General features: G+C 51.0%; 802 protein-coding genes, 21 tRNA genes, 12 rRNA genes, 1 other RNA gene, 15 pseudogenes, 2 riboswitches and 1 other annotated feature (2 of these 854 cut by a window edge). Of the genes and pseudogenes, 433 read left to right on the top strand and 418 right to left on the bottom strand.

The features are described 5' to 3' along the window. Together mgtA and mgtL are read right to left on the bottom strand one after the other, a co-directional pair. Positions 1–2,566 carry the 5' portion of a magnesium-translocating P-type ATPase gene (mgtA, locus tag LG381_RS06995; protein WP_105279311.1) on the bottom strand. Its footprint begins 131 nt before the window's first position, so 2,566 of the gene's 2,697 nt are visible here — the first part of the coding sequence; it begins with the start codon at positions 2,564–2,566; its stop codon lies off the left edge, out of view. Between the two features lie 140 nt (positions 2,567–2,706). Then, positions 2,707–2,760, bottom strand: a complete 54-nt coding sequence (gene mgtL, locus LG381_RS06990) for a mgtA regulatory leader peptide MgtL (protein WP_001387276.1) — start codon at positions 2,758–2,760, stop codon at positions 2,707–2,709. Positions 2,761–2,931: 171 nt separating this feature from the next. Here mgtL and treR point away from each other — a divergent pair. The 5 genes and pseudogenes from treR to nrdG form a co-directional block, all read left to right on the top strand. After that, positions 2,932–3,882, top strand: a pseudogene (gene treR / locus LG381_RS06985) (trehalose operon repressor TreR); the annotation flags it as partial. Positions 3,883–4,000: 118 nt separating this feature from the next. After that, on the top strand, positions 4,001–5,422 hold the full coding sequence (treB, locus tag LG381_RS06980) for a PTS trehalose transporter subunit IIBC (RefSeq protein ID WP_077699190.1): 1,422 nt from the start codon (positions 4,001–4,003) through the stop codon (positions 5,420–5,422). A 49-nt stretch (positions 5,423–5,471) separates the two neighbouring features. After that, complete coding sequence (gene treC / locus LG381_RS06975; RefSeq protein WP_225762188.1) at positions 5,472–7,127, top strand: alpha,alpha-phosphotrehalase; 1,656 nt, start codon at positions 5,472–5,474, stop codon at positions 7,125–7,127. A gap of 393 nt (positions 7,128–7,520) precedes the next feature. After that, positions 7,521–9,659 (top strand): anaerobic ribonucleoside-triphosphate reductase, encoded by a 2,139-nt coding sequence (gene nrdD / locus LG381_RS06970; RefSeq protein WP_000187801.1) that lies wholly within the window; start codon positions 7,521–7,523, stop codon positions 9,657–9,659. A 186-nt stretch (positions 9,660–9,845) separates the two neighbouring features. Next, a complete protein-coding gene (nrdG, locus tag LG381_RS06965) occupies positions 9,846–10,310 on the top strand; it encodes an anaerobic ribonucleoside-triphosphate reductase-activating protein (RefSeq protein WP_001106233.1) in 465 nt (154 codons plus the stop codon). Here nrdG and LG381_RS06960 read toward each other — a convergent pair. The 4 genes and pseudogenes from LG381_RS06960 to pmbA all read right to left on the bottom strand — a co-directional run bounded on the left by LG381_RS06960 (position 10,311) and on the right by pmbA (position 12,943). Continuing rightward, positions 10,311–10,599 (bottom strand): annotated as a pseudogene (locus tag LG381_RS06960) (type II toxin-antitoxin system RelE/ParE family toxin). Beyond that, positions 10,589–10,831, bottom strand: coding sequence for a type II toxin-antitoxin system RelB/DinJ family antitoxin (locus LG381_RS06955; protein ID WP_000212715.1), 243 nt, complete (start codon positions 10,829–10,831; stop codon positions 10,589–10,591). Before LG381_RS06955 ends, LG381_RS06960 begins: the two are co-directional and overlap by 11 nt. 191 nt (positions 10,832–11,022) lie before the next feature. Further along, positions 11,023–11,409 (bottom strand): cytochrome b562, encoded by a 387-nt coding sequence (cybC, locus tag LG381_RS06950; RefSeq protein ID WP_225762187.1) that lies wholly within the window; start codon positions 11,407–11,409, stop codon positions 11,023–11,025. Positions 11,410–11,590: 181 nt separating this feature from the next. Beyond that, a complete protein-coding gene (pmbA, locus tag LG381_RS06945; protein ID WP_222680916.1) occupies positions 11,591–12,943 on the bottom strand; it encodes a metalloprotease PmbA in 1,353 nt (450 codons plus the stop codon). A 93-nt stretch (positions 12,944–13,036) separates the two neighbouring features. Here pmbA and yjgA point away from each other — a divergent pair, with 93 nt between their 5' ends. Further along, positions 13,037–13,588, top strand: coding sequence for a ribosome biogenesis factor YjgA (gene yjgA / locus LG381_RS06940; RefSeq protein ID WP_021551486.1), 552 nt, complete (start codon positions 13,037–13,039; stop codon positions 13,586–13,588). Positions 13,589–13,673: 85 nt separating this feature from the next. On the opposite strand, the gene mpl is transcribed toward yjgA, so the two are convergent. Further along, the gene (mpl, locus tag LG381_RS06935) at positions 13,674–15,047 is read right to left on the bottom strand and encodes a UDP-N-acetylmuramate:L-alanyl-gamma-D-glutamyl-meso-diaminopimelate ligase (protein WP_225762186.1); all 1,374 of its coding nucleotides are present in this window, start codon (positions 15,045–15,047) and stop codon (positions 13,674–13,676) included. Between the two features lie 175 nt (positions 15,048–15,222). Here mpl and fbp point away from each other — a divergent pair, with 175 nt between their 5' ends. Then, on the top strand, positions 15,223–16,221 hold the full coding sequence (gene fbp, locus LG381_RS06930; RefSeq protein ID WP_000853753.1) for a class 1 fructose-bisphosphatase: 999 nt from the start codon (positions 15,223–15,225) through the stop codon (positions 16,219–16,221). Positions 16,222–16,253: 32 nt separating this feature from the next. Here the strand turns inward: fbp and yjfF are convergent, their stop codons facing one another. The 4 genes from yjfF to ytfQ all read right to left on the bottom strand — a co-directional run bounded on the left by yjfF (position 16,254) and on the right by ytfQ (position 20,943). Further along, the gene (gene yjfF / locus LG381_RS06925; RefSeq protein ID WP_225762185.1) at positions 16,254–17,249 is read right to left on the bottom strand and encodes a galactofuranose ABC transporter, permease protein YjfF; all 996 of its coding nucleotides are present in this window, start codon (positions 17,247–17,249) and stop codon (positions 16,254–16,256) included. Then, positions 17,236–18,258 carry a galactofuranose ABC transporter, ATP-binding protein YtfT gene (ytfT, locus tag LG381_RS06920; RefSeq protein WP_032226398.1) on the bottom strand — a complete coding sequence of 341 codons (1,023 nt, stop codon included), beginning with the start codon at positions 18,256–18,258 and terminating at the stop codon, positions 17,236–17,238. The genes yjfF and ytfT overlap by 14 nt, the downstream gene beginning before the upstream one ends. Before the next feature lie 13 nt (positions 18,259–18,271). Beyond that, complete coding sequence (gene ytfR, locus LG381_RS06915) at positions 18,272–19,774, bottom strand: galactofuranose ABC transporter, ATP-binding protein YtfR (protein WP_000205844.1); 1,503 nt, start codon at positions 19,772–19,774, stop codon at positions 18,272–18,274. A 212-nt stretch (positions 19,775–19,986) separates the two neighbouring features. Further along, entirely contained in the window at positions 19,987–20,943 is a 957-nt protein-coding gene (gene ytfQ, locus LG381_RS06910) for a galactofuranose ABC transporter substrate-binding protein YtfQ (protein ID WP_000265933.1), read from the bottom strand. Positions 20,944–21,251: 308 nt separating this feature from the next. On the opposite strand from ytfQ, the gene ppa reads away from it, so the two are divergent. Further along, positions 21,252–21,782 (top strand): inorganic diphosphatase, encoded by a 531-nt coding sequence (gene ppa, locus LG381_RS06905; protein ID WP_000055074.1) that lies wholly within the window; start codon positions 21,252–21,254, stop codon positions 21,780–21,782. 78 nt (positions 21,783–21,860) lie between these two features. On the opposite strand, the gene chpB is transcribed toward ppa, so the two are convergent. From chpB to tamA, 5 genes are all read right to left on the bottom strand, one after another. Further along, positions 21,861–22,211: an endoribonuclease toxin ChpB gene (chpB, locus tag LG381_RS06900; RefSeq protein ID WP_225762184.1), complete on the bottom strand. Its 351-nt coding sequence runs from the start codon at positions 22,209–22,211 to the stop codon at positions 21,861–21,863. Beyond that, a complete protein-coding gene (gene chpS / locus LG381_RS06895; protein ID WP_001223205.1) occupies positions 22,205–22,456 on the bottom strand; it encodes a type II toxin-antitoxin system antitoxin ChpS in 252 nt (83 codons plus the stop codon). The genes chpB and chpS overlap by 7 nt, the downstream gene beginning before the upstream one ends. A 207-nt stretch (positions 22,457–22,663) precedes the next feature. Further along, positions 22,664–23,008 carry a gamma-glutamylcyclotransferase gene (locus tag LG381_RS06890; protein ID WP_001219162.1) on the bottom strand — a complete coding sequence of 115 codons (345 nt, stop codon included), beginning with the start codon at positions 23,006–23,008 and terminating at the stop codon, positions 22,664–22,666. Positions 23,009–23,010: 2 nt separating this feature from the next. Continuing rightward, the gene (gene tamB / locus LG381_RS06885) at positions 23,011–26,790 is read right to left on the bottom strand and encodes an autotransporter assembly complex protein TamB (protein ID WP_225762183.1); all 3,780 of its coding nucleotides are present in this window, start codon (positions 26,788–26,790) and stop codon (positions 23,011–23,013) included. After that, on the bottom strand, positions 26,787–28,520 hold the full coding sequence (gene tamA, locus LG381_RS06880; protein ID WP_032226403.1) for an autotransporter assembly complex protein TamA: 1,734 nt from the start codon (positions 28,518–28,520) through the stop codon (positions 26,787–26,789). Before tamA ends, tamB begins: the two co-directional genes overlap by 4 nt. Positions 28,521–28,724: 204 nt before the next feature. Here tamA and msrA point away from each other — a divergent pair, with 204 nt between their 5' ends. After that, complete coding sequence (gene msrA, locus LG381_RS06875) at positions 28,725–29,363, top strand: peptide-methionine (S)-S-oxide reductase MsrA (RefSeq protein ID WP_000051459.1); 639 nt, start codon at positions 28,725–28,727, stop codon at positions 29,361–29,363. Positions 29,364–29,550: 187 nt separating this feature from the next. Then, a complete protein-coding gene (locus LG381_RS06870; protein ID WP_000935031.1) occupies positions 29,551–30,894 on the top strand; it encodes a hemolysin family protein in 1,344 nt (447 codons plus the stop codon). A 59-nt stretch (positions 30,895–30,953) separates the two neighbouring features. Here the strand turns inward: LG381_RS06870 and LG381_RS06865 are convergent, their stop codons facing one another. Further along, positions 30,954–31,160, bottom strand: a complete 207-nt coding sequence (locus LG381_RS06865; RefSeq protein ID WP_000689228.1) for a DUF1107 domain-containing protein — start codon at positions 31,158–31,160, stop codon at positions 30,954–30,956. Between the two features lie 324 nt (positions 31,161–31,484). On the opposite strand from LG381_RS06865, the gene LG381_RS06860 reads away from it, so the two are divergent. After that, the gene (locus LG381_RS06860) at positions 31,485–32,042 is read left to right on the top strand and encodes a YtfJ family protein (RefSeq protein WP_225762182.1); all 558 of its coding nucleotides are present in this window, start codon (positions 31,485–31,487) and stop codon (positions 32,040–32,042) included. Here the strand turns inward: LG381_RS06860 and cysQ are convergent. Then, complete coding sequence (gene cysQ / locus LG381_RS06855) at positions 32,032–32,772, bottom strand: 3'(2'),5'-bisphosphate nucleotidase CysQ (RefSeq protein ID WP_000893402.1); 741 nt, start codon at positions 32,770–32,772, stop codon at positions 32,032–32,034. The two genes, LG381_RS06860 and cysQ, sit on opposite strands and share 11 nt — an antisense overlap. Positions 32,773–32,942: 170 nt before the next feature. Between cysQ and cpdB the strand changes: the two genes are divergently transcribed. Beyond that, positions 32,943–34,886 carry a 2',3'-cyclic-nucleotide 2'-phosphodiesterase gene (gene cpdB, locus LG381_RS06850; RefSeq protein WP_225762181.1) on the top strand — a complete coding sequence of 648 codons (1,944 nt, stop codon included), beginning with the start codon at positions 32,943–32,945 and terminating at the stop codon, positions 34,884–34,886. Positions 34,887–35,014: 128 nt separating this feature from the next. Here the strand turns inward: cpdB and LG381_RS06845 are convergent, their stop codons facing one another. Beyond that, the gene (locus LG381_RS06845; RefSeq protein ID WP_225762180.1) at positions 35,015–35,395 is read right to left on the bottom strand and encodes a helix-turn-helix domain-containing protein; all 381 of its coding nucleotides are present in this window, start codon (positions 35,393–35,395) and stop codon (positions 35,015–35,017) included. An 88-nt stretch (positions 35,396–35,483) separates the two neighbouring features. Between LG381_RS06845 and qorB the strand changes: the two genes are divergently transcribed. From qorB to ytfE, 3 genes are all read left to right on the top strand, one after another. After that, positions 35,484–36,344 (top strand): NAD(P)H:quinone oxidoreductase, encoded by an 861-nt coding sequence (gene qorB / locus LG381_RS06840; protein WP_225762179.1) that lies wholly within the window; start codon positions 35,484–35,486, stop codon positions 36,342–36,344. A 107-nt stretch (positions 36,345–36,451) separates the two neighbouring features. Then, positions 36,452–37,417 (top strand): DMT family transporter, encoded by a 966-nt coding sequence (locus LG381_RS06835; protein ID WP_065228104.1) that lies wholly within the window; start codon positions 36,452–36,454, stop codon positions 37,415–37,417. A gap of 107 nt (positions 37,418–37,524) precedes the next feature. Continuing rightward, positions 37,525–38,187 carry an iron-sulfur cluster repair protein YtfE gene (ytfE, locus tag LG381_RS06830; protein WP_000331451.1) on the top strand — a complete coding sequence of 221 codons (663 nt, stop codon included), beginning with the start codon at positions 37,525–37,527 and terminating at the stop codon, positions 38,185–38,187. A 44-nt stretch (positions 38,188–38,231) separates the two neighbouring features. Here ytfE and cycA read toward each other — a convergent pair whose 3' ends face one another. Together cycA and fklB are read right to left on the bottom strand one after the other, a co-directional pair. Beyond that, on the bottom strand, positions 38,232–39,644 hold the full coding sequence (cycA, locus tag LG381_RS06825) for a D-serine/D-alanine/glycine transporter (protein ID WP_000228346.1): 1,413 nt from the start codon (positions 39,642–39,644) through the stop codon (positions 38,232–38,234). 308 nt (positions 39,645–39,952) lie between these two features. Further along, positions 39,953–40,573 (bottom strand): FKBP-type peptidyl-prolyl cis-trans isomerase, encoded by a 621-nt coding sequence (gene fklB, locus LG381_RS06820; RefSeq protein WP_000211237.1) that lies wholly within the window; start codon positions 40,571–40,573, stop codon positions 39,953–39,955. A gap of 217 nt (positions 40,574–40,790) precedes the next feature. Here fklB and ytfB point away from each other — a divergent pair, with 217 nt between their 5' ends. Continuing rightward, the gene (gene ytfB / locus LG381_RS06815) at positions 40,791–41,429 is read left to right on the top strand and encodes a cell division protein YtfB (RefSeq protein WP_032226412.1); all 639 of its coding nucleotides are present in this window, start codon (positions 40,791–40,793) and stop codon (positions 41,427–41,429) included. Here the strand turns inward: ytfB and LG381_RS06810 are convergent. Next, complete coding sequence (locus tag LG381_RS06810) at positions 41,413–42,060, bottom strand: TetR/AcrR family transcriptional regulator (RefSeq protein ID WP_225762178.1); 648 nt, start codon at positions 42,058–42,060, stop codon at positions 41,413–41,415. The genes ytfB and LG381_RS06810 overlap by 17 nt on opposite strands. A gap of 211 nt (positions 42,061–42,271) precedes the next feature. Between LG381_RS06810 and LG381_RS06805 the strand changes: the two genes are divergently transcribed. The 6 genes from LG381_RS06805 (at position 42,272) to LG381_RS06780 (ending at position 49,691) form a co-directional block, all read left to right on the top strand. Continuing rightward, a complete protein-coding gene (locus tag LG381_RS06805; RefSeq protein WP_032226415.1) occupies positions 42,272–43,063 on the top strand; it encodes a 3-ketoacyl-ACP reductase in 792 nt (263 codons plus the stop codon). Positions 43,064–43,072: 9 nt separating this feature from the next. Further along, complete coding sequence (locus LG381_RS06800) at positions 43,073–43,915, top strand: sugar phosphate isomerase/epimerase (RefSeq protein ID WP_225762177.1); 843 nt, start codon at positions 43,073–43,075, stop codon at positions 43,913–43,915. Between the two features lie 9 nt (positions 43,916–43,924). Beyond that, entirely contained in the window at positions 43,925–44,701 is a 777-nt protein-coding gene (locus tag LG381_RS06795) for an enoyl-CoA hydratase/isomerase family protein (RefSeq protein WP_225762176.1), read from the top strand. Positions 44,702–44,710: 9 nt separating this feature from the next. Next, positions 44,711–46,252, top strand: coding sequence for a CoA-transferase (locus LG381_RS06790; RefSeq protein WP_225762175.1), 1,542 nt, complete (start codon positions 44,711–44,713; stop codon positions 46,250–46,252). Then, entirely contained in the window at positions 46,249–48,321 is a 2,073-nt protein-coding gene (locus LG381_RS06785) for an FAD-binding protein (RefSeq protein ID WP_225762174.1), read from the top strand. Before LG381_RS06790 ends, LG381_RS06785 begins: the two co-directional genes overlap by 4 nt. Positions 48,322–48,413: 92 nt before the next feature. Next, the gene (locus LG381_RS06780) at positions 48,414–49,691 is read left to right on the top strand and encodes an MFS transporter (RefSeq protein WP_225762173.1); all 1,278 of its coding nucleotides are present in this window, start codon (positions 48,414–48,416) and stop codon (positions 49,689–49,691) included. 101 nt (positions 49,692–49,792) lie between these two features. On the opposite strand, the gene rplI is transcribed toward LG381_RS06780, so the two are convergent. Genes rplI through rpsF form a run of 4 tightly spaced genes read right to left on the bottom strand, consistent with a single transcriptional unit; the run spans position 49,793 to position 51,232 of the window. Continuing rightward, positions 49,793–50,242, bottom strand: coding sequence for a 50S ribosomal protein L9 (rplI, locus tag LG381_RS06775; protein ID WP_001196062.1), 450 nt, complete (start codon positions 50,240–50,242; stop codon positions 49,793–49,795). Positions 50,243–50,283: 41 nt separating this feature from the next. Further along, positions 50,284–50,511, bottom strand: coding sequence for a 30S ribosomal protein S18 (gene rpsR, locus LG381_RS06770; RefSeq protein WP_000135199.1), 228 nt, complete (start codon positions 50,509–50,511; stop codon positions 50,284–50,286). A gap of 4 nt (positions 50,512–50,515) precedes the next feature. Beyond that, positions 50,516–50,830 carry a primosomal replication protein N gene (gene priB / locus LG381_RS06765; protein WP_001296681.1) on the bottom strand — a complete coding sequence of 105 codons (315 nt, stop codon included), beginning with the start codon at positions 50,828–50,830 and terminating at the stop codon, positions 50,516–50,518. A gap of 6 nt (positions 50,831–50,836) precedes the next feature. Continuing rightward, the gene (gene rpsF, locus LG381_RS06760) at positions 50,837–51,232 is read right to left on the bottom strand and encodes a 30S ribosomal protein S6 (RefSeq protein ID WP_001216676.1); all 396 of its coding nucleotides are present in this window, start codon (positions 51,230–51,232) and stop codon (positions 50,837–50,839) included. 326 nt (positions 51,233–51,558) lie between these two features. Between rpsF and yjfY the strand changes: the two genes are divergently transcribed. Further along, positions 51,559–51,834, top strand: a complete 276-nt coding sequence (gene yjfY / locus LG381_RS06755; protein WP_000492914.1) for a DUF1471 family protein YjfY — start codon at positions 51,559–51,561, stop codon at positions 51,832–51,834. Positions 51,835–51,908: 74 nt separating this feature from the next. Here the strand turns inward: yjfY and LG381_RS06750 are convergent, their stop codons facing one another. The 7 genes from LG381_RS06750 to ulaA form a co-directional block, all read right to left on the bottom strand. Then, on the bottom strand, positions 51,909–52,460 hold the full coding sequence (locus tag LG381_RS06750) for a DUF1440 domain-containing protein (RefSeq protein ID WP_000155760.1): 552 nt from the start codon (positions 52,458–52,460) through the stop codon (positions 51,909–51,911). Between the two features lie 96 nt (positions 52,461–52,556). Then, positions 52,557–53,243 carry an L-ribulose-5-phosphate 4-epimerase UlaF gene (gene ulaF, locus LG381_RS06745; RefSeq protein WP_225762172.1) on the bottom strand — a complete coding sequence of 229 codons (687 nt, stop codon included), beginning with the start codon at positions 53,241–53,243 and terminating at the stop codon, positions 52,557–52,559. Beyond that, positions 53,243–54,097 carry an L-ribulose-5-phosphate 3-epimerase UlaE gene (ulaE, locus tag LG381_RS06740; RefSeq protein ID WP_225762171.1) on the bottom strand — a complete coding sequence of 285 codons (855 nt, stop codon included), beginning with the start codon at positions 54,095–54,097 and terminating at the stop codon, positions 53,243–53,245. The genes ulaF and ulaE overlap by 1 nt, the downstream gene beginning before the upstream one ends. Before the next feature lie 9 nt (positions 54,098–54,106). Continuing rightward, positions 54,107–54,757 (bottom strand): 3-keto-L-gulonate-6-phosphate decarboxylase UlaD, encoded by a 651-nt coding sequence (gene ulaD, locus LG381_RS06735; RefSeq protein WP_225762170.1) that lies wholly within the window; start codon positions 54,755–54,757, stop codon positions 54,107–54,109. A 13-nt stretch (positions 54,758–54,770) separates the two neighbouring features. Continuing rightward, positions 54,771–55,235 carry a PTS ascorbate transporter subunit IIA gene (ulaC, locus tag LG381_RS06730; RefSeq protein WP_000776514.1) on the bottom strand — a complete coding sequence of 155 codons (465 nt, stop codon included), beginning with the start codon at positions 55,233–55,235 and terminating at the stop codon, positions 54,771–54,773. 9 nt (positions 55,236–55,244) lie between these two features. After that, the gene (gene ulaB / locus LG381_RS06725; RefSeq protein WP_000218362.1) at positions 55,245–55,550 is read right to left on the bottom strand and encodes a PTS ascorbate transporter subunit IIB; all 306 of its coding nucleotides are present in this window, start codon (positions 55,548–55,550) and stop codon (positions 55,245–55,247) included. 15 nt (positions 55,551–55,565) lie between these two features. Beyond that, a complete protein-coding gene (gene ulaA, locus LG381_RS06720) occupies positions 55,566–56,963 on the bottom strand; it encodes a PTS ascorbate transporter subunit IIC (protein ID WP_001355100.1) in 1,398 nt (465 codons plus the stop codon). A 354-nt stretch (positions 56,964–57,317) separates the two neighbouring features. On the opposite strand from ulaA, the gene ulaG reads away from it, so the two are divergent. Beyond that, entirely contained in the window at positions 57,318–58,382 is a 1,065-nt protein-coding gene (gene ulaG, locus LG381_RS06715; protein WP_001295191.1) for an L-ascorbate 6-phosphate lactonase, read from the top strand. 107 nt (positions 58,383–58,489) lie between these two features. Next, positions 58,490–59,245, top strand: a complete 756-nt coding sequence (gene ulaR, locus LG381_RS06710; protein WP_000133636.1) for an HTH-type transcriptional regulator UlaR — start codon at positions 58,490–58,492, stop codon at positions 59,243–59,245. On the opposite strand, the gene yjfP is transcribed toward ulaR, so the two are convergent. After that, positions 59,242–59,991 carry an esterase gene (yjfP, locus tag LG381_RS06705; RefSeq protein ID WP_032226424.1) on the bottom strand — a complete coding sequence of 250 codons (750 nt, stop codon included), beginning with the start codon at positions 59,989–59,991 and terminating at the stop codon, positions 59,242–59,244. The two genes, ulaR and yjfP, sit on opposite strands and share 4 nt — an antisense overlap. 181 nt (positions 59,992–60,172) lie before the next feature. Here yjfP and bsmA point away from each other — a divergent pair, with 181 nt between their 5' ends. Together bsmA and yjfN are read left to right on the top strand one after the other, a co-directional pair. Continuing rightward, positions 60,173–60,502, top strand: a complete 330-nt coding sequence (bsmA, locus tag LG381_RS06700; RefSeq protein WP_000254628.1) for a biofilm peroxide resistance protein BsmA — start codon at positions 60,173–60,175, stop codon at positions 60,500–60,502. A 341-nt stretch (positions 60,503–60,843) separates the two neighbouring features. After that, a complete protein-coding gene (gene yjfN, locus LG381_RS06695) occupies positions 60,844–61,119 on the top strand; it encodes a DUF1471 family protease activator YjfN (RefSeq protein ID WP_010348195.1) in 276 nt (91 codons plus the stop codon). 104 nt (positions 61,120–61,223) lie between these two features. On the opposite strand, the gene LG381_RS06690 is transcribed toward yjfN, so the two are convergent. The 21 genes from LG381_RS06690 to nnr all read right to left on the bottom strand — a co-directional run bounded on the left by LG381_RS06690 (position 61,224) and on the right by nnr (position 83,175). Beyond that, positions 61,224–62,849, bottom strand: a complete 1,626-nt coding sequence (locus LG381_RS06690) for an isovaleryl-CoA dehydrogenase (protein ID WP_024212398.1) — start codon at positions 62,847–62,849, stop codon at positions 61,224–61,226. Positions 62,850–62,932: 83 nt separating this feature from the next. Continuing rightward, positions 62,933–64,096 (bottom strand): glutathionylspermidine synthase family protein, encoded by a 1,164-nt coding sequence (locus tag LG381_RS06685; protein ID WP_225762169.1) that lies wholly within the window; start codon positions 64,094–64,096, stop codon positions 62,933–62,935. Positions 64,097–64,098: 2 nt separating this feature from the next. Then, positions 64,099–64,737, bottom strand: coding sequence for a DUF1190 domain-containing protein (locus LG381_RS06680; protein WP_105280873.1), 639 nt, complete (start codon positions 64,735–64,737; stop codon positions 64,099–64,101). A gap of 9 nt (positions 64,738–64,746) precedes the next feature. Further along, entirely contained in the window at positions 64,747–65,145 is a 399-nt protein-coding gene (locus tag LG381_RS06675) for a DUF350 domain-containing protein (protein WP_000547757.1), read from the bottom strand. A gap of 17 nt (positions 65,146–65,162) precedes the next feature. Beyond that, the gene (locus LG381_RS06670) at positions 65,163–65,822 is read right to left on the bottom strand and encodes a YjfK family protein (protein ID WP_225762168.1); all 660 of its coding nucleotides are present in this window, start codon (positions 65,820–65,822) and stop codon (positions 65,163–65,165) included. 50 nt (positions 65,823–65,872) lie between these two features. Next, positions 65,873–66,571, bottom strand: coding sequence for a PspA/IM30 family protein (locus LG381_RS06665; protein WP_000511939.1), 699 nt, complete (start codon positions 66,569–66,571; stop codon positions 65,873–65,875). A gap of 18 nt (positions 66,572–66,589) precedes the next feature. Further along, positions 66,590–66,991: a YjfI family protein gene (locus tag LG381_RS06660; protein ID WP_225762167.1), complete on the bottom strand. Its 402-nt coding sequence runs from the start codon at positions 66,989–66,991 to the stop codon at positions 66,590–66,592. Positions 66,992–67,117: 126 nt separating this feature from the next. Continuing rightward, positions 67,118–67,849, bottom strand: coding sequence for a 23S rRNA (guanosine(2251)-2'-O)-methyltransferase RlmB (gene rlmB, locus LG381_RS06655; protein WP_001293282.1), 732 nt, complete (start codon positions 67,847–67,849; stop codon positions 67,118–67,120). Positions 67,850–68,144: 295 nt separating this feature from the next. After that, positions 68,145–70,586: a ribonuclease R gene (gene rnr / locus LG381_RS06650; protein ID WP_000076288.1), complete on the bottom strand. Its 2,442-nt coding sequence runs from the start codon at positions 70,584–70,586 to the stop codon at positions 68,145–68,147. Positions 70,587–70,624: 38 nt separating this feature from the next. Then, positions 70,625–71,050 carry a nitric oxide-sensing transcriptional repressor NsrR gene (nsrR, locus tag LG381_RS06645; protein WP_001177639.1) on the bottom strand — a complete coding sequence of 142 codons (426 nt, stop codon included), beginning with the start codon at positions 71,048–71,050 and terminating at the stop codon, positions 70,625–70,627. A 204-nt stretch (positions 71,051–71,254) separates the two neighbouring features. Beyond that, entirely contained in the window at positions 71,255–72,553 is a 1,299-nt protein-coding gene (gene purA, locus LG381_RS06640; RefSeq protein WP_000527963.1) for an adenylosuccinate synthase, read from the bottom strand. A 103-nt stretch (positions 72,554–72,656) separates the two neighbouring features. Continuing rightward, positions 72,657–72,854, bottom strand: coding sequence for a DUF2065 domain-containing protein (locus LG381_RS06635; RefSeq protein ID WP_001089300.1), 198 nt, complete (start codon positions 72,852–72,854; stop codon positions 72,657–72,659). A gap of 81 nt (positions 72,855–72,935) precedes the next feature. Next, the gene (gene hflC, locus LG381_RS06630; RefSeq protein ID WP_001232412.1) at positions 72,936–73,940 is read right to left on the bottom strand and encodes a protease modulator HflC; all 1,005 of its coding nucleotides are present in this window, start codon (positions 73,938–73,940) and stop codon (positions 72,936–72,938) included. Positions 73,941–73,942: 2 nt separating this feature from the next. Continuing rightward, positions 73,943–75,202, bottom strand: coding sequence for an FtsH protease activity modulator HflK (hflK, locus tag LG381_RS06625; protein ID WP_000312488.1), 1,260 nt, complete (start codon positions 75,200–75,202; stop codon positions 73,943–73,945). Between the two features lie 86 nt (positions 75,203–75,288). Beyond that, entirely contained in the window at positions 75,289–76,569 is a 1,281-nt protein-coding gene (hflX, locus tag LG381_RS06620) for a ribosome rescue GTPase HflX (RefSeq protein WP_000460360.1), read from the bottom strand. Positions 76,570–76,645: 76 nt separating this feature from the next. Then, the gene (gene hfq / locus LG381_RS06615; protein WP_001051883.1) at positions 76,646–76,954 is read right to left on the bottom strand and encodes an RNA chaperone Hfq; all 309 of its coding nucleotides are present in this window, start codon (positions 76,952–76,954) and stop codon (positions 76,646–76,648) included. An 85-nt stretch (positions 76,955–77,039) separates the two neighbouring features. Next, entirely contained in the window at positions 77,040–77,990 is a 951-nt protein-coding gene (gene miaA / locus LG381_RS06610) for a tRNA (adenosine(37)-N6)-dimethylallyltransferase MiaA (RefSeq protein WP_001280351.1), read from the bottom strand. Then, complete coding sequence (gene mutL, locus LG381_RS06605; RefSeq protein ID WP_225762166.1) at positions 77,983–79,830, bottom strand: DNA mismatch repair endonuclease MutL; 1,848 nt, start codon at positions 79,828–79,830, stop codon at positions 77,983–77,985. The genes miaA and mutL overlap by 8 nt, the downstream gene beginning before the upstream one ends. Before the next feature lie 9 nt (positions 79,831–79,839). Next, positions 79,840–81,177: an N-acetylmuramoyl-L-alanine amidase AmiB gene (amiB, locus tag LG381_RS06600; RefSeq protein WP_225762165.1), complete on the bottom strand. Its 1,338-nt coding sequence runs from the start codon at positions 81,175–81,177 to the stop codon at positions 79,840–79,842. A gap of 17 nt (positions 81,178–81,194) precedes the next feature. Continuing rightward, the gene (gene tsaE, locus LG381_RS06595) at positions 81,195–81,656 is read right to left on the bottom strand and encodes a tRNA (adenosine(37)-N6)-threonylcarbamoyltransferase complex ATPase subunit type 1 TsaE (protein ID WP_000981977.1); all 462 of its coding nucleotides are present in this window, start codon (positions 81,654–81,656) and stop codon (positions 81,195–81,197) included. Beyond that, positions 81,628–83,175, bottom strand: a complete 1,548-nt coding sequence (nnr, locus tag LG381_RS06590) for a bifunctional ADP-dependent NAD(P)H-hydrate dehydratase/NAD(P)H-hydrate epimerase (protein ID WP_077629730.1) — start codon at positions 83,173–83,175, stop codon at positions 81,628–81,630. Before nnr ends, tsaE begins: the two co-directional genes overlap by 29 nt. Between nnr and queG the strand changes: the two genes are divergently transcribed. Beyond that, positions 83,174–84,313, top strand: coding sequence for a tRNA epoxyqueuosine(34) reductase QueG (gene queG / locus LG381_RS06585; protein ID WP_225762164.1), 1,140 nt, complete (start codon positions 83,174–83,176; stop codon positions 84,311–84,313). The two genes, nnr and queG, sit on opposite strands and share 2 nt — an antisense overlap. On the opposite strand, the gene LG381_RS06580 is transcribed toward queG, so the two are convergent. The 5 genes from LG381_RS06580 to orn all read right to left on the bottom strand — a co-directional run bounded on the left by LG381_RS06580 (position 84,296) and on the right by orn (position 85,636). Beyond that, the gene (locus tag LG381_RS06580) at positions 84,296–84,349 is read right to left on the bottom strand and encodes a hypothetical protein (protein ID WP_105285681.1); all 54 of its coding nucleotides are present in this window, start codon (positions 84,347–84,349) and stop codon (positions 84,296–84,298) included. The genes queG and LG381_RS06580 overlap by 18 nt on opposite strands. A 233-nt stretch (positions 84,350–84,582) precedes the next feature. Next, positions 84,583–84,658: transfer RNA gene (locus tag LG381_RS06575), tRNA-Gly, on the bottom strand. A 35-nt stretch (positions 84,659–84,693) separates the two neighbouring features. Next, a tRNA-Gly gene (locus LG381_RS06570) sits at positions 84,694–84,769 on the bottom strand. 35 nt (positions 84,770–84,804) lie between these two features. Then, positions 84,805–84,880, bottom strand: a tRNA-Gly gene (locus LG381_RS06565). 210 nt (positions 84,881–85,090) lie between these two features. After that, positions 85,091–85,636: an oligoribonuclease gene (orn, locus tag LG381_RS06560; RefSeq protein WP_001275617.1), complete on the bottom strand. Its 546-nt coding sequence runs from the start codon at positions 85,634–85,636 to the stop codon at positions 85,091–85,093. A gap of 95 nt (positions 85,637–85,731) precedes the next feature. Between orn and rsgA the strand changes: the two genes are divergently transcribed. The 3 genes from rsgA (at position 85,732) to mscM (ending at position 91,194) form a co-directional block, all read left to right on the top strand. After that, positions 85,732–86,784, top strand: a complete 1,053-nt coding sequence (gene rsgA, locus LG381_RS06555) for a small ribosomal subunit biogenesis GTPase RsgA (protein WP_000041984.1) — start codon at positions 85,732–85,734, stop codon at positions 86,782–86,784. Between the two features lie 96 nt (positions 86,785–86,880). Further along, positions 86,881–87,849 carry an archaetidylserine decarboxylase gene (asd, locus tag LG381_RS06550; RefSeq protein ID WP_225762163.1) on the top strand — a complete coding sequence of 323 codons (969 nt, stop codon included), beginning with the start codon at positions 86,881–86,883 and terminating at the stop codon, positions 87,847–87,849. Between the two features lie 21 nt (positions 87,850–87,870). Continuing rightward, positions 87,871–91,194, top strand: coding sequence for a miniconductance mechanosensitive channel MscM (gene mscM / locus LG381_RS06545; protein WP_001236786.1), 3,324 nt, complete (start codon positions 87,871–87,873; stop codon positions 91,192–91,194). Between the two features lie 149 nt (positions 91,195–91,343). Here mscM and yjeM read toward each other — a convergent pair whose 3' ends face one another. Both yjeM and epmA read right to left on the bottom strand, forming a co-directional pair. Then, a complete protein-coding gene (gene yjeM / locus LG381_RS06540; RefSeq protein WP_225762162.1) occupies positions 91,344–92,846 on the bottom strand; it encodes a glutamate/gamma-aminobutyrate family transporter YjeM in 1,503 nt (500 codons plus the stop codon). Between the two features lie 217 nt (positions 92,847–93,063). Beyond that, a complete protein-coding gene (gene epmA, locus LG381_RS06535; RefSeq protein ID WP_000004775.1) occupies positions 93,064–94,041 on the bottom strand; it encodes an elongation factor P--(R)-beta-lysine ligase in 978 nt (325 codons plus the stop codon). A 324-nt stretch (positions 94,042–94,365) separates the two neighbouring features. On the opposite strand from epmA, the gene frdA reads away from it, so the two are divergent. The 6 genes from frdA to blc all read left to right on the top strand — a co-directional run bounded on the left by frdA (position 94,366) and on the right by blc (position 99,495). Then, positions 94,366–96,174: a fumarate reductase (quinol) flavoprotein subunit gene (frdA, locus tag LG381_RS06530; protein ID WP_001192969.1), complete on the top strand. Its 1,809-nt coding sequence runs from the start codon at positions 94,366–94,368 to the stop codon at positions 96,172–96,174. Beyond that, positions 96,167–96,901, top strand: a complete 735-nt coding sequence (gene frdB, locus LG381_RS06525; protein WP_000829498.1) for a fumarate reductase iron-sulfur protein — start codon at positions 96,167–96,169, stop codon at positions 96,899–96,901. Before frdA ends, frdB begins: the two co-directional genes overlap by 8 nt. Before the next feature lie 10 nt (positions 96,902–96,911). Then, the gene (gene frdC / locus LG381_RS06520) at positions 96,912–97,307 is read left to right on the top strand and encodes a fumarate reductase subunit FrdC (RefSeq protein WP_000208757.1); all 396 of its coding nucleotides are present in this window, start codon (positions 96,912–96,914) and stop codon (positions 97,305–97,307) included. A gap of 10 nt (positions 97,308–97,317) precedes the next feature. Beyond that, positions 97,318–97,677, top strand: a complete 360-nt coding sequence (gene frdD / locus LG381_RS06515) for a fumarate reductase subunit FrdD (protein ID WP_010344911.1) — start codon at positions 97,318–97,320, stop codon at positions 97,675–97,677. Between the two features lie 62 nt (positions 97,678–97,739). After that, positions 97,740–98,873, top strand: coding sequence for a BlaEC family class C beta-lactamase (locus tag LG381_RS06510; protein ID WP_225762161.1), 1,134 nt, complete (start codon positions 97,740–97,742; stop codon positions 98,871–98,873). A gap of 88 nt (positions 98,874–98,961) precedes the next feature. Then, on the top strand, positions 98,962–99,495 hold the full coding sequence (blc, locus tag LG381_RS06505) for a lipocalin Blc (RefSeq protein ID WP_225762160.1): 534 nt from the start codon (positions 98,962–98,964) through the stop codon (positions 99,493–99,495). Here blc and sugE read toward each other — a convergent pair. The 4 genes from sugE to efp form a co-directional block, all read right to left on the bottom strand. Then, on the bottom strand, positions 99,492–99,809 hold the full coding sequence (gene sugE, locus LG381_RS06500) for a quaternary ammonium compound efflux SMR transporter SugE (protein ID WP_000118487.1): 318 nt from the start codon (positions 99,807–99,809) through the stop codon (positions 99,492–99,494). The two genes, blc and sugE, sit on opposite strands and share 4 nt — an antisense overlap. Before the next feature lie 176 nt (positions 99,810–99,985). Beyond that, positions 99,986–100,132, bottom strand: a complete 147-nt coding sequence (gene ecnB / locus LG381_RS06495; RefSeq protein ID WP_000239596.1) for a lipoprotein toxin entericidin B — start codon at positions 100,130–100,132, stop codon at positions 99,986–99,988. Between the two features lie 111 nt (positions 100,133–100,243). Beyond that, complete coding sequence (gene ecnA, locus LG381_RS06490; protein WP_000977757.1) at positions 100,244–100,369, bottom strand: lipoprotein antitoxin entericidin A; 126 nt, start codon at positions 100,367–100,369, stop codon at positions 100,244–100,246. A gap of 51 nt (positions 100,370–100,420) precedes the next feature. Continuing rightward, complete coding sequence (efp, locus tag LG381_RS06485) at positions 100,421–100,987, bottom strand: elongation factor P (RefSeq protein ID WP_000257278.1); 567 nt, start codon at positions 100,985–100,987, stop codon at positions 100,421–100,423. A 41-nt stretch (positions 100,988–101,028) separates the two neighbouring features. Between efp and epmB the strand changes: the two genes are divergently transcribed. Beyond that, complete coding sequence (gene epmB, locus LG381_RS06480; protein WP_000940512.1) at positions 101,029–102,057, top strand: EF-P beta-lysylation protein EpmB; 1,029 nt, start codon at positions 101,029–101,031, stop codon at positions 102,055–102,057. Between the two features lie 381 nt (positions 102,058–102,438). Then, positions 102,439–103,308, top strand: coding sequence for a YjeJ family protein (locus LG381_RS06475; protein ID WP_001008064.1), 870 nt, complete (start codon positions 102,439–102,441; stop codon positions 103,306–103,308). A 202-nt stretch (positions 103,309–103,510) separates the two neighbouring features. On the opposite strand, the gene LG381_RS06470 is transcribed toward LG381_RS06475, so the two are convergent. From LG381_RS06470 to LG381_RS06460, 3 genes are all read right to left on the bottom strand, one after another. Further along, a complete protein-coding gene (locus LG381_RS06470) occupies positions 103,511–103,864 on the bottom strand; it encodes a DUF4156 domain-containing protein (protein WP_000558209.1) in 354 nt (117 codons plus the stop codon). A 137-nt stretch (positions 103,865–104,001) separates the two neighbouring features. Further along, the gene (groL, locus tag LG381_RS06465; RefSeq protein WP_000729121.1) at positions 104,002–105,648 is read right to left on the bottom strand and encodes a chaperonin GroEL; all 1,647 of its coding nucleotides are present in this window, start codon (positions 105,646–105,648) and stop codon (positions 104,002–104,004) included. 43 nt (positions 105,649–105,691) lie between these two features. After that, on the bottom strand, positions 105,692–105,985 hold the full coding sequence (locus LG381_RS06460) for a co-chaperone GroES (protein ID WP_001026276.1): 294 nt from the start codon (positions 105,983–105,985) through the stop codon (positions 105,692–105,694). A 275-nt stretch (positions 105,986–106,260) separates the two neighbouring features. Here LG381_RS06460 and yjeH point away from each other — a divergent pair, with 275 nt between their 5' ends. Then, positions 106,261–107,517, top strand: coding sequence for an L-methionine/branched-chain amino acid transporter (gene yjeH / locus LG381_RS06455; protein ID WP_225762159.1), 1,257 nt, complete (start codon positions 106,261–106,263; stop codon positions 107,515–107,517). Between the two features lie 15 nt (positions 107,518–107,532). Here yjeH and LG381_RS06450 read toward each other — a convergent pair whose 3' ends face one another. Further along, the gene (locus tag LG381_RS06450) at positions 107,533–108,009 is read right to left on the bottom strand and encodes an FxsA family protein (protein ID WP_001267446.1); all 477 of its coding nucleotides are present in this window, start codon (positions 108,007–108,009) and stop codon (positions 107,533–107,535) included. 336 nt (positions 108,010–108,345) lie between these two features. On the opposite strand from LG381_RS06450, the gene aspA reads away from it, so the two are divergent. The 9 genes from aspA to LG381_RS06405 all read left to right on the top strand — a co-directional run bounded on the left by aspA (position 108,346) and on the right by LG381_RS06405 (position 116,640). After that, on the top strand, positions 108,346–109,782 hold the full coding sequence (aspA, locus tag LG381_RS06445; protein ID WP_010344893.1) for an aspartate ammonia-lyase: 1,437 nt from the start codon (positions 108,346–108,348) through the stop codon (positions 109,780–109,782). Positions 109,783–109,899: 117 nt separating this feature from the next. After that, the gene (gene dcuA / locus LG381_RS06440; RefSeq protein WP_000961959.1) at positions 109,900–111,201 is read left to right on the top strand and encodes an anaerobic C4-dicarboxylate transporter DcuA; all 1,302 of its coding nucleotides are present in this window, start codon (positions 109,900–109,902) and stop codon (positions 111,199–111,201) included. A gap of 115 nt (positions 111,202–111,316) precedes the next feature. Continuing rightward, a complete protein-coding gene (cutA, locus tag LG381_RS06435; RefSeq protein ID WP_085461256.1) occupies positions 111,317–111,655 on the top strand; it encodes a divalent cation tolerance protein CutA in 339 nt (112 codons plus the stop codon). Further along, a complete protein-coding gene (gene dsbD, locus LG381_RS06430; RefSeq protein ID WP_000068989.1) occupies positions 111,631–113,328 on the top strand; it encodes a protein-disulfide reductase DsbD in 1,698 nt (565 codons plus the stop codon). Before cutA ends, dsbD begins: the two co-directional genes overlap by 25 nt. A gap of 36 nt (positions 113,329–113,364) precedes the next feature. After that, on the top strand, positions 113,365–113,940 hold the full coding sequence (locus LG381_RS06425) for a transcriptional regulator (protein ID WP_105280886.1): 576 nt from the start codon (positions 113,365–113,367) through the stop codon (positions 113,938–113,940). Between the two features lie 106 nt (positions 113,941–114,046). Continuing rightward, positions 114,047–114,122: transfer RNA gene (locus tag LG381_RS06420), tRNA-Phe, on the top strand. Between the two features lie 139 nt (positions 114,123–114,261). After that, on the top strand, positions 114,262–114,435 hold the full coding sequence (locus LG381_RS06415; protein ID WP_157944800.1) for a hypothetical protein: 174 nt from the start codon (positions 114,262–114,264) through the stop codon (positions 114,433–114,435). Positions 114,436–114,836: 401 nt separating this feature from the next. Beyond that, the gene (locus LG381_RS06410; protein WP_085461259.1) at positions 114,837–115,475 is read left to right on the top strand and encodes an Eco29kI family restriction endonuclease; all 639 of its coding nucleotides are present in this window, start codon (positions 114,837–114,839) and stop codon (positions 115,473–115,475) included. Positions 115,476–115,479: 4 nt separating this feature from the next. Next, positions 115,480–116,640 carry a DNA cytosine methyltransferase gene (locus LG381_RS06405; protein WP_021551513.1) on the top strand — a complete coding sequence of 387 codons (1,161 nt, stop codon included), beginning with the start codon at positions 115,480–115,482 and terminating at the stop codon, positions 116,638–116,640. 220 nt (positions 116,641–116,860) lie between these two features. Here LG381_RS06405 and LG381_RS06400 read toward each other — a convergent pair. From LG381_RS06400 to LG381_RS06380, 5 genes and pseudogenes are all read right to left on the bottom strand, one after another. Then, positions 116,861–117,125 (bottom strand): annotated as a pseudogene (locus tag LG381_RS06400) (GNAT family N-acetyltransferase). A gap of 11 nt (positions 117,126–117,136) precedes the next feature. After that, positions 117,137–117,283: pseudogene (gene yjdI / locus LG381_RS06395) on the bottom strand (4Fe-4S mono-cluster protein YjdI); the annotation flags it as partial. 111 nt (positions 117,284–117,394) lie between these two features. Beyond that, a complete protein-coding gene (locus tag LG381_RS06390) occupies positions 117,395–121,324 on the bottom strand; it encodes an autotransporter outer membrane beta-barrel domain-containing protein (protein ID WP_225762158.1) in 3,930 nt (1,309 codons plus the stop codon). 1,156 nt (positions 121,325–122,480) lie between these two features. Next, positions 122,481–123,311 (bottom strand): AraC family transcriptional regulator, encoded by an 831-nt coding sequence (locus tag LG381_RS06385; protein ID WP_225762157.1) that lies wholly within the window; start codon positions 123,309–123,311, stop codon positions 122,481–122,483. Positions 123,312–124,227: 916 nt separating this feature from the next. Further along, complete coding sequence (locus LG381_RS06380; protein WP_225762156.1) at positions 124,228–128,070, bottom strand: S6 family peptidase; 3,843 nt, start codon at positions 128,068–128,070, stop codon at positions 124,228–124,230. A 479-nt stretch (positions 128,071–128,549) separates the two neighbouring features. On the opposite strand from LG381_RS06380, the gene LG381_RS06375 reads away from it, so the two are divergent. From LG381_RS06375 to LG381_RS06365, 3 genes are read left to right on the top strand one after another with little or no spacing between them, the layout of a single operon-like run. After that, a complete protein-coding gene (locus tag LG381_RS06375; RefSeq protein WP_225762155.1) occupies positions 128,550–129,119 on the top strand; it encodes a type 1 fimbrial protein in 570 nt (189 codons plus the stop codon). 50 nt (positions 129,120–129,169) lie between these two features. Then, a complete protein-coding gene (locus LG381_RS06370) occupies positions 129,170–129,871 on the top strand; it encodes a molecular chaperone (RefSeq protein ID WP_085461265.1) in 702 nt (233 codons plus the stop codon). A gap of 32 nt (positions 129,872–129,903) precedes the next feature. Further along, positions 129,904–132,441: a fimbria/pilus outer membrane usher protein gene (locus LG381_RS06365; RefSeq protein WP_225762154.1), complete on the top strand. Its 2,538-nt coding sequence runs from the start codon at positions 129,904–129,906 to the stop codon at positions 132,439–132,441. Positions 132,442–132,550: 109 nt separating this feature from the next. Here the strand turns inward: LG381_RS06365 and LG381_RS06360 are convergent, their stop codons facing one another. Beyond that, complete coding sequence (locus LG381_RS06360; RefSeq protein WP_000405640.1) at positions 132,551–132,823, bottom strand: GNAT family N-acetyltransferase; 273 nt, start codon at positions 132,821–132,823, stop codon at positions 132,551–132,553. A 12-nt stretch (positions 132,824–132,835) separates the two neighbouring features. Next, a complete protein-coding gene (yjdI, locus tag LG381_RS06355) occupies positions 132,836–133,066 on the bottom strand; it encodes a 4Fe-4S mono-cluster protein YjdI (protein ID WP_000371864.1) in 231 nt (76 codons plus the stop codon). A 178-nt stretch (positions 133,067–133,244) separates the two neighbouring features. Here yjdI (LG381_RS06355) and LG381_RS06350 point away from each other — a divergent pair, with 178 nt between their 5' ends. From LG381_RS06350 to LG381_RS06330, 5 genes are all read left to right on the top strand, one after another. Then, a complete protein-coding gene (locus LG381_RS06350; protein WP_225762153.1) occupies positions 133,245–134,876 on the top strand; it encodes a sensor histidine kinase in 1,632 nt (543 codons plus the stop codon). After that, entirely contained in the window at positions 134,873–135,592 is a 720-nt protein-coding gene (gene dcuR / locus LG381_RS06345) for a two-component system response regulator DcuR (protein WP_000611279.1), read from the top strand. Before LG381_RS06350 ends, dcuR begins: the two co-directional genes overlap by 4 nt. 571 nt (positions 135,593–136,163) lie before the next feature. Continuing rightward, positions 136,164–137,504 carry an anaerobic C4-dicarboxylate transporter DcuB gene (gene dcuB, locus LG381_RS06340; RefSeq protein ID WP_000899528.1) on the top strand — a complete coding sequence of 447 codons (1,341 nt, stop codon included), beginning with the start codon at positions 136,164–136,166 and terminating at the stop codon, positions 137,502–137,504. 77 nt (positions 137,505–137,581) lie between these two features. Further along, positions 137,582–139,228: a class I fumarate hydratase gene (gene fumB / locus LG381_RS06335; protein WP_000066143.1), complete on the top strand. Its 1,647-nt coding sequence runs from the start codon at positions 137,582–137,584 to the stop codon at positions 139,226–139,228. Between the two features lie 122 nt (positions 139,229–139,350). After that, positions 139,351–140,001, top strand: a complete 651-nt coding sequence (locus LG381_RS06330) for a DUF2238 domain-containing protein (RefSeq protein WP_085461270.1) — start codon at positions 139,351–139,353, stop codon at positions 139,999–140,001. On the opposite strand, the gene melA is transcribed toward LG381_RS06330, so the two are convergent. After that, positions 139,998–141,353, bottom strand: coding sequence for an alpha-galactosidase (melA, locus tag LG381_RS06325; protein ID WP_085461271.1), 1,356 nt, complete (start codon positions 141,351–141,353; stop codon positions 139,998–140,000). The genes LG381_RS06330 and melA overlap by 4 nt on opposite strands. Positions 141,354–141,613: 260 nt before the next feature. Between melA and melR the strand changes: the two genes are divergently transcribed. The 7 genes from melR (at position 141,614) to pmrB (ending at position 151,071) form a co-directional block, all read left to right on the top strand. Next, a complete protein-coding gene (gene melR, locus LG381_RS06320; RefSeq protein ID WP_001090775.1) occupies positions 141,614–142,522 on the top strand; it encodes a transcriptional regulator MelR in 909 nt (302 codons plus the stop codon). A gap of 197 nt (positions 142,523–142,719) precedes the next feature. Continuing rightward, positions 142,720–144,987, top strand: coding sequence for an arginine decarboxylase (gene adiA, locus LG381_RS06315; RefSeq protein ID WP_077629710.1), 2,268 nt, complete (start codon positions 142,720–142,722; stop codon positions 144,985–144,987). 335 nt (positions 144,988–145,322) lie between these two features. Continuing rightward, complete coding sequence (locus tag LG381_RS06310; protein WP_001217089.1) at positions 145,323–146,084, top strand: AraC family transcriptional regulator; 762 nt, start codon at positions 145,323–145,325, stop codon at positions 146,082–146,084. 136 nt (positions 146,085–146,220) lie between these two features. Beyond that, positions 146,221–147,558 carry an arginine/agmatine antiporter gene (gene adiC, locus LG381_RS06305; protein ID WP_000093133.1) on the top strand — a complete coding sequence of 446 codons (1,338 nt, stop codon included), beginning with the start codon at positions 146,221–146,223 and terminating at the stop codon, positions 147,556–147,558. A gap of 103 nt (positions 147,559–147,661) precedes the next feature. Then, a complete protein-coding gene (gene eptA, locus LG381_RS06300; RefSeq protein ID WP_085461273.1) occupies positions 147,662–149,305 on the top strand; it encodes a phosphoethanolamine transferase EptA in 1,644 nt (547 codons plus the stop codon). Further along, complete coding sequence (gene basR, locus LG381_RS06295) at positions 149,302–149,970, top strand: two-component system response regulator BasR (RefSeq protein ID WP_032197202.1); 669 nt, start codon at positions 149,302–149,304, stop codon at positions 149,968–149,970. The genes eptA and basR overlap by 4 nt, the downstream gene beginning before the upstream one ends. After that, complete coding sequence (gene pmrB / locus LG381_RS06290) at positions 149,971–151,071, top strand: two-component system sensor histidine kinase PmrB (RefSeq protein WP_225762152.1); 1,101 nt, start codon at positions 149,971–149,973, stop codon at positions 151,069–151,071. Here the strand turns inward: pmrB and pmrR are convergent. From pmrR to crfC, 4 genes are all read right to left on the bottom strand, one after another. Next, positions 151,047–151,136 carry an LpxT activity modulator PmrR gene (gene pmrR / locus LG381_RS06285; RefSeq protein WP_000797657.1) on the bottom strand — a complete coding sequence of 30 codons (90 nt, stop codon included), beginning with the start codon at positions 151,134–151,136 and terminating at the stop codon, positions 151,047–151,049. The two genes, pmrB and pmrR, sit on opposite strands and share 25 nt — an antisense overlap. A gap of 114 nt (positions 151,137–151,250) precedes the next feature. Beyond that, on the bottom strand, positions 151,251–152,753 hold the full coding sequence (gene proP / locus LG381_RS06280) for a glycine betaine/L-proline transporter ProP (protein WP_010353876.1): 1,503 nt from the start codon (positions 152,751–152,753) through the stop codon (positions 151,251–151,253). Positions 152,754–153,022: 269 nt separating this feature from the next. Next, positions 153,023–153,895 carry a YjcZ-like family protein gene (locus LG381_RS06275; protein WP_225762151.1) on the bottom strand — a complete coding sequence of 291 codons (873 nt, stop codon included), beginning with the start codon at positions 153,893–153,895 and terminating at the stop codon, positions 153,023–153,025. Further along, positions 153,892–156,120 carry a clamp-binding protein CrfC gene (gene crfC, locus LG381_RS06270; RefSeq protein WP_225762150.1) on the bottom strand — a complete coding sequence of 743 codons (2,229 nt, stop codon included), beginning with the start codon at positions 156,118–156,120 and terminating at the stop codon, positions 153,892–153,894. Before crfC ends, LG381_RS06275 begins: the two co-directional genes overlap by 4 nt. A gap of 399 nt (positions 156,121–156,519) precedes the next feature. Between crfC and LG381_RS06265 the strand changes: the two genes are divergently transcribed. Together LG381_RS06265 and yjdN are read left to right on the top strand one after the other, a co-directional pair. Then, entirely contained in the window at positions 156,520–156,855 is a 336-nt protein-coding gene (locus LG381_RS06265; protein WP_001300891.1) for a zinc ribbon domain-containing protein YjdM, read from the top strand. Between the two features lie 239 nt (positions 156,856–157,094). Next, on the top strand, positions 157,095–157,538 hold the full coding sequence (yjdN, locus tag LG381_RS06260) for a VOC family metalloprotein YjdN (protein ID WP_001131294.1): 444 nt from the start codon (positions 157,095–157,097) through the stop codon (positions 157,536–157,538). Between the two features lie 63 nt (positions 157,539–157,601). On the opposite strand, the gene yjdP is transcribed toward yjdN, so the two are convergent. From yjdP to LG381_RS06245, 3 genes are all read right to left on the bottom strand, one after another. After that, positions 157,602–157,931 carry a DDRRRQL repeat protein YjdP gene (gene yjdP, locus LG381_RS06255; protein ID WP_000806200.1) on the bottom strand — a complete coding sequence of 110 codons (330 nt, stop codon included), beginning with the start codon at positions 157,929–157,931 and terminating at the stop codon, positions 157,602–157,604. Positions 157,932–157,999: 68 nt separating this feature from the next. After that, entirely contained in the window at positions 158,000–158,632 is a 633-nt protein-coding gene (locus LG381_RS06250) for an N-acetyltransferase (protein ID WP_000636711.1), read from the bottom strand. Positions 158,633–158,744: 112 nt separating this feature from the next. Further along, entirely contained in the window at positions 158,745–161,009 is a 2,265-nt protein-coding gene (locus tag LG381_RS06245) for a hybrid sensor histidine kinase/response regulator (protein WP_225762149.1), read from the bottom strand. A gap of 113 nt (positions 161,010–161,122) precedes the next feature. Here LG381_RS06245 and LG381_RS06240 point away from each other — a divergent pair, with 113 nt between their 5' ends. Genes LG381_RS06240 through LG381_RS06225 form a run of 4 tightly spaced genes read left to right on the top strand, consistent with a single transcriptional unit; the run spans position 161,123 to position 165,648 of the window. Beyond that, entirely contained in the window at positions 161,123–162,643 is a 1,521-nt protein-coding gene (locus LG381_RS06240) for a sugar ABC transporter ATP-binding protein (RefSeq protein ID WP_137325693.1), read from the top strand. Then, positions 162,640–163,614 carry a hypothetical protein gene (locus LG381_RS06235; protein ID WP_021551530.1) on the top strand — a complete coding sequence of 325 codons (975 nt, stop codon included), beginning with the start codon at positions 162,640–162,642 and terminating at the stop codon, positions 163,612–163,614. Before LG381_RS06240 ends, LG381_RS06235 begins: the two co-directional genes overlap by 4 nt. A 30-nt stretch (positions 163,615–163,644) precedes the next feature. Next, on the top strand, positions 163,645–164,586 hold the full coding sequence (locus LG381_RS06230) for an ABC transporter substrate-binding protein (protein ID WP_032226457.1): 942 nt from the start codon (positions 163,645–163,647) through the stop codon (positions 164,584–164,586). A gap of 60 nt (positions 164,587–164,646) precedes the next feature. Further along, on the top strand, positions 164,647–165,648 hold the full coding sequence (locus LG381_RS06225; protein WP_225762148.1) for a carbohydrate kinase family protein: 1,002 nt from the start codon (positions 164,647–164,649) through the stop codon (positions 165,646–165,648). Here LG381_RS06225 and LG381_RS06220 read toward each other — a convergent pair. Further along, positions 165,645–166,352 (bottom strand): response regulator transcription factor, encoded by a 708-nt coding sequence (locus LG381_RS06220; RefSeq protein ID WP_000805926.1) that lies wholly within the window; start codon positions 166,350–166,352, stop codon positions 165,645–165,647. The two genes, LG381_RS06225 and LG381_RS06220, sit on opposite strands and share 4 nt — an antisense overlap. Before the next feature lie 290 nt (positions 166,353–166,642). On the opposite strand from LG381_RS06220, the gene yjcS reads away from it, so the two are divergent. The 7 genes from yjcS to yjcO all read left to right on the top strand — a co-directional run bounded on the left by yjcS (position 166,643) and on the right by yjcO (position 176,804). Next, entirely contained in the window at positions 166,643–168,628 is a 1,986-nt protein-coding gene (gene yjcS / locus LG381_RS06215) for an alkyl sulfatase YjcS (protein ID WP_225762147.1), read from the top strand. Positions 168,629–168,836: 208 nt separating this feature from the next. Next, complete coding sequence (locus LG381_RS06210) at positions 168,837–169,112, top strand: YtcA family lipoprotein (protein ID WP_137325697.1); 276 nt, start codon at positions 168,837–168,839, stop codon at positions 169,110–169,112. Positions 169,113–169,130: 18 nt separating this feature from the next. Beyond that, positions 169,131–170,162 (top strand): multidrug efflux transporter periplasmic adaptor subunit MdtN, encoded by a 1,032-nt coding sequence (mdtN, locus tag LG381_RS06205; protein ID WP_000446395.1) that lies wholly within the window; start codon positions 169,131–169,133, stop codon positions 170,160–170,162. Continuing rightward, positions 170,162–172,213 carry a multidrug efflux transporter permease subunit MdtO gene (mdtO, locus tag LG381_RS06200; RefSeq protein WP_225762146.1) on the top strand — a complete coding sequence of 684 codons (2,052 nt, stop codon included), beginning with the start codon at positions 170,162–170,164 and terminating at the stop codon, positions 172,211–172,213. Before mdtN ends, mdtO begins: the two co-directional genes overlap by 1 nt. Then, the gene (gene mdtP / locus LG381_RS06195) at positions 172,210–173,676 is read left to right on the top strand and encodes a multidrug efflux transporter outer membrane subunit MdtP (RefSeq protein WP_225762145.1); all 1,467 of its coding nucleotides are present in this window, start codon (positions 172,210–172,212) and stop codon (positions 173,674–173,676) included. The genes mdtO and mdtP overlap by 4 nt, the downstream gene beginning before the upstream one ends. A 197-nt stretch (positions 173,677–173,873) precedes the next feature. Next, complete coding sequence (gene fdhF, locus LG381_RS06190) at positions 173,874–176,021, top strand: formate dehydrogenase subunit alpha (RefSeq protein ID WP_077629246.1); 2,148 nt, start codon at positions 173,874–173,876, stop codon at positions 176,019–176,021. A 93-nt stretch (positions 176,022–176,114) separates the two neighbouring features. After that, positions 176,115–176,804, top strand: a complete 690-nt coding sequence (yjcO, locus tag LG381_RS06185; protein WP_105280899.1) for a Sel1 family TPR-like repeat protein YjcO — start codon at positions 176,115–176,117, stop codon at positions 176,802–176,804. Positions 176,805–176,884: 80 nt separating this feature from the next. Here the strand turns inward: yjcO and gltP are convergent, their stop codons facing one another. The 8 genes from gltP to nrfA all read right to left on the bottom strand — a co-directional run bounded on the left by gltP (position 176,885) and on the right by nrfA (position 184,916). Continuing rightward, positions 176,885–178,198 carry a glutamate/aspartate:proton symporter GltP gene (gltP, locus tag LG381_RS06180; RefSeq protein ID WP_000789605.1) on the bottom strand — a complete coding sequence of 438 codons (1,314 nt, stop codon included), beginning with the start codon at positions 178,196–178,198 and terminating at the stop codon, positions 176,885–176,887. A 341-nt stretch (positions 178,199–178,539) separates the two neighbouring features. After that, positions 178,540–179,136: a heme lyase NrfEFG subunit NrfG gene (gene nrfG, locus LG381_RS06175; RefSeq protein WP_222680969.1), complete on the bottom strand. Its 597-nt coding sequence runs from the start codon at positions 179,134–179,136 to the stop codon at positions 178,540–178,542. After that, the gene (gene nrfF, locus LG381_RS06170) at positions 179,133–179,516 is read right to left on the bottom strand and encodes a heme lyase NrfEFG subunit NrfF (RefSeq protein ID WP_001032546.1); all 384 of its coding nucleotides are present in this window, start codon (positions 179,514–179,516) and stop codon (positions 179,133–179,135) included. The genes nrfG and nrfF overlap by 4 nt, the downstream gene beginning before the upstream one ends. Continuing rightward, entirely contained in the window at positions 179,509–181,227 is a 1,719-nt protein-coding gene (locus LG381_RS06165) for a heme lyase CcmF/NrfE family subunit (protein WP_225762973.1), read from the bottom strand. Before LG381_RS06165 ends, nrfF begins: the two co-directional genes overlap by 8 nt. A 19-nt stretch (positions 181,228–181,246) precedes the next feature. Next, the gene (gene nrfD, locus LG381_RS06160) at positions 181,247–182,203 is read right to left on the bottom strand and encodes a cytochrome c nitrite reductase subunit NrfD (RefSeq protein WP_225762144.1); all 957 of its coding nucleotides are present in this window, start codon (positions 182,201–182,203) and stop codon (positions 181,247–181,249) included. After that, the gene (gene nrfC / locus LG381_RS06155) at positions 182,200–182,871 is read right to left on the bottom strand and encodes a cytochrome c nitrite reductase Fe-S protein (protein WP_000220269.1); all 672 of its coding nucleotides are present in this window, start codon (positions 182,869–182,871) and stop codon (positions 182,200–182,202) included. Before nrfC ends, nrfD begins: the two co-directional genes overlap by 4 nt. Next, positions 182,868–183,434, bottom strand: coding sequence for a cytochrome c nitrite reductase pentaheme subunit (gene nrfB / locus LG381_RS06150; protein ID WP_010354304.1), 567 nt, complete (start codon positions 183,432–183,434; stop codon positions 182,868–182,870). The genes nrfC and nrfB overlap by 4 nt, the downstream gene beginning before the upstream one ends. A gap of 45 nt (positions 183,435–183,479) precedes the next feature. Beyond that, positions 183,480–184,916, bottom strand: coding sequence for an ammonia-forming nitrite reductase cytochrome c552 subunit (nrfA, locus tag LG381_RS06145; RefSeq protein ID WP_225762143.1), 1,437 nt, complete (start codon positions 184,914–184,916; stop codon positions 183,480–183,482). Positions 184,917–185,309: 393 nt separating this feature from the next. On the opposite strand from nrfA, the gene acs reads away from it, so the two are divergent. The 3 genes from acs to actP all read left to right on the top strand — a co-directional run bounded on the left by acs (position 185,310) and on the right by actP (position 189,495). Continuing rightward, a complete protein-coding gene (acs, locus tag LG381_RS06140) occupies positions 185,310–187,268 on the top strand; it encodes an acetate--CoA ligase (RefSeq protein WP_000078202.1) in 1,959 nt (652 codons plus the stop codon). 266 nt (positions 187,269–187,534) lie between these two features. Then, positions 187,535–187,849 carry a DUF485 domain-containing protein gene (locus tag LG381_RS06135; protein ID WP_001296646.1) on the top strand — a complete coding sequence of 105 codons (315 nt, stop codon included), beginning with the start codon at positions 187,535–187,537 and terminating at the stop codon, positions 187,847–187,849. Beyond that, positions 187,846–189,495, top strand: a complete 1,650-nt coding sequence (actP, locus tag LG381_RS06130) for a cation/acetate symporter ActP (RefSeq protein WP_000832546.1) — start codon at positions 187,846–187,848, stop codon at positions 189,493–189,495. The genes LG381_RS06135 and actP overlap by 4 nt, the downstream gene beginning before the upstream one ends. Positions 189,496–189,533: 38 nt before the next feature. Here actP and LG381_RS06125 read toward each other — a convergent pair whose 3' ends face one another. Both LG381_RS06125 and LG381_RS06120 read right to left on the bottom strand, forming a co-directional pair. After that, the gene (locus LG381_RS06125) at positions 189,534–190,223 is read right to left on the bottom strand and encodes an LrgB family protein (RefSeq protein WP_175119324.1); all 690 of its coding nucleotides are present in this window, start codon (positions 190,221–190,223) and stop codon (positions 189,534–189,536) included. Then, a complete protein-coding gene (locus tag LG381_RS06120; protein ID WP_000109436.1) occupies positions 190,216–190,626 on the bottom strand; it encodes a CidA/LrgA family protein in 411 nt (136 codons plus the stop codon). The genes LG381_RS06125 and LG381_RS06120 overlap by 8 nt, the downstream gene beginning before the upstream one ends. 103 nt (positions 190,627–190,729) lie before the next feature. Between LG381_RS06120 and LG381_RS06115 the strand changes: the two genes are divergently transcribed. Next, positions 190,730–191,614 (top strand): LysR family transcriptional regulator, encoded by an 885-nt coding sequence (locus LG381_RS06115; RefSeq protein WP_000354952.1) that lies wholly within the window; start codon positions 190,730–190,732, stop codon positions 191,612–191,614. A gap of 35 nt (positions 191,615–191,649) precedes the next feature. Here the strand turns inward: LG381_RS06115 and LG381_RS06110 are convergent, their stop codons facing one another. From LG381_RS06110 to soxR, 3 genes are all read right to left on the bottom strand, one after another. After that, positions 191,650–193,299 carry a Na+/H+ antiporter gene (locus tag LG381_RS06110; protein WP_000402198.1) on the bottom strand — a complete coding sequence of 550 codons (1,650 nt, stop codon included), beginning with the start codon at positions 193,297–193,299 and terminating at the stop codon, positions 191,650–191,652. 150 nt (positions 193,300–193,449) lie between these two features. Next, entirely contained in the window at positions 193,450–194,799 is a 1,350-nt protein-coding gene (ghxP, locus tag LG381_RS06105; RefSeq protein ID WP_000106865.1) for a guanine/hypoxanthine transporter GhxP, read from the bottom strand. Between the two features lie 547 nt (positions 194,800–195,346). Beyond that, a complete protein-coding gene (gene soxR, locus LG381_RS06100) occupies positions 195,347–195,811 on the bottom strand; it encodes a redox-sensitive transcriptional activator SoxR (protein ID WP_000412428.1) in 465 nt (154 codons plus the stop codon). Between the two features lie 85 nt (positions 195,812–195,896). Between soxR and soxS the strand changes: the two genes are divergently transcribed. After that, a complete protein-coding gene (soxS, locus tag LG381_RS06095; protein ID WP_000019357.1) occupies positions 195,897–196,220 on the top strand; it encodes a superoxide response transcriptional regulator SoxS in 324 nt (107 codons plus the stop codon). A gap of 2 nt (positions 196,221–196,222) precedes the next feature. On the opposite strand, the gene LG381_RS06090 is transcribed toward soxS, so the two are convergent. Continuing rightward, entirely contained in the window at positions 196,223–197,809 is a 1,587-nt protein-coding gene (locus LG381_RS06090; protein ID WP_225762142.1) for an EAL domain-containing protein, read from the bottom strand. Between the two features lie 447 nt (positions 197,810–198,256). Between LG381_RS06090 and LG381_RS06085 the strand changes: the two genes are divergently transcribed. Then, the gene (locus LG381_RS06085; protein ID WP_000224317.1) at positions 198,257–198,538 is read left to right on the top strand and encodes a YjcB family protein; all 282 of its coding nucleotides are present in this window, start codon (positions 198,257–198,259) and stop codon (positions 198,536–198,538) included. A gap of 98 nt (positions 198,539–198,636) precedes the next feature. Here the strand turns inward: LG381_RS06085 and ssb1 are convergent, their stop codons facing one another. Next, a complete protein-coding gene (gene ssb1 / locus LG381_RS06080) occupies positions 198,637–199,173 on the bottom strand; it encodes a single-stranded DNA-binding protein SSB1 (RefSeq protein WP_000168309.1) in 537 nt (178 codons plus the stop codon). Between the two features lie 250 nt (positions 199,174–199,423). Here ssb1 and uvrA point away from each other — a divergent pair, with 250 nt between their 5' ends. Further along, a complete protein-coding gene (gene uvrA / locus LG381_RS06075; protein WP_000357756.1) occupies positions 199,424–202,246 on the top strand; it encodes an excinuclease ABC subunit UvrA in 2,823 nt (940 codons plus the stop codon). Positions 202,247–202,411: 165 nt separating this feature from the next. Here the strand turns inward: uvrA and LG381_RS06070 are convergent, their stop codons facing one another. The 6 genes from LG381_RS06070 to dnaB all read right to left on the bottom strand — a co-directional run bounded on the left by LG381_RS06070 (position 202,412) and on the right by dnaB (position 208,330). Then, positions 202,412–202,768 carry an MmcQ/YjbR family DNA-binding protein gene (locus LG381_RS06070; protein WP_000155671.1) on the bottom strand — a complete coding sequence of 119 codons (357 nt, stop codon included), beginning with the start codon at positions 202,766–202,768 and terminating at the stop codon, positions 202,412–202,414. Positions 202,769–202,771: 3 nt separating this feature from the next. Next, positions 202,772–203,188, bottom strand: coding sequence for a secondary thiamine-phosphate synthase enzyme YjbQ (locus tag LG381_RS06065; RefSeq protein WP_000270381.1), 417 nt, complete (start codon positions 203,186–203,188; stop codon positions 202,772–202,774). Between the two features lie 110 nt (positions 203,189–203,298). Next, positions 203,299–204,012 (bottom strand): acid phosphatase AphA, encoded by a 714-nt coding sequence (gene aphA / locus LG381_RS06060; protein ID WP_105290457.1) that lies wholly within the window; start codon positions 204,010–204,012, stop codon positions 203,299–203,301. A gap of 334 nt (positions 204,013–204,346) precedes the next feature. Further along, on the bottom strand, positions 204,347–205,540 hold the full coding sequence (tyrB, locus tag LG381_RS06055) for an aromatic amino acid transaminase (protein ID WP_000486927.1): 1,194 nt from the start codon (positions 205,538–205,540) through the stop codon (positions 204,347–204,349). Between the two features lie 242 nt (positions 205,541–205,782). Further along, entirely contained in the window at positions 205,783–206,862 is a 1,080-nt protein-coding gene (alr, locus tag LG381_RS06050) for an alanine racemase (RefSeq protein WP_001147290.1), read from the bottom strand. A gap of 52 nt (positions 206,863–206,914) precedes the next feature. Further along, positions 206,915–208,330 (bottom strand): replicative DNA helicase, encoded by a 1,416-nt coding sequence (gene dnaB, locus LG381_RS06045; RefSeq protein ID WP_225762141.1) that lies wholly within the window; start codon positions 208,328–208,330, stop codon positions 206,915–206,917. Positions 208,331–208,412: 82 nt separating this feature from the next. On the opposite strand from dnaB, the gene LG381_RS06040 reads away from it, so the two are divergent. Continuing rightward, positions 208,413–209,396 (top strand): quinone oxidoreductase, encoded by a 984-nt coding sequence (locus LG381_RS06040; protein ID WP_000235546.1) that lies wholly within the window; start codon positions 208,413–208,415, stop codon positions 209,394–209,396. A gap of 163 nt (positions 209,397–209,559) precedes the next feature. Here LG381_RS06040 and pspG read toward each other — a convergent pair whose 3' ends face one another. Both pspG and dusA read right to left on the bottom strand, forming a co-directional pair. Further along, positions 209,560–209,802, bottom strand: a complete 243-nt coding sequence (gene pspG / locus LG381_RS06035; RefSeq protein WP_000891404.1) for an envelope stress response protein PspG — start codon at positions 209,800–209,802, stop codon at positions 209,560–209,562. Positions 209,803–209,936: 134 nt separating this feature from the next. Continuing rightward, positions 209,937–210,932 carry a tRNA dihydrouridine(20/20a) synthase DusA gene (gene dusA, locus LG381_RS06030; protein WP_085461286.1) on the bottom strand — a complete coding sequence of 332 codons (996 nt, stop codon included), beginning with the start codon at positions 210,930–210,932 and terminating at the stop codon, positions 209,937–209,939. Positions 210,933–211,086: 154 nt separating this feature from the next. Between dusA and zur the strand changes: the two genes are divergently transcribed. Continuing rightward, a complete protein-coding gene (zur, locus tag LG381_RS06025) occupies positions 211,087–211,602 on the top strand; it encodes a zinc uptake transcriptional repressor Zur (protein WP_000416266.1) in 516 nt (171 codons plus the stop codon). 41 nt (positions 211,603–211,643) lie between these two features. Here the strand turns inward: zur and LG381_RS06020 are convergent, their stop codons facing one another. From LG381_RS06020 to dgkA, 4 genes are all read right to left on the bottom strand, one after another. Continuing rightward, positions 211,644–211,853 carry a CsbD family protein gene (locus LG381_RS06020; RefSeq protein ID WP_001030603.1) on the bottom strand — a complete coding sequence of 70 codons (210 nt, stop codon included), beginning with the start codon at positions 211,851–211,853 and terminating at the stop codon, positions 211,644–211,646. Between the two features lie 115 nt (positions 211,854–211,968). Continuing rightward, a complete protein-coding gene (gene dinF / locus LG381_RS06015) occupies positions 211,969–213,294 on the bottom strand; it encodes an MATE family efflux transporter DinF (RefSeq protein WP_032226476.1) in 1,326 nt (441 codons plus the stop codon). Positions 213,295–213,366: 72 nt separating this feature from the next. Next, positions 213,367–213,975 carry a transcriptional repressor LexA gene (lexA, locus tag LG381_RS06010; RefSeq protein WP_000646078.1) on the bottom strand — a complete coding sequence of 203 codons (609 nt, stop codon included), beginning with the start codon at positions 213,973–213,975 and terminating at the stop codon, positions 213,367–213,369. A 109-nt stretch (positions 213,976–214,084) separates the two neighbouring features. Continuing rightward, the gene (gene dgkA / locus LG381_RS06005) at positions 214,085–214,453 is read right to left on the bottom strand and encodes a diacylglycerol kinase (RefSeq protein WP_000002906.1); all 369 of its coding nucleotides are present in this window, start codon (positions 214,451–214,453) and stop codon (positions 214,085–214,087) included. A gap of 169 nt (positions 214,454–214,622) precedes the next feature. Here dgkA and plsB point away from each other — a divergent pair, with 169 nt between their 5' ends. Continuing rightward, positions 214,623–217,046 carry a glycerol-3-phosphate 1-O-acyltransferase PlsB gene (plsB, locus tag LG381_RS06000; RefSeq protein ID WP_016159874.1) on the top strand — a complete coding sequence of 808 codons (2,424 nt, stop codon included), beginning with the start codon at positions 214,623–214,625 and terminating at the stop codon, positions 217,044–217,046. 166 nt (positions 217,047–217,212) lie between these two features. On the opposite strand, the gene ubiA is transcribed toward plsB, so the two are convergent. From ubiA to malK, 5 genes are all read right to left on the bottom strand, one after another. Then, entirely contained in the window at positions 217,213–218,085 is an 873-nt protein-coding gene (ubiA, locus tag LG381_RS05995) for a 4-hydroxybenzoate octaprenyltransferase (protein ID WP_000455237.1), read from the bottom strand. A 12-nt stretch (positions 218,086–218,097) separates the two neighbouring features. Continuing rightward, a complete protein-coding gene (gene ubiC / locus LG381_RS05990; protein WP_000019215.1) occupies positions 218,098–218,595 on the bottom strand; it encodes a chorismate lyase in 498 nt (165 codons plus the stop codon). Positions 218,596–218,774: 179 nt separating this feature from the next. Then, complete coding sequence (malM, locus tag LG381_RS05985) at positions 218,775–219,713, bottom strand: maltose operon protein MalM (RefSeq protein ID WP_010344810.1); 939 nt, start codon at positions 219,711–219,713, stop codon at positions 218,775–218,777. Positions 219,714–219,954: 241 nt separating this feature from the next. Beyond that, complete coding sequence (lamB, locus tag LG381_RS05980; RefSeq protein ID WP_000973648.1) at positions 219,955–221,295, bottom strand: maltoporin LamB; 1,341 nt, start codon at positions 221,293–221,295, stop codon at positions 219,955–219,957. A gap of 72 nt (positions 221,296–221,367) precedes the next feature. Further along, positions 221,368–222,483: a maltose/maltodextrin ABC transporter ATP-binding protein MalK gene (gene malK / locus LG381_RS05975; RefSeq protein WP_000179160.1), complete on the bottom strand. Its 1,116-nt coding sequence runs from the start codon at positions 222,481–222,483 to the stop codon at positions 221,368–221,370. A 364-nt stretch (positions 222,484–222,847) separates the two neighbouring features. Here malK and malE point away from each other — a divergent pair, with 364 nt between their 5' ends. The 3 genes from malE (at position 222,848) to malG (ending at position 226,732) form a co-directional block, all read left to right on the top strand. After that, positions 222,848–224,038 (top strand): maltose/maltodextrin ABC transporter substrate-binding protein MalE, encoded by a 1,191-nt coding sequence (gene malE / locus LG381_RS05970; RefSeq protein WP_222680064.1) that lies wholly within the window; start codon positions 222,848–222,850, stop codon positions 224,036–224,038. Positions 224,039–224,282: 244 nt separating this feature from the next. After that, positions 224,283–225,827, top strand: coding sequence for a maltose ABC transporter permease MalF (gene malF / locus LG381_RS05965; RefSeq protein ID WP_225762140.1), 1,545 nt, complete (start codon positions 224,283–224,285; stop codon positions 225,825–225,827). 14 nt (positions 225,828–225,841) lie between these two features. Continuing rightward, positions 225,842–226,732, top strand: coding sequence for a maltose ABC transporter permease MalG (malG, locus tag LG381_RS05960; protein WP_001252058.1), 891 nt, complete (start codon positions 225,842–225,844; stop codon positions 226,730–226,732). A 93-nt stretch (positions 226,733–226,825) separates the two neighbouring features. Here the strand turns inward: malG and psiE are convergent, their stop codons facing one another. Then, positions 226,826–227,236, bottom strand: a complete 411-nt coding sequence (gene psiE / locus LG381_RS05955; RefSeq protein WP_000202902.1) for a phosphate-starvation-inducible protein PsiE — start codon at positions 227,234–227,236, stop codon at positions 226,826–226,828. Between the two features lie 275 nt (positions 227,237–227,511). Between psiE and LG381_RS05950 the strand changes: the two genes are divergently transcribed. Continuing rightward, positions 227,512–227,790 carry a hypothetical protein gene (locus LG381_RS05950; RefSeq protein WP_010344805.1) on the top strand — a complete coding sequence of 93 codons (279 nt, stop codon included), beginning with the start codon at positions 227,512–227,514 and terminating at the stop codon, positions 227,788–227,790. A gap of 46 nt (positions 227,791–227,836) precedes the next feature. On the opposite strand, the gene LG381_RS05945 is transcribed toward LG381_RS05950, so the two are convergent. From LG381_RS05945 to pgi, 5 genes are all read right to left on the bottom strand, one after another. Continuing rightward, on the bottom strand, positions 227,837–229,933 hold the full coding sequence (locus LG381_RS05945; RefSeq protein WP_225762139.1) for a YjbH domain-containing protein: 2,097 nt from the start codon (positions 229,931–229,933) through the stop codon (positions 227,837–227,839). After that, the gene (locus tag LG381_RS05940) at positions 229,933–230,670 is read right to left on the bottom strand and encodes a capsule biosynthesis GfcC family protein (protein ID WP_225762138.1); all 738 of its coding nucleotides are present in this window, start codon (positions 230,668–230,670) and stop codon (positions 229,933–229,935) included. Before LG381_RS05940 ends, LG381_RS05945 begins: the two co-directional genes overlap by 1 nt. Then, positions 230,667–231,305: a YjbF family lipoprotein gene (locus LG381_RS05935; RefSeq protein WP_012602636.1), complete on the bottom strand. Its 639-nt coding sequence runs from the start codon at positions 231,303–231,305 to the stop codon at positions 230,667–230,669. Before LG381_RS05935 ends, LG381_RS05940 begins: the two co-directional genes overlap by 4 nt. 186 nt (positions 231,306–231,491) lie before the next feature. Beyond that, a complete protein-coding gene (gene yjbE / locus LG381_RS05930) occupies positions 231,492–231,734 on the bottom strand; it encodes an exopolysaccharide production protein YjbE (protein ID WP_225762137.1) in 243 nt (80 codons plus the stop codon). Between the two features lie 511 nt (positions 231,735–232,245). Then, positions 232,246–233,895 (bottom strand): glucose-6-phosphate isomerase, encoded by a 1,650-nt coding sequence (pgi, locus tag LG381_RS05925; RefSeq protein ID WP_000789996.1) that lies wholly within the window; start codon positions 233,893–233,895, stop codon positions 232,246–232,248. A gap of 293 nt (positions 233,896–234,188) precedes the next feature. On the opposite strand from pgi, the gene lysC reads away from it, so the two are divergent. After that, entirely contained in the window at positions 234,189–235,538 is a 1,350-nt protein-coding gene (gene lysC / locus LG381_RS05920; RefSeq protein ID WP_001112913.1) for a lysine-sensitive aspartokinase 3, read from the top strand. Positions 235,539–235,592: 54 nt separating this feature from the next. On the opposite strand, the gene LG381_RS05915 is transcribed toward lysC, so the two are convergent. Beyond that, positions 235,593–235,940, bottom strand: a complete 348-nt coding sequence (locus LG381_RS05915) for a Mor transcription activator family protein (RefSeq protein ID WP_000619864.1) — start codon at positions 235,938–235,940, stop codon at positions 235,593–235,595. A 537-nt stretch (positions 235,941–236,477) separates the two neighbouring features. On the opposite strand from LG381_RS05915, the gene LG381_RS05910 reads away from it, so the two are divergent. The 22 genes from LG381_RS05910 to LG381_RS05805 all read left to right on the top strand — a co-directional run bounded on the left by LG381_RS05910 (position 236,478) and on the right by LG381_RS05805 (position 253,370). Then, positions 236,478–236,765, top strand: a complete 288-nt coding sequence (locus tag LG381_RS05910; RefSeq protein WP_032226484.1) for a putative holin — start codon at positions 236,478–236,480, stop codon at positions 236,763–236,765. Positions 236,766–236,767: 2 nt separating this feature from the next. Then, positions 236,768–237,373, top strand: a complete 606-nt coding sequence (locus tag LG381_RS05905) for a transglycosylase SLT domain-containing protein (RefSeq protein ID WP_105280732.1) — start codon at positions 236,768–236,770, stop codon at positions 237,371–237,373. A 12-nt stretch (positions 237,374–237,385) separates the two neighbouring features. Continuing rightward, positions 237,386–237,700 (top strand): hypothetical protein, encoded by a 315-nt coding sequence (locus tag LG381_RS05900; protein ID WP_000777271.1) that lies wholly within the window; start codon positions 237,386–237,388, stop codon positions 237,698–237,700. 117 nt (positions 237,701–237,817) lie between these two features. Beyond that, positions 237,818–238,273 (top strand): Gp37 family protein, encoded by a 456-nt coding sequence (locus LG381_RS05895; protein WP_225762136.1) that lies wholly within the window; start codon positions 237,818–237,820, stop codon positions 238,271–238,273. Next, positions 238,270–238,467: a hypothetical protein gene (locus LG381_RS05890; RefSeq protein WP_225762135.1), complete on the top strand. Its 198-nt coding sequence runs from the start codon at positions 238,270–238,272 to the stop codon at positions 238,465–238,467. Before LG381_RS05895 ends, LG381_RS05890 begins: the two co-directional genes overlap by 4 nt. Beyond that, a complete protein-coding gene (locus tag LG381_RS05885) occupies positions 238,457–239,881 on the top strand; it encodes a phage tail sheath family protein (protein WP_225762134.1) in 1,425 nt (474 codons plus the stop codon). Before LG381_RS05890 ends, LG381_RS05885 begins: the two co-directional genes overlap by 11 nt. Beyond that, positions 239,881–240,405, top strand: a complete 525-nt coding sequence (locus tag LG381_RS05880) for a phage major tail tube protein (protein WP_000907501.1) — start codon at positions 239,881–239,883, stop codon at positions 240,403–240,405. Before LG381_RS05885 ends, LG381_RS05880 begins: the two co-directional genes overlap by 1 nt. Before the next feature lie 50 nt (positions 240,406–240,455). After that, on the top strand, positions 240,456–240,773 hold the full coding sequence (locus LG381_RS05875; RefSeq protein ID WP_032226490.1) for a phage tail assembly protein: 318 nt from the start codon (positions 240,456–240,458) through the stop codon (positions 240,771–240,773). Continuing rightward, a complete protein-coding gene (locus LG381_RS22430) occupies positions 240,733–240,861 on the top strand; it encodes a GpE family phage tail protein (RefSeq protein ID WP_071995201.1) in 129 nt (42 codons plus the stop codon). Before LG381_RS05875 ends, LG381_RS22430 begins: the two co-directional genes overlap by 41 nt. A 101-nt stretch (positions 240,862–240,962) precedes the next feature. Beyond that, on the top strand, positions 240,963–243,323 hold the full coding sequence (locus tag LG381_RS05865; RefSeq protein WP_225762133.1) for a phage tail tape measure protein: 2,361 nt from the start codon (positions 240,963–240,965) through the stop codon (positions 243,321–243,323). After that, positions 243,323–244,276: a phage tail protein gene (locus LG381_RS05860; protein WP_225762132.1), complete on the top strand. Its 954-nt coding sequence runs from the start codon at positions 243,323–243,325 to the stop codon at positions 244,274–244,276. Before LG381_RS05865 ends, LG381_RS05860 begins: the two co-directional genes overlap by 1 nt. Next, positions 244,276–244,485 (top strand): tail protein X, encoded by a 210-nt coding sequence (locus LG381_RS05855; protein WP_001269712.1) that lies wholly within the window; start codon positions 244,276–244,278, stop codon positions 244,483–244,485. The genes LG381_RS05860 and LG381_RS05855 overlap by 1 nt, the downstream gene beginning before the upstream one ends. Further along, the gene (locus tag LG381_RS05850; protein ID WP_225762131.1) at positions 244,473–245,513 is read left to right on the top strand and encodes a phage late control D family protein; all 1,041 of its coding nucleotides are present in this window, start codon (positions 244,473–244,475) and stop codon (positions 245,511–245,513) included. The genes LG381_RS05855 and LG381_RS05850 overlap by 13 nt, the downstream gene beginning before the upstream one ends. A 9-nt stretch (positions 245,514–245,522) precedes the next feature. Next, positions 245,523–246,224, top strand: a complete 702-nt coding sequence (locus LG381_RS05845) for a phage baseplate assembly protein V (RefSeq protein WP_105280725.1) — start codon at positions 245,523–245,525, stop codon at positions 246,222–246,224. A gap of 98 nt (positions 246,225–246,322) precedes the next feature. After that, positions 246,323–246,682 carry a GPW/gp25 family protein gene (locus LG381_RS05840; RefSeq protein ID WP_225762130.1) on the top strand — a complete coding sequence of 120 codons (360 nt, stop codon included), beginning with the start codon at positions 246,323–246,325 and terminating at the stop codon, positions 246,680–246,682. Beyond that, positions 246,673–247,788 carry a baseplate J/gp47 family protein gene (locus tag LG381_RS05835; RefSeq protein ID WP_225762129.1) on the top strand — a complete coding sequence of 372 codons (1,116 nt, stop codon included), beginning with the start codon at positions 246,673–246,675 and terminating at the stop codon, positions 247,786–247,788. Before LG381_RS05840 ends, LG381_RS05835 begins: the two co-directional genes overlap by 10 nt. Further along, positions 247,781–248,413 (top strand): phage tail protein I, encoded by a 633-nt coding sequence (locus tag LG381_RS05830; protein WP_105280722.1) that lies wholly within the window; start codon positions 247,781–247,783, stop codon positions 248,411–248,413. The genes LG381_RS05835 and LG381_RS05830 overlap by 8 nt, the downstream gene beginning before the upstream one ends. A 2-nt stretch (positions 248,414–248,415) precedes the next feature. After that, positions 248,416–250,041, top strand: coding sequence for a phage tail protein (locus LG381_RS05825; RefSeq protein WP_225762128.1), 1,626 nt, complete (start codon positions 248,416–248,418; stop codon positions 250,039–250,041). Next, positions 250,038–250,745 carry a DUF4376 domain-containing protein gene (locus LG381_RS05820; protein WP_225762127.1) on the top strand — a complete coding sequence of 236 codons (708 nt, stop codon included), beginning with the start codon at positions 250,038–250,040 and terminating at the stop codon, positions 250,743–250,745. The genes LG381_RS05825 and LG381_RS05820 overlap by 4 nt, the downstream gene beginning before the upstream one ends. Then, positions 250,742–251,197 carry a hypothetical protein gene (locus LG381_RS05815; RefSeq protein ID WP_225762126.1) on the top strand — a complete coding sequence of 152 codons (456 nt, stop codon included), beginning with the start codon at positions 250,742–250,744 and terminating at the stop codon, positions 251,195–251,197. Before LG381_RS05820 ends, LG381_RS05815 begins: the two co-directional genes overlap by 4 nt. A gap of 507 nt (positions 251,198–251,704) precedes the next feature. Further along, a complete protein-coding gene (locus LG381_RS05810; protein WP_225762125.1) occupies positions 251,705–252,856 on the top strand; it encodes a lipopolysaccharide N-acetylglucosaminyltransferase in 1,152 nt (383 codons plus the stop codon). Between the two features lie 241 nt (positions 252,857–253,097). Further along, positions 253,098–253,370: a DUF3811 domain-containing protein gene (locus LG381_RS05805; protein ID WP_001207630.1), complete on the top strand. Its 273-nt coding sequence runs from the start codon at positions 253,098–253,100 to the stop codon at positions 253,368–253,370. Here the strand turns inward: LG381_RS05805 and rluF are convergent, their stop codons facing one another. After that, the gene (gene rluF, locus LG381_RS05800) at positions 253,371–254,243 is read right to left on the bottom strand and encodes a 23S rRNA pseudouridine(2604) synthase RluF (protein ID WP_225762124.1); all 873 of its coding nucleotides are present in this window, start codon (positions 254,241–254,243) and stop codon (positions 253,371–253,373) included. Between the two features lie 348 nt (positions 254,244–254,591). Here rluF and LG381_RS05795 point away from each other — a divergent pair, with 348 nt between their 5' ends. From LG381_RS05795 to pepE, 9 genes are all read left to right on the top strand, one after another. Further along, positions 254,592–255,539 carry a sugar-binding transcriptional regulator gene (locus LG381_RS05795; protein ID WP_000431660.1) on the top strand — a complete coding sequence of 316 codons (948 nt, stop codon included), beginning with the start codon at positions 254,592–254,594 and terminating at the stop codon, positions 255,537–255,539. A gap of 69 nt (positions 255,540–255,608) precedes the next feature. Continuing rightward, positions 255,609–256,415, top strand: a complete 807-nt coding sequence (locus LG381_RS05790; RefSeq protein WP_065228044.1) for an SDR family oxidoreductase — start codon at positions 255,609–255,611, stop codon at positions 256,413–256,415. A 9-nt stretch (positions 256,416–256,424) separates the two neighbouring features. Continuing rightward, a complete protein-coding gene (locus LG381_RS05785; RefSeq protein ID WP_105290447.1) occupies positions 256,425–256,832 on the top strand; it encodes a mannose/fructose/sorbose PTS transporter subunit IIA in 408 nt (135 codons plus the stop codon). Beyond that, positions 256,832–257,326: a mannose/fructose/sorbose PTS transporter subunit IIB gene (locus LG381_RS05780; RefSeq protein ID WP_001027842.1), complete on the top strand. Its 495-nt coding sequence runs from the start codon at positions 256,832–256,834 to the stop codon at positions 257,324–257,326. Before LG381_RS05785 ends, LG381_RS05780 begins: the two co-directional genes overlap by 1 nt. A 65-nt stretch (positions 257,327–257,391) precedes the next feature. Continuing rightward, the gene (locus tag LG381_RS05775; protein ID WP_000406331.1) at positions 257,392–258,189 is read left to right on the top strand and encodes a PTS mannose/fructose/sorbose transporter subunit IIC; all 798 of its coding nucleotides are present in this window, start codon (positions 257,392–257,394) and stop codon (positions 258,187–258,189) included. Between the two features lie 10 nt (positions 258,190–258,199). After that, complete coding sequence (locus LG381_RS05770; protein ID WP_225762123.1) at positions 258,200–259,024, top strand: PTS system mannose/fructose/sorbose family transporter subunit IID; 825 nt, start codon at positions 258,200–258,202, stop codon at positions 259,022–259,024. A 51-nt stretch (positions 259,025–259,075) separates the two neighbouring features. Next, on the top strand, positions 259,076–260,305 hold the full coding sequence (gene sorE / locus LG381_RS05765; RefSeq protein WP_105290444.1) for an L-sorbose 1-phosphate reductase: 1,230 nt from the start codon (positions 259,076–259,078) through the stop codon (positions 260,303–260,305). Then, positions 260,298–261,110, top strand: coding sequence for a shikimate 5-dehydrogenase (locus tag LG381_RS05760; protein ID WP_222680071.1), 813 nt, complete (start codon positions 260,298–260,300; stop codon positions 261,108–261,110). Before sorE ends, LG381_RS05760 begins: the two co-directional genes overlap by 8 nt. Before the next feature lie 304 nt (positions 261,111–261,414). Continuing rightward, complete coding sequence (pepE, locus tag LG381_RS05755) at positions 261,415–262,104, top strand: dipeptidase PepE (RefSeq protein WP_032226505.1); 690 nt, start codon at positions 261,415–261,417, stop codon at positions 262,102–262,104. A gap of 89 nt (positions 262,105–262,193) precedes the next feature. Here the strand turns inward: pepE and LG381_RS05750 are convergent, their stop codons facing one another. Continuing rightward, positions 262,194–263,825: a Na/Pi cotransporter family protein gene (locus tag LG381_RS05750; protein ID WP_000956836.1), complete on the bottom strand. Its 1,632-nt coding sequence runs from the start codon at positions 263,823–263,825 to the stop codon at positions 262,194–262,196. 169 nt (positions 263,826–263,994) lie between these two features. After that, complete coding sequence (gene metH, locus LG381_RS05745) at positions 263,995–267,678, bottom strand: methionine synthase (protein ID WP_225762122.1); 3,684 nt, start codon at positions 267,676–267,678, stop codon at positions 263,995–263,997. 199 nt (positions 267,679–267,877) lie between these two features. Between metH and iclR the strand changes: the two genes are divergently transcribed. Beyond that, positions 267,878–268,702: a glyoxylate bypass operon transcriptional repressor IclR gene (gene iclR / locus LG381_RS05740; protein ID WP_000226416.1), complete on the top strand. Its 825-nt coding sequence runs from the start codon at positions 267,878–267,880 to the stop codon at positions 268,700–268,702. Positions 268,703–268,717: 15 nt separating this feature from the next. Here the strand turns inward: iclR and aceK are convergent, their stop codons facing one another. The 4 genes from aceK to metA all read right to left on the bottom strand — a co-directional run bounded on the left by aceK (position 268,718) and on the right by metA (position 274,799). Next, positions 268,718–270,442 (bottom strand): bifunctional isocitrate dehydrogenase kinase/phosphatase, encoded by a 1,725-nt coding sequence (gene aceK / locus LG381_RS05735; protein WP_001137207.1) that lies wholly within the window; start codon positions 270,440–270,442, stop codon positions 268,718–268,720. A gap of 223 nt (positions 270,443–270,665) precedes the next feature. Further along, complete coding sequence (gene aceA, locus LG381_RS05730) at positions 270,666–271,970, bottom strand: isocitrate lyase (RefSeq protein ID WP_000857853.1); 1,305 nt, start codon at positions 271,968–271,970, stop codon at positions 270,666–270,668. A gap of 29 nt (positions 271,971–271,999) precedes the next feature. Further along, positions 272,000–273,601 carry a malate synthase A gene (gene aceB, locus LG381_RS05725; RefSeq protein WP_225762121.1) on the bottom strand — a complete coding sequence of 534 codons (1,602 nt, stop codon included), beginning with the start codon at positions 273,599–273,601 and terminating at the stop codon, positions 272,000–272,002. Positions 273,602–273,869: 268 nt separating this feature from the next. Then, complete coding sequence (gene metA, locus LG381_RS05720; RefSeq protein WP_001122790.1) at positions 273,870–274,799, bottom strand: homoserine O-succinyltransferase; 930 nt, start codon at positions 274,797–274,799, stop codon at positions 273,870–273,872. A 156-nt stretch (positions 274,800–274,955) separates the two neighbouring features. Between metA and LG381_RS05715 the strand changes: the two genes are divergently transcribed. Further along, positions 274,956–275,399, top strand: a complete 444-nt coding sequence (locus LG381_RS05715) for an acetyltransferase (protein ID WP_222680074.1) — start codon at positions 274,956–274,958, stop codon at positions 275,397–275,399. 290 nt (positions 275,400–275,689) lie between these two features. Here LG381_RS05715 and rrf (LG381_RS05710) read toward each other — a convergent pair. The 4 genes from rrf (LG381_RS05710) to LG381_RS05695 form a co-directional block, all read right to left on the bottom strand. Further along, positions 275,690–275,805, bottom strand: a 5S ribosomal RNA gene (gene rrf / locus LG381_RS05710). Between the two features lie 98 nt (positions 275,806–275,903). Then, a 23S ribosomal RNA gene (locus LG381_RS05705) occupies positions 275,904–278,806 on the bottom strand. Between the two features lie 191 nt (positions 278,807–278,997). Further along, positions 278,998–279,073 (bottom strand) — tRNA-Glu (locus LG381_RS05700). A gap of 85 nt (positions 279,074–279,158) precedes the next feature. Beyond that, positions 279,159–280,700, bottom strand: a 16S ribosomal RNA gene (locus LG381_RS05695). Positions 280,701–281,316: 616 nt separating this feature from the next. On the opposite strand from LG381_RS05695, the gene purH reads away from it, so the two are divergent. Both purH and purD read left to right on the top strand, forming a co-directional pair. Further along, complete coding sequence (gene purH, locus LG381_RS05690; RefSeq protein ID WP_225762120.1) at positions 281,317–282,906, top strand: bifunctional phosphoribosylaminoimidazolecarboxamide formyltransferase/IMP cyclohydrolase; 1,590 nt, start codon at positions 281,317–281,319, stop codon at positions 282,904–282,906. Between the two features lie 11 nt (positions 282,907–282,917). Continuing rightward, on the top strand, positions 282,918–284,207 hold the full coding sequence (gene purD / locus LG381_RS05685) for a phosphoribosylamine--glycine ligase (RefSeq protein WP_225762119.1): 1,290 nt from the start codon (positions 282,918–282,920) through the stop codon (positions 284,205–284,207). Here purD and zraR read toward each other — a convergent pair. Together zraR and zraS are read right to left on the bottom strand one after the other, a co-directional pair. Beyond that, entirely contained in the window at positions 284,204–285,529 is a 1,326-nt protein-coding gene (gene zraR / locus LG381_RS05680) for a sigma-54-dependent response regulator transcription factor ZraR (RefSeq protein WP_225762118.1), read from the bottom strand. The genes purD and zraR overlap by 4 nt on opposite strands. Further along, positions 285,526–286,902, bottom strand: coding sequence for a two-component system sensor histidine kinase ZraS (gene zraS, locus LG381_RS05675; protein WP_225762117.1), 1,377 nt, complete (start codon positions 286,900–286,902; stop codon positions 285,526–285,528). Before zraS ends, zraR begins: the two co-directional genes overlap by 4 nt. 109 nt (positions 286,903–287,011) lie before the next feature. Here zraS and LG381_RS22315 point away from each other — a divergent pair, with 109 nt between their 5' ends. Continuing rightward, positions 287,012–287,140 (top strand): hypothetical protein, encoded by a 129-nt coding sequence (locus LG381_RS22315; protein WP_071987976.1) that lies wholly within the window; start codon positions 287,012–287,014, stop codon positions 287,138–287,140. Between the two features lie 2 nt (positions 287,141–287,142). Further along, on the top strand, positions 287,143–287,568 hold the full coding sequence (zraP, locus tag LG381_RS05670) for a zinc resistance sensor/chaperone ZraP (RefSeq protein ID WP_032226623.1): 426 nt from the start codon (positions 287,143–287,145) through the stop codon (positions 287,566–287,568). 1 nt (position 287,569) lies between these two features. Here the strand turns inward: zraP and LG381_RS05665 are convergent, their stop codons facing one another. From LG381_RS05665 to nudC, 6 genes are all read right to left on the bottom strand, one after another. Next, positions 287,570–288,265 carry a DUF1481 domain-containing protein gene (locus tag LG381_RS05665; RefSeq protein ID WP_038809070.1) on the bottom strand — a complete coding sequence of 232 codons (696 nt, stop codon included), beginning with the start codon at positions 288,263–288,265 and terminating at the stop codon, positions 287,570–287,572. A gap of 12 nt (positions 288,266–288,277) precedes the next feature. After that, positions 288,278–288,550 carry a nucleoid-associated protein HU-alpha gene (gene hupA, locus LG381_RS05660; RefSeq protein WP_001044513.1) on the bottom strand — a complete coding sequence of 91 codons (273 nt, stop codon included), beginning with the start codon at positions 288,548–288,550 and terminating at the stop codon, positions 288,278–288,280. A 186-nt stretch (positions 288,551–288,736) separates the two neighbouring features. Further along, positions 288,737–289,327 (bottom strand): YjaG family protein, encoded by a 591-nt coding sequence (locus LG381_RS05655; protein ID WP_000940106.1) that lies wholly within the window; start codon positions 289,325–289,327, stop codon positions 288,737–288,739. A gap of 42 nt (positions 289,328–289,369) precedes the next feature. Beyond that, positions 289,370–290,041: a deoxyribonuclease V gene (gene nfi / locus LG381_RS05650; protein ID WP_225762116.1), complete on the bottom strand. Its 672-nt coding sequence runs from the start codon at positions 290,039–290,041 to the stop codon at positions 289,370–289,372. Positions 290,042–290,050: 9 nt separating this feature from the next. After that, the gene (hemE, locus tag LG381_RS05645) at positions 290,051–291,115 is read right to left on the bottom strand and encodes a uroporphyrinogen decarboxylase (protein WP_000137657.1); all 1,065 of its coding nucleotides are present in this window, start codon (positions 291,113–291,115) and stop codon (positions 290,051–290,053) included. Positions 291,116–291,154: 39 nt separating this feature from the next. Continuing rightward, positions 291,155–291,928 carry an NAD(+) diphosphatase gene (gene nudC, locus LG381_RS05640; protein WP_000373950.1) on the bottom strand — a complete coding sequence of 258 codons (774 nt, stop codon included), beginning with the start codon at positions 291,926–291,928 and terminating at the stop codon, positions 291,155–291,157. A 94-nt stretch (positions 291,929–292,022) separates the two neighbouring features. Here nudC and LG381_RS05635 point away from each other — a divergent pair, with 94 nt between their 5' ends. From LG381_RS05635 to thiH, 7 genes are all read left to right on the top strand, one after another. Next, entirely contained in the window at positions 292,023–292,499 is a 477-nt protein-coding gene (locus tag LG381_RS05635; RefSeq protein ID WP_000934290.1) for an Rsd/AlgQ family anti-sigma factor, read from the top strand. A 51-nt stretch (positions 292,500–292,550) separates the two neighbouring features. Continuing rightward, positions 292,551–292,651: riboswitch (TPP riboswitch) on the top strand. A 79-nt stretch (positions 292,652–292,730) separates the two neighbouring features. Continuing rightward, complete coding sequence (gene thiC / locus LG381_RS05630; RefSeq protein ID WP_225762115.1) at positions 292,731–294,626, top strand: phosphomethylpyrimidine synthase ThiC; 1,896 nt, start codon at positions 292,731–292,733, stop codon at positions 294,624–294,626. After that, the gene (thiE, locus tag LG381_RS05625) at positions 294,626–295,261 is read left to right on the top strand and encodes a thiamine phosphate synthase (protein WP_225762972.1); all 636 of its coding nucleotides are present in this window, start codon (positions 294,626–294,628) and stop codon (positions 295,259–295,261) included. The genes thiC and thiE overlap by 1 nt, the downstream gene beginning before the upstream one ends. Continuing rightward, entirely contained in the window at positions 295,254–296,009 is a 756-nt protein-coding gene (gene thiF, locus LG381_RS05620) for a thiazole biosynthesis adenylyltransferase ThiF (protein ID WP_222680204.1), read from the top strand. Before thiE ends, thiF begins: the two co-directional genes overlap by 8 nt. After that, on the top strand, positions 295,993–296,193 hold the full coding sequence (thiS, locus tag LG381_RS05615) for a sulfur carrier protein ThiS (RefSeq protein WP_001166240.1): 201 nt from the start codon (positions 295,993–295,995) through the stop codon (positions 296,191–296,193). Before thiF ends, thiS begins: the two co-directional genes overlap by 17 nt. A 1-nt stretch (position 296,194) precedes the next feature. Further along, a complete protein-coding gene (gene thiG / locus LG381_RS05610) occupies positions 296,195–296,965 on the top strand; it encodes a thiazole synthase (protein ID WP_000944046.1) in 771 nt (256 codons plus the stop codon). Then, positions 296,962–298,095: a 2-iminoacetate synthase ThiH gene (thiH, locus tag LG381_RS05605; protein ID WP_222680205.1), complete on the top strand. Its 1,134-nt coding sequence runs from the start codon at positions 296,962–296,964 to the stop codon at positions 298,093–298,095. The genes thiG and thiH overlap by 4 nt, the downstream gene beginning before the upstream one ends. Positions 298,096–298,504: 409 nt before the next feature. Here the strand turns inward: thiH and LG381_RS05600 are convergent, their stop codons facing one another. The 14 genes from LG381_RS05600 to LG381_RS05535 form a co-directional block, all read right to left on the bottom strand. Further along, positions 298,505–299,044, bottom strand: coding sequence for a stationary phase growth adaptation protein (locus LG381_RS05600; RefSeq protein ID WP_222680206.1), 540 nt, complete (start codon positions 299,042–299,044; stop codon positions 298,505–298,507). Between the two features lie 212 nt (positions 299,045–299,256). Then, a complete protein-coding gene (rpoC, locus tag LG381_RS05595; RefSeq protein WP_000653937.1) occupies positions 299,257–303,480 on the bottom strand; it encodes a DNA-directed RNA polymerase subunit beta' in 4,224 nt (1,407 codons plus the stop codon). Between the two features lie 76 nt (positions 303,481–303,556). Further along, positions 303,557–307,585 (bottom strand): DNA-directed RNA polymerase subunit beta, encoded by a 4,029-nt coding sequence (gene rpoB, locus LG381_RS05590; protein ID WP_000263098.1) that lies wholly within the window; start codon positions 307,583–307,585, stop codon positions 303,557–303,559. A gap of 318 nt (positions 307,586–307,903) precedes the next feature. Further along, the gene (rplL, locus tag LG381_RS05585) at positions 307,904–308,269 is read right to left on the bottom strand and encodes a 50S ribosomal protein L7/L12 (protein WP_000028878.1); all 366 of its coding nucleotides are present in this window, start codon (positions 308,267–308,269) and stop codon (positions 307,904–307,906) included. A 66-nt stretch (positions 308,270–308,335) separates the two neighbouring features. Next, positions 308,336–308,833: a 50S ribosomal protein L10 gene (gene rplJ, locus LG381_RS05580; RefSeq protein WP_001207201.1), complete on the bottom strand. Its 498-nt coding sequence runs from the start codon at positions 308,831–308,833 to the stop codon at positions 308,336–308,338. Positions 308,834–309,245: 412 nt separating this feature from the next. After that, positions 309,246–309,950, bottom strand: coding sequence for a 50S ribosomal protein L1 (rplA, locus tag LG381_RS05575; RefSeq protein WP_001096683.1), 705 nt, complete (start codon positions 309,948–309,950; stop codon positions 309,246–309,248). Positions 309,951–309,953: 3 nt separating this feature from the next. Further along, positions 309,954–310,382 carry a 50S ribosomal protein L11 gene (gene rplK, locus LG381_RS05570; RefSeq protein WP_001085926.1) on the bottom strand — a complete coding sequence of 143 codons (429 nt, stop codon included), beginning with the start codon at positions 310,380–310,382 and terminating at the stop codon, positions 309,954–309,956. A 158-nt stretch (positions 310,383–310,540) separates the two neighbouring features. Further along, positions 310,541–311,086, bottom strand: coding sequence for a transcription termination/antitermination protein NusG (nusG, locus tag LG381_RS05565; protein ID WP_001287521.1), 546 nt, complete (start codon positions 311,084–311,086; stop codon positions 310,541–310,543). Position 311,087: 1 nt separating this feature from the next. Then, on the bottom strand, positions 311,088–311,471 hold the full coding sequence (secE, locus tag LG381_RS05560) for a preprotein translocase subunit SecE (RefSeq protein ID WP_001275702.1): 384 nt from the start codon (positions 311,469–311,471) through the stop codon (positions 311,088–311,090). A 229-nt stretch (positions 311,472–311,700) separates the two neighbouring features. Further along, positions 311,701–312,885: an elongation factor Tu gene (tuf, locus tag LG381_RS05555; RefSeq protein ID WP_000031784.1), complete on the bottom strand. Its 1,185-nt coding sequence runs from the start codon at positions 312,883–312,885 to the stop codon at positions 311,701–311,703. A gap of 114 nt (positions 312,886–312,999) precedes the next feature. Further along, a tRNA-Thr gene (locus LG381_RS05550) sits at positions 313,000–313,075 on the bottom strand. Positions 313,076–313,081: 6 nt separating this feature from the next. After that, a tRNA-Gly gene (locus tag LG381_RS05545) sits at positions 313,082–313,156 on the bottom strand. 116 nt (positions 313,157–313,272) lie between these two features. Continuing rightward, positions 313,273–313,357 (bottom strand) — tRNA-Tyr (locus LG381_RS05540). Between the two features lie 8 nt (positions 313,358–313,365). Beyond that, positions 313,366–313,441: transfer RNA gene (locus LG381_RS05535), tRNA-Thr, on the bottom strand. Positions 313,442–313,802: 361 nt separating this feature from the next. Here LG381_RS05535 and coaA point away from each other — a divergent pair. Then, a complete protein-coding gene (coaA, locus tag LG381_RS05530) occupies positions 313,803–314,753 on the top strand; it encodes a type I pantothenate kinase (protein WP_000023078.1) in 951 nt (316 codons plus the stop codon). 31 nt (positions 314,754–314,784) lie between these two features. On the opposite strand, the gene birA is transcribed toward coaA, so the two are convergent. The 8 genes from birA to btuB all read right to left on the bottom strand — a co-directional run bounded on the left by birA (position 314,785) and on the right by btuB (position 324,935). Next, positions 314,785–315,747: a bifunctional biotin--[acetyl-CoA-carboxylase] ligase/biotin operon repressor BirA gene (gene birA, locus LG381_RS05525; RefSeq protein WP_032227097.1), complete on the bottom strand. Its 963-nt coding sequence runs from the start codon at positions 315,745–315,747 to the stop codon at positions 314,785–314,787. Further along, complete coding sequence (murB, locus tag LG381_RS05520) at positions 315,744–316,772, bottom strand: UDP-N-acetylmuramate dehydrogenase (protein WP_001016676.1); 1,029 nt, start codon at positions 316,770–316,772, stop codon at positions 315,744–315,746. The genes birA and murB overlap by 4 nt, the downstream gene beginning before the upstream one ends. Positions 316,773–316,906: 134 nt before the next feature. Further along, positions 316,907–317,022, bottom strand: a 5S ribosomal RNA gene (gene rrf / locus LG381_RS05515). A 98-nt stretch (positions 317,023–317,120) separates the two neighbouring features. After that, positions 317,121–320,023 (bottom strand): 23S ribosomal RNA (locus tag LG381_RS05510). Between the two features lie 191 nt (positions 320,024–320,214). Further along, a tRNA-Glu gene (locus LG381_RS05505) sits at positions 320,215–320,290 on the bottom strand. A gap of 85 nt (positions 320,291–320,375) precedes the next feature. Beyond that, positions 320,376–321,917, bottom strand: a 16S ribosomal RNA gene (locus tag LG381_RS05500). 371 nt (positions 321,918–322,288) lie between these two features. After that, positions 322,289–323,146 carry a glutamate racemase gene (gene murI, locus LG381_RS05495; protein ID WP_000201834.1) on the bottom strand — a complete coding sequence of 286 codons (858 nt, stop codon included), beginning with the start codon at positions 323,144–323,146 and terminating at the stop codon, positions 322,289–322,291. Beyond that, the gene (gene btuB, locus LG381_RS05490; RefSeq protein ID WP_175119290.1) at positions 323,091–324,935 is read right to left on the bottom strand and encodes a TonB-dependent vitamin B12 receptor BtuB; all 1,845 of its coding nucleotides are present in this window, start codon (positions 324,933–324,935) and stop codon (positions 323,091–323,093) included. Before btuB ends, murI begins: the two co-directional genes overlap by 56 nt. 64 nt (positions 324,936–324,999) lie before the next feature. Next, a riboswitch (cobalamin riboswitch) is annotated at positions 325,000–325,191 on the bottom strand. 113 nt (positions 325,192–325,304) lie between these two features. Here btuB and trmA point away from each other — a divergent pair. Further along, positions 325,305–326,405, top strand: a complete 1,101-nt coding sequence (trmA, locus tag LG381_RS05485) for a tRNA (uridine(54)-C5)-methyltransferase TrmA (RefSeq protein ID WP_000186992.1) — start codon at positions 325,305–325,307, stop codon at positions 326,403–326,405. Between the two features lie 39 nt (positions 326,406–326,444). Here trmA and LG381_RS05480 read toward each other — a convergent pair whose 3' ends face one another. The 4 genes from LG381_RS05480 to LG381_RS05465 form a co-directional block, all read right to left on the bottom strand. After that, a complete protein-coding gene (locus LG381_RS05480; protein WP_000806411.1) occupies positions 326,445–326,804 on the bottom strand; it encodes a YijD family membrane protein in 360 nt (119 codons plus the stop codon). Further along, positions 326,804–327,454 carry an HTH-type transcriptional repressor FabR gene (gene fabR / locus LG381_RS05475; protein WP_123007655.1) on the bottom strand — a complete coding sequence of 217 codons (651 nt, stop codon included), beginning with the start codon at positions 327,452–327,454 and terminating at the stop codon, positions 326,804–326,806. The genes LG381_RS05480 and fabR overlap by 1 nt, the downstream gene beginning before the upstream one ends. A 103-nt stretch (positions 327,455–327,557) precedes the next feature. Next, positions 327,558–328,874 (bottom strand): citrate-proton symporter, encoded by a 1,317-nt coding sequence (locus tag LG381_RS05470; protein WP_225762114.1) that lies wholly within the window; start codon positions 328,872–328,874, stop codon positions 327,558–327,560. A 42-nt stretch (positions 328,875–328,916) separates the two neighbouring features. Continuing rightward, on the bottom strand, positions 328,917–330,083 hold the full coding sequence (locus LG381_RS05465; protein WP_225762113.1) for a M20 aminoacylase family protein: 1,167 nt from the start codon (positions 330,081–330,083) through the stop codon (positions 328,917–328,919). Between the two features lie 329 nt (positions 330,084–330,412). Between LG381_RS05465 and sthA the strand changes: the two genes are divergently transcribed. Next, the gene (gene sthA, locus LG381_RS05460; RefSeq protein ID WP_001120821.1) at positions 330,413–331,813 is read left to right on the top strand and encodes a Si-specific NAD(P)(+) transhydrogenase; all 1,401 of its coding nucleotides are present in this window, start codon (positions 330,413–330,415) and stop codon (positions 331,811–331,813) included. Here sthA and oxyR read toward each other — a convergent pair. The 6 genes from oxyR to argC all read right to left on the bottom strand — a co-directional run bounded on the left by oxyR (position 331,796) and on the right by argC (position 339,244). After that, positions 331,796–332,713 carry a DNA-binding transcriptional regulator OxyR gene (oxyR, locus tag LG381_RS05455; protein ID WP_001025936.1) on the bottom strand — a complete coding sequence of 306 codons (918 nt, stop codon included), beginning with the start codon at positions 332,711–332,713 and terminating at the stop codon, positions 331,796–331,798. The two genes, sthA and oxyR, sit on opposite strands and share 18 nt — an antisense overlap. 251 nt (positions 332,714–332,964) lie before the next feature. After that, positions 332,965–334,248, bottom strand: coding sequence for an MFS transporter (locus tag LG381_RS05450; protein WP_225762112.1), 1,284 nt, complete (start codon positions 334,246–334,248; stop codon positions 332,965–332,967). 66 nt (positions 334,249–334,314) lie between these two features. Then, positions 334,315–335,529: a D-mannonate dehydratase ManD gene (gene manD, locus LG381_RS05445; protein WP_225762111.1), complete on the bottom strand. Its 1,215-nt coding sequence runs from the start codon at positions 335,527–335,529 to the stop codon at positions 334,315–334,317. 492 nt (positions 335,530–336,021) lie between these two features. Then, a complete protein-coding gene (argH, locus tag LG381_RS05440; protein ID WP_001230092.1) occupies positions 336,022–337,395 on the bottom strand; it encodes an argininosuccinate lyase in 1,374 nt (457 codons plus the stop codon). A 60-nt stretch (positions 337,396–337,455) separates the two neighbouring features. Further along, the gene (gene argB, locus LG381_RS05435; RefSeq protein ID WP_001362445.1) at positions 337,456–338,232 is read right to left on the bottom strand and encodes an acetylglutamate kinase; all 777 of its coding nucleotides are present in this window, start codon (positions 338,230–338,232) and stop codon (positions 337,456–337,458) included. 7 nt (positions 338,233–338,239) lie between these two features. Beyond that, positions 338,240–339,244 carry an N-acetyl-gamma-glutamyl-phosphate reductase gene (gene argC / locus LG381_RS05430; RefSeq protein WP_225762110.1) on the bottom strand — a complete coding sequence of 335 codons (1,005 nt, stop codon included), beginning with the start codon at positions 339,242–339,244 and terminating at the stop codon, positions 338,240–338,242. 153 nt (positions 339,245–339,397) lie between these two features. Here argC and argE point away from each other — a divergent pair, with 153 nt between their 5' ends. From argE to LG381_RS05410, 4 genes are all read left to right on the top strand, one after another. Then, positions 339,398–340,549 (top strand): acetylornithine deacetylase, encoded by a 1,152-nt coding sequence (argE, locus tag LG381_RS05425; protein WP_010346357.1) that lies wholly within the window; start codon positions 339,398–339,400, stop codon positions 340,547–340,549. 473 nt (positions 340,550–341,022) lie between these two features. After that, entirely contained in the window at positions 341,023–343,674 is a 2,652-nt protein-coding gene (gene ppc / locus LG381_RS05420) for a phosphoenolpyruvate carboxylase (protein WP_001005563.1), read from the top strand. A 180-nt stretch (positions 343,675–343,854) separates the two neighbouring features. Further along, on the top strand, positions 343,855–345,588 hold the full coding sequence (locus tag LG381_RS05415) for a phosphoethanolamine transferase CptA (RefSeq protein WP_225762109.1): 1,734 nt from the start codon (positions 343,855–343,857) through the stop codon (positions 345,586–345,588). 148 nt (positions 345,589–345,736) lie between these two features. Beyond that, a complete protein-coding gene (locus LG381_RS05410; RefSeq protein ID WP_222680637.1) occupies positions 345,737–346,588 on the top strand; it encodes an AraC family transcriptional regulator in 852 nt (283 codons plus the stop codon). Here the strand turns inward: LG381_RS05410 and LG381_RS05405 are convergent. From LG381_RS05405 to LG381_RS05385, 5 genes are read right to left on the bottom strand one after another with little or no spacing between them, the layout of a single operon-like run. Then, the gene (locus tag LG381_RS05405) at positions 346,575–346,916 is read right to left on the bottom strand and encodes a PTS fructose-like transporter subunit IIB (RefSeq protein ID WP_000323849.1); all 342 of its coding nucleotides are present in this window, start codon (positions 346,914–346,916) and stop codon (positions 346,575–346,577) included. The genes LG381_RS05410 and LG381_RS05405 overlap by 14 nt on opposite strands. A gap of 1 nt (position 346,917) precedes the next feature. Next, the gene (locus tag LG381_RS05400; protein WP_225762108.1) at positions 346,918–347,796 is read right to left on the bottom strand and encodes a [formate-C-acetyltransferase]-activating enzyme; all 879 of its coding nucleotides are present in this window, start codon (positions 347,794–347,796) and stop codon (positions 346,918–346,920) included. Continuing rightward, positions 347,762–350,059: a formate C-acetyltransferase gene (locus LG381_RS05395; protein ID WP_225762107.1), complete on the bottom strand. Its 2,298-nt coding sequence runs from the start codon at positions 350,057–350,059 to the stop codon at positions 347,762–347,764. Before LG381_RS05395 ends, LG381_RS05400 begins: the two co-directional genes overlap by 35 nt. A 50-nt stretch (positions 350,060–350,109) precedes the next feature. Beyond that, a complete protein-coding gene (locus LG381_RS05390; RefSeq protein ID WP_000161265.1) occupies positions 350,110–350,430 on the bottom strand; it encodes a PTS fructose-like transporter subunit IIB in 321 nt (106 codons plus the stop codon). A 14-nt stretch (positions 350,431–350,444) separates the two neighbouring features. Then, positions 350,445–351,524, bottom strand: coding sequence for a PTS fructose transporter subunit EIIC (locus tag LG381_RS05385; RefSeq protein ID WP_001004465.1), 1,080 nt, complete (start codon positions 351,522–351,524; stop codon positions 350,445–350,447). 308 nt (positions 351,525–351,832) lie between these two features. Between LG381_RS05385 and ptsP the strand changes: the two genes are divergently transcribed. From ptsP to LG381_RS05365, 4 genes are all read left to right on the top strand, one after another. Further along, entirely contained in the window at positions 351,833–354,334 is a 2,502-nt protein-coding gene (gene ptsP / locus LG381_RS05380; protein ID WP_105279441.1) for a phosphoenolpyruvate--protein phosphotransferase, read from the top strand. An 11-nt stretch (positions 354,335–354,345) separates the two neighbouring features. Continuing rightward, the gene (gene fsa / locus LG381_RS05375; protein WP_000424833.1) at positions 354,346–355,008 is read left to right on the top strand and encodes a fructose-6-phosphate aldolase; all 663 of its coding nucleotides are present in this window, start codon (positions 354,346–354,348) and stop codon (positions 355,006–355,008) included. A 10-nt stretch (positions 355,009–355,018) separates the two neighbouring features. Next, positions 355,019–356,122 carry a bifunctional L-1,2-propanediol dehydrogenase/glycerol dehydrogenase gene (gene gldA, locus LG381_RS05370; RefSeq protein ID WP_000373988.1) on the top strand — a complete coding sequence of 368 codons (1,104 nt, stop codon included), beginning with the start codon at positions 355,019–355,021 and terminating at the stop codon, positions 356,120–356,122. A gap of 421 nt (positions 356,123–356,543) precedes the next feature. Beyond that, the gene (locus tag LG381_RS05365; protein WP_137325846.1) at positions 356,544–357,161 is read left to right on the top strand and encodes a DUF1287 domain-containing protein; all 618 of its coding nucleotides are present in this window, start codon (positions 356,544–356,546) and stop codon (positions 357,159–357,161) included. A gap of 25 nt (positions 357,162–357,186) precedes the next feature. Here LG381_RS05365 and yijE read toward each other — a convergent pair whose 3' ends face one another. The 5 genes from yijE to metB all read right to left on the bottom strand — a co-directional run bounded on the left by yijE (position 357,187) and on the right by metB (position 365,500). Next, positions 357,187–358,092 carry a cystine transporter YijE gene (gene yijE / locus LG381_RS05360; protein ID WP_225762106.1) on the bottom strand — a complete coding sequence of 302 codons (906 nt, stop codon included), beginning with the start codon at positions 358,090–358,092 and terminating at the stop codon, positions 357,187–357,189. A 96-nt stretch (positions 358,093–358,188) separates the two neighbouring features. Continuing rightward, positions 358,189–360,369 (bottom strand): catalase/peroxidase HPI, encoded by a 2,181-nt coding sequence (gene katG / locus LG381_RS05355; RefSeq protein WP_024212599.1) that lies wholly within the window; start codon positions 360,367–360,369, stop codon positions 358,189–358,191. Between the two features lie 328 nt (positions 360,370–360,697). Then, complete coding sequence (gene metF / locus LG381_RS05350) at positions 360,698–361,588, bottom strand: methylenetetrahydrofolate reductase (protein ID WP_000007526.1); 891 nt, start codon at positions 361,586–361,588, stop codon at positions 360,698–360,700. 316 nt (positions 361,589–361,904) lie between these two features. After that, entirely contained in the window at positions 361,905–364,337 is a 2,433-nt protein-coding gene (gene metL / locus LG381_RS05345; protein ID WP_000110772.1) for a bifunctional aspartate kinase/homoserine dehydrogenase II, read from the bottom strand. Positions 364,338–364,339: 2 nt separating this feature from the next. Then, complete coding sequence (gene metB, locus LG381_RS05340) at positions 364,340–365,500, bottom strand: cystathionine gamma-synthase (protein ID WP_010350181.1); 1,161 nt, start codon at positions 365,498–365,500, stop codon at positions 364,340–364,342. 276 nt (positions 365,501–365,776) lie between these two features. On the opposite strand from metB, the gene metJ reads away from it, so the two are divergent. Beyond that, entirely contained in the window at positions 365,777–366,094 is a 318-nt protein-coding gene (metJ, locus tag LG381_RS05335) for a met regulon transcriptional regulator MetJ (protein WP_000852812.1), read from the top strand. A 202-nt stretch (positions 366,095–366,296) separates the two neighbouring features. Beyond that, positions 366,297–366,905, top strand: coding sequence for a YiiX family permuted papain-like enzyme (locus LG381_RS05330; protein WP_225762105.1), 609 nt, complete (start codon positions 366,297–366,299; stop codon positions 366,903–366,905). Between the two features lie 34 nt (positions 366,906–366,939). Here the strand turns inward: LG381_RS05330 and LG381_RS05325 are convergent, their stop codons facing one another. Continuing rightward, entirely contained in the window at positions 366,940–368,325 is a 1,386-nt protein-coding gene (locus LG381_RS05325; protein ID WP_024212600.1) for an MFS transporter, read from the bottom strand. A gap of 783 nt (positions 368,326–369,108) precedes the next feature. Between LG381_RS05325 and LG381_RS05320 the strand changes: the two genes are divergently transcribed. The 3 genes from LG381_RS05320 to LG381_RS05310 are packed head-to-tail and all read left to right on the top strand — an operon-like array spanning position 369,109 to position 373,588. Beyond that, complete coding sequence (locus LG381_RS05320) at positions 369,109–370,341, top strand: ABC transporter substrate-binding protein (protein ID WP_000619303.1); 1,233 nt, start codon at positions 369,109–369,111, stop codon at positions 370,339–370,341. After that, positions 370,338–372,305: an ATP-binding protein gene (locus LG381_RS05315; RefSeq protein WP_105281120.1), complete on the top strand. Its 1,968-nt coding sequence runs from the start codon at positions 370,338–370,340 to the stop codon at positions 372,303–372,305. The genes LG381_RS05320 and LG381_RS05315 overlap by 4 nt, the downstream gene beginning before the upstream one ends. A 2-nt stretch (positions 372,306–372,307) precedes the next feature. Beyond that, positions 372,308–373,588, top strand: coding sequence for a sigma-54 dependent transcriptional regulator (locus tag LG381_RS05310; protein WP_000132856.1), 1,281 nt, complete (start codon positions 372,308–372,310; stop codon positions 373,586–373,588). 70 nt (positions 373,589–373,658) lie between these two features. Here LG381_RS05310 and rpmE read toward each other — a convergent pair whose 3' ends face one another. Next, the gene (gene rpmE / locus LG381_RS05305) at positions 373,659–373,871 is read right to left on the bottom strand and encodes a 50S ribosomal protein L31 (RefSeq protein WP_000710770.1); all 213 of its coding nucleotides are present in this window, start codon (positions 373,869–373,871) and stop codon (positions 373,659–373,661) included. A gap of 203 nt (positions 373,872–374,074) precedes the next feature. Between rpmE and priA the strand changes: the two genes are divergently transcribed. The 7 genes from priA (at position 374,075) to rraA (ending at position 382,040) form a co-directional block, all read left to right on the top strand. After that, on the top strand, positions 374,075–376,273 hold the full coding sequence (gene priA, locus LG381_RS05300) for a primosomal protein N' (protein ID WP_024212601.1): 2,199 nt from the start codon (positions 374,075–374,077) through the stop codon (positions 376,271–376,273). Between the two features lie 155 nt (positions 376,274–376,428). Further along, positions 376,429–377,454, top strand: coding sequence for a DNA-binding transcriptional regulator CytR (cytR, locus tag LG381_RS05295; protein ID WP_000644884.1), 1,026 nt, complete (start codon positions 376,429–376,431; stop codon positions 377,452–377,454). A gap of 91 nt (positions 377,455–377,545) precedes the next feature. Further along, positions 377,546–378,505, top strand: coding sequence for a cell division protein FtsN (gene ftsN / locus LG381_RS05290; protein ID WP_000068842.1), 960 nt, complete (start codon positions 377,546–377,548; stop codon positions 378,503–378,505). A 92-nt stretch (positions 378,506–378,597) separates the two neighbouring features. Further along, positions 378,598–379,128 carry an ATP-dependent protease subunit HslV gene (gene hslV, locus LG381_RS05285; RefSeq protein WP_000208242.1) on the top strand — a complete coding sequence of 177 codons (531 nt, stop codon included), beginning with the start codon at positions 378,598–378,600 and terminating at the stop codon, positions 379,126–379,128. A 9-nt stretch (positions 379,129–379,137) separates the two neighbouring features. After that, positions 379,138–380,469 (top strand): HslU--HslV peptidase ATPase subunit, encoded by a 1,332-nt coding sequence (gene hslU / locus LG381_RS05280; protein WP_001293344.1) that lies wholly within the window; start codon positions 379,138–379,140, stop codon positions 380,467–380,469. 66 nt (positions 380,470–380,535) lie between these two features. Beyond that, positions 380,536–381,462 carry a 1,4-dihydroxy-2-naphthoate polyprenyltransferase gene (gene menA / locus LG381_RS05275; protein WP_024212602.1) on the top strand — a complete coding sequence of 309 codons (927 nt, stop codon included), beginning with the start codon at positions 380,536–380,538 and terminating at the stop codon, positions 381,460–381,462. Between the two features lie 92 nt (positions 381,463–381,554). Next, the gene (gene rraA, locus LG381_RS05270; RefSeq protein ID WP_000872912.1) at positions 381,555–382,040 is read left to right on the top strand and encodes a ribonuclease E activity regulator RraA; all 486 of its coding nucleotides are present in this window, start codon (positions 381,555–381,557) and stop codon (positions 382,038–382,040) included. 83 nt (positions 382,041–382,123) lie between these two features. Here the strand turns inward: rraA and zapB are convergent, their stop codons facing one another. Further along, positions 382,124–382,369, bottom strand: coding sequence for a septal ring assembly protein ZapB (zapB, locus tag LG381_RS05265; RefSeq protein WP_001296623.1), 246 nt, complete (start codon positions 382,367–382,369; stop codon positions 382,124–382,126). A 424-nt stretch (positions 382,370–382,793) separates the two neighbouring features. Between zapB and glpF the strand changes: the two genes are divergently transcribed. The 4 genes from glpF (at position 382,794) to fpr (ending at position 387,252) form a co-directional block, all read left to right on the top strand. Next, positions 382,794–383,639 carry a glycerol uptake facilitator protein GlpF gene (gene glpF, locus LG381_RS05260; protein WP_225762104.1) on the top strand — a complete coding sequence of 282 codons (846 nt, stop codon included), beginning with the start codon at positions 382,794–382,796 and terminating at the stop codon, positions 383,637–383,639. Between the two features lie 22 nt (positions 383,640–383,661). Beyond that, complete coding sequence (gene glpK, locus LG381_RS05255; protein ID WP_000136801.1) at positions 383,662–385,170, top strand: glycerol kinase GlpK; 1,509 nt, start codon at positions 383,662–383,664, stop codon at positions 385,168–385,170. A gap of 228 nt (positions 385,171–385,398) precedes the next feature. Further along, positions 385,399–386,409 carry a class II fructose-bisphosphatase gene (gene glpX, locus LG381_RS05250; RefSeq protein ID WP_001250655.1) on the top strand — a complete coding sequence of 337 codons (1,011 nt, stop codon included), beginning with the start codon at positions 385,399–385,401 and terminating at the stop codon, positions 386,407–386,409. 96 nt (positions 386,410–386,505) lie between these two features. Then, a complete protein-coding gene (gene fpr, locus LG381_RS05245; protein WP_032226782.1) occupies positions 386,506–387,252 on the top strand; it encodes a ferredoxin--NADP(+) reductase in 747 nt (248 codons plus the stop codon). A 4-nt stretch (positions 387,253–387,256) separates the two neighbouring features. Here fpr and uspD read toward each other — a convergent pair whose 3' ends face one another. The 3 genes from uspD to LG381_RS05230 form a co-directional block, all read right to left on the bottom strand. Next, positions 387,257–387,685, bottom strand: a complete 429-nt coding sequence (uspD, locus tag LG381_RS05240) for a universal stress protein UspD (RefSeq protein WP_000323549.1) — start codon at positions 387,683–387,685, stop codon at positions 387,257–387,259. An 11-nt stretch (positions 387,686–387,696) separates the two neighbouring features. After that, positions 387,697–387,996, bottom strand: a complete 300-nt coding sequence (locus tag LG381_RS05235) for a DUF406 domain-containing protein (RefSeq protein ID WP_000655995.1) — start codon at positions 387,994–387,996, stop codon at positions 387,697–387,699. Positions 387,997–388,207: 211 nt separating this feature from the next. Next, positions 388,208–388,648, bottom strand: coding sequence for a DUF805 domain-containing protein (locus LG381_RS05230; RefSeq protein ID WP_000155269.1), 441 nt, complete (start codon positions 388,646–388,648; stop codon positions 388,208–388,210). Between the two features lie 100 nt (positions 388,649–388,748). Between LG381_RS05230 and LG381_RS05225 the strand changes: the two genes are divergently transcribed. Continuing rightward, positions 388,749–389,348, top strand: a complete 600-nt coding sequence (locus LG381_RS05225; RefSeq protein ID WP_000834910.1) for a YiiQ family protein — start codon at positions 388,749–388,751, stop codon at positions 389,346–389,348. Between the two features lie 107 nt (positions 389,349–389,455). Continuing rightward, positions 389,456–390,223, top strand: coding sequence for a triose-phosphate isomerase (gene tpiA, locus LG381_RS05220; protein WP_001216325.1), 768 nt, complete (start codon positions 389,456–389,458; stop codon positions 390,221–390,223). Positions 390,224–390,278: 55 nt separating this feature from the next. On the opposite strand, the gene cdh is transcribed toward tpiA, so the two are convergent. The 5 genes from cdh to cpxP all read right to left on the bottom strand — a co-directional run bounded on the left by cdh (position 390,279) and on the right by cpxP (position 395,130). Then, a complete protein-coding gene (cdh, locus tag LG381_RS05215; RefSeq protein ID WP_222680629.1) occupies positions 390,279–391,028 on the bottom strand; it encodes a CDP-diacylglycerol diphosphatase in 750 nt (249 codons plus the stop codon). Between the two features lie 104 nt (positions 391,029–391,132). Continuing rightward, complete coding sequence (sbp, locus tag LG381_RS05210) at positions 391,133–392,122, bottom strand: sulfate/thiosulfate ABC transporter substrate-binding protein Sbp (RefSeq protein WP_001045694.1); 990 nt, start codon at positions 392,120–392,122, stop codon at positions 391,133–391,135. A gap of 313 nt (positions 392,123–392,435) precedes the next feature. After that, positions 392,436–393,398: a 6-phosphofructokinase gene (gene pfkA, locus LG381_RS05205; protein WP_001355350.1), complete on the bottom strand. Its 963-nt coding sequence runs from the start codon at positions 393,396–393,398 to the stop codon at positions 392,436–392,438. Between the two features lie 180 nt (positions 393,399–393,578). Beyond that, positions 393,579–394,481, bottom strand: a complete 903-nt coding sequence (gene fieF / locus LG381_RS05200; RefSeq protein WP_001076752.1) for a CDF family cation-efflux transporter FieF — start codon at positions 394,479–394,481, stop codon at positions 393,579–393,581. Positions 394,482–394,629: 148 nt separating this feature from the next. Further along, positions 394,630–395,130 carry a cell-envelope stress modulator CpxP gene (gene cpxP / locus LG381_RS05195; protein WP_016158830.1) on the bottom strand — a complete coding sequence of 167 codons (501 nt, stop codon included), beginning with the start codon at positions 395,128–395,130 and terminating at the stop codon, positions 394,630–394,632. A gap of 149 nt (positions 395,131–395,279) precedes the next feature. Between cpxP and cpxR the strand changes: the two genes are divergently transcribed. Beyond that, entirely contained in the window at positions 395,280–395,978 is a 699-nt protein-coding gene (gene cpxR / locus LG381_RS05190) for an envelope stress response regulator transcription factor CpxR (protein WP_001033722.1), read from the top strand. Next, on the top strand, positions 395,975–397,348 hold the full coding sequence (gene cpxA, locus LG381_RS05185; RefSeq protein WP_000580416.1) for an envelope stress sensor histidine kinase CpxA: 1,374 nt from the start codon (positions 395,975–395,977) through the stop codon (positions 397,346–397,348). Before cpxR ends, cpxA begins: the two co-directional genes overlap by 4 nt. A 100-nt stretch (positions 397,349–397,448) precedes the next feature. On the opposite strand, the gene yiiM is transcribed toward cpxA, so the two are convergent. After that, positions 397,449–398,123 (bottom strand): 6-hydroxyaminopurine reductase, encoded by a 675-nt coding sequence (yiiM, locus tag LG381_RS05180; RefSeq protein WP_225762103.1) that lies wholly within the window; start codon positions 398,121–398,123, stop codon positions 397,449–397,451. Positions 398,124–398,275: 152 nt separating this feature from the next. Between yiiM and LG381_RS05175 the strand changes: the two genes are divergently transcribed. Continuing rightward, entirely contained in the window at positions 398,276–399,166 is an 891-nt protein-coding gene (locus LG381_RS05175) for a dihydrodipicolinate synthase family protein (RefSeq protein ID WP_225762102.1), read from the top strand. A gap of 56 nt (positions 399,167–399,222) precedes the next feature. Here the strand turns inward: LG381_RS05175 and kdgT are convergent, their stop codons facing one another. Both kdgT and sodA read right to left on the bottom strand, forming a co-directional pair. Beyond that, positions 399,223–400,206 (bottom strand): 2-keto-3-deoxygluconate transporter, encoded by a 984-nt coding sequence (gene kdgT / locus LG381_RS05170; RefSeq protein WP_024191187.1) that lies wholly within the window; start codon positions 400,204–400,206, stop codon positions 399,223–399,225. 259 nt (positions 400,207–400,465) lie between these two features. Beyond that, positions 400,466–401,086, bottom strand: coding sequence for a superoxide dismutase [Mn] (gene sodA, locus LG381_RS05165; protein WP_010345169.1), 621 nt, complete (start codon positions 401,084–401,086; stop codon positions 400,466–400,468). Positions 401,087–401,370: 284 nt separating this feature from the next. On the opposite strand from sodA, the gene rhaT reads away from it, so the two are divergent. After that, positions 401,371–402,405 carry an L-rhamnose/proton symporter RhaT gene (rhaT, locus tag LG381_RS05160; protein WP_000063528.1) on the top strand — a complete coding sequence of 345 codons (1,035 nt, stop codon included), beginning with the start codon at positions 401,371–401,373 and terminating at the stop codon, positions 402,403–402,405. Here the strand turns inward: rhaT and rhaR are convergent. Then, a complete protein-coding gene (gene rhaR / locus LG381_RS05155; RefSeq protein WP_105290591.1) occupies positions 402,402–403,250 on the bottom strand; it encodes an HTH-type transcriptional activator RhaR in 849 nt (282 codons plus the stop codon). The two genes, rhaT and rhaR, sit on opposite strands and share 4 nt — an antisense overlap. Positions 403,251–403,322: 72 nt before the next feature. Further along, positions 403,323–404,159 carry an HTH-type transcriptional activator RhaS gene (gene rhaS, locus LG381_RS05150; protein ID WP_000382766.1) on the bottom strand — a complete coding sequence of 279 codons (837 nt, stop codon included), beginning with the start codon at positions 404,157–404,159 and terminating at the stop codon, positions 403,323–403,325. Positions 404,160–404,446: 287 nt separating this feature from the next. On the opposite strand from rhaS, the gene rhaB reads away from it, so the two are divergent. From rhaB to rhaM, 5 genes are all read left to right on the top strand, one after another. After that, complete coding sequence (gene rhaB, locus LG381_RS05145) at positions 404,447–405,916, top strand: rhamnulokinase (RefSeq protein WP_225762101.1); 1,470 nt, start codon at positions 404,447–404,449, stop codon at positions 405,914–405,916. Beyond that, the gene (rhaA, locus tag LG381_RS05140; protein WP_225762100.1) at positions 405,913–407,172 is read left to right on the top strand and encodes an L-rhamnose isomerase; all 1,260 of its coding nucleotides are present in this window, start codon (positions 405,913–405,915) and stop codon (positions 407,170–407,172) included. Before rhaB ends, rhaA begins: the two co-directional genes overlap by 4 nt. An 801-nt stretch (positions 407,173–407,973) precedes the next feature. Further along, positions 407,974–408,798: a rhamnulose-1-phosphate aldolase gene (rhaD, locus tag LG381_RS05135; RefSeq protein WP_001179736.1), complete on the top strand. Its 825-nt coding sequence runs from the start codon at positions 407,974–407,976 to the stop codon at positions 408,796–408,798. 71 nt (positions 408,799–408,869) lie between these two features. Then, the gene (gene fucO / locus LG381_RS05130) at positions 408,870–410,018 is read left to right on the top strand and encodes a lactaldehyde reductase (RefSeq protein ID WP_225762099.1); all 1,149 of its coding nucleotides are present in this window, start codon (positions 408,870–408,872) and stop codon (positions 410,016–410,018) included. Continuing rightward, positions 410,015–410,329 carry an L-rhamnose mutarotase gene (gene rhaM / locus LG381_RS05125; protein WP_225762098.1) on the top strand — a complete coding sequence of 105 codons (315 nt, stop codon included), beginning with the start codon at positions 410,015–410,017 and terminating at the stop codon, positions 410,327–410,329. The genes fucO and rhaM overlap by 4 nt, the downstream gene beginning before the upstream one ends. Positions 410,330–410,369: 40 nt before the next feature. Here rhaM and LG381_RS05120 read toward each other — a convergent pair whose 3' ends face one another. The 8 genes from LG381_RS05120 to LG381_RS05085 all read right to left on the bottom strand — a co-directional run bounded on the left by LG381_RS05120 (position 410,370) and on the right by LG381_RS05085 (position 421,086). Then, a complete protein-coding gene (locus LG381_RS05120; RefSeq protein WP_000749948.1) occupies positions 410,370–411,764 on the bottom strand; it encodes a carbohydrate porin in 1,395 nt (464 codons plus the stop codon). Between the two features lie 768 nt (positions 411,765–412,532). Then, positions 412,533–414,071: an aldehyde dehydrogenase AldB gene (gene aldB, locus LG381_RS05115; protein ID WP_000183978.1), complete on the bottom strand. Its 1,539-nt coding sequence runs from the start codon at positions 414,069–414,071 to the stop codon at positions 412,533–412,535. 164 nt (positions 414,072–414,235) lie between these two features. Then, the gene (gene yiaY, locus LG381_RS05110) at positions 414,236–415,387 is read right to left on the bottom strand and encodes an L-threonine dehydrogenase (protein WP_105290596.1); all 1,152 of its coding nucleotides are present in this window, start codon (positions 415,385–415,387) and stop codon (positions 414,236–414,238) included. A gap of 188 nt (positions 415,388–415,575) precedes the next feature. Beyond that, on the bottom strand, positions 415,576–417,420 hold the full coding sequence (gene selB, locus LG381_RS05105; protein ID WP_225762097.1) for a selenocysteine-specific translation elongation factor: 1,845 nt from the start codon (positions 417,418–417,420) through the stop codon (positions 415,576–415,578). After that, entirely contained in the window at positions 417,417–418,808 is a 1,392-nt protein-coding gene (gene selA, locus LG381_RS05100) for an L-seryl-tRNA(Sec) selenium transferase (RefSeq protein ID WP_000206247.1), read from the bottom strand. The genes selB and selA overlap by 4 nt, the downstream gene beginning before the upstream one ends. A 97-nt stretch (positions 418,809–418,905) precedes the next feature. Continuing rightward, positions 418,906–419,514, bottom strand: coding sequence for a glutathione S-transferase (locus LG381_RS05095; RefSeq protein WP_000766696.1), 609 nt, complete (start codon positions 419,512–419,514; stop codon positions 418,906–418,908). Between the two features lie 70 nt (positions 419,515–419,584). Beyond that, entirely contained in the window at positions 419,585–420,721 is a 1,137-nt protein-coding gene (locus tag LG381_RS05090) for an HlyD family secretion protein (protein ID WP_000364946.1), read from the bottom strand. A 2-nt stretch (positions 420,722–420,723) separates the two neighbouring features. Further along, on the bottom strand, positions 420,724–421,086 hold the full coding sequence (locus LG381_RS05085) for a DUF3302 domain-containing protein (protein ID WP_000479623.1): 363 nt from the start codon (positions 421,084–421,086) through the stop codon (positions 420,724–420,726). 536 nt (positions 421,087–421,622) lie between these two features. Between LG381_RS05085 and mtlA the strand changes: the two genes are divergently transcribed. The 3 genes from mtlA to mtlR all read left to right on the top strand — a co-directional run bounded on the left by mtlA (position 421,623) and on the right by mtlR (position 425,501). Further along, complete coding sequence (gene mtlA / locus LG381_RS05080; protein WP_000093249.1) at positions 421,623–423,536, top strand: PTS mannitol transporter subunit IICBA; 1,914 nt, start codon at positions 421,623–421,625, stop codon at positions 423,534–423,536. A 229-nt stretch (positions 423,537–423,765) separates the two neighbouring features. After that, positions 423,766–424,914, top strand: a complete 1,149-nt coding sequence (gene mtlD / locus LG381_RS05075; RefSeq protein ID WP_032226805.1) for a mannitol-1-phosphate 5-dehydrogenase — start codon at positions 423,766–423,768, stop codon at positions 424,912–424,914. Continuing rightward, entirely contained in the window at positions 424,914–425,501 is a 588-nt protein-coding gene (gene mtlR / locus LG381_RS05070) for a mannitol operon repressor MtlR (protein ID WP_000981834.1), read from the top strand. The genes mtlD and mtlR overlap by 1 nt, the downstream gene beginning before the upstream one ends. Before the next feature lie 10 nt (positions 425,502–425,511). On the opposite strand, the gene yibT is transcribed toward mtlR, so the two are convergent. Then, a complete protein-coding gene (gene yibT, locus LG381_RS05065; protein WP_000517102.1) occupies positions 425,512–425,721 on the bottom strand; it encodes a protein YibT in 210 nt (69 codons plus the stop codon). Positions 425,722–425,990: 269 nt separating this feature from the next. Here yibT and LG381_RS05060 point away from each other — a divergent pair, with 269 nt between their 5' ends. The 7 genes from LG381_RS05060 (at position 425,991) to trmL (ending at position 438,368) form a co-directional block, all read left to right on the top strand. Further along, positions 425,991–426,353 carry a YibL family ribosome-associated protein gene (locus LG381_RS05060; protein WP_000665680.1) on the top strand — a complete coding sequence of 121 codons (363 nt, stop codon included), beginning with the start codon at positions 425,991–425,993 and terminating at the stop codon, positions 426,351–426,353. Positions 426,354–426,833: 480 nt separating this feature from the next. Continuing rightward, positions 426,834–427,517 carry a DUF3251 domain-containing protein gene (locus tag LG381_RS05055; protein WP_225762096.1) on the top strand — a complete coding sequence of 228 codons (684 nt, stop codon included), beginning with the start codon at positions 426,834–426,836 and terminating at the stop codon, positions 427,515–427,517. Between the two features lie 43 nt (positions 427,518–427,560). Beyond that, the gene (locus tag LG381_RS05050; protein ID WP_225762095.1) at positions 427,561–432,633 is read left to right on the top strand and encodes a YadA-like family protein; all 5,073 of its coding nucleotides are present in this window, start codon (positions 427,561–427,563) and stop codon (positions 432,631–432,633) included. 1,352 nt (positions 432,634–433,985) lie between these two features. Further along, positions 433,986–435,641 carry an L-lactate permease gene (gene lldP, locus LG381_RS05045; protein ID WP_032226809.1) on the top strand — a complete coding sequence of 552 codons (1,656 nt, stop codon included), beginning with the start codon at positions 433,986–433,988 and terminating at the stop codon, positions 435,639–435,641. Next, on the top strand, positions 435,641–436,417 hold the full coding sequence (gene lldR, locus LG381_RS05040) for a transcriptional regulator LldR (protein ID WP_213851779.1): 777 nt from the start codon (positions 435,641–435,643) through the stop codon (positions 436,415–436,417). Before lldP ends, lldR begins: the two co-directional genes overlap by 1 nt. Then, positions 436,414–437,604 (top strand): quinone-dependent L-lactate dehydrogenase, encoded by a 1,191-nt coding sequence (lldD, locus tag LG381_RS05035; protein WP_225762094.1) that lies wholly within the window; start codon positions 436,414–436,416, stop codon positions 437,602–437,604. The genes lldR and lldD overlap by 4 nt, the downstream gene beginning before the upstream one ends. Before the next feature lie 290 nt (positions 437,605–437,894). Beyond that, positions 437,895–438,368: a tRNA (uridine(34)/cytosine(34)/5-carboxymethylaminomethyluridine(34)-2'-O)-methyltransferase TrmL gene (gene trmL / locus LG381_RS05030; protein ID WP_000932359.1), complete on the top strand. Its 474-nt coding sequence runs from the start codon at positions 437,895–437,897 to the stop codon at positions 438,366–438,368. A gap of 56 nt (positions 438,369–438,424) precedes the next feature. On the opposite strand, the gene cysE is transcribed toward trmL, so the two are convergent. From cysE to LG381_RS05005, 5 genes are all read right to left on the bottom strand, one after another. Further along, on the bottom strand, positions 438,425–439,246 hold the full coding sequence (gene cysE, locus LG381_RS05025) for a serine O-acetyltransferase (RefSeq protein ID WP_001277564.1): 822 nt from the start codon (positions 439,244–439,246) through the stop codon (positions 438,425–438,427). 79 nt (positions 439,247–439,325) lie between these two features. Continuing rightward, positions 439,326–440,345 (bottom strand): NAD(P)H-dependent glycerol-3-phosphate dehydrogenase, encoded by a 1,020-nt coding sequence (gene gpsA, locus LG381_RS05020; RefSeq protein ID WP_001076199.1) that lies wholly within the window; start codon positions 440,343–440,345, stop codon positions 439,326–439,328. Then, positions 440,345–440,812, bottom strand: coding sequence for a protein-export chaperone SecB (gene secB / locus LG381_RS05015; protein ID WP_000003377.1), 468 nt, complete (start codon positions 440,810–440,812; stop codon positions 440,345–440,347). The genes gpsA and secB overlap by 1 nt, the downstream gene beginning before the upstream one ends. Before the next feature lie 62 nt (positions 440,813–440,874). Continuing rightward, entirely contained in the window at positions 440,875–441,126 is a 252-nt protein-coding gene (grxC, locus tag LG381_RS05010) for a glutaredoxin 3 (protein ID WP_000024392.1), read from the bottom strand. Positions 441,127–441,267: 141 nt separating this feature from the next. Continuing rightward, positions 441,268–441,699 carry a rhodanese-like domain-containing protein gene (locus LG381_RS05005; RefSeq protein WP_001156181.1) on the bottom strand — a complete coding sequence of 144 codons (432 nt, stop codon included), beginning with the start codon at positions 441,697–441,699 and terminating at the stop codon, positions 441,268–441,270. Between the two features lie 241 nt (positions 441,700–441,940). Between LG381_RS05005 and gpmM the strand changes: the two genes are divergently transcribed. The 3 genes from gpmM to LG381_RS04990 are packed head-to-tail and all read left to right on the top strand — an operon-like array spanning position 441,941 to position 445,741. Further along, positions 441,941–443,485 carry a 2,3-bisphosphoglycerate-independent phosphoglycerate mutase gene (gene gpmM / locus LG381_RS05000; protein WP_010344487.1) on the top strand — a complete coding sequence of 515 codons (1,545 nt, stop codon included), beginning with the start codon at positions 441,941–441,943 and terminating at the stop codon, positions 443,483–443,485. Between the two features lie 33 nt (positions 443,486–443,518). Beyond that, positions 443,519–444,778, top strand: coding sequence for a murein hydrolase activator EnvC (gene envC, locus LG381_RS04995; RefSeq protein WP_016159958.1), 1,260 nt, complete (start codon positions 443,519–443,521; stop codon positions 444,776–444,778). Between the two features lie 3 nt (positions 444,779–444,781). Next, positions 444,782–445,741: a divergent polysaccharide deacetylase family protein gene (locus LG381_RS04990; RefSeq protein WP_000483819.1), complete on the top strand. Its 960-nt coding sequence runs from the start codon at positions 444,782–444,784 to the stop codon at positions 445,739–445,741. Here LG381_RS04990 and waaH read toward each other — a convergent pair. The 3 genes from waaH to kbl all read right to left on the bottom strand — a co-directional run bounded on the left by waaH (position 445,728) and on the right by kbl (position 449,236). Then, on the bottom strand, positions 445,728–446,762 hold the full coding sequence (gene waaH / locus LG381_RS04985) for a UDP-glucuronate:LPS(HepIII) glycosyltransferase (protein WP_000982070.1): 1,035 nt from the start codon (positions 446,760–446,762) through the stop codon (positions 445,728–445,730). The two genes, LG381_RS04990 and waaH, sit on opposite strands and share 14 nt — an antisense overlap. A gap of 238 nt (positions 446,763–447,000) precedes the next feature. Next, positions 447,001–448,026 (bottom strand): L-threonine 3-dehydrogenase, encoded by a 1,026-nt coding sequence (gene tdh / locus LG381_RS04980; RefSeq protein WP_000646026.1) that lies wholly within the window; start codon positions 448,024–448,026, stop codon positions 447,001–447,003. A 13-nt stretch (positions 448,027–448,039) separates the two neighbouring features. Beyond that, entirely contained in the window at positions 448,040–449,236 is a 1,197-nt protein-coding gene (gene kbl, locus LG381_RS04975) for a glycine C-acetyltransferase (protein ID WP_001213853.1), read from the bottom strand. Between the two features lie 213 nt (positions 449,237–449,449). Between kbl and rfaD the strand changes: the two genes are divergently transcribed. The 4 genes from rfaD to rfaL are packed head-to-tail and all read left to right on the top strand — an operon-like array spanning position 449,450 to position 453,647. Next, positions 449,450–450,382 (top strand): ADP-glyceromanno-heptose 6-epimerase, encoded by a 933-nt coding sequence (gene rfaD, locus LG381_RS04970; protein ID WP_000587764.1) that lies wholly within the window; start codon positions 449,450–449,452, stop codon positions 450,380–450,382. A gap of 2 nt (positions 450,383–450,384) precedes the next feature. Further along, positions 450,385–451,431 (top strand): ADP-heptose--LPS heptosyltransferase RfaF, encoded by a 1,047-nt coding sequence (rfaF, locus tag LG381_RS04965; RefSeq protein ID WP_225762093.1) that lies wholly within the window; start codon positions 450,385–450,387, stop codon positions 451,429–451,431. Between the two features lie 3 nt (positions 451,432–451,434). Next, positions 451,435–452,391, top strand: a complete 957-nt coding sequence (gene rfaC / locus LG381_RS04960) for a lipopolysaccharide heptosyltransferase RfaC (protein WP_225762092.1) — start codon at positions 451,435–451,437, stop codon at positions 452,389–452,391. A 38-nt stretch (positions 452,392–452,429) separates the two neighbouring features. Beyond that, on the top strand, positions 452,430–453,647 hold the full coding sequence (gene rfaL, locus LG381_RS04955) for an O-antigen ligase RfaL (RefSeq protein ID WP_032226818.1): 1,218 nt from the start codon (positions 452,430–452,432) through the stop codon (positions 453,645–453,647). A 53-nt stretch (positions 453,648–453,700) separates the two neighbouring features. Here rfaL and LG381_RS04950 read toward each other — a convergent pair whose 3' ends face one another. The 10 genes from LG381_RS04950 to rfaQ all read right to left on the bottom strand — a co-directional run bounded on the left by LG381_RS04950 (position 453,701) and on the right by rfaQ (position 463,659). Continuing rightward, positions 453,701–454,843 carry a lipopolysaccharide N-acetylglucosaminyltransferase gene (locus LG381_RS04950; RefSeq protein WP_032226819.1) on the bottom strand — a complete coding sequence of 381 codons (1,143 nt, stop codon included), beginning with the start codon at positions 454,841–454,843 and terminating at the stop codon, positions 453,701–453,703. A gap of 56 nt (positions 454,844–454,899) precedes the next feature. Beyond that, positions 454,900–455,703: a 3-deoxy-D-manno-oct-2-ulosonate III transferase WaaZ gene (waaZ, locus tag LG381_RS04945; protein WP_225762091.1), complete on the bottom strand. Its 804-nt coding sequence runs from the start codon at positions 455,701–455,703 to the stop codon at positions 454,900–454,902. 73 nt (positions 455,704–455,776) lie between these two features. Continuing rightward, on the bottom strand, positions 455,777–456,475 hold the full coding sequence (gene rfaY, locus LG381_RS04940; RefSeq protein ID WP_000615184.1) for a lipopolysaccharide core heptose(II) kinase RfaY: 699 nt from the start codon (positions 456,473–456,475) through the stop codon (positions 455,777–455,779). Positions 456,476–456,492: 17 nt separating this feature from the next. Then, positions 456,493–457,509 (bottom strand): glycosyltransferase, encoded by a 1,017-nt coding sequence (gene rfaJ, locus LG381_RS04935; RefSeq protein WP_225762090.1) that lies wholly within the window; start codon positions 457,507–457,509, stop codon positions 456,493–456,495. Between the two features lie 38 nt (positions 457,510–457,547). Further along, a complete protein-coding gene (gene waaO, locus LG381_RS04930) occupies positions 457,548–458,567 on the bottom strand; it encodes a lipopolysaccharide 3-alpha-galactosyltransferase (protein ID WP_225762971.1) in 1,020 nt (339 codons plus the stop codon). Further along, positions 458,567–459,646, bottom strand: coding sequence for a lipopolysaccharide 1,6-galactosyltransferase (gene waaB / locus LG381_RS04925; RefSeq protein ID WP_105281453.1), 1,080 nt, complete (start codon positions 459,644–459,646; stop codon positions 458,567–458,569). Before waaB ends, waaO begins: the two co-directional genes overlap by 1 nt. Positions 459,647–459,665: 19 nt before the next feature. Further along, positions 459,666–460,646 carry a glycosyltransferase family 8 protein gene (locus LG381_RS04920; protein ID WP_032226825.1) on the bottom strand — a complete coding sequence of 327 codons (981 nt, stop codon included), beginning with the start codon at positions 460,644–460,646 and terminating at the stop codon, positions 459,666–459,668. Positions 460,647–460,677: 31 nt separating this feature from the next. Further along, positions 460,678–461,475 (bottom strand): lipopolysaccharide core heptose(I) kinase RfaP, encoded by a 798-nt coding sequence (gene rfaP, locus LG381_RS04915; RefSeq protein WP_032226826.1) that lies wholly within the window; start codon positions 461,473–461,475, stop codon positions 460,678–460,680. After that, positions 461,468–462,592: a lipopolysaccharide glucosyltransferase I gene (gene rfaG / locus LG381_RS04910; protein WP_225762088.1), complete on the bottom strand. Its 1,125-nt coding sequence runs from the start codon at positions 462,590–462,592 to the stop codon at positions 461,468–461,470. Before rfaG ends, rfaP begins: the two co-directional genes overlap by 8 nt. Positions 462,593–462,594: 2 nt before the next feature. After that, positions 462,595–463,659 carry a lipopolysaccharide core heptosyltransferase RfaQ gene (gene rfaQ / locus LG381_RS04905; protein ID WP_225762087.1) on the bottom strand — a complete coding sequence of 355 codons (1,065 nt, stop codon included), beginning with the start codon at positions 463,657–463,659 and terminating at the stop codon, positions 462,595–462,597. Between the two features lie 411 nt (positions 463,660–464,070). Here rfaQ and waaA point away from each other — a divergent pair, with 411 nt between their 5' ends. Together waaA and coaD are read left to right on the top strand one after the other, a co-directional pair. Beyond that, entirely contained in the window at positions 464,071–465,348 is a 1,278-nt protein-coding gene (waaA, locus tag LG381_RS04900) for a lipid IV(A) 3-deoxy-D-manno-octulosonic acid transferase (RefSeq protein WP_000891554.1), read from the top strand. A 7-nt stretch (positions 465,349–465,355) separates the two neighbouring features. Then, positions 465,356–465,835 carry a pantetheine-phosphate adenylyltransferase gene (gene coaD / locus LG381_RS04895; RefSeq protein WP_001171876.1) on the top strand — a complete coding sequence of 160 codons (480 nt, stop codon included), beginning with the start codon at positions 465,356–465,358 and terminating at the stop codon, positions 465,833–465,835. Positions 465,836–465,873: 38 nt separating this feature from the next. Here the strand turns inward: coaD and mutM are convergent, their stop codons facing one another. The 4 genes from mutM to radC form a co-directional block, all read right to left on the bottom strand. Beyond that, positions 465,874–466,683 (bottom strand): bifunctional DNA-formamidopyrimidine glycosylase/DNA-(apurinic or apyrimidinic site) lyase, encoded by an 810-nt coding sequence (gene mutM, locus LG381_RS04890; protein WP_001114530.1) that lies wholly within the window; start codon positions 466,681–466,683, stop codon positions 465,874–465,876. 97 nt (positions 466,684–466,780) lie between these two features. Next, positions 466,781–466,948 carry a 50S ribosomal protein L33 gene (rpmG, locus tag LG381_RS04885; RefSeq protein WP_001051798.1) on the bottom strand — a complete coding sequence of 56 codons (168 nt, stop codon included), beginning with the start codon at positions 466,946–466,948 and terminating at the stop codon, positions 466,781–466,783. Between the two features lie 20 nt (positions 466,949–466,968). Next, a complete protein-coding gene (rpmB, locus tag LG381_RS04880) occupies positions 466,969–467,205 on the bottom strand; it encodes a 50S ribosomal protein L28 (protein WP_000091955.1) in 237 nt (78 codons plus the stop codon). A gap of 216 nt (positions 467,206–467,421) precedes the next feature. Beyond that, positions 467,422–468,090: a DNA repair protein RadC gene (radC, locus tag LG381_RS04875; protein WP_010344500.1), complete on the bottom strand. Its 669-nt coding sequence runs from the start codon at positions 468,088–468,090 to the stop codon at positions 467,422–467,424. Positions 468,091–468,261: 171 nt separating this feature from the next. Between radC and coaBC the strand changes: the two genes are divergently transcribed. From coaBC to slmA, 3 genes are all read left to right on the top strand, one after another. After that, positions 468,262–469,482 carry a bifunctional phosphopantothenoylcysteine decarboxylase/phosphopantothenate--cysteine ligase CoaBC gene (gene coaBC, locus LG381_RS04870; protein ID WP_000050165.1) on the top strand — a complete coding sequence of 407 codons (1,221 nt, stop codon included), beginning with the start codon at positions 468,262–468,264 and terminating at the stop codon, positions 469,480–469,482. Then, positions 469,460–469,918: a dUTP diphosphatase gene (gene dut / locus LG381_RS04865; protein WP_000976070.1), complete on the top strand. Its 459-nt coding sequence runs from the start codon at positions 469,460–469,462 to the stop codon at positions 469,916–469,918. Before coaBC ends, dut begins: the two co-directional genes overlap by 23 nt. Positions 469,919–470,024: 106 nt before the next feature. After that, positions 470,025–470,621 carry a nucleoid occlusion factor SlmA gene (gene slmA, locus LG381_RS04860; protein WP_000818603.1) on the top strand — a complete coding sequence of 199 codons (597 nt, stop codon included), beginning with the start codon at positions 470,025–470,027 and terminating at the stop codon, positions 470,619–470,621. Between the two features lie 36 nt (positions 470,622–470,657). Here slmA and pyrE read toward each other — a convergent pair whose 3' ends face one another. After that, complete coding sequence (gene pyrE, locus LG381_RS04855) at positions 470,658–471,299, bottom strand: orotate phosphoribosyltransferase (RefSeq protein ID WP_225762086.1); 642 nt, start codon at positions 471,297–471,299, stop codon at positions 470,658–470,660. A 65-nt stretch (positions 471,300–471,364) separates the two neighbouring features. Further along, the gene (gene rph, locus LG381_RS04850; protein WP_001247086.1) at positions 471,365–472,081 is read right to left on the bottom strand and encodes a ribonuclease PH; all 717 of its coding nucleotides are present in this window, start codon (positions 472,079–472,081) and stop codon (positions 471,365–471,367) included. 126 nt (positions 472,082–472,207) lie between these two features. Between rph and LG381_RS04845 the strand changes: the two genes are divergently transcribed. Continuing rightward, on the top strand, positions 472,208–473,071 hold the full coding sequence (locus LG381_RS04845; RefSeq protein ID WP_000621334.1) for a YicC/YloC family endoribonuclease: 864 nt from the start codon (positions 472,208–472,210) through the stop codon (positions 473,069–473,071). Positions 473,072–473,320: 249 nt separating this feature from the next. Beyond that, positions 473,321–473,938 carry a trimeric intracellular cation channel family protein gene (locus LG381_RS04840; protein ID WP_225762085.1) on the top strand — a complete coding sequence of 206 codons (618 nt, stop codon included), beginning with the start codon at positions 473,321–473,323 and terminating at the stop codon, positions 473,936–473,938. Here the strand turns inward: LG381_RS04840 and ligB are convergent. Further along, a complete protein-coding gene (gene ligB / locus LG381_RS04835) occupies positions 473,935–475,620 on the bottom strand; it encodes an NAD-dependent DNA ligase LigB (protein ID WP_225762970.1) in 1,686 nt (561 codons plus the stop codon). The genes LG381_RS04840 and ligB overlap by 4 nt on opposite strands. Positions 475,621–475,877: 257 nt before the next feature. Between ligB and gmk the strand changes: the two genes are divergently transcribed. The 5 genes from gmk to recG are packed head-to-tail and all read left to right on the top strand — an operon-like array spanning position 475,878 to position 481,741. After that, positions 475,878–476,501: a guanylate kinase gene (gene gmk, locus LG381_RS04830; protein ID WP_010344504.1), complete on the top strand. Its 624-nt coding sequence runs from the start codon at positions 475,878–475,880 to the stop codon at positions 476,499–476,501. Positions 476,502–476,555: 54 nt separating this feature from the next. Next, the gene (rpoZ, locus tag LG381_RS04825) at positions 476,556–476,831 is read left to right on the top strand and encodes a DNA-directed RNA polymerase subunit omega (protein ID WP_000135057.1); all 276 of its coding nucleotides are present in this window, start codon (positions 476,556–476,558) and stop codon (positions 476,829–476,831) included. Between the two features lie 18 nt (positions 476,832–476,849). Beyond that, positions 476,850–478,958: a bifunctional GTP diphosphokinase/guanosine-3',5'-bis pyrophosphate 3'-pyrophosphohydrolase gene (gene spoT, locus LG381_RS04820; protein ID WP_000280472.1), complete on the top strand. Its 2,109-nt coding sequence runs from the start codon at positions 476,850–476,852 to the stop codon at positions 478,956–478,958. A gap of 6 nt (positions 478,959–478,964) precedes the next feature. Further along, positions 478,965–479,654 (top strand): tRNA (guanosine(18)-2'-O)-methyltransferase TrmH, encoded by a 690-nt coding sequence (trmH, locus tag LG381_RS04815; RefSeq protein WP_001070182.1) that lies wholly within the window; start codon positions 478,965–478,967, stop codon positions 479,652–479,654. Positions 479,655–479,659: 5 nt separating this feature from the next. Next, positions 479,660–481,741 (top strand): ATP-dependent DNA helicase RecG, encoded by a 2,082-nt coding sequence (recG, locus tag LG381_RS04810; protein WP_032226836.1) that lies wholly within the window; start codon positions 479,660–479,662, stop codon positions 481,739–481,741. Positions 481,742–481,930: 189 nt separating this feature from the next. On the opposite strand, the gene gltS is transcribed toward recG, so the two are convergent. Next, positions 481,931–483,136: a sodium/glutamate symporter gene (gene gltS, locus LG381_RS04805; protein ID WP_000468835.1), complete on the bottom strand. Its 1,206-nt coding sequence runs from the start codon at positions 483,134–483,136 to the stop codon at positions 481,931–481,933. 279 nt (positions 483,137–483,415) lie between these two features. Between gltS and xanP the strand changes: the two genes are divergently transcribed. Together xanP and LG381_RS04795 are read left to right on the top strand one after the other, a co-directional pair. Next, the gene (gene xanP / locus LG381_RS04800; RefSeq protein ID WP_010352595.1) at positions 483,416–484,807 is read left to right on the top strand and encodes a xanthine/proton symporter XanP; all 1,392 of its coding nucleotides are present in this window, start codon (positions 483,416–483,418) and stop codon (positions 484,805–484,807) included. 120 nt (positions 484,808–484,927) lie between these two features. After that, complete coding sequence (locus LG381_RS04795; protein ID WP_105279430.1) at positions 484,928–486,637, top strand: AsmA family protein; 1,710 nt, start codon at positions 484,928–484,930, stop codon at positions 486,635–486,637. Between the two features lie 52 nt (positions 486,638–486,689). On the opposite strand, the gene yicI is transcribed toward LG381_RS04795, so the two are convergent. Beyond that, positions 486,690–489,008, bottom strand: coding sequence for an alpha-xylosidase (gene yicI, locus LG381_RS04790; protein WP_225762084.1), 2,319 nt, complete (start codon positions 489,006–489,008; stop codon positions 486,690–486,692). A 305-nt stretch (positions 489,009–489,313) separates the two neighbouring features. Here yicI and LG381_RS04785 point away from each other — a divergent pair. Then, positions 489,314–489,408: transfer RNA gene (locus tag LG381_RS04785), tRNA-Sec, on the top strand. A gap of 200 nt (positions 489,409–489,608) precedes the next feature. Next, positions 489,609–489,830 (top strand): annotated as a pseudogene (locus tag LG381_RS04780) (DUF4942 domain-containing protein); the annotation flags it as partial. 113 nt (positions 489,831–489,943) lie between these two features. Here the strand turns inward: LG381_RS04780 and fliB are convergent. Then, positions 489,944–491,161, bottom strand: a complete 1,218-nt coding sequence (gene fliB / locus LG381_RS04775; RefSeq protein WP_225762083.1) for a flagellin lysine-N-methylase — start codon at positions 491,159–491,161, stop codon at positions 489,944–489,946. Positions 491,162–491,645: 484 nt separating this feature from the next. Here fliB and LG381_RS04770 point away from each other — a divergent pair, with 484 nt between their 5' ends. Further along, positions 491,646–492,548 (top strand): carboxylate/amino acid/amine transporter, encoded by a 903-nt coding sequence (locus LG381_RS04770; RefSeq protein ID WP_225762082.1) that lies wholly within the window; start codon positions 491,646–491,648, stop codon positions 492,546–492,548. A gap of 25 nt (positions 492,549–492,573) precedes the next feature. Here LG381_RS04770 and nlpA read toward each other — a convergent pair whose 3' ends face one another. Next, on the bottom strand, positions 492,574–493,392 hold the full coding sequence (nlpA, locus tag LG381_RS04765) for a lipoprotein NlpA (protein ID WP_000779439.1): 819 nt from the start codon (positions 493,390–493,392) through the stop codon (positions 492,574–492,576). A gap of 219 nt (positions 493,393–493,611) precedes the next feature. On the opposite strand from nlpA, the gene yicS reads away from it, so the two are divergent. Beyond that, positions 493,612–493,905, top strand: coding sequence for a protein YicS (yicS, locus tag LG381_RS04760; RefSeq protein ID WP_225762081.1), 294 nt, complete (start codon positions 493,612–493,614; stop codon positions 493,903–493,905). Between the two features lie 41 nt (positions 493,906–493,946). Here the strand turns inward: yicS and nepI are convergent, their stop codons facing one another. Then, positions 493,947–495,137 (bottom strand): purine ribonucleoside efflux pump NepI, encoded by a 1,191-nt coding sequence (nepI, locus tag LG381_RS04755; RefSeq protein ID WP_105290429.1) that lies wholly within the window; start codon positions 495,135–495,137, stop codon positions 493,947–493,949. 233 nt (positions 495,138–495,370) lie between these two features. Here nepI and LG381_RS04750 point away from each other — a divergent pair, with 233 nt between their 5' ends. Both LG381_RS04750 and LG381_RS04745 read left to right on the top strand, forming a co-directional pair. Next, positions 495,371–495,724 (top strand): type II toxin-antitoxin system RelE/ParE family toxin, encoded by a 354-nt coding sequence (locus LG381_RS04750; protein ID WP_123056760.1) that lies wholly within the window; start codon positions 495,371–495,373, stop codon positions 495,722–495,724. Further along, positions 495,708–496,031: a DNA-binding transcriptional regulator gene (locus LG381_RS04745; protein WP_105280965.1), complete on the top strand. Its 324-nt coding sequence runs from the start codon at positions 495,708–495,710 to the stop codon at positions 496,029–496,031. Before LG381_RS04750 ends, LG381_RS04745 begins: the two co-directional genes overlap by 17 nt. Before the next feature lie 136 nt (positions 496,032–496,167). Here the strand turns inward: LG381_RS04745 and LG381_RS04740 are convergent, their stop codons facing one another. Together LG381_RS04740 and adeQ are read right to left on the bottom strand one after the other, a co-directional pair. Further along, entirely contained in the window at positions 496,168–496,620 is a 453-nt protein-coding gene (locus LG381_RS04740) for a DUF1198 domain-containing protein (protein ID WP_010344415.1), read from the bottom strand. Between the two features lie 52 nt (positions 496,621–496,672). Beyond that, complete coding sequence (gene adeQ, locus LG381_RS04735; protein ID WP_016159934.1) at positions 496,673–498,007, bottom strand: adenine permease AdeQ; 1,335 nt, start codon at positions 498,005–498,007, stop codon at positions 496,673–496,675. A 174-nt stretch (positions 498,008–498,181) separates the two neighbouring features. On the opposite strand from adeQ, the gene adeD reads away from it, so the two are divergent. After that, complete coding sequence (gene adeD, locus LG381_RS04730) at positions 498,182–499,948, top strand: adenine deaminase (RefSeq protein ID WP_001065765.1); 1,767 nt, start codon at positions 498,182–498,184, stop codon at positions 499,946–499,948. A gap of 43 nt (positions 499,949–499,991) precedes the next feature. Here adeD and uhpT read toward each other — a convergent pair whose 3' ends face one another. From uhpT to ivbL, 7 genes are all read right to left on the bottom strand, one after another. Next, positions 499,992–501,383: a hexose-6-phosphate:phosphate antiporter gene (uhpT, locus tag LG381_RS04725; RefSeq protein WP_000879190.1), complete on the bottom strand. Its 1,392-nt coding sequence runs from the start codon at positions 501,381–501,383 to the stop codon at positions 499,992–499,994. A 202-nt stretch (positions 501,384–501,585) separates the two neighbouring features. After that, on the bottom strand, positions 501,586–502,905 hold the full coding sequence (uhpC, locus tag LG381_RS04720; protein WP_010350496.1) for an MFS transporter family glucose-6-phosphate receptor UhpC: 1,320 nt from the start codon (positions 502,903–502,905) through the stop codon (positions 501,586–501,588). Between the two features lie 9 nt (positions 502,906–502,914). Then, the gene (uhpB, locus tag LG381_RS04715) at positions 502,915–504,423 is read right to left on the bottom strand and encodes a signal transduction histidine-protein kinase/phosphatase UhpB (protein ID WP_010350494.1); all 1,509 of its coding nucleotides are present in this window, start codon (positions 504,421–504,423) and stop codon (positions 502,915–502,917) included. Then, entirely contained in the window at positions 504,423–505,013 is a 591-nt protein-coding gene (gene uhpA / locus LG381_RS04710) for a transcriptional regulator UhpA (RefSeq protein ID WP_000633666.1), read from the bottom strand. Before uhpA ends, uhpB begins: the two co-directional genes overlap by 1 nt. Positions 505,014–505,086: 73 nt before the next feature. Continuing rightward, positions 505,087–505,377 carry an acetolactate synthase small subunit gene (gene ilvN / locus LG381_RS04705; protein ID WP_001181709.1) on the bottom strand — a complete coding sequence of 97 codons (291 nt, stop codon included), beginning with the start codon at positions 505,375–505,377 and terminating at the stop codon, positions 505,087–505,089. Positions 505,378–505,380: 3 nt separating this feature from the next. After that, positions 505,381–507,069, bottom strand: coding sequence for an acetolactate synthase large subunit (ilvB, locus tag LG381_RS04700; protein WP_225762080.1), 1,689 nt, complete (start codon positions 507,067–507,069; stop codon positions 505,381–505,383). A 104-nt stretch (positions 507,070–507,173) separates the two neighbouring features. After that, complete coding sequence (gene ivbL, locus LG381_RS04695; protein WP_016159932.1) at positions 507,174–507,272, bottom strand: ilvB operon leader peptide IvbL; 99 nt, start codon at positions 507,270–507,272, stop codon at positions 507,174–507,176. Between the two features lie 562 nt (positions 507,273–507,834). On the opposite strand from ivbL, the gene tisB reads away from it, so the two are divergent. Together tisB and emrD are read left to right on the top strand one after the other, a co-directional pair. Next, positions 507,835–507,924, top strand: coding sequence for a type I toxin-antitoxin system toxin TisB (gene tisB / locus LG381_RS04690; RefSeq protein ID WP_000060506.1), 90 nt, complete (start codon positions 507,835–507,837; stop codon positions 507,922–507,924). A gap of 282 nt (positions 507,925–508,206) precedes the next feature. Continuing rightward, positions 508,207–509,391 carry a multidrug efflux MFS transporter EmrD gene (emrD, locus tag LG381_RS04685; RefSeq protein WP_024212485.1) on the top strand — a complete coding sequence of 395 codons (1,185 nt, stop codon included), beginning with the start codon at positions 508,207–508,209 and terminating at the stop codon, positions 509,389–509,391. Between the two features lie 6 nt (positions 509,392–509,397). Here emrD and LG381_RS04680 read toward each other — a convergent pair whose 3' ends face one another. The 3 genes from LG381_RS04680 to LG381_RS04670 are packed head-to-tail and all read right to left on the bottom strand — an operon-like array spanning position 509,398 to position 510,591. Beyond that, the gene (locus tag LG381_RS04680; RefSeq protein WP_222680606.1) at positions 509,398–509,895 is read right to left on the bottom strand and encodes a radical SAM protein; all 498 of its coding nucleotides are present in this window, start codon (positions 509,893–509,895) and stop codon (positions 509,398–509,400) included. Then, complete coding sequence (locus LG381_RS04675) at positions 509,892–510,254, bottom strand: DUF202 domain-containing protein (protein ID WP_001113440.1); 363 nt, start codon at positions 510,252–510,254, stop codon at positions 509,892–509,894. Before LG381_RS04675 ends, LG381_RS04680 begins: the two co-directional genes overlap by 4 nt. Next, positions 510,244–510,591: a YidH family protein gene (locus tag LG381_RS04670; RefSeq protein WP_225762079.1), complete on the bottom strand. Its 348-nt coding sequence runs from the start codon at positions 510,589–510,591 to the stop codon at positions 510,244–510,246. The genes LG381_RS04675 and LG381_RS04670 overlap by 11 nt, the downstream gene beginning before the upstream one ends. 107 nt (positions 510,592–510,698) lie before the next feature. Between LG381_RS04670 and yidI the strand changes: the two genes are divergently transcribed. Further along, complete coding sequence (yidI, locus tag LG381_RS04665) at positions 510,699–511,148, top strand: protein YidI (RefSeq protein WP_000511298.1); 450 nt, start codon at positions 510,699–510,701, stop codon at positions 511,146–511,148. A 46-nt stretch (positions 511,149–511,194) separates the two neighbouring features. On the opposite strand, the gene LG381_RS04660 is transcribed toward yidI, so the two are convergent. Continuing rightward, a complete protein-coding gene (locus LG381_RS04660; RefSeq protein WP_222680605.1) occupies positions 511,195–512,688 on the bottom strand; it encodes a sulfatase-like hydrolase/transferase in 1,494 nt (497 codons plus the stop codon). Next, positions 512,685–514,400: a solute:sodium symporter family transporter gene (locus tag LG381_RS04655; protein ID WP_225762078.1), complete on the bottom strand. Its 1,716-nt coding sequence runs from the start codon at positions 514,398–514,400 to the stop codon at positions 512,685–512,687. Before LG381_RS04655 ends, LG381_RS04660 begins: the two co-directional genes overlap by 4 nt. Positions 514,401–514,566: 166 nt before the next feature. Here LG381_RS04655 and LG381_RS04650 point away from each other — a divergent pair, with 166 nt between their 5' ends. Beyond that, on the top strand, positions 514,567–515,448 hold the full coding sequence (locus LG381_RS04650) for an AraC family transcriptional regulator (RefSeq protein WP_222680604.1): 882 nt from the start codon (positions 514,567–514,569) through the stop codon (positions 515,446–515,448). Between the two features lie 73 nt (positions 515,449–515,521). Here the strand turns inward: LG381_RS04650 and LG381_RS04645 are convergent, their stop codons facing one another. Further along, on the bottom strand, positions 515,522–517,183 hold the full coding sequence (locus LG381_RS04645) for a putative transporter (RefSeq protein ID WP_024165177.1): 1,662 nt from the start codon (positions 517,181–517,183) through the stop codon (positions 515,522–515,524). Positions 517,184–517,224: 41 nt separating this feature from the next. Here LG381_RS04645 and LG381_RS04640 point away from each other — a divergent pair, with 41 nt between their 5' ends. Further along, complete coding sequence (locus LG381_RS04640) at positions 517,225–517,374, top strand: hypothetical protein (protein WP_024165178.1); 150 nt, start codon at positions 517,225–517,227, stop codon at positions 517,372–517,374. Positions 517,375–517,378: 4 nt separating this feature from the next. On the opposite strand, the gene ibpB is transcribed toward LG381_RS04640, so the two are convergent. Both ibpB and ibpA read right to left on the bottom strand, forming a co-directional pair. Continuing rightward, positions 517,379–517,807 carry a small heat shock chaperone IbpB gene (ibpB, locus tag LG381_RS04635; RefSeq protein WP_001243431.1) on the bottom strand — a complete coding sequence of 143 codons (429 nt, stop codon included), beginning with the start codon at positions 517,805–517,807 and terminating at the stop codon, positions 517,379–517,381. A 111-nt stretch (positions 517,808–517,918) separates the two neighbouring features. Then, positions 517,919–518,332 (bottom strand): small heat shock chaperone IbpA, encoded by a 414-nt coding sequence (gene ibpA / locus LG381_RS04630; RefSeq protein WP_001243437.1) that lies wholly within the window; start codon positions 518,330–518,332, stop codon positions 517,919–517,921. After that, positions 518,326–518,398: a sequence feature (ROSE (Repression Of Heat Shock gene Expression) occurs in the 5'-region of heat shock genes and acts as an RNA thermometer to modulate expression.), on the bottom strand. It overlaps the preceding gene by 7 nt. Positions 518,399–518,636: 238 nt before the next feature. Between ibpA and LG381_RS04625 the strand changes: the two genes are divergently transcribed. Then, a complete protein-coding gene (locus LG381_RS04625) occupies positions 518,637–518,969 on the top strand; it encodes a YceK/YidQ family lipoprotein (protein ID WP_064732606.1) in 333 nt (110 codons plus the stop codon). Here LG381_RS04625 and LG381_RS04620 read toward each other — a convergent pair whose 3' ends face one another. Next, positions 518,970–520,184, bottom strand: coding sequence for a DUF3748 domain-containing protein (locus tag LG381_RS04620; protein WP_225762077.1), 1,215 nt, complete (start codon positions 520,182–520,184; stop codon positions 518,970–518,972). Between the two features lie 100 nt (positions 520,185–520,284). Between LG381_RS04620 and cbrA the strand changes: the two genes are divergently transcribed. Both cbrA and LG381_RS04610 read left to right on the top strand, forming a co-directional pair. Beyond that, entirely contained in the window at positions 520,285–521,388 is a 1,104-nt protein-coding gene (cbrA, locus tag LG381_RS04615; protein ID WP_225762076.1) for a colicin M resistance lipid reductase CbrA, read from the top strand. A 53-nt stretch (positions 521,389–521,441) separates the two neighbouring features. Beyond that, positions 521,442–522,098: a hypothetical protein gene (locus LG381_RS04610; RefSeq protein WP_222680600.1), complete on the top strand. Its 657-nt coding sequence runs from the start codon at positions 521,442–521,444 to the stop codon at positions 522,096–522,098. A gap of 43 nt (positions 522,099–522,141) precedes the next feature. Here LG381_RS04610 and yidA read toward each other — a convergent pair whose 3' ends face one another. The 6 genes from yidA to dnaA all read right to left on the bottom strand — a co-directional run bounded on the left by yidA (position 522,142) and on the right by dnaA (position 529,726). Further along, a complete protein-coding gene (gene yidA / locus LG381_RS04605) occupies positions 522,142–522,954 on the bottom strand; it encodes a sugar-phosphatase (RefSeq protein WP_000985555.1) in 813 nt (270 codons plus the stop codon). Positions 522,955–523,068: 114 nt separating this feature from the next. Then, the gene (locus LG381_RS04600; protein ID WP_000522198.1) at positions 523,069–523,467 is read right to left on the bottom strand and encodes a YidB family protein; all 399 of its coding nucleotides are present in this window, start codon (positions 523,465–523,467) and stop codon (positions 523,069–523,071) included. A gap of 237 nt (positions 523,468–523,704) precedes the next feature. Continuing rightward, positions 523,705–526,119 carry a DNA topoisomerase (ATP-hydrolyzing) subunit B gene (gene gyrB, locus LG381_RS04595; RefSeq protein ID WP_225762075.1) on the bottom strand — a complete coding sequence of 805 codons (2,415 nt, stop codon included), beginning with the start codon at positions 526,117–526,119 and terminating at the stop codon, positions 523,705–523,707. Positions 526,120–526,147: 28 nt separating this feature from the next. After that, positions 526,148–527,221 carry a DNA replication/repair protein RecF gene (recF, locus tag LG381_RS04590; protein ID WP_000060090.1) on the bottom strand — a complete coding sequence of 358 codons (1,074 nt, stop codon included), beginning with the start codon at positions 527,219–527,221 and terminating at the stop codon, positions 526,148–526,150. Beyond that, on the bottom strand, positions 527,221–528,321 hold the full coding sequence (gene dnaN, locus LG381_RS04585; RefSeq protein ID WP_000673456.1) for a DNA polymerase III subunit beta: 1,101 nt from the start codon (positions 528,319–528,321) through the stop codon (positions 527,221–527,223). Before dnaN ends, recF begins: the two co-directional genes overlap by 1 nt. A gap of 4 nt (positions 528,322–528,325) precedes the next feature. Continuing rightward, positions 528,326–529,726 carry a chromosomal replication initiator protein DnaA gene (gene dnaA, locus LG381_RS04580; RefSeq protein ID WP_000059098.1) on the bottom strand — a complete coding sequence of 467 codons (1,401 nt, stop codon included), beginning with the start codon at positions 529,724–529,726 and terminating at the stop codon, positions 528,326–528,328. Between the two features lie 606 nt (positions 529,727–530,332). Here dnaA and rpmH point away from each other — a divergent pair. From rpmH to yieF, 12 genes are all read left to right on the top strand, one after another. Further along, positions 530,333–530,473 carry a 50S ribosomal protein L34 gene (gene rpmH, locus LG381_RS04575; protein WP_000831330.1) on the top strand — a complete coding sequence of 47 codons (141 nt, stop codon included), beginning with the start codon at positions 530,333–530,335 and terminating at the stop codon, positions 530,471–530,473. Positions 530,474–530,489: 16 nt separating this feature from the next. Next, positions 530,490–530,849 carry a ribonuclease P protein component gene (rnpA, locus tag LG381_RS04570; protein ID WP_000239730.1) on the top strand — a complete coding sequence of 120 codons (360 nt, stop codon included), beginning with the start codon at positions 530,490–530,492 and terminating at the stop codon, positions 530,847–530,849. After that, complete coding sequence (yidD, locus tag LG381_RS04565) at positions 530,813–531,070, top strand: membrane protein insertion efficiency factor YidD (RefSeq protein WP_001307474.1); 258 nt, start codon at positions 530,813–530,815, stop codon at positions 531,068–531,070. Before rnpA ends, yidD begins: the two co-directional genes overlap by 37 nt. A gap of 2 nt (positions 531,071–531,072) precedes the next feature. Next, entirely contained in the window at positions 531,073–532,719 is a 1,647-nt protein-coding gene (yidC, locus tag LG381_RS04560) for a membrane protein insertase YidC (RefSeq protein WP_000378289.1), read from the top strand. A 105-nt stretch (positions 532,720–532,824) separates the two neighbouring features. Next, complete coding sequence (gene mnmE / locus LG381_RS04555; RefSeq protein ID WP_001282346.1) at positions 532,825–534,189, top strand: tRNA uridine-5-carboxymethylaminomethyl(34) synthesis GTPase MnmE; 1,365 nt, start codon at positions 532,825–532,827, stop codon at positions 534,187–534,189. Between the two features lie 241 nt (positions 534,190–534,430). Further along, the gene (gene tnaC, locus LG381_RS04550) at positions 534,431–534,505 is read left to right on the top strand and encodes a tryptophanase leader peptide (protein ID WP_032147965.1); all 75 of its coding nucleotides are present in this window, start codon (positions 534,431–534,433) and stop codon (positions 534,503–534,505) included. A gap of 221 nt (positions 534,506–534,726) precedes the next feature. Continuing rightward, positions 534,727–536,142, top strand: coding sequence for a tryptophanase (tnaA, locus tag LG381_RS04545; protein ID WP_010347274.1), 1,416 nt, complete (start codon positions 534,727–534,729; stop codon positions 536,140–536,142). A gap of 90 nt (positions 536,143–536,232) precedes the next feature. Continuing rightward, positions 536,233–537,480, top strand: a complete 1,248-nt coding sequence (gene tnaB, locus LG381_RS04540) for a low affinity tryptophan permease TnaB (protein ID WP_225762074.1) — start codon at positions 536,233–536,235, stop codon at positions 537,478–537,480. A 132-nt stretch (positions 537,481–537,612) separates the two neighbouring features. Next, entirely contained in the window at positions 537,613–538,788 is a 1,176-nt protein-coding gene (gene mdtL / locus LG381_RS04535; RefSeq protein WP_225762073.1) for a multidrug efflux MFS transporter MdtL, read from the top strand. After that, positions 538,763–539,722, top strand: coding sequence for an HTH-type transcriptional regulator YidZ (gene yidZ, locus LG381_RS04530; protein ID WP_225762072.1), 960 nt, complete (start codon positions 538,763–538,765; stop codon positions 539,720–539,722). Before mdtL ends, yidZ begins: the two co-directional genes overlap by 26 nt. 156 nt (positions 539,723–539,878) lie before the next feature. Then, positions 539,879–540,628, top strand: coding sequence for a 4'-phosphopantetheinyl transferase superfamily protein (locus tag LG381_RS04525; protein WP_010347267.1), 750 nt, complete (start codon positions 539,879–539,881; stop codon positions 540,626–540,628). A 21-nt stretch (positions 540,629–540,649) separates the two neighbouring features. Then, positions 540,650–541,216: a class I chromate reductase YieF gene (yieF, locus tag LG381_RS04520; protein WP_001291116.1), complete on the top strand. Its 567-nt coding sequence runs from the start codon at positions 540,650–540,652 to the stop codon at positions 541,214–541,216. 54 nt (positions 541,217–541,270) lie between these two features. Here yieF and adeP read toward each other — a convergent pair whose 3' ends face one another. Further along, the gene (gene adeP, locus LG381_RS04515) at positions 541,271–542,608 is read right to left on the bottom strand and encodes an adenine permease AdeP (RefSeq protein WP_010347264.1); all 1,338 of its coding nucleotides are present in this window, start codon (positions 542,606–542,608) and stop codon (positions 541,271–541,273) included. Between the two features lie 166 nt (positions 542,609–542,774). Here adeP and yieH point away from each other — a divergent pair, with 166 nt between their 5' ends. Then, on the top strand, positions 542,775–543,440 hold the full coding sequence (gene yieH / locus LG381_RS04510; protein WP_222680593.1) for a 6-phosphogluconate phosphatase: 666 nt from the start codon (positions 542,775–542,777) through the stop codon (positions 543,438–543,440). A gap of 69 nt (positions 543,441–543,509) precedes the next feature. On the opposite strand, the gene phoU is transcribed toward yieH, so the two are convergent. The 11 genes from phoU to glmU all read right to left on the bottom strand — a co-directional run bounded on the left by phoU (position 543,510) and on the right by glmU (position 557,180). Further along, positions 543,510–544,241, bottom strand: coding sequence for a phosphate signaling complex protein PhoU (gene phoU / locus LG381_RS04505; RefSeq protein WP_000377802.1), 732 nt, complete (start codon positions 544,239–544,241; stop codon positions 543,510–543,512). A gap of 14 nt (positions 544,242–544,255) precedes the next feature. Then, on the bottom strand, positions 544,256–545,029 hold the full coding sequence (gene pstB / locus LG381_RS04500; RefSeq protein WP_000063120.1) for a phosphate ABC transporter ATP-binding protein PstB: 774 nt from the start codon (positions 545,027–545,029) through the stop codon (positions 544,256–544,258). 182 nt (positions 545,030–545,211) lie between these two features. Next, entirely contained in the window at positions 545,212–546,102 is an 891-nt protein-coding gene (pstA, locus tag LG381_RS04495) for a phosphate ABC transporter permease PstA (protein ID WP_001251991.1), read from the bottom strand. Continuing rightward, positions 546,102–547,061, bottom strand: coding sequence for a phosphate ABC transporter permease PstC (pstC, locus tag LG381_RS04490; protein WP_000741617.1), 960 nt, complete (start codon positions 547,059–547,061; stop codon positions 546,102–546,104). The genes pstA and pstC overlap by 1 nt, the downstream gene beginning before the upstream one ends. An 85-nt stretch (positions 547,062–547,146) precedes the next feature. After that, on the bottom strand, positions 547,147–548,187 hold the full coding sequence (gene pstS, locus LG381_RS04485; RefSeq protein ID WP_222680591.1) for a phosphate ABC transporter substrate-binding protein PstS: 1,041 nt from the start codon (positions 548,185–548,187) through the stop codon (positions 547,147–547,149). A gap of 226 nt (positions 548,188–548,413) precedes the next feature. Next, complete coding sequence (locus LG381_RS04480) at positions 548,414–549,484, bottom strand: fimbrial protein (RefSeq protein WP_225762071.1); 1,071 nt, start codon at positions 549,482–549,484, stop codon at positions 548,414–548,416. 11 nt (positions 549,485–549,495) lie between these two features. Continuing rightward, on the bottom strand, positions 549,496–551,973 hold the full coding sequence (locus LG381_RS04475; protein ID WP_225762969.1) for a fimbria/pilus outer membrane usher protein: 2,478 nt from the start codon (positions 551,971–551,973) through the stop codon (positions 549,496–549,498). A gap of 48 nt (positions 551,974–552,021) precedes the next feature. Next, positions 552,022–552,732, bottom strand: coding sequence for a fimbrial chaperone (locus LG381_RS04470; protein WP_225762968.1), 711 nt, complete (start codon positions 552,730–552,732; stop codon positions 552,022–552,024). A gap of 52 nt (positions 552,733–552,784) precedes the next feature. Beyond that, the gene (locus LG381_RS04465) at positions 552,785–553,360 is read right to left on the bottom strand and encodes a chaperone-usher fimbrial major subunit (RefSeq protein WP_225762070.1); all 576 of its coding nucleotides are present in this window, start codon (positions 553,358–553,360) and stop codon (positions 552,785–552,787) included. Between the two features lie 457 nt (positions 553,361–553,817). Then, the gene (glmS, locus tag LG381_RS04460; protein ID WP_000334114.1) at positions 553,818–555,647 is read right to left on the bottom strand and encodes a glutamine--fructose-6-phosphate transaminase (isomerizing); all 1,830 of its coding nucleotides are present in this window, start codon (positions 555,645–555,647) and stop codon (positions 553,818–553,820) included. A gap of 162 nt (positions 555,648–555,809) precedes the next feature. Then, entirely contained in the window at positions 555,810–557,180 is a 1,371-nt protein-coding gene (gene glmU / locus LG381_RS04455) for a bifunctional UDP-N-acetylglucosamine diphosphorylase/glucosamine-1-phosphate N-acetyltransferase GlmU (protein ID WP_222680586.1), read from the bottom strand. A gap of 292 nt (positions 557,181–557,472) precedes the next feature. On the opposite strand from glmU, the gene LG381_RS04450 reads away from it, so the two are divergent. Next, positions 557,473–557,613 (top strand): hypothetical protein, encoded by a 141-nt coding sequence (locus LG381_RS04450; RefSeq protein ID WP_187439873.1) that lies wholly within the window; start codon positions 557,473–557,475, stop codon positions 557,611–557,613. On the opposite strand, the gene LG381_RS04445 is transcribed toward LG381_RS04450, so the two are convergent. The 13 genes from LG381_RS04445 to asnC all read right to left on the bottom strand — a co-directional run bounded on the left by LG381_RS04445 (position 557,585) and on the right by asnC (position 569,035). Beyond that, on the bottom strand, positions 557,585–558,004 hold the full coding sequence (locus tag LG381_RS04445) for a F0F1 ATP synthase subunit epsilon (RefSeq protein ID WP_001251965.1): 420 nt from the start codon (positions 558,002–558,004) through the stop codon (positions 557,585–557,587). The genes LG381_RS04450 and LG381_RS04445 overlap by 29 nt on opposite strands. 20 nt (positions 558,005–558,024) lie before the next feature. Next, complete coding sequence (gene atpD, locus LG381_RS04440) at positions 558,025–559,407, bottom strand: F0F1 ATP synthase subunit beta (protein ID WP_000190506.1); 1,383 nt, start codon at positions 559,405–559,407, stop codon at positions 558,025–558,027. A gap of 26 nt (positions 559,408–559,433) precedes the next feature. Further along, entirely contained in the window at positions 559,434–560,297 is an 864-nt protein-coding gene (gene atpG / locus LG381_RS04435; RefSeq protein WP_000896498.1) for a F0F1 ATP synthase subunit gamma, read from the bottom strand. 50 nt (positions 560,298–560,347) lie between these two features. Continuing rightward, entirely contained in the window at positions 560,348–561,889 is a 1,542-nt protein-coding gene (atpA, locus tag LG381_RS04430) for a F0F1 ATP synthase subunit alpha (RefSeq protein ID WP_001176745.1), read from the bottom strand. Positions 561,890–561,901: 12 nt separating this feature from the next. Continuing rightward, positions 561,902–562,435 (bottom strand): F0F1 ATP synthase subunit delta, encoded by a 534-nt coding sequence (gene atpH, locus LG381_RS04425; RefSeq protein ID WP_001288587.1) that lies wholly within the window; start codon positions 562,433–562,435, stop codon positions 561,902–561,904. Positions 562,436–562,449: 14 nt separating this feature from the next. Continuing rightward, positions 562,450–562,920, bottom strand: coding sequence for a F0F1 ATP synthase subunit B (atpF, locus tag LG381_RS04420; RefSeq protein ID WP_001052219.1), 471 nt, complete (start codon positions 562,918–562,920; stop codon positions 562,450–562,452). 61 nt (positions 562,921–562,981) lie between these two features. Next, a complete protein-coding gene (gene atpE, locus LG381_RS04415) occupies positions 562,982–563,221 on the bottom strand; it encodes a F0F1 ATP synthase subunit C (RefSeq protein ID WP_000429386.1) in 240 nt (79 codons plus the stop codon). A 46-nt stretch (positions 563,222–563,267) separates the two neighbouring features. After that, positions 563,268–564,083 (bottom strand): F0F1 ATP synthase subunit A, encoded by an 816-nt coding sequence (atpB, locus tag LG381_RS04410; RefSeq protein WP_000135622.1) that lies wholly within the window; start codon positions 564,081–564,083, stop codon positions 563,268–563,270. Between the two features lie 8 nt (positions 564,084–564,091). Beyond that, positions 564,092–564,472 (bottom strand): F0F1 ATP synthase subunit I, encoded by a 381-nt coding sequence (gene atpI, locus LG381_RS04405; RefSeq protein WP_000116699.1) that lies wholly within the window; start codon positions 564,470–564,472, stop codon positions 564,092–564,094. 616 nt (positions 564,473–565,088) lie between these two features. Next, on the bottom strand, positions 565,089–565,712 hold the full coding sequence (gene rsmG, locus LG381_RS04400; RefSeq protein WP_000932852.1) for a 16S rRNA (guanine(527)-N(7))-methyltransferase RsmG: 624 nt from the start codon (positions 565,710–565,712) through the stop codon (positions 565,089–565,091). A gap of 63 nt (positions 565,713–565,775) precedes the next feature. Beyond that, positions 565,776–567,665, bottom strand: coding sequence for a tRNA uridine-5-carboxymethylaminomethyl(34) synthesis enzyme MnmG (mnmG, locus tag LG381_RS04395; protein WP_085461489.1), 1,890 nt, complete (start codon positions 567,663–567,665; stop codon positions 565,776–565,778). Between the two features lie 378 nt (positions 567,666–568,043). Beyond that, complete coding sequence (mioC, locus tag LG381_RS04390) at positions 568,044–568,487, bottom strand: FMN-binding protein MioC (RefSeq protein WP_000763736.1); 444 nt, start codon at positions 568,485–568,487, stop codon at positions 568,044–568,046. 89 nt (positions 568,488–568,576) lie between these two features. Beyond that, the gene (gene asnC, locus LG381_RS04385; RefSeq protein ID WP_000432970.1) at positions 568,577–569,035 is read right to left on the bottom strand and encodes a transcriptional regulator AsnC; all 459 of its coding nucleotides are present in this window, start codon (positions 569,033–569,035) and stop codon (positions 568,577–568,579) included. A 151-nt stretch (positions 569,036–569,186) separates the two neighbouring features. Here asnC and asnA point away from each other — a divergent pair, with 151 nt between their 5' ends. After that, positions 569,187–570,179, top strand: coding sequence for an aspartate--ammonia ligase (gene asnA, locus LG381_RS04380; protein WP_000845136.1), 993 nt, complete (start codon positions 569,187–569,189; stop codon positions 570,177–570,179). A gap of 4 nt (positions 570,180–570,183) precedes the next feature. On the opposite strand, the gene viaA is transcribed toward asnA, so the two are convergent. Both viaA and ravA read right to left on the bottom strand, forming a co-directional pair. Then, entirely contained in the window at positions 570,184–571,635 is a 1,452-nt protein-coding gene (gene viaA, locus LG381_RS04375) for an ATPase RavA stimulator ViaA (RefSeq protein ID WP_225762069.1), read from the bottom strand. After that, positions 571,629–573,125, bottom strand: coding sequence for an ATPase RavA (gene ravA, locus LG381_RS04370; RefSeq protein ID WP_225762068.1), 1,497 nt, complete (start codon positions 573,123–573,125; stop codon positions 571,629–571,631). Before ravA ends, viaA begins: the two co-directional genes overlap by 7 nt. 222 nt (positions 573,126–573,347) lie before the next feature. On the opposite strand from ravA, the gene kup reads away from it, so the two are divergent. The 7 genes from kup to rbsR all read left to right on the top strand — a co-directional run bounded on the left by kup (position 573,348) and on the right by rbsR (position 581,249). Continuing rightward, positions 573,348–575,216 carry a low affinity potassium transporter Kup gene (gene kup, locus LG381_RS04365; protein ID WP_225762067.1) on the top strand — a complete coding sequence of 623 codons (1,869 nt, stop codon included), beginning with the start codon at positions 573,348–573,350 and terminating at the stop codon, positions 575,214–575,216. 164 nt (positions 575,217–575,380) lie between these two features. Continuing rightward, on the top strand, positions 575,381–575,800 hold the full coding sequence (gene rbsD / locus LG381_RS04360; RefSeq protein ID WP_032226881.1) for a D-ribose pyranase: 420 nt from the start codon (positions 575,381–575,383) through the stop codon (positions 575,798–575,800). A 7-nt stretch (positions 575,801–575,807) separates the two neighbouring features. After that, complete coding sequence (rbsA, locus tag LG381_RS04355) at positions 575,808–577,313, top strand: ribose ABC transporter ATP-binding protein RbsA (RefSeq protein ID WP_000387776.1); 1,506 nt, start codon at positions 575,808–575,810, stop codon at positions 577,311–577,313. Between the two features lie 4 nt (positions 577,314–577,317). Further along, positions 577,318–578,283: a ribose ABC transporter permease gene (gene rbsC / locus LG381_RS04350; protein ID WP_000211858.1), complete on the top strand. Its 966-nt coding sequence runs from the start codon at positions 577,318–577,320 to the stop codon at positions 578,281–578,283. 24 nt (positions 578,284–578,307) lie between these two features. Further along, complete coding sequence (gene rbsB / locus LG381_RS04345; RefSeq protein WP_001056273.1) at positions 578,308–579,198, top strand: ribose ABC transporter substrate-binding protein RbsB; 891 nt, start codon at positions 578,308–578,310, stop codon at positions 579,196–579,198. Positions 579,199–579,323: 125 nt separating this feature from the next. Further along, a complete protein-coding gene (rbsK, locus tag LG381_RS04340; protein WP_225762967.1) occupies positions 579,324–580,253 on the top strand; it encodes a ribokinase in 930 nt (309 codons plus the stop codon). A 3-nt stretch (positions 580,254–580,256) separates the two neighbouring features. Next, complete coding sequence (rbsR, locus tag LG381_RS04335) at positions 580,257–581,249, top strand: ribose operon transcriptional repressor RbsR (RefSeq protein ID WP_000224480.1); 993 nt, start codon at positions 580,257–580,259, stop codon at positions 581,247–581,249. A gap of 81 nt (positions 581,250–581,330) precedes the next feature. On the opposite strand, the pseudogene LG381_RS04330 reads toward rbsR, so the two are convergent. Together LG381_RS04330 and LG381_RS04325 are read right to left on the bottom strand one after the other, a co-directional pair. Further along, positions 581,331–581,462: pseudogene (locus tag LG381_RS04330) on the bottom strand (hypothetical protein); the annotation flags it as partial. A gap of 19 nt (positions 581,463–581,481) precedes the next feature. Next, positions 581,482–582,174 (bottom strand): FadR/GntR family transcriptional regulator, encoded by a 693-nt coding sequence (locus LG381_RS04325; protein ID WP_001131152.1) that lies wholly within the window; start codon positions 582,172–582,174, stop codon positions 581,482–581,484. Between the two features lie 477 nt (positions 582,175–582,651). On the opposite strand from LG381_RS04325, the gene LG381_RS04320 reads away from it, so the two are divergent. From LG381_RS04320 to LG381_RS04295, 6 genes are all read left to right on the top strand, one after another. Next, positions 582,652–584,193: ribosomal RNA gene (locus LG381_RS04320) — 16S ribosomal RNA — on the top strand. A gap of 85 nt (positions 584,194–584,278) precedes the next feature. Further along, positions 584,279–584,354 (top strand) — tRNA-Glu (locus LG381_RS04315). Between the two features lie 191 nt (positions 584,355–584,545). Beyond that, positions 584,546–587,448, top strand: a 23S ribosomal RNA gene (locus LG381_RS04310). Positions 587,449–587,546: 98 nt separating this feature from the next. Then, positions 587,547–587,662: ribosomal RNA gene (gene rrf / locus LG381_RS04305) — 5S ribosomal RNA — on the top strand. 54 nt (positions 587,663–587,716) lie between these two features. After that, a tRNA-Asp gene (locus LG381_RS04300) sits at positions 587,717–587,793 on the top strand. 8 nt (positions 587,794–587,801) lie between these two features. Next, positions 587,802–587,877, top strand: a tRNA-Trp gene (locus tag LG381_RS04295). A 94-nt stretch (positions 587,878–587,971) separates the two neighbouring features. Here LG381_RS04295 and hdfR read toward each other — a convergent pair. Further along, complete coding sequence (hdfR, locus tag LG381_RS04290) at positions 587,972–588,811, bottom strand: HTH-type transcriptional regulator HdfR (protein ID WP_000379262.1); 840 nt, start codon at positions 588,809–588,811, stop codon at positions 587,972–587,974. Between the two features lie 118 nt (positions 588,812–588,929). Here hdfR and maoP point away from each other — a divergent pair, with 118 nt between their 5' ends. Then, complete coding sequence (gene maoP, locus LG381_RS04285; RefSeq protein ID WP_000841001.1) at positions 588,930–589,268, top strand: macrodomain Ori organization protein MaoP; 339 nt, start codon at positions 588,930–588,932, stop codon at positions 589,266–589,268. 24 nt (positions 589,269–589,292) lie between these two features. Here maoP and LG381_RS04280 read toward each other — a convergent pair whose 3' ends face one another. After that, the gene (locus LG381_RS04280; RefSeq protein ID WP_225762066.1) at positions 589,293–590,813 is read right to left on the bottom strand and encodes a YifB family Mg chelatase-like AAA ATPase; all 1,521 of its coding nucleotides are present in this window, start codon (positions 590,811–590,813) and stop codon (positions 589,293–589,295) included. 350 nt (positions 590,814–591,163) lie between these two features. Between LG381_RS04280 and ilvL the strand changes: the two genes are divergently transcribed. The 7 genes from ilvL (at position 591,164) to ilvA (ending at position 597,719) form a co-directional block, all read left to right on the top strand. Beyond that, the gene (ilvL, locus tag LG381_RS04275) at positions 591,164–591,262 is read left to right on the top strand and encodes an ilv operon leader peptide (RefSeq protein WP_001311244.1); all 99 of its coding nucleotides are present in this window, start codon (positions 591,164–591,166) and stop codon (positions 591,260–591,262) included. Between the two features lie 86 nt (positions 591,263–591,348). Continuing rightward, a complete protein-coding gene (gene ilvX / locus LG381_RS04270; protein WP_101687388.1) occupies positions 591,349–591,399 on the top strand; it encodes a peptide IlvX in 51 nt (16 codons plus the stop codon). Positions 591,400–591,401: 2 nt separating this feature from the next. After that, positions 591,402–593,048 (top strand): acetolactate synthase 2 catalytic subunit, encoded by a 1,647-nt coding sequence (gene ilvG / locus LG381_RS04265; protein ID WP_001012640.1) that lies wholly within the window; start codon positions 591,402–591,404, stop codon positions 593,046–593,048. Further along, positions 593,045–593,308 (top strand): acetolactate synthase 2 small subunit, encoded by a 264-nt coding sequence (gene ilvM / locus LG381_RS04260; protein WP_000983255.1) that lies wholly within the window; start codon positions 593,045–593,047, stop codon positions 593,306–593,308. Before ilvG ends, ilvM begins: the two co-directional genes overlap by 4 nt. 19 nt (positions 593,309–593,327) lie before the next feature. Then, the gene (gene ilvE / locus LG381_RS04255) at positions 593,328–594,257 is read left to right on the top strand and encodes a branched-chain-amino-acid transaminase (protein ID WP_000208524.1); all 930 of its coding nucleotides are present in this window, start codon (positions 593,328–593,330) and stop codon (positions 594,255–594,257) included. A 64-nt stretch (positions 594,258–594,321) separates the two neighbouring features. Further along, on the top strand, positions 594,322–596,172 hold the full coding sequence (ilvD, locus tag LG381_RS04250; RefSeq protein WP_032226901.1) for a dihydroxy-acid dehydratase: 1,851 nt from the start codon (positions 594,322–594,324) through the stop codon (positions 596,170–596,172). A 2-nt stretch (positions 596,173–596,174) separates the two neighbouring features. Continuing rightward, positions 596,175–597,719: a threonine ammonia-lyase, biosynthetic gene (ilvA, locus tag LG381_RS04245; RefSeq protein ID WP_000785602.1), complete on the top strand. Its 1,545-nt coding sequence runs from the start codon at positions 596,175–596,177 to the stop codon at positions 597,717–597,719. Positions 597,720–597,770: 51 nt separating this feature from the next. Here ilvA and ilvY read toward each other — a convergent pair whose 3' ends face one another. Next, positions 597,771–598,664 carry an HTH-type transcriptional activator IlvY gene (ilvY, locus tag LG381_RS04240; protein WP_225762065.1) on the bottom strand — a complete coding sequence of 298 codons (894 nt, stop codon included), beginning with the start codon at positions 598,662–598,664 and terminating at the stop codon, positions 597,771–597,773. A gap of 151 nt (positions 598,665–598,815) precedes the next feature. Between ilvY and ilvC the strand changes: the two genes are divergently transcribed. Continuing rightward, a complete protein-coding gene (ilvC, locus tag LG381_RS04235) occupies positions 598,816–600,291 on the top strand; it encodes a ketol-acid reductoisomerase (protein ID WP_000024944.1) in 1,476 nt (491 codons plus the stop codon). A 74-nt stretch (positions 600,292–600,365) separates the two neighbouring features. Here ilvC and ppiC read toward each other — a convergent pair whose 3' ends face one another. After that, a complete protein-coding gene (ppiC, locus tag LG381_RS04230) occupies positions 600,366–600,647 on the bottom strand; it encodes a peptidylprolyl isomerase PpiC (protein WP_001140260.1) in 282 nt (93 codons plus the stop codon). Positions 600,648–600,733: 86 nt separating this feature from the next. Here ppiC and rep point away from each other — a divergent pair, with 86 nt between their 5' ends. Beyond that, a complete protein-coding gene (gene rep / locus LG381_RS04225; RefSeq protein ID WP_225762064.1) occupies positions 600,734–602,755 on the top strand; it encodes a DNA helicase Rep in 2,022 nt (673 codons plus the stop codon). 104 nt (positions 602,756–602,859) lie between these two features. Here rep and gppA read toward each other — a convergent pair whose 3' ends face one another. Both gppA and rhlB read right to left on the bottom strand, forming a co-directional pair. Then, complete coding sequence (gene gppA, locus LG381_RS04220) at positions 602,860–604,344, bottom strand: guanosine-5'-triphosphate,3'-diphosphate diphosphatase (RefSeq protein ID WP_000535978.1); 1,485 nt, start codon at positions 604,342–604,344, stop codon at positions 602,860–602,862. A 135-nt stretch (positions 604,345–604,479) separates the two neighbouring features. Then, a complete protein-coding gene (rhlB, locus tag LG381_RS04215) occupies positions 604,480–605,745 on the bottom strand; it encodes an ATP-dependent RNA helicase RhlB (protein WP_000047511.1) in 1,266 nt (421 codons plus the stop codon). 130 nt (positions 605,746–605,875) lie between these two features. Between rhlB and trxA the strand changes: the two genes are divergently transcribed. The 19 genes from trxA (at position 605,876) to LG381_RS04120 (ending at position 622,399) form a co-directional block, all read left to right on the top strand. Next, on the top strand, positions 605,876–606,205 hold the full coding sequence (gene trxA / locus LG381_RS04210; protein WP_001280776.1) for a thioredoxin TrxA: 330 nt from the start codon (positions 605,876–605,878) through the stop codon (positions 606,203–606,205). Between the two features lie 139 nt (positions 606,206–606,344). Continuing rightward, positions 606,345–606,446 carry a rho operon leader peptide RhoL gene (gene rhoL / locus LG381_RS04205; protein WP_010345119.1) on the top strand — a complete coding sequence of 34 codons (102 nt, stop codon included), beginning with the start codon at positions 606,345–606,347 and terminating at the stop codon, positions 606,444–606,446. Between the two features lie 84 nt (positions 606,447–606,530). Next, entirely contained in the window at positions 606,531–607,790 is a 1,260-nt protein-coding gene (rho, locus tag LG381_RS04200) for a transcription termination factor Rho (protein WP_001054527.1), read from the top strand. A gap of 239 nt (positions 607,791–608,029) precedes the next feature. Next, on the top strand, positions 608,030–609,133 hold the full coding sequence (gene wecA / locus LG381_RS04195; RefSeq protein ID WP_001050953.1) for a UDP-N-acetylglucosamine--undecaprenyl-phosphate N-acetylglucosaminephosphotransferase: 1,104 nt from the start codon (positions 608,030–608,032) through the stop codon (positions 609,131–609,133). Positions 609,134–609,144: 11 nt separating this feature from the next. After that, entirely contained in the window at positions 609,145–610,191 is a 1,047-nt protein-coding gene (wzzE, locus tag LG381_RS04190) for an ECA polysaccharide chain length modulation protein (RefSeq protein ID WP_032226904.1), read from the top strand. A 55-nt stretch (positions 610,192–610,246) separates the two neighbouring features. Next, positions 610,247–611,377: a non-hydrolyzing UDP-N-acetylglucosamine 2-epimerase gene (wecB, locus tag LG381_RS04185; RefSeq protein WP_085461496.1), complete on the top strand. Its 1,131-nt coding sequence runs from the start codon at positions 610,247–610,249 to the stop codon at positions 611,375–611,377. After that, positions 611,374–612,636 (top strand): UDP-N-acetyl-D-mannosamine dehydrogenase, encoded by a 1,263-nt coding sequence (gene wecC, locus LG381_RS04180; protein ID WP_225762063.1) that lies wholly within the window; start codon positions 611,374–611,376, stop codon positions 612,634–612,636. The genes wecB and wecC overlap by 4 nt, the downstream gene beginning before the upstream one ends. A gap of 34 nt (positions 612,637–612,670) precedes the next feature. Next, positions 612,671–613,345, top strand: coding sequence for a dTDP-4-amino-4,6-dideoxy-D-galactose acyltransferase (gene rffC / locus LG381_RS04175; protein ID WP_225762062.1), 675 nt, complete (start codon positions 612,671–612,673; stop codon positions 613,343–613,345). Between the two features lie 4 nt (positions 613,346–613,349). Then, a complete protein-coding gene (gene rffA / locus LG381_RS04170) occupies positions 613,350–614,480 on the top strand; it encodes a dTDP-4-amino-4,6-dideoxygalactose transaminase (RefSeq protein WP_225762061.1) in 1,131 nt (376 codons plus the stop codon). Between the two features lies 1 nt (position 614,481). Beyond that, positions 614,482–615,732 (top strand): lipid III flippase WzxE, encoded by a 1,251-nt coding sequence (wzxE, locus tag LG381_RS04165; RefSeq protein ID WP_000050237.1) that lies wholly within the window; start codon positions 614,482–614,484, stop codon positions 615,730–615,732. Continuing rightward, complete coding sequence (rffT, locus tag LG381_RS04160; RefSeq protein WP_222679890.1) at positions 615,729–616,808, top strand: TDP-N-acetylfucosamine:lipid II N-acetylfucosaminyltransferase; 1,080 nt, start codon at positions 615,729–615,731, stop codon at positions 616,806–616,808. The genes wzxE and rffT overlap by 4 nt, the downstream gene beginning before the upstream one ends. Further along, positions 616,805–618,157 carry an ECA oligosaccharide polymerase gene (gene wzyE, locus LG381_RS04155; RefSeq protein ID WP_085461500.1) on the top strand — a complete coding sequence of 451 codons (1,353 nt, stop codon included), beginning with the start codon at positions 616,805–616,807 and terminating at the stop codon, positions 618,155–618,157. Before rffT ends, wzyE begins: the two co-directional genes overlap by 4 nt. Positions 618,158–618,159: 2 nt before the next feature. Further along, positions 618,160–618,900: a lipopolysaccharide N-acetylmannosaminouronosyltransferase gene (gene wecG / locus LG381_RS04150; protein WP_222679889.1), complete on the top strand. Its 741-nt coding sequence runs from the start codon at positions 618,160–618,162 to the stop codon at positions 618,898–618,900. 191 nt (positions 618,901–619,091) lie between these two features. After that, positions 619,092–620,477, top strand: a complete 1,386-nt coding sequence (locus tag LG381_RS04145) for an amino acid permease (protein ID WP_000774732.1) — start codon at positions 619,092–619,094, stop codon at positions 620,475–620,477. 102 nt (positions 620,478–620,579) lie between these two features. Continuing rightward, a tRNA-Arg gene (locus LG381_RS04140) sits at positions 620,580–620,656 on the top strand. 58 nt (positions 620,657–620,714) lie between these two features. Beyond that, positions 620,715–620,790 (top strand) — tRNA-His (locus tag LG381_RS04135). Positions 620,791–620,810: 20 nt separating this feature from the next. Next, positions 620,811–620,897: transfer RNA gene (locus LG381_RS04130), tRNA-Leu, on the top strand. A 42-nt stretch (positions 620,898–620,939) separates the two neighbouring features. After that, a tRNA-Pro gene (locus tag LG381_RS04125) sits at positions 620,940–621,016 on the top strand. A 147-nt stretch (positions 621,017–621,163) separates the two neighbouring features. Then, complete coding sequence (locus LG381_RS04120) at positions 621,164–622,399, top strand: anaerobic sulfatase maturase (protein WP_105290667.1); 1,236 nt, start codon at positions 621,164–621,166, stop codon at positions 622,397–622,399. Between the two features lie 173 nt (positions 622,400–622,572). Here LG381_RS04120 and aslA read toward each other — a convergent pair whose 3' ends face one another. The 5 genes from aslA to hemC all read right to left on the bottom strand — a co-directional run bounded on the left by aslA (position 622,573) and on the right by hemC (position 628,980). Then, a complete protein-coding gene (aslA, locus tag LG381_RS04115; protein ID WP_225762060.1) occupies positions 622,573–624,228 on the bottom strand; it encodes an arylsulfatase AslA in 1,656 nt (551 codons plus the stop codon). A gap of 677 nt (positions 624,229–624,905) precedes the next feature. Further along, entirely contained in the window at positions 624,906–626,102 is a 1,197-nt protein-coding gene (hemY, locus tag LG381_RS04110; RefSeq protein ID WP_000921807.1) for a protoheme IX biogenesis protein HemY, read from the bottom strand. Positions 626,103–626,104: 2 nt separating this feature from the next. Next, complete coding sequence (gene hemX, locus LG381_RS04105; RefSeq protein ID WP_000139132.1) at positions 626,105–627,280, bottom strand: uroporphyrinogen-III C-methyltransferase; 1,176 nt, start codon at positions 627,278–627,280, stop codon at positions 626,105–626,107. A 21-nt stretch (positions 627,281–627,301) separates the two neighbouring features. After that, the gene (gene hemD, locus LG381_RS04100) at positions 627,302–628,042 is read right to left on the bottom strand and encodes a uroporphyrinogen-III synthase (RefSeq protein ID WP_000026036.1); all 741 of its coding nucleotides are present in this window, start codon (positions 628,040–628,042) and stop codon (positions 627,302–627,304) included. Continuing rightward, a complete protein-coding gene (gene hemC, locus LG381_RS04095) occupies positions 628,039–628,980 on the bottom strand; it encodes a hydroxymethylbilane synthase (RefSeq protein WP_094185021.1) in 942 nt (313 codons plus the stop codon). The genes hemD and hemC overlap by 4 nt, the downstream gene beginning before the upstream one ends. 385 nt (positions 628,981–629,365) lie before the next feature. Here hemC and cyaA point away from each other — a divergent pair, with 385 nt between their 5' ends. Then, positions 629,366–631,912, top strand: a complete 2,547-nt coding sequence (gene cyaA, locus LG381_RS04090; RefSeq protein WP_225762059.1) for a class I adenylate cyclase — start codon at positions 629,366–629,368, stop codon at positions 631,910–631,912. Between the two features lie 39 nt (positions 631,913–631,951). Here the strand turns inward: cyaA and cyaY are convergent, their stop codons facing one another. After that, positions 631,952–632,272, bottom strand: a complete 321-nt coding sequence (cyaY, locus tag LG381_RS04085) for an iron donor protein CyaY (RefSeq protein ID WP_000999935.1) — start codon at positions 632,270–632,272, stop codon at positions 631,952–631,954. Between the two features lie 47 nt (positions 632,273–632,319). Next, positions 632,320–632,496 (bottom strand): annotated as a pseudogene (locus LG381_RS04080) (DKNYY family protein); the annotation flags it as partial. Between the two features lie 197 nt (positions 632,497–632,693). Between LG381_RS04080 and LG381_RS04075 the strand changes: the two are divergent. The 6 genes from LG381_RS04075 (at position 632,694) to uvrD (ending at position 638,317) form a co-directional block, all read left to right on the top strand. Further along, on the top strand, positions 632,694–632,897 hold the full coding sequence (locus tag LG381_RS04075) for a lipoprotein (protein ID WP_000799886.1): 204 nt from the start codon (positions 632,694–632,696) through the stop codon (positions 632,895–632,897). Positions 632,898–632,933: 36 nt separating this feature from the next. Continuing rightward, a complete protein-coding gene (gene dapF, locus LG381_RS04070; RefSeq protein ID WP_001160645.1) occupies positions 632,934–633,758 on the top strand; it encodes a diaminopimelate epimerase in 825 nt (274 codons plus the stop codon). Further along, on the top strand, positions 633,755–634,462 hold the full coding sequence (locus LG381_RS04065; protein WP_000812782.1) for a DUF484 domain-containing protein: 708 nt from the start codon (positions 633,755–633,757) through the stop codon (positions 634,460–634,462). Before dapF ends, LG381_RS04065 begins: the two co-directional genes overlap by 4 nt. Then, positions 634,459–635,355 carry a tyrosine recombinase XerC gene (gene xerC / locus LG381_RS04060; RefSeq protein WP_032226917.1) on the top strand — a complete coding sequence of 299 codons (897 nt, stop codon included), beginning with the start codon at positions 634,459–634,461 and terminating at the stop codon, positions 635,353–635,355. Before LG381_RS04065 ends, xerC begins: the two co-directional genes overlap by 4 nt. After that, positions 635,355–636,071: a 5-amino-6-(5-phospho-D-ribitylamino)uracil phosphatase YigB gene (gene yigB / locus LG381_RS04055; RefSeq protein WP_001213580.1), complete on the top strand. Its 717-nt coding sequence runs from the start codon at positions 635,355–635,357 to the stop codon at positions 636,069–636,071. Before xerC ends, yigB begins: the two co-directional genes overlap by 1 nt. A gap of 83 nt (positions 636,072–636,154) precedes the next feature. Beyond that, positions 636,155–638,317, top strand: a complete 2,163-nt coding sequence (gene uvrD, locus LG381_RS04050) for a DNA helicase II (protein WP_000383446.1) — start codon at positions 636,155–636,157, stop codon at positions 638,315–638,317. A 136-nt stretch (positions 638,318–638,453) separates the two neighbouring features. On the opposite strand, the gene LG381_RS04045 is transcribed toward uvrD, so the two are convergent. Continuing rightward, entirely contained in the window at positions 638,454–639,218 is a 765-nt protein-coding gene (locus tag LG381_RS04045; RefSeq protein WP_225762058.1) for a phosphodiester glycosidase family protein, read from the bottom strand. A gap of 161 nt (positions 639,219–639,379) precedes the next feature. Here LG381_RS04045 and ysgD point away from each other — a divergent pair, with 161 nt between their 5' ends. Then, on the top strand, positions 639,380–639,436 hold the full coding sequence (ysgD, locus tag LG381_RS04040) for a protein YsgD (RefSeq protein WP_211180520.1): 57 nt from the start codon (positions 639,380–639,382) through the stop codon (positions 639,434–639,436). A gap of 151 nt (positions 639,437–639,587) precedes the next feature. Beyond that, positions 639,588–640,538: a magnesium/cobalt transporter CorA gene (gene corA, locus LG381_RS04035; protein ID WP_000947159.1), complete on the top strand. Its 951-nt coding sequence runs from the start codon at positions 639,588–639,590 to the stop codon at positions 640,536–640,538. 40 nt (positions 640,539–640,578) lie between these two features. Here the strand turns inward: corA and LG381_RS04030 are convergent, their stop codons facing one another. From LG381_RS04030 to yigI, 4 genes are all read right to left on the bottom strand, one after another. Further along, the gene (locus LG381_RS04030) at positions 640,579–640,959 is read right to left on the bottom strand and encodes a DUF2628 domain-containing protein (RefSeq protein ID WP_000032587.1); all 381 of its coding nucleotides are present in this window, start codon (positions 640,957–640,959) and stop codon (positions 640,579–640,581) included. Positions 640,960–640,972: 13 nt separating this feature from the next. Next, positions 640,973–641,353, bottom strand: coding sequence for a protein YigG (gene yigG, locus LG381_RS04025; protein WP_021521448.1), 381 nt, complete (start codon positions 641,351–641,353; stop codon positions 640,973–640,975). A gap of 95 nt (positions 641,354–641,448) precedes the next feature. After that, positions 641,449–642,339, bottom strand: coding sequence for an EamA family transporter RarD (gene rarD, locus LG381_RS04020; protein ID WP_000379998.1), 891 nt, complete (start codon positions 642,337–642,339; stop codon positions 641,449–641,451). Between the two features lie 198 nt (positions 642,340–642,537). Next, positions 642,538–643,005: an acyl-CoA thioesterase YigI gene (yigI, locus tag LG381_RS04015; RefSeq protein ID WP_001277144.1), complete on the bottom strand. Its 468-nt coding sequence runs from the start codon at positions 643,003–643,005 to the stop codon at positions 642,538–642,540. Between the two features lie 162 nt (positions 643,006–643,167). On the opposite strand from yigI, the gene pldA reads away from it, so the two are divergent. The 3 genes from pldA (at position 643,168) to rhtC (ending at position 646,683) form a co-directional block, all read left to right on the top strand. Then, positions 643,168–644,037 (top strand): phospholipase A, encoded by an 870-nt coding sequence (gene pldA, locus LG381_RS04010; protein ID WP_001259600.1) that lies wholly within the window; start codon positions 643,168–643,170, stop codon positions 644,035–644,037. Between the two features lie 132 nt (positions 644,038–644,169). Next, positions 644,170–645,999, top strand: coding sequence for an ATP-dependent DNA helicase RecQ (recQ, locus tag LG381_RS04005; RefSeq protein WP_024165090.1), 1,830 nt, complete (start codon positions 644,170–644,172; stop codon positions 645,997–645,999). 63 nt (positions 646,000–646,062) lie between these two features. Then, positions 646,063–646,683 (top strand): threonine export protein RhtC, encoded by a 621-nt coding sequence (rhtC, locus tag LG381_RS04000; RefSeq protein WP_000928829.1) that lies wholly within the window; start codon positions 646,063–646,065, stop codon positions 646,681–646,683. 60 nt (positions 646,684–646,743) lie between these two features. On the opposite strand, the gene rhtB is transcribed toward rhtC, so the two are convergent. After that, positions 646,744–647,364 (bottom strand): homoserine/homoserine lactone efflux protein, encoded by a 621-nt coding sequence (gene rhtB / locus LG381_RS03995; protein WP_000142514.1) that lies wholly within the window; start codon positions 647,362–647,364, stop codon positions 646,744–646,746. Positions 647,365–647,474: 110 nt separating this feature from the next. Here rhtB and pldB point away from each other — a divergent pair, with 110 nt between their 5' ends. From pldB to bioP, 3 genes are all read left to right on the top strand, one after another. Continuing rightward, a complete protein-coding gene (pldB, locus tag LG381_RS03990) occupies positions 647,475–648,497 on the top strand; it encodes a lysophospholipase L2 (protein WP_000487635.1) in 1,023 nt (340 codons plus the stop codon). Between the two features lie 7 nt (positions 648,498–648,504). Further along, positions 648,505–649,305 (top strand): sugar/pyridoxal phosphate phosphatase YigL, encoded by an 801-nt coding sequence (gene yigL, locus LG381_RS03985; RefSeq protein WP_000285344.1) that lies wholly within the window; start codon positions 648,505–648,507, stop codon positions 649,303–649,305. A gap of 75 nt (positions 649,306–649,380) precedes the next feature. Then, on the top strand, positions 649,381–650,280 hold the full coding sequence (gene bioP, locus LG381_RS03980; RefSeq protein WP_225762057.1) for a biotin transporter: 900 nt from the start codon (positions 649,381–649,383) through the stop codon (positions 650,278–650,280). Here bioP and metR read toward each other — a convergent pair. After that, positions 650,168–651,121: an HTH-type transcriptional regulator MetR gene (gene metR, locus LG381_RS03975; RefSeq protein ID WP_000573620.1), complete on the bottom strand. Its 954-nt coding sequence runs from the start codon at positions 651,119–651,121 to the stop codon at positions 650,168–650,170. The genes bioP and metR overlap by 113 nt on opposite strands. Positions 651,122–651,356: 235 nt before the next feature. On the opposite strand from metR, the gene metE reads away from it, so the two are divergent. Next, on the top strand, positions 651,357–653,618 hold the full coding sequence (gene metE / locus LG381_RS03970) for a 5-methyltetrahydropteroyltriglutamate--homocysteine S-methyltransferase (RefSeq protein WP_222679880.1): 2,262 nt from the start codon (positions 651,357–651,359) through the stop codon (positions 653,616–653,618). A gap of 93 nt (positions 653,619–653,711) precedes the next feature. Here metE and LG381_RS03965 read toward each other — a convergent pair whose 3' ends face one another. The 9 genes from LG381_RS03965 to LG381_RS03925 all read right to left on the bottom strand — a co-directional run bounded on the left by LG381_RS03965 (position 653,712) and on the right by LG381_RS03925 (position 662,966). Further along, positions 653,712–654,608 carry a LysR substrate-binding domain-containing protein gene (locus tag LG381_RS03965; protein WP_225762056.1) on the bottom strand — a complete coding sequence of 299 codons (897 nt, stop codon included), beginning with the start codon at positions 654,606–654,608 and terminating at the stop codon, positions 653,712–653,714. A 77-nt stretch (positions 654,609–654,685) separates the two neighbouring features. After that, the gene (locus LG381_RS03960; RefSeq protein WP_135523410.1) at positions 654,686–655,909 is read right to left on the bottom strand and encodes a cytosine permease; all 1,224 of its coding nucleotides are present in this window, start codon (positions 655,907–655,909) and stop codon (positions 654,686–654,688) included. 25 nt (positions 655,910–655,934) lie between these two features. Continuing rightward, positions 655,935–656,324, bottom strand: coding sequence for a glutamyl-tRNA amidotransferase (locus tag LG381_RS03955; RefSeq protein WP_225762055.1), 390 nt, complete (start codon positions 656,322–656,324; stop codon positions 655,935–655,937). A gap of 16 nt (positions 656,325–656,340) precedes the next feature. Continuing rightward, positions 656,341–657,297, bottom strand: a complete 957-nt coding sequence (arcC, locus tag LG381_RS03950; RefSeq protein ID WP_225762054.1) for a carbamate kinase — start codon at positions 657,295–657,297, stop codon at positions 656,341–656,343. After that, entirely contained in the window at positions 657,290–658,714 is a 1,425-nt protein-coding gene (locus LG381_RS03945) for a DUF1116 domain-containing protein (RefSeq protein WP_225762053.1), read from the bottom strand. Before LG381_RS03945 ends, arcC begins: the two co-directional genes overlap by 8 nt. Continuing rightward, entirely contained in the window at positions 658,711–660,270 is a 1,560-nt protein-coding gene (gene fdrA / locus LG381_RS03940; protein ID WP_225762052.1) for an acyl-CoA synthetase FdrA, read from the bottom strand. The genes LG381_RS03945 and fdrA overlap by 4 nt, the downstream gene beginning before the upstream one ends. A gap of 94 nt (positions 660,271–660,364) precedes the next feature. Beyond that, positions 660,365–661,225, bottom strand: coding sequence for a DUF2877 domain-containing protein (locus LG381_RS03935; RefSeq protein ID WP_225762051.1), 861 nt, complete (start codon positions 661,223–661,225; stop codon positions 660,365–660,367). A gap of 5 nt (positions 661,226–661,230) precedes the next feature. Next, positions 661,231–661,899 carry a cysteine hydrolase gene (locus LG381_RS03930; protein ID WP_225762050.1) on the bottom strand — a complete coding sequence of 223 codons (669 nt, stop codon included), beginning with the start codon at positions 661,897–661,899 and terminating at the stop codon, positions 661,231–661,233. 257 nt (positions 661,900–662,156) lie between these two features. After that, positions 662,157–662,966, bottom strand: a complete 810-nt coding sequence (locus tag LG381_RS03925) for a dienelactone hydrolase family protein (RefSeq protein WP_135523415.1) — start codon at positions 662,964–662,966, stop codon at positions 662,157–662,159. A 261-nt stretch (positions 662,967–663,227) separates the two neighbouring features. On the opposite strand from LG381_RS03925, the gene udp reads away from it, so the two are divergent. From udp to tatD, 9 genes are all read left to right on the top strand, one after another. Next, positions 663,228–663,989, top strand: a complete 762-nt coding sequence (gene udp / locus LG381_RS03920) for a uridine phosphorylase (protein WP_000045177.1) — start codon at positions 663,228–663,230, stop codon at positions 663,987–663,989. Between the two features lie 140 nt (positions 663,990–664,129). Further along, complete coding sequence (gene rmuC, locus LG381_RS03915; protein ID WP_225762049.1) at positions 664,130–665,557, top strand: DNA recombination protein RmuC; 1,428 nt, start codon at positions 664,130–664,132, stop codon at positions 665,555–665,557. Between the two features lie 94 nt (positions 665,558–665,651). Continuing rightward, the gene (gene ubiE, locus LG381_RS03910; RefSeq protein ID WP_000227958.1) at positions 665,652–666,407 is read left to right on the top strand and encodes a bifunctional demethylmenaquinone methyltransferase/2-methoxy-6-polyprenyl-1,4-benzoquinol methylase UbiE; all 756 of its coding nucleotides are present in this window, start codon (positions 665,652–665,654) and stop codon (positions 666,405–666,407) included. A gap of 13 nt (positions 666,408–666,420) precedes the next feature. Then, a complete protein-coding gene (gene ubiJ, locus LG381_RS03905) occupies positions 666,421–667,026 on the top strand; it encodes a ubiquinone biosynthesis protein UbiJ (protein ID WP_001116106.1) in 606 nt (201 codons plus the stop codon). Then, on the top strand, positions 667,026–668,666 hold the full coding sequence (ubiB, locus tag LG381_RS03900) for a ubiquinone biosynthesis regulatory protein kinase UbiB (protein ID WP_000187537.1): 1,641 nt from the start codon (positions 667,026–667,028) through the stop codon (positions 668,664–668,666). Before ubiJ ends, ubiB begins: the two co-directional genes overlap by 1 nt. Before the next feature lie 78 nt (positions 668,667–668,744). After that, positions 668,745–669,014, top strand: a complete 270-nt coding sequence (gene tatA, locus LG381_RS03895; protein ID WP_001295260.1) for a Sec-independent protein translocase subunit TatA — start codon at positions 668,745–668,747, stop codon at positions 669,012–669,014. Between the two features lie 3 nt (positions 669,015–669,017). Then, complete coding sequence (gene tatB / locus LG381_RS03890) at positions 669,018–669,533, top strand: Sec-independent protein translocase protein TatB (RefSeq protein ID WP_000459598.1); 516 nt, start codon at positions 669,018–669,020, stop codon at positions 669,531–669,533. Between the two features lie 2 nt (positions 669,534–669,535). After that, the gene (gene tatC, locus LG381_RS03885; RefSeq protein WP_000109945.1) at positions 669,536–670,306 is read left to right on the top strand and encodes a Sec-independent protein translocase subunit TatC; all 771 of its coding nucleotides are present in this window, start codon (positions 669,536–669,538) and stop codon (positions 670,304–670,306) included. A 41-nt stretch (positions 670,307–670,347) separates the two neighbouring features. Further along, complete coding sequence (tatD, locus tag LG381_RS03880) at positions 670,348–671,130, top strand: 3'-5' ssDNA/RNA exonuclease TatD (RefSeq protein ID WP_225762048.1); 783 nt, start codon at positions 670,348–670,350, stop codon at positions 671,128–671,130. Here tatD and rfaH read toward each other — a convergent pair. Then, positions 671,127–671,615: a transcription/translation regulatory transformer protein RfaH gene (gene rfaH, locus LG381_RS03875; protein WP_001192393.1), complete on the bottom strand. Its 489-nt coding sequence runs from the start codon at positions 671,613–671,615 to the stop codon at positions 671,127–671,129. The two genes, tatD and rfaH, sit on opposite strands and share 4 nt — an antisense overlap. Before the next feature lie 166 nt (positions 671,616–671,781). Here rfaH and ubiD point away from each other — a divergent pair, with 166 nt between their 5' ends. Continuing rightward, positions 671,782–673,275: a 4-hydroxy-3-polyprenylbenzoate decarboxylase gene (gene ubiD / locus LG381_RS03870; RefSeq protein WP_000339815.1), complete on the top strand. Its 1,494-nt coding sequence runs from the start codon at positions 671,782–671,784 to the stop codon at positions 673,273–673,275. A gap of 45 nt (positions 673,276–673,320) precedes the next feature. Beyond that, entirely contained in the window at positions 673,321–674,022 is a 702-nt protein-coding gene (fre, locus tag LG381_RS03865) for an NAD(P)H-flavin reductase (protein ID WP_001306785.1), read from the top strand. 190 nt (positions 674,023–674,212) lie between these two features. Here fre and fadA read toward each other — a convergent pair whose 3' ends face one another. Together fadA and fadB are read right to left on the bottom strand one after the other, a co-directional pair. Further along, positions 674,213–675,376, bottom strand: coding sequence for an acetyl-CoA C-acyltransferase FadA (fadA, locus tag LG381_RS03860; protein WP_000438750.1), 1,164 nt, complete (start codon positions 675,374–675,376; stop codon positions 674,213–674,215). A 9-nt stretch (positions 675,377–675,385) separates the two neighbouring features. Further along, positions 675,386–677,575: a fatty acid oxidation complex subunit alpha FadB gene (gene fadB / locus LG381_RS03855; RefSeq protein WP_000965921.1), complete on the bottom strand. Its 2,190-nt coding sequence runs from the start codon at positions 677,573–677,575 to the stop codon at positions 675,386–675,388. A gap of 189 nt (positions 677,576–677,764) precedes the next feature. Between fadB and pepQ the strand changes: the two genes are divergently transcribed. From pepQ to rrf (LG381_RS03810), 9 genes are all read left to right on the top strand, one after another. Continuing rightward, positions 677,765–679,096 carry a Xaa-Pro dipeptidase gene (gene pepQ, locus LG381_RS03850; protein ID WP_000444561.1) on the top strand — a complete coding sequence of 444 codons (1,332 nt, stop codon included), beginning with the start codon at positions 677,765–677,767 and terminating at the stop codon, positions 679,094–679,096. Next, positions 679,096–679,710: an IMPACT family protein gene (locus tag LG381_RS03845; protein ID WP_001353706.1), complete on the top strand. Its 615-nt coding sequence runs from the start codon at positions 679,096–679,098 to the stop codon at positions 679,708–679,710. Before pepQ ends, LG381_RS03845 begins: the two co-directional genes overlap by 1 nt. Before the next feature lie 38 nt (positions 679,711–679,748). Continuing rightward, positions 679,749–681,200, top strand: coding sequence for a Trk system potassium transporter TrkH (gene trkH, locus LG381_RS03840; RefSeq protein WP_000545680.1), 1,452 nt, complete (start codon positions 679,749–679,751; stop codon positions 681,198–681,200). Between the two features lie 11 nt (positions 681,201–681,211). Then, complete coding sequence (hemG, locus tag LG381_RS03835) at positions 681,212–681,757, top strand: menaquinone-dependent protoporphyrinogen IX dehydrogenase (RefSeq protein WP_000853955.1); 546 nt, start codon at positions 681,212–681,214, stop codon at positions 681,755–681,757. A 376-nt stretch (positions 681,758–682,133) separates the two neighbouring features. Then, positions 682,134–683,675 (top strand): 16S ribosomal RNA (locus LG381_RS03830). 68 nt (positions 683,676–683,743) lie between these two features. Next, positions 683,744–683,820 (top strand) — tRNA-Ile (locus tag LG381_RS03825). Between the two features lie 42 nt (positions 683,821–683,862). Then, positions 683,863–683,938, top strand: a tRNA-Ala gene (locus tag LG381_RS03820). A 181-nt stretch (positions 683,939–684,119) separates the two neighbouring features. Then, positions 684,120–687,022: ribosomal RNA gene (locus LG381_RS03815) — 23S ribosomal RNA — on the top strand. Positions 687,023–687,121: 99 nt separating this feature from the next. Next, positions 687,122–687,237 (top strand): 5S ribosomal RNA (gene rrf / locus LG381_RS03810). A gap of 96 nt (positions 687,238–687,333) precedes the next feature. On the opposite strand, the gene mobB is transcribed toward rrf (LG381_RS03810), so the two are convergent. Both mobB and mobA read right to left on the bottom strand, forming a co-directional pair. Beyond that, positions 687,334–687,861, bottom strand: coding sequence for a molybdopterin-guanine dinucleotide biosynthesis protein MobB (gene mobB / locus LG381_RS03805; RefSeq protein ID WP_105280361.1), 528 nt, complete (start codon positions 687,859–687,861; stop codon positions 687,334–687,336). Then, positions 687,843–688,427, bottom strand: a complete 585-nt coding sequence (mobA, locus tag LG381_RS03800; protein WP_105280360.1) for a molybdenum cofactor guanylyltransferase MobA — start codon at positions 688,425–688,427, stop codon at positions 687,843–687,845. Before mobA ends, mobB begins: the two co-directional genes overlap by 19 nt. A gap of 69 nt (positions 688,428–688,496) precedes the next feature. Between mobA and LG381_RS03795 the strand changes: the two genes are divergently transcribed. The 4 genes from LG381_RS03795 to LG381_RS03780 all read left to right on the top strand — a co-directional run bounded on the left by LG381_RS03795 (position 688,497) and on the right by LG381_RS03780 (position 692,057). Then, positions 688,497–688,766: a YihD family protein gene (locus LG381_RS03795; protein ID WP_001295263.1), complete on the top strand. Its 270-nt coding sequence runs from the start codon at positions 688,497–688,499 to the stop codon at positions 688,764–688,766. Between the two features lie 76 nt (positions 688,767–688,842). Beyond that, entirely contained in the window at positions 688,843–689,829 is a 987-nt protein-coding gene (gene srkA, locus LG381_RS03790) for a stress response kinase SrkA (protein WP_001062021.1), read from the top strand. A 16-nt stretch (positions 689,830–689,845) separates the two neighbouring features. Then, positions 689,846–690,472, top strand: a complete 627-nt coding sequence (dsbA, locus tag LG381_RS03785) for a thiol:disulfide interchange protein DsbA (RefSeq protein WP_000725346.1) — start codon at positions 689,846–689,848, stop codon at positions 690,470–690,472. 154 nt (positions 690,473–690,626) lie between these two features. Continuing rightward, a complete protein-coding gene (locus LG381_RS03780) occupies positions 690,627–692,057 on the top strand; it encodes a DUF945 family protein (RefSeq protein WP_225762966.1) in 1,431 nt (476 codons plus the stop codon). Between the two features lie 39 nt (positions 692,058–692,096). Here the strand turns inward: LG381_RS03780 and LG381_RS03775 are convergent. Next, positions 692,097–693,029, bottom strand: a pseudogene (locus LG381_RS03775) (acyltransferase). A 363-nt stretch (positions 693,030–693,392) separates the two neighbouring features. Here LG381_RS03775 and polA point away from each other — a divergent pair. After that, a complete protein-coding gene (gene polA, locus LG381_RS03770; protein WP_085461421.1) occupies positions 693,393–696,179 on the top strand; it encodes a DNA polymerase I in 2,787 nt (928 codons plus the stop codon). A 385-nt stretch (positions 696,180–696,564) separates the two neighbouring features. Here polA and yihA read toward each other — a convergent pair whose 3' ends face one another. Continuing rightward, on the bottom strand, positions 696,565–697,197 hold the full coding sequence (yihA, locus tag LG381_RS03765) for a ribosome biogenesis GTP-binding protein YihA/YsxC (protein ID WP_000183347.1): 633 nt from the start codon (positions 697,195–697,197) through the stop codon (positions 696,565–696,567). Positions 697,198–697,466: 269 nt separating this feature from the next. Here yihA and LG381_RS03760 point away from each other — a divergent pair. The 3 genes and pseudogenes from LG381_RS03760 to hemN all read left to right on the top strand — a co-directional run. Then, positions 697,467–697,659 (top strand): annotated as a pseudogene (locus tag LG381_RS03760) (hypothetical protein); the annotation flags it as partial. 118 nt (positions 697,660–697,777) lie between these two features. Then, positions 697,778–698,287 (top strand): Der GTPase-activating protein YihI, encoded by a 510-nt coding sequence (yihI, locus tag LG381_RS03755; RefSeq protein ID WP_225762047.1) that lies wholly within the window; start codon positions 697,778–697,780, stop codon positions 698,285–698,287. 188 nt (positions 698,288–698,475) lie between these two features. After that, positions 698,476–699,849 (top strand): oxygen-independent coproporphyrinogen III oxidase, encoded by a 1,374-nt coding sequence (gene hemN, locus LG381_RS03750; protein ID WP_225762046.1) that lies wholly within the window; start codon positions 698,476–698,478, stop codon positions 699,847–699,849. Positions 699,850–700,073: 224 nt separating this feature from the next. Here hemN and LG381_RS03745 read toward each other — a convergent pair whose 3' ends face one another. The 4 genes from LG381_RS03745 to glnA all read right to left on the bottom strand — a co-directional run bounded on the left by LG381_RS03745 (position 700,074) and on the right by glnA (position 704,494). Beyond that, positions 700,074–700,184 (bottom strand): YshB family small membrane protein, encoded by a 111-nt coding sequence (locus LG381_RS03745; RefSeq protein ID WP_000893993.1) that lies wholly within the window; start codon positions 700,182–700,184, stop codon positions 700,074–700,076. Positions 700,185–700,295: 111 nt separating this feature from the next. Beyond that, positions 700,296–701,705 carry a nitrogen regulation protein NR(I) gene (glnG, locus tag LG381_RS03740; protein WP_024165243.1) on the bottom strand — a complete coding sequence of 470 codons (1,410 nt, stop codon included), beginning with the start codon at positions 701,703–701,705 and terminating at the stop codon, positions 700,296–700,298. 11 nt (positions 701,706–701,716) lie between these two features. Further along, positions 701,717–702,766, bottom strand: coding sequence for a nitrogen regulation protein NR(II) (gene glnL, locus LG381_RS03735; protein ID WP_000190577.1), 1,050 nt, complete (start codon positions 702,764–702,766; stop codon positions 701,717–701,719). A 318-nt stretch (positions 702,767–703,084) separates the two neighbouring features. Then, the gene (gene glnA / locus LG381_RS03730; protein WP_001271705.1) at positions 703,085–704,494 is read right to left on the bottom strand and encodes a glutamate--ammonia ligase; all 1,410 of its coding nucleotides are present in this window, start codon (positions 704,492–704,494) and stop codon (positions 703,085–703,087) included. A gap of 372 nt (positions 704,495–704,866) precedes the next feature. Between glnA and typA the strand changes: the two genes are divergently transcribed. The 4 genes from typA to LG381_RS03710 all read left to right on the top strand — a co-directional run bounded on the left by typA (position 704,867) and on the right by LG381_RS03710 (position 709,972). Beyond that, positions 704,867–706,690, top strand: coding sequence for a ribosome-dependent GTPase TypA (gene typA / locus LG381_RS03725; RefSeq protein ID WP_000570674.1), 1,824 nt, complete (start codon positions 704,867–704,869; stop codon positions 706,688–706,690). Positions 706,691–706,906: 216 nt separating this feature from the next. Then, positions 706,907–707,617, top strand: coding sequence for a GntR family transcriptional regulator (locus LG381_RS03720; protein WP_000829798.1), 711 nt, complete (start codon positions 706,907–706,909; stop codon positions 707,615–707,617). A gap of 7 nt (positions 707,618–707,624) precedes the next feature. Continuing rightward, positions 707,625–708,605: a TIM barrel protein gene (locus tag LG381_RS03715; protein WP_000256413.1), complete on the top strand. Its 981-nt coding sequence runs from the start codon at positions 707,625–707,627 to the stop codon at positions 708,603–708,605. Between the two features lie 101 nt (positions 708,606–708,706). Beyond that, the gene (locus LG381_RS03710; RefSeq protein ID WP_000956336.1) at positions 708,707–709,972 is read left to right on the top strand and encodes an MFS transporter; all 1,266 of its coding nucleotides are present in this window, start codon (positions 708,707–708,709) and stop codon (positions 709,970–709,972) included. Positions 709,973–710,031: 59 nt separating this feature from the next. Here LG381_RS03710 and LG381_RS03705 read toward each other — a convergent pair whose 3' ends face one another. Continuing rightward, positions 710,032–710,820, bottom strand: a complete 789-nt coding sequence (locus tag LG381_RS03705) for a DeoR/GlpR family DNA-binding transcription regulator (RefSeq protein ID WP_000022286.1) — start codon at positions 710,818–710,820, stop codon at positions 710,032–710,034. Between the two features lie 39 nt (positions 710,821–710,859). Next, positions 710,860–711,756: a sugar kinase gene (locus LG381_RS03700; protein WP_010348279.1), complete on the bottom strand. Its 897-nt coding sequence runs from the start codon at positions 711,754–711,756 to the stop codon at positions 710,860–710,862. A gap of 172 nt (positions 711,757–711,928) precedes the next feature. Between LG381_RS03700 and yihU the strand changes: the two genes are divergently transcribed. The 10 genes from yihU (at position 711,929) to fabY (ending at position 721,616) form a co-directional block, all read left to right on the top strand. Beyond that, positions 711,929–712,807: a sulfolactaldehyde 3-reductase gene (yihU, locus tag LG381_RS03695; protein ID WP_225762045.1), complete on the top strand. Its 879-nt coding sequence runs from the start codon at positions 711,929–711,931 to the stop codon at positions 712,805–712,807. A gap of 24 nt (positions 712,808–712,831) precedes the next feature. After that, complete coding sequence (locus tag LG381_RS03690) at positions 712,832–713,719, top strand: aldolase (RefSeq protein WP_225762044.1); 888 nt, start codon at positions 712,832–712,834, stop codon at positions 713,717–713,719. Positions 713,720–713,751: 32 nt separating this feature from the next. Further along, on the top strand, positions 713,752–714,762 hold the full coding sequence (locus tag LG381_RS03685) for an alcohol dehydrogenase catalytic domain-containing protein (RefSeq protein ID WP_000357967.1): 1,011 nt from the start codon (positions 713,752–713,754) through the stop codon (positions 714,760–714,762). A gap of 69 nt (positions 714,763–714,831) precedes the next feature. Continuing rightward, on the top strand, positions 714,832–716,265 hold the full coding sequence (locus LG381_RS03680; protein ID WP_000078434.1) for an MFS transporter: 1,434 nt from the start codon (positions 714,832–714,834) through the stop codon (positions 716,263–716,265). Between the two features lie 98 nt (positions 716,266–716,363). Then, positions 716,364–717,713: an MFS transporter gene (locus tag LG381_RS03675; protein ID WP_001291199.1), complete on the top strand. Its 1,350-nt coding sequence runs from the start codon at positions 716,364–716,366 to the stop codon at positions 717,711–717,713. After that, positions 717,703–718,590 (top strand): aldose 1-epimerase, encoded by an 888-nt coding sequence (locus LG381_RS03670; RefSeq protein ID WP_010348285.1) that lies wholly within the window; start codon positions 717,703–717,705, stop codon positions 718,588–718,590. Before LG381_RS03675 ends, LG381_RS03670 begins: the two co-directional genes overlap by 11 nt. 140 nt (positions 718,591–718,730) lie before the next feature. Beyond that, on the top strand, positions 718,731–719,330 hold the full coding sequence (yihX, locus tag LG381_RS03665) for a glucose-1-phosphatase (RefSeq protein ID WP_225762043.1): 600 nt from the start codon (positions 718,731–718,733) through the stop codon (positions 719,328–719,330). Then, a complete protein-coding gene (locus LG381_RS03660; RefSeq protein WP_000920722.1) occupies positions 719,324–720,196 on the top strand; it encodes a virulence factor BrkB family protein in 873 nt (290 codons plus the stop codon). Before yihX ends, LG381_RS03660 begins: the two co-directional genes overlap by 7 nt. After that, entirely contained in the window at positions 720,193–720,630 is a 438-nt protein-coding gene (gene dtd, locus LG381_RS03655) for a D-aminoacyl-tRNA deacylase (RefSeq protein ID WP_000560983.1), read from the top strand. Before LG381_RS03660 ends, dtd begins: the two co-directional genes overlap by 4 nt. A 44-nt stretch (positions 720,631–720,674) precedes the next feature. Then, a complete protein-coding gene (gene fabY / locus LG381_RS03650) occupies positions 720,675–721,616 on the top strand; it encodes a fatty acid biosynthesis protein FabY (RefSeq protein ID WP_001297068.1) in 942 nt (313 codons plus the stop codon). A 62-nt stretch (positions 721,617–721,678) separates the two neighbouring features. Here fabY and LG381_RS03645 read toward each other — a convergent pair. Then, positions 721,679–722,038 (bottom strand): annotated as a pseudogene (locus LG381_RS03645) (alpha/beta hydrolase fold domain-containing protein); the annotation flags it as partial. 35 nt (positions 722,039–722,073) lie between these two features. Here LG381_RS03645 and LG381_RS03640 point away from each other — a divergent pair. From LG381_RS03640 to LG381_RS03630, 3 genes are all read left to right on the top strand, one after another. Next, on the top strand, positions 722,074–722,328 hold the full coding sequence (locus LG381_RS03640; protein ID WP_000192902.1) for a helix-turn-helix domain-containing protein: 255 nt from the start codon (positions 722,074–722,076) through the stop codon (positions 722,326–722,328). A 358-nt stretch (positions 722,329–722,686) separates the two neighbouring features. Continuing rightward, on the top strand, positions 722,687–722,965 hold the full coding sequence (locus LG381_RS03635; protein WP_225762042.1) for a hypothetical protein: 279 nt from the start codon (positions 722,687–722,689) through the stop codon (positions 722,963–722,965). Between the two features lie 419 nt (positions 722,966–723,384). Next, a complete protein-coding gene (locus LG381_RS03630; RefSeq protein WP_001251288.1) occupies positions 723,385–723,603 on the top strand; it encodes a CopG family transcriptional regulator in 219 nt (72 codons plus the stop codon). A gap of 215 nt (positions 723,604–723,818) precedes the next feature. On the opposite strand, the gene fdhE is transcribed toward LG381_RS03630, so the two are convergent. Genes fdhE through fdnG form a run of 4 tightly spaced genes read right to left on the bottom strand, consistent with a single transcriptional unit; the run spans position 723,819 to position 729,342 of the window. After that, positions 723,819–724,748 carry a formate dehydrogenase accessory protein FdhE gene (gene fdhE / locus LG381_RS03625; RefSeq protein WP_000027708.1) on the bottom strand — a complete coding sequence of 310 codons (930 nt, stop codon included), beginning with the start codon at positions 724,746–724,748 and terminating at the stop codon, positions 723,819–723,821. Next, positions 724,745–725,380, bottom strand: coding sequence for a formate dehydrogenase cytochrome b556 subunit (gene fdoI / locus LG381_RS03620; RefSeq protein ID WP_000829031.1), 636 nt, complete (start codon positions 725,378–725,380; stop codon positions 724,745–724,747). The genes fdhE and fdoI overlap by 4 nt, the downstream gene beginning before the upstream one ends. Continuing rightward, a complete protein-coding gene (fdoH, locus tag LG381_RS03615; protein ID WP_000331377.1) occupies positions 725,377–726,279 on the bottom strand; it encodes a formate dehydrogenase O subunit beta in 903 nt (300 codons plus the stop codon). Before fdoH ends, fdoI begins: the two co-directional genes overlap by 4 nt. Positions 726,280–726,291: 12 nt before the next feature. Then, positions 726,292–729,342 (bottom strand): formate dehydrogenase-N subunit alpha, encoded by a 3,051-nt coding sequence (gene fdnG, locus LG381_RS03610; RefSeq protein ID WP_225762041.1) that lies wholly within the window; start codon positions 729,340–729,342, stop codon positions 726,292–726,294. A 193-nt stretch (positions 729,343–729,535) separates the two neighbouring features. On the opposite strand from fdnG, the gene fdhD reads away from it, so the two are divergent. From fdhD to LG381_RS03590, 4 genes and pseudogenes are all read left to right on the top strand, one after another. Beyond that, complete coding sequence (gene fdhD, locus LG381_RS03605; RefSeq protein WP_000753605.1) at positions 729,536–730,372, top strand: formate dehydrogenase accessory sulfurtransferase FdhD; 837 nt, start codon at positions 729,536–729,538, stop codon at positions 730,370–730,372. A gap of 311 nt (positions 730,373–730,683) precedes the next feature. Then, positions 730,684–732,518: pseudogene (locus LG381_RS03600) on the top strand (ATP-binding protein). A gap of 1 nt (position 732,519) precedes the next feature. After that, entirely contained in the window at positions 732,520–734,826 is a 2,307-nt protein-coding gene (locus LG381_RS03595) for a hypothetical protein (protein WP_225762040.1), read from the top strand. 210 nt (positions 734,827–735,036) lie between these two features. Then, the gene (locus tag LG381_RS03590) at positions 735,037–736,077 is read left to right on the top strand and encodes a YiiG family protein (protein WP_225762039.1); all 1,041 of its coding nucleotides are present in this window, start codon (positions 735,037–735,039) and stop codon (positions 736,075–736,077) included. Between the two features lie 134 nt (positions 736,078–736,211). On the opposite strand, the gene LG381_RS03585 is transcribed toward LG381_RS03590, so the two are convergent. Next, the gene (locus tag LG381_RS03585; protein WP_225762038.1) at positions 736,212–738,182 is read right to left on the bottom strand and encodes a glycoside hydrolase family 127 protein; all 1,971 of its coding nucleotides are present in this window, start codon (positions 738,180–738,182) and stop codon (positions 736,212–736,214) included. A 10-nt stretch (positions 738,183–738,192) separates the two neighbouring features. Then, positions 738,193–739,593 (bottom strand): MFS transporter, encoded by a 1,401-nt coding sequence (locus LG381_RS03580; protein WP_225762037.1) that lies wholly within the window; start codon positions 739,591–739,593, stop codon positions 738,193–738,195. Between the two features lie 225 nt (positions 739,594–739,818). Between LG381_RS03580 and LG381_RS03575 the strand changes: the two genes are divergently transcribed. Further along, positions 739,819–740,634 carry an AraC family transcriptional regulator gene (locus tag LG381_RS03575; protein ID WP_225762036.1) on the top strand — a complete coding sequence of 272 codons (816 nt, stop codon included), beginning with the start codon at positions 739,819–739,821 and terminating at the stop codon, positions 740,632–740,634. A gap of 31 nt (positions 740,635–740,665) precedes the next feature. On the opposite strand, the gene araD is transcribed toward LG381_RS03575, so the two are convergent. From araD to yiaK, 10 genes are all read right to left on the bottom strand, one after another. Then, the gene (gene araD / locus LG381_RS03570; RefSeq protein WP_225762035.1) at positions 740,666–741,361 is read right to left on the bottom strand and encodes an L-ribulose-5-phosphate 4-epimerase; all 696 of its coding nucleotides are present in this window, start codon (positions 741,359–741,361) and stop codon (positions 740,666–740,668) included. Continuing rightward, positions 741,355–742,215 (bottom strand): L-ribulose-5-phosphate 3-epimerase, encoded by an 861-nt coding sequence (locus tag LG381_RS03565; RefSeq protein ID WP_225762034.1) that lies wholly within the window; start codon positions 742,213–742,215, stop codon positions 741,355–741,357. The genes araD and LG381_RS03565 overlap by 7 nt, the downstream gene beginning before the upstream one ends. Beyond that, on the bottom strand, positions 742,208–742,870 hold the full coding sequence (gene ulaD, locus LG381_RS03560) for a 3-keto-L-gulonate-6-phosphate decarboxylase UlaD (protein WP_225762033.1): 663 nt from the start codon (positions 742,868–742,870) through the stop codon (positions 742,208–742,210). Before ulaD (LG381_RS03560) ends, LG381_RS03565 begins: the two co-directional genes overlap by 8 nt. After that, on the bottom strand, positions 742,867–744,363 hold the full coding sequence (lyxK, locus tag LG381_RS03555) for an L-xylulokinase (protein WP_225762032.1): 1,497 nt from the start codon (positions 744,361–744,363) through the stop codon (positions 742,867–742,869). The genes ulaD (LG381_RS03560) and lyxK overlap by 4 nt, the downstream gene beginning before the upstream one ends. A gap of 3 nt (positions 744,364–744,366) precedes the next feature. Then, on the bottom strand, positions 744,367–745,353 hold the full coding sequence (yiaO, locus tag LG381_RS03550) for a 2,3-diketo-L-gulonate TRAP transporter substrate-binding protein YiaO (protein WP_130061435.1): 987 nt from the start codon (positions 745,351–745,353) through the stop codon (positions 744,367–744,369). A 12-nt stretch (positions 745,354–745,365) separates the two neighbouring features. Next, on the bottom strand, positions 745,366–746,643 hold the full coding sequence (yiaN, locus tag LG381_RS03545) for a 2,3-diketo-L-gulonate TRAP transporter large permease YiaN (RefSeq protein ID WP_000153842.1): 1,278 nt from the start codon (positions 746,641–746,643) through the stop codon (positions 745,366–745,368). Positions 746,644–746,645: 2 nt separating this feature from the next. Continuing rightward, positions 746,646–747,113, bottom strand: a complete 468-nt coding sequence (yiaM, locus tag LG381_RS03540) for a 2,3-diketo-L-gulonate TRAP transporter small permease YiaM (RefSeq protein ID WP_225762031.1) — start codon at positions 747,111–747,113, stop codon at positions 746,646–746,648. A gap of 109 nt (positions 747,114–747,222) precedes the next feature. Beyond that, the gene (locus LG381_RS03535) at positions 747,223–748,143 is read right to left on the bottom strand and encodes a DUF4862 family protein (RefSeq protein ID WP_225762030.1); all 921 of its coding nucleotides are present in this window, start codon (positions 748,141–748,143) and stop codon (positions 747,223–747,225) included. A gap of 22 nt (positions 748,144–748,165) precedes the next feature. Continuing rightward, positions 748,166–748,630, bottom strand: a complete 465-nt coding sequence (locus LG381_RS03530) for a YhcH/YjgK/YiaL family protein (protein ID WP_000576114.1) — start codon at positions 748,628–748,630, stop codon at positions 748,166–748,168. 11 nt (positions 748,631–748,641) lie between these two features. Next, entirely contained in the window at positions 748,642–749,640 is a 999-nt protein-coding gene (gene yiaK, locus LG381_RS03525; protein ID WP_000869060.1) for a 3-dehydro-L-gulonate 2-dehydrogenase, read from the bottom strand. A gap of 216 nt (positions 749,641–749,856) precedes the next feature. Between yiaK and yiaJ the strand changes: the two genes are divergently transcribed. Next, positions 749,857–750,690: an IclR family transcriptional regulator YiaJ gene (yiaJ, locus tag LG381_RS03520; RefSeq protein ID WP_000516597.1), complete on the top strand. Its 834-nt coding sequence runs from the start codon at positions 749,857–749,859 to the stop codon at positions 750,688–750,690. Positions 750,691–750,791: 101 nt separating this feature from the next. Next, entirely contained in the window at positions 750,792–751,265 is a 474-nt protein-coding gene (locus LG381_RS03515; protein WP_225762029.1) for a 4Fe-4S binding protein, read from the top strand. Between the two features lie 150 nt (positions 751,266–751,415). Here the strand turns inward: LG381_RS03515 and avtA are convergent, their stop codons facing one another. Beyond that, the gene (gene avtA, locus LG381_RS03510; protein ID WP_225762028.1) at positions 751,416–752,669 is read right to left on the bottom strand and encodes a valine--pyruvate transaminase; all 1,254 of its coding nucleotides are present in this window, start codon (positions 752,667–752,669) and stop codon (positions 751,416–751,418) included. A gap of 176 nt (positions 752,670–752,845) precedes the next feature. Continuing rightward, the gene (gene malS / locus LG381_RS03505; RefSeq protein ID WP_225762027.1) at positions 752,846–754,876 is read right to left on the bottom strand and encodes an alpha-amylase; all 2,031 of its coding nucleotides are present in this window, start codon (positions 754,874–754,876) and stop codon (positions 752,846–752,848) included. A 410-nt stretch (positions 754,877–755,286) separates the two neighbouring features. On the opposite strand from malS, the gene LG381_RS03500 reads away from it, so the two are divergent. Beyond that, on the top strand, positions 755,287–756,111 hold the full coding sequence (locus LG381_RS03500) for a protein bax (RefSeq protein WP_016160045.1): 825 nt from the start codon (positions 755,287–755,289) through the stop codon (positions 756,109–756,111). Between the two features lie 185 nt (positions 756,112–756,296). On the opposite strand, the gene xylR is transcribed toward LG381_RS03500, so the two are convergent. From xylR to xylF, 4 genes are all read right to left on the bottom strand, one after another. Further along, on the bottom strand, positions 756,297–757,475 hold the full coding sequence (gene xylR, locus LG381_RS03495; protein ID WP_000494491.1) for a D-xylose utilization transcriptional activator XylR: 1,179 nt from the start codon (positions 757,473–757,475) through the stop codon (positions 756,297–756,299). Positions 757,476–757,552: 77 nt separating this feature from the next. Beyond that, the gene (gene xylH / locus LG381_RS03490) at positions 757,553–758,734 is read right to left on the bottom strand and encodes a xylose ABC transporter permease XylH (RefSeq protein ID WP_000047001.1); all 1,182 of its coding nucleotides are present in this window, start codon (positions 758,732–758,734) and stop codon (positions 757,553–757,555) included. Continuing rightward, positions 758,712–760,253: a D-xylose ABC transporter ATP-binding protein gene (xylG, locus tag LG381_RS03485; protein WP_105280362.1), complete on the bottom strand. Its 1,542-nt coding sequence runs from the start codon at positions 760,251–760,253 to the stop codon at positions 758,712–758,714. Before xylG ends, xylH begins: the two co-directional genes overlap by 23 nt. Positions 760,254–760,329: 76 nt before the next feature. After that, positions 760,330–761,322: a D-xylose ABC transporter substrate-binding protein gene (xylF, locus tag LG381_RS03480; RefSeq protein ID WP_000694881.1), complete on the bottom strand. Its 993-nt coding sequence runs from the start codon at positions 761,320–761,322 to the stop codon at positions 760,330–760,332. A 367-nt stretch (positions 761,323–761,689) separates the two neighbouring features. Here xylF and xylA point away from each other — a divergent pair, with 367 nt between their 5' ends. From xylA to LG381_RS03460, 4 genes and pseudogenes are all read left to right on the top strand, one after another. Next, positions 761,690–763,012, top strand: coding sequence for a xylose isomerase (xylA, locus tag LG381_RS03475; RefSeq protein ID WP_001149550.1), 1,323 nt, complete (start codon positions 761,690–761,692; stop codon positions 763,010–763,012). Positions 763,013–763,083: 71 nt separating this feature from the next. Next, positions 763,084–764,538 carry a xylulokinase gene (xylB, locus tag LG381_RS03470; RefSeq protein WP_225762026.1) on the top strand — a complete coding sequence of 485 codons (1,455 nt, stop codon included), beginning with the start codon at positions 763,084–763,086 and terminating at the stop codon, positions 764,536–764,538. Between the two features lie 167 nt (positions 764,539–764,705). Continuing rightward, positions 764,706–765,047 carry an inner membrane protein YiaB gene (yiaB, locus tag LG381_RS03465; RefSeq protein WP_010344952.1) on the top strand — a complete coding sequence of 114 codons (342 nt, stop codon included), beginning with the start codon at positions 764,706–764,708 and terminating at the stop codon, positions 765,045–765,047. A gap of 35 nt (positions 765,048–765,082) precedes the next feature. Continuing rightward, a pseudogene (locus tag LG381_RS03460) lies at positions 765,083–765,283 on the top strand (YiaA/YiaB family inner membrane protein); the annotation flags it as partial. 12 nt (positions 765,284–765,295) lie between these two features. Here the strand turns inward: LG381_RS03460 and LG381_RS03455 are convergent. Then, positions 765,296–766,524 (bottom strand): IS3 family transposase gene (locus tag LG381_RS03455; RefSeq protein WP_085959875.1). Its coding sequence is split into 2 segments (ribosomal slippage): positions 765,296–766,209 and positions 766,209–766,524, totalling 1,230 coding nucleotides; the frame shifts between segments, so codons are not numbered across the junction. Between the two features lie 89 nt (positions 766,525–766,613). Between LG381_RS03455 and LG381_RS03450 the strand changes: the two are divergent. Then, positions 766,614–766,856: pseudogene (locus tag LG381_RS03450) on the top strand (YiaA/YiaB family inner membrane protein); the annotation flags it as partial. A 41-nt stretch (positions 766,857–766,897) separates the two neighbouring features. On the opposite strand, the gene LG381_RS03445 reads toward LG381_RS03450, so the two are convergent. Next, positions 766,898–767,893, bottom strand: a complete 996-nt coding sequence (locus LG381_RS03445; RefSeq protein ID WP_225762025.1) for an acyltransferase — start codon at positions 767,891–767,893, stop codon at positions 766,898–766,900. Positions 767,894–768,067: 174 nt separating this feature from the next. On the opposite strand from LG381_RS03445, the gene LG381_RS03440 reads away from it, so the two are divergent. The 4 genes from LG381_RS03440 to hokA all read left to right on the top strand — a co-directional run bounded on the left by LG381_RS03440 (position 768,068) and on the right by hokA (position 771,925). Then, the gene (locus LG381_RS03440; RefSeq protein ID WP_000980163.1) at positions 768,068–768,367 is read left to right on the top strand and encodes a YsaB family lipoprotein; all 300 of its coding nucleotides are present in this window, start codon (positions 768,068–768,070) and stop codon (positions 768,365–768,367) included. Between the two features lie 94 nt (positions 768,368–768,461). Beyond that, entirely contained in the window at positions 768,462–769,373 is a 912-nt protein-coding gene (gene glyQ / locus LG381_RS03435; RefSeq protein WP_001168544.1) for a glycine--tRNA ligase subunit alpha, read from the top strand. 9 nt (positions 769,374–769,382) lie between these two features. Beyond that, positions 769,383–771,452 carry a glycine--tRNA ligase subunit beta gene (gene glyS / locus LG381_RS03430; protein ID WP_021550005.1) on the top strand — a complete coding sequence of 690 codons (2,070 nt, stop codon included), beginning with the start codon at positions 769,383–769,385 and terminating at the stop codon, positions 771,450–771,452. 320 nt (positions 771,453–771,772) lie between these two features. Then, positions 771,773–771,925, top strand: coding sequence for a type I toxin-antitoxin system toxin HokA (gene hokA, locus LG381_RS03425; protein ID WP_001135738.1), 153 nt, complete (start codon positions 771,773–771,775; stop codon positions 771,923–771,925). Here the strand turns inward: hokA and LG381_RS03420 are convergent. The 3 genes from LG381_RS03420 to LG381_RS03410 all read right to left on the bottom strand — a co-directional run bounded on the left by LG381_RS03420 (position 771,902) and on the right by LG381_RS03410 (position 772,897). After that, on the bottom strand, positions 771,902–771,973 hold the full coding sequence (locus LG381_RS03420) for a hypothetical protein (RefSeq protein WP_212735822.1): 72 nt from the start codon (positions 771,971–771,973) through the stop codon (positions 771,902–771,904). The two genes, hokA and LG381_RS03420, sit on opposite strands and share 24 nt — an antisense overlap. A 140-nt stretch (positions 771,974–772,113) precedes the next feature. After that, positions 772,114–772,326: an RNA chaperone/antiterminator CspA gene (gene cspA, locus LG381_RS03415; RefSeq protein WP_000014594.1), complete on the bottom strand. Its 213-nt coding sequence runs from the start codon at positions 772,324–772,326 to the stop codon at positions 772,114–772,116. 280 nt (positions 772,327–772,606) lie between these two features. Then, a complete protein-coding gene (locus LG381_RS03410; protein WP_010344962.1) occupies positions 772,607–772,897 on the bottom strand; it encodes an HTH-type transcriptional regulator in 291 nt (96 codons plus the stop codon). A gap of 432 nt (positions 772,898–773,329) precedes the next feature. On the opposite strand from LG381_RS03410, the gene LG381_RS03405 reads away from it, so the two are divergent. Beyond that, complete coding sequence (locus LG381_RS03405; protein ID WP_000190517.1) at positions 773,330–774,040, top strand: DUF3053 domain-containing protein; 711 nt, start codon at positions 773,330–773,332, stop codon at positions 774,038–774,040. 49 nt (positions 774,041–774,089) lie between these two features. On the opposite strand, the gene ghrB is transcribed toward LG381_RS03405, so the two are convergent. Next, positions 774,090–775,064 carry a glyoxylate/hydroxypyruvate reductase GhrB gene (gene ghrB / locus LG381_RS03400; RefSeq protein WP_000805001.1) on the bottom strand — a complete coding sequence of 325 codons (975 nt, stop codon included), beginning with the start codon at positions 775,062–775,064 and terminating at the stop codon, positions 774,090–774,092. Between the two features lie 103 nt (positions 775,065–775,167). Beyond that, a complete protein-coding gene (locus tag LG381_RS03395) occupies positions 775,168–775,827 on the bottom strand; it encodes an OmpA family lipoprotein (RefSeq protein WP_000747625.1) in 660 nt (219 codons plus the stop codon). Between the two features lie 152 nt (positions 775,828–775,979). On the opposite strand from LG381_RS03395, the gene bisC reads away from it, so the two are divergent. Continuing rightward, positions 775,980–778,313 (top strand): biotin sulfoxide reductase, encoded by a 2,334-nt coding sequence (gene bisC, locus LG381_RS03390; RefSeq protein WP_225762024.1) that lies wholly within the window; start codon positions 775,980–775,982, stop codon positions 778,311–778,313. Here bisC and LG381_RS03385 read toward each other — a convergent pair. Together LG381_RS03385 and tag are read right to left on the bottom strand one after the other, a co-directional pair. Next, positions 778,282–778,722 (bottom strand): N-acetyltransferase, encoded by a 441-nt coding sequence (locus tag LG381_RS03385; protein WP_000617459.1) that lies wholly within the window; start codon positions 778,720–778,722, stop codon positions 778,282–778,284. The two genes, bisC and LG381_RS03385, sit on opposite strands and share 32 nt — an antisense overlap. Further along, positions 778,719–779,282: a DNA-3-methyladenine glycosylase I gene (gene tag, locus LG381_RS03380; RefSeq protein ID WP_000438938.1), complete on the bottom strand. Its 564-nt coding sequence runs from the start codon at positions 779,280–779,282 to the stop codon at positions 778,719–778,721. The genes LG381_RS03385 and tag overlap by 4 nt, the downstream gene beginning before the upstream one ends. Before the next feature lie 157 nt (positions 779,283–779,439). Between tag and LG381_RS03375 the strand changes: the two genes are divergently transcribed. The 15 genes from LG381_RS03375 (at position 779,440) to dppF (ending at position 796,247) form a co-directional block, all read left to right on the top strand. Beyond that, entirely contained in the window at positions 779,440–780,138 is a 699-nt protein-coding gene (locus LG381_RS03375; RefSeq protein WP_000584407.1) for an autotransporter outer membrane beta-barrel domain-containing protein, read from the top strand. Positions 780,139–780,366: 228 nt separating this feature from the next. Next, entirely contained in the window at positions 780,367–781,569 is a 1,203-nt protein-coding gene (locus LG381_RS03370; protein ID WP_225762023.1) for an MFS transporter, read from the top strand. A gap of 317 nt (positions 781,570–781,886) precedes the next feature. Next, positions 781,887–782,411, top strand: a complete 525-nt coding sequence (lpfA, locus tag LG381_RS03365) for a long polar fimbrial major subunit LpfA (RefSeq protein WP_000758160.1) — start codon at positions 781,887–781,889, stop codon at positions 782,409–782,411. A gap of 67 nt (positions 782,412–782,478) precedes the next feature. Next, complete coding sequence (gene lpfB, locus LG381_RS03360) at positions 782,479–783,165, top strand: long polar fimbrial biogenesis chaperone LpfB (protein ID WP_000726213.1); 687 nt, start codon at positions 782,479–782,481, stop codon at positions 783,163–783,165. 23 nt (positions 783,166–783,188) lie between these two features. Beyond that, positions 783,189–785,765: an outer membrane usher protein LpfC gene (gene lpfC / locus LG381_RS03355; protein ID WP_032226950.1), complete on the top strand. Its 2,577-nt coding sequence runs from the start codon at positions 783,189–783,191 to the stop codon at positions 785,763–785,765. Positions 785,766–785,780: 15 nt separating this feature from the next. Continuing rightward, a complete protein-coding gene (locus LG381_RS03350; protein ID WP_225762022.1) occupies positions 785,781–786,836 on the top strand; it encodes a fimbrial protein in 1,056 nt (351 codons plus the stop codon). A gap of 5 nt (positions 786,837–786,841) precedes the next feature. Beyond that, complete coding sequence (gene lpfE / locus LG381_RS03345) at positions 786,842–787,372, top strand: long polar fimbrial protein LpfE (RefSeq protein ID WP_225762021.1); 531 nt, start codon at positions 786,842–786,844, stop codon at positions 787,370–787,372. Between the two features lie 263 nt (positions 787,373–787,635). Further along, positions 787,636–789,327, top strand: coding sequence for a kdo(2)-lipid A phosphoethanolamine 7''-transferase (gene eptB, locus LG381_RS03340; RefSeq protein ID WP_105290799.1), 1,692 nt, complete (start codon positions 787,636–787,638; stop codon positions 789,325–789,327). A gap of 91 nt (positions 789,328–789,418) precedes the next feature. After that, positions 789,419–789,495, top strand: a tRNA-Pro gene (locus LG381_RS03335). A gap of 34 nt (positions 789,496–789,529) precedes the next feature. Next, a non-coding RNA gene (locus LG381_RS03330) (RtT sRNA) lies at positions 789,530–789,663 on the top strand. Between the two features lie 742 nt (positions 789,664–790,405). Beyond that, on the top strand, positions 790,406–792,013 hold the full coding sequence (dppA, locus tag LG381_RS03325; RefSeq protein WP_001222867.1) for a dipeptide ABC transporter substrate-binding protein DppA: 1,608 nt from the start codon (positions 790,406–790,408) through the stop codon (positions 792,011–792,013). 307 nt (positions 792,014–792,320) lie between these two features. Then, complete coding sequence (dppB, locus tag LG381_RS03320; protein ID WP_000938858.1) at positions 792,321–793,340, top strand: dipeptide ABC transporter permease DppB; 1,020 nt, start codon at positions 792,321–792,323, stop codon at positions 793,338–793,340. Positions 793,341–793,349: 9 nt separating this feature from the next. Then, positions 793,350–794,252 (top strand): dipeptide ABC transporter permease DppC, encoded by a 903-nt coding sequence (gene dppC / locus LG381_RS03315; RefSeq protein ID WP_000084683.1) that lies wholly within the window; start codon positions 793,350–793,352, stop codon positions 794,250–794,252. Between the two features lie 10 nt (positions 794,253–794,262). Next, positions 794,263–795,246, top strand: a complete 984-nt coding sequence (gene dppD, locus LG381_RS03310; protein WP_135385354.1) for a dipeptide ABC transporter ATP-binding protein — start codon at positions 794,263–794,265, stop codon at positions 795,244–795,246. Then, complete coding sequence (gene dppF, locus LG381_RS03305; protein ID WP_000107036.1) at positions 795,243–796,247, top strand: dipeptide ABC transporter ATP-binding subunit DppF; 1,005 nt, start codon at positions 795,243–795,245, stop codon at positions 796,245–796,247. Before dppD ends, dppF begins: the two co-directional genes overlap by 4 nt. A 29-nt stretch (positions 796,248–796,276) precedes the next feature. Here dppF and LG381_RS03300 read toward each other — a convergent pair whose 3' ends face one another. Further along, the gene (locus LG381_RS03300; RefSeq protein ID WP_001153787.1) at positions 796,277–797,548 is read right to left on the bottom strand and encodes an amino acid permease; all 1,272 of its coding nucleotides are present in this window, start codon (positions 797,546–797,548) and stop codon (positions 796,277–796,279) included. A 481-nt stretch (positions 797,549–798,029) separates the two neighbouring features. On the opposite strand from LG381_RS03300, the gene LG381_RS03295 reads away from it, so the two are divergent. Beyond that, positions 798,030–798,137 carry a type I toxin-antitoxin system toxin Ldr family protein gene (locus tag LG381_RS03295; RefSeq protein WP_000141666.1) on the top strand — a complete coding sequence of 36 codons (108 nt, stop codon included), beginning with the start codon at positions 798,030–798,032 and terminating at the stop codon, positions 798,135–798,137. Positions 798,138–798,222: 85 nt separating this feature from the next. Here the strand turns inward: LG381_RS03295 and bcsG are convergent, their stop codons facing one another. The 3 genes from bcsG to bcsE are packed head-to-tail and all read right to left on the bottom strand — an operon-like array spanning position 798,223 to position 801,658. Continuing rightward, positions 798,223–799,902, bottom strand: coding sequence for a cellulose biosynthesis protein BcsG (gene bcsG, locus LG381_RS03290; protein WP_000191562.1), 1,680 nt, complete (start codon positions 799,900–799,902; stop codon positions 798,223–798,225). Beyond that, positions 799,899–800,090 carry a cellulose biosynthesis protein BcsF gene (gene bcsF / locus LG381_RS03285; RefSeq protein ID WP_000988318.1) on the bottom strand — a complete coding sequence of 64 codons (192 nt, stop codon included), beginning with the start codon at positions 800,088–800,090 and terminating at the stop codon, positions 799,899–799,901. The genes bcsG and bcsF overlap by 4 nt, the downstream gene beginning before the upstream one ends. Continuing rightward, complete coding sequence (gene bcsE / locus LG381_RS03280; RefSeq protein WP_001205753.1) at positions 800,087–801,658, bottom strand: cellulose biosynthesis c-di-GMP-binding protein BcsE; 1,572 nt, start codon at positions 801,656–801,658, stop codon at positions 800,087–800,089. The genes bcsF and bcsE overlap by 4 nt, the downstream gene beginning before the upstream one ends. Positions 801,659–801,916: 258 nt before the next feature. On the opposite strand from bcsE, the gene bcsR reads away from it, so the two are divergent. From bcsR to LG381_RS03235, 9 genes are all read left to right on the top strand, one after another. After that, positions 801,917–802,105: a cellulose biosynthesis protein BcsR gene (bcsR, locus tag LG381_RS03275; protein ID WP_001063311.1), complete on the top strand. Its 189-nt coding sequence runs from the start codon at positions 801,917–801,919 to the stop codon at positions 802,103–802,105. A gap of 11 nt (positions 802,106–802,116) precedes the next feature. After that, positions 802,117–802,869 (top strand): cellulose biosynthesis protein BcsQ, encoded by a 753-nt coding sequence (bcsQ, locus tag LG381_RS03270; RefSeq protein ID WP_000279496.1) that lies wholly within the window; start codon positions 802,117–802,119, stop codon positions 802,867–802,869. Next, the gene (gene bcsA, locus LG381_RS03265; RefSeq protein ID WP_000025928.1) at positions 802,866–805,484 is read left to right on the top strand and encodes a UDP-forming cellulose synthase catalytic subunit; all 2,619 of its coding nucleotides are present in this window, start codon (positions 802,866–802,868) and stop codon (positions 805,482–805,484) included. Before bcsQ ends, bcsA begins: the two co-directional genes overlap by 4 nt. A gap of 10 nt (positions 805,485–805,494) precedes the next feature. Beyond that, positions 805,495–807,834: a cellulose biosynthesis cyclic di-GMP-binding regulatory protein BcsB gene (gene bcsB, locus LG381_RS03260; protein ID WP_225762020.1), complete on the top strand. Its 2,340-nt coding sequence runs from the start codon at positions 805,495–805,497 to the stop codon at positions 807,832–807,834. A 6-nt stretch (positions 807,835–807,840) separates the two neighbouring features. Beyond that, positions 807,841–808,947: a cellulose synthase complex periplasmic endoglucanase BcsZ gene (gene bcsZ, locus LG381_RS03255; protein WP_024165122.1), complete on the top strand. Its 1,107-nt coding sequence runs from the start codon at positions 807,841–807,843 to the stop codon at positions 808,945–808,947. Next, positions 808,929–812,402, top strand: a complete 3,474-nt coding sequence (gene bcsC / locus LG381_RS03250) for a cellulose synthase complex outer membrane protein BcsC (RefSeq protein WP_225762019.1) — start codon at positions 808,929–808,931, stop codon at positions 812,400–812,402. Before bcsZ ends, bcsC begins: the two co-directional genes overlap by 19 nt. An 81-nt stretch (positions 812,403–812,483) precedes the next feature. Continuing rightward, on the top strand, positions 812,484–814,472 hold the full coding sequence (hmsP, locus tag LG381_RS03245) for a biofilm formation regulator HmsP (RefSeq protein WP_001266343.1): 1,989 nt from the start codon (positions 812,484–812,486) through the stop codon (positions 814,470–814,472). Positions 814,473–814,654: 182 nt separating this feature from the next. After that, positions 814,655–815,941: a C4-dicarboxylate transporter DctC gene (gene dctA, locus LG381_RS03240; protein ID WP_000858214.1), complete on the top strand. Its 1,287-nt coding sequence runs from the start codon at positions 814,655–814,657 to the stop codon at positions 815,939–815,941. Positions 815,942–816,160: 219 nt separating this feature from the next. Further along, positions 816,161–817,657, top strand: coding sequence for an insulinase family protein (locus LG381_RS03235; protein ID WP_001163165.1), 1,497 nt, complete (start codon positions 816,161–816,163; stop codon positions 817,655–817,657). Positions 817,658–817,752: 95 nt separating this feature from the next. Here the strand turns inward: LG381_RS03235 and kdgK are convergent, their stop codons facing one another. Continuing rightward, positions 817,753–818,682, bottom strand: a complete 930-nt coding sequence (gene kdgK, locus LG381_RS03230; RefSeq protein WP_225762018.1) for a 2-dehydro-3-deoxygluconokinase — start codon at positions 818,680–818,682, stop codon at positions 817,753–817,755. A gap of 231 nt (positions 818,683–818,913) precedes the next feature. On the opposite strand from kdgK, the gene pdeH reads away from it, so the two are divergent. Together pdeH and LG381_RS03220 are read left to right on the top strand one after the other, a co-directional pair. Continuing rightward, positions 818,914–819,681, top strand: coding sequence for a cyclic-guanylate-specific phosphodiesterase (gene pdeH / locus LG381_RS03225; RefSeq protein WP_105280317.1), 768 nt, complete (start codon positions 818,914–818,916; stop codon positions 819,679–819,681). 69 nt (positions 819,682–819,750) lie between these two features. Next, positions 819,751–821,811 carry an AsmA family protein gene (locus tag LG381_RS03220; RefSeq protein ID WP_225762017.1) on the top strand — a complete coding sequence of 687 codons (2,061 nt, stop codon included), beginning with the start codon at positions 819,751–819,753 and terminating at the stop codon, positions 821,809–821,811. Between the two features lie 295 nt (positions 821,812–822,106). On the opposite strand, the gene LG381_RS03215 is transcribed toward LG381_RS03220, so the two are convergent. The 3 genes from LG381_RS03215 to LG381_RS03205 all read right to left on the bottom strand — a co-directional run bounded on the left by LG381_RS03215 (position 822,107) and on the right by LG381_RS03205 (position 825,784). Then, positions 822,107–823,429, bottom strand: coding sequence for an MFS transporter (locus tag LG381_RS03215; protein WP_001149026.1), 1,323 nt, complete (start codon positions 823,427–823,429; stop codon positions 822,107–822,109). Between the two features lie 393 nt (positions 823,430–823,822). Then, positions 823,823–824,836 (bottom strand): inner membrane protein YhjD, encoded by a 1,014-nt coding sequence (yhjD, locus tag LG381_RS03210; RefSeq protein WP_000191243.1) that lies wholly within the window; start codon positions 824,834–824,836, stop codon positions 823,823–823,825. Between the two features lie 48 nt (positions 824,837–824,884). Continuing rightward, positions 824,885–825,784, bottom strand: a complete 900-nt coding sequence (locus tag LG381_RS03205) for a LysR family transcriptional regulator (protein WP_032226745.1) — start codon at positions 825,782–825,784, stop codon at positions 824,885–824,887. Positions 825,785–826,301: 517 nt separating this feature from the next. Between LG381_RS03205 and LG381_RS03200 the strand changes: the two genes are divergently transcribed. Continuing rightward, positions 826,302–826,904 (top strand): LuxR C-terminal-related transcriptional regulator, encoded by a 603-nt coding sequence (locus LG381_RS03200; protein WP_001165764.1) that lies wholly within the window; start codon positions 826,302–826,304, stop codon positions 826,902–826,904. A gap of 51 nt (positions 826,905–826,955) precedes the next feature. Here LG381_RS03200 and LG381_RS03195 read toward each other — a convergent pair whose 3' ends face one another. Further along, a complete protein-coding gene (locus LG381_RS03195; protein ID WP_000934236.1) occupies positions 826,956–828,605 on the bottom strand; it encodes an alpha,alpha-trehalase in 1,650 nt (549 codons plus the stop codon). 404 nt (positions 828,606–829,009) lie between these two features. Between LG381_RS03195 and ccp the strand changes: the two genes are divergently transcribed. Beyond that, the gene (ccp, locus tag LG381_RS03190) at positions 829,010–830,407 is read left to right on the top strand and encodes a cytochrome c peroxidase (protein WP_225762016.1); all 1,398 of its coding nucleotides are present in this window, start codon (positions 829,010–829,012) and stop codon (positions 830,405–830,407) included. Between the two features lie 310 nt (positions 830,408–830,717). Here the strand turns inward: ccp and LG381_RS03185 are convergent. After that, a protein-coding gene (locus LG381_RS03185; RefSeq protein WP_095033700.1) for an IS1-like element IS1B family transposase occupies positions 830,718–831,415 on the bottom strand; the annotation gives its coding sequence in 2 pieces (ribosomal slippage) (positions 830,718–831,166 and positions 831,166–831,415; 699 coding nt in all). A gap of 47 nt (positions 831,416–831,462) precedes the next feature. On the opposite strand from LG381_RS03185, the pseudogene LG381_RS03180 reads away from it, so the two are divergent. From LG381_RS03180 to gadW, 3 genes and pseudogenes are all read left to right on the top strand, one after another. Then, positions 831,463–832,794: pseudogene (locus tag LG381_RS03180) on the top strand (glutamate decarboxylase); the annotation flags it as partial. A gap of 368 nt (positions 832,795–833,162) precedes the next feature. Next, positions 833,163–833,963: a DNA-binding transcriptional regulator GadX gene (gadX, locus tag LG381_RS03175; RefSeq protein WP_225762015.1), complete on the top strand. Its 801-nt coding sequence runs from the start codon at positions 833,163–833,165 to the stop codon at positions 833,961–833,963. Positions 833,964–834,345: 382 nt separating this feature from the next. Then, on the top strand, positions 834,346–835,074 hold the full coding sequence (gene gadW, locus LG381_RS03170; RefSeq protein ID WP_000951545.1) for an acid resistance transcriptional activator GadW: 729 nt from the start codon (positions 834,346–834,348) through the stop codon (positions 835,072–835,074). A 364-nt stretch (positions 835,075–835,438) separates the two neighbouring features. Here the strand turns inward: gadW and mdtF are convergent, their stop codons facing one another. Both mdtF and mdtE read right to left on the bottom strand, forming a co-directional pair. Next, positions 835,439–838,552 (bottom strand): multidrug efflux pump RND permease MdtF, encoded by a 3,114-nt coding sequence (gene mdtF / locus LG381_RS03165; RefSeq protein ID WP_000024839.1) that lies wholly within the window; start codon positions 838,550–838,552, stop codon positions 835,439–835,441. 24 nt (positions 838,553–838,576) lie between these two features. Further along, positions 838,577–839,686 carry a multidrug transporter subunit MdtE gene (gene mdtE, locus LG381_RS03160; RefSeq protein WP_367273293.1) on the bottom strand — a complete coding sequence of 370 codons (1,110 nt, stop codon included), beginning with the start codon at positions 839,684–839,686 and terminating at the stop codon, positions 838,577–838,579. Positions 839,687–839,793: 107 nt separating this feature from the next. On the opposite strand from mdtE, the pseudogene LG381_RS22425 reads away from it, so the two are divergent. Continuing rightward, a pseudogene (locus LG381_RS22425) lies at positions 839,794–840,060 on the top strand (hypothetical protein). A 37-nt stretch (positions 840,061–840,097) separates the two neighbouring features. Here the strand turns inward: LG381_RS22425 and gadE are convergent. Together gadE and hdeD are read right to left on the bottom strand one after the other, a co-directional pair. Then, on the bottom strand, positions 840,098–840,625 hold the full coding sequence (gene gadE, locus LG381_RS03155; RefSeq protein WP_000576683.1) for an acid resistance transcriptional activator GadE: 528 nt from the start codon (positions 840,623–840,625) through the stop codon (positions 840,098–840,100). Between the two features lie 732 nt (positions 840,626–841,357). Further along, a complete protein-coding gene (hdeD, locus tag LG381_RS03150; protein WP_000965661.1) occupies positions 841,358–841,927 on the bottom strand; it encodes an acid-resistance protein HdeD in 570 nt (189 codons plus the stop codon). A gap of 254 nt (positions 841,928–842,181) precedes the next feature. Here hdeD and hdeA point away from each other — a divergent pair, with 254 nt between their 5' ends. The 3 genes from hdeA (at position 842,182) to LG381_RS03135 (ending at position 843,668) form a co-directional block, all read left to right on the top strand. Continuing rightward, positions 842,182–842,514, top strand: coding sequence for an acid-activated periplasmic chaperone HdeA (gene hdeA / locus LG381_RS03145; protein ID WP_000756548.1), 333 nt, complete (start codon positions 842,182–842,184; stop codon positions 842,512–842,514). Between the two features lie 116 nt (positions 842,515–842,630). Continuing rightward, positions 842,631–842,957, top strand: a complete 327-nt coding sequence (gene hdeB, locus LG381_RS03140; RefSeq protein WP_105281226.1) for an acid-activated periplasmic chaperone HdeB — start codon at positions 842,631–842,633, stop codon at positions 842,955–842,957. 63 nt (positions 842,958–843,020) lie between these two features. After that, positions 843,021–843,668, top strand: coding sequence for an MgtC/SapB family protein (locus LG381_RS03135; protein WP_024165148.1), 648 nt, complete (start codon positions 843,021–843,023; stop codon positions 843,666–843,668). A 52-nt stretch (positions 843,669–843,720) separates the two neighbouring features. On the opposite strand, the gene LG381_RS03130 is transcribed toward LG381_RS03135, so the two are convergent. The 6 genes from LG381_RS03130 to shuT are packed head-to-tail and all read right to left on the bottom strand — an operon-like array spanning position 843,721 to position 848,942. Continuing rightward, entirely contained in the window at positions 843,721–844,491 is a 771-nt protein-coding gene (locus LG381_RS03130) for a heme ABC transporter ATP-binding protein (RefSeq protein ID WP_000622313.1), read from the bottom strand. Further along, positions 844,488–845,480, bottom strand: coding sequence for a heme ABC transporter permease ShuU/ChuU (gene shuU, locus LG381_RS03125; RefSeq protein ID WP_225762013.1), 993 nt, complete (start codon positions 845,478–845,480; stop codon positions 844,488–844,490). Before shuU ends, LG381_RS03130 begins: the two co-directional genes overlap by 4 nt. 51 nt (positions 845,481–845,531) lie before the next feature. Beyond that, positions 845,532–846,155 carry an anaerobilin reductase gene (gene chuY / locus LG381_RS03120; RefSeq protein ID WP_225762012.1) on the bottom strand — a complete coding sequence of 208 codons (624 nt, stop codon included), beginning with the start codon at positions 846,153–846,155 and terminating at the stop codon, positions 845,532–845,534. Beyond that, a complete protein-coding gene (gene hutX, locus LG381_RS03115; protein ID WP_000020032.1) occupies positions 846,155–846,649 on the bottom strand; it encodes a heme utilization cystosolic carrier protein HutX in 495 nt (164 codons plus the stop codon). The genes chuY and hutX overlap by 1 nt, the downstream gene beginning before the upstream one ends. 12 nt (positions 846,650–846,661) lie before the next feature. After that, complete coding sequence (hutW, locus tag LG381_RS03110) at positions 846,662–847,999, bottom strand: heme anaerobic degradation radical SAM methyltransferase ChuW/HutW (RefSeq protein WP_032226720.1); 1,338 nt, start codon at positions 847,997–847,999, stop codon at positions 846,662–846,664. 19 nt (positions 848,000–848,018) lie between these two features. Further along, positions 848,019–848,942, bottom strand: coding sequence for a heme ABC transporter substrate-binding protein ShuT (shuT, locus tag LG381_RS03105; RefSeq protein ID WP_225762965.1), 924 nt, complete (start codon positions 848,940–848,942; stop codon positions 848,019–848,021). 775 nt (positions 848,943–849,717) lie between these two features. Between shuT and chuA the strand changes: the two genes are divergently transcribed. Together chuA and chuS are read left to right on the top strand one after the other, a co-directional pair. Further along, the gene (gene chuA, locus LG381_RS03100) at positions 849,718–851,607 is read left to right on the top strand and encodes a TonB-dependent heme/hemoglobin receptor ChuA/ShuA (RefSeq protein ID WP_307723224.1); all 1,890 of its coding nucleotides are present in this window, start codon (positions 849,718–849,720) and stop codon (positions 851,605–851,607) included. Between the two features lie 48 nt (positions 851,608–851,655). Then, positions 851,656–852,684: a hematinate-forming heme oxygenase ChuS gene (gene chuS, locus LG381_RS03095; protein ID WP_085461366.1), complete on the top strand. Its 1,029-nt coding sequence runs from the start codon at positions 851,656–851,658 to the stop codon at positions 852,682–852,684. Positions 852,685–852,745: 61 nt separating this feature from the next. Here the strand turns inward: chuS and LG381_RS03090 are convergent, their stop codons facing one another. From LG381_RS03090 to LG381_RS03065, 6 genes are all read right to left on the bottom strand, one after another. Further along, the gene (locus LG381_RS03090) at positions 852,746–853,276 is read right to left on the bottom strand and encodes a helix-turn-helix domain-containing protein (protein ID WP_225762011.1); all 531 of its coding nucleotides are present in this window, start codon (positions 853,274–853,276) and stop codon (positions 852,746–852,748) included. A gap of 142 nt (positions 853,277–853,418) precedes the next feature. Further along, positions 853,419–853,985, bottom strand: a complete 567-nt coding sequence (gene slp, locus LG381_RS03085) for an outer membrane lipoprotein Slp (RefSeq protein WP_001044201.1) — start codon at positions 853,983–853,985, stop codon at positions 853,419–853,421. A gap of 391 nt (positions 853,986–854,376) precedes the next feature. Next, positions 854,377–854,802, bottom strand: coding sequence for a glutaredoxin-dependent arsenate reductase (arsC, locus tag LG381_RS03080; RefSeq protein WP_085461365.1), 426 nt, complete (start codon positions 854,800–854,802; stop codon positions 854,377–854,379). Positions 854,803–854,814: 12 nt separating this feature from the next. Next, complete coding sequence (arsB, locus tag LG381_RS03075) at positions 854,815–856,104, bottom strand: arsenite/antimonite:H(+) antiporter ArsB (protein ID WP_225762010.1); 1,290 nt, start codon at positions 856,102–856,104, stop codon at positions 854,815–854,817. Positions 856,105–856,158: 54 nt separating this feature from the next. Next, entirely contained in the window at positions 856,159–856,512 is a 354-nt protein-coding gene (gene arsR / locus LG381_RS03070; RefSeq protein WP_222680874.1) for an As(III)-sensing metalloregulatory transcriptional repressor ArsR, read from the bottom strand. A 538-nt stretch (positions 856,513–857,050) separates the two neighbouring features. Further along, on the bottom strand, positions 857,051–857,224 hold the full coding sequence (locus tag LG381_RS03065) for a hypothetical protein (RefSeq protein WP_038809072.1): 174 nt from the start codon (positions 857,222–857,224) through the stop codon (positions 857,051–857,053). 27 nt (positions 857,225–857,251) lie between these two features. Between LG381_RS03065 and dinQ the strand changes: the two genes are divergently transcribed. Then, positions 857,252–857,335 carry a damage-inducible type I toxin DinQ gene (gene dinQ, locus LG381_RS03060; protein WP_001295215.1) on the top strand — a complete coding sequence of 28 codons (84 nt, stop codon included), beginning with the start codon at positions 857,252–857,254 and terminating at the stop codon, positions 857,333–857,335. Positions 857,336–857,388: 53 nt separating this feature from the next. On the opposite strand, the gene gorA is transcribed toward dinQ, so the two are convergent. Together gorA and rlmJ are read right to left on the bottom strand one after the other, a co-directional pair. Further along, positions 857,389–858,741: a glutathione-disulfide reductase gene (gorA, locus tag LG381_RS03055; protein WP_225762009.1), complete on the bottom strand. Its 1,353-nt coding sequence runs from the start codon at positions 858,739–858,741 to the stop codon at positions 857,389–857,391. Positions 858,742–858,812: 71 nt separating this feature from the next. After that, complete coding sequence (rlmJ, locus tag LG381_RS03050) at positions 858,813–859,655, bottom strand: 23S rRNA (adenine(2030)-N(6))-methyltransferase (protein WP_032226712.1); 843 nt, start codon at positions 859,653–859,655, stop codon at positions 858,813–858,815. A gap of 262 nt (positions 859,656–859,917) precedes the next feature. Here rlmJ and prlC point away from each other — a divergent pair, with 262 nt between their 5' ends. Together prlC and rsmJ are read left to right on the top strand one after the other, a co-directional pair. Then, on the top strand, positions 859,918–861,960 hold the full coding sequence (gene prlC, locus LG381_RS03045; RefSeq protein ID WP_225762008.1) for an oligopeptidase A: 2,043 nt from the start codon (positions 859,918–859,920) through the stop codon (positions 861,958–861,960). 7 nt (positions 861,961–861,967) lie between these two features. Then, positions 861,968–862,720 (top strand): 16S rRNA (guanine(1516)-N(2))-methyltransferase RsmJ, encoded by a 753-nt coding sequence (gene rsmJ / locus LG381_RS03040; protein WP_032226709.1) that lies wholly within the window; start codon positions 861,968–861,970, stop codon positions 862,718–862,720. 48 nt (positions 862,721–862,768) lie between these two features. On the opposite strand, the gene dtpB is transcribed toward rsmJ, so the two are convergent. After that, positions 862,769–864,238, bottom strand: coding sequence for a dipeptide/tripeptide permease DtpB (dtpB, locus tag LG381_RS03035; RefSeq protein ID WP_105290297.1), 1,470 nt, complete (start codon positions 864,236–864,238; stop codon positions 862,769–862,771). A gap of 312 nt (positions 864,239–864,550) precedes the next feature. Continuing rightward, positions 864,551–864,985: a universal stress protein UspA gene (gene uspA / locus LG381_RS03030; protein ID WP_000323571.1), complete on the bottom strand. Its 435-nt coding sequence runs from the start codon at positions 864,983–864,985 to the stop codon at positions 864,551–864,553. Positions 864,986–865,375: 390 nt separating this feature from the next. Between uspA and uspB the strand changes: the two genes are divergently transcribed. After that, positions 865,376–865,711: a universal stress protein UspB gene (gene uspB / locus LG381_RS03025; protein WP_000626187.1), complete on the top strand. Its 336-nt coding sequence runs from the start codon at positions 865,376–865,378 to the stop codon at positions 865,709–865,711. Between the two features lie 67 nt (positions 865,712–865,778). On the opposite strand, the gene pitA is transcribed toward uspB, so the two are convergent. Continuing rightward, positions 865,779–867,278: an inorganic phosphate transporter PitA gene (pitA, locus tag LG381_RS03020; RefSeq protein ID WP_000902771.1), complete on the bottom strand. Its 1,500-nt coding sequence runs from the start codon at positions 867,276–867,278 to the stop codon at positions 865,779–865,781. 230 nt (positions 867,279–867,508) lie between these two features. Here pitA and LG381_RS03015 point away from each other — a divergent pair, with 230 nt between their 5' ends. Beyond that, on the top strand, positions 867,509–868,708 hold the full coding sequence (locus LG381_RS03015; RefSeq protein WP_225762007.1) for an NAD(P)/FAD-dependent oxidoreductase: 1,200 nt from the start codon (positions 867,509–867,511) through the stop codon (positions 868,706–868,708). 67 nt (positions 868,709–868,775) lie between these two features. On the opposite strand, the gene LG381_RS03010 is transcribed toward LG381_RS03015, so the two are convergent. After that, on the bottom strand, positions 868,776–869,663 hold the full coding sequence (locus LG381_RS03010; RefSeq protein ID WP_000566329.1) for a LysR substrate-binding domain-containing protein: 888 nt from the start codon (positions 869,661–869,663) through the stop codon (positions 868,776–868,778). A gap of 133 nt (positions 869,664–869,796) precedes the next feature. On the opposite strand from LG381_RS03010, the gene LG381_RS03005 reads away from it, so the two are divergent. The 6 genes from LG381_RS03005 (at position 869,797) to LG381_RS22310 (ending at position 873,852) form a co-directional block, all read left to right on the top strand. Continuing rightward, positions 869,797–870,807, top strand: coding sequence for an aldo/keto reductase (locus tag LG381_RS03005; protein ID WP_000023622.1), 1,011 nt, complete (start codon positions 869,797–869,799; stop codon positions 870,805–870,807). 19 nt (positions 870,808–870,826) lie between these two features. Next, entirely contained in the window at positions 870,827–871,624 is a 798-nt protein-coding gene (locus tag LG381_RS03000; RefSeq protein ID WP_000762716.1) for an SDR family NAD(P)-dependent oxidoreductase, read from the top strand. 25 nt (positions 871,625–871,649) lie between these two features. After that, positions 871,650–872,066 (top strand): SRPBCC family protein, encoded by a 417-nt coding sequence (locus LG381_RS02995; RefSeq protein WP_225762006.1) that lies wholly within the window; start codon positions 871,650–871,652, stop codon positions 872,064–872,066. A 157-nt stretch (positions 872,067–872,223) separates the two neighbouring features. Then, on the top strand, positions 872,224–872,436 hold the full coding sequence (locus tag LG381_RS02990; protein ID WP_000848789.1) for a DUF1471 domain-containing protein: 213 nt from the start codon (positions 872,224–872,226) through the stop codon (positions 872,434–872,436). 18 nt (positions 872,437–872,454) lie between these two features. Beyond that, positions 872,455–873,552, top strand: coding sequence for an alkene reductase (locus LG381_RS02985; protein WP_222680870.1), 1,098 nt, complete (start codon positions 872,455–872,457; stop codon positions 873,550–873,552). A gap of 168 nt (positions 873,553–873,720) precedes the next feature. Further along, entirely contained in the window at positions 873,721–873,852 is a 132-nt protein-coding gene (locus LG381_RS22310; protein WP_274541215.1) for a hypothetical protein, read from the top strand. Between the two features lie 466 nt (positions 873,853–874,318). On the opposite strand, the gene LG381_RS02980 is transcribed toward LG381_RS22310, so the two are convergent. Next, entirely contained in the window at positions 874,319–880,177 is a 5,859-nt protein-coding gene (locus tag LG381_RS02980) for a DUF3320 domain-containing protein (RefSeq protein ID WP_225762005.1), read from the bottom strand. Between the two features lie 575 nt (positions 880,178–880,752). Then, complete coding sequence (locus tag LG381_RS02975; protein ID WP_222680868.1) at positions 880,753–881,751, bottom strand: permease; 999 nt, start codon at positions 881,749–881,751, stop codon at positions 880,753–880,755. A 105-nt stretch (positions 881,752–881,856) separates the two neighbouring features. On the opposite strand from LG381_RS02975, the gene LG381_RS02970 reads away from it, so the two are divergent. Continuing rightward, on the top strand, positions 881,857–882,153 hold the full coding sequence (locus LG381_RS02970; RefSeq protein ID WP_000418114.1) for a helix-turn-helix transcriptional regulator: 297 nt from the start codon (positions 881,857–881,859) through the stop codon (positions 882,151–882,153). A gap of 42 nt (positions 882,154–882,195) precedes the next feature. Here LG381_RS02970 and LG381_RS02965 read toward each other — a convergent pair whose 3' ends face one another. Further along, positions 882,196–883,248 (bottom strand): DUF2776 family protein, encoded by a 1,053-nt coding sequence (locus LG381_RS02965; RefSeq protein ID WP_105281230.1) that lies wholly within the window; start codon positions 883,246–883,248, stop codon positions 882,196–882,198. A gap of 495 nt (positions 883,249–883,743) precedes the next feature. Between LG381_RS02965 and LG381_RS02960 the strand changes: the two genes are divergently transcribed. The 6 genes from LG381_RS02960 (at position 883,744) to LG381_RS02935 (ending at position 889,546) form a co-directional block, all read left to right on the top strand. After that, positions 883,744–883,857: a hypothetical protein gene (locus tag LG381_RS02960; protein WP_225762004.1), complete on the top strand. Its 114-nt coding sequence runs from the start codon at positions 883,744–883,746 to the stop codon at positions 883,855–883,857. Positions 883,858–883,918: 61 nt separating this feature from the next. After that, entirely contained in the window at positions 883,919–884,986 is a 1,068-nt protein-coding gene (locus LG381_RS02955) for an HlyD family secretion protein (protein ID WP_000357899.1), read from the top strand. Further along, complete coding sequence (gene rbbA / locus LG381_RS02950; RefSeq protein WP_225762003.1) at positions 884,983–887,718, top strand: ribosome-associated ATPase/putative transporter RbbA; 2,736 nt, start codon at positions 884,983–884,985, stop codon at positions 887,716–887,718. Before LG381_RS02955 ends, rbbA begins: the two co-directional genes overlap by 4 nt. Then, positions 887,718–888,842, top strand: a complete 1,125-nt coding sequence (locus LG381_RS02945; RefSeq protein WP_225762964.1) for an ABC transporter permease — start codon at positions 887,718–887,720, stop codon at positions 888,840–888,842. The genes rbbA and LG381_RS02945 overlap by 1 nt, the downstream gene beginning before the upstream one ends. Before the next feature lie 72 nt (positions 888,843–888,914). After that, positions 888,915–889,190 carry a type II toxin-antitoxin system HicA family toxin gene (locus LG381_RS02940; protein ID WP_001260301.1) on the top strand — a complete coding sequence of 92 codons (276 nt, stop codon included), beginning with the start codon at positions 888,915–888,917 and terminating at the stop codon, positions 889,188–889,190. Next, a complete protein-coding gene (locus LG381_RS02935) occupies positions 889,187–889,546 on the top strand; it encodes a type II toxin-antitoxin system HicB family antitoxin (protein WP_000593555.1) in 360 nt (119 codons plus the stop codon). Before LG381_RS02940 ends, LG381_RS02935 begins: the two co-directional genes overlap by 4 nt. A gap of 119 nt (positions 889,547–889,665) precedes the next feature. On the opposite strand, the gene nikR is transcribed toward LG381_RS02935, so the two are convergent. The 8 genes from nikR to LG381_RS02895 all read right to left on the bottom strand — a co-directional run bounded on the left by nikR (position 889,666) and on the right by LG381_RS02895 (position 897,469). Beyond that, positions 889,666–890,067, bottom strand: coding sequence for a nickel-responsive transcriptional regulator NikR (gene nikR / locus LG381_RS02930; RefSeq protein ID WP_001190062.1), 402 nt, complete (start codon positions 890,065–890,067; stop codon positions 889,666–889,668). A gap of 5 nt (positions 890,068–890,072) precedes the next feature. Beyond that, entirely contained in the window at positions 890,073–890,879 is an 807-nt protein-coding gene (gene nikE / locus LG381_RS02925; RefSeq protein WP_225762002.1) for a nickel import ATP-binding protein NikE, read from the bottom strand. Beyond that, on the bottom strand, positions 890,876–891,640 hold the full coding sequence (gene nikD / locus LG381_RS02920) for a nickel import ATP-binding protein NikD (RefSeq protein WP_225762001.1): 765 nt from the start codon (positions 891,638–891,640) through the stop codon (positions 890,876–890,878). Before nikD ends, nikE begins: the two co-directional genes overlap by 4 nt. Beyond that, positions 891,640–892,473 (bottom strand): nickel ABC transporter permease subunit NikC, encoded by an 834-nt coding sequence (gene nikC, locus LG381_RS02915; RefSeq protein WP_023308430.1) that lies wholly within the window; start codon positions 892,471–892,473, stop codon positions 891,640–891,642. Before nikC ends, nikD begins: the two co-directional genes overlap by 1 nt. Next, positions 892,470–893,414: a nickel ABC transporter permease subunit NikB gene (gene nikB / locus LG381_RS02910; RefSeq protein WP_000947068.1), complete on the bottom strand. Its 945-nt coding sequence runs from the start codon at positions 893,412–893,414 to the stop codon at positions 892,470–892,472. Before nikB ends, nikC begins: the two co-directional genes overlap by 4 nt. Then, the gene (gene nikA, locus LG381_RS02905) at positions 893,414–894,988 is read right to left on the bottom strand and encodes a nickel ABC transporter substrate-binding protein (RefSeq protein WP_225762000.1); all 1,575 of its coding nucleotides are present in this window, start codon (positions 894,986–894,988) and stop codon (positions 893,414–893,416) included. The genes nikB and nikA overlap by 1 nt, the downstream gene beginning before the upstream one ends. Before the next feature lie 789 nt (positions 894,989–895,777). After that, positions 895,778–896,365, bottom strand: coding sequence for a 4'-phosphopantetheinyl transferase AcpT (gene acpT, locus LG381_RS02900; protein ID WP_222680865.1), 588 nt, complete (start codon positions 896,363–896,365; stop codon positions 895,778–895,780). Between the two features lie 54 nt (positions 896,366–896,419). Then, complete coding sequence (locus LG381_RS02895; RefSeq protein WP_105290292.1) at positions 896,420–897,469, bottom strand: AI-2E family transporter; 1,050 nt, start codon at positions 897,467–897,469, stop codon at positions 896,420–896,422. A 98-nt stretch (positions 897,470–897,567) separates the two neighbouring features. Between LG381_RS02895 and LG381_RS02890 the strand changes: the two genes are divergently transcribed. After that, positions 897,568–898,818, top strand: a complete 1,251-nt coding sequence (locus LG381_RS02890) for an MFS transporter (RefSeq protein WP_123058185.1) — start codon at positions 897,568–897,570, stop codon at positions 898,816–898,818. Between the two features lie 3 nt (positions 898,819–898,821). On the opposite strand, the gene dcrB is transcribed toward LG381_RS02890, so the two are convergent. Together dcrB and LG381_RS02880 are read right to left on the bottom strand one after the other, a co-directional pair. Beyond that, entirely contained in the window at positions 898,822–899,379 is a 558-nt protein-coding gene (gene dcrB, locus LG381_RS02885) for a phage sensitivity protein DcrB (protein ID WP_001245286.1), read from the bottom strand. A gap of 73 nt (positions 899,380–899,452) precedes the next feature. After that, the gene (locus LG381_RS02880) at positions 899,453–900,118 is read right to left on the bottom strand and encodes a 7-cyano-7-deazaguanine/7-aminomethyl-7-deazaguanine transporter (protein ID WP_000991083.1); all 666 of its coding nucleotides are present in this window, start codon (positions 900,116–900,118) and stop codon (positions 899,453–899,455) included. Between the two features lie 221 nt (positions 900,119–900,339). On the opposite strand from LG381_RS02880, the gene tusA reads away from it, so the two are divergent. Further along, positions 900,340–900,585, top strand: a complete 246-nt coding sequence (gene tusA / locus LG381_RS02875; RefSeq protein WP_000130621.1) for a sulfurtransferase TusA — start codon at positions 900,340–900,342, stop codon at positions 900,583–900,585. Positions 900,586–900,691: 106 nt separating this feature from the next. On the opposite strand, the gene zntA is transcribed toward tusA, so the two are convergent. Both zntA and LG381_RS02865 read right to left on the bottom strand, forming a co-directional pair. Further along, positions 900,692–902,890: a Zn(II)/Cd(II)/Pb(II) translocating P-type ATPase ZntA gene (zntA, locus tag LG381_RS02870; RefSeq protein ID WP_222680863.1), complete on the bottom strand. Its 2,199-nt coding sequence runs from the start codon at positions 902,888–902,890 to the stop codon at positions 900,692–900,694. Positions 902,891–902,963: 73 nt separating this feature from the next. Next, a complete protein-coding gene (locus LG381_RS02865) occupies positions 902,964–903,590 on the bottom strand; it encodes a lysoplasmalogenase (protein WP_000964714.1) in 627 nt (208 codons plus the stop codon). 141 nt (positions 903,591–903,731) lie between these two features. Here LG381_RS02865 and LG381_RS02860 point away from each other — a divergent pair, with 141 nt between their 5' ends. Further along, complete coding sequence (locus LG381_RS02860) at positions 903,732–904,091, top strand: DUF2500 domain-containing protein (protein ID WP_000042879.1); 360 nt, start codon at positions 903,732–903,734, stop codon at positions 904,089–904,091. A gap of 2 nt (positions 904,092–904,093) precedes the next feature. Here the strand turns inward: LG381_RS02860 and LG381_RS02855 are convergent, their stop codons facing one another. Both LG381_RS02855 and rsmD read right to left on the bottom strand, forming a co-directional pair. Further along, a complete protein-coding gene (locus LG381_RS02855) occupies positions 904,094–904,363 on the bottom strand; it encodes a DUF1145 family protein (protein WP_001517271.1) in 270 nt (89 codons plus the stop codon). Then, positions 904,353–904,949, bottom strand: coding sequence for a 16S rRNA (guanine(966)-N(2))-methyltransferase (rsmD, locus tag LG381_RS02850; RefSeq protein ID WP_000743185.1), 597 nt, complete (start codon positions 904,947–904,949; stop codon positions 904,353–904,355). Before rsmD ends, LG381_RS02855 begins: the two co-directional genes overlap by 11 nt. Positions 904,950–905,098: 149 nt before the next feature. On the opposite strand from rsmD, the gene ftsY reads away from it, so the two are divergent. The 7 genes from ftsY (at position 905,099) to ataT (ending at position 911,784) form a co-directional block, all read left to right on the top strand. After that, positions 905,099–906,637 (top strand): signal recognition particle-docking protein FtsY, encoded by a 1,539-nt coding sequence (gene ftsY, locus LG381_RS02845; RefSeq protein WP_001040606.1) that lies wholly within the window; start codon positions 905,099–905,101, stop codon positions 906,635–906,637. A gap of 2 nt (positions 906,638–906,639) precedes the next feature. Beyond that, positions 906,640–907,308: a cell division ATP-binding protein FtsE gene (gene ftsE / locus LG381_RS02840; RefSeq protein WP_000617723.1), complete on the top strand. Its 669-nt coding sequence runs from the start codon at positions 906,640–906,642 to the stop codon at positions 907,306–907,308. Further along, complete coding sequence (gene ftsX, locus LG381_RS02835; RefSeq protein ID WP_001042014.1) at positions 907,301–908,359, top strand: permease-like cell division protein FtsX; 1,059 nt, start codon at positions 907,301–907,303, stop codon at positions 908,357–908,359. Before ftsE ends, ftsX begins: the two co-directional genes overlap by 8 nt. A gap of 244 nt (positions 908,360–908,603) precedes the next feature. Further along, entirely contained in the window at positions 908,604–909,458 is an 855-nt protein-coding gene (rpoH, locus tag LG381_RS02830; protein WP_000130220.1) for an RNA polymerase sigma factor RpoH, read from the top strand. A gap of 271 nt (positions 909,459–909,729) precedes the next feature. Continuing rightward, the gene (livJ, locus tag LG381_RS02825; protein WP_225761999.1) at positions 909,730–910,833 is read left to right on the top strand and encodes a branched chain amino acid ABC transporter substrate-binding protein LivJ; all 1,104 of its coding nucleotides are present in this window, start codon (positions 909,730–909,732) and stop codon (positions 910,831–910,833) included. Positions 910,834–910,983: 150 nt separating this feature from the next. Beyond that, complete coding sequence (gene ataR / locus LG381_RS02820; protein ID WP_225761998.1) at positions 910,984–911,250, top strand: type II toxin-antitoxin system antitoxin AtaR; 267 nt, start codon at positions 910,984–910,986, stop codon at positions 911,248–911,250. Between the two features lie 6 nt (positions 911,251–911,256). Next, the gene (gene ataT, locus LG381_RS02815) at positions 911,257–911,784 is read left to right on the top strand and encodes a type II toxin-antitoxin system toxin acetyltransferase AtaT (protein ID WP_032226690.1); all 528 of its coding nucleotides are present in this window, start codon (positions 911,257–911,259) and stop codon (positions 911,782–911,784) included. Here ataT and panM read toward each other — a convergent pair. Continuing rightward, a complete protein-coding gene (gene panM, locus LG381_RS02810; protein ID WP_000778811.1) occupies positions 911,781–912,164 on the bottom strand; it encodes an aspartate 1-decarboxylase autocleavage activator PanM in 384 nt (127 codons plus the stop codon). The two genes, ataT and panM, sit on opposite strands and share 4 nt — an antisense overlap. Positions 912,165–912,586: 422 nt before the next feature. Between panM and livK the strand changes: the two genes are divergently transcribed. The 10 genes from livK to ugpQ form a co-directional block, all read left to right on the top strand. Beyond that, on the top strand, positions 912,587–913,696 hold the full coding sequence (gene livK / locus LG381_RS02805) for a high-affinity branched-chain amino acid ABC transporter substrate-binding protein LivK (protein WP_225761997.1): 1,110 nt from the start codon (positions 912,587–912,589) through the stop codon (positions 913,694–913,696). A 47-nt stretch (positions 913,697–913,743) separates the two neighbouring features. Then, entirely contained in the window at positions 913,744–914,670 is a 927-nt protein-coding gene (livH, locus tag LG381_RS02800) for a high-affinity branched-chain amino acid ABC transporter permease LivH (protein WP_225761996.1), read from the top strand. Then, positions 914,667–915,944 (top strand): branched chain amino acid ABC transporter permease LivM, encoded by a 1,278-nt coding sequence (gene livM / locus LG381_RS02795; RefSeq protein WP_225761995.1) that lies wholly within the window; start codon positions 914,667–914,669, stop codon positions 915,942–915,944. Before livH ends, livM begins: the two co-directional genes overlap by 4 nt. Next, a complete protein-coding gene (gene livG / locus LG381_RS02790; protein WP_001075509.1) occupies positions 915,941–916,708 on the top strand; it encodes a high-affinity branched-chain amino acid ABC transporter ATP-binding protein LivG in 768 nt (255 codons plus the stop codon). The genes livM and livG overlap by 4 nt, the downstream gene beginning before the upstream one ends. 1 nt (position 916,709) lies before the next feature. Further along, complete coding sequence (gene livF, locus LG381_RS02785) at positions 916,710–917,423, top strand: high-affinity branched-chain amino acid ABC transporter ATP-binding protein LivF (protein ID WP_225761994.1); 714 nt, start codon at positions 916,710–916,712, stop codon at positions 917,421–917,423. Positions 917,424–917,821: 398 nt separating this feature from the next. Then, positions 917,822–919,138, top strand: coding sequence for a sn-glycerol-3-phosphate ABC transporter substrate-binding protein UgpB (ugpB, locus tag LG381_RS02780; protein WP_000803181.1), 1,317 nt, complete (start codon positions 917,822–917,824; stop codon positions 919,136–919,138). A 221-nt stretch (positions 919,139–919,359) separates the two neighbouring features. Further along, positions 919,360–920,247 carry a sn-glycerol-3-phosphate ABC transporter permease UgpA gene (gene ugpA, locus LG381_RS02775; RefSeq protein ID WP_000099289.1) on the top strand — a complete coding sequence of 296 codons (888 nt, stop codon included), beginning with the start codon at positions 919,360–919,362 and terminating at the stop codon, positions 920,245–920,247. Beyond that, positions 920,244–921,089, top strand: coding sequence for a sn-glycerol-3-phosphate ABC transporter permease UgpE (gene ugpE / locus LG381_RS02770; protein WP_000572164.1), 846 nt, complete (start codon positions 920,244–920,246; stop codon positions 921,087–921,089). Before ugpA ends, ugpE begins: the two co-directional genes overlap by 4 nt. A 1-nt stretch (position 921,090) precedes the next feature. Beyond that, on the top strand, positions 921,091–922,161 hold the full coding sequence (ugpC, locus tag LG381_RS02765) for a sn-glycerol 3-phosphate ABC transporter ATP binding protein UgpC (RefSeq protein WP_225761993.1): 1,071 nt from the start codon (positions 921,091–921,093) through the stop codon (positions 922,159–922,161). Continuing rightward, on the top strand, positions 922,158–922,746 hold the 5' portion of the coding sequence (gene ugpQ / locus LG381_RS02760; protein WP_085461346.1) for a glycerophosphodiester phosphodiesterase. It continues 155 nt past the right edge of the window; 589 of the gene's 744 nt are visible here — the first part of the coding sequence; it begins with the start codon at positions 922,158–922,160; its stop codon lies beyond the right edge, outside the window. Before ugpC ends, ugpQ begins: the two co-directional genes overlap by 4 nt.

The following is a 922,746-nucleotide window of genomic DNA, read 5'->3' as shown; positions in this document are numbered from 1 at the left end:
GCGGCGAAAACGGCAACGCGATCCCGACAATCATCACGATTACGGTCATGATCATTAACGGCCACGATGCACGACTCTGAATAAACGGTACACGACGGGTACGGATCATATGCACAATCAGCGTTTGCGACAGTAATCCCACCACGAACCAGCCCGACTGGAACAGTGTTTGCGTTTCCGGCGTGTTGGCATGGAATACCCACCACATCAGGCAAAACGTCAGAATATCGAAGATCGAACTGATCGGTCCGAAGAAGATCATAAAACGCCCCAGATCCGCCGGATTCCAACGCTGCGGCTTTTGAATTTGCTCGTCATCAACGTTATCAAACGGGATCGCCACCTGTGACACATCGTACAGCAGGTTCTGGATCAGTAAGTGTAACGGCAGCATCGGCAGGAAGGGCAAGAAAGCACTCGCCACCAGCACGCTGAACACATTACCGAAGTTAGAACTCGCCGTCATTTTGATGTATTTCAGCATGTTAGAGAAAGTCCGGCGCCCTTCAATAACCCCCTCTTCCAGCACCATCAGGCTTTTTTCCAGCAGGATGATATCAGCCGCTTCACGGGCAATATCTACCGCGCCGTCCACAGAAATGCCGATATCCGCAGCGCGTAAGGCGGGCGCATCATTAATACCATCGCCCATAAAGCCAACCACATGCCCTTCGCGCTTTAGCAACGTTACGATGCGTTCCTTATGCATCGGCGTCAGGCGAGCAAACAGCGTGGTGCGCTGTGCGAGATTTGCCAGTTCGTCATCAGATAGCGTTTCAATATCACTACCAATTACCACCGCTCCCGCGTCCAGCCCCACTTCATGGCACACTTTCGCCGCCACTAATTCACTGTCACCAGTGAGGATTTTCACGGTAATTCCACTCGCTTTTAATGCCTTCAGTGCCGGAGCCGTTGTCTCTTTTGGTGGATCAAGAAAAGCGATATATCCTTCGAGGATCAGGTCGGATTCATCCGCCCGCTGGTAATCTCCTTCACGCGCGGGCAGATATTTCGTCGCCACCGCAACCACGCGCAGCCCCTGACGATTCAGCGTATCAGTAACCCGCTTAATCTTACGCAGCATAGTGTCATCGAGCGGCACAATCTCGTCATTGTGGCGCACCTGTGAACACACATTAAGGATCTCCTGCAATGCGCCTTTGCACACCAGTTGATGATGTTCGGTATTTTCTGCCACTACCACCGACATCCGGCGACGCTCAAAATCAAACGGAATCTCATCAATTTTCTGCCAACGGCTGGCCAGCGAACGCGCCGACTCTTCATCCGTACCTTCGAGCACCGCTGTATCAAGCAGGTTTTTAAGCCCGGTCTGGTAATGACTGTTCAACCACGCGCTATGCAGCACGCGTTCGCTGGTTTTACCGGAGATATCGGTATGATTCTCCAGCACAATTTTATCCTGCGTCAGGGTGCCGGTTTTATCAGTGCACAGAATATCCATTGCGCCAAAGTTCTGAATGGCATCCAGATGTTTGACGATCACTTTCTGTTTCGACAGCTTTACTGCGCCGCGCGCCAGCGTCGAGGTAACAATCATCGGCAACATTTCCGGCGTTAAGCCTACCGCGACCGAAAGCGCAAACAGTGCCGCTTCCCACCAGTCGCCTTTGGTGTAACCGTTGATAAGCAACACCACCGGAGCCATCACCAACATAAAGCGAATCAGCAGCATACTGACGCGGCTGATCCCTTGCTGAAAGGCATTCGGCTCGCTTTCCTGCTCACTAACACGCCCCGCCAGTTGACCAAACCAGGTGTTGGCACCTGTGGCAATCACCATCGCTTGTGCCGTGCCGCTCACCACGGTGGTGCCCATAAAACACAGGGTGTCACACTCCAGCGGATTGCTGTGCTCCGGCTGGCGAGTGGTTGCAGCTTTTTCTACGGGCAGAGACTCACCGGTTAACGACGCCTGAGCGACGAACAGATCCCGCGCCTGCAAGATACGCAAATCTGCCGGGATCATATCCCCCGCCGCCAGTTTAATAATATCGCCGGGCACCAGCTGGTCGATCGGGATCTCCAGCCAGCCATTTTCGCCTTTGCTGTTAATAACGCGCAGCACCGTCGCGGTATTGCTGACCATCGCTTTCAGGGCATCTGCCGCTTTGGTGGAACGCGCTTCCTGAATAAAGTTCAGCAGCGTGGAAATAGCCACCATTAACGCGATAACGCCTGCGGCAAATAAATCTTCCGTGGCGTAAGAAATGCCGCCAAGGATCGTGAGCAAAATATTAAAGGGGTTGCGATAGCAGACCCACAAATGTACCCACCACGGCGATGGTTGTTGCGCAGGTAATTTATTTTCGCCATGTTTTTCACGGGCAACTTCCACTTCCGCCTGATTCAACCCTTCCGGGTGGGTGTCGAACGTGTTCCATAATTCTTCTTCGGGCATCACCGCCATTTTCAGGCAATGCGCGCTTAAGGAAGGCGGGATTGGTGCATTCGCTGTCTGCTGCGCACCCGGTAGCGGATCGCGACGGATCAGACGGGAAGGTAAATGGCGAATGAGCCGGGTAAAAATTTCTTTAAACATAGGGTGTCCCTCCGCACTGTCTGGAACAGTGCAGAAATATCTTCAGGCGTGGCGAAGCCTTACCTGAAGGTAATAAATATGAGCAGGGACGTTAAAACGTCACGGCCTTACGCATCCGGTAACGCCGTGAAAAGACGGGCTTACCGGAAAAGTTTTAATCTCCGTCGAGGGAGAGGCGTGGGATCAGGTTCCATATAACCTCCGGTAAGTGAATAAATAGCGCCGCGAATCCAATAATATTCGTAGCATTTATGCCGATATAATACCTGTCGGCAACTAAACCAACGATAAACCAGACTTTGCCCATTGCTGAATGCGCGGGTAAAGTTAGTCTCTAATAATTAAACAACACGTTACGGGATAACAGGATGCAAAATCGGCTGACCATCAAAGACATCGCGCGCTTGAGCGGCGTGGGAAAATCCACTGTTTCCCGGGTGCTGAATAACGAGAGCGGCGTAAGCCAGCGCACACGTGAACGTGTCGAAGCTGTGATGAATCAGCATGGATTTTCCCCTTCCCGCTCTGCGCGCGCCATGCGTGGGCAAAGCGATAAAGTGGTCGCCATCATCGTGACACGTCTGGATTCGCTGTCAGAAAATCTCGCGGTTCAGACCATGCTGCCGGCGTTCTATGAACAGGGTTACGACCCCATCATGATGGAAAGCCAGTTTTCACCACAATTAGTTGCCGAACATCTGGGCGTTTTGAAACGTCGTAATATCGACGGCGTAGTGCTGTTTGGTTTTACCGGTATAACCGAAGAGATGTTAGCCCACTGGCAGTCATCGCTGGTGCTGCTGGCACGCGACGCAAAGGGCTTTGCTTCAGTCTGTTATGACGACGAAGGGGCGATCAAAATCCTGATGCAACGGCTGTATGACCAGGGGCATCGCAATATCAGTTATCTCGGCGTGCCGCACAGTGACGTGACGACCGGTAAGCGACGTCATGAAGCCTACCTGGCGTTCTGCAAAGCGCATAAACTGCATCCCGTCGCCGCTCTGCCTGGCCTCGCCATGAAGCAAGGTTATGAGAACGTGGCAAAAGTCATTACCCCTGAAACCACCGCGTTGCTGTGCGCAACTGACACGCTGGCACTTGGCGCAAGTAAATACCTGCAAGAGCAACGCATCGATACCTTACAGCTGGCGAGCGTTGGTAATACACCGTTGATGAAGTTCCTCCATCCGGAGATCGTCACCGTTGACCCAGGCTACGCAGAAGCCGGACGCCAGGCGGCCTGCCAGTTAATCAAACAGATAACCGGGCGCAGCGAACCGCAACAAATCATCATCCCCGCCACCCTGTTCTGATCGTTTCCTGAACTATAAATTGTGATCTTCGCCGTGTTTCGGGAACGTTCCCGTTTTTAATTTTTCCTTCCCACTATATTCTGCCGTCAACCTAATATGTCATCTGCCACGGGGCCTTATGATGAGCAAAGTGAACCAAACGGATATCGATCGGTTGATTGAACTGGTCGGTGGGCGCGGCAATATTGCGACGGTGAGCCACTGTATTACTCGCCTGCGCTTTGTCCTCAACCAACCGGCCAATGCCAGACCGAAAGAAATTGAGCAACTCCCCATGGTGAAAGGCTGTTTCACCAATGCCGGACAATTTCAGGTGGTGATTGGCACCAACGTTGGCGATTACTATCAAGCACTGATAGCGACCACCGGACAGGCGCAGGTCGATAAAGAGCAGGTGAAAAAAGCCGCCAGGCAGAATATGAAATGGCATGAGCAGTTGATCTCCCATTTCGCAGAGATCTTCTTCCCGTTACTGCCCGCGCTGATTAGCGGCGGTTTGATCCTCGGTTTTCGTAATGTGATCGGCGATCTGCCCATGAGCAACGGCCAGACGCTGGCGCAAATGTACCCTTCCCTGCAAACGATCTACGATTTTCTGTGGTTGATCGGTGAGGCGATCTTCTTCTATCTGCCGGTCGGGATTTGCTGGTCGGCGGTGAAAAAGATGGGCGGCACGCCGATCCTCGGTATCGTGCTTGGCGTAACGCTGGTTTCTCCACAACTGATGAACGCCTATCTACTCGGGCAGCAGGTGCCGGAAGTGTGGGACTTTGGCATGTTCAGTATTGCGAAAGTAGGCTATCAGGCGCAGGTGATCCCGGCGCTGTTAGCCGGGCTGGCGCTGGGCTTTATTGAAACTCGCCTTAAGCGCATCGTGCCGGATTATCTCTATCTGGTGGTTGTACCGGTCTGCTCGCTGATCCTCGCGGTGTTCCTCGCCCATGCGCTGATTGGTCCGTTTGGTCGCATGATTGGCGATGGCGTTGCCTTTGCGGTACGTCACCTGATGACTGGCAGCTTTGCCCCTATTGGCGCGGCATTGTTTGGCTTCCTCTATGCGCCGCTGGTCATTACCGGCGTACACCAGACCACGCTTGCCATTGATATGCAGATGATTCAAAGCATGGGCGGTACGCCAGTCTGGCCGCTGATTGCCCTTTCGAATATTGCTCAGGCGTCGGCAGTGGTAGGAATTATTATCGCCAGCCGTAAACAGAACGAGCGGGAAATTTCGGTTCCAGCGGCGATCTCCGCTTATCTTGGGGTTACTGAGCCGGCAATGTACGGCATCAACCTGAAATATCGCTTCCCGATGCTGTGCGCGATGATTGGTTCCGGTCTGGCGGGATTGCTCTGCGGCCTGAACGGCGTTATGGCGAATGGCATCGGCGTCGGTGGTCTGCCTGGTATTCTCTCCATTCAGCCGAGCTACTGGCAGGTATTTGCGCTGGCAATGGCTATCGCCATCATCATCCCGATTGTGCTCACCTCGTTTATCTACCAGCGAAAACACCGCCTGGGTACGCTGAACATTGTTTAATTTTCTTCGGGGCGCACTTGCGCCCCCTCGCATTTGCAGGAATGACGTAATGACTAATCTTCCCCACTGGTGGCAAAACGGCGTTATCTACCAGATTTATCCAAAGAGTTTTCAGGACACCACGGGCAGCGGCACCGGCGATCTGCGAGGAGTCACCCTACGCCTCGACTATCTACAAAAACTGGGCGTTAATGCTATCTGGTTGACACCTTTTTATGTCTCCCCACAGATCGATAACGGATACGACGTAGCGAACTATACGGCGATTGATCCCACCTACGGTACGCTGGACGACTTTGATGAACTGGTGGCGCAGGCGAAATCGCGCGGTATTCGCATTATCCTTGATATGGTGTTTAACCATACTTCTACCCAACACGCCTGGTTTCGCGAGGCGCAGAACAAAGAAAGTCCTTATCGTCAGTTTTATATCTGGCGTGACGGCGAACCAGGAATACCACCAAATAACTGGCGTTCTAAATTCGGTGGCAATGCCTGGCACTGGCACGCAGAAAGCGAACAGTATTACTTGCATCTGTTTGCACCAGAACAGGCCGATCTCAACTGGGAAAACCCAGCAGTACGCACAGAACTGAAAAAAGTCTGTGAGTTCTGGGCCGATCGCGGGGTAGACGGGCTGCGCCTGGATGTGGTGAATCTGATTTCCAAAGACCAGAACTTCCCCAACGATCTGGATGGCGACGGGCGTCGCTTCTACACCGACGGACCACGAGCACACGAGTTTTTGCACGAAATGAACCGTGATGTCTTTACGCCACGCGGATTAATGACTGTGGGTGAAATGTCCTCCACCAGCCTTGAACATTGTCAGCGATACGCGGCACTGACAGGCAGTGAATTGTCGATGACCTTTAATTTTCATCACCTGAAGGTCGATTATCCCGGCGGTGAAAAATGGACGCTGGCTAAACCTGACTTTGTGGCGTTAAAAACATTGTTCCGCCACTGGCAACAGGGAATGCACAACGTTGCGTGGAATGCTTTGTTCTGGTGTAACCACGATCAGCCGCGCATTGTTTCTCGCTTTGGTGATGAAGGTGAATACCGCGTGCCTGCGGCAAAAATGCTGGCGATGGTGCTGCATGGTATGCAGGGAACGCCGTATATCTACCAGGGCGAAGAGATTGGTATGACCAACCCACATTTCACGCGCATTACTGACTATCGCGACGTGGAGAGCCTCAATATGTTTGCCGAGCTGCGCAACGATGGGCGTGACGCCGAAGAGCTATTGGCAATCCTCGCCAGTAAATCCCGTGACAACAGCCGCACGCCAATGCAATGGAGCAACGGCGATAACGCAGGGTTTACTACCGGCAAGCCGTGGATTGGTCTGTGTGATAACTATCGCGAAATCAACGTAGAATCTGCGCTGGCCGATGAATCTTCAGTGTTTTACACCTACCAGAAGTTAATCACGTTGCGTAAACAAGAACCCATTCTGACATGGGGCAATTACCAGGATCTCCTGCCAAACAGTCCTGTATTGTGGTGCTATCGCCGCGAATGGCTGGGGCAAACTTTATTGGTGATTGCCAACCTTAGCCGTGACGTACAGCCCTGGCAACCAACGCAAATCAGCGGCGACTGGCAACTGTTAATGCATAACTATGAAGAAGCCTCCTCTCAACCGGGAGCCATGACATTGCGGCCATTTGAGGCTGTCTGGTGGTTGCAGAGATAATTCTTCTCTAGGCCCCGGTAAAGCGAGTATTTCCGGGGCCTTATCTGTCAGCGCATTGTTTTTGTTGGTTTTTTGAACAGAAAATTATTAAAAAATTTACACATCGCTGTAGCGCCCGTCATCCGTACACTCTGCTTTTTACTTTGAGCTAAATCAAAAAAACCTTAAACATCCTTAATGCAAAGCACTATATATAGACTTTAAAATGCCTCTCAACCCAATATGTTGTATCCGTCGACTATACTTGCACCAAGACACACGCCAACAAAGCCGACAAAATTGTGGATAAAGCGGATTGGGATTGCAGTAACTCCCCGTAAAAAGAGCTAAATAAAGCGGGGCGCACTTCCCAACTTTCTGTGTATAACCTGTTCTTAAAAATATGGAGCGATCATGACACCGCATGTGATGAAACGAGACGGCTGCAAAGTGCCGTTTAAATCAGAGCGCATCAAAGAAGCCATTCTGCGTGCAGCTAAAGCAGCGGAAGTCGATGATGCAGATTATTGTGCCACTGTTGCCGCTGTCGTCAGCGAGCAAATGCAGGGCCGCAACCAGGTGGATATCAACGAAATCCAGACCGCAGTTGAAAACCAGCTGATGTCAGGCCCGTACAAACAACTGGCTCGTGCTTACATCGAGTACCGTCACGATCGCGACATCGAACGTGAAAAACGCGGTCGCCTGAACCAGGAGATCCGTGGCCTGGTCGAGCAGACCAACTCTTCGTTACTCAATGAAAACGCCAACAAAGACAGCAAGGTAATTCCAACCCAGCGCGACCTGCTGGCCGGTATTGTTGCTAAACACTATGCACGCCAGCACCTGCTGCCGCGTGACGTGGTGCAGGCGCATGAGCGTGGCGATATTCACTACCACGACCTCGATTACTCGCCGTTCTTCCCGATGTTCAACTGCATGTTGATCGACCTGAAAGGTATGCTAACTCAGGGCTTTAAGATGGGGAACGCCGAGATCGAACCACCGAAGTCGATCTCCACTGCCACCGCAGTAACTGCGCAGATTATCGCCCAGGTTGCCAGCCATATTTATGGCGGCACCACCATTAACCGTATCGACGAAGTTCTGGCTCCGTTTGTCACCGCCAGCTACAACAAGCACCGTAAAACGGCGGAGGAGTGGAGCATTCCGGATGCTGAAGGCTACGCCAACTCTCGTACCATCAAAGAGTGCTACGACGCCTTCCAGTCGCTGGAGTACGAAGTAAATACCCTGCACACCGCCAACGGTCAAACACCGTTTGTAACCTTTGGCTTTGGTCTGGGCACCAGCTGGGAGTCGCGCCTGATTCAGGAATCCATCCTGCGTAACCGCATCGCAGGCCTGGGTAAAAACCGCAAAACCGCCGTGTTCCCGAAACTGGTGTTTGCGATTCGCGATGGCCTGAACCATAAAAAAGGCGATCCGAACTACGACATCAAACAGCTGGCGCTGGAGTGCGCAAGCAAGCGCATGTATCCGGATATCCTGAACTACGATCAGGTAGTGAAAGTCACCGGTTCGTTTAAAACCCCGATGGGTTGCCGCAGCTTCCTCGGCGTATGGGAAAACGAAAACGGCGAGCAGATCCACGATGGTCGCAACAACCTCGGCGTGATCAGCCTGAACCTGCCACGTATTGCGCTGGAAGCGAAAGGCGATGAAGCCACCTTCTGGAAGTTGCTGGATGAACGTCTGCTGCTGGCACGTAAGGCGCTGATGACCCGTATCGCTCGTCTCGAAGGCGTGAAAGCGCGCGTGGCTCCTATCCTCTATATGGAAGGTGCTTGTGGCGTGCGTCTGAATGCCGACGATGATGTTTCTGAAATCTTCAAAAACGGTCGTGCGTCTATTTCGCTGGGTTACATCGGTATCCACGAAACCATTAACGCGCTGTTCGGCGGCGAGCATGTTTATGACAACGAGCAGCTTCGCGCGAAAGGTATTGCGATTGTTGAACGTCTGCGTCAGGCGGTGGATCAGTGGAAAGAAGAGACTGGCTACGGTTTCAGCCTTTACAGCACGCCAAGTGAAAATCTGTGCGACCGCTTCTGCCGTCTCGATACCGCTGAGTTTGGCGTGGTGCCGGGCGTGACCGATAAAGGTTACTACACCAACAGTTTCCACCTTGATGTGGAGAAAAAGGTGAACCCGTACGACAAGATCGACTTTGAAGCACCTTACCCGCCGCTGGCTAACGGTGGTTTCATTTGCTACGGCGAGTATCCAAACATTCAGCACAACCTGAAGGCGCTGGAAGATGTCTGGGATTACAGCTATCAGCATGTACCGTATTACGGCACCAATACACCAATTGATGAGTGCTACGAGTGTGGCTTTACCGGTGAGTTTGAGTGCACCAGCAAAGGCTTCACCTGCCCGAAATGTGGTAACCATGACACCTCCCGTGTGTCGGTGACTCGCCGCGTGTGCGGATATTTAGGTAGCCCGGATGCGCGTCCGTTTAACGCCGGTAAGCAGGAAGAAGTTAAGCGCCGCGTTAAACATTTGGGAAATGGGCAGATAGGTTAAGCCTTCCCCCCTCACCCTACCCCTCTCCCTCAGGGAGAGGGGACCGTTCCGTGCCCCTTCTTGACTCCCGACATAATGAGTTGCCTCTAGCCAGTTGGTGTCGTCGCAAGGTGGCAAATGCGTAAGCCTCAGAGGACTTCGCCCCGTACGCACCAGAGCAGTCATGGCGTCAATTGAGAAGCGAAAATGAATTATCATCAGTACTATCCTGTCGACATCGTCAACGGCCCCGGCACTCGCTGCACTCTGTTTGTCTCCGGGTGTGTTCATGAATGCCCCGGTTGCTACAACAAAAGCACCTGGCGGGTAAATTCCGGTCAGCCATTTACCAAAGCAATGGAAGACCAGATCATTAACGATCTGAATGACACTCGCATCAAACGCCAGGGTATTTCCCTCTCCGGCGGCGATCCGCTGCATCCGCAAAACGTGCCGGATATTCTGAAACTGGTACAACGCATCCGCGCCGAGTGTCCGGGTAAAGACATCTGGGTGTGGACAGGCTATAAACTCGACGAACTCAACGCTGCGCAAATGCAGGTTGTTGATTTGATCAACGTGCTGGTCGACGGCAAATTTGTGCAGGATTTAAAAGACCCTTCCCTGATCTGGCGCGGCAGCAGCAATCAGGTGGTGCATCATTTGCGTTAATCACTCATCCAGCCGTTTAGTCGCGTCTTCATAAACGGCTGAGTTCTCTCTTACCAACAGCTATCACCAACACGAGCAACTCTTTATCATTGACCTGATAGACCAGGCGATATCCCAGTGTGTGCAGCTTAATTTTGTAGCAGTCCGGTAAATCCCGCAGTTTAGCCAATGGATTGCGCGGCCTTTTCAGCACATCCTCAAGCTTTTTTTTAAATTGTTCCCGGACTGTCACGCCCAGTTTTTGCCACTCTTTCAGCGCCCGCAGATCAAAAGCCAGCTCATAGTTCATCCAGTCGGACCTTAATGGCCTCTTGTGGGTTGGCCAGTCGTTCCCTGACAGTGCGTAACAAGGCTTCTTCACTATCACTGACAGTGAGCGTTTTTACCGGCATTCGTCCATTTTCCGCAACGTACTGAAACAGCAGCCGCACTGCTTCAGTAGGCGTGATATTTAATTTTTCCAGCACCGCATAAGCCTCATTTTTCAGTTTGTCATCCAGGCGGACGTTAAGTGTGGCCATTATGCCTCCGGTAATTATGAAAAGTGTAATGCATTATAGCATTACATATGCATTACATTCATTTCTGGAAAACGCCTCGCAAAAATGAGGACGACACGCAGGAATATGCCGTGGTGAAGATAGATATTGCGGTGATTTTACGAAGGGAGAAGAAAGCGTTGGGCGGTAACGTTTCACCGCCCAATAAGGAATTAACGATACTTCTGGTGATAGGCGTTGCGGGTCGTTTTCAGTTGCTCTGCGGCGGCCTGTGCTTCTTTGACTTTACCTTCATTAGCCAGCTTCAGCGCGTCGTCAATCTGACCGACCAGAATGTCGAAACCGTGGTGGAAGTCTTTCATCTCCGGGCTGTCCGGTGATTTGCCTTCCAGCTTCGGTGGCGTCGCTTTTTGCGCATCCAGCGCCGCAGCACGCATTTTGGTTAACGCGTCTTTGACTTGCGCCGCGTTATCGGCTTTTTCGACCACTTTTAAATTGTCGTTGAGGGTTTCCATATTGTCTTCCAGCTCAGCGGCAAACGACGCCGAACTGAATACCAACGAGGAGACTGCAAGAATAGCTAACAGGCTTTTACGCATTGCTCACTTCCTTTTTTATTTACACTTCATCCTTCACACTACCTCATCGACGGCTACGCTCATTCGCCCGAGTCACGTACTACGAGTACGCTCCCCGGCTCTCATTCACTTTCCGTCTCGATGCAGTGCGAATGATTTTGTGTAATTTTTTAGTTTAAGCGCGGCAGGTCGCGCCAGTTTTTTACTGTCCGGCGATTTTCATCTCCGGTAACAGAACAGAACCACACTGTATATTACTGCGTGTTTCAATATCGTTACCAACAGTGACGATATTGCGCCACATATCTTTCAAATTACCTGCGATGGTGATTTCGCTAACCGGATATTGAATTTCGCCATTCTCTACCCAGAAGCCCGCTGCACCACGGGAATAATCACCGGTAATTGCACTCACGCCCTGGCCCATCAGTTCCGTCACCACCAGGCCGGTGCCCATTTCTTTGAGCATCTGCTCAAAGCTGAGTCCTTGCCCGGCAATACGCCAGTTGTGGATGCCGCCCGCATGACCGGTACTTTTCAGCCCCAGTTTGCGCGCGGAATAGCTGGTCAGCAACCACTGAGTCAGGATGCCATCTTTAATAATATCGCGACGCTCGGTACGCACCCCTTCGCTGTCGAATGGAGTAGATGCCAGCCCTTTCAGCAGATGCGGATGTTCTTCAATGGTCAGCCAGTCCGGCAGAATTTGTTTACCCAGCGAGTCGAGCAGGAAGGTGGATTTACGGTAGACAGCACCACCGGCAATTGCGCCAACCAAATGACCAAACAATCCGGTTGCGACTTCATTGGCAAAAATCACCGGCGCTTTCATGGTGGAAAGTTTACGCGGCGACAGTCGCGATAAAGTGCGGCGAGCGCAGTCTGCCCCAACCCACTCCGGCGTTTGTAGATCGCTCATCGCACGGCCAATGGTGTAGGCGTAATCACGTTCCATATCGCCATTTTCTTCGGCAATCACACAGCTGGAGAGTGAATGACGCGTTGAGCAGTATCCCTGCAACATGCCGTGGCTGTTGCCAAATACTTTGACGCCGTAGTGGCTGTTAAAGCTACCGCCTTCGGTATTGGTGATGCGTTTGTCCGCCTGCAATGCCGCCTGTTCAGCACGAGCCGCCAGTTCAATGGCTTCATCCGGGGAAACGTCCGCAGGGTGGAACAAGTCGAGATCCGGCGCGTCAAAGGCCAGCAGCTCTTTATCTGCCACGCCTGCGTAAGGATCTGGCGAGGTATAACGGGCAATATCCAGCGCCGCCTGTACGGTGCGGGCAATAGCCTGCGGGCTTAAATCGGTGGATGATGCGCTACCTTTGCGGTTCTGGTGATAAATGGTGATCCCCAGCGCGCCATCGCTATTGAATTCGACATTCTCCACTTCACCATAGCGCGTGCTTACGCTAATGCCGGTGGTCTTGCTGACGGCAACTTCCGCACCGTCCGATTTGCCTGAGGCCAACTCCAGCGCAGTCGAAACTGCTTCTTCCAGAATCTTGCGCTGCGCTTCAACTTGAGAGATTACTTTCATTGCAAGTGCCATAATGTAGAGAGTTTCTCTGAAGTCTAACAGAGAACCGTTTTTCAGTGCGCATCTTAACTGGTAACATTAGCCTCTTTTTTTAAGGAGCCTGACATGACTAAGCAGCCCGAAGACTGGCTCGACGACGTTCCCGGTGATGATATCGAAGACGAAGACGATGAAATTATCTGGGTCAGTAAAAGTGAAATTAAACGTGATGCCGAGGAGCTAAAACGCCTGGGCGCGGAAATTGTTGATCTGGGGAAAAACGCGCTGGATAAGATCCCGTTAGATGCGGATCTGCGTGCGGCTATCGAGTTAGCCCAGCGTATTAAAATGGAAGGTCGCCGCCGCCAGTTGCAGCTCATCGGTAAAATGCTACGCCAGCGCGACGTAGAGCCTATTCGTCAGGCGCTGGATAAGCTAAAAAACCGCCACAACCAGCAGGTGGTGCTGTTCCATAAACTGGAAAACCTGCGCGATCGTCTGATCGATCAAGGTGATGATGCCATCGCTGATGTATTGAATCTGTGGCCTGATGCCGATCGCCAGCAACTGCGTACTCTGATCCGCAACGCGAAGAAAGAGAAAGAAGGGAATAAGCCGCCGAAATCCGCGCGACAGATTTTCCAGTATCTGCGCGAGCTGGCAGAGAACGAAGGGTAAGTTTTGTTGTTGATATGAGTATGGTTTGCCGGATGCGGCGTAAACGCTTTATCCGGCAATGCTACCCCAGGCTGAAGCTTCAGAATTACTGCGCAGCTTCCGCCTTCTTCGCCAGACCATCCAGCAGTTTCTGATGAATCCCACCAAAACCGCCGTTGCTCATCACCAGAATATGGTCGCCAGGCTGGGCGGTTTTCACCACCATATCTGCCAACGCATCGACATCACCACTCCAGTGCGCAGGCTGAATACAGGCTTCTGCCACTTCAGCTACCTGCCACGGAATATGCGCCGGTTGCAGCAGGAAGACTTCATCGGCACGACCTAATGACGGTGCCAAATCGTCTTTGCAGACGCCCATCTTCATGGTGTTTGAGCGCGGTTCCAGCACGGCAATAATACGCGCCGTACCACCGACTTTACCGCGCAGCGCCGCCAGCGTTGCCAGAATCGCCGTCGGATGATGGGCAAAATCGTCATACACCGTCACGCCATTCGCTTCACCGCGTAACTCCAGACGACGACGAGCGTTGATAAACGACCCCAGCGCATTAGCAGCATCTGCCGGCGCAACACCAACATGGCGAGCCGCAGCAATCGCCATCAGGCCGTTGTGCATGTTATGTTCGCCAACCAGTGACCATTTCACCTCACCCACTTTTTCGCCGTCCAGCAATACTTCCCATTCGGAAGTATCGGTGGTCAGCTTTTTCGCCTGCCAGCGCCCCTGCTCGCCCACCTGTTCCTGATCGCTCCAGCAGCCCATCGCCATGGTCTGTTTCAGGTTGATGTCGTTTTCCGGCCAGATAATACGCCCCTGCCCAGGAACAATACGCACCAGATGATGGAATTGTTTCTGGATCGCTTTCAGGTCGTCAAAGATATCGGCATGATCGAACTCAAGGTTGTTGAGGATCAGCGTGCGCGGGCAGTAATGGACAAATTTGGAGCGTTTGTCGAAGAAGGCGCAGTCATACTCGTCCGCTTCGATAACAAAGAAGTCGCTTTCGCCCAGACGCGCCGAAACCTCAAAGTTTCCAGGCACACCGCCAATAACAAAACCCGGTTTATAGCCGCACTGTTCCAGAATCCAGGTCGCCATTCCCGCCGTGGTGGTTTTGCCGTGTGTACCGGCAACGGCCAGCACCCAGCGGTCGCGCAGCACGAAATCGTGCAACCACTGCGGCCCCGACATATACGGAATGTTTTTTTCCAGTACCGCTTCCACACACGGATTTCCACGGGTCATGGCATTACCAATAATCACCAGATCCGGCTGCGGATCGAGTTGGCTGGCATCGTAACCCTGAATCAGCTCAATGCCTTGCTTCTCAAGTAAGGTGCTCATCGGCGGATACACATTGGCGTCCGAACCCGTTACTTCATGGCCTAACTGGCGTGCCAGAATCGCCAGACCACCCATAAACGTGCCACAAATTCCTAAAATATGAATGCGCATACGTCATTATCCTTTTTTAATCTACCGCTCATTTTACGCATATGTCGGGCAAGTGAGAAACGCATTTCAGGATAATCCGTAATTTGCTGGCGCGATTCACCTGAGCGCAACATTCAGATTATTTGTTAAGATTGTTGCGGTCGCTTTACTCCATAAACATTGCAGGGAAAGTTTTATGAAAACGTTAGGTGAATTTATTGTCGAAAAGCAGCACGAGTTTTCTCATGCTACCGGTGAACTCACTGCTTTGCTGTCGGCAATAAAACTGGGCGCCAAGATTATCCATCGCGATATCAACAAAGCAGGACTGGTTGATATCCTGGGTGCCAGCGGTGCTGAGAACGTGCAGGGCGAGGTTCAGCAGAAACTCGATCTGTTCGCTAATGAAAAACTGAAAGCCGCATTGAAAGCGCGCGATATCGTTGCGGGCATTGCATCTGAAGAAGAAGATGAGATTGTCGTCTTTGAAGGCTGTGAACACGCAAAATACGTTGTGCTGATGGATCCACTGGATGGCTCGTCCAACATCGATGTTAACGTCTCTGTCGGTACGATTTTCTCCATCTACCGCCGCGTTACACCTGTCGGTACGCCGGTAACGGAAGAAGATTTCCTCCAGCCTGGTAACAAACAGGTTGCCGCAGGTTACGTGGTATACGGCTCCTCTACCATGCTGGTTTACACCACAGGATGCGGTGTTCACGCCTTTACCTATGATCCTTCACTCGGCGTTTTCTGCCTGTGCCAGGAACGGATGCGCTTCCCGGAGAAAGGCAAAACCTACTCCATCAACGAAGGAAACTACATTAAGTTCCCTAACGGGGTGAAGAAGTACATTAAATTCTGCCAGGAAGAAGATAAATCCACCAACCGCCCGTATACCTCGCGTTATATCGGTTCACTGGTTGCGGATTTTCACCGTAACCTGCTGAAAGGTGGAATTTATCTCTACCCAAGCACCGCCAGCCACCCGGACGGCAAACTGCGTTTGCTGTATGAGTGCAACCCGATGGCATTCCTGGCGGAACAAGCGGGCGGTAAAGCGAGCGATGGCAAAGAGCGTATTCTGGATATCATCCCGGAAACCCTGCACCAGCGCCGTTCGTTCTTCGTCGGCAATGACCATATGGTTGAAGATGTCGAACGCTTTATCCGTGAGTTCCCGGACGCGTAATCTCCTGCGCCTCTCCACACGGAGAGGCGTTTTTATCGCTGCGCAATGTTGACTCTTGTCACTGGTGAACTCTGACGATTCTCCCACAGCACCGTTAGCCCACGCTGTAAGGCAATAAAAATAAACAACAAAATGCCGATGGCGATTTTCGTCCACCATGAACTCAGCGTACCGTCAAAGTTTATGTAAGTCTGAATGAGTCCCTGAATCGCCACGCCAAACAGCGTCCCCAATACCGTCCCTACCCCACCACTTAACAACGTGCCGCCAATCACCACCGACGCGATAGCGTCCAGTTCCACACCTACGCCTGCCAGCGCGTATCCGGCCTGGGTGTAAATCGAGAAGACAATCCCCGCCAGCGTTGCCAGTCCGGTGGAAAGCATATAAATGCGAATCGTGGTGCTGCGGGTAGAAATCCCCATCAGGTTTGCCGACGTCGCGTTGCCGCCAATGGCATACACCTGATTACCAAAGCGGGTGCGATGCGCGAGGAAAATACCGATAACCACGACCGCCAGCATCAGTAATCCCATCGCGCTTAAACGCCCACCGCCGGGAATTTTCCACGCAAGGCTTGAGAGTGTGTCGTAAATCGGATGGTTAATCGGGATCGACTCTTCCGAAACGAGATAGCTGACGCCACGCAAAAAGAACATTCCCGCAAGGGTAATAATGAATGCCGGGATCTTCAGCGCGTCGATCAGAAGCCCCATAAATGCGCCGAATACACACCCCATCAGCAGCACCAGCGGGAAGGCCAATAGTGGTGAAATCCCAAAGTCGCCAATCACTTTTGCCAGAAACACGCCGGTAAAAGCGATCACCGAACCGACGGAAAGATCGATCCCGCCGGAGAGGATCACAAAGGTCATACCGACAGCAATAATCCCCAAAAAGGCGTTATCGGTCAGGATATTGCATATCACTCGCGTGGAAGCAAAACCGGGAAACTGCGTCAAGCAGTAGAGATAGCCCAGCACAAAAACGCCGATGGTGATCATCAGTGGCAAGTTACGTTTTATCACGGCTACGCACTCCTTTAATCAGACTGATAAAGCGTTGCGACTGAACAATCAGCACGCAAAGCACCACCACCGCTTTCACCACCTGGTTCATCTCTGGCGGAAAGCCCGAAAGTAAAATCCCGGTGTTCATTCCCTGAATGATCAGCGCCCCCACTACCGAAAGCAGCAGGTTAAAACGCCCGCCCATCAGCGATCCACCGCCGATCACCACCGCGAGTATAGCGTCCAGTTCCAGCCATAATCCGGCGTTGTTGGCATCGGCACCGCGAATATCCGCCGCCACGATAATGCCCGCGATTGCCGCACACAGCCCGCTCAACACGTAGGTAAGCATGACGATGATCCGCGTGTTTACTCCGGCATTTTTTGCCGCCCGAATGTTGATACCAACGGCTTCGATAAACATCCCCAGCGCCGTTTTGCGGGCCAACAGCCAGAACAGGAGAAGCGTCAGCACGGCGATAATGACTGGCGTTGGCAGGAACAGCAGCGATCCACTGCCGAACCACGAGAGATCCGGCGAGTTAAACGTGACGATCTGCCCGGAGGTGATCAGTTGCGCCACGCCGCGCCCGGCAACCATCAGGATCAGAGTGGCGACAAACGGCTGGATTTTGAGGATCGCCACCAGAATGCCGTTCCACAATCCCGCCAGGATGCCGGTGCCCAGGGCGCTTAACAAAACAATCGGCAGGCTGAATCCCGCCACCGTCATCGCGGCAGTTGTGGCTCCTGCGATAGCCATCACCGCGCCTACTGAAAGATCGATACCGCCAGTGGCGATCACCAGCGTCATGCCAATCGCCAACAGCGCAACGGGTGCTGCACGGTTAAGAATGTCGATGGGGCTACCGAACAAACGCCCATCCTGAAGTACCACCTGCCAGAAATGTGGGGCGACCAGACTATCGACCAGCAACACCAGCAACAGCGCCGCCAGTTGCGGCATTCCCGTCGGCCAGCGAAAACGCCTTTTCGACGACGCGGTGTCAGGGAGAGATTGAGGCATCACACTGTTCTCCTTACGCCGCAATGGCATTCATGATCGCCGGAACGGAAAGCTCTGCCAGCGGGATCTCCGCCACCTGTTTGCGATCGCGCATGATGATCACCCGATCGGCATAGCCCACCAGCTCTTCCAGTTCTGAGGAGATCACCAGCAGCGCCAGGCCATCGGCACACAGCGTTTCAATCAGGCGGATGATCTCAGCATGGGCGCCAACGTCAATGCCGCGCGTTGGCTCGTCGAGGATCAGAAATTGCGGACGAGTCAGCAGCCAGCGTGAGAGCAACACTTTTTGCTGATTGCCACCAGAGAGAAACTCTATCGGTTGTTCAGTTGAAGGTGTGCGAATGCCAAGCTGGCGGATAAAACGTTCGGCAATCTCTTGCTGTTCTTTGCGAGAGATCGGCCGTAGCCAGCCGCGCTGGGCTTGTAAGGCAAGGATGATATTTTCCCGCACCGAGGCGGCGGCAATGATGCCATCGGTTTTTCTGTCTTCCGGACAAAAACCAATGCCCAGTACCGAAGCCTGATGTGGCGATCGCAGGGTTTGTGGTTGGCCTTTGATCAGCGCAGTACCGCTGTCAGCGGGTTTGATACCGAAGATAACTTCAGCGGTTTCGGTACGCCCTGATCCCAGCAATCCTGCCAGACCGACGATCTCGCCGGGGCGTACTTCGAGATCAAACGGTGCGATCGTGCCTTTTTTACCGTAATTTTTGAACGCGGCAACGGGTTTGTCGCTAAGTAATGTCCGCCCGGCACGTTGTAGCGCGTGGGTGTCGAGTTCGCGCCCAAGCATCATTTTGACCAGTTCAATCTGCGGTAGCTCGCGGGTTTCCCGACAGCCAACGAAGTTGCCGTTGCGTAAGACGGTGATCCGATCGCTGACTTGATAAACCTGATCGAGAAAGTGCGTAACAAAGATCAGGCTGACGCCGCGATCGCGCAACTGGCGCATCAGGCCAAACAGCAACTCTACTTCCTGAGTGTCGAGGCTGGCGGTAGGTTCATCAAGGATCAGCACTTTGGCGGAGAGATCGATAGCCCGACAAATGGCGACGATTTGCTGCATCGCCACCGAAAAACGGTTGAGCGGTTCACGCACGTCGAGGGAGAAGCCATACGATGCCATCAGTTCTGTAGCGCGCTTTTCCATCTCTTTACGGCGTAGCAGGCCAAAACGCCTGGGTTCGCGGCCTATGAATAGATTGTCGGCTACCGACATGTTGGGTAACAGGTTGACTTCCTGATAGACGGTGCCGATGCCAAGTTGTTGTGCGTGGGCGGTGTTTTTTGGTGAAATAGTCTGACCATCCAACCAGATAGTACCGCGATCGGCGTGGTAGACACCGGTAAGTGCTTTGATCAGCGTCGATTTACCGGCTCCGTTTTCACCGAGCAGCGCCATAATTTCACCGCGCCGTAGGCTGAAGTCGACGCTGTCTAACGCTTTGACGCCGGGGAAAAATTTACTTAATCCTTCGGTACGGAGGATTTCCTGGTGTTGGTCGGTCGTCATGGTTTCCCCCTTAGCCACGCTCTAAAAGTCTGGGAATAGATCGTGCCTGATGTTAAGAGCTGCGCCGTTTGTCCCCCTCACCCTAACCCTCTCCCCGAAGGGGCGAGGGGACAGATTGTGCATGGTGTTAAGTCCGGTACTGCACAACTGCCGGATGCGGCGTGAACGCCTTATCCGGCGGCGTACAAGTCGGCATCAGGTATTGATGTCCCTCAATACCCCATATTTTTCTTCTTCTCTAACTCTTCTTTTGCAGTATCAGGCAGGTAAAGGGTGGATTTGGTCAGGGTCAACTTTTCAGGCATAGTGCCGTCTTTTTTGTATTTCTCCAGCGCATCAAAAGCGGGGCCTGCCATATTCGGCGTCAGTTCAACGCTGGCGTTCGCTTCGCCATCAATCATCGCTTTGTAGATATCTGGTACGCCGTCAATGGAACCCGTGAGGATATCTTTACCCGGCTTCAGACCCGCTTCTTTAATTGCCTGAATTGCACCAATCACCATGTCGTCGTTATGGGCGTAAACCATGCAGATATTTTTGCCGTTGTTTTCCGCTTTGATAAAGCTCTCCATAACTTCTTTGCCTTTACTGCGGGTGAAGTCACCGGACTGTGAGCGGATGATTTTGATGTTTGGCGCATTCTTAATAGCTTCGGCAAAGCCTTTTTTACGGTCGATGGCAACACTTGCCCCAACAGTACCCTGCAACTCAACCACGTTACATGGTTTACCGTTGACCTCTTTCACCAGCCAGTCACCAATCAACTTGCCTTCCAGAATGTTGTCGGCAGTAACGGTGGTCATATAGAGAGATTTGTCTTTCACGTCGATGGAACGGTCGAGCAAAAAGACCGGAATTTCGGCATCTTTCGCCTCTTTTAATACCGGTTCCCAACCCGTCGCCACCACTGGAGCAATAAAGATTGCATCTACCCCTTGTGCAACAAAGGAACGTACCGCTTTAATCTGGTTTTCCTGCTTTTGCTGACCATCGGCAATTTTCAGCGTGATACCGCGTTTTTCGGCCTCACTTTTCGCCACGTTGGTTTCTGCGGCGCGCCAGCCGGATTCTGATCCGACCTGCGAAAATCCTACGGTTAATGGAGCGGCCAACGCCATAGACGACATGGCTGCCGAGACTGCAGAGACTACAAGTAAGCGTTTCCACATAGGGTTGTCCTCGTCGGGATAGTTATTATTGGTGAAAAGATGTTCGCGAAAAAACTATAGACAATTCGTTATGTAACGGATTGCGTTACATCACACTTCAAAAAAGTAAATAAAACGTTAATCACAAGTTTGTAATCGCTTTCATATCACTATGAAAAATGCGGCTACGGTTATGGATTTTCCTGCTCCACAAGCCGTCTTAAAACTGGCGAAAAAGGAATATGAGGACGAAAACAAGCGAAGACATTCGGCGCGAGTTGGCTATAATACTCGGCACTTGTTTGCCACATATTTTAAAGGAAACAGACATGAGCTTACTCAACGTCCCTGCGGGTAAAGATCTGCCGGAAGACATCTACGTTGTTATCGAAATCCCGGCTAACGCAGATCCGATCAAATACGAAATCGACAAAGAGAGCGGCGCACTGTTCGTTGACCGCTTCATGTCCACCGCGATGTTCTATCCGTGCAACTACGGTTACATCAACCACACCCTGTCTCTGGACGGTGACCCGGTTGACGTACTGGTTCCGACTCCGTACCCGCTGCAGCCGGGTTCTGTGATCCGTTGCCGTCCGGTTGGCGTTCTGAAAATGACCGACGAAGCCGGTGAAGATGCGAAATTGGTTGCTGTTCCGCACAGCAAGCTGAGCAAAGAATACGATCACATCAAAGACGTTAACGATCTGCCGGAACTGCTGAAGGCTCAGATCGCTCACTTCTTCGAGCACTACAAAGACCTCGAAAAAGGCAAATGGGTTAAAGTTGACGGCTGGGATAACGCCGAAGCCGCTAAAGCTGAAATCGTTGCTTCCTTCGAGCGCGCAAAGAATAAATAAGTTCTTCTAGCGCAATAACCCTGAACGCCGGGCTTCGGTTAGTAAGGGTTTTTTATGTCCGCGATAAATAAACACATCTTATTCCACCACCGCCTGCAAACGTAATAACACGTCTTCCACCACCTCGTCCGCAGCCAGACCAATACGTTTTGCCTGACGGGCGCGTAAATCCATCATTCGTACCTGATTCACCAATACCACGCCATACACATCGCCTTCTTCGCAATGTAACGGAACGCTAAATCCGGCATAACGGGCAAAATTTCCGCCCTGACTAATGGGAGCAACCAACGTCATTCCCAGTTGATTAAAGGCTTGAACGGAGAGCACAAGCGCAGGCCGACCAGCACCTTGCTGTTCATGGCCGCTTGCTGGATCAAAGCCGACCAGCACAATGTCTCCCCGTTCAAATTCACTTTTCTTTACCATATTTCGTCACCCGCAGGGGTGGATTTACCCCAGACATCCTGCTCACTAAGTTCCGGTGCATTCATGTCGCACTGCATCAGCAGTTCATCAAGCGAGTAGCGCCTGGAGATAGGGGTCAGAATCAGTTGATTGTTGCTCACCTGTGCCTCAACGCTCTGCCCCGGCTGCAAGTTAAGCTCTTTCATCACAATATTGGGAATGACCATACCTGCACTGTTCCCCCATTTTTTTATGGTTATACGCATCCGCACCTCCTTAGGTTATATAAAGTATAACTCACGGTGCGACAGGAAACGTTTTACCCCTGCGCATTTGTGAACACCAGCAGAGTTTTTTATGCGTTAACAGATATGGAAAGCGGCTCGGAAGGAAAAGAAACAGGCGGGGAAGTTACAAAAAAGAATGCGAGATACCTCGAAAAAACAACGCCACCCGAAGGTGGCGTGTTTATATTATGACTTATCCCTGTCTAACCAGTCGCCGCTTTCAATCAGCGTTAATCCATCGACGGGTCGTTGATAAACGTACATCCATGCACTCCCGTACGGCGTCTGAATCAACTGGCGCGCGTATTCACCGCCCCTGGTGCGCAAGGCATCAAGTTCGGCCAGCGTGGCGTTGTCAATACGATAAACTTCACCGTGTACCGTTCCGTTGCCCGGAACTGCGCCTGGATAGTGGCCCAGGCTGTACAGTTGATAGTTATCGATACTGAAATCGCCCAGCAACTGGGCATTGGTCATCCAGTGGCTGTTGCCTTGTTTGTGACGTAAACTGCCGTAGACAAATATTCGCATCGCTAAAACTCGAACTGATAGAGCAAATCCAGTGCCTGATCTACACCAGACACGGCTTCCAGATATAGCTTTGGCATCAGGCGATAACGTAACGTGAGTGTTGCTATAGAGTCAAATATCCCCACGCCGTATTTCACTTGTAGACCTGGTAATACATAGCCGCTGACCACCACCTGGGAGGAGTCGCCTACTCCCTCGGTGTCGAGAGCTAAATTACTTACGCCAAATGTCTCGCCGATTTTACCCACAATCTGACCACTTTGTGCAACCCCCAGACCAATCAGCATCGAGGTCATCGCCGCGCTGTCGCTCTGATCGCTTTCCAGCCCTTGTCCACGCAACAAGTAAGACAACGCAGCCTGTTGCGACATCGCCGGGTCAGAGAAGATCTCCGCTTTCGGTTCATCCGCCAGTCCGGTGACGCGAACACCGGCGATTACGTCGTCTTCTGTAGCATCCGGGTTACGAATTGCTTCGATATTAAGATACGGTTGATCCGGTGGACCAGAGAACAGCAACTCGCCTTTGCGAACGATCAGATCCTGACCATAGGCATGGAAGCGACCTTCCGGAATGTTGATCTGTCCGTTCAGCCCCAGTCCCTGTTTGTCCTGTACGACATTGAGATCGCCCGTCAGCCGCGCTTTCAGGCCAAAGGCATCAATGCGCACATTGTTGCCGACGTGGACAATCAGGTTGCTGTTAATCGGAATCGACGCAGTTTTCGCCTCCTCCGGTTGTAGGTTATCGTTGAGCATCACGACATCGCTGGAGACGCCCACCGCACTTTCTGGCAGATCGTGCACCACAATGCGCGCCCACGGTACGTCAACGCGACCATCAAGGGTAAACAGGCTTGGTGTGGCTTCGAATACGACATCTGGCGACACATCCATACGCACCATCGGCGGTACGGTGATCCGCACCTTACTGCCTTTTGCCGTCACCCGCGCGCGCCAGTTTTCAATCTGACTCCAGTCTGCATCCCCGTTCAGGTAAATGTCACCCTGCTGGGTTCGCACGGTGCCCGCAAGCGTCGAGCGCATACCGTTAAAGTTGACCGCAAGCTGGCTCGGCTGCATATCAAACGGCATAAAGTTGCCATCGATATCCACACCCGTAACCTGGAGCTGACCAAAGAGCTGCGGGCTTTGTACATCACCGCCCAGACGTAAATTAGCACTCACCATCCCCGCCGCTTTTTCCCCACGTGTAAAGATGGGGTTTACCATCGCGAGGTTAAAGTTGCGGATGTTGACGTTGCCACCGAGATTGCGGCGGCCTTGTGGATCGGTCACCTGCACCTGACCATCGAACTGACCATTATTAGCCAGGCGGATGGTCCAGCCCAGTTCAGCGCGGTTGTTGCGCAGTTCCGCCGTCAGATTCAGTGTCTGAAACGCCACCGGCAGCGCCGCGTCGTTGACGGTTTGCGTCACCTGCACGTTACGCCCGGAAAGGGTGATGCTACCCTGCGGCAGCCCTTCTTTGGTGGTGTCCCAGGCAACGTCTGCTTTACCTGTAAAGATGCCGCTTGCCTGAGTGGTTTCCGGCATAAACGGTTTCAGCATTGCCAGGTCGAAACGATTGAGATTCACCACCGCACGCCCTTCTGCACCGGCATCAATGGTTTGCGGCACGCACAGTTCCGCATTCGGGTTTACCCAGCAGTGCGGCCCGATGCTGATTTTTTGCTCCTGATTGCGGTAATCCAGCGCAATATCGCGGGTCAGCGACCACGGGCCGACTGGCGTCTGGAAGCGGGTATTACTCAGCGTTCCCTTCCAGCGTTCTTCTTTGCGATCAAAACTGCCCGCCAGATTGAGCTGTCCGGAAACCGGCTCGCCCTGAATCCGCAGTTGTAGCTCGTGCTGCTTTTCGCTGCCTTTCGCATTCAGGGTGACGAGGTTGATATTCACATCCGGCTGCGAAATTTGCTCAACGCGCACATCGAGTTTACCCGCAATCTGATCGGTGGATTTTATATCGCCTTCCACGCGAACCTGCGCCACGGAGAGTTCCTGCCAGCGCAGGCTGCGCGCGGTGATATCCGCCAGCAACTGCGGCGCGTCCACCGTACCGCGAACCTTCACCAACCCTTTCGCTGTACCGCCCAGCCCTGGCAGCGCGTTATCCAGACCCGGCGCGTTGATCGTGGCATCAAGATTGAGATCTTTTACTCCCAGTTCACCTTTCACTTCGGCACTGTTAGATCCCAGTTCCAGATGCAGACCAGGGATCATCCACTGCATATAACTGTTGCCTTTCAGCGTACCGTCAACGTTCACTTTGTTCTGTTTAACGTTACCAGTCAGCTTCAACTCCGGCACGTCCATCTGCCAGGTGCCGCCGTACAGGCTGCCGCGCGTTTTGATCAAACCATTGAGTTTCGACGGCCAGTCCGGAAACTCTTTCGCGGTGTTAATGCCGTTAAGCGTTAACTCACCACGCCAGCTAATCGCCTGCTGCCAGTCGAGCAACGCTTTCAACTCAGTTTTCCCTTCCAGCGCCGCGACGGTGAGTTTGTCGAGATTCACCTGCTGTTCATTACCTTTCGCATCGAGGGTAATGGTGGCTGGCGGGATCTCCTGTCCCTTCACTGCCGTGCGCATAGAGAGCGTGTAATCGGTCATTTTGCCGGTGAGTTTCAGTTTCAGATCGTCCGCCTGATACTGCTTCTCGCCGGTAAACGGCCAGTAAAGCTGTTTGCTGTTCACTTCGACGTTAAGCGGCAGTCCAGCCTCCGCCAGCCGCGTCTGAGCACGCAGATCCATATCCACCTGACCAGAAAGGTTAACGCCAATCTCCAGTTGTTCGCGCAGCGCACCGCCCACTTTCAGCTTCACTTTTTCACCCTTCAACGGCTCCACGTTCAGTGTGCTGTTGAGGGTGATATCTACCGGCCAGTTACCGGACAGCTGCGCCGTACCGCTGGCGTTAACGCTCCCCTGATTAGAGTCGATGTCCAGCGCGTCCAGTTTGGTATTGCCGTCGATGCTGCTCACTTTCAGCAACATGGTGCGCACGGTGATGTCCGTGTCGCCCGTCACGCGCAGCTGCTCGCCCTTAAACTCTTCAATATTCAGGTTGAGCGGCAAATGCACGTCGGTCATTTCCGGCAATACCGGGCGAGAAAAGAGATCTTTCAGCGTTTCGCCGAGCGGTTTTTCATCCGGCTGCGGATTTTCAATTTTCGGTTCGACGACTTCTTCCTGCGCCACTTCCGCCACTTTCGGCAGGGCAATCAGCAGGCCTTTCAGCGATGTCGGTTTCAGGGTCAGGGTTTTCTCCTGCCAGTTCAGACCGGAGGTGAAGTCCATCACCGACACCGTGGTGTCATCAATTTTGATATTGACGTTATCCAGCGCCACCCGCGTCAGGGTGATGGGATACGGCGTGGAGAGATCCAGCGGGCCGCTGTCTTCCTCTTCTTCAACCTGCTCTGAAGGGGGCATTTTTTTGCTGTCTATATTGACCTGAATGTCTTTCAGCGCCAGGTCATTAATACAAACGCTGCTGTCCCACAGGCACTCCAGCCCAACCGCCAGATGCAGATTACCCGCTTTAACCGCCACACCTGGCTGCTCATAACGAACGTCAGACAGAGTAAGGTCGCGCCAGCCGCCGGTCACCTTACCGATATCCAGCCCTGGCACCCAGCGATCTGCCGCTTTAAATACCAGATGCAAACCACTGGTGGTGCCCACCAGAAATGCCACCGATCCCAGCAACAGTAAGAGGACGACAACCGCGCCGAGGCTGATTTTTTTCCATAAACTCATAATTCTGGCCCCAGACCGATGTAAAACTGTAAACCATGCTCGTCTTTGTCAGCGACCGGAACCGCGAAATCGAGCTTGATCGGCCCGACTGGCGATTCCCAGCGCACGCCAACCCCGGTGCCAGTTTTAAAGTCACTGCGGCGAATATCGCTTACCGCTTCGCCGCTATCGACAAACACCGCGCCCCACCATTTTCCGGTCACGTTGTACTGATACTCCAGCGATCCGGTTATCAGTTTTGATGCCCCTTTCAGGTCACCATTGGCGTATTTCGGCGCAATAGATTTGTATTTATAGCCGCGAATGCTACGGTCACCCCCGGCAAAGAAACGCAGATCAGGCGGCACTTTGTCGAAGTCACCCGTTTCAATCCAGCCCAACGTGCCGCGCGTGACAAAACGATGGCGATCGTAGAGTGTGCGTATCCAGACGTTTTGCGCCTGAAACACAGAGAAATCGACGTCCGAGCCCCAGGCCGTGTTTGAATAGTCGATTGAGTAGCGTTGCGAGTCGCCCCAGGTCGGCATCAGGCCGCCGCGTGAACGCGTGCGGCTAATCATCACGCCTGGATAAAACAGCATCGTGGTGTTGGTAATTTCACCCTGGGTAAAGTGGTCAAGACTCCAGCGTAAGTTAATGGCGCGCTGCCAGCCGCTGGAGAGATCCCAATAACGGGAGGCCACCAGAGTTGTAGAGTCGGATTCCGTATCGTTCAGATCGGTGCGCTTAAAACCGCCCTGTACCAGATAATATTGTTCCAGCGGGTTCTTAAGCAGCGGCATTTTATAGCTAAAGTCGAGAGTCTGTTCCGGTGCAGAGATACTTGTGCTGGTGGTCAGGCTGTGACCGTAAGAGTTCATCCACGGCTTTTTCCACGTTGCTTTAACACGTGGACCTACGTCCGTTGAGTACCCTACCCCGGTTTCAATCGTGTTTTCCGTGCGCGGCGAAACGACGCCGGTAAGCGGCAATACTTTTGTTTCTCGCGCTTTATCAAACTGCGGTGCGACCACCACCGAGTTAAACCAACCAGTGGCGGAGAGACGGCGGTTCAACTCTGCCAGGTCTTTTGACTCGTATTCATCACCTTCTTTAAACGGAACAAGGTTTTGCAGATACTCATCGCGGATCTGTGAGCCTTCGAAGGTCACATGCCCAAAGCGGTAGCGTTCGCCACTGTTGTAATCAATATCCCAGTAGGCTTTATGCAAGCCAAGTGCAATACCCAACTGGGCTTTGGTAAATTCACTATCGAAATAGCCTTTGCGCAACGCGATGCTGGTTAAGGACTTTTTGAAATTTTCGTAGTCACCCTGATTCAGCACCGTGCCTATAGCCGGGCGAGTATCGAGCAACTTCAAATAGTCTTTATCGGTCCGTGCACCACCGCGCAGCACAACATCGGTGCCGCCAATCAAAATGGGTACGCCGGGCGTGACTTTGGCGATCAAAACCTGTCGCCCTTTCTTTGGCGGTGGTCGGAGATCAAATTCAATGGTCGGCTGGTAATAGCCCAGCGCCTTCAGGCCTTCGCGGATGGCATCATCGACACGCGCGCGAAATCGCCGGTCTGGCGTCACTTCATCACTTTCAATCGTAGAAAGCTGTGCACGAACATTTTTTTCCAGCTGTCCTGATAACCCTTCGACCTGTAGACGGACGTTCGCGGCGATAGCAGAACCACCAAAGCAGAGTAAGCTTACACAACATAACTGTCGGATATAGCGCACATTTTCTCCTGAATATCCTTTGTTCCTGCCCCTGGAACCCCGTTAAACGGCTTAACAAAAAACCAGCAATATGGATTTAAAAGCAGACTAAATCCAAAATATTTCTTATGTTTTACTTTATACACATTCACGAGAGTTATTGTGTGCAAATACGTCTCTTGTTACAACCTAAACCCCAAAGACCGATTTCGGGAGAGCGATACCATGAGTTTATTTGATAAAAAGCATCTGGTTTCCCCCGCCGATGCCCTTCCTGGACGTAATACCCCGATGCCCGTAGCCACGTTGAATGCAGTCAACGGTCACTCAATGACAAATGTGCCTGACGGAATGGAAATCGCCATTTTTGCTATGGGCTGTTTCTGGGGCGTGGAACGCCTTTTCTGGCAACTTCCCGGTGTTTACAGCACCGCCGCAGGTTATACCGGCGGCTACACGCCAAACCCGACTTATCGGGAAGTGTGTTCTGGTGATACCGGCCACGCCGAAGCGGTACGCGTGGTTTACGATCCGTCAGTGATCAGCTACGAACAACTGTTACAAGTATTCTGGGAGAATCACGATCCCGCACAAGGGATGCGTCAGGGCAATGACCATGGCACGCAGTATCGTTCCGCGATTTATCCGCTAACACCAGAACAGGATGCTGCCGCCCGCGCCAGTCTGGAACGTTTCCAGGCCGCGATGCTTGCCGCCGATGACGATCGTCACATCACCACGGAAATCGCTAACGCGACACCGTTTTATTATGCCGAAGATGACCACCAGCAATATCTGCATAAAAACCCGTATGGTTATTGCGGAATTGGTGGGATCGGCGTTTGCCTGCCGCCTGAAGCGTAGCAATAAAAGGCCGAACTAAAGCGAAATGAAGCAAAAATTTAACCCTCTGGCGACTTTACAGTACCTTACGCTATACTAGCCACTGAAAATGTCGGTTCACTCTCTTCGAACCGGCTTTCAATGTGTATTTCACACAAATTAATCAACTTCCCCTTCCGAGGATCTGACCTGAACGGTCGGATAAGATATGTTAAACAGTATTTTAGTCATACTCTGCTTGATCGCTGTGAGTGCGTTCTTCTCGATATCCGAGATCTCGCTTGCCGCCTCACGCAAAATCAAACTTAAACTGCTGGCTGATGAAGGCAATATAAACGCCCAGCGCGTTCTGGATATGCAGGAAAATCCCGGCATGTTCTTTACCGTGGTGCAAATTGGTCTGAACGCGGTGGCAATACTCGGCGGTATCGTCGGTGATGCGGCGTTCTCTCCGGCTTTTAATAGCCTGTTCTCCCGCTATATATCGGCGGAACTCTCTGAGCAACTGAGCTTTATTCTCTCTTTCTCGTTAGTGACTGGCATGTTTATTCTGTTTGCGGATTTAACCCCGAAACGCATCGGTATGATTGCGCCAGAAGCTGTGGCTTTGCGTATCATCAACCCGATGCGCTTCTGCCTGTTCGTCTGCACCCCTCTGGTGTGGTTTTTCAACGGACTGGCGAACATGATCTTCCGTATCTTTAAATTGCCAATGGTACGTAAAGATGACATCACATCTGATGACATCTACGCAGTCGTGGAGGCCGGTGCGCTGGCTGGGGTATTGCGTAAACAGGAACACGAACTGATCGAAAACGTGTTTGAACTGGAATCCCGTACCGTGCCGTCTTCCATGACGCCGCGTGAAAACGTGATTTGGTTCGATCTCCATGAAGATGAGCAAAGCCTGAAGAATAAAGTGGCGGAGCATCCGCACTCGAAATTCCTCGTCTGTAATGAAGATATCGATCACATTATCGGTTATGTCGATTCAAAAGATCTGCTGAACCGCGTGCTGGCCAATCAAAGCCTGGCACTGAACAGCGGCGTGCAAATTCGCAATACGCTGATCGTGCCTGATACGCTGACCCTCTCTGAGGCGCTGGAAAGTTTTAAAGCTGCGGGTGAAGACTTTGCGGTAATCATGAACGAGTACGCACTGGTGGTGGGGATCATCACCCTCAACGACGTGATGACCACGTTGATGGGCGATCTGGTCGGTCAGGGGCTGGAAGAACAGATTGTGGCGCGTGATGAGAATTCATGGCTAATCGATGGCGGTACGCCGATTGACGACGTGATGCGCGTGCTGGATATCGACGAGTTCCCGCAGTCGGGCAACTACGAAACCATCGGCGGCTTTATGATGTTTATGTTGCGTAAGATCCCGAAACGCACTGATTCGGTGAAGTTCTCCGGTTACAAATTTGAAGTGGTGGACATTGATAACTACCGCATCGACCAGCTACTGGTTACGCGAATCGACAGTAAAGCCACCGCCCTTTCGCCAAAACTGCCTGACGCCAAAGATAAAGAAGAAAGCGTCGCATAACCCCAGAAACATCAACGGCTCCTGAATCAGGAGCCGTCTTATTACTGCATAGCACTTGGTTAAGCCATCTCTGTTTGCAGACGCATAACCTGACGGTTAACTTCGGACATCACTGACAAATGCAGTTTATCCTTCACTTTTGGGATAAGAATCTTACCCTTATCAAATTCAAAAGCGCCAACGTCCTTGATGTATAACCGTCCACGGAACAGGATCTTCACGTACTTCGCCACCTGAAGTGGGTTGTACCGTTGGAAAATTTTCATTGTTGTCTCCTGCTGAGTATTACGCCTTTGCGGTGCCACAATCGGCCCAACTATTATGAGGCGCAAATTTTAATGCCTAATGACTATAGACTATCGGGGTAATGTTTCCAGCGTGTATAAATTTTTTTACCCTACTGTTACAATTATTCAGAATTATCTCTTCACCTAACCACAATCTTCAGTATAAACATTCATTTTTCATATGATTTGTGCGCTTGTCCGCAAACTGGCACCGCACTTGCGGGAAATTCGATAAATAGCACATATGATTAAAAGCCAGACCCAAGTGGTCGGATCACCTGCATACGATAAGAAGGAAACACTATGACCCTACGCAAGATCCTCGCGCTGACTTGCTTGCTACTGCCGATGATGGCCTCCGCGCATAAATTCGAAACTGGTCAGCGCGTACCGCCGATTGGTATTACCGATCGTGGCGAGTTGGTGTTTGATAAAGATCAGTTTAGCTACAAAACCTGGAACAGTGCGCAGTTAGCGGGAAAAGTGCGAGTACTGCAACATATTGCCGGTCGCACCTCCGCAAAAGAGAAAAATGCGACGCTGATTGAAGCAATTAAATCGGCGAAATTGCCGCACGACCGCTACCAGACCACCACCATTGTCAACACCGACGACGCTATTCCCGGCTCAAGTATGTTTGTGCGCAGCAGCCTGGAGAGCAATAAAAAGCTCTATCCGTGGTCGCAGTTTATTGTCGACAGTAATGGCATCGCACGCGGAGCCTGGCAACTGGATGAAGAGAGTTCTTCCATTGCAGTGCTGGATAAAGACGGTCGCGTGCAATGGGCGAAGGACGGGGCGTTAACCCAGCAAGAAGTGCAGCAAGTCATGGACTTGCTGCAAAAATTGCTTAATAAATAGAAACCCGGAATCCAGGATTCAGGAAGGATTCGCGCGGAGTATAATCCAGCGGTTTACCCTGCCAGTCGTGAACGTGTGCTCCGGCGGCGGCGGCCACGGCATGACCGGCAGCGGTATCCCAAATATTCGTCGGCCCGAAACGCGGGTAGAGCTGCGCCTGCCCTTCCGCCACCAGGCAGAATTTCAGTGAAGAGCCGATAGATGTCGTCTGGTGTTCACCAAGCTGTTGCAGATACTCTTTCAGCTCGGCATCCGCATGGGAACGGCTAATGACCACCAGCGGCGGACGGGCGTCGCGTACCTGAATCTGCTTGCGCACGCCGCACTCTTCTTTCCAGGCTTTGCCTTCCGCCGCGCTGTACATGACGTTCATTACCGGCGCATACACCACACCTAATACCGGTTTGCCTTTGTCAATCAGCGCAATGTTAACGGTAAATTCACCATTTCGTTTAATAAACTCTTTGGTGCCGTCCAGCGGATCTACCAGCCAGTAACGTTGCCAGTGCTGGCGGACTTCCCAACCGGGAGGATCTTCTTCGGAAAGAACCGGAATATCCGGCGTTAGTGTACGTAAACCGTCCATGATTACGGTGTGCGCGGCAATGTCCGCCGCCGTCACCGGTGAGTTATCCGCTTTGCTGACGACGTCCATCGGTTTTGTCCCGTCGTAGACCTGCATAATGGCATCGCCCGCATTCCGTGCGAGTTGACATACTTGTTCTAACATTCTCCACCTCTTTTGTTTCAGTGGTGTTAACTTGTTGTTTTACTTATACCCTATCGTTAAAGAATCCGCCAACTGTGATGGCGTCATCGTTTCCTGATTTATTATTTATGGCATCCTTCACGCTCCGTATGAAAGACGTCTCATCTTCTCGTTCATAAAAGGATGCCCAGATGGTTAAGTTTAGTGCAACGCTTCTTGCTACGCTGATTGCCGCCAGTGTGAATGCGGCAACAGTCGATCTCCGCATAATGGAAACCTCTGATTTGCATAGCAACATGATGGATTTCGATTATTACAAAGATACATCCACAGAAAAATTTGGACTGGTACGCACTGCGAGCCTGATTAATGACGCGCGCAATGAAGTGAAAAATAGCGTACTGGTCGATAACGGTGACCTGATCCAGGGTAGCCCGCTGGCGGATTACATGTCGGCGAAAGGATTAAAAGCGGGTGATGTTCATCCGGTCTATAAGGCGCTGAATACGCTGGATTATACCGTCGGCACGCTTGGCAACCACGAGTTTAACTACGGTCTGGATTACCTGAAAAATGCGCTGGCGGGAGCGAATTTCCCCTATGTGAATGCCAACGTCATCGACACTAAAACCAAACAGCCGATGTTCACACCGTATTTAATTAAAGACACCGAAGTAGTCGATAAAGACGGTAACAAACAGATGCTGAAGATTGGCTATATTGGCGTCGTGCCGCCGCAAATCATGGGCTGGGATAAAGCCAATTTATCCGGCAAAGTTACCGTTAACGATATCACTGAAACAGTGCGCAAGTATGTTCCGGAAATGCGCGAGAAAGGTGCCGATGTTGTTGTCGTTCTGGCGCACTCTGGTTTGTCTGCCGACCCGTATAAAGTGATGGCGGAAAACTCAGTTTATTATCTCAGTGAAATTCCTGGCGTTGACGCCATTATGTTTGGCCATGCTCACGCCGTTTTCCCGAGTAAAGATTTTGCTGATATCAAAGGGGCTGATATCGCCAAAGGTACGCTGAACGGTGTTCCGGCAGTGATGCCTGGCATGTGGGGTGATCATCTCGGTGTGGTCGATCTGCAACTCAGTAATGACAGCGGAAAATGGCAGGTGACGCAGGCAAAAGCGGAAGCACGACCGATTTACGACATCGCTAACAAAAAATCACTGGCTGCGGAAGACAGCAAGCTGGTCGAAACGCTGAAAGCCGATCACGATGCCACACGCCAGTTTGTCAGCAAGCCAATCGGTAAATCTGCCGACAATATGTATAGCTATCTGGCGCTGGTGCAGGACGATCCGACCGTGCAAGTAGTGAACAACGCGCAAAAAGCGTATGTCGAACATTACATTCAGGGCGATCCGGATCTGGCAAAACTGCCGGTGCTTTCAGCTGCCGCACCGTTTAAAGTTGGTGGTCGCAAAAATGACCCGGCAAGCTATGTGGAGGTGGAAAAAGGCCAGTTGACCTTCCGTAATGCCGCCGATCTTTATCTCTACCCCAATACGCTGATTGTGGTGAAAGCCAGCGGTAAAGAGGTGAAAGAGTGGCTGGAGTGCTCCGCCGGACAGTTTAACCAGATTGATCCTAACAGCACGAAACCACAGTCACTCATCAACTGGGATGGTTTCCGCACTTATAACTTTGATGTTATTGATGGTGTGAATTATCAGATTGATGTTACCCAACCCGCCCGTTATGACGGTGAATGTCAGGTGGTTAATGCCAATGCAGAGCGGATTAAGAACCTGACCTTTAACGGTAAACCCATTGATCCGAACGCCATGTTCCTCGTTGCCACCAATAACTATCGCGCTTACGGCGGCAAATTTGCTGGTACGGGCGACAGCCATATCGCTTTTGCTTCACCGGATGAGAACCGCTCGGTGCTGGCAGCGTGGATTGCTGATGAGTCGAAACGTGCGGGGGAAATTCACCCGGCAGCAGATAACAACTGGCGTTTGGCACCGATCCCCGGCGATAAGAAACTGGATATCCGTTTTGAAACATCCCCGTCAGATAAAGCCGCAGCGTTTATTAAAGAGAAGGGGCAGTATCCGATGAATAAAATCGCGACCGATGATATCGGGTTTGCGATTTATCAGGTGGATTTGAGTCAGTAATAGACATCTTTTTCGGCCTACAAATCATCAACCGCATCCGGCACTTATTGTCGGATGCGATGCTACCGTATCTTATCCTCCCTACAAGCCATAAACCGTAGGCCGGATAAGCGCAGCGCATCCGGCAGTTATGCCACACGTTCATCCCGCACCGCCAGCACCTCTGGCAGATGAATCTCAATCCAGTCCGCCAGCGCAGCAACCTTTTCACTCACCTGCTCGCCCAGCGGCGTGAGGCTATATTCCACATGCGGCGGCACCACCGGATACGAGATACGGTTAACAAAACCATCCCGCTCCAGCGCCTGTAACGACTGCGCTAGCATCTTTTCACTCACCCCACCGATTTTGCGCCGCAGGTCGCTAAAGCGATGAGTACCTTCGCGTAGCGCCACCAGAATCAACACCCCCCAACGGCTGGTGACGTGTTTCAACACCTCGCGCGACGGGCACTGTTCCGCAAAGAGATTGCCCTCTTTCAGTTGTTGCGACAGGCTAACCTGACTCATTTCATACTTACCTTTTTGTACGTACTTACTAAAAGTAAGTTTAGGTGTTAGCGTATTTAAACACAAGACAAAACGATGGAGACTTCCCATGATCGCTATTACTGGTGCCACTGGCCAACTTGGTCACTATGTTATTGAATCCTTGATGAAAACTGTTCCTGCCAGCCAAATAGTGGCTATCGTTCGTAATCCGGCAAAAGCCCAGGCCCTGGCAGCACAAGGCATTACCGTGCGTCAGGCTGACTACGGCGATGAAGCCGCACTGACATCTGCACTTCAGGGAGTGGAAAAACTACTGCTGATCTCTTCCAGCGAAGTGGGTCAACGTGCCCCGCAGCATCGTAATGTTATTAATGCCGCAAAGACGGCTGGCGTGAAATTTATCGCTTATACCAGCCTGCTACATGCAGATACCTCCCCGCTCGGCCTCGCCGATGAGCACATCGAGACGGAGAAAATGCTGGCTGATTCTGGCATCGTTTACACCCTTCTGCGCAACGGCTGGTACACCGAAAACTACCTCGCCAGCGCCCCGGCAGCACTGGAACACGGCGTATTTATCGGTGCGGCGGGCAATGGCAACATTGCCTCAGCAACGCGGGCAGATTATGCGGCAGCTGCGGCACGCGTGATTAGCGAAGCCGGTCACGAAGGCAAGGTTTACGAACTGGCGGGCGATAGTGCCTGGACGTTGACACAGTTAGCGGCAGAGCTAAGCAAACAGAGCGGCAAACAGGTTACCTATCAAAATCTGAGCGAAGCCGATTTCGCCGCTGCGCTGAAAGGCGTTGGTCTTCCTGCCGGACTGGCGGACATGCTGGCGGATTCTGACGTTGGCGCGTCAAAAGGCGGTCTGTTTGATGACAGCAAAACGCTGAGTAAACTGATTGGTCGCCCGACGACAACGTTAGCCGAAAGCGTAAGCAATCTTTTTAATGTTAATAACTAGTTAATTAAAGTGGCATCCTCCCGCATCCTCTCTGATAATGACGGGATGCCGGGAGCAATCATGTCTGCTTCCTGAACTTTCTTCTGACAGATCAATGGATGCCAGTAATGATTAGCGGCGTGCTGTACGCCCTGTTAGCAGGGTTGATGTGGGGGCTTATTTTTGTCGGGCCGTTGATTGTGCCGGAATACCCGGCGATGTTGCAGTCGATGGGGCGTTATCTGGCGTTAGGGTTAATTGCGCTACCCATTGCCTGGCTGGGACGCGTGCGTTTGCGTCAGTTGGCGCGTCGGGACTGGCTTACCGCCTTGATGCTCACTATGATGGGCAACCTCATTTATTACTTCTGCCTTGCCAGTGCCATTCAACGTACTGGCGCGCCTGTTTCCACGATGATTATCGGCACCCTGCCGGTGGTGATTCCTGTCTTTGCCAATCTGCTTTATAGCCAGCGCGACGGCAAACTCGCGTGGGGAAGACTCGCCCCGGCACTGATTTGTATTGGCATCGGCCTAGCGTGTGTGAATATTGCTGAGTTAAACCACGGACTCCCCGATTTTGACTGGGCACGTTATACCTCTGGCATCGTGCTGGCGTTAGTTTCCGTGGTCTGCTGGGCATGGTATGCCCTGCGCAACGCCCGCTGGCTGCGGGAAAATCCCGACAAACATCCGATGATGTGGGCAACGGCGCAGGCGCTGGTCACGCTGCCGGTTTCACTTATCGGCTATCTCGTCGCTTGTTACTGGCTGAATACGCAAACGCCGGACTTCTCCCTACCTTTTGGCCCCCGTCCGCTGGTGTTTATTAGTCTGATGATTGCGATAGCCGTGCTTTGCTCATGGGTCGGCGCACTTTGCTGGAACGTCGCCAGCCAGCGATTACCGACAGTGATTCTCGGGCCGCTGATTGTTTTCGAAACACTGGCAGGTTTGCTGTACACCTTTTTACTCCGCCAGCAAATGCCGCCGCTGATGACGCTGAGCGGTATCGCGCTGTTAGTGGTTGGCGTGGTCATTGCAGTCAGAGCAAAACCGGAAAAACCTTTAACTGAATCTGTCTCAGAAAGTTGACATGCTGGCTGTGAGTTAAATAAGCCTCTGCTACGTAAGGGTTATAGCATTTGCCTTAAAGATGCATTTAAAATACATCTTATATTATTAAGAATGAGGTATCAGCTATGGCTTATCGCGACCAACCTTTAGGTGAACTGGCGCTCTCTATTCCTCGCGCTTCAGCTCTGTTTCGTAAATATGATATGGATTACTGCTGCGGCGGTAAGCAGACGCTGGCGCGCGCGGCGGCACGTAAAGAGCTGGATGTTGACGTCATTGAAGCCGAACTGGCAAAGCTTGCTGAACAACCGATTGAGAAAGACTGGCGTAGCGCCCCGCTGGCGGAAATCATCGACCATATCATCGTGCGCTACCACGATCGTCACCGCGAACAACTGCCGGAACTGATTCTGCAAGCCACCAAAGTCGAGCGCGTTCACGCCGACAAACCAAGTGTGCCAAAAGGGCTGACAAAATACCTGACTATGCTGCATGAAGAGCTTTCCAGCCATATGATGAAAGAAGAGCAAATTCTCTTCCCGATGATTAAACAAGGCATGGGTAGCCAGGCAATGGGGCCTATCAGTGTGATGGAAAGCGAGCACGATGAAGCGGGCGAACTGCTGGAAGTGATTAAACACACGACCAATAACGTCACACCGCCGCCGGAAGCCTGCACCACCTGGAAAGCGATGTATAACGGCATTAATGAACTGATTGATGACCTGATGGAGCACATCAGCCTGGAAAACAATGTGCTGTTCCCGCGCGCGCTGGCGGGTGAGTGATCTAAAAGCTGGATGGCATTGCGCCATCCAGCATGATAATGCAGTTATTTCCGCAGTTCAGCAGCCCGCTTCTTACCAATAAACAACCAGCCCAGCCCCAGCGCGATAAACCACAACGGCGTAACCAGCAGCGCCTGTCGAGTGTCATCTTCCAGTGTCAGCAACACGACCACGAACACAAAGAACGCCATACATACCCAGCACATCAGCTTGCCGAGCGGCATCTTGTAGATTGATTTCTCATGCAGATGAGGACGCTGTTTGCGATACACAAGGTATGAGCAAAGGATAATCGTCCAGACGAACATAAACAGAATCGCGGAAACGGTTGTGATCATCGTGAACGCACCAATCACGCTTGGATTCACGTACAACATCACCACGCCACCGAGCAGACAGATGCAAGAGAAGGTCAGCCCTTTCGCGGGTACTGCGCGTTTAGAGAGTTTAGCGAATGCTTTCGGCGCGACGCCTTCCTGCGCCAGACCAAACAGCATACGACTGGTAGAGAAGACGCCGCTGTTAGCGGAAGAAGCGGCAGAGGTCAGCACCACAAAGTTGATCACGCTGGCGGCAGCAGGCAGACCCACCAACACGAACAGTTCAACAAACGGGCTTTTCTCCGGGACTACCGAACTCCACGGCGTCACGGACATAATCACAATCAGCGCGAAGACGTAGAACATAATGATACGGATCGGAATTGAGTTAATCGCGCGTGGCAGTGATTTCTCTGGATCTTTGGTTTCCGCAGCTGTTGTACCTACCAGCTCAATCCCCACGAAAGCGAAAACCGCTATCTGGAATCCGGCAAAGAAGCCACTTAAACCTTTCGGGAACCAGCCGCCGTCATTCCACAAATGCGCGAATGACGCTTCCACACCGGTCGGTGACTGAAAGTGCATCGCCACCATGACCAGGCCGACGACAATCAGCGACACAATGGCGACGATTTTGATCATCGCAAACCAGAACTCCATCTCACCGAACATTTTCACGGTGGCGAGGTTGAGCGTCAGCAGCAGCACTATCACCGCCAGCGAGGCGACCCAGTCGGAGAGATCGGGGAACCAGAACTGAGCATAAGCCGTGATCGCCACCACGTCTGCCATACCGGTTACAACCCAGCAGAACCAGTAAGTCCAGCCGGTGAAATATCCCGCCCACGGCCCCAGTAAATCGGAAGCGAAGTCACTAAAAGATTTGTATTCCAGATTCGAAAGCAGCAATTCCCCCATTGCCCGCATCACGAAAAAGAGCATAAAACCGATGATCATATAAACGAAAATGATCGACGGCCCGGCAAGGCTAATTGTTTTGCCGGACCCCATAAACAACCCCGTACCAATGGCACCGCCAATGGCAATAAGCTGAATATGTCGGTTTGTGAGATTGCGCCGTAGCGACTGTTCAGCCGGAGCCTGATCATCGGCAACGACTTTTACCTGATCTACCATGTTTTTTTCTTCCTGTACCTGTCTGTGTTGTTCAGGCTCTGCGGCCTTTAGTCAGTCTATGATACGACGAATCTGTATCGGGACTCATCGATATTAGGTAACAATACGCGGGATGAATACTAAGATTTAGATCTAATGTTAATTTTATGTTTAAAGTGGGTGTCATATCACGGTGATAACGCGAAACAGCTCACAAAAATACACGCTTACGGGGTCTTTTCAACACAAAATAGCGTCGTTTGGCAAACTGAAGGGTTTATTGCTGAATGCCTGCTCCCCTCTGGCTCGAGGGGAACAGAATGCGCTACTTAGAGGATTTCCAGCAGTTCGACTTCAAACACCAGGGTGCTGAACGGAGGGATGGACGCGCCTGCGCCACGCTCGCCATATGCCAGTTCCTGCGGGATAGTCAGTTCCCATTTAGAACCTACCGGCATCAGAGTCAGTGCTTCAATCCAGCCAGGGATCACGCCGTTAACCGGGAATTCGGCGGGCTCGCCACGGGCAACAGAGCTGTCAAATACAGTACCGTCAATCAATTTACCGGTGTAATGAACGCGAACGCGGTCGGTACGTGCCGGAATTGCGCCTTCACCCTGGTTGATCACGCGGAATTGCAGGCCAGATTCGGTGCTATTCACACCCTCTTTTTTGGCGTTTTCTTCCAGGTATTTCACACCTTCAGCAGCCATCGCCTGGAAACGCTGACGACGAACGGCATCGGCACGTTCGTGAATTTCACGCAGCGCGCGGTGCACCACATCAACCGGAACAGCCGGATGTTTACCTTCCAATGCATCGGCAATGCCTGCAACCAGTGCTTCTGGCAGCAGCCCTTGCAGGCCAGATTCACTAAGTTGTTGCCCTACCTGCAAACCTATACCGTAGCTTGCTTGCGCTTCGATGGTATCAAAAGTTGGAGTGGTCATCGTATTTCCTTTCTTCGGGTATAAAGTAGCGGGCAGCATATCAGCCACACTTCTTTGGGTAAAACTTTGTCGCGGGAATGATGACAAATCCCGGGGAAAAAGAAACAATAGCAATATCCCGTATGAATATAATAAAGGCGGGTTTACCACGGACATCATAGCGTTAGCTTATTCATAGGCTATGATTGAGGAACAAGACGCGGAGCAGGAGGAAACCATGCCCGGGCGCTTTGAACTAAAACCAACCCTGGAGAAAGTCTGGCACGCGCCGGATAATTTTCGCTTCATGGACCCGCTGCCGCCGATGCATCGTCGGGGGATCATTATTGCTGCCATTGTATTGGTGGTCGGTTTTCTGCTTCCGTCTGATGATACGCCCAACGCACCGGTAGTGACGCGTGAAGCGCAGCTGGATATTCAGTCACAATCACAACCGCCGACAGAAGAACAGCTGCGGGCGCAATTAGTTACCCCACAAAATGATCCTGATCAGGTAGCTCCAGTCGCCCCTGAACCGATACAGGAAGGCCAACCGGAAGATCAGCCACAAACCTCGCAAACGCAACCATTCCAGCCAGATAGTGGAATAGATAATCAGTGGCGCTCTTATCGTGTCGAACCAGGTAAAACGATGGCGCAGCTGTTCCGCGACCACGGACTGCCCGCTACCGATGTCTATGCCATGGCGCAGGTAGAAGGCGCGGATAAGCCACTGAGTAATTTGCAAAACGGGCAGATGGTGAAAATCCGCCAGAACGCCAGCGGCGTAGTGACGGGCTTAACCATTGATACGGGGAATAATCAACAGGTTCTGTTTACCCGCCAGCCGGATGGCAGTTTTATTCGTGCGCGGTAGATGAAGGGTCAACGAGAAGCCAGCTAAGGATCGTTTCTTTGATGACCTTACGTCTGGCTTCCAGCGCCTGCGGTGAAACCATACTGATGTGATAAACCAGACCAAGCGTATGCTGGTTGATCAAATAATATCCTCCAAGCGCAGCAATATTGATATTCACCTGCAACGGGTCGATATCTGGCTTAAATATATTGAGTTTTTTCCCTTCATCCAATAAAGATTCCATTAACTGCAAGTGCGCATGGTTAATTTCTAAGAGACGTTGTGATTTTGCATAATGCACACCTTTACTTTGGTTTTCACTATGCACAATTTTTAAAAACCAGGGGTTAGCAATGTAATAATCCCAGGTAAAATCGATAATTTTCTCAATGGCTTTTTGTGGCGGAAGATCTGAGAAATCAAGGGTCTTTTCTTTTTGTCGAATATCGTTCCAGGTATATTCAAGCACTTCGATAAATAAATTTTCTTTATTACCAAAGTGGTGATAAACCGTCTGTTTACTGCACCCTGCGGCCTTAACAATATTATCGACTCTGGCTCCTTCGTAACCATATTCGGCAAATTCATTAACCGCACATAGCAGCAGCTTTTCCTTCAGGCTCTGTACGTTGCTGGTATCAAGATACATAACGCTTCCCCACGACCTCTTCAAGATGACTATCTTAACCCGATTAATTAGAAGCTCCAGTAAAAAGGCTAAAAACCTGTACTTTCATCAGGTTATCAAATGTCCTGTGATCATTATCGCAAATCAACCAACCAGATGGTTGATCTTTCTTTCCGCACGCCGCAAGCTAATCGTCACTTAGGGAAACAATATTTAAAAAGAGAGCTATTGTATGAAATCCACTCGTCCTGTTGCCGTTATCACTGGAGCCGCACGTGGCATTGGTAAGGGGTGTGCGCTGGAGCTTGCCCGTGGCGGATTTAATCTGTTGATTAACGATCGCCCCGATGCCGACAGCGTAGAAAAATTACATGCCACGCAACAGGAATGTCTGGCAGAAGGCGTGGAAGTGATTTGCTTCCCTGCCGATGTTGGCGATCTCTCCCTGCATGAAGAGATGCTCGACGCGGCGCAAAATCAGTGGGGGCGTCTGGACTGCCTGCTCAATAACGCGGGCATTTCAGTGAAAAAGCGCGGTGACCTTCTCGACCTCGAACCGGACAGCTTCGACCAAAACATTGCCATTAATACCCGCGCGCCGTTCTTCCTCGCACAGGCATTCAGTAAACGTCTGCTCGCACAGCCAAAACCAGAAACAGAATTCCCGCACCGCTCAATTATTTTTGTCAGTTCCATCAACGCCATCATGCTGGCGATGAATCGCGGCGAATACACAATTGCCAAAACCGCCGTTTCTGCCGCTGCTCGTCTGTTTGCTGCTCGCCTTTGCAACGAACAAATTGGCGTCTATGAAGTGCGCCCTGGTCTCATCAAAACCGATATGACTATTCCGGCAACGGCTTATTACGACGAATTGATTGCCAAAGGACTGGTGCCGTGGGGACGTTGGGGTTATCCGGCGGATATCGCCTCCACTGTCCGCGCGATGGCGGAAGGCAAACTGATTTACACCTGTGGTCAGGCAGTCGCCATCGACGGTGGCTTAAGTATGCCGCGCTTCTGAGGCTAAACCATGAGAGATCTGTTACAACGCCCGGATTTATTCAGTATCAATACCGCGACGCTGGGCTATAAAGTGCCGCTGCCCGCCATTATTGATGCCTGTGCCGCACGCGGTATCGGTGCGATCGCCCCCTGGCGCAGAGAGTTGCAGGGTGAAGATCTTCAGCAGATCGCCCGCCAGCTTGCCGTCAATAACATGCGCGTTTCCGGTTTATGCCGTAGCACCTACTACACCGCGCCGACGCTGGCGGAACGCAAACTGGCAATTGATGATAACCGCCGGGCGCTGGACGACGCAGCGGTGCTGAACGCCGCCTGTTATATGCAGGTGGTTGGAGGGTTACCGCAGGGCACAAAAGATCTGTATGAAGCACGGGAACAGGTGAAACAAGGGATACGCCAGCTACTGCCACATTCGAAAGACGTTGGCGTGCCGATTGCGCTGGAGCCACTGCACCCAATGACCGCCGCCGATCGCTCTTGCCTGTGCACGTTACGCCAGGCGCTGGACTGGTGTGATGAACTCGATCCCGATGGCGAATTTGGCCTCGGCGTGGCTGTGGATGTTTACCATGTCTGGTGGGATCCGGATCTGGCCAGCCAGATCCTGCGCGCCGGAAAACGTATTCTCGCGTTTCATGTTTCCGACTGGTTAGTGCCGACCACCGATCTGGTCAATGACCGGGGAATGCCGGGAGATGGCGTGATAAATATTCCGTCAATTCGTCGACTGGTTGAAAACGCCGGATTTAATGGCGCTATTGAACTGGAAATATTCTCACCGTACTGGTGGCAGAAAGATATTAACAGCACGCTGGATATTAGCGTCGATCGCATCGCGAATTATTGCTAAGGAATAATCATGAGTGACCAACCCGTTCTGTTCAGCAGAGCGGCGGCTTCCTGCCGCCTGACGTTGAACCGTGAAGAGAAATGTCATGCTATTAACGAAGAGATGATTGAATCTCTCGACCATTATTTAAATGAAATTGAAAACGACACCACATTACGATTAGTCGAATTAACGGCAATCGGCGATAAATTCTTTTGTGCGGGCGGTGATATTAAATCGTGGTCGGCCTATTCGCCATTAGATATGGGCAGGAAATGGATTAAACGCGGTAATGACGTTTTTAATCGCCTGCGCAATTTACCGCAATTAACGGTTGCGAATCTCAACGGTCATACCATCGGCGGCGGTATTGAACTTGCCTTGTGCTGCGATATTCGAATCGCTCGCCCCAGCGCGAAATTTTCTAACCCGGAAGTCATGCTCGGCATGGTGCCTGGCTGGATGGGCATTGAACGCGTGCTTAATCAGGTCGGCCCGGTGGTCGGTCGCCAGATGCTGATGCTAGGTAAACGTCTGACGGCGCATGAAGCCCAGGCGGCGAATTTAATTGATGAAGTAGTAGAAAAAGAACAGGTGGAAAGCTGGATGGCGAACCAGTTAGCGCAGCTGGAAAAATGTGGTCCGGTGGCACTGGCGCATATTAAGCAGCTGATTCTGGCACTGGAAAATAAACACGCTGAATACCCACACCAGTTACTGGCTGGATTAATGTCCGCCACTCAGGATTGCCAGCAGGCGACGCAGGCATTTGCCGAAAAAAGTAGCGTGAGCTTCCATAATCACTAAGGAAATTGTATGCGTAAGATAACAACCGCCGAGGCACTGGCGGCGCAAATTCAGGATGGCGCAACCATTGCCATTAGCGGTAACGGCGGCGGCATGGTGGAAGCCGACCATATTCTGGCTGCTATTGAAGCGCGCTTCCTGCAAACCGGACACCCGCGCGATCTGACATTAATCCACTCGCTGGGCATTGGCGATCGCGACTGCAAAGGCACGAACCGCTTCGCTCATGCTGAAATGCTCAAACGCATTATTGCCGGACACTTTACCTGGTCACCCAAAATGCAGGCGCTGGTAAAAAATAACGCGATTGAAGCCTATTGTTTTCCTGGTGGCGTTATTCAGGCGTTGCTACGGGAGATCGGTGCTGGACGTCCGGGGCTTTTTACCCACGTTGGGCTGGGATCGTTTGTTGATCCACGCAATGGCGGCGGAAAGTCGAACGCTTGCACCACCGAGGATCTGGTAGAACTGATTGAAATCGATGGTGAAACCAAACTTCGTTATCGCCCTTTCAAAGTGGATTACGCGATTTTGCGTGGCACTTATGCCGATCCTCGAGGCAACGTCAGCCTTGAAGAAGAAGCGATTGATATGGATAGCTATTCGATGGCGCTGGCAGCACACAACAGCGGCGGCAAAGTGTTCGTACAGGTGCGCGATGTACTGGAAGCCGGTGCCATTGAACCACGCCGGGTCAAATTACCGGGGATTCTGGTTGATGGCATCGTTGAATACCGCGAACAACCGCAAACCTATCTTGGCGGTTACGACCTGACGATCAGCGGTCAACATCGCCGTCTGAGTTCTAACGACGCTATTGAACTGGTTAGTCATCCGGTACGTCGCTTAATTGCCCGTCGGGCAGCGCGCGAGCTGGTGGCAGGCGCTTCAACCAACTTTGGCTTTGGTATCCCCGGCGGTATTCCTGGGGTTGCGCTGCGTGAAGGCGTTCCTTACCAAAGTTTATGGCTAAGCGTCGAGCAAGGCGTGCATAACGGTATGATGCTGGATGACGCGTTTTTCGGCTGCGCCCGTAACGCCGACGCCATTATCCCTTCGCTGGATCAATTCGAGTTCTACAGCGGCGGCGGCATCGACATTACTTTCCTCGGCATGGGCGAGATGGATCAACATGGTAACGTCAACGTCTCACACCTGAACGGCAATTTAATCGGCTCCGGCGGATTTCTCGAAATTGCGCAAAACGCCCGTAAGGTGGTGTTCTGCGGCACGTTCGACGCCAAAGGCAGCAAGATTGATGTAACGCCAGATGGCTTGCATATCGCTCAGTCAGGTCAAATCCCTAAACTGGTTACTCAGGTGGAAAAAATCACTTTTAGCGCCGCCTACGCACAGCACAGCAGTCAGGAAGTGTTGTATATCACTGAACGCGCGGTGTTTCAGTTAACGGCAGAAGGCGTTGAATTAATTGAAATTGCGCCGGGCGTGGAGATTGACCGCGACATTCTGCCGTTCATGGCTTTCCGTCCAATTATCAACCAGCCGCGCCTGATGGAAAGTAGCCTGTTTACGCCAATGGAGGACGCATGAGCCAGACTGATGACGCCATCCTCGATGCGCTGACGCACGTCACTTTCCCGAAGGGTTTTGTGTCAGCAGAGCCAACGTCAATTGTCACGGTGGACGGTGTTGATTACCCGCTCTGGCAAACAGATGCTCTGGTCGTTGGTAGCGGCGCGGCAGGATTACGTGCGGCGGTTGAACTGAAACGTCGCCAGCAAAATGTGCTAATCGCCACCGCCGGATTATACATGGGAACATCGGCCTGCTCCGGTTCCGATAAACAGACGCTGTTTACCGCCGCAACGGCGGGCAGCGGCGATAACTTCGCAAAACTTGCTGAAGCACTGGCGAGCGGCGGTGCGATGGATCACGACACGGCGTATGTCGAAGCGGTCGGTTCCCTACATACCCTTGGCGGGCTGCAATATCTCGGTCTGGAATTACCGGAAGATCGCTATGGTGCAATTCTCCGTTATCAGACCGACCATGACGAAGCCGGACGCGCAACCTCCTGTGGGCCGCGCACTTCTCGTCTGATGGTGAAAGTATTGCTCGAAGAAGTGCAGCGCCTCGCCATCCCACTGTTGACCAGTGCAACGGTGATTAAACTGCTGCATCAACGCGGTGAAAACGGCGAAGATCGTGTGGCCGGGGCTATCCTCGCAACCGGTTCCCGCGCCCATAACCCGTGGGGGCTGGCAATTGTCACTGCGCCCAATGTGGTACTGGCAACAGGTGGGCCGGGCGAGCTTTATCGCGACAGTGTGTACCCACACAAATGTTTCGGCTCGCTGGGGCTGGCGCTGGAGGAAGGTCTGACGCTAACCAATCTGACCGAAAGCCAGTTTGGTATAGGCACGCCGCGCAGCACGTTCCCGTGGAATTTGTCTGGCACCTATGTGCAGGTGATCCCGTATATCTATTCCGTGGATGCCGAGGGCAACGAGTATAACTTCCTCGCAGATTACTATCGCACCACCCAGGAACTGGCTTCAAACATCTTCCGTAAAGGCTATCAGTGGCCGTTCCACGCTACGCGAGTGATGGATTTCAGCTCAAGCCTGTTGGACATGGCGGTAGCGCAAGAGCAGCAATCAGGCCGCCTGGTTTTTATGGATTTCAATCGAAATCCTGAAGCGGTGCCTGGTGATTTGCCATTCTCATTAGATCGACTGGACGACGACGTTCGCGCATATCTGGAAAATAACGACGCTCTGGCGCCATCGCCTATCGAACGCCTGCAAAGAATGAATCCGCTGTCCATCTCACTGTATAAGATGCACGGTTACGATCTCACCACGCAGCCGTTGCAGTTTGCCATGAACAATCAGCATATGAATGGCGGCATTGAGATTGATATCTGGGGGCAAACTTCTCTGCCCGGTTGTTTTGCGGTGGGAGAAGTCGCCGGAACTCACGGTGTTACCCGACCTGGCGGCGCGGCGCTGAATGCCGGACAAGTTTTTGCCGTGCGTCTGGCGCGTTTTATTGGCTGCACACAAAAGCGATCTGTTGAAGATGATGTCGCACAACTGGCATCTCCGGCACTAAATTCAATCAGAGAGATCATCACTCAGGCGCACGATAATGGAAACGGGATGCCGTTGTCTGCGGTGAGGGAAAAAATCCAGGCACGAATGTCTGACTACGCTGGGTTTATTTGCCATGGCGATAAAGTCCGGCGCGCCACTCGCGATGCCCTGCTATTGAATGAATTTGTACAACGGCATGGTTTGGCTATCAAACACGTGGGCGAAGTTGCCGAATTGTTTATGTGGCGGCATATGGCGCTGACGTCTGCCGCCGTATTGACACAGTTGACGCATTATATTGATGCAGGCGGCGGCAGTCGTGGGGCGAGGATGATTATTGATCCACAAGGCGAATGTCTACCACAAACTCGTCGCGGCGTAAAAGAAGAATGGCGCTTTCGCTCTGAACTCGCTGAAGACAAAAATCACAAATTAACGATTCAATATTCGCAAGGTTCTTTTATTACCGAAGTGAAGTCGTTACGTGTGCTACCGCGTATTAATGGTATTTACTTTGAAAAAAACTGGCCAGATTTCCTAAAGGGAGAGATTTACACACAATAATTTTCACTATGTTCTCTGTACCTGATTTTTATTAACTATTACACGGAATTACCAACAACCAGGGTTTATTAATATAATTAAAAGGTTTAAACATGAATAAAATAAAGAATTATCGGTGGCATATGATTGCCCTCGTATGCTTTATCACTGTAATCAATTATCTGGACAGAACGGCGTTAGGTATTGCAGCTCCAACTATTATGGAGACAACTGGAATAACCAAAGAGCAATATTCATGGATTGTCAGTGCATTCCAGTTGGCCTATACATTAGGGCAACCGGTAATGGGCTTCTTTATTGATACCGTGGGTTTGAAGTTAAGTTTTGCGATATGTGCCGCAGTCTGGGGGCTGGCAACAATGGGTCATGCGTTGACCGGAACATGGTCAGGTCTGGCATTTATGCGCGCCCTGATGGGTTTCAGCGAAGCGTCGGCAATTCCGGCGGGTGTAAAAACCGCATCAACATGGTTCCCGGCAAAAGAGCGTGGCGTGGCGACAGGTGTTTTCAATATGGGCACCTCACTCGGCGCGATGCTTGCTCCACCGTTGATTGCCTGGTGCATTATGTTTCATAGCTGGCAATTTGCGTTTATTGTTTCAGGTAGCCTTGCTTTGCTCGCGGCTTTATTTTGGTTCTTTTGTTATAAAGATCCGAAAGATGCCAAACGCCTTTCTGATGAAGAGCGCCACTATATTGAATCAGGACAAGAACAGCATCTTAAAACAGATAAGAAAGAAAAAACGTCAATCAAGCATATCCTCAGCCAACGTAATTTCTGGGGGATTGGCATCGCGCGTTTTCTCGCAGACCCGGCATGGGGAACCATTAACTTCTGGGTGCCGATTTTCTTCGTCGAAACGCTGCATTTTAGCCTGAAAGAAATTGCCATGTTCGTCTGGCTGCCTTTCCTGCTGGGCGATCTCGGCTGTTTAGCCAGTGGTTTTGTCGCGAAATTCTTCCACGATCGTGGCGTGAGTTTAATTAACTCGCGAAGAATTACTTTCACTATTGCAGCCATCATTATGATGACGATAGGTCTGGTGAGTATTGTCGAAAATCCCTACGTTGCCGTATTACTGATTAGTATTGGCGCGTTCTCGCATCAATGTCTTTCTACTGTGGCAGCAACTCTGGGTGGCGATCTGTTCAAAAAAGACGAAGTCGCTACCGCAGTGGGTATGGCAGGAGCCTGTGCGTGGAGCGGTCAGTTGATTTTCAACCTGTTCATCGGGGCATTCGTTCACATTATCGGCTTCGCGCCGTTCTTTATTGCCCTGGCTTTCTTTGACATTATTGGCGCTATTGCGTTATGGACGCTTATCAAAGTTAAAGATGAAGAATCGCAAGTACAGTTAGCGACAAGCTAATTAATAGATATCAGAGCGTTATATTGTCAGTTGTAACGCTTTCGCTATAAAGCAAAACGCCGACCAATGGTCGGCGTTTTTACGTCTCGTTGAATAACGAATTATTCAGCTACTACGTTTACGATCACTTTCGCGAATACTTCGCTGTGAACCTGGAAGCTCACTTCGTGTTCGCCAGTGGTACGCAGAACGCCGTTCGGCAGACGAACTTCGCTCTTAGCCACTTCAACGCCAGCTGCAGTTACAGCGTCAGCGATGTCGCGAGTACCGATGGAACCGAACAGCTTACCTTCGTCGCCAGCTTTAGACGCGATGGTAACAGTTTCCAGTGCATTGATTTTCTCAGCGCGAGCATTAGCTGCTGCCAGAACTTCAGCCAGTTTAGCTTCCAGTTCAGCGCGACGTGCTTCGAAGAATTCAATGTTTTTCTTGGTAGCTGGAACAGCTTTACCCTGCGGTACCAGGAAGTTACGAGCATAGCCCGCTTTAACGTTTACCTGATCACCCAGGCTACCCAGGTTTGCTACTTTATCAAGCAGAATAACTTGCATTACCTTATCCTCTCAAAGTCGTATTAATGGACCGTGACCGATTACTGATGGCGATCAGTGTACGGCAGCAGGGACAGGTAGCGAGCGCGTTTGATAGCGCGAGCCAGCTGACGCTGGTATTTTGCACGGGTCCCGGTGATACGGCTTGGGACAATCTTACCGCTTTCGGTGATGTAGTTTTTCAGCGTAGCGATATCTTTATAGTCGATCTCTTGAACGCCTTCCGCGGTGAAACGGCAGAACTTGCGACGACGGAAATAACGTGCCATATGGCTAGTCTCCAGAATCTATCAATTCAATCTGCTCGGCATGCAAAACCATTTTGCTCAGTCCGTTCTTTGCCTTGTGGCATGAAATGAACCCCTGAACGGTTATGCGACTGCCGACCGTTATACTGTGAGTAATGGCCTGGTTTTCGTGTCCGCTAACAATAACGGGCATTTGGCACCACGCCTGCCGGTGAAAACCGGCTTCCTCCTGCACAGAACGATGCTCAAGCACGAACTGGCAGTGAGGAATTCCTGATGGACTGACCTTTCGAAGGGGAGTCCTGCACACGGTGCCGGACAACACCAGACGGTTGGTCATCAGAAATTACTCTTCAGAATCCCCAGCTTCAGCATCATCAGCGGTTTCGTTTGCGAAATCATCGCGACGCTCACGGCGCTCGTCTTTCGCTTTAACCATCGGAGATGCTTCGGTAACAGCGTGCTTGGTACGCATAACCATGCTGCGGATAACGGCATCGTTGAAGCGGAAGGTAGTTTCCAGCTCATCGATCACTTCCTGCGGAGCTTCAACGTTCATCAGAACGTAGTGTGCTTTGTGCAGTTTGTTGATCGGGTAAGCCAGCTGACGGCGGCCCCAGTCTTCCAGACGGTGGATCTTGCCTTCTGCACCAGTGATGGCAGCAGTGTAGCGCTCGATCATGCCCGGAACCTGTTCGCTCTGGTCAGGATGGACCATAAAAACGATTTCGTAATGACGCATCGAATTGCTCCTTACGGATTATTCAGCCTCCTGTCTGGGTCAGCCGAATCCCGGGGAGGCAAGGAACGTGTTAAAGGTCGGCTGAAAAATGACGCGTTATAGTACTGGTATGCTCCGTTAAACTCAAGGCCAGCCGACAAATAAATCTCATCTTTCACCAAATCGTACTAACCCGCTGATTTGAAGTTCATCACATTCCATTACGGTATTTTTTTGAACAACTGCATCAGAAATGGTCACCATCAACTTCTTTATCATTGATTAAAATTAAATCAGAAGATCATCACAGAGGAGCGCGTACAAAGACAGCCGTCGAGGAGGTATCTATGTTCAGTCGTGTTTTAGCCCTTCTGGCTGTGCTTTTGCTAAGTGCAAATACATGGGCAGCTATTGAAATTAATAACCACCAGGCCAGAAATATGGACGATGTGCAAAGCTTAGGCGTGATTTATATCAATCATAATTTCGCCACTGAGAGTGAAGCACGTCAGGCATTAAATGAAGAGACCGATGCGCAGGGCGCAACGTACTACCACGTGATTCTAATGCGGGAACCGGGGAGTAACGGCAACATGCACGCCAGCGCGGATATTTATCGCTAGCACCAGGTATAACCAACGAAATATTGCCATAGTTTGCTTTGCCCCCTTCTCAGGGGGCTTTTTTACGCGGACATTCAACGAATAACGACTTCCGGGTCCGGCTCATGGGTAATGCGATTACGTAAGTCGCGGCGCATTATTTCTATTACCCAGAACCAGAAAATATGCCCAAGAATTTCAGAGGCATATTCGTCGAAAGGCAGTTGACTGAGTGGTGGCGTTAAATTCAGCGCCGGGCAAAAAATACCGTGAACTGCTACTGTCACAATAAGCCCTGCTAATACCCCCTGCCATAATTTCACTTTCGGGAAAATTTCCGCGACCACACAATAGCCTATCGCAAAAACCAGTGAGAAGATGATATGCGTTACCATTACCGGGTTAATGATATGTTCCGAGAATGTATACACCGTTTGTGTTGGATCGATGCCTAAATAATCCCGTAAAAAGATATACGGCGGATTAAATTCATCACGACCACCGGAAAATGTGCGTGGCGGCAACGGAACTTCTGCTCCCCATTTAACAAATGCCGAAATAATTCCTGAAAGAACCCCCACCAGTAACGCCACGCCATACCGGCGACGTTGCGGATCAGTTCTGACAAACAATCCACTGATAGTCATAAAAACACCTGTTGTTTATACGATTTTTTAACTGAAGAGGCCCCGGAATCAGACCAATTACATCCCTCAGGAGGTAATAATTCCGGGGCGCACTGATTACTTCTGCCCGTAATAGGCGTTGGGCCCGTGCTTACGCATGAAGTGTTTGTTCATGAGATAACTGTCGATGTGATTCAGTTGTGGGTTAATGCCGCGCGCAATCCACGCCATTTTTGCCACTTCTTCCATCACCACCGCGTTATGCACCGCATCGTGAGCATCTTTCCCCCAGGCAAATGGCCCGTGCTGATACACCACAATTCCCGGCGTATGCAGCGGCTCGGCATTGCCCAGCGTTTCGATAATCACTTTGCCGGTGTTCAGTTCATACTCGCCCTGCACTTCTTCTTCGCTTAATCCACGCGTACACGGGATGTCGCCAAAGAAGTAATCGGCGTGCGTGGTGCCTAACGCAGGGATAGCCAGCCCCGCCTGCGCCCATGCGGTGGCATGAGTGGAGTGGGTATGCACGATGCCGCCAAGCGACGGGTAACGGCGGTAGAGTTCGAGATGCGTCGCGGTGTCTGAAGAGGGACGATACCGCCCGTCTACCACTTCACCGCTCATATCAACCACCACCATATCGTCTGCTTTCATGGTTTCGTAGGCGACGCCGCTGGGCTTGATCACCACCAGCCCGCGTTCGCGGTCAATGGCGCTGACGTTGCCCCAGGTAAAGGTCACCAGCCCGTAACGCGGCAGATCCATGTTGGCTTCAAACACCTGCTGTTTCAGCTTTTGCATTATGCCGCCTCCACCATGCCTGCTTTGGCCATGCGCGCTTTCACCCAATCACGCGCTTTTGCCACTTCCGCCGCCGGGTCCTCCGCCGTTTCGCTCCACATCTCAATCAGGTACGGCCCGCAATAGCCACTCTGTTTGAGCGTTTCGAAGCAACGTTCGAAATCCACAACGCCTTCGCCAAACGGTACGTTTTTGAAGACGCCCGGTTTGGTGTCTTTCACATGCACCGCGACGATATGCCCTATTCCTGCCTGCAATTCCATCTGCACGTCGTTGTCCCACGCCGACAGGTTGCCGATATCCGGGTAGAGCTGGAACCACGGGTTGTTGAGATAGTGTGCGTAACCCAGCGCCTTACTGATGGAATTCATCAGGGGATAATCCATGATCTCCATCGCCAGCGTCACCTGCGCGCGACTCGCCATCTCAACGCTCTCTTTCAGGCCGTCACGGAAACGACGACGCGTTTCGTTATTGGCTTCCTGGTAGTAAACGTCATAGCCCGCCAGTTGGATCACGCGAATGCCGACGTCCTGCGCGAACTGGATAGCTTTGCGCATAATTTCCAGCCCCTGCGCCCGCACCGCGTCATCTTCACTGCCCAACGGGAAACGACGGTGGGCAGAAAGGCACATAGACGGCAAGCGCACACCGGTTTCAACAATTGCATTCACCAGCGCCAGACGCTGTTCGCGGCTCCAGTCGAGGCGCGACAGGCGATCGTCCGTTTCATCCACCGACATTTCGACAAAATCGAAGCCTAACGTTTTTGCCAGTTGCAGCCGTTCCAGCCAGCACTCCCCGGCGGGAAGTGCTTTTTCATAGATGCCAAGCGGGATTTGTTTGGACAACATATCCGCTCCTTAGCCCCACAGTTCGGCGATGGAACGTTTGAACTGACGCGCGGCTTCAACCGGAGACGCAGCGTCACGGATGCTACGACCTGCGATAAACACATGAATCGGAATACCTTTGAACAGCGGCAGATCTTCCAGCGCCAGGCCACCGGTGACGGTCACTTTGAAGCCCATATCGGAAAGACGTTTGATCGCGGTAATGTCCGCTTCGCCCCACGCCACGCCTGCGGCCTGCGCGTCACGGCTGCGGTGATATACTACTTGCTGAATGCCTGCATCGCGCCACTGCTGCGCCTGTTCCCAGGTCCAGTAACCGGTCAGTTCGATCTGTACGTCACCGTTAAACTCTTTTGCCACGTCCAGCGCGCCTTTGGCGGTATTGATATCCGCACAGCAAATCACGGTCACCCAGTCAGCGTTGGCTTCAAAACACATACGAGAAAGAATTTTGCCCGCATCGGCAATTTTGGCGTCTGCCAGCACAATTTTATCCGGGTAGAGTGCTTTCAGATCGCGAACCGCACGCACGCCTTCGCCTACGCAAAGAATGGTGCCCACTTCGATAATGTCGACTTCTTCAGCAATCAGGCGAGTGGTTTCGTAGGCGCTATCCATAGTCTGGTTGTCCAGCGCGACTTGCAACATGGGTAATGACATCTTCAATTCCTTCTTAAGCAGCCGCGTTGGTGCGGTCAATTAAATCCAGTACTTCCTGCTCGGTACGGCAGGCACGTAAACGGTCGAAATTCTCTTCATCTTCAAACAGGTTGACGATTTGCATGATGCCCACTTCCTGGTGAGTGTTGGCATCGACCGCCGCCATCGTGATGAGGATATCTACCGGGTCGTTATCTTCGTGGTTGAACTCCAGTGGCTTTTTCAGCGTCACCAGTGCAAAGCCGGTTTTTTTGACGCCCTCTTCCGGGCGTCCGTGCGGCATTGCCAGGCCTGGCGCGAGCACAAAGTACGGGCCGTGCTGTTCAACCGCATCCAGAATCGCCTGGTAGTAACGCGGCTCGACAATGTCCGCCGCCACCAGCAGATCAACACCAATTTTTACCGCTTCCTGCCAGGTTTCAGCCTCAGCCTGTAGACGGATGGATTTATTTTCCGCCAGCGAATCACGTAATTTCATGGCGCGTCCTTACTTCACGTCCTGCGGGAAATGCTCTTTGATCACTTCCAGCAGTTTCGGGCCAAAGTCGGCAGGAGAGAGCATGTTGCGCACACCGACGACATATTTGTTGCCAGTCACGGTGATTTCACCCGCGATATGTGTGGATGCGATGATGATATCCGCACCGCTCAACTCGCTTTTGTATTCGCCAACCGCGCAGCTATTTACCGTGTGGTCGATGTTCGACTGGGTTAAAAACTGATCCACTTTCATCTTCATGATCATGGAACTGCCTTGTCCGTTGCCACACACAGCCAGAATACGTACGGTCATAATCAAAACTCCTTATTAAGCAGACTGTTCTGCCAGTTGTTTTTCTGCATCTTCTTCTGCGCGCAGTGCGCGGCCAGCGAAGAACATATAAGCCAGTGCAATGACGATGATGACGGCCATAAAGGCGATACCGATGGAGAAGAACCCCTGCATCATCGGCGGTGCCAGAATCGACCAGTCCGCCATCCCCATCCAGGCGCTCATCCCGGTGAGTTTCACCGCCCAGACACAGCCGAAGATTTCAATCATCCCCATCACCAGACAAATCTTCAGCGCCGCGCGCCAGCCACCGAAGTGGTTAGCGAACACGCCGATGGTGGCGTTGGAGAAGAACATTGGGATAAAGCCAGGAATAATCAGGATCGAAGAGCCACAGGCGACCAGGATGCCAACCGCAATCAACTGACCGATGGTGCCCCACATAAAGCCCCAGACCACGGCGTTCGGCGCGAAGCTATAGATAGCCGCACAGTCAATCGCCAGAACCGCACCTGGGATCAGGCGCTGGGAGATACCGTTAAACGCTTCAGAGAGTTCCGCCACAAACATGCGCACGCCCTGAGTGATGATGAAAATCGCTACCGCAAAGGAGAAACCGGTTTGCAGGATATAGACCGTCCAGTGCACTTTGCCTGCCATCGCCTGTACGGTGTCGATACCGAAGGAGAGCAGAATGGCGCCAAAGAAGATGGTCATCACAATCGCCGTGGAGACAATGTTATCGTGGAAAATGTTCAACCAGCCCGGCAATTTGAGGTCTTCAACGCTCTCCTCTTTTTTGCCCAGGAACGGCGCGACTTTATAAGCAATCCATGATGCAAACTGCTGCTGGTGACCAATGGAGAAACCGCAGCCGTCCGTCACTTCCTGAGTCGGCTTGTACATCATGTTGGAGGTGATGCCCCAATAGAGCGAAACCAGAATCGCAGTGCAGATAATGGTCGTCCACATGGAGTAGCCGAAAATAAACAACGTAACGGCAATCAGCCCGGCCTGCTGGAACATAATGTGGCCGGTCAGCATGATGGTGCGAATGCCGGTAATACGACGCAGCAGCACATAACAGATGTTCAACGCCAGAGCCAACAGCACCGCGTACCCCACCCAGCTATAGGCATCGCCCATACGCTCGATAGTGGCCATCATTGAGGCATAGGTATCTGAAATCGCACCGTTAATGCCATAAACTTCCGACATTTTCGCCACCACCGGTTTGAAGGTGCTGGTCAGGATGCCGGACCCTGCCTGCAACAACATGAAACCAATAATGGTTTTAATCGTACCTTTGATAATCACGCTGACACTTTTGCGCAGCAGGATATAGCCCAGACAGGTCACAATACCCAGCAGTAACGGGGCATTGGTCATGACCTGGTTAAAAAACACGGTAAAGATGTTGTAGAGGATCTCCATAACGATCTCCTGAAGAAGAGGTAACCGGGTATTCCACACACCCGGAATGTTGTGCACTCACTCTAATTTTCAAAAGTAATCACAACAAGATTATTTATGATTAAATGTGACGCGGCACGCAAATAATTCCACAACGAAAGTATGTGATTCACATAAAGAAACAATTAATCATTTAAATTCATTCAGTTAATTTGATTACACATTCCATTAAATCTTTCCACAGCCAAAATTCACAACAACTCACCAGGCCGAAAGTCAAAAAATGGTCATTGCCTTCCTGAAAAAATAGTGTCAGGATTAATCAAAACCAATCAATTATTGATTCAAATTGAACCATCATGAAGGTAAATGGCGATGAGTAAAGTGAAAAGTATCACCCGTGAATCCTGGATCCTGAGTACTTTCCCGGAGTGGGGTAGCTGGCTGAATGAAGAAATTGAACAGGAGCAGGTCGCACCAGGCACATTCGCGATGTGGTGGCTCGGCTGTACCGGGATCTGGTTGAAATCAGAAGGTGGCACCAACGTTTGCGTCGATTTCTGGTGCGGTACTGGCAAACAAAGTCACGGCAACCCGCTGATGAAACAGGGTCACCAGATGCAGCGCATGGCGGGCGTGAAAAAACTGCAACCAAACCTGCGTACCACGCCGTTTGTTCTTGATCCGTTTGCGATTCGCCAGATCGACGCGGTGCTGGCGACTCACGATCACAACGATCATATCGACGTGAACGTGGCAGCCGCCGTGATGCAGAACTGCGCTGATGACGTACCGTTTATCGGGCCGAAAACCTGCGTGGATTTATGGATTGGCTGGGGCGTGCCGAAAGAACGTTGCATCGTGGTCAAACCGGGCGATGTAGTAAAAGTGAAAGACATTGAAATTCATGCGCTTGACGCTTTCGACCGTACTGCACTGATCACTCTGCCTGCGGATCAAAAAGCGGCTGGCGTACTGCCGGACGGCATGGACGATCGCGCGGTGAACTACCTGTTCAAAACGCCTGGCGGCTCCCTGTATCACAGTGGCGATTCCCACTACTCTAACTACTATGCGAAACATGGTAACGAGCATCAGATCGATGTGGCGTTAGGCTCGTACGGTGAGAACCCGCGCGGTATTACCGACAAAATGACCAGTGCCGATATGCTGCGTATGGGTGAAGCCCTTAATGCGAAAGTGGTTATCCCGTTCCACCACGATATCTGGTCAAACTTCCAGGCCGATCCGCAAGAGATCCGCGTGCTGTGGGAGATGAAAAAAGATCGTCTGAAGTATGGCTTCAAGCCGTTTATCTGGCAGGTTGGCGGCAAGTTCACATGGCCGCTGGATAAAGACAACTTCGAGTACCATTATCCGCGCGGTTTTGACGATTGCTTCACCATTGAACCGGATCTGCCGTTCAAATCGTTCCTGTAATCTGTCGCTTATACCGGATAGCGTAAAGATGTTCGCGCTATCCGGCGTAGTATTTTCTGGCTATTTCAAATATCATCTAAAAAAATCAAATTTTATCGGAATAGCTCATGACTGAAGCACAAAGACATCAAATTCTCCTGGAAATGCTCGCACAACTGGGCTTTGTGACTGTTGAGAAAGTCGTTGAGCGTCTGGGAATTTCCCCTGCTACCGCGCGACGCGATATCAATAAACTCGACGAAAGCGGCAAACTGAAAAAAGTGCGCAATGGCGCAGAAGCGATTACCCAGCAGCGACCGCGCTGGACGCCGATGAATCTGCATCAGGCGCAAAATCACGATGAAAAGGTACGTATCGCCAAAGCGGCCTCACAACTGGTCAACCCAGGCGAAAGCGTGGTCATTAACTGCGGTTCCACCGCGTTCCTGCTCGGACGGGAAATGTGTGGCAAGCCGGTGCAAATCATCACTAATTACCTACCTCTGGCGAATTACCTGATCGATCAGGAACATGAAAGCGTGATCATCATGGGCGGGCAATATAACAAAAGTCAGTCCATCACCTTAAGTCCACAGGGCAGCGAAAATAGTCTCTATGCCGGGCACTGGATGTTTACCAGTGGCAAAGGGCTGACCGCAGAAGGGTTATATAAAACCGATATGCTGACAGCAATGGCAGAGCAGAAGATGCTGAGCGTGGTAGGGAAACTGGTGGTGCTGGTCGATAGCAGTAAGATTGGCGAACGTGCGGGGATGCTCTTTAGCCGTGCCGATCAAATCGATATGCTGATCACCGGCAAAAATGCTAACCCGGAAATCCTGCAACAACTGGAAGCGCAAGGGGTCAGCATTCTGCGTGTTTAAAGATGCTGCCGGAAAAATGTCACGGCGGTATCTAACGCCTCAGGTGTAATACGGTGGCGCACGCCTGGCTGCCATGAACAGGTTAACTGTTTATCCCGTCCCGTTTCTCTTAATGCCTGCTGCAAACGTAGTGATTCGTCGGCAGGCACGACGTCGTCGTCAAGGCCATGCCACAGCAGGAGCGGCCTGTCCCCGAGTTGTTCCAGGTGGTTTGTTGCTTCCCACTCCAACAGTGGCGCGATAATGTTATTAAATTCATTCTGCTGTGCTGCGGTTTCGGGTATTAGCGGCGGAAACAGAGAACGGGCAAGCGATGAGAAATAGCCCGATCCCATCATGCTGGCGGTACATTTCACCGTGGGGTGGCGAGCGGCAATCCCCAGCGCCGTCATCGCGCCCATCGATGCGCCACCAACCGCCAGGCGTTCATCAAGCAGCCATTTTTCTTCGGCTATTGCCGCACGTAAGGTAGTGAATTCCTGCATACTTTGTAGCAAGATTTGCCAGAATTGATTTAACCGTCGCGGTGCGTCGCCACTAAAACGGCTACCGTGATCGGGCGCATCCGGCATAATCACCCGCAAACCAGCCTGTGCCAACGCGACGGCAAAATAGCTATACACCAGGCTGGATGAAGTAAAACCGTGATAAAAAATCACGCATGGTAACGGTGTTTCTTTTTGCCCTGTGGGATAAGCGTGAAGAACGGGAATATCTGCCAGCACGCGCGATTCTAATTCAATCATCTATTTCTCCTTTGGGTCTGGTATGACATGAACAAATCCTTAGCACAAGTTTCTGCTGGCAGTATTAGTTCATAATGTTGAGATGTGGATTACGCTTTCGCTAAGTTTTCATTCGAAAATCGCGTACCAGGTAACAATTCGGGAACATTCCCCCAAAGTTAAATTAATAAGGCACTACACTATGGTTAGCAGGAAACGTAATAGCGTTATTTCCCGGTTTGCCAGTTTATTATTGGTGTTGATGTTAAGCGCCTGTAGCGCACTGCAAGGTACGCCACAGCCAGCGCCGCCAGTAACGGATCATCCGCAAGAGATTCGCCGCGACCAAACCCAGGGGTTGCAGCGAATAGGTAGCGTAAGCACGATGGTTCGGGGCTCTCCGGATGACGCATTAGCAGAAATCAGAGCGAAAGCTGTCGCTGCAAAAGCTGATTATTACGTTGTCGTCATGGTGGATGAAACCATCGTGACAGGACAGTGGTATTCACAAGCCATTTTATACTCTAAATAATTCGAGTTGCAGGACAAAATGGCAGGGGCGTTTTGAACAACGCTTGCGTTGGCCCTGAAAGGGCGAGGCCTCAGGCCGAGTAACGCGACAAGTGAGTGAATCCCCAGGAGCTTACATAAGTAAGTGACTGGGGTGAGTGAACGCAGGCGCAGCACATGCAACTTGAAGTATGACGAGTATATACCGTAAATAAATCAGACAACTTACATAGCCAGCTTTACATTGCTTTGCGTCCCTATGCGTTTACCTGTGCACAATAAATTACCGGCTGGAAGCTCGGGCGTTTATTACCGCGATGGAATGCCCTGCATCATGTGGGGAAACGAAAAATGGAGCTGACGATGAAACAATTACTTGCCTCACCCTCGCTACAATTAGTGACTTATCCTGCGAGCGCCACGGCACAGTCTGCAGAATTCGCCAGTGCTGACTGCGTGACGGGCCTGAATGAAATAGGTCAGATCTCGGTTAACAATATTTCAGGGGATCCGCAGGACGTGGAACGTATCGTGGCGTTAAAGGCCGATGAACAGGGGGCATCATGGTATCGCATTATTACCATGTACGAAGACCAGCAGCCCGATAACTGGCGCGTACAGGCGATACTGTATGCATGAATGTCATCAACATCGAATAAACAATGCCGGATGCGGCGCCTGCGCCTTATCCGGCCTACAGATCCTAAGATAAGACGCGCCAGCGTCGTATCAGGCGTACTCGCTTACAAAAACACGCCTCCCGTCGCCCGCAGTAATAAATCATTCTGGATCTGCTCTGACACCCGCACGCCACCGCGCGTATCTAACATTATCTGACACCACGCCTGTGCCATTGGCGGTGAAGCATATTTCAACATTTGTGCGCCACAACCCAGCAGGAATAGCTGATGAGTGATTTCTCGCCCAAGCTCTTCAGTAGGTTTGCGCAGTTGCTGCTGTAATCGACGAACCGCACGATCAAAATAACGATCTTGCCCTTTCACTTCCATAAACGCTTCCGACAGTAAGTCGTATACGCCCGCCTGCTTATTGAGAACGCGCAGCACATCCAGACACATGATGTTGCCAGAACCTTCCCAAATACTGTTTACCGGCATCTCCCGATAAAGACGCGGCAGCTCGCTCTCCTCGCAATAGCCAATTCCGCCCAGCACTTCCATCGCTTCAGCCACAAACGGAATACCACTTTTGCAAATCACAAACTTCGCCGTTGGGGTGAATAAGCGCGCCCACAGGGCTTCTTTGGCATCGGCGCGTCGATCCCACGCCCGCGCCAGACGAAACAGCAATGCCGTTTGCCCTTCAAGCTGAAGCGCCATACGACTTAAGACATGACGCATCAGAGGCTGTTGGATCAATGGATTACCAAAAACATGGCGTTGATGTGCATGATAAATCGCCAGCGAGAATGCACGGCGCATCATAGCATGGCTACCCAGGGCGCAATCAAAACGCGTCATCCCGCCCATTTTCAGGATCAGGCGAATACCTTCTCCTTCCTGCCCCAACAACCAGCCAATGGCGTCCTGAAACTCCACTTCGCAACTGGCGTTAGAGCGATTACCCAGCTTATCTTTCAGCCGCTCGAGGCGAATCGCATTGCGTTGCCCGTCAGGCAAAAATCGCGGCACAAAAAAGCAGGACAGACCGCCCGTGGTCTGCGCCAGCACCAGATGCGCATCGCTTTGCGGCACCGAGAAAAACCATTTATGCCCCACCAGCCGATAAGAGCCATCTTCCAGACGCTCTGCCCGTGTGGTATTACTCATAACATCAGAGCCGCCCTGCTTTTCCGTCATTCCCATGCCAATCAACAGGCCGCGTTTTTGCCCGCCTGGCAATAAGTGGGAATCGTAGCGATCGCTCAACAGTGGCGTGGTCCAGTCCTGAAACGGCGCGGGTAGCATCTGTAACAACAATGGCGTGGCGGCAAAGGTCATCGTTATCGGGCATAACGACCCAGCCTCAACCTGCGCATGTAACATGAAACGCGCCGCCCGCGCCACAAATGCGCCGGAGCGAGCGTCTTCTTCCCAGGCCAGATTGTGTACCCGATTAGTACATAGCGCCTGCATCAGCAGGTGCCATGCAGGATGAAAACGCACATCGTCCAGACGGCGCCCCTGCGCGTCATAGCGCAACAATTCAGGCGGATTCACATTTGCCAGCCGCCCCAGTTCAAGGGATTCAGCCGTTCCTAACTGCTGACCAATACTGGCAAGAAAATCGCTATCCCAGCCAGCACCTTCACGCGTTACCGCTTCACAGAGCGCGCCATCAGACAGGTATAAGTTGCTGTTATTTAATGGTATAGGTTGATTGAAAACGGTGTGAGTTTGCCAGTGCACTGTGTCTCCCTCCATCAATGGCAGTCACCATTAGTATGGTCACTGCCACGGATTCCTGACAGAAAGAGATTGCTAAAACATTCTTAACCCGCAATGTAATGCGGAACAAAACGCGAAGTGTCTTTAGTGATCAGCGTGTTATCTTCGCGAATACCCATTCCGCACGCTTCATCATCGACAATCCAGCTACCAATCAGTGTGTAGCTATCGCCAAAACGCGGCAGCGGTTGAAATGCCTGGTAGATCATCGGTTCATCGGCGTAATCACCATCAGCATGGTCAACGACATCATTCTGACCGTTGAAAATGGTGACGTTGCCGCCTTCGCGCGAGTAGATCGGTTTACGCACATAACTTTCGCCAGCGGCAATCTGCGGTTTTTCGCCCTCAAACCAGGAGGCCAGAAGGTTAGGATGACCAGGGAAGAAGCGCCAAAGCAACGGCATTAACCCTTTATTGCTCAATATGCTTTTCCATAGCGGCTCCACCCATTGCTCACGGCGCTTGCGCAGCAGAGGACCGTTATCGTCACGCATCATCCACTCCAGCGGATACAGCTTAAATGCACGCTGGATGACGTTATCATCAAGATCGGTCAGCACGCCGCCGACGCCCAGGCCAAGATCTTCAATGTAGATAAACCGCGACTCCTGCCCTGCCTGCTGGGCGCAGTCCTGCAAGTACAGCACGGTACTCCTGTCTTCATCGGTGTCCTGACAGCAGCAAAAATAAAACGGCTCCCGACTGTAAAGTTCACTAAAGCGCGAGATGAGGCGTTCCTGAATGGCATTGTACTGATCGGCGTCACGTGGAATAACGCCGCTGCGCCGCGCATCCTCCAGCCATAGCCACTGGAAATATGCCGACTCATACAACGAAGTCGGCGTATCGGCGTTGTACTCAAGCAGCTTCACCGGCGCATTACCACACCAGGCAAAATCCATCCGACCATACAGCGAAGGATCGCGCGCCCGCCAGCTTTCAGCGATCACATCCCAGTGCAACGGCGGGATCGCCAGTTGCGTCAGGATCTGTTCATCTTTAACCGCACGCTCCACCACCTCAAGGCACATCTGATGTAACTCTGCGGTTGGTTTTTCGATCTGCTCTTCAATCTGGCGCAGAGTAAAGCGATAGGCTCGACTCTCATCCCAATAGATCTCATTATCGATGATATGAAAGTCGAAACCGTTGTCGGCGGCGATCTGGTCAAGATCCTGCCGCACAGGGACGTTATGTCTCAGCATGATTAGCCTCCCCAATGCCCACGGGCGCTGGAGGAGCGACCATAGCCGCCGCGCGAAACCGTTGAGGCTTTTCTGGTGGTAAAGCTGCCCGAGGAGTAAGACTCTTTTTTGCCAGAACCGGAGCGCCAGGAGTAATCACCGGAAGTGCTGCGCCAGACGGGGCGCGAAGCATAAGAGGAACCGCCGCTGTTATAAACAAACTGCTCATCGCGATCTTTACGAATAACCCGGCTTAATAAAAATCCAGATATTACCGGGATCCAACTCTGTTCAACGTTGTCGTAGTAACAATTTTCATACTTAGACTGACAATTCTGCTGAGTCATATTCTTCGGAACATCGGCATAAAACGCCGCTTTGGCGTTGTTCCAGCCATGCGCACAGATGTCTGAATTATTACCGTCATCAATACAATCCTGCACTGTCGAATAAAACGTTCCGTCGCCGTCGTTATCGACATCGCCGCTATCGGCACAACCTTTCAATACGAAAAAAGCGGCACCGCCCATTAGCGCCAACGTTAAGTATTTTTGTGCGTAGCGATTGCGACGCGGTTCAAAAGGATTATTCGGTCTACCAATGCGACTGATCGCTCCGTGACCAATTTTACTGTTATTTCTTGATTTGCGTTTTCTGGCCATGATCGTCCATTACCATGTCATACAAGCTGCGTTAAAAATACCGCCAGCCAGCGCGGCGGTTCCCATAAACATTCCTGCCGCAGTGTTGTGATTAATAATTTTATCGCTTAATGCCGGCATATAAAGTCTGACGCCAGCAAAAACGAGTAACTGAATTACCAGTGCGATTCCGCCCCAGGCAAAATAATCTGGAATACTCACCGCATTGATTGCCGCACTGGATAATGGAATAACGTAACCCAACAACGTGCCGCTGAACGCCAGCGACGCCGCAGTGTTATTATTCTTGATCAACTGCCATTCATTATGCGGAGTAATTTTGGAATAGATAAAAAGAAAGATAATCACCATAGCTACGCCGATAAAAAAATAGGCGCTAAAAGCGAGGAGTGAATCCAGTATATGCATTGTAAACGTCCCTGTAATTAACCAATAATATGAAGTGATGTCAGTGGGATATCGACACCCAGCGCGCGAGAAAATAACCACTCCGGTTCACCGAGGTCGTTAAAAGATTCCTCACCATTTAACAGCAAATATTCACAGGTATCTTCGGTCACCTGCCGCTGGTAACCCATAGTAAAATTATGCACTTCCCATTTGGCATGGTTTTGATTTTCTACTTTTTCCAGCATGTAAACGGGTTCAATATTTCCCGGTTCTTCACTGTTAAAAAATCGCTGCCAGCGTTTTTCCTGCCAGTTTAAGGTTATCGCCCCCATCGCTTTGGCGTTGATCGCCTCGCGCCAGTGGCTTTCTTTGCTGATACCGTAGCTCTCTTCATAGACAAAGAGCTTGATATCATCAATGTCATCAATATTTTCGCCGCCGGTGGTGTTGATTTGCAGAAATTCATCGCCGGAAGTGTAATAGCGAAAAATCTGACTACCGCCGCCCAGATCGATGCGGCTGACGGCGGCCACGGTATATTCTTCACCCGGTAACTCGATCAGTAATGCCTCTTCCAGCAAACGAAACGCTAACGTGTCGAGCGTAAAGCCACTATTGAGGTGGAGTCCCAGCGGACCACGATTAATAGCAGGCTTATCATCCTTGCCAAACAGGCGCTGGAAAAAACCAGACATATTTTATCCTTAAAATAGTTGCCAGCCTTGCAGTGAGGCTGGCAAAAAAATTACTCACCCTGTTGGCGTTGCAGTCTTGCCAGCACATCCTGGGCACTGCTTTTATTGGTGCCGCCAATTCCGGCTTCCGCCAGCTTTTCATCGAGGTCGCGACCGTCTGCGACTTTCTCCAGCTGTGCGGCAGCATCCAGACGAGCCTGACGTTCGGCCTGACGCGTTTGCAGGCGTTTTAAGGATTCTGCCGCTGTCGAAACGCTGGAAGACGCGCCAACTGTAGATGTCGTCACAGCCTGCTGCGCACGTTGCATAGCTTCAGTGGCCTTAACAACTTCCATTTGCTGCTCAAACTGAGCGATACGCTGTGCCGTCGCCGCAACCGCTTTTTCCACGCCATCGCGGGAAACTTCCAGATTCGACAATACTTGTTCTTCAGCGGTAATAAGATTCTCAAGACGCGCGATTTCTTCAGCAACTTCATTAATCAACGATGGATTAACGTTCTTACTTAACGCTTCCAGCGCACGGGCTTCCAGACCCGCTTTACGTGCACGTAAGTCTTTCAGTTTGTCGTTGCTTAATTTCACTCGTGCCAGCAGATCGACGCGAGATTTCCCGGCTTTATCCAGTTCAGCTTTAGCGTCGCGAATATGTTGTTCCAGCATCCGCACACCCTGGGTTTCTTCAATGGACTCTTCCGCCTGCGCGATAAATGATTTCCCCAGCGTAAATAAACTTTTTAAAATCCCCATAAATACGAATCCTTGTAATTAGTGTGAATATTCTTCAGTAATTTCAGCCAGATCCAATGCGTTATCCACCAGCGTGGTTATCTCCAGCAGGATGTCGTCAAGGGAAGATTTAAGCGATAACGCCCCGAAAACGATGTAATACTCTTCCTGTTGCACACTGGAGATCCCTACCGATGACAGCGGCATCATCTTCTGATTTCTTAATAAGAAGGTATTAAATTCATCTGGATTGCTGATACTACTTACCGGACAAATAAAGGTTTCGATAATCATCTGGCGAGAAGTAAAAAGAATATTGATTTGCAAATCGCCATAATCATTCATTTTAATAATTAATGCGTTCTCGCCATTTGTTACATCAATATTTTGTTCAGGTACAGTTTGCAGCGCCGTCGCCAGCGCCAACGGATTCCATGTCATATATTATTCCATATAAATTAAATTTAATTATTAATAAAATGAATATTTATAGAGCGTAATTATCTTACCAGCTATAGATAAAAAAAAACCATCCAAATATGGATGGTTTTTTATAATTCAGAGAAATTAGCTACGCTGGCGAACTGCTTCAAATAAGCAAATTCCGGTCGCAACCGAAACGTTCAGGGAAGAAACGCTACCTGCCATCGGAATACTAATCAGTTCATCGCAATGTTCACGGGTCAGGCGACGCATACCTTCACCTTCCGCGCCCATCACCAGCGCCAGGCGCCCGGTCATTTTGCTCTGATAAAGCGTATGATCCGCTTCACCTGCCGTACCGACGATCCAGATATTCTCTTCCTGCAACATACGCATAGTGCGCGCCAGGTTAGTCACCCGAATCAGCGGAACGCTTTCTGCCGCACCACAGGCCACTTTTTTCGCCGTGGCGTTGAGTTGAGCGGAGCGATCTTTCGGCACAATCACTGCATGAACGCCAGCGGCATCCGCGCTACGCAGGCACGCACCAAGGTTATGCGGATCGGTTACGCCGTCGAGGATCAGCAGGAACGGCTGATCGAGCGAAGCAATCAGATCTGGCAGATCGTTTTCCTGATACTGCCGTCCTGGCTTCACACGGGCGATAATGCCCTGATGCACGGCACCGTCGCTTTTCTCGTCGAGATATTGGCGGTTTGCCAGCTGGATAACCACGCCCTGGGACTCAAGGGCGTGAATCAGCGGCAACAGACGTTTATCTTCACGGCCTTTTAAAATAAAGACTTCCTGAAAACGTTCAGGGGCGCGCTCCAGCAGGGCCTGCACTGCGTGGATGCCGTAAATCATTTCGCTCATTAATGTACTCGTTGTTTACGTTTTGCCTGATGCGCTACGCTTATCTGGCCTACGGATAATTCACCCTCTTCTTTTTGAAGAGAGCGAGATTGCTGACAAACAAGTTCACTCGTTAACGTGGGCACGGTTTTCTCCCCCTGGAAGGCGAATGGGCCCAGGTGAGGGCAATTATACGCGCCAGTGCTGGCCTGTTCCCCTCACCCTAACCCTCTCCCCAAAGGGGCGAGGGGACTGTCCGAGTGAATTTTTGCGTTGGTCATAATACTAACCCTCTTCTGTTTGAAGAGGGTAATGATCACTCTGCCACTTTTTTCTTCGCCGCACGCTTCGCTTTGGTTGCAGCGGCTATTTTCTGCGTTTTAGCCGATGGCTTCTTCGCTTTTTTCGCGTCTTTCTTCGCCGCTTTCGGCTTCGCTTTTTTCTCACCACGGAAGGCGCTGTCTGGCTCAAAGTTTACCTTTTTGCCGACCTGACGACGCTTACCGCCTTTTTTGCCTGCATCGCCTTTTTTGGCTTTCTCGCGCGCCGTTTTACCGACGTTGCGCGGTGCACGTTCGCTGGAGATCAGGCTAAAGTCGATTTTGCGCTCGTCCATATTAACCGCTTCGACGCGAACTTCCACGCGGTCGCCCAGGCGATAAGTCTGGCCGCTGGATTCGCCCATCAGGCGTTGTCCGACTTGATCAAAGCGATAGTAGTCGTTGTCCAGCGAAGAGACGTGAACCAGACCATCGATGAATAAGTCATCCAGACGAACAAAGAAACCGAAGCCTGTGACGCTGGAAATTACACCTTTAAAGACGTTACCAACCTGATCGAGCATGAAGTCACACTTCAGCCAGTCAGCCACATCGCGCGTTGCTTCGTCGGCACGACGTTCCGCCATCGAACAGTGCTGACCCAGTTGCAGCATCTCTTCCATCGAATAATGGTAGCCGCCAGTTTCAGTGGTGTTGCCCTGATGCCCCTGCTCTTTCGCCAGCAGATACTTAATGGCGCGGTGCAGCGTCAGGTCAGGATAACGACGAATCGGCGAAGTAAAGTGCGCATAGGACTGCAATGCCAGGCCGAAGTGACCACGATTTTCCGGATCATAAATCGCCTGTTTCATTGAACGCAGCAGCATGGTTTGCAGCATTTCTGCGTCAGGACGATCGGCAACCGACTCCAGCAGTTCCGCGTAGTCGCGCGGTTCTGGCTTGTTACCGCCCGGCAGTTCCAGCCCCAGCTCCGCCAGCACTGAACGGAAAGAGGTAATCGCTTCGGTGCTCGGCTTGTCGTGTATACGGAACAGTGCGGGTTCTTTGGCTTTCTCAACGAAACGTGCCGCCGAGATATTCGCCAGGATCATACACTCTTCAATTAATTTGTGCGCGTCGTTACGCTGAGTCTGTTCGATACGTTCAATACGGCGTTCAGCGTTGAAAATGAACTTCGCTTCTTCGCTCTCAAACGAGATCCCGCCGCGTTCTTCACGGGCTTTATCCAGCACTTTATAGAGGTTATGCAACTCTTCGAGATGCTTAACCAGCGGTGCGTACTGCTCGCGCAGATCCTGATCGCCCTGCAGAATATGCCAGACTTTGGTGTAGGTCAGGCGCGCGTGAGAGCTCATCACCGCTTCGTAGAATTTGTAGCCAGTCAGGCGACCTTTCGACGAAATGGTCATCTCGCACACCATACACAGGCGGTCTACCTGTGGGTTGAGCGAACACAGGCCGTTAGAGAGCACTTCCGGCAGCATCGGGATAACCTGCGACGGGAAGTACACCGACGTACCACGGTTACGCGCTTCTCTGTCCAGCGGCGTTGGCGGACGCACATAGTAGCTGACATCGGCAATTGCGACCCATAAACGCCAGCCGCCGCCGCGTTTTTTCTCGCAGTAAACTGCATCGTCAAAGTCGCGGGCGTCTTCGCCATCAATGGTGACCAGCGGTAAATCGCGCAGATCGACACGGCCTGCTTTTGCTTCTTCCGGCACTTCTTCTTTCAGTCCGGCAACCTGTTGCTCAACAGCCTGTGGCCAGATGTACGGGATTTCATGGGTGCGCAGAGCGATATCAACCGCCATGCCGGTGCCCATATTATCGCCAAGCACCTCGACGATTTTACCCACCGCTTTGGTACGACGAGTCGGGCGTTGGGTCAGTTCGACCACCACCACAAAGCCCATCCGCGCGCCCATGATCTGATCTGGCGGGATTAAGATATCGAAGCTCAAACGGCTGTCGTCAGGAACCACAAAGCCGACGCCCGCTTCGGTAAAGTAGCGACCAACAATCTGGCTGGTTTTTGGCACCAGTACACGGACAATACGCGCTTCACGGCGGCCTTTACGGTCAGCGCCCAGCGGCTGCGCCAGCACCTGATCGCCATGAATGCAGGTTTTCATCTGCTCGCTGGAGAGATACAAATCATCTTTACGTCCTTCAACCCGCAGAAAGCCGTAGCCATCACGGTGACCAATAACTGTACCTTTCACCAGATCGAGGCGTTCCGGCAGCGCATAGCACTGACGGCGAGTGAAGACCAGTTGACCGTCGCGCTCCATCGCGCGCAGGCGGCGACGCAGGCCTTCAAGCTGCTCTTCGCCTTCAATGTGCAGTTCTACAGCCAGCTCATCACGGCTGGCCGGTTTTTCACGTTTGGTTAAATGTTCGAGGATAAATTCCCGGCTAGGGATGGGATTCGCGTATTTTTCAGCTTCGCGTTCCTGGAAAGGATCTTGTGACATCTCGGTTCCTCCGTTGTCATCTCTGATGAAGATTTTCGTCACTCCACCAGCAATAATTTATAAAGCGGTTGATTCTCTTCAACCAAATCGGCAAGCGTGTAGTTATCCAGTTCCGTAAGAAAACTTTGCACGGCCTTAGAAAGTGCCTGTTTCAACCGACAGGCAGGTGTAATGTGGCAAAACTCACTGCTGCAATTCACCAGCGATAAGGGTTCCAGCTCGCGCACCACATCACCAATACGTATCGCACTCGCCGGTTTACCCAGGCGAATGCCGCCATTTTTTCCACGAACAGCAGTCACGTAGCCGGCACGACTAAGTTGATTGATTATTTTGACCATATGATTACGGGAGACGCCGTAGACGTCAGTCACTTCAGAAATACTGGTCATCCGCCCTTCTGGCAATGACGCCATGTAGATCAGCGCACGTAATCCGTAATCAGTGAAACTCGTTAACTGCACATCAACCTCAAAAGGGAAATCGGGAAAAAATACATTTACATTGATGATAAACCAGCCACAAGCTGTGTCGCTAATTTATTTCAGTTTGGGGAAGGAAAAAAGCGAGGATTTAACACTGTGTCGGATAGCATAATGGCTTACCCGACACAGCAATGTATCACACTGTTAGCCCGGCAGGCAAAATATCTGCCAGGCGTACCAGGATTACGCGTCGAACGGGTCGCGCAGAATCATGGTTTCAGTACGATCCGGACCGGTAGAGATGATATCGATCGGCACACCGGTCAGCTCTTCAATGCGCTTGATGTAGTTCAGCGCCGCCTGCGGCAGGCCGCTACGATCTTTCACGCCAAAGGTGGATTCAGACCAGCCCGGCATGGTTTCGTAAATCGGCTCTACACCTTTCCAGTCGTCAGCTGCCAGCGGAGTGGTAGTCACTTCACGACCATCCGGCATACGGTAAGCCACGCAGAGTTTCACCTCTTTCAGGCCATCCAGAACGTCCAGTTTAGTCAGGCAGAAGCCAGACAGGGAGTTCAGTTGTACCGCACGACGAACGGCAACGGTGTCCAGCCAGCCGGTACGACGACGACGACCCGTAGTTGCGCCGAATTCGTTACCCTGCTTGCAGAGGAACTCGCCAGTTTCATCAAACAGTTCGGTCGGGAACGGACCTGCACCTACACGAGTGGAGTAAGCTTTGAGGATACCCAGAACGTAATCAACATAACGCGGGCCCAGGCCGGAACCGGTCGCCACGCCACCAGCAGTGGTGTTGGAAGAAGTTACGTACGGATAAGTACCGTGGTCGATATCCAGCAGCGTACCCTGCGCACCTTCGAACATGACGAAATCGCCACGCTGACGCGCCTGGTCGAGCAGGTCAGAAACGTCAACCACCATAGAAGTCAGGATGTCGGCAACAGCCATCGTATCATCCAGAACTTTCTGGTAATCAACCGCTTCAACTTTGTAGTAGTTAACCAACTGGAAGTTGTGATATTCCATCACTTCTTTCAGTTTTTCAGCGAAGGTTTCTTTGTCGAAAAGGTCGCCAACACGCAGACCGCGACGTGCTACTTTATCTTCATAAGCAGGCCCGATACCACGACCGGTGGTGCCGATCGCTTTCGCGCCACGCGCTTTCTCACGCGCGTTATCCAGCGCAACGTGATAATCAAGGATCAGCGGACATGCTTCAGACAGCAGCAGACGCTCACGAACGGGGATGCCACGGTCTTCCAGTTCTTTCATCTCTTTCATCAGCGCGGCCGGAGACAGCACAACACCGTTACCGATGATGCTGGTTACATTCTCGCGGAGAATACCTGATGGAATAAGATGGAGAACGGTTTTTTCACCGTTGATTACGAGAGTATGGCCTGCGTTGTGACCGCCCTGGTAGCGTACAACATATTTAGCCCGTTCAGTCAGAAGATCGACGATCTTACCTTTACCTTCGTCACCCCATTGGGTGCCCAGTACGACGACGTTGTTACCCATTTTTCAAAATCACCGTTTGCTTAAAAATGGATTCTACCATCGCTTTTTCAGAGTTACAGCACTTTTTGCATCCAAAAATGACCTTAATCAGTCTATTTTTTGTTCAGCCAATCGTTTTCCTCAACATGTAGTAGACCACAACGCCCGCAACCACAAGTCCACCACCAAAACGACGTAAAATATTATCGGGTAAATTGGTCATCGCAGAGATCATCTTCTTCCACGCCTGCGGGTAAAGCATCGGTCCTAAACCTTCCAGCACCAAAACCAGAGCAAGCGCCAGCCAGATTGTCGAATTCATTCATTGTCCTTATAGAAAAAGAAAACCACCGACATCCCTGAGGATGCGGTGGCTTTATTGACCTGTACCGCAGTCGTTATCTTAACGCGTTGCGGAAGTCGGCGTCTTCATGTAGCGGAAGAAATCGCTGTCCGGGCTCATGACCATCACGTCCTGATTGCCAGAGAAGCTGTTCTCATAAGCACGCAGGCTACGGATGAATGCGTAGAAGTCCGGATCTTTGCTGAATGCATCAGCAAACAATTTGGCAGCTTCTGCGTCACCTTCACCGCGCATGATGCGACCCTGACGCTCTGCTTCTGCCAGCGTTCTTGTCACTTCATAGTCGGCAGTTGCGCGCAATTTTTCCGCTTCTTCCTGACCTTGTGAACGATGGCGACGCGCTACCGCTTCACGCTCGGCGCGCATACGGTTGTAGATCGCCTCAGACACTTCGGTCGGCAGGTTGATCTGCTTAATACGCACATCGACAACTTCAATACCCAGCGCCGCCATACTGTTCGGGTTGATGACCGGAACTTTGCCCTTCGTCTCAGCCGTTACACGCTCTGCCGCTTCGGCAATGGCGTTATCCGCTGCTGGGGTAGTGACTTCATCTTCAGTACCCGCAGAACCGGAGTTCAGCGCGTCACGCACTTCCAGAGTCAGACGACCACGGGAGTCGGTGACAATGTCTTTCACGTCCAGGCGACCAATTTCAGAACGCAGACGGTCAGAGAACTTACGTTTCAATAGCACTTCCGCTTGCGAAATGTCGCCACCACCCGTTGCCAGGTAGTAACGGCTGAAATCGCTGATGCGCCATTTGATGTAAGAGTCGACGATCAGGTCTTTCTTCTCTTTGGTCACAAAGCGGTCGGCCTGGTTGTCCATGGTCTGAATACGCGCATCGAGCATTTTCACCGTTTCAATGAACGGTATCTTGAAATGCAGACCCGGCTCATAAACCAGAGGTTTGTTGTCATCGTCACGCAGTACCTTACCAAAACGCAGCGTAATACCGCGCTCACCTTCTTTGACGACAAAGACAGACATGTAAAGCACTACCAGCACGATGATGATAATCGCGATAACTGACTTACGCATCGTTATTCCCCCTGACGCTGGTAGTCGTTACGCTGCGCGTTGGCGCGGCGTTGGTCCATAATATCGCCCTGACTAGTGGACGACGTGTTGCTTGCCCCACTGGTCGTGGAGGAAGAGGCTGGCGGCAGACGCAGCAGATTGCTGGCGCCGTTGTCGCTCTTCGCCGCTGGCGCGTTACCCCCTTTCAGCATCTGGTCTAACGGCAGAACCATCAGGTTGCCACCTTTATCGTTAACCAGCACTTTGCGGGTGTTGCCCAACACTTTTTCCATCGTCTCGATATACAGACGCTCGCGAGTAATTTCCGGCGCAGCTTTATATTCCGGCAGAAGTTTAGCAAAGCGCGCGACTTCACCCTGGGCTTCCAGGATAGTCTGAGCCTTGTACGCACGCGCCTCTTCGAGGATACGTTGCGCCTGACCGTTCGCACGCGGCTGAACTTCGTTGGTATACGCTTCTGCTTCACGAATGTATTGCTGTTCGTTTTCACGTGCGGCAATCGCATCGTCAAACGCTGCTTTTACTTCTTCCGGCGGACGAGCAGCCTGGAAGTTGACGTCCAGCAGAGTGATACCCATGTCATACGGACGAATCGTCTCTTCCAGTTCGCGCTGAGTATCGCTACGAATCACGGTACGACCTTCCGTCAGAATGCGGTCCATGGTGTATTTACCGATAACCCCACGCAGGGCGCTGTCGGTAGCCTGGCGCAGACTGTCATCCGGGCTGGTTACGCTATACAGGTATTTTTCCGGATTGGTGACGCGGTACTGCACGTTCATCTCAACGCGTACCACGTTTTCGTCCGACGTCAGCATCACACCGGAAGCAGCCAGTTCACGCACGGCTTCCACGTTCACCGGTTTAACTTCGTCGATAAACGTCGGTTTCCAGTTCAGACCAGGTTCAACCAGATGGCTGAATTTACCAAAGCGTGTTACCACGCCGCGTTCGGCTTCTTTAATGGTGTAGAAACCACTGGCCGCCCAGATAATGACAATCGCTGCCGCTGCGATGGTAACGACACGACCGCCAAGCTGCGGGCGCGGGCCTTGCGATGAACTGCCACCGCCAGATCCAGTGCCTTTACCGCCGCCCAGACCACCGAGCTTTTTGCTCAGTTTGCGGAAGATATCATCTAAATCAGGTGGCCCTTGATCGCGACCGCCTTTGTTTCCATTTCCCTCAGAGTTGCCGCCAGGTTTGCTGCTTCCCCACGGGTCGCGGTCTTGTCCGTTATTACCGGGCTGATTCCACGCCATGTTTGTGCTCCATATTTGTTATGCGGTGATCCCTGTTGTCTTTCGACGCCAGAGGATATGACTCCACGCTTCAGACGCTTTGCCGGTTAGATCAGGTAATCGATCAACGCCGGTTCTTGTTTACAGAGGCGACGCCAGTCAACGATCGGCATACGAACTTGCAGACTTACACTGCCGTCCTCCTCCATCCACTCTTTTTCTATTGCCTGAAGCTGATAAAAACGACTTCTCAGACGCCCTTCCTGCGGCGGCAGACGCAATGTATGCTGCGCCACCTCACCGGAAAGCCGCTCCGTCAAAGCCTGAAAAAGCTGTGGTATCCCCGCTCCGGTCTGCGCAGAAAGCCAGACACGGATCGGTTTGTTCTCTTCGTCCCGATCAATACGCGGTTCGAAATCTTCCAGCATATCGATCTTGTTCATCACCAGCAGGGTTGGGATCTCGTGAGCATCAATCTCTTCAAGAACCGTATTCACCGCTTCGATGTTTTCTTGTACACGCACATCTGCCGCATCAATGACGTGCAGCAGCAATGTGGCTTGCCGCGTCTCTTGTAACGTGGCTTTAAACGCCGCCACCAGATCGTGCGGCAAGTGGCGAATAAACCCTACGGTATCTGCCAGCACGGTTTCACCGACATCCGCGACGTCAATACGCCGCAACGTCGGATCGAGGGTGGCAAACAACTGGTCTGCCGCGTAGACCCGCGCTTCGGTGATGCGATTGAAAAGGGTAGATTTACCGGCGTTGGTATATCCCACCAGCGAAACAGTAGGAACGTCGGCTTTGATACGCGATTGCCGCCCCTGCTCACGCTGCTTTTCAACTCTTTCCAGGCGCGACTGTATCTGCACGATGCGATTACGCAACAAACGACGGTCGGTTTCGAGCTGGGTTTCACCCGGACCACGCAAACCAATCCCGCCTTTCTGTCTTTCAAGGTGGGTCCAGCCACGCACCAGGCGCGTAGCCAGATGGCGCAGCTGCGCCAGCTCAACCTGCAACTTACCCTCATGGGTACGCGCACGTTGGGCGAAAATATCTAAAATAAGGCCGGTGCGATCGATGACACGACACTCGCACAAACGCTCCAGGTTACGCTCTTGCGCTGGGCTCAGGGCATGGTCAAAAAGAACGACCGAAGCACCCGTCGCTTTGACAGCTTCCGCAATTTCAACTGCTTTACCTTCACCTACAAAATACTTTGGGTGCGGCGCTTTACGGCTACCGGTAATCACCTGCAATGCTTCGACACCGGCGGAAGAAACCAGAGATTCAAACTCCTGGAGGTCTTCCATATCTTTGTCTTGCGTAAAATAGATGTGTACCAGCACCGCCTGCTCACCAGCATCATAACGGTCAAACAAGCGTAAAACCCTCTAAATAGATCAGCGGGGAACGCAGGATCGCTGGCTCCCCGTGTAAAAAAAACAGCCCGAAACCTTATTCGGTTTCTTCGCTGTCCTGTTGCGCGGAAGTATTCTGCGCGCTGCTACCATGATGATAGTTACTGCTAGTACCGCCACCGGCGTTGTTACTGTGATGAGAAACCGGGCGAGACGGGACAACAGTAGAAATCGCGTGCTTATAAACCATCTGGCTGACCGTGTTTTTCAACAGGATCACGAACTGATCAAAAGACTCGATTTGTCCTTGCAGCTTAATACCATTCACCAAATAAATAGAAACTGGAACACGTTCCCGACGCAGTGCGTTCAGGAACGGATCTTGTAAAGATTGCCCCTTAGCCATTCTCTCTTTTCCTTATATGCTTATTTGTACTTTGAACCTTTCGATTCTGAAAAAATTGCGCACGATACGTCTCAATTGTACACATTCAGCCTGCGATAGCACCAACAACCTGTAATACTTCGTCACGCGCCTGTTCTGGTTTTTCACTGTCAAGCCAGTGAACCCCTTCCCAACCACGCAGCCAGGTTATCTGCCGCTTCGCCAACTGTCTCGTGGCGCAAACACCTCGATAAACCATTTCATCGTATGAGATTTCGCCTTCAAGGTAAGACCACATCTGGCGATAACCCACGCAACGAATGGAAGGCAAATCCGTATGCAAATCTCCTCGGGCAAAAAGCGCCCGGACTTCTGCTTCAAAACCTGAAGCCAACATCTGATGAAAACGCTGCTCAATTCGTTGATGGAGCAGTTCACGGCTCGCCGGGGCGATGGCGAACTGATGCACCTGATACGGTAGAGCGTCTCCTGACGTTTGCGTCAGTTCCGTTAAAGTTTTACCCGAAATGAAAAAAACTTCCAGTGCCCGGGAAAGCCTTTGTGGATCATTTGGATGAATCCTTGCTGCCGCAACAGGATCGATCTCCTGAAGTTGACGATGCAATGACTCCCAACCTTGCTCTGCCGCTTGTTGCTCAATTCTGGCTCGTACTTCGGGGTTCGCCGACGGTAGCGGCGACAATCCCTCCAGTAACGCCTTGAAATACAACATAGTACCGCCCACTAACAGCGGGATTCGCCCCGCCGCCGTGATATCGGCCATTTCCGCCAGCGCATCGCGACGAAAATCAGCAGCCGAATAAGCCTGCGACGGATCGCGAATATCCAGCAATCGGTGCGGCGCGGCGAGTAACTCTTCAGCGTTCGGCTTCGCCGTCCCGATATCCATCCCTTTGTAAATAAGGGCAGAATCAACGCTTATCAACTCTACTGGTAAAATTTTACGCAGCTCAATGGCTAACGCCGTTTTACCGGAGGCCGTCGGCCCCATCAAAAAAATTGCCTTAGGCAGGCTCGCCTTACTGATATCACTCATCTTTCAGGGCTTTTATCGCCGGATGTAAATCAACAGATTGTAACAGACCACCCGGCGGCGTTTTCACAAGCTGCGGACATAACCGTTCTACATCCGCCAGCAGGGTAATGGCCTGAGCCATTGACCACTGTGCATGTTCGCTCATCAGATTTCGTGCAATCCACTGCGCAATATTGCCAGGTTCGAATACGGACTGCTTCGCCAAGTAGCCTATCAGTTCAGGAATCAAGATTTGTAAATTTTGTTGGCGTAAGGGTAAAGGCACGGCTCTGATGGTCACATGCTGCGCATCAGACTGAAATTCAATGCCTAACTCCGCCAGAGCGGACTGCGCTTTTTCTAATGCCGATTTTTCTTCGCCAGAGACTTTTAGCCGCAACGGAATAAGCAACGGCTGGGCACAAACCGGCACCTCACCCGGCGTCAGTTGCATCTGACGCAACCAACGTTCCGCTACCGCCAGGGCTAAAAGTGAAATGTTGCCGTCACGCTCCAGCAGCGCACAGTCGGAATTGACGATAGTCAACACCCGACCAAAGCTTTGACCATTCGATGCCAGCGTAAGTTCCTGCGGTTCTGGCGCTTTTGGTTTGAGCATCGGCGCAGGCGTTTGCAAAAGCTGGCGATACACTTCGCCTTGCTGTTTCTGGTAGCCCGGTTGCGCGTTCGGCCAGGGAGCAGACTGGCGACTGCCTGATGCTGGCGCAGGAGTGTAGCGTGGAGCTACCGGTTCACGAACTGCCGGTTCTGCAAAATGATTACGCCCTGCGGCTACGCGGTTTTCCGGGATGGCGCGCGATGCAGGTTGTGGTTCATCATCCAGCGGCAGCGGCGTTTCCAGTTGCTGTTGTAGCACGCTCAGCACGCCCTGATAGATAAAGTCATGCACCAGACGCGACTGATGGAAACGCACTTCGTGTTTGGCGGGGTGCACGTTGACGTCCACCTGATGCGGGTCGATCTCCAGATACAGCACAAACGCCGGTTGCTGATCGGCGCCCAGTTTGTCTTCGCAGGCCTGGCGGATCGCATGATTGATCAGGCGATCGCGCATCATGCGCCCATTCACGTAGCAATACTGAATTTCCGCCAGTGCAGGCGTGGTGTGATTCGGATCAGCCACCCAGCCGCGCAGCGTGAGATCGCCGTGCTGCCATTCAATCGCCAGCGCATGTTCGAGAAAAGCGGTGCCACAAATCGCCCCTAAACGGCGTTCTTTTTGCCCGCCTTCCGGCACTGCGCGGTACTGGCGCACAATTTTGCCGTTATGCGACAAGTTGATAGTGACGTCGAAACGCGCCAGCGCAATGCGGCGGATGATTTCATCGATATGGTTAAATTCGGTTTTCTCGGTGCGCAGGAATTTGCGCCGCGCCGGAGTGTTGTAGAACAGATCCAGCACCTCCAGCGTTGTTCCCACCGGATGCGCCGCTGGTTTAACCGTCACGTCCATATCACGCCCTTCGGCATAAGCCTGCCAGGCTTCCTGCTGTTCCGCAGTGCGCGAAGTGAGCGTCAGGCGGGAAACCGAACTGATACTCGCCAGCGCCTCACCGCGAAAACCCAGGCTGATAATAGCTTCGAGATCGTCCAGAGAGGCAATTTTACTGGTAGCATGACGAGCCAGCGCCAGCGCCAGCTCATCTTTTTTGATACCGCAGCCGTTATCACGAATGCGGATAAGTTTCGCCCCACCGCGTTCGATATCAATATCGATGCGCGTCGCACCCGCATCGAGGCTGTTTTCTACCAGTTCTTTGACTACCGACGCAGGTCGCTCGACCACCTCACCTGCGGCAATCTGGTTCGCCAGTTGTGGCGGTAAGACCTGAATTGGCATCAATTATCCTTAGTTTGGCAGCGTGCGATCTGGTGTCGTCACCGTACTGGCAGTTTGTGCCGTTGCGCCCTGCGGCGCAGATTGCATCGGATGCGCAAGGAAGTAATTGCGCAGGCCTTTGTAAATGGCTTCTGCCAGCTGTTGTTGGTAATCGTCACTCGCCAGCAAACGTTCTTCGCTGTTGTTGCTGATAAAACCGGTTTCGACCAGTACTGACGGGATATCCGGCGAACGCAGAACGCCAAGGCTGGCGTGTTCTGGTCGACGTTTATGAATTTCGCCAATGCGTTGCAACTGACCGATCATACTGGTCGCCACATCATACCCTACCCGCTGGGAATGACCGAACTGTAAATCCAGCACCGCCTGGCTTAAATACGGGTCAGACTGACTGTTCGCCAGCACATCGCCTGCCCCGCCCAGCAGCTCCGACTGTTTCTCGTGCTGTTCCAGCCAGCTTGCCATTTCACTGTTTGCGCGACGGTTAGAGAGCACCCACACGGAAGCGCCGGTAGCACTGCGGTTCGGTGCGGCATCAGCGTGAATCGACACAAGGAAATTGGCGTTTTGCTTACGTGCCACATCGCTGCGCCCCATCACCGAGATAAAGTAATCCCCGTCACGGGTTAAAACGCCCTTAAACATCGGATCGTCATTGAGCAAGGTACGTAATTTACGCGCGATGGCGATGGTGACATTTTTCTCCCGCGTACCACCGGGGCCGATAGCGCCAGGATCCTGACCACCGTGTCCGGCATCAATGGCGATGACAATTTTTTCGCCAGTGTTAGCCGTCGCGCGCGCTGCCGGACGCGTCACCGTATTGCTACTGATGACACCCGTAGCCCGGTTGCTCTCGGTTTTAAACGGATTACGCGCCGGTTCGCTGACGCGCGGTGCGACAACCGCAGGCGTTTCAACACGTTTAGCAACCACAGGCGGCGGCGGAGGCGGTGGTGGCGCATCGGCATTAATCGTAAAGACGACGGTGTAATTGCTGCCATTCTGCCGCTTCACCGCTTCGGTTTTACCGTTTTCGGTGAGATCGACCACCAGCCGCAGCGTTTGTGCATCTTTAGGCGTTCCAGAGCGAATCGCCTTCACCAGATTATTACCGCTGAACAACAACGGCAGCCCCTGAATCACGCCCGTTTGTTTGATATCGAGCGCCACGGTGCGTTTGCTTTGATGGCTAAAAGCATAGTCAGGATCGCCAATAAAACTTAACGTAATCCGCGCCTGTTGATTGCCATTAGAAACCTGAATATCAGAGAGCGTAGCGGCGCCAGCCTGCGCGCACAGCAGCACCAACGTCGCTACCAACCAATTTCTGATGCGATACATCATCCCGCCACCTTCAAAGGTTAACCGGCTAAACGCGCCAGCAACAATTCACCCGCAGAGGAGACCGCACTCACGCGCGCCTCACGGCCTTGTGCCTGATAATCAATGTGTATTTCGACATCCGGGTCAGGAAGAACACCTGTACCTTGTTGTGGCCACTCCACCAGGCAGATGGCATCGTTGGCAAAATAATCGCGGATCCCCATAAACTCCAGCTCCTCGGGATCAGCAAGGCGGTACAAATCAAAGTGATAAACCATTAAGTTGTCGAGCGTATAGGGTTCGACCAGGGTATAAGTGGGGCTTTTGACATTACCCTGATGACCCAGAGCCTGTAAAAAGCCCCGGCTAAAGGTGGTTTTACCTGCGCCTAAATCGCCATACAGATAGATTACGGTTGCGCCATCGCAAGCTTTCGCTACCCGCTCGCCCAGGTCTAATGTTGCCTGCTCATCAGGGAGCGGAATTACTCGATTCATCATGGTTTTTATCAGTCACTTCCGGGTTAACAATACGCTGTAGCGTGGAAAAGAGATCGGTTGCCAGCATCCCGCGCGTACCAAAACGCGCCGCCAGCACGTCAGCCGCCGCACCGTGTGCGATACAGCCAGCACAGGCTGCATCATACGGCGACAGTTTTTGCCCAAGCAATGCGCCAATAATACCAGAGAGCACATCACCCATGCCGCCGCTGGCCATCCCTGCATTTCCGGCATCAATAATGCCTAAAGCGTCAGGATGGGCGGCGACCACGGTTCCGGCACCTTTCAGCACCGCTACGCCGCCATAACGTTGTACCAGACGTTGGGCGCAATGTAAGCGGTCACTTTCAATTTCTGCAACGGAACAGCCCAACAACCGTGCGGCCTCGCCAGGATGCGGCGTGATCACGCGATTGTGACGCTTATCGGGATTGATTGCCAGCAGGTTCAATGCATCAGCATCCCACAACATCGGTTTGCGAAAACTCTCAACTTTTTGCAGGGCTTTTTTCCCCCACTCTTGCTGGCCCAGACCAGGGCCAATCACCACCACATCGGCCCATTCCAGGCTTTCAGTTAAAGATTTCTCCGTCAACTCGTACACCATCAATTCCGGTCGTGCGGTCAGCAGCGGCGCAATGTTTTCACTGCGGGTCAGTACTCGGACTAGACCAGCGCCAGCACGCAGCGCCGCTTCCCCCGTCATACGAATAGCCCCCGCCGTGCCGTGATCGCCACCGATAATCACCAGCCGCCCGTGATCGCCTTTATGCGAAGTCGGGCGACGCGGTTTCAGCCAGTGAGAAAGTTGTTCTGCCGAAAACCGCTGAATTTTCGTCTCCTGACCTGCCAGCCAACTGTCCAGTCCCAGCGAGTCAAAATGCAGTTGCCCGGTAACATCCCGTGCTTTGCCGGTTAACAAACCAGGTTTAAGGGCAATAAAGGTGATGGTGTGAGCGGCGTTGATCACCGCGCCTGGCGTGGCGCCGGTTTCTGCCAGCAGGCCGGAAGGGATATCAACCGCCACAATCGGCGCCGGATGGGAATTAGCATGGTCGATTAATTGGCTAACAGATTCGCGGGGTGCTTGCTGCAATCCGGTGCCGAGCAGCGCATCAACGATCAAATCCACCGGCGCAGGCCAGACAATATTCGAGGCATGGATCTCGCCTCCCGCGTTTAACCATGCTTCGCGTGCCAGCGCAGCCTCTTCCGGTAACGGTTTGTCGCTCTCCTGGGCCAGTAACGTAACCTCAATACCGACCGCTTTTGCCAGCCGCGCGACCACGTAGCCATCGCCGCCATTATTGCCATGACCGCACAGCACCAGCCAGTGGCGGGCGTCAGGATAAGCGGTACGACACACCTGAAACGCGGCTTCACCCGCACGAAGCATCAGTTCATAAAGCGTTAGCCCCAGCGCATCTGCCGCTTCGCGTTCGCCACGTCGGATATCGTCGGCGTGCCAGACGGTGTGTGGTATACTTACGGGGTTTTTCTTCATTGTATGGTCCGTCATGTCAGAGCCCCTCGATCTCAATCAGTTAGCGCAAAAAATTAAACAGTGGGGGCTGGAACTGGGCTTTCAGCAGGTGGGTATTACCGATACCGATCTCAGCGAGTCCGAGCCAAAACTGCAAGCATGGCTGGACAAACAATACCACGGCGAAATGGACTGGATGGCGCGTCACGGTATGCTGCGCGCCCGCCCCCACGAGTTATTGCCCGGTACGCTGCGCGTGATCAGCGTGCGGATGAACTACCTGCCTGCCAACGCCGCATTTGCCAGCACGCTGAAAAATCCCAAACTCGGCTATGTTAGCCGTTATGCGCTGGGTCGTGACTACCACAAACTTCTGCGCAACCGACTCAAAAAGCTGGGCGAGATGATTCAGCAACATTGTGTTTCGCTGAATTTTAGACCGTTTGTCGATTCTGCGCCTGTTCTTGAGCGCCCGCTGGCTGAAAAAGCGGGACTTGGCTGGACAGGTAAGCACTCACTTATCCTAAATCGCGAAGCCGGCTCGTTCTTCTTTTTAGGCGAACTGCTGGTTGATATTCCGTTACCGGTAGATCAACCAGTCGAGGAAGGATGCGGTAAATGCGCGGCCTGTATGACGATTTGCCCGACCGGCGCCATTGTCGAGCCATATACCGTTGATGCTCGCCGCTGTATCTCTTATCTCACCATCGAACTGGAAGGGGCAATCCCGGAAGAGTTACGCCCATTAATGGGAAACCGTATTTACGGCTGCGATGACTGTCAGCTTATCTGCCCGTGGAATCGCTATTCGCAACTGACAACTGAAGATGATTTCAACCCGCGCAAGCCACTACACGCACCGGAACTCATTGAGTTATTCGCCTGGAACGAAGAGAAGTTTTTAAAAATAACGGAAGGTTCGGCGATTCGCCGTATAGGCCACCTGCGCTGGCTGCGTAATATCGCCGTGGCATTAGGCAATGCGCCCTGGGATGAAGCGATTCTGACGGCGTTGGAAAGTCGTAAAGGTGAGCACCCACTTCTTGATGAGCATATAGCGTGGGCGATTGCGCAGCAAATCGAGAGACGAAATGCCTGCGTGGTTGAGGTTCAACTACCGAAAAAACAGCGTCTTGTTCGGGTGATTGAAAAGGGCTTACCACGCGACGCCTGATTCATCCACAGCTTGTGAATAAAAATAAAAACGCATTGCAATTCAAGCCGGAAAAAATCGTCAAGCGATCAATACGACAAATCGAAACCTTAATTTTCAATTTAAATATCAACACGTTAATAATTTACTATTCACCGTGCGAAGTTTTTCTGAAATTAAGATTACAGCCTGAACCTGTGGATAACTCTGTTTACAAGAGTTTGTCAGAGACAACAAAAACCAGCAATAACGCATTGCGTCGCTGTGGATAGTTTATTGAGAGGAGAATTTGGAGCGGGAAACGAGACTCGAACTCGCGACCCCGACCTTGGCAAGGTCGTGCTCTACCAACTGAGCTATTCCCGCTTGGGTGGTCTGTGCTTTACAGCACTTTCAAATTTTGGAGCGGGAAACGAGACTCGAACTCGCGACCCCGACCTTGGCAAGGTCGTGCTCTACCAACTGAGCTATTCCCGCTTGGGTGGCCTGTGCTTTACAACACTTTCAAATTTTGGAGCGGGAAACGAGACTCGAACTCGCGACCCCGACCTTGGCAAGGTCGTGCTCTACCAACTGAGCTATTCCCGCGTACTACTTAATTTTGCTTTCGTAATTTTCGCATTTCTGCGTCGTTACGGGAGGCGCATTATACGAGAAATCTTTCCCTCTGCAACCCCCCTAAAAAATTTTTTTTGAGTTTTTAACTCAAGTGCTGAAATTATCAGCAAGACGTTCAATTTAGCGCCAAACCCACGCCGCCGCAAGTGGATTCCGGCGGTTACGTGACCAGGCAAAGTTTTACAGCTTGATAAAATGCTCGCGGTAGTAAGCCAGCTCCGCCACCGATTCACGGATATCATCCATCGCCTGATGCGTCCCCTGCTTGGTAAAACCATCAAGAATTTCCGGCTTCCAGCGGCGCGCCAGCTCTTTCAGGGTGCTGACATCGAGATAACGGTAGTGGAAGTAGGCTTCCAGTTCCGGCATATATTTAAACAGGAAGCGACGATCCTGACCGATGCTGTTACCACAAATTGGCGATTTCCCCGCAGGCACCCACTCTTTTAAGAACTCGAGCGTCGCCAGTTCTGCTTCGCGATCGCCCATTGTGCTCGCCTTCACGCGCTCCACCAGCCCACTGGCGGTATGGGTACGGACATTCCAGTCATCCATCAACGCCAGTTGTTCATCAGACTGGTGTACTGCAATGGTCGGCCCTTCCGCCAGAATATTCAGGTTGGCATCGGTCACCAGCGTGGCAATCTCAATAATGCGATCGCGCTCGGGATCCAGACCGGTCATCTCAAGATCGATCCAAATCAGGTTGTTTTCATTGGCACTCATGCTATTTTTCCACCCATTCACAGTGACTATATTGTTCCACAATTGCGTGTATCATAGATGTTTTGCCCATCAGGGGCGACCAGGAGTCAGTACGATTGAGTAAAAATAAACTCTCCAAAGGCCAACAGCGCCGTGTGAACGCCAATCACCAGCGTCGTCTTAAAACGTCTAAGGAGAAGCCCGACTACGACGACAATCTGTTTGGCGAGCCTGATGAAGGTATCGTCATCAGCCGTTTTGGTATGCACGCTGATGTGGAATCCGCAGACGGCGAAGTTCACCGCTGCAATATTCGCCGTACTATCCGTTCGCTGGTGACCGGCGATCGCGTGGTCTGGCGTCCGGGTAAACCGGCGGCGGAAGGCGTAAATGTCAAAGGGATCGTGGAAGCAGTACATGAGCGCACCTCAGTGTTGACGCGCCCGGATTTTTACGACGGCGTGAAACCTATTGCCGCCAACATCGACCAGATTGTTATTGTCTCCGCCATTTTGCCGGAGCTGTCGCTCAATATTATCGACCGTTACCTGGTGGCCTGCGAAACCTTGCAGATTGAGCCGATTATTGTGCTCAACAAGATAGATCTGCTGGACGACGAAGGCATGGCATTCGTCAACGAACAGATGGATATCTACCGCAATATCGGTTATCGCGTATTGATGGTTTCCAGTCATACTCAGGATGGGCTGAAACCGCTGGAAGAGGCGTTGACCGGGCGCATCAGCATTTTTGCCGGACAGTCCGGCGTCGGCAAATCGAGTCTGCTTAACGCGCTGCTGGGTCTGCAAAAAGAGATCCTGACCAACGATGTCTCAGATAACTCCGGTCTCGGCCAGCACACCACCACTGCTGCCCGGCTGTATCACTTCCCGCACGGAGGCGATGTGATTGATTCCCCTGGCGTGCGTGAATTCGGCCTCTGGCACCTGGCGCCGGAACAAATCACTCAAGGCTTTGTCGAATTTCATGATTACTTAGGCCTGTGTAAATATCGCGATTGCAAACACGATACCGATCCGGGCTGCGCAATCCGTGAAGCGGTTGATGAGGGGAAAATCGCGGAAACTCGTTTCGAAAACTATCACCGTATTCTGGAAAGCATGGCGCAGGTAAAAACGCGTAAAAACTTTTCTGATACGGATGACTGACAATTAAGCTAACCGTCGTTAGAATCGTCCCCTTTTTTTCAGGATCCGGCATGAACGCCGGATCAGGAACGACAAAACAATGGCCTGGAGGCTACCTTGTTAAATTCATTTAAACTTTCGCTACAGTACATTCTGCCAAAACTATGGCTTACTCGCCTGGCGGGTTGGGGCGCAAGCAAGCGGGCAGGATGGCTGACAAAACTGGTTATCGATCTGTTCGTTAAATACTACAAGGTCGACATGAAAGAGGCGCAGAAACCGGACACCGCCAGTTACCGCACCTTTAACGAATTTTTTGTCCGTCCGTTGCGTGACGATGTGCGCCCAATCGATACCGATCCCAATGTCCTGGTCATGCCTGCCGATGGCGTTATTAGCCAGTTAGGTAAAATCGAAGAAGATCAAATCTTGCAAGCGAAAGGCCACAACTACAGCCTCGAAGCCCTGCTGGCGGGTAACTACCTGATGGCGGATCTCTTCCGTAATGGTACGTTTGTGACCACTTACCTCTCCCCGCGTGACTATCACCGCGTACATATGCCATGCAACGGTATCCTGCGTGAGATGATCTACGTGCCGGGCGATCTCTTCTCCGTTAACCATCTCACTGCCCAGAACGTGCCAAATCTGTTTGCCCGTAACGAACGCGTAATCTGCCTGTTCGATACCGAATTTGGCCCGATGGCGCAGATTCTGGTCGGGGCGACGATTGTTGGCAGCATTGAAACTGTCTGGGCTGGCACCATTACGCCGCCGCGCGAAGGCATCATCAAACGCTGGACCTGGCCTGCCGGGGAAAACGACGGTTCTGTGGCGTTGCTGAAAGGCCAGGAAATGGGTCGCTTTAAACTCGGCTCTACCGTTATCAACTTGTTTGCGCCAGGTAAAGTGAATCTGGTTGAGCAACTGGCAAGCCTGTCTGTCACGAAAATTGGTCAGCCACTGGCAGTATCTACCGAAACCTTTGTTACGCCAGAAGCTGAACCAGCCCCGCTTCCTGCTGAAGAGATCGAGGCAGAACACGACGCCAGCCCATTGGTTGACGACAAAAAAGACCAGGTCTAATCCATCAAAGGAAACGCTGACGTGCGCCTGATTATCACTTTTCTGATGGCCTGGTGCCTCAGTTGGGGGGCGTACGCCGCGACGGCCCCCGATAGTAAACAAATCTCACAAGAACTGGAGCAGGCAAAAGCGGCGAAGCCCGCGCAGCCAGAAGTCGTAGAGGCGCTCCAGTCCGCCTTAAATGCGCTTGAGGAGCAAAAAAGCTCCCTTGAGCGCATCAAGCAATATCAGCAAGTTATCGATAATTACCCGAAACTCTCCGCTACTCTGCGCGCACAGTTGAACAACATGCGTGATGAGCCGCGCAGCGTGTCGCCGGGGATGTCTACCGACGCGCTGAATCAGGAAATTCTCCAGGTCAGTAGTCAATTGCTGGATAAAAGCCGTCAGGCTCAGCAAGAACAGGAGCGCGCCCGCGAGATTGCGGATTCACTAAATCAACTACCGCAACAGCAAACCGACGCCCGCCGCCAGTTGAATGAAATCGAGCGTCGTCTCGGGACACTTACGGGAAATAGTCCGCTTAATCAGGCGCAAAATTTCGCGTTGCAGGCCGACTCCGCGCGTTTGAAGTCATTGGTCGATGAACTCGAACTGGCGCAACTTTCTGCCAATAATCGTCAGGAACTGGCGCGTCTGCGTTCGGCACTGGCAGAAAAAGAGAGTCAACAACTGGATGCGTATTTGCAGGCATTGCGTAACCAGTTGAATAGCCAACGCCAACTGGAAGCGGAACGGGCGCTGGAAAGCACCGAATTACTGGCAGAAAGCAGTGCCGATTTGCCGAAAGATATCGTCGCTCAATTCAAAATTAACCGCGAGCTGTCGGCGGCGTTGAATCAGCAGGCGCAGCGGATGGATCTCGTCGCTTCACAGCAACGTCAGGCTACCAGCCAGACGTTGCAGGTTCGGCAGGCGCTGAATACGCTACGCGAACAATCACAATGGCTGGGTTCGTCAAACCTGCTCGGCGAAGCACTGCGGGCACAAGTGGCACGACTGCCGGAAATGCCCAAACCGCAGCAACTGGATACTGAAATGGCGCAGTTGCGCGTGCAACGGTTACGTTATGAGGATCTCCTCAATAAACAGCCGCTGCTACGGCAAATCCATCAGGCCGACGGTCAGCCGCTGACCGCCGAGCAAAACCGTATTCTGGAAGCACAGCTACGCACTCAGCGTGAGTTACTGAACTCCTTACTCCAGGGTGGCGACACGCTACTGCTTGAACTGACCAAGCTGAAAGTCTCCAACGGACAACTGGAAGATGCACTGAAAGAGGTCAATGAAGCGACGCACCGCTATCTGTTCTGGACTTCTGACGTGCGCCCGATGACCATCGCCTGGCCGCTGGAAATCGCCCAGGATCTACGCCGTCTGATCTCGCTGGACACCTTCAGTCAGTTGGGTAAAGCCACCATGATGATGCTGACCAGCAAAGAGACGATTTTGCCACTGTTTGGCGCTTTGATTCTGGTCGGTTGCAGTATTTACTCGCGCCGCTATTTCACCCGTTTTCTTGAACGTTCGGCGGCGAAAGTCGGCAAAGTGACTCAGGATCACTTCTGGCTGACGTTACGCACTCTTTTCTGGTCGATTCTCGTCGCGTCACCGCTGCCAGTGCTGTGGATGACGCTCGGCTACGGGCTGCGCGAGGCGTGGCCTTATCCGCTGGCGGTGGCGATTGGCGATGGCGTTACGGCCACCGTGCCATTGCTGTGGGTAGTGATGATTTGCGCCACCTTTGCCCGCCCGAACGGCTTGTTTATCGCTCATTTTGGCTGGCCGCGCGAACGGGTTTCCCGTGGGATGCGCTACTATCTGATGAGCATCGGGCTTATTGTGCCGCTGATTATGGCGCTGATGATGTTCGATAATCTCGACGACCGCGAGTTTTCCGGTTCGCTGGGCCGTCTTTGCTTTATCCTCATTTGCGGTGCATTGGCGGTAGTCACACTCAGCCTGAAAAAAGCCGGTATCCCGCTGTATCTCAACAAAGAAGGTAGCGGTGACAATATTGCCAACCATATGTTGTGGAACATGATGATTGGCGCGCCGCTGGTCGCAATTCTCGCCGCTGCGGTGGGTTATCTGGCAACGGCGCAAGCTCTGCTGGCAAGGCTGGAAACGTCGGTCGCCATCTGGTTCCTGTTGCTGGTGGTTTATCACGTTATCCGCCGCTGGATGCTGATCCAGCGCCGCAGGCTGGCGTTTGACCGGGCGAAGCATCGACGGGCAGAGATGTTAGCGCAACGTGCGCGTGGCGAAGAAGAAGCGCATCATCACAGTAGCCCGGAAGGGGCAATTGAAGTCGATGAAAGCGAAGTCGATCTCGATGCTATCAGCGCGCAATCCTTGCGGTTGGTGCGTTCAATCCTGATGCTGATCGCCCTGCTTTCGGTCATCGTGCTGTGGTCAGAAATCCATTCTGCTTTTGGCTTCCTCGAAAATATTTCGCTATGGGATGTCACATCAACAGTGCAGGGCGTGGAAAGTCTGGAACCGATTACCCTCGGTGCGGTGCTGATTGCCATTCTGGTATTTATTATCACCACGCAGCTTGTGCGCAACCTACCCGCGCTGCTGGAGCTGGCAATTTTGCAGCACCTCGATTTAACGCCGGGTACGGGCTACGCCATCACCACCATCACCAAATATCTGCTGATGCTGATTGGCGGGCTGGTCGGCTTCTCAATGATTGGTATTGAGTGGTCGAAATTGCAGTGGCTGGTCGCCGCGCTCGGTGTTGGTCTCGGTTTTGGTTTGCAGGAAATTTTCGCCAACTTTATCTCTGGCCTGATCATCCTGTTCGAAAAACCGATTCGCATTGGCGATACGGTGACGATTCGCGATCTCACTGGTAGCGTGACGAAAATTAACACCCGCGCCACCACCATCAGCGACTGGGATCGTAAAGAGATTATCGTGCCGAACAAGGCATTTATTACCGAGCAGTTTATCAACTGGTCGCTCTCTGACTCAGTCACACGCGTGGTGTTGACGATTCCGGCTCCTGCCGATGCCAACAGTGAAGAAGTGACGGAGATCCTGCTCACCGCAGCACGTCGCTGCTCGCTGGTGATCGACAATCCGGCACCGGAAGTCTTCCTGGTGGATCTGCAACAGGGGATTCAGATTTTCGAGCTGCGTATTTACGCCGCTGAGATGGGTCACCGTATGCCGCTACGCCATGAGATCCACCAGCTGATTCTGGCAGGCTTCCACGCCCACGGTATCGATATGCCATTCCCGCCTTTCCAGATGCGTCTGGAAAGTCTGAACGGTAAACAAACGGGAAGGACATTAACTTCTGCGGGTAGACGTCGCCAGGCGGGAAGTTTGTAATGTGTGAAGCTGCCAAATGACGCCAACGTGGCTAATTTAGCAGCTTAACTTCATCTTCAGTTATCTCCGGCTCCGGAGAGTATCATCCATAACGCATTTCTTCGTGACAACTCATCGCCGGACTGGCGATGAGTTGTTATTGCAGATAATCAATCTAAAGTTAACTGAGGCTGATTCGCCATGCGGCTGCAATAGTTCTGGTAAATCGCCATCGCTAACAGCGAGAAGAAGACAGGCCCGCCAATCATCCACAATGTGCTGTCCCAGTCTCCGGCTTCAACCACAGGCTGAATGATGGTGAAGACGTTCGCAAATGTCACCACCAGTACAACAACCACAGTCGCGATCATTGCCGACATATGCGTTTTGAAAATCACAAACGGTCTGTCGAGATCCTGACGCGCTTTAAAGAACGGGAAAGCCAGCGCGAGGAACAGATATGGAATGGTCATGGAAACGTTCGCCATCAGCGTCAGCTTGTTAAAGAACGCCGATGCGGTGCCACCGCCAAAGGAAACCAGCAGGATGAAGACAGTAACCAACCCACACTGCATCCACATAGCAATGGATGGCATCCCCATGGCGTTCAGGCGCGTCATCGGCTCCGGCCACAAGGCTTTCGGCGTCCCTTGAATAATCGCTTTCAGTGGTGAGTAGCAAAGCGTAAAGAACGCACCGGTGTAGGCGAGGAACATGGAAAGTCCGGTAATACGCGCAAACCATACGCCCAGCGACAATGACGCTTCAGGTGATAAATGCAGTGCATTACCCAGAGACATCCCCTGGCTCTTCATCAGCACATAAGTAATATTACCAAGGTTAACAGAACCATTACTTAATACCTGCTGCCAGTTAGTGCTGACGCCCCATAAGAATATTGCTAACGAATAACCGATTGAAATAACAATAGCGGCAAAAACAATACCTTTAGCAAAGTTCTTTTCTGGGTTTTCCGTTTTATCTACCAGCCCACCTACAGCCTCAATTCCGCCATAAGCAAAAATGGCAAATACGACAAAAGATAACATCGCCAGACCGGACTGATATCCCGGATTCGGTGATGCCAGGAAATTAATATCCTGCGCGAAATGCCCACCATTTAATAACAAAATAGTAATGCTTACTAACAACAATACTAAATTAAGACACATTACTGCAATACCGCCCACCGCAGTAATACGGGCAATTTTATTAATCCCTTTCGAGGCAACGACGGTAACCAGAATCATCCATGCTACAGCCAGCAGCCCAACCACCTGCGTAGGCTCAAGCCCAGCAATGCGCCAGTGCTGGGTCATATCGCTACCATAGAGGAAAGTAGAAAACGGCACCCAGACTTTAGCGGAGGTACTCACCATCCAAATGATATAAGAGGAAAACCACATAAATGTGCCGATGAAAGCAAAACGTGGCCCAACGCTATTATTCATCCAGGAATAGATACCGCCTTCTTCTTTGCGATAGGCAGCCCCCATTTCAGCCATCATTAAGGCGAATGGAATAAAGAATAATAATGCAGAAAATATATACCACGGAATCGCGCTATATCCCATTAAATAATAAGCCGAAGGGCTATTTGCAAAACCGAATACTGAAGTAAAGATCATCAGTATGAGTCCAATTAGACTCATCTTTTTTATCGTGTGAGGCATGAAATCATCCTTCATTTCAGCGCGCATATTAAACGCGCCAACTAACTGCACTACCCACCGATTGGTGGGCAACAATAAAACTAAAACAGAATTGATACCTGGATGATAGCAAACATCCAGTCTTAAATTGTGCGCTTTAACGGAAAAATGAAAACATATGCTACAGAATGGCGCCAGCTACGCCATTCTGTGTTGGATTTTAGCCAATTTTTCAGAATTATGCCCGGTCAACACTAAAGGCGATCACTTCTGCCAGTGTCTCCGCGCCCAGTGCTAACATCACCAGGCGGTCAACACCTAACGCCACGCCGGAACAGTCGGGCATACCAACTTCAAGAGCTTCGATCAGGTTATGGTCGATAGGATGCTGCGGTAAACCACGTGCCGCACGTTTACGGTTATCCTGTTCAAAGCGTTGTTGCTGTTCACGGGCATCCGTCAATTCATGGAAACCATTCGCCAGCTCAATACCTTTGTAGTAGACCTCGAAGCGTTCTGCGACCCGATGATCCTCGGTACTGATTTGTGCCAGTGATGCCTGAGTGGCTGGAAAATGGTACACAAAAGTTGGTTTCTCTTTACCAATGTTCGGTTCCACGCCAAAGGTAAACAACAGTTGCAGCAGCGTGTCGCGGTCTTCTTCGGTATCTGCAACGTTGCTGAGATCCAGCTTTGCCGCCACTTCCCGCAACTGCGTTTTATCAGCAGAGAGCGGATCAATTTCCAGATAACGCAAGAAGGCTTGCTGATAAGAGAGGCTTTCTGCTGCCGGGCAGTCCAGCACCTGTTGCAGAAGATCGTCCACCTCGTTCATCAACCGGTACATATCATAGTGCGGTCGATACCACTCCAGCATAGTAAACTCAGGGTTGTGATAACGCCCCATCTCTTCATTACGGAAGCTGCGGCACAGCTGGAATACCGGACCACAACCGGCCACCAACAGGCGTTTCATGTGGTATTCCGGACTGGTCATTAACCAGAGATTCATCCCCTGCGAATGTCCGGGGCCAACGAAACGTGTCTCAAACGGGACCAGATGAATATCGGTTACCGTTGCCTGGCTCATACAAGGCGTCTCCACCTCCAGCACTCCACGATCGGCAAAGAAACGACGGATCTCCGCCATAATCGCCGCACGTTTTAATAAGTTAGGAATAGACGCGCTCGGCTGCCAGGATGCCGTTTCGCTCATAGTAAAATCTCCAGTTTTTAACAAGGGCACGAAGTCTACTCGCAACGCGGCGGCGAGACAAATTTTACGCAGGAATCAATCAACGGTGGACGGCGACTAAAAAAACCGCAATATGATGGTTTAGTAATTAAATTAATCATCTTCAGTGATAATTTAGCCCCCTGGCACGCTAAAAAAATCGATCTCGTCAAATTTCAGACTTATCCATCAGACTATACTGTTGTACCTATAAAGGAGCAGTGGAATAGCGTTCGCAGGCCGTAACTTTCAGATACTTACCCTGAAGTACGGTGCTGCGGGATAAAAACAATCTGGAGGAATGTCGTGCAAACCTTTCAAGCCGATCTTGCCATTGTAGGTGCCGGTGGCGCGGGATTACGTGCTGCAATTGCTGCCGCGCAGGCAAATCCAAATGCAAAAATCGCACTAATCTCAAAAGTATACCCGATGCGCAGCCATACTGTTGCCGCTGAAGGGGGCTCCGCCGCTGTCGCGCAGGATCATGACAGCTTCGAATATCACTTTCACGATACAGTAGCGGGTGGCGACTGGTTGTGTGAGCAGGATGTCGTGGATTATTTCGTCCACCACTGCCCAACCGAAATGACCCAACTGGAACTGTGGGGATGCCCATGGAGCCGTCGCCCGGATGGTAGCGTCAACGTACGTCGCTTCGGCGGCATGAAAATCGAGCGTACCTGGTTCGCCGCCGATAAGACCGGCTTCCATATGCTGCACACACTGTTCCAGACCTCTCTGCAATTCCCGCAGATCCAGCGTTTTGACGAACACTTCGTGCTGGATATTCTGGTCGATGATGGTCATGTTCGCGGCCTGGTAGCCATGAACATGATGGAAGGTACGTTGGTACAGATCCGCGCTAATGCGGTAGTCATGGCAACCGGCGGTGCGGGTCGTGTATATCGCTACAACACCAATGGCGGTATCGTAACTGGTGACGGTATGGGTATGGCGCTGAGCCATGGCGTTCCGCTGCGTGATATGGAATTCGTTCAATATCACCCGACCGGCCTGCCAGGTTCCGGTATCCTGATGACCGAAGGTTGCCGTGGTGAAGGCGGTATTCTGGTCAATAAAAACGGCTACCGTTATCTGCAAGACTACGGTATGGGCCCGGAAACGCCGCTGGGCGAGCCGAAAAACAAATATATGGAACTGGGTCCGCGCGACAAAGTTTCTCAGGCCTTCTGGCACGAATGGCGTAAAGGTAACACCATTTCCACGCCACGTGGCGATGTGGTTTATCTCGACCTGCGTCATCTGGGCGAGAAAAAACTGCACGAACGTCTGCCGTTCATCTGTGAACTGGCGAAAGCGTACGTTGGCGTCGATCCGGTTAAAGAACCGATTCCGGTACGTCCGACCGCGCACTACACCATGGGCGGTATCGAAACCGATCAGAACTGCGAAACCCGTATTAAAGGTCTGTTTGCCGTTGGCGAATGTTCTTCTGTTGGTCTGCACGGTGCAAACCGTCTGGGCTCCAACTCGCTGGCAGAACTGGTGGTCTTCGGTCGTCTGGCGGGTGAGCAAGCTATGGAACGCGCATCTACCGCCGGTAATGGCAACGATGCGGCAATCAATGCCCAGGTTGCTGGCGTTGAGCAGCGTCTGAAAGATCTGGTTAACCAGGATGGCGGCGAAAACTGGGCGAAGATCCGCGACGAAATGGGTCAGTCCATGGAAGAAGGTTGCGGTATCTACCGTACACCGGAACTGATGCAGAAAACCATCGACAAACTGGCGGAGCTGCAGGAACGCTTCAAGCGCGTGCGCATCACCGATACCTCCAGCGTGTTCAACACCGACCTGCTCTACACCATTGAACTGGGTCACGGTCTGAACGTTGCTGAATGTATGGCGCACTCCGCAATGGCACGTAAAGAATCTCGCGGCGCACACCAGCGTCTGGACGAAGGTTGCACCGAGCGTGACGACGTCAACTTCCTCAAACACACCCTCGCCTTCCGCGATGCTGATGGCACTACCCGCCTGGAGTACAGCGACGTGAAGATTACTACGCTGCCGCCAGCTAAACGCGTTTACGGTGGCGAAGCGGATGCAGCCGATAAGGCGGAAGCAGCCAATAAGAAGGAGAAGGCGAATGGCTGAGATGAAGAACCTGAAAATCGAGGTGGTGCGCTATAACCCGGAAGTCGATACCGCACCGCATAGCGCATTCTACGAAGTGCCTTATGACGCAACCACCTCATTACTGGATGCGCTGGGCTATATCAAAGACAACCTGGCACCAGACCTGAGCTACCGCTGGTCCTGCCGTATGGCGATTTGTGGTTCCTGCGGCATGATGGTTAACAACGTACCGAAACTGGCATGTAAAACCTTCCTGCGTGACTACACCGACGGTATGAAGGTTGAAGCGTTAGCTAACTTCCCGATCGAACGCGATCTGGTCGTCGATATGACCCACTTCATCGAAAGTCTGGAAGCGATCAAACCGTACATCATCGGCAACTCCCGCACTGCGGATCAGGGTACTAACATCCAGACCCCGGCGCAGATGGCGAAATATCACCAGTTCTCCGGTTGCATCAACTGTGGTCTGTGCTACGCCGCGTGCCCGCAGTTTGGCCTGAACCCAGAGTTCATTGGTCCGGCAGCCATTACGCTGGCGCATCGTTATAACGAAGATAGCCGCGACCACGGTAAGAAGGAGCGTATGGCGCAGTTAAACAGCCAGAACGGCGTATGGAGCTGTACTTTCGTGGGCTACTGCTCCGAAGTCTGCCCGAAACACGTCGATCCGGCTGCGGCCATTCAGCAGGGCAAAGTAGAAAGTTCGAAAGACTTTCTTATCGCGACCCTGAAACCACGCTAAGGAGTGCAACATGACGACTAAACGTAAACCGTATGTACGGCCAATGACGTCCACCTGGTGGAAGAAGTTGCCGTTTTATCGCTTTTACATGCTGCGCGAAGGCACGGCGGTTCCGGCTGTGTGGTTCAGCATTGAACTGATTTTCGGGCTGTTTGCCCTGAAAAATGGCCCGGAAGCCTGGGCGGGATTCGTCGACTTTTTACAAAACCCGGTTATCGTGATCATCAACCTGATTACTCTGGCGGCAGCCCTGCTGCACACCAAAACCTGGTTTGAGCTGGCACCGAAAGCGGCCAATATCATTGTAAAAGACGAAAAAATGGGACCAGAGCCAATTATCAAAAGTCTCTGGGCGGTAACTGTGGTTGCCACCATCGTAATCCTGTTTGTTGCCCTGTACTGGTAAGGAGCCTGAGATGATTAATCCAAATCCAAAGCGTTCTGACGAACCGGTATTCTGGGGCCTCTTCGGGGCCGGTGGTATGTGGAGCGCCATCATTGCGCCGGTGATGATCCTGCTGGTTGGCATTCTGCTACCACTGGGCCTGTTTCCGGGCGATGCACTGAGCTATGAGCGCATTCTGGCGTTTGCACAGAGCTTCATTGGTCGCGTATTCCTGTTCCTGATGATCGTCCTGCCGCTGTGGTGTGGTTTACACCGTATGCATCACGCGATGCACGATCTGAAAATCCACGTGCCTGCGGGCAAATGGGTTTTCTACGGTCTGGCTGCTATCCTGACAGTTGTCACGCTGATTGGTATCGTTACAATCTAACGCATCACCAATGTAAATCCGGCCCGCCTATGGCGGGTCGTTTTGTATGGAAACCAGACCCTATGTTCAAAACGACGCTCTGCGCCTTATTAATTACCGCCTCTTGCTCCGCTCTCTCCGCCCCCCAACAGCTCAACGATATTGTGCATCGCACAATGACTCCGCTTATAGAGCAACACAAAATCCCTGGCATGGCGGTGGCGGTGATTTATCAGGGTAAACCTTATTACTTTACCTGGGGCTATGCGGACGTAGCAAAAAAGCAGCCCGTCACACAGCAAACGTTGTTTGAGTTAGGTTCGGTCAGCAAAACATTTACGGGTGTGCTCGGTGGCGACGCTATTGCACGAGGGGAAATCAACCTAAGCGATCCCGCGACAAAATACTGGCCTGAACTTACTGCTAAACAGTGGAACGGAATCACGCTATTACATCTTGCAACCTACACCGCTGGCGGGCTGCCGTTACAGGTGCCCGATGAAGTGAAGTCCTCAGGCGACTTGCTACGTTTCTATCAAAACTGGCAGCCCACCTGGGCACCAGGAACACAGCGTCTGTATGCCAACTCCAGTATCGGTTTGTTCGGTGCGCTGGCAGTGAAACCATCCGGTTTGGGCTTTGAACAGGCGATGCAAACTCGTGTTTTCCAGCCACTCAAACTCACCCATACGTGGATTAATGTGCCGCCCGCAGAAGAAAAGAATTACGCCTGGGGATATCGTGAAGGCAAGGCCGTGCATGTTTCGCCAGGGGCGTTAGATGCTGAAGCTTACGGTGTGAAATCAACCATTGAGGATATGGCTCGCTGGGCGCAGAGCAATATGAATCCCCGTGATATCAACGACAAAACACTTCAGCAAGGTATCCAGCTGGCGCAGTCACGCTACTGGCAAACTGGCGACATGTATCAAGGTCTGGGCTGGGAAATACTCGACTGGCCGGTAGATCCAGACAGCATCATTAATGGCAGCGACAGTAAAATTGCGCTGGCAGCACGACCAGTAAAAGCGATTACGCCCCCCGCCCCTGCGGTACGAGCATCATGGGTACATAAAACAGGCGCGACCGGCGGATTTGGTAGCTACATCGCATTTATTCCAGAGAAAGAGCTGGGGATTGTGATGCTGGCTAACAAAAACTATCCCAATCCAGCGAGAGTCGCTGCCGCCTGGCAGATTCTCAACGCTTTGCAATAACAACGCAGATGGTCCGAATTTTCGGACCTTTTATCCGCATTTCCTTTCTGTCATCTACACTTAGAAAAAAACCAGTAAGGAAACATTTATGCGCCTGCTCCCTCTCGTTGCCGCAGCGACAGCGGCATTTCTGGTCGTTGCCTGTAGTTCTCCCACACCGCCTCGTGGCGTTACTGTGGTAAATAATTTCGATACCAAACGCTATTTGGGTTCGTGGTATGAGATTGCCCGTTTTGATCACCGTTTTGAACGCGGGCTGGAGAAAGTGACTGCGACGTATAGCCTGCGGGATGACGGCGGCCTGAATGTCATCAACAAGGGTTATAATCCGGACAGAGAGATGTGGCAGCAAAGCGAAGGAAAAGCGTACTTTACGGGAGACCCGCATCGCGCCGCGCTGAAAGTGTCGTTCTTTGGCCCTTTCTATGGCGGCTATAACGTCATTGCGCTAGATCGGGAGTACCGCCATGCGCTGGTTTGCGGCCCGGATCGCGATTACCTGTGGATACTCTCCCGCACGCCAACCATTTCTGACGAAGTGAAACAGGAGATGCTGGCAGTCGCGACCCGGGAAGGGTTTGATGTCAGTAAATTTATTTGGGTACAGCAGCCCGGTAGTTAGTGAGTGCTGAGTTTCAGACCAATAATCCCCAATACGATTAACGCCAGACTCGCCAGGCGCATCGGGTTAGCGGACTCACCGAGCAGTACAATGCCGGTGATGGCCGCGCCGACTGCGCCAATACCCGTCCACACGGCATAAGCCGTCCCTACTGGTAACGATTTCATCGCCCAGGCAAGTAGCGCCATACTAACAACCATCGCCGTCACGGTAATAACGCTTGGTGTCAGGCGACTAAAGCCGTGCGTATATTTCAGGCCAACCGCCCATACCACTTCCAGCAGACCAGCAATAACTAAGATTATCCAGGACATATCAGGCTCCGAAGATTTGGGGCCGTCCCCGGTGAAAAGAAGCGTTTGCAGGTCGTCCTGCAAAGCTGATGGTGAAGGAGGTATTTTGCCGATTTAAGAGGAAATTTCAACGGTTACGACAGTGATTACCGCCGAGAAAAACAAACGGCACGACAAATCTGCCGTACCGTTATTGCTTATTGCTGCGCTTTCGTCGCTGCGCCAGAAATCGCGTTACCGCCATCAGAAATGTCTTCACCAACGCCGCGCGTGGTATTGCAGGCGGTTAATACAGTTGAAAGCACCAGAACAGAAAAGATCGCTGCAATTGTCTTCTTAACCATAACGTCTTCCTTTTAGGTAATGTTATTTGTGTTTGCCTATAGCAAATTAATAATAGACAACATCACCAAAAATGACGGAAATCTGATGATTTTTCGGAAGTGAAGAATAAATTAGCTGGCAGCGCGGGAGATGGAATTACCAAGATGTTTGATGTCTTCGCCGAACCCCCGAGCGGTGTTACAGCCCGTAAGCAGCGTGCTGGCAAGCAAAACCAGAACGATAAGGCGTTTCATCATCTCTGACCTGAATAAGTGATGGTGCAGCCAGCAGGCCGCACCACAACCGCATTACTTCACGCGAGAGACGTATTCACCAGAGCGGGTATCCACTTTGATGACTTCGCCGATCTGTACGAACAGCGGAACTTTAACCACAGCGCCAGTAGACAGGGTAGCCGGTTTGCCGCCAGTACCTGCGGTATCGCCTTTCAGACCCGGATCGGTATCAACGATTTCCAGTTCAACGAAGTTCGGCGGAGTAACGGAGATCGGCTGACCATTCCACAGAGTTACAATGCACTCAGCCTGATCCAGCAGCCATTTAGCGTTGTCGCCAATTGCTTTTGCATCAGCAGACAGCTGCTCGAAGGTTTCGTTGTTCATGAAGTGCCAGAACTCACCGTCGTTGTACAGGTAAGTCAGGTTCATATCGACAACATCAGCGCCTTCAGCGGAATCAGTAGATTTGAAAGTTTTTTCTACGCGAGTACCAGTCAGCAGACGACGCAGTTTAACGCGAGCAAATGCCTGGCCTTTACCCGGTTTTACGAATTCACTCGCTTCAACCGCGTAAGGTTCGCCGTCTAACATGATTTTAAGACCAGCACGAAAATCGTTGCTATAGTACGTTGCCATAAGGCCCTCTGAAATTTGTTAATTGGTAGCTAAGCCACAAAATGGCGCATATTGTAACCCTAAATACCCCATCCAGAGAAGATTGGTTAACGCAACTTGCCGATGTTGTGACCGATCCTGATGAACTTCTGCGTCTTTTGAATATAGACGCGGACGAAAAACTGTTGGCCGGACGCAGCGCCAAAAAGCTGTTTGCACTGCGCGTGCCCCGCTCATTTATCGATCGCATGGAGAAAGGCAATCCTGACGATCCACTTTTGCGTCAGGTACTTACCTCGCAAGATGAGTTTGTCGTCGCGCCCGGATTCTCCACCGATCCGCTGGAAGAACAGCACAGCGTAGTGCCTGGTTTGTTGCATAAATATCACAACCGGGCGCTACTGTTGGTTAAAGGCGGCTGCGCGGTAAATTGTCGCTACTGTTTCCGTCGCCACTTCCCGTATGCCGAAAATCAGGGCAACAAGCGTAACTGGCAGGCGGCGCTTGAGTATGTTGCGGCGCATCCGGAACTGGACGAGATTATTTTCTCCGGCGGCGATCCGCTGATGGCGAAAGATCACGAGCTGGACTGGCTGCTGACGCAACTGGAGGCGATCCCGCATATCAAACGTCTGCGGATTCACAGCCGTCTGCCGATTGTGATCCCGGCGCGCATCACAGAGTCGCTGGCTGAACGCTTTGCCCGTTCTACGTTGCAAATCTTGCTGGTGAATCACATCAACCATGCCAATGAGGTAGATGAAACATTCCGTCAGGCAATGGCTAAGTTGCGCCGCGTGGGCGTTACTTTGCTGAACCAGAGCGTTTTGTTACGTGGCGTGAATGATAACGCGCAAACGCTGGCAAACCTGAGTAATGCGTTGTTCGATGCGGGCGTGATGCCCTATTACCTGCATGTGCTCGATAAAGTGCAGGGCGCGGCGCATTTTATGGTGAGTGATGATGAAGCACGGCAGATTATGCGTGAGTTACTGACACTGGTGTCGGGATATCTGGTGCCGAAACTGGCGCGCGAGATTGGCGGTGAACCCAGCAAAACGCCTCTGGATCTCCAGCTACGCCAGCAGTAACTGATTAACAGGGAAGTTAAACAGAAAATTGCCTGATGCGCTTCGCTTGTCAGGCCTACATCGTGCATTGAAACTCAATGAGCTGTAGGCGGGATAAGGCATTTACGCCGCATCCGCCAAGAGCAACGAACACGAGAACAGAGACAGGTCACTAAACAGAGAAGTTTAATCTTTGCCCGTTGCATAACCTTTAATTATTCATTTACGTTGCTATTTTTACTTTTTATATAGCCAACACCAATAATTAACCTTTCTTTTCTGTTTATATAGAGTGAGCACGGCTATTTATGTTATTTTAACAACTATTACTACCAAGCTCATTTATCTGGCTTATTAATTAAAATTAATTATTTTATTGAGAAATGGTTAGGGAGAACCTACATGGCCATAAGCATCAAGGGTGTTAATACCGGTGTTATTCGCAAAAGTAATAATTTCATTGCACTGGCACTGAAAATTAAAGAGCCTCGCAATAAAGAGTCGTTATTCTTTATGTCTGTCATGGAACTGCGAGACCTGCTGATTGCGCTGGAAAGTCGTCTGCATCAAAAGCATAAACTGGATGCTGATACACGTATTCAGTATGAGCAGGCTCGCGATAAAGTCATGAAGAAAATGGCAGAGAATATCCCAGAAATTCTGGTTGATGAGCTTAAAAATGCCGATATTAATCGCCGGGTCAACACTCTGGAACTTACCGATAACCAGGGCGAAAATCTCACATTCACATTAACTCTGCATGATGGCAGCAAATGTGAATTAATTGTCAATGAGTTGCAGATTGAAATGCTGGCGCGAGCAATCATTCATGCAATTAATAATGCTGAAATGCGTGAACTGGCATTGCGTATTACATCGCTATTAGATTTCCTGCCGTTATATGACGTCGACTGCCAGGACAATGGCAATCTGGAATATGACACCTATTCTCAGCCGGAATGGAAACATAATCTGTTTAGCCATTATCTGGCGGTGCTTTATCGCTTTAAAGATGAAAGTGGTAAAGAACAATTTAGCGGCGCGGTGGTGAAAACGCGTGAAGCGACAGCGGGTAAAGAAATTGAGGCTATCACACGCCGGATGCTTGATTTCAGCCCACGGCTGAAAAAACTCGCGGGTGTGCCATCTCAGGTCTACGTTCGTACAGTAGCAGCAAATAACGCCCAACCACTGACTCAGGATCAATGCTTACGCGCAATACATCACTTACGAGTTCAGTCCATCAGCAAGGCCGCGCCACAGGCGAAATAATCTCATCTTTTTGAATGCGAGGCTGGAGCCATCCAGCCTGAAATTACTGATAACGTGATCGTTGATCATGCCGGATGCGGCGTAAACGCCTTATCTGGCCTACAAATTCTCGAGCATTCAATCAGTTGCAATGCCCGATGTAGGCCTGATAAGCGAAGCGCATCAGGCAATTACACGTTTGTCATCCAGCCTCTGGATCACATCAGTTCGGGCACTTATAAACCTGACCGATAATCTGGCTATCCGTCGGGACAAAACTGGACAACATTCCCTGCGACGGGCTGCTGATGCCATAAATCACGTTACCGCCCATTGCAGCCGCCTGGTTGCGCAGATCGTTTGCTGCGCCGCGCATAGAACCGCCTTCTTCACCATGTTGCCCGGAAAGCCAGTTACTTTGCTTACCTGTCGCAGTACCAATCAGTTGGCACTCTGCACCTGGTTGCTCGTCAACAATGCGCACACTCTGACCGGCAGCACTCAATTCGTTACTGGAGCTACAACCCGCCATCAGTAGCGCGGCACCGACAATCCCTGCTAAGTATTTTACGTGCATGTTATTCCCCATAATCAATGAGCTGGACGCAACTCGTGTCGTCCGTGTCTGAATCTTATACTAGAAAGATGACCAAAAGAAAAACCCCCAGACATTTCTGCCTGAGGGTTTCTTTATTTCTGCAAGGTGCAGGGCAATTACATCATGCCGCCCATGCCACCCATACCGCCCATACCGCCAGCAGCGCCTAAGTCAGCTGCATCGTTTTTCGGCAGGTCGGTAACCATGCACTCGGTGGTGATCATCAGGCCAGCCACAGAAGCTGCGTACTGCAGAGCAGAACGGGTAACTTTGGTTGGATCCAGGATACCCATGTCGATCATGTTGCCGTATTCTTCGGTTGCTGCGTTGTAACCGTAGTTGCCGTCGCCACCTTTAACGGTGTTAGCAACAACAGACGGTTCTTCGCCGCAGTTCAGGACGATCTGACGCAGCGGAGCTTCCATTGCACGCAGTGCAACTTTGATACCCACGTTCTGGTCTTCGTTCTGACCACGCAGGTCAGCCAGTTTAGACGCTACGCGGATCAGCGCAACGCCGCCACCAGCAACCACGCCTTCTTCTACCGCAGCACGGGTCGCGTGCAGGGCGTCTTCAACGCGTGCTTTTTTCTCTTTCATTTCAACTTCGGTAGCAGCACCTACTTTGATAACTGCAACGCCGCCTGCCAGTTTCGCTACGCGCTCCTGCAGTTTTTCACGGTCGTAATCAGAAGTTGCTTCTTCAATCTGCTGACGGATCTGAGCAACACGGCCCTGGATTGCAGCTTCTTCACCCACGCCATCAATGATGGTGGTGGTGTCTTTGTTAATAACAACACGTTTAGCCTGACCCAGGTCTTCCAGGGTCGCTTTTTCCAGCTCCATACCGATCTCTTCAGAGATTACAGTACCGCCGGTCAGGGTTGCGATATCCTGCAGCATTGCTTTACGACGATCGCCGAAGCCCGGTGCTTTAACCGCAGCGACTTTCACGATGCCGCGCATGGTGTTAACAACCAGAGTTGCCAGTGCTTCACCTTCAACATCTTCAGCGATGATCAGCAGCGGTTTGCCTGCTTTTGCAACAGCTTCCAGAACTGGCAGCATTTCGCGGATGTTGGAGATTTTCTTGTCAGCCAGCAGGATGAACGGGCTTTCCAGTTCTACTGCGCCAGTTTCCGGCTTGTTGATGAAGTAAGGAGACAGGTAGCCACGGTCGAACTGCATACCTTCAACCACGTCCAGTTCGTCCTGCAGACCAGTACCATCTTCAACGGTGATAACGCCTTCTTTACCGACTTTGTCCATCGCTTCAGCGATCAATTTACCTACAGTTTCGTCGGAGTTAGCGGAGATAGTACCAACCTGAGCAATAGCTTTAGAGTCAGAGCACGGTACGGACAGCGTTTTCAGTTCTTCAACTGCAGCGGTAACGGCTTTGTCGATACCACGTTTCAGATCCATCGGGTTCATGCCCGCAGCAACAGCTTTCAGACCTTCAGTGATGATAGCCTGAGCCAGTACGGTTGCGGTGGTGGTGCCGTCGCCTGCAGCGTCGTTAGCTTTGGAGGCAACTTCTTTCACCATCTGCGCACCCATGTTTTCGAACTTGTCTTCCAGTTCGATTTCACGAGCAACGGAAACACCATCTTTGGTGATGGTCGGTGCACCGAAAGATTTATCCAGAACTACGTTACGGCCTTTCGGACCGAGGGTAACTTTCACTGCATCTGCCAGTACGTTTACGCCGCGCAGCATTTTCACACGAGCGTCGTTACCGAATTTTACGTCTTTAGCTGCCATTATCTTTATTCCTTAAATTCGTATGTTCAGTGTCGTGCGCGGATTACGCTTCAACAATTGCCAGAATGTCGCTTTCGGACATGATCAACACTTCTTCATTGTCGATCTTCTCAGATTTCACACCGTAGCCATCGTTGAAAATAACGATGTCGCCAACTTTCACGTCCAGCGGCTTCACTTCGCCATTTTCAAGGATACGGCCATTGCCGACAGCCAGCACTTCGCCACGGGTAGATTTAGCCGCTGCAGAGCCGGTCAGAACGATGCCGCCAGCAGATTTAGTTTCAACTTCTTTACGCTTGACGATCACGCGATCATGCAATGGACGAATATTCATTGATAACTCTCCTTTGAGAAAGTCCGTATCTGTTATGGGTGACGCCGGAGCTTACGTGGTTTCCCGGCTGGTGACCAGAGAAATGGGGATGAGGCTTCGCCCCTTCAAGGGGGAAAAAGAAAAAAAATTCTGATCAGCACAAAATCGGGTAAAAATCCTGATTCACCTCACGTTTCATCGCAATTTCGACATCGCCGTCATAAGCGAATCTGATTGTGCTACCATCGAAATCCTGCGCAGTTGCCCAATATTTGGGCGCAATCGGACATCAACCCATGAGTGGACTCAAACAAGAATTGGGGCTGGCCCAGGGTATCGGCCTGCTATCGACGTCATTATTAGGCACTGGCGTGTTTGCCGTTCCTGCGTTAGCTGCACTGGTAGCGGGCAATAACAGCCTCTGGGCGTGGCCTGTTTTGATTATCTTAGTGTTCCCGATTGCAATTGTGTTTGCGATTCTGGGTCGCCACTATCCCAGCGCGGGCGGTGTTGCGCACTTCGTCGGTATGGCGTTCGGCTCGCGGCTTGAGAGAGTCACCGGCTGGCTGTTTTTATCAGTCATTCCCGTAGGTTTGCCCGCCGCGCTACAAATTGCCGCCGGATTCGGCCAGGCGATGTTTGGCTGGCATAGCTGGCAACTGTTGTTGGCAGAACTCGGTACGCTGGCGCTAGTGTGGTATATCGGTACTCGCGGTGTCAGTTCCAGTGCTAATCTACAAACGGTCATTGCCGGGCTTATCGTCGCACTGATTGTCGCCATCTGGTGGGCGGGCGATATCAAACCTGCGAACATCCCCTTCCCCGCGCCAGGTGATATCGAACTTTCCGGGTTATTTGCTGCGTTATCGGTGATGTTCTGGTGCTTTGTCGGTCTGGAGGCATTTGCCCATCTTGCCTCGGAATTTAAAAATCCAGAGCGTGATTTTCCTCGTGCTTTGATGATTGGTCTGCTGCTGGCAGGATTAGTCTACTGGGGCTGTACGGTAGTCGTCTTACACTTCGACGCCTATGGTGAACAAATGGCGGCGGCAGCATCGCTTCCCAAAATTGTAGTGCAGTTGTTCGGTGTAGGAGCGTTATGGATTGCCTGCGTAATTGGCTATCTGGCCTGCTTTGCCAGTCTCAACATTTATATACAGAGCTTCGCCCGCCTGGTCTGGTCGCAGGCGCAACATAATCCTGACCACTACCTGGCACGCCTCTCTTCTCGCCATATACCGCACAATGCCCTTAATGCCGTGCTCGGCTGTTGCGTGGTGAGTACGTTGGTGATTCATGCTTTAGAGATCAATCTGGACGCACTCATTATTTATGCCAACGGCATCTTTATTATGATTTACCTATTGTGCATGTTGGCAGGCTGTAAATTATTACAAGGACGTTATCGCGTACTGGCGGTGGTTGGCGGGCTGTTATGCGTTCTGTTACTGGCAATGGTCGGCTGGAAAAGTCTCTATGCGCTAATCATGCTGGCGGGGTTATGGCTGTTTCTGCCAAAACGAAAAACGCCGGAAAATGGCATAACCACATAATCCGGCGTTTTGACATTAATCCTGGCGATCGTTTTTATGATCAAGGCGGTCGCGGTCATCATCTTTTCGCTGATACTCACCATCAAAAGTATTACCGCCACCGGTTCCGGCGCTAAAACCGCCGCCCGGCATCCGGGAGAAACGCAAATGCGGCATCAGCTTCACTGTCAGATGCTTTTGCACCGGCGGTAATAAAAGAAGAAGACCGAGGAAATCGGTGAAAAAGCCCGGTAATAAAAGCAGCAAACCGGCAATGATCAGCGAAACACTTTTAATCATCTCCGCCGCAGGGTTTTCACCCGCCGCCATTTTTTGTTGCATCAGCACAAAATTCTTAAAGCCCTGATTACGTACCAGTGACATACCGATAACCGACGTGAATATAACCAGTACGAGGGTCAGCAATACCCCCAGGACATGGGCAACCTGAATAAAAATTGAAATCTCAATATAGACATAAAGGAAAATGGCAATAAAAGGTAACCAGCGCAAAGGTTTCTCCTGTAATAGCAACCGGTTAAATCCGGGCGCCTTAATGGGTTGCGAATCGCGTTCAGCTTATATTGTGGTCATTAGCAAAATTTCAAGATGTTTGCGCAACTATTTTTGGTAGTAATCCCAAAGCGGTGATCTATTTCACAAATTAATAATTAAGGGGTAAAAACCGACACTTAAAGTGATCCAGATTACGGTAGAAATCCTCAAGCAGCATATGATCCTGGGTATTCGTCCGATGCAGGGGATAATCGTCGGTCGAAAAACATTCGAAACCACATATATTCTGTGTGTTTAAAGCAAATCATTGGCAGCTTGAAAAAGAAGGTTCACATGTCAAACAACATTCGTATCGAAGAAGATCTGTTGGGTACCAGGGAAGTTCCAGCTGATGCCTACTATGGTGTTCACACTCTGAGAGCGATTGAAAACTTCTATATCAGCAACAGCAAAATCAGCGATATTCCTGAATTTGTTCGCGGTATGGTAATGGTTAAAAAAGCCGCAGCTATGGCAAACAAAGAGCTGCAAACCATTCCTAAAAGTGTAGCGAATGCAATCATTGCCGCATGTGATGAAGTCCTGAATAACGGAAAATGCATGGATCAGTTCCCGGTAGACGTCTACCAGGGCGGCGCAGGTACTTCCGTAAACATGAACACCAACGAAGTGCTGGCCAATATCGGTCTGGAACTGATGGGTCACCAGAAAGGTGAATATCAGTACCTGAACCCGAACGACCATGTTAACAAATGTCAGTCCACTAACGACGCCTACCCGACCGGTTTCCGTATCGCGGTTTACTCTTCCCTGATTAAACTGGTAGATGCGATTAACCAACTGCGCGAAGGCTTTGAACGTAAAGCTGTCGAATTCCAGGACATCCTGAAAATGGGTCGTACCCAGCTGCAGGACGCAGTACCGATGACCCTTGGTCAGGAATTCCGCGCTTTCAGCATTCTGCTGAAAGAAGAAGTGAAAAACATCCAACGTACCGCTGAACTACTGCTGGAAGTTAACCTCGGCGCAACGGCAATCGGTACAGGCCTGAACACGCCGAAAGAGTACTCTCCGCTGGCAGTGAAAAAACTGGCTGAAGTCACTGGCTTCCCATGCGTTCCGGCTGAAGACCTGATCGAAGCGACCTCTGACTGCGGCGCTTACGTTATGGTTCACGGTGCGCTGAAACGCCTGGCTGTGAAGATGTCCAAAATCTGTAACGACCTGCGCTTGCTCTCTTCTGGCCCACGTGCCGGCCTGAACGAGATCAACCTGCCGGAACTGCAGGCGGGCTCTTCCATCATGCCAGCTAAAGTAAACCCGGTTGTTCCGGAAGTGGTTAACCAGGTATGCTTCAAAGTCATCGGTAACGACACCACTGTTACCATGGCAGCAGAAGCAGGTCAGCTGCAGCTGAACGTTATGGAGCCGGTCATTGGCCAGGCTATGTTTGAATCAGTTCATATTCTGACCAACGCTTGCTACAACCTGCTGGAAAAATGCGTTAACGGCATCACTGCTAACAAAGAAGTGTGCGAAGGTTACGTTTACAACTCTATCGGTATCGTCACTTACCTGAACCCGTTCATCGGCCACCACAACGGTGACATCGTGGGTAAAATCTGTGCCGAAACCGGTAAGAGTGTACGTGAAGTCGTTCTGGAACGCGGTCTGTTGACTGAAGCGGAACTAGACGATATTTTCTCCGTACAGAATCTGATGCACCCGGCTTACAAAGCAAAACGCTATACTGATGAAAGCGAACAGTAATCGTACAGGGTAGTACAAATAAAAAAGGCACGTCAGACGACGTGCCTTTTTTCTTGTGAGTAGTAACTTAAAAATAACAATCTAATATCAACTTGTTAAAAAACAAGGAAGGCTAATATGCTAGTTGTAGAACTCATCATAGTTTTGCTGGCGATCTTCTTGGGCGCCAGACTGGGGGGAATAGGTATTGGTTTTGCAGGCGGATTGGGGGTGCTGGTTCTTGCCGCTATTGGCGTCAAACCTGGTAACATCCCGTTCGATGTCATTTCCATTATCATGGCGGTTATCGCCGCTATTTCTGCCATGCAGGTTGCTGGCGGTCTGGACTATCTGGTTCATCAGACAGAAAAGCTGCTGCGCCGTAACCCGAAATACATCACGATCCTCGCACCTATCGTGACCTATTTCCTGACAATTTTTGCGGGTACTGGCAACATCTCTCTGGCAACGCTGCCAGTTATCGCTGAAGTTGCGAAGGAACAAGGCGTTAAACCTTGCCGTCCGCTGTCTACTGCAGTGGTATCCGCGCAGATTGCGATCACCGCATCGCCAATCTCAGCGGCAGTCGTTTACATGTCTTCCGTAATGGAAGGTCATGGCATCAGCTACCTTCATCTGCTCTCTGTGGTCATCCCGTCCACCCTGCTGGCGGTTCTGGTGATGTCCTTCCTGGTCACTATGCTGTTCAACTCCAAACTGTCTGACGATCCGATTTATCGCAAGCGTCTGGAAGAAGGTCTGGTTGAACTGCGCGGTGAAAAGCAGATTGAAATCAAATCTGGTGCAAAAACTTCCGTCTGGCTGTTCCTGCTGGGCGTAGTTGGCGTGGTTATCTATGCAATCATCAACAGCCCGAGCATGGGCCTGGTTGAGAAACCGCTGATGAACACCACTAACGCAATCCTGATCATCATGCTCAGCGTTGCAACTCTGACTACCGTTATCTGTAAAGTTGATACCGACAACATCCTCAACTCCAGCACCTTCAAAGCAGGTATGAGCGCCTGTATTTGTATCCTGGGCGTTGCATGGCTGGGCGATACTTTCGTTTCCAACAACATCGACTGGATCAAAGATACCGCTGGTGAAGTGATTCAGGGTCATCCGTGGCTGCTGGCTGTCATCTTCTTCTTTGCTTCTGCTCTGCTGTACTCTCAGGCTGCAACCGCAAAAGCACTGATGCCGATGGCTCTGGCGCTGAACGTTTCTCCGCTGACCGCTGTTGCTTCTTTTGCTGCGGTGTCTGGTCTGTTCATTCTGCCGACCTACCCGACGCTGGTTGCTGCGGTACAGATGGATGACACGGGTACAACTCGTATCGGTAAATTCGTCTTCAACCATCCGTTCTTCATCCCAGGTACTCTGGGTGTTGCCCTGGCCGTTTGCTTCGGCTTCGTGCTTGGTAGCTTCATGCTGTAATGACCAATCGCGGGGCGTTCACGCCCCGCTTTCTTTCCCGCCGACTAACATCATTCCCTCTTCCGTTGTATAGTGACCTCTCTCTTGCGGTTCCATCTGTTCTTGCGAGGTGTTTATGCTTGATGATAAAAGTTCGAATACCGCGTCTGTCGTGGTGCTGTGTACCGCACCGGATGAAGCGACAGCCCAGGATTTAGCCGCCAAAGTGCTGGCAGAAAAACTGGCGGCCTGTGCAACCCTGATCCCTGGCGCAACCTCACTCTATTACTGGGAAGGTAAGCTGGAACAGGAATATGAAGTACAGATGATCTTAAAAACCGACAACGCTCACCAGCAAGCTCTGCTGGAATGCCTGAAGTCTCATCATCCGTATCAAACCCCGGAGCTTCTGGTTTTACCTGTTATACACGGAGACACAGATTACCTCTCATGGCTCAACGCATCTTTACGCTGATCCTGCTACTTTGCAGCACTTCCGTTTTTGCCGGATTATTCGACACGCCAGGACGCTCACAATTTGTCCCGGCTGATCAGGCTTTTGCTTTTGATTTTCAGCAAAACCAACATGATCTTAATCTGACCTGGCAGATCAAAGACGGTTATTACCTTTACCGTAAACAGATCCGCATCACGCCTGAACACGCGAAAATTGCCGACGTGCAGTTACCGCCTGGCGTCTGGCATGACGATGAGTTTTACGGCAAAAGCGAGATTTATCGCAAGCGACTGACGCTTCCTGTAACCATCAACCAGGCTACGGCTGGCGCGACATTAACTGTCACTTACCAGGGCTGCGCTGACGCTGGTTTCTGCTATCCACCAGAAACCAAAACCGTACCGTTAAGCGAAGTGGTTGCCAACAACGCAGCGCCACAGCCGATGTCTGTCCCGCAGCAAGAGCAGCCCGCCGCGCAATTGCCCTTTTCTGCGCTCTGGGCATTGTTGATCGGCATCGGCATCGCCTTCACCCCCTGCGTACTGCCGATGTACCCACTGATTTCCGGCATCGTGCTAGGCGGTAAACAGCGGCTCTCCACCACCAGAGCATTGTTGCTGACCTTTATTTATGTGCAAGGGATGGCGCTGACCTACACGGCGCTGGGTCTGGTGGTTGCCGCCGCAGGGTTACAGTTCCAGGCGGCGCTACAGCATCCTTACGTGCTTATTGGCCTCGCCATCGTCTTTACCTTGCTGGCGATGTCGATGTTTGGCTTGTTTACCCTGCAACTCCCCTCTTCACTGCAAACGCGCCTCACGCTGATGAGCAATCGCCAACAGGGTGGCTCGCCCGGCGGTGTGTTTGTTATGGGGGCGATTGCCGGTTTGATCTGCTCACCATGCACCACCGCGCCGCTTAGCGCGATTCTGCTATATATCGCCCAAAGCGGAAACATGTGGCTGGGCGGCGGCACACTTTATCTCTATGCGCTGGGCATGGGTCTACCGCTGATGTTAATTACCGTCTTTGGCAACCGTCTGCTGCCGAAAAGCGGTCCGTGGATGGAACAGGTCAAAACCGCGTTTGGTTTTGTGATCCTCGCACTGCCGGTCTTCCTGCTTGAGCGAGTGATTGGCGATATATGGGGATTACGCTTGTGGTCGGCGCTTGGCGTCGCATTCTTTAGCTGGGCCTTTGTCACCAGCTTACAGGCCAAACGCGGTTGGATGCGCATTGTGCAAATAATCCTACTGGCAGCGGCGTTGGTTAGCGTGCGCCCACTCCAGGACTGGGCATTTGGTGCGACTCATACCGCACAAACTCAGGCGCATCTCAACTTTACACCAATCAAAACGGTGGATGAGTTAAATCAGGCGCTCGTTGAAGCCAAAGGTAAACCTGTAATGTTAGATCTCTATGCCGACTGGTGCGTTGCCTGTAAAGAGTTCGAGAAATACACCTTTAGCGACCCACAGGTGCAAAAAGCGTTGGCTGACACAGTCTTACTTCAGGCCAACGTCACCGCTAATGACGCACAAGATGTGGCGCTGTTAAAACATCTAAATGTCCTTGGACTGCCGACAATTCTCTTTTTTGACGGACAAGGCCAGGAGCATCCACAAGCACGCGTCACGGGCTTTATGGATGCTGAAACCTTCAGCGCACATTTGCGCGATCGCCAACCGTGAACGACACTTGCAGTGGGAAAGACGGAGGAAAATAGCGTGCAACGTGAAGATGTACTGGGAGAAGCCCTGAAATTATTAGAATTACAAGGGATTGCCAACACCACGCTGGAGATGGTTGCTGAACGTGTGGATTATCCGCTGGATGAGCTAAGGCGATTCTGGCCGGACAAAGAGGCGATCCTCTACGACGCGCTGCGCTATCTTAGCCAACAGATAGATGTCTGGCGTCGTCAGTTGATGCTGGACGAAACGCTAACCGCCGAACAAAAGCTGCTGGCGCGTTATCAGGCGTTATCAGAGTGCGTTAAAAACAACCGCTATCCGGGCTGTCTGTTTATCGCTGCCTGTACGTTTTATCCCGATCCTGGCCACCCTATTCATCAACTGGCCGATCAGCAAAAAAGCGCGGCCTACGATTTCACCCACGAACTGTTAACCACGCTGGAAGTTGACGATCCGGCGATGGTAGCAAAGCAGATGGAACTGGTGCTGGAAGGCTGTTTAAGCCGAATGCTGGTGAATCGTAGCCAGGCGGATGTCGACACCGCACTCCGACTGGCGGAAGATATCCTGCGCTTCGCCCGCTGCCGCCAGGGTGGTGCACTGACCTGACAGAAACACAGAAAAGAAACGATTTGCCGCAATCTTAAGCAGTTGAATCGCTTTTACTGAAATTAGGTTGACGAGATGTGCAGATTACGGTTTAATGCGCCCCGTTGCCCGGATAGCTCAGTCGGTAGAGCAGGGGATTGAAAATCCCCGTGTCCTTGGTTCGATTCCGAGTCCGGGCACCAAAATTTATAACCCTCGCTCCGGCGGGGGTTTTGTTTTTTGAGCCAACACGTTTTGGTTTATAAGCAGTTACCCTTTTTAAATTTCCTCCTCCCCGGTGGTACAAAATAGGCATTATTATAAAGCCTATCAAATACCGGAATGGCATCTGACACATCCGAAAAAGTTCCTCAGGATCGACTTCTTCCTATCGACAAAGGCGCACTAAAACATTCCCTTGCGATGAAAGCCACTGAACAAACTAAACACAAACGCCCTTCCGCGCAGGCTGAAATCAATGCGATCAGCCAGAACGCCAGGGTAAAAGGCCCGTAACGCAGGAAGACACCACTTCGATATGAGTAGCCCTCATCAACATATTCCAGCCTGAACCAGGGGGGGAAAAGATATGTTTTATTTGGTTGTTCACTAAGTCATCTGTGCTGGGTTGAGAATATTATCTTTAATCAAGAGCACAAATTTACTGCGCCGCTACGCTACACGGCGGATAAAAAATTCACGCTCAAAATGCTAGGGGTTAGCAGCAGTGAGGATTCTTGCAAAACGATGTACAAGCATGGGGCAGCAGCCTCCTACCAACTTGCCCCTACCAAAAAGACTATGGCATACTCGCATCACTTTTGGCCTTGTTCTAACTCGTTACCCATCACAAATAAATATAATAAATTTCAGTTGGTTATTATGTAGCACAAGGAGTGTTGACGGACTCCATTACGATGATTAGTAAACAGTTTGATAGATCTGAGCATGTATATAGAAACGATGCATTTTTAGAACTTCTAAAAGATGCCGTACGTTTTTTTAATGGGACACCTGTACATTCATTACCACCGCCTCAAGGATTTCAGGGAGCCGGTGTTTACGCGCTATACTACACAGGTCATAACCCTTTATACGATGAATTTTCACGAATAAACCGACTTGCATACAACCTTCCTATTTATGTAGGTAAGGCTGTACCAGCAGGATGGCGTCAGTCCAGAATCAGTGATAGCGCCACTCGGGCTGGCTCAGAACTATCTAATAGGATCAGAGAGCATAGTAGAAATATAGCGAAAGCAGAGAACTTGAAGTTAGAAGATTTTTCATGTCGCTTTATCATTTTTGAAGCTACTGGCTCTGACATGATCAGCACAGTCGAAGCAGCACTGATTAAAATTCACAAACCCTTATGGAACACCGTAGTGGATGGTTTTGGGAATCATACTCCTGGTGCTGGTAGATTCGCCCAAGCCAAATCTGATTGGGATGTGATTCACCCAGGCAGGGAATGGGCAGAAAAATGTACTGGCAGGCATTCAGAACCAGCCTCTGTAGAAAATCGAATTAAGCAATACTTTTTGGAATTAAAGTAACAAAATGAAATCCTTAGAAATATTCTCAGGTACTGGCGGTTTAGCGAAAGGTTTAGAACTGGCAGGATTCGAGCATCAAGGGTTTGTTGAGCTCAACAAACATGCTTGCAACTCACTTCGTCTAAATTTTGACAAAGAGAAAGTATTTCAAGGAGATATTAAAAATTACGATTTCACATCTCTTAAGAATATCGATGTCGTGGCTGGCGGACCGCCTTGCCAACCTTTTTCCTTAGGGGGCAAGCATAAAGCCCATGATGACACTCGAGATATGTTCCCCTACGCGATTAAGGCGATCGAAGCTTTACATCCTAAGGCTTTCATCTTCGAAAACGTGAAGGGCTTACTTCGAAAATCATTTGCTGATTACTTCGAATACATCATCCTTCGTTTAACATACCCAACGTTATCTTTGTGTGATGCCCAGGACTGGCAATTACATCTTAACGAGTTACGTAAAGCTAGCAAAGGTACGCATCAAGGCACCACTTATGATGTGTCCTTTAAGTTAGTGAATGCGGCAGACTATGGTGTTCCACAGGTTAGGGAGCGAGTGATAATTGTCGGGATCAGGTCCGACTTAAACAAAAAGTGGACCTTCCCTGCGCCTACGCACAGCCAGGAGCGATTACTGTGGGAACAGTACGTTACAGGGGAGTACTGGAAGGAACATAACATTAGTCCTCTAAAAGATGAACCTCTTACAGAGAGATTGAAAAAACGTTTTGGAGTGTTTCCACCATCAGAGAAACGCTGGGTTACCGTTCGTGATGCTCTCAAAAACGTTCCTCAACCCTATGAGCCCCATGAAATTGAAGATCATATTTTTAAAGATGGCGCCCGTACCTATCCAGGCCACACTGGTAGCTACATTGACCAGCCATCGAAAACATTAAAAGCTGGGGCTCATGGAGTCCCTGGTGGCGAAAATATGATTAGATATGAAAATGATAGCGTCCGTTACTTCACAGTTTATGAAGGAAAACTCCTGCAAACATTCCCTAAAGACTTCCAGGTGACAGGAGCATGGGGAGAAGCAATGAGGCAGATCGGCAACGCTGTACCTGTCTTACTGGCCCAACGGATAGGGCAGCATTTACATAACCTGCTGAATGCAAGTTTACAGGCAGATATTGAACCTCTTAAATGTGCAAATTTCGATTAGATATCTCAATAAATACTAATACCGAAACACATTGTTAGTGGTAGTGCCCGGTGATACATTCGAGGTCGAATGTGTAAATGTAATCTTTTGTTATTAAAATGACTTCGTTGTTTTCACAATGATCTTTAATTCAAGCTGGCACTACTAATTTAATTCCTGAGAACCCGCCTACAAGGCGGGTTTTTGCTTTTGGGAATACGTCCTTCCTGCCTTCGCCCCATCAGCTGCGAATATCATCATACGCACGCGTTTTATCAAATTCGTGTTTCGCAAACGGGCACAGTGGGATAATTTTCCTGGCGCATTTTTTCCACGACTTTCGCTACCAGCTGTTTATCAATCCCCTGCCCTTTCAGGCTTTCATCAACATCGGTATGTTCGATAATCGCTAAATTCTCTCCGGTCGGCACAAAGACAATTTCAGCTATTTGATTTCCCTGCGCATCATTGATGTGAAATTTATTATGACCCTCACATATTTCCATTTTCCCCTCGCTTATTTAAGACGGTATTTCAGCGCGCCGCTCGGGCACGTATCAATAACATTCACGACGGTAGCGACGTCTACTTCATCCAGCATGATCCACGGCTTACGTTTGAGATTAAATAACTTGCCGTTGCCATGTACGCAATTGCCGGAATTTGTAGTGATGTGATGGCCCCCCTTCCCAAGGTGGTCAGTGCCATACATTTACTAACTGCATTAATCCGGGAGTAACATCACTACAGGCCCCTTTTCAGGGGCCTCTTCCTGTCAGAACATATAGCGGAAATTCGCGTTTATCGCGTTATCCACGTTGTATTTACCAAAGGCGGATTTCTCAAACTCCAGACCAAAGCGCATGTTGTCCTTTATCTGTGCGTTCATGCCGACATTGAACAACATCCTGCTGTCCTTCTCTCCTTTAATCCGTTTCTCTCCGGAGGCATCACGAAGAACCGTCTCGCCGTTATTCAGCAGGTCAAACTGCCAGCTGGTTCCGGCACGGGCTGTCACACTCCAGTCCTTACCACTGAATGTTTTACCCAGCTCAATTCCTGTTCTGCCAATCAGCGGGCTGAAATCCTTGTTCTTCATACTCAGATCCATCTCACCGTCTTTCCAGCGGAATGTTTTCCCGGACACTGCGCCGTAAACCAGTTCGGCCTGAGGCTCAATAAAAGTGTCTTCCGTCAGGTGATAACGGTAACCCGTCTCCGCTCCGGCATACCAGGAGTGGGTTCCGTAGTGCTTCGTACCCAGACCGGCAAAGTTGCCTGTGTAGTCATTGTCATGGTGAATATATTTACCAATCAAATCGATATAGGCACCGGAGTTAAACAGTGCTGAAGCATACAGACCGCCCCCCACGGATTTTGTCTTCCCGCTGAACGCATCACTGTCTGCACTGCTGTCGGTATAGGTCATTGTGATACCGGTGAACAGGTCGACACCATCCAGCACATGTTTTTTGTCAAAGCCGACCTGAACGTGAGTGTAATTATCGCTATACCCGCCATCGGCTGAACCGGCGCCGTTCATGATACGGGCCCAGGCACCGGCATCACCGTTCGTGTCACGCAGCTCACCCATACGTTTGTTCAGGTTGTTAACTTCCGTCATAAAGTTTTTGTAGCCGGCATTCATGAAACTGTCCGCCTTCGCTGCAGCCGCTTTATCGGCTTCCGTCCTGAAACCATCCAGAATCCATTGCGTACTGCCACCAGTGGTGTCAACACGCAGCGTCGGTGTTACCCGGCTGAAGCCTGTCACCCGGGTGCCGGCCTTAAAGATATCCTCTGATGTTCCGGCCGGCGCGCTGACCAGCGGGATGTTCAGGGACTGCCCCGGGGTCGGGTTCTTCATAAAGCTGACATTCAGGGTGTTGTCTGAGCCGCTGGCTTTCTCCGTCACGCTGATTTTATCGGCGTTCTTCAGGTCAGTGCGCAGGACAAAGTCACTGCCCGTGGCATCCAGTGTCTTAACCGTCAGGGTACGGAAGGCACCGTTTTCTTCAGACTGTACCCGGCTGTTGCGGGTCGTCAGACTGTTGATGTCGGAGTCTCCGGTCAGCTGCCACAGACCACTGTTCATCCTGACGTTTCCTTTACCGCCGGTGATGGCGCCGTAGTACGCCGCGTTATATCCGCTGAACAACCCGGCAGCCAGAACAGGGGAGACAGAAGAGGAAACTGAACCAGGGTTTTCGGAGCCAATACGAATTGTGGATGAACTGGTTGCATGAACATCCCCGGAAACATGCGCCTGCTGGCTGATGTCCAGCGTGGCGTTATCACCGGTTAAATCATAGCCTTCTGTCATGTATGTCAGTACGGGCATCCAGGTGTTATCAGCTCCGGCTTCCGGTGTTCCGCTCAGGGAGAGTGTACTGTTCTTCCCAATCTGAACCCGACCGTCACTGTAGAGCCCTTTCTGTGCGGTCAGATGCCCGCCGTCACGAACAGAGAGAGCAGAGTTCACAAAGACACCACTGTTCTGCAGCAGAGCATCCGGTGAGGAGACATTTACCTGACTGTCATGAGCCTCAATCCCGCCGGTGAAACGGCTGTTAATATCCAGCGTGGAGTTATTGTTAAGCGTGATATTGCCTGTGTAACTGCTACTGCCGTCGTCTGCTGAGCGTCCTTCACGGACATCCTGGCGGAAGCCAAAACCATTACCTGTAATATTGATTCCATCATACTTATCAATAAATACCGGAACATCGCCTCCAAGTTTCAGCGATGAATCTGACGCAACGATATCGCCTTCAACTATTGAGTTTCGTGCAGTTGTGAACTCAGCATTATCCAGATTCAGCGTCTTAAAACGAAAATGTCTGTTTTCCCAGTCGGGCTGCTCAAAAGAGGACACCTGGTTATTTGTTTTATACTCACTGTTATTTTTCTTATTTGCCTCACTTTCCAGTCTGGCAAAATCAGCAACATAATCTTTGTCACAAAGAACTCCGGGGACATAGCAGAACCGGGGACCTTCACGGAAAATAGCATGTGTTGTGGCATGTCCCTGTAGTCTTAGCTGGGAGTTTCGCACAGTGATAGCATTGTGTGTATCAATGTTCCCGTCAATAATCAGGCTGCTGTCGGCATTTTTTTGTGTTCCGGCATGTTCGATATCCGTATTTCCCGTGATGTTGCCGTGATAGATATAACGCGCGGCGTTTTGTAAGGAAAGAGTCGCTTTTTTATCTGATGTATTGGTGATTACTGTACCAACATCAGTTGCCGCAATCTTCTTAAACGACTGGCTGAACCCGTTTAAATCCAGAGTCCCTCCACGGCTGGTAAAATAAATACCTCTGTAATCACTATTTTTATCCAGCGCATCAACCTGCCCCAGTTTGACCGTTCCGCGACCGCTGGCAACATAGATAGCATTAAACGCTTTTTCTGCATTAAGAAAAACGGTACCGTCACCCGTTTTCAGGTTATTCCCCTGGGCCACATTGACATTCAGTGTCCCGGCTCCTGTTTTGTGCAGGTTATCGTTTGCCACTCCTTTAACCGACCAGTCAACAACCGTCCCTTTTCCGATATCAATACCCGCCCCTTTATAGGTTTTATCTTTCCCGGTGACCGAATAATGTTGCCCCTCATCAAAAATCATTCCTCCGGTTCCTGAGTTCAGGTTATCGGTGAGTTCAATATTCCCGCCACCATGAAATTTCAAATCTTTATTTTTATTATTCTTGGTCAGCTCAATAGCGGTTGTGTTACCGTTAACAGTAATATTTTCATTATTGACGGTCATTTTCTGACCATTGAGGTTCACCTCCTGAGTAAAAGTATTTTTCAGGGTATCGACAGTGTCCTGATCATATCGGGCAAAAAAGGCCCAGGTATCCTTACTAGAGAATGCTTTACCATATGTTGTTCCAAGAATGACCCATTTTTTCCTCTGATTATCATAAAGATAAAATCCGGAACCGCTGTCTCCTCCTGTCACTTCATTATAAAATCCGCCTGTATTATTCGTGGCTAACATATTGTTCCAGTTTAACTGAAACATAGAAGCACTGCGTAATAATGGATTATATGCCTGTCCCACCCCATAAGATGTAACACCGGTTGCTCCGGCTCCAACCCGAAAACCGATTATCTGTTTCTTTCCATTGAACTCAATACCATAACGCTCTAATGCTTCTGCTGCTGATAAGTTGAAATCAGCATGCTCTGTTGCACCAGCTGTTTCAACAACAAACTTATCCAGACGCTGGACCGCAAAGTCACCTTTGGTCACCCGATCAACATAATGATAGTCTGACTGTCCCCATGTCTGAGTTTTAACGGCATGGTGAATAGTGCCATTATGGCTTGCGGTAACACTGTAGGCATTACCAATAGCAGTTGTTGCACCTTTAGCGGATACTGGAGAAAAATCAGGGATCGTTACTTCAGGAAAACTGAATTCACCACCATTTTTTAATGGCGTTTTTACCCCATATGCTCCAGGCTGAAATACACCTTTATTCTGTGCCAAATCGAGATAATCACGGATCCAGAAATTTCGGGTATCCATCTGTGCTGCATAGGCATGTTCAGCAGCACCATAAGACAAGGAGGAAACTATAAATGTAGCGAGAAGTTTTCGACCAGTTTTAGAGGATACTCGGGATGCTAATTCTGATACAGCTATAAGCCCTTGAGTAAGGTGACAATACTTAAGTGAATATATTCTGTTCACGGGTAAGACTCCATAACGTTTATAACATAATACCAACAAATAGAACTATGCCTTTATTAATAAATAAGCTTCCAGTTACCTTTATTAATTGCAGTAAAAAATAAAAATTCAGCCCACGCCTGTAAAAAGCACATCCACAATACAGATTTTATAGTAGTGCAATTAGCATATTTACATTGCAATAATTAAATCACATTGCGCCACCTAAGATTATTTAGAAAAATAATAGCAACTCCATATCCACATTACATAATGAAGGACAAAGCTACAAAAATAAAAGCAAGTAATAAACAACCCCATATGGCGTTTAAGTGTTTTTGTATTTATTGTTTTTTATTTTATATCATTGCGAGGCGCAATTCTTCATTTATTTCGCACACTAATATTATTTTATCATATTCTTTTATTTTTTTCGAAAAACAATAATAGTTTTAGCTTGTGGATGTTTTTATATGCGAAGATTAATTGAGCCCATGGGTAAATAATTCGCTATTATTTAAGTAAACCGCTATATATGTAGATAATGGCGAATTAACGTATCACCTGACACTCTTCTCTCCAAAATTAAGAAGTAGTTGACTCCTCAAGCCAATAAATGTGTATAGAATGATTATACTGGATAGTTACAAGTTCACCGATACGGTGCAGGACTTCAGTGGCGATGTCGGTGGGAGCTTTTGTTTCGTGATATGATGGACGTCCCTTCTTAATGCAGTCAGTGCCATGCTTTTACTGACTGCATTAATCCGGGAGTAATATCACATGAACACGATCAGGATTGTTATATTGCCAAGCCTGTTTTTCAGGTCTGCGTCTGGATTAATGATGATTCTGTTGCATAGAATAGAAACATCTCATGCTCCAAATTGCAGGATATCGTTCAACGATTCGAGTCCGGAACACTAATCGCTATGGAAGCATGTTCAACTTCTCATTTTGGGGGAATGAACGTTCAGTTCTATGGGATATACCCCAAATATTCCCTGCGCAACAGCATCACTTTTGGTTAAAAAATAACATTATTCTTAATATATAGAAAAAAAACTCATCATGGATGGGTAAAACTTATTAAAAATGCATACCTTTTTCACCTCACAGGAAATAGATTGAAAATCAGTAAGAACTGCTTCTATCGCTATTAGATATGCAATATTAATTATGATTTCCTTTTCACTTTCAAGGAGAACTGTTTTGGTGTTATACCAAAATAACTTTTAAAATTACGGATAAAATATGATGTACTAACATATCCGACCTCGTCAGATATACTATTAATATGTTTTTCAGACGTAGTTATTAGTCTTGCTGCATGTTGCATCCTAATATCCAGAACCAAATTGTTAAAATTATTATTCTCTTTTTCAAGTTTTTTACGAATTGAGACTTCTGACATATGTAAGATATTTGCCAGATCAACCAGTCGCCATGGTTTTGAAAGATCCGATTCTATTATTAACTTTAATTTTTCTGTAAAAGTAGAGTCTGTTGAAACTGATAATGAGCAAACCAAAGATTCAATATCATCAACTTTAGATAACAAATAAGTAATATTATAAATTAGTCTATGATGAGGAACATTTGCTTCTATTATCATCTTAAATATCTCTGTATCTGTCTTATCCGCCATGCAATTAAAAATTCTACTTCGCATAGAGCCAACTTTATGTGGATTCAGTAACAATGGTTCCATGACTTTACAGATACAACTTAACATATTGTTATCTATATGAAAGATATCATAAGGCATGCCTTCACCTAACACGTTAAGTGTAACATCAATGACTGTATTTTTCTCAATATAGCATATTGATTCAGGTGGAATATTAATAATCCCTCCATCTATCGTTTTAACCAGTAATTGGGCATTGCGAAGATAAATAATAGCACAATTGTAAAACCTAATCTTTTTAAGAACTAATGTAGAGTTACCGGGTATATCTCCTCTAACAGCAAGCCTCATATTACTTAAAGCATTTTGACTATTCATACAGTCACCCCCATGCTTTGTAAGAATATAATGTCATGGGGTATCCTCTCTGTAAACTCGAAAATAACGCAAAGATGAATACCTCTCAGTAAAAAGTTTCTCATCGACATAGCGACTAACTTTAGAGACTCTAAATAATTAGTCTCTATGATGATAGAATTTATTAACTTTGATAATAATTATGTTATGAAAAAATATGAAAAGACAGAAATCAAATCATTTGATGTTACAGATAACATCTAAACAGAACTGGGAGCTTCCGTGTCGTCTCAGCACCAAACTTAATCTTTATCATTCTTATTCTATAATAGACCTTACTTACACTTAAACATGTGATCTTTGAAATTTCTTTTATTTTCCTCCTTTTAATAAAGTAGAGGTACAGAATCTCTCGTTCAATATCATTAAGAGAGCACAAGATTTGTTCTGGTGGATATGTATAATCAATTGATAACCGATTTCCATAGTGTATAGTTACATTATCAGCACATATGCACTTAACAGGCCCCCCAGAAAAAAGAAGACTGTATAAAAAATAATTATTATTATCGCAGACTATATAAACATGACTATATTGCTGAACGGCCTCATATACAGAGGCACGCCCACTGAACTCAAAACATTTATACCCTTCATCCTGGCTTGCAAAATATAAGATACCATTTTTTAAATAAATGTCTTTTGTAACCATTATTAGAGCAACGGTCATAGCATATATAAAAACATTAGATACCTGAACTGAATTCAACTATAAGCTAAAGTAAAGAAAAAGGCCATTCTAAAAAATAGCAACATAAGATAAAATTTTACACTACTGAATGTCAGGCAGATAAGTATATTTGACTGTCTATAGTAATCAATCAATAAGAAAACCTGAACAATATGTTCAGGTTTTCTTTTTTATCTACTCTACGACTCAGAATGTATAACGAATATTAGCATTAATTAACTTATCAATATTGTAAGAACCAAACTCAGATCGCTCCATATTCAGACTTATCCTGGTGTTTTCTTTGATTTTAGTATTTAACCCGACATTGAATACCACTCTGCTATCTTTACCATTATTAATATATGTATCACCTGCCAGATCCTTGAATGCTGTAACAGTAGGCTTAAATAAATCGTACTGATAATTAATCCCAGTCAATGCTGTAATTTCCCAGTCTTTGCCCCTGAATGTTTTGCCAAATTCAATGCCTGTGCGACCAATCAACGGTTGCATCTGCTTACGTTGCATATTGATCTCAGCTCCATTGAATTGCCAGGAAAACTGATTCTCAGATACAGTACCGTAGATCAACTCTGTTTGCGGCTGTATATATGTTTCGTCAGGTAAGGTAAAACGCCAACCGGTCTCAGCGCCCAAATACCAGGAGTGCGAGCCATAATCTTGTTCTGGCATTCCTAACGCACTTGATGAGTAATGATTGTCATGACGCACATATTTCCCGATAGTATCTACATAGAGTCCAGAGTCAAACATAGCTGAAGCGTACACACCAATACCCGTTGATTTGGTTCTTCCTGACCATCCACTTCCCCGGTTATTACTGTTTGTAAATGTCGCCGTGACCCCAGTAAATAACTCTCCGCCTTCAATTATATGTTTCCTGTCTGCCCCAATTTGCAAGTGCGTATGACTTCCGGTAAATCCATCAGTAGCTGAGCCCGAACCACTGTTAAGTCTAGCCCAGGCTCCTGTTTCACCATGGGTATGGCGTAAATCACCCATACGATCATTCAGATTATTAATTTCTGTAATAAAGTTTTTATAACCGAGATCCATAAAACTCTTGCCTGTCCGCAAAGCGGCTTTATCAGGCTGTATGTAAAATCCCTCCAGACGCCATTGCTTATTAACGTCGGTCTCCAACACATCAAGTTGCGGTGTGAAACTATGGAACCCCGAATTTATTGAAACCGGGTTAAGTGTAAATATATCGCTTTGTGTATTTTTCGGGGCAGTAACCAATGACACAGGGTAACCGGCCTGTTTTACTGAATTCGTCGTAGGAATAACAACTAGTGTGTTATTCGCCCCTGTCAACGTCTGGTTTACCGTCACCGTATCTGCTGCTTTACCATCGGCATTAATAATGAACGAACTGTTAGTGGCCTCCAGCGTATCTGCCGTCAGTCCCCCCTGCCCGAGACGATTAAAACTCAGTGTTGAGCCATTCAAAGTGAGCGACTTAACCACCGACTGCTCATTTGCCAGCCAGGCAGTGTCCTTCATTGTTACACTTGCCAACGGCGCGCTGATATTTCCATAGTAATTTGTGGATTGGTTAATATCAGTCGTGCCAAAGCTAATGCTGGCCGCATCATTGGCATTGATATCTCCAGTGATGATCCCACCCGCGCCAACATTTAAGCTCGTGTTTTGTCCGCTAAGCTCCCAGCTTTGGGCGGAATACATCGTTCCTGGCTGGTCTGATAGTAAGGAAAGGCTCGAACCCGCATTACTGCTTACTATCCCGTCAGAAAGCAATCCGGCTGTAGCGGTCAATTTTGCCCCTTCACCTAATGACAAAGAAGATTGGGTGAAACGGCTGAGCTGATTAAGTGTGGTATCTTTAGAGGTTATCGTCGTCGCACTATCTGTACTATCAATACCACCGACAAAATGTTCATTAATAGTTAGTGCCGATCCTTGTTTCAACTGTACATGTCCATTGAAACGACTCTGATCATCTTCAGCGGTTGCCTTTGACTTACCCAATGTTGGTTTGGTTGCCACGCCATTCCCGTCATTGAGATCAATATAAAGATCCTCACTACCTAATGTAACGGTAGAATGATCGGCATTAATTCTCGTATTAAGGCTGGCGTTTCTTGCAAGGTTAAATTCAGCATTTTGTAAGTTAAGCTCAGCCATACTGAACTGTCGATTTTCCCAATCGTTCTGAGTAAATGACACCGGTTGGGTCAGTACAGAATTGTCACCCAGTGCCTTTAACTTATTTGCTACGTCCTGACTGCTAACGGCGTGAACAACCGGATGTCCTTGCATAAATAGCCGACCATTTTGCTGAGTTACACTCCCCTGAGTATTCACTCCACCATCAATGACGAAATCATTCTGTGCTCCTGCTGTAACCCCATTATTGATATTTAGATTGCCGGTGAAATGGCCGTGCCAGATATTAGCAATCGTGGCTGTTGTATCTGGGCTGTTGAAATCCAGATTAACATTAGCCATGGAGCCACTGTTAGTCAGTATGGCTCCATCATCAGCCCCGTTAAGTTTATGAAAAGTCAAACTATTTCCATTAATGTCGAGCTTGCCGCCATGATAGCCCCATTTGATATTATCTGGATTAATTTGTTTGTCGTCGCTTAGCACCAGAGTAGGGCGCCCGCTTACAATACTGACAGAACTGAACGCCTGGCTCAGTCCGTTATCATCAGCACGCTGTGCTAATATTACGGTTCCGTCTCCCACACTTAAACTTCCTGGGTTTACACCAGTACCGCTAATTTTTAACGTCCCCGTACCCAGTTTATGCAAACTATCACCAGTAACCCCATTAATCTGCCAGTCGACAAGATGCTCACCATTAACAATAATTCCGCCACCTTTCCATGTCTGAGTATCAACGGGCTTGACAATATAATCATCATCAAAAGTAAGTGTGCCAGCCCCCTGATTAATGGCATTTTCTAACACTACAGTACCGCCGCCCTGAAAAGTTAGATCTTTACCGCTATTAAGCGAAGCAGGCCATGTTGCGCCCAAATTTCCATGCATTTCCCATGATGTGCTTCCCTGGGTTAATGAACCAAGTCCCGTTTTTTCGTCATATGACCAATGAATATCCCCCTCACCTTGTTTTGTATTTACCGGTGCATCGGCATCTTGTTTCATCGTATTTTTTACATCACCGGCAGGAATTATTGTGTACCAGTTAGTATTGCCATTGACCCCTGCATATGAATTGAGAACGGCTAACAAAACCCATTTATTTTGGTCTGCATCCCAGGCAAAAAGAGGAGATCCGCTGTCACCAGGAGTACCGTAGGTTGAGAGTGGAGCATTAGTAGTATTCGTGACAAAACTCCAGTCAGATATAAACGGCTTATTTACTATTCCACCTGTTTTATACGAGTACGCCCCCATTAAATGGGAAATTTTTCCGTTGGTATCTTTTACATATTGAGTTCCCGTCCCAACACGATAGAACATAGGGAAACGGTTAGCATTTTGATAGGTTCCATTAGCAGTGCCCGCATTGGTTATATCTAGCGGTGTAACCTCAGTAACAATTTTGTTGAGACGGGGAGTGTGGAAATCTCTCCAATGGTTATTTCTGTCAACAAGGGTATACGAGGAATCATCCGCATAGCCAAATTTCACATATTGATAACCAACATTGTGCTTAACGCTGACGACATATTGTGGCGAAACCAATGTTGCAACCCCAGTAGAGTCATTAGAGCTGAAGTCAATCATGGGTGCCTTATTCAGCGTCGTGACGGGATTGCCATTTTTATCGTATAGAGGAACATTTTCCGCGCCGGGACGGAACTCTCCCTTATTCTCAGCAAAATCACGATACGTTTGGTAGGGAAGTGAGGTTCCAACGACGGAAGCGTATATTGGAAATGAAACTATAGTTCCTATTAACCATACGATATTGTTAGAAATACAAGGTATTACTTTCCCCACACTCCCCTTCTTAGATCTACTAAAGATCTCAGCTACGGCAACAACTTGTTTCTTAGCATTTTTCTTTAATGAGTAAACCTTATTCATTTTCAGACTCACGGAAAGAGGTTAAAACACATTATTTAACCAAATTGATTTGCATTCGCTATGTCTAAGTCATTTTTATATCTTATATTGCCATAAAATTAACGCATTGTATTCTCAACAGAGAATTAAACTTTAAAAAGACAGCCAATGAATACAAACTGATAATTAAACATAAAAAATCGATAGCATTATTACCAACAAAACGCGACAAATACAAAACAAATATCAAAAAAAATCACTTTGGCAATTATTTTTTTACCTTTAGTTTTTATTTTAGGCACCGCAAGAAAAGCTAGTTAAAATTTAAAACAATTAGGCCAACATTGCTCAAAACAAAAAATCAATTAAACTACGTCCATAGCAAACATAAGCGTTTCTCCTATGCATCTTATGCAAAATGAGGAATAAATTTGCTGTTTGCTATTTATAATTCATTCATCGGTAAATTTTTTATCAGATTTTAAATTGAGGTAATGATAATGAAAAAAAGCTTATTAGCTATCGCCATTTCATTAATAGCGAGTGGTTCTGTTTCCGCTATTGCAGCGGCACCTGCATCAGGTACTCAAATTGGCACCGGTACTTTAGCTGTCACCGGCGCAGCTGCTGAATCAGCATGTACTGTATCTTTCCCAACCTCTGTCACACTGCCTACTTTTTCAAAAGCAGATTTTTCAGCGAAAGCTCAGAACAGCGTTATTGGTTCTCAAAATGCAGGGAATATTACCTTTTCAGGATGTAATGGTCAGTCCGTTACTATTAAAGTAACGACAGCAAACACAGTAAGTGGTAATGGCTATATTACATTCCCAGTTGTAAATGGCAGCGAGCAAGGGCAATATGGTTTAGTCGTTGGCTTAGAAAAAGATGGAGCTGAAAAATATATAAAAGTAAATAAAGATGATACAAGTTTTCAAAATATTACTGTGAACAATGAGAGCTATTCTATTCCTGTAACCGTAAGTACTTATAAGGTTGGAACTAATGCTAACGCTATTAGTTATGGCACTTATAACGTTAACTACGTGTTTACTGCTACTTATGCATAAATAACATTTGGCATGGCTATACTTATAGCCATGCCGTTGGAGAGATTACTATGAAGTTCAAAAGACTAATAATTTTCATTTCATTATTATTTTCAAACCTTTCATTTAGCCAATCAAATGGCATAAATCTGGCGGCAACTCGCGTAGTCTTTGATTCAAAAGAAGCTAACGCATCCTTGAAAATAAACAATAATTCTGAAGAAAAAACATGGCTTTTAAGATCATGGGTTTCAGCTTACAATAGTGACGAAAAAGTTAAAAACTTTATAATCACACCTCCTTTATATAGAATTAATCCGTCAGAAAGTTTTCAATTACGTATAAATAAAATTAATGATATTCTACCAGAAGATAGAGAGTCTGTATTTAGAATTAATGTTTTAGCCATACCCTCTCATTATAATAATGACACACAAGAAAAAAGAGATCCCGGGTTACAGTTTGCAATAAATAATCGTATTAAACTTATCTATCGACCGCATAATTTGAATGTACCTAAAAAAGTCGATGATGCTTATAAGGCTTTGATATTTTTAAAATCAGAAAATCAAGTTCATGTTAAAAATCCAACGCCATATTATATTACCATGAATGATGTAAAGATTAATGGGAAAAGTATTACATCTATTAATGATTTTATGGTTTCACCATTTTCAACATTAATTATTCCAGAAAAAAACGCTAAAGCAATTAGCTATTCTACGATCAATGATTATGGCGGAGAAACGCCGATTCAAAACATTACGCTTTAACATTTATTTAATCATCTTTATCGGGGGACAATTTGAAAGGTTCATTAAAAAAATCCTTATTATTGTTAAGGGTCACCATCATATGTCCGGTATTCAGTTGCGCTGCCGTATCTCCCTCACCTGACAATAGTCATAGGTTCTCATTTAACCCCGATTTTTTGCAATTATCTGATGGTGATAATGCCAAAAATATCGATCTCAATTATTTTGCAAGCGCAAGTGGTGCAGCTCCAGGGGAATATACTGTTGATGTGGTTATGAATGGGGAATTAGTTGACCGTCAGATTAAGATAGATTTTTTCGCGCAGGACAATAAGCTGAACGCCAGACTGACACCTCAACAACTGGATCGCTGGGGCGTTGATATTGGTAAGCTCTCTACATCAATAACCCCCCCAACTCAACAAAATATTCTTCAGCTTATTCGAGGGGGCTCAGAAAATTTTGACACGAATAACCAAAAGCTAATATTAAATATACCACAAAGCTACCTCAAACCTCAGGATTGGTTAAGTACTCCGCCACATCTCTGGGATGAAGGTATGCCAGCACTAATGGTTAACTATCTATTTAATGGAATTAAGCAAAATAATAATGGCTACGGTAGTCGTAGTCAGTTTTTATCTCTGGACAGTTCTCTGAACCTTGGTGGATGGCGCCTTCGTCATAACGGTAACTGGTCAACAAATTCATATAATAAAGAGAGCCACTGGCAACCCGTTAGTGTTTATCTACAGCATGATTATTCTTTTCTTCAGGGAGGGCAATTTATCGTAGGTCAGACCTCAACGGATGGTGCAATATTTGACAGTTTTCCTTTTGAAGGAGCACAGTTTTCATCTGATGATGGCATGATTGCACCAGAACTCAGCCAGTATAGCCCTGTTGTCCGTGGCATTGCTTATTCTCAAGCACAGGTATCCGTCAAGCAAAACGGTGTTGTCATTTATCAAAAGAACGTCCCACCTGGACCGTTTGAATTACGCGATTTTAACCAAATATTCACCGGTGACCTGGAGGTGGAAATCCGTGAGGCAGATGGCAGTATTCGCCATTTTACTCAGGCGACAGCTGTTTTACCGGTTCTTCAACGTCAAGGACGCTTACGCTATAACCTGGCATTTGGGAAATATCGCTCAAGTTCTACTTTGAATAATGGAGTGTCTGATCCTCAGTTTGTTCAGTCTTCAGCAGCAATCGGATTACCTGATGAATATACATTTTATGGGGGTGGTATCAAAGCAGACAATTATGCAGCAGTTCTGCTTGGCCTGGGTAAATATTCAGATTTTTTGGGAGCGTTCTCCCTGGATGTCACCCATGCTCGCTCACAATTTTCGCAGAATTATAAGTCTTTAGGAAAACAGCAAGGACAGTCTTACCGTTTTATGTATTCGCGTGGTTTTGGTGAGACGAATACGACATTGAATATTACCGGCTATCGTTATGCCACACGTGGTTACTACGATTTTGATGAGTTACAACAAATTCAGAGTGGATTCGTTGATGAGAAAAATATAAACAGTTATCATCAACGTTCTCGTATATCAACAACGATAAATCAAGATCTTCAGGACTGGGGACAACTCTACCTCTCAGCAAGTAAAGATCAGTACTGGGATACCGCTGATGGATATAACTTATCTGCGAGTTACTCGCTGCCATTCCGCTATATCTCGGCAATGCTATCGCTCGGGTATAATAAAAGCCCGTACTACCATGAGGCAGATAAATCGCTGTTTTTATCTGTTTCGGTACCGCTCAACTCATTGCTGAATGGAAATAACCTGTTCTTAACCACGAATACCATTACGAATAATGGTCAGGTGCAACAGCAGGTTGGATTAAACGGCTCCTCACAGGATGGTGAGTTTAGCTATGCCGTGGCGCAAGGCTGGCAGAATCAAAACCGAGGAGAGTCAGGTAACATTAACCTTAACTATCGTGGACCTTATGCACAAATGAACGGCGGTTATGCCTGGCAAAAAGAGTCCAGTCAATGGACATACGGAATTAGCGGTGGTGTTACGTTGCATCCACATGGATTAACCTTATCCCAGCCATTAAGTCTGGACAGTGCCAGTGCTCTGGTTCAGGCTCGTGATGCCGCCAGCGTAAGAGTATTGAACGGTTCAGGTATTTATACGGACTCGCGTGGATATGCCGTTGTCCCATATTTAAATCCCTATAACCGAAATCAAATTTCGCTTGATGTAAATAGTGTTAAGGATAATGTCGAGCTGCTAAATACAGATGTTACTGTCATCCCTGCTCGAGGAGCTTTAGTTTCCGCCCCGTTTAAAGTCAATGTCGGTAATAAAGCAATCATTACCTTAATACAGAAGAATGGCGAGCCAGTACCGTTTGGTAGTGTAGTGACATTAGATTCTGAAAACAGCATTAACAGCAGTATTGTTGCTGATCAAGGACAGGTGTATATGTCAGGGTTACCTGAAGAGGATACTCTTATTGCACAATGGGGTGAGGAGCCTTCTCAAAAGTGTAAAGTAAATTACAAATTGAAAAATAAAACAGCTAAATTCAATGAATTAACTTTACAATGCCAATAGTCTATAGTTCTTAGATTAATAACCCCGCATGTGCGGGGTTATTTTCATACAACATATTAACAACATTGTTACAGATTTGTATTACTTACGGCGGATACAAATCATCTATTCAACTGCGAATATCATCATACTCACGCGTTTTATCAAATTCGTGTTTCGCAAACGGGCACAGTGGGATAATTTTCCGTTTTTCCTGGCGCATTTTTTCCACGACTTTCGCTACCAGTTGTTTACCAATCCCCTGCCCTTTCAGGCTTTCATCAACATCGGTATGTTCGATAATCGCTAAATTCTCTCCGGTCGGCACAAAGACAATTTCAGCTATTTGATTTCCCTGCGCATCATTGATGTAAAATTTATTATGGCCCTCACGTATTTCCATTTTTCCCCTCACTTATTTATGACGGTATTTCAGCGCGCCGCTGGGGCACGTATCAATCACTTTTATTACGGTGGCGACGTCTACTTCATCCGGCATGATCCACGGCTTACGTTTGAGATTAAACAGTTTGCTATTACCGCGCACACAATTACCGGAATGCTGACATATTGCGGTGTTGAAATAGACATCGACCTTTTCGCCGGTATAGCAGCGATAACCAACGTCCAGTAGTTCCTGATCCATGACCTTCCCTCCCTCATAAGTATGGTTTTCGCTATAAGCATAGCTCTCGAATCGCCAGACGACACCGGAAGTTTCAGTTACCAAATCCGCTTCCCCGGATGGCCAATCCCCTTACTCCCTTTGAATTACCCGCAGCATCAGAGATAATGCTTAGGAAATTTGTCATACAAGGAAGCTGATGAGACATTCACTGCCCTGCCGCATGTTACGCAAACGTCCGATGAAACTCAGTATCACGGTGATCTTAATGGTCAGCGCAGTGCTGTTCTCGGTGCTGCTGGTAGTGCATCTGGTTTACTTCTCGCAAATCAGCGATATGACGCGTGACGGGCTGGCCAACAAGGCACTGGCCGTGGCGCGTACCCTTGCCGACTCGCCAGAAATTCGTCAGGGCTTGCAGAAAAAACCGCAGGAGAGCGGTATCCAGGACATCGCTGAAGCTGTACGTAAACGCAACGATTTGCTGTTTATTGTCGTTACCAATATGCAAAGTCTTCGCTACTCGCACCCTGAAACCCAACGCATTGGTCAGCTCTTTAAAGGGGACGACATCCTGAAGGCGCTCAACGGCGAGGAAAATGTCGCTATTAATCGCGGTTTTCTGGCGCAGGCTTTACGCGTATTTACCCCTATCTACGACGAAAATCATAAGCAGATCGGCGTGGTGGCGATTGGCCTGGAGTTAAGCCGCGTAACGCAGCAGATCAATGACAGTCGCTGGAGCATTATCTGGTCAATTTTATTCGGTGTGCTGGTTGGCGGGCTGGGTACATGGATTTTAGTCAAAGTACTTAAGCGCATCCTGTTCGGCCTGGAGCCTTACGAAATCTCAACTCTGTTTGAGCAACGCCAGGCAATGCTGCAATCAATCAAGGAAGGTGTCGTTGCCGTAGACGCGCGCGGCGAGGTCACACTCATCAATGATGCTGCGCAAGAACTGCTTAATTATCACAAATCCCAGGATGACGAAAAGCTATCGACACTGAGTCAGGCATGGTCGCAGGTGGTGGATGTCTCGGAAGTATTACGTGACGGCACGCCGCGACGAGATGAAGAGGTTACCGTCAAAGATCGGCTATTACTCATCAACACCGTACCCGTACGCAGCAATGGCGTTATCATCGGAGCCATCTCTACCTTCAGGGACAAAACGGAAGTTCGTAAGCTAATGCAACGGTTGGATGGGCTGGTCAACTATGCCGACGCACTTCGTGAACGCTCCCACGAATTTATGAACAAATTACACGTGATTCTCGGATTATTACATCTGAAGAGTTATAAGCAGTTGGAAGATTACATTCTAAAAACAGCCAACAACTATCAGGAAGAGATTGGCTCTTTGCTGGGTAAAATCAAATCTCCGGTTATCGCTGGTTTTTTAATCAGCAAGATTAACCGCGCGACCGATTTAGGCCATACGCTGATATTAAATAGTGAGAGCCAGTTGCCAGACAGCGGTAGTGAAGATCAAGTCGCAACGTTAATTACCGCGTTGGGAAATCTGATAGAAAACGCGCTGGAGGCATTAGGGCAAGAACCCGGTGGTGAAATCAGCGTTACGTTGCACTACCGTCACGGCTGGCTGCACTGTGAAATTAACGATGATGGTCCGGGAATTTCCCCCGACAAAATCGATCACATTTTTGAAAAAGGTGTCTCGACAAAAGGAAGTGAACGAGGCGTCGGTCTGGCACTTGTCAAACAACAGGTTGAAAATCTCGGCGGCAGCATTGCCGTGGAATCGGAACCCGGGATTTTCACACAATTTTTTGTCCAGTTACCCTGGGATGGGGAGAGGTCGAGCAAATGATCAATGTATTAATTATCGATGACGATGCAATGGTAGCGGAGTTGAATCGCCGATACGTGGCGCAGATCCCTGGTTTTCAATGCTGCGGAACAGCCTCGACACTGGAGAAAGCCAAAGAGATTATCTTCAACAACGAAACACCTATCGACCTGATCTTGCTCGATATCTATATGCAAAAAGAAAACGGGCTCGATTTACTGCCTGTCCTGCACAACGCTCGATGCAAAAGCGATGTGATTGTCATCTCCTCAGCTGCTGATGCCGCAACCATTAAGGATTCTCTGCATTATGGCGTCGTTGATTATCTAATCAAACCGTTCCAGGCATCACGTTTTGAAGAGGCGCTCATCGGCTGGCGACAAAAGAAAATGGCGCTGGAGAAACATCAATACTATGACCAGGCCGAGCTGGATCAGCTAATTCATGGCAATTCATCTAACGAACAGGATACCCGCCGTCTGCCAAAAGGCTTAACGCCGCAGACTTTACGCACGCTGTGCCAGTGGATTGACGCTCACCAGGACTATGAATTTTCAACCGACGAGCTGGCCAACGAGGTTAACATCTCTCGCGTTTCCTGCCGCAAATATCTGATCTGGCTAGTGAATTGTCACATCTTAGTTACCAGTATCCATTATGGCGTCACCGGTCGTCCGGTTTATCGCTACCGTATTCAGGCAGAGCATTACTCATTACTGAAGCAATATTGCCAATAACGCGTTATTAGTTATCTGGAAGTAACAATTATTGCAGTAATGCAAACCAGCACTGGCACAAGTTACATCAGCCATCAGTAAAACTTGTGCCAGATCAAATATAATTATCCCTCTTCATCCCCTGCGAATTAATATCAATTCGGATAAATAGAGTTTTTAATTTCAAAACGCTAACAAAAGTTAATTAACTATTATGTCACCCGTATTATGTGTATTTTTACCCATAAATAGGTAGATCAGAATAATCTATAAAGTTGATGACATCCGTCTGTAGAACAAAAAATAGACCAATAAATATCAACAAGATAGCGCAAAAACAGACCATTAACATCTGCGAAACACAAACTATAACCCCATCGCCAGAGAGTATTTTTCTCTGAAAAAAACACTTATCACAGTGCATAAATTTACTGCTGCCTGAATCAGCCAATATTCACTGTGAAGTATTTGCTCGAGCCAGCAACGACCAAACGGATATTTAGTCAGTCTCTGATAACAGTTCATCCAAAACAGAATGTGGCTGTGATCTATTTGGCAAGAATTTAAATGGGATTATCGCGAGGGTTTACACATGTTATTTACCATCCAACTTATCATAATACTGATATGTCTGTTTTATGGTGCCAGAAAGGGCGGTATCGCACTGGGTTTATTAGGCGGTATCGGCCTGGTCATTCTGGTCTTCGTCTTCCATCTTCAGCCGGGTAAACCACCGGTTGATGTCATGCTGGTCATCATTGCGGTGGTGGCAGCATCTGCGACCTTGCAAGCCTCCGGCGGCCTGGATGTTATGCTGCAAATTGCCGAAAAACTGCTGCGTCGCAATCCGAAATATGTTTCCATCGTCGCGCCGTTTGTCACCTGTACGCTGACCATTCTTTGCGGTACGGGTCACGTGGTTTACACCATCCTGCCGATCATCTACGACGTTGCGATTAAGAACAACATCCGTCCGGAACGCCCAATGGCGGCTAGCTCTATCGGCGCGCAGATGGGGATTATCGCCAGTCCGGTGTCGGTTGCCGTAGTATCGCTGGTCGCAATGCTGGGGAACGTAACCTTTGATGGTCGTCACCTTGAGTTCCTCGACCTGCTTGCGATTACCATCCCCTCTACCTTGTTAGGTATCCTGGCGATCGGTATTTTCAGTTGGTTCCGTGGTAAAGATCTGGACAAAGACGAAGAGTTCCAGAAATTCATCTCCGTACCGGAAAACCGTGAGTACGTTTACGGTGACACCGCCACGCTGCTGGATAAAAAACTACCGAAAAGCAACTGGCTGGCAATGTGGATCTTCCTCGGGGCAATCGCGGTGGTCGCACTTCTTGGTGCTGATTCTGACCTGCGTCCGTCTTTTGGCGGCAAGCCGCTGTCGATGGTACTGGTTATCCAGATGTTTATGCTGCTGACCGGGGCGTTGATTATTATCCTGACCAAAACCAATCCCGCGTCCATCTCAAAAAATGAAGTCTTCCGTTCCGGTATGATTGCCATCGTGGCGGTATACGGTATCGCGTGGATGGCCGAAACCATGTTCGGTGCGCATATGTCTGAAATTCAGGGCGTACTGGGCGAAATGGTGAAAGAGTATCCGTGGGCTTATGCCATTGTTCTGTTGCTGGTCTCCAAATTTGTTAACTCCCAGGCCGCTGCACTGGCAGCAATTGTTCCGGTTGCACTGGCGATTGGCGTTGACCCGGCATACATCGTGGCTTCAGCACCGGCTTGCTATGGTTATTACATCCTGCCGACCTATCCGAGCGATCTGGCAGCGATTCAGTTTGACCGTTCCGGAACCACCCACATCGGCCGCTTCGTCATCAACCACAGTTTTATTTTGCCAGGGTTGATTGGTGTGAGCGTATCGTGCGTCTTCGGCTGGATCTTCGCTGCGATGTACGGGTTCTTGTAATTGCACTCTGCGTGCTGCCCGTCGCTGTGCGGCACGCCATTTTCGTATAACAAATACAGAGTTACAGGCTGGAAGCTATGTCAAATAAAGAGTTTATTTATCAGGCGCCTTTCCCGATGGGGAAAGACAATACCGAGTACTATCTGCTCACATCCGATTACGTTAGTGTTGCCGAATTTAACGGCGAAACCATCCTGAAAGTGGAACCTGAAGCCCTGACCTTGCTGGCGCAGCAAGCCTTCCATGACGCTTCTTTCATGCTCCGCCCGGCACACCAGCAACAGGTAGCTTCTATTCTTCATGACCCTGAAGCCAGCGAAAACGATAAGTATGTGGCGCTGCAATTCTTGAGAAACTCCGAAATCGCCGCCAAAGGTGTATTGCCGACCTGCCAGGATACCGGCACCGCGATCATCGTCGGTAAAAAAGGTCAGCGAGTGTGGACCGGCGGCGGTGATGAAGAAGCCTTATCAAAAGGTGTCTATAACACTTATATCGAAGATAACCTGCGCTATTCACAAAACGCACCGCTGGACATGTACAAAGAGGTCAACACCGGCACTAACCTGCCTGCGCAAATCGACCTGTACGCAGTGGATGGCGACGAGTACAAATTCCTCTGCGTCGCCAAAGGCGGCGGTTCTGCCAACAAAACGTATCTCTATCAGGAAACCAAAGCCCTGCTGACTCCGGGTAAACTGAAAAACTTCCTCGTTGAGAAAATGCGTACTCTCGGCACCGCAGCCTGCCCGCCGTACCATATCGCGTTTGTGATTGGCGGCACGTCTGCGGAAACCAACCTGAAAACCGTCAAGTTGGCAAGTGCTCACTATTACGATGAGCTGCCGACTGAAGGGAACGAACACGGTCAGGCTTTCCGCGATGTCCAGTTAGAACAAGAACTTCTGATCGAGGCTCAGAAGCTCGGCCTCGGCGCGCAGTTTGGTGGTAAATACTTCGCTCACGACATCCGCGTGATTCGCCTGCCTCGTCACGGCGCATCCTGCCCGGTGGGTATGGGCGTCTCCTGCTCCGCTGACCGTAACATCAAAGCAAAAATTAACCGCGAAGGCATCTGGATCGAAAAACTGGAACACAATCCAGGCCAGTACATTCCGGAAGAACTGCGTCAGGCGGGTGAAGGCGACGCGGTGAAAGTCGATCTCAACCGTCCGATGAAAGAGATCCTCGCCCAGCTTTCGCAGTATCCGGTCTCTACTCGTCTGTCACTCACCGGCACCATTATCGTTGGTCGTGATATTGCGCACGCCAAGCTGAAAGAATTGATCGACGCCGGTAAAGAGCTGCCGCAGTACATCAAAGATCATCCGATCTACTACGCAGGTCCGGCAAAAACGCCAGCCGGTTATCCATCGGGTTCTTTAGGCCCAACCACCGCAGGCCGTATGGACTCTTACGTGGATCTGCTGCAATCCCACGGCGGCAGCATGATCATGCTGGCGAAAGGTAACCGCAGTCAGCAAGTCACCGACGCGTGTCATAAACACGGCGGCTTCTACCTCGGCAGCATTGGCGGCCCGGCGGCAGTGCTGGCACAGCAGAGCATTAAGCATCTGGAATGTGTCGCTTATCCGGAACTGGGTATGGAAGCTATCTGGAAAATCGAAGTAGAAGATTTCCCGGCGTTTATCCTGGTCGATGACAAAGGCAACGACTTCTTCCAGCAAATCGTCAACAAACAGTGCGCGAACTGCACTAAGTAACTTCTTTGGCCCAGCGCCTGGCGGCATACTGCCAGGTGATCCCCCTGGGCCACCTCTTTTGCGATTGTAATTTCACGCTTGCTGGTGAATAGTCAGTATTTTCCCTGACTTGCGAACTCACCATGACCCGCACACTCAAGCCGTTAGTTCTTAACACTGGCGCACTGGCGCTGACGTTAATCCTGATGTACACCGGAATTTCGGCCCATGACAAACTCACCTGGTTGATGGAAGTGACGCCGGTAATTATTGTCGTACCGTTGCTGCTTACCACCGCCAGACGTTATCCGTTAACGCCACTGCTTTATGCACTGATTTTCTTTCACGCCATCATCCTGATGGTCGGCGGTCAGTACACCTACGCGAAAGTCCCCATCGGTTTTGACGTGCAGGAATGGCTGGGATTGAGCCGTAATCCGTATGACAAGCTGGGGCATTTTTTCCAGGGACTGGTGCCTGCACTGGTAGCACGAGAAATCCTCGTGCGTGGGATGTACGTGCGCGGACGTAAAATGGTCGCGTTTCTGGTCTGCTGCGTGGCACTGGCGATAAGCGCCATGTATGAGTTGATCGAGTGGTGGGCGGCACTGGCGATGGGTCAGGGAGCGGATGATTTTCTTGGCACCCAGGGCGACCAGTGGGACACGCAATCCGATATGTTCTGCGCGCTGCTTGGCGCATTAACTACGGTGATATTGCTCGCTCGCTCTCATTGCCGCCAGTTACGGCGCTATGGCTTAATCACCAAAGCGCCGGACGCGATTACCCCTTAACGGTGCAACCAGCCTGGCAGCCAGTCGCCGTGGGCGGCAATCAGATCGTCAACAAGGGCATATATTTCGTCAATGCCCAGCACGGCGGCGGTGTGCGGATCCATCATCGCAGCGTGGTAAACACGGTCACGGTTTTCGGTGAGAATGGCTTCGGTGAGCAGCGTCTGTACGTTGATATTGGTTTGCATCAGGGCTGCCAGATGCGAAGGTAGCGTACCGACTTTGGTCGGCTGAATGCCATTAGCGTCAACCAGACAGGCCACTTCCACGCAACATCCTTGCGGCAGGTTATCAATCAAGCCATCGTTACGGACGTTACCATAAATCACGCTCGGCTCTCCGGTCCAGATAGCGTTCATGATTGTGCTGGCATATTCCCGTGATGGTTTAATATCAATCCGGGAGGCGTTCTTATACTCCTCCAGCTCTTTGTGCCAGTTCGCCAGCTGCTCGACGCAGCGTTTCGGGTACTCATCCAGCGGTACTTTATAACGCTCAATCAAATCCTCACGGCCTGGCTTAATAAACCACGGCGTATATTCGGCAAAATGTTCTGACGACTCCGTGACGAAGTAGCCCAGCTTTTTGAACATTTCATAGCGCACAATGTTCTGGCAGCGAGGATTCCCATGAATATTCGGCTTCGGTGCCTGACCTGCGTCATAAGCCGCCAGCAGTTCCGGGTAGAGATTCACGTAACTGCCGTCGGTGGTTTTGCGCTCCAGCTCCAGGTAAAACGCCATATGGTTGATACCCGCGCAACGATAACGCAGCGTGGCGGGATCAATATTGAGATCGCGCGCCAGCTCTTCCGCCGTTCCCTGCACCGAATGGCACAACCCTACCTGTTTGATATGCGGATAACGGGCATACATCGCCCAGGTATTCATCGCCATCGGGTTAACGTAGTTGAGCATGGTGGCATCGGGGCAGACTTCCGTCATGTCCTCGCAAATTTGCCACAGGTGCGGAATGGTACGCAGTGCGCGCATAATGCCGCCCGGCCCCAACGTATCGGCAATAGTTTGTTCCAGACCGTGGCGCTTACAGACCTCGAAATCAGTCACCGTGCAAGGTTCATAACCACCAATCTGAAATGCCACCACGACAAAATCGGCATCCTGTAAGGCTTCTTTCTGTTGCGTGTGGCAGGTAATTTTGCCGCTGGCTCCTGCTGAATCCATCAGCTTACGCACCACAATGTGCGACTCTTCCAGGCGAGTTGGATCAATGTCCATCAGGGCAATATGCGCCGTTTTCAGCGCCTCGCGATGAAACACATCACCAAGAATATTTTTTACGAAAATTGTCGAACCAGCGCCGATAAAAGTAATTTTGGGTGCAGACATCATTCAGGTCTCCAGGCTTGCTTGAATGATTTCATCATGGCAGGCGATGTCGCAGAAAACCTCCGGCTTCCCCGTTGAGCATTCCCAAAAGCTCAGATCCAGGGTTACTTAGCAGTAAATATGAGTTTTTGGGACTAAATTGACTGAAAAACAGAGTAATTAGCCCTTATAAAATCCTCTCTCTTTATGTTTTGTGTCGTCATTCGCAGTCATCCTCAGCTACTCATGACATAATTCTGATAATCCAGGAAAGAGATCCATCCATGAACACAGACACGTTTATGTGCAGCAGTGATGAAAAGCAGACCCGCAGCCCGCTGTCGCTGTACTCGGAATATCAGCGAATGGAGATTGAATTTCGTGCGCCGCATGTCATGACCACCAGCCACTGGCATGGTCAGGTTGAAGTGAATGTGCCTTTCGATGGCGATGTGGAATACCTGATCAACAATGAACAAGTGAATATCAATCAAGGGCATATCACGCTGTTCTGGGCCTGTACGCCGCACCAACTAACCGATACCGGAACTTGTCAGAGCATGGCGATTTTTAATCTGCCGATGCATCTGTTTCTCTCCTGGCCTCTGGATAAAGACCTTATAAACCACGTCACTCACGGCATGGTGATTAAATCGCTGGCGACACAGCAACTTAGCCCCTTTGAAGTGCGCCGCTGGCAGCAGGAATTGAACAGCCCGAATGAGCAAATCCGCCAGCTCGCCATTGATGAAATTGGCCTGATGCTCAAGCGATTTAGCCTCTCCGGCTGGGAACCGATTTTGGTCAATAAAACCTCGCGCACGCACAAAAACAGCGTCTCGCGTCATGCGCAATTTTATGTCAGCCAGATGCTGGGCTTTATTGCAGAAAACTATGACCAGGCGCTGACCATCAACGACGTGGCTGAGCACGTCAAACTAAACGCCAACTATGCGATGGGGATATTTCAGCGAGTCATGCAGTTGACGATGAAACAGTACATTACCGCAATGCGCATCAACCACGTTCGCGCGTTACTCAGCGATACCGATAAAAGTATTCTCGATATTGCCCTGACGGCAGGTTTTCGTTCGAGCAGTCGTTTTTACAGTACTTTCGCCAAATATGTCGGCATGTCGCCGCAACAATACCGCAAACTTAGCCAACAACGCCGCCAGACGCTTCCCGGTTAAAAACGATATCAGTATCAGCCAAAAAAATAATTTAGCTGTCGATAATAAACATTGAAAATTAATTGAAAAATTAATATAAGCTTCTGTTTATAATAATAAAAAATTAAAAACGTTTATTTTTCAATCGCTTTACAGCCTGAAATGCCCGGAAGATACTTGCCCGCAACGAAGATTCCTTCACAACCGGGTAAACAATGATGAAAGTATTAATTGTTGAAAGCGAGTTTCTACATCAGGACACCTGGGTCGGTAGCGCCGTTGAGCGTCTGGCGAATGCCTTGAGTCAACAAAATGTTACCGTCATTAAATCAACCTCATTTGATGATGGTTTTGCCATTCTCTCTTCAAATGAAGCCATTGATTGTCTGATGTTCAGTTATCAAATGGAGCATCCGGACGAACATCAAAACGTCAGAGAATTGATCGGTAAACTTCATGAACGCCAGCAAAACGTGCCGGTATTCCTGTTAGGCGATCGGGAAAAATCAATCGCCGCGCTGGATCGCGACCTGCTGGAGCTTGTCGATGAATTCGCCTGGATTCTGGAAGATACTGCCGATTTTATTGCCGGGCGCGCCATCGCCGCGATGACCCGCTACCGTCAACAGTTGTTACCGCCACTGTTCAGCGCGCTGATGAAATATAGCGACATCCATGAGTATTCCTGGGCCGCGCCGGGTCACCAGGGCGGTGTGGGGTTCACTAAAACGCCAGCCGGACGTTTCTACCATGACTATTATGGTGAAAACCTGTTCCGCACCGATATGGGTATTGAACGAACTTCTCTCGGTTCTTTGCTCGACCATACTGGCGCATTTGGCGAAAGTGAAAAATATGCCGCGCGCGTATTTGGTGCCGATCGCTCCTGGTCAGTCGTTGTTGGCACTTCAGGTTCTAACCGCACCATCATGCAAGCCTGCATGACGGATAACGACGTGGTCGTTGTTGACCGTAACTGCCACAAATCCATTGAACAAGGCTTAATGCTGACTGGCGCGAAACCGGTATACATGGTGCCAAGCCGCAACCGCTACGGCATTATCGGGCCAATCTACCCGCAGGAAATGCAGCCTGAAACCTTGCAGAAGAAAATCAGCGAAAGCCCGCTGACTAAAGACAAAGTCGGGCAAAAACCGTCTTACTGCGTGGTGACCAACTGCACCTACGACGGCGTGTGTTATAACGCCAAAGACGCGCAGGATCTGCTGGAAAAAACCTCTGACCGTCTGCACTTCGACGAAGCCTGGTATGGCTACGCACGGTTTAACCCAATCTATGCCGATCACTATGCAATGCGCGGTGAACCGGGCGATCACAATGGCCCAACCGTTTTCGCTACCCACTCCACACATAAACTGCTGAATGCGCTGTCGCAGGCGTCTTATATTCATGTACGTGAAGGTCGGGGCGCGATTAACTTCTCCCGCTTTAATCAGGCATACATGATGCATGCCACCACTTCCCCACTGTATGCCATCTGCGCATCAAACGATGTGGCTGTATCAATGATGGACGGCAACAGCGGTCTGTCACTGACTCAGGAAGTGATCGACGAAGCGGTCGATTTCCGCCAGGCAATGGCACGGTTGTATAAAGAGTTTACTGACGAAGGTAGCTGGTTCTTTAAACCGTGGAATAAAGAAATGGTTACCGATCCGGAAACCGGCAAAACCTATGACTTTGCTGACGCGCCGCGCAAACTGCTGACCACCGTTCAGGACTGCTGGGTAATGCATCCGGGCGAAAGCTGGCACGGCTTTAAAGATATCCCGGACAACTGGAGTATGCTCGACCCGATTAAAGTCAGCATCCTCGCACCGGGGATGGGTGAAGACGGTGAACTGGAAGAGACAGGCGTACCTGCCGCACTGGTTACCGCATGGCTTGGCCACCACGGCATCGTGCCAACTCGCACCACCGATTTCCAGATTATGTTCCTGTTCTCAATGGGCGTGACCCGAGGGAAATGGGGAACTCTGGTTAACACCCTCTGTTCCTTCAAACGCCACTACGACGCCAACACACCACTGGCGCAGGTGATGCCGGAACTTGTTGAACAATATCCTGACACTTACGCGAACATGGGGATTCACGATCTGGGTGACAAAATGTTTGCCTGGCTGAAAGAAAACAACCCAGGAGCACGGTTGAACGAAGCCTATTCCGGCCTGCCGGTGGCGGAAATCACTCCGCGTGAAGCGTACAACGCGATTGTCGACAACAACGTTGAGCTGGTATCCATTGAAAATCTGCCAGGACGCATTGCGGCGAACTCAGTTATCCCGTATCCGCCAGGAATCCCGATGCTGCTGTCTGGTGAAAACTTCGGCGATAAAAACAGTCCGCAGGTAAGTTATTTACGCTCGCTGCAATCCTGGGATCATCATTTCCCTGGATTTGAACACGAAACTGAAGGTACTGAAATTATTGACGGTATTTACCACGTAATGTGTGTGAAAGCGTAACCACTATTCCGCTGAAGGCGTAATTGTTTTAATAACATTACGCCGCCTGGCCTGAGGCCTTTTGAGTATGGCAACGTTTTCATAAAAATTGCTGCAAACAAAAATGTCATGCTTTTTGCGCGGTCCCACCCCGCGCTTTTTTTGTTTATTATTTACCCTTATTTACTCTGTAAAATTTTTTGTACATGAGAAATTACTATAAAAATTTGTAATATTAGTAAAACACGTTATTTTTATGCATGTTTTGATTCGTCATACAATTATATAACCCGTTCCCGGTATCTCTCTATGTTGGCGAGATCCACTATTTTTCTTTGCATTTCAGGAGTACATGTATGAGGATTTGCAGCAACCAACCTTGTATAGTTTTATTAACTGAAAAAGATGTCTGGCTAAGAGTGAATGGGAAAGAGCCTATAAGTTTAAAAGCTAACCATATGGCGTTATTAAGTTGTGAAAATAATATTATCGACGCCTCCTCTCTGAATAACACTTTGATTGCTTATATTAGCCTCGACATCATCAAAGATTATCTCCGTTTTCTGAATAAAGATCTCTCGAAAATACCGGTCTGGCAACGTAGCGCCACACCGATTATTTCCCTGCCATGCCTTACACCAGAGGTGTTTCGCGTTGCAGCGCAACATAGCACAGAGCCTGCTGAAACAGAGTCGGAAAAAGAACGAACACGTGCATTATTATTCACTGTGCTCTCTCGCTTTCTCGACAGTAAAAAATTCCTTTCTCTACTTATGTATATGTTACGTAATTGTGTTAGCGACAGCGTTTATCAAATCATTGAAAGCGATATCCATAAAGACTGGAATCTTAGTATGGTAGCCAGTTGTTTATGTCTTAGCCCAAGTTTGTTAAAGAAAAAGCTGAAAAGCGAAAACACCAGTTATAGCCAAATAATAACCACCTGCCGGATGCGTTATGCTGTAAATGAATTAATGATGGATGGAAAAAATATCTCACAGGTGTCACAGTCCTGTGGCTACAACAGCACGTCTTACTTTATTTCTGTATTTAAAGACTTCTATGGCATGACGCCACTCCATTATGTTAGCCAACACAGAGAACGTTCTGTCGCCTGATTTATAACCTTTACAAAGAGATATATTAATAACGGCATCAGCGATAACCCGACTGACGATAATTCAATGCGCGAATGCAGGCGTATGATATGACGTAATTTATTGTCACGAAGCTCGCCTTCGCAGGAGTTTAATTATGTCTTCGGATGCTGATGCTCACAAAGTGGGCTTAATCCCCGTTACTCTGATGGTGTCGGGGAATATTATGGGGTCAGGTGTCTTTCTGTTACCTGCAAACCTGGCCTCGACTGGCGGTATTGCTATATATGGTTGGTTGGTGACGATTATCGGTGCTTTGGCTTTATCGATGGTCTACGCCAAAATGTCGTTCCTCGATCCCAGCCCTGGCGGTTCATATGCCTACGCGCGCCGCTGTTTTGGTCCTTTTCTCGGATATCAAACCAACGTTCTCTACTGGCTGGCCTGCTGGATCGGCAATATCGCCATGGTGGTCATTGGCGTCGGCTATTTGAGCTATTTCTTCCCGCTCCTCAAAGATCCGTGGGTATTAACCATCACCTGCGTGGTGGTGCTGTGGATCTTCGTTCTGCTTAATATCGTCGGTCCGAAAATGATCACCCGCGTGCAGGCCGTCGCTACCGTGCTGGCGCTGATTCCAATCGTCGGGATTGCCGTATTCGGCTGGTTCTGGTTCCACGGAGAAACCTATATGGCGGCATGGAACGTCAGCGGCCTGGGCACCTTCGGCGCGATTCAAAGCACCTTAAACGTTACGCTGTGGTCATTTATCGGGGTGGAAAGTGCGTCTGTTGCAGCGGGTGTGGTGAAAAACCCGAAACGCAACGTCCCTATCGCCACCATTGGCGGGGTATTGATTGCCGCCGTTTGCTATGTGCTCTCGACCACCGCGATTATGGGGATGATCCCCAACGCCGCACTGCGCGTTTCCGCCTCACCTTTCGGTGATGCTGCACGGATGGCGCTGGGTGATACCGCAGGAGCCATTGTCTCCTTCTGTGCGGCGGCTGGTTGCTTAGGTTCGCTGGGTGGCTGGACACTACTGGCCGGGCAAACGGCGAAAGCCGCTGCCGATGACGGTCTGTTCCCACCGATTTTTGCCCGCGTCAACAAAGCAGGCACACCGGTAGCCGGGTTGATTATCGTCGGTATCCTGATGACTATCTTCCAGTTCAGCAGCATTTCGCCAAACGCAACCAAAGAGTTCGGTCTGGTCTCTTCCGTATCGGTAATCTTTACCCTGGTGCCTTATCTTTATACCTGTGCCGCTTTACTGCTTTTAGGCCACGGTCACTTTGGTAAAGCGCGTCCGGCGTATCTGGCCATCACCACTATCGCCTTCCTTTACTGCATCTGGGCGGTAGTCGGTTCTGGCGCACAAGAGGTCATGTGGTCATTCGTCACGCTGATGGTGATCACCGCAATGTACACACTGAACTACAACCGACTGCATAAAAACCCCTATCCTTTAGATGCACCAATAAGCAAAGATTAAGCCCCCTTAATCCAGCAAACATAAAAGCCAACCTTAAGAACTTAAGGTTGGCTTAACTTTGCTTTGCGAGCATATGCGCACTTTGTTCGATGGAAACACCGTGATGTTGAAGCGCCTTCTAAAAAGACCCTCTTTGAATTTACTCGCCTGGCTATTGCTGGCCTCTTTTTATATTGCTATCTGCCTGAACATTGCCTTTTTTAAACAGGTTTTACAGGCGCTACCGCTGGATTCAATGCATAACGTGCTGGTTTTCTTGTCGATGCCGGTCGTCGCGTTCAGCGTGATTAATATTGTCCTGACGCTAGGCTCTTTCTTATGGCTTAATCGTCCACTGGCCTGCCTGTTTATTCTTGTCGGCGCGTCTGCGCAATATTTCATAATGACTTATGGCATCGTCATCGACCGTTCGATGATTGCCAATATCATGGATACCACACCTGCGGAAAGCTACGCGTTAATGACACCGCAGATGTTATTAACGCTAGGGTTAAGCGGGGTTCTTGCTGCACTGATTGCCTGCTGGGTAAAAATCAAACCCGCAGCCTCACGCCTGCGTAGCGTTCTTTTCCGTGGAGCCAATATTCTGATTTCTGTGCTGCTGATTCTGCTGGTCGCCGCGTTGTTTTATAAAGATTACGCCTCGCTGTTTCGTAACAACAAAGAGCTGGTGAAATCCTTAAGCCCCTCCAACAGCATTGTTGCCAGTTGGTCATGGTATTCCCACCAGCGACTGGCAAATCTGCCGCTGGTTCGCATTGGCGAGGATGCACACCGCAACCCGTTAATGCAAAACGAGAAACGTAAAAATCTGACCATCTTGATCGTCGGCGAAACCTCGCGGGCAGAGAATTTCTCACTCAATGGCTACTCGCGTGAAACTAATCCACGGCTGGCGAAAGATAATGTGGTCTATTTCCCCAATACCGCGTCTTGCGGCACGGCAACGGCTGTCTCTGTGCCATGCATGTTCTCGGATATGCCGCGTGAGCATTACAAAGAAGAGCTGGCACAGCACCAGGAAGGCGTGCTGGATATCATTCAGCGAGCGGGCATTAATGTGTTGTGGAATGACAACGACGGTGGCTGCAAAGGTGTCTGCGACCGCGTACCGCACCAGAATGTCACTGCGCTGAACCTGCCCGGCCAGTGCATCAACGGCGAATGCTATGACGAGGTGCTGTTCCACGGGCTGGAAGAGTACATCAATAACCTGCAAGGTGATGGCGTGATTGTCTTACACACCATCGGTAGCCACGGCCCGACCTATTACAACCGCTATCCGCCGCAGTTCAGGAAATTTACCCCCACCTGCGACACCAACGAGATCCAGACCTGTTCCAAAGAACAACTGGTGAACACTTACGATAATACGTTGCTCTACGTCGACTATATTGTTGATAAAGCAATTAATCTGCTGAAAGAACATCAGGATAAATTTACCACCAGCCTGGTTTATCTTTCTGACCACGGTGAATCGTTAGGTGAAAATGGCATCTATCTACACGGCCTGCCTTATGCCATCGCGCCTGATAGCCAAAAACAAGTACCGATGCTGCTGTGGTTGTCGGAGGATTATCAAAAGCGGTATCAGATTGACCAGAGCTGCCTGCAAAAACAGGCACAAACACAGCACTATTCACAGGACAATTTATTCTCAACCCTGTTGGGATTAACCGGCGTCGAGACGAAGTATTACCAGGCTGCGGATGATATTCTGCAAACTTGCAGGAGAGTGACTGAATGAAAATACTGATTGTTGAAGACGATACGCTGTTATTGCAGGGGCTGATTCTGGCGGCACAAACCGAAGGCTACGCGTGCGATGGCGTCACGACCGCGCGGATGGCGGAACAAAGCCTGGAAGCCGGGCACTACAGCCTGGTGGTGCTGGATTTAGGGTTACCCGACGAAGATGGACTGCATTTTCTCGCCCGTATCCGGCAGAAAAAATACACCCTGCCGGTACTGATCCTCACCGCTCGCGACACCCTGACCGACAAAATCGCCGGGCTGGATGTCGGTGCCGACGACTATCTGGTAAAACCTTTTGCGCTGGAAGAGTTACACGCCCGCATCCGCGCCCTGCTGCGACGCCATAATAATCAGGGCGAAAGCGAGTTGATTGTTGGCAATCTGACGCTGAATATGGGTCGCCGTCAGGTATGGATGGGCGGTGAAGAGTTGATTCTGACGCCCAAAGAATATGCTCTGCTGTCACGGTTAATGCTCAAAGCAGGCAGTCCGGTACATCGGGAAATTCTCTACAACGACATCTATAACTGGGACAATGAACCCTCGACCAACACCCTGGAAGTGCATATCCACAATCTGCGCGACAAAGTGGGCAAAGCCCGTATCCGCACCGTGCGCGGCTTTGGCTATATGCTGGTCGCGAATGAGGAAAAATAATTGAATCTGATGCGTTTTCTGCGCCGACCAATATCGCTGCGGCAACGGCTGATATTGACCATCGGGGCCATTTTGTTGGTGTTTGAGCTGATCAGCGTCTTCTGGCTATGGCATGAAAGTACCGAGCAGATTCAGCTGTTTGAGCAGGCGCTACGCGACAATCGCAACAACGATCGCCACATCATGCGTGAGATCCGCGAAGCGGTCGCCAGCCTGATTGTCCCCGGCGTCTTTATGGTCAGCCTGACGCTATTTATCTGCTATCAGGCGGTGCATCGCATCACCCGCCCGCTGGCGGAGCTGCAAAAAGAGCTGGAAGCGCGCACCGCTGACAACTTAACGCCCATTGCCATTCATAGCGCCACTCTCGAAATCGAAGCGGTGGTTTCGGCGTTGAACGATCTGGTCAGTCGCCTGACCAGCACGCTGGATAACGAAAGGTTGTTTACCGCTGACGTCGCTCACGAACTGCGAACGCCGCTGGCGGGGGTGCGTTTGCATCTGGAACTGCTGGCGAAAACGCATCACATTGATGTAGCGCCGTTAGTCGCACGGCTTGATCAGATGATGGAGAGCGTCTCCCAGTTGTTGCAACTGGCGCGCGCCGGACAGTCATTTTCTTCCGGTAATTATCAGCATGTAAAACTGCTGGAAGATGTGATCCTGCCCTCCTATGACGAACTCAGCACCATGCTCGACCAGCGTCAACAAACTTTGCTGTTACCAGAGAGCGCCGCTGACATCACTGTTCAGGGCGACGCGACCCTGCTGCGGATGTTATTGCGTAACCTGGTAGAAAACGCCCATCGCTATAGTCCAGCAGGCAGCAACATTATGATTCAGCTGCAAGAAGATGGCGGTGCGGTAATGGCGGTTGAAGACGAAGGGCCTGGCATTGATGAGAGTAAATGCGGAGAGTTGAGCAAAGCGTTTGTACGAATGGACAGCCGTTATGGCGGGATTGGTCTGGGATTAAGTATTGTCAGCCGCATCACACAGTTGCATCACGGGCAGTTTTTCCTGCAAAACCGGGAAGAGGCTTCCGGTACGCGCGCCTGGGTACGGCTGAAGAAAGATCAATACGTGGCAAACCAGATATAGAGAAAGCTGCTGACTACCAGCACGCTAAACACAGTCGTTAAACTTTCATAAACACGGTTTTTCATTGCACTCTCCTCCGTTGTCCTGGAGGAGAGTATGCGCGTCAGAGATTAAGTGAACCTTAAGAGTTCGATTGTTGGCCTGATAAGAGAGTGTCGCATCAGGCAATCCGTTTCAGCTTACTCATCAATTCGCGGATGTTGCTGCACCAGGCGGGTACGTTTCGCCTGCAAATCGGCAATTTCCTGGTCAATATCCTCGATTTTCTGCTCAATATTATCGTAATGCTCGACGAGAATTTCCTTCGCTTCCTGCAAATCTGACGCCGCAGGCGTCGCACCTTTCAGTGGACGATTCGCCGTCTCTTTCATCGTCACGCCGGTAATCAAACCAATCACCGCCACTACCATCAGGTAATAGGCAGGCATCATCAGATTATGCGAGCTTTCCACCAGCCAGGCCGCCAGCGTTGGCGTCAGACCGGCAACCAGCACCGAAATATTAAATGCCGCCGCCAGCGCACTGTAACGGATATGTGTCGGGAACATCGCTGGCAAGGTAGAGGCCATAACACCCGTAAAGCAGTTAAGGATCACCGCCAGCATCAGCAACCCGGCGAAAATCAGGCCGATAATATTGCTGTTAATCAGGATAAACGCAGGGATCGCCAGCGCAAACAACGCAACACTGCCGAGGATCACAAACGGACGACGGCCAAAACGGTCACTCAGCAAGCCCATCACCGGCTGAACAAACAGCATACCGATCATAATCGCGATAATAATCAGCACCCCGTGGTCTTCGGAGTAATGCAGGTTATGCGACAAATAACTCGGCATATAAGTCAGCAACATGTAGTAAGTCACGTTGGTGGCGATCACCAGACCAATACATGTCAACAGACTGCGCCAGTGTTTGGTGGCAATCTCTTTAAACGAGACTTTTGGGCCATCCTGCAAACCTTCGCGGTCACCCTGTTCCAGTTTCTCAACATGTTGCTGGAACGCTGGCGTCTCTTCTAAAGCATGACGAAGATAAAGCCCAATAATTCCCAGCGGCAGCGCGATAAAGAACGGAATACGCCAGCCCCAGTCAAGGAAGTTCTCTTCACCGACGATGGTCGAAATCAACACCACCACGCCCGCACCCAGCACAAACCCGGCAATAGAACCGAAGTCCAGCCAGCTGCCCATAAAGCCACGTTTACGGTCAGGTGAGTATTCCGCAACAAATATCGACGCTCCGGTATATTCACCGCCGACCGAGAAACCTTGTGCCATCTTACAGATCAACAGCAAAATCGGCGCCCAAATACCAATAGAGGCGTAGGACGGTATTAAACCGATACAGAACGTACTGATCGACATAATCACAATAGTGATAGCGAGGATCTTCTGGCGACCATATTTATCGCCCAACATACCGAAGAAGAGTCCGCCAAGCGGTCGAATCAGAAAGGGAACGGAGAAGGTGGCAAGTGCAGCAACCATCTGCACACTGGGGTCAGCCCCCGGGAAAAATACTTTACCTAATGCGTAAGCAACAAAACCATAAACACCAAAATCGAACCATTCCATTGCATTACCCAGCGATGCTGCAGTAATGGCTTTTCGCAGTTTACCGTCATCAATAATGGTGACATCACGAAGGGTTATCGGTTTTACTTTTTTCCTTTTCAGCATAGCTTTCCTCGCAGAGTAAGCCCATTTCCGCACGCGTCAGGCAAATAGACGCGGCGCCCGCAAAAGGGGAGCGGGAATTGCAGGGTGCAATCTCTGTAACAAGCGTAGCTGGTTTGCTTACACGATCCGATTAAGGATTGTACAATCAAACCTGTTGACGCCTGAATTGGGCAGTTAATGACCTTTTTACCCTACCAGCGTTTAAATTTGTGATCAACTTCACACATGGATTTCGTTGAGCACTCATTGATGTAACTGATTATTTACAGTCAATTTACAGAGAAGATTTCTTCGACCATTGCTCCCGCCAGACGCTGTGCTGAACAGAGCCGTGGCATCCCCAACGCGACGGTTTGCCAGCGTTGGGTTACTGACCAGCAAACAGGCTGCTTATCGGCATCCGACCACTTGCCCAGCCAACTTAAAAAGTCTGCATGATCCCCGCCTGTCGAGGCTCCAGGAGGGGAAAACCACTGATGATAATAATGGCGAGTGGTCGGTGCCGCATTGATACTTTCAGCCAGATATTGCGTCGCTTTCACGCGCAAATCGTCAAGCAACGACGCCGCTACTTGTGGATTACCCAGACGACAGGCATCACCAAACGCTCCCCAGCGCAGCTCCTCCAGAGCAATAAAACAACGTCCCGGTAGCGACCAGGCGTTATACGCACCAGCACACCAGCGGGTAAAAATTTGCTCACTCTGCTCACCTGCCTGAACCAGTAACCCTCGTTGCATTAACGCTTTTTCCTTCCAGCGACAGCGGGCAGAAAACCACTCATACAACGCGGCGATTTGCTGGGGAAGTTCCGGGAAAGCAGAGTACGAACGGTGATCCATTTTTTGCAATAGTGCCAAATGTTGCGCGATCTGCGTCAGCGCCAGATGACCGGGATCAAGCATCGCCGCCAGTTTTTCCACCAATGTCAGGCGCAGGCTAAGTGGCGCATTTAACATTCCGGCATTCGCCCACGTCTGAAGCTGTGCGCGAGCAAGGATCTCCTGCATCAGTCGTTCACGAAGCTGCTGCTGATGGGTTTGTGGATAGCGGGCATCATCGCCCTGCGCCAGATCCACCAAAAAGCGGGGATAAACTGACTCCAGTACGCGACCAGAGCCGTCCAGTAACGTCTTTGTCAATACTGTTCTGCCATGAAAAGAGTTTGAATATCATCGCGTAACAACTGAGAGTCCGTATAAATCCAGCCATGAATCATCACGGTCTGCTGCAATTGCTGCTGCATCATCCTGACCACGGATTCATTTTGTTGACGCAGAGCCAGACTATCGCGTAAACGCGCCTGTAATTCCGTCAAACATAACGCGAAATCAGCGAAAAAAGTGTTCATGCCTGCCGTGACAGAATCATCGACCTGAACCGCCAAAGCTTTAGCCATTTGTTGGCAATAAAGGTCTACTTCTTCGGTTAACGTTCGTTGTAGCGCACTGTAATCAACGGCCTCTGGCGGTGATTTCTCACCACCCCGTCCCCAGTCAGGCTGATTCAGCCAGCGCGAGAACGTCTCACGCACAATGCCAAAACGGCTGCTCTGCTCATCCATTGCTTCCTGGTGGGATATTGCATCACTGAACAGCTGGCGAGTATTGAAGTGTGGGACTGCGCCGTGAAAAGCAGGAAAATGAAAGCCGGGGCGAAACCCAGACTCATTCAATTCTGTTTTTACCCGCTGCTCGATGGGGTGAATAACATCGCTTAACACCCGGCAAAGGGTTGATTCCAGTTCAGCAAAACGCAGCGTAAAGTCACGGCTGATTTTGGTCTGTGCCGCCTGTAACAGCGTCTCGCAGCGGGTACGAATCTCGCTTAACGGCCACGAATCATGTTGAAACAGCACTGCTAACTGGGTATTCACCTCGTCTTGCTGCTGACGCAGAAAGTCGTTGGCTGATGCCAGAGCCACCTCGATTTCATGTTTAATCTCGCCACTCACCTGCACCTGATTAAGCTGCAATAGCTGCATATTTTCTTCAACCTGGAGGATATTTTGCCGCAATTGCTCGCAAACGACGTTCAGCCCGTGTGCGCGAAAATCAAGGTATTCCCGCGCTTGTTGGGCATAATTCAACAACTTATGCGAGGCAGATCGCAGTGCATATAACGACGCGTTGGCGTAGACGGCATGGAGTAATGCCTGAACCGGTTGGGCGAACAGCGAATCTTCCCACAGTTGATCGGCAGCATGGCGAATATGGTCGATATCTGCCAGATCGGCATTGCACCAGCGCCTGCCAAGCGCGGCATGGGCAAAATCCTCCACCCAGCGTTGTTGCTCCGGTGCTGGCAACTTACCATTGTTAGCTAACTCATGACGTGCCCGATTTGCCAGATAGCCCCACATCGACGATACCGGAAATATCTGCCCTGGCGTAACACAACCTTTCATCAACGTCCCGGAAATCAGCGCCCGCACCTGTTCAGCATCGTCACTGTTACGATCCTGCTGATCGAACTTATTGACGAGCACATACAACGGTACTGATTTCCCCACCGCTAAAACCGCCTCACGCACTTCTTCATCGGAGATTGACTTCAGTTGCGTATAGTCCAGCACCGCCAGCACTGCGGAGGCGCGCGCCAGTTGCTCGTTAAGCATTTTTTGCAGATGCGGTTGTCCGGCTTCATTCGGTCCGGGGGTATCCAGCAGCGTCAACTGCCCGGGATAACTCTCCAGCCCTGCCAGATGGACAAACTCCACTTCAATTACTGGAATATGCTCAATGGCGGCGTAAGCAGAAAAAGGAAAATCGACGTCCAGCGCCTTCGCCAGACGCACCAAATCATTCAAACTTTTCAGGCAATGAAAAATTGGCTGGGCACCAAGATAATATTTTTCAAAAGCAACGCCATTTTCGATCCGCTGCATAAGCGCACGCATATCTTTATCTATTTCCAGCAGTTCGGTCAGATGCTCAATATCGCAATCGCGCAGGCGTTGTTGTAATTTTTGGATTAAACAGTCGATTGGTGCGACATGCGAAAAATGCAGCACCGGTTCTTTTTGCCCCGGCGTATGGCGAATAAGCGTCGGCAGCGCAGTCATAGGGCGATTGCGATTAGGCAGAACTTCAGTGCCAACAATAGCGTTAATGGTGGTTGATTTCCCTGCTTTCATGGTGCCAATAATCGCCAGCACCATTTCCAGACGGGAAATTTTTCGCAGCTCATTATTCAGCATTGCGTGACGCTCGGCGATATTAGGCTGACTCCAGGGTAAAGCCAGTGGTGGTGCATCTTCTCCGGGCACGGAGAGCGGCATTTTTTCCAGTAACTGCAACTGTTGTCTGGAAAGCTGTAACAGACGTTCAGCCTCCTGACTTAACTCATATATTGTCTGTGTGTACATGGAAAATTCTTCCTTAAAGCAAATTTCATTATTTTTATTTAGCCAGATCGTTTTTTCGTTCTGTTGTCGGCTTTTATAATTACTGCAGGAAATAATTTTTATATTTAATATGTTGTTTTTATTCGGGTGAATAAATCTCTTCCGACAAGTTAAAAGTCAGAAAGATAAAATAACAATTTAATTAAAAAAAGAACAAGAAGAGAGTTAACCTTAACTTAAATAATAAACAGAGGCAAAAAGATTATTTTCTTTTTGCGTTGTCTTTCAAATGAAAACGATCGTCGACTAAAATCAGCAGTACCCCCGACAAACGCAGGGATTTTGTGTATAATTGCGGCCTTTTTCGGCAATCTGCCGTTTTTTGGCGCTTTTGCCCTGCTGACTTTTGAGGAAATCCACATGTCATTACCACACTGCCCGAAATGCAACTCCGAATACACCTACGAAGATAACGGCATGTACATCTGCCCGGAATGCGCCTACGAATGGAACGACGCTGAACCTGCGCAGGAAAGCGACGAGCTGATCGTTAAAGATGCTAACGGCAACCTGCTGGCTGACGGCGACAGCGTTACCATCATTAAAGATCTGAAGGTGAAAGGTAGCTCTTCGATGCTGAAAATCGGCACCAAAGTGAAAAACATCCGCCTGGTTGAAGGCGACCATAACATCGATTGCAAAATCGACGGTTTTGGTCCGATGAAACTGAAATCTGAGTTTGTGAAAAAGAATTGATTTCGAATGCCGGGTGCGATACATCCGGCAACGGTGCCAAATGCCTGATGCGACGCTTGCGCGTCTTATCAGGCCTACAAATTCCCGCGCCATCCGTAGGCCGGAATAAGGCGTTTACGCCGCATCCGGCAACGGTGCCAATGCCTGATGCGACGCTTGCTCGTCTTATGAGGCCTACTCTTCATCTGTACAAAATTCAAACTACACTTAACTGACTTCTCTTAACTGAGGTCACCATCATGCCGTTAAGCCCCTATATCTCTTTTGCCGGTAACTGTGCCGACGCCATAGCCTATTACCAACGCACGTTAGATGCGGAACTGCTCTATAAAATCAGCTTTGGGGAAATGCCGAAACCCGCGCAGGAAAGCTCCGAAGGTTGTCCTTCAGGGATGCAATTTCCCGATACTGCCATCGCCCATGCTAACGTGCGCATTGCCGGAAGCGACATCATGATGAGCGATGCCATACCGTCAGGAAAAGCCAACTACTCCGGATTTACGTTGGTGCTCGATTCGCAACAGGTCGAGGAAGGGAAACGTTGGTTTGACAACCTTGCCGCCAACGGAAAAATCGAAATGGACTGGCAGGAAACCTTCTGGGCACATGGCTTCGGCAAAGTTACCGATAAATTTGGAGTGCCGTGGATGATTAATGTCGTTAAGCAGCAGTCAACACAATAGCCGGGCTTTAATAGCTGATGGGGAGAATTAGGGGGAGGGGCGATGCCTGCCCCATACCCAACATCACCGCCCATACTCATCTTCCATTCTCCGCTCTTCATCTTCCAGCTGCCGACGCTCCTGATCAAGCTGGCGCTGGCGGTCGTCCAGCTGCCTGCGGCGATCTTCAAACTGGCGGCGGCGGTCGTCATATTGTCTGCGACGATCGTCGCTCACTTGACGCTGCCAGCCGTCGTCGCGCGAATCTTCATAGTCACGCCCACGGTCAGGGTTATAAGCGTCGTTAATCGCCTGCTGAATATTACCAATCGTGTCGTCGATAATATCGGCCTGAGCCGGAACGGTGGTCAGCGTGAGCAGGGTGAAAAGAAAGAGCGTGGAGTAAGGTTTCATAAGACAGTCTCTGTGATGGACTGGCTTAACGTTAGTTGAGTGTGAATAACCGGAGTAGCGGAGTAATCTCAAATACGGTAAGGCGCAGACTCTTCCATTAGCTGGATAGCTCGCCGTTTATTTTCCGCCACCAGCACAATGCTATGACATTTTTGATCCGGAGAAATACTCCAGATACGTTCTTCCGGAATGCAGCCACCATCGTAGATCACTTTCGTGCCATCGTAAGGCCAAAATGTCTCTTGTTCAGTGTCTAATATAAACACCGAAATCTGATCGGACTCGCGCGCGATCTTCTGCCAGAGCATCTTCCCGCCATCATACTGATCAAAATCGCTGATGAGTGTGATTCCGCATTGCAGGATTAACGCTTCATACAGTCGCGTTGCCAGACCTTTATCGCGTTCACCTGGGGAGACGCAGATACCTTCCACTTGTACCAGATCCGAGTCTTCCCACCAGCGTTCAACGGCAATAATATCGCTGCCGAACTCTTTTTTACGCTGCAGGTCGAGAGCGGCGAGTACCCGATGACGTGGCACGCCTGCAAAAACTTCAATGTCCGCTTCAATGATGGCCGCTCTTGGCGTCTGGCTGTCATAAATCACCTGTAACAGACGCCCGGAAAGCTCGATCTCTTCCACCACGCGAAAAGAACGAGCAACCGTCATTGGGCTATAGGTGGTTGGCATCACGATCATATGTGAATCGCCTCTTGTCAGTACTGGCATAATTCCTTTTATATCCCATTCAGAGCAGAATTGCTCACAATAGCAGCACGTTTGCTCCAGGCCTCTTGATAAATTCTGAAAATCATCCCTCAATTTGCCCCAATGCCTGCGCCAATTGCACGCGGGTAAAAGGTTTGCGCAGCAGCGCCACTTCTGGCAACGCGGGGTTATAGCTGGGGCGTAAATCCTGACCGCTGATGAGCAGCAGCGTCAGGTGTGGGTAGCGTTTGCGTGCTGCATTGACCACTTCTGCGCCGCTCATACCGCCTGGGAGCATTAAGTCGCTGATAAAAATATCGATTTCCACTGATGCCGCCAGCAGATCCAGCGCCTGTTCGCCGCTGCTGGCTTCCAGCGTCAAATAGCCCAGCAGGTGCAACTGTTCGCAGATTGTCTGGCGTACTGCAGCTTCATCTTCCAGCACCAACACCAGCTTATCGCCGCTGACAGCTGTCTGTTCTACCACCGCTGACGATACATTTTTCGCCGCCAACAACGCACGGGGAAGCTGTAGTCTGACTGTCGTTCCCTGCCCCTGTGCACTTTCGATTTCCACCCTCCCGCCGGACTGACGCACGAAACCATAGACCATCGACAAGCCTAGTCCGCTGCCACTGCCCGTCTGTTTGGTGGTAAAGAACGGCTCGAATACCTGGCTTTTCACCTCCTGCGACATTCCACAGCCATGATCGATAACCTCCAGAGCCACCATGTCCTGACGCTGCCCACTGCTACGGGTGACACGCTGGTTCCAGGTGCGGATTTTGAGGGTTCCCGTCAGCCCTTCCATCGCATCACGAGCGTTCATCACCAGGTTGATGATGGCGTTTTCCAGTTGGCTGACGTCAATCCACGCAGGCCACGCCGGAGACTGTGCTTCAATCTCCAGCGTCAGCGTTGTCGGTAAGGAGTGGCGCATCAATTCGCTTAACTCTTCCAGTAATGTTTTCAGTTCAATGGCTTGTGGATGTAAGGACTGCTTGCGGGAAAACGCCAGCAGCCGTTGGGTTAGTAGCGCGCCACGTTCGGCGGCTTGCTGCGCCCGTTGTATTCGCGGCGCGTCGGGCGAGTCCGTGTTCACCAGCTCCAGGCTGCCAATAATCACCGCCAACAGATTATTAAAATCATGCGCCAGTCCCCCCGTCAGTTGCCCGACCGCTTTTAGTTTCTGGCTGTGCAACAGCGCCTCTTCCAGCCCCTGCCGCTCGGTTTGAGCAATCTCCATCTGCGTGGTTTTCTCTTTCAGCAGCCGTGACGTCCGCTCAAGCGATGCGGTATTACGGGCGAAGACGTTAAAGGCGCGTGCCAGTTCACCTAACTCATCGCGCCGCTGTAACGCCGGAAAGCTGACGTCTGCTTCACCGTGCGCCAGACGGCTCATGGCGCGGGAAATCGCCGTCAGGTTTGAGCCGAGATTGCGATAGATGTACCAACCTGCAAATGCGGTGATCACCACCGCTAACAGGGCAAAAATCATGATCACCCTCTCGCCGGAGCGCAGATCCTGGTAACTTTGTGCTACCCGCTGACCGGAAAGCATCGCCACCTGTTCGGCATAATGGTTTATATCGCTGTTAAGGATCGCCACCAGAGCTTTGATGTGAAACATATACCAGCTAATCGCCAGATCGCTTTGCTCCAGTGACGCCGAAAGCGGCGCGAGTTTGCGCAGTTCACGATTAAAATCAGTAAGTAGCGTATTTACTAACGGCGTATCACTATGAGTCGGCAGAGCTGACATCACTTCAACCAGTTGATGAATAATCGCCTGCGGTGCTGGAGTGGCAATGGCGGCAACGATCAGCCGGTTCATCTCGTTAAGCAAAAGATCATCTTCCGCGTAAGTGACTTTTTGCAGATGCCGCAGATAACTTAAGTTTTGATATAGCGAACTTAACAGCGCGTTACGTTCCAGGTGCCGCCTTTGCCCCCGCTCCAGCATTCCGCCGACGCTGGTTTGCAGTTCATTACTGCGCTGGATGATTCGCGCCACCAGCCCGGCGTCCTGCTGTGCTAAAGGCGCGTTCGCCAGTTGTGCAAGCGAGCTTTTTAATGCCCGCTGTGTCTCCTGCAATCGCTCGGCTTCACCTTTATATTCCAGCGCCCCCACCACCTGTGATAATCGCACCGCCGCTGTCGCCACGTTTGCGGTGTCGCGCGCCAGATTCAGGCTGCCGGTCATATCATCCACCGTTTGCTGCTGCACCTGCTCCTGCATCTGGCTGGCATGACGAAAGCCCATTACCGCCACGCCGCTGACCATCAGCGTCACCGCCACCACAAGCAAATTTAAAAGCAGCAACCGCCCGCGCGCGCTGGCAAAAAAGTGACGTCCGGGGTGCGCCATATCACGCTCCGTAAAGAAAAATCGCAATATGACAAATATGAACGGCTTCTGACATTTTGCATTTACTTTCCTGTGATGGAGTGCTGATATCGACAACCTCGCAGGAGTCCGCCATGAACAGCACGCCAGTTCTGGAGATGCGCAATATTGCCAAAGCCTTCGGCAAATTTTACGCGCTCAAAGGGGTGGATTTGACGGTTTACCCTGGCGAGATCCATGCCCTGATGGGGGAAAACGGCGCCGGAAAAAGCACGCTGATGAAGGTGCTGGCGGGGGCGTATACCGCCACCAGCGGCGAGATCCTGATAGACGGCAAGCCCTTTCACATTCGCACACCGAAAGATGCCTTAAGCGCCGGTATTACGCTGATTTATCAGGAGATGCAGCTGGCACCGAATCTGACGGTGGCAGAAAATATTTTCCTCGGCAGCGAGCTTTCCCACGGCGGGCTGGTGCAGCGTAAAGAGATGCTGGTGCAGGCGCAAAAAGTGATCGACCGCCTCGGCGCGCAGTTTAACGCCAGCGATAAAGTCATGACGCTGACCATCGCCGAGCAACAGCAGGTCGAAATCGCCCGCGCGTTGCATCGCAACAGCCGCATTCTGGTGATGGACGAACCTACCGCCGCCCTCTCCTCCCGCGAAACTCACCGCCTGTTTGAACTGATTATGCGACTGCGCGATGAAGGGATGGCGATTATCTACATCAGCCACCGCATGGCAGAAGTGTATGAGCTTTCCGATCGCGTCAGCGTGCTGCGTGACGGGCAATACGTTGGCAGCCTGACCCGCGACAATCTCAACGCCGGGGAACTGGTGCGGATGATGGTCGGCAGGCCGCTGAGCGATCTGTTCAATAAAGAGCGCGATATCCCGCTCGGCAAAGCCCGCCTGAACGTTCACCACCTGACCGACGGCGGCAAAGTCCAGCCGAGTAGCCTGCTGGTGCGTTCCGGCGAAATTGTCGGCCTCGCCGGGCTGGTGGGCGCCGGACGTTCCGAACTGGCGCAGTTAATTTTCGGCGTGCGGAAAGCGACAGGCGGAATGATTGAAGTCGATGGCGAACCGGTGGTGATCCACTCCCCGCGCGAAGCCATCGATCTTGGCATTGGTTTTCTCACCGAAAACCGCAAAGAACAGGGATTGTTCCTTGAAATGGCGGCAGCCGAAAACATCACCATGGCAACCCTGGAGCGCGATGCCAGCTGGGGGATGCTCAATCGCAAAAAAGCACAAACCATTTCCGATGACGCCATTAAGTTGCTCAACATCCGCGTGCCTCATGCCCAGGTGCGAGCAGGTGGGCTTTCGGGCGGTAATCAGCAAAAACTGTTGATCTCCCGCTGGGTGGCGATTGGCCCACGCATTTTACTGCTCGATGAACCCACGCGCGGCGTGGATGTCGGCGCAAAAAGCGAGATCTACCGGATCATGAACGAGATGGCGCGCAAGGGCGTGGCGATCCTGATGATCTCCAGCGAACTGCCGGAGATAGTCGGGATGAGCGATCGCGTTTATGTAATGCGCGAAGGCAGCATTGCCGGTGAGTTAAACGGCAACAACATCACCCAGGAAAACATTATGACCTTAGCGACCGGCGTCAACGACGCCCATTCCCAGGCGGTGCGCTCATGACGACATCTGCAAAGACCTCTGCCAAAAAAATGTTAATGAGCGATCTGATGCAAACGGTCGGCATTTTGCCGATTCTGATCCTGATCGTGGCGGTTTTTGGCTTTATCGCGCCGAACTTTTTTACCGAAAGTAACCTGCTGAATATTACCCGCCAGGCGTCGATCAACATTGTGCTGGCGGCAGGAATGACCTTCATCATTTTGACCGGCGGGATCGATCTTTCTGTAGGTTCAATTCTCGGCACCACGGCGGTGGCGGCAATGGTCGTCTCCCTTAGCCCGGAGTTCGCCATGCTGTCGATTCCAGCGGCGCTGATGCTCGGCCTGCTGCTGGGGTTGTTCAACGGCGCACTGGTGGCCTTTGCCGGATTGCCGCCATTTATCGTCACGCTCGGCACCTATACGGCGCTACGCGGGGCGGCGTATCTGCTGGCAGACGGCACCACGGTCATCAACTCCAACATTAATTTCGAGTGGATAGGCAACAACTATCTTGGGCCAATCCCCTGGCTGGTGGTCATTGCGCTAGCGGTGATCGTGGTGTGCTGGTTTATTCTGCGCCGTACCACGCTTGGCGTTCATATCTACGCCGTCGGCGGCAATATGCAGGCGGCGCGTCTTACCGGCATTAAAGTCTGGCTGGTGCTGCTGTTTGTTTATGGCATGAGCGGCCTGCTTTCAGGGCTGGGCGGGATTATGAGCGCCTCGCGGCTATACAGCGCCAACGGCAACTTAGGCATGGGTTACGAACTGGACGCCATTGCGGCGGTGATCCTCGGCGGCACCAGTTTTGTTGGCGGGATCGGCACCATCACTGGCACGCTGGTCGGCGCGCTGATTATCGCCACGCTCAACAACGGCATGACCTTAATGGGCGTCTCTTACTTCTGGCAGTTGGTGATCAAAGGGGCGGTGATCATCATTGCGGTGCTGATCGACAAATACCGTACCCGACATCATCAAAGCGCATAACAACAATACCCTACACATAAGGAATACAGTATGAGATTGAAGCCCTTAGTGACCGCGCTCTGTGCAGGCGCGCTGCTGGCTGCGGCACCGTTCGCCCAGGCGAAAGAACTGAAATCGATAGGCGTAACGGTAGGCGACCTGGCGAACCCGTTCTTCGTACAGATAACCAAAGGCGCGGAGCTGGAAGCGCGTAAACTGGCAGGCGATAACGTCAAAGTGACGCTGGTTTCCAGCGGCTACGATCTGGGCCAGCAGGTGTCGCAAATTGACAACTTTATCGCCGCTAACGTCGATATGATCATCCTTAACGCTGCCGATTCAAAAGGGATCGGCCCGGCGGTGAAACGGGCGAAAGACGCCGGGATCGTGGTGGTGGCGGTTGACGTAGCGGCAGAAGGTGCCGACGCCACCATTACTTCCGATAACACCCAGGCGGGCGAAATGGCCTGTAAATACATCACCGATCGCCTGAAAGGCAAAGGCAACGTGGTGATCATCAACGGGCCGCCGGTGTCCGCCGTGCAGAACCGCGTCGAAGGCTGCCAGACCGAATTTAAACGCCATCCTGACATCAAGGTGCTCTCTGACAACCAAAACGCCAAGGGCAGTCGTGAAGGCGGGCTGGAGGTGATGACCGGGCTGCTGGCGGCGAATCCGAAGATCGACGGCGTGTTTGCGATTAACGATCCCACCGCGATCGGTGCCGATCTGGCAGCAAAACAGGCACAACGTAACGAGTTCTTTATTGTTGGCGTGGATGGTAGCCCGGACGCCGAAGAGGCGCTGAAACGTGAGAACTCGTTGTTTGTCGCCACCCCAGCGCAAGATCCCCAGGTGATGGCAGCTAAAGCGGTGGAAATTGGCTACGACATTTTGCAGGGCAAACCCGCGCCGAAAGAGCCGGTGCTGATCCCGGTGACGATGATCGACAAAGACAACGTCGGCAATTACAAAGGCTGGACGGTGAAATAAGTCCGAAGCCGGGCGGCGACGCTGCCCGGCGGTAGCGCATTAGCTAATCCAGGAGCTGGCATGATGGAACGTAAAGGTATTATCGCAGCAGGAAATATGCTGGTTGACCACGTCCACCAGATTATCCAGTGGCCGGAGCGCGGCTGGCTGGCTGAGATCACCCACAGCGAACGCTCCACCGGCGGCGCGCCGCTTAACGTCCTCCTGACGCTGGCGAAAATGCGCGCCGGGCTGCCTTTGCAGGCGGTCGGGCTAATCGGTCAGGACAGCGATGGCGATTACATTATGGCAATGCTGGAGCAATATCACGTCAACCGCCAGCATGTGCAGCGCACCACCTTTGCACCAACATCGATGTCGCAGGTGATGACCGATCCCAGCGGACAGCGCACATTTTTCCATTCACCGGGCGCTAACCGGCTGCTGGATCTTCCGGCGTTCGACCAGCTTGATAGCAGCATGAAAATCTTCCATCTCGGTTATCTGCTGTTGCTCGAAAGCCTGGATATGCCAGACGATGTTTATGGCACTCGCAGCACCCGCCTGCTGGCGCAGATGCATGACGCTGGCTATGAAACCTGTCTCGATCTGGTTTCCCGCAAGGGCGATCCGCGCTATCAGCCGCTGGTATTGCCCGCGTTGCGTCATCTGGATTATCTGGTAATTAACGAACTGGAGGCTGGGGAATTTAGCGGGCTGGAGATTCGTTTGCCTAACGGCGAGCCACATATCGCGCATATTGCCGCCGCCGCGCGCGAACTGTTAGATGCGGGCGTGCGCCAGCGCGTGGTGATTCACTGCGCGGAAGGCGCATGGGGAGAGACGCCGGAACAGGGCGGCATGTGGATACCCTCACGGAAATTAGAACCGCGCGAGATTATCGGTAGCGTCGGCGCGGGTGATGCGTTTTGTGCCGGATTTTTGTATGGCTGCCACGAACGCTGGACGCTTACCGAGAGCATCAAACTGGCACATGCCTGCGCACGCGCGAGCCTGTTATGCGCCAACGCCATCGACGGGGCAAAAACACTGGAAGAGCTGCAAACAGAAATGTCGGATTAATGCACGTCGGCAGCGAAGACATAACCCAGACCGCGCAGAGTTTTAATCAACATTGGCTGATGCGGGTTCAGTTCGATTTTGCGTCGTAGTCGCATGATTAATACGTCGATGGTGCGATCAAACACCTCTATGCTGTCACTATGGGTAAACTCCAGCAACTGCTCGCGGCTCAATACCCGACGGGCGTTTTGTGCCAGAGCCAGCAACAAGCAATATTCGCCCTGAGTCAGCTCAACAAGTTGCTGTCGCGGATTATGTAGCTGGCAGCGTGTGGTATCGAGATACCAGCCATTAAATGACAGCCCGGCATTTTTCTCCTCATTGACCGCCAGCACGCCAACGCGCCGTAACACCGCTTTTAGTCGCGCGACCACTACCCGTGGGGTAAATGGCTTGCAGATGTAATCATCCGCGCCCATTTCCAGCCCGACCACCACATCAGACTCACTGCCCAGACCGGTCAGCATCACCACCGGCAATGCAGGACGCATTTTCTGTAGTTGTTGTAATACCATCAGGCCGTTGGTATCAGGCAACATCATATCCAGCACCACCAGCGCAATATCAGGATCGCCTTCAATACACGATATTGCCGCCTGTCCGGTATGGCAGACTGAAACCGTAAAGACATGTTCGCTTAACACATCCTGCAACAGTGCACAGATAGCCGCGTCATCATCCACCACCAGCACCACGGGTTTCATGGTTACACTCCGCATTATTCACCTGATTAATCATTGTGCGTACTTCCTGGCGAAGTGAAAGAGGAAAGCAATATATATAATGAAAATATAATTCATGTCACATTATTGATATTATTAATAGATATGCCGTACTTTTTCACCTTCAGCACAAATCCCTAATAAAATGGCTCGTTCCGCTCACACTTCCACTTATTAAAGTCGCAATTTCCCAATTATGATATCGCCAGCTTTAAATGACGTATTTTGCATGGATTACATATTTACGACACAAATGATAAATGGAGATTTATATGAATAACTCTCGGTTATTCCGTTTGAGCAGGATTGTTATTGCGTTAACCGCCGCCAGCAGCATGATGGTAAATACCGCTTACGCGAAAGAGGAAGCGAAAGCCACCTCCCAATATACGCAACAGGTAAATCAGAATTACGCCAAATCATTACCGTTTAGCGATCGTCAGGATTTTGACGACGCCCAGCGCGGATTTATCGCCCCGCTGCTCGATGAAGGTATTCTGCGTGATGCGAACGGCAAAGTTTACTACCGCGCGGACGATTACAAATTTGATATTAATGCCGCTGCGCCGGAAACGGTAAACCCCAGCCTGTGGCGTCAGTCACAGATCAACGGTATTTCTGGCCTGTTCAAAGTCACCGATAAAATGTATCAGGTGCGTGGTCAGGACATCTCCAACATTACGTTCGTGGAAGGCGAGAAAGGCATTATTGTTATCGACCCGCTGGTAACGCCGCCTGCCGCAAAAGCCGCCCTTGACCTTTACTTCCAGCATCGTCCGCAAAAACCGATTGTTGCGGTTATCTACACCCACAGCCACACCGACCACTATGGCGGCGTAAAAGGCATTATCTCCGAAGCTGATGTTAAATCGGGCAAAGTGCAGGTGATTGCCCCTGCTGGATTTATGGACGAAGCCATCAGTGAAAACGTACTGGCGGGTAACATTATGAGCCGCCGTGCGCTCTACTCTTACGGCCTGTTACTGCCGCACAACGCGCAGGGTAACGTGGGTAACGGTCTCGGCGTGACGCTGGCAACCGGTGACCCAAGCATTATTGCGCCAACCAAAACGATCGTCAGAACTGACGAGAAGATGATTATCGACGGTCTGGAGTTTGACTTCCTGATGACCCCAGGCAGCGAAGCGCCAGCGGAAATGCACTTCTATATTCCGGCACTGAAAGCCCTGTGTACCGCCGAGAACGCCACTCATACCCTGCACAACTTCTACACTCTGCGCGGCGCGAAAACCCGCGATACCAGCAAATGGACCGAGTACCTGAACGAAACGCTGGATATGTGGGGTAACGAAGCGGAAGTCCTGTTTATGCCGCACACCTGGCCGGTATGGGGCAATAAGCATATCAATGATTATATTGGTAAATATCGCGATACTATCAAGTACATTCACGACCAGACCCTGCACCTGGCAAACCAGGGCTACACCATGAATGAAATCGGCGACATGATTAAGCTGCCGCCTGCGCTTGCCAATAACTGGGCCAGCCGTGGCTATTACGGTTCTGTCAGCCACAACGCCCGTGCGGTATATAACTTCTATCTCGGCTATTACGACGGTAACCCGGCAAACCTGCATCCGTATGGTCAGGTGGAGATGGGTAAACGTTATGTACAGGCGTTGGGCGGTTCCGCACGCGTCATCAGCCTGGCGCAAGAAGCAAACCAGCAGGGAGATTACCGCTGGTCGGCAGAGTTACTGAAACAGGTGATTGCCGCCAATCCGGGCGACCAGGTGGCGAAGAATCTGCAAGCCAATAACTTTGAACAGCTTGGTTATCAGGCGGAGTCAGCCACCTGGCGCGGTTTCTACCTGACTGGCGCGAAAGAGCTGCGCGAAGGAGTACATAAGTTCAGCCACGGCACCACCGGTTCCCCGGATACCATTCGCGGGATGTCGGTCGAAATGCTGTTCGACTTTATGGCTGTTCGCCTCGATAGCGAAAAAGCCGCCGGGAAGAACATCAGCCTGAACTTCAATATGAGTAACGGCGATAACCTCAACCTGACCCTGAACGATAGCGTGCTTAACTACCGTAAAACGCTGCAACCGCAAGCCAATGCGTCCTTCTACATTAGCCGTGAAGATCTGCACGCCGTGCTGACCGGACAGGCGAAAATGGCGGATCTGGTAAAAGCGAAGAAAGCCAAAATTATTGGCAATGGTGCGAAACTGGAAGAAATTATTGCTTGTCTGGATAATTTCGATTTGTGGGTGAATATTGTAACCCCGAATTAATTCCACTCATTTTCGGGGGCATTCAAGCCCCCGAAAGTATTTATATTAAAAATACATACAGAAAATTAATACACAATATATATAAGTTATGAATGCGGTGGCTGAATAAAGCTATTTTTATTCATCAAGAAAATAGCCATACTGACGCCTTCAATGGATATTGATATTCACTACAGATATTGTTCGCAGCAGACAGGATGTATTTATTATGCCAACAGTTCTCTCTCGCATGGTGATGCAATTCAAAAAAACAGCCTGGATAATTCCCGTCATCATGGTTTCGGGATGCTCATTATCTCCGGCGATCCCGGTGATTGGCGCTTATTATCCCAGCTGGTTTTTCTGCGCTATTGCCAGCCTTATTGTGACACTCATCACGAGGCGAATTATTCAGAGGGCAAATATCAATCTGGCATTTGTCGGAATTATTTATACCGCCCTTTTTGCTCTCTACGCCATGCTGTTCTGGCTGGCATTTTTCTAATCTATTTGAGATGCGCTCATGGAAAGTACGCCGAAAAAAGCTCCTCGCAGTAAGATCCCTGCCCTGCTGGTCGTTGCGCTGGCGCTTGTTGCCCTCGTTTTCGTTATCTGGCGCGTAGACAGTGCGCCATCAACCAACGACGCTTATGCTTCTGCCGATACCATCGATGTAGTGCCGGAAGTCAGCGGTCGTATTGTGGAACTGGCAGTCACAGACAACCAGGCAGTCAAACAGGGCGATTTGCTGTTCCGCATCGACCCTCGCCCATACGAAGCGAATCTGGCGAAAGCCGAAGCCTCCCTCGCGGCGCTGGATAAGCAAATTATGCTCACCCAGCGTAGCGTTGACGCGCAACAGTTTGGTGCCGACTCGGTTAATGCCACGGTAGAAAAAGCCCGTGCCGCCGCGAAACAGGCCACAGATACATTACGCCGCACCGAGCCATTACTGAAAGAAGGTTTTGTCTCAGCGGAAGACGTTGACCGTGCAAGAACGGCGCAGCGCGCCGCAGAAGCGGATCTTAATGCCGTATTGTTACAGGCGCAGTCAGCCGCCAGCGGCGTCAGCGGCGTCGATGCGCTGGTCGCCCAACGTGCGGCGGTGGAAGCGGATATCGCGCTAACCAAACTGCATCTGGAAATGGCAACCGTCCGCGCGCCGTTTGATGGTCGGGTCATTTCCCTCAAAACCTCGGTTGGGCAATTTGCTTCTGCCATGCGCCCTATTTTCACGCTAATCGACACTCGTCACTGGTACGTTATCGCCAACTTCCGCGAAACCGATCTGAAAAATATTCATGCCGGTACGCCTGCGACGATTCGCCTGATGAGCGACAGCGGCAAAACCTTCGAGGGTAAAGTGGATTCCATTGGCTACGGCGTGCTGCCGGATGACGGCGGTCTGGTGCTGGGCGGCCTGCCGAAAGTGTCTCGCTCTATTAACTGGGTTCGCGTTGCCCAGCGTTTTCCGGTCAAAATCATGGTCGATAAACCTGACCCGGAAATGTTCCGTATTGGCGCGTCGGCAGTCGCTAATCTTGAGCCGCAATAATGAGCGCGCTCAACTCCCTGCCATTACCGGTGGTCAGGCTGCTGGCGTTCTTTCATGAAGAGTTAAGCGAGCGGCGACCTGGTCGTGTGCCGCAGACCGTGCAGCTCTGGGTAGGCTGCCTGCTGGTGATTCTGATCTCGATGACCTTTGAGATCCCCTTCGTGGCGTTATCACTAGCGGTGCTGTTTTACGGTATTCAGTCGAACGCGTTTTACACCAAATTTGTCGCGATCTTGTTTGTGGTTGCCACGGTGCTGGAGATCGGCAGCCTGTTTTTGATCTACAAATGGTCATACGGCGAACCGTTGATCCGATTGATCATCGCAGGTCCTGTCCTGATGGGCTGCATGTTTTTGATGCGCACCCATCGGCTGGGACTGGTCTTTTTCGCCGTCGCCATTGTCGCCATTTACGGGCAAACCTTCCCCGCCATGCTCGACTACCCGGAAGTGGTCGTGCGCTTAACGCTGTGGTGTATCGTTGTCGGCCTCTATCCAACCTTGCTGATGACGTTAATCGGCGTGCTGTGGTTTCCCAGCCGCGCTATTACGCAGATGCATCAGGCGCTTAATGATCGGCTTGATGACGCGGTACGTCACCTGACAGAAAGCCTTGCGCCGCTACCCGAAACGCGGATTGAAAGAGAGGCGCTGGCGCTGCAAAAACTGAATGTCTTTTGCCTCGCGGACGACGCCGACTGGCGAACCCATAATGCATGGTGGCAAAGCTGCGTGGCAACGGTAACCTACATTTACTCGACGCTGAATCGCTACGATCCCACCTCTTTTGCTGATTCGCAGGCGATCATTGAGTTTCGGCAAAAATTAGCCATTGAAATCAACAAGCTGCAACATGCTATTGCCAAAGGGCAGTGCTGGCAAAGCGACTGGCGGCTTAGTGAAGATGAAGCGATGGCGGCACGGGAATGTAACCTGGAGAATATTTGCCAGACACTGTTACAGCTTGGTCAGATGGACCCGCACACGCCGCCAACGCCCGCCGCCAAACCGCCGTCAATGGTCGCCGATGCCTTTACTAATCCGGACTATATGCGTTACGCGGTAAAAACGCTGCTGGCCTGTTTGATCTGTTACACCTTCTACAGCGGCGTGGACTGGGAAGGCATTCACACCTGTATGCTGACCTGCGTGATCGTCGCTAACCCCAATATCGGTTCTTCGTACCAGAAGATGGCGCTACGTTTTGGCGGAGCTTTTTGCGGTGCAATTCTGGCGTTGCTGTTTACGCTACTGGTCATGCCCTGGCTGGACAATATTGTCGAATTGCTGCTCGTACTGGCACCGATTTTCCTGGCAGGCGCGTGGTTCGCCACCAGCTCTGAGCGTTCTTCTTATATCGGCACGCAGATGGTGGTGACCTTTGCTCTCGCCACGCTCGAAAACGTCTTTGGTCCGGTTTACGACCTGGTGGAAATACGCGATCGTGCCATCGGCATTCTTATCGGTACGGCGGTATCAGCGGTGATTTACACCTTTGTCTGGCCTGAAAGCGAAGCGCGTGCACTGCCGCAAAAACTGGCTGGCGCGCTGGGTATGTTAAGCAAACTAATGCGTATCCCGCGCCAACAGGAAGTCACGGCTCTGCGCACTTATCTGCAAATTCGTATAGGTCTACATGCGGCGTTTAATGCCTGTGAAGAAATGTGCCAACGCGTGGCGCTTGAACGTCAACTGGACGGCGATGAACGCGCCTTACTGATTGAACGCTCGCAAACAGTTATTCGTCAGGGACGCGACATTCTTCACGCCTGGGATGCCACCTGGAACTCGGCTCAGGCGCTGGATCACGCGCTCCAGCCGGACAGAGCCAGCCATTTTGCCGATGCACTGGAGAAATACGCTGCCGGTCTGGCAACCGCGCTCAGCCATTCTCCTCAAATAACGCTTGAAGAGATACCCGCCTCGCAGGCCATCCTGCCCACCTTATTAAAACAGGAGCAACACGTCTGTCAGCTCATCGCCCGCTTGCCAGACTGGACAGCCCCGGCATTAACGCCCGCCACGGAACAGGCACAAGGAGCCACTCAATGATCAATCGTCAACTTTCACGCTTGTTGTTGTGCAGCATTCTCGGCAGCACGACGCTGATTTCCGGCTGTGCGTTAGTGCGTAAGGATTCAGCCCCTCATCAACAGCTTAAACCAGAGCAGATCAAACTTGCCGATGATATTCATCTTGCCAGTTCCGGCTGGCCGCAAGCGCAGTGGTGGAGACAGTTTAATGATCCACAACTGGATGCGCTGATCCAACGGACGTTAAGCGGTTCTCACACCCTCGCCGAAGCGAAATTGCAGGAAGAAAAAGCGCAGTCGCAGGCAGATTTGTTAGATGCTGGTTCACAATTGCAGGTGGCGGCGTTAGGGATGCTCAACCGCCAGCGCGTCTCTGCCAACGGCTTTTTAAGCCCTTATGCGATGGATGCGCCCGCACTGGAAATGGATGGTCCGTACTACACCGAAGCTACTGTTGGTTTGTTTGCCGGATTAGATCTCGATTTATGGGGCGTACATCGCTCAGCGGTTGCCGCCGCCATTGGCGCGCATAACGCCGCGCTGGCAGAAACTGCGGCAGTGGAACTGTCGCTCACTACAGGCGTAGCGCAGCTTTATTACAGTATGCAGGCCAGCTACCAGATGCTCGATCTGTTAGAGCAAACCCGCAGCGTGATTGATTACGCGGTGAAAGCGCATCAGAGCAAAGTGGCGCACGGCCTGGAAGCGCAAGTACCGTTCCACGGCGCGCGGGCGCAGATTCTGGCGGTCGATAAACAAATTGCTGCCGTCAAAGGGCAAATCACTGAAACACGAGAATCTCTGCGCGCATTGACTGGCGCGGGCGCCAGCGATATGCCGGAGATCAAACCAGTGGCGTTACCACAGGTACAGACCGGCATTCCGGCGACACTCTCTTATGAGTTGCTCGCCAGACGTCCGGATCTGCAAGCCATGCGCTGGTATGTTCAGGCGTCATTAAATCAGGTGGATTCCGCGCGGGCGCTGTTCTACCCAAGCTTTGATATCAAAGCGTTTTTCGGCCTGGATTCCATCCACCTGGATACCTTATTCAAAAAAAGCAGTCGCCAGTTCAACTTCATTCCAGGCCTGAAATTGCCGCTGTTTGACGGTGGACGGTTGAATGCCAATCTCGAAGGCGCTCGCGCCGCCAGCAACATGATGATTGAACGCTACAACCAGTCCGTGCTGAACGCAGTGCGCGATGTCGCGGTCAACGGTACACGCCTGCAAACGCTGAATGACGAGCGGGAGATGCAGGCAGAACGCGTAGAAGCAACCCGCTTCACCCAGCGCGCCGCCGACGCCGCCTACAAGCGCGGTTTAACCAGCCGCTTACAGGCAACCGAAGCCGAATTGCCGGTGCTTGCCGAAGAGATGTCATTACTGATGCTGGATAGCCGCCGCGTGATCCAAAGCATTCAGTTGATGAAATCGCTGGGCGGCGGGTATCAGGCGGCTCCCGGCATCGAGAAAAAATAAAATGTCTGCCGCGTGATGGCTGTCACGCGGTATTTCGTTTCGTCACGTCAAAACTGACGACAGCCTGTTTTTCGTCAGAGTTTTGAATAAATAGTGCCCGTAATATCAAGGAATGTCCCCAAATAAAATGTGGCATAAAAGATGCATACTGTAGTCGAGAGCGCGTATGCGTGATTTGATTAACTGGAGCGAGACCGATGAAAAAAGTCGTCACGGTTTGCCCATATTGCGCATCAGGTTGCAAAATCAACCTGGTCGTCGATAACGGCAAAATCGTCCGGGCGGAGGCAGCGCAGGGGAAAACCAACCAGGGTACTCTGTGTCTGAAGGGTTATTATGGCTGGGATTTCATTAACGATACCCAGATCCTGACCCCGCGCCTGAAAACCCCCATGATCCGTCGCCAGCGTGGCGGCAAACTCGAACCTGTTTCCTGGGATGAGGCACTGAATTACGTTGCCGAGCGCCTGAGCGCCATCAAAGAGAAGTACGGTCCGGATGCCATCCAGACGACCGGCTCCTCGCGTGGTACGGGTAACGAAACCAACTATGTAATGCAAAAATTTGCGCGCGCCGTTATTGGTACTAATAACGTTGACTGCTGCGCTCGCGTCTGACACGGCCCATCGGTTGCAGGTCTGCACCAATCGGTCGGTAACGGCGCAATGAGCAATGCCATTAACGAAATTGATAATACCGATTTAGTGTTCGTTTTCGGGTACAACCCGGCAGATTCCCACCCAATCGTGGCGAATCACGTAATTAACGCTAAACGTAACGGGGCGAAAATTATCGTCTGCGATCCGCGCAAAATTGAAACCGCGCGCATTGCGGACATGCACATCGCACTGAAAAACGGCTCGAACATCGCGCTGTTGAATGCGATGGGCCATGTCATTATTGAAGAAAATCTGTACGACAAAGCGTTCGTCGCTTCTCGCACAGAAGGCTTTGAAGAGTATCGTAAAATCGTTGAAGGCTACACGCCGGAGTCGGTTGAAGATATCACCGGCGTCAGCGCCAGTGAGATTCGTCAGGCGGCGCGGATGTATGCCCAGGCCGAAAGCGCATCCATTCTGTGGGGCATGGGTGTTACCCAGTTCTATCAGGGCGTGGAAACCGTGCGTTCTCTGACCAGCCTCGCGATGCTGACCGGTAACCTCGGTAAGCCACATGCGGGCGTTAACCCGGTTCGTGGTCAGAACAACGTGCAGGGTGCCTGCGATATGGGCGCGCTGCCGGATACGTATCCGGGCTATCAGTACGTGAAAGATCCGGCTAACCGCGAGAAATTCGCCAAAGCCTGGGGCGTGGAAAGCCTGCCGGCCCATACCGGTTATCGCATCAGCGAACTGCCGCACCGTGCGGCGCATGGCGAAGTCCGTGCGGCGTACATTATGGGCGAAGATCCGCTACAAACGGACGCGGAACTGTCGGCAGTACGTAAAGCCTTTGAAGATCTGGAACTGGTCATCGTTCAGGACATCTTTATGACCAAAACCGCGTCGGCGGCGGATGTTATTTTACCGTCAACCTCGTGGGGCGAACATGAAGGTGTCTACACTGCGGCTGACCGTGGCTTCCAGCGTTTCTTCAAGGCGGTTGAACCGAAGTGGGATCTGAAAACGGACTGGCAAATCATCAGTGAAATCGCCACCCGTATGGGTTATCCGATGCACTACAACAACACCCAGGAGATCTGGGATGAGTTGCGTCATCTGTGCCCAGATTTCTACGGTGCAACTTACGAGAAAATGGGCGAACTGGGCTTCATTCAGTGGCCTTGCCGCGATACTTCAGATGCCGATCAGGGGACTTCTTACCTGTTTAAAGAGAAGTTTGATACCCCGAACGGTCTGGCGCAGTTCTTCACCTGCGACTGGGTAGCGCCAATCGACAAGCTCACCGATGAGTACCCGATGGTGCTGTCAACGGTGCGTGAAGTCGGTCACTACTCTTGTCGTTCGATGACTGGTAACTGTGCGGCGCTGGCGGCGCTGGCTGATGAACCTGGCTACGCGCAAATTAATACCGAAGACGCCAAACGTCTGGGTATTGAAGACGAGGCATTGGTTTGGGTGCATTCGCGTAAAGGCAAAATTATCACCCGTGCGCAGGTCAGCGATCGTCCGAACAAAGGGGCGATTTACATGACTTACCAGTGGTGGATTGGTGCCTGTAACGAGCTGGTTACCGAGAACTTAAGCCCGATTACGAAAACGCCGGAGTACAAATACTGCGCCGTGCGCGTCGAGCCGATCGCCGATCAGCGCGCCGCCGAGCAGTACGTGATTGACGAGTACAACAAGTTGAAAACTCGCCTGCGCGAAGCGGCGCTGGCGTAAATCAGTCCCTCTTACAGCCTCCTTTCGGAGGCTGTTTTTTTATCCATTCGAACTCTTTATACTGGTTACTCCCTACCCAATCGTATTATCAAAATGAAAAAAATTATCGCATTGATGTTGTTTTTGACATTCTTTGCCCACGCAAACGACTCCGAGCCCGGCAGCCAGTATGTAAAGGCAGCAGAGGCCGGAGACCGACGCGCACAATATTTTCTTGCCGACAGCTGGTTTAGCTCCGGCGATTTGAGCAAAGCCGAATATTGGGCACAGAAAGCCGCTGACAGCGGTGATGCCGATGCCTGCGCGCTGTTAGCGCAGATCAAAATCACCAATCCGGTCAGTCTGGACTATCCACAAGCAAAAGTGCTCGCCGAGAAAGCAGCACAGGCGGGCAGTAAAGAAGGTGAAGTGACGCTGGCGCATATTCTGGTTAATAGCCAGGCGGGTAAACCAGATTATCCGAAGGCGATTTCGCTGTTAGAAAACGCCTCGGAAGATTTAGAGAATGATACCGCCGTTGATGCCCAGATGCTGCTTGGCTTGATTTACGCCAACGGCGTGGGCATTACGGCTGACGATGACAAAGCAACCTGGTATTTCAAACGCAGCTCCGCGATTTCCCGTACCGGTTATTCCGAGTACTGGGCGGGGATGATGTTCTTAAACGGTGAAGAGGGTTTTATCGAGAAGAACAAACAAAAGGCGCTGCACTGGTTGAACCTGAGCTGTATGGAAGGGTTTGATACCGGGTGTGAAGAGTTTGAAAAATTAACCAACGGTTAAGATAGGCCTGATAAGACGCGACAGCGTCGCATCAGGCATCCACACATTGCCGGGTGGATATACCCCCCGGCAATCTTCAATTACTGATCCGCAGTCTTATCAAATTTGCCCAGCATTTCACGTTCGTAGGCCATCGCCTTTTTGCGGTCAAATTTGTGTTCCCACTTGGCAATGACCAGCACAGCCAGCGCATTACCCACCACGTTCAGCGCGGTACGCGCCATGTCGAGGATACGGTCAACACCGGCAATAAACGCCAGACCTTCCAGAGGAATACCGACGCTACCCAGCGTTGCCAGCAGCACCACAAACGACACACCCGGCACGCCAGCAATCCCTTTCGAGGTCACCATCAGCGTCAGCACCAGAATGATTTCCTGCCAGATAGACAGGTCAATTCCATACAACTGCGCGATAAAGATAGCGGCAATACTTTGATACAGCGTCGAACCATCAAGGTTAAAGGAGTAACCGGTCGGCACCACGAAGCTGGTGATTGACGCCGGTGCACCGTAGGCTTCCATCTTCTCAATAATTCGCGGCAGCACGCTTTCAGAGCTGGCAGTGGAATACGCCAGAATCAGCTCATCTTTCAGAATGCGAATCAGGATCCAGACGCTTAACCCGCACAGGCGCGCCACAATTCCCAGCACTACCAGCGCGAAGAACAGAATGGCGAAATGCACCAGCAGCACCAGTTTCGCCAGTGGCCACAGAGAAGAGAAACCAAAGTTAGCCACCGTCACCGCAATCAGCGCAAACACACCCACCGGTGCATAACGCATCACCATGTGAGTCACTTTAAACATGGTTTCAGAGATGGAGCGGAACACGGTCACCAGCGGTTCACGATGCGTCGCGGGCAGGGAGGAAAGCCCCAGACCAAACAGCACCGAGAAGAAGATGATCGGCAGCATTTCGCCTTTCGCCATCGACGCCACAATGTTCGTCGGCACCAGCGACAAAATCGTGCCCATAATGCCGTGGGAACTGCTTTGTACCGCTTCCGTAGTGCTCTGATATTTCGAGATATCGACGGTCGCCAGCTGCGACATATCCACCCCGGCACCGGGCTGGAAGACGTTTGCCAGAGTGATCCCCAGAATGATGGCGACGGTGGTGATCACTTCAAAGTAGATAATGGTTTTCGCGCCAATACGCCCAAGCTGTTTGGCATCACCAACACCCGCGATACCTACCACCAGCGTGGAGATCACAATCGGCACAACAATCATTTTGATCAGGTGGATGAAGATATCACCCGCCGGAGAGAGCAAATTGACGACCAGCCATTCGCGACTGTCGCTATGGTAGTGCAGGTAGCTTCCCAGGAGAATGCCCAGCACCATAGCAAACAGAATCTGCCAGGCCAGGCTGAATTTTATATTTTTCATATGAATGACTTCCTCAATGGAGCACCGTTCCCCGTTCAGAAACGCGAGAACGTGACATACTGCCAGGGCATGAATTGTGTTGCGTTGGTTTGTAGATTTTTTTAACGCTTATGATCAGTATCATTTGCGCGGTATGTTGCGCAACCCTTTAACAACAGAGCTTTTCGCTGCATTAATGCATAATAACGCGAGTTTATGACAGGTTATATGAATAACCATTTGTTATGGAAAGATTTTTATTTGTTTAATCTGCAATAATCGTTAATGGTGATTATTTTTTACATGTATTCATTCGATTATTTTTTACGCAGCTCAATAACATAATCTGCAACGCCGAATGATTAATCCGATCTCCGCTGCAACAGTTTCGCCATATTAATCGACTCAACCAACTGTGTCCGGTTGACCCTGGGTGAATTGAGATCCATCACTTTTTGCCATAGTTCGATGGCCTGCGCGTAATTCGCCTGCATAAAAGCATCGGAAGCCAGCAGCATCAGGGCGGTAATTTCGTTTTCGTCCAGCGCGAGGGCTTTGTCGATCATTGCGCGAGTCTGGGCGGTCATATGCTGGCTGGCCTGGTAATAAAGCACCGTCGCCAGCGCCGCATACAGTTCAGCGTTCTCACCACGTAGTTGCAACGCCTGACGGTATGCCAGCAGCGAATTGCTGTAATCGTTTTGCCACAGGTAATACTCGCCCAGCAACGCCCACTGTTCGCTGTTTTGTGGATTAGCGCGGATTTTATCCTGCAATGCCTGAAGCTGCGCTTCCGGGGTTTGCTGGCTGGCAAACTGATGTAGCGGATCGCGCTGACGCTGATACTCCGCACGTACCGCCTGCCATTTTGGGCTTAACAGATAACTGCCGACACAGAGAAATAGCATCAAAATCGTGAGTATTGTCAGCATTTTCACCGGTATTTTGGGCTGTTTCATCGCTTCGCCCTCACTCGCCAGAGGATCAGTGCCATCAGCAGTAACAACACAACAGGCAGCGCCCATAACACCAGCGTCTGACCCGTTAACGGTGGGTTATAGCGAACAAAATCTCCGTAGCGTTCGGTCATCCAGCCAATGATTTCGACTTCGTTCTTCCCCTCCGCCACCATGCTGTAAACCTGATGGCGCATACTGACTGCCACCGGCGCGTTGGATTCCAGTAAGTTCTGATTTTGGCACTGCGGACAACGTAACTGGCTGGCAATATTTAACGCCTGTTGCTGTTGTTGCGGATTGGCGAATTGCCAGGTGTCTACAACCTGAGCGCGCGCAAAACAGGTAAATAACAGCAGTAGCGTGAGAAGTCCTTTATTCATCGCGCTTCCTCCCCCGCCATCCGCTTAACAATGCGCCCGCAATCATCAACAATCCTCCCCCCCAGATCCAGCGCACACCGCTTTGTACATACAAACGAAATGCATAGCGATCCGGCCCGTTTTTTTCTCCCATGACCGCATACCAGTCATGGATACCGTTCCAGCGAATTGACGGCTCCATCATTTGCTGACGACGTGCTTCGTAAAAACGCCGCTCCGGTGTCAGTTCACCAATGCGTTGCTGATGGTCAAATAACGCCACTATCGCTTTTTCGCTGGTGTAATTACCTTTGGCTTGTAGATCGAGGCGCTCAAAACGGAAGGTGTATCCTGCCAGCGTCACCTGCTGACCCGGCTGTAAATTCAGGCTGATCTCCTGACGGCTGACGCTGGAGACCACGATCCCGGCGGCAAATAACAGCACGCCCGCATGAGCTACCAGCGCCGGAAGCTGCGCGCGTTTGCCAGAGACAAACGTCGCCAGCACAATCACCACCAGCATCAACAGACCAAACGGTAACGTCGCGCGGTTAAAATACGGCGCGCCAACGGAGAGGCGTCCCCAGCCCAGCAGGCCGTAAATCATCGGATAAAGCGTTCCCACCAGCACGATCAGTAGCACTGCGCAAAACAGCAACAGCGTAGCGAGGATTAACATTTCCCACGATAACACCGAAAAACGCACCGCCGGGCCACCGTCCCGCGCTCGCCAGCCATACAGAGCCAAAGACGCAAGGCTAATCAGTGCAAACAGGCTGAACAACGGCACGGCGCGGACGTTATCCAGCGCGAACGCATGAACCGAAACCAGAATGCCAGAACGGACAATTAAGGTGCCCAGCAGCGACAGCATCAGAGTAACTATCGCCAGCAACAGCGACCAGTGGCGGAAAATCCCCCGCTGGCGTGTCAGGGACAAACTGTGCAGCAGCGCAGTGGCAGAAAGCCAGGGTAATAAAGAGGCGTTTTCCACCGGATCCCAGAACCACCAGCCGCCCCAGCCGAGTTCGCAATAGGCCCACCAGGAACCGAGGATGATCCCCGCTGTTAATGCACTCCAGCCAGGTAGTGCCCAGCGCCAGCAAATTCGGGCGCTGGCCGCATCAAACTCGCCGCGCAGTAAACTCGCCAGCGCCACGCTCGCCGCCACCATCAAACCGCCATAGCCGAGATAAAGCAGCGGCGGATGGAAGATAAGACCGGGATGTTGCAGCATCGGATTGAGATCGCGGCCTTCGATTGCTGGTGGAAATATCCGCACGAAGGGATCGGACCACAGCACCACAAACAGTAGCAGTGCGGCGAGCATGAGAGATAAAACGGCTAGCGTCAGCGGAAATAGCGGATCGGTTTGCTGCCGATAATGCCAGGCAAACAGCGCGCTCCAGGCGGAAAGCAGCAGCACCCAAAGCAGCAGCGAACCTTCATGACCGCCCCACACCGCCGCCAGTTTGAGTTCCCACGACAGCAGGCTATAGCTATGTTGGGCGACATAAATGACCGAGAAATCGCTGATGAGAAAACAATACGTCAGTACGCCAAAGGCGAGCAGCAGGAGCGCGAACTGCGCCAGAATGCCGATGCAAGTGAGCCGCATCATCGCAGGCCAGCGCAACCGCACACCCGCGAAGGTTGTCAACGGGGTCAACACATTGACCCCAAGACTTAACAACAACGCCAGAAAACCGACTTCAGGAAGGAATACGTCCAGAAACCACCTCTTTTCTGGTTTACGCCACCGTCAACTGTCCGGCGTAGAGAATGAAAAAACGCAGCATCAACACACCGACCAGGCTGGCTCCACACGCCGCCAGCACGGCAGAAATGCCGGAACTGCGATTCACCCACGGTTTGAGCAACATTGGCACAATCAGCCCCAGCCCGGCGACACCAAGCCAGAACCACCACGTCCAGAAACCACCGCCCAACGCCGCCACCAGCGCACGAGCTTTACCGTCATCGCCCAGCGCCAGGCCGACGAAAAACGCCACCAGCAGGAAGATTTCACCCCATACCACAGGGATTTCCATACGGTGAACAAAGTGCGCTTCCGTGGAATGCGGATTACTGCGCTGGCGTATCGCCATGGCGATCAGCGCCACCGCCGCACCGGACGAGATGCCGGAGAACAGGAACAGCACCGGCAGGATCGGGTTATTGAGGAACGGATACGATTTCAGCGCCGACAGCAGAAAGCCAGTATAAGCCCCCAGCAGCACCGCCAGCACCAGCATCAGCGTTTCCAGTCCGCGATGAACGGGCGTCAGCAGGCTCAGAACCTTTTGCACGATCCCCAGCTTCGGCAACCAGCGTTGTTGCAGGGCAAGCAAATCGTGTTCAAAGATTTTCGCCAGCCACAGCACCAGCACCACCATGTAGAGCTGAAACAGCATTACCCCCATCGACATCACCGAGGTAAAACTGTAGTGGAACATCAGCTTCCAGAAGGTCCACGGTCTCGTCAGGTGGAAGACGAGGATCAACAGACCGAGGATCACCGCGCCAGGCCCGACAATCAGCGTGGTACGCAGCAACGTACTGTCTGCGCCGCCCGCCTGCGGGTAGAAGCGACGCAGCAACACCGCCAACGTCACCAGCCCGGCAGAAATCCCCACCAAAAACAGATAGATGGCAATCGGCCAGTCCCACACCAGTGATTCAAAATGAAATGCGGAAGCCTGCGTCATTGACTCACCTCCCCGTATTTAAACGGTACGCGGTACAGCTTCGGTTTGGTTCCCAGCGCCAGCTTGTAGCGGTAAGAGGGCTTCTGGCGCAGCAGTTGCGAAATCTCACTGTTAGGATCGTCCAGATTGCCAAACGTCAGTGCTTTCGTCGGGCAAGCTTCAACGCACGCGGGCAGCTTACCGGCCTGTAAATTGGTCTTACGGCAGAAATCGCATTTGTCCGCCGTCTTCGTGACCGGATGGATAAAGCGCACGCGGTACGGACAGGCGGCGATGCAGTACTGACAACCGACGCAGAGATCCGGATTAACATCGACAATCCCGCTGGCGGCATCGCGAAAAGAGGCGCCGGTCGGGCAGACGTCAACGCAAGGCGCATGGTCGCAGTGCTGGCAAGACTTACGGAAGAAGCGATATTTCACATCAGGAAATTCGCCCAGTGGCTCGCTACGAATAATCGTCAGGCGCGAGACACCTTCCGGCACCTTGTTTACTTCCCGACAAGCATCCATACAGGCGGTACAGCCGATGCATAACGACTCGTCATGCACCATGCCGTAACGCACACCATTGATATTCAACGTTTTCGCCACCACGCGTCCTGCGGTGCCGCTGACGGCTGCCAGCACGCCGACGCCGGTGAGAAACTGGCGACGTGACCAGGTCATGGCTGCTCCTTAAGCAACGGAACAGACGCCGGGTTAAAGTTCGGATTGGTGCGCTGATCGCTGTGGCAATCGACGCAAATCTTAATCCGTCCTTTGTCACTTAACGTCTGCATCGTATCTTGCTGTGGATGCAGGGAATGGCAGCTGGCGCACGCCACTTTAGTCACGTGGACATCGTGCGGCCAGAACGCTTTTTGCAACTGTTCCGGCAGATGGCAGGACATACAAACACTGTTCTGCTCACCAACGTTGTACATCGGCTCGTTAAAGCGCATCACATCTTTCACCCCTTCGCGGTGTTGCGGTGACGGCTGGCCGTGACAGTTGGTGCAGGTAACCGGCAATTTATTATTCGGGTTGATAACGGAAGCATGTTTGCCATGCATACCTTCGGTGTCTGGCTTATGACAGTCCAGACAGGCGGCATCCGGGTTACGCTGCTGGGTAACTTCGTAGCGATCTTCCGATGCCTGCGCCGCAGGGGTAGCGGTAATTCCGTTCAGGCTCCACAACAGGCCCGACGCCAGCACCCCGGCAGTTAATAACGAACGTAATACGCTCATATTCACTCCATTGTGTTTTCCGCCCCTTGCGAGGCGGAACGGGGGTTATTGGCTTAACAGACCGTTTTTACGTGCCTGCTCTTCCCACTGTGGGATCACCGTTTTGATGAAGTCCTGCTTCTCGGCCTTGATTTGTTCCATGTTCAGGCCAATGGCCTGCTGGGCTTTCTCTTTGGTCGAGATATCCGGGATCTGGATTTCATGGGTGATGCCTTTGGTCGCCAGCAAACGCGCCAGTTTGGTACGCGCATCCGCCGCTTTATCCATCGCCGTGCCAAGCATCCGCAGACCTTCTTCCGGCGCGTGCATATGAATGCCGTGGGAAGCGATCGCCAGATCCCAACGCCACTGAGCATGACGGATATCGTCCTGAATCGGCTTCATTTCGGCTTCCGTCGCGCCAGCATCCAGCGCCGCTTTCGCTTCGAAGTGGGCGTGAACCAGTTGATCTTCGACCTTGATTTTCAGGTCGTTAATCGACTGTTTACGCTCCGCGACCACTTTTTGCAGCGTGGCTTTGTCCTGGGTATGGCAGTTCGCACAAGTCTGGGCGAAGTTATCAAACGGATTGCCAATTTTATGGTCGGTGTAGAGTTTGCCTTCGGCGTTCTGCACTTTTGGCATATGGCAGTCGATACAGGTCACGTTATTTTTGCCGTGAATGCCCGTACTCCAGGTTTCATATTCCGGGTGCTGCGCTTTCAGCATTGGCGTTTTCGACAGGGAGTTAGTCCAGTCAGAGAAGGCAATTTTGTCGTAATACTGCTCCATATTTTCGACTTTCATGCCGTTATCCCACGGGAATTTAACGGCTTTGTTTTTGCCGTCGAAGTAATACTCCACATGGCACTGACCGCAAACCATCGATTGCTGGTCGAAACGTCCGGCTTTCTCAAAAGGTTTACCAATGGCTTCCATAGCGCGAGCCGCATACGGACGGGAAAGGGTTAACTCCGGCTTGCCTTTGGCGAACTCTGGTGAGGCAGTGTTATGGCAATCGGCACAACCTAAATTGTTGACGATTTCCGGGCCGCCGCGCGCCCATTTACCGTGGAAGTAGCCATCTTCACCGTCTTTCTGGATCAGACGCGCCACATCCGGGCTTTTACAACTCCAGCATGCCATCGGTAGCGGACCATCTTCAGCGTTTTTCGGCGCACCGGTACGCAACGTTTCACGTACATCGGTCACAGCAAAGGCATGTCCACGCGGCTTGTTGTAATCGCGTGAGAAGGGATACCCCGCCCACAGGATCACCAGACGTGGATCTTCTGCTAGTGCGTCAACACGCTCTGATTGTTCCGAGGTGGCTTTCCAGGAGAGATATTGATCGGGGTGCTGCGGGGCAAAGGTTTCATTCTTCGCTTCCACAGTTACAGGTTTCGCGGGAGCGGCCGTTTGTTCAGCGTGAACAGAAGTGAAAAAGAAAAAAGGAATCAATAAGCTGAAGATACGGCGTGCGTTTATTTTTATCCTTGTCATAGGGGCTTCATCCAAATTTTGCCATTGAGGAAATGGCAGTTTTTATTGTTTTTTCATAACAGTAACCGCACATACACTGTTATGACATTGCTCGCCCCTATGTGTAACAAATAACCACACTCAGAATGTTGTCTTTAATCAATTGTAAGTGCATGTAAAATACCACTTTAGAGTTAGTCGGTATCTTCCTCTTTTTCAACAGCATGCATAACTGCATGTTCCTCAAAGAATTAATCAACTTTTGTTGGTGTCCTTCAAAAATTACCCTGCCGTTTATTTGCACAATTCTACTTTTGCGTGATCTGTCGCCCAAATACTAAACAAAACTGCCAATACCCCTACATTTAACGCTTATGCCACATATTATTAACATCCTACAAGGAGAACAAAAGCATGAGTCAAATTCACAAACACACCATTCCTGCCAACATCGCAGACCGTTGCCTGATAAACCCTCAGCAGTACGAAGCGATGTATCAACAATCTATTAACGCACCAGATACCTTCTGGGGCGAACAGGGAAAAATTCTCGACTGGATCAAACCCTACCAGAAGGTGAAAAACACCTCCTTTGCCCCGGGTAATGTGTCCATTAAATGGTACGAGGACGGCACGCTAAATCTGGCGGCCAACTGCCTCGACCGCCATCTGCAAGAAAACGGCGATCGCACCGCTATCATCTGGGAAGGCGATGACGCCAGCCAGAGCAAACATATCAGCTATAAAGAGCTGCACCGCGACGTCTGCCGCTTCGCCAATACCCTGCTTGAGCTGGGCATTAAAAAAGGTGATGTGGTGGCGATTTATATGCCGATGGTGCCGGAAGCCGCAGTCGCGATGTTGGCCTGCGCCCGCATTGGTGCGGTGCATTCGGTGATTTTCGGCGGCTTCTCGCCGGAAGCCGTTGCCGGACGTATTATCGATTCCAACTCACGATTGGTGATCACTTCCGACGAAGGTGTACGCGCTGGACGTAGCATTCCGCTGAAGAAAAACGTCGATGACGCGCTGAAAAATCCGAACGTCACCAGCATTGAACATGTGGTTGTACTGAAGCGTACTGGCGGGAAAATCGACTGGCAGGAAGGACGCGACCTGTGGTGGCACGACCTGGTTGAGCAAGCGAGCGATCAGCACCAGCCGGAAGAAGTAAACGCCGAAGATCCGTTGTTTATTCTCTACACCTCCGGTTCTACCGGTAAGCCGAAAGGCGTACTGCACACTACCGGCGGTTATCTGGTGTACGCGGCGCTGACCTTTAAATATGTCTTTGATTATCATCCGGGCGATATCTACTGGTGCACCGCCGATGTGGGCTGGGTTACCGGACACAGTTACTTGCTGTATGGTCCGCTGGCCTGCGGGGCAACCACGCTGATGTTTGAAGGCGTACCGAACTGGCCGACGCCTGCCCGTATGGCACAGGTGGTGGATAAGCATCAGGTCAATATTCTCTATACCGCACCCACGGCGATTCGCGCACTGATGGCGGAAGGCGATAAAGCGATTGAAGGCACCGATCGTTCGTCGCTACGCATTCTTGGTTCTGTGGGCGAGCCAATTAACCCGGAAGCGTGGGAGTGGTACTGGAAGAAGATCGGCAACGAGAAATGTCCGGTGGTCGATACCTGGTGGCAGACCGAAACCGGCGGTTTCATGATTACCCCACTGCCTGGCGCTACCGAGCTGAAAGCCGGTTCGGCAACACGTCCGTTCTTCGGCGTGCAACCGGCGCTGGTCGATAACGAAGGTAACCCGCTGGAAGGCGCTACCGAAGGCAGCCTGGTGATCACCGACTCCTGGCCGGGTCAGGCGCGCACGCTGTTTGGCGATCACGAACGTTTTGAACAGACCTACTTTTCCACCTTCAAAAATATGTATTTCAGTGGCGATGGCGCGCGTCGTGACGAAGATGGCTATTACTGGATCACCGGGCGCGTGGACGACGTGTTGAACGTCTCCGGTCACCGTCTGGGAACGGCAGAGATTGAGTCGGCGCTGGTGGCGCATCCGAAGATAGCCGAAGCCGCTGTCGTCGGTATTCCGCACAATATTAAAGGTCAGGCGATTTACGCCTACGTCACGCTTAATCACGGGGAGGAACCGTCACCAGAACTGTACGCAGAAGTCCGCAACTGGGTGCGTAAAGAGATTGGCCCGCTGGCAACGCCAGACGTGCTGCACTGGACCGACTCCCTGCCTAAAACCCGCTCCGGCAAAATTATGCGCCGTATTCTGCGCAAAATTGCGGCGGGCGATACCAGCAACCTGGGCGATACCTCGACGCTTGCCGATCCTGGCGTAGTCGAGAAGCTGCTTGAAGAGAAGCAGGCTATCGCAATGCCGTCGTAACCCTCAAGCGCCGGATGCGGCGTAAACGCCTTATCCAGCCTACATTCGGCAACGGTTGTAGGTCGGATAAGATGCGCCAGCATCGCATCCGACAACAAGCGCCGGATGCGGCGTAAACGCTTTATCCGGCCTACATTCGGCAACGGCTGTAGGTCGGATAAGACGCGACAGCGGCGCATCAGGCAATGGGTTACCTGAGCGATAACCTTCTCCCATAAGGGAGCGGGAATTAAAACAATCCCTACATTACCTCTGGAGAATCTGTGATGAATGGCACTATTTATCAGCGGATAGAAGACAATGCGCATTTCAGGGAGTTAGTCGAAAAACGGCAACGGTTTGCCACCATCCTGTCGATTATTATGCTGGCAGTTTATATCGGCTTTATTTTACTGATCGCCTTCGCGCCCGGCTGGCTGGGCACTCCGCTGAACCCGAACACCAGCGTCACACGCGGGATTCCAGTCGGTGTTGGAGTGATTGTGATCTCCTTTGTTCTCACTGGTATCTACATCTGGCGGGCGAACGGCGAATTTGACCGTCTTAATAATGAAGTCCTGCATGAGGTACAAGCATCATGAAAAGAGTTCTGACGGCGCTTGCCGCCACACTCCCTTTCGCAGCTAACGCGGCGGATGCTATTAGCGGGGCCGTAGAGCGCCAGCCGACGAACTGGCAGGCGATTATTATGTTCCTGATTTTCGTCGTGTTTACGCTCGGTATTACCTACTGGGCGTCAAAACGTGTACGTTCTCGTAATGACTACTACACCGCAGGCGGCAATATCACCGGTTTCCAGAACGGGCTGGCGATTGCGGGTGACTATATGTCTGCCGCCTCATTTTTGGGCATCTCCGCGCTGGTGTTTACCTCCGGCTATGACGGCTTAATTTACTCGCTGGGCTTCCTGGTGGGCTGGCCAATTATTCTGTTCCTGATTGCCGAACGTCTGCGTAACCTCGGTCGCTATACCTTTGCGGATGTGGCCTCGTACCGTCTGAAACAAGGGCCAATTCGTATTCTTTCGGCCTGTGGTTCTCTGGTGGTCGTGGCGCTTTACCTTATCGCCCAGATGGTAGGCGCAGGTAAACTGATCGAACTGTTGTTTGGCCTTAACTATCACATTGCGGTGGTTCTGGTCGGCGTACTGATGATGATGTACGTCCTGTTCGGCGGAATGCTGGCGACCACTTGGGTACAGATTATCAAAGCCGTACTGTTGCTGTTCGGTGCCAGCTTTATGGCCTTTATGGTGATGAAACATGTTGGCTTTAGCTTCAACAATCTGTTCAGCGAAGCGATGGCGGTGCACCCGAAAGGTGTCGACATCATGAAGCCGGGCGGGCTGGTGAAAGATCCAATATCTGCGCTGTCGCTGGGGCTGGGGCTGATGTTTGGTACGGCTGGCTTACCGCATATTCTGATGCGCTTCTTTACGGTCAGCGATGCCCGTGAAGCGCGTAAGAGCGTGTTCTACGCCACCGGATTTATGGGCTACTTCTATATCCTGACCTTTATTATCGGTTTTGGCGCGATCATGCTGGTCGGTGCGAATCCGGCCTATAAAGACGCGGCAGGGGCGCTGATTGGCGGTAACAACATGGCGGCGGTTCACCTGGCCAATGCGGTAGGCGGTAACCTGTTCCTCGGCTTTATTTCAGCGGTTGCTTTCGCCACCATCCTCGCGGTGGTTGCCGGTCTGACGCTGGCAGGTGCATCGGCGGTTTCGCATGACCTTTACGCCAACGTCTTCAAAAAAGGCGCGACCGAACGTGAAGAGCTGCGGGTATCGAAAATCACCGTCCTGATTTTGGGCGTGATTGCCATTATCCTCGGTGTCCTGTTTGAAAATCAGAACATCGCCTTCATGGTGGGTCTGGCGTTTGCCATCGCGGCGAGCTGTAACTTCCCAATCATTCTGCTTTCTATGTACTGGTCGAAACTGACCACGCGTGGTGCGATGCTGGGAGGTTGGCTGGGGCTGATTACCGCTGTAGTGCTGATGATCCTCGGCCCGACTATTTGGGTACAGATCCTTGGTCACGAAAAAGCCATCTTCCCGTATGAATACCCGGCGCTGTTCTCGATCACCGTGGCATTCCTCGGCATCTGGTTCTTCTCGGCAACCGATAATTCAGCGGAAGGGGCGCGTGAGCGTGAACTGTTCCGTGCGCAGTTTATCCGTTCCCAGACCGGCTTTGGCGTTGAGCAAGGCCGCGCACATTAATCTCTACCCTTCCCCGGTCAGGCGACCGGGGAATTTCTTCAGAACATCATCCAGGCCACCAGCGGCGAAACCAGTACCATTAATACGCCAGAAAGCATCATGACCAGACTGGCAACCACGCCCTCTTGTTGACCCAATTCATACGATCGCGCGGTTCCGGCGCCATGAGACGCCGCGCCAAATCCGGCACCTTTCGCCATCCCTTCGCGAATCGAGAGACGTAAAAACAGCACGTCGCCAATCGCCATGCCAAACACGCCGGTGACCACCACAAACAACGCCACCAGATCAGGCTGTCCGCCGAGCGACTGGCTCGCTGCCAGAGCAAATGGTGTAGTGACCGAACGCACCGCCAGGCTACGCTGGATCTCATCCGACAGGGTAAATAATCGTGCCAGCCACACCGAGCTGGTCACTGCCACCACCGTTGCCGTCAGTACGCCCGCCGTCAGCGACATCCAGTGACGTTTAATGATCGCCCGATTGTCATACACCGGCACCGCAAAGGCGATGGTTGCCGGGCCTAATAGCCATAGTAGCCAGTGCGCTTCGCCAATATAGTTTTGCCAGGAAATATTGCCAAAAACCAGCAGCATAACCAGTAGCGCAGGCGTCAGCACCAGAGGCATCAACGGCAGTTTACGAAAGCGGCGATAAAGGCGTTTGTTAAGAAAATAGATAACCAGCGTAATCGCCAGGCAGAGCATACTTAGCTGAAAATTAATCACGGTTTAACCTGCGCATTTCATAGCGATAGACTTTTTCCACTACCCAGGCGGTCGTGCCCAATACCATCACCGTGCTCAACGCGATCACTGCAAAAATACGCCAACCATCCACCAGCAATAGTTGTGCATAGTTCACCACCGCCACCACGGCAGGAACAAAAAACAGCAGCATTTCGGCCAGCAACCAGCGTGCCCCGGCACGTACCCATTGCAGAGGAATAATGCGGCAAACAATCAGCGCCAGCATCAGGATCATCCCCACCAGGTTGGCGGGCAGCGGCAAATGCAGCCAGGAGACGAGATATTGCGCAAAAATAAATAAACCTGCATACAGCACAACCTGCACAAATACCTGAAGAGATTGCACAACGGCAGGGGTAATGCGGCGAAGCGCCACGGACATGAGGGGATATCCTGAAAATAAAACAGAACGTTAAGTATAGAGAGCCTCATGCCGCTACTGAAATGAATTAAAATCATTGCAGGTATAGTCAAAGGGAATAGTTATGGATATCAGAACGCTGCGTTATTTTGTCGAAGTCGTGCGCCAGCAAAGCTTCACCCGCGCAGCGGAGAAGTTGTTTGTGACCCAGCCCACCATCAGCAAGATGCTGAAGAATCTCGAAGATGAGCTGAACTGTATATTGTTGATCCGCGATGGTCGTCGGCTGCTTCTCACTGATACTGGTCGCGTCGTATTTGAGCGCGGGTTGGCTATATTGGCTGAGTTTCGGCAACTGGAAGCTGAGCTTAGCGATATCAATCAGCTTAAAACCGGCGTTTTGCGGTTGGGGATCCCGCCGATGGTTGGGATGTTAATGGCCGGGCCGATTGGCTTGTTCCGCCAGCGTTACCCCGGCGTGGAACTGAAGATTTCGGAGTTTGGTGGTCTGACGGTACAACAAGCGGTGATGAACGGCGAACTGGATATGGCACTGACCGCTCTACCAGTAGAAGAAAGTGGCCTGACAACGTTATCGCTGTTTAGTCATCCGCTTTGTGTTCTGGTGCCGCGTTCAGGTAAATGGCTTGAGCGTGATGCCGTCTCACCAGAGACACTGGCGGAACATCCTCTTCTTATCTATAACGAAGATTTTGCCTTAAGTAAGCAATTGATGGCGTTATTCGATGAACATGGCGTTAAGCCGAGGATTGCGGTTCGCAGCGGACAATGGGATTTTCTCGCCGCGATGGTTCAGTCCGGTGTCGGAATAGCCATTTTGCCGGAACCCATTTGCCAGCGATTAGATAAAAACACCTTAAAATGGCTGCCGCTGGAAAGCGAACTACGCTGGAAATTAGGAATGATTTGGCGTGAGGGCGTTTACCTTTCCCACTGTGCCCAGGCGTGGCTGACCTGTTGTGAAGGATACTGGTTAACGCCAGAGTAAGACGGGTTGGCGGGCTCACCCGCCAACCCTGCAGATTATTGATTTTCCTCAATCAACAACGCTTCCAGCAAATCGAGATCGTGCAGTAATTTTTGCAGCGTTTCGTTGCTGATCTCCCGCGTGGCGCGCAGGTGGTAGAGTTCAGCGCGTTCAGAACGCAGCGCCGCCAGACGGAAGCGACGCTCCAGGTTCTCTTCCTGAACCGAACTTTCAACGTCATTACGTCCATCGGCGCGACGGCGCAGATTACCAATCACGCGAGAGCTGACTTCAGTGAGCAACTGGTTGTCGATATTCTCTTCGGTATCCGCCGCCAGACGCTCCTCCATTTTCTGGATCGCCACAATTGCCACTTCAGCGGTTGCCGCGCGCGCGATTCGCTCCTCTTTCAACTGTTGTGAATGGTCTGCGACTTCAATGTGTTGTAGCAGAACAGGCAGCATCACTACGCCGACAAACAGCGAAAAGAGAATGACACCAGCCGCCAGGAACACCAGCTCATAACGCGCCGGGAAGACATTTCCATCCGGCAACAGCAGAGGAATAGAGAGCACACCAGCAAGAGTAATTGCCCCGCGCACCCCGGCGAAAGAAGCGATAAGGATTTCTCGTGTCGTCCACGAACCAAACTCCATCGGCTTCTTCTTCAGGAACCGGTTGCTGAACTTTTTCATCGTCCACAGCCAGCCAAAACGCACCAGCATTAGCGCCGCATAAATCAAGATGATGTCAGTAAACAACATCCAGATTTCGACGTTAGGGTCAATTTCCGCCGCAACCAGCGACGTTTCCAGAATACCCGGTAGTTGCAGACCCAACAGCAAGAACACCATGCCGTTAAAGACAAATTCCAGCATCGCCCAGGTGCTGTTCGCGCGCAGTCGCATCGCCAGCGGCGCACGGCGCATCACGCCGGAACGGGTGATGGTCATCCCGGCGGCAACTGCTGCAAGGATGCCGGAAACGCCAATATGTTCGGCAATCAGATAAGAGGCAAACGGCAGCAGGAACAGCAATACGATCTGCGTCGCGGGTTCATCGCCGCCCCAGCGGCTGAGGAAACGCAACGAGCGACCATACAGCCAGCTCACCGCAAAACCGGCGAGAATACCGCCAATGGCCACTTTCATAAATTCAACCGTCGCGCCGCCAACGGTGAAGATCATCGTCCCCATCGCAACTGCCACGGCAAACTTCAGCGACACCAGGCCGGAGGCGTCATTCATCAACGCTTCGCCCTGCAAAATCCCCATGATTTTTTTCGGGATGCGCCCTTCGCCAACAATCCCGGAGAGCGCCACGGCATCGGTCGGAGAGAGCACCGCCGCCAGCGCAAAGGCGGGTATCAGCGGGATACCCGGCACCACCCAGTAAATAAGGAAGCCAATGCCGACCACAGTGACCACCACCAGCGCCAGCGCGAGGCCGAATATTTCCCGACCATGTTCGAGAAATTCGCGGGTTGGTGTTTTCCAGCCATCAGCAAACAGCAACGGCGGGATAAACAAGACTAAAAAGAGTTCAGGATCAAACTCCACATGCAAACCAAACGTCGGCCACGCCAGTAGCGCACCGATGGCGATTTGCATAAGCGGAAGCGGGATCTGAAAGGGCATGACACGAGTGACCACCCCGGACAGCGAGACCACGAGGGTCATTATCAGTATGGTGAAGAAGATTTCCATGCGTTCCCTGTTTGCAATGTTTTTTATGATTTGAGAAAGGCGTTATGCCCGGACTCTCAGTTTTTCAGAATATCGCAAAAGCTCACACAATGTACGGAGAAAATAAAAACGGGCAGCCATTGCCACCCGTTTTCAGAATCTTATTAAAGCTTAGATAGCCCAGCCTCCAGCATAGAAGGTGACCAGCGCCACGGCGATAACGACCGTACCGATGTTCAGCTTACGCCATTCGCCAGAAACCAGACGACCAATCACCAGGGTCGCGAAGCCGATCATGATGCCAGTTACGATGTTACAGGTCAGCACGATGAATACTGCTGTTACCAGACCCGCCATTGCATCGACGAAATCAGCAAAGTCGATTTTCGCCACGTTGCTCAACATCAACAGGCCAACGTACATCAGCGCCGGAGCTGTTGCGTAACCCGGAACGAGGTAAGAGAGCGGAGAGAGGAACAGAATCAGCAGGAACAGCACGCCAACCGTGATTGCCGTCAGACCGGTTTTACCGCCCGCTGCTGTACCCGCCGCAGACTCAATGTATACCGCAGCCGGAGCCGCACCGACCAGGCCAGAGAAAACGCTGCTCAGGGAGTCGGTGGTCAGTGCTTTACCGCCGTCGATAATCTGCCCGTCTTTATCCAGCAGGTTCGCCTGACCGGCTACCGCACGGATGGTTCCGGTAGCATCGAAAACAGCAGTCATCACCAACGCCAGTACGCTCGGCAGAACCACAGGGTTCAGCGCCCCCATAATATCCAGGCTACCAATTAGCGAATTACCGTTCTCATCGCTCAATGAAGGCATGGCGAAAACGCCAGAGAAATGGACGTTAGGATCAAAGAGCAGACCCACAATCGAGATGCCGATAATGGTTAACAGGATACCGCCTGGTACTTTCAGTTTTTCCAGACCGATAATTACCGCCAGACCTACCAGCGACATAATCACCGGGAAGGTTGCGAAATCACCCAGCGCAACGGGCAGACCGTCGAGCGGGTTTTTAATCACCAGACCAACACCATTAGCGGCAATCAGCAGCAAGAACAGGCCGATACCAATCCCCGTGCCGTGTGCCACGCCGTGCGGTAAGTTGCGCAAAATCCAGCTACGGATACCCGTGGCAGAAATTACCGTAAACAGAACACCCATCAGGAACACGGCACCCAGCGCGACAGGTACGCTAATATGTTGCCCCAGCACCAGGCTGAATGCGGTAAACGCCGTCAGAGAGATGGCGCAGCCGATAGCCAACGGCAGATTGGCCCATAACCCCATCGCGATAGAACCAATCCCGGCAACCAGACAAGTTGCAACAAAAACTGCCGCTGGCGGGAAGCCCGCTTTACCCAACATACCTGGAACGACGATAACCGAGTAGACCATCGCCAGAAACGTTGTTAACCCGGCAACCACTTCCTGACGGACGGTGCTTCCACGTTGTGAAATTTTAAACCAGGCGTCGAGTGAACCGCCGGTACGCGCTGATGGCGTAGACATAAGAAAACATCCCCTGAGAGTTTATTTTTCGTCAAGATGCGTGGCGGACAATCCCCTGCCAGCGAAACGTTATTCTTCCTGCTTCAGGTTTGCGACAATCTGGGGCGTCGCAAAAAAGCAAACGTTTAGCTCCGCGCATACAAAACGGGTGGTAAAAAAAAGCAAACGATTATCCGGCGATCATAGCGGCTTTTTCAACCGAAGTTTGCTGCTTTTTTCCCTTTTCTTGTGTTGACGATGAAAAACCAGGCAATTGATGCGCAAACGTTATCGTGGATGCGCAAAATTACGGCATTTGTAGGCAACTTGTGGCGAAGGTTTACGGTAAAAAATCACGCAAGATGGCAAAAATATTGCGGTTAAAAAGGATCACTTTGCACTGGCGAAGAAACAGCGGTGACATACAATTAAAGTATCAACACTAACCGGAACCTCCACCACGTGCTCGAATGAGGTGTGTTGACGTCGGGGGAAACCCTCCCGTGTACCAGCGGGATAGAGTGAAAGACAAAGACCGGAAAACAAACTAAAGCGCCCTTGTGGCGCTTTAGTTTTGTTCATCTTCCAGCAAGCGTGCGCCGGTGCCTTCTTCCCCTAAGCGGTCGCCCGGGTTACGCAACGGGCAGTCGCTACGCGAAAGGCAGCCGCAGCCAATACAACCGTCCAGTTCATCACGCAGCGCGACTAAGGTATGAATGCGTCGATCCAGTTCTTCTCGCCATTGCGAAGATAGCTGTTTCCACTCTTTCGCACTTAACGTATGCCCTTCGGGCAACACACCAAACGCTTCACCAATGGTCGCCAGCGGAATGCCAATGCGTTGAGCAATTTTGATAATTGCGACGTATCGCAACACATCACGCTTATATCGCCGCTGATTACCGCTATTGCGGATACTGGTAATCAATCCTTTGCTTTCATAGAAGTGCAGCGCCGATACCGCCACGCCGCTACGTTTCGCCACTTCGCCTGGAGTAAGCAAGGCTTTAATGCGGGGTAATTTCTTTTCCATAAATCGCTTTACCTCAAGTTAACTTGAGGAATTATACTCCCCAACAGATGAATTAACGAACTGAACACTGAAAAGAGGCAGATTTATGTCCCATCAGAAAATTATTCAGGATCTTATCGCATGGATTGACGAGCATATCGACCAGCCGCTGAACATTGATGTGGTGGCGAAAAAATCAGGTTATTCAAAGTGGTATTTACAGCGAATGTTCCGCACTGTGACGCATCAGACGCTTGGCGATTACATTCGTCAACGCCGACTGCTACTGGCTGCCGTTGAACTGCGCACCACCGAGCGCCCTATTTTTGATATCGCGATGGATCTGGGTTACGTTTCACAGCAGACCTTTTCCCGCGTTTTCCGTCGGCAATTTGATCGCACTCCCAGCGATTACCGCCACCGGATCTAGGGTTACTGCCCGCGCATGGCGTCATGCGCGGGTAATTGCTCTGCCCATGCCATAAAAACCTGCGGCGGCATCGCCTTTGCAAAGTACCAGCCCTGACAATAGCGCACGCCGCGTTTGCGCAGCCAGTTGACCTGATCCTCCGTTTCCACCCCTTCTGCAATCGTTTTTAGACCCAAACTATGTGCCAGTTCGATGATGTGTTCCGCAATCAAATGGCTGGTTTTATGCGTGGTCAACGTCTCAACAAACGATTTATCGATTTTCAGGATATCAATATTCAATGAGTTAAGGTTATGCAGGTTGGAGTAGCCAATACCAAAGTCATCGATCGCCACTTCGTAACCAGCCTGACGGAAAGCCAGAATAATCGGCGTCATTTTGGCGACATCTAAAAATGCATGTTCAGTGACTTCAAATTTAATTTGCTGCGGACGCACGGTGAATTGTTCTATTTTTTGATTGGTTAAGGCAATGACCCTTGAAGTATGAAAATCGGAGGCAGACAAATTAATTGAAGTAGATAATTCAGGGTGTTTTTCCAGCCAGGAACCGAGATCGTCAAACACCATGTTAATGACATAATCTGTCACCTGCGCAATTAGACCCTCTTGTTCCGCCAGCGGAATAAACTCTGCTGGCGTCATTACCTGTCCCTGATTCCCCGGCCAGCGTAGCAATGCCTCAGCACCAATACATTTATTCGTTTTAATATCAATAATCGGTTGGTAATAGAGACAAAGCTGCCGTTTTTCGAGGGCACGTTGCAATTTACGCTTAGGTGACTGGTACTTCTGGTTTATACGCAGCCAGAGTAAAAGCAGCACCAGGCTGCCCATAATGCCTGCCGGTAAGGCAAATACAAGGTGATTATAAAAGTGTGACAAAATACGCTGATTGGAGGTTGCAACGATAGCAGCAATGGGACGTTTTGTTGAATGGACTATCGCATATAAATAACCGTTCTGCTGTACGGTTATTTCCCTTTGATGAATCAATGGTGAGAATTTTTCTGCTGAGGCTTGTTTACTTAAAGAGAAAAAGGTTTTCGTCACCGTATCATATACCCCCCATTGCAGCGTTGGATCGTCAGACATCACCTCGCTCCAGAATAAAGGGTTAATTACCGCGACATAGTTTCCTCGCTGCATATAGGTCATTTTATAACCGGCAAAAAAAGGAGTGTCGCGATAATAATAGATTGAGACATTAGGTTCACGCTTATAGTTCGCTGGCGATATCGTATAGCCGTTAACGGGAGCCATTAATGTTGAGCATAAAAAAAGGTTATCGTGGGCATAGATCAATTCGTTGATATAAAGATAACCACGGATAATATTCAACATTTGTTGTTGATGAGTGGGTGTACAAATTTGTCCCTGATAGCGTTCCGCATCGTCGCTTGCTAAATCTGCCTGGCGAATGACCAGCTCGGATTTCTCCAGTGCTAACTGGGCAAAAGCACGAAGTTGATTATTCGCTTCCGCTTTAGCCCAAAGAAAGGCGATCCATAGCGACAGAATGATGGGAAGGAGGACTACAAAGATAATACCCGGCAATGCCAGCAATTTGTGTCGCACACTATGACTCATTTCTATCAATTCCCTGCCTGGTTATACCTGGTCATTGCAAGGTTAAAACCCTGGCTACCGACGACGTTAGATAAATCTTACGGTATAAATAGCACTTTTGCCTGATTTGAAATTGATACCTTCATAATCTTTGTTTAAATAAAAATAACTCGCTGATATCAAAAGGGCATTGCTGAAAAAATGCAGATCAGGCAGGAAGTTACAATATTTCTTTATTATGCATTGTCTCGATTTCACTGAAAAACCACATAATTAGTACAGCAATAAAAGTAGCAGCATAATCTGGCTAACAAACGAGCAATTGTGATATAGTTCACAAAAATTTATGAAACAAACTAAGTGTTTCATTTTATGTTCTGAAAGTCCCGCGATAGCCAGAGTGTATCACGCCCCCCGTGAGTAATGCCGTGCTATCCAGGGCTTGGTAATTTTCAGAGGAAATGTTTGATGGCTACCCTCACCACTGGCGTGGTTCTCCTTCGCTGGCAGCTTCTTAGCGCCATATTGATGTTTCTGGCCAGCACGCTCAACATCCGTTTCCGGCGCTCTGATTATGTCGGGCTGGCAGTGATTAGTAGCGGTCTGGGCGTGGTTTCCGCCTGTTGGTTCGCAATGGGGTTGCTTGGCATCACAATGACCGATATTACTGCCATCTGGCACAACATTGAGTCGGTGATGGTGGAAGGGATGGGTCAAACTCCACCACAGTGGCCGATGATTTTGACCTGATATGTAGAAGCCTCCATAACGGAGGCTTCTTTTTTATGGCTGGCGGATGCTTTAATCACCCACATTAAAACAATATAACCTATTGTTTTAATGACAAATCAGAACGGAATGTCGTCATCGAAATCCATCGGTGGCTCGTTAGACGGCGCTGCCGGAGCGGACTGCTGCGGGCGAGACTGCGCACCGCCGCTGAACTGATTGCCACCCTGCGGCTGCTGAGGCTGCCCCCAACCGCCCTGCGGCTGACCGCCACCGACGTTACCGCCTGCCGGTGCGCCGCCGCCCTGGCGACCACCCAGCATCTGCATGGTGCCGCCAACGTTCACCACGACTTCTGTGGTGTAGCGATCCTGGCCGGATTGGTCAGTCCATTTGCGGGTACGCAGCTGACCTTCGATATAAACCTGAGAACCTTTACGCAGATATTCGCTGGCAACTTCCGCCAGTTTGCCGAACAGCACAACACGGTGCCATTCAGTCTGCTCTTTCATCTCGCCGGTCGCTTTATCACGCCAGGATTCGGAAGTAGCCAGCGTAATGTTGGCAACTGCGCCACCATTCGGCATATAGCGTACTTCCGGGTCCTGGCCCAGATTACCAACGAGAATAACCTTATTTACGCCTCTGCTGGCCATGTCGTGTCTCCTGAAAAAAACGTTCTAATAAGTGTAAACGCGCGATTGTAGCATTACCAATAGCGGTTTTACCACGATGTGACCTCGGTTCCGGTAAACAAACATGGCCCGACATTGTTACACAGCACTCCGGGTTTTGCATTCCAATACTGTATATTCATTCAGGTCGATTTGTGTCATAATTAACCGTTTGTGATCGCCGGTAGCGCCATGCCGCCGGGCAAAAAAGTGTTTAATCCGGGAAAGGTGAATGGATAAGATCGAAGTTCGGGGCGCCCGCACCCATAATCTCAAGAATATCAACCTCGTTATCCCCCGCGACAAACTGATTGTCGTCACCGGGCTTTCGGGTTCTGGCAAATCCTCGCTCGCTTTCGACACCTTATATGCCGAAGGGCAGCGTCGTTACGTTGAATCCCTTTCCGCCTACGCGCGGCAGTTTCTGTCACTGATGGAAAAACCGGATGTCGATCATATTGAGGGGCTTTCTCCCGCCATCTCAATTGAACAGAAATCGACGTCTCATAACCCGCGTTCCACAGTGGGGACCATCACTGAAATCCACGACTATTTGCGTCTGCTGTACGCTCGCGTCGGCGAGCCGCGCTGCCCGGATCACGACGTTCCGCTGGCGGCGCAAACTGTCAGCCAGATGGTGGATAACGTGCTTTCGCAGCCGGAAGGCAAACGTCTGATGCTACTCGCGCCAATCATCAAAGAGCGCAAAGGCGAACACACTAAAACGCTGGAGAATCTGGCGAGTCAGGGTTATATCCGCGCGCGTATTGATGGCGAAGTCTGCGATCTTTCCGATCCGCCGAAACTGGAACTGCAAAAGAAACACACCATTGAAGTGGTTATCGATCGCTTCAAGGTGCGTGACGATCTTACCCAGCGTCTGGCGGAATCGTTTGAAACCGCACTGGAGCTTTCCGGCGGTACGGCGGTTGTTGCGGATATGGACGATCCCAAAGCGGAAGAACTGCTGTTCTCCGCGAACTTCGCCTGCCCGATTTGCGGCTACAGTATGCGCGAACTGGAACCACGCCTGTTCTCGTTTAACAACCCGGCGGGCGCCTGCCCGACCTGTGACGGCCTCGGCGTACAGCAATATTTCGATCCCGATCGCGTGATCCAGAACCCGGAACTGTCGCTGGCTGGCGGGGCGATCCGTGGCTGGGATCGCCGCAACTTCTATTATTTCCAGATGCTGAAATCACTGGCAGATCACTATAAGTTTGACGTCGAAGCGCCGTGGGGCAGTCTGAGCGCAAACGTGCATAAAGTGGTGCTGTACGGTTCTGGCAAAGAAAATATCGAATTTAAATACATGAACGATCGCGGCGATACCTCCATCCGCCGCCATCCGTTCGAAGGCGTGCTGCACAATATGGAGCGCCGTTATAAAGAGACGGAATCCAGCGCGGTACGTGAAGAGTTAGCTAAGTTTATCAGCAATCGTCCGTGCGCCAGTTGTGAAGGGACGCGTTTGCGCCGTGAAGCGCGCCATGTTTATGTCGAGAATACGCCGCTGCCTGCTATCTCCGACATGAGCATCGGTCATGCGATGGAGTTTTTCAATAATCTCAAACTCGCTGGACAACGCGCGAAGATTGCGGAAAAAATCCTCAAAGAGATTGGTGACCGCCTGAAATTCCTCGTTAACGTTGGGCTGAATTACCTGACACTTTCCCGCTCGGCAGAGACACTTTCCGGCGGCGAAGCCCAGCGTATCCGTCTGGCGAGCCAGATTGGCGCAGGGCTGGTTGGCGTTATGTATGTGCTGGATGAGCCGTCTATCGGCCTGCACCAGCGCGATAACGAACGTTTGCTGGGTACGCTTATCCACCTGCGCGATCTCGGTAATACCGTGATTGTGGTGGAACACGATGAAGACGCGATTCGCGCGGCTGACCACGTTATCGACATCGGTCCAGGCGCAGGTGTTCACGGTGGTGAAGTGGTCGCGGAAGGGCCGCTGGAAGCGATTATGGCAGTGCCAGAGTCGTTGACCGGGCAGTACATGAGTGGTAAACGCAAGATTGAAGTGCCGAAGAAACGCGTTCCGGCAAATCCGGAAAAAGTGCTGAAACTGACAGGCGCACGCGGCAACAACCTGAAAGATGTGACGCTAACGTTGCCAGTAGGCCTGTTTACCTGCATTACAGGGGTTTCAGGTTCCGGTAAATCGACGCTGATTAACGATACCCTGTTCCCGATTGCCCAACGCCAGTTGAACGGCGCGACTATCGCCGAACCGGCACCCTACCGTGATATTCAGGGGCTGGAGCATTTCGATAAAGTCATCGATATCGACCAAAGCCCAATTGGTCGTACTCCGCGTTCCAACCCGGCAACCTATACCGGCGTGTTTACGCCTGTGCGCGAATTGTTTGCGGGCGTACCGGAATCCCGCGCGCGCGGTTATACGCCAGGACGGTTCAGCTTTAACGTCCGTGGCGGACGCTGCGAAGCCTGTCAGGGCGATGGCGTGATCAAAGTTGAAATGCACTTCCTGCCGGATATTTACGTACCGTGCGACCAGTGCAAAGGTAAACGCTATAACCGCGAAACGCTGGAGATAAAGTACAAAGGCAAAACCATCCACGAAGTGCTGGATATGACCATCGAAGAGGCGCGAGAGTTCTTTGATGCCGTACCGGCGCTGGCGCGTAAGCTGCAAACGTTGATGGACGTTGGCCTGACGTACATCCGACTCGGGCAGTCCGCCACCACGCTTTCCGGTGGTGAAGCCCAGCGCGTGAAGTTGGCGCGTGAGCTATCAAAACGCGGCACCGGGCAGACGCTGTATATTCTCGATGAGCCGACCACCGGTCTGCACTTTGCCGATATTCAGCAACTGCTCGACGTACTGCATAAACTGCGCGATCAGGGCAACACCATTGTGGTGATTGAGCACAATCTGGACGTGATTAAAACCGCCGACTGGATTGTCGATCTTGGCCCGGAAGGCGGCAGCGGCGGCGGCGAGATCCTCGTCTCCGGTACGCCAGAAACCGTCGCGGAGTGCGAAGCTTCGCATACAGCGCGCTTCCTCAAACCAATGCTGTAATCACAAAGGCCGCTTTCTGAGCGGCCTCAGACTGATGACAAAGTCTAAAAATGTGCTCGGACAGTCCCCTCGCCCCTCCGGGGAGAGGGGGAAAACCGTGCCGCTTTTGACTTTTAAGCCAGTTTTTCAGCAATATCAGGCCGCTTTCTGAACGGTCTTTTCCTTTCAGAGTTGTACCAGCAATTTGCGTTTTTCTTCCGGCAGCAAATTCACCGCCTGCTGATACGACGCATCGACCAGATAATAGATTTGCGAATCCGGCAACGATCCGTCGAGATATACGGTACTCCAGTGCGCTTTATTCAGATGTCGGCTGGGACGTACATCGCTGTGCTGCTGACGCAGAAGATCCGCCAGTTCCGGGCTGGTTTTCAGCGAAACCGCCGGGCGATTTTCCACTTCTTTCACCATCGCAAACAGCACATCTTCCACTTTGATTTGCGTCGCTTTCCAGTCACTGTGAACGCTCTGTTCAGCGCCAGGTTTTGCCATGCAATATTGTAGCAACTCCGATATGGTCATTTTTTACTCCCCTTGTAGTGTCGCGATGATGCGACGCGATCCGCCGTGGACACGATGTTCCCCCAGCCAGATACCCTGCCAGGTGCCGGTCTGAATACGTCCTTTATGCACTGGCAAAACAAGCGATACTCCCAGCATTGAGGATTTGATATGAGAAGGCATATCATCTGCCCCTTCATAATCATGCTCATAGTTTCCGTTATCGGGAACAGTGCGGAGGAAAAAACGCTCCATGTCCTGGCGTACCGTGGGGTCGCAATTCTCATTAAGTGTCAGAGAGGCGGAAGTGTGTTGCAGCAACAGGTGCAGTAAACCGACATTAACACGCGGCATATCTGCCAGTTGATTCAGAATTTCATCCGTTACCAGATGAAACCCGCGAGATTTGGCGCTAAGCGTGAGCGTCTTTTGATACCACATGTGCTGCTCCTTGATAAAACTCTCTTAATCAGTTTGCAGCAAGACAGCGAAAGGATAAAGGTGTGATTAAAAAAACAGCATTAGGGAGAGTGACACACTCTCCCGCACTATCAGTATTCTGAATTAACGATCACCTCTTCGCCAAAAGCACCCGCTTGTGGCAAGGGTTTGTAGGTAGAGTTGGAGGCACGCAGAATACGGATACCACGAATGCCGACATCACGCGCGGCAGTCATATCATTATCGGAATCGCCATAAAACATTCGGATATTTTTATCCTGCAACCACTGCGTTTTCGTGTTTTGTCCTGGTTTATCACCCGCAAAAATTACTGGATTCATACTGGTTGCCGGGATGTGGAAATCATCGGCTAGTGTTTTCGAAACCGTTTCTGTTTTCGTTGGGCTACGGCCAGTCACAAAAAAGATGGTATCGCCACGGCGGACATGTATATCAATTAGCTGACGTGCGACCTCTTTTGGAATGCTGAATTCATCCCAACCATTGTTCATCTTTTCCCAGAATGCTGGGTTTTTTAGATAATCTTCGCTTTCTGGCGAGAATATTTTCTTGCCGCGCCAGAATCCGGGGCTGGAAAACAAAACGGTATCATCGATATCAAACCCAACCGCCATCGGTGGGCGCCCGGCAAGGCTATTTTCAATTTGTGCGACCGATACCCAATGGACAGGTGCCTGTTCAGCGAGTCTGGCAACGTTAGTGCCGGGATTAAGCGGTGAAGGTGAAGAGGCTAACGCAACAGCAGAACTGTTTAGAGCGAACAATAAGCAAACGGCACTCAATGCCTGTGTGATCTTGCGCATATTTTTCCCTAAATAGTCAGTAAGTTGAAACTTTTTATTATGAAGTGTGTTGGAAAAGCCATCTGACCATAACGCCAGCAGCGAGGGAAAGGAAGGATTATCTGCGGCTTTTGTGAAGAAAGGGAGAAGGATCACATGAGACCAGTCCGTGTTTGTAACTATTTAATAACTTAATATATTTCCATAGTATAAAAATGTTCGGAAATGAAACGCCTATTTTATTCACGTTTATAAGAAATAAGTCTTCATCTCCTTCGTACTATTTACCTGGATAATACATAGCCCCCTTATTTATAATAGAGCAGGCGGCTTTTCAACCGCCTGCTGGTTAACCTTACATCACTGCAGCAAACGCCTTTGCAACGCGCTGCACGTTCGCAGAGTTAAGCCCGGCAACACACATACGACCGCTGGCGATCAGGTAAACGCCAAATTCCTCGCGCAGGCGATCGACCTGAGCGGCGCTTAAACCGGTATAGCTGAACATGCCGCGTTGCTTAAGCAGGTAATCAAAATTGCGCTCCGGCATCTCAGTGCTCAACACCCGCACCAGTTGCTGACGCATTGCCAGAATACGGGTACGCATTTCTTCTACTTCTGCCAACCAACTGGCTTTCAACGCCTCATCATTCAGCACCGTTGCCACTACCTGTGCACCAAAATTCGGCGGACTGGAGTAAATACGGCGCACAGTAGCTTTCAGTTGCCCCAGCACACGGCCTGCGGCTTCGGCATCTTCACACACCACCGAAAGACCGCCGACACGTTCGCCGTACAGGGAGAAAATTTTCGAGAATGAATTGCTTACCAGAGCAGGTAATCCGGCGCTGGCAATGGCGCGAATGGCATAGGCATCCTCTTCCATACCGGCACCAAATCCTTGATAAGCGATATCGAGAAATGGGATAAGCTCGCGTGCTTTGAGAATTTCAATGACTGCGTCCCATTGGTCGTTGGTGAGATCGGCGCCCGTTGGGTTATGACAGCACGGATGCAGTAGCACAATACTGCGGGCAGGCAATGTTTTTAGCGTCGCCAACAGATCGTCAAAACGCACACCGTTGGTCACTTCATCATACCAGGGGTAAGTGCTCACTTCGAATCCAGCCCCGGCAAATATTGCTACGTGATTTTCCCAGGTGGGATCGCTGACCCACACACCTGATTCCGGGAAGTAGCGTTTCAGGAAGTCAGCCCCCACTTTCAATGCCCCTGAACCGCCAAGCGTTTGAATAGTCGCCACGCGCTGTTGTTGTAACACCGGATGATTAGCGCCAAACAGCAGTGGCGCAATAGCATGGCGATAGCTGTTAAGCCCTTCCATCGGCAGATAAAGTGAAGCGCCGTGAGGCTGCGCATTCAGGCGCGCTTCCGCTTCTTCGACGGCTTTTAATTGTGGAATAATCCCGTCTTCGTTGTAGTACAGACCGATACTCAAATTCACTTTGTCGCTGCGAGGGTCTTCTTTAAAACGCTCCATAAGCGAAAGAATCGGGTCGCCAGCGTAGGCGTCAACTTTTTGAAACACGCGATGGTTCTCCAGGTTTACGGGCAGGTGGTTAAAACACAATAAACCGGAAGATGGGGAAGATCGAGAGGATGTTTAGCAATGAGCAGCAATTAATAACGCAGCGAAGCTGATAAAAAACGCAAAACCTTCAGAGGTACGAACGACAAGAGTGTATCAATTTATTGAATTTACATAAATTTGCAGGCCGGATAAGGCTTTCACACCGCATCCGGCACAGACAATCAACTATTGCAGAACGATTAATCCACGTATTTCATCGCGACCCTTGATGTCAGGCGCGTGATAAGTTCGTAAGCACTCACTTTCGTCATTTCTGCGATACGCTCTACGGGCAGACCTTCGCCCCATAAAATGACCTGATCCCCGGCTTTATCCTGCGCCTGCGGGCCTAAATCTACGCAGATCATATCCATCGCGACTCGCCCCACAATCGGCACTTCGCGGCCGTTCACCAGCACTGGTGTACCGGACGGCGCGGCGCGCGGGTAGCCATCGCCATAGCCCATCGCCACCACGCCAAGGCGGGTATCGCGCTCGCTAATCCAGGTGCCGCCATAGCCTACCGGTTCACCTGCTTTATGCTCACGCACGGCAATCAGGCTGGAGGTCAGTGACATCACTGGCTGGCAACCGAAATCGGCACCGGTGGAACCATCTTCCAGCGGTGACACGCCATAAAGAATGATGCCCGGGCGCACCCAATCAAAATGCGACTGCGGCCATAACAAAATTCCGCCCGATGCGGCGATTGAACGCTTGCCGGGTCTGCCTTCGCAAAAGGTATTGAAGATATCGAGTTGTTTCTCAGTCGCGCCGCATTTTGGCTCATCAGCACGAGCAAAGTGGCTGACAATATTCACCGGCTGACGGACGTTTTTACATTGCGTAAGTCGTTGATAAAACGCTTCAGCTTGTTCCGGTAACACGCCCAGCCGGTGCATACCGGTGTCGAGTTTCATCCAGACGGTAACTGGCTCCTCCAGATTGGCTTCTTCCAGCGCAGCAAGCTGTTCTTCGTTATGCACGGCAGTATGCAGATGTTCAGCGGAGATCGTCGGCAGATCGTCTGCTTCAAAAAAGCCTTCCAGTAACAAAATAGGTTGCGTGATGCCCCCCGCCCTAAGCCGCAGGGCTTCTTCGAGACGGGCAACGCCAAAGGCGTCGGCATCGGGGAGCGTTCGCGCGGTCTCAATCAGACCGTGACCGTAGGCGTTCGCTTTCACCACCGCAACCAGTTTACTGGCAGGTGCCAGTTCACGCAGACGTTGCAGGTTGTGTCGCAGAGCGCGGCGGTTAATCACAACAGTTGCCGCTTGCATTTGTGTTCCTTGATAAGTGTTTGCTTTAATTACCTAATTCATAAAATAATTATTATTCGTCGTCGTACTGTGGCCCCGCGTAGTTGTCGAAACGCGACCATTGACCGTTAAAGGTCAGGCGTACCGTCCCGATTGGGCCGTTACGTTGTTTACCGATAATAATTTCCGCGATGCCTTTTAAGTCACTGTTTTCGTGATAAACCTCATCACGATAGATAAACATGATCAAGTCCGCATCCTGCTCGATGGAACCGGATTCACGCAGGTCGGAGTTGACCGGGCGTTTGTCAGCACGTTGTTCCAGAGAACGGTTCAACTGAGACAGCGCCACCACCGGCACATTCAGTTCTTTCGCCAGGGCTTTTAGCGAGCGGGAGATTTCTGCAATTTCCAGCGTACGGTTGTCTGAAAGCGCCGGTACGCGCATCAATTGCAGGTAGTCGATCATGATGAGTCCGATGCCGCCGTGTTCACGGGCAATACGGCGCGCGCGGGAGCGCACTTCCGTTGGCGTCAGGCCGGAGGAGTCATCAATGTAGATATTTCGTTTTTCCAGCAAAATGCCCATCGCGCCGGAAATACGCGCCCAGTCTTCATCATCCAGTTGCCCGGTACGAATTTTGGTCTGGTCAACGCGCGACAACGACGCCAGAGAACGCATCATAATCTGTTCCGATGGCATCTCCAGCGAGAAGATAAGTACTGGTTTATCCTGCAACATCGCCGCGTTTTCGACGAGGTTCATCGCAAATGTCGTTTTACCCATCGACGGACGCGCGGCGACGATGATCAAATCCGACGGCTGCAAGCCAGCGGTTTTTTTGTTGAGATCGTCATAGCCGGTATTAACACCGGTTACACCATCGTGCGGTTGCTGGAACAGTTGCTCAATACGCGCCACCGTGGCGTCGAGCACATCGGCGATATTCTTCGGCCCTTCGTCTTTATTGGCACGACTTTCGGCAATTTTAAAGACGCGAGATTCAGCAAGGTCGAGCAAGTCTTCACTGGTGCGCCCTTGCGGATCAAAACCGGCTTCGGCAATCTCATTCGCAACTGAGATCATCTCACGGACAACGGCACGTTCGCGCACGATGTCGGCATAGGCACTGATGTTCGCTGCACTTGGCGTATTTTTTGACAGTTCCGCCAAATAAGCAAAACCACCAACGCTGTCAAGTTGCCCCTGGCGCTCCAGTGATTCGGCAAGGGTGATCAGGTCAATTGGGCTACCGCTTTCCTGCAAACGCGCCATTTCGGTAAAGATATGACGGTGCGGACGGGTGTAGAAATCATCTGCCACCACTCGCTCGGCCACATCGTCCCAGCGTTCGTTATCCAGCATTAAACCGCCCAACACCGACTGCTCCGCTTCGATCGAGTGCGGAGGCACTTTCAGCCCGGCAACTTGTGGATCGCGATCGCGGGGTTCAGCCTGCTGTTTGTTGAAGGGTTTATTTCCTGCCATAGTGAATGGAGTTACCGAGATAAAGAATGGGTCGAAACTTTACCATATGAAGCAGACCCTGACGATACGTTCTGGAGGACACATGGCAACACGAATTGAATTTCACAAGCACGGTGGCCCGGAAGTACTTCAAACCGTGGAATTTACTCCTGCCGATCCGGCAGAGAATGAAATCCAGGTCGAAAATAAAGCCATTGGCATCAATTTCATCGACACTTATATCCGCAGCGGCCTTTATCCACCGCCATCGCTACCCAGCGGATTAGGCACCGAAGCGGCTGGCATTGTGAGCAAAGTCGGCAGCGGCGTGAAGCATATTAAAGCGGGCGATCGTGTGGTTTATGCGCAGTCAACGTTAGGGGCTTACAGTTCTGTGCATAACGTCAATGCCGATAAAGCGGCAATTCTGCCAGCGGCGATCTCTTTTGAGCAAGCTGCCGCGTCGTTCCTGAAAGGCTTAACGGTTTATTATCTGCTGCGCAAAACGTATGAAATCAAACCTGACGAACAGTTCCTGTTCCATGCGGCTGCTGGCGGCGTGGGCTTAATTGCCTGCCAGTGGGCAAAAGCCTTAGGAGCAAAACTTATTGGCACTGTGGGCAGCGCGCAAAAAGCGCAAAGTGCATTAAAAGCGGGTGCATGGCAGGTAATTAACTATCGCGACGAAAATCTGGTCGAGCGATTAAAAGAGATCACCGACGGCAAGAAAGTGCGCGTGGTGTACGATTCCGTAGGCAAAGATACCTGGGAACGGTCGCTGGATTGTCTGCAACGTCGCGGTTTAATGGTCAGTTTTGGTAACTCATCAGGCGCGGTGACGGGTGTGAACTTAGGCATTCTCAATCAGAAAGGCTCGCTGTATGTGACACGCCCTTCCCTGCAAGGCTATATCACCACGCGGGATGAGTTAACCGAAGCCAGTAATGAACTGTTTTCTTTGATCGCCAGCGGCGTGATTAAGGTCGATGTCGCAGAGCAACAGAAATATCCGCTGAAGGATGCGCGGCGTGCGCATGAGATTTTGGAAAGCCGGGCGACGCAGGGTTCCAGCTTACTGATCCCATAAAGAAATTGGGCTTCCACCTGGGAAGCCCTTTCTTTTATAGTTCGGCTGTATGTAGGGTACAGCACGATGAATCTGTTAGAGACGCAATAGTGACAGATTTGATAATCAATTCCTATTTTGTTCTAAGGATAAAACCTTAGGTTGTGATCATCCGCACAATCCCTTAGTAACGCCAGCGGTCATAACGCTGATATTTCGGCACTTTTGGTGCTTTAATCGCCTTAATAACCCACACCACCGCAATCGCCAGCAGTAACCACGGCAGCAACTTAATCATCAATGCCAGCATACCACCGAGGAACATAATGGCCGTCGCCACAACCAGCGCGGCGATAATGCCCAGCAACGAAACGCCGGTGACCATCAACATGACAAAAAAGCCAATCACAAAAAGTAGTTCCAGCATGATGTACTCCCAAATATGAAATCTCTTGCAGCCATTACAAGAATCATGCCAAAACCTAACATTATGATTTATAAAAAATATGCCCCGCGACGGTGCGCAGGGCATAGTGAATTTGACTACTTTGTGGTGAAAAATTAACGCTTATCCGCCACCAGTTTGAGCGCATGTTCCAGCACGTTAATGTCAGCACCCGCTTTATGGGCATTTTCACTTAAATAACGACGCCACTGCCGCGCACCAGGAATACCCTGGAACAGACCCAGCATATGCCGGGTAATATGGCCGAGATACGTCCCCTGGCTAAGCTCACGCTCAATGTACGGATACATGGCGCGGACTACCGCCACCGGATCGGCATCAGTATCAGAGGAACCAAAGATCTCTCGATCCACCGCCGCCAGAATCCCCGGATTCTGGTACGCCTCACGTCCGACCATCACGCCATCCATATGTTGCAAATGCGCTTTAGCCTCTTCCAGCGACTTGATGCCACCGTTAATCGACATCGTCAGATGCGGAAAATCACGCTTCAGTTGATAGACACGCGGGTAATCGAGCGGCGGGATTTCGCGGTTTTCTTTCGGGCTTAAACCAGAAAGCCAGGCTTTACGCGCGTGGATGATAAACATCTCACACTCGCCTTTACCGGAAACGGTGTTGATGAAATCACAAAGAAATTCATAGCTGTCCTGGTCGTCAATACCAATACGCGTTTTCACCGTGACTGGAATCGACACCACATCGCGCATCGCTTTAACGCAGTCGGCTACCAGTTGCGCATTACCCATCAGGCACGCGCCAAACATGCCGTTCTGTACCCGGTCAGACGGGCAGCCGACATTCAGGTTGATTTCATCGTATCCGCGCGCTTCTGCCAGCTTCGCACACTGCGCCAGTGCCGCTGGATCGCTTCCACCCAGTTGCAACGCCACCGGATGCTCTTCTTCACTGTACGCCAGGTAATCACCTTTACCGTGAATAATTGCCCCCGTGGTCACCATTTCGGTATAGAGAAGTGTATTGCGGGAGAGCAGACGCAGGAAATAACGGCAATGTCTGTCCGTCCAGTCGAGCATCGGGGCAATGGAGAAACGGTATGCGGAATAAGCGGTTTGTGATTCTGCTGACATGGCGTTTTTTTAAGCACCTGGTGAATTGGGGGCGCTACTATAGCATAACGAATATGCGATCAGGCAATGTGACAGCTATGACGCCCTGTTCTCGGCGTTTAAGTGAGAACTATGGTAAAGTAAGGACATTCTTAACCCCACTTTGAGGTGCCCAATGGAAAAGACCACAACGCAGGAGTTATTAGCGCAAGCTGAAAAACTCTGTGCACAGCGTAATGTGCGCCTGACCCCGCAGCGCCTTGAAGTGTTGCGCCTGATGAGTCTGCAGGAAGGAGCAATCAGCGCCTACGATCTGCTTGATTTACTGCGTGAAGCAGAGCCGCAGGCCAAGCCGCCAACGGTTTATCGCGCACTCGATTTTCTGCTTGAGCAAGGGTTTGTGCATAAAGTTGAGTCCACCAACAGCTATGTGCTCTGTCACCTGTTCGATCAACCAACGCATACTTCAGCTATGTTTATTTGCGATCGCTGCGGCGCAGTGAAAGAAGAGTGTGCGGAAGGTGTGGAAGACATCATGCATACGCTGGCGGCAAAAATGGGTTTTGCCCTGCGGCATAATGTGATTGAAGCGCATGGACTATGTTCAGCATGTGTAGAAGTGGAAGCGTGTCGTCATCCTGAACAGTGCCATCATGACCACTCTATTCAGGTGAAAAAGAAACCGCGTTAAGAGGGCGTACATCCTTGTACACGTCGGGCAGGAGGGATTAATTACCAGCGGTATTCATTGCGGGTTTCCCAGTCCACGACCTCTTTCTCTGCCTGATCTTTCTGGTAACCGTAACGTTCCTGGATTTTACCCACTAACTGATCACGTTTACCTTCAATGACCGTCATATCATCATCGGTCAGTTTGCCCCATTGCTCTTTCACTTTACCTTTGAACTGTTTCCAGTTACCGCCGACTTCGTCTTTATTCATATTCAAGTCCTCATCGTTAGGTGGTGAATGAGAGTACGCTCGCTTTTCTTCTGAACGTGGGATTAAGTGTAGTCAGGAATTTGGCTTAGGATTATTTATTCAGAATATTTAACCGTCACGCTCCGGCAAACCAGGTTCCGTTGCGCCAGTGACGACGCCAGATAGCCGCCAGAGAAAGCCCGCGCAGCGCCAGAAAGACGGTTAACGCCAGCCACAAACCATGATTACCCAACCACGGCAGTGTGAGGAGCGTCAGCGCAAATCCTGCTGCTGCCACCGCCATACTGTTTCGCATTTCGGCGGCGCGCGTTGCACCTATAAACATGCCGTCCAGCAGATAACACCAGACACCAACCAGCGGCAAAATCACCTGCCAGATAAGATAGCGGTCAGCCAGTTGCTGAATCTGGGTTAACGACGTCAGCAACGCAATGATGTGTTCCCCTGCCAGCAAATAAATCACAGAAAACAGCAACGCTACGATCCCCGACTGGCGGCACGCTGCGCGCCAGACATCCAGTAACTGGCTACCGTCGCGCGCACCGTACGCCTGACCTGAATGCGCTTCAACCGCGTAGGCAAAACCATCCAGCGCATAGGCGGTAAAGGTGAGTAGCGTCATCAGAACCGCGTTAACGGCGATAATGTCACTTCCCAGTCGCGCGCCAAGTACCGTTATTGCACCAAAACAGAGTTGCAATAACAGGGAGCGCAGCATGATGTCGCGGTTAAGCGCCAGCAAGCGACGGACGTTTCCTCGCCAGGCTGTTTTCAGCATTTCGCCGGAAATACCGCGTAGTTTAAGGATTTTACGCACCATTAGCAGACCAATCAGCAACGTCGCATATTCTGCGATGACCGTTGCCAGCGCCGCGCCCTGCACGTTCATATGCAACCCCATCACCAGCCAGACATCCAGCACAATGTTGAGAATATTACCCACCACTAACAGGACAACCGGCGCACGGGCATATTGCACGCCGAGCAACCAGCCAAGTAATACCAGGTTTGCCAGCGACGCCGGTGCACTTAGCCACCGAATTTCAAGAAAGCGCCGCGCCTGTTCCAGCACGGCTTCACTGCCACCAACAATATGCAGCGCCAGATCGATAATCGGTGTACGCAACAGAGCAATCAACGCGCCAGCCCCCAGCGCCAGTAGCAACGGCTGCACCAGCGCACGCGCTAATGCCTGAGGATTTTTGGCACCATACGCCTGCGCAGTAAGCCCGGTAGTGCTCATGCGCAAAAACAGCAACAGCATAAAGAGAAAGCTGGTCGCCGTTGCGCCAACCGCCACGCCGCCCAGATAAACCGGACTATCAAGATGACCAATTACCGCCGTATCAACCAGCCCCAGCAACGGAACGGTGATATTGGAGAAAATCATAGGTAAGGCGAGATGCCAGAGAGCTTTATCAGATGAAGTGAGGAATGCCATGCAGACAAGCCTGATGAAGAGAGATGAAAAACAAACCGCGACGCCAGGCGGCATCGCGGTATCAGAGATCTGTTACAGCCAGTCGCCGTTGCGAATAACCCCAACCGCCAGCCCTTCAATGGTGAAGCTCTGCTGACGAAGGTCAACGACAATCGGTTTAAACTCGCTGTTTTCTGGCAATAATTCGACTTTATTGCCCTGTTTTTTCAGACGCTTAACGGTAACTTCGTCATCAATACGTGCGACAACGACCTGACCATTACGTACATCCTGAGTTTTATGCACTGCCAGCAAGTCACCATCCATAATGCCGATATCTTTCATCGACATTCCGCTGACGCGCAGCAGGAAATCGGCATTCGGCTTGAACAAGGAAGGATCGACCTGATAATGACCTTCAATATGCTGCTGCGCCAGAAGCGGTTCACCGGCAGCCACACGACCTACCAATGGCAACCCTTCTTCCTCTTCCTGCAACAAACGAATCCCACGCGATGCGCCGGAAACAATTTCAATTACGCCTTTGCGTGCCAACGCTTTCAGATGTTCTTCTGCCGCGTTTGGGGAACGGAACCCCAAACGCTGCGCGATTTCCGCACGCGTCGGCGGCATACCTGTCTGGCTGATGTGATCACGAATGAGATCAAACACCTCTTGTTGCCTGGCCGTTAACGCTTTCATTCCGCCCCCTGGGTGTATATACAGTTATGCTGTGAGTATATACAGCAAAAGGCGATTTTGGAACCATAAACTACACAATAAACCAGAGATTTATCGAATTCTGGAAGGGTTATCCAAAATGCGACCATAACAGAATGACCCAGGTTGCCACAGCGACGATAATCGCGATCAGCACCGCTGCGGACCCCATATCTTTCGCCCGCCCGGAAAGTTCGTGGTATTCAGAGCCAATACGATCAACCACCGCTTCGATGGCGCTATTAAGAATTTCCACAATCATCACCAGCATGACGGAGCTGATAAGCAGCACGCGGGTAATTGCGTCCACATCCAGCCAGCAAGCGATGACCACCGCCAACAATACCGCCACGCCTTCCTGACGGAATGCCGCTTCGTTGATCCATGCAGCGCGTAAACCTTTCCAGGAATAGCCAGCGGCTTTGATAATTCGAGTGAATCCAGTGGTATTATTGGCCATTGAAAGAACCTTTTTACATTATGAGCGTCAATATCAGTGTACCGTTGAATCCGATGATTCCGGTAGCGTAGCGCCGCGCGAAACAAGAGCGGATACCACAGAATTTCCCATGACTTTCTGCTATCCTTCCCGCGCATTTGCATTATTAACCAGAGGCTTTACATCGTTTATGTCCGGCTGGCCACGAATTTACTACAAATTACTGAATTTACCATTAAGCATCCTGGTAAAAAGCAAGTCTATTCCGGCAGATCCTGCCCCGGAATTGGGGCTCGATACCTCTCGTCCAATTATGTACGTTTTACCGTACAACTCAAAAGCGGATTTGCTGACGTTGCGCGCCCAGTGCCTGGCGCATGATCTGCCTGATCCATTAGAGCCGCTGGAGGTAGACGGCACGCTACTGCCGCGCTATGTGTTTATTCATGGCGGGCCGCGTGTTTTCACCTATTACACGCCGAAAGAAGAGTCTATTAAGCTGTTCCACGACTATCTCGATCTGCACCGTAGCAACCCAAATCTGGATGTGCAGATGGTGCCGGTATCGGTGATGTTTGGTCGTGCGCCAGGACGTGAAAAAGGCGAAGTAAACCCGCCACTACGTATGCTCAACGGCGTGCAGAAATTTTTCGCCGTACTGTGGCTTGGTCGCGATAGCTTTGTGCGTTTCTCGCCGTCAGTTTCGCTACGCCGCATGGCTGATGAACACGGCACAGATAAAACTATCGCCCAAAAACTGGCGCGCGTGGCGCGTATGCACTTTGCCCGTCAGCGTCTGGCTGCCGTGGGTCCACGCTTGCCTGCTCGTCAGGATTTGTTCAATAAGCTGCTCGCCTCGCGTGCAATTGCCAAAGCGGTAGAAGATGAAGCGCGCAGCAAAAAAATCTCCCATGAAAAAGCGCAGCAGAACGCGATTGCGCTGATGGAAGAGATTGCGGCGAATTTCTCTTACGAGATGATCCGCCTGACTGACCGTATTCTGGGCTTCACCTGGAACCGGCTCTATCAGGGAATCAACGTCCATAATGCCGAACGCGTTCGCCAGCTGGCTCACGACGGTCATGAGTTGGTGTATGTGCCATGCCACCGTAGCCACATGGACTACCTGCTGCTCTCTTACGTGCTGTATCACCAGGGGCTGGTGCCGCCGCATATCGCCGCCGGGATCAACCTGAACTTCTGGCCTGCCGGGCCGATTTTCCGCCGTCTGGGGGCGTTCTTTATTCGCCGTACTTTTAAAGGCAATAAACTCTACTCCACCGTTTTCCGTGAATATCTCGGCGAACTGTTCAGCCGTGGTTATTCCGTTGAGTACTTTGTGGAAGGCGGTCGTTCGCGTACAGGACGTTTGCTTGATCCGAAAACCGGCACACTGTCGATGACCATTCAGGCGATGCTGCGTGGCGGTACGCGTCCTATTACGTTGATTCCGATCTACATCGGTTATGAGCACGTCATGGAAGTGGGTACTTACGCCAAAGAACTGCGCGGCGCGACGAAAGAGAAAGAGAGCCTGCCGCAGATGCTGCGCGGTTTAAGCAAGCTGCGTAATCTCGGTCAGGGCTATGTCAACTTCGGTGAACCGATGCCGTTGATGACCTATCTCAATCAGCACGTACCAGACTGGCGTGAATCTATTGATCCCATTGAAGCTGTGCGTCCGGCCTGGTTAACACCGACGGTCAATAACATTGCTGCCGATCTGATGGTGCGCATTAACAACGCAGGCGCGGCTAACGCCATGAACCTGTGCTGTACTGCGCTGCTGGCGTCACGTCAGCGTTCACTCACTCGCGAGCAATTGACTGAGCAGCTGAATTGTTATCTCGATTTGATGCGCAACGTGCCTTACTCCACGGACTCTACCGTTCCTTCAGCCAGCGCCGGTGAGCTGATTGATCACGCGCTGCAAATGAACAAGTTTGAAGTTGAGAAAGACACCATCGGCGACATTATTATCCTGCCGCGTGAGCAAGCGGTGCTGATGACCTACTATCGCAACAACATTGCGCATATGTTGGTTCTGCCTTCGCTGATGGCAGCGATTGTGACGCAGCATCGGCACATCTCCCGCGAAGTGTTGATGGAGCACGTCAATGTGCTTTACCCAATGCTAAAAGCGGAGCTGTTCCTGCGCTGGGAGCGTGACGAGTTGCCGGGTGTTATTGATGCGCTGGCGAATGAGATGCAACGCCAGGGGCTGATTACGCTGCAAGATGATGAGTTACATATCAATCCGGCGCACTCCCGCACGCTTCAGTTGCTTGCCGCAGGCGCGCGTGAAACGCTGCAACGTTATGCGATTACCTTCTGGCTGTTGAGCGCCAACCCGTCGATCAATCGCGGTACGCTGGAGAAAGAGAGCCGCACTGTGGCACAACGTCTTTCCGTGCTGCACGGCATCAACGCACCGGAGTTCTTCGACAAAGCGGTGTTCAGTTCTCTGGTGCTGACGCTGCGTGATGAAGGATATATCAGCGACAGCGGCGACGCCGAACCGGCAGAAACGATGAAGGTTTATCAGTTGCTCGCGGAGTTGATTACGTCCGATGTACGCTTAACGATTGAGAGTGCGACGCAGGGCGAAGGGTAACTGATGAGCGTTGCCGGATGCGGCGAAAACGCCTTACCCGGCCTACTATGACCTGCAAATTCAATAAATTGCGATGTGTTATGTAGGCCTGATAAGCGCAGCGCATCAGGCAGCATTTCACAGAAAAAAAGCCGGATGACCATGATCATCCGGCTTTTTTACATCATCAGAAATGCCAGTAACTCATTGCCAGCCCTAAAAACAGTACCAGGCCAACATAGTTATTATTCATAAACGCTTTAAAACAGGCTTCACGCTCGCGGTTGGCAATCAGTTTTTGTTGATAAACAAACAGTGCGCCCGCGATCAGTATTGACCAGTAATATCCCCAGCCTAAGCCATTTAACTCGCCGATAATCGCCATCAGCACCAGCACGCCAATCTGCAAAATGCCGATAATCAACTTATCGTATTGTCCAAACAGGATCGCGGTGGACTTAATGCCAATCTTCACGTCGTCATCACGGTCAACCATCGCATACTGCGTGTCGTAAGCCACCGCCCACAGAATATTGGCGAGGAACATTAACCAGCAGCTTAACGGCACCGATTCACTCACAGCGGCAAAAGCCATTGGAATCGACCAACCAAACGCCGCACCCAGCACTACTTGCGGTAAATGGGTATACCGCTTCATAAACGGGTACACCCACGCCAACGCCAGTCCGGCAATCGACAACAGAATGGTCATCGTGTTCAGCGTCAATACCAGTAAGAACGAAATCAGCACCAGCACCACAAATAGCGTTCGCGCCTCTTTCTCCGTCACCGCGCCACTGGGAAGCGGTCGGTTTGCCGTGCGCTTAACATGACCATCAAACTTACGATCAGCATAGTCATTCACTACACAACCGGCGGCACGCATCAGCCAGACGCCAGCGACAAACACCGCCAGGATCCAGAGTTGGGGAACACCGGGTGTCGCCACCCATAGCGCCCATAAAGTTGGCCAGAGCAGCAGTAACGCACCAATTGGCTTATCCGTACGCATTAAGCGGTGAAACGCCAGCAGCTTATTTTGCGTCAGACTCCACTCCATATTTTTTTCCTCTTAGTACAACGGTGATGCCGGTAAAAACAGTTCGGTCAGCAGCAGCGGCTTACCACTTAATCGCAGGCGGGAACGTCGCCCCCAAAGTCCGGCATCACTGCCTATCTCAATAAAGTCACGGGTTAATGTCGATGATGTAAACAGATAGCGTCCTAACGGCGTTTTACCCAAATTTTGTAACGCCAGCTCGGGGCCGCTTAGCGTTGACACAGGAACGACAGTGCGACCGGCAAGCCACGGTTCTCCATCTGCACATAACAAAATCTCACGTAACCAGTAACGGGATTCTTTCGGCAGCAGCGGTAATTCTTCGGGGATTTCATTCTGCTCGACAAACCCTTCGCGGATCATCGTCACGCTCACCGTTTTTCCCTGCTGTTCAAAACGTTTGGTCATGGAATCTTCCAGCAACAACCAGTCGAGCAGTTGCGGTTCCAGCGCAGGGATCTCTGCAAAATAGCGCAGCGCACGCAGTTGCGTTAACGCGGGGTGTGACATGCCGAACTCTCCGTTACATAACGTAAAGGCATTGTATCGCAGAAAAGCGTTAACGGGAGATGTAAAGCATATTAAGTGATCTAATACGCAACAATAACGCAACAATCACAGGAGAGAGAGAAAAAAAGGTGCGCCCGAAGACGCACCAGTTGTTGCAAAATCAGCACTGTGGGGCGTAATTACCCCTTGCCTTTTACACTGCTGATAAAGGTGGAACGGGCAGATGTCGAGCCCAGGCGTTCAGCTTCATCAAGCAGTTTTAACGCCTTATCAACATCACCTTTCGCGACAGCGTTTTTAATCGCGGTATTAAAATAACTTTCCGTGTCGTTGAGCATAGGTTCACTTTTCTTCGCCGGTGCCGGAGCAGGTGCAGCTGCGGCTGGTGCCGTGTAGGTCGCCGGTGCCGCAGTGTTGCCTACCGTAACCGGAGCTGGAGCGGAAGAACCAAACAACGGCCCCACCAACACGCTGGAGCTGGAGTTGGTTTTCACTTTCAGTTTCAGCAGACCATCGGTGGTATGACGGGCAACCGGGTCTGGAATATCCGGCACCGAGTTACCAACACCTTTAGCATAGGCTTTTGCCGGATCGAGCAGTTGTGTCGTCTGCTGGAGATCTTTTTCAGTGGTAAAGACCAGCACATAAAGTTTCTGCTGCCCTAATGCAGGTGTCAGTCGCATAACGCCTTCCAGACGATCTGCACTCATCACGCCAGGTTCCTGGTAGGTGAAATAACTGCTGGGGAAGAAGGCCGATGGTGTCATGTTCTGATCAAGAATCAGCACGTTCGGCGCAAATACGCTGGTTTGTTTGTTCACTTCACTGGTCAGCGTCAGTGTCAGCTCGCCAATGTTTGCCGGGACGCTGTATGCGGCAACCGAACCGCTGATGCCAGGGACGTTCAGTTGTTGACCGCCAGTAGCTAACCGGGTGGTCTGGGTTTTAGATTGATCGACTGGTGTCCAGGTTAATTGTTGCAGCGCGGCAGATGGAATGGCTGGCGCATCGCTGGTGTTTTGCGGTACGTAGTTAACATCGGCAAGGCTGATTCCAGGCGCGCTTGCCAGCAACCCTGCTGATAAACAGAGGGCGATGAGACTTTTATTCATTTTCATTGTTTTCACCTCAAAATCTGGAGTTCAGCGGTAGCCAGGCAATAGCGCGCTTAACCCGATAATCAGAGGGGCTTACGCCCCTTATAAATAATGACAACCTGTTTTATGCCGGATGCGGCGTGAACGCCTTATCCGACCTACATTCGGCAGCAGTTGTAGACCTGATAAGACGCGGCAGCGTCGCATCAGGCGTTGATTGCCGGATGCGGTACAAGCACCTTATCCGGCCTACATATTGCTATTACCACCAGATTTCCATCTGGGCACCGAATGTCCACTCATCGCTATCACCGCGACCGAAGCTACCGCCTTCGAAATTCGCCGGAACAGCTTTGCCGTAGTTCGGGTTGGAAGAGGAGCTACCGTTGTAGTCATAACCCCATTTCTCATCCCACTTGGCGTAGGTTGCGAAGACACGAATAGCCGGGCGTGACCAGATGCTGTCGCCAGCCTGCCATTGTTGTGCGAGGGTGATTTTGTACTGATTGTTCTTGTCGCCAGTGCGCTGGGATTCGACGTTGTCGTAGCCCACTTCCAGCAAGGTACTCATGATAGGCGTCCACTTGTACATTGGACGAATACCGACGGTCCACCATTTGGTGCCGTTGTCGTTATCCCAGTTGATATCCTGGTACATACCCACGTACATCATGTCCCAGTTGTCGCCCATGGAGATCGCACCGTGATCGAGGATACGCAGCAGGTGACCGTTATTGTTGATATTGTAGGCAAATTTTTCGTTATCAAACGCAACGCCAGAACCCTGCGACAGACCTTTACCCTGCGAGGTCATCGAGTCTGTTGCGTACTGAACAACAAACTTGTTGAAGCCTTTCAGGATGCTCTGGGTATGCTCGGCAGTGAACATCCAGCCATCTTTCGATGCGCCATCAACCAGACGATAGTTATCACGCAGGTTAGCGCGACCGTAGTCAACACCCAGCTCCAGGGTGCCGCCCGGGTTGATTTCCATCTGCGCTAAACGCACGTCGAAGACGTCGTTCGCAGTCTCGTTGGTATAGTCATAGATATTGTTGCTGGCGAAAGAAGACGAACCGCCCGCTTCAGAAGAACGCGTTGCTGCCAGAGAAAGTTTACCGAAGCCAACGTCGATGTTTTCCAGACCGGCACCAGGACCAGAAATATCCCAGTAGTAGAAGTCGATCATATGAACGTCATGACGCTGATAGAAACGCTTACCGGCCCAAATAGTGGCGCCTGGCAGCCATTCAATCAGGTTTTTCCCCTGCACGTTCGCTTCACGGAAGGCCGGATCGGTGGCTTCCCAGTCATTCTGTTGTGCTACGGAATAGGCCACGTTAGTGTCGAAATAGAAGCTCTTATCGCCCTCTTTCCACACTTCCTGACCCAATTTTAATTCAGCATAAGTTTCACATTCGTTGCCAAGACGGTATTTACTTTGAGCGCCAGTGGTCTGGAAACACTGTTGTTCACCGCCGCTCCCTGTCCAGCCGATCCCGGAACGAGCGTAACCGTGGAAATCCACAGCCATTGCCTGAGCAGACATTACGCCTGCTGCGACGGCAACCGCCAGAGGAAGTTTGCGCAGAGTAATCATCATTCTATCTCCTGAGTCATTGCTTTTCTTTTTTCACATCGCCTGTCACAGGCTTTGTGTCTTTTTTAGGGGTGCTTAAACGCCCGGCTCCTGATGCAGTCGACGACATGCAGTGCCATCCTCACGGAACAGATGGCAACGCTCTGGCGGCAGGCCGATAGCGAATGTGGCACCTTCTTCTACCAACACCACGTCAGACTGGCGGTACACCAGGTTTTGACGAATGGAAGGGATCTGGATATGAATTTGCGTTTCGTTGCCGAGCTGCTCGACCACCTGAACTTCCCCCTCAAGGATGACGTCGGCGATATCGCTTGGCAGTAAATGTTCCGGGCGAATGCCCAGCGACATGTTGGCGCCGACCTGAACGTTGTGGCTTTCAACCGGCAGCCATACCTGCTGGAGGTTTGGCATCGGCAGCTCAACCTGGACTTGATCGATTGCAACGGCGGTCACTTTTACCGGCAGGAAATTCATTTTCGGTGAACCGATAAAACCGGCGACAAAGCGGTCGGCCGGATAGTGATACAACTCAAGCGGCTTCCCGACCTGCGCCACGCGACCGGCGTCCAGCACCACGATTTTATCGGCCAACGTCATCGCTTCGACCTGGTCGTGGGTGACGTAAATCATCGTGCGCCCCAGGCGTTTATGCAGACGGGAAATTTCGATACGCATCTGTACACGTAGCGCGGCATCAAGGTTGGAAAGCGGTTCATCGAGTAAAAACACGCTTGGCTCGGCCACCAGCGTACGACCAATCGCCACACGTTGACGTTGTCCGCCGGAGAGCGCCTTCGGTTTGCGATCCAGCAAGTGCGCCAGTTGCAGCACTTCCGCCACCTGGTTAACACGCTGGTTGATGACCTCTTTCTTTGCGCCTGCTAATTTCAGGCCAAAAGACATATTTTCTGCCACAGACAGGTGGGGATAGAGCGCATAGGACTGGAACACCATGCCGACGCCGCGTTCTGCTGGCGGGGTATCGTTCATTCGTTTATCACCGATGAACAGGTCGCCGCTGGTGATCGTCTCAAGACCGGCAATCATGCGCAGTAAAGTGGATTTACCGCAGCCAGATGGTCCGACAAACACCACGAACTCACCTTCGTGGATGTCGAGATTGATATCTTTCGATACCACCACATCCCCCCAGGCCTTCGTTACATTTTGCAGCTGTACGCTCGCCATGCCCTTCTCCCTTCGTTACAACCTGTCATCGACAGCAACATTCATGATGCAGTGACTATGCGTCATCGGAAGATGGCTTAAATCCTCCACCCCCTGGCTTTTTTATGGGGGAGGAGGCGGGAGGATGAGAAGGTGGGGTCTGCATACTAATCCGAGGGAAAGTAAGGAAATTCGTGATATTGCTTGCAAAAAACATGGCAATTTTGTGTGCGCCTTACCGCAATACTGCCGTTTCTGCGATGCAGATCACATAAAACGAAGGTGGGGCGTAGGGGCAAGGAGGATGGAAAGAGGTTGCCGTATAAAGAAACTAGAGTCCGTTCAGGCGTTTTCACAAGCACTTCACCAACAAGGACCAGAGATTATGAAAATAAAAACAGGTGCACGCATCCTCGCATTATCTGTTTTGACGACGATGATGTTTTCCGCCTCGGCTCTCGCCAAAATCGAAGAAGGTAAACTGGTAATCTGGATCAACGGCGATAAAGGCTACAACGGCCTCGCAGAAGTGGGTAAGAAATTCGAGAAAGATACCGGAATTAAAGTCACCGTTGAGCATCCAGATAAGCTGGAAGAGAAATTCCCCCAGGTTGCGGCCACTGGCGATGGTCCGGACATTATTTTCTGGGCGCACGACCGCTTTGGCGGCTATGCCCAATCTGGCCTGTTGGCTGAAATCTCCCCAGACAAAGCGTTACAGGACAAGCTGTATCCGTTTACCTGGGATGCTGTACGTTATAACGGCAAACTGATTGCTTATCCGATTGCCGTTGAAGCGTTATCGCTAATTTATAACAAAGACCTGCTGCCGAATCCGCCAAAAACCTGGGAAGAAATCCCGGCACTGGATAAAGAACTGAAAGCGAAAGGTAAGAGCGCGCTGATGTTCAACCTGCAAGAACCGTACTTCACCTGGCCGCTGATTGCTGCCGACGGTGGTTATGCGTTCAAGTATGAAAATGACAAATACAATGTGAAAGACGTTGGTGTGGATAACGCCGGCGCAAAAGCGGGTCTGACCTTCCTGGTTGATCTGGTTAAAAACAAACACATGAATGCGGATACTGATTACTCCATCGCAGAGGCGGCCTTTAACAAAGGTGAAACGGCGATGACCATCAACGGTCCGTGGGCATGGTCCAACATCGATACCAGCAAAGTGAACTACGGTGTGGCGCTGCTGCCGACCTTCAAGGGACAACCTTCCAAACCGTTCGTTGGCGTTCTGAGTGCAGGTATCAACGCTGCCAGCCCGAACAAAGAACTGGCAAAAGAGTTCCTCGAAAACTACCTGCTGACTGACGAAGGGCTGGAAGCGGTAAATAAAGATAAACCGCTGGGCGCCGTGGCGCTGAAGTCTTACCAGGATCAGCTGGCGAAAGATCAACGCATTGCCGCCACCATGGATAACGCCAAGAACGGTGAAATCATGCCGAATATCCCGCAGATGTCGGCCTTCTGGTATGCCGTGCGTACCGCAGTGATCAACGCCGCCAGCGGTCGTCAAACTGTTGATGCCGCGCTGAAAGATGCGCAGGGTCGTATAACCAAGTAATGCTGTGAAATGCCGGATGCGGCGTGAACGCCTTATCCGGCCTACGAAACCGAAGCATATGTAGGCCTGATAAGACGCGTCAGCGTCGCATCAGGCGGTTGTTGTCGGATACGGCGTAAATGCTTCATCCGACCTGGAAAAACGAACTGTACGTAAGCCTGATAAGGCGCGCCAGCGCCACATCAGGCGGTTGTTGCCGGATGCGGTGTAATCATTTATCCGTCCAGGAATGAGGAAGAACCCCATGGATGTCATTAAAAAGAAACATTGGTGGCAAAGCGACGCGCTGAAATGGTCAGTGTTAGGTCTGCTTGGCCTGCTGGTGGGTTACCTTGTTGTTTTAATGTACGCACAAGGGGAGTACCTGTTCGCCATTACCACGCTGATTTTAAGTTCTGCGGGGCTGTATATTTTCGCCAACCGGAAAGCCTACGCCTGGCGCTATGTTTATCCGGGAATGGCAGGAATGGGGCTGTTCGTGCTCTTCCCTCTGGTCTGCACCATCGCCATTGCTTTTACCAACTACAGCAGCACTAACCAGCTAACTTTTGAACGCGCCCAGGAAGTTCTGTTAGATCGTTCCTGGCAAGCGGGCAAAACCTATAACTTCGGGCTTTATCCGGCAGGTGATGAGTGGCAACTGGCGCTCACCGATGGCGAAACCGGTAAGCATTATCTCTCCGATGCCTTTAAATTTGGCGGCGAGCAAAAGCTGCAACTGAAAGAAAGTGCCACACAGCCTGAGGGCGAGCGCGCAAATCTGCGCGTGATTACCCAAAATCGTCAGGCGCTGAGCAACATTACCGCCATCCTCCCGGATCACAACAAAGTGATGATGAGCTCCCTGCGCCAGTTCTCTGGCACACAACCGCTCTACACACTGGGCGATGACGGTACGCTGACCAATAACCAGAGTGGCGTCAAATATCGCCCGAATGACCAGACCGGCTTTTACCAGTCCATCACCGCCGATGGCAACTGGGGCGACGACAAACTCAGCCCCGGTTACACCGTGACTACCGGCTGGAAAAACTTTACCCGCGTCTTCACCGACGAAGGCATTCAGAAACCGTTCCTCGCGATTTTCGTCTGGACCGTGATGTTCTCACTGATCACTGTCTTTTTAACGGTTGCAGTCGGCATGGTGCTGGCCTGTCTGGTGCAATGGGAAGCGTTGCGCGGCAAAGCGGTCTATCGCGTACTGCTGATTCTGCCCTACGCGGTGCCATCGTTTATTTCAATCTTGATTTTCAAAGGGTTGTTTAACCAGAGCTTCGGTGAAATCAACATGATGTTGAGCGCGCTGTTTGGCGTGAAGCCCGCCTGGTTTAGCGATCCGACCACCGCACGGACGATGCTGATTATCGTCAACACGTGGCTGGGTTATCCGTACATGATGATCCTCTGCATGGGCTTGCTGAAAGCGATTCCTGACGACCTGTATGAAGCCTCAGCGATGGATGGCGCAAGTCCATTCCAGAACTTCTTTAAAATCACGCTGCCGCTGCTGATCAAGCCGCTGACACCGCTGATGATCGCCAGCTTCGCCTTTAACTTTAACAACTTCGTGCTGATTCAACTGTTGACCAACGGTGGCCCGGATCGTCTTGGCACCACCACGCCAGCCGGTTATACCGACCTGCTCGTTAACTACACCTACCGTATCGCCTTTGAAGGTGGCGGAGGTCAGGACTTCGGTCTGGCAGCAGCGATTGCCACGCTGATTTTCCTGCTGGTGGGTGCGCTGGCGATAGTGAACCTGAAAGCCACGCGAATGAAGTTTGATTAAGGGAGATAACAAAAATGGCAATGGTCCAACCGAAATCGCAAAAAGCACGTTTGTTTATTACTCACCTGCTACTGCTACTTTTTATCGCGGCGATTATGTTCCCGCTGCTGATGGTCGTCGCAATCTCGCTGCGTCAGGGGAACTTCGCGACCGGCAGCCTGATCCCGGAGCAAATCTCGTGGGATCACTGGAAACTGGCGTTAGGCTTTAGCGTTGAACAGGCCGATGGTCGCATTACGCCACCGCCGTTCCCGGTATTGCTGTGGCTGTGGAACTCAGTAAAGGTCGCCGGGATTTCCGCGATTGGTATCGTGGCGCTCTCCACCACCTGCGCCTACGCTTTTGCCCGTATGCGCTTTCCAGGCAAAGCGACGCTGCTGAAAGGAATGCTGATTTTCCAGATGTTCCCGGCGGTACTCTCACTGGTGGCGTTGTATGCGTTGTTTGACCGTCTGGGTGAGTACATTCCGTTTATCGGTCTGAATACCCACGGCGGCGTTATCTTTGCTTACCTGGGCGGGATTGCGCTGCACGTCTGGACGATTAAAGGTTATTTCGAAACCATCGACAGTTCGCTGGAAGAAGCGGCGGCGCTGGACGGTGCGACACCGTGGCAAGCCTTCCGCCTCGTACTGCTGCCGCTGTCAGTACCGATTCTGGCGGTAGTGTTCATCCTGTCGTTTATCGCTGCCATTACTGAAGTTCCGGTCGCGTCGTTGTTACTGCGTGACGTGAACAGCTACACCCTGGCCGTGGGGATGCAGCAATACCTCAACCCGCAAAACTACCTGTGGGGCGATTTTGCCGCCGCTGCCGTGATGTCTGCATTACCGATCACCATCGTCTTCTTGCTGGCTCAACGCTGGCTGGTCAACGGCCTGACGGCAGGTGGTGTGAAAGGTTAAAGATGTTGTTCTGCCAATGTTATGCCGCTACACCCTCAACTTACGTTATCCCAACTTGTGACTGTTATTCGGCGCTCCCTGGAGCGCCTTTTTTTACTCCCGCTTCAGCCGTTTCGAATTACATAGCCATAGGGTGATCACCAGTAGCAGGATCGCTGCCGAGTAGATCAACACATCCAGTGGCGATTTATGATCGACGATGATCAAGCGCACAATGGCGGTGATCCCGATATAGACAAAGTAACGTAAGGGAAAGTGAAAGCCGGATTGAAAATACTTCACAATCAGGGCAATAAATTCGAAATAGAGAAAGTAAACCACCAGCCCTTCCACCAGCTCATATTTGCTGGTTTGTTCTGGCGCGAACAGCACATCAGCCAGATGCACCGTTTCTTTGCCGAGGAATACGACCAGAATCAGGCCGAGGCACAGCAGGCCAAGATTGAGAACGGTCTGCAAAATGGTGGAGATAAACTCCACGCGCGGACGAGATAACGACGTCATAACAGCCCTCCAACTCAGTGGCGAGCTTCCTGTATAACGCAAAAATGTGACGGGGATCTATATTTTTTGTGTATGTTTTGTTCAACCTGGTGTTAGATGGTGCCTCCCGCCAGCGCCGGATGCGGCGTGAACGCCTTATCCGTCCTACCCGTAGGCCGGATAAGCCGCGTCTGGCGGCGCATCCGGCAAGACACACAGCCCCAAAAAATCACCCATTCAGGTGATTCCCGGCCACCAGCAAAGCGCGAAAAATCGACAATGTTCCTCTGGAACAAATGAAACGTAACCTGATAAAGGTGGTAAAAATGAAGCCTTATTTTGCTGCTTTGTTGTTATCAGTCTCTGTTCTTCCTGCTTTTGCCGGTCCGCTCGGTACTGCTGATAAAGCCGACCTTCCGCAAAGCAATGTCTCCAGCCCAATGATGGCTCAGTCGCTCAGGCAATCAGACCTGCAACCGATATCGACGGACAGGAAGACAGAATGTTTTCGCCTTTACACACCAGATCGCAAACCGGGGGTGAACTGCGTTCCTGATGGCTCGACAGGCCATTAAGAATGAGGGTGCCAGTGATTGCGAAAACTGGCACCTTTCCCACGGCTTAGCGGAAATTCACGCTTCGGTCGCTGGTCATGTCATACAACTGGAACTTACGCCCAAGTTGCTGACCACCGTCACGCGTCAGCGGCGTCCAGCCAATTGCCGCACGGCTGCGTGTCGGGCCAGACGAGAAGAGATCCAACGGCACAGAGACATACACGCCTTTGGTGAAGTCCCCTTCGCCGTACTCCTCTTTCGAAACGTTGGTGATCGTGGCATAGCCGCCAACCACCACGCCGCTGTCAAAGCGTTTAGCGATCTCCAGCGTGCCGCCTTTATCCCCTGCCAGATACTGCCCGACGCTGGCTTTCACTAACACATCCTGAGCGAAAGATGGCGTCCAGTAGGCGGTCAGATGTCCGGTTTTCACGCTGTAGTCGGTGAATTTCATCATATCTTTTGCACTACGCCAGTCGCGCTGTTTAACGTAGTTGGCATCCAAACCAAACGCCCAGTTGCTGTCCAGCGGGCGATACAACACTTCCGCCCCCGCACCGCCAAACATGGTTTCGAGATAACCTCCATAGACCTGACCGTAGAAGCCGTTGCCCAGATGCTGGAAGTAGTTGGCTTGCAGGTTATTCACATAGACATCGTTCTGCACATACTCGCGCACATGGGTACGAACGCGCGGTAAGTGCGAGTCCTGCGGCGGATTGGTGTAGTTAAACTTGTCGTAGTTGTTGGCAAGGTTAGCAAACAGACTACCGGTGGTGAGCAGGTGATCCGTCAGCCACAAATCCGCCGTTCCCATCACGCCCAGTTGGTACATGTAAAAGTTTTCCGGGCCACCAACCGACTGGTTCAGCACCGGATCGATATGGAAATCAAAGCGCGATTTGTCGATATACCAGCCCTGCTCGGTGGACTGCGGAACCACCGGCTCGACGCGTTTTTGCGCCAGCTTCGTTTCATGCCCAAGCGGCTCGCCGACGAGATGATTTTTCAGGCTGGCGACATCGGTTTCCGTCGTCACCTGCGGCATGTTAAGGCGATTTTCCGTAATGCGGATCGTTTTGATCCCATCCGGCAGATCGTTCATCACGATCCGATTAGCACGGATGATCCCTTCGCGCGAATCACGATATTTCACCTGCTCGCCGGTAACATACAGCGTATCGCCTTTCGCCTGGATCTGCGGATCGGCCAGTCCGGCGTTATATTTCAACAGTGTTAGCTGATTCGCCACCACCGAATGCTGCAAAATGGCATCCTGTGGCTGCGGTTGATATTGCGGGCGGGCGTTATCGTTGTACGAAGGACGTAGATCGTTAAAGTTGGTGCGCAACGTAACGCCAAACATAAAGGTGTTACCGCGTTCATAGCTAAGGTTAACGTCGGCCCAATCGGTAACGCGATAAATCGCCCCGACGTTAAACTTACTTTTTTGCTCCAGCTTCCCGGCAAAATCCTGCTGATAATTATTGCCTTCATACTCCAGTTTCAGGCGCAGCGGCTGCCAGGGCGTCTGGTATTCCACACCGCCAAACAGTGAGGCCGGGCCGTGGAACATCTGGCTGCCGTCGATAGATCCTGCCTGTTTGTAGCTGTTATCGCGATAGCAATATTTATCACTGGCTGAACAGAGCGGATTTTTCACGTTACCGCTGGTGCCAAGATATCCCCAGCCCAGGCCGAGCGTAAAATCGAATGGCCCCCAGGCTTTGCTGGCGACAAGGTATTCCGCATCAAACAGCCCCGTACCGCCGATATCTCGCGCACCAACCGCTATCTGCGGCAGCCAGTAACTCTCTTCCCACAAACGCAGTTTGAGATCGAAGGCTTTATCTTTATACGTTTGATTACCAGAGAACGCTTCGACGCTGCTGTACTGCCGGGTGCGCACGTCGGTGTAGCGCAGCGTTGTTTCCAGCCACGGGAAGAGTTGCACTGAAGCAGAGTAATAACGGTACTGATCGTTATCACGATAGTTCAAACTTAATTCCCCTTCCCGCGCCATGCGCGCGGTGGGCGTTTGTAACAGACCGACGCCGCCGAAATCCGATTGCGACGGCCCGATGGGCGCTGGATACGTTTCGCCATAGCAGGCCGTGCTAATGCCCAGCGCCAGTAAGCTAAGCAGATGTCTTTTTTTCATTATTGCGGTATCCGCTGCGTCAGAGTCTGAAAAATGTCGGCGTTCAGGGCATCAGGCGTCTTACTCCAGACGGAGTCCGCCAGGCCAACATAAATAATGCTGCCGGGCATCGGCTCTACGTGACGCTTGTTCCAGTAAGCCACCGGCGCTTTTTGCGTTCGCCCGTCCGGGTAAACCACCCACGCATAGCTGCGATCTGCACCGCTAAGCAGGCTCTGCCCGGAGAGATAGCTCGCTACGTCGCGACCTGGGGTGAATGGCTGATTGCCAGGACGACTGATAAGCCCGAACAGCGTGACCGTTGACGGAGCGGAACCCACCCACAGCGTGTAGTTGCCCTGCAACGGCGGGTTGCCACGTTCCGCAACGCGGACGATATCGGGATCAAGATTGATTTTTTGCCTGCCCGTCACCTTCAACGCCTGAATTTGCTGACGTAAGGCGTTAATCGCGGCGGCATCCTCGGCGCTGGAATCTGTGGCCAGTTCTGCCAGCCGTGTCAGCAACGCCTGCTGCTGCCGCAATGCTGCTGCCGTTGCCAGCTCTTCGCTGATCACCGCACCGGGCCACCAGCTATTCGCCAGTCGCGGTTGCCCCACCAGATCGATTAAATGCTCTGCGCCCGTCAGCGTTTTGGCCTCACTGCTGCCATTGCTGAACACCTTGACGGTGCCCGCCGCAAAGACCGATGACGCTCCCACGCTCAAAATCAACGCGACAATAGTTTGTTTAATCATTGTTTTGCCGCCTTGATGAGAGTGGTTTTCACCGGGAAATAATCCGCGCCAAGATACTGTTCCGACTGGCGAATTTGCCCTTCGCTGTCGATCCAATAGCGGTTATGCCAGCGCGCCTGGTCAGTGAAGACTTCTTCGTCCAGCACGCGAACCGGGGTTTCATCGCTGCCGACCTTGACGGTATCGGTGCCATCCCATTTGAAGACTGAGCGTGCGGTGGCGTAACGTACCTGCTGGTACTCGGTCCAGCCCATCGTGCGCGTCCAGGTTGCACCATCAACAATTTGTGCGGGTTTAATCAGCGGGTCGGCGGCAAGGTTATTTACTTCAATCAGGTTGTCGCCGCCAAGCAAAGTCTTCACCAGACGACCATGTTGTGTGACGAGAGTGGCCTGATCCTGAGTGACCCATTTTTGTTGTCCGTCTTCAGCGAAGGCCAGCACCACAAATAACTGCGGCCCGCCATTAAGCTGCATGTACTGGCTGGCGTAGGGCATATTTTGAATATCATCATCCGTCAGCTGTACGCCTGGCGTGCCGAACAGACTGTCCCACAGTGAATTGCCCAGCTCTTTAGTCGTGGCTGAACAGGCCTGTAATAGCAGGCAGATAAGAATGAGTGCAGGTCGCTTCACGACTCTTCTCCAGAGGGGCAGAATAACCACACCGGAGTGTGGTTATGGTTAATCCCCGTCATACTTCAAGCTGCAGATGCGGTGACCGCACTCGTTCACCCCGGTCACATAGTTATCTATGCTCCCGGGGACTCACTCGCTTGTCGCCTTCCTGCAACTCGAATTATTTTGGGGATACATACGTTATTACTGGGTACTGGTGGTCGTGGTTGTGGTGGTTCCGGTATTAGAACCATCACCGCCGCCAGTTGCCGCGAGTGCGACACCCACCGCCGAGCTTACGGTGCTGACGCTGGTCGCGGAGGAACTGCCCACCGAAACCGACGTTGCTGCCGACCCTGCCGCTTCGCCCACCTGTACAGGTGCAGCCCACGCAGAAGTCGCCGCAAGCGCAGATATGGCTAAAATGCCATACAGAACTTTTCTCATAACAATTTCCCTTCATTGAATGAATGGAGATTTACCCAAAAACATTTCGGGCGGGATCGAGTATACACAACTAAAGCATGTGAATTACGGCGCGAGGAATTAGTGGTGGGGTTTTAGGATAATTGGAATAAATATCAATTATATATTTTTTATTATATATAAATAATTATGTTAATCATGAGGTTAAAATAAACACAAAAGCGATTGACCTGCGTATTTTCCGAAATGATTACAGACTAAAAATCTATTTTAGGATTAACCTCACGGTATGATTTTCGTTAAATCACAGACAAGAGGATTTATCTGATAGAACAATGCCGACTTATAGTCGGCATTGTTATTAAGGTTATTTAATCAATCGTGCTATGTATTAATTGCCGAATACGATGTACATATCGGCATCGACCTGTAGGCCTGATAAGACGCGACCGCGTCGCATCAGGCACCGGTTGCCGGATGCGGCGTAAACGCCTTATCCGGCCTACGTAGCGGCATCAGACATGCACGATGATTAACCGCGCCACGCCTTATAGCGGTTAATCAGACCATTGGTCGAGCTATCGTGGCTGCTGATTTCTTTGTCATCTTTCAGCTCCGGCAGAATACGGTTAGCCAGCTGTTTACCCAGCTCCACGCCCCACTGGTCAAAGGTGAAGATGTTCAGGATCACGCCCTGAGTAAAGATTTTGTGCTCATACAGCGCAATCAACGCCCCCAGGCTGAACGGGGTGATTTCGCGCAGCAGGATGGAGTTGGTCGGACGGTTACCTTCGAACACTTTAAACGGCACTACATAGTCGAGCGTCGCCGGATCTTTACCCTGATCGCGATATTCCTGCTCTACCACTTCGCGGGATTTACCAAAGGCCAGAGCTTCGGTCTGAGCGAAGAAGTTAGACAGCAGTTTCTGGTGGTGATCAGAGAGCGGGTTATGGGTGATAGCCGGCGCGATGAAATCGCACGGCACCATTTTGGTTCCTTGGTGGATCAGCTGGTAAAACGCATGTTGCCCGTTTGTACCCGGCTCACCCCAGATAATCGGGCCAGTCTGGTAATCCACTACGTTACCGTTACGGTCAACGTATTTGCCGTTGGATTCCATATTGCCCTGCTGGAAGTACGCCGCGAAACGGTGCATATACTGGTCATACGGCAGAATCGCTTCAGTTTCCGCGCCAAAGAAATTGTTGTACCAGATGCCGATCAGCGCCAGCAATACAGGCAGGTTTTTCTCGGCTGGCGTGGTGGAGAAATGCTTGTCCATCGCGTGTGCGCCGGAAAGCAGTTCAACGAAGTTATCAAAGCCGATGGAGAGAACAATCGACAGACCAATCGCTGACCACAAAGAGTAACGGCCGCCGACCCAGTCCCAGAACTCGAACATGTTGGCGGTATCAATACCAAACTCGCCAACGGCTTTCGCATTGGTGGAGAGCGCCGCAAAGTGTTTCGCAACGTGCTTCTCATCACCGGCCGCTTTCAGGAACCAGTCACGCGCGCTATGGGCGTTGGTCATGGTTTCCTGAGTGGTGAAGGTTTTAGACGCCACCAGGAACAGCGTGGTTTCAGGGTTCACTTTTTTCAGCACTTCTGCGATGTGAGTTCCGTCAACGTTAGAAACGAAGTGCATATTCAGGTGATTTTTGTACGGACGCAGTGCTTCGGTCACCATGTACGGGCCGAGGTCAGAACCGCCGATACCGATGTTCACCACGTCGGTGATTGCTTTGCCGGTATAACCCTTCCACTCACCGGAAATAATCGCTTGCGAGAAGGTTTTCATCTTCTCCAGCACCGCGTTGACTTCCGGCATTACGTCTTTGCCATCAACCAGAATCGGCGTATTACTACGATTACGCAGCGCCACGTGCAGCACGGCACGGTTTTCGGTGCGGTTAATCTTCTCGCCAGAGAACATCGACTTAATCGCGCCAGCCAGATCGCACTCTTTCGCCAGATCCTGCAATTTCGCCAGAGTTTCTTCGGTGATGCGGTTTTTGGAGTAATCCACCAGCATCTGATCGTCGAAGGTTGCGGAGAACTTAGAAAAACGATCGCCATCTTTAGCAAAAAGATCGGCGATCGTAACGTCTTTCATTTCATCGAAGTGTTTCTGTAGTGCCTGCCAGGCAGCGGTCTGCGTTGGATTGATGTTTTTCATTAGCAATACTCTTCTGATATTGAGAATTGTGACTGTGGAAGATTGTAGCGCCAGTCACAGAAAAATGTGATGGTTTTAGTGCCGTTAGCTCAGCTAACTACTGAAGAGGATAAAAAGTATAGACGTTATAAGCACAATTTCTGACCACGCCCGCTGCATGAATAATCCGCATAATCCCGGCGTTGACACACTCCCCTACACCTTTTATTTATAAATACGGTCTGCGCCTGCACCGGTTTCTATTTTGCCTTTGTGCCAAGGTCGCTTCTTTCATTCCCTGACACGAGGTTGTTATGCCCGATATTGTTGTCTCCAAATTTGGTGGTACTAGCGTGGCTGATTTCGACGCCATGAACCGCAGCGCCGACATTGTGCTTTCTGATGAGAATGTTCGTTTAGTTGTGCTTTCTGCTTCTGCGGGGATTACTAACCTACTTGTTGCACTGGCTGAAGGTCTGGAACCGGTTGAGCGTTTCGAAAAACTCGATGCTATTCGCAATATTCAGTTCGCCATTCTGGAGCGCCTGCGTTACCCGAACGTCATCCGTGAAGAGATTGAACGTTTGTTGGAGAACATTACCGTTCTGGCCGAAGCGGCGGCGCTGGCAACATCTCCGGCTCTGACGGATGAACTGGTTAGCCACGGCGAACTGATGTCTACTCTACTATTTGTTGAAATCCTGCGCGAACGCGATGTCCAGGCGCAGTGGTTTGATGTGCGTAAAGTGATGCGCACCAACGACCGGTTTGGTCGCGCGGAGCCAGATGTTGTTGCACTCGCGGAACTGTCTGCGTTGCATCTGACTCCACGGCTCAGTGAAGGTTTAGTCATCACCCAGGGCTTTATTGGTAGCGAAAGTAAAGGGCGTACTACAACACTTGGACGTGGCGGCAGCGATTATACGGCAGCCTTGTTGGCGGAAGCCTTACACGCATCTCGCGTTGATATCTGGACTGACGTCCCTGGCATCTACACGACCGATCCGCGCGTGGTGCCGGCAGCAAAACGCATTGATAAAATCGCTTTTGAAGAGGCCGCTGAAATGGCGACCTTTGGCGCGAAAGTGCTGCATCCAGCGACGTTGCTGCCCGCAGTGCGCAGCGATATTCCGGTGTTTGTCGGTTCCAGCAAAGACCCACGTGCTGGCGGTACGTTGGTGTGTAATAAAACCGAAAATCCACCGCTGTTCCGTGCACTGGCTCTGCGCCGTAAACAAACGCTATTAACCCTGCACAGCCTGAATATGCTGCATTCCCGTGGCTTCCTCGCGGAAGTTTTCGGTATCCTCGCGCGGCATAATATTTCGGTGGATTTAATTACTACGTCCGAAGTGAGCGTGGCATTAACTCTTGATACGACTGGTTCAACTTCCACTGGCGATACATTGTTGACGCAATCACTGCTGATGGAGCTTTCGGCGCTGTGCCGCGTGGAAGTGGAAGAAGGCCTGGCACTGGTGGCGCTGATTGGTAATGACCTGTCAAAAGCCTGCGGCGTCGGCAAAGAAGTATTTGGCGTGCTGGAACCGTTCAACATCCGCATGATTTGCTACGGCGCTTCCAGCAATAACCTGTGCTTCCTGGTGCCGGGTGCTGATGCGGAACAGGTGGTGCAGACATTGCATAGTAATTTGTTTGAGTAAACGACCAGTACAGGTGAATAGCGACCCACGTCGCTATTCACCATGCCGGATCAATTACGAATTACTACGGCGCTGTTGCTTTTCCGCATGTACGCGTTTCACTATCTTATAAATCCATTGCAGCGTCAGATTATATTTCTTCGCTAATTCGGCGTAGTTGCGACCATCGCACTCGCTATAGATTTGGTAGTCACGCTCCGACGCCCGTCCAGAGATCCCTTTCGGGAAATAAATGCTTTGCCCCCCCCAGTTACGCATCATTCGGTCAGCAATGGCAAAGCCCACATTTTCCGCCGATGAGCTGTCGAGATTGATGCTCTCAATCAGAACTTGCGATGCATGAAACGCCAGGTCGTTAATGATCTCCGGTGTCCGGGCCATCTCTTTTGATTTTCGTATCATTTTTCATCTCCATATATCTTGCATCCTGAATAAGACCCGATGCGTGTAAAACCACGGATATACGCTAAGCAGTTGTCATTACTGCTACTCAATACATTCAACAAACAAATAAACAATCACCAAAAATATAAATTTTTAATATTAATGAACACCATAAATTCACAAAATAAATATATTGTTTGCGTTACGTTTCTTGTCAACTGGAGTATCATTTTACACGATACTGTATACACATACAGTATTATTTTTACCTGTAGTATAAAAAGATCGTTTCCCTCACAGTCGCTAACTTTCTTAAACAAACTTTAAAAATCAAATAACTACTGACTACTCCTACGATCCACCATCCTCTTTTCCCTGCATAATGACGCGCTTATTCGCCAGGTCACCTTTTGCTCTTTTATTAATGGGTGGATTTATTAGCGAGCATGTTCATTTATAGAGGATCTATTTTTTAAAGTTATTTATTAAAGCTTTTTTCATTCTTCACTGGAGGGATCTGGCGACACTAAACGCTCACTTATCAGGAGATATCGTATGAAAAAAGTCACTTTTCCCCGGCTTTCCGGCTGGCTGGTCGCTTCCGTCGCGCTGTTTGTCGTGATCGGCTGGACATCTTCCGCACAGATCCCGGTAGTCATTTATAAACTAAGCCTGGTTTCGCTCTCCGCTGTGCTGGGATACTGGCTCGATCGCAGTCTGTTTCCCTGGGCGCGGCCTGACTCATTTTGCCCTTGGGAAGAGGCGCGATGTTGCGCGGCGGCAATGATTCGTCGGGCTATCATCGTTGCAGCCGTCTGCCTTTCCGTCGCGTTAGGACTTTAATGATGCAGGTAAAATTTCTCGCGCTAATTACTCTGTTCGCGTTCTTCCCGCTTAACGCATCTGAACCGCCGCGAGCATCTCTGGCATGGCGAAACGAACTGATTCGAACTGCACGAGAAGTCTGGGGGCTGAACGCCCCGGTGGCGGACTTCGCCGGGCAGTTACACCAGGAATCCGCCTGGCAGCCAATGGCGCGTTCCCCCGTCGGCGCACAGGGTATGGCGCAATTTATGCCTGCCACAGCGACATGGATAAGCCAGTTGTATCCACAGCTACGTGAAAATAAGCCCTATAACCCAACCTGGGCGATTCGCGCGCTGGTGCAATATGACCAGCATTTGTGGAAAAACATCTCTGCGAAAAATGACTGTCAGCGTATGGCATTTACCCTAAGCGCCTATAACGGCGGTCAGGGATGGGTTAACCGGGATAAAAAACTGGCCGCATCCAAAGGGTTAGATGCCACTATCTGGTTTGGTCATGTTGAACACGTCAACGCCGGGCGTAGCGCCGCAAACTGGCGAGAAAATCGTCACTACCCGAAGATGATCCTCTATCAACATGCCGCCCGCTACTTACTCTGGGGACAGGCAAGCTGTCTTCACTAATCAGAGGGGCCGATGAAACTCAGTATCGATTTTTGGGAAGTGATCTCCCTTATGCTTTCCTTCGTTGGATTAATGTTTGCTGCCGGAAAATTGCTGTTAGCACAAATTGAAAAAAGACTTAATGAGCGTTTTGAATCTCTGGAAAACGCACGCCGGGAATCAGAAACAAATTGGTCGAAACTGGAAAGAGAATTTCTCGAATTTCGTGCCGAGCTTCCGCTGCATTATGTCCGCAGAGAAGATTATCTTCGTGGCCAGGCAGTATTAGAAGCAAAGCTGGATGCCTTATATAGCAAAATAGAGCTATTACAACGTGGTAGCTATTAAATTCAATTTTTTCTCTAAAGCAGATTAAAAGAACCTTCACCTTCACTACGTCAGAATACATTTCAACGATAACGGAGTAAGCGTTAACGAATCAGCAATAATCAAGGAACACCCTATATGGAAATTTTATCTGTAATGAATTCTGTTGTGACCATATTACGTGAACAGAATCCCGAAATGGACGTATTTATTTCATCGGTCGATGCCCAGAAATATATTCCACAGACACAGCAAGTTACAGTAATTATTAATTATAGCGGTTCTCTATTTGCCATGCCTGAAAGCAGTGATGCTCTCGTGCAACAGCAAACGCTCCGCTTAACTGCCACCGTTATTGTTGGCAAAAATTGTGACGCGTTAAACGCACTGGATCGCATACGCAGCGCACTGGGGGGGATCCAGCTTCCTGATTGCGAGCGTCTTCTTTGGCTTGAAAAAGAAATCAATGCAGGCGAGAGCGGTGGTTTCTGCCGCTACATCCTGGAAATGGCGACCAGCTCGCTGTTTATCGCGAAACGGGAAAGCGCGGACCTTACCCTGCTTACTGAAGTTAATTACGAGGAAACTGAATGAAATATATCTACAACGGCCCGGCAAGCGGCGTCACCCTTGCCGACGGACAAGAAATCTTATTGTGGCCGAACAGTGAAATTGATCTGCCAGAAGACAACGAGTGGGTCATGACCATGATTGCCCACAATCATCTGACTCCCGTCATCACTCAGGAAGAACAAAATAACGGAGAGGAAATTGTACATGGCAGCTAATTACCTGCACGGTGTCGAAACCATTGAAATTGAAACCGGTCCGCGCCCGGTTAAAGCGGTAAAATCCGCTGTAATCGCTTTAATCGGTAGTGCACCATGCGGTCCGGTAAACAAACCAACATTGTGCCTTTCTGAAAGCGATGCCGCGCAGTTTGGCTCGACTCAGGCGAACTTTACGATCCCGCAGGCGCTGAAGGCGATTTACGACCACGGTGCTGGTACGGTGGTGGTGATTAACGTACTGGACCCGGTAAAACATGGCTCCAGCATCAGCAATGAGAGTATCACTTTTGATTCCAACAACCAGGCGAAACTGGCTCATAGTGCGGTGCGTAATGTTGTCCTGAAACCCTCTTCAACATCAGCCACCACGTATAGCAGCACAGCGTTTCATGTTGATGAACAAACAGGAATAATCACTCGTGCAGAAACTGAGATCCCTGCCGGAGCGAAAGTTTGCGCCTATTACTCATGGGCCGATCCAACAAAAGTTACCGCAGCCGATATTATTGGCGCCGTTAATACCGCAGGCGATCGCACGGGGATGAAACTGCTACAGGACACCTATAATCTGTATGGTTTCTACGCCAAAATCCTGCTTGCTCCGGTTTTCTGTACGCAAAAATCGGTCACCACAGAGCTGATTGCTCAGGCGGACAAACTCGGTGCTATCGCCTACATTGACGCCCCAATCGGTACTACATTCCAGCAGGTGCTGGCTGGTCGCGGCTCGAAAGGCGCAATCAACTTCAACACCAGTTCTGACCGTGCGCGTTTATGCTATCCGCACGTCAAAGTTTATGACGGCTCAACCAACCAGGAAGTTCTCGAACCGCTCTCTTCACGCGCTGCCGGACTGCGTGCCAAAGTAGACCTGGAGAAAGGTTTCTGGTGGAGCAACTCAAACCAGGAAATTCAGGGCATTATCGGTATCGAACGTTCACTTTCCGCAATGGTTGATGCCCCGCAAAGTGAAGTGAATCAGCTCAACGAAAACGGCATTACCACAGTTTTCAATAGTTACGGCTCTGGTCTGCGTTTATGGGGCAACCGCACTGCGGCATGGCCTACCGTGACCCATATGCGTAACTTTGAAAACGTTCGCCGCACGGGCGATGTGATTAACGAGTCGATCCGCTATTTCAGCCAGCAGTATATCGATATGCCGATTAATCAGGCGCTAATTGATGCCCTGACCGAGTCGGTAAATACCTGGGGCCGTAAGCTGATTGCCGACGGCGCACTGCTTGGCTTTGAGTGCTGGTACGATCCGGCGCGAAATTCACCGACCGAACTCAGCGCCGGGCATTTATTGCTGAGCTATAAATTCACCCCGCCACCGCCGCTGGAACGTCTGACGTTTGAAACTGAAATTACTTCTGAATATTTAGTCTCTCTGGAGAGCAATAGCTAATGGCTGGAAAAATTCAAATTAACCGTATTACCAATGCCAATATTTATCTCGATGGTAATAACCTGTTAGGTCGTGCAACCGAAATTAAATTACCAGATGTCAGTTTAATTATGCAGGAGCATAAAGCACTGGGCATGGTCGGTAAAATCGAGCTCCCGGCAGGTTTCGATAAACTGGAAGGGGAAATTAAATGGAACTCCTTTTATCAGGACGTCATGCGTAAAACGGCAAACCCGTGGCAGGCGGTAGCATTACAGTGCCGCTCCAGTATTGATTGCTATAACTCCCAGGGGAAAGCGAATCAATTAGCGTTAGTCACTCATTTGACTGTTATGTTTAAAAAGAATCCACTGGGAACATTTAAACAAAATGAAAACCCGGAATTCAGCAGCGCCTTTGGTTGTACCTATATTAAACAGGTAGTCGATGGTGAAACACTGCTGGAGCTGGATTACCTGGCGAATATTTTCCGCGTTAACGGCGTGGATCAATTAAGTACCTATCGCAATAACATCGGTGGCTAAGTTATTCGGGGCTACGGCCCCGATTTCCGCATGATAAATAAGGATACAAAATGAAAGAACATTATATCTTACAGTTCCCGTTTACTTCAGCGGCGGGAGACGTAATTAACACTCTGCAATTACGTCGCCTGAAAGTAAAAGATATGCGCAACGCCCGCCGGATCAGCGAAAAACCAGAAGAGTGGGATGAACCGCTAATGGCTGCAATGACCGGACTGGTGCCAGAAGATTTAGCTGAAATGGATTTGCTGGATTACCAGGCATTGCAGAAACGATTTCAATCCATGCTTAGCGTGGTTACAGAATCCTCCCCTGCTATGGCAGGCAATGGCGCTACTGGCGAGATGGTTTCGCTTTCCGCCCAATGAGATAGACGCCCTTACCGTCGATGACTTTAGCAACTGGCTGGATGAAGCCAACGCCCAAATAAAAATCGAATATGGCTCGCAGACCTGATGTCTGCGAGTTTCCCAAGCCCGTCAGGTTTATTTCTTCCCTGCCCCTTTTTTTAGAAAAATAACCAGCGGGCCATTATCAATATTTAAAGAGAAACAATTTTGGCCAACGATATTATTACCCAGCTTCAGGCGCGTAATGAGACGTTGACGCAGGCAATAGCCCGTTACGGCTCACTCAACGCCAGAACATTGTTAACTCTCTCTACTCAGCAAGCGACAGTTATCAAACTAACGCAGCTGCTTGCCGATTCCGCTCTCCGCCTGGAGGAAAATAGCCGCAGCCGCGCTAATCTGATGGAGAAAACCCAAACATTTGCAGGGCAATTTAGCAAAGTATTTAATGTTGAAGCCCCCGACTGGAAGTTGCCGTATGAGTTTCAGGACAATATGGTCAATATGGCGACCAAAGGCGGGATGAGTGATGCCACCCGCGAGACGCTCAGCCTTAATCTGCGCGACTGGAGTATGGATTTTAACCAGCAGCAGACCACGTTACAGTCCGCCGCTCTGACCTTAGTTGAAGGCAACATATCGTCCTTGCAGGATCTCAACCGCTATATGCCGGAGATCGCCAAAGCCGCCACCGCCACGCGCGACAGCGCCGAAACATGGGCGAAAGCCGCGCTCGCGACTCATGATCGACTGAATATTGCCCCGGAAAATTTCCACGCCGCGCAAAACATGATGTACAGCGTTACCAAAAGCGGTGGGCCTGCCATTGCCGAACAAACGCAGTGGATAGAGAAATTTGCAGGTAAAACCGGCGCTCAGGGTCTGGAAGATATGGCTGAACTGACCGCAACCATGCAGATCGCCATGAAAAACGGTGCCAGCGCCAGTGCGGCGACAGAAAATTTCGCCCATTTTCTGCAAACCACCTTTTCGAAAAAAACCGATAGCTGGTTCGCCAGCCAGGGCGTTGATCTGCAAGGTTCTCTGCTTGAGCATCAGCAAAACGGTATGGGTGTTAGCGAAGCCATGACTCATATCGTGCAAATGCAACTTGAGAAGATGAATCCGGCGATCCTCGACACCTTCAAACGCACCATGCAGATTGAAGATTTATCTGCCCGCAGCACTGCGCTGCAATCGATGGTGACGCAGTTTAATCTGGGCGAAATGTTCGGCGATGCGCAAACGGTGGAATTCCTGGCCCCTATGCTGGCGAACATGGAAGAGTATCGCCAGCTAAAAGCCTCTGCCATGCAAGCCACCAGCAAGAATCTGATTAACGCTGACTTTTCTGCGCAAATGGCCTCGCCCATTGAACAGACTAAAGCGTTACAACTGGCGTTAAATGATTTATGGCTCAGCATTGGCTTACAACTTATGCCGGCGATTGGCGAGCTGGCGCAAAGCCTTGCGCCGGTTATTCGCCAGTTCAGCGCCTGGCTACGCGAACATCCGGCGCTGGTGCAAAACATTGCGAAAATCGTCGGGGCGATTTGGCTGTTTAACGGTGCGCTGAATGTTTTAAAGCTGGGCGCGAACTTCATCGCCTCGCCGTTTATTCGTCTGGTCGATATCTTCCTGAAAGTCAGGGCAAGTCTGGCGCTCGGAGGCGCGGCAAGTAAGGTGCTATCGGCGGTTAAGTCATTGGGTGGCGGCGCAAAATGGCTAACGCAACTGCTTGGTCGTGGCCTGATCGGAGCATTGAAACTGGTTGGTCGAACCGTTCTCTCGCTAGGCCGGGTGTTATTGATGAATCCCATTGGTCTGGTCATCACTGCGATTGCGGGCGCAGCTTATCTGATTTATCGCAACTGGGAACCTATCACCAGGTTCTTTTCCGCCATCTGGCAACGTATCACCACGGCCTTTGATGGCGGCATTGCTGGTATTAGCCGGTTGATTCTCGACTGGTCGCCACTGGGGCTGTTCTACAGCGCCTTTTCCGGTGTGATGAATTGGTTTGGTGTTGAGATGCCTGCGAGTTTTAGCGAGTTCGGCAGCAATATACTGGGTAGTCTGGCCGACGGCATAATGAATGCTTTCCCCGCTCTGAAAGGCATTATTGATCAGGTCAAAAACGCCATACCAGACTGGCTAAAAGCCACAATGGGGATCAGCACAGAAGCATCGGCTGCGGCTGTTACAGGCGCGACTAATACCGCATCAGTCTCCCCCGCGACCGTTGTTCCAGGCGTTGCCGGTGCGCTTTTAACGCCGCCTGTGGGCAAACAACTCGCGCCATCCAGCAAAACGGCTACGCCGTCATCGGCGCCAGCGGCAAAACCCGCGTCGGCCTCTTTACCTGGTAAATCCGTAACCAAACCGGCGACGCTACCCTCCCGTTCCCTGGGAAAAGTCCAGGTGAATTTTTCGCCACAAATTACCGTGCAGAGTAACGGACAAAACACCACTAAAGACATTCAGAACGTGTTGACGATGAGTAAACGCGAACTGGAAAGAATGATTAACGACGTAATGGCGCAGCAACAGCGCCGGGGGTATGCCTGATGTATGCCGTTTTAGGTGAGATTGAATTTAAAGTTGTCACATTCTGGGATGGCTTTAAAAGCACAATGGGCGTGGATTACGCCACACATGCCCGTATTGAAGGCAAACCTGGCGTGCAGTTTATTGGCGATAAGCTGGACATGCTGGCGCTGGAATTTTCCCTGCACAGCCAGTTTTGCCAACCCACAACAGAGCTGAATCGACTGCGTGAAGCCATGCTCGCCCACAAAGCAATGGCGCTGGTGTTTGGCAACGGTGATTATCGCGGCTGGTTTGTAATTACAGAGTTAACCGCCACTCACCAGCACACCGATCCCTGGGGCAATATCATTGCCCAAAGCGGAACAATGTCGCTCCAGGAGTATACCGGCGATCCGAAAAACCCACTCCTGCCCCCGGCGATTACCACCCAGGAGCCTAATATTGACGAAAAGGCGAGCGATTTTCCGGACAAGGTGGAGTCCTGGTTGGATCAGATATTGAACACCATTGAAGAAGGTATGCGCAAAGCCAAAGAGATGCTCGATGAACTGGCGCAATCCATTGAAGATATTAAAAAAACAGTGGCAAAGTTCAAAGCACTGATTAAAGAGGCCAAAGCGTTAAAAGAAAAGTGTGAAAAGATAATTACGTCGTTGAAAAAGACTATCGATGCCATCGAAACCCTGTTTAAACAGCCGATGGATCTGCAAACGCTGGCAGGATTACCAAAAGCGTTGTCGGCGCAGATTAAAGCATTGCTAGGTAACATGCCGGGCATCCGCGACTGTGCCGAAGACGCCGGGATACTGGTTGACCATGCACAGGCGCTTTTTGACGACATTACCAGCGACATCGCCGAAGCAACTTTCGATAAAGCCACAACGTTGGTTGAGCAGGCACGTACAACGGTACAGCAAACCATTCCCGCAGTGACTCGGCTTGCTGCCGCGACCATTACGAGGAGCTGGTAATGCGATACCTTGAACATATCACCACCGACGGCGAACGCTGGGATAATCTGGCATGGCATTACTACGGTGATGCACTGGCTTACGAACGCATTATCGCCGCCAATCCACATGTCGCCATTTATCCGGTACTGCCTTCCGGTATTCAGCTCATTATTCCAGTCATTTCCGTCAACAAAACCGTATCGGAGATCCCACCATGGCTGAGATAAGCGTAACTGGCGGCGTCTTTGCCACGCTCGCGCCCATTTTTACCCTCTGGTATGGGCATAAAGATATCACTTATGACATCACGCCCTATGTCACCAGTATCAGTTATCACGACAGTATTAAAAACGAGTCGGATACCATCGCGATTACACTGGATGACACCGATGGACGCTGGATAAAAGAGTGGTATCCCGGCAAAGGCGATACGCTGGCGCTGCACATGGGTTATCAGGGGGAAAAACTGCTCGATTGTGGTCAATATATCATTGATAAAATTGATATTTCAGCACCACCTTCCACGGTAAATATTGATGGCATCGCCACTTCCGTCAATCAGGCGCTGCGCACCCGTAATAGTCAGGGCTTTGAAGAGACAACGCTTTCAGCCATCGCCAGCCGTATCGCGCAAACTCACGGCCTGACGCTGGTGGGCAAAATCGAGCCTCTGACAATTGACCGGGTAACACAGTACGGCGAAACCGATGTTGGATTTCTCAAACGCCTGGCCAGCGAATATGGCTATGCGCTAAAGGTGACCACCAAAGAGCTGATTTTTTCGCATTTACCCACGCTGCGCTGCCTGGCGCCGGTGAAAAAGATCGACCGCAAAGACGTTTCGCATTTCACCTTCAAAGATACCATTAACCGTATCTACAAAAACGCCACCGTACAGCATCAAAATAGTAAGAAAAAAGAACTGGTTATCTACACTCACGACAGCCAGCAAAAGCCGTCTGCCCGTGGAGTCGGCACCAGTGCCGACACGCTAAAACTGAACAGTCGGGCGCCGGACGTTGGCGCGGCACAAGCAAAGGCCAACGCCGCGCTCGACAGCCACAACGAATACCAACAAACCGGAACGCTCAGGATGATGGGCTGCCCGGAACTGACGGCAGGCAATAAAATCGAGCTAACCGATTTTGGTGTGCTTTCCGGTCAGTGGCTGATTGATAAATCTACTCACAGTTTTGTGCGCAGCGGCTATACCACTGAGATCGACGTTTCACGCGGGCCAGCGACCAGCCAGTAAGGAGGCAATATGAAAGGAGTAACCCGGCAAACGGGGATTATCAGTGATATTGACGAAACCAGCGTTCGGGTGCGGGTCACGCTACCAGAGTGTGACAATCTGAAGAGTAACTGGCTTGCGGTGCTGCAGCGCAATTCTCAGGACAATAAAGACTACTGGCTACCGGATATGGGAGAGCAGGTGGAAGTTCTGCTGGATGATAACGGTGAAGATGGAGTAGTGCTGGGCGCAGTATATTCAACGGTAGATACCGCGCCAGTAGCATCGCGCGATAAAAGGTATGTCCAGTTTTCCGATGGCGCAGCGTTTGAATATGACCGCAGCACCCACCAGCTTACGATTAATGGCGGCATTGAAAAAATCGTGATTGAGGTTATCGACCGTACCCGCCTGACATCGCCCAACGTTGAGGTTAAAGCCCAACACGTCACCGTGACTTCCGACACTGTTGATGTGAAAGCCACCGATGTCAGCATTGAAGCCAGTAAGGTGGATGTTAAAGCGATGACTGTAACGGTAGACGCACCGCTCAGTACCTTTACCGGCAACGTCACGGTGATGAAAAAACTGACCTGGCTGGGTGGCATGGCAGGAAGTGGAGGCATCGGTAATGCCGCCACGATAACCGGCAATGTCAACGTGATTGGTAACGTGCAGGCCAGCGGCACATTGCAGGACAGCGGTGGCAACTCCAACCACCATTCACACTGACTTTTAACCCGCCTGATGGCGGGTTTTCTCTTTTTAATCAACCAGTTTTCTAAACCGCTTTAATATCTCCTCCGCCTGTTCAGGGCGAAAATGCCCTCATGAACACGAAAACACGCCCCTCTACGCTGCACTGGCAACCCGCCTTGCAGCGGCCTGAAGAATACGTCTGCGGACTGGATGATATTCACCAGGCAATACACATCATTCTGCGCACACCGCGCGGCAGTGATCCCCACAGACCGCTGTTTGGTAGCAACTTGTGGCACTACATCGATTATCCCATCGAGCGGGCGATCCCGCATGTGGTACGGGAGTCGGTAGAGGCCATTCGCCAGTGGGAAGCGCGCTGCCGGTTGCTGAAGGTGACACCGGTAATCGACGGGGAACATCTGACGTTACGTGTGCAATGGTGCGCCGCTGACGGCGTAATCAACTCAACGGAGGTGTTATGGCGATAGCCGAACCCAATTTTATTGACCGCGATCCTGCGCAAATTACCAGCGAGATGATTGCGCAGTACGAAGATGCCAGCGGCAAAAAGCTCTACCCGGCACAGGCCGAGCGGTTGCTGATTGACCTTTTTGCCTATCGTGAAAACCTTGTACGCATCGCCATTCAGGAAGCGGCGAAACAGAACCTGGTCGCGTATTCCCGCGCGCCAATGCTGGATTATTTAGGGGAACTGGTGGGCGTTCACCGCTTACCTGCGCAGCCAGCAAAAACGACGTTGCAGTTTTCGGTAGTCAATGCGTATACAAGCAACATCCTGATCCCCCAAGGAACACGAGCCAGCGCCTCTGACAGCGTGATGTTTGCTACCGATGAAGATGTTCTGATTCCGGCGGGAAGTTTGCATATCGCCGTTCCCGCCACCAGTCTGACAACAGGCGAAGCGGGCAATGGCTGGCAGCCTGCACAAATTAGCGCCCTTGTTGACAGGATTGGTTATTACGATATCAACGTAACCAACCTGACTGCTTCAACGGGCGGCTGCGGTGAAGAGAGTGATGACGCACTGCGCCAACGGATCCAACTGGCGCCGGAAAGTTTCAGTAATGCGGGTAGCTATGGTGCCTACCGCTTTCATACGCTTTCCGTAAGCCAGTCGATTATTGACGTTGCGGTCCTGGGGCCGGACGAAGGATTACCAGAAGGCTGCGTGGAGATCTACCCGCTAACGCTGAATGGTATGCCGGGCGTGGAACTGCTCGCGCAAATTGAACTGGAGGTTAGTAAGGAGAAAAAACGTCCGCTGACCGACAAAGTAAGTGCGAAATGCGCCGTTAGGGTGCCGTATGAGATCCGTGCGCAGCTCACACTGTTTACCACTGCCGATCAGGAGACAACGCTGGCTGCGGCGCGTAAAGCAATTAGCCTCTGGACGCAACAGCGGCAGACACATCTGGGACAGGACATTGTGCCAAACCAGATAATCAAAGTATTGCAGGTCGATGGCGTCTATGACGTTGTGCTGAACATGCCCACAAAACGTATTTTGCGGGCGCATGAGTGGGCGGAATGCACCGCGATAGACGTCACGATTGCCGGAGTCAGCGATGGATAAATTGCTGCCGCCACCGCCGCTTGCCAGCGATGAGCGTTTTTCAACTCTGGCAAATATCGCCGCCGAGCGTTTTGCCCAACTCGATCTGACGGCGTTGATGGTTTATCTGGTAGACCTGGTTGATGCTTCGGCATTACCTGCCCTTGCAGAACAATTTCACGTTCAGGGGCTGGAAGGTTGGTTATTTACCACTGATGAACGGGAGAAGCGAGAGTTAATTAAGCAAGCCATTGAGCTGCATAAATATAAAGGAACGATTTGGGCGGTACGGCGGGTACTGGAAATACTTTCTCTACCAGGAACTATTTCAGAATGGTTTGAATATGAGGGGAAGGCTTATTTTTTTAAGGTTGATATAGAGCTGGTGGATAAAGGCATGGATGAAAACCTTTTCAATAATCTGGTAGAACTCATTCATGAATATAAAAATACACGTTCAAAACTGGAAGCATTAATCGTCTGGATCATTAACCAAAGTGCTATTCCTGTTATTGGCTGTGCGCTTTATGGTGGTGAACTGACGACGGTTTTACCTTTCCAGATACGGGAAGTACAGCAAAACACATCAATCTATTACGGAGCAGGGCAATGGAGCCTTGAAATTACATATATTTACCCGGAGTAATTATGGATAATGAGTTTTATACTCTACTCACTGACAGAGGGATGGCAAAAATTGCCAATGCCCTGGCGGATAAAAAACAGCTTCATCTACAAAAAATGGCTGTTGGCGACAGCGGAGGGCAATATTATGAACCCACCGTCAGCCAAACTAAATTACGCCATGAAGTATGGCGCGGTGATTTAAATACATTAACAGTTGCGCCCAATAATCCTAACTGGTTAATTGCGGAACTTGTACTGCCAGAAAATATCGGCGGCTGGTATGTACGTGAAGTCGGTGTTTTTGATACCGATGGTGAACTCATTGCTATCGGTAAATTCCCGGAGTCGTATAAACCGCTATTACCCGGCGGCAGCGGTAAGCAAGTTTGCATTCGTCTCATTATGGAAGTTTCCAATACGGCAGCGGTAACGCTCACCGTTGATCCCAGTATTGTGCTGGCAACACGGGATTATGTTGATTCGCAACTGGATGAACATGAACGTTCGACTAATCACCCTGATGCTACGTTATCGCAAAAAGGCTTTACGCAGTTAAGTAACGCCACTGACAGTGATGACGAAACCAAAGCGGCTACGCCAAAAGCGGTGAAAGCGGCAATGATTGAGGCTCGAAATCATCGTCATACCTGGAGTCAGATTACTGATATACCGGATGGTACGCTGACGCAAAAAGGGATTGTGAAGCTTAATAACGCGACCAATAGCACCAGCACGACAGAGGCGGCGACACCGAGCGCGGTGAAGGCGGCGTATGACCTGGCGAACGGTAAGGCTGCGGGTAGTCATACACACCCCTGGGGGCAGATTACGGGTATTCCGGACGGCACCCTGACACAAAAAGGGATTGTGAAGCTTAGTAATGCGACGGATAGCAACAGTACGACGGAGGCGGCTACGCCGAGTGCGGTGAAGGCGGCGTATGATAAGGCTAGTGCTGCGGAAAGCTGCCCTGTAGGGATGCCTATTCCTTGGCCGTCTGATTCTGTACCTTCTGGCTACGCCCTGATGACAGGTCAGACATTTAATAAAGCCTCATATCCCAAACTGGCAATTGCATATCCGTCTGGCGTCATCCCTGATATGCGTGGATGGATAATTAAAGGGAAAACCAGCAGTGGGCGTAATATATTATCTACTGAACTGGATGGGGTTAAATCGCACAACCATACGGGCAGTATTTCTAGTACGGATTTAGGGACAAAAGCAACATCATCTTTTGATTTTGGAAACAAAACGGTATCTGCCTCTGATCTTGGCTCTAAGACAACATCGTCGTTCAATCACGGAAGTAAATCGTCGACCAGCACAGGTGGCCATTCACATCAAATAACATGTAAAGGTGATGCTGATTACGGTGGCAATGCACTAACCGCTGATTCTATCGGTGACTCTCGTTATGATTTTGTTAATACCGATGCAGTAGGTGATCACTCTCATACTACAGCCATTGGTATCCATGCACATACTATCGCATTGGGTAGCCATACACATGAACTTTCAATTGGTACCCATTCACATTCAATTGCACTTGGGGCCCATAACCACTCTATAACCATTAATAATACCGGCAATACCGAAAACACCGTTAGAAATATCGCATTCAATTATATTGTGAGACTAGCATGAATACTTTTACATTTTCCGATGAAGCTCAAATACTGACTGTTTATAATTTTTCACAAGACACCCAAGAATATATCGGTGAGTCTGATGCATACATTGCACCTAATACAGGTTTGCCAAATCATTGCACATTAAATTCACCACCCGAAAAGGTTTCAGGTTTTACTCCTGTTTGGGTGAATGAAAAATGGGAGCTCATTGAAGATCATCGCGGGCAAACTGTTTATAACAAAGTTGATGGTAGTCAGCTTATTATTCAAGAATTGGGTCAATTACCTGAAACTGTCACCATCATTGCCCCATCAGGTTCTTTTGAACGTTGGGATGGTGAAAAATGGCAACCATCTATAACCGATGCTAAAGAGGCGAAATACTCTGCAATCAAAAATCAACGCGATACCATCAAAACCAACTACATCATCATCAACGACCATCACTTCCACAGTGATACAAATAGCCGTATCCAACAGCTTTCACTCACTAAAATGGGAGCGGAGAAAAAAATTCCGCCAGGTTTAATGTGGAAAACTAAAAATGACGGTCTGATCGAGTTAACCAACGAAATCGCCGCCCAGTTTGAATCGGTAACAATGGATCACGATATGCGCTTATTCGCCAACGCCCAGCACCATATCGCGGCGGTGGAAGCACTGGACGATATTCAGGCGGTGCTCGACTACGATTACTCCACAGGCTGGCAACCATGAGTAAAACCACTGTCTGGCTCGCTTGTTATAAGGGTCGAACAGAGCACCGTGGTGTTGCCCGACTGGCTGACTGGCTTACCCGTAAAGTGACACGTGGTAGTTATTCCCACTGTGAATTAGCCGTTAAGCATGGTGAAAAGAGTTACCTTTGTTACTCTGCATCACTACGCGATCGCGGCGTTCGGGGAAAGATAATGCCTTTACCGCCAGATAAGTGGGATATGCTGCCGCTCCAGGCCTGCCTTCAGGACGTGGAAACGTTTTTCCATAAACATGATGGCAAAAAATACGACTGGCGCGGAGCCTTAGGAATTATCACCGGCAATAAAGAACAGTGCGATCACCTGTTTTGCAGTGAATTTTGTGCTGAATTCCTGCAATTAAAAGACAGCTGGCGATACTCACCAAATCACCTGTATGCCTTAGTAAGTAGCTGGCAATCCCATCCGTAAATCACACCGGGCACAATGCCCGGTTCCTTATATACTCTAAATAGCTTATATGGACACCTCCCCAATGCAAGCACGGTTAGACAGAGAAAATGGTCTCTGTGCCTTACCCCGAAAGGGCTGACCGAAAATGGAGAACTATTCCGCTTGGCTATTTAGAATTAGGTATAACATATTTATAAAAAATATCATCCCAAACAAAGCATTCACGTGAAGAATAAAAGCAATTTTTAAACATAAATATATTGCGTTATAAATCACTTCAAATATAGTTTGTCCTTTTGATACCCTCATAGACGATGCGAGGAAACAGCGTGTTTACTATCTCACTCCTCTGGAAAAGTAAGGTTATCACTAATAAAAATGAGTCAGATAACACGTTGCCGCTGGCACGCCACAAAGATAGAGGCTTAAGTAGGATAACATTCACATACTATGCATATACACTGATTCCTCATTTGCTTATAAAAATTCAATAAAGCAAAATAACAATAGAAAGGATAATACGTCATGGTTGATAAAATAATTTTCACTGTTACGCCAATTTTTTCCATTCCTCCACGTTGCGCAGCTGCTGTAGAAACCTGGATTTATCAGGTTGCTAAGATGACAAGAATACCGAATAGAATTGTTTGTATAAAAGAAGAAGGTTATTCTGATATCACCACTGTCAGTGAACGATGCTCAATTCATCGCATCGGGTTCAGTCGAATTTATAAACGCATATTTCAGAAATTGACGCGTATAGATCCCCTGCCTTATTCTCAACGAATTTTGAATGTCGCTAACGATTTCAATATTACGGATAACAGTGTAATCGTTGTACATAATAGCATGAAATTATATCGCCAGATTCGTGAGCGTTCACCTCATGCAAAAATAGTGATGCATATGCATAACGCTTATGAGCCAAAAGGAATGGATGTTAATGTCAAAATGCTCGTCCCCAGTAACTATTTAAAAGACTATTATCAGGGGTTTCTTCCTGATGCAGATATCGCTATAGTCCCAAATGGAACAGATCCATATAATACGGATAAGCACCATGTAAAAATCAACAGTTCTGAACTGAACATACCCCCTGACAAGAAGATTGTATTTTATGCGGGAAGAATATCTCCTGAAAAAGGATTGATGTTACTTTTACAGGCGTTTGAACTACTCATCAGAACCCGTGATGATATAGAACTGGTTGTTATAGGGGATTATGCGAGCAAAAGTAAGGGGGAAAAAGGAATTTACCAACAGAAAATTCGAGAATTAGCAAAACAACTAGGTTCACACTGCCATATGTTAGGAGGTGTCGCTCCTGAGGAAATGCATCGCTATTATTCTTTGGCTGATTTAGTTGTTATTCCATCTCAATTTCAGGAGCCATTTTGTATGGTGGCAATAGAAGCTATGAGCGCAGGTAAACCTGTACTGGTGAGTACTCGAGGTGGAATGATAGAATTTGTAAAAGATAAAGATACTGGCTATCACCTGCAAGAGCCGATGACACCAGAAACGATTGCTGTGGATATAGAAAAAACACTTAACAATCCTGATTTACTTAGTATTGCCCATCACGGAAAACAATTTGTCCTAGAAAATTATTTATGGTGGCAAGTTACTCACAAGTTTGAAACTGTAATTAGCAATTGGTTTGACTGCTCTAATTAGAACTTTAGTGACGAATTTTATTTTGAAAAAAATATTACTGATATGGATAAAAACAATACCGGGCTGTATGCCCGGTATATTACTGTTTATCCTAAAATCACAACCAGATCTGAAGCCACGAATTAAAAGAAACAGTCAAATGGATAATTTTTTCAAAAAAAAACATCCTGACTCATTCTCCTATTCTGCTCTGGGGTAAATTCCCGTACACTGAACATTCTGGCTCACTGAGGGCACCATCATGGCACTCCCCCGTATTACACAAAAAGAGATGACCGAGCGTGAACAGCGCGAATTAAAGACGCTACTGGATCGGGCGCGTATTGCGCATGGTCGTGTGTTGACCAATGCCGAAACCAACAGCATTAAAAAAGAGTACATTGATAAGCTGATGGTTGAGCGTGAGGCTGAGGCGAAAAAAGCCCGCCAGTTGAAGAAAAAGCAGGCTTACAAACCGGACCCTGAAGCGTCATTCAGTTGGTCGGCAAATACATCGACGCGCGGCAGACGCTGATTAACGCCCTTTTTTCTTCCGCCCCGGCGAGGTGAAACGCTTCCCGTTTGATGCCGGGCGACTCCCTTTTTCCGCCGTTTTTTCCATCTTCCCCACCGGGCGCTTGATCCCCGCCGTTTTCGGTTTGGACTTCGCTTTGGGTTTTGCCTCGGAAGAGGAATTTTCGATGAGCTTAAAAAGATCGATGAGTTCATCGTCAGTTAAATCGCGCCACTCGCCCAGTGGAATGCCGCTTAAGCTGACGTTCATGATGCGTGTGCGTTCCAACTTCTTCACTTCGTAGCCAAAGTGCTCACACATGCGACGAATCTGTCGGTTCAGCCCCTGCACCAGGGTAATGCGAAAGACAAATGGCGCTTCTTTTTTGACTTTGCATTTTTTGGTCACCGTCCCGAGGATCGGCACGCCTGCGCCCATGCCACGAATAAATTCATCGGTAATCGGTTTATCCACCGTCACCAGATACTCTTTCTCATGGTCATTACCCGCACGGAGGATCTTATTCACCAGATCGCCGTGATTGGTGAGGAAAATCAGTCCCTGAGAGTCTTTATCCAGGCGACCAATCGGGAAGACGCGTTTACTGTGATTAACGAAATCGACAATGTTATCTCGCTCGCCATCTTCGGTGGTGCTGACAATGCCAACAGGTTTATTCAGGGCGATAAGCACTAAATCTTCGGCTTCCCGTGGCTCAATCAGTTGACCGTTTACTTTTACAACGTCACCGGGTTTCACCTGATCGCCAATGGTGGCACGCTTGCCATTAAGGAACACATTGCCTTGCTCGATATAGCGATCCGCTTCGCGGCGTGAGCAAATTCCGCTTTCGCTGATGTATTTATTTAAACGGACTGATGAGTCGGGCAGCATAAATTCTCCTGTAAAACGCGGAATATACCGTACCTCTTAACGGGGAAAAACAGGGTTATGCAGCAACGTCGAAATTAAATGTGATCTGCCGCGCCTTTTATCACAAAAGTGTCACCAGAAGCCCGATGCAAATTTGCCTGGCGAAAACCAGGATAATCAATATATTACGAATATTTGCACACCTGTGCTGACGACTACTACGCAGAGAAACAAATGTGCAAGATAAAGCGCCATTCCAGCCCAAACAAAGAGTGAAAAATCACTTTTAAAGGCCACCATGATGGAGTTATATCAGATCAAGTGGTTAAAAAGCGTATTTGCACAAATGTGCAAAATCAGGAGGCGGCGATGGAAAACAGTGACGATATCCGTTTGATTGTGAAGATTGCCCAACTCTATTACGAACAGGATATGACGCAGGCGCAAATTGCGCGCGAACTGGGTATTTACCGCACCACCATCAGCCGCTTGCTTAAACGAGGCCGCGATCAGGGAATTGTCACCATCGCCATCAACTATGACTACAACGAAAATCTCTGGCTGGAGCAGCAACTGAAGCAAAAGTTTGGCCTGAAAGACGTTGTGGTGGTGTCGGGAAATGATGAGGATGAAGAGACTCAACTGGCGATGATGGGGTTACACGGCGCGCAACTGCTGGATCGCTTGCTGGAGCCTGGCGATATTGTCGGTTTTTCCTGGGGTCGCGCGGTGAGCGCACTGGTTGAAAACTTACCGCAGGCGGGGCAATCGCGGCAGTTAATCTGCGTACCAATTATTGGCGGACCGTCCGGTAAACTCGAAAGCCGCTATCATGTAAACACATTAACCTACAGCGCGGCAGCGAAGCTGAAAGGGGAATCGCATCTCGCGGATTTTCCGGCTCTGCTGGATAACCCATTAATTCGTAATGGGATCATGCAGTCTCAGCACTTTAAAACCATCTCTGCCTACTGGGATAATCTGGATGTCGCCCTGGTGGGAATTGGCTCACCGGCCATTCGCGACGGCGCTAACTGGCATGCGTTTTATGGTGGTGAAGAGAGTGACGACCTGAATGCCCGCCAGGTTGCTGGCGATATTTGCTCGCGCTTTTTTGATATTCACGGCGCAATGGTTGAAACGAATATGAGCGAAAAAACACTCTCTATCGAAATGAATAAATTAAAGCAGGCACGATATTCCATTGGCATTGCCATGAGTGAAGAAAAATACAGCGGAATTGTTGGTGCACTGCGTGGAAAATATATTAATTGTCTGGTAACGAATAGCAGCACAGCTGAACTATTACTGAAATAAAAATCTTCCCGATGTTTACCGTAATAAAAATTACGGCGGGTCCCTATTATCTAAAATCAGGAGTCTGTTATGCAAACGTGGTTAAATTTGCAGGATAAAATCATTATCGTCACCGGCGGCGCATCCGGTATTGGTCTGGCGATTGTAGAGGAATTATTAGCACAAGGCGCAAATGTACAGATGGTAGATATTCACGGTGGCGATGGTCAATATGAAGGTCATAAAGGCTATCAGTTTTGGCCGACCGATATTTCCAGCGCCAAAGAGGTAAATCATACGGTAGCGGAAATTATCCAGCGTTTTGATCGCATCGACGGTCTGGTCAATAACGCCGGGGTCAATTTCCCGCGTCTACTGGTCGATGAGAAAGCGCCTGCCGGGCAGTATGAACTCAACGAAGCTGCATTCGAAAAAATGGTCAATATCAACCAGAAAGGCGTTTTTCTGATGTCGCAGGCGGTGGCGCGACAGATGGTCAAACAACATGATGGCGTGATTGTGAATGTTTCCTCAGAAAGTGGACTGGAAGGCTCAGAAGGCCAAAGCTGTTACGCCGCTACCAAAGCCGCGCTTAATAGCTTCACGCGATCCTGGTCAAAAGAATTGGGTAAACACGGTATCCGTGTAGTCGGTATCGCGCCGGGGATTCTGGAAAAAACCGGGCTACGCACGCCGGAATATGAAGAGGCGCTGGCGTGGACGCGCAATATCACCGTCGAGCAGCTGCGTGAAGGCTATACCAAAAACGCCATTCCTATTGGGCGCGCCGGAAGATTAGCAGAAGTCGCTGATTTTGTTTGTTATCTGCTGTCTGAACGCGCCAGCTACATCACCGGAGTAACCACTAACATTGCGGGCGGCAAAACACGCGGATAAGGAGGCTTTATGGTCAACGCCATTTTTTGTGCCCACGGCAAATTAGCTTGCGCCATGCTGGAATCGGTTCAGATGGTTTACGGCAACGCCAATGTTGAAGCCGTTGAATTTGTGCCCGGTGAAAACGCCGGAGACATCGTAGCAAAGCTGGAAAAGTTAGTAAGCATTCACAATCAAGATGAGTGGCTGATTGCCGTGGATTTACAGTGCGGCAGCCCGTGGAATGCGGCAGCGATGCTTGCGATGCGCAATCCTCGTCTGCGGGTAATCAGCGGCCTTTCTCTGCCGCTGGCTCTGGAACTGGTGGATAACCAGAGCAGTATGAACGCCGATGAACTTTGCGATCACTTGCTGACAATTGCCCAACAAACCTGCGTCGTCTGGAAACAACTTGAAACGACCGAGGAGGATTTTTGATGAACATTACGCTGGCTCGCATAGATGACCGTCTGATCCACGGTCAGGTCACCACCGTCTGGTCAAAAGTGGCCAACGCGCAACGGATTATTATCTGTAATGACGACGTATATAACGATGAAGTCCGCCGGACATTATTACGTCAGGCCGCACCACCGGGAATGAAGGTTAACGTGGTGAATATTGAAAAAGCCGTCGCTGTGTATCACAACCCACAATATAAAGATGAAACTGTTTTTTATCTCTTTACCCGACCACAGGATGCTTTAGCGATGGTTAGGCTGGGGGTGAAAATCGATACCCTGAATATTGGCGGAATGGCCTGGCGGCCGGGTAAAAAACAATTAACCAAAGCGGTTTCACTGGATGAAGACGATATACAGGCATTTTATGCGCTGGATAAACAGGGCGTGAAACTGGATTTACGCGTCGTGGCCTCCGACCCATCCGTTAATATTCTCGACAAAATAAAAGAACAGTTAGTCGCAAATTAAATAATAGCGCCTGTGTACATATGCTTTAACAGGCAGGGATGACGACACTTAAAAGGTGATAAATAATGGAAATAAGTACCCTACAAATCATTGCAATATTTCTTTTTTCCTGTATTGCCGGAATGGGCAGCGTGCTGGATGAATTTCAGACTCACCGCCCGTTAATTGCCTGTACGGTGATTGGTTTAATTCTCGGTGATTTAAAAACCGGAATTATGCTCGGTGGCACGCTGGAATTGATAGCTCTCGGCTGGATGAACGTCGGCGCGGCGCAATCTCCGGACTCTGCACTCGCCAGCATAATCTCCGCCATTCTGGTTATCGTTGGTCAGCAAAGCATCGCCACCGGAATCGCCATCGCGTTGCCTGTGGCTGCGGCAGGCCAAGTGCTGACGGTGTTTGCCCGTACCATCACCGTAGTGTTCCAGCACGCGGCGGATAAAGCAGCGGAAGAGGCGCGGTTTCGCACTCTCGATATTCTGCATGTCTCCGCGCTTGGCGTGCAGGCGCTGCGCGTTGCTATTCCGGCACTGATTGTCTCGCTGTTCGTCAGCGCCGATATGGTCAGCAATATGTTAAACGCCATTCCCGAATTTGTGACCCGAGGACTACAGATTGCTGGCGGTTTTATCGTGGTGGTCGGTTACGCCATGGTGCTACGTATGATGGGCGTGAAATATTTGATGCCTTTCTTTTTCCTCGGTTTCCTCGCAGGTGGCTACCTCGATCTCAGTCTGCTGGCGTTCGGTGGCGTCGGCGTGATCATGGCCCTGGTCTACATCCAGCTAAATCCACAGTGGCGTAAAGCTGAACCTCAACTCCAGGCCACCGCCTCCACCGCCCTTGACCAACTTGACGATTAACGGAGCCATCATGGAACAGAGAAAAATTACACGCAGCGATCTGGTGAGCATGTTTCTGCGCTCCAACCTGCAACAGGCGTCCTTTAACTTTGAACGTATTCACGGGCTGGGTTTTTGCTACGACATGATCCCCGCCATCAAGCGACTTTACCCATTAAAAGAGGATCAGGTTGCGGCGCTCAGGCGACACCTGGTGTTCTTCAATACCACGCCTGCAGCCTGTGGCCCGGTGATTGGTGTGACGGCGGCAATGGAAGAAGCACGAGCCAACGGTGCAGAAATTGATGACGGTGCAATAAACGGCATCAAAGTCGGCCTGATGGGGCCGCTGGCGGGCGTTGGCGACCCGCTGGTCTGGGGAACACTGCGCCCGATTACCGCCGCGCTCGGCGCATCGCTGGCGTTGTCCGGCAACATTCTCGGCCCGCTGCTGTTCTTCTTTATTTTCAACGCGGTGCGTCTGGCGATGAAGTGGTATGGGCTACAACTCGGCTTTCGCAAAGGCGTGAATATTGTCAGCGATATGGGCGGGAATGTGCTGCAAAAACTGACCGAGGGCGCGTCGATTCTTGGCCTGTTTGTCATGGGAGTGCTGGTCACCAAATGGACATCAATCAACGTGCCGATGATCGTCTCGCAAACACCTGCCGCAGACGGTTCCACCGTCACCATGACCGTGCAGAACATTCTTGACCAGCTTTGCCCTGGCCTGCTGGCGCTGGGTTTGACACTGCTAATGGTGCGTCTGCTCAACAAAAAAATTAACCCCGTATGGCTGATCTTCGCCCTGTTTGGCTTAGGGATTATCGGCAATGCGCTGGGCTTCCTGTCCTGATTCTTCGCCCCGGCGCGACTGCCGGGGCCATCGCTCAACATGAGGTGGTTTATGAAAACAACAGCTCTGCGTCTTTACGGTAAACGTGACCTGCGTCTGGAAACCTTTGACCTTCCTGAAATGCAGGAGGATGAAATTCTGGCGACAGTAGTCACCGACAGCCTGTGTCTTTCTTCCTGGAAAGAGGCCAACCTGGGTGAAAACCATAAAAAAGTGCCCGACGATGTGGCGACCAACCCGATCATCATCGGCCACGAGTTTTGCGGCGATATTCTGGCCGTCGGTAAAAAGTGGCAGCACAAATTCCAGCCAGGCCAGCGCTATGTGATTCAGGCCAACCTGCAACTGCCGGATCGCCCGGACTGCCCCGGTTACTCCTTCCCGTGGGTGGGCGGCGAAGCAACGCATGTGGTTATTCCCAACGAAGTCATGGAGCAGGATTGTCTGTTGGCATACGAAGGCGAGACCTACTTTGAAGGCTCGCTGGTTGAACCGCTCTCCTGCGTGATTGGCGCGTTCAACGCTAACTATCATCTGCAGGAAGGCACCTATAACCACAAGATGGGGATTCGCCCGCAGGGACGGACGCTGATCCTTGGCGGCACTGGCCCGATGGGGCTGCTGGCGATTGATTATGCGCTGCATGGGCCGGTTAACCCGTCGCTGTTAATTGTCACTGATACCAATAACGACAAGCTGAGCTATGCGCGGAAACACTATCCATCAGAGCCGCAAACGCTGATTCATTATCTCAATGCCACCGATGCAGCATTTGATACGTTAATGGCGCTGAGTGGCGGTCACGGCTTCGATGATATTTTCGTCTTTGTGCCTAATGAAGGACTGGTGACTCTCGCCTCTTCCTTGCTAGCGACAGATGGTTGCCTGAACTTCTTCGCCGGGCCGCAGGATAAACACTTCAGCGCGCCGATTAATTTCTACGATGTGCATTATGCATTTACCCATTACGTGGGCACGTCAGGCGGCAATACCGATGACATGCGCGCGGCGGTCAAACTGATCGAAGAGAAAAAAGTGCAGGCCGCAAAAGTGGTTACACATATTCTTGGGCTGAATGCTGCGGGCGAAACCACGCTGGAATTGCCCGCCGTCGGCGGCGGGAAAAAGCTGGTGTATACCGGGAAATATCTGCCGCTGACGTCACTCACGCAGATTCAGGATGAAGGCCTGGCGGCGATTCTGGCGCGTCATCAGGGAATCTGGTCCGGTGAAGCGGAGCAATACCTGCTCGCTCATGCAGAGGCGATTACTCATGATTAATCGCGATACTCAACTCTGCATGTCGCTTGCCGGTCGCCCCGGCAACTTCGGCACGCGTTTTCACAATTATCTTTATGAAAAGCTGGGGCTGAATTTCATCTATAAAGCGTTCACTACCCAGGATATTGCAGCGGCGGTGAACGGCGTCCGCGCGTTGGGGATTCGCGGCTGCGCCGTGTCGATGCCGTTTAAAGAAAGCTGTATGCCCTTTCTCGATGCTATCGATCCGTCGGCAAAAGTCATTGATTCAGTGAATACTATTGTAAATGACGAGGGCAAGCTGACCGGATTTAACACCGACTATATCGCGGTGAAAAATCTGATAGCCCACCACCAGTTTAATACCACCGCACGCGTGATGATTCGCGGCAGCGGCGGAATGGGCAAAGCGGTGATTGCCGCCTTTCGCGACGCGGGTTTTACGGATGTCGTCATCGCCGCCCGCAACCGCGAGAGCGGCCCGACGCTGGCGAAGCAGTATGGGTTTCAGTGGCAACCGCTGCCGGAAGGTATCGCCTTCGACATTCTGGTCAACGTGACGCCCCTTGGCATGACGGGCAGTAAAGAGAGTCATGAGCTGGCCTTCAGCGAAGCGATGGTCTCAACGGCAAGCGTCGTTTTTGATGTCGTAGCCTTGCCGCCGGAAACGCCGCTCATTCGCCTGGCGCAACGGCTTGATAAGCAGACGATCAGCGGCGCGGAGGTGATAGCCTTACAGGCCGTCGAGCAATTCGCGATGTATACCGGCGTGCGACCCGATGCGCAGCTGATTGCTGAAGCGGCACAATTTGCACGAGAAGGATAAGAAACATCAGCGCCTTAAAGGACGCTCAGATTACTGGCAAAGTGCGCGTTGTTTATGCCGGATGCGGCGTGAACGCCTTATTCGGCCTACAAAATATTGAAAATTCAATATTTTGTAATTATCTGGTAGGCCTGATACGCGTAGCGCATCAGGCCATCTTACGCTGTCATCAATCTCAACGCCTTGTTTGCCAACCGTCCCCAGAATGGCTGGTGCAATACACAACATCGTGAGCCATGTCAGTAAGTGGTGAAATTCGCGGTGGTAGCATGGCTCCCGTGATTTCTTACTAACCGGAGAAGTAATGGAACTGCTTTTATTGAGTAACTCGACGCTGCCGGGAAAAGCCTGGCTGGAACATGCGCTGCCGCTGATTGCTGAACAGTTGCAGGGTCGCCGTTCAGCGGTGTTTATTCCTTTCGCTGGCGTAACGCAAACCTGGGATGATTACACCACCAAAACGGCTGCGGTTCTCGCTCCGCTGGGTGTTTCTGTCACCGGTATTCATAGTGTTGCCGATCCTGTTGCCGCGATTGAAAATGCGGAAATCGTGATTGTCGGCGGTGGCAACACTTTCCAGTTACTGAAGGAATGTCGTGTGCGCGGTCTGCTGGCACCAATTGTTGACGTGGTGAAACGCGGCGCGCTGTATATTGGCTGGAGCGCAGGCGCTAACCTCGCTTGCCCAACTATCCGCACCACCAACGATATGCCGATTGTCGATCCGCAAGGTTTCGATGCGCTAAATCTGTTTCCGCTGCAAATCAACCCGCACTTCACCAACGCGCTGCCGGAAGGCCACAAAGGTGAAACACGCGAGCAGCGTATTCGCGAACTGCTGGTGGTTGCGCCAGAGTTGACGATTATTGGTCTGCCGGAAGGTAACTGGATCACGGTGAGTAAAGGTCACGCTACGCTGGGCGGCCCGAATACCACCTATGTGTTTAAAGCGGGTGAGGAAGCAGTACCGCTGGAAGCCGGGCACCGTTTTTAAGTAAATTGCCGGATGCATTATCCGGCATCTTGTACACAATGCCTGATGCGACGCTTGACGCGTCTTATCAGGCCTACAGGGTTCCTGTATTAATACTCGTCCCGCCCCTCATCTTCATCTGGCTGTTCCAGCACGCTGTAAGCCACCGAACAAAACAGCGAGTTCAGACGCTGCATATCTCCCAGCAAGCCTAAATGTAACGAACTGGTTTCAATACTCTGCACGTTTTGCTGATGCAAGCGATCGACGTGAGCGTGGGAATAACGGCGATTAAGAATGCGAAAACGATGCTTACTGCGGCGTAAACGACGGGCGCTGGTGACATCGCCAGAGAAGAAAACCGACATAGCCAGCTTTAAATTGCTGAGCAATTGCTCATAGAGCGCATCCAGTTCCTTCAACCCATCAATCGAAAATGCCCGCCGCGCTGCCAGCGATTTGTCAGCAATTTCGCTGCCCATACGCTCGACAATATCGGAAGCCTGTTCCAGATTGAGCGCCATTTCAATGATTTCCGCCCAGCGACGAGACTCTTCCTCCGCCAGTTCCTCTTTTGGCATCCGCGCCAGGTAAAGTTTAATCGCGGTATATAACACGTTGATATCATCCGCCAACTTGCGCAGCTCTTTCTCTTCACGAGGCGCGCCGTGCATCACTTTATTCAGCCCTTCCATCATCTGTTCCATTGCGTCACCGATGCGCAATGTTTCGCGCGCCGCATTGGCCAGGGCGAGCGTTGGCGTATCCAGCGCGCTAACGTCCAGATGTTTCGGTTTCAGATGGGCGTCCAGTTCGGGTTCATCGCGAATAATCGTTTTGCAAAACCGCGCCATCGGGTCAACAAATGGCAGCATTACCAGACAGCGCACAAGGTTGTAGAAGACGTGGAAATAGATAACCAGTTCCGCTTTTGGCAAAGGCAGTTTATCCATGGATTCAGCCAGAACATGGACAAACGGCAGGATAATCAGGCTTCCCACCAGCTTAAACAGCAGGCTACCCAGCGCCACGCGACGTGCAGCGGCATTGGCGGCACTGTTGTTGAGCATCGCCAGCAGGCCGGAGCCGAGGTTAGCGCCGATGACCAGGCAGAGCGCCACCGGGAAGGAGATAATGCCTGCGGCGGTCAGGGTGGCGGTCAGCAGTACGGCGGCAAGACTGGAGTAACTGATAATGGCGAACATCGCGCCAATCAGCGCATCCAGTAAAATATCGCCAGTCAGCGAGGCAAAGATCACCTGAACGCCGTTAGCCTGGGTGATCGGCGTTACTGCCTGCACAATCAACTCCAGTGCCAGCAAAATCAGCCCAAGACCGATACCGACGCGCCCCAGTTGCCCGGCGCGCGACTGTTTGCGTCCGAGGAAAAAAATCACGCCGATAAAAATAAGTAACGGTGACAGCCAGGATAAATCGAAGGTAAGAATACGCGCCATTAGAGCCGTCCCGACATCTGCCCCCAGCACAATGACCAACGCGGGTGCAAGGGCAACCAGATCCTGAGCGACAAACGACGTCACCAGCATGGTGGTGGCATTACTGCTCTGTACCAGTGCGGTAACGCCTATCCCCGCGCAAAAGGCGAGCGGCTTCTTTTCGACGCTCCGGCTGAGGACGGTACGCAGGCGCGCACCGAAGACGCGCATTACGCCGGTACGAACAATATGAGTCCCCCAGACCAGCAGGGCGACGGCAGAAAGCAGGTGAAGCAGTGTTAACACGAGTTCAGGTTCTCCTTATCGTTATATGCTCCTGAAACAGATACCGAAGGGGGCGAGCTGCGCTTTTCCGGTTCGATATAAGACCAGTATAAGTGTTTCATATTAATAAAGAGACAGGGCACTCATTGAGCGCCCTGTTTGTTGTAAGGAAAAGTGACAGATTTGTGAATCAGTCCGCGTCATACCCCAGATTCGGCGCCAGCCAGCGTTCAACATCAGCAACGCTCATGCCTTTACGGCGGGCATAGTCTTCCACCTGGTCGCGCTGAATTTGCGCCACGGCGTAATACTTGCTGTCCGGGTGGCTGAAATACCAACCCGAAACTGAAGCACCAGGCCACATCGCGAAAGATTCCGTGAGTTTCATGCCGGTGTGTTTTTCCACTTCCAGCAGCTCCCAGATGGTGGCTTTTTCCGTGTGTTCCGGGCAGGCTGGGTAGCCTGGTGCCGGGCGGATTCCCTGATAGTTTTCGCGGATCAGCTCTTCATTGCTGAGGTTCTCGTTCGGCGCATAACCCCAGTAAACTTTACGTACCCGCTCATGGAGATACTCCGCAAAGGCTTCAGCCAGACGGTCGGCAAGGGCTTTCACCATGATTTTGTTGTAATCATCGTGCTGCGCTTCGAACGCTTCTGCCAACGCGTCCTCTTCCAGCCCGCCAGTCACGGCAAATGCGCCAATGTAATCCGCTTTACCAGAAATCTTTGGTGCCACGAAATCCGCAAGGCAGTAGTTGGCGAAGCCGGTTTTTTCCGTCTGTTGGCGTAGATGGTGGCTGACGTTGATCACATTGGTGCGTGTTTCGTCGCGGTAGATTTCAATGTCGTCGCCCACACGGTTTGCCGGGAACAGACCAACCACGCCGCGTGGATTCAGCGTTTTTTCGGCGCTTAATTTATCCAGCATGTCATTGGCGTCTTTAAACAGGCGTTTCGCCTCAACGCCTACCACTTCATCTTCCAGAATGCGCGGATACTTCCCGGCCAGCGACCAGGTCATAAAGAACGGCGTCCAGTCGATGTAATTACGCAGCGTTTCGATGCTGGCTTCGACTTCCTGCACGCCGAGACGGTGTGCCACCGGCGGCGTGTAAGCCTGCCAGTCAAAAGCGAAATCGTTATCACGCGCCGCTTCCAGCGTGACTGGTGGCGTGCGCGGTTTCTTGCGCCCGTGCTGAATACGCACGGTTTCGTACTCTTTGCGGGTACGAGCGACAAAGTCATCACGCTGAGTATCGGAAAGCAGCGCCGCCACGACGCCAACGGTGCGTGAAGCGTTCTGCACATACACCGTCGGGCCGCTGTAGTTCTGCTCGATTTTCACCGCCGTGTGCGCTTTTGAGGTCGTCGCACCGCCAATCAATAGCGGAATAGTAAAGCCTTGACGCTCCATCTCTTTCGCCACGTTAACCATTTCGTCCAGCGACGGCGTGATCAGCCCCGAAAGACCAATCAAATCGGCATTCACTTCTTTGGCAGTGCGGAGAATTTTTTCCGCAGGCACCATCACGCCGAGATCGACAATTTCGTAGTTATTACATTGCAGCACCACGCCAACGATATTTTTACCGATATCGTGGACGTCGCCCTTCACGGTGGCGATAACCATCTTGCCGTTGGTTTTGCCCTGCTCTTTGCTGGCTTCAATAAACGGTTCGAGATACGCCACCGCTTGCTTCATTACGCGCGCCGATTTGACCACCTGCGGCAGGAACATTTTTCCTTCGCCGAACAGATCGCCGACCACGTTCATGCCGTCCATCAACGGGCCCTCAATCACTTCAATCGGGCGCGTAGCCTGCTGGCGGGCTTCTTCGGTATCCTGCTCGATAAACTCGGTAATGCCTTTTACCAGCGAGTATTCCAGACGTTTATTCACTTCCCACGAGCGCCACTCCGCCTGCTGGGCGTTAGCGGTGTCGTCGGTTTTGCTGCCGCGATATTTCTCGGCAAGCTCCAGTAAACGCTCAGTGCCATCGTCGCGTCGGTTGAGGATCACATCCTCCACCGCGTCGCGCAGCTCGGCGGGTAGATCGTCGTAAATTGCCAGTTGCCCGGCGTTGACGATCCCCATATCCATACCGTTACGGATGGCGTAGTAGAGAAACACTGCGTGAATAGCTTCGCGTACCGGATCGTTACCACGGAACGAGAAGGAAACGTTGGAAACGCCGCCGGAAATCAGCGCGTGCGGCAGTTCGCGTTTGATGTCTTCACACGCGCCGATAAAGTCCTGCGCGTAGTTGTTGTGCTCTTCAATACCGGTTGCGACCGCGAAGATGTTCGGGTCAAAGATGATATCTTCCGGCGGAAAGCCAACCTCTTCGGTGAGGATTTTGTACGCCCGACGGCAAATCTCGATTTTCCGCGCGCGGGTATCGGCCTGTCCCTGTTCGTCAAAGGCCATCACCACCACTGCTGCACCGTAACGACGCAACAGTTTCGCGTGATGGATAAAGGCATCGACGCCCTCTTTCATTGAGATAGAGTTAACAATGCCTTTGCCCTGAATACACTTCAGACCTTTTTCAATGACCTCCCATTTTGAGGAGTCGATCATAATCGGCACGCGAGCGATATCCGGTTCACCCGCAATCAGGTTGAGGAAACGCACCATCGCCGCTTCGGCGTCGAGCATCCCTTCATCCATATTGATATCGATAATCTGTGCGCCGTTTTCCACCTGCTGACGCGCCACGTCCAGCGCCTCGCTGTATTTCTCTTCTTTGATCAGGCGTTTGAACTTAGCGGAACCGGTGACGTTGGTGCGTTCACCCACGTTCACAAACAGGCTATCGTCGCCAATGTTCAGCGGCTCCAGGCCTGATAAACGGCAGGCTACGGGGATCTCCGGCAATTTGCGCGGCGCTAATCCTTCTACTGCACGGCTCATCGCCGCAATATGTTGAGGAGTAGTGCCGCAGCAACCGCCGACGATATTCAGGAAGCCCGCTTGCGCCCATTCGCGAATCTGCTTTGCCATCGTGTCAGCGTCGAGATCGTATTCACCAAAGGCGTTAGGCAGCCCGGCGTTCGGGTGCGCAGTGACGTAACATTCTGCTATACGCGACAGCTCCTGAACGTACTGGCGCAGTTCGTCTGGCCCCAGTGCACAGTTGAGGCCGAAAGTCAGGGCTTCGGCATGGCGCAGAGAGTTGTAAAACGCTTCAGTGGTTTGCCCGGAGAGCGTGCGCCCGGAGGCGTCGGTAATGGTGCCGGAGATCATAATCGGCAGTTCAACGCCCAGGGCTTCAAACTCCGTTTTCACCGCAAATACCGCCGCTTTGGCGTTGAGGGTGTCGAAGACGGTTTCAATCAGAATCAGGTCTACACCGCCTTCCACCAGTGCTTTGGTGGATTCGCGATAGGCTGCCACCAGCTGATCAAAGGAGATGTTACGGAATGCCGGATCGTTTACGTCCGGAGAAATAGATGCTGTGCGGTTGGTTGGGCCGAGAACGCCGGCAACATAGCGCGGTTTATCCGGCGTGCGGGCGCTCCACTCGTCGGCACAGGCACGCGCCAGTTTCGCCGCAGCAAAGTTGATCTCTGCCGACAGGGATTCCATCTGGTAATCCGCCATCGCAATGGTCGTGGAGTTGAAGGTGTTGGTTTCGATGATATCCGCGCCTGCTTCAAAGTAAGCGTTGTGGATAGCGGCGATCACGTCCGGTTTACTGAGCACCAGCAGGTCGTTGTTGCCTTTGAGATCGCATGGCCAGTCGGCAAAGCGTTCACCACGAAAATCGGCTTCGTTCAGTCGATAGCTCTGGATCATGGTGCCCATACCGCCGTCCAGCACCAGAATACGTTCATTTAACTGCGCACGCAGTTGTTCCACTTTGCTGCTCACACTTGCTCCCGACACGCTCAACCCAGATTTAATAAAAATTCAACAAACCATACTGGCATAAACGCATCTGCGGTAAAAGCGACCACCACACAACATGAGATTTGTTCAACATTAACTCATCGGATCAGTTCAGTAACTATTGCATTAGCTAACAATAAAAATGAAAATGATTTCCACAATACAGAAAAAGGAGGCTGTCATGGTCGCACCCATTCCCGCAAAACGCGGCAGAAAACCCGCCGTTGCCACCACACCTGCGACTGGACAGGTTCAGTCTTTAACGCGTGGGCTGAAATTACTGGAGTGGATTGCCGAATCCAATGGCAGCGTGGCGTTAACCGAACTGGCGCAACAAGCCGGATTACCCAACTCTACTACCCATCGATTGCTCACAACCATGCAGCAACAAGGCTTTGTCCGTCAGGTTGGCGAACTGGGTCACTGGGCGATAGGCGCACATGCTTTTATGGTCGGCAGCAGCTTTCTCCAGAGCCGTAATTTGTTAGCTATTGTCCATCCTATTCTGCGTAATCTGATGGAAGAGTCTGGCGAAACGGTCAATATGGCGGTGCTCGATCAAAGCGATCACGAAGCGATTATTATCGACCAGGTACAGTGTACGCATCTGATGCGTATGTCCGCCCCTATCGGCGGTAAATTACCGATGCACGCTTCCGGTGCCGGTAAAGCCTTTTTAGCCCAACTGAGCGAAGACCAGGTGACGAAGCTGCTGCATCGCAAAGGTTTACATGCCTATACCCACGCAACGCTGGTTTCTCCTGTGCATTTAAAAGAAGATCTCGCGCAAACGCGCAAACGAGGTTATTCGTTTGATGATGAGGAACATGCGCTGGGACTGCGTTGTCTCGCGGCGTGTATTTTCGATGAGCACCGCGAACCGTTTGCCGCAATTTCGATTTCCGGGCCGATTTCACGTATTACCGATGACCGCGTAACCGAGTTCGGCGCGATGGTGATTAAAGCGGCGAAGGAAGTGACGCTGGCATATGGTGGAATGCGGTAACTTTTCGCCTCCGATTTATACAAACCGCACGCTAAACCGCTGCCTGCGCCGATAAGCATAGACATCTTCTACATGCCCCTCACGGATACGTTTTTGTAAGGCGCGCCAATAATCGGCGCGGAACAAGTCAGCGTGCATATCTTCAAACAGCGAGCCAATGCGCGGATCGGCACATAACCAGTGACGGAACTCTTCCGGGAAAACATCGCCTGGCGAGACGCTGTACCACGGTTCGCTGGCGAGTTCGTCTTCCGGGTAGCGCGGCGGCGGGATGTCACGGAAATTAACTTCCGTCATGTAGCAAATTTCGTCGTAATCATAAAACACCACGCGACCGTGACGAGTGACGCCAAAGTTTTTAAATAGCATGTCGCCTGGGAAGATATTGGCGGCGGCAAGCTGGCGAATGGCGTTGCCATACTCTTCAATAGCGTCGCGCAGTTGCTGCCCTTCAACTTGCTCAAGCCAGATATTGAGCGGCACCATCCGCCGTTCGATATAGAGATGGCGAATCACAATTTGTTCTCCAAGATCGGTGATTTTTTCCGGCGCTTCCTGGAGCAGTAATTCCATTAATGCCGGGGAAATATGCCGCTTCTCTAGTACAAAGTTTTCAAATTCCTGGGTATCCGCCATTCGGCCAACACGATCGTGTTCCTTAACCAGTTGATAGCAGGCGCGGACATGAGCAGCAGACATCTCTTTCTGCGGCGCGAATTTATCTTTGATCACTTTGAATACCCGATCAAAACCCGGTAGCGTGAACACCAGCATCACCATTCCACGAATGCCCGGCGCTTCAATAAACTGTTCATTACAGCCCTGTAGATAAACGAGATATTCGCGGTAACTTTCGGTTTTGGCGTGTTTCTGGCAGCCGATAGCCATATACAGTTCTGCGGTGGTTTTTCCCGGCAGAATTTCCCGTAACCATTCGACCAGCGCAGCAGGCAGCGGAGCGTAAACCATAAAATAGGATCGCGCGAAGCCAAAGACGATGCTCGCTTCGGCGGTCGTCGTCAGGCAGGTATCAATAAACAACTCGCCGTCGTCCGTCTGGTGGATCGGCAGCAAAAATGGCAACGTGCCGGAAGGCGTGATCAGTTTGCCCACCAGCCAGGCGGCTTTATTGCGATAAAACAGTTCGTTCGCCACCTGTAGATGGCTTTCGGCGAGGTTGTCTGTCCCCAGCGTTTCCGTCAGATGGCGAATGATGTAATGAATGTCACGGCTTTTATTTTGCCAGCGCAGACGCAACGGCAGGTCACTGATAACGCGCATCAGCAAAGATTCCCAGCCGTGATCGGGGTAGAAATCTTTCGCCAGTGGGCGTGGAATGGTACGAAAGCGGCGCTCTGGCTGGGAGCTAAAGATAAAAAGCCGCTCGGGAGTAAGCGAGCGGTGGTCAAATAACCGACAGTACACGGAGTTAAAAAAGCTCTCCGCAATCTCGAAGCGCGGGTAATCCGGCAACAGCCGGGTGTAATGCTCTTTGACGTGTAGTAAAAATGCCGCGTCCGTGCTTTGCCCGTTGGTGATACAGCGCAATTGCTCCACCACCAGACCAACGTGATGATCATAAAGATGGATACGGTTTTTCATCGCCTGCTGGACAGCGTGCCAGTCGGCTTGTTCGAAACGCTGCTGCGCCCCGGAAGTCACTTCGAGGAATCGACCATACTGGGCGTCAAAACCTTGCAAAATCGTTTGTGCAATCAGTAATTCCAGGCCACGCGGCATTTGTCGCCCTCATCAGGGAGCAGAGAATTGCCGGAAAAGACGCGCAAGCGTCACATCAGGCATCATGCGCCGATTGCCGGATGCGGCGTGAACGCCTTATCCGGCCTACAGTCAGCAACATTTGTAGGCATGATAAGACGCGTCAGCGTCGCATCAGGCGCTGATTGCCGGATGCGGCGTAAACGCCTTATCCGGCCTACAGTCAGCAACGTTTGTAGGTTGCTTAGAACTGCGATTCTTCGGTGGAGCCGGTCAGCGCGGTAACTGACGACGTGCCGCCCTGAATAATGGTCGTCACTTTATCGAAGTAACCCGTACCCACTTCCTGCTGGTGAGAAACGAAGGTATAGCCATCTTTCGCGGCAGCAAATTCCGGTTGCTGCACTTTCTCAACATAGTGCTTCATACCTTCACCCTGCGCATAGGCGTTTGCCAGGTCGAACATGTTGAACCACATGCTGTGGATACCGGCCAGGGTGATGAACTGGAATTTGTAGCCCATATCCGACAACTGCTGCTGGAAGCTGGCAATAGTTTTGTCGTCGAGGTTTTTCTGCCAGTTGAACGACGGCGAACAGTTATAAGCCAGCAGCTTGCCCGGATATTTCGCGTGGATAGCTTCCGCAAAGCGACGCGCCAGTTCCAGGTCTGGCGTGGAAGTTTCACACCAAACCAGGTCGGCATACGGCGCATACGCCAGACCACGGCTGATCGCTTGCTCAATGCCCGCATGAGTACGGAAGAAGCCTTCACTGGTACGCTCGCCGGTAATAAATTCGCTGTCATACGGGTCGCAATCGGAGGTAATCAGATCCGCCGCATCGGCATCGGTACGAGCAACCAGTAGGGTTGGAACGCCCGTCACGTCAGCAGCCAGACGCGCCGCGACTAGTTTCTGAATAGCTTCCTGAGTTGGCACCAAAACTTTGCCGCCCATGTGACCGCATTTCTTCACTGATGCCAGCTGATCTTCGAAGTGAACTGCCGCTGCACCGGCTTCAATCATCGCTTTCATCAGTTCAAAGGCATTAAGTACACCGCCAAAACCGGCTTCCGCATCGGCAACGATCGGCAGGAAGTAATCGACATAGCGCGGATCGCCCGGCTCAATGCCAGCAGACCACTGGATCTGATCCGCACGACGGAAGGTGTTGTTGATCCGCTCCACCACTGCAGGCACCGAGTTTGCCGGGTAGAGCGACTGGTCCGGATACATGCTGGCCGCCAGGTTAGCGTCCGCCGCTACCTGCCAGCCAGACAGGTAAACCGCTTCGATACCCGCTTTCGCCTGTTGCAGCGCCTGACCGCCAGTCAGTGCACCGAGGCTGTTGATGTAGCCTTTTTTCGACTCGCCGTGCAGCAGACGCCACATTTTCGCCGCCCCCAGTTGCGCCAGCGTACATTCCGGATTGACCGAACCGCGTAATTTCACCACATCTTCCGCGCTGTACGGACGGGTAATGCCTTCCCAACGCGGTTGAGTCCACTCTTTCTGTAATTCTTCAATTTGTTGTGTACGGGTTTTCATGTGCAGATGCTCCATAGTTATGTGGTGGTTTACGCTAACAGGCGGTAGCCTGGCAGGGTCAGGAAATCAATTAACTCATCAGAAGTGGTGATCTGTTCCATCAGGCGTGCGGCGTCGTCAAAACGCCCCTGGGAAAAACGTTCTTCGCCCAGTTCGCTGGCAATGACCTTCATCTCTTCCCCCAGCATCTGGCGGAACAGGGCTTTGGTCACCGGTTTGCCATTACTCAAGGTTTTTTGATGATGGATCCACTGCCAGATGGAAGTACGGGAGATTTCAGCCGTCGCCGCATCTTCCATCAGGCCATAAATCGGCACACAACCGTTGCCGGAGATCCATGCTTCGATGTACTGGACAGCTACGCGAATATTGGCGCGCATACCCTCTTCGGTGCGATCACCGTCACAAGGTACCAGCAGTTGATCGGCGGTAATCGGCGCGTCTTGTTCGCGCATCACCTCAAGCTGATTTTTGCGGGAGCCGAGGATGTCGTTGAAAACCGCCATTGCGGTATCCGCAAGGCCTGGATGGGCGATCCATGTGCCATCGTGACCGTTATTCGCTTCCAGCGATTTATCCGCTTTCACTTTGTTGAGCACCTGGTTATTGCGCTCTTCATCTTTGCTCGGAATAAACGCCGCCATGCCGCCCATCGCAAATGCGCCGCGTTTATGGCAGGTTTTGATTAACAGGCGTGAGTAGGCATTAAGGAACGGTTTATCCATCGTCACAGCCTGTCTGTCTGGCAGGACACGATCGGAATAGTTTTTCAACGTTTTGATATAGCTGAAGATGTAATCCCAGCGACCGCAATTCAGACCCACAATATGGTCGCGCAACGCATAGAGAATTTCGTCCATCTGGAACACGGCAGGCAGCGTTTCGATCAGCAACGTCGCCTTGATAGTGCCGCGCGGCAGATTAAAGCGATCTTCGGCATAGCTAAAGACTTCGCTCCACCAGGCCGCTTCCTGCCAGGACTGGGTTTTCGGCAGATAGAAATAGGGACCGCTGCCTTTTGCTAATAGCGCCTGGTAGTTGTGGAAGAAATAGAGGGCAAAATCAAACAGGCTGCCAGGGATCGCTTCGCCGCGCCAGGTGACATGTTTTTCCGGCAAGTGCAGACCGCGTACCCGACAAATTAAAACAGCCGGATTGGGTTTGAGTTGATAAATTTTGCCGGATTCGTTGGTGTAACTGATGGTGCCGTTAACCGCATCACGCAGGTTAATTTGCCCGTCGATCACTTTGTTCCAGTCCGGAGCCAGTGAATCCTCGAAATCGGCCATAAAGACTTTCACATTGGCGTTCAGCGCGTTGATCACCATCTTGCGCTCAACGGGTCCGGTAATCTCTACGCGGCGATCTTCTAAGTCCGCAGGAATCCCGCGAATTTTCCAACCGCCATCACGAATGGAAGCTGTTTCCGAAATAAAATCAGGCAACGTTCCGTTATCAATTTCCTGCTGCTGCTGAATGCGCGCTGCCAGAAGTTTATTGCGTTGTGGCGTAAAATGCGTCACCAGCTCAGTCAGAAATTCTACCGCTTCGGCAGTAAGGATTTGCTTCTCCTGCTCGCCATACGGCATTGTGAAAGCCAGTTCATCGGTTGTTGTTGCCTGTTCAGTCATCGTGCAGCTCCTCGTCATGGATCCGAAAACTTCCCCACTGTGAACGAAGGATCGTTGTGCGCTTTTCGTTCAGCACAACTAAGACTACTCATTTAAAATGCAAAATCAAAAACAATTTCCATTTTTAATTTAAATTGCATTTAACTTACTGATAACAATAAGAATAAAATTTATTCACCTGTTGCGGTGTGTTTCGGAAATAAAAAAGGCACCCGAAGGTGCCTGAGGTAAGGTGCTGAATCGCTTAACGATCGAGCTCAGCAGAAGATTAATCCAGCGTAGGATTCATATGGCGTAGATCGTATGGCGTGATCTGGTAAACGTAATAGTTGAGCCAGTTGGTAAACAGCAAATTGCCGTGGCTACGCCAGCTCGCTCGCGGTTTGTTTTGCGGGTCGTTGTGCGGGAAATAGTTATACGGAACATCCGGATTTAGCCCGGCTTCCACATCGCGGAAATATTCCTGTGCCAGCGTTTGCGCATCGTATTCCGGATGCCCCGTTACAAAGGCAATGCGCTTATCTTTGCTGGCAAACAGATATGCGTCCCCTTCTTCTGTCTCCGCCAGAATTTCCAGATCGGTGTAATCACGAATCAACGCTGCCGGAAAGTCTGCATAACGCGAATGTGGCGCCAGAAATGAATCATCAAAGCCACGCGTCAGAAGCGCATGGGGATGGAGAATATGATGCTCGTAAACGCCAGAGAGTTTGTCGGTGCGGGTTTGCTTAGGAATGCCGTAGAGGATATTGAGCGCGGCCTGAACCGCCCAACAGACAAACAGCGTTGAGGTGACGTGATCTTTCGACCACTCCAGCACCTGTTTGATCTGCGGCCAGTAAGCGACGTCATTAAACTCCACCAGACCCAGTGGCGCGCCAGTTACAATCAGACCGTCAAAGTTTTGTTCCTGAATATCTTCAAAGTTACAGTAAAAATTATTCAGATGCTCTGCGGGCGTGTTGCGCGATTCACGGGAATCGATGCGCAACAGCTGAATATCGACCTGCAAAGGTGAGTTTGAAAGCAGGCGTAAAAACTGATTTTCAGTTTCGATCTTCTTCGGCATCAGGTTAAGGATAAGCACCTTTAGCGGACGAATTTCCTGACCAGACGCGCGAGAAGTTGTCATCACAAAGACATTTTCTTCACGCAAGAAATTGACGGCGGGCAGCTCGTCCGGCACACGAATCGGCATAACCTGATTACCTCTTTACATACGCTTATACGTTTAGACATCCAGATAGCTGAAGATAACCAGAAAATTTGCCAATGTCGAGCCTGCATGTCAAAGGTGAGAAAGTTTCAAGGAAAAGATTGCGTTAGGATATAAGCACCAATAAAAGGAGAGAAAATGGTTATTAGTATTCGCCGCTCACGGCATGAGGAAGGGGAAGAGCTGGTTGCAATTTGGTGTCGTTCTGTCGATGCCACCCATGATTTTTTATCAGCAGAGTATCGGGCCGAGCTGGAAGAGCTGGTACGTTCGTTTCTGCCGGAAGCGCCATTGTGGGTCGCGGTTAATGAGCGGGATCGGCCGGTTGGGTTTATGTTGCTAAGCGGACAGCATATGGATGCGCTGTTTATCGATCCTGATGTGCGTGGCTGCGGCGTGGGTCGGATGCTGGTGAAGCATGCGCTCTCAATGGCCCCGGAACTGACAACCAACGTTAATGAGCAAAATGAGCAGGCGGTGGGGTTCTATAAGAAGATGGGGTTTACGGTTACCGGGCGTTCTGAAGTGGACGATCTGGGAAAACCGTATCCATTGCTGAATCTGGCGTATGTGGGGGAATAATGCACTGTTGCCCCCTACCGTGCCTGCGTAGACCGGACAAGACGCGCCAGCGTCGCATTCGGCATTTTTTGCACCAGCGCAAAAAGGCCCAGTCTTCCGACTGGCCTTCTGCTTTATCTGATGCCTGGCAGTTTATGGCGGGCGTCCTTCCCGCCACCCTCCGGGCCGTTGCTTCGCAACGTTCAAATCCGCTCCCGGCGGATTTGTCCTGCTCAGGAGAGCGTTCACCGACAAACAACAGATAAAACGAAAGGCCCAGTCTTTCGACTGAGCCTTTCGTTTTATTTGATGCCTGGCAGTTCCCTACTCTCGCATGGGGAGACCCCACACTACCATCGGCGCTACGGCGTTTCACTTCTGAGTTCGGCATGGGGTCAGGTGGGACCACCGCGCTACGGCCGCCAGGCAAATTCTGTTTATCAACATGTCCTGTTCCGACATGTCGATTTAATCTGTATCAGGCTGAAAATCTTCTCTCATCCGCCAAAACAGCTTCGGCGTTGTAAGGTTAAGCCTCACGGTTCATTAGTACCGGTTAGCTCAACGCATCGCTGCGCTTACACACCCGGCCTATCAACGTCGTCGTCTTCAACGTTCCTTCAGGACTCTCAGGGAGTCAGGGAGAACTCATCTCGGGGCAAGTTTCGTGCTTAGATGCTTTCAGCACTTATCTCTTCCGCATTTAGCTACCGGGCAGTGCCATTGGCATGACAACCCGAACACCAGTGATGCGTCCACTCCGGTCCTCTCGTACTAGGAGCAGCCCCCCTCAGTTCTCCAGCGCCCACGGCAGATAGGGACCGAACTGTCTCACGACGTTCTAAACCCAGCTCGCGTACCACTTTAAATGGCGAACAGCCATACCCTTGGGACCTACTTCAGCCCCAGGATGTGATGAGCCGACATCGAGGTGCCAAACACCGCCGTCGATATGAACTCTTGGGCGGTATCAGCCTGTTATCCCCGGAGTACCTTTTATCCGTTGAGCGATGGCCCTTCCATTCAGAACCACCGGATCACTATGACCTGCTTTCGCACCTGCTCGCGCCGTCACGCTCGCAGTCAAGCTGGCTTATGCCATTGCACTAACCTCCTGATGTCCGACCAGGATTAGCCAACCTTCGTGCTCCTCCGTTACTCTTTAGGAGGAGACCGCCCCAGTCAAACTACCCACCAGACACTGTCCGCAACCCGGATCACGGGTCAACGTTAGAACATCAAACATTAAAGGGTGGTATTTCAAGGTCGGCTCCATGCAGACTGGCGTCCACACTTCAAAGCCTCCCACCTATCCTACACATCAAGGCTCAATGTTCAGTGTCAAGCTATAGTAAAGGTTCACGGGGTCTTTCCGTCTTGCCGCGGGTACACTGCATCTTCACAGCGAGTTCAATTTCACTGAGTCTCGGGTGGAGACAGCCTGGCCATCATTACGCCATTCGTGCAGGTCGGAACTTACCCGACAAGGAATTTCGCTACCTTAGGACCGTTATAGTTACGGCCGCCGTTTACCGGGGCTTCGATCAAGAGCTTCGCTTGCGCTGACCCCATCAATTAACCTTCCGGCACCGGGCAGGCGTCACACCGTATACGTCCACTTTCGTGTTTGCACAGTGCTGTGTTTTTAATAAACAGTTGCAGCCAGCTGGTATCTTCGACTGATTTCAGCTCCATGAGTAAATCACTTCACCTACATATCAGCGTGCCTTCTCCCGAAGTTACGGCACCATTTTGCCTAGTTCCTTCACCCGAGTTCTCTCAAGCGCCTTGGTATTCTCTACCTGACCACCTGTGTCGGTTTGGGGTACGATTTGATGTTACCTGATGCTTAGAGGCTTTTCCTGGAAGCAGGGCATTTGTTGCTTCAGCACCGTAGTGCCTCGTCATCACGCCTCAGCCTTGATTTTCCGGATTTGCCTGGAAAACCAGCCTACACGCTTAAACCGGGACAACCGTCGCCCGGCCAACATAGCCTTCTCCGTCCCCCCTTCGCAGTAACACCAAGTACAGGAATATTAACCTGTTTCCCATCGACTACGCCTTTCGGCCTCGCCTTAGGGGTCGACTCACCCTGCCCCGATTAACGTTGGACAGGAACCCTTGGTCTTCCGGCGAGCGGGCTTTTCACCCGCTTTATCGTTACTTATGTCAGCATTCGCACTTCTGATACCTCCAGCATGCCTCACAGCACACCTTCACAGGCTTACAGAACGCTCCCCTACCCAACAACACATAGTGTCGCTGCCGCAGCTTCGGTGCATGGTTTAGCCCCGTTACATCTTCCGCGCAGGCCGACTCGACCAGTGAGCTATTACGCTTTCTTTAAATGATGGCTGCTTCTAAGCCAACATCCTGGCTGTCTGGGCCTTCCCACATCGTTTCCCACTTAACCATGACTTTGGGACCTTAGCTGGCGGTCTGGGTTGTTTCCCTCTTCACGACGGACGTTAGCACCCGCCGTGTGTCTCCCGTGATAACATTCTCCGGTATTCGCAGTTTGCATCGGGTTGGTAAGTCGGGATGACCCCCTTGCCGAAACAGTGCTCTACCCCCGGAGATGAATTCACGAGGCGCTACCTAAATAGCTTTCGGGGAGAACCAGCTATCTCCCGGTTTGATTGGCCTTTCACCCCCAGCCACAAGTCATCCGCTAATTTTTCAACATTAGTCGGTTCGGTCCTCCAGTTAGTGTTACCCAACCTTCAACCTGCCCATGGCTAGATCACCGGGTTTCGGGTCTATACCCTGCAACTTAACGCCCAGTTAAGACTCGGTTTCCCTTCGGCTCCCCTATTCGGTTAACCTTGCTACAGAATATAAGTCGCTGACCCATTATACAAAAGGTACGCAGTCACCCCATAAAAGAGGCTCCCACTGCTTGTACGTACACGGTTTCAGGTTCTTTTTCACTCCCCTCGCCGGGGTTCTTTTCGCCTTTCCCTCACGGTACTGGTTCACTATCGGTCAGTCAGGAGTATTTAGCCTTGGAGGATGGTCCCCCCATATTCAGACAGGATACCACGTGTCCCGCCCTACTCATCGAGCTCACAGTATGTGCATTTTTGTGTACGGGGCTGTCACCCTGTATCGCGCGCCTTTCCAGACGCTTCCACTAACACACACACTGATTCAGGCTCTGGGCTGCTCCCCGTTCGCTCGCCGCTACTGGGGGAATCTCGGTTGATTTCTTTTCCTCGGGGTACTTAGATGTTTCAGTTCCCCCGGTTCGCTTCATTAACCTATGGATTCAGTTAATGATAGTGTGACGAATCACACTGGGTTTCCCCATTCGGAAATCGCCGGTTATAACGGTTCATATCACCTTACCGACGCTTATCGCAGATTAGCACGTCCTTCATCGCCTCTGACTGCCAGGGCATCCACCGTGTACGCTTAGTCGCTTAACCTCACAACCCGAAGATGTTTCGTAAAACACCATCGTGTTGCGAAAATTTGAGAGACTCACGAACAACTTTCGTTGTTCAGTGTTTCAATTTTCAGCTTGATCCAGATTTTTAAAGAGCAAATATCTCAAACATCACCCGAAGATGAGTTTTGAGATATTAAGGCAGGTGACTTTCACTCACAAACCAGCAAGTGGCGTCCCCTAGGGGATTCGAACCCCTGTTACCGCCGTGAAAGGGCGGTGTCCTGGGCCTCTAGACGAAGGGGACGTATCAGTCTGCTTCGCAAGACGCCTTGCTTTTCACTTTCTATCAGACAATCTGTGTGAGCACTTCAAAGTACGTTTCTTTAAGGTAAGGAGGTGATCCAACCGCAGGTTCCCCTACGGTTACCTTGTTACGACTTCACCCCAGTCATGAATCACAAAGTGGTAAGCGCCCTCCCGAAGGTTAAGCTACCTACTTCTTTTGCAACCCACTCCCATGGTGTGACGGGCGGTGTGTACAAGGCCCGGGAACGTATTCACCGTGGCATTCTGATCCACGATTACTAGCGATTCCGACTTCATGGAGTCGAGTTGCAGACTCCAATCCGGACTACGACGCACTTTATGAGGTCCGCTTGCTCTCGCGAGGTCGCTTCTCTTTGTATGCGCCATTGTAGCACGTGTGTAGCCCTGGTCGTAAGGGCCATGATGACTTGACGTCATCCCCACCTTCCTCCAGTTTATCACTGGCAGTCTCCTTTGAGTTCCCGGCCAAACCGCTGGCAACAAAGGATAAGGGTTGCGCTCGTTGCGGGACTTAACCCAACATTTCACAACACGAGCTGACGACAGCCATGCAGCACCTGTCTCACAGTTCCCGAAGGCACCAATCCATCTCTGGAAAGTTCTGTGGATGTCAAGACCAGGTAAGGTTCTTCGCGTTGCATCGAATTAAACCACATGCTCCACCGCTTGTGCGGGCCCCCGTCAATTCATTTGAGTTTTAACCTTGCGGCCGTACTCCCCAGGCGGTCGACTTAACGCGTTAGCTCCGGAAGCCACGCCTCAAGGGCACAACCTCCAAGTCGACATCGTTTACGGCGTGGACTACCAGGGTATCTAATCCTGTTTGCTCCCCACGCTTTCGCACCTGAGCGTCAGTCTTCGTCCAGGGGGCCGCCTTCGCCACCGGTATTCCTCCAGATCTCTACGCATTTCACCGCTACACCTGGAATTCTACCCCCCTCTACGAGACTCAAGCCTGCCAGTATCAGATGCAGTTCCCAGGTTGAGCCCGGGGCTTTCACCTCAGACTTAATAGACCGCCTCCGTGCGCTTTACGCCCAGTAATTCCGATTAACGCTTGCACCCACAGTGATACCGCCGCTGCTTTCACGGATTTACCTGGTGCTTCTTTTCCGGGTAACGTCATTGAGCAAAGGTATTAACTTTACTCCCTTCCTCCCCGCTGAAAGTACTTTACAACCCGAAGGCCTTCTTCATACACGCGGCATGGCTGCATCAGGCTTGCGCCCATTGTGCAATATTCCCCACTGCTGCCTCCCGTAGGAGTCTGGACCGTGTCTCAGTTCCAGTGTGGCTGGTCATCCTCTCAGACCAGCTAGGGATCGTCGCCTAGGTGAGCCGTTACCCCACCTACTAGCTAATCCCATCTGGGCACATCCGATGGCAAGAGGCCCGAAGGTCCCCCTCTTTGGTCTTGCGACGTTATGCGGTATTAGCTACCGTTTCCAGTAGTTATCCCCCTCCATCAGGCAGTTTCCCAGACATTACTCACCCGTCCGCCACTCGTCAGCGAAACAGCAAGCTGTTTCCTGTTACCGTTCGACTTGCATGTGTTAGGCCTGCCGCCAGCGTTCAATCTGAGCCATGATCAAACTCTTCAATTTAAAAGTTTGATGCTCAAAGAATTAAACTTCGTAATGAATTACGTGTTCACTCTTGAGACTTGGTATTCATTTTTCGTCTTGCGACGTTAAGAATCCGTATCTTCGAGTGCCCACACAGATTGTCTGATAAATTGTTAAAGAGCAGTTGCGACGCGGCTTTCAGCTCACTGTCGCGAGGTGGCGTATATTACGCTCTCCTCTTTCAGAGTCAACCCTGAATTTCAGGATTTTTCTCTTCAACCTAACCGGCTGTTTGTGTGAAGTGATTCACATCCGCCGTGTCGATGGAGGCGCATTATAGGGAGTTCTCCTGAGGCCGCAATAGAAAAATTGCAAAAAAATGACTGACTGCTGCATTCCCCAGCAAACCCCCGCTTTATACCTTTTTACGCACAGAGTTATCCACAATCATCAATGTAATTTCTGTATTTTTCCCACGGTAACCACTGTCAAAATTGTGATCACCATTGAAAGAGAAAAATTCGCGAGCGTTGCGCAAACGTTTTCGTTACAATGCGGGCGAAAAATAAGGATGCCCCGTTAGGGGCGTTAGCTGAGTTTTTCGCAAAAAATTCAGCTAACGCTCTCTGTAATAGTCAAATCCAGGGGATTTACCATGCAACAACGTCGTCCAGTCCGCCGCGCTCTGCTCAGTGTTTCTGACAAAGCCGGTATCGTCGAATTCGCTCAGGCACTTTCCGCACGCGGTGTGGAACTGCTATCTACAGGAGGCACTGCCCGACTGTTAGCAGAAAAGGGTCTGCCGGTGACCGAAGTTTCCGATTACACCGGTTTCCCGGAGATGATGGATGGACGTGTGAAGACTCTGCATCCGAAAGTACATGGTGGCATTCTGGGCCGTCGCGGCCAGGACGATGCCATTATGGAAGAACATCAGATCCAGCCTATCGATATGGTGGTTGTTAACCTGTATCCGTTCGCCCAGACCGTGGCTCGTGAAGGCTGCTCGCTGGAAGATGCGGTTGAGAACATCGATATCGGCGGCCCAACGATGGTGCGCTCCGCAGCGAAGAACCATAAAGATGTCGCAATCGTGGTGAAGAGCAGCGACTACGACGCCATTATTAAAGAGATGGATGCCAACGAAGGTTCGCTTCTGCTTGCAACCCGTTTCGACCTCGCAATCAAAGCCTTCGAACACACCGCCGCCTACGACAGCATGATTGCCAACTACTTCGGCAGCATGGTTCCGGCTTACCACGGTGAAAGCAAAGAAGCTGCCGGTCGCTTCCCGCGCACGTTGAACCTGAACTTCATTAAGAAGCAGGATATGCGTTACGGCGAGAACAGCCACCAGCAGGCTGCCTTCTATATAGAAGAGAATGTGAAAGAAGCCTCCGTTGCCACCGCAACCCAGGTTCAGGGTAAAGCCCTCTCTTATAACAACATCGCCGATACTGATGCGGCGCTGGAGTGCGTGAAAGAGTTCGCCGAGCCGGCATGTGTCATTGTGAAGCACGCCAACCCTTGCGGCGTGGCTATCGGCAATTCCATTCTTGATGCTTACGATCGCGCGTACAAAACCGACCCGACCTCCGCATTCGGCGGCATCATTGCCTTTAACCGCGAGCTGGATGCTGAAACAGCACAGGCCATCATTTCTCGTCAGTTTGTCGAAGTGATTATTGCGCCGTCCGCCAGCGAAGAAGCCCTGAAAATCACCGCCGCCAAACAGAACGTTCGCGTCCTGACCTGTGGTCAGTGGGGCGAACGTATTCCGGGTCTTGATTTCAAACGCGTGAACGGCGGTCTGCTGGTTCAGGATCGCGATCTGGGCATGGTCGGTGCGGAAGAACTGCGCGTCGTCACCAAACGCCAGCCGAGCGAACAGGAACTGCGTGATGCGCTGTTCTGCTGGAAGGTGGCGAAATTCGTGAAATCCAACGCCATTGTCTATGCCAAAAACAATATGACCATCGGCATTGGCGCGGGCCAGATGAGCCGCGTGTACTCCGCAAAAATCGCCGGTATTAAAGCTGCCGATGAAGGTCTGGAAGTGAAAGGTTCCTCGATGGCTTCTGACGCGTTCTTCCCGTTCCGCGACGGTATTGATGCCGCCGCCGCTGCGGGCGTGACCTGCGTAATCCAGCCTGGCGGTTCTATCCGTGATGACGAAGTGATTGCCGCCGCCGACGAGCACGGTATTGCAATGCTCTTCACCGACATGCGCCACTTCCGCCATTAATGGAGCGACAGATGAAAGTATTAGTGATTGGTAACGGCGGGCGCGAACACGCGCTGGCCTGGAAAGCGGCGCAATCACCGCTGGTTGAGACTGTATTTGTCGCACCAGGTAATGCGGGAACGGCGCTGGAACCTGCGCTGCAAAACGTCGCTATCGGCGTGACCGATATCCCGGCACTGCTGGATTTCGCGCAAAACGAAAAGGTAGATCTGACCATCGTCGGCCCGGAAGCGCCGCTGGTGAAAGGCGTGGTCGATACCTTCCGCGCCGCTGGGCTGAAGATCTTCGGCCCGACGGCAGGTGCCGCGCAACTGGAAGGGTCGAAAGCGTTTACCAAGGATTTCCTGGCTCGCCATAAGATCCCTACGGCGGAATACCAGAACTTCACCGAGGTAGAACCTGCGCTGGCGTATCTGCGTGAGAAAGGCGCGCCAATCGTCATTAAAGCTGACGGTCTGGCTGCCGGGAAAGGCGTTATCGTCGCGATGACGCTGGAAGAAGCCGAAGCGGCTGTTCACGATATGCTGGCGGGCAACGCCTTTGGCGACGCGGGTCATCGCATTGTTATCGAAGAGTTCCTCGACGGCGAAGAAGCGAGCTTTATCGTGATGGTGGACGGCGAGCATGTGCTGCCGATGGCCACCAGCCAGGATCACAAACGCGTAGGCGATAAAGATACCGGGCCGAACACCGGCGGAATGGGTGCTTACTCTCCAGCGCCGGTAGTAACCGATGAAGTTCATCAGCGCACGATGGAACGTATCATCTGGCCAACCGTGAAAGGCATGGCGGCAGAAGGCAACACCTACACCGGTTTTCTCTACGCGGGCCTGATGATCGACAAACAGGGCAATCCGAAGGTTATCGAGTTTAACTGCCGCTTTGGCGATCCGGAAACCCAGCCGATTATGCTGCGCATGAAGTCCGATCTGGTTGAGCTCTGCCTGGCAGCCTGTGAAGGTACGCTTGACGAGAAAACGTCCGAGTGGGATGAACGCGCTTCTCTCGGCGTGGTGATGGCTGCGGGTGGATATCCGGGCGATTATCGCACTGGCGATGTGATCCACGGCCTGCCCCTGGAAGAAGTCGAAGGCGGCAAAGTGTTCCACGCGGGCACAAAACTGACAGATGACGAGCAGGTGGTGACCAGCGGCGGGCGCGGACTGTGCGTCACCGCGCTGGGGCATACCGTGGCAGAAGCGCAGAAACGCGCCTATGACTTAATGACTGATATCCACTGGGATGACTGCTTCTGCCGGAAAGATATCGGCTGGCGCGCCATCGAACGCGAGCAGAACTAACGCGACAGTTTTGCCAATAGCGTTTTGCGCGTGATCCCTAACTGACGGGCGGCTTCGGTTTTGTTGCCGCCCGTTTTCTCCAGCGCCGCCAGAATCACCTCTTTTTCCACTTCCACCAGCGGCTGAATATCCTGACTTTGCGCCAACGGAATCGGCGTACTGGCAATCGCCAGCGGCAGCTCGCGTTCGGAAATATATTCCCCGGTCAGCAGCACCACCGCTCGTTCTACCGCGTTTTCCAGTTCGCGAATATTTCCCGGCCAGTCGTAGTGAATCAGCAGATCCATCGCCTGGGGCGTAAAGCCTTTTACCGCCTTGCGATTGCGTTCGGCAAATCGCTGAAGAAAATGGTTAGCCAGCAGGGGAATATCTTCCCGCCGTTGCCGCAGCGACGGCACTTCAATTGCCACCACGTTCAGGCGATAGTAGAGATCCTGGCGAAAACGCCCGGCCTTTACCTCAGCGGCAAGATCGCGATGGGTCGCGGCAATCAGCCGAACATCAACCGAAATAGTCTGGTTGCTGCCGACACGCTGAACTTCACGCTCCTGAATCGCACGCAGCAGACGAACCTGCATCATCGGCGAGATATCGCCAATTTCATCGAGAAACAACGTGCCGCCGTCTGCCTCAACAAAGCGCCCTTCCCGCCGTTTGTCGGCGCCGGTAAACGCCCCTTTTTCGTGACCGAACAATTCAGATTCCAGTAAGGATTCGTTGAGTGCCGCGCAGTTGAGCGTTACCAGCGGTTTTTCGCTACGTGCGCTACTGGCGTGAATCGCCCTGGCGACCAGCTCTTTACCGGTGCCGGAATCGCCGTGGATCAGCACCGTGGCTTCCGATGGCGCGACGAGGGCGATTTCACTGAGCAGGTGTTGCATCGCCGGGCTTTTACCGACCATACCAAACTGGCTGGCAGACACCGCAGGCGTTTCAGAAGCGAGAATCTGCGTATGCGCGAGCGCCTTTTCCAGCGTCGCCTGCAAGTTATCGAAATCCAGCGGCTTAATGAGATAATCCAGTGCCCCGGTCTTCAGTGCTTCTACCGCCGTCTCGACGCTGGAGTAAGCGGTCATAATCAGTACCGGAATCGCCGGATTTAACGCTTTGATCTCTTTCAACGTGGCGATGCCGTCCATCTCCGCCATTCGCACATCGCAAAGCACAAGATCAAAAACCTGTTCCCGCACCTGTGCCAGCGCCTGTTGCCCGCTGTTCGCCAGCGCGACGTTATAGCCCCAACCGCGCAGCAATGCCTGCAAGATGGTGCAGTGGCTAATGTCATCATCCACCACCAGAATATCGATATTATCGTGCGTCATCCTTGTGGGTCCTTACGCGTAATATTGACCGGAAGCCATAGAGTGAACGTTGCGCCTTTCCCCTCCTGGCTTGCGACCTGAATTGTACCACCGTGTTGTTCAACAATATTATGCACGACCGCCAACCCCAGTCCGGTGCCTTCGGCTTTGGTGGTGAAGTACGGAGTGAAGATGGCTTCAAGCTGATCCGCCGCAATTCCCTTACCGTTGTCGGTAACGCTGATTTTCACGCCTGTGCCGCTTTCGCTGGCCACCACGCTAATCACCCCATGCTGACCAATCGCCTGAATAGCATTGAGATAGAGATTCAACAGAACCTGGGTCAGCCGATCCGGATCTGCCTGAATTTGCGGCAATGTGTCGTTGGCGGTAAAGCGCAACTGAATTTCCCGGCTGTTTGCATCCTGGCTTACCAACTGTAATGAGTGGTTAATCAGGGTGTTGAGATCCACCGCCTGCAAAGCCAGATGCGTTGGCTTAACCAGTTCCAGTAACTCGCTGACCACGCGGTTTAAACGGTCGGCCTCTTTCGCCATTACCTGCGCCAGTTGGTGCGCTTCCCCACCCTCTGGTGCTCGTTCGGCAAAATATTTCGCCAGCCCTTTAATTGAGGAAAGCGGATTGCGAATTTCATGGGCAACACCTGCCGCCAGATGCCCCAGCGCCACCAGCTTCTCTTTGCGCTTCATCTCATCCTGTAGAAGCTTGCGCGAGCGCAGATACCGGCGATACCAGAAGAATGACAACACGCTTGCCAGCAAGACCGTCGCCAGGGCGAAGAGGATAATCAGGGTGTTTCTCTGCTCACGATCTTCAGCACTCACAATGTTACTGGCGTCGAAAGCGATAAAAATTGCTTGTGGTGTCGCGGCATACTGCTGCATATGGCGCATCTGGTGCATTCCAGCAGCAAACATCGGTTGAAACTGGCGATAAATTTCCAGAACAGGCTCGCCGTCTGCGCTATCGATCCGCCGCCACGCTTCTTCATCTCCCGGATGTAACTGCTGCATTTCCTGCGGGGAATAAAGCTGTTTTCCCACCATGCCGGAGTTGCTATGCATCACGATTATTCCTTGTTCATCCGTGACCGCAAACCAACGTACTCCAGGCTGTCCGGCCATTTCTTCCAGTAAGGCCTGCTGCTGCGCATGATGCATGCGCATCCCCATGCCGACGCGCGAGCCGGATTCGAGAGCACGGATAAGTACACTGCCTTTTTCCAGAAGCGTTTGTCTGGCGGCGGCAGTCTCGCGCCCATAATCGCGAATTACTGTCACCGCAAACAGCCCCACCAGCCCAACAATGGCCACGGGCAGGATGGCGCTTAACCATTTGGCTAAGGAGTCTTTAGAACGTTGCATAAAACGCATCTTCTTCTTTTTTGCCTGTTCATCCCTTTTTGACAGCAGAAATCATGCCATCTTTGATCAGCGTTTACCCTGCGCTGTAACACAAACGCTTATGTTTCAATGAGTAAAAATGACTCGCTACCCACATCAGGCGAGTCATTTTTACTCGCTTATCATGCCAGATTTCCCGTCACGTCAGCGTTTCGTCGTTGGCACGGAAGATGCAATACCCAAAGTAAGACAACCACTGGAGGATTAACCATGAAACGGAACACGAAAATTGCCCTGGTGATGATGGCGCTTTCAGCAATGGCGATGGGATCAACATCTGCATTTGCCCACGGCGGACACGGTATGTGGCAGCAAAATGCCGCGCCTTTGACCAGCGAACAACAGACGGCGTGGCAGAAAATCCATAATGACTTTTATGCTCAAAGCAGCGCGCTGCAACAGCAACTGGTGACGAAGCGTTATGAATACAACGCTCTGTTAGCCGCTAACCCACCGGATAGCAGCAAAATTAATGCGGTCGCCAAAGAGATGGAGACTTTGCGTCAGTCGTTAGATGAGTTACGGGTGAAACGGGATATCGCGATGGCTGAAGCGGGTATTCCGCGCGGTGCAGGAATGGGCATGGGTTACGGCGGCTGCGGTGGTGGCGGTCATATGGGTATGGGTCACTGGTAAATCAGAACGTTTTCTCGTTGGGTTGCCAGCGACAGAAATCAGAGTTTGCCACTAACAGTAATTGCGAACCTTCGGGCGCTTCCAGCCATGCCACGCTGACATCAACAGAAGAGCTGCTCTGGCGGCGCTCGATATGCGCTATCGCCTGCGAATCTAAATCAGGTTTAATGGTTTGCCCTTCGCAGGTGGTTACGGTCTGTTCCATCTCATGCCAGCGTCCCTGACGCAGCACCACTCTCCCCTGGCGTAAAGCATCGCTAATCTGGCGGATTTGGTCAGCGCGATAACGGTATAAATCGATTTGGTCGTTAGAAAGCTGCTGCTTTTCCCCGTCGGATTCACGTTGCATAAAGCTCAGGTCGCCGCGATCGTCAAAACGCGCGCGAATGTTCACCGGCGGTTTACTGTAGACGTTGATATTGATAAGTGTGAGGTTATCGCCCTGCCAGCGATACTCTCGCGTCGTGGTATCGCCATTGCGCCACGGGCTGAACACAGCAAGCAAATGCACATTGTCACCGCTGTCTTTTCGCCAGATACGTACCGCGCCCTGGTCTTCAGCAAAACCACTGGCAGTAAAGGGAGGAAGTGAAGAGTTGTGGCTACAGGCAGTGAGAAACAGTACACCTGCCAGCATCAATGAGTGACGCCAGAAAGACAAAAGGGGTGAAACCACCCCTTCGTTAAAACTGTTCACTGCCACGCAATCTTACTTAACTGCGTCTTTCAGTGCCTTGCCAGAAACAAATGCCGGTACGTTAGCTGCGGCGATTTTGATTTCTTTACCGGTCTGCGGGTTGCGGCCAGTACGCTCAGCGCGGTGGTTCACTTTGAAGGTTCCGAAACCAACCAGTTGTACAGCATCGCCTTCTTTCAGAGACTCAGTAATTGCAGCCAGAGTGGACTCCAGAGCAGCTTTAGCCTGGGTTTTGGACAGTTCTGCTTTCTCTGCAATTACATCAATCAGTTGAGTCTTGTTCATAAGTTATCCTTACAATGTGTTTATCGCTTGCTAAGCATCGAGTGCGACGGAAATGCCAGAATAGCACTCTCCTGCATACACGCACCGATAGCCACTTTTTTTCGCCCCCCAAATGTAGACCAGACGGGGGGCGAAAGGGAAGACTCCAGGTACGACAAATCAGGCGTTAATTCACGTTTTCTGGTCTTATTGCTGAAAAATTATACCAATATTGCTCTCACCCGCCTCACGCAGGTCTGCCCTAAGGCCTTTTATCAGCTCGATGTCGCGTTCTTCACACTCGGCTAAAAGTCGGAATATTTCCCACTGAATGTCCCATTCTTGCTCAACGGCTGGGTTTTCTTTCAGCTCTTCATCGCTCATTTCGCGACCAGCCTGAGTCATTTCCAGCATCGCAACGGTAGTGATGGAGGTCTTACTCACTTCCACCGCGTGTTCGAGCGTTTCGCCACTCAAACGCGAATGAACCAGTTCACTTAACGCCACGCAGGCATCAATTGCCGGATAAACGCCGTACAGATCGAAATCGTCCGCAGAAGGAATCGCTTCCTCAAATTTCTCCAGTTGGCTGTCGAAATTCACTTTTGCGTCTTTGACGGTCAGTGTTTCCCAAATGAGATCGAGAATACGGCGGTAAATTTGCCCATCACCAAAACCGGTTTGCTGGCAGAACATGGCGTAATTGGGGTACATGCGTTCGCATAAGCAAGCCATGAAAGTGACGTGCTGCCAGCTTTCCAGGCGCTCCAGACGCAGATGAATCGGGTTTTGTAACATGTTGAGTTCTCAAGTACGGAAATTATCCGCAGTTTACCTGAATTAGGGCTGATTTGCTGTATAGCGCACGAATGCCGGACGTTCCGAGGCCACGGCATCCGCCCAACGCGTTGGCTCTGGCAGACGATAGCCTTTCATGCAGCGTTGTACCCACGCCAGCGCGCTATCCACGCTGACCCGATGACCCGTAGCGATAAACAGCGGGTTGCAGCGTACTTTGCTGCGCCAGACCCAGGCCAGCTGCTCGCCTTTATCCATCAGCGGCGCCAGCGCGCCCGGTTCGCTGGAGAGCGGTTCGAATTTACCGCATAGCCGTTTTTTCGCCACGCCAATAGTCGGCACATCCACTAATAAGCCAAAATGGCTGGCGACGCCAAGGCGGCGCGGATGCGAGATCCCGTGGCCATCAACAAACACTAAATCCGGCTTTTGTGACAGCATCTCCCACGCTGCCAGCAGGGCAGGATATTCACGGAAGGAGAGAAACCCCGGGATGTAAGGCATGGTGGTAGCAATGCGTGCCACTTTATACTCCACCAACTCAAGAGTGGGATATTTCAGCAGCACCATCGCCGCTCGCGTCACTTCTCCACCCTGTTCAAACCCGACATCGGCTCCGGCGATCAGATCCGGTGGATCTTTATCGAGTCGATCCTCGCGGATCACAGAAGAAGCCAGTTCGATTTGTTGAGCGCGTAATGACGCGAGATCCATAATTACTCCTTAGCGGTGATATTGTTCAGATAACCGATGCACTGCCTCCACAAACACGCCAGCATGTTCTGGCGGTACATCCTGGTGAATGCCGTGACCAAGGTTAAAGACATGACCTTCGCCGTGACCGAAACCTGCAAGTATAGTCGCTACTTCTTCTTCAATTCGGGCTGGTGGCGCGTACAGCATCGACGGGTCCATATTGCCCTGCAATGCGACTTTATTGCCCACGCGGCGGCGCGCATCGGCGATGTCGGTTGTCCAGTCCAGTCCCAGCGCATCGCAACCGGTTTCTGCCATGGCTTCCAGCCACTGTCCGCCACCTTTGGTAAACAGCGTGACGGGCACGCGGCGACCGTCGTTTTCACGCAATAAACCATCAACAATTTTATGCATGTAATAGAGCGAGAACTGTTGATAATCGCGCCCGGTAAGCACGCCGCCCCAGGTGTCGAAAATCATCACCGCCTGAGCACCGGCTTTAATCTGCGCATTCAGATACAGGGTGACGCTTTTCGCCAGTTTATCGAGTAACGCGTGTAACGCCTGCGGATCGGCATACATCATTTTTTTGATCACGGTGAAGGCTTTGCTGCTGCCGCCTTCCACCATGTAGGTCGCCAGCGTCCACGGACTGCCGGAAAAACCAATCAGCGGCACTTCGCCTTTCAGTTCGCGGCGAATGGTACGCACCGCGTTCATCACGTAACCCAGTTCATCTTCCGGATCCGGAATTGGCAGTTTATCAACGTCAGCTTTGCAGGTGACTGGCGAGGTAAAACGAGGACCTTCTCCGGCTTCAAAATAGAGCCCTAATCCCATCGCGTCCGGAACGGTGAGGATATCGGAAAAGAGGATCGCCGCGTCCAACGGATAGCGACGCAGCGGCTGCAAAGTCACTTCGCACGCCAGTTCGGCGTTTTTGCAAAGCGACATAAAATCGCCCGCCTGAGCACGCGTGGCTTTATATTCTGGTAGATAGCGACCCGCCTGGCGCATCATCCATACTGGAGTGACATCAACGGGCTGGCGCAGCAGCGCCCGCAGATAACGATCGTTTTTAAGTTCGGTCATTTTGGCTGTTCCTTAGTGCGTCAGGCGGTCAGTGTATCATCACTCATACTCTGCCCGACACATCGCCACCGTATCTTCTATCAGACGGCGCGCCACGGTGCCAGGAGGTGGCAGTAAGGGTAAATCGTCGTAACGATACCAGTTCGCCTCCAGCAGTTCTTTTGGATCAATCACGATGTCGCCGCTCTCATAGTCCGCCATAAACGCAGTCATTAATGACTGAGGAAATGGCCACGGCTGAGAAGTCACGTAACGCAGGTTTTTGACTTTGATGCCACTCTCTTCCATTACTTCCCGCGCGACCGCCTGTTCGAGGGTTTCGCCCACTTCGACGAATCCGGCAAGTACCGTATGGACACCGTTACGATGGCGGGTATGCTGAGCGAGCAGAATCGAATCATCACGACGGATGGCAACAATAATGCAGGGGGCGATTTGCGGGTAGTAACGCTCACGGCAGTGGCTGCACAGCATCGCCCATTCTGTTTTGCTCGGATACATTTCATGCCCGCAATACCCGCAGTATTTATGCGAGCGGTAAAACTCCGCCAGTTGCACGCCGCGTCCGGCTAGTTGAAATAGCCCGACGTCCAGATCAATGACCTGGCGCACCGAACCCATATCATGGCGGCGCTGCTGTTGCACCAGCCAAACAGGTTCTCCTTGCCATTCGCCGATATGCAGTGCGCGCTGACCCACAAGATCGAAATTTGCCGCTTTGCCATATGGCAATTCTCCCTTCGGCAACCATAATTTTTGCTCATGACTGACGACCCACCAGCCGTGATCTAATTTTTCAATTATACGATCCATAGCTCTTGCACTACCTTTGCATCACTGGCATGTTTAACATGGTTTTTACATTTCTCACTGAGCAGTTTTTGAATACAAACTTGCGGAGTCAATCATGCTTAACCAGCTCGATAACCTGACGGAGCACGTCAGAGGAAGTAACAAACTGGTTGATCGCTGGCTACATGTACGTAAGCATCTGCTCGTGGCTTACTACAATCTGGTTGGCATTAAGCCTGGCAAAGAATCGTACATGAGGCTAAACGAAAAAGCCCTTGATGATTTTTGCCAGAGTCTGGTCGATTACTTGTCTGCCGGACATTTCAGCATTTATGAGCGCATTCTTCATAAGCTGGAAGGCAACGGGCAGCTCGCTCATGCCGCGAAGATTTGGCCGCAACTCGAAGCCAATACGCAACAGATTATGGATTACTACGATTCCAGCCTGGAAACCGCCATCGATCATGATAATTACCTTGAATTTCAACAGGTTTTATCTGATATCGGCGAGGCGCTGGAAGCGCGCTTTGTGCTGGAAGATAAGCTGATTCTGCTGGTGCTTGACGCCGCCCGCGTCAAACATCTTGCTTGAGTTCTGCGCTGTTAACGCGTAATTTACATTCAACGCCCCGTTTTCGGGGCTAATTTCTTGTCGGAGTGCCTTAACTGGCTGAGACCGTTCATTCGGGATCCGCGGAACCTGATCAGGCTAATACCTGCGAAGGGAACAAGAGTTAATCTGCTACCGTATCGCCTTTGCGGCGATCGTCTCTTGCTTCATCCGTCGTCTGACAAGCCACGTCCTTAACTTTTGGAATGAGCTATGTCTGCAATAAAACTGACCCGCCGCGAACAACGCGCCCAGGCGCAACATTTTATCGACACCCTGGAAGGCACCGCCTTTCCCAACTCAAAACGCATTTATATCACTGGCACACAACCCGGCGTGCGCGTGCCGATGCGTGAGATCCAGCTTAGCCCGACGCTAATCGGCGGCAGCAAAGAACAGCCGCAGTACGAAGAAAACGAAGCGATTCCGGTTTATGACACCTCCGGCCCATATGGCGATCCGCAAATCGCCATTAACGTTCAGCAAGGGCTGGCAAAACTGCGTCAGCCGTGGATCGACGCACGCGGCGATAGCGAAGAACTTACCGTGCGCAGTTCCGATTACACTAAAGCGCGGCTGGCAGATGATGGCCTCAACGAGCTGCGTTTTAGCGGCGTATTAACGCCAAAACGCGCCAAAGCAGGCCACCGCGTCACACAACTGCACTACGCCCGTCAAGGCATCATCACACCGGAGATGGAATTCATCGCCATTCGCGAGAATATGGGACGCGAGCGCATCCGCAGCGAAGTTTTGCGCCACCAGCATCCGGGAATGAGCTTTGGCGCACGTCTGCCGGAAAATATCACTGCGGAATTTGTCCGTGATGAAGTCGCTGCCGGACGCGCCATTATCCCCGCCAACATCAACCATCCTGAATCAGAGCCGATGATTATTGGTCGCAACTTCCTGGTAAAAGTTAACGCCAATATCGGCAACTCGGCGGTCACCTCTTCCATCGAAGAAGAAGTGGAAAAGCTGGTGTGGTCTACGTGCTGGGGAGCGGATACGGTGATGGATCTTTCCACCGGTCGCTATATTCACGAAACCCGCGAATGGATTTTGCGTAACAGCCCGGTGCCAATCGGTACTGTGCCGATCTACCAGGCACTGGAGAAGGTTAATGGGATCGCTGAAGATCTTACCTGGGAAGCGTTCCGCGACACGCTGCTGGAACAGGCCGAGCAAGGTGTGGATTATTTCACGATTCATGCAGGCGTTCTCCTGCGCTATGTGCCGATGACTGCGAAACGCCTGACCGGTATCGTCTCGCGCGGCGGTTCGATTATGGCGAAATGGTGCCTCTCCCATCATCAGGAAAATTTCCTCTATCAACATTTCCGCGAAATTTGTGAAATCTGCGCTGCTTATGACGTTTCGCTGTCGCTGGGCGACGGCCTGCGCCCCGGTTCGATTCAGGACGCCAACGATGAAGCGCAGTTTGCCGAGCTGCATACGCTGGGCGAACTGACCAAAATCGCCTGGGAATATGACGTACAGGTGATGATTGAAGGCCCCGGGCATGTGCCGATGCAGATGATTCGCCGTAATATGACCGAGGAGTTAGAGCACTGCCATGAAGCGCCGTTCTATACCCTCGGGCCGCTGACCACCGATATTGCACCAGGCTATGACCACTTCACGTCGGGGATTGGTGCGGCGATGATCGGCTGGTTTGGCTGCGCGATGCTCTGTTACGTAACGCCGAAAGAGCACCTGGGTCTGCCCAATAAAGAAGACGTTAAGCAAGGGCTTATCACCTATAAGATTGCCGCCCACGCTGCCGACCTGGCAAAAGGGCATCCGGGCGCGCAAATTCGCGATAACGCCATGTCGAAAGCCCGCTTCGAATTTCGCTGGGAAGACCAGTTTAATCTGGCTCTCGACCCATTTACCGCTCGCGCTTACCACGATGAAACCCTGCCGCAAGAGTCCGGTAAAGTCGCCCATTTTTGCTCCATGTGTGGGCCGAAATTCTGCTCGATGAAAATCAGCCAGGAAGTACGTGATTACGCCGCCGCGCAAACCATTGAAGTGGGAATGGCGGATATGTCGGAGAATTTCCGCGCCAGAGGCGGAGAAATCTATCTGCGTAAGGAGGAAGCGTGATGTATCAGCCTGATTTTCCTCCTGTACCTTTTCGTTTAGGGCTGTACCCGGTGGTGGACAGCGTACAGTGGATCGAACGTCTGCTGGACGCTGGCGTGCGAACCCTCCAGCTACGCATCAAAGATCAGCGCGATGAAGAGGTGGAAGCCGATGTCGTAGCGGCAATTGAGCTGGGTCGCCGCTATAACGCGCGGCTGTTTATTAATGATTACTGGCGGCTGGCGATCAAGCATCAGGCGTATGGCGTCCATCTGGGGCAGGAAGATTTGCAATCTACCGATCTCAGCGCCATCCGCGCGGCTGGTCTGCGGCTTGGCGTTTCGACCCATGACGATATGGAGATCGACGTCGCGCTGGCAGCACGCCCTTCTTATATCGCACTGGGACATGTGTTCCCGACGCAAACCAAACAGATGCCTTCTGCACCGCAGGGGCTGGAACAGCTGGCACGGCATGTTGAGCGACTGGCGGATTATCCCACCGTGGCGATTGGCGGTATCAGTCTGGCGCGCGCGCCTGCGGTGATGGCGACGGGTGTCGGCAGTATCGCCGTCGTCAGTGCCATTACCCAGGCGGCAGACTGGCGTTTGGCAACGGCACAGTTGCTGGAAATTGCAGGAGTTGGCAATGAATGACCGTGATTTTATGCGTTATAGCCGCCAAATCCTGCTCGACGATATCGCTCTTGACGGGCAGCAAAAACTGCTCGACAGCCAGGTGCTGATTATCGGTCTTGGCGGGCTGGGTACACCTGCTGCGCTATACCTGGCGGGCGCTGGCGTCGGGACGCTGGTACTGGCAGATGACGACGATGTGCATTTAAGCAATCTGCAACGACAAATCCTCTTTACCACTGAAGATATCGATCGCCCGAAATCGCAGGTCAGCCATCAGCGACTGACACTGTTGAATCCCGATATTCAACTGACAGCACTACAACAACGGTTAACGGGTGAGGCGTTAAAAGATGCGGTTGCACAAGCCGATGTGGTGCTCGACTGTACAGACAATATGGCGACTCGCCAGGAAATTAACGCCGCCTGCGTGGCACTGAACACACCACTTATCACCGCCAGCGCGGTCGGATTTGGCGGTCAGTTGATGGTATTAACGCCGCCCTGGGAGCACGGTTGTTATCGCTGCCTGTGGCTGGATAACCAGGAGCCAGAACGCAACTGCCGCACGGCAGGCGTGGTTGGCCCGGTGGTCGGGGTCATGGGGACATTGCAGGCACTGGAAGCGATTAAGTTATTGAGCGGTATAGAGACGCCTACAGGAGAACTGCGACTGTTCGACGGTAAATCCAGCCAGTGGCGCAGCCTGTTGTTGCGCCGCGCCAACGGATGTCCGGTATGCGGAGGGCGCAATGCAGATTCTGTTTAACGATCAACCGATGCAGTGTGCCACCGGACAAACTGTTCACGAACTGCTGGAACAACTCGATCAGCTAAAAGCAGGCGCGGCGCTGGCAATTAATCAGCAAATCGTCCCGCGCGAGCAATGGGCGCAACATATCGTGCAGGATGGCGACCAGATCCTGCTTTTTCAGGTTATTGCAGGAGGTTGAAATGTTACGTATCGCGGACAAAATGTTTGATTCACATCTGTTTACCGGCACCGGGAAATTCGCCTCTTCACAACTTATGGTGGAGGCGATCCGCGCTTCCGGCAGCCAGGTGGTGACGCTGGCAATGAAACGCGTCGACTTGCGCCAACACAATGACGCTATCCTCGCCCCGCTTATCGCGGCGGGTGTGACACTGCTACCGAATACTTCTGGGGCGAAAACGGCGGAAGAAGCCATTTTCGCTGCCCATCTGGCACGTGAAGCGTTAGGAACACACTGGCTGAAGCTGGAGATTCACCCTGACGCCCGCTGGTTGTTGCCCGATCCCATCGAAACGCTGAAAGCCGCCGAAACGCTGGTGCAACAAGGATTTGTCGTGCTGCCTTACTGCGGTGCCGATCCGGTGTTGTGCAAACGTCTGGAAGAAGTGGGCTGTGCAGCGGTGATGCCGCTCGGTGCACCGATTGGTTCTAATCAGGGGCTAGAAACCCGCGCCATGCTGGAGATTATTATCCAGCAGGCCACGGTTCCGGTAGTCGTTGATGCTGGCATCGGCGTTCCAAGCCATGCCGCGCAGGCGCTGGAAATGGGCGCCGATGCGGTGTTAGTGAATACGGCAATTGCCGTCGCGGACGATCCCGTCACCATGGCGAAGGCATTTCGCCTGGCGGTAGAAGCGGGCCTGCTGGCACGTCAGGCCGGACCTGGCAGCCGCAGTCATTTTGCTCATGCCACCAGCCCACTAACCGGATTTCTGGAGGCATCGGCATGAAAACCTTCAGCGACCGCTGGCGGCAACTGGACTGGGACGACATCCGCCTGCGTATCAACAGCAAAACGGCTGCTGACGTAGAGCGGGCGCTGAGTACAGCGCCACTTACCCGCGACGACATGATGGCGCTGTTATCGCCAGCCGCCAGTGAATACCTGGAACCACTGGCTCAACGGGCGCAGCGTCTGACTCGTCAGCGATTTGGCAACGTCGTCAGCTTCTACGTCCCGCTTTATCTTTCCAATCTTTGCGCTAACGACTGCACGTACTGTGGATTTTCCATGAGCAATCGCATCAAGCGCAAAACGCTGGATGAAGCAGATATCGCCAGAGAAAGCGCCGCTATTCGGGAAATGGGCTTTGAGCATCTGTTGCTGGTCACTGGTGAACATCAGGCAAAAGTGGGAATGGATTACTTTCGTCGTCATCTCCCTGCCCTGCGTGAACAGTTCTCTTCACTACAGATGGAAGTACAGCCGCTGGCGGAAGCGGAATACGCCGAGTTAAAGCAACTTGGTCTCGATGGGGTAATGGTTTATCAGGAGACGTATCACGAGGCGACATATGCCCGCCATCATCTGAAAGGTAAAAAACAGGACTTTTTCTGGCGACTGGAAACGCCGGATCGGCTGGGTCGCGCGGGGATTGATAAGATAGGCCTCGGCGCGCTAATCGGCCTTTCTGACAGCTGGCGAGTTGACTGCTATATGGTTGCCGAGCATTTACTGTGGCTGCAACAGCATTACTGGCAAAGTCGTTATTCCGTCTCCTTCCCGCGCCTGCGCCCGTGTACTGGCGGGATTGAGCCTGCGTCGATTATGGATGAACGCCAGTTAGTGCAAACCATCTGCGCCTTCCGTCTGCTTGCGCCGGAGATTGAACTCTCACTCTCCACGCGGGAATCACCGTGGTTTCGCGATCGCGTTATTCCGCTGGCAATTAATAACGTCAGCGCCTTCTCGAAAACGCAGCCAGGTGGCTATGCCGACAATCACCCCGAGCTGGAACAGTTCTCACCGCACGACGATCGCCGACCTGAAACGGTTGCTGCCGCATTAATCGCTCAGGGTTTGCAGCCGATATGGAAAGACTGGGACAACTATCTGGGACGCGCCTCGCAAAGGCCATGAGACAGAATGTAAGAACGTAAATTTATTCCGAGCTGCTACGGAAGATGAAAAACGGAAGGTTGTTGAAAGCGTTGCGTTTTTTTATGGTAGTACCGTCAGCAGGAATGTTGTCCAGGGCGAAAAGCTTCTTCCTCGTTTCGCCCTGCCTTTCTTAAAAATTTCACAATGCAAAGTCTGGAGTCACTACCTGTTGAACAATGAAAGAGATCTGATTGTAAGAGAGTAAATACTCGACTATGATACAGACGAAAATAAGAACACATGTTCTCATCTTCCTGGATGCAGCAGACTGAAGAAATTCAGACATCCCGCAACCTGCGATTATCGCAAGGTCAAGGCAAAGTCCGGTAATGGCGTTCTGAATACCAGAGATGATTCTCTGGCGAAACCCACCTTAAGGTGGGTTTTGTTATTTTGAGGGCTGAGGAAGCGACTTATTTCTTAATAGGTTGTAGGCGATGGTAAAAAATTTCACTGCTTTACCTTTCTGTTTTTCAGAAATGGGATAAGCACTAGTTACATGCAAGCGTAGTTTTTTCTTTTCTCTAAAAACTTTGAACGCAACAAAGTAAAATTTCTTTTCTCCTCCCTCTAACTCCACTTCAATCACGGCATAACTACCATACCCGGCATGAATAACTTTGCATTCTGGCTGCGCCAAAATAGCTCTTTTTAAGTGCATACGCGCTAAGTTATAGCGATGCTGGCAGAAGGGGCGAGATTCTTTAGGCGCATAATACATTAACGATAGTTTTTCTTCGTTCGTCTGATGTTCATAATCTTTTGTGAAACAGTGAAGAGGGTAGGTAACCCAAAAGCGATACTCTAAAGGCTCTTTGCCCTCATGATGCTGAACGTAGACGGCCTGATGAGCATCAAGAAACGATAAATCACGAACGTTACCATCCGGATGTTCAAAAGGCCGCCACTTCTCTACTTCCTGTTTCATTCTCGTTCCTTAAGAAAGTTACACGGGAATAGTATCGAATCCTTGCCAACTTTGACTCAATTAGTTCAGTCAGTTTCAGGATGTTAGCCAGCTTTACATTTATTATGAGCATCCAGAAATTCGTTAAATATTCTGATAAATGGTCTTTTCCTGAATCGCCCCCATAAAAAAACCCGCCGAAGCGGGTTTTTACGTTATTTGCGGATTAACGATTACTCGTTATCAGAACCGCCCAGACCTGCGTTCAGCAGTTCTGCCAAGCTGGCAGACGCGTCTTCTGCAGTCACCTGCGGTGCAGCCGGAGCTTCGCCCGCAGCACGGCGGCGCATACGATCCTGGTGATACGCATAACCCGTACCTGCCGGGATCAGACGACCTACGATAACGTTCTCTTTCAGACCGCGCAGTTCATCGCGTTTGCCCGCAACAGCTGCTTCGGTCAGTACGCGAGTGGTCTCCTGGAACGATGCCGCAGAGATGAACGACTCGGTTGCCAGAGACGCTTTGGTGATACCCAGCAGATCGCGGGCATAAGTTGCACCCACTTTGCCGTTCGCTTCCAGTTCGCGGTTTGCGATCTTGACGCGAGAGTATTCAACCTGTTCGCCTTCCAGGAAGTCGGAGCTACCCGCGTTAACGATGGTGGCTTTACGCAGCATCTGACGAACGATAACTTCGATGTGTTTATCGTTAATCTTAACGCCCTGCAGACGGTATACGTCCTGTACTTCGTTAACGATGTAACGAGTCACAGCATGAACACCACGCAGACGCAGAATGTCGTGCGGCGCTTCCGGACCATCGGAAATGACGTCACCACGTTCTACACGTTCACCTTCGAACACGTTGAGCTGACGCCATTTCGGAATCATCTCTTCGTAAGGTTCGCTGCCGTCTACCGGAGTGATAACCAGACGACGTTTACCTTTGGTTTCTTTACCGAAGGAAACGACACCGCTGATTTCAGCCAGGATTGCCGGCTCTTTCGGACGACGTGCTTCGAACAGATCCGCAACGCGCGGCAGACCACCGGTGATGTCCTTAGTACCGCCAGATTCCTGCGGAATACGCGCCAGGGTGTCACCAGAGCTGATCTGTACGCCATCTTCCAGCTGAACAATCGCTTTACCCGGCAGGAAGTACTGCGCAGGCATATCAGTACCAGGGATCAGAACGTCGTTACCCTGAGCATCAACGATTTTCAGTGCCGGACGCAGATCTTTACCACCTGCGGTACGTTCTGCGGAATCCAGAACTACCAGCGAAGACAGACCGGTCAGTTCGTCGGTCTGACGAGTAATGGTCTGACCGTCAATCATATCGGTGAAGCGAACAAAACCGCTTACTTCAGTGATAACCGGCATGGTGTGCGGGTCCCAGTTTGCAACGGTTTCGCCGCCTGCAACCTGTTCGCCATCACCTTTCGCCAGTACCGCACCGTAAGGCACTTTGTAGCTTTCTTTGGTACGACCAAATTCGTCGATCAGTTTCAGTTCGGTGTTACGGGAAGTGATAACCAGTTTACCGCTGGAGTTCACAACCGACTTCACGTTGCTGAGCTTGATGCTACCTTTGTTTTTCACCTGGATGCTGGATTCAGCAGCCGCACGGGACGCCGCACCACCGATGTGGAACGTACGCATGGTCAGCTGAGTACCCGGTTCACCGATGGACTGTGCCGCGATAACACCGATTGCTTCACCTTTGTTGATGATGTGGCCACGCGCCAGGTCACGACCGTAGCAGTGCGCACATACACCAAAGTCGGTGTCACAGGATACAACAGAACGTACTTTAACCGCGTCGACAGAGTTCTCTTCCAGCAGGTCACACCACTGTTCATGCAGCAGCGTGTTGCGCGGAACGAGGATATCGGCAGTACCCGGCTTCAGAACGTCTTCTGCAGTTACACGACCCAGTACGCGATCGCGCAGCGGCTCTTTAACATCGCCACCCTCGATAACCGGAGTCATCATGATACCTTCATGAGTACCACAATCGTCTTCAGTAACCACCAGGTCCTGCGCCACGTCAACCAGACGACGAGTCAGGTAACCGGAGTTCGCAGTTTTCAGTGCGGTATCCGCCAGACCTTTACGAGCACCGTGGGTGGAGATGAAGTACTGGAGTACGTTCAGACCTTCACGGAAGTTCGCGGTGATTGGCGTTTCGATGATGGAGCCATCCGGCTTCGCCATCAGACCACGCATACCAGCAAGCTGACGAATCTGTGCCGCAGAACCACGCGCACCGGAGTCGGCCATCATGTAGATGCTGTTGAAGGAAACCTGCTTCTCTTCCTGACCGTCACGGTTAATAACGGTTTCAGTTTGCAGGTTATCCATCATCGCTTTGGATACACGATCGTTCGCCGCAGCCCAGATATCGATAACTTTGTTGTAGCGTTCGCCCGCAGTTACCAGACCAGACTGGAACTGCTCCTGAATTTCAGCAACTTCTGCTTCTGCCTCGGAGATGATTTCGTGTTTCTTCTCCGGGATGACCATGTCATCGATACCAACCGATGCACCGGAACGCGCTGCATATGCAAAGCCGGTGTACATGATCTGGTCCGCAAAAATAACGGTCGGTTTCAAGCCGAGAATGCGGTAGCAGGTGTTCAGCATTTTGGAGATTGCTTTTTTACCCAGCGCCTGGTTGACGATGGAGTAAGGCAGACCTTTCGGTACAATCATCCACAGAATGGCACGGCCAACGGTCGTGTCCTTCAGGCTGGTTTTCGCTACTAATTCACCGTTAGCATCTTTTTCGTATTCAGTGATACGCACTTTAACGCGCGCATGCAGAGAGGCCAGGCCAGCGCGATAAATACGTTCTGCTTCTTTCGGGCCAGTCAGCACCATGCCTTCGCCTTTGGCGTTAACACAGTCACGGGTCATGTAGTACAGACCCAGTACAACGTCCTGAGACGGAACGATGATTGGTTCGCCGTTCGCCGGGGACAGGATGTTGTTGGTAGACATCATCAGCGCACGCGCTTCCAGCTGGGCTTCCAGCGTCAGCGGTACGTGAACAGCCATCTGGTCACCATCGAAGTCGGCGTTATATGCCGCACAAACCAGCGGGTGCAGCTGGATAGCTTTACCTTCGATCAGTACCGGTTCAAATGCCTGGATACCCAGACGGTGCAGAGTCGGTGCACGGTTTAGCAGTACCGGGTGTTCGCGGATAACTTCGTCCAGGATATCCCAAACGACAGCTTCTTCGCGCTCAACCATTTTCTTCGCAGCTTTAATGGTGGTAGCAAGACCACGCAGTTCCAGCTTGCCGTAGATGAACGGTTTGAACAGCTCCAGCGCCATTTTCTTCGGCAGACCGCACTGATGCAGACGCAGGTATGGACCTACGGTGATTACAGAACGACCGGAGTAGTCAACACGCTTACCGAGCAGGTTCTGACGGAAACGACCCTGTTTACCTTTGATCATGTCGGCCAAAGATTTCAGAGGACGCTTGTTAGAACCGGTGATCGCACGACCGCGACGACCGTTATCCAGCAGGGCGTCTACCGCTTCCTGCAGCATACGTTTTTCGTTACGTACGATGATGTCCGGCGCAGCCAGATCCAGCAGACGTTTCAGACGGTTGTTACGGTTAATGACGCGACGATACAGATCGTTCAGGTCAGAAGTCGCGAAACGACCACCATCCAGCGGAACCAGCGGACGTAGATCTGGCGGCAGTACCGGCAGAACGGTCAGGATCATCCACTCTGGCTTGTTACCAGACTGAACGAACGCTTCCAGCAGTTTGATACGCTTGGTCAGCTTCTTGCGCTTGGTTTCGGAGTTAGTTTCGTTCAGCTCTTCACGCAGCTGTTCGCACTCTTGCTCCAGATCCATGCTCTTCAGCAGAGCCTGGATTGCTTCCGCCCCCATTTTCGCGTCGAATTCGTCACCGAACTCTTCCAGCGCGTCCAGATACTGCTCTTCAGTCAGGATCTGCTGGCGTTCCAGGTTGGTCATACCGCCTTCGATTACCACATAGGATTCGAAGTACAGCACGCGTTCGATATCGCGCAGCGGCATATCGAGCAGCAGGCCGATACGGGACGGCAGAGATTTCAGGAACCAGATGTGCGCAGTCGGAGAAGCCAGCTCGATGTGGCCCATACGCTCACGGCGTACTTTGGTCTGGGTCACTTCAACGCCGCACTTCTCACAGATAACGCCACGGTGTTTCAGGCGCTTGTACTTACCGCACAGGCACTCGTAGTCTTTTACCGGCCCAAAGATACGGGCGCAGAAAAGGCCGTCACGCTCAGGTTTGAACGTACGGTAGTTGATGGTTTCCGGCTTTTTAACTTCACCGAAAGACCATGAACGGATCATGTCTGGCGATGCCAGAGCAATTTTGATCGCATCAAACTCTTCGGTTTTAGTCTGCGCTTTCAGAAACTTTAATAAATCTTTCACGGATTTGCTCCCGTCGGAGTTAGCACAATCCGCTGCCGGGTTTTACCCCGACAGCAGTGACCTGTTTGAGCGAGAATTACTCGTCTTCCAGTTCGATGTTGATACCCAGCGAACGAATCTCTTTCAACAATACGTTGAAGGATTCTGGCATGCCCGGCTCCATCTGATGGTTGCCGTCCACGATGTTCTTATACATCTTGGTACGACCGTTTACGTCATCAGACTTAACGGTGAGCATTTCCTGCAGAGTGTATGCCGCGCCGTATGCTTCCAGCGCCCACACTTCCATCTCCCCGAAACGCTGACCACCGAACTGTGCCTTACCACCCAGCGGCTGCTGAGTAACCAGACTGTAAGAACCAGTGGAACGCGCGTGCATCTTATCGTCGACCAGGTGGTTCAGTTTCAGCATGTACATGTAACCTACGGTTACCGGACGTTCGAACTGTTCACCAGTGCGGCCGTCGTACAGGCGGATCTGACCAGAAGTCGGCAGGTCGCCAAGTTTCAGCAGCTCTTTAATTTCTGCTTCTTTCGCACCGTCGAACACCGGCGTTGCGATCGGCATACCTTTGCGCAGGTTTTCAGCCAGACGCATAACTTCTTCATCGCTGAAGGTACTCAGGTCAACTTTCTGACGAACGTCAGCGCCCAGATCGTACGCACGCTGGATGAACTCGCGCAGTTTCGCGACTTCTTGCTGCTGTTTCAGCATGGCGTTGATCTTGTCGCCGATACCTTTCGCAGCCATACCCAGGTGGGTTTCCAGAATCTGACCGATGTTCATACGAGACGGTACGCCTAGCGGGTTCAGTACGATGTCTACCGGCGTACCGTTTTCATCGTAAGGCATATCTTCGATCGGGTTGATCTTAGAAATTACACCCTTGTTACCGTGACGACCTGCCATCTTGTCACCAGGCTGGATACGGCGTTTAACCGCCAGATATACCTTAACAATCTTCAGCACGCCCGGTGCCAGATCGTCGCCCTGGGTGATTTTGCGGCGTTTCGCTTCGAGTTTCTTCTCGAACTCGTGTTTCAGTTCGTCATACTGCTCAGCCAGCTGTTCCAGCTGATTTTGTTTCTCTTCGTCGGTCAGGCCCAGCTCCAGCCAGCGATCGCGCGGCAGTTTGTCGAGCTTCTCAGCTTCAACGCCACCGGCTACCAGCACAGCACGGATACGGCTGAACAGACCCGCTTCGAGGATCTGCAGTTCTTCAGACAGGTCTTTCTTCGCCTGTTTGAGCTGCATTTCTTCGATTTCCAGCGCACGTTTGTCTTTTTCTACGCCATCGCGAGTAAAGACCTGAACGTCGATAACCGTACCGGATACACCGTTTGGTACGCGCAGAGAAGAGTCTTTAACGTCAGACGCTTTCTCACCGAAGATCGCACGCAGCAGTTTTTCTTCTGGGGTCAGCTGAGTTTCACCTTTCGGCGTTACCTTACCAACCAGAATGTCGCCACCGGTTACTTCCGCACCAATGTAAACGATACCGGATTCATCCAGTTTGGAGAGCGCAGCTTCACCCACGTTCGGGATGTCAGCGGTGATCTCTTCCGGCCCCAGCTTGGTGTCACGGGACACACACGCCAGTTCCTGGATGTGAATAGTGGTGAAACGGTCTTCCTGAACAACACGCTCGGATACGAGGATGGAGTCTTCGAAGTTGTAACCATTCCACGGCATGAACGCCACGCGCATGTTCTGACCGAGCGCCAGTTCACCGAGGTCGGTGGACGGACCGTCTGCCAGCACGTCGCCACGTTCTACCGGTTCACCCAGAGACACACACGGCATCTGGTTGATACAGGTGTTCTGGTTCGAACGGGTGTATTTGGTCAGGTTGTAGATGTCGATACCTGCTTCACCCGGATACATCTCATCTTCGTTAACTTTGATAACGATACGGGAAGCATCCACGTACTGGACAACACCGCCACGTTTAGCAACCGCAGTTACACCGGAGTCAACGGCAACAGCACGTTCCATACCCGTACCAACCAGCGGCTTATCAGCACGCAGAGTCGGAACGGCCTGACGTTGCATGTTCGCACCCATCAATGCACGGTTGGCGTCATCGTGTTCAAGGAACGGGATCAGGGACGCACCGACGGATACCACCTGCTGGGTGGATACGTCCATGTAGTCAACCTGGTCGCGGCTGAACAAGCTGGATTCGCCTTTACTACGGCAAGTTACCAGGTCTTCTACGAAGTGGCCTTCTTCATCCAGGTTGGAGTTCGCCTGGGCGATAACGTAGTTACCTTCTTCGATAGCAGACAGGTAGTGAATTTCGTCAGTTACAACACCGTCGGTCACTTTACGATACGGAGTCTCAAGGAAGCCGTATTCGTTAGTCTGTGCGTACACGGACAGAGAGTTGATCAGACCGATGTTCGGACCTTCAGGGGTTTCGATTGGACATACGCGACCGTAGTGAGTCGGGTGTACGTCTCGAACTTCGAAGCCTGCACGTTCACGGGTCAGACCGCCTGGGCCGAGTGCGGAGATACGACGTTTGTGCGTAATCTCAGACAGCGGGTTGTTCTGGTCCATAAACTGAGACAGCTGGCTGGAACCGAAGAACTCTTTCACTGCTGCGGAAATCGGCTTGGCGTTGATCATATCCTGAGGCATCAGGGTATCCAGATCGCCCAGAGACAGACGCTCTTTCACCGCACGCTCTACACGTACCAGGCCAACGCGGAACTGGTTTTCCGCCATTTCGCCAACGGAACGGATACGACGGTTGCCGAGGTGGTCGATATCATCGACTTCGCCTTTACCGTTACGGATATCAATGAGCTTTTTCATAACATCAATGATGTCGTCTTTGCTCAGGATACCGGAACCTTCGATTTCTTCGCGCAGCAGAGAACGGTTGAACTTCATACGACCAACCGCAGACAGATCATAGCGGTCTTCAGAGAAGAACAGGTTCTCGAACAGGCTTTCAGCAGCTTCACGAGTCGGCGGCTCGCCAGGACGCATCATGCGGTAGATTTCTACCAGTGCGCTCAGACGGTCGTTAGTTGGGTCGACACGTAAGGTTTCAGAGATATATGGGCCGTGATCCAGATCGTTAGTAAACAGCGTTTCGATACGCTTGTGACCAGACTGGCTCAGCTTAGCCAACAGATCCAGGCTCAGTTCCATGTTCGCTGCGCAGATCAGCTCGCCGGTAGACTCATCAATATAGTCTTTAGCGACCACTTTACCTGCGATGTACTCAACCGGAACTTCAATCAGTTTGACGTCGTCTTTTTCCAGTTGGCGAATGTGGCGCGCAGTAATACGGCGGCCTTTTTCTACGTACACTTTACCGTTAGCTTCGATGTCAAAAGATGCAGTTTCACCACGCAGGCGTTCCGGCACCAGTTCCATCTGCAGCTTGTTATCACGGATTTCAAAGATAACTTTTTCAAAGAACAGGTCGAGGATCTGTTCAGTGGTGTAGTTCAGTGCACGCAGAATGATGGTCGCAGGCAGTTTACGGCGACGGTCGATACGTACGAACAGGTTGTCCTTCGGATCGAATTCGAAGTCCAGCCAGGAACCACGGTAAGGAATGATACGCGCGTTATACAGCACTTTACCCGAAGAGTGGGTTTTACCTTTGTCGGAGTCAAAGAAGACGCCCGGACTACGGTGCAGCTGAGAAACGATAACACGCTCAGTACCGTTGATAACAAAGGTACCGTTGTCCGTCATGAGCGGAATTTCGCCCATGTAGACTTCTTGTTCTTTAATGTCTTTTACGGTGCCTTCCGGCGCTTCGCGCTCATAGATCACCAGACGCAGTTTAACGCGCAGCGGTGCGGAATAGGTCACGCCACGGATTTGACATTCCTGGACGTCAAACACCGGTTCGCCAAGGCGGTAGCTGACGTATTGCAGCTCGGAATTACCGCTGTAGCTCTGAATCGGGAATACGGAACGGAAAGCAGCTTCCAGACCATACTGCCCTTCAGGATCTTGCTCGATAAATTTCTGAAACGAGTCAAGCTGGATAGAAAGGAGATAAGGTACATCCAGAACTTGTGGACGTTTACCAAAATCCTTACGAATACGTTTTTTCTCGGTATAGGAGTAAACCATAGGGTTCCTCAGCTCGCTGACAAGTCGACCCATCTGTCCACTGAGCGGACAGTTTGTGCAACACTATTTTGTTGACCGGAAAATGGATACTTTCCGCAATGCCTGTTGCTATCACGCTTAAACCATTTCATTGCGATTTACACAGAACGGGAGTTCTGTCGCAGTATATTAAGTCGTCGATAGAAACAAGCATTGAAAGGCACAGCAGTAGTCAAACAGTGTGAAACGCTACTGGCGCCTTACAGCGCAAAAAGGCTGGTGACTAAAAAGTCACCAGCCATCAGCCTGATTTCTCAGGCTGCAACCGGAAGGGTTGGCTTATTTAACTTCAACTTCAGCGCCAGCTTCTTCCAGAGCTTTTTTCAGTGCTTCAGCGTCATCTTTGCTCACGCCTTCTTTCAGAGCAGCTGGAGCAGATTCTACCAGGTCTTTAGCTTCTTTCAGACCCAGGCCAGTTGCGCCACGTACTGCTTTGATAACAGCAACTTTGTTAGCGCCAGCAGCTTTCAGAATTACGTCGAATTCAGTTTTTTCTTCAGCAGCTTCAACCGGGCCAGCAGCTACAGCTACAGCAGCAGCAGCGGAAACACCGAATTTTTCTTCCATTGCAGAGATCAGTTCTACAACGTCCATTACAGACATAGCTGCAACTGCTTCAATGATTTGATCTTTAGTGATAGACATTTAAATTGTTCCTGAATATCAGAATAAGTTTATACGTAAGCGAATGCGTTAAAAAGATAACTGCGATTAAGCAGCTTCTTTCGCATCGCGTACAGCAGCCAGAGTACGAACCAGTTTGCCAGCCGAAGCTTCTTTCATGGTTGCCATCAGGCGTGCAATTGCTTCTTCGTAGGTCGGCAGAGTTGCCAGGCGGTCGATCTGAGACGCCGGGATCAGCTCACCTTCAAAGGCAGCGGCTTTGACCTCAAATTTTGCATTCGCTTTCGCGAACTCTTTGAACAGACGAGCTGCAGCGCCCGGGTGTTCCATAGAGTATGCAATCAGGGTCGGACCAACAAACGCGTCTTTCAGGCACTCGAACGGAGTACCTTCAACAGCACGGCGCAGCAGGGTGTTACGAACAACACGCATGTATACGCCAGCTTCGCGACCTGCTTTACGCAGTTCAGTCATTTTATCTACAGTTACGCCACGGGAATCCGCAACCACTGCAGACAGCGCGCCTTTGGCTACTTCGCTGACTTCAGCAACAATCGCTTGTTTGTCTTGAAGATTTAAAGCCATTAGCTTTGCTCCTGGATGTTTGCCAGAGAAAATCTCTGGAACTCACTTCACTCCTCCAAATGGAGAGAGCGTCTTAATTACGGTGAGCAGAAACAAGCCAGAATATAAAAGAATAATCTTAGCGTTCTGTCACCGTCTACGCAGGGGATTAAGTTTCTTACGAAACTCCTGCGGTCTTCGACGGAGGCCTGGATAGGCCAGGCTCCAACGAACAAATCTTTTCTATCCGTCGCTATTCAGCTTGTGCCGGCGTTGGCTTCCTTCGTTCGCACCAGTCACATAGTTAGCTATGTTCCTGGCGACTCACTCAGTTGCCGCCTTGCCACAACCCGAATATCTCGGATATACGTCTGCATTAAGCATTATACGTGGGGGTAAGATTGTAGACAAAATCACCGCCCACGTAAAGGTATTAGTTTGCAGAAGCGCTCAGGCCAGCCTGGTCAACTGCAACACCTGCACCCATGGTGGTGGAGATGCTAACTTTCTTGATGTACACACCTTTCGCCTGAGTCGGTTTTGCTTTTTTCAGCGCAACCAGCAGAGCTTCCAGGTTTTCTTTCAGTTTGTCAGCGTCAAAGTCCACTTTACCAATGGTGGTGTGGATGATGCCGTTTTTGTCGTTACGGTAACGAACCTGGCCAGCTTTAGCGTTTTTAACCGCTTCAGCAACGTTCGGGGTTACAGTACCCACTTTCGGGTTCGGCATCAGGCCGCGCGGACCCAGAACCTGGCCCAGCTGGCCAACAACGCGCATTGCATCCGGAGAAGCAATAACAACGTCAAAGTTCATTTCGCCTTTCTTGATCTGGTCAGCCAGATCTTCCATACCTACCAGTTCAGCGCCTGCAGCTTTAGCAGCTTCAGCGTTTGCGCCCTGGGTAAATACAGCTACGCGAACGGAACGGCCAGTACCGTGCGGCAGTACAGTTGCACCACGTACGTTCTGGTCAGATTTACGAGCGTCGATGCCGAGGTTAACAGCAACGTCCACGCTTTCTACGAATTTAGCAGTCGCCAGCTCTTTCAGCAGAGCGATAGCTTCGTTGATGTCGTACTGTTTGGTCGCATCAACTTTCTCGCGGATAACACGCATGCGCTTGGTCAGTTTAGCCATTTTTTAGTCCTCCACTACCAGGCCCATGGAACGTGCAGTACCTTCGATGGAGCGAGTCATCGCTTCAATGTCGGCACCAGTCATGTCGGCAGCTTTGGTCTGCGCGATTTCCTGCAGCTGAGCGCGGGAAATTTTACCCACTTTGTCTTTGTTCGGCTTACCGGAACCAGACTTGATACCAGCCGCTTTTTTCAGCAGAACTGCTGCCGGCGGAGTCTTGGTAACGAAAGTGAAAGAACGGTCAGCGTAAACGGTGATAACTACCGGAATCGGCAGACCTTTTTCGATGGAATCAGTTTTTGCGTTGAACGCTTTGCAGAATTCCATGATGTTTACGCCCTGCTGACCCAGAGCCGGACCTACTGGCGGACTCGGGTTAGCCATACCAGCTGCAACCTGCAGCTTGACATAGGCTTGTACTTTCTTAGCCATTATAAATTCCTCAAGTTGGGTAATAACGCCTCTGAGAGGCTCCCCGTGATATAAAAAATCGTTTTACGGGCAAGGCCCATAAAAACAAAAGGCGCGAAATTGTATTCCAATCTCACGCCTTGTGCAACGATTAAATCGCCGCTTTTTTGATCGCTGGGTTAGGCTTTTTCAACCTGGCTGAAGTCCAGCTCTACCGGGGTCGCACGACCGAAGATAGAAACAGAGACTTTCAGACGAGACTTCTCGTAATCCACCTCTTCAACGACGCCGTTGAAGTCAGCGAACGGACCATCATTAACACGAACCATTTCACCCGGTTCAAACAGCGTTTTCGGACGCGGCTTATCACCAACCTGCTGCAGGCGGTTCATAATCGCATCAACTTCTTTATCGCTGATTGGCGCAGGACGATCGGAAGTACCGCCGATGAAGCCCATCACACGCGGTACGCTGCGCACCAGGTGCCAGCTCGCGTCGTTCATCACCATCTGAACGAGGACGTAGCCAGGGAAGAATTTGCGTTCGCTTTTGCGACGCTGACCGCCACGGATCTCAACGACTTCTTCAGTCGGAACCATGACTTCGCCAAACAACTCTTCCATGTTGTGTAATTTGATATGCTCACGCAGCGACGTTGCTACGCGGCCTTCAAAACCGGAAAACGCCTGAACGACGTACCAGCGCTTTTTAGGAGCTTCAGACATCTCAGAACCTCAGGCCAGTGATAAAGGATACCAGGCGAACCAGAATACCATCCAGTCCCCACAGGATCAGTGACATTACTGCGGTAACCGCAGCCACAATCAGCGTGGTGTGCAATGTTTCCTGGCGAGTCGGCCAAATGACCTTACGGACTTCGGTACGCGCTTCACGGGCAAAAGCAACGGTTGCTTTACCTTTTGTCGTTAACAGCGCGACACCACCCGCTGCAGCAATCAGAATTACTACGGCCAGCGCACGCAGCGGCAGCATAATGTCGCGATAAAGGTAGTTGCCGACGATTGCCACCAGGAGCAATGCCACCACAACGACCCACTTCATCGCTTCCAGGCCGCGCCCGCTTCCTTGAGCTTCGGTATTCGCACTCATAAACCAACCTGTCAGAAGTATTCTACAAACATTTTCACCCCGCGATAGCGAGGCAAACCAAATCGAAACGCGTATTCGCTTTTCGGATTATACGCCCTCAACAGAGCCTGTCTCAGCAATGATTATGACAAAGAAAATCACTGATGAGCCAGGTTCTGGTACGAAAGCGTGCAAAAAGGGCATCAAATGATGCCCTTTTATTGCGCATTGCGTCAAATGTTATCGGCAATTAGCTCAGAACTTTAGCTACAACGCCCGCGCCAACGGTACGGCCGCCTTCACGGATTGCGAAACGCAGACCGTCGTCCATCGCGATCGGGTGGATCAGGGTAACAACCATTTTGATGTTGTCGCCCGGCATTACCATCTCTACGCCTTCCGGCAGTTCGATAGTACCAGTCACGTCAGTAGTACGGAAGTAGAACTGCGGACGGTAGCCTTTGAAGAACGGAGTATGACGGCCGCCTTCATCTTTGGACAGAATGTACACTTCAGATTCGAACTTGGTGTGCGGCTTGATGGTGCCCGGCTTAGCCAGTACCTGACCACGTTCGATTTCTTCACGTTTGATACCACGCAGCAGAACACCTACGTTCTCACCAGCACGGCCTTCGTCCAGCAGTTTGCGGAACATTTCAACGCCAGTACAGGTAGACTTCTGAGTCTCTTTGATACCAACGATTTCAACTTCTTCACCAACTTTGATGATACCGCGTTCTACACGACCGGTAACAACAGTACCACGACCGGAGATGGAGAATACGTCTTCGATCGGCAGCAGGAACGGCTTGTCAATCGCACGCTCTGGTTCCGGAATGTAAGAATCCAGGAAGCCAGCCAGTTCCAGGATTTTCGCTTCCCACTCTGCGTCGCCTTCCAGCGCTTTCAGAGCAGAACCACGAACGATCGGAGTGTCGTCGCCCGGGAAGTCGTACTGAGACAGAAGTTCACGAACTTCCATTTCAACCAGCTCCAGCAGCTCTTCGTCATCAACCATGTCGCATTTGTTCAGGAACACGATGATGTACGGAACGCCTACCTGACGACCCAGCAGGATGTGCTCACGAGTCTGCGGCATCGGGCCGTCAGTCGCAGCAACAACCAGGATCGCGCCGTCCATCTGCGCAGCACCGGTGATCATGTTTTTAACATAGTCGGCGTGCCCCGGGCAGTCTACGTGTGCGTAGTGACGGGTCGGGGTGTCGTATTCAACGTGAGAAGTGTTGATGGTGATACCACGAGCTTTTTCTTCCGGCGCGTTATCGATCTGATCGAATGCGCGAGCAGCACCGCCGTAGGTTTTAGCCAGTACGGTAGTGATTGCAGCGGTCAGCGTTGTTTTACCATGGTCAACGTGGCCGATAGTACCGACGTTAACGTGCGGTTTTGTACGTTCAAACTTTTCTTTAGACATCGATTGTCCCTCTAAGACACGGATAAATCGGTGATATCACCACATCAACCAGGCAACATGCCCGACTTGTTGAATGCAATAAACAGAAGGAAAAAACAGGAAGGAGAAAAGAAGTGGTGCTGATAGGCAGATTCGAACTGCCGACCTCACCCTTACCAAGGGTGCGCTCTACCAACTGAGCTATATCAGCACATCTTGGAGCGGGCAGCGGGAATCGAACCCGCATCATCAGCTTGGAAGGCTGAGGTAATAGCCATTATACGATGCCCGCATCCTGGAACTCGGCTACCTGATTTTCATTCTGCACTGAATATCGAGAGAAGCTCTCTTTATTCGAGCCGGTAAGCGAACTTATCGTCTCGGGCTACGCCATCGCGTGGCCGAAATTGGTGGTGGGGGAAGGATTCGAACCTTCGAAGTCTGTGACGGCAGATTTACAGTCTGCTCCCTTTGGCCGCTCGGGAACCCCACCGGACTTGATGGTGCCGACTACCGGAATCGAACTGGTGACCTACTGATTACAAGTCAGTTGCTCTACCTACTGAGCTAAGTCGGCATCAAGTAGCGCGCATTCTATGGAGACATGCGAGCTCATGCAACTAAAAAATTGCATAATTTTTTTTGTTGGTCAGATTTTAAACAATTCGGTGAAGAAACAGTCGAACAATGAGCAGATTAGCACATTTTTTCAGCATTGTTCTGCTTAACAATATGCGCCAGTTAAAACACCATTCTTTTTATCAGATGGAATATCTGTCACATTGCTTTTCACCGATAGCTTCCCGGAAGCGATTTTTTCTTATTATTCCTCCCCATCTGGTGTTACCCTCCTGCCCATTAACCCATTCAACAGAACTGTGACGCGCCATGGCAAATATCGCTTTGCCGATAGAGCTATGACCGTCAGAAACATGCTTATGAGTATAAAAGAGCAAACGTTAATGACGCCTTACCTACAGTTTGACCGCAACCAGTGGGCAGCTCTGCGTGATTCCGTACCGATGACGTTATCGGAAGATGAGATCGCCCGTCTCAAAGGTATAAATGAAGATCTCTCGTTAGAAGAAGTTGCCGAGATCTATTTGCCTTTGTCGCGTTTGCTGAACTTCTATATAAGCTCGAATCTGCGCCGTCAGGCAGTTCTGGAACAGTTTCTTGGCACTAACGGACAACGCATTCCTTACATTATCAGCATCGCAGGCAGTGTAGCTGTAGGGAAAAGTACAACCGCCCGTGTATTACAGGCACTATTAAGCCGTTGGCCGGAACATCGTCGTGTTGAACTGATCACTACCGATGGTTTTCTTCATCCCAACAAAGTGCTTAAAGAACGCGGGTTGATGAAAAAGAAAGGCTTCCCGGAATCGTATGATATGCATCGTCTGGTGAAGTTTGTTTCCGATCTCAAATCGGGTGTACCAAACGTTACGGCACCGGTTTACTCGCATCTTATTTATGATGTAATCCCAAATGGTGATAAAACCGTTGTTCAGCCTGATATTTTAATCCTTGAAGGGTTAAATGTCCTACAGAGTGGGATGGATTATCCGCACGACCCACATCATGTATTTGTTTCTGATTTCGTCGATTTTTCGATATATGTTGATGCACCGGAAGACTTACTTCAGACGTGGTATATCAACCGTTTTCTGAAATTCCGCGAAGGGGCTTTTACAGACCCGGATTCCTATTTCCATAACTACGCGAAATTAACTAAAGAAGAAGCTATTAAGACTGCCATGACGTTGTGGAAAGAGATCAACTGGCTGAACTTAAAGCAAAATATTCTACCTACTCGCGAGCGAGCCAGTTTAATCCTGACGAAAAGTGCTAATCATGCGGTAGAAGAAGTCAGATTACGCAAATAATTTACAGGGGAGCTAATGCTCCCCTTATTTATTATTCTGCGCTACGTAGGGATATTTCACCACCCATCCAGGGTTTTATTATTCCGTCCTGCTCAAGCAATAAAGCGCCCTGTTTGTCTATTCCGCGTGAAATACCAAATATTTCTTTATCACCAATGATAAGTTTCACTGGGCGATTAATAAAATTATCCAGCTTTTCCCAACGCGAAAGATAAGGTGCCAATCCTTCTTGCTCGAAGAGTTCCAGCGCCGCGCGTAATTCACGTATTAGCATGGCCGCCAACGTATTACGATCAAGATTGATCCCTGCTTCCTGCAATGTGATCCATCCCTGGTTAACGACACTCTCTTCAACACGACGCATTGCCATGTTGATCCCGGCGCCAATGACTATTTGCGCTGCATCGCCGGTTTTGCCAGTCAGCTCCACAAGAATGCCTGCCAGCTTGCGATCCTGTAGATAGAGGTCATTAGGCCATTTAACGCGAACTTTATCTGCACCCAGCTTGCGTAATACTTCCGCCATCACGATACCGATAACCAGACTTAAACCAATTGCCGCAGCCGGGCCTTGTTCCAGACGCCAGAACATCGACAAATATAAGTTTGCGCCAAAAGGCGAAAACCATTTTCGACCACGGCGACCACGGCCTGCCTGCTGATATTCTGCGACGCAGGCATCGCCCGATTTAAGCTCTTCGATACGATCAAGAAGGTACTGATTAGTGGAGTCAATTACTGGCAGCACGGCTACACTACCGCCATCCAGCTGACTCAATATCTGTTCAGCATTAAGTAACTGAATGGGCTCAGGCAGGCTGTATCCTTTACCCGGAACGGTAAAGACATCAACGCCCCAGTCACGCAGTGTTTGAATGTGTTTATTAATGGCCGCCCGGCTCATTCCTAACGTTTCACCCAGCTGCTCGCCAGAGTGAAATTCGCCATTCGCTAACAGCGTGATTAATTTCAGTGGAACGGTATTATCCTTCATGAAATCGTCTCCACTGCGCTAACTTCACCTGATGCACCAATAAAGCGAACTTCGGGCTCAAGCCAGACATTAAATTTTTCACCAACTTTCTGTCTTACATGATGTGCCAGTTGCACGACATCTTCGCTTTTTGCATTGCCTTCATTGACGAGAACTAACGCCTGTTGACGGTGTACCGCAGCCCCACCCATTTGCGTCCCTTTTAGCTGACACTGATCGATGAGCCAGCCAGCAGCCAGTTTTACTGAACCATCCGCCTGAGGGTAATTCGGTGCCGTTGGAAATTGTGCCAACAACGCGTTAGCCGTTTCCACAGATACAACAGGATTTTTGAAGAAACTACCAGCATTGCCGTTCACTTTTGGATCGGGCAGCTTTGTAGTTCTCATATGGCACACCGCATCAAATACTTGCTGTGGCGTTACTGTTGAAGGCTCCAGACGAGTTAAGTCACCGTAAGTCAGTACAGGTTGCCACTCTTTTGGCAGACGCAGACCTACAGCAACAATGGCGAAGCGGTCCTGATATTCATGCTTAAAAATACTGTCGCGATAGCCAAAACGGCACTCTTTGGCAGTTAAGCGCACTTGCTTGCCTGTCGTTAGCTCAACGCAGTCAACGTAATCGCAAACGCGCTGTAATTCTACGCCATAAGCACCAATATTCTGGATAGGTGATGAGCCGACACAACCAGGAATTAATGCCAGATTTTCCAGACCAGGCATACCTTCCTGCAAAGTGTATTTTACCAGGCGATGCCAGTTTTCTCCGGCTCCTACATGTAAATACCACGCATCAGGTTCATCATGAATTTCGATACCTTTGATCCGGTTGATGATCACCGTGCCGCGATAGTCTTCCAGAAAAAGTACATTACTTCCTTCACCCAGGATAAGAACGGGTTGTCCTTCTGCGGTTGCATGCTGCCAGGCATTGAGTAGTTGTTGTTCGTCTTCGGCACATACAATGTGCTGAGCATTATGATCAATGCCAAATGTGTTCCAGGGTTTTAAGGAGTGGTTCATAGCTGCTTTCCTGATACAAAAACGAGGCTAGTTTACCGTATCTGCGGGGGGATGGCTTGTAGATATGATGACAGGAAGAGTTTGTAGAAACGCAAAAAAGCCATCCTTGCGGATGGCCTTTCGCTTTATCTGATGCCTGGCAGTTCCCTACTCTCGCATGGGGAGACCCCACACTACCATCGGCGCTACGGCGTTTCACTTCTGAGTTCGGCATGGGGTCAGGTGGGACCACCGCGCTACGGCCGCCAGGCAAATTCTGTTTATCAACATGTCCTGTTCCGACATGTCGATTTAATCTGTATCAGGCTGAAAATCTTCTCTCATCCGCCAAAACAGCTTCGGCGTTGTAAGGTTAAGCCTCACGGTTCATTAGTACCGGTTAGCTCAACGCATCGCTGCGCTTACACACCCGGCCTATCAACGTCGTCGTCTTCAACGTTCCTTCAGGACTCTCAGGGAGTCAGGGAGAACTCATCTCGGGGCAAGTTTCGTGCTTAGATGCTTTCAGCACTTATCTCTTCCGCATTTAGCTACCGGGCAGTGCCATTGGCATGACAACCCGAACACCAGTGATGCGTCCACTCCGGTCCTCTCGTACTAGGAGCAGCCCCCCTCAGTTCTCCAGCGCCCACGGCAGATAGGGACCGAACTGTCTCACGACGTTCTAAACCCAGCTCGCGTACCACTTTAAATGGCGAACAGCCATACCCTTGGGACCTACTTCAGCCCCAGGATGTGATGAGCCGACATCGAGGTGCCAAACACCGCCGTCGATATGAACTCTTGGGCGGTATCAGCCTGTTATCCCCGGAGTACCTTTTATCCGTTGAGCGATGGCCCTTCCATTCAGAACCACCGGATCACTATGACCTGCTTTCGCACCTGCTCGCGCCGTCACGCTCGCAGTCAAGCTGGCTTATGCCATTGCACTAACCTCCTGATGTCCGACCAGGATTAGCCAACCTTCGTGCTCCTCCGTTACTCTTTAGGAGGAGACCGCCCCAGTCAAACTACCCACCAGACACTGTCCGCAACCCGGATCACGGGTCAACGTTAGAACATCAAACATTAAAGGGTGGTATTTCAAGGTCGGCTCCATGCAGACTGGCGTCCACACTTCAAAGCCTCCCACCTATCCTACACATCAAGGCTCAATGTTCAGTGTCAAGCTATAGTAAAGGTTCACGGGGTCTTTCCGTCTTGCCGCGGGTACACTGCATCTTCACAGCGAGTTCAATTTCACTGAGTCTCGGGTGGAGACAGCCTGGCCATCATTACGCCATTCGTGCAGGTCGGAACTTACCCGACAAGGAATTTCGCTACCTTAGGACCGTTATAGTTACGGCCGCCGTTTACCGGGGCTTCGATCAAGAGCTTCGCTTGCGCTGACCCCATCAATTAACCTTCCGGCACCGGGCAGGCGTCACACCGTATACGTCCACTTTCGTGTTTGCACAGTGCTGTGTTTTTAATAAACAGTTGCAGCCAGCTGGTATCTTCGACTGATTTCAGCTCCATGAGTAAATCACTTCACCTACATATCAGCGTGCCTTCTCCCGAAGTTACGGCACCATTTTGCCTAGTTCCTTCACCCGAGTTCTCTCAAGCGCCTTGGTATTCTCTACCTGACCACCTGTGTCGGTTTGGGGTACGATTTGATGTTACCTGATGCTTAGAGGCTTTTCCTGGAAGCAGGGCATTTGTTGCTTCAGCACCGTAGTGCCTCGTCATCACGCCTCAGCCTTGATTTTCCGGATTTGCCTGGAAAACCAGCCTACACGCTTAAACCGGGACAACCGTCGCCCGGCCAACATAGCCTTCTCCGTCCCCCCTTCGCAGTAACACCAAGTACAGGAATATTAACCTGTTTCCCATCGACTACGCCTTTCGGCCTCGCCTTAGGGGTCGACTCACCCTGCCCCGATTAACGTTGGACAGGAACCCTTGGTCTTCCGGCGAGCGGGCTTTTCACCCGCTTTATCGTTACTTATGTCAGCATTCGCACTTCTGATACCTCCAGCATGCCTCACAGCACACCTTCACAGGCTTACAGAACGCTCCCCTACCCAACAACACATAGTGTCGCTGCCGCAGCTTCGGTGCATGGTTTAGCCCCGTTACATCTTCCGCGCAGGCCGACTCGACCAGTGAGCTATTACGCTTTCTTTAAATGATGGCTGCTTCTAAGCCAACATCCTGGCTGTCTGGGCCTTCCCACATCGTTTCCCACTTAACCATGACTTTGGGACCTTAGCTGGCGGTCTGGGTTGTTTCCCTCTTCACGACGGACGTTAGCACCCGCCGTGTGTCTCCCGTGATAACATTCTCCGGTATTCGCAGTTTGCATCGGGTTGGTAAGTCGGGATGACCCCCTTGCCGAAACAGTGCTCTACCCCCGGAGATGAATTCACGAGGCGCTACCTAAATAGCTTTCGGGGAGAACCAGCTATCTCCCGGTTTGATTGGCCTTTCACCCCCAGCCACAAGTCATCCGCTAATTTTTCAACATTAGTCGGTTCGGTCCTCCAGTTAGTGTTACCCAACCTTCAACCTGCCCATGGCTAGATCACCGGGTTTCGGGTCTATACCCTGCAACTTAACGCCCAGTTAAGACTCGGTTTCCCTTCGGCTCCCCTATTCGGTTAACCTTGCTACAGAATATAAGTCGCTGACCCATTATACAAAAGGTACGCAGTCACCCCATAAAAGAGGCTCCCACTGCTTGTACGTACACGGTTTCAGGTTCTTTTTCACTCCCCTCGCCGGGGTTCTTTTCGCCTTTCCCTCACGGTACTGGTTCACTATCGGTCAGTCAGGAGTATTTAGCCTTGGAGGATGGTCCCCCCATATTCAGACAGGATACCACGTGTCCCGCCCTACTCATCGAGCTCACAGTATGTGCATTTTTGTGTACGGGGCTGTCACCCTGTATCGCGCGCCTTTCCAGACGCTTCCACTAACACACACACTGATTCAGGCTCTGGGCTGCTCCCCGTTCGCTCGCCGCTACTGGGGGAATCTCGGTTGATTTCTTTTCCTCGGGGTACTTAGATGTTTCAGTTCCCCCGGTTCGCTTCATTAACCTATGGATTCAGTTAATGATAGTGTGACGAATCACACTGGGTTTCCCCATTCGGAAATCGCCGGTTATAACGGTTCATATCACCTTACCGACGCTTATCGCAGATTAGCACGTCCTTCATCGCCTCTGACTGCCAGGGCATCCACCGTGTACGCTTAGTCGCTTAACCTCACAACCCGAAGATGTTTCGTAAAACACCATCGTGTTGCGAAAATTTGAGAGACTCACGAACAACTTTCGTTGTTCAGTGTTTCAATTTTCAGCTTGATCCAGATTTTTAAAGAGCAAATATCTCAAACATCACCCGAAGATGAGTTTTGAGATATTAAGGCAGGTGACTTTCACTCACAAACCAGCAAGTGGCGTCCCCTAGGGGATTCGAACCCCTGTTACCGCCGTGAAAGGGCGGTGTCCTGGGCCTCTAGACGAAGGGGACGTATCAGTCTGCTTCGCAAGACGCCTTGCTTTTCACTTTCTATCAGACAATCTGTGTGAGCACTTCAAAGTACGTTTCTTTAAGGTAAGGAGGTGATCCAACCGCAGGTTCCCCTACGGTTACCTTGTTACGACTTCACCCCAGTCATGAATCACAAAGTGGTAAGCGCCCTCCCGAAGGTTAAGCTACCTACTTCTTTTGCAACCCACTCCCATGGTGTGACGGGCGGTGTGTACAAGGCCCGGGAACGTATTCACCGTGGCATTCTGATCCACGATTACTAGCGATTCCGACTTCATGGAGTCGAGTTGCAGACTCCAATCCGGACTACGACGCACTTTATGAGGTCCGCTTGCTCTCGCGAGGTCGCTTCTCTTTGTATGCGCCATTGTAGCACGTGTGTAGCCCTGGTCGTAAGGGCCATGATGACTTGACGTCATCCCCACCTTCCTCCAGTTTATCACTGGCAGTCTCCTTTGAGTTCCCGGCCAAACCGCTGGCAACAAAGGATAAGGGTTGCGCTCGTTGCGGGACTTAACCCAACATTTCACAACACGAGCTGACGACAGCCATGCAGCACCTGTCTCACAGTTCCCGAAGGCACCAATCCATCTCTGGAAAGTTCTGTGGATGTCAAGACCAGGTAAGGTTCTTCGCGTTGCATCGAATTAAACCACATGCTCCACCGCTTGTGCGGGCCCCCGTCAATTCATTTGAGTTTTAACCTTGCGGCCGTACTCCCCAGGCGGTCGACTTAACGCGTTAGCTCCGGAAGCCACGCCTCAAGGGCACAACCTCCAAGTCGACATCGTTTACGGCGTGGACTACCAGGGTATCTAATCCTGTTTGCTCCCCACGCTTTCGCACCTGAGCGTCAGTCTTCGTCCAGGGGGCCGCCTTCGCCACCGGTATTCCTCCAGATCTCTACGCATTTCACCGCTACACCTGGAATTCTACCCCCCTCTACGAGACTCAAGCCTGCCAGTATCAGATGCAGTTCCCAGGTTGAGCCCGGGGATTTCACATCTGACTTAACAGACCGCCTGCGTGCGCTTTACGCCCAGTAATTCCGATTAACGCTTGCACCCTCCGTATTACCGCGGCTGCTGGCACGGAGTTAGCCGGTGCTTCTTCTGCGGGTAACGTCAATGAGCAAAGGTATTAACTTTACTCCCTTCCTCCCCGCTGAAAGTACTTTACAACCCGAAGGCCTTCTTCATACACGCGGCATGGCTGCATCAGGCTTGCGCCCATTGTGCAATATTCCCCACTGCTGCCTCCCGTAGGAGTCTGGACCGTGTCTCAGTTCCAGTGTGGCTGGTCATCCTCTCAGACCAGCTAGGGATCGTCGCCTAGGTGAGCCGTTACCCCACCTACTAGCTAATCCCATCTGGGCACATCCGATGGCAAGAGGCCCGAAGGTCCCCCTCTTTGGTCTTGCGACGTTATGCGGTATTAGCTACCGTTTCCAGTAGTTATCCCCCTCCATCAGGCAGTTTCCCAGACATTACTCACCCGTCCGCCACTCGTCAGCGAAACAGCAAGCTGTTTCCTGTTACCGTTCGACTTGCATGTGTTAGGCCTGCCGCCAGCGTTCAATCTGAGCCATGATCAAACTCTTCAATTTAAAAGTTTGATGCTCAAAGAATTAAACTTCGTAATGAATTACGTGTTCACTCTTGAGACTTGGTATTCATTTATCGTCCGAGGACGTTAAGAATCCGTATCTTCGAGTGCCCACACAGATTGTCTGATAAATTGTTAAAGAGCAGTGCCGCTTCGCTTTTTCTCAGCGGCGCGGGGTGTGCATAATACGCTTTCCCGCTACAGAGTCAAGCATTTTTTGCTTTTCTCTGTTGAGATTCTCAGGAGAATCCCGCTGACCCGGCGGCGTGTTTGCCGTTGTTCCGTGTCAGTGGTGGCGCATTATAGGGAGTTATTCTGAGCTGACAAGAGGAAATTTAAAATAATTTTCCGAATGCGCAACATTCAACCAAATCAGCCTGAAACTGCCAGTTTTTCGAGCGTTTTGAAACCGTAACGCTGTAAAACGGGCAATAATTGTTCTGCTTCCGGCGTCATTGCCATACAAAAGGCAACATTCGCATCGGCAGATTTTGCATCCGGGGCTTCATGTTCTAACAACCAGGCTGTTCGGCGGGCAATTGCTGCGCCAGAATCTACCAGCCGTGTTCCCTCTGGTAGCACCTGTAACAGTTCTTCTCGTAATAGAGGGAAATGAGTACACCCCAGAACAACAGTATCTGGTGGCTCTTTCATTCTTAACCACGGACGCAAGATACGCTTTAGCGCATCCAGAGAAACTTCGTCGCCATGCAGTTTCGCTTCAGCCAGCTCAACCATCTCTGCCGATCCGAGCATTTCTATCTGACATTCATTGGCGAAACGCGCAATCAGTTCATGGGTATAAGAACGTTTAACTGTTCCGCGAGTTGCCAGCAATCCAACAATGCCATTAGCGGTCAGACGCGCTGCGGGTTTAATCGCCGGCACGACACCGACAACCGGGAAGTCAAACTTTTCGCGTAATGCAGGAAGCGAAACGGTGCTGGCGGTGTTGCAGGCCACCACAGCCAGCGCAAGGGGATAATGCTCTTGCACCGCAGTGACAATTTCCACTACGCGCTCAACAATAAACGCTTCGCTTTTTTCGCCATACGGGAAAGCAACATTATCGAAAGCATAAATGTAATGGAGATCCGGTAAGAGACGCCGGATCTCGTCATAGACCGACAGCCCACCGACGCCGGAGTCAAACACCAGCACGGTGGGACGTGGTTCAGAAGGTGTAGCTGCCAGACAAGGTGTATTCCCGTCCTGCAGTTTGGTAGCCATAGACTGTCTCGTAATCTTTGTCGAACAAGTTGGCTATTTTACCACGAACAGTCAGATGAGAGGTGACCGGATACGCAACCGCAAGATCCCACAAGCTCACACCGCCCATTTTAACGGTTTGATAAGGATAAGATGAGTAATCCTTATCATAGCGAGTGCCTAAATACTGATAAGTAATACCCCAGTCGAAGTCATACAGTTGCCAGTCGAGCTGATATTTCACCTGCTGTTTAGCGCGACGTAGCAACGGCGTGTCGGTAATCGCGTTACGCGCATCGACATAATCATAACTCACCGTATGCGTCAGCGGTCCGGTATCAAAATTGGCGGTCGCCTCGACGCCCTTAATCCGCGCTTTCCCTTCGTTGTAGTATTTGAGGGTGTGATCATCGTAATCGATCAAGTCACTAACATCGTTACGGTATCCGGAAATACGCCAGTTCACTCCAGCAGTTAAGCCTTCAAACGCCCCTTCCCACTGTTTGCTTTTCTCAGGGTTCAGATCCGGATTACCGTAGAAGCCATAGAGTTGCCCAAGATTAGGTGCCTTGTACGACGTACCATAAGAAGCGATAAACCGATAACCTTCGATGAATTCCCAACCGACGCTGGTTTGCCAGGTTCCATGACGACCAAACTGTGAGTTATCGTCGCTGCGTGCTGCGCCTTCAAAGGTAAAATCGCCGACTTGTTGCAACCCGGTCAGATAGATGCCGGTATTACGTTGATCATATCCATCCTCAACATAACCTGTACCCGGCGTCGTAGTCTGTTTCTGCCAGTCGACACCCGCACCAATACTACCGTGACCAACGATGACATTGTTTGCCCACTGAACGGTGTATTGCTTCATCTCATCAAGCGTTGCGGACGAATCATAACGACCATAATGGGGATCGTAGTTGTAATCTTTGCTATGGCTATAGCTGGTAATGAGTTGTGATTTAATCAGTTCGCCGTTATAGCGCAGCCCGGCATCCCAGCTTTGGCTATAGAGTTTGCGAGTATCGAGCAGCGGCGAGCCGGGAGAATAATACGCGTCATAATTGGTACGGTTATCATAGCCATAGCCGCGCACAAAGCCGCTCCAGGCATCAGTAAAGTTATGCTCCAGCGCGCCATAAAGCGTTTTACTTAAGAAACCATCGTTATCTGGCTGCGCTTGCGTTCCGGTATTGCCATAAGCGACAACATCATAACCATGAGTATGGGCATAATCGCCCAACAACGTTACTCGTGTCTTATCCCCCAGTTGTTGCTGCGTAGAGACATCATAGTTCTGATAACTATTGCTTCCCCACCCTGCTGAAATTTCCGTTCCGGGTTCATCGCGCGTCGTGATGATATTCACCACCCCGCCTATTGCATCGGAACCATATACGGCGGAACGCGGCCCACGGATATATTCAACACGCTGGACAAGCGCAATAGGGAACTGGCTAAGGTCGGCAGAACCACTCACCCCCGCCAGATTCAGGCGCACACCATCAATTAACACCAATACATGACTGGCATTTGTACCGCGAATAAAAATAGAAGAGAGCTGACCTGAACCGCCGTTTTGGGTGATATCCACGCCCGGAAGACGGCGCAACACATCATTGACGGAGGTTGATTGCCAGCGGTCGATATCCTGACGCGTCACAACGGTAGTTGGTGCAAGCACAGTGCTGCGCGGCTGTTCAAAACGGTTAGCAGTAACAACGAGAGTATCCGGGCTGGTATCCTGTGCCCAAGCGGAAAAGGCTGTGACGGAACACGCCGTCAGCAGCGAAGCTTTTTTAATCATTGTAAAGCATCCACAATAGAAGAAGGATGCCGCAGGTTTCACCAATATTACGCGATGATGAGAACCAGATGCGACGTTAGCCGGCAGGTCTTCGGGCTTGGAGGGGTATCTGAGGATACAAAGAGATGATGACTTCCCACCGGATGGCAGTGTCCGCATTACGCAATCATCGCACCTTTCCTTACCGCTGCGCGTCAGCTCCAGATTCGCACTGGATTCCCTATTAACTCACAGGACCGGCGAGTGGATGCTACAGGTTGTAACAAGTTGCTGTCCAGACGTAGCTCACAAATAGGAATCTATCAAGATCTGGACATCTGATGAGCAATCCCTACAATCGCCGCGTACATTTCATTTTCAGGATACATCATGACCCCCGAACACCTTCCAACAGAACAGTATGAAGCGCAGTTAGCCGAAAAAGTGGTACGTTTGCAAAGTATGATGGCGCCGTTTTCTGACCTGGTTCCGGAAGTGTTTCGCTCGCCGGTCAGTCATTACCGGATGCGTGCAGAGTTCCGCATCTGGCACGATGGCGATGACCTGTATCACATCATTTTCGATCAACAAACCAAAAGCCGCATCCGCGTGGATAGCTTCCCCGCCGCCAGTGAACTTATCAACCAGTTGATGGGCGCGATGATTGCGGGTGTGCGCAATAATCCCGTTCTGCGCCACAAGTTGTTCCAGATTGATTACCTCACCACGCTGAGCAATCAGGCGGTGGTTTCCCTGCTGTACCATAAAAAGCTGGATGACGAGTGGCGCCAGCAGGCAGAAGCCCTGCGCGATGCACTGCGAGCGCAGAATCTGAATGTGCATCTGATTGGTCGGGCAACAAAAACCAAAATCGAGTTGGATCAAGATTACATCGACGAACGTCTGCCGGTTGCAGGGAAAGAGATGATCTACCGTCAGGTGGAGAACAGCTTCACTCAGCCGAACGCGGCGATGAATATTCAGATGCTGGAATGGGCGCTGGACGTAACCAAGGGTTCAAAAGGCGATTTACTGGAGCTGTACTGCGGCAACGGTAATTTTTCATTAGCTCTGGCGCGCAATTTTGATCGAGTATTAGCTACCGAAATCGCTAAGCCATCGGTCGCTGCCGCGCAATACAATATTGCTGCTAACCATATTGATAACGTACAAATTATTCGTATGGCGGCGGAAGAGTTTACCCAGGCGATGAATGGTGTGCGCGAGTTTAACCGCCTGCAAGGGATCGATTTAAAGAGTTATCAGTGCGAAACCATTTTTGTCGATCCGCCGCGCAGCGGTCTGGACAGTGAAACAGAGAAAATGGTGCAGGCGTATCCGCGTATTTTGTACATCTCCTGCAACCCGGAAACGTTATGCAAGAATCTGGAAACATTAAGCCAGACGCACAAAGTTGAACGTCTGGCTCTGTTTGATCAGTTCCCCTACACGCACCATATGGAGTGCGGCGTGTTACTGACGGCGAAGTAAAACCCATGCCGAATGCGCCAGCATCCGGCATGTTACTGATTACTCAGCAACTTCCTGCTTACGGTTACGCATCTTCGCGCCAATCCAGAACACCATAATGACGGACAGCACTGCCGGGAAGAAGTTAGAACCGATATCCGGATATTCCGCACGAACCACAGTGCTGTACAGCAGAACACCGAGAATAAAACAGGCGGCAGCCAGCCCCGGCAAGCCTACCGGCATGGTGCGATTAAGATAACGTTGATGCAGGCAGTAAACCGTCAGCACCAGAGAAATAATCGGGAATACAGAAAATGGCACAATGGAGCTAAACAGCGCCGCAAACGTACCATTGATCGATAAGCCAGCAACCAACGCCAGCAGCAGCGTACCTCTATCTTGATTTGCTTGTTTCATTACTCGTCCTTCACATTTCCCGGAATAGTTGCGGTTTTCTCTTGTTCACGGCGATACCAGTAATAAGCCCCTTTCGAAATCATTCGCAGTTGCAGTACCAGTCGCTCTTCTAATTGCCGACGTTGTTCGACGCCGACGTCCAACGCCTCGGCACCCGCACTGAAGACAATCGTCACCATTGCTTCGGCTTGCGCTTCAGTAAACGCACGAGGCATGTGGTTTTCGAGTTCCAGATAGTCCGCAAGTTCCGCAATGAAGTGCTGAATTTCACGCGCAACGGCGGCACGAAACGCAGCGGAAGTGCCGGAGCGTTCCCGCAATAATAACCGGAAGGCGTTCGGATTATTACCGATGAACTCCATAAATGTGGAGACCGAGGTACGGATCACACTCCCGCCTTTGGCAATACGCTGACGCGCCTGGCGCATGAGTTGGCGCAGCATCAAACCGCTCTCATCAACCATGGTCAGACCAAGTTCGTCTACGTCGCGGAAATGCCGGTAAAAAGAGGTGGGAGCAATGCCCGCTTCTCGCGCCACTTCACGCAAACTCAGGCTGGCGAAGCTGCGTTCAGCACTTAATTGGCTAAATGCGGCTTCCACCAGCGAACGGCGGGTTTTTTCTTTTTGTTGCGCTCTTACGCCCATCACAATGTCTGAATCCTTGCCAAAAGTACTGCTGGCACTATACCAGAGAATGAACATACTGGATTGCTCCAGTGTTGTGAATGAACGGTAACGCAATAAAACACATTTACTGCAGCTCTTTGGCTGGTTCTTTCACAAACAACAACGCCAGCATCGACAGCAACGTGCCGCCGCCCAGATACCACGCCGGAGCCGTCAGACTCTCCAGTAACACGATAGATTGCGTGGCGAAATATTGTGCAAAACCACCAAAAATTGCCACACCAATGCTATAAACCAGCGCGAAGCCCAATGCCCGGATCCGTTTCGGCAATAGTTCGGAAATCAACAACATTACCGGCACACCGCCAAGCGTAGTAAAGCTGACCATCACGAAAACCACCGTCAGCAACATGCCAGGGCTTGGGTAATTCACCAACAGCCAGAACGAAGGCCAGCTACAGAGAAGCACCATCACACGGGAGATTAAAATCAGCTTTTTACGCCCGACCGAATCACACAGCATCCCCACCAGCAGCGCCCCCACAAACGTAATAACGCCCGCCAGTAACATCGCTGCATGAGAATAATGTTGAGGCATCGCCAGATACTTCGCCGCCCAGGTGCCGTAGTAAAAGAGGGAGATATAGGTTGCTACCGTACTGCCAATCGCGAGTAAAACACCGTTAGCGAGAGTCGCTTTATGTTGCAGAAGCAGGGAAAACGTACTTTCGCTGGCAGCAGCACTCTTCTTATTCGCCACTTCAGGCGCATCATTTTCCAGACTCAGGCGCAGCCAGCAACCGATGGGTGCTAACAGCACACCAATAAAAAACGGCACTCGCCAGCCCCATTCCGCCATTACGGTCTCTGAACCTGTGGCACACGGCAGCCATGCACTCAACCCTAAAGCGACGATGCCACCAAAGGTCGTTGCCAGCCCCTGGGTCGCCAGCGACCAACTGCTGTAAAAGCCGCGACGATTTGCCGGCGCAGACTCAACCAGCAAAGACATTGAGGCGCCGACTTCACCACCTGCCGCAACGCCCTGGATCAGACGCGCCAGCACCAGCGTTGCCGTTCCCCAATAGCCCGCCGTCGCATAGGTCGGCGCGATGCCGATCATCAGTGTACCAAGGCTCATCAGGGCAATGGTGAACACCATCGCGGGTTTGCGTCCGAAACGATCGGCCCAGGCGCCAACGATAATCCCACCAAGCGGGCGCATAAAAAAGCTCACGCCAAAAGTCGCAAATGCCAGTAACAGCGCAACGTTATGATCGGCACTGGGAGGAAAGAAAAGTGTACTGATATAGACCACAAAAAAGTTGTAAACGCCAAAATCAAAAAATTCGAGCGCATTGCCAAACGCCGAGGCAAAAATCACCCGCTTACCGCTGGGCTTTTTCTTTACGCCCACCGATTCATTTACGATCGCCGTCATTCCATATTCCTTGCCAGAAAGTGTTGTTGTGTGTTGTTTTATTTATTGCAACCAGGCTTCCACCAGCGCGCCCCAGTAGCTACTTGCCGGCACCAGACTTGCATCGTTGAAGTCGTACCCGGGGTTATGCACCATGCAGGAACCTTCCCCGACATCACCATTACCGAACAACAGGAAAGCGCCTTTTGGCTGGGCTTCCAGCATGAAAGAGAAGTCTTCACTGCCCATCAGAGGCTTGATGCCAAACTCCGCCCTGTCTTCACCAAACGTTTCGCAGGCCACCTGGCAGGCAAATCTCGCCATCGCCTCATCATTCACTAACACCGGAGTGCCGTTAACATGCATCACATCAGCCGTAGCGCCAAAGCTAACGGCCTGGGCTTGTGCCAGAGCAGGAATACGGGTCAGAAGAAGTTGCCGGGTTTCACGGCTAAGCGAGCGGACGCTGATTTTCATCTCAGCACTATCTGGAATGACGTTAGCAGCCTCACCCGCAACAATGCTGCCAACGGTAATGACTGCTGCTTCCAGCGGATCGACATTGCGCGACACAATACTTTGTAATGCGGTGGTGATATGTGCCGCGACCAGCACCGGGTCGATGGCTTTGTGGGGAATCGCACCATGTCCACCACAGCCACGAACCGTAATGTGGAACTGATCCATTGACGCCATCAGCGCCCCTGGCTGAAAGTAAAACTTGCCAACCGGCAGACCCGGCATATTGTGCATACCGAAAATCACATCGCAGGGGAAACGGTCAAAAAGACCTTCTTTAACCATAATCTCACCGCCGTTGATCATCTCTTCAGCTGGCTGGAAGATGAGACGCAACGTGCCGTTAAAGCGGCGGGTTTCGGCAAGATAGCGCGCGGCACCCAGCAATATTGTGGTATGCCCGTCATGCCCACAGGCGTGCATCAAACCAGGTTGTTTGCTGGACCAGGGTTTGCCGCTATTTTCATAAATCGGTAACGCATCCATATCCGCCCGCAAACCAATACTTTTCTCTCCGTCGCCCACTTTTAAGGTGGCAACCACGCCGGTCGTCGCCAGCTCTTGCTCTACCTCATAGCCCCACTGGCGCAGCTTTTCTGCTACCAACGCACTGGTTTGAAACTCCTGTAACCCCAGCTCCGGGTTTTCATGGATCTGATGGCGAATCTCGCGCAGTTCTTCCTCAAACCCACGAATATAGTGTTCGATCATCTGCTATTCCCTTATTTATAGATAAACAGGCTAATTGACGGATTTTATTGATGGTATAAATACAAATATCCCATCAATATAAAATATTTATATATTTGTTTTATAAGAAAATTTCACAAAGACAATAACAAAAAAGCACACTTCATCAAGATAAAACTGCCAGTCACAAGAAAAAGCGATTAATAGTGAATAAATAAAATAAGAAGGAGGAAGACAAAGCAAAGGCCGCTCACGATATAGCCAGATAAATGACGGGGATCAATTGGCTTACCCGCGATAAAATGTTACCATTCTGTTGCTTTTATGTATAAGAACAGGTAAGCCCTACCATGCCACATTCCTACGATTACGATGCCATAGTAATAGGTTCCGGCCCCGGCGGCGAAGGCGCTGCAATGGGTCTGGTTAAGCAAGGTGCGCGCGTCGCAGTTATCGAGCGTTATCAAAATGTTGGCGGCGGTTGCACCCACTGGGGCACCATCCCGTCGAAAGCTCTCCGTCACGCCGTCAGCCGCATTATAGAATTCAATCAAAACCCACTTTACAGCGACCATTCGCGACTGCTCCGCTCTTCTTTTGCCGATATCCTTAACCATGCCGATAACGTGATTAATCAACAAACACGTATGCGTCAGGGATTTTACGAACGTAATCACTGCGAAATATTGCAGGGGAACGCTCGCTTTGTTGACGAGCATACGCTGGCGCTTGATTGCCCGGACGGCACGGTCGAAACGCTGACCGCAGAAAAATTTGTTATTGCCTGCGGCTCTCGTCCATATCATCCGGCGGACGTTGATTTTACCCATCCGCGCATTTACGACAGCGACTCAATTCTTAGCATGCATCACGAACCACGCCACGTGCTTATCTACGGTGCCGGAGTGATCGGCTGCGAATACGCATCGATCTTCCGTGGAATGGATGTGAAAGTGGATCTGATCAACACCCGCGATCGTTTGTTGGCGTTTCTTGATCAAGAGATGTCAGATTCTCTCTCGTACCACTTCTGGAACAGCGGTGTGGTAATTCGTCACAACGAAGAATACGAGAAGATTGAAGGTTGTGACGACGGCGTAATCATGCACCTGAAATCAGGCAAGAAACTAAAAGCCGACTGCCTGCTCTATGCCAACGGCCGCACCGGTAATACCGATTCGCTGGCGCTGCATAATATTGGTCTGGAAACTGACAGTCGTGGCCAGCTTAAGGTCAATAGCATGTATCAAACCGCACAGCCGCATGTTTATGCCGTGGGCGACGTGATTGGTTATCCGAGCCTAGCGTCGGCGGCCTATGACCAGGGGCGCATCGCCGCACAGGCGCTGGTGAAAGGTGAAGCCACCGCGCATCTGATTGAAGATATCCCTACCGGCATCTACACCATCCCGGAAATCAGCTCAGTCGGTAAAACCGAACAGCAACTGACCGCGATGAAAGTGCCGTATGAAGTGGGTCGCGCCCAGTTCAAACATCTGGCGCGAGCGCAAATCGTTGGCATGAACGTGGGTACGCTGAAAATCTTATTCCATCGGGAAACAAAAGAGATTCTTGGGATTCATTGCTTTGGCGAGCGCGCTGCCGAAATTATTCATATCGGTCAGGCGATTATGGAACAGAAAGGTGGCGGCAACACCATTGAGTACTTCGTTAACACCACCTTTAACTACCCGACCATGGCGGAAGCCTATCGGGTAGCGGCACTAAACGGCTTAAACCGCCTGTTTTAACGCTTTATCGAAATGGCCATCCATTCGTGCGCGGATGGCCTCTGCCAGTTGTTCATAACGACTACGCAGCGGTGAGCCAGGACGATATACCAGGCCAATAGTGCGGCGTGGTTCCGGCTTAATGCACGGCAGATAAACAACGCCATCGCGTTTGCGCTCTGGCGGTACAGCCAGCGCAGGCAGTAAAGTGATCCCGCTACCTGCCGCCACCATGTTGCGCAGCGTCTCCAGACTGGTGGCGCGGAAATGTGTATCTTCATCCGCCCCGGCTTCAAAGCAGAAGCCCATCGCCTGATCGCGCAGACAGTGACCATCTTCCAGCATCAGCAGTTTTTCCCCTGCCAGATCGGCCATCGGTACGCATTCGCGGTTCGCCCACGGATGATCTTCGTAGATAGCCAGCAACATTGGTTCGTCAAACAACGGCACTTCAATGAATGCTTCGCTTTCTTTCACCAGCGCGAGGATCACGCAATCGAGTTTGCCACTGTCCAGTTGCGCCAGTAACTGGTGGGTCTGCGCTTCATGCAGATACATTTCCAGCTTTGGAAAGGTCTGGTGCAGCATCGGGATAATATGCGGTAGCAGGTAAGGCCCGACCGTGGGAATCAAACCAATGTGCAGCGGCCCGGACATGGTCTCGCCCTGCTGGCTTGCCATCTCTTTAAGGACTTTCACCTCACGCAGCACGGTACGCGCCTGATCCACCAGCAGCATTCCCGCCTGGGTGAATAACACTTTACGGCTGGTTCGCTCCAGCAGCATCACGCCCAGCTCATCTTCCAGCTTACGAATTTGCCCGCTAAGCGTCGGCTGGCTAACGTGGCAGGAATCTGCCGCACGCCGAAAATGGCGGTGTTCGGCCAGTGCCACCAGGTACTCAAGATCACGAATATTCATTATCCATCCTCCATCGCCACGATAGTTCATGGCGATAGGTAGCATAGCAACGAACGATTATCCCTATCAAGCATTCTGACTGATAATTGCTCACAGAAACGGAGCGGCACCTCTTTAACCCTTGAAGTCACTGCCCGTTTCGAGAGTTTCTCAACTCGAATAACTAAAGCCAACGTGAACTTTTGCGGATCTCCAGGATCCGCTTTTTTTTATTTCTTCCGACCCTCCAGCGGAGGGCCAGGCTGCAATACTTACTCAATGCGATCTTTGACGATAAAGAAGTAACACAGCGCACCAGTGAAGGTCACACAGGCCGCGATAACCAGCGCCAGATTAAACGAGTGCGTGGTATCCACCACCCAGCCGGTTACGATCGGGGCAAAGGAAGCAAAGACAAAACTACCAAAGTTTTGAATCCCGGCGATGGAAGCCACTTTTGTTTCTGACACCATCACCTGAACCAGTCCCCATGCAGATGTTCCCGCAAAATGCACGCAGAACAGCGCCATTGAGATAAACGCCACCGCTTGCGCAGGCGAGGAAGATTGCACGACCAGCAACGTTCCTAATGCCGACATCATCAAACCGCAGACAATAGCCGTTTTACGCGTCTTCGCCAGGTCGTAGCCTTTTTTCGCCAGTCGATCGACAACAATACCGTTAACCCACATCCCGACCGCCGCCGCGAGGAAAGGAATCGCCGCCACCCAGCCCGTTTTCGCCAGACTGAAACCTTGCTCGGCCTGCAAATAACCGGGTAACCACGCGATGTAGAGCCAACCGGTATAGTTAACCCCAGAGAAACCTAAAATCATCCCCCAGGTTGTCCGGTGCTTAAACAGCGCCAGCCACTCGCTAAATTGCAGCTGTGGACGCGGTTTAACCGGCGCGGAGAGATACGTCCGTTCTTCGTCGGTCAGGACAAACTGCGCCCGGTTGCGATACCACACGTACCAGCAAATCCCAACCAGAATCCCCGCTACGCCGATGATAACGAACATCGCCCGCCAGCCCCATGCCAACTGCATCAATACAAGAGCAGGAGGCGCGATGGCCTGACCGATAACGGTAGATGAGTTAAAAATTCCCAGCGCCGTGCCGCGTTCTTTTTGTGCATACCAGTCGGTGATCGACTTTACTCCCGCAGGCATAAATGGCGCTTCGCCAATACCCAGACCGATACGCATTAAAATAAAGTGGCTAAAAGAATTAACCATTCCTGTTAATGCCTGCATTAATGACCAGAATATTAAGCCTGCGCCTAAAACTATTCGTGGGCCAAAGCGGTCTAGCAAAATACCGGAAGGAAGTTGTGAAAAACCATAAGACAGAGAAAATGCAGAAAGCAGAAAACCAAACTCTGTCGCCGATAATCCTAACTCGCCACGAATCGCTTCGCCTGCCACGCTCAATGACGAACGGTCGAGAAAATTAACGACCCCCGCCATAAATAATAAAACCAGGGTCACGGTCTGAATACGACGAATCCGTTGCGGTTTATTACCCGCAACACTGGTTGACACATCAACGTCCATTTTTAGCTCCTTGAGCGGAATTAATCGATTTGATGACTATTCAGAAAATAATTAAGCGAACCGTTATTACCAGTTCCACAATGTGCCATCTTCCAGTCGTGCGACGGGGAGATACGCCGGGTCATACGGATATTTCGCCGCCAGTTTCTCATCGAAAGAAATACCCAGCCCCGGTTCATCGCCCGGATGCATATACCCCTCCTCGAAGCGCCAGCTATGCGGGAAGACTTCAAGCATTTGTTCGGAATAGCCCATGTACTCCTGAACGCCGAAGTTTGGCACCCAGAGGTCAAAATGCAGCGCCGCCGCATGGCAAATGGGCGATAAATCAGAAGGACCGTGCGAACCGGTACGTACCTGATAAAGTGATGCAAAATCGGCAATCCGCCGCATCCCGGTAATGCCGCCTGCATGGGTTATCGTGGTGCGAATATAGTCAATTAACTGCTCTTCGATTAACTGCTTGCAATCCCAGATACTGTTAAACACTTCTCCGACCGCAATTGGCGTTACGGTATGCTGGCGAATCAAACGGAAACATTCCTGATTCTCGGCAGGCGTTGGATCTTCCATCCAGAACAGGCGGTAATCTTCAATGCTCTTTCCAAAGCGCGCCGCTTCGATGGGGGTAAGGCGATGGTGCATGTCATGCAACAGATGTTCGTTAAAACCGAACTTATTGCGCACCGCCTCAAATAACTTCGGCGTGAAATCGAGATACTTCTCCGTCGACCACAACTGCTCTTCCGGCCACTGGCCTTTGGTTGCCGGTTCGTACGCCAGTCCTTTGCCCTTCGCCAGGCCATAGGTGGTTTGCATCCCAGGCACACCGCACTGCACACGAATCGCCTTAAAGCCCATCTGCTGGTGCTTTGCATAATCCTCAAGAACTTCATCAATCGTGCGCCCGGTGGTATGGCAATAAACCATCACGCCCTCACGAGAAGCACCGCCAAGCATTTGATACAGCGGCATATTGGCTGCTTTAGCTTTGATATCCCACAACGCCATATCAATGGCAGAAATGGCCGACATCGTGACGGGACCACGCCGCCAGTAAGCGCCTTTATAAAAGAATTGCCAGATATCTTCGATACGGCTGGCATCGCGGCCAATTAATTGTGGGCAAAGATGATCTTTCAGATAAGAAGCGACCGACAATTCGCGGCCATTTAACGTGGCATCTCCTAATCCACAAAGTCCGCTTTCAGTGGTTATTTTAAGCGTAACGAAATTACGCCCGGGGCAAGTAACAAAAACGTCCGCAGCAATAATTTTCATTATTGCAATCTCCTGTGTTGTAAATAGACGCTTCAAACTTAATTTCGAGCCTACTACCATACAAGAGAGAAAGGGTGATTATTCAACCGTGATCACATTAAAAACAAAAATTTCCGGCGGAGAACAAAAATATCCTCAAATTTGACCTACACTATTAATCATCATCGTTAAAACAACGCGTTAAATAATCACATAATAAACACCATCGATCTTAAAAATAAACACAACAATAGAAATTAATTATATTCAATTAATTAAACTGTGTATCGCCTGGTGTATTTAAAAATGATTTTTATAGGGAGAGTAAAGCAAGAATAAAAAGGCATGTGACAAATAATGGTTCTGGTTGGGCGTTAAATTTAAGGTCAACAGAATACTGCCTGATGCGACGCTGTCGCGTCTTATCATGCCTACAAGTGCAACACTACGTAGACATGATAAACAAAGCACATCAGGCAAACTCCCCATTCTCAGGGGAGCAAAATAACAAGGTTACCCCAAACGCGCCCTTGCAAAAGCAATCGCCTGCGCCACCTGTTGCGGTGAGACACCACCCTTTGCCGCACGCTTGTCGAGGCACGATTGCAGCGACAGAATCGGATAGACATCTTCGCCAATCACCTGGCTGAATTTCTGCAACTCGGTCAGCGGCAGATCTTCCAGCGGTTTACCCTGACGAATGGCTTCCACCACCGCTTCACCCACGATATGGTGCGCCTCGCGGAACGGTACGCCCTTCGCCACCAGGTAATCCGCCAGTTCGGTGGCGTTGGCGTAACCCTGCTGAGCAGCTTCCTGGCAACGTGGGCGTTTCACCTGAATGCCGTCCAGCACCAGCGCCGCCATATGCAGGCAGTCCAGCCAGGTATCGAGCGCGTCGAACAAACCTTCTTTGTCTTCCTGCATATCTTTGTTGTAAGCCAGCGGCAAACCTTTCAGCGTCATCATCATGCCGGTTAACGCGCCCTGCACTCGACCGCATTTACCGCGAATCAGCTCCAGCGCATCCGGGTTTTTCTTCTGCGGCATTAATGATGAACCGGAAGTCACGCGGTCAGAAAGCTCCACAAACCCCGCTTCGCCGGTGTTAAAGAAAATCAGATCTTCGGCAAAACGCGACAGATGCACCATGCCGATAGCGGCAGCAGAAAGCAGTTCCAGCACGTGGTCACGGTCAGAAACGCTGTCGAGACTGTTACGGGTCGCTGAGGCAAAGCCCAGCCAGCCTGCTAACTGTTCACGGTCGATTTCATAGGCCGTTCCCGCCAGCGCGCCACAGCCTAGCGGGCTGACATCCAGACGTTTAAGTGCATCCTGCAAGCGGCTTTCATCACGCGCCAGCATCTCAACATAGGCCAGGCACCAGTGCGCGAACGTTACCGGCTGGGCGCGTTGCAGGTGCGTGTAACCTGGCATTACCGCGTCCTGATTGTTTTGTGCGGTTTCCACCAGCGCCGATTGCAGCTGCCGGTTAGCCGTCAGTAACTCGCTAACGGTATCTTTGCACCACAGTTTCAGGTCAGTCGCTACCTGATCATTACGGCTACGCCCGGTATGCAGCTTTTTGCCTAACTGGCCCACTTTGTCGATCAGTTTGCCTTCCACCCAGCTATGGATATCTTCGGCGTCGCTTTCAAGGATTTGTTGTGGCCTGGCGCGAACATCTTCCAGCAGCACGTTCAGCGCCTCTTCCAGTTGCGCCTGCTCTTCTGCGGTTAACACGCCGACCGTTACCAGGGCTTTGGACCAGGCCACAGAGCCAACAATATCCTGCTCCGCCAGACGGTAATCAAAGCGCAGTGAGTCGTTGAATTGTTTGAACCGTTGATCTGCTGCCTGGGTAAAACGCCCGCCCCAAAGTGCCATAACTCTGTTTCCTTATTTTGAAATTCAATGCCGGAAAGCTGCGCCTCCGGCTAACAAAACTTAAGCTAAAATCCGCGTACCCATCGGCATACCGTTAAACAGTGCCGGAAGCTGTTCCGCATGACGCCAGGAGGCGATATCTACCGGACGGCCGAGCGTGCGCGCAGCATCCAGCGCCGCGTTCACTTTCACTATCATGCCGTCGGTAATAATACCCTGCTCAATCAGTTGTTCTGCTTTCGCGGCGGTCATTTCGGCAATACGTTGCCCTTTGCCGTCGAGAATGCCACTGACGTCGGAGAGCAAAATCAGATCCGCGCCCAGCGTTGCCGCCAGCGCCGTTGCCGCCTGATCGGCATTGACGTTCATCAGTTGCCCTTCGTCTGTTACGCCAATGGAGCTGACCACCGGCAGATAGCCGTTCTCCAGCAATGTGTTGATAAGCTTAGGCGAACCTGGCTGCGCCAGTCCAACATGACCTAACTCTTCATCAAGCTGGGTCACTTTGACGCTGTCGCCGTCACCGAGAAACAAACCTACGGCCGCAATCTGATGTTTCTTCGCCCATGCCAGCAGGGTTTTATTTGCCGTTCCCGCCAGTGCTCCGGTGATAATGTCTATCTGATCCGCAGGCGTTACCCGCAGGCCATTTTTCTTTTTCACCGGCAGATTCAGCCCTTTCATCAGCTCATCCACCACGCAGCCGCCGCCGTGCACAATCACCAGCGGACGCTGATGTGACTCACGATAATTCACCAGTGCGCTAAACAGACGCTCCAGCGCCTCTTCACTATCCAGCAGTACGCCGCCCAGTTTGATAATTAATGGATTCATCATTGCACCCTTAAATAAGAGACTGCGTTTCCGCATAACCGAAACGAATATTGGCGCACTGTACCGCTTGTGCCGCCGCACCTTTCAATAAATTGTCTTCGGTCGCCACAATAATCAGATGCTCGCCCTGAACGGCAAACCCGATATCACAGAACGGCAGCCCGACGACATTTTTCAGTGCCGGAACACCTTTGTCATATAGCCGTACCAGCGGTTTATGCGCATACGCCCGCTGTAACGCTTGCGCGACTTGCGCCTGGGTCACACCCGGTTTCAGGCGGCAGGTAATGGTTTCGAGAATGCCGCGCGGGAAATTGCCCAGATGCGGGGTGAAGATAACGTCAGCACCGAGATGCGTGGCGATCTCCGGCTGGTGGCGATGGGTAAAGACACCATACGGTTGCAGGCTAACTTCACAAAAGCTGTTTGAAATCGCTGCCTTACGTCCCGCTCCGCTCACACCGCTGATGGCGTTAATCACCGGCCACTGACTGAGGTCGAGAAGATCGGCATCAATCAACGGTTTCAGCGCCAGTTGTGCCGCCGTCGGATAACATCCCGGCACCGCAATTAAGTTCGCTTCTTTTAATTTATTGCCGCACCACTCCGCCAGACCATAAGCGGCCTGTTCCAGCAGTTCCGGGTATTGATGGGTAAAGCCGTAATATTTTTCATAGAAGGCAGCGTCGTTAACACGAAACGCGCCGGAAAGGTCAAACACCACGCAGCCCGCTTCAAGAAATTGCGGTGCTAAATCGTGGCTAACTTCATGGGCGGTGGCGAGAAACACCACGTCCACCCCTGGGCTAAACTCGCTGATATCCGACATCGGCTGCAACGGCAGATCAACGATGCCTTTTAGCTGCGGATGCAAATCGGAGATTAACTTTCCCGCATCATTGCTTTGCGCTGAAACAGTCAAAGCGGTTATGTTCATATGCGGATGGCGATTTACATAGGTCACTAGCTCTGCGCCAGCGTAGCCGCTGGCACCCACAATCAGCGTATTCAACATCGGGGCTATTCACCTTCTTATGTCTGGTTGCCAGGTTAAACGTAAAACATTCACCTTACGGCTGGTGGGTTTTATTACGCTCAACGTTAGTGTATTTTTATTCACAATTACTGCATGAATATTGATACTATCATGACCAGAGGTGTGTCAACAATGAAAAACAAATTACCGCCATTTATCGAGATTTACCGTGCTCTGATTGCCACACCTTCAATAAGCGCCACGGAAGAGGCACTCGATCAAAGCAATGCAGATTTAATCACTCTGCTGGCGGGCTGGTTTAAAGATTTGGGCTTCAATGTGGAAGTGCAGCCTGTGCCAGGAACTCGCAACAAATTTAATATGCTGGCCAGTTGCGGACAGGGTGCTGGCGGCTTGCTGCTGGCGGGGCATACCGATACGGTGCCGTTTGATGATGGTCGCTGGACGCGCGATCCGTTTACGCTGACGGAGCATGACGGCAAGCTTTACGGCTTAGGCACCGCCGACATGAAAGGCTTCTTTGCGTTTATCCTCGATGCGCTACGCGACGTCGACGTCACGAAACTGAAAAAACCGCTCTACATTCTGGCGACTGCCGATGAAGAAACCAGTATGGCCGGAGCGCGTTATTTTGCCGAAACCACCGCCCTGCGCCCGGATTGCGCCATCATTGGCGAACCGACGTCGCTACAACCGGTACGCGCGCATAAAGGCCACATCTCCAATGCCATTCGCATTCTGGGTCAGTCGGGGCATTCCAGCGATCCGTCGCGCGGAGTTAACGCTATCGAACTGATGCACGACGCCATCGGTCATATTTTACAATTGCGCGATAACCTGAAAGAGCGTTATCACTACGAAGCGTTTACCGTGCCATATCCCACGCTCAACCTTGGGCATATTCACGGTGGTGACGCCTCTAACCGTATTTGCGCTTGCTGCGAGTTGCATATGGATATTCGTCCGTTGCCTGGCATGACGCTCAATGAACTTAATGGCTTACTCAACGACGCGCTGGCTCCGGTGAGCGAACGCTGGCCGGGTCGTCTGACGGTCGAAGAGCTGCATCCGCCGATCCCTGGTTACGAGTGCCCGCCGAACCATCAACTGGTTGAAGTGGTTGAGAAATTACTCGGTGCAAAGACCGAAGTGGTGAACTACTGTACCGAAGCGCCGTTTATTCAGACGTTATGCCCGACGCTAGTGTTGGGTCCAGGCTCAATTAATCAGGCTCATCAGCCTGATGAATATCTGGAGACGCGGTTTATTAAACCCACCCGCGAACTGATCACCCAGGTCATTCACCATTTCTGCTGGCATTAAAACGTAGGCAGGATAAGGCGCTCGCGACGCATCCGAGACTGTTACCAAACTCCAGCGCCGCAATAATGTCGGATGCGATGCTTGCGCATCTTATCCGACCTACAGTGACTCAAACGGTGCCCAACCGTAGGCCGGATAAGGCGCTTGCGCCGCATCCGAGACTGTTACCAAACTCCAGTGCCGCAATAATGTCGGATGCGATGCTTGCGCATCTTATCCAACCTACACCTTTGGTGTTATGTATGGCGATTTTTTAACATTCCCATAAGTTACGCTTATTTAAAGCGTCGTGAATTTAATGGCGTAAATTCCTGCTATTTATTCGTTTGCTGAAGCGATTTCGCAGCATTTGACGTCACCGCTTTTACGTGGCTTTATAAAAGACGACGAAAAGCAAAGCCCGAGCATATTCGCGCCAATGCGACGTGAAGGATACCGGGCTTCAAACAATAAGATGGGGTGTCTGGGGTAATATGAACGAACAATATTCCGCATTGCGTAGTAATGTCAGCATGCTCGGCAAAGTGCTGGGAGAAACCATCAAGGATGCGTTGGGAGAACACATTCTTGAACGCGTAGAAACTATCCGTAAGTTGTCCAAATCTTCACGCGCTGGCAATGATGCTAACCGCCAGGAGTTGCTCACCACCTTACAAAATTTGTCGAACGACGAGCTGCTGCCCGTTGCGCGTGCGTTTAGTCAGTTCCTGAACCTGGCCAACACCGCCGAGCAATACCACAGCATTTCGCCGAAAGGCGAGGCTGCCAGCAATCCGGAAGTGATCGCCCGCACCCTGCGTAAACTGAAAAACCAGCCGGAACTGAGCGAAGACACCATCAAAAAAGCGGTGGAATCACTGTCGCTGGAACTGGTACTCACTGCGCACCCAACCGAAATTACTCGTCGTACACTGATCCACAAAATGGTGGAAGTGAACGCGTGCTTAAAACAGCTCGACAACAAAGATATCGCCGACTACGAACACAACCAACTGATGCGCCGCCTGCGCCAGTTGATCGCCCAGTCATGGCATACCGATGAAATCCGTAAGCTGCGCCCAAGCCCGATAGATGAAGCCAAATGGGGCTTTGCCGTAGTAGAAAACAGCCTGTGGCAAGGCGTACCGAATTACCTGCGCGAACTGAACGAACAACTGGAAGAGAATCTCGGCTACAAACTGCCCGTCGAATTTGTTCCGGTGCGTTTTACCTCGTGGATGGGCGGCGACCGCGACGGCAACCCGAACGTCACTGCCGATATCACCCGCCACGTCCTGCTGCTCAGCCGTTGGAAAGCAACCGACCTGTTCCTGAAAGATATTCAGGTTCTGGTTTCTGAACTGTCGATGGTTGAAGCAACCCCTGAACTGCTGGCGCTGGTTGGCGAAGAAGGTGCCGCAGAACCGTATCGCTATCTGATGAAAAACCTGCGTTCCCGCCTGATGGCAACACAGGCCTGGCTGGAAGCGCGCCTGAAAGGTGAAGAACTGCCGAAGCCGGAAGGTCTGCTGACGCAGAACGAAGAACTGTGGGAGCCGCTCTACGCTTGCTACCAGTCCCTTCAGGCGTGTGGTATGGGCATTATCGCCAACGGCGATCTGCTCGACACTCTGCGCCGCGTGAAATGTTTCGGCGTACCGCTGGTGCGTATTGATATCCGTCAGGAGAGCACCCGTCATACCGAAGCACTGGGTGAACTGACCCGCTATCTCGGCATCGGCGACTACGAAAGCTGGTCAGAGGCCGACAAACAGGCGTTCCTGATCCGCGAACTGAACTCCAAACGTCCGCTTCTGCCACGCAACTGGCAGCCAAGCGCCGAAACGCGCGAAGTGCTTGATACCTGTCAGGTGATTGCCGAAGCACCGCAAGGTTCGATTGCCGCCTACGTGATCTCGATGGCGAAAACGCCGTCCGACGTACTGGCCGTTCACCTGCTGTTGAAAGAAGCAGGTATTGGATTTGCGATGCCAGTCGCACCGCTGTTTGAAACTCTCGATGACCTGAACAACGCCAACGATGTCATGACCCAGCTGCTGAATATCGACTGGTATCGCGGCCTGATTCAGGGCAAACAGATGGTGATGATTGGCTATTCCGACTCGGCAAAAGATGCGGGCGTGATGGCGGCTTCCTGGGCGCAATATCAGGCACAGGATGCGTTAATCAAAACCTGCGAAAAAGCGGGTATTGAACTGACGCTGTTCCACGGTCGCGGTGGTTCTATTGGTCGCGGCGGCGCACCGGCTCATGCGGCGCTGCTATCGCAACCGCCAGGAAGCCTGAAAGGCGGCCTGCGCGTGACCGAACAGGGCGAGATGATCCGCTTTAAGTACGGTCTGCCAGAAATCACGGTCAGCAGCCTGTCGCTGTACACCGGGGCGATTCTGGAAGCCAACCTGCTGCCACCGCCGGAGCCGAAAGAGAGCTGGCGTCATATTATGGATGAACTTTCGGTCATCTCCTGCGATCTCTACCGTGGTTATGTGCGTGAAAACAAAGACTTTGTTCCATACTTCCGCTCCGCCACGCCGGAACAGGAACTGGGCAAACTGCCGTTAGGTTCACGTCCGGCGAAACGTCGCCCGACCGGCGGCGTCGAATCACTGCGCGCAATTCCGTGGATTTTTGCCTGGACACAAAACCGCCTGATGCTCCCAGCCTGGCTGGGCGCGGGTACTGCGCTGCAAAAAGTGGTGGAAGATGGCAAACAGAGCGAACTGGAAGCCATGTGCCGCGACTGGCCGTTCTTCTCAACGCGTCTGGGAATGCTGGAAATGGTCTTCGCCAAAGCAGACCTGTGGCTGGCGGAATACTATGACCAACGCCTGGTCGACAAAGAGCTGTGGCCGTTAGGTAAAGAGTTACGCAATCTGCAAGAAGAAGACATCAAAGTGGTGCTGGCAATTGCCAACGATTCCCATCTGATGGCCGATCTACCGTGGATTGCCGAGTCTATTCAGCTACGAAATATATACACTGACCCGCTGAACGTACTGCAGGCAGAGTTGCTGCACCGCTCCCGCCAGGCAGAAAAAGAAGGCCAGGAGCCGGATCCCCGCGTCGAACAAGCGTTGATGGTCACTATTGCCGGAATTGCAGCAGGTATGCGTAATACCGGCTAACCCCCATCCTCTATCAACCCTCGTGCAATAGCGCGAGGGTTTTCTGAAATACTTCTGTTCTAACACCTTCGTTTTCAATATATTTCTGTCTGCATTTCACCCAGATTCTGGATATCCCTTCAGATATCCTTAAGGTTTTGTCCTTACATTCGGCGCTATTATCCAAAACGGGTTCTTACTATGCATTCCACTGAAGTCCAGACTAAACCCCTTTTTAGCTGGAAAGCCCTGGGTTGGGCACTGCTCTACTTTTGGTTTTTCTCTACCCTGTTACAGGCCATTATTTACATCAGCGGCTACAGCGGCACCAACGGCATTCGCGACTCACTGCTGTTCAGTTCGCTGTGGTTGATCCCGGTATTCCTCTTTCCGAAGCGGATTAAAATTATTGCCGCAGTGATCGGCGTGGTGCTGTGGGCGGCCTCTCTGGCGGCGCTGTGCTACTACGTCATCTACGGTCAGGAGTTCTCGCAGAGCGTTCTGTTTGTGATGTTTGAAACCAACACCAACGAAGCCAGCGAGTATTTAAGCCAGTATTTCAGCCTGAAGATTGTGCTTATCGCGCTGGCCTATACGGCGGTGGCAGTTCTGCTGTGGACACGCCTGCGCCCGGTCTATATTCCGAAGCCGTGGCGTTATATCGTCTCTTTTGCCCTGCTTTACGGTTTGATTCTGCATCCGATCGCCATGAATACGTTTATCAAAAACAAGCCGTTTGAGAAAACGTTGAATAACCTGGCATCGCGCATGGAACCTGCCGCCCCGTGGCAATTCCTGACCGGTTATTATCAGTATCGCCAGCAACTTAACTCGCTGACGAAGCTGCTGAATGAAAATAATGCATTACCGCCGCTGGCTAATTTCAAAGATGAATCTGGCAACGAACCACGCACCCTGGTACTGGTGATTGGCGAGTCAACCCAGCGTGGACGTATGAGTCTGTATGGTTATCCGCGTGAAACCACGCCAGAACTGGATGCGCTGCATAAAACCGATCCGAATCTGACCGTATTTAATAACGTGGTTACGTCTCGTCCGTACACCATTGAAATCCTGCAACAGGCGCTGACTTTTGCCAACGAAAAGAACCCTGACCTGTATCTGACGCAACCGTCGCTGATGAACATGATGAAACAGGCGGGTTATAAAACCTTCTGGATAACCAACCAGCAGACGATGACCGCCCGCAATACCATGCTGACGGTATTTTCGCGCCAGACCGACAAGCAGTACTACATGAACCAGCAACGTACCCAGAGTGCGCGTGAATACGACACTAACGTGCTGAAGCCGTTCCAGGAAGTGCTGAAGGACCCTGCGCCGAAGAAACTGATCATCGTTCATCTGCTGGGTACACATATCAAATACAAGTACCGTTACCCGGAAGATCAGGGCAAGTTTGATGGCAATACCGATCATGTCCCACCAGGATTAAGCGCAGAAGAGCTGGAGTCGTATAACGATTATGACAACGCTAACCTGTATAACGATCATGTGGTTGCCAGCCTGATTAAAGACTTTAAAGCGACCGATCCGAACGGTTTCCTGGTTTACTTCTCTGATCACGGTGAAGAGGTTTACGACACGCCGCCGCACAAAACCCAGGGGCGTAACGAAGATAACCCGACGCGTCATATGTACACCATTCCGTTCCTGCTGTGGACGTCGGAAAAATGGCAGGCGACTCATCCGCGTGATTTCTCGCAGGATGTCGATCGTAAATATAGCCTGGCGGAACTGATCCACACCTGGTCGGATTTGGCGGGCTTATCTTACGACAGTTACGATCCAACCCGTTCGGTGGTGAACCCGCAGTTCAAAGAAACCACCCGCTGGATTGGCAACCCGTACAAGAAAAACGCGCTGATCGATTACGACACACTGCCGTATGGCGATCAGGTGGGTAATCAGTAAATGACCTTTGTATCGCGTCTGGCGCTATTTGCCGGATGCGATACTGCCGCAATGTTTACATCGAACTCTCATCAGGCCACACTTTTCAGGTGGCCTTTTTTCATAATGCCAGTTACTGTTTTCCCGTCTACATACCTAAGGGAATAACATGTATCACGACGTCAGCTATCTGCTCTCCCGCCTGATCAACGGCCCGCTGTCCCTGCGCCAGATTTACTTTGCCAGCAGTAACGGCCCGGTGCCCGATCTTGCGTATCAGGTCGATTTTCCACGGCTGGAAATTGTGCTGGAAGGTGAGTTTGTTGATACCGGCGCTGGCGCAACGTTAGTTCCCGGCGATGTGCTGTACGTTCCCGCTGGTGGCTGGAATTTTCCACAATGGAAAACACCCGCTACCACCTTTAGCGTGCTGTTTGGCAAACAGCAACTCGGCTTCAGCGTCGTACAATGGGATGGCAAGCAATACCAAAATCTGGCAAAGCAGCACGTCGCCCGACGCGGCCCGCGCATTGGTTCATTCTTGCTGCAAACACTCAATGAAATGCAAATGCAGCCACAGGAGCAGCAAACGGCAAGGCTTATCGTCGCCAGCCTGCTTAGCCACTGCCGCGACTTGCTCGGCAGTCAAATCCAGACCGCCTCACGCAGCCAGGCACTATTTGAAGCGATTCGCGATTATATCGATGAACGCTATGCCTCCGCGCTAACCCGTGAATCTGTCGCGCAAGCATTCTATATTTCGCCCAATTACCTCTCCCACCTGTTTCAAAAAACGGGTGCGACGGGCTTTAACGAATACCTGAATCATACACGGCTGGAACATGCAAAAACGTTGTTGAAAGGCTATGACCTGAAGGTAAAAGAAGTGGCGCACGCCTGCGGCTTTGTCGACAGCAACTACTTCTGCCGCCTGTTTCGTAAAAACACCGAACGCTCGCCGTCAGAATATCGTCGGCAATACCACAGCCAACTGACAGAAAAACCGACTACTCCAGAATAAGATGGGTTTGCTGCGGCGCAGAAAGCACTTTGCGCACCGCGCTCATTACCCGCTGCGGCTCACGCAGGAATGCGTAGATGCTGCATTGCACATAGCGGCAATGCTCAAATCGCTCGGCACCAGCAAGCTCGATATCCGTAATCAACAGCGCAACATCCGCCCGACGGATATCCTCGTCCGCTAAACGATTCTCCGTTCCCAGCGCCCCCTGGGTTTCAATGCTGACGCCCCACTTCTCTAACTGGCATAATTTTTCCAGCCGTTCTGCCGCCATATAAGTATGCGCCACGCCACTGACGCAGGCGGTTACTGCCACCAGGTATGCCATTTTACCCCCCCACGGTAACCTCAAATCCGGCTCGTTCTGCCATTTCGCGCATCGTTGCCACATCGGCTGACGAGGGCGCAGAAACCTCTTTCATCGACCATGTTTTCCCCAGCAGGCGGTATTTCGGTTCACCGTACTGATGAAACGGCAACAGGTGGATTTGCCTGATATTCAGCGGGATCAGCACGTCCAGCGCCTGCTGCATATTCTCCCGGCTGAGTGTGAAACCAGGGATCAGCGGTAAACGCGGGATCACGTTGACACCTTCGCTTACCAGCAAACGCAGATTCTCCAGCACGCGTGGCAGGTTCATCTTCACCACATCCCACGCCTGAGTCGCGTCCATAATTTTTAAATCGAACAACACTTCATCGCACAATTTCGCCAGTGGTAACAGCTTGCTGGCTGGCGCGTCTCCGGCAGTTTCGATGGCACATGAGACGCCCCACAGCCGAAGTCGCTGTAAAAAACGGGTCGCAAATTCCGCCTGCATTAACACTTCGCCGCCAGAAAGCGTGACGCCGCCGCCGGACGTGCGAAAGAAAATGTCATCTTTCATCACTTCCCGCTCCAGCGCGTCAAGGCTGATATCGCGACCAATCCGTTCAAACGCCCCGGAGGGGCATTCATCCGCATCACGTAAACATTTCGCGCAGTGCAGACATTTCACCTCTCTGCGTACCGTCTGGATTTTGCCGGAGATCGACTCCGGATTAGCACACCACGGGCAAAGATGTGGGCAGCCTTTAAAAAAGACCACCGTGCGGATGCCTTCACCGTCATTCAGCGAATAACGCTGAATGTTGAAAATGCGCGCCACGTCATCGCGGCGCGTTTCCACAACGTTACAACTGATGCGCTGTCCGGCGGATGATGTCATCCTGGATCTCCTTCGACAGTTCGACAAAGAAGGCACTGTATCCGGCAACGCGCACCACCAGCCCGGCATAATCTTGTGGGCGCTTTTGCGCTTCCCGCAACGTGTCGGCGTTCACCACGTTAAACTGAATATGCTGCAACTTAAGCTGGGTAAATGCCCGTAAGAAGTCGGCCAGTTTGCGTAATCCCGCCTCACCTTCCAGGGTCGCCGGAGTGAATTTCACATTCAGCAACGTACCGTTAGACAGCAGCGTGTTATCGAGCTTACTGACTGACTTCAGTACCGCCGTTGGTCCTTGTGCGTCCTGGCCCAGCATGGGTGACAAGCCGCCGTCTGCCAGCTGTTCTCCGGCAAAACGACCGTCTGGCGTCGCGCCAACCACCGATCCCAACGGAACGTGGGCCGAAACGGTATACGATCCCGGCGTGAAGTAGCCGCCGCGCGGGTTCTGGTATTTTTCCACTTCTTTGCAGTAGTGCCGCAACAGTTCGGCGCTAATGTTATCCACCTCGTCGATATCGTTGCCGTATTTCTCAAAGCGGTTAATTAAGCGAGCGCGAACTTTTTCACCTTCTGGCGTTGCGAAGTTGGCTTTTAATACCGACAACAATTCGTCAAAACTTAAACGCTGTTGATCAAAAACCATCCCTTTCAACGCATGGAGAGAATCGCTCAGGTTGGCAATACCGATCCCCTGTACGCCGGAGAAGTTATAACGCGCGCCGCCATCGGTAATATCGCGGCCTTTTTCCAGACAATCGCTGATAAACGACGAAAGCAGCGGCACTGGCGCCCAGTCGCGATGGCCGATATCACAAATATTGCTGCCTTCAACCATCAGGGTGATGTAGTGGCTGATCTTGGCGCGGATCTGTTCCAGTAAACCTTCATAAGTCAGCGCAGCATTGCCTTCATTTTCATGCAGACAAATTTCCATCACTTTCAGCAGGTTAAACATCGCGATGTCGTGCAAGCCGTAAGTTCTGCCAGGAATAGACAACTCCACGCAACCGACCACTGAATAGTCGCGCGCATCTTCCAGCGAAACGCCACGGTTGAGGAACGCAGGCACCACCACTTCATCGTTGAATATTTGCGGAATACCGGTGCCGAGGCGAATGGTTTCTGCGGTTTTCATCAGGAACGGCGTGTCGATCAAGGCGTTAGTGCGCACGCCCAGGTTCGGTTGCGGTAATTGCACGCTTTGATAGGCGTCGAGGCAGAGGAACGAAAGCACGTTCACCGCACTACGTCCGTTTTCCGTTAAACCGCCGAGCAGCGCGGTATAGCCGGTCGGGAATCCCGCAAAATAGCGCGCGCTGCTGGTGGAGCGTAACAGCACGATGTCGTTGCACTTCACCCATAAAGATTCGAGCAGTTCTTTCAGGAACGCCGGGTCTTCGCCCTGGGTTAATGATGTCTGATAGAACGGCAACATATACTGGTCGAAGCGCCCTAACGACAGCGAACTGGCGTTGGATTCGTATTGCAGAATGATGTTCATGTACCAGAACAACTGGCACGCCTGCCAGAACGTCTGCGGCTTATGTTGCGCGTTATGGCGGGAGATCTCCGCAATAGTCAGCAATTCTTCGCGACGCTGGGCATCGGTGCAGTTTGCCGCCATCGTTTCCGCCAGTTCGGCGTAACGCAAAATGTGTTTTTGTGAAGCTTCCAGCAGTAACAGCGCGGCCTGATAAAAGTGATTCTCCGGCTGTTGCTGACAATGTTGCTGCATCTGCGCCACCAGCTCACCCAGCCCGTGATTCAGCAGGCGCGGGTAATCAATAATAATGTGCCCCTGACCTTTATCCGTCTGGTTGATGCTGAAAATTTGCGTGCTGGTTGCGGCTTTTACTTCATCCGTCATCTGCCCGTTGATGAAATCTTTCATCGAACGTTTTTCCCAGTACGGGAACAACTCTTCGCGGTAGATACGTTTATCTTCTTCACTGATAGCAAAGCGATCCTGCGGTCGCGTCGGGAATTGCTCCAGCTCTTTCAGCAACCAGTAAGGATCCATTTCCGGTGACATAATCCCGGCGCGAGGTTTTACGGTGCGGTTACCGGCAATCAGTTCTTCATCACGAATCGAAATTTCAACGTGTTCCAGGATATACGCCGTGGCTTTTGCCCGACGAATAATCACCGGTTCGCCTTCGGTTTGCTTATGGCTGGCGGTATAAAGCAGCGCCCGCTCCAGCGAGATTTCACGGGTATTGGCAAACAGCGCAGTTTTAAGGCGAGAGATACGATTCGTCATGAGGAACTCCTGTAGGAAAGCGAACCCGCCCTTGCGGGCGGGATAAGAACTTAAGCGGTTTGCGCCAGATGGGCTTCGATTTTGCTCATGATGGCATCAGCGCGTTTTACTGCATCGCTGATGTTGACGCGCACGATGGTCTTGCCAGCAAAACGCTCTTCAAACTTGATGCCGATATCTTTGGTCAGAATCACCATATCGGCACTCGCCACATCTTCCGCAGTCAGTTCATTTTCCAGGCCAATTGAGCCCTGGGTTTCTACTTTCACTTCCCAGCCTTTCGCTTTCGCGGCGCTTTCCAGCGCCTCTGCCGCCATATAGGTATGGGCAACACCTGAAGGACATGCGGTTACTGCAATAATTTTCGTCATGGCTCGTTCCTCAATTAATTAATTTCAAAATCCAGATCCAGGTCATCTTCCTTCTCATCAGCCGAAGACCCATTTTTACGCGCCAGACTTTTCAGCACGTTCACGCAGACTGCCGTCACAACCGCCCCGACAGCCACTGCTGCGATATAACCCAACTTACCTTCAACCACCGGCAGCACAATCAGCCCCCCCCAGCCTGCATAGCACTGCGCACCGACCATTGCTGCGGTCACCGTGCCACAAACAGAACCGACCATGATGGAAGGGATCACACGTAACGGATCGGCGGCGGCGAAAGGAATCGCCCCTTCAGTGACGCCAACACACCCCATCACCAGCGCCGCTTTACCCGTTTCGCGCTCTTCAGCGGAGAAATTTTTACGACCAATCAACGTCGCCAGCCCCATACCCAGCGGCGGGATACAAATACCCACAGCGGCAATGGCCACCACGGTATAAACCCCCTGAGCAACGCAAATCAGCATGAATGCATAAGCCACTTTGTTAACCGGGCCGCCCATATCGAACGCCAGCATCAATCCCATGATCACCGCCAGCATAACAATGCTGCCCTGCTGCATTCCCTGAAGCCACTGGGTCAGGCTGTTAGTCAACGCACCCACCGGCTCACCCAGCCCCCACATCATGACGCCAGCGGTAATCAGTGTGCCGACGATTGGGATAATGAAGATGGGCATGACAGAACGCAGAACTTTATGCACCGGAATTTTCTTCAGGTAATGCACCACGATGCCGCCGATAATCCCGGCGATCAGCGCGCCAAAGAAGCCCGCGCCGAAACTGTTACCAACCCAGGCACCAATAGCGCACGGCGCCAGCGCAGAGCGTTCTGCAATGGAATAACCGATGTACGCCGCGAGGAAAGGCACCATCAGCGTCAAACCCGCGACGCCGATATCAAACAGTTTTTTCAGATTCGGATCGGCGACGGCATCCGGCACTGCGCCTTTGCCATACAACATGACGGAAACCGCCAGCAAAATACCGCCCGATACCACGAAGGGAATCATGTGTGAAACGCCCGTCATTAAGTGCTGACGGGTGTTTTTCAGGATCTGCACCAACTCATTCATAAGTCGCTCCCGGGCTTAGTAAAGCCCATGTCCATATTTTTGATGGCAGAAACAATAGGCAATCGCAAGCAGGGCAAACAGTGGATAAAAAGGCCATTTACTGGATTTTTGTAATGTCTGTACAAAAATGCGATCCGCCTCATAACTTGCGTTAACTCGGAATCATGCCGGAGTGACGCGTCTTGTGAGACGCGTCGCAAATTGGCGGTTACATTACATTTGTCCAGCTTTTGGCAGATTTGTCACATGGCAGGCCGTTGCCGTGCGCTCTTATCCTGTAAACAGAAAACCGTACCGGGAGAAAGGCAATGGCCCTGATTGTAGAATTTATTTGTGAGCTACCTAACGGCGTACATGCACGTCCGGCAAGCCACGTTGAAACGCTGTGTAATACTTTTTCATCACAAATTGAGTGGCATAACCTGCGCACCGATCGCAAAGGCAACGCCAAAAGCGCACTGGCGCTGATTGGCACCGACACGCTGGTGGGCGATAACTGCCAGTTACTGATTTCCGGAGCCGACGAACAGGAAGCGCACCAGCGTTTAAGCCAATGGCTGCGCGATGAATTTCCCCACTGCGACGCGCCGCTGGCGGAAGTTAAATCTGACGAACTGGAGCCGTTGCCGGTTTCACTGACCAACCTGAATCCGAGAATTATCCGCGCCCGCACCGTATGCAGCGGTAGCGCAGGTGGCATTCTGACGCCGATCTCTTCTTTAGATCTTAACGCGCTGGGTAATCTTCCCGCAGCCAAAGACGTTGACGCCGAGCAATCCGCACTGGAAAACGGCCTGACACTGGTACTGAAAAACATTGAGTTTCGTCTGCTGGATAGCGACGGCGCCACCAGCGCGATTCTGGAAGCGCACCGATCCCTGGCTGGCGATACTTCCCTGCGCGAACATTTACTGGCAGGCGTCAGCGCCGGATTAAGCTGCGCCGAAGCGATTGTTGCCAGTGCGAATCACTTTTGCGAAGAGTTCGCCCGCTCCAGCAGCAGCTATCTGCAAGAACGTGCGCTGGATGTGCGCGATGTCTGCTTCCAGTTACTCCAGCAAATTTACGGTGAACAACGCTTTCCAGCACCGGGCAAACTGACGCAGCCCGCCATTTGTATGGCTGATGAACTGACCCCCAGTCAGTTCCTCGAACTGGATAAAAATCACCTCAAAGGTTTGTTACTCAAAAGCGGCGGCACCACGTCACATACAGTTATTCTTGCCCGTTCGTTCAACATTCCGACACTGGTTGGCGTGGATATCGACACGCTTACTCCGTGGCAGCAGCAAACGATTTATATCGACGGCAACGCTGGGGCGATTGTGGTCGAACCGACAGACGCGGTAGCGCGTTATTATCAACAAGAAGCCCGCGTACAGGACGCCCTGCGTGAGCAGCAACGTGTCTGGCTGACTCAGCAAGCCCGCACCGCTGACGGTATCCGCATTGAAATTGCCGCTAACATCGCCCACTCCGTGGAAGCGCAGGCCGCATTTGGCAATGGCGCGGAAGGCGTTGGTTTGTTCCGCACTGAAATGCTCTATATGGATCGCACCAGCGCACCAGGCGAAAGCGAGCTGTACAACATTTTTTGTCAGGCGCTGGAGTCCGCCAACGGGCGCAGCATTATTGTGCGTACCATGGACATTGGCGGTGACAAACCCGTTGATTATCTGAACATTCCCGCAGAAGCTAACCCGTTCCTCGGTTATCGCGCCGTGCGTATTTATGAAGAGTACGCCTCGCTGTTTACCACGCAGCTACGGTCGATCCTGCGCGCCTCTGCTCACGGTAGCCTGAAAATCATGATCCCGATGATCTCCTCAATGGAAGAGATCTTATGGGTGAAAGAAAAACTGGCGGAAGCTAAACAGCAACTGCGTAACGAACATATTCCTTTTGATGAGAAGATCCAGCTCGGCATTATGCTGGAAGTGCCGTCGGTGATGTTCATCATCGATCAGTGCTGCGAAGAGATTGATTTCTTTAGTATCGGTAGTAATGACCTGACGCAATATCTGCTGGCAGTAGATCGCGATAACGCCAAAGTTACCCGTCACTACAACAGCCTGAATCCGGCATTCTTGCGGGCGCTCGACTACGCCGTACAGGCGGTGCATCGCCAGGGCAAATGGATTGGTCTGTGCGGTGAACTGGGAGCGAAAGGTTCCGTGCTGCCGTTGCTGGTCGGTTTAGGGCTGGATGAACTCAGCATGAGCGCACCGTCAATTCCGGCGGCGAAAGCGCGAATGGCGCAACTTGATAGCCGTGAGTGCCGCCAGTTGCTCAACCAGGCAATGGCCTGCCGTACTTCGCTGGAAGTGGAACACCTGCTGGCACAATTCCGCATGACACAACAGGACGCACCGCTGGTCACCGCTGAGTGCATCACGCTGGAAAGCGACTGGCGCAGCAAAGAAGAAGTGCTCAAAGGCATGACCGATAACCTGCTGCTGGCGGGCCGCTGCCGCTATCCGCGTAAACTGGAAGCCGACTTGTGGGCGCGCGAGGCCGTTTTCTCTACCGGTCTGGGCTTTAGTTTTGCCATTCCACACAGCAAATCAGAACACATTGAGCAATCCACCATCAGCGTAGCGCGTCTGCAAGCGCCGGTGCGCTGGGGCGATGATGAAGCGCAATTCATCATTATGTTAACGCTGAACAAACACGCTGCGGGCGATCAGCATATGCGCATTTTCTCGCGCCTCGCTCGTCGCATCATGCACGAAGAATTCCGTAACGCGCTGGTTAACGCCGCCTCTGCCGACGCTATCGCCAGCCTGCTGCAACATGAACTGGAACTGTAAAAGGAAACATCATGGAACTGTATCTGGACACCGCTAACGTCGCAGAAGTCGAACGTCTGGCACGCATATTCCCGATTGCCGGGGTGACAACTAACCCGAGCATCATCGCTGCCAGCAAGGAGTCCATCTGGGAAGTGCTGCCGCGTCTGCAAAAAGCGATTGGTGATGAGGGCATTCTGTTTGCTCAGACCATGAGCCGTGACGCGCAGGGTATGGTGGAAGAAGCGAAGCGTCTGCGCGACGCCATTCCGGGCATCGTGGTGAAAATCCCGGTAACCGCCGAAGGTCTGGCAGCAATTAAGATACTGAAAAAAGAAGGTATTACTACGCTTGGCACCGCTGTATATAGCGCCGCACAAGGGTTATTAGCCGCGCTGGCAGGCGCCAAATATGTTGCTCCGTATGTTAACCGCGTCGACGCCCAGGGCGGTGACGGTATTCGCACGGTTCAGGAGTTGCAAGCATTGCTGGAAATGCACGCGCCAGAAAGCATGGTGCTGGCTGCCAGCTTTAAAACACCGCGTCAGGCGCTGGATTGTTTGCTGGCAGGATGTGAATCCATCACCCTGCCCTTAGATGTAGCGCAACAAATGCTCAACACGCCTGCGGTAGAGTCAGCAATAGAGAAGTTCGAACACGACTGGAACGCCGCATTTGGCACTACTCATCTCTAAAGGAGCAATTATGGACCGCATTATTCAATCACCGGGTAAATACATCCAGGGCGCAGATGTCATTAATCGTCTGGGCGAATACCTGAAGCCACTGGCGGAACGCTGGTTAGTGGTGGGTGACAAATTTGTTTTAGGCTTTGCTCAATCCACTGTCGAGAAAAGCTTTAAAGATGCTGGACTGGTAGTAGAAATTGCGCCGTTTGGCGGTGAATGTTCGCAAAATGAGATCGACCGTCTGCGCGGCATTGCGGAAACAGCTCAGTGTGGCGCAATTCTCGGTATCGGTGGTGGCAAAACTCTCGATACCGCCAAAGCACTGGCGCACTTTATGGGCGTTCCGGTAGCAATCGCACCGACCATAGCCTCTACCGACGCACCGTGTAGCGCACTGTCTGTTATCTACACCGATGATGGTGAGTTTGACCGCTATCTGCTGCTGCCGAACAACCCGGAACGCGTCATTGTGGATACAAAAATCGTTGCTGGCGCACCTGCACGTCTGTTAGCGGCGGGTATCGGCGATGCGCTGGCAACCTGGTTTGAAGCACGTGCCTGCTCTCGCAGTGGCGCGACCACGATGGCGGGCGGCAAGTGCACCCAGGCCGCGCTGGCGCTGGCTGAACTGTGCTACAACACCCTGCTGGAAGAAGGCGAAAAAGCGATGCTTGCTGCCGAACAGCATGTGGTAACTCCGGCGCTGGAGCGCGTGATTGAAGCGAATACCTATTTGAGCGGTGTAGGCTTTGAAAGCGGTGGTCTGGCTGCGGCACACGCGGTGCATAACGGCCTGACCGCTATCCCGGACGCGCATCACTATTATCACGGTGAAAAAGTGGCGTTCGGTACGCTGACACAACTGGTGCTGGAAAACGCACCGGTTGAGGAAATCGAAACCGTAGCGGCGCTGTGTCATGCCGTTGGTCTGCCAATTACCCTGGCGCAACTGGATATTAAAGAAGATATTCCGGCGAAAATGCGGATTGTCGCAGAAGCATCTTGTGCTGAAGGTGAAACTATTCACAACATGCCAGGCGGCGCAACGCCAGATCAGGTTTACGCCGCACTGCTGGTAGCCGACCAGTACGGACAGCGTTTCCTGCAAGAGTGGGAATAACCTATGCCAAACTCCCGGCTTGTCCGGGAGTTTGAGATTGCAGGCAAAGTGGGCACGGTATTCCCCCTTGCCGGGGTCGCGCCGGAGCTGGCTTGTTCCCCTCACCCTAACCCTCTCCCCAAAGGGGCGAGGGGACCGTCCGGGCACGTTTTATACATTGTCGCCCGTCTGAAACACCAGCGTTGTCCGGGTGTTGGAAATTGCTGCCAAACTGGCTCATTCGTCACTGAGGGCACGGTTTTCCCCCTCGCCCTCTCCCCAAAGATGTGAGGGAACCGTCCGGACACTTTTTTACTTTGTCACCCATCTGAAATTCCGCATTGTTCGGAGTTTTTTTATCCGCTTCTGGACATTTTCCCCACAGAACATTCAAACGCCCGGAAGGTCGAATCTGCGACGATTATTTTCACGGACGAAACAGATGAAAGCTTCACTCGCGTTGGTCAGTCTTCTGACGGGATTTACCAGCCACTCCTTAAAATCTCCCGCCGTTCCACCAACCGTGGTACAAATCCAGACCAACACCAACCTTGCCATCGCAGACGGTGCCAGACAGCAAATTGGCAGCACGCTGTTTTACGATCCGGCATATGTGCAGCTTACCTATCCTGGCGGCGATGTCCCGCAGGAGCGCGGCGTATGTTCTGATGTAGTGATCCGCGCCTTGCGCAGCCAGAAGGTCGATTTGCAGAAGCTGGTGCATGAAGATATGGCGAAGAATTTTGCCGATTATCCACAAAAGTGGCAGTTAAAACGTCCGGACAGCAACATCGATCATCGTCGGGTGCCGAATCTGGAAACCTGGTTTAGCCGCCACGATAAAACACGCCCCACCAGCAAAAACGCCAGTGACTATCAAGCGGGCGATATTGTCTCCTGGCGATTAGATAACGGGCTGGCGCATATTGGGGTGGTGTCAGATGGCTTCGCCCGCGACGGTACGCCGCTGGTGATACATAACATTGGCGCAGGCGCACAGGAGGAAGATGTGCTGTTTAGCTGGCGGATTGTCGGGCACTACCGCTATTTTACGAAATAAGCGATAGCACCCATGAAGATACGCTTCAGATCCTTTTTACGCTGACGGCTTCTTTTTTCTTACGGCTCACCAGCGCCAGTGCCAGCACAATCAGCACAATACCGCTACCTTCAACCGCGCCGGGATTCTCACCGAGCAGCCACCACGAAAACAGTACCCCGCAAACGGGAACTGCCAGAGTACTTAAGCTGGCAATACTGGCGGGTAAGTTTTTCAGCACGAACAACCATAAGCTCCAGGCCAGCGCCGTCGCCAGAATCGCACTGTAGGCCAGCGCCCAGAACACGGTGGGTTGCCAGTCAATTTCACGTTGTGGCACCAGTAACGCGACCGCACTCATCACCAGCGCCGCATAAAGCATCTGCCAGGATGTTAACGACAATAAATCCACGCGCGGATGGCGGGCATAAAGGCGTTTAGCAACAATCGCGCTCGCCCCCCAACTAACACCGGAGAGGATTGCCAGCATGGCACTTTTCATCGAAGAAAAATCGAGTTGCCACGGCTGCAACACCAAAAATAAGCCGAAAGCGGCAATCAGTATCGCGAAATATTGCCCACGTCGCAGGCGTTCACCGAGAAACAACGCGGCGAAAATCACCACCCAGAACGGCATGGTATAGCTCAGGATCGCCACCTTCCCCGCTCCGCCGCTGACCAGCGCCCACTGCGCCAGCCCTACCATCCCGCAGGTTTGTAACAGGGCGATGGCTAAGGTGTATTTAAACGGCGTCGGGCGCATTCCGCGACCACGTAATAAAAGGACGATGAATAAAACGAGAGCGCCGAAAATGCAGCGTAAGGCGGTGAAGTCGAAGGCACCGATGTAGCTGGTGACTTGCTTCATGAAAATCCAGCTATAACTCCAGATAAGTGTGAGCACAACCAGGCCACTGATTGCCAGTGGGTTGCTCTTTCCCGTAGTAGGCATGAGAGATCCAGCGTGTAGTAGTTTTGTTAGCGACACTATACGCCGGTAAAGAAACTTCAGCGACTGCCTGAAAGGCAGTCGCTGAAGGAGGTCAGATTACAGCAGGTCGAAACGGTCGAGGTTCATGACTTTCACCCATGCTGCCACGAAGTCTTTAACAAACTTCTCGTGGGCATCGCTGCTGGCGTAAACTTCCGCCACCGCGCGCAGGACAGAGTTAGAACCAAACACCAGATCCGCACGGCTAGCCGTGTATTTCACTTCGCCGGTTTCACGGTCACGGCCTTCGAAAAGCTCTTTCGATTCGTCGGTCGCTTTCCACTCGTAACGCATATCCAGCAAGTTCACGAAGAAGTCATTGCTCAATACGCCCACGCGGTCAGTGAAGACGCCGTTTTTACTGCCATCGAAGTTGGCACCCAGTACACGCATCCCGCCCACCAGCGCGGTCATTTCCGGCGCGGTCAGCGTCAGTTGCTGTGCTTTATCAATCAGCAGCGACTCGGTAGTGGAAACATCCAGACGGGCGCGATAGTTACGGAAGCCGTCAGCAATCGGCTCCAGCAGCTCGAACATCTCGATGTCAGTCTGATCCTGACGCGCATCGACGCGACCCGGCGCAAATGGTACATGAATGCTCAACCCTGCGGCGCTTGCGGCTTTCTCTACGCCAACCACACCTGCCAGCACGATGATATCCGCCAGCGAGGCTTTGCCAGACTCTTTCTGGATTTTCTCCAGAACTGGCAGAGCACGAACGGCTGCGGCGTTCACATCCCAGTCGCGCTGCGGTGCTAATGCCAGACGCGCACCGTTGGCGCCACCGCGTTTGTCGCCACCACGGAAAGTAGAAGCAGACGCCCAGGCCACCGATACCAGCTCACTGACAGACAGACCAGAATCCGCAATCGCAAATTTCAGACTGATAATGTCTTGTTCGGTCGGGTTGTAGATCGGCTGCGGCAGCGGATCTTGCCAGATCAGATCTTCTTTCGGTACTTCCGGCCCGATGTAGCGAGATTTCGGCCCCATATCCCTGTGCGTCAGTTTGAACCAGGCACGGGCAAAGGCTTCGTTGAACGCCTGCGGATCGTTGAGGAAGCGACGAGAGATCTTCTCGAACTCTGGATCAAAACGCAGCGTCAGGTCGGTCACCAGCATCGTCGGCTTACGTTTCTTCGACGGATCAAACGGATCCGGGATAATTTCCGGTGCGTCTACCGCTTCGAACTGGATTGCGCCAGCCGGGCTGCGGGTCTGTACCCACTCATATTTGAACAGGTTTTCGAAGAAATAGTTGCTCCACTGAGTCGGTGTCTGCGTCCAGACCACTTCCAGACCAGAGGTGATGGCATCTGCGCCAACGCCGCTGCCGTAAGTGCTCGCCCAGCCTAAACCTTGTTCTTCAATCGGTGCAGCTTCCGGGTCAGGGCCAACGTTAGATGTCGGACCGGCACCGTGAGTTTTACCCAGCGTATGACCACCCGCAATCAGCGCCACGGTTTCTTCGTCGTTCATGCCCATGTTGCCGAAGGTCGCACGGATAGCTGCTGCCGCAGAAAGCGGTTCGCCGCTGTGATCCGGGCCTTCCGGGTTAACGTAAATCAGCCCCATCTCGGTTGCACCCAGTGGTGCTTTCGCCAGTGCTTCTGGATGACGGTGGGTCAGCCAGGCTTTTTCATCACCCCAGTTAACGTCGAGATCCGGTTCCCAGACGTCTTCACGACCGGCACCAAACCCGAAGGTACGGAAGCCGGAGTTTTCCAGCGCCACGTTACCCGCGAGGATAAACAGGTCTGCCCAGGAGATTTTCTGACCATATTTCTGTTTGATTGGCCACAACAGGCGACGCGCTTTATCGAGGCTTACGTTATCCGGCCAGGAGTTCAGCGGTGCAAAACGTTGCTGACCACGACCTGCGCCGCCGCGTCCGTCGATGGAACGGTAAGTCCCCGCGCCGTGCCAGGCCATACGAATAAATAAGCCCGCATAGCTGCCCCAGTCGGCTGGCCACCACGGCTGAGATTCTGTCAGCAGGGCTTTCAGATCTTTTTTCAGGCCGTAGTAATCTAATTTGCTGAATTCTTTGCGGTAGTCAAAGTCCTCACCCAGCGGGTTAGAACGATTAGAATGTTGGTTTAACAGGTCAACACGGAGTTGATTTGGCCACCAGTCGCGAGTGGTTGTGCCCCCACCTGCGCTCTGGTCATGACCGCCCTGATGGAACGGGCATTTGCCGGTGGCTGTCGTGTTATGGATATCGTCTGACGTGCTCATCAATGTGCTCCCCTCTACAGTGTTACCGTTACGATACACAGCGTTAGAGAGAAGTTATAATTGAATTAATCCACGGATGCGATAGTTGAGATCTTACATATTGTTGGTTAAAGAGATGTAGATCAAATTGATCGTAATTAAGCCTTTTTGATTATGTCCGATTTAGGACAAATACTTTATAAAAAAGTGTTTTAGCTTCACATCCTTCAAGGAAGAAGGGAGAAAACAAGGCTGACTACCTTATTTTCCCACCCTCATTTAGAGGCAGCATTTTGTGCTCTGTTTAAAATTTGTGATCACTGTGTGATTTTCACAAAAGCCACAATATTTATAAACCAGGTCGAACACCCAGCGTATGACAAATCGCGTAACTCATTTCAGCGCGGTTAAGCGTATAGAAGTGGAAATCTTTAACCCCTTCCCGGCTTAAAATCTTCACCATGTCCATGGCGATATTCGCCCCCACCAGCTTGCGGGTTTCGGCATCGTCATCCAGACCGTCAAACATTTGCGCCATCCACGCCGGAATACGCACGTTGGTCATGTCGGCAAATTTCTTCGCCTGTTTAAAGTTAGAGACCGGCAAAATGCCCGGAATAATTTCCACATCGATACCCGCCGATACGCAGCGATCGCGAAAACGCAGGTAGCTTTCGACATCGAAGAAGAATTGAGTAATCGCACGGTTGGCGCCGGCATCGACTTTACGTCTCAGGTTAAGCAAATCTGCCTGGGCACTTTTCGCTTCCGGGTGAACTTCCGGATACGCCGCCACGGAGATATCAAAATCCGCCACTTCTTTTAACAGCGTCACCAGGTCAGAGGCATACATTTCCGGCTTACCGCTTCCCGGCGGCAGGTCGCCACGCAGCGCCACAATATGGCGAATGCCGTTATTCCAGTAGTCGCGGGCGATGGTGCGCAGCTCATCGGGAGTCGCATCAATGCAGGTGAGATGCGGCGCAGCTTCCAGACCGGTGCGATCTTTAATGCCTTTAATGATGCTGTGTGTACGGTCGCGCTCGCCGGAGTTCGCGCCATAGGTCACCGACACAAACTTCGGTTTCAGGCTGCTAAGGCGATCAATGGAGTTCCACAGGGTCTGCTCCATTTCACTGGTACGCGGCGGGAAAAACTCGAAAGAAACGTTAATCTGCCCCTGGACTTCTGCCAGGCTCTGATTCAGGGCATCCCGCTGGCTGGCGTGAAAAAAGCTCATACCTTACCTCATCAATCGCTTGTAGTTATATGTTGTGTTGTGAACATCTATCCATTTAGACGTCCAGATGTAAAGATGAAGGAAAAGCCGAGGGGCGTCAACCGAAAATTGACCAATGATGGTGAGGAAAAATCAGGGAAGATGAAAAAGATTCAGGATGGGAATTACAAGAAACCTGGCAGACGGATTTATTGTTTCTTGCCGGATGCAGCGTGAACACCTTATCCGGCTTACAACTCAATGATAATTAGGTAAATTATGTTAAAGGCCATAAGCCCAATAAGCATGTGCATCATGCCTAATTGGGCTCCTGAACTTACAACAACTGCGCCAGACGATTAATATCCGACTGAATCGCCCCAGCGGTGACATCGCGCCCTGCGCCTGGTCCACGGATCACCAGCGGGTTATCGCGATACCAGCGGCTTTCGATGGCGAAGACGTTATCGCATGGCAGCAGTGATGCCAGCGGATGATCTTCCCGCACCGCTTCCACGCCCACACGCGCTTTGCCGTTGGCATCGAAACGCGCCACGTAGCGTAGCACCAGCCCCATTTCGCGGGCAGCTTCCAGCCGTTGTACCATCTGCTCGTTCAGCTCATCGCCATTTTCAAAGAAATGGTCGATGCTGCCGCCTTCGCAATGAGCAGGCACCAGCGACTCCACACGTACCTGATCCGGTTCGATGTTGTAACCTGCTTCACGCGCCAGAATCACCAGCTTGCGCATCACGTCTTTGCCGGAAAGGTCATCACGCGGGTCAGGTTCAGTTAACCCTTGCTGCCATGCCTGATCCACCAGCTCGGTAAACGGCACGCTACCGTCGAATTGCAGGAACAGCCAGGAGAGCGTGCCGGAGAAGATCCCGCTGATCGACAAAATAGTGTCGCCGCTGTCGATCAGATCGCGCACGGTATGGTTGATCGGCAACCCCGCACCGACGGTGGCGTTATACAGCCAGTGGCGCCCGGTTTTTTCGAACGCGTCGTGGATCTGGCGATATTTATTGCTGTCGCTCGCTCCCGCCAGTTTGTTGGCGCTGATAACATGGAAACCGTGGCTGGCGAAATCGAGATATTGATCGGCAAGCTGCTGGCTGGCGGTAACGTCCAGCACCACTAAATCATCATACGGATGGGCGCGCATCCACAGGAACAGCGACTCTTCATCCTGCTCGACGGCTTCATCATTGAAGAACGCTAACGCGCGGCTGGCGTCCAGCCCGTCATAGCTCAACAGGCTGCGGCGGCTGTCCACCACGCCTGCCAGCACAAATTCAAATCCGGTACGCGCCGAAAGCGTACTCTGCTCACGGGCAAACAGTTCCAGCCAGCGGGAACCGATATTGCCCTTGCCGAACAGAACCAGGCCAATGCGTTTTTCCGCGCGAAATACGGACTGATGCAGCCCCTGAATCAGGCTTTCGGTTGGGCCGGTACGCAGCACTGCCACCAGGCTGATGCCGTCATCCGACTGCCAGGTAAATTCGACCGGCTGGCCTTTCAATTGCTGCCAGAAACGGTGGCAATGCAGCGGGTTACGGGTGACGCCCGCCCCGACCATCGCCACCAGCGCCAGCCCCTGACGCAGACGCAGTTCGCCAGGTAATCCCGCTTCGTCGAGAATTTTCAGGGCGCTGTCAGCCACTTCGGAGGTGTAGCAAAATTGCAGCAACTGGCGATCGTTATGTACGCCAACCGCCAGTGGGCGCACCTGCGCGCGTTTCAGGATCTGGTCGATTTCTTTATGCGCCAGTTTGAAGTCCTGGCTGGCGGGCACCTGAAACTCAATCAAACAAACATCATCATGGCTGGTGACAATACGCGCTCCTGTACCGGAAGCCAGCACGCGTTCAATGCGTGTAGAGCCTTGATCCGGCGTGTAGCTACAGCGCAGTTGCAGGTCAATTTCGCTGCCAGAAACTGGCTGTAAAGTACGGGCGTGGAGGACAGGTGCCGCCAGACGAGCCAGCTCGCTGGCCTCATCAAGACGCAGCAACGGCAGCAGACAGGCATCTTTCACTTTACGCGGGTCGGCGCTGTATACCCCGGCGACATCGCTCCAGATGGTTACGCGAGAAACACCCGCCAGCGCACCGATTTGGGTAGCGGAATAGTCAGAACCGTTACGCCCCAGCAGCACCGTTTCACCGGCGTTGTTACGGCTGATAAACCCGGTCACTACCAGACGTTTGCCCGGATGCTGCACCAGCAGTTGTTGCAGCAACGGGTACGAAAGGCCTTCATCAACCTGCGGTTGTGCGGCGCGTTCAGCACGTAAAAACTCGCGGGCATCAAGCCAGGCCGCAGGCAGTCCTTGTTGGTTAAGCACCGCAGACATCAGGCGCGCCGACCACACTTCACCGTGACCCACCACTTCCGCATACACCGCGTCGTTAATACCGCTGTCGAGCAGCGCCGCCAGGCGTTCAAGATCGCTGACAAAGGCGCTAATAAGGCTATCGGCTTCTTCAGCGGGTAACAGGCCGCTAATCAGATCGCATTGATAACGACGTAGCGTTTGTTGAACCTGATGCGCAGAGAGACGATCGGTCTGGCTTAGTTTCAACCAGTTAATCAACTGGTTAGTGGTGCTACCGGCGGCGGAAACCACCATCATATCGTCGGGCTGAGAGTACTCCGCCATAATGCCCGCGACACGCAAATAACACTTCACATCAGCCAGACTACTGCCACCAAATTTATGCAGTTGACGACCTTTCGCCCCTGCCTGCGCAATCACACTCATTTTTACCCCTTGTTTGCAGCCCGGAAGCCATTTTCCAGGTCGGCAATTAAATCTTCGCCATCTTCTATACCGGTGGAGATACGCAACAGCGTCTCGGAGATCCCGGCGGCAGCACGCGCTTCTGGCGCCATGCCTGCATGTGTCATGGTTGCGGCGTGAGAGATTAAACTTTCCACTCCCCCTAACGATTCCGCCAGCGTAAACAACGACAGCCCGCCCAGGAAACGACGCAGCGTTTGCTCATCGCCATCCAGCTCAAAACTCAACATTGCGCCAAAGCCTTTTTGCTGGCGCACGGCAATTTCATGCCCCTGATTTTCCGGCAGCGATGGGTGATAAAGTTTTTTCACCAACGGCTGGGTTTGCAGATATTTCACAATCGCCTGCGCGTTACGCTGAGCCAGCTCCATACGCGGCACCAGAGTACGCAGACCGCGCAGCAGCAGATAGCTGTCAAACGCGCCGCCCGTTACGCCAATATTGTTTGCCCACCAGGCCAGTTCGGTGACAACATCTGGATCTTTAGCAATCACCACGCCCGCCACCACGTCTGAGTGACCGTTCAGATATTTCGTACATGAATGCAACACCAGATCGGCACCTAATGCCAGTGGATTTTGTAATGCCGGGCTTAAGAAGGTGTTATCCACCACGCTCACCGCCCCGACTTCCCTTGCCAGATGGCAGATTTTCGCAATATCCACGACGCGTAACAATGGATTACTTGGGCTTTCTACCAGCACCAGTTTAGGTTTTTCTGCCAGTGCCGCCCGTAATGCCTGCTCATCGCCCTGATCAACAAACAACACGCGATAGCAACCGCGTTTCGCCAGGCTGTCGAACAGGCGATAGCTGCCGCCGTAGCAGTCGTGCGGCGCAACCAGCAGATCGCCGGGTTTCAAAAAGACAGTCGTGACCAGGTGAATAGCTGACATGCCGGTATTGGTTAGCACCGCACCTGCACCGCCTTCCAGTTCTGCCAGCGCACGCTGAACCACATCGCGCGTTGGGTTGCCGCGACGCGAGTAATCATGCGCGCGTGGTTCATTAAATCCGGTAAAGTTATAGGTGCTGGAAAGATGAATAGGCGGGACAACGCAACCATACTGTTCGTCGTCATTTAACCCGCTACGCACTGCGATGGTGGCCTGTTTACGCGTCATGTGATGAAGTTCCCTGGGCTTGGTCGGTGAAATGTCAGGCACCAGAGTAAACATTGTGTTAATGGACGTCAATACATCTGGACATCTAAACTTCTTTGCGTATAGATTGAGCAAATCTCAAATAGCCGTTAAAATTATATGCATTATCACGCCGACAGGTGCATTACACGATGTCACGGTAACGCCTGTACGGTAAACTATGCGGGTTTACGGTCAGTACCCACATAAATTGTGTGGTCTGGTCTCAATTTATTGACGAAGAGGATTAAGTATCTCATGGCTGAATGGAGCGGCGAATATATCAGCCCATACGCTGAGCACGGCAAGAAGAGTGAACAAGTCAAAAAGATTACGGTTTCCATTCCTCTTAAGGTGTTAAAAATCCTCACCGATGAACGCACGCGTCGTCAGGTGAACAACCTGCGTCACGCTACCAACAGCGAGCTGCTGTGCGAAGCGTTTCTGCATGCCTTTACCGGGCAACCTTTGCCGGATGATGCCGATCTGCGTAAAGAGCGCAGCGACGAAATCCCGGAAGCGGCAAAAGAGATCATGCGTGAGATGGGGATTAACCCGGAGACGTGGGAATACTAAAGCGGAAAAGAGCGGCGCGGAGAGTGGAATCGCCTGATGCGCTACGCTTATCAGGCCTACGTCTACGTCATATTGCAATTTATTGAATTTGCACGAACTTGTAGGCCGGATAAGGCGTTCACGCCGCATCCGGCATAAACAACGAGCACGTTGTCAGCGGCTCTGCTCTAACCCACCGCTTTTTATACATGGACGTTTAACGATGAAAAACAGGCTTCTGATCCTCAGCCTGCTGATTTCTGCGCCTGCCCTTGCCTGGCAACCGCAAACCGGCGACATCATCTTTCAGATCTCTCGCTCATCGCAAAGTAAAGCAATCCAACTGGCAACCCATTCCGATTACAGCCACACCGGTATGTTGGTGATGCGTAACAAAAAGCCCTACGTCTTTGAAGCGGTCGGCCCGGTGAAATACACCCCGCTCAAACAGTGGATCGCCCACGGTGAAAATGGCAAATACGTTGTTCGCCGCGTTGAAGGCGGACTCAGCGCCGAACAGCAACAAAAACTGGCGCAAACGGCAAAACGTTATCTCGGCAAACCATACGATTTCAGCTTCTCGTGGAGCGACGATCGCCAGTACTGTTCGGAAGTGGTGTGGAAGGTTTATCAGAACGCGCTGGGAATACGCGTGGGTGAGCAGCAAAAACTAAAAGAGTTCGATCTTAGTAACCCGCTGGTTCAGGCAAAGCTCAAAGAACGCTACGGCAAAAATATTCCTCTTGAGGAAACTGTGGTTTCACCTCAGGCCGTTTTCGATGCGCCACAACTCACTACCGTTGCTAAAGAATGGCCGCTGTTTTCATGGTAATGGGCCAATCGCATCATAATTGGCCCCCCCAAATCTAACTTTTGCTGCTCTGAAGCTCTTGCGAAAACTCAGCAACGTCATTTTGACGCTGTCGTTCCATGGCGATCGCGCCAAAGTGCGTTAACGTACAGAAAATAATGCAGCAGATAACACCAGCAAGCAGAAGATAAAAACCGCCATCCCAACCAACCTGATCGACCATAACACCAAACAGACTTGTTCCAAGCGTTGCGCCAAGAATATAGCTCATAAAACCACGCAAACCGACTGCGGAACCCACGGCAAAACTGGGGACAATTTCCATTGTCTGAACAGAAGCCAGGAACTGCGGTACATAGATAAGGCAGCCTACGCAAGCAGCAAAAATGGTAATAGAGAGCAGAGAGTCACTTTTCCAGTAGCCCAGCAGGCAGAAGAAAATTAATACCATACTGATAATAGCGGGTGGCATACGGCGACCACGAAATAATTTATCACTCAACCAACCAGCAAATAATGTAGTTGGAATCGCCGCCCATTCGAAGATTAAAAATGCCGTGCTCATTTCAGTCTTCGTAAAATGTTTCACACTTAACAGGTAAATAGGCAACCAACTGATAATTCCGAAACGCACCATATAGACAAAAACATCAACGAAAGAGACGAACCATGCGTTCTTGTTTTTTAGCACATAGGTACAAAAAATTTGCCAGGCCGTCATATCTTCCGGCGCACGATCATCTTTTGCTTTAATGCTGACGTCGTCCGGGACGATTTCGCTTAATGGCGGCAAACCTTCACTTACGGGCGAACCTTTACCTGACATCAGTACCACTATAGCAATGACAACAGATACAATCGCTGGAACAACATATGTTGCTATTTTCCAGTGTTCAGTCCCCAGCACAGCAAATGCACCACCAACAATCGGAGCAACAATACCGCCCCCGACATTGTGTGAAATATTCCAGACCGCACCGACGATGCCTCGTTCTTTACGAGGGAACCAGTTGGCTATTGTAATAAACGAAGGACCAACCCCCATTCCTTGAAAGAGACCGTTTAAAACAACAAGTCCCGCAAACATCCAGAAAGCAAAACTAAATCCAAGCGCCACGTTAACGAGAGCACAAAGAACCAAACCCACAGCCATATAGACTTTAGGATTCGCTTTATCTGCCAGACTACTCATTACCCCTTTACTAATACCGTAGGCGATCAGCATACAACTGCTAAGTAGACCTATTTGAGTCGCAGATAGATTAAGATCTTGCTTTAAATAAGGTGTGGAAAGAACAAAGTTATTCCTGACAATATAATACGAAAGATAACCGATAAATACGCTAAATAGCGCCTGCATACGATAACGATTATAAGTATTCTTTATTTCACTTTCAGGAACCTTATGTGTTGCCACTTTAGGTTTCAGTAGAGAAAGCATATATCACCTTCCAGTTCATAGAGTTATTTAAAACAGCAATGCCAGTTACTACTCTCTGAAGAGTATTGCAAAAGCCCTTGCTTCATTGGTTTTAAAGATAGTGAAGCAAGTGAGTTTAAGTTACAATACAGGGCATATGAGTCAAAACTGACTCAAAAATACAAATATCATGTTCCATTTCTTTCCCATTTTTATATCTCAAAATAGAACAAAGCCATTATTTCAGCATTAACGGGTTACAACAGCCCCAATAAAAAAATAATGACTTTTATTAATTTTTTCAGTTTTTGAGGTCAGTCACATATTTTGCATCCATATACGTGATCATTGAAGAGACTCGATTTTACCCTGTTGGAGGATCATGCTACGCAACATGAAAATTTTCATCACCGCTCAACAACCAGCAGGGATTAAGGATTTTCATGTTATCCTTCGTGATAAGCACATTTGCGCTCAAGTTAAAGCCATTCTTCCGGCTTCTGAAGGCTGGTGCAAAGAAACAATAGAATCCGGTCAGGGCCTGAATCCGATAGCACGAATATCGAAATTAATTACCGGAAATAGCTGTAACAATCGCTATTTCCGCAAGATACACATGTTCAGAGGTGCAATATTGATCTTTTTTTGATAACCGCTTCCGGATATAGTGACGCTCGTTACATCTGAATTAATGAAATTTCTGATACTGACACCAGCGTCTTACAGTCATTATGTATATTAGCTAACGGATAATGCTATGAATTACAGCGTAAGAGTTTTTCTCTCGTTAATAGGATTTTTGACATGATTCGTATTATACAACGAGCATTAATCTGTTGGGTTTTATGCGTCAATGTCACCTCAGCGCAAGAGCTGGTGATTGCAACAACGCTTTCTTCGGAAGCGACGGAACACATTATTAGTCAATGGCAAAAACAACCACTGGCAACCAAAATCCGAACGCTTAACCGAACCAGTGCATCCATTGAGCGCCTGCTAGAAAATCCATTGGGTGAAAATATTGATCTGGTACTGAGTTCATCCCCCATGTTGCTACAGCGGTTGCAAAGTAAAAATCTGCTCCAGCCTTTTAATAATCAAATCGAAACAAGCAGAAAGTTAGTCCCCGAATCTATTCGTTCAACCACCGTTGCGGTTGCGGTATCGGGCTATGGCATCCTGATCAATGTGGCGCATCTGGAAGATAAAAATGAGCCAGTGCCTACTTCATGGAAGGAATTGAGCAGGTCACGTTATCAAGGAACACTATTAATGAGCAGCCCTTCACGTTCAGATACCACACATCTGATGATTGAAGATCTCCTGCAACAACAAGGATGGAGTAATGGTTGGGGTACGCTACTGAAAATAGGCGGTAATCTCGCTACCATTTCATCTCGCAGCTTTGGCGTAGCAAATAAGATCAGTACAGGGCTGGGTGACGCTGGTCCAGTCATCGACAATTACGCTAACGTACTGCTTAATAATTCAACTTTACGTTTCAGTTATTTCCCCAACTCTCGCGCAGCGCCAATGTTTATTGCCATCGCAAACGGCAGTAAACACCCACAGGAGGCGGGGCGTTTTATTAATTTTTTGTTGAGCCAGGAAGGACAACAGGCATTGAGCGATTCTGATTCAGGAAAGTATCCGGTATATCCGCTACCCTCCGGTACTCCACTCGCGGATCAACAATTGCGATTATTTGCCTCTCCTTCCCTTGATTATCCGTTGATTATGCAGCGCCAAAAGCTTGTGCAATTGTTATTTGATAATGCGATTACTGTTCGCCTTACCGAACTTCAAAACAGCTGGAAATCATTATATGCCGCAGAACATCGGCTTAAGCGTAAATTGCCAGATGTGCGTGCATTATTAACAGCAGTTCCTGTTACCCCGGAGCAGTCCGTTAATGCCATGTACCTGCAGCAATTCGAACTGCAATCAGGCTTTCGTGAAGCTCAGCTCATGGCATGGCAGCAGTTTTTCCTGCATCAGCAGCAATTGGTGAACACACAACTTGAGTCGTTAAAGTGAAACAACTACATACTATAGGGACGAGCTTACGGCTCGCCTTTGTTTTTAGCGCCATTCTTACGCTATTCGTTAGCGTAGTCAGCCTCTATTCCTGGTATGAACAAAATTCTCAGGTTCGCTACGCGCTTGATGATTATTTCCCGAGGATTCAGGCTTCATTTCTTTTTGAAGAAAACCTCACCGCATTGGTAAACGAATTTAATGAGCTGCAACAAACCACCAATACCGCTAGTCGTCTTCAGGTGAGGAAGCAAATTGAACAACGGCTACAGAAAATTAAGGCCATTAATCCTCATCTTGATTCAGTACATCAACGTGCGCTTAACCAACAGGTCGCCAGTAGTGACAGACTGCTTAACAAGCTCGATAACGCATTGAACAACAACAATCAGGAAAAAGGAAAACTCGACGTTATATCCTCAAGAGTTAACTGGCTGCATGATGACTTTAATAATGAACTCAACTCACTTACCCAGGATTTAAGTTGGCAACAATCGTCGTTGCTAAATCAACTCAGCCAACGAAAAGATCTGCCCGAAAAAGAGAGTTTGCAAAATGCTCAGCAAACTATTCAAAAAGAATTGCAGCTCGTTTTCGAACTTTCACATATAGAAACCCAAATCGTCAGTACGCTAAAGGAGATGCTTAACACGCATAGCAGAGATATAGACGCGTTGAAACAACATATTCAGTATTTGAATTTTTTGAAACACAGCATTGACGAAAATGTGCGGTCGTTATCTTCTTATTCCAGTACCATCACATTACACCAGACAGTTTATTCCTTGTGGGAACTGGGTACTCAGCAAAATTATCTACCCGGAACCCTGGCTGCCTGGCAACAAGCTCAACAAACTCTCATGAGTACTATCGGGGATAAAGAGCGTGTATTTACGCAAATACGTGCTCAATTAGAAACGCAATTAGGTAATAGCCATCAACAATTACAAACATTCAATCTACGATTGGAAAAAATAATGCAAATCAGCGGGCTATTGATTTTGGCAGCTATGGTTACCGCCTTACTGTTCGTTATTCTGGTAAATTACCTCTACATTCGTCCCAGAATGATCCGCCGATTTCGGTTACTGAATGATGCCGTTGTCAAGTTAAGCAATGGTGAACTCGATGCTGATATCCCTGTCTCCGGTAATGATGAACTTGGGAGAATTGCCAACCTGCTCCGCCAGACCATTGAGAAAATTAATCAACAGCAACGTCAACTGGGACAGGAAATATGCGAGCGTATCGCGACAGAAAAAAACCTTCGTACAACGCAAAGTGAATTGATCCAAACTGCAAAACTGGCCGTGGTTGGGCAGACAATGACAACACTGGCACATGAAATTAATCAACCACTTAATGCCTTATCTATGTATCTTTTCAGCGCCAACCGCGCGCTGGAACAACAAGACGTTGGTTTGGTGAAAAATTATATTGTTACTATGCGATCGTTAGTCGAGCGCATGGATAACATCGTTAAAAGATTGCGCAACTTCGCCCGCCGTCGAGATAGTGAACTGGCTGGCGGTGCAATCAATTTACAGCAGGTAATTTATTCGTCCTGGGAACTTCTGGCGTTGAAACATCGATCACAGAAGGCCTCTCTTCACTACCCTGATAATTTCCCTGCCGTTTATGGTGATGATGTCTTGATTCAACAAGTTTTAGTTAATTTGTTTACGAATGCCCTGGAAGCCAGTCTGGAGCAATCACCCACAATAACCATCAGCTTTGAAGAAGAAGCCTCCACTGTAACGCTATATATTGCTGATAATGGAAAAGGCTGGCCAGTGCATCTGGCTGATCGACTATTAACGCCTTTTACCACGGACAAAGCTGTAGGTTTGGGTATTGGCCTTTCGATTAGCCATTCTATTATGCGCCAGTGCCAGGGAGAGTTATATATCGCGTCAACTCTCGACCGCCATGCGCTGGTTATTCTACGTTTCAGGAAACTTTAAGCATGACAGACACTACCCCAACAATTCTGTTAATTGATGACGACAATGATGTTCTGCTAGCCTACAGCACTCTCTTACAGCAAGAGGGTTATGTCGTATGTACCTGTAGCAACCCTTCTGAGGCTCTACAATTACTGCAAAATACGTGGGAAGGCATCGTGGTGTGCGACGTTTGTATGCCGGATATTTCAGGCATCACGCTGCTGGAAAAAATAATGCTTATCGACCCTCATCTTCCCATTCTGATGATCACCGGGCATGGCGATGTCCCCATGGCCGTTGAAGCAGTAAAAAAGGGAGCGTGGGATTTCCTGCAAAAGCCGATCAATCCAGAACAATTTCTCTCACTTATCGAAAAAGCACTGGCTGAACGTGAAGCTTATCTGGAACAAAAAAAATGGCGACACGCTCAGTTTAATCGGCACTTAATCGGTAACAGTGGTTGGATTCGCCAGACACGTCAACAGCTTGAAACGCTGGCAGAAACCGATCTTCCCGTCTGCTTTTACGGCGAACCTGGCACAGGAAGAACATTAGCCGCCCACTATCTTCATCAATTTAGTTCTCGCAAGGAAAGACCTTTAATTGAACGCACACTCAGCGCCAATAGCCAGCAGCCGTTGGAAGAATGGGTGAAAGAAGCAGAAGGTGGCACGCTGTTATTAAAAGAACTTGAGCATTTAACGCCAGAAAATCAGCGCGCCTTGATCCAGTACCAGGAAAGACCCCAGGATCGGTCATTTCGTCTGATTGTTGTTAATCAAAGCCCTCTGGCTGAACTGGCTGCCGCACAAAAAATTATTCCTGCATTGTATTTTCTTTTTTCACTCACCCACATTGAATGCCCACCACTCTGCCAGCGTCCGGGGGATATTGAACCTATTTTTCACCATTATCTGACCCTCACCTGTAAACGATTAAATCGCCAGCAGCCACTGCTGGGAAAAGCTTTTTATAAGCGACTGATGGCGCGTACCTGGCCTGGTAATATTATTGAATTGGTGAATGCGGCAGAACTGGTGGCAGTCGGCGTTTTAATGCTGGACGATTCGGTCAGTTTGCAGATGATGGAGACGGATCCAGCCCCGCTGGATGAACTCGTAGAATCTTATGAAAGACAAATAATTATTGATGCTCTCAACTTCCATCAGGGTCGTATCAACGACGTTGCCGATTACTTTCAGATACCCAGGAAAAAGCTGTATTTGCGCATGAAAAAATACGGTATTGATAAAATGGATTTTCGCTATGAGAAGAAAGATAAAAAGACACAAACTCAATGAGTTATGTTGATAATGTAGGTTTTCAGGCACAAAAAAAGCGCCGTGCGGCGCTTTTTTCGGAAATCCGGTCTTATTTGCTGCCCGGGATGCTGAAACGCTTGTTGAAGCGGTCAACACGGCCACCGGTAGCAACATCACGCTGTTTGCCAGTGAAGAACGGGTGGCACTTGCTGCACACGTCGAGGTTCAGGTCATGACCAACGGTGGAGCGGATTTTCATTACGTTACCGCAAGAGCAGCTAGCAGTAATTTCTTCGTATTTCGGGTGAATATCTTTTTTCATGGGAAAACCTCGGTTTAAGGCCGCGTCGCTCTTCCAGCCCTAACGCCAGACACCACGCGATGTTTAAAGTATAGTTTCAATACGATCATTTCGTATCAAAGGCGCCGAATCATACAGAAATTAACCAGCGTATGCAAACTGATCCGCACTCCTCTACGGCAATGTGTATACTGTTCCACCGAATTTCAAGTCAGGATGATGCTATGCCCGTTGCTCACGTTGCCTTGCCCGTTCCGCTTCCCCGAACCTTTGACTATCTGCTGCCTGAAGGCATGACGGTTAAAGCCGGGTGTCGCGTGCGCGTGCCGTTTGGTAAACAGCAGGAGCGCATCGGGATTGTGGTGTCCGTTAGCGATGTCAGCGAGCTGCCGCTCAACGAGCTAAAAGCGGTAGTTGAAGTGCTGGACGTTGAGCCGGTATTTACTCACTCCGTCTGGCGATTACTGCTATGGGCGGCGGATTATTATCATCATCCCATTGGCGATGTGTTGTTTCATGCCTTGCCGATTTTACTGCGCCAGGGGCGACCTGCAGCGAACGCGCCCATGTGGTACTGGTTTGCCACCGAGCACGGTCAGGCGGTAGATATCAACAGCCTGAAACGTTCGCCAAAGCAACAACAGGCACTGGCGGCATTGCGACAAGGGAAAATCTGGCGCGACCAGGTTGCCACTCTCGAATTTAATGATGCCGCGCTACAGGCACTGCGCAAAAAAGGTCTGTGTGATTTAGCAAGTGAAACACCAGAGTTTAGTGACTGGCGAACGAACTACGCCGTTTCTGGCGAGCGGTTGCGACTGAATACTGAACAAGCCACCGCCGTTGGCGCCATCCATAGCGCGGCAGATACCTTTTCCGCCTGGCTGCTGGCGGGCGTCACCGGCTCCGGTAAAACGGAAGTTTATCTAAGCGTGCTGGAAAACGTGCTCGCCCAGGGCAAACAGGCGCTGGTAATGGTGCCGGAAATCGGCCTGACACCGCAAACTATCGCCCGTTTTCGTGAACGGTTTAATGCGCCCGTGGAAGTTCTGCATTCTGGCCTGAACGACAGCGAGCGCCTTTCTGCGTGGTTGAAAGCGAAAAATGGCGAGGCGGCGATTGTGATTGGCACCCGCTCCGCGCTGTTTACACCGTTTAAAAATCTCGGCGTGATTGTCATTGATGAAGAGCACGACAGTTCCTACAAACAGCAGGAAGGCTGGCGCTATCATGCCCGCGACCTGGCGGTGTATCGCGCGCATAGCGAGCAAATCCCGATTATTCTTGGCTCCGCAACGCCCGCGCTGGAAACGTTATGCAACGTCCAGCAGAAAAAATACCGCCTGCTGCGCCTGACCCGTCGGGCGGGTAATGCGCGTCCGGCAATTCAACACGTGCTGGATTTAAAAGGTCAGAAGGTGCAAGCGGGGCTGGCTCCGGCGTTGATCAGCCGTATGCGCCAGCATTTACAGGCCGACAACCAGGTTATCCTCTTTCTTAACCGCCGGGGTTTTGCGCCTGCGCTGCTGTGCCACGACTGTGGCTGGATAGCCGAATGCCCGCGTTGCGATCACTACTACACATTGCATCAGGCGCAGCAGCATCTGCGCTGTCATCACTGCGACAGCCAGCGCCCAGTGCCGCGCCAGTGCCCTTCCTGCGGCTCCACGCATCTTGTGCCGGTGGGCCTGGGCACCGAGCAGCTTGAGCAGACGCTTGCCCCGATGTTCCCTGGTGTACCCATTTCACGTATTGATCGTGACACTACCAGCCGCAAAGGTGCGCTGGAACAACAACTGGCGGAAGTACATCGCGGCGGCGCGCGGATTTTGATTGGCACGCAAATGCTGGCGAAAGGTCACCACTTTCCGGATGTCACACTTGTGGCATTACTGGACGTGGACGGTGCGCTGTTTTCTGCCGATTTTCGATCCGCAGAACGTTTCGCCCAGCTTTACACCCAGGTTGCTGGTCGTGCGGGGCGTGCCGGTAAACAGGGCGAAGTGGTGCTGCAAACGCATCATCCGGAACATCCTCTCTTGCAAACATTGCTCTATAAAGGCTATGACGCCTTTGCAGAACAGGCGCTGGCCGAGCGGCGTATGATGCAGCTACCACCGTGGACCAGCCACGTGATTGTGCGCGCCGAAGATCATAACAATCAGCACGCGCCGCTGTTCCTGCAACAGTTGCGAAATCTCATCCTCTCCAGTCCGCTGGCGGATGAGAAACTGTGGGTTCTCGGCCCGGTTCCAGCACTGGCACCCAAACGTGGCGGTCGCTGGCGCTGGCAGATCCTGCTGCAACATCCTTCCCGCGTGCGCTTACAGCACATCATTAACGGTACGCTGGCGCTTATTAATACAATACCGGATTCACGGAAAGTGAAATGGGTGCTGGATGTCGATCCTATTGAGGGTTAAACCGCTAACGATGCGAGGCGGATCGAAAAATTAAATATTCATCACACTTTTCATGAAAATTCTGTAACCGTTTTCACGCGCTATCTGCTAAAAATGTTGCCGATGTGAAGTAAACACGGATGTAGTACGCCTGACGTGCCAGGCGAGGAGTGAGAGTGAAAGCGAAGAAGCAGGAAACTGCCGCAACCATGAAAGACGTCGCCCTGAAAGCAAAAGTCTCTACGGCAACCGTCTCCCGAGCGTTAATGAATCCAGATAAGGTCTCCCTGGCGACTCGTAACCGGGTTGAAAAAGCCGCCCGGGATGTGGGTTATTTACCGCAGCCGATGGGGCGTAACGTCAAGCGTAATGAGTCCCGCACCATTCTGGTGATTGTCCCGGATATCTGTGATCCCTTCTTTAGCGAAATTATTCGCGGAATCGAAATTACGGCAGCAAGTCATGGGTATCTGGTACTGATTGGCGACTGTGCACATCAAAACCAGCAGGAAAAAACCTTTATCGATTTGATAATCACTAAGCAAATTGATGGCATGTTGCTGCTCGGTTCAAGGCTGCCGTTTGATGCCAGCATTGAGGAACAGCGTAATCTGCCGCCGATGGTGATGGCGAACGAATTTGCACCGGAGCTGGAACTGCCTACAGTTCATATCGACAACCTGACCGCTGCATTTGATGCGGTAAATTACCTGTATGAACAGGGGCATAAATTGATCGGCTGTATTGCTGGGCCGGAAGAAATGCCGCTGTGTCACTATCGCCTGCAAGGCTACGTTCAGGCTCTGCGTCGCTGCGGAATTATGGTTGATCCACAATACATCGCCCGTGGCGACTTCACCTTCGACGCCGGAAGCAAAGCCATGCAGCAGTTGCTCGACCTTCCGCAACCGCCAACTGCTGTTTTCTGTCATAGCGATGTGATGGCACTTGGCGCACTTTCGCAGGCAAAACGTCAGGGGCTGAAAGTTCCTGATGACCTTTCCATAATCGGTTTTGATAACATCGACCTGACGCAATTTTGTGATCCGCCACTGACAACCATCGCACAGCCGCGCTATGAAATTGGTCGCGAGGCAATGTTGTTATTGCTTGACCAAATGCAGGGGCAAACGGTCGGCAGTGGCTCACGTTTAATGGACTGCGAGCTTATTATCCGGGGATCGACACGCACATTGACTTAAAGTAAACCTTTAAGGCTTCCGTGACTGGTCAAAGGCCCGCCGCTTAAGTAACATGGCGGGCTGACGAACGAATAAATACAGCGAAACGATAGTGGCACAACGAGATTATGTACGCCGCAGCCAACCGGCACCTTCGCGGCGAAAAAAGAGTACCTCACGGAAAAAGCAACGAAATCTGCCTGCGGTTTCTCCCGCAATGGTCGCTATTGCTGCCGCCGTTCTTGTGACCTTTATCGGTGGTCTGTACTTCATTACGCATCACAAGAAAGAAGAGTCCGAGACGCTGCAAAGCCAGAAAGTGACCGGAAACGGACTACCTCCGAAACCGGAAGAACGCTGGCGCTACATTAAAGAGCTGGAAAGTCGCCAGCCGGGTGTGCGTGCGCCAACAGAACCTTCTGCCGGTGGTGAAGTAAAAACGCCGGAGCAACTGACACCAGAACAGCGCCAGCTTCTTGAACAAATGCAGGCCGATATGCGCCAGCAGCCAACGCAGTTAGTTGAAGTTCCGTGGAATGAGCAAACGCCAGAACAGCGCCAGCAAACGCTACAACGCCAGCGTCAGGCGCAGCAGTTAGCGGAACAGCAACGCCTGGCTCAGCAGTCACGAACAACCGAACAAAGCTGGCAGCAACAGACGCGTACGTCGCAAGCCGCGCCGGTTCAGTCGCAGCCGCGCCAGTCAAAACCGGCTTCTACTCAGCAGCCGTACCAGGATCTGCTGCAAACCCCTGCGCACACTACCGCGCAGTCGAAGCCGCAGCAAGCTGCGCCAGTTGCTCGTGCAGCTGACGCGCCAAAACCGACGGCGGAGAAAAAAGATGAACGCCGCTGGATGGTACAGTGCGGTTCGTTCAGAGGGGCAGAACAGGCAGAGACAGTACGTGCTCAGCTGGCGTTCGAAGGCTTTGACTCGAAAATTACCACCAACAATGGCTGGAATCGTGTGGTCATTGGCCCGGTGAAAGGCAAAGAGAACGCAGACAGCACCCTCAATCGGTTGAAGATGGCGGGTCATACAAACTGCATTCGGCTCGCTGCCGGGGGTTGAAACCCTCAAAATCCCCCCCATCTATAATTGCATTATGCCCCGTACTTTTGTACGGGGTTTGTACTCTGTATTCGTAACCAAGGGGTCAGCTCGTGACAACTATAGTAAGCGTACGCCGTAACGGCCATGTGGTCATCGCTGGTGATGGTCAGGCCACGTTGGGCAATACCGTAATGAAAGGCAACGTGAAAAAGGTCCGCCGTCTGTACAACGACAAAGTCATCGCGGGCTTTGCGGGCGGTACTGCGGATGCTTTTACGCTGTTCGAACTGTTTGAACGTAAGCTGGAAATGCATCAGGGTCATCTGGTTAAAGCGGCCGTTGAACTGGCAAAAGACTGGCGTACCGATCGCATGTTGCGCAAACTTGAAGCACTGCTGGCAGTCGCAGACGAAACTGCATCGCTTATCATCACCGGTAACGGTGACGTGGTGCAGCCAGAAAACGATCTTATTGCTATCGGCTCCGGCGGCCCTTACGCCCAGGCGGCGGCGCGCGCGCTGTTAGAAAACACTGAACTTAGCGCCCGTGAAATTGCTGAAAAGGCGTTGGATATTGCAGGCGACATTTGCATCTATACCAACCATTTCCACACCATCGAAGAATTAAGCTACAAAGCGTAAGGATCTCCCATGTCTGAAATGACCCCACGCGAAATCGTCAGCGAGCTGGATAAGCACATCATCGGCCAGGACAACGCCAAGCGTTCTGTGGCGATTGCTCTGCGTAACCGCTGGCGCCGTATGCAGCTCAACGAAGAGCTGCGCCATGAAGTGACCCCGAAAAATATCCTGATGATCGGCCCGACCGGTGTCGGTAAAACTGAAATCGCCCGTCGTCTGGCTAAGCTGGCGAATGCGCCGTTCATCAAAGTTGAAGCGACCAAATTCACCGAAGTGGGCTACGTCGGTAAGGAAGTGGATTCTATTATTCGCGATCTGACCGATGCCGCCGTGAAAATGGTACGCGTACAAGCTATCGAGAAAAACCGTTATCGCGCTGAAGAACTGGCAGAAGAACGTATTCTCGACGTGCTGATCCCACCTGCTAAAAACAACTGGGGACAGACCGAACAGCAGCAGGAACCGTCCGCTGCTCGTCAGGCATTCCGCAAGAAACTGCGTGAAGGCCAGCTTGATGACAAAGAAATCGAGATCGATCTTGCCGCAGCACCGATGGGCGTTGAAATTATGGCTCCTCCGGGAATGGAAGAGATGACCAGCCAGCTGCAGTCCATGTTCCAGAACCTGGGCGGCCAGAAGCAAAAAGCACGTAAGCTGAAAATCAAAGACGCCATGAAGCTGCTGATTGAAGAAGAAGCGGCGAAACTGGTGAATCCGGAAGAGCTGAAGCAAGACGCTATCGACGCTGTTGAGCAGCACGGGATCGTGTTTATCGACGAAATCGACAAAATCTGTAAGCGCGGCGAGTCTTCCGGTCCGGATGTTTCTCGTGAAGGTGTTCAGCGTGACCTGCTGCCGCTGGTAGAAGGTTGCACCGTTTCCACCAAACACGGGATGGTCAAAACTGACCACATTCTGTTTATCGCTTCTGGCGCGTTCCAGATTGCGAAACCGTCTGACCTGATCCCGGAACTGCAAGGTCGTCTGCCAATCCGCGTTGAGCTGCAGGCACTGACCACCAGCGACTTCGAGCGTATTCTGACCGAGCCGAATGCCTCTATCACCGTGCAGTACAAAGCACTGATGGCGACCGAAGGCGTGAATATCGAATTTACGGATTCCGGTATTAAGCGTATCGCGGAAGCGGCATGGCAGGTGAACGAATCTACCGAAAACATCGGTGCACGCCGTTTACATACCGTTCTGGAGCGTTTAATGGAAGAGATTTCCTACGACGCCAGCGATTTAAGCGGTCAAACTATCACCATTGACGCAGATTATGTGAGCAAACATCTGGATGCGTTGGTGGCAGATGAAGATCTGAGCCGTTTTATCCTATAATCGCGTTCAATCATTTTCATCATTGTTTGATGGGGCTGAAAGGCCCCATTTTTATTGGCGCGTATTATGACTGAACAACAAATTAGCCGAACTCAGGCGTGGCTGGAAAGTTTACGACCTAAAACCCTCCCCCTCGCCTTTGCTGCAATTATCGTCGGGACGGCGCTGGCATGGTGGCAAGGTCACTTCGATCCGCTGGTCGCCCTGCTGGCACTGATTACCGCCGGGCTATTACAGATCCTTTCTAACCTCGCCAATGATTACGGCGATGCCGTCAAAGGCAGCGACAAACCTGACCGTATCGGACCACTACGTGGTATGCAAAAAGGGGTTATTACCCAGCAAGAGATGAAACGGGCGCTCATCATTACCGTCGTGCTCATCTGTCTCTCCGGACTGGCGCTGGTCGCAGTGGCGTGCCATACGCTGGCCGATTTTGTCGGCTTCCTGATTCTGGGCGGGTTGTCGATCATCGCCGCAATCACCTACACCGTGGGCAATCGCCCTTATGGTTATATCGGTCTGGGTGATATTTCCGTACTGGTTTTCTTTGGCTGGTTGAGCGTGATGGGGAGCTGGTATTTGCAGGCGCATACGTTGATTCCGGCATTGATCCTTCCGGCGACCGCCTGTGGCCTGCTGGCAACAGCGGTTCTGAATATTAATAACCTGCGTGATATCAATAGCGACCGCGAGAATGGCAAAAATACACTGGTGGTGCGCTTAGGTGCAGTAAACGCGCGTCGTTACCATGCCTGCCTGCTGATCGGCTCACTGGTGTGCCTGGCGCTGTTTAATCTCTTTTCGCTGCACAGCCTGTGGGGCTGGTTGTTCCTGCTGGCAACGCCGTTACTGGTGAAACAGGCTCGTTATGTGATGCGTGAAATGGATCCGGTAGCGATGCGACCAATGCTGGAACGCACTGTCAAGGGCGCATTACTGACTAACTTGCTGTTTGTTTTAGGGATATTCCTAAGCCAGTGGGCAGCATAACTGACAAATATCAATTAACAATTGATGATTTTGCCAACAACCCACATAGCGCGATATACTGAAAATTCTCGCAGCAACTGAATGTTAAGCCTATGAAATACGATACTTCCGAGCTTTGTGACATCTATCAAGAAGATGTCAACGTCGTGGAACCGCTGTTCTCCAACTTTGGTGGACGGGCGTCGTTTGGCGGACAAATCATCACGGTAAAATGTTTCGAGGACAACGGGTTGCTGTATGATCTGCTCGAACAGAATGGTCGTGGTCGTGTTCTTGTCGTCGATGGCGGTGGTTCTGTTCGTCGCGCACTGGTCGATGCTGAACTGGCGCGTCTGGCAGTACAAAATGAATGGGAAGGCCTGGTCATTTACGGCGCGGTGCGTCAGGTAGATGACCTGGAAGAGCTGGATATCGGCATCCAGGCGATGGCGGCAATTCCGGTCGGTGCTGTTGGCGAAGGCATTGGTGAAAGCGATGTCCGCGTCAACTTTGGCGGCGTCACCTTCTTCTCCGGCGACCATCTCTATGCCGACAATACCGGGATTATTCTTTCTGAAGATCCGCTGGATATCGAATGATAAAAAAGGCACCGCAAGGTGCCTTTTTTCTGCGTTACCTGTTGCCTACACAGTAAAGCAATTACGCGAAAGATGAAGCGTAATCAGACCTCTTCCATGCGACCCAGCAGGGCCTGCAGACGTTCCTGCCAGCCGTTCTGCTGTTCTTTCAGATGGTTGTTCTCACGCTCCAGCTCTTCGCGCTGATGCTGGGCATTTTGAACTTCCTGCGACAGTGAGTTGTTCTTTTCTTTCAGCTCTTCGATTTCCATCTGCAACAAAGTGATGGTATCAATCGCCTGCTGTACTTTTGCTTCCAGTTTCTCAAACACTTCTAATGACATTGTCATACCTCTCCTGAATTGCAAGGCGTTGATGGATATATATCCTCGTCCCGATTATCGGTGACGCCTTAATAAATACGTGCACGTTTTCGTTAGCTCCGATTGTATGAAGCCGCGCCATCTCTGTCCAGCAGCACGCCTTGCAGATTCCGGTTTGCCACACTTTTCATCCTTCTCCTGGTGACATAACCCACATGAATCGAAAATGTTAAAAAATTTGTTGCAAGAATGATTTAACAAACGTGCATCATGTAAGAAGATGTGAAACAAATGGCGCGATAACGCTCATTTTATGACGCGGCACACACATTTTGATTTCGATATTTCTCGTTTTTGCTCGTTAACGATAAATTCACAGGATGCCTACAAGCATCGTGAACGTCAGTGACTTTCACGCTTACAACAAACATTAACTCTTCAGGATCCGATTATGAGTCAAACATCAACCTTGAAAGGCCAGTGCATTGCCGAATTCCTAGGGACCGGGTTGTTGATTTTTTTCGGTGTGGGTTGCGTTGCAGCACTTAAAGTCGCTGGTGCGTCTTTTGGTCAGTGGGAAATCAGTGTCATTTGGGGACTAGGGGTGGCAATGGCCATCTACCTGACCGCAGGGGTTTCCGGCGCGCATCTTAATCCCGCTGTCACTATTGCGTTGTGGCTGTTTGCCTGTTTCGACAAGCGAAAAGTTATTCCTTTTATCATTTCACAAGTTGCCGGTGCTTTCTGCGCTGCGGCATTAGTTTACGGGCTTTACTACAATTTATTCCTCAACTTCGAACAGACCCATCATATTGTTCGCGGCAGCGTCGAAAGTGTTGATCTGGCGGGCACATTCTCTACTTACCCTAACCCTCATATCAATTTTGTGCAGGCTTTCGCAGTTGAAATGGTGATTACCGCTATTCTGATGGGGCTGATCCTGGCGCTCACGGACGATGGTAACGGTGTACCGCGTGGGCCATTGGCACCGTTGTTGATTGGTCTACTGATTGCGGTCATCGGCGCATCTATGGGGCCATTGACGGGCTTTGCCATGAACCCAGCACGTGACTTCGGTCCGAAAGTCTTTGCCTGGCTGGCGGGCTGGGGCAAGGTCGCCTTTACCGGCGGCAGAGACATTCCTTACTTCCTTGTGCCGCTTTTTGGCCCTATCGTTGGCGCGATTGTAGGTGCATTTGCCTACCGCAAACTGATTGGCCGCCATTTGCCTTGCGATATCTGTGTTGTGGAAGAAAAGGAGATCACAACTCCTTCAGAACAAAAAGCTTCACTGTAATGTGACTACGGGACAATTAAACATGACTGAAAAAAAATATATCGTTGCGCTCGACCAGGGCACCACCAGCTCCCGCGCAGTCGTGATGGATCACGATGCCAACATCATTAGCGTGTCACAGCGCGAATTTGAGCAAATCTACCCAAAACCAGGCTGGGTAGAACACGACCCAATGGAAATCTGGGCCACCCAAAGCTCTACGCTGGTAGAAGTGCTGGCGAAAGCCGATATCAGTTCCGATCAAATTGCAGCTATTGGGATTACTAACCAGCGAGAAACCACTATCGTCTGGGAAAAAGAAACCGGCAAGCCTATCTATAACGCCATTGTCTGGCAGTGCCGTCGTACCGCTGAGATCTGCGAGCATCTCAAGCGCGATGGCATGGAAGAGTACATTCGTAATAACACCGGTCTGGTCATTGACCCGTACTTCTCTGGCACCAAAGTGAAGTGGATCCTCGACCATGTGGAAGGCTCCCGCGAGCGTGCGCGTCGTGGTGAACTGCTGTTTGGTACGGTTGATACCTGGCTAATCTGGAAAATGACTCAAGGTCGCGTTCACGTGACCGATTACACCAACGCGTCTCGCACCATGTTGTTCAACATCCATACTCTGGACTGGGACGACAAAATGCTCGACGCACTGGATATCCCGCGCGAGATGCTGCCTGAAGTGCGTCGCTCTTCGGAAGTGTACGGTCAGACCAACATCGGCGGTAAAGGCGGCACGCGTATTCCGATCGCCGGGATCGCGGGTGATCAGCAGGCGGCGCTATTCGGGCAGCTGTGCGTTAAAGAAGGGATGGCGAAGAATACCTATGGTACAGGCTGCTTTATGCTGATGAATACCGGTGAGAAAGCGGTGACATCAGAAAATGGCCTGCTGACCACCATCGCCTGTGGCCCGACTGGCGAAGTGAATTATGCTCTGGAAGGCGCGGTATTTATGGCGGGCGCGTCCATTCAGTGGCTGCGCGATGAAATGAAACTGATTAGCGACGCCGACGATTCCGAATACTTTGCCACCAAAGTGCAAAATACCAACGGCGTATATGTCGTTCCGGCCTTTACCGGCCTGGGCGCGCCGTACTGGGATCCGTATGCGCGCGGGGCGATTTTCGGTCTGACTCGTGGGGTGAATGCTAACCACATCATCCGCGCGACGCTGGAGTCTATTGCTTATCAGACGCGTGACGTACTGGAAGCAATGCAGGCCGACTCCGGCATTCGTCTGCACGCACTGCGCGTAGACGGCGGCGCGGTGGCGAACAATTTCCTGATGCAGTTCCAGTCTGACATCCTCGGCACGCGCGTTGAGCGTCCGGAAGTGCGCGAAGTGACCGCATTGGGTGCAGCCTATCTTGCTGGTCTGGCGGTTGGCTTCTGGCAGAACCTTGACGAGCTGCAAGAGAAAGCGGTGATTGAACGCGAGTTCCGCCCTGGCATCGAAACCACCGAGCGTAATTACCGTTACGCAGGCTGGAAAAAAGCGGTTAAACGCGCGATGGCGTGGGAAGAACACGAGGAGTGATGCCAGGCATCTGGCCGATTGCCTGATGCTGATCGCCTGATGCGACGCTTACGCGTCTTATCAGGCCTACGAGCCGATGCCATTTTGTGTAGGCGGGATAAGGCGTTCACGCCGCATCCGGCATCATGCAGACTCTGAAACCGTGCGGGGGCAACCCCGCACACATCAATAATCCCGCCCTTCCCCTGTGCTACACTTCGCGCCATTCCTTACTGCTTAGAGTTTGCTATGAGACGAGAACTTGCCATCGAATTTTCCCGCGTCACCGAATCTGCGGCGCTGGCTGGCTACAAATGGTTAGGACGCGGCGATAAAAACACCGCTGACGGCGCGGCGGTAAACGCCATGCGTATTATGCTCAACCAGGTCAACATTGACGGCACCATCGTCATTGGTGAAGGCGAAATCGACGAAGCACCGATGCTCTATATTGGTGAAAAAGTCGGTACTGGTCGCGGCGATGCGGTGGATATTGCTGTTGATCCGATTGAAGGCACGCGCATGACGGCGATGGGTCAGGCTAACGCGCTGGCGGTACTGGCTGTGGGCGATAAGGGCTGCTTCCTCAATGCGCCGGATATGTATATGGAGAAGTTGATCGTCGGACCTGGTGCCAAAGGCGTCATCGACCTGAATCTGCCGCTGGCGGATAACCTGCGCAATGTTGCGGCGGCACTCGGCAAACCGTTAAGCGAACTGACGGTCACTATTCTGGCGAAACCGCGCCACGACGCGGTTATCGCAGAAATGCAGCAACTCGGCGTGCGCGTATTTGCCATTCCTGATGGCGATGTCGCAGCCTCGATTCTCACCTGTATGCCAGACAGCGAAGTTGACGTGCTGTACGGCATTGGCGGCGCGCCAGAAGGTGTGGTGTCTGCGGCGGTGATCCGCGCATTGGATGGCGACATGAATGGCCGTCTGCTGGCACGTCATGACGTCAAAGGCGACAACGAAGAGAATCGTCGCATTGGCGAGCAGGAGCTGGCGCGCTGCAAAGCAATGGGCATTGAAGCCGGTAAAGTACTGCGTCTGGGCGATATGGCGCGTAGCGATAACGTCATCTTCTCTGCCACCGGTATCACCAAAGGCGATCTGCTGGAAGGGATTAGCCGCAAAGGCAATATCGCGACAACCGAAACGCTGCTGATTCGTGGTAAGTCACGCACCATTCGCCGCATTCAGTCGATTCACTATCTGGATCGCAAAGACCCGGAAATGCAGGTGCATATTCTCTGAGTCATTTGATCGATTGAGCCTTCCAGTCCTTCGGGACTGGAATTTTTTTGTCCGGAGAACGAAGATAAGGCAAGTCAATCAAAACAGGAGAGAAACATGGCTGATTGGGTAACAGGCAAAGTCACTAAAGTGCAGAACTGGACCGACGCCCTGTTTAGTCTCACCGTTCACGCTCCGGTACTTCCATTTACCGCCGGACAATTCACCAAACTTGGCCTTGAAATTGACGGCGAACGCGTCCAGCGCGCCTACTCTTACGTTAATTCTCCCGACAATCCCGACCTGGAGTTTTATCTGGTCACCGTCCCTGATGGCAAATTAAGCCCGCGACTGGCGGCGCTAAAACCGGGTGACGAAGTGCAGGTGGTTAGCGAAGCGGCTGGCTTTTTTGTTCTGGATGAAGTACCAGATTGCGAAACGCTATGGATGCTGGCAACCGGTACAGCGATTGGCCCTTATTTGTCGATTCTGCAATTAGGCAAAGATTTAGATCGCTTCAAAAATTTGGTACTGGTTCACGCCGCGCGTTATGCCTCCGACTTAAGCTATTTGCCACTGATGCAGGAACTGGAAAAACGCTACGAAGGAAAACTGCGCATTCAGACGGTTGTCAGTCGGGAAACGGCAGCGGGCTCACTCACCGGGCGAATACCGGCGTTAATTGAAAGCGGTGAACTGGAAAACGCGGTTGGACTGCCAATGAATAAAGAAACCAGCCATGTGATGCTGTGTGGTAATCCACAGATGGTGCGCGATACGCAACAACTGCTGAAAGAGACCCGGCAGATGACGAAACATTTACGTCGCCGACCGGGTCACATGACAGCGGAGCATTACTGGTAAGCGGTTACTTGTCGATAAATGGCACGATCAAGAGATCCGCACTCAACTTATTGATCATCCCGCGATATGCCGGCATCAAACGGTTGATAAACGAGTGGTGGTGACCACAAACAAGGAGGTCACACTGCTCTTTTTGCATAATTTCCAGCAGTGTTTCCGGCATTTCTCCGCGCTCAATGCGCAGTTTCGTTTTCGGCCACTGAATATTTTTCGTCAGCTTATACAGTTTGTTATCTGACTTATCTTTCAATAGTTGAAGAATATCTTCTGTTGCGGGGAAGTAGATACCCGGATACAACTCACTTAAGCCATCATCAATATGAATTAACGTCAGATGAGCGTCATTATGTCTGGCGAGATCCAGGGCTTTGTTCACCAGTAGGGCATCTTCTTCATTCCCGGAAATTGCCACGCCAATGTGTTTATAAGCCATGTTTAACTCCATTAACCAAGTGAACGCAGTGATAACTCAAAAATAATCATCTCGGCCTGGCATGAGAAGGTGAAAGCTGCATCAAGCTCGACTTGCCCCTCCAGATCTTTAATCTTATAGGCCACGCTGGCGCCTTCATCCGCAGAGGATGCAGTGGCTGCAAGCTCTTTCAGTTTGGTCATAAAGGACTCTGCTTCTTCGCGGGTAGCAAAAAAGCGCGAAAGTTTGCTTGTACAGTTGTCGTTATCAATCACCGTACCGATATCAATCGCACATCCTTTAGTACTGCATTTATCTACGACATCTTTCATAGGGCACCTCTGTATATTCGCCTCTCTGTCGATTGCCACTTAAGAATAATGCGCCGTTAAGGGAAGAACAAACAAGTAATGATCTTATGGATTACCATTTTTTTTGATATTGATTAAGGTAAGGAAATGAGGGAGATTTTCCGGGTATCGTCATTTGCAATATGGAAATAACGATCCCGGATAAAAATAGCAATAAGAGATATATTGCGGATTAATGGCTTGATTTATTCTCAGACTTATACTTTACGTCCAGGGTATCTTTACCAAATTTATTTGCGCCCTGGGTGCCGACAAATGCGCCAAGATCGATAAGCATCATCACCAGAATCAACGTCGGAATAAACCGCCCCACCGCCCATTGCCACACGCCCGGTAAAATCGCCCAGTTACCCGCCAGAAGCATCCACGCTACAATCATCAGAAATGCCCATGCGCCAGAACGCCCACGATCGTGCAGTCGTTTCACCGTCACTGCCGCTGTCGGCCATAACAGGCACACAAGGCAAAACGCGGCGGTCTGGATATCGAGTAATTTTTTAGCCGCCAGTGAGAAAAGCACCAACATGCCAACGATCCAGAGGCCAATCCAAATCCAGAAATCGCGGCGTCCAATACGCCCTTTAAATGAGAATAACCATTGCTGTATGGTCATGTAAGTTCCTTGATGGTTGTCTTTTCCAGGATTCTACCCTTTTGACAAGGGCGACAGATATCGTTTTAATCGAACCCAGTCATAACAAAAGGTACTGCCGATGAAGTCAGGGTGTTCAGTGTTTTTTCTCTTATCTACCGTGTTATCCGTTAGTGCAACGGTGCACGCACAATCGCCTGGCACGGCAACGACAGCGCCCTACCTGCTGGCTGGCGCCCCCACTTTCGATCTCTCCATCAGCCAGTTTCGAGAAGACTTTAACAGCCAGAACCCCAATCTGCCACTGAACGAATTTCGTGCCATCGACAGCAGCCCCGACAAAGCCAACCTGACTCGCGCCGCCAGTAAAATTAACGAGAACTTGTATGCTTCCACGGCGCTTGAGCGCGGCACCTTAAAAATCAAAAGCATTCAAATTACCTGGCTGCCAATCCAGGGGCCAGAGCAAAAAGCCGCTAAAGCGAAAGCCCAGGAATACATGGCAGCAATGATCCGCACACTCACCCCGCTGATGACCAAAACACAAAGTCAGAAAAAGCTGCAGTCACTCCTTACGGCGGGGAAAAACAAACGTTACTACACTGAGACAGAAGGCGCGTTGCGCTATGTTGTCGCGGACAACGGCGAAAAGGGGCTGACCTTCGCTGTTGAACCGATTAAGCTGGCGCTATCTGAAACGCTGGAAGGGTTGAATAAATGACAAAAAGCAAAGCCTTTGCGCCGATGAATCTCTATACTGTTTCACAGACCTGCTGCCCTGCGGGGCGGCCATCTTCCTTTATTCGCTTATAAGCGTGGAGAATTAAAATGCGACATCCTTTAGTGATGGGTAACTGGAAACTGAACGGCAGCCGCCACATGGTTCACGAGCTGGTTTCTAACCTGCGTAAAGAGCTGGCAGGTGTTGCTGGCTGTGCGGTTGCAATCGCACCACCGGAAATGTACATCGATATGGCGAAGCGTGAAGCTGAAGGCAGCCACATCATGCTGGGTGCGCAGAACGTGGATCTGAACCTGTCCGGCGCATTCACCGGTGAAACCTCTGCTGCTATGCTGAAAGACATCGGCGCACAGTACATCATCATCGGCCACTCTGAACGTCGTACTTACCACAAAGAGTCTGACGAACTGATCGCGAAAAAATTCGCTGTGCTGAAAGAGCAGGGTCTGACTCCGGTTCTGTGCATCGGCGAAACTGAAGCTGAGAACGAAGCGGGCAAAACTGAAGAAGTTTGCGCACGTCAGATCGACGCAGTGCTGAAAACTCAGGGTGCGGCAGCATTCGAAGGCGCAGTTATCGCTTACGAACCAGTATGGGCAATCGGTACTGGCAAATCTGCAACTCCGGCGCAGGCGCAGGCTGTTCACAAATTCATCCGCGATCACATCGCTAAAGTTGACGCTAACATCGCTGAACAAGTGATCATCCAGTACGGCGGTTCTGTAAACGCGTCTAACGCTGCTGAACTATTCGCTCAGCCGGACATCGACGGCGCGCTGGTTGGCGGTGCTTCTCTGAAAGCTGACGCCTTCGCAGTGATCGTTAAAGCTGCAGAAGCGGCTAAACAGGCTTAAGTCTGACAGGTGCCGGATTTCACATCCGGCACTTAACTTTTCTTAACTGCTTGCCTTAACGCAAAATCTCACACTGATGATCCTGAATCTCCTCGGCTGAAGCACGATTCAGCGTCAGCAGATTACGCTGTGTCGCCAGTAATACAAACGAGTTGTCACTCTGCCGTACCATCGCCAGCCCGTAACTTCCCATATGTTCCCGCGCTTCTGGCACTTCTTCCGCCAGCATCATAAACGGACTACGTTGTACCAGTTCGCTTTCGGTTACCCGACGCGCCAGATATTCATGCCCCTGTAATCCGCCTGGCAGCGGCAACCAGCGACTGCTGATGTTCGCCAGGTTATTATCCAGTTGTTTGCGCACATCAGGACGAATACAAGAGATATGAATATGAAAATGGTCTTGTGTGCGCCCGGTGCGGGAGTTAATCGCCAACGAGACCGCGCGATCGGGAACCGGCTGACCATATTTTTTACTCATAAAATCACGCGCCTGCCAGGCCAGCCAAAAGAAGTTCGGCGTTGCAGGATCGGTCAGCAAAGGACTTTCAGTGCCGTTAATACGATACGTTGGCATCAACAGATATTGCAGTGGTCCGTTAATGTCTTTTAAAACCACATATCCGGCATCGGGTTTGACTTCCACACATGGCGAAGGATTTTGGTTTTGCTGCTGGTTGGGCAAACATTGCTCAAGGACAATCTTACGTAACACATCCGAATCACCGGTAAATTTCCAGTAGCCGATACCCGCAGCAACGGCGATAACTATCATCACCAAAATGAGAATAACCGTTTTTTTCATCGTTTTTTCCCTGTACCTCAAAGAGATGCAAGGGTAACGCAAAATCGCGACAAATAAAAAACCCGGTCGCGAGATGCCACCGGGTCTGGTTATCGTCAACAAAATTAACGTTTGCTGATTTGGTCAAACGTACCGCCGTTAGAGAAATGCTCTTTTTGCGCTTTCGTCCAGCCGCCGAACTCTTCATCAATGGTGAATAACTTCAGCTTCGGAAAAGCATTTTCATACTTTTTCGCCACGTCAGGATCGCGCGGACGGTAATAGTTTTTGGCTGCAATCTCCTGACCTTCTGGCGAGTAGAGATATTTCAGATAGGCTTCTGCCACCTCTTTGGTGCCTTTTTTCTCCACCACTTTATCGACAACCGATACCGTCGGCTCCGCGAGAATAGACTCACTCGGCGTGACGATTTCGAACTTATCTTTCCCCAGTTCATTCGTTGCCAGCAGAGCTTCGTTTTCCCAGGCGATCAGCACGTCACCAATCCCACGCTCGACAAAAGTATTTGTTGAACCACGCGCACCAGAGTCCAGCACTTCCACGTTTTTATACAATGACTGCACAAAATCCTGCGCCTTTGCCTGATCGTTATTGTTGTGGTGCAGGGCATATCCCCACGCCGCCAGGTAGTTCCAGCGTGCACCGCCAGAGCTTTTCGGGTTAGGCGTGATCACCGAAACACCCGGTTTAACCAGGTCGTTCCAGTCATGGATTTGCTTCGGATTGCCCTTACGAACCAGGAAGACAATGGTGGAGGTATACGGCGCGGAGTTATCCGGCAGACGTTTGATCCACTCTTTATCAATTCGACCACGTTCAGCAATCGCATCTACGTCGTAAGCCAGCGCCAGCGTAACAACGTCAGCTTCTATCCCGTTGATTACCGATGTTGCCTGTTTCCCTGAACCACCGTGCGACTGACGAATCACCACGTTATCGCCGGTTTGCTGTTTCCAGTGGGCGCTGAAGGCTTTGTTGTATTGTTCGTATAACTCGCGCGTTGGATCATACGAAACGTTAAGTAACTGAATATCCTTTGCCATCACGCTGGTCGCTGCCAGCAAAAATGTTAATCCTACGCCCCACTTGTTCATCGCCCGGCTCTCTTATGTTGTGTTGTGATAAGCAAAGCGTGCCAGAAGGTGAACCAAACATTAAAGAATAAAAAAAGATTGGCTATAACTTGTGGGTATATGTTGGGGAGTTAAAAAGGCGGAAGAAATCCGCCTCATATTGCTGACAAAGTTCGCTTTGTTCATGCCGGATGCGGCGTGAACGCCTTATCCGGCCTACAAAATCTTGCAAACTCAATAGATTGCACAATTCATGTAGGCCTGATAAGCGAAGCGCATCAGGCATTTTTGCTTCTGTCATCGGTTTCAGGCGAAAGAAATCTGCCCGAAATCATTAATACAGTTTTTTCGCGCAGTCCAGCCAGTCACCTTTGAACGGACGCTTCATGTTTTCGATAGCGTCGATGATGTCATGGTGAACCAGTTGTTCGTTCTGAATACCTACGCAGCGACCGCCGTAACCAGCCAGTAGCAGTTCAATAGCGTAAGCGCCCATACGGGAAGCCAGAATACGGTCGTAAGGCACCGGAGAACCACCGCGCTGGATGTGGCCCAGCACAGTTGCGCGGGTTTCACGACCGGTTTCTTTCTCGATGAAATGCGCCAGTTCGTCAACATCACACATATGTTCGGTAATCGCCACAATTGCGTGTTTTTTACCTTTCGCGATACCCGCTTTGATTTCATTTACCAGGTCATCGCGGCTGAATTCAACTTCCGGAACCACCACAAATTCACAACCACCCGCAATGGCCGCAGCCAGCGTCAGATCGCCACAGTAACGCCCCATCACTTCCACCACAGAAATACGCTGGTGAGAAGAAGAGGTGTCACGCAGACGGTCGATGGCTTCTACAACGGTGCTCAGCGCAGTGAAGAAACCGATAGTGTAGTCAGTGCCTTTGATGTCGTTGTCGATGGTGCCCGGCAGGCCGATGCACGGGAAGCCCATTTCGGTCAGACGCATTGCCCCCATGTAGGAACCGTCACCGCCGATAACCACCAGCGCGTCGATACCACGTTTTTTCAGGTTTTCGATAGCCACGGCGCGGATGTTCTCGTCGCGGAATTCCGGGAAGCGCGCAGAACCGAGGAACGTACCGCCACGGTTGATCATGTCAGACACGCTGTAACGGTCTAGCTGTACCATACGGTCTTCATACAGACCCAGATAGCCGTCATAAATGCCCATTACTTCCAGACCTTCTGTCAGCGCAGAACGAACAACCCCGCGAATTGCGGCGTTCATGCCTGGCGCATCACCGCCGCTTGTCAACACACCGATTTTCTTAATCATGACTACCTCTGAACTTTGGAATGCAAAATGAAATCTGTTGCCGGAAGTCTTCTTGCACATCGAAGTGATCCAACGAATGTGCAAATAGTATAACAATCACTTCCTGCTGAATTGATTCAGGTCAGGCCAAATGGCGGTATTTTATACACAAAATGCGGGTCTGGCTCTCTTTTATACTGATTATGAAAGCATAGACCGTTTACCCTCCCTGGGTACGACGGAACAAGGGTCCTGATGAATAATCACATCCGATCCCGGAAAACGCCGTAAAATAGCCTGCTCTACCTGATCCGCCACCATATGCGCCTGAACCAAAGGCAGAGAGTCTTCCATTTCCAAATGAATCTGAATAAAGCGGGTCGGCCCTGACTGCCGCGTACGAAGATCGTGAGCGCCGCTAACTCCCGGCCAGGAAGTCACGATATCAATAATTTCTTGCCGTTCCTCATCGGGCAGCGCGCGATCCAGTAATGACTGTACCGCCTCATACCCCATGCGTAACGCGCTATATAAAATATAGATGCCGATTCCCAATGCAAACAGGGCATCAGCACGATGCCAGCCATACCAGGACAACCCCAGCGCCAGCAGAATCGCACCGTTCATCATAACATCGGACTGATAATGTAGCATATCTGCCCGCACTGCCTGGCTCTGTGTCCTACGCACGACCCAACGCTGAAACGAAACAAGGATAATCGTACAAATCAGCGCCACAATAGTCACGAGAACCCCGACGCCGGGGTCTGTCATCGGCGTCGGAGAAACCAAATGCTGAATACCAGTCAAAAACAGGAACAGCGCCGAACCGGAGATAAACATACTTTGCGCCAGCGCCGCGAGGGACTCGGCTTTACCGTGACCAAACGAGTGATTGTCGTCGGCAGGTTGCAGCGAGTAACGCACCACCAGTAAATTCGTCAACGACGCGCCAATATCCACCAACGAATCCACCAGCGCGGCAAGAATACTCACCGAACCGGTATACCACCATGCAAAAATTTTAATCAGCAATAGCAGCGAAGCCATCGCCGTCGCAGCAATCGCCGCCCGGCTGACCAGCCGTCCATAAGATTGATTCATAAATACTCCCGCTATCAACTGACGGTAGTATAACGGAAGCAAATCATCTGCAATGCATCAAGCAACAGGCAAATTGAAGATAAAAAAAACCCCCACATCATGTGGGGGAAGACAGGGATGGTGTCTATGGCAAGGAAAACAGGGTTTACTACTGGGAACGTGAGTTGCTACTACTCAATAGCTTCAACGATGAACTTTTTTGCCATTGCGTCACGTCGCGCAACTGCTCCATTCGTTGTTGATGTTTCTCGTTTAAAACCGCTTGCTGCTCTGGCGTTAACAGGTGATACATTTGGTTGCGGACTTTAGCCATCTCAACCTGGCGAGCGATCTGTTCTTTCGCCATTTTTTCTGCCTGAGCGCGCACAGCGTTTTCATCAAAATTTTCTGCGGTGACAAGGCGATGCATTGTCTCCACTTCGCTAACATTAACAGGAGGCTGTTCGTGCCGGGCCTGTTGCATAAGATCTCGCATCTGCTGACGCTGATGTTCGGTTAAACTTATGCCGTCGAACATATGGCTCTGCGTACTGCGCTGCGCAAGTTCTTCGCCCGGATGCCAGTTATCGCCTGAACCGACTTCAGCAGCGTGGCTTAATGAACTGACTGCCAGCGTTGAGGCCATGACGGCAGCGGTAACTATGCGCATCATTTGCTCCCAAAATCTTTCTGTCGCGATTCAACGATAGAGAGTTTACGATTCAGGCTGCAAACATGCGTCAGGGGGTGTAAAACAACGTAAAGTCATGGATTAGCGACGTCTGATGACGTAATTTCTGCCTCGGAGGTATTTAAACAATGAATAAAATCCTGTTAGTTGATGATGACCGAGAGCTGACTTCCCTGTTAAAGGAGCTGCTCGAGATGGAAGGCTTCAACGTAATTGTTGCCCACGATGGGGAGCAGGCGCTTGATCTTCTGGACGACAGCATTGATTTACTTTTGCTTGATGTCATGATGCCGAAGAAAAATGGTATCGACACATTGAAGGCACTTCGCCAGACACACCAGACGCCTGTCATTATGTTAACGGCACGCGGCAGTGAACTTGATCGCGTCCTCGGCCTTGAGTTAGGCGCTGATGACTATCTCCCGAAACCGTTTAACGACCGTGAGCTGGTGGCTCGTATTCGCGCGATCCTGCGCCGTTCCCACTGGAGCGAGCAACAGCAAAACAACGACAACGGTTCACCGACGCTTGAAGTTGATGCCTTAGTGCTGAATCCAGGCCGTCAGGAAGCCAGCTTCGATGGGCAAACGCTGGAGTTAACCGGTACTGAATTTACCCTACTCTATTTGCTGGCACAGCATCTGGGTCAGGTGGTTTCTCGTGAACATTTAAGCCAGGAAGTGCTGGGCAAACGCCTGACGCCTTTCGACCGCGCTATCGATATGCACATCTCCAACCTGCGTCGTAAGCTGCCGGATCGTAAAGACGGTCACCCGTGGTTTAAAACCTTGCGTGGTCGCGGCTATCTGATGGTTTCTGCTTCATGATAGGCAGCTTAACCGCGCGCATCTTCGCCATCTTCTGGCTGACGCTGGCGCTGGTGTTGATGTTGGTTTTGATGTTACCCAAGCTCGATTCACGCCAGATGACCGAGCTTCTGGATAGCGAACAGCGTCAGGGGCTGATGATTGAGCAGCATGTCGAAGCGGAACTGGCGAACGATCCACCCAACGATTTAATGTGGTGGCGGCGTCTGTTCCGGGCGATTGATAAGTGGGCACCGCCAGGACAGCGTTTGTTATTGGTGACCACCGAAGGCCGCGTGATCGGCGCTGAACGCAGCGAAATGCAGATCATTCGTAACTTTATTGGTCAGGCCGATAACGCCGATCACCCGCAGAAGAAAAAGTATGGTCGCGTGGAACTGGTCGGCCCGTTCTCTGTGCGTGATGGCGAAGATAATTACCAACTGTATCTGATTCGTCCAGCCAGCAGTTCTCAATCCGATTTCATTAACTTACTGTTTGACCGTCCGCTATTACTGCTGATTGTCACCATGTTGGTCAGTACGCCGCTGCTGTTGTGGTTAGCCTGGAGTCTGGCAAAACCGGCGCGTAAGCTGAAAAACGCTGCCGATGAAGTCGCCCAGGGAAACTTACGCCAGCATCCGGAACTGGAAGCGGGGCCACAGGAATTTCTTGCCGCAGGTGCCAGTTTTAACCAGATGGTCACCGCGCTGGAGCGCATGATGACCTCTCAGCAGCGCCTGCTTTCTGATATCTCTCACGAGCTGCGCACGCCGCTGACGCGTCTGCAACTGGGTACGGCGTTACTGCGCCGTCGTAGTGGTGAAAGTAAGGAACTGGAGCGTATTGAAACCGAAGCGCAACGTCTGGATAGCATGATCAACGACCTGTTGGTGATGTCACGTAATCAGCAGAAAAACGCGCTGGTGAGCGAGACCATCAAAGCCAACCAGTTGTGGAGCGAAGTGCTGGATAACGCAGCGTTCGAAGCGGAGCAGATGGGCAAGTCGTTTACCGTTAACTTCCCGCCTGGGCCGTGGCCGCTGTACGGCAACCCGAACGCCCTGGAAAGCGCGCTGGAAAACATTGTTCGTAATGCCCTGCGTTATTCCCATACGAAGATTGAAGTGGGCTTTGCGGTAGATAAAGACGGTATCACCATTACGGTGGACGACGATGGTCCTGGCGTTAGCCCGGAAGATCGCGAACAGATTTTCCGTCCGTTCTATCGGACCGATGAAGCACGCGATCGTGAATCTGGCGGTACAGGTTTGGGGCTGGCGATTGTTGAAACCGCCATTCAGCAGCATCGTGGCTGGGTGAAGGCAGAAGACAGCCCGCTGGGCGGTTTACGGCTGGTAATTTGGTTGCCGCTGTATAAGCGGAGTTAAACTCCGCGCAGGCCGGATAGGCGTTTACGCCGCATCCGGCGTTTGAGCAGGATGCCTGATGCGACGCTGATCGCGTCTTATCAGGTCTACTCTTCGGGGGTTATTTCCCCCACAAACGCCGCGAATTATCTTCAATCTTGCCGCTAAGTCGGCGCTTTTGCATCGTCCGCGTCCAGCTTTTCGATAACCCGGCGGCGGAGAGTAAACGGTGATATTGATCGTCATCAAACGGCATATGCCATGCGATGGCGGCAGCCTCCTGCACGGTGACATCGCTGACACGGGAAACCAACTCCAGCGGCGCGTCCGCAGACACTTTCCCTGGCGCTATCACGCTATACAACCACCCCACTTTACCCGTGTTTTGCATCAACTGCGCTATATCGCTGATATCAAAATGGTAATTGAGTTTGTAACACGGGGAGCGCGGCTGGGTGACCTGAATTAATGCCTCACCCCAGCGGAAAATATCACCAATATAAACATTGCTTTCCGTCAGGCCGTCGGTTGAGAGGTTTTCACCAAACGCAGGCGCAACAAACAAATCTGCCTGTTCAGGAAATTCCCGCGCCCAGAAGAGATAATGCTCGCGAGGATAATGACACAGCGCCCTGTCCGGCCCACCGTGAACTATTTTCTCTGCCTGCTCGTCACCTTCCAGCCCCAGCTCTGTCAACATCAACTCGCCATCGACCTGGATTTTCGCAATCGCGCTGGGTTTACTTTCGGGATAAGCCTGTATTTTGCCTGTGTATACATCAACCGGATATCGCATCTGTTCCCTCTCCACCGAGAAATTTCCCCATTAGACCATATTTATTTTACGTCAGGCGCGCAAAATGAGAGCACGGTTCACATGACAACGTCTTAGAAATGTTATCAATGAGATGAATTTGAAACGCCATTTCATTATCAGGAGTGTACAACGTGACCGAGCAAACACAGTTTTCTGGCGTCTGGTGTCCTTCCATTACGCCAATGGATAAAGACGGTAATGTGGATCTTAACGGACTGAAGAAGCATCTGCAGCGGCTAACAGAAGCCAATATTGATGTGATATTGCTGATGGGCAGCATTGGTGAATTTGCCTCTTTCACTCTCGAAGAGAGACTCATACTTATCCGCGAAGCGCGTTCCATGAGCACATTAAAAATGGTCGCTAACGTTTCTTCCACCTGCACACACGATGTGCTGATGATGGCGCAAGAGGCGTATCGCACAGGCTATGATGCAGTGATGATCCTCCCGCCTTACTACTACGGCCAGACGGCAAAACAATTATTAAGCTATTTCCGCCATCTGGGTCGCGAATTACAGGGCAAATGGTTCGCATATAACTTCCCGGCAAGAACCGGTTGTGATTTAACCCCTGACCTGGTCGCCACGCTGGCGAGTGAATTTCCTGACTTTGCCGGAATTAAAGATACCGTCGATTGCCAGTCACACACCCGCAGCATGATTCAGGCAACCCAGGCAGTTCGTTCTGATTTTGCAGTGCTTTCGGGCTATGACGAGTATTACATTCCTAATCTGCTGGCAGGCGGCGCGGGAATAATATCCGGCCTGAACAACGTTATGCCGGAGCTGTTTGTCGAAGCCCGTGAAGCCTTCAAACGCGGCGACCTGGCGGCTTTACAAGAGATTCAGCAACAGATTGGCACTTATATGTCCATCTACGCCATTGGTGAGGATTTTGTCACTACTATCAAGACGGTGGTATCGCGTAAGTTTGGCTATTGCACTGGCGTATCACGCAATGCGGGTGGTGAGTTAAGCGAAAGTGAATGTCGAACGATTGATGAAGTCTTTGTCAGATAACGCAAAAGGCCGGATGACTACAAATCATCCGGCCTCTTGATTTATATGGATGGAGATTACTTCACCGTACCCAATATTTCGATTTTCGCCGCTCTGGCTTTAACTTTGCGCGACCAGACAGAAGTCAGAATCGGCACCAGAATCGAGGTCACAATCACTGACGTCGCCACCAGCGAAGTTGCCGCTGGCGCCATTGGTTTAAAGGCGGGGATCATTTCAGCAATCAGTACCGGCGTCGCCACCGCAGCCCCGGCAGAACTGGAAGCCGCGATTCCGGCTGTACCATCGCCACCGCCAATCAATTTATCGGCAATAATCAACGGAATACCGGTCACGACGATCACCGCCACACCCAGCAAGATCCCCAGCAAACCGGTCTGAGCAATCACGGTTAAATCAATGGTATTGCCCAGCGCAAAGGCAAAGAACGGGATCAGCGTCTGTACGGCTTTGCTGAAAAATTCTCGCAGCTCAGGGTCAAGGTTCCCTAACGCAAAGCCGACGAGGAACGGTAATACCGCACCGACGAAAACATGCGGTTCAAACGATGCAATCCCGGCAGTCCCCAGAATAATCATCGTCATAAGCGGCCCGGATTCCAGCGACATTAATACAAACGCCCCGGCCTCTTCTTTAGTGCCATACTGCTGCATGATCGAAGCGTAAAGTCCGCCGTTGGTCATATCCATCGCCGCCACCAGCGCCAGCGTTGAAAGTCCGGCAAAGAATCCAACTTCAACACCATGTTCAGGAATAATGCGTGAAGCAATTGCCGCAACCACCCACGCCACGGCAATTTTAGTTACCACCAGCGTACCGGATTTACGCAATACCGTTCCCGTCGCACTTAATTTTATCGATGCCCCCATGCAGAAAAACCACACCGCCAGAATCGGCACCGTGCCGGTAATCATTCCATTTGTGAATGAACCAAAGTATTTTCCCGCCCCTGGCGAGAAAGTGTGACACAGTGCGCCAAGGAACAGCGGGACGAGCATCATCCCTCCTGGGATTTTCTCTATCGTGTGTTTTATCTGCATTTTCATCACCTATCGGCATATTTTTATAGGCTGATGCATAAGTCCTTCACGATGCATCAGTGTTGATGGAAATGAAGATAGACATTCAACAGAGCAATAAAAGTGATCAAAACCACATCAATTGAAACGTTGTTTTATTTTTATAGGATCATTGTTTTTATTTTGAAATTGATCACAAAAAAACCACCGCTATGTGCGATGGTTTGTTTTTTATGCTGAAAAACGGCGTAAACGCCTCATTGCAGCAGGCAATATGCGATTATTTTTTCGCCGCGAAACGTGCCGCAGCTTCGTCCCAGTTCACCACATTCCAGAACTCTTTGATGTAGTCCGGACGGCGGTTCTGGAATTTCAGGTAGTAAGCGTGTTCCCACACATCCAGCCCCAGAACAGGGAAGCCGGAAGCGCCAGAAATGGCTTCGCCCATCAGCGGGGAGTCCTGATTAGCAGTAGAAACCACCGCCAGTTTATCGCCTTTAAGCACCAGCCATGCCCAGCCGGAACCAAAGCGGGAAGCTGCCGCTTTCTCAAATTCTGCTTTGAAGTTATCAACGGAACCGAAATCACGTTCGATAGCCGCTTTCAGGTCGCCCTGCAAAGTCGTGCCTTTTTTCAGGCCTTTCCAGAACAGGCTGTGGTTGGCGTGACCACCAGCGTTGTTGCGCAGCACGGTTTTTTTGTCTGCTGGCAGCTGATCCAGTTTGGTGATCAGCTCTTCAACCGGCAGGTTGGCGAATTCTGGCAGGCTTTCCAGCGCCGCATTGGCGTTGTTGACGTAAGTCTGATGGTGCTTGGTGTGGTGGATTTCCATGGTCTGCTTATCGAAGTGCGGTTCCAGGGCATCGTAAGCATACGGCAGGGATGGCAGGGTATAGCTCATATTCATCTCCAGTATTGTCGGGCGGCCGATTGTTAATGCCGCGTAAGCAGTTGGTTCATTATAGTTAATTAAATGATATTGAAAATGATTATCAATGCCGTACTTTTCATAGGGGAATGGTTTTGCAGGGAAATGTCCGAGATGTGAACCAAATCACCCACTTAATGCCGTGATTGCCAGTAAATCGACAACGGCGGCAACAGGCGAAAGGTTAATCGACAGCACGATTTTTACACTCATCTCGTCGGAGATGTGACGCGACGAAAAATGATGAGGATAAGAAGATGAGTAACGCGATTACGATGGGGATATTTTGGCATTTGATCGGCGCGGCCAGTGCAGCCTGTTTTTACGCTCCGTTCAAAAAAGTAAAAAAGTGGTCATGGGAAACTATGTGGTCTGTCGGTGGGATTGTTTCGTGGATTATTCTGCCGTGGGCCATCAGCGCCATGCTACTACCTGATTTCTGGGCATATTACAGCTCGTTCAGTCTCTCTACCCTGCTGCCTGTTTTTCTGTTCGGCGCTATGTGGGGGATTGGTAATATCAACTACGGTCTGACCATGCGTTATCTCGGCATGTCGATGGGGATAGGTATCGCCATTGGCATTACGTTGATCGTCGGTACGCTGATGACGCCAATTATCAACGGCAATTTCGATGTGCTGATTAACACCGACGGTGGGCGCATGACGTTGCTCGGCGTACTGGTGGCGTTGATTGGCGTGGGGATTGTGACTCGCGCCGGGCAGTTGAAAGAGCGCAAAATGGGCATTAAAGCCGAAGAGTTCAACCTGAAAAAAGGGCTGGTGCTGGCGGTAATGTGCGGCATTTTCTCTGCCGGGATGTCTTTTGCGATGAACGCCGCAAAACCGATGCATGAAGCGGCTGCCGCGCTGGGTGTTGATCCACTGTATGTCGCTCTGCCAAGCTATGTTGTCATCATGGGTGGCGGCGCGATCATCAACCTCGGTTTCTGTTTTATTCGTCTGGCAAAAGTGAAAGATTTGTCGCTAAAAGCCGACTTCTCGCTGGCAAAACCGCTGATCATCCACAACGTATTGCTCTCGGCACTGGGGGGTTTGATGTGGTATCTGCAATTCTTTTTCTATGCCTGGGGACACGCCCGCATTCCGGCGCAGTATGACTACATCAGTTGGATGCTGCATATGAGTTTCTATGTATTGTGCGGCGGTATCGTCGGGCTGGTGCTGAAAGAGTGGAACAATGCGGGACGCCGTCCGGTTACCGTATTGAGCCTCGGTTGTGTGGTGATTATTGTCGCCGCCAACATCGTCGGCATGGGCATGGCAAGTTAATCTTTCTGGGAATTGCGATGACGCCACTGGCTGGGCGTCATCCCGGTCTCCCGGGTAAACACCACCGAAAAGTAGTTACTGTCTTCAAAGCCACATTCTGTCGAAATATCACTGATTAACAGGCGGCTATGCTGGAGAAGATATTGCGCATGGCACACTCTGACCTGCCGCAGATATTGATTGATGGTCATCCCGGTCTGCTGGCGAAATTGCTGGCGCAAGACGCGTTCACTGCACGCCGCCTCATCACAGAATTTATCCAGCGCAAAAGGACTTTTCAGGCTGGCCGCCAGTCGGGTAATCAGCTTATCCAGCAACGTTTCGCTGGATGTTGGCGGTAACGAATCACTGGTGTAGCGATGACGTTTCAAAAGCATCACCAACTGCCCGAACAGTAACTCCGCCATTTCGTTGGCAAACGGCGCGGGCTGATTGCTTTCGTGCTCAAGCTGCCCGATAACCTGCCGCACCAGCGCCATGCCCGCACTGCCTAAACGCCAGTGTGGTTGTCCTGCGCTGGCGTTAAACCCTGGAATCGCTCCCTGCCAGTCGAGATTAAGCGTCAGCCGCTCCGGGCAATAAATAATGTTCTGCAACACCAGATCGTTAACGGAAGCGTAGGAGTGTTTATCGTCTGCGTGGATATAAAAGAGATCGCCACGAGTAATACGATGAGGACGATCGTTGAGCACGTGCAAACCGTTACCGCGCCAGACGATCACCAGTTCACAAAAATCATGTGTATGCTCGGCAAAGACATCCTGCGGATAACGATCAGCCACAGCGACCGCCTGCTGTTCGCTGGCAAAAAAATCTTTTTTACGAAGGACAAACTGATGAGCCACCGTGCCACCTCAGCCAGAAGACGTGTTTGATTATTCATAAACTGGCGTGGAAATACGTTGAGAAGATTCGCGTTATTGCAGAAAGCCATCCCGTCCCTGACGAATATCACGCGGTGACCAGTTAAACTCTCGGCGAAAAAGCGTCGAAAAGTGGTTACTGTCGCTGAATCCGCAGCGATAGGCGATGTCAGTAACGCTGGCCTCGCTGTGGCGTAACAGATGACGCGCTTTCACCAACCGTAAACGGTTAAGGTAACGCTGGGGCGTCAAACCAGTTTGCTGTTTTAACTGACGATGCAATGTACGTAGTGACAAAGAAAATTGATCCGCCATCATTTCCCAATTCACCTCGTCGGCAAAATGCTCTTCCAGCCAGGCCAACAACAAGTTCAGACGCGATTCGCGACTTTCCATGCTCTCCTGCAAACTGTTTTTACGCAGCAAGAGCAGTAATTGCATAAACAAAATCTCACCGCTGGCTTTCGAGGGTAAATCATTCGTTCTTTCCTGCTGTTCCAGTTGCGAAACCAGTTGCCGTACCTGCTGCAATATGCTGTGGCTCACGCGCCAATGGGACGGATATTGCCCGTCTTGTTCTTGCGGCAGAAGCTGATGCAGCCCGGCGAGAAACTGAAATCTATCCGGTGAGCGATACAGCACATTGGTCAAATACAGATTGTCCGTATGTTCGTATAAATGCCGATCATGATCGCGCACGAAACAGATTGTTCCACCGGAGATGGTATAAGGCTGCCCATTGAAAATGTGGATACCCGTGCCGTGTTCGACAATCACAATCTCATGGAAATCATGGTGATGTTCAGGAAAATCCACCTGTGGAAGCCGGGGTTCTATTGCCACAGACACGTTACCAGACGGAAAAAAATCCACACAATGTAATACGTCCATATAAACCTCCTGATGCCGTCAACATGGCGGAATAGTAATCAAGCGATTTGGTTCTTACCTTAAATTTTCGACAGCAAAACACGTAAAAAATGTCTATTTTTCAAGATAAAGCGTGATTTTTCAGAAAATGCGGCAAACATCACACCACCACAATTCTGAAAATTGTGAACGCTATCACGTTCATCTTTCCCTGGTTGCCAGTGGTGTATTTTCCTGTCAGTAACGAGAAGGTAGCGAAGTCGGGCGCTTCTTAGACTGGGCGTAATGAAACCTAGAAGGATCTCATTATGACCTTTCGCTACTGCGTCGCTGTTGATCTCGGCGCATCCAGTGGGCGCGTAATGCTGGCGCGTTACCACCGTGAATGTCGCAGCCTGACGCTGCGTGAAATCCATCGTTTTACCAATGGGCTGTATTACCAGAGCGGTTATGCCACCTGGGATGTCGATAGTCTGGAAAACGCCATTCGCTTTGGGTTAAACAAGGTGTGCGAGGAAGGGATTCGTATCGATAGCATCGGTATTGATACCTGGGGCGTGGACTATGTGCTGCTGGATCAACACGGTCAGCGCGTCGGTTTACCGATTGCCTATCGTGATAGCCGCACTCACGGGCTGATGACATTGGCACAGCAGCAACTCGGCAAACGCGATATTTATCAGCGTAGCGGCATCCAGTTTCTGCCCTTCAATACGATCTATCAGTTGCGTGCGCTGACGGCGCAACAACCTGAACTTATTCCACAAATCGCTCACGCTCTGCTGATGCCGGATTACTTCAGTTATCGCCTGACCGGCAAGATGAACTGGGAGTACACCAACGCCACGACCACGCAACTGGTCAATATCAATAGCGACGACTGGGACGAGTCCCTGCTGGCGTGGAGCGGAGCCAACAAAGCCTGGTTTGGTCGCCCGACGCATCCGGGCAATGTCATTGGTCACTGGATTTGCCCGCAGGGTAATGAAATTCCGGTGGTTGCCGTTGCCAGCCATGATACCGCCAGCGCGGTTATCGCCTCGCCATTAAACGGTTCACGCGCCGCTTATCTCTCTTCTGGCACCTGGTCATTGATGGGCTTCGAAAGCCAGACGCCATTCACCGATGATGCGGCGCTCGCAGCCAACATCACCAATGAAGGCGGGGCGGAAGGTCGCTATCGGGTACTGAAAAATATTATGGGCTTATGGCTGCTTCAGCGAGTGCTTCAGGAGCGGAAAATCAACGATCTCCCAACGCTTATCGCCGCGACACAGGCACTCCCGGCCTGTCGCTTCATCATCAATCCCAATGACGATCGCTTTATTAATCCTGACGAGATGTGCAGCGAAATTCAGGCAGCGTGTCGGGAAACGGCGCAACCGATCCCAGAAAGTGATGCTGAACTGGCGCGCTGTATTTTCGACAGTCTGGCGCTGCTGTATGCCGACGTACTGCACGAACTGGCGCAGCTACGCGGTGAAGATTTCTCGCAACTGCATATTGTCGGCGGCGGCAGCCAGAACGCACTGCTCAACCAGTTGTGTGCCGATGCCTGCGGTATTCAGGTGATCGCCGGACCAGTTGAAGCCTCAACGCTCGGCAATATCGGCATCCAGTTAATGACGCTGGATGAACTCAACAATGTGGATGATTTCCGTCAGGTCGTGAGCGCCACCGCGAATCTGACCACCTTTACCCCTAATCCTGACAGTGAAATTGCCCACTATGTGGCGCGGATTCACTCTACACGACAGACAAAGGAGCTTTGCGCATGACCACACAACTGGAACAGGCCTGGGAACTGGCGAAACAGCGTTTCGCGGCGGTAGGGATTGATGTCGAGGAGGCGCTGCGCCAACTTGATCGCTTACCCGTTTCAATGCACTGCTGGCAGGGCGATGATGTTTCTGGTTTTGAAAACCCGGAAGGTTCGCTGACCGGTGGGATTCAGGCCACAGGTAATTATCCGGGTAAAGCGCGTAATGCCAGCGAGCTACGAGCCGATCTGGAACAGGCTATGCGGCTGATTCCGGGGCCGAAACGGCTTAATTTACATGCTATCTATCTGGAATCAGACACGCCAGTCTCGCGCGATAAAATCAAACCAGAGCATTTCAAAAACTGGGTTGAATGGGCGAAAGCCAATCACCTCGCTCTGGACTTTAACCCCTCCTGTTTTTCGCATCCGCTAAGTGCCGATGGCTTTACGCTCTCGCATCCCGACGACCGCATTCGCCAGTTCTGGATTGACCACTGCAAAGCAAGCCGTCGCATTTCGGCCTATTTTGGCGAACAACTTGGCACGCCATCGGTGATGAACATCTGGATCCCGGATGGCATGAAAGATATCACCGTTGACCGTCTCGCCCCACGCCAGCGTTTACTGGCTGCACTGGATGAAGTGATCAGCGAAAAGCTGAACCCGGCGCACCATATCGACGCCGTTGAGAGCAAATTGTTTGGTATTGGCGCGGAGAGCTACACGGTTGGCTCCAATGAGTTTTACATGGGGTATGCCACCAGCCGCCAGACGGCGCTGTGCCTGGACGCCGGGCACTTCCACCCGACAGAAGTTATTTCCGACAAGATTTCCGCCGCCATGCTGTATGTGCCGCAGTTGCTGCTGCACGTCAGCCGACCGGTTCGCTGGGACAGCGATCACGTGGTGCTGCTGGATGATGAAACCCAGGCGATTGCCAGTGAGATTGTTCGTCACGATCTGTTTGACCGGGTACACATTGGTCTCGACTTCTTTGATGCCTCCATCAACCGCATTGCCGCGTGGGTTATTGGCACGCGCAATATGAAAAAAGCCCTGCTGCGTGCGTTGTTAGAACCGACAGCCGAACTACGCAAGCTGGAAGCAGCGGGCGATTACACCGCGCGACTGGCGCTGCTGGAAGAACAAAAATCGTTGCCGTGGCAGGCGGTGTGGGAAATGTATTGCCAGCGTCACGATACGCCAGCGGGTAGCGAATGGCTGGAAAGCGTGCGGGCTTATGAGAACGCAATTTTGCGTCAGCGCGGGTAAACACCGCCGGATGCGGCGCGAGCGCCTTATCCGGCCTACGGGTCGAATGACCGTGCGGGCTGTCACCCTCACCCCGACCCTCTCCCTGAAAGGGCGAGGGAGAAAACCGCAGCCCCCTCCAGCAACGGAGCTAAACACTGCACCGTCCCCTCTCCCTGAAAGGGCGAGGGAGAAAACCACAGCACCCTCCGGCAACGGAGTTAAACACTGCACCGTCCCCTCTCCCTGAAAGGGCGAGGGAGAAAACCGCAGCACCCTCCGGCAACGGAGTTAAACACTGCACCGTCCCCTCTCCCTGAAAGGGCGAGGGAGAAAACCGCAGCACCCTCCGGCAACGGAGTTAAACACTGCACCGTCCCCTCTCCCTGAAAGGGCGAGGGAGAAAACCGCAGCACCCTCCGGCAACGGAGTTAAACACTGCACCGTCCCCTCTCCCTGAAAGGGCGAGGGAGAAAACCGCAGCACCCTCCGGCAACGGAGTTAAACACTGCACCGTCCCCTCTCCCTGAAAGGGCGAGGGAGAAAACCGCAGCACCCTCCGGCAACGGAGTTAAACACTGCACCGTCCCCTCTCCCTGAAAGGGCGAGGGAGAAACCCGCAGCACCCTCCGGCAACGGAGTTAAACACTGCACCGTCCCCTCTCCCTGAAAAGGCGAGGGAGAAAACCACAGCACCCTCCGGCAACGGAGCTAAACACTGCGCCGGACAGTCCCCTCGCCCCTTCGGGGAGAGGGTTAGGGTGAGGGGAACAAGCCGCACCATGTATCAACAAGGCAACCGAATTTACAGGAACACAGAACATGCAAAACATTACCCAGTCCTGGTTTGTCCAGGGAATGATCAAAGCCACCACCGACGCCTGGCTGAAAGGCTGGGACGAGCGCAACGGCGGTAACCTCACGCTGCGCCTGGATGACGCTGATATCGCGCCATATCACGACAATTTTCACCCACAACCGCGATATATTCCGCTCAGTCAGCCAATGCCTTTACTGGCAAATACACCGTTTATCGTCACCGGCTCCGGCAAATTCTTTCGTAACGTCCAGCTCGATCCAGCCGCCAATTTAGGCGTCGTAAAAATCGACAGCGACGGCGCGGGCTACCATATTCTCTGGGGGCTAACCAACGAAGCCGTCCCAACCTCTGAACTTCCGGCGCACTTCCTCTCCCATTGCGAACGCATTAAAGCCACCAACGGTAAAGATCGGGTGATCATGCACTGCCATGCCACCAACCTGATTGCCCTCACCTATGTACTGGAAAACGACACGGCGGTCTTCACTCGCCAACTGTGGGAAGGCAGCACCGAGTGCCTGGTGGTATTCCCGGATGGCGTTGGCATTTTGCCGTGGATGGTGCCCGGCACGGACGAAATTGGCCAGGCCACCGCGCAGAAAATGCAAAAACACTCACTGGTTCTCTGGCCTTTCCATGGCGTCTTCGGCAGCGGTCCGACGCTGGACGAAGCGTTTGGCCTGATCGATACCGCAGAAAAATCGGCGGAAGTGTTGGTGAAAGTGTATTCGATGGGCGGTATGAAACAGACTATCAGCCGTGAAGAGTTGATAGCCCTCGGCAAGCGTTTCGGCGTCACCCCGCTGGCAAGCGCACTGGCGCTTTAACACCCCGTTTCGCATCTGGCGGCGCGGGTTATGCCGCCGGACAGAAGGATTTGATCTTAAGGAGAATAATCATGAGTTTTATGTTGGCATTACCGAAAATCAGCCTGCATGGCGCTGGGGCAATTGGCGATATGGTAAACCTGGTTGCGAATAAGCAATGGGGAAAAGCACTGATCGTTACCGATGGGCAACTGGTTAAATTGGGATTGCTGGACAGTCTGTTCACCGCGCTGGATCAACACCAAATGTCTTACCACCTATTCGATGAGGTCTTTCCAAACCCCACCGAAGAACTGGTGCAAAAAGGCTACGCTGCATTTCAGGACGCCGCATGTGACTACATTATTGCTTTCGGTGGCGGTAGCCCGATTGATACCGCAAAAGCCGTAAAAATCCTTACCGCTAATCCCGCACCTTCTACGGCGTACTCTGGTGTTGGTAAAGTGACAAACCCCGGCGTACCGCTGGTGGCGATCAATACGACTGCCGGAACCGCCGCTGAGATGACCAGCAATGCGGTGATCATCGACACTGCGCGGCAAGTGAAAGAAGTCATCATCGATCCGAATATTATTCCAGATATTGCGGTGGATGATGCCAGTGTAATGCTGGAGATCCCTGCCTCCGTTACCGCTGCCACCGGTATGGATGCACTGACTCACGCAGTTGAAGCCTATGTTTCTGTTGGTGCACATCCATTAACCGACGCCAACGCGCTGGAAGCTATCCGCCTGATTTCTCTGTGGCTGCCGAAAGCGGTAGAAGATGGTCATAATCTGGAAGCCCGTGAACAAATGGCATTCGGGCAATATCTGGCGGGAATGGCTTTTAACAGCGCGGGACTGGGGCTGGTTCACGCACTGGCGCATCAGCCCGGAGCTACCCACAACCTGCCACACGGGGTGTGTAATGCCATCTTGTTGCCAGTAATCGAAAACTTTAACCGCCCGAATGCCATCGCACGCTTTGCCCGTATCGCCCAGGCGATGGGTGTCGATACGCGCGGGATGAATGATGAAGCGGCAAGTCTGGAAGCAATTAATGCCATTCGAGTCTTGAGCCATCGCGTGGGCATACCTGCGGGATTTAGTCAGCTTGGCATCAGCAAAGAGGATATCGAAGGCTGGTTAGATAAAGCCCTGGCCGACCCATGCGCACCATGTAATCCGCGTACCGCCAGCCGCGACGACGTGCGTGAGCTTTATCTGGAGGCGTTATGATCCGCAAAGCGTTTGTTATGCAAGTCAACCCGGACGCTCACGAAGAGTATCAGCGTCGGCATAACCCGATCTGGCCGGAACTGGAAGCGGTGTTGAAGTCACACGGCGCGCACCATTACGCCATCTACATCGACAAAGCACGTAATTTACTTTTTGCCACGGTAGAAATTGAATCTGAAGAACGCTGGAATGCGGTTGCCAATACGGATGTTTGCCAACGATGGTGGAAACATATGACCGAGGTGATGCCCGCTAATCCGGATAACAGCCCGGTCAGCAGCGAGCTGCAAGAAGTCTTTTATCTGCCTTAATGAGTTGCGGTGCCGGAAAATATCCAGCACCGCGCCTTCATCAGAAGAAGTATTTAAAGCGAACGCGCGCGCCATAACGATCATCAGTATCGTCGCCGTGTTTCTTATCGCCGTCGCTATCCAGAATGGAGTAATAAGTACCAAGGTAAATATTAAAGTTCTCCATATCCATCACGTTAGCGAACTGATAAGACGCATGAATGGTGTGAATGGTGTACGTCCCTTCATCATCAATCCAGCAGTCGTTATCACAAACTACGCCACTAAATTCATCAATCTTATTGTGCGCGTAGATATAACCCAGCTCGAAACGTTTCCACAGCGCGTTGATCCCGGCAGTGAAATCTTTCTCATTATTGGCATCTAAATAGGCGGTATTAAGATTAACCACGATACCATTTTCCGGATCGGTTTTCAGGCCGTTCCAGGTCATGCTCATGCCATAGCCGGTACGATCGGACTGGTCGACAAAATTACCCTTACTATCGGTATAACCGTAAGCATTATTCACCACGTTCGCTTCCATCGCTGCGGAAACGGTTAATTCATCCGTCGGCGACCAGGCAATTACCGGGCGCAGGTAAGCGACATTTTTCTGCTGCTCCATATCGCGGCCATGATAATTGCCATCGTTATATAAAGATGTTCCGTCTTCCAGTAACGTGTTTAATTCAAAATACCAGTTATCGAGTTGTTTGCTGACAAGGAAATTACCGCCAGCGTTAGAACGCCCGCGCCCCTCTTTCATCATATAGATATAACCGCTGCCATCGTCATAAAGATCGTTCGCAGTATTACCTGAATGCTCAACAAAGGTATCCTGATTTAGCGGGAACATATCGTAGGCTTCAAAACGCCCTACTTTGACTTTCCAGTCATTTTCTTTGCCAAAGAAGAATACGGCGTCATCGATATTCACTGAACCGTGCATATCCCCCAGCGGCTGTGCGGAGAATCCGGCAAAATAACCGTTATCCAGCTTTCGCATACCGTCAAAGCCTAACAGAATACGGCCATTGAGATTCCACTGTTCATTGGTAGGATCGCTATTCATATCGGCGTTGGTCATTGCCAGCAGGCCATGATTGCTTTCCGCGTCCATATTAAATTCTACGTCGCCGTAGATTTTCAAATCGCCATAACCTGAAAGCAAAAGATTAGGAGATGACGCGTTTTTCTTTGCAGATTCCGCAGCAGCCTGACCATTTACTGGCGTATTACCCTGCGCGGCTTTAATTTCGCGAATTTCGGCTGCCTGTTGTGTCTGAAGCTGTTTTACCTGGCTTTCAGCTTTTGTTGCCCGCATTTCCGCCGCTTCCAGCCGCTCCTCCAGCAATGCCATGCGTTGTTCCAGCGTTAAATGCTGTGTTTTTGCCATACCGGTACTACATGCCAATAATAAACCGATGGCTAAAGATAACGTCGATTTTTTCATTATTTACGTTCCCTGAAATAAAGGATGCCCTACGCTTTCCAAAAGGCGTGCGTATATCGAAAAATATAAAAAATTGTTTTAATAGGATGTGCACTTTCGATTTTAATGCAACATCAGCAAGCCAGCGAATAGTATCCCGCCACAAAAGACGAGTAAATCTACTGATTTCCTGGAACGTGAGGAATATAACAATAGTGTCGTTTTTAACTAAATATCATAAAAAATATTAGATATGATTTCTGCTAATTCATAAACAATAAAAATAAATAGCGTTGTACAGAAACACTTTAGATATTTAAACATTCATCAAATCATTAAAAAATGGTTTTTTATTTGCGACATTTATTTTACCCACCAATATGTGTCCTGCTCCGCAAAATGTGCCTTTCTCTCTTCCTTACATTGTCACAGCTTCACGGTATATCGCCGCTTATCACTCTCATTACAATCAACGAAAATAAGTTTAAAGGGGGCTAATATGAATATTCGTAAGAAGAATCACGGTGTGCAGTAATTTGTAGAAAAGATGCTCTTAATTTAGTTCAGTGAATGCTCAGCCCCAGGAGACGTAAACATTTGAACCGATAAGACACGCAAGCGTCGCAGATAGTGATAACGTGCGCTTTGCTTATGCCGGATGCGGCGTGAACACCTTATCCGGTCTACAAAATCATGCAAATTCAATATATTGCATGAGCCATGTAGGCCTGATAAGACGCGTAAGCGTCGCATCAGGCAATGAATGCCCGATGCGACCAGCTTCTTATATCAGAACAGCCCCAACGGTTTATCCGAGTAGCTCACCAGCAGGCACTTGGTTTGCTGGTAATGCTCAAGCATCATCTTGTGGGTTTCGCGACCGATACCCGACTGCTTGTAACCACCAAACGCCGCATGTGCCGGGTAAGCGTGATAACAGTTGGTCCACACGCGCCCGGCCTGAATGCCACGCCCCATCTTATAGGCCAGATTACCGTTACGACTCCAGACACCAGCGCCCAGGCCATATTGCGTGTCATTCGCCAGCTCCAGCGCCTCTTCCATCGTTTTGAAGGTGGTCACCGCCAGCACCGGGCCAAATATCTCTTCCTGGAACACACGCATATTGTTCTGACCAAACAGAATCGTCGGTTCGAGGTAGTAGCCGTCTTTCAGTTCCCCTTCCAGCAGCTTACGCCGCCCGCCGGTAAGCACATCTGCCCCCTCTTTTTTACCGATATCAATGTAATTGAGGATGGTTTCCAGTTGCCCGTGAGAAACCTGTGCGCCCATTTGCGTCACGCTGTCGAGCGGGTTACCGCTACGAATGCTTTCAACACGACGGATGGCGCGTTCCATAAAGCGTTCGTAGATAGACTCCTGCACTAAAGCACGGCTCGGACAGGTACAGACTTCGCCCTGGTTGAAGGCGAACAGTGCAAACCCCTCCAGCGCCTTATCGAAGAAAGCATCTTCTTCATCCATCACATCGGCAAAGAAGATATTTGGCGACTTACCGCCCAACTCCAGCGTCACCGGAATAATGTTCTGCGTGGCGTACTGCATAATCTGCTGACCGACTTCCGTTGAGCCGGTAAACGCCACTTTGGCGATACGTTTTGAGGTCGCCAGATATTCACCGATTTCACCGCCCGCACCGTTGACCACGTTCACCACGCCTGGCGGCAGTAAATCACCGACGATCTCCATCAAAAGCAACACTGAAAGCGGGGTAAGTCGTGCGGGTTTTAGCACCACGCAGTTGCCCGCCGCCAGCGCGGGAGCCATTTTCCAGCTCGCCATCAGCAACGGGAAGTTCCACGGGATAATCTGCCCCACCACGCCCAACGGTTCGTGGAAGTGATAAGCCACAGTTTCGCTATCGACTTCACTGATCCCACCTTCCTGCGCCCGAATACACGAGGCGAAATAGCGGAAATGGTCAATCGCCAGCGGCACATCGGCAGCACTGGTTTCGCGGATGGGCTTGCCGTTATCCCAGGTTTCTGCCGTCGCTAACAGTTCGAGGTTTTGTTCCATTCGATCCGCAATCTTAAACAGAATCGCCGCGCGATCCTGCACCGAGGTATGCGCCCATTTGTCTTTCACTTTATGCGCGGCATCCAGCGCCAGATCGATGTCGCGTTTGCCCGAAGACGCCACTTCGCACAGTAGCTGCCCGGTCACCGGCGTCAGGTTCTGGTAATACTCGCCGTCGGCGGGTGCTACCCATTCGCCGCCGATAAAGTTGTCATAGCGGGCTTTTAACTTGAGGGGGAAACCATACTCGCCGGGCTTAATCTGTGCTGAAGGGGGATTGTTGGTCATGGTAGTCTCCTTGCGGTGTGAGGTATAACAAGGGTAGACGTGACTGGCGAAATCTTCGCCAGCCGGTAACAGCTTTACGACGGCAATCACGAATTTACGGGCAAGGATTACAGAGATAATTGAAAAATCGGCTGACAATTTGCCAGCCGTTGTGGGAATGATGATTACATCGCAGCGCGATAAATCGCCACAATTTCTTCGTGAGTTGCCTGAATCGGGTTAGTAAATCCACAGGCATCTTTCAGAGCATTGGTCGCCAGTACCGCGAAATCTTCTTCTTTCACGTTCAGATCGCGCAGACCTGCCGGAATATCGACTTTCTTCGCCAGTTCGCGGATAGCGTTAATGCAGGCTTCTGCACCTTCCGCGTCGTTTTTACCTGTCACGTTCACACCCATTGCAGCAGCGCAGTCACGCAGACGTGCGGCGGCTACTTTGCTGTTGAATACCTGAACGTGCGGCAGCAGAACGGCGTTACATACACCGTGCGGCAGATTGTAGAAACCGCCTAACTGGTGCGCCATCGCATGAACATAACCCAAAGACGCATTGTTGAACGCCATACCGGCGAGGAACTGGGCATAAGCCATCGCTTCACGCGCTTTCGCATTGCTGCCATCTTGTACGGCTAACGGCAGGTTTTCGGCAATCATGGTCACGGCTTTCAGTGCGCAAGCGTCGGTGATCGGCGTGGCGGCAATAGACACATACGCTTCGATAGCGTGTGTTAAGGCATCCATACCCGTTGCGGCGGTCAGCGACTTCGGCATACCGATCATCAGAGAGGAGTCATTGACAGAAAGCAGCGGAGTCACGTGTTTATCCACAATCGCCATTTTGATATGGCGTGCTTCGTCAGTGATAATGCAGAAACGGGTCATTTCAGACGCAGTACCCGCCGTGGTGTTGATGGCGATCATCGGCAACTGCGGTTTTGCAGAGCGGTCAACGCCTTCGTAATCGCGAATATCACCGCCGTTGGCTGCCACCAACGCAATGCCTTTCGCACAATCGTGCGGAGAACCACCACCTAAGGAAATCACGCTATCGCAATTATTTTCTTTCAGCAGTTTGAGGCCTGCGGCGACGTTTTCCGTAGTTGGGTTAGGCTGGGTGCCATCATAAATAACGCTAAAAATATTGCGTTCTTCCAGTGCTTTTTGCACATCGCCCGCCATACCTAATTTCGTTAAAATATTGTCAGTAACAATTAATGTACGGGTAAACCCATAGTCTGCCATCATATTCATTGCATCATTCAATGAATCAGCGCCGATGACATTCACTGAAGGAATAAAAAAGGTTGAAGCTGCCATAAAACACTCCTGGAAGAGTAAAAAGGGCTGGCAGATTACAAAGTATTTTCATTCGGAAATATGATCGACATTACCGTTTATCAAAATATTTTTAATAAAAAGCACGTTACATTCATCAAATAACGTGCTTCCTTAATATTAATAAGAATTTTGTATTAATTCATATTCATTATGAATTAATCATTTCCTTATTTTTCGGGAAATAATAATGCATCGCGCAATAAATGATCATTTCCACGACGCCGCGTAAAGCCAATGCGGTCAAAATATTCCAGAATCTGAATTGCCAGCTTTCGGCCTACACCTAAGCGATCGCGGAAATCCGCCGCGCAGGTTGAGCCACATTCCTGATCGAGATCGCGGATCATATTGGCAAATTCAACAATCCGATCATTACGGTAATAACGATCTTTGACGATCGCCGTAATTATCCCCTGCTGCGCCGCCTGGCGTAGCGTCAAGCGCATTGCCTGCTCGTCGGTTCCCGTCTCTTTTGCCAGGTCACGCACCCACCACGGCTCGTCACCAAACAGCGGCTCTGCTTTTTGCCAGATGGCCTGCTGCTCTTCGCTGAAGCCCGCTTTGTGATCCGGCAGATGCAGCCAGCCGTGGTGGCTGTGGATATCGCCGCTTTCGCGCATCTTTTCAATCAACAACAGTACCAGAGCTTCATCCTCCATCGGCAACGCCATACGCCGCAGGCGCTCGCGCCCCGGACCTGGTTCGTCGCGATGCTGCTCATGATAAGCCGCTAATGTGTCGAGGATTTTCCGCTGCCAGCGGGCGGCAACCGGCGCATTCAACAAGCTATAACCAGCCTGAATATAGCCAGGCTGTTGCAGCAGTTCGCGCATCCCTTCGCCGTTGAGCTGTCTCGCCCAGGCGAAATCAGCAAGATTCACCGCTCCGCGTTCCAGATGAACCGTCAGTGCGTCGGCATCGCTTTGTGTGCGTGCAAGAGACGCCAGCCATTGCAGATATTCCGGCTTACGCTTACCGCGACGTGGCGGGTTGAGCATCACCACGCGCGCCCCCGCCAGCGTGTTGCGAGCCGAGATATCGCGCAGCACTATGCGATCGTTATCCGCCAGCCACAGAGGCGTGTCGAACACCAGCTCGGCAAGGTTATCTTCCAGCAGCGAAACGCGCCCCGTAACGTGGCTGGCGGCGTGGTGAATATGCAGCGGCTGCCACTGGGTCAACGGTACATGAGTTTGTAGCTCGACAATCACCCGCGTGAACGGCTCCGGCGGCACATCGGCAAGCAGCCAGTCGCCACGGTTAATCTGCTCTTTTTCCGCATCACCGGCGATGTTAAGCGCAATACGTTGCCCGGCATGGGCGGTTTCTGTTGGCTGGTTTTGCGCATGCAGCGCACGTACACGCATCGATTTATTTACACCAGTCAGCCATAGTGAATCGCCTACCTTCACTTCCCCGCTTAACGCCGTACCGGTGACGACCAGCCCGGCACCTTTTACAGTAAATGCGCGGTCGATCGCGAGGCGGAAACTATGTTGGCTGGCGTGTTCACGTTCTGGTAACTGAAGCAGATGCTCGCGCAGGGCATCAATTCCCCGACCTTCGGTTGCTGCGGTGACAAACAGTTTTGCCTCAGCAAAACCGTATTCCCGCAGCACCTCCTTTACCTGGCGTTCAACCTCATCAACACGCGCTTCGTCCACGCGATCGGCTTTGGTCAGCGCCACTGTCAGCATCGGGTTACCAGTCAGCTGCAAAATCGCCAGATGCTCACGGGTCTGTGCCATCACGCCGTCATCGCACGCCACCACCAACAGCGCGTGATCGATACCACCAACGCCCGCCAGCATGTTGGAAAGAAACTTTTCATGACCGGGAACGTCGATAAAACCAGGCACGCGGCCATCCGGCTGCGGCCAGTAGGCATAACCGAGATCGATGGTCATGCCGCGCTTTTTTTCTTCCGGCAGACGGTCGGCATTTACGCCAGTAATCGCCTGCAATAAGGTTGTTTTGCCGTGGTCAACGTGTCCGGCAGTCGCAATAATCATTTCAACAACATCTCCAAAAACCGTTGCTCATCTTCAAGGCAGCGTAAATCCAGCCACAATCGTCCGTCATAAATACGACCAATCACCGGCACTGGCAATTCACGCCAGCGGGCGGCTAATGACTCAAGGTGGCTACCGCGTCCATCATGGGGTGTAAACGTTAATGCCGCGCTCGGCAGGCGATCAACCGGCAGCGAACCACTGCCAATCTGCGAAAGACATGGCATAACCTGGACTGCAAACTCCGCGCCGTAATGTGCGGCAAGGGGAGCCTGTAAACGTTGTGCCTGGATTTGAATGACCTCTGCGCTGCGGGTAAGCAGGCGCAGGGTCGGTAATTTTTCACTCAGCGCCTCAGGGTGTAAATAAAGACGCAGCGTGGCTTCCAGCGCCGCGAGGGTCATTTTATCCGCGCGTAATGCACGCTTCAGTGGATGGCTTTGCAGGCGGGCGATCATCTCTTTTTTACCAACGATAATCCCTGCCTGCGGCCCGCCTAACAACTTGTCGCCGGAGAAGCTCACCAGGCTGACGCCCGCCGCAATCAACTCCTGCGGCATCGGCTCTTTCGGCAAACCGTACTGGCTAAGATCGACCAGCGAACCACTGCCTAAATCAGTCACTACGGGAACATCCAGTTCTTTGCCAAGCGCCACCAGTTCAGCTTCATCTATCGCTTTGGTGAACCCCTGAATGCTGTAGTTACTGGTATGTACTTTCATCAACAGTGCGGTATTTTCATTCACCGCCTGACGATAATCATTCGCGTGCGTGCGGTTGGTGGTCCCCACTTCGTGCAGGGTACAGCCAGCCTGACGCATGACGTCAGGGATACGAAACGCGCCGCCGATCTCCACCAGTTCGCCACGAGACACCACCACCTCTTTACCGCTGGCAGTGGCCGCCAACATCAACAATACCGCCGCCGCATTGTTATTGACGATACAGGCATCTTCCGCCCCCGTAATGCGGCACAGCAGTTGCGCCAGCGCGCGATCGCGATGCCCGCGTCCGGCGTCGTCCAGATCGTACTCCAGCGTCACCGGCGAACGCATAGCCTGCGCAACGGCTTCCACCGCTGCTTCCGCCTGTAAAGCTCGCCCAAGATTGGTATGCAGTACGGTTCCCGTCAGGTTGATCACCGGACGCAGCGCGCTCTGCGCTTCTTTCGTCAACCGGGCATCGACTTCTTGCGCCCAGTTCTCACACCACGCGGGCAGCGTCTGGCTGTCACGAATCACTTCTCGCGCTTCGTCAAGCATCTGACGCAGCAATTCCACCACGCGGGTGTGACCATAAGTATCACGCAAAGAAAGGAAGGAGCTATCGCGCAATAAGCGATCAATAGCCGGAAGTTGACTATAGAGGGAACGCGTTTCGGTTGTCATATGAAACCTGGCTGATCAAGGCCCTCTCACACGGAGAAGGGCGTTTAACATAACCACGGATTGTAACGTGAGATGGGTCAGGAGGACATATCGCGCATCAAGCCTTTGGCGGTTCGGTGCGAGCAAAACTTTCGCGGCTAAACAGGTTTTCGACCAGTTTGACTAAGTGCGGGCGGTCGACACACCAGCCTGGCGCAACGCGGCGGAAATTGAGATATCCGACGGCACAGGCAATGGCGATAGTCGCCAGATTGACCGTATCGGTTTTGAGTGTGCCATCGACCAGATATCCTTCCAGCACATCCAGGCTACGGTTGATTTTCTCCCGCTGGCGTAACAATTCATCTTCAGACTGTTGCGCCGCCGGACGCGCCTGTTCACGCACCGATACCAGCCCGGCATCCATAATGCCATCTGCCAGCGCCTCAATTTTGCGCACTCGCAACGACTCCAGCGGATCGCGCGGCAACATCGCCGGAGCGACATTCATTAATTCAATATATTCAGCGATGATCGGCGAATCAAACCAACATTCGCCCTCTTCGGTCACCAGCACCGGCACTTTCCCTAACGGGTTAAATTGCGCCACGCCGTTGTCCGCGTTATAGGGCAGTTCATTAATAAATTCGAAAGTTATGCCCTTTTCTAACAACAGAATAGAAAGTTTGCGTACAAACGGGCTGGTGTAGCTACCGATAAGTTTCATGCCATGTCCTTTGTGCGAGGAAAAATATCAGTATGGCTCAGGCTCGCGCAAAACACAGGTGACATAAGTCTCAATGATCCAAATAAAGATAATGCATCCAACTGGTCATTCTCAGCAGCACCTTCCGCATCACCGAAACATGGCTGAAATGGTCGGAATAAACTGCTACCTGGGCGTAGATGCCGTCGGGTAAGGCATCGATATCAGCGTTAGGGTCGAGTTCAATGGTTCCCAGCACACCATCCGTTCCGGGCACGACCGTTAACGATTGCAGCACCCCCTGCGCCTGATACGAACCGCCAGGCACCACCGGCAAAATACTGGTCAGTTTGCCGTGGAATACCTGCCCAGGCAGCGCGTTAAACACCACTTCTGCTTCATCACCGGGTTTCAGACGTAACAGTGAATTTTGCCGAAATTGGGCAACAATTTGCCGTTTTTGCTCAGGGATGAAGACCATTACCGGACGCAGCGGTAAAGCTGCCGCGTAAGTGCCTGGGCGGATCAGTACCTGAGTAACGTAGCCGTTGCTTGGTGCGCGAATAATGGTTTGCTCAAGGTTATATTTTGCTTCAGTAAGTTGCGCTCTTAAGCTGACAATCTGTGATTGCTCACCGTTGACCATGCTGTCGAGCTGGCTCTGGATCTGCGCCTGCTCCGCCACCGAACCTTTCACCAGCGCATCCTGCGCGAGGAAATTCTGCCGCGCGTCGTCGATGTCACGTTCTGAGAACGGATTGACCGTCGCCTGGCTGCCTTTCAGATAACGTTGATAATTTTTAAACAGTCGGTCGCGCTCCGCTGAAACCTGGGTGGTGTTGGCCTGCGCTTCAGTGAGCTGCGCGCGCAGCGTTTTGATATTATGCGTCGCCGTCATCAAATCAGCCTGGAGTCTGTCTACTCGCGCCTGATAACGTACCGGGTCGAGCTTAAAAAGCACTTCGCCCTTTTGAATAAGCTGATTATTTTTGTCGGTGACTTCAGTCACGATCCCCGTCACCTGTGGCGTGATAGGGATAGCTATCACTGCCTTTTGCGCGGTAAAAGTGTAAGGATGGTTGTAGTTCATCAATAAAATCAAACCACTCACCAGAAACACGCCACCCAGCGCCGCCGTCGCCAGCGTCCACTGATTCACCGGAATGCGGAAGATTTTAAATACTGCCCATGCCAGCGCCACGTAAGTTAAAACAATTAACAGATCCATAATCAGATCTCCGGGAACGTGGAATAGTCACTCTTTTTTTCAGCTGCAAGTTGGTGCTCCAGCCGGGAAATACGGTCAGAAAGTGCGGCGATTTCCGGGTCAGTCGCTTTCTCCTGCGACGCAACATGTGACTGCATTCCCCAGCCGCGCTCTGGCTGGTAAAGCGTTGCCCAGATCCACAGAAACGGCCAGATTACATGCAGGGTAAACAGACTTACCCAACCCGCCGTATGAATAGCGTCGGCGTGGGGATGGTTGCGCTTTTTGGCAATAAGATAGGGGATGTCATGTATCGCGATGATTCCATAAAAAATCACCAGAAAGACGAAGATCAGCACTCCCAACGCGAAGTAGTTTAGAAACATATCTGCCTCGGATTCACGCTTATCAGTGTTGTTTTTTGGCTGGCAGCCGGAAGGGAGTCAGGCTGATACTTTGACATTAATCTGCGTTTGCCAATCTCGCCATCACACCGAAGGATAATTTTAAAAGGCGATGAGTTGCTCAGTTACAAAACTGTCTTAAGGCAAAGTCAGAACATGTTGCAGATCACATCAGGTGAATTACCGAAGAAAATATCTTGTGATTCAGATCACAAAGATTCAACAAACCATCAAAATAAAATTGTGATATTACTCACATTTGAATGCCATTTTTAGCGAAAATCGCCGTCTTGTTGTTTTTTTACACAGTCATTTTGTGATAAACGTCACGTCAATTACCTCTCTACCCCCTATATTTATGTGACTGATATCACACAAAAGGCCGCCGACTGGACAGTTAACCGATTCAGTGCCAGATTTCGCAGTATCTACAAGGTCCGGCTACCTCTGCCGCCACATTAACAAAAAACCTCGGGCTTCCAGCCTGCGCGACAGCAAACATAAGAAGGGGTGTTTTTATGTCATCCGATATTAAGATCAAAGTGCAAAGCTTTGGTCGTTTCCTCAGCAACATGGTGATGCCAAATATCGGCGCGTTTATCGCGTGGGGTATCATCACCGCGTTATTTATTCCAACAGGGTGGTTACCGAACGAAACGCTGGCGAAGCTGGTCGGGCCGATGATCACTTATCTCCTGCCGCTGCTGATCGGTTATACCGGTGGTAAGCTGGTAGGCGGCGAACGTGGCGGCGTAGTCGGTGCCATCACCACCATGGGCGTTATCGTCGGCGCAGACATGCCGATGTTCCTCGGTTCTATGATTGCAGGTCCGCTGGGCGGCTGGTGTATTAAGCACTTCGACCGCTGGGTAGACGGTAAAATCAAATCCGGTTTTGAGATGCTGGTGAATAACTTCTCCGCTGGCATCATCGGGATGATCCTCGCCATTCTGGCCTTCCTCGGCATTGGCCCGATTGTTGAAGCTCTGTCTAAAATGCTGGCTGCGGGCGTTAACTTCATGGTTGTCCATGACATGCTGCCGCTGGCGTCTATCTTTGTTGAACCGGCGAAAATCCTGTTCCTCAACAACGCCATTAACCACGGTATCTTCTCGCCGCTGGGTATTCAGCAGTCCCATGAACTGGGTAAATCCATCTTCTTCCTGATTGAAGCGAACCCGGGTCCGGGTATGGGCGTGCTGCTGGCGTACATGTTCTTTGGTCGTGGTAGTGCGAAACAGTCTGCGGGCGGTGCGGCAATCATCCACTTCCTGGGTGGTATCCACGAAATCTACTTCCCGTATGTGCTGATGAATCCGCGTCTGATCCTGGCCGTTATCCTCGGCGGTATGACTGGCGTGTTCACGCTGACTATCCTGGGCGGTGGTCTGGTTTCTCCGGCATCTCCGGGTTCTATCCTCGCGGTACTGGCGATGACGCCAAAAGGTGCTTACTTCGCTAACATCGCGGGTGTGTGTGCGGCGATGGCGGTCTCCTTCGTTGTCTCTGCTATTTTGCTGAAAACCAGCAAAGTGAAAGAAGAAGACGATATTGAAGCAGCAACTCGTCGTATGCAGGACATGAAAGCTGAGTCTAAAGGTGCGTCTCCGCTGTCTGCGGGCGATGTGACTAACGACCTGAGCCACGTGCGTAAAATCATCGTTGCCTGTGACGCCGGTATGGGTTCCAGTGCGATGGGTGCAGGCGTGCTGCGTAAGAAAATTCAGGATGCAGGTCTGTCGCAGATTTCTGTTACTAACAGCGCGATCAACAACCTGCCGCCGGATGTAGATCTGGTCATCACTCACCGTGACCTGACCGAACGCGCTATGCGTCAGGTGCCGCAGGCACAGCATATTTCGCTGACTAACTTCCTCGACAGCGGCCTGTACACCAGCCTGACCGAACGTCTGGTTGCTGCCCAGCGTCATACTGAAAACGAAGTGAAAGTGAAAGACAGCCTGAAAGACAGCTTTGACGATTCTAACGCCAACCTGTTTAAGCTCGGTGCGGAGAACATCTTCCTCGGTCGCAAAGCAGCCACCAAAGAAGAAGCGATTCGCTTTGCCGGCGAACAACTGGTGAAAGGCGGCTATGTTGAGCCGGAATACGTACAGGCGATGCTGGATCGTGAAAAACTGACCCCGACTTATCTGGGTGAGTCTATCGCAGTGCCGCACGGTACGGTTGAAGCGAAAGATCGCGTACTGAAAACGGGTGTCGTGTTCTGTCAATATCCGGAAGGTGTGCGCTTCGGTGAAGAAGAAGATGACATTGCCCGCCTGGTGATTGGTATTGCTGCCCGTAATAACGAGCACATTCAGGTTATCACCAGCCTGACCAACGCGCTGGATGATGAGTCCGTCATCGAGCGTCTGGCACACACCACCAGCGTGGATGAAGTGCTGGAACTGCTGGCGGGTCGTAAGTAATCCAGGCCCACCCTCTCCTCATGGAGACGGTGGGGCTGATTGCCTGATGCGCTTTGCTTATCAGGCCTACAAAACAAAGCGCAGTTTGTTAAATTTGCACGTTCTTGTAGGCCGGATAAGGCGTTTACGCCGCATCCGGCGCTGCCCCTCTCCACATGGAGAGGGTTTGGGTGAGGGAAAAGCCTCACCCCAGCCCTCTTGGGTAAAAACATTGATGAAGGTTAATACTATGAAAGCATTACATTTTGGCGCAGGTAATATCGGTCGTGGCTTTATCGGTAAACTGCTGGCAGACGCGGGTATCCAACTGACGTTTGCCGATGTCAATCAGGTGGTACTTGATGCCCTGAATGCCCGTCATAGCTATCAGGTTCACGTTGTCGGCGAAACCGAGCAGGTGGATACCGTTACCGGCGTTAATGCCGTCAGCAGCATTGGCGACGACGTGGTTGATTTAATCGCCCAGGTTGATTTAGTCACCACCGCAGTTGGCCCGGTCGTGCTGGAACGCATTGCTCCGGCAATCGCCAAAGGGCTGGTGAAACGTAAAGAGCAAGGTAATGACTCCCCGCTGAACATTATCGCCTGTGAAAACATGGTACGCGGCACAACGCAACTGAAAGGCCATGTGATGAACGCCCTGCCGGAAGACGCCAAAGCGTGGGTAGAAGAACACGTTGGCTTTGTTGATTCCGCCGTTGACCGTATCGTACCGCCTTCAGCGTCTGCAACGAACGATCCGCTGGAAGTCACTGTAGAAACCTTCAGCGAATGGATTGTCGATAAAACTCAGTTCAAAGGCACGCTACCAAACATTCCTGGTATGGAGTTAACCGACAACCTGATGGCGTTTGTCGAACGTAAGCTCTTCACCCTGAACACGGGTCATGCTATAACCGCGTACCTCGGAAAACTGGCCGGTCATCAGACTATTCGTGACGCGATTCTCGACGAGAAAATCCGTGCGGTGGTAAAAGGGGCGATGGAAGAAAGCGGCGCGGTACTGATTAAGCGTTACGGCTTTGACGCGGACAAGCACGCGGCGTACATCCAGAAAATCCTCGGTCGTTTTGAAAACCCGTATCTGAAAGATGATGTTGAGCGCGTAGGCCGTCAGCCGCTGCGTAAATTGAGTGCTGGCGACCGTCTGATCAAGCCGCTGCTGGGTACGCTGGAATATAGCTTGCCGCACAAAAATCTGATTGAAGGTATTGCCGCTGCAATGCACTTTTGCAGTGAAGATGATCCGCAGGCACAAGAACTGGCGGCGCTGATTGCCGACAAAGGCCCGCAGGCTGCGCTGGCGCACATTTCCGGGCTTGATGCCAACAGCGAGGTTGTCACCGAGGCAGTAACCGCTTATAACGCAATGCAATAATGATGAACCAGGCGCAGGGCTCCCTGCGCCCGAATAACAGATTGTCAGATATGCAGGCAACAATGGAACAAACCCAGGCCTTTGAAAACCGTGTGCTTGAGCGTCTGAATGCTGGCAAAACCGTGCGAAGCTTTCTGATTACCGCCGTCGATCTCCTGACCGAGGCGGTGAATCTTTTGGTGCTTCAGGTATTCCGCAAAGACGATTACGCGGTGAAGTATGCTGTAGAACCGTTACTCGACGGCGATGGTCCGCTGGGCGATCTGTCCGTGCGCTTAAAGCTGATTTATGGGCTTGGCGTAATTAGTCGCCATGAATACGAAGATGCGGAACTGTTGATGGCGCTGCGGGAAGAGCTGAACCACGACGGCAACGAGTACGCATTTACCGATGATGAAATTCTTGGGCCATTTGGCGAACTGCATTGCGTGGCGGCACTACCGCCGCCGCCACAGTTTGAACCAATAGACTCCAGTTTGTATGCGATGCAAGTTCAGCGTTACCAACAGGCTGTGCGATCAACAATGGTCCTTTCACTGACAGAGCTGATTTCCAAAATCAGCTTAAAAAAAGCCTTTCAAAAGTAAGTACTTTCGCTTACTTCTCCTCTACCGGATTCGGCCGATAAAGTCGGCGATAATATTCCAGACGTTGTAGATATAACGGCACGCTTTCCTCAGGTATACCGGATGGAATCGCGTTACGGGGGGGAAGTTTATTCAGATACTCCCGGAACGCCTGGCTTGATGCCATGAAATCTACGGCTTTATCAATAAGAAGCGGAACGTTTTCACCTAATTTGCCCATAATAATATCTCCGTATTACCCCGCGCCGGGAAAGCGCGACCGCCGATTTTAGTTTAGATCCCGATAAAAATGACATTAAGGAAAACGTGCGAAATCCACAACGCTTGCCCTCACCTTCTGATTATATTGTTTATTAATCAATATATTATATGATTTTTGAACACAAGATTTGTTACCCGACAAAACTATTACAATGCCATCGGTTGTGAACAAAGCACCTCGTCGCGCATACTAGGGGCTATAAATTTATCTTTATCAGAAGCCATCCCATGAAAGAAGTCGAAAAAAACGAAATCAAACGTCTCAGCGATCGTCTGGACGCCATCCGTCACCAGCAGGCCGATCTGTCGCTGGTTGAAGCCGCAGACAAATATGCCGAGCTGGAAAAAGAGAAAGCAACTCTGGAAGCAGAAATTGCTCGCCTACGCGAAGTTCACAGCCAGAAACTCAGTAAGGAAGCACAGAAGCTGATGAAGATGCCGTTCCAGCGCGCGATTACCAAAAAAGAACAAGCCGATATGGGTAAGCTGAAGAAAAGCGTTCGGGGGCTTGTGGTTGTACATCCGATGACCGCACTGGGTCGTGAAATGGGTCTGCAAGAGATGACCGGGTTCTCAAAGACAGCGTTTTAACCCTCTTACCTGTATATCTCCCTCACATCCCGCGTTTCTAAATGCGGGATGCAACAAATATCCTCCTCTGTTTCCTCGTAGAGTCTACTTTTTACCAATGGCACTAAATCTGAAAATGCATTCAGTAAAAGGTTTGGTTCGACGCCTAAAAATGGAAGATATATTCATAAAATAAAACTTTTGCCGTTATTTTTTCCATCCACATTCTAAAAACTCACCCAAAACATTTATTGTGTGAATATTAAATAAAAGCTATTTTTCTGCTTTAAATGCAGTGTTTGACATCTGATAACCCTCCTCATTAAAATCCGCCTCCCTAACACAATTAAACAATTTTAAAACTTAATAAATAATTTTCATAACAAATATATTCGCAACATTCATAAAGCCAGCCGTATAAATCGCAAAAGCATCAACCATAAATGGACACATCCCTTAGACCGCGTTGGTATCAGGGATGATATGTAAGGATAACTTTATATGAAAGTGAATAAATTATTGATAAGCGTCCTGGCGGCTTCGACAATACTGATGCTGTCAGGTTGTGATTATGTCGAAAAAAACAAAGTCGTTGATGAACTCACAAAACAACAAGAAGGACAAAAGGCCAGAATTGATCAACTCGAAAAACGATTAGAACAAGAAACCAAAAAGACAAACACCATTGAAAAACAAAGCATTAGCCTGATAAACAGTACAAAGCTGCTGGCTCAGGTAGTGAAAGAGATTAAGCATCAGCAAGATACATTTGTCTTTACTGAATTTAACCCCGATCAAACAAAATATTTCATTTTAAATAACGGTTCGGTAGGTATTGCCGGCAGGGTGTTATCTGTTGAAGCAATAGAAAATGGCAGTGTTATTCATATGTCATTGGCCAATTTATTAAGCGTTCCCGTATCAAATATTGGTTTTCATGCCACCTGGGGCGGTGAAAGACCTACTGATCAAAAAGAATATGCCAAATGGCAACAACTACTATTTAGCACCACCATGAACTCCACGCTGAAATTATTACCAGGTCAATGGCAAGACATTAACTTAACGTTAAAAGGGGTGTCTCCCAACAACCTGAAATACCTGAAGTTGGCTATTAATATGCAAAACATCAACTTCGACAACCTTCCACCTGCTGATAACCGGCAGAAAAAAAGCAAAAAATAAATGCAGTCATTGCACTTATATCAAGGAATAGAGAGCAACAACAATGAACAAAATTTTTAAAGTTATCTGGAACCCTGCGACGGGAAGTTACAGCGTCGCCAGCGAAACGGCAAAAAGCCGTGGGAAAAAGAGCGGGCGCAGCAAGCTGTTAATTTCTGCGTTAGTTGCCGGTGGGTTGATGTCGTCGTTTGGGGCAGGTGCTGGTGCACTTGATGGTGGTGCGAGCATTGAAACTCCCGAAGAAGGCGATAGCTGGGTTGCTATCGGAAAGAATGCAAAAGCTACATCAAAGACAGAGGGAGGAGTCGCAATTGCAATAGGACTCGACACTACAGCCAGTGGAATAGGAAGTACCGCATTTGGCTACAAGAGTCAGTCATTGGGTGAGCTATCCATAGCTATAGGGCACATGTCCAAAGCCTCGGGGAACAGATCCGTAGCATTCGGTAGCGGCGCAGAGTCAAAAGCAGAGTATTCCCTTGCATTGGGTTTGGTAGCTTATACCGGCGGTGCATCCTCCATTGCAATAGGTAGAGGTTCAAGAGCAGAAGATGGTGCTGATTATGCAGCTAGCCTTGGTTACCAGGCAATAGCCGCAGGAAAGTATAGTCTGGCACTCGGCTCAGATACAAAAGCCAATGCCATTGATAGCCTGGCATTTGGAAGACTGGCTTTAGCGGATGCCGATGGTGCCATTGCAATGGGTGCCGAAAGCGAAGCCAATGGATTATATAGTTTGGCATTAGGCGCAAGCAGCGTAGCTAACGCGGACAATACCGTTGCGCTCGGATATGGTGCCAATGCAACCAAAGCTGGAGCAATGGCTTTCGGTCAGGCAGGAAAGGCAGATGGTGTAAATTCTATTGCGTTGGGTAATAGTAGTCTGGCGGGTAACGAAAACAGTATTGCGATTGGACAAGAAAGCTTTGCCGGTTCTGAAAAAAGTATTGCGATTGGTAGCCTGTCCAACGTAACCGGTGTTAACTCCGTTGCTCTGGGCACAGAGTCTACTGCCGTGGAAGATAATACTGTTTCAGTAGGTAACGACACGCTGCAACGTAAAATTGTCCATATGGAAAAAGGCGATATTAGCAGTACCAGTACTGATGCCATCAATGGTTCACAGCTTTATGATATCAGTAAGTCAGTTGCAGACCGTCTGGGCGGCGGTGCCTCCGTGAGTACTGCCGGGGTTGTTAACGCCCCTAATTACAAACTGCAAAGTGGTAACTTTAATAATGTTGGCGACGCATTAAAGGGTCTTGATGATAATACGTTGCAATGGGACTCGCTTAAAAAAGTCTACAGTGCAAAACACGGTTCCGATGCCACCAGCAAAATCACCAACGTTACGGCGGGTGAGCTGAACGCATCCAGTACCGACGCCGTTAACGGTTCTCAGTTGAAAACCACTAACGACAATGTGGCAACCAACACCACTAATATCAGCAACCTGACTGGCGATGTTGCTAACAACACCACTAACATTACTAACCTGACGAATGACGTTGCCGCCAACACCACCAGTATCACCAACCTGGCTGATACGGTGACTAACCTTGGTGAAGATGCGCTGAAATGGGATGACACCGCTGGCGTATTCACTGCTGCACACGGCACCGAAGCCACCAACAAAATCACCAACGTTACGGCGGGTGAGCTGACGGAGACCAGTACCGATGCGGTTAACGGTTCTCAGTTGAAAACCACTAACGATAACGTGGCAACCAACACCACTAATATCACCAACCTGACTGGCGATGTTGCTAACAACACCACCAATATCACTAACCTGACGAATGATGTTGCCGCCAACACCACCAGTATCACCAACCTGACTGATACAGTGACTAACCTTGGTGCCGACGCGCTGGCATGGGATGACGCCTCAGGTGCATTCACCGCCAAACACGGCACCGAAGCCACCAACAAAATCACTAACGTTACGGCAGGTGAGTTGACGGAGACCAGTACCGATGCCGTTAACGGTTCTCAGTTGAAAACCACTAACGATAACGTGGCAACCAACACCACCAATATCAGCAACCTGACCGGCGAAGTTGCTAACAACACCACCAACATCACTAACCTGACGAATGATGTTGCCGCCAACACCACCAGTATCACCAACCTGACTGATACAGTGACTAACCTTGGTGCGGATGCGCTGGCATGGGATGACGCCTCAGGTGCATTCACCGCCAAACACGGCACCGAAGCCACCAGCAAAATCACTAACGTTACGGCAGGTGAGTTGACGGAGACCAGTACCGATGCCGTTAACGGTTCTCAGTTGAAAACCACTAACGATAACGTGGCAACCAACACCACCAATATCAGCAACCTGACCGGCGAAGTTGCTAACAACACCACCAACATCACTAACCTGACGAATGATGTTGCCGCCAACACCACCAGTATCACCAACCTGACTGATACAGTGACTAACCTTGGTGCCGACGCGCTGGCATGGGATGACGCCTCAGGTGCATTCACCGCCGCACACGGCACCGAAGCCACCAGCAAAATCACCAACGTTACGGCGGGTGAGTTGACGGAGACCAGTACCGATGCCGTTAACGGTTCTCAGTTAAAAACCACTAACGACAATGTGGCAACCAACACCACTAACATCGCTACTAACACCACCAACATCACCAATCTGGCTGATACGGTGAACAACCTCGGTGAAGATGCGCTGAAATGGGATGACGCCGCAAGCGCATTCACCGCTGCACACGGCACCGAAGCCACCAGCAAAATCACTAACGTCACCGCTGGAACAATCTCATCTACCAGCACCGATGCCGTTAACGGTGGGCAACTGTTTAGCTTAAGTGATTCACTGGCAGACTATTTTGGCGGTAACGCCTCGGTTGATGAAAACGGTGTATTTACTGGCCCGTCCTACACCATCGGTAGCAACAGCTACGATAACGTAGGTGATGCGCTGGCGGCGATTAACACCTCCTTTAGCACTTCATTGGGCGACGCTCTGCTGTGGGATGAAACGGCAAGTGCATTCAGCGCCGGTCACGGTGGCAATGCCAGCAAAATTACCAATGTCGCAAATGGTGCCGTTTCTGAAACCAGCACCGATGCCATCAATGGTGGGCAACTCTACGGTGTGAGCAACTCTGTTGTTGATGCCCTGGGCGGTGGCGCCGCAGTAAATGCTGACGGTAGCATCAGTGCGCCGACGTACTCCATTGCTGATACCGATTACAATAACGTCGGTGATGCTCTGGACGCGATCGACTCAACCCTGGATGATGCGCTGCTCTGGGACGCAACCGCCGGTGAAAATGGTGCGTTCAGCGCCAGCCGCGATGGCAAAGCCAGCGTAATCACTAATGTTGCTAATGGTGATATTTCTGAAACCAGTACTGATGCAATTAATGGTTCACAGTTGTTCGCCACCAACACGTTGATCAATCAGCAAAATGAGATCATCAACCAGATTGCCGGTAATACCAGCATAGACTACATCGAAGAGAACGGTGCGGGTCTGAACTATGCGCGTACTAATGACACCGGCTTAACCTTTATTGATGCGAGCGCATCAGGTACTGGCGCTACAGCGGTGGGCTATAACGCTGTCGCTTCCGGCGAAAGCAGTGTCGCAATTGGTCAGAATAGCAGCAGCAGCGTTGATACTGGTATCGCGCTGGGTAGCGAATCCGTCTCCAGCCGTGTGATTGTTAAAGGTTCTCGTAACACCAGCGTAACCGAAGAAGGCGTTGTGATTGGTTACGACACCACTGACGGCGAACTGCTTGGCGCATTGTCGATTGGCGATGATGGTAAGTACCGTCAGATCATCAACGTTGCTGATGGTACTGAATCCCATGACGCCGTGACTGTACGCCAGTTGCAAAACGCCATTGGTGCGGTCGCCACTACGCCGACCAAGTACTACCATGCCAACTCAACGGAAGAAGATTCACTGGCGGTAGGTACTGACTCGCTGGCGATGGGCGCGAAAACTATCGTTAATGCTGACGCGGGTATTGGTATCGGCCTGAACACTCTGGTTCTGCCAGATGCCATCAACGGTATTGCTATCGGTTCTAACGCACGCGCCAACCATGCAAACAGTATTGCAATGGGTAATGGTTCTCAGACCACTCGCGGCGCTCAGACTGGCTACACCGCCTACAACATGGACGCGCCGCAGAATTCTGTCGGTGAGTTCTCTGTCGGCAGTGAAGACGGTCAACGTCAGATCACTAATGTCGCGGCGGGTTCGGCAGATACCGATGCCGTTAACGTTGGTCAGTTGAAAGTGACGGACGCACAGGTTTCCCAGAACACCCAGAGCATTACTAACCTGAATACTCAGGTAACGAATCTGGATACCCGCGTCACCAATATCGAAAACGGTATTGGCGATATCGTAAGCACCGGTAGCACCAAGTACTTCAAGACCAACACCGATGGCGTAGATGCTAACGCGCAGGGTAAAGACAGTGTTGCGATTGGCTCTGGCTCTATTGCTGCCGCTGATAACAGCGTTGCGCTGGGTACTGGCTCTGTGGCAAACGAAGAAAATACGATCTCCGTAGGTTCTTCCACTAACCAACGCCGTATCACCAACGTTGCCGCTGGTAAAAATGCTACTGACGCGGTTAACGTTGCGCAGTTGAAGTCTTCCGAAGCAGGCGGCGTGCGCTATGACACCAAAGCTGACGGTTCTGTTGATTACAGCAACATCACTCTCGGCGGTGGTAATGGCGGAACGACTCGCATCAGCAACGTTTCCGCTGGCGTTAACAACAACGACGCGGTGAACTACGCGCAGTTGAAGCAAAGCGTGCAGGAAACGAAGCAATACACCGATCAGCGCATGGTTGAGATGGATAACAAACTGTCCAAAACCGAAAGCAAGTTGAGCGGTGGTATCGCTTCTGCAATGGCGATGACCGGTCTGCCGCAGGCTTACACGCCGGGTGCCAGCATGGCCTCCATTGGTGGCGGTACATACAACGGTGAATCGGCTGTTGCTTTAGGTGTGTCGATGGTGAGCGCCAACGGTCGTTGGGTCTACAAATTACAAGGTAGTACCAATAGCCAGGGTGAATACTCCGCCGCACTTGGTGCTGGTATTCAGTGGTAATGACCCATTAAGTTAGTGTGACTAAGGGCAATTCTCTGAGGAGGATTGCCCTTTTTTTGTTTGAAAATTGCACAGATTGTGACTTCGGCTTTTTAACATTAGCTTGAGGCTACATGCGCGCTGATCCCCTCACCCCGACCCTCTCCCCAAAGGGGCGAGGGGGAAAACGTGCTGCATCTGATACCGTGCATAATGGTTTTCTTGCATCGCCGGGCTGGTGTGGGGTCTCGTGCCCGCTGCCCCTCTCACCCCGACCCTCTCCCCAAAGGGGCGAGGGGGAAAAACGTGCTGCATCTGATACCGTGCATAATGGTTTTCTTGCATTGCCGGACTGATGTGGGGTCTCGTGCGCGCTGCCCCCTCACCCCGACCCTCTCCCCAAAGGGGCGAGGGGGAAAACGTGCTGCATCTGATACCGTGCATAATGGTTTTCTTGCATTGCCGGGCTGGTGTGGGGTCTCGTGCGCGCTGCCCCCTCACCCCGACCCTCTCCCCAAAGGGGCGAGGGGGAAAACGTGCTGCATTTGATACCGTGCATAATGGTTTTCTTGCATTGCCGGGCTGATGTGGGGTCTCGTGCGCGCTGCCCCTCTCACCCCGACCCTCTCCCCAAAGGGGCGAGGGGGAAAAACGTGCTGCATCTGATACCGTGCATAATGGTTTTCTTGCATCGCCGGGCTGGTGTGGGGTCTCGTGCGCGCTGCCCCCCTCACCCCGGCGCTCTCCCCAAAGGGGCGAGGGGGAAAAACGTGTTGCATCTGATACCGTGCATAATGGTTTTCTTGCATTACCGGGCTGATGTGGGGTCTCGTGCGCGCTGCCCCCTCACCCCGACCCTCTCCCCAAAGGGGCGAGGGGGAAAAACGTGTTGCATCTGATACCGTGCATAATGGTTTTCTTGCATTGCCGGGCTGATGTGGGGCATCGTGCGCGCTGCCCCCTCACCCCGACCCTCTCCCCAAAGGGGCGAGGGGGAAAAACGTTCTACATCTGATACCGTGCATAATGGTTTTCTTGCATTGCTGAAGGACGCGCTCCATCTAACACCGAGCACAATCAGTCCCCTCGCCCCTCCGGGGAGAGGGTTAGGGTGAGGGGCACAAGCCAGCTCCGCAGCAAATTTTTCTCCCCCACAATAATTGGCCCTACCAATTCTTCGCTTATCTGACCACTGGTTCACAGTTCCCCAATTAAAACTCACATTAACGTTGCCAATTCATAACATTTAGTTAACCATTCATTGTCATTATCCCTACACAACAAAATTGGCAGTGCCACTTTTACACAACGTGTGACAAGGAGATGAGCAACAGACTCATTACACGATGTGCGTGGCCTCCAGGAGACCTGCAATGAATCTCTGGCAACAAAACTACGATCCCGCCGGGAATATCTGGCTTTCCAGCCTGATAGCATCGCTTCCCATCCTGTTTTTTTTCTTTGCGCTTATTAAGCTCAAACTAAAAGGCTATGTCGCCGCCACATGGACAGTCGTTATCGCTCTGACCGTCGCGCTATTGTTCTACAAAATGCCGGTCGCCAACGCGCTGGCCTCGGTCGTTTATGGATTCTTCTACGGCTTGTGGCCCATCGCGTGGATCATTATTGCGGCGGTGTTCGTCTATAAGATCTCGGTGAAAACCGGACAGTTTGACATCATCCGCTCGTCTATTCTTTCAATAACCCCTGACCAGCGCCTGCAAATGCTGATCGTCGGTTTCTGTTTCGGCGCTTTTCTCGAAGGAGCCGCAGGCTTTGGCGCACCAGTGGCAATTACTGCCGCATTGTTGGTCGGGCTGGGCTTTAAACCGCTGTACGCCGCCGGGTTGTGCCTGATTGTTAACACCGCGCCGGTGGCATTTGGCGCGATGGGCATTCCGATTCTGGTTGCCGGACAGGTGACAGGCATCGACAGCTTTGAGATTGGCCAGATGGTCGGTCGTCAGCTACCGTTTATGACCATTATCGTGCTGTTCTGGATCATGGCGATTATGGACGGCTGGCGGGGTATCAAAGAGACGTGGCCTGCGGTCGTGGTCGCGGGAGGCTCGTTTGCCATCGCACAGTACCTTAGCTCTAACTTTATTGGGCCGGAACTGCCGGACATTATCTCTTCGCTGGTATCGCTGCTCTGCCTGACACTGTTCCTCAAACGTTGGCAGCCGGTGCGCGTTTTCCGCTTCGGCGATCTGGGCGCATCGCAAGTTGATATGACGCTGGCCCATACCGGTTACACCGCAGGTCAGGTGTTACGCGCCTGGACACCGTTCCTGTTCCTGACCGCCACCGTAACGCTGTGGAGTATTCCGCCGTTTAAAGCCCTGTTCGCTTCGGGTGGTGTGCTGTATGAGTGGGTGATCAACATTCCGGTGCCGTATCTCGACAAACTGGTTGCCCGTATGCCGCCAGTTGTCAGCGAAGCCACTGCCTATGCCGCCGTGTTTAAGTTTGACTGGTTCTCTGCCACCGGTACTGCCATTCTGTTTGCTGCGCTGCTCTCTATCGTCTGGCTGAAGATGAAACCCTCTGACGCCATCAGCACTTTCGGCAGCACACTGAAAGAACTGGCGCTCCCCATCTACTCCATCGGTATGGTGCTGGCTTTCGCCTTTATCTCGAACTATTCAGGGCTGTCGTCAACGCTGGCGCTGGCACTGGCGCATACCGGTCATGCATTCACCTTCTTCTCGCCGTTCCTCGGCTGGCTGGGGGTATTCCTGACCGGGTCGGATACGTCATCTAACGCCCTGTTTGCCGCGCTGCAAGCCACCGCAGCACAACAAATTGGCGTCTCTGATCTGTTGCTGGTTGCTGCCAACACCACCGGCGGCGTCACCGGCAAGATGATCTCTCCGCAGTCCATCGCCATTGCCTGTGCGGCGGTAGGCCTGGTGGGCAAAGAGTCAGATCTGTTCCGCTTTACTGTCAAACACAGCCTGATATTCACCTGTATGGTGGGCGTGATGACCACGCTTCAGGCCTACGTCTTAACGTGGATGATTCCGTAATGATGGTTATACCCAGACGCCTGTCAGACGAGGTAGCTTCCCGTGTGCGGGCGCTGATTGATGAACAAAATCTGGAACCGGGCATGAAGTTGCCCGCTGAACGCCAACTGGCGATGCAGCTCGGCGTGTCGCGTAATTCACTGCGCGAGGCGCTGGCGAAACTGGTGAGTGAAGGTGTGCTTCTTAGTCGTCGCGGTGGCGGGACGTTTATTCGCTGGCGCCATGACGTGTGGTCGGAACAAAACATCGTCCAGCCGCTGAAAACGCTAATGGCCGATGATCCGGATTACAGCTTCGATATTCTGGAAGCCCGCTACGCCATTGAGGCCAGCACCGCCTGGCACGCAGCAATGCGTGCCACACAAGCCGATAAAGAAAAGATACAGCTCTGCTTTGAAGCGACGCTGAGTGAAGACCCGGATCTCGCCTCGCAAGCGGACGTTCGTTTTCATCTGGCAATTGCCGAAGCCTCACATAACATCGTGCTGCTGCAAACCATGCGCGGTTTCTTTGATGTCCTGCAATCTTCAGTGATGCAAAGTCGTCAGCGGATGTATCTGGTGCCGCCCGTTTTTTCGCAACTGACTGAACAGCATCAGGCGGTCATTAACGCCATTTTTGCCGGTGATGCCGACGGTGCGCGTAAAGCAATGATGTCGCACCTCAGCTTTGTCCACACCACCATGAAACGATTCGATGAAGATCAGGCTCGCCGTGCACGCATTACCCGCCTGCCCGGTGAGCATAATGAGCATTCGAGGGAGAAAAACGCATGATTATTTCCGCAGCCAGCGATTATCGCGCCGCAGCGCAACGCATTCTACCGCCGTTCCTGTTCCACTACATGGATGGCGGTGCATATTCTGAATACACGCTGCGCCGCAACGTGGAGGATTTGTCAGAAGTGGCGCTGCGCCAGCGTATTCTGAAAAACATGTCCGACTTAAGCCTGGAAACGACGCTGTTTAATGAAAAGCTATCGATGCCGGTGGCGCTGGCTCCGGTGGGTTTGTGCGGCATGTATGCACGTCGCGGCGAAGTTCAGGCAGCCAAAGCGGCTGATGCGCATGGCATTCCGTTTACTCTCTCAACGGTTTCAGTTTGCCCGATTGAAGAAGTCGCTCCAGCTATCAAACGTCCGATGTGGTTCCAGCTTTATGTGCTGCGCGATCGCGGCTTTATGCGTAACGCACTGGAACGGGCAAAAGCGGCGGGTTGTTCGACACTGGTTTTCACCGTAGATATGCCGACGCCGGGTGCGCGTTATCGTGATGCACATTCTGGTATGAGCGGCCCGAACGCTGCAATGCGCCGCTACTTGCAGGCGGTGACGCATCCGCAATGGGCATGGGATGTCGGCCTGAACGGTCGTCCGCATGATTTAGGTAATATTTCGGCCTATCTCGGCAAACCGACCGGACTGGAAGATTACATCGGCTGGCTGGGGAATAACTTCGATCCGTCCATCTCATGGAAAGACCTTGAGTGGATCCGCGATTTCTGGGATGGCCCGATGGTGATCAAAGGGATCCTCGACCCGGAAGATGCGCGTGATGCAGTACGTTTTGGTGCTGATGGGATTGTGGTTTCTAACCATGGTGGCCGCCAGTTAGATGGCGTACTCTCTTCTGCCCGTGCGCTGCCTGCGATTGCGGATGCGGTGAAAGGTGATATCGCCATTCTGGCAGATAGCGGGATTCGTAACGGACTTGATGTCGTGCGTATGATCGCGCTCGGTGCCGATACCGTACTGCTGGGTCGTGCGTTCCTGTATGCGCTGGCAACAGCGGGTCAGGCGGGCGTGGCGAACTTGCTGAATCTGATCGAGAAAGAGATGAAAGTGGCGATGACGCTGACTGGCACGAAATCCATCAGTGAGATTACGGAAGATTCGCTGGTTCAGGGGCTGGGTAAAGAGTTGCCTGCGGCGCTGGCTCCGATGGCGAAAGGGAATGCAGCATAGTCGTTTGCGCCCCCTCACCCTAACCCTCTCCCTCAGGGAGAGGGAACCGATCGGCGCTGTCTGTACTCCCTCAGGCTGAAAACAATTCCTCGCCCTATTTTCCTCCTGGCTTCTTTAAGGTGAGGAGAAAAGACCTTACCTGCCCGACACTACATTGTCTCCCTCACCCTGAAACGACACCGCACTCTTTTTTTCTCCCTCGCCCCTCCGGGGAGAGGGCCGGGGTGAGGGGAAAAGGCCGCACTAATCCCCGATTTTCTGCTATCCTGCCCCCGCACTAAGGGGGCAGTATGCTAAACATCGTACTCTACGAACCAGAAATTCCGCCAAACACTGGCAACATCATCCGTCTTTGCGCTAATACCGGCTTTCGTCTGCATATCATCGAACCGATGGGATTTGCCTGGGACGATAAGCGCCTGCGCCGCGCGGGGCTGGACTATCACGAGTTTACTGCAGTTACGCGTCATCATGACTATAGCGCGTTCCTTAGAGCAGAAAATCCCCAGCGTCTGTTTGCCCTCACCACTAAAGGCACACCCGCCCATAGCGCCGTAAGCTATCAGGATGGCGACTATCTGATGTTCGGCCCGGAAACACGCGGCCTGCCAGCGAGCATTCTTGATGCTCTGCCCGCTGAACAAAAAATTCGGATTCCGATGGTGCCGGACAGCCGCAGCATGAACCTGTCCAATGCGGTGTCGGTCGTGGTGTATGAAGCCTGGCGGCAGTTGGGATATCCGGGAGCGGTGTTGAGAGATTAGTTACGCCAGGCCGGATAAGATGCGGTTAGCATCGCATCCGGCACGAGCACAGGACGTCAGATCCCATCCCCATACTCAAACGTATGGTGAATGCCGTTGAAATGCTGATCCATATCCATTGACGGTTTATCGCTGTCTGGTTTACCGACGATACGCGCCGGAACGCCAGCAGCGGTAGTATGCGGCGGCACTGGTTGCAGCACGACAGAACCCGCGCCAATCTTCGCGCCACGCCCGACTTCAATATTGCCGAGAATTTTCGCGCCCGCGCCAATCATCACGCCTTCACGAATTTTTGGGTGACGGTCGCCGCTGGTTTTGCCCGTACCGCCAAGGGTGACGGATTGCAGAATCGACACATCGTTTTCAATCACCGCTGTTTCACCAACGACGATGCCTGTCGCGTGGTCGAGCATGATACCGCGACCAATTTTTGCCGCCGGGTGAATATCGACCTGAAAAGTCACAGACACCTGGTTTTGCAGGAAAATAGCCAGTGCGCGACGCCCCTGATTCCACAGCCAGTGACCGATGCGATACGCTTGCAAGGCATGAAAACCTTTCAGGTATAACAATGGGGTTGAGTATTTATCAACTGCCGGGTCACGGGTACGCACCGCCTGAATATCGCAGGCCGCAGAAGCGATCATTTCAGGGTCGGCGGCGTAGGCTTCTTCCACCACTTCACGGATAGCAATAGCAGGCATAATCGGCGATGACAGCTTGTTCGCCAGCATGTAGCTCAGTGCACTGCCAAGGTTTTCATGCTTGAGTAGCGTTGCGTGGTAAAAACTGGCCAGCATTGGCTCACAGTCCGCCAGCGTTCTGGCTTCCGCTTTAATATTGTTCCAGACAATTTCCAGTTCTTCACACGACATTGCTTACTCCACACGATGAGATAATGACCGGCTCGTTCTGCGCGAGCCGGGTCATAGCGGTAACAAAGGTTCCCTGGGTTTAGTGGCTGCTTCGCTCGTCCTTGCGTGCACGACCTAATAAAGTCAATGCTGCCTCGCGCGCGTTTTTTCCGCAATATAATACTTGATAAATTTCCTCGGTTATTGGCATTTCAACGCCGAAGCGGTGCGCCAGTTCGCGGACTTCTTTCGTATTGCGGTAGCCTTCCACCACCTGACCAATCTTCTCTTGCGCGCTTTGTACATCCATGCCCTGACCGAGCATCATGCCAAAACGGCGGTTCCGCGACTGGTTGTCGGTGCAGGTAAGTACCAGATCGCCCAGACCTGCCATGCCCATAAAGGTGGCAGGATCGGCACCCAGCGCCGTGCCCAGACGCGACATTTCAGCCAGACCACGGGTGATCAGCGCCGTTCGCGCATTCGCCCCGAAACCGATACCGTCGGACATGCCGGCACCGATCGCAATGACGTTTTTCACCGCGCCGCCAAGCTGCACGCCAATGAAATCCGGGTTGCTGTAAACGCGGAAACTTTTGCCGCAGTGCAGCAGTTGCTGGAGGTCATCAGCAAAGGTTTGATCGGTAGAGGCCAGCGAAATGGCCGTTGGTAAACCCGCCGCCAGTTCTTTCGCAAAAGTCGGGCCAGAGATAACCGCCAGTGGAATTTGATCGCCTAACGCCTCGCGCGCTACGTCCTGTAACAGACGCCCTGTTTCCGCTTCCAGTCCTTTTGTCGCCCACACCAGACGCGCATCAGGGCGCATCAGCGGTTTAATCTGGCGCAGCACTTCACCAAAGACATGGCTGGGTACGACGACGAGAATATTACGGCTGGCTGCCAGTGCGGTAGCGAGATCGCTTTCAAGGTGAAGCGTATCGGGAAAAGGCACATCGGGGAGAAACGCGGCGTTACAGCGGTCGCGTTCAAGCGTCGCGATATGTTCAGGGTCATGGCCCCAGAGGACAACCTCGTGGCCATTTCTTGCCAGGGTGATGGCAAGAGCGGTGCCGTACGAGCCGGCACCGATCACAGTCATTGAAGCATTACGTTGGTTCATCAGGCATCCTGATGTTCTTCAGTACCTTCGCCAGCCTGCTGCTGCAAATAGTTCATGAACAGCGCATCGAAGTTAACCGGCGCAAGGTTCAGTTGCGGGAACGTACCGCGAGATACCATGCTGGTGATGCATTCACGAGCATACGGGAACAGAATGTTCGGGCAGTATGCGCCCAGGCAATGTGCCATCTGGGTGCCTTCGATACCCGCGATGGAGAAAATACCGCCCTGCTGAACTTCGCACAGGAACGCGGTTTCTTCGCCCAGGGATGCCGTTACGGTAACACGCAGTACCACTTCGTAAACGTCATCTGCCAGTTGAGAAGATGCCGTATCCAGATCAAGTTTAACTTCTGGCTGCCAATCTTTCTGGAAAACGTGCGGCGCGTTCGGCGCTTCGAAAGAAATATCCTTGGTATAAATACGCTGGATCTGGAAGGTCATTTCGGTGTTGTTTTGTTCTGACATGTGTAGAAAACCCTTAAGTGTTGTCCTTAAATACTGCGCAGTGTAATGCCAACGTTAATACGTTATTTCAGCAGGGGATCCAGTCCACCACGTGCATCCAATGCATACAAGTCGTCACAGCCGCCAATGTGCTGTGCGTCAATAAAAATTTGCGGAACCGTGGTGCGACCACTGCGTTTGATCATCTCTTCACGCTTAGCGGCGTTGCCATCAATCGGTAGCTCCTGGAAACTTACGCCCTTGCTGCTCAGCAGTGCTTTTGCACGATGGCAATACGGGCAGGTTTCTTTGGTATAGATTTCAACATTGGCCATAACTTAGCTCCTGTTTTTTTACCCTGAAATTTCATATTGCAGGGCGGCTGCAAAATGGAGTGTCCCCAGAAGCTTATATCAATAAGTCGCTGGGGGTCTAATTGCAGCTAACTGCCTGCGGCATGAAAGATGGCAGGTAAATTATTTGCCGCGCACCAGAGGCAAGTTTTCGCCAGCCCAGCCAGCGACGCCTTCTTTCAGCACGAATACTTGCGCAAAACCCGCTTTCGTCAGCGCGTTTGCAGGCTCCTGGCACTGCATACCAGAACCGTCTACCACGATAACCGGTTTGTCTTTGTGCTTCTCAAGTTCACCAACATTGTTGGCTTTGATTTCGCTCGGCAACAAATTGATAGAACCTGCGATATGGCCTTTACGGAAGTCATCACGCTGGCGTAAATCCACAACCACTGCGTCTTCTTTGTTGATCAGACGCGTAGCTTCACCACGAGTAATTACCTTCACTTTTGAGGTCAGGCTCTTAAACGTAGTAACAAGAACCGCCACCAGTAACGCGATCCAGGCGATACTCAGTATGGGATGACGGCCAACAAATTGCATAATTTCTTGCATGGGGGTAATAACTCCCGACGTAGTGATTAAAAACCAGGGAAGGAGTATACCTGCGCGTTGCGGCAAATACAGCCAGCGCGTGCACCGGAATGCAATTTTGCGGCACGCTACGAAAAAAAATCGCAAATCTGGCATCGGCTTGCCGCGAGCGGTCGTATATTTTGATCTTCAGAGGCTATTTTATCGATTCAGCTGTAGTAAAATTACGCAAATTTTGACTCTTGAGTATGAGGTTGTCGCAATGTCGGTTTCTAAAAAACCTATGGTACTGGTGATTCTGGATGGCTATGGCTATCGTGAAGAACAACAGGATAACGCCATTTTTAGTGCTAAAACCCCGGTAATGGATGCACTGTGGGCCAATCGTCCGCATACCCTGATCGACGCTTCCGGTCTGGAAGTCGGTCTGCCTGACCGTCAGATGGGTAACTCCGAAGTAGGCCACGTTAACCTGGGTGCCGGCCGCATCGTGTATCAGGACCTGACTCGTCTGGACGTTGAAATCAAAGATCGCGCTTTCTTCGCTAACCCGGTGCTGACTGGTGCGGTAGATAAAGCGAAAAACGCGGGCAAAGCGGTACACATTATGGGTCTGCTCTCCGCAGGCGGCGTACACAGCCACGAAGATCACATCATGGCGATGGTAGAGCTGGCGGCTGAACGTGGCGCAGAGAAAATCTACCTGCACGCATTCCTTGACGGTCGCGACACCCCGCCGCGCAGTGCTGAATCCTCACTGAAAAAATTCGAAGAGAAATTTGCCGCGCTGGGTAAAGGCCGCGTAGCGTCCATCATTGGTCGTTACTACGCGATGGATCGCGATAACCGTTGGGATCGCGTTGAAAAAGCTTATGACCTGCTGACTCTGGCGCAAGGTGAGTTCCAGGCTGATACCGCCGTTGCTGGTTTGCAGGCCGCTTATGCTCGCGACGAAAACGACGAGTTTGTGAAAGCGACCGTTATCCGTGCTGAAGGCCAGCCAGATGCAGCGATGGAAGACGGCGATGCGCTGATTTTCATGAACTTCCGCGCTGACCGCGCACGTGAAATCACGCGCGCGTTTGTAAACGCTGATTTCGACGGCTTCGCGCGTAAGAAAGTGGTTAACATCGATTTCGTGATGCTGACCGAATACGCCGCTGACATCAAAACTGCCGTTGCTTACCCACCAGCCTCTCTGGTTAACACCTTCGGCGAGTGGATGGCGAAAAACGATAAAACTCAGCTGCGTATTTCCGAAACCGAAAAATATGCCCACGTCACTTTCTTCTTCAACGGTGGCGTAGAAGAGTCGTTCAAAGGCGAAGATCGCATTCTGATCAACTCGCCGAAAGTGGCTACCTACGATCTGCAGCCGGAAATGAGCTCCGCAGAGCTGACCGAAAAACTGGTTGCTGCCATCAAGAGCGGCAAATACGACACCATTATCTGTAACTATCCGAACGGCGACATGGTAGGTCACACCGGGGTGATGGAAGCAGCAGTTAAAGCAGTTGAAGCACTGGATCACTGCGTGGCAGAAGTGACCAAAGCTGTTGAGTCTGTGGGTGGACAACTGCTGATCACCGCTGACCACGGTAACGCTGAACAGATGCGCGATCCAGCTACGGGTCAGGCTCACACGGCGCATACCAACCTGCCTGTTCCGCTGATTTACGTTGGCGATAAGAACGTGAAAGCAGTTGAAGGTGGCAAACTTTCTGACATCGCGCCGACCATGCTCTCTTTAATGGGTATGGAAATCCCGCAAGAGATGACTGGTAAGCCGCTGTTCATCGTGGAATAATCCCTCCCCATGAGGGGAAAGGCGATTAATACCATGACACGGGCCACGAAACCGCGCAGGTTTGCAGTCAGGCCCATCATTTACGCCAGCGTTCTTTGCGCTGGCGTATTGTTGTGCACTTTTTCTGCCCACGCGGATGACCGCGACCAACTCAAGTCTATTCAGGCTGATATCGCTGCCAAAGAGCGTGCGGTACGCCAACAACAGCAACAACGCTCAAGCCTGCTGGCACAATTGAAAAAGCAGGAAGAGGCGATCTCCGAAGCCACTCGTAAACTGCGCGAAACGCAAAATACGCTCAATCAACTGAATAAACAGATTGATGAGATGAACGCCTCGATTGCCAAACTGGAACAGCAAAAAGCTGCTCAGGAACGCAGTCTCGCCGCGCAACTGGACGCCGCATTTCGCCAGGGTGAGCATACGGGTATACAGCTCATTCTCAGCGGTGAAGAAAGCCAGCGCGGTCAGCGTTTACAGGCTTATTTCGGCTATCTCAACCAGGCGCGACAAGAGACCATCGCCGAACTGAAGCAAACACGTGCAGAAGTCGCCATGCAGCGCGCCGAACTGGAAGAGAAACAGAGCGAGCAACAAACGCTGTTATACGAACAACGCGCCCAGCAGGCGAAGCTGACCCAGGCGCTGAACGAGCGTAAGAAGACGCTGGCAGGGCTGGAATCTTCCATTCAACAAGGTCAGCAGCAGCTAAGTGAACTGCGCGCTAACGAATCTCGTCTGCGCAATAGCATTGCTCGTGCAGAAGCGGCAGCGAAAGCGCGTGCTGAACGAGAAGCGCGTGAGGCTCAGGCTGTTCGCGACAGGCAAAAAGAAGCGACGCGCAAAGGCACCACCTACAAACCGACTGAAAGCGAAAAATCGCTGATGTCCCGAACCGGTGGTCTGGGTGCGCCGCGTGGTCAGGCATTCTGGCCGGTTCGCGGGCCGACGCTGCATCGCTATGGCGAGCAGCTACAGGGTGAATTACGCTGGAAAGGAATGGTTATCGGTGCCTCAGAAGGTACTGAAGTTAAAGCGATTGCCGACGGTCGAGTGATTCTGGCTGACTGGCTGCAAGGCTACGGTCTGGTGGTGGTGGTTGAGCACGGTAAAGGCGACATGAGCCTTTATGGCTATAATCAGAGCGCACTGGTGAGCGTTGGTTCGCAGGTTCGCGCGGGTCAGCCAATTGCACTGGTGGGCAGCAGTGGCGGTCAGGGTCGGCCCTCACTCTATTTCGAAATTCGCCGCCAGGGTCAGGCGGTCAATCCACAACCGTGGTTGGGAAGATAAGTTTTGTTTCCATTTCGTCGTAACGTTCTTGCATTTGCCGCTCTGTTGGCTCTCTCCTCCCCTGTATTTGCTGGCAAACTTGCCATCGTCATTGATGATTTTGGTTATCGCCCGCACAACGAAAACCAGGTGCTGGCGATGCCCTCCGCTATCTCTGTCGCCGTGTTACCTGACTCGCCACACGCCAGAGAGATGGCAACCAAAGCGCATAACAGCGGTCACGAAGTATTGATTCATCTACCGATGGCACCGTTGAGTAAGCAGCCGCTGGAGAAAAATACGCTGCGCCCGGAGATGAGCAGCGACGAGATTGAGCGCATTATTCGCAGTGCGGTCAATAACGTGCCCTATGCCGTGGGGATCAACAACCACATGGGCAGCAAGATGACCTCTAACCTTTTTGGTATGCAGAAAGTGATGCAGGCGCTGGCGCGTTACAATCTTTACTTCCTCGACAGTGTGACTATCGGTAATACCCAGGCGATGCGCGCCGCACAAGGTACTGGCGTAAAAGTCATCAAACGGAAAGTGTTTCTCGATGATTCCCAGAACGAAGCGGACATCCGTATGCAGTTCAATCGCGCAATTGACCTGGCGCGTCGCAACGGTTCAACCATCGCCATTGGTCATCCTCACCCTTCAACAGTTCGCGTATTGCAACAGATGGTTTATAACCTGCCGCCAGACATTACGCTGGTGAAAGCCAGCAGCTTGCTGAATGAACCGCAGGTCGATACGTCTACACCGCCGAAGAACACTGTGCCCGACGCACCGCGTAATCCGTTCCGTGGAGTGAAGCTGTGTAAACCGAAGAAACCGCTGGAACCGGTTTATGCTAATCGCTTCTTTGAAGTATTAAGCGAAAGCATCAGCCAGAGCACGCTGATCGTTTACTTCCAGCATCAGTGGCAGGGCTGGGGCAAACAGCCCGAAGCGGCGAAGTTTAACGCTAGCGCAAATTAAAGGCGCTGCGCGTAATGCGATGGTGCGACCGTGTTTTGTCGCGCCATTGCCATAAGCGGAAAGACCACAGTAATGCCTGATAACCCACCTTTACGCTGCGGACATTAGTAATCAGACGCTTATACATGCCGGAAGTAAATATCTCGGCAATCATCCGCTGGCGGGTAATAATATCCGGTTCTTTGCGCACCGCATGGCAAACGCGCAATGCTTCGTAAGTTATTTGTTGATGAAATTCCGGATAAATCATAATTTTGTCGGCATAATTTCTATTTAATTTCTCCAGCAGGCGGGTAATTTTAATATAGTGCCGTTGATAATTAAGATTTTTATTTCCTTGTCGATTCAACCGACTCACTGACGTATTATGCAGATAATATTTATATAACGATTGTTCGGTATATCGCGCACGCAGCGCGTTAAACATAAATTCTGTTGTCCAGACAATATCCTGATGATGTAATCCAGCAATAAATTTAATGTTATTTTTTACAATAACGTCTCTGCGATAAACACCCATCCAGACAACGTGAGTCCAGCGGCGAGAAGAAAGTCCCATCCGCAGCCAGTCCGGGCCGGTTAATACGCCGGTTGAGCGAAGGCGATCGGTGGGGATGGATTGCCAGGTTTCCCCCGTTTCACGAAAACACCAGTCAGCATTGCACTGCGCCACATCGAGATCGTCCTCTAACGCCATTGTCATCAGCGTTTCGTACATGGTGGGATAGACTTCATCATCAGCATCGACAAAAGCAACATATTTGCCCGTCGCTGCCTCGATCCCGCGATTACGCGCCACCGATGCGCCAGCATTCGCCTGATGCAACAAACGAACGTGAGGAAAGTTTTCTGCGTAATGCTTTGCTATTTCAACAGAATTATCCGTTGAACCATCGTTAATAATAATGATTTCCAGAGCAGTCCAGGTTTGCGCAATTAAAGATTCCATACAAGTGCGGAAATCATCGCCCGCATTATATAACGGGATAATAACACTAAGTTTATTGGTGCTGTTCATCATAAATTACCAACGGCCTCTGAAGTTACCCTAACGTTGTACAGGCTTTGTATTAAGAAACCATTAAGCCTGTGAGATATTATTTTTACAGGTGAGAGAGTCACTTCAGGCTAGAGAGATAATGAGAACAGCTATATAAGAGATCAGCGCAATTACGATATCTTTATTACACTGACAGGATTTTACATATTTAACAGATTATCCTCAGATAAAAGGGCTGGAATACCAGCCCTTATTCGTGTTAATCCCAGCTCAGGATAACTTTCCCGGACTGGCCTGAACGCATAGCGTCGAAGCCCTTCTGGAAATCATCGATGGAGAAACGATGGGTAATGATTGGCGAGAGATCGAGGCCAGACTGAATCAGCGCCGCCATCTTGTACCAGGTTTCAAACATCTCACGACCGTAAATGCCTTTAATGAACAGGCCTTTAAAGATCACTTTCGTCCAGTCGATCGACATATCAGACGGTGGAATACCCAGCATCGCAATACGGCCACCGTGGTTCATGGTGTCGAGCATGGTACGAAACGCTGGCGGCGCACCGGACATTTCCAGACCGACATCAAAACCTTCGGTCATGCCTAGCTCCGCCATCACGTCATTGAGATTTTCTTTCGCGACGTTAACTGCACGCGTAATACCCATTTTGCGCGCCAGTTCGAGACGATATTCATTAACGTCGGTGATAACCACATTACGCGCGCCGACATGTTTCGCCACCGCCGCCGCCATAATACCAATCGGGCCTGCACCAGAAACCAGAACATCTTCGCCCACTAAATCAAACGACAGTGCCGTGTGTACAGCATTTCCGAACGGATCGAAAATTGCGGCTAAGTCGTCGGAGATATTGTCGGGGATTTTGAAGGCGTTGAACGCCGGAATCACCAGATATTCGGCGAAGCAGCCCGGACGGTTAACGCCGACGCCGATCGTGTTGCGGCACAGATGGGTACGACCACCACGGCAGTTACGGCAATGACCGCAGGTGATATGACCTTCGCCAGACACGCGATCGCCAATCTGGAAGCCTTTCACTTCCTGACCAATGCCCACCACTTCACCAACATACTCATGGCCCACGACCATCGGCACCGGGATGGTTTTTTGCGACCACTCATCCCAGTTATAGATGTGAACGTCAGTCCCGCAGATGGCTGTTTTACGGATTTTAATCAGCAGATCGTTATGCCCGAGTTCCGGTACAGGAACGTCAGTCATCCAGATGCCCTCTTCCGCTTTCAGTTTGGATAACGCTTTCATCTCACATCCTCACTCAGGCAATTACGCCCAGTTGTTTACCAATACGCGTGAACGCTTCTACCGCACGCGTAATTTGCTCAGGAGTATGCGCCGCAGACATCTGGGTACGAATACGCGCCTGACCTTTCGGTACGACCGGATAGAAGAACCCGGTGACGTAAATACCCTCTTTTTGCAGCTCGCGGGCAAATTTCTGCGCCACTACTGCATCACCAAGCATGACCGGAATAATGGCGTGATCGGCACCCGCCAGGGTAAAGCCCGCCGCCGACATTTGCTCACGGAACTGACGCGCGTTAGCCCACAGGCGGTCACGCAGTTCGCTGCCCGCTTCGACCATCTCCAGCACTTTAATGGAAGCGGCGACAATCGCTGGTGCCAGCGAGTTGGAGAACAGGTACGGACGAGAACGCTGGCGCAGCCACTCAACCACTTCTTTGCGCGCAGCAGTGTAACCACCAGAAGCACCGCCTAAGGCTTTACCCAGCGTGCCGGTGATAATATCGACACGACCCATCACATCGCAGTATTCATGGGAACCACGACCGTTTTCACCGACAAAACCAACCGCGTGGGAGTCATCCACCATCACCAGCGCATCGTAAATATCTGCCAAATCGCAAACGCCTTTCAGGTTGGCAATCACGCCGTCCATCGAGAACACGCCGTCGGTGGCAATCAGCACATGTCGCGCTCCGGCTTCACGCGCTTCTTTTAAACGCGCTTCCAGCTCCTGCATATTGTTGTTGGCATAGCGATAACGTTTGGCTTTGCACAGACGCACACCATCAATAATAGACGCGTGGTTCAGTGCGTCGGAGATAATGGCGTCTTCCGCGCCCAGCAGCGTTTCAAACAGGCCGCCGTTGGCATCAAAACAGGAAGAGTAGAGAATCGCATCTTCCATACCCAGGAATGCCGCCAGTTTCTGCTCAAGCTCTTTATGGCTATCCTGAGTGCCGCAGATAAAACGTACTGAAGCCATGCCGAAACCATGAGAATCCATTCCCGCTTTTGCCGCCGCAATCAGCTCTGGATGGTTCGCCAGCCCAAGATAGTTGTTGGCACAAAAGTTGATGACGTGGCTTCCATCAGCCACAGTGATGTCTGCTTGCTGCGCAGACGTGATAATGCGCTCTTCTTTAAACAACCCTTCCGCCCGTGCGGTTTCCAGGTCGTTGGTTAACTGCTGATAAAATTCTCCACGCATTGCGATTCTCCAGACAGGGCAAATTCCAGCACATATTACCCAAACTTATAGGTCGCGACGAGATGACGCGTTAACACTTCTGCAAAATTTAGAATAAATAACGCCCATTACTCTCACTTTCGGCGAATGGCTGAAGCCAACGTCGTGTAGTGATATGATAGAAGTATTCGTGTCTGAGATTGTCTCTGACTCCATAATTCGAAGGTTACAGTTATGATCATCGTTACCGGCGGCGCGGGCTTTATCGGCAGCAACATCGTTAAGGCTCTGAATGATAAAGGCATCACCGATATTCTGGTGGTGGACAACCTGAAAGACGGCACCAAGTTTGTGAACCTGGTGGATCTGAATATCGCGGACTATATGGATAAGGAAGACTTCCTGATCCAGATTATGGCTGGCGAAGAGTTCGGCGATGTCGAAGCGATTTTCCACGAAGGCGCGTGCTCGTCCACCACCGAGTGGGATGGCAAGTATATGATGGATAACAACTATCAATACTCCAAAGAGCTGCTGCACTACTGCCTGGAGCGCGAAATTCCGTTCCTGTATGCATCTTCCGCAGCGACCTATGGCGGACGCACCTCCGACTTTATTGAATCCCGCGAATACGAAAAACCACTTAACGTCTACGGTTACTCAAAATTCCTGTTTGATGAATATGTTCGTCAGATTCTGCCAGAAGCGAACTCGCAGATTGTTGGTTTCCGTTATTTCAACGTTTATGGGCCGCGTGAAGGTCATAAAGGCAGCATGGCGAGCGTCGCTTTCCATCTCAACACTCAACTTAACAACGGTGAATCACCGAAGCTGTTCGAAGGTAGCGAGAACTTCAAACGCGACTTCGTCTACGTGGGCGACGTGGCAGATGTGAATCTGTGGTTCCTGGAAAATGGCGTTTCCGGCATCTTCAACCTCGGCACTGGTCGTGCTGAATCCTTCCAGGCAGTAGCAGATGCAACACTGGCTTATCACAAGAAGGGTCAGATCGAATACATTCCGTTCCCGGATAAACTGAAAGGCCGCTATCAAGCGTTTACTCAGGCGGATCTGACTAATCTGCGCGCAGCGGGTTACGACAAACCGTTCAAAACCGTTGCTGAAGGTGTAACGGAATATATGGCCTGGCTGAATCGCGACGCGTAACTATGAAGATTTTGGTGATAGGCCCGTCTTGGGTTGGCGACATGATGATGTCGCAAAGTCTCTATCGCACGCTCCAGGCGCGCTATCCCCAGGCGATAATCGACGTGATGGCACCGGCATGGTGCCGTCCGTTATTATCGCGGATGCCGGAAGTTAACGAAGCTATCCCTATGCCTCTCGGTCACGGTTCGCTGGAAATCGGCGAACGCCGCAAGCTGGGACATAGCCTGCGCGATAAACGTTACGACCGCGCCTACGTCTTACCCAACTCCTTTAAATCTGCATTAGTGCCTTTCTTCGCAGGTATTCCTCATCGCACCGGCTGGCGTGGTGAAATGCGCTACGGTTTGCTCAACGATGTGCGCGTGCTTGATAAAGAAGACTGGCCGCTAATGGTGGAACGCTATGTCGCGCTGGCCTATGACAAAGGCGTAATGCGTACCGCACAAGATCTACCAAAACCGTTGTTATGGCCGCAATTGCAGGTGAGCGAAGGTGAAAAATCGTATACCTGTAACCAATTTTCCCTCTCATCAGAACGTCCGATGATTGGCTTTTGCCCTGGAGCGGAGTTTGGCCCGGCAAAACGCTGGCCGCACTACCACTACGCAGAGCTGGCAAAGCAGCTAATTGATGAAGGTTATCAGGTGGTTCTGTTTGGTTCGGCGAAAGATCATGAGGCGGGCAATGAGATACTCGCCGCACTGAATACTGAGCAGCAGGCATGGTGTCGTAATCTGGCGGGAGAAACGCAGCTTGATCAAGCCGTTATTCTGATTGCGGCCTGTAAATCCATTGTCACCAACGATTCTGGTCTGATGCACGTCGCAGCAGCACTGAATCGTCCGCTGGTCGCACTGTATGGGCCTAGCAGCCCGGACTTTACGCCGCCGCTTTCTCATAAAGCGCGAGTCATTCGTCTGATTACTGGCTACCACAAAGTGCGTAAAGGCGATGCCGCAGAAGGGTATCACCAGAGTCTGATCGACATTACTCCCCAGCGCGTACTGGAAGAACTCAACGCACTGTTGTTACAAGAGGAAGCCTGACGGATGCGGGTTCTTATCGTCAAAACATCGTCGATGGGCGATGTCCTCCATACGCTGCCCGCGCTAACCGATGCGCAGCAGGCAATCCCTGGAATAACGTTTGATTGGGTGGTGGAAGAAGGTTTTGCGCAGATCCCTTCCTGGCACGCCGCTGTTGAACGGGTTATTCCGGTAGCGATACGCCGCTGGCGTAAAGCGTGGTTTTCTGCCCCTATTAAAGCGGAGCGGAAAGCGTTTCGTGAAACGCTACAGGCAGAAAACTATGATGCGATTATTGATGCGCAAGGGCTGGTAAAAAGCGCAGCACTGGTGACACGTCTGGCGCATGGTATTAAGCATGGAATGGACTGGCAAACCGCTCGCGAACCACTGGCAAGCCTGTTTTACAATCGCAAACATCATATTGCAAAACAGCAGCACGCCGTAGAGCGCACCCGTGAGCTGTTCGCCAAAAGCCTGGGTTACAGCAAACCACAGACTCAGGGCGACTATGCCATTGCGCAGCATTTCCTGGCTAACCCGCCGGCGGATGCTGGCGAATACGCCGTATTTCTTCATGCGACGACCCGTGATGATAAACACTGGCCGGAAGAACACTGGCGAGAATTAATTGGCTTGCTGGCAGATTCAGGGATTCGCATTAAACTTCCCTGGGGCGCACCACATGAAGAAGCGCGGGCGAAAAGGCTGGCGGAAGGATTTGATTATGTCGACGTATTGCCGAAGATGAGTCTGGAAGGTATTGCCAGCGTGCTGGCTGGGGCGAAATTCGTGGTTTCGGTGGATACGGGATTAAGCCATTTAACTGCGGCTCTGGATAAACCTAATATTACTGTATATGGGCCGACCGATCCGGGATTAATTGGCGGGTATGGGAAGAATCAGGTGGTTTGTAGGGCGCCAGATAAAGATCTCGCTCATCTGACTGCAGAGACAGTATTAAAAAAAATCAATTCCTGATTAACACATTATATATTATTTAAGATGGTGGATAAGCAATGTTAACAGCCTCGCTGGTGCTGCGTAATAAAGAGAACTGGAAACCATACTGGAATAAAGCGTTGGTATTTCTCTTTATTGCAACCTTTTTCCTTGATGGTATTACCCGCTATAAGCATATCATATCAGTATTAATGATCATCACGGTAATCTATCAAGTTTCTCGTGCTCCAGGAACATTTAAAGCACTCTATAAAAATAATCTTTTTTATAGTGTCATAGCACTGTCGCTCATTCTTTTATATGCCACATTCATATCACCTGACCTGAAAATAAGTTTTAAAGAATTCAGTAACACGGTACTTAAAGGATTTTTGGCATATAGTTTACTTATACCCGCATTATTAAAAGATGAAGATAATGAAAGCATCGGTAAAATTATACTATACTCATTAGTTACCGGACTTGGGTTGCGCTGCCTTGTTGAAATTATTCTTTATATTCAAGATTATAATAAAGGGATAATGCCATTTACGACCTATGAACACCGTAGTATTTCCGACTCAATGGTGTTTCTGTTTCCTGCATTATTAAACCTTTGGCTTATCAAGAAAACATCTTATAAAATAGGTTTTATAATTTTTAGTGCAATTTTCTTGTTTCTGCTTTTAGGAACGCTCTCCCGTGGTGCGTGGCTGGCTGTATTCATTGTTACTCTACTATGGTTAATCTTAAATCGTCAGTGGAAATTACTGATGCTGACGTCCATCGTCATTTCTGTTGCAGCGGCGTGTGTATTTGTCTATAAAGCTGATCATGCTGATAAAGATAGACTTATTTATAAACTTCAACAGACCGACAGTTCTTATCGCTATACCAATGGTACACAGGGTACGGCGTGGACATTAATTATGGAAAATCCGCTTAAGGGATATGGCTACGGCGATGATATTTACCATGCAATATATAATAAGCGTGTCGTAGATTTTCCTTCATGGAAGTTCAGGCAATCTATTGGACCACACAACGTTGTTTTGTCAATTTGGTTTGCAGCAGGTTTAGCTGGACTACTCGCTTTACTTTATCTGTATGGCTCTATTATCAAAGAAACAGCTAATGCAACATTTAAAAAAGTTGTGGCTACGCCTTATAATGGTCAATTACTACTATTTTTAACTCTTGTAGGTTTTTATATTATTCGCGGAAACTTCGAGGAAGTTGATCTTAAACCAATTGGCTTGATTGTTGGTTTACTGTTAGCAATGCGGAATAAATAAAAAAAGCCTGCCTGACATTAAGTTCAGGCAGGCTCTTAAAATCAAATAATTGTTTAACCAAACCAGTCTTGCATTTGTGCTTCAAAGCACTGAGTTACATGTTCCCAGCTATATTTTGAGAAAACAAAATTCCGGGCATTTTCAGCAATTTGTCCTCTGTCAGCATCAGCTAAAACTCGCTTAATATCCGCGAGAATGCTTTCAGATGTCATAGGCTCTGCAAGGTGATAGCCTGTAATTCCTTCCAGAACAAACTCACTAATTCCACCTTTTTGACTGGCAAGTACAGGTTTACCTGCCGCCATCGCTTCAACAGCTACCATACAAAAAGCCTCTTCTACCTGAGAAGGCACAACAACTAAATCTGCTAAACGGTAATAGTTATGCATCTGCTCTGGTGACTGTCCACCCACCATAATGCATGTTGCACCAATAGTTTTCGCTGCATCCAGAACTTTTTTCTGATATTCAGCTTTTTCACCTTTTTTACTGGCAAAAGGATCACCGACGATCACCAGTTTGAGATTATCTTGTGTCTTATTAAGCTGATTAAAAGCCTCCATAAGCATCAGGCAACCTTTATCTGGCGATATCCTTCCTGCAAATAATAGCACAGTATCATTCGCATCAATGTTCAGCTTCTGCCTCAAATCTTCAGTATTATTTTGTCTGTACGATTCAGAACAAAAACCATTAGGCACAATAGCAATATTTGCATCAGGCATTTTTTCCGAATAGAAATCGAATAGAAACTGGCTAGGAACAATTATCTTAGCATTTTTGTCTAACTGACCTGGCTCGAAAGCATTATGAAAATGCATAACTAGCTGCGCTTGAGGACTTCTGTCACGAATCTGTTTATACAGCTTCATGCTATTGTGGATAACAATAACAGACTCTTTCAGATCAGCATTTTTAGGTTGGGTATTTAAAATACGCTGAGAATACGGCATAGGATCAAGTCGAGTCCACTTTTGGAAAAGTCGTTTATAGACTCGACTAAAACTAATGTAATGAATATCACAATTATCATTTACTTTTGTATAGGTCGGGTAACCATCATTTCGAATACAGGCGATAGTTGCTGGAATCGAAAGCCTTTTTGCTACCTGATAAATCCACGTTTCAACCGCTGCAGCTCCTTTTGGCGGTATAGAAAATATTGGCGTGACGGTAAATATTATTTTTTTAATCATTATTAAACAACCCCAATATTTTTATAAAATAACGTAAAAGTATAAAAGATATTAGCTTATTTTTCCAAACTACAAGACTCTTCAATTTCTGATGCTTTCATAAATGGAATAATATCATATTGAATCGCTGTATCATCAGATAAATTATATATGTTAATATCTTCAACATTGTCACGCATAAAGCGGAAAAACGGTAAGATTTTGAATAAATCTCTACTCAACTCCGAAGGCATAGGATTCTTATCTTCGTCATAGAAACGCGAACAACTACCCGTTAAATCCAGGCCGGAACAAATGACCCGCGCATACTTCAGTGAATATGCTATTTGGATTGCAGCAAAGGCAATAGTATGGCATGAGCAATAACCAAGACTAATGTCCTTGCAAAATCCAACCAGACGACCTTTTTTAGACAACGGTACAGAGATCAGCAGTTCTTTGTGAATTTGGCTCAAAATATTAAATTTAATCTTCTTTATAAAACCACCTTTTTCCCGGCGATAAAAAGACCGTAATATAAGACAGTTCTGGCGGATATAAAGTTTATCTTCTTCGGAAGCGTGTTCATAAACGTCAACGTTTACGATGGTATAACGACTTCTCTGGCTAAAATTATAAAAATCATCACGACGCTGATGTAAAAAACGAACATCTGTAAGTACATAAATAAAGGGAACAATATTATGACTTAACAGATATTGCGCAGAACCATTGACAGCAATAATATCCTTTGCACGTAATACCGACAAAGGCGTCTTTTGCGATGTGGGACCAGATAGAAAAATAATAACATCATCAGATGTTTTACTTTTAATCAGGTTTTCAACATCCATTTTGTCAATGTATCGAATATTCTTCATGATAAACCTGTGAAATAAATAACTCCGTATAAAAATGCCTAACGAAGACGCGTAATGGTGGGATATTTCTGCTTTAGCGTGCTGGTTTTCCTTTCAAACGCCGCATAATATTGCGCATTTTTTTACGATAAACTAAAAGATAATAACCTAGATCCTTAATCTCATTTTTAATACCGTAATGACGCTCTAAATCTATACGGTCTTTCGCTTTCCGTTGCGCTGAAGCACGTTTCCCAGAGAGATCAATAATTCGAACTTCACCATTTTTAATAATGAAGTTACCACGATGAGGATCACCAGAGACCATACCATGTTGATGCAAAGAATGAATTGATTGCTGAATTTTATTTTTTAACTCGTTATCAATATTGGGTATATCACATAACTCTACACCATCAATATACTCGATCAGCATGATATATGTATGGACAAATCGTAAAGTTTTTCGCTCTGCTAATAAATAAAAATCATTGAGAGTATGTAATCCTTCATTTCGCACTTTTTGGGTTTGTTCAAAAAGGCGTTCGTAATAATCTCCTTTTAATAGAGATTTAAAAAAACGCTCGTTGCGTTTAATTTTGGGAGAAAAGACCTTAAGCACCAACTTACCGTAATCGGTGTCAATAAGCATGACTTTTGTATCATCAATAGAACGAAACACTTTGATGATCTTAATATTATAAGACAAAAAGTCATTTAATACATTGAGGTACTTTGAATTGTTGTCATCAGTAAAAACAACAAAATCTTTAACCTTATTTTTCTGAATCATGATAAGCCAATTAAAAGTTATTTACTGTAATATTTTCGGTAAAGATAACGAACCCCTGCTATAATGCCAGTTACGTAATGATGCTGAACTAACAAATGCTTATATCTTTTCTTAAATTCGATAACTGATTTTGCATCTCTGGGGGAATCATTTTTCCATGGCGAGTTATCTAACGCTATTTTAAAGTATTTTACAGATGGATAAATTGCCCATTTATGCCACGGTTTAGTTGCCCCTGTATAATGGATGAGAAGCGTGTTTTCTGTAATCAACTTTTTATAGTTCTGATGTGTTTTATCTTTTAATTCGCTTTTAATGGTATAAATAGTATTGAATTCACGAGGCAAAAATATTGTCATCCCTTTCAATAAAACATTCATAACATCTTGATCGGGATATTTATAAACATTATCTTTACTCATAAGAATAGATAACGCTTTTTCTGTTAGTTTTGCATTAGCCCATTTTTTTAAGTCTAAATAAACCACTCCTGAATTAAAGTAGCGCCCCCTTAGTTCAGGATCAGACAACCTGGATACCGCCTTTTCCTGCATTGGCTCAACATCTTTAACAACAGCAGCCACCGCTCCGTTTAAATCCAGATGAAGTAATTGGCTAATATCACCCTTACAAACAACATCCGCATCAAGATAAAGTAAACGATCAAGCGTCAGACCCAATAATTGAAACGCAAACAAACGAAAGTACATTGCTCTTGACCAGACCTGTGTACAAGGCAAGCACTGAAGCTTATCAGTATTAATTCTATAAAGCGTGATTCTTAATTGGTATTGCCTTGCAAGTTTTTCGACCTTTTGAAAAAAATCATCATTATAAACATCAGCAATAATATAAAAATCAAGATTAATATGTCGATTATTTAGGACAATTGATGTGATAGAAATACCTACACCATCAAGATAATTAGCATCGACACCATAGGCAACATTTAAACCTTCAGAAGTATCTTTATTAGTTAGCCTAAAATCCCAGGCTTTAACTTTATCTATCTCTATGGCAGGAAATGAGTCCACAAGGCTACCCTTATATCATTACTTTATAGATTCCCAGTTTAATGCTTTATCTTTTCAATAAAATACAAAAGATAATTGCTAAATCCTTTTATATATCTATGCTTTTTCAGCATATGTTTTGCGCTATACCTTAATTGATTGCTATTGTTTGGTTTCAGCAACGCCGTATTCTTCCATGGCGAAGCATTTTTTGCCTCCATAAAGGCTTGTGATACAGGATAATCCCAGGCCCAATCATGCCAGGGCTTGGTCGGACCAATATAATGGATAAAAATAGTATCGCTGGTTACTGGATTTTTAAAACTTTCTTTGAGTTGATAGTTTAAGCTAAACTGAGTATTGTATTTTATATCTGCAAAAATAAGTTTATCTGCCAGTAACATATTCAATACATCCTGATCAGGATGTGTTATTTTTTTTACTATCTCCGGATCATTTAACATTGCAATGGCTCGTGCAGAAACCTGCTCAACTGCCCATTGGTTAGTATTGATCAATAAAAAACCAGAGTTAAAATAACCTTTAGCAATCCCCACAACACCTAACGAATGCGCACGTTTTTCCCACCAGTCATTTTGTCCTTCGGTAACAACCATTGCGACTGCATCATCAGGAAACGTAAAATTAATAAGTGGTTCTATAGTTCCCTGACAAATGATATCGGCATCCAGATATAGAACTTTAGGTGTTTTATTAATAAAGTAATCTGCAATAATAAAACGAAAATAGATTGCATGAGTCCAGTTCTTGGTACTTGGCAATGAACGGAGCCGATCGCCATTAATTAAATATACCTTAATCCTGGTTTTATATTGCTGAGCCAGAGCATCAAAATATTTTCGTTCATCTTCACAAAAATAGTCTGTGAAAATATGGAAACATAAGCGGTTTCCTTCATTATATTTTAATATTGAAGCAATCGAAATTCCGCAACCAAAAAGAAAATTCTTGTCAGTTCCATAAGCAATATCCAGACAAAGACTTTCTGTTTCTACTTTATAATTGTAATCAATAACTGAATTGAGAAACTCAGTCTCCTGGAAAAAAACCTGCTGCATCATTTCCTCCGGGAAATAACAGAAATAATTATCTTGTGTAATCTGTCATAATATTTCTGCTGGTAAAATTTATCGATCGACTCAGGAATTTTTTCATGTTCGATGTGAATTTCACCGGCTATGTATTTATTGAGAAGAGCGACAAAACCGGTCATATCACCCGGTTGATATAAATGACCATTAACATCAGGCTGGATGATGTCAGCAGGCCCGGAGACACAATCTGCACTGATACAAGGAATCCCCCACGATAAGGCTTCAAGCAGAGTCATCGGGAAACCTTCAAAAGATGACGTGAGTAATAACGCACTCACTTTTTTAATATCCTGCTGAACTAATTCCCAGGGATGTTGTTGCCAACCATACCAGACAATTCGATCATCAATATTTAACTCTCTACCATAAGCCTGGCATTTTTCGAAATCGGAACCATCACCCAATACATGAAGTTTCCAGTCACCTTGCACTTGTGATAAGCCATCAAGAAGATCTTTTACTCGTTTCTGACCTTCGAATTTCATGCGTCCGACATAAATGAAGGTTGCCGTTTCGCCTTCTTCGGGTGCTGGAATGACTGAATCTTTCGCTTCGACAGGGTTAAAAATAACGTTTATCGTCGGTTCTGGTACACCCCGGTTAATCATTTGTTGTTTAATACCGGAGCTGATTGCTAAATGATAGTCGGCACAGGTGATATATTCAGCATGTTTTTTATGATCTAAAGAAAAATGCGGCCATGAAAATACAGGTACATCAACTCCAGATTTTTTACGCGCTTTTTCCGCATACAAACATGAGATCACATCAATACAAATAACAACATCTGGCTGATAATTCTGAAGCCATTTGCTTAAAGCATGAATATGCTTCGCGCGACGTAAAAAACCTAAGCGAATGTTGGAAAATGAACACGAGTACTTAATACCTTCCAGCCATCCCTTATCCATTTTGTCATTACGGCAAAAGAAAAACATTTCACTTTGGATATGTTGTTGTCTGAAGGTGGTAATAACATCTCGAATGACTGTTTCCATACCACCAAACCCTGAAACAGCTTCGCCGATAAACGCTATTTTCATAATTATATTAATTTTCCATCTAAATTTTCACACCTAATAATTTAGCGCGAAGATAATGGTAATAGTAAGAAATGGCTTTGCTATACTTCCCTTCGGCCCAATATACTTTAGCCTTTAATCTAATGTCACTTGATGATGGTGCTAACATCCTTTTATAATATTTCCACGGTGAATTATAAAAGTAACGATCAAAGTTTTTGGCTCTAAATATTTTATACCATGGCTTATTTTGAGTGACATAATGCATTATGATTGTGTTGGGTAAGTTTTTTTGTTCTTCATCACATATTACTGATAATGTTGTTTTATTATTATATTTTTTATCGATGTAATATAAGCGTCCATTAAGCAAAATATTTAACACATCCTGATCTGCGTACCTATATACCTTCCCATTGTTGATCATCTCCAGCGCCTTTTGTGTTATATTTTCTTTTTTCCACGCACTGATATTAATAAGCATAACGCCGGCATTAAAATAATTTATAAAATCAATACCATAGTCTAACTTTTTCACACGATCTTGCATATCTGGAGAGTCAGAGATGACGCATGCCATATAATCTTTTAAATCGTAATCAACGAGATCATATAAAGATCCATTACATATAATATCACAATCAAGGTAAAGTATGTTTGTTATTTTATCATCAACAACTTCTGGAATTAAAAAACGCAAACATGTTGATAAAGGAATTCCCAGAACCAGTGTATCAGGATTAATATCAAATTTATCTGTCACATGATATATTGATATTGACGTATTTGGTCCCTCTAGCTCTGAAAATACTGAACATTCGCTTTCGCTTATTCCTGAAACAAGAAGATGAAAATGAAGATTAATATTACTATTGTTTGAAATAATTGAATATAATGCAACGCCCGCCGGCATTATGAAACCACTGTCAAAGCATAACGCTATATGCAAATGTTTAACATTCGATATTTCGTGTCGAAATAAATCTTGTTTCTTAGCCACGAAGCTTTTAAGATTTAACAACTTTTAAACCCTTATTATAAGCAATGAATATTTAAAGCTTTTTCCTTATTGTTCTTTCTTTTATTTTTTGTGCCTTAACTTCTGTTTTTTTAATTAAGTTAACTTCCTGTAATAAAACTTCGCGTAAAGGCATCCCAAAATAAACCTTCATAAATCGCCATATATCTCTCTGCGTCAGGCCAATATTCATCGATGAAAAATATAGACCAATCAAATCTTTATCCCGCCAACGACGTGGGACTTTTTCCCGTATCTGCGCGCGATGCAGGTCTATTACCGAAATTTTTAATTCATCTTCCCGGCCAGTGAACGGTAAATGAAGCAAAAAGTGGCAGATATAACAATCACGATGATTTATTCCTGCTGCGTGCATTTTACGCACCATAGTTGCCACTCGTGTAATCAGCATACGCTTAACACATATATCAGGCGGATTAACTGTCCAATCTGCACAATAATCTTCAAGGCTAATCGTAGGAGTAAGATCTTCGGTAATAATAAATGATGTACGGGTTAATGGATTTAACCCTTTTTCACCAAACCCTATACCGTGCATCGTATCAACACCGACATCATGCAGTCGATGAATAGCGTGCCACTCTCTGTCTGCGCCTAAAACGGGCATACGCAATGAGAGCAGGTTTTTTATAATTTCTTTTAAGGTCGTACCTTTGTGCCATTTAAGGAAATAGCTTTTCCCAGCCAATTCAAAGCGTAATGTTCGACGTGTCTCTAGTTCGCGAAAGACTTCGCCATTCAGTTTTTTAACTTCTGTAAAAGCATCTTTACCACGCCAAAGTGTGGCAAGCGGCTCTTTTAATTCAACCATCTAAACCACCTGTAATAATATCTGCGGCTTTCTCTGGCAGGCTGTATAAATCCTGAGTATCTGCATAATGGCGAGCATTCTCCGCCCAGGCCATTCGTAGCGAATACTGTGTTAATGCTTTGCGTAAGATCGCATTTAATTCTTCCTGACGGAATGGTTCCGCGATAACCGCTCCACAATTAGCATCCGCAATATAATGCGCGTATCCACATACTGCGGTTGTCAAAACAGGTAATCCAGCGGTGATCGCCTCAAGGAGAACAATACCTGCAGCTTCCTGGTAAGCGGGATGCAGTAAGATATCTGCCGCTGCCATTAATTCAGACACGTCATTCCTCCCGGAAAAGAAATGCACGTTGCTACGTACCCCAAGCTTTTCTGCCAGCACTTCAAATTTGCGTGGTTTATCCTGACCAACGACAAACAAAAGCGTATTGTGGCGTAATGATTCCGGTAACGATGCCAAAGCCTTAATTGAGCGATCCACACCTTTACGACCGAAATCTGACCCAACCTGTAGCAATAAGTTTTGTTGTTCGGTTATGCCATTTTTCTGACGATATATTTCACGACTGTTTGGGATTTGCTCGCTGTATTTCCTGTCCGGATAGATGCCGGGGGGGAGAATTTGAAAACGTTCTGGTTCAGTCTGGTAATGCTTCTGAAAATCGGCGATTTGCTTATCGGTCAGCATCATGAGTTTCGTCGATTTACCATGCTCAAATGTCGCTCGCTCAAATGCGGCATAATGCCGATAGCGTGATGTTAAACGATAGAAAAAACCTTTTTCTTGCGCGACTTTCTCAGCGTAACAGACATCGGCGGCAAAATAGACATCCAGCCCAGGCATCTTATTAAACCCAACGACACGATCAGCAGGATGCGCTTTGAGATGATTTTGTACCCAGGCATAATATTCTGTATTACGTCCATGGTTAGTATGGGATTTAACCGGTACGCGAATAAGCTCAAATGCTTCCGGACAATCGCCTTCCCACGACTGTGTATATACCCGAACATGGTGGCCCCGTGCGGCAACTGTTGACGCAATACGCATAAAGTCACGCTGTAGACCACCAAATGGAAAATATTTATATAAACAAAACGCCACGATCATAATTATGCATTCCTGTTAGCTGAAGGAGCATCTTCTGGCAACAGCTTTTCCGTAGCGGCAATGACATCTTCCGCTGGAATAACAGAAAGATATTTTTTGTTGCGGTCAAGTTCGTGCCGGGTGGGCATTTGTTGATAATTACCCGCCCAGAACTGAATAATATTATCGGTCCATGGACGCCAGAATACATGATCAGTGGCCCCAAATAGGCTAATAACTGGCGTCTTCACCGCCGCCGCAATATGCCCTGGCGCAGAATCCACACCAATAAAGAGTACGGCATGATCAATTAACGCACCCAGTTCAGGAAACCGTGTTTTACCTGCAAGGCCAGTGATAGGTTTTGTTTGGCAGCCTTGTGCTATTTCATCTACACAGGCGAGATCATCTGCCGAAGGCCCACAGGTCAGCACAACCTGATAACCACGCCGTTGCAAAGCATCGATAACTATAGAAAACTTATCATTATCCCAGCACTTAAATATCTGACGAGCTGTCGGTTGGATGACGACATAATGATCTTTCACGCCCAGAGCATCTAATTCCTGCCGCATTTTCTTCCAGCAATCCTCGGCGTAACTCATTGTTGTGTCGGTGTAGAAATCGGTAATACCTAATGGCTCAAGGACCGATAAATTACGCTCAACAATATGTGTACCGTGTATTGGCGCTAAGTGTGTAAAGCTTTTTTTCCAAATACTATGCTGCCGATGACCATAAAGTTGCGATATTTTCATACGTGCCGGTAAACAACGCACCAGCAGTGCTACCATCCATTGATCCGTAAGATTAATGACCAGGTCATAATTATTCGCACGCAGAGTTTTTATCAACGAAAGCACATTTTTAATTTTATCGAATGTTCCCGTACCTTTATTGCTTATGCCATAGAGCGTATTAATTTCCGGGTTTTCAGACAAAATAGGAATTGTATCCTGATAAAGCAGCATATCGATTTTTGCATCGGGATAATTCTGCTTGAGCGTACTGATGACAGGAGTAGTTAATAACATATCTCCGTGATATCGCATCTTTATGACCAGGATATTTCGAAATGGCTTTTCCACTAGCGACTCTTTTGTATGATTGTCTGGTTAAGTTAAGCAGAAAAAAGCACGCTACCGCCCCAGGCTCAACAGCTACCTGAATACTGATAACGCACTTACTTTGGCGTGCTAGTGTATCATTTCTTTCGCAGCAATCCGACCCGAATGTTTTTTATACACAAAATGGTTTTTAATCATAAAAATCATGCAGATAAAAAACCACATGCAGATAATTCTGGTACGGACGATGCCTATATAGAGTTGCAAATTGGTTCGGGCTTCAATGAATCGCATAAAAATACAAAAAAACTGGAGATGTCGCGGTAGTTCAGACCAAACAGAAGCTATTTAAGTCAAAAACGGGAAAAGTAATGGTAAAGCCCCAGCTAAATACATAGAATCCCCAGCACATCCATAAGTCAGCTATTTATTATGCTCGAATTGCTTTACACCGCCCTTCTCTACCTTATTCAGCCGTTGATCTGGATACGGCTCTGGGTGCGCGGACGTAAGGCTCCGGCCTATCGAAAACGCTGGGGTGAACGTTACGGTTTTTACCGCCATCCGCTGAAACCAGGCGGCATTATGCTGCACTCCGTCTCCGTCGGTGAAACTCTGGCGGCGATCCCGTTGGTGCGCGCGCTGCGTCATCGCTACCCTGATTTGCCGATTACCGTTACAACCATGACGCCAACCGGTTCGGAGCGCGTACAATCAGCGTTTGGGAAGGATGTTCAACACGTTTATCTGCCTTACGATCTGCCCGATGCGCTCAACCGTTTCCTTAATAAAGTAGACCCTAAACTGGTGTTGATTATGGAAACCGAGTTGTGGCCAAACCTGATTGCGGCGCTACATAAACGTAAAATTCCGCTGGTTATCGCCAACGCGCGACTTTCTGCGCGCTCTGCGGCAGGTTACGCCAAACTGGGCAAATTCGTTCGTCGCTTACTGCGTCGTATTACGCTGATTGCCGCCCAAAATGAAGAAGATGGTGCACGTTTTGTGGCGCTGGGCGCAAAAAATAATCAGGTGACCGTTACCGGTAGCCTGAAATTCGATATTTCTGTAACACCACAACTGGCTGCTAAAGCAGTGACGCTGCGCCGCCAGTGGGCGCCACATCGCCCGGTATGGATTGCCACCAGTACTCATGATGGTGAAGAGAGCGTGGTAATTGCCGCGCATCAGGCGCTGTTAAAGCAGTTCCCTAATTTATTGCTCATTCTTGTTCCACGTCATCCGGAACGCTTCCCGGATGCGATTAACCTGGTCCGCCAGGCTGGACTAAGCTATATCACACGCTCTTCCGGAGAAATCCCTTCCGCCAGTACACAAGTGGTAGTTGGCGATACGATGGGCGAGCTGATGTTGCTATACGGCATTGCCGATCTCGCGTTTGTTGGCGGTTCACTGGTTGAACGAGGTGGGCATAACCCACTGGAGGCTGCTGCACACGCTATTCCGGTACTGATGGGGCCGCATACCTTTAACTTTAAAGACATTTGCGCACGGCTGGAGCAGGCAAGCGGGCTGATTACCGTCACTGATGCCGCGTCGCTGGCAAAAGAGATATCCTCTTTACTCACCGACGCCGATTACCGTAGTTTTTATGGCCGTCATGCCGTTGAAGTGCTGTATCAAAACCAGGGCGCGCTGCAGCGTCTGCTTCAACTGCTGGAACCTTACCTGCCACCGAAAACGCATTGAGGTTGTTATGCAAAAACGGGCGATTTATCCGGGTACTTTCGATCCCATTACCAATGGTCATATCGATATCGTGACGCGCGCCACGCAGATGTTCGATCACGTTATTCTGGCGATTGCCGCCAGCCCCAGTAAAAAACCGATGTTTACCCTGGAAGAGCGCGTGGTACTGGCACAGCAGGCAACCGCGCATCTGGGAAACGTGGAAGTGGTCGGGTTTAGTGATTTGATGGCAAACTTCGCGCGTAATCAACACGCTACGGTGCTGATTCGTGGTCTGCGTGCGGTGGCGGATTTTGAATATGAAATGCAGCTGGCGCATATGAATCGCCACTTAATGCCGGAACTGGAAAGTGTCTTTTTGATGCCTTCAAAAGAGTGGTCGTTTATCTCTTCATCGCTGGTCAAAGAGGTGGCTCGCCATCAGGGTGATGTCACCCATTTCCTGCCGGAGAATGTCCATCAGGCGCTGATGGCGAAGTTAGCGTAGCGTTTATGCCGGATGGTATGCCATCCGGCGCGCATGAATTACTTCTGGCACCGCCTGCAATAAAACGTCGCCCGCTGCGCATGTTTAGTCGCCACAATCGGCGTACCGCACACCCGACACGGCTCGCCTTTACGCCCGTAAACCTGCAATTCCTGAGCGAAATAACCCGGTTTACCGTCACTTTGTAGAAAATCTTTCAGCGTCGTGCCGCCCTGTTCAATAGAACGGAGTAGCACTGCCTTAATCACTCGCGCCAACAATTCACACTCAGCCAGCGACAGAGACGATGCCAGCCGATCAGGATGGATCCCCGCAGCAAACAGTGATTCGCTGGCGTAGATATTTCCCACACCCACCACCAGCTTGTTATCCATCAGCCAGGGTTTAATCGCCGTTTTTTTCTTCGCGCACTTCTGATGTAGGTATTCGCCATTGAAATCGTCGCTAAGCGGCTCCGGCCCAAGATGGGCCAGCACATTGTGCCCTTCCAGTTCTTTGGCCCACAGCCAGGCGCCAAAGCGGCGCGGATCGGTATAGCGCAGCACTTTGCCGTTGCTCATCACCAAATCAACATGGTCATGCTTTTCAGGGGGAAGTTCTTCTGGAAGGATGCGCAGGCTGCCAGACATACCCAGATGAATGATAATCCAGCCCTCTGGCAACTCCAGCAGCAGATATTTAGCCCGGCGCTGCACGCTAAGCACTGGTTGGTCGCTTAAACGGTAGATTTCTTCCGAAACCGGCCAGCGCAAGCGTCCATTGCGCACCACCGCATGAAGAATAGTTGCACCAACGAGATGCGGTTCTATCCCGCGACGGCTGGTTTCAACTTCGGGTAATTCAGGCATAGCATCTCCAGGAATGAACAGATGCAGTCAATATGGGGGCAAACAGATAACAAAAAACCCCGCCGGAGCGAGGTTTTTCGTTACATTAAAGCGAGAATTATTTAATTTTCGCTTCTTTGTAGATCACGTGCTGGCGAACAACTGGATCGAATTTTTTCAGTTCCAGTTTTTCCGGCTTAGTACGTTTGTTCTTCGTAGTGGTATAGAAGTGACCAGTACCAGCAGAAGAAACCAGCTTGATTTTCTCACGAATACCTTTAGCCATGATTTATTTCCTCTAAGTACTTAGTACTTTTCGCCACGGGCACGCAGTTCAGCCAGAACTGTATCGATGCCTTTTTTATCGATTACACGCATACCTTTAGCAGATACGCGCAGGGTGACAAAACGCTTCTCGCTCTCAACCCAGAAACGGTGAGAGTGCAGGTTCGGCAGGAAACGGCGTTTAGTCGCGTTCAGTGCGTGGGAACGGTTGTTACCGGTCACCGGACGCTTGCCAGTAACTTGGCAGACTCGGGACATGTCTATTCTCCAAAAATCAAATTAGCTCGAGCTTCGTATGGGGTATTGGCGCCTCGTCAGGCTTTACAGCCCGGTCATCGCAGTTCTATGTGAACTCTCGATTGCCAGGCCCAAATGCCAAACCCGAGATTCTCAAAGGTGGCGTAGTATACGCTGACTCGGCGATGTGCTCAAGTCCCGAACAGACAAAGATCCCGAAGGATCGCGCATAGCGGGTTAAATCCAGCCGCGTTCGGCAAAAGAAACATATTCTCCACGCCCAATCACGATATGGTCGAGCACGCGTAATTCCATGAACTGACAACTTTTTATTATCCGTTCGGTGATGAGTTTATCCGCTTTACTGGGTTCAGCACAACCCGAAGGGTGATTATGCGCAAGGATCAGCGCCGAGGCGTTTATTTTTATCGCTTCGCGGATAATTTCCCGAGGATGGACTTCAACATGGTTTAGCGTGCCGGAAAAAAGACGGCTATGCGTTATAACCCGGTGTTGTGAGTCGAGAAAGATCACCATAAAGATCTCCCGCTCTTCGCCCGTGAGCTGGCTTTGTAAAAATTCCCTCGTCATCTCCGGGCTGAGTAACGGGCTTTCTTCACGCATCCGCACGTTGTAGTAACGCCGCGCCAGTTCGGCAATCCCCTTTAACTGGGCAAATTTCGCCACGCCAATTCCATGAACCCCACTAAATTGTTCATATTCAGAGGTTAACAAGCCGTAAAGAGAGCCGAAATTCTCCAGCATCTCTTTTGCCAGGGTTAACACATCTTTACCGCGCGTTCCTGTACGCAGAAATAACGCCAGCAGCTCGACATCCGTTAACGCACCAATGCCAAACTTCAGCATTTTTTCGCGCGGCATCAACAGCTGTGCATTGTTTTTCACCTTCACCTCCTTTGTGATGCTCGCATCCTGTCATAGCCGTTCCGTTAAATCGACGGCCAGTTTTCAATCCTGGAAAGCGCCTCGCAAAGTGATTCTCAGGTGAAAGCACGACAACAAAAGTATTGTGATAAAATCGCCAACTTCTGGTGTCACCCAACAGGAAAAATCATCATGAGTCTGGCCGGTAAAAAAATCGTTCTCGGCGTCAGCGGCGGTATTGCTGCCTATAAAACCCCTGAACTGGTGCGTCGTTTGCGCGATCGCGGGGCCGACGTCCGTGTGGTAATGACCGAAGCGGCAAAAGCCTTTATCACTCCACTTAGTTTGCAGGCGGTTTCTGGTTATCCCGTTTCCGACAGTCTGCTGGATCCGGCAGCCGAAGCGGCAATGGGCCACATTGAGCTGGGTAAATGGGCTGATTTAGTGATTCTTGCCCCAGCCACGGCGGATTTGATTGCCCGCGTTGCTGCCGGTATGGCGAATGATTTGGTATCGACGATTTGCCTTGCGACTCCTGCGCCTGTTGCCGTGCTGCCAGCGATGAACCAACAGATGTATCGTGCTGCTGCCACCCAGCATAATTTAGAGGTGCTTGCCTCGCGCGGTTTGCTGATCTGGGGGCCCGATAGCGGCAGCCAGGCCTGTGGTGATGTCGGCCCTGGGCGAATGCTCGATCCGTTAACCATTGTTGATATGGCGGTCGCCCATTTTTCGCCCGTCAACGACCTGAAACATCTGAACATTATGATTACCGCAGGCCCGACACGTGAACCGCTCGATCCGGTGCGTTATATCTCTAATCACAGCTCCGGCAAGATGGGATTCGCCATTGCCGCAGCCGCTGCACGTCGTGGTGCGAACGTCACGCTGATTTCTGGCCCGGTTTCACTACCGACGCCACCGTTTGTTAAACGTGTTGATGTGGTAACCGCACTGGAGATGGAAGCCGCCGTGAAGGCATCCGTGCAACAGCAAAATATCTTTATCGGTTGTGCCGCCGTCGCGGATTACCGTGCAGCCACCGTTGCCAGCGAAAAAATCAAAAAGCAGGCCACACCGGGTGATGAATTAACAATAAAAATGGTTAAAAACCCCGATATCGTCGCCGGTGTTGCCGCATTAAAAGACCATAGGCCTTATGTTGTTGGATTTGCCGCCGAAACAAATAATGTGGAAGAATACGCCCGGCAAAAACGTATCCGCAAAAACCTTGATCTGATCTGCGCTAACGATGTTTCCAGAAAAAATCAGGGATTTAATAGCGACAAAAACGCATTACACCTTTTCTGGCAGGATGGCGATAAAATCTTACCGCTTGAGCGAAAAGAGCTCCTTGGCCAATTATTACTCGACGAGATTGTGACCCGTTATGATGAAGAAAATCGACGTTAAGATTCTGGACCCGCGCGTTGGGAAGGAATTTCCACTCCCGACTTATGCCACTTCTGGTTCTGCCGGACTTGACCTGCGCGCCTGTCTCGACGACGCCGTAGAACTGGCACCGGGCGACACTACACTAGTGCCGACCGGACTGGCGATTCATATTGCCGACCCTTCACTGGCGGCGATGATGCTGCCGCGCTCCGGGCTGGGCCATAAGCACGGTATCGTGCTCGGTAACCTGGTGGGATTGATCGATTCCGACTATCAGGGTCAGCTGATGATCTCCGTGTGGAACCGTGGTCAGGACAGTTTCACCATTCAACCTGGCGAACGTATCGCGCAGATGATTTTTGTTCCGGTGGTACAGGCCGAATTTAATCTGGTGGAAGATTTTGACGCCACTGATCGGGGTGAAGGCGGCTTTGGTCACTCTGGTCGTCAGTAACGCATACGCATCCAAATAACGTCATAACATCGCCGCAAACATTTCGTTTGCGGTCATAGCGTGGGTGCCGCCTGGTAAGTGCTTATTTTCAGGGGTATTTTGTAACATGGCAGAAAAACAAACTGCGAAAAGGAACCGTCGCGAAGAAATACTTCAGTCTCTGGCGTTGATGTTGGAATCCAGCGATGGAAGCCAGCGTATCACGACGGCGAAACTGGCCGCCTCTGTCGGCGTTTCCGAAGCGGCTCTGTATCGCCACTTCCCCAGTAAAACCCGCATGTTCGATAGCCTGATTGAGTTTATCGAAGATAGCCTGATTACTCGTATTAACCTGATTCTGAAAGATGAAAAGGACACTACTGCGCGCCTGCGCCTGATTGTGTTGCTGCTTCTCGGTTTCGGCGAACGTAATCCAGGCCTGACCCGCATCCTCACTGGTCATGCGCTAATGTTCGAACAGGATCGCCTGCAAGGGCGCATCAACCAACTGTTCGAGCGTATCGAAGCGCAGCTGCGTCAGGTATTGCGTGAAAAGAGAATGCGTGAAGGTGAAGGTTACACCACCGATGAAACGTTGCTGGCAAGCCAACTTCTGGCGTTTTGCGAAGGTATGCTGTCTCGTTTTGTTCGTAGCGAGTTTAAATATCGCCCGACGGATGACTTTGACGCCCGCTGGCCGCTGATTGCCGCGCAGTTGCAGTAATATAACGCCGGATGACTTACCATCCGGCGTTTCTTATCAAACCCCGTACTCTTCGCGATAAGCCTTAACCGCCGCCAGATGCTCCGCCATTTCCGGCTTCTCTTCGAGGTAAGCAATCAGGTCTTTCAGAGTGATGATAGAGATCACTTTGCAGTTGTAATCACGCTCAACTTCCTGAATCGCGGAAATTTCACCGCGACCACGTTCCTGACGATCGAGCGAAATCAACACGCCAGCAAGCGTAGCGCCATTGGCCTGAATAATTTCCATCGATTCGCGAATCGCCGTCCCGGCGGTGATCACATCATCCACCAGCATTATGCGCCCTTGTAACGCGCTACCGACCAGATTGCCGCCCTCACCGTGGTCTTTTGCTTCTTTGCGGTTAAAGCAGTATGGCAGGTCAAGGTCATGATGCTCCGCCAGCGCCACAGCGGTAGTGGTGGCAATCGGAATCCCTTTGTAAGCCGGGCCAAACAGCAGATCGAACTCAATGCCAGAATCCACCAACGCTTCAGCGTAAAAACGGCCTAACAGTGCCAGATCGCGCCCGGTATTAAACAGCCCGGCGTTGAAGAAATAGGGGCTTTTGCGCCCGGATTTCAGCGTAAACTCGCCAAACTTTAATACCTGTTTGCCAAGCGCAAATTCAATAAACTGGCGCTGATATGGTTTCATGCCTTCGCTCCTCATCTTACTTTTCTACAGACAAAAAAAAGGCGACTCATCAGTCGCCTTAAAAATCAGTTTGCCAGCGCCGCTTTCTGCGTCGCTACAATGGATTCGATTCCCCCTCGAGCCAACGCCAACAAGGTGAGGAGTTCTTCGTGAGTGAACGGCTCGCCTTCCGCCGTACCCTGAACCTCAATGATGCGCCCATCTTCGGTCATCACTACGTTCATATCCGTTTCTGCGGCAGAGTCTTCGACGTATTCCAGATCGCAAATCGCTTCGCCGTTAACGATACCCACCGAAACCGCTGCCACCATGCCTTTCATCGGATTGGTTTTCAGTTTGCCATTCTCAACCAGCTTATTCAGTGCATCTGCCAGCGCCACGCAGGCACCAGTGATTGAAGCAGTGCGCGTGCCGCCATCGGCCTGAAGTACGTCGCAATCCAGCGTAATGGTGAACTCACCCAACGCTTTCAAATCAACCGCCGCACGCAATGCACGGGCGATCAGACGCTGAATTTCCATTGTGCGTCCACCCTGCTTCCCCTTCGCTGCTTCACGAGCGTTACGGGTATGCGTGGAGCGCGGCAGCATACCGTATTCTGCGGTGATCCAGCCTTGCCCCTGACCTTTCAGGAAACGAGGCACGCCTTCTTCAATAGAGGCGGTACACAACACTTTGGTATCGCCAAATTCGACCAGCACCGAGCCTTCTGCATGTTTTGTATAGTTACGAGTCAGGGTAACGGGGCGCACCTGATTATTGCTACGGCCTGCTGGACGCATATTGAAATCTCCGGCTTGAAACAAATGTGGCTGCGCATTATACGGACTTCCGGCGGTTATTCCTATCCTGACAAGGCATCGATGGCTATAATCCTTCCACCTCTCCTTTTATAAACAGGAACGTCTATGATCCGCAGTATGACCGCCTACGCCCGGCGTGAAATCAAGGGTGAATGGGGGAGCGCAACCTGGGAAATGCGCTCGGTAAACCAGCGTTATCTGGAAACTTACTTTCGTCTGCCGGAGCAGTTCCGTAGCCTGGAACCTGTCGTTCGCGAGCGTATTCGTTCTCGCCTGACGCGCGGTAAAGTGGAATGTACCCTGCGCTATGAGCCAGATGTCAGCGCACAAGGAGAACTGATTCTCAACGAAAAACTGGCTAAACAGCTGGTAACTGCTGCGAACTGGGTAAAAATGCAGAGCGACGAAGGGGAAATAAACCCGGTTGATATTCTGCGCTGGCCGGGCGTAATGGCAGCCCAGGAACAGGATCTCGACGCTATTGCCGCTGAAATTCTTGCTGCTCTTGATGGTACGCTGGACGACTTTATCGTCGCGCGCGAAACCGAAGGTCAGGCGCTGAAAGCGTTGATCGAGCAGCGTCTGGAAGGCGTCACCGCCGAAGTAGCTAAAGTGCGCGCCCATATGCCGGAAATTCTGCAATGGCAGCGTGAACGTCTGGTCGCGAAGCTGGAAGATGCTCAGGTTCAGCTGGAGAACAATCGTCTGGAGCAAGAGCTGGTGCTGCTGGCGCAACGAATTGATGTTGCCGAAGAACTGGATCGCCTCGAAGCGCATGTCAAAGAGACCTACAACATTCTCAAGAAAAAAGAAGCCGTTGGTCGTCGTCTGGACTTTATGATGCAAGAGTTCAACCGCGAGTCGAACACTCTTGCTTCGAAATCTATCAATGCCGAAGTGACGAACTCCGCGATTGAGTTGAAGGTGTTGATTGAGCAGATGCGCGAACAGATCCAGAATATTGAGTAAGCGACACAGCATTGTAGGCCGTTGTTAATTTCAGCGGCTCTACATACATCTACCTAAAAAACGTCAAAAATCCCATACTTTTTCTAATGCATTTTTCTTAACACAACATCAGAAAAATGCATTAGCTTTGCAGAAAGCACCAATTTCACATAACTATAAATTATCAATCTAAACTCACCTTAAAAAATCTCAATCGTGACGATGCACACAAATCGCTACCCTGCCAGACAGATTTTTAGGGAGAGAACCATGCTGTTACACATTTTGTATTTGGTTGGTATTACCGCCGAAGCCATGACGGGGGCGCTGGCGGCTGGGCGACGCCGAATGGATACATTTGGCGTAATTATCATTGCGACCGCCACCGCAATCGGTGGTGGCTCAGTGCGGGATATTCTTTTAGGCCACTATCCGCTCGGTTGGGTCAAGCATCCGGAATATGTGATTATTGTTGCCACAGCCGCCGTACTGACCACTATTGTTGCCCCGGTGATGCCTTATCTGCGCAAAGTCTTTCTGGTGCTTGATGCGCTCGGGCTGGTAGTTTTTTCTATTATTGGTGCACAAGTCGCGCTGGATATGGGGCACGGTTCGATCATTGCCGTTGTCGCAGCGGTGACGACCGGCGTGTTTGGCGGCGTTTTGCGAGACATGTTCTGTAAACGCATCCCGCTGGTCTTTCAGAAAGAGCTGTATGCTGGGGTTTCATTTGCCTCCGCCGTACTCTATATCGCGTTGCAACACTACGTCTCTAACCATGATGTGGTGATTATTTCCACTCTGGTGTTTGGCTTTTTCGCTCGCTTGCTGGCGCTGCGTCTTAAGCTGGGTTTACCCGTCTTTTACTACAGCCACGAAGGTCACTAAGGCACAAAACCTGTGACCTGCTGGGCAGCCAGCCAGTTGCCCAGCATCTTGATTTGCCCATTATCTTTCCATTCAATAACCTGGCTGGCACGACGAGGTCCTGTCTCTGGCAGTTGCCGCCAATGCTGTTCGCTTCTCTGCAAAACTTGCTCCCAGGTGCTGGAATCGCTGGCGTTAAGCGCCGCCTGGGTTAAGGGTATTCCCATTGCCATCACCCAGCGGGTAAAAGGCTGCTTACGTGCCAGATTAAACTGATGCCATAACTGCGCACTTTTACTTTTCGCGATCCCCAGCGTGTTCTGTAATTGCTCTGGCGTTAATAAAAGCCAGGAAAAGATATGCTCAAAGCGATGAGTCTGATGCAGCGCGCGCCAGCCGGCCTCACCAATGCCATCCAGCCCCAAAACCTGTTTTGACCCCAGCCAGACTAGCCGTGAAATGAATTGCTCCTGACAAACATCAGAAGCAAAGTAGCAGGTCAACGAATTAAAGCGATTTTCTGGCGGCATTGGTTTAGTACGTTCCGTTCCGCGCCAGACCACATCGTCAATGCGTGGAATACCCTGACCGGCAAGACTTATGAGAATTTGATCGCCAGGCGCAATGTCCCACTCCTGCCAGCGTCTGACGGAACCAATATTCACCCGCTGAACTTTTTTATCATCCAGCATGACAGGCGCGAGTGACGCCACCACCGATATTTTGCCGCTCTTACCCACCGCAAACTGAATCGCATTCACTTCGGCAACCTGTGCCACGGGTTGATATTTCCACGCCACCAACCAATTCGCCTGACCCGGTAGCCAATGGATGGATTCGGGTTCTTTCGCCGCTCGTACAACGACACCATCGGTAACAAAGGGTAACGCTGTTTTCCACCACTCATTACGTATCCGCTCAACCTCATCAGCATTTTTGACTGCGCGAGTGTACATCTGCGTCAGACTAAACCCTGCGGTTGCAAGCTGTTGCAATCGCTCGGTCATTAACTGCGGTCCATCCGGCCACGCCCAGATAAACACGCCAAGTGAATTTAGCGCGTCAGTATTATTCTGCCGCATCATCATGCCCGCGACTTTCGAGCGCGCATTCATTCCCCCCATTTGTTGTTGGATATGCCCCTCACGCTGGAGAAATATTTCGCCCTGCAGCGTACTGTTGGCTAAAGGTCCGCTGACGGATTGTGGTACAGAAGGAATCGAGCGAACTTTCTGCGTCCAGTCTTCGCCCTTCAGGCCATTACCACGACTGATCGCTTTAATCAGTTTTCCCTCACGGTAGACCAGAGTTACCGCAACACCATCAACTTTTGGTTGCACCCAAAGATCGCTGCGTTCACGCATCCACAGTCTTAACGCATTTTTATCCGCCATTTTACGTACGCCCGTATGCGCAACCGGATGGATAACCGTGCCGTTTAAAAGCGGCATCATGGCGTCACGATGCGTCTCTTCACCAAAACAACGTTGCCACTGCGTAAGACGGGCACTTATCTGATCGTAAACACTGTCTTCCACATCACTTTTTCCTACTCTCCAGTAACCATCGTCCCACTGTTTTATTTGTTGTTGCAGGCGGGAAATTTCTTCATGCGCTCTGGCGGGCGACCAGGCTGGGCAGACCGCCTGCGCCGATGATTGCCAGCACAAAATCCCCATTAATACCGCTATCCATACTTTCATCATCACCTCCGCTGTAGTCAGGCGGGCAGGTATACAACGTGGTGAATGTAAATCCGAGTGGCAAAAACGAAGTGTGCGAGGACGCTTCCAGAGAATCGTTCTGATTGCAGTAAATGACAGGGAATTGCGGAAACAGCTACGCAAAACGCAACAACTTTGCGCAAAAAGTATGAGCGAGGGCTACGTCACGTGACCGCGCCGTGTATAATAAGCTCGTATGTAGGCTTTATTTCGCTAATCACATACGAAAGATACTCATGGCTCAAGGCACGCTTTATATTGTTTCTGCCCCCAGTGGCGCGGGTAAATCCAGCCTGATTCAGGCTTTATTAAAAACCCAACCGTTGTATGACACCCAGGTTTCTGTTTCACACACCACGCGCGCACCGCGTCCAGGTGAAGTACACGGTGAGCATTACTTCTTTGTTAATCATGATGAATTTAAAGAGATGATTAGCAGAGATGCATTCCTTGAGCACGCGGAAGTGTTCGGTAATTACTATGGCACTTCGCGCGAAGCCATTGAGCAAGTACTGGCAAGTGGCGTAGATGTTTTTCTGGATATCGACTGGCAGGGCGCGCAACAAATTCGCCAGAAGATGCCACATGCGCGTAGTATCTTTATTTTACCGCCGTCCAAAATCGAGCTGGATCGCCGTCTACGCGGTCGCGGTCAGGACAGCGAAGAGGTCATTGCAAAGCGTATGGCGCAAGCAGTTGCAGAAATGAGCCATTACGCCGAATATGATTATTTGATTGTGAATGATGATTTTGACACCGCACTGGGTGATCTGAAGACCATTATTCGCGCCGAACGCTTGCGCATGAGTCGCCAAAAGCAACGTCATGACGCTTTAATCAGCAAATTGTTGGCAGACTGAACCTTCTTTCAGTATCATGCCCAGTCATTTCTTCACCTGTGGAGCTTTTTAAGTATGGCACGCGTAACTGTTCAGGACGCTGTAGAGAAAATTGGTAACCGTTTTGACCTGGTACTGGTCGCCGCGCGTCGCGCTCGTCAGATGCAGGTAGGCGGAAAGGATCCGCTAGTACCGGAAGAAAACGATAAAACCACAGTAATCGCGCTGCGCGAAATCGAAGAAGGTCTGATCAACAACCAGATCCTCGACGTTCGCGAACGCCAGGAACAGCAAGAGCAGGAAGCCGCTGAAATTCAAGCCGTTACCGCTATTGCTGAAGGTCGTCGTTAATCACAAAGCGGGTCGCCCTTGTATCTGTTTGAAAGCCTGAATCAACTGATTCAAAACTACCTGCCAGAAGACCAAATTAAGCGTCTGCGGCAGGCGTATCTCGTTGCACGTGATGCTCACGAGGGGCAAACACGTTCAAGCGGTGAACCCTATATCACGCACCCGGTAGCGGTTGCCTGCATTCTGGCCGAGATGAAACTCGACTATGAAACGCTAATGGCGGCGCTACTTCATGACGTGATTGAAGATACTCCCGCCACCTACCAGGACATGGAACAGCTTTTTGGCAAAAGCGTCGCCGAGCTGGTAGAGGGGGTGTCGAAACTTGATAAACTCAAGTTCCGCGATAAGAAAGAGGCGCAAGCCGAAAACTTTCGCAAGATGATTATGGCGATGGTGCAGGATATCCGCGTCATCCTCATCAAACTCGCAGACCGTACCCACAACATGCGCACGCTGGGCTCACTTCGCCCGGACAAACGTCGCCGCATCGCCCGTGAAACTCTCGAAATATACAGCCCGCTGGCACACCGTTTAGGTATCCACCACATTAAAACCGAACTCGAAGAGTTGGGTTTTGAGGCGCTGTATCCCAACCGTTACCGCGTGATTAAAGAAGTGGTGAAAGCCGCGCGCGGTAACCGTAAAGAGATGATCCAAAAAATCCTCTCAGAAATCGAAGGGCGCTTGCAGGAAGCGGGAATACCGTGCCGCGTCAGTGGTCGCGAGAAACATCTTTATTCGATTTACTGCAAAATGGTGCTCAAAGAGCAGCGTTTTCACTCAATCATGGATATCTACGCCTTCCGCGTGATCGTCAATGATTCCGATACCTGTTATCGCGTGCTCGGCCAGATGCACAGCCTGTATAAGCCGCGTCCAGGTCGCGTGAAAGACTATATCGCCATTCCAAAAGCGAACGGCTATCAGTCTTTGCACACCTCGATGATTGGCCCCCACGGCGTGCCGGTTGAAGTCCAGATCCGTACCGAAGATATGGATCAAATGGCGGAGATGGGTGTTGCCGCACACTGGGCTTATAAAGAGCACGGCGAGACCAGCACCACTGCGCAAATCCGCGCCCAGCGTTGGATGCAGAGCTTGCTGGAGCTTCAACAGAGCGCCGGTAGCTCATTTGAATTTATCGAGAGCGTTAAATCCGATCTCTTCCCGGATGAGATTTACGTTTTCACACCGGAAGGGCGCATTGTCGAACTGCCTGCCGGTGCCACGCCTGTCGATTTCGCGTACGCGGTGCATACCGATATCGGTCATGCCTGCGTGGGTGCGCGAGTTGATCGCCAGCCTTACCCGCTGTCGCAGCCACTCTCCAGCGGACAAACCGTTGAAATCATTACCGCGCCGGGCGCTCGCCCGAATGCCGCCTGGCTGAACTTTGTCGTCAGCTCGAAAGCACGCGCCAAAATCCGCCAGTTGCTGAAAAACCTCAAGCGTGATGATTCCGTTAGCCTGGGGCGTCGCCTGCTCAACCACGCGTTGGGTGGCAGCCGTAAGCTGAATGAAATCCCGCAGGAAAATATTCAGCGCGAACTGGATCGCATGAAACTGGCGACACTTGACGATTTGCTGGCAGAAATCGGTCTTGGCAATGCAATGAGCGTAGTGGTAGCGAAGAATCTCCAGCAGGGAGACGGTTCCATTCCACCAGCAACCCAAAGCCACGGGCATCTGCCGATTAAAGGCGCTGATGGCGTGTTGATCACTTTTGCGAAATGCTGCCGCCCTATTCCCGGCGACCCGATCATCGCCCACGTTAGCCCCGGTAAAGGTCTGGTGATCCACCATGAGTCCTGCCGTAACATCCGTGGCTACCAGAAAGAGCCAGAGAAGTTTATGGCTGTAGAATGGGATAAAGAAACGGCGCAGGAGTTCATTACTGAAATCAAGGTGGAAATGTTCAACCATCAGGGTGCGCTGGCAAACCTGACTGCGGCGATCAACACAACCAATTCCAATATTCAAAGTTTGAATACGGAAGAGAAAGATGGTCGCGTCTATAGTGCCTTTATTCGCCTGACCGCCCGGGATCGCGTACATCTGGCAAATATCATGCGCAAAATCCGTGTGATGCCAGACGTGATTAAAGTCACCCGAAACAGAAATTAATGTTTTATGAACCCAACACGTTATGCACGCATCTGTGAAATGCTCGCCAGGCGGCAGCCTGACCTGACCGTCTGCATGGAACAGGTTCACAAACCCCATAACGTTTCTGCGATTATTCGTACCGCAGATGCCGTTGGCGTACATGAAGTTCATGCCGTCTGGCCTGGCAGCCGGATGCGCACTATGGCTTCGGCTGCGGCTGGCAGCAACAGTTGGGTACAGGTGAAAACGCACCGCACCATTGGCGATGCCGTCGCCCATCTGAAAGGCCAGGGAATGCAGATTCTGGCTACACATCTTTCTGATAACGCCGTCGATTTTCGCGAAATTGATTACACCCGCCCGACCTGTATTTTGATGGGTCAGGAGAAAACGGGCATCACGCAGGAAGCGTTAGCACTGGCGGATCAGGACATCATTATCCCGATGATCGGCATGGTGCAGTCGCTGAACGTCTCCGTCGCATCGGCACTCATTCTTTACGAAGCCCAGCGTCAGCGGCAAAACGCAGGCATGTACCTTCGTGAAAACAGCATGTTACCGGAATCAGAACAACAACGCCTGCTGTTTGAAGGCGGCTATCCGGTGCTGGCGAAAGTCGCAAAACGCAAAGGCCTGCCTTACCCCCACGTCAATCAGCAAGGCGAGATCGAAGCTGATGCCGACTGGTGGGCCACCATGCAGGCTGCAGGGTAAGTGCGATGAAAGGTCGCCTGTTAGATGCTGTCCCGCTCAGTTCCCTAACGGGCGTTGGCGCGGCACAAAGTAACAAGCTGGCGAAAATCAACCTGCATACCGTGCAGGATTTACTCTTACACCTCCCCCTGCGCTACGAAGATCGCACCCATCTTTATCCCATTGGCGAGCTGTTACCCGGCGTTTATGCCACGGTTGAAGGCGAAGTGCTGAACTGTAATATCTCCTTCGGCGGTCGACGGATGATGACCTGCCAGATTAGCGACGGTTCCGGCATTCTCACCATGCGCTTTTTCAACTTCAGCGCGGCGATGAAAAATAGCCTGGCGACGGGACGACGTGTGCTGGCCTACGGCGAAGCAAAGCGCGGCAAATATGGCGCGGAGATGATCCATCCGGAATATCGCGTACAGGGTGATCTCAGTACTCCGGAGCTACAGGAAACGCTCACGCCGGTTTACCCAACGACTGAAGGCGTTAAACAGGCAACGCTACGTAAATTAACCGACCAGGCGCTGGATCTGCTGGATACCTGCGCTATTGAAGAACTGTTGCCGCCGGAACTGTCACAGGGGATGATGACGCTGCCGGAAGCCTTGAGAACTCTGCATCGCCCGCCGCCGACGCTGCAACTTAGCGATCTGGAAAGCGGGCAGCATCCGGCACAACGTCGTCTGATTCTGGAAGAACTGCTGGCGCACAACCTCAGTATGTTGGCGTTACGCGCTGGAGCACAACGTTTTCATGCCCAACCGCTTAGCGCCAATGACTCGCTGAAAAATAAACTCCTTGCCGCCTTACCGTTCAAACCAACGGGTGCTCAGGCACGTGTGGTGGCGGAAATCGAGCGCGATATGGCGCTCGATGTTCCGATGATGCGTCTGGTGCAAGGCGATGTAGGTTCCGGTAAAACGCTGGTTGCTGCCCTTGCCGCGCTGCGTGCAATTGCTCACGGGAAACAGGTGGCGCTGATGGCACCAACCGAGTTGCTCGCCGAACAGCACGCCAATAACTTTCGCAACTGGTTTGAGCCGCTCGGTATCGAAGTGGGCTGGCTCGCCGGTAAACAGAAAGGTAAAGCACGACTGGCTCAGCAAGAAGCCATCGCCAGCGGTCAGGTGCAGATGATTGTTGGTACGCACGCCATCTTCCAGGAACAGGTGCAATTTAACGGTCTGGCGCTGGTGATTATCGACGAACAGCATCGTTTTGGTGTGCATCAACGCCTGGCGTTATGGGAGAAAGGCCAGCAGCAAGGGTTCCATCCGCATCAGTTGATCATGACCGCCACGCCGATCCCCCGCACGCTGGCAATGACCGCCTATGCCGATCTCGATACCTCGGTCATTGATGAACTGCCGCCAGGGCGTACCCCGGTGACGACAGTGGCAATCCCGGATACGCGTCGTAACGACATCATTGACCGTGTGCGTCACGCATGCATGACTGAAGGTCGTCAGGCGTACTGGGTTTGTACATTGATTGAAGAATCGGAATTACTGGAAGCGCAGGCAGCCGAAGCCACGTGGGAAGAGTTGAAACTGGCGCTACCAGAGTTGAATGTTGGCCTGGTACATGGGCGGATGAAACCTGCCGAGAAGCAGGCGGTGATGGCGTCGTTTAAACAAGGTGAGCTACACCTGCTGGTTGCCACTACCGTTATTGAAGTCGGTGTTGATGTGCCTAACGCCAGTCTGATGATTATCGAAAACCCGGAGCGTCTGGGTCTGGCGCAGTTACACCAGCTTCGCGGGCGCGTGGGACGTGGCGCGGTGGCTTCCCACTGCGTGCTGCTCTACAAAACGCCACTCTCCAAAACGGCGCAAATTCGCCTGCAAGTGCTGCGTGACAGCAGCGACGGATTTGTGATTGCACAGAAAGATTTAGAGATTCGCGGTCCTGGCGAACTGTTAGGTACGCGTCAGACGGGTAATGCCGAATTTAAAGTGGCAGATTTACTGCGCGATCAGGCCATGATCCCGGAAGTTCAGCGCCTGGCACGGCATATTCATGAACGTTACCCACAACAGGCAAAAGCCCTGATAGAACGCTGGATGCCAGAAACAGAACGTTACTCGAATGCGTAAAAGACGGCGGAGAGAAGACTGCCGTTTAGATTGATCTACCTTCCTGCCGGATGCGGCGTGAACGCCTTATCCGGCCTACAAAAAAACTCACAAAATCAATAAATTGAGAATTATTACGTAGGCCAGATAAGCGAAGCGTATCAGGCATTTATCTTTGTTGCGGCGGCACTTATACCGCCGCTTCATCGGTTACCCCGCAAAAATCGGCAACATCAAATACAGCTTAATCACCAGCGCGTTAACGATATCGATAAAGAACGCACCGACCATCGGCACCACCAGGAAGGCCATGTGCGACGGGCCAAAGCGTTCGGTAATCGCCTGCATGTTGGCAATTGCCGTGGGCGTTGCACCAAGGCCAAAACCACAGTGACCCGCAGCCAGCACCGCCGCATCGTAGTTTTTGCCCATCATGCGCCAGGTGACAAAGATGGCGTACAACGCCATGAAGATGGTCTGTGCGACCAGAATCGCCAGCATCGGCAGCGCCAGCGAAGCCAGCTCCCAAAGTTTCAGCCCCATCAACGCCATCGCCAGGAACAACGACAGACTTACGTTACCCAACACCGATACCGCACGCTCAAAGACGCGGTAAAAGCCCATCATTGACAGACCGTTACTCAGAATCACACCCACAAACAGCACGCAAACGAAGGTTGGCAATTCAAAAGCTGTGCCAGCCAAAAGTTGCGCAACAATTTTCCCCACCGTCAGACAAATCGCGATAAGAGCGATGGTTTCAATCAGCACCAGCGAGGTGATCATGCGCCCAACGTCCGGCTTTTCAAACGCCGTTGGGACTTCCTGGTCATCCGGAATACCGTTTGGCGTGGTGGAGTGCTTCACCAGATACCGCGCCACCGGCCCCCCAATCAAGCCGCCCAACACCAGACCAAACGTTGCACAAGCCATCGCCACTTCCGTCGCGTTGGTGAAGCCATAACGTTCAATGAACAATTTACTCCACGCAGCACCTGTACCGTGGCCGCCGGAAAGCGTAATAGAACCGGCCAGCAGCCCCATCAGCGGATCAAGCCCTAACAGGCTAGCCATCCCAATGCCGATGGCATTTTGCATCACCAGTAAGCCAACAACCACGATGAGGAAAATCCCCACCACACGCCCACCGGCACGCAGGCTGGCAATATTGGCATTCAGACCAATGGTTGCGAAGAATGCCAGCATCAACGGATCGCGCAGGGACATATCAAAATTGACTTCCCAGCCCATACTTTTTTTCAGCACCAGCAGCGCCAGTGCCACCAGCAACCCTCCGGCAACCGGTTCAGGTATGGTGTATTTCTTCAGAAAGGAGACGGAATGGACCAACTTGCGCCCGAGCAGCAACGTCAGGGTTGCTGCAACAAGCGTTGCTAAAGTATCGAGATGAAACATAGTTACTCCTTTGTGTCCGCACCACTCTTTCACACTCGTCATACTTCATCGCGCATGTGCATTAGGGCGAAATATGACGAGTATCGAGTCATGCTATCCCGGTTCGAATTCTCAGCTGAAAATAAAAAAATGGCATGGATTTTAAGCAGAAAACAACCAAAAGTTATATAAAAAAGTGCATTTATCGCATTTAAATATTTAGAAGAATGCATGGCAAACGTTTGCTTTTACCTTTCGGTCAGCTAAAATGCCCGCTTTGCCACCACGGGATTGTTTTCGATGTCTGTTTCCACCCTAGAGTCAGAAAATGCGCAACCGGTTGCGCAGACTCAAAACAGCGAACTGATTTATCGTCTTGAAGATCGTCCGCCGCTTGCTCAAACTCTGTTTGCCGCCTGTCAGCATCTGCTGGCGATGTTTGTCGCGGTAATCACGCCAGCACTGTTAATTTGCCAGGCGCTGGGTTTACCAGCACAGGACACGCAACACATTATTAGTATGTCGCTGTTTGCTTCCGGTGTGGCGTCGATTATTCAGATTAAAGCCTGGGGGCCGGTTGGTTCCGGGTTATTGTCTATTCAGGGCACCAGCTTTAACTTCGTTGCTCCGCTAATTATGGGCGGAACGGCACTGAAGACCGGTGGCGCCGATGTTCCTACCATGATGGCGGCGCTCTTCGGCACACTGATGCTGGCAAGTTGCACCGAAATGGTAATCTCCCGCGTTTTACATCTGGCGCGCCGCATTATTACGCCTCTGGTTTCTGGCGTCGTAGTAATGATTATCGGCCTGTCGCTAATACAGGTTGGGTTAACGTCCATTGGCGGCGGTTATGCGGCCATGAACGATAACACCTTTGGCGCGCCGAAAAACTTGCTGCTGGCGGGCGTGGTCTTAGCTTTAATCATTCTGCTTAACCGTCAACGTAACCCTTACTTACGCGTGGCCTCGCTGGTGATTGCGATGGCAGCCGGATATGCGCTGGCGTGGTTTATGGGCATGTTGCCAGAAAGCAACGAGCCGATGACGCAAGAACTGATTATGGTGCCAACACCGCTCTATTACGGGCTTGGTATTGAATGGAGTTTGCTGTTGCCGCTGATGCTGGTCTTTATGATCACCTCGCTGGAAACTATTGGCGATATCACCGCCACCTCCGACGTTTCCGAACAACCGGTTTCCGGTCCGCTGTACATGAAACGCCTGAAAGGCGGCGTACTGGCAAACGGCCTGAACTCGTTTGTATCGGCGGTGTTTAACACCTTCCCGAACTCCTGCTTCGGGCAGAACAACGGTGTGATCCAGTTGACCGGTGTTGCCAGCCGTTATGTCGGTTTTGTCGTCGCACTGATGCTGATTGTGCTCGGCCTGTTCCCGGCTGTGAGCGGTTTTGTGCAGCATATTCCGGAGCCGGTACTTGGCGGCGCTACGCTGGTGATGTTTGGTACTATCGCCGCATCAGGTGTGCGTATCGTTTCTCGTGAACCGCTGAATCGTCGGGCCATTCTGATTATCGCGCTGTCGCTGGCGGTCGGTCTGGGCGTTTCTCAGCAGCCGCTGATTTTGCAGTTTGCCCCTGACTGGCTGAAAAACCTGCTCTCCTCCGGGATCGCCGCTGGCGGTATCACTGCCATTGTGCTGAACCTGATTTTCCCGCCAGAAAAACAGTAATCCACTCACGGCGGTAAAATTCTTTACCGCCGTAGCCACTCGCTTTCTCCATTCCCGCCTTGAGGAATGCGCGTAAATCGTGCATAACTCCCTTATGTGCATTTCACGGGATGGAAGACCATGAAATTTATTGGGAAGCTGCTTCTCTACATTTTCATCGCGCTATTCGTGGCGATCGCTGGCCTCTATTTCCTGCTGCAAACCCGCTGGGGAGCAGAGCATATCAGCGCATGGATTTCCAGGAATAGCGACTATCATTTGACCTTCGGAGCGATGGATCACCGGTTTTCCGCACCATCTCATATCGTGCTGGAGAACGTCACATTCGGTCGCGATGGTCAACCCGCCACTCTGGTGGCGAAAAGTGTCGATATTGCGCTAAGTAGTCGGCAACTGAGCGAACCACGCCATGTCGATACTATCCTGCTGGAAAACGGGACGTTGAATCTCACCGACCAGACCGCGCCGTTACCGTTCAAAGCGGATCGTCTGCAACTGCGTGATATGGCGTTTAACAGTCCCAATAGCGAGTGGAATCTCAGCGCACAGCGAGTAAATGGCGGCGTCGTTCCGTGGTCGCCGGAAGCCGGTAAAGTCCTGGGCACGAAGGCTCAAATTCAGTTCAGTGCCGGCTCTCTGTCGCTCAACGATGTTGCTGCTACCAATGTACTGATTGAAGGCACTATTGATAACGATCGCGTCACGCTTACGAATCTGGGCGCCGATATCGCCCGTGGTTCATTAACTGGTAATGCGCAGCGTAATGCCGATGGTAGCTGGCAGGTAGAAAATCTGCGCCTGGCCGATATCCGTCTGCAAAGCGAAAAATCTCTGACCGATTTCTTTGCACCTTTGCGCTCTGTCCCGTCGTTGCAGATTGGCCGCCTTGAAGTGATCGACGCTCGCCTGCAAGGTCCGGACTGGGCGGTGACCGACCTCGATCTCAGCTTGCGCAACATGACCTTCATTAAAGATGACTGGCAGACGCAGGAAGGCAAGCTGTCAATGAACGCCAGCGAGTTTATTTATGGTTCGCTGCATTTATTTGACCCCATTATGAACGCGGAGTTTTCCCCACAGGGCGTCGCGCTTCGCCAGTTTACCAGCCGTTGGGAAGGCGGAATGGTACGAACGTCAGGGAACTGGCAACGCGATGGAAAAACGCTGCTCCTCGACGACGCAGCGATTGTCGGGCTGGAATTTACCTTGCCGAAAAACTGGCAACAGTTGTGGATGCAGCAAACTCCCGCCTGGTTAAACACTCTGCAACTGAAGAGATTTAGCGCCAGCCGCAACCTGATCATTGATATCGACCCTGACTTTCCGTGGCAGCTCACCGCGCTGGATGGTTATGGCGCGAATCTGACGCTGGTTGCCGAGCATAAGTGGGGGGTGTGGAGTGGCACGGCGAACCTGAATGCCGCCGCCGCAACGTTCAATCGTGTCGACGTTCGTCGTCCGTCGCTGGCGCTAACCGCCAATAGCAGCACGGTGAATATAAGCGAACTTAGCGCATTTACCGAGAAAGGCATTCTTGAAGCCACTGCCAGTGTCTCACAAACGCCGCAGCGCCAGACCCATATCAGCCTGAACGGACGCGGTGTGCCGATGAACATTTTGCAACAGTGGGGATGGCCAGAGTTACCTATTACGGGCGATGGCAATATTCAGCTCACCGCCAGCGGCGATATCCAGACCGATGTACCGCTAAAACCCACGGTTAACGGACAACTCCATGCTGTGAACGCTGAAAAGCAGCAGGTAACCCAAACCATGAATGCTGGCGTAGTTTCTAGTGGCGAAGTCACGTCAACGGAGCCAGTGCAGTAAAAATCAATCTCGCCGGGCACGACATAGCCGTACCCGGCATTTTTTCAACAAATTACAGCATAATTGTCAGTGAGTTACCCACTGGCGACACCACCACACCCAACTCAGTTCCGGTCTGCGAACCGCCTTGCAAACCATTTACTTTCGCAATATTACGCAAGCACAGTGTCCAGTTCTTCGCCTCGCCCGCGCCTGTCACGGTAATCGTATTGCCAGTACGCGCCGCTTTCAGGGTGAAGATCACCGAACCATCGGCGGCGGGCACTTCACAGACAGCTTCATGCCCGTCTTGCAGATTAAAAAGCTGGAAAGCCGTGCCTTCATGCCACGCGTAGTCGGGGCGTTGGTCATTGTTCCCCAGCGCCAGTAAGGTGTTGTCACGCACGTAAACCGGCAAACTAAGAAAATCATGCTGCTGTTTATGCCAACGGCTGCCTTCTGTTTCATCGTTATGCCACAGATGCGTCCAGCGACCTTCTGGCAGATAAAACTGTACATCGCCCACTTCAGAGAACACTGGCGCAACCATCACGCTGTCGCCCAACATGTATTGACGGTCAAGATAATCACAGGCCGGATCGTCCGGGAACTCCATCACCATTGCGCGCATCATCGGCGTACCCAGCGCGTTAGCACGAGCGGCTTCGCGGTACAGATACGGCATCATACGGCATTTAAGCTGAGTGAAATGGCGCACGACATCGCAGGATTCATCATCATAAGCCCACGGCACACGATAAGATTTGCTGCCATGTAAACGGCTATGGCTGGAGAGCAAACCAAATGCGCACCAGCGTTTGTAAACGTGCGCCGGAGCGGTGTTCTCAAAGCCACCGATATCGTGGCTCCAGAAACCAAAACCAGAAAGGCCAATAGACAAACCACCGCGCAGGCTTTCCGCCATTGATTCGTAGTTAGCGTAACAGTCGCCACCCCAGTGTACCGGGAATTTCTGCGCACCGACGGAGGCCGAGCGGGCAAACAAGACGGCTTCTTCCTCGCCGACGGTTTCCTTGAGCACGTTCCACACCAGTTCGTTGTAGATGTATGCATAATGGTTATGCATTTTCTGCGGATCGGAACCGTCAAACCACTGAACGTCTGTTGGAATACGTTCGCCAAAGTCGGTCTTAAAGCAATCGACGCCCATCGCTACCAGGCCTTTCAGTTTATCGGCGTACCATTTGCAGGCATCTGGGTTGGTAAAGTCATAAATCGCCAGACCTGGCTGCCATTTATCCCATTGCCATAACGAGCCGTCCGGGCATTTGAGTAAATATCCTTTCTCTTGCAACTCTTTAAATACCGGGGATTTTTGCCCTATATAGGGGTTAATCCAGACGCAGATTTTCAGCCCTTTCGCTTTCAGGCGGCGGATCATCCCTTCCGGGTCAGGGAAAGTTACCGGATCCCACTCAAAATCGCACCACTGGAAAGCTTTCATCCAGAAACAGTCGAAGTGGAAAACATGTAGCGGCAGATTCCGTTCCGCCATGCCGTCGATAAAGCTGTTTACCGTTGCTTCATCATAATTAGTGGTAAATGAAGTCGTTAACCACAAACCAAAGGACCATGCTGGCGGCAACGCCGGACGCCCGGTAAAACGGGTATAACGATCGAGCACCGCTTTCGGCGTCGGGCCATCGATAACAAAGTATTCGAGATATTCACCCTCAACGCTGAACTGTACTTTGGAGACTTTCTCCGATCCCACTTCAAACGAGACGCACTGCGGATGATTAACCAGCACACCGTAGCCACGGTTGGTGATATAGAACGGGATGTTTTTGTACGCCTGTTCGGTGCTGGTTCCGCCATCACGGTTCCAGGTTTCCACCGTCTGACCGTTACGCACCAGCGCAGTGAAGCGTTCCCCCAGACCGTATACCGTTTCACCGACACCGAGATCCAACCGCTCAAACATGTAGCTACGGTTGGTGTTGGTATCCTGTATATAGCCGTTATTTTTCAACTGGCTACCGGTAATACGCACACCATTGCGCAGAAAATCGAGCGACCAGAATTCCCCTTTGGTAACGCGAACACTCAAATTACCGCTCTTCAGCTCGGCATATTCACTCGTGTTTTGCATCTCCACCGGAACGTCATGCAACACATTAATCGGGTAATGCGGACCGCTATCCAGCGCCCCTTGAAAATGCTCAATCCGCACGCCAACCACACCTTCCTGAGGTGAAAAAAAGCGCAGCGTAAACAGCGGCGTATCCAACTGCCAGGTACGCTCCCGCACATCACGCGGCGCGGCATAAACCACCATCTCCTTTCCCCGGTGCTCAACATCAAAAACCTGGATGGGGTGAATCAAATTAAGACCAGGTTGAATAAGCCAGTTTCCATCGCTGATTTTCATAATCCGTTCCTTTCGTTCTGAAATTTTAGTTACCGCATGCATGACAAGTGAAGAAGGCGCCAGTCAGACAGCCCGAAAGTAAACCATCCTTAAGAGTGCGGATATTGCTATTTTTTGTTATCAACTTACGTTTCTTGTTTTCTGTGATCGCGGTAGCGCCAAAATGTAACTTATGGATTTGCTGAAGGTTTCTGTGAAAAGGATCATGGCAAGACGAAACGATACGGAAAAAAGTGTGATGGGGGATGTGATAAGGCGAGGAACTAGCTATAATGCGCCCCGCCTCCATGTAGCAATCGAGGCGCGGAAGATCGTCGTCTCCGGTGAGGCGGCTGGACTTCAAATCCAGTTGGGGCCGCCAGCGGTCCCGGGCAGGTTCGACTCCTGTGATCTTCCGCCAAAATGCCTCTACTGAACTCTCCCGACGTCAACAAATCCCCGTTTAATCCCATTTATATCAAGCCTTCCTTGTATTCTGAGGTCAATCAACTTCAAACTAAATCACGTTGTTTTTGGGGTGCATTAGGGGGTGTTATTTTCCCGTCAAAACTTCAGCACCCCCATAATGTTTAAAATGTGATGTATAACAATAGGTTTCAGCTGGATGGCAACCCCATCCCCGATAACCGGCATGACGTTGCGATTCGGTTTATGGACTTCGTTCGTGCTCACCCGCATGAGTAGGTATTTGATGACGATTTATTTGTCATCCGCTATTACCAGAAAGGCAGTGGGCATATCACATTCAAGTGACTGGCACTGGTGGATAAGATGAATGACATTGTAGCGAAGCACTATCCGTCAGCGTTATCAGCAAAATAACACTGTTCACATACAGTTCTCTGGCATACTACGTGGGTTATAGCATTACGGATTTGATTTTAACGGAGGCGACATGTCAGACAAAGACTTAACCCAGTCCCCGGCAGGCGAATTTAACAAATCAACAGCAGGCAGGAGAGATCGTCCCCGGCATTGATCATGTCAATCGCTTTATCCATCCGCTGATTGATAATTGGCGAATGCAAGGTTTTCTCGGCAAGGCTCGCCACAATCTTCAGCACCGTTGCCTCATCAGGAGTTGCTTCCAGCGATGTCACACTCAACAAATGCTTTATATAGAAATAATCGAGGATTAAACGGTAAACCTGGCGCATGATCGTTGAGAAATCAGCATCCGGAAAATGACAGTGGTAAATTTTGTAGGTCAGTAAATTGCGCAATACATGCGGGGCGCTGAGGATAGAATCCTGGCAAAGCTGCTGCCATTGCTTATCCAGAACTGCAAACTTATCGACCAGATCCTGCTTATCCGTGCTGGCTGTAATGTTTAAATACACTGCCATCTTCCGATGCACCCCAGCGATAATGTTATCCCTGGCGCCTTCATTCGCGATAAGTGAACCCAATGCCGACAGCGCGCGCACCTTCAATCCAACCGACTCCGTTGACGTTGAGCGATGAATCAAACTTATACCTGCCGCCAGCTCGCTTAATAGTTCCTGATGATACTGTTCGGCCTGCGCAAAATGGCGATGCAGATCGAACTCAATGCGTTGCAAGTAAACCATAAACTGTGCCAGCGCCATCAGGTTCTCTTCAACGTTCAACGATGGCGACTGTAGAAGGTGCCAGGCAAAGAGATGCACAATCTGTTGGATCTGATTAACCGGCTGCTGCCGGGCGATGATATTGTTTTTCGCCTTCGCCAGCAGCTCATCTTGTTCATGCACTAACATGCTGTCGGCATCGAACAATACCAGCCGGGCTACTTCCGGACATGAAAGCGTCATCGAATAACGAGTTGTATCCGCGTAGTGCTTTTTACAACGTGGATAAGTAGAACAGGTAACTGAAAGCGCGTTGCCTCCCAGCTCGCGATGAACCAGGCAGAGTTTATTTTCGTCGAGAAACGGACACTGCCCCTGCGCGTCCAGCTTAATTCTCGAATATCTTTGTTTACCTTTTCGCACCAGCATCAAATTCTCTTTCGCCAGCCTGGAAATTTCCGGATGGTGTGCGTTGAGGTAATCATGATGAGTTTTCTTGTCGATATCTATTTGCCATCCCTGACAACAGGAAATCAGGCAGTCAGGTCCGACACAGGAAAACTTCTTCACAAACTCGGGTTTGATCACTTTATGGATTTGCATAACATTCTTCGCGTTTAAAAAGCGAACAGTAACATGCTGTCAGAAAAAAATGATAACGCCATAACATGACGGTTTAATAAGCATTTCACGCGTTTCATAAAGATAAAAATAATGCTCGACCTCATCAAATTACCCACGCTATTTGTCAGCGACGCTAATGCAAAAATATTTCGTTGCGACGTGATAAGAGATTTCAATGCTTTTGAATAACGACCGACGCAAACTATGAAGGATACTTATGAGAAAAATATTTATGATTCCGACGAGGATAATATAAAAGCCTCACGGTCGATTTTATTTTCAGATTGCTTCTGGCTGGCGATAATAATGTCAGACGTATCAATGGTCTGCCTGTTATTGCTCAAGATGCGTAACTATTGCTGAAAGGCAACATAAATATGCCTTATATGAACAGAGCCATCCTTGCCATTTTTGCTATCATGCCTGCATACATAAATGACAAAACCGTATGTAGAGGGGAAAAATGGGTTCCACCAGAAAGGGGATGCTGAACGTTCTAATTGCCGCCGTATTGTGGGGAAGTTCAGGTGTCTGCGCACAATACATCATGGAGCAAAGCCAGATGTCATCGCAGTTTCTGACTATGACGCGACTGATATTTGCCGGTTTTATTCTGCTAACGCTCTCCTTTGTCCACGGCGATAAAGTCTTCTCAATCATTAAAAATCATAAAGATGCCATCAGCCTGCTGATTTTTTCCGTTGTTGGCGCACTGACCGTCCAGCTTACTTTCTTACTGACAATTGAAAAATCCAATGCCGCTACAGCAACGGTGCTGCAATTTTTATCACCAACGATTATCGTGGCATGGTTCTCACTGGTACGTAAATCACGCCCCGGCATCCTGGTTTTTTGCGCCATTCTGACATCGCTGATTGGTACGTTTTTATTGGTGACGCACGGTAATCCGACGTCATTATCGATCTCTCCTGCTGCGTTATTCTGGGGTATCGCCTCGGCATTTGCTGCCGCATTCTATACAACATACCCCTCAACGCTCATTTCCCGTTACGGCACGTTGCCAGTGGTCGGCTGGAGTATGCTCATTGGAGGTCTGATCCTGTTGCCCTTTTATGCCGGACAAGGAACAAATTTCGTGGTTAATGGCAGCCTGATTCTGGCATTTTTCTATCTGGTGGTAATTGGAACTTCGCTAACCTTTAGTCTGTATCTGAAAGGCGCACAGTTAATTGGCGGGCCAAAAGCCAGCGTTTTGAGCTGTGCAGAACCATTAAGTAGCGCGCTGCTCTCTTTGCTGTTGCTGGGGATCACTTTCACATTACCTGACTGGCTGGGAACGCTGCTGATTCTGTCATCGGTGATTTTGATTTCAATGGATTCCCGCCGCCGCGCCAGAAAAATGTGATCGTCTGGCGCGGCGCGGTTGATAATTACCAGCCCGGCACCGCGCCACCGTTAAAGATAGTTTCTGCCGCTTTAGCAACTTCTGGTGATTGATAAGATTGCAAAAATTCCTTCACGTTTTCTGCATCCTTGTTATCTTCCCGCGCCACCAGAATGTTCACATACGGCGAATTTTTATCTTCAATAAATACGCTGTCATGCACCGGAGAAAGCCCGGTTTGCTGAATATAAGTCGTGCTGATAATCGCCACATCCACTTTCGGGTCGTCCAGTACACGCGGCAACTGTGCCCCCTCCAGTTCCATTATCTGCAAATGACGCGGGTTATCGGTAATATCCAATGCCGTTGGCAGTAAACCTTTCCCTTCTTTCAACGTAATCAGTTTCTCTTTTTGCAACAGTAACAGCGCCCGCCCAAGGTTGGTCGGATCATTCGGAATCGCCACTGTCGCCCCATCTTTTAGCTGATCGACCGTTTTAATTTTTTTCGAATATCCCGCCATGGGGAATACAAAGGTATTCCCCACCGCCACCAGTTTATAACCGTGCGCCTGATTATCCTGTTCAAGGAAAGGGCGATGCTGGAATACATTGGCATCCAGTTCACCATGATCTGTTGCATCGTTCGGCAGCAATGAACCGCTAAATCCAATCAGTTCAACCTCAAGGCCATACTTCTCTTTAGCCACTTTTTTTGCGACTTCCGCCACATCTTGTTCGGCACCGTTTATGACGCCAACTTTAATGTGTTTGGTATCGCTGCTTTGCTGGTCGCAGCCTACCAGTAGTATTCCTGCCAGTAATAACGCTGCTCCTGTTCGTAGATGATGTGTTGTCAGTTTCATTTTTTATCCTTTTATTAATGATGACCTGACTATAGCGGTAAGGTCGCTGCGGTTAAAAAACGAAATGCTATCGATAAGAAGAAAAAGGAATAAAAGAGGAATATAAGGTCTGGCACTTCTTACTGAATACTAAAACGCGTTTCGTACAGCATGATTAGAGCGATGAAAACAAACTACACTTATGCTTCATTCGATGCCATTTGTAAAAAGGTAGAACTCATGAAACCAACGACGCTGCTTCTTATTTTCGCTGTTTTCGCGATGCCGGGTATGGTGTATGCCGAGTCGCCTTTTAGCTCGTTACAATCGGCGAAAGAGAAAGATACGGTATTACAGGATTTGCGAAAAATTTGTACCCCGCAGGCATCGTTATCAGATGAAGCGTGGGAAAAGTTAATGTTGTCTGATGAAAGCAATAAACAACACATACGCGAAGCCATCGTGGCGATGGAGCGTAATAATCAGAGTAACTACTGGGAAGCGTTGGGCAGGGTAGAATGCCCGGATATGTAAGAGCGGCAACAGCCACTGACCAACACTTCTTTAACCTGATATCAGGATTTCTTCATTTTCACTTTTGCAGTAACCAACAGCGCGGTAAGCAACATCAACGTGCCAGACAATATTAACGGCGAAGTCAGACCAATGTTATCCAGTGCATAACCACCAATTGCCGCGCCGCAGGTATTGGCAAGCTGAATAACAGCCACCTGAATAGATCCCGCCTTTTCTGCCTGATCGGCTAATGAGCGGGTGATCCACGTTGACCAGCCCACGGGAATTAAAGCAAAGGTCAGCCCCCAGATAATCGCCACACCGGTAGCAATAATTTTATCGCTTCCCCACAACGTCAGTACCAGTGCACTAAGAGCAAGCACTAACGGTGCTCCCGCTAAGGCCAGTTTTACTGAACGTTTAAGAATGATCGACGAAAGCGACGTACCGACAAAACTGGCGATACCAAAACTCAACAGCACCAGCGTTAAGCCATCTACGCCGAATCCCGCCAGATTCATATATACCGGTCGAATATAGGTGAAGAAAGCGAATTGCCCCGCAAAGGACATAAAGATAGCGATCATCCCGGCCATCACCCCCGGACGCTGCAACAGACGGAAGGTATTTTGTTTCTGATGCGAGGGTTCGCCAGGCAGCGAAGGCAATGATTTGATAATCCAGATAATACACAGCACGCCCATCACCGCTGCCGCATTAAAGACATTGCGCCAGCCGATAAGCTCGCCTAAAAAGCTGCCTAACGGCGCGGCAATCACCAGCGCAATAGAAACCGCGCCGAAGATCACCGACAGCGCCTTCGGCACCGTACGAGGCGGCACCAGACGCATGGTCAGTGACGCTGACATCGCCCAGAATCCGCCCAGCGCCAGCCCCAGACAGGCTCGACCGATTAATAACATTCTGAACGAGCTGGCAAAGGAAACCAGTAAGCAAGAGAGCGTCAGCAAAACGGCGAACAAAATAACAACGTAGCGGCGGTCGGTGGCCTGAATTGTCTGGGTAATAAACAAACTGGCAAACATCGCCACAAAGGCGGTCACGGTCACCGATTGCCCGGCAAGCCCTTCCGAAATGCCTAAATCCTGCGCCATCGGCGTCAGCAAACTGACAGGTAAAAACTCAACGATAATCAGGCAGGCGACGCAAAACGCCACCGAGAAAACGGCTGACCAGTTCGGTCGGGTGATGGCATCCGCGCCACAGTTTTCTTCGATATGTTCACTCATGGTGTTACCCGTGGCATGTTTCAGGGGAAAAGCCGGTCAGTCTAGCATTGAAATGTGTGACGCATTTAACGTTTTTGCAACCTTTACGGTGTCGTGGGAAAAATTCGAGGCTGCTCGAGGAAATAAAAATCATATGGCAAGGTGATATGCATTTACGCGATTTAGTTGGGAACAAGGGATAAAGTATCGCACTTAGTGATATACTTTAATAACCGTACCTCAACGATATGCGTGTGTTTAAAACTAAATGGTTTGCAAGGGAAGCGAAGTCTCATGCAATAACAGATGAAGAGTTGTGCCAGGCCATTTTAGAAACAGATCAGGGTAAAGCTGATGCGCTTGGTGGTAGCGTTTTTAAAAAGCGCCTTCACCAAAATCGTGAGCGTGCAATTATTCTGGCGAAAGGGGTTAGCAATTGGTTTTACACGTTTTTATATGCAAAACAGGATATGTCGAACATCAATAGTCAGGAACTGTCTGGATTTCGTGAACTCGCAAAGCATTATGCCTTCCTGACGAAAGCCCAACTGACGGTCATGATTAACAGTAAAGAACTGACAGAGATTTGCTATGACTGCAAAAACTAAATTCAAAAGTCCTGCATTTGAGGCCATTCACAGCGCGGCTGCTGGATTGTCCCGCGTTGATGTCATTTCTGCCGAAACAATGCGTACTTTTGACAAAACCTGCCTGACCAGCGTGCCAGACTTACAACCTGTTGAGATAAAAGCACTGCGGGAAAAATTAAAAGTGAGTCAACCCGTCTTCGCTCACTATCTCAATACTAGCGTTTCAACTGTACAAAAATGGGAAAGCGGCGCTAAGCGCCCCAGCGGTATGTCATTAAAACTGCTTAGTATTGTGCAAAAACACGGGTTAGAGGTGCTGCTGTAAATAGAACGTAGGAATGCGTCCGCCTACTGTCAGATCCCATAGCGGATACGGCGTGAACGCCTTATTTGCCCTACAGGTTAGACGTGGGTATGTAGGCATGATAAGACGCGCCAGCGTCGCATCAGGCAAAGCGGTTTTAATGCAGCCAGTGAACGCCCTCGGCAGGCTGAAAGAACGCGTTATAGCGCATCTGGAAAGCGTTAATCTCCTGCATTTCAGGTTCTGTTTCGCGCAGAAAACCCAGCGCCAGCCTGACCTGTGCGTCGGTAATGGGAGCTGCGAGGCGGGCTTTTTGTAAAATTCGATGCCATTGCAACAGGTTCTGTTCGCTACCATCGACAATGACAATTTGCCAGATGAGCAACACCTGCGCGGCGTTTTGCAAATGCGACTCATCCGGGCGATGCAGATAACGTAAAAATTCGTCACCCGCTGACTTTCCCATCTGATCGACCATCGATTCGACGGGTACGACATCAATATTCAGCCGATCGCTGAGACGGCGAATCGCCTTTCTGGCCCCGGATGTCAGCACCCGAAAACCAACCACAAACACCACCGCCAGTGTGGCAAGCATTATCCAGATCATGAGTTCTCCTGCGTAACCGACACTCATGATATCTGGAAACACTTATCAGATACTAATCCACCAGGATGATTTTCAGCGCAAACAGCGCCGCTACAACCACCACACACAGGTTCAGATCGCGCCATCGTCCGGTACAAACTTTCATAATGCAGTACGACATAAAGCCCAGCGCGATACCTTCAGTGATCGAGAAAGTAAAGGGCATCATCACCGTAGTAATAAATGCGGGCACCGATTCGGTAAAATCATCCCAGTTAACGCGCGCCAGACTTGAGGTCATTAACACGCCCACGAAGATGAGCGCCCCGGCAGTCGCATAGGGTGGAACCATTGCCACCAGCGGTGAGAAGAACATAACCAACAGGAACATAACGCCGACCACAACCGCAGTCAGCCCCGTGCGGCCACCGACCGCCACACCAGAAGTACTTTCAATATAGGCGGTAACAGACGAGGTGCCGATAAACGCACCCGCCACCGAACTGACGCTATCGACATACAGCGCCTTATTCATATTGGGGAATTTACCGTTACTATCTATTAAGCCAGCTTTATCAGTTACCCCAATTAATGTTCCTGATGAATCAAATAGGTTGATCAGCATAAAGGAGAAAATGATACCGGCAAGTTCAAGCGACAACGCGCCGCTCAAATCGACTTCACCAATGACACCGCTAATATCGGGTGGAATGGAATAGATGCCGCTAAAATGAACATCACCGAAAAATAATCCACAGCAGGAAGTAACAACAATAGAAACCAACACCGCCGCATGAAAATTACGTGATGACAACACGGTTATAATAAAAAAACCTAAAATACCTAACAACACGCCGTGAGAACTTAAATCGCCAATCATAACCAGCGTATCTTTATTGGCGACAATAACACCGGTATTTTTTAATCCCATCAAGGCAATAAATAACCCGATACCACTGGTGATACCAATACGTAAACTTAATGGAATGTTGGAAATCATCCAGTAACGGATACGAAAGAGCGTGAGCAAAAACAGTCCGATTGCGCCCCAGAATATGGCTCCCATCCCGGTCTGCCAGGAGATCCCCATCGCCCCCACGACCACGAAGGCAAAGAAGGCGTTCAGCCCCATTGCCGGTGCCAGCGCCACGGGTAAGTTAGCAAATATCCCCATCGCAATACTGCCAATACCGGCAATTAAACAGGTGGTGACAAATACCACTTTCGGGTCCATTTGTGCCGCGCCAAGGATTTGCGGGTTAACAAAAACGATGTACACCATGGTTAAAAAAGTGGTCATCCCCGCAATCAATTCTGTGCGGACGGTGGTTCCATGTTGAGGAAGTTTAAATAATCGCGAAAGCGTCCCTGATTCATTACTCACGTAATCGGTATTGTCATTATTCATTTTTTTGTCCATTGAAGGAAATTTAAATCCTTGCTTTTGTAAAACAAATGACAACACTGGTTCAGTGATAATTATCACATTTCAATTGCACATTAATGGATATTCTTTAATAATCTCGCGACGTTTCTTTATGATAAATAATAATCAATTTGATAAAATCAAAATGAGAAAAACATGAATAATTCTATTAGCCATAAATTTCATTACATTAGTCGGAGCGAATACCAGGAATTGTTAGCCGTATCCCGTGGCGAAGCCGTTGCCGATTATATTATTGATAATGTCTCTATTTTGGATCTGATCAATGGCGGAGAAATTTCCGGCCCGATTGTGATTAAAGGGCGTTACATTGCTGGTGTTGGCGCAGAATACGTCAACGCTCCGGCTTTGCACCGAATTGATGCTAACGGCGCAACGGCAGTACCAGGATTTATTGATGCTCACCTGCATATTGAATCCAGCATGATGACGCCAGTCACCTTTGAAACCGCCACCCTGCCACGCGGCCTGACAACTGTTATTTGCGATCCCCATGAAATCGTCAATGTCATGGGCGAATCCGGATTCGCCTGGTTTGCTCGCTGCGCAGAACAGGCAAAGCAGAATCAGTATTTGCAAGTCAGCTCTTGCGTACCCGCACTGGAAGGCTGCGATGTAAACGGCGCCAGTTTTACTCTCGAACAGATGCTCGCCTGGCGAGATCACCCGCAGGTTACCGGCCTCGCGGAAATGATGGACTACCCTGGCGTAATTAGCGGGCAGGATGCGCTGCTCGATAAACTGGACGCGTTTCGCCATCTGACGCTGGACGGTCACTGCCCCGGTTTAGGCGGTAAAGAACTTAACGCCTATATTGCTGCCGGTATTGAAAACTGCCATGAGAGCTATTTGCTGGAAGAAGGCCGTCGGAAATTACAACTCGGCATGTCGTTGATGATCCGCGAAGGATCCGCTGCCCGCAACCTCAACGCGCTGGCTCCGTTAATCAACGAATTTAATAGCCCGCAATGTATGCTCTGTACCGATGACCGTAACCCGTGGGAAATCGCCCATGAAGGGCATATCGATGCCTTAATTCGCCGCCTGATCGAACAGCACAATGTGCCGCTGCATGTGGCATATCGCGTCGCCAGTTGGTCAACAGCGCGCCATTTTGGTCTTAATCATCTCGGTTTACTGGCGCCCGGCAAGCAGGCCGATATCGTCCTGTTAAGTGATGCGCGTAAGGTCACGGTGCAGCAGGTACTGGTGAAAGGCGAACCGATTGACGCGCAAACCTTGCAAGCACAAGAGTCGGCGAGACTGGCGCAATCCGCCCCACCGTATGGCAATACTATTGCTCGCCAGCCGGTTTCCGCCAGCGACTTTGCCCTACAATTTACGCCCGGAAAACGCTATCGGGTCATTGACGTTATCCATAATGAGCTGATTACGCACTCCCGCTCCAGCGTCTATAGCGAAAATGGTTTTGATCGCGATGATGTGTGCTTTATTGCCGTGCTTGAGCGTTACGGGCAACGACTGGCTCCGGCCTGTGGTTTGCTTGGGGGCTTTGGTCTGAATGAAGGTGCACTGGCTGCGACGGTTAGCCATGACAGCCATAACATTGTGGTGATCGGTCGTAGTACGGAAGAGATGGCGCTGGCGGTAAATCAGGTGATTCAGGATGGCGGCGGGCTGTGTGTGGTGCGTGACGGTCAGGTGCAGAGCCATCTACCGTTGCCCATTGCCGGCCTGATGAGCACCGACACGGCGCAGTCGCTGGCGGAGCAAATTGACGCCCTGAAAGTTGCCGCCCGCAAATGTGGTTCGTTACCGGATGAACCGTTTATTCAGATGGCGTTTCTTTCCCTGCCAGTGATCCCCGCGTTGAAACTGACCAGCCAGGGGTTGTTTGATGGCGAGAAGTTTGCCTTCACTACGCTGGAAATTGCGGAATAAAAAAATGCCCGGCGTCATGCCGGGCAAAAGTCACCAGTTACGTTTATGCCACTGTCAACTGCTGAATTTTTTTCTCGCGGCGGATTTTGCGTTCTTCCATCACCGCGACTATCGCCATCAGACAGATACAGCCAATTGCGGCGATATCCAGCGCGGCGAAGGTTCCAGCCCAGCCGGTGAGGCCGAATACCGGAGTACCATCGGCAATCATCCCCAGACCTAACTTGGCAAAGCTGTCACCAATCAGGTAGGCGAAGGTGCCTTTAATCCCGTCGGCAGCGCCGATCGCTTTTTTCGGTACAAAGCCAACAGCCGCCACGCCAATCAACAGTTGCGGACCAAATACCAGGAAACCTAATGCAAAGAGAGAAGCCAGGTAGATATATTGATTGCTGGCGTGCTGATACACACCGAGTGTCGCGATAATCAGCGCCAGCGCGATGCAGGCTACAAGACCACGGCGACCGTTCGCCAGGTCAGAGAGCCAGCCCCACAGCAGCGTACCGACCAGTGCGCCTGCTTCAAACAGCGTAAAGCCCTGAATCGCCACCGCTTTAGAGAGTTTCAGTTCCTGGAACGCGTACACGGTTGACCACTGGTCGATACCAATACGCACCACGTACAGGAAAATGTTGGCGAAGCACAGCAGCCAGATCACTTTGTTTTTCAGCACATACTCAACAAAGATCTGCCACTTGGTCATATCCGTGGATTCCGTCTCTTTGTCCTCTTCGCTGATCTCTTCACCAAACAGTTCTTCGGCTTTACCGAGGCCATACGCTTCAGGGGAGTCACTGCCGTAACGCAGGCCGATAAAACCGACAATCAGCGCGATAATCGACGGGAAAATAAACATGCCGATCACATGACCGTCGAACAGGTAATTTGCGCCGAACAGCGCCACACCCGCCGCGCCCGCACCGCCGAGGTTGTGGGAAATGTTCCAGAAACCGAGAAACGTCCCGCGCTTACGACGCGGCGTCCATTTGGTGATGGTGGAATAACTGCATGAGCCGCCAGTACTCTGGAAAAAGCCGCTTAAGGCGTAAAACGCAATCATCAGGAACAGGCTAACCGATCCGCTGCCCATACTGGCACTGAAGCCCAGCATACAAATGGCAGAGAGGATCAGCATGAAAGGCAGGAACTGTTTGGTGTTTTTGCCGTCGGCGTAGTAGGAGACCAGCGTTTTACCCACGCCATAAGTGATGGAGAAGCCCAGGCCGATCATCCCCAACTGCGTCATGCTCAACCCGTAAGTGGAGATCATGTCGTTCTGCGCAATGTTAAAGTTCTTGCGAATCAGATACATCGTCAGGTAGCCAATAAAGACCACCAGGTAGGATTGCATGAACGGTTTGAACCACATTTTGCGCCGCACTTCGAGCGGAAGATCCAGAGTCGGCTTGCGAACCTGGTTGAGGAAAGCCAGCATGGGTTACTCCTGATTTCCCATCATTCTTCAAGCCGCAGGTGCTTTAGCTGCATGTATTCCTGCAACTTGAATTAATTGGGGAAAGAATTAATGAATGATGGCATTGTAAAAATCAGCAGCCAATCAGGCCTGAGATAGTGTCCAGGCAAAACCTGGAAAATTTCTTAGTTTTGCCGGATATGAGGTAAAAAGGTGAGATGTATCACGCTTCGCGCGGTGCCTGAGCATTCAAAAAGGGCAGTAATAGCAAGGCCGAGATCCCGGCGGCAATGGAGATAACCACAAAAAAACCGCTCCAGTGCCAGGTATCGAGCACTTTCGCCAGCGGCCAACCAGCAAGCGACGCCCCCAGGTAAGCAAACAAGCCGACAAACCCCGTCGCCGCCCCTGCAGCTTCTTTGTGGGAACACTCTGCTGCCGCCATACCGATTAACATCTGTGGGCCAAAAACAAAAAAACCAATGGTGAAGAAGCAAGTCGCCTGCATCACGTAGCTGGCAAACGGCATTAGCCACAGCGAGCCGACTGATAGCAAAATCCCGGCGGCGAAAATCAAATTCATCGGCCCACGGTTGCCGTTAAACAGTTTGTCCGAACCCCAACCGGCAACCAGCGCACCGATAAATCCGCCCAGTTCAAACATCGTCACCGCCGTATTCGCCGTGACCAGATCGACGCCCAGCGTCTCGGACATGTACAAGTTGCCCCAGTCGTTGATCGCTGCGCGAACCACGTAGACCAGCACGTAGCAGAACGAAAGCAACCAGATATACGGATTCAGCAACACATATTTGGTGAGGATCTCTTTACGCGTCAGCCCTGCGCCCTCCTGCTGCTGGGCGACCTCCAGCGCGTCGTGTCGCCATTCGCCGACCGCCGGTAAACCTAATGCCTGCGGGCGATCGCGCAGTCGCCAGCAAAGAAAAATCCCCACGACTATCGCCATACAACCGGCAACCATCATCCCGATACGCCAGCTGTAATGCAGCGCAACTGCCGCCATCACAATAGGGATCAACGCGCCGCCAACGTTATGCGCCGTGTTCCATAACGCCCACCAACCGCCGCGCTCGGTACGTGAATACCAGGCGGTTAACAGCCGCGCACAAACCGGCGAACCCCAGCCCTGGAAAAAAGCGTTCAACACCCAGAGCACGGCAAACGCCCATAGCGAAGTGGAAAATCCAAACAGAATGTTGATGATGCCAGTCGCAATAAGCCCCATCCCCATAAAATAACGCGCATTTGAGCGGTCGCTGACAATGCCGGAAACAAACTTCGACAAACCGTAGGTGATGTAAAACAGGGTTGCTAACAGGCCGATATCGCTACGACTTAGCACGCCAGTGGCAAGGATTTCTGGCATAGCGGCGTTAAAACTCTTACGCGTGAAATAAAACAGCGCATAGCCCAACCAGATTGTCAGCAAAATATGCCGACGCCAGTAACGATAGCGGGCATCAATTTCACGTTTATCGCTTATCAGCGGCGCGTCGGCAGGTGCTTTCAGGAACTGCAACATCATCAAGCCTTACACATAACGTTGGGGTAGAGAGACACTGACGCGCGTGCCGTGCAGACAGGATATGGTCAAGGTGCCGCCCAACGCCGTTACGCGCTCGCGCATTCCGGTGAGACCAAAACCGTGCTGCCCTGAATCTGGCGGCAAACCGCTACCATCGTCGTCAATCACCAGCATTAATCGCTCATCCTGCTGCCAGCCTTGCAGCGTGACCGCACTGGCATCGGCATGTTTCACAATGTTGTTCAGCCCTTCCTGGCAGACACGAAACAGCGTCACACGCTGGTTTTCACTTAATGCTGATTCATCTATCCGCCATTCAAGATGACTGACAATGCCGCGACCTTCCAGCTCCATTTCTCGCATCAATGAACGGATAGCCTGTTCCAGGGTGAGATCATCCAACTGGCGCGGACGTAACCGTCCTAATAAGCGGCGCACCGCGTCGTAAACGCCCAGCGACAGTTGTTCGATGAGCTGCCCGCTCTGCTTCACGCTGGCGTTATCTGCCGCCAGCCGCTGAACAATGCCCGCCTGAGTACGAATGGCGGTGATGGTCTGACCGATATCGTCGTGCAGTTCACGCGCCACATCGCGGCGCACGCTCTCTTCGGTTTCCAGCAACCGTTCAGCGAGATGCTGATTGCGTGCCAGTTCCTTTTGTAGCGACTGGTTAAGCTCACGCAGTCGCTGAATACCTGCGCCCAGTAACAGCCCCGTCAAACTTTGCACCAAAAGCGAGAGCAATAAATCTACCGGATGATCGCGCCATGTCTGGCTGGCAATCAGTGCAATGGCATTCATCAACGTCGCAATCAGCGCCCCTTGCCAACCATAGTGCCAGGCCAGAGCGATAATCGGCAGCGCCAGGCAAAATGGCGTAAAACGCGACAGTTCGTTCGGCAGTCCCAATTGCAGCCAGAGGCTGATAACAAACAGCAGCAAGTACCAAATCAGATGCCGCCCGCGCCAGTTTATCGGCTGAGAAACCAGCGACGGCCCTAGCGGCAGCCAGGTGTTATTAGCCAGGTAGTGCCAGAACACAAGGCAAACAGGAGCCAGCGTCAGACCACCAGTTAAGGTTAATAACAGCGCGTTCCACGATTCGTTACCATACCCGTGCCAAAGCCAGGGCAGCGACTGTAACAACGCTGCCGCCGTTAACGCAGCCCCCTGTAACAACAATGTGCGCCAGTCGCGCTGATGGCGAAAGCGGGAAATCAACGCCACGGGCAGTAACGTCAATAAACTACCGATCATCAATAACGGAAAATGCGTTAACCCGACAGCCTGCGTCAGCCAGTAAATCAGCAGCCATTCCGCGCCCAGCAACACGGGCCAGTATCCGCGCGGGCATTGCAACATCAGCCCCAGTCGCAGACCAAACGGAAACAGCAATACCGCCAGATCCGGTCGTTCAACCAGATGCAGGCTAATACTCCACAGGCAAAACCATGCGGCAGAGAAGATAAAAAAGCAGGAAATTACAGTATTTAAGCGGGAGAAAAATGTCTTCATCACCAGCCATCAAACATGCGGCGAGCCAGTTCAACATCGTTACTGACGCCCAGTTTGTCCATCAGATTAGCGCGATGTACGTGCACAGTTTTCGGCGACAAGCCCAGTTCGGCGGCAATCTCTTTCACCGCCATCCCTTGCGCCAGCTTTTCCGCTACCTGACGTTCGCGTTTGGTCAGCGGATCCTGACGACCGGATGCCAGTTTAATGGCGATATCTGGCGTCAGATAACAGCCGCCCGTGGCAACGGTATGCACCGCAGCGATCAGTTCGTCCGGGCTACAGCGTTTGGAGAGAAAGCCGCGTGCCCCCGCATTGAGCGCCTGTTCAACCAGCGCCGGACTGTCGTGAACGGAGAGCATAATTGTCGCCATGCCTTTCGGTAGTTGGCTTAGCAGCTCCAGACCGGAAATATCCGGCATAGAGATGTCGCAAATACACACCTGCACACCGCGCCCTGGCAACCCGGCCAGCGCCTCGCGCCCCGAACCAAACTCGGCAACTACCTGCAAATCAGGTTCCAGCCCCAGCAACTGCGCAAAGCCGGAGCGGACGATAAGGTGATCGTCTATAAGGGCAACGGTTATCATGGTCTTGTCCTGGCGGGTAAAAAAAACGCGCTTACCTTAACGATAAGCGCGCCGCTGTTCAAGCCTTGAGCGGTTACTGAAAGAACACAGCAATCTTGTTAAACATGGTCGGGTCGGACTGATTACGCTGCACTTTTACCACATCTTCCAGTTTGTCTATCTGGCTTATCATCTGCTCCAGCCGCTGATCATCATTCACCAGTAGCCAGATATGGCTTTTGTCGCTGTCCTGAACAGGCAGACAGAGAATGCCCTCAACGTTAAAGGCGCGGCGGGCAAAAAGCCCACAAACGTGGGTCATTACACCAGGATGGTTGCGAACGGTGAGTTCCAGAATCACGTTGTCATGAGTTGTATTTTGCATGGTTTATTCCCCCACCATTTCAGTATTCGCCGCACCTGGCGGCACCATCGGGTAAACTTTTTCTTCCGCATCAATCCGTACATGGATCAGTGCCGGACCAGGGCGATTAATCATTTCCTGCAATGCGGCCTGCGGATCGGCTTCGTTATTCAAATCACACGTTTCGAGGCCGAATCCGGCGGCAATCTGCATAAAGTTGATTTTGCCCGGATAAGTGGCAGCAAAAACACCCTGCTTGTAGAACAGACTTTGTTGCTGATGCACCAGCCCCAGAGCTTCGTTGTTCATCAGAATGATTTTGACATCAAGCTGGTTTTCGCTGGCGGTGGCCATCTCCTGAATATTCATCATCAGACTGCCGTCACCGGAAAAACACAACACTTTGCGATCGGGGTTCGCCAGCGCCGCGCCAATCGCCGCAGGCAGGCCGAAGCCCATCGTACCCAGCCCACCGGAGGTCAGCCACTGACGTGGGCGATTGAGCGGATAGGCCTGCGCCGTCCACATCTGATGCTGACCAACATCAGTGGTAATAATCGCGTTGTCATCCACGCAGGCTGCAACGGCATTAATCAGGCCGTAATGTGTTAACGGATCGCACGCTTTTGGAATTGGACACGGGTATTCGCGCTGTAAATCAGCCACCAGTTGATGCCACTCTGCTCGCGGCTGGGCTTCCACCTGCGGGATCAGTTGCGCCAGCACGTCATCGACATCCGCCTGTATCGCCACATGCGGTTGCTTCACTTTACCCAGCTCTGCGCGGTCAATATCCACATGGATGATTTTGGCGTTCGGACAGAACTCCTCCGTTTTGCCAATCGCCCGGTCATCAAAACGTGCTCCGAGAACAATCAGCAGATCCGCCTCCTGCAAGATATAGTTGGTGCTGCGCACACCGTGCATCCCCAGCATACCCAGCGACAACGGATGCGCTTTTGGCAACATGCCCAGCGCCATTAAGGTCATGGTGGTGGGCAACTGGGCTTTCTCTGCCAGTTCACGCACCCGTGCAGGCGCGTTAATGACACCGCCCCCCAGATAAAGCACCGGGCGTTTGGCGGCGTTAATCATTGCCGCAGCGTCACGAACGCTTTCTTCACTAAAGGTGGGGGCGGCGGCTTTTTCTGCCATAACAGGTTGTTCTTCAATCTCAAAAACCGCTGTTTGCACATCCTTAGGAATGTCTATCCACACCGGGCCATGACGGCCTGATTGCGCAATGCGGAAGGCATCGCTCATGACCTGCGGGAGTTCTTCGATATGTCTGACCAGATAGTTATGTTTGGTGATGGGGATAGAGATGCCGTAGGTATCGACTTCCTGGAAAGCGTCGGTGCCAATCATTGAGGCAGGAACCTGACCGGTGATGCAAATCAGCGGGATAGAGTCCAGCCGCGCATCGGCAATGGCAGTCACCAGATTAGTCGCCCCCGGCCCACTACAGGCCATGCAAACTGCGGGTTTGCCGTCGGTACGCGCCATCCCCTGGGCGATAAATCCCGCGCCTTGTTCGTGACGAGCCAGAATATGGCGGATTTGCGTGCTTTGGCTTAAGGCGTCATAGACAGGGAGAATCGAGCCGCCAGGTATCCCCGTCACAATCTTAATGCCCTGCTGTTCCAGAAAATGAACGATAAATTCTGCGCCAGTAAAACGCTTGCGTGTCGATATTATGCCCGAACTTGCCATACTCCAGTCCTTTTCTTCTGAGCCGACTTTCCGGGGGCGCTTAAACGAAAAACCCCGCCCGGTTTGCGCCGGCGGGGTTTTGGAATCGTGTGTTGTTCCAGTCCCTACGGCGCATTGCCGACGACCACCACCACACGCACGACGACCACTGCGGCGGATGGCGCAGTTGGTAGTAGTTTTGCGTTGAGCATGGAAATAGTCATTGGGGACCTTGTTGGTTTTGTGTTTAACAATATTTATACAAGCACAGGTTTACAGGGGAGACAATGGAAAATTTTTCATCAAAGGAAAATTGAGGGATTGATCACGTTTTGTACTGAATCGCAGGTAACAAAAAACCCCGCCGGAGCGAGGTTTCGTCAGCCGCTCGCGGCTGGTAACCGCAAAGCACACTGTATTATGTCAACACTGAAAGTATACGTGTTCCGCATAGAACACGCAATTTCGGCACGAATTTTGACTTTTTTAACGCATAGTCGAGTATCGATCACAGTTTGCAATTTGTCCAAAAATTACTGTTTATTTATACAGTGCGCTTCTATAATATCACTGTACGCAATGTGTTATGCGGGGCCGCATCGTTACCCGGCGCACTAAGTCCTGGCTGAAACGGGTGGTGCCGTCAGCGCCTTAACCCCGCGTGAGCACACTGTGTTATGTCAACAGCACAACGTTTCTCCTTGAGAGACCGCGTGCACAACAGCTGGCAACAGGCAGCGGAAAGGTACGTCGGCTGGTAGTGCTCCTGAACCACAGGAGACGCGTATGAGCCTGGTGGATATCGCCATTCTTATCCTCAAACTCATTGTTGCAGCACTGCAACTGCTTGATGCTGTTCTGAAATATCTTAAGTAATTCAGATTCAAGCCGCACTAAAGGGGAGCGGGAAACCGCTCCCCTTTTATATTCTGCTTGCAAATGGGTGTCGGATGCGATGCTGGCGGATGTGGCGTTAAGGTTTTATCCCTATTCCGGCAACATTTATTGCCGCTTTTGTTTATATATTCTGCCGTTTTTCTTATTACTATTCCTCATATATATCTGGCTAACATTTATCAATGTGATAGATTTCTCTCCCGCATTTATTCGAATGCGTAGTAACTTATTCTAAATATATTTTTATAAGCGTCTGTGATAATGAAAAGGCATAGAAACGTCAATTTATTATTGATGTTGGTATTACTCGTGGCCGTCGGTCAGATGGCGCAAACTATTTATATTCCTGCTATTGCCGATATGGCGCGCGATCTCAACGTCCGTGAAGGGGCGGTGCAGAGCGTAATGGGCGCTTATCTGCTGACCTACGGTGTCTCACAACTATTTTATGGCCCAATTTCCGACAGGGTAGGTCGCCGCCCGGTGATCCTCATCGGAATGTCCATTTTTATGTTAGCAACGCTGGTTGCGGTCACCACCTCCAGCCTGACGGTATTGATTACTGCCAGCGCAATGCAAGGGATGGGAACCGGTGTCGGTGGTGTGATGGCGCGTACATTGCCGCGTGATTTGTATGAACGGACACAGCTACGCCACGCTAATAGCATGTTAAATATGGGTATTCTCGTCAGCCCTTTGCTCGCACCACTCATTGGCGGTCTACTGGATACCATGTGGAACTGGCGAGCCTGTTACCTGTTTTTACTGGTGCTTTGTGCTGGTGTGACCTTCAGTATGGCACGCTGGATGCCAGAAACGCGCCCTGTCGATGCACCGCGTACGCGTCTGCTCACCAGCTATAAAACGCTCTTTGGAAATGGTGGTTTTAACTGCTATTTACTGATGCTGATTGGCGGTCTGGCAGGGATTGCCGCTTTCGAAGCCTGTTCTGGGGTGCTGATGGGCGCAGTATTAGGGCTGAGCAGTATGACGGTCAGTATTTTGTTTATTCTGCCAATTCCGGCGGCATTTTTCGGTGCATGGTTTGCCGGACGCCCGAATAAACGGTTCTCTTCGTTAATGTGGCAGTCCGTTATCTGTTGCCTGCTGGCAGGACTGATGATGTGGATCCCCAGCTGGTTTGGCGTAATGAGTGTCTGGACACTGCTCGTTCCCGCAGCATTGTTCTTTTTCGGTGCCGGGATGCTGTTTCCGCTGGCAACCAGCGGCGCGATGGAGCCTTTCCCCTTCCTGGCGGGCACGGCTGGCGCACTGGTCGGCGGTCTGCAAAACATTGGTTCCGGCGTGCTGGCGTCGCTCTCCGCGATGCTGCCGCAAACCGGCCAGGGAAGCCTGGGGCTATTGATGACCTTAATGGGAATGTTAATTGTGCTGTGCTGGCTGCCGCTGGCGACGCGGATGTCGCAGCAGGGACAGCCCGTTTAACTTACGTCACCACAGCATCGTCATCAGCTCCACAGGAGAACGATGCTGCTTTATCAAGTCGCGCATTACTCGCATGTGCGGCGCGGAGTGGGAATAAAAAGCCTGATAGCCAGCACAAAGTACCTTATCCGGCTGACCATCCCTGGCATGAGGGCAAAGGAGATACCAGTCACACTCCTGACACCCCCTCTGTGGTTGTTGGCTTTCGTTCCCGCACCATTTTTGCAGCGTGACATCAAAAAGCTCGATTGATATACGACTGATATCTGTCCGCACCCAACACTCGAACAGGGCGATTAAAAATTGTCCCCATAACTCGGTTGTCACCGACGCTGCCGTCAGCTCGCCTCGGTCATTAAATTCTATATGGGGAATGAGTTGCACGGCGCGGATGCCCCTCCGTTTGAAATTCTTATAAAAATCACCTGGTTGTAATGCATCGTTATACTCTACAACCAGTTTATGCCTGTCCTCTTTAGCATCTATAACCTGACTTCCTGTCATGTGATTCTCTCAATTAATACGATAAGTTGGTGTATATGCGTAACAGCAAACAGTATTGCGAGAGATAACACCGCGAGGGAGATCATAAATTTGTCACGGATTACGCAAATTTGGGAAAAATCGCTATTAGCCACATCCATTAAATTACGATTTCGTGTATAGCGCCAGAGGATTAGTGCCACAAGGGCGAGGATGCCAATAGAAATCCAGAACAATATGCCTGACTGGTGCCAGTTATGTTTGATTGCCAGCGCCATCAACGCACCGTAGCCCAGCATGGTACGAAACCATGCCAGCGATGTGCGTTCCGGCTGAAGGCCTGGGTCGGCAATCCGTCTGGCTTTGCGGCTATCCGGCATACAACACCAGTCCCATAACGATCACCGCCACGATCATCAATATTACGCTGATGATTAATAAGCTGTTTGTGTAGGGTAAATCTTCTTTCAGACGCATCGCTTTTTCATTGCGTAACCAGCGCAGGTAGCCATACATTGCCAGTCCGCCAGAAAATAAGCATAGCAATAACGCCAGCAGCTCGCGAATGACGGGCGTGGCGAAGTCTGGCGCAAGTTGATCCAGCCCCACACCTGCTGCCAGAAACCCTAATGCAGTACGAATCCACGCCAGAAATGTACGTTCATTAGCCAACGAAAAGCGGTAATCAGGCGCTTCTCCGAGGCGGGAAATTTTCATTGTTACTCCTTTGCAATTTCACAATAGCGATGTTTTATCCGTCTCTTTTTAGGAATTTCGGTTGATGTTTTCTTGATATGCTTTGCCATCCGCTACAAGGAGGTCAGATGGGTATCATAGCGCAAAATAAAATCAGTTCATTGGGCATGCTGTTCGGTGCCATCGCCTTAATGATGGGGATTATCCACTTTTCATTCGGCCCTTTTTCCGCGCCACCGCCAACGCTTGAAAGCATCGTGGCGGACAAAACGGCTGAAATTAAAAGAGGTCTTCTCGCCGGAATAAAAGGCGAAAAAATTACCACCGTGGAAAAAAAAGAAACGCCTGATGTCGATAAAATCCTCGATCAAGGCGGTATCGCACTGGCCATTGCTGCGCTACTTTGCGCATTTGTTGGCGGTATGCGTAAGGAAAATCGCTGGAGCATTCGCGGCGCTCTGGTATTTGGCGGCGGGACGCTGGCTTTCCATACCTTGCTTTTTGGTATCGGCATCGTGTGCAGCCTTCTACTGATATTCCTGATTTTTTCTTTCCTGACTGGCAGTTCACTGGTTTAAGCAGCCTGAATATTGCCCGCCAGGTTTCCGCCAGCGGGCATCATCGTCAGAACTTCTGTTTTTTATCCTCGACTTTCACCCCTTGCGTCGGTAAACCGGTGTCATAGTCGCGTACCACTGGAGAATAACCATCCTGTGGGCGAGGGCGGAACGCCCCCATCCAGCGCGGTTGCGCATCTTTGCGCCACGGACGGAGGCTCCATTGGTAACTGCGGAACGGATCGCGAATTTTGTCCATGTAACCCAATAAGGCGTCATGCATTTTGCTGCGAACGTCGGCAAAACGAATATCATCGATCAGGTTATGCATTTCATTTGGGTCATTACGGCGATCGTAAAGTTCATCACTGGTGAAGAGGTTGAGCACCAGTTTAAAGTCATCCGTCACCCAGCAACGCACCGGAATAAAGCCGCCAAAGCTGTCATGCTCAATCTCGTAGCGGTTAAATTCCACCATCACGCCGCGTGGCTCTTTCACGGCAAGGATATTTTCCCCCGGCAGAATCTCTGGTTTTTCAATATCTGCCAGCGCCATCATTGTCGGCAGTAAATCGATATGACTGACTGGCGTATCGACCTGCCGCCGCTCCCCTTGCGGCGAACGGATGATCAGCGGAATACGGGTGATGTCGTCATACATCGCCGCTCCTTTACTGATCAGCTTATGTGCGCCCATCATTTCACCATGATCGGAGGTATAAATGACCCACGTATTTTCACGTTGCTCTGGCGTTAAGGCATTGATGACCCGTCCGATTTGGTCATCAACAAAGTCATTGCAGGCAAAATAGAGCGGATGGTGATAAAGCCCGTCATCACCGACTGGCGATGGCATCGCCTGCGCCCATAAGCGGTGATGTTCCGGTTTGTTCGCCAGGTCATCCTGTGATTTCTCGCCAAGTTCGTAGTAAAAATCAGCGTATTTCTCTAAATACTCCACCGGACAGGTGAACGGGTGATGCGGCTCATCATACGAAACCACCATCAGGAAGGGTTCCTCGGCGCGCGCGGGCTGTTGCAGAAAATCTACCGCCCGATTGCTGATGCGGTGCGCCCAGGTGAAGGTTTCGTCGATATGGTTCGCCTGTAAATCCTCAACGCTGTTTAGGCCATTGCGCCACAGGCTGATCTCTTTTTCCGTCAGTTCGCTAAGGTAGTTCGCCCCATCGAACCAGTAATCAGCGTCCCACTCCGGCGGACACTCGCCAGTGCCGAAATAGTCATGACCGTCGAGATGCCATTTGCCAATGTAACAGGTGTGATAGCCCGCATCCTTAAAGTAGCGTCCCATAGTGGAGATGTTTTTACCCGGCGCGACGTTGTTGGTCCACGGCCCGGACTGGTTAGCGTAGATACCGGTAAACAGCCCGGCGCGCGCCGGTGTACAAACCGGTGAACAGGTGTAGGCGGAATTAAAGCGAATACCTTCCGCCGCCAGACTATCAATATTTTGCGTATTCAGCGGCTTACCGCTATAGCAACCGACCATATTGGTGGCCTGGGTATCGGTCATGATGAACAGAAAATTGGGGCGTTTCATAGGCTATCCTTCGCGTCGGGAGTAAAGGTTACGGCTGGGTCGTGACGATGCCGCCAGCTGTCAAAAATCAGGTAGACAATCACTACGGCGGCAATGAAATAACTGATCATCGCTAACCAGCGCGTACCGTAGCCGCCGAATTCAGCCAGCCCGGCATAGACGCCAATCATCGCGAACAGGATGCCAATTGACGCGATCTTGACGTTTTTCCACGGTTTCATGTCCACCGCAAACGCATCTTTGAAGGTGAACGGCGTGGCGCGCGGTTTGATAAAACCGATCACCAGCATCACGACCACGTTGATGCAGAACGTACAGGCCAGCACATAGAGGAAATGGAGGTCGAACTTCACCAGATAGTTGATGGTGATGTAGCTGATTATGCCAATCCCCATCGCCACTTTTGCCGCCAGCGCCGGAATGCGCGGGAAGAAAAAGCCCATAATGATGATGGTAACCAGCGGCACGTTGTAAATACCGTTGAGCTGTTTCATCCAGCTATACAGCCCCTGCGGCGCGTTGGCGATCCACGGCGCGACCAGCACCGAAACGATGGCGATAAAGAAACCAAATTTGCGCCCGACGGTGACCAGCTGCTGCGGCTCGGCATTCTGGTTAATGATGCGCCGGTAAATACCCATACTGAATAACGTACTGGCGCTATTCAGAAAGCCGTTGAAGGTACTGATCACCGCACCAAATAACACCGCGCCGAAGAAACCCACCAGTGGCACTGGCAGAACGTTATTGACCAGCGTCGGGTAGGCCATGTCGGCTTTCGGTAGATCCTGATACAGATGAAACGCAATCAACCCTGGCAGCACCAGTACCAGCGGGTCGAGCATTTTCAGCACCGCCGTTAACAGCGCCCCCTTTTGCCCTTCCGCCAGGCTTTTTGACGCCAGCGTGCGTTGCACGATGCCCTGATTAGTACACCAGTAAAAGGTATTTACCAGAATCAAACCGGTAAATGCGGCACCTATCGGCAAAGGATCGGTCGGGCCGCCTACTGAGTTTAATTTCTCGGCGTGAACGGTGGTGAGTTGTTCAATACCTTGCAAAAAGCTGCCCTTACCCATCGCGATCAGGCCGAATACTGGCACCATCAAACCGCCGATAACCAGCCCAATACCGTTGATGGAGTCCGCCACCGCCATTGCGCGCAGCCCACCAATCACCGCATACAGAATCCCCGCCAGACCGAGCAAAATCACCAGTAACCAGATAGCCGCGCCATCGGAAAGTTGTAGCGATTCACCCACGTGAAACAGGCTGTTGAGCGCCAACGCGCCGGAGTAGAGAACAATCGGCAGAAAGCAGACGCCGGTGGCAATGAGGAAACAGAAGTCGATGATAATGCGCGTAGTTTTATCATAACGCTCCTCAAGGAAATCGGGGATGGTAGCAATGCCGCGCTTCAGGTAGCGTGGCAAAAAGATCAGCGCGAGGAAGAGCAGCGTCACCGCAGAAGTGACTTCCCAACCCATCACCGACATGCCGCTTTTGTAGGCTTGCCCGGAAAGGCCGACCAGTTGTTCCGTGGAAAGGTTGGTTAACATTAACGAAGCGGCAATAACCGGTGCTTTTAGCGATCGCCCTGCAAGAAAATAGCCTTGTTGCGATCCGGTATCCGTTTTACGAACTTTCCACCAGGTGATAACCGCCACCAGCAGCGTAAAACCGACAAAACTCAAGATTTGTAACGAATTCATCTCATAGCCCTTATTTATGTTTATGTCCCGGACGCATGAATATAGGGAGAGGTAAAATGCGTCGGGTCAGGCAGTCAGATTCTTAAAATACAAACGTCATATCCCTGAACGGATTGTTTTCTGTTAAGTTCAGGTTGTGAGCATAATTCGCCGGAGGGATATTAAAATGAATGGAAAATTGCAAAGTTCGGATGTAAAAAACGATACTCCATACAATATTCCCTTATTGATTAACGAAAATGTGATCTCCAGCGGAATTTCTCTAATCTCACTCTGGCACACCTATGCCGATGAGCATTACCGCGTAATCTGGCCGCGAGACAAGAAGAAACCGCTTATCGCCAACTCCTGGGTGGCGGTGTATACCGTGCAAGGATGTGGAAAAATTCTTTTAAAGAATGGTGAGCAAATAACACTGCATGGCAACTGTATTATATTTTTAAAGCCGATGGATATTCACTCTTATCACTGTGAAGGTTTAGTCTGGGAACAGTACTGGATGGAATTTACCCCCACCAGCATGATGGATATTCCCGTCGGCCAGCAGAGCATTATTTATAATGGCGAATTTTATAATCAGGAACTCACCGAAGTTGCTGAGTTAATTACTTCACCAGAAACAATAAAAAATAATCTGGCGGTCGCTTTTCTGACGAAAATTATTTATCAGTGGATTTGTCTTATGTACGCGGACGGCAAAAAAGATCCGCAACGGCGGCAAATTGAAAAATTAATTGCCACTTTACATGCCAGCCTGCAACAACGCTGGAGTGTTGCCGATATGGCCGCCACCATCCCCTGTAGCGAGACCTGGTTGCGTCGCCTGTTTTTACGTTACACCGGTAAGACACCGAAAGAATATTACCTTGATGCGCGTCTGGATCTGGCGCTCTCACTCTTAAAGCAAGAAGGGAACTCGGTTGGCGAAGTCGCTGATACACTCAACTTCTTCGACTCCTTTCATTTTAGCAAAGCCTTTAAGCATAAATTTGGTTATGCACCGTCAGCCGTACTGAAGAATACAAACCAGCCACAACCAAAATGGTGAGAGTGTAAATGACTCGATGATGTTCAGAAATACCAGGTGGAGTGCCATTTACGGCGACTCCACCCGGAAAAAGTTAACCGATACTCCAGAAGAGCACCGCCAGTAATTGGGGGGTGATAATGCGCAGGAACATGACTAACGGATAGACCGTGGCGTAAGAGAGCGCCGCCGCACCGCTGGTAGGATGAAGATTATTGGCAAACGCCAGCGCCGGAGGATCGGTCATAGAGCCAGCCAACATCCCGCACATCGAGAGATAATTCATTTTGGCTAACATCCGCGCCAGAATGCCGACTGTAATCAGCGGAACAGCGGTGATCAGGGCACCATAACCAATCCAGCTTAGTCCTTCGCCATTAACCAGGGTATCGACAAAATTCCCACCGGATTTCAGACCCACTACCGAGAGGAACAGTACGATCCCCAGCTCCCGCAGCGCGAGGTTGGCGCTTGGTGGCATAAACCAGTACAGCTTGCCGATACTGCCAATACGCCCAAGGATCAGCGCCATAATCAGCGGCCCCCCCGCCAGCCCCAGCTTCAATGCCGCCGGGAATCCAGGCACAAACACGGGAATGGAGCCTAACAACACGCCAAGACCGATACCAATAAACACCGGTAACATCTGAACCTGTTGCAGTTTTTGCTGCGCATTACCTAATACATTGGCAACGGCATCAATAGCAGAAGGCCGCCCCACCAGGTTGAGGATATCGCCAAATTGCAGGCTAATATCGCCACTGGCGACCAGTTCAACCCCGGCACGGTTCAGGCGCGAGATAACAACGTCATAGCGTTCTTTAAAGTGCAGGTCGCGAATACGTTTACCGAGCACATTTTCATTGGTGACCACCACGCGTTCGACGCGCAAATCGGTGCCTTTCGTTGATAGCGAAGTATCCACCTCCTGACCAATCACCAGTTGTGCATTATGCAAATCCGCAGGCTGTCCCACCAGATGCAGCAAATCGCCAAGTTGGATAATGGTATCTGGCGAAGGTACTTTTAGGGTTTCTTCTCGTTTCAATCGTGAGCAGATAACTTTATCGCCATTAAGAATTGGCACATCTTTAATGGCTAAATTATGCAAATTAGGGTTTTCAACACGGATGTTAATCGTCCTGATTAGCGCACCGCCGTTGGTTCGCGTGGACTCGTGCTGCTGGGCCTCAGTCTCAACATTGACGCGGAAAATAACCCGCAGCATCCACATGGTGAACAAAATCCCACAAATGCCGAATGGATACGCCATCGCGTAACTCATCCCCATCTGATCGACCATCTCCATCGGTGTGCCGAGGTCGCGTAAGATTTGCTGACCTGCCCCCAATGCTGGCGTATTGGTGACCGCGCCAGAGAAAATCCCCAGCACCACAGGCAGTGGAATATCGAAAAGTTTATGCAAGATTGCGGTAACCAGACCGCCGATAATGACTATCAGAACAGCAAACAAGTTGAGGCGTAACCCGGAGACGCGCAATGAGGCAAAGAAGCCCGGCCCCACCTGAATCCCGATGGTATAAACAAACAGGATCAGGCCAAATTCCTGGATAACATGCAGCATATCGCTACTTAATGTCATCCCAGCCTGAGAAACGAAATGGCCGACGATGATCCCACCAAACAGCACGCCGCCAATGCCTAATCCTATGCCGCGAAACTTGACGTTGCCGATAAACAAACCGACGACCGCCACCAAAGCCAGAATACTGACTGTTAATGCTATATCACTCATCGTCCATTTCTCTTGAAATAACATTTTAATTACCAGGGATTATGGCTGAATCGGTGAAGCAGATTTGCCTTATGGCGCACATTATCACGGGAAAGAGAGTGCCGGAACATCTTAACCTGACGAAAATTAATACAGAGTTGAAGATGGTTGATAAAAAAAGCCCCACCAGGCTGGCGGGGCAAAAAGAATAGCTAATTAGCTATTTAACGCGGGACGTTCGCTGATAGCGATACGCTGCGCAGCGATGGGTTCAGGCTCATTACGAATTAAATCAATATGCAGCAAACCATTAACGAAGGTTGCGCCAGAGACTTCCATATTTTCAGCCAGCGTAAAGCTCAGACTAAATGGCTGATTCATAAGCCCTTGATGCAACCATTTTTTCTCTTCTTTTGGCTGCTCAGGCGTGCCTTTTACGCTCAGGCGCGTACCTTCCAGTTGAATCTCTAAATCTTCCTGACGGAAACCAGCCAACGCCAGGGTAATGCGGTAGTGGTTATCGTCGCTTTTCTCAATGTTGTACGGCGGGAAGCTCTGGCTTTCACCGGCGTTTTGCAATGCGTTAGCCAGTTTGTCAAAACCGATCCATTGACGCATCAGTGGGGATAAATCGAAGTTACGCATAGTCATTTCTCCTTCTAAGAAGCGAGTAAGTACCTGCAAATCCGAAGATTCGCATATGCTCCCTGACGGCGAGCATGGAAATGTCAGGCCGCGCCTGGCGGCCTTAGAGAATTAGTTGATTTCGATACGGCGCGGTTTTTTCGCTTCCGGAATCACGCGTTCAAGATCGATATACAGCAGCCCGTTCACCAGGTTAGCGCCACGAACATGAATGTTCTCAGCTAACTGGAATTTGCGTTCGAAGTTGCGTTCTGCGATGCCCTGGTACAGATAGGTGCGCTCTTTTTGTTCGTCAGCATGGGCACCTTTCACCACCAACAGATTGTCCTGGGCGGTAATTTCCAGTTCACTCTCAGCAAACCCCGCGACAGCGATAGCAATGCGGTAATGGTTTTCGTCTACCAGCTCAACGTTATACGGAGGGTAGCCACCATTACTCTGGCTCTGGTTGTTTTCTAAGTGGTTAAACAAACGGTCAAATCCAATAGCAGAACGGTAAAGCGGGGATAAATCAAAGTTACGCATAATTAATAGCTCCTGAAATCAGCGAGAATATAAGACCTTCCACAATGGACAGGTCGGGTAGCCAGAACACCCATCAGGCGCGCTCTCATCAGCTACGGTATAAAAATGGGTCTGGATATGCACTTTTCAAGCCTTTCCAACGGACTTTTTTTTGCAGTTTGTGGTCTATTGCATAGACTGGAGGACAGCACGAAACGTTAAAGTGCGATAGCCGCCACAGTGCGACATGATGATGATGTTATTTTCGGCAAGGGATCGCTATAACACATCATGCCAACACCCACGATTAACAGATGAATTTATTATGATAAGAAATGTGTTGTTAGCGTCCATGATATGCAGCGGAATGACATTACTCGGAGGATGCTCCAGCGTAATGTCCCATACCGGAGGTAAGGAGGGAACGTATCCCGGCACCCGCGCCAGTGTCACTATGATTGGCGATGACACAACAAACTGGGGAACCAAATCGCTGGCGATTCTCGATATGCCATTTACCGCAGTCATGGACACACTTTTGCTGCCGTGGGATGCGTTCCGCAAAGACAGTTCGGTGCGCTCGCGCGTGGAAAAAAGCGAAGCCGACGCGCAAGCCATCAATGCCGTTATTCCACCAGCCAGAATGCCAGCGAACTGACTAGCGACCCGTTTCGGTGATCCACAGCTGACCTGCTTCCATCCACGCCAGCCATTTACCGTCCGGCGAGAAGACCACGGCGTCTGCCGAAGGTGGGTTGGCGTGATTATCAGTTAAATACTCAACTTCACCGCTTTGCGCATGTACGCAGGCAATGCGGTTATCCAGCACAACTCCCAGCCACTCTCCTGATGGATGCCAGTTAAATGCAGACTGGATATCCGTTTTGTTATGGGTTAACTGGCGCGGCTCGCCTCCCTGTGGCGAGATAAGCCACAGTTGCACAATGCCGTTATCATCACGCATTAAAAACGCGATTTGCGTACCCTGTGGATTACAGCGCACCCAGTGGCGCGGGACGTTGACTAACCCCGGATAAGTCCGATGGTGTGTAAAGGTTAAACGTCGCTGCACGACGCCACGCGGCGGCGCGGGCAGGGTCGATTCAGTTCCGCTTAACGGCGCATCACCTGCTGCTTTCCAGCCGTTTTCGTCTTGCGGCAACTCAACAATAAACAGCTCTGGTACTTTCTCGCCCTTTTGCGAAAGCGTGTCGCCAATAAATGCCAGCGCGTGATTTCCTACCCATCCCTCTTCATAAGCGCGATTGATTTCATCACTGCCAGGCTGCGGCGCGGGCGTAGTTTTACTCACCAGCACGCACCAGTGGCTACCGCTGTATTCACGCGGATGCTGCTTTTGTACGTTGACCGGGCCAAACGGTACGGCAACCCCGACGTTTCGCAAATCCAGCGCCGAATCGAGTTCATGCATTACATGGTCGTTATAGGTAAAACTCACCATTTCACCGTTCGGGCTAAAAACATGCACATGGCTGCCGCCACGTAGCGCCCCTGGGGTGTACGGAACGGTAATATCCATTGCATCGAGATTACTCACCTTTCCACTTTCAACAATCACGCCACGGCGGTGATGGAAATCGTAATGCCATGTTTCATCAGGATTTTCAGGGCCGTGGATGAAGACATATTTCTCTGACTTCGGATGAACGGTCACCACGCCGACGTGTGCGCCCTGTGACGCCCGGTAGATAACCTCGACCTCGCCGGTATGGATATTCACGCGCTCAATGGTCTCGCCGGTAAACGACGCGCCAGAAGGACGCACATCAAACACCAGCCACTGGCTGTCAGGTGTCCAGGTATTGGTATTGGTGAGCAGGTGATTTCGTGAAGCGTTGGTGAGTTGTTTCATGGCGTGATCCTGATACAAAACGTTTCCCGCCATCATACTTCACAAGGACTTCACTTTCAGACAATAGTCTTTTGCCATCGTGATGAATGTGAGTAAAAAGATGGAACATTTCGACGTGGCGATTATTGGCCTCGGCCCGGCGGGGTCGGCGTTGGCGCGGCAGTTAGCAGGCAAAATGCAGGTGATCGCGCTGGATAAAAAGCACCAGTGCGGTACTGAAGGTTTCAGCAAGCCTTGTGGTGGTCTGCTGGCACCGGACGCGCAGCGTTCTTTTATTCGCGATGGACTGACGCTTCCTGTCGATGTGATCGCCAATCCGCAGATTTTCAGCGTCAAAACCGTCGACGTCGCCGCATCGCTCACGCGTAACTACCAGCGGAGCTATATCAATATTAATCGCCATGCCTTCGACTTGTGGATGAAGTCGCTGATCCCCGCCAGCGTTGAGGTTTACCACGACAGCCTGTGTCGAAAAATCTGGCGTGAGGATGATAAATGGCATGTCATTTTTCGTGCAGACGGCTGGGAGCAGCATATTACCGCCCGTTATCTGGTGGGTGCCGATGGCGCAAACTCGATGGTGCGGCGACATCTTTATCCGGATCATCAGATTCGTAAATATGTCGCTATCCAGCAGTGGTTCGCAGAGAAGCATCCGGTGCCGTTCTACTCCTGCATCTTTGATAATGCGATAACGGACTGTTATTCATGGAGTATCAGCAAAGACGGTTATTTTATCTTTGGCGGTGCCTATCCGATGAAAGACGGTCAGGCGCGTTTCGCGGCGCTGAAAGAGAAAATGAACGCCTTTCAGTTCCAGTTTGGCAAAGCGGTGAAAAGTGAAAAATGCACGGTGCTGTTTCCCTCACGCTGGCAGGATTTTGTCTGCGGTAAGGACAACGCCTTTCTGATTGGTGAAGCGGCGGGATTTATCAGCGCCAGTTCTCTGGAAGGGATTAGCTATGCGCTGGACAGTGCGGAAATACTGCGTTCTGTGTTACTGAAGCAGCCAGAGAAGCTCAATGCCGCTTACTGGCGCGCCACCCGCAAACTGCGTTTAAAACTCTTCGGCAAGATAGTAAAAAGCCGATGCTTGACTGCACCTGCCTTAAGAAAGTGGATTATGCGCAGTGGTGTGTCGCATATTTCGCAGATGAATTGCGCCGGGCACTATTCTGAAAGCAGGGTGCTTTATCCTAAATAAGTGAAAAGAAAGGTATGCTTGCAGCTGTTTCATTGTTGTTTAAAGGATTAATCATGAGTTTGAATTTTAAGGGATTTTTTAAGGCTGCCAGTTTATGTTCTTTGGCATTCGCGTTGACCGGATGTATCACCTGGGGGTTGGTTTCCAATACCGCAAGCCGTCCACATGCCGAGCAATGGCGGTCAGATACGATTAAGGGTTTATCGCTGGCAGAGGATAGTAACGGTACGAAAGGCTATGTTTTTGTTGGTGAATCGTTGGACTATCTGTTGACCACCGGCGGCGGTGAGGTGGTTAAAATGCTGAACGATCCGGCAATTCATGGCGAAAGAATCACCGTTTCTGATAACGCGAAATTTATTTTAAGCAGCAGTAATAAGAATTTCTCTGGTGCTATTACGCTCTATTACGACTGGAACAACGAGGAAGATAAAGCTCTGGCGACACAATATGGCTTTGTGTGTGATTCTCTGCGTTGTACATGGATGCTGGACGGCCTGAAAGGCTCTATCCACCAGAAAAATAAAAAAGCGGATTACTCAAACGTGATGGTTTTCCATCAGCCCTTTACGGTGGGATTTTATGAGTACAAAACAACAAATGGCGTCCCGCGCGGACTCGCTAATGTACTGCTGCCAGTCACCATTACGCTGGATATTGTGACTTCACCACTCCAGTTCCTGATTTTATGCACGACCAGAAATTGTTAATCGCTGCGGGCAAACGCGTTTATGCTGTTTGCCCGCCCACAGATTAATTCAGCACATACTTTTCGATTGCAAACGCCACGCCATCTTCAAGGTTGGATTTGGTGACAAAGTTCGCCACTTCTTTCACCGAAGGAATAGCGTTATCCATCGCCACACCGACGCCTGCATATTCAATCATTGCGATGTCGTTTTCCTGATCGCCAATCGCCATAATTTCTTCCGGTTTAATGCCAAGCACTTCCGCCAGCGATTTCACGCCAGTGCCTTTATTGACGCGTTTATCGAGGATTTCGAGGAAGTACGGCGCACTTTTCAGCACGGTGTATTTCTCTTTTACTTCCTGCGGAATGCGCGCGATGGCCTGGTCGAGGATGGCGGGTTCATCAATCATCATCACTTTCAGGAACTGGGTGTCAGGGTTCATTTTCTCCGCCTCGCAGAACACCAGCGGAATGGTGGCAACAAATGATTCGTGCACCGTGTAATAGCTGATGTCACGGTTGGCGGTGTACAGCGTGGTGCGATCCAGCGCGTGGAAATGGGAACCGACTTCACGAGAGAGTTTTTCCAGGAAACGGTAGTCATCATAGCTCAGGGCTGTTTGCGCCACGGTGCTACCATCAGCGGCTTTCTGCACCAGCGCGCCATTGTAAGTAATGCAGTAGTCGCCCGGCTGTTCCATATGCAGTTCTTTCAGGTAGTTGTGAACGCCTGCATAAGGGCGCCCCGTCGTCAGTACGACATTCACGCCACGGGCGCGAGCTGCGGCAATCGCATTTTTAACGGCGGGTGAAATGGTGTGATCGGGCAGCAGAAGGGTGCCATCCATATCGATAGCAATGAGTTTGATAGCCATGAGTTCCCCAGGTAGATTGGTTCCTGACTCATGCTAACGCGATTCCGCTCAAAAATCAGTACAACACCCGAGGGAAAAGGGGGATGCAACGCGTGTTGCGTGCTCCCCTTTTGCTTAGCGGAAGAGTTTCCCTTTCAGCAACTCCATGCCTGCGGAAAGCAGATCGTTATTGGCTTGTGGTGACACTTCACCCTGCGGTGAAAGAGCATCAATAATCTTCGGCAATTGTTCCGCCAGTAAGCTGGAAGCAGCACGGGTATCTACGCCGAGTTTTTGCCCGAGATCGGACACCGCGTTTGTGCCGAGCGCCGACTCCAGTTGCTCGCCGCTCACCGGCTGATTGCCCTGTTGATTACTCAACCAGGTTGAGAGAATGGCACCTAAACCGCCACTTTGCAGTTTTTCCAGCAGCACCTGGATGCCTCCCTGTTCCTCAACCCAACTTAAAATCGCCTGATATTTTCCCGCATCGCCTTTCAGAAAGGCACCGACAACTTCATCAAAAAGCCCCATGATATTCACCTGTAAAGCGTTACGTGTTGACTCAAAAAGTATAGTTCTGCGGGATGATAATTGCGGATTGCAGAAATAAAAAGAGCGGAGATCATCTCCGCCCTTTTATTACTTATAGCTTCTTGCCGGATGCGGCATGAACACCTTATCCTGCCCACAAAACACTGCAAATTCAATATATTGCAGAAGTTTCGTAGGCCTGATAAGCGAGCGTAGCGCATCAGGCACGCTCGCATTTTAAATATCGATATTCGCCGCTTTCAGGGCGTTTTCTTCGATAAACGCACGGCGCGGTTCTACGGCGTCGCCCATCAGCGTGGTGAACAATTGGTCGGCGGCAATCGCATCTTTAACGGTAACGCGCAGCATACGGCGGCTTTCCGGATCCATTGTGGTTTCCCACAACTGTTCCGGGTTCATCTCGCCCAGACCTTTATAACGCTGGATGGAGAGGCCGCGACGGGACTCTTTCACCAGCCAGTCCAGCGCCTGCTCGAAGCTGGCTACCGGCTGACGACGCTCGCCACGTTCGATAAACGCATCATCTTCCAGCAGACCGCGCAGTTTCTCGCCCAGCGTGCAGATACGACGATATTCGCCGCCGGTGATAAACTCGTGATCCAGCGGATAGTCAGTATCCACGCCGTGGGTACGCACGCGAACAATCGGCTCGAACAGGTTTTTCTCGGCATTGGTGTGGACATCAAACTTCCACTGGCTGCCGTGCTGTTCTTTGTCGTTCAGTTCGCTGACCAGCGCGTTCACCCAGCGGGTCACAATCTGCTCGTCAGAGAGATCCGCTTCCGTCAGCGTCGGCTGATAGATAAGCTCTTTCAGCATTGCTTTCGGATAGCGACGTTCCATGCGAACGATCATTTTCTGCGCCGCATTGTACTCCGACACCAGTTTTTCTAACGCTTCACCAGCTAAAGCTGGTGCACTGGCGTTGGTATGCAAAGATGCACCATCCAGAGCGATAGAAATTTGGTACTGATCCATCGCTTCATCGTCTTTAATGTACTGCTCCTGCTTGCCTTTCTTCACTTTGTACAGCGGCGGCTGAGCAATGTAGACGTGACCGCGTTCAACGATTTCCGGCATCTGACGATAGAAGAAGGTCAACAGCAGCGTACGAATGTGCGAGCCGTCGACGTCCGCATCGGTCATGATGATGATGCTGTGATAACGCAGTTTGTCCGGGTTGTACTCGTCACGACCGATACCGCAACCAAGCGCGGTGATAAGCGTCGCCACTTCCTGGGAAGCAAGCATCTTATCGAAACGGGCTTTCTCAACGTTGAGGATTTTACCCTTCAGCGGCAGAATCGCCTGGTTCTTGCGGTTACGCCCCTGCTTCGCAGAGCCGCCCGCAGAGTCCCCTTCCACAAGGTACAGTTCGGAAAGCGCCGGGTCGCGCTCCTGACAGTCCGCCAGTTTGCCCGGCAGGCCAGCTAAGTCCAGCGCGCCTTTACGACGGGTCATTTCACGGGCGCGACGCGCAGCTTCACGCGCACGAGCGGCATCAATGATTTTGCCGACCACGATTTTCGCGTCGGTTGGGTTTTCCAGCAGGTATTCTGCCAGCAGTTCGTTCATCTGCTGTTCTACCGCCGATTTCACCTCAGAAGAAACCAGTTTGTCTTTGGTCTGGGAGGAAAATTTCGGATCCGGCACTTTCACGGAAACGACCGCAATCAGGCCTTCACGCGCATCGTCACCGGTGGCGCTGACTTTGGCTTTTTTGCTGTAGCCTTCTTTGTCCATGTAGGCGTTCAGGGTACGGGTCATCGCCGCACGGAAGCCTGCCAGGTGAGTACCGCCGTCACGCTGCGGAATGTTGTTAGTAAAGCAGTAGATGTTTTCCTGGAAGCCATCGTTCCACTGCAATGCCACTTCGACACCGATACCGTCTTTTTCGGTGGAGAAGTAGAAGATATTCGGGTGGATTGGCGTTTTGTTCTTGTTCAGATATTCAACGAATGCCTTGATACCGCCTTCATAGTGGAAGTGGTCTTCTTTACCATCACGTTTGTCTTTCAGGCGAATGGAAACGCCGGAGTTGAGGAACGACAACTCACGCAGACGTTTCGCCAGAATTTCATATTCAAACTCGGTCACATTGGTGAACGTTTCGAGGCTTGGCCAGAAACGAACCATAGTGCCGGTTTTATCAGTATCGCCGGTAACCGCCAGCGGTGCCTGCGGTACGCCGTGCTCGTAGATCTGACGGTGAATTTTACCTTCACGCTGGATAACCAGCTCCAGTTTTTGCGACAGGGCGTTTACTACCGAAACACCAACGCCGTGCAGACCGCCGGACACTTTATAGGAGTTATCGTCAAATTTACCGCCCGCGTGCAGGACGGTCATGATCACTTCCGCCGCCGATACGCCCTCTTCCGGGTGAATACCGGTCGGAATGCCGCGCCCATCATCCTGTACAGAGACAGAGTTATCGGCGTGAATGGTGACGATAATTTCTTTACAGTGACCCGCGAGCGCTTCGTCGATAGCGTTATCTACCACCTCGAATACCATGTGGTGCAGACCGGTGCCGTCATCCGTGTCGCCGATATACATACCAGGGCGCTTACGCACCGCATCCAGCCCTTTCAGGACTTTGATACTGGAGGAGTCATAAGAATTCGACATCAACGTTTCTCGCTCATTTATACTTGGGTTAATCCGTTATTTTACCCTTTTCCACGGTAAACATCTTCGAATTTTCGTCCGACATGTCTATAACGTGTTCAGCACTTATCGCACTGACAAAGACCTGTGATTGCGTCGCTTTTAAGCGACTGGCAAGCAGTCCGCGACGCTCATCATCAAGCTCAGAGGCAAAATCATCTATCAGGTAGAGACACCGCCGCCCGCTTTCACGGGTGAGGAACTCTCCTTGCGCCAGACGTAAGGCGCACATCAGCAGCTTTAGCTGCCCACGCGATAAGGTATCTTCCACCGGCGCACCGTCGGCGCGAATGCGTAAGTCCGCTTTGTGCGGGCCGTGCGCGGTGTAGGTTAGCTGGCGATCGCGTTCAAAATTACGTTCCAGCACCTCAGCGTATTCTGTCTCTTTCTCCCAGCCGCGCTGAAAAGAGAAAGTCAGAGAAAACTCCGGGAGAAATTGCTTACAGGTATCGGCCATATCGGCGGCGATACCGGCGCTGTACTGGGCGCGCCAGGTGCTGATTTGCTCCGCCAGCGGGATCAGTTCTTTATCCCACGGGCGTAGCTGCTCGTAACGAGTCACCTGGCGCAGCGCCGCATTGCGCTGCTTGAGCAAACGCTTGAGATTGCTCCAGGCGGTGAAAAATCCAGGTTCGTTGTGAAAGCATCCCCAGTCGAGGAATGCTCTTCTGTATTTCGGGCCGCCGTTGAGTAAAGTAAACCCTTCTGGCGTTATCAGTTGCATCGGCATCAGATGCGCCAGCTCCGCAACTTTATGCCCGTCAGTACCGTCAATGCGGACTTTGCTGTCGCCCTGTTTATCTTTGGTTAAGCCAATTGCCGTCTCACGCTCTTCGCCCTGTAATCGCCCGTGGAGAATAAACGCCTCCTGCTCATGGCGAATGACGCGACCAATCTGCAAACTACGAAACGCCCGACCGTGACCGAGCGTATAGATGGCTTCCAGCACGCTGGTTTTGCCACTGCCGTTGGCACCCACCAGAAAGTTAAAGCCAGGAGATAAAGCGAGATCCGCGTTTTCGATATTGCGGAAATCGCGGATCAACAAGCGGGTGAGGGACATTACAGTCTCATTGGCATGACAACATAGGCAGCCGACTGTGATGCGGCATCTTCAATCTGCACGCTGGAAACCGAATCGGTCAGCATCATACGCACGTTTTCGCATTTCAGCGCGTTCAGAACATCCAGCACATAGCTAACGTTGAAGCCGATTTCCATTTCTGCACCGCTATAGGTGACGTCGAGGATCTCTTCCGCTTCTTCCTGTTCCGGGTTGTTGGCGGTAATTTTCAACTGGTTTTCACTGACATACAGGCGCACACCACGGAATTTCTCGTTAGAGAGAATCGCCGCACGAGCAAACGCCTGTTTGAGCAGATCACAGCCAGCTTCCAGATGTTTATCCGGGTTCTTCGGCAGAACTCGACGGTAATCCGGGAAACGACCGTCCACCAGTTTGGAGGTGAAGATAAAGTCGCCAACGTGGGCGCGAATGTTGTTGCTGCCAATCTGCACGCGCAGCGGATTGTCGCCACCGTCGAGCATACGCATTAGTTCAATCACACCTTTACGCGGCACAATCACCGAATGGCTTGGCAAAGACTGACCAATCGGCATTGAGCAGACCGCCAGACGGTGACCGTCAGTTGCCACAGTGCGCAGCTCTTCGCCTTCGGTTTCGAACAACATACCGTTTAAATAATAGCGAACGTCCTGATGCGCCATTGAAAACTGGGTCGCTTCAATCAGACGCTTCATCGTCGCCTGCGGCAGGGTAAATTCGACTTCGCTCTGCCAGTCATCGAGGTTCGGGAAATCCGCCGCTGGCAGGGTAGAGAGTGAAAAACGGCTACGCCCGGAGCGCACCAGCATCCGCTCACCTTCCAGTTGCACGGCAATTTCCGCGCCTTCAGGCAGACCACGGCAGATATCAAAGAATTTGCGCGCCGGAACGGTCGTCGCCCCTGGTTCGTGCGGCTGAATCAGCGCAACACGTGCCACCATTTCCATCTCGAGATCAGTACCGGTCAGCGACAACGTACCGTCAGCAACCTGTAACAGCAGATTACCGAGAATCGGTAGCGTAGGACGACCACCTAACGGACCGCTCACCTGTTGTAGCGGTTTTAATAAATGCTCACGTTCTACGGTAAATTTCATAGGATTAAGATGACAATGTTCTGATTAAATTTGAAAAATCTTCTTTGATATCATGGCTTTCTTCACGCAACTGCTCGATCTTACGGCAAGCATGAAGCACCGTCGTGTGGTCACGACCACCAAACGCATCGCCGATCTCTGGCAGACTGTGGTTAGTCAGCTCTTTCGCCAGCGCCATCGCCATCTGGCGCGGACGCGCCACCGAGCGAGATCGACGCTTGGAAAGGAGATCCGCGACTTTGATCTTGTAGTACTCCGCCACCGTCTTTTGAATATTGTCGATGGTGACCAGTTTTTCCTGCAATGCCAGCAAATCGCGCAGCGCCTCACGCACGAAGTCGATGGTGATCGCCCGTCCGGTAAAGTTAGCGTTAGCAATGACGCGGTTCAGTGCCCCTTCCAGCTCACGCACGTTAGATCGTAGACGCTTGGCGATAAAGAACGCCACTTCGCCCGGCAAACGAATGTCGTTTTCGTCGGCCTTTTTCATCAGGATCGCCACGCGGGTTTCCAGCTCTGGCGGTTCGATCGCCACAGTCAGTCCCCAGCCAAAGCGGGATTTCAAACGATCCTCAACGCCGTTGATCTCTTTCGGATAGCGATCCGAGGTGAGAATGATCTGCTGATTACCTTCAAGCAGGGCGTTGAAGGTGTGGAAAAACTCTTCCTGGGATCGTTCTTTATTAGCAAAAAACTGAATATCGTCGATCAGCAGCGCATCTACGGAACGGTAGTAGCGTTTAAACTCTTCAATCGCGTTGTTTTGCAGAGCTTTTACCATGTCCTGCACAAAACGTTCGGAGTGCATATAAACCACTTTGGCATTGGGCTTGCGCGCCATAATGCCATTGCCCACCGCATGGAGCAGGTGAGTTTTCCCCAGCCCCGTGCCGCCATAAAGGAACAGCGGGTTATAGGCGCCGCCAGGGTTGTCTGCCACCTGGCGAGCCGCCGCGCGCGCCAGTTGGTTAGATTTACCTTCGACGAAGTTATCAAATGTATGTTTAACGTTAACGTTGGAACGATAGGTCGGTTCTGCCGGAGCCGGAACGTTATCCCAACCCGAGCGCGCCGCAGGTGCAGCACGTTGCGGTTGCACCTGAGCGGCCTGAGCTGGTGCAACGGTGTTACTGGCAGGGACTTTCAGCGTTTGTGTCACGGGCTTTGTGCCCACTTCAAAACGCAGCTGTGGGGCATCCGCTCCGCAGAAACTGGTTAGCAGTCCATTGATATTATTGAGGTACTTGTCCCGTACCCAGTCGAGGACAAAACGGTTTGGCGCGTACAAGGCCAGCGTGTTATCGCTCAGTTCCGCCTGCAATGGGCGTATCCACATACTAAATTCTGTGGCTGGTAACTCATCCTGCAATCGGGCAAGACACTGCTGCCAAAGCGAAAGTGACACGGCGGACTCCACTCGAACAAAAGTCGATTATGACTAAGGCTGAAACATTCATGATTGTTGACGCACGTCGAAAAGACCCTGCATGAGGGTGACGCACGAACCGCTGTCTGCGGTTATATGCCCGATCAAGATCCTGCAAAACGATCGGGACCGAGGATCATAGCCTAAACTGCGCAAGAGATCTTCTGTTTCTCACAGATTTTCCCGATTTATCCACAGGACTTTCCAGAACCCGTTAAGTGTAAACGATCCAGGCGCAAGGCGGGCACGATTTAGGCCGCATATTGGAAAATTTAATGACCATAAACAAAATTAGTCTTAATCGATCTAATAAAGATCCTGAGCGATCCTTGCGCTTTACCTGGTAGCCCGTATAATCCTCCACCCGGCGCGCAATGCTGGTTTTCACCGGTATACAGTTGCACTTTTTCCCTGTGAAAAGGTGCGGAAAAGCGCGGTAAATAAGGAAAGAGAATTGACTCCGGAGTGTACAATTATTACAATCCGGCCTCTTTAATCACCCATGGCTTCGGTGTCCATCGTTCGATTTTCGGACGGATATCCAATAAAGCCATTGAATTTATTCAAGTTTAGGTAGAAATCGCCATGAAACGCACTTTTCAACCGTCTGTACTGAAGCGCAACCGTTCTCACGGCTTCCGTGCTCGTATGGCTACTAAAAATGGTCGTCAGGTACTGGCACGTCGTCGTGCTAAAGGCCGTGCTCGTCTGACCGTTTCTAAGTAATAAAGCTAACCCCTGAGTGGTTAAGCTCGCATTTCCCAGGGAGTTACGCTTGTTAACTCCCAGTCAATTCACATTCGTCTTCCAGCAGCCACAACGGGCTGGCACGCCGCAAATCACCATCCTCGGCCGCCTGAATTCGCTGGGGCATCCCCGTATCGGTCTTACAGTCGCCAAGAAAAACGTTCGACGAGCGCATGAACGCAATCGGATTAAACGTCTGACGCGTGAAAGCTTCCGTCTACGCCAACATGAACTCCCGGCTATGGATTTCGTGGTGGTGGCGAAAAAAGGGGTTGCCGACCTCGATAACCGTGCTCTCTCGGAAGCGTTGGAAAAATTATGGCGCCGCCACTGTCGCCTGGCTCGCGGGTCCTGATAGCCCTTATTCGGGTCTACCAACGCCTGATTAGTCCGCTACTCGGGCCGCATTGTCGTTTCACTCCAACCTGTTCAAGCTACGGAATTGAGGCATTGCGCAGGTTTGGAGTGATAAAAGGCAGTTGGTTGACGGTGAAACGCGTATTAAAATGCCACCCTTTACACCCTGGTGGTGACGATCCCGTCCCGCCCGGACCATTTGATACCAGAGAACACTAACGATGGATTCGCAACGCAATCTTTTAGTCATCGCTTTGCTGTTCGTGTCTTTCATGATCTGGCAAGCCTGGGAGCAGGATAAAAACCCGCAACCTCAGGTTCAACAGACCACGCAGACAACGACCACCGCAGCGGGTAGCGCCGCCGACCAGGGCGTACCGGCCAGTGGCCAGGGGAAACTGATTTCGGTTAAAACCGACGTGCTTGATCTGACCATCAACACCCGTGGTGGTGATGTTGAGCAGGCCCTGCTGCCGGCTTACCCGAAAGAACTGAACTCTACCCAGCCGTTCCAGCTGCTGGAAACCTCACCGCAGTTTATTTATCAGGCACAGAGCGGTCTGACCGGTCGTGATGGCCCGGATAACCCGGCTAACGGCCCGCGTCCGCTGTATAACGTCGAAAAAGACGCTTATGTGCTGGCTGAAGGCCAAAACGAACTGCAGGTGCCGATGACGTATACCGACGCGGCAGGCAACACGTTTACCAAAACGTTTGTCCTGAAACGTGGTGATTACGCTGTCAACGTCAACTACAACGTGCAGAACGCTGGCGAAAAACCGCTGGAGATCTCCACCTTTGGTCAGTTGAAGCAATCCATCACTCTGCCACCGCATCTCGATACCGGAAGCAGCAACTTTGCGCTGCATACCTTCCGTGGCGCGGCGTACTCCACGCCTGACGAGAAGTACGAGAAATACAAGTTCGATACTATTGCTGACAACGAAAACCTGAACATCTCTTCGAAAGGTGGTTGGGTTGCGATGCTGCAACAGTATTTCGCAACTGCATGGATCCCGCATAACGACGGCACCAACAACTTCTATACCGCTAATCTGGGTAACGGCATTGCCGCTATCGGCTATAAGTCTCAGCCGGTACTGGTTCAGCCTGGTCAGACTGGCGCGATGAACAGCACCCTGTGGGTTGGCCCGGAAATCCAGGACAAAATGGCAGCTGTTGCTCCGCACCTGGATCTGACCGTTGATTACGGTTGGTTGTGGTTCATCTCTCAGCCGCTGTTCAAACTGCTGAAATGGATCCATAGCTTTGTGGGTAACTGGGGCTTCTCCATTATCATCATCACCTTTATCGTTCGTGGCATCATGTACCCGCTGACCAAAGCGCAGTACACCTCCATGGCGAAGATGCGTATGCTGCAGCCGAAGATTCAGGCAATGCGTGAGCGTCTGGGCGATGACAAACAGCGTATCAGCCAGGAAATGATGGCGCTGTACAAAGCTGAGAAGGTTAACCCGCTGGGTGGCTGCTTCCCGCTGCTGATCCAGATGCCAATCTTCCTGGCGTTGTACTACATGCTGATGGGTTCCGTTGAGCTGCGCCAGGCGCCGTTTGCACTGTGGATCCACGACCTGTCTGCACAGGACCCGTACTACATCCTGCCGATCCTGATGGGCGTAACGATGTTCTTCATTCAGAAGATGTCGCCGACCACCGTGACCGACCCGATGCAGCAGAAGATCATGACCTTTATGCCGGTCATCTTCACGGTGTTCTTCCTGTGGTTCCCGTCAGGTCTGGTGCTGTACTATATCGTCAGCAACCTGGTAACCATTATTCAGCAGCAGCTGATTTACCGTGGTCTGGAAAAACGTGGCCTGCATAGCCGCGAGAAGAAAAAATCCTGATTCGGTGAGTTTTCGCTAAAATAAGGGCGGTCAGTTGACCGCCTTTTTTCTTTTCGTAGTGCGGATAAGCACAGCGCATCCGCCACACAAAGCAACAGGAACATCATGAGCGATAATGACACTATCGTAGCCCAGGCCACGCCTCCTGGACGTGGCGGCGTTGGCATCCTGCGCATCTCCGGCTTCAAAGCCCGTGAAGTTGCCGAAACCGTGCTGGGTAAATTGCCTAAGCCGCGCTACGCCGATTATCTTCCGTTTAAAGACGCCGACGGCAGCGTGCTCGATCAGGGGATTGCGCTATGGTTCCCTGGCCCGAACTCGTTCACCGGTGAAGATGTGCTGGAACTGCAAGGTCATGGCGGTCCGGTGATCCTCGACCTGCTGTTAAAACGCATTCTGACCATTCCCGGCCTGCGGATTGCTCGCCCTGGTGAGTTTTCAGAACGCGCGTTTCTTAACGATAAACTCGATTTAGCCCAGGCCGAAGCGATTGCGGATCTTATCGACGCCAGCTCAGAACAGGCGGCTCGTTCGGCGCTTAACTCACTGCAAGGCGCGTTCTCCGCCCGGGTCAACCATCTGGTGGAAGCCCTCACCCACTTGCGCATTTACGTCGAAGCGGCGATTGATTTCCCCGATGAAGAGATCGATTTCCTCTCCGACGGCAAAATTGAAGCCCAACTCAATGACGTGATTGCCGACCTCGACGCAGTACGCGCCGAAGCACGTCAGGGTAGTCTGCTGCGCGAAGGGATGAAAGTAGTGATTGCCGGGCGCCCAAATGCCGGTAAATCGAGCCTGTTAAACGCGCTGGCAGGCCGTGAAGCGGCAATCGTGACTGATATAGCCGGAACCACGCGCGACGTGCTGCGTGAGCATATTCATATTGACGGGATGCCTCTACATATTATCGATACCGCCGGGCTACGAGAAGCCAGCGACGAAGTGGAACGTATTGGTATCGAGCGCGCGTGGCAGGAAATTGAACAGGCCGACCGCGTGCTGTTTATGGTCGATGGCACCACGACAGACGCCGTTGATCCAGCAGAGATCTGGCCGGAATTTATCGCCCGTCTGCCAGCGAAACTGCCGATCACCGTGGTGCGCAATAAAGCCGACATTACCGGCGAAACGCTGGGAATGAGCGAAGTGAACGGTCACGCGTTGATTCGTCTCTCTGCAAGGACTGGCGAAGGCGTGGATGTGTTGCGTAACCATCTCAAACAGAGCATGGGTTTCGACACGAATATGGAAGGTGGCTTCCTGGCGCGTCGTCGTCACCTGCAGGCGCTGGAACAAGCGGCGGAGCATCTGCAACAGGGCAAAGCGCAACTGTTAGGTGCATGGGCGGGTGAATTGCTTGCGGAAGAACTACGCCTGGCACAGCAAAACTTAAGCGAGATCACCGGGGAATTTACATCTGACGATCTGCTGGGGCGAATTTTCTCCAGCTTCTGTATCGGTAAGTAACCCGTACCTACAAAGCCGCATCCTGATTGCCTGATGCGGCTTTGCTTTCTTGTTAGCACTCTTATTATTACTCAACCCTTTTTATAAACCTTAACCTTCTCACGTAACTTATTTTCTTAAAAAAGCATTTAATATTGCTTCGTAATCGTTTGTGATTCGATTCACATTTAAACAATTTCAGAATAGACAAAAATCTTGAGTATTATACTGTAACGTCGTGTCTTTCGAGGATAAGTGCATTATGAATACCTTACATATATGTGTGACCTCAAAGTGGTTTAATATTGACAACAGAATTGTCGATCACCGCCCTTAATTTGCCCTTCTGTAGCCATCATCAGAACCAAACCGAATTAGATTCAATGTGATCTATTTGTTTGCTATATCTTAATTTTGCCTTTTGCAAAGGCTATCTCTCATTTATTTACTTGTTTTAGTAAATGATGGCTCTTGCATATATATCTGGCGAATTAATAGATATTGCAAATGTAATATTCACAGGGATCACTGCAATTAAAATAAATGAAGGATTATGCAATGGAAAACTTTAAACACCTCCCTGAACCGTTCCGCATTCGTGTTATTGAGCCAGTAAAACGTACCACTCGCGCTTATCGTGAAGAAGCGATTATTAAATCCGGTATGAACCCATTTCTGCTGGATAGCGAAGATGTGTTTATCGATTTACTGACCGACAGTGGCACCGGAGCGGTGACGCAGAGTATGCAGGCAGCGATGATGCGCGGCGACGAAGCCTACAGCGGCAGCCGCAGCTACTACGCATTAGCCGAGTCAGTGAAGAATATCTTTGGTTATCAATACACCATTCCGACTCACCAGGGGCGTGGCGCAGAGCAAATCTACATTCCGGTACTGATTAAAAAACGCGAGCAGGAAAAAGGGCTGGATCGCAGCAAAATGGTAGCGTTCTCGAACTATTTCTTCGACACCACTCAGGGGCATAGCCAGATTAACGGCTGTACCGTGCGTAACGTCTATATCAAAGAAGCCTTCGATACTGGCGTGCGTTACGACTTTAAAGGTAACTTTGACCTCGAAGGATTAGAACGCGGTATTGAGGAAGTTGGCCCGAATAACGTGCCATATATCGTTGCTACCATCACCAGTAACTCCGCAGGTGGTCAGCCGGTTTCACTGGCAAATATGAAAGCGATGTACAGCATTGCGAAGAAATATGACATTCCTGTAGTGATGGACTCCGCGCGCTTTGCTGAAAACGCCTATTTCATCAAGCAACGTGAAGCGGAATACAAAGACTGGACTATCGAGCAAATTACCCGCGAAACCTACAAATATGCCGATATGCTGGCAATGTCCGCCAAGAAAGATGCGATGGTGCCGATGGGCGGCCTGCTGTGCGTGAAAGACGACAGCTTCTTCGATGTCTATACCGAGTGCAGAACCCTTTGCGTGGTGCAGGAAGGCTTCCCGACTTATGGTGGTCTGGAAGGTGGCGCGATGGAGCGTCTGGCTGTGGGTCTGTATGATGGCATGAATCATGACTGGCTGGCCTATCGTATTGCACAGGTGCAGTATCTGGTCGATGGTCTGGAAGAGATTGGCGTTGTGTGCCAACAGGCGGGCGGTCACGCGGCGTTCGTTGATGCCGGTAAACTGTTGCCGCATATTCCGGCAGATCAGTTCCCGGCACAGGCGCTGGCGTGCGAGCTGTATAAAGTCGCCGGTATCCGTGCGGTAGAAATTGGTTCTTTCCTGTTAGGCCGCGATCCGAAAACCGGTAAACAACTGCCGTGCCCGGCAGAATTGCTGCGTTTAACCATTCCACGCGCAACATATACTCAAACACATATGGACTTTATTATTGAAGCCTTCAAACATGTGAAAGAGAACGCAGCAAATATTAAAGGGTTAACCTTTACCTACGAACCGAAAGTATTGCGTCACTTCACCGCAAAACTGAAAGAAGTTTAATTAATACACTCAGAGTGGCTATAAGGATGTTAGCCACTCCACTCCCTACATCCTCAATAACAAAAATAGCCTTCCTCTAAAGGTGGCATCATGACTGAACAAGCAGAAAAAAAACACTCTGCATTTTGGGGTGTTATGGTTATAGCAGGTACAGTAATCGGTGGAGGTATGTTTGCTTTACCTGTTGATCTTGCCGGTGCCTGGTTTTTCTGGGGTGCCTTTATCCTTATCATTGCCTGGTTTTCAATGCTACATTCTGGGTTACTTTTATTAGAAGCAAATTTAAATTATCCCGTCGGCTCCAGTTTTAATACCATCACTAAAGATTTAATCGGTAACACCTGGAACATTATCAGCGGCATTACCGTTGCCTTCGTTCTCTATATTCTCACTTACGCCTATATCTCCGCTAACGGCGCGATCATTAGCGAAACGATATCAATGAATCTGGGCTACCATGCCAATCCTCGCATTGTCGGGATCTGCACGGCCATTTTCGTCGCCAGCGTATTATGGATAAGTTCGTTAGCCGCCAGCCGTATCACGTCATTGTTCCTCGGGCTGAAGATTATCTCCTTTGTCATTGTGTTTGGCTCTTTCTTCTTCCAGGTCGATTATTCCGTTCTACGTGATGCCACCAGCACGACTGCGGGGACGTCTTACTTCCCGTACATTTTTATGGCTCTGCCAGTGTGCCTTGCGTCATTTGGTTTCCACGGCAATATTCCCAGCCTGATTATTTGCTATGGCAAACGTAAAGATAAGCTCATCAAAAGCGTGGTTTTCGGTTCGCTGCTGGCGCTGGTGATTTATCTCTTCTGGCTGTATTGCACGATGGGGAATATTCCGCGTGAAAGTTTTAAAGCGATTATCTCCTCCGGCGGCAACGTCGATTCACTGGTGAAATCGTTCCTCGGCACCAAACAACATGGCATTATCGAGTTTTGCCTGCTGGTGTTCTCCAACTTAGCTGTCGCCAGCTCGTTTTTTGGTGTCACGCTGGGGTTGTTCGATTATCTGGCGGATCTGTTTAAGATTGATAACTCCCACGGCGGGCGTTTCAAAACCGTGCTGTTAACCTTCCTGCCACCCTCGTTGTTGTATCTCGTCTTCCCGAATGGCTTTATTTACGGGATCGGCGGTGCCGGGCTGTGCGCCACTATCTGGGCGGTCATTATTCCCGCAGTGCTGGCAATCAAAGCCCGCAAGAAGTTTCCCAACCAGATGTTCACGGTTTGGGGCGGCAATCTCATTCCGGCGATTGTTATCCTCTTTGGTATAACTGTGATTTTATGCTGGTTCGGTAACGTCTTTAACGTGTTACCTAAATTTGGCTGATCCCTTCAAGAAGCCAGCTATTTTGCTGGCTTCTTGCCTCTCAGGAAATCTCTTTTGTCCAAATGGCAACTCGCCTGATCCTCCTTCACCACGTATGCTTTGCGTCACCTTACTATCAGGACGCTTTAACCCATGTCCCGCTTTTTAATTTGTAGTTTTGCCCTGGTTTTACTTTATCCCGCCGGGATTGATATGTACCTCGTTGGTTTACCGCGCATCGCCGCCGACCTCAATGCCAGCGAAGCGCAGTTACATATTGCGTTTTCCGTTTATCTGGCGGGAATGGCGGCAGCGATGTTATTTGCCGGTAAAGTGGCCGATCGTTCAGGAAGAAAACCGGTCGCCATACCCGGCGCGGCGCTATTTATTATCGCCTCGGTGTTCTGTTCACTGGCTGAAACCAGCGCGTTATTTCTTGCAGGACGCTTTCTACAGGGGCTGGGCGCGGGCTGTTGTTACGTGGTGGCGTTCGCCATTTTACGCGACACACTGGACGATCGACGTCGGGCAAAAGTACTGTCGTTACTCAACGGCATTACCTGCATCATTCCGGTGTTAGCGCCGGTACTCGGGCATCTGATTATGCTTAAATTCCCGTGGCAAAGCCTGTTCTGGGTAATGGCGATGATGGGCTTCGCAGTACTGATGTTGTCTTTATTTATTTTAAAAGAAACGCGCCCTGCTGCGCCTGTCGCTTCGGACAAACCACGAGAAGATACTGAATCGCTGCTTAACCGTTTTTTCCTCAGCCGTGTTGTTATCACCACCCTCAGCGTTTCGGTGATCCTCACCTTCGTGAATACGTCGCCTGTATTGATGATGGAAATCATGGGTTTTGAGCGCGGAGAATACGCCACCATTATGGCGCTGACCGCAGGCGTCAGTATGACCGTATCGTTCTCCACGCCGTTTGCATTGGGAATTTTTAAGCCGCGAACGCTGATGATCACCTCGCAGGTGTTATTCCTGGCGGCGGGTATCACCCTTGCCATTTCACCTTCCCACGTGATTTCTCTGTTTGGCATCACGCTGATTTGCGCCGGTTTTTCGGTAGGCTTCGGCGTGGCAATGAGTCAGGCGTTAGGGCCGTTTTCATTACGCGCAGGCGTGGCCAGTTCGACCTTAGGCATCGCGCAGGTTTGCGGTTCGTCACTGTGGATTTGGCTGGCAGCGGTGGTTGGTCTCAGCGCATGGAATATGCTGATCGGGATTCTGATTGCCTGTAGCATAGTGAGCCTGTTGCTGATTATGCTCGTCACACCTGGACGCCCTGTTACCGCTCATGAAGAAATCCATCACCACGCTTGATCTCAATTTGCTGCTCTGTCTGCAATTGCTGATGCAGGAGCGCAGCGTAACCAAAGCGGCGAAACGGATGAACGTAACGCCTTCGGCGGTGAGCAAGTCATTAGCAAAACTTCGGGCATGGTTTGATGATCCGCTCTTTGTGAACTCACCGCTGAGCCTGTCGCCCACACCGCTGATGGTCAGCATGGAACAAAATCTGGCGGAATGGATGCAAATGAGCAACCTGCTGCTGGATAAACCGCATCATGAAACGCCGCGCGGCCTTAAGTTTGAGTTAGCGGCGGAGTCACCGCTGATGATGATCATGTTTAACGCGTTATCGAAACAGATCTACCAGCGTTACCCGCAGGCGACTATTAAATTACGCAACTGGGATTACGATTCGCTGGATGCGATTACCCGTGGCGAAGTGGATATCGGTTTTTCCGGTCGTGAAAGTCATCCCCGTTCGCGGGAGCTACTAAGTTCGTTGCCGTTATCCATTGATTATGAAGTGCTGTTTAGTGATGTGCCCTGCGTCTGGCTACGCAAAGATCATCCGGCACTACGTGAAGCGTGGGATCTGGACACCTTTCTGCGTTATCCGCATATCAGCATTTGCTGGGAACAGAGCGATACGTGGGCGCTGGACAATGTGTTACAGGAGCTAGGCCGAGAACGCACGATTGCTATGAGTCTGCCAGAATTTGAGCAGGCGCTATTTATGGCGGCGCAGCCCGACAATCTGCTACTGGCGACCGCACCGCGCTACTGTCAGTACTACAATCAGCTCCACCAACTGCCGTTGGTTGCTCTCCCTCTCCCGTTTGATGAAATCCAGCAAAAAAAGCTGGAAGTACCGTTTACTCTGCTGTGGCACAAACGGAATAGCCATAACCCGAAGATCGTCTGGTTACGGGAAACCATTAAAAATATTTACGCCTCGATAGCATAATAAAATCGTATAAAATGCGACCACATTTCACGATAAAATGTAAAAAACATGTAATAAACTTATCCGAATCGAACTTTTCGCCACTTTAGTCTGTCCATAGTTCCAGCAAATGATTACTCTTGTATTCATAATGGACCATTAAGCATGGAGCGAAAAATGGCGACTCACTTTGCCCGAGGGATTTTAACGGAAGGACATTTGATATCTGTTCGTCTCCCCTCCCGGTGTCATCAAGAAGCCCGAAATCTTCCCCCTCATCGTCAAAGTCGTTTTCTGGCGTCCAGAGGTTTACTCGCAGAACTGATGTCTATGCTGTATGGCATAAGCGAATTACCAGAGATCGTCACCCAGGCTAAAGGAAAGCCGGTTTTCCTCGATAAAAATTTGCCATCATTTTCAATATCCTATGCCGGAAATATGGTCGGCGTAGCGTTAACAACCGAAGGTGAGTGTGGTCTCGATATGGAGCTACAGCGCGCAACACGCGGGTTTCATAGTCCCCATGCACCCGATAACCCTATTTTTTCCAGCAATGAATCGTTATGGATCAGTAAGCAGAACGATCCTAATGAAGCACGAGCGCAACTCATTACTTTGCGCCGAAGCGTGCTAAAACTTACCGGCGATGTACTGAATGACGACCCGCGCGATCTGCAATTGCTGCCCATTGCCGGACGCCTGAAATGTGCCCATGTAAATCATGTAGAAGCGTTATGCGACGCAGAGGACGTGCTGGTGTGGTCCGTGGCGGTCACTCCAGCGATTGAGAAGCTCAGTGTCTGGGAGTTAGATGGTAAGCAAGGCTGGAAAAGTCTGCCGGATATTCACAGTCGCGCCAACAACCCCACCAGCCGGATGATGCGTTTTGCCCAGCTATCTACCGTGAAGTCTTTTTCGCCAAATTGATAGACAACCACAGGAGTCATCATGTCTGAAAAATTGAAGGTGGTTACGTTACTGGGGAGCCTGCGCAAAGGCTCATTTAATGGCATGGTTGCACGTACACTGCCGAAAATTGCCCCTGCGGGTATGGAAGTCAATGCGTTACCTTCCATTGCCGACATTCCTCTGTATGACGCTGACGTACAGCAGGAAGAAGGTTTTCCAGCGACAGTTGAAGCTCTGGCGGAACAAATTCGCCAAGCTGACGGCGTGGTGATCGTCACGCCGGAATATAACTACTCCGTGCCGGGCGGACTGAAAAATGCCATCGACTGGCTATCTCGCCTGCCGGATCAACCGCTGGCCGGTAAACCGGTGTTGATTCAGACCAGCTCAATGGGCGTGATTGGCGGCGCGCGCTGCCAGTATCACCTGCGCCAGATTCTGGTTTTTCTCGACGCGATGGTAATGAACAAACCGGAGTTTATGGGCGGTGTGATTCAGAACAAAGTCGATCCACAAACCGGAGAAGTGATTGATCAAGGAACACTGGATCATCTGACCGGACAATTGACCGCATTTGGCGAGTTTATTCAGCGGGTGAAACTCTAAATAAAAAACCCGCCAGCGGTAACTCATGGCGGGTTTTTTAACGAGTTATCGATTTTAGTGGGCGTCGATAAACACGATCTTCAGGATAAACAGCAGCGCAACGATGATTACGCACGGGCTTAGATCACGCAGACGTCCGGTGCCGATTTTCATCACGCAGTAGGAAATGAAGCCCAGCGCAATACCTTCAGTAATCGAAAAGCTGAACGGCATCATCACGGCGGTAATAAACGCCGGAACGGATTCAGTAAGATCCTGCCATTTCACGCGAGCAAGACTTGAGGTCATCAGTACGCCCACGTAGATCAGCGCGCCAGCAGCAGCATAGCCAGGCACCATTCCCGCCAGCGGTGACAGAAAGATAACCAGCAGGAATAGCAGGCCGACAACCACTGCCGTCAGACCGGTACGACCGCCAACGGAAACACCAGAAGAGGACTCAATATACGCCGTGACGGAAGATGTACCGATAAAGGAACCGGTAACAGAAGAGATACTGTCGACATACAGCGCCTGCTTCATGCGCGGGAATTTACCTTTCTCATCCGCCAGACCCGCTTTATCGGTTACGCCAATCAACGTACCGGAGGAGTCAAACAGGTTGACCAGCATGAAAGAGAAAATTACCCCTGCCAGACCGAGGTTTAATGACCCGGCTAAATCCACATGACCCACTACCGTCATCACGCTCGGCGGCGCGGAGACAATGCCGTTGTAGTGCACATCACCCAGCATCCAGCCCAAAAGCGTCGTCACCACGATGGAAACCAGTACCGCCGCGTGAATGTTGCGCGAGGCCAGAATAGCAATGATGAAGAAGCCGAGGATACCCAGCAGCACGCTGTGAGAAGTCAGGTTACCGATGCTGACCAGCGTTTCCGGGTTAGCGACAATGACACCTGCGTTTTTCAGCCCCATCATACCAATGAACAGGCCGATACCGCTGGTGATCCCCACACGCAGACTCACTGGAATGTTGGCAATCATCCAGTAGCGAACGCGGAAAATCGTCAGTAACAGCAGACCAATCGCGCCCCAGAAAATGGCGCCCATCCCGACCTGCCATGGCAAGCCCATCGCCTGCACCACAACAAAGGCGAAGAACGCATTCAGACCCATAGCGGGAGCCAGCGCGACTGGCAGGTTAGCAAACAGCCCCATCAGAATACTGCCGAACGCAGCAATCAGACAGGTGGTGACGAAGACGGCGCTGGTGTCCATGCCAGCGACGCCAAGAATTTGCGGGTTAACAAAAACGATGTAAACCATCGTCAGGAAGGTGGTAAAACCAGCGATCACTTCGGTTCGTGCCGTCGTGCCATGTTCGCGCAGTTTAAACACGCGTTCCAGCATCCCCTGGCCAGAAGCCTGGGTTGTGTGTTGTTGACTCATTATCTATTTCCGAACAAGGAGGGAAAATCCGTCGCTATCGTATACCAAAATGAGACAATATGGACGGCTGAAGATAACTTTTTTTCATTGTATTTGCTTATACGGCAACGATTGCGTCGCGCCAATCTGCATGACGAAAACGTTAAACTAACGATAAAGGAAAGACATGTCCCAGATAGAAGCGGTATTTTTCGACTGCGACGGTACGCTGGTCGATAGCGAGGTTATTTGCTCTCGCGCCTATGTCACGATGTTCAGGAAATTTGGCATTCACGTTGACCTGGAAGAAATTTTTACCCGTTTTAAAGGCGTAAAACTCTACGAAATCATCGACATCATTAGCAAAGAACAGGGCGTAGAAATGGTTCGTGCCGATGCCGAGCACGTTTATCGTGCGGAAGTGGCACGTCTGTTTGATAGCGAACTGGAGGTGATTGCGGGTGCTAACGAATTGCTGGCGAGCGTTAACGTGCCGATGTGCGTCGTCTCTAACGGCCCAGTCAGCAAAATGCAACATTCGCTTGGCAAACTCAATATGCTGCACTATTTCCCGGAAAAACTGTTCAGCGGTTACGATATCCAACGCTGGAAACCCGATCCGGCGTTAATGTTCCATGCGGCAAAAGCGATGAATGTGAACGTTGAAAACTGCATTCTGGTTGATGACTCCAGCGCCGGTGCGCAGTCAGGAATCGATGCCGGTATGGAAGTGTTTTACTTCTGCGCTGACCCGCACAATAAGCCGATCGTTCATCCGAAAGTCACTACTTTTACCCATCTTTCACAGTTACCGGAACTCTGGAAGGCTCGCGGCTGGGATATCACTCAGTAAATAAAGAGACCGGTGATATATCTCACCGGTCAGATTACGTACTCGCAGATTGCCTGATGCGGCATACGGTTAGCGTGAGGCTTTCGGATCTTTCTCTGCCAGCAGTTTATCCAGCTCATCGCCGCCGACGTGACGGAAATCCTGCCCTTTCACGTAGTAGAAGATATATTCACAGATATTCTGACAACGGTCACCGATACGTTCGATTGAACGCGCACAGAACAGCGCGGTAAGTACGCTCGGAATAGTGCGCGAATCTTCCATCATGTAGGTCATCAGCTGACGAACAATACCTTCGTACTCCTGATCGACTTTTTTATCTTCACGATAAATTCGTACCGCTTCGTCAATATCCATGCGCGCGAACGCGTCCAGTACGTCATGCAGCATCTGGATTGTGTGACGCCCCAGAGATTCCAGACTTACCAGCAACGGCTGATGCTGCTGGGAGAATTTCTCCAGCGCAGTACGGCAGATTTTGTCCGCCACGTCGCCAATACGCTCCAGTTCGGCGATGGTCTTGCTTATCACCATCACCAGACGCAGGTCACTCGCCGTCGGCTGACGTTTAGCAATAATGCGCACACAGGCTTCATCGATTGCCACTTCCATCATGTTGACGTTTTTGTCGCCTTCGATCACACGCTTCGCCAGATCGCTATCCTGATTGTGCATGGCGGTGATGGCATCAGTAAGCTGTTGCTCCACCATACCGCCCATGGTCATCACCTGCGTGCGGATGCTTTCCAGTTCGGCATTGAACTGGCCAGAAATATGTTTATTAAGATTGAGACTGTCCATAACGCACTCCTGAATCAACCGTAACGACCGGTGATGTAGTCTTCTGTTTGTTTCTTCGCTGGCTTGGTGAACAGATCGTCCGTGTTGCTGAACTCAATCAATTCGCCCATATACATAAATGCCGTGTGGTCGGAACAACGCGCAGCCTGCTGCATGTTGTGGGTGACGATCACCACGGTGTAATCCTGCTTCAGTTCGGTGATCAGCTCTTCAATACGCCCGGTGGAGATAGGGTCGAGCGCCGAACACGGTTCGTCGAGCAGCAGCACTTCCGGGCGAATGGCGATTCCTCGCGCAATGCACAGACGCTGTTGCTGACCACCAGAGAGAGAGTAACCGCTCTGGTGCAATTTATCTTTGGTTTCGTTCCACAATGCGGCTTTGGTCAATGCCCACTGTACGCGCTCGTCCATGTCGGCACGAGAGAGCTTCTCAAACAGACGGACACCAAAAGCGATGTTGTCGTAGATGGACATCGGGAACGGCGTCGGTTTCTGGAACACCATGCCCACTTTCGCACGCAGCAGGGCGATATCCTGAGTGTTGGTCAGAATGTTGTCGCCATCGAGCAGAATTTCACCTTCCGCACGCTGATCCGGGTACAGTTCAAACATTTTATTGAAGGTACGCAGCAGCGTCGATTTACCGCAGCCGGACGGCCCGATAAACGCCGTAACCTGGTTTTTAGCGATATCCAGGTTGATGTTTTTCAGGGCATGGAATTTGCCGTAGTAGAAGTTCAAATTACGAACCTGAATTTTACTCGGGGCAGTTTCAACCATACTCATTGCAATCTTTTCCTCATCGTGCCTGATGCACTTCGCGAATCAGGCTTACCGTAGGCCGGATAAGGCGCTCACGCCGCATCCGGCAAAGTGTTAACCGTGTACAGAGTCAAAAAGGCGCTCGATCGGTCCCCTCGCCCCTCTGGGGAGAGGGTTAGGGTGAGGGGAAAACCGTGTCAGCAATATCAACCGTGTTTATTCTTCGCAAAAACAACGCGCGCCAGAATGTTCAGCAGCAGGACGCACAGGGTGATGATCAATACCCCGGCCCAGGCCAGTTGCTGCCATTCCGCAAATGGGCTCATCGCAAACTTAAAGATCGTCACCGGCAGGTTGGCGATCGGCTGCATCATGTCCGTGCTCCAGAACTGGTTGGAGAGCGCGGTAAACAGCAGCGGCGCGGTTTCACCAGCAATACGGGCAATCGCCAGCAGGATACCGGTCATGATCCCGGATACCGACGCTTTCAGCGTAATCGCGGAGATCATCTTCCACTTCGGCGTACCCAGCGCATAAGCCGCTTCACGCAGGCTGTCCGGCACCAGTTTCAGCATGTTCTCGGTGGTACGGATAACAATGGGCACCTGCAACAGCGCCAGCGCAATTACGCCCGCCCAGCCGGAGAAGTGCTCCATCTGCGCCACCACGATGGTATAAACAAACAGACCAACCACAATCGACGGTGCAGAGAGCAGAATGTCGTTAATAAAGCGAATCACTTCTGCCAGCCAGGATTTACGGCCATACTCCGCCAGATAAATCCCCGCCATAATACCCAGCGGCGTACCGAATACCGTGGCCCACAAAATTAACAGGCCGCTACCCGCCAGGGCGTTCGCCAGACCACCACCTTCCGTATTTGGCGGCGGCGTCATTTCGGTGAACAGCGCCAGCGACATACCGTCGATTCCGCGAGTGATGGTGGACATTAAAATCCAGATCAGCCAGAACAGGCCGAAGGCCATCGTCGCCATTGAGAGCGTCAGCGCAATACGGTTTTTGAGGCGGCGGCGCGCCTGCATTTTGCGGCGTGATTCCGCCAGCGCCGCAGTGGTTTGCATTTCAACCATAGCCATTAGCGTGCCCCCTCATTCTTAGCCAGGCGCATAATCATAAACTTCGATGCGGCCAGGACGATGAAGGTAATTACAAACAGGATCAGGCCGAGTTCCATCAGTGCGGCAACGTGCAAGCCAGATTCCGCTTCCGCAAATTCGTTGGCCAGCGCAGAGGTGATACTATTGCCCGGCATATACAGCGAGGCGCTGTCGAGCTGGTAGGTGTTACCGATGATAAAGGTCACCGCCATGGTTTCACCGAGCGCGCGCCCCAGCCCCAGCATAATGCCGCCGATAACACCATTTTTGGTGAACGGAAGAACGATACGCCAGATAACTTCCCAGGTGGTGCAGCCGATACCGTAGGCCGACTCTTTCATCATCACAGGTGTCTGTTCGAACACATCGCGCATGACCGCCGCAATGTACGGAATAATCATGATGGCGAGGATCACGCCTGCCGCGAGGATACCGATACCAAAGGCCGGGCCGGAGAACAGCGCGCCGACAATCGGGATATTCGACAGGATATTGCCGACTGGCTCCTGGAAGTAAACGGCAAACAGCGGCGCGAAGATAAACAGGCCCCACATGCCGTAAACGATACTTGGAATGGCTGCCAGCAGCTCAATGGCGATCCCCAGCGGGCGCTTCAGCCAGCCTGGCGCAAGCTCGGTCAGGAACAGGGCGATACCGAAACTCACCGGAACGGCGATCAGCAGCGCGATAAACGAGGTCACCAGCGTACCGTAGATCGGCACCAGCGCCCCGTAGATATCGTTCGGCGCATCCCACTCTTTGGTCCACAGGAAAGCCAGACCAAATTTCTGAATGCTCGGCCAGGAGGAGATGATCAGAGAGACAATAATGCCACCCAACATCAATAGCACAATCAGCGCCGCCAGTTTTACCAGCACGCTGAAAATTATGTCGCCCTTTTTACCCGGTGGGTTAAAAGCAGGCTTGGTTGCAGCCATAAGTTACTCTTCAGTTAAACGCGTTTACAAAGTCATTTTGTAATGCCGGATACGACGTAAAGACCTTATCCGGCATGGTGTTTTATTAGTACAGCGGCTTACCGCTACTGTCTTTAATATTGGTCTTCCACGCAGCGCGAACCTGTTCTACAACGCTCTCCGGCAGGCTGGCGTAATCAAGGTCGTTAGCCTGTTTAGCCCCGGTTTTGTATGCCCAGTCGAAGAACTTCAGCACTTCTACACCCTGCTCAGGTTTCTTCTGATCTTTGTGGATCAGTATGAACGTGGTAGAGGTGATCGGCCATGCATCTTCGCCTTTCTGGTTGGTCAGATCCTGAGCGAAGGTTTTGCTCCAGTCTGCGCCTTTTGCCGCATTGGCGAAGTTTTCTTCGGTCGGACTAACCGGTTTACCGTCGGCGGAGATCAGTTTGGTGTACGCCAGGTTATTCTGCTTAGCGTAAGCATATTCAACGTAACCAATCGCACCCGGCAGACGCTGAACGAACGCGGCGATACCATCGTTACCTTTACCACCCAGACCGATCGGCCATTTTACGGTAGAGCCAGTACCAACGCTGTTTTTCCACTCTTCGTTCACTTTCGCCAGGTAGCTGGTGAAGACGAAGGAAGTCCCGGAGCCATCTGCGCGGCGTACTACAGCAATGTTCTGTGAAGGCAGTTTCAGACCCGGATTCAGTTTGGCGATGGCTTCATCATCCCACTTTTTAATTTTGCCCAGGTAGATGTCGCCGAGGGTTTTACCATCCAGCACCAGTTCGCCAGACTTCAGCCCCGGAATGTTAACCGCCAGCACCACGCCGCCAATCACGGTCGGGAACTGGAACAGGCCTTCCTGAGCCAGTTTTTCGTCAGACAGCGGCGCGTCTGAAGCACCGAAATCAACGGTATTGGCGATAATCTGTTTTACGCCACCGGAAGAACCGATACCCTGGTAGTTAACTTTATTACCGGTTTCTTTCTGGTAAGTGTCAGCCCATTTGGCATACACCGGCGCAGGGAAGGTTGCACCCGCACCTGTCAGGCTTGCTTCTGCAAATACAGAGAAAGCACTCATCGATAAGGTCGCGGCGACAACAGTTGCGACGGTGGTACGCATAACTTTCATAATGTCTCCTGGGAGGATTCATAAAGCATTGTTTGTTGGCTACGAGAAGCAAAATAAAACAAACAGGTGACAGTTATATGTAAGGAATATGACAGTTTTATGACAAGCAGGATTATCTTTTTACTTATTGATTTATATAGTCTTTTTTATGATGACTTAATCATCAAAAGCAGAATCATTGAGCAAATATGACAACGACTGTCATCAACAATCGTTGTCTGTGAAATTAATTTGAAAATTCAAAGGTTAGCGTAGCAGTTGCACTGAATGGCGTTGGTTGTGGTCTTGTACCAGTGGCGCTGGCTGGTGCGCTTGAAAATAAAAGATGACCTTCTTTTTCGCCAAAAACTGAAGCAGTAAAGTCAGGCTCCATAACACCGCCATGCACGTCTACTTCTTGATCGTATTTATCATACACTTTGATGGCAACATCTGGATTTGTTGTCTGAATCATTGATGTATCGGAACCTACGGCATTAGCATTCAATAAAACATTGATTTTGTCCCATGAATAGACTCCACCAGTACATTTTATATCAGCATTCATCGTGATTTTTCTGCTACGTAACGATGATCCTGCTGTAGAAGAAAACTCAGAGGCAGGGATTTTCTCAAAATCAAATATAATGACCTGATCAGAGTTTATCTCACACGTTTGTTGTGCAGTGATATCACCAGATATATATACATTGACCATCGGTTGAGAATAATCAACAGGAGTATCCCGGCTAATAGTTCCAAACAATCTGGCTATCAAAGTTTCGGGAATAACTGTCTTGCCAATAAAAGGTTTTTTAACGTAAAAATAAATTTTTGCATTTGTGCCGCTTGTTATATCCAATGGTTCTACACGATCACATAAATAATCTATTTCAGCGCCATCACCAGGATCATTTTTCACATATTCGAATGGGACGTTGTGATATCCTTTATTAAGGACATAAAAAGAGATCCCAACATCAAGGTAACTATTCAAGTTATAATAATTAATACCTGAGTGAACTCCCGCTGGAAGTAGTGCATTATTTATTGCAGCGGTATAATAAATACTTTCAAATTGCCCCACTGTTCTTGTATCGCAATGACAATGTGCCATAAAGGAATCATTGTTATTGATATCTTTTTCAAAAATTTCACCTGTGGCATTTTGATACCCAACTATCTGATAATTTGGGAATGTTAATCTAGTGGTATGAGTACCACCATATGCCGTACAAATACCATTCGGAGCCGCCGATACGTCAAGACATATCAATGCAACAATCGTTCCGACCACCCATATAACAATATATTTCATATAATATCCTTTTAACGACATATAGCATCCTGTTGAATTAATCCTGCATCACCTTCTGATTCATTTACTATATAGTCAACCGTACAGTTTTTACTTGCACTGTCTCCCCATACTATTTTTATTTTTCCCTGCTCAGATAAACCAGAAAGATAGAGTTCACCGTTATCACCCACAATACCTACCGAACCACTATCAACTGAAGCCATTGCACCAAAGGGGACTGGCTTGCCATTATCTTGTAAAAGAGTAAAAAACACTCTTGAACCAATATGCGTTAAAAATTCAGCTTTTACCACTGCACCACGTGTTGGTACAATATTTACTACAGAATTATCCAACTCGACATTTTCATTCAAAAAATAACTATTGCTAATAGCAATACGGTTTTCACTGTAGGGACTAAGTTGTGTTTTGACGGTAAACCCACGCCAGTCAGTTGCCACGCCAGTGGTATTTTCAACATCAAGGCCAGACGCGCCAGGAGCTTTAATAAGAGCAACGGTGTCCCCAAGTTCCTGGCTAAAAGTAATACCTTCGCTATGTGCCAATATTCCCCCCCTGGCACCATAATTTAAACGCTGTACATTACGATCATAATTATAACTGCTATTGACTGAGCCATACGTGCCATCATAGGTCAGCGCAAGACTGCCACCTGCAGTATCATCATCACTAGTGTATGATTGTGTCAAATTATAGGAGATATTATTTCTTTCCAGCATAGTGCCACTTAAGCCAACCTGATGGGAACTATTGGTATGATCATTTTGGGTAACTGAATACGTCGCAAATGAATTATTTAACCAACCCGATAAAGGAACAGAAAGTGACAACATATAAATTTGTTCGTTGCCATTATCCTTAGTATTATTGCTTTCATATCGACTGGATGACATATCAGAATAGCTCCATGATATATTCCATGATATGCTATTCCAACTGTTGCTATAACCAAATTGAATTAAACGTTCAATATTATTTGTATGCCAATATTCCTGACGGCTTAATGTCAAATAAACATTACCGTATCCTTGCACAAAGGATTGCGTTAATGTACCTTCAACTCGACTACGTCTGTTTCCTGTTTGCCAAAAATCATCCTGATTATTATATCTCGAAGACCACTCATCCAGAGTGTAATAACCTTCTGTAGAATAACGGTAACCAACAAGGCGGATGCTCGTGTCGGTATCATTAAAGAATTTAGAATAAAGAAATCGGTATGATTGCCCTGTTTCATTTTCGGCATCGTCAAACTGCGCCTGTGCATGTGTTACATCAAGAGATGCTGCACCAAAACGCCCTAAATCTTTACCGATACCCAGAGCAAAAGAGGAATAATCTTCAGCAAGTTGAACACCGCTATACAGGGTAATTCCTTTTGGCAAACCATGAATGACCTGTGCCTGCATTACACCCGGTTTACGGTGTTCATCATTACGTAATTCACCGATGCTAAAATCAATATCCGTTTGCCCTTCACGCTTAAGAACAGCTAAAGAAGCATAAGGCTGTGTAAAATGTTGTTCAGTACCATCTTCTTCTTTAATAGTTATATCGAGATCGCCACCGGAACTGACGGTATTGAGATCGGTTATTGCAAAAGCGCCCTGCGGGACAGCAGTCTGATAAATAATATAATTATTCTGCCGAATAATAACCGTAGCATTAGTTTTAGCAATGCCGTGCACAACAGGAGAAAAACTGTTTTGGCTTACCGGTAACATATCGTTATCTGTATATAACCGGACGCCTCTAATTTGAGTGCTATCAAATATATCGCTTGCAGTCCATGTATCACCTAACATAATTTGACTACGTAATGAAGGAATATTACGCTGTAACCACGTATTAATTGAGTGATACTCCGCATCGCCATTTGTTATGTTTAATGTACTGTAATTACGCAGTCGCCATGCACCAATGTTCAATCCATTACGTATATTGAGGTAGTTACTATCCTCCGCACTGTAATCTGCTTTTAATGTATGACTACCTGAAAAGTCATAGTTCACCATCAACGCATTAATACCTTCATCCCAGCGAGTCGGGCTAATATAATCACGTGTATTCATATCAAGGTAAATCTGCGGAATAGTGATATTAAGACGTAATAATTGACCATCAAATAACCACGTTGAACCTGTAATAAGGGGTACGGGATTTACACAAGATTTTTCATCTACATCGTTAAGTGAAGGTAGCGTTTTAACTTTTACCCCCATCGACGCGAGCGTTTCTTTCAGAGAAATAAAACAGGGATAAAGCTCTTGATCCTCGTTGTCATGGCTAAATTTTACATCCCGGCGCTCAAACATTTTGCTATTGATATAAATATCAACATTGTAAACACCTGCGGGCAACGTGTTTGCCCGGTTAAACTGGCTGATATCGACACCTGTTGGATGATCAATTTCCAATAACGCGGGATTAAAAAAATTATCATCTGCTATGGCTTGCCCGGAAAGGATGAGTAAAACACCCGACATTGTATGAGTAAAAAAAGTTGTTTTAGCCATAAGAATGCCCCCGGTAAATCACAATGTGACCTTAATTTGTTCGCTCACAGCACCATAATCATTAATAAATCGCCAATACATATTTTTGCCACTTGTCTGTGCGGGCAAAGGTAACGTAAGCGTTTCAAAGGGGCGAATCATATTCAGTGGAACATCTTTACCATCGACATTAACTTCCATAATATTAATATGGATAGCATTTGTATTTTCAACAATGAGATTATTAGCCTTGCGATGCCATTTAACATTAACCGCGCCCGATTCTGGAATCGTTTTTATGGATGCAGGGCGCCAGAATAGTTTTATACGTGTTTTTATCGCAATCTCTAACGCGTTAACATCTTTGTTTTTATTTGCAGGAGGAATATTTTTGACATTCAGCCAGAATACCGACTCACGATCTTCTGGTAAAATACCTTTCGTTTTTATAATACGTAATACTTTTTCCTGTAAGGGTTCCAGCCTTGAAACAGGTGGAATAACAGCAAACGGGGCTTTACTTTTGTCATTTTTATTAAAGGGATCGACCCACGCCTGGACAAGATAGGGGATTTTGTCTTCTTTGTTATAAACAGAGACAGTAACGTCTGATTTATTGCTTAAGTAAACCAACCGTGTACCACCAATAATAATTCCGGCATGTGCACATGTGGAAATAAGAAAAATAAAAACAAGTCCAATAATTTTCATCATGCGAGTTGCCATTATTCCATTTTGACAGAGCCTGATTACATAAAATAATAAGATGCCTTTATTTCAGTATAAAAAGGCTCTCGTTATTTTACTTCATATACTCGATAGTAAATTGAGCATCGGCGTTAGCTGTACCGGCAGTTACAGCAGCACTTGTTGCAATGTAGCGAGCAATAAATTTCATTTCAGCGGTGCCAAGCGTTGTATCTATATTAGTCCATGCTGAGTCTGTATATAATTTAACCTGGCTATTATCTTCACGGTTAAAAATACGAATAGCGACACCAGTAGCTGCAATTGCCGAGCCCTGTCCCGTATAATCGCCTGGTGCAGTCGCGTTAAGAGGGTTACCAATTGCTAAATCACCACTCGCATTTGATGCTTCAACGCCATCAAAACGAACAGCGGCTTTGTTATAGGTTGCCGGACATTTTTCCAGTTTGATGCTAAACGCCTGCGGAGAAGCAAGATCGCCCGGAGCAGAAAAAGCCGTTTTATTAACTTTGCCTAATGGGACAGTTTGATCTTTGGTATCAGAGGTTACTTCACAGGTGCTGTCTACAATTTCACCGACAAAGTGAACGGTTCCATCTTCAGCTAAAACATGACCAGACATTAAAAGAGCAGCCAGCGTCAGCGCACCGCCAATAATATTACGTTTCATAAAAACTCCATTAATAAATTATATCTATTCCAGTAAATCATAAATAAAACATATGTTTTAATATTATGATTCGTTGGAATATTACATTAATGAAGTTTTATTATCCAGAAATTAATATTAATTACAAAAAATTTCGGAATATAATATTTAATAAAACCAATATCATTATTACAGCTTAATTATAATTTTTACAACAAATAAAATAGCAAAGGATGATATTTAGGAATATATCAATACAGAAAAACAATGGATTATAAAAGACAAATACATAATTTTTATATTGTTTTTTTGAATGATATATTTTGATAGTGTGTTTTATATTTACGATAAATATAAAAATGGATTTATTGTGTTGTCCGTCAATTAAACAGATAGAAAATATAAATATCATTCATTTTTTAAATGTAAAAGGGGCTGCCATAAGGCAGCCCCTTTTACATTTTCAATGGATTATTATTTACTCAACCGTAACCGATTTCGCCAGGTTACGCGGCTGGTCAACATCGGTGCCTTTGATCAGCGCGACATGGTACGCCAGCAGTTGCAGCGGAACGGTGTAGAAGATTGGGGCAATCACTTCTTCCACATGCGGCATCTCGATGATGTGCATATTATCGCTACTTACAAAACCTGCGTCCTGATCGGCAAAGACGTACAACTGACCGCCACGCGCGCGAACTTCTTCAATGTTGGATTTCAGTTTTTCCAACAGTTCGTTATTCGGCGCGACGACGATAACCGGCATATCGGCGTCAATCAACGCCAGCGGACCGTGTTTCAGTTCACCCGCAGCGTAGGCTTCAGCGTGAATATAAGAGATCTCTTTCAGCTTCAATGCGCCTTCCAGCGCGATGGGATACTGATCGCCACGGCCCAGGAACAGTGCGTGATGTTTGTCAGAGAAATCTTCTGCCAGAGCTTCAATACGTTTGTCCTGAGACAGCATCTGCTCAATACGACTCGGCAGCGCCTGCAGACCATGCACGATGTCATGTTCAATGGAGGCATCCAGACCTTTCAGTCGAGACAATTTTGCCACCAGCATCAACAGCACAGTTAGCTGAGTGGTAAAGGCTTTGGTAGATGCCACGCCAATTTCAGTACCGGCATTGGTCATCAGCGCCAGATCGGATTCACGCACCAGAGAAGAACCAGGAACGTTACAGATTGCCAGCGAACCAAGGTAACCCAGCTCTTTCGACAGACGCAGGCCAGCCAGGGTATCTGCCGTTTCACCGGACTGCGACAGAGTGATCATCAGACTGTTACGACGCACGGCTGATTTGCGATAGCGGAATTCAGAGGCGATTTCGACGTCGCACGGAATGCCTGCCAGCGATTCAAACCAGTAGCGGGAAACCATACCAGAATTGTAAGAAGTGCCACAGGCGAGGATCTGAATATGCTCAACCTTCGACAGCAGTTCATCGGCATTCGGGCCCAGCTCGCTTAGATCAACCTGACCATGGTTAATACGTCCGGCGAGAGTGTTTTTGATCGCGTTAGGCTGTTCGTAGATCTCTTTCTGCATGTAGTGGCGGTAAATACCTTTATCGCCCGCGTCATATTGCAGATTGGATTCGATATCCTGACGTTTTACTTCCGCGCCAGATTTATCGAAGATGTTTACCGAACGGCGAGTGATTTCCGCAATATCGCCCTCTTCAAGGAAGATAAAACGGCGGGTCACCGGCAATAGTGCCAACTGGTCAGAAGCGATAAAGTTTTCGCCCATACCGAGGCCGATAACCAGCGGGCTACCGGAACGAGCCGCCAGCAAAGTATCCGGGTTGCGGGTGTCCATGATAACCGTACCGTAAGCGCCACGCAGTTGCGGGATAGCGCGCAGAACGGCCTCACGCAGAGTGCCGCCCTGTTTCAGTTCCCAGTTCACCAGGTGAGCAATCACTTCTGTGTCGGTTTCAGAAACGAAGGTATAGCCACGCGCTTTTAACTCTTCGCGCAGCGGTTCATGGTTTTCGATGATGCCGTTATGCACCACCACAATGTGTTCAGAAACATGCGGATGCGCATTCGCTTCTGAAGGTTCTCCGTGAGTCGCCCAGCGGGTGTGAGCAATACCGGTGCCACCATGCAGAGGATGTTCTTCCGCTGCCTGGGCCAGCATCTGTACTTTACCGAGACGACGCAAGCGGGTCATATTTCCGTTTGCATCGACGACTGCCAAACCGGCAGAGTCATAACCACGGTATTCCAGACGACGTAAGCCTTCAAGAAGGATTTCAGCTACATCACGTTGCGCGATCGCGCCAACAATTCCACACATAGTTTTTAATTCCGATTGATATCGTTGTCGGTCAACCTGTATACCCGATTTTTCGGGCGCCCCGAGCCTTGTAGAGAGTGGGGTTATTTTTATAAGTACAACATATTGGGCGGGAGATTATGTTATCTCCTCATCCCTGGTGGCCGGATTACCCAGCCAGAATTACTTTTTCTTAACCGGACGACGCCAGCCTTCTTTTTGTGACTGCGGCACACGGCTGATTGCCAGGGCATTTTCACCAACATTGCGCGTTACGGTAGTACCCGCAGCAATGGTTGCGCCTTTACCAACCGTTACCGGTGCAACAAGTTGGGTGTCAGAACCGACAAATACATCGTCGCCAATAATGGTTTTAAATTTATTCGCACCGTCGTAGTTGCAGGTAATAGTTCCCGCGCCGATGTTAACGTTATCGCCAATTTCCGCATCGCCCAGGTAAGTCAGATGACCGGCTTTCGAGCCTTTACCCAGACGCGCTTTTTTCATCTCAACAAAGTTACCGACGTGTGCGCCTTCCAGCAGTTCTGCACCAGGGCGCAGACGGGCAAACGGGCCAATGGTACAGGCTGCCGCCAGATTCGCATCTTCCACGACTGTATATGGGCTGATTTCGCAATCATCGCCAATCACGCTGTTTTTAATCACGCAACCAGTGCCAATTTTCACGCGATTGCCGAGAGTAACATTACCCTCGATGATAACGTTAGTATCAATTTCAACATCGCGCCCGTGAGTAAGCGTACCGCGCAGATCAAAACGAGCCGGATCGCGCAGCATAACTCCCGCCAGCAGCAATTTTTCTGCCTGTTCGGACTGATAAACGCGCTCCAGACGGGAGAGTTGCAGACGGTTATTTACACCTTCGACTTCGCTTAAACGCTGCGGATGTACAGCGACGATTTCACGTCCTTCCTGATACGCCAGGGCAATAATGTCGGTGATGTAGTACTCGCCCTGAGCATTATTATTGGTCAGCTTCGCCAGCCAGCGTTTCATATCTGCACCGTTGGCGATCAGAATACCGGTGTTGATCTCCTGGATTTGACGCTGCTCATCGGTAGCATCTTTATGCTCAACAATGCCGGTAACTTTGCCATTCTCACGGGTAATGCGACCATAACCGGTTGGATCATCCAGTTTCACTGTCAGCAGACCAATCCCACCCTGCGGTTTTGCATCACGCAGACGCTGGAGTGTTTCGACCGAGATCAGCGGCACATCGCCGTAGAGCATTAAAATGTCTTCATCATCGGCAAAGAAAGGTGCAGCCTGCTGCATTGCATGACCGGTGCCCAGTTGCTCGGCCTGAAGCACCCAGTTCAGGTTGTCCTCTTTCAGCGACTGTTTAAGCAGATCGCCACCGTGACCGTAAACCAGGTGAACGTGTGCTGCGCCTAATTCATTCGCAGCATCAATGACATGCTGAACCATCGCTTTCCCGGCAAGGGTATGCAGCACTTTTGGAATATCAGAATACATGCGAGTGCCTTTGCCTGCTGCAAGGATCACTACGCTCATAGCATTATTCAACATACGCGTCCTGACTGTAATTTGAGAACGAATTTAAACCGCTTCACATTGAAAAAACTACATTTTTTTCATCGTGAAATGGACAGAGGATAAATTGCGCAATAAAGGATTATCCCCACTGACGAAAACATCATTTTCGACCATTGGCGCGCCTTTTGTCTGCATAAAAGTAAGATAGCACCTTCATTTAAGCGTCAGCATGATGTTTTTGCTCTTATTTCGATCAATGAATAAACGAGAAAACAAGCAAAGAGTTTCGCTGGTTTATATAAGAAGAGTTAATCGCGGAACATGAATGACCACAGCACAAATCCTGCTGTACCGCTATCCAGATGAAAATATGCGCAGCGCACGCAATAAAAAAGCCAGCCTGTTTCCAGACTGGCTTTGTGCTTTTCAAGCCGGTGTTACATCGCTTTTTTGGTCAACTCGATAACGCGCAGCTGCGCGATCGCTTTGGCCAGTTCCGCAGACGCCTGAGCGTAATCTACGTCGCCGTGAGAGCTGCTAATGTGCTCTTCAGCCTTACGTTTCGCTTCCATGGCTCGCGCTTCGTCGAGATCCTGGCCGCGAATTGCGGTGTCGGCCAGAACGGTCACGTTGCCAGGCTGCACTTCAAGAATGCCGCCAGACAGATAGATAAACTCTTCGTGACCGTGCTGTTTCACGATGCGAATCATACCAGGCTTAATGGCGGTGAGCAGCGGTGCGTGGCCAGGGTAGATCCCCAGTTCACCTTCGCTACCCGTTACCTGGATTTTCTCGACCAGACCAGAGAACATTTGTTGCTCTGCGCTGACGACGTCCAGGTGGTAAGTCATTGCCATATCACCCTCCGATTAAGGCGTTAAAGTTTTTTGGCTTTTTCCACTGCTTCTTCGATGGAACCGACCATGTAGAACGCCTGCTCCGGCAGGTGATCGTATTCGCCTTCCATGATGCCTTTAAAGCCACGGATGGTGTCTTTCAGGGAGACGTATTTACCCGGAGAACCGGTGAATACTTCTGCCACGAAGAACGGCTGGGACAGGAAACGCTGGATCTTACGAGCGCGCGCTACCACCAGTTTGTCTTCTTCAGACAGTTCATCCATACCCAGGATGGCGATGATGTCTTTCAGTTCCTGATAACGTTGCAGGATGGACTGAACGCCACGAGCGGTGTCGTAGTGTTCCTGACCAACTACCAGCGGATCCAGCTGACGGCTGGTGGAGTCCAGCGGATCAACGGCCGGGTAGATACCCAGAGATGCGATCTGACGGCTCAGTACCACGGTTGCGTCAAGGTGAGCAAAGGTGGTTGCTGGGGATGGGTCAGTCAAGTCATCCGCAGGTACGTATACCGCCTGAACGGAGGTGATAGAACCGGTTTTGGTGGAGGTGATACGTTCCTGCAGAACACCCATCTCTTCCGCCAGGGTCGGCTGATAACCTACCGCTGAAGGCATACGACCCAGCAGTGCAGATACTTCCGTACCGGCCAGGGTGTAACGATAGATGTTGTCAACAAACAGCAGAACGTCACGACCTTCGTCACGGAATTTCTCAGCCATGGTCAGGCCGGTCAGAGCAACGCGCAGACGGTTTCCCGGCGGCTCGTTCATCTGGCCATACACCAGGGATACTTTGTCGATAACGTTGGAGTCGGTCATTTCGTGGTAGAAGTCGTTACCCTCACGAGTACGTTCACCTACGCCCGCAAACACAGAGTAACCGGAGTGCTCGATCGCGATGTTACGAATCAGCTCCATCATGTTTACGGTTTTACCTACACCCGCACCACCGAACAGACCAACTTTACCGCCCTTAGCGAACGGACACATCAGGTCGATAACTTTGATACCGGTTTCCAGCAGTTCCTGAGAGTTTGACAGCTCTTCGTAGGAAGGTGCTGCGCGGTGAATCGCCCAACGCTCTTCTTCACCGATCTCGCCTTTCATGTCGACCGGTTCGCCCAGTACGTTCATGATACGACCCAGAGTCGCTTTACCTACCGGGACTTCGATCGGGTGTTCGAGGTCTTTTACATCCAGACCGCGACGCAGACCGTCGGAGGAACCCATTGCGATGGTACGCACGATACCGCCGCCGAGCTGCTGCTGAACTTCCAGCACCAGACGCTCATTACCATTTTGCACCTCAAGAGCATCGTACACGCGCGGTACGGCATCCTGAGGGAATTCGACGTCAACTACGGCGCCGATTACCTGGACAATCTTTCCAGTAGCCATCTTAAATCCTCTACGAAATAACCTGTTTAAACCGCGGCGGCCCCCGAGACGATCTCGGTGAGTTCCTGAGTAATGCTGGCCTGACGAGCTTTGTTGTATACCAACTGCAGCTCTTTAATCAGGCTGCCGCCATTGTCGGTCGCGGCTTTCATCGCCACCATACGGGCGGCCTGCTCGCTGGCCAGGTTTTCAACCACGCCCTGATAAACCTGAGATTCGACATAACGACGCAGCAGGGTATCCAGCAACGCCTTCGGATCGGGTTCGTACAGGTAATCCCAGGATTTGTGTTTCAGATCATCATCATCTGACGCCGGTAACGGCAGCAGCTGGCTGATAGTCGGAACCTGAGACATGGTATTAATAAATTTGTTGCTGACAATGTAAAGCTTGTCCAGACGGCCTTCATCGTAGGCCTGCAACATCACTTTTACCGGACCGATCAGTTCGGACAGGGAAGGGTTATCCCCCATGCCGGTGACCTGGGCAACAACATTGCCGCCCACGGAGTTGAAGAACGACACGCCTTTCGAGCCGATCATTGCGAGGTCGCATTGAACGCCTTTGTCGGTCCAGGTCTTCATTTCCGCCAGCAGTTTTTTGAACAGGTTAATGTTCAAACCACCGCACAAACCACGGTCGGTCGACACCACCAGGTAGCCCACGCGTTTAACGTCGCGGTCTTCCAGGTATGGGTGCTTATATTCCAGATTACCGTGTGCAAGGTGACCAATCACTTTGCGCATGGTTTCTGCATAAGGACGGCTGGCCGCCATGCGATCCTGCGATTTACGCATTTTGGAAGCGGCGACCATCTCCATCGCTTTAGTGATCTTTTGCGTGTTCTGGACGCTTGCGATCTTACTACGTATCTCTTTTGCGCCGGCCATGAGCTTCTCCTCAATGCCTTGCGGCCTGCCCTAAGGCAAGCCGCCAGACGTTACCAGGATTGGGTTGCTTTGAAGGAATCGAGGATGCCTTTCAGCTTGCCTTCGATTTCGTCGTTGTAGCCACCGGTCTGGTTGATCTCTTGCATCAACGGAGCGTGATCACGGTCGACGTAAGCCAGCAGAGCGGCTTCGAAGCTGCCGATTTTCGACAGTTCAACATCCGCCAGGTAACCACGTTCTGCTGCGAACAGAACCAGAGACTGTTGCGCTACGGACATCGGCGCATACTGTTTCTGTTTCAGCAGTTCGGTCACTTTCTGACCGTGGTCAAGCTGCTTACGTGTTGCATCGTCAAGGTCGGATGCAAACTGAGAGAACGCTGCCAGTTCACGATACTGTGCCAGAGCGGTACGGATACCACCGGACAGTTTTTTCATGATCTTGGTCTGTGCTGCACCACCAACACGGGATACGGAAATACCCGGGTTAACCGCAGGACGAATACCGGCGTTGAACAGGTTGGTTTCCAGGAAGATCTGACCATCGGTAATGGAGATTACGTTGGTCGGAACGAACGCAGAAACGTCACCCGCCTGAGTTTCGATAATCGGCAGCGCGGTCAGAGAACCGGTTTTCCCTTTCACTTCACCTTTGGTGAAGGCTTCAACGTATTCGGCGTTAACACGCGCAGCACGCTCCAGCAGACGAGAGTGGAGGTAGAATACGTCGCCCGGGAATGCTTCACGTCCTGGCGGACGACGGAGCAGCAGGGAGATCTGACGGTAAGCAACAGCCTGTTTAGACAGGTCATCGTAAATGATCAGCGCATCTTCGCCACGGTCACGGAAGTATTCGCCCATTGCACAACCGGCATACGGTGCCAGGTATTGCAGTGCTGCGGATTCAGACGCGGTTGCTACCACAACAATGGTGTTAGCCAGTGCGCCGTGCTCTTCCAGTTTACGTACCACGTTAGAAATGGTGGACGCTTTCTGACCGATAGCGACATAGATACATTTGATACCGGAATCGCGCTGGTTGATGATCGCGTCGATTGCCAGTGCGGTTTTACCAGTCTGACGGTCACCGATGATCAATTCACGCTGACCACGACCGATTGGGATCATGGAGTCAACGGCTTTATAACCAGTCTGTACAGGCTGATCTACGGACTGACGTTCGATAACGCCCGGAGCGATTGCTTCTACAGCAGAGAAGCCGTCGTGATCCAGCGGACCTTTACCGTCGATTGGCGCACCCAGGGTGTTAACCACACGACCCAGCAGGCCACGACCAACCGGAACTTCCAGGATACGACCAGTACACTTAACTTTCATGCCTTCGGCAAGGTCAGCGTACGGACCCATAACTACCGCACCTACAGAGTCGCGCTCGAGGTTCAGTGCGATAGCGTAACGGTTACCCGGCAGGGAGATCATTTCACCCTGCATACAATCGGCCAGGCCGTGGATGCGGATAACACCGTCACTTACAGAAACAATAGTACCTTCGTTGTGAGCTTCACTCACAACATTGAACTGAGCAATGCGCTGCTTGATCAGTTCGCTGATTTCGGTGGAATTCAGTTGCATGCTCCAGTCCCCTTAAGACTGCAAGACGTCTGCAAGGCGCTCAAGACGACCGCGTACGCTGCCATCAATGACCATATCACCCGCTCGGATGATAACGCCTGCCATTACAGACTTATCGATTTTGCAATTCAGCTTAACTTTGCGTGACAGACGTTTTTCCATCGCAGCAGAAATTTTCGCGAGCTGTTGTTCACTCAGTGCGGCAGCGGAAATGACGTCTACCTCAGCGGTAGCCTCACTCACGGCACGCAGGTGAATAAACTGCTCCAGAACATCCGGGAGCGCGTTAAGACGACCATTTTCAGCCATAACCCGAATCAGGTTTTGACCGTTTTCGTCCAGTTGCTCACCACAAACTGCGATAAACGACTCGGCGAGCGTTTCTGGCGCCAGTGCGCCAGAGAGAAGCTCTGCCATCTGTTCGTTTTTGGTTACCTCGGCGGCAAACGCCAGCATGTCCTGCCAGCGTTCTACACTTTGGTGTTCGACGGCAAAGTCAAAAGCTGCTTTGGCGTAGGGGCGAGCTACCGTAATAAATTCAGACATCAGCCCCTCCCTCCTTACAGTTCAGCGACAAGTTTATCCACGATGTCGCTGTTAGCAGCTTCATCCACGGAACGTTCGATGATCTTCTCGGCGCCAGCAACAGCCAGGATAGCAACTTGCTTACGCAGCTCTTCACGGGCACGTTTACGCTCGGCTTCAATTTCCGCCTGCGCCTGAGCCACGATTTTAGTACGTTCCTGTTCTGCCTCAGCTTTCGCTTCGTCCAGAATCTGCGAGCGGCGTTTGTTCGCCTGCTCGATGATTACCTGGGCTTCCGCTTTCGCTTTTTTCAGCTGGTCGGTCGCGCTGGCCTTTGCAAGGTCAAGGTCCTTGTGTGCTCGTTCTGCGGAAGCAAGACCGTCAGCAATTTCTTTTTGACGTTTTTCGATGGCAGCCATTAATGGCGGCCATACGTACTTCATGCAGAACAGAACGAACAGGACAAACGCGATGGCCTGGCCGAGGATTGTTGCGTTAAGATTCACAGCACAATGCCTCTATTTAGTTAACGTTCTGATATTGCTCTTTAAATAAAAGCAACGCTTACTACGCGACAGCGAACATCACGTACAGACCCAGACCTACAGCGATCATCGGGATAGCATCCACCAGACCCATAACGATAAAGAACTGAGTACGCAGCAGAGGAATCAGATCAGGTTGACGCGCTGCGCCTTCCAGGAATTTACCCCCGAGGATGCCGATACCGATCGCAGCACCGATTGCCGCCAGACCCATCATCACAGCGGCAGCCATGTACAGCAGATCCATATTCAGGTTTTCCATGACAGTCTCCAGTTTGTTTCAGTTAAAACGTAGTAGTGTTGGTAAATTAATGTTCTTCAGACGCCATCGACAGATAGACGATCGTCAGAACCATGAAGATGAAGGCTTGCAGCGTAATGATCAGGATGTGGAAAATGGCCCACGGCACATTCAGGATCCACTGTGACCACCACGGCAACAGACCAGCAATCAGAATGAAAATCAGCTCACCGGCGTACATGTTACCGAACAGTCGCAAACCGAGTGAAACTGGTTTGGACAGCAGGCTTACCCCTTCAAGGATTAAGTTGACAGGAATGAACGCCCAGTGATTGAACGGCTGCAGCGTCAACTCTTTCGTGAAGCCGCCGATGCCTTTCATTTTGATGCTGTAGAACAGAATCAGGATAAATACGCCCAGAGCCATCGACAGCGTCACGTTCACGTCAGCAGACGGAACTACACGCAGTGCCGGCAAACCGATCCAGTGTTCTGCGATATACGGCAGCAGATCGATAGGCAGTAAGTCCATCAGGTTCATCAGGAATACCCAAACGAAGATCGTCAGGGCCAGCGGTGCAATCAGCTTGCTTTTGCCATGGTACATGTCTTTCACGCTACCATTAACAAAGCCGATTACCAGCTCAATCGCGGTCTGAAACTTACCTGGTACGCCGCTGGTCGCCTTTTTGGCGACGCTACGGAACATAAGCAGGAACAACAGACCCAGCACCACCGAGAAGAACATGGAGTCAATATTGATTGTCCAGAAGGTGGCTGGGGGGTTTTGTGGATCCACCAGCGAGAATGTACGCAGGTCCAGCTGAAGGTTATTCAGGTGGTGTCCTATGTAATCCTGCGGCGTCATATTTTCTGAAGCCATGATGCCTTTTACCCTTTGTTGTTAATTACAGCCGGTGCCAGTATCTGAACCACCAGCACCAAAACCCACGTAACGATCAGCGGCAAGAATACCGCCTTTAAAACCGCCAACGCCACCACCAGTAACACCAACATCGCCAGAACTTTGAAAGCTTCGCCAAATGCGAATGTCCAGGCCACCCGGCCTTTCGCTGGTGTATGCGCCTGGTGACGCCAGGCAAATATCATAAACAAAACGTTAGGCAGAAAGACTGCCAGGCCTCCGCTTAATGCAGAGACGCCCCAGAAGGGGTCTTTGAGGCTGAATAGCAATCCACTTGCTATCACCACCAGTAACTGAACGAGCAGAAGCTTCCGAGCAACGTTTCGACTCACGAGCGACACAGACATCACGTTTTTCACTCCTGCTCCCTTCGAGGTATGCCGCGTGTCGTATAAAACTTTCTTTAAGGCTTAGAGTCAAGCATCAAAAAGCGGTCAAATTATACGGTGCGCCCCCGTGATTTCAAACAATAAGTAGCCAAAAGGTGAATAAATGTTTAAATATTTTTCCAGTGCATACAATTGCGACTTTTCTGCTAACCATGCCAGATCATGAAAAACTGTAAATAACGCGTAAACACTGGTGGTAAAGCGTGCTTCAGATCACAGATTGAGCATGTTCGCGCACAGCATATTTATTTACTTGGCAAATGATGCCATTGCAAGTTTCTGATATTTCAGTCTAAAAACAGATACTGTTTTCATAAATAGCATTTACACAACAAAAACCAGACATTGACATTCTTAATAAAATTTTAACAGCAAATTATGGTTCTTAGCGCCGATTTTTAGCAGACTGATATTTTCACCGATGACTTATTTTCTGCTTACCCAAAAAAGCCACGTTAGTTCATTGATGCGAAATGGTAAACGTGGCGTTAAATGTAACCAGTTATATCAGTAAAAAACCTGGTCGTTGTTAACAGTCAAACCGATAAATTTTTTATGATTTTTTTGATAAAAATTAAATTTTATTTGCTTTAATCACAACCAAATGGCGTTCGCCATCCAGAGCCGGAACCTGAAGTTTAACCACTGATTCAACCTGATATTCTGCGGGCAATAGGGCTATTTCATCTTCCGGCATTTGTCCTTTCAGCGCATAGAAACGGCCTTGCTCGCCAGGAAGATGATGACACCAGCTCACCATATCGTTCAGAGAGGCAAAAGCACGGCTAATTACACCATCAAACGGTGGCTCTGACGGAAACTCTTCTACCCTACTCTGTACCGGCTCAATGTTCTCCAGTTTCAATTCATGTTGAACCTGACGCAGGAAACGCACGCGTTTACCGAGGCTATCCAGTAGTGTGAAGTGGGCGTCAGGGCGTACGATAGATAGAGGAATGCCGGGCAGACCCGGGCCGGTGCCGACATCAATAAAACGTTCACCTTGCAGATAAGGTGCGACGACAATGCTGTCCAGAATATGGCGTACCAGCATCTCATTAGGATCGCGCACCGAAGTCAGGTTGTACGCCTTGTTCCATTTGTGCAGCATATTTACGTAGGCAATAAGCTGATTTTTCTGGTGATCGGTAAGCGAAATTCCTGCGTCTTTCAGCAGTGAGGAGAGTTTGTTGAGCACGGTGATTACCTGTTCTTGATGCGTTGCCTGGTAAGCAGGTGCTTACCAGGCATTTTTAATGCGTTATGCGCTACGACGCAGCATACCTTGTTTTTTCAGCCATACCAGCAGAATGGAGATAGCCGCAGGCGTGACGCCAGAAATACGCGAAGCCTGACCGATAGAGGCCGGTTTGTGATCGTTGAGTTTGGCGATCACTTCGTTAGAAAGACCGGATACCTGGCGGTAATCCAGCGTCGCAGGCAGCAAGGTATTCTCGTTACGCAGCTGCTTTTCGATCTCATCTTGCTGACGCGCAATATAACCTTCGTATTTCACCTGAATCTCAACCTGTTCCGCCGCCTGTTCGTCTGTCAACGCAGGGGCAAACGGTGTCAGCGTGGTTAATTTTTCATAAGTCATTTCCGGACGACGCAGCAGATCTTCACCACTGGCTTCACGGGAAAGCGGCGCAGTCAGGTGAGCATTCACTTCGGCTGCAACGTCCGCTGACGGCGTTACCCAGGTCGATTTCAGACGCTGGCGCTCACGCTCGATGTTCTCAAGCTTCTCGTTAAAGCGCGCCCAACGTTCATCATCAACCAGCCCCAGCTCACGACCAATTTCAGTCAGACGCAGGTCTGCGTTATCTTCACGCAGCATCAGTCGATATTCTGCGCGTGAGGTAAACATACGGTACGGTTCTTTGGTTCCTAAAGTGCACAGGTCATCGACCAGTACGCCAAGGTAAGCCTGGGAACGTGCAGGCGCCCAGCCTTCTTTGTCAGCAGACAGGCGAGCGGCGTTAAGACCGGCCAGCAAACCTTGTGCTGCCGCTTCTTCATAACCGGTAGTGCCATTAATTTGACCGGCAAAGAACAGACCCTGGATAAACTTGCTTTCCAGCGTCGGTTTCAGGTCGCGAGGATCGAAGAAGTCATACTCAATGGCATAACCTGGACGCACGATCTTCGCATTTTCCATCCCCTGCATGGAGCGGACGATTTGCATCTGCACATCGAACGGCAGGCTGGTGGAGATACCGTTCGGATAAATTTCGTTAGACGTCAGCCCTTCCGGTTCAAGGAAGATCTGATGCTGATTTCTGTCGGCGAAGCGCATGACTTTGTCTTCGATCGACGGACAGTAGCGTGGGCCAACACCTTCAATCACTCCGGCATACATTGGACTACGATCGAGGTTACTGCGGATCACGTCATGAGTTTTCTCGTTGGTATGGGTGATATAGCACGGCACCTGCTGTGGATGCTGCGCTGCGTTGCCCATAAACGAGAACACCGGCATTGGGTTATCGCCATGCTGTTGCGCCAGCACACTGAAATTGATGGTGCGGGCGTCAATACGCGGCGGCGTCCCTGTTTTCAGACGACCAACGCGCAGTGGCAGTTCACGCAAACGGCGAGAAAGCGGAATGGAAGGCGGATCTCCAGCACGACCACCGCTGTAATTATCCAGACCGATATGAATCTTGCCGTCAAGGAAAGTGCCTACAGTGAGCACGACAGCCTTAGCACGGAATTTCAACCCCATTTGGGTGACAGCACCGACCACGCGATCATTTTCGACAATAAGATCCTCAACCGCCTGCTGGAAGATCATCAGGTTTGGTTGATTCTCAAGTGCAGTGCGTACCGCCTGACGGTACAGCACACGATCCGCCTGTGCTCGGGTTGCACGAACCGCCGGTCCTTTGCTGGCGTTTAGTATCCTAAACTGGATACCCGCCTGGTCGATCGCTTTTGCCATCAGACCGCCGAGTGCATCCACTTCTTTTACCAGATGTCCCTTCCCAATACCGCCGATTGCCGGGTTGCAGCTCATCTGTCCCAGAGTGTCGATATTGTGTGTCAAAAGCAGAGTCTGTTGACCCATACGCGCCGCAGCCATCGCGGCCTCGGTGCCTGCATGACCCCCGCCAATGATGATGACGTCAAAAGGATCCGGATAAAACATGGTGATTGCCTCGCATAACGCGGTATGAAAATGGATTGAAGCCCGGGCCGTGGATTCTACTCAACTTTGCCTGCTTGAGAAAGACCTGGGATCCTGGGTATTAAAAAGAAGATCTTTTTATTTAGAGATCTGTTCTATTGTGATCTCTTATTAGGATCGCACTGCCCTGTGGATAACAAGGATCCGACTTTTAAGATCAACAACCTGGAAAGGATCATTAACTGTGAATGATCGGTGATCCTGGACCGTATAAGCTGGGATCAGAATGAGGGGTTATGCACAACTCAAAAACTGAACAACAGTTGTTCTTTGGATAACTACCGGTTGATCCAAGCTTCCTGACAGAGTTATCCACAGTAGATCGCACGATCTGTATACTTATTTGAGTAAATTAATCCACGATCCCAGCCATTCTTCTGCCGGATCTTCCGGAATGTCGTGATCAAGGATGTTGATCTTCAGTGTTTCGCCCATCTGTTTCGCACCGGAATTTTTGAGTTCTGCCTCGAGTTTATCGATCGCACCACAAAAAGTGTCGTATTCACGACTGCCAATACCGATTGCGCCAAAGCGTACCGCAGAAAGATCGGGTTTTTGTTCCAGCAACGCTTCATAGAAAGGAGAAAGGTTGTCCGGAATGTCTCCGGCGCCGTGGGTAGAACTGATAACCAGCCAGATCCCGGAGGCAGATAAATCTTCTAACAACGGACCATGCAGCGTTTCGGTGGTAAAACCCGCCTCTTCCAGCTTTTCTGCCAGGTGTTCTGCTACATATTCGGCACCGCCCAGGGTGCTGCCGCTGATAAGAGTGATATCTGCCATAAACCGCCACCTTTATTAAGAGTGGCGTATTGTACGCTGTGAACGCGCTGGGATCTACCTGTGGAAAAGTATGGGATTAAAAAAGCTGATCATGGCTTGATGGTACGCATGATCGGGTTCTGCAGGACGATCAGTGTTTCGGTGGACTGAATTTCATCAATTGTTTGGATCTTGTTGATAAGTACATGCTGGAGAGCATCGATCGAACGGCACATCACTTTTATAAAGATGCTGTAGTGGCCGGTTGTGTAATAGGCTTCAGTAACTTCATCAAGGCTTTCCAGCTTTGCCAGCGCGGAAGGGTAGTCTTTGGCGCTCTTTAATATAATGCCGATAAAGCAGCCTACGTCATAACCAAGCTGCTTCGGGCTGACGTCGATACGCGCACCGGTAATGATCCCCGCCTGCTTCATTTTCTCTACACGAACGTGAATCGTCCCCGGGCTGACGCCAAATTGTTTCGCCAGTTCAGCGTAAGCGGTGCGCGCATTGCCCATTAATGCTTCCAGGATGCCACGGTCCAGATTGTCGATCAGATAATTTTCCATAGGATTTTCTTATTCATATTGATGATTCATTCTATTTTAGTCTTCTTTTTTAATGAATCAAAAGTGGGTAAGGCTTTTTATTGAATGATTATTGCATGTGTGCTGGTTTTTGTTGCTTAATCATACGCAACAGGACGCAGGAGTATAAAAAATGAAAACCGCTTACATTGCCAAACAACGTCAAATTAGCTTCGTGAAATCTCACTTTTCTCGTCAACTGGAAGAACGCTTAGGGCTGATTGAAGTCCAGGCGCCAATCCTTAGTCGTGTGGGGGATGGCACGCAGGATAACTTGTCGGGCTGTGAAAAAGCGGTACAGGTAAAAGTGAAAGCTCTGCCTGATGCCCAGTTCGAAGTGGTTCATTCACTGGCGAAGTGGAAACGTCAGACGTTAGGGCAACACGACTTCAGCGTGGGCGAAGGGCTGTACACGCACATGAAAGCCCTTCGCCCCGATGAAGACCGTCTTTCTCCGTTGCACTCGGTCTATGTAGACCAGTGGGACTGGGAACGCGTAATGGGCGACGGCGAGCGTCAATTCTCGACTCTGAAAAGCACGGTAGAGGCGATCTGGGCGGGAATTAAAGCAACCGAAGCTGCGGTTAGCGAAGAGTTTGGCCTGGCACCGTTCCTGCCGGATCAGATCCACTTCGTACACAGCCAGGAATTACTGTCTCGTTATCCGGATCTCGATGCCAAAGGGCGTGAGCGGGCGATTGCGAAAGATCTTGGCGCGGTATTCCTTGTCGGGATTGGCGGCAAGTTGAGTGATGGTCATCGTCACGACGTGCGCGCACCGGATTATGATGACTGGAGCACCCCGTCAGAACTGGGCCATGCGGGTCTGAACGGCGATATTCTGGTGTGGAACCCGGTGCTGGAAGATGCGTTTGAACTTTCTTCAATGGGGATTCGCGTAGATGCTGACACGCTGAAGCACCAACTGGCGCTAACTGGTGATGAAGATCGTCTGCAACTAGAGTGGCATCAGGCGCTGCTGCGCGGTGAAATGCCGCAGACTATCGGCGGCGGTATCGGCCAGTCTCGTTTGACCATGCTACTGCTGCAACTGCCGCATATCGGCCAGGTTCAGTGTGGCGTTTGGCCTGCGGCAGTTCGTGAGAGCGTCCCTTCTCTGCTGTAATAATTTATCGCCGCCAGCGTCTGAGCAGGCGGCTTCGCATCCCGGTATCAAAACGCCAGATATGATCGAAAATGCGCATGATGCCGGGTTTGCCGTGTGCCGACATCGCCACGGCATGAAAGCGATGCTGATGTACCCGCTGCAACTCTTTCACTTTACTCGTCACGTCGTCAGGCAACCGCTGGGCGATAAAATCAGAAATCACCACCGCATCGGCGTCAAACCATTCCCGGCTTTGCAAGCGTTCCATAATGGAGCGAAAACAACTGGCAAGATCGGTGCCGCCACGAAACTGCTGGCTTAAAAAGCGAATCGCTTGTTCGATGCCTTGTGAGCCTGAAAGCTCATAACGGACAATCTCGGTGGAAAATAACATAATAAAGCAGCGCCGGTTTTCAGCGAGGGCAATGCGCATTAATGCCAGGCAGAATGCTTTCGCACACTGTTCATTAAAGCCGCCCATTGAGCCGGAAGTATCCACGCAGACAATAAACGGCCCGCGCGGCTGTTCGTCGTAATCTTTATGTACCACCGGGCGTTCGATCACTTTTTCACGCCACGATTCACCGTGCAGACGATAGGTAAGCAACTGCTTTTCCACCAGCCGACGGTAAAACTCATACTCCAGTTCAGTTATCCCAAGCGTAGCCAGTTCCGGCGGCAGAAGGCGTAAAATATCATCGCTTTGTTGCAGACCATCAACCTGCTCAGGAACGGTCGCCGGTTCGCGCACCATAGTGCGGAAGGTTTCCATCTGCGCATCGTTGCGTGGTATCGATTTGGCTTCCCGCGAACGCCCGAGCTGTTCCGCCAGGCGCTTCAGTTCCGGCTGTTCGTTAAGAAATTCACCGTATTTTACAATTAACTGATAGTCGTCGCGTTTAAGCTGACCGGCGCTCATATCCCACAGACGACCGGCTGCGGTGTTGTTTTCTGCCAGAATCGGTTCAAGCTGCCCACTTAGCGTCATGCGTTCCTGAACTTCACTCAACAGTTGTTCGCGTTCTTCTTCTAATAACTGTTGATTTAACGTCGTCGCTTGCACTATCAGACTTAAGCGCCAACGCTGGAGAAAAAGCGTGTGTAATGCCGGAGTGATCGTGCCGTTGGCATCAACCAACTGCTGGGCTTGTTTGGCCCACGGGGAATTCAGTCGATGCAGTAAGTCCAGTATCTGCGGTAGTTGCACAATAAATTGCGGCGTGGAAAGAAGCTGGCTTTGCTGATAGCACATGACCTCTTCCGTGAGCTCCTGCGGGACTCGGGCATCTTTCAGCCGACTGCGCAGCGCCTCACGCCAGCGGGGAATATCATCAGTGATTGCCGCCTTCAGTCGTGGGAATTTTTCAAAGAAGACAGCCAACTGCGGTGAGGCCAACAGAGCGATGATCATCTCTTCGATCAATCCCTCTTCGCTGACGGCCAGCATCACATTGAGCGTATCCAGTGTTAGCATTGTTGCGCCTGGCGAATCTGGGTGCCGACATCCTGTAGGCTGGCTTCAATGCGACCTAACCAGTCGCTATGGATAAACAGACATTTTTGCTGTTCGCTGAATAAGGCGTGTTGCTTGCGCCAGTCGCTTTCAAGCTCTTCCAGTTGTTGTTTTATTTCACCAGGCAGACCTTCAGCCGATGAACCGGGAAGCGCCAGCGTACTGCCTTGTAAACTCACATCGCGTACAACCAGATGTTGGGCGCTATCAACTTCCAGATTCAGTTTCTGGGCAAAGCCGATACCGTTCAGTTTGCCGCGAATTTCACCACCTTTACTCAGCCACTGTTCCAGTGCGCTACGCTCAAAAGCGATATGAACAACTTCCATATCATGCAATTTTAATGGTTTTTGCAGCAACAGGGTCAGCGTGGAAGCAGCAACGTCGGCAGGAAGTTGATATTGTGGGCGACGGCTGAACATGCCACCCTGACGAATCACCGTAAAGGCCGTTTTATCGCTTTGTTGCTGCTGGAGTTGCAGGCGACGCTGCACAATTGCACTCAGTCGCGTCAGCATTTCCTGTTGCTGCCACGCATGACTGGTCATCAATACGTCAATTTGTTGTTGAATTAAATTCAGACTTTGGGCGTCGTACCACAGGCAATCTTTCAGCAAGATGAGATCAATCGGGACAACCGCGCTGCGACCGCTAAAAAAGGCGCTGGCCTGCAATAAGCGGATCGCTTTTTTCCAGCGACGGTCGGAGACATAAGGCGCATCCGGTAATTTATCCAGTTGCTGGCGCAGCATAAAAATCAGCTCAAATACATGATCGGGCAGCGTAATTTCACCAATCTCTTTCTGCCAGCGTTCGTATTCTTCATCCGTGACCTGCAAGGATGGTGGAACGGGATTGTCGTTTTCATCCTGTTGGCTGGTCAGCATGGAGCGAAAATTCGTTTTATCCTGCACTTTATCTAACCACAGACGAATCAGCATACGGTCATATAACGCTTCCAGGCTGCTGTCTGCTTCTGGCAGTTCGTTGGAGGCCGCCACCAGCAGGCGCATAGGGATTTTTTCAACATGTGCGCCGTTGCGGAAGTGGCGTTCATTAATAGCGGTTAGTAGGGTATTAAGAATCGCTGGCCCGGCTTTCCAGATCTCATCAAGAAAGACGATTTCCGCTTCCGGCAGGTAGCCGCTGGTTAAACGCTCATAGCGGCCTTCATCTTTTAACGCCTGAATAGAAAGGGGGCCAAAAACTTCTTCCGGTGTGGAGAAGCGGGTCATCAGATATTCAAACGCGCGCGCATTCTGGAAGGCGAATTTTAAGCGCCGGGCGATTAAACTTTTAGCAATACCTGGTGGGCCAAGCAGGAATACGCTTTCACCACTTAATGCCGCTAACAAACACAGGCGGATGGCGTGGCTACGTTCATAAAGCCCTTTTTCAAGCGAACTGCTTAGACGGGAAATTCTTTCCGCTAATAAATGAGGGTGAGCCATAATGAAGTGGCGTCCTTTCGTCAAAAGTTCTGCGTAAACTGCGAGTATAGACGTTTCTTGCTGGTGGCAAAAATAGTCTCAAAGGAGGGCTATTTTTCTTTGAGCCAGGTTAATGTGGTCGCATTTAGGAGTACGATTTTGCCGTTAATCGTGCATACTGTGCGCTTTTTTGTGGGCCAAGGGACTACGCACACATTTCATATTTCAACGAAAGACTAGTCTATGAGCACTGATAATAAGCAATCGTTGCCCGCGATTACCCTCGCGGCGATTGGAGTTGTCTACGGCGATATTGGTACCAGCCCGTTATATACACTTCGTGAATGTTTGTCCGGCCAGTTTGGTTTTGGCGTTGAACGCGATGCCGTGTTTGGCTTTTTATCGCTGATCTTCTGGCTGCTAATCTTTGTGGTTTCCATTAAATATCTCACCTTCGTGATGCGGGCAGATAACGCCGGGGAAGGGGGCATACTGACATTGATGTCGCTTGCCGGGCGTAATACGTCGGCGCGAACGACATCAATGCTGGTGATTATGGGGCTAATCGGCGGCAGTTTCTTCTATGGTGAAGTTGTCATAACACCCGCTATTTCGGTGATGTCAGCCATTGAAGGTCTGGAAATCGTCACCCCTCAGCTGGATACCTGGATAGTTCCCCTCTCAATCATCGTTCTCACTTTACTGTTTATGATTCAAAAGCATGGCACTGCCATGGTCGGTAAGTTGTTTGCGCCGATTATGCTGACCTGGTTTTTGATTCTGGCGGGGCTGGGGTTACGTAGCATTATTGCCAACCCTGAAGTGTTACATGCTTTAAATCCAATGTGGGCGGTGCATTTCTTCCTTGAATATAAAACCGTTTCCTTTATTGCGTTAGGCGCGGTGGTGCTGTCGATTACCGGTGTCGAGGCGCTGTATGCCGATATGGGGCACTTTGGTAAGTTCCCTATTCGCCTGGCGTGGTTCACCGTCGTATTGCCGTCTTTGACCCTTAACTACTTTGGGCAGGGGGCGCTGCTGTTAAAACACCCGGAAGCGATTAAGAACCCGTTCTTCCTGTTGGCTCCGGATTGGGCGCTGATCCCGCTACTGATCATCGCCGCACTGGCAACGGTGATTGCCTCGCAGGCGGTTATTTCTGGTGTTTTCTCATTGACGCGTCAGGCGGTACGTCTGGGATACTTGTCGCCGATGCGCATTATTCACACCTCTGAAATGGAGTCAGGGCAAATCTACATTCCGTTTGTGAACTGGATGCTCTATGTCGCAGTCGTGATTGTCATTGTCAGCTTTGAGCACTCCAGCAACCTGGCGGCGGCGTATGGAATTGCGGTGACCGGAACGATGGTGCTGACGTCTATTCTTTCAACCACCGTGGCGCGTCAGAACTGGCACTGGAATAAGTATTTTGTTGCGCTGATTTTGATTGCTTTCCTTTGTGTCGATATCCCTCTGTTTACCGCTAACCTCGATAAACTGCTTTCCGGCGGCTGGTTGCCTCTGAGCCTCGGCACGGTGATGTTTATCGTGATGACGACCTGGAAGAGCGAGCGTTTCCGCCTGCTGCGTCGGATGCACGAACATGGTAACTCTCTGGAAGCAATGATTGCTTCACTGGAGAAATCACCGCCTGTTCGCGTTCCCGGAACCGCTGTGTATATGTCGCGTGCAATTAATGTCATTCCCTTTGCGCTGATGCATAACCTTAAACATAACAAGGTGTTGCATGAGCGGGTTATTCTGTTAACTCTGCGTACTGAAGACGCGCCATATGTCCATAACGTCCGTCGGGTACAGATTGAACAATTGTCGCCCACTTTCTGGCGGGTGGTGGCAAGTTATGGTTGGCGAGAAACGCCAAACGTGGAAGAAGTTTTCCACCGCTGCGGTCTGGAAGGATTAAGTTGCCGGATGATGGAAACCTCCTTCTTTATGTCGCATGAATCACTGATCCTTGGCAAACGCCCGTGGTATTTGCGTCTGCGCGGCAAGCTGTACTTGCTGCTGCAACGTAATGCGCTGCGTGCACCAGATCAATTTGAAATCCCGCCAAACAGGGTTATCGAACTGGGTACTCAGGTCGAAATCTAACGCCAGACGCCTCCTTTCTCCATAAGGGGGCGTTTTTTTTCATGGTTACTCACGATGTAAAACGTTTCGATGTTGATCACATTTCAGTAACGTCGTGATGGTTTTCCTTAATCAGTCGGGATTAAACTGCGGGTCAGCGAAACGTTTCGCTGATGGAGAAAAAAATGAAAAAAGGCGCCGTTCTTAATTCTGATATTTCGTCGGTGATCTCCTGCCTGGGGCATACCGATACGCTGGTGGTGTGTGATGCTGGTTTACCCATCCCCAAAAGTACAACGCGTATCGATATGGCATTAACCCAGGGTGTACCTTCTTTTATGCAGGTGCTGGGCGTCGTCACAAGTGAAATGCAGGTCGAGGCAGCCATTATCGCGGAAGAGATCAAACAACATAATCCGCAACTCCACGAAACGTTGCTCACTCACCTTGAGCAGCTGCAAAAACACCAGGGAAACACTATTGAAATTCGTTACACCACGCATGAACAATTCAAACAACAAACCGCAGAAAGTCAGGCGGTAATTCGCAGCGGAGAATGTTCTCCGTATGCGAATATCATTCTCTGTGCTGGCGTGACGTTCTGAGGCCGCCATGGAAGCATTACTACAGCTTAAAGGTATCGATAAAGCGTTTCCGGGCGTAAAAGCTCTCTCGGGAGCCGCGTTAAATGTCTATCCAGGTCGTGTGATGGCGCTGGTAGGCGAAAATGGTGCGGGTAAATCCACCATGATGAAAGTGCTGACCGGTATCTATACCCGTGATGCTGGTACGCTTTTATGGTTGGGTAAAGAGACTACTTTTACCGGGCCGAAATCCTCCCAGGAAGCCGGGATTGGGATTATCCACCAGGAACTGAACCTGATCCCGCAGTTGACCATTGCAGAAAACATTTTCCTCGGTCGTGAGTTTGTAAATCGCTTTGGCAAAATTGACTGGAAAACCATGTATGCCGAAGCGGATAAACTCTTAGCCAAACTTAACCTGCGGTTTAAAAGCGACAAGCTGGTGGGCGATCTTTCTATTGGCGACCAGCAGATGGTGGAAATTGCCAAAGTGCTGAGCTTTGAGTCGAAAGTCATCATTATGGATGAACCGACCGATGCACTGACCGATACCGAAACAGAATCCCTGTTCCGCGTTATCCGCGAACTGAAATCGCAGGGGCGCGGCATTGTCTATATTTCCCACCGTATGAAAGAAATCTTCGAGATTTGCGATGACGTTACCGTTTTTCGTGACGGGCAATTTATTGCCGAGCGCGAAGTAGCGTCACTGACTGAAGATTCGCTGATTGAGATGATGGTGGGACGTAAGCTGGAAGATCAGTATCCACACCTGGACAAAGCGCCGGGAGACGTCTTACTGAAAGTCGATAATCTCTGCGGACCTGGCGTTAACGATGTCTCTTTTGCTTTACGCAAAGGCGAAATTCTTGGCGTCTCTGGTTTGATGGGCGCAGGTCGTACCGAACTGATGAAAGTGCTCTATGGCGCCCTGCCGCGCACCAGCGGTTACGTCACCCTGGATGGTCATGAGGTCGTTACCCGTTCGCCGCAGGATGGCCTGGCAAACGGCATTGTGTATATCTCTGAAGACCGTAAACGCGACGGTTTAGTGTTGGGCATGTCAGTAAAAGAGAACATGTCACTGACCGCGCTACGCTACTTCAGTCGCACAGGTGGTAGCCTGAAACATGCGGATGAGCAGCAGGCGGTCAGTGATTTTATCCGTCTGTTCAACGTCAAGACGCCGTCGATGGAACAGGCAATAGGCCTGCTTTCTGGGGGAAATCAGCAAAAAGTGGCGATTGCCCGTGGCCTGATGACGCGTCCTAAAGTGTTGATCCTTGATGAGCCTACCCGTGGCGTAGATGTCGGCGCGAAAAAAGAGATCTATCAACTGATTAACCAGTTCAAAGCCGATGGTTTGAGCATCATTCTGGTGTCATCGGAAATGCCAGAAGTATTAGGCATGAGCGATCGCATTATCGTCATGCATGAAGGGCATCTCAGCGGGGAATTTACTCGAGAGCAGGCCACTCAGGAAGTGTTAATGGCTGCCGCTGTGGGCAAGCTTAATCGCGTGAATCAGGAGTAAAAAAATGACAACCCAGACTGTCTCTGGTCGCCGTTATTTCACGAAAGCGTGGCTGATGGAACAGAAATCGCTTATCGCTCTGCTGGTGCTGATCGCGATTGTCTCGACGTTAAGCCCGAACTTTTTCACCATCAATAACTTGTTCAATATTCTCCAGCAAACCTCGGTGAACGCCATTATGGCGGTCGGGATGACGCTGGTTATCCTGACGTCAGGCATCGACCTGTCGGTCGGTTCTCTGTTGGCGCTGACTGGTGCAGTTGCTGCATCTATCGTCGGCATTGAAGTCAACGCGCTGGTGGCTGTCGCTGCCGCTCTCGCGTTAGGTGCGGCAATTGGCGCGGTAACCGGGGTGATTGTGGCGAAAGGTCGCGTCCAGGCGTTCATCGCTACGCTGGTTATGATGCTTTTACTGCGCGGCGTGACCATGGTTTACACCAACGGTAGCCCGGTGAATACCGGATTTACTGAGAACGCCGATCTGTTCGGCTGGTTTGGTATTGGTCGTCCGCTGGGTGTTCCGACGCCAGTCTGGATCATGGGGATTGTTTTCCTCGCGGCCTGGTACATGCTGCATCACACGCGTCTGGGACGTTACATCTACGCGCTGGGTGGTAACGAAGCAGCAACGCGCCTTTCTGGTATCAACGTCAATAAAATCAAAATCATCGTCTATTCTCTTTGTGGTCTGCTGGCATCGCTGGCCGGGATCATTGAAGTGGCGCGCCTCTCCTCCGCGCAACCTACTGCGGGGACTGGCTATGAGCTGGATGCTATTGCTGCGGTGGTTCTGGGCGGTACGAGCCTGGCGGGCGGAAAAGGTCGCATTGTTGGGACGTTGATCGGCGCATTAATTCTTGGCTTCCTTAATAATGGGTTGAATTTGTTAGGTGTTTCCTCCTATTACCAGATGATCGTCAAAGCGGTGGTGATTTTGCTGGCGGTGCTGGTAGACAACAAAAAACAGTAATAACGACTACAGGACATCTTGAATATGAACATGAAAAAACTGGCTACCCTGGTTTCCGCTGTTGCGCTAAGCGCCACCGTCAGTGCGAATGCGATGGCAAAAGACACCATCGCGCTGGTGGTTTCTACACTTAACAACCCGTTCTTTGTATCGCTGAAAGATGGCGCGCAGAAAGAGGCGGATAAACTTGGCTATAACCTGGTGGTGCTGGACTCCCAGAACAACCCGGCGAAAGAGCTGGCAAACGTGCAGGACTTAACCGTTCGCGGCACCAAAATTCTGCTGATTAACCCGACGGACTCCGACGCAGTGGGTAATGCTGTGAAGATGGCTAACCAGGCGAACATCCCGGTTATCACTCTTGACCGCCAGGCAACGAAAGGTGAAGTGGTTAGCCACATTGCTTCTGATAACGTACTGGGAGGCAAAATTGCGGGTGATTACATCGCGAAGAAAGCTGGCGAAGGTGCAAAAGTTATCGAACTGCAAGGCATTGCCGGTACATCCGCAGCTCGTGAACGTGGTGAAGGCTTCCAGCAGGCCGTTGCTGCTCACAAGTTTAACGTTCTCGCTAGCCAGCCGGCAGACTTCGATCGCACCAAAGGTTTGAACGTCATGCAGAACCTGCTGACCGCTCACCCGGATGTGCAGGCTGTGTTCGCGCAGAATGATGAAATGGCGCTGGGCGCACTGCGCGCGCTGCAAACTGCCGGTAAATCGGATGTGATGGTCGTCGGATTTGACGGTACACCGGATGGCGAAAAAGCGGTGAATGATGGCAAACTAGCAGCGACTATCGCTCAGCTACCCGATCAGATTGGCGCTAAAGGCGTCGAAACCGCTGATAAAGTGCTGAAAGGCGAGAAAGTTCAGGCTAAGTATCCGGTTGATCTGAAACTGGTTGTTAAGCAGTAGTTTTAATCAGGTTGTATGACCTGATGGTGACATAAATACGTCATCGACAGATGAACGTGTAATATAAAGAAAAGCAGGGCACGCGCCACCCTAACACGGTGGCGCATTTTATGGACATCCCGAATATGCAAAACGCAGGCAGCCTCGTTGTTCTTGGCAGCATTAATGCTGACCACATTCTTAATCTTCAATCTTTTCCAACTCCAGGCGAAACAGTAACCGGTAACCACTATCAAGTCGCATTCGGCGGTAAAGGCGCGAATCAGGCTGTGGCAGCAGGGCGTAGCGGCGCGAATATCGCGTTTATTGCCTGCACGGGAGATGACAGTATTGGTGAGAGCGTTCGCCAGCAGCTCGCCACTGATAATATTGATATTTCGCCGGTCAGCGTGATCAAAGGCGAATCGACAGGCGTGGCGCTGATTTTTGTTAATGGTGACGGCGAGAACGTCATTGGTATTCATGCAGGGGCTAACGCTGCCCTTTCCCCGGCGCTGGTGGAAGCGCAACGTGAGCGTATTGCTAACGCGTCGGCATTATTAATGCAGCTGGAATCACCACTCGAAAGTGTGATGGCGGCGGCGAAAATCGCCCATCAAAATAAGACTATCGTCGCGCTTAACCCCGCTCCGGCTCGCGAATTACCTGATGAATTGCTGGCGCTGGTGGACATTATTACGCCAAACGAAACTGAAGCAGAAAAGCTCACCGGTATTCGTGTTGAAAATGATGAAGATGCGGCGAAGGCTGCGCAGGTACTGCATGAGAAAGGTATCCGTACCGTACTGATTACCTTAGGAAGTCGTGGCGTGTGGGCTAGCGTGAATGGCGAAGGTCAGCGCGTTCCTGGATTCCGGGTTCAGGCTGTCGATACCATTGCTGCCGGAGATACTTTTAACGGCGCGTTAATCACGGCGTTGCTGGAAGAAAAACCATTGCCTGAGGCGATTCGTTTTGCTCATGCTGCCGCTGCGATTGCCGTAACGCGCAAAGGCGCACAACCGTCAGTACCGTGGCGTGAAGAGATCGAAACATTTTTAGACAGGCAGAGGTGACGCTTGGCCACAATGAAAGATGTTGCCCGCCTGGCGGGCGTTTCTACCTCAACCGTTTCTCACGTCATCAATAAAGATCGCTTCGTCAGCGAAGCGATTACCGCCAAAGTTGAAGCGGCGATTAAGGAACTCAATTACGCGCCATCAGCTCTGGCGCGTAGCCTCAAGCTCAATCAGACTCGAACCATTGGCATGTTGATTACTGCCAGTACCAATCCTTTCTATTCCGAACTGGTGCGTGGCGTTGAACGCAGTTGCTTCGAACGCGGTTATAGCCTTGTTCTTTGTAATACCGAAGGCGATGAGCAGCGAATGAATCGCAATCTGGAAACGCTGATGCAAAAGCGCGTTGATGGCTTGCTGTTACTGTGCACCGAAACACACCAGCCTTCGCGTGAAATAATGCAACGTTATCCAACAATCCCTACTGTGATGATGGACTGGGCGCCGTTCGATGGCGACAGCGATCTTATTCAGGATAACTCGTTGCTGGGCGGAGATTTAGCGACGCAATATCTGATCGACAAAGGTTATACCCGAATTGCCTGTATTACCGGTCCGTTGGATAAAACGCCTGCGCGCTTGCGGCTGGAAGGTTATCGGGCGGCAATGAAGCGTGCTGGCCTTGACGTTCCTGATGGTTATGAAGTCACTGGCGATTTTGAATTTAACGGCGGGTTTGACGCGATGCAGCAATTGTTATCGCATCCGCTGCGCCCCCAGGCAGTCTTTACTGGAAATGACGCTATGGCAGTTGGCGTATACCAGGCTCTATATCAGGCTGGGTTATATGTCCCGCAGGATATCGCGGTGATTGGCTATGACGATATCGAACTGGCAAGCTTTATGACGCCACCGCTCACTACAATTCATCAACCAAAAGATGAACTGGGAGAGCTGGCGATTGATGTACTCATCCACCGGATAGCACAGCCAAATCTACAGCAACAACGACTACAACTTACGCCGATACTGATGGAGCGCGGCTCGGCTTAGATTTACGCTTTTTTTAATCAAATTATTACTGTTGCTTTCAGAAGCATGAATATTGCTACTGAAGCAACAGTAATAATTCTCCGGAATAAGCATTGCCACCGTCAGCGTATAACTGATGATGGCAGCAATTGCGGATAAGGTGGTATTCAGGATGGTGAGATTTAGTGTCCGTATAAAGATGACTATTGCCGCAATGCACGGCAAACCCGCCATACTGTATCCGTTTGTTATATTACTTATCCGGGGAGCGTAGCAGCGCCTGACAAGCTTTAAATGCAGCGTCGCCATCACTTTGGATTATTGCATCGACAATCGCCTGGTGTAGATCCAGTTTTATCACGGTATCGCTGGTTATTGACGTAAAGTAAGTGTGATAAACCGAATGAAATAGTGAAGCGAAAGATGTCAAAAACGGATTGGCGCTCATTTCATAAATATGTTCATGCCAGGCCATATCGACCTCAATCCAACGCTCCCGGCGGAAATGCTCTTTTAACGACACCATTTCGGCCATCAGTGTATTGAGATGCGCCTTCTGTTCTGCGGTGCCCACCGTTGCTGCCAATAAGCAGGCTTGCGGCTCCAGACAGATACGCATAACCAGAAAATGATCAATAACTTGATGAAAGTTCTCTTCTGTCATCCACCAGGAGAGCAACTCTTGATCAAGAAAATTCCAGTTGGATTGCGGCATGACACGCGTACCAATTCGTGGTCGTGGCAAAACCATTCCTTTTGCCGTTAACGTCTTGACCGCTTCGCGTACCGCAGTACGGCTCACTCCAAATTGCTCACCCAGCTCAATTTCACCAGGCAGAATGGTGCCGGGTGCGTATTCACCTTTTAAGATCCGTTGCGCCAGCTTCTCGGCCAGAACATACGAAAGGTTTTTCTGTGCAGCTAACTGTTGTGCGCTTAATGGCATACTCATCTTCCTTATTCTTTTTTTCCTCCTTAGTATGCCACCAGGAAGTGTGATTGCGGTTGCAAAAACGGCAAATTGCTTGTTTTATGGCACACCAACAAGTGTTTTGATGAAAAAACGCGCATTCGGAAAATTATTTTAAATTTCCTCTTGTCAGCTCAGAATAACTCCCTATAATGCGCCACCACTGACACGGAACAACGGCAAACACGCCGCCGGGTCAGCGGGATTCTCCTGAGAATCTCAACAGAGAAAAGCAAAAAAATGCTTGACTCTGTAGCGGGAAAGCGTATTATGCACACCCCGCGCCGCTGAGAAAAAACGAAGCGGCACTGCTCTTTAACAATTTATCAGACAATCTGTGTGGGCACTCGAAGATACGGATTCTTAACGTCGCAAGACGATAAATGAATACCAAGTCTCAAGAGTGAACACGTAATTCATTACGAAGTTTAATTCTTTGAGCATCAAACTTTTAAATTGAAGAGTTTGATCATGGCTCAGATTGAACGCTGGCGGCAGGCCTAACACATGCAAGTCGAACGGTAACAGGAAACAGCTTGCTGTTTCGCTGACGAGTGGCGGACGGGTGAGTAATGTCTGGGAAACTGCCTGATGGAGGGGGATAACTACTGGAAACGGTAGCTAATACCGCATAACGTCGCAAGACCAAAGAGGGGGACCTTCGGGCCTCTTGCCATCGGATGTGCCCAGATGGGATTAGCTAGTAGGTGGGGTAACGGCTCACCTAGGCGACGATCCCTAGCTGGTCTGAGAGGATGACCAGCCACACTGGAACTGAGACACGGTCCAGACTCCTACGGGAGGCAGCAGTGGGGAATATTGCACAATGGGCGCAAGCCTGATGCAGCCATGCCGCGTGTATGAAGAAGGCCTTCGGGTTGTAAAGTACTTTCAGCGGGGAGGAAGGGAGTAAAGTTAATACCTTTGCTCATTGACGTTACCCGCAGAAGAAGCACCGGCTAACTCCGTGCCAGCAGCCGCGGTAATACGGAGGGTGCAAGCGTTAATCGGAATTACTGGGCGTAAAGCGCACGCAGGCGGTCTGTTAAGTCAGATGTGAAATCCCCGGGCTCAACCTGGGAACTGCATCTGATACTGGCAGGCTTGAGTCTCGTAGAGGGGGGTAGAATTCCAGGTGTAGCGGTGAAATGCGTAGAGATCTGGAGGAATACCGGTGGCGAAGGCGGCCCCCTGGACGAAGACTGACGCTCAGGTGCGAAAGCGTGGGGAGCAAACAGGATTAGATACCCTGGTAGTCCACGCCGTAAACGATGTCGACTTGGAGGTTGTGCCCTTGAGGCGTGGCTTCCGGAGCTAACGCGTTAAGTCGACCGCCTGGGGAGTACGGCCGCAAGGTTAAAACTCAAATGAATTGACGGGGGCCCGCACAAGCGGTGGAGCATGTGGTTTAATTCGATGCAACGCGAAGAACCTTACCTGGTCTTGACATCCACAGAACTTTCCAGAGATGGATTGGTGCCTTCGGGAACTGTGAGACAGGTGCTGCATGGCTGTCGTCAGCTCGTGTTGTGAAATGTTGGGTTAAGTCCCGCAACGAGCGCAACCCTTATCCTTTGTTGCCAGCGGTTTGGCCGGGAACTCAAAGGAGACTGCCAGTGATAAACTGGAGGAAGGTGGGGATGACGTCAAGTCATCATGGCCCTTACGACCAGGGCTACACACGTGCTACAATGGCGCATACAAAGAGAAGCGACCTCGCGAGAGCAAGCGGACCTCATAAAGTGCGTCGTAGTCCGGATTGGAGTCTGCAACTCGACTCCATGAAGTCGGAATCGCTAGTAATCGTGGATCAGAATGCCACGGTGAATACGTTCCCGGGCCTTGTACACACCGCCCGTCACACCATGGGAGTGGGTTGCAAAAGAAGTAGGTAGCTTAACCTTCGGGAGGGCGCTTACCACTTTGTGATTCATGACTGGGGTGAAGTCGTAACAAGGTAACCGTAGGGGAACCTGCGGTTGGATCACCTCCTTACCTTAAAGAAACGTACTTTGAAGTGCTCACACAGATTGTCTGATAGAAAGTGAAAAGCAAGGCGTCTTGCGAAGCAGACTGATACGTCCCCTTCGTCTAGAGGCCCAGGACACCGCCCTTTCACGGCGGTAACAGGGGTTCGAATCCCCTAGGGGACGCCACTTGCTGGTTTGTGAGTGAAAGTCACCTGCCTTAATATCTCAAAACTCATCTTCGGGTGATGTTTGAGATATTTGCTCTTTAAAAATCTGGATCAAGCTGAAAATTGAAACACTGAACAACGAAAGTTGTTCGTGAGTCTCTCAAATTTTCGCAACACGATGGTGTTTTACGAAACATCTTCGGGTTGTGAGGTTAAGCGACTAAGCGTACACGGTGGATGCCCTGGCAGTCAGAGGCGATGAAGGACGTGCTAATCTGCGATAAGCGTCGGTAAGGTGATATGAACCGTTATAACCGGCGATTTCCGAATGGGGAAACCCAGTGTGATTCGTCACACTATCATTAACTGAATCCATAGGTTAATGAAGCGAACCGGGGGAACTGAAACATCTAAGTACCCCGAGGAAAAGAAATCAACCGAGATTCCCCCAGTAGCGGCGAGCGAACGGGGAGCAGCCCAGAGCCTGAATCAGTGTGTGTGTTAGTGGAAGCGTCTGGAAAGGCGCGCGATACAGGGTGACAGCCCCGTACACAAAAATGCACATACTGTGAGCTCGATGAGTAGGGCGGGACACGTGGTATCCTGTCTGAATATGGGGGGACCATCCTCCAAGGCTAAATACTCCTGACTGACCGATAGTGAACCAGTACCGTGAGGGAAAGGCGAAAAGAACCCCGGCGAGGGGAGTGAAAAAGAACCTGAAACCGTGTACGTACAAGCAGTGGGAGCCTCTTTTATGGGGTGACTGCGTACCTTTTGTATAATGGGTCAGCGACTTATATTCTGTAGCAAGGTTAACCGAATAGGGGAGCCGAAGGGAAACCGAGTCTTAACTGGGCGTTAAGTTGCAGGGTATAGACCCGAAACCCGGTGATCTAGCCATGGGCAGGTTGAAGGTTGGGTAACACTAACTGGAGGACCGAACCGACTAATGTTGAAAAATTAGCGGATGACTTGTGGCTGGGGGTGAAAGGCCAATCAAACCGGGAGATAGCTGGTTCTCCCCGAAAGCTATTTAGGTAGCGCCTCGTGAATTCATCTCCGGGGGTAGAGCACTGTTTCGGCAAGGGGGTCATCCCGACTTACCAACCCGATGCAAACTGCGAATACCGGAGAATGTTATCACGGGAGACACACGGCGGGTGCTAACGTCCGTCGTGAAGAGGGAAACAACCCAGACCGCCAGCTAAGGTCCCAAAGTCATGGTTAAGTGGGAAACGATGTGGGAAGGCCCAGACAGCCAGGATGTTGGCTTAGAAGCAGCCATCATTTAAAGAAAGCGTAATAGCTCACTGGTCGAGTCGGCCTGCGCGGAAGATGTAACGGGGCTAAACCATGCACCGAAGCTGCGGCAGCGACACTATGTGTTGTTGGGTAGGGGAGCGTTCTGTAAGCCTGTGAAGGTGTGCTGTGAGGCATGCTGGAGGTATCAGAAGTGCGAATGCTGACATAAGTAACGATAAAGCGGGTGAAAAGCCCGCTCGCCGGAAGACCAAGGGTTCCTGTCCAACGTTAATCGGGGCAGGGTGAGTCGACCCCTAAGGCGAGGCCGAAAGGCGTAGTCGATGGGAAACAGGTTAATATTCCTGTACTTGGTGTTACTGCGAAGGGGGGACGGAGAAGGCTATGTTGGCCGGGCGACGGTTGTCCCGGTTTAAGCGTGTAGGCTGGTTTTCCAGGCAAATCCGGAAAATCAAGGCTGAGGCGTGATGACGAGGCACTACGGTGCTGAAGCAACAAATGCCCTGCTTCCAGGAAAAGCCTCTAAGCATCAGGTAACATCAAATCGTACCCCAAACCGACACAGGTGGTCAGGTAGAGAATACCAAGGCGCTTGAGAGAACTCGGGTGAAGGAACTAGGCAAAATGGTGCCGTAACTTCGGGAGAAGGCACGCTGATATGTAGGTGAAGTGATTTACTCATGGAGCTGAAATCAGTCGAAGATACCAGCTGGCTGCAACTGTTTATTAAAAACACAGCACTGTGCAAACACGAAAGTGGACGTATACGGTGTGACGCCTGCCCGGTGCCGGAAGGTTAATTGATGGGGTCAGCGCAAGCGAAGCTCTTGATCGAAGCCCCGGTAAACGGCGGCCGTAACTATAACGGTCCTAAGGTAGCGAAATTCCTTGTCGGGTAAGTTCCGACCTGCACGAATGGCGTAATGATGGCCAGGCTGTCTCCACCCGAGACTCAGTGAAATTGAACTCGCTGTGAAGATGCAGTGTACCCGCGGCAAGACGGAAAGACCCCGTGAACCTTTACTATAGCTTGACACTGAACATTGAGCCTTGATGTGTAGGATAGGTGGGAGGCTTTGAAGTGTGGACGCCAGTCTGCATGGAGCCGACCTTGAAATACCACCCTTTAATGTTTGATGTTCTAACGTTGACCCGTGATCCGGGTTGCGGACAGTGTCTGGTGGGTAGTTTGACTGGGGCGGTCTCCTCCTAAAGAGTAACGGAGGAGCACGAAGGTTGGCTAATCCTGGTCGGACATCAGGAGGTTAGTGCAATGGCATAAGCCAGCTTGACTGCGAGCGTGACGGCGCGAGCAGGTGCGAAAGCAGGTCATAGTGATCCGGTGGTTCTGAATGGAAGGGCCATCGCTCAACGGATAAAAGGTACTCCGGGGATAACAGGCTGATACCGCCCAAGAGTTCATATCGACGGCGGTGTTTGGCACCTCGATGTCGGCTCATCACATCCTGGGGCTGAAGTAGGTCCCAAGGGTATGGCTGTTCGCCATTTAAAGTGGTACGCGAGCTGGGTTTAGAACGTCGTGAGACAGTTCGGTCCCTATCTGCCGTGGGCGCTGGAGAACTGAGGGGGGCTGCTCCTAGTACGAGAGGACCGGAGTGGACGCATCACTGGTGTTCGGGTTGTCATGCCAATGGCACTGCCCGGTAGCTAAATGCGGAAGAGATAAGTGCTGAAAGCATCTAAGCACGAAACTTGCCCCGAGATGAGTTCTCCCTGACTCCCTGAGAGTCCTGAAGGAACGTTGAAGACGACGACGTTGATAGGCCGGGTGTGTAAGCGCAGCGATGCGTTGAGCTAACCGGTACTAATGAACCGTGAGGCTTAACCTTACAACGCCGAAGCTGTTTTGGCGGATGAGAGAAGATTTTCAGCCTGATACAGATTAAATCGACATGTCGGAACAGGACATGTTGATAAACAGAATTTGCCTGGCGGCCGTAGCGCGGTGGTCCCACCTGACCCCATGCCGAACTCAGAAGTGAAACGCCGTAGCGCCGATGGTAGTGTGGGGTCTCCCCATGCGAGAGTAGGGAACTGCCAGGCATCAAATTTAGCAGTAAGCCGGTCATAAAACCGGTGGTTGTAAAAGAATTCGGTGGAGCGGTAGTTCAGTCGGTTAGAATACCTGCCTGTCACGCAGGGGGTCGCGGGTTCGAGTCCCGTCCGTTCCGCCACCCTAATTAGGGGCGTAGTTCAATTGGTAGAGCACCGGTCTCCAAAACCGGGTGTTGGGAGTTCGAGTCTCTCCGCCCCTGCCAGAAATCATCCTTAGCGAAAGCTAAGGATTTTTTTTATCTGAAATAACCTCTCCGAAGTAAATCCTTCTACCGGCATCCTTGCCAGCCATTCAGATTAATACACATCATCCAGCACGTTAATTTTCAATAGATCGCGAATCAACGCATTTTTATCGCTATTTTGCAGCCATATGGCATAGAGAGGACGAGAAAGAGTTGTGCTGTCGACAACGGTATGCAGCCCACCTTTCTTACGTGCCCAACTCACCGGCAGCCATGTGCAACCATTAAGCATCGCAATCTGTTGCTGTGCCAGTTCAGCAGAACTGGTTGTTAGCATTGGAACTTCATCAGCACCGATCAAACCAGCCTCATGTTGTTGAAAATCCGGCCCCCATTCCAGACGGAGATAGTTAAGCTCACCTTTTAGCTTAGAAGGGGCACTGGTATAGAGTGCTAAAGTAAAATGCCCCAGTAACTGACTACTAAATTCATCCATTTTGGGCGCTTCAGTAGTAATAAGAAGATCAAGCTGGCGTTCATGCAGTTGTTTTACCAGAGATTGGCGCTGGGCAATTCGCGCTTCGAACTGTAAGCCTGTATGGGCATCCTGATTTTGATACAAGCGTCCCAGCCACTGATTAAGCATACATTCCCACAACGAGGCGCTGGCACCGATAGAAAACTCATTATGTCGTGAGGTATGCGCTACCTCCTTACGAGCAGTCTGCCAGGTGCTCATGAGTGTTTCTGCATAAGGCAACAGCTTTTCACCGGCAGCGGTTAAACGGATATTGTTTCTGTGACGGGTGAAAAGATTCACACCCAGCTGATTTTCCAGTTGTCTGATCCGAAAGCTCACTGCTGACTGGGTCAGATAGAGCGATTCAGCCGCTCGACCAAAGTGACGCGTTCGGCTAACTTCCAGGAAAGTTTTTAACAATTCCGTATCCACAGTGCTCTCCGCAAAATTATTTGTCGTTATGATTTAAATGTTTTGTTTTACACTCTGTCAAGCGTAACTAATACTCCGCGCCATAACTAGCTCGGTCAAAGAATTAGGAGCGTGCAGGATGGCGGAAAGCTTTACGACGACTAATCGATATTTCGACAATAAACATTATCCACGTGGATTCTCTCGTCATGGTGATTTCACCATCAAAGAGGCACAACTGCTTGAACGTCATGGTTATGCCTTCAATGAGCTGGATCTCGGCAAACGCGAGCCGGTTACCGAGGAAGAGAAACTCTTCGTAGCAGTATGCCGTGGCGAACGTGAGCCAGTGACAGAAGCAGAACGCGTGTGGTCCAAGTATATGACGCGTATCAAGCGTCCAAAACGTTTTCACACTCTTTCCGGCGGTAAACCGCAGGTCGAAGGTGCTGAAGACTACACCGATTCCGACGATTAATAAAAAGGGCGAAATGCCCTTTTTTTACGTCAGCAGCTTTTGCAAATGGATGAGCAAACGGTCGATAGCCCGATAACTTACGGCCTCTTGTAAATGCTGACGTGTGATGACGTCAGACTGATCAATATCAGCTATGGTTCTTGATACTTTCAGTAACCGCTGCCAGGCACGAATAGATAATCCCAGATGGATCAGCGTTTCTTCCAGCCACTGTGCGTCCTCGCTCTCAAGCTTGCAAAATTGTCGTATTTCCGGACTATCCAGCCAGGCATTCAGTTTATTCTGCCGCTTAAATTGGCGCTCTCTGGCGGCCATTACGCGTTGTTTAACGGTGGCGCTGCTTTCCCCCTGAATGACCGCTTTGCTCAAAATACCGGGTGGCGGTAGCGGGATCTCCAGTGAGAGGTCAAAGCGGTCAAGAAAGGGACCGGAGAGTCGGTTGAGATAACGCAGCGTTTGTTCCGGCGTGCAGCGGTTATGGTTCCCTTGATAATGTCCTGTTGGGCTGGGATTCATCGCCGCAACAAGCTGGAAACGGGCTGGATAGGTTATTTTTGCTCGTGTGCGTGAAAGATGGATTTGCCCTGACTCTATGGGTTCCCGCAAGGCATCCAGTGTACGCCGTTCAAATTCAGGTAGTTCATCAAGAAAAAGTACGCCGTTATGCGCCAGCGAAATTTCACCAGGCCCGGGAATTGCACCACCGCCCACCATCGCAGTTAACGACGCACTGTGGTGCGGTGAGCGGAACGGGCGCTGCCGCCATTGTTTTTGCACTGATTCGGCATTTACCAGGCTTAATATTGCGGCACTCTCCAGTGCTTCTTCATTGCTTAAATCTGGCAACAGGCCATTAATACGGCTGGCGAGCATCGTTTTGCCTGTTCCCGGCGGTCCAATCAATAAAAGGTTGTGTCCGCCAGCAGCAGTAATTTCCAGTCCTCGCTTTCCTTGCTCCTGACCGACAACATCACTGAGATCATGTTGTAATGCACGGGATACTACATCAGTTGGTTTCGGGCGTTCGAGAGCGTGTTTACCTTCCAGAAATGCACAGACAGCCTGCAGATGATCGGCTATCAGGCATCCTTCACCGTTAATTAACCCCACTTCATCTTCGTTGTCTTTCGAGACGATAATTTTTCTGCCCGACTTAATGGCTTCAGTTGCACTGGAGATTGCGCCTGGAACGCCACGCAGAGCGCCTGTAAGCGCCAGTTCTCCGACTAATTCATATTCATCTAACTTATTGGCTGTAAGCTGTTCAGAGGCTGCCAGCAACGCAATGGCGATAGGTAAATCATATCGTCCCCCTTCTTTTGGCAGATCGGCAGGAGCAAGGTTTATGGTGATTTTTTTCGCCGGATATTCATATCCGCTATTGATAATGGCGCTGCGCACGCGATCGCGCGCTTCTTTTACCGTTGTTTCTGGTAAGCCCACCATTGTTAACCCTGGCAAACCTTTACTGATATGTACCTCAACAGTGATTGGGGGAGCATTGACTCCCAGGGCGGCACGAGTATGAACAATTGACAGTGACATAAGTCCTCCTTAAGTCACCATTATGAACATAAGAGATCCCTGCTGTAGTCTGCGAAATTGTGTTATTTAGCGGCTGATTCCCGTTTATTTGTGCAAAGTAATTTGAGTTGTATTAGTGATGGAATCACTCTCGCAAAAATAAAAAGCACAAAAAACTGCCACTCGAAGAGCGCGAGAATTATACGGAAATTGAATTTTTTTCACTCACAAATTTTTATATAAAAAACAATGGTTTTTATAGAAATTATTATGAGAGTCATAAAAAGCGGCCAAAAAATATCTTGTGCTATTCGCAAAATCTATGGTAACTCTTTAGGCATTCCTTCGAACAAGATGCAAGAAAAGACAAAATGACAGCCCTTCTACGAGTGATTAGCCTGGTCGTGATTAGCGTGGTGGTGATTATTATCCCACCGTGCGGGGCTGCACTTGGACGAGGAAAGGCTTAGAGATCAAGCCTTAACGAACTAAGACCCCCGCACCGAAAGGTTCGGGGGTTTTTTTTGACCTTAAAAACATAATCGAGGAGCAGGCAATGAATAACAGCACAAAATTCTGTTTCTCAACATTCAGGACGGGGAACTAACTATGAATGGCGCACAGTGGGTGGTACATGCTTTGCGGGCACAGGGTGTGAACACCGTTTTCGGTTATCCGGGTGGCGCAATTATGCCTGTTTACGATGCATTGTATGATGGTGGCGTAGAACACTTGCTGTGCCGGCATGAACAGGGCGCGGTAATGGCGGCTATCGGTTATGCCCGTGCTACCGGTAAAACGGGCGTGTGCATCGCCACTTCTGGCCCTGGCGCAACCAACCTGATCACCGGACTTGCGGACGCGCTGTTAGATTCCATCCCTGTAGTTGCCATCACCGGTCAGGTATCTGCACCGTTCATCGGCACCGATGCATTTCAGGAGGTTGATGTCCTGGGATTGTCGTTAGCCTGTACCAAACACAGCTTCCTGGTGCAGTCGCTGGAAGAATTACCACGCATCATGGCCGAAGCGTTTGATGTCGCCAGCTCAGGTCGTCCCGGTCCGGTTCTGGTCGATATCCCTAAAGATATCCAGTTAGCCTGCGGCGATCTGGAACCCTGGTTCACCACCGTTGAAAACGAAGTGACTTTCCCACATGCCGAAGTCGAGCAAGCGCGCCAGATGCTGGTAAAAGCGCAAAAACCGATGCTGTATGTTGGCGGCGGCGTAGGTATGGCGCAGGCGGTTCCTGCTCTGCATGAATTTCTCGCTGCCACAAAAATGCCTGCCACCTGCACGCTGAAAGGGCTGGGTGCAGTCGATGCGGATTATCCGTACTATCTGGGGATGTTGGGGATGCACGGCACCAAAGCGGCGAACTTCGCGGTGCAGGAATGTGACCTGCTGATCGCCGTGGGGGCACGTTTTGATGACCGGGTTACCGGCAAACTTAACACCTTCGCACCACACGCCAGTGTTATCCATATGGATATCGACCCGGCAGAAATGAACAAGCTGCGTCAGGCGCATGTGGCATTACAAGGCGATTTAAACATGCTGTTGCCTGCGTTACAGCAATCGTTAAATATCGATGAATGGCAGCAATACTGCGCACAAATGCGTAGTGAACATGCCTGGCGTTACGATCATCCTGGAGATGCTATCTACGCGCCGTTGTTGTTAAAACAACTGTCGGATCGTAAACCTGCGGATTGCGTTGTGACCACGGATGTGGGGCAGCATCAGATGTGGGCTGCGCAGCACATCGCCCACACTCGCCCGGAAAATTTCATCACTTCAAGCGGTTTAGGCACTATGGGCTTCGGTTTACCGGCGGCGGTTGGCGCACAAGTCGCGCGACCGAACGATACTGTCGTTTGTATCTCCGGTGACGGTTCTTTCATGATGAATGTACAAGAGCTGGGCACCGTAAAACGCAAGCAGTTACCGTTGAAAATTGTCTTACTCGATAACCAGCGGTTAGGGATGGTTCGACAATGGCAGCAACTGTTTTTCCAGGAACGATATAGCGAAACCACCCTTACCGATAACCCAGATTTCCTCATGTTAGCCAGCGCCTTCGGCATCCCTGGCCAACACATCACCCGTAAAGATCAGGTTGAAGCGGCACTCGACACCATGCTGAACAGTGATGGGCCATACCTGCTTCATGTCTCAATCGACGAACTTGAGAACGTCTGGCCGCTGGTGCCGCCTGGCGCCAGTAATTCAGAAATGTTGGAGAAATTATCATGATGCAACATCAGGTCAATGTATCGGCTCGCTTCAATCCGGAAACCTTAGAACGTGTTTTACGCGTGGTGCGTCATCGTGGTTTCCACGTCTGCTCAATGAATATGGCTGCCGCCAGCGATGCACAAAATATAAATATTGAATTGACCGTTGCCAGCCCGCGTTCGGTCGACTTACTGTTTAGTCAGTTAAATAAACTGGTAGACGTCGCACACGTTGCTATCTGCCAGAGCACAACCACATCACAACAAATCCGCGCCTGAGCGCAAAAGGAATATAAAAATGACCACGAAGAAAGCTGATTACATTTGGTTCAATGGGGAGATGGTTCGCTGGGAAGACGCGAAGGTGCATGTGATGTCTCATGCGCTGCACTATGGCACCTCGGTTTTTGAAGGCATCCGTTGCTACGACTCACATAAAGGTCCAGTTGTATTCCGTCATCGTGAGCATATGCAACGTCTGCATGACTCTGCCAAAATTTACCGCTTCCCGGTTTCGCAGAGCATTGATGAGCTGATGGAAGCTTGCCGCGAAGTGATCCGTAAAAACAATCTCACCAGCGCCTATATCCGTCCGCTGATCTTCGTAGGTGATGTTGGCATGGGCGTTAACCCACCAGCGGGATACACCACCGACGTGATTATTGCCGCTTTCCCGTGGGGAGCCTATCTGGGCGCGGAAGCACTGGAGCAGGGGATCGACGCGATGGTTTCTTCCTGGAACCGCGCGGCGCCAAACACCATTCCAACCGCTGCGAAAGCGGGGGGGAACTACCTCTCTTCCCTGCTGGTTGGCAGCGAAGCGCGCCGCCACGGTTATCAGGAAGGTATCGCGCTGGATGTGAATGGTTACATCTCTGAAGGTGCAGGCGAAAACCTGTTTGAAGTGAAAGACGGCGTGCTGTTCACCCCGCCGTTCACCTCTTCCGCGCTTCCGGGTATTACCCGTGACGCCATCATCAAACTGGCGAAAGAACTGGGAATTGAAGTGCGTGAGCAGGTGCTGTCGCGTGAATCGCTGTATCTGGCAGATGAAGTGTTTATGTCCGGTACAGCGGCTGAAATTACGCCAGTGCGCAGCGTCGACGGTATTCAGGTGGGCGAAGGCCGTTGTGGCCCGGTCACCAAACGCATCCAGCAAGCCTTCTTCGGCCTCTTCACCGGCGAAACCGAAGATAAATGGGGCTGGTTGGATCAGGTTAATCAATAAATACAAAAAATGGGACGGCACGCACCGTCCCATTTACGAGACAGACACTGGGAGTAAATAAAGTATGCCTAAGTACCGTTCCGCCACCACCACTCATGGTCGTAATATGGCGGGTGCTCGTGCGCTGTGGCGCGCCACTGGAATGACCGACGCTGATTTCGGTAAGCCGATTATCGCTGTTGTGAACTCGTTCACTCAATTTGTACCGGGGCACGTCCATCTGCGCGATCTCGGTAAACTGGTCGCTGAACAAATTGAAGCGGCTGGCGGCGTTGCCAAAGAATTCAACACCATTGCGGTGGATGATGGGATCGCCATGGGGCACGGGGGGATGCTTTATTCACTGCCGTCTCGCGAACTGATCGCTGATTCTGTTGAGTATATGGTTAACGCTCACTGCGCCGATGCCATGGTTTGCATCTCCAACTGCGACAAAATCACCCCGGGGATGCTGATGGCCTCTCTGCGCCTGAATATTCCGGTGATCTTTGTTTCCGGTGGTCCGATGGAGGCCGGGAAAACCAAACTATCCGATCAGTTAATCAAGCTTGATCTGGTTGATGCGATGATCCAGGGGGCAGATCCGAAAGTTTCTGACTCCCAGAGCGATCAGGTTGAACGTTCGGCCTGTCCAACCTGTGGTTCCTGCTCCGGGATGTTCACCGCTAACTCGATGAACTGCCTGACCGAAGCTCTGGGTCTGTCGCAGCCAGGCAACGGCTCGCTGCTGGCAACCCACGCGGATCGTAAGCAGCTGTTCCTCAATGCCGGTAAACGCATTGTTGAATTGACCAAACGTTACTACGAGCAAAACGACGAAAGCGCACTGCCACGTAATATCGCCAGTAAAGCGGCGTTTGAAAACGCCATGACGTTGGATATCGCGATGGGCGGCTCTACCAATACGGTTCTTCACCTGCTGGCGGCGGCACAAGAAGCGGAAATCGACTTCACCATGAGTGATATCGACAAACTTTCGCGTAAAGTCCCGCAGTTGTGCAAAGTTGCGCCGAGCACCCAGAAATACCATATGGAAGATGTTCATCGTGCTGGTGGCGTGATCGGTATTCTCGGCGAACTGGATCGTGCCGGGTTGTTGAATCGCAATGTGAAAAACGTACTCGGCCTGACCTTGTCGCAAACGCTGGAACAATACGATGTCATGCTGACTCAGGATGATGCGGTGAAAAATATGTTCCGCGCTGGCCCGGCTGGAATCCGCACTACACAGGCATTCTCGCAGGATTGCCGTTGGGATTCTCTCGATGACGATCGCGCAAACGGCTGCATCCGCTCACTGGAGCACGCCTACAGCAAAGACGGCGGCCTGGCGGTACTTTACGGCAACTTCGCGGAAAACGGCTGCATCGTTAAAACGGCGGGCGTCGATGACAGCATCCTCAAATTCACCGGTCCGGCGAAAGTGTACGAAAGCCAGGATGACGCGGTAGAAGCGATTCTTGGCGGTAAAGTTGTCGCTGGCGATGTGGTTGTTATTCGCTACGAAGGCCCGAAAGGCGGACCGGGGATGCAGGAAATGCTCTACCCAACCAGCTTCCTGAAGTCGATGGGTCTTGGCAAAGCCTGTGCGCTGATCACCGATGGACGCTTCTCCGGCGGCACTTCTGGTCTTTCCATCGGCCACGTCTCGCCGGAAGCGGCGAGCGGCGGCAGTATTGGCCTGATTGAAGATGGTGACCTGATCGCCATCGACATTCCGAACCGTGGCATTCAGTTGCAGGTAAGCGATGCCGAACTGGCGGCGCGTCGTGAAGCGCAGGAAGCCCGTGGCGACAAAGCCTGGACGCCGAAAAACCGTGAACGTCAGGTTTCCTTTGCTTTGCGCGCCTACGCCAGCCTGGCGACCAGTGCCGACAAAGGTGCGGTGCGCGATAAATCGAAACTGGGGGGTTAATAATGGCTGACTCGCAACCCCTGTCAGGCGCCCCGGAAGGTGCCGAATATTTAAGAGCGGTGCTACGTGCGCCGGTCTATGAAGCGGCACAGGTCACGCCGCTACAGAAAATGGAAAAACTGTCGTCGCGTCTTGATAACGTGATACTGGTGAAGCGCGAAGACCGCCAGCCAGTGCACAGCTTTAAGCTGCGCGGCGCATACGCCATGATGGCGGGCCTGACGGAAGAACAAAAAGCGCACGGCGTGATCACCGCCTCGGCGGGTAACCACGCGCAGGGCGTCGCGTTTTCTTCTGCGCGGTTAGGCGTGAAGGCGCTCATCGTCATGCCAACCGCCACCGCCGACATCAAAGTCGACGCGGTGCGCGGCTTCGGCGGTGAAGTGCTGCTTCACGGCGCGAACTTTGACGAAGCGAAAGCTAAAGCGATCGAACTGTCGCAGCAGCAGGGCTTCACCTGGGTGCCGCCGTTCGATCATCCGATGGTGATCGCCGGGCAAGGCACGCTGGCGCTGGAACTGCTCCAGCAGGATGCCCATCTCGACCGCGTATTTGTGCCAGTCGGCGGCGGTGGTCTGGCTGCGGGCGTGGCTGTGCTGATCAAACAGCTGATGCCGCAAATCAAAGTGATCGCGGTAGAAGCGGAAGATTCAGCCTGCCTGAAAGCGGCACTGGATGCGGGTCATCCGGTTGATCTGCCGCGCGTGGGGCTATTCGCCGAAGGTGTTGCGGTAAAACGCATCGGCGACGAAACCTTCCGTTTGTGCCGGGAGTATCTCGACGACATCATCACCGTCGATAGCGATGCCATCTGCGCAGCGATGAAAGACTTATTCGAAGATGTGCGCGCAGTGGCGGAACCGTCTGGCGCGCTGGCGCTGGCGGGGATGAAAAAGTACATCGCTCAGCACAACATTCGCGGTGAGCGGCTGGCGCATATTCTTTCTGGAGCCAACGTGAACTTCCACGGTCTGCGCTACGTCTCGGAACGCTGCGAACTAGGCGAACAGCGTGAAGCGTTGCTGGCGGTGACCATCCCGGAAGAAAAAGGCAGCTTCCTCAAATTCTGCCAGCTACTTGGCGGGCGCTCGGTCACAGAGTTCAACTACCGTTTCGCTGATGCTAAAGATGCCTGTATTTTTGTCGGTGTGCGCTTAAGTCGCGGCCTTGAAGAGCGCAAAGAAATTTTGCAGATGCTCAACGACGGTGGCTACAGCGTGGTTGATCTCTCCGACGACGAAATGGCGAAGTTGCATGTGCGCTATATGGTTGGCGGGCGTCCATCGCATCCGTTGCAGGAACGCCTCTACAGCTTCGAATTCCCGGAATCACCGGGCGCGCTGCTGCGCTTCCTCAACACGCTGGGGACGCACTGGAATATCTCTTTGTTCCACTATCGCAGTCATGGCACCGACTACGGGCGTGTACTGGCAGCGTTCGAGCTGGGCGATCATGAACCGGATTTCGAAACCCGGCTGAATGAGCTGGGCTACGATTGCCACGACGAAACCAATAACCCGGCGTTCAGGTTCTTTTTGGCGGGTTAGGGTAAAATGCCTGATGGCGCTTCGCTTATCAGGTCTACCTACGCGACAACGTCATTTGTGGTTCGGCAAAATCTTCCAGAACGCCTCAATCAGCGGCTCATGTAGCCGCTTTTTTTGCGCACAAACGCCCAGCTCAAACGGCGTTTTCTCATCGCTGCGCTCTAAAATCATCACACGATTACGCACTGGCTCCGGGCTGTTATCCAGTACCACTTCCGGCAGCAGCGCCACGCCACAGCCAAGTGCCACCATCGATACCATTGCTTCATGCCCGCCAACCGTGGCGTAAATCATCGGGTTACTGATTTTATTGCGTCGAAACCACAACTCAATGCGGCGGCGTACTGGTCCCTGATCGGCCATGATGAAGGGAATCGTCGACCAGTCCGGTTGTTCTACTGAGACCTGATTACGCACCGGGCAGGGCAGCGCGGGCGCGATCAGCACCACCGCCAGGTTCTCCAGCATCGAAAACGCCACCGCGCCTGGCAGAGTCTCCGGCTTCCCGGCAATCGCCAGATCCGCTTCTCCGGTAACCACTTTTTCCATTGCATCCGCCGCATCACCGGTGGTGAGCTTAATTTCCACCGATGGATGCTCCGCGCGGAATCGGTCGAGAATCGGTGGCAGATGGCTGTAAGCGGCAGTCACCGAACAGAAAATATGTAATTCGCCAGAGAGGGACGGCCCTTGCTGGTCGATGGTGTGGCGCAATTGCTGATATTGCAACAACGTTTGCTGGGCGAAAACACGCAGCTCTTCGCCCGCTTCCGTCAGCGTTACCGTGCGGTTATCGCGCACAAACAGCGGTTGGCCGAGATCTTCTTCCAGGCGCTGAATCTGTCGGGAAAGTGTGGAGGGGCTGACGTGCATTGCCCGCGCGCTACGGCCAAAATGGCGGCTTTCCGCCAGATGCAGAAACATTTTCAGGTCGCGTAAATCCACAGGCTTAACCCCCGGTTATGACGTTGCAGAAATTGCAATATGACGTTGTGAATATATCAATTTCCGCAATAAATTTCCTGTTGTAATGTGGTGACATTCTCGCTCAACAGCGAACCGAACAATAAGAAGCACAACATCACGAGGAATCACCATGGCTAACTACTTCAATACACTGAATCTGCGCCAGCAGCTGGCACAACTGGGCAAATGTCGCTTTATGGGGCGCGACGAGTTCGCTGACGGCGCGAGCTACCTTCAGGGTAAAAAAGTGGTCATCGTCGGCTGCGGCGCACAGGGTCTGAACCAGGGCCTGAACATGCGTGATTCTGGTCTCGATATCTCCTACGCTCTGCGTAAAGAAGCGATTGCCGAAAAGCGCGCGTCCTGGCGTAAAGCAACCGAAAACGGTTTTAAGGTAGGTACTTACGAAGAACTGATCCCGCAGGCGGATCTGGTGGTTAACCTGACGCCGGACAAACAGCACTCTGACGTAGTGCGTTCCGTTCAACCGCTGATGAAAGATGGCGCGGCGCTGGGTTACTCGCATGGTTTCAACATCGTCGAAGTGGGCGAGCAGATCCGTAAAGACATCACTGTAGTAATGGTTGCGCCGAAATGCCCTGGCACCGAAGTGCGTGAAGAGTATAAACGTGGATTCGGCGTACCGACGCTGATTGCCGTTCACCCGGAAAACGATCCGAAAGGCGAAGGCATGGCGATCGCTAAAGCCTGGGCGGCAGCAACAGGCGGTCATCGTGCCGGCGTTCTGGAATCCTCTTTCGTTGCGGAAGTTAAATCAGACCTGATGGGCGAGCAAACTATCCTGTGCGGTATGTTGCAGGCTGGTTCTCTGCTGTGCTTCGACAAGCTGGTGGAAGAGGGCACCGACCCGGCATATGCAGAAAAACTGATTCAGTTCGGCTGGGAAACCATCACCGAAGCCCTGAAGCAGGGCGGCATCACCCTGATGATGGACCGTCTCTCTAACCCGGCGAAACTGCGTGCTTATGCGCTTTCTGAGCAACTGAAAGAGATCATGGCACCGCTGTTCCAGAAACATATGGACGACATCATCTCCGGCGAATTCTCTTCCGGTATGATGGCTGACTGGGCCAACGACGATAAGAAACTACTGACCTGGCGTGAAGAGACCGGCAAAACCGCGTTCGAAACCGCACCGCAGTATGAAGGTAAAATCGGCGAGCAGGAGTACTTCGATAAAGGCGTGCTGATGATCGCGATGGTGAAAGCGGGCGTTGAGCTGGCGTTCGAAACCATGGTTGATTCCGGCATCATTGAAGAGTCGGCATACTATGAATCACTGCATGAGCTGCCGCTGATTGCCAACACCATCGCCCGTAAGCGTCTGTACGAAATGAACGTGGTTATCTCTGATACCGCAGAATACGGTAACTATCTGTTCTCTTACGCTTGCGTACCGCTGCTGAAACCGTTTATGGCAGAGCTGCAGCCAGGCGATCTGGGTAAAGCTATTCCAGAAGGTGCGGTAGATAACGCGCAACTGCGTGATGTAAATGATGCGATTCGCAGCCATGCAATTGAGCAGGTAGGTAAAAAACTGCGTGGCTATATGACGGATATGAAACGTATTGCTGTTGCGGGTTAAGTGCGCGCTGATGCCCTCTCCCACAGGGAGAGGGAGAAAACACTCAAGGCCTTCTCCGGGAGAAGGCCTTGCTGTTAGTTGCGGTACAGCACCTTAATGATGTGATACCCGAACTGGGTATGCAGCGGGCCGGTTGGCTCCAGCACCGGACAAGAGAACACCACTTTATCAAACGCCGGAACCATCTGACCCTGGCGAAATTCCCCTAAATCACCGCCGCGTTTGCCTGACGGGCAAATGGAATGTTTCTTCGCCAGCTTGCCAAAATCGGCGCCGTTCTTGATCTGCTCCAGAAGTTCCTGAGCCAGTTTCTCTTCTTTTACAAGGATATGCAGTGCTGCTGCTGTTTTTGCCATGATCGTGCCTTGAGTGGTAAGGATGAGGCTGGCTATACTACCACGCTGTTATTTCCCCCTCCCGACTTTCATTGAGCGATTTTTCTATGCGTCTAAACCCCGGCCAACAACAAGCTGTCGAATTCGTTACCGGCCCCTGCCTGGTGCTGGCGGGCGCGGGTTCCGGTAAAACTCGTGTGATCACCAATAAAATCGCCCATCTGATCCGTGGCTGCGGTTATCAGGCGCGACATATCGCAGCGGTGACTTTTACCAATAAAGCAGCGCGCGAGATGAAAGAGCGTGTCGGGCAGACGCTGGGGCGCAAAGAGGCACGTGGGCTGATGATCTCCACCTTCCACACGCTGGGGCTGGATATCATCAAACGCGAGTATGCAGCGTTAGGGATGAAAGCGAACTTTTCGCTGTTTGACGATACCGATCAGCTTGCTTTGCTCAAAGAGTTGACCGAAGGACTGATTGAAGACGACAAAGTTCTCCTGCAACAGCTGATTTCAACCATCTCTAATTGGAAGAACGATCTCAAAACTCCTGCGCAGGCGGCGGCAGAGGCAAAAGGCGAGCGGGATCGCATTTTTGCCCATTGTTACGGGCTGTATGATGCGCACCTGAAAGCGTGCAATGTTCTCGACTTCGACGATCTGATTTTATTGCCGACATTGCTGCTGCAACGCAATGTGGAAGTACGCGAACGCTGGCAAAACAAGATTCGCTACCTGCTGGTGGATGAGTATCAGGATACCAACACCAGCCAGTATGAGCTGGTGAAACTGCTGGTGGGCAGCCGCGCTCGCTTTACCGTGGTGGGCGATGATGACCAGTCGATCTACTCCTGGCGTGGCGCACGTCCGCAAAACCTGGTGCTGTTGAGCCAGGATTTCCCAACGTTGAAGGTGATTAAGCTTGAGCAGAACTACCGCTCTTCCGGGCGTATTCTGAAAGCGGCGAACATCCTGATCGCCAATAACCCGCACGTCTTTGAAAAGCGTCTGTTCTCCGAACTAGGCTATGGCGCGGAGCTAAAAGTTTTAAGCGCGAATAACGAAGAACATGAAGCCGAGCGCGTTACCGGCGAGCTGATTGCGCATCACTTCGTCAACAAAACACAGTACAAAGATTACGCCATTCTCTATCGCGGCAACCATCAGTCACGGGTGTTTGAAAAATTTCTGATGCAAAACCGCATTCCGTACAAAATATCCGGCGGTACTTCGTTCTTCTCCCGTCCGGAAATCAAGGATTTACTGGCTTATCTGCGTGTGCTGACTAACCCGGACGATGATAGTGCGTTCCTGCGTATCGTTAACACGCCGAAGCGAGAGATTGGCCCGGCGACGCTGAAAAAGCTGGGTGAGTGGGCGATGACGCGTAATAAAAGTATGTTTACCGCCAGCTTTGATATGGGGTTGAGTCAGACACTGAGTGGACGTGGTTATGAAGCGTTGACCCGATTTACTCACTGGCTGGCGGAAATCCAGCGACTGGCGGAGCGGGAGCCTGTCGCCGCAGTGCGCGATCTGATCCACGGGATGGATTATGAATCCTGGTTATACGAAACGTCACCCAGCCCGAAAGCCGCCGAAATGCGCATGAAGAACGTTAACCAGTTATTTAGCTGGATGACGGAGATGCTGGAAGGTAGCGAACTGGATGAGCCGATGACGCTCACCCAGGTGGTGACGCGCTTTACTCTGCGCGACATGATGGAACGTGGCGAGAGTGACGAAGAGCTTGATCAGGTGCAACTGATGACTCTGCACGCGTCAAAAGGGCTGGAGTTTCCTTATGTCTACATGGTCGGTATGGAAGAAGGATTTTTGCCGCACCAAAGCAGCATCGACGAGGACAATATCGATGAAGAGCGGCGGCTGGCCTATGTCGGCATCACCCGCGCCCAGAAAGAGTTGACCTTTACGCTGTGTAAAGAGCGTCGTCAGTACGGTGAGCTGGTACGTCCGGAGCCGAGCCGCTTCCTGCTGGAATTACCGCAGGATGACTTGATTTGGGAACAAGAGCGCAAAGTGGTCAGCGCCGAAGAACGGATGCAGAAAGGGCAAAACCATCTGGCGAATCTGAAAGCGATGATGGCAGCAAAACGAGGCAAATAGCCATTCGTATTGTCTGGGGCTGGTTGGATTAGATGATCACGGCACCGGAAAGCGGAATTATCGCCGGATAAGATGCGTGAGCATCGCATCCGGCACATTACACGTTAAAGCACTTCCAGCGGCCAGTGGACATAGCTCTGCCACTCAATTTCCTGATCGATAATCTCTTTACCCAGCGGGTGCTGAGCCAGCCAACCTTGCGGCAGTGTCAGGGTCAACTGTTCATGGTTGGCCTGTAATGTCATCTCCGGCACTAAATCGTCACGGCGACGGCTGGCAAAAATGATTGCCAGGCGCAGTAAACGACAGAGTTGTTCCGCAACGCGCGGCGGTACGGCATTTTGTTGATGCAGCGATGAGAGATCGACTGGATTCGTCTGGTTGAGCAATAGCGTCGCCAGCAGCTTTTTCTGCGCAGGCGTAAAACCGGGAAGATCCAGATTACGCACGAGATAAGCGGCATGTTGCGGCGCTTGTTTGAAATCAACGCTCAGACCAATTTCATGAAGTTGACAGGCGCTGATTAGCAAATCGCGGCTAATCGCTTCAAGATGCCATTCACTCTCCACTTGATCGAAGAAGTTAGCCGCAACGCTGGCTACGCGCTGAGCCTGATCAATATCAATCATAAAGCGGCGCTGAATATTATGCAGTGTTCGGCTGCGAATATCTTGCTCAACCGCCAGATGTAACATGCCGTAGACCAGGCCTTCACGTAGCGCACCGCCCGCCAGGGTCATACACTGAATATTCAGTTCGGTAAAAATGGCTATCAGGATCGCCAGACCACTCGGGAATACTAATGCGCGTTCCAGCGTTAACCCTTCAATCTCCAGCTCTTCCAGCCGACCGCAATGAATAGCGCGCTGTTTCAGTTGCTGCAACTTCGCGAGGGTAATGCGCTCATCCATCCCCTGCGCCATCATTATTTCCTGTAACGCCTGCACGGTGCCGGAAGCGCCAACGCACACTTTCCAGCCGTGATATCGCAGTTCATCAGCAACCGGACGCAAAACTTCACGTGCGGCTTGTTCAGCTGCGACAAAGTTTTCCTGCCCGAGATTACGATCGACGAAATAACGTTCCAGCCAGGTGACGCAGCCCATCGACAGGCTGAACAAAGACGTGGTCTGTGCACCTGTGCCAGTGACCAGTTCGGTACTCGCGCCGCCAATATCCACGACCAGGCGCTGATCGGCTCCACCTGTGGTATGAGCAACACCCTGATAAATCAGGCGCGCTTCCTCTTCACCGCTAATGACTTGCACTGGACAACCGAGGATTTCCTGCGCTTTAGCAATAAAATCACCGGCATTGACAGCAAGTCGTAACGTCGCCGTAGCGACAACGCGAATTTGCGAGGGAGGGATATCTTGCAGACGTTCAGCAAACAGGCGCAGACATTGCCAGCCGCGCTCCATTGCTTCATTAGACAGGGCATTTTCGCTGTTCAGGCCAGCAGCCAGACGCACTTTGCGTTTAATTCGCGTCAGCGTCTGGATACTTCCAGCCACCTCGCGCACAACCAGCATATGAAAACTATTCGAACCGAGATCAATGGCTGCATACAGCGACGAGGTGGAACCCATACTCTTCATCCTTCAATCTGTCTCTGCGTTGGCTGCATTCTTTCACCCGAATCACTTACTACAGTAAGCGCATCGGGATTCATTCTCTTGCCATCTTGATACAGTTTGAATGATTTTGAGTATGACATTATTTATTTAACCTGAACGACGACGATTACGTGGAGCGCCAGTACGACGCGGACCATTGCCTGTGCGCGGGCGCGTGAGGCGCAGCGGTTTTGGCAGATCGGTCATCAATGCGTCCGGATTGTATTTGCTTACCGGAATTGAGTGACCAATATAGGTCTCAATAGCAGGCAAATTCAATGCATACTCTTCACACGCCAGGCTGATAGAGTGACCGCTTGCGCCTGCGCGGCCAGTACGACCGATACGGTGAACGTAATCTTCACAGTCATCGGGTAAATCGTAGTTAAAGACGTGCGTCACTGCCGGAATATGCAGACCACGCGCGGCAACGTCGGTAGCAACCAGAATATCCAGATCGCCACGGGTAAATTCATCAAGAATACGCAGGCGTTTTTTCTGCGCCACATCGCCCGTCAACAGACCAACACGATGACCATCTGCCGCCAGGTGACCCCAGATATCTTCACAACGGTGTTTGGTGTTGGCGAAAATAATCGCTCTGTCTGGCCACTCTTCTTCGATCAGCGTTTGCAACAAACGCATCTTTTCTTCGTTAGAAGGGTAGAAAAGCTCTTCTTTAATACGGTGGCCCGTTTTCTGTTCCGGTTCCACTTCGATATATTCGGCGTTATTCATCTGCTCGAACGCCAGTTCACGTACCCGGTACGAAAGCGTGGCGGAGAACAGCATGTTGAGGCGCTGGTTCGCAGGCGGCATACGGCGGAACAGCCAGCGGATATCTTTAATAAAGCCCAGATCGTACATGCGATCGGCTTCGTCCAGCACCACCACCTGAATGGCACCGAGGTTAATATGGTTTTGTTTGGCGTAGTCAATTAAACGACCCGTGGTGCCAATCAGAATGTCAACGCCGCTTTCCAGCACTTTCAACTGTTTGTCGTAGCCATCGCCACCGTAGGCCAGACCCAGTTTCAGGCCAGTAGCTTGTGCCAGTGGTTCCGCGTCGGCGTGGATCTGCACGGCAAGTTCACGCGTCGGTGCCATAATTAAGGCACGCGGTTGATTCACCTTGCGATCGGCAATTGCGGGATGAGAGAGAAGGTAATGAAACGAAGACGTAAGAAACGCCATCGTTTTCCCGGTACCGGTTTGCGCCTGCCCGGCTACGTCACGACCTTCCAGCGTTAGCGGAAGAGCCAGTGCCTGAATGGGCGTACAGTTATGAAACCCTTTTTTTTCAAGGGCTTCTACAACTTTCGGATGCAGGGCGAAGTCGGAAAACTTCTGTTCTGTTAAATGTGTTTTGCTCATAGTGTGATAGAATATCAGCTTACTATTGCTTTACGAAAGCGTATCCGGTGAAATAAAGTCAACCTTTAGTTGGTTAATGTTACACCAACAACGAAACCAACACGCCAGGCTTATTCCTGTGGAGTTATATATGAGCGATAAAATTATTCACCTGACTGACGACAGTTTTGATACGGATGTACTCAAAGCGGACGGGGCAATCCTCGTCGATTTCTGGGCAGAGTGGTGCGGTCCGTGCAAAATGATCGCCCCGATTCTGGATGAAATCGCTGACGAATATCAGGGCAAACTGACCGTTGCAAAACTGAACATCGATCAAAACCCTGGCACTGCGCCGAAATATGGCATCCGTGGTATCCCGACTCTGCTGCTGTTCAAGAATGGTGAAGTGGCGGCAACGAAAGTCGGCGCGCTGTCTAAAGGTCAGTTGAAAGAGTTCCTCGACGCCAATCTGGCATAAGGGAACGTCATGTTCGGGTGCCCTGTCGCTAAAAACTGGACGCCCGGCGTGAGCCATGCTAACTTAATGTTGACTTCGTATTAAACTTACCTTATTAAGTTTGAATCTTGTAATATCCAACGCTTCCCGTTTTTATCTAATGCGAAGTGAACAGATTTCTGGTTTGTCACTCAATCCGTCTTGTCGTTTCAGTTCTGCGTACTTTCCTGTGACCAGACAGCGAAAAGACATGAGTCGATGACCGTAAACAGGCATGGATGATCCTGCCATACCATTCACAACATTAAGTTCGAGATTTACCCCAAGTTTAAGAACTCACACCACTATGAATCTTACCGAATTAAAGAATACGCCGGTTTCTGAGCTGATCACTCTCGGCGAAAATATGGGGCTGGAAAATCTGGCTCGTATGCGTAAGCAGGACATTATTTTTGCCATCCTGAAGCAGCACGCAAAGAGTGGCGAAGATATCTTTGGTGATGGCGTACTGGAGATATTGCAGGATGGATTTGGTTTCCTCCGTTCCGCAGACAGCTCCTACCTCGCCGGTCCTGATGACATCTACGTTTCTCCCAGCCAAATCCGCCGTTTCAACCTCCGCACTGGTGATACCATCTCTGGTAAGATTCGCCCGCCGAAAGAAGGTGAACGCTATTTTGCGCTGCTGAAAGTTAATGAAGTTAACTTCGATAAACCTGAAAACGCCCGCAATAAAATCCTCTTTGAGAACTTGACCCCGCTGCACGCAAACTCTCGTCTGCGTATGGAACGTGGTAACGGTTCTACTGAAGATTTGACCGCTCGCGTGCTGGATCTGGCTTCGCCAATCGGTCGTGGTCAACGTGGTCTGATTGTGGCGCCGCCGAAAGCAGGTAAAACCATGCTGCTGCAGAATATCGCCCAGAGCATTGCTTACAATCACCCGGATTGTGTGCTGATGGTTCTGCTGATTGACGAACGTCCGGAAGAAGTAACCGAGATGCAGCGTCTGGTTAAAGGGGAAGTTGTCGCTTCTACCTTTGACGAACCGGCATCTCGCCACGTTCAGGTTGCGGAAATGGTGATCGAGAAGGCGAAACGTCTGGTTGAGCACAAGAAAGACGTTATCATTCTGCTCGACTCTATTACTCGTCTGGCGCGTGCTTATAACACCGTCGTTCCGGCTTCCGGTAAAGTGTTGACCGGTGGTGTGGATGCTAACGCACTGCATCGTCCGAAACGCTTCTTCGGTGCGGCGCGTAACGTGGAAGAGGGCGGCAGCCTGACCATCATCGCGACGGCGCTGATCGATACGGGTTCCAAAATGGACGAAGTTATCTACGAAGAGTTTAAAGGCACCGGTAACATGGAACTGCACCTCTCTCGTAAGATCGCTGAAAAACGCGTCTTCCCTGCTATCGACTACAACCGTTCCGGTACACGTAAAGAAGAACTGCTCACTACTCAGGAAGAGCTGCAGAAAATGTGGATCTTGCGCAAAATCATTCACCCGATGGGTGAAATCGACGCAATGGAATTCCTCATTAACAAGCTCGCGATGACCAAGACGAATGACGATTTCTTTGAGATGATGAAACGCTCATAAATTTGTCTTATGCTAAAAACGCCACGTGTTTACGTGGCGTTTTGCTTTTATATCTGTAATCTTAGCAGCATGCCTGTGATGGTGGGAAAATTCCTGGTTTTTGCGGGTTTTTTATACGATTTTCGTCGCGAGCGGTTGATTTTTGCACAGGCCTGATTGGTTCAGAAAGTAGTTTCCCTTCTGAATAAAGGTCTTCGTGGGTATACTTCTGCTAATAATTTTCTCTGAGAGCATGCATTGTGAATTTACTGACAGTGAGTACTGATCTCATCAGTATTTTTTTATTCACGACACTGTTTCTGTTTTTTGCCCGCAAGGTGGCAAAAAAAGTCGGTTTAGTGGATAAACCTAACTTCCGCAAACGTCACCAGGGATTGATACCGCTCGTTGGAGGTATTTCGGTTTACGCAGGGATTTGCTTCACGTTCGGAATTGTCGACTATTATATTCCGCATGCATCTCTCTACCTGGCTTGCGCTGGCGTCCTGGTGTTCATCGGCGCGCTGGATGACCGTTTTGATATCAGCGTAAAAATTCGAGCCACCATACAGGCCGCTGTTGGCATCATTATGATGGTGTTCGGCAAACTTTATCTCAGTAGCCTTGGCTATATTTTTGGCGACTGGGAGATGGTACTTGGACCGTTTGGGTATTTCCTGACGTTGTTTGCAGTCTGGGCGGCAATTAATGCTTTCAATATGGTTGATGGCATTGATGGTTTGCTGGGCGGGTTATCCTGCGTCTCATTTGCGGCAATTGGTATGATTTTGTGGTTCGACGGGCAAACCAGCCTCGCTATCTGGTGCTTTGCGATGATTGCCGCCATCCTGCCTTACATCATGCTTAACCTCGGTATTCTGGGGCGTCGCTACAAAGTCTTTATGGGCGATGCGGGCAGTACATTGATTGGTTTTACCGTAATCTGGATCCTGCTGGAAACCACCCAGGGTAAAACGCATCCGATTAGCCCGGTGACTGCATTATGGATAATCGCCATTCCGCTGATGGATATGGTGGCTATTATGTATCGTCGCCTGCGTAAAGGCATGAGTCCGTTCTCGCCTGACCGTCAGCACATTCATCATTTAATCATGCGCGCTGGCTTTACTTCTCGTCAGGCATTTGTGCTGATTACCCTTGCTGCTGCACTGCTTGCTTCCATTGGCGTGCTGGCAGAATATTCTCATTTTGTCCCTGAATGGGTCATGCTGGTGCTCTTTTTGCTAGCATTCTTCCTCTATGGCTATTGCATTAAGCGCGCCTGGAAGGTTGCTCGCTTTATTAAGCGTGTGAAACGCCGACTGCGCAGAAATCGTGGTGGCAGCCCCAACTTAACCAAATAAACGAGGATGTAATGACGCAACCAATGCCTGGGAAACCAGCCGAAGACGCTGAAAATGAACTGGATATTCGTGGGTTGTTTCGTACCTTGTGGGCTGGGAAGCTGTGGATTATTTGCATGGGGCTGGCGTTTGCGTTAATTGCGCTGGCGTATACATTTTTCGCCCGCCAGGAGTGGAGTGCGACGGCGATTACCGATCGTCCAACGGTGAATATGCTGGGGGGATACTACTCGCAGCAGCAGTTTTTGCGTAACCTGGACGTCCGTTCGAACATGGCTCCTGCCGACCAACCATCGGTCATGGACGAAGCCTATAAAGAATTTGTTATGCAGCTGGCGTCGTGGGACACCCGTCGCGATTTCTGGCTGCAGACGGATTATTACAAACAGCGGATGGTCGGTAACAGTAAAGCCGATGCGGCTCTGCTGGATGAAATGATCAACAACATCCAGTTTATTCCCGGTGATTTCACCCGCGCGACCAATGATAACGTTAAATTGATTGCCGAAACTGCCCCTGATGCCAATAATCTGCTGCGTCAATATGTCGCATTCGCCAGTCAGCGCGCTGCCAGCCATCTGAATGATGAGCTGAAAGGCGCATGGGCAGCACGCACTATCCAAATGAAAGCCCAGGTGAAGCGTCAGGAAGAAGTTGCGAAAGCGATCTACGACCGCCGGGTAAACAGCATTGAGCAGGCGCTCAAAATCGCCGAGCAACATAATATTTCCCGTAGTGCGACAGATGTCCCTGCGGATGAATTGCCTGATTCAGAAATGTTTTTGCTGGGGCGCCCTATGCTGCAGGCGCGATTAGAAAATTTACAGGCCGTCGGTCCGGCCTTTGATCTTGACTATGATCAGAATCGGGCCATGTTAAACACCCTTAATGTAGGTCCAACCCTGGATCCGCGTTTTCAGACCTATCGCTATTTGCGTACGCCGGAAGAACCGGTAAAACGCGATAGCCCACGTCGTGCCTTCCTGATGATTATGTGGGGCATTGTCGGGGGGCTGATCGGGGCTGGTGTCGCATTAACCCGCCGTTGCTCGAAATAGCAACACTGCTGCGGTGAGCGCAAAGGCGCTCGCCGCTTATTCAAAGAGAATCGATGTGAAAGTACTGACTGTATTTGGTACGCGCCCGGAAGCCATCAAGATGGCACCGCTGGTGCATGCGTTGGCAAAAGATCCTTTTTTTGAGGCTAAAGTTTGCGTCACTGCGCAGCATCGGGAGATGCTCGATCAGGTGCTGAAACTCTTTTCCATTGTACCTGACTACGATCTCAACATAATGCAGCCAGGGCAGGGTCTGACAGAGATAACCTGTCGGATTCTGGAAGGGCTAAAACCTATTCTTGCCGAGTTTAAACCAGACGTCGTGCTGGTTCACGGTGATACCACTACCACACTGGCAACCAGCCTGGCAGCGTTTTATCAGCGTATTCCTGTTGGTCACGTAGAGGCTGGACTGCGTACTGGTGATCTCTATTCACCGTGGCCGGAAGAGGCTAACCGCACACTGACCGGTCATCTGGCGATGTACCATTTCTCGCCAACTGAAACTTCCCGGCAAAACCTGCTGCGTGAAAACGTTGCTGACAGCCGAATCTTTATTACCGGCAATACCGTTATCGACGCCTTGCTGTGGGTGCGCGACCAGGTGATGAGCAGCGATACGCTGCGTTCTGAACTGGCGGCAAATTACCCGTTTATCGACCCCGATAAGAAGATGATTCTGGTGACCGGTCACAGACGTGAGAGCTTCGGTCGTGGCTTTGAAGAAATTTGCCACGCACTGGCAGAAATCGCCACCACTCATCAGGACATCCAGATTGTCTATCCGGTACATCTCAACCCGAACGTCAGAGAACCGGTAAACCGCATTCTGGGGCATGTGAAAAATGTCATTCTGATCGATCCCCAGGAATATTTACCGTTTGTCTGGCTGATGAACCACGCCTGGTTGATTTTGACTGACTCTGGCGGTATTCAGGAAGAAGCGCCTTCACTGGGTAAACCGGTGCTGGTGATGCGCGATACCACTGAACGTCCGGAAGCAGTGACGGCGGGTACGGTGCGTCTGGTAGGCACGGATAAGCAGCGAATTGTCGAGGAAGTGACGCGTCTTTTAAAAGACGAAAACGAATATCAAACTATGAGCCGCGCCCATAACCCGTATGGTGATGGTCAGGCATGCTCTCGCATTTTGGAAGCGTTAAAAAATAATCGGATATCACTATGAGTTTTGCGACCATTTCTGTCATTGGACTGGGTTACATTGGGCTGCCGACGGCGGCAGCGTTTGCCTCCCGGCAAAAACAGGTGATTGGTGTCGATATCAACCAACAAGCGGTTGATACCATCAATCGTGGCGAAATCCATATCGTCGAGCCTGATTTGGCGAGCGTGGTAAAAACTGCCGTAGAAGGTGGATTTTTACGAGCGAGCACGACGCCGGTTGAGGCGGATGCCTGGTTGATTGCTGTACCTACGCCGTTTAAAGGCGATCATGAACCGGATATGACTTACGTCGAATCGGCTGCCCGCTCCATTGCGCCAGTACTGAAAAAAGGCGCGCTGGTGATCCTTGAGTCCACCTCGCCGGTGGGGGCAACCGAGAAGATGGCAGAATGGTTAGCAGAGATGCGTCCAGATCTGACTTTCCCGCAGCAGGTGGGCGAGCAGGCTGACGTGAATATTGCCTACTGCCCTGAACGTGTGTTGCCGGGGCAGGTGATGGTCGAGTTGATTAAAAATGACCGTGTGATTGGCGGTATGACGCCGGTTTGTTCTGCGCGCGCCAGCGAACTGTACAAAATTTTCCTCGAAGGAGAGTGTGTTATCACTAACTCGCGGACGGCGGAAATGTGTAAGCTGACTGAAAACAGCTTCCGCGATGTGAATATTGCTTTTGCTAACGAACTGTCGCTAATTTGTGCCGATCAGGGGATTAACGTCTGGGAACTGGTTCGCCTGGCGAATCGCCATCCACGAGTCAATATTCTTCAGCCTGGGCCTGGCGTGGGCGGTCACTGTATCGCTGTTGATCCGTGGTTTATCGTGGCGCAGAACCCGCAGCAGGCGCGGCTTATCCGTACCGCACGCGAAGTGAACGACAACAAACCTTTCTGGGTTATCGATCAGGTCAAAGCGGCGGTTACCGACTGCCTGTCCACTACGGATAAACGCGCCAGCGAGCTGAAAATTGCCTGCTTTGGTCTGGCGTTTAAACCGAATATTGATGATCTGCGCGAAAGTCCGGCAATGGAAATCGCTGAACTGATCGCCCAGTGGCATAGCGGCGAAACGCTGGTTGTTGAGCCTAACATCCACCAGTTGCCGAAAAAACTGACCGGGCTTTGTACTCTGGCGCAGCTTGACGAGGCGCTGGAAACGGCAGATGTACTGGTGATGCTGGTCGATCACAGTCAGTTCAAAGCCATCAGCGGTGAACATGTTAAACAGCAGTATGTCGTAGATACCAAAGGGGTCTGGCGCTGATTACAGTGAATGACTGTTTTGAGGGAGTCACACAATGCCCATTCGCGCCAGAATTGAACCACTAACCTGGGAAAACACCTTCTTTGGTGTCAACAGCGCCATTGTGCGTATTAGTCCTGACGCGCCACTCCTGACGTCAGACGTCTTAGCGCCGTGGTCACGGGTGCAGGCCAAAATTGCCGCATCAAATACCGATGAGCTGGACGCCTTGCAACAACTGGGATTCTTACTGGTTGAGGGTGAAGTTGATTTGGTACTGCCTGTGAACAGTGCAAGTGATAGCGACGCAGAAGTGGCACAAGAGACAGATATTCCAGTGCTACGCCAGTTAGCCAGTGGGGCATTTGCGCAAAGCCGTTTTCGTGCGCCGTGGTATGCGCCTGACGCCAGTGGCCGCTTTTATGCGCAGTGGATTGAAAACGCCGTACGCGGCACTTTTGATCATCAATGCCTGATTTTACGTTCGGCGTCTGGTGATATTTGTGGCTATGTTTCTCTACGAGAGTTGAATGCCACTGACGCGCGCATTGGCTTGCTGGCAGGCCGTGGCTCCGGTGCACAGCTGATGCAAGCGGCACTAAACTGGGCGTATGCTCGCGGTAAAACAACATTGCGGGTGGCGACCCAGATGGGCAACACCGCCGCGCTTAAACGATACATACAAAGTGGTGCGAATGTAGAAAGCACCGCGTACTGGTTATACAGGTGATCACATGATTCCATTTAACGCACCGCCGGTGGTAGGAACCGAACTCGACTATATGCAGTCGGCAATGGGTAGCGGCAAACTGTGCGGCGATGGCGGTTTTACCCGTCGCTGCCAGCAGTGGCTGGAGCAACGTTTTGGTAGTACCAAAGTGCTGCTGACGCCGTCCTGCACCGCTTCGCTGGAGATGGCGGCGTTGCTGCTCGATATCCAGCCTGGCGATGAAGTGATCATGCCGAGCTACACCTTTGTCTCCACCGCCAATGCCTTTGTGCTGCGTGGCGCGAAAATCGTCTTTGTGGATATCCGCCCGGACACCATGAACATCGACGAAACGCTTATTGAATCGGCGATCACCGACAAAACGCGTGTTATCGTGCCGGTACATTACGCGGGCGTGGCCTGTGAAATGGACACCATTATGGCGCTGGCGAAAAAGCATAACCTGTTTGTGGTGGAAGATGCCGCTCAGGGCGTGATGTCCACTTACAAAGGGCGTGCGCTGGGAACCATTGGTCATATTGGCTGCTTTAGCTTCCATGAAACCAAAAACTATACGGCGGGCGGGGAAGGCGGTGCGACGCTGATTAACGATAAAGCGTTGATTGAACGTGCCGAGATCATCCGCGAAAAAGGCACTAACCGCAGCCAGTTCTTCCGTGGTCAGGTCGATAAATATACCTGGCGTGATATTGGTTCCAGCTATCTGATGTCCGATCTGCAAGCTGCGTACCTGTGGGCGCAACTGGAAGCCGCCGAACGTATCAACCAGCAACGTCTGGCGTTGTGGCAAAACTACTACGATGCGTTAGCACCTCTGGCGAAAGCCGGGCGTATCGAACTGCCGTCGATTCCGGATGGCTGCGTGCAGAACGCGCATATGTTCTACATTAAGCTGCGGGATAATGATGACCGGAGCGCATTGATTAACTTCCTGAAAGAAGCGGAAATTATGGCGGTGTTCCATTATATTCCGCTACACGCAAGCCCTGCGGGTGAACGCTTTGGTGAGTTCCACGGCGAAGATCGCTACACCACCAAAGAGAGCGAGCGCCTGCTGCGCCTGCCGCTGTTCTACAATTTGTCGCCCGTCAATCAACGCACGGTAATTGCGACTTTGTTGAACTACTTCTCCTGATATGTCGCTGGCAAAAGCGTCCTTATGGACGGCGGCCAGTACGCTGGTCAAGATTGGTGCCGGGTTGCTGGTCGGTAAGTTGCTGGCGGTGTCATTTGGTCCGGCTGGGCTGGGGCTGGCGGCAAATTTCCGCCAGTTGATTACCGTGCTCGGCGTGCTCGCTGGGGCGGGCATCTTTAACGGCGTAACGAAATACGTTGCCCAGTACCATGATAATCCGCAGCAGCTACGCCGCGTGGTCGGCACTTCATCAGCGATGGTGCTTGCCTTCTCTACGCTGATGGCGCTGGTTTTTGTGCTGGCGGCTGCCCCAATCAGCCAGGGATTGTTCGGTAATACCGACTATCAGGGGCTGGTGCGATTGGTTGCACTCGTACAGATGGGGATCGCCTGGGGCAACCTGCTGCTGGCGCTGATGAAAGGTTTTCGTGATGCCGCCGGTAATGCCCTGTCGCTTATTCTCGGCAGCTTGCTTGGCGTTATTGCCTATTACGTCAGTTACCGTTTGGGCGGTTATGAAGGGGCGTTGCTGGGACTGGCGTTGATTCCTGCGCTGGTGGTGATTCCTGCCGTCATCATGCTAATTAAGCGTGGTGCAATCCCGTTAAGCTATCTGAAACCCAGCTGGGATAATGGTCTGGCAGGGCAGTTGAGCAAATTTACGCTCATGGCGTTGATTACGTCGGTGACCTTGCCCGTTGCTTACATCATGATGCGTAAACTGCTGGCGGCGCAGTATAGCTGGGATGAAGTGGGCATCTGGCAAGGGGTGAGCAGTATTTCCGATGCCTACCTGCAATTCATTACCGCCTCTTTTAGCGTGTATTTACTGCCCACGTTGTCGCGGCTAACGGAAAAGCGCGATATCACCCGGGAAGTGGTGAAGTCGCTGAAATTCGTCTTACCAGCAGTGGCGGTGGCGAGTTTTACCGTCTGGCTGCTGCGCGATTTTGCCATCTGGCTGCTGTTATCGAATAAATTTACCGCTATGCGCGATCTCTTTGCCTGGCAGTTGGTGGGCGATGTGTTAAAAGTGGGTGCTTATGTCTTTGGTTACCTGGTGATCGCCAAAGCGTCGCTGCGGTTTTATATCCTGGCGGAAGTCAGCCAGTTCACTTTGTTGATGGTATTTGCCCACTGGTTGATCCCTGCGCATGGTGCGCTGGGCGCGGCGCAGGCTTATATGGCAACGTATATCGTCTATTTCTCTCTTTGTTGTGGCGTGTTTTTACTCTGGCGTAGGCGGGCATGACTGTACTGATTCACGTACTGGGATCGGATATCCCTCACCATAACCAAACCGTTTTACGGTTTTTCAACGACGCGCTGGCCGCAACGAGCGAGCACGCGCGCGAGTTTATGGTTGCTGGCAAGGACGACGGCTTAAGTGACAGCTGTCCGGCACTTTCTGTGCAATTTTACCCAGGTAAAAAATCCCTGGCAGAAGCGGTCATCGCAAAGGCGAAAGCTAACCGGCAGCAGCGATTTTTCTTCCACGGTCAGTTCAACACCACGCTGTGGCTGGCGTTGCTGAGTGGTGGTATCAAACCCAGCCAGTTTTACTGGCATATCTGGGGGGCAGATCTCTATGAGGTCTCCAGCGGGCTGAAATTCAAACTGTTTTACCCTATCCGCCGGCTGGCACAAAAGCGAGTCGGCTGCGTATTTGCTACTCGCGGTGATTTGAGCTTTTTTGCTAAAACGCATCCTAAGGTGAGGGGCGAACTGATTTACTTCCCGACGCGGATGGATCCATCTCTCAATACGATGGCGAACGATCGGCAACGTGAAGGGAAAATGACCATTCTGGTGGGGAACTCCGGCGATCGCAGCAATGAACACATTGCCGCCTTAAATGCTGTTCATCAGCAGTTTGGCGATACGGTAAAAGTGGTGGTGCCGATGGGGTATCCGCCCAATAACGATGTGTATATCAACGAAGTTCGTCAGGCGGGGCTGAAATTGTTCAGCGAAGAACATCTGCAAATTTTGAGCGAAAAACTGGATTTTGACGCCTATCTGGCGCTACTTCGCCAGTGCGATCTCGGCTACTTTATTTTTGCCCGCCAGCAGGGCATTGGTACTCTGTGCTTGTTGATTCAGGCAGGCATTCCCTGCGTACTTAACCGGGAAAACCCATTCTGGCAAGATATGACGGAACAACATTTACCGGTGCTGTTTACCACTGATGATCTCAACGAGGATATTGTGCGTGAAGCGCAGCGCCAGCTGGCGTCGGTGGATAAAAACAACATTGCCTTCTTTAGCCCGAACTATCTGCAAGGCTGGCGGCGGGCGTTGGCTATTGCCAGCGGGGAGGACGCATGAGCCTGTTGCAATTTAGCGGCCTGTTTGTTGTCTGGCTGCTTTGCTCACTGTTTATTGCTACGCTGACCTGGTTTGAGTTTCGCCGCGTGCGCTTTAACTTCAATGTCTTCTTTTCATTGCTGTTTTTGCTCACTTTTTTCTTTGGCTTTCCGCTGACCAGCGTGCTGGTATTTCGCTTTAATGTCGGCGTTGCGCCGCCAGACATTCTCCTTCAGGCGCTACTTTCTGCTGCTTGCTTCTACGCGGTTTACTACGTCACCTACAAAACCCGCCTACGCAAACGCGTTGTCGATGTACCGCGCCGCCCGCTGTTTACCATGAACCGTGTGGAGACCAATCTCACATGGGTGATCCTGATGGGCATCGCGCTGGTGAGCGTCGGCATCTTCTTCATGCACAACGGTTTTTTGCTGTTCCGGCTTAACTCCTACAGCCAGATCTTCTCCAGTGAAGTCTCCGGCGTGGCGCTAAAACGCTTCTTTTACTTTTTCATCCCGGCGATGCTGGTGGTCTATTTTCTGCGCCAGGACAGCAAAGCGTGGCTGTTTTTCCTCGTCAGCACGGTCGCATTTGGTTTGCTGACTTATATGATTGTCGGCGGTACTCGCGCCAATATCATCATTGCATTCGCTATCTTTCTGTTTATCGGCATTATTCGCGGCTGGATTTCGTTGTGGATGCTGGCGGCGGCAGGCGTGCTGGGGATTGTTGGTATGTTCTGGCTGGCGCTAAAACGCTATGGAATGAACGTGAGCGGCGATGAGGCGTTCTACACGTTTCTCTATCTCACCCGCGACACCTTCTCGCCGTGGGAGAATCTGGCGTTGCTGTTGCAGAACTACGACAACATCGACTTCCAGGGGCTGGCGCCGATTGTTCGCGATTTCTATGTCTTTATTCCTTCCTGGTTGTGGCCGGGACGGCCGAGCATGGTGCTGAATTCTGCCAACTATTTCACCTGGGAAGTGCTGAACAATCACTCCGGGTTGGCAATCTCGCCTACGCTTATTGGTTCACTGGTTGTTATGGGCGGCGCGCTGTTTATTCCTCTGGGGGCGATTGTGGTTGGTCTGATCATTAAGTGGTTCGACTGGCTGTATGAGCTGGGCAACCGCGAAACCAATCGTTATAAGGCCGCGATATTGCACAGTTTCTGCTTCGGGGCGATCTTCAATATGATCGTGCTGGCGCGTGAAGGGCTGGATTCGTTTGTCTCACGCGTGGTCTTTTTTATCGTGGTCTTCGGCGCATGTCTGATGATCGCAAAACTGTTGTACTGGCTTTTTGAAAGCGCCGGACTCATTCATAAACGTACAAAATCATCGCTCCGGACGCAGGTTGAAGGATAACAATGAATAACAACACCACGGCACCGACCTATACGCTGCGTGGCTTACAGTTAATCGGTTGGCGTGATATGCAGCACGCCCTTGATTATCTGTTTGCTGACGGGCAGCTTAAGCAGGGAACGCTGGTTGCCATTAATGCTGAAAAAATGCTGACCATTGAAGATAACGCCGAGGTCAGGGAGTTAATTAACGCTGCCGAATTTAAATATGCGGATGGCATCAGCGTTGTACGTTCAGTACGTAAAAAGTACCCGCAGGCGCAGGTTTCCCGCGTTGCCGGTGCCGATCTCTGGGAAGAGCTGATGGCGCGCGCAGGCAAAGAAGGGACGCTGGTATTTCTTGTTGGCGGTAAACCTGAAGTGCTGGCGCAGACCGAAGCTAAACTGCGCAACCAGTGGAATGTGAATATCGTTGGCAGTCAGGATGGTTATTTTAAACCCGAGCAGCGTCAGGCATTGTTTGAACGAATTCATGCCAGTGGAGCGCAAATCGTCACCGTTGCGATGGGATCGCCAAAGCAGGAGATCTTCATGCGCGACTGCCGTCTGGTGCATCCAGATGCGCTGTATATGGGCGTTGGCGGGACGTATGATGTCTTTACTGGTCATGTGAAACGCGCGCCGAAAATCTGGCAAAAACTGGGGCTGGAGTGGCTCTATCGCCTGCTTTCGCAGCCAAGCCGCATTAAACGCCAGCTTCGTTTACTGCGCTATTTACGCTGGCACTACACCGGCAACCTCTGATTTTCCTCTCTCTGTAAAGCGACGGAGTGGTCACTCCGTCACCTGTCTGCCGTTTTATTACACAAAGCATCCAAATTTTTAATGCTTCATTTGCCATTTCTTCTAAATTACGAAAACATTCGCAACACTCGATGTACCCATAACGATAACCGGTAACACCGGAAAAACATGCAAACACAACACGAGGATTTATGGCAGATAACAAACCAGAGCTACAGCGTGGGCTGGAAGCTCGACATATCGAACTCATCGCCCTTGGGGGTACTATCGGCGTCGGCCTGTTTATGGGGGCCGCCAGTACCCTGAAATGGGCCGGGCCATCCGTATTGTTGGCCTATATCATCGCCGGGCTGTTCGTCTTTTTCATTATGCGTTCAATGGGCGAAATGTTGTTCCTCGAACCGGTTACTGGTTCTTTCGCCGTTTACGCACATCGTTATATGAGCCCGTTCTTTGGCTATCTCACCGCCTGGTCTTACTGGTTTATGTGGATGGCGGTGGGGATCTCGGAAATTACCGCCATCGGCGTCTACGTCCAGTTCTGGTTCCCAGAGATGGCACAGTGGATACCCGCATTGATCGCGGTGGCGCTGGTGGCGCTGGCGAATCTGGCGGCGGTGCGGTTGTATGGCGAAATCGAGTTCTGGTTCGCGATGATCAAAGTCACCACAATCATTGTGATGATCGTCATTGGCCTGGGCGTGATTTTCTTTGGTTTTGGCAATGGCGGGCAGTCGATTGGTTTTAGCAATCTCACAGAGCATGGCGGTTTCTTTGCGGGTGGCTGGAAAGGCTTCCTCACCGCCTTGTGTATCGTGGTGGCGTCCTACCAGGGCGTGGAACTGATTGGCATCACCGCCGGTGAAGCGAAGAATCCGCAGGTGACGTTGCGCAGTGCCGTAGGCAAAGTGCTATGGCGAATCCTGATTTTCTACGTAGGCGCGATTTTCGTTATCGTCACTATCTTCCCGTGGAATGAAATAGGCAGCAACGGCAGCCCATTCGTACTGACTTTCGCCAAAATCGGCATTACCGCAGCGGCGGGCATTATCAACTTTGTGGTGCTGACGGCGGCTCTCTCTGGCTGTAACAGCGGCATGTACAGTTGCGGACGTATGCTCTACGCGCTGGCGAAAAACCGCCAGTTACCGGCGGCGATGGCGAAAGTTTCCCGTCACGGCGTGCCGGTTGCAGGCGTGGCGGTATCAATAGCCATTCTGTTGATTGGTTCATGCCTGAACTACATCATCCCCAATCCCCAGCGTGTGTTTGTTTACGTCTACAGCGCCAGCGTACTTCCGGGGATGGTGCCATGGTTTGTGATTTTGATAAGCCAACTGCGTTTTCGTCGTGCGCACAAAGCGGCGATTGCCAGCCATCCGTTCCGCTCCATTCTGTTCCCGTGGGCCAATTACGTAACAATGGCATTCCTGATTTGCGTTTTGATCGGCATGTACTTTAATGAAGATACCCGAATGTCGCTGTTTGTCGGCATCATCTTCATGCTGGCAGTGACGGCGATTTACAAAGTATTTGGCCTTAATCGCCACGGTAAAGTGCATAAACTGGAGGAATAAGCAGCAAAATGCACAAACCGTAACCAAACGCGCATTTTATTTAAAAAGGGACTAGACAGAGGGGGGCGAAGTCCGTATTATCCACCCCCGCAACGGCGCTAAGCGCCCGTAGCTCAGCTGGATAGAGCGCTGCCCTCCGGAGGCAGAGGTCTCAGGTTCGAATCCTGTCGGGCGCGCCATTTAGTCCCGGCGCTTGAGCTGCGGTGGTAGTAATACCGCGTAACAAGATTTGTAGTGGTGGCTATAGCTCAGTTGGTAGAGCCCTGGATTGTGATTCCAGTTGTCGTGGGTTCGAATCCCATTAGCCACCCCATTATTAGAAGTTGTGACAATGCGAAGGTGGCGGAATTGGTAGACGCGCTAGCTTCAGGTGTTAGTGTCCTTACGGACGTGGGGGTTCAAGTCCCCCCCCTCGCACCACGACTTTAAAGAATTGAACTAAAAATTCAAAAAGCAGTATTTCGGCGAGTAGCGCAGCTTGGTAGCGCAACTGGTTTGGGACCAGTGGGTCGGAGGTTCGAATCCTCTCTCGCCGACCAATTTTGAACCCCGCTTCGGCGGGGTTTTTTGTTTTCTGTGCATTCCATCACTCTCCCTTCGCAATAAACGCCCGTAGTTAATCATTGCCAAACGGTATTATTTCGCCCTTAAATTCATCGAAGGACGACTTCAGGCAAGGAGCGACTATGCTGCAACAGGTTCCAACGCGTGCTTTTCACGTAATGGCGAAACCGAGCGGTTCAGATTGTAATCTGAACTGTGACTACTGTTTTTATCTCGAAAAACAATCCCTTTACCGCGAACAACCTGTCACGCATATGGACGATGAAATGCTGGAAGCGTATGTCCGTCACTATATCGCTGCCAGCGAACCCCAAAACGAAGTGGCATTTACCTGGCAGGGCGGCGAACCAACGTTACTCGGGCTGGATTTTTACCGTCGTGCAGTGGCGCTACAGGCGAAATATGGTGCTGGCAGGAAGGTAAGTAACAGCTTCCAGACTAACGGTGTGCTGCTTGATGAAGAATGGTGTGCATTTCTGGCAGAAAATCATTTTCTTGTTGGGTTATCGCTGGATGGCCCGGCTGAGATCCACAATCAATATCGCGTGACTAAAGGTGGCAGACCAACGCATAAGCTGGTGATGCGCGCACTTAAACTACTGCAAAAATATCACGTTGATTATAACGTGCTGGCGTGCGTTAACCGCACCAGCGCGCTGCAACCGTTGCAGGTTTATGACTTTTTGCGTGATGCGGGCGTGGAGTTCATCCAGTTTATTCCTGTAGTGGAGCGGCTGGCGGATGAAAAATCTGCCAGCGACGGGCTAAAATTACAGGCGCCTGGTGATATTCAGGGGGAACTGACGGAATGGTCAGTGCGCCCCGATGAATTTGGTGAATTTCTGGTGGCGATATTCGACCACTGGATCAAACGCGACGTCGGCAAGATTTTCGTGATGAATATCGAATGGGCGTTTGCCAATTTTGTCGGTGCGCCGGGTGCGGTTTGCCATCATCAGCCAACCTGTGGACGTTCGGTGATTATTGAGCACAACGGTGACGTTTACGCCTGCGATCACTTTGTTTATCCGCAATATCGGCTGGGGAATATGCTTCAGCAGACCCTCGCAGAAATGGTAGATTCCCCGCAGCAGCAGGCGTTTGGTGAAGATAAATTTAAGCAGTTACCGGCGCAGTGTCGCAGTTGTAACGTGTTAAAAGCATGTTGGGGAGGCTGCCCGAAACACCGCTTTATGCTCGATATCAGCGGCAAACCGGGGCTGAATTATTTGTGTGCCGGGTATCAGCGTTATTTCCGCCATCTACCACCATATCTTAAAGCAATGGCTGATTTACTGGCGCACGGTCGCCCGGCCAGTGACATTATGCAGGCACATTTGATGGTAGTGAGTAAGTAAAAAGCGGCCATTTGGAGGCCGCCTGCGGTTGATTGCCGGATGCGATGCTGACGCATCTTATCCGGCCTACAGGACGCTGCAATTTATTGAATTTGCAAGGCTTGTAGGCCGGATAAGGCGTTCACGCCGCATCCGGCAAGGTCAGTGTGGCTCGATGTAGCGATAGCGCCGGCTTAATCAGATTTAATCTGCGCGCGTGGCGGATATTTTTTCAGGATCTCCATATACGCATGCATTTCGGTCTGTAGCGGTACTCCCATCGGAATATGGCGCACGCCGATGGAGTCGCTTTCCTGCGGATCGGTATAGAGATTAAATACCGCAGAGCCCGCCGTTTGCATTACTGTACCGGTGAATCCTCCCTGATATCCGCTCTGGGTATAGGCATATGGCTGCTGAATAAGAACATGATATTTGAACTCATCCATACGCACAGCAGCGAGTTTACCGTTGAGGAAGTAGTGCTCGGCCTTACGGTTAGACTGACCATTTGTTCCCAGGAAGAAGGATGTCTGATCCACGCCATCGATAAAGGTGGTTTTCGGCACTAAATTTGCCACTTTCGCCCCAGGATGACCAGCCAGATCCAGCGCGGTAGGGAAGAGATCTGCCAGATCGACAATACCGTCAGATTTACGCGGTTGGATCATCCCTTTCCAGTAAACGAAAGTCGGTACGCGAACGCCGCCTTCCCAGGTCGAACCTTTAGAGCCACGGAACGGTGTGCGTCCGTGCGGCGGCACTTCGGCTTCCGGGCCGTTATCGGAGGTAAAGACAATCAGCGTGTTATCGAGCTGACCGTTTTTCTCCAGTGCTTTGTATAGGTTAGCGAACACATCGTTCATCTCTACCATACAGTCGCTGTAAGAGGTGCGCGCCGGAGAACTTCCCGCATATTTTGCGTTCGGGTAGTTATCAAAGTGACAGCCGCGAGTACCGTAATAGAGGAAGAAAGGTTTGTCGCTTTTCGCCATTTTGTCGAGGAACTTAACGCCATATTCCATCCAACGCTGATCCAGATCTTCCATATATTTCGGCGTAATGTCGGCAATGGCTTCCTGTTCACCGCCGCGCACCGCATGAACGTCATCTTTACTAAACGGCAGTTTTTTGATGTATTCAGAACGATCCGGGCTCAGGGCGACTTCCGGGTTTACGTGAACATCACGCCATTCGGTATACATATCGGACACTGAGTTGAAGCCACGGAAATCATCAAAGCCGACGTTCTGCGGCTGCGACTCTTTGTTTTCCCCCATGTGCCATTTCCCGATGGCCTGGGTGACATAGCCTTGATCATGCAGCAGTTGCGGTAGTGTCGTTAACCCTTGCAGACCGCCAGGTTGTCCGTACATCGGCGGCATCAAAATGCCGTGGTGGATGGAATACTGTCCAGTGAGAATCGTTGCGCGGGTTGGTGAAGAACTGGGTTGTGAATAAGCAGACGTTAAAATCAGCCCCTGGCTGGCAACGGCGTCAATATCTGGCGTTGGGTTACCTACTGCCACGCCGCCGCCGTTAAAGCCAACGTCCATCCAGCCTACATCGTCCAGCAAGAAAACAACCACGTTCGGTTTCTTGCCGGTTTTTTTCTCAAGTTCCGCCAGTTTCTGCTGGGTTTCTTTATCCTGCGCCGGGTGCTGCATTACCGGCATCATATTATCGGCAATTTGGGTTGCTGGTTTAACCAGATATTGATTTGGGTGATCGTAACCAGAAAAACCCTCGCGCGCGGTGGCAGTTGACGGGGTATCTGCTGCACTGACCATAAAGGGAATAGCAGTGGCAACAGCAATAACAAGACGTTTGGGTGAAAACGAAATTTCCATGTGAAATGCTCCGGTTTCCTGTCATCAAAACGACGACGTAATTAAGCATTGATAATTGAGATCCTTCTCCCTGATAAAATAGTTATATAAATAATTTATGGAAATATATTATTTATATACTGTGGGAATGTATATGAATATCAGGAGAGCATTTTCAATCCTACCTCCAGCGTGGCGGATATGTAAGGCTGGTTTATTATATATTATTGATTATTTATGCTGTTTTTATTTTGAATTCAATTAATATTTATATTGCCTATTTAACGACTTTAATTCTTCATGAAATATATAATCGCGGCTGCCAGATTTGAGATAACATTCACCAATGTAATTATTGCAAGTGCATGAAAACAGGGTACAGAATTGTCTCATAACAAGTATTAAAGGATGTTATTTCCAGGGTCAGTGTGGCATAATAATTGGGTAGATGCTCATTCCATCTCTTATGTTCGCCTTAGTGCCTCATAAACTTAGGAATGACGCAGAGCCGTTTACGGTGCTTATCGTCCACTGACAGATGTCGCTTTTGCCTCATCAGACACCATGGACACAACGTTGAGTGAAGCACCCACTTGTTGTCATACAGACCTGTTTTAACGCCTGCTCCGTAATAAGAGCAGGCGTTTTTTTATGTATCAGAAAGCCCCCGGAGGTGCTTGCCTCCGGGTGAGAGAGAACTATTGCGGCGGGTTGTTCTGTAAGGTCAGCATTAAACCGTCGCGGCGCATCGCTGCGGCTTCTTCCGGCTTGTGCAGTCTGTCCAGCACGTCGGCAAGCCATGCATAATCATAGGCGTCCGGGCGTTGTTTCAGCGCCGCACGGAAGGCGAGGGATGCTTCCTGCCATTCGCCATGTTTCATCAGCGACTGACCCAATGTGCTCCATAACAGCGGGCGATCGCCCACGTTTTTGATCTGTTGGCGCAGCACTTTTTCCAGTTGTTCTGGATTGTTGGTTTTCAGGCGTGGGATCGGCAGCAGCAAACGATCGTCATACTGGTGTTTCAGGCCGTCGATGATAATTTGCTGGGCGGTGTCATGGTCATCACACTCAATAAGATGTTCCGCCATTGCCACCTGCAACGCCACCTGATGACGCGTTTTCCGGCTTTGATTTTTCCACCAGTTACGCAAGCCTTCACTACCGTCATCAGCCCGCGCCTGATCCATCAGACCAATCCATGCCTGTTGTTCCAGTGCGGCGCGGTGTTCTTCATCGCTAACGTGGGCTTTCGCCATTGATGGGATGATGTCCAGTAGCGAACTCCATGCGCCCGTGCGGATATAAGCCTGTTCAGCCAGACGTAATACTTCTGGATGGCGTGGCGTTACTTCCAACAACTTATCCACGCCGTGGCGTGCTGCATGGTTTTCATTACGCGCCAGTTGCAGGCGAACGCGGGCGATTTCTACCGGAATGGTATCATTGCCCGCCAGTTCCGCCGCGCGTTCCAGATGCTGATTGGCGCGCGATTCATCACCACGCTGTTGCGCGGCTTCGGCAGCCAGCAAATAGTTCACTACGGGTTGCTCAGCATGATCGGCATTTTTCGCCATCAGCTTTTCGACTTGCTGATAATCACCTTCCGCCAGTTTCAGCAGCGCCTGTTCGGTCTGTTTACGCGCGCGGCGACGTTTACGCCCGACAAACCAACCGCGAGTGTGCGCGCCTGTGCGGAAAATCCGTCGCAGTAACCATTCGATAGCAAACAGCACCACCATAGCCAGAATCAAAATGATTGCCAGTCCCGTGACGCTGGTTTCGATATTGTAGTTATCCGTCTGGATCAGTACGTAACCCTGATGTCCGGCAATCATTGGGCCAACGACGATGCCTGCAATCAGCAACACAAAGAGCAATAACACTTTTAACATGGTTATTCTCCTTGCGGCGCGGCTGCCGGTGTATCAGCTTGCGGTGCAGGTGCAGCCTCCGCTACTGGTGTTACTGGTTGCGCCAGCAGATTGCGCACGCGAGTCTGCATCAGTTTTTCCAGCATTGCCTGGCTTTGCAGGGTTTCCGGGAGATCCATCGAGATATTTTGCTGACTTAACTGATCCACCTCGTCGAGGAACGCTTTGGTGGTGGCATCGTCAGTATCGTAGTAAGCACGTACCCAGGTGGAGACGTTCTCCAGCGCCTGGCGGTAAGTCTCTTGCTGATGACGTGGTACAGCTTGTGCCGCGACCAGCAGGCGAGAGCGAATATTTTCGCGCAGATAGATATCCTGATTCGGTGCTAACAGCGGTACGGCGGTGTCATCACGACGGCGAATCGTAATGAAGTTGTCCATAAAGTTCTGCCAGCTTTTTTGCAGATTGATGCGCCATTCGCTGATGGAGCTGGAAAGCTCTTCACCATCGGAATCCATCGGCGAACCGTCGCTATCATTATCGGCCAGACGCAGGTTATCAACCTGATTAGAAAGCTGATTCAGCTTGAGGATGATGCCGTCATAATCTACCTGCGAGACCGCAGAAAGGCTGGCGATATCATCGGTAATTGCCCGGCGAACGGTAATAAGACTTGGGTCATTCATATCCGCCAGGCTGGCGTCTGCGCTTTTCAGCAATGCCGCAGCGGTAGTGACGTCCTGATCGCTCCACAACTTACGTCCGGCGAGCTTCACAAGGAAATCAGCCTGCGCCAGCAGCCAGGTCTTGGCATCACTACCTGAGATAGTGGCGACCTTTTGTTGAACTTCATCCAGCTGTTTGGCCAGCGTTTCCTGCTGACGATTTGCCTGCTCTAGCTGTGTAGCCTGTTGCTTGATGATGCTTTCCAGCTCGGCTTTTTGGCTCTCCTGGGCTTTTTGCAGAGCCGCGAGTTGGTTAGCCAGAACATCACTGGTGGTCGTCTGATTGACGGCCTGTTGTTTACCCCAGCCATACAAACCGACACCTGCAGCCAGAGCAATAGCGATAGCCACCGCACTTAAAATCAGAGCAGTACTGTTATTACTCTTTTTTTCTACTGTGACAGATTGTGGCGTGGTGTCCACGACCTCCCTGGTCTCTTCAACCACGGCGGAGGTTTTTTCTTGTTCCGTCATTATGGCTTCCTGTTATGAGAGTTATTGTAATGCCCGTAAAAGCGCATCGTTATCTGCGTTATCGGCGACCTTAATATCTTGCCAGCCCAGTTCCCGGGCGAGTTTCGCCAGACGCTCGCTGACGACCAGTAGTCGACAGCGTAGTAACCAGTGCTCACGATACCATCGTGGAATCAGCGACCAGAGCTGTTGCAGCATTTCACCGCTGGTAACAACGATCGTTGTCACTTCGCGAGTTTGCCAGCGCATCGCTTCTTCTGCACCATCGTAATGAATGGCGCATCGTTGATAACATTCGCAAAAAATGACTTCAGCACCGCGTGCCGTCAGGGTGTCCCCGATCAGCTCACGACCGCCGTTGCCACGTAAAATTAGCGCACGTTTGCCTGCAATATTTTGTAATTCAGGTAATTGTAGCAAGACTTCGCTGATTTCCCGATCCTGCGGATAACGAACTTCGTGTCCGCTCACGGTATGCAGCGCCAGTGCGGTAGTGCGACCAATGGCGAAATAAGCGGGTAGGGCGGGCCACTGGAGACCTTGCTGATGCAGTTGCGACTGTGCAAAAGCAACGGCATGTTGCGAAAGGGCAAATAGTAGATCTCCTTCGCTCAGTGCCGCCAGCTGGTCGGCAAGTTGTGGCAGTTGCCGACCCGGAGAAAACTCAATCAGCGGAAAATGCCAGGCCACCTGTCCCAGTGCGCGCAGACGGCTCACTAACTCTTCTCCTGCGGGAGATGGGCGGGTGACCAGGATACTCATGCTGGCGCATCTCCGCTGTAAACTTCGGCGAGGATCTCGCGCGCGCCGTTATTCAGTAACTCTTCCGCCAGCGAAATGCCCATTTGCTCGGCAGCCTGTGGCGAGCCACGGCGCTCACCGCGAATAATCTGCGAACCGTCCGGTGCGCCAACCAGCGCACGCAGCCAGATTTCGCCATTGATAAGTTCGGCATAGCTACCAATCGGCACCTGACAACCGCCTTCGAGGCGGGTATTCATGGCACGTTCGGCGGTGACGCGCAGCGCCGTTTCGTGGTGATTCAGCGCGGTGAGTACCTCGCGGGTGCGCGAATCATCCAGGCGGCATTCAATGCCTACTGCACCTTGTCCTACTGCTGGAAGAGAAACTTCAGGCGGCAGCGCAGCACGAATGCGAGACTCCAGCCCTAAACGTTTTAAGCCAGCCACAGCAAGAATAATGGCATCGTATTCGCCATTATCCAGTTTACTCAGACGAGTACCGACATTGCCGCGCAGAGAACGGATAATGAGATCCGGACGGCGTTCAGCCAGTTGGCACTGGCGGCGTAAGCTGGAAGTACCGACGATGCTGCCTGCGGGTAACGCATCCAGACTTTCATAGTTATTGGAAACAAAGGCATCGCGAGGATCTTCGCGCTCGCAAATGGTGACCAGCCCCAGACCTTGCGGAAATTCAACCGGCACATCTTTCATTGAATGCACGGCGATATCGGCACGGTTTTCCAGGAGCGCGACCTCCAGCTCTTTCACAAATAAGCCTTTTCCGCCAACCTTCGCCAGCGGCGTATCAAGAATCACATCGCCGCGCGTCACCATCGGCACCAGTTCAACCACCAGCCCTGGATGGCTCGCCATCAACTTGTCTTTGACATAATGTGCCTGCCAGAGTGCAAGTGGGCTTTGGCGTGTGGCAATTCTTAAAACATTGTCTAACATGCTTGTTACCGTCATTATCATCCATGGTCCATCCTAACATCCTTGCCGGAGCGATGTCAGTGTTGTGGTGAAACGTCGATGCCTGTGTAAAACGTAAAATGTAGCCAGGCGGTGGTTCCTGACAGGCGCTTCAAGCCGTCGTAATAAGGAATTTACAGAGAATAAACGGTGCTACACTTGTATGTAGCGCATCTTTCTTTACGGTCAACCGGCAAGGTGTTAAATTGATCACGTTTTAGACCATTTTTTCGTCGTGAAACTAAAAAAACCAGGCGCGGAAAGTGGTACGGTTACCTTTGACATACGAAATATCCCGAATGCCGCGTGTTTCCGTTGATGTTGGCGGAATCACAGACATGACGGGTAGCAAATCAGGCGATACGTCTTGTACCTCTATATTGAGACTCTGAAACAGAGACTGGATGCCATAAATCAATTGCGCGTGGATCGCGCGCTTGCTGCTATGGGGCCTGCATTCCAACAGGTCTACAGTCTGCTGCCGACATTGTTGCACTATCACCATCCGCTAATGCCGGGTTACCTTGATGGTAATGTTCCCAGGGGCATTTGCCTTTACACGCCTGATGAAACCCAACGCCACTACCTGAACGAACTGGAACTGTATCGTGGAATGTCAGTACAGGACCCGCCAAAAGGCGAGCTTCCGATTACTGGCGTATACACCATGGGCAGCACCTCGTCTATAGGGCAAAGCTGTTCCTCCGATCTGGATATCTGGGTCTGCCATCAATCCTGGCTCGATAGCGAAGAGCGCCAGTTACTACAACGTAAATGCAGTCTGCTGGAAAGCTGGGCCGCCTCGCTGGGCGTGGAAGTCAGCTTCTTCCTGATTGATGAAAACCGTTTCCGCCATAATGAAAGTGGCAGTCTGGGGGGGGAAGATTGTGGCTCTACCCAGCATATACTGCTGCTTGACGAATTTTATCGTACCGCCGTGCGTCTCGCCGGTAAGCGTATTCTGTGGAATATGGTGCCGTGCGACGAAGAGGAGCATTACGATGACTACGTAATGACGCTCTACGCGCAGGGCGTATTAACGCCAAATGAATGGCTGGATCTCGGTGGCTTAAGCTCGCTTTCCGCTGAAGAGTACTTTGGTGCCAGCCTTTGGCAACTCTACAAAAGTATCGATTCTCCGTACAAAGCGGTGCTGAAAACACTGTTGCTGGAAGCTTATTCCTGGGAATATCCAGACCCACGCCTGCTGGCGAAAGATATCAAACAGCGTTTGCACGACGGCGAGATAGTGTCATTTGGTCTCGATCCGTACTGCATGATGCTGGAACGCGTTACTGAATATTTGACGGCAATTGAAGATTTCACCCGTCTGGATTTAGTGCGCCGCTGCTTCTATTTAAAAGTGTGCGAAAAACTCAGCCGCGAGCGCGCTTGCGTAGGCTGGCGTCGGGAAGTCTTAAGCCAACTGGTAAAAGAGTGGGGATGGGACGAAGCCCGTCTGGCGATGCTCGATAATCGCGCCAACTGGAAGATTGATCAGGTGCGTGAAGCGCACAACGAGTTGCTTGATGCAATGATGCAGAGCTACCGTAATCTGATCCGCTTTGCCCGTCGCAATAATCTTAGCGTTTCCGCCAGCCCGCAGGATATCGGCGTGCTGACGCGTAAACTGTACGCTGCGTTTGAAGCATTACCGGGGAAAGTGACGCTGGTAAACCCGCAGATTTCACCGGATCTTTCCGAGCCAAACCTGACCTTTATTTATGTACCGCCGGGCCGCGCTAATCGTTCTGGCTGGTATCTGTATAATCGTGCGCCGACAATCGAGTCGATCATCAGCCATCAGCCGCTGGAATATAACCGCTATCTGAATAAGCTGGTGGCCTGGGCGTGGTTTAATGGCTTGCTGACACCACGAACGCATTTGTTTATTAAAGGTAACGGCATTGTCGATCTGCCTAAGTTGCAAGAGATGGTGGCTGATGTGTCGCACCATTTCCCGTTGCGCTTACCTGCGCCGACGCCGAAGGCGCTCTACAGTCCTTGTGAGATCCGCCATCTGGCGATTATCGTCAACCTGGAATATGACCCGACGACAGCGTTTCGTAATCAGGTAGTACATTTCGATTTCCGTAAGCTGGATGTCTTCAGCTTTGGCGAAGAACAAAAATGCCTGGTGGGTAGTGTTGATCTGTTGTATCGCAACTCGTGGAATGAAGTGCGTACGCTACATTTCAACGGCGAGCAGTCGATGATTGAAGCCCTGAAAACGATTCTTGGCAAAATGCATCAGGACGCCGCGCCGCCTGATAGCGTAGAAGTCTTCTGCTACAGTCAGCATCTGCGTGGATTAATCCGTACTCGCGTGCAACAACTGGTTTCTGAGTGTATCGAACTGCGTCTTTCCAGCACTCGCCAGGAAACCGGGCGCTTCAAGGCGCTGCGCGTTTCTGGTCAAACCTGGGGCTTGTTCTTCGAACGCCTGAATGTGTCTGTGCAGAAACTGGAAAATGCTATCGAGTTTTATGGCGCGATCTCGCATAACAAACTGCATGGTTTGTCAGTGCAGGTTGAGACCAATCACGTCAAATTACCGGCAGTAGTGGATGGCTTTGCCAGCGAAGGGATCATCCAGTTCTTCTTCGAAGAAACGCACGATGAGAACGGCTTTAATATCTACATTCTCGATGAAAGCAATCGGGTTGAGGTATATCACCACTGCGAAGGTAGCAAAGAGGAGTTGGTGCGTGACGTCAGCCGTTTCTACTCGTCATCGCACGACCGTTTCACTTACGGCTCCAGTTTCATCAACTTCAACCTGCCGCAGTTCTATCAGATTGTGAAGGTCGATGGTCGCGAACAGGTCATTCCGTTCCGTACCAAATCTATCGGCAACATGCCGCCAGCCAATCAGGATAATGACACGCCGCTGTTACAGCAGTATTTTTCGTGATGAGTATGCCGGAAAGCGAGGCTTATCCGGCATGAAACCTTAACGGAAGCTCACCCTCTCTCCCGCCTGCTGCGTCGCCGCCTGTTCCAGCAAATCCCAGAAGGTTTCGCCACTGCGATCGCAAATCCATTCGTCGCCTTTCAGATCAAAGTGGTAGCCGCCCTGTTTGGTTGCCAGCCATACCTGGTGCAGCGGTTCCTGGCGGTTGATAATGATTTTGCTGCCGTTTTCAAAGGTAATGGTCAGTACGCCGCCGTTGATTTCGCAGTCGATATCGCTGTCGCCATCCCAGTCGTCCAGGTGTTCTTCAATGGTTAGCCACAGTTGGTCAGCCAGGCGATGAAATTCACTGTCGTTCATTGTTGTATCCTGTTTTTACGTGATGGCGGCAGTATAGCGGCCTGGCGTCAGGGCATCAAAGTTTGCCCGTCTGCTGCTGCGTTCCGGCATGATTCCTCCGTCATCGGAATAATAATGTCTCTGTTTTGAATTTCACGCGCATCTTCCTCTCTGACGTGTGTTTTCGCCGGGCAGGGGGAGGGTGTAACCCTTACCTCTGTATCGGTCCAGGTATAAACATTGCGATAGTGCATAAAGCCATCCTGGCGCGAGGTGCCGATCACGAAACTATCAGCAAAACATAAATCCTCTCTTGTAAGCGTTATACTCGCAGCAATTCCTCACTTTTCAGACTTCATAAAGAGTCGCTAAACGCTTGCTTTTACGTCTTCTCCTGCGATGATAGAAAGCAGAAAGCGATGAACTTTACAGGCAATCCATAATGAAAAACGTGTTTAAAGCACTCACTGTATTACTTACTCTTTTCAGCCTGACGGGCTGCGGTTTGAAAGGTCCGCTCTATTTCCCGCCCGCAGATAAAAATGCGCCACCGCCGACTAAACCGGTAGATACGCAAACACAATCCACGTTGCCGGATAAAAACGACCGCGCCACTGGCGATGGCCCATCTCAGGTGAATTACTAAAAGTCAGTTTCTGTACCCGCGTGATTGGAGTAAATGATGCAGTTCTCGAAAATGCATGGCCTTGGCAACGATTTTATGGTCGTCGACGCGGTAACGCAGAATGTCTTTTTTTCACCGGATCTGATTCGTCGCCTGGCGGATCGGCACCTGGGTGTGGGTTTTGATCAGCTACTGGTGGTCGAGCCGCCGTACGATCCAGAACTGGATTTCCACTATCGCATTTTCAATGCTGACGGTAGTGAAGTGGCGCAGTGTGGCAACGGTGCACGCTGCTTTGCCCGCTTTGTACGCCTGAAAGGGCTGACCAATAAGCGCGATATTCGCGTCAGCACTGCCAATGGTCGGATGGTACTGACCGTCACTGATGACGATCTGGTACGGGTAAATATGGGGGAACCAAATTTCGAACCTTCCGCCGTGCCATTTCGCGCCAACAAAGCGGAAAAGACCTATATCATGCGCGCCGCCGAGCAGACAATCTTGTGCGGCGTGGTGTCGATGGGAAATCCGCACTGCGTGATTCAGGTCGATGATGTCGATACTGCGGCGGTAGAAACACTGGGGCCTGTTCTGGAAAGCCACGAACGTTTCCCGGAACGTGCCAACATCGGTTTTATGCAAGTGGTTAAGCGCGAGCATATTCGTTTACGTGTCTATGAACGTGGTGCAGGAGAAACCCAGGCCTGCGGCAGCGGCGCGTGTGCGGCGGTAGCGGTAGGGATTCAGCAAGGTTTGCTGGCCGAAGAAGTTCGTGTGGAACTCCCTGGCGGTCGCCTTGATATTGCCTGGAAAGGTCCGGGTCATCCGTTATATATGACGGGTCCGGCAGTACATGTTTACGACGGATTTATTCATCTATGAAGCAACCAGGGGAAGAACTACAGGAAACACTCACGGAGCTTGATGACCGGGCGGTTGTCGATTATCTGATTAAAAATCCTGAGTTTTTTATCCGCAATGCGCACGCAGTAGAGTCAATTCGTGTGCCGCATCCGGTACGTGGCACCGTTTCACTCGTCGAATGGCATATGGCTCGCGCGCGTAACCATATTCATGTTCTGGAAGAGAACATGGCGCTGTTGATGGAACAGGCTATCGCTAACGAAGGCCTGTTTTATCGCTTACTCTATTTGCAGCGCACTCTTACTGCCGCCAGCAGCCTCGACGATATGCTAATGCGCTTTCACCGCTGGGCTCGCGATCTCGGCCTGGCTGGCGCGAGTGTGCGCCTGTTTCCGGATCGCTGGCGTTTAGGTGCGCCGTCGAACCATACCCATCTGGCATTAAGCCGTCAGGCTTTCGAACCGCTGCGTATTCAGCGTCTGGGGCAGGAACAGCATTATCTGGGGCCGCTTAACGGGCCGGAACTGCTGGTGGTGCTGCCGGAAGCGAAAGCGGTGGGGTCGGTGGCGATGTCGATGCTGGGAAGTGATGCTGATCTTGGTGTGGTGCTGTTCACCAGTCGCGATGCCAACCATTATCAACAAGGGCAGGGAACGCAGTTACTCCATGAAATTGCGCTGATGATGCCGGAGCTTCTGGAGCGTTGGATTGAACGCGTATGACCGATTTACATACCGATGTGGAACGCTACCTACGTTATCTCGGCGTAGAGCGTCAGCTTAGCCCAATTACCCTGGTTAACTACCAGCGCCAGCTTGAGGCGATCATTGATTTTGCCAGTGAAAACGGCCTGCAAAGCTGGCAGCAATGTGATGTGACGATGGTGCGCAATTTTGCTGTACGCAGTCGCCGTAAGGGGCTGGGCGCGGCAAGCCTCGCATTACGGCTTTCCGCGCTACGTAGCTTTTTTGACTGGCTGGTCAGCCAGAACGAACTCAAAGCTAACCCGGCGAAAGGTGTTTCGGCACCGAAAGCGCCGCGTCATCTGCCGAAAAATATCGATGTCGATGATATGAATCGGCTGCTGGATATTGATATCAACGATCCCCTTGCTGTACGCGACCGTGCAATGCTGGAAGTGATGTACGGCGCGGGTCTGCGTCTGTCCGAACTGGTGGGGCTGGATATCAAACACCTCGACCTGGAGTCCGGCGAAGTGTGGGTGATGGGGAAAGGCAGCAAAGAGCGCCGCCTGCCGATTGGTCGCAACGCCGTAGCGTGGATTGAGCACTGGCTTGATTTGCGTGACCTGTTTGGTAGCGAAGACGACGCGCTTTTCCTGTCGAAACTGGGCAAGCGTATCTCCGCGCGTAATGTGCAGAAACGCTTTGCCGAATGGGGCATAAAACAGGGGCTGAATAATCACGTTCACCCGCATAAATTACGTCACTCATTCGCCACGCATATGCTGGAGTCGAGTGGTGATCTGCGTGGTGTGCAAGAGCTGTTGGGTCATGCCAATCTCTCAACCACACAAATCTATACTCATCTTGATTTTCAACACCTTGCCTCGGTGTATGATGCGGCGCATCCACGCGCCAAACGGGGGAAATAATGCGTTTTTACCGGCCTTTGGGGCGCATCTCGGCGCTCACCTTTGACCTGGATGATACCCTTTACGACAACCGTCCGGTGATTTTGCGCACCGAGCGGGAGGCGCTGACTTTTGTGCAAAATTATCATCCGGCGCTGCGCAGCTTCCAGAATGAAGATCTGCAACGTCTGCGCCAGGCGGTACGGGAAGCGGAACCCGAGATTTATCACGACGTGACGCGCTGGCGCTTTCGCTCGATTGAACAAGCGATGCTTGACGCCGGGCTGAGCGCGGAAGAAGCCAGCGCAGGCGCACACGCGGCGATGATCAACTTTGCCAAATGGCGCAGCCGAATCGATGTTCCGCAGCAAACCCACGACACCTTAAAACAGCTGGCGAAGAAATGGCCGCTGGTAGCGATCACCAACGGTAACGCGCAGCCGGAACTGTTTGGTCTGGGCGACTACTTTGAGTTTGTGCTGCGCGCTGGCCCGCACGGGCGCTCGAAACCATTCAGCGATATGTACTTTCTGGCGGCAGAAAAACTCAATGTGCCGATCGGCGAGATCTTACATGTAGGTGACGATCTTACCACCGACGTGGGTGGGGCGATCCGCAGCGGAATGCAGGCCTGTTGGATCAGGCCGGAAAATGGCTGCCTGATGCAAACCTGGGACAGCCGTTTACTCCCGCATCTGGAAATTTCCCGGTTGGCATCTCTGACCTCGCTGATATAATCAGCAAATCTGTATATATACCCAGCTTTTTGGCGGAGGGCGTTGCGCTTCTCCGCCCAACCTATTTTTACGCGGCGGTGCCAATGGACGTTTCTTACCTGCTCGAAAGCCTTAATGACAAACAGCGCGAAGCGGTGGCCGCGCCACGCAGCAATCTTCTGGTGCTGGCGGGCGCGGGCAGTGGTAAGACGCGCGTACTGGTGCATCGTATCGCCTGGCTGATGAGCGTGGAAAACTGCTCGCCGTACTCGATTATGGCGGTGACGTTTACCAACAAAGCGGCGGCGGAGATGCGTCATCGTATCGGGCAACTGATGGGCACCAGCCAGGGCGGCATGTGGGTCGGTACTTTCCACGGGCTGGCGCACCGCCTGCTACGTGCGCACCATATGGACGCCAATCTACCGCAGGATTTTCAGATCCTCGATAGCGAAGACCAATTGCGCTTGCTTAAACGTCTGATCAAGGCAATGAATCTCGACGAGAAGCAGTGGCCGCCACGTCAGGCAATGTGGTACATCAACAGCCAGAAAGATGAAGGGCTGCGCCCGCATCATATTCAAAGCTACGGTAATCCGGTGGAGCAGACCTGGCAGAAGGTTTATCAGGCGTATCAGGAAGCGTGTGACCGCGCAGGCCTGGTGGACTTCGCCGAACTATTGCTTCGCGCCCACGAACTGTGGCTTAACAAGCCACATATCCTTCAACACTACCGCGAACGTTTTACCAACATTCTGGTGGATGAATTCCAGGATACCAACAACATTCAGTACGCGTGGATCCGTCTGCTGGCGGGCGATACCGGCAAAGTGATGATTGTTGGTGATGACGACCAGTCAATCTACGGCTGGCGTGGGGCGCAGGTAGAGAATATTCAGCGTTTCCTCAATGATTTCCCCGGTGCCGAAACTATTCGTCTGGAGCAGAACTACCGCTCAACCAGCAACATTCTGAGCGCCGCCAACGCCCTGATTGAAAACAACAACGGGCGTCTGGGTAAAAAACTGTGGACTGATGGCGCGGACGGTGAGCCGATTTCCCTCTATTGCGCCTTTAACGAACTCGACGAAGCGCGTTTTGTCGTTAACCGCATCAAAACCTGGCAGGACAACGGCGGGGCGCTCGCTGAGTGCGCCATTCTCTACCGTAGCAACGCCCAGTCGCGTGTACTGGAAGAAGCCTTATTGCAGGCCAGTATGCCGTATCGTATTTATGGCGGTATGCGCTTCTTCGAACGTCAGGAAATCAAAGATGCGCTCTCGTATCTGCGCCTGATCGCCAACCGTAACGATGACGCGGCATTTGAGCGCGTGGTCAATACGCCAACGCGTGGTATTGGTGACCGGACGCTGGACGTGGTACGTCAGACATCGCGCGATCGCCAGTTAACACTCTGGCAGGCATGTCGTGAACTGTTGCAGGAAAAAGCCCTCGCCGGACGTGCTGCCAGCGCCTTACAGCGGTTTATGGAACTGATCGACGCCTTAGCGCAAGAAACCGCCGATATGCCGCTGCATGTACAGACTGACCGGGTAATTAAAGACTCCGGCCTGCGCACCATGTACGAGCAGGAGAAAGGCGAAAAAGGCCAGACGCGTATCGAAAACTTAGAGGAACTGGTGACGGCAACGCGCCAGTTCAGCTACAACGAAGAAGACGAAGATTTAATGCCGCTACAGGCGTTCCTCTCCCATGCGGCGCTCGAAGCAGGTGAAGGGCAGGCGGATACCTGGCAGGATGCGGTACAGCTGATGACGCTACACTCGGCAAAAGGCCTGGAGTTTCCGCAGGTGTTTATTGTCGGTATGGAAGAGGGCATGTTCCCAAGCCAGATGTCGCTGGATGAAGGCGGGCGTCTGGAGGAAGAACGCCGTCTGGCCTACGTTGGCGTAACCCGTGCGATGCAGAAACTGACGCTGACCTACGCGGAAACCCGCCGTCTGTATGGCAAAGAAGTTTACCATCGCCCGTCGCGATTTATTGGCGAGCTGCCGGAGGAGTGTGTGGAAGAGGTGCGCCTGCGCGCCACGGTAAGCCGCCCGGTTAGCCATCAGCGCATGGGTACGCCGATGGTTGAGAACGACAGCGGCTACAAGCTCGGTCAGCGCGTGCGTCACGCCAAGTTCGGTGAAGGAACTATCGTTAATATGGAAGGTAGCGGCGAACATAGTCGTTTGCAGGTGGCATTCCAGGGCCAGGGTATTAAATGGCTGGTAGCGGCTTACGCCCGGCTGGAGACGGTGTAATTTACGATTACGTTGCCGGATGCGGTGCTGCGCACCTTATCCGGCCTACGAGAATTGCACCCGGTAGGCCGGATAAGGCGTTTACGCCGCATCCGGCATCAGCACCATATTAAGTATCTGACACAAAACTATCATTCTAACCTTTCCGCTCGACGGAAATCATGGTAACAAAAGGATAGCGTTGCCACGGGATTGCCCCGCCTTTCATATACATATGTGAAATCGTGCCATCAAGATAAAGCAGCTGCTCTACGTCCAGTTTCGCTTTGGCATAACAGGCAAAATCATAAAAATTTGTCGCCTGCTGGCTCAACAAAAACACGGCGTTCCCTTGTTTATTAATCCCTACACCGTTACGAATTTTGCGTGAGGCAACATTCGGGTGAATACGTGTATTTATGACCCCGTTTTCTAACAACATTGGCCCTGACTGCACCGCAAACTGAATTTCTTTACTTGCTTTAAATTCATCCAGACGAACGATGCCGAATTTATCTCCCGCGACATAAAACACGCCGCCAGGACGGATAAAGAAGTTCCCTTCCCCTGAGGCGAGATTTAGCGCCACCTTCTGCTGACCGTTTTCGATGTACAAACCAAGCGGCGCATAGCTTTCATCATAGATGCCGCCGTTCATCACCATCTGAACCTGATCCTGACTATTAACATCAGCCAGCAGCGAATGTAACGTTCCCCACGCTTCGCCATTGGCTTTTTGCCAGTACATTTTCACCCGTTCGGTTTGAGGATTAACGGTATACGCCTGCACGGTCAGCGTCGGATCAGAGAGTACGCAGTCATCAGCGGCAACAGCAAATAAGGGGAGTAAGGTGAGGGCGAGAAAAATCCGTTTGAGATTCAAGGTGATCATTCCTTTACCAATGAGTAGCCGATGCGCCATTATAGGTCCTGGATGTGGGATTTTTTTATCCTGTTAGCGACCTTGACGAGTACCAAAAAGCGCGAAGTTCAACTATTGTTCTGTGGTGTTCTGTTGCGTGTTGACGGCAAAATTTTGCTGGCGTAACATGCGCGCACGATCACTCTAAGAGGACATTCGCCTTGGACACACCCAGTAGATACTGGCTCACTATCCTGTCATCCAGGATCAACTCCTAAGGCTATCCCTTTTTGCTGATAGCCTTAGCGGTTGTCAGCGACCTCAATTTTTCCCGTCGCGCTGAGTCAGGCTGTTTAATGGTCTGAAACCCAATTTGTTTCTGTGTGCCCACCGAACTGTCCGATATTTTAAGCATTGGGAGTCCCGGTCATGCTGAGCGCATTTCAACTGGAAAATAACCGACTGACCCGGCTGGAAGTCGAAGAGTCACAACCCCTTGTAAATGCAGTATGGATTGATCTTGTCGAACCGGACGACGACGAGCGACTGCGCGTACAATCTGAACTTGGTCAGAGCCTGGCAACCCGCCCGGAACTGGAAGACATCGAAGCATCGGCACGTTTCTTTGAAGACGATGACGGCCTGCATATTCACTCCTTCTTCTTCTTTGAAGATGCGGAAGATCACGCCGGTAACTCCACTGTGGCATTTACCATCCGTGATGGTCGTCTGTTTACTCTGCGTGAGCGTGAACTGCCTGCATTCCGTCTGTATCGTATGCGTGCCCGTAGCCAGTCGATGGTAGACGGTAATGCCTACGAGCTGCTGCTGGATCTGTTCGAAACCAAAATCGAACAGTTGGCAGATGAAATTGAAAATATCTACAGCGACCTGGAGCAGTTGAGCCGGGTAATTATGGAAGGGCATCAGGGCGATGAGTACGACGAGGCGCTCTCCACGCTGGCGGAACTGGAAGATATCGGCTGGAAAGTTCGCCTGTGTCTGATGGATACCCAGCGCGCGCTCAACTTCCTGGTACGTAAAGCACGCTTACCGGGTGGGCAACTGGAGCAGGCGCGTGAAATCCTGCGAGATATCGAATCCCTGCTGCCGCATAACGAATCCCTGTTCCAGAAGGTGAACTTCCTGATGCAGGCGGCGATGGGCTTTATCAACATCGAGCAGAACCGCATCATCAAAATCTTCTCGGTGGTATCCGTCGTGTTCCTGCCGCCGACGCTGGTCGCTTCCAGCTACGGGATGAACTTTGAGTTTATGCCGGAACTGAAGTGGAGTTTCGGCTACCCTGGCGCGATTATCTTTATGATCCTCGCGGGCCTGGCACCGTATCTGTACTTTAAGCGCAAGAACTGGCTGTAAAAAGAAGGCGGTGGCTTAGCCTGGCTAAGCCACCTGTTATTCAAAGGCTCCAGGTATTTAAACCTTTTACCTCTTTCTCATAAAACCATTTGTTCGTGTTAACAGCAACATAGGCTGCTACGGCAATTCCCAGAATGTTAACGCCAATTAGTGCACCAACAAATAGAGATAGAATGCCAAGTAATAGAACTATAATTGCTTTTTTCCATAATCCCAGAACAAATAAATAGATCCAGGAACAGAAGAAAGCAATGAAATTCATTTGAATAGTTAATCGTTGTCTTACTTTTAATGTTTTAAATGCTGCTTTATATTCTGGTGTTGCCCCCCAGAATCCAGGAAAGCCATGTTGATCATAAAAGTTAAATCGGTATTTCCATTTTTCACTTAATGAACCATCGTTCATATATTCCTTACTCATAAATACTCCATAACTATTGTTTTGATGAATCAGTAGGTGCAAGCATTAGCATACTGAAAGTGGAAAAATAACAAATCAAAAAAATCATCGAACCATTGCCTGAACAATCAAAATGTTCGGCTATCATTGTGATGATAGAGATGATATATACTGCTAATGTACCAAAAACATAAGTTTTTATATATATGAAACCACTATCACGGAGTCGTTGGCAATTCATGTTGATGACGAGATAATGGAGTGCGATGGTAGAGACAATAACAAGAAAACCTGCGTCCCCATCGTTAAAAAAGATAATAAGAAAGGCAAAAATGAAATTTATTAAAATAAATGAAAATATATAACGACGTCTGGAAATCTTACCGTTAGATGTTGGGATAAATATACGCAACATAAATTTTACATCCTTGTGTGAGTCTCCTGTCAGCATGGCAATATGCCCACTCTCATGCAAGAGTCGGCATATTTTTTTCAGAATATATTTATTTTTTATTTGGACGTTCTACGCTGCGTATAAATTGCATCCATCACAAAAATTGCCAGCGCCACCCAAATAAAGGCGAAAGTCACCATCTTATCGGCACCCGGTTTTTCACCATAAAACGTCACAGCCAGCAGGAACATCAGCGTCGGGCCAATATACTGGAAAAAGCCTAACGTTGAGAGACGCAGGCGCGTGGCGGCGGCGGTAAAACACAACAGCGGTACGGTAGTAACAATACCGGCGGCGATCAGCAGTAAATTTAGCGACATTGGGTTTTGCCCCATATGGCTGGTAGAACTATCAGCAATAGCAAACAGGTAAATCGCCGCCACGGGCAGCAACCACATGGTTTCAATTAACATGCCGGTTTGTGCTTCTACCGCAATCTTTTTGCGTACCAGGCCGTAGAAGGCAAAACTAAATGCCAGACCCAGCGCGATGATTGGCAGCGAACCAAAAGTCCAGAGCTGGACCAGCACACCACAAATCGCCAGAATCACTGCCAGCCATTGCATCCGGCGGAATCGCTCGCCGAGGAAAATCATCCCCAGCAATATATTCACCAGTGGATTAATAAAGTATCCAAGGCTGGCCTCCAGCATATGGTGATTGTTCACTGCCCAGATAAACAGTAACCAGTTGCCACCAATTAGCACAGCAGAGACTGCCAGCATAAATATTTTCTTCGGCGTCTGAATCAGGGTTTTTAAATAGGACCACTGGCGGCTGATGCTCATCAACACCACCATAAAGAAAAACGACCAGATTACACGATGCGTCAGGATCTCATCAGCAGGTACGTAATAAATCAGTTTGAAGTACGCAGGTGCAATACCCCAAATAAAATAAGCGGCAAGAGCGAGTAATACGCCCTGCCGCGTTTGTTTTGTATCCATTGGAAAACTCATTTTTTGTTGTTAATTGCAGTTTACCTGCTCAGATGGCTGACAAAGTGCGCTTTGTTCATGCCTTACCCAACCTACAAAAGGATGCAAATTCAATACATTGCATTTCTCTGGTAGACCAGATAAGCGTAGCGCATCAGGCAATTTGCGTTTGTCATCAGTTTAAGCAGTTTACCTGCTTTTAGATTTTCAACCTACCATATAGGTGGCGGTAGCACTGGCAATATAAAGCTGTTCTTCATTGTGCAGTTCGACACGGGCGACGGCGACTTTATTACCCGCACGTAACAGGCTACTGGTGGCTGTAAAACGCTCACCCCTGCCTGGACGCAGATAATCGACGCGAAGATCTATGGTTCCCATCCGCGATAGCCGCTGACGCAGTTCATCTTCATTAATGGTTTCGTGACGCGTTAAAGTGCTGCCTACACATACCAGGCCAGCGGCGACATCCAGCGCCGACGCAATCACCCCGCCGTGCAAAATACTTTGCGCCCAGTTACCGACCATCATTGGCTGATTATTAAAGGCCAGCTGCGCAAATTCTTTTTCGTAACGCTCCAGTTCCATCCCCAATGCCCGGTTAAACGGCATGTGATAGACAAACATTTCACCCACTAATTTCAGGGCTTGTTCAGCAGTCAGTACGGCAGACATATCATCCTTACACTTCAATAGTTAATGAAATGTTGATTTTATGCTTCTTTGTTGTTGGTTTCTACTTTAGGAAGGGATAACTAACGGCAATTGAGTTAAGTATGTAGAATAGCCTGCAGAAATATTCATCTAATCAATAATTCGTCACGGAGAACATGACCGATGCGGACTCTTCTGGGCTGGTTGTTGCCTGTATATATGCTGCCGCTGGCGGTACATGCACAAGAGGCAACGGTGAAAGAGGTGCATGATGCGCCTGTTGTGCGCGGTAGTATTATCGCCAATATGTTGCAGGAACATGATAATCCTTTCACCCTTTATCCTTATGACACCAACTACATCATCTATACCCAGACCAGCGATCTGAATAAAGAAGCGATTGCCAGTTACGACTGGGCAGAAAACGCGCGTAAGGATGAAGTAAAGTTCCAGTTAAGTCTGGCGTTTCCGCTTTGGCGTGGGATTTTGGGAGCAAACTCTGTACTGGGTGCGTCTTACACCCAGAAATCCTGGTGGCAGCTTTCTAATAGCGAAGAGTCATCGCCGTTTCGTGAAACTAATTACGAACCGCAATTATTCCTCGGTTTTGCTACCGATTACCGCTTTGCTGGCTGGACACTGCGCGATGTGGAAATGGGCTACAACCACGATTCAAACGGGCGATCTGACCCGACGTCCCGTAGCTGGAACCGTATCTATACCCGCCTGATGGCAGAAAACGGCAACTGGCTGGTGGAAGTCAAACCGTGGTATGTAGTGGGTAATACAGACGATAACCCGGATATCACCAAATATATGGGGTACTACCAGCTTAAAATCGGCTACCACCTGGGTGATGCCGTATTGAGCGCGAAAGGACAGTACAACTGGAACACCGGTTACGGTGGTGCGGAGTTAGGCTTAAGTTACCCGATCACCAAACATGTGCGACTTTATACCCAAGTCTACAGCGGTTACGGCGAATCGCTTATCGACTATAACTTTAACCAGACCCGCGTCGGTGTGGGGGTTATGCTAAACGACTTGTTTTGATGAACGGTTGAGTGGTTGGCAAATCTGGAATCCAGCATCCAGTATTACCCTCTCAGAAACTAAAAGCATTGCAGTTTCTTGCGCAGGCGCTGAAAATAGCGCCTGTTTTTATTTCAGGCAATTGGGGTGAATGTGGCGCAGGCGGAAGTGTTGAATCTGGAGTTCGGAGCTAAACAGGTTTTACAAGAAACCTTTGGCTACCAACAGTTTCGCCCCGGTCAGGAAGAAATTATCGACACCGTACTTTCCGGTCGCGATTGCCTCGTCGTCATGCCAACTGGCGGCGGAAAATCCCTGTGCTATCAAATCCCTGCGTTGTTATTGAACGGTCTTACTGTCGTTGTTTCACCGCTAATTTCGTTGATGAAAGATCAGGTGGATCAACTGCAAGCCAACGGTGTGGCGGCGGCGTGCCTTAACTCGACGCAGAACCGCGAGCAGCAGCTTGAAGTGATGACAGGCTGCCGTACCGGGCAAATTCGCCTGCTATATATCGCGCCGGAACGCCTGATGCTGGATAACTTCCTTGAGCATCTGGCGCACTGGAATCCTGTCTTATTAGCCGTTGATGAAGCGCATTGTATTTCCCAATGGGGTCACGATTTCCGCCCGGAATATGCCGCGCTCGGCCAGTTGCGCCAGCGTTTCCCGACGTTGCCGTTTATGGCGTTAACCGCTACTGCCGATGACACCACGCGGCAAGATATCGTGCGCCTGCTGGGGCTTAATGATCCGCTGATCCAAATCAGTAGTTTTGACCGCCCGAATATTCGCTACATGTTGATGGAGAAATTTAAACCACTCGATCAACTGATGCGTTACGTTCAGGAACAACGCGGTAAGTCGGGGATTATTTACTGCAATAGCCGTGCGAAAGTAGAAGACACCGCTGCGCGCCTGCAAAGTCGGGGTATTAGCGCAGCGGCGTATCACGCAGGGCTGGAAAACGATGTCCGTGCCGACGTGCAGGAAAAATTCCAGCGTGATGACCTGCAAATCGTGGTGGCTACCGTGGCCTTCGGCATGGGAATCAATAAGCCTAACGTTCGCTTCGTGGTGCACTTTGATATTCCGCGCAATATTGAATCCTACTATCAGGAAACAGGTCGCGCCGGGCGTGACGGCCTGCCAGCGGAAGCGATGCTGTTTTACGATCCGGCAGATATGGCGTGGTTGCGCCGCTGTCTGGAAGAAAAGCCGCAGGGGCAGCTACAGGATATCGAGCGCCATAAACTGAATGCGATGGGCGCGTTTGCCGAAGCGCAAACCTGTCGTCGTCTGGTACTGCTGAACTACTTTGGCGAAGGGCGTCAGGAACCGTGTGGGAACTGCGATATCTGCCTCGATCCGCCGAAGCAATACGATGGTTCAACCGATGCGCAGATTGCGCTTTCTACCATTGGTCGTGTGAATCAGCGGTTTGGTATGGGCTATGTGGTGGAAGTGATTCGCGGCGCTAATAATCAGCGTATCCGCGACTATGGTCATGACAAACTGAAAGTTTACGGCATGGGGCGTGATAAAAGTCATGAACACTGGGTGAGCGTGATCCGTCAACTGATTCACCTCGGTCTGGTGACGCAAAATATCGCCCAGCATTCTGCGCTACAACTGACAGAGGCCGCGCGTCCGGTGCTGCGTGGCGAATCCTCTTTGCAACTCGCCGTGCCGCGTATTGTGGCACTCAAACCGAAAGCGATGCAGAAATCCTTCGGCGGCAATTATGATCGCAAACTGTTCGCCAAATTACGCAAACTGCGTAAATCGATTGCCGATGAAAGCAATGTTCCGCCGTATGTGGTGTTTAACGATGCGACACTGATTGAGATGGCAGAGCAAATGCCGATCACCGCCAGCGAAATGTTGAGTGTAAACGGTGTCGGGATGCGCAAGCTGGAACGCTTTGGTAAACCGTTTATGACGCTGATCCGCGCTCATGTCGACGGCGATGACGAAGAGTAGTCAACGGCATAAAAAAGTGCCAGGATGAACACTCCGTAAACGTTTTCCCCGCGAGTCAAATGTATGTTGATGTTATTTCTCACCGTTGCCATGGTGCACATTGTGGCGCTTATGAGCCCCGGCCCCGATTTCTTTTTTGTCTCTCAGACCGCCGTTAGTCGTTCCCGTAAAGAAGCGATGATGGGCGTGCTGGGCATTACCTGCGGCGTAATGGTCTGGGCAGGAATCGCGCTGCTTGGCCTGCATCTGATTATCGAAAAAATGGCCTGGCTGCATACGCTAATTATGGTTGGCGGTGGTCTGTATCTTTGCTGGATGGGTTACCAGATGCTGCGCGGTGCGCTGAAAAAAGAGGCTGTTTCTGCGCCTGCGCCACAGGTGGAACTGGCGAAAAGCGGACGCAGTTTCCTGAAAGGCTTGCTGACCAATCTCGCCAATCCGAAAGCGATTATCTACTTTGGCTCGGTGTTCTCGCTGTTTGTCGGCGATAACGTCGGCACCACCGAACGCTGGGGCATTTTCGCGCTGATTATTGTCGAAACGCTGGCGTGGTTTACCGTTGTTGCCAGCCTGTTTGCGCTACCGCAAATGCGCAGGGGTTATCAACGTCTGGCGAAGTGGATCGACGGTTTTGCCGGAGCGTTATTTGCCGGATTTGGCATTCATTTGATTATTTCGCGTTGATGCCAGACGCATCATCAGAGTTGGTCGGATAAGGCGTTTACGCCGCATCCGACATTATTTTCAGGCATGTCTTGCCGATGCCAACAGCGCCCCCACCAGCATAAATAGCGAGCCGAATATCTTATTCAGCGCCTTCATCTGCTTCGGCCCTTTAATCCAGAGAGCGATTCGTTGGGCGAGGGTGGCGTAACCGATCATCACAATAATATCGACCACAATAGTGGTGACGCCGAGCACAATATACTGCATCAGTTGCGGTTGCTGCGGCATGATGAATTGCGGAAATAGCGCCGCCAGAAACACAATACTTTTGGGATTAGTAAGATTCACAAACACTGACCGCTGGAACAGGTGGCGGCGCGATTGGGTAGGCGTCAGCGATTTAAGATCAATTGCACCAGCGGCGCGCCACTGCTGTATTCCCAGCCAAATCAGGTAAGCCGCGCCTGCCCACTTCAACACTTCAAAAGCAATAACCGAGCGGGAAAATAGTGTCCCCAAACCCACGCCAACCAGCACAATATGAATCGCCAGTCCGGTCTGAAGCCCTGCAATAGACGCCACCGCGCCGCGATAACCGTGGTTGAGCGAGGTGGTCATGGTGTTGATTGCGCCAGAGCCTGGCGAGAGGCTTAAAATGATCGATGTCAGTAAGTAGGCGAACCACCATTCAAAGGTCATGGGAATCTCCCGGATAGTCTATTTTTGTGCCACAATACGCTACTGTCGCAGCGTTGTGTCAGGCACGCTTAAAAAAACGATTTTACGTGGTTTAAGAGGCAGATTACCCGATGTTTCAGCAGCAAAAAGACTGGGAAACAAGAGAAAAAGCGTTTGCTGCTTTTACGATGGGGCCACTGACTGACTTCTGGCGTCAGCGGGACGAAGCAGAGTTTATCGGCGTGGATGACATTCCGGTGCGTTTTGTCCGCTTTCGCGCTCAACAACATGATCGGGTGGTCGTCATTTGTCCGGGGCGTATTGAGAGCTATGTAAAGTATGCGGAGCTGGCCTACGACCTGTTCCATCTGGGGTTTGATGTCTTAATCATCGACCATCGCGGTCAGGGGCGTTCCGGTCGACTGTTAGCCGATCCGCATCTTGGTCATGTTAATCGCTTTAATGATTATGTTGATGATCTGGCGGCGTTCTGGCAACAAGAAGTTCAGCCTGGTCCGTGGCGTAAACGCTATATACTGGCGCACTCGATGGGCGGTGCGATTTCCACGCTGTTTCTGCAACGTCACCCTGGTGTGTGCGATGCCATTGCGCTAACTGCGCCAATGTTTGGGATTGTGATTCGTATGCCATCATTTATGGCGCGGCAGATCCTTAACTGGGCAGAAGCGCATCCACGTTTTCGTGATGGCTATGCGATTGGCACCGGGCGCTGGCGCGCGCTGCCGTTTACCATCAATGTACTGACCCACAGCAGGCAACGATATCGACGTAATTTACGTTTCTATGCTGATGACCCAACGATTCGCGTCGGTGGGCCGACCTACCATTGGGTACGCGAAAGTATTCTGGCCGGCGAACAGGTGTTAGCCGGTGCGGGTGATGACGCCACGCCAACGCTTCTCTTGCAGGCTGAAGAGGAACGCGTGGTGGATAACCGTATGCACGACCGTTTTTGTGAACTCCGCGCCGCAGCGGGTCATCCTGTAGAAGGGGAGCGACCGCTGGTAATTAAAGGTGCGTACCATGAGATCCTTTTTGAAAAGGACGCAATGCGCTCAGTCGCGCTCCACGCCATCGTTGAATTTTTCAACCGGCATAACTCACCCAGCGGAAATCGCTCTATAGAGGTTTAAATTTCTTATGTATCAGGTTGTTGCGTCTGATTTAGATGGTACGTTACTTTCTCCCGACCATACGTTATCCCCTTACGCCAAAGAAACCCTGAAACTGCTCACCGCGCGTGGCATCAACTTTGTGTTTGCGACGGGTCGCCACCACGTCGACGTGGGGCAAATTCGCGATAATCTGGAGATTAAGTCTTACATGATTACCTCCAATGGCGCGCGCGTGCACGATCTGGATGGCAATCTGATTTTCGCGCATAACCTGGATCATGACATTGCCAGCGACCTGTTTGGCGTGGTCAACGACAACCCGGACATCATTACTAATGTTTATCGTGATGATGAATGGTTTATGAATCGCCACCGTCCGGAGGAGATGCGCTTTTTTAAAGAAGCAGTATTTAAATATGCGCTGTATGAGCCGGGTTTGCTGGAGCCGGAAGGCGTCAGCAAAGTGTTCTTCACCTGCGACTCCCATGAAAAATTGTTACCGCTGGAGCAAGCAATCAATGCTCGCTGGGGCGATCGCGTCAACGTCAGTTTCTCTACTTTGACTTGTCTGGAAGTGATGGCTGGCGGCGTTTCTAAAGGTCATGCGCTGGAAGCGGTGGCGAAGAAACTGGGCTACAGCCTGAAGGATTGCATTGCGTTTGGTGACGGGATGAACGACGCCGAAATGCTGTCGATGGCGGGGAAAGGCTGCATTATGGGCAGTGCGCACCAGCGCCTGAAAGATCTGCATCCGGAGCTGGAAGTGATTGGCACTAACGCCGAAGACGCGGTGCCGCATTATCTGCGTAAGCTCTATTTATCGTAATCGTTCTTTATTTGGTCAGTTGTCAACCTAATACTTCGCTACAATGGATACTCGTTAATCAAAGAGTTTTCCATTGTGGCGCTACTTATCATCACCACGATTCTGTGGGCCTTCTCCTTTAGCTTTTATGGCGAGTACCTTGCGGGGCACGTCGATAGCTATTTTGCGGTGCTGGTACGCGTTGGTCTGGCGGCACTCGTTTTTCTGCCGTTTCTGCGTACCCGTGGCAATAGCCTGAAAACCATTGGCCTGTATATGCTGGTGGGCGCGATGCAACTTGGCATTATGTATATGCTGAGTTTCCGCGCCTATCTCTACCTGACGGTCTCTGAACTGCTGCTGTTTACCGTGCTGACGCCGCTCTACATCACGCTGATTTATGACATTATGAGCAGACGTCGTCTGCGCTGGGGCTATGCCTTTAGCGCCTTGCTGGCGGTGATTGGTGCCGGGATTATTCGCTATGATCAGGTCACCGACCATTTCTGGACTGGCCTGCTGCTGGTGCAGCTCTCCAATATCACCTTTGCGATTGGCATGGTGGGTTATAAACGCCTGATGGAAACCCGCCCGATGCCGCAGCACAACGCCTTTGCGTGGTTCTATCTCGGCGCGTTCCTGGTGGCGGTGATTGCATGGTTCTTTCTGGGCAATACGCAGAAAATGCCGGAAACAACGCTGCAATGGAGCATTCTGGTATTTCTTGGCGTGGTGGCTTCAGGGATTGGCTACTTTATGTGGAACTACGGCGCGACGCAGGTGGACGCCGGAACGCTGGGTATTATGAATAATATGCACGTTCCGGCAGGGCTGCTGGTTAACCTGGCTATCTGGCATCAACAGCCGAACTGGCCAACATTTATCACAGGCGCGCTGGTGATCCTGGCCTCACTGTGGGTGCATCGGAAGTGGGTCGCTCCGCGCTCTTTACAAACGGCAGATGATCGCAGGCGTGATTGCGTGCCGAGCGAATAAACGCTTCTGTCACTGGCTGACGCTGCTCGCCATCGCGCACGGCGGCGTATAGTCGGCTCCACAGGCCTTCGCCCAGGGTTTTGGTCACCACCAGACCCTGGCGCTCAAAACTCTCCACCACCCAATGCGGCAGAGCGGCAATACCCATCCGCGCGGCAACCATCTGAATCAACAATAAGGTGTTATCGACGCTTTTCAGTGACGGGCTGACGCCTGCCGGCTGAAGAAAATGGCGCCAGACATCCAGTCGGCTGCGCTGCACCGGATAAATCAGCAGCGTTTCGCTGGCGAGATCTTCCGGTGTGATTCGCGTTTTCGCCGCCAGTGGGTGGTCAGGTGCTAACACCAGACGCACCTCATAATCGAACATCGGCGAATAATGCAGGCCACTGCGCGGCAGAATATCGGAGGTCATCACCAGATCCAGCTCGCCCTGCTGCAACGCAGGCTGCGGGTCAAACGTTACGCCTGATTTAAAATCCATCTCGACCTGCGGCCAGTTCTTATGGAAATTTTCTAACGCGGGTGTCAGCCACTGAATACAGCTATGGCACTCAATGGCAATACGCAGGCGCGTTTGCTGCGGTTCATTGCAGGCTTGCAGTGCCTGACTGATTTGCGGCAGTACCTGGTTTGCCAGTTGCAACAGGATTTCTCCCTGCGGCGTAAAACGTAGCGGCTGGCTTTTACGCACAAATAGCCGGAAGCCAAGGCGTTGTTCCAGATCGCTAAACTGGTGAGACAGGGCGGATTGCGTCTGATGCAACGTCGCCGCAGCGGCTGCGAGCGAGCCGCAATTCCGCAACGCTTGTAGCGTTTTCAGGTGTTTTACTTCGATCATGAAAGTCCTTCACTTCGGCATGAATAATTTGCGCTTGAGGAATATACAGTAACCGCCAATTATGGATGTGTAAACATCTGGACGGCTAAAATCCTTCGTCTTTTAAATTTATGGTGCGTTGGCTGCGTTTCTCCACCCCGGTCACTTACTTCAGTAAGCTCCCGGGGATGAATAAACTTGCCGCCTTCCCTAAATTCAAAATCCATAGGATTTACATATAATTAGAGGAAGAAAAATGACAATATTGAATCACACCCTCGGTTTCCCTCGCGTTGGCCTGCGTCGCGAGCTGAAAAAAGCGCAAGAAAGTTATTGGGCGGGGAACTCCACGCGTGAAGAATTACTGGCAGTAGGGCGTGAATTGCGTGCTCGTCACTGGGATCAACAAAAGCAGGCGGGTATCGACCTGCTGCCGGTGGGCGATTTTGCCTGGTACGATCATGTTCTGACCACCAGCCTGCTGCTGGGTAACGTTCCGGCGCGTCATCAGAATAAAGACGGTTCGGTGGATATCGACACTCTGTTCCGTATTGGTCGCGGTCGTGCGCCAACAGGTGAACCTGCGGCGGCGGCAGAAATGACCAAATGGTTTAACACCAACTATCACTACATGGTGCCGGAATTCGTTAAAGGCCAACAGTTCAAACTGACCTGGACGCAGCTGCTGGATGAAGTAGACGAGGCGCTGGCGTTGGGTCACAAGGTGAAACCTGTGCTTCTGGGGCCGGTTACCTATCTGTGGCTGGGGAAAGTGAAAGGTGAACAGTTTGACCGCCTGAGCCTGCTGAACGATATTCTGCCGGTTTATCAGCAGGTTCTGGCAGAACTGGCAAAACGCGGTATTGAGTGGGTACAGATTGACGAACCGGCGCTGGTGCTGGAACTGCCGCAGGCGTGGCTGGACGCATATAAACCTGCTTACGATGCGCTCCAGGGCCAGGTGAAACTGCTGCTGACCACCTATTTTGAAGGCGTAACGCCAAACCTCGACACGATTACGGCGCTGCCTGTTCAGGGTCTGCATGTCGACCTCGTTCATGGCAAAGATGATGTAGCAGAACTGCACAAGCGCCTGCCTTCTGACTGGCTGCTGTCTGCCGGACTGGTCAATGGTCGTAACGTCTGGCGCGCCGATCTCACCGAGAAATATGCACAAATTAAAGACATTGTCGGCAAACGTGATTTGTGGGTGGCATCTTCCTGCTCGCTGCTGCATAGCCCTATCGACCTGAGCGTGGAAACGCGTCTTGATGCAGAAGTGAAAAGCTGGTTTGCCTTCGCCCTGCAAAAATGTCATGAACTGGCTCTACTGCGTGATGCGCTGAACAGTGGTGATACGGCAGCTCTGGCAGAGTGGAGCGCCCCGATTCAGGCGCGTCGTCACTCTACCCGCGTACATAATCCGGCGGTAGAAAAGCGTCTGGCGGCGATTACCGCCCAGGACAGCCAGCGTGCGAACGTTTATGAAGTGCGTGCTGAAGCCCAGCGTGCGCGTTTTAAACTGCCAGCCTGGCCGACCACCACGATTGGTTCCTTCCCGCAAACCACGGAAATTCGTACCCTGCGTCTGGATTTCAAAAAGGGTAATCTCGACGCCAACAACTACCGCACGGGCATTGCGGAACATATCAAGCAGGCCATTGTTGAGCAGGAACGTTTGGGACTGGATGTGCTGGTACATGGCGAGGCTGAGCGTAATGACATGGTGGAATACTTTGGCGAGCACCTCGACGGTTTTGTCTTTACGCAAAACGGTTGGGTACAGAGCTACGGTTCCCGCTGCGTGAAGCCACCGATTGTTATTGGTGACGTTAGCCGCCCGGCACCGATCACCGTGGAGTGGGCGAAGTATGCGCAATCGCTGACCGACAAACCGGTAAAAGGGATGCTGACCGGCCCGGTGACCATTCTTTGCTGGTCATTCCCGCGCGAAGACGTCAGCCGTGAAACCATTGCCAAACAAATTGCGCTGGCGCTGCGTGATGAAGTGGCCGATCTGGAAGCCGCTGGAATTGGTATCATTCAGATTGACGAACCGGCACTGCGCGAAGGGTTACCGCTGCGTCGCAGCGACTGGGACGCCTATCTCCAGTGGGGCGTGGAGGCTTTCCGTATCAACGCCGCCATAGCGAAGGATGAAACGCAGATCCACACTCACATGTGTTATTGCGAGTTCAACGACATCATGGATTCGATTGCGGCGCTGGATGCAGACGTCATCACCATCGAAACCTCGCGTTCTGACATGGAGTTGCTGGAGTCGTTCGAAGAGTTTGATTATCCGAATGAAATCGGTCCAGGCGTCTATGACATTCACTCGCCAAACGTACCGAGCGTGGAATGGATTGAAGCCTTGCTGAAGAAAGCGGCAAAACGCATTCCGGCAGAGCGCCTGTGGGTCAACCCGGACTGTGGCCTGAAAACGCGCGGCTGGCCAGAAACCCGCGCGGCACTGGCGAACATGGTGCAGGCGGCGCAGAATTTGCGTCGGGGATGATGAATATTAACGAGTCACTGTAAATTACAGCACGATAATGGCTTCCAGCACTGGAAGCCATTTTGCTATGTGTGCTGGGTATTAAAAGGATTCTCAGGAACAGAAAATTAATTGCGGATTTCTTAAATATTCCATGCACCACTGGCAGGCTTTGCCCATACCATCGGAACGAGCGGCAAGAAATAACTTGGTGGCGTGTTTATGTTCGCGCATTGGCTTTTTAAGCAATTTACCGCTGTTTAATAATGGCAATGCCAGATGATGTGGAATATAGCCAATACCGACGTTTTGTTCTATTAAGGCGATTGCCGTAGCGAAGTCAGGAACAAAAATGGGTTTTTGTCCTTCCAACAACCAGGCTTGCATCGGGGGGAAATTAACGGAGGTATCGCGGATACAAACCGCTGGATAATGACGCAATTCACTGTTTTCTAATGGATGCCGCTTCGCTGCCAGTGGGTGGAGTGGGCTGACGACAAAATCCCATTCCATTTGCCCGACCGGTTCGCTAATGATGCCTTCACTGCCTGGCACTGCATGAGGAGCACCGTAGACCAGATCGGCACGTTTACTGTACAGAGCATCCCAGCAGCCGTTGTATACCTCGAGATCTACCGTCAGCGTTGTTGATGTGAATTGCCGTTCAAAATCACGAATAAATGCCACCAGCAAATCACCAGGAATAATATTGTTCACTGCAATTGTCAGTTCACGTTCAATACCATCGTGAATCAACACTGTGTTGCGCTTTAACGCCTCCAGATCGCCCAAAATAGTTTTGCTATGTTCGATGAAATAACTCCCCGCCGGAGATAATTCAATATAGCGTCCCTTACGAATGAACAGCTCAACGCCCAGACTCTCTTCTGCTTTCTTAATGGTGTAACTGATGGCGGAAGGGACTTTATTTAACTGCTCGGCTGCGGTGGTAATGCTCTGGTGTCTGGCGACCAGATGAATAACACGAAGCGTTTCGTCAGAGATGAACATAAGGCTCCCTGGTCAGTGGTAAAGCGGCTGAATCTCTCCAGATTCAGCCGTAATTATTGCTTTAGTATACCCAGGAACTAGCTGCGTTGACTTACCCGGCTGAGAATCGCATACGCGATACATGCCACCAGAATGGAGTCCACCGAAGGGATCGTCGTCAGGGTGAATAAACCTTTTACAGTCATAAAGCCAACCGCTGCGCCTATGATCCATGCCGCGAATGTCAGCACTTTAATCTGTGACTCCTGGGCTAACACTGACTCTTGATAGCCATTACGGCGATAAAGGAAAAAGTCAGCGATATAAATTCCGGCAACGGGTGGCGTGGCGATACCGAGGAACAGCAGGAACGGAATAAACCACGCCATAATATCCAGACTGCCTACGATGGCGGAAAGGATACCCAGCGCCACGGTAATCTGCCATTTGGGAAAGCGGGTAAGCAGTGTGGAAACCACCAGCGTGCCCTGGAACATATTGCCCGCGTTACCGGTGACGCAGGCGAAAATCAACAACAGTGCCGCAGGCAGAACGGCGCCGAATACCGCCATTGCACCCAGTAAAGAGCCCTGACCGCTAATGGCGCTCGGTGTTGCACCCGCCCAGTAAAGTAGAGGGTAGGCAACCAGAAACGTCATGCCTGCGGCGATCAGCGCATGTTTGCGGTTATGCACAAAACTACCGAAATCAGGCAATGTGGCAACCAGCACAATAATCGTACCAACAACGGTGGAAACGGCGACACCCGTATTCATCTCCGCTATCGCCGCTGGTGCTGCCACTTCAGTATGGGTTGCAACGTAGAGGATATAACACAGCACCAGCGCGATAACCGGCACGGCAACCTGAGCAATTTTCCCCAGAACGGCGAAACCAAATGCTGTAGAGGCGACAAAAATGACACAGCCTGCCGCCACTAACAGTGCCAGTGGAACTTCCAGCCCATGCTGGGCCAGTAAGTCATGTATCGAATGACCAAACATATTAGCGGTAACGGCAATCCAGCCGAACAGACTTATCGCCATCAAAATGTTAATGGCGACGGCTCCTTTCTCACCAAATGAATATTTCACAATGCCATACGTTGGCAGACGGGCTTTTTCTCCAACGCTAATGGTGATGGCAGAAAGTAAGGTCAGAATGACGCCGCCTAACAATACGACGCTAATTAAACTGCTGCTGGAAAGTTGATTACCAAGGCTTGAGGATGACAACAGCACAGGTGTAACCGCAATACCCAGCAAAATCATGGCAATACGCAATCCTGATGCCGTATTCAGACTCTCTTCTTTTTTACGCATAGTATGTTCCCTTTATAAATGCGCGTTACACAGTATGAAAATGCCCGGTGTATTTGCGCCAGCTACCCAGTTCTGTAATTTCCCGTTGGCCTTCTGTGAGCCAGTTTTCAGCCAGCACACCCAGCACTTCGCTACCATTGGCAAGTTTGATTTTGCCAATTGCCAGCCCGGCAGGTTCGCTCATTAACAGAGCGGCAAAACTGGCCAGCGGCAGTTGCCAAATTTCTACATCGACGTGTGTTCCTCCTTCATTCACGCGAATCATTCCTGGATGGCGATCGTTAATACTCCACAGCCGGTAATGGGCGTCAGTTCGGTCTTCGCGAACAAAAATGCCGCCCGCTTTTTGCATATTTTGGTTAAGTTCCAGGCCGCGCATCAGTGTTCCGTTAACGGCTAAAAGCGTTGTAGTCATTATGTTCTCCAGAAAATTAAAGGGTTATCCATGTACCGCTCTGATGCGCCAGGGCCGCTTTTATGGTTTGCGGTGAGGTAATCAGGCCGCTGGCCTGTTTGCCTTGTTGCTGGCTGGCATTGATGAAATCAACAATGGCTTCCACTTTTGGTTGCATACTGCCGACACCAAACTGACCTTCCTGCAACAGCGTTTGCGCTTCGACAACGCTGATAGCGTCGAGCCACTGTTGTTGTGGTGTACCAAAGTTAACCGCCACTTTTTCTACACCGGTGGGGATCACCAGCAGATCTGCGCCTAACTGACTGGCGAGCAGCGCGGAGGCCAGATCTTTATCGATCACGGCTTCCACACCTTTCAGTTGTTGTCCGTCTCGCACCACCGGAATACCTCCGCCGCCGCAGGCAATAACCAGATATCCCTGGCGCACTAGGTGAGCGATGGTGTTGTGCTCAATAATTTCCAGTGGCGCAGGAGAGGGAACAGTACGCCGCCACCCGCGCCCGGCGTCCTCCATCAGAGTCCAGCCGAGCTGCTGCTGGCGTTGTTGGGCCGTTGCTTCATCGAGAAACGCGCCAATCGGTTTACTGGGGCTGGCGAAAGCATCGTCATGTGGGCTAACTCGCGTTTGTGTCACTAGCGCAATTACTGGTTTGTTTATGCCACGGCGAGCGAGTTCGTTATGCAGCGCCTTCTGGAACATGTAGCCAATTGCGCCTTGTGTATCACCCACGGCGTAATCAAGTGGAACTGGAGAAACTTCGTTACAAGCAAGTTCAGAGCGACGCAGAATAAAGCCCACCTGCGGCCCATTACCGTGGGTTAGCACCAGATTCCATCCGGCTTCAACCATATCAACGATATGCTGCACGCTTTCCATCACTGCAACATATTGATCGGGAATACTATTGTGTTGATCGTCGTGAATGAGCGCATTGCCGCCAACCGCGACAACAGCCAGTGGCTTAACCATGATGATTCTCCTTTGCGACGATCTCAGCCAGTGCACGTATAGCGGCGACAAAACAGGCCATCGGCGCAGTGGTGATCCCGGCACCAATTTGCCCGACTCCCGCTTGTTTGTGGGCGATACCCGTATTGATGACCGGTAAAATGCCGCGATCGGTAACTTTACGCGCATCAATCCCTGCTGCGGTGGGGGCAAAATTGAGGGCAGGAAGTGTAAATGCGGGGTTACCGCCGAGGGTGATTGCCTGCATCCGACGGCTGTTATTGGTGGCATCGGCAGGTGTGCCTCCCACAAATTTAACGATTGCCGGAGATGACGCCATCGCGAAGCCACCTACACCAGCGGTTTCGGTAATTGCGCTATCGCCCAGGTCAGCAGCGGCGTCGTCAACGCCAAATCCGGGGAAGAACAGACCTTCAACGGCATTGGCAGGAGCCTGGAACCAGCGATCACCAGTACCGGAAATCCGAATACCAAAATTCACCCCGTTACGCGCCATCACCGTAACCATTGAACTGAACGGTACATTGGCGGCGGCATCCATCATTGCTTTACAGGCGGCCATCGACAGATTGAGGAAGAAGTGATCGTTACCGGTGATAAATGCCACGACGCGCTGGATATGTTCCTGTGGAAGAGAGCAGGCCAGCAATGCCGGGAGCAGGCGCTTAATCAGCAAACCGGTAGCGGCAGCATTGCGGTTATGAACTTCATCCCCCATATGCAGCGCCTGCGCCATTAATGGCTTGAGTTCCAGCTCGCCGTGTTGTGCGATTGCTGCTTTCATTGCCGGCGCCAGTTCATCGCGCATCCAGGCCAGACGATAGAGAACTTCGTCGTTATTGGCGCCAAAACGGAGAACCTTACCCAGACCTTCATTGAAATTACTAAAAGTACGATGACCGTTGGTTTTATTTTCCACCACCCATAACGGCATTGACGGGCTGATGATGCCTGCCATTGGTCCAACCGCGTGATAATGATGACAAGGGGCAAGGTCGATTTCGCCTGCGTTTATCTGGTTTTCTGCGTCTTGCTGGCTGGTGGCCCAACCTTCGTACAGCATGGCACCAATAATCGCCCCTTTTACCGGACCACACATCTCTTCCCAGGCAATTGGCGGGCCAGAGTGCAGAATGCGTTTTCGTTCAGCCATTGCCGGGATCGCCTCTTTAGCGAGCATGACATCTACCAAAACGGGTTGTGCTTCGAGATAACGAGTCATGGCGATTTGGTTGGCATTTTCTACCAGGGGATGACGTAGCAACGATGCCAGATCCAATCCAGCGTCAATATTGCCTTGTGCTGGTGGCTGCCAGTTGAGTGCAATTGCATTTCCTCCAGCATGTTGAATATTGTTAGCAAAACTGTGTAGTCCCGCGTTTACGACCTTCAAAGGCTGATTAAATAAGGTATTCATGCGTTTAGTCCCTTTTTCTGCAACTGAGTCTGCGCAACGGTGCTTGCCCATAGCGCCGCCTGTGCATTGCTGTTGGCAATGATGACGCCCGCATTTTGTAGTGCGCTTATCTGCTGACTGCGTATTTGCGGATCAGCTTCCGTTCCGCAAACGTGCGCAATCAGCAACGGTGCGTTATTCATGTCGATGTGTGAAAGTTGGTCCAGTAATTCGCTGGCAGGCGTAGCGGAAGCGCCATAACCAAGTACCAGGTCGAATAACACGACGGCAGTGTGTGAGTCGTTGAGTTCGTTGAGCAGACGTTGATTGCGCAGAGTCGGGTCGATCATTGGATGCGGTTTGCCACGGGTGAAATCATCGTCGCCCATATCGATCAGCGTGTGATCTTCGCTTTGCCAGATATTTGCCAGAGCACGATTACCCGCAACTGGCGTATTGGAGGCGGCGCGGAATCCCTCTTGCTGGCAGATAAGTTGCGCTTCGTAACAGAAGGTTCCTCCGGCGAAAACTCCGCGTATCGCCTGGCGATGGGCTGGCAGGCGTTGGCAGGCGTTTTGTAACATTGTGAGATCGTCGCAGGAAATCTCTATCTCGACAGCAGGAAGTGGCTGATCATTCAGTAACGCCACGGCGATATTTGCGGCGCTGGCAAGTGTGGTGGCAGCGGTGATATTGGGACGTGCAAGATCATGCGGATTCGCACCGAGGAAATTCACCACCACGGGTTTTCCACAATCCTGGGCGCGCTCCAGAATATTCCGGGCAACGATCGGTGAAGGCGGTTTTGAAATAAGCACAATCACGCGTGTTTCATCGTCTTGCGCTAGCGCATCTAAAGCAAAGAGCATCGATATTCCACCAATCTCTTCACTGAGATCATGCCCGCCTGTTCCCAGCGCCTGAGAAATACCCGCTCCGAGCTGGTCGATTCGGCAAGTCACTTCCTGTAGCCCGGTGCCTGACGCGCCGATAACACCAATCGCTCCGCGTTTCACCACATTGGCGAAGCCTAACGGAATACCGTTAATAATGGCGGTTCCACAGTCCGGCCCCATCACGATGCGCTGACGTTCTCGGGCAAGCGTTTTGATGGATTTTTCCTGCTTGATACTGACGTTATCGCTGAACATCATCACGTTCATTCCGAGGTTTAACGCTTTAATTGCTTCGGCGGTGGCGTAGTCTCCCGGTACAGAAATGAGTGCCAGGTTGGCTTCGGGTTCGGCTTCCAGTGCCATTTCCAGGCTGACCTTTTCCGGTGTTTTAATGCCACTATCCGTTTCATCATCGGGTTTGCTGGTCAGACGTTGCTGGGTCAGTACCAGTGCTTCATTGCAAATATCTTCTTCACCCATGACTGCAATCACTAAATCATTGGGACTGGCGTTGATTTCGTTACCCAGACCCGCATCGCGCAATTGTTCAAGATTATTGGGTGTTCCCATGACGACCGAAGCCTGTTGAATACCGGGCAACTTGCTGATTTGCGCGGAAATCTGCATCAGAGAAACCGAGTCCTGATAAAGATTGCTGAAAACTTTATGTTTAACTTTCATGCTGTTATGCCTGTTTCATTCCGCCCGATAGTAAAATTCGGGCAAAGCATTCCCGTGTAGCGCCATAAATGAGCTACAGGAGAAAAGGTTGAAATCAATTCATGGTATTCAGGGTTCGAAAGCCATGCAGCATTCCTGCAAGGCAATCCACTCCTGACGTTGCGCCAAATTGCATGACCTGTTCTGCACAGGATGCGATTGTCATTGCCGATGCGCCCCCAACCAGTTGTGCGAGTAACTGGCAAATCGGTTCTGAAAAATGCCCCCGAAGCGCACGCTCCAGATAATGACGACTGATGTCAGTGGTGTTGCGCGCATGTTGATCAATTGCCTGTTGCAACCGATATTGATGATCGGCAAGTGGTGCAGGTAGTTGCCATAACCAGAGCGCCGCCAGATAGCCCAACAAATAGTCATCTCCATCGGGCGTTAAGCCTTTGCCAAAGCCGATCAGTTGTGGCACCTGGCGTTCCAGCGCATCTGGATGTTCCATAATCTCTAATCCCTGGTGTGTGAGACTATCCGGCAGGTGCAATGTGCTTTGAACGTTATGCTCCAGACAAAATAAAAGCCGTTGCGATGCCATCGTTGGGTAGTGCTGGAAAACTAAAGGGAACGCCTCAAGTGTCAGCATTCCCCCCACAAATGACGGCTGCCAGAGTGTTGCGTTATCAAGAGCCACACAAAAGCGAGGTGTCTGCAGCAAGCCTGGGGTTAACTGAACGGGATCGGAATGGGCAATCTCACTTCGCCAGTCCCAACGCTCAGGCAGTTTGACTCTGGTGGCATCAGGGAGATTCAGATACGTTTGCGCACACAACAGGGTGATGAATGTTCCCGCTTCTGAATGCAGATTTACCGCATGTTTAAAAGCACTGTGCAGACGTAAATCTTGCGTTTCATTCCACGGGAAAAGATATCCCAACGATGATGCGCAAAGCGTAACCTGTACCATCGGTGTTAACCTTCCAGGCCTGCAATAATGGCTTTGGAATCAGTAACCCAACCGAAAATGGCACCTTGTGCTTTGATCATCTCCAGGGCGTATTTCTGGAATTCCGGAAAATAGGAGCCAACGCAATCTTCCGGGATGATGCACTCATAACCACGATCATTCGCTTCGCGCACGGTGGTGGTCACACAGACTTCAGTGGTTACTCCGCAAACAACCAGCGTTTTGATGCCGTGGTTTTGCAAAATCAGATGTAAGTCGGTTTGATAAAAAGCGCCTTTGCCGGGTTTATCAATCACCGGTTCGCCTGCGACCGGGTACAGTTCAGGAATGATGTCATGACCTGCTTCACCTCTGACCAGAATGCGCCCCATCGGGCCTGCTTCACCAATAAAGGTTTTACCGCCGCGCGTCAGTTTGGCTGGTGGGCAGTCGCTTAAGTCTGCACGATGGCCTTCACGGGTATGAATAACCATAATTCCTTTTTGACGTGCGGCTGCCAGCACCTCTGTACATGGTGCGATAGCCGTGCGTACCAGTGAAACATCATTGCCCAGTGCTTCACCGAAGCCCCCTGCTTCGACAAAGTCACGCTGCATGTCGATCATGACCAGTGCAGTTGTGCGTGGATCAAAAAGTAATTCAAAGGGTTGAGCCTGAAAAATGGATTGCGTCATGGTAAATCTCCTGTCTGATGTTTAAACGATCCAGTTGTTCTGAGAATGAGTATTCAGGAGAAAAGCGGCACAAAACAGGAAAAAAGTTTGCCGCACAGCAACGAAATTTTTGCATTCAGCAGGCGGCGTGATGACGAATGTGAAGGGGGTCAAATCGTGGCATACAGCAACAAAATTTTTGATGCTGTATGGTTTTGAGTTTAAAAAAATAGTTGAAATTGTGTGAGCTTAAGCACCTGAGTTAGCTGCTATGGTGGTTATTTTTTAACACCATACTGCTTAAACCATTCCAGCATACGCTGCCAACCGTCTTTCGCAGACTCGGCATGATAGCTCGGGCGATAATCGGCGTTAAACGCATGACCGGCATCCGGGTACACGATAATCTCCGCTTTCGCGTTTGCTGCCCGCAGCGCCTGACGCATGGTTTCGACGCTCTCCTGCGGAATGCTGTTATCCTGACCGCCATATAAGCCGAGAACCGGCGCGTTAAGATCGGTTGCGATATCAACAGGTTGTTTCGGTGAATTCAGCGACTTATCGCCTGTCAGCTTGCCGTACCACGCCACCGCCGCTTTCAGCTGCGGGTTGTGCGCGGCATACAACCAGGTGATACGTCCGCCCCAGCAAAATCCGGTGATCATTAAACGATGGACATCGCCGCCGTTGCGGGACGCCCAACTGGCGACATGATCGAGATCGGCCAGCACCTGTGAGTCAGGCACTTTTGCTACCAGACCGCTTAGCAACGTGGGAATATCGGCGAAATCATTCGGATCACCTTCGCGGAAGTAGAGTTCTGGTGCGATAGCCAGATACCCCTCCAGCGCCAGACGGCGACAAATGTCACGGATATGTTCATGCACGCCAAAAATTTCCTGCACTACAATGACCACTGGTAGTGGGCCATCGCTCTGTTTTGGACGGGCATGATAAGCAGGCATGTTATCCCCTTGTGAAGGGATAGAGGTGAACCCTGCCACAATCGCATCGTCCGGAGTCTGAACGATGGTCGAGGCGAGGGGGGATGCAGCAGGTGCAAATCCAGAGTGTTGTGTTGTTGTCATGGTATTCTCCGTACCCTTATAAAAATTTTGCGCAATGTTAACTATAGTCAGCGTGCAACAATTCACATTGCCTCAAATGGCTCATCTTTTAAGCGGCCTTACTGACTTAAGAGTAAATTATGTGATTTAAGTCACTTTTGATGAGTAAATGTATGCAACACATTTGCATCATAGTGATGACTATCACGAAAAAATCTTAATCCCTTCGGTAAAGTACCTTTTTGCTTCTTCTGACTAAACCGATTCACAGAGGAGTTGTATATGTCCAAGTCTGATGTTTTTCATCTCGGCCTCACTAAAAACGATTTACAAGGGGCTACGCTTGCCATCGTCCCTGGCGACCCGGATCGTGTGGAAAAGATCGCCGCGCTGATGGATAAGCCGGTTAAGCTGGCATCTCACCGCGAATTCACCACCTGGCGTGCAGAGCTGGATGGTAAACCTGTTATTGTCTGCTCTACCGGTATCGGCGGCCCGTCTACTTCTATTGCCGTTGAAGAACTGGCACAGCTGGGCATTCGCACCTTCCTGCGTATCGGTACAACTGGCGCTATTCAGCCGCATATTAATGTTGGTGATGTACTGGTTACCACGGCGTCTGTTCGTCTGGATGGCGCGAGCCTGCACTTCGCACCGCTGGAGTTCCCGGCTGTCGCTGATTTCGAATGTACGACTGCGCTGGTTGAAGCAGCGAAATCCATTGGCGCGACGACTCACGTTGGCGTGACTGCTTCTTCTGATACCTTCTATCCAGGTCAGGAACGTTACGATACTTACTCTGGTCGCGTAGTCCGTCACTTTAAAGGTTCTATGGAAGAGTGGCAGGCGATGGGCGTGATGAACTATGAAATGGAATCTGCGACTCTGCTGACCATGTGTGCAAGCCAGGGCTTGCGTGCTGGTATGGTGGCGGGCGTTATCGTTAACCGTACCCAGCAAGAGATCCCGAATGCTGAGACGATGAAACAAACTGAAAGCCATGCGGTGAAAATCGTGGTGGAAGCGGCGCGCCGTCTGTTGTAATTCTCTTCTCCTGTCTGAAGGCCGACGCGTTCGGCCTTTTGTATTTTTGCGTAGCGCCTCGCAGGAAATGCCTTTCCAACTGGACGTTTGTACAGCACAATTCTATTTTGTGCGGGTAAGTTGTTGCGTCAGGAGGCTTTGTGGATTTCTCAATCATTGTTTATGCCATTATTGCGCTGGTCAGTGTGACCATCGGCTGGCTGTTTGCCAGTTATCAGCACGCGCAGCAAAAAGCCGAGCAATTAGCTGAACGTGAAGAGATGGTCGCGGAGTTAAGCGCGGCAAAACAACAAATTACCCAAAGCGAGCACTGGCGCGCAGAGTGTGAATTGCTCAATAACGAAGTGCGCAGCCTGCAAAGTATTAACACCTCTCTGGAGGCTGATCTGCGTGAAGTGACCACGCGGATGGAGGCCGCACAGCAACACGCTGACGATAAAATTCGCCAGATGATTAACAGCGAGCAGCGTTTGAGCGAGCAATTTGAAAACCTCGCCAACCGTATTTTTGAGCACAGCAATCGCCGGGTTGATGAGCAAAACCGTCAGAGCCTGAACAGCCTGTTGTCGCCGCTGCGTGAACAACTGGACGGTTTTCGCCGTCAGGTTCAGGACAGCTTCGGTAAAGAAGCACAAGAACGCCATACCCTGACCCACGAAATTCGCAATCTCCAGCAGCTCAACGCGCAAATGGCCCAGGAAGCGATCAACCTGACGCGTGCGCTGAAAGGTGACAATAAAACCCAGGGCAACTGGGGCGAAGTGGTATTGACGCGCGTGCTGGAGGCTTCCGGTCTGCGCGAAGGGTATGAATATGAAACCCAGGTCAGCATCGAAAATGACGCCCGCTCGCGGATGCAGCCGGATGTCATCGTGCGGCTACCGCAGGGGAAAGACGTGGTGATCGACGCCAAAATGACGCTGGTCGCCTATGAACGCTACTTCAATGCAGAAGACGACTACACTCGCGAAAGCGCATTGCAGGAGCATATCGCGTCGGTGCGTAACCATATCCGCTTGCTGGGGCGTAAAGATTATCAACAGCTACCAGGGCTAAGAACGCTGGATTACGTGCTGATGTTTATCCCCGTCGAACCTGCGTTTTTACTGGCGCTTGATCGCCAGCCGGAGCTGATAACAGAAGCGTTGAAAAACAATATCATGCTGGTTAGCCCGACCACGCTGCTGGTGGCGTTGCGTACTATCGCCAACCTGTGGCGTTATGAGCATCAAAGTCGCAACGCCCAGCAAATCGCCGATCGCGCCAGCAAGCTGTACGACAAGATGCGTTTGTTTGTCGATGATATGTCAGCGATCGGTCAAAGTCTGGACAAAGCGCAGGATAACTATCGTCAGGCAATGAAAAAACTCTCTTCAGGTCGCGGAAATGTGCTGGCGCAGGCAGAAGCGTTTCGCGGTTTAGGGGTAGAAATTAAACGCGAGATGAATCCGGATTTGGCTGAACAGGCGGTGAGTCAGGATGAAGAGTATCGACTGCGGTCGGTTCCGGGGCAGCCGAATGATGAAGCTTATCAACGCGATGATGAATATAATCAGCAGTCGCGCTAGCCCATTGGGGGTAGTTACGCCGGGTAGAAATCTAGGGCATCGACGCCCAATCTGTTACACTTCTGGAACAATTTTTTGATGAGCAGGCATTGAGATGGTGGATAAGTCACAAGAAACGACGCACTTTGGTTTTCAGACCGTCGCGAAAGAGCAAAAAGCGGATATGGTCGCCCACGTTTTCCATTCCGTGGCATCGAAATACGATGTCATGAATGATTTGATGTCATTTGGTATTCATCGTTTGTGGAAGCGATTCACGATCGATTGCAGCGGCGTACGCCGTGGGCAAACTGTGCTGGATCTGGCTGGCGGCACCGGCGACCTGACAGCGAAATTCTCCCGCCTGGTCGGTGAAACTGGCAAGGTAGTCCTCGCCGATATCAATGAATCCATGCTCAAAATGGGGCGCGAGAAACTGCGTAATATCGGCGTGATTGGCAACGTTGAGTATGTTCAGGCGAACGCCGAGGCGCTGCCGTTCCCGGATAACACCTTTGATTGCATCACCATTTCGTTTGGTCTGCGTAACGTCACCGACAAAGATAAAGCACTACGTTCAATGTATCGCGTGCTGAAACCCGGCGGCCGCCTGCTGGTGCTTGAGTTCTCGAAACCGATTATCGAACCATTAAGCAAAGCTTATGACGCTTACTCCTTCCATGTTCTGCCGCGTATTGGCTCGCTAGTCGCGAATGACGCCGACAGCTACCGTTATCTGGCTGAATCCATCCGTATGCATCCCGATCAGGATACTCTGAAAGCCATGATGCAAGATGCCGGATTCGAAAGTGTCGATTATTACAACCTGACGGCTGGCGTTGTGGCGCTGCATCGTGGTTATAAGTTCTGACAGGAGACCGGAAATGCCTTTTAAACCTTTAGTGACGGCAGGAATCGAAAGTCTGCTCAACACCTTCCTGTATCGCTCACCCGCGCTGAAAACCGCCCGGTCGCGTCTGCTGGGTAAAGTATTGCGCGTGGAGGTAAAAGGTTTTTCGACATCGTTGATTCTGGTGTTCAGCGAACGTCAGGTCGATGTACTGGGAGAATGGGCAGGCGATGCTGACTGCACTGTTATCGCTTATGCCAGCGTGTTGCCGAAACTTCGCGATCGCCAGCAGCTTGCAGCACTGATTCGCAGTGGTGAGCTGGAAGTGCAGGGCGATATTCAGGTGGTGCAAAACTTTGTTGCGCTGGCAGATCTGGCGGAGTTCGACCCTGCTGAACTGCTGGCACCTTATACGGGTGATATCGCCGCCGAAGGCATCAGCAAAGCCCTGCGTGGTGGCGCGAAGTTCCTGCATCACGGTATTAAACGCCAGCAACGCTACGTGGCTGAAGCCATTACTGAAGAGTGGCGTATGGCACCTGGTCCGCTTGAAGTGGCCTGGTTTGCGGAAGAGACATCCGCCGTTGAACGTGCTGTCGATGCGCTAACCAAACGGCTGGAAAAACTGGAGGCAGTTTAATGACGCCAGGTGAAGTACGGCGCCTGTATTTCATCATTCGCACTTTTTTAAGTTACGGACTTGATGAACTGATCCCTAAAATGCGTATCACTTTGCCGTTGCGGTTATGGCGATACTCGTTATTCTGGATGCCGAATCGGCATAAAGACAAACCATTAGGTGAACGACTGCGACTGGCGCTGCAAGAACTGGGTCCTGTATGGATCAAGTTTGGACAGATGCTATCGACCCGCCGTGACCTTTTTCCGCCGCATATTGCTGACCAACTGGCGCTCTTGCAGGATAAAGTCGCGCCTTTTGACGGCGAACTGGCGAAAGCACAAATTGAAGCGGCGATGGGCGGTCTGCCGGTGGAAGCGTGGTTTGATGATTTTGACATTAAGCCGCTGGCATCGGCTTCCGTTGCACAGGTACATACTGCGCGGCTGAAATCGAATGGCAAAGAGGTGGTGATTAAAGTCATTCGCCCGGATATTTTGCCGGTCATAAAAGCGGATCTGAAACTCATCTATCGTCTGGCGCGTTGGGTGCCGCGTTTACTGCCGGATGGTCGCCGTCTGCGTCCAACCGAAGTGGTACGCGAGTACGAAAAGACGTTGATTGATGAACTGAATTTGCTGCGGGAATCTGCCAACGCCATTCAGCTTCGGCGTAATTTCGAAAATAGCCCAATGCTCTACATCCCGGAGGTTTACCCTGACTATTGCAGTGAAGGGATGATGGTGATGGAGCGCATTTACGGCATTCCGGTGTCTGATGTTGCGGCGCTGGAGAAAAACGGCACCAACATGAAATTGCTGGCTGAACGCGGCGTGCAGGTGTTCTTCACTCAGGTCTTTCGCGACAGCTTTTTCCATGCCGATATGCACCCTGGCAATATCTTCGTAAGCTATGAACACCCGGAAAACCCGAAATATATCGGCATTGATTGCGGGATTGTTGGCTCACTAAACAAAGAAGATAAACGCTATCTGGCAGAAAACTTTATCGCCTTCTTTAACCGCGATTATCGCAAAGTGGCAGAGCTGCACGTTGATTCTGGCTGGGTGCCGCCAGATACCAACGTTGAAGAGTTCGAATTTGCTATTCGTACTGTCTGTGAACCAATCTTTGAGAAACCACTGGCCGAAATTTCGTTTGGACATGTGCTGTTAAATCTGTTTAATACGGCGCGTCGCTTCAATATGGAAGTACAGCCGCAACTGGTGTTACTCCAGAAAACCTTGCTCTACATCGAAGGGGTAGGACGCCAGCTTTATCCGCAGCTCGATTTATGGAAAACGGCGAAGCCTTTCCTGGAGTCGTGGATTAAAGATCAGGTCGGTATTCCTGCGCTGGTGAGAGCATTTAAAGAAAAAGCGCCGTTCTGGGTCGAAAAAATGCCAGAACTGCCTGAACTGGTTTACGACAGTTTGCGCCAGGGCAAGTATTTACAGCACAGTGTTGATAAGATTGCCCGCGAGCTTCAGTCAAATCATGTACGTCAGGGACAATCGCGTTATTTTCTTGGAATTGGCGCGACGTTAGTATTAAGCGGCACATTCTTGTTGGTCAACCGACCTGAATGGGGGCTGATGCCCGGCTGGTTAATGGCAGGTGGTTTGATCGCCTGGTTTGTCGGTTGGCGCAAAACACGCTGATTTTTTCATCGCTCAAGGCGGGCCGTGTAACGTATAATGCGGCCTTGTTTAATCATCATCTACCACAGAGGAACATGTATGGGTGGTATCAGTATTTGGCAGTTATTGATTATTGCCGTCATCGTTGTACTGCTTTTTGGCACCAAAAAGCTCGGCTCCATCGGTTCCGATCTTGGTGCGTCGATCAAAGGCTTTAAAAAAGCAATGAGCGATGATGAACCAAAGCAGGATAAAACCAGTCAGGATGCTGATTTTACTGCGAAAACTATCGCCGATAAGCAGGCGGATACGAATCAGGAACAGGCTAAAACAGAAGACGCAAAGCGCCACGATAAAGAGCAGGTGTAATCCGTGTTTGATATCGGTTTTAGCGAACTGCTATTGGTGTTCATCATCGGCCTCGTCGTTCTGGGGCCGCAACGACTGCCTGTGGCGGTAAAAACGGTAGCGGGCTGGATTCGCGCGTTGCGTTCACTGGCGACAACGGTGCAGAACGAACTGACTCAGGAGTTAAAACTCCAGGAGTTTCAGGACAGCCTGAAAAAGGTTGAAAAGGCAAGCCTGACCAACCTGACGCCTGAACTGAAAGCGTCAATGGATGAACTGCGCCAGGCTGCGGAATCGATGAAGCGTTCCTATGTTGCAAACGATCCTGAAAAGGCGAGCGATGAAGCGCACACCATCCATAACCCGGTGGTGAAAGATAATGAAGCTGCGCATGAGGGAGTAACCCCTGCCTCTGCACAAACGCAGGCCAGTTCGCCGGAACAGAAGCCAGAAACCACGCCAGAGCCGGTGGTAAAACCTGCTGCGGACGCTGAACCAAAAACCGCTGCACCTTCCCCTTCGTCGAGTGATAAACCGTAAACATGTCTGTAGAAGATACTCAACCGCTTATCACGCATCTGATTGAGCTGCGTAAGCGTCTGCTGAACTGCATTATCGCGGTGATCGTGATATTTCTGTGCCTGGTCTATTTCGCCAATGATATCTATCACCTGGTATCCGCGCCGTTGATCAAGCAATTGCCGCAAGGTTCAACGATGATCGCCACCGATGTGGCCTCGCCGTTCTTTACGCCGATCAAGCTGACCTTTATGGTGTCGCTGATTCTGTCAGCGCCGGTGATTCTCTATCAGGTGTGGGCGTTTATCGCCCCGGCGTTGTATAAGCACGAACGTCGCCTGGTGGTGCCGCTGCTGGTTTCCAGCTCTCTGCTGTTTTATATCGGTATGGCGTTCGCCTACTTTGTGGTCTTTCCGCTGGCATTTGGCTTCCTTGCCAATACCGCGCCGGAAGGGGTACAGGTATCCACCGACATCGCCAGTTATTTAAGCTTCGTTATGGCGTTGTTTATGGCGTTTGGTGTCTCCTTTGAAGTGCCTGTGGCAATAGTGCTGCTGTGCTGGATGGGGATTACCTCGCCAGAAGACTTACGCAAAAAACGCCCGTATGTGCTGGTTGGCGCATTCGTCGTCGGGATGCTGCTGACGCCGCCGGATGTCTTCTCGCAAACGCTGTTGGCGATTCCGATGTACTGCCTGTTTGAAATCGGTGTCTTCTTCTCACGCTTTTATGTTGGTAAAGGCCGAAACCGGGAAGAAGAAAATGACGCTGAAAGCGAAAAAACTGAAGAATAAACTCAACCGCCCGTCAGGGCGGTTGTCATATGGAGTGCAGGATGTTTGATATCGGCGTTAATTTGACCAGTTCACAATTTGCGAAAGATCGTGATGATGTTGTAGAGCGCGCTTTTGGCGCGGGAGTTGATGGGCTACTTATCACCGGCACTAACCTGCGCGAAAGCCAGCAGGCGCAAGAACTGGCGCGTCAGTATCCACGCTGTTGGTCAACGGCGGGCGTGCATCCTCATGACAGCAGCCAGTGGCAAGCTGAGACTGAAGAAGAGATTATTGAGCTGGCCGCGCTGCCAGAAGTGGTGGCAATTGGTGAGTGTGGGCTCGACTTTAACCGCAACTTTTCTACGCCGGAAGAGCAGGAACGTGCTTTTGTTGCCCAGCTACGTATTGCCGCAGAATTAAACATGCCGGTATTTATGCACTGTCGCGATGCCTACGAGCGGTTTATGACATTGCTGGAGCCGTGGCTGGATAAACTTCCTGGTGCGGTTCTTCATTGCTTTACCGGCACACGCGAAGAGATGCAGGCGTGCGTGGCGCGTGGAATTTATATCGGCATTACAGGTTGGGTTTGCGATGAACGACGAGGGCAGGAATTGCGTGATCTGTTGCCACTTATTCCTGCGGAGAAATTGCTGATCGAAACCGATGCGCCGTATTTGCTCCCGCGCGATCTCACGCCAAAGCCATCGTCACGGCGTAACGAGCCTGCATATCTGCCCCATATTCTGCAACGTATTGCATACTGGCGAGGGGAGGATGCTGCGTGGCTGGCGGCTACCACAGATGCGAATGTCAAAACACTGTTTGGGATTGCGTTCTAGAGTTTGCGGAACTCGGTGTTCTTCACGCTGTGCTTGATTTCTTTATTGATAAGATTAAGCAATAGCATGGAGCGTGCCTCGCCGTCAGGCTCGGTGAAAATGGCCTGAAAACCTTCGAATGCGCCTTCGGTAATAATCACCTTATCACCTGGGTATGGTGTTGCCGGATCGACAATGTTTTCCGGTTTATACACCGACAGCTGATGAATCACCGCCGATGGGACTATCGCTGGCGATGCACCAAAGCGCACGAAGTGGCTGACGCCACGTGTAGCGTTGATGGTAGTGGTATGAATCACTTCTGGATCAAATTCCACAAACAGGTAGTTGGGGAACAACGGCTCACTGACTGCGGTACGTTTGCCACGCACGATTTTTTCCAGGGTGATCATCGGCGCCAGGCAATTAACGGCCTGTCTTTCGAGGTGTTCCTGGGCACGTTGAAGTTGCCCGCGCTTGCAGTACAGTAAATACCAAGATTGCATAATGACTCTTATCCGTTTAATCGGGGCGCAAGAATAGCAAAAGCGATGCGTTAAGTTAATTATATTCCCCGGTTTGCGTTATAGCGCCTGAGTTCACGCTAATTTAACAAATTTACAGCATCGCGAAGATGAACGCCGTATAATGGGCGCAGATTAAGAGGCTACAATGGACGCCATGAAATATAACGATTTACGCGACTTCTTGACGCTGCTTGAACAGCAGGGTGAGCTAAAACGTATCACGCTCCCGGTGGATCCGCATTTGGAAATCACTGAAATTGCTGACCGCACTTTGCGCGCCGGTGGGCCTGCGCTGTTGTTCGAAAACCCTAAAGGGTACTCAATGCCGGTGCTGTGTAACCTGTTCGGTACGCCTAAGCGTGTAGCGATGGGCATGGGGCAGGAAGATGTTTCGGCGCTGCGTGAAGTCGGTAAATTATTGGCGTTTCTGAAAGAGCCGGAGCCGCCAAAAGGTTTCCGCGACCTGTTTGATAAGCTGCCGCAGTTTAAGCAGGTGTTGAACATGCCAACGAAACGGTTACGTGGTGCGCCTTGTCAGCAAAAAATCGTCTCCGGCGAGGATGTCGATCTTAACCGTATTCCCATTATGACCTGCTGGCCGGAAGATGCCGCTCCGCTGATTACCTGGGGGTTGACCGTAACGCGTGGCCCGCACAAAGAGCGGCAGAATCTGGGTATTTATCGTCAACAGTTGATTGGTAAAAATAAACTGATTATGCGCTGGTTGTCGCATCGCGGCGGTGCGCTGGATTTCCAGGAGTGGTGTGCGGCGCATCCGGGTGAACGTTTCCCGGTTTCTGTGGCGCTGGGTGCTGATCCCGCTACTATTCTCGGTGCAGTCACGCCCGTTCCAGATACGCTTTCAGAGTATGCTTTTGCCGGATTGCTGCGTGGCACCAAAACCGAAGTGGTGAAGTGTATCTCCAATGACCTTGAAGTGCCCGCCAGTGCGGAAATTGTGCTGGAAGGGTATATCGAACAAGGCGAAACGGCGCCAGAAGGGCCGTATGGCGACCACACCGGTTACTATAACGAAGTCGATAGTTTCCCGGTATTTACCGTGACGCATATTACTCAGCGTGAAGATGCGATTTACCACTCCACCTATACTGGTCGCCCGCCGGATGAACCTGCGGTACTGGGCGTGGCGTTGAACGAAGTGTTCGTGCCGATTCTGCAAAAACAATTCCCGGAAATTGTCGATTTCTACCTTCCGCCGGAAGGTTGCTCTTATCGTCTGGCGGTCGTGACGATCAAAAAGCAATACGCCGGGCACGCGAAGCGCGTCATGATGGGCGTCTGGTCGTTTTTACGCCAGTTTATGTACACCAAATTTGTGATCGTTTGCGATGATGATGTCAACGCACGCGACTGGAACGATGTGATTTGGGCGATTACTACCCGTATGGACCCAGCGCGGGATACGGTGCTGGTTGAAAACACGCCCATTGATTATCTGGATTTTGCCTCGCCTGTTTCCGGGCTGGGTTCAAAAATGGGGCTGGATGCCACGAATAAATGGCCAGGGGAAACCCAGCGCGAGTGGGGGCGTCCTATCAAAAAAGATCCGGACGTTGTCGCGCGTATTGACGCAATCTGGGATGAGCTGGCTATTTTTAACAACGGTAAAAGCGCCTGAGGCGCATTTGTATTGCCCTATTTATCGATCCGACAGAGAAAGCGCATGACAACCTTAAGCTGTAAAGTGACCTCGGTAGAAGCTATCACGGATACTGTATATCGTGTCCGAATCGTGCCAGACGCGGCCTTTTCTTTTCGTGCTGGTCAGTATTTGATGGTAGTGATGGACGAGCGCGATAAACGCCCGTTCTCAATGGCCTCGACGCCGGATGAAAAAGGTTTCATTGAGCTGCATATTGGCGCTTCTGAAATCAACCTTTACGCGAAAGCAGTCATGGACCGCATTCTTAAAGATCATCAAATCGTGGTCGATATTCCGCACGGTGAGGCATGGCTGCGCGATGATGAAGAACGTCCAATGATTCTGATTGCGGGCGGCACCGGGTTCTCTTATGCCCGCTCGATTTTGCTGACGGCGCTGGCGCGTAATCCCAATCGTGATATCACCATTTACTGGGGCGGGCGTGAAGAGCAGCATCTTTATGATCTCTCCGAGCTTGAGGCGCTTTCGCTTAAGCATCCAGGTTTGCAAGTGGTGCCGGTGGTTGAACAACCGGAAGCGGGCTGGCGTGGGCGTACTGGCACAGTGTTAACGGCGGTATTGCAGGATCACGGTACGCTGGCAGAGCATGATATCTACATTGCCGGACGTTTTGAGATGGCGAAAATAGCCCGTGACCTGTTTTGCAGTGAGCGTAATGCGCGGGAAGATCGCCTATTTGGCGATGCGTTTGCGTTTATCTAAGCCATAAAAAACCCGCCCCTGACAGGCGGGAAGAACGGCAACTAAAACTTTATTCAGTGGCATTTAGATCTATGTCGCATCCGACAATCGGTGCACGATGCCTGATGCGACGCTGTCGCGTCTTATCGTGCCTACAAATAGTCCTGAACCGTAGGCCGGATAAGGCGTTCACGCCGCATCCGGCAAGTGGTTAAACCCGCTCAAACACCGTCGCAATGCCCTGACCCAAACCGATACACATCGTCGCCAGACCAAACTGAACGTCTTTGTGTTCCATCAGATTCAGCAGCGTGGTACTGATACGCGCACCGGAACAACCCAGCGGATGACCCAGCGCGATCGCGCCACCGTTGAGGTTGATCTTCTCGTCAATTTGCTCCACCAGTCCCAGATCTTTAATACACGGCAGGATCTGCGCGGCAAAGGCTTCGTTCATTTCAAACACGCCGATGTCGCTGGCAGAAAGCCCCGCTTTTTTCAACGCCAGCTTAGAGGCCGGAACCGGGCCGTAACCCATAATCGACGGATCACAACCAACAACCGCCATCGAACGCACACGGGCGCGCGGCTTAAGACCTAATTCACGGGCGCGGCTTTCACTCATTACCAGCATGGCAGCTGCGCCATCGGAGAGCGCAGAAGATGTACCCGCCGTTACCGTACCGCTGACTGGATCAAACGCCGGACGCAGCGTGGCGAGGGCTTCCACGGTAGTTTCCGGTCGAATCACTTCGTCATAATTAAACTGCTTCAGGACGCCGTCGGCATCGTGACCACCGGTCGGGATGATTTCATTTTTAAATGCCCCCGACTGCGTGGCGGCCCAGGCGCGAGCGTGTGATCGCGCGGCAAAGGCATCCTGCATTTCACGGCTGATACCGTGCATACGCGCCAGCATTTCTGCTGTTAAGCCCATCATGCCCGCCGCTTTGGCGACATTGCGGCTCAGGCCGGGGTGAAAATCGACGCCGTGACTCATCGGCACATGGCCCATATGCTCCACGCCGCCAACCAGACATGCCTGCGCATCGCCGGTCATGATCATTCGTGCTGCGTCATGCAGTGCCTGCATGGATGAACCACACAAGCGATTGACGGTAACCGCCGGGACAGAGTGCGGCACTTCTGCCAACAGCGCCGCGTTACGGGCGATATTAAAACCCTGCTCCAGCGTTTGCTGCACACAGCCCCAGTAAATATCATCGAGAGCAGCCGCTTCCAGCGCCGGATTACGCGCCAGCAGGCTACGCATTAAATGAGCGGAGAGATCTTCCGCACGCACGTTACGAAAAGCACCGCCCTTCGAACGGCCCATCGGGGTGCGAATTGCATCGACAATGACAACCTGTTCCATTGTGACTCCTTAAGCCGTTTTCAGGTCGCCAACCGGACGGGCTGGCTCAACCGGGGGATAGTACGGTTCGTTATGACGTGCTTTATTACGCAGACCTTCCGGCACTTCATACAGCGGGCCGAGGTGCTGATATTGCTGTGCCATATCGAGGTATTTCGCGCTGCCGAGGGTGTCCAGCCAGCGGAACGCGCCGCCGTGGAACGGAGGGAAGCCCAGGCCGTAGACCAGCGCCATATCCGCTTCTGCCGGAGTGGCGATAATGCCCTCTTCCAGACAACGCACCACTTCGTTGACCATCGGGATCATCATGCGGGCGATAATCTCTTCCTCGCTGAAATCGCGCTTCGGCTGGCTGACTTCTGCCAGCAGGTCGTCAACGGCGGCGTCTTCTTCTTTCTTCGGCTTACCTTTGCTGTCTTCTTTATAACGCCAGAAACCGAGGCCGTTCTTCTGACCAAAGCGGTTGGCATCAAACAGCGCGTCGATGGCATCGCGATAATCTTTCTGCATCCGCTGCGGGAAGCCTGCTGCCATCACGGCCTGAGCGTGGTGCGCGGTATCAACCCCCACGACATCCAGCAGGTATGCCGGACCCATTGGCCAGCCGAACTGTTTTTCCATCACTTTGTCGATTTTGCGGAAGTCCGCGCCGTCGCGTAGCAACTGGCTGAATCCGGCGAAGTAGGGAAACAGTACGCGGTTAACGAAGAAGCCGGGGCAGTCGTTCACCACAATCGGCGTCTTGCCCATCTTGCTCGCCCAGGCGACGACTTTCGCGATGGTTTCGTCGGAGCTTTTCTCACCGCGAATAATTTCCACCAACGGCATCCGGTGCACCGGGTTAAAGAAGTGCATCCCGCAGAAGTTTTCCGGGCGTTCCAGCGCATTGGCCAGTTCGCTGATAGGAATGGTTGAAGTATTAGAAGCCAGCACGGTATCCGGGCGAACTTTCTGCTCGGTTTCTGCCAGCACGGCTTTTTTCACTTTTGGGTTTTCAACAACCGCTTCTACCACAACATCCACACGGTCAAACCCGGCGTAGTCGAGCGTTGGGTGAATTGTGGAGATCACGCCAGCCAGTTTCAGACCATCGATCTTGCCGCGCTCAAGCTGCTTATTCAGCAGTTTCGCGGCTTCAGTCATGCCGAGGGTTAACGACTTGTCGTTGATATCTTTCATGACAACCGGCACGCCTTTCCACGCGGACTGGTAAGCGATACCGCCGCCCATAATGCCTGCGCCCAGAACGGCGGCCTGTTTCGGGGTTTCAACGTCTTTAGTGAGTTTCTTCGCTTTGCCTTTTACATATTGATCGTTAAGGAAAATGCCGACCAGTGCGCGAGCTTCGTTGGTATGCGCCAGCGGGACAAAGCTTTTGTTTTCCAGGTTTAAGGCTTCTTCACGACCAAAACGGGCAGCCGCTTCAATAGTTTTTACTGCGGTGATGGGCGCGGGGTAATGTTTCCCTGCTGTTTGTGCGACCATCCCTTTAGCGATGGTGAAGCTCATGGTGGCTTCAATCTTGCTCAGTTTTAGCGGTTCCAGCTTCGGTTGACGTTTCGCTTTCCAGTCGAGGTCGCCGTTAATGGCCTGGCGTAAAATCGCCATTGCGCCTTCAAGTAGTTTTTCTGCTTTGACTACGCCATCCACCAGACCGATTTTCAGCGCCTGATCCGCGCCGACATCTTTACCGGCGGCAATGATTTCCAGCGCACTGTCAGCGCCCAGCATACGTGGCATACGCACGGAGCCGCCAAAGCCCGGCATGATGCCCAGTTTGGTTTCCGGCAGACCGATACGCAGATCCGGCGTCGCCAGACGATAATCGGTCGCCAGCACGCATTCGCAGCCACCGCCCAGCGCATAGCCGTTGACGGCAGCAATGGTCGGCACCGGCAGATCTTCCAGGCGATTAAACACGCTATTGGCAAAGTGCAGCCACTGGCTTAACTGTTCTTCGGGAACGAGGAACAGGGACAAAAATTCGGTGATATCAGCACCGACGATAAAGGCTGCTTTGTTCGAACGCAGCAGCAGCCCTTTTAAATCTGATTGCTGTTCCAGCACACCGATGGCCTCGCCAAGGCTGGCGACGGTCGCAGTGTCGAGTTTATTAACTGAGCCTGGGGCATCAAATACCAGTTCGGCAATGCCATCTTCCAGCCAGTCAAGGTACAGGGTGTCGCCTTTGTAAAGCATGTCAGTCTCCTGAATCCGCAAGGTGATCTGGTCGTACCAGATGAAACGAAGTGTGTATTTTGTGTTAAAAATATGCAAACAAAAGATTAAAGAAATGCCGATTCGATCACGCTCGGCAGAAATCACGCTCTGTATTAACGTTGTGCTAAGATGCGGAGACTTAAGGTCAAAAAAACAGAAGGGTAAAAAATGGAATCACTGGCCTCGCTCTATAAAAATCATATAGCTACCTTACAGGAACGGACTCGCGATGCGCTGGCGCGTTTCAAGCTGGATGCATTACTTATTCACTCCGGCGAGCTATTCAACGTTTTTCTCGACGATCATCCCTATCCGTTTAAAGTGAACCCGCAATTCAAAGCGTGGGTGCCGGTAACTCAGGTGCCAAACTGCTGGTTGCTGGTGGATGGCGTGAACAAGCCGAAACTGTGGTTTTATCTGCCGGTTGATTACTGGCACAACGTCGAACCGCTGCCGACCTCTTTCTGGACTGAGGATGTGGAAGTGATCGCGCTGCCGAAAGCCGATGGCATTGGTAGCCTGCTGCCCGCTGCGCGCGGCAATATCGGTTATATCGGCCCTGTGCCGGAGCGTGCGCTGCAACTGGGTATTGAGGCCAGCAATATCAACCCGAAAGGGGTGATCGACTACCTGCATTACTACCGCTCCTTCAAAACCGAGTACGAACTGGCCTGTATGCGTGAAGCGCAGAAAATGGCGGTCAACGGTCATCGCGCGGCAGAAGAAGCGTTCCGTTCTGGCATGAGCGAGTTCGATATCAATATTGCCTATCTGACCGCGACCGGTCATCGTGATACCGACGTACCTTACAGCAACATTGTGGCGCTTAACGAACACGCTGCGGTGTTGCATTACACCAAACTGGACCACCAGGCACCGGAAGAGATGCGCAGCTTCCTGCTGGATGCCGGGGCCGAATATAACGGCTATGCGGCTGACCTGACCCGTACCTGGTCGGCAAAAAGCGATAACGACTACGCACAGCTGGTGAAAGACGTAAATGATGAACAACTGGCGCTGATCGCCACCATGAAAGCAGGCGTCAGCTATGTGGATTACCACATCCAGTTCCATCAGCGCATCGCCAAACTGCTGCGTAAACATCAAATCATCACCGATATGAGTGAAGAAGCGATGGTCGAAAACGATCTCACCGGACCGTTTATGCCGCACGGTATCGGCCATCCGCTGGGCCTGCAGGTGCATGACGTAGCCGGTTTTATGCAGGATGATAGCGGTACGCACCTCGCGGCACCGGCAAAATATCCGTACCTGCGCTGCACCCGTATTCTCCAGCCAGGCATGGTTTTAACCATCGAACCGGGTATCTACTTCATCGAATCGTTGCTGGCGCCGTGGCGTGAAGGGCAGTTCAGCAAACATTTCAACTGGCAGAAAATTGAAGCACTGAAACCGTTCGGCGGCATTCGTATCGAAGACAACGTGGTGATCCACGAAAACAACGTGGAAAACATGACCCGGGATCTGAAACTGGCGTGATGGAAAGCTGGTTAATTCCTGCGGCACCGGTCACGGTCGTTGAAGAGATCAAAAAGAGCCGCTTCATTACGCTGTTGGCACATACCGATGGCGTCGAGGCGGCGAAAGCGTTTGTTGAATCGGTAAGGGCAGAGCACCCCGATGCCCGCCACCATTGCGTGGCGTGGGTAGCTGGCGCACCGGATGATTCTCAACAGCTGGGTTTCTCTGATGATGGAGAACCGGCAGGAACGGCAGGTAAACCGATGCTCGCCCAACTAATGGGTAGCGGCGTCGGGGAAATTACCGCTGTGGTGGTGCGCTACTACGGCGGCATATTGCTTGGCACCGGTGGGTTAGTGAAAGCGTATGGCGGTGGCGTGAATCAGGCGCTGCGCCAGCTAACGACCCAACGCAAGACGCCATTAACCGAATATACTTTGCAATGTGAATATAGTCAGTTAACCGGCATTGAAGCGTTGCTGGGGCAGTGTGGCGGCAAAATTATCAACAGTGATTATCAGGCATTCGTTCTGCTGCGGGTGGCGCTTCCGGCGGCGAAAGTGGCTGAATTTTCCGCAAAGCTGGCGGATTTTAGCCGTGGTTCATTGCAATTGTTAGCGATTGAAGAATAATCCCCACTTCATTTTGCAGAACTAAGGAAGCGGCAGAGATGCATTTTCGCGCCATTACCCGAATCGTTGGACTACTGGTCATCTTATTTTCAGGGACGATGATTATCCCTGGGCTGGTAGCACTCATCTACCGGGATGGGGCAGGCCGCGCTTTTACCCAGACCTTTTTTGTCGCCCTCGCCATTGGCTCTATGCTGTGGTGGCCGAACCGTAAAGAGAAGGGCGAACTGAAATCCCGCGAAGGGTTTCTGATTGTGGTGCTGTTCTGGACGGTGCTGGGTAGCGTCGGTGCGCTCCCTTTTATCTTCTCGGAAAGCCCGAACCTCACGATTACCGATGCGTTTTTTGAATCTTTCTCCGGCCTGACCACCACCGGGGCCACTACGCTGGTGGGGCTGGATTCACTCCCTCACGCTATCCTCTTTTATCGCCAGATGCTGCAATGGTTTGGCGGGATGGGGATCATCGTGCTGGCGGTAGCGATACTGCCTATCCTCGGCGTTGGTGGGATGCAGCTCTATCGTGCAGAAATGCCCGGCCCGCTGAAAGATAACAAAATGCGCCCGCGTATTGCGGAAACGGCGAAAACCTTGTGGCTGATTTATGTCTTGCTGACCGTCGCCTGTGCGCTGGCGTTATGGTTTGCCGGAATGGATGCTTTTGATGCCATCGGACATAGCTTCGCGACAATCGCCATTGGTGGCTTCTCAACCCATGATGCCAGCGTTGGCTATTTCGATAGCCCGACCATTAATACTATCATTGCTATCTTCCTGCTGATCTCCGGCTGTAACTACGGTCTACACTTTTCGCTGTTAAGTGGGCGCAGTCTGAAGGTTTATTGGCGCGATCCGGAATTTCGCATGTTTATCGGCGTACAGTTTACGCTGGTGGTTATTTGTACACTCGTTCTGTGGTTTCATAATGTCTACAGTTCGGCGCTGATGACGATTAACCAGGCATTTTTCCAGGTGGTGTCGATGGCGACGACTGCCGGATTTACGACAGACAGCATTGCCCGTTGGCCGCTCTTCTTGCCGGTACTGCTGTTATGCTCTGCTTTTATCGGTGGTTGCGCCGGGTCAACGGGCGGTGGCCTGAAAGTGATCCGCATCCTGCTGCTGTTCAAGCAGGGGAACCGTGAGCTGAAACGACTGGTGCATCCGAACGCCGTCTACAGCATTAAGCTGGGGAATCGCGCACTGCCGGAACGTATCCTCGAAGCCGTTTGGGGATTTTTCTCCGCCTATGCATTGGTGTTTATTGTCAGTATGCTGGCGATTATCGCCACGGGCGTGGATGACTTTTCTGCCTTTGCCTCGGTTGTTGCTACATTGAATAACCTGGGGCCAGGGCTTGGCGTGGTTGCTGATAACTTTACCAGTATGAACCCGGTGGCTAAATGGATCCTGATTGCCAACATGCTGTTTGGTCGTCTGGAGGTCTTTACATTGCTGGTGCTCTTTACCCCGACTTTCTGGCGTGAATGATGGAGTAATACGTGAAAACATTAATTCTTTTCTCAACAAGGGACGGACAAACGCGCGAGATTGCCTCCTACCTGGCTTCGGAATTGAAAGAACTGGGGATCCAGGCGGATGTCGCTAATGTGCACCGCATTGAAGAGCCACAGTGGGAAAACTACGATCGCGTGGTTATTGGCGCTTCTATTCGCTACGGTCACTACCATTCTGCGTTCCAGGAATTTGTCAAAAAACATGCGACGCAGCTGAACTCGATGCCGAGCGCCTTTTACTCCGTGAATCTGGTGGCGCGCAAACCGGAGAAGCGTACTGTGCAGACCAATAGCTACGCGCGGAAGTTTCTGATGAACTCGCAATGGCGTCCCGATCGCTGTGCAGTCATTGCCGGGGCGCTGCGTTATCCACGCTATCGTTGGTACGACCGCTTTATGATCAAGCTGATTATGAAGATGTCAGGCGGAGAAACGGATACGCGCAAAGAAGTTGTCTACACCGATTGGGAGCAAGTGGCGAATTTCGCCCGAGAAATCGCCCATTTAACCGACAAACCGACGCTGAAATAAGCATAAAGAATAAAAAACGCGCATTCGGAAAATTATTTTAAATTTCCTCTTGTCAGCTCAGAATAACTCCCTATAATGCGCCACCACTGACACGGAACAACGGCAAACACGCCGCCGGGTCAGCGGGATTCTCCTGAGAATCTCAACAGAGAAAAGCAAAAAAATGCTTGACTCTGTAGCGGGAAAGCGTATTATGCACACCCCGCGCCGCTGAGAAAAAGCGAAGCGGCACTGCTCTTTAACAATTTATCAGACAATCTGTGTGGGCACTCGAAGATACGGATTCTTAACGTCGCAAGACGATAAATGAATACCAAGTCTCAAGAGTGAACACGTAATTCATTACGAAGTTTAATTCTTTGAGCATCAAACTTTTAAATTGAAGAGTTTGATCATGGCTCAGATTGAACGCTGGCGGCAGGCCTAACACATGCAAGTCGAACGGTAACAGGAAACAGCTTGCTGTTTCGCTGACGAGTGGCGGACGGGTGAGTAATGTCTGGGAAACTGCCTGATGGAGGGGGATAACTACTGGAAACGGTAGCTAATACCGCATAACGTCGCAAGACCAAAGAGGGGGACCTTCGGGCCTCTTGCCATCGGATGTGCCCAGATGGGATTAGCTAGTAGGTGGGGTAACGGCTCACCTAGGCGACGATCCCTAGCTGGTCTGAGAGGATGACCAGCCACGCTGGAACTGAGACACGGTCCAGACTCCTACGGGAGGCAGCAGTGGGGAATATTGCACAATGGGCGCAAGCCTGATGCAGCCATGCCGCGTGTATGAAGAAGGCCTTCGGGTTGTAAAGTACTTTCAGCGGGGAGGAAGGGAGTAAAGTTAATACCTTTGCTCATTGACGTTACCCGCAGAAGAAGCACCGGCTAACTCCGTGCCAGCAGCCGCGGTAATACGGAGGGTGCAAGCGTTAATCGGAATTACTGGGCGTAAAGCGCACGCAGGCGGTCTGTTAAGTCAGATGTGAAATCCCCGGGCTCAACCTGGGAACTGCATCTGATACTGGCAGGCTTGAGTCTCGTAGAGGGGGGTAGAATTCCAGGTGTAGCGGTGAAATGCGTAGAGATCTGGAGGAATACCGGTGGCGAAGGCGGCCCCCTGGACGAAGACTGACGCTCAGGTGCGAAAGCGTGGGGAGCAAACAGGATTAGATACCCTGGTAGTCCACGCCGTAAACGATGTCGACTTGGAGGTTGTGCCCTTGAGGCGTGGCTTCCGGAGCTAACGCGTTAAGTCGACCGCCTGGGGAGTACGGCCGCAAGGTTAAAACTCAAATGAATTGACGGGGGCCCGCACAAGCGGTGGAGCATGTGGTTTAATTCGATGCAACGCGAAGAACCTTACCTGGTCTTGACATCCACAGAACTTTCCAGAGATGGATTGGTGCCTTCGGGAACTGTGAGACAGGTGCTGCATGGCTGTCGTCAGCTCGTGTTGTGAAATGTTGGGTTAAGTCCCGCAACGAGCGCAACCCTTATCCTTTGTTGCCAGCGGTTTGGCCGGGAACTCAAAGGAGACTGCCAGTGATAAACTGGAGGAAGGTGGGGATGACGTCAAGTCATCATGGCCCTTACGACCAGGGCTACACACGTGCTACAATGGCGCATACAAAGAGAAGCGACCTCGCGAGAGCAAGCGGACCTCATAAAGTGCGTCGTAGTCCGGATTGGAGTCTGCAACTCGACTCCATGAAGTCGGAATCGCTAGTAATCGTGGATCAGAATGCCACGGTGAATACGTTCCCGGGCCTTGTACACACCGCCCGTCACACCATGGGAGTGGGTTGCAAAAGAAGTAGGTAGCTTAACCTTCGGGAGGGCGCTTACCACTTTGTGATTCATGACTGGGGTGAAGTCGTAACAAGGTAACCGTAGGGGAACCTGCGGTTGGATCACCTCCTTACCTTAAAGAAGCGTTCTTTGAAGTGCTCACACAGATTGTCTGATGAAAATGAGCAGTAAAACCTCTACAGGCTTGTAGCTCAGGTGGTTAGAGCGCACCCCTGATAAGGGTGAGGTCGGTGGTTCAAGTCCACTCAGGCCTACCAAATTTGCACCGCAAATTTGAAGAGGTTTTAACTACATGTTATGGGGCTATAGCTCAGCTGGGAGAGCGCCTGCTTTGCACGCAGGAGGTCTGCGGTTCGATCCCGCATAGCTCCACCATCTCTGTAGTGATTAAATAAAAAATACTTCAGAGTGTACCTGCAAGGGTTCACTGCGAAGTTTTGCTCTTTAAAAATCTGGATCAAGCTGAAAATTGAAACACTGAACAACGAAAGTTGTTCGTGAGTCTCTCAAATTTTCGCAACACGATGGTGTTTTACGAAACATCTTCGGGTTGTGAGGTTAAGCGACTAAGCGTACACGGTGGATGCCCTGGCAGTCAGAGGCGATGAAGGACGTGCTAATCTGCGATAAGCGTCGGTAAGGTGATATGAACCGTTATAACCGGCGATTTCCGAATGGGGAAACCCAGTGTGATTCGTCACACTATCATTAACTGAATCCATAGGTTAATGAAGCGAACCGGGGGAACTGAAACATCTAAGTACCCCGAGGAAAAGAAATCAACCGAGATTCCCCCAGTAGCGGCGAGCGAACGGGGAGCAGCCCAGAGCCTGAATCAGTGTGTGTGTTAGTGGAAGCGTCTGGAAAGGCGCGCGATACAGGGTGACAGCCCCGTACACAAAAATGCACATACTGTGAGCTCGATGAGTAGGGCGGGACACGTGGTATCCTGTCTGAATATGGGGGGACCATCCTCCAAGGCTAAATACTCCTGACTGACCGATAGTGAACCAGTACCGTGAGGGAAAGGCGAAAAGAACCCCGGCGAGGGGAGTGAAAAAGAACCTGAAACCGTGTACGTACAAGCAGTGGGAGCCTCTTTTATGGGGTGACTGCGTACCTTTTGTATAATGGGTCAGCGACTTATATTCTGTAGCAAGGTTAACCGAATAGGGGAGCCGAAGGGAAACCGAGTCTTAACTGGGCGTTAAGTTGCAGGGTATAGACCCGAAACCCGGTGATCTAGCCATGGGCAGGTTGAAGGTTGGGTAACACTAACTGGAGGACCGAACCGACTAATGTTGAAAAATTAGCGGATGACTTGTGGCTGGGGGTGAAAGGCCAATCAAACCGGGAGATAGCTGGTTCTCCCCGAAAGCTATTTAGGTAGCGCCTCGTGAATTCATCTCCGGGGGTAGAGCACTGTTTCGGCAAGGGGGTCATCCCGACTTACCAACCCGATGCAAACTGCGAATACCGGAGAATGTTATCACGGGAGACACACGGCGGGTGCTAACGTCCGTCGTGAAGAGGGAAACAACCCAGACCGCCAGCTAAGGTCCCAAAGTCATGGTTAAGTGGGAAACGATGTGGGAAGGCCCAGACAGCCAGGATGTTGGCTTAGAAGCAGCCATCATTTAAAGAAAGCGTAATAGCTCACTGGTCGAGTCGGCCTGCGCGGAAGATGTAACGGGGCTAAACCATGCACCGAAGCTGCGGCAGCGACACTATGTGTTGTTGGGTAGGGGAGCGTTCTGTAAGCCTGTGAAGGTGTGCTGTGAGGCATGCTGGAGGTATCAGAAGTGCGAATGCTGACATAAGTAACGATAAAGCGGGTGAAAAGCCCGCTCGCCGGAAGACCAAGGGTTCCTGTCCAACGTTAATCGGGGCAGGGTGAGTCGACCCCTAAGGCGAGGCCGAAAGGCGTAGTCGATGGGAAACAGGTTAATATTCCTGTACTTGGTGTTACTGCGAAGGGGGGACGGAGAAGGCTATGTTGGCCGGGCGACGGTTGTCCCGGTTTAAGCGTGTAGGCTGGTTTTCCAGGCAAATCCGGAAAATCAAGGCTGAGGCGTGATGACGAGGCACTACGGTGCTGAAGCAACAAATGCCCTGCTTCCAGGAAAAGCCTCTAAGCATCAGGTAACATCAAATCGTACCCCAAACCGACACAGGTGGTCAGGTAGAGAATACCAAGGCGCTTGAGAGAACTCGGGTGAAGGAACTAGGCAAAATGGTGCCGTAACTTCGGGAGAAGGCACGCTGATATGTAGGTGAAGTGATTTACTCATGGAGCTGAAATCAGTCGAAGATACCAGCTGGCTGCAACTGTTTATTAAAAACACAGCACTGTGCAAACACGAAAGTGGACGTATACGGTGTGACGCCTGCCCGGTGCCGGAAGGTTAATTGATGGGGTCAGCGCAAGCGAAGCTCTTGATCGAAGCCCCGGTAAACGGCGGCCGTAACTATAACGGTCCTAAGGTAGCGAAATTCCTTGTCGGGTAAGTTCCGACCTGCACGAATGGCGTAATGATGGCCAGGCTGTCTCCACCCGAGACTCAGTGAAATTGAACTCGCTGTGAAGATGCAGTGTACCCGCGGCAAGACGGAAAGACCCCGTGAACCTTTACTATAGCTTGACACTGAACATTGAGCCTTGATGTGTAGGATAGGTGGGAGGCTTTGAAGTGTGGACGCCAGTCTGCATGGAGCCGACCTTGAAATACCACCCTTTAATGTTTGATGTTCTAACGTTGACCCGTGATCCGGGTTGCGGACAGTGTCTGGTGGGTAGTTTGACTGGGGCGGTCTCCTCCTAAAGAGTAACGGAGGAGCACGAAGGTTGGCTAATCCTGGTCGGACATCAGGAGGTTAGTGCAATGGCATAAGCCAGCTTGACTGCGAGCGTGACGGCGCGAGCAGGTGCGAAAGCAGGTCATAGTGATCCGGTGGTTCTGAATGGAAGGGCCATCGCTCAACGGATAAAAGGTACTCCGGGGATAACAGGCTGATACCGCCCAAGAGTTCATATCGACGGCGGTGTTTGGCACCTCGATGTCGGCTCATCACATCCTGGGGCTGAAGTAGGTCCCAAGGGTATGGCTGTTCGCCATTTAAAGTGGTACGCGAGCTGGGTTTAGAACGTCGTGAGACAGTTCGGTCCCTATCTGCCGTGGGCGCTGGAGAACTGAGGGGGGCTGCTCCTAGTACGAGAGGACCGGAGTGGACGCATCACTGGTGTTCGGGTTGTCATGCCAATGGCACTGCCCGGTAGCTAAATGCGGAAGAGATAAGTGCTGAAAGCATCTAAGCACGAAACTTGCCCCGAGATGAGTTCTCCCTGACTCCCTGAGAGTCCTGAAGGAACGTTGAAGACGACGACGTTGATAGGCCGGGTGTGTAAGCGCAGCGATGCGTTGAGCTAACCGGTACTAATGAACCGTGAGGCTTAACCTTACAACGCCGAAGCTGTTTTGGCGGATGAGAGAAGATTTTCAGCCTGATACAGATTAAATCGACATGTTGAAGAACGACGTGTTGATAAAACAGAATTTGCCTGGCGGCCGTAGCGCGGTGGTCCCACCTGACCCCATGCCGAACTCAGAAGTGAAACGCCGTAGCGCCGATGGTAGTGTGGGGTCTCCCCATGCGAGAGTAGGGAACTGCCAGGCATCAGATAAAGCAGAAGGCCATCCGCAAGGATGGTCTTTTTGCGCTGGTGCAAAAAATGCCGGATGCGACGCTGGCGCGTCTTATCCAGCCTTGTATTATCCCTTCTGCTTTTGCATCCACTTCACCACAAAATCAGCCAGCCCCTCAACATCATTAATATCCAGTAACGCAACATCAACATTAAGCGGTACATCGCTGGCCACAGCAATGACATGCCTGTCTATCACCAACTCTTCCGGTCGATGTCCGGCTCCATCACGAAACAGCACAATCTTCGCGATCTCTTCATGCTTAAACCCTTCGACCAGAATCAAATCTAGCTTTGAGGTATCCATTCGACTTGCGAGGAAATGCAGATCCAGTTCTTCTTCGTCTGGCGTTTCCGTCATCAAAGCCCATCGTTGCTGGCTGGCAACGATGGTTTGCGCCGCGCCAGCCTTGCGCAGCTCATAGCTATCTTTGCCTGGCTTATCAACATCCATATCATGATGCGTATGTTTAATCAGCCCTGGACGGATCCCTCTGGCGCATAATGCCGGGATCAGTTTTTTTAGCAGCGTAGTTTTTCCGGTGCCACTCCACGCGGCAAAGGCGAGTAACGGTATCATTGTCTTTCCTGCCATCGGGCAAGTTCCTCTGGCGTATTCACGTTTATAAATGCCTCTTTGCGATCGCTGAAATCAACCGCGTGACCGCCAGCAAGATTCATAAAAGCCATCACCCGGCGCTCTCCGGACTGCAGGTATTCCTGCAATAATGGCTCAATAGTGCGATTTACCAGGGCTATAGTCGGGTGATCGCGTTCGCCATCATGAACCCACACGACAGGCGCATCTTTGCGCTGATGATTAAGCCGGGAGACTAAATCCTGGGGAATATAGGGTGTATCGCACGGACAAAACAGAAACCACTCACCTGCTTCCTGCTGTATTACTGAAAGCATTCCCGCCAGTGGCCCAGGATGGTTCGCCAGAGAATCCGCTATCACTTTCAGGCCGCTTGCCTGATAGATTTCCTGATGGCGATTGGCATTAACCACGACGTGAGGCAGCTGCGTCATAAGCGCGTCAGCGACATGTTGCCACAGCGGTTTGCCGTTTAATTCAAGCAATCCTTTATCTACGCCGCCCATTCGTCTGGCTTTACCGCCCGCCAGCACAACGCCTGTTATCATCGTCATCAGATTCACCGATATCGCCTCTTTTATTGTGGGATTGACCCTGCTAACGTGTCTGTCTCAAGAGTAAGGAGCATCACTATGAAATGTAAACGTCTGAATGAAGTTATTGAACTCCTCCAGCCAGCCTGGCAAAAAGAGCCAGACCTTAACTTGTTGCAATTTTTGCAGAAACTGGCGAAAGAGTCAGGTTTTGACGGCGAACTGGCGGATTTGACGGATGACATTCTGATCTATCACCTGAAAATGCGTGATTCCGCGAAAGATGCGGTGATCCCAGGTTTGCAGAAAGATTATGAAGAAGACTTCAAAACGGCGCTGTTACGCGCACGCGGCGTAATTAAAGAGTAAAAGCTTGTAAGCGGCGCGACCAAAATCATCGTGAAATGATATCCTTCATCATTCGTAATGTTTTCCGGATGATGGGATGAACAACAACGCTTTTACTTTCCAGACACTACACCCGGATACCATCATGGACGCTCTGTTTGAGCAAGGGATCCGGGTGGATTCCGGGCTTACCCCGCTTAACAGCTATGAAAACCGTGTCTATCAATTTCAGGACGAAGATCGCCGACGCTTTGTCGTTAAATTTTATCGTCCTGAACGCTGGACAGCCTATCAAATCCTCGAAGAACATCAATTTGCGTTGCAGCTGGTAAACGATGAAGTGCCGGTCGCAGCGCCAGTGGTCTTTAATGGTCAGACTTTATTGAATCATCAGGGATTTTATTTCGCCGTTTTCTCAAGCGTCGGTGGTCGCCAGTTCGAAGCTGATAATATCGATCAGATGGAAGCGGTTGGCCGTTATCTGGGGCGTATGCACCAGACGGGGCGCAAACAGCTTTTTATCCATCGCCCGACTATCGGCCTGAATGAGTATCTTATTGAGCCACGCAAGCTGTTTGAGGACGCTACACTGATCCCTTCCGGGTTGAAAGCGGCATTTCTGAAAGCGACGGACGAGCTGATCGCCGCTGTTACAGCACACTGGCGGGAAGATTTCACCGTTCTGCGGCTACATGGTGACTGCCATGCCGGGAACATTCTCTGGCGCGATGGTCCGATGTTTGTCGATCTGGATGATGCACGTAATGGTCCGGCTATTCAGGATTTGTGGATGTTGCTGAATGGTGATAAAGCCGAGCAGCGGATGCAACTGGAAACTATTATTGAAGCTTATGAAGAGTTTAGCGAGTTCGATACCGCTGAAATCGGACTGATTGAACCTTTACGCGCCATGCGTTTGGTTTATTATCTTGCCTGGCTAATGCGGCGTTGGGCTGATCCCGCGTTCCCGAAAAATTTCCCGTGGTTAACCGGGGAAGATTACTGGCTGCGACAGACGGCGACTTTTATAGAACAGGCAAAAGTTCTACAAGAACCCCCTTTGCAATTAACACCTATGTATTAATCGGAGAGAGTAGATCATGAAAAAGATTTGGCTGGCGCTGGCTGGTTTAGTTTTAGCGTTTAGCGCATCGGCGGCGCAGTATGAAGATGGTAAGCAGTACACCACCCTGGAAAAACCGGTTGCTGGCGCGCCGCAAGTGCTGGAGTTTTTCTCTTTCTTCTGTCCGCACTGCTATCAGTTTGAAGAAGTTCTGCATATTTCTGATAACGTGAAGAAAAAACTGCCGGAAGGCGTGAAGATGACTAAATACCACGTTAACTTCATGGGCGGGGATCTGGGCAAAGAACTGACTCAGGCATGGGCAGTGGCAATGGCGCTGGGCGTGGAAGACAAAGTCACTGTTCCGCTGTTTGAAGGCGTACAGAAAACCCAGACCATTCGTTCTGCATCTGATATCCGCGATGTGTTTATCAACGCAGGTATTAAAAGTGAAGAGTACGACGCAGCGTGGAACAGCTTCGTGGTGAAATCTCTGGTCGCTCAGCAGGAAAAAGCCGCAGCCGACATGCAATTGCGTGGCGTTCCGGCGATGTTTGTTAACGGTAAATATCAGCTGAATCCGCAGGGTATGGATACCAGCAATATGGATGTTTTTGTTCAGCAGTATGCTGATACTGTGAAATATCTGTCTGAGAAAAAATAATTCATTGTAAATTACATAAGGCCCGTGAATATTCACGGGCTTTTTTTATTATTTAATAAATATAAATACATTCTGATAATACGTCCTGTTACTGGACATTATTTCAGCATAAGTGGATATTCAAAGTTTTGCTGTTTTATCAGGGAATATTTATATGATACGTAAGTCAGCTACAGGTGTCATTGTTGCGTTAGCCGTTATCTGGGGTGGTGGCACATGGTACACAGGTACGCAAATTCAGCCAGGTGTCGAAAAGTTTATTAAAGATTTTAACGATGCTAAAAAGAAAGGTGAACATGCCTACGCGATGACATTAAGTTATAAAAATTTTGAAAAAGGTTTTTTTAATTCCCATTTTCAGATGCAAATTATATTTGATAACGGTGCACCCGATCTCAATATCAAACCAGGCCAGAAAGTTGCATTTGATGTAGATATTGAGCACGGTCCGTTACCCATCACAATGTTAATGCGTGGTAATGTCATCCCCGCACTGGCAGCGGCAAAAGTGAACTTAGTGAATAATGAACTGACACAACCGCTATTTATCGCCTCGAAAAATAAATCGCCCGTTGAAGCGACATTGCGATTCGCGTTTGGTGGCTCATTTTCCACGACATTAGATGTTGCCCCTGCAGAGTATGGAGAGTTTTCCTTTGGTGAAGGCCAGTTTACTTTTAATGGTGATGATAGTTCATTGTCTAATCTGGATATTGAAGGCAAGGTCGAAGATATTGTCCTGAAATTATCGCCAATAAGCAAAGTAACGGCGAAGAGTTTTACCATTAATTCTCTGACGCGATTAGAAGAAAAGAAATTTCCGGTGGGTGAAAGCGAGTCGAAATTTAATCAGATTAACATTATCAATCGCGGAGAAGACGTTGCCCAAATCGATGCTTTCGTTGCAAAAACCAGGCTGGATCGCGTAAAAGACAAAGATTATATCAATGTCAATCTGACCTACGAACTTGATAAGTTAACAAAAGGGAATCAGCAACTCGGTAGTGGTGAGTGGTCATTGATTGCTGAATCTATTGATCCCTCAGCGGTGCGCCAATTTATCATCCTGTATAACATTGCGATGCAAAAGCAGCTTACTGCACACCCTGAGCTAGCAAACGATAAAGCAGCTCTGCAAGAAGTGAATGCTGCATTGTTCAAAGAGTATTTACCGTTATTACAAAAAAGTGAGCCAGTTATTAAATTGCCGGTTAGCTGGAGAAATACTCTCGGAGAACTAAACGCCAATCTGGATCTGAGTATTGATGATCCAGCCAAATCTTCATCATCCACAAACAAAAATATTAAATCGTTCAATTTTGATGTGACGTTACCGCTTAATGTCGTCACAGAAACCGCAAAACAGCTTAATTTATCTGAAGGAATGGATGCGGAAAAAGCGCAAAAGCAGGCTGATAAACAAATCAGCGGGATGATGACATTAGGTCAGATGTTTCAGTTAATCACGATTGACAACAATACCGCCTCGCTGCAGTTGCGTTATACACCGGGTAAAGTTGTTTTTAACGGGCAGGAGATGAGCGAAGAAGAATTTATGTCTCGTGCCGGACGTTTTGCACATTAATATAATATCTCGCCTCTGCTAATTCAGAGGCGAGAAAAACTACTTATCCTGGCGCTGCGATGACATCAATGACGTCAGAAGCCTGTCTTTTTCATGCCACAGTGAGTTCAGCCATTGCTGAAAATGGCGTTTAAAGCTTTTGTCACTGATATAGTCGCCATGCAATTCTTCAGCAATAGGCTGTAAATCCACATGCACGACAATCCTGGTCAGTTTACCACTTAACATATCGAAGAATGGTTGACGGTGATTATCCGGATAACACAGCGTAACGTTGAGCAATTTATCGAATTGTTTACCTAATACATTCAGCGCCATCGCAATACCGGCAGCTTTTGGTGGCAGAAGATTTTGAAATGTTGAGTGGGTTTGCTGGTGTTTCTCTTCAGTGAAGCGGGAACCCTCAACAAAATTTACAATAGTGGTAGGATGCAGGCGAAATTTTTCTCAGGAACGACGAGTAGTTTCTACATCTTTACCGCGTCGCTCCGGATGACGTAACAAATAAGCGCGGGAATAACGCTTCATAAACGGCATATCCAGCGCCCAACATGCCAGGCCAAGAAAAGGCACCCAGGCCAGTTGCTGTTTGAGGAAATATTTATTCATCGGAATGTGCTTACGAAACAGCACGCACAGTACGACAATATCTGCCCAGCTACGGTGATTACAAATAAGCAGATACCAGTTCTTTTTACTTAACCCTTCCAGCCCGTGAACTTCCCATCGCAAATGTGGATTAAGGTGCAGTAATAGCGCCAGTCCTTCGCACCAGCAATACATCATAAAATCACAAAAACGTGAAACTTTTCGCCATATCATTGGCACAGGTAACAATAGTTTTACGATCCCGGCAATGATGATCGGGACGGAACAAAAAATGGTAACCAAAATGGTCAATACGATACTCAGCAAAAGGGTTATCGTAGCGAGTATTCTCGTCATAATTAATTTATTCAAAAAGTTAGCCATAGACAGTGCGCGAAAGAAGCGCAAGGCGCAGATTTTAGCAGAAAACGCCCCAAATAACGGATGATCCTGAAGTAGAAAAATAATTTATATCTATCCACATTAGAAGAAATCCTATTATCTCAATTATTAGGGATGGCTTTATTTTTAACTGCATGAAAAACAAAGATAAACATCATGCTGTAAAAAGCATGATAATAAATTAAAAGCGATGTAAATAATTTATGCACAAAGTTATCCACATGACGATTTGCGAGCGATCCAGAAGATCTACAAAAGATTTTCACGAAAAGCGGTGAAAAACTCATGTTTTCATCCTGTCTGTGGCATCCTTTACCCATAATCTGATAAACAGGCACGGACATTATGGTTCAGATCCCCCAAAATCCACTTATCCTTGTAGATGGTTCATCTTATCTTTATCGCGCATATCACGCGTTTCCGCCGCTGACCAACAGCGCAGGCGAGCCGACCGGTGCGATGTACGGTGTCCTCAACATGCTGCGTAGTCTAATTATGCAATATAAACCGACACATGCAGCGGTGGTCTTTGACGCCAAGGGAAAAACCTTTCGTGATGAACTGTTTGAACATTACAAATCACATCGCCCGCCAATGCCGGACGATTTGCGAGCACAAATAGAACCTCTGCACGCGATGGTTAAAGCGATGGGACTGCCGCTGTTGGCGGTTTCTGGCGTAGAAGCGGACGACGTTATCGGCACTCTGGCGCGCGAAGCCGAAAAAGCCGGGCGTCCGGTGCTGATCAGCACTGGCGACAAAGATATGGCGCAGTTGGTGACGCCAAATATTACGCTTATCAATACTATGACAAACACCATCCTCGGCCCGGAAGAGGTGGTGAATAAGTACGGCGTACCGCCAGAACTGATCATTGACTTCCTGGCTCTGATGGGCGACTCCTCCGATAACATCCCAGGCGTACCGGGCGTGGGTGAAAAAACTGCGCAGGCACTGCTGCAGGGGCTTGGCGGGCTGGATACGCTGTATGCCGAGCCGGAAAAAATTGCTGGCCTAAGCTTCCGTGGCGCGAAAACAATGGCGGCGAAGCTAGAGCAAAACAAAGAAGTGGCTTATCTCTCTTACCAGCTGGCGACGATTAAAACCGATGTTGAGCTGGAACTGACCTGTGAACAACTGGAAGTGCAGCAACCGGCGGCTGAAGAGTTGTTGGGGCTGTTCAAAAAGTATGAGTTCAAACGCTGGACTGCTGATGTAGAGGCGGGCAAATGGTTACAGGCCAAAGGGTCTAAACCTGCCGCGAAGCCGCAGGAAACGCTTGTTGTCGACGAAACGCCAGAAGTGGTGGCAACGGTGATTTCTTACGATAACTACGTCACTATCCTTGATGAAGATACGCTGAAAGAATGGATTACGAAGCTGGAAAAAGCGCCGGTATTTGCATTTGATACCGAAACTGACAGCCTCGATAACATCTCTGCCAACCTGGTGGGGCTTTCCTTTGCTATCGAGCCAGGCATAGCGGCATATATTCCGGTTGCTCATGATTACCTTGATGCGCCCGATCAAATCTCTCGCGAGCGTGCACTCGAGTTGCTAAAACCGCTACTGGAAGATGAAAAGGCGCTGAAGGTCGGGCAAAACCTGAAATACGATCGCGGTATTCTGGCGAACTACGGCATTGAACTGCGTGGGATTGCGTTTGATACCATGCTGGAGTCCTACATTCTCAATAGCGTTGCCGGGCGTCACGATATGGACAGCCTCGCGGAACGTTGGTTGAAGCACAAAACTATCACTTTTGAAGAGATTGCCGGTAAAGGCAAAAATCAACTGACCTTTAACCAGATTGCCCTGGAAGAGGCCGGTCGCTACGCCGCCGAAGATGCAGACGTCACCTTACAATTGCATCTGAAAATGTGGCCGGATCTGCAGAAACACAAAGGGCCGTTGAACGTCTTCGAAAACATCGAAATGCCGCTGGTGCCGGTGCTTTCACGCATCGAACGCAACGGTGTGAAGATCGACCCGAAAGTGCTGCACAATCATTCTGAAGAGCTCACTCTGCGTCTGGCGGAGCTGGAAAAGAAAGCGCATGAAATTGCAGGTGAGGAATTTAACCTTTCGTCCACCAAGCAATTGCAAACTATTCTTTTTGAAAAACAAGGTATTAAGCCGCTGAAAAAAACGCCGGGTGGTGCGCCGTCAACGTCGGAAGAGGTACTGGAAGAACTGGCGCTGGACTATCCGTTGCCAAAAGTGATTCTGGAGTATCGTGGTCTGGCGAAGCTGAAATCAACTTATACCGACAAGCTACCGTTGATGATCAACCCGAAAACCGGGCGTGTGCATACCTCTTATCACCAGGCAGTAACCGCAACGGGACGTTTATCGTCAACCGATCCTAACCTGCAAAACATTCCGGTGCGTAACGAAGAAGGTCGTCGTATCCGCCAGGCGTTTATTGCGCCAGAGGATTATGTGATTGTCTCAGCGGACTACTCGCAGATTGAATTGCGCATTATGGCGCATCTCTCGCGAGACAAAGGCTTGCTGACTGCATTTGCAGAAGGAAAAGATATCCACCGGGCAACGGCGGCAGAAGTGTTTGGTTTGCCACTGGAAACCGTCACCAGCGAGCAACGCCGTAGCGCGAAAGCAATCAACTTTGGTCTGATTTATGGCATGAGTGCTTTCGGTCTGGCGCGGCAATTGAACATTCCACGTAAAGAAGCGCAGAAGTACATGGATCTTTACTTCGAACGCTACCCTGGCGTGCTGGAGTATATGGAACGCACCCGTGCTCAGGCGAAAGAGCAGGGCTACGTTGAAACGCTGGACGGACGCCGTCTCTATTTGCCGGATATCAAGTCCAGCAACGGTGCGCGTCGTGCTGCGGCTGAACGTGCAGCAATTAACGCGCCGATGCAGGGAACTGCAGCCGACATCATCAAACGGGCGATGATTGCCGTCGATGCATGGTTACAGGCCGAGCAACCGCGCGTTCGTATGATCATGCAGGTACACGATGAACTGGTATTTGAAGTTCATAAAGATGATCTCGATGTGGTATCAAAGAAAATCCATCAATTGATGGAAAACTGTACCCGTCTGGATGTGCCGTTGCTGGTGGAAGTCGGAAGCGGTGAAAACTGGGATCAGGCGCACTAAGATTCGCCTGAATAAGCCCTTTTTTCGTAAGTAAGCAACATAAGCTGTCACGTTTTGTGATGGCTATTAGAAATTCCTATGCAACAACTGAAAAAAAATTACAAAAAATGCTTTCTGAACTGAACAAAAAAGAGTAAAGTTATTCGCGTAGGGTACAGAGGTAAGATGTTCTATCTTTCAGACCTTTTACTTCACGTAATCGGATTTGGCTGAATTTTTAGCCGCCCCAGTCAGTAATGACTGGGGCGTTTTTTATTGGGCGAGAGAAAAGATCTGAATTGCCTGGCGCATAACGCTTATCAGGCTTACGGCGTGAGTCGCAATATTTTGAAGTCCCTGGCCAGACAAAGCATTTAAGCTACATCCGGCACCGGGGAAAGAAAAATTATTCGCCGTCCTGATTCTCTTCGATGGGCTGCATTTCGCTAAACCAGGTATCCAGCTTCTGACGCAGCTTATCCACGCCTTGTTTCTTCAGCGAAGAGAAGGTCTCTACCTGCACATCACCATTAAATGCCAGCACCGCTTCACGCACCATATTCAATTGCGCTTTACGTGCACCGCTCGCCAGTTTGTCCGCTTTGGTCAGTAGCACCAACACGGCGATATTGCTGTCCACCGCCCACTCAATCATCTGCTGATCGAGATCTTTCAGCGGATGGCGAATATCCATCAGCACCACCAGACCTTGCAGGCTCTGACGTTTTTCGAGGTATTCGCCGAGCGCGCGCTGCCATTTGCGCTTCATCTCTTCCGGGACTTCCGCATAACCGTAGCCAGGCAAGTCAACCAGACGCTTGCCATCAGCCACTTCAAACAGGTTGATAAGCTGGGTGCGCCCTGGTGTTTTCGAGGTACGAGCCAGGCTTTTCTGGTTAGTCAGCGTGTTCAGCGCGCTGGATTTACCTGCGTTGGAACGGCCTGCAAAAGCCACTTCGATTCCGGTATCGGAAGGTAAGTGGCGAATATCAGGCGCACTCATCACAAAATGCGTCTGTTGATAATTCAAATTAGTCAAAGCGGTCGTCTCCGTCAGTCAAAGCTTTTCAGCGATTATACCTGAACCACAATAAAAGACGGATTTTTCGGGGGGCATGGTGTAAGTAAAAGCCACATACTTTGTGAGACATTGCCGATCATCTTTATGCGAAATCGAAGAGAAAATTCTGCGATGCATGTCAAATAGGTCAAATAAATCATGTGATTAGTTTTATACAATAATCTGAAAATGAGAAAATACTGATGATAGTTTATTGTTTGTTTAGCGCAGAAGCGTAAAGTAGCACCCATAGAGCGAGGACGCTAACAGGAAGATGACTCAGGATGAGGGTCAGGAGCGCCAGGAGGCGAAGACAGAGGATTGTCAGGAAGACAAACGTCCGGAGACGTAATTAAACGGAAATGGAATCAACACGGAATGTTCTGGCTAATGGAAAAACAGGGTGTGTTGGCGGCCTGCAAGGATTGTAAGACCCGTTAAGGGTTATGAGTCAGGAAAAAAGGCGACAGAGTAATCTGTCGCCTTTTTTCTTTGCTTGCTTTCTGTTAGATTCCGCCGCAAATCTATACTGAATAAAACGGCAAAAAGACGAATCATTATGAAACCATCATCTTCAAACTCACGCAGCAAAGGTCACGCAAAAGCGCGTCGAAAAACACGCGAGGAGCTGGATCAGGAAGCTCGTGACCGCAAGCGCCAGAAAAAACGTCGCGGTCATGCGCCGGGCAGCCGCGCAGCGGGCGGTAAAACGACATCAGGCAACAAAGGCCAGAACGCACCGAAAGATCCACGTATTGGTAGTAAAACCCCTATTCCATTGGGCGTGACTGAAAAAGTCACCAAACAGCACAAACCGAAGAGTGAGAAACCTATGCTTTCACCGCAGGCGGAGTTGGAGTTACTGGAAACGGATGAGCGTCTGGATGCGCTGCTGGAACGTCTGGAAGCAGGCGAAACCCTGAGCGTCGAAGAGCAATCCTGGGTTGATGCCAAACTGGATCGTATTGATGAGTTGATGCAGAAACTCGGCCTCTCTTATGACGACGATGAAGAAGAGGAAGAAGACGAGAAGCAAGAAGACATGATGCGTCTGCTGCGGGGCAACTAACGGATTGCCACCGTGGGCCTTCCCATTCTGCTGATAACCCTTCCGGTTATATGTTATCTGGTGTGGTTATTCGTTAAACTACGGCGGTTGTCGCGGCGACAAAAGTGGCTGCGCAACCGGCTGATGACCCGAAACGGGCATCCGCCGGTACGGCGTAGCCGCCAGAGACGCCATCGGAAGGAGTGAGTATGTCTGTACAGCAAATCGACTGGGATCTGGCCCTGATCCAGAAATATAACTATTCCGGGCCACGATACACCTCGTACCCGACCGCGCTGGAGTTTTCAGAAGACTTCGGCGAACAGGCGTTTTTACAAGCCGTGGCGCGCTACCCTGAGCGCCCATTATCTCTCTACGTTCATATCCCGTTCTGCCATAAGCTTTGCTACTTCTGTGGTTGCAATAAGATTGTTACACGCCAGCAGCACAAGGCCGATCAGTATCTGGACGCGCTGGAGCAAGAAATCGTTCATCGTGCACCGCTGTTTGCCGGGCGTCACGTTAGTCAGTTGCACTGGGGTGGCGGTACGCCGACGTACCTGAATAAAGCGCAAATCAGCCGCCTGATGAAGCTGCTGCGGGAAAACTTCCAGTTTAATGCCGACGCGGAAATCTCGATCGAAGTCGATCCGCGTGAAATCGAACTGGATGTACTCGATCATTTACGTTCCGAAGGATTTAATCGCCTGAGCATGGGCGTGCAGGACTTCAACAAAGAAGTACAGCGTCTGGTCAATCGCGAGCAGGATGAAGAATTCATCTTTGCGCTGCTTAACCATGCGCGTGAGATTGGCTTTACCTCCACCAACATTGACCTGATTTACGGCCTGCCGAAACAGACGCCGGAGAGTTTCGCCTTTACCCTGAAACGCGTGGCGGAGCTGAACCCCGATCGTCTGAGCGTCTTTAACTACGCGCATTTGCCGACCATTTTTGCTGCTCAGCGTAAAATCAAAGATACTGACCTGCCGAGTCCGCAGCAGAAACTCGATATCCTGCAGGAAACCATCGCCTTCCTGACGCAATCGGGCTATCAGTTTATCGGTATGGATCACTTTGCCCGTCCGGATGACGAGCTGGCGGTGGCCCAGCGTGAAGGCGTGCTACATCGTAATTTCCAGGGCTACACCACTCAGGGGGATACCGACCTGCTGGGGATGGGCGTTTCAGCCATCAGCATGATTGGCGACTGCTACGCGCAAAACCAGAAAGAGTTGAAGCAGTACTATCAGCAGGTGGATGAACAAGGCAATGCGCTGTGGCGCGGTATTGCGCTAACGCGCGATGACTGTATTCGCCGCGATGTGATTAAGTCACTTATCTGCAATTTCCGTCTGGATTACGCCCCCATTGAGCAACAGTGGGATTTGCACTTCGCTGATTACTTTGCGGAAGATCTCAAGCTTCTCGCCCCGTTAGCAAAAGATGGGCTGGTGGATGTCAATGAGAAGGGGATTCAGGTGACGGCAAAAGGCCGCTTGCTGATCCGCAACATCTGCATGTGCTTTGATACTTATCTGCGCCAGAAAGCGCGGATGCAGCAGTTCTCACGGGTGATTTAAATTGTGAATGGCGCTTCGTTTATAAGGATGATAAACGAAGCGCCATGAGATTGATGACAAACCTCACAAAAGAATGCGAACTGTCCCCTCGCCCCATTGGGGAGAGGGTTAGGGTGAGGGGAACATGCCGGCATCGATGCGAACAATGACCCTCACTCTGGCCCTCTTGCCTTCCAGGGAGACGATCAGGCTCGCATTGGCTACTCAGCAGTCTATAACGAGCTTCAGCTAAACAGCCCAATCATCGCGACACACAGGATGGCCGCAACGGCAGTTTGCGGTGTGTGGCTATCAACTGCGCCACTCGATACCAGATTAATTATTGATTCCAGCATAATGACTTCCCCCGTATTCCGGGCAAGATCATACTGAACTTATCAGAACAGTAAAGCGCAAAATAACAGCAATTTGCGCTCAATAATCAATCTTTACACACCAGCCGTGAATCACTCCATCCCCAACTCTTTTAACTTACGTGTCAGGGTGTTACGTCCCCAACCAAGCAGTCGCGCTGCTTCTTGTTTATGCCCCTGCGTATGTCGCAAAGCAGTGGTCAGTAACGTCCGCTCCAGCTCTGGCTGCGCTTCAGAAAGCAGGTTTTGATGACCGGAACGCAGCGCCCGATCTGCCCATTGCGCTAACAACGTTGCCCAACTGTCCGGTTGCATAGTGGAAGGACTTTCCGGAACCGTAGATTCAAACAGTTCGCCGGGCAAATCCTGAATCAACACTTCCTGTCCGGCGGCCATCACCGTTAACCAGCGGCAGGTGTTTTCCAGTTGGCGCACGTTCCCCGGCCATGCCAGACGCGTCAGGGCGGCTTCGGTTTCCGGATGCAGCAACTTCGCTTCTACGCCCAGTTCGCGCGCGGCAACCTGTAAAAAATGGCGTGCCAGGCGGGGAATATCTTCCCGACGCTCACGCAGTGGCGGCAGATGAACGCGGATAACGTTCAGGCGGTGGAAAAGATCCTCACGGAACTTGCCTTCCTGTACGCGCAGTTCCAGGTTCTGGTGAGTCGCGGCAATAATACGCACATCCACTTTCACCGGCGCATAGCCGCCAACGCGGTAAAACTGACCGTCTGCCAGCACGCGCAGCAAACGCGTCTGCACATCCAGCGGCATATCGCCAATTTCGTCGAGAAATAACGTGCCGCCATCGGCCTGTTCAAAACGCCCCTGGCGAATAGTATTCGCGCCAGTAAACGCGCCTTTCTCGTGACCGAACAGTTCTGATTCGATCAAATCTTTTGGGATAGCCGCCATATTCAGCGCGATAAACGGCGCTTTGGCACGCGGACTGTGGCGATGCAGGGCATGAGCGACCAGCTCTTTACCGGTGCCGGACTCGCCATTGATCAACACACTAATGGAAGAACGCGAAAGCCGACCGATAATACGGAACACGTCCTGCATGGCTGGCGCTTCGCCGATGATATCGGTCGTCGGGCCGTTAAGCTGAATATTGCGCGGCTGCTGCTGTTCCTGATAATGGCTGATGGCGCGCTCAACCAGCGCCACGGCTTCGTCGATATCAAACGGTTTGGGCAGATAATCAAACGCCCCTTGTTGATAGGCGCTGACAGCGGCATCCAGATCCGAGTGCGCGGTCATAATGATGACCGGAAGCATTGGATGGCGTTGTTTAATTTGCTTGAGCAACGCCAGTCCGTCCATTCCGGGCATACGGATGTCTGAAAGCAGTACATCCGGCGTTTTACTCGCCAGTGCCTCCAGCACCTCCGCGCCGTTCTCAAACGTCGTACAGGTTAAACCCGCCCCAGCGAGCGCACGTTCAAGCACCCAACGGATGGAACTATCGTCATCGACTACCCAGACTATCCCTCGTTGCATAAACGTCACCTTTATTTCCTGATAGGCAGGTAAACCGAGAACTCGGTATGACCTGGCCAACTGGTAAATTCAATTTTGCCTGAATGCTGATCAATCAAATTACGGGCAATGGATAAGCCAAGCCCGGTGCCGCCTTCGCGACCGCTGACCATCGGGTAAAACAGCGTATCCTGTAAGTGAGGCGGGATACCCGGCCCGTTATCTTCCACATCGATCCGCGCTGCCAGCCGATAACGCTCACCGTGCAAGGTCAGCTGGAAAGCCGTGCGGGTACGCAGAATAATTTCGCCGCCTTCCGGCCCCAGCGCCTGTAGCGCATTACGCACAATATTCAGTAATACCTGTTCAATTTGATCCGGATCGTGCGCCAGTTCCGGCAGGCTGGGGTCGTAATCACGAATCAACCGCACGTTATCAGGCAGTTCCATCGACACCAGCGTCACCACGCGTTCAGCCACTTTGTGAATACTTTCGGTAACGCGCGTACCGGGCAGCTGCGGCCCCAACAGACGGTCGACCAGATTTCGCAGCCGGTCCGCCTGTTCGATAATCACTTTGGTATATTCCAGCAGTGACGGGTCAGGTAATGCTTTGCTGAGCAGCTGCGCCGCGCCACGTAAACCGCCAAGCGGATTTTTAATCTCATGTGCCAGGCCGCGTACCAAATCGCGGGCAGCTACCTGCTGGGCGTGCTGTAGCTGTTCCTGACTTAAGCGGCGCTGGTTATCCATTGGTGCCATCTCCAGCAGGATCATGCCGTCCGGCATACGCTGAGCCGTCACAGAAAGGATATGCGAGCGCCCGTCGATCACCAGCGTCACTTCGTTATCGGTAAAACCTTGCCCCGCCTCCAGACTTTCTTGCATCAGCTCGATATTTAATGAGAAGTAGCTCAACAGTTCCGGTAACGGCGTACCGAACAATTTGCGGGAGCTTTGGGCGAGCAGTTGTTGCGCAGCGGGGTTGGCGTAATGAATCGCCAGGTTGTCATCGATTAACAAAATACTGTTAATCAGCGAGTTGAGGATCTGCCCAGCATCGGGCTGCGTGCCTGTTGCCATAAAGCAGTCTCCTGAACAGTTGCACCATTTTAGTGCATTATAGCTTTTTACGGATAAAAAGCGCGAAGCATCAGAGAATTGACGGAGAAAAAAGCCCATGCAGAGATGGGCTGAAATTTCCACGGCAACTAAAAACCAGTCCCATCAGGCTATTTTATTTGCCATTTTGAACTTGGGCAGTGCTCGAACTCCTCACGTACCGATGTACGCTCGGGGTTCTGCGCGCTGTCCGTGTTCAAACTGGCTGCAACAATTACGCCAGATGGGCCTGGTTTGAACCCCCGGCGTTGTTCGCGCCGGGTAGTACAACTTCAACTATTAGACGCTGTAGTACAGTTCAAACTCTACCGGATGCGGAGTCATACGCACGCGGTCATCTTCTTCGCGACGCAGGGCGATGTACGCATCGATTGCTTCATCAGTGAACACGCCACCGGCTTTCAGGAACTCGCGATCCAGATCCAGTTCGTTCAGTGCTTCTTCCAGAGAGCCTGCAACCTGTGGGATCTCTTTCGCTTCTTCTGGCGGCAGGTCATACAGGTTTTTGTCCATGGCTTCGCCCGGATGGATCTTGTTCTTGATACCATCAAGACCGGCCATCAGCAGGGCAGCAAAGCACAGGTACGGGTTAGCCGCCGGGTCCGGGAAACGTACTTCGATACGACGTGCTTTCGGAGACGCAACCACTGGAATACGGATAGACGCAGAACGGTTACGCGCAGAGTAAGCCAGCATAACCGGCGCTTCGTAGCCCGGAACCAGACGCTTATAAGAGTTGGTGGTCGGGTTTGCCAGGGCGTTAATCGCTTTAGCGTGTTTGATTACGCCGCCAATGTAGTACAGCGCCTGCTCAGACAGACCTGCGTATTTATCGCCCGCGAACAGGTTAACGCCGTTTTTAGACAGCGACATGTGGCAGTGCATACCGGAGCCGTTATCACCAAACATCGGTTTTGGCATAAAGGTCGCGGTTTTACCGAAGCGGTGCGCCACGTTGTGCACAACATATTTGTAGATCTGAATTTCGTCAGCTTTTTTGGTCATGGTATTGAAGCGGGTTGCCACTTCGTTCTGACCAGCTGTCGCTACTTCGTGGTGATGCGCTTCAACCACCAGACCCATCTGTTCCATCACCAGACACATTTCAGAACGAATATCCTGAGCAGAGTCTACTGGCGGAACCGGGAAGTAACCGCCTTTCACTGCCGGACGGTGACCTTTGTTACCACCTTCATATTTGGTGGAGGAGTTCCATGCGCCTTCGATATCGTCGATAGCAACGTGAGAACCGGAGATAGATGATCCGAAACGGATGTCATCGAACAGGAAGAATTCAGGTTCTGGCCCGAACAGTACGGTGTCGGCAATGCCAGTGGAACGCAGGTAATCTTCGGCGCGCTTCGCGATGGAGCGCGGGTCGCGGTCATAGCCTTGCAGGGTGCCAGGTTCAAGGATATCGCAACGGATAATCAGGGTAGAGTCGGCGAAGAACGGGTCAATCACTGCGGTGGATGCGTCTGGCATCAGCACCATGTCGGATTCGTTAATGCCTTTCCAGCCGCCAATCGAGGAGCCGTCAAACATTTTGCCTTCTTCGAAGAATTCAGCATTCACCTGATGAGCAGGGATAGTGACGTGCTGTTCTTTACCTTTGGTATCGGTGAAGCGCAAATCAACAAACTTCACTTCGTGCTCGTTCAGCATCGTCAGTACGTGTTCAGCGGACATACTTTAACTCTCCTGGATTGGTCATTGTCGTCGTGGTAACGAAATCTGCAATTATTTTGGCCGTGTCGCCGTAAAAAAGATAAAGCGAAATCTGTGCCAACTTTTAAATTGCCCCTAAAAGGCGTTATCATGCTTAACATCGTGCAAAAGGGCTGCACCATGATGTGAATGTTGCACCAATATAGTGCTTCAATGGAAACATTAAGCACCATATTGGTGCAATGACCTTTGGATAACCCTTTTTATGCTCCGTGAAAGCGATCACAAAGGGACTCTGCAATACTTGTTTGCGGAGGATGTTTGTGATCCTGTTTTGTAGTGCGATTAATCCGTGTACAATAACGCGCTATTTCTAATGCCTGAGGCAAAGTTGTGATCGAAAAATTGCGTAATATCGCCATCATCGCGCACGTAGACCATGGTAAAACCACCCTGGTAGACAAGCTGCTCCAACAATCCGGTACGTTCGACTCTCGTGCCGAAACCCAAGAGCGCGTGATGGACTCCAACGATTTGGAGAAAGAGCGTGGGATTACCATCCTCGCGAAAAACACCGCTATCAAATGGAATGATTACCGTATCAACATCGTTGATACCCCGGGGCACGCCGACTTCGGTGGTGAAGTTGAACGTGTAATGTCCATGGTAGACTCAGTGCTGCTGGTGGTTGACGCATTTGACGGCCCGATGCCGCAAACGCGCTTCGTAACCAAAAAAGCGTTTGCTTACGGCCTGAAGCCGATTGTTGTTATCAACAAAGTTGACCGCCCTGGCGCGCGTCCTGACTGGGTTGTGGATCAGGTATTCGACCTGTTCGTTAACCTCGACGCGACCGATGAGCAGCTGGACTTCCCGATCGTTTACGCTTCTGCGCTGAACGGCATCGCGGGTCTGGATCACGAAGATATGGCGGAAGACATGACCCCGCTGTATCAGGCGATTGTTGACCACGTTCCTGCGCCGGACGTTGACCTTGACGGTCCGTTCCAGATGCAGATTTCTCAGCTCGATTACAACAGCTATGTTGGTGTTATCGGCATTGGCCGCATCAAGCGCGGTAAAGTGAAGCCGAACCAGCAGGTTACTATCATCGATAGCGAAGGCAAAACCCGTAACGCGAAAGTCGGTAAAGTGCTGGGCCACCTCGGTCTGGAGCGTATCGAAACCGATATGGCGGAAGCTGGCGATATCGTGGCGATCACGGGCCTTGGCGAACTGAACATTTCTGACACCGTTTGCGACACGCAAAACGTTGAAGCATTGCCGGCACTCTCCGTTGATGAGCCGACCGTTTCTATGTTCTTCTGCGTTAACACCTCGCCGTTCTGCGGTAAAGAAGGTAAGTTCGTAACATCTCGTCAGATCCTGGATCGTCTGAACAAAGAACTGGTACACAACGTTGCGCTGCGCGTAGAAGAAACCGAAGACGCCGATGCGTTCCGCGTTTCTGGTCGTGGCGAACTGCACCTGTCTGTTCTTATCGAGAACATGCGTCGTGAAGGTTTCGAACTGGCGGTATCCCGTCCGAAAGTTATCTTCCGTGAAATCGACGGTCGTAAACAAGAGCCGTTCGAAAACGTGACTCTGGACGTTGAAGAACAGCATCAGGGTTCTGTAATGCAGGCGCTGGGCGAGCGTAAAGGCGAGCTGAAAAACATGAATCCAGACGGTAAAGGCCGCGTACGTCTTGACTACGTGATCCCAAGCCGTGGTCTGATTGGCTTCCGTTCTGAGTTCATGACCATGACTTCTGGTACAGGTCTGCTGTACTCCACCTTCAGCCACTACGACGATGTGCGTCCGGGCGAAGTGGGTCAGCGTCAGAACGGCGTACTGATCTCTAACGGTCAGGGTAAAGCGGTAGCGTTCGCGCTGTTCGGTCTGCAGGATCGCGGTAAGCTGTTCCTCGGTCACGGTGCAGAAGTTTACGAAGGTCAGATCATCGGTATTCACAGCCGTTCTAACGACCTGACTGTAAACTGCCTGACCGGTAAGAAACTGACCAACATGCGTGCTTCCGGTACTGACGAAGCCGTTGTTCTGGTTCCACCAATCCGCATGACTCTGGAACAAGCTCTGGAGTTCATTGATGATGACGAACTGGTAGAAGTTACTCCGACCTCTATCCGTATTCGTAAACGTCACCTGACGGAAAACGATCGTCGCCGCGCGAACCGTGGCCCGAAAGAAGATTAATTTTTCTTTTTAGTCGTGAAAAACCTGCCAGAGATGGCAGGTTTTTTTTTACCTGTCGTGAGCGCACACCAATGCGAGTATCTCCCTTATAAGTCTGTGATTACGTCAATAGAGAGCTTTGTCACAATTATCTGCAAAGTCATACGCCGTTAATTGCTTTCTTTTTTGGCGTAAGCGTAAGATGCTTCATCTGGTTTAAACCAAAAGGATTAAACAATGGCGGAGAATCAATCCACCGTAGAAAATGCAAAAGAGAAACTGGATCGGTGGTTGAAAGATGGCATCACCACACCGGGTGGAAAACTCCCTTCAGAAAGAGAGCTGGGAGAACTGCTGGGCATTAAACGTATGACGCTGCGCCAGGCGTTGTTGAACCTCGAGGCAGAATCCAAAATCTTCCGTAAAGATCGTAAGGGGTGGTTCGTGACCCAGCCGCGATTTAATTACAGTCCGGAGCTGTCGGCGAGCTTTCAGCGGGCCGCAATTGAGCAAGGGCGAGAGCCTTCCTGGGGGTTTACCGAGAAAAACCGTACCAGCGATATTCCCGAGACGCTCGCGCCACTGATTGCAGTGACGCCATCAACTGAACTCTATCGCATCACCGGCTGGGGGGCGCTGGAAGGACATAAAGTTTTCTATCACGAAACATATATTAATCCTGAAGTTGCTCCGGGTTTTATTGAACAACTTGAAAACCACTCATTTTCTGCAGTCTGGGAAAAGTGCTACCAAAAAGAGACGGTAGTAAAAAAATTGATTTTCAAACCCGTCAGAATGCCGGGCGATATCAGCAAGTATCTTGGCGGTTCTGCGGGTATGCCTGCGATCTTAATTGAAAAGCATCGCGCCGACCAGCAAGGCAATATTGTCCAGATAGATATTGAATATTGGCGATTTGAGGCCGTAGACCTCATCATTAATCTGTAGGTGTTTTATGGTGACAATAAATAACGCAAGAAAGATTCTACAACGTGTCGACACTCTTCCTCTTTATTTACATGCTTATGCCTTTCATTTAAATATGCGGCTGGAAAGAGTGTTGCCTGCTGATTTACTTGATATCGCAAGTGAAAATAATCTACGTGGCGTCAAAATCCATGTTCTGGATGGCGAGCGTTTTTCTCTTGGTAATATGGACGATAAAGAACTCTCTGCCTTTGGGGATAAAGCCCGCCGTCTGAACCTTGATATTCATATTGAAACCAGTGCCTCAGATAAAAAATCTATTGACGAAGCCGTCGCCATCGCGTTGAAAACTGGGGCATCCTCCGTACGTTTTTATCCGCGTTATGAAGGTAATTTGCGCGACGTATTATCGATTATCGCTAACGACATTGCCTATGTACGGGAAACGTATCAGGACAGCGGCCTGACTTTTACGATCGAGCAGCATGAAGATTTAAAAAGTCATGAGCTGGTGTCGCTGGTCAAAGAAAGTGAGATGGAGTCTCTTTCCTTACTGTTTGATTTTGCGAACATGATCAATGCAAATGAGCATCCCATCGACGCTTTAAAAACGATGGCACCGCATATTACCCAGGTCCATATCAAAGATGCCTTGATCGTTAAAGAACAGGGTGGCCTGGGTCATAAAGCCTGTATTTCAGGTCAGGGGGATATGCCCTTCAAAGCGTTATTAACGCACCTTATCTGCCTGGGTGATGATGAGCCGCAGGTGACGGCATATGGCCTGGAAGAAGAGGTTGATTATTATGCGCCGGCGTTCCGCTTTGAAGACGAAGATGATAATCCGTGGATCCCTTATCGCCAGATGAGTGAAACACCCCTACCAGAAAATCATTTACTGGATGCGCGGTTACGTAAAGAAAAAGAAGATGCAATTAATCAGATAAATCATGTGCGTAACGTACTACAACAAATCAAACAAGAGGCAAACCATCTTCTGAACCACTAATAAGTTTTAACTCATACGCAGTTAATAAAACCATTCCATATGAATGGTCGGTATCTTATTGCCTTTAAAACAGTGATTTTAAAAATCGCTTAGGGGATGTTATGCTCACGAAAAAGAAATGGGCGTTATTTAGTCTATTAACACTGTGTGGCGGTACAATTTATAAATTACCGTCGCTGAAAGATGCGTTTTATATCCCGATGCAGGAATATTTCCATTTGACTAATGGTCAAATTGGTAATGCTATGTCGGTAAACTCATTTGTCACCACAGTGGGCTTTTTTCTGTCTATTTATTTTGCCGATAAACTACCGCGCAGATACACCATGTCACTCTCACTCATTGCGACAGGATTACTGGGTGTTTATTTGACGACAATGCCGGGGTATTGGGGCATCCTCTTTGTCTGGGCGCTATTTGGCGTTACTTGCGACATGATGAACTGGCCGGTCTTGCTCAAGTCGGTAAGTCGATTGGGCAATAGCGAACAACAAGGTCGGTTGTTTGGCTTCTTCGAAACAGGGCGTGGCATTGTCGATACCGTGGTGGCATTTTCTGCGTTGGCAGTATTTACCTGGTTTGGCAGTGGCTTATTGGGTTTTAAAGCAGGCATCTGGTTCTATTCCCTTATTGTGATTGCCGTAGGCATTATTATTTTCTTTGTCCTGAATGACAAAGAAGAGGCACCGTCCGTTGAGGTGAAAAAAGAAGACGGAGCATCGCAAAACACCAGTATGACCTCGGTGCTGAGAGACAAAACCATCTGGCTTATCGCTTTCAACGTCTTCTTCGTTTACGCGGTTTACTGTGGCCTGACATTCTTCATTCCATTCCTGAAAAACATCTATCTATTGCCCGTTGCGCTGGTGGGGGCTTACGGCATCATTAACCAATATTGTCTGAAAATGATTGGAGGACCGATTGGTGGCATGATTTCAGATAAGATCCTGAAATCGCCGAGTAAATATCTATGCTACACCTTTATCATCAGTACCGCTGCGCTCGTACTGTTGATTATGCTGCCGCACGAAAGTATGCCGGTCTATTTAGGGATGGCATGTACATTAGGCTTTGGCGCGATAGTCTTTACACAGCGAGCCGTATTTTTTGCACCTATCGGCGAAGCAAAAATTGCTGAAAATAAAACAGGCGCGGCGATGGCGTTGGGTAGCTTTATTGGTTACGCCCCGGCGATGTTCTGCTTCAGTCTGTATGGCTACATTCTGGATTTAAATCCGGGGATTATTGGCTACAAAATCGTGTTTGGCATTATGGCCTGCTTCGCATTCTGTGGTGCGGTGGTTTCCGTAATGCTGGTTAAGCGTATTAGCCAACGTAAGAAAGAGATGCTGGCGGCTGAAGCTTAATTAATGGCCGGATGTGCTTAATCCGGCCAACGAAAACCGTATCAACCGAAGTTTCAATTTCAGGATACTTCTTGCTCAGCAACCACCAGTTCAACATTCTCTTCACTTAACAACTGGCAGAAAGAATTGGGAGGCGGGGCATCAGTAAAAAAAGCCCTGACATTCCGTGCATTGCCAATTGAAACGGCAGCAGACGCGGCAAACTTCGTATGATCGGCCACTAACAATGTATTCCGCGCATGTTTAATCATCGTTCTTGCGACTAACGCTTCATTGACATCAAATTCCAGTAGGGTGCCGTCATGTTCAATGGCACCTATACTGGTGATTAAATAATCTGCGCGGAAGCCTTCAATAAAATCCACGGCTCCTGGGCCGATAATCCCGCCGTTATGAGCGCGTAAAGTGCCTCCCGGCACCATCACTTCAATATCCTGATTCTTATAAAGAATCTGTGCCACACGTAGGCTGTTAGTGATAATGCGTAAATCACGACGGTTGAGTAATGCCCTGGCAACGGCTTCTACGGTTGTACCGATGGTGATAAAGACGGTACAGCGTTCGGGAAGGTAATCGGCGACTGCCTCAGCGATCGCCCGTTTCTCGGCGGTGAGCGAAAGTTCCCGTTGCTCAAAAGCGGTATTCATGACGCTGGAGACGCGCCCGGCCCCTCCATGATGACGGGTGATCAACCCCTGCTCACTGAGTTTTCGGATATCCCGGCGCACGGTTTGCGTTGAAACATCCAGCAGTTGTGCCAGTTCTTCAATATTCATATAACCGCGTTCTGCGATTAGATGAACGAGTTGGTCATGGCGTGGATTACCTGTCACTTCGATGATACTCATGAATACTCCCTTGCCCCTCCTCGGTAGATGTTTACCATTTTACGCATAAAGTGACAAAAATGATTCGGTTTGCTCACGATTAGGAATGCCGGCCCGACCGCCAGGCTGGGTACATTTCATCGCGGCAACCGCACTGGCAAAACGAATAGCCTCTTTTGTTGGCATTTTTTCTGCCAACGCTACCGCGAGTGCGCCGTGAAAAACATCGCCTGCTCCAGTGGTATCAACCACATTGACAGAAAATGCCTCCTGTTGACACAAATGATCATCTTCAATCCACAACGATCCTTCAGAACCCAGCGTAACATACACTTTACCTGCTGTTTGTGTCGTTGCCTGGAATAAACCTTCTTCAGGTGACTGCAGGCCAGTCATGCGTTTCAGCCCTGGTGTTGAGAACACGGCGTGATCGGCAAGCGCGACAAGTGGAGAAATATCCTGCGGTGTCATATCGGCGTCTAAAAGCGTTGTCACCCCCGCAAGGCGCGCTAGCGAGAATGCTTTTTCAGTACCGCTATGCCAGCGAACATCGGCCAGAATCAGATCATAACGAGAGAAATCGATCGCTTCTAACCATTCGGCATCAGTACCGAGATCGGGACTTGGATAATTAACGATAATCCGTTCGCCATGCTGATCAACGAGGATCGCTGATTGCGACGAACGGGCGTTAGGATATCGGCGGCAAAATGCGGTATTGACGCCCCAACCCTCAAGTTCTGCAAGTAAGGTATTTCCACAACTGTCATCGCCGACGCGACCGATGAAATCAACCTCCACGCCAAGCTTTGCGATTGCAACAGCGGCTGTTGCTGCCGGGCCGCCACCAATCTCAAGATAATGATTTGCCTGATATTTCCCGCCGCCATCCGGCAGAGTGAGCAAAGAATAAATCCTGTCCTGAACTGTGATACCCACGCATGCAATTTTGGTCATATTTGTCTTGTCCTGTTTAATTTTGTCGTCTTTGGTCAATTTAAATGACACAAATGATCAAATTAGTGATGCGTGTCGTGTTTTTGAACATAAATTACAAATATGCTCAAAAACAGACGAAAACGAATTTTTAATTGTCATTATTTTGTCAATGTCAGACAGGAGAGTATTCATGGCAACCATTGCATTTCTCGGGCTGGGGCAGATGGGTAGCCCAATGGCTAACAATCTATTGCAAAAAGGGCATTCATTGCAGGTATTTGATGTCAATGCACAGGCCGTCGATGCGCTAGTTACGCAGGGGGCCACTGCGGCACAAACCCCAGCGGAAGCGGCAGCAGGCGCTGAATTTATCATCACTATGCTTCCCAATGGTGACATTGTTCGACAGGTTCTGTTGGGGGAAAAAGGCGTCTGTGAGGCTGTTTCATCTGACGCGTTATTGATTGATATGTCGACTATTCATCCCTTACAGACCGATGCATTAATACGGGAATTACAAGAAAAAGGCATCAGTATGATGGACACCCCCGTGGGCAGAACGTCCGTGAATGCGATTGATGGCACATTGCTGATTTTAGCGGGTGGCACTGATGAGCAGATTGCGCGTGCACGCCCGATTCTCATGTGCATGGGTAATGAGCTGGTCGAGGCTGGCGGCCCAGGAATGGGGATCCGCGTGAAGCTAATTAACAACTATATGAGCATTGCGCTTAATGCGCTGTCCTCCGAGGCCGCTGTGTTATGTGAGTCACTGGGATTAAATCTTGATGTCGCAATTAAGGTGATGAGTGGTACGGCAGCAGGGAAAGGACATTTTACGACCACCTGGCCTGGCAAAGTGCTGAAAGGCGATCTTTCACCCGCCTTCATGGTGGATCTGGCGTTGAAAGATCTGCGTATTGCAGTTGACGTCGCTCGGGAGACGGGGGCACCGCTCAATATGGGGATTGCAGCAGAAAGTTATTACGCCGCAGCAAGTCAAGACGGCAAAGGGCGGCAGGACTGGAGCGCCCTGCTAAATCAGGTTCGCCAGCAGGCTGGTCTTTAATTTTATCTATTAACAGGAGTTTCTATGTCATCCCACTTCACCCCATTTACGCTGAAAGATATCTCCCGCCCAAGTGGTGGATTCGCCATGTTAGCTGTCGATCAGCGTGAGGCCATGCGCCTGATGTTTGCGGCGGCAGGGCAGCCCAAACCCATCGCCGACAGTGTACTCACCGATTTTAAAGTTGCCGCGACCCGAATCCTTTCTCCTTATGCTTCTGCCGTTCTGGCGGATAAACAATTTTGTCTTGAGCAAATAGTCGAGCAGGGCGCTGTTGCTAATTCTTGCGGCCTGATTGTCGCTGCCGATCTTTTTATCCCAGGTAATGGCATCCCGGTTGATAGCGTTGAAATAGATATGTCCGTCGACCCGCATAAAGCCCGTGAAATGGGGGCTAAGGCAATGAAATTACTTGTACTCTGGCGTGAAGATGAACCCGCAGAGGAACGTCTGGCAATGGTTGATAAATTTGTTCGTCGCTGCCGTAGTGCCGGACTGGTTAGCATTATTGAACCTGTGGTGCGTCCACCTCGTCGCGGTTGGGACTTTGATCGTGAAAGCGCCATTGCCGCCGCCGCCGCAGAGCTTGGTGGAACAGAGGCTGATCTTTACAAAGCCGAGATGCCATTAGGGGGCAAAGGCGATGAAAAAACCTTACTTGCCGCCTGTCAGCAACTTAACGATCAGATGAAGATGCCGTGGGTAATTCTTTCTTCTGGCGTTGATGCCGATATTTTTGGCCGTGCAGTAAGTATTGCCATGAAAGGTGGGGCGTCGGGCTTCCTGGCTGGACGAGCGGTTTGGGCGTCGGTTGTTGGTGCACAAGATCCACAAACCATGCTGCGCGATGTCTCCGTTCCACGCTTGCAACGGCTGGCTGAAATTGTCGATGAAGGTATCGCGCAACGCTAATCCCCTATGGATATCGATTCTGGAGAATAACAATGGATAAAATTACCCAGGTTTTATTTTCAGATATTGGGAAAGTCACCACTCAATATGTTGAAGTACCACACCAGGAACTTAAACCGCACGAAGTGCGGATTGCGCCTGTGTTCTATGGGATATGCGGTTCGGATCTGCATGTTCTGAAAGGCGGTCATCCGTTTGCCAAACCACCTGTCGTCCCCGGTCATGAAATTGCAGCGCGCGTTACGGAAGTTGGCAGCGACGTTAAAAATGTACAGCCGGGCGATCATGTTGTGGTCGATCCCATCATGGCTTGCATGGAATGCCGAGCCTGCAAAGCAGGACGTTTTAATCTTTGTGAACCACCGCAGGTTGCTGGTTTTCGCGCACCGGGCTTTGCTCGCTCACAACACATTGTTCCTGCGCGTAATTGCCATGTCGCACCAGCCTCTTTACCGCTAAAAGTGTTGGCCTTTGCCGAACCGGCGGCTTGTGCTCGTCACTGCGTTAACCGAATGCCGAAAGCTTCTCTGGAAAGCGTACTGGTGATTGGTGCCGGAACGATAGGCTTATCCATCGTGCAGGCACTGCGCATTATGGGGGCAGGTAAGATTACCGTGATTGAACCTGACGCTGCCAAACGCGCGCTGGCGTTAAAGCTGGGCGCAGCAGAAGTTTGGGCACCAGGTGAGCTGGCCGCAGATGTGCGATTTACGGGGGCGATTGATGTCGTTGCAGCGCAGGCCACGCTTAACGATGCATGTACCCGTGTATATGCCGGAGGCACCGTCGTGTGCATGGGCGTACCAAGTGGGCCGCGTGAAATACCATTACCGATGATGCAACGTTTCGAGCGTGACTTGCTCAACTCTGGCATGTACATCCCTGAAGATTTCGATGCTGTTATCGAATGGCTGGCGGATGGGCGGTTTGATACCAGTGAACTGGTTACCGATTTATTTGCCATTGAGGATGCAGCGGCGGCATTCGAACGCGCGCAGCAAAATGACTCCATAAAGGTCATGCTGCAATTTGCGCCGGAATGATTTTCTAAATCTCTGTCTGGCGCTGCGTCACGTCAGCGCCACCCTACAACAATTAAAAAGGACACTGCGATGAGTCAAATCACCAGTCCTGCAACTTATTCAATTAGTCGGCCACAGGACGTAATTGATATTGTTAATAAGAACTCTGCAATCAACACCAGTATCGGCGTTATTTTTATTGCTTTGGGCGGCATATTGATTGATGCCTACCAGGCGGCGATGGTGGGGTTTGGTAATAAATACATTGCCGCTCAATTCGGCATTTCGCCGGGTCTTGCTGCAACCGTCAATGCATCAGTATTAATCGCCGCGTTAATTGGCGGTTTATTAGCGAACCGAGTAATAAACCGCTTTGGGCAAAAGCGGGCATTTATTATTGGCATGGGGCTGTGCACCATCGGTGCTGCAGCGGTAGCTATTGCTCCCAGTATCTGGTGGGTGCTGGTGTGCCGCGTCATCATGGGCTTTGGTTTAGGCATCGACTTCCCTTTGGCAACCAATGCCGTGGCAGAGCTTCGTGGTTCAACGTCGAAGAAAACCGGAACGTCGGTCAACCTCTGGCAAATGGCCTGGTATGTTTCGACAACCGTTGTTTATTTGGTGCTTTTGCCGCTGCTTCTGTCGGGTATCGCTGAAGAACAATTGTGGCGTTACGGAATATTCATCGGAGCTATTTTTGCAGTCATCTTCATGATTTTGCGTTACTTCTTTATTGGTGAATCCGCAATGTGGGCCGCACGCGTCGGGCGTTACCAGGAAGCGTGCGACATTCTGGGAAAACGTTATGGTGTTCAGGCTCGCGTTGCGGCATCGGGTACAACAGAAGCGAAATTCTCGGAAAAAGCAGAGAATAAATACAGTGGTGGATATGGCATCTTATTTAATGATCGTTACCGCAAACGCACCATTCTTGGTTGTGTCGTGGCAACCATGCAGGCGTGGCAATATAACGCCGTAGGTGTTTATCTTCCTCTTACGTTGGCGGGAATAATAAGTGGCGGGCTTACTGGCGCGTTGACCGGTTCTGCCGTCGTGAATGCCCTTTGTGGGGTGACAGGCGGGATGATCGGCTCGTTTATTCTCCAACGACTGGGTACTCGCCGACAGTCGATGTATGGATTTGCTGTTGTGACCTTAGCATTGCTGTCGTTAGGCGCACTGGCAACGACTAATCCCTGGCTGTCTTTAGGGTTATTGGGATCAATTATTTTCTTCCATTCAGCGGGTCCTGGTGGGCTGGGCATGACCATTGCCACACTCTCTTATCCTCCCGCTATTCGCCCTACTGGGGTCGGATTTGCCCGCGCTATTATGCGCACAGGGGCAATTGCAGGACTCATTTTCTGGCCGATGCTGTGGGGTACGTTGAAAACTGAAGCGTTTTATTGGTTGGCAATTGTGCCATTCCTGGGGTTCCTGACCTGCGTATTGATTAATTGGGAACCTTTGGGAGCAAATGTTGATGCTGAGGATGCAGAGGTTCTGGCTGAATTGAAGAAATAAATTAATGCGCATCGGCTTAAACCGATGCGCATTAATTCAAACTGCCCACGTTTAGTGGTTCGTATCCCAGATTTCTCGCCTACCAGGAGAGGAAAATTATGTCTGAAAAGTTACCCGCACCGCGTGAAGGGCTTTCCGGTAAAGCCATGAGACGTGTCGTTATGGGCAGTTTCGCAGGCGCGTTAATGGAATGGTATGACTTCTTTATTTTTGGCACGGCAGCAGGACTGGTATTTGCACCGCTGTTTTATCCAGACAGCGATCCTTTTATAGGTCTTATAGCTTCCTTTGCGACCTTTGGTGTCGGTTTTCTGACTCGTCCTTTAGGTGGCATCGTCTTTGGTCATTTTGGCGATAAAATCGGGCGAAAAATAACACTTATCTGGACGCTGGCTATTGTCGGTTGCTCCACATTTTTGATTGGTTTTATTCCGACGTATCAGGAAATTGGTATTTGGGCACCGCTTGTATTAATGGTGCTGCGTTTGATTCAGGGCTTTGGTCTTGGTGGCGAGTACGGCGGAGCGGCATTGATGACCATAGAATCAGCGCCCGAATCCCGACGCGGATTTTTAGGTTCACTCCCGCAAACGGCTGCGTCTGTGGGTATTATGCTGGCAACCGGTATTTTTGCTCTCTGTAACCATTTTCTTACTTCGGAGCAGTTTCTCTCCTGGGGATGGCGCATTCCGTTTTGGCTTTCTGCGGTGATGTTGATCGTTGGGCTGTTTATCCGCCTGCATACCGAAGAAACGCTGGATTTTCAAAAGCAAAAAACGACGAATAATAAAGAAAAGTCCGTTCCTCCGTTGATTGAATTATTCAAAAAACATCCACGAAATATTTTATTGGCACTGGGTGCGAGGCTGGCGGAAAGTGTCTCCTCTAATATTATTAACGCCTTTGGTATTGTCTATATTTCCAGCCAATTAGCATTGTCGCGAGATATTCCCCTGACGGGTATGTTGATTGCCTCGGCGATCGGTATTTTCAGTTGTCCATTGGTTGGATGGTTATCAGATCGTATAGGTCAAAAAAGTCTGTATTTGTCGGGAGCAGGATTTTGTGTCCTGTTCGCGTTTCCTTTCTTCTTATTACTGGATAGCAAAAGTACGCTCATCATCTGGTGCAGTATGATCCTCGGCTACAACTTAGGTCCGACGATGATGTTTGCCGTGCAGCCAACACTTTTCACCCGCATGTTCGGTACCAAAGTACGATATACCGGCCTTTCTTTTGCTTATCAATTTTCCGCGATTCTTGGCGGACTAAGCCCCCTTATCGCCTCAAGTTTGCTGGCGCTAGGGGGAGGAAAACCGTGGTATGTCGCTCTGTTTTTATTTGCTGTCTCAGTTCTTTCCTTTGTTTGCGTCTGGCTGATTGAGCCGACCGATGAACAAGAAACCGCTTCTTACCGCTACATCAGGGAACAATCTCATGAAAACTGAACGAAAAAACGAGCATTACCTGGCGCTACAACAGGCGTTTGACGCGCCATGGCCTGGGCCTGTAGGAGAGTTAGTGACGCTGGAAAAAGGCAATATTCACCTGCAGATTTATCCGCATGATGGTGCCAGGATAACCTCGTTAAAGGCATTTGGTTCTGAAGTATTACGCCAATGGCAGCCGCAGCGCAGAGCTTTTCAGTATGGCTGTTTCCCAATGGTGCCGTGGGCAGGGCGACTGGGGAATGCGACGCTGAATGCTGGTGGGCAATGTTATTCTTTACCCGCCAATAAACCACCACATGCGTTGCATGGTATGGCTTGTTACTCAACGTGGGAAATCATCGACAAAACAATAGATTCCCTGACTTTACGTATGCCCCTGGCTTCACCGTGGCCCTGGCAAGGGGAAGTGATTCAGACTTTTTTGCTGGAGAACGATGCGCTGGTTTTGCAACTGGAAATCCATTCACATACCGATACATTCCCGGCCTCTGCAGGCTGGCATCCGTGGTTTGCGAAAAAGCTGACTCCGCAAAATACAGAATCGTTGCAGGTGCTTTTTGATGCGGACTGGCAAGAGGAAGCGGGTAGTGATGAACTGCCAACTGGAAATCGCATCTCTCCTCAAGCTGGTCCCTGGGATGACTGTTTTGGTTTTTATGACGGGGTGAAGGTTAAGTTACTGTGGCCTGGTAAACTCACGATGACCATGACCTCTTCTGCAAACAGTCTGGTGGTATTTGATAAACAGCCCGATGCCACCTGTGTTAATCCGCTTACTCAGGCACCTAACGCAATAAATCTAACGCCGGAATTGGTGACATCAGATAAGCCGCTGGTCATCGAAACTCGTTGGCAATTTACACCTGAATCTTAACCATTCATCTATTGCGAAAAAGCCAGTGAAATTACTCTGCTTTTTCGCAATCAGCATCACAAGATTACCCTTATTGCCACATAGCCAAACCCATCCTTTCCCGCTACAGTTAATTTCTTGTGGCGCGAAAGGAGGCAAAAATGCTCTATATCTTTGATTTAGGTAATGTGATTGTCGATATCGACTTTAACCGTGTGCTGGGAGCCTGGAGCGATTTAACGCGTATTCCGCTGGCATCTCTTAAGAAGAGTTTTCATATGGGGGAGGCGTTTCATCAGCATGAGCGTGGGGAAATTAGCGACGAAGCGTTCGCAGAGGCGCTGTGTCATGAGATGGCTCTACCGCTAAGCTACGAGCAGTTCTCCCACGGTTGGCAGGCAGTGTTTGTCGCGCTGCGCCCTGAAGTGATCGACATCATGCATAAACTGCGTGAACAGGGGCATCGCGTGGTGGTGCTTTCCAATACTAACCGCCTGCATACCACTTTCTGGCCGGAGGAATACCCGGAAATCCGCAACGCTGCCGACCATATCTATCTGTCGCAAGATTTAGGTATGCGCAAACCGGAAGCGCGAATTTACCAGCATGTTTTGCAGGCGGAAGGTTTTTCACCCAGCGATACCGTCTTTTTCGATGACAACGCCGATAATATAGAAGGGGCTAATCAGCTAGGCATTACCAGCATTCTGGTGAAAGATAAAACCACCATCCCGGACTATTTCGCGAAGGTGTTATGCTAAAAACCATCCATGAAAAAGCCAGGCATCGTACTCGTCCGCTATGGGCCTGGCTGAAACTACTCTGGCAACGCATTAATGAGGACAACATGACAACCCTGGCAGGTAACCTTGCCTATGTGTCGTTGCTCTCATTAGTGCCGCTGGTTGCCGTTGTTTTTGCGCTTTTCGCCGCTTTTCCCATGTTTTCCGACGTCAGCATTCAGTTGCGTCATTTTATTTTCGCCAACTTTCTACCTGCCACTGGCGATGTTATCCAGCAATATATCGAACAGTTTGTTGCCAATTCCAACAAGATGACCGCCGTCGGGGCATGTGGGCTGATCGTCACGGCATTATTGTTGATGTATTCCATCGATAGTGCACTCAACGCCATCTGGCGCAGTAAACGGGTGCGTCCCAAAATTTACTCGTTTGCTGTGTATTGGATGATTTTGACGCTGGGGCCGCTGCTGGCGGGAGCCAGTCTGGCGATTAGCTCCTATCTGCTCTCCCTGCGCTGGGCGAGCGAGCTCAATACCGTTATCGATAATGTGCTGCGTATTTTTCCGCTGCTGTTGTCGTGGATCTCCTTCTGGCTGCTGTACAGCGTTGTTCCCACCATTCGCGTACCTAACCGCGACGCGATTGTCGGCGCGTTTGTCGCCGCGCTCCTGTTCGAAGCAGGGAAGAAAGGTTTCGCGCTTTATATCACCATGTTCCCGTCATATCAGCTCATTTACGGCGTACTGGCAGTGATCCCCATTCTCTTTGTCTGGGTCTACTGGACATGGTGTATCGTCTTGCTTGGGGCGGAAATTACTGTCACTCTCGGGGAATACCGCAAACTAAAACAAGCTGCTGAACAAGAAGAAGACGACGAACCATGATTGCATTAATTCAACGCGTAACCCGTGCCAGCGTCACCGTGGAGGGAGAAGTGACGGGCGAAATTGGCGCGGGACTTTTGGTGTTATTGGGTGTCGAAAAGGATGACGACGAACAGAAAGCAAACCGTCTGTGCGAGCGTGTGCTCGGCTATCGCATCTTCAGCGATGCCGAAGGCAAGATGAATCTCAACGTGCAACAGGCGGGCGGTAGTGTGCTGGTGGTTTCCCAGTTTACTCTCGCCGCAGATACCGAACGGGGGATGCGCCCAAGTTTCTCCAAAGGCGCATCACCGGATCGCGCAGAGGCGCTATATGACTATTTCGTCGAACGCTGCCGTCAGCAAGAGATGAACACGCAAACAGGACGCTTCGCTGCGGATATGCAGGTATCGCTGGTCAATGATGGCCCCGTGACATTCTGGTTACAGGTATGAGCCAGCTTCCAGGGTTGTCACGGGAAACAAGAGAGAGTATCGCTATGTATCACCTTCGGGTTCCACAAACAGAAGAAGAATTAGAGCGTTACTATCAGTTTCGCTGGGAGATGTTGCGTAAACCCCTGCATCAACCGAAAGGTTCTGAACGCGACGCGTGGGATGCGATGGCGCATCACCAGATGGTCGTCGACGAGCAGGGTAATCTGGTGGCGGTAGGTCGGCTGTATATCAATGCCGATAACGAAGCCTCCATCCGTTTTATGGCCGTTCATCCCGACGTGCAGGACAAAGGGCTAGGGACGCTGATGGCGATGACCCTGGAGTCGGTCGCACGACAGGAAGGCGTTAAGCGCGTGACCTGTAGCGCCCGCGAAGACGCGGTGGAGTTTTTTGCCAAGCTGGGGTTTGTGAATCAGGGGGAGATCACCACGCCCACCACCACGCCTATTCGTCATTTTTTGATGATTAAACCCGTCGCTACTCTGGATGACATTTTGCATCGCGGCGACTGGTGCGCCCAGCTCCAGCAGGCGTGGTATGAACACATCCCATTAAGTGAAAAAATGGGCGTGCGCATTCAGCAATATACCGGGCAAAAATTTATCACCACCATGCCGGAAACCGGCAATCAGAATCCGCATCATACGCTGTTTGCCGGGAGTTTATTCTCGCTGGCAACGCTCACCGGTTGGGGGCTTATCTGGCTGATGCTGCGCGAACGCCATCTCGGCGGAACGATTATTCTGGCTGACGCGCATATTCGTTACAGCAAGCCGATTAGCGGTAAACCTCATGCGGTAGCCGACCTCGGTGCGTTAAGTGGCGATCTCGACCGTCTGGCGCGCGGGCGCAAAGCGCGAGTGCAAATGCAGGTTGAAATCTTTGGCGACGAGACGCCTGGTGCGGTGTTTGAAGGGACGTATATCGTTCTTCCCGCTAAGCCATTTGGCCCTTATGAAGAGGGCGGGAACGAAGAAGAGTAGGACGTTTTACTTCACTGAAAAGGTTTTCAATCTGAAAACCTTTTCAGTGCCCAGGTCCGGAGTTACCTTCCCGCTCTCCAGGCAACATCCCGTAGTGCCGATCGCGCAGCCTCGCTAATACCCCCTAACTGAAAAAATCCGTGGATAACCCCGAGGTAGCGTTGGCAGGTACATTGCACGCCTTGCTCTGTCATCCTCTGATACAGCGCCTCGCCTTCATCACAAAGCGGGTCATATTCTGCGGTAATTATATGAACTGGCGGCAAGCCATTAAAATCATCGCGCCAAAGAGGGCTGGCGTCAGGATGCTTGCGATCAATATCTGGCAGATTCATCTCAAAGCCACTCAGTAGAGTATCGCGTGTGATGATGTAATCGTGACCATTGCGTATGTAGCTTTCGAAATGCGCAGTCGCATCAAGCAGGATAACGCACTTTTGAGCGGTTGACTCACAGCATGACCCAGATGAATGAAATTCTTGAAGGAACGCGACAGCCTTCACGGACTTTTGAAATTGATGCTATGAAAATCAAAGAAATACGCCACGCTTCAGGGTTGTCACAATCTAAATTTGCCGATCTTATTTCCGTAAGCGTAGACACGTTGCGTAACTGGGAGCAGGGGCGGCGTTCACCGACCGGGCCTGCAAAGGCTTTGCTGCGAGCGATTGCCAATGATCCGCAACATGTGCTGCAAGCACTTAACCGTTAGAGGCATGGTTATGCCATACAGAAAGCACCAGCATTCAGAGCTCCTATGAAAGCGGCATAGTGCCGCCTGTTCAGGAGTTTTGCTATGACCCGTAATCGTGCTGAACGTCGCTATCATATGGCGCGATTAAAAAAAATCCGCCGTCGTTATTGCACAGCAGGCGATGGAAGCTTAAAAGCATCAGGTGTTTGCTTTCGTACTCCCTGTCTTTGTTCTTGTTGGATGTGTGGGCATCGACGCTATCATAATGGTCCCCGCGTATCGGAAATTCGTGCAAAAGCACGCTATGCGAATTAAGGGAAAATGATGAACTATTTTAAGGAAGCACATTTTTAGAACTCTTAACAGGAGACTAAAAATGTCCACATTTAATACGCGTAAAGATAGGGATCGTAATGGTAAACCGAAACCGCATAAGCATTCAGGGATCCCGACACTTACAGGCAAATGGCGTCATCCTTCAATGGATTGTTGGGTAAACTACAGTACACCGGGCGACCATGAATGGAAGCGCCTTTATACTACGCTTCGTCGTCGCGCCGATAATCGACGCCAATGCTATAGAGTGATGCGGGGGGATGATCCGGACGGAATCGTTTGGTTCCCGGACTGTTATCCGCAAATTTACTACTACTAGCAATCAAAGACCAGTTGGTGGCAGCACTGACTGGTCAGTTATGGATGGTAGATTTCACCTTAAACGTGGTGCGGTAAAGATACTGACTTTTTTCGGGTACACCATCCTGATGGAGCAAATGAAGACCCAATCAAAAAAATATTCTTGAATATAAAATATTTATCGCATCCATAATTCATCCTTATTATTTGTTGTTTCTTTTCTGTAGATGTGCCCCCGCTTAATTAAAAGTAATAAACCATCCTGGGCTATAACTAAACCATTTTTGAGTAACAATTGAAATAACTGCAACTGTTACATTATCTTTGGAAACCGCCTCGTAAAAACAAAACAACATGCAAAGATCAGCTTTCGTTAATTAATTTTTCGGCGTAGTTTTCGCACATACATTAATGAGAAATATATGTAAGGTGGTGAAAATGGCGATGAATACGGTTTTTCTTCATTTATCAGAAGAGGCAATTAAACGGCTGAATAAGCTCAGGGGCTGGCGTAAGGTTTCGCGATCTGCAATTTTGCGCGAAGCGATAGAGCAATATCTGGAGCGTCAGCAATTCCCGGTGCGTAAAGCAAAGGGTAGCAGGCAAAGGGGTGAGACAGTAGGTGTTGATGATCAGTGTAAGGATCATAAGGAATGACAAAATTTTTTTTATTCTTGAATATAAAAAACCAGATGCCCTTATTCTGGTATTAATACGAGGCTGTTTTACTTGAACTTATAATAACTGCAACTGTTACATCGTATCTGGGAAACGCCTCGCGAAATACGAGAGATTTTGCGGGAATAGCAGGTGTCGTCACACCCTATGAGCTGTAATCCGGGCGACCAGCGCCACCCGGAAAACGTCAGAGATTACTCCCCTTCACCCGGAAACAGGAACGGGTTAATGGAACTACGGGCGTAGCCCTCTTGCTCCATTCGCGCGTCCAGTACCAGAGAGGCGAGGTCATCTGCCACGGCTTCAACTTTCGGTTCTTTTTCCTGATAAAGAATCTTCAGGTAAGTGCCGCAGTCATCGCAGCTTTCGGCTTTAATCGCGGCCTGTTCGTCATCCAGCGACCAGTAATGCAGTTTGCCGCTCTGCTCGCAGTTGCTGCATTTTACGCGCACTACGTGCCATTCGGTTTCACACAGGTTGCAGTGCAGGTAACGCAGACCCTGAGTGGTGCCAATTTGCACCATGCTGGACACCGGCATAGAACCACAAACCGGGCAATATTGACGTTGCTCGCCGTATTCAGCGCGGGCTTTGCCGGGGATCAGATTGGCCATCTGCGCCCAGTAGAGCGACAGTGCAGCCCAGATAAACGGCGCTTTATCGCTGCTGACGGACGAGAAATCAGAGGCAAACAGTGCGCTGGCCATATCTTCCAGCTCCTGTGTTGATGCCTTCTCCAGATTCTCAATCACGGCCAGCGCCGGACCGCTCATTTCTGGTTTCAGCTCAGCAATCAGCGCCATCAGTAGCTTTTGCCAGTGCTTATCGCGCGGCAGGACGTGAATATCCAGCGGTGGCTTACCCTGTGCGCTGGCTTCTTTAATGCGCGCGGTCAGATCCATCTCCAGCGGATGGTCGTACAGCACCACTTCCTGGGCGTGGGCGATAAGCGCAGCAAAGCGCAGGTAATCACCCAGCGGATTATTTTCTGCCAGCTCGCGCAGACGCTCGGCGCGGCGGTTGTATAAATTCTTGAGCCGAGGGAACAATAACGGCGGAATCATATCCGCCGTACGTTTCTCGCTCGAACCCAGCTCATCTTGCGGGATTATGCGAATACTCATTCAGCTTTCTTTTCCGTTGTCTTGCGGACTTCACGATACCAGCGTGGATGGTGTTTCTTCGCCCATGCGCTGGTAACCCATCCTTCCACCATGGCGGTAATCGTGCCTTTCACCCAAAGGGCGGCGTAGATATGCACCATGATAACCACAATTAACGCTACTGCGGCAAATGAATGCAGCATTAACGCGAATCGGATCACCGGGATTGAGAAAGCAGGCGCAAAATAAGGACGCCAGATAATCACACCGCTCACCAGCAGCAGAACCAGGAAAATAATCGCTGCCCAGAAAACGCATTTCTGACCGAAGTTATAACGCCCGGTGTCACCTACTTCCTCGTTGACGACGATCTTACGAATATTCTTCGCCCAAAAGATATCATCCCGATTGATTAGGTTGTGATGCCAGTAACGGAAAAACATGATGATGAACGAGGCAAACATAACCACGCCGACAAACGGGTGCAGAATTCGCGCCAGCTGCGGTGTGCCCATGATTTGCATCAACCAGTTGAAGGACGGGAACAAAAAGCCCAGCCCACTCACCGCCGCCAGGATGAAACAGAAGGCGGTTACCCAGTGGTTGATACGTTCCGGCGCGGTGTAGCGCACGATGGTGTCACGTCGTTTCATTTGCGCTCCTCGTCTTTCTCTTCGTGCAGATTGTTCTCTTCCTCATCCGCACGGTTCGGACCGACACCCACGTAGTGGAAGATACTGGCTGCGAAGGTAGCCGCAAAGCCAACAGCTGCGAGCGGTTTCCAGATGCCTTTCCAGAATTTCACGGTTTCGCTGATTTCCGGGTTCTCCGGCAAGCCATGATACAGGTTCGGCTTGTCAGCATGGTGCAGCACGTACATCACGTGTGTACCACCGACGCCAGCCGGATCGTACAGACCCGCATTGTCGTAACCACGGGTTTTCAGCTCCGCCACGCGCTCGCTCGCTAGCGTTTTCATCGACTCTTTCGTACCGAAGTGAATCGCGCCCGTCGGGCAGGTCTTCACACAGGCCGGTTCTTGCCCAACCACCACGCGGTCAACGCACAGCGTACATTTGTAGACGCGGTTGTCTTCCGGGTTAAGACGCGGAATATCGAACGGACAGCCCGCAATGCAATAACCGCAGCCAATGCACTGCTCGGACTGGAAGTCGACGATACCGTTGGCATACTGAATAATTGCCCCTTCCGCCGGGCACGCTTTCAGGCAGCCAGGGTCGGAACAGTGCATACAGCCGTCTTTGCGGATCAGCCATTCCAGTTTGTCGTTCTGCTCCACTTCCGAGAAGCGCATCACCGTCCACGATTTGGCGCTTAAATCATTGGGGTTGTCGTACACCCCAATGTTATTGCCGACGGTATCACGAATGTCGTTCCACTCTGAACACGCCACCTGACAGGCTTTACAGCCGATACAGGTGGTGACGTCGATGAGTTTCGCCACTTCTTCCTGGAAGTCCCGCGCCTGAGGCGCGGGGGTCAGACCGTTAGTCGCGGAACGACGAATGATATCTTGAGATTGATAAGCCATATGTCGTCTCCGTTACACCTTTTCCACATTCACAAGGAAGGACTTAAACTCCGGCGTCTGCGTGTTCGCATCACCAACGAATGGCGTTAACGTATTGGCAATAAAGCCTTTTTTAGCTACGCCTTCATAGCCCCAGTGAATCGGAATACCGATGGTATCGATATCTTTGCCGTTCGCTTTCAGCGTGCGAATACGTTTGGTCACCACCGCTTTGGCTTTGATATAGCCACGGTTAGAGGAGACTTTCACGGTATCGCCCTGAGTAATGCCAAGTTTATTCGCCAGCGACTCACCGATTTCCACAAACTGCTCTGGTTGCAAAATCGCGTTCAACAGCGCGTGTTTGGTCCAGTAGTGGAAGTGCTCGGTCAGACGATAGGTGGTTCCGACATACGGGAACTTATCGGCTTTACCCAATGCTTCGGCGTCGTCTTTAAAGATACGCGCAGCCGGGTTCGAGATAACGTTTGGATGCAGTGGGTTAGTTCCCAGCGGCGTTTCAAACGGCTCGTAGTGTTCCGGGAACGGGCCTTCCGCCATCTTATCGAGGGCAAACAGACGCCCCATGCCTTCCTGCTGCATGATAAACGGCCCGACGCCGCTGCCCGGAGGCGCTGCGCTGTAGTCCGGAATATCCCAGCCGGTCCACTTAGTGCCGTCCCATTTCAGCAACTGACGCTTCGGATCCCACGGGTTACCCTGCGGGTCTGCGGAGGCGCGGTTATACAGGATGCGGCGGTTAAGCGGCCATGCCCATGCCCAGCCCAGCGTGTTACCGAGGCCAGACGGATCGGCGTTATCACGGCGTGCCATCTGGTTGCCTTCCGGCGTCCAGCTACCGGCGAAAATCCAGCAGCCACAGGAAGTCGTACCGTCATCGCGCAGTTGGGCGAACGAGCTAAGTTGTTGGCCTTTCTTGACGATAACCGCACCGGTTGCCGGATCGGTAATATCGGCCAGCGCCTTACCGTTGCTCTCCATCGCTACTTCTTCCGACTTCGGCTCATGCGGAATGGCGTAGTTCCAGGTCATGTTCAGCACCTGGTCCGGGTTCGCGCCACCCTGTTCGGCATACATCTTGCGCAAGCGCAGGAAGATACCGGAGAGGATCTCGCCATCAGTCAGCGCAATCCCTGGGGCGTCCGCACCTTTCCAGTGCCACTGCAACCAGCGACCGGAGTTAACGATTGAACCGTTCTCTTCCGCGAAGCAGGTCGATGGCAGACGGAACACTTCGGTCTGGATCTCCGACGAGTCAACTTCGTTAAGCTCACCGTGGTTCTGCCAGAAGTTAGAGGTTTCAGTGTTCAGCGGGTCGATGGTGACGAGGAACTTCAGTTTTGACAGACAGCCGATCACTTTGTTTTTGTTCGGGAATGAGGCAACAGGGTTAAAGCCCTGGCAGATATAGCCATTGACCTTGCCCTCTTTCATCATCTCGAAGTATTGCAGGACGTCGTAGCCTTTATCCCACTTCGGCAACCAGTCAAAGCCCCAGCTATTTTCCGCCGTCGCTTTATCACCAAAGAAGGCCTTCATCATTGAGACGAAGAATTTCGGGTAGTTGCCCCAGTAGTTGACCTGGCCTTCCAGCAGCGGTTTCGGCGTGTTGGCGGTAAGGTAGGTTTGCAGATCGGTCTGCTTCTCACTTGGCAGCGTCATGTAACCCGGCAGGCTTTGCGACAGCAGCCCCAGATCCGTCAGCCCCTGAATGTTGGAGTGACCGCGCAGGGCGTTAACGCCGCCGCCAGCCATCCCCATATTACCGAGCAGCAACTGGATCATCGCCATGGTACGAATGTTTTGCGCACCAACGGAGTGTTGCGTCCAGCCGAGGGCATAAAGGAACGAGGCAGTTTTATCGTGAGCACTGGTTTCTGCGATGTATTCGCAGACTTTCAGGAACGCGTCTTTTGGCGTACCACAGATGTTTTCAACCACATCTGGCGTATAACGGGAAACGTGCTGTTTCAGCAAGTTCCACACGCAGCGCGGATGTTGCAACGTGGTATCGCGTTTGGCAAAGCCGTTTTCGTCCAGTTCGTAAGTCCAGGAAGATTTATCGTACTTACGTTTTTCCGCGTCGTAGCCGGTGAACAGGCCATCTTCAAAGCCGTAATCCTCACGCACGATCAGGCTGGCGTTGGTATAGGCTTCGGTGTATTCGCGGTTGAATTTTTCATTGTTCAGCAGGTACAGCAAAACGCCTGACAGGAAAGCAATGTCAGTACCGGAACGAATTGGGGCATAGTAGTCAGCCACCGCCGCCGTGCGCGTAAAGCGAGGATCAATCACAATTAGCTTCGCGCCGTTGTGAATTTTGGCTTCCATCGCCCAGCGGAATCCTACCGGGTGAGCTTCAGCGGCGTTACCGCCCATCACCACGACAAGGTTGGCGTTCTTGATGTCGACCCAGTGGTTGGTCATCGCACCGCGACCAAATGTTGGAGCAAGACTTGCTACCGTTGGTCCGTGTCAGACACGCGCCTGGTTGTCGACCGCGAGCATACCCAGCGCGCGGGAGAATTTTTGTGTTAAATAGCCGGTTTCGTTGCTCGACGCGGAAGCACACAACATTCCGGTGGAGAGCCAGCGGTTAACGGTCACGCCTTCGGCGTTTTGCGCAATGTAGTTCGCATCGCGGTCTTCTTTCATCAGTTTGGCGATGCGATCAAACGCTTCTTCCCAACTGATTTGCTGCCATTTATCAGAACCAGGCGCACGATATTCCGGGAACTTCAGACGGCTTTCGGAGTGGATAAAATCCACCAGGCCAGCGCCTTTCGGACAAAGTGCACCACGGTTGACCGGGTGATCCGGATCGCCTTCGATATGGAAGATAGATGCTTTGGCGTTTTTTGCTCCGTCACCGAGGCTGTACATCAACAGCCCACAGCCTACGGAACAATAGGTGCAGGTATTACGGGTTTCGCGGGTGCGCAGCAGTTTATACTGCCGGGTTTCCGCGAGTGCTACGCTGGGTGCAAAACCCAGTGCCGCTGCCGTGGTGCCTGCCATACCGCCAGCGCAGATCTTAAAGAACTGCCTTCTGCTGACCTGCATGGATTGCTCCTTGTTTCGACATTGTCACGTCCCATTTACATTCGCTTGCTGCGTGTGCAGGGAGTGGGAGTTATTTTTCTTTGCGGAAGGGGCCGCAAAGGTCCAGAATTGGCTCAATTTCCCTCCATCCAGGAAGGGTTTGTAACAGAATACCATAATCTTGGTGTGTGTGTTCTTATCTGGTTAAGAGAAAGTGAAAAAAACACAGCAAAAAGAAATCAAAAATGTGACAAATATCACGGGAATGCGACAAATTGAGTTATGGCAGCGTGATGATTTACAACGTTCCCGGCTTGATGAAGTCGCGGAAGAAGTTCCCGTTGCGTTGGTCTACAACGGCATTTCGCACGTAGTGATGATGGCATCGCCCAAAGACCTTGAACTGTTTGCGCTCGGTTTTTCGCTTTCAGAAGGAATTATCGAAAGTCCGCGCGATATATTCGGCATGGATGTTGTTCCCTCGTGTAATGGTCTGGAAGTGCAAATTGAGCTTTCCAGCCGTCGCTTTATGGGGTTGAAAGAGCGTCGTCGGGCACTGGCGGGGCGCACGGGCTGTGGCGTATGTGGCGTGGAGCAACTTAACGACATCGGTAAGCCAGTGCAGCCGTTGCCGTTCACCCAAACGTTTGATCTCAACAAACTGGATGATGCATTACGCCATCTCAATGATTTCCAGCCAGTGGGGCAACTGACCGGCTGTACTCACGTCGCCGCCTGGATGTTGCCGTCTGGCGAACTGGCTGGCGGACATGAAGATGTGGGCCGCCATGTGGCGCTGGATAAATTGTTAGGTCGGCGGGCGCAAGAAGGTGAACGTTGGCAGCAGGGTGCGGTGTTGGTTTCCAGCCGTGCCAGCTATGAAATGGTGCAAAAATCAGCGATGTGCGGGGTAGAAATTCTGTTTGCTGTGTCTGCCGCGACAACGCTTGCCGTAGAGGTCGCCGAGCGATGTAACCTGACGCTGGTAGGTTTTTGTAAGCCGGGACGGGCGACGATTTATACTCATCCGCAACGATTGATTCATAATTAAAGAAGTACCGCAATTCTGATTCTGGATTGCGGTTTTATTTTTTTATTAAATAATGCTGAATATGTTATTCAGCATTTAAATAATAATTTCACCACAAGAAATTATCTCGTTAACTCCGGTTTATATCGATATACTCCAGTCGCATTAATCCTTTAAGAATTAATCATTATTTATATAAGACATTTTGTTTTAATCATCGCGTCAATAAATAAATGTTTCCGATGAGTGAATGAAAATAACAAACCTTGCACCGGTTGTAAAAAACAGCAATGTATTTTCAATAGTGGGTGATGGATTATGAGTATTGAAAAATGAGTACATTACAGTTACCTGGCAGTTCATATTCTACCGAAGTTAATTTAAACGGCTTAATTGAGGTGCTCAGTAAGCATCTTTACTCCACCCCCGTGGTCGCCGTGCGGGAGCTGGTGCAGAACGGGCACGATGCGATCGTGCGTCGCAGGATTGAGCAACCCGATGCACCAAAGGATAACTCTATTCGTGTAGTGGCGGACGTGGCGAAATCCACCATCACCATTAGCGATACCGGTGCGGGTCTGACAGAAAGCGAAATTCACGGCTTCCTGGCTACAGTGGGCGTGGGTTATACCCGAATGCTGCGCCAGCAGGATGACAATACCGGTTTAATTGGTATGTTCGGCCTCGGTTTTTTGTCGGCATTTGTACTGGCAAAAGAAGTGACGGTACTGACCTCCTCGTGGCAAACGCCAGATCAGAGCTGGAAATACCACTCTACCGACGGGCAAAAATATACCGTTACGCCGCATCAGTCCTCGGAGCCGGGGACGCAGGTGATTCTGACGCTCAAAGAAGAGTACAGCCATCTGGCGAGTAACAATTTGCTGAACCGCGTCCTTTCCCGCTACTGCATATTGCTGCACGAACCGGTCTATGTGGGGGACGCCAGCGAGCCAGTGAACAAACTCCAGCCGCCGTGGCGTGAAGAAACGCCAGATGGCGTAACGATGCACCGCGCGCTGGTACAGCGGAAAAATCTCGCCTTTGCCGCCCAGTTTGAATCTTCTTTTGAACCTATTTGCACCATTCCGGTGGTGCCAGCGGGAATGAGCGATGCGGTCGGGATTTTATGGATTCAGGATGGCGCAACTTACGGCACCAGCGATAACCGCAACCTGTCGCTGTTTTTGCGCGGCATGTTACTCGATGACGAAGCGCGTGAGCTGTTACCGCCCTGGGCCGGTTTTATCGGCGGTGTGATTGAGTCATCGAAACTGACGCCGACGGCGAGCCGGGAAGATCTCCAGCGCGACGAAACCTGGGTCGCGGTGCAGGAGGCGTTAAAAGAGGCGCTGATTTCTGGTTTGTCCGATCTCGCACAAAATCAGCCAGAAATCTGGCGACGGGTATTAATGCGCCATAACGAAGCGTTGCTTGGCGCGGCGTTGTGCGATGACCGTCTGTTTGATTTGCTCAAAGACCGTTTGCAGGTGCCTACCTCAAAAGGTGCGCTGCTGGCAAAAGATTTACGCATTAATAACAGCATTCATATTCTGTTAAGCCGCGATGGCGGTTTTGAAGAGATGTTGTTCCACATTCTGCAACGACCCGTTGCGCGTGGCGATCGCTATGCCGTGGTGCCATTTTTACGCCGCTGGGCGCTGTTATATCACTGCCGGATTATTGAAGTCGGTACACAAACGGGTAATGAACAGTTGTTCAGCCTTGCGGAATTACCCGAAGAGCAGATTGCTTATCTGGAAGAGCATCTTTGCGACGGCGAGCAATTAATTATCTCCCGCTTCGAACCCGCCGTTTTACCGCTCGTGGTTACGCCAGATCGCGAAGCGGAATTAAAAAAATTCTCGAACAGGATGACGCGGATAAACGTATTAGCACCGCAGCGTTAATGCTGGCGCGGCAATTCACCTCGCAAATCCAAAAGACCAAAACGTCAAGTCTGTATATCAATCTCAATAACCCCTGCATTATGCAACTGGTGACGGCATTACAACATCAGCAACAGCCAGCGGCGGCATTACGGTTATTAAAATCGCTGAAAGTGATTTTGTGCTCCAGCGGCAATAAAGAACAACAATGGGATTTACACCAGGCGCTGGAAGATTTTACTCAGGTTATTCCTGTCTTAATTAATCAAGGAAAATAAAATGGATACATGGGAGTGGTACAACAAATATAGCCAGGAGTTGCGTGATGCCGGGCAGGAGTATATTCCGCAGATAATTGATGATTTTTCTGAAGGTGTTTTACATCTGCAAATGGAAAAGTGCGATTCGTTATTACCGGAAATGAAAGCACTGAATCAAGTGGCCAAAAATCCGTGGCTGGAAATATTTATCGGGCACTGGGAGATGCGCCATCGTCTGACTAACTACGAAGAAGGCGAAAAAGTACTGCCAGACGTAGTGGCGCTGTTTGAAAAAGCGCACCGGGAAGAGGCAAAAGATTGCCCGCAATCTATCTGTGTCACGCAGGATTTATCCGCCTGCTACGAGAATATAGATGCCCCTGGCTGGGCCAATGAACGTATGGCGGTATGTGAAGAAACCATCGCGCGCATTGATCCGACCTGGAGCTGCTTTATGTGTTTATCCTGCGAATATGCCAGTGCGCTGATGGATTCCAACAGAACAGAAGAGGCGTTGGCTTATATCGACAGGCAAATCGACGCGGTAAAAGCATCGGGGAGTGAATATTTAGAAGCACTGCTGGCAACCCGTGCCGATATTTTGGTTGCCCTTCAGCGTTACGATGAAGCGCGAGAAGTGATTGATGAACTGGCAAAAGAAAATGATTATTGGGGACGCGACCGCATCAATTATCAACTCAAAAAACTGTACATCATGGCGTTATGCGGGCAGGACAAAGAAGTCTGGGAGGAATTGCCGCGTTGGTCAGATCTGACTCCCTATTCATGGGGACCATGGCTGAAGATTATTACTGAATTACTTCCCCGCAATCCACAAAGAAACCACTGGCAACTGGCGCGAATCATTCAAAAAATGCTGGAGCACCGTTCACAGGCCGGGGCGCACCGCAAAGTGGTTGATCTGGCGAAACTGCAAATTACCCTGGCGCTGGAGCGAGAATCTGTCTGGGTTGCCAAAATGGCGATGAAACTGGCTCAGCGGCACATACCGAAATTACGCGCGTTGCTGGGCGTTGATCGCGAGTTTCTTGAACTTAGTGAAAAAATCGTCGCTAAAGAGGTGGAACTGCTTGCTCGACCGGTGGTAGAAATACCTGAAAACAGTGATGAAGAAACGCAGCCCGATCCGGAAAAAGACGTCGAAATATTCCGCCGCGCTTACCTGAACACGCCAGATGATACGGAATTGCTGGGCAAGCTGGTCAATGCGTTAAACGCCTGCAATGCGATTGATGAATCGATTGAACTCCTGCAACGCTACGTTGAAAGCCACATCCAGGAAGATAACAATCTCTGCTTTGATCTGCTGGATCTCCTGCTTAACCGTGGCGATCAGCAAGCGATCGAACACCTGGCGAAGCAGTATGAACAGGCGGAGTTACTACATATGGCGTTGTGGTTCCGTGCGCGGGTGATCAACCAACAGGAAGACTGGGGCGAACTGGAGTCGATTGGTCAACAGTTGCTGCAACACGAAAAAGGGCGCGAGTGGGTCGGCGTTTATCGCATGTGCTCCTGGGCAGCACAAAAACAGGAAGCCTGGGATCGGCAGCTGGACTATTTACAGCAATTGCAGCAACTTATGATTAGTCGTGAAGAAGATATTCGTAATATCCAGTGGGATATCATGGCGACCGCCAGCATCTTACAACAATGGGATTTGGTGCGAACTATCGCCGCAGAACTGGAAATCGAACTCACGGAAGGCGAAGGTTTTATCGACGAAAAATGGGGACTACTGAATATCCGTTTCCGGGAAAACTTCGAATACCGCTATTACTATGCCCAGCGGATTGGACCGGTAACGGCAAGGATCATTGAACCAACCTACCGGACAGATTACCCACAACATGTTGATGAAGTTGTGGTATTCGATGCGGAAATGTTGAATACCCGGCCTGAAGATGAGGAAGAGCAGAAGAATTTCACGCCGCTTTATGCCTGCCTGAAAACCATTATTCCGACTGAGTACGGCGAGTCCTGGTTCTGCGAAGGCGTTATGCCTGGTGAAGAACAGTTTAATGCCTTCCGTGAGGCGCTACGTGAACGAAACTGGTACTACTGGAGCAACAGTAACGATGACTATACGTTAACGGACAGTCATCAGGGAGAAGATGCAGAGCCACTGCCCGCGTTCTACTTTGTTATCAGCGCGCCGCGTTCGGTTGCTAAAGCTAATATTGATAAAACGCTAAGTGAGTTGACCGCAGACTGGGAACATCCGTTGTGCTGGTGGCGTCTTGCCAAAGAAGCCGGAGCGAACGAAGAAAAACATGCTGCTATTTCTGAACGTTATGGGATGTAATGCAGGTTTAAATAACGAGGGGCAGAAACTTTCCTCTCGCAACGGTTGAGCTGTTAATTGAATAAGTCCGGTAATTTATCAATGAAATTACCGGACTTATTCATTCAGTGAATTATATCTATTTATTTATAAACAAAACGCGTGTAGTGACGCTTTCTTTTTTCCTTTATTATATTCACTCTCTTATTTATCTATTTATAAGGCAATTAAATGAAAAGGAATTTATTATCTTCAGCTATTATTATCGCCATAATGGCCCTCGGTATCACCGGATGTGATGATAAAAAAGTCGAAACAGAAACTCCCCCGCCCGCCAATAGTCAACCTGCCGCACCAGCTCCAGAAGCGCCCGTTGCAAAAGCAGAAGCTAAACCAGAAACGCCTGCGCAACCGGTGGTCGATGAACAAGCGGTTTTCGACGAAAAAATGGATGTTTATATCAAGTGCTACAATAAGTTACAGATCCCTGTGCAGAACAGCCTGGCGCGTTACGCTGACTGGCTGAAAGATTTTAAACAGGGTCCAACGGGTAAAGAGAGCCTTGTTTATGGCATCTACGGCATTAGTGAATCCAATCTCTCTGAGTGTCAAAAAGGAATAAAAAGAGTCGTGGCGTTAACGCCTGCGCTGGAACCCATTGATGGTGTGGCGTTGAATTATATTAATGCCGCTGTTGCGCTGGGTAATACCATTAACGAAATGGATAAATATTACACCCAGGAAAATTATAAAGATGATGCGTTTGCCAAAGGGAAAACGCTGCACCAGATGCTCATAAAAAATATTGAAGCCTTTGAACCCGTAGCAGAATCTTATCACGCGGCGATTCAGGAAATTAATGATAAGCGTCAGCTTGCGGAATTGAAAAATATTGAAGAAAGAGAAGGGAAAACATTCCACTACTACTCTCTGGCTGTCATGATATCAGCGAAACAAATTAATAACCTGATTTCGCAAGAGAAGTTTGATCCAGATGCGGCAATGAAGAAAGTATCTGAACTGGAAACGCTGGTGGCACAGGCCAAAGAAGCGGATAAAGGCGGCATGAAATTTTCGTTTATTAATTCGGCAGACCAATATCAGCTCGAAGCTAAAAAATATGTTCGCCGCGTCAGAGATAAAGTCCCGTACTCTGACTGGGATAAAGAGCAACTTCAGGATGCAAACACAAGCTGGATGGTCGAAGACTCTTTCCCGAAAGCGTTACGCGAGTACAACGAAATGGTTGATGACTATAATAGCCTGCGTTAAACGTTTTTGATTTTGGTGAGAAAATAGTGTCGGGTGCGGCGTAAACGCCTTATCCGACCCTTACAATTACACCGGCTTTTATGCCTGATAAAACGCGTTAAGCGTCGTATCAGGCAATCTGCGCTTTATCGATCCTACGGATGGCGACGGTTCTCTTCATTCACCCAGATCCGCATTTCGCCCTCGCCACGGTTAGCCCAGCTAAACCACGGGATAAACGTCAGAGTTTGCGGCTGGCGTTTGGCTGGGGCATTGTCGTAATGCCACAACGGTTGCTGCTCTGGATTGCTCTGTTCAAGCCGATAACCAGGCGCCTGAATGAGGATTTTATGGCTGAATAATCCCTTGCCTTCGAATGTCGTAAACGGCGCATCGGCGGGTAGCCACAGGTTATGTAATGACTCGCCGTTGTCGGCCTGCTCCAGACAATACACCAGCGGACCGCGCTGAATTGCTACTTTCCCAGCCACATGACGCACCAGCGGGTTGCCGTAAACGCGACGCACTGGCATCGGCAGCGTCAGATTCAGCGTATCGCCTTCCTGCCATTCACGGGCTATATGCAGATAGCCTTTACGAATATCCTGCTCGACGACTTCTCCATTCAATGTGACCTGTGGCTGCGTGCACCAGTCCGGCAGACGTAAAGCCAGGGTATGACGCACCGGCTGCGGAGATTCAACCGCAATCGTCACCTGTTCATGCCACGGATAGTTCCCGCTAACCCGCAGGCGCAGCGTGCCATTTTCTACCGGCACTTCCATACTGTTTCCCGCGTACATGTTGATATACAACGCATCTTCACGCGGCGTGTAGAGATAATGACCAATCGAGGTTAGCACGCGGGCGATATTTGGCGGACAACAAGCGCAACCAAACCAACGCTGGCGGATCGGCTTAACGTGATCGTAGATATGGTTGAATTTCAGCGATTTTGGATGTACTTCCAGCGGATTCACATAGAAGAAATGTTTACCATCCAGCGCCATACCGCCGAGTACGGTGTTGTACAGCGCGCGCTCCATCACATCGGCATACTGACTGTCTCCTTCCATTTCCAGCATTCGCCGGGCAAACATCATCAGGCCGATGGAAGCACAACTTTCGGCGTAAACCGTGTCATTCGGCAGATCGTAATCACTGCTGAACGCCTCGCCGCTGCCCTGCGAGCCAATGCCGCCGGTAATATATAACTGACGCTGGGCCATATTGTTCCACAGCCGCAGACAGTCCTGACGCTTGCTTTCATCGTGACTTAAACGCGCCAGATGTGCGACGCCAGTCATCAGGTAGACAAAGCGTACTGCATGGCCGATGGCGGTGTGCTGCTGTGCGATGGGCAAATGCGCCTGGCTGTAGGCTTTGTCTTTTACCATCCACGCCGGGCCGTAGGTGTGCCAGTGCGAGGTCTGCCCGCGCTTTTCATATTCCTGGTCGTAATAGTGTGGTTGCGCACCACGCTGTTCGACAAAATAGTTCGTCAGTGCCAGGTAGCGCGGTTCTTCGGTCACTTCATACAGACGCATCAGTGCCAGTTCAATTTCCGGGTGACCAGGATAACCGTGTAACTTACTTTCATCTGGGCCAAATACGCTGTCAATATGATCGGCCAGACGGCAAACCACCTCCAGCAAGCGCCGCTTACCCGTGGCCTGGAAGAAGGCGACTCCGGCTTCAATCAGATGACCGGCGCAGTAGAGTTCATGGCACTCCGCCAGATTGCTCCAGCGTTCTTCCGGTGCTTGCACCGTAAAGTAAGTATTGAGATAGCCATCTTCGCACTGGGCGGAGGCGACCAGTTCGATTACCTCGTCAGCGGTTTTTTCCAGTTCGGCGTCCGGCTTCTGGCACAGCGACCAGGCTACCGCTTCCAGCCATTTGGCGACGTCGCTATCCTGAAATACCATGCCGTAAAACTCCCCGTCTTGCAGTCCGGCGGCAATGCGAAAGTTTTCAATCGCATGGCTGGGTTCCGCTTCGGGAATGCGATCGTTTAACGCATCCCATTGATAAGGAATCACCACGTCGCGTACCAATTGCTGATATTGACCGAGGAACGGATCGCTAACCGTCAGTTTGTGCAGATCGACTTCCGAAATGTTCATCTTGTGCTCCTTAAGGCTGGACATGACGCTGACGCAGGTCGGTAGCAATGCGTGACATCATAGGGTTATTGAGTTTGCAAAAGCGGATTGCCAGCGCCAGCAGCAGGTGGAACAGCGCAGGCAGCAGTGTTTCCATTGCTGTGATCCCGCCCAGCGAACTGGCGGTCTGGTTTTCTACGCCAGGTTGATAGGCAACAAAAATAAATAGCAGGCTGATGATCCCGGCGCTGGAGGCCCAGGCCAACTTGATGAAAAACAAATTAAAAGCAAAGTTCATGCCGGAGGAACGCACACGGGTTTTCCATTCGCCATAGTCATCGGCAAAAGCCATCAGCGAGAAGTGCAGCGGCAGAGTAAAGCCAAGAATCACGCCATTACCGAGGATCACCGCCAGCCACAGCGTTTGATAAACCGGGCCGGAGGGCAGGAACCACATCAACACTGCCAGCGCAGCGAGGAGCAGGTTGGTGTAGTAGTAAATTTTGACGGTATCGAAACGCCGCGTTAACGGGCTGACAATCACCGAGCCGATAATGGAGGCGAAGGTGACCATGGTGAAGAACAGCGACGTGTAGCCCGTACTGCCTTGTAAGACGTAGGTAATGAAGTACATATACCCACCGCCGCGAATATTAAAGACGTTAATCAGCAGGAAAGACATGACCAGCATCAGCAGCAGTTGGTCGTTGTTACGCAAACCGGCAAGATGTTCGCGCAGGGTAAATTTCCCCATTGTGGAGAGCGGCACTCGTTCACGAACCCAGAAAAAACAACACAGGAACATCACCACGGCAATGGCGCACAATACGCCGACGCCCAGTTGATAGCCGCGCGCGGCATTACCCTGACCGAAGAGATCTACCATCCATGGTAAGCCTACCGAAACCAGAAATCCCGCTACGCCACAGAGAACGAATCGCCAGGACTGGCAGGAGATCACTTCATTGTGGCGGGTGGTCATGGTGTTGATCAGCGCGCAGTACGGTACGTTGATGGCGGTATAACCGACTGAAAGGAGCAGGTAAGTACCGAACGCCCAGGCGATTTTTACTCCCATGCTGGCATCTGGCACGGTGAACGTCAGGATGCCGATAATGCCGATGGGAATGGCAATCCATAGCTGCCACGGACGAAAGCGCCCCCAGCGACTTTGCGTCCGGTCGGCAATGACGCCCATCACCGGGTCGGAGATGGCATCAAACACGCGCAGTGCAATAAACAGCGTGCCAACCAGCGCCGGAGTTAATCCAAAAACGTCGGTGTAGAAAAAGGTGAGAAAATTCATGATCAGGCAAGTTATTACGGTGCCGCCTGCGTCACCCAGGCCGTAGCCTATTTTTTCCCGTACAGATAACGCATCGTCAATTTTACCTTTAGCGATATCAGCGGTAGTAATCGGTGTAGAGGTCATAGATATTCCTCGTGAATAGGGAGCAATTTTTTGTTTTATTGAAATGACCTGATTAATTCTGCCGTGAACGGGAATATCAACAAGGCGAGAAAAGAGTAAAAAAAGGTGACGATTCCGACCTGAATTTAAAAGTGTGAAATGGATCAGGTGAAATTAATTTTTTTGATTAATAATCAAAAGGTAATGTGTTTCATCATTAATGAATAAGCGGGAAATTACATATCAATGCTTGAATTATCCATGACGTTACCGATTAAAGTGCAAAATGGTGGATTATTTATTTCCCGTGGCGTAGGGAGGCATCCGGCAAGGCGGCTGGAGTCATGGGAAATTATCTTTGTCGAAAAAGGTCGGTTAACGATTCAGGAAGAAGAACGGATATTTCTGGTCGATGCGGGAGAGAGTTTATTACTCTGGCCGAACCGACAGCATGTTGGGGTGGAGGATTTTCCCGCCGATCTCAAATTTTACTGGCTGCATTTTGAGGTTAAAGCGCCGGACAACGATCCGCGCTGGCTCACTCATCTTAGCGTGCCGCAGCAAACCAAAGTCGCCGACCCTCAGGCGTTGAGTGCACTGTTTCGCCAGTTTTTAAGCGAGCAGGAAAAGCATCAACGCACTCCGGCGCTGGAGTTTATTGTGCTGCTGATTTTGCAGCAACTCACCCGTGACGCGCGTCTTGATGAACAGGCTGATGGCGCAGGCACCACCCTTGCCTGGAAAGCGCAGAAACTGATCCGCACGCAATATCACCGCCCGCTTTCCACGGCGCTTTTAGCCCGCGAGCTGTACTGCAATGCCGATTATCTTGGGCGTGTCTACCAGCGGGTGTTTCATCTGACGTTAACAGAAGCAATCCACCGCCAGCGGGTGCGCGAAGCCGAAAAGCTGTTAATTAGCGAAGCGCGATCGCTCACGGAAGTGGCGGCGTTGTGCGGGTTTAATGACGTTGGCTATTTCCGGCAGATTTTTCGCAAGCACACCGGTTTAACGCCAGCAGCGTGGAAGCGGCGTTACAGCAAGGAGCATATTAATTCGTAGCTCCGGGGCGATAAAGCCCCGGCGTGAGAGATTACTGCCCGTAATAGGCATTAGCCCCGTGCTTACGCAGATAGTGCTTATCCAGCAGTTCATTTTGCATGGCAGGAAGCTGCGGCGCGAGCTGGCGCGAGAACAGCCCCATATACGCGCACTCTTCCAGCACCACGGCATTATGTACCGCGTCAGTGGCGTTTTTCCCCCATGCGAACGGGCCGTGAGAATGCACCAGTATCGCCGGGATTTGTGCTGGACTCCTGCCGCGCTCTTCGAAGGTTTCAATGATCACTTCGCCGGTCTGGTATTCATATTCGCCGTTAATCTCCTCTGCGGTCATCTGACGCGTGCAGGGGATCGCACCGTAAAAATAGTCAGCGTGAGTCGTGCCCCAGGCAGGGAGATCAATCCCGGCCTGTGACCAGATGGTGGCGTGGCGCGAGTGGGTATGCACAATGCCGCCGATTTCGGCATAGCGGCGATAAAGCGCCAGATGCGTTGGCGTGTCGGACGAGGGCTTTTTGCTACCTTCCACCACCTTACCGCTGGTTATTTCCACCACCACCATATCGTCGGCGGTCATCACGTCGTACTCGACGCCGGAAGGTTTGATTACCATCCATTGCCGCATTTCGTCTACCGCGCTGACGTTGCCCCAGGTGAACGTCACCAGATGGTGAGCGGGAAGCGCCAGATTCGCCGCCAGCACGTCGGCTTTCAGTTGCTCTAACATATAAACCCGGCCTCCTGCATACGCGCTTCAATCCAGCGCCGCGCCTGAATAATCTCCAGCACCGGCTCATTGGCTTTTTCTGTCCACATCTCAATCAGGAATGAACCGCGATAGTTCAGTTCATGCAGCGTTTTAAAGATGCCAATGAAATCGACGCAGCCTTCGCCAAACGGCACATCACGGAACTGTCCGGGGCTTTGCTCGGTGACTGGCTGGGTGTCTTTCAGGTGGATCGCGGCGATACGGTCAATGCCCAGTTTCAGTTCGGCGGGAACATCATTGCCCCAGGCGCTGAGGTTGCCGACGTCCGGGTAGACGGTGAACCACGGCGAGGCGAGCATCTCGTCCCATTTTTTCCATTTGCTGATGGAGTTCATAAACGCGGTGTCCATAATTTCCACCGCCAGCATCACTTGCGATGCCGCCGCCTGTTCAACAGCCCACGCCAGCCCTTCAGCAAAACGTTGTTGGGTGCCTTCGTCGTGGTCTTCGTAATAGACGTCGTAGCCCGCCAGTTGAATAGTGCGAATGCCGAGATCGCGCGCCAGGCGAATCGCTTTACTCATGATTTCCCGCGCCCGTTCGCGCACCGCCTCGTCCCGGCTGCCAAAAGGAAAACGGCGATGGGCAGACAGGCACATTGACGGAATAGCAACGCCCGTTTCGATCATCGCGGTAACCAGCGAAGCACGTTGTGCGGCGCTCCAGTCAAGGCGTGACAAACGTTCATCGGTTTCATCCACTGACATTTCGACAAAATCAAAACCACAGCTTTTTGCCAGCACCAGCCGCTCCGGCCAGGAGAGATCTTTCGCCAGCGCCTTTTCATAAATCCCTAACGGATGACTACGCACGAGAACCTCCCCAGATTGCGTCAATTTGTGCATGAAAATCAGCGGCAACCTGCGCTGGATTTGCTGCGCCCGCCAGTGCGCGCCCGGCAATAAACGCTTTCACGCGGATATCTTTAAACAGCGGCAGGTCAGCAGGGGTAATCCCGCCGGTAATAGAAAGTTCGAGGCCGATATCAGAAAGCGCCTTCATACGCGCCAGATCCGCCTCGCCCCACTGCTGCCCGCTGGCCTGCGCGTCGCGACCACGATGATAAATCGCCTGCCGCACGCCAATACGATGCCAGTTACGTGCGTCGTCCAGTGTCCAGTTGCCGAACAGCTCTATCTGGATTTCACCGCCGCAGCGTTGCGCCATCGCGTGGCCTTTTTCCACCGTGGCGAGCGGCGCGGCGCAGATGATGGTCATCCAGTTGGCGCCCGCGCCAAACGCCTGTTGCGCGAGCGTCTCACCGGCATCAGCGACCTTCCAGTCAGCGACGATGATTTTGTCCGGGCACTGTTCACGCAAGGCTTTCACCGCGCCAAGCCCTTCGTTTAAACAGAGAATGGTGCCCGCTTCGACGATATCGACACTGTCCTTTAACAGCGTCACGTCGCGCTGCGCGGCTTCAAGTGATGAGTGGTCGAGAGCCAGTTGCAGAAGTGGTCTGCTCATAATGTGTGTTCCTTAATGCGGGTGTGATAACCCTGGAGTGCGGCAATGAGTTGCTGATAGCGTTGATATTTTTGTTGGTAATGCTGATGAGCGGTCATGTCCGGCAGCAATGTGCGTACCGGATGTTGCAAGTTGCGCTGCGCTTCGCTGAAGTTGCGATAAACGCCCGTACCGACACGGGCAGCGAGCGCCGCGCCAAAGCATCCCGTTTCTTCCACCTGCGGCAGCTCGATACGCAGACCGCTGACGTCTGCCAGCATTTGCATCCAGACATCGGAGTGCGCAGGACCGCCAGTCACGCGCAGGGTGTGAACAGCGGTAAAACGTTCACGCATCCGGTTGAGGTGGGTCATGTGGCTGAACACCACGCCTTCATAAATGGCCTGCAACAGGTGCGCGCGGGTGTGAATGGCCTGCATCCCGTAGAAACCGCTGGTCATCTCAAGTCCGGCGTTGCTGCCGTACAGGAACGGCAGGAAAAACAGATCGCCTCTGGCTTTCGGCAAGCTGGCAACGGCCTGATTAATCTCAGCAAAAGAGATTTCTCCCCACTGCGCGGTAAACCATTCGAGATTGCCGGAAGAGGTAGGGCTGGCTTCGTGAACGATAAATTGACCGTCATTAACATAGCGACCATAGACATACGGATGCGCTTCACCGTCACGTAAACCGCTGGTTATGCCGCTGGTCACCGCCCAGGTTCCCATTACCGCATTGAGGGTGGATTCGTCTTCGATCCCGGCACAAAGTGCGGTGGAAACCACATCAAACAGGCCACCGACAACGGGCGTACCCGCTTGCAGACCGGTCAGTGCGGCTGTCTGAGCGGTGATCTCCCCGCAGATTTCGGCAGATCCAACCACAGGCGGCAGGGCGTGATTGATTTCACCGATCCCCAGCCAGTCGGTGAGGCACGGGTCATATTCCCCGCGACTCATGTTGTAGAGATTGGACTCGGAAATATTGCTCTCTTCACAACCTTTGACGCCGGTTAAACACCAGCGCAGGTAGTCGTGCGTCATCATCACGCAGCCAATTTGCGCGTAGCGTTCCGGTTCGTGCTCTTTCAGCCAGCGTAACAGCGACACCGGATGCCCGGTCCACAAGGTTTGTCGGGTTAGCGGGTAGAGTTTTTCCGGGATGCCATCTTCCTGCCAGCGACGAACGATTTCCATCGCCCGGCGATCCGAGGACAAAATAGCGTTACCGAGCGGCTTGTCGTTTTTATCCAGCAAAAACAAACCCTTTCCCTGTGCGGAGATACCGATACCAACTATTTGTTCCCCGCTAACGCCAGAATGAGTAAGCAGGGCGCGAATGACAGCCATGCAGCATTGCCACAGTTCTGCCATATCGCGCTCTGCCCAGCCTGGCTGCGGGCTTAATGCGCACAGCGGCAGGCGCTGCACGCCCGCCTCCCGGCCTTCGCGGTCATACAGCCCGGCTTTCAGCCAGCTACCGCCACAATCTAACCCCAGCCAGTATTGCGTCATGGTTTATTGCACCTCATCCACGGCTTTCAGCAGATCAGCGCCCTGCGGAACATCTTTAACAAACATGTCGCGAACCTGAGTACCCAGCGCGTCGCTAAAGGCTTTGCGGTCGAGATCGGTGATGACTTCCACGCCCGCTTCTTTCATACCGTCGATGATTTTTTGCTGATCTTCGGCAACCAGTTTGCGCTGGTAGTTACCCGCTTCCTGCGCAGATGAGATCAGCGCCTGCTGGAACTCCGGGGTTAAGCCATCAAACTTCGCTTTGTTGATCACCACCAGAAGTGGGGAATAGGCGTGATGGGTCAGAGAAAGGTACTTCTGCACTTCGAAAAATTTTGCTGACCAGACGACGTTGATCGGGTGTTCCTGAGCGTCGATAGTGCGGGTTTCCAGCCCGGTATAGACTTCGGCAAACGGCATCGGGATCGGGTTAGCGCCAAAGACTTTGAATGCGGCGATATTCATCGGGCTATTGTTGGTGCGAATTTTCAGCCCTTTCAGGTCGGCGGGGGTTTTAACCGGTGCGCGCGAGTTGGTGACATCGCGCCAGCCGTTTTCCCAGTAGGCCAGTACTTTTAGTCCTTTACCTTCAAGGGAGACTTTCAGGTCATCACCGACTTTGCCGTCGAGCGTTTTATGCGCGTGAGCGGTATCGCGGAACAGGAAAGGGACGTCGAGCAGGTTGATGACGGGCGAGAGTCCCGTAAAGTTATTGGAGCCGGACATCTCCATATCAATAGTGCCGCCACGCACGCCGCTGATCATCGCCTGCGCATTACCGAGGGTGCTATCCGGGAACAGTTTTAATTTCAGTTCGCCTTTGGTTTTTTCCTGTAATAATTCATTGAATTTTTTCGCCGCAATATGTTGCGAGTCGGTTTGTGATGTTTCATAACCGAAACGTAAAGATTGTGCCGCCAGAGAAGATGTGCTGAACGCCGCCACTCCGGCAATTAATAAAGCGTAGGTTACAGAACGTAATTTCATTATGGTTTCCTTTTAACTCATCCATTTAAGAGGAGCGGTAATGAGCTCCGGTATAAAAATAAATAATGCTAACAACATGAATAAAACCATGACGTAAGGCGCAACGCCTTTTACCGCATCGTCAAACTTAAGTTTCGCCACGCCGCATACCACGTTAAGAACATTACCGACCGGAGGCGTAATCAGTGATATTGAACAGTTGATAATAAACATGATGCCGAAATAGACCGGATCTATTCCCGCTTCTTTTACTAATGGCATTAATACTGGTGTAAGAATTAATACGGTAGGCGTTAAGTCCATGACCGTACTGATCACCATAATAGCGAGCATAATGACGATGAATAATAAGCGAGGCGAATCAACCAACGGTTGTAATAGCTCCGATACCATCATGGGTAATTCGGCGATAGTAATAAGCCATGCAGATACCGCAGCAGAGGCCACCAGGAACATGACCACGGATGTGGTTTTCGCCGCGTTAATCAGTACATGATAAAGCGTGGAGAAGGTCATTTCGCGATAGACCACCACCGAGACGAACAGGGCGTAGAAGGCGGCAACCGCGCCTGCTTCGGTGGGTGTGAATAACCCCGAACGGAAACCGCCAATAATAATTATCGGTAAAAAGAGCGCCCAAATACCGGAAATTAAGGATTGCCAGACTTCCCGCAGTGAGGCTTTCGGCTGACAAGGTAAATTCAGTCGTTTTGCCTGCCACCACCAGGTAACCATCAGCGTGACGCCCATCATGACGCCCGGCGCTATGCCCGCCATAAATAGTTTGCTGATGGAGAGTCCGCTGGAGACGCCGAAGATAATGAGTGGAATAGAGGGAGGGATAATGGCCGCAATAATCCCGCCGGAACCGATAAGCCCGGCGGCGCGATTTACCGGATAGTTGGCCTGACGCATCATCGGCACCAGCAGCGCCGCGACGGCTGCGGTATCGGCAACCGCAGAACCGGAAAGGCTTGCCATGATCATTGCCGCCAGCACGCCAACGTAACCCAGACCACCAGGCCTGTGACCCACCAGTTTCATTGGCAGGTCGACAATACGTTGCGACAGGCCGCCCGCGTTCATGATCTCCCCCGCCAGCACAAAGAAGGGAATGGCTAACAGAGAGAAGCTGTCTGCGCCATTTACCAGCGTTTGTGCCAGAATTTGCACATCAAAGATATCCATCCAGAACATCAGTGAGATGCCGCACAGTAATAATGCCCAGGCAATGGGAACACCAATCGCGATAGCGCCTAACAAACTGACAATAAATATAAGAATTGTCATCGTCAGACTCCTTGTTGGTTTTGGCTGGGGGTATTTGTGAACTGCCGGTATAAGTGACGCAATTCCAGTAATGCGATAATCAGGCTGGTGGGGATAGCGGCGGCGTACATTAAGCCAACGGGTACGCCGAGAATGGGTGATAAGTTACTCCAGTCCTGTGACGTTTTTTCTATTGCACCCCAGGCCAGACCCAGACACAGTAATAAAATGAGCGTATGGGTTAGCAGCGAAACACGTTGTTGATTAGCGGGAGAGAGTTTTTCGACTAAAAAAGTAACCTGCACATGGCTGTTGTCCATATAAGCAACGATAGCGCCAATAAAGGTTAACCAGACAAATAAAAGACGGGATAATTCATCAATCGATAATATGCTTGTGTGAAATCCATATCGAAGAATTATATTAATAAAAATAATACAAGACAGTATTGCGATGATGAGCGCAAGAATGCCTTCGAGTATCCGTTTCATAACGAGTCCTTCTTGTTATGTAATATGTTTTCATTAATTAATGCTGTTGGTATTCGTAATATTTATTGGAAAACGACTAATTAGAATTTGGCAAAATAAATGAATCGTTTTAAATAGATTCATTCAGAGAGTGAATACCGTTACGTAATATATCGATGCGATGCTGTACATCAGCCGATTCATTTATTTCTAGCAGCTTGATGCCAGCAAAATGCAATGTTGACGGTTCTGCTGCATTAAATAACTCGCGAACGTGATCTGTGGTCATCAGGCTTTCTGCACAGAATGGTGCAAACGGCGCGTGTAAATCCTGCCATTCTCCGTATGCTCCGTTTAGCGTCGTACCAGAGAACATCAACGCGCCGAGTTTCCCGGCCTGTTTCGCCATTTGGGTATGGGTCAGCGGCAACACTGTATTACGGCCTTCAATGGCGGATCGCGCCCAGTTGATACAGAGGCTGACGTCATAATCGGCAATGACTTCCAGCACATTTTCCAAAGGCAAAAAGCCTTTGCGTGGAGCGGCAGACGTCATGGCATCACAGTGTTCCAGCACCAGTTTGCACGGCCAGTTCCAACTGGCGATTTCTTTCAACGAGCGGGCAAAAGCGTCCGTCGCTTGCATAACATTGGGATTCGTTGCTAACGGTGCGGCCTGGATCTCCAGTGCGAGGACTTTATTGGAATTCAATGAGTTGATTTTATTGAACAGGTGGCGATAGTACGCCACGCACGCCTTGCGTTGATCTTCATCGCTGGAGGCGAGGCCAAAACCGTTGTTTTCGCTGCGGCGACGCATGGTTTCCATCACAGCGGTGACGACAAATCTCCAGCTTTCTGGCGTATGACGTAGCAACCATTGGTCGCCCAGCGGGTGGAAGTTTTCCAGGCAGGGTTGTTCCAGCCCACGAATATCAGGGGTATCTGATAATTGTCGCCAGAATTCCTTCTCTTCCTCTTCACTTCTTTGGTGAAAAGAGGGTGCACAGGGATACGCACCGATAATATAACCGGTATTATTCGCTTTCATTTTGTGCTCCAGTAATAACTTTTTATAAAGCGCAGAGGGCGACTTTAACCACGATTTTGCGGATTGCCGTAGGGGCATTTTTATTACATGCCGGTCGATGAACATCCTGTGGGAAGAAAATAGCGTAGCTACCCGGTATCATTTCTATAAATGATTCATGTTCACTATCGTGATAAAAAATAATATCGCGTTGCTCTAATAGTGATTCGCTGACTTTATTATTCCCGGTATCAATGGCTACACCGATTTTCTCTTCGCCCCAGGCCAGAAACTGAATATCCAGATAGCGACGATGAACCTCAGGACGGTTTTCCACCGCCTCGCGTGTGGTTAAATCGATAATTTGCGCAAAAATATTCTTGCCGTCGATTTCGACAACGCCCGGCGCCAGGGCGTTGAAATCGGTGGTGCGTAGAAAATCGAGCGCCTTTTCAATGGCAGCGGGCAAACGGCACGGATTAGGTTGTGTGATATGTCCAAATATCATGGTCTATCTCCTTATAATGCCTGGATTTTTGCCCATACGCTGTCATCCACAGTAATACCGTTACGACGGTTTTCTGCCAGTAGAGTGGTAAATTCGTGGCCGGGTAAACGAATGGCCTGGTTTTCGTCTGCGCGTTCGGCACTGGTAACGTAATCCATGATGCGTTGCAGTTTGGCGTCGCGGGTGGAACCGTCGATCAGTTTATCCACTTCAATGGCAATAAAGATTTGTGAAATGCCGTACTCGTCGCTGTTGTCCTGGGTGACTTCGGCAACCGATGCGCCGTCGGAAAGGAGAGTAGCGATCATATCCAGCACAATCGACATGCCAGAACCTTTCCAGTAGCCCATCGGCAAAATGCGGCGATTCTTCTCGATAACGCCAGGTTCTTTGGTCAAATTACCCTCATCATCAAAGCCACCATCGACCGGCAGCTCGCGTCCCGCCAGACGATTCACTTCTAACATGCCGTAGGAGAACATCGACATCGACATATCGACCATGGTGATGGGTGAAGAGGGAATAGCGACGATCAGTGGGTTGGTGCCGATGCGACATTCTTTTGCGCCCCACGGCGGCATTACGGCGATGGAGTTTGTCCAGCAGATGCCGATATAGCCTTTTTCCGCCGCCTGCCAGCCGTAGCTGCCGCCGCGCATCCAGTGGTTGGCATTGCGTAACGCGACCAGGCCAATCCCGTGAGTTGCCGCCAGTTCAATGGCACGATCCATCATCTTTTTCGCTGTCAGGTTACCGATTGAACGCCGGGCGTCCCACTGCTCAATCGCGCCGAGGCTGGTTATACGTTTGGGTTGGGCGTCAGGAATGATATCGCCGTTTTCCAGTTGCTGAATGAAACGGGGGAAACGGTTAACGCCATGAGAATAAACGCCGGATTCGGTGGTGCGGGCGAACATCTCTGCACAGGCATCGGCTGTTTCGCTGTTAACGCCACGTGAAATTAATACCCGATTAAAGGCTGTTTTTAACTGCTCAAATGTCACTTTCATCCCTGGCTTCCTTGTGTTTGTTGATCGCTTTTTTAGCTTAAAATTCCACTATGCGAAATTTGATTTCAAATATATCGATCGCTTTTTAACAAAGCAATCCACACCATGATTTTCAAAAACTATATAAATCAAATAGTTATAAATTATCTGTCGAGATCGTGAACTGCGACACACTTTGCGTTACCATCAGGGCGCGATAAAAAGGGGAAGAAAGCGATGGGAAAAAAAGAGCACGAGTTGGCGCAGGAAAAAGAGCGTCCGGCTGGAAGTCAGAGCCTGTTTCGCGGGTTGATGCTGATTGAGATTTTGAGCAACTATCCAAACGGTTGCCCGCTGGCGCATCTCTCTGAACTGGCTGGCTTAAATAAAAGTACGGTCCATCGTTTATTGCAGGGACTACAGTCCTGTGGCTATGTGACAACCGCGCCTGCTGCGGGGAGTTATCGCCTGACCACAAAATTTATTGCCGTCGGGCAGAAGGCGCTGTCTTCGCTGAATATCATTCATATCGCCGCGCCGCATCTTGAGGCACTGAACATCGCCACTGGTGAAACCATTAACTTTTCCAGTCGAGAAGACGATCACGCTATTTTGATTTATAAACTGGAACCTACTACCGGTATGCTGCGAACCCGTGCCTATATTGGTCAGCATATGCCGCTCTACTGTTCGGCGATGGGTAAGGTTTATATGGCGTTTGGTCATCAGGACTACGTGAAATCGTATTGGGAAAGCCATCAGAATGAAATCCAGCCGCTAACCCGCAATACCATTACCGAACTGCCCGCGATGTTCGACGAGTTGGCGCACATTCGCGAAAGCGGCGTGGCGATGGACAGAGAAGAGAATGAACTCGGCGTCTCCTGTATTGCTGTTCCGGTGTTTGATATTCATGGGCGGGTGCCGTATGCGGTGTCGATTTCGCTTTCGACATCACGCCTGAAACAGGTGGGGGTGAAAAATCTCCTGAAACCGCTGCGTGAAACTGCCCTGGCTATTTCCAATGAACTGGGATTTACCGTCCGGGACGACCAGGGCGCGATCACATAATGCTTTGGGCAGGTGGCAAAACTTTAATATTTCCTTCGTTGGATCAAAGCAATAATGGCGCACTCTCTGGCACGCTGCGGTTTTAGTGCAAAGGAGTGATCATGAACCGATTTATTATTGCGGATGCGACGAAATGTATCGGTTGCCGTACCTGTGAAGTGGCTTGCGCAGTGTCGCATCAGGAGAATCAGGATTGCGCTTCGTTGTTACCTGGCGAGTTTATTTCCCGTATTCGTGTTATCAAAGACCATACCTGTACCACAGCAGTAGCCTGTCATCAGTGTGAAGATGCACCGTGCGCGAATGTCTGCCCTGTTGACGCGATAAGCCGTGAACATGGGCATATCTTTGTTGAACAATCACGTTGTATTGGCTGTAAAAGCTGTATGCTGGCATGTCCGTTTGGCGCGATGGAGGTCGTTTCATCGCGTGCAAAGGCGAGGGCGATTAAGTGCGATCTGTGCTGGCATCGGACGACGGGCCCGGCCTGTGTTGAAGCCTGTCCGACAAAAGCGTTGCAGTGTATGGATGTTGAGAAAGTGCAGCGGAATCGGCTACTACAGCAGCCTGTTTGAAACACTATTCCGGTGGTTCTCAACGCCGGAATAGTGCGTTTTGTTAATGCCGGATGCGGCGTGAACGTCTTATCTGGCCTACAAAATCTTACAAATTCAATATATTGCAGAAATTATGTGGCCTGATAAGCGTAGCGCATCAGGCAATTTTTAATGACTCTCAGCCCAGGCGCGTTCAATCTCTTCCGCCAGAATCTTCACGCCTGCCTCAATTTTCTCCGGCTCCGGCACATAGTTCATGCGCATACATTGATGCGTATGCGGCCACGGTTTATCCAGCCCAGGGAAGAAGTTGTGCCCCGGCACCATCAGCACGCCGCGCGCTTTCAGGCGCTGGTAAAGCTGCTCGGTGGTAATTGGCAAATCCTTAAACCATAGCCAGAGGAAAATGGCTCCTTCGGGTTTATGAATCAGGCAGCGATCTTCTGGTAAATAGCGGCGAATGATGGCGATAGTTTCCTGAACACGCTGGTAGTAGAACGGCTTGATGACCGTTTCTGACAGGCGCAGCAGATCGTTACGCTTAATCATTTCACACATCATCGCCGGACCAATACCGCCAGGCGCCAGGCTGATAATGCCGTTCATATTCGTGATGGCGGTGATGATTTTTTCATTGGCGATGATAATGCCGCAGCGCGAACCTGGCAGCCCCAATTTAGAAAGGCTCATGCACAGCACGATATTCGGATTCCACAGTGGGCGCGCTTCGCTGAAGATAATGCCAGGGAACGGGACACCATAAGCGTTATCAATCACCAGCGGAATACCGTGCTGATTTGCCAATGCATCCAGCTTCAGCAACTCTTCGTCAGTAATCACATTGCCTGTTGGGTTCGTTGGACGGGAGACGCAAATCATCCCGGTCTCTTCGCCAATATGCAGATGTTCAAAATCGACGTGGTATTTAAACTGGCCTTCTGGCAGCAGTTCAATATTTGGACGCGCAGAGACGAAAAGATCTTCTTCCAGTCCGGCGTCAGCGTAGCCAATGTATTCTGGTGCCAGCGGGAACAGCACTTTTTTGACCCGACCATCGGCGCGGCGTCCGGCAAACAGATTAAATAAGTAGAAAAACGCGCTCTGGCTGCCGTTTGTTAGTGCAATATTCTGTGGTTCAATATCCCAACCCAGCTTCTCGCGTAGCATTTCGGCAAGTAGTGTGAGTAGCTCCGTTTTCCCCTGCGGGCCGTCGTAATTACACAGCGCATCAGTGGCTTTGCCGCTTTCCAGCATGTCGGTCAGCAGCGTCTGGAAGTAGTCCTGCATTTCCGGGATCTGCGCCGGATTGCCGCCGCCGAGCATAATCGCGCCGGGCGTGCGTAAGCCGTCGTTCAGATCTTCCATCAGCAGCGTAATGCCGGAGTAGCGGGTAAATTTGTCACCAAAAAGGGAGAATGTCATAGCGGGATATCTGTCGAACTCTGTAGCAAGGAAAGTAACAATAACGCTACATTTGCTGGGGTGCAAATCGGGTTGCTGCAAGAGGATTGGCGTATCATGCTAAGGTTTATGATATGTCTGGTCTTTTATACTGGAATACGGCTTCCCGACATACTGCAAGTGGGAAGCCGGAAAAGTTACTGTTGCCCCGCCCAGACAACCATCACTTTATCATTGCCATGTTCACGGACAAATCCATAACCTTGTTTCAGTGGCAATGTGGTCTGCTTACCCGCGCCAATCGCTGGATGGCGGGCGCGGAACTGACCGAGGCGTTGCCAGTGCGCAACGCTGGCGGCAGATTTACCGCTAACATCCTGCCAGTTCATATCCGAGCGTGTGCCTTGCAGCGGATCTGAGCCGGTGGCTCCGAACGGACGTGAGGATTCATCGCCATAAAAGATTTGTACCGCGCCTGGCGCTAATAATAATAACTCTGCTACTTTGTCGCCCCCGTCACGGAACAGGCGGGTATCATGCGACGATAGGTAGCTCAACACGTTGAAATCCTGCAATTTATCTGCCATTTGCTGCCAGGTGGTGTCCATCTGCGCCAGACAATCGACGGCTTTCGCCGCCTGTTCCTGATAATCGAAATTGATCATCGCATCGAAGCCGTGGCGATAGTAGTCACTTTGCATTACGCCATGACCCCAGGACTCGCCGGTCATCCAGAAAGGTTTGTCATCTAATGCTTTATCGGGATTCGCTTTTTTCCATTCGCTAAGTGCGGCGCTGGCCTGAGTTTTCAGTTGCTGCCAGGCGGGCAACTCAACATGTTTGGCGGTGTCGACCCGAAAACCATCAATCCCGTAGTCGCGAACCCACTGGCTTAACCAGTGAGTTAAATAATCGCGCGGCGTATAGCCATCGATGGCTTTAGCGTGGGTATCCGGTTTGTTTTTATAGAACACCGGCAGACCTGAAGCGGTGGTAGATTCGGTCTTTATATCCGGTAAAAAGGCCAGCGACATGGTGAGATCGTCGAATCCAGGATTGTCGTAATCTCCAATATCCGTTCTGACCCAGTTTTTCCCCCACCATTTATCCCACCCTGTTTTGTCGCTGAAATTAATGTAATCGTTAAAACTATGCCAGGTTTGCCCGGCGGCGGGTTTCCAGTCGCTCCAGCGGTCACCCAGCGTTTTTTTCAGCTCATCACCAGAAATATATAACGCGCCAAACTGATACTCCTGCATATCCGCCAGCGTGGCATAACCGGTATGGTTCATCACCACATCAAAGAGAATACGAATACCGCGCTGGTGCGCGCTATCAACCAGCGTCCGTAGATCGGCTTCGTTGCCCATATTTGCATCAAGATTCGTCCAGTCCTGTGTGTAATAACCGTGGTAGGCATAATGCGGGAAATCGCCTTTTGTACCACCGCCTACCCAGCCGTGAATTTGCTCAAATGGGGCGCTGATCCATAGGGCATTGACGCCGAGCTGCTGGAGATAATCCAGTTTGTTGGTCAGGCCGCGTAAATCGCCGCCGTGAAAAGTGCCAATTTCCGCCATACCGTCTTTATGACGACCGTAGCTCTGGTCATTGCTGAGATCGCCGTTTTCGAAACGGTCTGTCAGCACAAAGTAAACGGTGGCGTTATGCCAGTCGAAAGGGGCAGAGGTGCCAGTTTCTGCCCGTTCCAGCAGTAGCAAGCCGTTACTGGTGGCGGCAGGTTGTAACGTTATTTGACCGTTTTTCACCGTCGCGATTTGTTGGCTGTAATAATCACGGATTGCCGCACCTTCCGGGAAAGTGGCACTGACATCAAGCGTAAGTGGTCGTCCATCCCATTTCGGGCATTCACGGATTGGGGTTGCTACTGGTTCGGCGGTGTTTTGGATCGAAATCATCAACGTTGGCGTGCCGGAGCGGGTGTCGATTTGCAGCTTATATTCGCCAGCTCTGAACAATCGCCATTGTGGCGGTGTGTTATCGCAAGGTTGCAGGGAAAGCATCTGATTGAGTTTTATCGCATTCACTGGTTGCCAGCACTGTTGGTCAAAATTTAGCGTTAGTGGACGCGTACTTTTAGCCAGCTTAGCGTGGCTGACAAATGTTCCTGTCCCCTGTTCGGTAAAGATGGGGAACCCCTGCGAAGTCCAGTTGGCGGCAACGGCAAAGCCGGGAAGGAGTGTCAGAAAACAGGCGGCAAGTTTCATGGCGGGTGAGTCCTTATTGCTGCGATTTAAGACAGTTTGCCAGCGAATAGCCAGACAAAGCTCATCCCTGAATAGTAAGTCCACAGGATGAGAAGCAGGGGTGAGCGATCGCGCGCAAAAAACGGCTGAATTTTGCGATAAAATCCACATTTTCTGCGATCTTGCACCAATCTGAACCATTACCACGTGACATAGTTTCAGATTTGGACTATTCCTTGGGGTGCGCTTGACCGCTATTTTTGATATGATTTGAGATTCAACTCTCAAATTTGGGAAAAATATTACTCTAAATCATTCGAGTTGCAGGACAAAACACCAATGGCGTTTTGAACAGCGTTTACGCAGTACAGGCAACTTGAAGTATGACGAGTATAAGGTGTTTGAATGATTAAATCCGATCAGGAGACCTGATGATTTTGACTCCCATACGACGATATGGGGCGATGATTCTTATGTTACTCACTCTGGTGTTTTCGAGTGAGGTGTTAGCGAAGACGCACACGACAACAACGAGTCAAAAGTCCCACTTAACTAAAGCTAGTAATAAACAGGTAAGCAGTAAACAAGAGTATTCTCGCAATAGTGCAAAGAGCAGTTCACTTCCTGATTTGCGAAAATACCCTTCCGGAACACCAAGAAAAAAAGCGTTTCTCCGGACTGTAATGCCCTATATTACCAGCCAAAATGCTGCCATTACGGCGGAACGTAACTGGCTGATTTCAAAACAGTACCAGGGGCAATGGTCGCCTTCAGAGCGTGCACGTCTGCAAGACATTGCCAAACGCTATAAGGTGAAGTGGTCCGGTAATACGCGAAAAATCCCGTGGAATACGCTACTCGAACGTGTAGACATTATCCCGACCAGTATGGTGGCGACGATGGCTGCCGCAGAAAGCGGTTGGGGAACGTCGAAGCTGGCGCGTAGTAACAACAACCTGTTCGGCATGAAGTGCATGAAAGGGCGTTGTACCAATGCGCCGGGTAAAGTGAAGGGGTACTCTCAGTTCAGTTCTGTAAAAGAATCGGTGAGCGCCTATGTCACTAACCTGAATACGCATCCGGCTTACGCTTCTTTCCGCAAATCACGTGCACAATTGCGTAAAGCGGATCAGGAAGTTACCGCCACAGCGATGATTCATAAGCTGAAAGGTTATTCCACGAAAGGGCAGAGCTATAACAACTACCTGTTCGCGATGTACCAGGATAACCAGCGGTTAATTGCCGCGCATATGTAATTGCATTCCCTTGAGCCTTATCCGGCTTGTTGGTCGGATAGGGCTTTTGCTCGCATCAGGTGGTTGTGCTGAATTGCCTGATGCGACGCTGGCGCGTCTTATCATGCCTGGCGGGTAGGTCGGATAAGGCGTTCACGCCGCATCCGACAACCACGAAATGTTGCCAGGCGGATTTTCCCCTTCCGCTACAGCATTACCTCGCTATTTACATCGCGATACTCTTTTGGCGTCGTGTCATACGCTTTTTTAAAAACAGAGTAGAAGTATTGCAGCGATGGATAACCGCACATTTGCGATATCTCATTGATCGACAAGGTAGTAGAAATCAGCAGGCTGCGCGCTTTCTCCAGCTTTTCGGCATGAATCATGGCGTGAATAGTTTCACCCACTTCTTCTTTAAACCGTTTCTCAAGATTAGATCGCGATATGCCCACCGCATCCAGAACCTGATCCACTTTAATTCCTTTGCAGGCATGATTGCGGATGTAATGCATGGCCTGAATAACGGCGGGATCGGTCAGCGAACGGTAATCCGTTGAACGCCGTTCGATGACACGGACTGGCGGAACCAAAATCCGCTGCAACGGCATCTCTTCTTTATCTAATAAGCGATGCAAAAGTTTTGCCGCCTGATAGCCCATTTGTCGGGCGCCCTGGGCGACAGAAGAGAGGGCGACACGCGAAAGATAGCGGGTCAATTCTTCGTTATCTATGCCAATCACGCATAATTTTTCCGGTACGGGGATGTGCAGATGTTCGCATACTTGCAGAATATGCCGCGCCCGGGCGTCAGTGACGGCAATAATTCCTGTTTGCGGTGGCAGCGTTTGCAGCCAGTCTGCCAGCCGATTTTGCGCATGTTGCCAGTTCTCTGGTGCGGTTTCCAGCCCCTGATAAACCACACCTCGGTACTTCTCTTCAGCCACAAGCTGGCGAAAGGCATACTCGCGTTCGGCGGCCCAGCGTTTGCCGCTCGGCTCTGGCAGACCATAAAAAGCAAAGCGGTTAACGCCTTTCTCTTTTAAATGCAAAAATGCGCTTTCAACCAGCGCGTAGTTATCGGTGGCAATGTAATGTACGGGCGGATAGCTTTCTGCCAGGTGATACGAGCCACCAACGCCAACAATAGGGACGTTGACATCAGCCAATGCTTGCTCGATTTGTTTATCGTCGAAGTCGGCGATGACGCCATCTCCTAACCAGTCCTTGATTTTATCAATGCGGGCGCGGAAATCTTCTTCAATGAAAATATCCCATTCCGATTGCGACGCCTGTAAATATTCCCCTACACCTTCTACTACTTGACGGTCATAGGCTTTATTAGCATTGAACAGCAACGTGATGCGATGACGTTTAGTAAACATGGTTCTTTTCCTGCTGAATCATGTAAAAACTCAAAACCGGTAATACGTTACCGGCTTTGAGAAAATTTTTATCAAAGTCAGGAACGGCGTTTGGTTGCGGAGTCCATCCATACTGCCAGCAACAGAATCGCACCTTTGACGATATACTGCCAGAAGGTCGGTACATCCATCATACTCATACCGTTATCTAGTGAAGCCATGATGAATGCCCCCATTACTGCTCCGGCAACACTTCCCACACCGCCTGCCAGACTAGTACCACCAATCACGCATGCTGCAATTGCGTCCAGCTCGGCGATATTCCCCGCAGAAGGTGAACCAGCGCCAAGTCGAGAACTAAGAATTAACCCGGCGATGGCTACCATCAAACCGTTGATAGCAAACACAGCAAGTTTTGTTCGTTCAACGTTAATCCCGGATAGCCGTGCCGCTTCCAGATTACCGCCAATAGCGTAAATGCGTCGCCCAAAAGCTGTCCGTGTTGCCATAAACATTCCACCGAGTAACAGCAACGTCAGCAGTAGAACAGGAGTAGGAACGCCACGGTAATCATTTAGCAGCCAGATTGCACCTAAAACAATAATAGCCGTTAATGCCTGGCGACCGACCACCGCTGTAGATGCCGGAGACTGCAAACCCAAAGCCTGACGGCGCATTCTTCCGCGCCATTGCCAGCCGACAAAAGCCATTAAACCAAGCGCGCCGATGATGAAACCGGTACTTGCTGGTAGATAGCTTTGCCCAATTTGTGACATCGCGGCGCTGGTGGGGGAAACGGTCGTGCCGTTGGTGATACCAATAAGGATGCCGCGAAATGCCAACATGCCTGCCAGGGTGACAATAAATGACGGGACTTTGCGGTACGCGACCCACCACCCATTCCACGCTCCGAGAAGCAGCCCCAGAACCAATGTCACAATGATAGTGAGCGGCAGCGGCCAGCCCAACCAAACGTCGCAGATAGCGGCGACCCCGCCTAATAGCCCCATCATGGAGCCGACCGAGAGGTCGATTTCAGCAGAAATTATGACGAACACCATACCTACCGCGAGAATGCCGGTAATTGCGGTCTGGCGCAGCAGGTTGGAAACGTTACGGGCGCTTAAGTAGGCGCCATCGGTGGTCCAGGTAAAGAACAGCATGATTGCGATGATCGCTGCAATCATCACGAAGACCTGTAAATTCAGTGACTTAAGCCAAGAAAAGCCACCGGATGTCGGTACGGCTAATTTCACTTCAGACGGATTGCTTTTCGACATGATGTTCGCTCCTCAATGCGGCTTCCATCACCTGCTCCTGAGTCAGGTTATGATTTATCAGGTTGGCTTTTAGTTTTCCTTCATGCATCACCAGCACACGATCGCTAAGGCCGAGTACTTCAGGTAGTTCAGAAGAGATGACAATAACGGCAATACCTTGCTGGACGAGTTGGTTAATTAATTTGTAGATCTCGTATTTCGCGCCAATATCGATACCCCTGGTGGGTTCATCAAGAATAAGAATGCGCGGGTTAAGTAATAGACAGCGAGCGAGGATCGCTTTTTGCTGATTGCCGCCGCTCAAACGTCCAATAGCAAGGTCGGGGGACGACGTTTTAACTTTGAGTTGCTGGATGGATTCCAGAATACATTTTTGCTCTGCGGCATCATCAAGCTGGCTGATCCCTCCGGTAAATTTATTGAGTGCGGCGAGGGTAATATTTTTACCAACTGCCATTACCGGAACGATGCCATCGCGCTTTCTGTCTTCTGGCACCATCGCAATACCCTGGGCGATCGCTTGCTGGCAGTTGCGAATATCCACCTGTTTGCCGTCAATATAGATTTTCCCTTCCCACTGTCCGGGCCAAACGCCAAACAGGCATTGAATGGTTTCGGTACGCCCGGCGCCGACCAGTCCGGCAATACCCAGTATTTCACCGCGTTTCAGAGAAAAAGAGACATCGTTAACCCGTTTAATATGGCGATTAACTGGATGCCATGCCGTCAAGTGTTCAATACGTAATATTTCATCACCCGTGATATGCGGTTCGTTAGGGTAAAGTGCCGTTAATTCTCGCCCTACCATCATAGTGATAATATCGTCTTCGCTCATTCCGGCTGCATCACGTGTTCCTATATGCTGACCGTCGCGAATAACGCAAATCGTATCGGAAATTGCTTTAACTTCGTTGAGTTTGTGCGAAATATAGATACAGGCGATACCGTGTTGTTGCAGATCGCGAATAATATCCAGTAAAACCGTGGTTTCCAGCTCGGTTAATGAGGCTGTCGGTTCATCGAGAATTAATAAACGCACCTGCTTATTTAGCGCCTTGGCAATTTCAACCAGTTGTTGTTGCCCAAGCCCTAAATCGCCAACGCGGGTATCGGGTGAAATGGATAAACTGACCTGTGCTAATAGCTTCTGGCAGCGTAGCGTCATCTGGTCATAATCCATAATGCCATTATGGGTTATTTCGTTACCCAGGAAGATATTTTCCAACACGGTCAATTCTTTCACCAGGGCTAATTCCTGGTGAATGATGGCGATGCCTTTGCGTTCGGTATCGCGGATGTGACTTGCCTGAATCTCTTCGCCAGCAAAAATAATTTCGCCTTCGTAGGAGCCATGAGGATAAATTCCACACAGCACTTTCATCAGCGTTGATTTACCAGACCCATTTTCCCCACAGAGTGAGACGATTTCGCCAGCGTTTAGCCGCAAGCTGACGTTATCTATCGCCTTCACGGTGCCGAAGGTTTTGGTAATGTTCTTCATTTCAAGTAGATAAGACATAACGACTCCACCTAAGCCAATCAGTTCACGCGGCATGGAGAGAAATCACGCCCCGGTCAGCGCCGGGGCGTGATGCTTAAAGCTCGCTCTCTTTGTGGAAACCGTCTTTAATTACCGTATCTTTGATGTTGTTTTTATTAACATCGATTGGTGTCAGCAGGCGGGATGGAACATCTTTCAGACCATTATTCAGTGTGGTATCTGCTTTTGGTTCCTGACCATTGCCCAACTCAACGGCAATTTCTGCGGCAGTATTTGCCAACAACGTAATGGGTTTATACACCGTCATAGTTTGCGTACCGGCAGCAATACGTTTTATGCCCGCGAGATCCGCATCCTGGCCGGAAATTGCCACTTTGCCTGATAAACCTTGAGCACTTAATGCCTGAATCGCCCCGCCAGCGGTAGCATCGTTTGAGGCAACAACCGCATCAATTTTGTTATTGTTGGCAGTTAGCGCATTTTCCATAATTTTCAGCGCATTTTCTGGTAACCAGCCATCAACCCATTGGTCGCCAACGACTTTAATTTTTCCTGAGTCAACATAAGGTTTTAATACTTTCATTTGCCCGGCGCGGAATAGCTTGGCGTTGTTATCGACCGGGGAGCCACCCATCAGGAAATAATTTCCTTGTGGGACGATATCAACCAGGGCTTTTGCTTGCAGTTCGCCGACTTTTTCATTATCGAAAGAAATATAAAAATCGATATCTGCATCATTAATCATGCGGTCGTAAGCTAATACTTTTATACCTTCTTGTTTGGCTTCTTTTACAACGTTACTTAATACCTGACCGTTATACGGAATAATGACAAGAACGTCGACGCCCCGGTTAATCATGTTTTCAATCTGCGACATTTGGGTTTCTTCATTGCCATTCGCAGATTGTACAAATACTTTTGCACCGAGAGATTCTGCTTTTTTAACAAAGATATCCCGATCCTTTTGCCAGCGTTCAAGACGGAGATCATCAATCGCCATTCCTATTTTTACTTCTTTGGCGTGCGCCGCGACGTTAGTAAGCAGAAGTGAGGTGCAAAGGGTGAGTAAAATGTTCTTTATTTTCATGATTCAGAGGCCTTCTGTTGTTAGAGGACAGCTTAAAAAAGTAACAATCACCGCGATAAACGTAACCAATTTTTAGCAACTAAACAGGGGAAAACAATTACAGATTTTTATCTTTCGATTACGATTTTTGGTTTATTTCTTGATTTATGACAGAGATCTTACTTTTGTTGATTAATTGTACTTGTTGCATTTTTCTATTCGAGAAATCACCCGGTTTCATCATTCCATATTATTTTTGCGAGCGAGCGCACACTTGTGAATTATCTCAATAGCAGTGTGAAATAACATAATTGAGCAACTGAAAGGGAGTGCCCAATATTACGACATCATCCATCACACGCGGCATTACCTGATTATGGAGTTCATTATGCAAGCCTATTTTGACCAGCTCGATCGCGTTCGTTATGAAGGTCCGAAATCCTCTAACCCGTTAGCATTCCGTCATTACAACCCCGACGAACTGGTGTTGGGCAAGCGTATGGAAGACCACTTGCGTTTTGCCGCCTGCTACTGGCACACCTTCTGCTGGAACGGGGCGGACATGTTTGGCGTGGGCGCGTTTAATCGTCCGTGGCAGCAGCCTGGCGAAGCCCTCGCGCTGGCGAAGCGTAAAGCCGATGTCGCATTCGAGTTTTTCCACAAACTACATGTGCCGTTTTATTGCTTCCATGACGTGGATGTTTCCCCGGAAGGCTCATCGTTAAAAGAGTACATCAATAACTTTGCGCAAATGGTCGATGTGCTGGCTGGCAAGCAAGAAGAGAGCGGCGTGAAACTGCTGTGGGGAACAGCCAACTGCTTTACTAACCCTCGCTATGGCGCAGGCGCGGCGACGAATCCAGATCCCGAAGTCTTTAGCTGGGCAGCTACACAAGTTGTTACCGCGATGGAAGCAACGCATAAACTGGGTGGTGAAAACTATGTGCTGTGGGGCGGTCGTGAAGGTTATGAAACTCTGTTGAATACCGATCTTCGTCAGGAGCGCGAACAGCTTGGTCGTTTTATGCAGATGGTGGTTGAGCATAAACATAAAATCGGTTTCCAGGGCACGCTGCTTATCGAACCGAAACCGCAAGAACCGACCAAACATCAATATGATTACGATGCCGCAACGGTTTACGGCTTCCTGAAACAGTTTGGCCTGGAAAAAGAGATTAAACTGAATATTGAAGCGAACCACGCGACGCTTGCGGGGCACTCTTTCCACCATGAAATTGCCACAGCCATTGCGCTTGGTCTGTTCGGTTCTGTCGATGCTAACCGTGGCGACGCGCAACTGGGCTGGGATACTGACCAGTTCCCGAACAGCGTGGAAGAGAACGCGCTGGTAATGTATGAAATTCTCAAAGCAGGTGGTTTCACGACCGGTGGTCTGAACTTTGATGCCAAAGTACGTCGTCAGAGCACTGATAAATACGATCTGTTCTACGGTCATATTGGGGCGATGGATACGATGGCGCTGTCACTGAAAATTGCAGCCCGCATGATTGAAGACGGCGAACTGGATAAACGCGTAGCACAACGTTATTCCGGCTGGAATAGTGAACTGGGTCAGCAAATCCTGAAAGGTCAAATGTCATTGGCTGATTTAGCAAAATATGCTCAGGACAACAATCTGGCGCCGGTGCATCAGAGTGGACGCCAGGAGCAACTGGAAAATCTGGTAAATCATTATCTGTTCGACAAATAACGGCTAATTGTGCAGTCCGCAAGCCCGGTTATCGGTAGCGATACCGGGCATTTTTTTAAGGAACAATCGCTATGTATATCGGGATAGATCTTGGCACATCGGGCGTAAAAGTTATTTTGCTCAACGAGCAAGGTGAAGTGGTCGCTTCGCAAACGGAAAAACTAACCGTTTCGCGTCCGCATCCACTCTGGTCGGAGCAAGATCCGGAACAGTGGTGGCTGGCGACTGGTCGCGCGATGAAAATCCTGGGTGAACAGCATTCTCTGCGAGACGTTAAAGCATTGGGTATTGCCGGGCAAATGCATGGTGCTACTTTACTTGATGCTCAGCAGCGGGTGCTACGTCCCGCCATTTTGTGGAACGACGGGCGCTGCGCGGAGGAGTGTGCTTTGCTGGAAGCGCGAGTTCCGCAGTCGCGGAATATTACAGGCAACCTGATGATGCCCGGATTTACCGCGCCTAAATTACTGTGGATTCAGCGAAACGAGCCAGAGATATTCCTTCAGGTAGACAAAGTATTATTGCCGAAAGATTATTTGCGTCTGCGGATGACGGGAGAATTCGCCAGTGATATGTCTGATGCAGCCGGCACCATGTGGCTGGATGTCGCAAAGCGTGACTGGAGCGATGTTATGCTGGAGGCTTGCCAGTTATCTCGAGATCAGATGCCAGCATTATACGAAGGCAGCGAAATTACCGGCACTTTGCTACCTGAGGTTGCAAAAGCGTGGGGAATGAATGCAGTGCCGGTTGTTGCGGGCGGCGGCGATAATGCGGCTGGCGCGGTTGGTGTGGGTATGGTTGATGCCAACCAGGCAATGTTATCGCTGGGGACTTCAGGCGTTTATTTTGCGGTGAGCGAAGGTTTCCTAAGTAAGCCGGAAAGTGCCGTACACAGCTTTTGCCATGCTTTACCTGAGCGTTGGCATTTAATGTCTGTGATGCTGAGTGCGGCGTCGTGTCTGGACTGGGCGACGAAATTAACCGGTCTGAGCGATGTCCCCGCTTTAATTGCCGCAGCTCAGCAGGCCGATGAGAATGTCGATCCTGTCTGGTTTTTGCCTTATCTTTCCGGCGAGCGCACGCCGCACAATAATCCACAGGCAAAGGGCGTTTTCTTCGGTCTGACCCATCAACACGGCCCCGCAGAACTGGCTCGCGCGGTACTGGAAGGCGTGGGGTATGCGTTGGCGGATGGCATGGATGTCGTACATGCCTGTGGCATTCAACCGCAAAGCATTACACTGATTGGTGGCGGAGCGCGTAGCGAGTACTGGCGTCAGATGCTGGCGGATATTAGCGGTCAGCAACTGAATTACCGCACGGGGGGGGATGTGGGGCCAGCATTAGGCGCAGCAAGACTGGCACAGATTGCGGTAAATCCAGATAAATCTCTCATTGAGTTGTTGCCGCAACTTCCTTTAGAACAGTCGCATCTGCCGGATGCGCAGCGTTATACCGCTTATCAGCCACGACGTGAAACGTTCCGTCGCCTCTATCAGCAACTTCTGCCGCTAATGGCATAATATTTCCCCCTGCCTTATGTGGCGGGGGATAATCTCCATCTATATATATTTAGAATATATTAATTTTTTATATGAATTTATTCTGAAAATCATTTGTTAATGGCATTTTTCAGTTTTGTCTTTCGTTGGTTACTCGTAATGTATCGCAGGTAGATATGGAGATCGTTATGAAAACCTCAAAGACTGTAGCAAAACTATTATTTGTGGTCGGGGCGCTGGTTTATCTGATTGGATTATGGATCTCATGTCCATTGTTAAGTGGTAAAGGCTATTTTCTTGGCGTGTTAATGACGGGGACTTTTGGTAACTATGCATATCTGCGCGCAGAAAAACTTGGGCAACTGGATGATTTGTTTATCCGCATCTGCCAGTTGGTAGCGTTAATCACCATCGGTCTCTTGTTTATCGGTGTTTTAAACGCACCTATCAATGCTTATGAAATGGTGATCTACCCCATCGCCTTTTTTGTCTGCTTGTTTGGTCAAATGCGAGTATTTCGCTCGGCATAAAGCTCTTAAGCTTCAGGAATGAAAGGAAGTCAGTGATGGAAAACAAAATATCAACCTATTCTCCGGCATTCAGTATTGTGTCATGGATAGCTCTCGTTGGTGGTATCGTTACCTATCTGTTAGGGCTATGGAATGCAGAGATGCAGTTAAATGAAAAAGGATATTATTTTGCCGTACTGGTATTAGGACTGTTTTCTGCAGCGTCTTATCAAAAGACCGTTCGGGACAAGTATGAAGTGGATTTGCCCCTATATTTCCAGACACCTGTTATCACTTAACCCATTACTGGCTTGCTGCCGTAGATATTCCCGTGGCGAGCGATAACCCAGTGCACTATGCGGATGCCATTCGTTATAATGCTCGAATGCCTCTGCAAGGTTCTTTGCTGCCGTTAACCCGTCTGGTTTGGGCATGACACTGATGTAGTCACGCTTTATCGTTTTCACGAAGCTCTCTGCTATGCCGTTACTCTCCGGACTCCGCACCGCCGTGTTCTTCGGTTCAAGCCCCAACATCCGGGCAAACTGCCGTGTTTCATTAGCCCGGTAGCATGAACCATTATCCGTCAGCCACTCTACTGGAGACGCCGGAAGCTCGTTGCCGAAACGGCGTTCCACCGCTCCCAGCATGACGTCCTGTACTGTTTCACTGTTGAAGCCGCCCGTAGTGACCGCCCAGTGCAGTGCCTCACGGTCACAGCAGTCCAGCGCGAACGTGACTCGCAGTTTTTCTCCGTTATCACAGCGGAACTCGAACCCGTCAGAGCACCATCGCTGATTACTTTCTTTCACAGCCACTCTGCCGGTATGTGCCCGTTTCGATGGCGGTACAGCGGGTTTTCGCTCAAGCAACAGCGCATTCTGGCGCATGATCCGGTAAATACGTTTGGCATTGATCGCAGGCATACCATCAAGTTCGGCCTGTCTGCGAAGCAGCGCCCATACCCGACGATAACCATATGTGGGCAGCTCTCCGATAACATGGTGTATACGGAGAAGCACATCCGTATCATCTGAGTGACGGCTGCGGCGACCATCTTTCCAGTCATCGGTTCGTCTGAGAATGACGTGCAACTGCGCACGCGACACCCGGAGACAACGGCTGACTAAGCTTACTCCCCATCCCCGGGCAATAAGGGCGCGTGCGCTATCCACTTTTTTGCACGCCCGTATTCAACGGCTTCTTTAAGGAGTTCATTTTCCATCGTTTTTTTGCCGAGCAGGCGCTGGAGTTCTTTAATCTGCTTCATGGCGGCTGCAAGTTCAGAGGCAGGAACGACCTGTTCTCCTGCGGCCACAGCAGTAAGACTTCCCTCCTGGTATTGCTTGCGCCAGAGAAATAACTGGCTGGCTGCCACACCGTGTTGCCGGGCAACAAGGGAGACTGTCATTCCCGGTTCAAAACTCTGCTGAACAATAGCGATCTTTTCCTGTGTAGTACGCCGTCTGCGTTTCTCCGGTCCTAAGACATCAATCATCTGCTCTCCAATGACTAGTCTAAAAACTAGTATTAAGACTATCACTTAAATAAGTGATATTGGTTGTCTGGAGATTCAGGGGGCCAGTCTATGAAGGCATACCGACCACCTCCATTTATTATATGACCTGCCTGACTGTGTTTATTATCTCTGTTGCATTACTGATGGTAGGTCTGTGGAATGCGACGTTATTACTCAGCGAAAAAGGCTTCTATGGTCTGGCCTTCTTTTTAAGCTTGTTTGGTGCAGTAGCGGTGCAGAAAAATATCCGTGATGCTGGGATCAACGCACCAAAAGAAACGATGGCTGCGCAGGAAGAATATAGCGAATAATCTACGTAAGCCCGGTCAGTCCAGTGTGACCGGGCTTTTACTTAACTTACTAATCTGTTTTTATCGATTCGTTGTACCAGTACAGAAAGCAACAAGCTTGCTGCCAGCGTCGCGCAAAAGATCCAAATAATATCCAGTATTGGCCAGTTTTTAAGCTCAATACCACTGGTGCGCAGTGCATGGATAATCAACGCGTGGAACCCGTATATACCCAGAGAATGACGGGATATCAGCCCAAGTCCGCTAATAGTGCGCGTATCCAGTGTATTTTTTACCAGAGTCAGTAACGCAATTGCGCAAATAAAAACTATCGGCCCACAGTAAAGATACCAGGTATCAGCAAAGTTTCCGCGCCACTGTAATTCATATAATGTCCCGCGAGAGATAATAAATACCCCGGCGATAAACAGTGCGGCGCTCATCCACGACAGTGGCTTGTGTTGCGTGTCCATCATCCCAATGGCGCGGCCCAACATGCCATACAGGATGTAGTAAAAAGTATCGCCATTGATATATAAGTTAATTGGTAGCCATTCAAAACCGTCGATCTTCTGTGGCACTGTGTTTGGGTTGGCGATGATGCCAATCACCACCATTAGCACCAACAACATTTTACCGCCGACGTGCTTTACCTGAATCAGCGGCGAAACCAGATAAATCACCGCAATCGCGAAGAAAAACCATAAGTGATAAAACACCGGCTTTTGTAGCAGGTTTTTCAGCGATATCTCCACATTGATGGAAGTAAACAGTGCAATGTAGAGCAGCGCAACTGCGCTATAAAACAGCAGGCATAAGACGATGCGCAAGAAATTGCGCGGCTGGGCGCTGCGTTCGCCAAAAAAGAGATAGCCGGAAATCATGAAAAATAGCGGTACGCTGACACGAGAGGCAGAATTTAGAATATTCGCGATATCCCAGGTGATAGGGCTAACACTATGGGCATTGGTCACATACCAGGTAGTGGTGTGAATCATCACCACCATTAAACACGCTATCCCTCGCAGGTTATCAATCCAGTAAATTTTGGGCTGCATCTGTGTCTCTGTATCTGGTTAAAAAAAGTCTGACTGATAAATCATTCGGTTGGTGCACTGGAATAATCTGAGTTTTATCACTACAGCTTATAGAGGCTTGAGGAAATTCGTAAGATATCAGCCACTATACCGATATAAATAATAAGACTCACCTGCAAACCAGACGGTAATTTAATGATGATGAACTCTTTCTTTCCGGTAATGGCGCTTATGGTGTTAGTAGGATGCTCAACAACGCCACCCGTACAGAAAGCACAACGGGTAAAAGTTGATCCGCTGCGTTCGTTGAATATGGAAGCCTTATGCAAGGATCAGGCAGCAAAACGTTATAACACCGGCGAGCAAAAAATCGACGTCACCGCATTTGAACAGTTCCAGGGGAGTTACGAAATGCGCGGCTATACCTTTCGGAAAGAGCACTTTGTCTGTTCTTTTGACGCGGATGGCCATTTTTTGCATCTTTCCATGCGTTAAGCCCTGCTTTTTCCCGTTTCGTACTGTATATCTTCCATCCAGCGGGTATACTGATCCCTTCCTTTAAATCCACACGTATCCAGCACGAAATAATATGCAAAAGTTTGATACCAGGACCTTCCAGGGCTTGATCCTGACCTTACAGGATTACTGGGCTCGCCAGGGCTGCACCATTGTTCAACCATTGGACATGGAAGTCGGCGCGGGAACCTCTCACCCAATGACCTGTCTGCGCGCGCTGGGGCCAGAACCGATGGCGGCTGCTTATGTCCAGCCTTCTCGTCGCCCGACCGATGGTCGCTACGGCGAAAACCCCAACCGCTTACAGCATTACTATCAGTTCCAGGTGGTGATTAAGCCATCGCCGGACAATATCCAGGAGCTGTACCTCGGTTCTCTAAAAGAGCTGGGCATGGACCCGACTATCCACGATATTCGTTTCGTGGAAGATAACTGGGAAAACCCGACGCTGGGTGCCTGGGGGCTGGGCTGGGAAGTGTGGCTGAACGGCATGGAAGTGACGCAGTTCACTTACTTCCAGCAGGTTGGTGGTCTGGAGTGTAAACCGGTTACCGGCGAGATCACCTATGGTCTGGAACGTCTGGCGATGTACATTCAGGGCGTAGACAGCGTTTACGACCTGGTCTGGAGCGACGGCCCGCTGGGTAAAACCACTTATGGCGACGTGTTCCATCAGAACGAAGTGGAGCAGTCCACTTATAACTTCGAATACGCGGACGTGGACTTCCTGTTCACCTGCTTCGAGCAGTACGAGAAAGAAGCGCAGCAGCTACTGGCGCTGGAAAATCCGCTGCCGCTGCCTGCCTACGAGCGTATTCTGAAAGCCGCCCACAGCTTCAACCTGCTGGATGCGCGTAAAGCCATCTCCGTCACTGAGCGTCAGCGTTATATTTTGCGCATTCGCACCCTGACCAAAGCAGTGGCAGAAGCATACTACGCTTCCCGTGAAGCCCTCGGCTTCCCGATGTGCAACAAAGATAAGTAAGAGGCGGCTATGTCTGAGAAAACTTTTCTGGTGGAAATCGGCACTGAAGAGCTGCCACCAAAAGCACTGCGCAGCCTGGCTGAGTCCTTTGCTGCGAACTTTACTGCGGAGCTGGATAACGCTGGCCTCGCACACGGCACCGTTCAATGGTTTGCGGCTCCGCGTCGTCTGGCGCTGAAAGTGGCTAACCTGGCGGAAGCCCAGCCTGACCGTGAAATCGAAAAACGCGGCCCGGCGATTGCCCAGGCTTTCGACGCCGAAGGCAAACCGAGTAAAGCAGCAGAAGGCTGGGCGCGTGGTTGCGGGATCTCCGTTGACCAGGCCGAGCGTCTGACTACTGACAAAGGCGAATGGCTACTGTATCGCGCTCATGTGAAGGGCGAAAGCACCGAGGCACTTGTTCCGAACATGGTAGCCACTTCGCTGGCGAAACTACCGATCCCGAAACTGATGCGCTGGGGCGCGTCTGACGTGCACTTCGTGCGTCCGGTGCACACCGTAACTTTGCTGCTGGGCGATAAAGTCATTCCGGCAACCATTCTGGGTATTCAGTCCGATCGCGTAATTCGTGGACATCGCTTTATGGGTGAGCCGGAAATTACCATCGACAATGCCGATCAGTATCCGGAAATTCTGCGCGAGCGCGGGAAAGTCATCGCCGATTACGAAGAGCGTAAGGCGAAGATTAAAGCCGATGCTGAAGAAGCGGCGCGTAAGATTGGCGGTAATGCTGACTTAAGCGAAAGCCTTCTGGAAGAAGTGGCTTCGCTGGTTGAATGGCCGGTTGTTCTGACCGCGAAATTCGAAGAGAAATTCCTCGCTGTGCCGTCTGAAGCACTGGTTTATACCATGAAAGGTGACCAGAAATACTTCCCGGTGTATGCGAACGACGGCAAACTGCTGCCGAACTTTATCTTCGTTGCCAACATTGAGTCGAAAGATCCGCAGCAAATTATCTCTGGTAACGAGAAAGTCGTTCGTCCACGTCTGGCTGATGCCGAGTTCTTCTTCAACACCGACCGTAAAAAACGTCTTGAAGATAACCTGCCGCGCCTGCAAACCGTGCTGTTCCAGCAACAGCTGGGGACGCTGCGCGATAAAACTGACCGCATTCAGGCTCTGGCTGGCTGGATCGCTGAACAGATTGGCGCTGACGTTAACCACGCAACTCGTGCTGGGCTGCTGTCCAAGTGTGACCTGATGACCAACATGGTCTTTGAGTTCACCGACACCCAGGGCGTTATGGGTATGCACTACGCGCGTCATGATGGTGAAGCGGAAGATGTCGCGGTGGCGCTGAACGAGCAGTATCAACCGCGCTTTGCCGGTGATTCCCTGCCGTCTAACCCGGTAGCCTGTGCGCTGGCGATTGCTGACAAGATGGATACCCTGGCGGGCATCTTCGGTATTGGTCAGCATCCGAAAGGTGATAAAGACCCGTTTGCGCTGCGTCGTGCGGCGCTGGGCGTGCTGCGTATTATCGTTGAGAAGAACCTCAATCTTGATCTGCAAACGCTGACCGAAGAAGCTGTGCGCTTGTACGGTGATAAGCTGACTAACGCCAATGTGGTGGATGACGTTATCGACTTTATGCTCGGTCGCTTCCGCGCCTGGTATCAGGACGAAGGTTACACCGTCGACACCATCCAGGCGGTACTGGCGCGTCGTCCGACTCGTCCGGCAGATTTTGATGCCCGCATGAAGGCGGTATCGCACTTCCGTACCCTGGAAGCAGCGGCAGCACTGGCGGCGGCGAACAAGCGTGTATCTAACATTCTGGCGAAATCAGACGAAGTGCTGAGCGATCGCGTGAATGCCTCCACCCTGAAAGAGCCGGAAGAAATTAAACTGGCGATGCAGGTAGTTGTATTGCGCGACAAGCTGGAGCCGTACTTCGCAGAAGGTCGTTATCAGGATGCGCTGGTCGAACTGGCTGAGTTGCGTGAACCGGTTGATGCCTTCTTCGATAAAGTGATGGTAATGGTCGATGACAAAGAACTACGTATCAACCGTCTGACCATGCTGGAAAAACTGCGCGAATTATTCCTGCGTGTAGCGGATATTTCTTTACTGCAGTAATAACTCCTTTATTAAAAAGTCTGCCAGATGGCAGACTTTTTTTTCACTAAATAATACAGCTACCTTTAATAATCTTCTGCTGAATAAAAATCATCTCATATATTAATTTTATGATATTTTTTCGGAATTTATTAAGGAGAGGAAAAGAGGTTATTACGCTAAAATAAGTCTGGGTGCTTGAGACTGTTTGTCTCAGGTATTCACCAAAAGGCAGACAGAGAAAAGCCCCACCTGACTATAAATCAAAGTGAGGCTGCCCTATGCCTGAACACCATAAGGTTAGCCTCTTACTCGTTGGAAATCAACACAGGAGGCTGGGAATGCCGCAGAAATATAGATTGCTTTCTTTAATAGTGATTTGTTTCACGCTTTTATTTTTCACCTGGATGATAAGAGATTCACTGTGTGAATTGCATATTAAACAGGGAAGCTATGAGCTGGCGGCATTTTTAGCCTGCAATTTGAAAGAGTAAGAGTCTTTGGCGGGAAATTATTCCCGCCTTTCTTACGGCGTTGCGCATTCTCATTGCACCCAAATTTATTCTTTATAAAAATAATAATAGATTGTATTACGCGATCGATTATTTATTTCCTGAAATAACAAATAAAAAAATCCCCGCCAATTGGCAGGGATCTTAGATTCTGTGCTTTTAAGCAGAGATTACAGGCTGGTTACGTTACCAGCTGCCGGGCCTTTAGCGCCGCTTTCGATGGTGAAGGACACTTTCTGACCTTCGTCCAGAGATTTGTAACCATCGTTCTGGATAGCAGAGAAGTGTACGAACACGTCTTTAGAGCCATCGTCAGGAGTGATGAAGCCGAAGCCTTTGTCAGCGTTGAACCATTTTACGATACCAGTCATTTTACCGGACATAGTGTATTACCTTTAATAATTAAGTGTGCCTTTCGGCGATATGGCGTGCTTTACAGATTTTGAAGCGTTAAAGGAATGTGCACTACGAGGGGTATCAACGATAACTCTTGAAGGGACTTGCCTTACTACACTGCTTTAATGGTCTGTACGTCAAACCGTTGATGTGCATTAAGCCACGCATTGAATGGTGATGCAACAATTATTTTCCATATTTATGATTAATTGGTCGGAAAACGGTCCTGTCATCAGGACCGTAAACATCAATACAGTGGATAAAAGTCTATTCCATCAACTGTTTACTTAATGCTGGGTTGGCCTGGATCAGGCGCATCAATTTTAGTTCGGCACTGGAAGGCTTTACGCGTCTGGACTCCCATTCTTTCACCATGGCTACTGATACGCCCAAAACCCGGGCGAAATCATCAATTTTTAACCCTGTCCCTTTACGTAATTGCTCGATTTCGGTACAAGGCGTTGTTCTGTGCGTCAGGGTAATCTTTTGCGTTTCATCTTTAAAAACAATTTGTTCCAGGCTACTCAACAGCTCATGCATTGGATCTTTATATTCCATTGAAAACTCCTCAAATCACACTGCGGGATCGTGAATTTCATCGAAGCTCATTAAGAATAGTCGGGAAAAGCAGACACAGCGGGGAGAAACCCGTGAGTGATTTAAGTATGATTCGATTCAGCTACTAAGTTGCCGTGACTTATAGTCGTCTAACGATATGATTAATGCCGAAATATTTCTCAGCGTCCTGGGATTGTAAAGATTCCGAAAATTTGGCCTACCAAGAGAAGGGATGAGCTGACCACAAAAACGCAATAGCAATGTCTGTTTTTAACAATAAAACAACAAATTAACTCTTCTTCATTTTCTACATCATTTTCCCAGGAAGATTATGCATAAAGGGTATCCTGTAAGCCTGTCCTGGACTATCCTTGTCAGCGTCAGACACGCGTGTGTCGTTGTGCGCTTTTTTTGGGTGAAAGGAGTAAGAAAATGGCGACAGGAAAGTCCTGCTCTCGCTGGTTTGCGCCTCTTGCGGCGTTATTAATGGTAGTTAGCCTGAGTGGGTGTTTTGATAAAGAAGGCGATCAGCGTAAAGCGTTTATCGACTTCCTGCAGAATACAGTGATGCGTAGCGGTGAACGTCTACCAACCCTGACTGCCGATCAGAAAAAACAGTTTGGTCCTTTTGTCTCTGATTACGCGATCCTGTATGGCTATTCCCAACAGGTTAATCAGGCGATGGATTCCGGTCTGCGTCCGGTTGTAGACAGCGTTAACGCGATTCGCGTACCACAGGATTACGTCACGCAAAGTGGTCCACTGCGTGAAATGAACGGATCTCTTGGCGTACTGGCGCAACAATTGCAAAATGCGAAGTTGCAGGCCGATGCTGCGCACTCTGCGCTAAAACAGACCGATGACCTGAAACCGGTCTTTGATCAGGCATTCACTAAAGTAGTGACGACCCCAGCTGATGCGTTGCAACCGCTGATTCCTGCGGCTCAAACGTTCACGCAGCAACTGGTGATGGTGGGGGACTACATCGCTCAACAAGGTACTCAGGTGAGCTTTGTCGCGAATGGCATCCAGTTCCCGACTTCACAGCAGGCGAGTGAATATAACAAACTGATTGCGCCATTACCGGCACAGCATCAGGCGTTTAATCAGGCCTGGACCACGGCAGTCACTGCAACCCAATAAAGAGTAAAAGCCCGAACGGTTATCGGGCTTTTCTCCACGCAGTCGCGGCTTAGTCCGCGACGTGCGGATTCACACAGTTCTTCTCAACCTTCCCCTGCAACGCATTAATCAAATTATCCACGGCACAGGCAGCCATGCCATAACGCGTCTCATGGGTGGCTGAACCAATATGTGGTACTGCAACGACATTTGTCATTGAGAGCAACGGCGAATCTACTGGCAATGGCTCTTGTTCGAAGACATCCAGACCAGCGGCGTGAATTTCCCCTTTCTGCAACGCCGCAATCAGTGCATTTTCGTCAACTACCGGCCCACGCCCTGCATTAATGAAAATGGCGGAGGATTTCATTTTGGCGAATTGTTCTGCGCCAAACAGGTGATGAGTTTCTTCAGTTAGCGGCAGGATCAGGCAAACGAAATCTGATTCTTGTAACAGCGTATCCAGATCGCAGTAGCGGGCGTTAAAGCGTTCCTCTGCTTCTTTATGGTGGCGGCGCGCGTTATAGAGAATTGGCATATTGAAGCCAAAGTGCGCGCGCTGTGCCAGGGCCATGCCGATCCGTCCCATCCCGACAATGCCCAGTGTTTTATGGTGAACGTCAACGCCGTACCAGTCCGGGCCGATATTGGCGGTCCATTCGCCAGCTTTTACGCGTTCCGCCACTTCCACAATCCGACGCGCTGTACACAGCACCAGCGCCATCAGCGTATCGGCGACGGTTTCCGTTAACACGGTTGGCGTATGCATCAGCAGGATTTTTCGAGCGTTAAGCGCATCGACGTCGAAATTGTCATAGCCGACGGAGACAGTTGAAGTGGCACGCAGTTTTGGCATTTTTTCCAGTAATGCGGCATCAACATTCTCGTTTGAACCCAGTAAACCTTCAGCTTCGGCAAAAATCGCCGCGTTTTGTTCAATGGTTTGTGGATTAAGGTCTGCTACCTGGTGAACGGTGAAATGCTCTTGCAGGCGTTGCAGTAGATCATCAGGTAAGGCTTTGTAGAGGATAACGGACGGCTTCATTCTTCTCTCCATTCACTGATAAGGCGATCACCTTAGCCTGAAATATGATGAAGGAAAACTGAAGAATGCCAGGTGATTTCTGCATCACCCGGCATGAAAGGGATTAGAGCGGGCTTAAAGTGATTTCTACACGGCGGTTTTGCGCCTTACCTTCAGCGGTGCTGTTGCTGGCGATCGGATTAGCCGGGCCAAGACCCTGAGTACGGATGCGGCTGGCGTCCACACCCTGGGTGATCAACGCGCTGGCAACGGAATCCGCACGCTGCTGGGAGAGACGCATGTTCAGGTCGTGACCACCCGTGCTGTCGGTATAACCAATCACGTTAACTGCCGTTTTTGGGTACTCTTTCAGCACCATTGCCACGCCAGTCAGCGTGTTAGCACCGGCCGGTTTAAGGGTCGCGCTGCTGCTGTCAAAGGTCACATTGTTCGGCATGTTAAGGATAATGTTGTCCCCGCTGCGGGTTACGCTAACGCCGGTGCCGCGCATTTTGTCACGCAGCTTCGCTTCCTGTACATCCATGTAATAACCCACGCCACCGCCCAGTGCCGCGCCTGCTGCTGCGCCAATCAGCGCGCCTTTACCGCGATCTTTCTTCGAAGAAGAGAGCGCGCCAATACCCGCGCCAACGAGAGAGCCCAGACCTGCGCCGATAGCAGATTTGCCTGCTTCACGTTCGCCGGTGTAAGGGTTAGTTGTACAGCCAGATACCGCCAGAGCGCCGCTCACGACGGCAGCAATAAGATAAACACGTTTCTTCATTGTTAATCCTTAATAACCTTTTTATTCTTGTTCACGGGTGCCGTGGCGGGAGATTATGCCGTGTGAACATGAAGATTATTCCTGGGAATACTCGGAAATTTGTAAGTAATATTTAACTGCCCAATACATCTAACCTTTCAGGAGCCTTCGGTTTGGCCAATTCATCCTCACGTTATTCCGTTCTGACTGCCGCCCACTGGGGACCCATGCTGGTTGAAACCGACGGTGAAACAGTTTTTAGCTCGCGTGGCGCGTTAGCGACAGAGCTGGAAAACTCCTTGCAGAGCGCGGTTCGCGACCAGGTTCACAGCAATACGCGGGTACGATTTCCAATGGTGCGCAAAGGCTTTCTCGCGTCACCAGAAAACCCGCAAGGCATTCGTGGGCAGGATGAATTTGTTCGCGTGAGTTGGGATGAGGCGCTGGATCTTATTCACCAACAACATAAACGCATTCGTGAGGTTTATGGTCCGGCATCGATTTTTGCTGGTTCCTACGGCTGGCGTTCAAACGGCGTGCTGCATAAGGCCTCGACATTATTACAACGCTATATGGCGCTGGCAGGCGGTTATACCGGGCATCTGGGGGATTATTCGACCGGTGCGGCACAGGCGATCATGCCGTATGTCGTGGGTGGCAGCGAAGTTTATCAACAGCAAACCAGTTGGCCACTGGTGCTGGAACATAGCGATGTCGTGGTGCTATGGAGTGCTAACCCACTCAATACGCTGAAAATTGCGTGGAATGCATCTGATGAGCAGGGGCTTTCTTACTTTTCCGCACTGCGTGACAGCGGGAAAAAGCTGATCTGCATTGATCCAATGCGATCGGAAACCGTCGATTTCTTTGGCGATAAAATGGAGTGGGTGGCACCGCACATGGGCACCGATGCTGCGCTGATGCTAGGGATCGCCCATACGCTGGTGGAAAATGGCTGGCACGACGAAGCGTTTCTGACGCGTTGCACCACAGGTTATGACGTCTTCGCCTCTTATTTGCTGGGCGAGAGCGACGGAATAGCGAAAACCGCCGAATGGGCGGCAGGGATTTGTGGTGTTGGCGCAGCGAAAATCCGCGAGCTGGCGGCTATTTTCCACCAAAACACTACGATGCTGATGGCGGGATGGGGAATGCAGCGCCAACAGTTTGGTGAGCAAAAACACTGGATGATCGTCACGCTGGCGGCAATGTTGGGGCAAATCGGCACACCCGGCGGCGGCTTTGGCCTTTCTTACCATTTTGCCAATGGCGGCAATCCGACCCGCCGCGCTGCGGTGCTCTCTTCCATGCAAAGTAGTTTGCCCGGCGGCACCGATGCGGTGGATAAAATCCCTGTTGCCCGCATTGTTGAAGCACTGGAAAACCCTGGTGGCGCATATCAACACAACGGTATGAACCGACATTTCCCGGATATTCGTTTTATCTGGTGGGCGGGCGGTGCCAACTTTACCCACCATCAGGATACCAATCGTCTGATTCACGCCTGGCAAAAACCAGAGCTGGTGGTGATCTCCGAATGCTTCTGGACGGCGGCGGCAAAACACGCTGATATCGTTCTCCCTGCGACCACGTCGTTTGAGCGTAATGATCTCACCATGACCGGCGATTACAGCAATCAGCATCTGGTGCCGATGAAACAAGTGGTGCCACCGCGTGGTGAAGCACGTAATGATTTTGATGTTTTTGCTGAATTAAGCGAACGGTGGGAAAAGGGCGGCTACGCGCGATTTACAGAAGGGAAAAGTGAGTTGCAATGGCTGGAAACGTTTTATAACGTCGCCCGGCAGCGTGGGGCAAGTCAGCAGATACAATTGCCACCATTTACTGAGTTCTGGCAAGCCAACCAGTTAATTGAGATGCCGGAAAACCCGGACAGCGAGCGGTTTATTCGCTTCGCTGATTTTTGCCGCGATCCGCAGGCGTATCCGTTAAAAACCGCCAGCGGCAAGATTGAAATCTTCTCACAGCGTATTGCCGATTACGCTTATCCGGATTGCCCAGGGCATCCAATGTGGCTGGAGCCGGACGAATGGCAGGGCAATGCAGAACCGGAACAGTTGCAGATACTTTCTGCTCACCCGGCACATCGTCTGCACAGTCAGCTGAATTACAGTTCCTTGCGCGAATTGTATGCGGTGGCAAATCGTGAACCTGTCACCATTCACCCAGAAGATGCGCGGGCGCGGGGTATACAAGATGGCGATACAGTTCGGGTGTGGAACTCGCGCGGACAAATCCTTGCCGGAGCCGTCATTAGCGAAGGTATTAAACCTGGCGTGATTTGTATTCACGAAGGCGCGTGGCCAGATCTTGATTTATCTGCTGGCGGCATTTGTAAAAATGGTGCGGTTAACGTGCTAACTAAAGACCTTCCCAGCTCGCGGCTGGGGAATGGCTGTGCGGGTAACACGGCGCTGGCATGGCTGGAAAAATATAATGGCCCGGAGCTGTCGCTTACGGCGTTTGATCCGCCTGCCAATCCATAATCCAGGTAGGGAGTTGGGTTTCCTCCTGCCATGCGCAGTCGACAATATGAAACCCCTGCGCATGGTAAAAATCTATCGCCGGTTGGTTTTTTTGATAAACCTCCAGCAACAAATGGGGATGGCGCTGCTGTACATGTTGCATCAGCGCCTTACCAATGCCGCGTCTGATGGCCTTCGGTGCGACAAACATCGCTGCCAGAAACCGGCCCTCCATAATGCTGACAAAACCGAGAAATTCACCATTGTCTTCCCACACCCAGTTTTGCGCGTTGGCTAGATATGCATCACGCACCAGCGGAATGCAGTCACGCCAATAGCTTGTTTCTATAAAGGGATGTCCCCAGCTTGTGCTTTCCAGCCATAACTCCAGAATCGCGGGCAGTTCCGAAAGCAGTGCTTCCCGAATCATGATTTGTTCCCCGGATGGCAACAGCAGCTAACCACATGATCATTCACCAGCCCACATGCCTGCATAAAGGAGTAACAAATTGTCGTGCCAACAAACTTAAAGCCGCGTTTTTTCAGAGCCTTGGAGAGCGCGTCGGAGGCGGGCGTTGAAGTAGGGATTTCGCTCAATGTTCTGGCTTGTGTCACTTGTGGCTGGTGGTTTACGAACGACCAGACAAAGTCGGCAAACGGTTCGCCGTTTTGCTCCATTTGCAGGTAAGCGCGCGCATTGCCGATAATGGCCTGGATTTTTCCACGATGGCGGATAATCCCGGTATCCTGTACCAGTCTTTCGATATCGTCTTCCTGCATTGCCGCGACCTTGACGGGATCAAACTGATGAAAACAAGCGCGATAATTTTCACGTTTTTTGAGGACGGTAATCCAGGATAACCCAGCCTGTTGTCCTTCAAGGCAGATCATTTCGAACAGTTTTTTACTGTCGGTTTCAGGCACGCCCCACTCATTATCGTGGTAGGCAATATAAAGTGGGTCCTGACTCACCCAGCCGCAACGTTCCATACTTTCCCTCGCTATATACCAGACCGTAAAAATTTCAGCCGCTTTTCTTGACGCATCGGTGAAAAAGTCAATATTTAATACAGGGCTACTATGCCCGATATCCTTCATACAATGACAATAATATTGCCGAATTCGGCTCTTTTCTGGAGTCGTGTTAATGATCATAAAAAAATGCGGTGGCCACTGGACGTTAAGTTTGCTGGCGAGCGTTGTAATCAGTTCTCTTTTTCTCAACACAGCTTATGCCTGGCAACAAGAATATATCGTTGATACGCAGCCTGGGCATACTACGGAGCGTTATACCTGGGATAGTGATCACCAACCTGATTACAACGATATTTTGTCGCAACGTATTCAAAGTAGCCAAAGGGCGCTGGGACTGGAAGTCAATCTGGCGGAGGATACGCCTGCCGATGTGACCAGCAGTATGAGTATGGGCTGGAATTTCCCTTTATATGAACATGTTACAACAGGCCCAGTCGCCGCATTGCATTATGATGGTACGACCATTTCGATGTATAACGAGTTTGGCGACAGCACTGCAACGTTGACCGATCCGTTATGGCATGCCAGCGTCAGTACATTAGGCTGGCGTGTTGATTCCCGGCTTGGTGATTTTCGTCCCTGGGCGCAAATCAGCTATAACCAGCAATTTGGTGAGAATATCTGGAAGGCTCAATCAGGCCTGAGCCGCATGACGGCGACAAATCAGAACGGCAACTGGCTTGATGTGACTGTGGGCGCCGATATGTTGCTTAATCCAAATATTGCCGCTTATGCCGCGTTATCTCAGGCAGAAAACAGCAACAATAATAATGATTATTTGTATAGCATGGGCGTTAGTGCCAGATTTTAACTTGTCATTTACAATTTGAACCCGCGTATAACAATCATTGTGTTGATAGTGGGTACTAACTGACACAATTATTATTGTGGTGAATATTTGTCACGTCATTCATTCCTGAACTAAGGCATTTCATTCCGTTCTGATGGCATTTCATGCCGTTTTTCCCCTGGCATAAAGTGCACTTCGATATGGTTGTCGGCAGAGACCTTTCCTTTTTATTAATGCAGGAACACTGCCATGACACCTTCCAACTATCAACGTACGCGCTGGCTGACGCTTATCGGTACTATTATTACCCAGTTCGCCCTGGGTTCGGTTTATACCTGGAGCCTGTTTAACGGTGCACTTTCCGCCAAACTGGATGCACCGGTAAGCCAGGTGGCTTTCTCCTTTGGCCTGTTGAGTCTGGGACTGGCAATTTCGTCTTCTGTCGCGGGAAAATTACAGGAACGTTTTGGCGTTAAACGCGTCACTATGGCTTCCGGTATTTTGCTGGGATTAGGCTTCTTCCTGACCGCGCATTCCAACAACCTGATGATGCTGTGGCTGAGTGCCGGTGTGCTGGTCGGTCTGGCAGATGGCGCGGGTTACTTGCTGACGCTCTCTAACTGCGTGAAGTGGTTCCCGGAACGTAAAGGTTTGATCTCCGCATTCGCCATTGGTTCCTATGGCCTGGGTAGCCTGGGGTTCAAATTTATCGATACGCAACTGCTGGAAACGGTCGGTCTGGAAAAAACCTTTATAATTTGGGGCGCGATTGCGCTGGTGATGATTGTTTTTGGCGCGACCTTAATGAAAGATGCGCCGAAACAGGAAGTCAAAACCCATAATGGCGTGGTGGAAAATGATTTCACCCTGGCAGAGTCGATGCGTAAACCGCAATACTGGATGCTGGCGGTAATGTTCCTGACTGCCTGCATGAGTGGTCTGTATGTTATTGGGGTGGCGAAAGATATCGCGCAGAGTCTGGCGCATCTTGATGCAATTTCCGCAGCCAACGCAGTGACGGTCATTTCAATTGCTAACCTTTCTGGTCGTCTGGTTCTGGGTATTCTGTCTGACAAAATCTCCCGTATTCGGGTCATCACCATTGGACAGGTGGTTTCGCTGGTGGGCATGGCGGCACTGCTGTTCGCTCCACTCAATGCGTTAACGTTCTTCGCGGCGATTGCCTGCGTGGCGTTTAACTTCGGCGGCACAATCACGGTGTTCCCGTCACTGGTCAGCGAGTTCTTTGGACTTAATAATCTGGCGAAAAACTACGGTGTAATTTACCTCGGTTTCGGTATCGGCAGCATTTGCGGCTCGATTATCGCCTCACTGTTTGGTGGTTTCTATGTGACCTTCTACGTGATTTTCGCCCTGCTGATTCTGTCTCTTGCACTTTCTACGACTATTCGCCAGCCAGGGCAGAAGGTGTTGCGCGAGGTTCACGTCTAAAAATATCATTGTAAGAAAATGAAGGGGAGGGACGTGAGTTTCTCCCTTTTCCTATTTCAGAGTATAAATAGAACAATGCATTCTTTCTGTGGATGTATTACTCTGTTTATATAAAATATTAATATGAATATTTTCCGAAAGTATATTTCCATATTGATGTTGTTTTTTATAATATGCTGAATTTAATATACATTCCCTTTTATTTTAAAAAATAATATTTAGTAAAAATAATTTTATTTTTTAGTGCCATTTGTATAATCTGCGCCCCGTTGTGTGAACAACATTAAGCATATTTATCTATATAAATGGAGTTATTCATGAAAAAGGTTGTTTTTGCCTTGTCAGCACTGGCGTTAACTTCTGGTTCCGTATTTGCAGCGGATTCCGGTGATGGCACTGTGAAATTTACAGGTGAAATCGTCGACGCAGCTTGCGTACTGTCAGTTGATTCTCAGAATCAGGAAGTTGTACTGGGTCAGGTGCAAAAATCTGTATTTGCTGCAGTCGGTGATAAATCACCATCAAAACCTTTCGAAATCAAGCTGGAAGATTGTGATATCACCACTTTGAAAAAGGCGAAAGTCAGCTTTAGTGGCGTTGGTGATACCGATAAACCTGAACTTATCTCTGTTAGCACCGAAGCAGGCGCGGCGAAAGGCGTAGGTATCGGTATTTATGATAACAGCAACACCCTGGTTGCGATGAATAGTGGTGAATCCAGCACTGACCTGAAAAAAGGTCAGACAGTTCTTTATTTCACCGCAAACTATGTTTCTACTTTAGCTGCTGTAACTACTGGTTATGGTAATGCTCAGGTTGATTTCAATCTGTCTTACGAGTAATAGTTAGTTTCACAATTGGCGAAGATGAATTCTCCGCCAATTGTGTTCAACGTTCATGGATAGAATGATGAAAAAAAAATTCATTGCGTTAACTCTTTGGGTGTTAATTTCGCAGTCTGCACTAGCGAGTGGGGTTGGGCTTAGTTCTACTCGGGTGATTTATGACGGTAATAAGAAAGAAGCATCGCTAACCGTACAAAACAAAAATAAATCAGAAGAATTTCTTATTCAGTCATGGGTTGATGATGCAACGGGTAGTAAAAAAACACCATTCATCATTACTCCGCCATTATTCAAACTTGAGCCAGGAAAAAACAACATCTTACGTATCGTAAATGTGAATCCCTCCTTACCTCAGGATCGTGAATCTGTTTACTGGGTAAACGTCAAAGCGATTCCTTCTCAAAATGAAGAAAATGAAGGGAAAAATGTCTTGCAGATTGCAGTTCGTACTCGCATCAAGCTTTTTTATCGCCCAGCAGGTCTAAAAGGGGATATTAAATCTTCGCCAGGAGAACTACGTTTTACGCGAAACGGTAAACAGATAAAAGTTGACAATCCAACTGTTTTTAACATCACGTTCAGTGATGTATTTATTAACGGACACGAAATTGAAAAGTCCGGTATGGTGCCAGCAAAAGGGTCTTTGAATATCAATTTGCCTGCAGGTGTGAACAGTGCTTCGCAAATAAAATATAATACAATTAATGATTTTGGCTCTTCAGGTGAATATCTGACTCGCGAAATTAATTAATAGTTTTCAGGGGAACCAACTTAATGTCATGGATGGTCGTTTCGCGCACTTACACTTCTTTGCCCTTTTCTTTATCTGTATTGGCGCTTACGGTTGCAGGCTCTTTTTCTGCGACAGCTGGAAAATTTAATCCGCGTTTTCTGGAAGATACCGCAGGGATCAACCAGCATGTTGACCTTTCCATGTACGAAACTGACCATGGCGCGCAGTTGCCTGGAACATATCGCGTTTCTTTAATCGTCAATGAACAAAAAATGGAAACGCGCACTCTGGAGTTTAAGGCGGCTACAGAATCCCAACGAAAGGAGATGGGGGAGTTTCTCATACCTTGTTTAAGCCGGACACAACTGGCTGATATGGGCGTTCGTGTAGACAGTTTTTCAGCACTTAACCTTATACCAGCAGAAGCCTGTGTGGCGTTTAATGAAATTATCCCTCAGGCGACCAGTCATTTTGATTTTAGCGAACAAAAACTGGTGATGAGTTTTCCTCAGGCGGCAATGCAGCAGGTTGCTCGCGGTACAGTACCTGAATCTCGCTGGGACGATGGTGTGCCCGCGTTGCTTCTTGATTACAGTTTCAGCGGTAGTAACAGTTCTCATGATACAAAAAGTTATAATCGCTACATTGATGAAAATGGTAATCATCACCAGGATAAAAACGAAACTAGCCAGACTAACGATAGCTACTACTTAAGTATGCGAAGCGGCCTTAACCTTGGGGCATGGCGTCTGCGAAATTACAGTAACTGGAGCTATAGTAACGGCGAGAAGCAGTGGGACAATATTGGCACCTATGTAACACGGGCCATTGTTCCGCTGAAAGCGCAACTGACATTGGGTGATACAGCAACACCTTCAGATATTTTTGACAGTGTGCAGATGCGCGGGGCATTACTGGCCTCTGATGAAGAAATGTTGCCAGACAGCCAACGTGGTTTTGCTCCGGTAGTTCGAGGGATAGCGAAAAGTAACGCGGAAGTCAGTATTGAACAAAATGGTTACGTGATTTATCGAGCATTTGTTCAGCCAGGTGCGTTTGAAATTAACGATTTATACCCCACAGCGAACAGCGGTGATTTAACCGTAATTGTTAAAGAGGCTGATGGTAGTGAACAAAGATTTATTCAGCCATTCTCTTCAGTCGCTATTTTCCAACGTGAAGGGCATCTCAAATATAGCCTTTCTGCTGGTGAATACCGTGCTGGTAATTACGATAGCGCCAACCCACGCTTTGGTCAGTTTAATGCGATGTATGGTTTACCGTTTGGTATGACCACCTATGGTGGCGCATTAATTTCTAAGGATTACAACGCATTTGCTCTGGGATTGGGGAAAAACTTTGGCTCTATTGGTGCAATATCGGTTGATATTACTCAGGCAAAAAGTACATTAAATAATAATGCAACCGATCAGGGACAATCGTACCGCTTTCTTTATTCAAAAAGCTTTGCCAGCGGCACAGATTTCCGTTTATTGGGTTACAAGTATTCTACCAGTGGTTTTTATACCTTCCAGGAAGCAACAGATGTGCGTAGCGGTGCTGACAGTGATTACGGCCGTTACCATAAGCGTAGTGAAATTCAGGGTAATTTGACACAGCAATTGGGCACCTATGGGTCGGTTTATTTCAATATGACCCAGCAGGATTACTGGAATGATGACGGTAAGCGCCTTTCTTTGGCTACCGGGTACAACGGTCGTATTGGACGTGTTAATTACAGTATTGCTTACAGTTGGAATAAAAGCCCTGAATGGGATGAAAACGACCAGTTGTGGTCATTTAATGTTTCCATTCCGTTTGGTCGGGCATGGAGTAACTACCGCGTGACAACCGATCAGGATGGTCGTACGACACAACAGCTTGGCGTCAATGGCACTCTGTTAGAAGATCGCAATCTTAGCTATAACGTTCAGGAAGGGTATTCCAGTAATGGTGTTGGTAATAGCGGTAATGCCAGTTTGGCGTACCAGGGCGGCGCCGGTAATATCAGCGTGGGTTACAGCTATGGTAAAGACTACCAGCAGACTAACTACAGCCTGCGTGGTGGCATTGTAGCGCACAGTGAAGGGATCTCGCTTTCCCAACCTTTGGGTGAAACCATTGGTATAGTTTCAGCACCAGGTGCCCGGGGGGCGAAAGTATTAAATAATAGTGGTGTGAGTGTTGACTGGCAAGGTAATGCGGTCGTTCCTTATCTGAGCATCTACCGTGAAAATGATGTGTCCATTCGCAGTGAAACGTTGAATGACAGTGTTGATATGAACAGCGCATTCCAGACAGTTGTGCCAACGCGAGGAGCTGTCGTACGGGCGCATTTCGATACCCGTGTGGGTTATCGAGTTCTTATGACATTAATTCGGCAAAATGAAGTGAGCGTCCCCTTTGGTGCAACTGCAACGCTGGTTTCAGATAAAAGTGAACAGATTAGCGGTATTGTTGGTGAAGATGGGCAGTTATATATCAGCGGGATGCCTAAAAAAGGGGATGTGAAGATCGTATGGGGTAAAGATACTTCACAACAATGCGTTGCGAAATATGAACTGCCGATTAAGGAAAAATCGTCAGGTATTATTTCTGTGACAACAAATTGCCAATGATCAGGGATAGATAATATGATGAAAATTTCAAGTCTGTTTTTTGTTGGAAGCATGTTGTTTACGGCCAATAATGTTATGGCTGCAGATTGGGGACCCTGTACATCGACTTCAGGTGTTCATGATTATCCAGTCAATTTTGATATTGATATTATGGATGCCAGCAAAAATAAAGCGGGTACTGAATTAAGATTAATTTACTCATGGGCTGGTGTTGGGCAGCCTTTTAGTTTTATTTGTGAGTGTCCGGATACTTATAAAACGGAAAAGGATACACTGATTAAAGTCGTGAGTAACTTATCTACGGCAACGCGAAAAATAAACAGTGAGCAATACTACCGGTTAACCGATGAGCTGGAAGTAATGACCATGATTCAAGGTCCAAGCGTGATGTTCCGCGTTCCGGAGGCCAATAGTCAGATCCCTAATTTAAATAACTCTTCTCAAGACTGTAAAGGTAATAATCTGGGGCAATTTGGCAGTAATGGCTATCTGTCATTTTATATAGCAAAGCCTGTTCAGGGTGAGGTGGAAATTCCCTACACGCTTATTGCAACAATGTATGCCTCAAAGAAAAAAAATACATACAGGGATCCACTTTCTACGGTCAGTATTGCAGGAAAATTGACCTTTACACAAGGCTGTAAAATTGACGCCGGTACGGTATTGGATGTCCCCTTCGGTGAGTACCCATCTTCGGCATTTAAAAATAAAAAAGGAACCATTCCAGTTGGAGGCACTGAAAAAGAGATTAACCTCCAGTTCGATTGTGAAAATATTACCGATGGCATTCAGGTATCTCTAAGGATTGAAGGAAACACAAGTCAGGCTGACGAGCGTGCCATCGATATGGGTAACCCAGACATTGGTGTGTTGGTTATGGATCCAAACGGCAATGTCTTAAAGCCTAACGATACCAACAGCAGTGTTAACTTAAACCTCGGTTCGAACGATTCCCAACAACATCGCGATGCAACAATTAAACTGAAAGCAGCACCAATCAGCACGACCGGAAATGCTCCAGCGGCAGGGCAATATAGTGGGGTTGCAACAATCTTTCTGGATATGGATTAGTCATCATGTGGAGAAATAGTATACGTTGCCTGTTACCCTTTTTAGCTCTGGCATATTTTCCCGGCGCTGAAGCCAAAATAAGCCTCGGTGAAGCAGGAAAACTGACGTTTTCTCTTTCAGTCGTGGCCAAAGGGTGTGAGTTTGAAGCCGCTGATTTAGAAGTTGTCATGGGGAAAATGATGTTAATGAAGCCAGTCACGGTCGGAAGAGTCATAAACGAAAAAAATTTCGTAATCGAATTAAAAGATTGTGACGGAATATCAAAAGCTAAAGTAACAATGGACGGCCTTCCTGACACCAATGATAACTCTCTTTTTGCTCTGGATGCCGGAGGCGCAACGGGAATAGCCCTGCAAATTGTTGACGGCAAGGGCACAAAACAGATTCCGAAAGTCGCTGGTGGAACGGCGATAGAGTGGCCAGTAAATGGAACAACAACCCAACTGAACTACAAAGTGAGTTATGTCGTTGTAAACGCCAATGCAACGTCTGGACATGCAAATGCCATGGTCAATTTCTCCGTGGAGTATGAGTAACCAGTTTCGGACTTTTGGCAGAAAAAGAGGAGATTACTCCTCTTTTTTACAAGAACAGTTAATTATTGGTCTGCATTCTGACTTGCTTTTTGTAAATATCTGTAGCTAAAACTCACTTCATTGCCACTTTTCCTTCTCTCTGTGGTCTACTTAACGACATGAGCAGGGGATGGCGTTCACTACTCCTGCATTTTTTCCTGATACTCCCACTGCAAAAACGGAGTGCTGGATATTTTTTCCCCTTTATCCCAGGGTTTGTTTGCATGAGATACATCAAAACGATAACGCAGCAAAAGCTAAGCTTTTTTCTCGCTGTCTATATTGGTTTGTTTATGAATTGCGCAGTCTATTTCCGTCGGTTTGACGGTTACGCGCATAACTTCACTTTTCTTAATGGCGTTTCGGCGGTTATCGAACTGGCAGGGACGGTTCTGGCAACCTTCTTCTTTTTACGCTTAATTTCACTCTTTGGCAGAACGGCCTGGAAAGTGCTGGCTTCATTGCTGGTGCTGATTTCTGCCGGAGCTAGCTACTACATGACATTTATGAACGTCATGATTGGTTACGGGATTGTCGCTTCGGTGATGACCACCGATATCGACCTGTCGAAAGAAGTGGTTGGCTGGACGCTTATCGCATGGGTTGTACTGGTGAGTATTATCCCGTTGCTATTTATCTGGATGAACCGCTCACAAGACACCTTCTGGCGTCAGCTTTGTACCCCGAAAACACGCTGGCGTAGCGCGCTTACTGTGCTGTTAGCGGGCTTGCTGGTATGGGGGCCAATACGTCTGATGGATGTAGCGCAAAAGCGTGCCGATCGCATGGCTGGGGTGGATATGCCTAGTTATGGCGGGGTGTTGGCGAACTCGTATTTACCCTCGAACTGGCTTTCTGCGTTGGGGCTGTATGCCTGGGCGCAAGTGGATGAATCTTCAGACAATCGTTCGCTGATGAATCCGGCGAAAAAATTCACCTATACCCCGACGCAAAATCTCGACGATACCTATGTGATTTTCATTATTGGTGAAACCACGCGTTGGGATCATATGGGAATGTTGGGCTACGAGCGTGATACAACGCCGAAGCTGGCAAAAGAGAAAAACCTGGTTATGTACCGAGGTTATTCTTGCGATACCGCGACTAAATTATCACTACGCTGTATGTTTGTGCGTGAAGGTGGAACGGAAGATAACCCTCAACGTACTCTTAAAGAACAGAACGTATTTGCGGTTCTCAAACAGTTGGGTTTTAGCTCCGATTTGTACGCCATGCAGAGCGAGATGTGGTTCTACAGCAATACCATGGCTGACAACATTGCCTACCGTGAGCAAATCGCGGCTGAGCCACGTAACCGTGGAAAAGCGGTAGACGACATGTTGCTGGTGAATGAAATTGAACGTTCTCTGGAGAAAAAACCAGAAGGTAAGCATCTGATTGTGCTGCATACCAAAGGGTCGCACTACAATTATACTCAGCGTTATCCACGTGAGTTTGCCCAGTGGAAGCCAGAGTGTTATGCAATTGATCGCAAATGTCCAAAAGCGCCGATGATCAACTCATACGATAACTCCATCACCTACGTAGATCATTTTATCGACTCGGTGATCGACAGATTCCGCGATAAGAAAGCAATTGTGTTCTACGCGGCGGATCACGGTGAGTCGATTAACGAGCGTGAGCACTTGCATGGTACACCACGTGAATATGCACCGCCGGAGCAGTTCCGCGTGCCGATGATGGTCTGGATGTCAGATAAATATCTGGAAAATCCGGCCAATGCGCAGGCATTCGCGCAGTTGAAAAAAGAAGCCGATATGAAAGTACCGCGCCGTCACGTAGAGCTGTACGACACCATCATGGGCTGTCTCGGCTATACTTCACCGGATGGTGGAATTAACGAAAATAACAACTGGTGCCACATCCCACAGGCGAAGGCTGTTGCGGCTAACTAAGCGGCCTGCTGACTTTCTCGCCGATCAAAAGGCATTTTGCTATTAAGGGATTGACGAGGGCGTATCTGCGCAGTAAGATGCGCCCCGCATTCGGTGATTGGCGCAGCCTGGTAGCGCACTTCGTTCGGGACGAAGGGGTCGGAGGTTCGAATCCTCTATCACCGACCAAATTCGAAAAGCCTGCTCAGCGAGCAGGCTTTTTTGCGTTTGTAGCCTATGAGGATGAGAACCTCCGGGGGGAGGGAGGTTCGACTCGAGCGAAGCGAGAGAACGTTGCGCCAGCAACGGCCCGCAGGGCGAGCCACGAAGTGGCGAGTAATCCTCTATCACCGACCAATTTAGAAAAACCAGCCTATGGGCTGGTTTTTTGCTTTCTGCGGCCTGAAGAGGATGAGAACCTCCGGGGGCAGGAGGTTCGACTCGACCTAGGCCTGATAAGACGCGCCAGCGTCGCATCAGGCAAATGTGCCGGCCCATTGTCGGATGCGGCGTGAACACCTTATTCGACCTACACATCACACATTTCCCTGCCAAATTTGCGCCCCATATCTCACTATCCATTAACGGATTTGTGACAGAAACCATTGTCTTTTTTTATATTTGCTTAAATCTATTATTGCGTTACTTATGGCTGGCGCTGGCATTTTCCGCTGTGCGTTTTAGCGTTCATGGTATTAATCGCTCAGATATCCACCTTTTCCTCAGATTTTTTTCATTAAAAGCATAAAACTTAATCACCAATTGTTGCGAAATATTAAGGTGATTGTTCTGGTTATGTTGGAGTAGCACAAATTTCTCTGCTGCAAATAGCGGTTTGAAGTTTTTTTAATCTTTGTTTGTGGATTCTCACCGTTGGTGTAAATCCCGGTTGGCTGTATTGACGTTTTCACATTCTGTTGACAGATTGTAGGTCACGAGGGGCATTTTATGGAGGATCCGCACTGTTACACTGATGTTAATTAGTACGGCATCCCCACCTCATAACGTTGACCCGACCGGGCAAAAAACAAAAAAGGTCAGGCAACGACAACCCACTGCAAAGGGTTAAAACAACAAACATCACAATTGGAGCAGAATAATGCGTATTTCCTTGAAAAAGTCAGGGATGCTGAAGCTTGGTCTCAGCCTGGTGGCTATGACCGTTGCAGCAAGTGTTCAGGCTAAAACTCTGGTTTATTGCTCAGAAGGTTCGCCTGAAGGGTTTAACCCGCAGCTGTTTACCTCCGGCACCACCTATGACGCCTCTTCCGTACCGCTTTATAACCGCCTGGTTGAATTTAAAATCGGCACCACCGAAGTGATTCCAGGCCTCGCTGAAAAGTGGGAAATCAGCGAAGACGGTAAAACCTATACCTTCCATCTGCGTAAAGGTGTGAAGTGGCATGACAATAAAGAATTCAAACCGACGCGCGAACTGAACGCCGATGACGTGGTGTTCTCGTTCGATCGTCAGAAAAACGCGCAAAACCCGTACCATAAAGTTTCTGGCGGCAGCTACGAATACTTCGAAGGCATGGGCTTGCCGGAGCTGATCAGCGAAGTGAAGAAGGTGGACGACAACACCGTTCAGTTCGTGTTGACGCGTCCGGAAGCGCCGTTCCTCGCTGACCTGGCAATGGACTTCGCCTCTATTCTGTCAAAAGAATATGCTGACGCGATGATGAAAGCCGGTACGCCAGAAAAACTGGATCTCAACCCAATCGGCACTGGCCCGTTCCAGTTACAGCAGTACCAGAAAGATTCCCGTATTCGCTACAAAGCATTTGATGGTTATTGGGGCACCAAACCGCAGATCGATACGCTGGTCTTCTCTATTACTCCTGATGCTTCTGTGCGTTACGCAAAATTGCAGAAGAACGAATGCCAGGTGATGCCGTACCCGAACCCGGCAGATATCGCCCGCATGAAGCAGGATAAATCCATCAACCTGATGGAAATGCCGGGGCTGAACGTCGGTTATCTCTCGTATAACGTGCAGAAAAAACCACTGGATGACGTGAAAGTTCGCCAGGCACTGACCTACGCGGTGAACAAAGACGCGATAATCAAAGCGGTTTATCAGGGCGCGGGCGTGGCAGCGAAAAACCTGATCCCGCCAACCATGTGGGGCTATAACGACGACGTTCAGGATTACACCTATGATCCTGAAAAAGCGAAAGCCTTGCTGAAAGAAGCCGGTCTGGAAAAAGGTTTCTCCATCGATCTGTGGGCAATGCCGGTACAGCGTCCGTATAACCCGAACGCTCGCCGCATGGCGGAGATGATTCAGGCGGACTGGGCGAAAGTGGGCGTACAGGCCAAAATCGTCACCTACGAATGGGGTGAGTACCTCAAGCGTGCGAAAGATGGCGAGCATCAGACGGTAATGATGGGCTGGACTGGCGATAACGGGGATCCGGATAACTTCTTCGCCACCCTGTTCAGCTGCGCCGCCTCTGAACAAGGCTCCAACTACTCAAAATGGTGCTACAAACCGTTTGAAGATCTGATTCAACCGGCGCGTGCTACCGACGACCACAACAAGCGCGTTGAACTGTACAAACAAGCACAGGTGGTGATGCACGATCAGGCTCCGGCACTGATCATCGCTCACTCCACCGTGTTTGAACCGGTACGCAAAGAAGTTAAAGGCTATGTGGTTGATCCATTAGGCAAACATCACTTCGAAAACGTCTCTATCGAATAATTAAAAGTCATACAAGACTGATGACAAAGGCAAAACTGCCTGATGCGCTCCGCTTATCAGGCCTACGAAAATTCTGCAATGTATTGAGTTTGCTCGATTTTGTAGGTCGGATAAGGCGTTTACGCCGCATCCGGCATGAACAAAGCGCACTTTGTCAACAATCTGCATACCCGGTGGTGCTGTGCCTTTAAGTGCAGCGCCATCCGGCAGCAATACTTCATTCCCTGTCCGGCACGGGCGGGAATTGATTGGTGAGCAATACAGACACGCAGTTCCAGGCTGCGGGTCACTATAGAGAATCCGGGTTATGTTGCAGTTTATTCTCCGACGTTTGGGACTCGTCATCCCCACGTTTATCGGTATTACCCTTCTCACCTTTGCCTTTGTTCACATGATCCCCGGCGATCCGGTGATGATCATGGCGGGCGAACGTGGGATCTCCCCAGAGCGTCATGCGCAATTGCTGGCAGAACTCGGCTTAGATAAGCCGATGTGGCAGCAGTATCTCCATTACATTTGGGGCGTTATGCACGGCGATCTAGGCATTTCGATGAAAAGCCGCATCCCGGTTTGGGAAGAGTTCGTGCCACGCTTCCAGGCTACGCTGGAACTTGGTGTTTGCGCGATGATTTTTGCGACTGCGGTCGGTATTCCGGTTGGTGTACTGGCTGCGGTTAAACGCGGTTCCATTTTCGATCACACGGCGGTTGGTCTGGCGCTGACCGGCTACTCGATGCCAATCTTCTGGTGGGGCATGATGTTGATCATGCTGGTTTCAGTGCACTGGAACCTGACGCCTGTCTCCGGTCGCGTGAGCGACATGGTGTTTCTCGATGATTCCAATCCGTTAACCGGTTTTATGCTGATCGACACCGCCATCTGGGGGGAAGACGGTAACTTTATCGATGCCGTCGCCCATATGCTCCTGCCCGCTATTGTGCTGGGTACTATCCCGCTGGCGGTTATCGTTCGTATGACGCGCTCCTCCATGCTGGAAGTGCTGGGCGAGGATTACATCCGCACCGCGCGAGCCAAAGGGCTGACCCGCCTTAGGGTGATTATCGTCCATGCGCTGCGTAACGCGATGCTGCCGGTGGTGACCGTTATCGGCCTTCAGGTGGGAACATTGCTGGCGGGGGCGATTCTGACCGAAACCATCTTCTCGTGGCCCGGTCTGGGGCGCTGGTTGATTGACGCACTGCAACGCCGCGACTATCCGGTAGTGCAGGGCGGCGTATTGCTGGTGGCGACGATGATTATCCTCGTCAACCTGCTGGTCGATCTGCTGTACGGCGTGGTGAACCCGCGTATTCGTCATAAGAAGTAAGGGAACATCATGTCACAGGTTACTGAAAATAAAGTGATTACTGCACCGGTGCCGATGACCCCGTTACAGGAGTTCTGGCACTATTTTAAACGCAACAAAGGCGCGGTCGTCGGGCTGGTTTACGTCGTCATCGTGCTGTTTATCGCGATCTTTGCCAACTGGATTGCACCCTATAACCCGGCGGAACAGTTCCGCGATGCGCTGCTCGCCCCGCCAGCGTGGCAGGAAGGCGGCAGCATGGCGCACTTGCTGGGCACCGATGATGTTGGTCGCGATGTGATGTCGCGCCTGATGTACGGTGCACGGCTGTCGCTGCTGGTCGGTTGTCTGGTGGTGGTGTTATCGCTGATTATGGGCGTTATTCTCGGCCTGATCGCCGGTTACTTTGGCGGCCTGGTCGATAACATCATCATGCGCGTGGTCGATATCATGCTGGCGCTGCCAAGCCTGTTGCTGGCGCTGGTGCTGGTGGCTATCTTCGGCCCGTCGATTGGTAACGCCGCGCTGGCGCTGACCTTCGTTGCCTTGCCGCACTATGTCCGCTTAACCCGCGCCGCCGTGCTGGTGGAGGTGAATCGCGATTACGTTACCGCTTCTCGCGTAGCGGGAGCCGGGGCGCTGCGCCAGATGTTTATCAATATTCTTCCCAACTGCCTTGCGCCGCTGATTGTTCAGGCGTCGCTCGGTTTCTCTAACGCCATTCTCGATATGGCTGCTCTTGGTTTCCTCGGTATGGGGGCGCAGCCGCCAACGCCGGAGTGGGGCACCATGCTCTCCGATGTGTTGCAGTTCGCGCAAAGCGCCTGGTGGGTCGTGACCTTCCCTGGTCTGGCGATCCTGCTGACGGTGCTGGCATTTAACCTGATGGGTGACGGTCTGCGTGACGCGCTCGATCCCAAACTGAAGCAGTAAGAGGTTCGAGATGGCGTTATTAAATATAGATAAATTATCGGTGCATTTCGGCGACGAAAGCGCACCGTTCCGCGCCGTAGACCGCATCAGCTACAGCGTGAAACAGGGCGAAGTGGTCGGGATTGTGGGTGAATCCGGTTCGGGTAAATCGGTCAGTTCACTGGCGATTATGGGGCTGATTGATTATCCGGGTCGCGTGATGGCGGAAAAGCTGGAATTTAATGGCCAGGATTTGCAGCGTATCTCGGAAAAAGAGCGCCGCAATCTGGTGGGTGCCGAAGTAGCGATGATCTTCCAGGACCCGATGACCAGTCTCAACCCGTGCTACACCGTGGGTTTCCAGATTATGGAAGCGATTAAGGTGCATCAGGGCGGTAACAAAAGTACCCGCCGTCAGCGGGCGATTGACCTGTTGAATCAGGTCGGTATTCCCGATCCGGCATCGCGTCTGGATGTTTACCCGCATCAGCTTTCCGGCGGAATGAGCCAGCGCGTGATGATCGCCATGGCGATTGCCTGTCGGCCAAAACTGCTGATTGCCGATGAACCGACCACCGCGCTGGACGTGACCATTCAGGCGCAAATCATCGAACTGCTGCTGGAGTTGCAGCAGAAAGAGAATATGGCGCTGGTGTTGATCACCCATGACCTGGCGCTGGTGGCGGAAGCGGCGCATAAAATCATCGTGATGTATGCAGGCCAGGTGGTGGAAACGGGCGATGCTCACGCCATCTTCCGTGCGCCGCGTCATCCGTATACTCAGGCATTGCTACGCGCGCTGCCGGAATTTGCTCAGGACAAAGAACGTCTGGCGTCGTTGCCTGGTGTCGTTCCCGGCAAGTACGACCGCCCGAACGGCTGCCTGCTTAACCCGCGCTGTCCCTATGCCACTGACAGATGCCGCGCTGAAGAACCGGCGCTGAATATGCTTGCTGACGGGCGTCAGTCCAAATGCCATTACCCACTTGATGATGCCGGGAGGCCCACACTATGAGTACGCAAGAGGCCACCTCGCAACAACCGCTGTTGCAGGCTATCGACCTGAAAAAACATTATCCGGTGAAGAAAGGTATGTTCGCACCGGAACGTCTGGTGAAGGCGCTGGATGGTGTTTCGTTTAACCTTGAACGTGGCAAAACGCTGGCAGTAGTGGGCGAATCTGGCTGCGGTAAATCGACCCTCGGTCGGTTGCTGACGATGATTGAAACGCCCACCGGCGGCGAGCTGTATTACCAGGGGCAGGATCTGCTTAAGCACGATCCGCAGGCGCAGAAGCTGCGTCGGCAGAAAATCCAGATTGTCTTCCAGAACCCTTACGGTTCGCTGAATCCGCGTAAAAAAGTTGGGCAAATTCTCGAAGAGCCGCTGCTGATCAACACCAGCTTAAGCAAAGAACAGCGTCGGGAAAAAGCCCTGTCGATGATGGCGAAAGTCGGCCTGAAAACCGAGCACTACGACCGCTATCCGCACATGTTTTCCGGCGGTCAGCGTCAGCGTATCGCCATTGCACGTGGTCTGATGCTCGACCCGGACGTGGTGATTGCCGATGAACCGGTTTCCGCGCTGGACGTCTCGGTGCGTGCGCAGGTGCTCAACCTGATGATGGATTTGCAGCAGGAACTGGGGCTTTCTTATGTCTTCATCTCCCACGACCTGTCGGTGGTGGAGCACATTGCCGATGAAGTGATGGTGATGTACCTGGGCCGCTGCGTGGAGAAGGGAACGAAAGACCAAATCTTCAATAACCCGCGCCATCCGTACACTCAGGCGCTACTTTCCGCGACGCCGCGCCTGAACCCGGACGATCGCCGCGAGCGCATTAAGCTTACCGGTGAACTGCCAAGCCCACTCAATCCACCGCCGGGCTGCGCCTTTAATGCTCGTTGTCGTCGACGCTTCGGCCCCTGCACCCAGTTGCAGCCGCAGCTAAAAGACTACGGCGGTCAACTGGTCGCTTGTTTTGCTGTTGATCAGGATGAAAATCCGCAGCGTTAACTCACAAAACCGGGGCCATGCGCTCCGGTTTACTCAATCAACTTCAACAGTGGCGACAAGCACAGCAAAATGCCGTACAGCAGAATCAGCCAGACTTTTAACCCGCGAAGTTTTTCCAGTTGTGCGACTTTATAGATCAGGAAAAACGGAATGAGGCACGACACAATGCCATATAACGGGCTTCCCAACTGAAAGAACACCAGCACCGATACACGAAACGAAACCCAAATCGTCAACGTAATGACGATAAAAGCGCAAATTGCCAGAGTCAGTATGCGTGAGTTAATTTTTCGGGTATCAATAATTCGGCTTAACAGATTGAGAATAATGCCTTTAATGGCCTCGTGGAAACCGAGATAAATGCCAAAAAATGCGGTCAGTACAGCAAAGATATTCAACACCGTAGAGGTGATATGAATGATATGCCCAGGGATCACCTGTGCCGCCAGTGCCAGTGCCGAGATATTTTGCTCAAAGGCAGAAACGGCTTCTTCATGGCTAATCGAAAAGGTAAACGAAAAGGCAAAAAACAGGATCACCGCGATGAGCGTGATATAGCTAATCCGATGGGTGCGCAGCGCGAGTCGTGTTGCCAGCACTTTATTTGCTTCTCGTTTGCGGTAGGCAATATTCATCGGGTTAAGCACCTGAATAAATACTGCAGAAAAGAAGCAAAAAGGGATAGTAAGCAGGACGTCGCGAAAGAAGACGGAGGCTTGTGGGAACGCGGTTATATTGGCGAAATTCCAGTGCGGGATCATCGCAAAACCGAACACCACAATAATGCCCACTTTGACCACCACCATCGGGCCGGAAATTTTAAACAATAATCTTTCCCCACCTGACGCGATAGCTACCAGTACGGCGAAAATAGCCACTTTATAAAGTAGGGATTGTGAAAGATCGGCATCGGTCAAACCGAAGGTTTTCAGGTATGAGGCGCTGTCGAAAACCACGGAGAGGGAATAGATAAAAATCCCGTGGATAATCATCAAAAAGTAGATAACGCCGAGAAATATTCCCCAGTTCTTCCCCAGGTAATGACTGATAATATCGGTGTAGTCATTACAGGATTCACTTTCAGATAGTGTTTTTAAATAAATATCCTGCACTACCCAGGTTGCTGGATAAGCAATAATGGCGGCGGTGATAAATACCCAAATTCCCTTCAGCCCAATTTGTACTGGCATCAGCACCGTTCCGGCACCAATTGCCATTCCTATGCATAATAAAACCCAGCCGAAGTCGTATCGCGTAAATGGTAATTTCTGATCGCGTAGTTGTAATGTGTTGTCCTGCATAAAGTCCTGTCCAGAAAGAAGTCAGCCCCGCAAAGATGGTTATCCCCCGTTTCTCTTGCGCAACAGGCGGAGAAGTCGAATACGCAGTGTGCTAAGAATGAGGCAACAGATTCACCGGGGAGAATCGCGAGGAGGCGCAATTCTACAAAATTGCGCATTTCACTACCAGTCTGGTGTCAGAGCGCGGGTAATGCGTACAGTGAAAATTCTGCAAATATGAAAATAAGCTGGAATGTATCGCGCAAAGTGAAAAACAGGCAGATGCCAGGGGCAGAAAGCGTCAGTAGAATCAGCCGCAAGCCGGAGGGTTCCGGTGAGGCGCAATGTTGCGGGGGCTTTATCCCTGGTGGCATTGGTTGCTGGAGAGAGAAAACCCCCGCACGTTGCAGGTATACACCTGACAACATCACGGGGGCTAATCTTGAACCTAGACCGCTTAAGAATAGCCGCGAAACGTTGTCATTACAACACAGGCGGCTATATGACGTTCGCGCAGTTAGGCATGGCCTTCTGGCACGATTTAGCGGCTCCGGTCATTGCTGGCATTCTCGCCAGCCTGATCGTGAGCTGGCTGAATAAGCGGAAGTAACGTGCCGTGCGGGTGTCGGCTGCCGTAATGGCAATTTGCGCCCGAACCAGGCCGCAGGGGTGAAACTCTGCGGCCTTTTTCGTGTTTATTGCGGGTATGGCACCCAATCGCCACCGTTCAGGCGAACGTACGGTTTATCCTGATATTGAATCACCACCGCGTTTGAGTTCTCGGATACCGGTGCTGTTTGTGGCAATCCGCTGGTGAGTTTTTTCCAGTCAACATTGTCTTCGGTGAAAATTTTACCGTCGAGAACGCGAACCACCAGATCAGAAATTGCCAGGAAACTGCTTGGTTGGTCGATGACAATCGGTGCCCCCTGGTGTGGTGCCTTCATACCGAAGAATTTCACGCCAACGGGGACGTCTGTGATAGACGGGCTAGGGATATCACGTAAGCCAGATACCTGCATTCTGTCGCCCTTCAGCGCGCCGCCGTGTTCTGGCACCACTACCACCATCACTTTACGACCCGATTTCTCCAGTTCAGTAAAGAATGCGTCCAGTTCATCAAAGAACTTCTGCGCCCGCGCTTTGTAATCCGCTGTTTTGCTGACGCCCGGATAATGGTTGCCATCGTGCAGTGGAAGCGTGTTGTAGAACGTGGCACTACGGCTGTTTTTATCTTTTTCAGTAACGTCCAGCCAGCGGTTAAGTACGGCGGTATCGTCATAAACCGGCGAACCATCAAAGCCCAGCAAAATAACCGGCAGATTCGTTTGATCCATCAATTCTGTCTGCATACCGCCATTTTCGCGCACTTCTTTCAGGAAGCCGCCGAATTGACCGTTATGCCCCATCATCAGATGCTGGGTAAAGCCCAGTTTTGACAAGTTATCGAACAGATAGCAGTCATTATTGGCTGGTTGGTACAGATTGGTGTGCGAAGTCTGACCACAGCTGGCGCGCAGCAGACGAATCGCCGCCGGGCCGCTGTATGAGGTCGCAGAGTTGAAATTCTTGAACTCAATATCGAAATGCGACCATAACGGATGCGACATTAACCCGGCAGCTTCAATGTCCGACCAGGAGAGTGAGCAGATGTTGATGACCAGCAATTCAAATGGCTGTGCATCTGCCGGAAGCGCGGATGGGAAGGTCGATTTACGTTTCGCTTCGGCGTTATAGAAATTATTCAGCCATGCATTAAGATTCGCGGTTGTCGGCGGCGCGGTTTGCGCAGGCATATCACCCACCACCGGCGTACCGCCTGCGGCTGCGACCGTTGCCGCTGCATTACCGCCCGTCGTTGTCACCGTCGTGGTCGGTTGACCGGCAGGCCACAGGGAGAAACTTGGTCCAGCCAGCGTAAGTACGTTCAGCCATACCAGAATAGCGACGACAAATATGGTGATACGAATCCATTGTGACAGGAACAACCACGCCACTAACAATACAAAAATGGCTCCGATCATCTGCCAGTTAATAAAGCGAGTAACGAGGTCGATTAAATAATCGCTACTGAAACCAGCCACTTGCGAACCCTGACTCATGATGCTTTCCGGGCCTGGTAGCCAGGTGTCATGCCAGAACAATGCAAAACCGATTGGCAGGGCTATCCAGTGGCGTAGACGGTGCAGGCTATAGCGCGGAATAGGCATTAGCAGAAACGCGGCAAACACCAGGTTAAGCAGCGGATGGAAGTTAAGATATCCCGCCCATAACAGGCCAAACTTGACCAGAAAATAGAAGTTCCAGCCAGAAAGGCCGCGCCAGTATTGCCAGAGGGAAGAAGGCATAGCGGTGTTTTGGGTAAATTGAGTCATTTTTTGGTTGCCCTGGCTTTTTCCGCACGGCGTAATGTACCGGCCGGTTTTACATAACGAGGTTTAGCAAATAACAAACGCAAAGTGTCACGAATACGCCGTAGAGAATGCCGCGCCAGATAGCCCAGCGGGAAAAATATCAGTGCGCAAACGATAATAATTTCAACGATATCGCTGATGGTCATCATGATGAACGCTCCACAGCATCATCCAATAATCGCAGTGGTTCAGGTATGCGTCGCCAGTTGCGACCATCGTGTTCGGCATTGATGACTGGCGTGGAACCCTGCGTTAAAGGCAGCGGCATCCCCCATTGTTCCGGGGCGAGTAAACGCATTTGCACCAGCTCGGCGCTGATTTGGTCATCTTCAAACCAGACCATGCGGTTAGAGAAAATGTCGCCAGTAGGTAGTGGGAAGATATGATTCAATGCGGTATCCAGATCGTTAATCCGGCAGAAAGAGAGGAACAGCACCAGTCGATTGCCGCCAATCGTCATAATATCGCCGGTACGGTTAGGGCGACACAGCGTCAGAGCTTGTTCAACGCGAATGCCAGGCACCGGGCGCAGAGCCACCAGAACGCCTTTGCCGTGAGCGGGTAACAGGGTGTTATTCATCATATTATTGACCGCGTCACAGAATACATCCCACTTCTGGAACCCCCGCAGTTTAATCGGCTGAGTCATCGACAACAGCGTGGTGATATCTTCCGGTACATAGCGGCTGAACTTCTGTCCCTGCACGCTTTCAATCATTGTCAGACAGCGAGAGAGCGGGGCGTTCCATGGAATAACCATATTTGCGCCGCAGGCCAACAGTAAACGTTCGTCGGTGGCGCGCAGGCTGGCAATATTTTCCCGCACGAGGATTTTCAACGCGCTACCACGCTGGCGACGCAATGTATGAATACTGCGGGCCAGCGGTTCAATTTGCCCATTTTGCTGCAAAGAGAACACGACCGTCGCGGCCTGAGAGGTACGTGCTTCATTGAACAGCGTTTCGTTATTGTCGAATAGCTTCCAGTGTTCCGATAGCGGTGGCGCGCCTTCCAGTACGGCAATATTACTGAGAATACGCTTTTCATCGCTGCGTGGTTGGATCTCCGCCTCTTCGCGCTGAACTAACGCCCAGACGCCATTTTGGTGCTGGACGGTCAGTTGCTGACGGGCGCTGACGCCTTTTTCGTTACACCAAAAAGCGATATCCAGCAGATGCTGATCGCCCTGAAAACGCAAACTGGCAAGTCCAAAAAGCGAACGATACTCCTCCAGTAACAATGAAAATTGTTTATCGTTATTATTTCCGGGATTAATTACCAGCAGTGAACAATGGTTTAGCCTGCACCATTTATTCATTTTTTCCAGCCATAGGCGAAGGCGCTCGGCAGAAATGTTTTGCCATGCGTTATTTGCGCAAACAAGAATGAACAGGTAATTATTGGGAACAACTGAACATTGTAAATCACGGGGCAAATAGTATAGACCTTTTTCATGATTTAGCATTGAAAATAATTTTATTTTTTCTGGTCCTTGAGAATCATCTAATTTGAAAATTTTCTCGGGATCGCTATCCATGCTAATGACCGCGACTTGCGCGGTTTCAGCTTGAGAAGCCATCGTTTGATTCACCAGGCTAATAGCATCTTCTTGACGATCGACGTTAAACCACCAGACGCCGCCTGCTGGCATATGTCGCAGCTCATCCCACAAGGATGAGATACCGATAGAGAATACGGGGTCCACAGTGTCCCTCAAGTCGCCATTTTGTCTGATTATCAGTTTACTAGCGAAAGCTAAGAAATAAACCTACCATTGAAATTAAAACTTATCAGATTTAGCATGTGAATCAATTTAACAGGCCAGAAACCTTGTGATATCAGCCTTTTCGTTTTTTAGTTTTTCTGTTGCGTAACGGAAAGTCAAAAAATGAGCGGGTTTCTGTGCTGCCGTTAGCAATAAAGCGGCGAAATTGTCTTACTGTGTAATATGTTTATTTCATAGGGATCAACCATAATGAATAACAACGAACCCGATATTCTGCCTGATCCCGCGATAGGCTATATCTTCCAGAATGATATTTTGGCGTTAAAACAGGCTTTTTCACTGCCTGATATTGATTATGCCGATATTTCCCAACGAGAACAGTTGGCTGCGGCATTAAAACGTTGGCCGTTATTGGCTGAGTTTGCGCAAAAAAAGTAGGGGTGTGGTGAATGGCCGTTCTGGGATTGCAGGGGATGCGGGGTGGCGTGGGGACGACAACGATTACCGCCGCGTTAGGCTGGTCATTGCAAATGTTGGGAGAAAATGTCCTGCTGGTGGATGCCTGCCCGGACAATTTGCTGCGCCTGTCATTCAACGTTGATTTTTCTCATCGCCAGGGCTGGGCAAGAGCCATGCTGGATGGCCAGGATTGGCGTGATGCCGGGCTACGCTATACCTCACAGCTCGATCTGCTGCCCTTTGGTCAACTGACTCTCGAAGAACACGAGAATCCCCAGCACTGGCAAACACGGCTGGGCGAGATTTGCACTGGTATTCAGCAACTAAAGACCAGCGGACGTTATCAATGGATTTTGATCGATTTACCACGCGACGCCTCGCAGATAACGCATCAAATCATGAGTCTGTGCGATCACACCCTGGCGATCGTCAACGTGGATGCCAACTGTCATATTCGGCTGCATCAGCAGGCACTGCCCGCTGGCGCGCATATTTTGATTAATGATTTTCGTGTCGGCAGCCAGGTTCAGGACGATATTTACCAGCTATGGTTGCAAAGCCAGCGGCGCTTGTTGCCAATGTTGATCCATCGTGATGAAGCGATGGCTGAATGTCTGGCGGCAAAACAACCGTTGGGCGAATACCGTAGCGATGCGTTGGCGGCAGAAGAAATTCTGACGCTGGCGAACTGGTGTCTGTTGAACTATTCCGGGCTGAAAACGCCAGTCGGGAGCGCATCATGAGTATCCTGACCCGGTGGTTGCTTATCCCGCCGGTTAACGCACGTCTTATCGGGCGTTATCGGGAATATCGTCGTCATGGCGCGTCGCCTTTCAGCGCGACGCTCGGCTGTTTCTGGCTGATCCTTGCCTGGATTTTTATTCCGCTGGAGCACCCACGCTGGCAGCGTATTCGTGCGCAACATAAAATCCTGTTCCCTCATATCAACGCCTCGCGCCCGCGTCCGTTGGATCCTGTGCGCTATGTCATTCAGACCTGCTGGTTGCTGGTCAGTGCTTCGCGCAGAGAAACGCCGAAACCGCGCTGGCGGTCGTTTTCACGCTTGCAGAATATTCGTGGGCGTTATCATCAATGGATGGATGAATTGCCGGCTCGCTTCAGCCATAACACGCAACATCTTGATGAGAAAAAAGAGCTGGGACATCTGAGCGCCGGAGCACGGCGTTTTATTCTTGGCATCATTGTGACATTCTCGCTGATTCTGGCGCTGATTTGCGTCACCCAGCCGTTTAACCCGCTGTCGCAGTTTATCTTCCTGATGTTGCTGTGGGGTGTGGCATTAATGGTACGGCGAATGCCGGGACGCTTCTCTGCACTGATGCTGATTGTGCTGTCGCTGACCGTCTCTTGCCGTTATATCTGGTGGCGCTACACCTCCACGCTGAACTGGGATGATCCGGTCAGTCTGGTGTGCGGCTTAATTCTGTTGTTCGCCGAAACCTACGCATGGATTGTGCTGGTGCTCGGCTACTTCCAGGTCGTATGGCCGCTGAATCGTCAGCCCGTACCGCTGCCGAAAGATATGTCGCTGTGGCCGTCGGTGGATATTTTTGTGCCGACCTACAACGAAGATCTCAGCGTGGTGAAAAATACGATTTACGCCTCGCTGGGTATCGACTGGCCGAAAGACAAGCTGAACATCTGGATCCTCGATGACGGTGGCAGGGAGGAGTTTCGCCAGTTTGCGCAAAACGTTGGGGTGAAATATATCGCCCGTACCACTCATGAACATGCGAAAGCGGGCAATATCAACAATGCGCTGAAATATGCCAAAGGCGAGTTTGTGTCGATTTTCGACTGCGACCACGTGCCAACGCGCTCGTTCCTGCAAATGACCATGGGTTGGTTCCTGAAAGAAAAACAACTGGCGATGATGCAGACGCCGCACCACTTCTTCTCGCCAGACCCGTTTGAACGCAACCTGGGACGTTTTCGTAAAACGCCGAATGAAGGCACGCTGTTCTACGGTCTGGTGCAGGATGGTAACGATATGTGGGATGCCACCTTCTTCTGCGGTTCCTGTGCGGTGATCCGCCGTAAGCCGCTGGATGAGATTGGCGGTATTGCCGTCGAAACGGTAACCGAAGATGCGCACACTTCTTTGCGTTTGCACCGTCGTGGCTACACCTCCGCGTATATGCGCATTCCGCAGGCGGCGGGGCTGGCTACCGAAAGTCTGTCGGCGCATATCGGTCAGCGTATTCGCTGGGCGCGCGGGATGGTGCAAATCTTCCGCCTTGATAACCCGCTCACCGGTAAAGGGCTGAAGTTCGCGCAACGGCTGTGCTACGTCAACGCCATGTTCCATTTCTTGTCGGGCATTCCACGGCTGATCTTCCTGACTGCGCCGCTGGCGTTCCTGCTGCTTCATGCCTATATCATCTACGCACCTGCGTTGATGATCGCCCTGTTTGTGCTGCCGCATATGATCCACGCCAGCCTGACTAACTCGAAGATTCAGGGCAAATATCGCCACTCGTTCTGGAGTGAAATCTACGAAACAGTGCTGGCATGGTATATCGCACCACCGACGCTGGTGGCGCTGATTAACCCGCACAAAGGCAAATTTAACGTCACCGCCAAAGGTGGCCTGGTGGAGGAAGAGTATGTCGATTGGGTGATCTCGCGACCGTACATCTTCCTCGTACTGCTCAACCTGGTTGGTGTCGCTGTTGGCATTTGGCGTTACTTTTACGGTCCGCCAACCGAAATGCTCACCGTCGTCGTCAGTATGGTGTGGGTGTTCTACAACCTGATTATTCTCGGTGGCGCGGTAGCGGTATCGGTTGAAAGTAAACAGGTTCGTCGTTCGCATCGTGTTGAGATGACGATGCCAGCGGCAATTGCCCGCGAAGATGGTCACCTTTTCTCCTGCACCGTTCAGGACTTCTCCGACGGTGGGTTGGGGATCAAAATCCACGGTCAGGCGCAGATCCTGGAAGGGCAGAAAGTGAATCTGCTACTCAAACGCGGTCAACAGGAATACGTCTTCCCGACCCAGGTGGCACGCGTGATGGGTAACGAAGTCGGGCTGCAATTGATGCCGCTCACCACCCAGCAACATATCGATTTTGTGCAGTGTACGTTTGCCCGTGCGGATACATGGGCGCTCTGGCAGGACAGCTACCCGGAAGATAAGCCGCTGGAAAGTCTGCTGGATATTCTGAAGCTCGGCTTCCGTGGCTACCGCCATCTGGCGGAATTTGCACCTTCTTCAGTGAAGGGCATTTTCCGTGCGCTGACTTCTCTGGTTTCCTGGGTTGTTTCGTTCATTCCGCGCCGCCCGGAGCGGAGCGAAACGGTACAACCATCGGATCAGGCTTTGGCTCAACAATGATGATAACGCGATGAAAAGAAAACTATTCTGGATTTGTGCAGTGGCAATGGGGATGAGCGCATTCCCCTCTTTTATGACGCAGGCGACGCCAGCAACGCAACCACTGATCAATGCTGAGCCAGTTGTTCCTGCCCAGACGGAACAAAATCCGCAGGTGGGGCAGGTGATGCCGGGCGTGCAGGGAGCGGATGCGCCAGTCGTCGCGCAGAACGGCTCTTCGCGTGATGTGAAGCTGACCTTTGCGCAAATCGCGCCGCCGCCGGGCAGCATGGTGCTGCGAGGTATCAACCCGAACGGTAGCATTGAGTTTGGTATGCGCAGCGACGAAGTGGTGACGAAGGCGATGCTCAATCTCGAATACACGCCATCGCCGTCATTGCTGCCAATTCAGTCGCAGTTAAAAGTTTATCTCAATGATGAACTGATGGGCGTGCTGCCAGTGACTAAAGAGCAGTTGGGTAAAAAGACGCTGGCGCAAATGCCGATTAACCCACTGTTTATTACCGACTTCAACCGCGTGCGGCTGGAGTTTGTCGGTCATTATCAGGATGTGTGCGAAAACCCTGCCAGCACAACGCTCTGGCTGGATGTCGGACGCAGTAGCGGACTGGATCTGACGTATCAATCACTGAATGTGAAGAATGACCTGTCGCACTTCCCGATTCCATTCTTTGACCCACGCGATAACCGTGCCAACATCTTGCCGATGGTCTTTGCGGGCGCGCCGGATGTTGCGCTGCAACAGGCTTCCGCCATTGTTGCCTCGTGGTTTGGCTCGCGCTCTGGCTGGCGTGGGCAGAACTTCCCGGTACTCTATAACCAGCTTCCCGATCGCAATGCGATTGTTTTTGCGACTAACGACAAACGCCCGGACTTCCTGCGCGATCATCCGGCGGTAAAAGCCCCGGTGATTGAGATGATCAACCATCCGCAGAATCCTTACGTCAAACTGCTGGTGGTGTTTGGTCGTGACGACAAAGACCTGTTGCAGGCAGCGAAAGGTATCGCTCAGGGTAACATTCTGTTCCGTGGTGAAAGCGTGGTAGTGAATGAAGTGAAACCGCTGCTACCGCGTAAGCCTTACGATGCGCCGAACTGGGTACGTACCGATCGTCCGGTCACCTTTGGTGAACTGAAAACCTATGAAGAACAGTTACAATCCAGCGGTCTTGAGCCAGCAGCGATTAACGTTTCGCTAAACCTGCCGCCGGATCTCTACCTGATGCGCAGTACCGGCATTGATATGGATATTAATTACCGCTACACCATGCCGCCGGTGAAAGACAGTTCGCGGATGGATATCAGCCTGAATAACCAGTTCCTGCAATCCTTCAACCTGAGTAGCAAACAGGAGGCGAACCGCCTGCTGCTGCGTATTCCTGTGTTACAAGGTTTGCTGGACGGCAAAACGGATGTCTCTATTCCGGCGTTGAAGTTGGGGGCGACCAACCAGCTGCGCTTCGACTTTGAGTACATGAACCCGATGCCGGGCGGATCGGTGGATAACTGTATTACCTTCCAGCCGGTGCAGAACCATGTGGTGATTGGCGACGACTCCACTATCGACTTCTCGAAGTATTACCACTTCATTCCGATGCCGGATCTGCGCGCGTTTGCCAATGCGGGCTTCCCGTTCAGCCGGATGGCGGATCTGTCACAAACCATCACCGTAATGCCGAAAGCGCCCAACGAAGCACAGATGGAAACCTTACTGAATACCGTTGGCTTTATCGGCGCGCAGACGGGCTTCCCGGCGATTAACCTGACCGTGACCGATGATGGCAGCACCATTCAGGGGAAAGATGCCGACATCATGATCGTCGGCGGAATCCCGGACAAATTAAAAGACGACAAGCAGATTGACATGCTGGTACAGGCCACCGAAAGCTGGGTGAAAACGCCAATGCGCCAGACGCTATTCCCGGGTATTGTGCCGGACGAAAACGACCGTGCGGCAGAAACTCAGTCAACGCTGACCTCTTCTGGCGCGATGGCAGCGGTGATTGGCTTCCAGTCACCGTATAACGACCAGCGCAGCGTGATTGCTCTCCTGGCCGACAGTCCGCGCGGTTACGAAATGCTTAACGATGCGGTGAACGATAGCGGCAAACGCGCCACCATGTTCGGCTCGGTCGCGGTGATCCGTGAATCTGGTGTTAACAGTTTGCGGGTCGGCGACATCTATTACGTTGGTCATCTGCCGTGGTTCGAACGTTTGTGGTATGCACTGGCTAATCACCCGATTCTGTTGGCGGTGCTGGCTGCAATCAGCGTGGTATTGCTGGCCTGGGTACTGTGGCGTCTGTTGCGTATCATCAGCCGTCGTCGTCTTAACCCGGATAATGAGTAATTGATGATGAATGTTTTGCGTAGTGGAATTGTGACGATGCTGCTGCTGGCTACCTTTAGTGTTCAGGCAGCCTGCAGTTGGCCTGCCTGGGAGCAGTTCAAAAAGGATTACATCAGTCAGGAAGGGCGCGTCATCGATCCCAGCGACGCGCGCAAAATTACCACCTCCGAAGGGCAAAGCTACGGCATGTTCTTTGCCCTGGCGGCTAACGACCGTGCAGCTTTCGATAACCTTCTCGACTGGACGCAGAATAATCTTGCCCAAGGCTCATTAAAAGAACATTTGCCCGCCTGGCTATGGGGCAAGAAAGAGAATGCGAAGTGGGAAGTGCTGGACAGCAACTCAGCTTCTGACGGCGATATCTGGATGGCCTGGTCACTGCTGGAGGCCGGTCGATTGTGGAAAGAGCAACGTTATACTGACATCGGCAGCGCGTTGTTAAAACGCATTGCGCAAGAGGAAGTGGTGACAGTGCCGGGGCTGGGCTCCATGCTGTTACCGGGCAAAGTGGGTTTTGCCGAGAATAACACCTGGCGTTTTAACCCAAGTTATCTGCCCCCGACGCTGGCGCAGTATTTCACCCGCTTTGGCGCACCGTGGACCACGTTGCGCGAAACGAATCAACGTTTATTGCTGGAAACCGCCCCGAAGGGCTTTTCGCCAGACTGGGTACGCTATGAGAAAGACAAAGGTTGGCAGTTAAAGCCGGAGAAAACGCTGATCAGCAGTTACGACGCTATTCGCGTCTATATGTGGGTTGGCATGATGCCCGACAGCGATCCGCAAAAAGCGCGGATGCTCAACCGTTTTAAACCGATGGCGACATTCACCGAGAAAAACGGCTATCCGCCGGAGAAAGTCGATGTCGCTACGGGTAAAGCGCAGGGTAAAGGGCCAGTCGGTTTTTCTGCGGCTATGTTGCCATTTCTTCAGGATCGTGATGCCCAGGCCGTACAGCGTCAGCGTATTGCCGATAACTTTCCTGGTAGTGATGCCTATTACAACTATGTGTTGACCCTGTTTGGACAAGGCTGGGATCAACACCGTTTCCGCTTCTCGACAAAAGGTGAGTTATTACCTGACTGGGGCCAGGAATGCGCAAATTCACACTAAATATCCTTACGCTTTCCCTCGGTCTGGCCGTGATGCCGATGGTCGAGGCGGCACCAACCGCCCAGCAACAGTTGCTGGAACAGGTTCGTGTGGGCGAAGCGACCCATCGCGAAGACCTGGTGCAGCAATCGCTGTATCGTCTGGAACTTATTGATCCGAATAACCCGGATGTCGTTGCCGCCCGTTTTCGCTCTCTGTTACGCCAGGGCGATGTTGATGGTGCACAAAAACAGCTCGACCGATTGTCGCAATTAGCGCCGAGTTCAAATGCGTATAAATCATCGCGTACCACAATGTTGCTTTCCACGCCGGATGGTCGCCAGGCACTGCAACAGGCACGATTGCAGGCGACTACCGGTCATGCGGAAGAAGCCGTGGCGGGTTACAACAAACTGTTCAACGGAGCGCCGCCAGCAGGTGACATTGCCGTCGAGTACTGGAGTACGGTAGCGAAAATTCCGGCTCGCCGTAGCGAAGCGATTAATCAGCTAAAACGCATCAATGCGGATACGCCGGGCAATACGGGGTTGCAAAATAATCTGGCGCTATTGCTGTTTAGCAGCGATCGCCGTGACGAAGGTTTTGCCGTCCTGGAACAGATGGCGAAATCTAACGCCGGGCGCGAGGGGGCTTCTAAAATCTGGTACGGGCAGATTAAAGACATGCCCGTGAGCGACGCCAGCGTGTCGGCACTGAAAAAATATCTCTCTATTTTTAGCGATGGCGATAGTGTGGCGGCTGCGCAATCGCAACTGGCAGAACAACAAAAGCAACTGGCCGATCCTAATTTCCGCGCCCGTGCGCAAGGTTTAGCGGCGGTGGACTCTGGCATGGCGGGTAAAGCCATTCCCGAACTACAACAGGCGGTGCGGGCGAACCCGAAAGACAGTGAGGCTCTGGGGGCGCTGGGGCAGGCGTATTCCCAGAATGGCGATCGCGCTAATGCGGTGGCGAATCTGGAAAAAGCCCTCGCGCTGGACCCGAACAGCAGCAACAACGACAAATGGAACAGTCTGCTGAAGGTGAATCGCTACTGGCTGGCGATCCAGCAGGGCGATGCTGCGCTGAAAGCCAATAATCCCGACCGGGCAGAACGCCTGTTCCAGCAGGCGCGCAATGTCGATAACGCCGACAGCTATGCGGTGCTGGGGCTGGGCGATGTGGCGATGGCGCGCAAAGATTACCCCGCCGCCGAACGTTATTATCAGCAGACGCTGCGCATGGACAGCGGCAACACCAACGCCGTGCGCGGGCTGGCGAATCTTTATCGCCAGCAGTCGCCGGAAAAAGCCGAAGCGTTTATTGCCTCGCTCTCTGCCAGCCAGCGGCGCAGCGTTGATGACATCGAACGCAGCCTGCAAAACGACCGCTTATCACAGCAGGCGGAGGCACTGGAAAATCAGGGTAAATGGGCGCAGGCGGCAGCACTTCAGCGTCAGCGACTGGCGCTCGATCCCGGCAGTGTGTGGATTACTTACCGGCTTTCGCAGGATCTCTGGCAGGCCGGACAACGCAGCCAGGCCGATACGTTAATGCGCAATCTGGCGCAACAGAAGCCGAACGACCCGGAGCAGGTTTACGCTTACGGACTGTATCTTTCCGGTCACGACCGGGAAAGAGCCGCGCTGGCGCATGTCAGCAGCCTGCCGCGCGCACAGTGGAACAGCAATATTCAGGAACTGGAAAACCGCCTGCAAAGCGATCAGGTACTGGAAACCGCCAGCCGCCTGCGTGAAAGCGGTAAAGAGGCAGAAGCGGAAGCGATGCTGCGCCAGCAGCCACCGTCCACGCGCATTGACCTCACCCTGGCCGACTGGGCACAGCAGCGACGTGATGACACCGCCGCCCGCGCGGCGTATCAGAATGTCCTGACGCGGGAGCCAGCTAACGTTGATGCCATTCTTGGCCTGACGGAAGTGGATATCGCCGCCGGTGACAAAGCGGCGGCACGCAGTCAGCTGGCGAAACTGCCCGCCACCGACAATACCTCACTGAATACACAGCGGCGCGTGGCGCTGGTACAGGCGCAGCTTGGCGATACCGCAGCGGCGCAGCAGACGTTTAACAAGCTGATCCCGCAGGCAAAATCTCAGCCGCCGTCGATGGAAAGTGCGATGGTACTGCGTGATGGTGCAGGGTTTGAAGCGCAGGCGGGCGATCCGGAGCAGGCGCTGGAAACCTACAAAGACGCGATGGTCGCATCCGGTGTGACCACGACGCGTCCGCAGGATAACGACACCTTTACCCGTCTGACCCGTAACGATGAGAAGGACGACTGGCTGAAGCGCGGCGTGCGCAGCGATGCGGCGGATCTCTATCGTCAGCAGGATCTTAACGTCACCCTGGAGCACGACTACTGGGGATCGAGCGGCACCGGTGGCTATTCCGACCTGAAAGCGCACACCACCATGTTGCAGGTGGATGCACCGTATTCTGACGGACGGATGTTCTTTCGCAGTGATTTCGTCAATATGAACGTCGGCAGTTTTTCCGCCGACGCCGAGGGTAAATGGGATAACAACTGGGGCACCTGTACGTTGCAGGACTGTAGCGGCAACCGCAGCCAGTCGGATTCCGGCGCCAGCGTGGCGGTCGGCTGGCGAAATGACGTCTGGAGCTGGGATATCGGCACCACACCGATGGGCTTCAACGTGGTGGATGTGGTCGGCGGCATCAGTTACAGCGATGATATCGGGCCGCTTGGTTACACCGTTAACGCCCATCGTCGCCCCATCTCCAGTTCGTTACTGGCCTTTGGTGGGCAGAAAGCCTCCCCGGGTAATACCGGGAAAAAATGGGGCGGCGTGCGTGCCGATGGCGTGGGGCTGAGTCTGAGCTACGATAAAGGTGAAGCGAACGGCGTCTGGGCATCCCTTAGCGGCGACCAGTTAACCGGCAAAAATGTCGAAGATAACTGGCGCGTGCGCTGGATGACGGGCTATTACTATAAGGTCATCAACCAGAATAATCGCCGCGTCACTGTTGGCCTGAACAATATGATCTGGCATTACGACAAAGACCTGAGTGGGTACTCACTCGGTCAGGGCGGTTACTACAGCCCGCAGGAATACCTGTCGTTTGCCATACCGGTGATGTGGCGTGAGCGGACGGAAAACTGGTCATGGGAGCTGGGCGCGTCTGGCTCGTGGTCGCATTCGCGCACCAAAACCATGCCGCGTTATCCGCTGATGAACCTGATCCCGACGGACTGGAAAGAGGATGCCGCCAGCCAGACCAACGACGGCGGCAGCAGTCAGGGCTTTGGCTACACGGCGCGGGCGTTACTTGAGCGTCGGGTCACGTCCAACTGGTTTGTCGGCACGGCAATCGATATCCAGCAGGCGAAAGATTATGCGCCAAGCCATTTCCTGCTCTACGTGCGGTATTCCGCCGCCGGATGGCAGGGCGACATGGATTTACCGCCGCAGCCGCTGATACCTTACGCCGACTGGTAAGTTTTCAGATAGCGCCTCTCTTAATGCCGCTGCGATCGGGTATACTCGGGCGGCAATCTGGGATTTCCGGGGGGAGACAATTTGCGCGTTAGTCGCTCGTTAACAATTAAGCAGATGGCAATGGTGGCGGCCGTTGTCATGGTGTTCGTTTTTATTTTTTGCACTGTTTTGCTGTTCCACCTGGTACAGCAGAATCGCTATAACACGGCTACGCAACTGGAAAGCATTGCTCGCTCTGTCCGCGAACCCTTATCTTCCGCCATTTTAAAAGGTGATATTCCCCAGGCGGAAGCTATTCTTGCCAGCATAAAACCAGCGGGCGTGGTCAGTCGCGCCGACGTGGTGCTGCCTAATCAGTTCCAGGCACTGCGTAAAAGTTTTATTCCAGAGCGCCCGGTGCCGGTGACGTTCACCCGACTGTTTGAGTTACCGGTACAAATCTCGCTGGGCGTCTACTCGCTGGAACGTCCTGCTACCCCGCAGCCGATTGCCTATCTGGTGTTACAGGCGGATTCCTTCCGCATGTACAAGTTCGTGATGAGCACTGTCTCTACGTTAGTGACCATTTACTTACTTTTGTCGCTGATCCTGACGGTGGCGATTAGCTGGTGCATTAATCGACTGATATTACATCCTTTACGCAATATCGCTCGCGAGCTAAACGCCATTCCACCGCAAGAGATTGTCGGTCATCAACTGGCCTTGCCGCGTCTGCACCAGGACGACGAAATCGGTATGCTGGTGCGTAGTTACAACCTCAATCAGCAATTGTTGCAGCGCCATTATGAAGAACAGTGCGAAAACGCGATGCGTTTCCCGGTGTCGGATTTGCCAAACAAAGCCTTGCTGATGGAGATGCTGGAACAGGTGGTCGCACGTAAACAAACCACCGCACTGATGATCATCACTTGTGAAACGTTACGTGATACTGCTGGCGTGCTGAAAGAGGCGCAGCGGGAAATCCTGCTACTGACGCTGGTGGAGAAAATCAAATCGGTGCTGTCGCCACGCATGATCCTCGCACAGGTCAGTGGCTATGACTTCGCTGTGATCGCTAATGGTGTACAGGAACCGTGGCACGCTATTACATTAGGTCAGCAAGTGCTCACTATCATGAGTGAACGCTTGCCGATTGAACGTATTCAGCTACGTCCGCACTGTAGCATCGGTGTGGCGATGTTCTATGGCGATCTCACTGCCGAACAACTTTATGGTCGTGCTATTTCGGCGGCATTTACCGCCCGTCATAAAGGGAAGAATCAGATTCAGTTCTATGATCCACAGCAGATGGAAGAAGCTCAACAACGGTTGACGGAAGAGAGCGATATCCTTAATGCACTGGAAAATCATAAGTTTGCTATTTGGCTACAGCCACAGGTGGAGATGACCAGCGGCAAACTCGTCAGCGCGGAAGCGTTGCTGCGCATCCAGCAAGCGGATGGCACCTGGGAACTGCCGGATGGCTTAATCGATCGTATTGAGTCCTGTGGGCTGATGGTTACCGTCGGTCATTGGGTGCTGGAGGAATCCTGTCGACTGCTTGCTGCCTGGCAAGAGCGCGGCATTATGTTGCCATTATCGGTGAATCTCTCGGCGCTACAGTTGATGCACCCAAATATGGTGCCGGATATGCTGGGGTTATTAACTCGTTATCGTATTCAGCCTGGAACGTTGATCCTGGAGGTCACGGAAAGCCGACGCATTGATGACCCTCACGCGGCGGTGGCGATCCTTCGTCCGCTGCGCAACGCCGGCGTACAGGTGGCGCTGGATGATTTCGGCATGGGTTACGCAGGGCTGCGTCAGTTGCAGCATATGAAATCGTTGCCAATAGACGTGCTGAAAATCGACAAAATGTTTGTTGAGGGCTTACCGGAAGATAGCAGCATGATTGCTGCAATTATCATGCTGGCACAAAGCCTGAATCTGCAAATGATTGCTGAAGGCGTAGAAACGGAAGCACAACGCGACTGGCTGGCAAAAGCGGGCGTTGGTATTGCCCAGGGCTTCCTTTTTGCTCGCCCACTCCCTATTGAAATCTTCGAAGAGAGTTACCTGGAAGAAAAGTAGCTACCCCAAACTGATTACAAAACTTTAAAAAGTGCTGGTTTGTGCGAGCCAGCTCAAACTTTTTAACCTTTTTGTTTCAATTATGATCCAGGTACATTTCTGTGATGTTGTCTGGGTGTTATTTTAAGGCCGCAGGTACCCCATAACCTTACAAGACCTGTGGTTTTACTAAAGGACACCCTATGAAAACCTCTCTGTTTAAAAGCCTTTACTTTCAGGTTCTGACAGCGATAGCCATTGGTATTCTCCTTGGCCATTTCTACCCTGAGATAGGCGAGCAAATGAAACCGCTTGGCGACGGGTTCGTTAAGCTCATTAAGATGATCATCGCTCCTGTCATCTTTTGTACCGTCGTAACGGGCATTGCGGGCATGGAAAGCATGAAGGCGGTCGGCCGTACCGGCGCAGTCGCACTGCTTTACTTTGAAATTGTCAGTACCATCGCGCTGATTATTGGTCTTATCATCGTTAACGTCGTGCAGCCTGGCGCCGGAATGAACGTCGATCCGGCAACGCTTGATGCGAAAGCGGTAGCGGTTTACGCCGATCAGGCAAAAGACCAGGGCATTGTCGCCTTTATTATGGATGTCATCCCGGCGAGCGTCATTGGCGCATTTGCCAGCGGTAACATCCTGCAGGTGCTGCTGTTTGCCGTACTGTTTGGTTTTGCGCTCCACCGTCTGGGCAGCAAAGGCCAACTGATTTTTAACGTTATCGAAAGTTTCTCGCAGGTCATCTTCGGCATCATCAATATGATCATGCGTCTGGCACCCATCGGTGCGTTCGGGGCGATGGCGTTTACCATCGGTAAATACGGCGTCGGCACCCTGGTGCAACTTGGGCAGCTCATTATCTGCTTCTACATCACCTGTATCCTGTTTGTGGTGTTGGTACTGGGTTCAATCGCTAAAGCGACCGGTTTCAGTATTTTCAAATTTATCCGCTACATCCGTGAAGAACTGCTGATTGTGCTGGGAACATCCTCTTCCGAGTCGGCGCTGCCGCGTATGCTCGACAAGATGGAGAAACTCGGCTGCCGCAAATCGGTGGTGGGGCTGGTTATCCCGACAGGCTACTCGTTTAACCTTGATGGGACATCGATATACCTGACGATGGCGGCGGTATTTATTGCCCAGGCCACTAACAGTCAGATGGATATCGTCCACCAAATCACGCTGTTGATTGTGTTGCTGCTCTCTTCTAAAGGGGCGGCAGGGGTAACGGGTAGTGGCTTTATCGTGCTGGCGGCGACACTCTCTGCGGTGGGCCATTTGCCGGTGGCGGGTCTGGCGCTGATCCTCGGTATCGACCGCTTCATGTCAGAAGCCCGTGCGCTGACTAACCTGGTCGGTAACGGCGTTGCGACCATCGTGGTTGCTAAGTGGGTTAAAGAGCTGGACCACAAAAAACTGGATGATGTGCTGAATAATCGTGCGCCGGATGGCAAAACGCACGAATTATCCTCTTAATCTCACCACTTATGCCCGCACTCCCTTCCCCGAGTGCGGGTGTTTGAGCATAATTGCCCCCTGTGCCCGAACTTACCACCTGGGTGAGTTCGGGTTTATTTCACTTCCTCCGTGACATTTTCATGTTCTTGCGGTCTAACACGAAGTGTTTTTAACGTCATTTAGGCTGACCGATAGCGGGCAGTCTTTTATTACCAGGATAGTTGATCAGGGGTTCACATGCAGGGCACAAAAATTCGACTTTTAGCGGGCGGTTTGCTGGTGATGGCCACTGCTGGCTATGTGCAGGCAGATGCGCTCCAGCCTGATCCAGCATGGCAACAGGGGACGCTCGCTAACGGTTTACAGTGGCAAGTGCTGACCACGCCCCAGCGTCCCAGCGATCGTGTTGAAATTCGCCTGCTGGTTAATACCGGTTCGCTCGCCGAAAGTACACAACAGAGCGGTTACAGTCATGCCATTCCTCGTATTGCGCTGACGCAAAGCGGTGGTCTGGAAGCGGCACAGGCACGTTCATTGTGGCAGCAGGGGATCGACCCTAAGCGCCCGATGCCGCCGGTGATCGTCTCTTACGACACCACGCTGTTTAATCTGAGTTTGCCAAATAATCGTAACGATCTGCTGAAAGAGGCGCTCTCTTATCTGGCGAATGCGACCGGCAAGCTGACCATCACACCAGAAACGGTTAACCATGCGCTGCAAAGCCAGGATATGGTGGCAACTTGGCCTGCCGACACTAAAGAAGGCTGGTGGCGCTATCGTCTGAAAGGATCAACTTTGTTAGGTCACGATCCTGCCGATCCGCTGAAAAAGCCCGTTGAAGCGGAAAAGATTAAAGATTTCTACCAGAAATGGTACACCCCAGATGCAATGACGCTGCTGGTGGTGGGGAACGTTGATGCGCGCTCGGTTGTCGACCAAATCAACAAAACGTTTGGCGAACTGAAAGGCAAACGTGAAACACCGGCTCCGGTGCCGACGCTTTCTCCGCTGCGTGCGGAAGCGGTGAGCATTATGACCGACGCGGTGCGCCAGGATCGGTTATCTATCATGTGGGACACGCCGTGGCAGCCGATTCGTGAGTCAGCCGCACTGCTGCGCTACTGGCGCGCGGACCTGGCTCGTGAGGCGCTGTTCTGGCATGTTCAGCAAGCATTAAGCGCCAATAACAGCAAAGACATCGGCCTTGGATTTGATTGCCGAGTGCTGTATCTGCGTGCGCAATGTGCCATCAACATCGAGTCACCAAACGACAAGCTGAACAGCAACCTTAATCTGGTGGCGCGTGAACTGGCGAAAGTTCGCGATAAAGGTCTGCCGGAAGAAGAGTTCAACGCCCTGGTCGCGCAAAAGAAACTGGAGCTGCAGAAACTGTTTGCCGCCTATGCACGAGCTGATACCGATATTCTGATGGGGCAGCGGATGCGTTCACTGCAAAATCAGGTTGTCGATATTGCACCGGAGCAATATCAGAAACTGCGTCAGGATTTCCTTAACAGCCTGACGGTAGAGATGTTAAATCAGGATCTGCGTCAGCAGTTGTCGAACGACATGGCGTTAATTCTGCTGCAGCCGAAAGGCGAGCCGGAATTTAACATGAAATCGTTGCAGGCTGCCTGGGATCAAATCATGGCGCCATCGACTACGGCTGCGGCGACGTCTGTCGCCACGGATGATGTGCATCCTGAAGTGACGGATATTCCACCTGCACAGTAATGCCTGATGGTGATGAGTTAGCACAACCATCAGGTATTTATGGATGAGCTGGATAGAGGGGTAACACTTTATCCAGCCTTTTGCATATGCTGCTTTTACGCTGGCATCGCCTCACGCGGGATAATCGCGCCGCGATACTGGATAACGGTACTTGCGGTCAGGTGCCCGCGTTTCGCCGCGTCTTCCGCACTGCCGCCCGTCAAACGTACCGCCAGATAACCGGCACTGAAAGAGTCGCCAGCTGCGGTGGTATCGATCACTTTTTCTTTCGGCAGTTTCACCGCCGGAACATCCACTAACCCTTCGCCAGCAATAGACACCAGGCAAGAATCCGCCCCGCGTTTTACCACCACTTCTTTCACGCCCGCTTTATGGGTACGCGCAATGACGTCTTCCACCGGCTGTTGACCCCACAGCGCGTCTTCATCGTCCAGCGTCAGGAAGGCGATATCTGTGCATTCCAGCATTTGCTGGTACACCTGCTGCGTCTCTTCTTTGCTCGCCCACAGGCGCGGACGGTAGTTATTGTCGAAAATGACCTTCCCGCCGTTGGCACGGCATTCGCGCAGCAGAGAAAGCAGCTTCTCGCGGCTGGTCGGACTTAAGATCGCCAGGCTAATCCCGCTAAGGTAAAGGTAATCGAAATTCGCCAGCTCTTCACAAATTGCTGCTGACTGCTCGCTCTCCAGCCAGAATTTAGCTGCGGCTTCGTTACGCCAGTAGTAGAAAGTGCGTTCGCCAGTGCTATCGGTTTCAATGTAGTAAAGACCCGGCAGGCGGTTTTCCATCCGTTGGGTCAGGGAAGTATCGACGTTCTCGCCGTGCCAGGCGTCCAGCATCTGCTGACTAAAACTGTCTGTCCCCAGCGCCGTTACGTAGTGAACGGTTAATGCCGCAGGATCGACCTGACGAGCGATGTAGACGGAAGTATTCAGGGTATCGCCGCCGAAACCGCGCTTAACGTCTGCGCCTTTCTCGGAAAGCTCAATCATGCATTCGCCAATCACGGCAATCTTTTTGGACATAGTCGTGAACCTGATCTGTAAAAAATTAGCGTTAGTTTGCGCTGTGGTGGTTTGCTGGTCAACTATATTAAAACGCTGTTCCATTATTTTTTTGAGCCAGAACGTATTCCTGGAAGATTCCGTCGTTGTGTGGGCAAATTAACTTCTCTCTGGCGGTAAAGTTCTGCCGTGGCGCGCCGATAATATTTGTCGAGTCCGGGCAGCATCACTTTTAAACACAGGACATCTTCGATGATAAGGCAGGTTATCCAGCGAATAAGCAACCCTGAAACAAGCATCGAGAGCTTGCAGGAACGGCGTTTTTGGTTGCAGTGTGAGCGCGTTTATACCTGGCAGCCGATTTACCAGACTTCCGGACGATTGATGGCCGTGGAGCTTTTAACCATTGTCACGCATCCTGATAATCCCTCGCAACGGCTGCCGCCAGATCGTTATTTTGCCGAAATCACCGTCAGGCATCGTATGGATGTGGTGAAAGAACAGATTGATTTACTGGCGAAAAAAGCTGCGTTCTTCGTTGAGCACGGCCTGCTGGCATCGGTTAATATTGATGGACCTACGCTTCTTGCCCTACGTCAGCAGCCGGAAATTTTGCGTCAGATTGACCGTCTTCCCTGGCTGCGTTTCGAACTGGTGGAACACATCCGTCTACCGAAAGATTCAACGTTTGCCTCGATGTGCGAATTTGGCCCACTGTGGCTGGATGATTTTGGCACCGGGATGGCAAATTTCTCTGCGCTAAGTGAAGTGCGTTACGACTACATCAAAATCGCTCGCGAACTGTTTGTGATGTTGCGCCAGTCGCCCGAAGGTCGCACGCTCTTTTCCCAGCTTTTGCATTTGATGAACCGCTACTGCCGTGGGGTGATCGTCGAAGGTATCGAGACTGAGGAAGAGTGGGGCGATGTGCAAAATTCTCCCGCATTCGCCGCACAAGGCTGGTTTCTTTCACGTCCGGCACCAATCGAAACGCTGGACTCGGTGGTGTTGGCTCTGTAAGCCGCCTCATTTTCTGCCTGGCTGGACTATCTTTAGGACTGGCACAGGAAGAATGTGAGGAAGCGAACTATGAGCAAAGCAGGCAAAATAACCGCTGCGATTTCAGGGGCTTTCTTGTTGTTGATCGTCGTGGCGATCATTTTGATTGCAACGTTTGACTGGAACCGTCTCAAACCGACCATCAACCAGAAAGTCTCTGCGGAACTGAATCGCTCCTTCGCCATCCGTGGCGATCTTGGCGTGGTGTGGGAACGGCAAAAGCAGGAAACCGGCTGGCGTAGCTGGATGCCGTGGCCTCATGTACACGCACAAGACATCATTCTCGGCAACCCGCCGGATATTCCCGAAGTGACGATGGTACATTTACCGCGCGTAGAAGCGACGCTGGCTCCGCTGGCGTTGCTGACTAAAACGGTCTGGCTGCCCTGGATCAAGCTGGAAAAGCCCGACGCGCGCCTGATTCGCCTCTCAGAAAAGAACAATAACTGGACGTTTAATCTCGCCAACGATGACAACAAAGACGCGAATGCAAAGCCGTCGGCGTGGTCGTTCCGTCTGGATAATATTCTGTTCGATCAAGGGCGGATCGCTATTGATGACAAAGTAAGCAAAGCAGATCTGGAAATTTTTGTCGATCCGTTAGGCAAGCCGTTGCCATTCAGCGAAGTTACTGGATCGAAAGGTAAAGCAGATAAAGAGAAGGTAGGCGATTACGTTTTTGGCCTGAAAGCGCAGGGGCGCTATAACGGCGAACCGCTCACGGGTACAGGAAAAATAGGCGGTATGCTGGCGCTGCGTGGCGAAGGAACACCTTTTCCGGTGCAGGCTGATTTTCGCTCCGGTAATACCCGTGTTGCTTTTGATGGCGTCGTGAATGACCCAATGAAAATGGGCGGCGTCGATTTACGGCTTAAATTTTCCGGCGATTCGCTGGGTGATCTCTATGAACTGACGGGCGTTCTGCTGCCCGATACCCCGCCGTTTGAAACGGATGGTCGGCTGGTAGCGAAAATCGACACTGAAAAATCGTCGGTCTTTGATTATCGCGGCTTTAACGGGCGCATTGGCGATAGCGATATCCACGGTTCTCTGGTCTACACCACCGGTAAGCCGCGACCAAAACTGGAAGGTGACGTTGAGTCACGGCAGTTGCGGCTGGCTGATTTGGGGCCATTGATTGGCGTTGATTCCGGGGAAGGGGCAGAAAAGTCGAAACGCTCTGAACAGAAGAAGGGCGAGAAAAACGTTCAGCCTGTGGGCAAAGTGCTGCCTTATGACCGCTTCGAAACCGATAAATGGGATGCGATGGATGCTGATGTTCGTTTCAAAGGGCGGCGCATAGAACATGGCAGCAGTTTGCCGATTAGCTCTCTTTCTACCCATATCATCCTCAAAAACGCTGACCTGCGTCTGCAACCGCTGAAATTTGGCATGGCGGGCGGCAGCATTGCGGCGAATATTCATCTGGAAGGGGATAAAAAACCGATGCAGGGGCGGGCGGATATACAGGCTCGTCGACTGAAACTGAAGGAGCTGATGCCGGATGTAGAACTGATGCAGAAAACGCTGGGAGAAATGAATGGCGATGCTGAACTGCGTGGTAGCGGTAACTCGGTGGCGGCGCTGCTGGGGAACAGTAACGGCAATCTGAAATTGTTGATGAATGACGGGCTGGTGAGCCGCAACCTGATGGAGATTGTTGGGCTGAATGTCGGCAACTACATTGTCGGTGCGATTTTCGGTGATGATGAGGTGCGGGTGAACTGCGCGGCGGCGAATGTGGATATTGCTAACGGTGTGGCACGCCCGCAGATTTTTGCTTTCGATACTGAGAATGCGTTGATCAATGTTACCGGCACGGCAAGTTTTGCTTCGGAGCAACTGGATTTGACTATTGATCCGGAGAGCAAAGGGATTCGTATTATCACGCTGCGTTCGCCGCTGTATGTGCGTGGGACGTTTAAGAGTCCGCAGGCTGGTGTGAAGGCCGGGCCGTTGATTGCCCGTGGCGCTGTTGCGGCGGCACTGGCAACGTTGGTGACGCCTGCGGCGGCGTTACTGGCGCTGATCTCACCTTCAGAAGGTGAAGCTAATCAGTGCCGGACGATTTTGTCGCAGATGAAGAAGTGATGGGGTTGGATTAGATTTGCTGGTGAATTCGGGAGCAGCGTGTTCCCCTCACCCTAACCCTCTCCCCAAAGGGGCGAGGGGACTGTTTTGTGCGTGTTGAAATAACGAGTACCACTTTTCCGTTCACTTTCTGGCGAGGGGACTGTTTTGTGCGTGTTGAAATAACGAGTACCGCTTTTCCGTTCACTTTCTGGGGGGGAGGGCTGTTATGCTCGCGATGTAACATCTCGCTCCGCTTTTCTCCCTCTCCCTTTCAGGGAGAGGGCTGGGGTGAGGGTGGCAGCCCGCACGATACTTACAACGACTGATGCCGCGTCTCATGCGTCAGCAGCAAGGCAATTAACGTCAAGCCAGCCATCGCCGCCAGATATAACCCCACTGCGCCTAACCCGTAGTTAGTCTGCAACCAGGCTGCGATATACGGCGCAACGGAAGCCCCAAGAATCGACGATACGTTGTAAGAGAACGATGCTCCGGTGTAACGCACTTCCGTCGGGAACAGTTCTGGCAACAGCGCGCCCATCGGCCCGAAAGTCAGCCCCATCAGACTTAACCCCAGCAGCAGGAAGGCAAAAACCAGAATCGGGTTGCCAGAACCGAGCAACGGGTTAAAGGCGAACAGCGCGAACAGGATGATCAGCGTCGTGATGATTACCATGCTTTTACGGCGACCAAAGGCATCAGCCAGTAATCCGGCGACTGGCACCATCACGCCAAAACCAATCACTGCCATCATCAGCATCCACAATACTTCGTTACGCGGCAGGCCAAGCCCAACTGGCGCGGCGGCGGTACTAAAGGTCATCGAGTAGACGGTCATGATGTAAAACAGCGTATAGGTTGCCAGCATAATGAACGTACCCAGTACGGTTACGCGAACATGTTTGGTCAGCAGCGTACCCAGCGGGATTTTCACCTGCTTTTTCGCTTTAGCGACTTTCTCAAACACCGGCGACTCATGCAGTGAAACGCGGACATACAGGCCGATAATCACCAGCACCGCCGAGAAGATAAACGGTACGCGCCAGCCCCAGCTCATAAACTGTTCGTCGGTCAGTAGCCAGGAAAGCAGCAAGAAAGTGCCGTTGGCAAAGAAGAAGCCAATCGGTGCGCCCAGTTGCGGGAAGGAGCCGTACAATGCACGTTTGCGCGGCGGGGCGTTTTCAGTTGCCAGCAGCGCCGCGCCGCCCCATTCACCGCCTAAACCCAGCCCCTGACCAAATCGAGCCAGCGCCAGCAGCAGCGGGGCGAAAATACCAATCGTGGCATAGCCCGGCAACAGACCAATCACCACTGTCGAAATTCCCATCGTTAGCAACGAGGCGACCAGCGTCGCTTTACGTCCAACGCGATCGCCAAAATGACCAAATACGGCAGAGCCGATGGGGCGCGCGACGAAGGCAATGGCGAAGGTGGCGAGCGACTGGAGCGTTGCTGCCGTAGGATCGCCCTGCGGGAAGAAGATATGCGGAAACACAATAACGGCCGCAGTGGCGTAAATATAAAAGTCGAAGAACTCAATGGCCGTGCCAATGAGAGAGGCGACAAGGACTTTATTACGCGAGTTTACCGGCGTGAATTCCTGGTTATTTTCGAGTGTTGTGGCTGTTGCTTGCATAATCTTTTCTTATTTTTTGGCTAACGAATAGCCATATTACGCACAGCAAAAGTGATATTTCAATGTGTAACAAATCGCGGAAATGGTCAAAAACCAGGCAAAAAGGGAATAATGTTTAGGCTGGTGATTTTTCTTCTATGAAATGCTTCACACAATTTCATAAATAGTCAATAAAACTGGTTTTAGGTTAAATAAAAGTTACCAACTGGATTTATATGCTGGGGTTATGAGTTGGAATGAAATTGTTTGCTCCTAAATAGATGGCTTAAGAGGCTCTGGGGAAGAGTTTCAAGAGGTTATGTGCGCATTATAGCCGGATGCGATGCTGGCACATTTTATCCGGCCTACGGGGAGCCAGGCCGAATAAGGCGTTTACGCCGCATCCGGCATATTTTAAGGCTGCGTTTTCCCCGGCATTCGCGGGTCATCTTTGTACTCGGCGGTGGCAATCCACGCCGCACAAAACAGCGTCAGACGAGCAAAGAAGTAGAAAAACGCCATCAGCCCCAGCACGGAACCAAATGCTGCGCCAGACGGGGATTTCATCAACGACGGCAGGGTGTAGGTCATCACGATTTTAATCACTTCAAAACCAATCGCTGCGAGGAATGTCCCGCGAATCAGCGCCTTTCTACGCGGACGGTGGCGTGGCAGGCGCCAGAAGATCCAAAAGAAAAGCAGATAGTTGGCAAAGATAGAAATCGCCAGACCAATCAACCGCCACGTCGGTTTCAGCCACTCAATGCTATTAAGGTGCAGCGCGCTAATAATCATTTGTTGCGCAGAACCGGCAACCGAGGTGATCGAAAGCGTCACAATCAGCGCAATCAACAAACCAATCAGCGAAATAAAGTCACGCAGATATTTTACCCAGAACTTCTCCTGATCTTGCGGCGAACGTTCCCAGACATCGCGCGATTGGGCGCGAATTGCTTCACGTAAATTCCCCATCCAGTTGATGCCGGAGTATAGCGCCACGGCTAACCCGACAAGTCCTACGGTAGTACGCTGCTGAACGGCAGTGTTGATGGTGTTTTTCAACGTGGCGGCAAGCGTCGGATCGCTGATGTTTTGCAGAATCTTATCGAAGATATCCTGTAACAGCATCGGATGGGAGGCCAGCACAAAACCCCCTGCGGCAAACGACACCATCAAAATCGGGATCATCGACAAAAACGAGAAATAGGTGATAGCCGCACCAAACTGGTTACCCAGCCGATCGTTAAAGCGTTCTGTCGCGCGAATAAGGTGTGCGATGATCGGTTGGCGTTGGATTTTTTCGGCGGTGGTGGTGACGGTTTCCAGCGCCTGGCTAACTTTGCCGCCTTTATCGCTATTATCCAGATGCTTAATTGGCTCGTGCTCCAGATCCTGGGTGGGACGTTTGATCTCGTTTTCCTGCGTCATCCGCTCTTTAGTCCTTCTGTCGTTGTCTTTCTTAAAAAGTATAGTCGGTCAGTCCAGGTACTCTTTCATCACGCCAGCCAGCCACTGCATAAACAGGTTTACACGGCGGGAAAGCTCCCGACGCTGTGGGTAAACCAGAGAAATGGAACGTGGTTCGGCGCGGTAGTTGGGTAACACTTCGATAAGCTGTCTGGCGCGTAGGGCTTCGCGTACGGTGACGCGGGGGATCTGAATAATCCCCAGTCCCGCCAGACCGGCGGCAAGATAGTTTTCTCTACTGTTTACCGTCAACATACCGCCGGACTTAAACCACTGGACGCCATTAACACTGGCAACCTCAAAACCCAACGGATGCGCGCCCAGATGTGGCGTGTAATGCACTACCGCGTGCGAAGTCAGGTCGTCGGGACTTTGCGGATAACCAAAGCGCGTCAGATAGTGCGGACTGGCGCAGTTGACCATCGTCAGTTTGCCGAGGGGACGGGTGATGAGTCCATCGTCGGGCAACGTTCCCGTGCGTACTACGCAATCAAAGCCATCATGAAGAATATCTACCGGACGGTCATTGCTGCTTAATTCCAGTTCAATTCCCGGATATTGATGGAGAAATTCGGGCAGACGCGGCAGTAGCAGGGTTTTTGCCATCCCGGATGGGATATCGATGCGCAATTTACCGCTGATGCTGGTGGCGCCCTGCTGAAATAAACCGTCCAGTTCGTTGAGATTACTCAACACATCTTTTGCCCGTTGGTAATAGGTCATGCCATCAGGTGTGAGTTTGACCCGTCGCGTGGTGCGCTGGAGAAGCTGGGTGCCAAGTTGATGTTCCAGTGCCTGTATCTGGCGCGAAACGCTTCCTTTTGGCAATGCAAAGAAATCCGCCGCGCGGGAAAAACTCTCCAGCTCCGCAACCTTGATGAACAACTGCATTGCGTGAATTTTATCCATTTCTTTTACCGATTGTTGTTCACAGCGAAACAGTAACGCGTATATCGCATTATTTATTGTTTTTCTAACATCTAATGCATGATTTCACAACGATGCAACGTTGAAAGTGAGGCGATTTTAGAGAATCAAAGGCGGATTCGCGTCTCGGCATAGAGAAATAACCAACACAAAGCCAAAATTTTGATTCGTTTTATAAAATGCGGACATACAACATTGTGTATTTGTGCGTAATCCAGTCACTTTCTTAAACTATGGATGCTATTAAAGCGTGCGCTAAATTGGCCTGGTTAATCGGAACGTGGCGCGAAAATATAAGGAATTCCTTAAGATTTTTTTAAATAGTGCCCTCGACATGTAATTTCAGGCGTTTAGCTGTAACTATTTATATCGGTAACTATTTTCTGTCTTTCATCTCTGTAGAATGGCCTCCGCCAAATGGCGAATTCTTATTTTGTCTCTCGGGTAATACCCTTCCACTACTTAAGTCTTTTTAACGTATTCAGGTGGAGATTCAGTAATGCAAATAATCATGTTTGACAGGCAGTCAATATTTATTCATGGAATGAAAATCAGTTTACAGCAACGTATTCCAGGCGTAGGTATTCAGGGCGTCGGTCAGGCAGACGAGTTATGGCAAAAGCTGGAAAGCTACCCTGAAGCCTTAGTTATGCTCGATGGCGATCAGGATGGGGAGTTTTGCTACTGGTTGTTGCAAAAAACCGTGGTGCAATTTCCTGAGGTTAAGGTGTTAATCACGGCTTCGGATTGCAACAAACGATGGTTGCAGGAGGTTATTCATTTCAATGTGATGGCGATTGTACCGCGTGATTCTTCGATCGATACGTTTGTGTTGGCGGTCAATAGTGCGGCGATGGGAATGATGTTTCTGCCCGGTGACTGGCGAACCACGCCGGAAAAGGATACGAAAGATCTCAAATCGTTAAGCGCCCGCCAGCGGGAAATTTTAACCATGCTGGCGGCGGGCGAATCGAATAAAGAGATTGGTCGGGCATTAAATATCAGCACCGGAACGGTAAAAGCGCACCTGGAATCGCTCTATCGCCGTCTGGAAGTGAAAAATCGTACCCAGGCGGCGATGATGCTAAATATCTCCTCCTGAAGAGGATAATTTTACAGCCAGTAGGACGTTAGTGGCTGGCTGTAAAAAATATTATGGTTCGCCGTATAAACCAATTAAACGGCGTACCACACCGTTGGTCCAGCCAAAGCCATCCTGCAATGGATATTCGCCCCCGCCGCCCTCGCGGGGGATACCATCGGCAATATGGTATTTCTCGATCAGTTTGTGCTGTTCCAGATAGAACTGATTCACCGTCTTCAGCCAGCTACGCGCAATCTCATCACCCAGATGGTCATCACCGTACATTTTAAATCCCTGAATCGCCATCCATTGTAACGGTGCCCAGCCGTTGGGTTTATCCCACTGTTCACCGGTTTCATACTCGCTTGCCAGAATCCCGCCCGGCGTCAGTAATCGGCTTCGCACGGCATTTGCCAGACGGTCGGCCTGTTCATGGTTCGCCATGCCCACATATAACGGCACAATGGCAGCAGCGGAAAAGAGTGCCTGCTGTTCGCGCCGCCAGTCGTAATCGCGGTAGATACCATTTTCATCATCCCAGAGATAATGGTTTACCGCATCGCGGCGGGCATTGGCTTTCTGGCGGAACAGCGTTTCCGTCTCCTTATCGCCTTTCAGCGACGAGATGTTGGCGATGGCGCTCTCCAGTTTAAACAGGAAAGCATTAAGATCGATGGGGATGAACTGAGTGGTACGAATGCTCGCCAGGCGACCCGCGTCTCGCAGCCAACGGGAAGAGTAATCCCAGCCAGAAGCTGCGCCCGCGCGTAAATCGCGGTACACCTCGTTGGGCGGGCGACCAGAATGTTTTGCGGTTTCTACGTCTTCAAGCCAGGATTCGTCACGCGGCGTGTCGCGATCGTCCCAGTAACGGTTGAGCAGCGATCCGTCGGGCATTCGCACAACATGGCGATAGGCCTGATTAGGGATCAGCGATTCTGCGCCGTCCATCCAGAAGGCATATTCCATTTTAAGATGCTCAAGGTAACGGCGCGCGCCGCGTACACCATCTTCTTCAAACAGCTCCACCATCAGCGCGAACACCGGTGGCTGCGAGCGGCTCAAATAATAGGTGCGGTTGCCGTTGGGGATGTGCCCATAGTTTTCGATCATCCAGGCGAAGTTATCGGCCATGCATTTCAGCAAATCTTCACGCCCGCTTTCCGCCAGCCCCAGCATGGTGAAATAGGAATCCCAGTAGTAGGTTTCGCTAAAACGACCCCCTGGAACAATGTACGACTGCGGCAGCGCCAGCAGAGAAGACCACGGGATGTGATCCTGTGGCTCGCGGGTTAATACCGGCCATAGCTGGTCGATATGCTCTTTCAGTGAGTTTTGCGGGTTCGATACATATTCACTGGAGTAAATCTCCGGTAACCAGAAGTGATTTTCAACGAATCGGCGCAAATCGAAATCACGATGACGGCGCACTTTACGATAGCGGATTAAGATATCCAGCGGGTCCATTTTGGGAGCGCAGTCAGGAAACGTTTTACTGTCGGGGAAAATTTTTGCTGACTGGACATGTTCGAAAAGTTCGAGATAGCGGTCAGCAGGTGTTAGTGCGTCAGAGGCTGGCAGCCCCTCAATCATTTCGGGTTCTGGCTCTGCCTCGATCATCTCATCCAGTTTTAATTCATACGGGTCCAGCTCATAACAGAGATCGACCTCGATCGTCAGTTCGTCTGGATTAGGGTTTTGAATTTTCTGATTGAGCATAAGGATCCGACCTCCGAAATTCGTCGCTAATTATCGGCTTTCCTTTAAGCGTAGTCATTCGCTCCGGTCGATGGGCGACGAAGCGTGCGGTGGATCACGTTTATTAATGGGACAAAAAATATAACGCGCTAATATCAATGGAATTTATAAAAATACGGATTTCGTGTTGTTTTTCATTTTCAGAACATTCAATCATGGTCTCCCCCGTAATCATGATATGCCATTCCTGATCTGGGTAATAGGCACAGGCTATCTTATTGATAGTTTATATTCATGTAATTGATTGATTCCTATCAAAAAGCGTATCTCCCTGTTTTTTATGATGGCTTTGTCTCGCAGAGACGTTTGCAGCATTCTGGAAAATTTTCTGGGTCACAATAACTCACTACCGTGAGGGAAGAATAATGAAAATGGTCTCACGTATTACCGCGATCGGCCTGGCTGGCGTCGCGATTTGCTATTTAGGATTATCTGGTTATGTGTGGTACCACGATAATAAACGCAGTAAACAGGCTAATGTTCAGGCATCAGCTGTCAGTGAAAATAATAAGGTTTTAGGTTTTCTCCGCGAAAAAGGATGCGACTATTGCCATACGCCTTCCGCAGAATTACCCGTCTATTATTATATTCCTGGCGCGAAACAGTTGATGGATTACGACATTAGGCTCGGATATAAATCTTTTAACCTCGAGGCAGTGCGTGCGGCTCTGCTGGCAGATAAACCCGTTTCGCAAAGCGATCTGAACAAGATTGAATGGGTGATGCAGTATGAAACTATGCCACCAACGCGTTATACCGCGCTACACTGGGCGGGTAAGGTGAGTGATGAAGAGCGGGCGGAAATACTGGCCTGGATTGCAAAACAGCGCGCGGAATATTACGCCAGTAATGACACTGCGCCGGAGCATCGCAATGAACCGGTGCAGCCCATCCCGCAAAAACTGCCTACCGATGCGCAAAAAGTGGCGTTGGGTTTTGCGCTGTATCACGATCCCCGTTTATCGGCTGATAGCACCATTTCATGCGCTCATTGCCATGCGTTGAATGCGGGGGGCGTCGATGGCAGAAAAACATCGATTGGTGTTGGTGGCGCAGTTGGGCCGATTAACGCGCCGACGGTATTTAACTCAGTATTTAACGTTGAGCAGTTCTGGGATGGTCGTGCGGCAACATTGCAGGATCAGGCGGGTGGGCCGCCGCTGAATCCGATTGAAATGGCGTCCAAATCCTGGGACGAAATCATTGCGAAGTTGGAAAAAGATCCTGTGCTGAAAGCGCAGTTCCTCAAAGTTTATCCGCAAGGTTTCAGTGGTGAAAATATTACTGACGCAATTGCTGAATTTGAGAAAACATTAATTACGCCGGATTCACCGTTTGATAAATGGTTGCGTGGTGATGAAAATGCGCTGACGGCGCAGCAGAAAAAAGGTTATCAATTATTTAAAGATAATAAGTGTGCAACGTGTCATGGCGGTATTATTCTCGGTGGACGTTCCTTCGAACCGCTGGGTCTGAAAAAAGACTTTAATTTTGGTGAAATTACGGCGGCAGATATTGGCCGTATGAATGTAACTAAAGAAGAACGCGATAAACTGCGTCAGAAAGTACCCGGTTTGCGTAACGTTGCGCTAACGGCACCGTACTTCCATCGCGGTGATGTGCCGACGCTGGACGGGGCGGTGAAACTGATGCTGCGCTACCAGGTCGGTAAAGAGCTGCCGCAGGAGGATGTGGATGATATCGTGGCTTTCTTGCACAGCCTGAACGGAGTTTACACACCGTATATGCAGGATAAACAATAATTAATTCGATCGCCCGACAGGAATGTTTGGGCGATTTTTATTACGATAATAAAGTCTGTTTTTAATATTATCATGTTAAATGTTTATATTATAAAAAGCCTTTTTTCTGTTTAGGATTTTGTTATTTAAATTACACCCGTAACGCCTTGCGTCCATTCCAGATAAATCCTACTTTTTTATTGCCTTCAAATAAATTTAAGGAGTTCGAAATGGACCAGAAGCTGTTAACGGATTTCCGCTCAGAACTACTCGACTCGCGTTTTGGCGCAAAGGCAATTTCCACTATCGCGGAATCGGTAATGACTCCAACTTATTGATAGTGTTTTATGTTCAGATAATGCCCGATGACTTTGTCATGCAGCTCCACCGATTTTGAGAACGACAGCGACTTCCGTCCCAGCCGTGCCAGGTGCTGCCTCAGATTCAGGTTATGCCGCTCAATTCGCTGCGTATATCGCTTGCTGATTACGTGCAGCTTTCCCTTCAGGCGGGATTCATACAGCGGCCAGCCATCCGTCATCCATATCACCACGTCAAAGGGTGACAGCAGGCTCATAAGACGCCCCAGCGTCGCCATAGTGCGTTCACCGAATACGTGCGCAACAACCGTCTTCCGGAGCCTGTCATACGCGTAAAACAGCCAGCGCTGGCGCGATTTAGCCCCGACGTATCCCCACTGTTCGTCCATTTCCGCGCAGACGATGACGTCACTGCCCGGCTGTATGCGCGAGGTTACCGACTGCGGCCTGAGTTTTTTAAATGGCGGAAAATCGTGTTGAGGCCAACGCCCATAATGCGGGCGGTTGCCCGGCATCCAACGCCATTCATGGCCATATCAATGATTTTCTGGTGCGTACCGGGTTGAGAAGCGGTGTAAGTGAACTGCAGTTGCCATGTTTTACGGCAGTGAGAGCAGAGATAGCGCTGATGTCCGGCAGTGCTTTTGCCGTTACGCACCACCCCGTCAGTAGCTGAACAGGAGGGACAGCTGATAGAAACAGAAGCCACTGGAGCACCTCAAAAACACCATCATACACTAAATCAGTAAGTTGGCAGCATCACCCGCGGAATCTAAACGTTTTCCGCTGCACGAAATGCGCGATGACATCGCATTCCAGATTATCAATGATGAATTATACCTGGATGGCAATGCCCGACAAAACCTTGCCACATTTTGCCAGACCTGGGACGACGAAAATGTTCATAAGCTGATGGATCTGTCGATCAACAAAAACTGGATCGATAAAGAAGAATATCCGCAGTCCGCAGCTATCGACCTGCGTTGTGTAAACATGGTTGCCGACCTGTGGCACGCGCCTGCGCCGAAAAACGGTCAGGCCGTTGGCACCAACACCATTGGTTCTTCCGAGGCCTGTATGCTCGGTGGGATGGCAATGAAATGGCGTTGGCGCAAACGAATGGAAGCCGCAGGTAAACCGACCGATAAACCCAACCTGGTGTGCGGGCCGGTGCAAATCTGCTGGCATAAATTTGCCCGCTACTGGGATGTGGAACTGCGCGAGATCCCTATGCGCCCCGGTCAGTTGTTCATGGATCCGAAACGCATGATTGAAGCCTGCGACGAAAACACCATCGGCGTGGTGCCGACTTTTGGTGTGACCTACACCGGTAACTATGAGTTCCCGCAACCGCTGCACGATGCGCTGGATAAATTCCAGGCCGACACCGGTATCGACATCGACATGCACATCGACGCCGCCAGCGGTGGCTTCCTGGCACCGTTCGTGGCTCCGGATATTGTCTGGGACTTCCGCCTGCCGCGCGTGAAATCGATCAGTGCTTCAGGCCATAAATTCGGTCTGGCTCCGCTGGGCTGCGGCTGGGTTATCTGGCGTGATGAAGAAGCACTGCCGAAAGAACTGGTGTTCAACGTTGACTATCTTGGCGGGCAAATCGGGACTTTCGCCATCAACTTCTCTCGCCCTGCCGGTCAGGTGATTGCGCAATACTATGAATTTCTGCGCCTCGGTCGTGAGGGTTACACCAAAGTACAAAACGCCTCTTATCAGGTCGCCACTTACCTGGCGGATGAAATCGCTAAACTGGGACCGTATGAGTTCATCTGTACAGGTCGCCCGGACGAAGGTATTCCGGCGGTTTGCTTCAAACTGAAAGACGGGGAAAATCCGGGATACACCCTGTATGACCTCTCTGAACGTCTGCGTCTGCGCGGCTGGCAGGTTCCGGCCTTTACCCTCGGCGGTGAAGCCACCGACATTGTGGTGATGCGTATTATGTGCCGTCGTGGTTTCGAAATGGACTTCGCTGAATTGTTGCTGGAAGACTACAAAGCCTCCCTGAAATATCTCAGCGATCACCCGAAACTGCAGGGTATTGCTCAGCAGAACAGCTTTAAACATACCTGATAACAGGATGTTATAAGGAATCTCAGCCCCGGCTAGCAAGCCGGGGCTGAGAGTTCGACCAGAATATAACCCGGAAATATTGGTTTATATTCATATTGTTATTAAGTTGTATAATGTATGAATGTTTATAAATTATAATGATATAAGTGAAATATCACCTTAAGGTATTATTCGCCTGGTATTCATTATCTTGCATTTTTATCTATTCATTTTTTGTATTATAAACACCATAATTCTGCGTAATTTATTCCACTCATTATCATTTTTCTCACCGCTTCGTTTAAATTTATATGCCAGTAAATTTGACTTAGATATAATGCGTGCTACATTAATAAACAGTAATATGTTTATGTTATATTAAGTCAACTATGCAATCACAACATGGCACTTGTCTCATTGCGTACGCAAGACATAAATATATTCTCACCATGGCTGATGGTGAATATCGCTATTTTAATGGCGGTGATTTGGTCTGCGCGGATGCAAATCATGTTTTAGTTTCTAATTCCTTAGAAAATATAGTATTTGTCACGAAGGAAACGCTTTCATTATTCCTCCAGATTCTCAAGGAGGAGGTGTTAAATTTTCATGCTCATAAAAAAGTACCTTCGTTAATTATTCACCACTGTGCCAGAGAAATTCCATTTTTTCAGGAAGTTATGCAACTCTCGCAGCAAACTAATCTCCGCTATGGTGAGGTATTGCGCAAAAGAGCATTAATATTTGCATTATTGTCCGTTTTTCTTGAGGATGAGCAGTTTATACCGCTACTGGTGAACATATTACATCCCAATACGCGCACGCGAGTTTGTACAGTTATCAACAATAATATCGCTCATCAATGGACATTATCACAGATCGCCAACGAGTTACTGATGAGTCAGAGTCTGTTAAAGAAAAAATTGCGTGAAGAAGATACGTCTTATTCACAACTGCTCACCGCATGTAGAATGCAGCGTGCATTACAACTTGTTGTAATGCCTGGTATTCCAATAAAACGCGTGGCAATGTCCTGTGGCTATAACAGCATGTCATATTTTATTTACGTTTTTCGAAATTATTATGGGATGACACCCACAGAGTATCAGGAACAAATAGCACAAGGAAAGTTCAATGGCGACTCAATGGCAAGACTTGTTACAGAAGAAAATTTTAGAGTTCGGCTGTAAGAATAAGATTACAACGTCTGCCCGAACATAAAAAAAACCCGGCATAGGGGACCGGGAAGAGGATAGTCTGCCGTCTCCAGACTAATAAACCGTTATAACACTCCCTGTTGGCACGGGAAACTTTTGTGCTCTCAGTAAGTTAAATATAACGTTTGCTGGAGATAAGATCAGCCAAATTTTTATAAACATAGGCTATACGATTTTTAAAAATATATTATTATTGTATTTACTTATTTCTAATTAACTGTTATGCAAATTTGCGTAATAGGTAAAGTATGATCCTACTAAATATGGCAGTTTTAGTCCTGAAGAACAGTCAGGCATCATTTCATCAGTATACTGAAATTGAAATAATCGCAGTAATGGAATATAAGGGATAGTCATGGCTCATGTTTGCTCGGTGATCCTCGCCTGCCGTTCGTTTGATATTTATCATGAACAGCAAAAAATATCGTTGAACAAAGCGAGTATTCTACTACTGGAGAAAAATTTGGCAGACGATTTTTCGTTTTGTTCACATGATACGCGACGTTTGGATATCGATGAGCTGACGGTTTGTCATTACTTACAAAATATTCGTCAGGCACCACATAATTTGGGGCTACATAACAAAAATCGTTTATTAATTAACCCAGAACCGCCAATGCCTCTGGTGATAGCGATTTTTGATAGTTTTGCTAAATCCGCTGTAAATTCTCCTATATTGAGCAATATGCTCTATCTTTCCTGCTTATCAATGTTTTCTCATAAGAAAGAGCTTATCCCTTTACTTTTTAACAGTATCAGCACTGTATCGGGGAAAGTTGAACGTATTATTAGCTTTGATATAGCCAGGCGTTGGTATCTGCGTGATATCGCAGAAACAATGTATACCAGTGAGAGCTTAATCAAAAAAAAGTTGCAGGAAGAAAATACTTGCTTCAGTAAAATATTACTCGCCTCGAGGATGTCGATGGCCAGAAGACTACTTGAGTTACGGCAAGTTCCTCTACATACCATTGCTGAAAAATGTGGGTATAGCAGTACGTCGTACTTTATAAATACATTTCGACAATATTATGGCGTCACACCACATCAGTTTGCACAGCATTCGCCGGGAACCTTCTCCTGATTGCATATCTCATTTGGGTATTGGTCAGGATCTCACAGTCGCTGCATGTAAAAATCTTTCCTGATTATCTCTGCCGGAACCAACGGCAAGTTCTCTTTGGCAGTTCGCAAACGGGTATTAGTATTTTCAGGAGGAAAAGACGCGGCATGTTTGGGATTATTAAGCTAACAATTCATATAATTACGGGAATGCTGGTCTGTATTGTGCTGTTCAAATTGATGACCAATGGCTGGAGTGGTTTCTACTTTCACTGCTGTTTGTTAAGTCTGGTATTCCTCACGATTAGCTGGTTGTTGAGTAGTGAGTGGTTGCGAGGAAAGAGTAAGGCTGAACGCTCATGTTCAACCTTACTCTCATTCATACGTTACGCTTTTTTAAAGCGGGCAAAGAGATGTTCCACAACGACAAAAAAGACGGGAACGAAGTAAATTGCCAGCACAGTTGCTGCAAACATCCCCCCCATAACGCCTGTACCTACCGCGTTTTGTGCGCCGGAACCTGCGCCATGACTGATAACCAGCGGCAGTACGCCGAGAATAAAGGCCAGAGAGGTCATGAGGATTGGGCGTAAACGCATCCGCGCCGCTTCGATAATCGCTTCTACCGGTGTTTTGCCTTCTTTCTGCATCATCTCAACCGCAAATTCGACGATCAGGATGGCGTTCTTGGCGGAAAGCCCGATGGTGGTCAGCAATCCGACCTGAAAGTAGACGTCATTGCTTAAGCCGCGCAGGTCAGTTGCCAGTAATGCACCAATGACACCCAACGGTACAACTAACATCACCGAGAACGGAATTGACCAGCTTTCATACAGCGCGGCGAGGGCGAGGAACACCACGACCAGTGAAATGGCATACAGTGCGGGAGCCTGGTTGGATGATAACGCTTCCTGATATGACAACCCGGTCCAGGAGTAGCCGACGCCCGCCGGAAGTTTAGCGACCAGATCCGCCATAAATTTCATTGCGTCACCGGTACTTTTCCCGGCAGCGGCTTCCCCTAAAATCTCCATCGACGGAATGCCGTTGTAACGTTCCAGTCGCGGCGAACCGTAGGTCCATTCTGTTGAAGAATAGGCAGAAAGCGGCGCCATCGTGCCAGAGGCGTTGCGTACATACCATTGGTTGATGTTGTCCGGCAGCATACGGAACGGCGTTCCTGCCTGGACATACACTTTTTTCACACGCCCCTGATTGAGGAAGTCATTGACGTAGCTACTGCCGAAGGCGGTAGAGAGGGTCTGGTTGATATCAGACAGTTCCACGCCCATCGCTTCGGCTTTCGCGGCGTTGACGTTCACTTTGAACATCGGTGTATCTTCCAGGCCGTTCGGGCGAACCGCTGTTACCTGATCGGGTGATTGTGCTGCCAGCGACAACAACTCGTTTCTCGCCTGGGTCAGCTTTTCGTGCCCCAGGTTGCCGTTGTCCAGTAGTTCCATATCAAAACCTGATGCTGTACCCAGCTCCGCTACCGCAGGTAAGTTGAACGGGAAAATCATCGCTTTATTGATACTGCTCAGAGCCACCATTGCCCGCTGAATGATTGCGGTCACTGAGTTTTCCTCGCCGACACGTTCAGACCACGGCTTGAGGCTGATAAACGCCAGACCGTTGTTTTGCCCCTGACCGCTGAAGCCAAAGCCGCCAACGGTAAACACCGACTGGACATTATTTTTCTCTTTTGTCAGATAGTAATCTGTCACCTGTTGCAGCACTTTCGTGGTGTTAACCATGGTGGAACCTGACGGTAACTGCGCGGTGGTCATAAAGACCCCCTGATCCTCTTCCGGTAAGAAAGAGGTCGGTGTACGCAGGAACAGCACCGCCATCCCCGCACAAATCAGCAGGTAAACCACCATGTAACGACCAGTGCAACGCAGCAGTGAGCGGGTGCTGTCGGTATAGTGCTGAGTCGATTTTTCAAACAGATGGTTGAAGCGTTCGAACAAGGCGTTCGGTTTGTGACCACCTTCCGGTGCGGCTTTCAGAATGGTGGCGCAAAGTGCCGGGGTCAGGCTCATCGCCACAAACACCGAAAGCAACATGGATGAAATCAGCGTAATGGAGAACTGGCGATAAATTTCCCCGGTCGCGCCGCTCATAAAGGCCATTGGCATAAACACGGCGGACAGAACAACGGCAATCCCGACCAACGCACGCTGGATTTGCCCCATCGATTTATGCGTCGCTTCCTGCGGCGGCAGTTTATCTTCCGCTATCACGCGCTCGACGTTTTCCACCACCACGATGGCGTCATCTACCAGAAGCCCTATAGCTAACACCATCCCGAACATGGTGAGGGTGTTGATGGTAAAACCGACCGCCGACAAAATCGCGAACGTACCGAGAATAACCACCGGCACGGCGATAGTCGGGATAATCGTAGCGCGAATGTTTTGTAAAAACAGGTACATGACCAGGAAGACGAGGATGATCGCCTCAACCAGCGTTTTGAAAACTTCCTGAATTGAAATTTGGATAAACGGTGTGGTGTCGTAAGGATAAACCGTCTTCAGGCTGGCGGGGAAATAGGCTGATAAGCGGTTGAGTTCTGCTTTTACTGCCCGCGAGGTATCGAGCGCGTTTGCCCCGGTAGCCAGTTTGATGGCGATACCGGCAGCAGGTTTGCCGTTATAGCGCGCCACGGTGGAATAATCTTCCGCCCCCAGCTCGACGCGAGCAACGTCGCGCAGCAATACTTGCGAACCATCTTGCTGAACTTTTAGCAGGATTTTGCCAAATTCTTCCGGCGTTTGTAGACGCGTCTGCACAATGATTGAGGCGTTCAGTTGCTGGTCTGCCGCCTGTGGCATCCCCCCCAGTTGACCGCCGGAAATCTGGTTGTTTTGTACTTTGATTTGGGAAATAACATCAGAAGGAACGAGATTGTATTTATTGAGTTTTTGCGGATCCAGCCAGATACGCATGGCATACTCTGAACCAAAGAGCTGTACGCTACCGACGCCTGCGGTACGGCTTAGAGGGTCTTTAATATTAGACGCCACATAGTCCGCGATGTCGTACTGGTTGAGGCTGCCGTTATCAGAGATAAACGCCGCCACCATCAGGATATTGCTGCTCGATTTATTGACGCTAATTCCTTGTTGCTGTACCGCTTCGGGGAGCGATGGCATGGCGAGTTGCAGTTTATTTTGTACCTGAACCTGCGCGATATCGGGCGATGTTCCCGTCTCAAAGGTCAGGGTGATGGATGCATTACCTGCTGCATCGCTGGTTGATGACATATACATCAGGCCATCAAGCCCATTCATATTTTGCTCAATCACCTGAGTGACCGAGTCTTCTACTGTTTGCGCATCAGCGCCCGGATAGGTGGCGCTGACGGTGATGGTTGGCGGCGCAATCTGCGGATATTGCGCAACCGGTAAGTTCATGATCGCCAGACCGCCTGCGAGCATCAAAATAATGGCAAGTACCCAGGCAAAAACCGGGCGATCAATAAAATAGTTAGCCATGAAAGTCCCCTTAAGCCTGCAACGTTATTGTTTCGATTCGGTGCTGGCGTTTTCCTGGCTGGAGGAAATTGCGCGTGCTTTGATACCCGGATGTATGCGTTGCAAACCGGAAACGATCACCCGATCGCCAGCTTGCAAACCAGAGGTAACAACCCACTGATTTCCGATAGCTTTGGTAGCGTTAATTTCGCGTAACTGCACGACATCGTCTTTATCCAGAATGAGTGCCGTCGCTTTACCCTGAGCGTTGTGAGTAACGCCTTCCTGCGGCACCAGTAACACATTCTGGCGACTACCTTCATCCACTAACGCTGTGACGTACATGCCTGGCAGTAAGTCACCCTTTGGATTGGGGAAGATCGCGCGCAACGTGACGGAACCCGTGGTTTCATCTACTGTCGGGTCGGAAAATTTCAGCGTGCCGGTCTGGCTGTAACGTTTGCCATTTTCCAGATTAAGCTGCACAGGCGTACTGCCCTGAACCTGCTTGATCTGCCCACTGGCGACCTCTTCTTTCATGCGCAAAAAATCCTGCACCGACTGCGTGAGATCGACATAAATCGGATCCAGACGCTGCACAGTGACCAGGGAATCAGCTTGATTAGCAGTAACTAATGCGCCGACGGTTACCGACGATTTTCCGCTGACGCCCGTAATCGGCGAGGTGACATTCGCGTATTGCAGATTGATCGTCGCCTGCTCAACAGCCGCTTTGGCGACGGTGACATTGGCTTCTGCCTCATTCAGTTGGGTGCGCGCGGTGTCGTAATCCTGACGGCTAACGTAGTTGGTCTTCAGCAACGATGCCTGGCGGTTAAAGGTGATGCGGGCATTGCTGGCGGTGGAGAGAGCTTTCGCCAGCGAACCTTTGGCAGAGTTCAGCTCTGCCTGTAAGGGTGCAGGATCAATCTGATACAGCGAGTCGCCCTGGTTAACTTTATCGCCTTCGATAAAGTTGCGTTTAATGATAATGCCGCCCACCTGGGGACGTATCTCAGCAACTTCATAAGGAACTGTTCTGCCGGGCAGTTCGCTCATCACATTGACCGAACCGGGAGAGAGTGTCACCACACCCACTTCAGGTGTCATGGCGGCGGCATTTTCCGTCGATTTGTCATCGCAGGCGGTGAGTATCGCGCCGCAGAATAACAACGGTATTAACAGTATTGTTTTTCTGTTCATTTTAGTCCCTGAAAACTCGTGAGAAATAACGGTTCTTTGAATTACGCGTGGGGTGAGGTATGAGGGATTTACAGACCAGCGGCATAATGCAAGTCATGAGGTTGTAAGCCAGCGAGGAAGCATGTAGGCAGAGTGACCAATATTGTGACGTTAATGGCAAAAAAAATGTTGCCGTTCTGCCGACAGTCTCTGTCTGCATCCGGGCAACGAAGGTTTCTACTGGTGGATACATAAACCAGGGGAATAAGTTCGTTTTCGCTTCTCCTTGGGCTATCACCGGGAGTAATGGAGTCAGCATTTGCATCCCTCGTCATGCCAGCCATTAATTTCAGACAATTATCGCTGGGTCACATCGGCTCCTTATTAAAAATAAGAAGAAATTCCCAGAGTCACGATGTCGCTCATACGTCTCAGTTTCAGCTTGTACATGATATTGAATTTCTGGATCTTTAACGTTTGCTGCGAAATATTCAGTGTTGATGTGATATTACTTTCATTTTTGTTTTTCAGAATCAGTTGCATAATTTTGAATTGATTATGCGAGAAACATAATTGAGAATTCTTATGGGGTAAGTGTTTTCCATAAGTAATATCAATCAGGTTTTTAATACTTTCTTTGCGGCTGATAAAATAAATAGGCGACTGACTTTTCAGTTTACTGATGTGATAAGGTGCCAGAACAATGATTCTTTCGGCATCTAATTTCTCAAGAAACTTAATAGCTTCTTCATCAAGGATATGATTATGATAGGTATCAATGATCACCTTGAATGGTTTGTTGCCTATGCTTTTGAGCTCTGACAGGGAATTGATTTTTATCATTTCGTGATTATCTTTCAACTGCAAAAAGCCCTGTAAAAGAAAAGAATCCTTCGTCATGAGAAAAATCATAACTTGCTCCTTAGCCGTTATCGTTTCGAACATGTTGTCCCTTTCATTATTTACATCCATGTCCGAATATGGTGTTCAATATAGTAAACGCCTATAAGAACCTTGCCCTTCGTGAACTAATACGTCTATTAACACTAATCAAAACTTCAGATTTAGCCATCATCTGGTCCATATATTGATCCTAGGTAAGATTCCTGGTTGTTATTGATTTGTAATTAATAAACAAAACATTAACACGCTGCGGACTTCTACCCAAGAATAAGTTATAAATAATCCATTTGTGATCTCTGAAGAATATTACTAAAGTTAAAGCGTAATCCGATTTAAATATTGAGTCTCCTTGTTTCTATTTAAGCTGGCAATTGGATTGCCAGCTTTCTTTTAGTGCATTGATAGTGAAAAAATAAACTCTGGAATATTCGTTTATCTACCCATAGCATCGATGTTTATGGAACCTTCAGTTCACTTTCTCACAGCACTTCTAAAACATTAAACCTGACAACGAAAAATATCAGCCATGATAATGTTTGAAATGGCTAATTCGCCGTGAAATAAATAAAAAAAACAAAAATTTCAGATAGTTGATTTAATCGCTGTGCGCGATTTATTTCAATGATAGTACGTGTTTTATCAAGGTAGCCATGCGGTGGTGTAGGTGTTAGCTGCCTCATAATCATTGTGCGTAACTATGAGGCAGGCTAAAAAATAGAGCGGAGATACGTCGGCTAGTTATTATTTTTTAACGAACAAACTAGCAAAACTGAACAGGCTGGCGGCGCTAAATATGAGTTCGATCCCTACCAGGGTAGATACCAATGTCACAGAAACCATTGGTGTTGCGCCAAGGAATATCCAGGCAATGACGATATCCAGCACACCAATAACGAGTTGTAGCCAGCTACCTTTCATTGAACGCTGACGATACCAGCTCATCAGGCGAATAACCCCTGCGACGCAGAACAGACCCGCAATAAACGCTGCAATGGCGAAAATCCCAAGTTCCGGTGCGCGGATAAAGAAATAGCCGATCAATAAATAGGCTACTGCCACAAGGAACCCCGATAATACAGGCCAGAAATTATGACTGCGGTTGCTGAATAATCCAACAATAAGTGCAATACCAGAGCAGATTAATAATACGCCAACTACCGTGCTTAGAATATCACCAGAAACAAACGGGAAACTGATACACAGTAAACCGACGATGAATAGCAGTACAGCAATAAACTGTATCGCTCTACGATGCTTCTTAAGCATATCCAGATCAAACTTCAAAATTGTTGCCTTATCTATATATAACATAGAACCACCCTATAAATTTAAGAAGGAAAACCCCTGCTATCAATCTATGCCAAAAATGCATCTGAGAATGCAGTTGATTTAATAAAAATTTCCTAATTACTGTGCGTGATGACCATGTAACCTATTGTATTAGAATAAAAATATCTGATTTTGATATTTTGTCTCAACATGACATACCCAGAAAACCAGGTTATAACCTCAATGTCGAAATTGATTCGTGACGGCTCTTTCACTTTATAGTTGAGGATATTACGATGAAAAAAGTATTAGGCGTTATTCTTGGTGGTCTGCTTCTTCTGCCTGTAGTGAGCAATGCAGCCGATGCGCAAAAAGCAGCTGACAATAAAAAACCTGTCAACTCCTGGACCTGTGAAGACTTCCTGGCTGTAGACGAATCCTTCCAGCCGACTGCTGTCGGTTTTGCTGAGGCTCTGAATAATAAAGACAAACCGGAAGATGCGGTTTTAGATGTTCAGGGTATTGCAACCGTAACCCCTGCGATCGTTCAGGCTTGTACCCAGGATAAAAAAGCCAGCTTTAAAGATAAAGTTAAAGGCGAATGGGACAAAATTAAGAAAGATATGTAATTACGGGAATGCGTTACATCGTATTTCCTTAAATATTGAACAGGCCGGAATATCTTGCTTATAAAGCAGGTAATCCTCCTGTTCATATATCAATTATTTATTGAATGGGTTGTAAAATGAATATTGCATCTCTACGTAAAGCCATTGTTTTCGTTGGCGCTGTAGCGGCACTGTCATTGGTTAATGCGCAATCTGCGATGGCGGCTAATGAATCTGCTAAAGATATGACTTGTCAGGAATTTATTGACCTGAATCCGAAAGCGATGACACCTGTTGCATGGTGGATGCTGCATGAAGAAACGGTTTATAAAGGTGGTGATACTGTAACCTTAAATGAAACCGACCTGACTCAGATTCCTAAAGTGATTGAATATTGTAAGAAAAATCCGCAGAAAAATTTGTATACCTTTAAAGATAAATTGGCAAATGTCCTGCCGAATTAACAGGAATAAAGCAAAAAGGAGTAGCAAGCCGAGCCATCTTGCTGCTCCTTTTTGCGTTTTTATATGACTACCGAATTTATTATTCGTTTGATCCTGACCGCAATTGCTTGTGGTGCTATTGGCATGGAAAGGCAAATGCGCGGCAAAGGAGCCGGGTTACGCACACATGTCTTGATTGGTATGGGCAGCGCGCTGTTCATGATTGTGTCGAAATATGGTTTTGCTGATGTGCTGGCGTTGGATCATGTCGGTCTTGATCCCAGCCGTATTGCCGCTCAGGTCGTCACTGGCGTCGGATTTATCGGTGCGGGGAACATCCTCGTTCGCAATCAAAATATTGTCGGTTTAACTACCGCTGCGGATATTTGGGTAACGGCAGCCATCGGTATGGTGATTGGTAGCGGCATGTATGAACTGGGGATTTACGGTTCCGTGATGACCTTGCTGGTGCTGGAAGTCTTCCATCAATTAACCTTCCGCCTGATGAACAAAAATTACCATTTACAGCTGACGTTAGTGAACGGTAATACGGTATCAATGCTCGACTGGTTTAAGCAGCAAAAAATAAAAACAGATTTAGTTTCGTTGCAAGAAAATGAAGATCATGAAGTGGTTTCCATTGATATCCAGCTTCATGCCACGACATCGATAGAAGAGCTGTTGCGATTATTAAAAGGCATGGCAGGGGTGAAAGGCGTTTCAATTAGCTAATCTGTATCGTTATTTATTCGGCAGGAGTACCAGAGCGGTACTCCTGTTGGTTTTAATGATCGAGGACGATCAGTGGTGAATGGTTAGCCGGATCTTTTAGCACGGTAATATCCGCGCCATAGAGCATTGTCAGCGCCTGCTGTGTCAATACGTCCTGCGGTTTGCCATTTGCAACAACCTTTCCTTTTTGCATCAAAACAACACGGTCAGCATAACGGGCTGCAAGATTAAGATCGTGCAATACGCAGCAGACGTTAAATTGCCGTTCGCGAACCAACTGGCGTAATAAACGAAACAGATGTTGTTGATGGTGAATATCCAGCGCCGACGTTGGTTCATCAAGAAATAACCATTTCGGTGAGGGGACTGGTTCCCAGAGTTGCACCAGCAGGCGAGCCAATTGCACACGCTGTTGTTCACCGCCGGATAATTGCCGGTAGTCGCGGTTAGCGAGTGCCTGACAGTCGCATAACGCCATAATCTGCACCGTTTCACCGCTCTGATTGCCGGTACGATGTGGATGCCGCCCCATCTGGATCACTTCCTTTACGCTGAATGGAAACGCCATGTGGCTATTTTGACGCATCACGGCCCGGTGTTTCGCCAGTTCGGTGATTGACCATTCATTTAATGGCTTATTAAACAACCGGCATTCGCCGCTATCTGGTTGAAGATAGCCGGTTAGCTGGCGAAGCAACGTGGATTTTCCCGCGCCATTAGGGCCGAGAATGGCAACAATTTCTCCGCCGGGAAAAGTCAGCGAGACATTGTCAGTCAGACGCCGTCCCTGAAGGCTATAAACCAGGTTCTGGGCGCTGATCATGTGATCCTCCGGTTGCGCAGAATCAACCACATAAAATAAGGGCCGCCAAGCAGGCTGGTTAATAATCCCACGGGCATTTCTGCTGGCTGTACTAGCGTGCGGGCAAGTGTGTCTGCCATCAGCAATAAACAGGCGCCGGCGAGGGCGGAACAAGGGATTAACCAGCGGTGATTTGCCCCGGTCGTCATGCGAATCAGATGTGGGATCACCAGGCCTATAAAACCGATAATTCCGCTTACCGATACGGCAGCGCCAACCAGCAGTGAGCTAATCAACAGTAATTGCTGGCGTTTACGTTTAACGTTCACGCCGAGGTAGTGGGCTTCTTCATCACCAAGTTGCAGCAAATTTAGCGTTCCGGCGAGACAGGTTGTCGCGATAATGGCTGGCAGAATGAATGAACTGGCGACCAATAACGTCGGCCATTGCGCCTGTCCAAGATTGCCCATCATCCACAGTGTGAGTTGTCGTAGCTGCTGTTCATCGCCGATATAGCTCAGGATGCCAATCGCCGCACCGCACAGGGCGTTGATGGCGATCCCGGCCAGTAACAATTGCATCATGCTGCCATCGCGATGGCGCTGCGTGATGAGAAAAATGATGGTGCAGACCACTAAACTACCGGCGATGGCAAATACCATTTGCTCATAGAGCACCAGCATCACCGGGAAGGAAAAGGGCAGCACAATAGCAACGCCAACCATTAATGCCGAACCGCTACTGACGCCGAGTAATCCAGGGTCAGCCATGGGGTTGCGAAAAAGCCCCTGCATAATCACCCCGGCGGTTGCCAACGCTGCGCCTACCAGCACTGCCAGTAAAACGCGAGGCAGGCGAATATTTAGCCAGATATCGCGGTATTCCTCATCAAAAAGGGCATCAAAACTGATCTTTAACGCTCCCTGACTGGCGCCGAACAGCACCAGGGCAAGCAATAAGAGTGATAGCCCCATAAAGACACTGGCGGAAGACAATGAATCCTTGAACACGCAAAACTCCATTACAACATTACGGCGCGGATATTCCGCGCCGGGAGGGGATTACGCCGGTTTCAGATCCGGTTCAATCAGACCGTAGATCTGCTTGTTGAGTGTCGGCTGACTGGCCAGTTCAGCAATATGTGTAGCGACATCGGCACGGCGGACAAAACCATGACACTCCTGATTTTGTATCCGTAACGCTTTGCCCGTTGCTGCGCCATCAAGCAGACCGCCTGGACGGAGAATGGCGTAGTCAAGTTGGCTGGTTTGCAGCCAGCTTTCCGCCAGCGTTTTTTCCCGTACCGCCTGACCAAACGCGGCTTTGGCGCGATCTGATAAAAACGGCCAGCTATCTCCGCATCCCAAAGAGGTCACCAGAATCATGCGCTTGATACCGGCTTTTTCGGCCTCATCAATCACTGTTCTGTGCGCCAGATAATCCTGTGCGCCACCCATTGTTGAGATGACAAGCGCATCCGGGCCAGCTGCGCGGCAAGCAGCCGCAACTACGCTGGCATCACAGGCGTCGCCTGTAAAAACCTGCACACCTTGTTGTGCCAGTTTCTTGGCTGCATCGGCATGACGAACGACAGCAACGACCGGACGTTGTTCCGCCAGCGCCAGTGCAAGCGTTCTGGCACCAACTCCCTTTCCGCCTGCGCCAAAGAGTAGCCACGGCGTCATCAGGCGTGTTCCTTTAACGATGCCGCCAGAGCATGGAAGGCGCTGACTTGTTCGCTCAGGAGCTGACGATGGTCATCCCTGCCGAGGAAGATTTTCAGCATGGCGCTGCCTTCCTTATTGAAAAAGAGAATAGAGGCGGTGTCCATGCCCATGAATTTACGTTCGATCAAGGCAATATGTGTGCAGTTTTCTGCTTTGATATGCCCGGACATGCCGTGCTTTCCGCGTAGGTTGAAATAGCCGTGACGATGGAAACCCGAAGGCAGTTCGCCGCTAAATTCGAGGATCACATCGGCAGTATGCACCAGCGTGGTGACGTTGCCCCATTCGCAGACGGTATCCCAGACAGTATCGAATTTATCGCCTGACACGACCGTCGGAGAGGGCAGATTTTTCACTACCTCCAGCAGTGTGGTGTTGTATTGTTCGGCGATCGCTTCCAGCGTACCGTCTGGCTCCGTTTTCAAAAATTCCTGTAACGAGACATGGCTCATAAATCACTCCTGTTATGGTTTTCCACGCACAATCGCTGGCGCATTAAGTACCTGAATCAGTTCATTAAGAGACTGCAAAATATTGCTTGCCCAGAAACGACCTTCATTAGTCAGCCGCAGGCAAGTTGAAGCATCGCGGCTTAAGCCTTTTTGGTGCCACTGAGCCAGTAACGGCGCGAGTTTTTCGGCATGTGGCGTAAGTTCGTCCAGTGATACACGCGCCGTTTCAATGCCCGACTGCAAGGTATGACGCCACTGCGCGTTACGTTCGGCGTTACGCATGATCATCATCAGCGGTTTTTTGCCTGCCGCGACGGATTCATGCCAGGTCTGAAGGTTGCGTTCGTTCATCCAGGAGTAACCATTAATCGAACCGCCTGCGCCAGAACCAAAGGCCAGACAATCGGCACCCTGTTTAATCAGCAGGTTATAGAGATTACGTTCGCGTGTAGTACGACCCCAGTGGCTGTTACTGATGCAGCGCCAGCCGGCATCGTCCATGAAGTCACACCCTTGCAGATAGAGATCGCGACGTTCTGCCGGAGAGGGCACGGTAGTGCGCCCATTTTCCACGGCTTTGCCCAGCGGCGTGTTGGGCAGGACATTGAGCGCATAGAGATCAACGCCATCGAGACCGATATCGCGGGCAATAGTCAGATCTTCTCCCCAGGTTTGCGCATCCTGACCTGGCAGGCCGAATAACAGATCGCACACCACCGCAGCACGGTCGCGTTTGACCAGGCTTTCCATAAACGCAATGGCGGTCGGACCATCAGAGGTGCGTGCCATTTTCTTGCGGATATTGCTGTTAAATGACTGAATACCAATAGAAAAGCGATTTGCTCCTGCGTCAAGGCAAGCGTCGATTCGGTCAGCGTCAAAATTCAGTACCCGGCCTTCAATGGTGATTTCACAATCGGGTGCCAGCGGTAATTTCTCTCGTAGTGTGGTGATGATTCTGGACAAATCGCGCGCAGAGAGCGCAGAAGGCGTGCCACCACCGAAATAGACTGCGTGGATGGGCGCGGACTGATGCAATACACTGTCCGCCTCCAGCTCGATTTCTCGAATCAGGGCATCGGTATAATGAGCGCACGCATCTTCGTTAAAACGATTCTGATAAAAACCACAAAACGTGCAGTGTGTCGCGCAAAAAGGAATATGCAGATAAACCAGTCGCTTACGAGGTGAAGTCGTTTGACCGATCATCTCTTGCCAGGTTTGTGCCAGTTGTTCTTTGGCGACCGGAATGGCTCCACGAAATGGCATCATGGCGCGCCTGTCTTTAAATGGCTGGTCTCCGTCTAAAGCAAAATGTGGCGTGAGATCCAGGGTGTTTTTCATGTTCATACGTCTGATTTAAATCCGTTTATTGCGGCCAAAGCTGCTGGTGTAAAGACTCAACGACATCAGCAATACGCGGGCCCATTCCCAGAATCAGGTTTTGATCAACGGTGATAATGCGCTGGTTTTTCCATGCGGCGGTGTGGGTAATTCCGGCAATAGAACGCAGCCGATTAATATCGCCATCGACCATTTGTGAGGTGACGACAATCACTTCAGGGTTAGCCGCAATCAGCGATTCCGCGCTGTAGCTTTTGTACTGCTGGTGGGTAGCGACGTTTTCTGCACCGGCAAGTGACAGAATAGCGTCTGCGACGCTGCCTTTACCGGCAACCTGTGGCGCACTGCCGCCTGCGGAGAGAATAAACATCGCTTTAACCGGGGCTTTTTTGGCCGCCACGTTTTGCTGTACTCGCTCCAGGCGTTGGCTGATCTGTGTCACCAGCGCGTCGCCTTGTTCAGGAACCTGTAACGTTTTCGCCAGTTGACGAATGTTGGCGTACATCTGCTCAAGGGTGGCAGGCACTCGCGGCAGGGTGACGACGTTGACTTTCTGCGCCCGTAGTTGGTCGAGCACAATTTGTGGCCCGGCATCCTGCCAGGTAATTACGCTATTCGGGCGAAGTGACAAAATGCCTTCGCTGCTTAGTTGTTTCCAGTAACCAATATGCGGCAGTTTGGCGGTTTCTGGTGGATAAGATGTTGTTTCATCGACACCAACCACGCGGTTACCAGCACCCATCGCGTAGATCAGTTCCGTCAGTGACCCTCCAGCAACCACGATACGTTCGGTCGCCGTTGCGCTAAAAGCCCAGCTAAGAGCCAGTACTGCCATAAACAGTTTTTTCATGGAACTTCGTTTTACCGTGGTCTTCGCGGCAGAGGCCACGGCTGAAATGCATAACGTTAGTGGGGAACAAAGACACGGCCTGGTGGTGATCCTTGGCATCATATTGAGAACTCTTATCAAATTGAGAATGATCATGATTATCATTTGAGTTATATATGAAATTCCACCACCGATTCAATACGCAAGGCGTTACAAGCGTATTTATTTTTGATTTTTATCAAGATGATTCGTCAGCTAACGTTCTTTGCAACGGCTGAATTTCGGGGCGAGAAAAAGGTGCAACTCCAGCAATGTCGCGGGTTGTAGGGCAAAAAAATAGAAAAATTATTGCAGTTAACGACAAAGATTTGTTACGGCACGGTGGGACGAATTGTGACAAGGACGCTGCGGTTGATGAGAGATAAACAGATTCTTTAACCCCCTGTTTAGTGTGTTAATAGCGGTTAAAAAAAGCTTGATCATAAAAAAATGATCGATAATAATTCTCATTATCAAGTTAGTATTTAACAAAATATGATCATATGGATAATGAAATTATAACTTTCGTGAGGGATAACGCACGGCACTCTTCACTTCAGACGTGGTGTACCACCCGGCCTGATAAGAGGGCTTGTATTTGCGCAATTGTCAGAAATACCAGGTAATTTCACGGGATATAAACGCCAATTAACTCACCTGGTTAATACTATCGCCTTGAATCGTAAATAAATTTATTTTCGCCAGCCACCCCGGTTTTTACCCAGGCAGCCAGCATTTTTTATTTTCCTCATGGAGAATCGCTATGTCACGTCCGCAATTTACCTCGTTGCGCTTGAGTTTGTTGGCTTTGGCTGTTTCCGCCAGCTTGCCGACGATTGCTTTTGCTACTGAAACCATGACTGTTACTGCAACGGGGAATGCCCGAAGTTCCTTCGAAGCGCCAATGATGGTCAGCGTTATCGACACTTCCGTCCCTGAAAACCAAACGGCCACTTCTGCCACCGATCTGCTGCGCCATGTTCCTGGGATTACTCTTGATGGTACGGGACGCACGAATGGTCAGGATGTGAATATGCGTGGTTATGACCATCGCGGTGTGTTGATCCTTGTCGATGGTGTTCGTCAGGGAACCGATACTGGACACCTGAATGGTACTTTCCTCGATCCGGCGCTGATCAAACGCGTTGAGATTGTCCGTGGTCCTTCGGCATTACTGTATGGCAGTGGCGCGCTGGGAGGGGTTATCTCCTACGATACGGTCGATGCAAAAGATTTATTGCAGGAAGGACAAAGCAGTGGTTTTCGTGTCTTTGGCACTGGCGGCACGGGAGACCATAGCCTGGGATTAGGCGCGAGCGCGTTTGGGCGAACTGAAAATCTGGATGGCATTGTGGCCTGGTCCAGTCGCGATCGTGGTGATTTACGCCAGAGCAATGGTGAAACCGCGCCGAATGACGAGGCTATCAACAACATGCTGGCGAAAGGAACCTGGAAAATTGATTCTGCCCAGGCTCTGAGCGGGTTAGTGCGTTATTACAATAACGACGCGCGTGAACCAAAAAATCCGCAGACCGTTGAGGCTTCTGATAGCAGCAACCCGATGGTTGATCGCTCAACGATTCAACGTGATGCGCAGCTTGCTTATAAACTCGCTCCGTTGGGCAACGACTGGTTAAATGCCGATGCAAAAGTTTACTGGTCGGAAGTCCGTATTAATGCGCAGAACACGGGGAGTTCCGGCGAGTATCGTGAACAGACGACAAAAGGTGCCAAACTGGAGAACCGTTCCACTCTGTTTGCCGATAGTTTTGCCTCTCACCTGCTGACATATGGCGGTGAGTATTATCGTCAGGAACAGCATCCTGGCGGTGCGACGACGGGGTTCCCGCAAGCGAAAATCGATTTCAGCTCCGGTTGGCTGCAAGATGAGATAACCTTACGCGATCTGCCGATTACCCTGCTTGGCGGAACCCGCTATGACAGTTATCGCGGTAGCAGCGACGGCTACAAAGATGTGGATGCCGACAAATGGTCATCTCGTGCGGGGATGACTATCAACCCGACCAACTGGCTGATGTTATTTGGCTCGTATGCGCAGGCATTCCGCGCCCCGACGATGGGCGAAATGTATAACGATTCTAAGCACTTCTCGATTGGTCGCTTCTATACCAACTATTGGGTGCCGAACCCGAATTTGCGTCCGGAAACCAACGAAACTCAGGAGTACGGCTTTGGGCTGCGTTTTGATGACCTGATGTTGTCCAATGATGCCCTGGAATTTAAAGCCAGCTACTTTGATACCAAAGCGAAGGATTACATCTCCACGACCGTCAATTTCGCGGCGGCGACGACCATGTCGTATAACGTCCCGAACGCCAAAATCTGGGGCTGGGACGTGATGACGAAATATACCACTGATCTGTTTAGCCTTGATGTGGCCTATAACCGTACCCGTGGCAAAGACACCGATACCGGTGAATATATCTCCAGCATTAACCCGGATACTGTTACCAGCACCCTGAATATTCCCATTGCCCATAGTGGCTTCTCTGTCGGTTGGGTCGGTACGTTTGCCGATCGCTCAACACATGTCAGCAGCAGTTACAGTAAACAACCGGGCTACGGCGTGAATGATTTCTACGTTAGCTATCAAGGGCAGCAGGCGCTCAAAGGCATGACCACCACTCTGGTACTGGGCAACGCCTTCGATAAAGAGTACTGGTCGCCGCAGGGTATCCCGCAGGATGGTCGTAACGGAAAAATTTTCGTGAGTTATCAATGGTAATCATCTGCCCCGATATTTCGGGGCGTTTATCTGGAAGGAAGAGAGACAATGAACCACTACACACGCTGGCTTGAGTTAAAAGAACAAAATCCCGGAAAGTACGCGCGTGACATCGCAGGTTTAATGAATATTAGCGAAGCAGAACTGGCATTTGCGCGCGTCACGCACGATGCGTGGCGGATGCGTGGCAATATTCGTGAAATTCTGGCAGCACTGGAAAGCGTTGGCGAAACCAAATGCATTTGCCGGAATGAATATGCTGTTCATGAGCAGATAGGTGCTTTCACGAACCAGCATTTGAACGGTCATGCCGGATTAATACTCAACCCGCGCGCGCTGGATTTACGACTGTTTCTCAATCAGTGGGACAGTGTTTTCCATATAAAAGAAACCACGACTCGCGGCGAACGCCAGAGTATTCAGTTCTTTGATCATCAGGGCGATGCGTTACTGAAAGTTTATGCCACCGATAATACCGACATGGCGGCATGGAGCGAGCTTCTGGGGCGTTTTATCGTCGAAGAGAATACGCCGCTTGAGTTAAAAGCCGTTGATGCGACTGCTGCACAAACCGACGTAGATGCCAGTGTGGTCGAGCAAGAGTGGCGGGCGATGACCGACGTTCATCAGTTTTTTACGTTGCTCAAGCGCCACAACCTGACTCGTCAGCAGGCGTTTAATCTGGTGGCAGACGATTTGGCCTGCAAAGTACCCAATAGTGCGCTGGCGCAGATACTGGAATCCGCCCAGCAAGACGGTAATGAGATCATGGTATTTGTTGGCAACCGTGGTTGCGTACAGATCTTCACCGGTGTGGTTGAAAAAGTGGTGCCGATGAAAGGCTGGCTGAATATTTTCAACCCAACGTTTACTCTTCACCTTTTAGAGGAGTGCATTGCTGAAACTTGGGTAACTCGTAAACCCGCCAGTGACGGTTATGTGACCAGTCTGGAATTGTTTGCCCATGACGGTACGCAGATTGCGCAGCTCTATGGTCAACGTACAGAAGGCGAACAGGAGCAAGCGCAATGGCGTAAACAGATTGCGGCATTGACGCAGGAAGGTGTTACTGCGTAAAGCGTAATTGTGCGGAGGTCTGGCGGTCGCCGGGCCTCTTTATAAATATCGGCTGGCGAGTTCAGACCAGATAATCAATATGTTGATGACGTACCAGTTCGTTGATCCGCTTAAGGTTGAGAATCATCATAATATTGTGTTTATGGCAGTAGAATGTTTTCAGCGAAATTTTTAATTTTCCCAGAATATCTTCTGTCGTCATTTGATTAGCAATGCAGGTCAGAACTTGATGTTGTTTGCATGAGAGTGACACATTCGCTTCTGGCACAGAACAGTAACTGCCATTAAGCAGCGCGACAAAGTCAATAATCGTAATATTTCTCTGGACAAAAGTTACCGGGACTTTTCCCAGACAGCGTTTAATATTAAACGGTGAGAAAACAATGACATGAACAGGCTTCAGATGTTCAATTTTGTTGAGTATTGAAGAATGAAAGACATTGTTCATTAATGTATCAATAATCACTAAGGCATTCTGATGCAATGTTAAGTCGATCTCCTCTTCGTTCTGTATATGAACGACATTACCCTTACTTAAAATATTTTTCATCGCGGTGAAAAACATTGTATCCCTGGTAATTATAAGAAACATAACCGACTCCTGTTGCGGACATTAACTTTATAATCAGGTCGCCAAAGGTAATAAATAGAGAGGATATTATAATTATTGTTATATATAAATATTCATACTAAAGATGCAGATATTTGAAAAATATCTGCATCTTTAAACTAAATTATTTCACCAGTTCTGGCGTTACCTGGCTAACCGCATTAGTGTAGTAAGGTGCGCCCCAGCCTGGTTCAGGCCAGAATGCGCCGTAGCCGTAATCCCACAGGTTGTAGGTGGTGTTGACCACTTCTCTCAAATGCCACACCTGAATACCTTGTACATTCACGTCAACGAAGTTATATGGGACTTTATTGATAAATCCAGGTTGTTCTCCCTGAATTGTGCCGAGAACAGTAACAAAGTGATTACGATAGTTCACTGGGTCAAGGAAGCCATTTTGTCTGGCGAGCAGGCGACCTTGATAGTTGGCTTCAATGTCAGGTTTGGCATAGCTATCCAGCGGTAATACGGCGATTTCTAACAACGTATCAGTTTTGCCGTTAATAACGTTGATAACCTTACCGCCAAAGCGTGCCTGTTGCCCAACATACAAATTCGGTTGGTTATGAACAGCAACAAAACTTTTTTGAATATCAGGTTGATTATTGCCTTTAATATTTTGCGGAATCGAACTACATGCGGCAAGAAAAAATGAAAGGCTGAAGATGAGTGCACCTTTTGTCTTGTTCATGTTACTATCCTTATCAACAAATGTTAAAACCATAATAGATATTTCTTTATAGTTTTCATCCGATTCTTAGGCGATATGCCTGATAGTAACGTAAACCTGTCTGATATTTATATCCTTGAATATTAGTCCCGGATAGCATTGACATATGATGTTATTATCCGTCTCCTCGTAATATTAGTTCTTTATTTAATTATTATAATGAGTTTATTTTTTATCTCATGTTACATGGAGTGCTAATTATTAGCATTATGGTGATAACCATTTATTAAAATGGAAACTATTTATCTTCGAGGGCAGGAAGCGCAATTTACTGAGATTGCACGATCTCGCATCCGGTAAGAAATGATACGCTCTTCGTCAGAGATTGGGGGCACAGCCACCCCCCCTTTGTTTATTTTAATCGTTTACCCGAATCATCGACCACTTTCTCACCGTCTTCCTTGGTAAACGCCCCTTTCTGAGTATCTGGCAGGATCTCCAGCACCACTTCCGAAGGACGGCACAGCCGGGTTCCCAGCCGCGTTACCACGATTGGGCGGTTAATCAGAATCGGGTGTTGCAACATAAAGTCGGTTAACTGATCGTCAGTAAATTTATCTTCTGCCAGACCCAGTTCCTCATACGGTTCAACGTTTTTACGCAGCAGGGCGCGAACAGAAATCCCCATATCAGCAATGAGTTTTACCAGCTCATCACGCGTCGGTGGGGTTTCCAGATAATAGATAATGGTCGGTTCTGTACCGCTGTTGCGGATCATCTCCAGCGTATTACGCGACGTGCCGCAGGCCGGGTTGTGATAAATGGTAATGTTGCTCATATCAGTATCTCATTACAAAGTGAAAGAGAGGCGTAGCACCAGCGCCACCAGCGTTACAAACAGTACCGGCAGGGTCATGAGAATCCCTGTGCGGAAGTAATATCCCCAGGTAATCGTCATATTCTTCTGCGAAAGTACGTGCAGCCAGAGCAGCGTCGCCAGGCTACCAATTGGGGTGATTTTCGGCCCCAAATCGCAGCCAATCACGTTGGCATAAACCATCGCTTCTTTGATAACGCCAGATGCCGTGCTGCCATCAATGGACAACGCGCCAACCAGTACCGTCGGCATATTGTTCATAATAGAAGAGAGGAAGGCGGTGAGGAATCCGGTGCCCAGCGTCGCGGCCCACAGGCCGTTATCCGCCAGCACGTTGAGTACGCCAGAAAGATATTCCGTTAACCCGGCATTGCGCAGGCCATAAACCACCAGATACATACCGAGCGAGAAGATGACAATCTGCCAGGGCGCGCCGCGTAGCACTTTACCCGTATTGATAGCATGACCGCGTTTAGCGACTACAAACAAAATCAGCGCACCCACCGCCGCAATGGCGCTTACCGGAATGCCGAGTGGTTCCAGGACGAAAAATCCCACCAGCAGAAGCAGTAAAACAACCCAGCCAGTTTTGAGGGTGGCGGGATCTTTAATTGCTTCTGCCGGTGCTTTCAGCAGCGCCATATCGTAGTTCTGCGGAATATCTTTGCGGAAATAGAGATGCAACATCACCAGCGTGGCAACAATCGCGGCGATATCCACCGGCACCATTACCGAAGCATATTCGCGAAAGCCAAGACCAAAGAAATCTGCCGAAACGATATTCACCAGGTTCGAGACGATAAGCGGCAGGCTGGCGGTATCGGCAATGAATCCGGCCGCCATCACGAACGCCAGCGTAGTGCCTTTGCTGAACCCTAACGCCAGCAGCATGGCGATGACAATCGGCGTTAAAATAAGCGCCGCGCCATCATTGGCAAACAGGGCAGCAACGGCAGCGCCGAGCAGGACAATCCAGGTAAACAACAGGCGACCGCGTCCATTGCCCCAGCGTGAAACGTGCAGCGCCGCCCATTCGAAAAAGCCGGATTCATCCAGCAGCAGACTGATGATAATAACGGCAATAAATGCGGCAGTTGCATTCCAGACGATATTCCACACCACCGGAATATCGCCCGGATGAACCACGCCCGTCATTAACGCCAGCACCGCGCCCAGCGTCGCACTCCAGCCGATGCCTAAACCTTTCGGCTGCCAGATAACCAATACAATGGTCAGGACAAAGATAGCGCCTGCCAGTAACATAATGCCTCCCGGATAAAACACATGCGAAAATCCATATGTGTTTAGCTAAATTTTTTAACTGCAAATGTTCTTATTGTCTGCGGAACAATTTTGTCGGGCCAGGTTACGGATAACAGCCTGAACCTTTTCCTGTTCACATCGCCAGGCCTCATCAATAATTTTCGCCGCCCATGCTGGAATATGCGGCGATAGGCGGTAATGAACCCACTTACCTTGCTTGCGATCCAGCAATAGCCCGCTTTCACGCAGCAATGCCAAATGGCGGGATATCTTGGGCTGCGACTGATCGAGGGCAGTGCAGAGATCGCAGACGCATAACTCTCCCAGTTCGCTAAGCAGTAAAACGATGCCCAGACGGGTTTCATCAGCAAGAATTTTGAACAATTGGATGGGTAACAGAAATGACATATTGCGCTCCTGATTGTTGCAGGTAGTGTCTCTCTTCGAAGCGGATAAGTCAAAAACATATATGTTTTAACGGATGCGTAGGTGCAGAGGAAGGTAAAAGGTGTGAATTTTGAGTTGGCTATTCATTCGAAAGGAGGTCTGAATCAGGACGTAAAAAAACCGACTTTGCGTCGGTTTTTTACTTTCCAGCCCAGAGTTGGTGGCTCTGGCTGGAGTGAGAGAGCTCTTATCTAACAGCTCAATACTATTAGCCAGTGGCTAACATTGCAAGAATTAGCAATTTCTTCAGCTGGCGGAGGGGGCACTTCGGTATATATCGCAGTGACGATTTATATACTTTCACTGGGTCATCGTCATATTAAGCCTTGTCCGAATCCGGATGTAAAAAAACCGACTTTGCGTCGGTTTTTTACTTTCCAGCCCTGAGTTGGTGGCTCTGGCTGGAGTGAGATAGTCATCATCTAACGCATCAATGCTAATACCATACTGAAACTATTGCAAGGACGTGCTGGTTTTATAACCTGTATGTACTGTGTGATTATCCAGTTAGCTCTGAGACATTTTCACTCTGACAATGCGCATAAACGCTTTCAAAGTCCTGGTCAGAAGTACGGGTGGTGCCGTTAACTGATGCTCTGGCCGGAGTGAGATAGTCGTCATCTAACAATGGGACATGCGCCGTGACAGGCAGTGGATGAGTAAGCGGATGCATTCTCACTCCATCGCATGGAGAAAACGGGTGATTGATAAAGCAATCATCGTTCTTGGGGCGTTAATTGCGCTGCTGGAACTGATCCGCTTTCTGCTTCAGCTTCTGAACTGATAGCGGAAACGTAACTAAGGGCAAAGAGCACACCACTCTTTGCCCTTTAACATTTAACGCATTGTCACGAACTCTTCTGCCGCCGTCGGGTGAATGGCAACCGTGTTGTCGAAGTCTTTTTTGGTTGCGCCCATCTTCAGCGCCACCGCGAAGCCCTGCAACATTTCGTCCATGCCAAAACCAATGCCGTGAATACCGACAATCATCTCTTCCGATCCAACGCACACCAGCTTCATGCGGCACGGCTGGCGGTGAGTGGTGACGGCAGTATACATCGCGGTGAAAGAGGATTTATACACTTTCACCTGATCGTCGCCGTACTGCTCGCGCGCCTGCGGCTCCGTTAAACCAACAGTACCAATCGGCGGATGGCTGAAGACCACGGTCGGAATGTTGCTGTAATCCAGATGCTCATCCGGCTTGTTATTAAACAGGCGTTCAGAGAGACGGCGACCTGCCGCTACCGCGACCGGCGTCAGTTCCACTGCGCCTGTGTTATCGCCCACCGCGTAAATACCTTCAACGTTGGTATTTTGATATTTATCGACGACGATATAGCCTTTTTCGTTGGTTTTAACGCCAGCGGCTTCGAGGTTGATGTTGTCATTGGCAGGTTCACGTCCAATCGCCCAAATCAGGCAATCTACCGTTTCACTGCGACCATCTTCCAGCTCCAGCGTCAGGCTGCCATCGGCATTTTTCACCACCGCTTTCGGGATTGCATTGGTGTGCAGCTGCGGGCCTTCAGAGTTCATCACTTCGACCAGCGTTTCGGAGATCATCGGGTCAAAGCTGCGCAGCGGCGCGTGTTTACGCACAAACAGATGCGTCTTCGCGCCGAGGCCGTTAATCACGCCAGCCAGTTCAACGGCGATGTAACCCGCACCAACAACCGCTACACGCTCTGGCAAAGCTGGTAGGGCAAAGAAACCATCGGAATCAATGCCGTATTCCACGCCCGGAATATCCGGGTGGCTTGGGCGACCACCGGTGGCGATCAGAATATGATCGGCCGTAATGGTTTCACCGTTAACTTCCAGCGTTCTGGCATCAACGAAGCGAGCAAAGCCCTTGATTACATCAACGTTATTTTTACCGAGTACGTTTTCATAGGAAGTATGAATACGGTCGATATAGGCGGTACGGCTGGCGATCAACGTTTCCCAGTTGAACTTATTGATAGTGGTATCAAAGCCATAATCCGGGCCGTACATGTGGATCGCTTCGCGGATTTGCGCCGCGTGCCACATCACTTTTTTCGGCACGCAGCCAACATTCACGCAGGTGCCGCCCAGCTCTTTGGCTTCAATCAGCGCGCATTTCTGACCGTACATAGCCGCGCGGTTGATGGAGGCGATACCGCCGCTGCCGCCGCCGATGGCGATGTAATCATAGTGTTTAGTCATGACAGAGTGTCCTTATCGTTGATTACCGCGATTGTAGCGCGAGACGTAATAGGTGCCAGCGATGGTTGCAATTACTCCGGCACGATCCAGCTTACGGTGGCGTGCCCGGTGCCTGCCGGAACCAGTTTGCTGTGCAGCCACGGCAGCACGTTGTTCATTTGCTGCTCCAGCTTCCACGGTGGATTAATCACAATCATGCCGGAAGCGGTCATACCACGGCGGTCGCTGTCCGGCAGCACCGCCAGTTCAATTTGCAGAATTTTGCGAATGCCGGTCGCTTCCAGGTCGTGGATCATGCGCTTGATCTGCTGGCGCAACACCACCGGATACCATAATGCGTAAGTGCCGGTAGCGAAACGTTTGTAGCCTTCTGCTATCCCGCTGACCACCGCCTGATAGTCGGTTTTCATTTCATACGGTGGGTCGATAAGGATCAGGCCACGACGGGAAACTGGCGGCAGTTTTGCTTTCAGTTGCAGGAAGCCGTCGGCTTTTTCTACGCGCGCACGGCTGTCTTTCTGAAATTCAGAACGCAGCAACGGGAAATCGCTCGGATGTAGCTCGGTCAGTTGCAGGCTGTCTTGTTCACGCAGTAACTGACGGGCAATCAACGGCGAACCGGGGTAGTAACGCAACTGTCCGCTACGGTTGAAGTGTTTTACCACATTGATGTACGGCTCCAGTTCTGCGGGCAAATCGTCCTGCTGCCAGATACGGGCGATACCTTCGAGATATTCGCCAGTACGCTCGGCGTGTTCGCTGCTTAACTGATAACGCCCGGCACCCGCGTGGGTATCGAGATAGAGAAACGGTTTATCTTTCTCTTTCAGCGACTCGATGATCAGGCTCTGAACGGTATGTTTAAGGACGTCGGCGTGGTTGCCAGCGTGAAAGCTGTGGCGATAACTGAGCATGGGTAAAGGTGTTCCGGTAAGTAAAAATCGGCCCGTATTTGGGGCGCACAAAAGCATATCAGGACAGTATACCGAAAAGAGGACGTCGCCGCGAAAGCGTAACGTTTCTCATTGAAATTCACTACACTTAACCCCATGCTATTACCCATTACGCGTCGGATGGCATCGGCCTATTAACGTAGGCCGGATAAGACGTCTGCGTCGCCTCCGGCGAAAGCGCCTGTGAGCGTTTCGTTCCCTCTATTTAACCAGGACTGTACCTATGACGAATCCGTTACTGACTCCCTTTGAATTGCCTCCGTTTTCTAAAATTCTCCCGGAACATGTCGTTCCTGCCGTGACTAAGGCGCTGAACGACTGTCGCGAAAATGTGGAGCGCGTGGTAGCGCAGGGGGCACCGTACACCTGGGAAAATCTCTGCCAACCGCTGGCAGAAGTGGACGATGTGCTGGGACGTATTTTCTCCCCGGTCAGCCACCTGAACTCGGTGAAAAATAGCCCGGAGCTGCGCGAAGCCTACGAACAAACGCTGCCGCTGCTGTCAGAATACAGCACCTGGGTAGGGCAACATGAAGGACTGTATAAAGCGTATCGCGATCTGCGCGATGGTGATCATTACGCCACGCTGAACACGGCACAGAAGAAAGCGGTTGATAACGCACTGCGTGATTTTGAACTGTCGGGCATCGGTCTGCCGAAAGAGAAACAGCAACGTTACGGCGAGATTGCCACCCGTCTCTCCGAGCTGGGCAACCAGTACAGCAACAACGTCCTCGATGCGACGATGGGCTGGACTAAACTCGTTACCGACGAAGCTGAGCTGGCGGGTATGCCAGAAAGTGCGCTGGCTGCGGCAAAAGCCCAGGCCGAAGCGAAAGAACTTGAAGGCTACCTGCTGACGCTGGATATCCCAAGCTACCTGCCGGTAATGACTTACTGCGACAACCAGTCTCTGCGCGAAGAGATGTATCGCGCTTACAGCACACGCGCCTCCGATCAAGGCCCGAACGCCGGTAAGTGGGACAACAGCAAGGTGATGGAAGAGATCCTCGCGCTGCGTCACGAACTGGCGCAATTGCTGGGTTTTGAAAACTACGCCTTCAAATCGCTTGCCACTAAAATGGCAGAAAATCCGCAGCAGGTGCTTGATTTCTTAACCGATCTGGCAAAACGCGCGCGTCCGCAGGGCGAAAAAGAGCTGGCGCAACTGCGTGCCTTCGCCAAAGCCGAATTTGGTGTGGATGAGTTGCAGCCGTGGGATATCGCTTACTATAGCGAAAAACAGAAACAGCACCTCTACAGCATCAGCGACGAACAACTGCGTCCGTACTTCCCGGAAAACAAAGCGGTTAACGGCCTGTTTGAAGTGGTGAAACGTATTTACGGCATCACCGCCAAAGAGCGTAAAGATGTTGATGTCTGGCATCCTGATGTGCGTTTCTTCGAACTGTATGATGAGAACAACGAACTGCGCGGCAGCTTCTACCTCGACCTGTATGCCCGTGAGAACAAGCGCGGCGGGGCGTGGATGGATGACTGCGTAGGCCAGATGCGCAAAGCCGACGGTTCGCTGCAAAAACCGGTCGCTTATCTGACCTGTAACTTCAACCGCCCGGTGAACGGTAAACCGGCGCTGTTTACCCATGACGAAGTGATCACCCTGTTCCACGAGTTCGGTCACGGCCTGCATCATATGCTGACCCGCATCGAAACCGCCGGTGTTTCCGGTATCAGCGGTGTGCCGTGGGATGCGGTCGAACTGCCGAGTCAGTTTATGGAAAACTGGTGCTGGGAGCCGGAGGCGCTGGCGTTTATCTCCGGTCACTATGAAACCGGCGAACCGCTGCCGAAAGGGTTGCTGGATAAAATGCTGGCGGCGAAGAACTACCAGGCGGCGCTGTTTATTCTGCGTCAGCTGGAGTTCGGCCTGTTCGATTTCCGTCTGCACGCGGAGTTCCGTCCTGAACAAGGTGCAAAAATCCTCGAAACCCTGGCAGAAATCAAAAAACTGGTTGCCGTGGTGCCGTCTCCGTCATGGGGCCGTTTCCCACATGCATTTAGCCATATCTTTGCTGGTGGTTATGCAGCAGGTTACTACAGCTACCTGTGGGCTGATGTGCTGGCGGCGGATGCTTTCTCGCGCTTTGAGGAAGAGGGGATTTTCAACCGTGATACTGGACAGTCGTTCCTCGACAACATTCTGAGCCGTGGCGGTTCAGAAGAGCCGATGGAACTGTTCAAACGCTTCCGTGGTCGCGAACCGCAACTGGATGCGATGCTGGAGCACTACGGCATTAAGGGCTGATCATTCAGTGAAAATCTGCTTAATTGATGAATCGGGCGCCGGAGACGGCGCCTTATCTGTTCTGGCGACCCGCTGGGGGCTGGAGCACGATGAAGACAATCTGATGGCCTTGGTGTTAACGCCAGAGCATCTGGAACTGCGTAAGCGTGATGAGCCGAAACTCGGCGGCATTTTCGTTGATTTTGTCGGCGGGGCAATGGCGCACCGACGCAAATTCGGCGGTGGTCGTGGCGAAGCGGTAGCAAAAGCGGTGGGCATTAAGGGCGATTATCTGCCGGATGTCGTCGATGCGACCGCAGGATTAGGTCGTGATGCCTTCGTGCTGGCTTCTGTCGGTTGTCGTGTACGGATGCTGGAGCGTAATCCGGTAGTTGCCGCGCTGCTCGACGATGGCCTGGCGCGTGGCTATGCCGATGAGGAAATTGGTGGCTGGTTGCAGGAACGGTTGCAGTTGATTCACGCTTCCAGTTTGACGGCGCTGACCGATATTACTCCGCGCCCGCAAGTGGTCTATCTTGACCCGATGTTCCCACATAAGCAGAAAAGCGCGCTGGTGAAGAAAGAGATGCGAGTGTTTCAGTCGCTGGTGGGGCCGGATCTCGATGCCGATGGGTTGCTGGAGCCTGCGCGGCAACTGGCGACCAAACGTGTGGTGGTAAAGCGCCCGGACTACGCGCCGCCGCTGGCAAACATTGCCACACCGAACGCGGTTGTCACCAAAGGGCATCGCTTTGATATTTATGCCGGAACGCCGGTGTAAAAGTGAAAACGGGTAGCGTTATAGCTACCCGTTTTTCTGCAAGAATCATCAATGGCTTTCCGGCGTCTCAATCATTCGTTTCAGCCAGGGCACCATCATCAGCATCACTACTGCAACGCCCAGCGTGACCAGACCAATCTTACCAAACACGTTGGTGTAGACAGGTAACGTCTCAAGCGGATCGGTAATGTTGTCTGGCACTGCGGTAAATGTTGCCACATAGCCGCCGAGCAAGAACGCGGCAGCCTGCGTCAGAAACCACATTCCCAGAATAAAGCCCATCAAATGCTGTGGCACCAGAGCAGCAACCATCGCCAGACCCAGGGCGCTAATAAACAGTTCACCCAGGCTCTGGAACAAGTAAACCAGCACGATAAACCACGGCGATGTCAGCCCCTGCGCATCAGCAAACCACATTCCCGCAGCGGCGGCAGTCAGAAATCCCAGCGAGCACATAAACATGCCGAGAGTAAATTTCATCGGCATCGAGAGGTCCTTGCCTTTGTTACCCAGATGCGTGTAAATGCCCGCCAGTATTGGGCTGGCGAGTACCACCCAGAATGGGTTAAGCGCCTGGAAGCTGACCGGGTTGATGGAAAAACCGAGAATTTCATGATGTACGTTGTTGATGGCAAAGAAGTTCAGCGACGTTGGCATCTGGGCATAGAGGATGTAAAACACCACCGCTTCGAGCATCAGGACAAAGGCGACAAACATTTTATTGCGCCCGGTTTTATCCAGCTTGAATGCCTGACGGAAGAAGATAATGGTGACGACGATGGAGAGGGCGATCAGCACCAGATTGGCGATTTCTACGTTGTGCATCAGCCATGCACAGACGAAGATCATCACTACGCTGCCAATCAACACGTACAACAGTTTGCCGAAGTTCAGTGGTCGGAAGTCAGGATCTGAACCAATATCTTGCACCATCCCGCGACAGGCGATGTAGACCAGTAGCGCGACAATCAGACCTGCCCCACACAGGTTATAGGTTACGGAATAACCAAATCTATCGGCAATCACGGGTGCCAGCGACAACGCCACCAATGAACCAATATTGATCGACATGTAAAACAGTGTGAAAGCACCATCCAGACGCGGATCTTTCGGTGGATAGCATTTAGAAAGCAGGCTTGCCGGGTTGGCTTTAAACAAGCCGTTACCGACGGCAATAGTCCCCAGGGCGATGAAAATCAGATCAGGCTTAAGTAGTGACATTCCGGTCATGAAGTAGCCAATCGCCAGCACAATAGCCCCAAGAACAATGGTGCGTTTAGTCCCAAGCAGGTGGTCGCCGACATAGCCACCAATGGAGATAAGTCCATAGACCAGCGCAGCAAAAGCGCCAAAGGTAACAAAGGCCTGCTCTTGTGAGAATCCGAGCTGTTTAACGAAGAAAACCGCCAGCACGCCTTGCACGCCGTAGTAGCCGAATCGCTCCCATAATTCGACAAAAAAGATCATGAAAAATGGGCGAGGTTGTTGCAGCATCCCAGTGGGTGTTGTTGTATTCATATTTATTAACCTTCCAATACCATCCTGAAAAGTATGAACGCGTAAGTGGTTGCACGCGAAAGATTTTACAGATGTCTAAGATTTTTAATATTGATGTGGTAAATAGTTATATGCACTATTTCGACAGAAAGTAACCAGCTAATCATGCTGGTTGTTTGAAGTGAGATGGTTTTACATTCTGATTTTTGAGATGCTGAAAATTTGGATAGCCTTGGGTATCTATGAGCCTGCTGGCCGCATCTGGAAAACAGGAGAGCGCAAAAGCAGAACGCCCGCATAAGCGGGCGTCGGGGGCAAGTCGGGAGGGGATGATTATTCTTCTTCGTCGCGCAGCGGAACAATCAGCATATCAACGTGAACGGTGTTGATAAGTTGACGCGCGGAAGACATCAGTTTGCTCCAGAAGTCCTGGTGATGACCACAAACAACCAGATCCATATCGTATTTCTTGATTGCATCCACCAGAACCTGACCCAGATCGCCGCTGCCGCTCAGGGTTTCAGTGATTGGGTAACCTGCGTTGGTAGAGAGCTCGGTCAGCGCGTGATGCGTCTCTTCGGAGATGCGTTTCTGCATATCACCCAGATTCACATCAATAAGCCCGGTGTATAGGTCAGAGTAGTTTACATCTACGTGGATCAGAGAAACCTTCGCATTGTAGGGGCGAGCCATAGAGACTGCTTTCTCTACCAGAACTTTGCTTTCCGGGGAGAGATCGACCGCGATGAGAATGTGTTTATAAGCCATAGTGTTACTCCTTCCATAAAGTTGTCGATGACTGGCCAGCTAGCGTTTCTTGTGCCGTTACGTCACCCGCGTCCTGCGAACTACGTGCGCGGGGCTAACCCAGCCGTAAAGATTCAGTGTTAAGACCATCCTTACCTTATAGCGACCCGGATGATCCGTCAATCCGCCTTGCTTACCAATCAGATAATCAAATTTTCGAGATGAATATATTGATAGTGGTTAACCTTATGGAAAAAAAACAAGCTGATCTCCTACACTATCTATAGAGCCGCTCGGATGTGTGTCACGACAAAAGCGGTTTCTCCAGGACCTGGTGTTAACTGATTGGCAGCGTATCGGGAGCGGTAGCCCCGGAGTGGAACTCCGTGGGCAGGTCGCCGGGGAGGAGGTATGATAAGCACCGTCGCATTATTTTGGGCTTTATGTGTCGTTTGCATTGTTAACATGGCGCGCTATTTCTCATCACTACGCGCGTTGTTAGTGGTACTGCGTAATTGCGATCCATTGCTCTATCAATATGTAGATGGAGGGGGCTTTTTTACCTCACATGGCCAACCTAACAAACAGGTGCGTCTCGTCTGGTATATCTATGCTCAGAGGTATCGCGATCATCACGATGATGAGTTTATTCGTCGCTGCGAGCGTGTGCGTCGGCAGTTTATTCTGACCAGCGCATTGTGTGGTCTGGTCGTGGTAAGCCTGATTGCATTGATGATCTGGCATTAAGTACCACAGCAATAACGCATAAAAAAAGCGGGTCAGAAAACTGACCCGCTCGTTTTTCTGCGTGCGATTACAGGAACTGCAAGGAGATCCAGTACAGCCCGCCGGAGAGCAGTATCGCAGCCGGGAGGGTAAACACCCACGCCATCAGAATGCTGGTTACTGTTTTACGCTGTAAGCCGCCGCCATCAACAACCATCGTCCCCGCTACGGAAGAGGAGAGTACGTGAGTGGTGGAAACCGGCATCCCGGTATAACTCGCCAGGCCGATAGACACCGCAGCCGTCATCTGGGCAGACATCCCCTGAGCGTAGGTCATGCCTTTCTTACCGATTTTCTCACCGATAGTCGTTGCCACACGACGCCAGCCAATCATCGTACCGATACCTAATGCCAGCGCGACCGCCATGATGATCCACACCGGAGCGTACTCGATGGTACTCAGCATATCGGACTTCAGTTTCTTCAACAGACGCTGATCATCTGCTGTGACGCCAGGCATTTTCACCACTTTGTCGATGGTGTCAGAAACGCACAGCATAATGCGGCGCATCTGGCTACGTTGGTCAAGCGACAGCTTGTCGTAGCTTTCCACGTCAGCAGTCAACATGCCTTTCAGGCGATTGAGCGCGTTAATGGTATTTGACGGATGGCAATGGAACTCCGCAGGTTGTGTTGCGCCTGCTTCCGGAGTCGGTACTAACTGATCAGCACCGGTCGCCTGTTTCAGCAGTGCAGGGTGTTGCTCAAAGTAAGCTTCCACGTTGTTGATTGCATCACGGGTACGAGTGATTTCGTAGCCTGAGGCATTCATATTAACCACGAAGCCCGCTGGTGCGACGCCAATCAGCACCAGCATAACCAGACCAATGCCTTTCTGACCATCGTTCGCACCGTGAGAAAACGCCACGCCGACAGCGGAAAGGATCAGCGCGATACGCGTCCAGAACGGCGGTTTTTTCTTACCGTCTTTCTTTTCACGCTCCGCTGGGGTCAGGTGGATACGGGCGCGTTTCTTAGTGCCGCTCCAGTAGCGACGCAGCAAGAAAATCAGACCGCCAGCAAACACCAGGCCGACAATAGGGGAAACGATCAGAGATGCGAAAATACTTAATACTTTCGGGATATTGAGTGCATCCACCACTGACGTACCGGTCATCAACGCATTGGTTAAACCAATACCGATGATTGCGCCAATCAGCGTATGAGAGCTGGATGCAGGCAAACCAAAGTACCAGGTACCCAGGTTCCAGATAATCGCCGCCAGCAACATAGAGAACACCATGGCAAGGCCATGAGACGATCCCATATTAAGCAGCAAGTCTGTCGGCAGCATATGCACAATGGCATAGGCAACACTCAGACCACCCAGCAAAACACCCAAAAAGTTGAACACTGCCGCCATAACCACGGCGAGCTGAGAACGCATCGCGCGGGTATAGATGACAGTTGCCACAGCGTTGGCTGTGTCATGGAAACCATTAATGGCTTCGTAGAACAGCACAAAAGCCAGTGCAAGCAATAATAACAGCCCGGTATGCAAATCCAGGCCAGCAAACAAATGTAGCATAGGACGTTACGCCATTTTGAGGACATGAACGCGGCGCATTATCAGTGACTTTCGCGGCGCGGGCAAAGTGAAATATAGATTTTTTTGATTTGCCTCCTGTATGATTTTTGCTCAAAAAATAATTATCTTATATAATTCAGGTAAATACTTCCCCTAAGTAATATTGATGCTGGTGCGACCACTGAGGAATCTTTACAATTCACGCCCGTTTTTTCTAAGAGGAGCGCAACGTGGAAAGGTTTGATGCCATTATTATAGGCGCTGGTGCGGCTGGTATGTTCTGTTCTGCGCTGGCAGGTCAGGCGGGACGCAGAGTTTTGCTGATTGATAATGGTAAAAAACCGGGGCGCAAAATCCTCATGTCTGGCGGTGGACGCTGCAACTTTACCAACCTTTATGTCGAGCCTGGCGCCTATCTGAGCCAGAATCCGCATTTTTGTAAGTCTGCACTCGCGCGTTTTACCCAGTGGGATTTCATTGATCTGGTAAATAAACACGGCATCGCCTGGCACGAGAAAACGTTAGGGCAACTCTTCTGTGATGACTCTGCACAGCAGATTGTCGACATGCTGGTGGATGAGTGTGAAAAGGGTAATGTGACCTTCAGATTGCGCAGCGAAGTGCTGAGTGTGGCAAAGGATGAAACGGGGTTTACGCTTGAACTGAACGGTATGACCGTCGGCTGCGATAAACTGGTCATTGCCACCGGAGGCCTCTCGATGCCTGGTCTGGGCGCATCGCCGTTCGGTTATAAGATTGCCGAACAATTTGGCCTCAACGTGTTGCCCACCCGCGCTGGCCTGGTGCCATTCACCCTGCATAAACCCTTGCTGGAAGAGTTACAGGTGCTGGCAGGCGTGGCGGTGCCTTCGGTGATCACCGCTGAAAACGGCACCGTATTCCGCGAGAACTTACTCTTCACTCATCGTGGCTTATCCGGCCCTGCGGTATTACAGATTTCCAGCTACTGGCAGCCGGGAGAATTTGTCAGCATCAACCTGCTACCGGATGTCGATCTGGAAGCCTTTCTTAATGAGCAGCGTAACGCACATCCAAACCAGAGCCTGAAGAACACCCTGGCGGTTCATCTGCCGAAACGGTTGGTTGAACGGTTACAACAACTCGGACAAATCCCGGATGTCTCGCTAAAACAGCTCAACGTGCGTGATCAACAGGCGCTGATTACCACATTGACCGACTGGCGCGTACAACCTAACGGCACTGAAGGCTATCGCACCGCCGAAGTGACGCTCGGCGGAGTGGACACCAACGAACTCTCTTCACGGACAATGGAAGCGCGCAAAGTGCCGGGGCTGTACTTCATTGGTGAAGTGATGGACGTCACCGGCTGGCTGGGGGGCTATAACTTCCAGTGGGCATGGTCGAGTGCGTGGGCTTGTGCGCAGGATTTGGCGGCTGTGAATAAATAATAAAAATTCGGCGCCGTTATCAACATCAAGGCCGGGAAGCGGGAACTAATGGTTCCCGCTTAATGTTTTATTCACCGCGCAGAATCTGGCGGAAATGGGAAACCAGCGGACGTTGGTTGGCTTTATGCCATGCTGCCCATAATTGCGTTGAATAATTCATCCACGGCAATTCACGTAATACCACTCCTTCCGGCGCATTATGACGCAGACTATGTTGAATTAAGGCCAGACCTAATCCCGCAGCGACCAGACCTAATGCCGTGAGTGGTTCACCCGCTTCCAGGCGAATATCAGGATTAAACCCAGCGTTAACACAGGCTGCGACAAAATGATCGCGAGAATGCGCATCGTCGTTATGAATCACCGCAATCCACTGCTCATCGCCAAGTTGCGATGCGACAAGGTTTTCCTCCTGCGCCAGAGGATGATTTTGCGGTAAGGCCAACAACATTCGATCATCCAGAACCTGAATATATTCCAGATCCTGCTCGCTGTCGGCGGGCGGCGTATCGACCAGAGAAAAATCGAGACTGCGCTGGCGCAGGCCTTCAATCTGGGTAGCTGGTGGTTGGCTGTAAAGAGCGATATGCACATTCGGACGCGATACACGTAACGTACGTAGCGCCGTAGAAAGCACACCGGAATGCATGGCGTTTTCAATATAGCCAATACACAAGCCACCATCTTCACCACGCCCCAGGCGTTTGCCTAACGACTCCAGACGGTTGGCGTGTGTCAGCAACGAACGTGTTTCAGCAAGGAATGTCTGTCCATCAGCGGTCAGGCGAATGCGCTGCTGATTACGCTCAAACAGCATCAGTCCCAGCCGTTCTTCCAGTTGTGCAATCTGGCGGCTCAGCGGTGATTGCGAGATATGTAATCGCTCGGCTGCGCGTCCCACGTGCTCTTCTTCTGCGACCACCACGAAGTACTTCAGTTGGCGTAAATCAATCATGTTAGACCTCAAAGGACTTAAGTCAGACTAATTATGTCCTATCAAGTCACAACCTCGCAAGGTAATGTGATCCACGTCACAGGGCGATAGCAAAAAAACGCCCGAACCCAAACCGAATAATTGAGGACATCTTATGAGCATCAAAAATTTACTTCCCGGCAAAATTGGCTTAGGCGGCGCACCGCTCGGCAACATGTTCCGTGCCATTCCGGAAGAAGAGGCCCACGCCACCGTGAGCGAAGCCTGGAACCTGGGCGTGCGTTACTTCGATACCGCGCCGCTGTACGGCTCTGGCCTTTCTGAAATCCGCATGGGTGAAGCGCTGTCTCAGTATCCACGCGATGAATACGTTCTGAGCAGCAAAGTCGGCCGCATCATGCTGGACGAAATGGAAGATCCGGCAAAACGTGATTTCGGTGAAAAAGGTGGCCTGTTCGAACACGGCCTGAAAAACAAAATTCTGAATGACTACTCCGCTGACGCCACGCTGCGCTCGATTGAAGACAGCCTGAAACGCCTGAAAACAGACCGTCTGGATATTGTCTGGATCCACGACCCGGCGCAGGACTTCTACGGTGACAGCTGGCTGGAGCAGTTCAACATTGCCCGTACCGGTGCGTTTCGTGCGCTGACACGTTTGCGTGACGAAGGTGTGATTAAAGCCTGGGGACTGGGTGTGAACCGCGTCGAACCTTGCGAACTGACGCTGGCGCTGGACGAACCGAAGCCAGATGCGTTCCTGCTGGCGGGGCGTTATTCCCTGCTTGATCACGAACGTGCGCTGCAACGCCTGATGCCAGAAGCACTGGAACAGAATGTGGATATCGTTGTGGGTGGTCCGTACAGCTCTGGCGTACTGGCAGGCGGCGAGCACTTTGAATATCAGAAAGCCTCTGCGGCCATTCAGCAGAAAGTGGCGCAAATTAACGCCATTGCCACACGTTTCAATGTGAACGTTAAAGCAGCTGCGCTGCAGTTCGCGCTGGCAAACCCGGCCGTTGCGGCGGTTATTCCTGGCTCCAGCCGTCCTGGCCGTATGGCAGAAGATCTGGCTGCACTGAATGCGCCTGTTCCGGCTGAATTCTGGGCAGAAATGCGCCGTCAAAATCTGGTTGCGGAAAACGCTCCGCTGCCGACCCGTTAATCAACCTGGTGAGAAAACGATGAAACTGGATCTGACAGGTAAAGTCGCGGTGGTCAGCGGCTCAACCTCCGGCATTGGGCAGGGTATCGCCGCCGGACTGGCAAAAGCAGGCGCAACGGTGGTTGTCGTCGGCCGTAAACAGAGCGGCGTTGATGACGCCATGGCTGCGATTGCGGCACAAACTCCCACAGCGTCACTGCGCGGCGTGGTGGCCGATCTCAGCACCGAAGACGGCGTGGCTGCGCTGATCGCTGCAGTCCCAACGGCTGATGTGCTGGTCAATAATCTGGGTATTTTTAACGATAAAGATTTCTTTAGCGTTCCGGATGATGAGTGGATGCACTTCTATAACGTCAACGTCCTCTCCGGCGTTCGTCTGGCGCGTCACTATGCGCCAGGCATGACGGAACAGGGCTGGGGGCGGATTATCTTTGTCTCGTCTGAATCCGGCGTGGCAATCCCTGGCGACATGATCAACTACGGCGTCACCAAAGCCGCGAATCTGGCGGTCTCTCATGGTCTGGCGAAACGACTGGCGGGAACCGGTGTGACCGTCAACGCCATTCTGCCAGGGCCAACCTTTACCGATGGCCTGAAAGAGATGCTGGCGGATGCCGCTGCACAGTCGGGACGCAGTGCGCGTGAACAGGCCGATGAGTTTGTTAAAACCTCGCGTCCGAGCTCCATCATCCAGCGTGCGGCGGATGTGGAAGAAGTGGCGAATCTGGCGGTTTATCTCGCGTCACCACTTTCCTCGGCAACCACAGGGGCAGCCCTGCGCGTCGATGGCGGTGTCGTCGACACCCTGACTATGTAACCCTATAAATTAAGAGAAAATTATCATGGCTAAAACAACTGTATCGATCGAAATCCCGGCTTCTGCCGACGCCGTATGGCAATTGATGGGCGGCTTTGATGCGCTGCCAGACTGGCTGCCATTCATCCCGAAAAGCGTGGTGACAGAAGGTGGTCGCGTTCGTTCGCTGACAACCTCTGATGGCGGCACTGTGGTTGAACGTCTGGAAGCGTTTGATAACCGTCAACGCAGTTATACCTATTCCATTATTCAGGCACCGTTCCCGGTGGTGGATTACCTCTCCACCATTACCGTTCATGAAACCGCCGATAGCCAGGTTTCCCGTGTGGAATGGTTCGGTGAATTCACCCCGGTGAATGTGACGAACGAAGAGGTCGAGGCGCTGTTTACCGGCATCTATCGGGATGGTCTCAAGGCGCTGAAGGACAACTTTGTTGCCTGATGCAATCGACAGGCGTCGGAACGTCCGGCGTCTGATTATTAACAAAAACAGAATAGTCTATTGTCATTTGTATCATTTATGTTATCAGGCAGCAGGCGTATTCTCTCCCCATCGCGTTAATAAACGCCAAACAATTAAGACACTCTGGAATATAAACATGAAAACGATCATCGCAATTTTTACGGCTTCTCTTTTCTCTGTAGCGGCGTTTAACGCATCGGCGCAAAGCGTGACAGCAACCGGTAAAACACTGGATTCTGCGGAAGCGGTTATTGCGCAGAAAGCGAAAGAGATGAACGCCTCTGAATACAAAATTACCAGCGCTCGCATGGGCAATACCGTCACCATGAGTGCCGAACTGTATAAATAATCGCGCGAGGAACCCATTATGTTATTTGCTAAATATGCGCTGAATGCGTTGCCATTAAAAAACCGTATTGTAATGCCACCGATGACGCGTTCCCGCGCCGGTGCGGGTGACGTTGCGACTGACATGATGGCGGACTATTACGCGCAGCGCGCCAGTGCTGGACTTATCATCAGCGAAGGTACGCAAATCAGCCAGCAGGGGCAGGGTTATGCCTGGACGCCGGGTATTTATTCTGAGGGGCAGATTGCTGGCTGGAAAAAAGTGACCGATGCGGTGCATCACGCAGGTGGTAAAATTTTTGCTCAGCTGTGGCACGTCGGTCGCGTGTCTCATACCGTGCTGCAACCGAACGGTGCCGCACCGGTGTCTTCTTCGGCAATTCAGGCCGAAGGGGTAAAAGTGTTTGTCGATGTGGAAGGCCGTGGTCCGGAGAACGGCGTTGGCGAGATGGTTCAGCATGACATGCCACGTGCACTGACGCTGGAAGAGATCCCGTCAATCGTTGATGACTATGCACAGGCGGCGCGTAATGCGATTGCCGCTGGCTTTGACGGTATTGAGTTGCACGGCGCGAACGGCTATCTCATTAACCAGTTCATTGACTCGCAGGCCAACCTGCGTGATGACGAATACGGCGGCTCGCTGCAAAATCGTCTGCGCTTTATGAAAGAGGTGGTGGAAGCTGTCTCTTCGGCGATTGGTAAAGAGCGTGTAGGAATTCGTCTCGCGCCGCTGACTACGCTGATGGGCTCCAGAGACGATACGCCGGAAGCGACCTACCTCGCGGCGGCAAGCGTACTGAACGAGCTGGGGATTGCCTATATCCATATTGCCGAAGCCGACTGGGAAGATGCGCCGGTGATGCCTGCGGCCTTTAAAGAAGCGCTGCGCATAATTTTCCATGGCACGCTGATTTACTCCGGTAAATACACCAAAGCGCGCGCCGAAGAGGCGCTGGCTAACGGCTGGGCTGATCTGATTGGTTTTGGTCGTCCGTTTATTGCCAACCCGGATCTTCCGTATCGTCTGGAAAACGATTTACCGCTGAATGCGCCCATCAAAGAGAAATTCTTTGGCGGCGGTAAAGATGGATATCTGGATTATCCGGTTCTCTGAATTTGAATGGCTCGATTATACGGGGTACTTACACATCCTTCCTGGCAATGGCCGTCCTGCCCCGTGGTCATTTATGGAACAAACCCGTGAATTCAGAATTGAAACCCGCAGCCGGTCTGTCGGGAAGATTATCTTGCGACCCTGACGTTAGTTAAAAACGGCGCAGGTGTGATGCAGGTTTACCGCTTTATCGTCGAGGATGAGTTAAAACGCGGAGAGCTGATTGAGCTATTACCTGTCTTTGCAGGCACCTCCCGACCTTTTATGATTGTTTATCCCTATAAGCGTCAGGTACTTTGACAAAATCGATAAACGCTCACACTGGCGGCTCAATTGACTGCCGTCACGCGGCTGTTCGCGGGGCTCGATATGCCGAATTTTCTCACAGTAAGTTTTAGCAATGACTGAATCGCAACAGATAAACCAGACCCCATCACGCCTTTTCTCCACACCGAACTTCCGCTTCTCGCTTACATCAGACTTTCAGCCCAATGAGCTTGCCTACTCCGTGTTAATAGCGAACCTTGTAAAAATCGATCCCTGCTAGCCAGCAGGGAGCAGGTCAAGGTGGATAGTTATGTGATAAATATCGTTACATATCAATTTGTTGTGTTTTTAGTGACATTATTTTCATGTCAAATATTGAATTAGTAGCAGAACTTTTTTAACGCTACACTGAGTAGTATGAAAATGATGCCCCGCTTTTGCACTGCAAACAGGGCTAGTTGTAACCATTCCGGGATATTCCTCCCGGAATGGTATGATTTTAGATAACCAACTCCAGTCGTTGTCTGGCCTGACTGGTTAGTCGTTTTATTCCCAGAGATTTAGCCATTTCCATGATCTTATTTTCCTCTTCAAGGCTTAACGCTAATGCGCGTAATTCTTCACTAGGTATCGCATCAACCTGACGTATATCCTCGTCAGTCGCTGGCAGGCGGAAGGAATTCCAGTCTGTTCTTTGCGTTTCTGATAGCCAAACAAAATCTTCGCCAGAATGGTCAGTTGCGACGTGATAATTTTGATCGACAATCTCCATGACGCGTTCGCGAATGAGCCTGCCTGCTCGAGTAAATCCATGAATGCGCGCAATACGCTGAACGAGTGTGGTGTCAAGAAGAGGAGATTCGACTTGAACAACATCGGCAATCAACGCTTTTAAAGTGTCATCATATTCAGAGGTATAAAATTTCTCTGAGTCGGTTTTACCTTGCCAGTCAATTAAATTATTCGTGACATAGGTGCCGGTGTTAGTTGTACTGCACATCTCCAGTACCGTGTTATTGGCATATTTTAGTTCAGATAACGGTTCCTCTTCAGGCACCATCGGATGTTCACTCTGAATTAATGAGGATAATTTTTCATCATTAGCGACAATGTGAGCTTCTGTTTCTAAATTCTTATCTGAGTTGCCATTTTCTACTGGGGCGGTTGCTTCCTGTTTTTGCGTTGCAACGTTAGCAGCTTCCTTGGCCCTCGAAGCTTCTAATAAGTTACTTATCGCAGCATCAAGTCGCTCAAGCGCACCTTCTTTGTCGATCCACCATTCAGTTGACCAAAGGCGAAGAAGCGTCCAGCCCAGTCCTTGCAGTATGGCGCTACGAACTTTATCCCGGTCACGTGCTGTGGCGGCGCTATGGTAGGTTGCACCGTCGCATTCAACGCCAACAAGGTAGTCACCCGGTTTATCAGGATGAACGATACCTAAATCAATACGGAAGCGTGAAACGCCGATTTGTGGAACAACTTGCCAGCCTTTTCTGCGTAAGCCGTTTGCTACAGCCTCTTCGAAGGGGGAGTCATACCCACCGACAGAGCCACGAACTGCCTGTGCCAATGCCAGTGGTCCGCGCTGAGCAAACTCGATAAAGTGCTTGAGGTCAGCAACAGCACGCGCGCTTGTGCGGTTAAGGTCGATAAAGGAAGGTTCAAATGAGCTGAACACTATCATTTCCTGGCGGGCGCGAGTCACGGCAACGTTCAGTCGACGCCAGCCGCCTTCGCGGTTTAATGGGCCGAAGTTCATCGACATGGTATTGGCTCCGGGTTCCGTTGGACCATATCCGATGCCAAGCATGATCAAGTCTCGCTCATCCCCTTGTACTGTCTCAAGATTTTTAACAACCACGGGTTCTTCCTGTTCTGACTGGAAGAAAGGCTCAATCTCAGGATGATGTTGGCGGGCGCGATCCAGTAAATCACTGATAAGATTTTGCTGCTCTGTATTCAGGGTAATAATGCCAATTGATTTACCTGATGTGACAAAGTTTTTATCGGTCAGACGTTTTACGGTTTCAGCAACAATCGCTTCTGCTTCGGCCTGATTATGACGTCCTTTCCCTTTGGAGTAGACCCCTGATACTTTGCACCACTGAACCGCGCTTTGTCGTGTGACTGGCGCCGGGAAGGTGATGAGATTACTGTCGTAATAGCGATGGTTGGAAAAGGTGATCAGGCTTTCATGTCGGCTGCGATAATGCCAGCTCAGACTGTGGTTATACAGACCCGCAGCCAGACACTCATCAAGAATGCTTTCCATATCTTCTTCGGTGTCATCATCGGTATCACTCGCAGCCCTGTTAAAGAAACTGGTTGGTGGCATCTGGCGAGGATCTCCCGCAATAACGACCTGCTTACCGCGTGCCATTACCCCAATCGCATCCCAGGGAGAAATCTGTGATGCTTCATCAAAAATAACCAGATCAAACAGTGGTTGATCCGAAGGTAAAAATTGTGCAACAGAAAGAGGACTCATCAACATGCAGGGCGCAAGTTTTGACATGGCGTCACCCATTTCTGCCGCCATTTGGCGGACGGGTTTATGGCGTCGGGATTTTTGTAATTCATGTTTAAGTAAGGCAAAACCGCCTTGCCGGGTAATTTCATTTTTAGCAGGTATGACTCCACACAGTTTGGCGCGAATATAGCGAACCGTGAGTTTAGCCAGGCGATCGGTTTGCGTACGGTAAGTCTCGATATCACTGAAATGTTCAGCAGGGACAAAGTTATGTAATAACGACTCAGAATCAATTACCCACGAAGCGAACCAACGACAATAAGCCGTTTCGAATAACTCCGTCGCGCTGATGTCGTCAGAATCAGCCAGGATAATAGAATTAATCAGAGGTAATAAACCTCGGTCGATGGCCTCTTCACGAACGCGGCACCAGTCACTCCAGGCTTTAAGAGCAGTTTGGTTATTAACGATGCCTGATGCACACTCACGTAACTCGGCGATTCCATGCTCGCTCTCTGTCACATTGAGGAGATGACAGAATCTGGTTTTAGTTTCAGTAAAGTCAGAGAGTGAGGTACGTAAATTTTGGCTTAATGCCATCATCATTCCCTGAGGACCGAGTAACTCATTGGCGTGAACAACTAATGTTTCTACGGAGGTTCGGAATTCTGCAAGTTGTTGTGGCGAGGATGCAAAACTTGCAAGTGCCGTACGAATAGATTCCGCTAGTTCCAACGCGTCGCGTAAGCTATTTTGATTGGTATCAAGACCATACCAGCCTGGCTGCGTCGTCATCAAAGGCGCAAGATCGGACAGACGTTGATGTAATGATTGCAGTTTTTCGATAACAGCGAGATCCACCGAGAGGTCAGGTGTCGCGTTTAGCGAATATTGTTGCATCACCCCAGCAATCACGTTTTTGCGTGCGTTCGTCGCAAAGAACCAGAATTTTTTATCTGCCTCAGCAAGTGAATGTTTAATTTGCGAAATATTCACATGTTGCCAGCTATTATCTGGATAAGTTACAGACAGTTGTGCTTTGTTCGATTCGATCTCACAGAGAAGAGTAATTACCGTTTTTGCCGCTTCTATTCGTGAGGCGACATCGGGAGTAAACATAAAACTGAGATCAAGCCCTGCAGCTTTTGACAATAATTCACAGAGGTTGATTAGCTGATGTAATTTCTCTGGATCAGCGGTATCCAGAGAAATCCCTGTTGCTTCAAGTAATTTTTGTGCGGCTTGTTCATAATCATCAATTTTAACGGGGATCGTCTTAGCTTCGGCAATGAGCGAGGATTGCCATCCGTTCGTCCATTCTGTTTGGGCGATAATCCTGAAATGATGACCATGTTGCTTAAAAGCATCGCGATTGAGTTCCAGGCGTCTGGTTATGTCTCTGAACTCCGTCATTTGTTCAACGGTATGTTGAATACCAGAAGACCAAACCAAAGATGGCGTGACTGAACTGGCATCTCTGATAACGCGTCCCATCGCCTGATGAAGCGTCAGCCCGTTTGACCAACGACGATGCAACAAACGGACAATCTGATTTAATTTGTCGCGCAGTCGTTGAACCTTGCTGGCTTCTTCTTCCCATTCACGTGTAGTAAGTATGTCGCGAGCATCCCATGCACGTTCCAGTTGCTTTAAAAAATCCATCTTTGATGTTTTGCTGGAGTGCAGCTCAAGGCAAAACTCTCCAAGTCCCTGAGTTTCAAGTCTACGATAGACCACATCAAGCGCCGCTTTTTTCTCTGCAACAAATAATACACGTCTACCCAACGCCAGATTATGCGCAATCATATTGGCGATTGTCTGAGATTTTCCTGTGCCAGGAGGACCATCCAGAACAAAATCACGACCTTTTGCCGATGCAACGACAGCTGCAATTTGCGAAGAATCTGCGGGTAAGGGGAGAAAAAGCTCCTGAGTATTGACTACAGCATCAAGATCATCAATTTCGACAATTTCCCCGTTTTTTTCCAGAACCACATTCTCCTGACCGCGCTCAATGAGATATTTCACTAAGGGGCTTTGCATTAGCTGTGGTGCTCTATCGATGAGATCTTTCCACATCAGATATTTGGCAAAAGAAAAAGTGCCTATCACAACATCTCGGGTGACTTCAAAGCCAGGTATATCCCGAACGGCACGGCGTACAATATTCCAGATACCATCGACATCAATGCCGCTTTCATCAGTAGGTAATTCACCATCAAGCCCTTTGATCGTCAGAGCAAAATCATTGTGAAGTAGCTCCAGTAACGTGAGGTTAAAGCGGGGTTCTTCTTCCAGCAGGCGCATGGTTACACCGGAAAGGGCGCTTTTACGATCGAGTTGGATGGGCAGAAGAATCAATGGTGCTGAATAACTTTTTGGATCATCGGCAGATTTTTTCCACTTCAGGAAACCCACAGCAAGAAACAGGGTGTTAGCACCACCTTCTTCCAGATCGCTTTTAGATTTACGATACAAATCAATAAGTGTTGCTTCAAGGCGGTCTTTTTCAAGCGGCGATACCACTTCACCCCGATCAAGAGCAAGAAGAGCATATTCTTCGCGAAGGTTTTCATTGGTTTGCTGACGATATAATTCAGTATCGCGGATTCCCATTTCTAGATCGGGTAAAGGCACAATGCGAATTCTTTTGCCTTCAGCGAGTTTATCTTCAAGATTTCCTGGATGAGGGCAAATTAAGCGAATGCCTTTTGCACTTTCAGGTAAATGCAATAAACGGTTTCGTGTCGTTAAATCGAGTAATTTACGTTGCCATTGCACTAAACGGCTGGCGGTGTCCTTTTCATTGTTGGTTTCAACGTCAAGCTCAAAAGAGGGGAGGACTGGCGCATCTTCAAAACCGTGCTGGATTTCTGACTCATCTTCGGGCTGGCAGGCCAGGCGGGAGACTGCCAAAGCCAAAGGGCGAATTTTCTGCATTCGCGCACGCCGGGTATCAATGGCCGCGTGAAAAACATCCTCGGTAAGGTGTTTCAATGCCCCTTCAACTGCCTGACTAAATGAAGGTGGATAGGCTTGCGTGACCAGTGTCGTCTCAAACACAACCATCTCTTGCAAATCAATGCGTTTACGGACTGAAGAGACATCTTCTGTGACGAGTTGTGAAAACTCTTGTGGTTGTAACCAAAATCCCGCAAAAGCATGTCCTTCGCACAGGAATACCAAAGAATTAAGTCCTATTTGTTCCAGTGCAGAAGCGAATAATAAAGTAGTGTCCAGACAAGTCGCTATTTTACCTTCGAGAATAGCGCCGGGCGTGCGGATCTTTTGACCGTTACGCTCAAAACTGGCAGGGGGTAAGGCATAGCTGATATTCAGGTTACAGACTGCGGTCCACAACGCGGAAGCAATCTCCCATACCCGTGTTCTGGACTGAATTTCGTAACCTTCTAAAGTATCGTTTTTTCCAGCGCGGCGTAACACGTCTGATGTCGCCTTTAAAAGACGATCGACTGCGGGGTCATTTGGCATAATGAAAGAAGGCAGCAATTCAAACATTGCTTCTCCGCCCCATTCATTTTTCGCCAGTGCTTCCAGAGGGTAATTAAGAGTGAGAAGCTCTTCGGTTCCCTGTAGCAAACTGAACGAGACTTCACATACGACGCTTTCTGTCAGCTCCGCCAGCCACTCTGCATTGAGTTTTATATCGCGATCGCGAATGTCCACAGAGGAATTGGGAAGCAAGCAATCGATATGCCACTTTTTAGGTTCCAGAACGGTGGGGGAGGTTTGCAGATGTAACGTTAAATCGTGAAAACTTTGGTCTGACTCGTTGTGTAAAACAAACTCACGTAACAGAGGCACGGCATTCTGATGTGAAGTAAATCCCAGCTTACTGGCAATACTTATTTGCGCTTTAATACTCATAAACGCCTCTCCTTTGAGGTAAATTCCTCTGGCATTCAAAGGGTTGCTGAATGGATGTCTAGGCAGACATAAAGGAGAGGAGAAGGGTTGCTATTACACGATGTTCAAAATTGCAGGTCTACTGTATAACCCGATCGCAGGGTATAAGTACAAAGGCAACTAATGAGAAGCAACGACATCCAAAACCGTCCGTCTGGATAAATATCCTAAGAATAGTCTCGATTTTTTTAATACCTTAAATGATTAAGCACCGCTAATCTATAGGCGTTTTTCACTTTCAGTCGTTGTTTTGGGAAGACGCTATTATCTGGGGCGCGGTTTGTATTTCTAGTGACTTAAGTTAACTCCGTGTTAATTATAAGAAACAGAAGTAAATACCCCTGCAATGAGAACCACTTTGAGAAGGGAGCGTACATTTCATGAGCCAGGCTAATCATGCCTCGGTCTGAGGTGCGCTTCCCCCATTACGCCCCTTGGCTTGCCTGGTTTTTATTTATCGTAGAAGTAACAGAAGTTACCAGCTGACTGGGAGTTATGACTTTCAGGTGGCGTGGGCTTGTGCGCAGGATTTGGCCTCAGAATAACGTCTGCGTTACATATCCCATGACCACTGCCATTCCTAAAATTACCATCAGAAAGGCAATAATCATCGGCGTGCGAAACATCGATTTCAGCAAAATAACTTCTGTTAAGCTGGCACCCGCGCTACCGATGATGAGTGCCATTACAGCTCCCATCCCCATGCCTTTGGTCATTAATACCGATGCGAGGGGAATTACGGCCTCTGCACGTATATAGAGCGGGATACCTATAACCGCGCTCAAGGGGATGGCCAGTGGATTATCCGTTCCGGCATGTGCTGCAATCCATTGCGCTGGAATAAAGCCGTAAATAAATGAGCCAATTAGTACCCCAATTAACAGGTAGGGCAGCACTTCTTTAAATTGCAGCCATGCATCCTTTATTGCCTGAGTCAGCAGGCTGGGGGGAGCCGTTTTGGCTGCACTACAGCAATTAACAGCAGGTTTTGCGGTACAGCAAGATGTGGTTTGTGGCGTAAACGTCGAGGAGCGCAAGTTAATAACGGGTTTATCGGACACCGGTTTGCAGCAGCTCGCGTTGCTCGCCTTCGCCGGTATGACGTATCGTTCGAAGCCAACAAAATCCAGTAACAAACTGGCGCTCAGCGAAACACCGCACGCAATAACGGTGTACAGCAACGTTACCTTCCAGCCAAATGTTGCCCACATTAGCCCGACGATAATCGGGTTGAGTAATGGTGAAACAAACAAAAAGGTGAGCGTTGGGCCAAATCCCGCTTTTGCAGAAAGAAGACCGCGAAGCATGGGAATGGTTGAGCAACTGCAAAACGGAGTCACTGCACCTAACATTGCTGCCAGCAAATAACCGCGCCCTTTACGCGCACCCATCATTTTCTGGATCTTATGATCCGGGATTTTCTGACGGATTACGCTGACACCAGCACTGATAAGAAGAAAAAGTAACGATAGCTCTACGGCTAAGAACAGGAACATCCCGGCGGCGTCGCGCAGCCCTGGTAACCATTCAAACATTTTATACCCTCTATAAAACTATATTTCTAAAATTATCGAAATGATGGGCGATGAGCAAGATATTTCTGGTATCATCGAAATATCAATTAACCGGAGAAACTATTTATGGAACTGGAAGATGTCGCTAAGGCACTGAAAGAATTAGGTCATCCGACCCGTTTGTTTATTTTTCGTCATCTGGTCAAAGCGGGAGAGCGCGGGATGCCGGTAGGCGAGTTACAGAAGGAACTTGCGATCCCCGCATCGACCTTAAGCCACCATATCTCGGCGCTGGTCTCCGTTGGTCTGGTTAAGCAAAACCGCGAAAGTCGCACGTTGATGTGTGTCTCGCAATATGATGTTCTGGAAGGAATTATTAGTTTTCTGCGTGAAGAGTGCTGCGTGAATAACGGGAAGTATTAATATTCGCCGGGCTGTAGCATAACCACAACCCGGCGAGAGCCATTATTTTTTCGCAGAACCCGCTTCTAATATAGAAACGATGGAAAACAGTGTAAAACACACTGCACCTAAGCCAACCAAAACTCGCGAGGGAATAAAGTAAGCCATATCGATTTGCGCAATTTCAGCAAGGAACGCCGCGAGGAACAGGCAAAACAGACAGGTAAATACCGGTATCATTGGTATTCTGTTGGTTAACGAACAGGTGCGTCTCCAGACTAACGCCAACAGCCACACTTTGGAGAAAATGCTGTAGCAGATCATCCCCAGACAAATGAGAATAATGCCGGGTGCCAGACGGGCGCTTGCATCTGAACTGATTAATACGTAGATACCCTGAATAACGGTAAGTGAACCGAGAAAAATAACCCAATAACACCAGAGCCAATGTTCTTTCGCTGAGAATGTGTTCCGCGTTTGATGAACAATAGTGGCGACCAGGCCAATAAGACAAGCGCAAATTGCCGTTAGCCCCAGGAATACATGGCCTGCAACATAATGCGCTGGAATATCTGCACTACGCAAAAGCGCAACTGACCAGAGGAAACCAAAGAGAGTCAGAAGTAGTGGCACGGCAATTAAGCAATTACCAATAAGCGAAGAATAAGCCTGAAGCGGAGTTCCATCGCTTTTACTCCCTGCTGCGTTTTTCGGGATGAGCAGAAAATGCCCGGAAGATGCCGCGACGGTTGATACGCAGGCGGCAATCATCCCAACACCAAAAATAACGTGCCCGGCAACAAATTCATCCGCCATCACATTATCACTTGCCAGCAGAGACCATCCCCAAATCATCGTTGCAACGGAACCTGCATAACCAATAATAGGAAATAGCGTGTTGTAGAATTTATTCACACCATGAGTTAACTGAGAGATGATAATAAATGCAGTAGTGAACAACGCCAGGCATATTGCAGAAAGAGAAATTAAAACATGCCCTGCGACGAAATATTCACTTTGCCCAGAACCTGCTAATACAAAATCACCTAACGCGATGCATATTATACCCATTATCAAAGGGATTAATTTAAACAACCATCCGATATATATGTTCATCTCAATCTCCATATGCGTTTCCGCTAATGTCAGAAAGCGTGTAAGTAGTATTTTTAGTCAATTAAATATAACAATGAGATACCACTAATTGTAAAAAGTAACTTTACTATAACCGGATTTATTGTTCTGAGTATTGAATTTTATAGGCGAGTTAATGCTGGCAAATAAATATTTATCCTACAGCTAATTCTGAATGAATATCTTTTCCTTATTTTTCATCGTTGCTTAAAACGCTGCTTTTTCTCATCCACCCTCTTTTCGCAAAAATACCTTATTACCTTTCGGTAAGATATTTGTACACAAGAGAATAATAACACTGCGTGATAGTCACTGTTCCTGTTAAGGATATTTTGGGTTAAAAACGTAATCGAAATGTAGAACATCGTGATGTATCACAAGCTGATTGTAATCAAATAGACAACATGAATATAACTGTTAGTATTTAATTGATTTCAATTATGAGTATGCGTGTTTCATTTACGGCCAGGAATGCTGATGATGACAACATTACTACCCGTTTTCACTAAGCCTTCCCCGTTGGCGCTCATCTTGCGGCGCCCTGGTCGTATATGCCGTTTCTTTCTCATCCCGGATGGAAGAATCCGCTGAACATCGTTCGCGGCTGCTGTAACACGCGTCGTTTACTTACAGGGATTATGGCGGGTCGATTATGGATAAGATTAAGCGCCATCTGGCGTGGTGGGTTGTCGGGTTACTGGCGGTTGCTGCCGTCCTGGCGTGGTGGTTATTGCGCCCGGCAGGTGTACCGGAGGGTTTTGCCGTCAGTAATGGTCGCATTGAAGCGACGGAAGTGGATATCGCCAGTAAAATTGCCGGGCGTATCGACACCATTCTGGTGAAAGAGGGGCAGTTTGTCCGCGAAGGCGAAGTGCTGGCGAAGATGGACACTCGCGTGTTGCAGGAGCAGCGACTGGAAGCCATCGCGCAAATCAAAGAGGCGCAAAGTGCCGTTGCCGCCGCGCAGGCTTTGCTGGAACAGCGGCAAAGTGAAACTCGTGCCGCGCAGTCATTGGTTAATCAACGACAGGCCGAACTGGACTCCGTTGCCAAACGTCATACGCGTTCCCGCTCGCTCGCCCATCGTGGGGCTATTTCTGCGCAACAACTGGATGACGACCGCGCCGCCGCCGAAAGCGCCCGAGCTGCGCTGGAATCGGCGAAAGCCCAGGTTTCGGCTTCTAAAGCCGCTATAGAAGCGGCTCGTACCAATATCATTCAGGCACAAACCCGCGTCGAAGCCGCGCAAGCCACTGAACGGCGCATTGCCGCAGATATCGATGACAGTGAACTAAAAGCCCCGCGCGATGGACGCGTGCAGTATCGGGTTGCTGAGCCAGGCGAAGTGCTGGCGGCAGGCGGTCGGGTGCTGAATATGGTCGATCTGAGCGACGTTTATATGACCTTCTTCCTGCCAACCGAACAGGCGGGTACGCTGAAACTAGGCGGCGAAGCACGGCTGATCCTTGATGCCGCGCCAGATTTGCGTATTCCTGCGACCATCAGTTTTGTCGCCAGCGTCGCCCAGTTCACGCCAAAAACCGTCGAAACCAGCGATGAACGGCTGAAACTGATGTTCCGCGTCAAAGCGCGTATCCCACCGGAATTACTCCAGCAACATCTGGAATATGTCAAAACCGGTTTGCCGGGCGTGGCGTGGGTGCGGGTGAACGAAGAACGTCCGTGGCCTGAAGACCTGGTGGTGAGGTTGCCGCAATGACGCATCTGGAACTGGTTCCCGTTCCGCCTGTCGCGCAACTGGCGGGCGTGAGCCAGCATTATGGAAAAACCGTTGCGCTGAACAATATCACTCTCGATATTCCGGCACGCTGCATGGTCGGGCTGATTGGCCCGGACGGCGTCGGGAAGTCGAGTTTGTTATCGCTGATTTCCGGTGCCCGCGTCATTGAGCAGGGCAACGTGATCGTGCTGGGCGGCGATATGCGCGACCCGAAGCATCGCCGCGACGTCTGCCCGCGTATCGCCTGGATGCCGCAGGGGCTGGGCAAAAACCTCTACCACACCTTGTCGGTGTATGAAAACGTCGATTTTTTCGCCCGCCTGTTTGGCCACGACAAAGCGGAGCGGGAAGTCCGAATTAATGAGCTGCTGACCAGCACTGGGTTAGCACCGTTTCGCGATCGTCCGGCGGGAAAGCTCTCCGGCGGGATGAAGCAAAAACTTGGACTATGCTGTGCGTTAATCCACGACCCGGAATTGTTGATTCTTGATGAGCCAACGACGGGGGTTGACCCGCTCTCTCGCGCTCAGTTCTGGGATCTCATCGACAGTATTCGCCAGCGGCAGAGCAATATGAGCGTGCTGGTCGCCACCGCCTATATGGAAGAGGCCGAACGCTTCGACTGGCTGGTGGCGATGAATGCCGGAGAAGTGCTGGCGACCGGTAGCGCCGAAGAACTGCGTCAGCAAACGCAAAGCGCCACGCTGGAAGAAGCATTTATTAATCTGTTACCGCAAGCGCAACGCCAGGCGCATCAGGCGGTAGTGATCCCACCGTATCAACCTGAAAACGCAGAGATTGCCATCGAAGCGCGCGATCTGACCATGCGTTTTGGTTCCTTCGTTGCCGTTGATCACGTCAATTTCCGCATTCCACGCGGGGAGATTTTTGGCTTCCTCGGTTCGAACGGCTGCGGTAAATCCACCACCATGAAAATGCTTACTGGGCTGCTGCCCGCCAGCGAAGGTGAGGCGTGGCTGTTTGGGCAACCGGTTGATCCAAAAGATATCGATACTCGCCGTCGGGTGGGCTATATGTCGCAGGCGTTTTCGCTCTATAACGAACTCACCGTGCGGCAAAACCTGGAGTTACATGCTCGTTTGTTTCACATCCCGGAAGCGGAAATTCCTGCGCGAGTTGCTGAAATGAGCGAGCGTTTTAAGCTCAATGACGTTGAAGATGTGCTGCCGGAGTCATTGCCGCTCGGCATTCGCCAACGGCTTTCGCTGGCGGTGGCGGTGATTCATCGCCCGGAGATGTTAATCCTCGATGAGCCTACTTCTGGTGTCGATCCGGTGGCGAGGGATATGTTCTGGCAGTTGATGGTCGATCTCTCGCGCCAGGACAAAGTGACCATTTTCATCTCCACCCACTTTATGAACGAAGCGGAACGCTGCGACCGTATCTCGCTGATGCACGCCGGAAAAGTGCTCGCCAGCGGTACACCGCAGGAACTGGTTGAGAAACGCGGAGCTGCCAGTCTGGAAGAGGCATTTATCGCCTGTTTGCAGGAAGCGGCGGGGCAGAGCAACGAAGCCGAAGCACCACCCGTGGTGCGCAACGCTACCCATGCGCCGCGTCAGGGATTTAGCCTGCGCCGTCTGTTTAGCTACAGCCGCCGCGAAGCACTGGAACTGCGCCGCGATCCGGTGCGTTCGACGCTGGCGCTGATGGGAACGGTGATCCTGATGCTGATAATGGGTTACGGCATCAGTATGGATGTGGAAAACCTGCGCTTTGCGGTGCTCGACCGCGACCAGACCGTCAGCAGCCAGGCGTGGACGCTCAATCTCTCCGGTTCCCGTTACTTTATCGAACAGCCGCCGCTCACCAGTTATGACGAGCTTGACCGCCGGATGCGTGCGGGCGATATCACAGTGGCGATTGAGATCCCGCCCAATTTCGGGCGTGATATCGCGCGTGGTACGCCTGTGGAGCTCGGTGTCTGGATCGACGGTGCGATGCCCAGCCGTGCCGAAACGGTAAAAGGTTACGTGCAGGCGATGCACCAGAGTTGGTTACAGGATGTGGCGAGCCGGCAATCGACGCCCGCCAGCCAAAGCGGACTGATGAATATTGAGACGCGCTATCGCTATAACCCGGACGTAAAAAGCCTGCCAGCGATTGTTCCGGCGGTGATCCCGCTTCTGCTGATGATGATCCCGTCAATGCTAAGCGCCCTTAGCGTGGTGCGGGAAAAAGAGTTGGGGTCGATTATCAACCTTTACGTGACCCCCACCACGCGTAGCGAATTTTTGCTCGGCAAACAGCTACCGTACATCGCGCTGGGGATGCTGAACTTTTTCCTGCTCTGCGCCTTGTCGGTGTTTGTGTTTGGTGTGCCGCATAAAGGCAGCTTCCTGACGCTCACCCTGGCGGCGTTGCTGTATATCATCATTGCCACCGGAATGGGGCTGCTGATCTCCACTTTTATGAAGAGCCAGATTGCCGCCATTTTCGGTACGGCGATTATCACGTTGATTCCGGCGACGCAGTTTTCCGGGATGATCGATCCGGTGGCATCGCTGGAAGGGCCGGGGCGTTGGATCGGCGAGGTTTACCCTACCAGTCATTTTCTGACTATCGCGCGCGGGACGTTCTCGAAGTCGCTGGATCTGACGGACTTGTGGCAACTTTTTATCCCGTTGCTGATAGCCATACCGCTGGTGATGGGCTTAAGCATCCTGCTGCTGAAAAAACAGGAGGGATGATGCGCCATTTACGCAATATTTTTAATCTGGGTATCAAAGAGTTGCGCAGCCTGCTTGGTGATAAAGCAATGCTGACGCTGATTGTCTTCTCGTTTACGGTGTCGGTGTACTCGTCGGCAACCGTCACGCCAGGATCGTTAAACCTGGCGCCGATCGCCATTGCCGATATGGATCAATCGCAGTTGTCGAACCGGATCGTTAACAGCTTCTACCGCCCATGGTTTTTGCCGCCGGAGATGATCACTGCCGATGAGATGGATGCCGGACTGGACGCCGGGCGCTATACCTTTGCGGTAAATATTCCGCCTAATTTTCAGCGTGATGTCCTCGCCGGACGCCAGCCGGATATTCAGGTGAACGTCGATGCCACGCGCATGAGCCAGGCATTCACTGGCAACGGGTATATCCAGAATATTATCAACGGTGAAGTGAACAGCTTTGTCGCGCGCTACCGTGATAACAGCGAACCGTTGGTATCGCTGGAAACCCGGATGCGCTTTAACCCGAACCTCGATCCCGCGTGGTTTGGCGGGGTGATGGCGATCATCAACAACATTACCATGCTGGCGATTGTTTTGACCGGATCGGCGCTGATCCGCGAGCGTGAACACGGCACGGTGGAACATTTACTGGTGATGCCGATAACGCCGTTTGAGATCATGATGGCGAAGGTCTGGTCGATGGGGCTGGTGGTGCTGGTGGTGTCGGGATTATCGCTGGTGCTGATGGTAAAAGGCGTGCTGGGCGTACCGATAGAAGGCTCGATCCCGCTGTTTATGCTTGGCGTGGCGCTCAGTCTGTTTGCCACCACGTCAATCGGCATTTTCATGGGGACGATAGCGCGCTCAATGCCGCAACTGGGGCTGCTGGTGATTCTGGTGCTGCTGCCGCTGCAAATGCTTTCCGGTGGTTCCACGCCGCGCGAAAGTATGCCGCAGATGGTGCAGGACATTATGCTGACCATGCCGACGACACACTTTGTCAGCCTCGCGCAGGCCATTCTCTACCGTGGTGCCGGATTTGAAATCGTCTGGCCGCAGTTCCTGACGCTGATGGCAATTGGCGGCGTGTTTTTCACCATTGCGCTGCTGCGATTCAGAAAGACGATTGGAACAATGGCGTAAGGAAGGGAAACTTGACTTCATATTGTGATGTCATACTATTGATGTCATAAAGTGAAGTCATAAGGACATGCCATGAGAACACAGGTACAGGCTTTACGGAAGAAACAAAAAAATACATTGGATCAAATATTTAAATCTCCTGTTCCTCAAGGGATTAAGTGGTCTGATATAGAGTCACTGGTTAAAGCATTAGGCGGAGAAATTAAGGAAGGAAGAGGCTCGCGTTGTAAGTTCATACTAAATATGAGCGTTGCGTGTTTCCATCGGCCTCATCCGTCGCCAGATACCGATAAAGGCGCTGTAGAAAGCGTGCGTGACTGGTTACTAAGTATAGGGGTAAAACCATGATCAAACTGAAGACGCCAAATTCTATGGAGATTGCCGGGCAACCTGCTGTAATTACCTATGTGCCAGAACTGAATGCATTTCGTGGCAAATTCCTGGGCTTGTCAGGTTATTGTGATTTTGTCTCTGACAGCATTCAGGGGCTGCAAAAAGAGGGGGAGCTTTCCCTGCGAGAGTATCTTGAGGATTGTAAAGCTGCGGGTATTGAGCCTTATGCGCGTACAGAAAAGATTAAGACCTTTACGTTACGCTATCCAGAATCGCTGAGTGAACGCCTTAATAATGCGGCTGCGCAGCAACAAGTCTCTGTTAATACCTATATTATTGAAACGCTGAATGAGCGTTTGAATCATTTATAAATTTTAGCGGCGTTCATTACGCAGAACATCTGCCTTTACAGGATCTATCTATGCAACTGAACTTAATTTTATAAATTAAGTTCAGTTAATATCTTTTCTTTCCGCGTTTCAGAAATAACTCAATCTTCCTTCGGCAAGCACTGTAAATGCCCGTGTCGCACGCCGCGCTGGGCGATAACGTCATCGGCAAAATGTTGCACGTCACCCATGTCACCTTTCAGCACGGCGATTTCCAGACAGTCGTCGTGGTTGATGTGCACATGCAGAGTAGCAACCGAGAGGTCGTGGTGATGATGCTGGGTGGAAACAATACGGCTGGCTAAGTCGCGTTTTTCGTGTTCATACACATACGACAGCACTGCGAAACCTTGTGTGCCGTGCTGCTGGGTGGCCTCCTGCGCCAGGGCGCTGCGCAGAATATCGCGGATAGCTTCGGAACGGTTGTTATAGCCACGACGCTGGCTCAGGCTGTCCAGCGTCTCCAGTAAATCGTCATCAAGCGTGATGGTGACTCGTTGCATTTGCGTTAAACCTTTTCAGTGGCGCGACGGCGCACGGGGAATGCGGGTAATACCGCGTTTTGTAGCACACGTCCGGCGTCAGAGGAAAAAGTTAATTTCTCTCCCACCACCTGGGTTTCGACGATTTGTCCGTTGTCCATCACCATCACCCGCTGACAGAAACGTTCTACAAGGCGTAAGTCGTGGGTGATGAACAGGCAGGCGGTGCCAAACTGTTGTTGTAGCTTTTTCAGTAGACGAATGACGCCCGCTTGTAACACGAGATCAAGGTTAGAAACGGCTTCATCCAGAATCAGCAGTTTCGGTTCGACCGCCAGCGCGCGCGCCAGGCAGACGCGCTGGAGCTGACCGCCGCTTAATTGCGGTGGGCGTTTGTCGAGCACGCTGTCATCGAGATCTACCGCCTTCAGCATTTCACTGGCGCGCGCCAGTTGTTCGGCTTTTTTCAGCGATAGCAGGTGGCGCATCGGTTCTCGCAGGATCTCGCGCACGGTTTTGCGTGGGTTAACGGCGCTGATGGAGTCCTGAAACACCATCTGAATATCACGGCGGAACGCTTTACGCTGGGCGCGATTGAGTTTCGCCAGCGGTTCGCCGCGCCAGCTAATATTCCCTTGTGAGGGCAATTCTAAGCCTACCAGTAGCCGCGCGAGGGTGCTTTTTCCGCAGCCGCTGCGTCCCAGCAGGGCGACGGTTTCACCGCTTTTCAGGGTCAGGGAAACGTTATTCAGCACCGTCTGATGTTGATGTTTTCCGCTAAATCCACCGTGGGCATAGTGATGGGAAAGGTCGGAGACGTTAAGTAAAGTCATGATGCCAGCTCCATACCGTAGAGGGCGAGATGAGCGGAAACCAGGCTGCGCGTCACCGTATGTTTGGGGGCGTTAAACAGCGTTTCTACATCGCCCTGTTCGACAATCTTACCGTGTGACATCACCGCCACGTCATCTGCCAGACGCGCCACCACGCCCATATCATGGGTCACCAGCAGCATTCCCGGCGCTTGTTTTTGCATAATGCTCTCCAGCAGATCGAGGATGCGCGCCTGCGCTACCACATCAAGGTCGGTAGTCGGTTCATCGGCGATGATAAACGGTGATTCGCACAGCACCGCCATCGCAATCATCATGCGCTGCAACATACCGCCGCTCATCTCGAACGGGTACAGCTTCAATACACGCGTGGCGTTTTCCAGCCCCACCGCTTCTATGGCAGCGATAAGCGTGGCGTCATCGGCGGGTTTTCCCAGTGCCAGGCAGGTTTCCCGCGCGTGGGTGTGCATGGTGTGCAGCGGATTAAAGGCGCTGCGCGGGTTCTGCATGATGGTGGCAATTTTGATGCCGCGCAGGGCGCAAGGCGAAACCGGTTTGCCATCGGCTAAAATTTCTCCCGCCGTCTGGCGAACGCCTGCGGGCAGAATGCCCAGCGTCGCGGCGCAGGTCAGTGATTTCCCGCTGCCGCTACCACCGACTAACGCCAGCACACGCCCGCGTTTAAGGGTTAACGATACGCCGTGCACCAGCGGCTGCGCGGCCTGTAGCGCGATATTACGTAGTTCAATCTGTTGCGGCATTAGTGTGCGTGCTCCGTCACCAGATGAGGGTCCAGATGATCGCGCAGTGCGTCACCCACCAGGTTAAAGGCCATCACGCTGATAAACAGCGCCAGCCCCGGCCAGAACATTTGCAGCGGCTGGGTCCAGATATACTGGCGCGCGTCGTTAATCATCACGCCCCATTCGGCGGTCGGCGCGGTCACGCCGAGGCCGAGGAAGGACATCCCCGCGACGTGCAGCATCATATGGCCGATATCCAGCGTTGCCAGCACCAGCAGCGAGGGGATCACCGCACCTGCCAGATGATCAACAAACACCCGCACATGGCCCGCGCCAGAAAGCCGTGATGCCAGCACAAACTCGCGCTGGCGCAGTGAAATCACCAGGCTGCGCACCATGCGTGCATACCACGCCCAGTGCGACAGAGCGATGGCGATAATTACGTTGGTCAGCCCGGTGCCGAGCACGCCGACCATAAAGAATGACAGAATCGACGTCGGGAAGGTCATAAACATATCCGCGACGCGCATGGTGGCCTGATCAACGCGCCCGCCAATCAGCCCCGCGCTGCCGCCAATGACCAGCCCTAATGTCAGCACCAGCAGCAGGCAGGCCATTACCGAACCGAGCGACACGCGGGTCGCCGCCATCAGCCGCGAGAAAATATCACGCCCTAAGTGATCGGTGCCCAGCCAGTGCTGCGCATCCGGCGAGAGCAGGCGCGACGGCAGATCAATCGCCTGTGGGTCATACGGCAGCCACCACTGGCTGGTGAGCGCAATCAGCGCCAGCAGGGCGATAATGATCAGCGCCAGGCGTACCGACCAGCGGGAAGAGATGAAAAAGTTCACGCGTGCGCTCCTTCATGACGACGAATACGCGGGTCCAGCGCGGCGTTGAGTAAATCAACAATCAAATTACAGACCACAAAAACCACCACCATCATCAGCGTAAAGCATTGAATCACCGGATAGTCACGGTTAAAAATCGCCGACACCGCATAGCGCCCGACGCCCGGCCAGGCAAAGATGTTTTCGATAATCATCGTCCCGCCAATCAGTTCGCCGATGTGCATCCCCACGGCGGTGATCATCGGCAGCGAGGCATTACGCAGAATATGTCGGCGTTCGGTCTGTTTGTCGTTCAGGCCGCGTAGCCGCGCCCAGGTGACGTGACGCTGACCTGCGACGTCCAGCATACTGGCGCGCAGCAGTCGCGCGTTAATCGCCAGTGACATAAAGGCAATGGAAACCGCCGGCAGAATGATGTGCTGCCAGCCGCCGTAACCCATCGCGGGTAGCCATTGCAGATACACCGAAAACGCCATCACCAGTAAAAACGCCAGCCAGAAGTTAGGCATCGACACGCCAAGAAACGCGATAAAACGCACTGCGAAATCCGGCAGGCGGTCGCGATGGCGCGCCGCCCAGATGCCGAGCGGCACGGAAGTGAGCAGAATTAACACCAGCGCCGCTCCTGCAAGTTCCAGCGTGGCGGGCAGGAAGTTCAGCATATCGTCGAGCACCGGGCGTTGGCTGGCGAATGAGATACCAAAGTCAAGATGCAGCGCCTTCCACAACCAGGTGCCGTACTGGACGTACAGCGGCTGATCCAGTCCCAGCATGGTGCGGGTAGAGGCCAGCATCTCCGGCGTCGGCGGCAGGTTAGATAAACGCAAATAGTCGAGTGCCGGGTCGCCGGTGCCGAGGCGCAACATCAGAAAAATGATCACCGAGGCGGCGAGCACCATCGGGATCAGCAGCAGAAAGCGGCGTAATACGTAACGCAACATTAAGGTTTCACCGGTTTAATCTGTTCGAACGGAATTTCGGTGGCGATCGGCGCGTAGGGGATGTTGCCCAGTTCCGGTTTCGATACCACCATCATTGAGATGTAGCTGATAGGCAGGTAAACCGCCTCGTCATGCAGACGGGTCAGAATGTCGCGATACAGCGCCTGACGTTGTGTTTCATCATGGGTCGCCAGCACTTCGCCGATCTCTTTATCAATCAGCGGCTTGTCGGCTAAACCTTGCTGTGCCTGGAAGTCAGCGTGCGACGGTACGCGCATTGAACTCAGGAAGGCGTGTGGATCGTATGGCGCGCCCCAGGTGCGGTGGAAAATCATGCCAAAACGACCGTCGCGCTGACGAGCATAGATACTGCTCTCTTCTTCGCCAATCAGCGAGACATCTGCGCCAATCTGGCGCATATCAGCCTGAATGATTTCCGCCATCGATTTGCTTAACGCATCGGTGCCGATGAACGACAGTTCAATGCGCAGCGGCTGACCATTTTTCTCGCGGATGTCTTTGCCCGCAGGCAGCGTCCAACCGGCTTTTTCCAGCAACTCTTTCGCTTTCTGCGGATCGTACTGGCGCGGTTTCAGACCGAGGTTGGCGTAGGGCACAGAAGGGGCAAACAGGGTGTCGGCGACCTGCTGGGTGCCATACAACGCGTTATCAATCAGCGATTTTTTGTTTACCGCGTAATTAAGAGCTTCACGTACTGCCAGCTCGTTGGTGGGGGCTTTGGCGGTATTGAGCGCCAGCATCACGGTTTCGATCGGCTGTGACAGTTGGGTATGGTAAGCCGGGTTCTGGCTAAAGCGGGCGAAGGTATCGAGCGGTAATAACCCTTCGTTACCGTACAGCAGGTCGATATCACCGGTTTCGAAAGCTACTGCGCGAGTGGTCGGATCCGGGATCACGTTAAAGGTGATCTTTTTAATCGCCGGCTTTTCGCCCCAGTAGTTTTCATTACGGACGAAGACATCGTACTGATTCAGTTTCGATTCCTGCAAAACCCACGGCCCGGTGCCAATTGGCGCTTTAATCCCGTTCATGGTTTCATGGTTTTTAAACTGCGAGGGGGCGATAAAGCGGAAAGGGCGGGGCAGAGCCAGTTCTTGCAGGAAAGGATAGTAGGCGCTTTTCAGGGTGATTTGCAGCTCCGTTTTACTGAGTGCTTTAACATCAACAATCTGGTTTGCCAGCTCCAGCCAGGCGTGACGTTGGCGGTTATCGAGCACTGCGCGGAAGTTTTCTGCCGCCGCCTCTGCATCGAACGGTTCACCGTTGGAGAATTTCACGTCATCACGCAGGGTGAAGGTCCAGGTTTTACCATCTTCTGAATGAGTCCAGCTTTTTGCCAGCCACGGGATCACCGAACCGTCTGCCTGATATTTCACCAGCGGTTCATAAACCATGCTCTGGGCGAACATCTGGTTAGGCGTGTAAAGGTGCGGGTTTAGTGGCCCGACATTCACCGGCCAGGCGGTGGTGATTTCATCTGGCGCAGCGGCATGGACGATAAAAGACGCACAAGCCAGCAGCGTAAATAGAGTGCGGCGGAGTGTGGAGAACATAGTAGCCCCAATGGATAAATAGTTGGCGAAATAAGTATGGCGACGATTCGCTATGTTGAAATCTGGTAGTGACTCTGCATATGCGGCCTGGGTGCGGCCTGTTCCCCTCACCCTAACCCTCTCCCCAGAGGGGCGAGGGGATGGTCCGTGCGCTTTTGTGACTGCAACTGCAATCGCCACTCATTGCACGGTGTGCCCCCCTCTCCCCAGAGGGGCGAGGGGATGGTCCGTGCGCTTTTGTGGCTGCAACTGCAATCGCCAATCATTGCACGGTGTGCCTCCTCTACCCGAAGGGCGAGGGGACGATCCGTGCGCTTTTGTGACTGCAACTGCAATCGCCACTCATTGCACGGTGTGCCCCCTCTCCCCAGAGGGGCGAGGGGATGGTGCGTGCGCTTTTGTGACTGCAACTGCAATCGCCACTCATTGCACGGTGTGCCCCCTCTACCCGAAGGGGCGAGGGGACGAGCCGTACGCTTTTGTGGCTGCAACTGCAATCGCCAATCATTGCACGGTGTGCCTCCTCTACCCAAAGGGGCGAGGGGATGGTCCGTGCGCTTTTGTGACTGCAACTGCAATCGCCACTCATTGCACGGTGTGCCCCCTCTCCCTTTCAGGGAGAGGGTTGGGGTGAGGGTAAAATACGGTGATAATCCCACTACCTTCCCTAAAAACGGGGAAAACTGCGCCCGCTCATGTTGAGTCATCGATTTCAAGTATGACGATTTTAAGTATTCGTCATACTGATAACCTGTTCTGGATCAATAGATGGGCAGTCGGGTGGGCGGATCAGTTAAGCGAATTGACCCATTGCACCGCGTCGGTGGTGAGCGTAAAGGGGGTAGGGGTGCAGATCGCCAGACTTAAATTTTCAAGCTGACAATGGCTGACAGACAGCGAGGACTGATAGGTGCTGTCTACGCTGACGATTTGCCAGGCGCTGCCGCCACGCTGTTTAACGATGGCTTCTTTGCGTGTCCAGATGCGCCAGAACATTTCCAGTTGCTGATCAGGATGCACGGCGTCCATTTCGGCATGTTCCCCGAGGCTAAACACCGTGTTTGCCAGCCAGTGCCAGTTGGCGCGCGGGCGAATCACTTCGATATCGCAGCCAACTTCGCCTTCATCGCTCAACAGCAGGGCGATATCGTCACCGCTATGACTTAAGTTGAACCATAGCGGGGTTTCCGGCGCGAATGCGGGTTTGCCCTGTTCACCGTAGATGATGTCCGGTAGCGGAGAAAGCACGTGTGAAAGCAATGCACGTCCCGCCAGCCAGCGTTCGCGTCGTGGACCTTGCGGTGCTTGATCGCGTAAAGCCGGTGGCAGTGGAACTGCGCTTAAGGTCGAAACTTTCCCCAGAACTATCCGATACATATCAGAGCCAACGTTTAATGGAAAAGGAAAGTGCGTATCGTATCACTTGTCGCCTCATCCCGGTAACCGACTTTTCGGTCGTCCCGGTCCCAGTAAAATCGCCAGTTTGCTGCCGCCTTTGGTGGTTTCCATCCAGATTTTACAGACGCTGGTTAATGGCACCGAAAGCAGCATACCCACCGGACCGAGTAACCATCCCCAGATCAACAATGACAGAAACACCACCATGGTGGACATCCCCAGTCGATGCCCCATCATCCGTGGCTCTAAAATATTGCCGATGACCATATGGACAACTAAAAACAGTGCGCCAACCAGAATACATTCGTAAACGCCATTAAACAGCAACACCTGAATCATTGGCGGTACGGCGGAGATCACCGCGCCAATATTGGGAACGTAGTTGAGCAAAAACGCCAGTACCGCCCACATCAGCGCAAACTGTACGCCCATTAGCGCCAACCCCAGCCAGACGATGACGCCTGTCCATAAACTGAGCAGCGTCTTCAATGCAAGATAGTGCGAAACACCTTTTAAGGCGCGGTGTAGTCCGGCGATGTGAATCTGTGGATTATTCAACGCAAAACGCATTTTGTAAGGCACGTGGCGCACTTCAAACAGCATGAAAACTACGGTCATCACCAGCAGAAGCACGCTCGCCATTGCGCCGGAAAGCCCGGTCATCAGCGCAGTGGTGAAGGCGACAACTTTTTCCGAATCCATCCGCTGAAGCATTCGTTCGGGCGACATATGCAGATTAAGAAACGGTAACATCTCTTGTAATTTAAACAGCTTACGGGTCAGTTCCTTATTAAACTTCGGCAGCATAGAGATAAATTCGTTAAACGATGCCGCCAGTACGCCGACCAGCGCAGTAAGTGCTATCAGCATCACCACCACCACAATGGTAATGGCAATGGGGCGTTGTACTCCACGACGAATAAACCAGGTGACCAGCGGATTGAGGACAATGGCGAAAAAGAGCGCCAGTAACAGTTGCACAATGATATCTGCCGCTGCGTGAATGCCGGCGAGAATCACTACCAGCGAGGCCAGCTTGAGCAGAATATGCATTCCTGTTTTATCCGGTTGAAGGGTTTCCATTGGGGCTTCCTTGTGACTTTTTGTATTAAGTGTAGCGGGAGTCACGCCAGCAATATTCTGATTCTTACTGCTGATTTTCACGCCAGCCCGTGGTAAAAATGAAACACTGTTGTAAAAATGTGGTGATCCTCATGCCCGAACCCGTTGCCGAACCCGCGCTAAACGGATTGCGTCTTAACCTGCGCATTGTCTCCATTGTCATGTTTAACTTCGCCAGCTATCTCACCATCGGGTTGCCGCTCGCCGTATTGCCGGGCTATGTCCATGATGTGATGGGATTTAGTGCCTTCTGGGCGGGTTTAGTTATCAGCCTGCAATATTTCGCTACTTTGCTGAGTCGTCCACATGCCGGGCGTTACGCCGATTTGCTGGGACCCAAAAAGATAGTCGTCTTCGGGTTGTGCGGCTGCTTTTTGAGCGGGCTGGGGTATCTGACAGCAGGATTAACCGCCAGCCTGCCCGTCATCAGCCTGTTATTACTTTGCCTGGGGCGCGTGATCCTCGGCATTGGGCAAAGTTTTGCCGGAACCGGATCGACACTGTGGGGCGTTGGCGTGGTTGGCTCGCTGCATATCGGGCGGGTAATTTCGTGGAACGGCATTGTCACTTACGGGGCGATGGCGATGGGCGCGCCGTTGGGCGTGCTGTTTTATCACTGGGGCGGGTTGCAGACGCTGGCATTAATCATTATGGCCGTGGCGCTGGTGGCTATTTTGTTGGCGATCCCGCGTCCGTCGGTGAAAGCCAGCAAAGGCAAGCCACTGCCGTTTCGCGCGGTGCTTGGGCGCGTCTGGCTGTACGGCATGGCGCTGGCACTGGCTTCTGCCGGATTTGGCGTCATCGCCACCTTTATCACACTGTTTTATGATGCTAAGGGCTGGGACGGTGCGGCTTTCGCGTTGACGCTGTTTAGTTGTGCGTTTGTCGGTACGCGACTGTTATTCCCTAACGGCATTAATCGTATCGGCGGCTTAAACGTGGCGATGATCTGCTTTAGCGTTGAGATAATCGGCTTGCTATTGGTTGGCGTAGCCACCGTACCGTGGATGGCGAAAATCGGCGTCTTACTGGCGGGGGCGGGTTTTTCGCTGGTGTTCCCGGCACTGGGCGTGGTGGCGGTAAAAGCGGTGCCGCAGCAGAATCAGGGGGCGGCGCTGGCAACCTATACCGTTTTTATGGATTTATCGCTGGGTGTGACCGGGCCGCTGGCAGGGCTGGTAATGAGTTGGGCTGGCGTGCCGGTGATTTATCTGGCTGCGGCGGGGTTGGTAGCAATCGCGTTATTGCTGACGTGGCGATTAAAAAAACGGCCTCCGGAACACGTTCCTGAGACCGTCTCATCATCTTAAAACTTACTGAATAACCAGCGTATTAATGATGTTTTCTGCGGTGGTCTGCGCTTTTTGCTGATCGTCAGCAGGCAGCGTGATTTGCATGGTCAGCAGTTGATTACCCACGTTACCCAGAATGACGGAAGAGTACGCCGTCTGGCCTTTCGCGGAGATAATGCTGTCTAACTGCTGCATTTTGTGACCTTTCAGCTCAATAGATTTGTTGGTCACCACTTGCAGTTGCGGATCGCGGCTACGTTGCTGATCTTCCAGACGCTTCGCCAGCACAGCCAGATCTTCTTTCGGGTCATCGCCCATGATGACGATGACTGCTTTCTGCCCGGTGGCGTCGGACCAGACGTGCATGTTATTGGCTTGCGTTCCCAGCTTACCGCTCTGGTCGGTCATATCTGCTGGCAGCGAGAAACTTAGCTTGCCATCAAGCAGGTTGACGGGATTTGCGGCAGCGTTACTTTCCGCGACAGTGCCTTCCGCCGTAGCGTTAGTGTCTTTATCATCACAGGCCGCAAGCCCCATAACCAGCAGGCCAATTCCGACATATTTAACCAGATTGCGCATTGACTTCTTCCTTATCGATAAACGGCCATAACGGCTCATTCATCCATCTTATCACAACTCTGATAACGAACCTTTAACTGGCCTGCAAAGCGTTGATTTCGGACTTATCTGCCAGTCTTTTCAATAGCATATTGAGTAATACGCCATACATTGGCAGGAAGAAAACGATGCTGATTAACACTTTGAAACAGTAATCAACCAGCGCGATTTCCATCCAGTGCTCGGCCATAAAAGCATCCGGGCTGCGCCAGAAAGCAATGAAGAAGAAAGCCAGCGTATCGCTGACGTTACCAAACAGTGTGGAAGCCGTCGGAGCCAGCCACCAGCGATGACTCTGACGCAGGCGGTTAAAAACGTGCACGTCGAGGATCTGCCCCAGCGCGTAGGCCATAAAGCTGGCGGTAGCGATACGGGCGACAAACAGGTTGAAGTGGGCGAGAACGCCGAATCCCTGCCATGAACCCATATAAAACAGTGATGAGATGACGTAGGAGATCAGCAACGCGGGGATCATCACCGCAAAGATGATGCGACGAGCCAGCGGTGCGCCAAAAATACGCACGGTCAGGTCGGTAGCAAGAAAAATAAACGGAAAGCTAAACGCGCCCCAGGTGGTATGAAAACCGAAAATAGAGACCGGAAGCTGTACCAGATAGTTACTGGAGGTGATCACCAACAGGTGAAATAACGATAACCAGAACAACGCCTTATAGCGTTGAGTTTGTGAGAAAGCGTTCATATTGTACCTTTTTGATTAGCCATTGGGGTGAGGGAACCCAATACGTACGACACGTTATTTTATAGTGAGATAATAACGTGCTTACCCTTTTTTCGAGCCGCCGCATGATACTGCTTTGGCTTGACAATGCAATGGTTAATTTTCACGCAATCGTTAACCTGGTTTGCTAACGGACTCACAGGGCGTAAACTAGCGCCGTTTTTTTATGTGATGAGAAGAAAATGACCGATCTCTTTTCCAGCCCTGACCACACACTCGACGCACTTGGCCTGCGCTGCCCGGAACCGGTGATGATGGTGCGCAAAACGGTGCGCAATATGCAGCCAGGCGAAACGTTGCTGATTATTGCCGATGATCCGGCCACGACCCGCGATATTCCTGGGTTTTGTACCTTTATGGAACATGAACTGGTCGCCAAAGAGACGGATGGACTGCCTTATCGTTATTTGATTCGTAAAGGCGGTTAATGGGGGAAGATTGGCTTCGATGCCGCCTTTTCCCCTCACCCTCTCCCCAGAGGAGCGAGGGGATCGATCGCGTCCAATTTTGCGATCGGTTTGCAGGCTGTCCCCATTACTTTCTGCGCAACAATCTTAACGCATTCGCCGTCACCAGCACCGTTGCTCCCGTATCTGCCAGCACAGCCAGCCACAGGCCGGTTATTCCTAAAAGCGTGGTGACAAGGAAGATCCCTTTCAGCCCCAGCGCAATGGTGATGTTCTGGCGGATATTAGCGTGAGTGGCGCGTGCCAGTTCAATCATTTGCACCAGGCCGCGCAGGTGGTTATGGGTTAATGCTGCGTCGGCGGTTTCCAGCGCCACGTCTGTGCCACTGCCCATTGCAATCCCAATAGCTGCTGCTTTCATTGCTGGCGCGTCGTTAATACCGTCACCGACCATCGCCAGCGGCGCGTGTTGGTTCAGCTCGGTCACCGCTTTGACTTTATCTTCCGGCAATAGGCCCGCTTTAAACTCCAGCCCCAACTCCCCGGCAATTGCCGCCGCTGCGCGTGGATTATCGCCGGTGAGGATCACCCCTTTGACGCCCAGCGCGTTCAGTTCACTGATGGCAGTTGCAGCATCGGCGCGCAGGGTATCCTGCAATGCAATGACACCCAGCACGTCATCGTTACGCACTACCAGCACTACCGTTTGCCCGGCGCTTTCCAGTTCGTTAATCAAACCGGCAAATGCCTCGGCTGGATGTTTCCCGGCAGCGCATATCAACACGCGCTCACCGTTAACCAGTGCTTCAATGCCAGAGCCGACCAGCGCCCGCTGTGACTGGGCGGCGGGAATGGCGAGTGCAGCAACCTGTGCTTCACGAATGATGGCTTGCGCCAGTGGATGCGTTGCGCCTTGCTCGACCGCCGCCGCCAGCGCCAGCAGTTCAGATTCGCTAACGCCCGTTGCCGGATGAATCGCAGTAACGCGCGGTTTACCGACGGTCAGCGTACCGGTTTTATCAAATGCGACCTGGGTGACACGACCTAACTGCTCCAGCGCCGCACCACCTTTAATTAACGCTCCACGACGTGCCGCTGCTGCCAGTCCGGAGGTAATCGCCGCAGGCGTGGAGATAACTAACGCACACGGGCAACCAATCAGCAGCAGCGTCAGGCCTTTATAAATCCACTCCTGCCAGCTTGCGGCAAATAGCAGCGGTGGCACCAGCGTCACCAGCAGAGCGACGGCCATAATCGCGGGCGTATAGATACGGCTAAAACGGTCGATAAATCGCTCAATGGGTGCGCGGCGTTCTTCAGCCTCTTCGATCAGCTTCAGAATGCGGTCAATGGCGCTGGCACCCGGTTCTGACAGCACTTCCAGCGTCACCAGACGGTCTACGCTGGTGGCGCCTGCAGGAACTTTATCGCCCGTTGCGCGCTCCACCGGAATGGATTCGCCGGTCAGGGCGCTTTCATCAAAACTGGCAAACGGTGAGAGCAGTTTACCGTCGGCAGGCAAACGCCCACCTGCCGCAACTTCAATCACATCGCCAGGGCGCAGGCTATTGATCGCCACTTCTTCCCGCTCACCGTTACGCAGGCGCGTGGCGGTTTCTGGCTTCAGCGCCATTAACGCGCTGACCCCTTGACGTGCGCGGCTGGCGGCCCAGCCTTCCAGTCGTTCGCCGATCAAAAACAGCAGCAACACCATCGCAGCTTCTGCCGTTGCGCCAATAAACAGCGCGCCAATGGCGGCTACGCTCATTAAGGTTTCAATGGCGAAGTAGCTGCCGGATTTGATCAGCCGTAATGCCTGACGAGCAATCGGGTACAGACCAACCAGCGTGGTCGCGATAAACGCCAGTTGACCGAACGGATGATTAAATTGCTCCAGCCCCCAACTGATTACCATCATCACAATAAGCGTAATCAGCGGCAGATTCTCTTTCAGGCGTGATTCTTGTGGTTCGTCGGTGGCCTGTTCATCGCGCAGGGAATAGCCTGCTTTTTGCACCGCCGATTCAACTTGCGCACGGATGTCATTGTCGGCATCCACCACCAGTTTTTCGGTGGCGAACAACACCTGCACCTGATTCACACCTGCAAGCTGGCGCACGGCATTTTCCACTTTGCGTGCGCAGGCGGCACAGTCCATGCCGCTGACTTTCCAGCTATAGCGGGTGCCGGAGACGTTTTCAGAGAGTGTTGGCGTGCTGGAACATGCGCCGTCGCAGCAACAGTCGTTGGCATTCTGTGCCGGGGTTAGCGGTTTGAACGCGGCAAATTGAGGGACTTTTTTGCCGTGATTGTCGGGAGTCGACATGGCATCCTCCGGTTAAGTTTTTTCTCATTAACCGAAGGATACACTCTGGAGTCGACTCCAGAGTCAAGTTTTATCAGAGATACAGCGAGCGGACGATGAGGAAGTGACCGGCAAAGTAGCAAGCCGCAGCAATAGCGTTATCCGCACGGAAGCGGCGGCGATAGTGGCTACCCAGCCAGACAAAGTTACTGATAAACAGCAACGAAGCGCCCATAAAGGCCGAGAGTGCCGGAGCCGTCGGGCGGAAGAACCACAATTCACCTGCCAGCCACACCATCACCAGCGTCATACCGATAAAAGTACAGACAGGCCAACGGAACTCCTCCAGACGCGTCCAGATAATGGCCAGCAATAGCGCGCCCAGAACCAGCAGTACCAGTGGCAGAGGCCAGAAGAAAGAGAGCGTCATCTGGCTGGCGAAATAGATGGTGTACAACAGGTGTGAGAGGAAAAATGCGCCGATAGCGTACATCAGACGCTGACGTGGCAATAGCGTTAGCGCATCGCCCAGCAGTGAGGCACACAGCCCCGCCAGCACAAGATAGCTAATAGCGTCGAACATCGGCGCTTGCCACGCCAGCAATAGCAGGAGAAGAAGGGTTAACGGTTTAAATACCCAGCGTTGCCAGGTTGGCCCACGGTACGATGCATCCACAGATAGCCATGCGGAAAGACAGACAGCGATAAACGACCAAAGCATCTTAGTTCCTTGAATTCGTTATTTTTTCGTAAGCGGAATGCCTACGGTCTTGCTATTCAGTTTAGTGGCGAGGATGGACGGATGACAACACCATAACTGGCAGGGTATGCTTATTTCCGCATTTTCCGATGAGGGATAAAGATGAGCAAACCACCTCTTTTCTTTATTGTTATCATTGGCTTAATTATCGTCGCCGCATCGTTTCGTTTTATGCAACAGCGGCGGGAAAAAGCTGATAATGATATGGCACCGCTCCAGCAAAAGCTGGTGGTGGTGAGTAACAAGCGGGAAAAACCGATTAACGATCGACGTTCGCGCCAGCAGGAAGTGACTCCGGCAGGCACCAGTATGCGCTATGAGGCGAGCTTCAAACCGCAAAGCGGCGGACTGGAGCAGACGTTCCGCCTCGACGCCCAGCAGTACCATGCCCTGACAGTGGGCGATAAAGGTACACTGAGCTATAAAGGAACGCGCTTTGTCAGCTTTGTTGGCGACAAATAAGATTATTTTTTAACTTTAAATTTCTTCTGCCAGACCAGCAGTTCAAACACGCCGAAAAGGAAAATACGCACCTTTTCGGCGGTGGTCATCTGCGGGCCATCTTTCGGCAAGGTCGATTTTAACAGCGCCAGTTGCATACCATGCATCAGCACGGTAAAAATCAGCGCCACGTTAACGAAAATATTCAGCGGGCGTGGGAATGGTTGAAAAAGATTGAGGATCAAAAATCCCCAAACGCAGAGCATTAACAAACGTCCAATATTAATCAGCATCACTTTCTCCTTGTGTTTCACGCTGATACAGCCGATAAGCGACCTGACCAGCCACTTTTTCGCGATATAACGACCAGTTGGCAGGAACGGCGGGCAGGCCATTTTCTACTTCACTTTCAACATATACCCAGGCTTCATCAGCCAGCCAACCGTTGTTTTCCAGTAAATTAATGGTTTCTTCCAGCAAGCCACGGCGGAACGGAGGGTCAACAAACACAATATTATGCGGCGTTCCTTTTTGCATTAGAAAAGACATCGCATTGGTGTTCACGACTCGCGCATTGCCTGCTTTCAGCGTCGCGAGATTCTTGGTTAATTGCTGAGATACCGCGCGATCCATCTCAACCAGCGTAGCTTCCGCAGCGTAGCGTGACAAGGCTTCCAGCCCCAGCGCACCGCTACCTGCGAAGCAGTCCAGGCATTGCGCATCAACAATGACCGGCGCCAGCCAGTTAAACAGCGTTTCGCGCACGCGATCGGTGGTAGGACGTAGACCTGGGCTATCAGGAACCGGGAGTTTACGGCCTCGCCACTGCCCACCAATAATGCGGATTTGACCGCTGCCGGAATGATTCGGTTTTTTCATGGTAAATTGCTCAATCCGCCAGATAACACATACTTGCAGGCGGTGATGTGGATTAAGTTAAGTGGTAGACTATTTCATCATTTTTTTAGCTGCTATGTACATAGCGTTAACGCTGTGCCATGAAGCAACAGCGAGGAGTGTAGTCGCAGATGGCGAAAGAAAAAAAACGTGGCTTTTTTTCCTGGCTGGGCTTTGGTCAAAAAGAGCAGACCCCGGAAAAAGAGACAGAAACCCAAAACGAACAACCGGTTGTAGAAGAAATCGTCCAGGCGCAAGAGCCTGCGAAAGTTGCTGAACAACCCGTTGAAGAACAGCCGCAGGCGCATACTGAAGCTGAGGCGGAAACTTTTGCTGCCGACGTTGTGGAAGTCACTGAACAGGTTGTTGAAAGTGAAAAAGCGCAACCTGAAGCGGTTGTCGAGCCGGAAGTTATTGCAGAACCGGAGCCGATAGTTGAAGAAACGCCAGCGTCGGTAGTTGAACCTGAAGTCACGCCAGAGCCAGTGGCTATCGAGCGTGAAGAGCTGCCGCTGCCAGAAGACGTTAAAGTCGAAGAAGTTTCGCCAGAAGAGTGGCAGGCCGAAGCGGAAACCGTGGAGATTGTCGAAGCGGCGGAAGAACAAGCAGCGAAAGAAGAAATCACCGACGAAGAGCTGGAAGCACAGGCGCTGGCCGCTGAAGCGGCAGAAGAGGCGGTGATGGTCGTTCCTCCGGCAGAAGAAGATCAGCCGGTGGAAGAGGTAGCCCAGGAGCAGGAAAAACCAACCAAAGAAGGTTTCTTCGCTCGCCTGAAACGCAGCCTGCTGAAAACTAAAGAAAACCTCGGTTCCGGATTTATCAGCCTGTTCCGTGGTAAAAAAATCGACGATGATCTGTTTGAAGAGCTGGAAGAGCAATTGCTCATCGCCGATGTGGGCGTGGAAACCACGCGCAAAATCATCACCAATCTGACTGAAGGCGCGACCCGCAAACAGCTTCGCGATGCTGAGGCGCTCTACGGTCTGCTGAAAGAAGAGATGGGTGAGATTCTGGCGAAGGTCGATGAACCGCTGAATGTCGAAGGTAAAACACCGTTCGTGATTCTGATGGTAGGCGTCAATGGCGTGGGTAAAACCACGACTATCGGTAAGCTGGCGCGTCAGTTTGAACAACAAGGTAAATCGGTCATGCTGGCGGCGGGCGATACTTTCCGTGCAGCAGCGGTTGAACAGCTTCAGGTCTGGGGTCAGCGCAACAATATTCCGGTGATTGCCCAGCATACCGGCGCGGATTCCGCCTCAGTTATCTTCGACGCTATTCAGGCCGCTAAGGCGCGTAATGTTGATGTCCTGATTGCCGATACAGCCGGACGCTTGCAGAACAAATCGCACCTGATGGAAGAGCTGAAGAAAATCGTCCGCGTGATGAAGAAACTCGACGTTGAAGCGCCGCATGAAGTTATGCTGACTATCGATGCCAGCACCGGGCAGAATGCGGTAAGCCAGGCCAAACTGTTCCATGAAGCCGTCGGCTTAACCGGCATCACGTTAACTAAACTGGACGGCACGGCGAAAGGCGGAGTAATTTTCTCGGTGGCTGACCAGTTTGGTATTCCTATTCGCTATATTGGTGTCGGCGAACGTATTGAGGATTTGCGTCCGTTTAAGGCGGACGACTTTATAGAGGCACTTTTTGCCCGAGAGGATTAACAATGATTCGCTTTGAACATGTCAGCAAGGCTTATCTCGGTGGGAGACAGGCGCTGCAGGGCGTTACGTTCCATATGCAGCCGGGTGAGATGGCGTTTCTGACCGGTCATTCCGGTGCAGGGAAAAGTACCCTCCTGAAGCTGATCTGTGGGATTGAGCGGCCCAGCGCCGGGAAAATCTGGTTTAGCGGCCATGACATCACGCGTCTGAAAAACCGTGAAGTTCCGTTTCTGCGCCGCCAGATTGGCATGATTTTCCAGGATCACCATCTACTGATGGATCGTACTGTCTACGATAATGTGGCGATCCCGTTGATTATCGCCGGTGCCAGCGGTGACGATATTCGTCGTCGTGTATCGGCGGCGCTGGATAAAGTCGGGCTACTGGACAAAGCGAAGAACTTTCCGATTCAGCTTTCTGGCGGTGAACAACAACGCGTTGGCATTGCCCGCGCGGTGGTTAACAAACCAGCGGTACTGCTGGCGGACGAACCGACCGGTAACCTTGACGACGCGCTGTCGGAAGGAATTTTACGCCTGTTTGAAGAGTTTAACCGCGTTGGGGTAACGGTATTGATGGCAACGCACGACATCAACCTGATTTCGCGGCGTTCCTATCGTATGCTCACCCTGAGCGATGGTCACTTGCATGGAGGCGTGGGCCATGAATAAGCGCGATGCAATCAATCATATCCGGCAGTTTGGCGGACGTCTGGATCGCTTCCGTAAATCGGTCGGCGGCTCAGGCGACGGTGGTCGTAACGCGCCGAAACGCCCGAAATCCTCGCCAAAACCGGTAAATCGCAAAACTAACGTTTTCAACGAACAGGTGCGTTATGCGTTCCACGGCGCTTTGCAGGATCTCAAAAGCAAACCGTTCGCTACGTTTTTAACGGTGATGGTCATCGCCATTTCCCTGACGCTGCCAAGCGTCTGCTACATGGTGTACAAAAACGTTAACCAGGCGGCGACGCAGTATTATCCCTCACCGCAAATCACCGTTTATCTGCAAAAAACGCTGGACGATGACGCAGCAGCGGGTGTGGTGGCACAGTTACAGGCCGAACAGGGCGTGGAGAAAGTGAACTATCTTTCTCGTGAGGACGCGTTGGGCGAGTTCCGTAACTGGTCTGGTTTTGGCGGCGCGCTGGACATGCTGGAGGAAAACCCGCTTCCGGCTGTGGCGGTGGTGATCCCAAAACTCGATTTTCAGGGGACGGAGTCGCTGAATACGTTGCGTGATCGCATCACGCAAATTAACGGCATCGATGAAGTACGAATGGACGATAGCTGGTTTGCCCGTCTGACCGCACTGACTGGGCTGGTAGGGCGTGTTTCGGCGATGATCGGCGTGCTGATGGTGGCGGCAGTGTTCCTGGTTATCGGCAACAGCGTGCGTCTGAGCATATTTGCCCGCCGCGACTCCATCAACGTGCAGAAACTGATTGGCGCGACGGATGGTTTCATACTTCGCCCGTTCCTGTATGGTGGCGCGCTGCTGGGATTTTCGGGCGCATTACTGTCATTAATTTTGTCAGAAATTCTGGTGCTGCGTTTGTCATCGGCGGTTGCGGAAGTGGCGCAGGTATTCGGAACGAAGTTTGATATCAATGGGTTATCGTTCGATGAATGCCTGCTGCTGCTGCTGGTGTGTTCGATGATTGGCTGGGTGGCAGCATGGCTTGCCACGGTACAACATTTACGGCACTTTACGCCGGAATAATAAAATCGTGTTATACTCTTTCCCTGCAATGGGTTCCGTAGCAGGGAAAGAGACCCCGTTGTCTCTTCCCGGTATTTCATCTCTATGTCACATTTTGTGCGTAATTTATTCACAAGACAGCATTGAACTTGTGGATAAAATCACGGTCTGATAAAACTGTGAATGATAATCTCGTTGCTCTTAAGCTCTGGCACAGTTGTTGCTACCACTGAAGCGCCAGAAGATATCGATTGAGAGGATTTGAATGACTGACAAAATGCAAAGTTTAGCTTTAGCCCCTGTTGGCAACCTGGATTCCTACATCCGGGCAGCTAACGCGTGGCCGATGTTGTCGGCTGACGAGGAGCGGGCGCTGGCTGAAAAGCTGCATTACCATGGCGATCTGGAAGCAGCTAAAACGCTGATCCTGTCTCACCTGCGGTTTGTTGTTCATATTGCTCGTAATTATGCGGGCTATGGCCTGCCACAGGCGGATTTGATTCAGGAAGGTAACATCGGCCTGATGAAAGCAGTGCGCCGTTTCAACCCGGAAGTGGGTGTGCGCCTGGTCTCCTTCGCCGTTCACTGGATCAAAGCAGAGATCCACGAATACGTTCTGCGTAACTGGCGTATCGTCAAAGTTGCGACCACCAAAGCGCAGCGCAAACTGTTCTTCAACCTGCGTAAAACCAAGCAGCGTCTGGGCTGGTTTAACCAGGATGAAGTCGAAATGGTGGCCCGAGAACTGGGCGTAACCAGCAAAGACGTCCGTGAGATGGAATCGCGTATGGCGGCACAGGACATGACTTTTGACATGTCTTCCGACGACGATTCAGACAGCCAGCCGATGGCTCCGGTGCTTTATTTGCAGGATAAATCATCTAACTTTGCCGACGGCATTGAAGATGATAACTGGGAAGAGCAGGCGGCAAACCGTCTGACCGACGCGATGCAGGGTCTGGACGAGCGTAGCCAGGATATCATCCGCGCGCGCTGGCTGGACGAAGATAACAAATCTACGTTGCAGGAACTGGCTGACCGTTACGGCGTTTCCGCTGAACGTGTACGTCAGCTGGAAAAGAACGCGATGAAAAAACTTCGCGCTGCCATTGAAGCGTAATTTCCGCTATTAAGCAGAGAACCCTGGATGAGAGTCCGGGGTTTTTGTTTTTTGGGCCTCTACAATAATCAATTCCCCCCTCCGGCAAAACGCCAATCCCCACGCAGATTGTTAATAAACTGTCAAAATAGCTATTCCAATATCATAAAAATCGGGTATGTTTTAGCAGAGTATGCTGCTAAAGCACGGGTAGTCATGCATAAAACGAAATAAAGTGCTGAACAACAACATCACAACACACGTAATAACCAGAAGAATGGGGATTCTCAGGATGAACATAAAGGGTAAAGCGTTACTGGCAGGATGTATCGCGCTGGCATTCAGCAATATGGCTCTGGCAGAAGATATTAAAGTCGCCGTCGTGGGCGCAATGTCTGGTCCGGTGGCACAGTATGGTGACCAGGAGTTTACTGGCGCAGAACAGGCGGTTGCGGATATCAACGCCAAAGGCGGCGTTAAAGGCAACAAACTGCAAATCGTAAAATATGACGATGCCTGTGACCCGAAACAGGCCGTAGCCGTGGCGAACAAAGTGGTTAACGACGGCATTAAATATGTCATTGGTCACCTCTGTTCTTCATCAACACAGCCAGCGTCTGACATTTATGAAGACGAAGGCATTTTAATGATCACCCCAGCGGCAACCGCGCCAGAGCTGACTGCCCGTGGCTATCAGCTGATCCTGCGCACCACCGGTCTGGATTCCGACCAGGGGCCGACGGCGGCAAAATATATTCTTGAGAAAGTGAAACCGCAGCGTATTGCTATCGTTCACGACAAACAACAGTACGGCGAAGGTCTGGCGCGTGCGGTGCAGGACGGCCTGAAGAAAGGCAATGCTAACGTAGTGTTCTTTGATGGCATCACCGCCGGGGAAAAAGATTTCTCGACGCTGGTGGCACGCCTGAAGAAAGAGAATATCGACTTCGTTTACTACGGCGGTTATCACCCGGGAATGGGGGAGATCCTGCGTCAGGCGCGCGCGGCGGGGCTGAAAACTCAGTTTATGGGGCCGGAAGGTGTGGCTAACGTCTCGCTGTCTAATATCGCGGGCGAGTCAGCGGAAGGACTGCTGGTGACCAAGCCGAAGAACTACGATCAGGTTCCGGCGAACAAACCGATTGTTGACGCGATCAAAGCGAAAAAACAGGATCCAAGCGGCGCATTCGTCTGGACCACCTACGCCGCGCTGCAATCTTTGCAGGCGGGCCTGAATCAGTCTGACGATCCGGCTGAAATCGCCAAATACCTGAAAGCGAACTCGGTTGATACGGTGATGGGGCCACTGACCTGGGATGAGAAAGGTGACCTGAAAGGCTTTGAGTTCGGTGTGTTTGACTGGCACGCCAACGGCACGGCGACCGATGCGAAGTAACAGATAGATAAATGAAAATGCCCGATGAGCTGAACCGCCATCGGGTTTTTTTGTGTTTGTCGAAATGGTTGTAGAAAGATTAAACAATCCAGGATATGCTTAATGTACGGTAGAATTCCGTACATATTTATAAGTAGCAGGAGAGTTTACATGTCTGCTGTTAAAAAGCAGCGTATCGATCTGCGTTTAACTGACGATGACAAAAGTCTAATTGAGGAAGCGGCGGCGATATCTAATCAGTCCGTCAGCCAATTTATGTTGAGTAGTGCCTCGCAGCGGGCTGCAGAAGTGATTGAACAGCATCGGCGAGTGATCCTTAATGAGGAGTCCTGGACGCGGGTGATGGATGCGCTGAGTAATCCGCCGTCACCAGGTGAAAAGTTAAAACGTGCGGCAAAACGTCTTCAGGGAATGTAATAATTTATGGATGATCTGACGATAGAGATTCTGACCGATGATGCAGATTATGATCTACAGCGATTCGACTGCGGCGAGGAAGCCTTAAATCTCTTTCTGACGACACATCTGGTTCGTCAGCATCGCAATAAAATTCTGCGAGCGTACATCCTTCGTGCCAACACGGCAGAACGTCAGGTCCTGGGATATTACACATTATCCGGCAGTTGTTTTGAACGAGCCGCATTGCCCTCGAAATCGAAACAGAAAAAAATTCCCTACAAAAATATTCCCAGCGTCACTCTTGGGCGTCTGGCAATTGATCGTTCAATACAGGGGCAGGGATGGGGAGCAACACTGGTTGCTCATGCCATGAAAGTCGTCTGGTCAGCCTCTTTAGCGGTAGGTATTCACGGTCTTTTTGTCGAGGCGCTGAATGAAAAAGCCCATACGTTTTATCAGTCGCTGGGCTTTATCCCGTTGGTCGGAGAAAACGAAAATGCGTTATTTTTCCCAACCAAATCCATAGAACTGCTTTTTACACAGAGTGATTAACGCTTCTCCCAACCGCCCTGCTGTGCCGTAAACCCCTGTGCTTGCATAAACGCTGTCATCACGCCGCGATCTTCCACGCCAGCATCCGCCATCCACCAGGATGAAACGCCGGGATTATCACGTAACACTTCTTCCAGCAGATATTGCCCTACGCCGCGTCGGCGGGTGACTTCCCGTACACGCAGGGAATCCATCGCTCCCTCGGTGCCGCTTAAGGTTACTCGCACGGCAGCGAGCAGGCGCTCGTTAAAACGCGCGGCGTAAATACGGTGGGAATCGTCAACCTGTAAAGAGGAAGGAGAATACTCCGGCCAGATCTTTTGCAGGTCAATCCGATCCTGGTCGCTAAAGTTTTCTAATCGAATGATGGTCAGCTTCATGGGGAACCCGTACAAATCACAAAAGTGGAACCAGTGTAGCGAAATAATTTAATCGGAGGCTTTCTCTTTTTTATTTCTTTTGGCAGGTGATTAATTTTTTTTCAGCAATAATTACAAATTAAAAACATTATAGAATGAAAATTGTCCAGCATAATCCCCTGAATGGTAGTGAATTATTCCGCCCTTTGTACCGTTATTTTATGCTGACAACGGCGCTTTTTTCTGTTTATCTATCAATTAATTCAGAATATTATCTGTTCTTAATCGACTGAAAAATATAGATTTTAATCGATATCATCACAAAAACTGCGCTAAACCCTTAATCGGACAGGCAAAAACAGCGCAGTATAAAAAAGAACAGTCTGATTTGTTAACACATAAAAAACAAAGCAACACAACATTACGAGTGGGGATTTTTGACTATGAAACGGAATGCGAAAACTATCATCGCAGGGATGATTGCACTGGCAATTTCACACACTGCTTTAGCCGACGATATTAAAGTTGCCGTTGTCGGCGCGATGTCCGGCCCGATTGCCCAGTGGGGTGATATGGAATTTAACGGCGCGCGTCAGGCGATTAAAGACATTAATGCCAAAGGGGGAATTAAGGGCGATAAGTTGGTTGGCGTGGAATATGACGACGCCTGCGACCCAAAACAAGCCGTTGCGGTCGCCAACAAAATCGTTAACGACGGCATTAAATACGTTATTGGCCATCTGTGTTCCTCTTCTACCCAACCTGCGTCAGATATCTATGAAGATGAAGGTATCCTGATGATCTCGCCGGGGGCGACTAACCCGGAGCTGACTCAACGCGGTTATCAACACATCATGCGTACTGCCGGGCTGGACTCTTCCCAGGGGCCAACGGCGGCAAAATACATTGTTGAGACGGTGAAGCCTCAGCGCATCGCCATCATTCACGACAAACAACAGTATGGCGAAGGGCTGGCGCGTTCGGTGCAGGACGGGCTGAAAGCGGCTAACGCCAACGTCGTCTTCTTCGACGGCATTACCGCTGGCGAGAAAGATTTCTCCGCGCTGATCGCCCGCCTGAAAAAAGAAAACATCGACTTTGTTTACTACGGTGGTTACTACCCGGAAATGGGGCAGATGCTGCGCCAGGCGCGTTCCGTTGGCCTGAATACTCAGTTTATGGGGCCGGAAGGTGTAGGTAATGCGTCGCTGTCGAACATTGCCGGCGATGCCGCCGAAGGCATGTTGGTCACCATGCCAAAACGCTATGACCAGGATCCGGTAAACAAAGGCATCGTTGATGCGCTGAAAGCGGACAAGAAAGATCCGTCCGGACCTTATGTCTGGATCACCTATGCGGCGGTGCAATCTCTGGCAACTGCCCTTGAGCGTACCAGCAGCGATGAGCCGCTGACACTGGTGAAAGATTTAAAAGCTAACGGTGCAAACACCGTGATTGGGCCGCTGAACTGGGATGAAAAAGGCGATCTGAAGGGATTTGATTTTGGTGTCTTCCAGTGGCACGCCGACGGTTCATCCACGGCAGCCAAGTGATCATCCCACCGTCCGTGAAATGCGGGCGGGTTTAGAAAGGTTACCTTATGTCTGAGCAGTTTTTGTATTTCTTGCAGCAGATGTTTAACGGCGTCACGCTGGGCAGTACCTACGCGCTGATAGCCATCGGCTACACCATGGTTTACGGCATTATCGGCATGATCAACTTCGCCCACGGCGAGGTTTACATGATTGGCAGCTACGTCTCCTTTATGATCATCGCTGCACTGATGATGATGGGCATTGATACCGGCTGGCTGCTGGTAGCGGCGGGATTTGTCGGCGCAATCGTCATTGCCAGCGCCTACGGCTGGAGTATCGAACGGGTGGCCTATCGCCCGGTACGTAACTCTAAGCGCCTGATTGCCCTCATTTCTGCAATCGGCATGTCCATCTTCCTGCAAAACTACGTCAGCCTGACCGAAGGTTCGCGCGACGTGGCGCTGCCCAGCCTGTTTAACGGTCAGTGGGTGGTGGGGCATAGCGAAAACTTCTCTGCCTCTATTACTACCATGCAGGCGGTGATCTGGATTGTTACCTTCCTCGCCATGCTGGCGCTGACGATTTTCATTCGCTATTCCCGCATGGGGCGCGCGTGTCGTGCCTGCGCGGAAGATCTGAAAATGGCGAGCCTGCTTGGCATCAACACCGACCGGGTGATTGCGCTGACTTTTGTGATTGGCGCGGCGATGGCGGCGGTGGCGGGCGTTCTGCTCGGTCAGTTCTACGGCGTGATTAACCCCTACATCGGCTTTATGGCCGGGATGAAAGCCTTTACCGCAGCGGTGCTCGGTGGGATTGGCAGTATTCCGGGGGCGATGATTGGCGGGGTGATTCTGGGGATTGCGGAGGCGCTCTCTTCGGCTTATTTGAGTACGGAATATAAAGATGTGGTCTCATTTGCCTTACTGATTCTGGTTCTGCTGGTGATGCCGACAGGTATTCTGGGTCGCCCGGAGGTAGAGAAAGTATGAAACCGATGCATATTGCAATGGCGCTGCTTTCTGCCGCTATGTTCTTTGTTCTGGCGGGCATCTTTATGGGCGTGCAACTGGAACTGGATGGCACCAAACTGGTGGTTGACAGTGCTTCGGACATCCGTTGGCAGTGGGTGTTTATTGGCACGGCGGTGGTCTTTTTCTTCCAGCTTGTGCGACCCGCTTTCCAGAAAGGGCTAAAAAGCGTTTCAGGGCCGAAGTTTATTCTGCCAGCGATTGATGGTTCCACGGTGAAGCAAAAGCTGTTCCTCGTGGCGCTGCTGGTGCTTGCGGTGGCATGGCCGTTTATGGTGTCACGTGGGACGGTGGATATTGCCACTCTGACCATGATCTACATTATCCTCGGCCTCGGGCTGAACGTGGTGGTAGGGCTTTCTGGTTTGCTGGTGCTCGGTTACGGCGGCTTTTACGCCATCGGCGCTTACACCTTTGCGCTGCTCAATCACTATTACGGCCTTGGCTTCTGGACTTGCCTGCCGATTGCCGGATTAATGGCAGCGGCGGCGGGCTTCCTGCTCGGCTTCCCGGTGCTGCGTTTGCGTGGTGATTATCTGGCGATCGTTACCCTCGGTTTCGGCGAAATTGTGCGCATATTGCTGCTCAATAACACCGAAATTACCGGTGGTCCGAACGGTATCAGCCAGATCCCTAAACCGACCTTCTTCGGCCTGGAGTTCAGCCGTACCGCCCGCGAAGGCGGCTGGGATACGTTCAGTAATTTCTTTGGCCTGAAATACGATCCCTCCGATCGCGTCATCTTCCTCTACCTGGTGGCCTTGCTGCTGGTAGTGTTCTCTTTGTTCGTCATTAACCGCCTGCTGCGGATGCCGCTGGGGCGTGCGTGGGAAGCGTTGCGTGAAGACGAGATCGCCTGCCGTTCGCTGGGCTTAAGCCCACGTCGTATCAAGCTGACCGCCTTTACCATCAGCGCCGCGTTTGCGGGTTTTGCCGGAACGCTGTTTGCGGCGCGTCAGGGCTTTGTCAGCCCGGAATCCTTCACCTTTGCCGAATCGGCATTTGTGCTGGCGATAGTGGTGCTCGGTGGCATAGGGTCGCAGTTCGCGGTGATCCTGGCGGCAATTTTGCTGGTGGTGTCGCGCGAGTTGATGCGTGATTTCAACGAATACAGCATGTTAATGCTCGGTGGTTTGATGGTGCTGATGATGATCTGGCGTCCGCAGGGCTTGCTGCCCATGACGCGCCCGCAACTCAAGCTGAAAAACGGCGCAGCGAAAGGAGAGCAGGCATGAATCAGCCATTATTATCTGTTAACGGCCTGATGATGCGCTTCGGCGGCCTGCTGGCGGTGAATAACGTCAATCTCGAACTGTACCCGCAGGAGATCGTCTCGTTAATCGGCCCTAACGGTGCCGGAAAAACCACGGTCTTTAACTGCCTGACCGGATTCTACAAACCCACTGGCGGCACCATTTTACTGCGCGATCAGCATCTGGAAGGTTTGGCGGGTCAGCAAATCGCCCGTATGGGGGTGGTGCGTACTTTTCAGCACGTGCGTCTGTTCCGCGAAATGACGGTAATTGAAAACCTGTTGGTGGCGCAGCATCAGCAACTGAAAACCGGGCTGTTCTCTGGCCTGTTGAAAACGCCTTCTTTCCGTCGTGCCCAAAGTGAGGCGCTCGATCGAGCCGCAACCTGGCTTGAGCGCATTGGTTTGCTGGAACACGCTAACCGTCAGGCGAGTAACCTGGCCTACGGTGACCAGCGTCGCCTGGAGATTGCCCGCTGCATGGTGACGCAGCCGGAGATTTTAATGCTCGACGAACCGGCGGCAGGTCTTAATCCGAAAGAGACCAAAGAGCTGGATGAGTTGATTGCCGAACTGCGTAACCATCACAACACCACTATCTTGTTGATTGAACACGATATGAAGCTGGTGATGGGGATTTCAGACAGAATTTACGTGGTCAATCAGGGGACGCCACTGGCAAACGGCACGCCGGAGCAGATCCGTAATAACCCGGACGTGATCCGTGCCTATTTAGGTGAGGCATAAGATGGAAAAAGTCATGTTGTCCTTTGACAAAGTCAGCGCCCACTACGGCAAAATCCAGGCGCTGCATGAGGTGAGCCTGCATATCAATCAGGGCGAGATTGTCACCCTCATTGGCGCGAACGGGGCGGGGAAAACCACCTTGCTTGGTACGTTATGCGGCGATCCGCGCGCCACCAACGGGCGAATTGTGTTTGATGATAAAGACATTACCGACTGGCAGACGGCGAAAATCATGCGCGAAGCGGTAGCGATTGTCCCGGAAGGGCGTCGTGTCTTCTCACGAATGACGGTGGAAGAGAACCTGGCAATGGGCGGCTTCTTTGCCGAACGCGACCAGTTTCAGGAGCGCATAAAGTGGGTGTATGAGCTGTTCCCGCGTCTGCATGAGCGCCGTATTCAGCGGGCGGGCACCATGTCCGGCGGTGAACAGCAGATGCTGGCGATTGGTCGTGCGCTGATGAGCAACCCGCGTTTGTTGTTGCTTGATGAGCCATCGCTCGGCCTTGCGCCGATTATCATCCAGCAAATTTTCGACACCATCGAGCAGCTGCGCGAGCAGGGGATGACTATCTTCCTCGTCGAGCAGAACGCCAACCAGGCGCTAAAGCTGGCGGATCGCGGCTACGTGCTGGAAAACGGCCATGTGGTGCTCTCCGATACCGGCGACGCGCTGCTGGCGAACGAAGCGGTGAGAAGCGCGTATTTAGGCGGGTAATAACACGTTGATTGATAAGGAGTCAAAAGACTCCTTTGAGACAGCTGACAAATGTAAAAATGCCTGATGCGCTGCGCTTATCAGGCCTACTGGGTGAGTTGCAATATATTGAATTTGTACGATCTTGTAGGCCTGATAAGGCGTTTACGCTGCATCCGGCATGAAACGATGAGCAATCTGTAGAGTTTGATTCAGACCTTCTATATTTTCCCGCTTATCCGTGTCCCATCTCCCATTTTCCCTCACCCGCGCCGTCACTGCCTTGTCATCTTTCTGACACCTTACTATCTTACAAATGTAACAAAAAAGTTATTTTTCTGTAATTCGAGCATGTCATGTTACCCCGCGAGCATAAAACGCGTGAATTCGCGCATTCGGTACAACAAGAGAGATAAACGATGAAACCGTTACATTATACAGCTTCAGCACTGGCGCTCGGACTGGCGTTAATGGGGAATGCACAGGCAGTGACGACCATTCCGTTCTGGCATTCTATGGAAGGGGAACTGGGTAAAGAGGTGGATTCTCTGGCTCAACGTTTTAACGCCGAAAACCCGGATTACAAAATTGTACCGACCTACAAAGGCAACTACGAACAGAATTTAAGCGCGGGGATTGCCGCATTTCGTACCGGCAACGCGCCGGCTATTTTGCAGGTTTATGAAGTTGGCACCGCCACCATGATGGCGTCGAAAGCCATTAAACCGGTATATGACGTGTTTAAAGAGGCGGGGATTAACTTCGATGAGTCGCAGTTTGTGCCGACGGTTTCCGGTTACTACTCCGACAGCAAAACGGGCCACTTACTCTCCCAGCCGTTCAACAGCTCGACCCCCGTACTCTATTACAACAAAGACGCCTTCAAGAAAGCAGGATTAGACCCGGAACAGCCGCCGAAAACCTGGCAGGATCTGGCGGACTATGCCGCAAAACTGAAAGCCTCCGGTATGAAGTGCGGCTACGCCAGCGGCTGGCAGGGCTGGATCCAACTGGAAAACTTTAGCGCCTGGAACGGTCTGCCGTTTGCCAGCAAAAACAACGGTTTTGACGGCACGGACGCGGTGCTGGAGTTCAACAAGCCGGAGCAGGTGAAACACATCGCCATGCTCGAAGAGATGAACAAGAAGGGTGATTTCAGCTACGTCGGGCGTAAGGATGAATCCACCGAGAAGTTCTATAACGGTGATTGCGCGATGACCACCGCCTCTTCCGGTTCGCTTGCCAACATTCGCGAGTACGCCAAATTCAACTATGGCGTAGGCATGATGCCTTACGACGCTGACGCGAAAGATGCGCCACAAAATGCCATTATCGGCGGAGCCAGCCTGTGGGTGATGCAGGGCAAAGATAAAGAAACGTATACCGGCGTGGCGAAGTTCCTCGACTTCCTCGCGAAGCCAGAAAACGCTGCTGAGTGGCATCAGAAAACCGGTTATCTGCCAATTACCAAGGCGGCGTATGACCTGACCCGTGAGCAGGGCTTTTATGAGAAAAACCCAGGGGCGGATACCGCGACGCGTCAGATGCTGAACAAACCGCCGTTGCCGTTCACCAAAGGGCTGCGTCTGGGCAACATGCCGCAGATCCGCGTGATTGTGGATGAAGAGCTGGAGAGCGTGTGGACCGGCAAGAAGACGCCACAGCAGGCGCTGGATACTGCCGTTGAGCGTGGGAATCAGTTACTGCGCCGCTTTGAGCAGTCTACGAAGTCTTAATTCTCTTACCCTCACCCTAACCCTCTCCCTAAGGGAGAGGGGACCGATCGGCGTGGTGGAAAAGTGCCGTGTCGGTTTGTCACTTCGTTCTGAAGGCGAAGGGAACCACCCGGCGTGGTAGAGCGAAGTTGACTCAATGGCAAAACGCCGCACCGCTTTTCTCCCTCGCCCCTTTGGGGAGAGGGCCGGGGTGAGGGGAACACAACACGAAGAGTTTATTTATGTCATCATCCCGTCCGGTGTTCCGCTCGCGCTGGCTGCCCTATTTGCTGGTCGCGCCGCAGCTCATCATCACCGTTATCTTTTTTATCTGGCCTGCGGGCGAAGCGTTGTGGTACTCGCTACAAAGCGTCGATCCGTTTGGTTTCTCCAGCCAGTTTGTCGGTCTGGATAACTTCGTCACGCTGTTTCATGACAGCTACTATCTCGACTCCTTCTGGACGACGATAAAATTCAGCACCTTTGTCACCGTCAGTGGTTTGCTGGTGTCGCTGTTCTTTGCGGCGTTGGTGGAGTACATCGTGCGCGGCAGCCGTTTCTATCAAACCTTAATGCTGCTGCCTTACGCTGTGGCACCCGCCGTTGCCGCCGTATTGTGGATCTTCCTGTTTAACCCCGGTCGTGGGCTGATCACTCATTTTCTCGCTGAGTTCGGCTACGACTGGAACCACGCGCAAAACAGCGGTCAGGCGATGTTCCTGGTGGTGTTTGCCTCGGTGTGGAAGCAAATCAGCTATAACTTTCTGTTCTTCTATGCCGCGCTGCAATCCATTCCCCGTTCGTTGATCGAAGCCGCAGCCATCGACGGCGCAGGCCCAATTCGCCGCTTCTTTAAGATCGCGCTGCCGCTTATCGCCCCGGTGAGTTTCTTCCTGCTGGTGGTGAACCTGGTGTACGCCTTCTTCGACACCTTCCCGGTGATCGACGCCGCCACGTCCGGCGGGCCGGTTCAGGCTACCACGACGCTGATTTATAAGATCTACCGTGAAGGCTTTACCGGACTGGATCTGGCTTCGTCTGCCGCGCAGTCGGTGGTGTTGATGTTCCTCGTCATCGTGCTGACGGTGGTGCAGTTCCGCTATGTTGAAAGCAAGGTGCGTTACCAATGATTGAGAACCGTCCGTGGCTGACGATATTCAGCCATACCATGCTGATCCTCGGGATCGCGGTGATCCTCTTCCCGCTGTACGTGGCGTTTGTCGCGGCAACGCTGGATAAACAAGCTGTCTACGCCGCGCCGATGACGCTAATTCCTGGCACACATCTACTGGAAAACATCCACAACATCTGGGTGAACGGGGTAGGCACGAATAGTGCGCCGTTCTGGCGGATGTTGCTTAACAGCTTTGTGATGGCGTTCAGCATTACGCTCGGCAAAATTACCGTCTCGATGCTTTCGGCATTTGCTATTGTCTGGTTTCGTTTTCCGCTGCGTAACCTCTTCTTCTGGATGATTTTTATCACCCTGATGCTGCCGGTTGAAGTGCGTATTTTCCCGACGGTAGAAGTCATTGCCAATCTGAAGATGCTCGACAGCTATGCAGGTTTAACGCTGCCGCTGATGGCCTCGGCGACCGCCACCTTCCTGTTCCGCCAGTTCTTTATGACGCTGCCGGATGAGCTGGTGGAAGCCGCGCGGATCGACGGCGCGTCGCCAATGCGCTTCTTTTGCGACATTGTTTTTCCGTTGTCGAAAACCAATCTGGCGGCGCTGTTTGTGATCACCTTTATCTACGGCTGGAACCAGTATCTGTGGCCGCTGCTGATTATTACCGACGTTGATCTCGGCACTACCGTTGCAGGGATCAAAGGGATGATTGCCACAGGCGAAGGCACCACGGAATGGAACTCGGTAATGGCGGCGATGTTGTTAACGCTTATCCCTCCGGTGGTGATTGTTTTAGTGATGCAGCGTGCCTTCGTGCGCGGCCTGGTCGATAGTGAGAAATAAGATGGCAGGACTGAAATTACAGGCAGTAACCAAAAGCTGGGATGGCAAAACCCAGGTCATTAAACCGCTGACCCTTGATGTGGCGGATGGCGAATTTATCGTGATGGTCGGGCCGTCTGGCTGCGGGAAATCGACGCTGCTGCGCATGGTTGCCGGGCTGGAGCGGGTAACGGAAGGCGATATCTGGATCAACAATGAGCGTGTGACCGAAATGGAGCCGAAAGATCGCGGGATTGCGATGGTGTTCCAGAACTACGCGCTTTATCCGCATATGAGCGTCGAAGAAAACATGGCGTGGGGGCTGAAAATTCGCGGCATGGGCAAGCAGCAAATTGCCGAGCGCGTTCAAGAAGCGGCACGCATTCTGGAACTGGACGGCCTGCTTAAGCGCCGCCCGCGTGAGCTTTCCGGCGGGCAGCGCCAGCGCGTGGCAATGGGGCGCGCGATTGTGCGCGATCCGGCGGTATTTTTGTTTGATGAGCCGCTCTCGAACCTTGATGCCAAGCTGCGCGTGCAGATGCGCCTTGAGTTGCAGCAATTGCACCGTCGCCTGAAAACGACTTCACTCTACGTTACTCACGATCAGGTTGAGGCGATGACGCTCGCTCAGCGGGTGATGGTGATGAACGGCGGCGTTGCCGAACAGATTGGCACGCCGGTTGAAGTGTATGAAAAGCCCGCCAGCCTGTTTGTGGCGAGTTTTATCGGCAGTCCAGCGATGAACCTGCTGACAGGCCGCGTGAATAACGAAGGCACGTACTTCGAACTGGACGGCGGTATCGCGCTGCCGCTAAACGGTGGCTACCGGCAGTATGCCGGACGTAAAATGACCCTCGGTATTCGCCCGGAACATATTGCGTTAAGCTCGCAGGCAGAAGGCGGCGTGCCGCTGGTGATGGACACGCTGGAGATCCTCGGCGCAGATAACCTGGCGCACGGACGCTGGGGCGAACAGAAGCTGGTGGTACGACTGGCGCATCAGGAGCGCCCGACGGCAGGCAGTACGCTGCGGCTGCATCTGCCAGAAAATCAGCTACATCTTTTTGATGGTGAAACAGGACAACGAGTATGAGTAACTGGCCTTATCCTCGCATCGTCGCCCATCGTGGCGGCGGTAAACTGGCTCCAGAAAACACCCTGGCGGCAATCGATGTGGGGGCAAAATACGGTCATAAGATGATCGAATTTGACGCGAAGTTATCGAAAGATGGCGAGATCTTCTTGCTCCATGACGATAATCTCGAGCGTACCAGCAACGGCTGGGGCGTAGCAGGCGAACTAAACTGGCAGGATTTACTGCGCGTGGATGCAGGCAGTTGGTACAGCAAAGCGTTTAAAGGCGAGCCGCTGCCCTTGCTTTCGCAGGTGGCGGAACGCTGCCGCGAACACGGGATGATGGCGAATATCGAAATCAAACCCACCACTGGCACCGGGTCATTAACGGGCAAAATGGTGGCGCTGGCGGCGCGTGAACTTTGGACTGCTATGACGCCGCCGCTGCTGTCATCGTTTGAGATTGATGCTTTAGAAGCTGCACAACAGGCTGCACCGGAACTGCCGCGCGGTTTGTTGCTTGATGAGTGGCGCGACGACTGGCGAGAACTGACTATGCGGCTGGGCTGCGTCTCTATTCATCTCAATCATAAGTTGCTCGATA

It is taken from the genome of Escherichia sp. Marseille-Q3837 (genome assembly GCF_916618735.1).
In the GTDB taxonomy this organism is placed as follows: domain Bacteria; phylum Pseudomonadota; class Gammaproteobacteria; order Enterobacterales; family Enterobacteriaceae; genus Escherichia; species Escherichia ruysiae.
The sequence above is the reverse complement of the archived record's forward strand: the minus strand, read 5'-3'. Positions and strand labels throughout refer to the sequence as shown.

Coding starts and splice junctions, on each gene's coding strand:
- LG381_RS03715 (WP_000256413.1), top strand. CDS start 707,625: ATGGTGACAATAAATAACGCAAGAAAGATTCTACAACGTGTCGACACT.
- LG381_RS04525 (WP_010347267.1), top strand. CDS start 539,879: ATGGCGACTCACTTTGCCCGAGGGATTTTAACGGAAGGACATTTGATA.
- LG381_RS03690 (WP_225762044.1), top strand. CDS start 712,832: ATGTCATCCCACTTCACCCCATTTACGCTGAAAGATATCTCCCGCCCA.
- nrfC (WP_000220269.1), bottom strand. CDS start 182,871: ATGACCTGGTCACGTCGCCAGTTTCTCACCGGCGTCGGCGTGCTGGCA.
- tusA (WP_000130621.1), top strand. CDS start 900,340: ATGACCGATCTCTTTTCCAGCCCTGACCACACACTCGACGCACTTGGC.
- gadX (WP_225762015.1), top strand. CDS start 833,163: ATGCAATCACAACATGGCACTTGTCTCATTGCGTACGCAAGACATAAA.
- yidC (WP_000378289.1), top strand. CDS start 531,073: ATGGATTCGCAACGCAATCTTTTAGTCATCGCTTTGCTGTTCGTGTCT.
- LG381_RS04770 (WP_225762082.1), top strand. CDS start 491,646: ATGGGTTCCACCAGAAAGGGGATGCTGAACGTTCTAATTGCCGCCGTA.
- aldB (WP_000183978.1), bottom strand. CDS start 414,071: ATGACCAACAATCCCCCTTCAGCACAGATTAAGCCCGGCGAGTATGGT.
- atpA (WP_001176745.1), bottom strand. CDS start 561,889: ATGCAACTGAATTCCACCGAAATCAGCGAACTGATCAAGCAGCGCATT.
- LG381_RS02935 (WP_000593555.1), top strand. CDS start 889,187: ATGATCAAACTGAAGACGCCAAATTCTATGGAGATTGCCGGGCAACCT.
- bcsR (WP_001063311.1), top strand. CDS start 801,917: ATGAATAACAACGAACCCGATATTCTGCCTGATCCCGCGATAGGCTAT.
- ilvL (WP_001311244.1), top strand. CDS start 591,164: ATGACAGCCCTTCTACGAGTGATTAGCCTGGTCGTGATTAGCGTGGTG.
- LG381_RS03925 (WP_135523415.1), bottom strand. CDS start 662,966: ATGACAACAACACAACACTCTGGATTTGCACCTGCTGCATCCCCCCTC.
- metJ (WP_000852812.1), top strand. CDS start 365,777: ATGGCTGAATGGAGCGGCGAATATATCAGCCCATACGCTGAGCACGGC.
- arsR (WP_222680874.1), bottom strand. CDS start 856,512: ATGTCATTTCTGTTACCCATCCAATTGTTCAAAATTCTTGCTGATGAA.
- LG381_RS06800 (WP_225762177.1), top strand. CDS start 43,073: ATGAGAGATCTGTTACAACGCCCGGATTTATTCAGTATCAATACCGCG.
- mpl (WP_225762186.1), bottom strand. CDS start 15,047: ATGCGCATTCATATTTTAGGAATTTGTGGCACGTTTATGGGTGGTCTG.
- yjeH (WP_225762159.1), top strand. CDS start 106,261: ATGAGTGGACTCAAACAAGAATTGGGGCTGGCCCAGGGTATCGGCCTG.
- yhjD (WP_000191243.1), bottom strand. CDS start 824,836: ATGACGCAGGAAAACGAGATCAAACGTCCCACCCAGGATCTGGAGCAC.
- pstS (WP_222680591.1), bottom strand. CDS start 548,187: ATGAAAGTTATGCGTACCACCGTCGCAACTGTTGTCGCCGCGACCTTA.
- LG381_RS03515 (WP_225762029.1), top strand. CDS start 750,792: ATGAACCGATTTATTATTGCGGATGCGACGAAATGTATCGGTTGCCGT.
- LG381_RS04840 (WP_225762085.1), top strand. CDS start 473,321: ATGCTGTTACACATTTTGTATTTGGTTGGTATTACCGCCGAAGCCATG.
- bcsQ (WP_000279496.1), top strand. CDS start 802,117: ATGGCCGTTCTGGGATTGCAGGGGATGCGGGGTGGCGTGGGGACGACA.
- pepE (WP_032226505.1), top strand. CDS start 261,415: ATGGAACTGCTTTTATTGAGTAACTCGACGCTGCCGGGAAAAGCCTGG.
- LG381_RS05600 (WP_222680206.1), bottom strand. CDS start 299,044: ATGAAACAGGAAGTAGAGAAGTGGCGGCCTTTTGAACATCCGGATGGT.
- ibpA (WP_001243437.1), bottom strand. CDS start 518,332: ATGCGTAACTTTGATTTATCCCCGCTTTACCGTTCTGCTATTGGATTT.
- pyrE (WP_225762086.1), bottom strand. CDS start 471,299: ATGAAACCATATCAGCGCCAGTTTATTGAATTTGCGCTTGGCAAACAG.
- hokA (WP_001135738.1), top strand. CDS start 771,773: ATGCCGCAGAAATATAGATTGCTTTCTTTAATAGTGATTTGTTTCACG.
- LG381_RS05090 (WP_000364946.1), bottom strand. CDS start 420,721: ATGGATCTGTTAATTGTTTTAACTTACGTGGCGCTGGCATGGGCAGTA.
- LG381_RS03405 (WP_000190517.1), top strand. CDS start 773,330: ATGGCGACAGGAAAGTCCTGCTCTCGCTGGTTTGCGCCTCTTGCGGCG.
- sbp (WP_001045694.1), bottom strand. CDS start 392,122: ATGAACAAGTGGGGCGTAGGATTAACATTTTTGCTGGCAGCGACCAGC.
- hutX (WP_000020032.1), bottom strand. CDS start 846,649: ATGAGCCATGTCTCGTTACAGGAATTTTTGAAAACGGAGCCAGACGGT.
- LG381_RS06665 (WP_000511939.1), bottom strand. CDS start 66,571: ATGGGGATTTTAAAAAGTTTATTTACGCTGGGGAAATCATTTATCGCG.
- cpxR (WP_001033722.1), top strand. CDS start 395,280: ATGAATAAAATCCTGTTAGTTGATGATGACCGAGAGCTGACTTCCCTG.
- maoP (WP_000841001.1), top strand. CDS start 588,930: ATGGCGGAAAGCTTTACGACGACTAATCGATATTTCGACAATAAACAT.
- bcsG (WP_000191562.1), bottom strand. CDS start 799,902: ATGACTCAATTTACCCAAAACACCGCTATGCCTTCTTCCCTCTGGCAA.
- LG381_RS05820 (WP_225762127.1), top strand. CDS start 250,038: ATGAATACTTTTACATTTTCCGATGAAGCTCAAATACTGACTGTTTAT.
- dppB (WP_000938858.1), top strand. CDS start 792,321: ATGTTGCAGTTTATTCTCCGACGTTTGGGACTCGTCATCCCCACGTTT.
- uhpA (WP_000633666.1), bottom strand. CDS start 505,013: ATGATAACCGTTGCCCTTATAGACGATCACCTTATCGTCCGCTCCGGC.
- metA (WP_001122790.1), bottom strand. CDS start 274,799: ATGCCGATTCGTGTGCCGGACGAGCTGCCCGCCGTCAATTTCTTGCGT.
- ytfE (WP_000331451.1), top strand. CDS start 37,525: ATGGCTTATCGCGACCAACCTTTAGGTGAACTGGCGCTCTCTATTCCT.
- waaA (WP_000891554.1), top strand. CDS start 464,071: ATGCTCGAATTGCTTTACACCGCCCTTCTCTACCTTATTCAGCCGTTG.
- fsa (WP_000424833.1), top strand. CDS start 354,346: ATGGAACTGTATCTGGACACCGCTAACGTCGCAGAAGTCGAACGTCTG.
- hflC (WP_001232412.1), bottom strand. CDS start 73,940: ATGCGTAAGTCAGTTATCGCGATTATCATCATCGTGCTGGTAGTGCTT.
- LG381_RS04650 (WP_222680604.1), top strand. CDS start 514,567: ATGAATGGAAAATTGCAAAGTTCGGATGTAAAAAACGATACTCCATAC.
- psiE (WP_000202902.1), bottom strand. CDS start 227,236: ATGACGTCGTTATCTCGTCCGCGCGTGGAGTTTATCTCCACCATTTTG.
- yjcS (WP_225762147.1), top strand. CDS start 166,643: ATGAATAACTCTCGGTTATTCCGTTTGAGCAGGATTGTTATTGCGTTA.
- recF (WP_000060090.1), bottom strand. CDS start 527,221: ATGTCCCTCACCCGCTTGTTGATCCGCGATTTCCGCAATATCGAAAAC.
- LG381_RS06245 (WP_225762149.1), bottom strand. CDS start 161,009: ATGGCGCACCCCGGACGTCACTTTTTTGCCAGCGCGCGCGGGCGGTTG.
- murB (WP_001016676.1), bottom strand. CDS start 316,772: ATGAACCACTCCTTAAAACCCTGGAACACATTTGGCATTGATCATAAT.
- LG381_RS05830 (WP_105280722.1), top strand. CDS start 247,781: ATGGATAAATTGCTGCCGCCACCGCCGCTTGCCAGCGATGAGCGTTTT.
- rhlB (WP_000047511.1), bottom strand. CDS start 605,745: ATGAGCAAAACACATTTAACAGAACAGAAGTTTTCCGACTTCGCCCTG.
- yigI (WP_001277144.1), bottom strand. CDS start 643,005: ATGTCTGCCGTACTGACTGCTGAACAAGCCCTGAAATTAGTGGGTGAA.
- LG381_RS02855 (WP_001517271.1), bottom strand. CDS start 904,363: ATGCTGATTAATATTGGACGTTTGTTAATGCTCTGCGTTTGGGGATTT.
- nnr (WP_077629730.1), bottom strand. CDS start 83,175: ATGACGGACCATACAATGAAGAAAAACCCCGTAAGTATACCACACACC.
- shuT (WP_225762965.1), bottom strand. CDS start 848,942: ATGCCAAGGATCACCACCAGGCCGTGTCTTTGTTCCCCACTAACGTTA.
- ubiJ (WP_001116106.1), top strand. CDS start 666,421: ATGCCTTTTAAACCTTTAGTGACGGCAGGAATCGAAAGTCTGCTCAAC.
- rfaP (WP_032226826.1), bottom strand. CDS start 461,475: ATGGTTGAATTAAAAGAGCCGCTTGCCACACTTTGGCGTGGTAAAGAT.
- priB (WP_001296681.1), bottom strand. CDS start 50,830: ATGACCAACCGTCTGGTGTTGTCCGGCACCGTGTGCAGGACTCCCCTT.
- LG381_RS02945 (WP_225762964.1), top strand. CDS start 887,718: ATGCGCCATTTACGCAATATTTTTAATCTGGGTATCAAAGAGTTGCGC.
- nrfG (WP_222680969.1), bottom strand. CDS start 179,136: ATGAAACAGCCCAAAATACCGGTGAAAATGCTGACAATACTCACGATT.
- fadB (WP_000965921.1), bottom strand. CDS start 677,575: ATGCTTTACAAAGGCGACACCCTGTACCTTGACTGGCTGGAAGATGGC.
- qorB (WP_225762179.1), top strand. CDS start 35,484: ATGATCGCTATTACTGGTGCCACTGGCCAACTTGGTCACTATGTTATT.
- trmL (WP_000932359.1), top strand. CDS start 437,895: ATGCTAAACATCGTACTCTACGAACCAGAAATTCCGCCAAACACTGGC.
- LG381_RS03000 (WP_000762716.1), top strand. CDS start 870,827: ATGAAACTGGATCTGACAGGTAAAGTCGCGGTGGTCAGCGGCTCAACC.
- LG381_RS04445 (WP_001251965.1), bottom strand. CDS start 558,004: ATGGCAATGACTTACCACCTGGACGTCGTCAGCGCAGAGCAACAAATG.
- proP (WP_010353876.1), bottom strand. CDS start 152,753: ATGCTGAAAAGGAAAAAAGTAAAACCGATAACCCTTCGTGATGTCACC.
- yijE (WP_225762106.1), bottom strand. CDS start 358,092: ATGCCTACTACGGGAAAGAGCAACCCACTGGCAATCAGTGGCCTGGTT.
- LG381_RS03500 (WP_016160045.1), top strand. CDS start 755,287: ATGATTTTGACTCCCATACGACGATATGGGGCGATGATTCTTATGTTA.
- ulaR (WP_000133636.1), top strand. CDS start 58,490: ATGACTGAAGCACAAAGACATCAAATTCTCCTGGAAATGCTCGCACAA.
- yidZ (WP_225762072.1), top strand. CDS start 538,763: ATGAAGAAATCCATCACCACGCTTGATCTCAATTTGCTGCTCTGTCTG.
- nlpA (WP_000779439.1), bottom strand. CDS start 493,392: ATGAAACTGACAACACATCATCTACGAACAGGAGCAGCGTTATTACTG.
- yiaN (WP_000153842.1), bottom strand. CDS start 746,643: ATGACAATTCTTATATTTATTGTCAGTTTGTTAGGCGCTATCGCGATT.
- glpF (WP_225762104.1), top strand. CDS start 382,794: ATGAGTCAAACATCAACCTTGAAAGGCCAGTGCATTGCCGAATTCCTA.
- LG381_RS06750 (WP_000155760.1), bottom strand. CDS start 52,460: ATGACTATCAGTGGATTGTTTGTCAGAACTGATCCGCAACGTCGCCGG.
- LG381_RS03010 (WP_000566329.1), bottom strand. CDS start 869,663: ATGATTGATTTACGCCAACTGAAGTACTTCGTGGTGGTCGCAGAAGAA.
- LG381_RS02860 (WP_000042879.1), top strand. CDS start 903,732: ATGAGCAAACCACCTCTTTTCTTTATTGTTATCATTGGCTTAATTATC.
- rplI (WP_001196062.1), bottom strand. CDS start 50,242: ATGCAAGTTATTCTGCTTGATAAAGTAGCAAACCTGGGTAGCCTGGGT.
- LG381_RS06415 (WP_157944800.1), top strand. CDS start 114,262: ATGGCATCTGACACATCCGAAAAAGTTCCTCAGGATCGACTTCTTCCT.
- adiA (WP_077629710.1), top strand. CDS start 142,720: ATGAAAGTATTAATTGTTGAAAGCGAGTTTCTACATCAGGACACCTGG.
- mutL (WP_225762166.1), bottom strand. CDS start 79,830: ATGCCAATTCAGGTCTTACCGCCACAACTGGCGAACCAGATTGCCGCA.
- wzzE (WP_032226904.1), top strand. CDS start 609,145: ATGACGCAACCAATGCCTGGGAAACCAGCCGAAGACGCTGAAAATGAA.
- LG381_RS05815 (WP_225762126.1), top strand. CDS start 250,742: ATGAGTAAAACCACTGTCTGGCTCGCTTGTTATAAGGGTCGAACAGAG.
- rraA (WP_000872912.1), top strand. CDS start 381,555: ATGAAATACGATACTTCCGAGCTTTGTGACATCTATCAAGAAGATGTC.
- atpH (WP_001288587.1), bottom strand. CDS start 562,435: ATGTCTGAATTTATTACGGTAGCTCGCCCCTACGCCAAAGCAGCTTTT.
- dppA (WP_001222867.1), top strand. CDS start 790,406: ATGCGTATTTCCTTGAAAAAGTCAGGGATGCTGAAGCTTGGTCTCAGC.
- lpfE (WP_225762021.1), top strand. CDS start 786,842: ATGTGGAGAAATAGTATACGTTGCCTGTTACCCTTTTTAGCTCTGGCA.
- treC (WP_225762188.1), top strand. CDS start 5,472: ATGACTAATCTTCCCCACTGGTGGCAAAACGGCGTTATCTACCAGATT.
- nikD (WP_225762001.1), bottom strand. CDS start 891,640: ATGCCGCAACAGATTGAACTACGTAATATCGCGCTACAGGCCGCGCAG.
- LG381_RS05120 (WP_000749948.1), bottom strand. CDS start 411,764: ATGAAAAAATCGACGTTATCTTTAGCCATCGGTTTATTATTGGCATGT.
- hemN (WP_225762046.1), top strand. CDS start 698,476: ATGTCTGTACAGCAAATCGACTGGGATCTGGCCCTGATCCAGAAATAT.
- hdeA (WP_000756548.1), top strand. CDS start 842,182: ATGAAAAAAGTATTAGGCGTTATTCTTGGTGGTCTGCTTCTTCTGCCT.
- rfaL (WP_032226818.1), top strand. CDS start 452,430: ATGTTAACAGCCTCGCTGGTGCTGCGTAATAAAGAGAACTGGAAACCA.
- LG381_RS03375 (WP_000584407.1), top strand. CDS start 779,440: ATGATCATAAAAAAATGCGGTGGCCACTGGACGTTAAGTTTGCTGGCG.
- rhtB (WP_000142514.1), bottom strand. CDS start 647,364: ATGACCTTTGAATGGTGGTTCGCCTACTTACTGACATCGATCATTTTA.
- LG381_RS06795 (WP_225762176.1), top strand. CDS start 43,925: ATGAGTGACCAACCCGTTCTGTTCAGCAGAGCGGCGGCTTCCTGCCGC.
- priA (WP_024212601.1), top strand. CDS start 374,075: ATGCCCGTTGCTCACGTTGCCTTGCCCGTTCCGCTTCCCCGAACCTTT.
- cybC (WP_225762187.1), bottom strand. CDS start 11,409: ATGCGTAAAAGCCTGTTAGCTATTCTTGCAGTCTCCTCGTTGGTATTC.
- rplJ (WP_001207201.1), bottom strand. CDS start 308,833: ATGGCTTTAAATCTTCAAGACAAACAAGCGATTGTTGCTGAAGTCAGC.
- tisB (WP_000060506.1), top strand. CDS start 507,835: ATGAGCCTGGTGGATATCGCCATTCTTATCCTCAAACTCATTGTTGCA.
- rfaG (WP_225762088.1), bottom strand. CDS start 462,592: ATGATCGTGGCGTTTTGTTTATATAAATATTTTCCATTTGGTGGTCTA.
- LG381_RS03195 (WP_000934236.1), bottom strand. CDS start 828,605: ATGCTCAATCAGAAAATTCAAAACCCTAATCCAGACGAACTGACGATC.
- waaB (WP_105281453.1), bottom strand. CDS start 459,646: ATGAAAATAGCGTTTATCGGCGAAGCTGTTTCAGGGTTTGGTGGTATG.
- gorA (WP_225762009.1), bottom strand. CDS start 858,741: ATGACTAAACACTATGATTACATCGCCATCGGCGGCGGCAGCGGCGGT.
- ilvC (WP_000024944.1), top strand. CDS start 598,816: ATGGCTAACTACTTCAATACACTGAATCTGCGCCAGCAGCTGGCACAA.
- dcuB (WP_000899528.1), top strand. CDS start 136,164: ATGTTATTTACCATCCAACTTATCATAATACTGATATGTCTGTTTTAT.
- rbsK (WP_225762967.1), top strand. CDS start 579,324: ATGCAAAACGCAGGCAGCCTCGTTGTTCTTGGCAGCATTAATGCTGAC.
- rph (WP_001247086.1), bottom strand. CDS start 472,081: ATGCGTCCAGCAGGCCGTAGCAATAATCAGGTGCGCCCCGTTACCCTG.
- LG381_RS04670 (WP_225762079.1), bottom strand. CDS start 510,591: ATGAAAATTTCCCGCCTCGGAGAAGCGCCTGATTACCGCTTTTCGTTG.
- LG381_RS05795 (WP_000431660.1), top strand. CDS start 254,592: ATGGAAAACAGTGACGATATCCGTTTGATTGTGAAGATTGCCCAACTC.
- tuf (WP_000031784.1), bottom strand. CDS start 312,885: ATGTCTAAAGAAAAGTTTGAACGTACAAAACCGCACGTTAACGTCGGT.
- LG381_RS03370 (WP_225762023.1), top strand. CDS start 780,367: ATGACACCTTCCAACTATCAACGTACGCGCTGGCTGACGCTTATCGGT.
- fieF (WP_001076752.1), bottom strand. CDS start 394,481: ATGAATCAATCTTATGGACGGCTGGTCAGCCGGGCGGCGATTGCTGCG.
- yicS (WP_225762081.1), top strand. CDS start 493,612: ATGAAACCAACGACGCTGCTTCTTATTTTCGCTGTTTTCGCGATGCCG.
- eptB (WP_105290799.1), top strand. CDS start 787,636: ATGAGATACATCAAAACGATAACGCAGCAAAAGCTAAGCTTTTTTCTC.
- LG381_RS04120 (WP_105290667.1), top strand. CDS start 621,164: ATGCTGCAACAGGTTCCAACGCGTGCTTTTCACGTAATGGCGAAACCG.
- LG381_RS06235 (WP_021551530.1), top strand. CDS start 162,640: ATGACGACATCTGCAAAGACCTCTGCCAAAAAAATGTTAATGAGCGAT.
- ugpE (WP_000572164.1), top strand. CDS start 920,244: ATGATTGAGAACCGTCCGTGGCTGACGATATTCAGCCATACCATGCTG.
- fucO (WP_225762099.1), top strand. CDS start 408,870: ATGAGTTTTATGTTGGCATTACCGAAAATCAGCCTGCATGGCGCTGGG.
- dtd (WP_000560983.1), top strand. CDS start 720,193: ATGATTGCATTAATTCAACGCGTAACCCGTGCCAGCGTCACCGTGGAG.
- LG381_RS02985 (WP_222680870.1), top strand. CDS start 872,455: ATGTTATTTGCTAAATATGCGCTGAATGCGTTGCCATTAAAAAACCGT.
- nrdD (WP_000187801.1), top strand. CDS start 7,521: ATGACACCGCATGTGATGAAACGAGACGGCTGCAAAGTGCCGTTTAAA.
- rfaF (WP_225762093.1), top strand. CDS start 450,385: ATGAAGATTTTGGTGATAGGCCCGTCTTGGGTTGGCGACATGATGATG.
- rpsR (WP_000135199.1), bottom strand. CDS start 50,511: ATGGCACGTTATTTCCGTCGTCGCAAGTTCTGCCGTTTCACCGCGGAA.
- bcsC (WP_225762019.1), top strand. CDS start 808,929: ATGCGCAAATTCACACTAAATATCCTTACGCTTTCCCTCGGTCTGGCC.
- epmA (WP_000004775.1), bottom strand. CDS start 94,041: ATGAGCGAAACGGCATCCTGGCAGCCGAGCGCGTCTATTCCTAACTTA.
- ugpB (WP_000803181.1), top strand. CDS start 917,822: ATGAAACCGTTACATTATACAGCTTCAGCACTGGCGCTCGGACTGGCG.
- LG381_RS05875 (WP_032226490.1), top strand. CDS start 240,456: ATGAAAGAACATTATATCTTACAGTTCCCGTTTACTTCAGCGGCGGGA.
- rfaH (WP_001192393.1), bottom strand. CDS start 671,615: ATGCAATCTTGGTATTTACTGTACTGCAAGCGCGGGCAACTTCAACGT.
- cysQ (WP_000893402.1), bottom strand. CDS start 32,772: ATGTTAGAACAAGTATGTCAACTCGCACGGAATGCGGGCGATGCCATT.
- LG381_RS02965 (WP_105281230.1), bottom strand. CDS start 883,248: ATGAACATATATATCGGATGGTTGTTTAAATTAATCCCTTTGATAATG.
- LG381_RS06085 (WP_000224317.1), top strand. CDS start 198,257: ATGGCTACCCTCACCACTGGCGTGGTTCTCCTTCGCTGGCAGCTTCTT.
- xerC (WP_032226917.1), top strand. CDS start 634,459: ATGACCGATTTACATACCGATGTGGAACGCTACCTACGTTATCTCGGC.
- mdtF (WP_000024839.1), bottom strand. CDS start 838,552: ATGGCTAACTATTTTATTGATCGCCCGGTTTTTGCCTGGGTACTTGCC.
- yiaJ (WP_000516597.1), top strand. CDS start 749,857: ATGGGAAAAAAAGAGCACGAGTTGGCGCAGGAAAAAGAGCGTCCGGCT.
- livJ (WP_225761999.1), top strand. CDS start 909,730: ATGAACATAAAGGGTAAAGCGTTACTGGCAGGATGTATCGCGCTGGCA.
- lexA (WP_000646078.1), bottom strand. CDS start 213,975: ATGAAAGCGTTAACGGCCAGGCAACAAGAGGTGTTTGATCTCATTCGT.
- adeQ (WP_016159934.1), bottom strand. CDS start 498,007: ATGAATAATGACAATACCGATTACGTGAGTAATGAATCAGGGACGCTT.
- murI (WP_000201834.1), bottom strand. CDS start 323,146: ATGGCTACCAAACTGCAGGACGGGAATACACCTTGTCTGGCAGCTACA.
- ugpA (WP_000099289.1), top strand. CDS start 919,360: ATGTCATCATCCCGTCCGGTGTTCCGCTCGCGCTGGCTGCCCTATTTG.
- orn (WP_001275617.1), bottom strand. CDS start 85,636: ATGAGTGCCAATGAAAACAACCTGATTTGGATCGATCTTGAGATGACC.
- hemD (WP_000026036.1), bottom strand. CDS start 628,042: ATGAGTATCCTGGTCACCCGCCCATCTCCCGCAGGAGAAGAGTTAGTG.
- thiC (WP_225762115.1), top strand. CDS start 292,731: ATGTCTGCAATAAAACTGACCCGCCGCGAACAACGCGCCCAGGCGCAA.
- rbbA (WP_225762003.1), top strand. CDS start 884,983: ATGACGCATCTGGAACTGGTTCCCGTTCCGCCTGTCGCGCAACTGGCG.
- LG381_RS03935 (WP_225762051.1), bottom strand. CDS start 661,225: ATGGTACAGGTTACGCTTTGCGCATCATCGTTGGGATATCTTTTCCCG.
- LG381_RS05320 (WP_000619303.1), top strand. CDS start 369,109: ATGATTCGTATTATACAACGAGCATTAATCTGTTGGGTTTTATGCGTC.
- LG381_RS05770 (WP_225762123.1), top strand. CDS start 258,200: ATGGAACAGAGAAAAATTACACGCAGCGATCTGGTGAGCATGTTTCTG.
- rhaA (WP_225762100.1), top strand. CDS start 405,913: ATGACCACACAACTGGAACAGGCCTGGGAACTGGCGAAACAGCGTTTC.
- ivbL (WP_016159932.1), bottom strand. CDS start 507,272: ATGACTATTTCCATGCTCAACGCAAAACTACTACCAACTGCGCCATCC.
- gpsA (WP_001076199.1), bottom strand. CDS start 440,345: ATGAACCAACGTAATGCTTCAATGACTGTGATCGGTGCCGGCTCGTAC.
- LG381_RS06680 (WP_105280873.1), bottom strand. CDS start 64,737: ATGGCCAGAAAACGCAAATCAAGAAATAACAGTAAAATTGGTCACGGA.
- LG381_RS03205 (WP_032226745.1), bottom strand. CDS start 825,784: ATGGATAAAATTCACGCAATGCAGTTGTTCATCAAGGTTGCGGAGCTG.
- coaBC (WP_000050165.1), top strand. CDS start 468,262: ATGAGTCTGGCCGGTAAAAAAATCGTTCTCGGCGTCAGCGGCGGTATT.
- LG381_RS04325 (WP_001131152.1), bottom strand. CDS start 582,174: ATGCCATTAAGCGCACAACAGTTAGCTGCACAGAAAAACCTTTCGTAT.
- LG381_RS03640 (WP_000192902.1), top strand. CDS start 722,074: ATGACCCAGATGAATGAAATTCTTGAAGGAACGCGACAGCCTTCACGG.
- mnmE (WP_001282346.1), top strand. CDS start 532,825: ATGAGCGATAATGACACTATCGTAGCCCAGGCCACGCCTCCTGGACGT.
- LG381_RS05785 (WP_105290447.1), top strand. CDS start 256,425: ATGGTCAACGCCATTTTTTGTGCCCACGGCAAATTAGCTTGCGCCATG.
- crfC (WP_225762150.1), bottom strand. CDS start 156,120: ATGTACACACAGACAATATATGAGTTAAGTCAGGAGGCTGAACGTCTG.
- ilvA (WP_000785602.1), top strand. CDS start 596,175: ATGGCTGACTCGCAACCCCTGTCAGGCGCCCCGGAAGGTGCCGAATAT.
- purD (WP_225762119.1), top strand. CDS start 282,918: ATGAAAGTATTAGTGATTGGTAACGGCGGGCGCGAACACGCGCTGGCC.
- cpdB (WP_225762181.1), top strand. CDS start 32,943: ATGGTTAAGTTTAGTGCAACGCTTCTTGCTACGCTGATTGCCGCCAGT.
- msrA (WP_000051459.1), top strand. CDS start 28,725: ATGAGTTTATTTGATAAAAAGCATCTGGTTTCCCCCGCCGATGCCCTT.
- LG381_RS03960 (WP_135523410.1), bottom strand. CDS start 655,909: ATGCGTAAAAAAGAAGAGAGTCTGAATACGGCATCAGGATTGCGTATT.
- LG381_RS03135 (WP_024165148.1), top strand. CDS start 843,021: ATGACTACCGAATTTATTATTCGTTTGATCCTGACCGCAATTGCTTGT.
- rhaB (WP_225762101.1), top strand. CDS start 404,447: ATGACCTTTCGCTACTGCGTCGCTGTTGATCTCGGCGCATCCAGTGGG.
- mtlD (WP_032226805.1), top strand. CDS start 423,766: ATGAAAGCATTACATTTTGGCGCAGGTAATATCGGTCGTGGCTTTATC.
- LG381_RS04795 (WP_105279430.1), top strand. CDS start 484,928: ATGAAATTTATTGGGAAGCTGCTTCTCTACATTTTCATCGCGCTATTC.
- dcuA (WP_000961959.1), top strand. CDS start 109,900: ATGCTAGTTGTAGAACTCATCATAGTTTTGCTGGCGATCTTCTTGGGC.
- wecC (WP_225762063.1), top strand. CDS start 611,374: ATGAGTTTTGCGACCATTTCTGTCATTGGACTGGGTTACATTGGGCTG.
- LG381_RS06475 (WP_001008064.1), top strand. CDS start 102,439: ATGGCCATAAGCATCAAGGGTGTTAATACCGGTGTTATTCGCAAAAGT.
- LG381_RS05635 (WP_000934290.1), top strand. CDS start 292,023: ATGCTTAACCAGCTCGATAACCTGACGGAGCACGTCAGAGGAAGTAAC.
- menA (WP_024212602.1), top strand. CDS start 380,536: ATGACTGAACAACAAATTAGCCGAACTCAGGCGTGGCTGGAAAGTTTA.
- pgi (WP_000789996.1), bottom strand. CDS start 233,895: ATGAAAAACATCAATCCAACGCAGACCGCTGCCTGGCAGGCACTACAG.
- LG381_RS05835 (WP_225762129.1), top strand. CDS start 246,673: ATGGCGATAGCCGAACCCAATTTTATTGACCGCGATCCTGCGCAAATT.
- arcC (WP_225762054.1), bottom strand. CDS start 657,297: ATGGTTAAGCCACTGGCTGTTGTCGCGGTTGGCGGCAATGCGCTCATT.
- LG381_RS02970 (WP_000418114.1), top strand. CDS start 881,857: ATGGAACTGGAAGATGTCGCTAAGGCACTGAAAGAATTAGGTCATCCG.
- LG381_RS03395 (WP_000747625.1), bottom strand. CDS start 775,827: ATGAAGAAACGTGTTTATCTTATTGCTGCCGTCGTGAGCGGCGCTCTG.
- nfi (WP_225762116.1), bottom strand. CDS start 290,041: ATGGATCTCGCGTCATTACGCGCTCAACAAATCGAACTGGCTTCTTCT.
- fdrA (WP_225762052.1), bottom strand. CDS start 660,270: ATGAAAGTTAAACATAAAGTTTTCAGCAATCTTTATCAGGACTCGGTT.
- LG381_RS04030 (WP_000032587.1), bottom strand. CDS start 640,959: ATGAGTAAGGAATATATGAACGATGGTTCATTAAGTGAAAAATGGAAA.
- LG381_RS05085 (WP_000479623.1), bottom strand. CDS start 421,086: ATGTTTCTAAACTACTTCGCGTTGGGAGTGCTGATCTTCGTCTTTCTG.
- LG381_RS04280 (WP_225762066.1), bottom strand. CDS start 590,813: ATGTCACTGTCAATTGTTCATACTCGTGCCGCCCTGGGAGTCAATGCT.
- xylB (WP_225762026.1), top strand. CDS start 763,084: ATGTATATCGGGATAGATCTTGGCACATCGGGCGTAAAAGTTATTTTG.
- btuB (WP_175119290.1), bottom strand. CDS start 324,935: ATGATTAAAAAAGCTTCGCTGCTGACGGCGTGTTCCGTCACAGCCTTT.
- mdtN (WP_000446395.1), top strand. CDS start 169,131: ATGGAAAGTACGCCGAAAAAAGCTCCTCGCAGTAAGATCCCTGCCCTG.
- LG381_RS02980 (WP_225762005.1), bottom strand. CDS start 880,177: ATGAGTATTAAAGCGCAAATAAGTATTGCCAGTAAGCTGGGATTTACT.
- aspA (WP_010344893.1), top strand. CDS start 108,346: ATGTCAAACAACATTCGTATCGAAGAAGATCTGTTGGGTACCAGGGAA.
- zapB (WP_001296623.1), bottom strand. CDS start 382,369: ATGACAATGTCATTAGAAGTGTTTGAGAAACTGGAAGCAAAAGTACAG.
- yjfY (WP_000492914.1), top strand. CDS start 51,559: ATGTTCAGTCGTGTTTTAGCCCTTCTGGCTGTGCTTTTGCTAAGTGCA.
- yiaY (WP_105290596.1), bottom strand. CDS start 415,387: ATGGCAGCTTCAACCTTTTTTATTCCTTCAGTGAATGTCATCGGCGCT.
- LG381_RS03350 (WP_225762022.1), top strand. CDS start 785,781: ATGATGAAAATTTCAAGTCTGTTTTTTGTTGGAAGCATGTTGTTTACG.
- pstC (WP_000741617.1), bottom strand. CDS start 547,061: ATGGCTGCAACCAAGCCTGCTTTTAACCCACCGGGTAAAAAGGGCGAC.
- LG381_RS22315 (WP_071987976.1), top strand. CDS start 287,012: ATGACTCGCTACCCACATCAGGCGAGTCATTTTTACTCGCTTATCATG.
- LG381_RS06040 (WP_000235546.1), top strand. CDS start 208,413: ATGGCAACACGAATTGAATTTCACAAGCACGGTGGCCCGGAAGTACTT.
- LG381_RS06250 (WP_000636711.1), bottom strand. CDS start 158,632: ATGATCGTGATGCCAACCACCTATAGCCCAATGACGGTTGCTCGTTCT.
- zur (WP_000416266.1), top strand. CDS start 211,087: ATGGAAAAGACCACAACGCAGGAGTTATTAGCGCAAGCTGAAAAACTC.
- LG381_RS06685 (WP_225762169.1), bottom strand. CDS start 64,096: ATGCTGAGACATAACGTCCCTGTGCGGCAGGATCTTGACCAGATCGCC.
- LG381_RS04045 (WP_225762058.1), bottom strand. CDS start 639,218: ATGGCGCATCGGCTACTCATTGGTAAAGGAATGATCACCTTGAATCTC.
- eptA (WP_085461273.1), top strand. CDS start 147,662: ATGTTGAAGCGCCTTCTAAAAAGACCCTCTTTGAATTTACTCGCCTGG.
- LG381_RS03965 (WP_225762056.1), bottom strand. CDS start 654,608: ATGTTCATCTCTGACGAAACGCTTCGTGTTATTCATCTGGTCGCCAGA.
- LG381_RS04845 (WP_000621334.1), top strand. CDS start 472,208: ATGATCCGCAGTATGACCGCCTACGCCCGGCGTGAAATCAAGGGTGAA.
- LG381_RS06115 (WP_000354952.1), top strand. CDS start 190,730: ATGGATATCAGAACGCTGCGTTATTTTGTCGAAGTCGTGCGCCAGCAA.
- LG381_RS03585 (WP_225762038.1), bottom strand. CDS start 738,182: ATGAACATTTCGGAAGTCGATCTGCACAAACTGACGGTTAGCGATCCG.
- LG381_RS04680 (WP_222680606.1), bottom strand. CDS start 509,895: ATGACAGGAAGTCAGGTTATAGATGCTAAAGAGGACAGGCATAAACTG.
- tag (WP_000438938.1), bottom strand. CDS start 779,282: ATGGAACGTTGCGGCTGGGTGAGTCAGGACCCACTTTATATTGCCTAC.
- LG381_RS03635 (WP_225762042.1), top strand. CDS start 722,687: ATGTCCACATTTAATACGCGTAAAGATAGGGATCGTAATGGTAAACCG.
- bcsB (WP_225762020.1), top strand. CDS start 805,495: ATGAAAAGAAAACTATTCTGGATTTGTGCAGTGGCAATGGGGATGAGC.
- LG381_RS06135 (WP_001296646.1), top strand. CDS start 187,535: ATGAATGGCACTATTTATCAGCGGATAGAAGACAATGCGCATTTCAGG.
- LG381_RS04620 (WP_225762077.1), bottom strand. CDS start 520,184: ATGAAACAACTCACCAACGCTTCACGAAATCACCTGCTCACCAATACC.
- LG381_RS06805 (WP_032226415.1), top strand. CDS start 42,272: ATGAAATCCACTCGTCCTGTTGCCGTTATCACTGGAGCCGCACGTGGC.
- yieF (WP_001291116.1), top strand. CDS start 540,650: ATGTCTGAAAAATTGAAGGTGGTTACGTTACTGGGGAGCCTGCGCAAA.
- kbl (WP_001213853.1), bottom strand. CDS start 449,236: ATGCGTGGAGAATTTTATCAGCAGTTAACCAACGACCTGGAAACCGCA.
- LG381_RS06330 (WP_085461270.1), top strand. CDS start 139,351: ATGACCCGCACACTCAAGCCGTTAGTTCTTAACACTGGCGCACTGGCG.
- LG381_RS05450 (WP_225762112.1), bottom strand. CDS start 334,248: ATGGACGTTGATGTGTCAACCAGTGTTGCGGGTAATAAACCGCAACGG.
- emrD (WP_024212485.1), top strand. CDS start 508,207: ATGAAAAGGCATAGAAACGTCAATTTATTATTGATGTTGGTATTACTC.
- ubiC (WP_000019215.1), bottom strand. CDS start 218,595: ATGTCACACCCCGCGTTAACGCAACTGCGTGCGCTGCGCTATTTTGCA.
- LG381_RS05310 (WP_000132856.1), top strand. CDS start 372,308: ATGACAGACACTACCCCAACAATTCTGTTAATTGATGACGACAATGAT.
- LG381_RS03590 (WP_225762039.1), top strand. CDS start 735,037: ATGAAAAGGAATTTATTATCTTCAGCTATTATTATCGCCATAATGGCC.
- LG381_RS03445 (WP_225762025.1), bottom strand. CDS start 767,893: ATGCAGCCCAAAATTTACTGGATTGATAACCTGCGAGGGATAGCGTGT.
- LG381_RS04675 (WP_001113440.1), bottom strand. CDS start 510,254: ATGCCGGATAGCCGCAAAGCCAGACGGATTGCCGACCCAGGCCTTCAG.
- nrfD (WP_225762144.1), bottom strand. CDS start 182,203: ATGACGCAGGCTTCCGCATTTCATTTTGAATCACTGGTGTGGGACTGG.
- treB (WP_077699190.1), top strand. CDS start 4,001: ATGATGAGCAAAGTGAACCAAACGGATATCGATCGGTTGATTGAACTG.
- LG381_RS04640 (WP_024165178.1), top strand. CDS start 517,225: ATGGCTGAATCGGTGAAGCAGATTTGCCTTATGGCGCACATTATCACG.
- ubiE (WP_000227958.1), top strand. CDS start 665,652: ATGGTGGATAAGTCACAAGAAACGACGCACTTTGGTTTTCAGACCGTC.
- melR (WP_001090775.1), top strand. CDS start 141,614: ATGAACACAGACACGTTTATGTGCAGCAGTGATGAAAAGCAGACCCGC.
- rpmH (WP_000831330.1), top strand. CDS start 530,333: ATGAAACGCACTTTTCAACCGTCTGTACTGAAGCGCAACCGTTCTCAC.
- LG381_RS04475 (WP_225762969.1), bottom strand. CDS start 551,973: ATGTCGGGTGTTTTACTCATCCTTTCCGGGCAAGCCATAGCAGATGAT.
- gppA (WP_000535978.1), bottom strand. CDS start 604,344: ATGGGTTCCACCTCGTCGCTGTATGCAGCCATTGATCTCGGTTCGAAT.
- LG381_RS03575 (WP_225762036.1), top strand. CDS start 739,819: ATGCTTGAATTATCCATGACGTTACCGATTAAAGTGCAAAATGGTGGA.
- yjdN (WP_001131294.1), top strand. CDS start 157,095: ATGCCGTTAAGCCCCTATATCTCTTTTGCCGGTAACTGTGCCGACGCC.
- LG381_RS03215 (WP_001149026.1), bottom strand. CDS start 823,429: ATGCAAGCAACAGCCACAACACTCGAAAATAACCAGGAATTCACGCCG.
- waaH (WP_000982070.1), bottom strand. CDS start 446,762: ATGATGAACAGCACCAATAAACTTAGTGTTATTATCCCGTTATATAAT.
- coaD (WP_001171876.1), top strand. CDS start 465,356: ATGCAAAAACGGGCGATTTATCCGGGTACTTTCGATCCCATTACCAAT.
- ptsP (WP_105279441.1), top strand. CDS start 351,833: ATGGCCCTGATTGTAGAATTTATTTGTGAGCTACCTAACGGCGTACAT.
- LG381_RS05885 (WP_225762134.1), top strand. CDS start 238,457: ATGGCAGCTAATTACCTGCACGGTGTCGAAACCATTGAAATTGAAACC.
- LG381_RS05855 (WP_001269712.1), top strand. CDS start 244,276: ATGCGATACCTTGAACATATCACCACCGACGGCGAACGCTGGGATAAT.
- LG381_RS06410 (WP_085461259.1), top strand. CDS start 114,837: ATGATTAGTAAACAGTTTGATAGATCTGAGCATGTATATAGAAACGAT.
- ftsX (WP_001042014.1), top strand. CDS start 907,301: ATGAATAAGCGCGATGCAATCAATCATATCCGGCAGTTTGGCGGACGT.
- purA (WP_000527963.1), bottom strand. CDS start 72,553: ATGGGTAACAACGTCGTCGTACTGGGCACCCAATGGGGTGACGAAGGT.
- LG381_RS03005 (WP_000023622.1), top strand. CDS start 869,797: ATGAGCATCAAAAATTTACTTCCCGGCAAAATTGGCTTAGGCGGCGCA.
- lldR (WP_213851779.1), top strand. CDS start 435,641: ATGATGGTTATACCCAGACGCCTGTCAGACGAGGTAGCTTCCCGTGTG.
- xylG (WP_105280362.1), bottom strand. CDS start 760,253: ATGTCTTATCTACTTGAAATGAAGAACATTACCAAAACCTTCGGCACC.
- zntA (WP_222680863.1), bottom strand. CDS start 902,890: ATGTCGACTCCCGACAATCACGGCAAAAAAGTCCCTCAATTTGCCGCG.
- atpD (WP_000190506.1), bottom strand. CDS start 559,407: ATGGCTACTGGAAAGATTGTCCAGGTAATCGGCGCCGTAGTTGACGTC.
- sorE (WP_105290444.1), top strand. CDS start 259,076: ATGAAAACAACAGCTCTGCGTCTTTACGGTAAACGTGACCTGCGTCTG.
- pitA (WP_000902771.1), bottom strand. CDS start 867,278: ATGCTACATTTGTTTGCTGGCCTGGATTTGCATACCGGGCTGTTATTA.
- chuA (WP_307723224.1), top strand. CDS start 849,718: ATGACTGTTACTGCAACGGGGAATGCCCGAAGTTCCTTCGAAGCGCCA.
- pdeH (WP_105280317.1), top strand. CDS start 818,914: ATGATAAGGCAGGTTATCCAGCGAATAAGCAACCCTGAAACAAGCATC.
- yiaM (WP_225762031.1), bottom strand. CDS start 747,113: ATGAAACGGATACTCGAAGGCATTCTTGCGCTCATCATCGCAATACTG.
- LG381_RS02880 (WP_000991083.1), bottom strand. CDS start 900,118: ATGAACGCTTTCTCACAAACTCAACGCTATAAGGCGTTGTTCTGGTTA.
- xylR (WP_000494491.1), bottom strand. CDS start 757,475: ATGTTTACTAAACGTCATCGCATCACGTTGCTGTTCAATGCTAATAAA.
- LG381_RS06360 (WP_000405640.1), bottom strand. CDS start 132,823: ATGGAAATACGTGAGGGCCATAATAAATTTTACATCAATGATGCGCAG.
- gadW (WP_000951545.1), top strand. CDS start 834,346: ATGGCTCATGTTTGCTCGGTGATCCTCGCCTGCCGTTCGTTTGATATT.
- LG381_RS05905 (WP_105280732.1), top strand. CDS start 236,768: ATGCAGGTAAAATTTCTCGCGCTAATTACTCTGTTCGCGTTCTTCCCG.
- selB (WP_225762097.1), bottom strand. CDS start 417,420: ATGATTATTGCGACTGCCGGACACGTTGACCACGGCAAAACAACCTTA.
- yiiM (WP_225762103.1), bottom strand. CDS start 398,123: ATGCGATATCCGGTTGATGTATACACAGGCAAAATACAGGCTTATCCC.
- LG381_RS06635 (WP_001089300.1), bottom strand. CDS start 72,854: ATGAATTCGACAATCTGGCTGGCGCTTGCTCTGGTTTTGGTGCTGGAA.
- LG381_RS05415 (WP_225762109.1), top strand. CDS start 343,855: ATGCATTCCACTGAAGTCCAGACTAAACCCCTTTTTAGCTGGAAAGCC.
- livG (WP_001075509.1), top strand. CDS start 915,941: ATGAATCAGCCATTATTATCTGTTAACGGCCTGATGATGCGCTTCGGC.
- LG381_RS06110 (WP_000402198.1), bottom strand. CDS start 193,299: ATGGAAATCTTCTTCACCATACTGATAATGACCCTCGTGGTCTCGCTG.
- LG381_RS06370 (WP_085461265.1), top strand. CDS start 129,170: ATGAAGTTCAAAAGACTAATAATTTTCATTTCATTATTATTTTCAAAC.
- LG381_RS03680 (WP_000078434.1), top strand. CDS start 714,832: ATGAGTCAAATCACCAGTCCTGCAACTTATTCAATTAGTCGGCCACAG.
- cspA (WP_000014594.1), bottom strand. CDS start 772,326: ATGTCCGGTAAAATGACTGGTATCGTAAAATGGTTCAACGCTGACAAA.
- rffT (WP_222679890.1), top strand. CDS start 615,729: ATGACTGTACTGATTCACGTACTGGGATCGGATATCCCTCACCATAAC.
- LG381_RS06065 (WP_000270381.1), bottom strand. CDS start 203,188: ATGTGGTATCAAAAGACGCTCACGCTTAGCGCCAAATCTCGCGGGTTT.
- LG381_RS06230 (WP_032226457.1), top strand. CDS start 163,645: ATGAGATTGAAGCCCTTAGTGACCGCGCTCTGTGCAGGCGCGCTGCTG.
- LG381_RS06660 (WP_225762167.1), bottom strand. CDS start 66,991: ATGACATGGAATCCGTTGGCGCTGGCGACGGCGCTGCAAACTGTACCT.
- thiS (WP_001166240.1), top strand. CDS start 295,993: ATGCAGATTCTGTTTAACGATCAACCGATGCAGTGTGCCACCGGACAA.
- ppc (WP_001005563.1), top strand. CDS start 341,023: ATGAACGAACAATATTCCGCATTGCGTAGTAATGTCAGCATGCTCGGC.
- LG381_RS04660 (WP_222680605.1), bottom strand. CDS start 512,688: ATGAAACGCCCCAATTTTCTGTTCATCATGACCGATACCCAGGCCACC.
- LG381_RS06070 (WP_000155671.1), bottom strand. CDS start 202,768: ATGACCATATCGGAGTTGCTACAATATTGCATGGCAAAACCTGGCGCT.
- malS (WP_225762027.1), bottom strand. CDS start 754,876: ATGAAACTTGCCGCCTGTTTTCTGACACTCCTTCCCGGCTTTGCCGTT.
- pldB (WP_000487635.1), top strand. CDS start 647,475: ATGTTTCAGCAGCAAAAAGACTGGGAAACAAGAGAAAAAGCGTTTGCT.
- adeD (WP_001065765.1), top strand. CDS start 498,182: ATGAATAATTCTATTAGCCATAAATTTCATTACATTAGTCGGAGCGAA.
- LG381_RS03535 (WP_225762030.1), bottom strand. CDS start 748,143: ATGAAAGCGAATAATACCGGTTATATTATCGGTGCGTATCCCTGTGCA.
- acpT (WP_222680865.1), bottom strand. CDS start 896,365: ATGTATCGGATAGTTCTGGGGAAAGTTTCGACCTTAAGCGCAGTTCCA.
- hemX (WP_000139132.1), bottom strand. CDS start 627,280: ATGACGGAACAAGAAAAAACCTCCGCCGTGGTTGAAGAGACCAGGGAG.
- hemY (WP_000921807.1), bottom strand. CDS start 626,102: ATGTTAAAAGTGTTATTGCTCTTTGTGTTGCTGATTGCAGGCATCGTC.
- trxA (WP_001280776.1), top strand. CDS start 605,876: ATGAGCGATAAAATTATTCACCTGACTGACGACAGTTTTGATACGGAT.
- LG381_RS06310 (WP_001217089.1), top strand. CDS start 145,323: ATGAGGATTTGCAGCAACCAACCTTGTATAGTTTTATTAACTGAAAAA.
- thiE (WP_225762972.1), top strand. CDS start 294,626: ATGTATCAGCCTGATTTTCCTCCTGTACCTTTTCGTTTAGGGCTGTAC.
- LG381_RS06380 (WP_225762156.1), bottom strand. CDS start 128,070: ATGAATAAGGTTTACTCATTAAAGAAAAATGCTAAGAAACAAGTTGTT.
- LG381_RS06090 (WP_225762142.1), bottom strand. CDS start 197,809: ATGAGTCATAGTGTGCGACACAAATTGCTGGCATTGCCGGGTATTATC.
- LG381_RS03235 (WP_001163165.1), top strand. CDS start 816,161: ATGCAGGGCACAAAAATTCGACTTTTAGCGGGCGGTTTGCTGGTGATG.
- yiaO (WP_130061435.1), bottom strand. CDS start 745,353: ATGAAATTACGTTCTGTAACCTACGCTTTATTAATTGCCGGAGTGGCG.
- chpB (WP_225762184.1), bottom strand. CDS start 22,211: ATGGTAAAGAAAAGTGAATTTGAACGGGGAGACATTGTGCTGGTCGGC.
- kup (WP_225762067.1), top strand. CDS start 573,348: ATGAGCACTGATAATAAGCAATCGTTGCCCGCGATTACCCTCGCGGCG.
- xylA (WP_001149550.1), top strand. CDS start 761,690: ATGCAAGCCTATTTTGACCAGCTCGATCGCGTTCGTTATGAAGGTCCG.
- LG381_RS06210 (WP_137325697.1), top strand. CDS start 168,837: ATGCCAACAGTTCTCTCTCGCATGGTGATGCAATTCAAAAAAACAGCC.
- uvrA (WP_000357756.1), top strand. CDS start 199,424: ATGGATAAGATCGAAGTTCGGGGCGCCCGCACCCATAATCTCAAGAAT.
- nikR (WP_001190062.1), bottom strand. CDS start 890,067: ATGCAACGAGTCACCATCACGCTTGATGACGATTTACTGGAGACGCTG.
- LG381_RS03090 (WP_225762011.1), bottom strand. CDS start 853,276: ATGTTTCTTATAATTACCAGGGATACAATGTTTTTCACCGCGATGAAA.
- livM (WP_225761995.1), top strand. CDS start 914,667: ATGAAACCGATGCATATTGCAATGGCGCTGCTTTCTGCCGCTATGTTC.
- cycA (WP_000228346.1), bottom strand. CDS start 39,644: ATGGTAGATCAGGTAAAAGTCGTTGCCGATGATCAGGCTCCGGCTGAA.
- panM (WP_000778811.1), bottom strand. CDS start 912,164: ATGAAGCTGACCATCATTCGATTAGAAAACTTTAGCGACCAGGATCGG.
- polA (WP_085461421.1), top strand. CDS start 693,393: ATGGTTCAGATCCCCCAAAATCCACTTATCCTTGTAGATGGTTCATCT.
- lyxK (WP_225762032.1), bottom strand. CDS start 744,363: ATGACGCAATACTGGCTGGGGTTAGATTGTGGCGGTAGCTGGCTGAAA.
- asnC (WP_000432970.1), bottom strand. CDS start 569,035: ATGGAAAATTATCTGATCGACAATCTGGACCGTGGCATCCTGGAAGCA.
- ilvE (WP_000208524.1), top strand. CDS start 593,328: ATGACCACGAAGAAAGCTGATTACATTTGGTTCAATGGGGAGATGGTT.
- ubiA (WP_000455237.1), bottom strand. CDS start 218,085: ATGGAGTGGAGTCTGACGCAAAATAAGCTGCTGGCGTTTCACCGCTTA.
- yidA (WP_000985555.1), bottom strand. CDS start 522,954: ATGGCTATCAAACTCATTGCTATCGATATGGATGGCACCCTTCTGCTG.
- yigB (WP_001213580.1), top strand. CDS start 635,355: ATGCGTTTTTACCGGCCTTTGGGGCGCATCTCGGCGCTCACCTTTGAC.
- adeP (WP_010347264.1), bottom strand. CDS start 542,608: ATGAGTCAACAACACACAACCCAGGCTTCTGGCCAGGGGATGCTGGAA.
- LG381_RS06675 (WP_000547757.1), bottom strand. CDS start 65,145: ATGCATATACTGGATTCACTCCTCGCTTTTAGCGCCTATTTTTTTATC.
- ytfR (WP_000205844.1), bottom strand. CDS start 19,774: ATGACGACCGACCAACACCAGGAAATCCTCCGTACCGAAGGATTAAGT.
- LG381_RS02955 (WP_000357899.1), top strand. CDS start 883,919: ATGGATAAGATTAAGCGCCATCTGGCGTGGTGGGTTGTCGGGTTACTG.
- waaO (WP_225762971.1), bottom strand. CDS start 458,567: ATGCAGCAGGTTTTTTTCCAGGAGACTGAGTTTCTCAATTCAGTTATT.
- yieH (WP_222680593.1), top strand. CDS start 542,775: ATGTCCCAGATAGAAGCGGTATTTTTCGACTGCGACGGTACGCTGGTC.
- atpE (WP_000429386.1), bottom strand. CDS start 563,221: ATGGAAAACCTGAATATGGATCTGCTGTACATGGCTGCCGCTGTGATG.
- yidD (WP_001307474.1), top strand. CDS start 530,813: ATGGCGCCGCCACTGTCGCCTGGCTCGCGGGTCCTGATAGCCCTTATT.
- LG381_RS05895 (WP_225762136.1), top strand. CDS start 237,818: ATGGAAATTTTATCTGTAATGAATTCTGTTGTGACCATATTACGTGAA.
- yjbE (WP_225762137.1), bottom strand. CDS start 231,734: ATGAGAAAAGTTCTGTATGGCATTTTAGCCATATCTGCGCTTGCGGCG.
- LG381_RS03675 (WP_001291199.1), top strand. CDS start 716,364: ATGTCTGAAAAGTTACCCGCACCGCGTGAAGGGCTTTCCGGTAAAGCC.
- cpxA (WP_000580416.1), top strand. CDS start 395,975: ATGATAGGCAGCTTAACCGCGCGCATCTTCGCCATCTTCTGGCTGACG.
- iclR (WP_000226416.1), top strand. CDS start 267,878: ATGGTCGCACCCATTCCCGCAAAACGCGGCAGAAAACCCGCCGTTGCC.
- rpsF (WP_001216676.1), bottom strand. CDS start 51,232: ATGCGTCATTACGAAATCGTTTTTATGGTCCATCCTGACCAGAGCGAA.
- glpX (WP_001250655.1), top strand. CDS start 385,399: ATGAGACGAGAACTTGCCATCGAATTTTCCCGCGTCACCGAATCTGCG.
- zraR (WP_225762118.1), bottom strand. CDS start 285,529: ATGACGCACGATAATATCGATATTCTGGTGGTGGATGATGACATTAGC.
- LG381_RS06785 (WP_225762174.1), top strand. CDS start 46,249: ATGAGCCAGACTGATGACGCCATCCTCGATGCGCTGACGCACGTCACT.
- LG381_RS05365 (WP_137325846.1), top strand. CDS start 356,544: ATGAAAGCTTCACTCGCGTTGGTCAGTCTTCTGACGGGATTTACCAGC.
- mtlA (WP_000093249.1), top strand. CDS start 421,623: ATGTCATCCGATATTAAGATCAAAGTGCAAAGCTTTGGTCGTTTCCTC.
- LG381_RS06220 (WP_000805926.1), bottom strand. CDS start 166,352: ATGAAACCCGTGGTGCTGGTGGTGGATGATGACGCGGCTATCTGTGCA.
- sugE (WP_000118487.1), bottom strand. CDS start 99,809: ATGTCCTGGATAATCTTAGTTATTGCTGGTCTGCTGGAAGTGGTATGG.
- LG381_RS03660 (WP_000920722.1), top strand. CDS start 719,324: ATGCTAAAAACCATCCATGAAAAAGCCAGGCATCGTACTCGTCCGCTA.
- LG381_RS02895 (WP_105290292.1), bottom strand. CDS start 897,469: ATGGAAACCCTTCAACCGGATAAAACAGGAATGCATATTCTGCTCAAG.
- LG381_RS05850 (WP_225762131.1), top strand. CDS start 244,473: ATGGCTGAGATAAGCGTAACTGGCGGCGTCTTTGCCACGCTCGCGCCC.
- uspA (WP_000323571.1), bottom strand. CDS start 864,985: ATGGCTTATAAACACATTCTCATCGCGGTCGATCTCTCCCCGGAAAGC.
- pstA (WP_001251991.1), bottom strand. CDS start 546,102: ATGGCTATGGTTGAAATGCAAACCACTGCGGCGCTGGCGGAATCACGC.
- ulaE (WP_225762171.1), bottom strand. CDS start 54,097: ATGTTGTCCAAACAAATCCCGCTTGGCATCTATGAAAAAGCACTTCCC.
- prlC (WP_225762008.1), top strand. CDS start 859,918: ATGACGAATCCGTTACTGACTCCCTTTGAATTGCCTCCGTTTTCTAAA.
- plsB (WP_016159874.1), top strand. CDS start 214,623: ATGTCCGGCTGGCCACGAATTTACTACAAATTACTGAATTTACCATTA.
- viaA (WP_225762069.1), bottom strand. CDS start 571,635: ATGCTAACACTGGATACGCTCAATGTGATGCTGGCCGTCAGCGAAGAG.
- blc (WP_225762160.1), top strand. CDS start 98,962: ATGCGCCTGCTCCCTCTCGTTGCCGCAGCGACAGCGGCATTTCTGGTC.
- LG381_RS05060 (WP_000665680.1), top strand. CDS start 425,991: ATGAAAGAAGTCGAAAAAAACGAAATCAAACGTCTCAGCGATCGTCTG.
- grxC (WP_000024392.1), bottom strand. CDS start 441,126: ATGGCCAATGTTGAAATCTATACCAAAGAAACCTGCCCGTATTGCCAT.
- gltP (WP_000789605.1), bottom strand. CDS start 178,198: ATGAAAAATATAAAATTCAGCCTGGCCTGGCAGATTCTGTTTGCTATG.
- aphA (WP_105290457.1), bottom strand. CDS start 204,012: ATGCGCAAGATCACACAGGCATTGAGTGCCGTTTGCTTATTGTTCGCT.
- asnA (WP_000845136.1), top strand. CDS start 569,187: ATGAAAACCGCTTACATTGCCAAACAACGTCAAATTAGCTTCGTGAAA.
- LG381_RS05860 (WP_225762132.1), top strand. CDS start 243,323: ATGTATGCCGTTTTAGGTGAGATTGAATTTAAAGTTGTCACATTCTGG.
- LG381_RS05405 (WP_000323849.1), bottom strand. CDS start 346,916: ATGGCATACCTGGTGGCAGTAACCGCCTGCGTCAGTGGCGTGGCGCAT.
- LG381_RS05330 (WP_225762105.1), top strand. CDS start 366,297: ATGAAAAACAGGCTTCTGATCCTCAGCCTGCTGATTTCTGCGCCTGCC.
- tatA (WP_001295260.1), top strand. CDS start 668,745: ATGGGTGGTATCAGTATTTGGCAGTTATTGATTATTGCCGTCATCGTT.
- yjfP (WP_032226424.1), bottom strand. CDS start 59,991: ATGATTGAATTAGAATCGCGCGTGCTGGCAGATATTCCCGTTCTTCAC.
- actP (WP_000832546.1), top strand. CDS start 187,846: ATGAAAAGAGTTCTGACGGCGCTTGCCGCCACACTCCCTTTCGCAGCT.
- rlmJ (WP_032226712.1), bottom strand. CDS start 859,655: ATGCTCAGTTATCGCCACAGCTTTCACGCTGGCAACCACGCCGACGTC.
- rffA (WP_225762061.1), top strand. CDS start 613,350: ATGATTCCATTTAACGCACCGCCGGTGGTAGGAACCGAACTCGACTAT.
- ravA (WP_225762068.1), bottom strand. CDS start 573,125: ATGGCTCACCCTCATTTATTAGCGGAAAGAATTTCCCGTCTAAGCAGT.
- chuS (WP_085461366.1), top strand. CDS start 851,656: ATGAACCACTACACACGCTGGCTTGAGTTAAAAGAACAAAATCCCGGA.
- nrfA (WP_225762143.1), bottom strand. CDS start 184,916: ATGACAAGGATAAAAATAAACGCACGCCGTATCTTCAGCTTATTGATT.
- livH (WP_225761996.1), top strand. CDS start 913,744: ATGTCTGAGCAGTTTTTGTATTTCTTGCAGCAGATGTTTAACGGCGTC.
- uhpT (WP_000879190.1), bottom strand. CDS start 501,383: ATGCTGGCTTTCCTCAACCAGGTTCGCAAGCCGACTCTGGATCTTCCG.
- LG381_RS03780 (WP_225762966.1), top strand. CDS start 690,627: ATGATACGTAAGTCAGCTACAGGTGTCATTGTTGCGTTAGCCGTTATC.
- purH (WP_225762120.1), top strand. CDS start 281,317: ATGCAACAACGTCGTCCAGTCCGCCGCGCTCTGCTCAGTGTTTCTGAC.
- LG381_RS02940 (WP_001260301.1), top strand. CDS start 888,915: ATGAGAACACAGGTACAGGCTTTACGGAAGAAACAAAAAAATACATTG.
- dusA (WP_085461286.1), bottom strand. CDS start 210,932: ATGTCAGCAGAATCACAAACCGCTTATTCCGCATACCGTTTCTCCATT.
- nikA (WP_225762000.1), bottom strand. CDS start 894,988: ATGTTCTCCACACTCCGCCGCACTCTATTTACGCTGCTGGCTTGTGCG.
- ulaA (WP_001355100.1), bottom strand. CDS start 56,963: ATGGAGATCCTCTACAACATCTTTACCGTGTTTTTTAACCAGGTCATG.
- LG381_RS22430 (WP_071995201.1), top strand. CDS start 240,733: ATGGCGCTACTGGCGAGATGGTTTCGCTTTCCGCCCAATGAGATAGAC.
- gmk (WP_010344504.1), top strand. CDS start 475,878: ATGGCTCAAGGCACGCTTTATATTGTTTCTGCCCCCAGTGGCGCGGGT.
- LG381_RS05880 (WP_000907501.1), top strand. CDS start 239,881: ATGGCTGGAAAAATTCAAATTAACCGTATTACCAATGCCAATATTTAT.
- yjgA (WP_021551486.1), top strand. CDS start 13,037: ATGACTAAGCAGCCCGAAGACTGGCTCGACGACGTTCCCGGTGATGAT.
- frdD (WP_010344911.1), top strand. CDS start 97,318: ATGATTAATCCAAATCCAAAGCGTTCTGACGAACCGGTATTCTGGGGC.
- glmU (WP_222680586.1), bottom strand. CDS start 557,180: ATGTTGAATAATGCTATGAGCGTAGTGATCCTTGCAGCAGGCAAAGGC.
- mioC (WP_000763736.1), bottom strand. CDS start 568,487: ATGGCAGATATCACTCTTATCAGCGGCAGCACCCTGGGCGGTGCCGAA.
- rplL (WP_000028878.1), bottom strand. CDS start 308,269: ATGTCTATCACTAAAGATCAAATCATTGAAGCAGTTGCAGCTATGTCT.
- tnaB (WP_225762074.1), top strand. CDS start 536,233: ATGACTGAACAAGCAGAAAAAAAACACTCTGCATTTTGGGGTGTTATG.
- nepI (WP_105290429.1), bottom strand. CDS start 495,137: ATGAGTGAACATATCGAAGAAAACTGTGGCGCGGATGCCATCACCCGA.
- rffC (WP_225762062.1), top strand. CDS start 612,671: ATGCCCATTCGCGCCAGAATTGAACCACTAACCTGGGAAAACACCTTC.
- queG (WP_225762164.1), top strand. CDS start 83,174: ATGTCAGAGCCCCTCGATCTCAATCAGTTAGCGCAAAAAATTAAACAG.
- glmS (WP_000334114.1), bottom strand. CDS start 555,647: ATGTGTGGAATTGTTGGCGCGATCGCGCAACGTGATGTAGCTGAAATC.
- ytfQ (WP_000265933.1), bottom strand. CDS start 20,943: ATGTGGAAACGCTTACTTGTAGTCTCTGCAGTCTCGGCAGCCATGTCG.
- yibT (WP_000517102.1), bottom strand. CDS start 425,721: ATGGGCAAATTAGGTGAAAACGTTCCGCTTCTTATTGATAAAGCCGTA.
- soxR (WP_000412428.1), bottom strand. CDS start 195,811: ATGGAAAAGAAATTACCCCGCATTAAAGCCTTGCTTACTCCAGGCGAA.
- xylF (WP_000694881.1), bottom strand. CDS start 761,322: ATGAAAATAAAGAACATTTTACTCACCCTTTGCACCTCACTTCTGCTT.
- rpmB (WP_000091955.1), bottom strand. CDS start 467,205: ATGTCCCGAGTCTGCCAAGTTACTGGCAAGCGTCCGGTGACCGGTAAC.
- nrdG (WP_001106233.1), top strand. CDS start 9,846: ATGAATTATCATCAGTACTATCCTGTCGACATCGTCAACGGCCCCGGC.
- ilvG (WP_001012640.1), top strand. CDS start 591,402: ATGAATGGCGCACAGTGGGTGGTACATGCTTTGCGGGCACAGGGTGTG.
- rsmD (WP_000743185.1), bottom strand. CDS start 904,949: ATGAAAAAACCGAATCATTCCGGCAGCGGTCAAATCCGCATTATTGGT.
- yiaB (WP_010344952.1), top strand. CDS start 764,706: ATGAAAACCTCAAAGACTGTAGCAAAACTATTATTTGTGGTCGGGGCG.
- ccp (WP_225762016.1), top strand. CDS start 829,010: ATGAAAATGGTCTCACGTATTACCGCGATCGGCCTGGCTGGCGTCGCG.
- ataR (WP_225761998.1), top strand. CDS start 910,984: ATGTCTGCTGTTAAAAAGCAGCGTATCGATCTGCGTTTAACTGACGAT.
- yicI (WP_225762084.1), bottom strand. CDS start 489,008: ATGAAAATCAGCGATGGAAACTGGCTTATTCAACCTGGTCTTAATTTG.
- LG381_RS05400 (WP_225762108.1), bottom strand. CDS start 347,796: ATGACATCATCCGCCGGACAGCGCATCAGTTGTAACGTTGTGGAAACG.
- yihU (WP_225762045.1), top strand. CDS start 711,929: ATGGCAACCATTGCATTTCTCGGGCTGGGGCAGATGGGTAGCCCAATG.
- tatD (WP_225762048.1), top strand. CDS start 670,348: ATGTTTGATATCGGCGTTAATTTGACCAGTTCACAATTTGCGAAAGAT.
- wecG (WP_222679889.1), top strand. CDS start 618,160: ATGAATAACAACACCACGGCACCGACCTATACGCTGCGTGGCTTACAG.
- LG381_RS04075 (WP_000799886.1), top strand. CDS start 632,694: ATGAAAAACGTGTTTAAAGCACTCACTGTATTACTTACTCTTTTCAGC.
- ubiB (WP_000187537.1), top strand. CDS start 667,026: ATGACGCCAGGTGAAGTACGGCGCCTGTATTTCATCATTCGCACTTTT.
- LG381_RS06860 (WP_225762182.1), top strand. CDS start 31,485: ATGACCCTACGCAAGATCCTCGCGCTGACTTGCTTGCTACTGCCGATG.
- fre (WP_001306785.1), top strand. CDS start 673,321: ATGACAACCTTAAGCTGTAAAGTGACCTCGGTAGAAGCTATCACGGAT.
- efp (WP_000257278.1), bottom strand. CDS start 100,987: ATGGCAACGTACTATAGCAACGATTTTCGTGCTGGTCTTAAAATCATG.
- katG (WP_024212599.1), bottom strand. CDS start 360,369: ATGAGCACGTCAGACGATATCCATAACACGACAGCCACCGGCAAATGC.
- mdtO (WP_225762146.1), top strand. CDS start 170,162: ATGAGCGCGCTCAACTCCCTGCCATTACCGGTGGTCAGGCTGCTGGCG.
- LG381_RS03745 (WP_000893993.1), bottom strand. CDS start 700,184: ATGCTGGAATCAATAATTAATCTGGTATCGAGTGGCGCAGTTGATAGC.
- glyS (WP_021550005.1), top strand. CDS start 769,383: ATGTCTGAGAAAACTTTTCTGGTGGAAATCGGCACTGAAGAGCTGCCA.
- yihI (WP_225762047.1), top strand. CDS start 697,778: ATGAAACCATCATCTTCAAACTCACGCAGCAAAGGTCACGCAAAAGCG.
- uhpB (WP_010350494.1), bottom strand. CDS start 504,423: ATGAAGACATTTTTCTCCCGCTTAAATACTGTAATTTCCTGCTTTTTT.
- ulaD (WP_225762170.1), bottom strand. CDS start 54,757: ATGTCATTACCCATGTTGCAAGTCGCGCTGGACAACCAGACTATGGAT.
- dppC (WP_000084683.1), top strand. CDS start 793,350: ATGTCACAGGTTACTGAAAATAAAGTGATTACTGCACCGGTGCCGATG.
- rnr (WP_000076288.1), bottom strand. CDS start 70,586: ATGTCACAAGATCCTTTCCAGGAACGCGAAGCTGAAAAATACGCGAAT.
- hdeD (WP_000965661.1), bottom strand. CDS start 841,927: ATGTTATATATAGATAAGGCAACAATTTTGAAGTTTGATCTGGATATG.
- zraS (WP_225762117.1), bottom strand. CDS start 286,902: ATGCGTTTTATGCAACGTTCTAAAGACTCCTTAGCCAAATGGTTAAGC.
- malK (WP_000179160.1), bottom strand. CDS start 222,483: ATGGCGAGCGTACAGCTGCAAAATGTAACGAAGGCCTGGGGGGATGTG.
- nusG (WP_001287521.1), bottom strand. CDS start 311,086: ATGTCTGAAGCTCCTAAAAAGCGCTGGTACGTCGTTCAGGCGTTTTCC.
- LG381_RS02990 (WP_000848789.1), top strand. CDS start 872,224: ATGAAAACGATCATCGCAATTTTTACGGCTTCTCTTTTCTCTGTAGCG.
- rhaT (WP_000063528.1), top strand. CDS start 401,371: ATGAGTAACGCGATTACGATGGGGATATTTTGGCATTTGATCGGCGCG.
- ilvB (WP_225762080.1), bottom strand. CDS start 507,069: ATGGCAAGTTCGGGCATAATATCGACACGCAAGCGTTTTACTGGCGCA.
- gpmM (WP_010344487.1), top strand. CDS start 441,941: ATGTCGGTTTCTAAAAAACCTATGGTACTGGTGATTCTGGATGGCTAT.
- fklB (WP_000211237.1), bottom strand. CDS start 40,573: ATGACCACTCCAACTTTTGATACCATCGAAGCGCAAGCAAGCTACGGT.
- LG381_RS06865 (WP_000689228.1), bottom strand. CDS start 31,160: ATGAAAATTTTCCAACGGTACAACCCACTTCAGGTGGCGAAGTACGTG.
- trmH (WP_001070182.1), top strand. CDS start 478,965: ATGAACCCAACACGTTATGCACGCATCTGTGAAATGCTCGCCAGGCGG.
- yigL (WP_000285344.1), top strand. CDS start 648,505: ATGTATCAGGTTGTTGCGTCTGATTTAGATGGTACGTTACTTTCTCCC.
- LG381_RS03065 (WP_038809072.1), bottom strand. CDS start 857,224: ATGCATCCGCTTACTCATCCACTGCCTGTCACGGCGCATGTCCCATTG.
- wzyE (WP_085461500.1), top strand. CDS start 616,805: ATGAGCCTGTTGCAATTTAGCGGCCTGTTTGTTGTCTGGCTGCTTTGC.
- LG381_RS05915 (WP_000619864.1), bottom strand. CDS start 235,940: ATGATACGAAAATCAAAAGAGATGGCCCGGACACCGGAGATCATTAAC.
- metL (WP_000110772.1), bottom strand. CDS start 364,337: ATGAGTGTGATTGCGCAGGCAGGGGCGAAAGGTCGTCAACTGCATAAA.
- fabY (WP_001297068.1), top strand. CDS start 720,675: ATGTATCACCTTCGGGTTCCACAAACAGAAGAAGAATTAGAGCGTTAC.
- rpmE (WP_000710770.1), bottom strand. CDS start 373,871: ATGAAAAAAGATATTCACCCGAAATACGAAGAAATTACTGCTAGCTGC.
- LG381_RS05655 (WP_000940106.1), bottom strand. CDS start 289,327: ATGTTACAAAACCCGATTCATCTGCGTCTGGAGCGCCTGGAAAGCTGG.
- LG381_RS05940 (WP_225762138.1), bottom strand. CDS start 230,670: ATGATTAAACAAACTATTGTCGCGTTGATTTTGAGCGTGGGAGCGTCA.
- glnG (WP_024165243.1), bottom strand. CDS start 701,705: ATGCAACGAGGGATAGTCTGGGTAGTCGATGACGATAGTTCCATCCGT.
- trmA (WP_000186992.1), top strand. CDS start 325,305: ATGACCCCCGAACACCTTCCAACAGAACAGTATGAAGCGCAGTTAGCC.
- lysC (WP_001112913.1), top strand. CDS start 234,189: ATGCCCGATATTGTTGTCTCCAAATTTGGTGGTACTAGCGTGGCTGAT.
- acs (WP_000078202.1), top strand. CDS start 185,310: ATGAGTCAAATTCACAAACACACCATTCCTGCCAACATCGCAGACCGT.
- LG381_RS04645 (WP_024165177.1), bottom strand. CDS start 517,183: ATGAGTGATATAGCATTAACAGTCAGTATTCTGGCTTTGGTGGCGGTC.
- LG381_RS04625 (WP_064732606.1), top strand. CDS start 518,637: ATGATAAGAAATGTGTTGTTAGCGTCCATGATATGCAGCGGAATGACA.
- LG381_RS03580 (WP_225762037.1), bottom strand. CDS start 739,593: ATGACCTCTACACCGATTACTACCGCTGATATCGCTAAAGGTAAAATT.
- malG (WP_001252058.1), top strand. CDS start 225,842: ATGGCAATGGTCCAACCGAAATCGCAAAAAGCACGTTTGTTTATTACT.
- envC (WP_016159958.1), top strand. CDS start 443,519: ATGACACGGGCCACGAAACCGCGCAGGTTTGCAGTCAGGCCCATCATT.
- manD (WP_225762111.1), bottom strand. CDS start 335,529: ATGAAAATTATTGCTGCGGACGTTTTTGTTACTTGCCCCGGGCGTAAT.
- pmbA (WP_222680916.1), bottom strand. CDS start 12,943: ATGGCACTTGCAATGAAAGTAATCTCTCAAGTTGAAGCGCAGCGCAAG.
- LG381_RS05095 (WP_000766696.1), bottom strand. CDS start 419,514: ATGAAACTTATCGGTAGCTACACCAGCCCGTTTGTACGCAAACTTTCT.
- LG381_RS06405 (WP_021551513.1), top strand. CDS start 115,480: ATGAAATCCTTAGAAATATTCTCAGGTACTGGCGGTTTAGCGAAAGGT.
- ugpC (WP_225761993.1), top strand. CDS start 921,091: ATGGCAGGACTGAAATTACAGGCAGTAACCAAAAGCTGGGATGGCAAA.
- LG381_RS03440 (WP_000980163.1), top strand. CDS start 768,068: ATGATGATGAACTCTTTCTTTCCGGTAATGGCGCTTATGGTGTTAGTA.
- LG381_RS04655 (WP_225762078.1), bottom strand. CDS start 514,400: ATGAATTCGTTACAAATCTTGAGTTTTGTCGGTTTTACGCTGCTGGTG.
- LG381_RS05465 (WP_225762113.1), bottom strand. CDS start 330,083: ATGATCGAACACTATATTCGTGGGTTTGAGGAAGAACTGCGCGAGATT.
- LG381_RS05005 (WP_001156181.1), bottom strand. CDS start 441,699: ATGCAAGAAATTATGCAATTTGTTGGCCGTCATCCCATACTGAGTATC.
- LG381_RS03220 (WP_225762017.1), top strand. CDS start 819,751: ATGAGCAAAGCAGGCAAAATAACCGCTGCGATTTCAGGGGCTTTCTTG.
- nrfB (WP_010354304.1), bottom strand. CDS start 183,434: ATGAGCGTATTACGTTCGTTATTAACTGCCGGGGTGCTGGCGTCGGGC.
- metR (WP_000573620.1), bottom strand. CDS start 651,121: ATGATCGAAGTAAAACACCTGAAAACGCTACAAGCGTTGCGGAATTGC.
- xylH (WP_000047001.1), bottom strand. CDS start 758,734: ATGTCGAAAAGCAATCCGTCTGAAGTGAAATTAGCCGTACCGACATCC.
- secB (WP_000003377.1), bottom strand. CDS start 440,812: ATGTCAGAACAAAACAACACCGAAATGACCTTCCAGATCCAGCGTATT.
- avtA (WP_225762028.1), bottom strand. CDS start 752,669: ATGACATTCTCCCTTTTTGGTGACAAATTTACCCGCTACTCCGGCATT.
- lpfC (WP_032226950.1), top strand. CDS start 783,189: ATGTCATGGATGGTCGTTTCGCGCACTTACACTTCTTTGCCCTTTTCT.
- glpK (WP_000136801.1), top strand. CDS start 383,662: ATGACTGAAAAAAAATATATCGTTGCGCTCGACCAGGGCACCACCAGC.
- udp (WP_000045177.1), top strand. CDS start 663,228: ATGTCCAAGTCTGATGTTTTTCATCTCGGCCTCACTAAAAACGATTTA.
- tatC (WP_000109945.1), top strand. CDS start 669,536: ATGTCTGTAGAAGATACTCAACCGCTTATCACGCATCTGATTGAGCTG.
- rarD (WP_000379998.1), bottom strand. CDS start 642,339: ATGGATACAAAACAAACGCGGCAGGGCGTATTACTCGCTCTTGCCGCT.
- uhpC (WP_010350496.1), bottom strand. CDS start 502,905: ATGTTGCAGTTCCTGAAAGCACCTGCCGACGCGCCGCTGATAAGCGAT.
- LG381_RS05385 (WP_001004465.1), bottom strand. CDS start 351,524: ATGAATGAGTTGGTGCAGATCCTGAAAAACACCCGTCAGCACTTAATG.
- aslA (WP_225762060.1), bottom strand. CDS start 624,228: ATGGAAATTTCGTTTTCACCCAAACGTCTTGTTATTGCTGTTGCCACT.
- LG381_RS05410 (WP_222680637.1), top strand. CDS start 345,737: ATGTATCACGACGTCAGCTATCTGCTCTCCCGCCTGATCAACGGCCCG.
- atpG (WP_000896498.1), bottom strand. CDS start 560,297: ATGGCCGGCGCAAAAGAGATACGTAGTAAGATCGCAAGCGTCCAGAAC.
- LG381_RS06835 (WP_065228104.1), top strand. CDS start 36,452: ATGATTAGCGGCGTGCTGTACGCCCTGTTAGCAGGGTTGATGTGGGGG.
- LG381_RS05055 (WP_225762096.1), top strand. CDS start 426,834: ATGAAAGTGAATAAATTATTGATAAGCGTCCTGGCGGCTTCGACAATA.
- LG381_RS05230 (WP_000155269.1), bottom strand. CDS start 388,648: ATGACCATACAGCAATGGTTATTCTCATTTAAAGGGCGTATTGGACGC.
- LG381_RS03955 (WP_225762055.1), bottom strand. CDS start 656,324: ATGACTACAACGCTTTTAGCCGTTAACGGAACACTGATGCGCGGCCTG.
- lpfA (WP_000758160.1), top strand. CDS start 781,887: ATGAAAAAGGTTGTTTTTGCCTTGTCAGCACTGGCGTTAACTTCTGGT.
- bcsZ (WP_024165122.1), top strand. CDS start 807,841: ATGAATGTTTTGCGTAGTGGAATTGTGACGATGCTGCTGCTGGCTACC.
- slp (WP_001044201.1), bottom strand. CDS start 853,985: ATGAACAAGACAAAAGGTGCACTCATCTTCAGCCTTTCATTTTTTCTT.
- ssb1 (WP_000168309.1), bottom strand. CDS start 199,173: ATGGCCAGCAGAGGCGTAAATAAGGTTATTCTCGTTGGTAATCTGGGC.
- LG381_RS06810 (WP_225762178.1), bottom strand. CDS start 42,060: ATGTATCTTGATACCAGCAACGTACAGAGCCTGAAGGAAAAGCTGCTG.
- dcuR (WP_000611279.1), top strand. CDS start 134,873: ATGATCAATGTATTAATTATCGATGACGATGCAATGGTAGCGGAGTTG.
- tsaE (WP_000981977.1), bottom strand. CDS start 81,656: ATGATGAATCGAGTAATTCCGCTCCCTGATGAGCAGGCAACATTAGAC.
- birA (WP_032227097.1), bottom strand. CDS start 315,747: ATGAAGGATAATACCGTTCCACTGAAATTAATCACGCTGTTAGCGAAT.
- rho (WP_001054527.1), top strand. CDS start 606,531: ATGAATCTTACCGAATTAAAGAATACGCCGGTTTCTGAGCTGATCACT.
- ppiC (WP_001140260.1), bottom strand. CDS start 600,647: ATGGCAAAAACAGCAGCAGCACTGCATATCCTTGTAAAAGAAGAGAAA.
- mdtP (WP_225762145.1), top strand. CDS start 172,210: ATGATCAATCGTCAACTTTCACGCTTGTTGTTGTGCAGCATTCTCGGC.
- bcsA (WP_000025928.1), top strand. CDS start 802,866: ATGAGTATCCTGACCCGGTGGTTGCTTATCCCGCCGGTTAACGCACGT.
- pepQ (WP_000444561.1), top strand. CDS start 677,765: ATGGAATCACTGGCCTCGCTCTATAAAAATCATATAGCTACCTTACAG.
- ecnB (WP_000239596.1), bottom strand. CDS start 100,132: ATGGTTAAGAAGACAATTGCAGCGATCTTTTCTGTTCTGGTGCTTTCA.
- corA (WP_000947159.1), top strand. CDS start 639,588: ATGCTGAGCGCATTTCAACTGGAAAATAACCGACTGACCCGGCTGGAA.
- adiC (WP_000093133.1), top strand. CDS start 146,221: ATGTCTTCGGATGCTGATGCTCACAAAGTGGGCTTAATCCCCGTTACT.
- LG381_RS02960 (WP_225762004.1), top strand. CDS start 883,744: ATGATGACAACATTACTACCCGTTTTCACTAAGCCTTCCCCGTTGGCG.
- rplA (WP_001096683.1), bottom strand. CDS start 309,950: ATGGCTAAACTGACCAAGCGCATGCGTGTTATCCGCGAGAAAGTTGAT.
- nikB (WP_000947068.1), bottom strand. CDS start 893,414: ATGTTGCGTTACGTATTACGCCGCTTTCTGCTGCTGATCCCGATGGTG.
- chpS (WP_001223205.1), bottom strand. CDS start 22,456: ATGCGTATAACCATAAAAAAATGGGGGAACAGTGCAGGTATGGTCATT.
- malM (WP_010344810.1), bottom strand. CDS start 219,713: ATGAAAATGAATAAAAGTCTCATCGCCCTCTGTTTATCAGCAGGGTTG.
- ulaC (WP_000776514.1), bottom strand. CDS start 55,235: ATGAAATTACGTGATTCGCTGGCGGAAAATAAATCCATCCGTCTACAG.
- atpI (WP_000116699.1), bottom strand. CDS start 564,472: ATGTCTGTGTCGCTCGTGAGTCGAAACGTTGCTCGGAAGCTTCTGCTC.
- trkH (WP_000545680.1), top strand. CDS start 679,749: ATGCATTTTCGCGCCATTACCCGAATCGTTGGACTACTGGTCATCTTA.
- LG381_RS05910 (WP_032226484.1), top strand. CDS start 236,478: ATGAAAAAAGTCACTTTTCCCCGGCTTTCCGGCTGGCTGGTCGCTTCC.
- arsC (WP_085461365.1), bottom strand. CDS start 854,802: ATGAGCAACATTACCATTTATCACAACCCGGCCTGCGGCACGTCGCGT.
- dnaB (WP_225762141.1), bottom strand. CDS start 208,330: ATGGCAGGAAATAAACCCTTCAACAAACAGCAGGCTGAACCCCGCGAT.
- rfaC (WP_225762092.1), top strand. CDS start 451,435: ATGCGGGTTCTTATCGTCAAAACATCGTCGATGGGCGATGTCCTCCAT.
- fadA (WP_000438750.1), bottom strand. CDS start 675,376: ATGGAACAGGTTGTCATTGTCGATGCAATTCGCACCCCGATGGGCCGT.
- frdC (WP_000208757.1), top strand. CDS start 96,912: ATGACGACTAAACGTAAACCGTATGTACGGCCAATGACGTCCACCTGG.
- tamB (WP_225762183.1), bottom strand. CDS start 26,790: ATGAGTTTATGGAAAAAAATCAGCCTCGGCGCGGTTGTCGTCCTCTTA.
- recG (WP_032226836.1), top strand. CDS start 479,660: ATGAAAGGTCGCCTGTTAGATGCTGTCCCGCTCAGTTCCCTAACGGGC.
- LG381_RS04950 (WP_032226819.1), bottom strand. CDS start 454,843: ATGATTAAAAAAATAATATTTACCGTCACGCCAATATTTTCTATACCG.
- yigG (WP_021521448.1), bottom strand. CDS start 641,353: ATGTTGCGTATATTTATCCCAACATCTAACGGTAAGATTTCCAGACGT.
- hutW (WP_032226720.1), bottom strand. CDS start 847,999: ATGAACATGAAAAACACCCTGGATCTCACGCCACATTTTGCTTTAGAC.
- gltS (WP_000468835.1), bottom strand. CDS start 483,136: ATGTTTCATCTCGATACTTTAGCAACGCTTGTTGCAGCAACCCTGACG.
- LG381_RS04065 (WP_000812782.1), top strand. CDS start 633,755: ATGAAGCAACCAGGGGAAGAACTACAGGAAACACTCACGGAGCTTGAT.
- LG381_RS04465 (WP_225762070.1), bottom strand. CDS start 553,360: ATGAAACGTAATATTATTGGCGGTGCGCTGACGCTGGCTGCTCTTTTA.
- ulaF (WP_225762172.1), bottom strand. CDS start 53,243: ATGCAAAAGCTGAAACAGCAGGTGTTTGAAGCCAACATGGATCTGCCG.
- nudC (WP_000373950.1), bottom strand. CDS start 291,928: ATGGATCGTATAATTGAAAAATTAGATCACGGCTGGTGGGTCGTCAGT.
- dtpB (WP_105290297.1), bottom strand. CDS start 864,238: ATGAATACAACAACACCCACTGGGATGCTGCAACAACCTCGCCCATTT.
- LG381_RS04450 (WP_187439873.1), top strand. CDS start 557,473: ATGACCACAGCACAAATCCTGCTGTACCGCTATCCAGATGAAAATATG.
- tdh (WP_000646026.1), bottom strand. CDS start 448,026: ATGAAAGCGTTATCCAAACTGAAAGCGGAAGAGGGCATCTGGATGACT.
- gadE (WP_000576683.1), bottom strand. CDS start 840,625: ATGATTTTTCTCATGACGAAGGATTCTTTTCTTTTACAGGGCTTTTTG.
- phoU (WP_000377802.1), bottom strand. CDS start 544,241: ATGGACAGTCTCAATCTTAATAAACATATTTCTGGCCAGTTCAATGCC.
- dapF (WP_001160645.1), top strand. CDS start 632,934: ATGCAGTTCTCGAAAATGCATGGCCTTGGCAACGATTTTATGGTCGTC.
- LG381_RS02890 (WP_123058185.1), top strand. CDS start 897,568: ATGAAACACTGTTGTAAAAATGTGGTGATCCTCATGCCCGAACCCGTT.
- dut (WP_000976070.1), top strand. CDS start 469,460: ATGATGAAGAAAATCGACGTTAAGATTCTGGACCCGCGCGTTGGGAAG.
- aceB (WP_225762121.1), bottom strand. CDS start 273,601: ATGACTGAACAGGCAACAACAACCGATGAACTGGCTTTCACAATGCCG.
- dppD (WP_135385354.1), top strand. CDS start 794,263: ATGGCGTTATTAAATATAGATAAATTATCGGTGCATTTCGGCGACGAA.
- hfq (WP_001051883.1), bottom strand. CDS start 76,954: ATGGCTAAGGGGCAATCTTTACAAGATCCGTTCCTGAACGCACTGCGT.
- kdgT (WP_024191187.1), bottom strand. CDS start 400,206: ATGCAGATAAAACACACGATAGAGAAAATCCCAGGAGGGATGATGCTC.
- amiB (WP_225762165.1), bottom strand. CDS start 81,177: ATGATGTATCGCATCAGAAATTGGTTGGTAGCGACGTTGGTGCTGCTG.
- LG381_RS05845 (WP_105280725.1), top strand. CDS start 245,523: ATGAAAGGAGTAACCCGGCAAACGGGGATTATCAGTGATATTGACGAA.
- tpiA (WP_001216325.1), top strand. CDS start 389,456: ATGCGACATCCTTTAGTGATGGGTAACTGGAAACTGAACGGCAGCCGC.
- wzxE (WP_000050237.1), top strand. CDS start 614,482: ATGTCGCTGGCAAAAGCGTCCTTATGGACGGCGGCCAGTACGCTGGTC.
- dinF (WP_032226476.1), bottom strand. CDS start 213,294: ATGGCATTCCTCACTTCATCTGATAAAGCTCTCTGGCATCTCGCCTTA.
- dctA (WP_000858214.1), top strand. CDS start 814,655: ATGAAAACCTCTCTGTTTAAAAGCCTTTACTTTCAGGTTCTGACAGCG.
- LG381_RS03930 (WP_225762050.1), bottom strand. CDS start 661,899: ATGACGCAATCCATTTTTCAGGCTCAACCCTTTGAATTACTTTTTGAT.
- dppF (WP_000107036.1), top strand. CDS start 795,243: ATGAGTACGCAAGAGGCCACCTCGCAACAACCGCTGTTGCAGGCTATC.
- hupA (WP_001044513.1), bottom strand. CDS start 288,550: ATGAACAAGACTCAACTGATTGATGTAATTGCAGAGAAAGCAGAACTG.
- LG381_RS03300 (WP_001153787.1), bottom strand. CDS start 797,548: ATGCAGGACAACACATTACAACTACGCGATCAGAAATTACCATTTACG.
- LG381_RS03130 (WP_000622313.1), bottom strand. CDS start 844,491: ATGATCAGCGCCCAGAACCTGGTTTATAGCCTTCAGGGACGGCGTCTG.
- LG381_RS05715 (WP_222680074.1), top strand. CDS start 274,956: ATGGTTATTAGTATTCGCCGCTCACGGCATGAGGAAGGGGAAGAGCTG.
- LG381_RS03700 (WP_010348279.1), bottom strand. CDS start 711,756: ATGACCAAAATTGCATGCGTGGGTATCACAGTTCAGGACAGGATTTAT.
- yjfN (WP_010348195.1), top strand. CDS start 60,844: ATGAAACAATTACTTGCCTCACCCTCGCTACAATTAGTGACTTATCCT.
- metE (WP_222679880.1), top strand. CDS start 651,357: ATGACAATATTGAATCACACCCTCGGTTTCCCTCGCGTTGGCCTGCGT.
- secE (WP_001275702.1), bottom strand. CDS start 311,471: ATGAGTGCGAATACCGAAGCTCAAGGAAGCGGGCGCGGCCTGGAAGCG.
- LG381_RS03945 (WP_225762053.1), bottom strand. CDS start 658,714: ATGAATACCTTATTTAATCAGCCTTTGAAGGTCGTAAACGCGGGACTA.
- rep (WP_225762064.1), top strand. CDS start 600,734: ATGCGTCTAAACCCCGGCCAACAACAAGCTGTCGAATTCGTTACCGGC.
- fbp (WP_000853753.1), top strand. CDS start 15,223: ATGAAAACGTTAGGTGAATTTATTGTCGAAAAGCAGCACGAGTTTTCT.
- mtlR (WP_000981834.1), top strand. CDS start 424,914: ATGATGAACCAGGCGCAGGGCTCCCTGCGCCCGAATAACAGATTGTCA.
- aceK (WP_001137207.1), bottom strand. CDS start 270,442: ATGCCGCGTGGCCTGGAATTACTGATTGCACAAACGATTTTGCAAGGT.
- uvrD (WP_000383446.1), top strand. CDS start 636,155: ATGGACGTTTCTTACCTGCTCGAAAGCCTTAATGACAAACAGCGCGAA.
- LG381_RS05325 (WP_024212600.1), bottom strand. CDS start 368,325: ATGCTTTCTCTACTGAAACCTAAAGTGGCAACACATAAGGTTCCTGAA.
- srkA (WP_001062021.1), top strand. CDS start 688,843: ATGAACAACAACGCTTTTACTTTCCAGACACTACACCCGGATACCATC.
- LG381_RS06265 (WP_001300891.1), top strand. CDS start 156,520: ATGTCATTACCACACTGCCCGAAATGCAACTCCGAATACACCTACGAA.
- LG381_RS05890 (WP_225762135.1), top strand. CDS start 238,270: ATGAAATATATCTACAACGGCCCGGCAAGCGGCGTCACCCTTGCCGAC.
- glyQ (WP_001168544.1), top strand. CDS start 768,462: ATGCAAAAGTTTGATACCAGGACCTTCCAGGGCTTGATCCTGACCTTA.
- mdtL (WP_225762073.1), top strand. CDS start 537,613: ATGTCCCGCTTTTTAATTTGTAGTTTTGCCCTGGTTTTACTTTATCCC.
- ulaB (WP_000218362.1), bottom strand. CDS start 55,550: ATGACCGTACGTATTCTGGCTGTGTGTGGCAACGGACAAGGCAGTTCC.
- mutM (WP_001114530.1), bottom strand. CDS start 466,683: ATGCCTGAATTACCCGAAGTTGAAACCAGCCGTCGCGGGATAGAACCG.
- LG381_RS06240 (WP_137325693.1), top strand. CDS start 161,123: ATGAACAGCACGCCAGTTCTGGAGATGCGCAATATTGCCAAAGCCTTC.
- gyrB (WP_225762075.1), bottom strand. CDS start 526,119: ATGTCGAATTCTTATGACTCCTCCAGTATCAAAGTCCTGAAAGGGCTG.
- ligB (WP_225762970.1), bottom strand. CDS start 475,620: ATGAAAGTATGGATAGCGGTATTAATGGGGATTTTGTGCTGGCAATCA.
- rpoH (WP_000130220.1), top strand. CDS start 908,604: ATGACTGACAAAATGCAAAGTTTAGCTTTAGCCCCTGTTGGCAACCTG.
- fdoI (WP_000829031.1), bottom strand. CDS start 725,380: ATGAAACGACGTGACACCATCGTGCGCTACACCGCGCCGGAACGTATC.
- ytfB (WP_032226412.1), top strand. CDS start 40,791: ATGCCCGGGCGCTTTGAACTAAAACCAACCCTGGAGAAAGTCTGGCAC.
- LG381_RS05395 (WP_225762107.1), bottom strand. CDS start 350,059: ATGACGAATCGTATCTCTCGCCTTAAAACTGCGCTGTTTGCCAATACC.
- ilvN (WP_001181709.1), bottom strand. CDS start 505,377: ATGCAAAATACAACTCATGACAACGTGATTCTGGAACTCACCGTTCGC.
- dgkA (WP_000002906.1), bottom strand. CDS start 214,453: ATGGCCAATAATACCACTGGATTCACTCGAATTATCAAAGCCGCTGGC.
- yjdP (WP_000806200.1), bottom strand. CDS start 157,931: ATGAAACCTTACTCCACGCTCTTTCTTTTCACCCTGCTCACGCTGACC.
- aceA (WP_000857853.1), bottom strand. CDS start 271,970: ATGAAAACCCGTACACAACAAATTGAAGAATTACAGAAAGAGTGGACT.
- fumB (WP_000066143.1), top strand. CDS start 137,582: ATGTCAAATAAAGAGTTTATTTATCAGGCGCCTTTCCCGATGGGGAAA.
- bsmA (WP_000254628.1), top strand. CDS start 60,173: ATGGTTAGCAGGAAACGTAATAGCGTTATTTCCCGGTTTGCCAGTTTA.
- lldP (WP_032226809.1), top strand. CDS start 433,986: ATGAATCTCTGGCAACAAAACTACGATCCCGCCGGGAATATCTGGCTT.
- uspD (WP_000323549.1), bottom strand. CDS start 387,685: ATGGCTTATAAACACATTGGCGTGGCAATTTCCGGGAATGAAGAAGAT.
- LG381_RS03710 (WP_000956336.1), top strand. CDS start 708,707: ATGCTCACGAAAAAGAAATGGGCGTTATTTAGTCTATTAACACTGTGT.
- rbsB (WP_001056273.1), top strand. CDS start 578,308: ATGAACATGAAAAAACTGGCTACCCTGGTTTCCGCTGTTGCGCTAAGC.
- LG381_RS05805 (WP_001207630.1), top strand. CDS start 253,098: ATGGCACTCCCCCGTATTACACAAAAAGAGATGACCGAGCGTGAACAG.
- LG381_RS05390 (WP_000161265.1), bottom strand. CDS start 350,430: ATGACGAAAATTATTGCAGTAACCGCATGTCCTTCAGGTGTTGCCCAT.
- rhaD (WP_001179736.1), top strand. CDS start 407,974: ATGCAAAACATTACCCAGTCCTGGTTTGTCCAGGGAATGATCAAAGCC.
- LG381_RS04145 (WP_000774732.1), top strand. CDS start 619,092: ATGGCAGATAACAAACCAGAGCTACAGCGTGGGCTGGAAGCTCGACAT.
- LG381_RS06780 (WP_225762173.1), top strand. CDS start 48,414: ATGAATAAAATAAAGAATTATCGGTGGCATATGATTGCCCTCGTATGC.
- LG381_RS06510 (WP_225762161.1), top strand. CDS start 97,740: ATGTTCAAAACGACGCTCTGCGCCTTATTAATTACCGCCTCTTGCTCC.
- rhaS (WP_000382766.1), bottom strand. CDS start 404,159: ATGGACGTATTACATTGTGTGGATTTTTTTCCGTCTGGTAACGTGTCT.
- LG381_RS06670 (WP_225762168.1), bottom strand. CDS start 65,822: ATGTCTGGTTTTTTCCAGCGCCTGTTTGGCAAGGATGATAAGCCTGCT.
- argC (WP_225762110.1), bottom strand. CDS start 339,244: ATGTTGAATACGCTGATTGTGGGTGCCAGCGGCTACGCTGGCGCAGAG.
- nrfF (WP_001032546.1), bottom strand. CDS start 179,516: ATGAATAAAGGACTTCTCACGCTACTGCTGTTATTTACCTGTTTTGCG.
- ilvM (WP_000983255.1), top strand. CDS start 593,045: ATGATGCAACATCAGGTCAATGTATCGGCTCGCTTCAATCCGGAAACC.
- ftsE (WP_000617723.1), top strand. CDS start 906,640: ATGATTCGCTTTGAACATGTCAGCAAGGCTTATCTCGGTGGGAGACAG.
- LG381_RS04610 (WP_222680600.1), top strand. CDS start 521,442: ATGAGTTTGAATTTTAAGGGATTTTTTAAGGCTGCCAGTTTATGTTCT.
- cdh (WP_222680629.1), bottom strand. CDS start 391,028: ATGAAAAAAACGGTTATTCTCATTTTGGTGATGATAGTTATCGCCGTT.
- selA (WP_000206247.1), bottom strand. CDS start 418,808: ATGACAACCGAAACGCGTTCCCTCTATAGTCAACTTCCGGCTATTGAT.
- ecnA (WP_000977757.1), bottom strand. CDS start 100,369: ATGATGAAACGCCTTATCGTTCTGGTTTTGCTTGCCAGCACGCTGCTT.
- yiaK (WP_000869060.1), bottom strand. CDS start 749,640: ATGAAAGTGACATTTGAGCAGTTAAAAACAGCCTTTAATCGGGTATTA.
- LG381_RS04745 (WP_105280965.1), top strand. CDS start 495,708: ATGACTGCAAAAACTAAATTCAAAAGTCCTGCATTTGAGGCCATTCAC.
- ulaG (WP_001295191.1), top strand. CDS start 57,318: ATGAGTAAAGTGAAAAGTATCACCCGTGAATCCTGGATCCTGAGTACT.
- LG381_RS06955 (WP_000212715.1), bottom strand. CDS start 10,831: ATGGCCACACTTAACGTCCGCCTGGATGACAAACTGAAAAATGAGGCT.
- mnmG (WP_085461489.1), bottom strand. CDS start 567,665: ATGTTTTATCCGGATCCTTTTGACGTCATCATCATTGGCGGGGGTCAT.
- LG381_RS05810 (WP_225762125.1), top strand. CDS start 251,705: ATGGTTGATAAAATAATTTTCACTGTTACGCCAATTTTTTCCATTCCT.
- yihX (WP_225762043.1), top strand. CDS start 718,731: ATGCTCTATATCTTTGATTTAGGTAATGTGATTGTCGATATCGACTTT.
- LG381_RS04480 (WP_225762071.1), bottom strand. CDS start 549,484: ATGAAATATATTGTTATATGGGTGGTCGGAACGATTGTTGCATTGATA.
- LG381_RS05840 (WP_225762130.1), top strand. CDS start 246,323: ATGAACACGAAAACACGCCCCTCTACGCTGCACTGGCAACCCGCCTTG.
- sodA (WP_010345169.1), bottom strand. CDS start 401,086: ATGAGCTATACCCTGCCATCCCTGCCGTATGCTTACGATGCCCTGGAA.
- LG381_RS04600 (WP_000522198.1), bottom strand. CDS start 523,467: ATGGGGCTTTTTGATGAAGTTGTCGGTGCCTTTCTGAAAGGCGATGCG.
- hemE (WP_000137657.1), bottom strand. CDS start 291,115: ATGACCGAACTTAAAAACGATCGTTATCTGCGGGCGCTGCTGCGCCAG.
- LG381_RS03385 (WP_000617459.1), bottom strand. CDS start 778,722: ATGATTCGGGAAGCACTGCTTTCGGAACTGCCCGCGATTCTGGAGTTA.
- rfaD (WP_000587764.1), top strand. CDS start 449,450: ATGATCATCGTTACCGGCGGCGCGGGCTTTATCGGCAGCAACATCGTT.
- ataT (WP_032226690.1), top strand. CDS start 911,257: ATGGATGATCTGACGATAGAGATTCTGACCGATGATGCAGATTATGAT.
- tnaA (WP_010347274.1), top strand. CDS start 534,727: ATGGAAAACTTTAAACACCTCCCTGAACCGTTCCGCATTCGTGTTATT.
- epmB (WP_000940512.1), top strand. CDS start 101,029: ATGGCGCATATTGTAACCCTAAATACCCCATCCAGAGAAGATTGGTTA.
- LG381_RS06790 (WP_225762175.1), top strand. CDS start 44,711: ATGCGTAAGATAACAACCGCCGAGGCACTGGCGGCGCAAATTCAGGAT.
- frdB (WP_000829498.1), top strand. CDS start 96,167: ATGGCTGAGATGAAGAACCTGAAAATCGAGGTGGTGCGCTATAACCCG.
- LG381_RS05945 (WP_225762139.1), bottom strand. CDS start 229,933: ATGAAAAAAAGACATCTGCTTAGCTTACTGGCGCTGGGCATTAGCACG.
- argE (WP_010346357.1), top strand. CDS start 339,398: ATGAAAAACAAATTACCGCCATTTATCGAGATTTACCGTGCTCTGATT.
- rpmG (WP_001051798.1), bottom strand. CDS start 466,948: ATGGCTAAAGGTATTCGTGAGAAAATCAAGCTGGTTTCTTCTGCTGGT.
- rpoB (WP_000263098.1), bottom strand. CDS start 307,585: ATGGTTTACTCCTATACCGAGAAAAAACGTATTCGTAAGGATTTTGGT.
- LG381_RS02975 (WP_222680868.1), bottom strand. CDS start 881,751: ATGTTTGAATGGTTACCAGGGCTGCGCGACGCCGCCGGGATGTTCCTG.
- LG381_RS06350 (WP_225762153.1), top strand. CDS start 133,245: ATGAGACATTCACTGCCCTGCCGCATGTTACGCAAACGTCCGATGAAA.
- cpxP (WP_016158830.1), bottom strand. CDS start 395,130: ATGCGCATAGTTACCGCTGCCGTCATGGCCTCAACGCTGGCAGTCAGT.
- LG381_RS06375 (WP_225762155.1), top strand. CDS start 128,550: ATGAAAAAAAGCTTATTAGCTATCGCCATTTCATTAATAGCGAGTGGT.
- fliB (WP_225762083.1), bottom strand. CDS start 491,161: ATGCAAATCCATAAAGTGATCAAACCCGAGTTTGTGAAGAAGTTTTCC.
- ppa (WP_000055074.1), top strand. CDS start 21,252: ATGAGCTTACTCAACGTCCCTGCGGGTAAAGATCTGCCGGAAGACATC.
- thiH (WP_222680205.1), top strand. CDS start 296,962: ATGAAAACCTTCAGCGACCGCTGGCGGCAACTGGACTGGGACGACATC.
- rlmB (WP_001293282.1), bottom strand. CDS start 67,849: ATGAGCGAAATGATTTACGGCATCCACGCAGTGCAGGCCCTGCTGGAG.
- LG381_RS05900 (WP_000777271.1), top strand. CDS start 237,386: ATGAAACTCAGTATCGATTTTTGGGAAGTGATCTCCCTTATGCTTTCC.
- groL (WP_000729121.1), bottom strand. CDS start 105,648: ATGGCAGCTAAAGACGTAAAATTCGGTAACGACGCTCGTGTGAAAATG.
- hemC (WP_094185021.1), bottom strand. CDS start 628,980: ATGTTAGACAATGTTTTAAGAATTGCCACACGCCAAAGCCCACTTGCA.
- LG381_RS06845 (WP_225762180.1), bottom strand. CDS start 35,395: ATGAGTCAGGTTAGCCTGTCGCAACAACTGAAAGAGGGCAATCTCTTT.
- metB (WP_010350181.1), bottom strand. CDS start 365,500: ATGACGCGTAAACAGGCCACCATCGCAGTGCGTAGCGGGTTAAATGAC.
- ghxP (WP_000106865.1), bottom strand. CDS start 194,799: ATGTCTACGCCATCAGCGCGTACCGGCGGTTCACTCGACGCCTGGTTT.
- cutA (WP_085461256.1), top strand. CDS start 111,317: ATGCTTGATGATAAAAGTTCGAATACCGCGTCTGTCGTGGTGCTGTGT.
- lamB (WP_000973648.1), bottom strand. CDS start 221,295: ATGATGATTACTCTGCGCAAACTTCCTCTGGCGGTTGCCGTCGCAGCA.
- atpB (WP_000135622.1), bottom strand. CDS start 564,083: ATGGCTTCAGAAAATATGACGCCGCAGGATTACATAGGACACCACCTG.
- LG381_RS06870 (WP_000935031.1), top strand. CDS start 29,551: ATGTTAAACAGTATTTTAGTCATACTCTGCTTGATCGCTGTGAGTGCG.
- dsbA (WP_000725346.1), top strand. CDS start 689,846: ATGAAAAAGATTTGGCTGGCGCTGGCTGGTTTAGTTTTAGCGTTTAGC.
- rpoZ (WP_000135057.1), top strand. CDS start 476,556: ATGGCACGCGTAACTGTTCAGGACGCTGTAGAGAAAATTGGTAACCGT.
- LG381_RS06460 (WP_001026276.1), bottom strand. CDS start 105,985: ATGAATATTCGTCCATTGCATGATCGCGTGATCGTCAAGCGTAAAGAA.
- rbsD (WP_032226881.1), top strand. CDS start 575,381: ATGAAAAAAGGCGCCGTTCTTAATTCTGATATTTCGTCGGTGATCTCC.
- LG381_RS02995 (WP_225762006.1), top strand. CDS start 871,650: ATGGCTAAAACAACTGTATCGATCGAAATCCCGGCTTCTGCCGACGCC.
- xanP (WP_010352595.1), top strand. CDS start 483,416: ATGTCTGTTTCCACCCTAGAGTCAGAAAATGCGCAACCGGTTGCGCAG.
- rbsC (WP_000211858.1), top strand. CDS start 577,318: ATGACAACCCAGACTGTCTCTGGTCGCCGTTATTTCACGAAAGCGTGG.
- pfkA (WP_001355350.1), bottom strand. CDS start 393,398: ATGATTAAGAAAATCGGTGTGTTGACAAGCGGCGGTGATGCGCCAGGC.
- LG381_RS05470 (WP_225762114.1), bottom strand. CDS start 328,874: ATGACGGCGATCGTAAATGAATCGGTGGGCGTAAAGAAAAAGCCCAGC.
- arsB (WP_225762010.1), bottom strand. CDS start 856,104: ATGTTACTGGCAGGCGCTATCTTTGTCCTGACCATTGTATTGGTTATC.
- chuY (WP_225762012.1), bottom strand. CDS start 846,155: ATGACGCCGTGGCTACTCTTTGGCGCAGGCGGAAAGGGAGTTGGTGCC.
- LG381_RS05225 (WP_000834910.1), top strand. CDS start 388,749: ATGAAGTCAGGGTGTTCAGTGTTTTTTCTCTTATCTACCGTGTTATCC.
- LG381_RS06890 (WP_001219162.1), bottom strand. CDS start 23,008: ATGCGAATATTTGTCTACGGCAGTTTACGTCACAAACAAGGCAACAGC.
- rhaM (WP_225762098.1), top strand. CDS start 410,015: ATGATCCGCAAAGCGTTTGTTATGCAAGTCAACCCGGACGCTCACGAA.
- metF (WP_000007526.1), bottom strand. CDS start 361,588: ATGAGCTTTTTTCACGCCAGCCAGCGGGATGCCCTGAATCAGAGCCTG.
- LG381_RS06020 (WP_001030603.1), bottom strand. CDS start 211,853: ATGAATAAAGACGAAGTCGGCGGTAACTGGAAACAGTTCAAAGGTAAA.
- LG381_RS03410 (WP_010344962.1), bottom strand. CDS start 772,897: ATGGAATATAAAGATCCAATGCATGAGCTGTTGAGTAGCCTGGAACAA.
- cyaY (WP_000999935.1), bottom strand. CDS start 632,272: ATGAACGACAGTGAATTTCATCGCCTGGCTGACCAACTGTGGCTAACC.
- LG381_RS05950 (WP_010344805.1), top strand. CDS start 227,512: ATGAAACGTAACCTGATAAAGGTGGTAAAAATGAAGCCTTATTTTGCT.
- ubiD (WP_000339815.1), top strand. CDS start 671,782: ATGGACGCCATGAAATATAACGATTTACGCGACTTCTTGACGCTGCTT.
- LG381_RS03720 (WP_000829798.1), top strand. CDS start 706,907: ATGGCGGAGAATCAATCCACCGTAGAAAATGCAAAAGAGAAACTGGAT.
- LG381_RS05050 (WP_225762095.1), top strand. CDS start 427,561: ATGAACAAAATTTTTAAAGTTATCTGGAACCCTGCGACGGGAAGTTAC.
- alr (WP_001147290.1), bottom strand. CDS start 206,862: ATGCAAGCGGCAACTGTTGTGATTAACCGCCGCGCTCTGCGACACAAC.
- fdhE (WP_000027708.1), bottom strand. CDS start 724,748: ATGAGTATTCGCATAATCCCGCAAGATGAGCTGGGTTCGAGCGAGAAA.
- hslU (WP_001293344.1), top strand. CDS start 379,138: ATGTCTGAAATGACCCCACGCGAAATCGTCAGCGAGCTGGATAAGCAC.
- LG381_RS02865 (WP_000964714.1), bottom strand. CDS start 903,590: ATGCTTTGGTCGTTTATCGCTGTCTGTCTTTCCGCATGGCTATCTGTG.
- cysE (WP_001277564.1), bottom strand. CDS start 439,246: ATGTCGTGTGAAGAACTGGAAATTGTCTGGAACAATATTAAAGCGGAA.
- yjdI (WP_000371864.1), bottom strand. CDS start 133,066: ATGGATCAGGAACTACTGGACGTTGGTTATCGCTGCTATACCGGCGAA.
- LG381_RS06120 (WP_000109436.1), bottom strand. CDS start 190,626: ATGTCCGTGGCGCTTCGCCGCATTACCCCTGCCGTTGTGCAATCTCTT.
- hflK (WP_000312488.1), bottom strand. CDS start 75,202: ATGGCGTGGAATCAGCCCGGTAATAACGGACAAGACCGCGACCCGTGG.
- LG381_RS06385 (WP_225762157.1), bottom strand. CDS start 123,311: ATGAATAGTCAAAATGCTTTAAGTAATATGAGGCTTGCTGTTAGAGGA.
- fdoH (WP_000331377.1), bottom strand. CDS start 726,279: ATGGCTTATCAATCTCAAGATATCATTCGTCGTTCCGCGACTAACGGT.
- fpr (WP_032226782.1), top strand. CDS start 386,506: ATGGCTGATTGGGTAACAGGCAAAGTCACTAAAGTGCAGAACTGGACC.
- coaA (WP_000023078.1), top strand. CDS start 313,803: ATGAGTATAAAAGAGCAAACGTTAATGACGCCTTACCTACAGTTTGAC.
- LG381_RS06225 (WP_225762148.1), top strand. CDS start 164,647: ATGATGGAACGTAAAGGTATTATCGCAGCAGGAAATATGCTGGTTGAC.
- hdeB (WP_105281226.1), top strand. CDS start 842,631: ATGAATATTGCATCTCTACGTAAAGCCATTGTTTTCGTTGGCGCTGTA.
- thiF (WP_222680204.1), top strand. CDS start 295,254: ATGAATGACCGTGATTTTATGCGTTATAGCCGCCAAATCCTGCTCGAC.
- LG381_RS06470 (WP_000558209.1), bottom strand. CDS start 103,864: ATGCACGTAAAATACTTAGCAGGGATTGTCGGTGCCGCGCTACTGATG.
- yjcO (WP_105280899.1), top strand. CDS start 176,115: ATGAAAAAAATTATCGCATTGATGTTGTTTTTGACATTCTTTGCCCAC.
- ghrB (WP_000805001.1), bottom strand. CDS start 775,064: ATGAAGCCGTCCGTTATCCTCTACAAAGCCTTACCTGATGATCTACTG.
- ibpB (WP_001243431.1), bottom strand. CDS start 517,807: ATGCGTAACTTCGATTTATCCCCACTGATGCGTCAATGGATCGGTTTT.
- uspB (WP_000626187.1), top strand. CDS start 865,376: ATGATAAGCACCGTCGCATTATTTTGGGCTTTATGTGTCGTTTGCATT.
- waaZ (WP_225762091.1), bottom strand. CDS start 455,703: ATGAAGAATATTCGATACATTGACAAAATGGATGTTGAAAACCTGATT.
- rhoL (WP_010345119.1), top strand. CDS start 606,345: ATGCGAAGTGAACAGATTTCTGGTTTGTCACTCAATCCGTCTTGTCGT.
- LG381_RS03670 (WP_010348285.1), top strand. CDS start 717,703: ATGAAAACTGAACGAAAAAACGAGCATTACCTGGCGCTACAACAGGCG.
- LG381_RS03200 (WP_001165764.1), top strand. CDS start 826,302: ATGCAAATAATCATGTTTGACAGGCAGTCAATATTTATTCATGGAATG.
- pmrR (WP_000797657.1), bottom strand. CDS start 151,136: ATGAAAAACCGTGTTTATGAAAGTTTAACGACTGTGTTTAGCGTGCTG.
- glnA (WP_001271705.1), bottom strand. CDS start 704,494: ATGTCCGCTGAACACGTACTGACGATGCTGAACGAGCACGAAGTGAAG.
- lpfB (WP_000726213.1), top strand. CDS start 782,479: ATGAAAAAAAAATTCATTGCGTTAACTCTTTGGGTGTTAATTTCGCAG.
- pspG (WP_000891404.1), bottom strand. CDS start 209,802: ATGCTGGAACTACTTTTTGTGATTGGCTTTTTTGTCATGTTGATGGTC.
- soxS (WP_000019357.1), top strand. CDS start 195,897: ATGTCCCATCAGAAAATTATTCAGGATCTTATCGCATGGATTGACGAG.
- araD (WP_225762035.1), bottom strand. CDS start 741,361: ATGTTAGAGCAACTGAAAGCCGACGTGCTGGCGGCGAATCTGGCGCTT.
- LG381_RS03630 (WP_001251288.1), top strand. CDS start 723,385: ATGGCGATGAATACGGTTTTTCTTCATTTATCAGAAGAGGCAATTAAA.
- mobB (WP_105280361.1), bottom strand. CDS start 687,861: ATGGCAGGAAAGACAATGATACCGTTACTCGCCTTTGCCGCGTGGAGT.
- basR (WP_032197202.1), top strand. CDS start 149,302: ATGAAAATACTGATTGTTGAAGACGATACGCTGTTATTGCAGGGGCTG.
- malE (WP_222680064.1), top strand. CDS start 222,848: ATGAAAATAAAAACAGGTGCACGCATCCTCGCATTATCTGTTTTGACG.
- LG381_RS05780 (WP_001027842.1), top strand. CDS start 256,832: ATGAACATTACGCTGGCTCGCATAGATGACCGTCTGATCCACGGTCAG.
- livF (WP_225761994.1), top strand. CDS start 916,710: ATGGAAAAAGTCATGTTGTCCTTTGACAAAGTCAGCGCCCACTACGGC.
- dsbD (WP_000068989.1), top strand. CDS start 111,631: ATGGCTCAACGCATCTTTACGCTGATCCTGCTACTTTGCAGCACTTCC.
- gldA (WP_000373988.1), top strand. CDS start 355,019: ATGGACCGCATTATTCAATCACCGGGTAAATACATCCAGGGCGCAGAT.
- miaA (WP_001280351.1), bottom strand. CDS start 77,990: ATGAGTGATATCAGTAAGGCGAGCCTGCCTAAGGCAATTTTTTTGATG.
- LG381_RS05235 (WP_000655995.1), bottom strand. CDS start 387,996: ATGAAAGATGTCGTAGATAAATGCAGTACTAAAGGATGTGCGATTGAT.
- rhtC (WP_000928829.1), top strand. CDS start 646,063: ATGTTGATGTTATTTCTCACCGTTGCCATGGTGCACATTGTGGCGCTT.
- yidI (WP_000511298.1), top strand. CDS start 510,699: ATGGGTATCATAGCGCAAAATAAAATCAGTTCATTGGGCATGCTGTTC.
- LG381_RS03685 (WP_000357967.1), top strand. CDS start 713,752: ATGGATAAAATTACCCAGGTTTTATTTTCAGATATTGGGAAAGTCACC.
- glnL (WP_000190577.1), bottom strand. CDS start 702,766: ATGGCAACAGGCACGCAGCCCGATGCTGGGCAGATCCTCAACTCGCTG.
- thiG (WP_000944046.1), top strand. CDS start 296,195: ATGTTACGTATCGCGGACAAAATGTTTGATTCACATCTGTTTACCGGC.
- pstB (WP_000063120.1), bottom strand. CDS start 545,029: ATGAGTATGGTTGAAACTGCCCCGAGTAAAATTCAGGTTCGTAATTTG.
- sthA (WP_001120821.1), top strand. CDS start 330,413: ATGCCACATTCCTACGATTACGATGCCATAGTAATAGGTTCCGGCCCC.
- ulaD (WP_225762033.1), bottom strand. CDS start 742,870: ATGAGCAGACCACTTCTGCAACTGGCTCTCGACCACTCATCACTTGAA.
- LG381_RS04740 (WP_010344415.1), bottom strand. CDS start 496,620: ATGATCTGGATAATGCTTGCCACACTGGCGGTGGTGTTTGTGGTTGGT.
- zraP (WP_032226623.1), top strand. CDS start 287,143: ATGAAACGGAACACGAAAATTGCCCTGGTGATGATGGCGCTTTCAGCA.
- argH (WP_001230092.1), bottom strand. CDS start 337,395: ATGGCACTTTGGGGCGGGCGTTTTACCCAGGCAGCAGATCAACGGTTC.
- pldA (WP_001259600.1), top strand. CDS start 643,168: ATGCGGACTCTTCTGGGCTGGTTGTTGCCTGTATATATGCTGCCGCTG.
- LG381_RS05825 (WP_225762128.1), top strand. CDS start 248,416: ATGGATAATGAGTTTTATACTCTACTCACTGACAGAGGGATGGCAAAA.
- LG381_RS03705 (WP_000022286.1), bottom strand. CDS start 710,820: ATGAGTATCATCGAAGTGACAGGTAATCCACGCCATGACCAACTCGTT.
- LG381_RS05760 (WP_222680071.1), top strand. CDS start 260,298: ATGATTAATCGCGATACTCAACTCTGCATGTCGCTTGCCGGTCGCCCC.
- rluF (WP_225762124.1), bottom strand. CDS start 254,243: ATGCTGCCCGACTCATCAGTCCGTTTAAATAAATACATCAGCGAAAGC.
- ilvD (WP_032226901.1), top strand. CDS start 594,322: ATGCCTAAGTACCGTTCCGCCACCACCACTCATGGTCGTAATATGGCG.
- cbrA (WP_225762076.1), top strand. CDS start 520,285: ATGGAACATTTCGACGTGGCGATTATTGGCCTCGGCCCGGCGGGGTCG.
- lldD (WP_225762094.1), top strand. CDS start 436,414: ATGATTATTTCCGCAGCCAGCGATTATCGCGCCGCAGCGCAACGCATT.
- rplK (WP_001085926.1), bottom strand. CDS start 310,382: ATGGCTAAGAAAGTACAAGCCTATGTCAAGCTGCAGGTTGCAGCTGGT.
- dcrB (WP_001245286.1), bottom strand. CDS start 899,379: ATGCGCAATCTGGTTAAATATGTCGGAATTGGCCTGCTGGTTATGGGG.
- rfaY (WP_000615184.1), bottom strand. CDS start 456,475: ATGATTCAGAAAAATAAGGTTAAAGATTTTGTTGTTTTTACTGATGAC.
- LG381_RS03530 (WP_000576114.1), bottom strand. CDS start 748,630: ATGATATTTGGACATATCACACAACCTAATCCGTGCCGTTTGCCCGCT.
- ftsY (WP_001040606.1), top strand. CDS start 905,099: ATGGCGAAAGAAAAAAAACGTGGCTTTTTTTCCTGGCTGGGCTTTGGT.
- LG381_RS03795 (WP_001295263.1), top strand. CDS start 688,497: ATGAAATGTAAACGTCTGAATGAAGTTATTGAACTCCTCCAGCCAGCC.
- slmA (WP_000818603.1), top strand. CDS start 470,025: ATGGCAGAAAAACAAACTGCGAAAAGGAACCGTCGCGAAGAAATACTT.
- dnaN (WP_000673456.1), bottom strand. CDS start 528,321: ATGAAATTTACCGTAGAACGTGAGCATTTATTAAAACCGCTACAACAG.
- LG381_RS03295 (WP_000141666.1), top strand. CDS start 798,030: ATGACGTTCGCGCAGTTAGGCATGGCCTTCTGGCACGATTTAGCGGCT.
- livK (WP_225761997.1), top strand. CDS start 912,587: ATGAAACGGAATGCGAAAACTATCATCGCAGGGATGATTGCACTGGCA.
- bcsF (WP_000988318.1), bottom strand. CDS start 800,090: ATGATGACCATCAGCGATATCGTTGAAATTATTATCGTTTGCGCACTG.
- LG381_RS05480 (WP_000806411.1), bottom strand. CDS start 326,804: ATGAAACAAGCAAATCAAGATAGAGGTACGCTGCTGCTGGCGTTGGTT.
- argB (WP_001362445.1), bottom strand. CDS start 338,232: ATGATGAATCCATTAATTATCAAACTGGGCGGCGTACTGCTGGATAGT.
- LG381_RS03845 (WP_001353706.1), top strand. CDS start 679,096: ATGGAAAGCTGGTTAATTCCTGCGGCACCGGTCACGGTCGTTGAAGAG.
- rbsA (WP_000387776.1), top strand. CDS start 575,808: ATGGAAGCATTACTACAGCTTAAAGGTATCGATAAAGCGTTTCCGGGC.
- kdgK (WP_225762018.1), bottom strand. CDS start 818,682: ATGTCCAAAAAGATTGCCGTGATTGGCGAATGCATGATTGAGCTTTCC.
- malF (WP_225762140.1), top strand. CDS start 224,283: ATGGATGTCATTAAAAAGAAACATTGGTGGCAAAGCGACGCGCTGAAA.
- LG381_RS05775 (WP_000406331.1), top strand. CDS start 257,392: ATGGAAATAAGTACCCTACAAATCATTGCAATATTTCTTTTTTCCTGT.
- ytfT (WP_032226398.1), bottom strand. CDS start 18,258: ATGCCTCAATCTCTCCCTGACACCGCGTCGTCGAAAAGGCGTTTTCGC.
- oxyR (WP_001025936.1), bottom strand. CDS start 332,713: ATGAATATTCGTGATCTTGAGTACCTGGTGGCACTGGCCGAACACCGC.
- nikE (WP_225762002.1), bottom strand. CDS start 890,879: ATGACTTTACTTAACGTCTCCGACCTTTCCCATCACTATGCCCACGGT.
- LG381_RS05790 (WP_065228044.1), top strand. CDS start 255,609: ATGCAAACGTGGTTAAATTTGCAGGATAAAATCATTATCGTCACCGGC.
- LG381_RS03595 (WP_225762040.1), top strand. CDS start 732,520: ATGGATACATGGGAGTGGTACAACAAATATAGCCAGGAGTTGCGTGAT.
- melA (WP_085461271.1), bottom strand. CDS start 141,353: ATGATGTCTGCACCCAAAATTACTTTTATCGGCGCTGGTTCGACAATT.
- yjeM (WP_225762162.1), bottom strand. CDS start 92,846: ATGCCTCACACGATAAAAAAGATGAGTCTAATTGGACTCATACTGATG.